General features: G+C 62.2%; 804 protein-coding genes, 7 tRNA genes, 3 rRNA genes, 2 other RNA genes, 11 pseudogenes and 2 riboswitches (2 of these 829 cut by a window edge). Of the genes and pseudogenes, 370 read left to right on the top strand and 457 right to left on the bottom strand.

Annotation, left to right across the window (positions count from 1 at the left end):
• The 3 genes in view from gpgS to gpgF are tightly spaced (each overlapping or abutting the next) and all read left to right on the top strand, a layout consistent with a single transcriptional unit that may run on beyond the window.
• Positions 1 to 427, top strand: the final stretch of a protein-coding gene (gene gpgS / locus IF103_RS04850; RefSeq protein WP_104882911.1) for an N-acetylglucosaminyl phosphatidylglycerol synthase. It extends 695 nt beyond the left edge of the window; only the last 427 of its 1122 coding nucleotides appear in the window; its start codon lies beyond the left edge, outside the window; its stop codon occupies positions 425 to 427.
• The gene (gene gpgD, locus IF103_RS04845) at positions 420 to 1184 is read left to right on the top strand and encodes an N-acetylglucosaminyl phosphatidylglycerol deacetylase (RefSeq protein WP_104882912.1); all 765 of its coding nucleotides are present in this window, start codon (positions 420 to 422) and stop codon (positions 1182 to 1184) included. Before gpgS ends, gpgD begins: the two co-directional genes overlap by 8 nt.
• The gene (gene gpgF, locus IF103_RS04840; protein ID WP_104882123.1) at positions 1181 to 2173 is read left to right on the top strand and encodes a glucosaminyl phosphatidylglycerol flippase; all 993 of its coding nucleotides are present in this window, start codon (positions 1181 to 1183) and stop codon (positions 2171 to 2173) included. Before gpgD ends, gpgF begins: the two co-directional genes overlap by 4 nt.
• Here gpgF and IF103_RS24845 read toward each other — a convergent pair.
• Both IF103_RS24845 and purU read right to left on the bottom strand, forming a co-directional pair.
• Positions 2079 to 2312 carry a hypothetical protein gene (locus tag IF103_RS24845; RefSeq protein ID WP_081669750.1) on the bottom strand — a complete coding sequence of 78 codons (234 nt, stop codon included), beginning with the start codon at positions 2310 to 2312 and terminating at the stop codon, positions 2079 to 2081. The two genes, gpgF and IF103_RS24845, sit on opposite strands and share 95 nt — an antisense overlap.
• Before the next feature lie 14 nt (positions 2313 to 2326).
• On the bottom strand, positions 2327 to 3178 hold the full coding sequence (purU, locus tag IF103_RS04835; protein WP_023378897.1) for a formyltetrahydrofolate deformylase: 852 nt from the start codon (positions 3176 to 3178) through the stop codon (positions 2327 to 2329).
• A gap of 278 nt (positions 3179 to 3456) precedes the next feature.
• Here purU and mvaT point away from each other — a divergent pair, with 278 nt between their 5' ends.
• Positions 3457 to 3834: a histone-like nucleoid-structuring protein MvaT gene (gene mvaT / locus IF103_RS04830; RefSeq protein ID WP_023378896.1), complete on the top strand. Its 378-nt coding sequence runs from the start codon at positions 3457 to 3459 to the stop codon at positions 3832 to 3834.
• Positions 3835 to 3904: 70 nt separating this feature from the next.
• Here mvaT and sbcB read toward each other — a convergent pair whose 3' ends face one another.
• From sbcB to IF103_RS04815, 3 genes are all read right to left on the bottom strand, one after another.
• A complete protein-coding gene (gene sbcB, locus IF103_RS04825) occupies positions 3905 to 5341 on the bottom strand; it encodes an exodeoxyribonuclease I (RefSeq protein ID WP_023378895.1) in 1437 nt (478 codons plus the stop codon).
• A 46-nt stretch (positions 5342 to 5387) separates the two neighbouring features.
• Positions 5388 to 5747, bottom strand: coding sequence for a PilZ domain-containing protein (locus IF103_RS04820; protein WP_027908098.1), 360 nt, complete (start codon positions 5745 to 5747; stop codon positions 5388 to 5390).
• A 124-nt stretch (positions 5748 to 5871) separates the two neighbouring features.
• On the bottom strand, positions 5872 to 6258 hold the full coding sequence (locus IF103_RS04815) for a tol-pal system YbgF family protein (protein WP_023378893.1): 387 nt from the start codon (positions 6256 to 6258) through the stop codon (positions 5872 to 5874).
• 180 nt (positions 6259 to 6438) lie between these two features.
• Here IF103_RS04815 and pyk point away from each other — a divergent pair, with 180 nt between their 5' ends.
• Positions 6439 to 7893: a pyruvate kinase gene (gene pyk / locus IF103_RS04810; RefSeq protein WP_023378892.1), complete on the top strand. Its 1455-nt coding sequence runs from the start codon at positions 6439 to 6441 to the stop codon at positions 7891 to 7893.
• Between the two features lie 80 nt (positions 7894 to 7973).
• Here pyk and IF103_RS04805 read toward each other — a convergent pair whose 3' ends face one another.
• A complete protein-coding gene (locus IF103_RS04805) occupies positions 7974 to 8894 on the bottom strand; it encodes an iron-sulfur-binding ferredoxin reductase (RefSeq protein WP_104882125.1) in 921 nt (306 codons plus the stop codon).
• A gap of 249 nt (positions 8895 to 9143) precedes the next feature.
• On the opposite strand from IF103_RS04805, the gene IF103_RS04800 reads away from it, so the two are divergent.
• Entirely contained in the window at positions 9144 to 10667 is a 1524-nt protein-coding gene (locus IF103_RS04800) for a fumarate hydratase (protein ID WP_023378890.1), read from the top strand.
• A 72-nt stretch (positions 10668 to 10739) separates the two neighbouring features.
• On the opposite strand, the gene IF103_RS04795 is transcribed toward IF103_RS04800, so the two are convergent.
• Together IF103_RS04795 and IF103_RS04790 are read right to left on the bottom strand one after the other, a co-directional pair.
• A complete protein-coding gene (locus IF103_RS04795) occupies positions 10740 to 11612 on the bottom strand; it encodes a carbon-nitrogen hydrolase family protein (protein WP_202675905.1) in 873 nt (290 codons plus the stop codon).
• Positions 11609 to 12199: a GNAT family N-acetyltransferase gene (locus tag IF103_RS04790; RefSeq protein ID WP_023378888.1), complete on the bottom strand. Its 591-nt coding sequence runs from the start codon at positions 12197 to 12199 to the stop codon at positions 11609 to 11611. Before IF103_RS04790 ends, IF103_RS04795 begins: the two co-directional genes overlap by 4 nt.
• Before the next feature lie 115 nt (positions 12200 to 12314).
• Here IF103_RS04790 and IF103_RS04785 point away from each other — a divergent pair, with 115 nt between their 5' ends.
• Positions 12315 to 12713: a nuclear transport factor 2 family protein gene (locus tag IF103_RS04785; RefSeq protein WP_023378887.1), complete on the top strand. Its 399-nt coding sequence runs from the start codon at positions 12315 to 12317 to the stop codon at positions 12711 to 12713.
• 78 nt (positions 12714 to 12791) lie between these two features.
• On the opposite strand, the gene IF103_RS04780 is transcribed toward IF103_RS04785, so the two are convergent.
• From IF103_RS04780 to IF103_RS04755, 6 genes are all read right to left on the bottom strand, one after another.
• The gene (locus IF103_RS04780) at positions 12792 to 13370 is read right to left on the bottom strand and encodes a DJ-1/PfpI family protein (protein WP_023378886.1); all 579 of its coding nucleotides are present in this window, start codon (positions 13368 to 13370) and stop codon (positions 12792 to 12794) included.
• Between the two features lie 80 nt (positions 13371 to 13450).
• A complete protein-coding gene (locus IF103_RS04775) occupies positions 13451 to 14608 on the bottom strand; it encodes a phospholipase D-like domain-containing protein (protein ID WP_023378885.1) in 1158 nt (385 codons plus the stop codon).
• A 1-nt stretch (position 14609) separates the two neighbouring features.
• Positions 14610 to 15191: a YceI family protein gene (locus IF103_RS04770; protein WP_023378884.1), complete on the bottom strand. Its 582-nt coding sequence runs from the start codon at positions 15189 to 15191 to the stop codon at positions 14610 to 14612.
• 44 nt (positions 15192 to 15235) lie between these two features.
• A complete protein-coding gene (locus IF103_RS04765; protein ID WP_023378883.1) occupies positions 15236 to 15532 on the bottom strand; it encodes a hypothetical protein in 297 nt (98 codons plus the stop codon).
• Positions 15529 to 16581 (bottom strand): serine hydrolase domain-containing protein, encoded by a 1053-nt coding sequence (locus tag IF103_RS04760; RefSeq protein WP_371919590.1) that lies wholly within the window; start codon positions 16579 to 16581, stop codon positions 15529 to 15531. Before IF103_RS04760 ends, IF103_RS04765 begins: the two co-directional genes overlap by 4 nt.
• A gap of 139 nt (positions 16582 to 16720) precedes the next feature.
• Positions 16721 to 17608, bottom strand: coding sequence for an acyl-CoA dehydrogenase middle domain-containing protein (locus tag IF103_RS04755; RefSeq protein WP_202675904.1), 888 nt, complete (start codon positions 17606 to 17608; stop codon positions 16721 to 16723).
• A gap of 135 nt (positions 17609 to 17743) precedes the next feature.
• Here IF103_RS04755 and olsB point away from each other — a divergent pair, with 135 nt between their 5' ends.
• Complete coding sequence (gene olsB / locus IF103_RS04750) at positions 17744 to 18499, top strand: L-ornithine N(alpha)-acyltransferase (protein WP_104882128.1); 756 nt, start codon at positions 17744 to 17746, stop codon at positions 18497 to 18499.
• Positions 18499 to 19287 carry a lysophospholipid acyltransferase family protein gene (locus IF103_RS04745; RefSeq protein WP_023378879.1) on the top strand — a complete coding sequence of 263 codons (789 nt, stop codon included), beginning with the start codon at positions 18499 to 18501 and terminating at the stop codon, positions 19285 to 19287. The genes olsB and IF103_RS04745 overlap by 1 nt, the downstream gene beginning before the upstream one ends.
• Before the next feature lie 23 nt (positions 19288 to 19310).
• On the opposite strand, the gene IF103_RS04740 is transcribed toward IF103_RS04745, so the two are convergent.
• Positions 19311 to 19886, bottom strand: coding sequence for an acyl carrier protein phosphodiesterase (locus tag IF103_RS04740; RefSeq protein ID WP_202675903.1), 576 nt, complete (start codon positions 19884 to 19886; stop codon positions 19311 to 19313).
• A 150-nt stretch (positions 19887 to 20036) separates the two neighbouring features.
• On the opposite strand from IF103_RS04740, the gene IF103_RS04735 reads away from it, so the two are divergent.
• Positions 20037 to 20339 carry an ArsR/SmtB family transcription factor gene (locus IF103_RS04735; protein WP_023378877.1) on the top strand — a complete coding sequence of 101 codons (303 nt, stop codon included), beginning with the start codon at positions 20037 to 20039 and terminating at the stop codon, positions 20337 to 20339.
• Between the two features lie 13 nt (positions 20340 to 20352).
• Complete coding sequence (locus tag IF103_RS04730; protein ID WP_027908094.1) at positions 20353 to 21402, top strand: alkene reductase; 1050 nt, start codon at positions 20353 to 20355, stop codon at positions 21400 to 21402.
• Between the two features lie 48 nt (positions 21403 to 21450).
• Here the strand turns inward: IF103_RS04730 and IF103_RS04725 are convergent, their stop codons facing one another.
• The 3 genes from IF103_RS04725 to IF103_RS04715 form a co-directional block, all read right to left on the bottom strand.
• Entirely contained in the window at positions 21451 to 22275 is an 825-nt protein-coding gene (locus IF103_RS04725) for a hypothetical protein (protein ID WP_023378875.1), read from the bottom strand.
• 87 nt (positions 22276 to 22362) lie between these two features.
• Positions 22363 to 23358, bottom strand: coding sequence for an NAD-dependent epimerase/dehydratase family protein (locus IF103_RS04720; RefSeq protein WP_023378874.1), 996 nt, complete (start codon positions 23356 to 23358; stop codon positions 22363 to 22365).
• Between the two features lie 49 nt (positions 23359 to 23407).
• The gene (locus IF103_RS04715; RefSeq protein WP_023378873.1) at positions 23408 to 24298 is read right to left on the bottom strand and encodes a LysR family transcriptional regulator ArgP; all 891 of its coding nucleotides are present in this window, start codon (positions 24296 to 24298) and stop codon (positions 23408 to 23410) included.
• A 127-nt stretch (positions 24299 to 24425) separates the two neighbouring features.
• Between IF103_RS04715 and IF103_RS04710 the strand changes: the two genes are divergently transcribed.
• The 12 genes from IF103_RS04710 to IF103_RS04655 all read left to right on the top strand — a co-directional run bounded on the left by IF103_RS04710 (position 24426) and on the right by IF103_RS04655 (position 41765).
• The gene (locus IF103_RS04710) at positions 24426 to 25025 is read left to right on the top strand and encodes a LysE/ArgO family amino acid transporter (protein ID WP_023378872.1); all 600 of its coding nucleotides are present in this window, start codon (positions 24426 to 24428) and stop codon (positions 25023 to 25025) included.
• A 219-nt stretch (positions 25026 to 25244) separates the two neighbouring features.
• Positions 25245 to 25841 carry a superoxide dismutase gene (locus IF103_RS04705; RefSeq protein WP_003255187.1) on the top strand — a complete coding sequence of 199 codons (597 nt, stop codon included), beginning with the start codon at positions 25245 to 25247 and terminating at the stop codon, positions 25839 to 25841.
• 526 nt (positions 25842 to 26367) lie between these two features.
• A complete protein-coding gene (locus IF103_RS04700) occupies positions 26368 to 28419 on the top strand; it encodes a putative bifunctional diguanylate cyclase/phosphodiesterase (RefSeq protein WP_023378871.1) in 2052 nt (683 codons plus the stop codon).
• Positions 28420 to 28578: 159 nt separating this feature from the next.
• A complete protein-coding gene (locus IF103_RS04695; RefSeq protein ID WP_202675902.1) occupies positions 28579 to 29916 on the top strand; it encodes an imelysin family protein in 1338 nt (445 codons plus the stop codon).
• A gap of 150 nt (positions 29917 to 30066) precedes the next feature.
• Positions 30067 to 31494 carry a di-heme oxidoreductase family protein gene (locus IF103_RS04690; protein ID WP_202675901.1) on the top strand — a complete coding sequence of 476 codons (1428 nt, stop codon included), beginning with the start codon at positions 30067 to 30069 and terminating at the stop codon, positions 31492 to 31494.
• Between the two features lie 16 nt (positions 31495 to 31510).
• Positions 31511 to 32575, top strand: a complete 1065-nt coding sequence (locus IF103_RS04685; RefSeq protein ID WP_023378868.1) for an imelysin family protein — start codon at positions 31511 to 31513, stop codon at positions 32573 to 32575.
• A gap of 2 nt (positions 32576 to 32577) precedes the next feature.
• On the top strand, positions 32578 to 33675 hold the full coding sequence (locus IF103_RS04680; RefSeq protein WP_023378867.1) for a DUF1513 domain-containing protein: 1098 nt from the start codon (positions 32578 to 32580) through the stop codon (positions 33673 to 33675).
• 187 nt (positions 33676 to 33862) lie between these two features.
• Positions 33863 to 35011: an efflux RND transporter periplasmic adaptor subunit gene (locus IF103_RS04675; RefSeq protein WP_186598805.1), complete on the top strand. Its 1149-nt coding sequence runs from the start codon at positions 33863 to 33865 to the stop codon at positions 35009 to 35011.
• 13 nt (positions 35012 to 35024) lie between these two features.
• A complete protein-coding gene (locus IF103_RS04670) occupies positions 35025 to 38069 on the top strand; it encodes a multidrug efflux RND transporter permease subunit (protein WP_202675900.1) in 3045 nt (1014 codons plus the stop codon).
• Between the two features lie 519 nt (positions 38070 to 38588).
• The gene (locus IF103_RS04665) at positions 38589 to 39632 is read left to right on the top strand and encodes a SagB family peptide dehydrogenase (protein ID WP_202675899.1); all 1044 of its coding nucleotides are present in this window, start codon (positions 38589 to 38591) and stop codon (positions 39630 to 39632) included.
• Positions 39633 to 39654: 22 nt separating this feature from the next.
• Entirely contained in the window at positions 39655 to 40581 is a 927-nt protein-coding gene (locus IF103_RS04660; RefSeq protein ID WP_202675898.1) for a diiron oxygenase, read from the top strand.
• Positions 40578 to 41765 (top strand): Bcr/CflA family efflux MFS transporter, encoded by a 1188-nt coding sequence (locus IF103_RS04655; RefSeq protein ID WP_202675897.1) that lies wholly within the window; start codon positions 40578 to 40580, stop codon positions 41763 to 41765. The genes IF103_RS04660 and IF103_RS04655 overlap by 4 nt, the downstream gene beginning before the upstream one ends.
• An 80-nt stretch (positions 41766 to 41845) precedes the next feature.
• On the opposite strand, the gene IF103_RS04650 is transcribed toward IF103_RS04655, so the two are convergent.
• The 5 genes from IF103_RS04650 to colR all read right to left on the bottom strand — a co-directional run bounded on the left by IF103_RS04650 (position 41846) and on the right by colR (position 45555).
• Positions 41846 to 42079, bottom strand: a complete 234-nt coding sequence (locus IF103_RS04650) for a hypothetical protein (RefSeq protein WP_023378861.1) — start codon at positions 42077 to 42079, stop codon at positions 41846 to 41848.
• On the bottom strand, positions 42076 to 42777 hold the full coding sequence (locus tag IF103_RS04645; protein ID WP_023378860.1) for a lipopolysaccharide kinase InaA family protein: 702 nt from the start codon (positions 42775 to 42777) through the stop codon (positions 42076 to 42078). Before IF103_RS04645 ends, IF103_RS04650 begins: the two co-directional genes overlap by 4 nt.
• Positions 42778 to 42783: 6 nt before the next feature.
• The gene (locus IF103_RS04640; RefSeq protein WP_023378859.1) at positions 42784 to 43464 is read right to left on the bottom strand and encodes a class I SAM-dependent methyltransferase; all 681 of its coding nucleotides are present in this window, start codon (positions 43462 to 43464) and stop codon (positions 42784 to 42786) included.
• Positions 43465 to 43571: 107 nt separating this feature from the next.
• Complete coding sequence (locus IF103_RS04635; RefSeq protein ID WP_023378858.1) at positions 43572 to 44882, bottom strand: sensor histidine kinase; 1311 nt, start codon at positions 44880 to 44882, stop codon at positions 43572 to 43574.
• Positions 44872 to 45555, bottom strand: coding sequence for a two-component system response regulator ColR (colR, locus tag IF103_RS04630; protein WP_003255215.1), 684 nt, complete (start codon positions 45553 to 45555; stop codon positions 44872 to 44874). The genes IF103_RS04635 and colR overlap by 11 nt, the downstream gene beginning before the upstream one ends.
• A gap of 178 nt (positions 45556 to 45733) precedes the next feature.
• Here colR and IF103_RS04625 point away from each other — a divergent pair, with 178 nt between their 5' ends.
• Positions 45734 to 46462 carry a phosphatase PAP2 family protein gene (locus IF103_RS04625; protein WP_023378857.1) on the top strand — a complete coding sequence of 243 codons (729 nt, stop codon included), beginning with the start codon at positions 45734 to 45736 and terminating at the stop codon, positions 46460 to 46462.
• Between the two features lie 107 nt (positions 46463 to 46569).
• Here the strand turns inward: IF103_RS04625 and groL are convergent, their stop codons facing one another.
• The 5 genes from groL to IF103_RS04600 all read right to left on the bottom strand — a co-directional run bounded on the left by groL (position 46570) and on the right by IF103_RS04600 (position 51237).
• Positions 46570 to 48210, bottom strand: coding sequence for a chaperonin GroEL (groL, locus tag IF103_RS04620; RefSeq protein WP_023378856.1), 1641 nt, complete (start codon positions 48208 to 48210; stop codon positions 46570 to 46572).
• Between the two features lie 48 nt (positions 48211 to 48258).
• The gene (locus IF103_RS04615) at positions 48259 to 48552 is read right to left on the bottom strand and encodes a co-chaperone GroES (RefSeq protein WP_009395550.1); all 294 of its coding nucleotides are present in this window, start codon (positions 48550 to 48552) and stop codon (positions 48259 to 48261) included.
• Positions 48553 to 48877: 325 nt separating this feature from the next.
• Positions 48878 to 49339, bottom strand: coding sequence for an FxsA family protein (locus tag IF103_RS04610; protein ID WP_023378855.1), 462 nt, complete (start codon positions 49337 to 49339; stop codon positions 48878 to 48880).
• A gap of 66 nt (positions 49340 to 49405) precedes the next feature.
• Entirely contained in the window at positions 49406 to 50137 is a 732-nt protein-coding gene (locus IF103_RS04605) for a HugZ family pyridoxamine 5'-phosphate oxidase (protein ID WP_023378854.1), read from the bottom strand.
• A gap of 89 nt (positions 50138 to 50226) precedes the next feature.
• Positions 50227 to 51237 (bottom strand): DUF481 domain-containing protein, encoded by a 1011-nt coding sequence (locus IF103_RS04600; RefSeq protein ID WP_202675896.1) that lies wholly within the window; start codon positions 51235 to 51237, stop codon positions 50227 to 50229.
• A 153-nt stretch (positions 51238 to 51390) separates the two neighbouring features.
• Here IF103_RS04600 and IF103_RS04595 point away from each other — a divergent pair, with 153 nt between their 5' ends.
• Both IF103_RS04595 and IF103_RS04590 read left to right on the top strand, forming a co-directional pair.
• Positions 51391 to 51744: an MGMT family protein gene (locus IF103_RS04595; protein ID WP_023378852.1), complete on the top strand. Its 354-nt coding sequence runs from the start codon at positions 51391 to 51393 to the stop codon at positions 51742 to 51744.
• Positions 51745 to 51787: 43 nt separating this feature from the next.
• A complete protein-coding gene (locus IF103_RS04590; RefSeq protein WP_023378851.1) occupies positions 51788 to 53335 on the top strand; it encodes an AmpG family muropeptide MFS transporter in 1548 nt (515 codons plus the stop codon).
• A gap of 83 nt (positions 53336 to 53418) precedes the next feature.
• Here the strand turns inward: IF103_RS04590 and IF103_RS04585 are convergent, their stop codons facing one another.
• The 3 genes from IF103_RS04585 to IF103_RS04575 form a co-directional block, all read right to left on the bottom strand.
• Positions 53419 to 54663 (bottom strand): MFS transporter, encoded by a 1245-nt coding sequence (locus IF103_RS04585; protein WP_202675895.1) that lies wholly within the window; start codon positions 54661 to 54663, stop codon positions 53419 to 53421.
• Between the two features lie 182 nt (positions 54664 to 54845).
• Positions 54846 to 55685, bottom strand: a complete 840-nt coding sequence (locus tag IF103_RS04580; RefSeq protein WP_023378849.1) for a mechanosensitive ion channel family protein — start codon at positions 55683 to 55685, stop codon at positions 54846 to 54848.
• A gap of 114 nt (positions 55686 to 55799) precedes the next feature.
• Entirely contained in the window at positions 55800 to 56285 is a 486-nt protein-coding gene (locus IF103_RS04575; RefSeq protein ID WP_023378848.1) for a YajQ family cyclic di-GMP-binding protein, read from the bottom strand.
• Between the two features lie 98 nt (positions 56286 to 56383).
• On the opposite strand from IF103_RS04575, the gene IF103_RS04570 reads away from it, so the two are divergent.
• From IF103_RS04570 to IF103_RS04560, 3 genes are read left to right on the top strand one after another with little or no spacing between them, the layout of a single operon-like run.
• Positions 56384 to 57301, top strand: a complete 918-nt coding sequence (locus IF103_RS04570) for a putative 2-dehydropantoate 2-reductase (RefSeq protein ID WP_023378847.1) — start codon at positions 56384 to 56386, stop codon at positions 57299 to 57301.
• 38 nt (positions 57302 to 57339) lie between these two features.
• Positions 57340 to 59370, top strand: coding sequence for a sensor histidine kinase (locus tag IF103_RS04565; RefSeq protein WP_023378846.1), 2031 nt, complete (start codon positions 57340 to 57342; stop codon positions 59368 to 59370).
• 1 nt (position 59371) lies between these two features.
• The gene (locus IF103_RS04560; protein WP_104882142.1) at positions 59372 to 59938 is read left to right on the top strand and encodes a cob(I)yrinic acid a,c-diamide adenosyltransferase; all 567 of its coding nucleotides are present in this window, start codon (positions 59372 to 59374) and stop codon (positions 59936 to 59938) included.
• Positions 59939 to 59983: 45 nt separating this feature from the next.
• On the opposite strand, the gene IF103_RS04555 is transcribed toward IF103_RS04560, so the two are convergent.
• The 4 genes from IF103_RS04555 to secA all read right to left on the bottom strand — a co-directional run bounded on the left by IF103_RS04555 (position 59984) and on the right by secA (position 65820).
• Entirely contained in the window at positions 59984 to 60928 is a 945-nt protein-coding gene (locus IF103_RS04555; RefSeq protein ID WP_023378844.1) for a Nudix family hydrolase, read from the bottom strand.
• Positions 60925 to 61557, bottom strand: a complete 633-nt coding sequence (locus IF103_RS04550; RefSeq protein WP_023378843.1) for a glutathione S-transferase family protein — start codon at positions 61555 to 61557, stop codon at positions 60925 to 60927. Before IF103_RS04550 ends, IF103_RS04555 begins: the two co-directional genes overlap by 4 nt.
• A gap of 133 nt (positions 61558 to 61690) precedes the next feature.
• Positions 61691 to 62908 carry a bifunctional glutamate N-acetyltransferase/amino-acid acetyltransferase ArgJ gene (argJ, locus tag IF103_RS04545; protein WP_023378842.1) on the bottom strand — a complete coding sequence of 406 codons (1218 nt, stop codon included), beginning with the start codon at positions 62906 to 62908 and terminating at the stop codon, positions 61691 to 61693.
• 176 nt (positions 62909 to 63084) lie between these two features.
• Positions 63085 to 65820: a preprotein translocase subunit SecA gene (secA, locus tag IF103_RS04540; protein ID WP_027908084.1), complete on the bottom strand. Its 2736-nt coding sequence runs from the start codon at positions 65818 to 65820 to the stop codon at positions 63085 to 63087.
• 327 nt (positions 65821 to 66147) lie between these two features.
• On the opposite strand from secA, the gene IF103_RS04535 reads away from it, so the two are divergent.
• Complete coding sequence (locus IF103_RS04535; protein WP_023378840.1) at positions 66148 to 66600, top strand: DUF721 domain-containing protein; 453 nt, start codon at positions 66148 to 66150, stop codon at positions 66598 to 66600.
• 199 nt (positions 66601 to 66799) lie between these two features.
• On the opposite strand, the gene lpxC is transcribed toward IF103_RS04535, so the two are convergent.
• The 18 genes from lpxC to rsmI form a co-directional block, all read right to left on the bottom strand.
• Complete coding sequence (lpxC, locus tag IF103_RS04530) at positions 66800 to 67711, bottom strand: UDP-3-O-acyl-N-acetylglucosamine deacetylase (protein WP_023378839.1); 912 nt, start codon at positions 67709 to 67711, stop codon at positions 66800 to 66802.
• A gap of 112 nt (positions 67712 to 67823) precedes the next feature.
• Entirely contained in the window at positions 67824 to 69020 is a 1197-nt protein-coding gene (ftsZ, locus tag IF103_RS04525) for a cell division protein FtsZ (RefSeq protein ID WP_023378838.1), read from the bottom strand.
• Between the two features lie 55 nt (positions 69021 to 69075).
• The gene (ftsA, locus tag IF103_RS04520; RefSeq protein ID WP_023378837.1) at positions 69076 to 70332 is read right to left on the bottom strand and encodes a cell division protein FtsA; all 1257 of its coding nucleotides are present in this window, start codon (positions 70330 to 70332) and stop codon (positions 69076 to 69078) included.
• 14 nt (positions 70333 to 70346) lie between these two features.
• Positions 70347 to 71216 (bottom strand): cell division protein FtsQ/DivIB, encoded by an 870-nt coding sequence (locus IF103_RS04515; protein ID WP_023378836.1) that lies wholly within the window; start codon positions 71214 to 71216, stop codon positions 70347 to 70349.
• A gap of 5 nt (positions 71217 to 71221) precedes the next feature.
• A complete protein-coding gene (locus IF103_RS04510; RefSeq protein WP_023378835.1) occupies positions 71222 to 72178 on the bottom strand; it encodes a D-alanine--D-alanine ligase in 957 nt (318 codons plus the stop codon).
• Complete coding sequence (murC, locus tag IF103_RS04505) at positions 72175 to 73623, bottom strand: UDP-N-acetylmuramate--L-alanine ligase (protein WP_023378834.1); 1449 nt, start codon at positions 73621 to 73623, stop codon at positions 72175 to 72177. The genes IF103_RS04510 and murC overlap by 4 nt, the downstream gene beginning before the upstream one ends.
• Positions 73616 to 74695, bottom strand: coding sequence for an undecaprenyldiphospho-muramoylpentapeptide beta-N-acetylglucosaminyltransferase (gene murG, locus IF103_RS04500; protein ID WP_104882924.1), 1080 nt, complete (start codon positions 74693 to 74695; stop codon positions 73616 to 73618). The genes murC and murG overlap by 8 nt, the downstream gene beginning before the upstream one ends.
• Complete coding sequence (gene ftsW / locus IF103_RS04495) at positions 74685 to 75899, bottom strand: putative lipid II flippase FtsW (RefSeq protein ID WP_023378832.1); 1215 nt, start codon at positions 75897 to 75899, stop codon at positions 74685 to 74687. Before ftsW ends, murG begins: the two co-directional genes overlap by 11 nt.
• On the bottom strand, positions 75896 to 77242 hold the full coding sequence (gene murD, locus IF103_RS04490) for a UDP-N-acetylmuramoyl-L-alanine--D-glutamate ligase (RefSeq protein WP_202676154.1): 1347 nt from the start codon (positions 77240 to 77242) through the stop codon (positions 75896 to 75898). The genes ftsW and murD overlap by 4 nt, the downstream gene beginning before the upstream one ends.
• A 6-nt stretch (positions 77243 to 77248) precedes the next feature.
• On the bottom strand, positions 77249 to 78331 hold the full coding sequence (mraY, locus tag IF103_RS04485) for a phospho-N-acetylmuramoyl-pentapeptide-transferase (RefSeq protein ID WP_023378830.1): 1083 nt from the start codon (positions 78329 to 78331) through the stop codon (positions 77249 to 77251).
• A complete protein-coding gene (locus IF103_RS04480; protein ID WP_023378829.1) occupies positions 78331 to 79698 on the bottom strand; it encodes a UDP-N-acetylmuramoyl-tripeptide--D-alanyl-D-alanine ligase in 1368 nt (455 codons plus the stop codon). Before IF103_RS04480 ends, mraY begins: the two co-directional genes overlap by 1 nt.
• A complete protein-coding gene (locus tag IF103_RS04475) occupies positions 79691 to 81181 on the bottom strand; it encodes a UDP-N-acetylmuramoyl-L-alanyl-D-glutamate--2,6-diaminopimelate ligase (RefSeq protein ID WP_027908083.1) in 1491 nt (496 codons plus the stop codon). The genes IF103_RS04480 and IF103_RS04475 overlap by 8 nt, the downstream gene beginning before the upstream one ends.
• Positions 81178 to 82917, bottom strand: a complete 1740-nt coding sequence (locus IF103_RS04470) for a peptidoglycan D,D-transpeptidase FtsI family protein (protein ID WP_162144468.1) — start codon at positions 82915 to 82917, stop codon at positions 81178 to 81180. Before IF103_RS04470 ends, IF103_RS04475 begins: the two co-directional genes overlap by 4 nt.
• Positions 82917 to 83210 (bottom strand): cell division protein FtsL, encoded by a 294-nt coding sequence (ftsL, locus tag IF103_RS04465; RefSeq protein WP_023378826.1) that lies wholly within the window; start codon positions 83208 to 83210, stop codon positions 82917 to 82919. The genes IF103_RS04470 and ftsL overlap by 1 nt, the downstream gene beginning before the upstream one ends.
• The gene (gene rsmH, locus IF103_RS04460) at positions 83207 to 84154 is read right to left on the bottom strand and encodes a 16S rRNA (cytosine(1402)-N(4))-methyltransferase RsmH (RefSeq protein WP_023378825.1); all 948 of its coding nucleotides are present in this window, start codon (positions 84152 to 84154) and stop codon (positions 83207 to 83209) included. The genes ftsL and rsmH overlap by 4 nt, the downstream gene beginning before the upstream one ends.
• A complete protein-coding gene (mraZ, locus tag IF103_RS04455) occupies positions 84151 to 84606 on the bottom strand; it encodes a division/cell wall cluster transcriptional repressor MraZ (RefSeq protein WP_016395508.1) in 456 nt (151 codons plus the stop codon). Before mraZ ends, rsmH begins: the two co-directional genes overlap by 4 nt.
• A gap of 307 nt (positions 84607 to 84913) precedes the next feature.
• Positions 84914 to 85287: RNase P RNA component class A (gene rnpB / locus IF103_RS04450), an RNA gene on the bottom strand.
• A 67-nt stretch (positions 85288 to 85354) separates the two neighbouring features.
• A complete protein-coding gene (gene rsmI, locus IF103_RS04445; RefSeq protein ID WP_238546554.1) occupies positions 85355 to 86149 on the bottom strand; it encodes a 16S rRNA (cytidine(1402)-2'-O)-methyltransferase in 795 nt (264 codons plus the stop codon).
• Positions 86150 to 86417: 268 nt separating this feature from the next.
• Between rsmI and IF103_RS04440 the strand changes: the two genes are divergently transcribed.
• From IF103_RS04440 to IF103_RS04420, 5 genes are all read left to right on the top strand, one after another.
• Entirely contained in the window at positions 86418 to 88235 is a 1818-nt protein-coding gene (locus tag IF103_RS04440; protein WP_023378822.1) for a penicillin-binding protein activator, read from the top strand.
• Positions 88235 to 88606 (top strand): YraN family protein, encoded by a 372-nt coding sequence (locus IF103_RS04435; protein ID WP_023378821.1) that lies wholly within the window; start codon positions 88235 to 88237, stop codon positions 88604 to 88606. The genes IF103_RS04440 and IF103_RS04435 overlap by 1 nt, the downstream gene beginning before the upstream one ends.
• Positions 88607 to 88692: 86 nt before the next feature.
• Positions 88693 to 89286, top strand: coding sequence for a phosphoheptose isomerase (locus IF103_RS04430; RefSeq protein WP_012274070.1), 594 nt, complete (start codon positions 88693 to 88695; stop codon positions 89284 to 89286).
• Entirely contained in the window at positions 89283 to 89861 is a 579-nt protein-coding gene (locus IF103_RS04425) for a BON domain-containing protein (protein WP_023378820.1), read from the top strand. Before IF103_RS04430 ends, IF103_RS04425 begins: the two co-directional genes overlap by 4 nt.
• A gap of 122 nt (positions 89862 to 89983) precedes the next feature.
• On the top strand, positions 89984 to 90202 hold the full coding sequence (locus IF103_RS04420; RefSeq protein ID WP_023378819.1) for a YgdI/YgdR family lipoprotein: 219 nt from the start codon (positions 89984 to 89986) through the stop codon (positions 90200 to 90202).
• A gap of 53 nt (positions 90203 to 90255) precedes the next feature.
• Here the strand turns inward: IF103_RS04420 and IF103_RS04415 are convergent, their stop codons facing one another.
• From IF103_RS04415 to rplM, 7 genes are all read right to left on the bottom strand, one after another.
• Positions 90256 to 90690 carry a ClpXP protease specificity-enhancing factor gene (locus tag IF103_RS04415; RefSeq protein WP_023378817.1) on the bottom strand — a complete coding sequence of 145 codons (435 nt, stop codon included), beginning with the start codon at positions 90688 to 90690 and terminating at the stop codon, positions 90256 to 90258.
• Positions 90691 to 90700: 10 nt separating this feature from the next.
• A complete protein-coding gene (locus IF103_RS04410) occupies positions 90701 to 91324 on the bottom strand; it encodes a glutathione S-transferase N-terminal domain-containing protein (RefSeq protein ID WP_202675894.1) in 624 nt (207 codons plus the stop codon).
• A gap of 120 nt (positions 91325 to 91444) precedes the next feature.
• Positions 91445 to 92224: a cytochrome c1 gene (locus tag IF103_RS04405; protein ID WP_023378814.1), complete on the bottom strand. Its 780-nt coding sequence runs from the start codon at positions 92222 to 92224 to the stop codon at positions 91445 to 91447.
• The gene (locus IF103_RS04400) at positions 92224 to 93435 is read right to left on the bottom strand and encodes a cytochrome b (RefSeq protein WP_023378812.1); all 1212 of its coding nucleotides are present in this window, start codon (positions 93433 to 93435) and stop codon (positions 92224 to 92226) included. The genes IF103_RS04405 and IF103_RS04400 overlap by 1 nt, the downstream gene beginning before the upstream one ends.
• A complete protein-coding gene (gene petA, locus IF103_RS04395) occupies positions 93435 to 94028 on the bottom strand; it encodes a ubiquinol-cytochrome c reductase iron-sulfur subunit (RefSeq protein WP_023378811.1) in 594 nt (197 codons plus the stop codon). The genes IF103_RS04400 and petA overlap by 1 nt, the downstream gene beginning before the upstream one ends.
• A 263-nt stretch (positions 94029 to 94291) precedes the next feature.
• Entirely contained in the window at positions 94292 to 94684 is a 393-nt protein-coding gene (gene rpsI, locus IF103_RS04390; RefSeq protein ID WP_003260797.1) for a 30S ribosomal protein S9, read from the bottom strand.
• A gap of 15 nt (positions 94685 to 94699) precedes the next feature.
• Complete coding sequence (gene rplM, locus IF103_RS04385; RefSeq protein ID WP_023378810.1) at positions 94700 to 95128, bottom strand: 50S ribosomal protein L13; 429 nt, start codon at positions 95126 to 95128, stop codon at positions 94700 to 94702.
• A gap of 257 nt (positions 95129 to 95385) precedes the next feature.
• Between rplM and IF103_RS04380 the strand changes: the two genes are divergently transcribed.
• Both IF103_RS04380 and IF103_RS04375 read left to right on the top strand, forming a co-directional pair.
• Positions 95386 to 96426 carry an NADP(H)-dependent aldo-keto reductase gene (locus IF103_RS04380; protein WP_027908078.1) on the top strand — a complete coding sequence of 347 codons (1041 nt, stop codon included), beginning with the start codon at positions 95386 to 95388 and terminating at the stop codon, positions 96424 to 96426.
• A gap of 281 nt (positions 96427 to 96707) precedes the next feature.
• A complete protein-coding gene (locus tag IF103_RS04375) occupies positions 96708 to 97604 on the top strand; it encodes a GlxA family transcriptional regulator (protein WP_167332805.1) in 897 nt (298 codons plus the stop codon).
• 38 nt (positions 97605 to 97642) lie between these two features.
• Here the strand turns inward: IF103_RS04375 and zapE are convergent, their stop codons facing one another.
• From zapE to IF103_RS04360, 3 genes are all read right to left on the bottom strand, one after another.
• Positions 97643 to 98737 (bottom strand): cell division protein ZapE, encoded by a 1095-nt coding sequence (gene zapE / locus IF103_RS04370; RefSeq protein WP_023378807.1) that lies wholly within the window; start codon positions 98735 to 98737, stop codon positions 97643 to 97645.
• A 182-nt stretch (positions 98738 to 98919) separates the two neighbouring features.
• Positions 98920 to 100263, bottom strand: coding sequence for a tryptophan--tRNA ligase (locus IF103_RS04365; protein WP_023378806.1), 1344 nt, complete (start codon positions 100261 to 100263; stop codon positions 98920 to 98922).
• A gap of 25 nt (positions 100264 to 100288) precedes the next feature.
• Positions 100289 to 100924, bottom strand: a complete 636-nt coding sequence (locus IF103_RS04360) for an alpha/beta hydrolase (protein WP_023378805.1) — start codon at positions 100922 to 100924, stop codon at positions 100289 to 100291.
• A 135-nt stretch (positions 100925 to 101059) separates the two neighbouring features.
• Between IF103_RS04360 and IF103_RS04355 the strand changes: the two genes are divergently transcribed.
• Positions 101060 to 101497: a Z-ring associated ZapG family protein gene (locus tag IF103_RS04355; RefSeq protein WP_023378804.1), complete on the top strand. Its 438-nt coding sequence runs from the start codon at positions 101060 to 101062 to the stop codon at positions 101495 to 101497.
• Between the two features lie 70 nt (positions 101498 to 101567).
• Here the strand turns inward: IF103_RS04355 and IF103_RS04350 are convergent, their stop codons facing one another.
• Both IF103_RS04350 and IF103_RS04345 read right to left on the bottom strand, forming a co-directional pair.
• Complete coding sequence (locus tag IF103_RS04350; protein WP_023378803.1) at positions 101568 to 101951, bottom strand: tail fiber domain-containing protein; 384 nt, start codon at positions 101949 to 101951, stop codon at positions 101568 to 101570.
• Positions 101952 to 102101: 150 nt separating this feature from the next.
• Complete coding sequence (locus IF103_RS04345) at positions 102102 to 103298, bottom strand: methionine gamma-lyase (protein ID WP_023378802.1); 1197 nt, start codon at positions 103296 to 103298, stop codon at positions 102102 to 102104.
• Between the two features lie 127 nt (positions 103299 to 103425).
• On the opposite strand from IF103_RS04345, the gene IF103_RS04340 reads away from it, so the two are divergent.
• A complete protein-coding gene (locus tag IF103_RS04340; RefSeq protein WP_023378801.1) occupies positions 103426 to 103905 on the top strand; it encodes an Lrp/AsnC family transcriptional regulator in 480 nt (159 codons plus the stop codon).
• Between the two features lie 210 nt (positions 103906 to 104115).
• Here the strand turns inward: IF103_RS04340 and cysN are convergent, their stop codons facing one another.
• The 3 genes from cysN to IF103_RS04325 form a co-directional block, all read right to left on the bottom strand.
• On the bottom strand, positions 104116 to 106017 hold the full coding sequence (cysN, locus tag IF103_RS04335; RefSeq protein WP_023378800.1) for a sulfate adenylyltransferase subunit CysN: 1902 nt from the start codon (positions 106015 to 106017) through the stop codon (positions 104116 to 104118).
• 15 nt (positions 106018 to 106032) lie between these two features.
• A complete protein-coding gene (cysD, locus tag IF103_RS04330) occupies positions 106033 to 106950 on the bottom strand; it encodes a sulfate adenylyltransferase subunit CysD (protein ID WP_023378799.1) in 918 nt (305 codons plus the stop codon).
• A gap of 218 nt (positions 106951 to 107168) precedes the next feature.
• Positions 107169 to 107927 (bottom strand): Nif3-like dinuclear metal center hexameric protein, encoded by a 759-nt coding sequence (locus IF103_RS04325; RefSeq protein WP_027908076.1) that lies wholly within the window; start codon positions 107925 to 107927, stop codon positions 107169 to 107171.
• A gap of 305 nt (positions 107928 to 108232) precedes the next feature.
• On the opposite strand from IF103_RS04325, the gene algW reads away from it, so the two are divergent.
• Positions 108233 to 109393 (top strand): Do family serine endopeptidase AlgW, encoded by a 1161-nt coding sequence (algW, locus tag IF103_RS04320; protein WP_023378797.1) that lies wholly within the window; start codon positions 108233 to 108235, stop codon positions 109391 to 109393.
• Positions 109394 to 109449: 56 nt separating this feature from the next.
• Here the strand turns inward: algW and IF103_RS04315 are convergent, their stop codons facing one another.
• From IF103_RS04315 to IF103_RS04300, 4 genes are all read right to left on the bottom strand, one after another.
• Entirely contained in the window at positions 109450 to 110214 is a 765-nt protein-coding gene (locus IF103_RS04315; protein WP_003251792.1) for an amino acid ABC transporter ATP-binding protein, read from the bottom strand.
• 10 nt (positions 110215 to 110224) lie between these two features.
• A complete protein-coding gene (locus tag IF103_RS04310) occupies positions 110225 to 111322 on the bottom strand; it encodes an amino acid ABC transporter permease (protein WP_027908075.1) in 1098 nt (365 codons plus the stop codon).
• Positions 111323 to 111332: 10 nt separating this feature from the next.
• Positions 111333 to 112511, bottom strand: coding sequence for an amino acid ABC transporter permease (locus IF103_RS04305; protein WP_202675893.1), 1179 nt, complete (start codon positions 112509 to 112511; stop codon positions 111333 to 111335).
• A 67-nt stretch (positions 112512 to 112578) separates the two neighbouring features.
• On the bottom strand, positions 112579 to 113607 hold the full coding sequence (locus tag IF103_RS04300) for an amino acid ABC transporter substrate-binding protein (protein ID WP_023378793.1): 1029 nt from the start codon (positions 113605 to 113607) through the stop codon (positions 112579 to 112581).
• A gap of 333 nt (positions 113608 to 113940) precedes the next feature.
• Between IF103_RS04300 and IF103_RS04295 the strand changes: the two genes are divergently transcribed.
• Complete coding sequence (locus tag IF103_RS04295; RefSeq protein WP_023378792.1) at positions 113941 to 114597, top strand: alpha/beta hydrolase; 657 nt, start codon at positions 113941 to 113943, stop codon at positions 114595 to 114597.
• A gap of 97 nt (positions 114598 to 114694) precedes the next feature.
• Complete coding sequence (gene rhlB, locus IF103_RS04290) at positions 114695 to 116128, top strand: ATP-dependent RNA helicase RhlB (protein ID WP_104882148.1); 1434 nt, start codon at positions 114695 to 114697, stop codon at positions 116126 to 116128.
• Positions 116129 to 116236: 108 nt separating this feature from the next.
• Here the strand turns inward: rhlB and moaE are convergent, their stop codons facing one another.
• The 5 genes from moaE to IF103_RS04265 form a co-directional block, all read right to left on the bottom strand.
• A complete protein-coding gene (gene moaE, locus IF103_RS04285; protein ID WP_023378789.1) occupies positions 116237 to 116683 on the bottom strand; it encodes a molybdopterin synthase catalytic subunit MoaE in 447 nt (148 codons plus the stop codon).
• A gap of 2 nt (positions 116684 to 116685) precedes the next feature.
• On the bottom strand, positions 116686 to 116931 hold the full coding sequence (moaD, locus tag IF103_RS04280) for a molybdopterin converting factor subunit 1 (protein ID WP_023378788.1): 246 nt from the start codon (positions 116929 to 116931) through the stop codon (positions 116686 to 116688).
• Positions 116931 to 117401, bottom strand: a complete 471-nt coding sequence (moaC, locus tag IF103_RS04275) for a cyclic pyranopterin monophosphate synthase MoaC (protein WP_023378787.1) — start codon at positions 117399 to 117401, stop codon at positions 116931 to 116933. Before moaC ends, moaD begins: the two co-directional genes overlap by 1 nt.
• 187 nt (positions 117402 to 117588) lie before the next feature.
• Positions 117589 to 118983 carry a PhoH family protein gene (locus IF103_RS04270; RefSeq protein ID WP_023378786.1) on the bottom strand — a complete coding sequence of 465 codons (1395 nt, stop codon included), beginning with the start codon at positions 118981 to 118983 and terminating at the stop codon, positions 117589 to 117591.
• Between the two features lie 272 nt (positions 118984 to 119255).
• Positions 119256 to 120392 (bottom strand): polysaccharide deacetylase family protein, encoded by a 1137-nt coding sequence (locus tag IF103_RS04265; protein WP_027908073.1) that lies wholly within the window; start codon positions 120390 to 120392, stop codon positions 119256 to 119258.
• Between the two features lie 136 nt (positions 120393 to 120528).
• On the opposite strand from IF103_RS04265, the gene yaaA reads away from it, so the two are divergent.
• Positions 120529 to 121308: a peroxide stress protein YaaA gene (gene yaaA / locus IF103_RS04260; RefSeq protein ID WP_023378784.1), complete on the top strand. Its 780-nt coding sequence runs from the start codon at positions 120529 to 120531 to the stop codon at positions 121306 to 121308.
• 851 nt (positions 121309 to 122159) lie between these two features.
• On the opposite strand, the gene IF103_RS04255 is transcribed toward yaaA, so the two are convergent.
• The 6 genes from IF103_RS04255 to IF103_RS04230 form a co-directional block, all read right to left on the bottom strand.
• Positions 122160 to 123383 carry an HlyD family secretion protein gene (locus IF103_RS04255; RefSeq protein ID WP_202675892.1) on the bottom strand — a complete coding sequence of 408 codons (1224 nt, stop codon included), beginning with the start codon at positions 123381 to 123383 and terminating at the stop codon, positions 122160 to 122162.
• Positions 123376 to 124839 carry a TolC family protein gene (locus IF103_RS04250; RefSeq protein ID WP_023378782.1) on the bottom strand — a complete coding sequence of 488 codons (1464 nt, stop codon included), beginning with the start codon at positions 124837 to 124839 and terminating at the stop codon, positions 123376 to 123378. The genes IF103_RS04255 and IF103_RS04250 overlap by 8 nt, the downstream gene beginning before the upstream one ends.
• Positions 124832 to 125986, bottom strand: a complete 1155-nt coding sequence (locus tag IF103_RS04245) for an ABC transporter permease (RefSeq protein WP_202675891.1) — start codon at positions 125984 to 125986, stop codon at positions 124832 to 124834. The genes IF103_RS04250 and IF103_RS04245 overlap by 8 nt, the downstream gene beginning before the upstream one ends.
• Positions 125979 to 126644, bottom strand: a complete 666-nt coding sequence (locus IF103_RS04240) for an ABC transporter ATP-binding protein (RefSeq protein WP_023378780.1) — start codon at positions 126642 to 126644, stop codon at positions 125979 to 125981. Before IF103_RS04240 ends, IF103_RS04245 begins: the two co-directional genes overlap by 8 nt.
• Positions 126641 to 127441: a hypothetical protein gene (locus IF103_RS04235; protein WP_023378778.1), complete on the bottom strand. Its 801-nt coding sequence runs from the start codon at positions 127439 to 127441 to the stop codon at positions 126641 to 126643. The genes IF103_RS04240 and IF103_RS04235 overlap by 4 nt, the downstream gene beginning before the upstream one ends.
• Positions 127442 to 127535: 94 nt before the next feature.
• Entirely contained in the window at positions 127536 to 127976 is a 441-nt protein-coding gene (locus IF103_RS04230; protein WP_027908069.1) for a hypothetical protein, read from the bottom strand.
• Positions 127977 to 128896: 920 nt separating this feature from the next.
• Here IF103_RS04230 and IF103_RS04225 point away from each other — a divergent pair.
• From IF103_RS04225 to IF103_RS04170, 12 genes are all read left to right on the top strand, one after another.
• Positions 128897 to 130213 (top strand): nucleotide sugar dehydrogenase, encoded by a 1317-nt coding sequence (locus tag IF103_RS04225; protein WP_023378775.1) that lies wholly within the window; start codon positions 128897 to 128899, stop codon positions 130211 to 130213.
• A 75-nt stretch (positions 130214 to 130288) separates the two neighbouring features.
• Complete coding sequence (alg8, locus tag IF103_RS04220; RefSeq protein ID WP_023378773.1) at positions 130289 to 131770, top strand: mannuronan synthase; 1482 nt, start codon at positions 130289 to 130291, stop codon at positions 131768 to 131770.
• A 36-nt stretch (positions 131771 to 131806) separates the two neighbouring features.
• Positions 131807 to 132973, top strand: coding sequence for an alginate biosynthesis protein Alg44 (locus IF103_RS04215; protein WP_027908067.1), 1167 nt, complete (start codon positions 131807 to 131809; stop codon positions 132971 to 132973).
• A gap of 13 nt (positions 132974 to 132986) precedes the next feature.
• On the top strand, positions 132987 to 134489 hold the full coding sequence (gene algK / locus IF103_RS04210; protein WP_202675890.1) for an alginate biosynthesis TPR repeat lipoprotein AlgK: 1503 nt from the start codon (positions 132987 to 132989) through the stop codon (positions 134487 to 134489).
• On the top strand, positions 134486 to 135964 hold the full coding sequence (locus tag IF103_RS04205; RefSeq protein ID WP_023378768.1) for an alginate export family protein: 1479 nt from the start codon (positions 134486 to 134488) through the stop codon (positions 135962 to 135964). The genes algK and IF103_RS04205 overlap by 4 nt, the downstream gene beginning before the upstream one ends.
• A gap of 17 nt (positions 135965 to 135981) precedes the next feature.
• Positions 135982 to 137541 (top strand): mannuronan 5-epimerase AlgG, encoded by a 1560-nt coding sequence (gene algG, locus IF103_RS04200; RefSeq protein ID WP_202675889.1) that lies wholly within the window; start codon positions 135982 to 135984, stop codon positions 137539 to 137541.
• Positions 137542 to 137553: 12 nt separating this feature from the next.
• Positions 137554 to 138993: an alginate O-acetyltransferase gene (locus IF103_RS04195; RefSeq protein ID WP_023378766.1), complete on the top strand. Its 1440-nt coding sequence runs from the start codon at positions 137554 to 137556 to the stop codon at positions 138991 to 138993.
• A gap of 7 nt (positions 138994 to 139000) precedes the next feature.
• Positions 139001 to 140104, top strand: coding sequence for a mannuronate-specific alginate lyase (locus IF103_RS04190; RefSeq protein ID WP_023378765.1), 1104 nt, complete (start codon positions 139001 to 139003; stop codon positions 140102 to 140104).
• A gap of 182 nt (positions 140105 to 140286) precedes the next feature.
• A complete protein-coding gene (locus IF103_RS04185) occupies positions 140287 to 141744 on the top strand; it encodes an MBOAT family O-acyltransferase (RefSeq protein WP_023378764.1) in 1458 nt (485 codons plus the stop codon).
• An 11-nt stretch (positions 141745 to 141755) separates the two neighbouring features.
• Positions 141756 to 142913, top strand: a complete 1158-nt coding sequence (locus tag IF103_RS04180; protein WP_023378763.1) for an alginate O-acetyltransferase — start codon at positions 141756 to 141758, stop codon at positions 142911 to 142913.
• Positions 142914 to 142930: 17 nt separating this feature from the next.
• Positions 142931 to 143578, top strand: coding sequence for an alginate O-acetyltransferase AlgF (locus IF103_RS04175; protein WP_023378762.1), 648 nt, complete (start codon positions 142931 to 142933; stop codon positions 143576 to 143578).
• 35 nt (positions 143579 to 143613) lie between these two features.
• A complete protein-coding gene (locus tag IF103_RS04170; RefSeq protein ID WP_023378761.1) occupies positions 143614 to 145068 on the top strand; it encodes a mannose-1-phosphate guanylyltransferase/mannose-6-phosphate isomerase in 1455 nt (484 codons plus the stop codon).
• 61 nt (positions 145069 to 145129) lie between these two features.
• Here IF103_RS04170 and IF103_RS04165 read toward each other — a convergent pair whose 3' ends face one another.
• Entirely contained in the window at positions 145130 to 145969 is an 840-nt protein-coding gene (locus IF103_RS04165) for a hypothetical protein (RefSeq protein WP_202675888.1), read from the bottom strand.
• Between the two features lie 155 nt (positions 145970 to 146124).
• Between IF103_RS04165 and IF103_RS04160 the strand changes: the two genes are divergently transcribed.
• Positions 146125 to 146589: a hypothetical protein gene (locus IF103_RS04160; RefSeq protein WP_023378759.1), complete on the top strand. Its 465-nt coding sequence runs from the start codon at positions 146125 to 146127 to the stop codon at positions 146587 to 146589.
• An 87-nt stretch (positions 146590 to 146676) separates the two neighbouring features.
• The gene (locus tag IF103_RS04155; RefSeq protein WP_202675887.1) at positions 146677 to 147501 is read left to right on the top strand and encodes an SDR family oxidoreductase; all 825 of its coding nucleotides are present in this window, start codon (positions 146677 to 146679) and stop codon (positions 147499 to 147501) included.
• 81 nt (positions 147502 to 147582) lie between these two features.
• Here IF103_RS04155 and IF103_RS04150 read toward each other — a convergent pair whose 3' ends face one another.
• The 4 genes from IF103_RS04150 to IF103_RS04135 form a co-directional block, all read right to left on the bottom strand.
• A complete protein-coding gene (locus tag IF103_RS04150; protein WP_023378757.1) occupies positions 147583 to 149031 on the bottom strand; it encodes an efflux transporter outer membrane subunit in 1449 nt (482 codons plus the stop codon).
• Positions 149028 to 150089, bottom strand: coding sequence for an HlyD family secretion protein (locus IF103_RS04145; RefSeq protein WP_027908059.1), 1062 nt, complete (start codon positions 150087 to 150089; stop codon positions 149028 to 149030). The genes IF103_RS04150 and IF103_RS04145 overlap by 4 nt, the downstream gene beginning before the upstream one ends.
• A 28-nt stretch (positions 150090 to 150117) precedes the next feature.
• On the bottom strand, positions 150118 to 151659 hold the full coding sequence (locus IF103_RS04140) for an MFS transporter (RefSeq protein WP_023378755.1): 1542 nt from the start codon (positions 151657 to 151659) through the stop codon (positions 150118 to 150120).
• Positions 151660 to 151818: 159 nt separating this feature from the next.
• Positions 151819 to 152727, bottom strand: a complete 909-nt coding sequence (locus tag IF103_RS04135; protein ID WP_023378754.1) for a LysR family transcriptional regulator — start codon at positions 152725 to 152727, stop codon at positions 151819 to 151821.
• A gap of 177 nt (positions 152728 to 152904) precedes the next feature.
• Here IF103_RS04135 and IF103_RS04130 point away from each other — a divergent pair, with 177 nt between their 5' ends.
• On the top strand, positions 152905 to 153363 hold the full coding sequence (locus IF103_RS04130) for a universal stress protein (RefSeq protein ID WP_027908058.1): 459 nt from the start codon (positions 152905 to 152907) through the stop codon (positions 153361 to 153363).
• A gap of 258 nt (positions 153364 to 153621) precedes the next feature.
• Here IF103_RS04130 and IF103_RS04125 read toward each other — a convergent pair whose 3' ends face one another.
• The 4 genes from IF103_RS04125 to IF103_RS04110 are packed head-to-tail and all read right to left on the bottom strand — an operon-like array spanning position 153622 to position 158383.
• A complete protein-coding gene (locus IF103_RS04125) occupies positions 153622 to 154482 on the bottom strand; it encodes an efflux RND transporter periplasmic adaptor subunit (protein ID WP_023378752.1) in 861 nt (286 codons plus the stop codon).
• 10 nt (positions 154483 to 154492) lie between these two features.
• The gene (locus IF103_RS04120; RefSeq protein WP_023378750.1) at positions 154493 to 154693 is read right to left on the bottom strand and encodes a DUF1656 domain-containing protein; all 201 of its coding nucleotides are present in this window, start codon (positions 154691 to 154693) and stop codon (positions 154493 to 154495) included.
• Positions 154683 to 156860, bottom strand: a complete 2178-nt coding sequence (locus IF103_RS04115; RefSeq protein WP_023378749.1) for an FUSC family protein — start codon at positions 156858 to 156860, stop codon at positions 154683 to 154685. The genes IF103_RS04120 and IF103_RS04115 overlap by 11 nt, the downstream gene beginning before the upstream one ends.
• Complete coding sequence (locus IF103_RS04110) at positions 156857 to 158383, bottom strand: efflux transporter outer membrane subunit (protein ID WP_202675886.1); 1527 nt, start codon at positions 158381 to 158383, stop codon at positions 156857 to 156859. The genes IF103_RS04115 and IF103_RS04110 overlap by 4 nt, the downstream gene beginning before the upstream one ends.
• Positions 158384 to 158563: 180 nt before the next feature.
• Between IF103_RS04110 and IF103_RS04105 the strand changes: the two genes are divergently transcribed.
• Positions 158564 to 159511, top strand: a complete 948-nt coding sequence (locus IF103_RS04105; RefSeq protein WP_023378747.1) for a LysR family transcriptional regulator — start codon at positions 158564 to 158566, stop codon at positions 159509 to 159511.
• A gap of 125 nt (positions 159512 to 159636) precedes the next feature.
• The gene (locus tag IF103_RS04100) at positions 159637 to 160611 is read left to right on the top strand and encodes a 2-hydroxyacid dehydrogenase (protein WP_023378746.1); all 975 of its coding nucleotides are present in this window, start codon (positions 159637 to 159639) and stop codon (positions 160609 to 160611) included.
• A 92-nt stretch (positions 160612 to 160703) separates the two neighbouring features.
• Here IF103_RS04100 and IF103_RS04095 read toward each other — a convergent pair whose 3' ends face one another.
• A complete protein-coding gene (locus IF103_RS04095; RefSeq protein ID WP_023378745.1) occupies positions 160704 to 161606 on the bottom strand; it encodes a DMT family transporter in 903 nt (300 codons plus the stop codon).
• Between the two features lie 214 nt (positions 161607 to 161820).
• Here IF103_RS04095 and IF103_RS04090 point away from each other — a divergent pair, with 214 nt between their 5' ends.
• Positions 161821 to 162696, top strand: coding sequence for a helix-turn-helix transcriptional regulator (locus IF103_RS04090; RefSeq protein ID WP_023378744.1), 876 nt, complete (start codon positions 161821 to 161823; stop codon positions 162694 to 162696).
• A 29-nt stretch (positions 162697 to 162725) separates the two neighbouring features.
• Here the strand turns inward: IF103_RS04090 and IF103_RS04085 are convergent, their stop codons facing one another.
• From IF103_RS04085 to IF103_RS04075, 3 genes are all read right to left on the bottom strand, one after another.
• The gene (locus IF103_RS04085) at positions 162726 to 165116 is read right to left on the bottom strand and encodes a TonB-dependent siderophore receptor (protein WP_023378743.1); all 2391 of its coding nucleotides are present in this window, start codon (positions 165114 to 165116) and stop codon (positions 162726 to 162728) included.
• A gap of 154 nt (positions 165117 to 165270) precedes the next feature.
• A complete protein-coding gene (locus IF103_RS04080) occupies positions 165271 to 166257 on the bottom strand; it encodes a FecR family protein (RefSeq protein ID WP_023378742.1) in 987 nt (328 codons plus the stop codon).
• On the bottom strand, positions 166254 to 166811 hold the full coding sequence (locus IF103_RS04075; protein ID WP_023378741.1) for an RNA polymerase sigma factor: 558 nt from the start codon (positions 166809 to 166811) through the stop codon (positions 166254 to 166256). Before IF103_RS04075 ends, IF103_RS04080 begins: the two co-directional genes overlap by 4 nt.
• Before the next feature lie 335 nt (positions 166812 to 167146).
• Here IF103_RS04075 and IF103_RS04070 point away from each other — a divergent pair, with 335 nt between their 5' ends.
• A complete protein-coding gene (locus IF103_RS04070) occupies positions 167147 to 167494 on the top strand; it encodes an HPF/RaiA family ribosome-associated protein (RefSeq protein WP_023378740.1) in 348 nt (115 codons plus the stop codon).
• A 125-nt stretch (positions 167495 to 167619) separates the two neighbouring features.
• Positions 167620 to 167922: a DUF3509 domain-containing protein gene (locus IF103_RS04065; protein ID WP_027908054.1), complete on the top strand. Its 303-nt coding sequence runs from the start codon at positions 167620 to 167622 to the stop codon at positions 167920 to 167922.
• Between the two features lie 15 nt (positions 167923 to 167937).
• On the opposite strand, the gene IF103_RS04060 is transcribed toward IF103_RS04065, so the two are convergent.
• Together IF103_RS04060 and IF103_RS04055 are read right to left on the bottom strand one after the other, a co-directional pair.
• Complete coding sequence (locus IF103_RS04060) at positions 167938 to 168240, bottom strand: hypothetical protein (protein ID WP_023378738.1); 303 nt, start codon at positions 168238 to 168240, stop codon at positions 167938 to 167940.
• Positions 168241 to 168354: 114 nt separating this feature from the next.
• Positions 168355 to 168825: a phosphate-starvation-inducible protein PsiE gene (locus tag IF103_RS04055; RefSeq protein WP_023378737.1), complete on the bottom strand. Its 471-nt coding sequence runs from the start codon at positions 168823 to 168825 to the stop codon at positions 168355 to 168357.
• A 257-nt stretch (positions 168826 to 169082) separates the two neighbouring features.
• On the opposite strand from IF103_RS04055, the gene IF103_RS04050 reads away from it, so the two are divergent.
• Positions 169083 to 169340 (top strand): YebG family protein, encoded by a 258-nt coding sequence (locus IF103_RS04050; protein ID WP_023378736.1) that lies wholly within the window; start codon positions 169083 to 169085, stop codon positions 169338 to 169340.
• A 42-nt stretch (positions 169341 to 169382) separates the two neighbouring features.
• Here IF103_RS04050 and IF103_RS04045 read toward each other — a convergent pair whose 3' ends face one another.
• On the bottom strand, positions 169383 to 170402 hold the full coding sequence (locus tag IF103_RS04045) for a Leu/Phe/Val dehydrogenase (RefSeq protein WP_023378735.1): 1020 nt from the start codon (positions 170400 to 170402) through the stop codon (positions 169383 to 169385).
• A 124-nt stretch (positions 170403 to 170526) separates the two neighbouring features.
• Here IF103_RS04045 and IF103_RS04040 point away from each other — a divergent pair, with 124 nt between their 5' ends.
• Positions 170527 to 171333 carry a SirB1 family protein gene (locus IF103_RS04040; protein ID WP_104882935.1) on the top strand — a complete coding sequence of 269 codons (807 nt, stop codon included), beginning with the start codon at positions 170527 to 170529 and terminating at the stop codon, positions 171331 to 171333.
• On the opposite strand, the gene maiA is transcribed toward IF103_RS04040, so the two are convergent.
• From maiA to hmgA, 3 genes are read right to left on the bottom strand one after another with little or no spacing between them, the layout of a single operon-like run.
• Positions 171327 to 171959, bottom strand: a complete 633-nt coding sequence (maiA, locus tag IF103_RS04035; protein WP_023378733.1) for a maleylacetoacetate isomerase — start codon at positions 171957 to 171959, stop codon at positions 171327 to 171329. The two genes, IF103_RS04040 and maiA, sit on opposite strands and share 7 nt — an antisense overlap.
• Positions 171960 to 171973: 14 nt before the next feature.
• Positions 171974 to 173266: a fumarylacetoacetase gene (gene fahA, locus IF103_RS04030; protein ID WP_202675885.1), complete on the bottom strand. Its 1293-nt coding sequence runs from the start codon at positions 173264 to 173266 to the stop codon at positions 171974 to 171976.
• A 3-nt stretch (positions 173267 to 173269) separates the two neighbouring features.
• Entirely contained in the window at positions 173270 to 174571 is a 1302-nt protein-coding gene (gene hmgA, locus IF103_RS04025; RefSeq protein WP_027908051.1) for a homogentisate 1,2-dioxygenase, read from the bottom strand.
• Between the two features lie 165 nt (positions 174572 to 174736).
• On the opposite strand from hmgA, the gene IF103_RS04020 reads away from it, so the two are divergent.
• Positions 174737 to 175522, top strand: coding sequence for an IclR family transcriptional regulator (locus IF103_RS04020; protein WP_023378730.1), 786 nt, complete (start codon positions 174737 to 174739; stop codon positions 175520 to 175522).
• 267 nt (positions 175523 to 175789) lie between these two features.
• Here IF103_RS04020 and IF103_RS04015 read toward each other — a convergent pair whose 3' ends face one another.
• The 4 genes from IF103_RS04015 to IF103_RS04000 form a co-directional block, all read right to left on the bottom strand.
• Entirely contained in the window at positions 175790 to 176704 is a 915-nt protein-coding gene (locus tag IF103_RS04015; RefSeq protein ID WP_104882159.1) for an SDR family oxidoreductase, read from the bottom strand.
• A 115-nt stretch (positions 176705 to 176819) separates the two neighbouring features.
• Positions 176820 to 177725, bottom strand: coding sequence for an alpha/beta fold hydrolase (locus tag IF103_RS04010; RefSeq protein ID WP_104882160.1), 906 nt, complete (start codon positions 177723 to 177725; stop codon positions 176820 to 176822).
• A 176-nt stretch (positions 177726 to 177901) separates the two neighbouring features.
• Positions 177902 to 178588, bottom strand: a complete 687-nt coding sequence (locus IF103_RS04005; protein WP_027908047.1) for an LrgB family protein — start codon at positions 178586 to 178588, stop codon at positions 177902 to 177904.
• Complete coding sequence (locus tag IF103_RS04000; RefSeq protein ID WP_023378725.1) at positions 178578 to 178964, bottom strand: CidA/LrgA family protein; 387 nt, start codon at positions 178962 to 178964, stop codon at positions 178578 to 178580. The genes IF103_RS04005 and IF103_RS04000 overlap by 11 nt, the downstream gene beginning before the upstream one ends.
• A gap of 96 nt (positions 178965 to 179060) precedes the next feature.
• On the opposite strand from IF103_RS04000, the gene IF103_RS03995 reads away from it, so the two are divergent.
• Entirely contained in the window at positions 179061 to 179939 is an 879-nt protein-coding gene (locus IF103_RS03995) for a LysR family transcriptional regulator (RefSeq protein ID WP_023378724.1), read from the top strand.
• 75 nt (positions 179940 to 180014) lie between these two features.
• Here IF103_RS03995 and IF103_RS03990 read toward each other — a convergent pair whose 3' ends face one another.
• Positions 180015 to 180470 carry a flavodoxin gene (locus tag IF103_RS03990; RefSeq protein ID WP_023378723.1) on the bottom strand — a complete coding sequence of 152 codons (456 nt, stop codon included), beginning with the start codon at positions 180468 to 180470 and terminating at the stop codon, positions 180015 to 180017.
• A gap of 105 nt (positions 180471 to 180575) precedes the next feature.
• Between IF103_RS03990 and IF103_RS03985 the strand changes: the two genes are divergently transcribed.
• Both IF103_RS03985 and IF103_RS03980 read left to right on the top strand, forming a co-directional pair.
• Entirely contained in the window at positions 180576 to 181004 is a 429-nt protein-coding gene (locus tag IF103_RS03985; protein ID WP_023378722.1) for a PAS domain S-box protein, read from the top strand.
• A 56-nt stretch (positions 181005 to 181060) separates the two neighbouring features.
• On the top strand, positions 181061 to 181678 hold the full coding sequence (locus IF103_RS03980) for a hypothetical protein (protein ID WP_023378721.1): 618 nt from the start codon (positions 181061 to 181063) through the stop codon (positions 181676 to 181678).
• Here the strand turns inward: IF103_RS03980 and IF103_RS03975 are convergent.
• Positions 181663 to 182592, bottom strand: coding sequence for a MerR family transcriptional regulator (locus tag IF103_RS03975; RefSeq protein ID WP_202675884.1), 930 nt, complete (start codon positions 182590 to 182592; stop codon positions 181663 to 181665). The two genes, IF103_RS03980 and IF103_RS03975, sit on opposite strands and share 16 nt — an antisense overlap.
• A 218-nt stretch (positions 182593 to 182810) precedes the next feature.
• On the opposite strand from IF103_RS03975, the gene IF103_RS03970 reads away from it, so the two are divergent.
• The 4 genes from IF103_RS03970 (at position 182811) to IF103_RS03955 (ending at position 184781) form a co-directional block, all read left to right on the top strand.
• On the top strand, positions 182811 to 183371 hold the full coding sequence (locus IF103_RS03970; RefSeq protein ID WP_023378719.1) for a putative antibiotic biosynthesis monooxygenase: 561 nt from the start codon (positions 182811 to 182813) through the stop codon (positions 183369 to 183371).
• A 77-nt stretch (positions 183372 to 183448) separates the two neighbouring features.
• Positions 183449 to 184141, top strand: coding sequence for a dihydromonapterin reductase (gene folM, locus IF103_RS03965; protein WP_023378718.1), 693 nt, complete (start codon positions 183449 to 183451; stop codon positions 184139 to 184141).
• A 9-nt stretch (positions 184142 to 184150) separates the two neighbouring features.
• Complete coding sequence (locus IF103_RS03960; protein ID WP_023378717.1) at positions 184151 to 184447, top strand: DUF1244 domain-containing protein; 297 nt, start codon at positions 184151 to 184153, stop codon at positions 184445 to 184447.
• A complete protein-coding gene (locus IF103_RS03955) occupies positions 184440 to 184781 on the top strand; it encodes a HopJ type III effector protein (RefSeq protein ID WP_027908042.1) in 342 nt (113 codons plus the stop codon). The genes IF103_RS03960 and IF103_RS03955 overlap by 8 nt, the downstream gene beginning before the upstream one ends.
• A gap of 68 nt (positions 184782 to 184849) precedes the next feature.
• Here IF103_RS03955 and IF103_RS03950 read toward each other — a convergent pair whose 3' ends face one another.
• Together IF103_RS03950 and fabV are read right to left on the bottom strand one after the other, a co-directional pair.
• Positions 184850 to 185761, bottom strand: coding sequence for an alpha/beta hydrolase family protein (locus IF103_RS03950; RefSeq protein WP_023378715.1), 912 nt, complete (start codon positions 185759 to 185761; stop codon positions 184850 to 184852).
• Between the two features lie 139 nt (positions 185762 to 185900).
• Entirely contained in the window at positions 185901 to 187112 is a 1212-nt protein-coding gene (gene fabV / locus IF103_RS03945; protein ID WP_023378714.1) for an enoyl-ACP reductase FabV, read from the bottom strand.
• Positions 187113 to 187426: 314 nt separating this feature from the next.
• Between fabV and IF103_RS03940 the strand changes: the two genes are divergently transcribed.
• Entirely contained in the window at positions 187427 to 188605 is a 1179-nt protein-coding gene (locus IF103_RS03940; RefSeq protein ID WP_023378713.1) for an acetyl-CoA C-acetyltransferase, read from the top strand.
• Between the two features lie 73 nt (positions 188606 to 188678).
• Here IF103_RS03940 and metE read toward each other — a convergent pair whose 3' ends face one another.
• Positions 188679 to 190967 carry a 5-methyltetrahydropteroyltriglutamate--homocysteine S-methyltransferase gene (gene metE, locus IF103_RS03935; protein ID WP_023378712.1) on the bottom strand — a complete coding sequence of 763 codons (2289 nt, stop codon included), beginning with the start codon at positions 190965 to 190967 and terminating at the stop codon, positions 188679 to 188681.
• Positions 190968 to 191222: 255 nt separating this feature from the next.
• Between metE and IF103_RS03930 the strand changes: the two genes are divergently transcribed.
• Positions 191223 to 192710 carry a methylenetetrahydrofolate reductase C-terminal domain-containing protein gene (locus IF103_RS03930; protein ID WP_104882946.1) on the top strand — a complete coding sequence of 496 codons (1488 nt, stop codon included), beginning with the start codon at positions 191223 to 191225 and terminating at the stop codon, positions 192708 to 192710.
• On the opposite strand, the gene yjiA is transcribed toward IF103_RS03930, so the two are convergent.
• The 3 genes from yjiA to IF103_RS03915 all read right to left on the bottom strand — a co-directional run bounded on the left by yjiA (position 192670) and on the right by IF103_RS03915 (position 196079).
• Positions 192670 to 193647 (bottom strand): GTPase, encoded by a 978-nt coding sequence (yjiA, locus tag IF103_RS03925; RefSeq protein ID WP_104882947.1) that lies wholly within the window; start codon positions 193645 to 193647, stop codon positions 192670 to 192672. The two genes, IF103_RS03930 and yjiA, sit on opposite strands and share 41 nt — an antisense overlap.
• Before the next feature lie 149 nt (positions 193648 to 193796).
• Positions 193797 to 193994, bottom strand: a complete 198-nt coding sequence (locus tag IF103_RS03920) for a YbdD/YjiX family protein (RefSeq protein ID WP_013974210.1) — start codon at positions 193992 to 193994, stop codon at positions 193797 to 193799.
• A gap of 18 nt (positions 193995 to 194012) precedes the next feature.
• Positions 194013 to 196079, bottom strand: coding sequence for a carbon starvation CstA family protein (locus tag IF103_RS03915; RefSeq protein WP_023378709.1), 2067 nt, complete (start codon positions 196077 to 196079; stop codon positions 194013 to 194015).
• Positions 196080 to 196245: 166 nt separating this feature from the next.
• Here IF103_RS03915 and IF103_RS03910 point away from each other — a divergent pair, with 166 nt between their 5' ends.
• Together IF103_RS03910 and IF103_RS03905 are read left to right on the top strand one after the other, a co-directional pair.
• Positions 196246 to 196611: a PilZ domain-containing protein gene (locus tag IF103_RS03910; protein WP_023378708.1), complete on the top strand. Its 366-nt coding sequence runs from the start codon at positions 196246 to 196248 to the stop codon at positions 196609 to 196611.
• Positions 196612 to 196871: 260 nt separating this feature from the next.
• Entirely contained in the window at positions 196872 to 198392 is a 1521-nt protein-coding gene (locus tag IF103_RS03905; protein ID WP_202675883.1) for a nucleobase:cation symporter-2 family protein, read from the top strand.
• A 131-nt stretch (positions 198393 to 198523) separates the two neighbouring features.
• Here the strand turns inward: IF103_RS03905 and radA are convergent, their stop codons facing one another.
• Entirely contained in the window at positions 198524 to 199891 is a 1368-nt protein-coding gene (gene radA, locus IF103_RS03900; RefSeq protein WP_023378705.1) for a DNA repair protein RadA, read from the bottom strand.
• Positions 199892 to 200067: 176 nt separating this feature from the next.
• Here radA and mscL point away from each other — a divergent pair, with 176 nt between their 5' ends.
• Positions 200068 to 200487, top strand: a complete 420-nt coding sequence (gene mscL / locus IF103_RS03895; protein WP_023378703.1) for a large-conductance mechanosensitive channel protein MscL — start codon at positions 200068 to 200070, stop codon at positions 200485 to 200487.
• Between the two features lie 73 nt (positions 200488 to 200560).
• On the opposite strand, the gene IF103_RS03890 is transcribed toward mscL, so the two are convergent.
• A complete protein-coding gene (locus IF103_RS03890; protein ID WP_023378702.1) occupies positions 200561 to 201337 on the bottom strand; it encodes a ferredoxin--NADP reductase in 777 nt (258 codons plus the stop codon).
• A gap of 220 nt (positions 201338 to 201557) precedes the next feature.
• Between IF103_RS03890 and IF103_RS03885 the strand changes: the two genes are divergently transcribed.
• Positions 201558 to 202265 (top strand): autoinducer binding domain-containing protein, encoded by a 708-nt coding sequence (locus IF103_RS03885; protein WP_023378701.1) that lies wholly within the window; start codon positions 201558 to 201560, stop codon positions 202263 to 202265.
• Between the two features lie 95 nt (positions 202266 to 202360).
• On the top strand, positions 202361 to 203485 hold the full coding sequence (locus tag IF103_RS03880) for a methyltransferase (protein WP_202675882.1): 1125 nt from the start codon (positions 202361 to 202363) through the stop codon (positions 203483 to 203485).
• Between the two features lie 62 nt (positions 203486 to 203547).
• Here the strand turns inward: IF103_RS03880 and IF103_RS03875 are convergent, their stop codons facing one another.
• From IF103_RS03875 to IF103_RS03865, 3 genes are read right to left on the bottom strand one after another with little or no spacing between them, the layout of a single operon-like run.
• Positions 203548 to 203700: a DUF2474 domain-containing protein gene (locus tag IF103_RS03875; protein WP_023378699.1), complete on the bottom strand. Its 153-nt coding sequence runs from the start codon at positions 203698 to 203700 to the stop codon at positions 203548 to 203550.
• A 12-nt stretch (positions 203701 to 203712) separates the two neighbouring features.
• Positions 203713 to 204720: a cytochrome d ubiquinol oxidase subunit II gene (cydB, locus tag IF103_RS03870; RefSeq protein ID WP_023378698.1), complete on the bottom strand. Its 1008-nt coding sequence runs from the start codon at positions 204718 to 204720 to the stop codon at positions 203713 to 203715.
• Between the two features lie 3 nt (positions 204721 to 204723).
• Positions 204724 to 206160: a cytochrome ubiquinol oxidase subunit I gene (locus tag IF103_RS03865; RefSeq protein WP_023378697.1), complete on the bottom strand. Its 1437-nt coding sequence runs from the start codon at positions 206158 to 206160 to the stop codon at positions 204724 to 204726.
• 358 nt (positions 206161 to 206518) lie between these two features.
• On the opposite strand from IF103_RS03865, the gene IF103_RS03860 reads away from it, so the two are divergent.
• The 3 genes from IF103_RS03860 (at position 206519) to trmA (ending at position 210330) form a co-directional block, all read left to right on the top strand.
• Positions 206519 to 207739: an MFS transporter gene (locus IF103_RS03860; protein WP_202675881.1), complete on the top strand. Its 1221-nt coding sequence runs from the start codon at positions 206519 to 206521 to the stop codon at positions 207737 to 207739.
• A gap of 213 nt (positions 207740 to 207952) precedes the next feature.
• Positions 207953 to 209248, top strand: a complete 1296-nt coding sequence (locus IF103_RS03855) for an NCS2 family permease (protein ID WP_023378695.1) — start codon at positions 207953 to 207955, stop codon at positions 209246 to 209248.
• On the top strand, positions 209245 to 210330 hold the full coding sequence (gene trmA / locus IF103_RS03850; protein ID WP_023378694.1) for a tRNA (uridine(54)-C5)-methyltransferase TrmA: 1086 nt from the start codon (positions 209245 to 209247) through the stop codon (positions 210328 to 210330). The genes IF103_RS03855 and trmA overlap by 4 nt, the downstream gene beginning before the upstream one ends.
• A gap of 102 nt (positions 210331 to 210432) precedes the next feature.
• Here the strand turns inward: trmA and pcaG are convergent, their stop codons facing one another.
• On the bottom strand, positions 210433 to 211038 hold the full coding sequence (pcaG, locus tag IF103_RS03845; RefSeq protein ID WP_023378693.1) for a protocatechuate 3,4-dioxygenase subunit alpha: 606 nt from the start codon (positions 211036 to 211038) through the stop codon (positions 210433 to 210435).
• A gap of 10 nt (positions 211039 to 211048) precedes the next feature.
• Positions 211049 to 211768, bottom strand: coding sequence for a protocatechuate 3,4-dioxygenase subunit beta (gene pcaH / locus IF103_RS03840; RefSeq protein ID WP_023378692.1), 720 nt, complete (start codon positions 211766 to 211768; stop codon positions 211049 to 211051).
• A gap of 201 nt (positions 211769 to 211969) precedes the next feature.
• Here pcaH and ypfJ point away from each other — a divergent pair, with 201 nt between their 5' ends.
• Complete coding sequence (gene ypfJ / locus IF103_RS03835) at positions 211970 to 212854, top strand: KPN_02809 family neutral zinc metallopeptidase (RefSeq protein ID WP_023378691.1); 885 nt, start codon at positions 211970 to 211972, stop codon at positions 212852 to 212854.
• A 192-nt stretch (positions 212855 to 213046) separates the two neighbouring features.
• On the top strand, positions 213047 to 214966 hold the full coding sequence (locus tag IF103_RS03830; protein WP_023378690.1) for a methyl-accepting chemotaxis protein: 1920 nt from the start codon (positions 213047 to 213049) through the stop codon (positions 214964 to 214966).
• 108 nt (positions 214967 to 215074) lie between these two features.
• On the opposite strand, the gene ggt is transcribed toward IF103_RS03830, so the two are convergent.
• The 3 genes from ggt to mdaB form a co-directional block, all read right to left on the bottom strand.
• Positions 215075 to 216742 (bottom strand): gamma-glutamyltransferase, encoded by a 1668-nt coding sequence (gene ggt, locus IF103_RS03825; RefSeq protein ID WP_023378689.1) that lies wholly within the window; start codon positions 216740 to 216742, stop codon positions 215075 to 215077.
• Positions 216743 to 216945: 203 nt separating this feature from the next.
• Complete coding sequence (locus IF103_RS03820) at positions 216946 to 217842, bottom strand: LysR family transcriptional regulator (RefSeq protein ID WP_104882167.1); 897 nt, start codon at positions 217840 to 217842, stop codon at positions 216946 to 216948.
• Positions 217843 to 217967: 125 nt separating this feature from the next.
• Positions 217968 to 218558, bottom strand: coding sequence for an NADPH:quinone oxidoreductase MdaB (mdaB, locus tag IF103_RS03815; protein WP_023378687.1), 591 nt, complete (start codon positions 218556 to 218558; stop codon positions 217968 to 217970).
• Here mdaB and IF103_RS03810 point away from each other — a divergent pair.
• Both IF103_RS03810 and IF103_RS03805 read left to right on the top strand, forming a co-directional pair.
• Complete coding sequence (locus tag IF103_RS03810; protein ID WP_158664654.1) at positions 218557 to 218802, top strand: hypothetical protein; 246 nt, start codon at positions 218557 to 218559, stop codon at positions 218800 to 218802. The genes mdaB and IF103_RS03810 overlap by 2 nt on opposite strands.
• On the top strand, positions 218756 to 219070 hold the full coding sequence (locus tag IF103_RS03805; RefSeq protein WP_023378686.1) for a putative quinol monooxygenase: 315 nt from the start codon (positions 218756 to 218758) through the stop codon (positions 219068 to 219070). Before IF103_RS03810 ends, IF103_RS03805 begins: the two co-directional genes overlap by 47 nt.
• On the opposite strand, the gene IF103_RS03800 is transcribed toward IF103_RS03805, so the two are convergent.
• Positions 219060 to 219824, bottom strand: coding sequence for a sulfite exporter TauE/SafE family protein (locus IF103_RS03800; protein WP_027908036.1), 765 nt, complete (start codon positions 219822 to 219824; stop codon positions 219060 to 219062). The two genes, IF103_RS03805 and IF103_RS03800, sit on opposite strands and share 11 nt — an antisense overlap.
• A 77-nt stretch (positions 219825 to 219901) precedes the next feature.
• On the opposite strand from IF103_RS03800, the gene IF103_RS03795 reads away from it, so the two are divergent.
• The 8 genes from IF103_RS03795 to IF103_RS03760 all read left to right on the top strand — a co-directional run bounded on the left by IF103_RS03795 (position 219902) and on the right by IF103_RS03760 (position 227185).
• Complete coding sequence (locus IF103_RS03795; protein WP_104882168.1) at positions 219902 to 220819, top strand: LysR family transcriptional regulator; 918 nt, start codon at positions 219902 to 219904, stop codon at positions 220817 to 220819.
• Between the two features lie 195 nt (positions 220820 to 221014).
• Positions 221015 to 221620: a CDP-alcohol phosphatidyltransferase family protein gene (locus IF103_RS03790; protein WP_027908035.1), complete on the top strand. Its 606-nt coding sequence runs from the start codon at positions 221015 to 221017 to the stop codon at positions 221618 to 221620.
• A gap of 30 nt (positions 221621 to 221650) precedes the next feature.
• The gene (locus tag IF103_RS03785) at positions 221651 to 223408 is read left to right on the top strand and encodes a bifunctional alpha/beta hydrolase/class I SAM-dependent methyltransferase (RefSeq protein ID WP_202675880.1); all 1758 of its coding nucleotides are present in this window, start codon (positions 221651 to 221653) and stop codon (positions 223406 to 223408) included.
• Positions 223405 to 224718, top strand: a complete 1314-nt coding sequence (locus tag IF103_RS03780; RefSeq protein ID WP_104882953.1) for a phosphatase PAP2/dual specificity phosphatase family protein — start codon at positions 223405 to 223407, stop codon at positions 224716 to 224718. The genes IF103_RS03785 and IF103_RS03780 overlap by 4 nt, the downstream gene beginning before the upstream one ends.
• Positions 224715 to 225146, top strand: a complete 432-nt coding sequence (locus tag IF103_RS03775) for a hypothetical protein (RefSeq protein ID WP_023378679.1) — start codon at positions 224715 to 224717, stop codon at positions 225144 to 225146. The genes IF103_RS03780 and IF103_RS03775 overlap by 4 nt, the downstream gene beginning before the upstream one ends.
• Positions 225147 to 225156: 10 nt before the next feature.
• Positions 225157 to 225780 (top strand): lysophospholipid acyltransferase family protein, encoded by a 624-nt coding sequence (locus tag IF103_RS03770; protein WP_202675879.1) that lies wholly within the window; start codon positions 225157 to 225159, stop codon positions 225778 to 225780.
• Position 225781: 1 nt separating this feature from the next.
• Positions 225782 to 226714 (top strand): phosphatidate cytidylyltransferase, encoded by a 933-nt coding sequence (locus tag IF103_RS03765; RefSeq protein ID WP_202675878.1) that lies wholly within the window; start codon positions 225782 to 225784, stop codon positions 226712 to 226714.
• A gap of 126 nt (positions 226715 to 226840) precedes the next feature.
• Positions 226841 to 227185, top strand: a complete 345-nt coding sequence (locus IF103_RS03760; RefSeq protein ID WP_003258412.1) for a cupin domain-containing protein — start codon at positions 226841 to 226843, stop codon at positions 227183 to 227185.
• A 970-nt stretch (positions 227186 to 228155) separates the two neighbouring features.
• Here IF103_RS03760 and mmsB read toward each other — a convergent pair.
• Both mmsB and IF103_RS03750 read right to left on the bottom strand, forming a co-directional pair.
• A complete protein-coding gene (gene mmsB, locus IF103_RS03755) occupies positions 228156 to 229046 on the bottom strand; it encodes a 3-hydroxyisobutyrate dehydrogenase (RefSeq protein WP_023378675.1) in 891 nt (296 codons plus the stop codon).
• A 10-nt stretch (positions 229047 to 229056) separates the two neighbouring features.
• Positions 229057 to 230583, bottom strand: a complete 1527-nt coding sequence (locus IF103_RS03750; RefSeq protein WP_023378674.1) for a CoA-acylating methylmalonate-semialdehyde dehydrogenase — start codon at positions 230581 to 230583, stop codon at positions 229057 to 229059.
• Between the two features lie 140 nt (positions 230584 to 230723).
• Between IF103_RS03750 and IF103_RS03745 the strand changes: the two genes are divergently transcribed.
• Positions 230724 to 231674: a LysR family transcriptional regulator gene (locus IF103_RS03745; RefSeq protein WP_027907828.1), complete on the top strand. Its 951-nt coding sequence runs from the start codon at positions 230724 to 230726 to the stop codon at positions 231672 to 231674.
• Between the two features lie 59 nt (positions 231675 to 231733).
• Here the strand turns inward: IF103_RS03745 and yfiB are convergent, their stop codons facing one another.
• The 20 genes from yfiB to mrcB form a co-directional block, all read right to left on the bottom strand.
• A complete protein-coding gene (gene yfiB / locus IF103_RS03740) occupies positions 231734 to 232225 on the bottom strand; it encodes an outer membrane lipoprotein YfiB (protein WP_186599200.1) in 492 nt (163 codons plus the stop codon).
• Positions 232226 to 232258: 33 nt separating this feature from the next.
• A complete protein-coding gene (dgcN, locus tag IF103_RS03735; protein WP_023378670.1) occupies positions 232259 to 233500 on the bottom strand; it encodes a diguanylate cyclase DgcN/YfiN in 1242 nt (413 codons plus the stop codon).
• Positions 233497 to 234063 carry a regulatory sequestration protein YfiR gene (gene yfiR, locus IF103_RS03730; protein ID WP_027907831.1) on the bottom strand — a complete coding sequence of 189 codons (567 nt, stop codon included), beginning with the start codon at positions 234061 to 234063 and terminating at the stop codon, positions 233497 to 233499. The genes dgcN and yfiR overlap by 4 nt, the downstream gene beginning before the upstream one ends.
• A gap of 67 nt (positions 234064 to 234130) precedes the next feature.
• Positions 234131 to 236206 (bottom strand): exodeoxyribonuclease V subunit alpha, encoded by a 2076-nt coding sequence (gene recD / locus IF103_RS03725; RefSeq protein ID WP_023378668.1) that lies wholly within the window; start codon positions 236204 to 236206, stop codon positions 234131 to 234133.
• Positions 236203 to 239877, bottom strand: coding sequence for an exodeoxyribonuclease V subunit beta (gene recB, locus IF103_RS03720; protein WP_104882175.1), 3675 nt, complete (start codon positions 239875 to 239877; stop codon positions 236203 to 236205). The genes recD and recB overlap by 4 nt, the downstream gene beginning before the upstream one ends.
• A complete protein-coding gene (gene recC, locus IF103_RS03715; RefSeq protein ID WP_023378666.1) occupies positions 239874 to 243353 on the bottom strand; it encodes an exodeoxyribonuclease V subunit gamma in 3480 nt (1159 codons plus the stop codon). The genes recB and recC overlap by 4 nt, the downstream gene beginning before the upstream one ends.
• 188 nt (positions 243354 to 243541) lie before the next feature.
• Positions 243542 to 243657: ribosomal RNA gene (gene rrf, locus IF103_RS03710) — 5S ribosomal RNA — on the bottom strand.
• Between the two features lie 130 nt (positions 243658 to 243787).
• Positions 243788 to 246679: ribosomal RNA gene (locus IF103_RS03705) — 23S ribosomal RNA — on the bottom strand.
• 233 nt (positions 246680 to 246912) lie between these two features.
• Positions 246913 to 246988, bottom strand: a tRNA-Ala gene (locus tag IF103_RS03700).
• A gap of 6 nt (positions 246989 to 246994) precedes the next feature.
• Positions 246995 to 247071, bottom strand: a tRNA-Ile gene (locus IF103_RS03695).
• Between the two features lie 77 nt (positions 247072 to 247148).
• Positions 247149 to 248685, bottom strand: a 16S ribosomal RNA gene (locus IF103_RS03690).
• The 16S, 23S and 5S rRNA genes sit together here with 2 tRNA genes alongside, the layout of an rRNA operon.
• Positions 248686 to 249414: 729 nt before the next feature.
• On the bottom strand, positions 249415 to 250026 hold the full coding sequence (gene msrQ, locus IF103_RS03685; protein WP_023378665.1) for a protein-methionine-sulfoxide reductase heme-binding subunit MsrQ: 612 nt from the start codon (positions 250024 to 250026) through the stop codon (positions 249415 to 249417).
• The gene (gene msrP, locus IF103_RS03680; protein ID WP_023378664.1) at positions 250026 to 251039 is read right to left on the bottom strand and encodes a protein-methionine-sulfoxide reductase catalytic subunit MsrP; all 1014 of its coding nucleotides are present in this window, start codon (positions 251037 to 251039) and stop codon (positions 250026 to 250028) included. The genes msrQ and msrP overlap by 1 nt, the downstream gene beginning before the upstream one ends.
• Positions 251040 to 251118: 79 nt before the next feature.
• On the bottom strand, positions 251119 to 251970 hold the full coding sequence (pssA, locus tag IF103_RS03675; RefSeq protein ID WP_003250045.1) for a CDP-diacylglycerol--serine O-phosphatidyltransferase: 852 nt from the start codon (positions 251968 to 251970) through the stop codon (positions 251119 to 251121).
• 150 nt (positions 251971 to 252120) lie between these two features.
• Positions 252121 to 253137 carry a ketol-acid reductoisomerase gene (gene ilvC, locus IF103_RS03670; RefSeq protein ID WP_023378663.1) on the bottom strand — a complete coding sequence of 339 codons (1017 nt, stop codon included), beginning with the start codon at positions 253135 to 253137 and terminating at the stop codon, positions 252121 to 252123.
• Positions 253138 to 253193: 56 nt separating this feature from the next.
• Positions 253194 to 253685: an acetolactate synthase small subunit gene (gene ilvN / locus IF103_RS03665; protein WP_003250040.1), complete on the bottom strand. Its 492-nt coding sequence runs from the start codon at positions 253683 to 253685 to the stop codon at positions 253194 to 253196.
• Between the two features lies 1 nt (position 253686).
• On the bottom strand, positions 253687 to 255411 hold the full coding sequence (locus tag IF103_RS03660; RefSeq protein WP_023378662.1) for an acetolactate synthase 3 large subunit: 1725 nt from the start codon (positions 255409 to 255411) through the stop codon (positions 253687 to 253689).
• Positions 255412 to 255818: 407 nt separating this feature from the next.
• Complete coding sequence (locus IF103_RS03655; protein ID WP_023378661.1) at positions 255819 to 256151, bottom strand: YqcC family protein; 333 nt, start codon at positions 256149 to 256151, stop codon at positions 255819 to 255821.
• Positions 256151 to 256921: a tetratricopeptide repeat protein gene (locus IF103_RS03650; RefSeq protein WP_027908030.1), complete on the bottom strand. Its 771-nt coding sequence runs from the start codon at positions 256919 to 256921 to the stop codon at positions 256151 to 256153. Before IF103_RS03650 ends, IF103_RS03655 begins: the two co-directional genes overlap by 1 nt.
• 15 nt (positions 256922 to 256936) lie before the next feature.
• The gene (mrcB, locus tag IF103_RS03645) at positions 256937 to 259258 is read right to left on the bottom strand and encodes a penicillin-binding protein 1B (RefSeq protein ID WP_202675877.1); all 2322 of its coding nucleotides are present in this window, start codon (positions 259256 to 259258) and stop codon (positions 256937 to 256939) included.
• 116 nt (positions 259259 to 259374) lie between these two features.
• Between mrcB and IF103_RS03640 the strand changes: the two genes are divergently transcribed.
• The 3 genes from IF103_RS03640 (at position 259375) to IF103_RS03630 (ending at position 261816) form a co-directional block, all read left to right on the top strand.
• The gene (locus tag IF103_RS03640) at positions 259375 to 260937 is read left to right on the top strand and encodes a bifunctional aminoglycoside phosphotransferase/ATP-binding protein (RefSeq protein WP_202675876.1); all 1563 of its coding nucleotides are present in this window, start codon (positions 259375 to 259377) and stop codon (positions 260935 to 260937) included.
• Between the two features lie 98 nt (positions 260938 to 261035).
• The gene (locus IF103_RS03635) at positions 261036 to 261383 is read left to right on the top strand and encodes a pentapeptide repeat-containing protein (protein WP_027908028.1); all 348 of its coding nucleotides are present in this window, start codon (positions 261036 to 261038) and stop codon (positions 261381 to 261383) included.
• A gap of 154 nt (positions 261384 to 261537) precedes the next feature.
• Positions 261538 to 261816: a TfoX/Sxy family protein gene (locus IF103_RS03630; RefSeq protein ID WP_023378656.1), complete on the top strand. Its 279-nt coding sequence runs from the start codon at positions 261538 to 261540 to the stop codon at positions 261814 to 261816.
• Between the two features lie 193 nt (positions 261817 to 262009).
• On the opposite strand, the gene IF103_RS03625 is transcribed toward IF103_RS03630, so the two are convergent.
• The 4 genes from IF103_RS03625 to IF103_RS03610 are packed head-to-tail and all read right to left on the bottom strand — an operon-like array spanning position 262010 to position 265595.
• Entirely contained in the window at positions 262010 to 262897 is an 888-nt protein-coding gene (locus IF103_RS03625) for a ChaN family lipoprotein (protein WP_023378655.1), read from the bottom strand.
• 12 nt (positions 262898 to 262909) lie between these two features.
• The gene (locus IF103_RS03620) at positions 262910 to 263677 is read right to left on the bottom strand and encodes a heme ABC transporter ATP-binding protein (RefSeq protein ID WP_104882179.1); all 768 of its coding nucleotides are present in this window, start codon (positions 263675 to 263677) and stop codon (positions 262910 to 262912) included.
• The gene (locus IF103_RS03615) at positions 263677 to 264660 is read right to left on the bottom strand and encodes a FecCD family ABC transporter permease (RefSeq protein WP_202676153.1); all 984 of its coding nucleotides are present in this window, start codon (positions 264658 to 264660) and stop codon (positions 263677 to 263679) included. Before IF103_RS03615 ends, IF103_RS03620 begins: the two co-directional genes overlap by 1 nt.
• Positions 264661 to 264710: 50 nt before the next feature.
• Complete coding sequence (locus IF103_RS03610) at positions 264711 to 265595, bottom strand: heme/hemin ABC transporter substrate-binding protein (protein ID WP_104882181.1); 885 nt, start codon at positions 265593 to 265595, stop codon at positions 264711 to 264713.
• Positions 265596 to 265743: 148 nt separating this feature from the next.
• On the opposite strand from IF103_RS03610, the gene IF103_RS03605 reads away from it, so the two are divergent.
• On the top strand, positions 265744 to 266061 hold the full coding sequence (locus tag IF103_RS03605) for a Rieske (2Fe-2S) protein (RefSeq protein WP_027908027.1): 318 nt from the start codon (positions 265744 to 265746) through the stop codon (positions 266059 to 266061).
• Here IF103_RS03605 and sfsA read toward each other — a convergent pair.
• Positions 266051 to 266764: a DNA/RNA nuclease SfsA gene (sfsA, locus tag IF103_RS03600; RefSeq protein WP_023378650.1), complete on the bottom strand. Its 714-nt coding sequence runs from the start codon at positions 266762 to 266764 to the stop codon at positions 266051 to 266053. The genes IF103_RS03605 and sfsA overlap by 11 nt on opposite strands.
• Positions 266764 to 267936 (bottom strand): pyridoxal phosphate-dependent aminotransferase, encoded by a 1173-nt coding sequence (locus IF103_RS03595; protein ID WP_023378649.1) that lies wholly within the window; start codon positions 267934 to 267936, stop codon positions 266764 to 266766. The genes sfsA and IF103_RS03595 overlap by 1 nt, the downstream gene beginning before the upstream one ends.
• 210 nt (positions 267937 to 268146) lie before the next feature.
• On the opposite strand from IF103_RS03595, the gene dksA reads away from it, so the two are divergent.
• The 16 genes and pseudogenes from dksA (at position 268147) to IF103_RS03530 (ending at position 287984) form a co-directional block, all read left to right on the top strand.
• Positions 268147 to 268590, top strand: coding sequence for an RNA polymerase-binding protein DksA (dksA, locus tag IF103_RS03590; RefSeq protein WP_023378647.1), 444 nt, complete (start codon positions 268147 to 268149; stop codon positions 268588 to 268590).
• A gap of 65 nt (positions 268591 to 268655) precedes the next feature.
• Positions 268656 to 269543 carry a tRNA glutamyl-Q(34) synthetase GluQRS gene (gene gluQRS, locus IF103_RS03585; RefSeq protein WP_023378646.1) on the top strand — a complete coding sequence of 296 codons (888 nt, stop codon included), beginning with the start codon at positions 268656 to 268658 and terminating at the stop codon, positions 269541 to 269543.
• A 138-nt stretch (positions 269544 to 269681) separates the two neighbouring features.
• The gene (locus tag IF103_RS03580; protein WP_003250005.1) at positions 269682 to 269858 is read left to right on the top strand and encodes a hypothetical protein; all 177 of its coding nucleotides are present in this window, start codon (positions 269682 to 269684) and stop codon (positions 269856 to 269858) included.
• On the top strand, positions 269842 to 272817 hold the full coding sequence (locus IF103_RS03575; RefSeq protein ID WP_027908026.1) for a sensor histidine kinase: 2976 nt from the start codon (positions 269842 to 269844) through the stop codon (positions 272815 to 272817). The genes IF103_RS03580 and IF103_RS03575 overlap by 17 nt, the downstream gene beginning before the upstream one ends.
• A gap of 4 nt (positions 272818 to 272821) precedes the next feature.
• Entirely contained in the window at positions 272822 to 274270 is a 1449-nt protein-coding gene (locus IF103_RS03570) for a sigma-54-dependent transcriptional regulator (RefSeq protein ID WP_023378644.1), read from the top strand.
• A gap of 239 nt (positions 274271 to 274509) precedes the next feature.
• Positions 274510 to 274620, top strand: a pseudogene (locus IF103_RS25295) (hypothetical protein); the annotation flags it as partial.
• Between the two features lie 239 nt (positions 274621 to 274859).
• Positions 274860 to 274970: pseudogene (locus tag IF103_RS25290) on the top strand (hypothetical protein); the annotation flags it as partial.
• A gap of 239 nt (positions 274971 to 275209) precedes the next feature.
• Positions 275210 to 275320, top strand: a pseudogene (locus IF103_RS25285) (hypothetical protein); the annotation flags it as partial.
• Positions 275321 to 276224: 904 nt separating this feature from the next.
• Positions 276225 to 277613 carry a polynucleotide adenylyltransferase PcnB gene (locus IF103_RS03565; RefSeq protein WP_023378643.1) on the top strand — a complete coding sequence of 463 codons (1389 nt, stop codon included), beginning with the start codon at positions 276225 to 276227 and terminating at the stop codon, positions 277611 to 277613.
• Positions 277610 to 278089, top strand: coding sequence for a 2-amino-4-hydroxy-6-hydroxymethyldihydropteridine diphosphokinase (gene folK, locus IF103_RS03560; protein ID WP_023378642.1), 480 nt, complete (start codon positions 277610 to 277612; stop codon positions 278087 to 278089). The genes IF103_RS03565 and folK overlap by 4 nt, the downstream gene beginning before the upstream one ends.
• A 251-nt stretch (positions 278090 to 278340) precedes the next feature.
• Entirely contained in the window at positions 278341 to 279141 is an 801-nt protein-coding gene (gene panB, locus IF103_RS03555; protein ID WP_023378641.1) for a 3-methyl-2-oxobutanoate hydroxymethyltransferase, read from the top strand.
• The gene (gene panC / locus IF103_RS03550; RefSeq protein ID WP_023378640.1) at positions 279138 to 280001 is read left to right on the top strand and encodes a pantoate--beta-alanine ligase; all 864 of its coding nucleotides are present in this window, start codon (positions 279138 to 279140) and stop codon (positions 279999 to 280001) included. The genes panB and panC overlap by 4 nt, the downstream gene beginning before the upstream one ends.
• A 269-nt stretch (positions 280002 to 280270) precedes the next feature.
• Positions 280271 to 281935 carry a glucose-6-phosphate isomerase gene (gene pgi, locus IF103_RS03545; protein ID WP_023378639.1) on the top strand — a complete coding sequence of 555 codons (1665 nt, stop codon included), beginning with the start codon at positions 280271 to 280273 and terminating at the stop codon, positions 281933 to 281935.
• 188 nt (positions 281936 to 282123) lie between these two features.
• On the top strand, positions 282124 to 284058 hold the full coding sequence (acs, locus tag IF103_RS03540) for an acetate--CoA ligase (protein WP_023378638.1): 1935 nt from the start codon (positions 282124 to 282126) through the stop codon (positions 284056 to 284058).
• 41 nt (positions 284059 to 284099) lie between these two features.
• Positions 284100 to 284969: an oxygenase MpaB family protein gene (locus IF103_RS03535; RefSeq protein ID WP_104882187.1), complete on the top strand. Its 870-nt coding sequence runs from the start codon at positions 284100 to 284102 to the stop codon at positions 284967 to 284969.
• 78 nt (positions 284970 to 285047) lie between these two features.
• Complete coding sequence (locus IF103_RS03530) at positions 285048 to 287984, top strand: DUF748 domain-containing protein (RefSeq protein WP_202675875.1); 2937 nt, start codon at positions 285048 to 285050, stop codon at positions 287982 to 287984.
• 73 nt (positions 287985 to 288057) lie between these two features.
• On the opposite strand, the gene IF103_RS03525 is transcribed toward IF103_RS03530, so the two are convergent.
• Positions 288058 to 288471 (bottom strand): VOC family protein, encoded by a 414-nt coding sequence (locus tag IF103_RS03525; protein WP_023378635.1) that lies wholly within the window; start codon positions 288469 to 288471, stop codon positions 288058 to 288060.
• Positions 288472 to 288531: 60 nt separating this feature from the next.
• Between IF103_RS03525 and IF103_RS03520 the strand changes: the two genes are divergently transcribed.
• On the top strand, positions 288532 to 288834 hold the full coding sequence (locus IF103_RS03520) for a heme-binding protein (RefSeq protein ID WP_023378634.1): 303 nt from the start codon (positions 288532 to 288534) through the stop codon (positions 288832 to 288834).
• A gap of 71 nt (positions 288835 to 288905) precedes the next feature.
• Here the strand turns inward: IF103_RS03520 and IF103_RS03515 are convergent, their stop codons facing one another.
• The 16 genes from IF103_RS03515 to rlmE all read right to left on the bottom strand — a co-directional run bounded on the left by IF103_RS03515 (position 288906) and on the right by rlmE (position 304888).
• The gene (locus tag IF103_RS03515) at positions 288906 to 289256 is read right to left on the bottom strand and encodes a BON domain-containing protein (RefSeq protein WP_023378633.1); all 351 of its coding nucleotides are present in this window, start codon (positions 289254 to 289256) and stop codon (positions 288906 to 288908) included.
• Between the two features lie 263 nt (positions 289257 to 289519).
• On the bottom strand, positions 289520 to 291625 hold the full coding sequence (gene pnp / locus IF103_RS03510) for a polyribonucleotide nucleotidyltransferase (RefSeq protein ID WP_023378632.1): 2106 nt from the start codon (positions 291623 to 291625) through the stop codon (positions 289520 to 289522).
• Between the two features lie 259 nt (positions 291626 to 291884).
• Positions 291885 to 292154 (bottom strand): 30S ribosomal protein S15, encoded by a 270-nt coding sequence (rpsO, locus tag IF103_RS03505; protein WP_011532144.1) that lies wholly within the window; start codon positions 292152 to 292154, stop codon positions 291885 to 291887.
• Positions 292155 to 292303: 149 nt separating this feature from the next.
• Positions 292304 to 293221, bottom strand: coding sequence for a tRNA pseudouridine(55) synthase TruB (gene truB / locus IF103_RS03500; RefSeq protein WP_023378631.1), 918 nt, complete (start codon positions 293219 to 293221; stop codon positions 292304 to 292306).
• A 3-nt stretch (positions 293222 to 293224) separates the two neighbouring features.
• Complete coding sequence (gene rbfA, locus IF103_RS03495) at positions 293225 to 293623, bottom strand: 30S ribosome-binding factor RbfA (protein WP_023378630.1); 399 nt, start codon at positions 293621 to 293623, stop codon at positions 293225 to 293227.
• Positions 293624 to 293739: 116 nt separating this feature from the next.
• On the bottom strand, positions 293740 to 296277 hold the full coding sequence (gene infB / locus IF103_RS03490) for a translation initiation factor IF-2 (protein ID WP_023378629.1): 2538 nt from the start codon (positions 296275 to 296277) through the stop codon (positions 293740 to 293742).
• Between the two features lie 27 nt (positions 296278 to 296304).
• Complete coding sequence (gene nusA / locus IF103_RS03485) at positions 296305 to 297786, bottom strand: transcription termination factor NusA (protein ID WP_023378628.1); 1482 nt, start codon at positions 297784 to 297786, stop codon at positions 296305 to 296307.
• Positions 297787 to 297845: 59 nt separating this feature from the next.
• The gene (gene rimP / locus IF103_RS03480; protein WP_023378627.1) at positions 297846 to 298304 is read right to left on the bottom strand and encodes a ribosome maturation factor RimP; all 459 of its coding nucleotides are present in this window, start codon (positions 298302 to 298304) and stop codon (positions 297846 to 297848) included.
• 130 nt (positions 298305 to 298434) lie between these two features.
• Positions 298435 to 298511 (bottom strand) — tRNA-Met (locus tag IF103_RS03475).
• A gap of 98 nt (positions 298512 to 298609) precedes the next feature.
• Positions 298610 to 298695, bottom strand: a tRNA-Leu gene (locus tag IF103_RS03470).
• Positions 298696 to 298716: 21 nt separating this feature from the next.
• A complete protein-coding gene (gene secG / locus IF103_RS03465) occupies positions 298717 to 299109 on the bottom strand; it encodes a preprotein translocase subunit SecG (protein ID WP_023378626.1) in 393 nt (130 codons plus the stop codon).
• Between the two features lie 4 nt (positions 299110 to 299113).
• Positions 299114 to 299869: a triose-phosphate isomerase gene (tpiA, locus tag IF103_RS03460; RefSeq protein ID WP_202675874.1), complete on the bottom strand. Its 756-nt coding sequence runs from the start codon at positions 299867 to 299869 to the stop codon at positions 299114 to 299116.
• 66 nt (positions 299870 to 299935) lie between these two features.
• Positions 299936 to 301276 (bottom strand): phosphoglucosamine mutase, encoded by a 1341-nt coding sequence (gene glmM, locus IF103_RS03455; protein ID WP_023378624.1) that lies wholly within the window; start codon positions 301274 to 301276, stop codon positions 299936 to 299938.
• 16 nt (positions 301277 to 301292) lie between these two features.
• The gene (folP, locus tag IF103_RS03450; RefSeq protein ID WP_023378623.1) at positions 301293 to 302144 is read right to left on the bottom strand and encodes a dihydropteroate synthase; all 852 of its coding nucleotides are present in this window, start codon (positions 302142 to 302144) and stop codon (positions 301293 to 301295) included.
• A gap of 8 nt (positions 302145 to 302152) precedes the next feature.
• Entirely contained in the window at positions 302153 to 304057 is a 1905-nt protein-coding gene (ftsH, locus tag IF103_RS03445) for an ATP-dependent zinc metalloprotease FtsH (RefSeq protein WP_023378622.1), read from the bottom strand.
• A 204-nt stretch (positions 304058 to 304261) separates the two neighbouring features.
• Entirely contained in the window at positions 304262 to 304888 is a 627-nt protein-coding gene (gene rlmE, locus IF103_RS03440; RefSeq protein WP_023378621.1) for a 23S rRNA (uridine(2552)-2'-O)-methyltransferase RlmE, read from the bottom strand.
• A gap of 102 nt (positions 304889 to 304990) precedes the next feature.
• Here rlmE and yhbY point away from each other — a divergent pair, with 102 nt between their 5' ends.
• Positions 304991 to 305299: a ribosome assembly RNA-binding protein YhbY gene (gene yhbY / locus IF103_RS03435; RefSeq protein WP_023378620.1), complete on the top strand. Its 309-nt coding sequence runs from the start codon at positions 304991 to 304993 to the stop codon at positions 305297 to 305299.
• Positions 305300 to 305371: 72 nt separating this feature from the next.
• Here yhbY and IF103_RS03430 read toward each other — a convergent pair whose 3' ends face one another.
• The 8 genes from IF103_RS03430 to grpE form a co-directional block, all read right to left on the bottom strand.
• Positions 305372 to 305821 carry an MFS transporter gene (locus IF103_RS03430; RefSeq protein WP_081669745.1) on the bottom strand — a complete coding sequence of 150 codons (450 nt, stop codon included), beginning with the start codon at positions 305819 to 305821 and terminating at the stop codon, positions 305372 to 305374.
• Entirely contained in the window at positions 305799 to 306281 is a 483-nt protein-coding gene (greA, locus tag IF103_RS03425; protein WP_023378618.1) for a transcription elongation factor GreA, read from the bottom strand. Before greA ends, IF103_RS03430 begins: the two co-directional genes overlap by 23 nt.
• Positions 306278 to 309499 (bottom strand): carbamoyl-phosphate synthase large subunit, encoded by a 3222-nt coding sequence (gene carB / locus IF103_RS03420; protein WP_023378617.1) that lies wholly within the window; start codon positions 309497 to 309499, stop codon positions 306278 to 306280. Before carB ends, greA begins: the two co-directional genes overlap by 4 nt.
• A gap of 108 nt (positions 309500 to 309607) precedes the next feature.
• Positions 309608 to 310744, bottom strand: a complete 1137-nt coding sequence (gene carA, locus IF103_RS03415) for a glutamine-hydrolyzing carbamoyl-phosphate synthase small subunit (RefSeq protein WP_023378615.1) — start codon at positions 310742 to 310744, stop codon at positions 309608 to 309610.
• A 333-nt stretch (positions 310745 to 311077) separates the two neighbouring features.
• Complete coding sequence (gene dapB, locus IF103_RS03410; RefSeq protein WP_023378614.1) at positions 311078 to 311884, bottom strand: 4-hydroxy-tetrahydrodipicolinate reductase; 807 nt, start codon at positions 311882 to 311884, stop codon at positions 311078 to 311080.
• 14 nt (positions 311885 to 311898) lie between these two features.
• Entirely contained in the window at positions 311899 to 313026 is a 1128-nt protein-coding gene (dnaJ, locus tag IF103_RS03405) for a molecular chaperone DnaJ (RefSeq protein ID WP_023378613.1), read from the bottom strand.
• Positions 313027 to 313221: 195 nt separating this feature from the next.
• Positions 313222 to 315144: a molecular chaperone DnaK gene (gene dnaK, locus IF103_RS03400; RefSeq protein ID WP_023378612.1), complete on the bottom strand. Its 1923-nt coding sequence runs from the start codon at positions 315142 to 315144 to the stop codon at positions 313222 to 313224.
• A gap of 102 nt (positions 315145 to 315246) precedes the next feature.
• Positions 315247 to 315801, bottom strand: coding sequence for a nucleotide exchange factor GrpE (gene grpE, locus IF103_RS03395; RefSeq protein WP_023378611.1), 555 nt, complete (start codon positions 315799 to 315801; stop codon positions 315247 to 315249).
• Positions 315802 to 315993: 192 nt separating this feature from the next.
• Here grpE and recN point away from each other — a divergent pair, with 192 nt between their 5' ends.
• The gene (recN, locus tag IF103_RS03390; RefSeq protein WP_023378610.1) at positions 315994 to 317667 is read left to right on the top strand and encodes a DNA repair protein RecN; all 1674 of its coding nucleotides are present in this window, start codon (positions 315994 to 315996) and stop codon (positions 317665 to 317667) included.
• A gap of 128 nt (positions 317668 to 317795) precedes the next feature.
• Here recN and fur read toward each other — a convergent pair whose 3' ends face one another.
• A complete protein-coding gene (fur, locus tag IF103_RS03385) occupies positions 317796 to 318200 on the bottom strand; it encodes a ferric iron uptake transcriptional regulator (RefSeq protein WP_023378609.1) in 405 nt (134 codons plus the stop codon).
• Between the two features lie 97 nt (positions 318201 to 318297).
• Here fur and IF103_RS03380 point away from each other — a divergent pair, with 97 nt between their 5' ends.
• On the top strand, positions 318298 to 318828 hold the full coding sequence (locus tag IF103_RS03380; protein WP_023378608.1) for an outer membrane protein assembly factor BamE: 531 nt from the start codon (positions 318298 to 318300) through the stop codon (positions 318826 to 318828).
• A 58-nt stretch (positions 318829 to 318886) separates the two neighbouring features.
• On the opposite strand, the gene IF103_RS03375 is transcribed toward IF103_RS03380, so the two are convergent.
• Entirely contained in the window at positions 318887 to 319189 is a 303-nt protein-coding gene (locus IF103_RS03375; RefSeq protein ID WP_027908018.1) for an RnfH family protein, read from the bottom strand.
• Positions 319182 to 319616: a type II toxin-antitoxin system RatA family toxin gene (locus IF103_RS03370; RefSeq protein WP_023378606.1), complete on the bottom strand. Its 435-nt coding sequence runs from the start codon at positions 319614 to 319616 to the stop codon at positions 319182 to 319184. The genes IF103_RS03375 and IF103_RS03370 overlap by 8 nt, the downstream gene beginning before the upstream one ends.
• Before the next feature lie 162 nt (positions 319617 to 319778).
• Between IF103_RS03370 and smpB the strand changes: the two genes are divergently transcribed.
• Positions 319779 to 320261: an SsrA-binding protein SmpB gene (gene smpB, locus IF103_RS03365; protein WP_023378604.1), complete on the top strand. Its 483-nt coding sequence runs from the start codon at positions 319779 to 319781 to the stop codon at positions 320259 to 320261.
• Positions 320262 to 320318: 57 nt separating this feature from the next.
• Here the strand turns inward: smpB and IF103_RS03360 are convergent, their stop codons facing one another.
• Positions 320319 to 321086 (bottom strand): FCD domain-containing protein, encoded by a 768-nt coding sequence (locus tag IF103_RS03360; RefSeq protein WP_023378603.1) that lies wholly within the window; start codon positions 321084 to 321086, stop codon positions 320319 to 320321.
• A gap of 256 nt (positions 321087 to 321342) precedes the next feature.
• Here IF103_RS03360 and IF103_RS03355 point away from each other — a divergent pair, with 256 nt between their 5' ends.
• The 6 genes from IF103_RS03355 to IF103_RS03330 all read left to right on the top strand — a co-directional run bounded on the left by IF103_RS03355 (position 321343) and on the right by IF103_RS03330 (position 330020).
• Positions 321343 to 323013 (top strand): lactate permease LctP family transporter, encoded by a 1671-nt coding sequence (locus IF103_RS03355; RefSeq protein ID WP_023378602.1) that lies wholly within the window; start codon positions 321343 to 321345, stop codon positions 323011 to 323013.
• Between the two features lie 63 nt (positions 323014 to 323076).
• Positions 323077 to 324252, top strand: coding sequence for an FMN-dependent L-lactate dehydrogenase LldD (lldD, locus tag IF103_RS03350; protein ID WP_023378601.1), 1176 nt, complete (start codon positions 323077 to 323079; stop codon positions 324250 to 324252).
• A 59-nt stretch (positions 324253 to 324311) separates the two neighbouring features.
• On the top strand, positions 324312 to 327122 hold the full coding sequence (locus tag IF103_RS03345) for an FAD-binding and (Fe-S)-binding domain-containing protein (RefSeq protein ID WP_027908017.1): 2811 nt from the start codon (positions 324312 to 324314) through the stop codon (positions 327120 to 327122).
• 671 nt (positions 327123 to 327793) lie between these two features.
• Complete coding sequence (locus IF103_RS03340) at positions 327794 to 328081, top strand: PA2433 domain-containing protein (protein ID WP_202675873.1); 288 nt, start codon at positions 327794 to 327796, stop codon at positions 328079 to 328081.
• A gap of 103 nt (positions 328082 to 328184) precedes the next feature.
• Positions 328185 to 328576: a transfer-messenger RNA gene (gene ssrA / locus IF103_RS03335) on the top strand.
• A gap of 187 nt (positions 328577 to 328763) precedes the next feature.
• Positions 328764 to 330020 (top strand): integrase domain-containing protein, encoded by a 1257-nt coding sequence (locus IF103_RS03330; RefSeq protein WP_202675872.1) that lies wholly within the window; start codon positions 328764 to 328766, stop codon positions 330018 to 330020.
• Positions 330021 to 330121: 101 nt separating this feature from the next.
• On the opposite strand, the gene IF103_RS03325 is transcribed toward IF103_RS03330, so the two are convergent.
• The 5 genes from IF103_RS03325 to IF103_RS03305 form a co-directional block, all read right to left on the bottom strand.
• Entirely contained in the window at positions 330122 to 333151 is a 3030-nt protein-coding gene (locus tag IF103_RS03325; protein WP_202675871.1) for a DEAD/DEAH box helicase, read from the bottom strand.
• A 7-nt stretch (positions 333152 to 333158) separates the two neighbouring features.
• A complete protein-coding gene (locus tag IF103_RS03320; protein WP_196163475.1) occupies positions 333159 to 335039 on the bottom strand; it encodes an EH signature domain-containing protein in 1881 nt (626 codons plus the stop codon).
• Complete coding sequence (locus IF103_RS03315) at positions 335036 to 335779, bottom strand: OmpA/MotB family protein (protein WP_196163474.1); 744 nt, start codon at positions 335777 to 335779, stop codon at positions 335036 to 335038. Before IF103_RS03315 ends, IF103_RS03320 begins: the two co-directional genes overlap by 4 nt.
• The gene (gene zorA, locus IF103_RS03310; RefSeq protein WP_196163537.1) at positions 335779 to 338127 is read right to left on the bottom strand and encodes an anti-phage ZorAB system protein ZorA; all 2349 of its coding nucleotides are present in this window, start codon (positions 338125 to 338127) and stop codon (positions 335779 to 335781) included. Before zorA ends, IF103_RS03315 begins: the two co-directional genes overlap by 1 nt.
• A 158-nt stretch (positions 338128 to 338285) precedes the next feature.
• Positions 338286 to 338489 (bottom strand): hypothetical protein, encoded by a 204-nt coding sequence (locus tag IF103_RS03305; RefSeq protein ID WP_196163473.1) that lies wholly within the window; start codon positions 338487 to 338489, stop codon positions 338286 to 338288.
• 1242 nt (positions 338490 to 339731) lie between these two features.
• Here IF103_RS03305 and IF103_RS03300 point away from each other — a divergent pair.
• The 5 genes from IF103_RS03300 to IF103_RS03280 all read left to right on the top strand — a co-directional run bounded on the left by IF103_RS03300 (position 339732) and on the right by IF103_RS03280 (position 344682).
• Entirely contained in the window at positions 339732 to 341129 is a 1398-nt protein-coding gene (locus IF103_RS03300) for a YfjI family protein (protein WP_202675870.1), read from the top strand.
• A 320-nt stretch (positions 341130 to 341449) separates the two neighbouring features.
• The gene (locus IF103_RS03295; RefSeq protein WP_202675869.1) at positions 341450 to 342430 is read left to right on the top strand and encodes an integrase domain-containing protein; all 981 of its coding nucleotides are present in this window, start codon (positions 341450 to 341452) and stop codon (positions 342428 to 342430) included.
• Complete coding sequence (locus IF103_RS03290) at positions 342427 to 342726, top strand: hypothetical protein (protein WP_202675868.1); 300 nt, start codon at positions 342427 to 342429, stop codon at positions 342724 to 342726. Before IF103_RS03295 ends, IF103_RS03290 begins: the two co-directional genes overlap by 4 nt.
• A gap of 136 nt (positions 342727 to 342862) precedes the next feature.
• Positions 342863 to 343558: a hypothetical protein gene (locus IF103_RS03285; protein ID WP_202675867.1), complete on the top strand. Its 696-nt coding sequence runs from the start codon at positions 342863 to 342865 to the stop codon at positions 343556 to 343558.
• 14 nt (positions 343559 to 343572) lie between these two features.
• Complete coding sequence (locus IF103_RS03280) at positions 343573 to 344682, top strand: XRE family transcriptional regulator (protein WP_202675866.1); 1110 nt, start codon at positions 343573 to 343575, stop codon at positions 344680 to 344682.
• Positions 344683 to 344755: 73 nt separating this feature from the next.
• Here the strand turns inward: IF103_RS03280 and IF103_RS03275 are convergent, their stop codons facing one another.
• The 3 genes from IF103_RS03275 to IF103_RS03265 are packed head-to-tail and all read right to left on the bottom strand — an operon-like array spanning position 344756 to position 350805.
• Positions 344756 to 345940: a GIY-YIG nuclease family protein gene (locus IF103_RS03275; protein ID WP_202675865.1), complete on the bottom strand. Its 1185-nt coding sequence runs from the start codon at positions 345938 to 345940 to the stop codon at positions 344756 to 344758.
• Positions 345930 to 347999 (bottom strand): DEAD/DEAH box helicase, encoded by a 2070-nt coding sequence (locus tag IF103_RS03270; protein WP_202675864.1) that lies wholly within the window; start codon positions 347997 to 347999, stop codon positions 345930 to 345932. The genes IF103_RS03275 and IF103_RS03270 overlap by 11 nt, the downstream gene beginning before the upstream one ends.
• Before the next feature lie 58 nt (positions 348000 to 348057).
• Positions 348058 to 350805 (bottom strand): class I SAM-dependent DNA methyltransferase, encoded by a 2748-nt coding sequence (locus IF103_RS03265; protein ID WP_202675863.1) that lies wholly within the window; start codon positions 350803 to 350805, stop codon positions 348058 to 348060.
• Positions 350806 to 351120: 315 nt separating this feature from the next.
• Here IF103_RS03265 and IF103_RS03260 point away from each other — a divergent pair, with 315 nt between their 5' ends.
• Positions 351121 to 351387, top strand: coding sequence for a hypothetical protein (locus IF103_RS03260; RefSeq protein WP_252189452.1), 267 nt, complete (start codon positions 351121 to 351123; stop codon positions 351385 to 351387).
• A gap of 127 nt (positions 351388 to 351514) precedes the next feature.
• Here the strand turns inward: IF103_RS03260 and IF103_RS03255 are convergent, their stop codons facing one another.
• Together IF103_RS03255 and IF103_RS03250 are read right to left on the bottom strand one after the other, a co-directional pair.
• Positions 351515 to 352819: an McrC family protein gene (locus IF103_RS03255; RefSeq protein ID WP_202675862.1), complete on the bottom strand. Its 1305-nt coding sequence runs from the start codon at positions 352817 to 352819 to the stop codon at positions 351515 to 351517.
• Positions 352816 to 355113 carry a DUF8426 domain-containing protein gene (locus IF103_RS03250; protein ID WP_252189428.1) on the bottom strand — a complete coding sequence of 766 codons (2298 nt, stop codon included), beginning with the start codon at positions 355111 to 355113 and terminating at the stop codon, positions 352816 to 352818. Before IF103_RS03250 ends, IF103_RS03255 begins: the two co-directional genes overlap by 4 nt.
• Positions 355114 to 355474: 361 nt before the next feature.
• Here IF103_RS03250 and IF103_RS03245 point away from each other — a divergent pair, with 361 nt between their 5' ends.
• Together IF103_RS03245 and IF103_RS03240 are read left to right on the top strand one after the other, a co-directional pair.
• Complete coding sequence (locus IF103_RS03245; protein ID WP_202675860.1) at positions 355475 to 356155, top strand: cysteine peptidase family C39 domain-containing protein; 681 nt, start codon at positions 355475 to 355477, stop codon at positions 356153 to 356155.
• Between the two features lie 327 nt (positions 356156 to 356482).
• Positions 356483 to 356821 carry a hypothetical protein gene (locus IF103_RS03240; RefSeq protein WP_202675859.1) on the top strand — a complete coding sequence of 113 codons (339 nt, stop codon included), beginning with the start codon at positions 356483 to 356485 and terminating at the stop codon, positions 356819 to 356821.
• Between the two features lie 38 nt (positions 356822 to 356859).
• On the opposite strand, the gene IF103_RS03235 is transcribed toward IF103_RS03240, so the two are convergent.
• From IF103_RS03235 to IF103_RS03225, 4 genes and pseudogenes are all read right to left on the bottom strand, one after another.
• Positions 356860 to 357657 carry an EcsC family protein gene (locus IF103_RS03235; RefSeq protein WP_252189427.1) on the bottom strand — a complete coding sequence of 266 codons (798 nt, stop codon included), beginning with the start codon at positions 357655 to 357657 and terminating at the stop codon, positions 356860 to 356862.
• A 212-nt stretch (positions 357658 to 357869) separates the two neighbouring features.
• Entirely contained in the window at positions 357870 to 357995 is a 126-nt protein-coding gene (locus tag IF103_RS25100) for a hypothetical protein (protein WP_286675680.1), read from the bottom strand.
• Between the two features lie 39 nt (positions 357996 to 358034).
• A pseudogene (locus tag IF103_RS03230) lies at positions 358035 to 359333 on the bottom strand (ADP-ribosylglycohydrolase family protein).
• The gene (locus IF103_RS03225) at positions 359330 to 359593 is read right to left on the bottom strand and encodes a hypothetical protein (RefSeq protein ID WP_202675858.1); all 264 of its coding nucleotides are present in this window, start codon (positions 359591 to 359593) and stop codon (positions 359330 to 359332) included. The pseudogene IF103_RS03230 and the gene IF103_RS03225 overlap by 4 nt, the downstream one beginning before the upstream one ends.
• Positions 359594 to 359712: 119 nt before the next feature.
• Here IF103_RS03225 and IF103_RS03220 point away from each other — a divergent pair, with 119 nt between their 5' ends.
• From IF103_RS03220 to IF103_RS03210, 3 genes are all read left to right on the top strand, one after another.
• Positions 359713 to 360588: a BrxR family helix-turn-helix transcriptional regulator gene (locus IF103_RS03220; protein WP_202675857.1), complete on the top strand. Its 876-nt coding sequence runs from the start codon at positions 359713 to 359715 to the stop codon at positions 360586 to 360588.
• A 655-nt stretch (positions 360589 to 361243) separates the two neighbouring features.
• A complete protein-coding gene (locus IF103_RS03215) occupies positions 361244 to 361486 on the top strand; it encodes a hypothetical protein (RefSeq protein ID WP_027908009.1) in 243 nt (80 codons plus the stop codon).
• Positions 361487 to 361594: 108 nt separating this feature from the next.
• On the top strand, positions 361595 to 361858 hold the full coding sequence (locus IF103_RS03210; RefSeq protein ID WP_104882201.1) for a DUF3077 domain-containing protein: 264 nt from the start codon (positions 361595 to 361597) through the stop codon (positions 361856 to 361858).
• 173 nt (positions 361859 to 362031) lie between these two features.
• On the opposite strand, the gene IF103_RS25280 is transcribed toward IF103_RS03210, so the two are convergent.
• A complete protein-coding gene (locus IF103_RS25280) occupies positions 362032 to 362232 on the bottom strand; it encodes a DUF8606 domain-containing protein (RefSeq protein WP_494539772.1) in 201 nt (66 codons plus the stop codon).
• A gap of 458 nt (positions 362233 to 362690) precedes the next feature.
• On the opposite strand from IF103_RS25280, the gene IF103_RS03205 reads away from it, so the two are divergent.
• Together IF103_RS03205 and IF103_RS03200 are read left to right on the top strand one after the other, a co-directional pair.
• Positions 362691 to 365936, top strand: a complete 3246-nt coding sequence (locus IF103_RS03205; protein WP_104882202.1) for a DUF726 domain-containing protein — start codon at positions 362691 to 362693, stop codon at positions 365934 to 365936.
• Entirely contained in the window at positions 365936 to 367639 is a 1704-nt protein-coding gene (locus tag IF103_RS03200) for a LeoA/HP0731 family dynamin-like GTPase (protein ID WP_104882203.1), read from the top strand. Before IF103_RS03205 ends, IF103_RS03200 begins: the two co-directional genes overlap by 1 nt.
• A 336-nt stretch (positions 367640 to 367975) precedes the next feature.
• Here IF103_RS03200 and IF103_RS03195 read toward each other — a convergent pair whose 3' ends face one another.
• A complete protein-coding gene (locus IF103_RS03195; RefSeq protein WP_023378593.1) occupies positions 367976 to 368233 on the bottom strand; it encodes a hypothetical protein in 258 nt (85 codons plus the stop codon).
• A 119-nt stretch (positions 368234 to 368352) separates the two neighbouring features.
• Between IF103_RS03195 and IF103_RS03190 the strand changes: the two genes are divergently transcribed.
• Positions 368353 to 369228 carry a BrxR family helix-turn-helix transcriptional regulator gene (locus IF103_RS03190; protein ID WP_023378592.1) on the top strand — a complete coding sequence of 292 codons (876 nt, stop codon included), beginning with the start codon at positions 368353 to 368355 and terminating at the stop codon, positions 369226 to 369228.
• A gap of 159 nt (positions 369229 to 369387) precedes the next feature.
• Here the strand turns inward: IF103_RS03190 and IF103_RS03185 are convergent, their stop codons facing one another.
• The 5 genes from IF103_RS03185 to IF103_RS03165 all read right to left on the bottom strand — a co-directional run bounded on the left by IF103_RS03185 (position 369388) and on the right by IF103_RS03165 (position 376576).
• Complete coding sequence (locus tag IF103_RS03185; RefSeq protein WP_023378591.1) at positions 369388 to 369594, bottom strand: hypothetical protein; 207 nt, start codon at positions 369592 to 369594, stop codon at positions 369388 to 369390.
• Between the two features lie 561 nt (positions 369595 to 370155).
• On the bottom strand, positions 370156 to 371637 hold the full coding sequence (locus tag IF103_RS03180; protein WP_104882205.1) for a hypothetical protein: 1482 nt from the start codon (positions 371635 to 371637) through the stop codon (positions 370156 to 370158).
• A 314-nt stretch (positions 371638 to 371951) separates the two neighbouring features.
• The gene (gabP, locus tag IF103_RS03175; RefSeq protein WP_023378589.1) at positions 371952 to 373343 is read right to left on the bottom strand and encodes a GABA permease; all 1392 of its coding nucleotides are present in this window, start codon (positions 373341 to 373343) and stop codon (positions 371952 to 371954) included.
• 491 nt (positions 373344 to 373834) lie between these two features.
• Positions 373835 to 375202, bottom strand: coding sequence for a glucarate dehydratase (gene gudD, locus IF103_RS03170; RefSeq protein ID WP_374373407.1), 1368 nt, complete (start codon positions 375200 to 375202; stop codon positions 373835 to 373837).
• A 24-nt stretch (positions 375203 to 375226) separates the two neighbouring features.
• On the bottom strand, positions 375227 to 376576 hold the full coding sequence (locus IF103_RS03165; protein ID WP_202675856.1) for an MFS transporter: 1350 nt from the start codon (positions 376574 to 376576) through the stop codon (positions 375227 to 375229).
• Between the two features lie 290 nt (positions 376577 to 376866).
• Between IF103_RS03165 and IF103_RS03160 the strand changes: the two genes are divergently transcribed.
• Entirely contained in the window at positions 376867 to 377559 is a 693-nt protein-coding gene (locus IF103_RS03160; protein ID WP_023378586.1) for a FadR/GntR family transcriptional regulator, read from the top strand.
• Positions 377560 to 377568: 9 nt separating this feature from the next.
• Here the strand turns inward: IF103_RS03160 and IF103_RS03155 are convergent, their stop codons facing one another.
• The 4 genes from IF103_RS03155 to IF103_RS03140 all read right to left on the bottom strand — a co-directional run bounded on the left by IF103_RS03155 (position 377569) and on the right by IF103_RS03140 (position 380829).
• Positions 377569 to 378579, bottom strand: a complete 1011-nt coding sequence (locus tag IF103_RS03155) for a zinc-dependent alcohol dehydrogenase family protein (RefSeq protein ID WP_023378585.1) — start codon at positions 378577 to 378579, stop codon at positions 377569 to 377571.
• A gap of 128 nt (positions 378580 to 378707) precedes the next feature.
• On the bottom strand, positions 378708 to 379298 hold the full coding sequence (locus tag IF103_RS03150; RefSeq protein ID WP_202675855.1) for an HAD family hydrolase: 591 nt from the start codon (positions 379296 to 379298) through the stop codon (positions 378708 to 378710).
• The gene (gene tesB / locus IF103_RS03145; protein WP_023378583.1) at positions 379295 to 380164 is read right to left on the bottom strand and encodes an acyl-CoA thioesterase II; all 870 of its coding nucleotides are present in this window, start codon (positions 380162 to 380164) and stop codon (positions 379295 to 379297) included. Before tesB ends, IF103_RS03150 begins: the two co-directional genes overlap by 4 nt.
• 95 nt (positions 380165 to 380259) lie before the next feature.
• On the bottom strand, positions 380260 to 380829 hold the full coding sequence (locus tag IF103_RS03140; protein ID WP_023378582.1) for a GNAT family N-acetyltransferase: 570 nt from the start codon (positions 380827 to 380829) through the stop codon (positions 380260 to 380262).
• A 163-nt stretch (positions 380830 to 380992) separates the two neighbouring features.
• Here IF103_RS03140 and pmrG point away from each other — a divergent pair, with 163 nt between their 5' ends.
• The 3 genes from pmrG (at position 380993) to IF103_RS03125 (ending at position 384071) form a co-directional block, all read left to right on the top strand.
• A complete protein-coding gene (gene pmrG, locus IF103_RS03135) occupies positions 380993 to 381682 on the top strand; it encodes a lipopolysaccharide core heptose(II)-phosphate phosphatase PmrG (RefSeq protein WP_023378581.1) in 690 nt (229 codons plus the stop codon).
• 75 nt (positions 381683 to 381757) lie between these two features.
• Entirely contained in the window at positions 381758 to 382672 is a 915-nt protein-coding gene (locus IF103_RS03130; protein WP_202675854.1) for a histone deacetylase family protein, read from the top strand.
• Positions 382673 to 382820: 148 nt separating this feature from the next.
• The gene (locus IF103_RS03125; RefSeq protein ID WP_104882987.1) at positions 382821 to 384071 is read left to right on the top strand and encodes a TIGR03862 family flavoprotein; all 1251 of its coding nucleotides are present in this window, start codon (positions 382821 to 382823) and stop codon (positions 384069 to 384071) included.
• A 45-nt stretch (positions 384072 to 384116) separates the two neighbouring features.
• Here the strand turns inward: IF103_RS03125 and rhlE1 are convergent, their stop codons facing one another.
• Together rhlE1 and yedA are read right to left on the bottom strand one after the other, a co-directional pair.
• The gene (rhlE1, locus tag IF103_RS03120; protein ID WP_023378577.1) at positions 384117 to 385448 is read right to left on the bottom strand and encodes an RNA helicase RhlE1; all 1332 of its coding nucleotides are present in this window, start codon (positions 385446 to 385448) and stop codon (positions 384117 to 384119) included.
• Positions 385449 to 385504: 56 nt separating this feature from the next.
• Complete coding sequence (yedA, locus tag IF103_RS03115) at positions 385505 to 386425, bottom strand: drug/metabolite exporter YedA (RefSeq protein ID WP_023378576.1); 921 nt, start codon at positions 386423 to 386425, stop codon at positions 385505 to 385507.
• A gap of 151 nt (positions 386426 to 386576) precedes the next feature.
• Between yedA and IF103_RS03110 the strand changes: the two genes are divergently transcribed.
• On the top strand, positions 386577 to 387035 hold the full coding sequence (locus tag IF103_RS03110) for an Lrp/AsnC family transcriptional regulator (RefSeq protein WP_027908001.1): 459 nt from the start codon (positions 386577 to 386579) through the stop codon (positions 387033 to 387035).
• Between the two features lie 2 nt (positions 387036 to 387037).
• On the opposite strand, the gene IF103_RS03105 is transcribed toward IF103_RS03110, so the two are convergent.
• Together IF103_RS03105 and IF103_RS03100 are read right to left on the bottom strand one after the other, a co-directional pair.
• A complete protein-coding gene (locus IF103_RS03105; RefSeq protein ID WP_023378574.1) occupies positions 387038 to 387517 on the bottom strand; it encodes a LabA-like NYN domain-containing protein in 480 nt (159 codons plus the stop codon).
• A 63-nt stretch (positions 387518 to 387580) separates the two neighbouring features.
• Positions 387581 to 388324 (bottom strand): DUF2076 domain-containing protein, encoded by a 744-nt coding sequence (locus tag IF103_RS03100; RefSeq protein ID WP_027908000.1) that lies wholly within the window; start codon positions 388322 to 388324, stop codon positions 387581 to 387583.
• A gap of 155 nt (positions 388325 to 388479) precedes the next feature.
• Here IF103_RS03100 and IF103_RS03095 point away from each other — a divergent pair, with 155 nt between their 5' ends.
• Positions 388480 to 389136, top strand: a complete 657-nt coding sequence (locus IF103_RS03095) for a YciC family protein (protein WP_023378572.1) — start codon at positions 388480 to 388482, stop codon at positions 389134 to 389136.
• A gap of 43 nt (positions 389137 to 389179) precedes the next feature.
• Here the strand turns inward: IF103_RS03095 and hrpB are convergent, their stop codons facing one another.
• Positions 389180 to 391708 (bottom strand): ATP-dependent helicase HrpB, encoded by a 2529-nt coding sequence (gene hrpB / locus IF103_RS03090; RefSeq protein WP_202675853.1) that lies wholly within the window; start codon positions 391706 to 391708, stop codon positions 389180 to 389182.
• Positions 391709 to 391826: 118 nt separating this feature from the next.
• On the opposite strand from hrpB, the gene pmcY reads away from it, so the two are divergent.
• Both pmcY and IF103_RS03080 read left to right on the top strand, forming a co-directional pair.
• Positions 391827 to 392246 (top strand): periplasmic Zn2+ metallochaperone PmcY, encoded by a 420-nt coding sequence (gene pmcY / locus IF103_RS03085; protein ID WP_023378570.1) that lies wholly within the window; start codon positions 391827 to 391829, stop codon positions 392244 to 392246.
• Between the two features lie 25 nt (positions 392247 to 392271).
• On the top strand, positions 392272 to 393141 hold the full coding sequence (locus IF103_RS03080) for a cation diffusion facilitator family transporter (protein ID WP_023378569.1): 870 nt from the start codon (positions 392272 to 392274) through the stop codon (positions 393139 to 393141).
• 69 nt (positions 393142 to 393210) lie between these two features.
• Here the strand turns inward: IF103_RS03080 and IF103_RS03075 are convergent, their stop codons facing one another.
• The gene (locus tag IF103_RS03075; RefSeq protein WP_186598271.1) at positions 393211 to 394050 is read right to left on the bottom strand and encodes a DUF6515 family protein; all 840 of its coding nucleotides are present in this window, start codon (positions 394048 to 394050) and stop codon (positions 393211 to 393213) included.
• 395 nt (positions 394051 to 394445) lie between these two features.
• On the opposite strand from IF103_RS03075, the gene IF103_RS03070 reads away from it, so the two are divergent.
• On the top strand, positions 394446 to 394922 hold the full coding sequence (locus IF103_RS03070; protein WP_016712159.1) for an Lrp/AsnC family transcriptional regulator: 477 nt from the start codon (positions 394446 to 394448) through the stop codon (positions 394920 to 394922).
• Between the two features lie 19 nt (positions 394923 to 394941).
• Positions 394942 to 395145 carry a DUF2788 domain-containing protein gene (locus IF103_RS03065; RefSeq protein ID WP_023378567.1) on the top strand — a complete coding sequence of 68 codons (204 nt, stop codon included), beginning with the start codon at positions 394942 to 394944 and terminating at the stop codon, positions 395143 to 395145.
• 72 nt (positions 395146 to 395217) lie between these two features.
• Here the strand turns inward: IF103_RS03065 and IF103_RS03060 are convergent, their stop codons facing one another.
• The 4 genes from IF103_RS03060 to IF103_RS03045 all read right to left on the bottom strand — a co-directional run bounded on the left by IF103_RS03060 (position 395218) and on the right by IF103_RS03045 (position 401988).
• The gene (locus IF103_RS03060) at positions 395218 to 395853 is read right to left on the bottom strand and encodes a pseudouridine synthase (protein ID WP_027907996.1); all 636 of its coding nucleotides are present in this window, start codon (positions 395851 to 395853) and stop codon (positions 395218 to 395220) included.
• 6 nt (positions 395854 to 395859) lie between these two features.
• Positions 395860 to 397323, bottom strand: a complete 1464-nt coding sequence (gene amn / locus IF103_RS03055) for an AMP nucleosidase (RefSeq protein WP_023378565.1) — start codon at positions 397321 to 397323, stop codon at positions 395860 to 395862.
• Positions 397324 to 398241: 918 nt separating this feature from the next.
• Positions 398242 to 399894: an acyl-CoA dehydrogenase family protein gene (locus IF103_RS03050; protein WP_023378564.1), complete on the bottom strand. Its 1653-nt coding sequence runs from the start codon at positions 399892 to 399894 to the stop codon at positions 398242 to 398244.
• Positions 399895 to 399996: 102 nt separating this feature from the next.
• The gene (locus IF103_RS03045; RefSeq protein WP_202675852.1) at positions 399997 to 401988 is read right to left on the bottom strand and encodes a sensor histidine kinase; all 1992 of its coding nucleotides are present in this window, start codon (positions 401986 to 401988) and stop codon (positions 399997 to 399999) included.
• 265 nt (positions 401989 to 402253) lie between these two features.
• On the opposite strand from IF103_RS03045, the gene IF103_RS03040 reads away from it, so the two are divergent.
• From IF103_RS03040 to IF103_RS03025, 4 genes are all read left to right on the top strand, one after another.
• Complete coding sequence (locus tag IF103_RS03040) at positions 402254 to 403051, top strand: hydroxymethylpyrimidine/phosphomethylpyrimidine kinase (protein WP_023378562.1); 798 nt, start codon at positions 402254 to 402256, stop codon at positions 403049 to 403051.
• Positions 403052 to 403065: 14 nt separating this feature from the next.
• Positions 403066 to 403689, top strand: coding sequence for a thiamine phosphate synthase (gene thiE / locus IF103_RS03035; protein ID WP_023378561.1), 624 nt, complete (start codon positions 403066 to 403068; stop codon positions 403687 to 403689).
• Positions 403690 to 403706: 17 nt separating this feature from the next.
• Positions 403707 to 404990, top strand: coding sequence for a glutamate-1-semialdehyde 2,1-aminomutase (gene hemL / locus IF103_RS03030; RefSeq protein WP_023378560.1), 1284 nt, complete (start codon positions 403707 to 403709; stop codon positions 404988 to 404990).
• 217 nt (positions 404991 to 405207) lie between these two features.
• On the top strand, positions 405208 to 405753 hold the full coding sequence (locus tag IF103_RS03025) for a tetratricopeptide repeat protein (protein WP_023378559.1): 546 nt from the start codon (positions 405208 to 405210) through the stop codon (positions 405751 to 405753).
• 6 nt (positions 405754 to 405759) lie between these two features.
• On the opposite strand, the gene IF103_RS03020 is transcribed toward IF103_RS03025, so the two are convergent.
• Positions 405760 to 406086: a DUF1820 family protein gene (locus IF103_RS03020; RefSeq protein WP_016393488.1), complete on the bottom strand. Its 327-nt coding sequence runs from the start codon at positions 406084 to 406086 to the stop codon at positions 405760 to 405762.
• A gap of 248 nt (positions 406087 to 406334) precedes the next feature.
• On the opposite strand from IF103_RS03020, the gene IF103_RS03015 reads away from it, so the two are divergent.
• From IF103_RS03015 to lnt, 4 genes are read left to right on the top strand one after another with little or no spacing between them, the layout of a single operon-like run.
• A complete protein-coding gene (locus IF103_RS03015) occupies positions 406335 to 407333 on the top strand; it encodes a PhoH family protein (protein ID WP_023378558.1) in 999 nt (332 codons plus the stop codon).
• Positions 407326 to 407799, top strand: a complete 474-nt coding sequence (ybeY, locus tag IF103_RS03010; protein ID WP_023378557.1) for an rRNA maturation RNase YbeY — start codon at positions 407326 to 407328, stop codon at positions 407797 to 407799. Before IF103_RS03015 ends, ybeY begins: the two co-directional genes overlap by 8 nt.
• A gap of 25 nt (positions 407800 to 407824) precedes the next feature.
• Positions 407825 to 408664, top strand: coding sequence for a CorC family transporter (locus tag IF103_RS03005; protein ID WP_023378556.1), 840 nt, complete (start codon positions 407825 to 407827; stop codon positions 408662 to 408664).
• A gap of 8 nt (positions 408665 to 408672) precedes the next feature.
• On the top strand, positions 408673 to 410190 hold the full coding sequence (lnt, locus tag IF103_RS03000) for an apolipoprotein N-acyltransferase (RefSeq protein WP_023378555.1): 1518 nt from the start codon (positions 408673 to 408675) through the stop codon (positions 410188 to 410190).
• A 152-nt stretch (positions 410191 to 410342) separates the two neighbouring features.
• On the opposite strand, the gene IF103_RS02995 is transcribed toward lnt, so the two are convergent.
• Both IF103_RS02995 and IF103_RS02990 read right to left on the bottom strand, forming a co-directional pair.
• Entirely contained in the window at positions 410343 to 411104 is a 762-nt protein-coding gene (locus IF103_RS02995; RefSeq protein ID WP_027907992.1) for a YdcF family protein, read from the bottom strand.
• 131 nt (positions 411105 to 411235) lie between these two features.
• Positions 411236 to 411550 carry a hypothetical protein gene (locus tag IF103_RS02990; protein WP_023378553.1) on the bottom strand — a complete coding sequence of 105 codons (315 nt, stop codon included), beginning with the start codon at positions 411548 to 411550 and terminating at the stop codon, positions 411236 to 411238.
• Between the two features lie 226 nt (positions 411551 to 411776).
• Between IF103_RS02990 and leuS the strand changes: the two genes are divergently transcribed.
• From leuS to tspR, 13 genes are all read left to right on the top strand, one after another.
• Positions 411777 to 414383: a leucine--tRNA ligase gene (gene leuS, locus IF103_RS02985; RefSeq protein WP_202675851.1), complete on the top strand. Its 2607-nt coding sequence runs from the start codon at positions 411777 to 411779 to the stop codon at positions 414381 to 414383.
• 61 nt (positions 414384 to 414444) lie between these two features.
• A complete protein-coding gene (locus IF103_RS02980; protein WP_023378551.1) occupies positions 414445 to 415050 on the top strand; it encodes an LPS-assembly lipoprotein LptE in 606 nt (201 codons plus the stop codon).
• Positions 415051 to 415089: 39 nt separating this feature from the next.
• Positions 415090 to 416127 (top strand): DNA polymerase III subunit delta, encoded by a 1038-nt coding sequence (holA, locus tag IF103_RS02975; protein ID WP_027907991.1) that lies wholly within the window; start codon positions 415090 to 415092, stop codon positions 416125 to 416127.
• Positions 416128 to 416290: 163 nt separating this feature from the next.
• Positions 416291 to 416455: an alternative ribosome rescue factor ArfA gene (arfA, locus tag IF103_RS02970; protein WP_023378548.1), complete on the top strand. Its 165-nt coding sequence runs from the start codon at positions 416291 to 416293 to the stop codon at positions 416453 to 416455.
• A 60-nt stretch (positions 416456 to 416515) separates the two neighbouring features.
• A complete protein-coding gene (locus IF103_RS02965; RefSeq protein WP_027907990.1) occupies positions 416516 to 417832 on the top strand; it encodes a lytic murein transglycosylase in 1317 nt (438 codons plus the stop codon).
• Positions 417833 to 418017: 185 nt separating this feature from the next.
• Positions 418018 to 418896 carry a 50S ribosomal protein L11 methyltransferase gene (gene prmA / locus IF103_RS02960; RefSeq protein ID WP_023378546.1) on the top strand — a complete coding sequence of 293 codons (879 nt, stop codon included), beginning with the start codon at positions 418018 to 418020 and terminating at the stop codon, positions 418894 to 418896.
• 42 nt (positions 418897 to 418938) lie between these two features.
• Positions 418939 to 420279, top strand: a complete 1341-nt coding sequence (locus IF103_RS02955; protein WP_104882995.1) for a DUF3426 domain-containing protein — start codon at positions 418939 to 418941, stop codon at positions 420277 to 420279.
• Positions 420280 to 420455: 176 nt separating this feature from the next.
• Positions 420456 to 421469, top strand: a complete 1014-nt coding sequence (dusB, locus tag IF103_RS02950) for a tRNA dihydrouridine synthase DusB (protein WP_027907988.1) — start codon at positions 420456 to 420458, stop codon at positions 421467 to 421469.
• Positions 421466 to 421786, top strand: a complete 321-nt coding sequence (fis, locus tag IF103_RS02945; protein WP_011535876.1) for a DNA-binding transcriptional regulator Fis — start codon at positions 421466 to 421468, stop codon at positions 421784 to 421786. Before dusB ends, fis begins: the two co-directional genes overlap by 4 nt.
• A gap of 81 nt (positions 421787 to 421867) precedes the next feature.
• A complete protein-coding gene (gene purH / locus IF103_RS02940; RefSeq protein WP_104882996.1) occupies positions 421868 to 423475 on the top strand; it encodes a bifunctional phosphoribosylaminoimidazolecarboxamide formyltransferase/IMP cyclohydrolase in 1608 nt (535 codons plus the stop codon).
• 182 nt (positions 423476 to 423657) lie between these two features.
• Positions 423658 to 424953 carry a phosphoribosylamine--glycine ligase gene (gene purD, locus IF103_RS02935; protein WP_023378542.1) on the top strand — a complete coding sequence of 432 codons (1296 nt, stop codon included), beginning with the start codon at positions 423658 to 423660 and terminating at the stop codon, positions 424951 to 424953.
• Between the two features lie 135 nt (positions 424954 to 425088).
• Positions 425089 to 427860: a hybrid sensor histidine kinase/response regulator gene (locus tag IF103_RS02930; RefSeq protein WP_023378541.1), complete on the top strand. Its 2772-nt coding sequence runs from the start codon at positions 425089 to 425091 to the stop codon at positions 427858 to 427860.
• Between the two features lie 79 nt (positions 427861 to 427939).
• A complete protein-coding gene (tspR, locus tag IF103_RS02925; RefSeq protein ID WP_023378540.1) occupies positions 427940 to 428536 on the top strand; it encodes a type III secretion system genes modulator TspR in 597 nt (198 codons plus the stop codon).
• Here the strand turns inward: tspR and IF103_RS02920 are convergent.
• The 6 genes from IF103_RS02920 to cobG form a co-directional block, all read right to left on the bottom strand.
• Positions 428533 to 429189: a hypothetical protein gene (locus tag IF103_RS02920; RefSeq protein WP_023378539.1), complete on the bottom strand. Its 657-nt coding sequence runs from the start codon at positions 429187 to 429189 to the stop codon at positions 428533 to 428535. The genes tspR and IF103_RS02920 overlap by 4 nt on opposite strands.
• Before the next feature lie 70 nt (positions 429190 to 429259).
• The gene (locus IF103_RS02915; RefSeq protein WP_202675850.1) at positions 429260 to 429943 is read right to left on the bottom strand and encodes a hypothetical protein; all 684 of its coding nucleotides are present in this window, start codon (positions 429941 to 429943) and stop codon (positions 429260 to 429262) included.
• Between the two features lie 116 nt (positions 429944 to 430059).
• Positions 430060 to 431766 (bottom strand): precorrin-3B C(17)-methyltransferase, encoded by a 1707-nt coding sequence (cobJ, locus tag IF103_RS02910; protein ID WP_202675849.1) that lies wholly within the window; start codon positions 431764 to 431766, stop codon positions 430060 to 430062.
• A complete protein-coding gene (locus IF103_RS02905; protein ID WP_023378536.1) occupies positions 431754 to 432485 on the bottom strand; it encodes a precorrin-2 C(20)-methyltransferase in 732 nt (243 codons plus the stop codon). Before IF103_RS02905 ends, cobJ begins: the two co-directional genes overlap by 13 nt.
• The gene (locus IF103_RS02900) at positions 432485 to 433111 is read right to left on the bottom strand and encodes a precorrin-8X methylmutase (protein ID WP_023378535.1); all 627 of its coding nucleotides are present in this window, start codon (positions 433109 to 433111) and stop codon (positions 432485 to 432487) included. Before IF103_RS02900 ends, IF103_RS02905 begins: the two co-directional genes overlap by 1 nt.
• Complete coding sequence (cobG, locus tag IF103_RS02895; RefSeq protein WP_027907984.1) at positions 433104 to 434435, bottom strand: precorrin-3B synthase; 1332 nt, start codon at positions 434433 to 434435, stop codon at positions 433104 to 433106. Before cobG ends, IF103_RS02900 begins: the two co-directional genes overlap by 8 nt.
• 130 nt (positions 434436 to 434565) lie before the next feature.
• Between cobG and IF103_RS02890 the strand changes: the two genes are divergently transcribed.
• The 15 genes from IF103_RS02890 to IF103_RS02820 all read left to right on the top strand — a co-directional run bounded on the left by IF103_RS02890 (position 434566) and on the right by IF103_RS02820 (position 450656).
• On the top strand, positions 434566 to 435777 hold the full coding sequence (locus IF103_RS02890; RefSeq protein ID WP_027907983.1) for a bifunctional cobalt-precorrin-7 (C(5))-methyltransferase/cobalt-precorrin-6B (C(15))-methyltransferase: 1212 nt from the start codon (positions 434566 to 434568) through the stop codon (positions 435775 to 435777).
• Positions 435770 to 436864, top strand: a complete 1095-nt coding sequence (locus IF103_RS02885; RefSeq protein WP_202675848.1) for a cobalt-precorrin-5B (C(1))-methyltransferase — start codon at positions 435770 to 435772, stop codon at positions 436862 to 436864. The genes IF103_RS02890 and IF103_RS02885 overlap by 8 nt, the downstream gene beginning before the upstream one ends.
• A complete protein-coding gene (locus IF103_RS02880; protein WP_104883000.1) occupies positions 436861 to 437655 on the top strand; it encodes a cobalt-precorrin-6A reductase in 795 nt (264 codons plus the stop codon). Before IF103_RS02885 ends, IF103_RS02880 begins: the two co-directional genes overlap by 4 nt.
• Positions 437656 to 437794: 139 nt before the next feature.
• Positions 437795 to 438184 carry a DUF2946 domain-containing protein gene (locus tag IF103_RS02875; protein ID WP_023378530.1) on the top strand — a complete coding sequence of 130 codons (390 nt, stop codon included), beginning with the start codon at positions 437795 to 437797 and terminating at the stop codon, positions 438182 to 438184.
• A 47-nt stretch (positions 438185 to 438231) separates the two neighbouring features.
• Positions 438232 to 438717, top strand: coding sequence for a copper chaperone PCu(A)C (locus IF103_RS02870; RefSeq protein WP_202675847.1), 486 nt, complete (start codon positions 438232 to 438234; stop codon positions 438715 to 438717).
• 25 nt (positions 438718 to 438742) lie between these two features.
• Entirely contained in the window at positions 438743 to 439174 is a 432-nt protein-coding gene (locus IF103_RS02865; protein WP_023378528.1) for a DUF2946 domain-containing protein, read from the top strand.
• Positions 439175 to 439239: 65 nt separating this feature from the next.
• A complete protein-coding gene (locus tag IF103_RS02860) occupies positions 439240 to 441297 on the top strand; it encodes a TonB-dependent copper receptor (protein WP_202675846.1) in 2058 nt (685 codons plus the stop codon).
• Between the two features lie 59 nt (positions 441298 to 441356).
• Complete coding sequence (locus IF103_RS02855) at positions 441357 to 442724, top strand: PepSY-associated TM helix domain-containing protein (RefSeq protein ID WP_023378526.1); 1368 nt, start codon at positions 441357 to 441359, stop codon at positions 442722 to 442724.
• Between the two features lie 170 nt (positions 442725 to 442894).
• A complete protein-coding gene (gene cycA / locus IF103_RS02850) occupies positions 442895 to 444310 on the top strand; it encodes a D-serine/D-alanine/glycine transporter (protein WP_023378525.1) in 1416 nt (471 codons plus the stop codon).
• 190 nt (positions 444311 to 444500) lie between these two features.
• Entirely contained in the window at positions 444501 to 445766 is a 1266-nt protein-coding gene (gene urtA, locus IF103_RS02845) for an urea ABC transporter substrate-binding protein (RefSeq protein ID WP_023378524.1), read from the top strand.
• A 139-nt stretch (positions 445767 to 445905) separates the two neighbouring features.
• The gene (gene urtB, locus IF103_RS02840) at positions 445906 to 447393 is read left to right on the top strand and encodes an urea ABC transporter permease subunit UrtB (protein ID WP_023378523.1); all 1488 of its coding nucleotides are present in this window, start codon (positions 445906 to 445908) and stop codon (positions 447391 to 447393) included.
• Positions 447393 to 448472 (top strand): urea ABC transporter permease subunit UrtC, encoded by a 1080-nt coding sequence (gene urtC / locus IF103_RS02835; protein ID WP_023378522.1) that lies wholly within the window; start codon positions 447393 to 447395, stop codon positions 448470 to 448472. Before urtB ends, urtC begins: the two co-directional genes overlap by 1 nt.
• Positions 448469 to 449326, top strand: coding sequence for an urea ABC transporter ATP-binding protein UrtD (gene urtD, locus IF103_RS02830; RefSeq protein WP_023378521.1), 858 nt, complete (start codon positions 448469 to 448471; stop codon positions 449324 to 449326). The genes urtC and urtD overlap by 4 nt, the downstream gene beginning before the upstream one ends.
• Positions 449327 to 449410: 84 nt before the next feature.
• Positions 449411 to 450109 carry an urea ABC transporter ATP-binding subunit UrtE gene (gene urtE, locus IF103_RS02825; protein WP_023378520.1) on the top strand — a complete coding sequence of 233 codons (699 nt, stop codon included), beginning with the start codon at positions 449411 to 449413 and terminating at the stop codon, positions 450107 to 450109.
• A gap of 31 nt (positions 450110 to 450140) precedes the next feature.
• A complete protein-coding gene (locus IF103_RS02820; RefSeq protein WP_023378518.1) occupies positions 450141 to 450656 on the top strand; it encodes a GNAT family N-acetyltransferase in 516 nt (171 codons plus the stop codon).
• Positions 450657 to 450751: 95 nt separating this feature from the next.
• Here the strand turns inward: IF103_RS02820 and IF103_RS02815 are convergent, their stop codons facing one another.
• Both IF103_RS02815 and cbpA read right to left on the bottom strand, forming a co-directional pair.
• Positions 450752 to 451057, bottom strand: coding sequence for a chaperone modulator CbpM (locus IF103_RS02815; RefSeq protein WP_023378516.1), 306 nt, complete (start codon positions 451055 to 451057; stop codon positions 450752 to 450754).
• A gap of 2 nt (positions 451058 to 451059) precedes the next feature.
• The gene (gene cbpA / locus IF103_RS02810; RefSeq protein ID WP_027907980.1) at positions 451060 to 452010 is read right to left on the bottom strand and encodes a curved DNA-binding protein; all 951 of its coding nucleotides are present in this window, start codon (positions 452008 to 452010) and stop codon (positions 451060 to 451062) included.
• Positions 452011 to 452173: 163 nt separating this feature from the next.
• Here cbpA and IF103_RS02805 point away from each other — a divergent pair, with 163 nt between their 5' ends.
• The gene (locus IF103_RS02805) at positions 452174 to 453445 is read left to right on the top strand and encodes an Hsp70 family protein (RefSeq protein WP_027907979.1); all 1272 of its coding nucleotides are present in this window, start codon (positions 452174 to 452176) and stop codon (positions 453443 to 453445) included.
• Positions 453446 to 453503: 58 nt separating this feature from the next.
• Here the strand turns inward: IF103_RS02805 and IF103_RS02800 are convergent, their stop codons facing one another.
• The 3 genes from IF103_RS02800 to IF103_RS02790 form a co-directional block, all read right to left on the bottom strand.
• Positions 453504 to 454511: an AI-2E family transporter gene (locus tag IF103_RS02800; protein ID WP_023378514.1), complete on the bottom strand. Its 1008-nt coding sequence runs from the start codon at positions 454509 to 454511 to the stop codon at positions 453504 to 453506.
• 71 nt (positions 454512 to 454582) lie between these two features.
• The gene (locus IF103_RS02795) at positions 454583 to 454855 is read right to left on the bottom strand and encodes a PsiF family protein (RefSeq protein WP_023378513.1); all 273 of its coding nucleotides are present in this window, start codon (positions 454853 to 454855) and stop codon (positions 454583 to 454585) included.
• A 62-nt stretch (positions 454856 to 454917) separates the two neighbouring features.
• Entirely contained in the window at positions 454918 to 455808 is an 891-nt protein-coding gene (locus IF103_RS02790; RefSeq protein WP_023378512.1) for an esterase/lipase family protein, read from the bottom strand.
• A gap of 123 nt (positions 455809 to 455931) precedes the next feature.
• Between IF103_RS02790 and osmE the strand changes: the two genes are divergently transcribed.
• Both osmE and IF103_RS02780 read left to right on the top strand, forming a co-directional pair.
• On the top strand, positions 455932 to 456273 hold the full coding sequence (osmE, locus tag IF103_RS02785; protein ID WP_023378511.1) for an osmotically-inducible lipoprotein OsmE: 342 nt from the start codon (positions 455932 to 455934) through the stop codon (positions 456271 to 456273).
• Positions 456274 to 456320: 47 nt separating this feature from the next.
• Positions 456321 to 456851 carry a ferritin-like domain-containing protein gene (locus IF103_RS02780; protein ID WP_023378510.1) on the top strand — a complete coding sequence of 177 codons (531 nt, stop codon included), beginning with the start codon at positions 456321 to 456323 and terminating at the stop codon, positions 456849 to 456851.
• Positions 456852 to 457210: 359 nt separating this feature from the next.
• On the opposite strand, the gene IF103_RS02775 is transcribed toward IF103_RS02780, so the two are convergent.
• Positions 457211 to 459271 (bottom strand): AsmA family protein, encoded by a 2061-nt coding sequence (locus IF103_RS02775; protein ID WP_023378509.1) that lies wholly within the window; start codon positions 459269 to 459271, stop codon positions 457211 to 457213.
• A gap of 450 nt (positions 459272 to 459721) precedes the next feature.
• On the opposite strand from IF103_RS02775, the gene IF103_RS02770 reads away from it, so the two are divergent.
• The 3 genes from IF103_RS02770 (at position 459722) to IF103_RS02760 (ending at position 462243) form a co-directional block, all read left to right on the top strand.
• A complete protein-coding gene (locus IF103_RS02770; protein ID WP_502709916.1) occupies positions 459722 to 460288 on the top strand; it encodes a phage infection protein in 567 nt (188 codons plus the stop codon).
• Between the two features lie 122 nt (positions 460289 to 460410).
• Positions 460411 to 461043: a TetR family transcriptional regulator gene (locus IF103_RS02765; RefSeq protein WP_202675844.1), complete on the top strand. Its 633-nt coding sequence runs from the start codon at positions 460411 to 460413 to the stop codon at positions 461041 to 461043.
• A gap of 102 nt (positions 461044 to 461145) precedes the next feature.
• Positions 461146 to 462243, top strand: a complete 1098-nt coding sequence (locus tag IF103_RS02760) for an AGE family epimerase/isomerase (RefSeq protein ID WP_104882227.1) — start codon at positions 461146 to 461148, stop codon at positions 462241 to 462243.
• Positions 462244 to 462299: 56 nt separating this feature from the next.
• On the opposite strand, the gene IF103_RS02755 is transcribed toward IF103_RS02760, so the two are convergent.
• From IF103_RS02755 to IF103_RS02730, 6 genes are all read right to left on the bottom strand, one after another.
• On the bottom strand, positions 462300 to 463067 hold the full coding sequence (locus IF103_RS02755; protein ID WP_023378505.1) for an SDR family oxidoreductase: 768 nt from the start codon (positions 463065 to 463067) through the stop codon (positions 462300 to 462302).
• 628 nt (positions 463068 to 463695) lie between these two features.
• The gene (locus IF103_RS02750; RefSeq protein ID WP_023378504.1) at positions 463696 to 464412 is read right to left on the bottom strand and encodes an ABC transporter ATP-binding protein; all 717 of its coding nucleotides are present in this window, start codon (positions 464410 to 464412) and stop codon (positions 463696 to 463698) included.
• The gene (locus IF103_RS02745) at positions 464409 to 465284 is read right to left on the bottom strand and encodes an ATP-binding cassette domain-containing protein (RefSeq protein ID WP_023378503.1); all 876 of its coding nucleotides are present in this window, start codon (positions 465282 to 465284) and stop codon (positions 464409 to 464411) included. The genes IF103_RS02750 and IF103_RS02745 overlap by 4 nt, the downstream gene beginning before the upstream one ends.
• Positions 465281 to 466579 (bottom strand): high-affinity branched-chain amino acid ABC transporter permease LivM, encoded by a 1299-nt coding sequence (gene livM / locus IF103_RS02740; protein WP_023378502.1) that lies wholly within the window; start codon positions 466577 to 466579, stop codon positions 465281 to 465283. Before livM ends, IF103_RS02745 begins: the two co-directional genes overlap by 4 nt.
• Positions 466580 to 466581: 2 nt before the next feature.
• Positions 466582 to 467496: an ABC transporter permease subunit gene (locus tag IF103_RS02735; protein WP_013974411.1), complete on the bottom strand. Its 915-nt coding sequence runs from the start codon at positions 467494 to 467496 to the stop codon at positions 466582 to 466584.
• Positions 467497 to 467647: 151 nt separating this feature from the next.
• Positions 467648 to 468784, bottom strand: a complete 1137-nt coding sequence (locus IF103_RS02730; RefSeq protein WP_023378500.1) for a branched-chain amino acid ABC transporter substrate-binding protein — start codon at positions 468782 to 468784, stop codon at positions 467648 to 467650.
• A gap of 479 nt (positions 468785 to 469263) precedes the next feature.
• Between IF103_RS02730 and pncB the strand changes: the two genes are divergently transcribed.
• Positions 469264 to 470469 carry a nicotinate phosphoribosyltransferase gene (gene pncB / locus IF103_RS02725; protein WP_023378499.1) on the top strand — a complete coding sequence of 402 codons (1206 nt, stop codon included), beginning with the start codon at positions 469264 to 469266 and terminating at the stop codon, positions 470467 to 470469.
• A 3-nt stretch (positions 470470 to 470472) separates the two neighbouring features.
• Positions 470473 to 471300 (top strand): NAD(+) synthase, encoded by an 828-nt coding sequence (gene nadE, locus IF103_RS02720; protein ID WP_023378497.1) that lies wholly within the window; start codon positions 470473 to 470475, stop codon positions 471298 to 471300.
• Between the two features lie 145 nt (positions 471301 to 471445).
• On the opposite strand, the gene azu is transcribed toward nadE, so the two are convergent.
• Positions 471446 to 471895, bottom strand: a complete 450-nt coding sequence (gene azu, locus IF103_RS02715; protein WP_027907973.1) for an azurin — start codon at positions 471893 to 471895, stop codon at positions 471446 to 471448.
• Between the two features lie 350 nt (positions 471896 to 472245).
• Here azu and IF103_RS02710 point away from each other — a divergent pair, with 350 nt between their 5' ends.
• Entirely contained in the window at positions 472246 to 472833 is a 588-nt protein-coding gene (locus IF103_RS02710; RefSeq protein WP_023378494.1) for a cytokinin riboside 5'-monophosphate phosphoribohydrolase, read from the top strand.
• Between the two features lie 110 nt (positions 472834 to 472943).
• Here IF103_RS02710 and IF103_RS02705 read toward each other — a convergent pair whose 3' ends face one another.
• Positions 472944 to 475241 (bottom strand): YgiQ family radical SAM protein, encoded by a 2298-nt coding sequence (locus tag IF103_RS02705; RefSeq protein ID WP_027907972.1) that lies wholly within the window; start codon positions 475239 to 475241, stop codon positions 472944 to 472946.
• Between the two features lie 427 nt (positions 475242 to 475668).
• Between IF103_RS02705 and IF103_RS02700 the strand changes: the two genes are divergently transcribed.
• Genes IF103_RS02700 through IF103_RS02690 form a run of 3 tightly spaced genes read left to right on the top strand, consistent with a single transcriptional unit; the run spans position 475669 to position 478602 of the window.
• Positions 475669 to 475767, top strand: coding sequence for a hypothetical protein (locus IF103_RS02700; RefSeq protein WP_027907971.1), 99 nt, complete (start codon positions 475669 to 475671; stop codon positions 475765 to 475767).
• Positions 475768 to 475820: 53 nt separating this feature from the next.
• On the top strand, positions 475821 to 476975 hold the full coding sequence (locus tag IF103_RS02695; RefSeq protein ID WP_202675843.1) for a YcaO-like family protein: 1155 nt from the start codon (positions 475821 to 475823) through the stop codon (positions 476973 to 476975).
• Position 476976: 1 nt separating this feature from the next.
• Positions 476977 to 478602 (top strand): ATP-binding cassette domain-containing protein, encoded by a 1626-nt coding sequence (locus IF103_RS02690; protein ID WP_202675842.1) that lies wholly within the window; start codon positions 476977 to 476979, stop codon positions 478600 to 478602.
• Between the two features lie 75 nt (positions 478603 to 478677).
• Here the strand turns inward: IF103_RS02690 and dnaB are convergent, their stop codons facing one another.
• The 7 genes from dnaB to rnr form a co-directional block, all read right to left on the bottom strand.
• The gene (gene dnaB / locus IF103_RS02685; protein WP_023378490.1) at positions 478678 to 480075 is read right to left on the bottom strand and encodes a replicative DNA helicase; all 1398 of its coding nucleotides are present in this window, start codon (positions 480073 to 480075) and stop codon (positions 478678 to 478680) included.
• A 113-nt stretch (positions 480076 to 480188) separates the two neighbouring features.
• Positions 480189 to 480635 carry a 50S ribosomal protein L9 gene (rplI, locus tag IF103_RS02680; protein WP_023378489.1) on the bottom strand — a complete coding sequence of 149 codons (447 nt, stop codon included), beginning with the start codon at positions 480633 to 480635 and terminating at the stop codon, positions 480189 to 480191.
• Positions 480636 to 480655: 20 nt separating this feature from the next.
• A complete protein-coding gene (locus IF103_RS02675; RefSeq protein ID WP_023378488.1) occupies positions 480656 to 481519 on the bottom strand; it encodes a YybS family protein in 864 nt (287 codons plus the stop codon).
• A 33-nt stretch (positions 481520 to 481552) separates the two neighbouring features.
• Positions 481553 to 481783 (bottom strand): 30S ribosomal protein S18, encoded by a 231-nt coding sequence (gene rpsR / locus IF103_RS02670; RefSeq protein WP_003249563.1) that lies wholly within the window; start codon positions 481781 to 481783, stop codon positions 481553 to 481555.
• Positions 481784 to 481811: 28 nt separating this feature from the next.
• Positions 481812 to 482237, bottom strand: coding sequence for a 30S ribosomal protein S6 (gene rpsF / locus IF103_RS02665; protein ID WP_023378487.1), 426 nt, complete (start codon positions 482235 to 482237; stop codon positions 481812 to 481814).
• A gap of 246 nt (positions 482238 to 482483) precedes the next feature.
• Complete coding sequence (gene rlmB / locus IF103_RS02660) at positions 482484 to 483230, bottom strand: 23S rRNA (guanosine(2251)-2'-O)-methyltransferase RlmB (protein ID WP_023378486.1); 747 nt, start codon at positions 483228 to 483230, stop codon at positions 482484 to 482486.
• On the bottom strand, positions 483227 to 485803 hold the full coding sequence (rnr, locus tag IF103_RS02655) for a ribonuclease R (RefSeq protein ID WP_023378485.1): 2577 nt from the start codon (positions 485801 to 485803) through the stop codon (positions 483227 to 483229). The genes rlmB and rnr overlap by 4 nt, the downstream gene beginning before the upstream one ends.
• Before the next feature lie 271 nt (positions 485804 to 486074).
• Here rnr and IF103_RS02650 point away from each other — a divergent pair.
• The 4 genes from IF103_RS02650 to IF103_RS02635 all read left to right on the top strand — a co-directional run bounded on the left by IF103_RS02650 (position 486075) and on the right by IF103_RS02635 (position 489109).
• Positions 486075 to 486161 (top strand) — tRNA-Leu (locus tag IF103_RS02650).
• Positions 486162 to 486248: 87 nt separating this feature from the next.
• Positions 486249 to 486335, top strand: a tRNA-Leu gene (locus IF103_RS02645).
• 195 nt (positions 486336 to 486530) lie between these two features.
• Positions 486531 to 487544, top strand: coding sequence for an extracellular solute-binding protein (locus IF103_RS02640; protein ID WP_023378484.1), 1014 nt, complete (start codon positions 486531 to 486533; stop codon positions 487542 to 487544).
• Positions 487544 to 489109, top strand: a complete 1566-nt coding sequence (locus tag IF103_RS02635; RefSeq protein WP_023378483.1) for an ABC transporter permease — start codon at positions 487544 to 487546, stop codon at positions 489107 to 489109. The genes IF103_RS02640 and IF103_RS02635 overlap by 1 nt, the downstream gene beginning before the upstream one ends.
• Positions 489110 to 489158: 49 nt before the next feature.
• On the opposite strand, the gene IF103_RS02630 is transcribed toward IF103_RS02635, so the two are convergent.
• The 22 genes and pseudogenes from IF103_RS02630 to IF103_RS02530 all read right to left on the bottom strand — a co-directional run bounded on the left by IF103_RS02630 (position 489159) and on the right by IF103_RS02530 (position 510750).
• Entirely contained in the window at positions 489159 to 489590 is a 432-nt protein-coding gene (locus IF103_RS02630; protein ID WP_023378482.1) for a hypothetical protein, read from the bottom strand.
• A gap of 5 nt (positions 489591 to 489595) precedes the next feature.
• Positions 489596 to 490333: an SDR family NAD(P)-dependent oxidoreductase gene (locus IF103_RS02625; RefSeq protein WP_023378481.1), complete on the bottom strand. Its 738-nt coding sequence runs from the start codon at positions 490331 to 490333 to the stop codon at positions 489596 to 489598.
• A gap of 7 nt (positions 490334 to 490340) precedes the next feature.
• Complete coding sequence (locus tag IF103_RS02620; protein ID WP_202675841.1) at positions 490341 to 491114, bottom strand: SDR family NAD(P)-dependent oxidoreductase; 774 nt, start codon at positions 491112 to 491114, stop codon at positions 490341 to 490343.
• A gap of 10 nt (positions 491115 to 491124) precedes the next feature.
• The gene (locus IF103_RS02615; protein WP_023378479.1) at positions 491125 to 492264 is read right to left on the bottom strand and encodes an NADH:flavin oxidoreductase; all 1140 of its coding nucleotides are present in this window, start codon (positions 492262 to 492264) and stop codon (positions 491125 to 491127) included.
• A gap of 2 nt (positions 492265 to 492266) precedes the next feature.
• Positions 492267 to 493478 (bottom strand): AfsA-related hotdog domain-containing protein, encoded by a 1212-nt coding sequence (locus tag IF103_RS02610; protein ID WP_023378478.1) that lies wholly within the window; start codon positions 493476 to 493478, stop codon positions 492267 to 492269.
• Positions 493479 to 493487: 9 nt separating this feature from the next.
• Positions 493488 to 494009: a DUF2867 domain-containing protein gene (locus IF103_RS02605; protein ID WP_023378477.1), complete on the bottom strand. Its 522-nt coding sequence runs from the start codon at positions 494007 to 494009 to the stop codon at positions 493488 to 493490.
• Positions 494010 to 494024: 15 nt separating this feature from the next.
• Positions 494025 to 494621 (bottom strand): NAD(P)H-dependent oxidoreductase, encoded by a 597-nt coding sequence (locus IF103_RS02600; protein ID WP_023378476.1) that lies wholly within the window; start codon positions 494619 to 494621, stop codon positions 494025 to 494027.
• A gap of 44 nt (positions 494622 to 494665) precedes the next feature.
• Positions 494666 to 495286, bottom strand: a complete 621-nt coding sequence (locus IF103_RS02595) for an acyl-homoserine-lactone synthase (protein WP_049818839.1) — start codon at positions 495284 to 495286, stop codon at positions 494666 to 494668.
• Positions 495287 to 495379: 93 nt separating this feature from the next.
• On the bottom strand, positions 495380 to 496093 hold the full coding sequence (locus tag IF103_RS02590) for an autoinducer binding domain-containing protein (RefSeq protein WP_023378474.1): 714 nt from the start codon (positions 496091 to 496093) through the stop codon (positions 495380 to 495382).
• A 178-nt stretch (positions 496094 to 496271) separates the two neighbouring features.
• Positions 496272 to 496787 (bottom strand): annotated as a pseudogene (locus IF103_RS25275) (methyl-accepting chemotaxis protein); the annotation flags it as partial.
• Positions 496788 to 497177: 390 nt separating this feature from the next.
• Positions 497178 to 497390: pseudogene (locus IF103_RS25270) on the bottom strand (methyl-accepting chemotaxis protein); the annotation flags it as partial.
• Between the two features lie 1078 nt (positions 497391 to 498468).
• On the bottom strand, positions 498469 to 499761 hold the full coding sequence (locus tag IF103_RS02580) for an adenylosuccinate synthase (RefSeq protein WP_023378472.1): 1293 nt from the start codon (positions 499759 to 499761) through the stop codon (positions 498469 to 498471).
• A 55-nt stretch (positions 499762 to 499816) separates the two neighbouring features.
• Entirely contained in the window at positions 499817 to 501004 is a 1188-nt protein-coding gene (locus tag IF103_RS02575; RefSeq protein ID WP_023378471.1) for an ATP phosphoribosyltransferase regulatory subunit, read from the bottom strand.
• Between the two features lie 301 nt (positions 501005 to 501305).
• Positions 501306 to 502175, bottom strand: a complete 870-nt coding sequence (hflC, locus tag IF103_RS02570) for a protease modulator HflC (protein WP_023378470.1) — start codon at positions 502173 to 502175, stop codon at positions 501306 to 501308.
• Positions 502175 to 503347, bottom strand: coding sequence for an FtsH protease activity modulator HflK (gene hflK, locus IF103_RS02565; RefSeq protein WP_023378469.1), 1173 nt, complete (start codon positions 503345 to 503347; stop codon positions 502175 to 502177). The genes hflC and hflK overlap by 1 nt, the downstream gene beginning before the upstream one ends.
• A gap of 96 nt (positions 503348 to 503443) precedes the next feature.
• Positions 503444 to 504745, bottom strand: a complete 1302-nt coding sequence (gene hflX / locus IF103_RS02560; RefSeq protein ID WP_023378468.1) for a ribosome rescue GTPase HflX — start codon at positions 504743 to 504745, stop codon at positions 503444 to 503446.
• A 12-nt stretch (positions 504746 to 504757) separates the two neighbouring features.
• A complete protein-coding gene (hfq, locus tag IF103_RS02555; protein ID WP_003258160.1) occupies positions 504758 to 505018 on the bottom strand; it encodes an RNA chaperone Hfq in 261 nt (86 codons plus the stop codon).
• Positions 505019 to 505112: 94 nt separating this feature from the next.
• Positions 505113 to 506084 (bottom strand): tRNA (adenosine(37)-N6)-dimethylallyltransferase MiaA, encoded by a 972-nt coding sequence (gene miaA / locus IF103_RS02550; protein ID WP_023378467.1) that lies wholly within the window; start codon positions 506082 to 506084, stop codon positions 505113 to 505115.
• A 1-nt stretch (position 506085) separates the two neighbouring features.
• On the bottom strand, positions 506086 to 507993 hold the full coding sequence (mutL, locus tag IF103_RS02545) for a DNA mismatch repair endonuclease MutL (RefSeq protein ID WP_023378466.1): 1908 nt from the start codon (positions 507991 to 507993) through the stop codon (positions 506086 to 506088).
• Positions 507990 to 509417, bottom strand: a complete 1428-nt coding sequence (locus IF103_RS02540; protein WP_023378465.1) for an N-acetylmuramoyl-L-alanine amidase — start codon at positions 509415 to 509417, stop codon at positions 507990 to 507992. Before IF103_RS02540 ends, mutL begins: the two co-directional genes overlap by 4 nt.
• An 11-nt stretch (positions 509418 to 509428) precedes the next feature.
• Complete coding sequence (gene tsaE, locus IF103_RS02535) at positions 509429 to 509902, bottom strand: tRNA (adenosine(37)-N6)-threonylcarbamoyltransferase complex ATPase subunit type 1 TsaE (protein ID WP_023378464.1); 474 nt, start codon at positions 509900 to 509902, stop codon at positions 509429 to 509431.
• Positions 509890 to 510750 (bottom strand): NAD(P)H-hydrate dehydratase, encoded by an 861-nt coding sequence (locus IF103_RS02530; RefSeq protein WP_202675840.1) that lies wholly within the window; start codon positions 510748 to 510750, stop codon positions 509890 to 509892. The genes tsaE and IF103_RS02530 overlap by 13 nt, the downstream gene beginning before the upstream one ends.
• Positions 510751 to 510815: 65 nt before the next feature.
• Between IF103_RS02530 and queG the strand changes: the two genes are divergently transcribed.
• Complete coding sequence (queG, locus tag IF103_RS02525; RefSeq protein ID WP_104882236.1) at positions 510816 to 511880, top strand: tRNA epoxyqueuosine(34) reductase QueG; 1065 nt, start codon at positions 510816 to 510818, stop codon at positions 511878 to 511880.
• Positions 511881 to 512031: 151 nt separating this feature from the next.
• Here queG and IF103_RS02520 read toward each other — a convergent pair whose 3' ends face one another.
• The gene (locus IF103_RS02520; protein ID WP_023378461.1) at positions 512032 to 512643 is read right to left on the bottom strand and encodes a trimeric intracellular cation channel family protein; all 612 of its coding nucleotides are present in this window, start codon (positions 512641 to 512643) and stop codon (positions 512032 to 512034) included.
• A gap of 91 nt (positions 512644 to 512734) precedes the next feature.
• On the bottom strand, positions 512735 to 513277 hold the full coding sequence (gene orn, locus IF103_RS02515; protein WP_023378460.1) for an oligoribonuclease: 543 nt from the start codon (positions 513275 to 513277) through the stop codon (positions 512735 to 512737).
• 146 nt (positions 513278 to 513423) lie between these two features.
• Here orn and rsgA point away from each other — a divergent pair, with 146 nt between their 5' ends.
• Positions 513424 to 514455 carry a small ribosomal subunit biogenesis GTPase RsgA gene (rsgA, locus tag IF103_RS02510; protein ID WP_023378459.1) on the top strand — a complete coding sequence of 344 codons (1032 nt, stop codon included), beginning with the start codon at positions 513424 to 513426 and terminating at the stop codon, positions 514453 to 514455.
• A gap of 35 nt (positions 514456 to 514490) precedes the next feature.
• On the opposite strand, the gene motB is transcribed toward rsgA, so the two are convergent.
• Together motB and motA are read right to left on the bottom strand one after the other, a co-directional pair.
• On the bottom strand, positions 514491 to 515513 hold the full coding sequence (motB, locus tag IF103_RS02505) for a flagellar motor protein MotB (protein ID WP_023378458.1): 1023 nt from the start codon (positions 515511 to 515513) through the stop codon (positions 514491 to 514493).
• Positions 515514 to 515516: 3 nt separating this feature from the next.
• Entirely contained in the window at positions 515517 to 516368 is an 852-nt protein-coding gene (gene motA / locus IF103_RS02500; RefSeq protein ID WP_023378457.1) for a flagellar motor stator protein MotA, read from the bottom strand.
• A 130-nt stretch (positions 516369 to 516498) separates the two neighbouring features.
• Between motA and IF103_RS02495 the strand changes: the two genes are divergently transcribed.
• Genes IF103_RS02495 through asd form a run of 3 tightly spaced genes read left to right on the top strand, consistent with a single transcriptional unit; the run spans position 516499 to position 519761 of the window.
• Complete coding sequence (locus IF103_RS02495; RefSeq protein WP_023378456.1) at positions 516499 to 518034, top strand: HDOD domain-containing protein; 1536 nt, start codon at positions 516499 to 516501, stop codon at positions 518032 to 518034.
• A 44-nt stretch (positions 518035 to 518078) separates the two neighbouring features.
• The gene (locus IF103_RS02490; RefSeq protein WP_202675839.1) at positions 518079 to 518888 is read left to right on the top strand and encodes a rhodanese-like domain-containing protein; all 810 of its coding nucleotides are present in this window, start codon (positions 518079 to 518081) and stop codon (positions 518886 to 518888) included.
• Between the two features lie 9 nt (positions 518889 to 518897).
• Positions 518898 to 519761, top strand: a complete 864-nt coding sequence (gene asd, locus IF103_RS02485) for an archaetidylserine decarboxylase (protein ID WP_202675838.1) — start codon at positions 518898 to 518900, stop codon at positions 519759 to 519761.
• A 52-nt stretch (positions 519762 to 519813) separates the two neighbouring features.
• Here asd and IF103_RS02480 read toward each other — a convergent pair whose 3' ends face one another.
• Entirely contained in the window at positions 519814 to 520215 is a 402-nt protein-coding gene (locus tag IF103_RS02480; RefSeq protein ID WP_027907962.1) for a lectin OAA family protein, read from the bottom strand.
• A gap of 257 nt (positions 520216 to 520472) precedes the next feature.
• A complete protein-coding gene (gene serB, locus IF103_RS02475; RefSeq protein WP_023378452.1) occupies positions 520473 to 521687 on the bottom strand; it encodes a phosphoserine phosphatase SerB in 1215 nt (404 codons plus the stop codon).
• 135 nt (positions 521688 to 521822) lie between these two features.
• Here serB and IF103_RS02470 point away from each other — a divergent pair, with 135 nt between their 5' ends.
• The gene (locus tag IF103_RS02470; RefSeq protein WP_027907961.1) at positions 521823 to 523280 is read left to right on the top strand and encodes an AhpA/YtjB family protein; all 1458 of its coding nucleotides are present in this window, start codon (positions 521823 to 521825) and stop codon (positions 523278 to 523280) included.
• A gap of 110 nt (positions 523281 to 523390) precedes the next feature.
• On the opposite strand, the gene IF103_RS02465 is transcribed toward IF103_RS02470, so the two are convergent.
• The 9 genes from IF103_RS02465 to IF103_RS02425 form a co-directional block, all read right to left on the bottom strand.
• The gene (locus tag IF103_RS02465; protein ID WP_104882238.1) at positions 523391 to 524101 is read right to left on the bottom strand and encodes a PqiC family protein; all 711 of its coding nucleotides are present in this window, start codon (positions 524099 to 524101) and stop codon (positions 523391 to 523393) included.
• Between the two features lie 175 nt (positions 524102 to 524276).
• Positions 524277 to 526535 (bottom strand): DNA topoisomerase IV subunit A, encoded by a 2259-nt coding sequence (parC, locus tag IF103_RS02460; protein WP_023378448.1) that lies wholly within the window; start codon positions 526533 to 526535, stop codon positions 524277 to 524279.
• Between the two features lie 10 nt (positions 526536 to 526545).
• A complete protein-coding gene (locus IF103_RS02455; RefSeq protein ID WP_023378447.1) occupies positions 526546 to 527064 on the bottom strand; it encodes a retropepsin-like aspartic protease family protein in 519 nt (172 codons plus the stop codon).
• A complete protein-coding gene (locus IF103_RS02450) occupies positions 527061 to 528047 on the bottom strand; it encodes an esterase-like activity of phytase family protein (protein ID WP_023378445.1) in 987 nt (328 codons plus the stop codon). The genes IF103_RS02455 and IF103_RS02450 overlap by 4 nt, the downstream gene beginning before the upstream one ends.
• On the bottom strand, positions 528044 to 529948 hold the full coding sequence (gene parE / locus IF103_RS02445; protein ID WP_027907959.1) for a DNA topoisomerase IV subunit B: 1905 nt from the start codon (positions 529946 to 529948) through the stop codon (positions 528044 to 528046). The genes IF103_RS02450 and parE overlap by 4 nt, the downstream gene beginning before the upstream one ends.
• A gap of 35 nt (positions 529949 to 529983) precedes the next feature.
• A complete protein-coding gene (locus IF103_RS02440) occupies positions 529984 to 530592 on the bottom strand; it encodes a YqiA/YcfP family alpha/beta fold hydrolase (protein WP_023378442.1) in 609 nt (202 codons plus the stop codon).
• A 176-nt stretch (positions 530593 to 530768) separates the two neighbouring features.
• Entirely contained in the window at positions 530769 to 531572 is an 804-nt protein-coding gene (gene cpdA / locus IF103_RS02435) for a 3',5'-cyclic-AMP phosphodiesterase (protein WP_023378440.1), read from the bottom strand.
• An 85-nt stretch (positions 531573 to 531657) separates the two neighbouring features.
• Positions 531658 to 532110: a DUF1249 domain-containing protein gene (locus tag IF103_RS02430; RefSeq protein ID WP_027907958.1), complete on the bottom strand. Its 453-nt coding sequence runs from the start codon at positions 532108 to 532110 to the stop codon at positions 531658 to 531660.
• Entirely contained in the window at positions 532101 to 532718 is a 618-nt protein-coding gene (locus IF103_RS02425) for an NUDIX domain-containing protein (protein ID WP_023378437.1), read from the bottom strand. The genes IF103_RS02430 and IF103_RS02425 overlap by 10 nt, the downstream gene beginning before the upstream one ends.
• A gap of 184 nt (positions 532719 to 532902) precedes the next feature.
• On the opposite strand from IF103_RS02425, the gene IF103_RS02420 reads away from it, so the two are divergent.
• Positions 532903 to 533649, top strand: a complete 747-nt coding sequence (locus IF103_RS02420) for an RsiV family protein (RefSeq protein ID WP_023378435.1) — start codon at positions 532903 to 532905, stop codon at positions 533647 to 533649.
• Here the strand turns inward: IF103_RS02420 and cytX are convergent.
• Together cytX and thiC are read right to left on the bottom strand one after the other, a co-directional pair.
• A complete protein-coding gene (gene cytX, locus IF103_RS02415; protein ID WP_202675837.1) occupies positions 533618 to 534901 on the bottom strand; it encodes a putative hydroxymethylpyrimidine transporter CytX in 1284 nt (427 codons plus the stop codon). The genes IF103_RS02420 and cytX overlap by 32 nt on opposite strands.
• Before the next feature lie 126 nt (positions 534902 to 535027).
• The gene (gene thiC / locus IF103_RS02410) at positions 535028 to 536914 is read right to left on the bottom strand and encodes a phosphomethylpyrimidine synthase ThiC (protein ID WP_023378431.1); all 1887 of its coding nucleotides are present in this window, start codon (positions 536912 to 536914) and stop codon (positions 535028 to 535030) included.
• Between the two features lie 159 nt (positions 536915 to 537073).
• A riboswitch (TPP riboswitch) is annotated at positions 537074 to 537180 on the bottom strand.
• A gap of 161 nt (positions 537181 to 537341) precedes the next feature.
• Here thiC and IF103_RS02405 point away from each other — a divergent pair.
• Complete coding sequence (locus IF103_RS02405; protein WP_027907956.1) at positions 537342 to 538772, top strand: TolC family outer membrane protein; 1431 nt, start codon at positions 537342 to 537344, stop codon at positions 538770 to 538772.
• A gap of 50 nt (positions 538773 to 538822) precedes the next feature.
• Here IF103_RS02405 and waaA read toward each other — a convergent pair whose 3' ends face one another.
• Together waaA and IF103_RS02395 are read right to left on the bottom strand one after the other, a co-directional pair.
• Entirely contained in the window at positions 538823 to 540094 is a 1272-nt protein-coding gene (gene waaA / locus IF103_RS02400) for a lipid IV(A) 3-deoxy-D-manno-octulosonic acid transferase (RefSeq protein WP_023378429.1), read from the bottom strand.
• Between the two features lie 36 nt (positions 540095 to 540130).
• Entirely contained in the window at positions 540131 to 541021 is an 891-nt protein-coding gene (locus tag IF103_RS02395) for a LysR family transcriptional regulator (protein ID WP_023378428.1), read from the bottom strand.
• 86 nt (positions 541022 to 541107) lie between these two features.
• On the opposite strand from IF103_RS02395, the gene IF103_RS02390 reads away from it, so the two are divergent.
• From IF103_RS02390 to IF103_RS02375, 4 genes are all read left to right on the top strand, one after another.
• On the top strand, positions 541108 to 541440 hold the full coding sequence (locus IF103_RS02390) for a DMT family transporter (RefSeq protein WP_023378427.1): 333 nt from the start codon (positions 541108 to 541110) through the stop codon (positions 541438 to 541440).
• A 143-nt stretch (positions 541441 to 541583) separates the two neighbouring features.
• Positions 541584 to 542759, top strand: coding sequence for an NAD(P)/FAD-dependent oxidoreductase (locus IF103_RS02385; protein ID WP_027907953.1), 1176 nt, complete (start codon positions 541584 to 541586; stop codon positions 542757 to 542759).
• Complete coding sequence (locus IF103_RS02380) at positions 542756 to 543568, top strand: aldo/keto reductase (protein WP_023378425.1); 813 nt, start codon at positions 542756 to 542758, stop codon at positions 543566 to 543568. The genes IF103_RS02385 and IF103_RS02380 overlap by 4 nt, the downstream gene beginning before the upstream one ends.
• Before the next feature lie 50 nt (positions 543569 to 543618).
• Positions 543619 to 544581, top strand: a complete 963-nt coding sequence (locus IF103_RS02375; RefSeq protein WP_202675836.1) for a metal ABC transporter ATPase — start codon at positions 543619 to 543621, stop codon at positions 544579 to 544581.
• A 35-nt stretch (positions 544582 to 544616) separates the two neighbouring features.
• On the opposite strand, the gene hldE is transcribed toward IF103_RS02375, so the two are convergent.
• The 3 genes and pseudogenes from hldE to IF103_RS02360 all read right to left on the bottom strand — a co-directional run.
• Positions 544617 to 546038: a bifunctional D-glycero-beta-D-manno-heptose-7-phosphate kinase/D-glycero-beta-D-manno-heptose 1-phosphate adenylyltransferase HldE gene (gene hldE, locus IF103_RS02370; RefSeq protein WP_023378423.1), complete on the bottom strand. Its 1422-nt coding sequence runs from the start codon at positions 546036 to 546038 to the stop codon at positions 544617 to 544619.
• Between the two features lie 131 nt (positions 546039 to 546169).
• A complete protein-coding gene (gene msbA, locus IF103_RS02365) occupies positions 546170 to 547978 on the bottom strand; it encodes a lipid A export permease/ATP-binding protein MsbA (RefSeq protein WP_023378422.1) in 1809 nt (602 codons plus the stop codon).
• Between the two features lie 18 nt (positions 547979 to 547996).
• Positions 547997 to 549168 (bottom strand): annotated as a pseudogene (locus IF103_RS02360) (O-antigen ligase family protein); the annotation flags it as partial.
• A 99-nt stretch (positions 549169 to 549267) separates the two neighbouring features.
• Between IF103_RS02360 and IF103_RS02355 the strand changes: the two are divergent.
• Complete coding sequence (locus IF103_RS02355) at positions 549268 to 549873, top strand: BUD32 family EKC/KEOPS complex subunit (RefSeq protein WP_023378420.1); 606 nt, start codon at positions 549268 to 549270, stop codon at positions 549871 to 549873.
• A 3-nt stretch (positions 549874 to 549876) separates the two neighbouring features.
• Here IF103_RS02355 and IF103_RS02350 read toward each other — a convergent pair whose 3' ends face one another.
• From IF103_RS02350 to putP, 9 genes are all read right to left on the bottom strand, one after another.
• On the bottom strand, positions 549877 to 550968 hold the full coding sequence (locus tag IF103_RS02350) for a glycosyltransferase (protein ID WP_023378419.1): 1092 nt from the start codon (positions 550966 to 550968) through the stop codon (positions 549877 to 549879).
• Positions 550969 to 551012: 44 nt separating this feature from the next.
• Positions 551013 to 551786, bottom strand: coding sequence for a glycosyltransferase family 2 protein (locus IF103_RS02345; protein ID WP_104883018.1), 774 nt, complete (start codon positions 551784 to 551786; stop codon positions 551013 to 551015).
• A gap of 64 nt (positions 551787 to 551850) precedes the next feature.
• A complete protein-coding gene (locus tag IF103_RS02340) occupies positions 551851 to 552807 on the bottom strand; it encodes a glycosyltransferase family protein (RefSeq protein ID WP_023378417.1) in 957 nt (318 codons plus the stop codon).
• Positions 552808 to 552853: 46 nt separating this feature from the next.
• Positions 552854 to 554257, bottom strand: coding sequence for a PIG-L deacetylase family protein (locus IF103_RS02335; protein WP_023378416.1), 1404 nt, complete (start codon positions 554255 to 554257; stop codon positions 552854 to 552856).
• Positions 554254 to 555150 (bottom strand): antimicrobial resistance protein Mig-14, encoded by an 897-nt coding sequence (locus tag IF103_RS02330; RefSeq protein ID WP_023378415.1) that lies wholly within the window; start codon positions 555148 to 555150, stop codon positions 554254 to 554256. The genes IF103_RS02335 and IF103_RS02330 overlap by 4 nt, the downstream gene beginning before the upstream one ends.
• Positions 555150 to 556280 carry a glycosyltransferase gene (locus IF103_RS02325; RefSeq protein WP_202675835.1) on the bottom strand — a complete coding sequence of 377 codons (1131 nt, stop codon included), beginning with the start codon at positions 556278 to 556280 and terminating at the stop codon, positions 555150 to 555152. The genes IF103_RS02330 and IF103_RS02325 overlap by 1 nt, the downstream gene beginning before the upstream one ends.
• Positions 556264 to 558021, bottom strand: a complete 1758-nt coding sequence (locus tag IF103_RS02320; protein ID WP_023378413.1) for a carbamoyltransferase family protein — start codon at positions 558019 to 558021, stop codon at positions 556264 to 556266. Before IF103_RS02320 ends, IF103_RS02325 begins: the two co-directional genes overlap by 17 nt.
• A gap of 229 nt (positions 558022 to 558250) precedes the next feature.
• Positions 558251 to 559087, bottom strand: coding sequence for a 23S rRNA (adenine(2030)-N(6))-methyltransferase RlmJ (locus tag IF103_RS02315; protein ID WP_023378412.1), 837 nt, complete (start codon positions 559085 to 559087; stop codon positions 558251 to 558253).
• Between the two features lie 153 nt (positions 559088 to 559240).
• Positions 559241 to 560719, bottom strand: coding sequence for a sodium/proline symporter PutP (putP, locus tag IF103_RS02310; protein ID WP_023378411.1), 1479 nt, complete (start codon positions 560717 to 560719; stop codon positions 559241 to 559243).
• Positions 560720 to 561074: 355 nt separating this feature from the next.
• On the opposite strand from putP, the gene putA reads away from it, so the two are divergent.
• Complete coding sequence (gene putA / locus IF103_RS02305; RefSeq protein ID WP_023378410.1) at positions 561075 to 565028, top strand: trifunctional transcriptional regulator/proline dehydrogenase/L-glutamate gamma-semialdehyde dehydrogenase; 3954 nt, start codon at positions 561075 to 561077, stop codon at positions 565026 to 565028.
• 502 nt (positions 565029 to 565530) lie between these two features.
• Entirely contained in the window at positions 565531 to 567333 is a 1803-nt protein-coding gene (locus IF103_RS02300; protein WP_023378409.1) for an acyl-CoA dehydrogenase, read from the top strand.
• A gap of 48 nt (positions 567334 to 567381) precedes the next feature.
• Here IF103_RS02300 and IF103_RS02295 read toward each other — a convergent pair whose 3' ends face one another.
• Together IF103_RS02295 and IF103_RS02290 are read right to left on the bottom strand one after the other, a co-directional pair.
• Positions 567382 to 567831: a hypothetical protein gene (locus IF103_RS02295; RefSeq protein ID WP_202675834.1), complete on the bottom strand. Its 450-nt coding sequence runs from the start codon at positions 567829 to 567831 to the stop codon at positions 567382 to 567384.
• On the bottom strand, positions 567832 to 568545 hold the full coding sequence (locus tag IF103_RS02290; RefSeq protein ID WP_202675833.1) for a hypothetical protein: 714 nt from the start codon (positions 568543 to 568545) through the stop codon (positions 567832 to 567834). It lies immediately after the preceding gene.
• Between the two features lie 126 nt (positions 568546 to 568671).
• Here IF103_RS02290 and IF103_RS25265 point away from each other — a divergent pair.
• The 7 genes and pseudogenes from IF103_RS25265 to yccS form a co-directional block, all read left to right on the top strand.
• A pseudogene (locus IF103_RS25265) lies at positions 568672 to 568788 on the top strand (hypothetical protein); the annotation flags it as partial.
• 31 nt (positions 568789 to 568819) lie between these two features.
• A complete protein-coding gene (locus IF103_RS02285) occupies positions 568820 to 570262 on the top strand; it encodes a TldD/PmbA family protein (protein WP_027907948.1) in 1443 nt (480 codons plus the stop codon).
• Complete coding sequence (locus IF103_RS02280; protein ID WP_023378402.1) at positions 570262 to 571581, top strand: TldD/PmbA family protein; 1320 nt, start codon at positions 570262 to 570264, stop codon at positions 571579 to 571581. The genes IF103_RS02285 and IF103_RS02280 overlap by 1 nt, the downstream gene beginning before the upstream one ends.
• A gap of 111 nt (positions 571582 to 571692) precedes the next feature.
• Positions 571693 to 573120 carry a multidrug transporter subunit MdtD gene (gene mdtD, locus IF103_RS02275; RefSeq protein WP_023378401.1) on the top strand — a complete coding sequence of 476 codons (1428 nt, stop codon included), beginning with the start codon at positions 571693 to 571695 and terminating at the stop codon, positions 573118 to 573120.
• A gap of 112 nt (positions 573121 to 573232) precedes the next feature.
• Positions 573233 to 574570 (top strand): ATP-dependent RNA helicase DbpA, encoded by a 1338-nt coding sequence (gene dbpA / locus IF103_RS02270; protein ID WP_238346403.1) that lies wholly within the window; start codon positions 573233 to 573235, stop codon positions 574568 to 574570.
• 121 nt (positions 574571 to 574691) lie between these two features.
• Positions 574692 to 575873, top strand: a complete 1182-nt coding sequence (locus IF103_RS02265; protein ID WP_023378398.1) for a BaiN/RdsA family NAD(P)/FAD-dependent oxidoreductase — start codon at positions 574692 to 574694, stop codon at positions 575871 to 575873.
• A 134-nt stretch (positions 575874 to 576007) separates the two neighbouring features.
• Complete coding sequence (yccS, locus tag IF103_RS02260; protein WP_104883024.1) at positions 576008 to 578191, top strand: YccS family putative transporter; 2184 nt, start codon at positions 576008 to 576010, stop codon at positions 578189 to 578191.
• A 47-nt stretch (positions 578192 to 578238) separates the two neighbouring features.
• On the opposite strand, the gene IF103_RS02255 is transcribed toward yccS, so the two are convergent.
• From IF103_RS02255 to tkt, 13 genes are all read right to left on the bottom strand, one after another.
• Positions 578239 to 578976 carry a substrate-binding periplasmic protein gene (locus tag IF103_RS02255; RefSeq protein ID WP_202675832.1) on the bottom strand — a complete coding sequence of 246 codons (738 nt, stop codon included), beginning with the start codon at positions 578974 to 578976 and terminating at the stop codon, positions 578239 to 578241.
• A gap of 187 nt (positions 578977 to 579163) precedes the next feature.
• Positions 579164 to 580111, bottom strand: a complete 948-nt coding sequence (locus IF103_RS02250) for an ornithine cyclodeaminase family protein (protein WP_023378393.1) — start codon at positions 580109 to 580111, stop codon at positions 579164 to 579166.
• On the bottom strand, positions 580108 to 581085 hold the full coding sequence (locus IF103_RS02245; RefSeq protein ID WP_104882252.1) for a threonine/serine dehydratase: 978 nt from the start codon (positions 581083 to 581085) through the stop codon (positions 580108 to 580110). Before IF103_RS02245 ends, IF103_RS02250 begins: the two co-directional genes overlap by 4 nt.
• 115 nt (positions 581086 to 581200) lie before the next feature.
• The gene (locus IF103_RS02240) at positions 581201 to 581836 is read right to left on the bottom strand and encodes a helix-turn-helix transcriptional regulator (protein ID WP_027907947.1); all 636 of its coding nucleotides are present in this window, start codon (positions 581834 to 581836) and stop codon (positions 581201 to 581203) included.
• Between the two features lie 74 nt (positions 581837 to 581910).
• Positions 581911 to 582207, bottom strand: a complete 297-nt coding sequence (locus tag IF103_RS02235) for a winged helix-turn-helix domain-containing protein (protein WP_023378388.1) — start codon at positions 582205 to 582207, stop codon at positions 581911 to 581913.
• Between the two features lie 12 nt (positions 582208 to 582219).
• Positions 582220 to 582720 carry a M48 metallopeptidase family protein gene (locus IF103_RS02230; protein ID WP_023378386.1) on the bottom strand — a complete coding sequence of 167 codons (501 nt, stop codon included), beginning with the start codon at positions 582718 to 582720 and terminating at the stop codon, positions 582220 to 582222.
• 39 nt (positions 582721 to 582759) lie between these two features.
• The gene (locus tag IF103_RS02225; RefSeq protein ID WP_023378384.1) at positions 582760 to 584880 is read right to left on the bottom strand and encodes a putative bifunctional diguanylate cyclase/phosphodiesterase; all 2121 of its coding nucleotides are present in this window, start codon (positions 584878 to 584880) and stop codon (positions 582760 to 582762) included.
• A gap of 239 nt (positions 584881 to 585119) precedes the next feature.
• Positions 585120 to 586184, bottom strand: a complete 1065-nt coding sequence (gene fba, locus IF103_RS02220) for a class II fructose-bisphosphate aldolase (RefSeq protein WP_023378382.1) — start codon at positions 586182 to 586184, stop codon at positions 585120 to 585122.
• A gap of 100 nt (positions 586185 to 586284) precedes the next feature.
• Positions 586285 to 586614, bottom strand: coding sequence for an MliC family protein (locus IF103_RS02215; protein WP_023378381.1), 330 nt, complete (start codon positions 586612 to 586614; stop codon positions 586285 to 586287).
• A 99-nt stretch (positions 586615 to 586713) separates the two neighbouring features.
• A complete protein-coding gene (locus IF103_RS02210; protein ID WP_104882256.1) occupies positions 586714 to 586965 on the bottom strand; it encodes a hypothetical protein in 252 nt (83 codons plus the stop codon).
• On the bottom strand, positions 586965 to 588128 hold the full coding sequence (locus IF103_RS02205) for a phosphoglycerate kinase (RefSeq protein ID WP_023378377.1): 1164 nt from the start codon (positions 588126 to 588128) through the stop codon (positions 586965 to 586967). Before IF103_RS02205 ends, IF103_RS02210 begins: the two co-directional genes overlap by 1 nt.
• Positions 588129 to 588140: 12 nt before the next feature.
• Positions 588141 to 589202 carry an erythrose-4-phosphate dehydrogenase gene (gene epd, locus IF103_RS02200; protein WP_027907946.1) on the bottom strand — a complete coding sequence of 354 codons (1062 nt, stop codon included), beginning with the start codon at positions 589200 to 589202 and terminating at the stop codon, positions 588141 to 588143.
• Between the two features lie 151 nt (positions 589203 to 589353).
• Positions 589354 to 591351, bottom strand: a complete 1998-nt coding sequence (gene tkt, locus IF103_RS02195; protein WP_023378375.1) for a transketolase — start codon at positions 591349 to 591351, stop codon at positions 589354 to 589356.
• Between the two features lie 284 nt (positions 591352 to 591635).
• Here tkt and IF103_RS02190 point away from each other — a divergent pair, with 284 nt between their 5' ends.
• The 4 genes from IF103_RS02190 (at position 591636) to IF103_RS02175 (ending at position 596206) form a co-directional block, all read left to right on the top strand.
• On the top strand, positions 591636 to 592631 hold the full coding sequence (locus tag IF103_RS02190; RefSeq protein WP_023378374.1) for an ArsR/SmtB family transcription factor: 996 nt from the start codon (positions 591636 to 591638) through the stop codon (positions 592629 to 592631).
• A gap of 19 nt (positions 592632 to 592650) precedes the next feature.
• A complete protein-coding gene (gene metK / locus IF103_RS02185) occupies positions 592651 to 593841 on the top strand; it encodes a methionine adenosyltransferase (protein WP_023378373.1) in 1191 nt (396 codons plus the stop codon).
• A gap of 144 nt (positions 593842 to 593985) precedes the next feature.
• Positions 593986 to 595695, top strand: coding sequence for an NAD-dependent DNA ligase LigB (gene ligB / locus IF103_RS02180; RefSeq protein WP_202675831.1), 1710 nt, complete (start codon positions 593986 to 593988; stop codon positions 595693 to 595695).
• A gap of 118 nt (positions 595696 to 595813) precedes the next feature.
• Entirely contained in the window at positions 595814 to 596206 is a 393-nt protein-coding gene (locus IF103_RS02175; RefSeq protein WP_023378371.1) for a DUF1090 domain-containing protein, read from the top strand.
• A gap of 44 nt (positions 596207 to 596250) precedes the next feature.
• On the opposite strand, the gene IF103_RS02170 is transcribed toward IF103_RS02175, so the two are convergent.
• Positions 596251 to 596697, bottom strand: coding sequence for a c-type cytochrome (locus tag IF103_RS02170; RefSeq protein WP_023378370.1), 447 nt, complete (start codon positions 596695 to 596697; stop codon positions 596251 to 596253).
• A gap of 114 nt (positions 596698 to 596811) precedes the next feature.
• On the opposite strand from IF103_RS02170, the gene mltA reads away from it, so the two are divergent.
• Complete coding sequence (gene mltA, locus IF103_RS02165) at positions 596812 to 597963, top strand: murein transglycosylase A (RefSeq protein WP_023378369.1); 1152 nt, start codon at positions 596812 to 596814, stop codon at positions 597961 to 597963.
• A 49-nt stretch (positions 597964 to 598012) separates the two neighbouring features.
• On the opposite strand, the gene IF103_RS02160 is transcribed toward mltA, so the two are convergent.
• Together IF103_RS02160 and IF103_RS02155 are read right to left on the bottom strand one after the other, a co-directional pair.
• Positions 598013 to 598396, bottom strand: coding sequence for an MAPEG family protein (locus IF103_RS02160; RefSeq protein ID WP_023378368.1), 384 nt, complete (start codon positions 598394 to 598396; stop codon positions 598013 to 598015).
• A gap of 28 nt (positions 598397 to 598424) precedes the next feature.
• On the bottom strand, positions 598425 to 599258 hold the full coding sequence (locus IF103_RS02155; protein ID WP_023378366.1) for an EamA family transporter: 834 nt from the start codon (positions 599256 to 599258) through the stop codon (positions 598425 to 598427).
• A gap of 234 nt (positions 599259 to 599492) precedes the next feature.
• Here IF103_RS02155 and IF103_RS02150 point away from each other — a divergent pair, with 234 nt between their 5' ends.
• Positions 599493 to 600731 carry a cation:proton antiporter gene (locus IF103_RS02150; RefSeq protein WP_023378364.1) on the top strand — a complete coding sequence of 413 codons (1239 nt, stop codon included), beginning with the start codon at positions 599493 to 599495 and terminating at the stop codon, positions 600729 to 600731.
• Between the two features lie 106 nt (positions 600732 to 600837).
• Here the strand turns inward: IF103_RS02150 and IF103_RS02145 are convergent, their stop codons facing one another.
• A complete protein-coding gene (locus IF103_RS02145; protein WP_023378363.1) occupies positions 600838 to 601239 on the bottom strand; it encodes an acyl-CoA thioesterase in 402 nt (133 codons plus the stop codon).
• A 179-nt stretch (positions 601240 to 601418) separates the two neighbouring features.
• Positions 601419 to 601514, top strand: a riboswitch (S-adenosyl-L-homocysteine riboswitch).
• Positions 601515 to 601535: 21 nt separating this feature from the next.
• Between IF103_RS02145 and ahcY the strand changes: the two genes are divergently transcribed.
• From ahcY to rhlE2, 5 genes are all read left to right on the top strand, one after another.
• Positions 601536 to 602945 carry an adenosylhomocysteinase gene (ahcY, locus tag IF103_RS02140; RefSeq protein ID WP_023378362.1) on the top strand — a complete coding sequence of 470 codons (1410 nt, stop codon included), beginning with the start codon at positions 601536 to 601538 and terminating at the stop codon, positions 602943 to 602945.
• Positions 602946 to 603084: 139 nt separating this feature from the next.
• The gene (gene metF / locus IF103_RS02135) at positions 603085 to 603930 is read left to right on the top strand and encodes a methylenetetrahydrofolate reductase [NAD(P)H] (protein WP_023378361.1); all 846 of its coding nucleotides are present in this window, start codon (positions 603085 to 603087) and stop codon (positions 603928 to 603930) included.
• A 92-nt stretch (positions 603931 to 604022) separates the two neighbouring features.
• The gene (locus tag IF103_RS02130; RefSeq protein ID WP_027907945.1) at positions 604023 to 605099 is read left to right on the top strand and encodes a hypothetical protein; all 1077 of its coding nucleotides are present in this window, start codon (positions 604023 to 604025) and stop codon (positions 605097 to 605099) included.
• 52 nt (positions 605100 to 605151) lie between these two features.
• A complete protein-coding gene (locus IF103_RS02125; protein ID WP_023378359.1) occupies positions 605152 to 605940 on the top strand; it encodes a substrate-binding periplasmic protein in 789 nt (262 codons plus the stop codon).
• Positions 605941 to 606158: 218 nt separating this feature from the next.
• Positions 606159 to 608060 carry an RNA helicase RhlE2 gene (gene rhlE2 / locus IF103_RS02120; RefSeq protein ID WP_023378358.1) on the top strand — a complete coding sequence of 634 codons (1902 nt, stop codon included), beginning with the start codon at positions 606159 to 606161 and terminating at the stop codon, positions 608058 to 608060.
• A 59-nt stretch (positions 608061 to 608119) separates the two neighbouring features.
• Here rhlE2 and IF103_RS02115 read toward each other — a convergent pair whose 3' ends face one another.
• The 3 genes from IF103_RS02115 to IF103_RS02105 all read right to left on the bottom strand — a co-directional run bounded on the left by IF103_RS02115 (position 608120) and on the right by IF103_RS02105 (position 611275).
• Positions 608120 to 608698, bottom strand: a complete 579-nt coding sequence (locus IF103_RS02115) for a YceI family protein (protein ID WP_027907944.1) — start codon at positions 608696 to 608698, stop codon at positions 608120 to 608122.
• Between the two features lie 31 nt (positions 608699 to 608729).
• A complete protein-coding gene (locus IF103_RS02110; protein ID WP_023378355.1) occupies positions 608730 to 609281 on the bottom strand; it encodes a cytochrome b in 552 nt (183 codons plus the stop codon).
• A 221-nt stretch (positions 609282 to 609502) separates the two neighbouring features.
• Entirely contained in the window at positions 609503 to 611275 is a 1773-nt protein-coding gene (locus IF103_RS02105) for an FAD-dependent oxidoreductase (protein WP_023378347.1), read from the bottom strand.
• Positions 611276 to 611565: 290 nt separating this feature from the next.
• On the opposite strand from IF103_RS02105, the gene IF103_RS02100 reads away from it, so the two are divergent.
• Together IF103_RS02100 and IF103_RS02095 are read left to right on the top strand one after the other, a co-directional pair.
• Positions 611566 to 612972, top strand: a complete 1407-nt coding sequence (locus IF103_RS02100) for an adenosylmethionine--8-amino-7-oxononanoate transaminase (RefSeq protein ID WP_027907943.1) — start codon at positions 611566 to 611568, stop codon at positions 612970 to 612972.
• Positions 612973 to 613030: 58 nt separating this feature from the next.
• Positions 613031 to 613750 carry a 16S rRNA (uracil(1498)-N(3))-methyltransferase gene (locus tag IF103_RS02095; protein WP_023378344.1) on the top strand — a complete coding sequence of 240 codons (720 nt, stop codon included), beginning with the start codon at positions 613031 to 613033 and terminating at the stop codon, positions 613748 to 613750.
• On the opposite strand, the gene trhA is transcribed toward IF103_RS02095, so the two are convergent.
• The 7 genes from trhA to IF103_RS02060 form a co-directional block, all read right to left on the bottom strand.
• Positions 613747 to 614364, bottom strand: coding sequence for a PAQR family membrane homeostasis protein TrhA (gene trhA / locus IF103_RS02090; protein ID WP_023378343.1), 618 nt, complete (start codon positions 614362 to 614364; stop codon positions 613747 to 613749). The two genes, IF103_RS02095 and trhA, sit on opposite strands and share 4 nt — an antisense overlap.
• Positions 614365 to 614478: 114 nt before the next feature.
• Entirely contained in the window at positions 614479 to 614952 is a 474-nt protein-coding gene (locus IF103_RS02085; RefSeq protein WP_023378341.1) for a chemotaxis protein CheW, read from the bottom strand.
• The gene (locus IF103_RS02080; RefSeq protein WP_049818836.1) at positions 614945 to 620236 is read right to left on the bottom strand and encodes an Hpt domain-containing protein; all 5292 of its coding nucleotides are present in this window, start codon (positions 620234 to 620236) and stop codon (positions 614945 to 614947) included. The genes IF103_RS02085 and IF103_RS02080 overlap by 8 nt, the downstream gene beginning before the upstream one ends.
• A 10-nt stretch (positions 620237 to 620246) precedes the next feature.
• Complete coding sequence (locus IF103_RS02075) at positions 620247 to 622307, bottom strand: methyl-accepting chemotaxis protein (protein WP_023378339.1); 2061 nt, start codon at positions 622305 to 622307, stop codon at positions 620247 to 620249.
• 11 nt (positions 622308 to 622318) lie between these two features.
• A complete protein-coding gene (locus IF103_RS02070; protein WP_202675830.1) occupies positions 622319 to 622873 on the bottom strand; it encodes a chemotaxis protein CheW in 555 nt (184 codons plus the stop codon).
• Positions 622870 to 623235: a twitching motility response regulator PilH gene (gene pilH, locus IF103_RS02065; protein WP_023378337.1), complete on the bottom strand. Its 366-nt coding sequence runs from the start codon at positions 623233 to 623235 to the stop codon at positions 622870 to 622872. The genes IF103_RS02070 and pilH overlap by 4 nt, the downstream gene beginning before the upstream one ends.
• Before the next feature lie 47 nt (positions 623236 to 623282).
• Positions 623283 to 623684, bottom strand: a complete 402-nt coding sequence (locus tag IF103_RS02060) for a response regulator (protein ID WP_023378336.1) — start codon at positions 623682 to 623684, stop codon at positions 623283 to 623285.
• Positions 623685 to 623949: 265 nt separating this feature from the next.
• On the opposite strand from IF103_RS02060, the gene gshB reads away from it, so the two are divergent.
• The 14 genes from gshB to IF103_RS01990 all read left to right on the top strand — a co-directional run bounded on the left by gshB (position 623950) and on the right by IF103_RS01990 (position 638244).
• Complete coding sequence (gene gshB, locus IF103_RS02055; protein WP_023378335.1) at positions 623950 to 624903, top strand: glutathione synthase; 954 nt, start codon at positions 623950 to 623952, stop codon at positions 624901 to 624903.
• 91 nt (positions 624904 to 624994) lie between these two features.
• Positions 624995 to 625900, top strand: coding sequence for an energy transducer TonB (locus IF103_RS02050; protein WP_104882261.1), 906 nt, complete (start codon positions 624995 to 624997; stop codon positions 625898 to 625900).
• 488 nt (positions 625901 to 626388) lie between these two features.
• Positions 626389 to 626958 (top strand): YqgE/AlgH family protein, encoded by a 570-nt coding sequence (locus IF103_RS02045; RefSeq protein WP_023378333.1) that lies wholly within the window; start codon positions 626389 to 626391, stop codon positions 626956 to 626958.
• Positions 626958 to 627383, top strand: coding sequence for a Holliday junction resolvase RuvX (gene ruvX / locus IF103_RS02040; protein WP_023378332.1), 426 nt, complete (start codon positions 626958 to 626960; stop codon positions 627381 to 627383). The genes IF103_RS02045 and ruvX overlap by 1 nt, the downstream gene beginning before the upstream one ends.
• Before the next feature lie 48 nt (positions 627384 to 627431).
• The gene (gene pyrR, locus IF103_RS02035; protein ID WP_023378331.1) at positions 627432 to 627950 is read left to right on the top strand and encodes a bifunctional pyr operon transcriptional regulator/uracil phosphoribosyltransferase PyrR; all 519 of its coding nucleotides are present in this window, start codon (positions 627432 to 627434) and stop codon (positions 627948 to 627950) included.
• Between the two features lie 12 nt (positions 627951 to 627962).
• Positions 627963 to 628967 carry an aspartate carbamoyltransferase catalytic subunit gene (locus IF103_RS02030; protein WP_027907939.1) on the top strand — a complete coding sequence of 335 codons (1005 nt, stop codon included), beginning with the start codon at positions 627963 to 627965 and terminating at the stop codon, positions 628965 to 628967.
• The gene (locus IF103_RS02025) at positions 628964 to 630235 is read left to right on the top strand and encodes a dihydroorotase (RefSeq protein WP_023378329.1); all 1272 of its coding nucleotides are present in this window, start codon (positions 628964 to 628966) and stop codon (positions 630233 to 630235) included. Before IF103_RS02030 ends, IF103_RS02025 begins: the two co-directional genes overlap by 4 nt.
• A gap of 213 nt (positions 630236 to 630448) precedes the next feature.
• Positions 630449 to 630979, top strand: a complete 531-nt coding sequence (gene hslV / locus IF103_RS02020) for an ATP-dependent protease subunit HslV (protein WP_023378328.1) — start codon at positions 630449 to 630451, stop codon at positions 630977 to 630979.
• A 76-nt stretch (positions 630980 to 631055) separates the two neighbouring features.
• A complete protein-coding gene (gene hslU, locus IF103_RS02015; RefSeq protein ID WP_023378327.1) occupies positions 631056 to 632399 on the top strand; it encodes an ATP-dependent protease ATPase subunit HslU in 1344 nt (447 codons plus the stop codon).
• A 143-nt stretch (positions 632400 to 632542) separates the two neighbouring features.
• Positions 632543 to 632920 carry a gamma-butyrobetaine hydroxylase family protein gene (locus IF103_RS02010; protein ID WP_023378326.1) on the top strand — a complete coding sequence of 126 codons (378 nt, stop codon included), beginning with the start codon at positions 632543 to 632545 and terminating at the stop codon, positions 632918 to 632920.
• A gap of 353 nt (positions 632921 to 633273) precedes the next feature.
• Complete coding sequence (phaC, locus tag IF103_RS02005; RefSeq protein ID WP_023378325.1) at positions 633274 to 634953, top strand: class II poly(R)-hydroxyalkanoic acid synthase; 1680 nt, start codon at positions 633274 to 633276, stop codon at positions 634951 to 634953.
• Positions 634954 to 635016: 63 nt separating this feature from the next.
• Entirely contained in the window at positions 635017 to 635868 is an 852-nt protein-coding gene (gene phaZ, locus IF103_RS02000) for a poly(3-hydroxyalkanoate) depolymerase (protein ID WP_023378324.1), read from the top strand.
• 65 nt (positions 635869 to 635933) lie between these two features.
• Complete coding sequence (gene phaC / locus IF103_RS01995; protein WP_023378323.1) at positions 635934 to 637616, top strand: class II poly(R)-hydroxyalkanoic acid synthase; 1683 nt, start codon at positions 635934 to 635936, stop codon at positions 637614 to 637616.
• Between the two features lie 13 nt (positions 637617 to 637629).
• Entirely contained in the window at positions 637630 to 638244 is a 615-nt protein-coding gene (locus IF103_RS01990; RefSeq protein WP_023378322.1) for a TetR/AcrR family transcriptional regulator, read from the top strand.
• A 92-nt stretch (positions 638245 to 638336) separates the two neighbouring features.
• On the opposite strand, the gene IF103_RS01985 is transcribed toward IF103_RS01990, so the two are convergent.
• From IF103_RS01985 to IF103_RS01975, 3 genes are all read right to left on the bottom strand, one after another.
• Positions 638337 to 639125 (bottom strand): phasin family protein, encoded by a 789-nt coding sequence (locus IF103_RS01985; RefSeq protein ID WP_104882264.1) that lies wholly within the window; start codon positions 639123 to 639125, stop codon positions 638337 to 638339.
• Between the two features lie 10 nt (positions 639126 to 639135).
• The gene (locus IF103_RS01980; RefSeq protein ID WP_023378320.1) at positions 639136 to 639555 is read right to left on the bottom strand and encodes a phasin family protein; all 420 of its coding nucleotides are present in this window, start codon (positions 639553 to 639555) and stop codon (positions 639136 to 639138) included.
• A gap of 139 nt (positions 639556 to 639694) precedes the next feature.
• Positions 639695 to 639970, bottom strand: a complete 276-nt coding sequence (locus IF103_RS01975; RefSeq protein WP_023378319.1) for a polyhydroxyalkanoic acid system family protein — start codon at positions 639968 to 639970, stop codon at positions 639695 to 639697.
• Between the two features lie 123 nt (positions 639971 to 640093).
• On the opposite strand from IF103_RS01975, the gene ubiE reads away from it, so the two are divergent.
• From ubiE to IF103_RS25245, 13 genes and pseudogenes are all read left to right on the top strand, one after another.
• The gene (ubiE, locus tag IF103_RS01970) at positions 640094 to 640864 is read left to right on the top strand and encodes a bifunctional demethylmenaquinone methyltransferase/2-methoxy-6-polyprenyl-1,4-benzoquinol methylase UbiE (RefSeq protein WP_023378318.1); all 771 of its coding nucleotides are present in this window, start codon (positions 640094 to 640096) and stop codon (positions 640862 to 640864) included.
• The gene (locus IF103_RS01965; protein ID WP_027907938.1) at positions 640864 to 641487 is read left to right on the top strand and encodes a ubiquinone biosynthesis accessory factor UbiJ; all 624 of its coding nucleotides are present in this window, start codon (positions 640864 to 640866) and stop codon (positions 641485 to 641487) included. The genes ubiE and IF103_RS01965 overlap by 1 nt, the downstream gene beginning before the upstream one ends.
• Positions 641484 to 643103: a ubiquinone biosynthesis regulatory protein kinase UbiB gene (gene ubiB, locus IF103_RS01960; RefSeq protein WP_023378316.1), complete on the top strand. Its 1620-nt coding sequence runs from the start codon at positions 641484 to 641486 to the stop codon at positions 643101 to 643103. Before IF103_RS01965 ends, ubiB begins: the two co-directional genes overlap by 4 nt.
• A gap of 73 nt (positions 643104 to 643176) precedes the next feature.
• Positions 643177 to 643569 (top strand): phosphoribosyl-AMP cyclohydrolase, encoded by a 393-nt coding sequence (gene hisI / locus IF103_RS01955; protein WP_023378315.1) that lies wholly within the window; start codon positions 643177 to 643179, stop codon positions 643567 to 643569.
• 1 nt (position 643570) lies between these two features.
• A complete protein-coding gene (locus IF103_RS01950; RefSeq protein WP_023378314.1) occupies positions 643571 to 643906 on the top strand; it encodes a phosphoribosyl-ATP diphosphatase in 336 nt (111 codons plus the stop codon).
• Between the two features lie 167 nt (positions 643907 to 644073).
• Positions 644074 to 644346 carry a twin-arginine translocase TatA/TatE family subunit gene (locus tag IF103_RS01945; RefSeq protein WP_023378313.1) on the top strand — a complete coding sequence of 91 codons (273 nt, stop codon included), beginning with the start codon at positions 644074 to 644076 and terminating at the stop codon, positions 644344 to 644346.
• 3 nt (positions 644347 to 644349) lie between these two features.
• Positions 644350 to 644721, top strand: a complete 372-nt coding sequence (gene tatB, locus IF103_RS01940) for a Sec-independent protein translocase protein TatB (protein ID WP_023378312.1) — start codon at positions 644350 to 644352, stop codon at positions 644719 to 644721.
• Positions 644718 to 645506, top strand: a complete 789-nt coding sequence (tatC, locus tag IF103_RS01935; protein ID WP_023378311.1) for a twin-arginine translocase subunit TatC — start codon at positions 644718 to 644720, stop codon at positions 645504 to 645506. Before tatB ends, tatC begins: the two co-directional genes overlap by 4 nt.
• The gene (locus tag IF103_RS01930; protein WP_023378310.1) at positions 645503 to 646210 is read left to right on the top strand and encodes a 16S rRNA (uracil(1498)-N(3))-methyltransferase; all 708 of its coding nucleotides are present in this window, start codon (positions 645503 to 645505) and stop codon (positions 646208 to 646210) included. Before tatC ends, IF103_RS01930 begins: the two co-directional genes overlap by 4 nt.
• 102 nt (positions 646211 to 646312) lie before the next feature.
• Positions 646313 to 647326: pseudogene (locus IF103_RS25260) on the top strand (methyl-accepting chemotaxis protein); the annotation flags it as partial.
• A gap of 30 nt (positions 647327 to 647356) precedes the next feature.
• Positions 647357 to 648229 (top strand): methyl-accepting chemotaxis protein, encoded by an 873-nt coding sequence (locus IF103_RS25255; RefSeq protein WP_409288179.1) that lies wholly within the window; start codon positions 647357 to 647359, stop codon positions 648227 to 648229.
• 199 nt (positions 648230 to 648428) lie between these two features.
• Positions 648429 to 649469, top strand: a pseudogene (locus tag IF103_RS25250) (methyl-accepting chemotaxis protein); the annotation flags it as partial.
• Positions 649470 to 649478: 9 nt separating this feature from the next.
• A complete protein-coding gene (locus tag IF103_RS25245; protein WP_412458210.1) occupies positions 649479 to 650372 on the top strand; it encodes a methyl-accepting chemotaxis protein in 894 nt (297 codons plus the stop codon).
• 247 nt (positions 650373 to 650619) lie between these two features.
• Here the strand turns inward: IF103_RS25245 and IF103_RS01915 are convergent, their stop codons facing one another.
• The 7 genes from IF103_RS01915 to pip form a co-directional block, all read right to left on the bottom strand.
• Entirely contained in the window at positions 650620 to 651354 is a 735-nt protein-coding gene (locus IF103_RS01915) for an amino acid ABC transporter ATP-binding protein (RefSeq protein WP_023378307.1), read from the bottom strand.
• Entirely contained in the window at positions 651347 to 652309 is a 963-nt protein-coding gene (locus IF103_RS01910; RefSeq protein ID WP_027907936.1) for an amino acid ABC transporter permease, read from the bottom strand. The genes IF103_RS01915 and IF103_RS01910 overlap by 8 nt, the downstream gene beginning before the upstream one ends.
• 76 nt (positions 652310 to 652385) lie before the next feature.
• Positions 652386 to 653183, bottom strand: coding sequence for a transporter substrate-binding domain-containing protein (locus tag IF103_RS01905; protein ID WP_027907935.1), 798 nt, complete (start codon positions 653181 to 653183; stop codon positions 652386 to 652388).
• 230 nt (positions 653184 to 653413) lie between these two features.
• Complete coding sequence (gene mdoH, locus IF103_RS01900) at positions 653414 to 655987, bottom strand: glucans biosynthesis glucosyltransferase MdoH (RefSeq protein WP_023378304.1); 2574 nt, start codon at positions 655985 to 655987, stop codon at positions 653414 to 653416.
• Positions 655980 to 657710, bottom strand: a complete 1731-nt coding sequence (locus IF103_RS01895; protein WP_202675829.1) for a glucan biosynthesis protein G — start codon at positions 657708 to 657710, stop codon at positions 655980 to 655982. Before IF103_RS01895 ends, mdoH begins: the two co-directional genes overlap by 8 nt.
• A 263-nt stretch (positions 657711 to 657973) precedes the next feature.
• Positions 657974 to 658411, bottom strand: coding sequence for a D-aminoacyl-tRNA deacylase (dtd, locus tag IF103_RS01890; RefSeq protein ID WP_023378302.1), 438 nt, complete (start codon positions 658409 to 658411; stop codon positions 657974 to 657976).
• Positions 658408 to 659379, bottom strand: a complete 972-nt coding sequence (gene pip, locus IF103_RS01885) for a prolyl aminopeptidase (protein WP_023378301.1) — start codon at positions 659377 to 659379, stop codon at positions 658408 to 658410. Before pip ends, dtd begins: the two co-directional genes overlap by 4 nt.
• 147 nt (positions 659380 to 659526) lie before the next feature.
• Here pip and IF103_RS01880 point away from each other — a divergent pair, with 147 nt between their 5' ends.
• Positions 659527 to 665052, top strand: a complete 5526-nt coding sequence (locus IF103_RS01880; protein WP_202675828.1) for a dermonecrotic toxin domain-containing protein — start codon at positions 659527 to 659529, stop codon at positions 665050 to 665052.
• A gap of 69 nt (positions 665053 to 665121) precedes the next feature.
• Here IF103_RS01880 and hutG read toward each other — a convergent pair whose 3' ends face one another.
• The 10 genes from hutG to hutC form a co-directional block, all read right to left on the bottom strand.
• Entirely contained in the window at positions 665122 to 665925 is an 804-nt protein-coding gene (gene hutG / locus IF103_RS01875) for an N-formylglutamate deformylase (RefSeq protein WP_023378299.1), read from the bottom strand.
• A gap of 10 nt (positions 665926 to 665935) precedes the next feature.
• The gene (gene hutI, locus IF103_RS01870; protein ID WP_023378298.1) at positions 665936 to 667141 is read right to left on the bottom strand and encodes an imidazolonepropionase; all 1206 of its coding nucleotides are present in this window, start codon (positions 667139 to 667141) and stop codon (positions 665936 to 665938) included.
• Between the two features lie 13 nt (positions 667142 to 667154).
• A complete protein-coding gene (gene hutH / locus IF103_RS01865; protein ID WP_023378297.1) occupies positions 667155 to 668687 on the bottom strand; it encodes a histidine ammonia-lyase in 1533 nt (510 codons plus the stop codon).
• Positions 668688 to 668708: 21 nt separating this feature from the next.
• Complete coding sequence (locus tag IF103_RS01860) at positions 668709 to 670232, bottom strand: HAL/PAL/TAL family ammonia-lyase (protein WP_202675827.1); 1524 nt, start codon at positions 670230 to 670232, stop codon at positions 668709 to 668711.
• Positions 670233 to 670240: 8 nt separating this feature from the next.
• A complete protein-coding gene (locus tag IF103_RS01855) occupies positions 670241 to 671071 on the bottom strand; it encodes a quaternary amine ABC transporter ATP-binding protein (RefSeq protein ID WP_023378295.1) in 831 nt (276 codons plus the stop codon).
• Positions 671068 to 671919, bottom strand: a complete 852-nt coding sequence (locus IF103_RS01850) for an ABC transporter permease (protein WP_023378294.1) — start codon at positions 671917 to 671919, stop codon at positions 671068 to 671070. Before IF103_RS01850 ends, IF103_RS01855 begins: the two co-directional genes overlap by 4 nt.
• 26 nt (positions 671920 to 671945) lie before the next feature.
• Positions 671946 to 672914 (bottom strand): ABC transporter substrate-binding protein, encoded by a 969-nt coding sequence (locus IF103_RS01845; protein ID WP_023378293.1) that lies wholly within the window; start codon positions 672912 to 672914, stop codon positions 671946 to 671948.
• Between the two features lie 165 nt (positions 672915 to 673079).
• A complete protein-coding gene (gene hutU, locus IF103_RS01840; RefSeq protein WP_023378292.1) occupies positions 673080 to 674759 on the bottom strand; it encodes a urocanate hydratase in 1680 nt (559 codons plus the stop codon).
• 317 nt (positions 674760 to 675076) lie between these two features.
• Entirely contained in the window at positions 675077 to 675655 is a 579-nt protein-coding gene (locus IF103_RS01835; RefSeq protein ID WP_023378291.1) for a HutD/Ves family protein, read from the bottom strand.
• Positions 675652 to 676362, bottom strand: a complete 711-nt coding sequence (hutC, locus tag IF103_RS01830; protein WP_177325254.1) for a histidine utilization transcriptional repressor HutC — start codon at positions 676360 to 676362, stop codon at positions 675652 to 675654. Before hutC ends, IF103_RS01835 begins: the two co-directional genes overlap by 4 nt.
• 144 nt (positions 676363 to 676506) lie before the next feature.
• On the opposite strand from hutC, the gene IF103_RS01825 reads away from it, so the two are divergent.
• Complete coding sequence (locus tag IF103_RS01825) at positions 676507 to 677871, top strand: formimidoylglutamate deiminase (RefSeq protein ID WP_202675826.1); 1365 nt, start codon at positions 676507 to 676509, stop codon at positions 677869 to 677871.
• Between the two features lie 73 nt (positions 677872 to 677944).
• Here IF103_RS01825 and IF103_RS01820 read toward each other — a convergent pair whose 3' ends face one another.
• Positions 677945 to 678517, bottom strand: coding sequence for a lipocalin family protein (locus tag IF103_RS01820; protein WP_023378288.1), 573 nt, complete (start codon positions 678515 to 678517; stop codon positions 677945 to 677947).
• On the bottom strand, positions 678514 to 678768 hold the full coding sequence (gene bamE, locus IF103_RS01815; RefSeq protein WP_023378287.1) for an outer membrane protein assembly factor BamE domain-containing protein: 255 nt from the start codon (positions 678766 to 678768) through the stop codon (positions 678514 to 678516). Before bamE ends, IF103_RS01820 begins: the two co-directional genes overlap by 4 nt.
• A gap of 226 nt (positions 678769 to 678994) precedes the next feature.
• Here bamE and IF103_RS25240 point away from each other — a divergent pair.
• Both IF103_RS25240 and IF103_RS25235 read left to right on the top strand, forming a co-directional pair.
• Positions 678995 to 679984: pseudogene (locus tag IF103_RS25240) on the top strand (cache domain-containing protein); the annotation flags it as partial.
• Between the two features lie 114 nt (positions 679985 to 680098).
• Positions 680099 to 680887, top strand: coding sequence for a methyl-accepting chemotaxis protein (locus IF103_RS25235; protein WP_374374106.1), 789 nt, complete (start codon positions 680099 to 680101; stop codon positions 680885 to 680887).
• Between the two features lie 63 nt (positions 680888 to 680950).
• Here the strand turns inward: IF103_RS25235 and IF103_RS01805 are convergent, their stop codons facing one another.
• The 3 genes from IF103_RS01805 to IF103_RS01795 form a co-directional block, all read right to left on the bottom strand.
• Entirely contained in the window at positions 680951 to 681547 is a 597-nt protein-coding gene (locus IF103_RS01805) for a DUF924 family protein (protein WP_023378285.1), read from the bottom strand.
• Between the two features lie 3 nt (positions 681548 to 681550).
• On the bottom strand, positions 681551 to 682561 hold the full coding sequence (locus tag IF103_RS01800) for a class 1 fructose-bisphosphatase (protein ID WP_023378284.1): 1011 nt from the start codon (positions 682559 to 682561) through the stop codon (positions 681551 to 681553).
• Positions 682562 to 682768: 207 nt separating this feature from the next.
• Positions 682769 to 685219: a glycogen/starch/alpha-glucan phosphorylase gene (locus IF103_RS01795; RefSeq protein ID WP_027907930.1), complete on the bottom strand. Its 2451-nt coding sequence runs from the start codon at positions 685217 to 685219 to the stop codon at positions 682769 to 682771.
• Between the two features lie 188 nt (positions 685220 to 685407).
• Here IF103_RS01795 and IF103_RS01790 point away from each other — a divergent pair, with 188 nt between their 5' ends.
• Positions 685408 to 685812 carry a YkgJ family cysteine cluster protein gene (locus IF103_RS01790; protein ID WP_023378282.1) on the top strand — a complete coding sequence of 135 codons (405 nt, stop codon included), beginning with the start codon at positions 685408 to 685410 and terminating at the stop codon, positions 685810 to 685812.
• Positions 685813 to 685909: 97 nt separating this feature from the next.
• Here the strand turns inward: IF103_RS01790 and typA are convergent, their stop codons facing one another.
• Together typA and thiI are read right to left on the bottom strand one after the other, a co-directional pair.
• Positions 685910 to 687730, bottom strand: a complete 1821-nt coding sequence (gene typA / locus IF103_RS01785) for a translational GTPase TypA (RefSeq protein WP_023378281.1) — start codon at positions 687728 to 687730, stop codon at positions 685910 to 685912.
• Positions 687731 to 687859: 129 nt separating this feature from the next.
• Complete coding sequence (gene thiI, locus IF103_RS01780) at positions 687860 to 689314, bottom strand: tRNA uracil 4-sulfurtransferase ThiI (protein WP_023378280.1); 1455 nt, start codon at positions 689312 to 689314, stop codon at positions 687860 to 687862.
• Between the two features lie 614 nt (positions 689315 to 689928).
• Between thiI and glnA the strand changes: the two genes are divergently transcribed.
• The 4 genes from glnA to ntrC all read left to right on the top strand — a co-directional run bounded on the left by glnA (position 689929) and on the right by ntrC (position 694800).
• On the top strand, positions 689929 to 691335 hold the full coding sequence (gene glnA, locus IF103_RS01775; protein WP_023378279.1) for a glutamate--ammonia ligase: 1407 nt from the start codon (positions 689929 to 689931) through the stop codon (positions 691333 to 691335).
• 148 nt (positions 691336 to 691483) lie between these two features.
• A complete protein-coding gene (locus IF103_RS01770; RefSeq protein WP_202675825.1) occupies positions 691484 to 692026 on the top strand; it encodes a chorismate mutase in 543 nt (180 codons plus the stop codon).
• A gap of 255 nt (positions 692027 to 692281) precedes the next feature.
• Positions 692282 to 693367: a nitrogen regulation protein NR(II) gene (gene glnL / locus IF103_RS01765; RefSeq protein ID WP_023378276.1), complete on the top strand. Its 1086-nt coding sequence runs from the start codon at positions 692282 to 692284 to the stop codon at positions 693365 to 693367.
• Positions 693364 to 694800, top strand: a complete 1437-nt coding sequence (ntrC, locus tag IF103_RS01760) for a nitrogen regulation protein NR(I) (RefSeq protein WP_023378275.1) — start codon at positions 693364 to 693366, stop codon at positions 694798 to 694800. Before glnL ends, ntrC begins: the two co-directional genes overlap by 4 nt.
• Positions 694801 to 694885: 85 nt before the next feature.
• Here ntrC and IF103_RS01755 read toward each other — a convergent pair whose 3' ends face one another.
• Together IF103_RS01755 and IF103_RS01750 are read right to left on the bottom strand one after the other, a co-directional pair.
• A complete protein-coding gene (locus IF103_RS01755; protein WP_023378274.1) occupies positions 694886 to 695071 on the bottom strand; it encodes a hypothetical protein in 186 nt (61 codons plus the stop codon).
• 506 nt (positions 695072 to 695577) lie between these two features.
• Positions 695578 to 696015 carry a hypothetical protein gene (locus IF103_RS01750; protein ID WP_027907927.1) on the bottom strand — a complete coding sequence of 146 codons (438 nt, stop codon included), beginning with the start codon at positions 696013 to 696015 and terminating at the stop codon, positions 695578 to 695580.
• Here IF103_RS01750 and trmL point away from each other — a divergent pair.
• Entirely contained in the window at positions 696014 to 696475 is a 462-nt protein-coding gene (trmL, locus tag IF103_RS01745; protein WP_013974580.1) for a tRNA (uridine(34)/cytosine(34)/5-carboxymethylaminomethyluridine(34)-2'-O)-methyltransferase TrmL, read from the top strand. The two genes, IF103_RS01750 and trmL, sit on opposite strands and share 2 nt — an antisense overlap.
• 121 nt (positions 696476 to 696596) lie before the next feature.
• Here trmL and secB read toward each other — a convergent pair whose 3' ends face one another.
• The 3 genes from secB to IF103_RS01730 are packed head-to-tail and all read right to left on the bottom strand — an operon-like array spanning position 696597 to position 697785.
• The gene (secB, locus tag IF103_RS01740) at positions 696597 to 697076 is read right to left on the bottom strand and encodes a protein-export chaperone SecB (protein WP_027907926.1); all 480 of its coding nucleotides are present in this window, start codon (positions 697074 to 697076) and stop codon (positions 696597 to 696599) included.
• 39 nt (positions 697077 to 697115) lie between these two features.
• Positions 697116 to 697370, bottom strand: a complete 255-nt coding sequence (gene grxC / locus IF103_RS01735; RefSeq protein ID WP_023378271.1) for a glutaredoxin 3 — start codon at positions 697368 to 697370, stop codon at positions 697116 to 697118.
• 1 nt (position 697371) lies between these two features.
• Positions 697372 to 697785 (bottom strand): rhodanese-like domain-containing protein, encoded by a 414-nt coding sequence (locus IF103_RS01730; RefSeq protein ID WP_023378270.1) that lies wholly within the window; start codon positions 697783 to 697785, stop codon positions 697372 to 697374.
• A gap of 205 nt (positions 697786 to 697990) precedes the next feature.
• Between IF103_RS01730 and gpmI the strand changes: the two genes are divergently transcribed.
• The 4 genes from gpmI to IF103_RS01710 all read left to right on the top strand — a co-directional run bounded on the left by gpmI (position 697991) and on the right by IF103_RS01710 (position 703133).
• Positions 697991 to 699526, top strand: a complete 1536-nt coding sequence (gene gpmI / locus IF103_RS01725) for a 2,3-bisphosphoglycerate-independent phosphoglycerate mutase (protein WP_023378269.1) — start codon at positions 697991 to 697993, stop codon at positions 699524 to 699526.
• Positions 699527 to 699666: 140 nt separating this feature from the next.
• Positions 699667 to 700959 carry a murein hydrolase activator EnvC family protein gene (locus IF103_RS01720; RefSeq protein WP_027907925.1) on the top strand — a complete coding sequence of 431 codons (1293 nt, stop codon included), beginning with the start codon at positions 699667 to 699669 and terminating at the stop codon, positions 700957 to 700959.
• Positions 700960 to 701040: 81 nt separating this feature from the next.
• Positions 701041 to 702357, top strand: coding sequence for a S41 family peptidase (locus tag IF103_RS01715; RefSeq protein ID WP_023378266.1), 1317 nt, complete (start codon positions 701041 to 701043; stop codon positions 702355 to 702357).
• 8 nt (positions 702358 to 702365) lie between these two features.
• The gene (locus IF103_RS01710; RefSeq protein ID WP_023378265.1) at positions 702366 to 703133 is read left to right on the top strand and encodes a divergent polysaccharide deacetylase family protein; all 768 of its coding nucleotides are present in this window, start codon (positions 702366 to 702368) and stop codon (positions 703131 to 703133) included.
• 4 nt (positions 703134 to 703137) lie between these two features.
• On the opposite strand, the gene IF103_RS01705 is transcribed toward IF103_RS01710, so the two are convergent.
• Together IF103_RS01705 and IF103_RS01700 are read right to left on the bottom strand one after the other, a co-directional pair.
• Positions 703138 to 707811, bottom strand: coding sequence for a methyl-accepting chemotaxis protein (locus IF103_RS01705; RefSeq protein WP_202675824.1), 4674 nt, complete (start codon positions 707809 to 707811; stop codon positions 703138 to 703140).
• A gap of 119 nt (positions 707812 to 707930) precedes the next feature.
• Entirely contained in the window at positions 707931 to 709934 is a 2004-nt protein-coding gene (locus IF103_RS01700; RefSeq protein ID WP_023378263.1) for a BCCT family transporter, read from the bottom strand.
• A gap of 477 nt (positions 709935 to 710411) precedes the next feature.
• On the opposite strand from IF103_RS01700, the gene betI reads away from it, so the two are divergent.
• From betI to trxC, 7 genes are all read left to right on the top strand, one after another.
• Positions 710412 to 711068 carry a transcriptional regulator BetI gene (gene betI, locus IF103_RS01695; RefSeq protein WP_023378262.1) on the top strand — a complete coding sequence of 219 codons (657 nt, stop codon included), beginning with the start codon at positions 710412 to 710414 and terminating at the stop codon, positions 711066 to 711068.
• 38 nt (positions 711069 to 711106) lie between these two features.
• Complete coding sequence (gene betB, locus IF103_RS01690) at positions 711107 to 712579, top strand: betaine-aldehyde dehydrogenase (RefSeq protein ID WP_023378261.1); 1473 nt, start codon at positions 711107 to 711109, stop codon at positions 712577 to 712579.
• A 77-nt stretch (positions 712580 to 712656) separates the two neighbouring features.
• On the top strand, positions 712657 to 714354 hold the full coding sequence (gene betA, locus IF103_RS01685) for a choline dehydrogenase (protein ID WP_023378260.1): 1698 nt from the start codon (positions 712657 to 712659) through the stop codon (positions 714352 to 714354).
• 203 nt (positions 714355 to 714557) lie between these two features.
• On the top strand, positions 714558 to 716300 hold the full coding sequence (locus IF103_RS01680; RefSeq protein WP_023378259.1) for a potassium/proton antiporter: 1743 nt from the start codon (positions 714558 to 714560) through the stop codon (positions 716298 to 716300).
• 36 nt (positions 716301 to 716336) lie between these two features.
• Positions 716337 to 719645, top strand: coding sequence for a mechanosensitive channel MscK (mscK, locus tag IF103_RS01675; RefSeq protein ID WP_023378258.1), 3309 nt, complete (start codon positions 716337 to 716339; stop codon positions 719643 to 719645).
• 152 nt (positions 719646 to 719797) lie between these two features.
• The gene (gene selO / locus IF103_RS01670) at positions 719798 to 721258 is read left to right on the top strand and encodes a protein adenylyltransferase SelO (protein WP_023378257.1); all 1461 of its coding nucleotides are present in this window, start codon (positions 719798 to 719800) and stop codon (positions 721256 to 721258) included.
• A 47-nt stretch (positions 721259 to 721305) separates the two neighbouring features.
• Complete coding sequence (gene trxC, locus IF103_RS01665) at positions 721306 to 721740, top strand: thioredoxin TrxC (protein ID WP_023378256.1); 435 nt, start codon at positions 721306 to 721308, stop codon at positions 721738 to 721740.
• A 201-nt stretch (positions 721741 to 721941) separates the two neighbouring features.
• Here the strand turns inward: trxC and IF103_RS01660 are convergent, their stop codons facing one another.
• Entirely contained in the window at positions 721942 to 722715 is a 774-nt protein-coding gene (locus tag IF103_RS01660; RefSeq protein ID WP_023378255.1) for a ParA family protein, read from the bottom strand.
• A gap of 320 nt (positions 722716 to 723035) precedes the next feature.
• Here IF103_RS01660 and IF103_RS01655 point away from each other — a divergent pair, with 320 nt between their 5' ends.
• From IF103_RS01655 to IF103_RS01575, 17 genes are read left to right on the top strand one after another with little or no spacing between them, the layout of a single operon-like run.
• Entirely contained in the window at positions 723036 to 723752 is a 717-nt protein-coding gene (locus IF103_RS01655) for a beta-ketoacyl synthase chain length factor (RefSeq protein ID WP_202675823.1), read from the top strand.
• The gene (locus IF103_RS01650) at positions 723728 to 724546 is read left to right on the top strand and encodes a lysophospholipid acyltransferase family protein (protein ID WP_023378253.1); all 819 of its coding nucleotides are present in this window, start codon (positions 723728 to 723730) and stop codon (positions 724544 to 724546) included. Before IF103_RS01655 ends, IF103_RS01650 begins: the two co-directional genes overlap by 25 nt.
• Positions 724515 to 724787 carry a phosphopantetheine-binding protein gene (locus IF103_RS01645; RefSeq protein ID WP_023378252.1) on the top strand — a complete coding sequence of 91 codons (273 nt, stop codon included), beginning with the start codon at positions 724515 to 724517 and terminating at the stop codon, positions 724785 to 724787. Before IF103_RS01650 ends, IF103_RS01645 begins: the two co-directional genes overlap by 32 nt.
• A gap of 9 nt (positions 724788 to 724796) precedes the next feature.
• Positions 724797 to 725051, top strand: coding sequence for an acyl carrier protein (locus tag IF103_RS01640; RefSeq protein ID WP_202675822.1), 255 nt, complete (start codon positions 724797 to 724799; stop codon positions 725049 to 725051).
• Positions 725048 to 725593 carry a COG4648 family protein gene (locus IF103_RS01635; RefSeq protein WP_027907920.1) on the top strand — a complete coding sequence of 182 codons (546 nt, stop codon included), beginning with the start codon at positions 725048 to 725050 and terminating at the stop codon, positions 725591 to 725593. Before IF103_RS01640 ends, IF103_RS01635 begins: the two co-directional genes overlap by 4 nt.
• On the top strand, positions 725590 to 727269 hold the full coding sequence (locus IF103_RS01630) for an ApeI family dehydratase (protein ID WP_202675821.1): 1680 nt from the start codon (positions 725590 to 725592) through the stop codon (positions 727267 to 727269). The genes IF103_RS01635 and IF103_RS01630 overlap by 4 nt, the downstream gene beginning before the upstream one ends.
• A complete protein-coding gene (locus IF103_RS01625; protein WP_023378248.1) occupies positions 727262 to 727996 on the top strand; it encodes a glycosyltransferase family 2 protein in 735 nt (244 codons plus the stop codon). Before IF103_RS01630 ends, IF103_RS01625 begins: the two co-directional genes overlap by 8 nt.
• Complete coding sequence (locus tag IF103_RS01620; RefSeq protein ID WP_023378247.1) at positions 727993 to 728934, top strand: lysophospholipid acyltransferase family protein; 942 nt, start codon at positions 727993 to 727995, stop codon at positions 728932 to 728934. Before IF103_RS01625 ends, IF103_RS01620 begins: the two co-directional genes overlap by 4 nt.
• Positions 728915 to 730459 carry an HAL/PAL/TAL family ammonia-lyase gene (locus IF103_RS01615; protein WP_104883040.1) on the top strand — a complete coding sequence of 515 codons (1545 nt, stop codon included), beginning with the start codon at positions 728915 to 728917 and terminating at the stop codon, positions 730457 to 730459. The genes IF103_RS01620 and IF103_RS01615 overlap by 20 nt, the downstream gene beginning before the upstream one ends.
• Positions 730452 to 730877: an acyl-CoA thioesterase gene (locus IF103_RS01610; RefSeq protein WP_023378245.1), complete on the top strand. Its 426-nt coding sequence runs from the start codon at positions 730452 to 730454 to the stop codon at positions 730875 to 730877. The genes IF103_RS01615 and IF103_RS01610 overlap by 8 nt, the downstream gene beginning before the upstream one ends.
• The gene (locus IF103_RS01605) at positions 730874 to 731584 is read left to right on the top strand and encodes an outer membrane lipoprotein carrier protein LolA (protein WP_202675820.1); all 711 of its coding nucleotides are present in this window, start codon (positions 730874 to 730876) and stop codon (positions 731582 to 731584) included. Before IF103_RS01610 ends, IF103_RS01605 begins: the two co-directional genes overlap by 4 nt.
• Entirely contained in the window at positions 731574 to 733883 is a 2310-nt protein-coding gene (locus IF103_RS01600) for an MMPL family transporter (protein ID WP_202675819.1), read from the top strand. Before IF103_RS01605 ends, IF103_RS01600 begins: the two co-directional genes overlap by 11 nt.
• The gene (locus IF103_RS01595; protein WP_023378242.1) at positions 733880 to 734365 is read left to right on the top strand and encodes a hypothetical protein; all 486 of its coding nucleotides are present in this window, start codon (positions 733880 to 733882) and stop codon (positions 734363 to 734365) included. The genes IF103_RS01600 and IF103_RS01595 overlap by 4 nt, the downstream gene beginning before the upstream one ends.
• Entirely contained in the window at positions 734362 to 735555 is a 1194-nt protein-coding gene (locus tag IF103_RS01590) for a beta-ketoacyl-[acyl-carrier-protein] synthase family protein (protein ID WP_049818833.1), read from the top strand. The genes IF103_RS01595 and IF103_RS01590 overlap by 4 nt, the downstream gene beginning before the upstream one ends.
• Complete coding sequence (locus IF103_RS01585; protein ID WP_202675818.1) at positions 735552 to 736022, top strand: hotdog family protein; 471 nt, start codon at positions 735552 to 735554, stop codon at positions 736020 to 736022. The genes IF103_RS01590 and IF103_RS01585 overlap by 4 nt, the downstream gene beginning before the upstream one ends.
• Entirely contained in the window at positions 736015 to 736743 is a 729-nt protein-coding gene (gene fabG, locus IF103_RS01580; protein WP_202675817.1) for a 3-oxoacyl-ACP reductase FabG, read from the top strand. The genes IF103_RS01585 and fabG overlap by 8 nt, the downstream gene beginning before the upstream one ends.
• The gene (locus IF103_RS01575; protein WP_023378238.1) at positions 736743 to 737969 is read left to right on the top strand and encodes a beta-ketoacyl-ACP synthase; all 1227 of its coding nucleotides are present in this window, start codon (positions 736743 to 736745) and stop codon (positions 737967 to 737969) included. The genes fabG and IF103_RS01575 overlap by 1 nt, the downstream gene beginning before the upstream one ends.
• Positions 737970 to 738037: 68 nt before the next feature.
• Here IF103_RS01575 and IF103_RS01570 read toward each other — a convergent pair whose 3' ends face one another.
• A complete protein-coding gene (locus IF103_RS01570) occupies positions 738038 to 738931 on the bottom strand; it encodes a LysR family transcriptional regulator (RefSeq protein WP_027907915.1) in 894 nt (297 codons plus the stop codon).
• A gap of 108 nt (positions 738932 to 739039) precedes the next feature.
• On the opposite strand from IF103_RS01570, the gene IF103_RS01565 reads away from it, so the two are divergent.
• A complete protein-coding gene (locus tag IF103_RS01565) occupies positions 739040 to 740284 on the top strand; it encodes an MFS transporter (protein ID WP_023378236.1) in 1245 nt (414 codons plus the stop codon).
• A gap of 36 nt (positions 740285 to 740320) precedes the next feature.
• Here the strand turns inward: IF103_RS01565 and IF103_RS01560 are convergent, their stop codons facing one another.
• From IF103_RS01560 to pilM, 13 genes are all read right to left on the bottom strand, one after another.
• Entirely contained in the window at positions 740321 to 740668 is a 348-nt protein-coding gene (locus IF103_RS01560; protein WP_104882279.1) for a YgiW/YdeI family stress tolerance OB fold protein, read from the bottom strand.
• 81 nt (positions 740669 to 740749) lie between these two features.
• The gene (gspG, locus tag IF103_RS01555) at positions 740750 to 741196 is read right to left on the bottom strand and encodes a type II secretion system major pseudopilin GspG (RefSeq protein ID WP_027907913.1); all 447 of its coding nucleotides are present in this window, start codon (positions 741194 to 741196) and stop codon (positions 740750 to 740752) included.
• Positions 741197 to 741317: 121 nt separating this feature from the next.
• On the bottom strand, positions 741318 to 741830 hold the full coding sequence (locus IF103_RS01550) for a cytochrome b/b6 domain-containing protein (protein ID WP_023378233.1): 513 nt from the start codon (positions 741828 to 741830) through the stop codon (positions 741318 to 741320).
• Positions 741831 to 742075: 245 nt separating this feature from the next.
• The gene (gene hemE, locus IF103_RS01545) at positions 742076 to 743140 is read right to left on the bottom strand and encodes a uroporphyrinogen decarboxylase (RefSeq protein ID WP_023378232.1); all 1065 of its coding nucleotides are present in this window, start codon (positions 743138 to 743140) and stop codon (positions 742076 to 742078) included.
• A 207-nt stretch (positions 743141 to 743347) separates the two neighbouring features.
• Entirely contained in the window at positions 743348 to 744766 is a 1419-nt protein-coding gene (locus tag IF103_RS01540) for a glutamate synthase small subunit GltD family protein (protein WP_023378231.1), read from the bottom strand.
• 106 nt (positions 744767 to 744872) lie between these two features.
• Positions 744873 to 749318: a glutamate synthase large subunit gene (gene gltB, locus IF103_RS01535; RefSeq protein WP_023378230.1), complete on the bottom strand. Its 4446-nt coding sequence runs from the start codon at positions 749316 to 749318 to the stop codon at positions 744873 to 744875.
• Between the two features lie 373 nt (positions 749319 to 749691).
• The gene (locus IF103_RS01530) at positions 749692 to 751317 is read right to left on the bottom strand and encodes an AAA family ATPase (protein WP_104883044.1); all 1626 of its coding nucleotides are present in this window, start codon (positions 751315 to 751317) and stop codon (positions 749692 to 749694) included.
• A 15-nt stretch (positions 751318 to 751332) separates the two neighbouring features.
• Positions 751333 to 752430, bottom strand: coding sequence for a 3-dehydroquinate synthase (aroB, locus tag IF103_RS01525; RefSeq protein ID WP_023378228.1), 1098 nt, complete (start codon positions 752428 to 752430; stop codon positions 751333 to 751335).
• Positions 752431 to 752527: 97 nt separating this feature from the next.
• Positions 752528 to 753046 (bottom strand): shikimate kinase AroK, encoded by a 519-nt coding sequence (gene aroK, locus IF103_RS01520; protein ID WP_023378227.1) that lies wholly within the window; start codon positions 753044 to 753046, stop codon positions 752528 to 752530.
• Between the two features lie 4 nt (positions 753047 to 753050).
• Positions 753051 to 754265, bottom strand: coding sequence for a type IV pilus secretin PilQ (locus tag IF103_RS01515; RefSeq protein WP_371919600.1), 1215 nt, complete (start codon positions 754263 to 754265; stop codon positions 753051 to 753053).
• Positions 754252 to 755199, bottom strand: coding sequence for a pilus assembly protein PilP (locus IF103_RS01510; RefSeq protein ID WP_238546532.1), 948 nt, complete (start codon positions 755197 to 755199; stop codon positions 754252 to 754254). Before IF103_RS01510 ends, IF103_RS01515 begins: the two co-directional genes overlap by 14 nt.
• A 56-nt stretch (positions 755200 to 755255) precedes the next feature.
• Positions 755256 to 755792: a PilN domain-containing protein gene (locus IF103_RS01505; RefSeq protein WP_023378224.1), complete on the bottom strand. Its 537-nt coding sequence runs from the start codon at positions 755790 to 755792 to the stop codon at positions 755256 to 755258.
• Positions 755780 to 756670 (bottom strand): type IV pilus biogenesis protein PilM, encoded by an 891-nt coding sequence (gene pilM / locus IF103_RS01500; protein WP_104882282.1) that lies wholly within the window; start codon positions 756668 to 756670, stop codon positions 755780 to 755782. Before pilM ends, IF103_RS01505 begins: the two co-directional genes overlap by 13 nt.
• 174 nt (positions 756671 to 756844) lie before the next feature.
• On the opposite strand from pilM, the gene IF103_RS01495 reads away from it, so the two are divergent.
• Entirely contained in the window at positions 756845 to 759295 is a 2451-nt protein-coding gene (locus tag IF103_RS01495; RefSeq protein ID WP_374374102.1) for a penicillin-binding protein 1A, read from the top strand.
• 245 nt (positions 759296 to 759540) lie between these two features.
• On the opposite strand, the gene IF103_RS01490 is transcribed toward IF103_RS01495, so the two are convergent.
• The 3 genes from IF103_RS01490 to rpmE form a co-directional block, all read right to left on the bottom strand.
• On the bottom strand, positions 759541 to 760809 hold the full coding sequence (locus IF103_RS01490) for a malic enzyme-like NAD(P)-binding protein (RefSeq protein ID WP_023378221.1): 1269 nt from the start codon (positions 760807 to 760809) through the stop codon (positions 759541 to 759543).
• Positions 760810 to 760988: 179 nt separating this feature from the next.
• Positions 760989 to 761810 (bottom strand): thermonuclease family protein, encoded by an 822-nt coding sequence (locus tag IF103_RS01485; RefSeq protein ID WP_104882284.1) that lies wholly within the window; start codon positions 761808 to 761810, stop codon positions 760989 to 760991.
• A 2-nt stretch (positions 761811 to 761812) separates the two neighbouring features.
• Positions 761813 to 762028, bottom strand: a complete 216-nt coding sequence (gene rpmE, locus IF103_RS01480) for a 50S ribosomal protein L31 (protein ID WP_023378219.1) — start codon at positions 762026 to 762028, stop codon at positions 761813 to 761815.
• A gap of 168 nt (positions 762029 to 762196) precedes the next feature.
• Between rpmE and IF103_RS01475 the strand changes: the two genes are divergently transcribed.
• The 3 genes from IF103_RS01475 to IF103_RS01465 all read left to right on the top strand — a co-directional run bounded on the left by IF103_RS01475 (position 762197) and on the right by IF103_RS01465 (position 766961).
• Entirely contained in the window at positions 762197 to 764416 is a 2220-nt protein-coding gene (locus IF103_RS01475; protein ID WP_023378218.1) for a primosomal protein N', read from the top strand.
• Positions 764417 to 764524: 108 nt separating this feature from the next.
• Entirely contained in the window at positions 764525 to 766261 is a 1737-nt protein-coding gene (gene argS / locus IF103_RS01470) for an arginine--tRNA ligase (RefSeq protein ID WP_023378217.1), read from the top strand.
• 1 nt (position 766262) lies between these two features.
• On the top strand, positions 766263 to 766961 hold the full coding sequence (locus tag IF103_RS01465) for an SPOR domain-containing protein (RefSeq protein WP_023378216.1): 699 nt from the start codon (positions 766263 to 766265) through the stop codon (positions 766959 to 766961).
• Between the two features lie 41 nt (positions 766962 to 767002).
• Here the strand turns inward: IF103_RS01465 and IF103_RS01460 are convergent, their stop codons facing one another.
• Positions 767003 to 767422, bottom strand: coding sequence for an NINE protein (locus IF103_RS01460; RefSeq protein ID WP_202675816.1), 420 nt, complete (start codon positions 767420 to 767422; stop codon positions 767003 to 767005).
• Positions 767423 to 767590: 168 nt separating this feature from the next.
• Here IF103_RS01460 and IF103_RS01455 point away from each other — a divergent pair, with 168 nt between their 5' ends.
• Positions 767591 to 768217, top strand: coding sequence for a C40 family peptidase (locus IF103_RS01455; RefSeq protein ID WP_023378214.1), 627 nt, complete (start codon positions 767591 to 767593; stop codon positions 768215 to 768217).
• 75 nt (positions 768218 to 768292) lie between these two features.
• Here IF103_RS01455 and IF103_RS01450 read toward each other — a convergent pair whose 3' ends face one another.
• The gene (locus tag IF103_RS01450; RefSeq protein ID WP_023378213.1) at positions 768293 to 769291 is read right to left on the bottom strand and encodes a type IV pilus twitching motility protein PilT; all 999 of its coding nucleotides are present in this window, start codon (positions 769289 to 769291) and stop codon (positions 768293 to 768295) included.
• A 65-nt stretch (positions 769292 to 769356) separates the two neighbouring features.
• On the opposite strand from IF103_RS01450, the gene IF103_RS01445 reads away from it, so the two are divergent.
• The 9 genes from IF103_RS01445 to IF103_RS01405 all read left to right on the top strand — a co-directional run bounded on the left by IF103_RS01445 (position 769357) and on the right by IF103_RS01405 (position 775927).
• Positions 769357 to 770043, top strand: a complete 687-nt coding sequence (locus tag IF103_RS01445; RefSeq protein ID WP_023378212.1) for a YggS family pyridoxal phosphate-dependent enzyme — start codon at positions 769357 to 769359, stop codon at positions 770041 to 770043.
• Between the two features lie 38 nt (positions 770044 to 770081).
• Entirely contained in the window at positions 770082 to 770900 is an 819-nt protein-coding gene (gene proC, locus IF103_RS01440; RefSeq protein ID WP_202675815.1) for a pyrroline-5-carboxylate reductase, read from the top strand.
• Between the two features lie 10 nt (positions 770901 to 770910).
• Entirely contained in the window at positions 770911 to 771501 is a 591-nt protein-coding gene (locus tag IF103_RS01435; protein ID WP_023378210.1) for a YggT family protein, read from the top strand.
• An 89-nt stretch (positions 771502 to 771590) separates the two neighbouring features.
• Positions 771591 to 772730: a homoserine O-succinyltransferase MetX gene (metX, locus tag IF103_RS01430; RefSeq protein ID WP_027907907.1), complete on the top strand. Its 1140-nt coding sequence runs from the start codon at positions 771591 to 771593 to the stop codon at positions 772728 to 772730.
• Between the two features lie 7 nt (positions 772731 to 772737).
• A complete protein-coding gene (metW, locus tag IF103_RS01425) occupies positions 772738 to 773358 on the top strand; it encodes a methionine biosynthesis protein MetW (protein ID WP_023378208.1) in 621 nt (206 codons plus the stop codon).
• A 21-nt stretch (positions 773359 to 773379) separates the two neighbouring features.
• Positions 773380 to 773814: a DUF4426 domain-containing protein gene (locus tag IF103_RS01420; protein ID WP_023378207.1), complete on the top strand. Its 435-nt coding sequence runs from the start codon at positions 773380 to 773382 to the stop codon at positions 773812 to 773814.
• Complete coding sequence (gene rdgB, locus IF103_RS01415) at positions 773811 to 774407, top strand: RdgB/HAM1 family non-canonical purine NTP pyrophosphatase (protein WP_023378205.1); 597 nt, start codon at positions 773811 to 773813, stop codon at positions 774405 to 774407. The genes IF103_RS01420 and rdgB overlap by 4 nt, the downstream gene beginning before the upstream one ends.
• Entirely contained in the window at positions 774404 to 775591 is a 1188-nt protein-coding gene (gene hemW / locus IF103_RS01410) for a radical SAM family heme chaperone HemW (RefSeq protein ID WP_202675814.1), read from the top strand. Before rdgB ends, hemW begins: the two co-directional genes overlap by 4 nt.
• Positions 775592 to 775600: 9 nt before the next feature.
• On the top strand, positions 775601 to 775927 hold the full coding sequence (locus IF103_RS01405) for a DUF3392 family protein (RefSeq protein WP_023378203.1): 327 nt from the start codon (positions 775601 to 775603) through the stop codon (positions 775925 to 775927).
• A gap of 214 nt (positions 775928 to 776141) precedes the next feature.
• Here IF103_RS01405 and trmB read toward each other — a convergent pair whose 3' ends face one another.
• The 4 genes from trmB to IF103_RS01385 all read right to left on the bottom strand — a co-directional run bounded on the left by trmB (position 776142) and on the right by IF103_RS01385 (position 778398).
• A complete protein-coding gene (gene trmB, locus IF103_RS01400; protein WP_023378202.1) occupies positions 776142 to 776864 on the bottom strand; it encodes a tRNA (guanosine(46)-N7)-methyltransferase TrmB in 723 nt (240 codons plus the stop codon).
• Positions 776865 to 776873: 9 nt separating this feature from the next.
• On the bottom strand, positions 776874 to 777668 hold the full coding sequence (locus IF103_RS01395) for a thiazole synthase (protein WP_023378201.1): 795 nt from the start codon (positions 777666 to 777668) through the stop codon (positions 776874 to 776876).
• A 54-nt stretch (positions 777669 to 777722) separates the two neighbouring features.
• Positions 777723 to 777923 carry a sulfur carrier protein ThiS gene (gene thiS / locus IF103_RS01390; protein ID WP_023378200.1) on the bottom strand — a complete coding sequence of 67 codons (201 nt, stop codon included), beginning with the start codon at positions 777921 to 777923 and terminating at the stop codon, positions 777723 to 777725.
• A 103-nt stretch (positions 777924 to 778026) separates the two neighbouring features.
• Positions 778027 to 778398 carry a DUF423 domain-containing protein gene (locus tag IF103_RS01385; RefSeq protein WP_023378199.1) on the bottom strand — a complete coding sequence of 124 codons (372 nt, stop codon included), beginning with the start codon at positions 778396 to 778398 and terminating at the stop codon, positions 778027 to 778029.
• Positions 778399 to 778462: 64 nt separating this feature from the next.
• Here IF103_RS01385 and mtgA point away from each other — a divergent pair, with 64 nt between their 5' ends.
• Positions 778463 to 779173, top strand: a complete 711-nt coding sequence (mtgA, locus tag IF103_RS01380; RefSeq protein ID WP_202675813.1) for a monofunctional biosynthetic peptidoglycan transglycosylase — start codon at positions 778463 to 778465, stop codon at positions 779171 to 779173.
• Between the two features lie 80 nt (positions 779174 to 779253).
• Here mtgA and rpoH read toward each other — a convergent pair whose 3' ends face one another.
• The 4 genes from rpoH to ftsY all read right to left on the bottom strand — a co-directional run bounded on the left by rpoH (position 779254) and on the right by ftsY (position 783478).
• Complete coding sequence (rpoH, locus tag IF103_RS01375; RefSeq protein ID WP_023378197.1) at positions 779254 to 780108, bottom strand: RNA polymerase sigma factor RpoH; 855 nt, start codon at positions 780106 to 780108, stop codon at positions 779254 to 779256.
• A gap of 111 nt (positions 780109 to 780219) precedes the next feature.
• The gene (gene ftsX, locus IF103_RS01370) at positions 780220 to 781248 is read right to left on the bottom strand and encodes a permease-like cell division protein FtsX (RefSeq protein WP_023378196.1); all 1029 of its coding nucleotides are present in this window, start codon (positions 781246 to 781248) and stop codon (positions 780220 to 780222) included.
• Entirely contained in the window at positions 781245 to 781916 is a 672-nt protein-coding gene (gene ftsE / locus IF103_RS01365) for a cell division ATP-binding protein FtsE (protein ID WP_023378195.1), read from the bottom strand. Before ftsE ends, ftsX begins: the two co-directional genes overlap by 4 nt.
• Entirely contained in the window at positions 781913 to 783478 is a 1566-nt protein-coding gene (gene ftsY, locus IF103_RS01360) for a signal recognition particle-docking protein FtsY (RefSeq protein ID WP_202675812.1), read from the bottom strand. The genes ftsE and ftsY overlap by 4 nt, the downstream gene beginning before the upstream one ends.
• A 231-nt stretch (positions 783479 to 783709) precedes the next feature.
• Here ftsY and IF103_RS01355 point away from each other — a divergent pair, with 231 nt between their 5' ends.
• The 6 genes from IF103_RS01355 to IF103_RS01330 all read left to right on the top strand — a co-directional run bounded on the left by IF103_RS01355 (position 783710) and on the right by IF103_RS01330 (position 790939).
• A complete protein-coding gene (locus IF103_RS01355) occupies positions 783710 to 785065 on the top strand; it encodes a M16 family metallopeptidase (RefSeq protein WP_023378193.1) in 1356 nt (451 codons plus the stop codon).
• Positions 785058 to 786542 carry a M16 family metallopeptidase gene (locus tag IF103_RS01350; protein WP_023378192.1) on the top strand — a complete coding sequence of 495 codons (1485 nt, stop codon included), beginning with the start codon at positions 785058 to 785060 and terminating at the stop codon, positions 786540 to 786542. The genes IF103_RS01355 and IF103_RS01350 overlap by 8 nt, the downstream gene beginning before the upstream one ends.
• Positions 786542 to 787144, top strand: coding sequence for a 16S rRNA (guanine(966)-N(2))-methyltransferase RsmD (gene rsmD, locus IF103_RS01345; protein WP_023378191.1), 603 nt, complete (start codon positions 786542 to 786544; stop codon positions 787142 to 787144). Before IF103_RS01350 ends, rsmD begins: the two co-directional genes overlap by 1 nt.
• A gap of 97 nt (positions 787145 to 787241) precedes the next feature.
• Positions 787242 to 788543 carry a M16 family metallopeptidase gene (locus tag IF103_RS01340; protein WP_023378190.1) on the top strand — a complete coding sequence of 434 codons (1302 nt, stop codon included), beginning with the start codon at positions 787242 to 787244 and terminating at the stop codon, positions 788541 to 788543.
• Positions 788540 to 789886, top strand: coding sequence for a M16 family metallopeptidase (locus IF103_RS01335; RefSeq protein WP_023378189.1), 1347 nt, complete (start codon positions 788540 to 788542; stop codon positions 789884 to 789886). Before IF103_RS01340 ends, IF103_RS01335 begins: the two co-directional genes overlap by 4 nt.
• A gap of 60 nt (positions 789887 to 789946) precedes the next feature.
• Positions 789947 to 790939: a hydrolase gene (locus tag IF103_RS01330; RefSeq protein ID WP_023378188.1), complete on the top strand. Its 993-nt coding sequence runs from the start codon at positions 789947 to 789949 to the stop codon at positions 790937 to 790939.
• Between the two features lie 35 nt (positions 790940 to 790974).
• Here IF103_RS01330 and IF103_RS01325 read toward each other — a convergent pair whose 3' ends face one another.
• Positions 790975 to 791829 (bottom strand): sulfurtransferase, encoded by an 855-nt coding sequence (locus tag IF103_RS01325; protein WP_023378187.1) that lies wholly within the window; start codon positions 791827 to 791829, stop codon positions 790975 to 790977.
• Between the two features lie 35 nt (positions 791830 to 791864).
• A complete protein-coding gene (locus tag IF103_RS01320) occupies positions 791865 to 792530 on the bottom strand; it encodes a TetR/AcrR family transcriptional regulator (protein WP_023378186.1) in 666 nt (221 codons plus the stop codon).
• Between the two features lie 136 nt (positions 792531 to 792666).
• Here IF103_RS01320 and IF103_RS01315 point away from each other — a divergent pair, with 136 nt between their 5' ends.
• The 5 genes from IF103_RS01315 to IF103_RS01295 all read left to right on the top strand — a co-directional run bounded on the left by IF103_RS01315 (position 792667) and on the right by IF103_RS01295 (position 797164).
• Positions 792667 to 794097 carry a coniferyl aldehyde dehydrogenase gene (locus tag IF103_RS01315; RefSeq protein WP_027907897.1) on the top strand — a complete coding sequence of 477 codons (1431 nt, stop codon included), beginning with the start codon at positions 792667 to 792669 and terminating at the stop codon, positions 794095 to 794097.
• 9 nt (positions 794098 to 794106) lie between these two features.
• Positions 794107 to 794592 carry a hypothetical protein gene (locus IF103_RS01310; RefSeq protein WP_023378184.1) on the top strand — a complete coding sequence of 162 codons (486 nt, stop codon included), beginning with the start codon at positions 794107 to 794109 and terminating at the stop codon, positions 794590 to 794592.
• 22 nt (positions 794593 to 794614) lie between these two features.
• The gene (locus IF103_RS01305; RefSeq protein ID WP_202675811.1) at positions 794615 to 796213 is read left to right on the top strand and encodes a GMC family oxidoreductase; all 1599 of its coding nucleotides are present in this window, start codon (positions 794615 to 794617) and stop codon (positions 796211 to 796213) included.
• Between the two features lie 111 nt (positions 796214 to 796324).
• Complete coding sequence (gene coaD / locus IF103_RS01300; RefSeq protein WP_023378182.1) at positions 796325 to 796804, top strand: pantetheine-phosphate adenylyltransferase; 480 nt, start codon at positions 796325 to 796327, stop codon at positions 796802 to 796804.
• Positions 796805 to 796912: 108 nt separating this feature from the next.
• Positions 796913 to 797164: a YfhL family 4Fe-4S dicluster ferredoxin gene (locus IF103_RS01295; RefSeq protein WP_023378181.1), complete on the top strand. Its 252-nt coding sequence runs from the start codon at positions 796913 to 796915 to the stop codon at positions 797162 to 797164.
• Between the two features lie 40 nt (positions 797165 to 797204).
• Here IF103_RS01295 and mutM read toward each other — a convergent pair whose 3' ends face one another.
• Complete coding sequence (gene mutM, locus IF103_RS01290) at positions 797205 to 798017, bottom strand: bifunctional DNA-formamidopyrimidine glycosylase/DNA-(apurinic or apyrimidinic site) lyase (RefSeq protein WP_023378180.1); 813 nt, start codon at positions 798015 to 798017, stop codon at positions 797205 to 797207.
• Positions 798018 to 798020: 3 nt separating this feature from the next.
• On the bottom strand, positions 798021 to 798836 hold the full coding sequence (locus tag IF103_RS01285) for an HDOD domain-containing protein (RefSeq protein WP_177325253.1): 816 nt from the start codon (positions 798834 to 798836) through the stop codon (positions 798021 to 798023).
• A gap of 208 nt (positions 798837 to 799044) precedes the next feature.
• Between IF103_RS01285 and IF103_RS01280 the strand changes: the two genes are divergently transcribed.
• Entirely contained in the window at positions 799045 to 800241 is a 1197-nt protein-coding gene (locus IF103_RS01280) for a class I SAM-dependent rRNA methyltransferase (RefSeq protein ID WP_023378178.1), read from the top strand.
• 85 nt (positions 800242 to 800326) lie between these two features.
• Here the strand turns inward: IF103_RS01280 and IF103_RS01275 are convergent, their stop codons facing one another.
• Complete coding sequence (locus IF103_RS01275) at positions 800327 to 800983, bottom strand: magnesium transporter (protein ID WP_081669746.1); 657 nt, start codon at positions 800981 to 800983, stop codon at positions 800327 to 800329.
• A gap of 479 nt (positions 800984 to 801462) precedes the next feature.
• Here IF103_RS01275 and ilvD point away from each other — a divergent pair, with 479 nt between their 5' ends.
• Entirely contained in the window at positions 801463 to 803304 is a 1842-nt protein-coding gene (ilvD, locus tag IF103_RS01270) for a dihydroxy-acid dehydratase (RefSeq protein WP_023378176.1), read from the top strand.
• 121 nt (positions 803305 to 803425) lie between these two features.
• Here the strand turns inward: ilvD and IF103_RS01265 are convergent, their stop codons facing one another.
• Positions 803426 to 804481 carry an HAD family hydrolase gene (locus IF103_RS01265; protein WP_023378175.1) on the bottom strand — a complete coding sequence of 352 codons (1056 nt, stop codon included), beginning with the start codon at positions 804479 to 804481 and terminating at the stop codon, positions 803426 to 803428.
• Between the two features lie 241 nt (positions 804482 to 804722).
• On the opposite strand from IF103_RS01265, the gene IF103_RS01260 reads away from it, so the two are divergent.
• Positions 804723 to 806114, top strand: coding sequence for an L-cystine transporter (locus IF103_RS01260; RefSeq protein WP_023378174.1), 1392 nt, complete (start codon positions 804723 to 804725; stop codon positions 806112 to 806114).
• 100 nt (positions 806115 to 806214) lie between these two features.
• On the opposite strand, the gene IF103_RS01255 is transcribed toward IF103_RS01260, so the two are convergent.
• Positions 806215 to 806733: a dihydrofolate reductase gene (locus IF103_RS01255; protein ID WP_202675810.1), complete on the bottom strand. Its 519-nt coding sequence runs from the start codon at positions 806731 to 806733 to the stop codon at positions 806215 to 806217.
• 54 nt (positions 806734 to 806787) lie between these two features.
• Between IF103_RS01255 and IF103_RS01250 the strand changes: the two genes are divergently transcribed.
• Both IF103_RS01250 and IF103_RS01245 read left to right on the top strand, forming a co-directional pair.
• Complete coding sequence (locus IF103_RS01250; RefSeq protein WP_041925430.1) at positions 806788 to 808179, top strand: DUF2868 domain-containing protein; 1392 nt, start codon at positions 806788 to 806790, stop codon at positions 808177 to 808179.
• Positions 808172 to 809536 (top strand): GTPase/DUF3482 domain-containing protein, encoded by a 1365-nt coding sequence (locus tag IF103_RS01245; RefSeq protein WP_023378171.1) that lies wholly within the window; start codon positions 808172 to 808174, stop codon positions 809534 to 809536. The genes IF103_RS01250 and IF103_RS01245 overlap by 8 nt, the downstream gene beginning before the upstream one ends.
• A gap of 107 nt (positions 809537 to 809643) precedes the next feature.
• Here IF103_RS01245 and IF103_RS01240 read toward each other — a convergent pair whose 3' ends face one another.
• The 6 genes from IF103_RS01240 to IF103_RS01215 all read right to left on the bottom strand — a co-directional run bounded on the left by IF103_RS01240 (position 809644) and on the right by IF103_RS01215 (position 817353).
• Positions 809644 to 810192, bottom strand: coding sequence for a phosphonate degradation HD-domain oxygenase (locus tag IF103_RS01240; RefSeq protein ID WP_023378170.1), 549 nt, complete (start codon positions 810190 to 810192; stop codon positions 809644 to 809646).
• Between the two features lie 76 nt (positions 810193 to 810268).
• Positions 810269 to 811294, bottom strand: coding sequence for a putative 2-aminoethylphosphonate ABC transporter substrate-binding protein (locus IF103_RS01235; protein ID WP_023378169.1), 1026 nt, complete (start codon positions 811292 to 811294; stop codon positions 810269 to 810271).
• 18 nt (positions 811295 to 811312) lie between these two features.
• Positions 811313 to 813037 carry a putative 2-aminoethylphosphonate ABC transporter permease subunit gene (locus tag IF103_RS01230; RefSeq protein ID WP_023378168.1) on the bottom strand — a complete coding sequence of 575 codons (1725 nt, stop codon included), beginning with the start codon at positions 813035 to 813037 and terminating at the stop codon, positions 811313 to 811315.
• Between the two features lies 1 nt (position 813038).
• Complete coding sequence (locus tag IF103_RS01225; protein WP_023378167.1) at positions 813039 to 814097, bottom strand: putative 2-aminoethylphosphonate ABC transporter ATP-binding protein; 1059 nt, start codon at positions 814095 to 814097, stop codon at positions 813039 to 813041.
• A gap of 124 nt (positions 814098 to 814221) precedes the next feature.
• Positions 814222 to 815091 carry a LysR family transcriptional regulator gene (locus tag IF103_RS01220; RefSeq protein ID WP_023378166.1) on the bottom strand — a complete coding sequence of 290 codons (870 nt, stop codon included), beginning with the start codon at positions 815089 to 815091 and terminating at the stop codon, positions 814222 to 814224.
• 9 nt (positions 815092 to 815100) lie between these two features.
• Complete coding sequence (locus IF103_RS01215) at positions 815101 to 817353, bottom strand: heavy metal translocating P-type ATPase (RefSeq protein ID WP_202675809.1); 2253 nt, start codon at positions 817351 to 817353, stop codon at positions 815101 to 815103.
• Between the two features lie 83 nt (positions 817354 to 817436).
• On the opposite strand from IF103_RS01215, the gene cadR reads away from it, so the two are divergent.
• Complete coding sequence (gene cadR, locus IF103_RS01210; protein WP_023378164.1) at positions 817437 to 817880, top strand: cadmium resistance transcriptional regulator CadR; 444 nt, start codon at positions 817437 to 817439, stop codon at positions 817878 to 817880.
• Positions 817881 to 817918: 38 nt separating this feature from the next.
• Here the strand turns inward: cadR and IF103_RS01205 are convergent, their stop codons facing one another.
• From IF103_RS01205 to IF103_RS01195, 3 genes are read right to left on the bottom strand one after another with little or no spacing between them, the layout of a single operon-like run.
• Positions 817919 to 818890, bottom strand: coding sequence for a thymidylate synthase (locus IF103_RS01205; protein ID WP_023378163.1), 972 nt, complete (start codon positions 818888 to 818890; stop codon positions 817919 to 817921).
• Positions 818891 to 818938: 48 nt separating this feature from the next.
• Positions 818939 to 819748 carry a prolipoprotein diacylglyceryl transferase gene (lgt, locus tag IF103_RS01200; protein WP_023378162.1) on the bottom strand — a complete coding sequence of 270 codons (810 nt, stop codon included), beginning with the start codon at positions 819746 to 819748 and terminating at the stop codon, positions 818939 to 818941.
• A gap of 16 nt (positions 819749 to 819764) precedes the next feature.
• Positions 819765 to 820547 carry a sulfite exporter TauE/SafE family protein gene (locus tag IF103_RS01195; RefSeq protein WP_023378161.1) on the bottom strand — a complete coding sequence of 261 codons (783 nt, stop codon included), beginning with the start codon at positions 820545 to 820547 and terminating at the stop codon, positions 819765 to 819767.
• Between the two features lie 130 nt (positions 820548 to 820677).
• On the opposite strand from IF103_RS01195, the gene IF103_RS01190 reads away from it, so the two are divergent.
• Positions 820678 to 821424 (top strand): NRDE family protein, encoded by a 747-nt coding sequence (locus IF103_RS01190; RefSeq protein ID WP_023378160.1) that lies wholly within the window; start codon positions 820678 to 820680, stop codon positions 821422 to 821424.
• 69 nt (positions 821425 to 821493) lie between these two features.
• Here IF103_RS01190 and ptsP read toward each other — a convergent pair whose 3' ends face one another.
• Both ptsP and IF103_RS01180 read right to left on the bottom strand, forming a co-directional pair.
• On the bottom strand, positions 821494 to 823767 hold the full coding sequence (gene ptsP / locus IF103_RS01185) for a phosphoenolpyruvate--protein phosphotransferase (RefSeq protein WP_023378159.1): 2274 nt from the start codon (positions 823765 to 823767) through the stop codon (positions 821494 to 821496).
• A 22-nt stretch (positions 823768 to 823789) separates the two neighbouring features.
• Positions 823790 to 824269 (bottom strand): RNA pyrophosphohydrolase, encoded by a 480-nt coding sequence (locus tag IF103_RS01180; RefSeq protein ID WP_003249017.1) that lies wholly within the window; start codon positions 824267 to 824269, stop codon positions 823790 to 823792.
• A gap of 140 nt (positions 824270 to 824409) precedes the next feature.
• On the opposite strand from IF103_RS01180, the gene IF103_RS01175 reads away from it, so the two are divergent.
• Positions 824410 to 825066: a histidinol-phosphatase gene (locus tag IF103_RS01175; RefSeq protein ID WP_023378158.1), complete on the top strand. Its 657-nt coding sequence runs from the start codon at positions 824410 to 824412 to the stop codon at positions 825064 to 825066.
• Positions 825067 to 825133: 67 nt separating this feature from the next.
• Here the strand turns inward: IF103_RS01175 and IF103_RS01170 are convergent, their stop codons facing one another.
• Positions 825134 to 825559, bottom strand: a complete 426-nt coding sequence (locus tag IF103_RS01170) for a DUF2269 domain-containing protein (RefSeq protein ID WP_202675808.1) — start codon at positions 825557 to 825559, stop codon at positions 825134 to 825136.
• Between the two features lie 38 nt (positions 825560 to 825597).
• Positions 825598 to 827112 (bottom strand): threonine ammonia-lyase, biosynthetic, encoded by a 1515-nt coding sequence (gene ilvA / locus IF103_RS01165; protein ID WP_023378156.1) that lies wholly within the window; start codon positions 827110 to 827112, stop codon positions 825598 to 825600.
• Between the two features lie 132 nt (positions 827113 to 827244).
• On the opposite strand from ilvA, the gene rpiA reads away from it, so the two are divergent.
• The 7 genes from rpiA to IF103_RS01130 all read left to right on the top strand — a co-directional run bounded on the left by rpiA (position 827245) and on the right by IF103_RS01130 (position 834609).
• The gene (rpiA, locus tag IF103_RS01160; protein WP_023378155.1) at positions 827245 to 827919 is read left to right on the top strand and encodes a ribose-5-phosphate isomerase RpiA; all 675 of its coding nucleotides are present in this window, start codon (positions 827245 to 827247) and stop codon (positions 827917 to 827919) included.
• Positions 827920 to 828171: 252 nt separating this feature from the next.
• A complete protein-coding gene (locus IF103_RS01155; protein WP_202675807.1) occupies positions 828172 to 829413 on the top strand; it encodes an SfnB family sulfur acquisition oxidoreductase in 1242 nt (413 codons plus the stop codon).
• Positions 829414 to 829501: 88 nt separating this feature from the next.
• On the top strand, positions 829502 to 830683 hold the full coding sequence (locus IF103_RS01150) for an SfnB family sulfur acquisition oxidoreductase (RefSeq protein ID WP_023378153.1): 1182 nt from the start codon (positions 829502 to 829504) through the stop codon (positions 830681 to 830683).
• Positions 830683 to 832071 carry an LLM class flavin-dependent oxidoreductase gene (locus IF103_RS01145; protein WP_027907890.1) on the top strand — a complete coding sequence of 463 codons (1389 nt, stop codon included), beginning with the start codon at positions 830683 to 830685 and terminating at the stop codon, positions 832069 to 832071. Before IF103_RS01150 ends, IF103_RS01145 begins: the two co-directional genes overlap by 1 nt.
• A complete protein-coding gene (locus IF103_RS01140; protein WP_023378151.1) occupies positions 832064 to 832864 on the top strand; it encodes a MetQ/NlpA family ABC transporter substrate-binding protein in 801 nt (266 codons plus the stop codon). The genes IF103_RS01145 and IF103_RS01140 overlap by 8 nt, the downstream gene beginning before the upstream one ends.
• Before the next feature lies 1 nt (position 832865).
• Positions 832866 to 833975 (top strand): methionine ABC transporter ATP-binding protein, encoded by a 1110-nt coding sequence (locus IF103_RS01135; RefSeq protein ID WP_202675806.1) that lies wholly within the window; start codon positions 832866 to 832868, stop codon positions 833973 to 833975.
• Positions 833965 to 834609, top strand: a complete 645-nt coding sequence (locus IF103_RS01130; protein WP_023378149.1) for a methionine ABC transporter permease — start codon at positions 833965 to 833967, stop codon at positions 834607 to 834609. Before IF103_RS01135 ends, IF103_RS01130 begins: the two co-directional genes overlap by 11 nt.
• Positions 834610 to 834660: 51 nt before the next feature.
• Here IF103_RS01130 and dibA read toward each other — a convergent pair whose 3' ends face one another.
• Entirely contained in the window at positions 834661 to 836556 is a 1896-nt protein-coding gene (gene dibA, locus IF103_RS01125; protein WP_041925579.1) for a phosphodiesterase DibA, read from the bottom strand.
• Between the two features lie 143 nt (positions 836557 to 836699).
• Between dibA and desA the strand changes: the two genes are divergently transcribed.
• Both desA and IF103_RS01115 read left to right on the top strand, forming a co-directional pair.
• Positions 836700 to 837884, top strand: coding sequence for a delta-9 fatty acid desaturase DesA (desA, locus tag IF103_RS01120; RefSeq protein ID WP_023378146.1), 1185 nt, complete (start codon positions 836700 to 836702; stop codon positions 837882 to 837884).
• A 141-nt stretch (positions 837885 to 838025) separates the two neighbouring features.
• On the top strand, positions 838026 to 839003 hold the full coding sequence (locus IF103_RS01115) for a GGDEF domain-containing protein (protein ID WP_104882400.1): 978 nt from the start codon (positions 838026 to 838028) through the stop codon (positions 839001 to 839003).
• Positions 839004 to 839048: 45 nt separating this feature from the next.
• Here the strand turns inward: IF103_RS01115 and IF103_RS01110 are convergent, their stop codons facing one another.
• The 3 genes from IF103_RS01110 to gabD form a co-directional block, all read right to left on the bottom strand.
• Entirely contained in the window at positions 839049 to 840350 is a 1302-nt protein-coding gene (locus tag IF103_RS01110; protein WP_023378143.1) for a response regulator, read from the bottom strand.
• Positions 840351 to 840487: 137 nt separating this feature from the next.
• A complete protein-coding gene (gene gabT / locus IF103_RS01105) occupies positions 840488 to 841765 on the bottom strand; it encodes a 4-aminobutyrate--2-oxoglutarate transaminase (RefSeq protein WP_023378142.1) in 1278 nt (425 codons plus the stop codon).
• 177 nt (positions 841766 to 841942) lie between these two features.
• A complete protein-coding gene (gene gabD / locus IF103_RS01100) occupies positions 841943 to 843385 on the bottom strand; it encodes an NADP-dependent succinate-semialdehyde dehydrogenase (protein ID WP_023378141.1) in 1443 nt (480 codons plus the stop codon).
• A 275-nt stretch (positions 843386 to 843660) separates the two neighbouring features.
• Between gabD and IF103_RS01095 the strand changes: the two genes are divergently transcribed.
• Positions 843661 to 843737, top strand: a tRNA-Arg gene (locus IF103_RS01095).
• A gap of 207 nt (positions 843738 to 843944) precedes the next feature.
• A complete protein-coding gene (locus IF103_RS01090) occupies positions 843945 to 844382 on the top strand; it encodes a CBS domain-containing protein (RefSeq protein ID WP_023378140.1) in 438 nt (145 codons plus the stop codon).
• Positions 844383 to 844394: 12 nt separating this feature from the next.
• On the opposite strand, the gene IF103_RS01085 is transcribed toward IF103_RS01090, so the two are convergent.
• The 3 genes from IF103_RS01085 to IF103_RS01075 all read right to left on the bottom strand — a co-directional run bounded on the left by IF103_RS01085 (position 844395) and on the right by IF103_RS01075 (position 845867).
• Positions 844395 to 845033 (bottom strand): hypothetical protein, encoded by a 639-nt coding sequence (locus IF103_RS01085; protein ID WP_023378139.1) that lies wholly within the window; start codon positions 845031 to 845033, stop codon positions 844395 to 844397.
• 70 nt (positions 845034 to 845103) lie between these two features.
• Positions 845104 to 845346, bottom strand: coding sequence for a DUF2789 domain-containing protein (locus IF103_RS01080; RefSeq protein ID WP_023378138.1), 243 nt, complete (start codon positions 845344 to 845346; stop codon positions 845104 to 845106).
• A 62-nt stretch (positions 845347 to 845408) separates the two neighbouring features.
• Entirely contained in the window at positions 845409 to 845867 is a 459-nt protein-coding gene (locus IF103_RS01075; protein WP_023378137.1) for an aminoacyl-tRNA deacylase, read from the bottom strand.
• A 173-nt stretch (positions 845868 to 846040) separates the two neighbouring features.
• Between IF103_RS01075 and IF103_RS01070 the strand changes: the two genes are divergently transcribed.
• Positions 846041 to 847390: an NfeD family protein gene (locus IF103_RS01070; protein ID WP_027907886.1), complete on the top strand. Its 1350-nt coding sequence runs from the start codon at positions 846041 to 846043 to the stop codon at positions 847388 to 847390.
• A 2-nt stretch (positions 847391 to 847392) separates the two neighbouring features.
• Positions 847393 to 848145 carry a slipin family protein gene (locus IF103_RS01065; RefSeq protein ID WP_023378135.1) on the top strand — a complete coding sequence of 251 codons (753 nt, stop codon included), beginning with the start codon at positions 847393 to 847395 and terminating at the stop codon, positions 848143 to 848145.
• A 58-nt stretch (positions 848146 to 848203) separates the two neighbouring features.
• Here IF103_RS01065 and IF103_RS01060 read toward each other — a convergent pair whose 3' ends face one another.
• The 3 genes from IF103_RS01060 to IF103_RS01050 form a co-directional block, all read right to left on the bottom strand.
• The gene (locus tag IF103_RS01060) at positions 848204 to 848836 is read right to left on the bottom strand and encodes a LysE family transporter (protein WP_023378134.1); all 633 of its coding nucleotides are present in this window, start codon (positions 848834 to 848836) and stop codon (positions 848204 to 848206) included.
• A gap of 121 nt (positions 848837 to 848957) precedes the next feature.
• Positions 848958 to 849545 (bottom strand): mechanosensitive ion channel family protein, encoded by a 588-nt coding sequence (locus tag IF103_RS01055; RefSeq protein ID WP_023378133.1) that lies wholly within the window; start codon positions 849543 to 849545, stop codon positions 848958 to 848960.
• The gene (locus IF103_RS01050; RefSeq protein WP_023378132.1) at positions 849545 to 851455 is read right to left on the bottom strand and encodes an ATP-binding cassette domain-containing protein; all 1911 of its coding nucleotides are present in this window, start codon (positions 851453 to 851455) and stop codon (positions 849545 to 849547) included. The genes IF103_RS01055 and IF103_RS01050 overlap by 1 nt, the downstream gene beginning before the upstream one ends.
• A 50-nt stretch (positions 851456 to 851505) precedes the next feature.
• Here IF103_RS01050 and IF103_RS01045 point away from each other — a divergent pair, with 50 nt between their 5' ends.
• Positions 851506 to 851988 carry a TIGR02444 family protein gene (locus IF103_RS01045; protein ID WP_023378131.1) on the top strand — a complete coding sequence of 161 codons (483 nt, stop codon included), beginning with the start codon at positions 851506 to 851508 and terminating at the stop codon, positions 851986 to 851988.
• On the opposite strand, the gene IF103_RS01040 is transcribed toward IF103_RS01045, so the two are convergent.
• Positions 851964 to 853106, bottom strand: coding sequence for an AlgP family protein (locus tag IF103_RS01040; RefSeq protein ID WP_202675805.1), 1143 nt, complete (start codon positions 853104 to 853106; stop codon positions 851964 to 851966). The genes IF103_RS01045 and IF103_RS01040 overlap by 25 nt on opposite strands.
• Positions 853107 to 853331: 225 nt before the next feature.
• On the opposite strand from IF103_RS01040, the gene IF103_RS01035 reads away from it, so the two are divergent.
• Complete coding sequence (locus IF103_RS01035; protein ID WP_202675804.1) at positions 853332 to 853997, top strand: FKBP-type peptidyl-prolyl cis-trans isomerase; 666 nt, start codon at positions 853332 to 853334, stop codon at positions 853995 to 853997.
• A 9-nt stretch (positions 853998 to 854006) separates the two neighbouring features.
• Here IF103_RS01035 and IF103_RS01030 read toward each other — a convergent pair whose 3' ends face one another.
• The 7 genes from IF103_RS01030 to IF103_RS01000 all read right to left on the bottom strand — a co-directional run bounded on the left by IF103_RS01030 (position 854007) and on the right by IF103_RS01000 (position 860422).
• Complete coding sequence (locus IF103_RS01030; RefSeq protein WP_023378128.1) at positions 854007 to 854477, bottom strand: Rsd/AlgQ family anti-sigma factor; 471 nt, start codon at positions 854475 to 854477, stop codon at positions 854007 to 854009.
• Between the two features lie 231 nt (positions 854478 to 854708).
• Entirely contained in the window at positions 854709 to 855212 is a 504-nt protein-coding gene (locus IF103_RS01025) for a disulfide bond formation protein B (protein ID WP_202676151.1), read from the bottom strand.
• 221 nt (positions 855213 to 855433) lie between these two features.
• Complete coding sequence (locus IF103_RS01020) at positions 855434 to 856672, bottom strand: heme biosynthesis protein HemY (RefSeq protein ID WP_023378126.1); 1239 nt, start codon at positions 856670 to 856672, stop codon at positions 855434 to 855436.
• Positions 856669 to 857769, bottom strand: coding sequence for a uroporphyrinogen-III C-methyltransferase (locus IF103_RS01015; protein ID WP_023378125.1), 1101 nt, complete (start codon positions 857767 to 857769; stop codon positions 856669 to 856671). Before IF103_RS01015 ends, IF103_RS01020 begins: the two co-directional genes overlap by 4 nt.
• A 45-nt stretch (positions 857770 to 857814) precedes the next feature.
• Positions 857815 to 858582 (bottom strand): uroporphyrinogen-III synthase, encoded by a 768-nt coding sequence (locus IF103_RS01010; protein ID WP_023378124.1) that lies wholly within the window; start codon positions 858580 to 858582, stop codon positions 857815 to 857817.
• Positions 858579 to 859520 carry a hydroxymethylbilane synthase gene (gene hemC, locus IF103_RS01005; RefSeq protein WP_023378123.1) on the bottom strand — a complete coding sequence of 314 codons (942 nt, stop codon included), beginning with the start codon at positions 859518 to 859520 and terminating at the stop codon, positions 858579 to 858581. Before hemC ends, IF103_RS01010 begins: the two co-directional genes overlap by 4 nt.
• 158 nt (positions 859521 to 859678) lie before the next feature.
• Positions 859679 to 860422: a LytR/AlgR family response regulator transcription factor gene (locus IF103_RS01000; protein WP_023378122.1), complete on the bottom strand. Its 744-nt coding sequence runs from the start codon at positions 860420 to 860422 to the stop codon at positions 859679 to 859681.
• A gap of 310 nt (positions 860423 to 860732) precedes the next feature.
• Between IF103_RS01000 and argH the strand changes: the two genes are divergently transcribed.
• Positions 860733 to 862127: an argininosuccinate lyase gene (argH, locus tag IF103_RS00995; RefSeq protein ID WP_023378121.1), complete on the top strand. Its 1395-nt coding sequence runs from the start codon at positions 860733 to 860735 to the stop codon at positions 862125 to 862127.
• 75 nt (positions 862128 to 862202) lie between these two features.
• Here argH and IF103_RS00990 read toward each other — a convergent pair whose 3' ends face one another.
• A complete protein-coding gene (locus tag IF103_RS00990; protein ID WP_023378120.1) occupies positions 862203 to 862865 on the bottom strand; it encodes a glutathione S-transferase in 663 nt (220 codons plus the stop codon).
• Positions 862866 to 862977: 112 nt separating this feature from the next.
• On the opposite strand from IF103_RS00990, the gene IF103_RS00985 reads away from it, so the two are divergent.
• The 3 genes from IF103_RS00985 to IF103_RS00975 all read left to right on the top strand — a co-directional run bounded on the left by IF103_RS00985 (position 862978) and on the right by IF103_RS00975 (position 866604).
• Entirely contained in the window at positions 862978 to 863280 is a 303-nt protein-coding gene (locus tag IF103_RS00985; protein WP_023378119.1) for a hypothetical protein, read from the top strand.
• 69 nt (positions 863281 to 863349) lie between these two features.
• Entirely contained in the window at positions 863350 to 863595 is a 246-nt protein-coding gene (locus IF103_RS00980; protein WP_023378117.1) for a TIGR02647 family protein, read from the top strand.
• 144 nt (positions 863596 to 863739) lie between these two features.
• Complete coding sequence (locus IF103_RS00975; RefSeq protein WP_027907883.1) at positions 863740 to 866604, top strand: class I adenylate cyclase; 2865 nt, start codon at positions 863740 to 863742, stop codon at positions 866602 to 866604.
• A 16-nt stretch (positions 866605 to 866620) separates the two neighbouring features.
• Here IF103_RS00975 and rnk read toward each other — a convergent pair whose 3' ends face one another.
• The 3 genes from rnk to cyaY all read right to left on the bottom strand — a co-directional run bounded on the left by rnk (position 866621) and on the right by cyaY (position 867734).
• Positions 866621 to 867031: a nucleoside diphosphate kinase regulator gene (gene rnk / locus IF103_RS00970; RefSeq protein ID WP_023378114.1), complete on the bottom strand. Its 411-nt coding sequence runs from the start codon at positions 867029 to 867031 to the stop codon at positions 866621 to 866623.
• 147 nt (positions 867032 to 867178) lie between these two features.
• Positions 867179 to 867400: a DUF1289 domain-containing protein gene (locus tag IF103_RS00965; protein ID WP_023378112.1), complete on the bottom strand. Its 222-nt coding sequence runs from the start codon at positions 867398 to 867400 to the stop codon at positions 867179 to 867181.
• Between the two features lies 1 nt (position 867401).
• Complete coding sequence (gene cyaY, locus IF103_RS00960) at positions 867402 to 867734, bottom strand: iron donor protein CyaY (RefSeq protein WP_023378111.1); 333 nt, start codon at positions 867732 to 867734, stop codon at positions 867402 to 867404.
• Between the two features lie 257 nt (positions 867735 to 867991).
• Here cyaY and lptM point away from each other — a divergent pair, with 257 nt between their 5' ends.
• From lptM to IF103_RS00930, 6 genes are read left to right on the top strand one after another with little or no spacing between them, the layout of a single operon-like run.
• Positions 867992 to 868204 (top strand): LPS translocon maturation chaperone LptM, encoded by a 213-nt coding sequence (gene lptM / locus IF103_RS00955; RefSeq protein ID WP_023378110.1) that lies wholly within the window; start codon positions 867992 to 867994, stop codon positions 868202 to 868204.
• A 9-nt stretch (positions 868205 to 868213) separates the two neighbouring features.
• Positions 868214 to 869461 carry a diaminopimelate decarboxylase gene (lysA, locus tag IF103_RS00950; RefSeq protein WP_023378109.1) on the top strand — a complete coding sequence of 416 codons (1248 nt, stop codon included), beginning with the start codon at positions 868214 to 868216 and terminating at the stop codon, positions 869459 to 869461.
• Between the two features lie 4 nt (positions 869462 to 869465).
• Positions 869466 to 870296, top strand: a complete 831-nt coding sequence (gene dapF, locus IF103_RS00945) for a diaminopimelate epimerase (RefSeq protein ID WP_027907882.1) — start codon at positions 869466 to 869468, stop codon at positions 870294 to 870296.
• 13 nt (positions 870297 to 870309) lie between these two features.
• Positions 870310 to 871020, top strand: a complete 711-nt coding sequence (locus IF103_RS00940) for a DUF484 family protein (RefSeq protein ID WP_027907881.1) — start codon at positions 870310 to 870312, stop codon at positions 871018 to 871020.
• Complete coding sequence (xerC, locus tag IF103_RS00935; RefSeq protein WP_202675803.1) at positions 871020 to 871919, top strand: tyrosine recombinase XerC; 900 nt, start codon at positions 871020 to 871022, stop codon at positions 871917 to 871919. Before IF103_RS00940 ends, xerC begins: the two co-directional genes overlap by 1 nt.
• Positions 871916 to 872611: an HAD family hydrolase gene (locus IF103_RS00930; protein WP_023378105.1), complete on the top strand. Its 696-nt coding sequence runs from the start codon at positions 871916 to 871918 to the stop codon at positions 872609 to 872611. Before xerC ends, IF103_RS00930 begins: the two co-directional genes overlap by 4 nt.
• A gap of 78 nt (positions 872612 to 872689) precedes the next feature.
• Here the strand turns inward: IF103_RS00930 and sutA are convergent, their stop codons facing one another.
• From sutA to glnK, 3 genes are all read right to left on the bottom strand, one after another.
• Entirely contained in the window at positions 872690 to 873022 is a 333-nt protein-coding gene (sutA, locus tag IF103_RS00925; RefSeq protein WP_023378104.1) for a dormancy-specific transcriptional regulator SutA, read from the bottom strand.
• A gap of 432 nt (positions 873023 to 873454) precedes the next feature.
• Positions 873455 to 874786, bottom strand: a complete 1332-nt coding sequence (locus tag IF103_RS00920) for an ammonium transporter (protein ID WP_023378103.1) — start codon at positions 874784 to 874786, stop codon at positions 873455 to 873457.
• A 47-nt stretch (positions 874787 to 874833) separates the two neighbouring features.
• Positions 874834 to 875172 (bottom strand): P-II family nitrogen regulator, encoded by a 339-nt coding sequence (gene glnK / locus IF103_RS00915; RefSeq protein ID WP_002555808.1) that lies wholly within the window; start codon positions 875170 to 875172, stop codon positions 874834 to 874836.
• Positions 875173 to 875640: 468 nt separating this feature from the next.
• Between glnK and IF103_RS00910 the strand changes: the two genes are divergently transcribed.
• Entirely contained in the window at positions 875641 to 875904 is a 264-nt protein-coding gene (locus IF103_RS00910; protein ID WP_023378102.1) for an accessory factor UbiK family protein, read from the top strand.
• A gap of 27 nt (positions 875905 to 875931) precedes the next feature.
• Here IF103_RS00910 and IF103_RS00905 read toward each other — a convergent pair whose 3' ends face one another.
• Positions 875932 to 877956: a DUF4034 domain-containing protein gene (locus IF103_RS00905; protein ID WP_104883072.1), complete on the bottom strand. Its 2025-nt coding sequence runs from the start codon at positions 877954 to 877956 to the stop codon at positions 875932 to 875934.
• A gap of 328 nt (positions 877957 to 878284) precedes the next feature.
• Positions 878285 to 878497, bottom strand: a complete 213-nt coding sequence (locus IF103_RS00900) for a PLDc N-terminal domain-containing protein (protein WP_023378100.1) — start codon at positions 878495 to 878497, stop codon at positions 878285 to 878287.
• 248 nt (positions 878498 to 878745) lie between these two features.
• Here IF103_RS00900 and IF103_RS00895 point away from each other — a divergent pair, with 248 nt between their 5' ends.
• On the top strand, positions 878746 to 880233 hold the full coding sequence (locus tag IF103_RS00895) for a YifB family Mg chelatase-like AAA ATPase (RefSeq protein WP_023378099.1): 1488 nt from the start codon (positions 878746 to 878748) through the stop codon (positions 880231 to 880233).
• A 145-nt stretch (positions 880234 to 880378) separates the two neighbouring features.
• On the top strand, positions 880379 to 880633 hold the full coding sequence (locus tag IF103_RS00890) for a DUF2790 domain-containing protein (protein ID WP_023378097.1): 255 nt from the start codon (positions 880379 to 880381) through the stop codon (positions 880631 to 880633).
• A 47-nt stretch (positions 880634 to 880680) separates the two neighbouring features.
• Here the strand turns inward: IF103_RS00890 and IF103_RS00885 are convergent, their stop codons facing one another.
• Together IF103_RS00885 and IF103_RS00880 are read right to left on the bottom strand one after the other, a co-directional pair.
• Positions 880681 to 881052 (bottom strand): response regulator transcription factor, encoded by a 372-nt coding sequence (locus IF103_RS00885; RefSeq protein WP_023378096.1) that lies wholly within the window; start codon positions 881050 to 881052, stop codon positions 880681 to 880683.
• Positions 881049 to 882041, bottom strand: coding sequence for a response regulator (locus IF103_RS00880; protein WP_023378095.1), 993 nt, complete (start codon positions 882039 to 882041; stop codon positions 881049 to 881051). The genes IF103_RS00885 and IF103_RS00880 overlap by 4 nt, the downstream gene beginning before the upstream one ends.
• A 244-nt stretch (positions 882042 to 882285) precedes the next feature.
• On the opposite strand from IF103_RS00880, the gene IF103_RS00875 reads away from it, so the two are divergent.
• Positions 882286 to 887382, top strand: coding sequence for a trifunctional serine/threonine-protein kinase/ATP-binding protein/sensor histidine kinase (locus tag IF103_RS00875; RefSeq protein ID WP_202675802.1), 5097 nt, complete (start codon positions 882286 to 882288; stop codon positions 887380 to 887382).
• Between the two features lie 28 nt (positions 887383 to 887410).
• Here the strand turns inward: IF103_RS00875 and ycaC are convergent, their stop codons facing one another.
• Both ycaC and IF103_RS00865 read right to left on the bottom strand, forming a co-directional pair.
• Positions 887411 to 888037, bottom strand: a complete 627-nt coding sequence (gene ycaC / locus IF103_RS00870) for an isochorismate family cysteine hydrolase YcaC (protein WP_023378093.1) — start codon at positions 888035 to 888037, stop codon at positions 887411 to 887413.
• 74 nt (positions 888038 to 888111) lie between these two features.
• A complete protein-coding gene (locus IF103_RS00865) occupies positions 888112 to 888477 on the bottom strand; it encodes a helix-turn-helix domain-containing protein (protein ID WP_023378092.1) in 366 nt (121 codons plus the stop codon).
• 178 nt (positions 888478 to 888655) lie between these two features.
• Between IF103_RS00865 and IF103_RS00860 the strand changes: the two genes are divergently transcribed.
• Both IF103_RS00860 and IF103_RS00855 read left to right on the top strand, forming a co-directional pair.
• Positions 888656 to 889630: a GlxA family transcriptional regulator gene (locus IF103_RS00860; protein ID WP_104882309.1), complete on the top strand. Its 975-nt coding sequence runs from the start codon at positions 888656 to 888658 to the stop codon at positions 889628 to 889630.
• Positions 889631 to 889751: 121 nt separating this feature from the next.
• Positions 889752 to 891539, top strand: a complete 1788-nt coding sequence (locus IF103_RS00855; RefSeq protein WP_023378090.1) for a monovalent cation:proton antiporter-2 (CPA2) family protein — start codon at positions 889752 to 889754, stop codon at positions 891537 to 891539.
• An 80-nt stretch (positions 891540 to 891619) separates the two neighbouring features.
• On the opposite strand, the gene IF103_RS00850 is transcribed toward IF103_RS00855, so the two are convergent.
• The 15 genes from IF103_RS00850 to IF103_RS00780 all read right to left on the bottom strand — a co-directional run bounded on the left by IF103_RS00850 (position 891620) and on the right by IF103_RS00780 (position 913067).
• The gene (locus tag IF103_RS00850; protein ID WP_104882310.1) at positions 891620 to 892483 is read right to left on the bottom strand and encodes an ABC transporter permease; all 864 of its coding nucleotides are present in this window, start codon (positions 892481 to 892483) and stop codon (positions 891620 to 891622) included.
• 13 nt (positions 892484 to 892496) lie between these two features.
• Positions 892497 to 893360: an ABC transporter ATP-binding protein gene (locus tag IF103_RS00845; RefSeq protein ID WP_104883075.1), complete on the bottom strand. Its 864-nt coding sequence runs from the start codon at positions 893358 to 893360 to the stop codon at positions 892497 to 892499.
• 6 nt (positions 893361 to 893366) lie between these two features.
• Complete coding sequence (locus tag IF103_RS00840; RefSeq protein ID WP_023378087.1) at positions 893367 to 894386, bottom strand: ABC transporter substrate-binding protein; 1020 nt, start codon at positions 894384 to 894386, stop codon at positions 893367 to 893369.
• Between the two features lie 18 nt (positions 894387 to 894404).
• Positions 894405 to 895304 carry a TauD/TfdA dioxygenase family protein gene (locus tag IF103_RS00835; protein WP_023378086.1) on the bottom strand — a complete coding sequence of 300 codons (900 nt, stop codon included), beginning with the start codon at positions 895302 to 895304 and terminating at the stop codon, positions 894405 to 894407.
• 211 nt (positions 895305 to 895515) lie between these two features.
• A complete protein-coding gene (gene bcsC / locus IF103_RS00830; protein ID WP_186617678.1) occupies positions 895516 to 899037 on the bottom strand; it encodes a cellulose synthase complex outer membrane protein BcsC in 3522 nt (1173 codons plus the stop codon).
• Complete coding sequence (bcsZ, locus tag IF103_RS00825; protein ID WP_023378084.1) at positions 899025 to 900137, bottom strand: cellulose synthase complex periplasmic endoglucanase BcsZ; 1113 nt, start codon at positions 900135 to 900137, stop codon at positions 899025 to 899027. Before bcsZ ends, bcsC begins: the two co-directional genes overlap by 13 nt.
• A gap of 2 nt (positions 900138 to 900139) precedes the next feature.
• Positions 900140 to 902422 (bottom strand): cellulose biosynthesis cyclic di-GMP-binding regulatory protein BcsB, encoded by a 2283-nt coding sequence (gene bcsB, locus IF103_RS00820; RefSeq protein ID WP_081669736.1) that lies wholly within the window; start codon positions 902420 to 902422, stop codon positions 900140 to 900142.
• Entirely contained in the window at positions 902419 to 905028 is a 2610-nt protein-coding gene (gene bcsA / locus IF103_RS00815) for a UDP-forming cellulose synthase catalytic subunit (RefSeq protein WP_023378082.1), read from the bottom strand. The genes bcsB and bcsA overlap by 4 nt, the downstream gene beginning before the upstream one ends.
• Entirely contained in the window at positions 905025 to 905741 is a 717-nt protein-coding gene (gene bcsQ, locus IF103_RS00810) for a cellulose biosynthesis protein BcsQ (protein ID WP_027907874.1), read from the bottom strand. The genes bcsA and bcsQ overlap by 4 nt, the downstream gene beginning before the upstream one ends.
• Positions 905738 to 905962, bottom strand: a complete 225-nt coding sequence (bcsR, locus tag IF103_RS00805) for a cellulose biosynthesis protein BcsR (protein WP_027907873.1) — start codon at positions 905960 to 905962, stop codon at positions 905738 to 905740. Before bcsR ends, bcsQ begins: the two co-directional genes overlap by 4 nt.
• The gene (bcsG, locus tag IF103_RS00800) at positions 905959 to 907578 is read right to left on the bottom strand and encodes a cellulose biosynthesis protein BcsG (protein WP_023378079.1); all 1620 of its coding nucleotides are present in this window, start codon (positions 907576 to 907578) and stop codon (positions 905959 to 905961) included. The genes bcsR and bcsG overlap by 4 nt, the downstream gene beginning before the upstream one ends.
• Positions 907571 to 907756, bottom strand: coding sequence for a cellulose biosynthesis protein BcsF (bcsF, locus tag IF103_RS00795; RefSeq protein WP_023378078.1), 186 nt, complete (start codon positions 907754 to 907756; stop codon positions 907571 to 907573). The genes bcsG and bcsF overlap by 8 nt, the downstream gene beginning before the upstream one ends.
• Complete coding sequence (locus IF103_RS00790) at positions 907753 to 909243, bottom strand: BcsE family c-di-GMP-binding protein (RefSeq protein WP_202676150.1); 1491 nt, start codon at positions 909241 to 909243, stop codon at positions 907753 to 907755. Before IF103_RS00790 ends, bcsF begins: the two co-directional genes overlap by 4 nt.
• A gap of 301 nt (positions 909244 to 909544) precedes the next feature.
• Positions 909545 to 910921 carry an HlyD family type I secretion periplasmic adaptor subunit gene (locus tag IF103_RS00785; RefSeq protein WP_104882317.1) on the bottom strand — a complete coding sequence of 459 codons (1377 nt, stop codon included), beginning with the start codon at positions 910919 to 910921 and terminating at the stop codon, positions 909545 to 909547.
• Entirely contained in the window at positions 910911 to 913067 is a 2157-nt protein-coding gene (locus IF103_RS00780; RefSeq protein WP_023378075.1) for a type I secretion system permease/ATPase, read from the bottom strand. Before IF103_RS00780 ends, IF103_RS00785 begins: the two co-directional genes overlap by 11 nt.
• 548 nt (positions 913068 to 913615) lie before the next feature.
• Here IF103_RS00780 and IF103_RS00775 point away from each other — a divergent pair.
• On the top strand, positions 913616 to 922746 hold the 5' portion of the coding sequence (locus IF103_RS00775) for a retention module-containing protein (RefSeq protein ID WP_202675801.1). Its footprint extends 5068 nt past the window's final position; only the first 9131 of its 14199 coding nucleotides appear in the window; it begins with the start codon at positions 913616 to 913618; its stop codon lies off the right edge, out of view.

The following is a 922746-nucleotide window of genomic DNA, read 5'->3' as shown; positions in this document are numbered from 1 at the left end:
GCTGGTTGGCTCGAACATGCCAGCCAATGTGCCAGCCAACGTCACCGTGATCGATCGATTCTGCCCACCCGATGAGGTCGCCAGGCTGATGGCCAGTGCCGACCTGCTGGTTCACGCAGGCGACCAGGAAACCTTCGGCCTGGTCATCCTCGAAGCGATGGCCAGCGCAACCCCGGTGGTCGCGGTGCGGGCCGGGGCGTTCAGCGAGATCATCAACGACCGGTGCGGGCGCCTGTGCCGCCCCAACGATGGCCGGGCCATGGCCACCGCCGTGCGTGAGGTGTTCGAAGAAGGCATTCACGACCTAGGCGTCCAAGCCCGTTGCCAGGCAGAGCAACACTACTCGTGGGACAGCGTGGTAAGCGGCTTGCTGGGGCACTATCAGGCCGTGCTCGGCCACACACCGCAGGTACGTGCCCATGGTTGAAAACAGCGGCAAGCCGCGCAGCCTGATGCTGGTGCTGCACGACATCGCGCCCGAAACCTGGCCCGACTACCAGCCGTTCGTCGAGGCCGTCGACCAACTGGGCAATGTGCCGATGACCTGGTTGGTGGTGCCGGACTTCCATCACCGCAACCTGCTGTCACGCTCGCCCACCTTCTGCCGCATGCTCGAACACCGTTTGGCGCGGGGAGACGAACTTGCCTTGCATGGCTTCTACCATGCCGATGACGGGCCGCCACCACGCAGCCCTGGCGAATACTTCATGCGCCGTATCTTGACCCATGAAGGCGAATTCTACCGGCTGGACCGCCAGCAAGCTCTGCAACGCCTGGAAAGCGGCCTGGCGCTATTCGAGCGGCAAGGCTGGCCGGTAGCAGGTTTCGTCGCACCGGCCTGGTTGATGAGCGAAGGCACCCGACAGGCGCTGCGCCATCTGCCCTTGCGCTACACCAGCACAGCCCAGCACCTGTACCGCCTGCCCGAGTTCACCGCCATCCCAGCCCCTGGTTTGGTATGGAGCGCCCGCAGTGCCTGGCGTCGGGGACTGTCTCGGCTGCTCTGTGACTGGCAATGCCGACGTTGGCGCGAGGCAGAGACACTGCGCCTGGGGCTGCACCCGGTGGACATGCGTCATCGCGACTCACGACAGTACTGGTTGCGCACCCTCCAGACCCTACTGGCAGAAGGCCGCGAGCCCTTGACCAAGTCAAGCTGGCTGGAGCGCCAGGTGATCGCATGAGCCGCCTGGGCTGGCTGGTCCTGGCCTTGCTCTTGGCGGTGTTGGTGCCGACGCTGCTGGGCGGCAGCGAACTGCTACCCAGGCTACGCGCCTTCGCACCGACACTGATGATGTCGCTGCTGGGGATGATCATGCTGTGCTGGGTCATCAACGCCGTTCGCCTGCGCCTGCTGCTCGGCCAGCAGGCGCAGAAGATTAGCCGGGTACGCAGCCTGGGCGTGGTGATGGCCACCGAGTTCGCAATCTGCACCACCCCGGGGGGTAGCGGCGGACCGCTGACCTTGATGGCGCTGCTGGCCCATGATCGCATCGGCCCAGCGCGCAGCGGGGCGGTGTTTGCCATGGACCAACTGAACGACTTGGTGTTTTTCTTCTGTGCCCTGCTGGCTATCGCCGGCTATGCCGCGTTTCACAGCCTCGGGCAAAGCCAGGAAAGCATGCTGCTGGGCAGCGCATCGCTGCTGTGCGTGGCGCTGGCGCTGGTGGTTGGTTTACTACGCTACCGACGCCGGGTGATGCGCTTCATCGGGCGGCTGCTAAGGCGCCTTGGCGTTGCCCGGCAACGTCGACAACGCTGGGCTCGCAAGCTGCTGCACTTCATCCATGCCCTGGCGCAAACCTGGCGCCTGCCCAAACGCACGCTGGCGCTGGTATTCACCCTCACCTGCGCGCACTGGAGCCTACGCTACAGCGTGTTGTTCCTGGTACTGCGGGGATTGGGTGTGGAGCTTTCGTGGATACCGAGCTTTCTGGTGCAGATGCTTTCGCTGAGCGCCGGTCAGTTCAGCTTGCTGCCAGGTGGTGCAGGCGCCGCAGAACTGACGTCGGCGAGCTTGCTGACCCCCTTGGTCGGCAGCTCGACCGCAGCGGCGGCAGTGCTGATCTGGCGGGCAGTCACTTACTACTTCTATCTGCTTGCCGGAGGGCCGGTGTTCGTGTGCCTGCTGGCGCGTCCGTTGCTGGCGCGCTGGCGGGGTCAGGCGCATTGAGCTGCTGCCAGAGTTCGGCGGCACCGGAAAACTCGGTGCCGTCGTCGTCGCTCAGCGCTTCGGGATCGAAGCGGGCCAGGCAGCCCTCGCCGAGGGTCGCAGGTGCCGAGGCACCCGCCTTGTCACGCGGATCTGCCACAGGCCACCTCGCTATCAGTCGAAGACCACCGTTTTGTTGCCGTGGACCAGTACACGGTCTTCCAAGTGATAGCGCAGACCACGGGCCAACACCATCTTCTCGACGTCACGGCCGAAGCGAACCATATCTTCGATGCTGTCGGCGTGGCTCACGCGGACCACGTCCTGTTCGATGATCGGGCCGGCATCGAGCTCTTCGGTCACGTAATGGCAAGTTGCGCCGATCAGCTTCACGCCACGCAGCGCAGCCTGGTGGTAAGGCTTGGCGCCAACGAACGAGGGCAGGAAGCTGTGGTGGATGTTGATCACTTTTTCAGCGTAGTCCTGGCACAGTTGCGGCGGCAGGATCTGCATGTAGCGGGCCAGCACCACCACGTCGGCCGCATGCTCCTGAACCAGGCGCGACACTTCGGCAAAGGCCGGGGCCTTGTCCTTGGGGTCCACCGGCACATGGAAGAACGGGATCCCGTGCCACTCGACCATGCTGCGCAGGTCGTTGTGGTTGGAAATCACGCAAGGAATCTCACAGTCCAGCTCGTCGGTGTGCCAGCGGTGCAGCAGATCGGCCAGGCAATGGGATTCGCGGCTGGCCATCAACACCACGCGCTTCTTCTGCGCAGAGTCGGTGATGCGCCAGGTCATGGAGAACTCTTCGGCGATGGGCGCGAACGCCTCGCGGAAGGCTTCGATACCGAACGGCAGCGACTCGGCACGGATTTCATGGCGCATGAAGAACCAGCCACTTTGCTCGTCGGAGTGGTGGCTGGCCTCGTTGATCCAGCCGTTGTACAAGGCCAGGAAATTACTGACTTTCGCCACGATGCCTACACGGTCGGGGCAGGCGATCACCAGACGATAGGTGCGCATGAATAAGACTCCAAAACTTCGCAAAGGCGCTCATTCTAGCGGCACACCAGCAAAAACGCAGTATTGATCGTGTGCGCCCGCACCGCCAGCGCCAGCCTTATGCCACTGTCCCTGGCACTACCACCTCGGGATCGAGAGTTTTGTGAATTTTTCTTAACCGAAGAAATATGTTGTCGCAACCTAATTAACAGTTTATTGCTTATTTATATGTTTACTTGAGAGTATCGCCTGTCTATTATTGGCACACACATTTCTGAACACGCACTAAGGAACACTCCATGTCCCTGATCAACGAGTACCGCGCTACCGAAGAAGCCATCAAGGAACTTCAGGCCCGCCTGGCCAACCTGTCGCAGGATGACAAGCTGAAACAAGAACTGGAGTTCGAAGGCAAACTGCGCGCACTGATGGGTGAATACTCCAAGTCGCTGCGCGACGTGATCGCCCTGCTCGACCCAGAGTCGAAACTGAGCAAAGGCCCGCGCGCCGTGGCTAAAACCACTACCACCAAGCGTGCACGCAAAGTCAAGCAATACAAAAACCCGCACAACGGTGAAGTGATCGAAACCAAAGGCGGTAACCACAAGACCCTGAAAGAATGGAAAGCCAAGTGGGGTGGTGATGTGGTTGAAGGCTGGGCGACTCTGCTGGACTGATAGTCCGCACTGTTTCCTCGCTTTTGCAAACACGAACGCCGGCTTAATGCCGGCGTTTTTGTTGGCTCATTCACGGGTGCAATTCGAACCGTGCCTGTAATTGCCCGGCATGGGCCTGCCAGGCGTCCAGCACCTTGCGCCCCGCTTCATCGGCATCGGCCCAAGCCCCCTGCCGGGCCTGCTCGAAGCCCGCCAGCGTGTTCGGGGCGCCGTGCAAAGGGTCGCTCAAACGCTGCTGGCAGAACGCGAACCAGCGCTGACGCTCCTGGGGGTTCAAGGTCTCGGGGAAGTTTCGCGCACGATACCGGAACAGCAACTCAGGCATTCGTGGGTCATCGAACATCCAGTGGCCATGCCCTAATTGCGCTGGTTCCAGGGTACGCACTTGTTCACATAGACGACGGTCACGCTCTCCCAGGAAACCGTCATACAACTGCTGTTCAGGGTCTTCGCTGGGGGTGAAATCTTCCGTGCCATAGATGTGTTCAAGCTTGTCTTGCCAAACCGACTGTTGCGTGGCCAAGGCCTCACCGCGCGATTGCAACAATGCCATGTCCAGCCCAAGGCGTTGTTGATCTGCAGGGCGCAATACCGATAGCGGAGCCACTACCGGGCAGCGGTTGATTTGCACCAACTTCAGCGGTACCGGTAGTTGCCCCTCAGATAAATGTTCATGCCGAGTGTACAAGCGCGCTCGCAGGACTTCGGCACTTTCCCTTAATAACGGTAGGGTTTCCTGATGCAGGTCGCACACAATCAGTGCATTGCGATTGCGCGGGTGCCAGGCCAGTGGCAACACCACGCCCAGATAATGACGCGCGGCCGAGAAACGTCCGGATATGTGCACCAGCGGCTGCAACAAGCGAATCTGTTCCAGCACTTTGTGCTTACTGCGAAGGTTGAACAACCAGTCATACAACTTAGGTTGTTTCTGGCGAATCAGACGGGCCAACCCAATGGTCGCCCGCACGTCGGAAAGTGCTTCATGGGCATGCCCATGGACAATGCCATTGGCCTGGCTGAGCAACTCCAGGCGCAAGCTGGTACGGCCCTCCTGCTGGGGCCAGACGATGCCCTCAGGGCGTAGCGCGTAAGCCGTGCGCACGACGTCGATCAGGTCCCAACGACTGTTACCGCCCTGCCACTCACGGGCATAGGGGTCGAAGAAGTTGCGATACAGGCTGTAACGCGTGACCTCGTCATCGAAACGCAAGGTGTTGTAGCCCGCGCCACAGGTTCCCGGGCGCGCAAGCTGCTCGTGAACCCGGGTCATGAATTCGGCTTCGCATAGGCCCTGGGTCGCCAACTGTTCGGGCGTGATACCGGTTACCAGGCACGCGGCCGGGTGCGGCAGGATGTCGTCGGAGGGGCGGCAATAGAGGTTGATAGGCGCTTCGATCTCATTCAGATCGAGGTCGGTGCGCACACCGGCAACCTGCAGCGGTCGGTCGCAGCGTGGGTTGATGCCGGTGGTTTCGTAGTCGTGCCAGAAAATGCTGGAGCTCACGGGGTCGTCCTGTATCGAGGTCGTCCCGATTCTAGCGGACCGAGCTTCAGGCGGAAGCGTTGGCAGGGTTAAAACTGAAATAGTCTCGCAATGAACGGACGAAATCGTCGTACTCGCGGGGGGCTTGCAAGAGCATGAAACCAGAATCGTAGTGGCCGGGGGTCTGGTCCTCACGGCACCACAGGCAGCTGGCTGTCACGTTGATGAACTGCAAGCCGCCACCGGCCAATGGCAGGCGCAGCTGCAACTCGAAATCCGGGCCGACCAGCACCGGCAGCTGGCTGATCAACATCAAGCCATCTTCCGAGGCATTACCCAGAAAGCCGATCTGCTGCTCGGTGAAGCGGTTGTAGACCTTGAGCACACAAGGCAGCTGATGGCGTTCGATATGGCGTTGGTTGTACATGATCGCTATTGCAGTCCGTACCCGATGCCAGGAATGCAAGAGACTGGCGAGTGGTTGTTACATCCAATTAACAGGTTAGCTCAACACTCGCGGCAAATCCCGTGAATTAGTTGACACGTTGGTGTTAACGCCAAGGAGTGGTGTTGACCGGGTTCGCCACTGCCGTGTCTCCCACCCGATAATGACCGGTCTTCTCCAGCGTTTGCAGGCGTGCCTTAGCGCGATAGGCGTACTCGTTGCCTGGATACTGCTGGATCAGGTACTCGTAGGTCTGCGCCGCATCGACGAACAGCTTCTGGCGCTCCAGGCACTGGCCGCGCAGCAGGGACACTTCGGGATGGATGAACGGCCGGGCACGGCTGGTTCGGTCAACCTGCGACAGTTCGAGCATGACCCGCTGGCAATCGCCACGGTCATAGGCACGGTAGGCATTGTTCAAATGATGGTCCATGGACCAGCGGGTGCAACCGACGGTGCTGGCCGCCAGGGCTAAAACGATCAGGGCTCGCATGGGGAATCTCCTTTGATGCCAGATTATCGGCCTTTGCACGCAAATCTTCACACCCTTTTGCAAGGATACCCCGCCCGTTCAAATGCCACCCTGCCTTGGTTGCAGGTAGTGCAACGGAACAATGACTACAGCGAGATTCAGGAGTAGCCTTTCGCTGCGCTTCACTATAGGAGTCTGTGCATGACCATCCGCCGTACCAAAATCGTCGCCACCCTTGGCCCCGCCAGCAATTCGCCGGAAGTGATCGAACAGCTGATCCTCGCCGGCCTGGACGTGGCACGCCTGAACTTCTCCCACGGCACCCCGGACGAGCACAAGGCGCGCGCCCGCCTGATCCGTGACATCGCCGCCAAGAACGGCCGCCATGTCGCACTGCTGGGCGACCTGCAGGGTCCGAAGATCCGCATCGCCAAATTCAGCAACAAGCGCATCGAACTGAAAGTCGGTGACAAATTCACTTTCTCCACCGCCCACCCGCTGACCGAAGGCAACCAGGACATCGTCGGTATCGATTACCCCGATCTGGTCAAGGACTGCGGCGTCGGTGACGAACTGCTGCTCGACGACGGTCGCGTGGTGATGCGGGTCGAAACCGCCACTGCCGACGCCCTGCACTGCGTGGTGATCGTCGGTGGCCCGCTGTCGGATCACAAAGGCATCAATCGCAAAGGTGGCGGCCTTACCGCTCCAGCCCTGACCGAAAAAGACAAGGCAGACATCAAGCTAGCCGCGGAAATGGACCTGGACTACCTGGCCGTGTCCTTCCCACGCGACGCCAAAGATATGGAATACGCCCGCAAGCTACGGGACGAAGCGGGTGGCAGCGCCTGGCTGGTGGCCAAGATCGAGCGCGCCGAGGCAGTGGCCGACGATGAAACCCTCGACGGCCTGATCGCCGCTTCCGACGCGGTGATGGTTGCCCGTGGCGACCTGGGCGTGGAAATCGGCGACGCCGAGCTGATCGCCATCCAGAAGAAGATCATCCAGCACGCCCGCCGCAACAATAAGGCGGTGATCGTGGCGACCCAGATGATGGAGTCGATGATCCAGAACCCGATGCCGACCCGTGCCGAAGTGTCGGACGTGGCCAACGCCGTGCTGGACAACACCGACGCGGTGATGCTGTCGGCCGAAAGCGCCGCCGGTGCCTACCCGATCGAAGCGGTTCAGGCCATGGCCCGCATCTGCCTGGGCGCCGAGAAGCACCCGACCAGCCAGAAGTCCAGCCACCGCCTGCACACCACGTTCGAGCGCTGCGACGAGAGCATCGCCCTGGCGGCCATGTACACCGCCAACCACTTCCCAGGCGTCAAGGCGATCATCGCGCTGACCGAAAGTGGCTACACCCCGCTGATCATGTCGCGTCTGCGTTCGCACGTGCCGATCTTCGCCCTGTCGCCACACCGCGCTACCCAGGCTCGCGCCTCGATGTTCCGCGGCGTCTACCCGATCGCCTTCGACCCGGCGGCATTGCCAGCCGACAAGGTCAGCCAGGCGGCCGTCGACGAGCTGCTCAAGCGCGGCCTGGTAGAGCAAGGTGACTGGGTGATCCTGACCAAGGGCGACAGCTACCACACCATCGGTGGCACCAACGGCATGAAGATCCTGCACGTTGGTGATCCGCTGGTCGGCTGATAGCCCCGGCCCAATCGCCGGCAGGCCGGCTCCTACAGGATTGCAGGAGCCGGCTTGACTGGCGATCAGTCGCAACTGCCTCATGCATGCTCGACGAACACGTCGGCAAACACCTGATTCCTCGGCACGCCGGCTATGAACAACCGCCGCGCGAACCGCTCGACGCTCCCCGGCGCCCCGCACACCAGCGCGACGGTCTGCCGCGATGACGGCCGCAACCCTGCCAGCGCCTCCTCCATATGCTCCGCCAGCACCAGCTCGGCCTGAACACCCTCCATTTCCCGCAACGGACCCGCCAAGTAGTGCCCAAGGTCATCGCGCGTGACATGCACCACCCTGATTTCCCCTTGGTGCCCCTGCCGTAACGCCTCGCGCAAGATGCCCCACAATGGCGCCAGCCCCGTACCCGCTGCCAGCAACCAGAGCGGTCGCGCTTGCCAGTCTGGGTCGTAATGCAACGCTCCGCCTCGAATCTCCCCCACGCGCAGCACGTCACCGACCTGCAGCACGCGCGCCTTGTCGCAAAAGGCGCCTGGCCGTTGGCAGTCGATATGAAACTCAAGAAAGTCATCTTCGCCGGGCAGGCTTGCCACGGAGTAAGGCCGCGCCAGCGAGCCGTTCCACAGCACCACATGCTGCCCGGCCTGGTAACGCAACGTCCGCTCCGGCCGCAGACGAAGACGCAGCACTTCGCCAAACCAGTCCACCGCGCAGACCTGCGCGGCGATGCCATCGTGCAGCGGATCGAATACCGCCACGCGCAAATCCTCGACCACGCGGCACTGACAGGCCAGGCGCCAACCCTGGGCGTGCTTTTCCAGCGCCAATGCCTCGGGCAAGGCATCCACCGGCTGCCCATCCAGGCAATGCACCAGGCAGGCATGGCAACTGCCTGCCCGGCAACTGAAAGGCACGTTGAACCCTGCCTCGTTGAGGGCATCGAGCAAGTTACTGCCGGTCGGCACCGCCCAGCGGTGCTCGCCCACGCAAAGTTCGGGCATGGTGCGTGTTTCTCCAAAAGTCACGCTTGCACTGTAAGTCAAGGGCGCAACGGCAGCAAAAAAGATGCCCAAGCGCTGCCGACCATGGTCCAGACCAGTCGCAGGTGTTTCATCGCCACAGGCGCGCTATACTGCCGCGCCTTTTTCCGTCGGCCTGACCAGCCGGCGCCTTGCAAGGCGCTTCGACACGCTGGTCGGCACCGTCGAGCGTCTTTTTGAATGTTCCCGTCTTTAAGAGGAGCGCGCTGCATGACCGTGATCAAGCAAGACGACCTGATTCAGAGCGTCGCCGACGCCCTGCAATTCATCTCGTACTACCACCCCGTCGATTTCATCCAGGCGATGCACGAGGCCTACCTGCGTGAAGAGTCGCCTGCTGCGCGCGACTCCATCGCCCAGATCCTGATCAACTCGCGCATGTGCGCCACCGGCCACCGCCCGATCTGCCAGGACACCGGTATCGTCACCGTGTTCATCCGCGTGGGCATGGACGTGCGCTGGGACGGCGCCACCATGAGCGTCGACGACATGATCAACGAAGGTGTGCGTCGCGCCTACAACCTGCCTGAGAACGTCCTGCGCGCCTCGATCCTGGCCGACCCGGCCGGTGCCCGCAAGAACACCAAGGACAACACCCCGGCTGTCATCCACTACTCGATCGTCCCTGGCGACAAGGTCGAAGTCGATGTCGCGGCCAAGGGCGGCGGCTCCGAGAACAAGTCGAAGATGGCCATGCTCAACCCGTCCGACTCGATCGTCGACTGGGTCCTGAAGACCGTCCCGACCATGGGCGCAGGCTGGTGCCCGCCTGGCATGCTCGGCATCGGCATCGGCGGCACCGCCGAGAAAGCCGCGGTCATGGCCAAGGAAGTGTTGATGGAGTCCATCGACATTCATGAACTGAAAGCACGCGGCCCACAGAACCGCCTCGAAGAGATCCGCCTGGAGCTGTTCGAGAAGGTCAACCAACTGGGCATCGGCGCCCAGGGCCTGGGCGGCCTGACCACCGTGCTCGACGTCAAGATCATGGATTACCCGACCCACGCCGCCTCCTTGCCGGTGTGCATGATCCCGAACTGCGCCGCCACCCGTCACGCGCACTTCGTGCTCGATGGCTCCGGCCCGGCCGAGCTGGAAGCGCCATCGCTGGACGCCTACCCGGAAATCGTCTGGGAAGCCGGCCCGAGCGCCCGTCGCGTCAACCTCGACGACATCACGCCGGAAGAAGTCGCCAGCTGGAAACCGGGCGAGACCATCCTGCTCAACGGCAAGATGCTGACCGGCCGCGACGCTGCGCACAAGCGCATGGTCGAGATGCTCAACCGTGGTGAAGAGCTGCCGGTCGACCTCAAAGGCCGCTTCATCTACTACGTCGGCCCGGTCGACCCGGTCGGTGACGAAGTGGTAGGCCCAGCCGGCCCGACCACCGCCACCCGCATGGACAAGTTCACCCGCCAGATCCTCGAGCAGACCGGCCTGTTGGGCATGATCGGTAAATCCGAGCGTGGCCCTGCTGCCATCGAAGCGATCAAGGACAACAAAGCCGTCTACCTGATGGCCGTCGGCGGCGCCGCCTACCTGGTGGCCCAGGCGATTCGCAAGTCGAAGGTTCTGGCCTTCGCCGAGCTGGGCATGGAAGCGATCTACGAGTTCGAGGTCAAGGACATGCCAGTGACCGTCGCCGTGGACAGCCAAGGCGAATCGGTACACATCACTGGCCCAGCCCTGTGGCAGAGCAAAATCGCCGAAAGCCTGGCGGTTGAAGTGAAGTAAGGCTGTAGTAACCGGCGCCGGCCCCTACAAAACCTGTAGGTGCCGGCTTGCCGACAATGGGTCCGTACGAGCCTAGCCGACCCTCTCGAACTGCTCCGGCCAGTCCCTACGGGTAAACACCTGCCCTTCTCGCCTCACCCGTCGCACGGCCTCCAGGTCCACCTCGCACACCAACCACTGGCTGCTCGCCGGATTCAGTTGCTCGCTCTGGGCAATCACACCATCGCTGGGCATCCCGAAATCGGGTGGCACGAACAGCCCTGCCCGCCCAATGTTTTCGTCCAAGGCCGGTGACCAAGGCGCCAGGCCCACCGTAGGGCTTTGCAAAACGGCGATCTGGTTCTCCAGGGCTCGCGCCTGGGCGCCGATGCGTACCCGATGAAAACCCGCTTCGGTATCGGTGCAGCTAGGTGCCAGAATCAGGTCGGCCACTTGCTCCGCCAAACGCCTGGCCAATATCGGAAACTCATTGTCATAACAGATCAGAATGCCCAGTCGCCCCCAAGGGGTGTCGAATACCTGCAACCCCTGCCCCGCTGCGATGTTCCATTGCTCACGTTCGAAACGGGTCATCATCAGCTTGTCCTGATAACCCATCATCCCCTGCGGGCCGAACAACCAGGCGCGGTTGCGGTACTGCCCATCACTGTCGAGCACCGGCAAGCTGCCGGGCTGCAGGTAAACGCCCCATTGCCGAGCGATGCCTTCACACAACGCCAGCCAACGCTCCACCAGGGGCTGGATGCCAGCGATGGACGCTCTCAGGTCGCCACGCTGCTCCGTCGGTAACTGCCCGCTCAGTACCAGCCCTGCGTATTCCGGCAACAGCAGCAATTGAGCGCCCTCGGCCACCGCTGCCGCACACAGCCTCTGTAAGTGCCCGGCATAGGCTTCCCAGGTTTCATGCAACTCGATGGCGTACTGGCAAGCCGCCAGGCGAATCATATCGGCAGTTCCTTGACCCAGAACGACATCAGCTTGGCAGATTCCTCCTGCTCATCCAGGTCGCGCCAGGCATAGGTGGTCCGCAGCGAGGGGTCATGCAGGAACCCGCGGTTTCGCCAAAAGCCGTGCAGGGGCTTGTAGTCGGCGGGCCTGCGCGGGTGCGCGCCTGGGCGCTCGACCGCACAGAATGCACAGTGATCGAACTCAGCCAGTTTGTGCGCGTAGGACTCACGTTCAATGAAGAATCGCACACCCAGGCCTCGCCCCCGATAAGCCGGAAGCACCACGGACTCGCCAAAATAATAGACGCTGGCAGGGTCGCGCCCCTGGGCCAGGAACGGCTGCTGGAACTGCGTGGCCACATCGACCAACGGCAGGCCGGTCGAGGCACCGACCACCTTGCCGTCATCGAGCGCCAGCACGACCAGGCTACGTCCGGAACGCGCGTAGGTGTCGAGGTAATCGGCTTCGTATTCCATGTCGCCGTCGTAGAGGTAGGGAAACTCGCGGAACACTGTAAGGCGTAGGCGAGCGAGGTCATCGATGTAAGGCGCGCTGGCGGCGCCGTGCAACAGGCGGATTTCCATGCTTGGCGGTCGTTTTGTCGATGTGGATGACGTGCTCGGCTAAGCCGGGCTTGAGGGGAAACCCTATCATCGGGCCAACGTCGATCCCTTTCCCGTACACGACAGGAACATTGCCATGACCGCTACCGAACTCGTCAACGCCTACTACGCCGCCTTCAATGCCGGCGACATGCCGGCCTTTCTCGCCTTGCTCAGCGAAGATGTGATCCACGACATCAACCAGGGCGAGCGGCAGATGGGCAAGGCGGCCTTTGCCGCGTTCATGGACAAGATGAACCGTTGCTACCGCGAGCGCCTGGCCGATATCGTGGTAATGCAGAACGCCGACGGCAGCCGGGCTGCAGCGGAGTTCACCGTGCATGGGGCGTATCTGGCCGATGACGAGGGCTTGCCGCCGGCCAATGGACAGACCTATGTGCTGCCGGCCGGGGCGTTCTTCTATATTCATTGCGGCAAGATCGCCCGAGTGACCAACTACTACAACCTCAATGACTGGGTTGAGCAGGTGGCCTGAAGCGAATCGCGCTATCACCGGCAAGCCGGCTCCTCCACCGATTCTGCAGGAGCCGGCTTGCTGGCGATCGTGCCCCGGTCAGGCGATACGCGTGCCCAGTACCTTCAGAAATGCCGCCAGCCACGCCGGATGCGCCGGCCAGGCAGGCGCAGTCACCAGGTTGCCTTCCACATGCGCCTGGTCCACTGCAATATCGATGAATTTACCACCCGCCAGTCGCACCTCGGGTGCGCACGCCGGATAGGCACTGCACTCGCGCCCCTCGAGCACCCCGGCCGCCGCCAGCAACTGCGCGCCATGACACACAGCTGCAATGGGTTTACCTGCGTCATCGAATGCCTTGACCAGCGCCAGTACCTTTTCATTCAGGCGCAGATACTCCGGTGCGCGCCCTCCTGGAATCAGCAGCGCGTCATAGCGCTCAGCGCGGACCTGCACGAAGTCGTAGTTCAGCGCAAAGTTGTGCCCAGGCTTTTCGCTGTAGGTCTGCTCGCCCTCGAAATCGTGAATCGCCGTGCGCACGGTCTGCCCGGCGACCTTTTCCGGGCACACCGCATGCACGGTATGACCGACCATGCGCAGGGCCTGGAATGGCACCATCGCTTCGTAATCTTCGACGTAGTCGCCCACCAGCATGAGAATCTTCTTCGCCGTCATCGCATCCACTCCTTCCGTTGTAGGGGAACAGTCACTGCACGATAGACGGGTTATGCGCCTCTGGATATGCGCCGCCAGTCTCAATCGCGGCGGTCGAGGAAGTTCACCACCAGTCGATCGAGCCAACCCCACACCCGCTGCTTCACCCGCCGCCAGAGTGGCCTGGCATTCCAATGGTCGAGGTCGACGACTTCGCTCAGGGCAAAATCACGCTCGAAGCTTGCCGCCACAGCGGCCGTGAGCGAGGGATCCAGGGCTTCGACGTTGGCTTCGAGATTGAAGCGCAAGTTCCAATGGTCGAAGTTGCACGAGCCAATGCTGACCCAGTCATCCACCAACGCCATTTTCAGGTGCAGGAAGCAAGGCTGGTATTCATAGATCCGTACACCGGCGCGCAGCAGACGGGGGTAATACCGATGCCCGGCATAACGCACCGAGGGGTGATCCGTGCGTGGTCCGGTCAGCAGAAGGCGGACATCGACCCCTTTGCCGGCCGCCCGTCGCAACGACCGGCGCACACTCCAGGTCGGCAGGAAGTATGGCGTCGCCAGCCATATGCGCTTCTGCCCGCTGTTCAGCGCGCGTACCAGCGAGTGCAGGATATCCTGATGCTGACGGGCGTCCGCGTATGCCACCCTGCCCATGCCTTGCCCTTGCACCGGAACCTTGGGCAGGCGCGGCAGGCCAAAGCCCTCGGCAGGACGCCAGGCCGTGCGCCGGTTGTTGGCCTGCCATTGGCGATCGAAAAGCATTTGCCAGTCGGACACCACAGCCCCGCTCATCTGCACCATGACCTCATGCCATTCGCTGGTTTCGTGGCCCGGTGTCCAGAACTCGTCGGTGACGCCCGTACCGCCGACCGCTGCCCAGCTTTCGTCCACCAACAGCAACTTACGGTGATCGCGGTAGAGGTTTCGCAGCCCCCGACGCCAGCGCAGGCGGTTGTACCAGCGCAGGTACACCCCGGCGTCCAGCAAGCGTTGGCGCAAAACGGACGTAAAGGCGAGCGAGCCGTAGTCATCGAACAGGCAGCGTACCCGCACGCCGCGCCCGGCGGCCTGCTCCAGCGCTTCGACCACCGCCTCGGCACAGGCGCCCGCTTCGACCAGGTACAACTCCAGATCGACTTGGAACTCGGCCCGCGCAATGGCCTGCAGCATGCGCGGAAAGAACTCAGGGCCGTCGATCAGCAGCTCGAACTGATTGCCATCCCTCCAAGGGAATACCGGCCCCGGCATGTCAGCGGGCGTTGAAGATCAGCACCGCATTAACCGGCACCGTAGGGTTGATGGACTTGAGCTTGGCGAACTTGCGCAGACGCTGCAGGCCAGGCAGCAGACCATAGTCCTCGGCGCGCAGAATCAGGGGTTCGAGCGTTACTACCTGAAACCGCCGCTCATCCAGCCGAGTGGCCAACAGCAAGGCGTTGTAGCTGTGGGAGCGACCGTGCAGGGTAACGGTGAGCGGCAAGCGCAGTTCAATTTGCGCTCCGTTGGCCAGGTCGTTGATGGGCCGCAGGTCGATCTGCGCTTTGACCGTCGCTTCGGCGAATTGGTCGACGTCGAACAAGTCTTCACGCATGCGCTCGTCACGCAACGGAATACCGCTGCTCACCGAATCCATCTCGATACGCAGTGCCGCTGCACCTTTGCGGTCGACTGTGCCATGCAAGACCAGAAAGCGATGGATCTCGGCCGTGTCGCCGTTCTTGCCAGTGACGAACGAGAGGCGCGAAGACTCGCCATCGAGGTGCCAGTTGGCGTGGGCGGGCAGGCACATGGCCAGGAGCAATGCGGGTAGAAGACGGGGCAGCTTGAACATGACAGATCTCGTGAAACTTGACCGCCAACCTTACCCGCCCGCTTTCAAGGCAGCAAGCGGCAGCCCTCGCGCTCGCCCTGCCAGAGCGCCTGGTTGCGCTGGCCCAGGCCTTCGGCGGTGACCAGGCGTTGCATGGGGTCCTCTTGTAGCAGGCTCAACGGCAGGTATTGCTTCACGTAACCGCGGCAATAGGCCCGGTCGAAGCCCATGACGAACCGGCAAGAGCAATACTCCTTGGCAGAATACGCTGACAGTATCGCGGGAAAATCCGCCAGCGCCTGACGCTCCTGCCACGCCCAGGCCAGCAGTATCACCAACACCAGCAACAGCACGGGTTTCATCCCCCCTCCTTGACCACGGCCGCCAACACTCGCTTGAGCAACTCGTTGTGGCTGTAGCGGCCGTCACGGTCATCGGCGTAGCGGACGACCACCAGTTTCTGCGCCGGCAGCACATACAGTGCCTGGCCCCAGTGGCCAAGCGCGGCATAGGCCTGTGGCGGTACATCCGGCCACGGCGGGGCATGGCCGGGCAGTGGCTGGTTGAGCCACCAATGGCCGCCTGGGTTGGCTTCGCCGGGTACGGCCTGGGCCTCGTCGAACAGCGTACGGTTGAAGCTGACCCACTGCGCAGGCAGCAGTTGCCGCTCACGCCAGCGGCCTTCGCGCAGCATCAGCAGGCCGATACGCGCGAGGTCCCGGGCGCTGAGGTACAGATAGGAAGAGCCGACGTAGGTGCCTGCGCCATCACGCTCCCAGACTGCGCTTTCTATGCCCAGAGGAGTGAACAACGCCTGCCAGGGATAGTCGGCGTACGTCTCCGGCTCGACCATACCGTGCAGGGCTGCCGCCAGCACATTGCTGTCGCCGCTGGAGTAGAAAAAGCGCTGGCCTGGCCGCTCGCTGGCGCCACGCGAGGCGGTATAGGCGGCCATGTCGTTACGCCCACGGGTATACAGCATGGCCACCACGGAAGACTTCAACGGCGCGTATTCATAGTCTTCCTGCCAGTCCAGCCCGCTGGCCCAGTGCAGCAGATCGGCCAGGCGCACGTCCGGGTGTGCCTGCATGGGCGGGTAGAAGCGGGCCACCGGGTCCTGAAGTTGAAAACGTCCTTCGCCGTGGGCCACCCCCAGCAGCGTGGCCAGCACGCTTTTGCTGACCGACCAGGTCAGGTGCGCCGTGCTGGCCGTGGTGGGGGCTGCGTAACGCTCGTGGATGATGCGCCCATCGTGGATGATCAACAGCGCATCGGTGCGCACGCCGCTGCGCTCGGTGGGGCTGCGTTCGGCGAAGGCGTAAGTGTCGACGGAGTGCCAGTCGACAGGGGTGTTTTCGAGCCGCCAATCCGGCTCGGGCCACTCCTCGGCCCAGGCTGTGGCTAACGTCATACCGGACACGAGCAGCAATTGCCTGAGGAGGGTCATGGGATTCAACGATCAGTGCGGTCCTGGGGGCTACGGCCCTGCGTCGCGAAAGGGCCGCAAAGCGGCCCCAAGGCTCGTCAGATCTCCGAAGCCTGCCTGACGTTCATGACAATCCCGCTGTCTCCCAGGCTTTGGCCAGGCGTTTATCCCGCGCCGCAGCTGCCAGCGCCAGGACGCCCTGATCCCGTTGCCACAATTGCGCCCAATGCGCCGGCCCAGCTTTCAGGGCCTTGTCGATATCCCCCCGCAATGCCTGGAACTGGGCGAACAGTCCGCCCAGCAGCAGATGACAACCCACGCTGTCGGCACATTGACGACTGCCCTCGGCGCAACCCGCCAGCACTCCCAGGAGCCGCAAGCGCAATTCCTGCGGCCAAGCGCATTCCTGACCGACGCCATACAGCCATGCCGTCAGCGCCGCGAGCACATAAAGGTCTTCCAGCGAACGGAACGGCTTGACGTAGGCATCCCAGCCATCCCCCGCCAACAACTCGCAGGCAGCCTGCTGCAATACCAATCGGCCATGGCCGACCTCCGGCATCAGCGGCAAGGTTGGTAACGCTTCCAGCGTCACGCCCGGCTCGCCTGGATACACCACCGCCAGTTGCAACCTCGGCGCCTCACCTGGCGCTTCGCTGCGCGCAGCCACCAGCAGCCACTCGGCATCGAGCCCGGCGGTGACGAAGTCCTTGCTACCACTCAGGCGCAGCCCGTCCAGCCGTGTATGCATGTCCGCCGGCCGCACGCTAAGCCGTTCGGTCGCGCACAAGGCGCCAAGGCTGGCAGGCGCGCTGGGCCAGAGCACGCGCAGCGCCGCCTGGTAACCGATCAGAAATGCCAGGCCCGGCGTGGCCATGGCACGCCCCCCGAGCACGGCCAGCTCGAACGGAGCAGCCGCACCCAGGCGCTCCAGCTGTGCGGTGTATACCTCGCCCAGGGTGCCCGCCAGCGGCTGGCGATAGGGGTCGTTGAGTCGTTGCAACCAGGGCATCACAGGCTCCTCCGAGGGGTTGTCACGCAAGCATCACCAAAGATTCACGGGGGTGACACCGCACCTACCTAGGCTGACTTTGCACAACAAAGCCGACCGGCCGCAACCCTTCATGGCTGGCTTATGGAGACTCGTATGACTCGGATCGCTCGCTCTGGCGACAATAGCACTGAACGCCGTCTGCAAGCCGAACGCCTGGTCGGCGCCACGGCCCTGCAGGAAGCCCAGGCCTTGCGCTACAAAGTGTTCAGCGCAGAATTCAAGGCCAAGCTCAAAGGTGCCGAACAGGGTCTGGACATGGACGACTACGACGTGCACTGCCGTCATATCGGCGTGCGCGACCTGAGCACCGGCGAACTGGTAGCCACCACACGCCTGCTCGATCACCAGGCTGCCAGTAGCCTGGGTCGTTTCTACAGCGAAGAAGAATTCAGCCTGCACGGTCTGCTGCAATTGCAAGGGCCGCTCCTGGAATTGGGGCGCACCTGCGTCGACCCCGCCTACCGCAATGGCGGCACCATCGCCGTGCTCTGGGGCGAACTGGCCGAAGTGCTCAACGAAGGCCGCTACAGCTACCTGATGGGCTGCGCCAGCATTCCGATGCAGGACGGCGGCGTCCAGGCCCACGCCATCATGCAGCGCCTGCGCGAACGCTACCTGTGCACCGAACACCTGCGTGCCGAACCGAAGAAACCCCTGCCGAGCCTGCCGCTGCCGAACAACGTCATTGCCCAGCTGCCGCCCCTGCTCAAGGCCTACATGCGCCTGGGGGCGAAAATCTGCGGCGAGCCATGCTGGGACGAAGACTTCCAGGTTGCCGACGTGTTCATCCTGCTCAAGCGGGACGACCTCTGCCCGCGGTACGCCCGCCACTTCAAGGCGGCCGTCTGATGCCGAAAGTGCGGGTACTGGCCCGCCTGACACGACTGATGCTGGTATTGCTGCTAGGCGTGCTGATGGCCAGCGTCATCGCCCTCGGCGAACGCCTGGGGTTGAAGGCGTCCTCCGAACGCCGCCAGCGCTGGACTTGCCTGTTCATGAAACGGCTGGTCGCCGCCTTGCCCTTCGAGATCCGGGTATTCGGCGAGCTGCCGCCAAAACCGATGCTGTGGGTCAGCAACCACGTGTCCTGGACCGATATTCCACTGCTGGGCATGCTGATGCCGTTGTCGTTCCTGTCCAAAGCCGAAGTGCGCCATTGGCCGCTGGCCGGCTGGCTGGCAGAGAAGGCCGGCACGCTGTTCATTCGCCGTGGCGGTGGCGACGCCCAGCGCCTGCGCGAGCAGATCAGCGAGCGGTTGGGCCAGGCGCAGCCGCTGCTGATCTTCCCGGAAGGCACTACCACCGATGGCCGGCAACTGCGCACCTTCCACGGCCGCTTGCTGGCGGGCGCCATCGATCGCGGCATACCGGTGCAACCAGTGGCCATCCAGTACCTGCGTGAAGGCGAAACCGACCCCTTTGCACCGTTCATTGGCGAGGACGACCTCGTATCGCATTTGATGCGATTGTTTGGTCAGCCGCCAGGCGAGGTGCACATCCACTTGCTGGCGCCTATCTGCAGCGTGGAAAAAGAGCGAGCGGCCCTGGCATTTCAGGCGCAGCAGGCGATCCACCTGACGCTGTTCGGGGTCAGGGAGGACGAGGTGGTAACCCGTCGGCAGCCTCGGGCGGCCTGAAGCTTTCGCGGGGGATCCCTGGTTCAAACACGCCCCGCTGCGGCGAATGCCTGCAACTGCGGATAGAACGCACGAAAATCCGCCAGCAATGGCTCGTACAACCGCTCCAGCTCGTCCATGACACCGCCCATTCCCTCAGGGCGCGACAACCGCCGGCCAATACCCCTGAATACCTGCTCCAGGGTCGCGAAATCGCCATAGGCCCCAAGCCAGTCATCCGCAGCCATGAACGGCGCGATATGCGCCAGTCGCCCTGGCAGCTCGGGCTCGGCCAGCAGCACGCGATAGAAGTCCTGCGTGAACGCCGCCAGTGGTTGATCGGCGTAGTCGCCCCAATGACGTGCCAGGCAATGGTCGAAGAACACGTCCAGGATGATCCCGGCATAACGCCGCCGCTCCTGGGGAAAACGCGCCAACGCGGCCAACACCAGGGGATGGCGGTCGGTGTAGCTGTCAATGTGACGGTGCAGCCGAATGGCAGCCTCAAGGGCTGGCGGGAAGCGCCCTTCCAAGGCGCCTTTGACGAAGTCGCCGTAGAGACTGCCCAGCAGTTGCTGTGGCGCCGGCCCCCCCAAGTGCAGATGCGCGAGATAGTTCATGGACGCAGTCTAGCACCGTCCCCGGGCATATCGTTATAACGCGATATAGCGATTCGTGCTCAGCTCAGAACGACTTCATATTTGTATATCGCGAACTAACGATCTACATTTCGCTTCATCGCGATATACCGCTACACCACGAGCCTAACCATGCCTCTCGATCTCGACGAAATCATCAAAGCCTTGGCCCATCCGGTCCGGCGAGAAATCCTCACCTGGCTGAAGGACCCGGCAGCGCAATTCCCTGACCAGTACCACAGCACCGAGCACGGCGTCTGTGCCGGGCAGATCGACCAACGCTGCGGCCTGTCGCAGTCGACGGTCTCCGCCCACCTGGCCACCTTGCAACGCGCCGGCCTCATCAGCAGCCAGAAGATCGGCCAGTGGCATTTTTTCAAACGTAACGAGGACACCATCAAGGCGTTCCTCGCGCAGATGAGCCAAGAGCTCTGACAAGGACCACGACATGACCACCCTTTTCGATCCGATCACCCTCGGCGACCTGCAATTGCCCAACCGCATCATCATGGCCCCTCTCACCCGCTGCCGCGCCGACGAAGGCCGCGTGCCCAATGCACTGATGGCCGAGTACTACGTGCAGCGTGCTAGCGCCGGGCTGATCCTGAGCGAGGCGACTTCAGTGACGCCCATGGGCGTCGGCTACCCCGACACCCCCGGCATCTGGTCCGACGACCAGGTACGCGGCTGGAACAACGTGACCAAGGCAGTGCACGCCGCAGGCGGTCGCATGTTCCTGCAGTTGTGGCACGTTGGCCGTATCTCGCACCCCAGCTACCTCAATGGTGAATTGCCGGTAGCACCGAGCGCGATCAAGCCCAAGGGCCACGTGAGCCTGGTGCGGCCCCTTGCCGACTACCCTACCCCGCGTGCCCTGGAGACCGAAGAGATTGCCGACATCGTCGAGGCTTACCGGGTAGGTGCGGAAAATGCCAAGGCCGCCGGTTTCGACGGCGTCGAGATTCACGGCGCCAACGGCTACCTGCTTGACCAGTTCTTGCAGAGCAGCACCAACCAGCGCACCGACCGTTATGGTGGCTCGCTGGAAAACCGTGCGCGTCTGCTGCTGGAAGTGACCGATGCGGCAATCGAAGTATGGGGCCCTGGCCGCGTCGGCGTTCACCTGGCGCCACGTGCCGACTCCCATGACATGGGCGACGACAATCGTGCCGAAACGTTCACCTATGTCGCCCGTGAACTGGGCAAGCGCGGCATTGCGTTCATCTGCTCGCGCGAGAAGGAAGCCGATGACAGCATCGGCCCGCTGATCAAGGAAGCGTTCGCAGGCCCTTACATCGTCAACGAACGTTTCGACAAGACCAGCGCGAACGCGGCACTGGCCAGTGGCAGGGCGGATGCAGTGGCCTTTGGTGTGCCATTCATCGCCAACCCTGACTTGCCTGCACGCCTGGCTGCGGATGCGCCGCTGAACCAGGCGCACCCTGAAACCTTCTACGCCAAGGGGCCGGTCGGCTACATCGACTATCCGCGGATGTAATCGCAGCCCTGGTCGCCGGCAACCCGGCGATCAGGGGTGCAACGGTTCTCAGGGCCGCGCGTTGATCTGCTGTTGCAGGTTCTGGATCTGACTTTGCAGGGTATTGATGCTACGAGTGGTCTGCCCACGAAACGCATCGAACTCCTGGACCGAAGCCCCACCAGAGGCCGCTGCCGGTCGGTTGTCCGCCTGGCTCTTCAATACCAGCACATCTTGCTCCAGGCTCTCGATCGCGGCGTTGGGGTTGCCCTGCTTTTTCAGCGCTGCCACTTCTTCGCTCAGGTTCTTCAGCTGGCCATCGAGCTTGCCACCGTCCACCTGCCCCGACTTCAGTGCCGCCAGTTCAGCGTTCACTGCCTTCAACTGCGCCTGCAGCTGGCTTTGCAGCTCGGTGACCGCCTTCTGCTGTTCGCGGGTGTCAGCCAGCACTTGCTCCAGACGCTTGCCCAAGTCTCCCGCCTGCCCGGCCACACCCTGTTGCTGCTTGCCCTGCTCGGCCAGACTGGCCTGCAACTGACGAATCTGCAGCTTCAAAGCCTCGCTCCCGGTGTTGGCAGTGGACTCCGTGGCCGCCACTTTGCCGCTGATCGCCTGCAGTCGCCCAGCGGCTTCCTCGCTGATGCGGGCGAAGCTTTCCTGGGTAGCCACCAGCTGCTGCTCCATCAGCGTGATCTGCTGGAAGCTCCACCAACCGAGGCCTGCCAGCGCGATGACCGAAGCCCCGAGCAAGGCCCACAGCGGGCCGGTGCTGGCCGGGCGAGCAGCCTTGTGCCGGCTGCGCGCCACGTGCGCGGGCAGCAGTTCGTCATCATCAGGGGTGCCGGCCCGCAGGGTCGGCACGTCATCGAAGTCGTCGTGGGAATCGTTACGCATGGGTGCATTCAACCGCAGTAGTAGCAAAGAGGCATGATTATAAACCGCTCGCGCGGCGCACTGATGACCATCATCGGCACGCCAGGTTCACTGGCCAGCCGGCAAGTGCTTCCACCACGCACAGAATTCATCCAGCGCCGTCCACAGGCTCACCTTGGGCTGGTAGTCCAAGTAGTGCCGCGCGCGGCTGATATCCAGGGTGAAATCGCGGCTCATCACCTGCATCCCCAGGCGTGACAACGTTGGCTGCGGTCGACCGGGCCAGAGCAGGCAGGCCGCCTCGTTGATGGCCGCGAGACTGTAGGCCAGCCCATAGGAGCGGTAGCGGGTGACTTGCGGCAACTGCATCTGGCGCATCACATAGTTGACCACGTCCCACAACGGCAGCGGGTGCCCGTTACTGATGTTGTAGGCCTGGCCAAGGGCACGGTCTTCGGCGAACAGGGCACTGAGCAGCGCCTCGTTGAGGTTGTGCACACTGGTGAAGTCGACCTTGTTCAGGCCATTGCCAATGATGGCTACCCGGCCCTTGCGCTGCATGTTCATCAAGCGCGGGAAAATGCTGGCATCCCCTGCGCCCGTGACGAACCGTGGGCGCAGGGCCAACACTTCCAGGCCGAACTCCTGGGCGCCGAAGACCTTCTGTTCGGCCAGGTACTTGGTCTGCGCGTAGTGGTCGTGGAAACGCCGGGGTATCTGGTCTTCACGAACGTCCAGACGCGAGCGGCCATTGAAGTAGATCGACGGCGACGACAAGTGCACCAGGCGCCGCACATGCTCTTTCAGGCAGCCCTCTACGACGTTCTCGGTGACCACCACATTGCCTTGGTGGAAATCCTGGTAACGCCCCCAGTTGCCCACAGCTCCGGCGCAGTGCACCACCGCCTCGACCCCTTGGCACAGACGACGCGCCAGCTCGGCATCGCCCAGGTCGCCCGGGATGAACTGCGCACCGCGCTTGACCAGATGCTCGACACCTTCGGCACGCCGACCGCTGACCCGCACGTCCAGGCCTTGCTCCAGGGCGAAACGCGCAAAGCGTCCGCCGATGAAGCCACTCGCGCCGGTGACCAGAATTCGCATGTAAGACCCCGTCTTGCCAGATTTCAGATGCAACTGACGCCAGCCGCGACTACAAGGGCACCAGCCATTGCCGTGCGCTGTGCCGCAAGTGATCGGTCAGTTGCGCGAGCAGGTGCCCGCCATTGCGCCAATGATGCCAGTACAACGGGACATCGATAGGAGTATCTACGCAGATTTCCACCAACTGACCGTTGGCCAGTTGCTCGCGGGCCTGCAATTCGGGAACCAGTCCCCAGCCCAGGCCGGCTTCGGTCATGCGCAGAAAACCCTCAGACGATGGGCAAAGGTGGTGCAGGAAGCCGTCCTGTATGCCGAGTGATGCCAGGTAGCGGTGCTGGAGGAAATCGTCCGGCCCGTAAACGATGGCCGGGGAGCGCGCCAGCCGCTTGGCATCGAAACCCTTGGGGAAATAACGCGCCATGAATGCCGGACTGGCCAGCGCCCGGTAGCGCATCGCCCCCAGCGCCAGGCTGCGCGCACCGGCCACCGGTCGTTCGCTGCCGCACAGGCAGGCCGCCACTTCACCGGCGCGCATGCGTTTGAGGCCAACCTCCTGGTCTTCCACCACCAGGTCGGTCAGCACTTGTTGCTCGGCACAGAACGCCCCCACCGCGCGCGCCCACCAGGTCGCCAGGCTGTCGGCGTTAAGCGCGATGCGCAAGCGCTCGGGCAAGCCCTCCTCGTCCAGCGCCGGTACCTGGCGCTGCAAGTCGCGCTCAAGCAGACGCACCTGCTGCACATGGTTGAGCAACTGCCGACCGACCTCGGTCGGACTCGGTGGTGCAGCCCGCACCAGCACCGGTTGGCCGACTCGCGCCTCAAGCAACTTGATGCGTTGCGAAATCGCCGATTGCGACAACCCCAGCGCCTGTGCCGCCCGTTCGAAGCCGCCTTGCTCAATCACGGCGGCGAGCGCAGAGAGCAATTTGTAGTCGAACATCAATTTCCCTAATGACGGATCAGCGTTATTTGTTTTTCTTATACAGCGCTGTTCCCCACAATGGCCAGCAACTTCTTTCAGTCATCAGCACCCACGGCTTCGTGGGTGTCAGTGGAGTGTTCCCGCCATGTGGCAAAGCTATTTGAACGGTATGTTGGTGGCCTTCGGCCTGATCATGGCCATCGGCGCGCAGAATGCGTTCGTCCTGGCCCAGAGCCTGCGCCGGGAGCATCACCTGCCGGTGGCGGCGCTGTGCATCGTGTGCGATGCGATCCTGGTCGCCGCCGGTGTGTTCGGCCTGGCCACGGTGCTGGCGCACAATCCGACGCTGCTGGCGATTGCCCGCTGGGGTGGCGCGCTGTTCCTGCTCTGGTATGGCGCCAAGGCGCTGCGCAGCGCCTGCTCGAAGCAGAGCCTGCAACATCAGGAAGGCCAGGGTATGCGCTCGCGCCGAGCGGTGTTGCTCAGTGCCTTGGCGGTAACGCTGCTCAACCCACACGTGTACCTTGACACCGTACTGCTGATCGGTTCGCTCGGTGCCCAGCAAACTGTGCCAGGCGCCTACGTGGCCGGTGCGGCCAGTGCTTCACTGGTGTGGTTCTCGACCCTGGCCCTGGGCGCGGCCTGGCTGGCCCCCTGGCTGGCACGCCCAACAACCTGGCGCCTGCTAGACCTGATGGTAGCGGTGATGATGTTCGCGGTGGCGGCGCAGTTGATCTTCAACTGAGCCCAGCGCCTGCAGGACCTGGCGTGCCAGTGATGAGGCCGGTGCTGGCAACCGCTCTGGAACCTCTATTCCCTATCTTTGTCGCGTGGTTATGCGCGGGGGCTGGTGCTATGATCCTGCCCTCGCGTCGCAAAGAGTACATACTCGCTGACGCCTACCGGGCCGCCCGTGATCGGCCTTGCGCAAACCGCGAACTAGACCTGAATCAGGAGATCCACCATGGCTTTTGAATTGCCGCCGCTGCCGTACGCCCATGATGCCCTGCAGCCGCACATCTCCAAGGAAACCCTGGAGTATCACCACGACAAGCACCACAACACCTATGTCGTGAACCTGAACAACCTGGTCCCAGGCACCGAATTTGAAGGCAAGACCCTGGAAGAGATCGTCAAGAGCTCTTCGGGCGGCATCTTCAACAACGCCGCTCAAGTCTGGAACCACACCTTCTACTGGAACTGCCTGTCGCCAAACGGCGGTGGCCAACCGACCGGCGCCCTGGCTGACGCCATCAACGCCGCCTTCGGTTCCTTCGACAAGTTCAAGGAAGAGTTCACCAAGACTTCCGTCGGCACCTTCGGTTCCGGTTGGGGCTGGCTGGTGAAGAAGGCCGACGGCTCCCTGGCCCTGGCCAGCACCATCGGCGCTGGCTGCCCGCTGACCAGCGGCGACACCCCGCTGCTGACCTGCGACGTCTGGGAGCACGCCTACTACATCGACTACCGCAACCTGCGTCCGAAGTACGTCGAGGCGTTCTGGAACCTGGTCAACTGGGCCTTCGTTGCCGAGCAGTTCGAAGGCAAGACCTTCAAGGCCTGATTCAGGCTTGTCCGAAAAACCCGGCCCAGCGCCGGGTTTTTTATTGGGCTCAGCGTTGACTTCGATGCATGCCGTGAGTGGTGCGGGGCATGTCAGATCGAGCACCGCCCGCGCGGTGCATCGCGAGCAAGGCTCGCTCCTACGGTTGTTTCACGCCAATCAAGGTAGGAGCGAGCCTTGCTCGCGATGCTTTTTTGTTCGCCGATATGGGGCCGGTGCAGGATCGAGCGCCGCTTACGCGACGCATCGCGCGGGCGGCGCTCGATCTCATAACCGCCCGCATTTTCCCTCATGTCCGAATAGATGCCTCCCCCTCTTGCTCCCCTCGCATAGCGCGCTAACATCAAACGTCTGGAATGTTGATGCAGCGCACTCAAGTCGCATGACAGCGCAACCGATACACTGCTCAGGACGGAACCCGCAATGAGCCGCCGCGACTCGCGAACTGCCCGTGGCAACCGGCCGATAGTGTATTGCCAACGTTGATGGCAAAATGATGCCATGCGCATGGATTAAGGAAACCCCATTGAAGCTGGAATTGCGGAACAGCTTGTCGGTCAAGTTGCTCAGGGTCGTGCTGCTGTCGGCGTTGGCGGTCGGCGTGGTTCTCAGCTGCGCGCAGATCGTCTACGACACCTACAAGACCCGCCAGGCCGTGAACAGCGATGCCCAGCGGATCCTCGACATGTTCCGCGATCCATCGACCCAGGCGGTGTACAGCCTCGACCGGGAAATGGGCATGCAGGTCATGGAGGGGTTGTTCCAGGACGAGTCGGTGCGCATGGCCTCGATCGGCCACCCCAACGAAACCATGCTGGCCGAAAAATCCCGCCCACTGCGCGACATGTCGATGCGCTGGCTGACCGACCTGATCCTCGGCCAGGAACGCACCTACACCACCCAACTGGTTGGCCGCGGCCCCTACAGCGAGTACTACGGCGACCTGAGCATCACCCTCGACACCGCCGCCTACGGCGAAGACTTCCTGATCAATGCGGTGATCATCTTCATTTCCGGCGTACTGCGCGCCCTGGCCATGGGCCTGGTACTGTACCTGGTCTACCACTGGCTGCTCACCAAGCCATTGTCGAAGATCATCGACCACCTGACCCAGATCAACCCCGACCGCCCCAGCCAGCACCAGATACCGCTGCTCAAGGGCCACGAAAAGAACGAACTGGGCATCTGGGTCAACACTGCCAACCAGCTGCTGGCCTCCATCGAGCGCAATACCCACCTGCGCCATGAAGCCGAGAACAGCCTGCAGCGCATGGCCCAGTACGACTTCCTCACCGGCCTGCCCAACCGCCAGCAACTACAGGAACAGCTGGACAAGATCCTCGTCGACGGCGGCCGCCTGCAGCACCGCGTAGCGGTACTGTGCGTGGGACTGGATGACTTCAAGGGCATCAACGAGCAATTCAGCTACCAGGCGGGCGACCAACTGCTGCTGGCCCTGGCCGACCGTCTGCGCGCCCATAGCGGCCGTCTCGGTGCCCTGGCGCGCTTGGGCGGCGACCAGTTCGCCCTGGTCCAGGCCAATATCGAGCAGCCCTATGAGGCGGCCGAGCTGGCGCAGAGCATCCTCGACGACCTGGAAGTGCCGTTCGCCCTCGACCATCAGGAAATCCGCCTGCGCGCCACCATTGGCATCACTCTGTTCCCTGAGGATGGCGACAGCACCGAAAAACTGCTGCAAAAAGCCGAACAGACCATGACCCTGGCCAAGGCACGCTCGCGCAACCGTTACCAGTTCTACATCGCCAGCGTCGACAGCGAGATGCGCCGACGCCGCGAACTGGAAAAAGACCTGCGCGAAGCCCTGTCGCGTAACCAGCTGTACCTGGTGTACCAGCCGCAGATCAGCTACCGCGACAACCGGGTGGTGGGTGTGGAAGCGCTGCTGCGCTGGCATCACCCCGAGCTGGGCATGGTCCCACCGGACCAGTTCATCCCCTTGGCCGAGCAGAACGGCAACATCATCGCCATCGGCGAATGGGTGCTCGACCAGGCCTGTCGCCAATTACGCGAATGGCACGACATGGGCTTCAGCGATCTGCGCATGGCGGTGAACCTGTCCACCGTGCAACTGCACCACAATGAACTGCCACGGGTGGTCAACAACCTGCTGCAGGCCTACCGCCTGCCGCCGCGCAGCCTGGAGCTGGAAGTCACCGAGACCGGCCTGATGGAAGACATCAGCACCGCTGCCCAGCACCTGCTGAGCCTGCGTCGTTCCGGCGCGATGATCGCCATCGACGATTTCGGCACCGGCTACTCCTCGCTCAGCTATCTGAAGTCGCTACCGCTGGACAAGATCAAGATCGACAAGAGCTTCGTCCAGGACCTGCTGGACGATGACGACGATGCCACCATCGTTCGCGCCATCATCCAGTTGGGCAAGAGCCTGGGCATGCAGGTGATTGCCGAAGGCGTGGAAACCGCCGAGCAGGAAAGCTACATCATTGCCCAGGGCTGCCATGAGGGCCAGGGCTACCACTACAGCAAACCGCTGTCCGCGCGTGAACTGGTGAGTTTCCTCAAGCAGGCGCAGCGCAACCACGTATCCGCGCTGTAACACCGCTCCCCTCTGGTTACAGGCCGTGACCTGCATTTACATGAATTGCATGCTGGCCTCTTTACAGCAAATGCAAATCTTTCGCATGATGTTACGCTTTCGCGTGCCACGGCACACGGCCTAACCCATGGTCCAACTCCACGACGCAGGAAACCAACAATGATTCGAATGCCTCTGGCCTCCGCCAGTCTGCTGGCCATCGCCATCGCTCTCGCCGGTTGCGGTGAAGGCAAGGATGACAAGGCTGCCGCTCCGCAAGCTCAGGCACCTGCTGCCGCCAGCACCGCTGCAGCAGCGCCGGGGGCTGTCGACGAAGCGGCCGGCAAGGCCGTGGTCAAGCATTACACCGAGATGGTCTACGCCGTGTACAGCGACTCGTTGAGCACCGCCAAGGCCCTGCAGACCGCCGTCGAGGCATTCCTGGCCAAGCCCAACGACGAAACCCTCAAAGCCGCCAAGGCTGCCTGGGCCGCCGCGCGCGTTCCGTACCTGCAGAGCGAAGCCTTCCGCTTCGGCAACACCATCATCGACGACTGGGAAGGCCAGGTTAACGCCTGGCCCCTGGACGAAGGCCTGATCGACTATGTCGACAAGAGCTACGAACACGCCCTGGGCAACCCGGCCGCCAGCGCCAACATCATCGCCAACACCCAGATCCAGGTGGGCGAAGAGAAGGTCGACGTCAAGGACATCACCCCGGAGAAACTGGCCAGCCTGAATGAGCTGGGCGGCTCCGAAGCCAACGTCGCCACTGGCTACCACGCCATCGAATTCCTGCTCTGGGGCCAGGACCTCAACGGCACCGGCCCAGGCGCTGGCAACCGTCCAGCCTCCGACTACCTGGAAGGCAAAGGCGCCACTGGCGGCCATAACGAGCGTCGCCGCGCCTACCTGAAGGCCGTCACCGAACTGCTGGTCAAAGACCTCGAAGAGATGGTCGGCAACTGGGCGCCGAACGTCGCCGACAACTACCGCGCCAAGCTAGAAGCCGAGCCTGTCAACGACGGTCTGCGCAAGATGCTGTTCGGCATGGGCAGCCTGTCGCTGGGTGAACTGGCGGGCGAGCGCATGAAGGTTTCCCTGGAAGCCAACTCCCCTGAAGACGAGCAGGACTGCTTCAGCGACAACACCCACTACTCGCACTTCTATGACGCCAAGGGCATCCGCAACGTCTACCTGGGCGAGTACACCCGTCCCGACGGCACCAAGCTGAGCGGCCCAAGCCTGTCGGAACTGGTGGCCAAGGTCGATCCGGCTGCCGACGCCACCCTCAAGGCCGATCTGGAGGCCACCGAGGCGAAGATTCAGGTCATCGTCGACCACGCCCTCAAAGGCGAGCACTACGACCAACTGATCGCCGCCGACAATGCTGCCGGCAACCAGATCGTGCGCGACGCCATCGCCTCGCTGGTCAAGCAGACCGGTGCGATCGAACAGGCCGCTGGCAAGCTGGGTATTGCCAACCTGAACCCGGATACCGCTGATCACGAGTTCTGATTCAGCAGTGGCAATGTGGGAAGAGGCGGCCTTCGGGTCGCCTTTTTCGTTCACACCCATTTCATCTGGCAATTGCAAATTGCTCTTATTCAAACTTCCCTGGTTTGCTAAGCTTGCACGCCGGTTTTTCGCTCACGCCCAGGATTCTCGATGTCCTTGACGCTGTCCCGACTTTCCCCTCTGCTGCTGGCCTTCGCGCTCACCGCCTGTGACGACGCCCCGCGCTTTACCCAGGCCGAGCCCGGCGAAGCGCTGTCCGCGGGTCAAGCGACCGTGCAGCGTAGCGACCGCAACGCCTTTTCGATGCCGTCGGCAAACCTGTCGCCCGAGCGGCGCCTGGACTTCAGCGTCGGCAACAGTTTCTTCCGCAACCCCTGGGTGATCGCTCCCTCCACCACCACCGCACGTGATGGTTTGGGCCCGCTGTTCAACACCAATGCCTGCCAGAACTGCCATGTCCGTGACGGACGCGGCCACCCGCCCGGCCCGGATGACAGCAATGCGGTGTCGATGCTCGTGCGCCTGTCGATTCCCGACCAACCCTACCTGGCCAAGGAAATCGAACGCCTGGGCGTGGTGCCCGAGCCAGTCTATGGCACCCAGTTGCAGGACATGGCCATCCCCGGCGTGGCACCAGAAGGCAAGGTGCGCGTGAGCTACGACCGCCAGACCGTGACCTTCGAGGACGGCCACCAGGTCGAACTGCGCAAGCCGACCTTGCAGATCACCCAGCTTGGCTACGGGCCGATGCACCCCGATACACGCTTCTCCGCCCGTGTAGCGCCGCCCATGATCGGCCTCGGCCTGCTCGAAGCCATCCCCGAAGCCGACATCCTGGCCAATGAAGACCCCGATGACCGCAACCGCGACGGCATCCGTGGCCGCGGCAACCGGGTCTGGGACGACGCACAGGGCAAACCGGTGCTTGGCCGTTTCGGCTGGAAAGCCGGCCAGCCCAACGTCAACCAGCAAAATGTGCACGCCTTTGCTGGCGACATGGGCCTGACCAGCACCTTGCAACCGAAGGACGACTGTACCTCGGCGCAAACCGCCTGCTTGTCTGCGCCCAATGGCGACGGCGCCAATGGCGAAAAGGAAGTCAGCGACAACATTCTGCGACTGGTCACGTTCTATACCCGCAACCTCGGCGTGCCAGCCCGACGCAACGTGGATGCGCCGCAGGTACTGGCCGGCAAGAACCTGTTCTTCCAAGCCGGTTGCCAAGGCTGCCACACCCCTCAGTTCACCACAGCCACCAATGCTGCCGAGCCGGAACTGTCGGGCCAGGTCATCCGCCCCTACAGCGACCTGCTGCTACACGACATGGGCCCCGGCCTTGCCGACGAGCGCACCGAGTTCGCCGCTAACGGCCAGGATTGGCGCACGCCGCCGCTCTGGGGCATCGGCCTGACCGAAACGGTCAGCGGCCACACCCAGTTCCTGCACGATGGTCGTGCCCGAAACCTGCTCGAGGCCGTGCTCTGGCACGGTGGCGAAGCCGAGGCGGCACGTAACCAAGTGCTCACCTTCAATGCCGAACAGCGCGCTGCGCTGTTGGCTTTCCTGAATTCACTTTAACGCGTAAGGACCCGGCATGTTCCGACCCAAACTGTTGTTCACCAGCCTCGCCGCACTCGCCCTGGGCGCCTGCTCGCCGCAGGATCCGCAGGCAATCACCTCCGCCGCGATCGCCAAGCAAGTGATCCTGCCCACCTACAGCCGCTGGGTCGAAGCCGACCGCCAGCTGGCTGCCAGCGCCCTGGCCTATTGCGAAGGCAAGCAGTCCCTGGAGGCCGCCCGCGCCGACTTCCTCAATGCGCAGAAGGCATGGGCCGAACTGCAGCCGCTGCTCGTCGGCCCGCTGGCCGAGGGCAACCGGGCCTGGCAAGTGCAGTTCTGGCCAGACAAGAAGAACCTGGTCGGTCGCCAGGTCGAGCAATTGCTCAGTGGCGACAAGCCGGTCGACGCCGAAGCCCTGAGCAAGGCCAGCGTCGTGGTCCGTGGCCTGTCGGCTTACGAATACATTCTGTTCGACAGCAAGCCGGACATCGCCACGGCCGAGCAGAAAGCCCGCTACTGCCCACTGCTGGTGGCCATCGGCGAACACCAGAAGGTGTTGGCCGAGGAGATCCTCAAGACCTGGAACAGCACCGACGGGATGCTGTCGCAGATGACCAAGTTCCCCAACCAGCGCTATGCCGACTCCCACGAGGCCATCGCCGACCTGCTGCGCGCCCAGGTCACCGCCCTGGACACTCTGAAGAAAAAGCTCGGCGCACCGATGGGCCGTCAGAGCAAGGGTATCGCCCAGCCGTTGCAAGCCGAAGCCTGGCGTAGCCACTCCTCGCTCAAGAGCCTGGAAGCCAGCCTGAAAGCTGCCCAAGCGGTCTGGGTCGGGGTCGACAACCAGGGCCTGCGCGGTCTGCTGGGCAGCGATCAGAAAGCGCTGGTGGAAAAGATCGACGACGCCTACGCGACGTCGCTCAAATTGCTGGCCGACAATCACAAGACACTGGGTGAGCTGCTTGCCGACGAAGCTGGCCAACAGACCCTCAACCAGATCTACGACAGCCTCAACGTCGTCCACCGCCTGCACGAAGGCGAGCTGGCCAAGGCGTTGAACATCCAGCTTGGCTTCAATGCCAACGACGGTGACTGATCATGCTGCGACGCCAGGCACTCAAACTCGGTAGCGTATTGCTCAGCGCCCTTACCCTGGGCGGTTGGAGCCTGCTGCGCAACAAAGGCAGCGAGCCCCTGCTGCTCTCGGCGCGTGACGATGGCGACGGCAAGCACTATGCCGTCGGGTTTCGCCTGGATGGCACCCTGGTGTTCAGCACCCAGGTCGCCCAGCGTTGCCATGCCATCATCAACCACCCCGAGTTGCCGATAGCGCTTTTCGTCGCCCGGCGTCCTGGTACCGAAAGCTACCTGGTCGACCTGCGCGACGGGCGCCTGTTGCAGACCGTCACCTCACAGCCGAACCGTCACTTCTATGGCCATGCAGTCATTCACAAGGATGGCCAATGGTTGTACGCGACGGAAAACGACACCACCGACCCAGGTCGGGGCGTGCTGGGTATCTATCGCTTCGAGGGCGAGCGCCTGGTGCATACCGGCGAGATCCCGACCCATGGCATCGGCCCGCATGAGGTGGCCTGGCTGCCAGATGGCGAAACCCTGGTCGTGGCCAACGGCGGCATCCGCACCGAAGCCGAGAGCCGGGTCGAGATGAACCTTGATGCCATGGAGCCCAGCCTGGTGCTGATGCAGCGTGACGGCACCCTGCTGAGCAAGGAAACCCTCGCCCAACAGATGAACAGCGTGCGCCACCTGGCGGTGGGCAGCGACGGTACCATTGCCGCCTGCCAACAGTTCATGGGCGATGCCACCGAGACCGCCGAGCTGCTGGCGATCAAGCGTCCGGGCGAGCCGTTCAAGGCCTTCCCGGTGCCGGAACGCCAACTCCAGTCAATGGCCCAATACACCGCCAGCGTGGCCATCCATAGCGACCTGCGCCTGGTGGCGTTGACCGCGCCTCGGGCCAACCGGCTGTTCATCTGGGACCTGGACAGCGGCGCGGTCAAGCTTGATGCGCCGATGCCCGATTGCGCCGGTGTGGGTGCGGTGCAGGACGGTTTCGTCGTGACCTCCGGACAGGGCCGTTGCAGGTTCTATGATTGCCGCAAAGCGGAACTGATCGGGCAGCCGATGAACCTGCCTTCGGGCTTCTGGGACAACCATCTGCACCTGGCTTGATACCTGTGCTGCCCCCATCGCCACGGTTGGTCGCCAAGACCCACCGTGGCGATGGGGGCAGCACAGCCACGACACTCCCCTTCCCCGCCCGTCGAAAACAGTCAATACTTCCCCCATCGCACGTGGGCAGGATCGCCCGTTGTCGTGTCAAAGCGAATAACAACCACCTATCCAAGGAAGTGGACCTATGCTGCGCCGCCGCATGCTTATCATGTTGGCCGTCGTTGTGCTGATCGTGCTGGCCTTGGGGGGCATCAAGGCGTACTCGATCTATCAACAGATCCAGGTGTTCTCTGCGCCCAGGCCACCGATCACCGTGGCTGCCACCCTGGCGGAAGAGCGCCAGTGGCAGACACGCCTGCCTGCTGTGGGCAGCCTCAAGGCATGGCAGGGAGTCGAGCTGAGCCTGGAGCAGTCCGGTACGGTCAAGGCCTTGCACTTCGACTCCGGCCAGCAGGTCAAGGCAGGGCAACTCCTGCTGCAACTGGACAGCGACCAGGAAGCCGCTCTGCTGGGCACGGCACAGGCTGACCTGGCCCTGGCCAAGGTTGATTACGGACGCGGCAGCCAGCTGGTGGGCGACTCAGCCATCTCTCGGGGCGAGTTCGACCGCCTGACGGCCCAGTACCGGCGCAACCAGGCAGTGGTCGACCAACTCAAGGCCTCCCTGGCGAAAAAGAGCATCAACGCCCCCTTCAGTGGCACCATCGGCATTCGCCAGGTCGATGTCGGTGACTACCTGGCCAGCGGCACGGTGATCGCTACCCTGCAAGACCTGAGCAGCCTCTACGTCGACTTCAACGTGCCCGAGCAAGCTTTACCGCAACTGAGCCTGGGCCAGCAGGTGCTGGTACAGGTGGCGGCGTACCCAGGCCAGACCTTCCCCGCCAGCCTAAGCGCGATCAACCCCAAGGTCGATGAGGACACCCGCAACCTGCTGGTGCGCGCCACCATGGCCAACCCGGACGGCAAGCTGCTACCGGGCATGTTCGCCAACCTGCTGGTGTTGTTGCCCAACCCACAACTCCAGGTAGTGGTGCCTGAAAGCGCCATCACCTACACCCTCTACGGCAACTCGGTGTATGTAGCCACCCCGAAGAAGGACAAGGACGGCAAGATCGAGCACGATGCCCAAGGCCACCCGCAACTGACTGCCGAGCAACGCACCGTGCAAACCGGCGAGCGTCGCGACGGCGTGGTGGTGGTCAGCAAAGGCCTTGCGGCCGGGGAGCAGGTGGTCACCGCCGGGCAGCTCAAGCTCACGCCTGGTGCGGCCATCCGCATCGGCCAGGACACCGCGCTGCGTCCCGCCCAAAGCGCCCCGCCCGCGGACTGAACAGGAGTCAGGCATGGCATTCACCGACCCGTTCATCCGCCGCCCGGTACTGGCCTGCGTGGTCAGCCTGCTAATTCTGCTGTTGGGTTTCCAGGCCTGGAGCAAACTGCAGATCCGCCAGTATCCTCAAATGGAGAATGCCCTGATCACGGTGACCACCGCCTACCCCGGGGCCAACGCCGAAACCATCCAGGGCTACATCACCCAGCCCCTGCAGCAGAGCCTCGCCAGTGCCGAGGGCATCGATTACATGACCTCGGTCAGCCGGCAGAATTTTTCGGTCATCTCCATCTACGCGCGCATTGGTGCCGACAGCGACCGCTTGTTCACCGAGTTGCTGGCCAAAGCCAACGAAGTGCGCAACAAACTGCCACAAGACGCCGAAGACCCGGTGCTGAGCAAGGAAGCCGCCGATGCTTCCGCGCTGATGTACATCAGCTTCTACAGCAAGGAGATGAGCAACCCGCAGATCACCGACTACCTGTCACGGGTCATCCAGCCCAAGCTCGCCACCCTGCCAGGCATGGCCGAAGCGGAGATCCTCGGTAACCAGGTGTTTGCCATGCGAATCTGGCTCGACCCTGTGAAGCTTGCCGGTTTCGGCCTGTCGGCCACTGACGTGACCGACGCCGTGCGCCGCTACAACTTCCTCTCCGCTGCCGGCGAAGTGAAGGGCGAATACGTGGTCACCAGCATCAACGCCAGCACCGAGTTGAAGTCGGCCGAGGCGTTCGCCGCCCTGCCGGTGAAGACCAACGGCGACAGCCGGGTGCTGCTGGGGGATGTGGCGCGGGTCGAGATGGGTGCGGAAAACTACGATACGGTCAGCTCGTTCGACGGCACCCCGTCGGTGTACATCGGTATCAAGGCCACCCCCGCTGCCAACCCGTTGGACGTGATCAAGGAAGTGCGTCGCATCATGCCCGAGCTGGAGAGCCAGTTACCTTCGGCGTTGAAAGTGTCGATTGCCTACGACGCCACGCTGTTCATCCAGGCCTCGATCGACGAAGTGATCAAGACCCTTGGCGAGGCGGTGCTGATCGTCATCGTGGTGGTGTTCCTGTTCCTCGGTGCCTTGCGCTCGGTGCTGATCCCCGTGGTGACCATCCCACTGTCGATGATCGGCGTACTGTTCTTCATGCAGATGATGGGCTACTCGCTCAACCTGCTGACCCTGCTGGCGATGGTGCTGGCCATCGGGCTGGTGGTGGACGATGCCATCGTCGTGGTGGAAAACATCCACCGACACATCGAGGAAGGCAAGTCACCGTTCAATGCGGCGATAGAAGGCGCACGCGAGATCGCCCTGCCGGTGGTGTCGATGACCATCACCCTGGCTGCCGTCTATGCCCCCATCGGCTTTCTGACCGGGCTGACCGGGGCACTGTTCAAGGAGTTCGCCCTGACCCTGGCCGGTGCGGTGATCATCTCGGGCATCGTCGCCCTGACCCTGTCACCGATGATGTGCGCGCTGCTGCTGCGCGCCGATGCAAACCCCAGCGGCCTGACCCACCGGCTGGACGTCCTGTTCGAGCGTCTGAAAGTCCGCTACCAGCGAATGTTGCATGCCACCCTCGACAGTCGGCCCGTGGTACTGGTGTTCGCGGTGATCATCCTGTGCCTGATTCCGGTGCTGCTCAAATTCACCCAAAGCGAACTGGCCCCCAACGAGGACCAGGGGGTGATATTCATGATGAGCAGCTCGCCGCAACCGGCCAACCTCGACTACCTCAATGCGTACACCGATAGTTTCACGCCGATCTTCAAGACCTTTCCCGAGTATTACTCGTCATTCCAGATCAATGGCTTCAACGGCGTGCAGACCGGCATCGGCGGCTTCCTGCTCAAACCCTGGAACGAACGCGAGCGCACCCAGATGGAGTTGCTGCCGCTGGTACAAGCCAAGCTCGAAGAGATTGGTGGCTTGCAGATCTTCGGCTTCAACCTGCCGTCGCTGCCCGGCACCGGCGAAGGCTTGCCGTTCCAGTTCGTGATCAACACAGCCGGTGACTACCCTGCCCTGCTGGAGGTTGCCGAACGGGTCAAGACTCGCGCTCAGGCCTCGGGAAAATTCGCCTTCCTCGATATCGACCTGGCCTTCGACAAGCCCGAAGTGCTGGTCGACATCGACCGGGCGAAGGCGGCTCAAATGGGTGTTTCCATGGAGACCCTCGGCGGTACCCTGGCGACCCTGCTGGGTGAGGCGGAAATCAATCGATTCACCCTCGAAGGCCGCAGCTACAAGGTGATCGCCCAGGTCGAACGGCCCTACCGCGACAACCTTGGCTGGTTGAACAGTTACTACGTAAAGAACGAACAGGGCCAGATGCTGCCGCTGTCGACCTTGATCACCCTGAGCGACCGCGCCCGCCCACGCCAGCTCAACCAGTTCCAGCAGTTGAACTCGGCGATCATTCAGGGCGTCCCGATGGTCAGCATGGGGGAAGCGCTCAAGACGATGCAGGATATCGCCCGTGAAGAAGCACCGGACGGTTTCGCCTTCGACTACGCCGGGCAGGCCAGGCAGTTCGTCCAGGAAGGCAGCGCACTATGGGTTACCTTTGGCTTGGCGCTGGCAATCATCTTCCTGGTGTTGGCTGCACAGTTCGAGAGTTTCCGCGACCCGCTGGTGATCCTGGTAACGGTACCGTTATCGATCTGCGGGGCGTTGCTGCCGCTATTCCTGGGTATTTCGAGCATGAACATCTACACCCAGGTCGGGCTGGTGACCTTGATCGGGCTGATCAGCAAACACGGCATCCTGATCGTCGAATTCGCCAACCAGTTGCGTGAGGAACGCGGCTTGAGCGTGCGTGAGGCCATCGAGGAAGCGGCGGCCATTCGACTGCGGCCGGTGCTGATGACCACGGCGGCGATGGTGTTCGGCATGGTGCCGCTGATTCTGGCGACCGGGGCCGGGGCGGTGAGCCGTTTTGACATCGGTACGGTGATTGCCACCGGGATGTCGATTGGCACGCTGTTTACCTTGTTTGTGTTGCCTTGTATCTACACCTTGTTGGCGCACAAGGCGAAGGCCAACGAGCCCGCATTAACCTGATCCGGCCTCTTCGCAGGCTCGCCCGCGAAGAGGCCGAAAAGCCAGATACAAAATCCCCAATAGAAAAGCGCTGCTCCGCAACACAATCTAAAAATTACCGCTCCCAGGCTCTCACACCATCCATTCACGCCTGATCTTGCTGGTTATCAGTGAAAGACAGAGCAATTCCTGCATCTAATTCGCATGATAACAGTCAGCATGGAGATGCTAGGGCACCCGCATTCTAGACGCCTTACAGAGAAACAAATCCGCTCTTTAAAGTGGCCATGGTAAAAATCCCTACAACCACATCAGAATTTTCGCCACCCTCTTCGACTTGTACATCTTGAACTTACCGCTATTATCAAAAACGTCGCAATGACGCGACACCAAAATGGAGAGAACAATATGAAAACCATTAAGATGGAATGCACCAAATTGGCGAACATGGCGCACTTGTTCAAAAAAACCAAACAAGCCTTAACCCATAAATACTGAAGAGCAGTGCCGGCCTGCCCTTCAGTTGTTAAAGGAGGGAGCATGATAAGTAAAAATTGCTTCTTTATCGCCATGAATAACTCCCTGATTTGCTGGGATTTCAAAAACCACAAACAGTACCAGTTATCCAGAGACCACGCAAACCGGTTAATCCATCTCATTTACGAGAAAGATCACAAAGAGTTAAATGACGATCTAACCGCCGATCTGAAATGCTGCAACGTTTTCATGGACGATGCCGACGACAATTCTGACTGGGGCTGGGATGTACTCTCAAGAATATTCCATTACGGCACTAAAGACATCCCTATAGAAAATCACCCTTCAAGCGAGGAGGAGTGGGCACTGCAGCACCTTGAACACTGCAACTCCGTACTAAACAAGAATATACAGCCTGATAATTCCCGCACCAGCGAAAGCGGCATTTCACTGCCTATACCAAGAAGTACATTTGCAGTTGACAAGGCATTCAAAAACCGAGCAACCGTTAGAGACTTCCAGCGAATACCGATCTCCTTAGCTGATCTTGCCGAAATTTTACACCATACCTTAGGCTTTATTGGAAGCAGAACCATTAATTACGTCAAAGAGGAAGAAAATGAATACTCAAGACGCCGCGCCACCCCCTCAGTAGGCGGGCTGAACGCTACTGAAGGCTATGTATATGTAAACAACGTAGACAGCCTGGAAGCCGGAATTTATTACTACGACCCACGGCGACATGAGCTTCATTGGCGAAGCCCACTGCCTTGTGCCCTGGGTGATTTATTATCGGGCCAGCACTTCGCCAATGACATACCCGCTGGATTGTTCTTGAGCTCCAGATTCGACAAATTGTGGTGGAAATACGAGCATTCGCGCGCCTATCGAATGGCACTAATAGAAGTTGGTCATGCCGCACAGACCTTCCAACTCGCCGCAACCGACAGAGGCATGAATACTTGGCTCACCGGCGCATTAAACGAAACGAGCATCGAGCCTCTACTCATGTTCGACAACCCAAGTGAACACGTCCTTTTTTTCGTCGCATGTGGCTATAGCAACGGAAATGCGACACCTCGTTCCTTAAGGGCTCTGATATCGTAAAGTACTGGCGCGAGACACACGCATGGAAAAAATTACAACCCGTAGCAGTACTGTATTTAAAAGCTGGCACATCACGAGTGCTGTACGCTCGCGCCCTTATGCCTACCATTTTTCCGTAGAAGATTTTACACAGTCCGAACCCGACCTGTGGTTTCCTAGGGCGTTAAGTCCAGCGTTGGCTCATGATTCAGCCAAACAGCTTTCAAAAAAAGATTTGCTAGTACTGCACGCCTACCACCTCATCCACTTCATGGACTACACGACACGACTTGAAATGGGTCACATCAATGAAACCGTGCAATGTATCATTTCTGGCGACTTAAAACATTTCTTTGATAAAGACGTGCAACTTAATGCGTTAAAACTTTATACCGACGAGGCGTATCACGCGCTTTTTTCTAAAGAAATTGCGGACCCAGTAGCGAACCATTTTTGCCTTGAACGAATAAATTCTGCGCGCATTAATAGCCTTGACCAATTATTACAAAATAGCCCCCAATCGCTCAACGGGATTACCCGCTTTTGCATCGCCTTTGTTTCTGAAACAATAATAACCAACGAACTGTACAATTTGATTCGCGATTCACTTGTCACGCCTGTGGCAAACATGCTGATTGACCACCTTCATGATGAAGGGCGCCATGCCATTTTTTTCTCAGACTGTTTCGCACAACTCTGGCATCAGCTATCAATCTCTCAGAAGGATTATCTAATTCCTACTTTACTGAAAGCGCTCCGCGCTTTCTGCCAACCCGACGAGCCATTCTTACAGTCAATTTTCAAAAAGCACCCATCCATTGCAAAAGTCATTATCAACGACATAACATCCAACTGGACGCTTCGATTACCCGCAATTTCCAAAATAACGCTTCAGGCGATTAAGCGCACCAAGCTACTTAAAGATGAGCGCTATGCGATTCAATTCAGGGCAGCAGGACTGCCAGCATGAACCAGGCCAAAACTTTAAAAAGCACCATTCTTCGCCCATTGTTACTGATTCTTTTATGCCTACTAGGCGTTTTCCCTCTGGACGTCATTCTCCCTTCATTCCCAGCGCTTGCAGAAGCCTTTCAAGTACAACCAAAGCAAATAGCTTACTCCGTAAGTTTCTTCGCCTTTGGCGTAGCGGTGGCGCAATTGGTGATTGGCCCCCTGTCAGATCGAATTGGTCGTAATCGGTTGCTACTCGGTGGATTGGCTGTATCCATTGCCGGGGCTACCGGCTGCCTACTTTCATCTGACTATGAGACCTTTATGGCATTCCGGTTGCTACAGGCTGCCGGCTGTGGAAGTCTGGTTCTGGGCCAGGCGTTGATACAGGACCTCTATAGCGGAAAGCAGCGCAACACCATGCGCATCGTAATAACGAGTGCAAGTGGTTTATTCATATCAATTTCACCGATCGCGGGCGCTGCGCTCCAACAATTATTCGGCTGGGAAGGCAGCTTTACGGCATTTATTTTGATCGCTACTTTTGTCATGTTTCTTACCTGGGTGCTATCGCATGAAGAACCTGCGTCATACAGCAGTAATGCGGGCATTCGAAGCTATCTTCCCATGCTGCGTGACACGCTCTATATAGCCTATTCCCTGCAGGCCACTTTCGCGTTCGCCTGCCATTTTGCCTTCATCGTCATTGCACCATTGGTACTGATGGACCAACTTGGCCTCACGCCGTATCAGTTTTCCGTTGTATTCATCGCCTATGGGCTGGCGTATGTCGTCGGTGGTGCAACCGCGACCTTCCTGAACAATCGCGTCAGTGTGCAGGCTCAAATTTGCACGGGATTCCTGCTTATAGGTACCGCAGGGATCACTTTATTGATTTGGCAGTGGGCAGCAGTGCTATCGGTAGCTGGTCTCATGATACCGATGATCTTATGCACGGCAGGAACAACGATGGTACGACCCGCCTCGACTTCGCAGGCGTTGGCCCGTTATCCGCAGCAGGCAGGGGCAGCCGCGTCCCTCAGTACTACATTGCTATTTGCCGGCGGTGGACTTGCAGGCACTTTGGTCGCGTCAGCCGAACACCTACTTCCAATGAGCTTAGGAATTCTATTCTTGAGCAGCGCGCTTAGCGGTTGCCTGCTGCTTATGTGCCTCAAGGTCGATAGCACGCAGCATTGCTGACTTTTGCCGGAAAGACAGACACAAAAATGCCAGAGGCCCCGCAATCGCGAGGCCTCTGGCTTTTCTAGCTAACGCAGGGTTCAACCAAATGGCCTCAACCCCTGGCGCAAGCCGAACAGCAATAGCAGCAGGTCCTGATCCGGTTGGGTCTGGGCCTGGGATTGCTGTTTGACTTCCCGCGGCAGTGCACACTGCTCGCTCAACTCGGCCTTGCTGAACACCGTGGGCTTCGGCTCTTCCCAGGCCGCCGCCGCTACCGTGGTCACCGCCAGGCCAGCTACCAGGAACAAAGCTCGAGCGATTTCTAGTTTCATTGCTCTAACCCTTTGACAGCGCTGCCAAACGCCATCTTGTAAACATAGAGCAGCGATTGCCACTCTGCGTCGGTGAACGACGAATGGCGGCGCAATTGGCGAAGGTCATTGGCTGCCGCACGCTGGCAACTGATCCGCCGCCGGCACTTTTCCAAGTCCAGCAACGCCACTTCCACACGGGCTTGCTCGCCGTCACCAATCACCTTGACGAATACGTGCTTGCCATACAGGCAACCGTGCTGCCAATGCCCCAGGTGCATGCGCGCCAGATTATCGGCCAAGTCCTGAATCATGCGCTGGTGCACGACTTGCGGGTAGCGCTCGCGCGCGCCTTCGGCATGCCAGGTGTCCAGATCGACGAACCCATCGAGCGCCTCGCTGACCAGCAAAGCACGCCATTGATGGTCGTCATCGCGTTCGGCACCGCAAAAGACGATGCGGGGCACGCGCACCCCCAGTTGCTCGAAGCTGTTCAATGCGTCGAGCTCGCGTAGCACGGTCGGCCTGCCGAACGGATGCAGCAGGCTTCGATAGATGTGCCCGACCTGACGCTTGGCGTACAACACTTGCCCATTGGCATCGCTCAACCGCTGTACTCCACTTTCACCGCCACGCCGCTGGTTGGGCTCCTCGACCCATTCACCCTGCTGGTGCCAGTAGAAATCGAACTTCGATGCCTGACTTTGGCCGACTGCCATTAACCACTACCCCTTGCGCAATACATAGACTCGCCACATCGCATAGAACGGCAGGAAGTCCAAACGTTCCTGAATCCTGAAGCCGGCAGCTTCGAATTCATCCTCAACCGTGGTCGCCGGTAACACGAAACGGTTCTGGTAACTGTCTTTGTTCGCCTTGGCGCTACGGCGCTGCTCGAGCTTTTTCCGCCGCCACGCCTTGAAATTACCGTCCACCCACAATGACAGGATTACGCTGTCACGGCTAACCCTTTGAAATTCCGAAAGAATTGTTTTCCGGTGGGCCGCCTCGCCGATATGGTGGAACAGCCGCATGCAAAAGATGCTGTCCACGGAATTATCCGGCAGATCGATTGCAAAAGCCGAGGTCTGCAAAGGTCGTACCCGGGCTACCACTTCTGGCGGTTGCGAGGCACAGGCTGTCTCGATCATCGCCTCGGAGTTGTCGGCACCGATGATTACGCGGTTGGGCTTCTCAGCCAGCAACGGCCAGAAACGGCCTGCGCCGCAGGGTAGGTCAAGCACCAACCCTGGCTCGCCAGCCAAGGCCAGGGCGCGGCGAGCCAGTTGCTCGTCACGCTGGTGAGAAAGGCGGCGAGCCAGTCCATCCTGGTGCTTCAAGAAGTACTCTTGTGCATGTTGCTGGTCGTACTTCTCGGAAAATTCTAGTTTGATGGGGCTGCGCATGGGGCATCTCCTGACTCCAGTGCGCCCACCTTAGGTAAGGAAGCGTTGGAATCAGGTTATGCGGATGTGAAAAATACGTTAGCCGCCATGCGGGCTGTTTCTAAACATTACTCGGCTATAGCCAGATTGTTGGCTTTTTCCGCAGTCTTGCTCAGGTCCACCTGGAAGCGGCAACCGTGGGGCGAGGTCGCCGTGAGGGTAACCCTCCAGCCCTGGTCGTCGCAGATGCGCTGAACCAGCGACAGGCCCAGTCCGAGGCCCTCACCGCGACGCTCGTCCCCGCGTACGAAGGGTCGGAACATGGCCTCGCGCTGCTCTTCCGGGATCCCCACACCGCTGTCCTCCACGCTGAAGCCATTGGGTTCCAGGCTCAGGCGGATGTAACCGCTGTCGGTGTAATGGGCAGCGTTGCGCAGCAGGTTGCCCATCACCGATTGCAGGAAGGTGGCGTTGTACAACACGGAACTGGCACTGACGCGGCCATCGAAGTACAAGGTCAGGCCTTTCTGCTCGATGGTGTCCCGCCAGACGCCAATCAGGTCATCGGCCACTTCACGCAAAGTCGCCTGCGACGCCACCGCGCCCTCGTCGCGCTGGGCGCGGGCGAGCATGAGGAAGGTCTTGACCAGCTCACGCATCTCTTCGGTGGCGCGGGCAATACGCTCTACCTGGCTACGCGACCGGCTGTCGAGCGCAGGGTTTTCCATCAACAATTCACAGGAAGTGGCCAGCACCATCAGCGGGGTGCGCAGTTCATGGCTGACGTCGCTGGTGAACAGACGTTCTCGGGTCAATGCGTCACGCAGCCGGCCCAAGGTATCATCGAAGGCCACGGCCAACTGGCCGACCTCATCCGCCGCGTAATCTGGCGCCAGCGGGGGGGCAAGGCCCAGCAACTGGTCGCGGTGACGAACCTGGCGCGCCAGGCGGATCACCGGGGCCATCACCCGCCGGGCGACCAGCCAGCCAAGCACCACCGCCAGCACCAGGCTGAGCACGAAACCAACCACGACCACGGCGAACAGCACTCGCTCGCGTTCCTCGAAATCGCTCTGGTCCTGCAGCAGCACGTAACGCCGTCCGTCGACGATCTCGACCATCGCATGGTAGGACAGCTGGTCTCGGAACACCTCGTGGAAGCCCACGTCGAGGTGACGCAAGTCCTTGGGCAGTTCGAAATCGTCTCGGCCACCGCTGAAGTAGAACAGCTGGTCGGGGCGCGGCCTGTGGCTCCAGTCGCTGACACTGTCCATACGCAGCAACCGTTGCAGGTCGCCCCCGAGGACCGAGGAGATCAAACGCTCTTCCACCAGGTGCACGGTGGCGACGATGCCGAACGCGAAAGCGCCGGCCACCAGCGCACTCATCAGCGCAAAAGCGATGATGATGCGTTGGGCAAGGCTTTGCTTAAACTCCATCGCGGCCCTCGGCGAGGCGATAGCCGACGCCATGGACTGTATGCAGCAACGGCTTTTCGAAAGGCTTGTCGATGACCTGGCGCAACTGGTGGACATGGCTGCGCAGGCTGTCGCTGTCCGGGCAGTCGTCGCCCCACAAGGCTTCTTCCAGCACTTCGCGGCGCAGCACGTGCGGGCTCTTCTGCATCAGCACCGCCAACAGCTTGAGACCGACTGGGTTGAGCTTGAGCAGGCGCCCTTGGCGGGTGACTTCCAGGGTGTCGAGGTCGTAACTCAAGTCGGCGACTTGCAGGGTGCGTCGCCCGCCGCCCTGGGCCCGGCGCAGCACCGCCTCGATGCGCGCGGCCAGTTCCGACAAGGCGAAGGGTTTGAGCAGGTAGTCGTCGGCACCGGAGCGGAAGCCCTGCAGGCGGTCGTCCAGTTGGTCGCGGGCGGTGAGCATGATCACCGGGGTATCGCGCCGCGCATCTTCACGCAGGCGTTTGCACAGGGTGTAGCCATCGATGCCTGGCAGCATGATGTCGAGCACGATCAGATCGTAATGTTCGGTAGCAGCCAGATGCAGCCCGGAGAGGCCGTCCTGGGCGCAGTCGACGGTGTAGCCTTTCATGCCGAGGTAGTCGGCGAGGTTGGCGAGGATATCGCGGTTGTCTTCAACCAAAAGAATGCGCATCGAGGTCTCCTGTGCGGCGCTTTCGCTGTGCGCGGCAGGCGCAGCTTAAGGCCATCGCTGGCCTGGCGCCAGCTTTGGGAAAATATCGGCCCGGCTGACGGATTTTTCACCGTTCCTTCACGAACACAGGATAGCGGGCAGCCCAGAATGGCTGCTCTTTTGTGTGCCTGGAGTTGTCATGCAGCAAGCTACCCCTCCCCGTCCGATCAATTTCTGGTTGTACCTGGGCATTCCGTTGGCCACCGCGCTGGCGCTGATCCTGCTCGAATTGACCTCGCTCGACATGGATGTGGCCAACCTGTTCTTCGACCCGGCGGCCGGTCAGTTCATCGGCCGCCATAGCTATCTGCTGGAAAACATTCTGCATGACAGGGTCAAGCAGGGTGTGATCCTGCTAGGTGTACTGGCGCTGGTGACCTTCGCCTTGAGTTTCTTCTGGAAGCGGCTTTTCGGCTGGCGCCGTGAGTTGGGCTGTCTGGTGCTGGCGCTGGGCCTTTCCACGGCGTTCGTCACGCCACTGAAAAAAGTGACCCAGGTGCAGTGCCCATGGAGCCTGACCCAGTTTGGCGGCAAGGAAACCTACAGCAAGCTGCTGGAAACGCGACCGGCCACCGACAAGCCTGGGCTGTGCTGGCCCGGTGGCCACGCCGCGACTGGTTTCTGCCTGTTCGGCCTGTTCTTCATGCTGCGCGACCGTCGCCCTCGCCTGGCTCGGGTGGCCTTGGCGGTGGCCTTCGTCGCCGGGTCGGTGCTGTCGATTGGCCGGATGATGCAAGGTGCGCACTTCCTGTCGCACAACGTGTGGACAGCCGTGTTCTGCTGGCTGATCGGCTTGGGATCGTATTACCTGGTCCTGTACCGACGGGGGATGGCAGTGGTGCCCGCGGTCGCACCGAAAACCGTGTAGGGAGCCGGCGTGCCGGCGATAGCCGCCACGCCGCTTGCGAACGCCCATGAAAAAGCCCCGACTCTCGCGAGCCGGGGCTTTTTCATGGTGCAGGGGGTAAGGCTGGCTTACATCATGCCGCCCATGCCACCCATGCCGCCCATGTCAGGCATGCCAGCAGCTGGCTTGTCTTCCGGCAGGTCAGCAACCATGGCTTCGGTGGTGATCATCAGACCGCCGATCGAAGCTGCAGCTTGCAGAGCCGAACGGGTGACCTTGGCTGGGTCCAGGATACCCATCTCGATCATGTCGCCGTATTCGCCAGTAGCAGCGTTGTAGCCGTAGTTGCCCGAACCTTGCTTAACCTTGTCAGCGACAACGCTTGGCTCGTCGCCGGCGTTGGCAGTGATCTGGCGCAGCGGCGCTTCGACCGAACGGCGCAGCAGCGCGATACCGACGTTCTGGTCTTCGTTGTCGCCCTTGAGGTCGGCAACGGCTTGCAGGGCGCGAACCAGCGCAACACCACCGCCAGGCACTACGCCTTCTTCGACGGCTGCACGGGTAGCGTGCAGGGCGTCTTCGACGCGGGCTTTCTTCTCTTTCATTTCAACTTCGGTGCCAGCACCGACCTTGATCACGGCAACACCGCCAGCCAGTTTGGCCAGACGCTCTTGCAGCTTCTCACGGTCGTAGTCCGAAGAGGTTTCTTCGATCTGGGCACGGATCTGCTTGACGCGTGCTTCGATGTCAGCGTCGGCGCCAGCGCCGTCGATGATGGTGGTGTTTTCCTTGGACAGGATGACGCGCTTGGCGTTACCCAGGTGCTCCAGGGTAGTGGTTTCCAGGGTCAGACCGATTTCTTCGGAGATGACCTGGCCGCCAGTCAGGGTGGCGATGTCCTGCAGCATGGCCTTGCGGCGGTCGCCGAAGCCAGGTGCCTTGACCGCAGCAACCTTGACGATACCGCGCATGTTGTTGACCACCAGGGTAGCCAGGGCTTCGCCTTCGACGTCTTCGGCAACGATCAGCAGAGGACGGCCGGCCTTGGCAACGGCTTCCAGAACTGGCAGCAGCTCGCGGATGTTGGAGATCTTCTTGTCGACCAGCAGCAGCAGCGGGCCTTCCAGCTCGGCAACCATGGTGTCTGGCTTGTTGACGAAGTACGGCGACAGGTAGCCACGGTCGAACTGCATGCCTTCTACGACGGACAGTTCGTTTTCCAGGCCCGAGCCTTCTTCAACGGTGATCACGCCTTCTTTGCCGACTTTTTCCATGGCTTCGGCGATGATTTCACCGATGGAGGTGTCGGAGTTGGCGGAGATGGTACCTACCTGGGCGATGGCCTTGGAGTCAGCGCATGGCTTGGACAGGTTCTTCAGCTCGGCGACGATGGCAGCGGTGGCCTTGTCGATGCCGCGCTTGAGGTCCATCGGGTTCATGCCGGCAGCGACGGCCTTCAGGCCTTCGTTGACGATGGCCTGAGCCAGAACGGTGGCGGTGGTGGTGCCGTCACCGGCAGCGTCGTTGGCCTTGGAAGCCACTTCTTTGACCAACTGGGCGCCCATGTTTTCGAAGGCGTCTTTCAGTTCGATTTCCTTGGCAACCGAAACACCGTCTTTGGTGATGGTCGGAGCGCCGAAGCTCTTGGCCAGGACAACGTTACGGCCTTTCGGGCCCAGGGTCGCTTTTACCGCGTCAGCCAGAACGTTGACGCCAACCAGCATTTTCTTACGGGCGGAATCGCCGAATTTTACGTCTTTAGCAGCCATGATCGTTTAATCCTTGAAATTCTTTGGAGTAACGGGAAGTCGGGGAAATTAGCCTTCAACGACGGCGAGGATTTCGTTCTCGCTCATCACCAGCAGGTCTTCGCCATCGACTTTCACGGTGTTGCTGCCCGAGTAAGGGCCGAAAACCACTTTGTCACCCACTTTGACGGCCAGTGCACGTACTTCGCCGTTGTCCAGGATGCGACCGGTGCCCACGGCGACAACTTCGCCGCGGTTTGGTTTTTCAGCGGCCGAACCCGGCAGGACGATACCGCCAGCGGTTTTCGATTCTTCTTCGCTGCGACGGATGACTACGCGGTCATGCAGAGGACGAAGCTTCATTGTCGATCTCTCCCAAATTGTGGTTTTCATCGGCCGGTGTCGACACCGGCGGGTTGATACGATCCGGCGTAGCCGGGAGTGGCCCGCTTGGAGCGAACCACCTGTGTAATGTCTGGTGTCACCACCAGAAACCTTGCGGTGACCACATACATGAGGCCGTCATATTCAATTACAAGGTTTGCCATGGAAAATTTTTTATCAGACCACCAGGTGACCCAGAAACCGGCGCCGCTGCGGTGCCCCTTTCACGACACAAGGCCGCTCCTGCGGACGATTGCCGGAGCGGCCCTGGTGTCGTGAAGGGGGCCAACAGCGACCCTGGATCTTATTTGTCGCGGCGCTCGTACTCACCCTCGATCACATTGGGGCGATGGCCTGCATCGTTGGGTCGAGCCTGGAACGGGTCATCCTGGAAGGCTCGCTGGCGCATGGCCTGGGCCTCGGCCCGCTCGCGCATCTTGCGCGCGGCCAGGTGGCGGGTGAAAGGCAGCAGGCACAAAAGGCCCAGCACGTCGCTGATGAAGCCAGGCAGCAACAGCAGGCCACCACCGACGGCCAGCATCAGGCCCTGGAACATGTCCTCAGCGGGCAGTTCGCCGCGCTGCAGGCTTTCACGGGCACGCAAGGCGGTGGCCAGACCGGCCACGCGAATGACCAGCACACCCAGTGCAGAACCGGCGATGATCAACAGCAACGCCGGGAAGAAACCGATCGCCGCGCTGACCTTGACGAAGACGAACAGCTCCAGCACGGGAAAAATCAGAAACAGCAGTAGAAAAGCACGCATCAAGTGTTCCTCGACGGAAGACAATCTCCCAGTAAGAACCTCAAATGGATGCGTTTGCTCGCCTTTTCAACCCTCGATTTCTGTCGCGACCGGCCATTGGTCGGCGCGAGCCAGCAACACCAAGGCTTCGCGGACTTGTGTCGGGGTGTTGCAAGTGCTGGGGAAAGGCAACCAGTGAACACCCTGCCCGATGCGCAAGTGCATGCCTTCGCTGTCGATGCCGACCATTTCCGGCGTCGCGCTGCGCGGCAGGCCGCTGAGCTCGACATAGTGGGCGATGGCGTTGGCATGATCGCTGTTCATGTGCGCGATCATGCTGGCCTCGGCCTTGCCCACGAACGGGTTGGCCAGGGTTATCTGGTCCAGCCAATGGATGGCGCCGAAGCCGCCGATGTAGCGATGGCGCACAGGCTGCAACACCCAGAAGTCGAAATCGTGGGCTTTATGGTAATTGGCGGCTTCGGGGAAGTAGCGGTAGTAGCGCTCGGCCGCAGCCTCGATCTCGGCCTCAGCCACCAGCTTGTGGGCCTGGGCCATGACCGTCAGGCGCCCAACGGCCTGCACGTCCTCGGCATCGCGTTCACCGACCAGCAGCGAGCACTTGGGGTCTTTCTGCAGGTTGTGGGTGTGCTGGGCGATGCGACTGATGAGGATCAACGGATTGCCCTGGGCGTCCAGGCAGTACGGTACCACCGAGCCAAAGGGATAGCCCGGCATGGACTTGGAATGGGTCGAGAGCACGCCGCGGTATTCCTTGAGCAGCAGTTCGCGGGCGGGACGAATGGCGTTGGTACTCACGAAGGGCACTCCTGGCGGTGATAGGGATGGGGGACAAGATAAGCACTATCGAAGCCGGGTGCCACAATCAGGCGAAGGAACGCCGCAGCCTACCAGGCGACGCCGAAGCCTGCGGTGTAGCGGGTCTTGTCCAGGTCACTTTCACGCGTGCCGCTGATGACGTCCTTTTCCGCCTTGAGGTTGAGCGAGGCCCATTCGGTCACCTTGTAACGAAGCCCCAGTTCGGCATCCAGCGAGTAGTTGGCCACGCCCCCCAGGGGCTTGCCGACCTCACCGTTGGTGAACAACTCGACCCGCTTGCCGATCAGGTAGCGGTTGTAGTCCCACTTCACCGTCGTGGAATAGAAGTTGTCCTTGCCGCCGTCGCGGTATTCGAAATCGGTGCGGTTGACCAGGGTGCTCAAGGAGAATGCACCCAACTCGTCGTCCCAGAACTGGTAACCCGGGCCCGTACCCACGGTCCGCTGGCGAGCCAGGTCTTCGATATGGTCGCGTTTGTATTCCAAACGCCCCTTCCAGAACCACTTCTCGGTGATGAAGCGGTCCAGTGCGTATTCGGCACTCCAGTTGTTGGTGGTGGTGACGTCGTCCTTGGTCTCGCGGTTGTACTCGCCTTCGGCATTGTGCCGCCAACGCCCATGGCGACCGGTGGTCTTGAAGCTGACGTCATAATCGTCGCTGTCGGACTCAGCGCGCTTGTAGTCCATGGCGACGTCGATGTTGCCTTTCCACAGAAGGTCCTCGACCACCGGCTTGGGCTTCATGATCTGCTCGATGCTGGCCAGGTCGACGGTCTTGGGTGCTTCGCCATTGGCCAGGGTGACCTTGCCAGGCTCGGCAGCCTTGAGCGACTTGGCCTTTTCACCGGTGTAGGCGTCTTGCTTGACCAGCAGCTCCTGATCACTTTCGAGGGTCTGGACCTGTTTCCAGTCCAGGGCAATGGAGCCGCCGTATGGCGTTTCGAGCAGCAGCTTGCCGCCGTCGAACACCTTGATCTTGCCACTGAGCCGGTCGCCGTTCTTCATCCACACGGTATCGGCGAACGCAGGAGCGGCGCACAGGGAAACGGCAAGCAGGCACAACACGAATCTAGAATGCATAAGCGGACTATGGGTTCGATTTGACGAAAAAAGCCGGGCATTATCCAGATACCCACGACCAGAGCAAGGACAGACACAGACCATGCCGATGAGTTCAACTCTCATTTACCCCGACCACTCATCCGGTTTCATCCGTAGCGCAGGGCAGCCCTGATGTCTGGCGAAAACGCGCCTGTCCAGGACAGCCCAGACGCCCGACGAACGGCACTCTATTCGGTGCTGGGACAGGTGCCTGCCGGCAAGGTCGTAAGCTACGGCCAACTGGCCGAGCTGGCAGGACTGGGACGCGCAGCGCGTTGGGTCGGACGCACATTGGGGCAACTGCCCGCCGACACTCGCCTGCCATGGCACCGTGTCTTGGGTTCGGGCGGCCGCCTGAGCTTGGCGCTGGGCACGCCTTCGGGCGATGAACAGCGCGCCCGACTGCGCGCGGAAGGTGTGAATGTGACCAATAATCGTGTGGATATGACGCGCCATGGCTGGCGCCCGATGGAGCACAGCGGTTAGAGTGCGCGCTTTGTTTTCGCAATTTTGAGGCAGATGTTGGCCCATGCCCCGTAAAACCTGGCGCGCTGCGCTCGCTGCCTATGCCAGCCCGTCAACCTTGGTGCTTTTGCTGCTCGGCTTCGCCGCCGGTCTGCCCTACATGCTGGTGTTCTCGACGCTGTCGGTGTGGTTGCGCGAAGCGGGTGTGGCCCGCGAGACCATTGGTTACGCCAGCCTGATCGGCCTGGCCTATGCCTTCAAGTGGGTCTGGTCGCCGCTGCTCGACCAATGGCGCCTGCCGTTGCTCGGTGGCCTTGGCCGCCGCCGCTCATGGCTGTTGCTGTCGCAGAGCCTGGTGGTCATCGGCCTGGTGGGCATGAGCCTGTGCGACCCACAGCAGCACCTGTCGTGGCTGATTGCACTGGCGGTGCTGGTGGCATTCGCCTCCGCCACCCAGGACATCGCCGTCGACGCCTATCGTCTGGAAATCGCCGACGACCAACGTCAGGCTGCCCTGGCCGCCAGCTACATGGCGGGTTACCGCGTCGCAGCGCTGCTGGCCACCGCGGGCGCGCTTTTCTTCGCCGAATGGTTCGGCTCCACGGGCTTCAGCTACCTGCACAAGGCCTGGGCTGGGACCTACATCCTGTTCGGCGTGATGATGCTTCCGGCAGTGTTCACCACCCTGGTGATGCGCGAACCTCCAGTCCCCCTGCGCACCCAGCTGTCTGCGGCACGCTACGGGCTGGTTCACCAGCTGGCGTCGGTGTTCGTGCTGATCATCCTGCTGGTGTCGGTACCCGCCAGTTTCACCCAGCTGTTCAACACCGACTGGGCCAGCGTGATCTTCGGTGATGCCACCCCGCTCGACCTGCTGCTGGAAGACCGTGCCTTCCTGCGCCTGATTCTCTACGTGCTGCTGACCTGGGCCTGCCTGTCGTCCCTGGGCCGCCGAGGCCTGGCGCCAGTGCTCACGCCGGTCAACGACTTCATCGCCCGTTATCGCTGGCAGGCCCTGTTGCTGCTTGGCCTGATCGCAACCTACCGCATGTCGGACACGGTCATGGGGGTGATGGCCAACGTGTTCTACATCGACATGGGCTTCACAAAGGACCAGATCGCCAGTGTCAGCAAGATCTTCGGCCTGATCATGACCCTGGTGGGCGCGGGGATCGGCGGCTTGCTGATCGTGCGATTCGGCATCCTGCCGATCCTGTTCATCGGTGGCGTGGCCTCGGCGGCAACCAACATCCTGTTCCTGATGCTGGCGGACATGGGGCCGAACCTCGAAATGCTGGTGGTCACCATCTCGCTGGACAACTTCAGCTCCGGCATGGCGACTTCGGCATTCGTCGCCTACCTGTCGAGCCTGACCAACCTCAAGTTCTCGGCCACCCAGTACGCCCTGCTGAGCTCGATCATGCTGTTGCTGCCACGCCTGATTGGCGGGTATTCCGGCGTGATGGTGGAGAAGTTCGGCTACCACGACTTCTTCCTGATCACTGCCTTGCTTGGGGTGCCGACGCTGATTCTGATCGCGCTGCAGTGGCATCAGGAAGTGGGGCGTGGCAAGCAGGTGCCGGCGGAGAATTCAGCGGCCGAACGGCCCTGAGGCGGGTACCGATTCAACGGATCCTATCGCCGGCAAGCCGGCTCCTGCCGGTGACCACCTGGCTGGCGATAGGGGCATGAGTATTACTGAGCGACCGCCCCTTCCCCAGGCCGTCCACCCACCACGAACCACAGCGGCCAAAGCGCCAGCGCCCCGGCTGCACCCGCGGCCAGGGCAAAGTGCAGCAGGCTGGCGCCCGCCCCGATCATCGCCAATACCGCCCCGCCCAGTCCCAGTAAAGCGATGGTGATCATCCCCAGCATCGCCGACACCAGCCCTTTGCTCTGCTCGCTGGCGAACAACGTCATGCGATACAGCACCGCATTGGCCACCCCCAGCCCCAGCGCATACAAGGACATGCCTGCGACCACGCTGGTCACGGTAGGCCAGTACCAGGTCGCCACGGCCATCAGGCACAGACCGGCCAGGTAAGGCCATAGCGCGCCCCGCACCAGTGCTGGCAGCGGGTAGCGGTCGGCGATGCGGTTGATGATCAGGTTACCCAGGATCAAACCGCCAAACACCGGCAACTGCCACAGGGCATACGCCATCGTGCTCAGCCCTTCGTCGTGGATCAGCAACACCGGCGACAGGCCAATCCAGCCGATCAGAGGCAGGCCGACAAGGCCAAGCGCGGCACTACCAGCGACGAAGCGGCGGTTACTCAGTAGTTGGGCGTAGCCCGCCAGCAACGGCAGCAAGTGGATCGGCGTGAACGCCAGGCGCGAGCCATCGCGACGCTCGACGCCCAGGGTTTCCGGCATCAACCGGTGCAACAGCACCCACGTCAGCACCGCACCAACCGCGAAGGCGACGAACAGGTAACGCCAGTCCAGCCATTGCAACAGCAGCGTGCCCACCAGCGGGCCGAGCAATGGCGACAGCAGGGCGATATTGGCCAACAGGGCCATCATCCGCACCGCATCCGCTTCGCTAAAGGCTTCGTTCAGGGCTGGATAACTGACCGTGACCACGAAGCCAAGGCCGATGCCCTGCAACAGGCGTAGCAGGTTGAACAGGCCAATGTCGTTCACCCAGAAGGTCGCCAGGCAAGCCACGCCGAAGAAGGCGCAACCGGCCAACAGCAGGGGGCGACGCCCGTAGCGGTCGGCCAATGGACCGATCAGCCACTGCAGGACCACACCACCGAGCAGGTAGAGGTTCAGGGCGTGAGGTATGTATTCGGGGCTGGCGTTCAAATGATCGACCACCACCGGCATGGCAGGCATGACCGCATCGCTGGCCAGGTAAGTCAGCAGCTCGAACAGGGCAAGGGTCAGGCCGAACAGCAGGGCCCTGAGGGGGGGGATGTACAACAATGGCTTCATGGTGGGTATCGGGTGGAAATAGCTTGGGCCAGCCTATATGCCAGAAACGGCGAGCTTTGGCTGTGAACAAGTGTAACGGTGGAAAAACAGAAACCGCCCCGCAGGTAGCAGCCATACGCTGTACCCGTCGGAGCGGCCTCGTGTCGCGAGTGGGCTGCACAGCAGCCCCTTGCACTGGTAGCTTACGACGCCACCGTCTCCTGCACCACGCGAATGACGCGCTGCGGGAACGGAATGTCGATACCCTCAGCCTTCAACCGGTCACGGGCATGCTCGTTGAGCATGAACATCACGTCCCAGTAATCGGCGGTCTTGGTCCACAGACGCAGGGACACCGTGATCGAGCTGTCACCCAGCGTCGCAACTACCGCCTGCGGCGCAGGGTCGGGCAGCACGCGAGGGTCTTGCGCCAGCTCCAGCAGCACATTACGCGCCTTCTGCAGGTCGGCCTCGTAGTCCACGCCGACATCGAACACCACCTTGCGGGTAGGCTGACGGTTGGTGTTGGTGATGATGCCATTGGACAGGCTGCCGTTGGGCATGATCACGGTCTTGTTGTCACCGGTACGCAGCACGGTGTGGAAGATCTGGATGCTGTCGACGGTGCCACTGACACCCTGAGCTTCGATCCAGTCGCCAATTCGGAATGGGCGGAACATCAGAATCAGCACGCCGCCGGCGAAGTTCGCCAGGCTACCTTGCAAGGCCAGGCCAATGGCCAGGCCAGCGGCACCGATAGCCGCAACGAACGAGGTGGTCTCGATGCCGATCATCGACGCCACGCTGACGACCAGCAGCACCTTGAGTACGATGTTGGCCAAGGTGCTGATGAAGCTTTGCAGCGCCACATCGGCCCGCAGCCCCACCAGTTTGCCCAGCCGCGCACTGAGCTTGTTGATCAACCACCAGCCGATGGCCAGGGTCAACAGCGCCAGCAAGAGGCGGCTGCCGTACTCCATGATCAAGGGAATCCAGGTCTGCGATTGGCGGACCAGCTGATCGACTTCAGCGTTCAAATCCATATTCATCTCCTGATGCCGAGCGGCAATTGCACAGTAAAACGGTCCGCGGAGCGTTCAGCGGCCGCAGGAACCGGTGGACATCAATACGCCACCAAGGTTCCTGCGCCGGACAGATCAATCGCGGAAGTTGTTGAACTGCAGCGGCATGTCGAATTCCTTGGTGCGCAGCAGGGCGATCGCTTCCTGCAGGTCGTCACGCTTCTTGCCGGTGACGCGTACCTGCTCGCCCTGGATGGCAGCCTGGACCTTCAGCTTGCCGTCCTTGATGGTAGCGACGATCTTCTTGGCCAAGTCTTTGTCGATACCTTCGCGGAACTTGGTTTCCTGCTTCATTTCCTTGCCCGAAGGATAGGCGTCCTTCACTTCCAGGCACTTTACGTCGATCTTGCGCTTGACCAGGGCCAGGCGCAGGATCTCGACCATCGCCTCAAGCTGGAACTCGGCTTCGGCGGTCAAAAGCACGGTCTGCTCCTTTTCCTTGAACTCGAAGCTGCCCTTGCCCTTGAGGTCGTAGCGACGGTCCAATTCCTTGATGGCGTTGTCGACAGCGTTCTGCACTTCGTGCTTGTCCAGTTCCGATACCACGTCGAACGAAGGCATGTTGTTCTCCAAAATAAAAGCGCGCTCGGCGTGAAGATGGAGCGCGCGGGGTTTGACGGTTAAAATGCGAGCTCATTATAACGGGTTGCGAAACGCAGATGAGCAGCACCTGGCATATTCTCGGCGCCGGCAGCCTCGGCAGCCTGTGGGCCTGCCGCCTGGCACGGGCAGGCAAGGCAGTACGGTTGATCCTGCGCGATGAGCGTCGCCTGAAGGCTTATCAGCAAGCCGGAGGGCTGACCCTGCTCGAGCAGGACCTCTCGAACCGTTACGCGATACCCGCCGAAACCGCTGCGGCCCACGGGCCGATCCACCGCCTGCTGGTCGCCTGCAAGGCGTATGACGCCGCGCCAGCCGTCGCTCACCTGGCGCCCAGGCTGGCCGAAGGCGCAGAAATCGTGCTGCTGCAAAATGGCCTGGGTAGCCAGGATGAGGTGGCCGACCAGGTCCCCCATGCCCGGTGCATCTTCGCCTCGAGCACCGAAGGCGCGTTCCGTGAGGATGATTGGCGGGTCCGCTTTGCCGGCCATGGTTTCAACTGGCTGGGCGACCCGGTCAACCCCAGCACGCCGGAATGGTTCGATGACCTGCATGAGGCGGGGATTCCCGCCGAATGGACGGTGGATATCCTTACCCGGCTGTGGCGCAAACTCGCGCTGAACTGCGCCATCAACCCGCTGACCGTGCTGCATGATTGTCACAACGGCGGGTTGCTGGGGCATCTGCCGGAAGTCGACGCCGTTTGCGCCGAGCTGGGCGCGCTGCTGTGCCATTGCGGTCAGCCCCAGGCAGCGGAAAACCTCGATGAAGAAGTACAGCGGGTGATCCTCGCCACCGCCGCCAACTACTCTTCCATGTATCAGGATGTGCGGGCCGGCCGACGTACCGAGGTGCATTACCTGCTCGGCCATGCATGCCGGGTCGCCACCCGTCATGGCGTAGCCCTGCCGCAGCTGGAACAGTTGCACCAGCGCCTGGTCGATAACCTGCAGGCCCGCGGCTTGCCCAGCGCCTGACGCTGGCCATTGAACCCGATACGGACATTGCCTTGCCCATGACCCTGCGCCAACGCCTGGAAAACCTCCCGGTAGGTCAGAAACTGCTGGCTGCCCTGCTGGTACTGCTGGTCACCATATTGCTGGTGGCCAACCTGACGTTCATCAGCGCCGCCTACTGGATCACCCAGGAGAGCATGGCGCCCCAGGCACTGCAGACCATCGGCCGGCTGGTGGCCAACCCCCAGCTGTCGACCCGCGCGGGCGATAGCCCGGAGTCGGCCAGCGCCCTGCTCAAGGAACTGGACAGCTACACCCCTCTGCGCGCCGCCGCGATCTACGGCGGTGACGGCCGCATGCTCGCGCAGCTCCAGCATGGCGACCCACTGACCTTGCCCAAGCGCTACCGCAATATCGACGGTTGGCGGCTGATGGAGTTTCGCAGTACGCAACTGATCCGCATCCCCCGGGACGCCAGTCCGCCAGCCCACCTGCTGCTGGTGGCCAGCAGCGAGCTACCGACCGCTTTCTACACCGGCACGCTCAGCGCCAGCCTGGCCATCCTGATATTCAGTATCCTGTTGTGGGTGGTCATCGCCAGACAGATCAAGCGGCTGATCACACAGCCGATCAACCAGCTCGAGGAACTCAGCCGCCAGGTCACCCGCGAAGAGAGCTACGCCCTGCGTGCCAAGCGGGGCAACGAGGACGAGATCGGCAGTCTGGCCGAAGCCTTTAACACCATGTTGTCGCGCATCGAGGCGCGAGAGCAGCAACTCAAGCGCGCCCGAGATGAATTCCAGACGGCCTATGACCAGGCCCAGGGTCTTGCCGAGGAAACCCGCCACACCAACCGTAAACTGGAACTGGAAGTTCAGGTACGCAGCAAGATCGAGAAAAAGCTCACCGGCTTCCAGAACTACCTCAACAGCATCATTGACTCGATGCCATCGGCCCTGATCGCCCTGGACGAGCAGCTCTACGTCACCCAATGGAACCATGAGGCCACGGTGCTCTCCGGCACGCCCCTGGACGAAGCACTGAACCAGCCGATCTTCATCGCCTTCGAGCCGCTCAAGCCCTTCCTGCCGCAGCTCAAGGAAAGCGTCGAGAAGCACCGCGTAGCCAAGATAGAGCGGGTCACCTGGCCCAAGGGGGACGACCTGCGCCATTACGCGTTGACGTTCTACCCGTTGATGGGCGGCGGCGGCCGCGGCGTGGTGATCCGCATCGACGACATCACTCAACGCCTGTCACTGGAAGAAATGATGGTGCAGTCGGAGAAGATGCTGTCGGTCGGCGGCCTGGCCGCAGGCATGGCCCATGAGATCAACAACCCGTTGGGCGCCATCCTGCACAACGTGCAGAACATCCGACGGCGCCTGTCGCCAGAGCTGCCCCGTAACCAGGAGCAAGCCAGCGAGCTGGGCATCGACCTGTCCAACGTCAATCGCTATCTGGAGAGCCGCGACGTTCCTCAGTTACTCGACGGCATCCAGCAGGCCGGCACGCGTGCGGCGAAGATCGTTACCCACATGCTCAGCTTCAGTCGCCGCAGCAATCGGCAACTGGCGCCGTGCGACCTGCCCGCCTTGATCGATCAGGCAGTGGACATCGCCAGCAACGACTTCGACCTCACCATCGGTTTCGACTTCAAAGGACAAGCCATCGTCCGCCAGTTCGACCCTGAGCTGGGGCCGGTCCCTTGCACCGCCAACGAGCTCGAACAGGTACTGCTCAACCTGCTGAAGAACGCCGCCCAGGCGATTCACCAGCGCCCGCAACCTTGCGAACCCGGACGCATCACGCTGCGTACCCGGCTCAATCCGCCTTGGGCGGAAATCCAAGTGGAAGACAACGGCATCGGCATGCCCGAAACAGTGCGCAAGCGCATGTTCGAGCCCTTCTTCACCACCAAGGAAGTGGGCCAGGGTACAGGCCTTGGGTTGTCGGTCTCTTATTTCATCATCACCAACAACCACAAAGGGCAGATGGAGGTGCAGTCCACGCCGGGCCAAGGCACCTGCTTCACTCTGCGCCTGCCCCTCGGCCAGCCGACCACGGCGGCGCCAGGCACAACGGAGGCATGACATGGGCTACCGCCTTTCAAAGATCTACACACGCACCGGCGACAAAGGCGAAACCGGCCTGGGCGACGGTCGTCGCGTCCCCAAGGACCATCCACGGATCGAGGCGATCGGCGAAGTGGACAGTCTTAACAGCCAGCTTGGGCTACTGCTGGCCGGCCTGGCCGAACAAGGGCTGGATGAAGTGAGCGAGGTGCTTGCGCCGTGCCAGCATCGGTTGTTCGACCTGGGTGGCGAGCTGGCAATGCCAAGTTACCAGGCGCTGGACCAGGCCGAGGTGGAGCGACTGGAAGCCGCCATCGACGTGTGGAACGAAGAGCTGGGGCCGTTGAAGAATTTCATTCTGCCCAGCGGCTCTGCTCTGGTGGCCCAGGCCCATGTGTGTCGGAGCCTGGCCCGCACTGCGGAACGCCGGTGTCAGCAGTTGAACGCCGTAGAACCGCTCGAAGGCGTGGGCCTGGCGTACATCAACCGGCTTTCCGATCTGCTGTTCGTGGCGGCCCGCATCATTGGGCGCCGCCAAGGAATCGCTGAGGTCTTGTGGCAGCCTGCAGGGAATACGCCAGACTGACGGTGGACCTTGTGTCGCGCAAGGGCCGCTCAGCGGCCCCGCCGTTCAGACCTCAGGCCAGAAGGCCCGGATCCCCGCAACGCCCTGTGCCCCGACGTCCCAGGCACGCTCGCGCTCACTGGGTCCAACCCCACCCAGCAAGAATACCGGTTGGTTGAAACCGGCAATCATCTGCCGCGCCGCATCCCAGCCCAGTGGCGCCGCCTCTGGATGGGTCTGGGTCGGCTGAACCGGCGACAGGGTGACGAAGTCCACGCCCATCCGTTCGGCCAACGCCAGTTCCTCTGCATTATGGCAGGACGCCGCCAGCCAACGCGCCGTCGGGAACGGTCGGCCCTTGGCCGCATACTTACGCAACTGCGCGGCGGTGAGGTGCCAACCAGCCGCGGGGAAGTCGCCCAGCCACTCCAGCGGCCCCTTGAGCATCAGTTGCGCCTTGCCAGCACAAAGGCCAACCGCGTCCACCGCCACATCCCGGTACTTGGGGTCGTACATGTCCGGTGCCCGCAGCTGGATCAGACGGATACCCGAGGCGACGGCCTTCTGGATGCCCTTGAGCATCTCGGGTACCTCAAGCCCGTCCGGGGTAATCAGATACTGATCCGGCAACCGCGCGGCAGCGACGATCGGCTTGTTGGCTTCCGGGAACGCGTACTGCCCAAGATCACGCGGGGCTACCCAGGCCAGCGGCTGCCCTTCGGCACCATGAGGTTCGCCGGTGAAGGCGTCGACTTCATGGACATCCAGCAACACCTGCTTGTCCGGGTAGTCATGGCTGACCTTGATCAGCGGTCGCGAACGGGTCACCTCGATGCCCAACTCCTCGCGCAACTCGCGGACCAGCGCCGACTCGACACCTTCGCCCTCCTCCACCTTGCCCCCAGGGAACTCCCACAGGCCACCCTGATGCTGGCTATCGGCACGCCGGGCGATAAGGATCCGGCCGTCACCACCGCGAATGACCGCTGCTACGACATGAATCCGTTTCACCCTTCACGCTCCGCGAGTCCTGCTTTCTGCCAGGCCTGGAAGGCCGGCCACTGGTAGAGGGTTTCGATGTAGGCCGCCGCATGCGCCGGCACATCGACTCGATAGGTACGCAGGCGTACGGCGACCGGCGCGAAGAAGGCATCGGCCAGGGTCGGCTTGCCGAACAGGAACGGGCCACTGTCCTTGGCCACCAGGCGGCACTCCGACCACAACGCGACGATACGATCGATGTCCACTTGCACCTCCAGCGGGATGCTCTCCAGGGCGGCGTCTCGGGACAAGTCGAAAGGCATGGCACTGCGCAAGGCGGTGAACCCGCTGTGCATCTGAGCGCAGGCCGAGCGGGCCTGCGCACGCGCTGCGATATCTGCAGGCCATAGCTGGGCAGCGGGGTGGCGTTCGTTGAGGTATTCGGCAATCGCCAGGGAATCGGCGATCACGCCGTGCTCGGTCTTGAGCAATGGCACCTTGCCGGTAGCGGAGTACTGAAGGATGCGCTGGCGGGTGTCTGGCTGGTTGAGTTTGATCAGCGTTTCTTCATAGTCCGCGCCAGCCAGCTCGAGGGCCAGGGCGCCACGTAGCGACCACGAAGAATAGCGTTTGTCGCCGATGATCAGGTGATAGCTCATGGGTCGGCTCCATTGAATGCGGGTGAGTGGCGGCTGCCTGGCAGGCTATCGCCGCGGTTCGGCACCACGGCAAGCCGGCTCCTGTGGACATTGCACCTGCAGGAGCTGACTTACCGGCGAACAGGACCTTGTATCAGGTACGGTATTCGGCGTTGATCTTCACGTACTCGTGGGACAGGTCGGTGGTCCAGATGGTTTCGCTGCACTGGCCACGGCCCAGCTCGATGCGAATGGTGATTTCCTCCTGGGCCATCACCTTGGCACCCTGGTCTTCGGTGTAACTTGGGCTGCGGCCGCCTTTGCTGGCAATGCAGACGTTGTCCAGGTACACGTCGATCAGGCTGACATCCAGTTCCGGCACACCGGCGCGGCCCACTGCAGCCAGAATACGGCCCCAGTTCGGGTCGGACGCGAACAGCGCGGTCTTGATCAGCGGCGAGTGGGCCACGGCGTAACCGACGTCCAGACACTCCTGGTGGTTGCCGCCGCCATTGACCTGAACGGTGACGAACTTGGTAGCGCCTTCGCCATCACGGACGATGGCCTGAGCCACTTCCATGCACACCTCGAACACCGCCTTTTTCAGGGCTTCGAACAGCGCACCGCTGGCTTGGGTGACCTCCGGCAGGTTGGCCTTGCCGGTGGCGATGAGCATGCAGCAATCGTTGGTCGAGGTGTCGCCGTCGATGGTGATGCGGTTGAACGACTTGTTGGCGCCATCGAGCATCAGGTCCTTGAGCACCGCCGGTGCGACCTTGGCGTCGGTGGCGATATAACCGAGCATGGTGGCCATGTTCGGACGGATCATGCCCGCGCCCTTGCTGATGCCGGTCACGGTGACGGTCACGCCATCGTGCTGGAACTGACGGCTGGCGCCTTTGGGCAGGGTGTCGGTGGTCATGATGCCGGTGGCGGCTTCAGCCCAGTTGTTTTCCGACAGGTTGTCCAGGGCGGCCTGCAGGGCGCCTTCGATCTTCTCTACCGGCAGCGGCTCACCGATGACACCGGTAGAGAACGGCAGTACCGATTCGGCAGGTACGCCGGCCAGTTCCGCCAGCTTGGCGCAGGTACGCTCGGCAGCGGCCAGACCAGGAGCGCCGGTACCGGCGTTGGCGTTGCCGGTGTTGGTCAGCAAGTAGCGCACGGTGCCCTGCACACGCTGCTTGGACAGGATCACCGGCGCTGCGCAGAAGGCATTGAGGGTGAACACACCTGCGACGCTGGAGCCTTCGGCACAGCGCATGACCACCACATCCTTGCGCCCGGGACGCTTGATGCCCGCGGATGCAATACCGAGTTCGAAACCCGGAACCGGGTGCAAGGTGGGCAAAGGACCAAGACCAACAGCCATTAGAGCGCTCCTAGAAATAGGGTTTGAGAACAATGTGTAGAGCGGGGCCGCTTGGCGCCCCCTTCGTGACACAAAGCCGCTCCCACCGGATACCACGCCGCTGATGAGCTGGGCGCAGTACCTGTGGGAGCGGCCTTGTGTCGCGATAGGGCCGCAGAGCGGCCCCTCAGGTCAGATCACTCGATCTGACCATGGCAATGCTTGAACTTCTTGCCCGAACCACACCAGCACGGCTCGTTGCGGCCCAGCTTCTGCTCGTTGCGCACCGGCGCGGCAGCCACGGCCACTTCGGCGCCCTCCTCGCTCTGCTGCTCGGCTTCAAGACCAGGGGCAGCGGCGTGCTGGAACTGCATGCGGCTGGCCAGCTCCTCGGCCTCGCGACGCAGACGGGCTTCCTCTTCGGCTGGATCTTCGCGACGCACCTGAACGTGGGACAGCACACGAATGGTGTCGCGCTTGATCGACTCGAGCAGTTCCTGGAACAGGGTGAACGATTCGCGCTTGTACTCCTGCTTCGGGTTCTTTTGCGCGTAACCACGCAGGTGAATACCGTGACGCAGGTGGTCCATGGTCGACAGGTGGTCTTTCCACAGGTCGTCCAGCACGCGCAGCAGGATCTGCTTCTCGAAGGTGCGCAGGGCCTCGATGCCGGCCTGGTCTTCCTTCTCGGTGTAGGCGCGGGTGATCTCGTTCAGCAGCTTCTCGCGCAGGGTCTCCTCGTAGAGGTGATCGTCCTCGTCGAGCCACTGCTGGATCGGCAGCTTCATGGCGAAATCGCTGGCCAGCGACGCTTCCAGACCGGCCACGTCCCACTGCTCAGGCAGCGACTGCGGTGGAATGTGCTGGCTGATGGTGGCATCCAGGACTTCCTTGCGGAACTCTTCGATGGTATCGCCAATGTTCTCGGCGGCCAGCAGGCTGTTGCGCATGTGGTAGATCACCTTGCGCTGCTCGTTGGCCACGTCGTCGTATTCGAGCAACTGCTTGCGGATGTCGAAGTTGCGGCCTTCGACCTTGCGCTGGGCTTTCTCGATGGCGTTGGTCACCATGCGGTGTTCGATAGCCTCGCCGGACTGCATGCCCAGGGCCTTCATGAAGTTCTTCACCCGGTCGGAGGCGAAGATACGCATCAGGCTGTCTTCCAGCGACAGGTAGAAGCGGCTCGAACCCGGGTCGCCCTGACGACCGGAACGGCCGCGCAGCTGGTTGTCGATACGGCGGGATTCGTGACGCTCGGAAGCGATGACGTGCAGGCCGCCAGCCTCGATCACTTGCTGGTGACGTTTCTGCCAATCCGCCTTGATCTGGGCGATCTGCTCGGCGGTCGGGTTCTCCAAGGCCGCCACTTCGGCCTCCCAGTTGCCGCCCAGCAGGATGTCGGTACCGCGACCGGCCATGTTGGTGGCGATGGTCAGCGCACCTGGCGCGCCGGCCTGGGCGATGATCTCGGCTTCCTTCTCGTGGTACTTGGCGTTCAGTACCTTGTGGTCGATACCTTCCTTCTTCAGAAGGTTCGACATGTGCTCGGACGTTTCGATGGTCGCGGTACCTACCAGTACCGGACGGCCATGACTCAGGCTCTCTTTGATGTCAGCGATGATCGCGGCATATTTTTCGTCCGCGGTCAGGTAGACCAGGTCGTTGAAGTCCTTGCGCGCCAGCGGCTTGTTAGGCGGAATGACCATCACGTTGAGGGCGTAGATCTGGGCGAATTCGAACGCTTCGGTATCGGCGGTACCGGTCATGCCGGACAGCTTGGTGTAGAGACGGAAGTAGTTCTGGAAGGTGGTCGAAGCCAGCGTCTGGCTTTCGGCCTGGATGTTCAGGTTTTCCTTCGCCTCGATGGCCTGGTGCAGGCCCTCGGACAGACGGCGGCCTGGCATGGTACGGCCGGTGTGCTCGTCGATCAGCAGGACCTGGCCGTCCTGGACGATGTACTCGACGTTGCGGTGGAACAGCTTGTGCGCACGCAGGCCGGCGTAGACGTGGGTCAGCAGGCCCAGGTTGTGCGCCGAGTAGAGGCTTTCGCCCTCGGCCAGCAGACCGGCCTGGGTCAGCATCTCTTCGATGTACTGGTGACCGGCCTCGTTGAGTTCGACCTGGCGGCTCTTCTCGTCGATGGTGAAGTGGCCTTCCTGGGTGACCTGACCTTCGACCTCTTCGATGTGCTGCTTCAAGCGCGGGATCAGGCGGTTGATCTCGATGTACAGCTTCGAGCTGTCTTCGGCCTGGCCAGAGATGATCAGCGGGGTACGGGCTTCGTCGATGAGGATCGAGTCGACTTCGTCGATCACGGCGAAGTTCAGTTCACGCTGGAACTTCTCTTCCTGGCTGAAGGCCATGTTGTCGCGCAGGTAGTCGAAACCGAATTCGTTGTTGGTGCCGTAGGTGATGTCGGCGGCGTAGGCGGCGCGCTTCTCTTCCGGCGGCTGGAAGGCCGATACGATGCCAACGGTCAGGCCGAGGAATTCGTACAGCGGACGCATCCAGTTGGCGTCACGGCGGGCCAGGTAGTCGTTGACGGTCACGACATGCACGCCCTTGCCGGACAATGCATTGAGATAGACGGCCAGGGTACCGACCAAGGTCTTGCCTTCGCCGGTGCGCATTTCTGCGATCATACCCTCGTGCAGGGTCATGCCGCCGATCAGCTGCACATCGAAGTGACGCATGCCCATGACTCGCTTGCCGGCCTCACGGGCAACGGCGAAGGCCTCGGGCAGCAATTGGTCCAGTGTCTCGCCTTTGGCCAGGCGCTCCTTGAACTCTGCGGTCTTGCCCCGCAGCTGCTCGTCGGAGAGGGCCACCATCTTCTCTTCGAGAGCATTGACGATGTTCACCGTCTTGAGCATGCGTTTGACTTCACGCTCGTTCTTGCTTCCAAAAAGTTTCTTTAACAAAGGCGCAAACATATCGGCAGGATCTTCCACACGTAGGGATGGAGGGCGGCCCCATGAGTCGCCCGTGCAGCCCTGAGGCCGCATGCGAACGAGCATTCTACCCGGAAACGATGGTGAGGAAAGTGGTGGATTTCCACGATGCTGGCACAGCGCTTTGGCGGGGGCGTTTCTAAGATAGGGTCATTTTCACTGAGTTCAACCCTTGTGTTCATGAAACGTATCGCGAATGACTCGTATCCCGCAGGGTCTGCACCGACGTATTGCCGGCCAGCCGGCGATGAGGCCAGCCAGGGTGTCGGAAATGTTAGACTGCCGATCTTGTAACCGCGTGCGTACCCCATGGCCTACAAACCCACTCCCGCCCAGCCGCCCTCTGCCCTGTTGCGCCAGAACCGCCCGCTGCGCTTGTTACTGAACCAGGCCGAGCGCCTGGAGCACTTGCAGCGCCTACTGGAAAGCCAGCTGCAACCAGCCGCCCGCGAGCACTGCCATGTGGCATCGTGGCGCGACGGCACGCTGTTACTGGTGGTGACCGACGGTCATTGGGCTACACGCCTGCGCTATCAGCAAAAGCGCCTGATGCGCCAGCTACAGGCCATGGAAGCGTTCGGCAACCTCTCCCGTATCCTGTTCAAGGTGCAGCCGCCGCTGGTGCCTGCCAAGCGTGGCGGACATGCCATCGAGCTGTCGAGCACGGCGGCCGAGAGCTTGCGTGACACCGCCGAGGGCATTGCTGACCCCAAGTTGCGCGCCGCACTGGAACGACTGGCCGCGCACGCCCGAGAGAAGTAGCCAGGCGCATCGCGAGCAAGGCTCGCTTCTACCGAAGATGCGCGCGATAACGTGCCAGGCGCCGAAGCGGTCGCGCGCGCATCCCGCAGGCATGACTGGCCCGAAACAGAGGTGGGAGCCCTTCCTCCCGACACCACACGATCCAGGCAATAAAAAGGCCACCCGAAGGTGGCCTCAATGAACTAGAGAGTGTTCGAACTTACACGGCCGCAACAGGGCGCATGTACGAGATCGGTGCCGTACTGGCATCTTCGAAAGTGACCACTTCCCAGGCATCTTTTTCAGCAATGAGCTTGCGCAGCAGCTGGTTGTTCAGCGCGTGTCCGGACTTGAAGCCCTTGAACTCGCCGATCAGGCTGTTGCCCAGCAGGTAAAGGTCGCCGATGGCATCGAGGATCTTGTGCTTGACGAATTCGTCTTCATAGCGAAGGCCGTCTTCGTTCAGCACGCCGTCTTCGTCGACAACGATGGCGTTCTCGACACTGCCGCCCAACGCGAGGTTGTGCTTGCGCAGGTACTCGATGTCACGCATGAAACCAAAGGTACGGGCGCGGCTGACTTCCTTCACGAACGACGTGCTGGAGAAGTCGACGCTGGCACTTTGGGTCCGGTTGCGCAGCACCGGGTGGTCGAAGTCGATCTCGAAGCTCACCTTGAACCCGTCGAACGGCAGGAAGGTAGCGCGCTTGTCGCCCTCCTCCACTGTCACTTCGCGCAGGATACGGATGAACTTCTTGGCTGCGTCCTGTTCTTCCAGGCCAGCAGACTGAATCAGGAATACGAAGGGACCGGCGCTGCCATCCATGATCGGCACTTCCGAGGCGGAGAGCTCGACGTAGGCGTTATCGATGCCCAGGCCCGCCATGGCGGAGAGCAGGTGCTCGACCGTATCGACCTTGACGTCACCGTTGACCAGCGTCGTCGACATGGTTGTCTCACCGACGTTGGCCGCGCGCGCCGGGATTTCGACCACAGGGTCGAGGTCGGCGCGACGGAAGACGATGCCGGTGTCAACAGGCGCAGGCTTGAGGGTCAGGTAGACCTTCTCCCCGGAGTGCAGACCGACACCTGTGGCACGGATGGTATTCTTCAGGGTGCGTTGTTTAATCATGGCATTGGCCGCTTCAGCGCAAATTGCGAACAGGTATCAACAAAGGCTGGGGATGATAACAGACCCGGCCTTTGCTGAACACCAATCACCCCTATACCCCTGATAAATTCCATTAATCAGCCTGACGACGCAGGAATGCCGGAATATCAAGGTAGTCCAGATCATCCTGTGGGTTGAGTTTAGCTGCCGCGGCGGCACCTGCATGGGCCTGGTTGCGCATCACGGTCGGACGCTCCAGGTCACGGTAGTTGACCGCTGGCTGCTCCTGACGCGCAGGCGCAGGGTTGGACGACTCGTATACCTGCTGGGCGGTCTGCAGGGTGTTGTCCACCACCTTGACCGGCTTCTCGATACGAGCGCCCAGGCCAGTGGCGACCACGGTGACGTGCAGCTCGTCGCGCATGTCCGGGTCGATAACGGTACCGACCTTGACCATCGCGTGGTCGGAGGCGAAGGCTTCGATGATGCTACCCACATCGGAGTACTCGCCCAGCGACAGGTCGGGACCTGCGGTGATGTTGACCAGGATACCGCGAGCGCCCTGCAGGTTGACGTCTTCGAGCAGCGGGTTGCGGATGGCTGCCTCGGTCGCCTCGCGAGCACGGTTCGGACCGCTGGCGCAGCCAGTGCCCATCATCGCCATGCCCATCTCGCCCATCACGGTACGCACGTCGGCGAAGTCGACGTTGATCATGCCCGGACGCTTGATGATGTCGGAAATACCGCGAACGGCGCCGGCCAGCACGTCGTCGGCCTTGGCGAAGGCAGACAGCAGGCTGGCATCCTTGCCCAGGATGGTCAGCAGTTTTTCGTTAGGGATGGTGATCAGCGAGTCAACGCTTTCCGCCAGCATACGGATGCCTTCATCGGCGATCTGCATGCGCTTGCGGCCCTCGAACGGGAACGGACGGGTCACCACGGCAACGGTGAGAATGCCCATTTCCTTGGCCACTTCGGCGATGATCGGCGCCGCACCGGTACCGGTACCACCACCCATGCCAGTGGTGATGAACACCATGTTGGTGCCCTGCAGCACCTCGGCGATACGCTCACGGTCTTCCAGCGCGGCCTGACGACCGACTTCCGGATTGGCACCGGCACCCAGGCCTTTGGTCACACCGGTACCCAGTTGCAGGATGGTGCGCGCGCCGATGTTTTTCAGCGCTTGAGCATCGGTGTTGGCGCAGATGAACTCGACGCCTTCGATGTTGCTCTTCACCATGTGGTTGACGGCGTTGCCGCCGCCACCGCCAACGCCGATCACCTTGATGACCGGACTTTGCGGGACGTTGTCTACGAGCTCGAACATTTTCCCTCTCCTTACAGTTCTCTAGTTGTCGCGCCTACCACTACTGCTTTGAAACTTAGAAGTTGCCCTGGACCCACCGCTTGAAGCGCTCAAGCACTGGGGCCTTCGGTTCATCGCCATAGCTGTTGCTGCTGCTGTTACCGGTCAGGGGCAAGTCCTCGGTCTGCTTCTGCAGGCCATAGGTGAGCAAGCCCACGCCAGTGGAATAGATCGGGTTGCGCACCACGTCGCTCAGTCCCCGAACGCTGTGCGGTACGCCAAGGCGTACCGGCATGTGGAAGATTTCTTCGGCCAGTTCCACGGCACCTTCCATCTTCGCGGTGCCACCGGTAAGGACGATGCCGGCTGGCACCAGGTCCTCGTAGCCGCTGCGACGCAGCTCGGCCTGGATCAGGGTGAAGAGCTCGTCGTAACGCGGCTCCACCACCTCGGCCAGGGCCTGACGCGACAGCTCGCGCGGAGGACGGTCGCCCACGCTTGGCACCTTGATGGTCTCGCCAGCGCCGGCCAGCTTGGCCAGGGCGCAGGCGTAACGGATCTTGATTTCCTCGGCGTACTGGGTGGGCGTGCGCAGGGCCATGGCGATGTCGTTGGTCACCTGGTCGCCCGCGATCGGGATCACCGCGGTGTGGCGGATGGCGCCTTCGGTGAAGATGGCGATATCGGTCGTGCCACCACCGATGTCTACCAGGCACACGCCCAGCTCTTTCTCGTCGTCGGTCAGCACCGAGTAGGCCGAGGCCAGTTGCTCGAGGATGATGTCGTCAATTTCCAGGCCACAGCGGCGCACGCACTTCTCGATGTTCTGTGCCGCATTGACTGCGCAGGTGACCACGTGGACCTTGGCTTCCAGACGAACGCCGGACATGCCCAGCGGCTCGCGCACGCCTTCCTGGTTATCGATCACGTAGTCCTGCGGCAGGGTGTGCAGCACGCGCTGATCGGCCGGAATGGCCACGGCCTGGGCAGCGTCGAGTACCCGCTCAAGGTCGGCGAGACTCACTTCGCGATCGCGAATGGCGACGATACCGTGGGAGTTCAGGCTGCGGATATGGTTGCCGGCCACGCCGACGAATGCGGAGTGGATGCGGCAACCGGCCATCAGCTGCGCTTCTTCCACCGCGCGCTGGATCGACTGCACGGTGGACTCGATGTTCACCACCACGCCTTTCTTCAGGCCACGGGACGGATGGGTGCCGATACCCACGATTTCCAGGGTGCCGTCTTCGGCCACTTCACCCACCAGCGCCACCACCTTGGAGGTGCCGATGTCCAGCCCGACGATCATTTTGCCGCTATGCGCGTTTGCCATGGTCCTGCCTCTCTCTAATTCTTCGCAACGGCGGGTTGGGCCGTCGTCGGTGCAATCGGTTCCCGCCAACCAACGGCAAGTCCGTTGGAATAACGCAGATCAATGCGGGCGATGTTGGTGATCTGCTCTTTGAGTGTCTTGTCGTAAATGGCAATGAAACGGCGCATCTTCTCCACCAGGTGATCGCGCCCCAACAGCAGCTCGACACCCGACCCGGCGCTACCCGCGCCTGTGGTCAGGAACCAGCTGCCCCGCTCGCGCAGCTCCAGGCGAGCGATGGAAAAGCCCAGGGGGCGCAGCATCTGGCTCAATACCTGATACTGCTGCATGACTTGTTGCTGAGCGCGCTGCGGCCCGAACAGCTGCGGCAGGTGCTCGTAGTTGGCCAACTCGCGCGGGGTGAAGGCCTGGCCTTGGTTGTTGAGCAAGGCTTCGTCCCCCCAGCGCGCAACCGGCAACTGTTCCTCAAGGCGAATCACCACCTCGTCCGGCCATACCCGGCGAACCTCGGCATGGGCGATCCATGGCATCTGCTCGAGCTCTGCGCGCATCGCCGTCAGGTCGACGCTGAAGAAGCTCGACGCCACGTACGGCGCGATCCGTTGCTGCACCGCCTGCTGGCTGATGTAGCTCAGGTCGCCTTGTACGGCGATCTTGGTGATCGGCCGGTCGGCGTAAGGCATGAGGCGAATGGCGCCTTCGTAGGCACCAAAGCCCGCCGCCACCAGCAGCACGGGCCACAGCAGGCGCTTGAGACCACCGAGGCTTGGCCGAGGCAGGCGCGCCGATACGGGCTCGTCGGCCACCAGTCGGCTGGCACCACGCGGCACCGGCTTGCTACGGCCGGTAACGGGTTGCTGCTGACGTATCATCGCGCCTTGCATGGCTCTTAACCTCGCGTCACGACGCTTTCAGCCAGGATCGCCAGCACCAGTTGCTGGAAGTCCAGGCCGGCCGCGCGCGCCGCCATGGGCACCAGGCTATGGTCGGTCATGCCGGGTGCGGTGTTGACTTCGAGCAGCCAGAACCGGCCCTGCTCGTCCTGCATCACGTCCAGCCGCCCCCAGCCTTCGATGCCGATGGCATCGCAGGCGCGCGCGGTCAGGTCGATCAGTTCCTTTTCCTTGGCACTGTCCAGGCCGCACGGAATGCGGTACTGGGTGTCATTGGCAATGTACTTGGCGTCGTAGTCGTAGAACACGTGCGGGGTGCCCAGCGCAATCGGAGGCAGCACCTGGCCGCGCAACACTGCGATGGTGAACTCCGGGCCGTGAATCCATTGCTCGACCAGAACTTGCGAATCGTACTTGGCGGCGTCCTTCCAGGCGGCGACCAGCTCTTGCACGCTGTTCACCTTCGCCATGCCGATACTTGAACCTTCATGGGCCGGTTTGACGATCAACGGGAAGCCCAGTTCCGCACCGGCGGCAACACAATCGCTCTCGCTGGCCAGCACGGCGTGGCGCGGGGTCGGAATGCCCAGGCTCTGCCACACCTGCTTGGTGCGCAGCTTGTCCATGGCCAGGGCAGACGCCAGGATCCCGCTACCGGTGTAAGGGATGCCCAGGCACTCGAGCAGGCCTTGCATGCTGCCGTCTTCACCGCCACGGCCGTGGAGAATGATGAAGGCGCGGTCGATCTTCTCGCTCTGCAGGCGGGCCAGCAGGTCATCACCCACATCGATGCCTACCACGTCCACACCGGCAGTGGTCAGCGCATCGATCACGGCGGCGCCAGACTTCAGCGACACCTCGCGCTCGGCACTCTTGCCGCCGTACAGCACGGCGACACGACCGAATGCCTTGACGTCGAGGGTGGAATGCAGCTTGTCGTAGGCGCTGGTCATTTCGACTTCTCCTGCTTGGCGCCAGCGAACAGCGGGCTTTTCATCAATTGCGGGGCCAGACCGCCGACATCACCGGCACCCTGGCACAGCAGGATGTCGCCGGCGCGCAGCAGCGGCTGGACCAACGGCGCGAGTTCCACGCCACGTTCGATATAGATGGGGTCGAGCTTGCCGCGCTGACGGATGCTGTGGCAGAGCTGACGGCTGTCGGCACCCGGAATCGGCTCTTCGCCGGCCGGGTAGACTTCCATCAACAGCAGCACGTTGGCGTCGCCGAGCACCTGCACGAAGTCGTCGTACAGGTCACGGGTACGGCTGTAGCGGTGCGGCTGGTAGACGATCACCAGTCGACGGCTTGGCCAGCCGCCACGTACGGCCTTGATGACCGCAGCCACTTCGGTCGGGTGGTGACCGTAGTCGTCGACCAGCATCACGCTGCCGCCTTCGACTGGCAGCTCGCCGTAGACTTGGAAGCGCCGCCCCACGCCCTGGAAGCCGGACAAGCCCTGGACGATGGCTTCGTCGCTGATGCCTTCGTCAGTGGCGATGGCGATGGTGGCCAAGGCGTTCAACACGTTGTGGTTACCGGGCATGTTCACCGACACATCCAGCGGCTCGCGGTCGCGGCGCAGCACGGTGAAGTGGGTCTGCATGCCCTGCTGGCGCACGTTGATGGCGCGCACGTCGGCCTCTTCGCTGAAACCGTAGGTGACCGTCGGGCGCTTGACCTGCGGCAGGATCTCGCGCACTACCGGGTCGTCCAGGCACATCACGGCCAGGCCGTAGAACGGCAGGTTGTGCAGGAACTCCACGAAGGTTTTCTTCAGCTTGTTGAAGTCGCCTTCATAGGTGGCCATGTGGTCGGCGTCGATGTTGGTGACTACCGCGACCATCGGCTGCAGGTGCAGGAAGCTGGCATCGCTTTCATCGGCTTCGGCGATCAGGTAACGGCTGGTGCCCAACTGCGCGTTGGTCCCGGCCGCCGTCAGGCGCCCGCCGATGACGAAGGTCGGGTCCAGGCCACCCGCGGCGAACACCGAGGCCAGCAGACTGGTGGTGGTGGTCTTGCCGTGGGTACCGGCAACCGCTACGCCGTGGCGATAGCGCATCAGCTCGGCAAGCATCTCAGCGCGCGGCACCACTGGAATGCGGCGCTCCAGTGCGGTGGCGACTTCCGGGTTGGCCGGATTGATGGCGCTGGACACGACCAGCACGTCGGCATTGGCGGCGTTCTCGGCACGGTGGCCGACGAAGATCTGGGCACCGAACGATTCCAGGCGCTCGGTAACTGGCGAGGCCTTCAGGTCGGAACCGGACACCTGGTAGCCCAGGTTGAGCAGCACTTCGGCAATACCGCACATGCCCACACCGCCGATACCGACGAAGTGAATACGGTTGATCCGACCCATTTTCGGCTGGGGCATGGCTTTCTGGCTTTCAACCATGTGCCACCTCCAGGCAGATGTCGACCACGGTGCTGGTTGCAGCAGGTTTGGCCAGGCTCCGTGCGGTGCTGGCCATGGTGTTGAGTTTCTCGGGTTGCATCAGCACCTCGTTCAGGCGTTCAGCGAGCTGCGCTGCGCCAGTTGTCGCTTGTGGCATCAGGAAGGCCGCGCCTTCCCGAGACAGGTATTGGGCGTTATGGGTCTGGTGATCGTCGATGGCATGGGGCAAGGGCACCAGCATCGAAGGCAGGCCAGCCGCCGCGAGTTCGCTGACGGTCAGGGCACCGGCCCGGCAGACCACGATATCGGCCCAGGCATAGGCTTGGGCCATGTCCTTGATGAACGGTTCGACCTGAGCCTGGACCCCAGCCTCGCGGTAACGCTCGGCGGTGATCGGCGCGTGCTGCTTGCCGGCCTGGTGGAATACCTCGGGCCGCAGGTTCGCGGGCACCTCGGACAGGGCCTTAGGCAACAATTTGTTCAAGGGTTCCGCACCCAGGCTGCCCCCCATGACCAACAGGCGGGCCCGGCGCTCGGCCAAAGGCGCACGCTGAGCGTCCATGAACAGCTCAGGGCGCACGGGGTTACCCGTGGTGCGACGTTTGTCGCTGGCCTCGAAGGTGTTCGGAAACGCTTCGCAAACGCGTGCCGACAGCGGTACCAGCAGGCGGTTGGCAGTGCCGGCGCGGGCGTTCTGCTCGTGAATGACCAGCGGTATGCCGCACAGACGCGCAGCGACACCGCCCGGGCCGGTCACGTAGCCGCCGAAGCCCAGCACGCATACCGGCTTGAGCTGCCGAATGATACGGCGTGCCTGAAGCACAGCCTTGACCAACGTGAACGGTGCCTTGAGCAACGACAGCTTGCCCTTGCCGCGCAGGCCGCTGACCTGGATCAGGTGCAGTGGCAGACCGGCCTGTGGCACCAGTTCGTTTTCGATGCCGCGCGGCGTGCCCAGCCAGTGCACGCTGTAACCGCGAGCCTGGAATTCACGGGCGCAGGCCAGGGCCGGGAATACATGCCCGCCGGTGCCGCCCGCCATGATCAGTACGTTTTTGCCGTTAGCGGCCATGGCTGGTCTCCTCGGCAAAATCGCTTTCCTTGAATTCATGTTCCTCGCTACCCAGGTGCGTGCGGCTTTCCCACTCGATGCGCAGCAACAACCCCACGCAGGCGCAGCAGATCACCAGCGAGCTGCCTCCGTAGCTGAGGAACGGCAAGGTGAGGCCCTTGGTCGGCAACAGACCGACGTTCACCCCGATATTGATCAGGAACTGGCCGATCCACAGGAAGGCCAGACCGAACGCCATGTAGGCGGCGAAGAACTGCTTGGCTTTCTCGGCCCACAAGCCGATGTAGAGGGCGCGCACGGTGACGAACACGAACAGAGCGATGGTCGCCAGCGAACCGACGACGCCCAGCTCCTCGGCCAGGACCGAGAACACGAAGTCGGTATGCGCTTCGGGCAGGTAGAACTGCTTCTGCACGCTGTTGCCCAGCCCCACGCCCAGCCACTCGCCACGGCCGAAGGCGATCAGCGCCTGGGTCAACTGGTAGCCGGAACCGAACTGATCGGACCACGGATCGGTGAAGGTGATCAGACGGGCCATCCGGTACGGCTGTGCCTGCACCAGCACGAACACCGCCACTACCGCCAGCACCACCATCAAGCTGAAACGGAACAGCCCCACCCCGCCGAGGAACAGCATGGCCGCCGCTGCGCCCATCATGACCACGGTGGCGCCGAAGTCCGGCTCCATCAGCAGCAGCGCGGCCATGGGCAGCAGGACGATGAAGGGCTTGAAGAAGCCCATCCAGGTCTCGCGCACCTCGGTCTGCCGCCTTACCAGGTAGCCGGCCAGGTAGATGACCACGAACACCTTGGCGATTTCCGAAGGCTGGACGTTGAAGAAACTGAAGCCGATCCAGCGCATGGAACCGTTCACTTCGCGACCGATACCTGGCACCAGCACCAGTACCAGCAGGCCGAAGGCGCCAAGCAGCATCATGAAGCCCATGCGTTGCCAGGTAGCGATAGGCACCATCATGGTCGCCCCACACGCCACCAGCCCCAGGACCACGTAAACCAGGTGGCGGAACATGTGATAAAGCGGATTGCCGGACTGCACCGCAGCCACTTCCGAGGAAGCCGAGGTGATCATCACCAGGCCCAGGCCGAGCAGCGCCAGGCACCCGGCCAGCAGCGGGAAATCGAGGTCGATGCCACGTCCGCTGATCAGCGGCGACGGGTATGGCTTGAGGATGCCGAAGATCATGCAAGCCCTCCCGCCGCCTGGGCGAACAGGCGCCCGCGCTCTTCGAAGTTCTTGAACATATCGAGGCTGGCGCAGGCAGGCGACAGCAAGACGGCGTCACCGGACCGGGCCAGTTCGGCACATTGTTGCACGGCCTCGTCCAGCGTCTTGACCCGCACCAACTGCACGCCATCACCCAAAGCCTCGGCCAAGCGCTCGGCATCACGGCCCAGCAGCACCACGGCGCGGCAGTACTGCGCTACCGGTTCGCGCAGGGCAGAGAAATCGGCACCCTTGCCGTCGCCACCCGCGATCAGCACCAGCTTGCCGTCGATGTCGGCCCCCAGGCCCTCGATGGCCGCCAGGGCCGCCCCCACGTTCGTGGCCTTGGAATCGTCGTACCAGTTCACCCCGTTGCGCTCGCGTACCCATTGGCAGCGGTGGGCCAGGCCACCAAATTCACGCAGGGCTTCGAGCATGGGCTCGAACGGCAGGCCAGCAGCATGGCCAAGGGCCAGGGCAGCCAGGGCATTGCTCTGGTTGTGCGATCCACGGACCTTCAGCTCGCGCACCGGCATCAAGGCCTGGAACTCGAAGGCCAGGTATTTCTCGCCGTCGACTTCGCGCAGGCCAAATGCCTTGAAGTCAGGCGCATTGAGACCGAACGTCCAGCAGGGGCGACCTTCGATCGGCAGCGGGCGGCTCAGCGCATCCTGGCGGTTTACCACGACCTGACGGGCGCCGCGGAAAATACGGTGCTTGGCCAAGTGATAGGCCGGCAGCCCGCTGTAGCGGTCCATGTGGTCTTCGCTGATGTTCAGTACCGTGGCCACTTCGGCGTTGAGCTGGTCGGTGGTTTCCAGCTGGAAGCTCGACAACTCCAGGACGTACAGCTCGACATCATCAGCGAGCAGATCCAGCGCCGGCGTGCCGAGGTTGCCGCCTACTGCCACTCGCTTTCCTGCCTTGGCCGCCATCTCGCCGACCAGGGTAGTCACGGTGCTCTTGGCGTTGGAACCACTGATCGCGACGATCGGCGCCTTGGCGTGGCGAGCGAACAGCTCGATGTCACCCGACAATTTCACGCCACGCGCGGCCGCCTGCTGCAGCGCCGGGGTCGACAGCGCAAGACCTGGGCTCACATACAACTCGTTGGCGCGGCACAGGAAGTCCACGTCCAGCTCGCCACAGCGCACTTCCACCTGCGGGTACTCACGGCGCAGGGTTTCCAGTTCCGGTGGTTGCTCGCGGGTGTCGGCGACCGCAAAGGCAATGCCCTGGTTCGCCAGGAAGCGAACCAGGGACATGCCGCTCTTGCCGAGGCCGACAACGATGCGGAATTGGTCGGAAGCGATCAGTGACACGCTCATCTACCTCAGTTTCAGGGTTGCAAGGCCGATCAGCACCAGAATCACGGTGATGATCCAGAAACGGACGATCACCCGCGGTTCGGGCCAACCCTTGAGTTCAAAGTGGTGGTGGATCGGTGCCATGCGGAACACGCGCTTGCCCGTGAGCTTGAAGGAGGCGACCTGAATCACCACCGACAAGGTCTCCATGACAAACACGCCGCCCATGATGAACAGCACGATTTCCTGACGCACGATCACGGCGATGGTACCCAGCGCGGCCCCCAGTGCCAGTGCGCCAACGTCGCCCATGAAGACCTGGGCCGGATACGTGTTGAACCAAAGGAAGCCCAGGCCCGCACCGATCAGCGCGCCGCAGAACACGATCAGCTCGCCCGAGCCCGGCACGTACGGGATCAACAGGTATTCGGCGAATTTCACGTTACCCGACAGGTAGCAGAAGATACCCAGGGCACCGCCCACCATCACGGTCGGCATGATGGCCAGGCCATCCAGGCCGTCGGTCAGGTTGACCGCGTTGCTGGAGCCGACGATCACGAAGTACGTCAGCACAACGAAGCCGATACCCAGCGGGATGGTGACATCCTTGAGGAATGGCACGATAAGGGTGGTCTCGATGCTGGTCGGAGCGGTCTTGTACAAGAAGACCGCGGCTCCCAGGCCGAACACCGACTGCCAGAAATACTTCCAGCGACTCGGCAAGCCGCGGGAGTTCTTCTCGATCACCTTGCGGTAGTCGTCGACCCAACCGATGGCACCGAACAGCAGGGTGACGATCAGCACGACCCACACATAACGATTGCTCAAGTCGGCCCACAACAGGGTGCTGACGCCGATGGCGGACAGGATCAAGGCACCGCCCATGGTCGGGGTGCCGGACTTGGACAGGTGCGATTGCGGGCCGTCGTTACGGACAGCCTGACCGATCTGGCGAATCTGCAAGGTGCGGATCATCCACGGACCCAGCCACAGCGCCAGGGACAACGCGGTCAGTACACCGAGAATCCCGCGCAGGGACAAGTACTGAAAGACTGCGAAGCCTTTGTGGAACTGTTGCAGATACTCAGCCAACAGCAGCAGCATTAATGTTTCTCCCCGCTGGCACCGCACAAAGCCGCCACGACGTTTTCCATCGCAGCGCTGCGCGAGCCCTTGATCAAGATTGTGGTGTCGCTGGCCGTCTCGCCGCGAACGGCGTCGATCAGCTCAGCTTGCGTTGCGAAGTGACGGCCATTGGCGCCGAACGCTTTGACCGCGTGTGTCATGTTGGTTCCCACCGCATACAAGGCATCGACCTTGCCGCGCGCGTAGTCGCCCACCTGACGGTGACCTTCCTCGGCCCATTGGCCCAATTCGCCGATATCCCCAAGCACCAGAACGGTGCGCCCGGAAAAGCCGGCGAGTATATCAATGGCCGCGCACATGGAGGTGGGATTTGCGTTGTAGCTATCGTCGATGACGCGCACGCCGTTCGGCGCAATCTGCGCCACAGTCCGGCCCTTGACCGGCTGCACGGCGCCCAGCCCGACGGCGATGCCGTGCAGGCTCAGACCAACGGCATGTGCCGCGGCCGCGGCCGCGAGGGCGTTGCTGACGTTGTGTGTGCCGAGCAGGTTGAGCTGCACTGGCACGCTGCCATCTGGCCCCACCAGGGTGAAGGACGGGCAACCCCGGGCATCACGCCCGATATCCCTGGCATGGAAGTCCGCCTGCGGGTTGTCCAGGGCGAAGCTCAGGACCCGATGAGTGCCGGCACGCTTGCGCCAGATCTCGAAGGCCTTGTCTGCCAGGTTGAGGATGGCGGTGCCGCCCTCGCCCAGCCCTTCGAGGATTTCACCCTTGGCCTCGACGATTTTCTCCGGCCCACCGAACTCACCCACGTGGGCAGTACCGGCATTGTTGATGATGACCACCTGTGGCTGGGTGAGGCCCACGGTGTAACGGATTTCGCCAATGCGCGACGCGCCCAGCTCGATGACGGCGGCGCTGTGCTCGGGGGCGATTTCCAGCAGTGTCAGCGGCGCGCCCAAGTCGTTGTTCAGGTTGCCACGGGTCGCATGTACCACCCCACGCGTACGCAGGATAGCCGCCAGCATTTCCTTGACCGTGGTCTTGCCACTGGAACCGGTGATCGCCACGACCGGCTTGTCGAACTCGGCGCGGTTCAATGCACCCAACTGTCCCAGGGCCAGCCGGGCATCGGCCACGACCAGTTGGGGGAGTTCGACATCGGCGATTTCGCGCTCGACCAAGGCAGCAACCGCGCCCTTGGCTTTTACATCAGCCAGGTAGTCGTGGCCGTCGAAACGCGGCCCCGTCAAGGCAACGAACAGTTGGCCGGCGCTGACGCTGCGGCTGTCGATGCTGACACCGTTGAAGCTGGCATCGGTACCCACCAACCGCGCATTCAGTGCAGTGGTCAGGTGGCTGAGTATCATGGGTTTAAGCATGCGGAGCCTCCCAGGCTGCAAGTGCCTTCTCGGCTTCGACCAGGTCGGAGAAATCGTGGCGCTGGCCGTTGATCTCCTGGTAGTCCTCGTGCCCCTTGCCGGCCAGGACGATCACGTCATCGGCGGCGGCAGTTGCGATCAGGTGCGCGATGGCTTCACCGCGACCGGCGACGAATTCGGCGGCGTCCGGCTTGCTGAAACCGGGGCGAATATCGTCGAAGATGCGCAGGGGGTCTTCGGTACGCGGGTTGTCGTCAGTGACCAGCACGCGGTCGGCCAGGCGCTCGGCCACGTCGGCCATCAACGGGCGCTTACCGCGATCACGGTCGCCACCACAACCGAACAGGCATAGCAGCTTGCCGTGAGCATGCGGACGCAGGGCCTCGAGGACCTTCTCCAGCGCATCCGGGGTGTGGGCGTAATCGACCACCACCAGCGGCTTGTCACCGCCACCCAGGCGCTGCATGCGACCGACTGGCCCGTGCAAGTCAGGGGTGACCTTGAGAATCTCGTCAAGCGAGTACTCGAGCGCCAACAGCGTGGCAACAGCGGCGAGCATGTTACTCAGGTTGAAGCGGCCCAGCAGCTGGCTGCGCAGGATACGTTCGCCCTGGGCAGTGACCAGTGTGGCGCGCACGCCATCATCATCGAAATGCGCTTCGCGGCAGAACAGCGAAGCGTCCGGGTTTTCCAGGCTGTAACTGAGCAGCCGGGTCTCGACATGGTCGACACTCGGGCGGCGGGCATAGTCTTCGGCCAGGCGTCGACCGAAATCATCATCCAGATTGACCACCTGGCAACGCAGGCTGGGCCATGCGAACAACTTGGCCTTGGCGGCCTCGTATGCCTCCATGCTGCCGTGGTAATCCAGATGGTCGCGGGACAGGTTGGTCATGACCGCGATGTCGAATTCCAGCGCAGCGACACGCCCCTGCTCCAACGCATGGGAGGACACCTCCATGGCCACGGCCTTGGCGCCACCCTTCTTGAGATCGTTAAGGGTCGACTGCACGGCAATCGGATCTGGCGTGGTCAGCCGACCGCTCTGCAACTCGCCATAGAAACCAGTACCCAGGGTGCCGATCAGGCCGCAACGCTGGCCAAGCAGATCGAGCGCCTGGGCTACCAATTGGGTGACACTGGTCTTGCCGTTGGTGCCGGTAACACCCACCAGGTTCAACTGGCGGCTGGGTTCACCATAGAAGTGCCCAGCAATCTTGGACAACTGGGCAACCAGGCCCTTGACCGGGATCAGCGGCACGTCGGTCAGCGGCAGCACATTGGCGCCACGCTCTTCATAAGCCACTGCGGCAGCGCCACGGGCCAAGGCATCGGCAATATGATCACGACCATCGACCTTCGCGCCTGGCACGGCCAGGAACAGGTCACCAGGGCGCACATGGCGACTGTCCAGGGTCAGCTCACGAATCAGCGGATCGCGGCTGGCATGGGCGAAAAGCTTGCTCAATGGCATTGTCATCATCCACGCCCTCCCTTGGCGGCTGCTGCATTGACTTGCGATGTTTCAACGGGTGCTGGGGGCGGCAGGTTGTCTGGCGGCACGTTCATCAGGCGCAGGGTGCCCGACATGACCTTGCTGAATACCGGCGCCGAAACCAGACCGCCGAAGTAACCGCCCTTGCTCGGCTCGTCGATGACCACGACGATGGCGTAACGCGGGTCGCTCATCGGCCCGAAGCCGGCGAACAACGAACGGTAGGCGTTCTCGGTGTAGCCCTTGGAGCCAACCGTGGCCTTACGCGCCGTACCGGACTTGCCACCGACGTGATAGAACGGCACCTGGGCACGGAACACGCCGCGCGGCGCTTCGATGACCTGCTGCAGCATGCCCTGGATGGTTTCGGCGGTTTCCTTGGGAATCGCCTGCACGGCTTCAGGCGCCTTGTCGACCTTGAGGATCGACAGCGGCACCATCTTGCCGTCGTTGGCCAGCGCCGCGTAGGCGTGCACCAACTGCAAGGCGGTGACCGAAACGCCGTAGCCATAGGAAAGGGTCGCGGTTTCGGCCTTGCGCCACTCACGGTGGTTCGGCAGGTTTCCGACGCGCTCGCCCGGGAAGCCCAGGCCGGTGTATTGGCCCAGGCCAACCTGGGACATGACCCGATAAATCGCCTCGCCACCAATGTCGAAGGCGATCTTGCTCATGCCCACGTTACTGGAGTTGATCAGGATGCCGGTCAGGTCGAGGATCGGGCCTTCGCTCTTGGACACGTCCTTGATGGTGTAGCGGCCGATCTGCAGGCTGCCCGGATACACCTCGACCTTGTCGGTAGGCTTCCAGCGACCGCTTTCCAGTGCCGCACTCATGGAGATCGGCTTGACGGTCGAGCCCGGCTCGAACACGTCGATGATCGCCCGGTTGCGCATCGCGGCCGGGAACATGCTACGGCGATTGTTCGGGTTGTAGGTCGGCTGGTTGACCATCGCCAGGACTTCGCCGGTCTTGACGTCCATGATCACCAGGCTGCCGGCCTTGGCGTCCTGCTCGGCGATGGCGTTGCGCAGTTCGCGGGTCGCCAGGTACTGCAGGCGCAGGTCTATCGACAACGCCAAGGTCTTTCCGGCCTTGGCGTTCTTGGTTACCTGAATGTCCTTGATCAGCCGGCCACGCCGGTCCTTGATCACTTGCCGCTTGCCGGGCACTCCGGCCAGCCATTCGTCGTAGGCCAGTTCGACCCCTTCGCGACCATGGTCGTCCAGGTCGGTGAAACCGACCATGTGCGCGGTGACATCGCCAGCTGGATAGAAGCGGCGGAACTCCTCCAGGCCGTAGACACCCGGCACCTTGAGGTCGAGCACATGCTGGCCCTGCTCCGGGGTCAGGCCGCGCACCAAGTAGATGAATTCCTTGTTCGCCTGCTGGGTCAGACGCTCGGTCAATTGCTGGGCACTCTGCCCAAGCGCAGCAGCCAGTTGAGGCCAGCGGTCCTTGGATGCCTGCATCTCCTTGGGGTTGGCCCACAAGGTGGTGACCGGCGTACTGACGGCGAGCGGCTCACCGTTGCGGTCGGTGATCAGACCACGGTGTGCTGGAATCGGGATGTGGCGCAGGCTGCGTGCGTCGCCCTGGCCCTTGAGGAAGTCACGATCGACCACCTGCAGGTCGATGATACGCCAACAGATGGCACCGACCATCAAAGCCAGCAAGCCGATCACGACCCGGAAGCGCCAGGGGTAGAGTGCGCCTTCGAGCTTCATCATGGCGCCACCATTCGCACTTCGTCAGCCGCAGGAACGCGCATCTTGAGCTGCTCGGAAGCCAGGCTCTCGATACGGCTGGCAGCAGTCCAGGTACTTTGTTCGAGGATCAGGCGCCCCCATTCGGCCTGGGCTTTGTCGCGCTCGTTCAACTCACCGTACAACGTGTTGAGCAACTGACGGTTCCAGTGGGCGCTGTAGGACACCGCGATGGCCGAAATCAGGACAGCGACGAACAGCAGAAGCATCAGGAAGCTCCCACCTGGAAGAGGCTTGGCAAAAAGCCGGCTCACCGCAGTTTCTCCGCCACCCGCATGACGGCACTGCGTGCCCGCGGGTTGGCTTTGAGCTCTGCTTCGGAGGCGAATTGCGCCTTGCCGATCAGGCGGATTTTCGGTTCGAAGGCTTTGTGCTGCACCGGCAGGTTGCGCGGCAGATTGTCCGCCTCGCCTTTGGCCAGCTTGCGCATGAACAGTTTGACGATACGGTCTTCGAGTGAGTGGAAGCTGATGACGGCAAGGCGGCCACCGACCTCAAGCGCATCGATTGCAGCCTCCAGGCCGGCTTCGAGGTCGCCCAGCTCGTTATTGACGTGAATGCGCAGGCCCTGGAACGCCCGGGTCGCTGGGTTCTTGCCCTTTTCCCAGGCAGGGTTGGCCACCTTAAGCACTTCGGCGAGATCGGCGGTGCGGGTGAACGGCTGTTGTTCGCGACGCTGCACCACGGCACGGGCCATGCGCTTGGCGAAACGCTCTTCGCCGTATTCCTTGAAGACGCGGGCGATCTCTTCCTCGGCAGCGGTGGCGATGAACTCGGCGGCACTGATGCCCTGGTCCGGGTTCATGCGCATGTCCAGGGGGCCATCATTGAGGAAGCTGAAACCGCGCTCGGGGTCGTCCAGCTGCGGCGAAGACACGCCCAGGTCGAGCAGGATGCCGCTGATCTTGCCATCCAGCCCGCGCGCGGCCACCTCCGAGCCCAGCTCGGCAAAGCTGCGCTGCACAATGACAAAGCGGCCGTCTTCGGCCGCCAGCGCTTGCCCGGTTGCAATCGCCTGTGGATCTTTGTCGAAGCCCAGCAAGCGACCTTGCGGCCCGAGCTTGCTGAGAATCAGCCGACTGTGTCCGCCACGGCCAAAGGTGCCGTCCAGATAGCAACCGTCGGCGCGCAGGGCCAATGCCTCGACAGCTTCGTCGAGCAATACGGTAATGTGGTTGAAGCCGCTATCTATGGTCACAGGATCAGGTCACGCAAATCGTCGGGCATGGCGCCCGGTTGTTGAATAGCTGCGAGGTCGGCTGCCGAAACCACGTTCCAGGCATCCTCATCCCACAACTGGAATTTGTTCAGTTGCCCCACCAGCATCGCCTTCTTGTCGAGCTTGGCGTATTCGCGCAAACGGGGCGGCACCAGGAAACGCCCGCTGCCATCGAGCTCCAGGTCAACCGCATTGCCGATCAGCAGACGCTGCAGGCGGCGGTTTTCCTCACGCAACGACGGCAAGGCACGCAACTTGGCTTCTATCTGTTCCCACTCATCGAGGGGGTATACGCACAAGCAGGGATCAACGGCATCGATGGTCACGATCAGCTGGCCATTGCAACGCGAATCGAGCTCGTCACGGTACCGGCTCGGCATTGCGAGACGGCCCTTTGCATCGAGGCTGACGGCGTTGGCTCCGCGGAACACGGCTGCGATTCCCCACAATGTTAGCTTTTTTGTGCCAGAAAACCCACTTCATCCCACTTTCTGCCACTTGCGCACACTATAGGAATCCGCCCGCTGCACCGTCAAGGCACGTTCATAAGGAAAACCCTTACAGGACCGAGATTTAGCGCAACAAGGGAAGAAGGAAGCACTGCCGGAAAGAAAAAAAGACGGGGAAAATCAAACGCTCCCAGACGGATAGAGTTTGAAGTTAAAGTGATTTATTAAGAGTAAGAATTTTTCGGTATTACCAAGAGGGATCTGCTATCGATTCAAGCAGGAGAGGAAGGTGGAGAGTCGATCTGTAAGCCGGGTTTTGTCGAGGACAGTCATTCCTCTACGACGGCCATCACTGGACGCCTCTAGCAACCTACCCGGTTCCGACGCGGGCCACGCCTAATGGAACCCTATTTGGTCTTGCTCCGAGTGGGGTTTACCTAGCCACGGACTGTTGCCAGCCGTGCGGTGCGCTCTTACCGCACCTTTTCACCCTTACCGGCACCGAAGTGCTTAGGCGGTTGTTTTCTGTGGCACTTTCCGTAGGCTCGCGCCTCCCAGGCGTTACCTGGCACCCTGCCCTATGGAGCCCGGACTTTCCTCCCCCTGCCGTCACGCAACAAAAGTTGCGGAACAAAAGCAGGCAGCGACTGTCCGATCGACTCTCCGCCGCCAAGGTTAACGGTAGGCGCGCCCAAGAACAAGCCATACCGCAAAGAATAGCATAAGGCCACTACTGGGCTTTCTGCTTTTCCAGTGCGGCCTGATACAACAGATTCTTGCGCACACCGGTGATTTCCGCAGCCAATGCCGCCGCGCGCTTGAGCGGCAATTCCGCCAGCAACAGATCCAGCACCCGCTGGGCCTCGGCACTGATGGCCTGGTCGCCCTCCGGCGCACTCCAGCCGCCCACCAACACCACGCACTCACCGCGCTGCTGGTTGGCATCGCTGGCGACAAAAGCTCTCAGCTCACCCAAGGGCAAGCCCTTGAGCGTCTCGAAGGTCTTGGTCAGTTCACGTGCAAGCAGTGCCGGTCGCTCGGCCCCGAACACAGCCACCATGTCTTCCAGGCACTCGAGGATACGGTGAGGCGCCTCGTAGAAGATCAACGTACGAGGCTCTTCCTTTACCTGCTCGAGCCGGGCACGGCGACCGGCAGCCTTCGCAGGCAGGAAGCCTTCGAAGATGAACCGGTCGGACGGCAGGCCCGCTGCCGACAGTGCGGCGATCAACGCGCACGCACCTGGCACCGGGACCACATTGACGCCTGCCGCTCGCGCCTGACGCACCAAGTGGTAGCCAGGATCGGAAATCAGCGGCGTACCAGCATCGGAGACCAACGCCACATCGTCGCCGGCCAACAGCTTGCCCAGGAACCGACCGCCTTCGTCGCGTTCATTGTGTTCATGGCAGGCAGCCAGCGGCGTATCGATGCCAAAGTGCTGCAGCAAGCGGATCGAGTGCCGGGTGTCCTCGGCCGCTATCAGGGCGACATTGGCCAGTACCTTCAGCGCCCTGGCGCTCATGTCGTCAAGGTTGCCAATGGGCGTTGCCACGACGTACAGCGTACCCACGGTGGTTTTGGAAGCCCCTGCCACATCAGTCACTGCGCACACCTGTCTTTCGGATCAAAGGCGCCATTGTAGCCCGAGCGCTTGTTACAGAGCGCAAAGAACTTCGCATACGACCAATGGTGAGCCACCTATAGTGAAGGTTCCGCATCGGCGACATCGCGCCCCGGCCAGCGCTTGGGTACAATTGCCGGCCAACTTGATCGAGTAACAGGACCTTTACATGATCGCTTGCCTGCGGCTGCTCACAGCCCTCTGCCTCGCTACCTTGCTGGCAGCCTGCGCCAGCTCGCCCTCATCCAGCCTGGGCGAACTGCCACGCACCCCGGACGCCAGCATCGAGCAACTGCTCGAAAAAGCCTCCACCAGCAAATCTGCGGAAGATGCCGCACTGCTGCGCCTGAGCGCCGCCGACCTGGCCTACAAGCAGAAGGACTTCCCGCGCGCCGCGCGCATTCTCGAACAAGTACCACTGGACACGCTCAAGCCTGCGCAGCAGGTGTTCGCCAGCACCCTCGCCGCAGAACTGGCGATGAGCCGCAAGCAGCCCAAGGCGGCGCTGGCCGCCTTGTCGCACCCGAGCCTGCAACGCGTTGCCGAGCTGCCGGAAGAACAACAGGCCCGCACCTACAATGTGCATGCCGCCGCCCTCGAAGCCGACGGCCAGGCGCTTGCCGCAGCCCAGCAGCGCGTTCTGCTGGCACCCCTGCTCAGTGGCCAGGCCGCCAGCAGCAACAACGATTCGATCTGGGCGCTGGTGGCATCACTGCCGGCCGAACAGCTGCAGCAGCCAGCAGGCAACGAAACCCTGGGCGGCTGGACCAGCCTGGCCCTTGCAGTGAAGAGCGCCGGCACCCTTGAGCAGCAGCAAGCGGCCATCGAAACCTGGCGCAAGCAGCACCCTGACCACCCTGCAGCACAGCAACTGCCGCTGGCGCTGACCAAGCTCAAGGAACTGGCCAGCCAGCCACTGACCAAGATCGCCCTGCTGCTGCCTCAGGAGGGCCCACTGGCCGGTGTCGCCCGCGCCCTGCGTGATGGCTTCATGGCTGCGCACTTCCAGGCCCAGCAGGCCGGCCAGCCGGCGCCCGCCGTTCAGGTCTTCGATAGCTCGCGCATCACCTCCCTCGACGACTTCTACCGCCAGGCGCAGGCCGCAGGCGTACAGCTGGTGGTCGGCCCACTGGAAAAACCACTGGTGAAAAAGCTCGCGGCCTACCCGCAACTGCCAATCACCACCCTGGCGCTGAACTACGCGGACGCCGGGCAAGCCACCCCACCGCAACTGTTCCAGTTCGGCCTGGCCGCCGAGGACGAAGCTCGCGAAGTGTCTCGCCGCGCCCGTGCCGACGGCATGGTCCGGGCCGTTGCCCTGGTGCCGAGCGGCGAATGGGGTGACCGCGTGCTTGCCGCCTTCCGCAAGGACTGGGAGAGCAACGGCGGCACCCTGCTGGCCGCCGAGCGCATCGCCCAGCCAGTAGCCCTGGCCCAGCAAATCGCCGACCTGTTCCAACTTCGCCAGAGCGAAGGTCGCGCCCAGAGCTTGCAAAGCACGGTAGGTGGCAACATTGCCGCACAGCCTTCGCGTCGCCAGGACATCGACTTCATCTTCCTCGCCTCGACCCCGCAACAGGCGCAACAGATCAAGCCGACGCTGAACTTCCAGTACGCGGGCGACGTACCGGTATACGCCACCTCGAACCTCTACAGCGCCAGCGGTGACGTCAACCAGTACAACGACATGAACGGCATTCGCTTCTGCGAAACCCCGTGGCTGCTCGACACCACCAACAATTTGCGTCAACAAGTGGTCCAACAGTGGCCGCAAGCCGCCGGCAGCCTTGGCCGCCTGTACGCCATGGGCGTTGACGCCTACAGCCTGGCGCCTCGCCTGGGCCAACTCAAGGCACTGCCGGATAACCGCGTGCAAGGCCTCTCCGGAAGCCTGACCATGAACGCCAACCAGCGCGTGGAGCGTCAGCTGCCGTGGGCCGAGTTCTCGGGCGGCCAGATCAAGCGCCTGCCGGACACTGCGCGCTGATGCCGGACGCATCGCCGACCCGTGCCGGCCAAACCGCAGAAAACCAAGCCCTTGAATACCTTCAGGGGCAAGGCCTGCAACTGCTGGCTCGCAATTGGCGATGTAAAGGCGGCGAGCTTGATCTGGTCATGCTCGACGCCGATACAGTAGTATTCGTCGAAGTCCGCTACCGCTTGCATGCGGATTTCGGTGGCGCCCTCGGCAGTATCGACGGGCGCAAGCAGAAAAGACTGGCGCTTGCCGCCAGCCTGTTCTTGCAGAAGGAGTCCCGTTGGGCCAACCAACCCTGCCGCTTCGACGTTGTCGCCCTGCAGGGCAGCCAGCATGCAGGCCGACCGCTTCAATGGCTGAAAAACGCCTTCGAATGCTGAACCCACTTCATTTTTTTTGCTCTATGTTTCGCGGGCTGGTCTCTGTTGCGCGCCGCGCCGGCCACCGCCCCACTTAAGGTCACCCGATGGACATGCAATCCCGAATTCGCCGGCTGTTCCAGGCCAGCATCGACACCAAGCAACAGGCAATGGACATCCTGGCACCGCACATCGAGCAGGCCAGTCTGGTCATGGTCAACGCACTGCTCAACGAGGGCAAGATGCTCGCCTGTGGCAACGGCGGCTCGGCCGGCGATGCCCAGCATTTTTCATCGGAGCTGCTCAACCGCTTCGAACGCGAGCGCCCGAGTCTGCCGGCCATTGCCCTGACCACCGATAGCTCGACCCTGACCTCGATTGCCAACGACTACAGCTACAACGAGGTCTTTTCCAAGCAGATCCGCGCCCTGGGCCAACCGGGCGACGTTCTGCTGGCCATTTCCACCAGCGGCAATTCGGCGAACGTCATTCAGGCCATCCAGGCCGCACATGATCGTGAAATGATTGTCGTAGCATTGACCGGTCGTGACGGCGGCGGCATGGCTTCACTGCTGCTGCCCGAGGACGTCGAGATTCGCGTGCCCTCGACGGTCACTGCACGCATCCAGGAAGTCCACCTGCTGGCGATCCATTGCCTGTGCGATCTGATCGACAGCCAACTGTTCGGGAGTGAAGAATGATCCCCAAGCGCCTCGGCCTGATGGCCCTGACCCTGTGCCTGAGCGTCACCGGCTGCAGCTCGGTACTGACCTCGACCCGCAACTCGCCGATCGAGGATGATCGCGGCACTCGCACCATCGGTAGCAAGATCGACGATTCGCTGATCGAAACCAAGGCTGCGGTAAACATCGCCAAGGCCAGCCCGGACCTGGACAAAGGTTCGCACATTGTCGTCAGCAGCTATAACGGCATCGTGCTGCTTGCCGGCCAGACACCTCGCGCCGACCTCAAGAGCCTGGCGGAACAGACCGCCAGCCAGGTCCAGCGGGTCAAGAAAGTACACAACGAGCTGCAAGTGATGCAGCCCTCCTCCATCCTTGCGCGCAACAACGACGCCTGGCTGACCACCAAGATCAAGACCCAGATGCTGGCTGACGCCAACGTACCCAGCTCGCGCATCAAGGTGATCACCGAAAACGGTATCGTCTATCTGCTCGGCCTGGTCACCCAAGGCGAGGCCAACGCAGCCACCGCCGTGGTACAGGGCGTGTCGGGCGTGCAGAAAATCGTCAAGCTGTACGAGTACATCGACTGATTCCTTGATTGCCCGCACCGGAATGATCGCCGGCGACCGGCTCCTGCAGGTGGAAACGACCTGTACGGAGCCGGCATGGGCCTCCCTCCGCACCACCCCTACAGAAACCCAGGAAACACCGCATGAAAAAGCTTCTGCTGCCCGCCCTGCTGATCGGCGCCTTCGCCACCCTGGCCGGCTGCTCCACTCCAAGCCTGATCACCCTCAACGACGGCCGCGAGTTCCAGACCGTCGATGAGCCGCAGTTCGACCAGGACGCTGGCTTCTACGAATTCCAGCAGCTCGACGGCAAACGCACCCGCGTCAACAAGGACCAGGTGCGCAGCATCAGCGACCTGTAAGTCCTGGCCCGCAGCCATAAAAAAGGCGATCCCGCATGGATCGCCTTTTTTGTTTACTTGACCACCTTCAGGCTTGGCCGCCCACTCGGACGCGGCGGCTGGCCACCTCCCTCAGGCGGGCCATCGTCATCCGGCTCGACACCTTCATCTTCGATGTCGTCGTCGCCATCCATCAGTGGAGGCTCCAGCTCGAAGACCATACCCTGGCCGTTTTCGCGGGCATAGATACCGAGGATCGCGCCAACTGGCACGAACAGCGAATGCGCCACACCGCCGAACCGGCCTTCGAAGCTCACCGCTTCGTTGTCCATGTGCAGGCTGCGTACCGCGCTGGGGGAAATATTCAGGACGATCTGACCGTCACTGGCGAAGCCTTGCGGCACCTGGACCGCCGGATATTCGGCATTGACCAGCATATGAGGGGTGCAATCGTTGTCGACGATCCACTCGTACAGCGCTCGAACCAGATAGGGGCGACTGGAGTTCATCAACGGCTCCTTAAAGCTTGCGCATTTCACGTTCAACGGAGGACAGGCTTGCCAGGAATGGCTCACGGGCAAACTGTCGCTCCATGTAATCCAGCAGCGGCTTGGCCTGCCGCGGCAATTCGATACCCAATACCGGCAAACGCCAGAGTATGGGCAGTAGACAACAGTCGACCAGGCTTTGCTCCTCGCTCATGAAGCAAGCGAACTCGGCAAACAGCGGCGACACGCCGGTCAAGCTCTCGCGCAACACCTTGCGCGCCTCTGCACGCGCGGCATCGGCGCTGCGCGCATCGAGGATGGTATCGGCCAGCGCACACCAGTCGCGCTGGATACGATGTATCAGCAGACGGCTGTTGCCACGTGCCACCGGGTATACCGGCATCAGCGGCGGATGCGGGTACCGCTCCTCAAGGTACTCCATCACCACGGTCGATTCATACAACGCCAGGTCACGGTCGACCAGGGTCGGCACGCTCCCATAGGGGTTCACTTCAACCAGCTTGGGTGGCAGACGACCGCGATCCACATCGATGATCTGCACGCTGACGCCTTTCTCCGCGAGCACCAGGCGCACGCGATGGGAATAGTGATCAGCGGGGTCGGAATAGCAGGCTAACCTGTTGGTTGCGCCCATGTAGCGCCTCCTCGCATGGGGATGCTTATGAAACTGCAAATGCAAACGCGCCCTGGAGGCCCCTCCGCGTCAGCGGTGGAGCGCCCAGGGCGCGTTCAACTACCAGAAACTACTGCGTGATCAGTGCACGTCCTTCCAGTATTCGCGCTTGAGCAAATAGGCGAATACGAAGAAGAAAGCCAGGTACAGCAACACATAAGTACCGATACGCTGGCTTTCCAGTTTGACCGGGTTGGCCGAATAGGCCAGGAAGGTCACCAGGTTCTTGACCTTCTCGTCGAACTGCTCGGTGGTCAGGGTACCGGAATTCGGCGTAATGGTCAGCTGGTCACAAGCCTCATGGGTCAGCGGACTACCTGTCAATGGGTCGAATTGCTTCTTGCCGTCGACCACGGTCTGCACCTGCTTGCAGCCGATGACCTGGTTACCCTGCAGTCCCACCAGCACGTTGGGCATGCCGACGTTCGGGAACACCTTGTTGTTGACACCATAAGGACGCGACTTGTCTTCATAGAAGCTGCGCAGGTAGGTGTACAACCAGTCGGTACCGCGCACCCGGGCAACCAGCGTCAGGTCAGGTGGCGCCGCGCCGAACCAGGTCTTGGCATCACTTGGCTGCATGCCGATCTTCATGTGGTCGCCGATCTTGGCACCGGTGAACACCAGTTTCTCGAGCATCAGCTCGTGTGGAATGCCCAAGTCATCGGCCACACGCTCATAGCGTTGGAACTTCGCACTGTGACAGCCCATGCAATAGTTGGCGAAGGTACGAGCACCATCCTGCATGGCCGCTTTGTCGGCGAGGTCGATATCGACCTTGTCCAACGTCAGGCCAGTTTCGGCAGCGTAGGAAAAGGCAGGCATCACTGCCAGCAAAAATACTGCAATCAACTTTTTCATCAGCCAGTCACCCTTTCCGGAACCGGTTTGGTCTTCTCAAGCCTTGTGTAGAACGGCATCAGCAGGAAGTAGGCGAAGTACAACACCGTGCACACCTGCGACAGCAAGGTGCGCCCTGGTGTCGGCGCCAGAACGCCCAGCACACCGAGGATCACGAAGGCCACGCAGAACACCAGCAGGAAGATCTTGCTCAACCAGCCTTTGTAGCGCATCGAGCGCACAGGACTGCGGTCAAGCCAGGGCAACACGAACAGCACGGCAATGGCCGCCCCCATGGCGATCACCCCGAACAGCTTGTCAGGAACCGCCCGAAGGATTGCGTAGAACGGCGTGAAGTACCACACCGGGGCGATATGCTCTGGCGTCTTGAAGGCATTTGCCTGCTCGAAGTTCGGTTTTTCCAGGAAATAGCCACCCATTTCCGGGAAGAAGAACACCACGGCACAGAATACGAAGAGGAAGACCACCACGCCGACGATATCCTTGACGGTGTAGTACGGGTGGAACGGAATGCCGTCCAGCGGTATGCCGTTTTCGTCCTTCTTCTTCTTGATATCGACGCCATCGGGGTTGTTCGAACCTACTTCGTGCAACGCGAGGATGTGCAGCACGACCAGGCCCAGGATGACGATCGGCAAGGCCACGACATGCAGGGCGAAGAAGCGGTTCAAGGTGATGCCGGAGATCAGGTAGTCACCACGAATCCACTGAGTGAGGTCATCGCCGATCACCGGAATGGCACCGAACAGCGAAATGATCACCTGGGCGCCCCAATAGGACATTTGCCCCCAAGGCAGCAGATAGCCCATGAAGGCCTCGGCCATCAGCGCCAGGTAGATCAGCATGCCGAACAACCACACCAGCTCACGGGGCTTCTGGTAGGAGCCGTAGAGCAATCCGCGGAACATGTGCAGGTAGACCACGATGAAGAATGCCGACGCCCCCGTGGAGTGCAGGTAACGCAGGATCCAGCCGTATTCCACGTCACGCATGATGTATTCGACCGAGGCAAAGGCCTCTTCCGCCGACGGCGTGAAGCTCATGGTCAGCCACACACCCGTGACGATCTGGTTGACCAATACCAACAGGGCCAGGGAGCCGAAGAAGTACAGGAAGTTGAAGTTCTTGGGCGCGTAATACTTGCTCAGGTGGTCTTCCCACATCTTGGTAGCGGGGAAGCGAGCATCAATCCAGTCCATGAACTTGCTCATCATGCGTTCTCCTGATCGACGCCGATGACAATGATGTCGTCCGACTCGTAAGAGTGAGGCGGCACTGGCAGGTTGAGAGGTGCAGGCTGGGCCTTGTAAACCCGCCCGGCCAGATCGTAGTGGGAGCCATGGCAAGGGCAGAAGTAGCCACCCACCCATTTAGGACCAAGGTCGGCCGGCGCCACTTCCGGACGGAACGTCGGGGAACACCCAAGGTGGGTGCACAGACCGACGAGAATGAGGATCTCCGGCTTGATCGAACGCACTTGGGGATCGACATAGGCCGGCTGCACCGATGCCTTCGATTCAGGGTCGGACAGCTCACCGGCGATCTTCTTGAGATTCCCGAGGATCTCTTCCGTTCGCCTGACGATGAATACAGGCTGGCCGCGCCACTCGGCCACCATCTGCTGCCCGGGTTCGACCTTGGCGATGTTGACCTTCACCGGTGCACCTGCGGCCTTCGCCTTGGCACTGGGAAACCATGACCCTACGAACGGTACCGCAGCCCCCACTGCCCCCGCCGCCCCGACCACGGATGTCGCGGCTACGAGGAAGCGGCGCCGGCCTGCGTTGACGCCGTCATTGCTCATTCAGTCCTCTCCCATCAGCTTGCTTGGCCTGTTGAATCAGGCCTGTACTTAGGTAATGTCTGTGGCACTAAAAATTGGCCGCCATGGTAAGAAACAAAACCACACACTGACAAGGTGATTACCCCTGCAACGGGCTACAACCCTCGCTTTGCTTGATCTGCGTCTATGCGGCCAGTTGTCACCGACATGCTGACAGGTTAGTTCAAGACATAAAAAAAGCCCGGTTCCAAAGGAACCGGGCTTCTTTGACTGCCGAAGCGGTATTAACGCTTGGAGTACTGAGGACGCTTACGCGCTTTACGCAGACCCACTTTCTTACGCTCAACTTCACGAGCGTCGCGGGTGACGTAGCCAGCACGACGCAGAGCGCCACGCAGGGTTTCGTCGTATTCCATCAGAGCGCGGGTGATACCGTGACGGATCGCACCGGCTTGACCGCTGACACCACCACCGGAAACGGTGACATAGATGTCGAACTTCTCAACGGTCTCGGTCAGCTCCAGCGGCTGGCGAACAACCATGCGAGCGGTTTCGCGACCGAAGAACACGTCCAGAGAACGGTTGTTGATGGAGATGTTGCCAGTGCCCGGACGCAGGAAAACGCGAGCGGTTGCGGTCTTGCGACGGCCAGTGCCGTAATTTTGAGTCGCCGACATAATGAACTTTTCCCGTTAGATCTTCAGTTCTTGAGGCTGCTGAGCAGTGTGTGGGTGAGTTGCACCCGCGTACACTTTCAGCTTGCGGTACATGTCGCGACCCAGCGGGTTCTTAGGCAGCATGCCTTTGACCGCGGTTTCGATAACACGCTCAGGGGCTTTGTCGATCAGCTTCTCGAAGCTGATTTCCTTGATGCCGCCTGGGAAACCGGAGTGGGAGTAGTACATTTTGTCGGAAGACTTGGCACCAGTCACACGAACCTGCTCGGCGTTGATAACGACGATGTAGTCGCCGGTGTCAACGTGAGGGGTGTATTCTGGTTTGTGCTTGCCACGCAGACGGCTAGCGATTTCGGTAGCCAGACGACCCAGGGTCTGGCCAGCGGCGTCGACTACGAACCACTCGCGCTTTACTGTTTCCGGTTTAGCAGTAAAAGTTTTCATTCTCTAAAGCCTCAGAGGCCGCCCAGCGAAAAATAGACGGCGAATCTTACTGGATAGTGCACAACTTGCCAAGGGCAAGCGCGCAGCCGAACGCTGACGCTTTTGGGGGCTCGGGTCGGGCACGCCAATGTTCGACGGGGTTCTTCCTGCATGGTGGTGCATCACTTCCGCCACACGGAGAGGGGCCGAATTATCCAGATTGCGCCAGAAAATTCAACCTGCTTTTATGGGCATCTTTGCCAAGGAGAGTCTTTCCGATGGAATACCGCAAGCTCGGCCGTACCGACCTCCACGTCAGCGCCCTGTGCCTGGGCACCATGACCTGGGGCGAGCAGAACACCCAGGAAGAGGCCTTCGAACAGATTGCCCTGGCCAAGCAGGCCGGGATCAACTTCATCGACACCGCCGAAATGTACCCGGTGCCACCCCGCCCCGAGACCTATGCCGCCACCGAGCGGATCATCGGAAAGTGGTTCAGCGAGCACGGTGATCGTGACGACTGGATCCTCGCCAGCAAGGTCGCGGGCCCTGGCAACGGTATCAGCCATATCCGCGACGGCCAGCTCAAGCACAACCGCCAGCACATCGTCGCGGCGCTGGACGAAAGCCTCAAGCGCCTGCAGACCGACCGCATCGACCTGTACCAACTGCACTGGCCCGAACGCAGCACCAACTTCTTCGGCAAACTGGGCTACCAACACCTGCCGCAGGACCACTTCACCCCGCTGGAGGAAACCCTCGAAGTGCTCGATGAGCAGGTTCGCGCCGGCAAGATCCGCCATGTAGGTCTGTCCAACGAAACGCCGTGGGGCACCATGAAGTTCCTGCAACTGGCCGAGGCCCGTGGCTGGCCGCGCGCGGTGTCGATCCAGAACCCGTACAACCTGCTCAACCGCAGCTTCGAGGTGGGCCTGGCGGAAGTGGCGATTCGCGAACAATGCGGCCTGCTGGCCTACTCGCCACTGGCGTTCGGCATGCTCTCGGGCAAATACGAGAATGGCGCCTGCCCTGCAAAGGCACGCTTGACCCTGTTCAGCCGCTTCGCCCGCTACTCCAACCCACAGACAGTCGCAGCCTGCAGCCGCTACGTGCAACTGGCCCGCGATCATGGCCTGGACCCGGCGCAAATGGCCTTGGCGTTCGTGACTCGGCAACCGTTCGTGACCAGCAATATCATCGGAGCGACCGACCTGGATCAGCTCAAGAGCAACCTCAATAGCCTGGCACTGAACCTCAGCGATGAGCTGCTGGCGGGGATTGAGGCGATTCATCAGCAGCAGCCCAATCCGGCGCCTTGACCCGAACCACAATCGCCTGCTTCGCGGGTGAGCCCGCTCCCGTAGGGCTACGCGCAGCCCTCGTGGGCGTGGGTTTACCCGCGAAGCAGGTAGCGCGAATCTGCGGGGTAGACACAATCGCCAAAAAATAAGACGATCCAGCCGGTGATTGACCACTCTACCCTATAAGAACAATGACAATGATGTTTACCCAACCCTCCGCGTCGTTGCGGCGCGTCAGCATCCTGGCCATTGACAAGGTGTTCGCCTCGACCCTGATGCAGGCCAAGGATTTCTTCCACCTGGCCAGCCTGCGCTATAGCAAGCAACTGGGCCTGGGCTTGCAGCCCATGTTCGAAATCCACCTGGTCAGTCCCGACGGGCAGCCCGTGGACAGCTTCAGCGGCGTACAGTTGCCGGTCGACGGCGGCCTGGACGATGCCGATGTGATCATCCTCCCAGCCTTCTGGGACGACTTCGACAACCTGCTGCAGCGCTACCCTCAGGTGCTGCCGTGGCTACGCGAGCAACATGCCCGCGGCGCCGTACTGTGCGCCGAGGCAAGCGGGGTCTTCTGGCTGGCCGAGGCCGGGCTGCTCGACGGCAAGGAAGCGACTACCTACTGGCGCTTCTTCAACAGCTTCGCCGAGCGCTTCCCCAAGATCAGGCTGAACCAGGACAAGCACCTTACCGACGCCGACAATCTGTACTGTGCCGGCGGCACCACTTCGGCCTGTGATCTGTACATCTACCTGATCGAGCGCTTCTGCGGCGCCAACGTGGCTCGCGCCGTGGCACGCGACATCCTCTACGAGGTGCAGCGCAACTACACCCCTGGACGCATGGGCTTTGGTGGGCAGAAGCTGCACCAGGACCTGATCATCCTGCAGATCCAGCACTGGCTTGAAGAACACTTCGCCGACAAGTTCCGCTTCGAGGACGTGGCCCGCAACCACGGCATGAGCATTCGCAACTTCATGCGTCGCTTCCAGGGCGCGACTGGCGACAAACCATTGCACTACCTGCAACGGCTACGCATCGAGACGGCCAAGGGGTTGCTGTCGAGCACGCGCAAGAGCATCAAGACCATCAGCTACGAGGTTGGCTACGACGATGCCAGCTTCTTTGCCCGACTGTTCCGGCAGCACACTGAGCTGTCCCCGAACCAGTATCGGCAGCAGTTCATGCAAGAAGCTTGAGATGAGCGGGGCCGGCAAGCGGCCCCGAACTCCGAGGCTTATGGCTTGTGCGCGCGCGCCAGGAACTCGTGCGACTGCATCTCCAGCAGGCGGCTCAGGGTACGCTGGAATTCGAAGCTCAAGCGGCCACCGGTGTACAGGTCCTTCAGCTCCACCTCGGCCGAGATGATCAGCTTGACGTTACGGTCGTAGAACTCGTCCACCATGTTGATGAAACGACGGGCGATGTCATCGGTAGCCACACCCATCTGCTCCACGTTGCTCAGCAGCACGGCGTGGAAGATCTTGCCCAGCTCGATGTAGTCGTTCTGGCTGCGAGGCCCGTCGCACAGGGCGCGGAAGTCGAACCAGGCCACATCGTCGCAGGTGAGCAAGGCATTGATCGGACGATTCTCGATCATCAGCACGTCATTCTCGACCGCCTGGGTGCACTCAGGGGTCAGTGCCTTGAAGCTGGCGCGCAGGCTCTGGTGCGCCGCATCATCGAGCGGGTAGTGGTACAGCTCGGCCTGCTCAAGGTGACGCAGGCGGTAATCGACCCCGCTGTCGACGTTCACCACGTCGGTGTTCTGCTTGATCATCGCGATGGCCGGCAGGAAGCGCGCCCGCTGCAGGCCGTCCTTGTACAAGCCGTCCGGCACGATGTTGGAGGTCGCGACCAGGGAAACGCCATTCTTGAACAGTTCCTCCATCAGCGTGCCCAGGATCATGGCATCGGTGATGTCGGAAACGAAGAATTCGTCGAAGCAGATGACCTTGGCTTCCTGGGAGAAGCGCTTGGCGATGATGGTCAAGGGGTTCTTCTCGCCCTTGAGGGTCTTCATCTCTTCGTGCACACGCTTCATGAAGCGGTGGAAGTGAGTACGCATCTTCTCTTTGAATGGCAGCGCCTCGAAGAAGGTATCCACCAGGTAGGTCTTGCCTCGGCCCACACCGCCCCAGAAGTACAGGCCCTTGACCGGGGTCTGCTCCTTCTTGCCGAACAACTTGCCGAATACACCTGGCTTGCTGTTGTGCGCAGCGACCAGATCGTCGTATAGACGCTGCAAGTGACGCACAGCAGTCTCCTGCGCCGCGTCATGGAAGAAGTCGGGACGTTTCAGATCTGCTTGATATCGTTCTAGGGGCGTCATGATTCGTTAGCGAGGCAACAAAAAACGGGCCGTCACTGTAGCGACAGGCCCGCTTAATGGCAATCAGACTTGCGGCGAAATGCCTCAGGCGGTATGCATTCCTGAGGGCGAAGGCCTACCCGCAAAACAGACAACGCGGTGCCTGGCACCGGTTATGCCGGTGTTCGCGGATAAATCCGCTCCTACAGGGGCTGCAGCGCTACACGCAGGCTTTCGATAGCCGAATCGCGGGCTTCGGCGCTGTCGAACTGCGGCCCGTCGGCCACCTGCTCGCCGTTCAGCCACAGACTGAAGCCCAGGCCTTCGACTCGCACATCAGCCTCACCGCCCTGCTGCAGCTGCTTGCTTACCGCACCGGCGCTCTTGCCATCGGCGAAGCTGCGCGAGAGCAGCAATTGCTCGCCATCGGCGGCAAGCAGGCGGAAGCGGAAGCTGCCGTCTTCGTCACGGAAGCTGACGAAACGGGCGCTTTTGGCGGCTTTCTTCTTCACTTCGGCAGTTGCCTGGACGCTGCTGCGGAACGAGCGCAGGCCTACGGCCTCGCGCAGTTGTTCGAGGAACGGGGTGGCGATCTTGCGTGCCTTGGCGGCACCGGCCAAAAGAATGTCTTCCAGGTCCGACGGTCGCGAGATCAGTTGGTGGTAGTGCTCACGCTTCTCGGAAAGCTGGCTGTCGAGCAGCTGGAACAGACGCTGCTTGGCATCACCCCAGCCCAAGCCCTGCAGCAGTTCTTCACGGAATTCAGCGCACTGGGCTGGTGTGGAGAAGGCCTGGAACAGAGTGAACAGGTGCGAGTTGTCCGGGTCCTTGGCCTCGCCTGGGGCACGGGAGTCAGTGACGATGCGCGAAATTGCGTCCTTCATGTCCTTCGCGCTGGTGAACAGCGGAATGGTGTTGTCGTAGCTCTTGGACATCTTGCGACCGTCCAGCCCTGGCAGCGTCGCCACGCTTTCTTCGATCACAGCTTCTGGCAGGGCGAAGAAGTCCTTGCCCTGACCGAACAGGTGGTTGAAGCGCTGGCCGATATCACGGGCCATCTCCACGTGCTGGATCTGGTCACGGCCTACCGGCACCTTGTGCGCGTTGAACATCAGGATGTCCGCCGCCATCAGCACCGGGTAGCTGAACAGCCCCATGGTCACACCGGCATCCGGGTCTTCACCGGCTTCGACGTTCTTGTCCACCGAAGCCTTGTAGGCGTGGGCGCGGTTGAGCAGGCCCTTGGCGGCAACGCAGGTCAGCAGCCAGGTCAGCTCAGGAATCTCGGGAATATCTGACTGACGGTAGAAGGTCACCTTGTCCGGATCCAGGCCACCGGCCAGCCAGGTGGCAGCGATTTCCAGGCGCGAGCGCTGGATGCGCAGCGGATCGTCGCACTTGATCAGGGCGTGATAGTCGGCCAGGAAGTAGAACGAGTCGGCACCGGGCTGCTGGCTGGCGAGAATGGCCGGGCGGATAGCTCCGGCGTAGTTGCCCAGGTGCGGGGTGCCGGTGGTGGTGATACCGGTGAGAATGCGCGTGGTCATGGGTGTTCGCTTATTCAGGCTTGGCTCAGTTCGAAAGGCGCGGCAGCAGCAGATCCTTCAGATCGGTCAGCTTGCCATGGAAGAAGTGTCCGCATTCTGCCACTTTCAGCAGCTCATGGGGGCGCGACAGGCTGTCGGACCAGTCGTAAACCAGCTGCGGATCGACGACTTCGTCGCTCTCCGGCTGCACCACGGTGATCGGGCAATGCTGCGGCAGCGGGAAATCGGCCGTCAGACGCATCACCGCCGGGGCAATCATGAACAACTGCTGCAAGGCCACGCCAGAAGCCTCCAGCCGCCCGGCCAGGCTGGTAGCGACGAAACCACCGAAAGAGAAACCCATCAGCACCAAGGGCAGATCGGGGTGCTTTTCGCGCAGCCAGCCAGCAGCGGCCTCGGCATCCGCTACCTCGCCTGCGCCCATGTCATGGCTGCCGGCGCTCTGGCCCACACCACGGTAGTTGAAGCGCAGGGTCACGTAGCCTGCATCGCGGGCGGTACGCTGCAACGTCGAAACCACCTTGTTGAGCATGGTGCCGCCCTGAACCGGGTTGGGGTGGCAGATCAGCACCGCACCGCGGGCATCGGCCACGTCCAGGTACAAGGCTTCCAGCTGGCCAACGGGGCCATCGATGAACAAGGGGGTTTCGCGGACAAGCAAGGCACTACTCCGTGACCTCGGGAGGGGTCGATTCGTCTAGCTGAGGAATTCTGTTCTGATTTGCGATCGCTCGCGGTATACAGCGCAGGTCTGAGCCGTTAACGTAAAGCAAAGCCGTTTATAGAGGAAGGACTCGTGGAACACTCGCTCCTTGTTTGGTTGTTGCCGACCCTGGCCCTGGTCGTCGGCGTCGTGGTCGGTTTCGTCGTCGCGCGCCTGCTGCCCAATGCCGCGCCGAGCAGCACACAGCGCCAGCTGGACGATATCCAGCAACGCTTCGACACCTACCAGAACGAAGTGGTCACCCACTTCAACAGCACTGCCGTGCTGGTCAAAAAGCTGACCCAGAGCTACCAGGATGTCCAGGACCACCTGGCCGAAGGCGCCAATGCCCTGGCGCTGGACGAGGTTACCCGTCAGCGCCTGCTGGCCGCCCTGCACTCCGAGGCCGCCCAGGCCCCACGTGACCGCCTGACCCCGCCGAAGGACACCGCCGAAGTGCCTCGCGACTATGCGCCGAAGGCGCCGAACTCGCCAGGCATGCTGGACGAGAGCTACGGGCTCAAGCGTTAAGCGGGTGAAATGCAAAAAGGCCTCGGAAGAGGCCTTTCTTATTGCGTGAAGAACACGGCAACAACCCGCGTTACATCGTCTTGGCCTGAGCCTTCTCCAGTGTATCGATCCGCTGATTCAGTTCACGTATCGACTCAATCAGTGGTGCGACCAATTTTTGGTAGTCCACCGTCAGCTTTTCGTTCTTCTCATGAACCAGTTCCGGGTACACGGCCTGGACATCCTGCGCCATCAGCCCAATATCCTTGCGCCCCGTTTCTTTCCAGGTGAACTTCATACCTTGCAGTTTCAACAACTGCTGAGTGGAACCCGACAGCGCCTCTGGCGACGTCTTCAGGCTTTTATCGCTGAAAGGGCAGCATGGCTGGCCCACATCGCCTGCCAAAGCGACCCCACTGGCAGTAACCACCGCAAGCGCCAGGGCGGCGTGCGAAAGTACACTCTTGAATTTCATACTCATGCCTGTTCAGGTGAATGGACTAGGCACGGAACAGATTCCGTGCGAACACCCAAACTAAGTGACCACCTCAACAGGCTCTATCCGACGTTTCTTGATATCGCTGTCGAAAACCGGCATCGATAAGTAGGAAGTTTGCAGCCAACCTCATACACAGTGCTTGAGCGCCTGTTCGATATCGGCAAGCAAGTCCTCTACATCCTCCAACCCCACCGACAGCCTCACCAACCCTTCCGATATCCCGTGATGCGCCCGCTCCTTCGCCGTATAGCTGGAATGGGTCATGCTCGCTGGATGCTGCGCTAGCGACTCGGCATCCCCCAGGCTGACCGCACGTGCGAACAGCTGCAAGGCATTCATGAAGCGTCGGCCGGCCTCGATCCCGCCCTTGAGCTCAAAAGCGATCATCCCGCCCGGCATGCGCATTTGCCGCTGTGCCAGCGCGTACTGCCCGAATGACGACAGGCCCGGGTAATGGATCAGCTCGACCTGAGGCTGCTCCGCCAGGAACTCAGCCACCTGCTGTGCATTGGCGCAGTGGCGGTCCATGCGCAGGGCCAATGTCTTGATACCACGCATCAGCAGCGCGGCATCATGCGGCGACAGCACCGCGCCAGTCATGTCCTTGAGCCCTACCAGGCGAATCCGGTCGACCAGCGCCTTGCGCCCGACCACCAGCCCGGCGGTGATATCGCCATGGCCGCTGAGGTACTTGGTAGCCGAGTGCACGACCAGATCGGCACCCAGCTCCAACGGCCGCTGCAGATACGGCGTGCAATAGGTGTTGTCGACCACGATGTGCAGGTCATGCCCCTGCGCCGCTTCGGCCACGGCAGCGATATCGACCAACTGCATGTTCGGGTTGGCTGGGGTTTCGAAGTAGATCATTCGCGTCTTACTGGTGATCGCCGCCTTCAGCGCCTTGATGTCATTGAGGTCGACGTGACGGATCTTGACTCCGAACTCGCCAATCCCATGGTGCAGGTAGGCGAAGGTGCAGCCATATAGTGTGCGCCCCACGATCAGTTCATCCCCAGGGCGCAGCAACGTCCAGATCGTCGAAGTGATGGCCCCCATGCCCGAGGCCAGGGCCAAGCCTGCCTCGCCCCCTTCCAGCGAGGCCATGCGCTGTTCCAGCAAGGCCAGGGTCGGGTTGGAGATACGGCTGTAGAAGTGCCCGGGTTCTTCGCCTGCAAAACAGGCAGCACCGTATTCGACGGAAGGAAAAGCGTAGGTAGCGGTCTGGTAGACCGGCGGCACCAGGGCGCCGCCATGGCTGAGCGGGTCGTACCCGTGATGGATGGCCCGCGTGGAAAAACCGCTGTTGTTATGGGAGTCGCGCATGGCAACAACCTCTGGTGGTTTGTTATAAGCTTATGCCACCAAGCCGCCTGATTTTTTCCAAAATCTCCTACGCGAAATGGCTAGTTTTGGAACAAAAACAACACATGACAGATCAGGAGGGCAAAATATGCCTTCGACCCTCGACCGCACCGACCGCGCCCTGCTCGCAGCCTTGCAGGGCAACGCCCGCCTCACCGTCTCCGAGCTTGCCGACCAAGTCGCGTTAACCACCTCGCCCTGCTGGCGCCGGGTCAAGTTGCTGGAGGACAACGGCTACATCACCGGTTATCAGGCCATTCTTTCGCCCAAGGCGCTGGGGTTTGGTGTGACCGCGTTCGTCAGCATCATGATGGACTCGCACACCAAGGACATGGCGCTGGCGTTCGAAAAGCGGCTGATGGAAATTCCAGAGATCATTGCCTGCCACAATGTTTCCGGGCGGTATGACTTCTTGCTCGAGATTCTGGCGCGGGATCTGGAGTCGTTTGGGGAATTCACCCGTGAGGTGTTGCAGCGGTTGCCGGGGGTGAAGGAGATATATTCGAGCTTTTCGTATAAGGCGGTTAAGGAAAAGCGCGTGATTCCTGTATCGGAAAAGCATATCTGAGACAGATCTGCCACGATCGACACCTGAAGGAGCGGTATTGCATCGCGGAAACAAGTTGAGGTTCTTTCTGGGGAGGACGGCCTGACTTGAGCTTTGAGGTGGTGCGCAAATCGAGCGCCGCACCTCTCACGCCAAGCACCCAACAGCCCCGACGCCAATCCCAAATACAAAAACCCCGCCGAAGCGGGGTTTCTCATACAGCACTAACGCTTAAATCGCGCCGCGCTGACGCAGCACATCCAGCACCTGCTTCACGCCCTCGTCCACGCTGGTGGTCTGGGTGTCGATCACCAGGTCGGCATCCAGCGGCACATCGTACGGGAAGCTTTCACCCGGGATGTTGTCACCGCCAGCGGCATACAGGCCCTGAGGATCACGCTCGCGGCAGGCAATTGGCGATGCCTGCACGTAAACGGTTACCAGGCGCTCCTTGCCGATCAAGGCCTTGGCCTGTTCACGGCCCTCGGCATCAGGCGCAACGAAGGCGGCCAGGGTCAGCAGGCCAGCTTCGTTGAACTGACGCGCCACATGGGCGGCGCGGCGCCAGTTCTCGGTGCGGCCCGCGCGATCCTGCGGCAGGCCCTTGTTCAGGTCGTGACGCAGGTTCTGGCCATCGAGCACGTAGACCGCACGGCCCATGTCGAACAGCTTGCGCTCGACGGCATAGGCCAGGGTGCTCTTGCCAGCGCCGGACAGGCCGCTGAACAGCACGGTAGCCGGTTGCTGACCGAAGCGCAGCGCGCGCTCTTCAGTGGACACGTGAGCCAACTTGCCATGCTGACCTGTGGTGCCATGCGGCAGGACTGGCGGGGCGATGATCATGCCGGCACCGACAGTGCCGTTGGTCAGGCGGTCGATGACGATGAACGCGCCGGTGGTGCGGTTGCTGTCGTAACCGTCCAGGGCGATCGCGGCATCCAGGGACACCTTGACGCGACCGATCTCGTTCAGCTGCAGTGCACTGGCAGCGCCTTGCTCCAGGGTATTCACATCCACCTTGTGGGTGATGCTGGCAATCGAGCCCGGCACGTAGCTGGTGGCGCGCTTGATGTCATATTTCTTGCCCGGCAGCATCGGTTCTTCGGCCATCCACACCAGCATGGCGTCGAACTGGTCGGTCACCGGCGGAACGTTGTCGGCATGCACCAGCAAGTCGCCACGGGAGATGTCGATCTCGTCTTCCATGGTCAGGGTCACGGCCTGGCCGGGGCCGGCGTTCTCCAGTTCACCTTCGTAGGTGACGATGGACTTGACCCGGCTGCTCTTGCCCGAAGGCAGCACGACGATTTCGTCACCCTTGTGTACCACGCCGCTGGCGATGGTGCCGGCGAAGCCGCGGAAGTTCAGGTTCGGACGGTTGACGTACTGCACCGGGAAACGCAGGTCGGTGACGTTGCGGTCGGCCGACACTTCCACGGTTTCGAGGATTTCCATCAGCGTCGGGCCGGCGTACCACGGCGATTGCTCGCTGTGATTGACCACGTTGTCGCCCTTGAGCGCCGACATCGGCACGAAGTGCAGGCTCGACGGCTTCAGGTTGATCGCTTCGGCAAACTTCAGGTAATCGGCCTTGATCGACTCGAAGACCTGCTCATCGAAGCCCTTGAGGTCCATCTTATTGACCGCGACCACGATGTGCTTGATGCCCAGCAGCGAGGCAATGTAGCTGTGACGGCGGGTCTGGGTCTGCACGCCGTAACGGGCATCGACCAGGATTATCGCCAGGTCGCAGGTCGAGGCGCCGGTCGCCATGTTGCGGGTGTACTGCTCGTGGCCCGGGGTGTCGGCGATGATGAACTTGCGCTTGGCGGTGGAGAAGTAGCGGTAGGCGACATCGATGGTGATGCCCTGCTCGCGCTCGGCCTGCAGGCCATCGACTAGCAATGCCAGGTCGACTTCTTCGCCGGTGGTGCCGACTTTCTTCGAATCGCGGGTGATGGCCTCGAGGTGGTCTTCGTAGATCATCTTCGAGTCGTGCAGCAGGCGCCCGATCAGGGTGCTCTTGCCGTCATCCACGTTACCGCAGGTGAGGAAACGCAGCAGTTCTTTGCGCTCGTGCTGAGCCAGATAAGCGAGGATGTCTTCGCTGATCAAATCGGATTGGTGCGACATGATGAAACCCTGAAATTAGAAGTAGCCTTGGCGTTTTTTGTCTTCCATCGAGCCTGCGCCATCATGGTCGATGACTCGGCCCTGGCGTTCGGACGTACGGGTCAGGAGCATTTCCTGGATGATGTCCGTCAGGGTCTCGGCCTCCGACTCGACGGCACCCGTCAACGGGTAGCAGCCAAGGGTACGGAACCGCACTTTCTTCTTGACGATACGGGCTTTTTCCTCGTCGGTGAGGTGCTCGAGGATGCGCTCGTCGTCGATCATGATCAGGGTGCCGTTCTTCTCGATCACTTCCCGCTCGGCGGCGAAGTACAGCGGCACGATCGGGATGCCTTCGAGGTAGATGTACTGCCAGATGTCCAGCTCGGTCCAGTTGGACAGCGGGAACACACGGATCGACTCGCCCTTGTTGACCTTGCCGTTGTACACGTTCCACAGCTCGGGGCGCTGGTTCTTCGGGTCCCAGCGGTGCTTGCTGTCGCGGAACGAGTAAACGCGCTCTTTGGCCCGGGACTTCTCTTCGTCGCGGCGGGCGCCACCAAAGGCGGCGTCGAAACCATGCTTGTCCAGCGCCTGCTTCAGGCCCTGGGTCTTCATGATGTCCGTGTGCTTGGAGCTGCCATGGGTGAACGGGTTGATGCCCTGGGCCACACCTTCGGGGTTGACGTGGGTGATCAGCTCCAGACCCATTTCCTCGACCATCTTGTCGCGGAAGCGGTACATCTCCTGGAATTTCCACTGGGTGTCGACGTGCATCACCGGGAACGGCAGCTTGCCTGGGAAGAAGGCTTTGCGCGCCAGGTGCAGCATCACGGCGGAGTCCTTGCCGATCGAGTACAGCATCACCGGGTTATCGAACTCGGCGGCCACCTCGCGGATGATGTGGATGCTCTCCGCCTCCAGCTGTTTCAAGTGCGTCAGTTTGTCGACCATGGCTACTCACGAAAAACGATCTTATGGACGGCCTGCGGGCCGTGTTCGAGCGAGCCACTTTATCACAGCGGCTGATTCTATTTAGGAGCCGCACTAGATCGAAACAATCTAACGATATGACTGGGGGTTTGGGGCTCGAGCAACGCATCGCCGACAGGCCAGCGCCTGAGACGAGCGCGCCAGCAGGAACCGGCTTGCCGGCGATGAGGCCCCAAAGGTCAGATCGGGTTCGGGCAGTCGATGAACAGGTGCTCCAGGGCAAACCGACGCGCCAGGTAATCCCCCAGCGCCTGCACGCCATAACGCTCGGTGGCATGGTGGCCTGCGGCGATGAAGCTCACGCCGTTCTCGCGCGCGCTATGAAAGGTCTGCTCGGACGCCTCGCCACTGATGTACAGGTCGACTCCGGCGGCGATCGCAGTATCGATGTAGCCTTGGCCGCCTCCGGTGCACCAGCCGATCCGGCGAACCATGACATCGCCTTCCACCAGCAGCGGCTCACGTCCCATCACCTCCTGCACGCGCCGGGCGAAATCCCGCGCTGTCATTGGCTCGGCCAGCGACCCGACCAGCCCCACGACCTTTGGGTTCTCCGGGTCCAGCGGCCCCTCGACGGTAATGTCCAGCTGACGAGCCAATTGCACGTTATTGCCCACTTCGGGATGCACATCCAGCGGCAGGTGGAAGGCCAGCAGGCTCATGTCGTGCTTGAGCAAGGTTTTCAAGCGGCGTTGCTTGATGCCGGTGACACACGGGTTCTCGCCCTTCCAGAAATAACCATGGTGAACCAGCACCAAGTCGGCATCGGCCTCGACCGCCGCGTCGAGCAACGCCTGGCTGGCGGTCACGCCACTGACGATGCGACTGACCTGAGGTCGCCCTTCGACTTGCAGGCCGTTGGGGCAGTAATCCTGGATCTTCGCGCTACCCAGGTAGCGCTCGGCCTCCTCGACCAGGGTGTTCAGTGCGACGGCCATGGAAAATCTCCTCGAAATCTGCGCTTTCGACGGGCACAACGCCCGTATAATGGCGGCCATTATGGGCCGTCGCCGGCTTCGGGGAAACCGGCGGCAGTCGCATGGGGGCAAGACCGAGGCGCCAGCATTCGCGGGCAGACCCGCTCCCCCAGGGGCCAGCGTGGTCCCTGGAGGACATGGACTCAACCGCGAAGCAGGTAAATCGGTTTGCACATCGCCGATCGCTCTGTACCTGTGTATGATCGCGCGCGCTCGCGCCCCGCTGCGCTGCCAATTGGCCCCCGCCCTACTCCCAGGATTCGTTCATGCTCAAGGCTCTGCGTTATTTTGGCTGGCCCCTGATTACTGGCGTGCTGATCGCCATGCTGGTCATCCAGCGTTTCCCTGAATGGGTCGGCCTGCCCAGCCAGGACGTCAACCTGCAGCAGGCTCCGCAGACCACCCGGATCATGCAGGGGCCGGTGTCCTATGCCGACGCCGTGACCCTCGCCGCCCCAGCGGTGGTGAACCTGTACACCACCAAAGTGGTGAACAAGAGCGCCCATCCCTTGTTCGAAGACCCGCAGTTCCGCCGCTTCTTCGGTGACAACCTGCCCAAGCAGCGGCGCTGGGAGTCCAGCCTGGGTTCGGCCGTGATCATGAGCCCCGAGGGCTACCTGCTGACCAACAACCACGTTACCAGCGGCGCCGACCAGATCGTGGTGGCGCTCAAGGACGGCCGTGAGACCCTGGCGCGCGTCGTGGGCAGCGACCCGGAAACCGACCTCGCGGTACTGAAGATCGACCTCAAGAACCTGCCGGCGATCACCATCGGCCGTTCCGACAACATCCACATCGGCGATGTCTCCCTGGCCATCGGTAACCCGTTCGGGGTCGGCCAGACCGTGACCATGGGCATCATCAGCGCCACCGGACGTAACCAACTGGGCCTGAACAACTACGAAGATTTCATCCAGACCGACGCGGCCATCAACCCAGGCAACTCCGGTGGTGCGCTGGTCGATGCCAATGGCAACCTGATCGGCATCAATACCGCGATCTTCTCCAAGTCTGGTGGTTCCCAGGGCATCGGCTTCGCCATCCCGGTCAAGCTGGCGCTGGAGGTGATGAAGTCGATCGTCGAGCATGGCCAGGTGATTCGCGGCTGGCTGGGCATCGAAGTGCAGCCATTGAGCCAGGAACTGGCGGAATCGTTCGGTATGCAGGGCCGCCCAGGCATCGTCGTGGCGGGGATCTTCCGCGATGGGCCGGCGCAAAAGGCCGGGTTGCAGCTGGGTGACGTGATCCTGAGCATCAATGGCGAACCTGCGGGAGACGGACGCAAGTCGATGAACCAAGTTGCGCGGATCAAGCCCAACGAGAAGATCACCATCGAGGTGGTGCGCAACGGGCAGCAACTGAAACTGGTTGCCGAGGTGGGGCTGCGACCGCCACCTGCACCGGTGGCTGCCAAAGAAGAGAAGTAAGTTGATGCTGGGGCGGCCTTGCAGCGCGAAAGGGCCGCAAGGCGCCCCCCGTCACATCAATGCAGAATCTGGCTCAAGAACAGCTTGGTCCGGTCACTGCGCGGCCGGTCGAAGAAGTCATCCGGCGCTGCCTGCTCGACGATCTCACCTTTGTCCATGAAGATCACTCGGTTCGCCACGGTGCGGGCAAAGCCCATCTCGTGGGTGACGCAGAGCATGGTCATGCCATCCTCGGCCAGACCTACCATGGTATCGAGCACCTCTTTTACCATTTCCGGGTCAAGCGCCGAAGTCGGCTCGTCGAACAGCATGATCTTGGGCTTCATGCACAGGGCCCGGGCAATCGCCACGCGCTGCTGCTGACCACCGGACAACTGCCCGGGGTACTTGTGCGCCTGCTCCGGGATGCGTACCCGCTCCAGGTAGTGCATGGCGATTTCCTCGGCCTTGCGCCGCGGCATCTTGCGCACCCACATTGGTGCCAGGGTGCAGTTCTCGAGGATGCTGAGGTGCGGGAACAGGTTGAAGTGCTGGAATACCATGCCCACCTCGCGGCGGATCGCCTCAATCTGCTTGAGGTCGTTGGTCAGCTCTACGCCATCGACGACGATGCGCCCCTGCTGGTGCTCTTCCAGGCGGTTGAGGCAGCGGATGGTGGTGGACTTGCCCGAGCCAGACGGCCCGCACAGCACGATACGCTCGCCCTGGCGTACGTTCAGGTTGATGTCCTTGAGCACATGGAACTGACCGTACCACTTGTTGACGCCCTGCATCTGGATGATGCCTTCGGGGCCGGCAGGCTGCTTGATCGCTTCACTCATTTCGAAACTCCTAACGCTTGTGGCCAGTGTCCAGCTTGCGCTCCAGATGCATGGAGTAGCGGGACATACCGAAACAGAAAATCCAGAACACCAGGGCGGCGAACACATAGCCCTCAGTGGCCATGCCCAGCCAGGCCGGATCGGCAGCCGCCTGCTTGACACTGTTGAGCAGGTCGAACAGGCCGATGATGATCACCAGGCTGGTGTCCTTGAACAGAGCAATGAAGGTGTTGACGATGCCTGGGATCACCAGCTTGAGCGCCTGGGGCAGAATCACCAGCCCCATCGAGCGCCAGTAGCCCAGGCCCATGGCCGCGGCCGCCTCGTACTGCCCCTTGGGAATGGCCTGCAGGCCGCCGCGCACCACTTCGGCGATATACGCCGACTGGAACAGGATCACGCCGATCATCGCCCGCAGCAGTTTGTCGAAGCTCATGCCCTCGGGCAGGAACAACGGCAGCATCACCGAGGACATGAACAGCACGGTGATCAGCGGCACGCCACGCCAGAACTCGATGAAGGTGACGCATACCACCTTCACCGCCGGCATGCGCGACCGTCGGCCCAGCGCCAGCAGGATGCCCAGCGGCAAGGCGCCGACGATGCCCACGGTGGCGATCACCAGCGTCAGCATCAGGCCGCCCCATTGGCTGGTCGGCACGGTATCCAGCCCCAGGTAGCCGCCGTGCAGCAGGGTGTAGGCCAGGATCGGATACAGCACCAGGAAGCCCAGGCCGTAAAACGCCTTGCGCGCAAAGCGCTTGATGAACAGCGGTGCGGCACCGAGCACGGCAAGCCAGACGGTCAGGTCCACGCGCCAGCGCAGTTCGGTCGGGTAGTAGCCATACATGAACTGGCCGAAACGCTGCTGGACGAACACCCAGCAGGCACCTTCCTTGGTGCAATCGGCGCGGGTGGTGCCTACCCAGTTGGCGTCGATCAGCGCCCATTGCACCAGAGGCGGCACGATCAGCCAGATCAGGTACAGGGCGAACAGGGTCAGCAAGGTATTGAGCCAGCTGGAGAACAGGTTGGCACGCATCCATGCGAGCACGCCGACGGTTTTCACCGGCGGCGGCATGTCGGGTTTGAAAACATGGGCATTCACGGGCGTATCCTCACCGCTCGATCAGCGCAATGCGCTTGTTGTACCAGTTCATCAGCAGCGAAATGCTGATGCTGATGGCGAGATAGACACTCATGGTGATGGCAATCACCTCGATGGCCTGGCCGGTCTGGTTGAGCACGGTACCGGCGAACAGCGAGACCATCTCCGGATAGCCGATACCGGCCGCCAGGGACGAGTTCTTCGCCAGGTTCAGGTACTGGCTGGTCAGCGGCGGAATGATCACCCGCAGTGCCTGGGGGATGATCACCTTGCGCAGGGTCGGCCCCTCACGCAGCCCCAGCGAGCGCGCAGCCTCGGTCTGGCCATGGCTGACCGAACGGATGCCAGAGCGCACGATCTCGGCGATGAACGCCGCGGTGTAGATGGTCAGCGCCAGCGTCAGGGCCAGCAGTTCGGGAATCAGCACCCAGCCACCGACGAAGTTGAAGCCCTTGAGCTGCGGCACTTCCCAATGCACGGGGCTGCCGAACAGCAAGGCGCTGGCGCCAGGAATGACGATGAACAAGGCCAGGCCGCCCCAGAACTTGTGGAAAGGCTCGCCGGTTTCATCGAACCGCTTGTTGGCGTAGCGCACCATGAACACGATGGCCACGATCGCCAGTCCCAGCGCGACGACGAACGGCCAGAAGCCCTCGGCCATCGAGGCACCCGGCATGTTCAGGCCACGGTTGCTGATGAAGAACGTGTCGTCGATGTTGATGCTACCCCGCGGTCCCGGCAGGGTCAGAAACACCGCGAAGTACCAGAACAGAATCTGCAGCAGCGGCGGAATGTTGCGGAAGGTCTCCACATACACGGTCGCCAGCTTGTTGATCATCCAGTTCGGTGACAAACGAGCCACACCGATGATGAAGCCCAGAATCGTCGCCAGAATGACACCGATGAACGTCACCAACAGGGTGTTGAGCAGGCCGATGACGAACACTCGCGCATAGCTGTCGGATTCCACATAAGGAATCAGATGCTGGGCGATGCCGAACCCGGCACTGCGGTCCAGGAAGTCGAAGCCGGAGGTGATGCCCCGGTGTTGCAGGTTGGTTTGGGTGTTGTGGAACAGATACCAGCCCAGACCGACCACGAAAACGATCGTGAGGATCTGGAACAGCCACGCGCGCACACGTGGATCGCTCAGGGATAACCCCTTGGGTGCGCCGATTTGATTTTGCATGAAGTGCCCCGAAAAAAAGGGATCCGAACAACCTGCGACGGCGGGATGCCGCCGCAGGGTGCAGCCATCAGCGCACAGGTGGCGCGTACTGGATGCCGCCGTTGTTCCACAGGGCGTTCATGCCACGGTCGATCTTGAGGTCGGTGCTCTGACCAAGGTTCTTTTCGAACACTTCACCATAGTTGCCGACTTGCTTGACGATCTGCACTACCCAGTCCTTGGGCAGCTTGAGGTCCTTGCCGTATTCACCGTCGGCACCCAGCAGACGGGCGACGTCCGGGTTCTTGGTGGACTTGGCTTCGGCCTCGACGTTCTTCGAGGTGATGCCGGCCTCTTCGGCGTTGAGCATCGCGAACAGGGTCCACTTGACGATGCTGAACCACTCCTCGTCGCCTTTACGCACCACCGGACCCAGAGGCTCCTTGGAGATGGTTTCCGGCAGCACCACGTAGTCGGTCGGTGCAGCCAGCTTGGAACGTTGGGCGAACAGTTGCGACTTGTCCGAGGTGAGCACGTCGCAACGGCCGGACTCCAACGACTTGGCGCTCTCATCGGAGGTATCGAAGGTGATCGGGGTGTACTTGAGATTATTGGCGCGGAAGAAGTCGGATACGTTCAGTTCGGTGGTGGTACCGGCCTGGATGCAGATGGTCGCGCCATCGAGCTCCTTGGCACTGGAAACACCCAGCTTCTTGTTGACCAGGAAGCCCACGCCGTCATAGTAGGTGACACCGGCGAACACCAGGCCCATGCCGGCATCGCGCGAGCTGGTCCAGGTAGTATTACGCGACAGCACGTCGACTTCGCCCGACTGCAGGGCGGTGAAGCGCTCCTTGGCGTTGAGTTGGCTGAATTTGACCTTGGTGGCATCACCGAACACCGCAGCGGCGACAGCGCGGCATACATCGGCGTCGATACCGATGATCTTGCCCTTAGCATCGGGGACCGAGAAGCCTGGAAGACCGTCGCTCACGCCACACTGGACGAAGCCCTTCTTCTTGACCGCATCGAGAGTGGCGCCGGCCTGTGCGAAGCTGGTGGCTCCCAGCGCGGCGGCAGCGGTCAGGACTGCCAGGGTGGTTTTCAACATCTTCATTCACAACCTCCAAATCGCTCTTGTTGTACCGAGCCGGAATTGCACCGCACCCTTATGAGGCGCATCCGACCCTTGTTGGCTTGTTATTGGGTCAATTGGCGCAATGAGCTGTTCTGTGACAGCCTTCGCGTGCAAAGGGTGTTACCGTCGCGGATAGTCCCTTTGCCTCAACGGATCCATAGCAAAGCGCGTACCACAGTTGGCGGCTTAAGCGTTTAAGCGCTAGTCAAGTAGGGAAAGTTGTATCGTTGCGACATTCTTTTTCTGACAATCAATAGCCAGGCCTTCTTTTCACGCACGTTCTTACCAGGCATGCACACTTTCGGAGCAGTCATGACCAACCCGCTGATTCTCGAACCACAGAAAACCGCAGACGCCTGTGTGATCTGGTTGCACGGCCTGGGTGCCGACCGTTACGACTTCCTACCGGTGGCCGAATTTCTGCAGGAACGGCTGCTCACTACCCGCTTCGTGATGCCGCAGGCGCCCACCCGTCCGGTTACCATCAACGGCGGCTATTCCATGCCAAGCTGGTACGACATCAAGGCCATGACCCCGGCCCGCGCCATCGACGAAGGGCAATTGGAAGAGTCGGCGCAGCAGGTCATCGCCTTGATCAAGGCCGAGCAGGCCAAGGGCATCAGCCTGTCGCGAATCTTCCTCGCCGGTTTCTCCCAGGGCGGCGCCGTGGTGCTGCACACCGCTTATATAAAGTGGCAGGAGGCACTGGGAGGGGTAATCGCGCTGTCCACCTACGCTCCAACCTTTACCGACAGTCATCAGCTCAGCGCGTGCCAGCAACGCACGCCAGCCCTGTGCCTGCATGGTGTGCACGATTCGGTGGTGATCCCTTCGATGGGCCGTACGGCCTTCGAATTCCTCAATACTTGGGGCGTTGCCGCCCGCTGGCAGGAATACCCCATGGAACATGAAGTGATGGTCGAAGAACTGGGCGACATCCACGACTGGTTGAGCCAGCAACTGCAATAGGCCAAGCGTGTAGCTGCCTGCGCATTCCACTACGCCGCGCCTGAATCTTGCATTACACTGCCCGGCGTACATTCCTTAACCAATTGATGAGACGATCGTGCTCAAGGCACTCAAGAAAATATTCGGCAAGGGAGACGCCGCGCCTCAGGCCGTCGAACCCGCAGCGCCGGTGAACAAGTCCGCGCCGGCGCCTACCGTGCAACCCGAAGCCGCTCCGGCCGAGGCCAGCACCCAACCCACAGCCCCTGCCGCCGCCGACAAACCGGCCAAAGACAAACCGCGCCGCGAGCGCAAACCCAAACCACAAGCCAGCCTGTGGAAACCTGAAGACTTCGTGGTCGAGCCACAGGAAGGCAAGACACGCTTCCATGACTTCAAGCTCTCCAACGAGCTGATGCATGCCATCCACGACCTGGGCTTCCCATACTGCACGCCGATCCAGGCCCAGGTGCTCGGCCATACCCTGCGCGGCAAGGACGCCATCGGCCGGGCCCAGACCGGTACCGGCAAGACCGCAGCGTTCCTGATCTCGATCATCTCGCAGCTGCAGCAGACACCACCGCCCAAGGAACGCTACATGGGCGAGCCTCGCGCGCTGATCATCGCCCCGACCCGCGAGCTGGTGGTGCAGATCGCCAAGGACGCGATGGCCCTGACCAAGTACAGTGGCCTGAACGTGATGAGCTTCGTCGGCGGCATGGACTTCGACAAGCAGCTCAAGAGCCTGGAAGCGCGCCACTGCGACATTCTCGTCGCTACACCGGGCCGCTTGCTGGACTTCAATCAGCGCGGCGAAGTGCACCTGGACATGGTCGAAGTGTTGGTGCTGGATGAGGCCGACCGCATGCTGGACATGGGCTTCATCCCGCAGGTCCGCCAGATCATTCGCCAGACACCGCCCAAGAGCGAGCGCCAGACCCTGCTGTTCTCCGCCACCTTCACCGACGATGTGATGAATCTGGCCAAGCAGTGGACCACCAACCCGGAAATCGTCGAGATCGAACCGGAGAACGTGGCCAGCGAGACGGTCGAGCAGCATGTCTATGCAGTCGCGGGCAGCGACAAGTACAAGCTGCTGTACAACCTGGTGACCCAGAACAAGTGGGAACGGGTGATGGTATTCGCCAACCGCAAGGACGAAGTGCGGCGCATCGAAGAGAAGCTGGTGCGCGATGGCATCAATGCCGCCCAACTTTCCGGCGACGTGCCACAGCACAAGCGGATTCGCACCCTCGAGAACTTCCGCGAAGGGCGCATCACCGTGCTGGTGGCCACCGACGTGGCGGGGCGCGGCATTCACATCGACGGCATCAGCCATGTGATCAACTTCACCCTGCCGGAAGACCCGGATGACTATGTGCACCGCATCGGTCGTACCGGACGGGCGGGCACCAGTGGTGTGTCGATCAGCTTCGCCGGCGAGGATGACTCCTACCAGCTACCAGCTATCGAGGCGCTACTGGGGCGCAAGATCAAATGCGAGATGCCACCGGATGAACTGCTCAAGCCGGTGCCGCGCAAGCATCATTGATCGGTGGTGACCTTTTCGCGGGTAAACCCGCTCCCACAGGCCAGCGCCACCCTGTGAGAGCGGGTTTACCCAGGAATCGGGGCAAAGCCCCGGTCATCCACCACACACTTACCAGCGCCCCGCCGCCTCCTGGTCACTCTGCTTCCCTTCGACCCACCGCGGCCCTTCCTGGGTATTTTCCTTCTTCCAGAACGGTGCCCGCGTCTTCAGATAATCCATGATGAAATTGCAGGCATCGAACGCTGCCTGCCGATGGGCACTGGCCACGCCCACGAACACGATCGGCTCCCCCGGCTCCAGGGCACCGATACGGTGCAACACCTCCACCTTGAGCAACGGCCAGCGCTGTTCGGCGTCGACCACAATCTTGGCCAAGGCCTTCTCGGTCATGCCCGGGTAGTGCTCAAGGAACATCCCGGCCACTTCCCGGCCATCGTTGAAGTCGCGCACATAGCCGACGAAGCCGACCACCGCTCCCACACCGACATTCGCGGCATGCATGGCATTGACCTCGGCCCCGGGGTCGAAAGCACCTTCCTGCACTCGCACCGCCATGTTCAGCCTCCAGTCACCGGTGGGAAGAACGCCACGTCGTCGCCCTCTTCCAGCGGCTCGTCAAGCCGACAGAGCTCTTCATTACGCGCGCACATCAGGTTCTGTTCGGCCAGCACCTCATACCGCCCGCCCTTGGCCAACAGGGCCTGGCGCACGTCGTCGAGCACCTTGAATTCACCTTCAAGGCGCTCGGCATCCACGCCCAGCCGCTCACGGTAACGGGCGAAATACATCACCTTGACCTTCATCACGCCTCCGCCTTGTAGTGGCCGCTCTTGCCGCCGAGCTTCTCCAGCAGGCGTACCTGCTCGATGACCATGCCTTTGTCCACAGCCTTGCACATGTCGTAGAGGGTCAGGGCAGCAACGCTGGCAGCGGTCAGCGCCTCCATCTCCACGCCAGTCTGCCCGGCCAGCTTGCAGCGGGCGACGATACGCACGGCGTCTTGACCGTCAGTGCTGAGCTCGACCTTGACGCTGGTCAGCATCAGCGGGTGGCACAGTGGAATCAGGTCGCTGGTCTTTTTCGCCGCCTGTATCCCGGCGATACGCGCCACGGCGAATACATCGCCCTTGGGATGCTCGCCATCGACGATCATCTGCAAGGTCTGCGGCAACATGCGCACCCGCGCCTCGGCGGTGGCTTCGCGCTCGGTTACGGCTTTTTCAGTGACGTCGACCATGTTGGCGCGTCCCTGGGAATCGAGATGAGTCAGCACTGCTCTGCTCCTGGGAAGGGAACGAAGAGTGTAAACCTGTGGGTCAGGTTTGAGCAGTGCAATGTATCGCCAGCCCTGGCCTCGTCGCGGTCAACCTACTCCCGTGCAGGCACCCCCGGCACTCAATCCAGTGACAGGTCTGTGTGGCGGCAAAAAAGCCGGGCGGCGGGCCGCCCGGCTGCAAAGGTTACAGATGGGACTCGGCGTACTCGGCCAGCACCGACCGCGGCACCCCTTGCAGGGTGATGTGCACACCATGAGGGAAGTCCTTGAAGCGCTCGGTCAGGTAGGTCAGGCCCGAGCTGGTCGCGGACAGGTAGGGGGTGTCGATCTGCGCCAGGTTGCCCAGGCAGACCACCTTGGACCCCGAGCCGGCACGGGTGATGATGGTTTTCATCTGGTGCGGCGTCAGGTTCTGGCACTCGTCGATCAGGATCAGACTCTGCTGGAAGCTGCGACCACGGATGTAGTTCAGCGACTTGAACTGCAACGGAACCCGCTCGAGGATGTACTCGACGCTGCCATGGGTGCTTTCGTCATCCATGTGCAAGGCTTCGAGGTTGTCGGTGATGGCACCCAGCCAAGGCTCCATTTTCTCGGCCTCGGTGCCCGGCAGGAAGCCGATCTCCTGGTCCAGCCCCTGCACGCTGCGGGTAGCGATGATGCGCCGGTAACGCTTGCTGACCATGGTTTGCTCGATGGCTGCGGCCAGCGCCAGGATTGTCTTGCCGGAGCCGGCGGCCCCCGTCAGGTTGACCAGGTGGATATCGGGGTCGAGCAATGCGAACAACGCCAGGCTCTGATGGATGTCACGTGGCTTCAGGCCCCAGGCCTCCTGGTGCAGCAGCGGCTCCTGGTGCAGGTCGAGCAGCAGCAGTTCATCGTTGCGAATGCCCTTGATCCAGCCAACGAAGCCTTGCTCGTCGATGATGAATTCATTGACGTGCACAGCGGGCAGGTTGTCGATCAATTGCACCCGATGCCAGGTGCGGCCGCGCTCCTGGCGGGTATCGACCTTGCTGACCCGGTCCCAGAACGAACCGGTGACCGAATGGTAACCCTTGGACAGCAACGACACGTCGTCGACCAACTGGTCGGTGCTGTAATCCTCGGCGGCAATGCCACAGGCACGCGCCTTCAGCCGCATGTTGATGTCCTTGGTCACCAGCACCACGTCCAGGTCGGCGCGGCGTGAACGCAGCTCCAGCAGTTGGTTGATGATGATGTTGTCGGCCAGGTTCTCCGGCAACAGCCGGTTGGGTTCACTGCGTGGGCTCATCAGGATCGACAGGAACCCTTTGGGACCGCTCTTGCCACGCTGGATCGGCACACCCTGCTCGACATCGCTGGGGGATGCGTCTGCGAGGGTCTGGTCGATGAGGCGGATGGCCTGGCGGCATTCGGCGGCGATGGTATGTTTGCCTGTCTTGAGCTTGTCGAGTTCCTCCAGCACGGTCATCGGGATCGCGACGTGGTGCTCCTCGAAGTTCAGCAAAGCATTGGGGTCGTGAATCAGGACGTTGGTATCGAGCACATACAGGATAGGCTGGTTGGAGGAAGGGTTGCGTCCTTGGTCATCCATACTCGGTCACCTTATGTGAAAGCCACACGACGCGTACCGCTGCGCCGCAGAGTGACTGCCGTTCTCCCCGTATCCGCGTTGTTACGGGCGGGGAGCGCACCTGGCAAGGAGGGCCTGGATGACGCCACCTGTGCTGCAGGAATCGGCTGTCTGGTTTCTTCATACCGCAAAAACCATGACTAAAAAAAGTATTTTTACGCGTCAATGAAGTTTATTTTTCCGATTGACGAACAGGGGTTGGCGACCAGGCTCGCGAGGACTACAGTCAAAAGTCATACCCCCGTTTCGCGATACCCGTAATCGCGGCAGCCTTCCCAGCCGATTCCGCTCTGCGCCGTGTTGTGCAACAGCCACTCCACCACCGGCTGCGCCTTGGGCAGGCTGTCATGCAGCTGGATCACACCCTTGCGCCAAAGCAACATCAAGGTCAGCACACGCTGTGCCGAGGCCTCGGCGCTCAGGGCGCTAGCGTCCTGGGCATCGATATCCCATAGCGAAACCTGCAACTGCTGACGGGCCATGAACGCCTCGCCATCGGCCCGCCGCTGGCCGTAAGGTGGACGGAACAGGGGCACATACTGCTCTGGCAGGTCGGCCTGCACCCTGGCCTGGCTGCGCTTGAGCGAATCCTGCCAGTCCTGCCACTGGGCATGGGAACGGTACTCCCAGCCCTGGATACCCACGCATTGACCCCGATAAAGCTCGGCCAGCGCATTGGCCTTGCCGCCGTCGCGCCGTTGTTGCAGCCGGTTACCCAGCACGAAGAACGTGCCTTGCATCTTCTGCCTACGTAGGTAACGGCTCAATGCATCGGTGCTGCCCTCCTCCGGACCCGGGCCGCCCACGAAGGTGAGCAGGAACATACGGTCATTGAGCTCATCGCCATTGCGCTCACGACTCGACAGACGCTCGACCTCGCTGGTGGTCTGCGGCAACAGCGCCGCCTTGCGCAACTGCTCATCCAGGTACAGCACATGGAACTGGTGGCTCGGCTCGATCCAACCGGTGTAGAACGTGCCAACATCGCCTGCGAACGTCGCCGCTTGAGCACGTAAGTCGGCCATCGAGTCGACCGGATAGCAGAACGAGGCGTCCTGCTCGCAACTGCGTTGGGCTTGCTGGTAACCCTGGAACACGCGTTGCCACATGCGTGCCCGCACCGCGCGAATCTTTTGCAGGTTGATCTGGCGCAGGCCCAGGCGCTTGGCCAGTGCCGCGTCGTCCAGCAGCTCGCTCTCGTGCAGCACCTGGGCAAACGAGAGAATCTCGGCGCGCGAAGCGACATCGAACAGCGCCGGACTGTTCAGCGCTTCTGGCCACACGCGGCGGTCCAGGCTGGCCGGTGGAAGGGGGGCGGCCTGGGTAGCCAGGCTTAACAGCATGACCAGGAAGGCACCAGCGATGCGCACGTTCAGACTCTCCGCAGCGGCGAAACGCGCACTATAGCGCCTGATGAGGCGATGGTCTGTGGCTATCGTCGCCATAGTTTGGACTTAACTCCATCTATCCGTAGAATTCGCGGCAACGATTCCAGGAGCCGAACCGATGCTGACGGTGATTTCCCCCGCCAAGACCCTCGACTACGAAACCCCGCCGGTGACCGAGCGGTTCACCCTGCCCCAGTATCTGGACGACTCCCAGGTGCTGATCCAGCAACTGCGCGACCTGTCGCCAGCCCAGATCAGCGAACTGATGCACCTTTCCGACAAGCTTGCCGGTCTCAATGCCGCCCGCTTCGGCAGCTGGACCCCGGACTTCACCCCCGCCAACGCCAAGCAGGCGCTGTTGGCCTTCAAGGGCGACGTCTACACCGGCCTGGATGCCCAGACCCTCAGCGAGGACGACTTCAGCTATGCCCAGGATCACCTGCGCATGCTCTCCGGCCTGTACGGTCTGCTGCGCCCGTTGGACCTGATGCAGCCCTACCGCCTGGAAATGGGCACCAAACTGGCCAACGCCCGGGGCAAGGACCTGTATGCCTTCTGGGGGACACGTATCAGCGAATGGCTGAACCAGGCCCTGGCCGACCAAGGCGATGACCTGCTGCTGAACCTGGCCAGTAACGAGTACTTCAGCGCGGTGAAGCGCTCGGCGCTCAAGGCGCGGGTGATCGACGTGGACTTCAAGGACCTGAAGAACGGCCAGTACAAGATCATCAGCTTCTATGCCAAGAAGGCCCGCGGGATGATGAGCCGCTTCGTGATCCAGGAGCAGGTCAACGACCCGGCACAGCTCAAGCAGTTCGATGTGCAGGGGTATTACTACAGCGCGGAGCAGTCGAAGGCGGATCACCTCGTGTTCTTGCGGGATCATCCGGGGGAATGAGTGTCGGCCCTGTTTTGGTTGGCGTGTGGTTTTGAAATCGAGCGCCGCCCGCGCGGCGCATCGCGAGCAAGGCTCGCTCCTACGGTCGTTTACGGCCAATGAGGCCTTCACCAAAGCGGTCGCGCGCAAATCCCACAGAACCCACTGGCCCGAAACAAACGTAGGAGCGAGCCTTGCTCGCGATGCGCCGCGCGGGCGGCGCTCGATCTCAAGACCACAACAACGCTATCGACCTACGCCCAAGGCATCCGCACATCCCCCCGCCTCCAGCCCCTGCACCCCAACGCCCTCGGCCACGGTTGCGCCAATCTCGACGAAAACATTGCGCTCGGGTTGGCCTTCCGCCTCGCGGTAGACCACATAGCCTCTCCCCGGCCAATGCGGCCTGTTTGCACGACTCGATATCGCGCCGTGCACCAAAGCGGTCGCGCGCAAATCCCACAGAACCCACTGGCCCGAAACAAACGTAGGAGCGAGCCTTGCTCGCGATGCGCCGCGCGGGCGGCGCTCGATCTCAAGACCACAACAACGCTATCGACCTACGCCCAAGGCATCCGCACATCCCCCCGCCTCCAGCCCCTGCACCCCAACGCCCTCGGCCACGGTTGCGCCAATCTCGACGAAAACATTGCGCTCGGGTTGGCCTTCCGCCTCGCGGTAGACCACATAGCCTCTCCCCGGCCAATGCGGCCTGTTTGCACGACTCGATATCGCGCCGTGCACCAAAGCGGTCGCGCGCAAATCCCACAGAACCCACTGGCCCGAAACAAACGTAGGAGCGAGCCTTGCTCGCGATGCGCCGCGCGGGCGGCGCTCGATCTCAAGACCACAACAACGCTATCGACCTACGCCTAAGGCATCCGCACATCCCCCGCCCCCAGCCCCTGCACCTCAACGCCCTCGGCCACGGTTGCGCCAATCTCGACGAAGACATTGCGCTCGGGTTGGCCTTCCGCCTCGCGGTAGACCACATAGGTTCGTCCTGATTCATCCACACGCAACGACTCAGGCGCCACGGCAATCCCCCGCTCGCTGCGATGCACGACCACCTTCAACTGCGCGCTCATGCCTAGCCGCAAACCCAACGCCCACGGTTGGGACGGTGTATCGAGCGATACCACCAGGTCATACCAGGCACCGTCACCTCCGTCCTCCCTGGCCTGAAGTGCGATGCGCTGCACCCGCCCTGCAAGCTGCTGGCCGGCCACCCTGACCTCAACCGACATGCCTTCGCGCAGTTTGCCCAGGTCCCCCTCCTCCACTTTCGCCAACACCTCTAACCGCCCCACATCGACCAAGGCCAGCAAAGGCTGCCCCTGAGCAACCTGTTGCCCCACCTGAAGGTGCCGCTGCGGTCTTGCAACAGCATGGCTTGCCCGCGCCACCAATGCCGGGAAAGGCGCCTTGATCACCCGTTGCTCGCACATGCGCGCCAATGCCTGCCAACGCGCCTGGGCATTGGTCATCTCCATCTGCGCAATGCGCAGGTCATTGCCTTGACCACGCGCGCGGGTCAGCCGTAACGCATGTTCTGCCTCCAGCACGCCCTGTTGCTGGACCCGTACCTGCTGAATGAGGTTATCGACCTCCATTCGCGCAACGATGCCGCGATCGAACAAACGTCGGGTATCGTCAAGCTCCGCCTGACTCACAGCCAATGCGCCACGGGCGCGGTCCTGCGCACGTCGGGCCTGCGCCACCTCTGGCCCGTCCTGCCAACCCTGCATCTGCCGCAGCGCCTCACCGGCCTTGAGCACTTGCGCTTGCGCTTCGCGCAACTGGATTTCCAGACCCTCGGTATCCAGCATCATCAACGTCTCGCCAGACTGCACCTGTTGCCCATCCTCGACGAACAACGCGGCAATCGAGCCATCGAAAGGCGCGGCCAGGATGAGCTGGCGACCGGCGTGAATCCGCCCGACAAGACCCAACTGACTCTCCAGCAGGTGCGGCTCCACGCGCTGCCAGCGCTCGACACCGCCCTGCACTGTCGACACAGGTCGCGATAGCCAGAACACCATCAAGGCTCCAGCAAGCGTCACGAACGCGCACGCCAACAGGTGTCGCCTAGTCATTGAGCGTCACATCCCAGCTATCGAGCGTGGTACCCAATGTCTGGTCCAGTTCGGCTTGAGCATTGAGGTAAGCGATCGTGGCATCCAGGTGAATGCTCTGGGCAGTGCGCAGGTCGTTTTCAAAACTGAGCACCTGAAAATTGCTCGAACGCCCCACGGCCAGTTTTTCCTGCTCGATCTGCAGCTTTCGACGTGACAGTGCCAACGCACGCCCAGCGATCTCTAACTGACGCCAACGGACATTGATGTCCCGAACCGCATTGGCGACATCGCGCTGCAGTTGCTGATGGGACTCCGCCAGGCTCACTTGATGGTTTTCTAAGGCGACCTGCGCCCGGACTTCCGTCTGACGACGACTCAAGTCACCGATGGGAATGTCCAGTTCCAACCCAACGTAGTGTTCCCACGCCTTGTCCTTGCCAGGGCGCGCTCGTGCCTGAGTGGCACCGCTGACCAGCGACAGGTCCCACCGCTGGTCATTGCGCGCCACCTGCAAATCGATCGCGGCCTGCTCGCCGGCAATCAGTTGCATCAGGTACGCAGGCTGCATCGCTTCGGCCTTGCCTATCGCCTGTTGGCCATCCACCTGCAGCGGCCGTACCACTGGCTTTTCCGTCGCCCGTAGCGGTGTGGAAAGCGCTATGCCAAGGGTTTGAGCGAGTGCCAGGCGGCGGGCATGCAGTTGATTGAGACTGCCTTGCAATGCCAGTTCCTGATTGGCAACTTCTGCTTCAGCCTGGACAATTTCGAACGCTGCCATGCGCCCAGCAGCGATCAACGCCTGGTTGACCTCCACCAGTTGCCGCGCCCTGGCCAGGCTATCGCGAGCGATGCGCAGTTGTTCCTGGGCTTGCAGCAGGTCACGGTAGACCTTGATCGTGTCAGTGATCACCTGCGCCACACTGTCCTTGAGCGCCAGCCGGTTGGTCTGCTCGGTCAACCGCGCCTGGCGCAACGGTGCGCTTGCCACCGCTCGCCCGGCACCACGCAACAGGGGTTGGACCACCATGAGGTTGGCGCCATCACGGTAGCGATTACCCGCTTCCTCGGCACGCGTTTGGCCATAGGCCCAGTCAAGGCTCAAGCGAGTGCCATAGGGCGTCAGCAGGCTGGCCGACGGCGTCACCTCTGCCTCGCGATAGCGATCGTCCTGGTTACGACTGCCCAGAAAACGCGCCTTGAGCGTTAGTTGCGGGGCAAAGTGATCACGTGCCACACGCAAGTCGAACTTCTGAGCGATACGCTCGAGGTAGGCGCTGCGAATCGCCCGATTGTCACGCAGGGCCAAGGCGATGGCATCCACCAGTTCCAGGGCCAGTTCCTCCCCGACATCGACCGCGAAGGCTTTGGCCGATACCGCGTGGATTTGCGTTGGCCGAGACGGTTGCAAGCGGTCACCGGCAACCCCTTGCAAAGGCATCAACAACCCACAGGCGATCGCCAGCCACCTAGTCATCACGCAACGCCACCACCGGTTGCAAACGCGCAGCGGCGAGCGCGGGCTGCAACCCGAAGAACACGCCCACAATCAGCGAACTGCCAACCCCCAAAGGCAACGACGAGCCGTCCACGGTAAAACGCCACCCCGATGCGACTGCAAAGCGCCAAGCGCCTACAAGCCCGACCAGCGCTCCCGTTGATGCACCCGCACCGGCCAACAAAATGGCTTCGAGCAGGAACAGCCAGGCGATATCCCGAGCCCGTGCGCCCAACGCCAAACGCACACCGATCTCTCGGCGTCGTTCAGCGACATTCATCACCATCACGTTCATTACCCCAACGCCACCCAGCAACAACGCAATGCCCGCGAACCCGCCAAGCAACCAACGGAACAGGCTCGACTGGTCGGCCATGCCTTCGATCAGTTGCTGCGGAAGACGTACCTCGACTTCATGCCCCGCAAGCCGAGCATTCAGGTAGTCCTTCAGGGCAATGGCAGCCTGCGACATGACTGCAGTATCACGCCCCAACGCCAGCAGTGTGCCGATCTCAGGGGAGGCCAATAGGCGCCTCATGCCCTGCAACGGCATGAGCACGGCATCGTCCAGCTGCACCGGTAGCATCGGGTTGTAGCCCTGCGGCGCGAGTATCCCCACGACATTGAACAGGTAGGCGCCCAGCGCCAGCCGATCTCCTACGTTGACATCGAGGGTCTGAGCCAATGTCGCACCCAAAAGCACGTGGGGGCTGGAATCGTCATACATCGACAACAGACGCCCCTCGCCAGCGGTCAAGCCGAGGACCTGCACCAAATGTGGAGTACTGCCGGCAACCAGCACTTCTCGCTGTTGTCCACGCGACTGCACAGTGACCACCGCCATTGCCAACGGCGCGATCGCGTTGATTTCCGCCGGCAGCCCGGAAAATCCAGGGAAACGGCCTGCGGGTGTCAGGTCGATGAGCATGAGCTCGCTGCCCAGGCCCTGAAACAGTTGCCTGGCATGCTGCGCCGCACTGTGGCCAATATTGAGCAAAGCCACCACGGCAGCGCAGCCTACCGCGATACCCAGCAACGCCAGCCAGGCACGGCGCCCCAGCAAACGCAAACTGGCCAACGCCTCACCCACGCGATGCCGCCAATCAGGGCCGTAGGCCTCAGGCACTCGCGACACCTCCATCCTGCACCTGCAGGCACCGCTCCATACGACGGGCCAGGGTGGCGTCATGAGTGACCATGACCAAGGTCACGCCCCGTTCCCGGTTCAGCGCCAACAACAATTCCAGCACCTCGTTGGACGTAGCCGCATCCAGGTTGCCTGTCGGCTCGTCGGCTAGCAGCAATCGAGGTTCTGTCACCAAGGCTCGGGCCATGGCCACCCGCTGGCGCTGGCCACCCGAGAGGTCTGCGGGGCGATGCCGGACCCGCAGCCCAAGCCCGACCGCCTCCAATTGCACCTGCGCCGCCCGGCGTGCCGCTGCTTGCCGAACACCCCGATAACAGAGCGGCAAGGCAACGTTGTCCAGCGCCGTGAGGCGCGGTATCAGGTTGAAACTCTGGAAGACGAAGCCGATCATGCGGTTGCGCAGGATCGCGCGTTGGTCGGCGTTCGCGGCTGTCATGTCGCGGCCGGCCAATAGCACACGGCCTTGGCAGGGTTGATCCAGCAGGCCCATCAAATTAAGCAAGGTGCTCTTGCCTGAACCGGAAGGGCCGACGATGGCACAGGTCTGGGCAGAAGGGATCGACAGCGAGACATCGTGCAGGATGGGCTGATTGCCCAGAAAACGGGTAACGCCATCCAGGGAAAGGATTGGGCTCATCCGCGTGCTCCCTCCTCGTCAGTGTCAGTCGCTGGAAGGGCGGCCTCTGGGTCCTTTGACGATGGGTCGCTTTCGGTAGCGAGCTTCCATTCGTTGGCCATCAGGTCCATTAGAGAGATGTTGAATTCGGGCCTCTCAACTTCTTGCAAGCCCATCTGCATCATGATTCCGGCTTCGTAGTTACCGTACTGCGCCACCTCTACAGGGGGGAGCGATTTGTAGTAATCGAGAGTCTCCTGCAATCCGTTATCAATACGCCCCGTTTTCCGATACTCCGAATTCATCTTGTCGATAATATGCCGAGCCCACGCATTGTGCTGCTCAGTTCTTTCACTCAATGCGGCACGCCGTTCACTGATGGTGAATGCCCCACTCTCATCGTAAATAATCAGACTCAACTGATCGCGACTGAGCCCTTTGAAGGGATTATCACCTGTCCCCATGGCAAATGCGTTTGCCTTTTTGGCACGTTCAATGAGTTCAGGATCATCGGTGTCGGGGAGCTGGCTGTCATAGAAGTCTTTCGCAAGCAAGTACCCAGCCCCTCCTATGCTATCTAGGATCCTGGCTGCGAATGCGGCGAGCTCTTTGCGTGAAAGCTGGCTGTCTCGGGCTGCAGCACGCTCGGCAGCAGCACCTAGTTGCTGTGCGAACGCTGACAGTTCTACTTCTTTTCCAGCATCCTCCGTGGGATCGACAGCAATGACTGACTTGCCCGAACTTTCATCCAAGCGTTTCACATGAGTGACAACAGCCCGTACACTACTGGATAGTAAATCCCGTTTTATGGAATCCATTAATTGCACCTCAACATATCCATTGCATCTTGAAATAGCGGCACCTCATCACTTCGCCAATGAGGTGCCTTCATGGCCAGGCTATTACCGTGTGCTATTTCATGGTGAACTCAACGACCCACGAATAATCAGCAGCCGTCCTGATAATGGTTGCCTGGCAAGTGGCCCCACCACTCGGCGTTGCAGCCTTTGTCCATTCGGGCTTCTGGATTCCACCTGGGAGTGTTCGCAGTTGGTACGTTGTGCCGAAGGCACAGGCTTTGCTACCAATGGTGTAACGCACCATTGCGGCATTCACGTCCGGGCTGATAATGCGCTGAACGCGCATGTAGGTCGCCGATCCAGGCTCAACGGTCTGGTCAGGTTTGGGATTGGCTATCTGGTAAGTACTGCTCTCGTTGGATGTCACTAGCTTCAACACAGCTGGCTGTGTTCCCAGATTCTTGAACGTTACCTCTACAGGCGGCCCCGCCTGCACCCCTCCGGCAAAAATCAGCGAAGCCGTGGCAAACAGTGACAGCGATGTCTTCTTCATACGTTGGCGCTCTCTCGACTCTTCCGTGTGTTGATGGATGAGGCGCCCTTAGGTGGTCCCAAGCATGTCCAAGACGTTCCTTCGTACGTGGACAGCTCCCGAAGGGCGTCCATAGGGCTTAACGGCAGCCATCGAGAAAGCCTTAGACTTTTTATGGGCTTTGAATATGTCTGAATGTGACCCTGCACCACGGCAGCGCAGGCTTCATTCGGCAAAGCGCCATTTTTCCAGCGCCAAAAATCCAGCAACAACTCCCTTATCGCCAAACGCCATAAGACCGCCCGTAGTTTTTTGACGATTTTTGAAAAAATTTTTTGGATGCTGGCACAAGAACATCCCACCCCGACTTCGCCCTTTGTATATAGGTACGAAACCGGGACGTGCTATCAGAATGAAAGTATTAGCCACTGAAAAAATATTTAGAAATCTTTCATCCGAGCGGAACCCACCTCGGAACTTCTGCTACGACCCATCGCTCATAGTGCCGTAACGAATATCTTGCGCCGTGGGTGTGAGAGATGACTTACAGATGACAACGGCAGGTATCCATACCCGCCATGGAAACTTCGACAGTGGCTACGGAAAGCCCGAGAACCCTGTCTTTACAGGAGAGACGCGCCCCTAACAAATCGTCCTAGTGGTTGATTTCAAAGGATTTTTTCACTTGAAAGAACAAGCACAGCATCGCGCCAAGTAGCGCCTTGCAATAAAGACGGCTGCATTTCAGGGCACGCCTTTTAATTATTGGCTTTTGACTGCCAACTTTGAGTGCACAACTTCGTGCGCTCTGGATTCATTCATGCCTGCGCTCGGCGAAGTGTGCTTTCGCCATGGATCCGTGCGCCCGAAAACTGTTGTTAATCAACCCAGTCCGGCTCTTCCCGGAGGAGCTGGCGTGATAAACACATGAGGTGATAGCGATGCGTATCAGCATCTTTGGTTTGGGTTATGTGGGTGCAGTCTGTGCAGGTTGCCTGACGGCACGTGGCCATGACGTGATTGGTGTGGACGTTTCCAGCACCAAGATCGACCTGATCAATCAGGGTAAGTCGCCCATCGTCGAACCAGGCCTGGAAGCACTGCTGCAGCAAGGCATCGCCAACGGCCGCCTGCGTGGCACCACCGACTTCGCCGAGGCCATCCGTGCCAGCGATGTATCGATGATCTGCGTCGGCACCCCGAGCAAGAAAAACGGCGACCTGGGCCTTGAGTACATCGAGTCGGTGTGCCGCGAAATCGGCTATGTGCTGCGCGACACCACCCGTCGTCACACCATCGTGGTACGCAGCACCGTGCTGCCTGGTACCGTCAAGAACGTGGTCATCCCAATTCTCGAGGACTGCTCGGGCAAGAAGGCCGGGGTCGACTTCGGCGTCGCGGTCAACCCTGAGTTCCTGCGCGAAAGCACCGCGATCAAGGATTACGACCACCCACCGATGACCGTCATTGGCGAACTGGACAGCGCCAGCGGCGACATCCTGCAAAGCCTGTACGAAGAGCTCGACGCTCCGATCATCCGCAAGCCGATCGAAGTGGCCGAGATGATCAAGTACACCTGCAACGTCTGGCACGCCACCAAGGTCACCTTCGCCAATGAAATCGGCAACATCGCCAAGGCGGTGGGTGTCGATGGCCGCGATGTGATGGACGTGGTCTGCCAGGACAAAGTGCTGAACCTTTCGCAGTACTACATGCGCCCAGGCTTCGCCTTCGGTGGTTCCTGCCTGCCCAAGGACGTACGCGCCCTCACCTATCGTGCCGCGAGCCTCGATGTACGCGCTCCCCTGCTCGACTCGCTGATGCGCAGCAACGAATCGCAGGTCCAGAACGCCTTCGAGCTGATCGAAGCCCATGAAAAGCGCAAGGTCGCCCTGCTTGGCCTGAGCTTCAAGGCCGGCACCGACGACCTGCGTGAAAGCCCGCTGGTGGAACTGGCCGAGCGCCTGATCGGCAAGGGCTATCAACTGGATATCTACGACGAGAACGTCGAGTACGCCCGCGTTCACGGGGCGAACAAAGAGTACATCGAGTCGAAGATTCCGCATGTCTCGTCGCTGCTCAACGCCAACTTCCAAAAGGTCATCGACAACGCCGACATCATCGTCCTGGGCAACCGTGACGAGCAGTTCCGCGCCCTTGCCGAGCAAGCGCCGGCCGGCAAGCAAGTGATCGACCTGGTCGGTTTCATGAGCAAAGGCACCTGCGCTGCCAGCCGTACCGAAGGTATCTGCTGGTAAGCCCTTGGCCGGGCAGCGGTGGCCTCCCCACCGCCGCTGCCCTCCCTTTTTCTGATTTCGCGACGGATGCTGAACATGCAAAGGCTCCAGACAGTGCTGTTGCAGTGCGCCGGGTGGCTGCTCTACATGAGCCTGCTCATGCTGATCGCCCTGGCCCTGCCCAGCGATATCTTCGACTCGCAGTCGAAGCACTTCATCTTCCTGGTCGGCGCAGTCGGCATCTGGCGCTACTCCATGGGCGCCACCCATTTCATCCGCGGCATGATCTTCCTGTACCTGGTCTACCCCTACCTGCGCCGCAAGGTGCAGAAACTGGGCAAGGCGGCTGACCCGTCGCATGTCTACCTGATGGTGACCAGCTTCCGCATCGACGCACTGACCACGGCCCAGGTGTACAGCTCGGTGATCCGTGAAGCGATCAACTGCGGCTACCCGACGACCGTGGTGTGCTCACTGGTGGAGATGTCCGACGAGCTGCTGGTGAAAAGCCTGTGGGCCAAGTACAACCCGCCAGCACATGTGAAACTCGACATCGTGCGCATCGCCGGCACCGGCAAGCGCGACGGCCTGGCCTATGGCTTTCGCGCCATCTCGCGCATGCTGCCGGACGAGAACGCCGTGGTCGCGGTCATCGACGGCGATACCGTGCTGGCCGATGGCGTGGTGAACAAGACCGTGCCCTGGTTCAAGCTCTACCCCAACGTTGGCGGCCTGACCACCAACGAATTCTGCGAAGTGCGCGGCGGCTACATCATGAGCGAGTGGCACAAGCTGCGCTTCGCTCAGCGTCACATCAACATGTGCTCGATGGCACTGAGCAAGCGCGTGCTGACCATGACCGGGCGCATGTCGATGTTCCGCGCCAGCGTGGTGACCAACCCCGAGTTCATCGCCGACGTCGAAAGCGACTCGCTGATGCACTGGCGCCTGGGCCGGTTCAAGTTCCTCACCGGTGACGACAAGTCCAGCTGGTTCAGCCTGATGCGCCTGGGTTACGACACCTTCTACGTGCCCGATGCCGCCATCAACACGGTCGAACATCCGCCCGAGAAGAGCTTCCTGAAGGCCAGTCGCAAGCTGATGTACCGCTGGTACGGCAACAACCTGCGGCAAAATTCCCGCGCCCTGGGACTGGGTGTTCGTCGCCTGGGGCTGTTCACCAGCATCGTGCTGTTCGACCAACGCGTGTCGATGTGGACCAGCCTGCTGGGCCTTACCGTGGCGGTGATCGCCAGCCTCAAGTTCGGCATGGCTTTCCTGCTGGTTTACCTGCTGTGGATCGGCATCACCCGCCTGATCCTGACGGTGATGCTGCTGTGCTCCGGCCACAACGTGGGTCCGGCCTACCCGCTAATTCTCTATTACAACCAGATCGTCGGCGCGCTGATGAAGATCTACGTGTTCTTCCGCCTCGACAAGCAGTCCTGGACCCGTCAGCCCACTGCCCTGAAGCGCGACCTCGCCAGTTTTCAACAATGGTTCAACACCTGGTCCTCGCGGACCATGACCTTCTCGGCTGCCAGCATCTTCGTTGCTGTGCTGTTCATGGTCGTGTGAGCCCAACCCGGATCGGAACTAAAGGAACAAACCACCATGAATACCGCCGTGAATGTCAACGTCGTGCATGAGTCCGAAGCCCAGCGCCAACACGCCCGGGTGCGCATCCCCGCCAAGCTGCGCTTCCTGGATGCCCAGCGCCAGCCCCATGATGTGAAGGTCGACGACCTTTCCGCCGGTGGCCTGAGCTTCCACACCAAGCAGCCACTGAAGGTTGGCGATGTGCTGCGTGGGCGCTTGCAGTTCGTGGTCGACAACCTTGGCCTGTCGATGGACATCGAATTCCAGGTGCGCTCCTACCTCGCCGACACCGGCCGTACCGGTGCGCAGTTCCAGAACCTGGAACCACGCGACATCGCCACCTTGCGCCACATCATCACCAGCCACCTGTCCGGTGAGCTGATCAGCATCGGCGATGTACTGAGCACCCTGCAGCGCGACAACTTCACCAAGGCCCGCAAGCAGAAGGATTCAGGTACCGGCCTGTCGGCCTTCGGCCGCCTGAAAGCGGTGACCGTGACCCTGGGCGTGTTCGTGGTGGGCATTGCCGCCTTCGGCTTCGTGGCCAAGTCGCTGTATGGCATGTATTTCGTGAGCCATGCCGAAGCCGGCGTGGTGGCAGTGCCGACCACCAACGTCACCATGCCCCGCGACGGTACGGTGAGCAGCCTGGTCGAAAGCGGTGGCCTGATCGCCAAAGGCGCCCCGCTGGCCAGCTTCAGCACCAGCATGCTGGACATGCTCAAGGGCCATCTGGACGACTCGCAGCTGGAGCCGGCCAAGGTCGAGGAATTGTTCGGCAAGCAACTCTCCGGGACTCTCACCAGTCCCTGCGATTGCGTGGTCGCCCGCCAGCTGGTGGACGACGGCCAGTACGCCGCCAAGGGCCAGCCGATCTTCCAGCTGATCCCGCGTACCAGCAACCCGCTGATCGAGGCGCGCTTCAGCTACCGCCAGTTCGACAAGGTCCAACCAGGCACCCGTGTCAACTTCCAGATCGCCGGCGAAGACGACGTGCGCACCGGCCATATCGTCAGCAGCACCAGCCTCAACAGCGAAGACCTGGCCTCCGATATCCGCGTTCAAATCAAGCCTGACGGCGCCTTGCCGGCCGAATTGGCCGGCCGCCCGGCCTCGGTCACCAGCGACCGTGGTCCATCGCTGGACTGGTTGATCGACAAAGCCGTTGCCCGTGGGCTTTAAGAGGATCGAGCTGATGAATTGCATGACGCCGTTGCGAGGGCTCTGCCCTCCATCGCGACTCAAGGCCACAGCCACAGGGCCTGCGTCGTCCACTGGAGTGCGCAGCGCTCGCCCATCTGCATGGTGTGCACTGGCGCTGGCCGTCAGCCTGGCCGGTTGCGCCGGTCTGCCCGACCAGCGCCTGGCCAACGAAGCGCTCAAGCGTGGCGACACTGCCCTGGCCGAGCGCAACTACAAAGCGCTGGCCGACCTGGGCTACAGCGACGCGCAGGTGGGCCTGGCCGACATCAAGGTCACCAGTGGCGACCCTGCGCAGTTCAAGGAAGCCGAAGCGACCTACCGCGCCGCGGCAGCAACCTCGCCGCGTGCCCAGGCGCGCCTTGGCCGCTTGTTGGTGGCCAAACCCGACAGCACCCAGGCCGAGCGCGAGGAAGCTGAACGGCTGCTCAAGCAGGCTTCGGCGCAGGGCGAAAACAAGACCCTGATCCCACTGGCGATGCTTTACCTGCTGTACCCGCAGAGCTTCCCCAAGGTCAACGCCCAGCAGCAGATCGACCAGTGGCGCGCGGCTGGCTATCCGGAAGCCGGCCTGGCCCAGGTGCTGCTGTACCGCACCCAAGGCACCTATGACCAGAATCTGGACAAGGTCGAGGCGCTCTGCAAGGAAGCCCTGAACACCCTGGACGTCTGCTATGCCGAATTGGCGACCGTCTACCAGAAGCGGGGCCAGACCGACCAGCAGGCTGCCCTGCTGCAACAGCTCAAGTCGGCCTACGCCCGCGGCTCGGTGCCGGCCAGCCGCGTCGACAGCGTCGCCCGCGTCCTGGCCGACCGCAACCTCGGCCAGACCGATGAGAAAACCGCCAAGGACCTGCTCGAACAGATCGCGCCATCTAATCCGGCATCCTGGGTCAGCCTCGCGCAACTGGTGTACGACTTCCCCGAGCTGGGCGACACCGACCAGTTGATGGCTTACATCGACAAAGGTCGCGAAGCGCAACAGCCCCGTGCTGAACTGCTGCTTGGCCGTCTCTACTACGAAGGCAAGAGCGTACCGGCCGATGCCGTGAAGGCCGAACAACACCTGCAAGCGGCGGCCAACGCCGGCGAAGTCAGTGCCGACTACTACCTGGGCCAACTGTACCGCCGTGGATACCTGGGCGATGTCGAGCCGCAGAAAGCGGTCGACCACTTGCTCAATGCCGCCCGTGGTGGCCAGAACAGCGCCGACTACGCCCTGGCCCAGCTGTTCAGCGAGGGCCATGGTATCCGCAGCAACCCGGCCAATGCCTGGGTGTTCGCCCAGCTGTCCCAGGCCAACCCGACGCCGCAGTCGGCTGAACTGCTTGCACAGCTCGATCAGCAACTCACGCCTGAACAACGCAGCCAGGCCCAGCAACTGCTGGCCCAGGAGAAGCAGGCACGCGGCAGCATGGGCCGGGGTGCCACCAGCACACTGGCCATCGAAGCGCTGCAAGACGATGAAAAAGAAGTAGACGGTGAGGACATGCTATGACGCTCAATCCCTTCGTGAAGGCCGGCATCGGCCTGAGCTTCGCCCTGCTGTGGTCGTGCCCGACCCTGGCGGACATGACCGCCGAGAAGAACTTTGGTCTGGACGTGAAAATCACCGGTCAGTCCGAGGACGACCGTGACCTGGGCACCCGCTCCGGCGGCGACGTCAATGGCCTGGGCCTGGACCTGCGCCCATGGGTGTACGGCGAACGCGGTAACTGGAGTGCCTACGCCATGGGCCAGGCCGTGACCGCTACCGACACCATCGAAACCGACACCCTGCGCCAGAACGACGACGGCACCACCACCGACACTGGCGAGGACAGCCGCACGCCAGACAAGAGCTACCTGGCCCTGCGCGAGTTCTGGGTCGGCTACAGCGGCCTCACCGCCTACCCCGGCGAGCAGCTTCGCCTGGGTCGCCAACGCCTGCGCAGCGATGATGGCATGTGGCGCGACACCAATATCGAAGCCCTGAACTGGACCTTCGACACCACCCTGCTCAAGGCTGACCTGGGCGTGGCCCAGCGCTTCAGCGAATACCGCACCGACCTCACCGAACTGGCGCCGGAAGACAAGGACCGCACCCATGTCTACGGCAATGTCGCCACACAGTGGACCCCTGGCCACTGGGTCGGCCTGCGCGCTCACCACAGCCACGACAGCGGCAGCCTGAAAAACCCAGGCGAAACCGTCGACGCACTGGACAAGACCCGCACTGGCGACCTCACCTGGCTGGGCCTGGAAGCCAACAGCGATGCCTACAACTGGCGCAACGACCACACCGTCAACTACTGGGGCAGCGTCACCTGGCTGACGGGCGACCGCGACACCCTGAGCAGCCAACAGGTGGGCAACGAGCAGGTGGCAACCGGCAAGCAGAGCGGTGACGTCAACGCCTGGGGCACCGACCTCGGCATCCGCCTGCGCCTGGACCCCAACTGGCAAGTCGGCGCGGCCTATGCCCGTGGCAGCGGCGGTGGCGGCAGCGACGGCTCGAACAACTTCGAGCAGACCGGCCTTGAAAGCAACCGGTCCAACTTCACCGGCACCCGTTCGCGCGTCCACCGCTTCGGCGAGGCGTTCCGTGGCGAGCTGGGCAACCTGCAGGCGGCCACCCTGTTCGCCTCCTGGCAACTGCGCGACGACTACGACGCAAGCTTCATCTACCACAAGTTCTGGCGTGTCGATGACCAACAGAACATCGGCTCCAGCGGCATCAACGCCGTGGTCAACGACAACGGCGTGAACCGCCCACTGGTCAATGGCGAGAAAGACCTGGGCCAGGAGATGGACGTGGTCGTCACCAAGTACTTCAAGCAAGGCCTGCTGCCGGCGTCGATGAGCCAGGCCATCGACGAACCTTCGGCCCTGGTACGTCTGCGTGCCGGTGTGTTCAAGCCGGGCGACGCCTATGGCCAGGAAGCGGACTCGTACATGCACCGCGCCTTCGTCGACGTGATCTGGCGCTATTGAGCCGGGAGAGGAACCACATGACCCTTCACCCGAACCTTCGCCACAGCCTCCTGGCCAGCGCTTTGCTGCTGGCCTCGGGCCTTGCGTTCGCGGACAACCCCGCCAACAAGGCCAAGGAACTGCAGCAGGCCAAGACCTACACCGTGTCCAGTGCACCGGTCGAGCCGCTGCACATGGACCCACCCAAGCTGCCCGACCTGTCCGGCTACACCGCAGAGGCCGTGCAGAAGAAGATCGACCGCAGCCACAAGGGCACCGTCAGCGTACGCCGCATGCTGCAGGAAGAATCGCTCAAGGAGTTCATCGGCGGTGACAACAAAGCCGCCGAGTGGGTGCAGCGCCAGCATGGCATTCCCCAGGCGATCTTCGTCGACAACGGCCATGTCAACCTGGTCGAACTGAGCAAGAAAGTACCCAAGCAGTACCTGAGCGAGGTCGAGTCTGGTGTGTACCTGGCACGCTTGCCGATCGTGGTCGGGCAGAAGGGCATCCTCGAGATCGACGGCAAGGTCAAGCAGTTGCGCCTGTCCCAGGAAGGCGGTTCGTTCCTGGTCAACGACGGCAAGCTGTTCGTCACCGACACCCAGGTGACCGGCTGGCGCGAAAAGGACAACGGCCCGGCCAGTTTCCGCTCGCCCAGCGAATTCCGCCCGTTCCTGCTGTCCTGGGGCGGCACCGAGACCTACATCGTCAACACCAAGATGGCCAGCTTCGGCTATGCCAAGTCCAAGTCCTACGGTGTGAGCATCTCGCAGTACACCCCGAACATGGCCAAGCGCATGGGCCGCCCTGAACCGACCGGCTGGATCATCGGTTCGGAGTTCAGCGACATGTGGTACGGCTTCTACTGCTACGAAACCCAGGACTTCGTGGTCAAGGACAGCGTCTACCGCGACAACATCGTCTACGGCATCGACCCGCACGACCGTTCGCACCGCCTGATCATCGCCGGCAACACTGTCTACGGCACCAAGAAAAAGCACGGGATCATCGTCTCGCGTGAGGTCAACGACAGCTGGATCATCAACAACAAGAGCTACGACAACAAGCTCTCGGGTGTGGTGATCGACCGTAACAGCGTCAACAACCTGATCGCCTACAACGAGATCTACCGCAACCACACCGACGGCATCACCCTGTACGAAAGCGGCGACAACCTGATCTGGGGCAACAAGCTGATCAACAACCGTCGCCACGGCATCCGCGTGCGCAACAGCGTGAACATTCGTCTGTACGAAAACGTCGCCATGGCCAACGGCCTGGTGGGCGTCTACGGGCACATCAAGGATCTGTCGGATACCGACCGTGACATCGCCCTCGACCCGTTCGACACCAAGGTCTCGCTGATCGTGGTCGGCGGTGAGCTGGCGGCCAACGGCTCGGGGCCGCTGTCGATCGACTCGCCCCTTTCGGTGGAGTTGTACAAGGTCTCGATGCTCGCCCCGCGCAAGGCCAACGGCATCAGCCTCAACGGCATCCTCGGCGAGCGCCAGGACGAAATCCTCGACCTGCTGGTGCGCCAGCAGAAGGCTGTGCTGATCGACCCGGTCGAACGCCAGACCGAAATGATCGACTAAGGAAGCCCGACCATGACCCCACACCTGATGAAACTGCTCGGTCTGTCCGCTGCCCTCCTGGCCATCAGCCAGGGCGTGCGCGCCGACGACGTGAAGGCACCGACCTTCACCGCCGAGCCGTGCTGCCAACTGTGCCCCGAGGCGCATGACCCCAGCCGCTACACCACGCGTTACCAGCAGAACTTCACCACCCTGGTGCAAGCCCAGGGCGACTGGCTGTTCCGGACCCGCGAAGACCTGCGTACCGAGTTCGACACCACACCGTCTGGCTACAAACGCCTTCAGCAAGTGCACGACGCCTTCAAGAAGCGCGGCGTGGAGTTGGTCGTGGTGTACCAGCCGACCCGCGGCCTGGTGAACCGCAACATGCTCAAGCCTGAAGAAAAAGCCGCCTTCAACTATCAGAAGGCCCTGAGCAACTACCAGGCCATGCTGCAGCGCTTTGCCAAGATGGGCTACAACGTACCCGACCTCTCGCCGCTAACCAACGAGCAGTTGGCCGCAGCCGACCAGGGCAAGGACTTCTACTTCCGCGGCGACCAGCACTGGACGCCCTACGGCGCCGAGCGCGCAGCGAAGATCGTGGCCGAGACCGTGCACAAGATGCCGGCGTTCGAAGGCATTCCACGCAAGGAATTCGAAACCCACAAGTCGGGCCGCATGGGTAAGACCGGTACGCTGCATAACGTTGCCGGCCAGCTTTGTGGCACCAGCTACGCCGTGCAGTACATGGACCAGTTCGCCACCGAACCGAAGGGTTCGAGCGGCGGCGACGACCTGTTCGGTGACAGCGGTAATGCCCAGATCACCCTGGTCGGCACCAGCCACAGCGGCAAGAACTACAACTTCTCCGGGTTCCTGCAACAGTACATCGGCGCCGATGTGCTCAACGTCGCCTTCCCAGGCGGCGGTTTGGAAGGCTCGATGATCCAGTACCTGGGCAGCGAAGAGTTCCAGAAGCACCCGCCGAAGATCCTGATCTGGGAGTTCTCTCCGCTGTATCGCCTCGACCAGGAAACCATCTGGCGCCAGATCCTCGCCTTGCTCGACGATGGCTGCGACGCGCGTCCTGCGCTGATGAGCGCCAGCGCCGAACTCAAGCCCGGCAAGAACGAGCTGATGGTCAACGGCAAGGGCGGCGTGATCAAAGACCTGATCAACCGCAACCTGCAGATGGACTTCAAGTTCGAGGACACCTCGGTCAAGACCCTGCAGGCCACCCTGTGGTACCTCAATGGCCGCCACGAAGACATCAAGATCGAGAAGCCGGACACCTCCGAAACCGACGGTCGCTTCGTTTTCCAGATGCGCGAAGACGAAGACTGGGCCAGCCAGAACCTGTTGGCCGTCGAGGTCCAGGGGCCTGAGGACGGCACCCGCAAAGTCGAAGCCAAGCTTTGCAAACGCAACAACTTCGCCAGCCCTATGCACACCGCGCAAGCTGGCCAGTGAGGCGAACATGACCAAGCTCAGCAGAACCACCGCACCCGCACTTCTTGCCTTGGCGCTGTTCGGCGGCGCCGCGCATGCCGCGCTGGTACCGCCCCAGGGCTATTACGAAGGCATCGAGAAACTCAAGACCAGCGACGGCAATTTCCGTTGCGCGGCACCGCCCAGACCCTATACCGGCGCGTTGCAGTTTCGCAGCAAGTACGAGGGCTCGGACAGTGCCCGGGCAACCTTGAACCTGGACTCGGAACAGGCCTTCCGCGACTCCACCAAGGAAATCACCACCCTGGAGCGTGGCGTGGCCAAGATGGTCAACCAGTACATGCGAGACGGTCGGCCCGCGCAGCTCGACTGCACGCTGAACTGGCTGAGCACCTGGGCACGGGCCGATGCCCTGATGTCGACCAACTACAACCACACCGGCAAGTCCATGCGCAAATGGGCACTGGGCAGCATGAGCGGGTCTTGGCTGCGCCTTAAGTTCTCTAACTCGCAACCACTGGCGGCGCACCAGGCCCAGGCCGAATTGATCGAGAAGTGGTTCGCCCGCCTGGCCGAGCAGACCGTACGCGACTGGAGCAACTTGCCCCTGCAGAAGATCAACAACCACAGCTATTGGGCGGCCTGGTCGGTCATGGCTACCGCCGTGGCCACCGACCGCCGTGACCTGTTCGACTGGGCGGTGAAGGAATACAAGGTCGGCGCCAACCAGGTCGATGCCCAGGGCTTCCTGCCAAACGAGCTCAAGCGCAAGCAGCGCGCCCTGGCCTACCACAACTATGCCCTGCCCCCCCTGGCGATGATTGCCAGCTTCGCCCAGGCCAATGGCGTGGACCTGCGTGGCGAGAACAACAACGCCCTGCAGCGCCTGGGGCAGAAAGTGCTGGCCGGGGCCAGGGATCCGAGTGCGTTCAAGACCCGCAATGGCGAGAAGCAGGACATGGACGACCTCAAGATCGACAACAAGTACGCCTGGCTGGAGCCCTGGTGCCAGCTGTATTCGTGCAACGCCGACACCCTTGAGCGCAAGCGCGACATGCAGCCATTCGACAGCTTCCGGCTGGGTGGCAACCTGACCCGGGTCTACGACCCGAGCGCAGCGCGCAAGAAGTAACGCAAAGGCCCTGCAGGAGCGGATTCATCCGCGCTGGCGTCGGCAGGCTCACAACCGCTGCCATGACCATCGCAATCGCGGATGAATCCGCTCCTGCAAGGGACTAGGTATCTCCCACTTTTCGAGTGGGGGGTTTGGGGGGCGCTTTGCCCTGGATGCTGTGAACAAAAAGGAGAACCGGGATGGTCTTCTCGTCCAACGTGTTCCTGTTCCTGTTCTTGCCGGTCTTCCTCGGCTTGTACTACTTGAGCGGGCAACGCTATCGCAACCTGCTGCTGCTGGTTGCCAGCTACATCTTCTACGCCTGGTGGCGGGTGGACTTCCTCGCCCTGTTCGCCGGGGTCACCCTGTGGAACTACTGGATCGGCCTGAAAGTCGGTGCCGCGGGCGTGCGCACCAAGCCGGCCCAACGTTGGCTGCTGCTTGGCGTAGGCGTGGACCTGGCGATCCTGGGCTACTTCAAGTACGCCAATTTCGGCGTCGACAGCCTGAACGCGATCATCACCTCGTTTGGCCTGGAGCCGTTCATCCTCACCCACGTGCTGCTGCCGATCGGTATCTCGTTCTATATCTTCGAGTCGATCAGCTACATCATCGACGTGTATCGCGGCGACACCCCGGCCACCCGCAACCTGATCGATTTCGCGGCGTTCGTGGCCATCTTCCCGCACCTGATCGCAGGCCCCGTGCTGCGCTTCAAGGATCTGGTCGACCAGTTCAATAACCGCACCCACACACTGGACAAGTTCTCCGAAGGCTGCACCCGCTTCATGCAGGGCTTCATCAAGAAAGTGTTCATCGCCGACACCCTGGCGGTGGTCGCCGATCACTGCTTCGCCCTGCAGAACCCCACCACTGGCGACGCCTGGCTCGGCGCCCTGGCCTATACCGCGCAGCTGTACTTCGACTTCTCCGGCTACAGCGACATGGCCATCGGCCTGGGTCTGATGATGGGCTTCCGCTTCATGGAGAACTTCAAGCAGCCCTACATCAGCCAGTCGATCACCGAGTTCTGGCGCCGCTGGCACATCAGCCTATCGACCTGGCTGCGGGACTACCTGTACATCACCCTGGGCGGTAACCGCAAAGGCACCTTCAATACCTACCGCAACCTGTTCCTGACCATGCTGCTGGGCGGGCTGTGGCACGGCGCCAACTTCACCTACATCATCTGGGGCGCCTGGCACGGCATGTGGCTGGCCATCGAGCGTGCATTGGGCATCGACACCAATCCGCAACGCTTCAACCCGGTCAAATGGGCCTTCACCTTCCTGCTGGTAGTGGTCGGCTGGGTGATCTTCCGCGCCGAGAACCTGGAAGTGGCCGGCCGCATGTATGGCGCCATGTTCAGCTTCGGCCAGTGGCAGCTGTCCGAACTCAATCGCGCCCAGCTCACTGGCCTGCAGGTGGCCACGCTGGTCATCGCCTACATCACCCTGGCGTTCTTCGGCCTGCGCGACTTCTACCGCAATGCCAAGCCGAGCCCCGTGGCAAGCCCGGTGCAGGTCAATGCCGATGGCTCGATCGGCCTGGACTGGACCCGGGTAATGTCCCGCGCCCTGATCCTGCTGCTGTTCGTGGCTTCGATCCTCAAGCTCTCGGCGCAGAGCTACTCGCCGTTCCTCTACTTCCAGTTCTGAGGCTGATGACCATGACCCGGACATTACGCATCACTTACTCCCTGTCGTTCCTCGGTCTGCTGGTGGGCATGGGCGTGTGGTCCACCGGTGGCCTGCAAAGCTTCCAGCGCACCGAGCAGATGACCATGCTCGACGGCAAGCTGGCCAAGGCTGCCGAGACCCATTACGACGAGCAGTTCCCGATCAAGCGCCTGGGCACCAACGTCTGGGCGGCGCTGGACTTCAAGTTGTTCAACGAAGGCCGCCCGGGCGTGGTCCTGGGGCGCGACCAGTGGCTGTTCAGTGACGAAGAGTTCAAGCCGACTGCCGGCGCCGAACAGTTGATGCAGGAAAACCTCGCCCTCATCCGTGGCGTGAGCGAAACCCTCAAGCGCCACAACGTGCAACTGGTGCTGGCAATCGTCCCAGCCAAGGCGCGGATCTACTCGGAGTACCTGGGCAAGGAACAACCGGCCAGCCTGCACGATGACCTGTACAACCGCTTCCATGCCCAGGCCCGCCAGGCCAACGTGTTCGCTCCCGACCTGCAGGCGGCCCTGGAACAGGCCAAGGCCCGTGGCCAGGTGTTCCTGCGTACCGACACCCATTGGACGCCCATGGGCGCCGAAGTCGTCGCACAGGCCCTGGCCGAAGCCGTTGGCCGTCAGAACCTGCTCAATGGCGAGCCGCAGACGTTCATCACCGAGGCTGGCAACAGCGCACCGTACAAGGGCGACCTGACCAACTTCCTGCCGCTGGACCCACTCTTCAGCAACCTGCTGCCGACCCCCGACAACCTGCAGCAGCGCACCACGCGCCCTGCGCAAACCGAGGGCGAGGCCGACGACGCACTGTTCGCCGACACCCGAATTCCAGTGGCCCTGGTGGGGACCAGCTACAGCGCAAACCCGCATTGGAACTTCCTCGGTGCCCTGCAGCAAGCCCTGCGCAGCGACGTGGCCAACTACGCCGAAGACGGCCATGGCCCGGTGTTGCCGATGCTCAAGTACCTGCAAAGCGATGCCTTCAAAAATGCCGCGCCACAAGTGGTGGTGTGGGAATTCCCAGAACGATATCTGCCAATGAAGAACGACCTCAGCAGCTTCGACCCGAACTGGATCGCACAGCTCAAGAGCGCACGTAAATCCGAAGAAAACCTGGCCTTGTCGTCCTCCCGGACGAACCACTGATAGAGAGGAACACGCACATGACTACCAAGACTTCCATTGCCAAAGCCCTCACCCTCGCGGCAGGCCTTTCCCTGGCTTCGATGCAAGCCTTCGCCGGCGCCGACGCTGCGCTGTACGGCCCAACCGCACCGAAGGGTTCGACCTTCGTGCGCCTGTACAACGCCTCCAGCGCACCCACCGCCGCCACTGTCGGCAACACCCAGATCAAGCAGGTCGGCGCCCAGGCCAGCAGCGACTTCAGCTTCCTGCCGGGGGGTGACTACACCGCCCAGGTCGGCGGCAAGAGCGTCCCGGTCAAACTGGCCGCCGACAAGTACTACACCCTGGTCAACAACGCCGGCGGCAACCCGCAGTTGATCGAAGAACCGCCGTTCAAGAACAAGCAGAAAGCACTTGTCCGGGTCCAGAACCTCAGCGACCAGACCCTGACCCTGAAAACCGCCGATGGCAAGACTGCCGTGGTGGATTCGGTAACCGCCAAGGGCCGTGGCGAACGTGAAATCAATCCGGTCAAGGTCAACCTGGCCTTGTTCGAAGGCGACAAGAAAGTCAGCGACCTCAAGCCGGTCGCTCTGGAGCGCGGCGAAGCCGCAGTGCTGTACGTAACGGGTTCCGGCAACAGCTTGTCGCCGGTGTGGGTAACTCGCCCCGTGGCTAGCAACTGATCCCCCTGCCTCTAAACGACTATTGGAGAAACATGATGATCCCGGTAATTCTTTCTGGTGGTAGCGGTTCCCGTCTGTGGCCTCTGTCGCGCAAGCAGTTCCCCAAGCAGTTCCTGGCCCTGACCGGTGAACACACCCTGTTCCAGCAAACCCTGGAGCGCCTGGTGTTCGAAGGCATGGACGCGCCTATCGTGGTCTGCAACAAGGACCACAAGTTCATCGTTCAGGAACAACTCGCCGCGCTGAAGCTGCAGACCCAAGGCATCCTGATGGAGCCGTTCGGTCGCAACACCGCCCCAGCGGTAGCCATGGCGGCCATGAAGCTGGTCAACGAAGGCCGCGACGAGCTGATGCTGGTGCTGCCGGCCGACCATGTGATCGAGGACCAGAAGGCACTGCAACGCGCCCTGGCCCTGGCCACCGTGGCTGCTGAACGTGGCGAGATGGTGCTGTTCGGCGTGCCGGCCACCAAGCCTGAAACCGGCTACGGCTACATCCGCTCCAGCCAGGATGCCCTGCTGCCTGAGGGCGTGGCGCGGGTTGCGCAGTTCGTCGAAAAGCCCGATGAAAAACGCGCCGCCGAATTCGTTCAGGCCGGTGGTTACTTCTGGAACAGCGGGATGTTCCTGTTCCGCGCCAGCCGCTTCCTCGAAGAACTGAAGAAACATGACGCCGACATCTACGACACCTGCGTACTGGCCCTGGAGCGCAGCGCTGAAGACGGCGACGTGTTGAGCATCGACGAAGCCACCTTCGCCTGCTGCCCGGACAACTCCATCGACTACGCCGTGATGGAAAAGACCCAGCGCGCCTGCGTGGTGCCGATGTCCGCCGGTTGGAGCGATGTGGGCTGCTGGTCGTCGCTGTGGGACGTGCACGAAAAGGACGCCGACGGCAACGTCACCAAGGGTGATGTGGTGGTGCAGGACAGCCGCAACTGCATGATCCATGGCAACGGCAAGCTGGTGTCGGTGATTGGCCTGGAGAACATCGTGGTGGTCGAGACCAAGGACGCGATGATGATCGCCCACAAGGACAAGGTCCAGGGCGTCAAGCAGATGGTCAAGACGCTCGACGAGCAAGGCCGCAGCGAAACCCAGAACCACCTGGAAGTGTATCGTCCGTGGGGCTCGTACGACTCGGTGGACATGGGCGGGCGATTCCAGGTCAAGCACATCACCGTCAAGCCGGGCGCCAGCCTGTCGCTGCAGATGCACCACCACCGCGCCGAGCACTGGATCGTGGTGTCCGGCACCGCCGAAGTGACGTGTGACGAGAATGTGTTCCTGCTTACCGAGAACCAATCGACCTACATCCCGATCGCCTCGGTCCACCGCCTGCGCAACCCGGGCAAGATCCCACTGGAGATCATCGAGGTTCAGTCTGGCAGCTACCTGGGCGAGGATGACATCGAGCGATTCGAAGACGTGTATGGGCGTACATCCACACCCATCGAGCGCGGCATTTCGGTGAAGACCATCGCGCAGTAAATAGCGGACGTAAAGAAAGCCCCGTGGCCTTGGACGACCACGGGGCTTTTTCAATGCGGCGTTACTTGGGACGCAGATCGAGCTCGACTCGCCCGCTGTTCAGCACGTACTTCTTGCCGGACCTGGTGAATTCAAACTCGAATTCGATGAGCAGGCTTTGACCCTGTCTGTATTCGAACTTGCCGATCGGCGGGTTGCCACCACTTGGCTGCCCCGCATAAAGCCCACGGTCAACAACGGCGAAGTAATTGGTGACGCTGTCAGCAGTGAACAGGAAAAACGCGCCAAAATCCTCCAGGCCACCCTTGAGCCCCTCTCGCTGGCTAACCAGAACGCCCGACAGTTCACCTGCCGAGTTGTAGAGTGGCCGGATTTGATCAGCCGTGAACCCACCATTGCTTTCAAGGACCGGGCTTACCTGTGCCGTGGCGGTCCCGGAAGCCTTCGCTGCCAGGGTTCTCACCTGACTGTCGATTTCAAAGTGACCATCGCTCACCGAAAACGAGCTGTTGCCGCCCTTGAAGTCGAAGCTTGCCTGCTTCGGCTCGCCCGAGCTTCCCAACACCTCGATGGCCAGCCTGCCGGTCTGCGCGTAACCGGCGCCTTCGATGCCAAGGTGCGCCCAAACCTTGCCAGCTTCCAGAGGCTCGATATCGTAGGTTTTCACCTCTGGCGTTTCGGGCAGGTGAATATAAATGAATGGCTCGTTATCGATGGCTTCATCGTCGATCGCGAACACCGCATTGCCTGGCAGATAGTTGATCGTGCTGGCCTTGAACCTTGCATCGCGTCCACTGATCACGGCAGTCATTTGTCCAACCAACTGCCCCACTTTTTCCTTGCTTGAATTCACTTTCTTGTCTCCTGCGGCGGCGCAAGCGTTATGAAGTAGATGCTGCATGTGAGAACGTGCCGCCTTGGAGAAAGGCTACGAGCGCAGAGAGGCATTCGAAACTGGCAGAAATGCCAGGTGTGCCGTAGACAGCGTCGCGTCCTTCAAGCTGGATCGATTTACCGCTAGGATGGATGAACCTGTGCATTGAAGGTCACTGACTGATGCTTATCGGCGCCGCTCTGATACTCACTTGGCTTGTCCTGCTGCTGCGCTACCCGGCCAAGGCCTTGCCGATTTCCATGGCCGCCGTGTGCGGCTTGGGTCTGGTGGCATTGTGGGTGGCCTGGCAGGACAACCGTGAAACCTCGCAGTTGGCACGCCTGGACCTGCGCCTGACCTACGCACCGCAAGAATGCCCCGCCGACCGCGCACTGCGGGTGACCATGAAAAACGGCAACGATGTCCCGCTGACCGAACTGCGTTGGCGCGTGGCAGCCTACGCCCCTGGCGATACGGTGAACCTTGCCGAGAATACCTACAATGCACCGCGTTACCGCGGACCGGGCGAATTGCAGCCGGGGGCACAGTGGCAAGACTGCTTGCCACTTCCGCCGCTGCGCTCGGGGTACCGGCCACAGACCCTGGAATTCCGGGCCGAGCACCTGCAAGGTACATTTGCCAACTGATGCGTCGCCTCTACCGGCCCTTCGGCGGGGTAACCCGCGAAGACGCGGCACGGGAAATAACCCACTCACTGACAACAGGTCCCAAGCATGCCCACCGTCCTGATCACCGGTTGTTCCAGCGGCATCGGCCGCGCCCTGGCCGATACCTTCCGCGATGCTGGCTATGAAGTCTGGGCCACCGCCCGCAAGCCCGAAGACGTCGCGGTGCTGGCCGCAGCCGGTTTCGCCGCACGTGAGCTGGATGTGAATGACAGCGAGGCCCTGAAGCGACTGGCTGACGAGTTGGAGGACCGTCATGGCCAACTGGACATGCTGATCAACAATGCCGGCTACGGCGCCATGGGGCCGCTGCTCGACGGTGGGGTTGATGCCCTGCGCCAGCAATTCGAAACCAATGTCTTCGCGGTGATCGGCGTGACGCGCGCGCTGTTCCCGCTGCTACGCCGCGCCCGTGGTCTGGTGGTGAACATCGGCAGCGTGTCAGGCGTGCTGGTGACCCCGTTTGCGGGAGCCTACTGCGCCTCGAAAGCCGCGGTGAACGCGCTGAGCGATGCCTTGCGCCTTGAGTTGGCGCCCTTTGGCATTCAGGTGATGGAGGTGCAGCCAGGGGCGATTGCCTCGCAGTTCGCCAGCAATGCCCAACGCCAGGCCGATCAGGTGCTGGCAGCGGACTCGGCGTGGTGGCCTTTGCGCGAACAGGTTCAGGCACGGGCCCGGGCATCGCAGGACCGCCCAACGCCTGCGGCGGTGTTCGCCAAAGGGGTGCTAGCAGCGACGGGCAAGCGCAAGGTGCCCGCCGTTGTGCGATTGGGCAATGGCAGCACGGCACTACCGTTGATGGCCCGGCTGCTGCCGCGCCGCATGCTGGACTGGGTGTTGCGCAAGCGCTTTGGGCTTTTGCGTCCGCTTTGAGCCCATGCCGTCATGGGGGGCTGCTGTGCAGCCCTTCCAAGACACAGGGCCCCTCCCTCAAAGCAGCGGCGGCGCCAATCCTCATGCTTTATGCGGCTGCATATCGAATGCCTGCCACCCTCCACCTAGGGCTTTGTATAGGCCAACCAACGCTTGGGAAACCGCAGCCGAACTGTCGATCCACTGCTCTTCACTGGCTAACAGGGCACCCTGCACGCTCAACACATTGAGAAAGTCCACCGCCCCTTCCACGTACTGACGCTGGGCAGTCTCCAGGGCGATGCGGTTCTGCCGCACCGCTTCGGCCAGGTGGTCGCGACGCAACTGGCTGGCGTTGTATAGACGCAGTACATCGTCGATTTCATGCCAGGCACCGAGCACGACCTTGCGGTAGTTCAGCGCGGCCTCCTGTTGCTGCGCCTCGCGCAATTCCAAGGTGCCCTTGAGCCTGCCGCCTTCGAAGATCGGCAGCGACAATTGCGGACCAAAGGCGAAACGCCGCGAATCCCAACTACCGAAGTCCGACAGTTGCATGGCCTGAAAACCCATGCTGCCCGACAGCCGTATGCTCGGGTAGAAGTCGGCCTTGGCCACACCGATGCTGGCCGTGGCGGCATGCAGTCGGGCTTCGGCAAGCCGGATATCCGGGCGCCGCTCGGCCAACTCTGACGGCAGGCCAATGGCAAACCTCTGTCGCGGCGTCGGCAGCTCACCTCCCTCCAGCAACTCGGCCTGCAAGCTGCGTGGCGGTTCGGCGGCCAGCAAGCTGAGGGCGTTGATCAGGTCATCGCGCCTGGCTTGGAGGCTAGGCAGGCGTGCCTCGATCGAGGCCACCTGGGCGCTGGCCTGAGCGACGTCGAGTCGGGTGGCCACCCCTTCGGCCTGGCGGTCCTCGGACAGTTTCAGGCTGTGCCGTGCCACCTCCAGGTTGTCCTGGGTCACCGCCAACGTGTGCTGCACGGCACGTAGCTGGATGTAGTTGCCGGCCGTTTCGGACAGCAGGGCCAGCAGCACAGCGCGACGGTCGTTCTCGGCCACCTCGACTGTGGCATCGGCAGCCTCCACCTGGCGGCGTACGCGACCCCACAGGTCCAGTTCCCAACCCGCGACCAAATCGCCCTGCCACAGGTTGAACGCAGACTTGCCGGCATTGCCGGACGGGTCGCTCAGCCCCTCGGCGCTGTTACGGGCGCGGCTGTAGCCTGCGTCGACGTCCACAGACGGTGCTTCATCGGCGGCCACCGTACTGCGCAGCGCACGGCTTTGCACAAGGCGAGCACTGGCCATCTGCAGGTCGAGGTTGCGCTCGGCGACTTTCTGGATCAAGGCACTCAGGCGGGCGTCGTTAAAGCTATCCCACCAGCGTAATTCCATAGGTTCGGCCTGCGGCTGGCTGGGAGCAGCGTCACCCTGCAAAGACGCCCAGTTCTGTGGCGCCTGGCTATCCGGACGCTGGAAATCCGGCCCGAGGGTGCAGCCGGCCAGCACCACAGCCAGCAACACGGGGCTCAAACGCAAGGCCGGTTTCATCGCGCACTGACCTCTTTGCCTTCGAACTTGTCGCCATGGGTGTCGATGGTCGCCTCCACCGACATGCCCACGCGCAGGCGGGCAAGCAGCGGCTGGCCATCTTCGAACACAATCTTCACCGGAATACGCTGCACGACCTTGGTGAAGTTGCCAGTGGCGTTGTCAGGTTTCACAGCGGCGAAAGTCACGCCTGTGGCCGGGGCAATGCTCTGGACGTGGCCTTTGAGGGTTTCACCGGAAAAGGTATCGACGCTGATGCTCACCGGCTGCCCTGGCTGCACATGGGTCAGCTGGGTCTCCTGGAAGTTGCCCACGACGTAGGCGCGCTCCAGCGGCACCACCGACAGCAGCCGCGCGCCTGGATTGACGTAAGCGCCAACCCGCACCGCGCGCTCGCCCACCATGCCGTCGACGGGGGCGGTGATACGGGTGTAGGAGAGATCCAGCTGGGCTTTTTCCAGACCTGCCTCGGCGCGTTTGAGCTGGCCATCGGCACTGGCGACCTGGGCGGTGAGAACATCGACCTGCTTGCGCGTGGCCACCAGCGCTGCCTGGGCATTGGCCAGGCGAGCACGGGCCTGGTCGACCCGGCTGCGCGCCTGCTGGGCGTTCTGCACGGTTCCGGCGCCCTGTTCGGCGAGGCGACTGTAGCGATTGACTTCATGGTCGGCGAAAGCTGCCTCGGCCTGGGCGGCCTTGACGGCCGCTTCAGCCTGAGCGATCAGGGCCGCCTGCCGATCGAGCGTTGCGCGGGCATCGGCGCTCTGCGCCTTGGCCACCAACAACTGCGCCTGGGCGGCATCGAGTGCGGCTCGATAATCGCGGTCATCGATGGTCGCCAACAGTTGGCCAGCGTGAACCTGCTGGTTGTCTTCCACCCGTACGTCCTTGATGAACCCTGCGACCTTGGGGGCGACCACGGTGTAGTCGGCGGTCACATAGGCGTCATTGGTGCTCTGACGATGATCGCTGCCCAGCATCCAGGGGCCGACGATGCCGGCCAGCACAGCCACGGCCAGCACCGAGCCGATCACGATAGTCTTGCGGTTGTTGCTCATTTTCAGCGTTCTCGAATTCATCCAGGGTTCAGGCCACCGCACGCGGTGGATAGACCCGGGTAGGCACGAAAGGAATCAGGCAGATCAGCGCCACGGCGATACAGGCCATGACCAGGTAAAGGTCAGCGCAGGTCAGCACCTGCGCCTGCTCGTGAATGCGCCCGGCCAGGCCTGCGGTGTTGTCGTCGATCAGCGGGGCATTGCCCAGGCTGTCCACCAGGTGGTTGGAATGGAAATGTCGACGCAGGGTGCCAAGCGCATCCAGCAGGCCTGTGGCGATCACGGCGGCGAGGCCTTTGACGGTGTTGAACCAGCTCGAGGCGAAGGGGCCTTCCTGCGGGGTCATGCCGTTGGTGGACAACATCAGCAACGGCAGTACCGCCATCGGCTGGCCGAACACCTGCAGCAGGTAGTAGGGGTAGAAATCGCCGCGAATCCATTCGGAGGTCAGCAGGCTACTGCCGACACAGGACATCGCCAGCATGGCCAATCCAATGCCCAGCACCCAGCGACAATCGACCGCACGGATATTGCACAGCGCTGCCGTCAGCGGCAGGGCGATCAGTTGCGGCATGGCCACCAGCATCATCAGCGGGCTGGTCTGCGCAGGGCGATAACCCTGGATCTGCGCAAGGTAGGCCGATGGAATGCTGCCCACACCAGAGAGCACGATCAGCACACCCGCCAGGGTCAACAGGGCGAAGCTCAGGTTGCGCCGCTGCAACATGCGCAACTGGAAGAACGGCAGTGGCTCGGACCATTCGTTGTACATGAACAGCACCAGCAACAGCAGGCCGCCGCCCAGCAGCCAGCAGATCAACGGGGAATCGAACCACCCCCAACGGTCGCCCAACGACAGCCCCAGCACGATGCAACTGATCGCCGGCAAGCCCAGCACCACGCCACGCCAGTCGAACTGTTTGAAGCGTTCCAGGCGCAGCGGGTCCTGCGGCAGGCCCCAGCCGACGCAGAACATTGCCACGGCCGAGGGCAGGATGATCTGCCAGAACGCCCACTGCCAACCGACATATTCGGTCCACAGCCCGGCCAGCGGCGTGCCGAGATTGGGCCCGAAGGTGGCGGTCAGTGCGTAGCACGCCAGACCATAGACCTTGATGCCCGGCGGCAGGAAGCGAAGCGCCACGCTCATCAGCATCGGTGGCAACGCGCCGGAAGCGAAGCCCTGGAGTATGCGCAACAGCATCAGGCTGTGCAGGTTCGGGGCGAACGGCTGGAGCAGACCGAGCACCGCGAACAGGCCGACTGCGGTCATGGTGAAGCGGCGCAAGGAGAAGGTGGTGGCCAACCACGGCGCGAAGGCCATGGCCGAAACCGATGCCGCGCTGTAGACCGCCAGCAACCAGGCGCCCTCGTCGGCACCGATGCCCATCGCGCCACGAATATCGGCCAGGGAAATCTTGGTCACCGACTCGTTCAGACCGGCACACAGCACCGCCAGCAGTACACCGAACAGGCCAACCACCACCCGCAGGCCGAACGCCGTCTGCACGGGCGCGGCCGGCGCTGGGGCGGCGACTATCGCGGTGGCGGGCGCAGACAGGGAACTCACGGGGTGACATCTCCAGCAACAAATTTCGGGCTGGAGAAGTCTATGAAAGTCGAATGCTGACGAAAATCGACTTATTGGCAGTTTTATGTTGCGTCAGACGCAATCGGTGGAGCAGTGCGTACTTTCGCGGAGCTACCTGCGAAGCGAGCGACGTGAGCATCAAGGGTCGATGTTGCAGCAAGCCTTGAGGGTTTGCCGCAACCAGCGGTGCGCCGGGTCGTTGTGAAACCGCGGATGCCACGCCTGCATCACGTTCACCCGCTCCAGCGGCACTGGAATTTCGAACGAGCGCAGGGGCAACCCCAGCCTCTCCACACTGCTGAGAATATTGGCCGGCATCGGCAGGATCAGGTTCGAGTCCGGCAGCGAGAACAGCGCCGAGTGGAAACTGGGGGTGATCAATGCCACCCGCCGCTCCACCTTGAAGTTGGCCAGTTCGACGTCGATCGGCCCATTGGCACGGCCACGCCGCGACACGCTGATCTGTGGATAACTGGCAAAGCTCAACGGCGTGATCGGTTGCTGGAAAATCGGGTGGTCGCTGCGCGCCAGCCCAACGTAATGCGTATGAAACAGACTCTGTACCTTGATTTCCGGACCCAAGTCCACGGTCGAGCTGATGATCAGGTCAGTGCGCCCATCACGTAGCACGCTGTCGTCATCGCCCCCGGGGCTTTCCGGAACGAAACGCAAGACGGTGCGCGGCGCCTGCTCGTGCATCTTGTGCAGCAGACGGGCGCCATACAGGGCGATGAACAGGTCATTGGTGCGAATGTTGAAGGCCCGGTCGAGGCTTGGCAGGTCGACATCGTCGCCATTGCGAAACACCTGCCCGGCCTGTTCCACCAGCTGGCTGACCTGCTCGCGCAGGGCCAGTGCCCGGGGCGTCGGCACCAGACCACGGCCGGCACGCACCAGGATCGGATCGCCCAGCGCATCACGAATCCGCCCCAGGGTCCGGCTCATCGCCGCCGGGCTCAGGTTCATGCGTTGCGCCGCGCCGACCACGCTGCCTTCATCAAGCAGGGCGTCGAGGGCGACGAGCAGGTTCATGTCCGGGAGTTGCATGACCGTTTTCCGTGACAGCTGTGGGGGCCATCATGTTAACAGGTCGGACGATTGCACCAGACGCAATGCGGCCATGCATGATGGGGCATTTATCTCGGCGTGCGGATGGGCCATAAGGAATGCAGTGGCTGTACCGGCGCCATCGCCGGCAACACATCACCCCCACAAGGATCGCACATGCCCAGCCCCGTACTCATCGCCATCGACGCTTCCCCCGCTTCCACCGGGCTGCTCGCCCTGGCCCAACGCTACTGCCGCCCAGGCGAACATGAACTGCATATCCTGCTGGCCATCGACTCCACTTTCGCCGTGCACGACACACCCGCGCCTTACACCGCCGAAGAACTGGAGCAATACCCCGCTGCCTGTGAAGAGCAGCGCTTGGGCGACCGCGCGGTGGCCGAGGCTGTAGAGGCTTTGCAAGGAGCTGGTTTTGCTGCCCGGGGCTGCATGGTTGCCGGGCAGCCTGTCGAGGCGATTGTCGCCAAGACCCAGGAATTGGAGTGCGAATTGATCATCATGGGGCACCGGCACCTGTCCCGGCTGGGGCGGTTGCTGGATCCGTCGATCAGCGCGAAGGTGATTGATCGGGTGCAGGTGCCTGTTTTGGTGGGGGCTGCGGAGGGCTCGCCGTGAGTGTTGTAGCGTCAGTGAGATCGAGCGCCGCCCGCGCGGCGCATCGCGAGCAAGGCTCGCTCCTACGTTTGTTTCTGGCCAGTAACGCCAGTGGCAGGCGCGCGCGACCGCCTTGTTTGTACGACACGGTATCGCACCATGCACTCACGCATAATTGGCCCTAAACAGACGTAGGAGCGAGCCTTGCTTGCGATGCGCCGCGCGGGCGGCGCTCGATCTCAAACCCGCCACAAATCCCATGCCTGGCCCCAGAACATCTCACCTCTCCCCAGGCTTCACCACCACCGTACAAGTGGTCCCCGCCGCCAGCAGATACCCCTGCGGCACTTCATCGATATGAATCCGCACCGGCACCCGCTGCGCCAGGCGCACCCAGTTGAAGGTCGGATTCACATCGGCGATCAGCTCGCGGCTTTGTGGGTTGTCGCGGTCGTAGATACCGCGGGCGATGCTCTCCACATGCCCTTTGATGCGCTCGCCGCTCATCATCTCCAGCTCGGCCTGGTCACCAACCTTCACATGCGGCAGCTTGGTCTCCTCGAAGAAGCCATAGACCCAGAACGAGTTCTCATCGACCACTGCCATCACCGCTTCTCCGGTACGTGCATAGTCGCCCCGGTGAATGTTCAGGTTGGTGACATACCCGTCCACCGTCGCAACGATGCGCGTACGCTTGAGGTTCAGTTCGGCGGCCGCCAACTGTGCCTGGGCCTGCTGGTAGTCGGCCAGCGCGGAATTGGCGATGTTGCTGGCGTCGTCGCGGTTCTCTTTGGAGATCACCAGGTTGTCCATGTCGGCACGGCGCTTGGCGTTGACCTTGCGCATTTCCCAAGTGGCCTTACGCGAGGCGACCAGGGCCTTGGCCTGGTCGACCGCCAGTTGGTAGTGCTCAGGGTCGATCTGGATCAACAGGTCTCCCTTCCTGACCCGCTGGTTGTCCTTGACCGGCACCTCCACTACATAGCCGGGCACGTCGGCGGCGACGTTGATGATGTCGGCACGCACGCGGCCGTCACGGGTCCACGGCGTTGTCATGTAGTGCTTCCACAACTGGTGGCCGATCACCACGGCGGCGGCCAGCACCAGCAGAGTGGCGATCAAGCTGAAGAACTTTTTCATCGAAGGATTCTCACCAGTAGAGAGACAGCGCCATGGCGCCGAACAAGCAGACGAACAGGCTTAGGCGCAGCAGCGCCGGATGCCAGAAAAAACGATAGCCATCATGGCTGGCGATGAACCGGTCCAGACCCCAGGCCAGGCCCAGGGCGAGCAGGAACATCAGGGTCATGGTGGGCATGTAAACGCCATGGAAGGCGATCTCACGGGGCATGGTGCAATCCTTTCGCCGGGGCCAGTGGCGACTGTGGGTCGAGCAGGGAAGTACGGATGAAATGCAAATAGCTCTGCACCCGGCGCAGCACCGAAGTGTCGAAGTGCCGGGCAAAGGGTTCGTCGGTGGCCTGCACACGGCTGATGGCATGGTCCACCGCCACCAGGGCACGTTCGTGATTGCTGGCGCTAGGTTGCAGGAACAACCGGGCCAGGGCACGGCCCATCACGCGGATAGCCTGGCGCCAAGGCTGCGATTCGGCATAGGCCGGATGCACCGGAGCACGGGCCTGTTCCTTGCGCAGTTCGATGATGGCGTGGCCGATTTCCAGTACCACGAACATCCAGCGCATCAATTGGCTTTGCACCTCGGGCTTGCCAGCGGCAAGGCCGTAGGCCTGGTGCAACAGGTCGCGGGTTCGGCTTTCGAAGGCGCTGCCCAAACCGCGCAGGCGTCCGCCGATGGCGAACAGCACCTGCGCGCGCAAATCTTGCTCCAGGCGGCTCCACAGCCAGCGGCTGTTCGGCGGCAGGATGATCGCCCCCGCAGCCGCACAGGCCAGCATACCGATGACCATGCCGATGTAGTCGTTGATGAAGCTGTAAGGGTTGTAGGTGGTGAGGTTGTTGGGCACCGACCCGATGGAGAAGAACACCAGCAGCCCCAGTCCATACCCGGCATAGGCCGGGCGCGATGCGAGGAACGCGCCTAGCACGAAGACCGGTGCCAGGACCACGCACAGCAACGGGAAGCCGTCGATCCAGGGGAAGACGAAGAAGGTTTCGTAGAAGCCGATGAAAGCCCCAAGCATCGTGCCGCAGGCCATCTGGAACGACATGCGCTTAGGGTTTGGCGAGGCCGCCGACAGGCCCACCGTCACCGTGGCGACCAAGGTCATCATGGCGCCGCTAGGCCAGTCACTGAGCAACCAATAGCTGCCCAACAGCAGCAACACCGCCGAGGCACGCACGCCCGCGGCCAGCGACACCAGCCAGTTAGTGCGCGACACGTAAGGCTCGTCCCACTGCTCACGCGCATGGTTGTGGGCCGCCAGCGAGGCATGGGTTTCGGCGTAGCTGAACATCTCGTCGACGAACCGGTACAGCAACTCGAACGCAGTGTGGAAGTCCAGCAGGTCCGACTCGCTGGGCTCGGTTTGCAGGTAGTCGGCGCGCAGGCTGCGCACCTGGGCCTGCAGACCTTCCTTGTAGGCCGCCAACTCCAAGGCCAGGCGCAGAGCATCGGCATCGGTCAAGGCCCGGCCCACATACGGGTCGAGCAGTTTGGCCAAGGTCTCGATACCGGGTTCGATAGCACTGACGATCTGCAGCGGCCCGCGTGCACGCAAGCGTTCGAGCAGGCGATTGAGGGCATTGAAGCGCGTGGTGATGGCCATGAACTCGCTGTTCATGCGTACCAGCCGGCCACTGCGACGTCGCATGTGCGGGTCTTCGAACGCGGTGACGTTGCGCAGGCTTTCCAGGCCCACGGCCTCGGCGACGAAGCGCACGTTGCTGGCTTCGAAGCGGTCACGCTGACTTTCGCCGCGCAGCGCCTCGACCACGACCCCGGCGAACACGCCAAAGCGCTGGTAGAGAGCGTTACGCATGGCAGCACTGGCCGATTGTGGCAACACGGCGGCACTGACCAGCGTCGACACCAGGATGCCCAGCGAAATTTCCAGCACCCGCCACACGGCGGCCATGAAGGCCTGGTCTGGGTGCTCGAGCACCGGCAGGCCAATCATCGCCGCGGTATAGCCGGCGAGCACGAACCCATAGGCGCGGAAGGTCCGGTAGCGCATGGCACCGGCAGAGCACAGGCCGACCCACACCGCCAGGCAAGGCAGGAACAACTCGGTGTTCTGTGGGAACAGGGCAATGAGCGCGATCATCATCGCCGAGCCGGCCAAGGTGCCGAGCACCCGGTAGAAGCTCTTGGCGAATACATGACCGCTCTGCGGCTGCATGACGATGAACACAGTGATCATTGCCGTGCGCGGTTGCGGCAACTCCAACCGCATGGCCAACCACAGGGTGATGAGCGCAGCCGCGATGATCTTGAAGATGTAGACCCAGGTCACCCCATCGGTACGCGCCCAGGCAAAGAAACCCCGACGCCACTCAAGGCTTTGCAGCCAGCGCAGGGGCAAGCTCGATGTGCTCATTCAGCGTGTTCCGGCTTGTCGAAGATGGCCAGCGTGGCGGGGATTTTCGGCGCGGCCTGACGCACCTGGTCCGGTACGTCTTCACCGGCCCCAAGGCCGCCGCCCAACGCGGTGACCAGCTCGGCGTGGGCGGCCAGTCGTGCAGCCTGCACCTGCTGTTGCACCTGTTGCTGACGGAACAGCAGGGTCTGGGCGTTGAGCACGTTGAGGTAATCGGTCAAGCCACGCTGAAAGGCAACCATGGCGATGTCATAGGTCTTCTGCGCGGCGGCCACGGACTCGGCGGCGAAGTGCGACTGCTCTTTCATCGACTCGCGGCGGATCAACTGGTCGGAGATGTTCTTCAGCGCGCCGATCACCGTCTGGTTGTAGCGCGCCACGGCCACGTCGTAACCGGCCGAGGCGACGCCCAGCTCGGAGCGCAGGCGACCACCGTCGAAAATCGGCAGGCTGATGGCCGGGCCTACGTTGTAGTTGAACTTGCGTCCCGTGAGAAACTCCAGCGGGCCGCCGCCGGTGGCCATGAAGCCGAGGCTACCGACCAGGTCCACATTGGGGAAGAACCCGGCATGGGCGACGTCGATGCCCCGCGCCTGAGCCGCCACTTGCCAGCGGCTGGCAACCACGTCGGGGCGCTGCCCGACCAGCTCGGCAGGCAAGGCCGATGGCAACTTGAGGTCGGCCCCCAGGGTCAGGGTGGGTCGCTCGATGCTGGCACCCTCCCCTGGGCCTTTGCCGGCCAATGCCGCCAACTGGTTGCGGGTCAGGGCGATTTCTTCGTTGAGGCTGTCGAGCTGGCGGTGCGTTTCAGGCAGGGGCGCTTCGGCCTGGCTGACTTCGAAATGGGTACCGATGCCGGCGTCCAGACGACGCTGGGCCAGGGCCAGAATCTGCTCCTGCTGATCGAGTTCGGCCTTGACGATATCGCGCTGGGCGAAATGCAGGCTCAGTTGAATATAGGCACGTACCACATTGTTCTGTAGCTCGAGCTGCGCCTGACGCGCCTCGGCCACGCTCATGTGCGCCTGGTCCACGGCCTGCTCGGTGGCATTGCGCTCGCGCCCCCACAGATCGAGGGCGTAGCTGAAGCCAATGGCGGCATTGTTGTCCCAGGTGTTGGCACCCGACAACGCGCCGGGGCCGTAGAACTGGTCCTCGGGCCAGTTGTGGCGCTTGAGCGTCGCCTGGCCGTTGGCCTGCAGCTTTTCTGCCGACTCGACCACGCCCGCCATGGATTTGGCTTGACGCACTCGCGCGGCGGCCATGGCCATGCTCGGGCTGCCGGCCACTGCCAGGGCGACCCAACGGTCCAGTTGCGGGTCGTGGTAGGCGTGCCACCACTGTTGATCAGGCCAATGGGCATCGGTTGCGGCTTCGCGAATGGCCGCATCGGTGATCAGGGTGTTGGCTTGCAGGGTTTTGCTTTTCGGGGCTATGCCCCAGGTTCCAATACAGCCGCTCAAGGCGAGACTAAGGGCACAGACGCTGAACGCCTGGAGCGTTCCGATGATGCGACGCGGCACAGCTGCGATTTCCCGAGGAAGAAGTGGAGAGGCCGGGCAATTCTAGGGGGCAGCCGCACTGGCGATAAGCGCACATTCCTGCGAATCTTTGTTACCAAAACGGCGATAATCCGGCTTTGGTCGAAGGAACATTTTCGTTACTTCGTGTCACAATTTTGTCCTCTACATCGAGAGTGACCCATGGACACCCTGCAAAACATGCGTGCTTTCAGTTGCGTAGCTCAGCTGGGCAGCTTTACGGCTGCCGCCGCGCAGCTCGATACGACCACCGCGAACGTTTCGCGGGCGGTATCCAATCTGGAAGCCCATCTGCAAACCCGGCTGCTGAACCGCACCACCCGGCGTATCGCCCTGACCGAGGCGGGCAAGCGTTACCTGATGCGCTGCGAACAGATCCTCACCTACGTGGAGGAAGCCGAAGCCGAAGCCAGCGATGCCCACGCCCGTCCGGCCGGGCAACTGAAAGTGCATTCCATGACCGGTGTCGGTCAGCACTTCGTGGTCGACGCCATTGCCCGCTACCGCGAATCGCACCCGGACGTCACCTTCGACCTGACCATGGCCAACCGCGTACCGGACCTGCTCGACGAGGGCTACGACGTGTCCATCGTGCTGGCCAGCGAACTGCCCGACTCGGGGTTCGTTTCCCAGCGCCTGGGGATCACCTACAGCATTGTCTGTGCTTCGCCTGAATACGTGGCCAAGCAGGGTTTCGCGCACAAACCGGTCGACCTGCTCAAGCACGCCTGCCTGCGCATGGTCAGCCCGGTGATTCCCTTGGAAAAGTGGCTGTTCGATGGTCCGGAAGGCCAGGAACTGGTCAACATCTCCACCTCGCCGTTCCAGGTGAACTCGGCCGATGCGATGAAAACCGCGATTCGCAGCGGCATGGGCATGGGCGTGTTGCCGATCTATTCGGCAATCGACGGCCTGCGCGACGGAAGCCTGGTGCGGGTGATGCCCGAGTACCGGCTGCAGGAGCTGAACCTGTATGCCATCTACCCCTCTCGCCAGTACCTGGATGCGAAGATCAAGACCTGGGTGGAGTACTTGCGTAACTCCCTGCCAGAGATTCTCGCGGCCCACGAAGCGGACCTGAAAACCCACGAGCTGCAGATCGCCAACTGAAAAAGCTGCTGCGCCAAGGCGGTGGACAATGGTAGGTTGCTAACCAATACCGGCCTCTTCGCAACGATCCGGTTCATCCGCGAAGCCGCCACCACTGTCCTACCGCCTTGCAGAGAAGTAGCCCGATGAAAAAGACCGTCCTGGCCTTCAGCCGTATCACCCCGGCCATGGCCGAGCGCCTGCAGCAAGACTTCAACGTGATCCAGCCGAACCCTAAGCTCGGCGACATCGCTGCCCAGTTCAACGAAGCCCTGCCTGGGGCCCATGGTCTGATCGGCGTCGGTCGCAAGCTTGGCCGCGCCCAGCTTGAAGGCGCGGCCAAGCTGGAAGTGGTCTCCAGCGTGTCGGTCGGCTACGACAACTATGACCTGGATTACTTCAACGAGCGCGGCATCGCCCTGACCAATACCCCGGATGTGCTGACCGAAAGCACCGCCGACCTGGGCTTCTCGCTGATCATGGGCTGCGCCCGCCGCACCGCCGAACTCGACGCCTGGACCAAGGCTGGCCAGTGGCAGGCCACCGTCGGCCCGGCCCACTTCGGCACCGATGTGCACGGCAAGACGCTGGGTATCGTCGGTCTGGGCAACATCGGCGCGGCCGTGGCCCGTCGTGGTCGCTTCGGCTTCAACATGTCGATTCTGTATGCCGGCAACAGCCGAAAGACCGCGCTGGAGCAGGAACTCGGCGCTCAGTTCCGCAGCCTGGATCAACTGCTGGCCGAATCCGATTTCGTCTGCATCGTGGTGCCGCTGTCCGATGCCACCCGCAAGCTGATCAGTGCACGGGAGCTCAAACTGATGAAACCAAGTGCGTTCCTGATCAACATCGCCCGTGGCCCGGTGGTGGACGAGGCAGCGCTGGTCGAGGCGCTGCAAGCCGGAACCATTCGCGGCGCCGGCCTGGATGTGTACGAGAAAGAACCGCTGAGCGACTCGCCGCTGTTCAAGCTGCCGAACGCCCTGACCCTGCCACACGTTGGCTCGGCCACCGCCGAGACCCGTGAAGCCATGGCCAACCGAGCGATCGACAACCTGCGCGCGGCGCTGCTGGGTGAGCGTCCTCGGGACCTGGTGAACCCGCAGGTCTGGAAGCATTGATGTATCGTTGTTGAGTTCTTCCAGCCTTGTCGCCGGCAAGCCGGCTCCTACCGCGCTGTCCTCCGTAGGAGTCGGCGTGCCGGCGATGGGCGCTACCTGACTGCCACCGCCCCAGCCACGTCACGTGCCTTGGGCTTACGAAACACCAGCACATTCCCCGCCATCACCGCCACCAGCCCCAACAGGGCGGGTGCCGTCCACTGATACCCCTCCGCGAACGCCGACACATTCAATGCCACCAGCGGGAACAGCACCGTGCAATAGGCCGCTCGCTCAGGCCCCATGCGACCTACCAGGGTCAGGTAGGCGGTGAAGCCGATCACCGAACCTGGAATCACCAGGTACAGCAACGAACCGATGTAGCGCAGGTTCCATTCCATCGCGAAGGGAATACCGCTGACCAGGCAATACAGCGCCAGCATCGACGCGCCATAGACCATGCCCCAGGCGTTGGTGGTCATGGGTTTGAGCCCCGCTTTCTGCTGCAGGCTGGAAAGCATGTTGCCGGCCGAGAAGCACAGGGTGCCCAATAGGGCCAGGCCCAGTCCATACAAGGTCTCGCGGCTGGCCGTGTGGCTGGACAGTTCAGGCCAGAACAGAAGGCCCAGGCCGAGTAAGCCCGTCGCCCCGCCAGCCAGCACATTAGTGGCGATTTTCTGGCCAAAGAAGATCCGAGCATTAAGCGCATTCCACAGGGTGGCGGTGGAGAACACCACCGCAATCAGGCCACTGGCGACCCATTGGCTGGCCGTGAGAAAGCACATGAAGTTGACGCAGAACAGGCACAAACCCTGCGCCAGGCAAACCAGATGGCCACGCCGGTTCATCGGCTGCAGCCGGCGCGTGAACAGCAGGATGGCGAACAGGATCAGGCCGGCCAAGGCGAAACGGTAGACGATCGATACCGGGATGGCGACCACGCCCAACTGCAGTTTGAGAGCGATCCAGGTGGTGCCCCAGATGAGCACAGTGAGTAAATACAAGGACAGGTTCATGGGTGGCTCCTTGGGTATTCGTCCATGCTTGCCAAGGCCGCTTGGCGGCCTATCGCCGGCAAGCTGGCTCCTGGAGAAGCCCGGTATTGCCGGGGATGAGACACCAGTGTTGTTTCTGTCGACCTTTGGCGCTTGCACAAACTTGCGCTTTTGCTTCGCCGGTAGCTGCCACGGCCTTGCAACCGCAGTACGATGGCTGCCAGAGGAAACGCCCATGACCCCACTGTCCCAGCTGCAAGTCTTCAACGCCATGCATGCCTCGCCCAACGCCAGGCTGGAGCTGAGCGCGCACCTGGGCGATGGGCTGGCAGCGGCGCTGTGGAGCAACCGCGACGATGCCCGCGACTACCAGGCGCCGAGCCACCACACGCTGTCGTGCTACATCGCCGACGGCACAGGGACTTTCCGGCGCCAGCGCCCGGACGACAAAGGCGCGCCGAACAAGCTGTGCATCATGCCCGCCGGCCACGAGTCGAACTGGGTGGTCAATGGCTCGATACGCCTGGCGCACCTGTACGTCAGCGAAACGCAGTTCGCCCTTGGCTGCATACGTCTGCTCGACCGCGAACCTCGCGAACTGCAGTTACGGGAAGCGACGTTCCTGGACGACCCGCAGCAGGCCGGGCGCTTTCGCCAGTTGATCACCCTGAACTGGGACGAACCCAGCGAACGACTGCTGGCCAGCAGCCTGGCCCATGAGATCGTCGACCATGCAGTGCTCGGTCAGGTTGGCCTGCGCGAAGGGTTGCGCTTGAAAGGTGGGCTGGCGCCCAGTGCGCGCCGGCAACTGGCCGACTACATCGAAGCGCATCTGGACCAGCCGATTACCCTGAGCGAGCTGGCGCTGTACTGCAACCTTTCCGAATATCACTTTGCACGCATGTTCCGCACCAGCTTCGGGCTACCGCCGCACCAGTACCTGCTGGCCCGGCGCCTGAACCGGGCTTGCCAGCTGTTGCGGCGGGGCGAGATGGCGCTCGGAGAGATTGCCTTGTCGTGCGGTTTTGCCAGTGCCAGCCATTTCAGTAATCGGTTCAAGCAGGCGTTCGGTGCAACACCCGGCGAATACCGCTTGGCTTTCGACACGTGAAATCGGGGCCGCACTGCAGCCCCACATTCCTAGAACTCAAGCGTGCTGGACAAGCTCACCTGCCGCGCATCGCCTATCGCGACAAAGTACTGATTCACGGCCGAGCTGTAGTACACCTTGTCGAACAGGTTCTTCACGTTCAACTGAAGGCGTACCTTGTGCTCGTCCAGCTTGGTTTCGTAACTGGCGAACGCATCGGCCACGGTGTAGGACGGCAAGTCGAAGGTGTTGGTCGCGTTGCCTGCCCGCTCCCCCACATAACGCACTCCTGTCCCCAGGCGCAGGTTGTCGCCGCCGAACAGACTGCCGAAGTCGTACACCGCCGACAACGAGCCGCTGTGCTTGGCCACGTTCTGCAGGCGATTGCCCTTGAGCTCCGGGTCCTTGGTGACTTCTGCATCGGTGTAGGCATAGCTGCCGATCAGGCTCCAGCGCTCGCTCAACTGGCCGGTGAGATCGAGTTCGACGCCTCGCGAACCGACTTCGCCGGCGTTGCTGTACACGGTTTCGCCACTGCTGGTATCGAAGTTGGCCACCAGCACGTTGCGCTTGGTGATGTCGAACAGCGCCAGGGTACCGGTGAGCTTGCCAGGCACATCGAGCTTGGCGCCAATCTCCCAGGACTTGCCCTCCTCCGGCGCAATGGACGAGTCCAGTACCAGCCCGCCGGTCAACGGGGCAATGCTCGAGTTAGGCTTGAACGACTCGCTGTAGCTGCCGTAGAACGACAATTGCTCGTCCACTTTGTACACGATGCCTGCATGCGGCACCCAGGCCTGGCCGCTGGTGTCGGTGTTGGCCTTGAACGGGCGACCGCGTCCGGCGTACTGGTCGTACTGCTGGAAACGCGCGCCGGCCACCAGGATCCAATGGTCGTCCAGGTGCAGCGCGTCCTGGAAGAACAGCGCATCGGTACGCAGCTTGTCGGTCTGGTCGCTGTCGCTGGCCCGCACGGTGCTGCCCTCCACTTCCTGGCCATAGACTGGGTTGAGGTAGCTGAAGGTCGACTGGCTGCTCTGGCGAATCAGGTCGCCGCGAAAGATCTTGCGGTCCTCGTGGTCGGCACCGAGCAACAGGTCATGCTGCATGCCCGCCAGTTCGACATTGCCGTTGAGGCTGACCGTGACGAACTGGTCGCGGCTCATGGCGTTGTGGGTGCCATCGATGCTGCGTTTGAGGGTGCCATTGGCTTCGTTCACGCCGGTCACGCGAACTTGGCTGGCATCGTAGGTCTCGCGGTTGAAGCTGTAGCCGACGTGCAGTTTCCAGTCATCGGCCAGCTGGTGGTCGACCTCCAGGCGGTAGAGATCAGAGCGCCCTTGCATGTCGTTGAACGGCTCGTCCAGGCGCCGGGTGGCCGGGATGTTCAACGGATGGCCATCGCTGCCGAAGGCGGTGCCGCGGTCGAAGGGGTAGAGAAACTCGCGGTGCTCATAGGCCAGTACCACTTGGGTGTCTTCGCCCAGCCAGGCCAGCGACGGCGCGACCAAAGACTCGCGATGCACGCCGTAATTGCGCCAGTAGTCTTCGTCTTCATGATCGACGATCAGGCGGTAGGCGAATTGACTGTCACCCAACGCGCCGGTGCTGTCGAACCCGCCACCACTGCCGTTCTTGCCGCTCCCATAGGTGGAGCCTCGAACGGTCAGCGCGTTGTACTGCTCCAATTGTGGCCGCTTGCTGACCACGTTGATGACGCCACCTGGGTCCTGGATTCCATACAGCAGCGAGGCCGGACCTTTGAGCACCTCGATCCGCTCGGCGCTGGCATTGAGGCTTCGGCCCTGCACGATGGGCATGCCATCGCGCATGATCGAACCGTCACGGTTGTCGCCAAAGCCGCGCTTCATCACGGTGTCGGCGGTGCCGCCGAAATTGTTGCCCTGGGTGATGCCGCTGACGTTGGTCAGCGCATCGTCGAGGTTGCGTGGGGCCTGGTCGCGAATGACCTGCGCCGGAACCACGTTGATAGCCTGGGGTATGTCCTGCGTCGGTCCTTGCCCACGCATGATTGATGCTACCGCTGGTGGCTGGTAGCTGTGGGTGTCCATCTGCGAGGTCACCGTGGTGGCTTGCAGGTTCAGCGCGCCCGAGGTGTCCATAGGTTCGAGGGTCAAGGTACGGGCATCGACACGCCGCCAGGTCAGGCCGGAATTACCTAGCAACTGCTGCAATGCCTGCTCGGCACTGAAGCTGCCGTTGAGTGCCGGCGCCTGAATGACAGGCAGTTCAAGGGTATAAACCACGCTCTGGCCAGTGGCGCGACTGAAAGCGTTGATTGCCTGAGCCAAAGGCTGGCTGGGCTGAGCGAAGGCATACAACTGAACCTGCTCGGCGGCCTGCACCAGCGGGGCGACGGGCACGGCGCCAAGCGCCGCGAGGCCGAAGCAGAGAGGAATGCAACGCGGGGTGAACTTCATGGACGCTGACCTGTGAGAGGGTTATTACTGCGAATGAATCGCACTTCCACTCATTACACGTACGCCAGGTTCCGTTACCTCACCTTGTTTTGAACATTTTTTACCTGTGTCGGCCGCATCGCCGGCAGGCCGGCTCCTCCCTGGGCTTGCACACTTACCGAACAACAGTCAGACGCCCAAGGACCGTCTGACGCGAGAAGCCCAGCACCTTGCCCAGTGAGTCCAGCGCCAACAAAGGGTCCTGGACCGGGAAACTGCCACTGACCTTGCGTTGAGCCAACTGCTCATCGAGCAGCAGGATACGGCCTGGGTAATAACGCCCCAGATCCTCGACCACTTGCGCCAACGGCACCTGGTAGTAATTGAGCCAGCCCTGGCGCCAAGCCAAGCGGGTTTCGCTGTCCACACTCAAGGTCTCGCCTGGCCGTCCCTCGGCATAGACCAGTTGCTGATTGGCAGTCAACTCACGAGCAGCCCGGCCCTGAGCCGGCGTCACCGCCACGCGACCGCTGCGCACGGTGACCTGGGCACCGGCGCCCTGCTCGCGCACTTCGAACTGGGTTCCCAGCACGCGCACTTCACCACCTGCCGCCTCTACCAGGAACGGCTCGCCGGTGTGGGTCACCTGGAAGTACGCGGCCCCGCGCAACAGCCGTACGCGACGCGCCCCCTGACTGAAGTCGACGGCAATCGCACTGTCGGCATCCAGCACGACCTGCGACTGGTCGGCGAGGCTGACCTGGCGCACTCGCCCGGTGCTGCTGTAGTCGGCCTGCAGGTCTTGCAGCCAGTTGCCTGGATGCCAACCACCGGCAGTGCCCAAGGCCAACACCAGGCATGCCGCTGCAGCCAGGGGCCCTGCCATTCGCGACCAGCGGCGCCTGCGCGGGGTCGCTACCATCGCGTCCAGGTACTGCTGCAAGCCTGCACGCTCCTCCTGCGCCAGTCGGGCAGCCGGTGCGGCGCTCAGCCGCCAGAGTTCCTGGGCATCGGCATAGGCATCACGGTGTGCGGGGTCGGCCAGCAGCCAGCGCTTGAACGCCGCGCCGTTCGCTTCCTCTGGCCGTTCATTGATGCGGCTGAGCCAGTGCAACGCTGCCTGGGACTGGGCGGCGGAAATCGAATTCGGACGGCGGCTCATCGACGGGCGCTCCCTGGCCTGCGTGTGGACGACACGGGCTCGGCGACGCTCGCCTTGCACGCTTCAAGGGCGCGCATCATATGCTTTTCAACGGCGCTCTGGGACAGTTGCATGGCTTGGGCGATCTCACCGTACTTGCAGCCATGAATGCGGTTGAGCAGAAAGATCTGCCGTGTGCGTTCGGGCAGCGCCCGCAGCGCAGCTTCGATGCATTGCAGGTCGTGCTCGACCTCCAGCGCCTGCTCTGGTGCCTGGGCGACAGGCGTTTCGTCCAACGGCAGCGAGGCTTCGGCAACGCGCTCGCGGCTGCCTTCGCTGCGCAGATGGTCGATGGCCAGGTTGCCAGCGCAGCGCAGCAGATAAGTGTCGAGCGCCTCGACCTTGACCTCGGGCCGACGCCAGAAGCGCAGGAACAGTTCCTGGACCAGGTCCGCGGCTGTTGCGCGGCAACCGATCCGCCGGCTGACCAGCGCTTCCATGCGGGCGCGCTGGGCCAGGAATACCTGCAGAAAACGTGCACGCCCGCCTGTGCTGTCGGAGTCTGATTCGTTCATGGGTTCATAGGGCCAGCGCCACCCGCCCCGGGCGGCAGAAACAGGTCATTGAGATAGCCGTGAAGTTGCCGCCATAGCTGGCCAGGCCGCATTCAATAATAATGATTTCAATTCTCATAAGCAAAGGCCGGGAATGCGGTTTTCCTGACCTGACTGCCGCAAGTCTGTTTGCGCAGTAGCCGCAACAGGCTAATTGCAACAGGAAATTTATTTTCAAAAAGGGGTTGTAATCGTCGCGCCGTTGCCTGACCTTAGGGTCAAGAGGCGAAGAAATTCCAAGGGCCTCAATGGCCTAGGCACGCCTCCATGCGAGCAAGCTGAATAAGGATTGAATCATGCAAATCCAGGTCAACAGCAGCAACCATATCGAAGGCAACATCCGGCTCAATGAGTGGGTCCGCAGCACACTGCAGAGCACTCTCGAACGTTACGAGGACGACCTCACCCGCATCGAGGTGCACCTGCGCGACGAGAACGGCGCCAAGCCCGGACCGCATGACAAACGCTGCCAGATGGAGGCTCGCCCGAAAGGCCATCAGCCGATTTCCGTGACCCACACCGCCACCTCGCTGGACCAGGCCGTCGATGGCGCCGCCAGCAAGCTGAACAATGCGCTGGAGCACTTCTACGGCAAATTACGCAGCAAGCGCGGGGCACTGGAACTGAGTGATCCTGACGCCTGATCAAGCCCTATGTACAACAACGCCCGGCCTTGCGCCGGGCGTTTTCGTTTCCGTCGGCCATCGCGCCTGAACCAAGCCAGCGATTGCCGGTCAACTTCTGCAATCATCACGTGCAGAGCCTGACCATGAACAACCCTTTCGAGCAGATCAGCGCCGCCTTCGCCCCCGACTACCGGGTCAACCTGAGCATCGAACGCCTGGACGGCAGTATCATGCTGACGCTTTCGGACGATAGCGGCATGGTCGTCAAGCGCCTGATCAGCCAGGCCCAGCGCAACGACCCGGTGCGCTTGCAGCGTGTCATCGACAGCATTCGCCTGGGCCTGGCCATCGAGTTGGGACAGAACCCGTTGCAGGTGCTTGCTGCGCTAACCCGCGACCCACGTCCCGAACCGCGCAATTTCTCCGCCGTGGGCGTCGCTAACTGAAGCAGGGGTGGGCTGTCAGCCAAAACCCAGCATGTTGCCGATCTCTTTTTCGAGGTCCAGCAAATGCAGGCCGCGCACACGGTAACGAAGGTCGAAAGTGGCAGGTTGGTGGAACAGGCCAAACAACCCCTGATCGTAGGTAGGCTCCTCACCCCGACGCAGATGGTGCAAGACTTCATCGACCAGGTTGCGCGAGACGACCACATCGCAATCGATCACATCGGCAATTTCGGTGACATACACCGTATCCAGGTCGATTCCCAGCGGCAGGAAGGCCTCGGTCAGGTAAGCGCGGACGCTTTCAGCTTCAATCGTCATGGGGTTCTCCATTCGGCGTACGCAGCTCGCGACCCTGTGTCGCGATCAAGGACTCGACGCCGGACATCATTGAACCGCCGGGGAGGTTAACACCCGCGCTAACTATCTAGCCCCTCATTTGCCCTCTTCCAATTCTTTGCCGTTAGCGTCCAGCACCTTGGTCGACGGGTAGCGGTACGACGCGTAGCGCACCACCAGAATCGAGAACGCCAGCAACAGGATACCGCCGCACAGGTACAGCAGCCCTTCGTCCGGCGCCTTGTGGTGCGATACGTCACCGATCAGCAGGCGGGTCAACGCGGTGATGGCGACATACAGCAAGAAGCGGATCGGCATGTGGTTGGTCTTGAAGTAGATCCCCACCATCGCCCCGAGCTCCAGGTAGATGAACAGCAGCAGGATGTCATCCACGCTGATGCCGCCTTTGCCCAGCATGTCCAGGAAGGTCATCACTGCCGCATAGGCGGTGATAGCGCCGATGCCGAACAGCGCCAAGTAGTGGAACGCCTCGACGCACAGATTGCCCAGCGAGTCGGCCGAGCCGTGCAGGCCCTTGCGCAGTTTTTCAGCCCATTTGATGTTCACGATTGTCCATTCCCCGATACGACATGAAGGATGATGCATCACGCCTGTGACGCTTGTGCCATGCAGTTAAAGGGCCAGGCCCCCTCTCTTGGAAGGCGACCGAACGCCGCAAGACACCTGAGAGAGGCCGCCGACGCCAAACTGGGCTATAAAAATGCCAGTTCGCCAGCATGCAGGATTGCATTAGCGTCGATACTGTATGAATATACAGATATCACCTAGCACCTTCCCTTCTCCTTCGCTGAAGAGGCCAAACAATGGCTGTTGAAACCCTTTACCGCAGCTCTCGAGACCTGGAGACCCTTTTCGTGGACCGCAAACTCGCCGATGCGCATGACCAAATGCTCGAACTCGCCGAGGCGCTCACCGAAGTGTTGCTGAAGAATGTCGCCAACCTGAGTGAAAAACAGGCCGAAGACGCAGGCATCTTCATGGCCAAGAACCGCGCAGTGTTCGCTACTGCGTTCAAGAGCAACGCGTCGGCCCTGGGCGAACTGGTTCAGCCGAGCGAATAGCGGCTGGCGCGCAGCTGGCGAAGGAGCATGAGCCTTCGCCTCTCAACCGTACAACAGCCGTTCCGCCAGCATCTGCGCCACCCGCGCTGGCGAGCGCTTTTCTGCCTGGGCGTGGGCGAATACCTCGGTCAAGCGCGAGGGGATCCGCGCAAGATGCGCGGTGATGGTGGTCAGGTCTTCACCACGGTGCTTGAGGGCCACATAGATCAACCCGCCAGCATTGATGACGTAGTCGGGCGCATAAAGAATTCCGCGGGCCTCCAACTGGTCCGCCACCTGCAATGTGGTGAGCTGGTTGTTCGCCGATCCCGCTACCGCCGCGCAGCGCAGCTGCATCACGCTCTGGCCGGTGAGAACCGGCCCCACGCCGCACGGAGCGAAGATGTCGCAGGGGGTGCTGATCAAGGCGTCGTTGGTCACCGGGTGGGCGTTGAACTGCTCAACCGCCAGGCGTACGCGGCCAGGGTCCAGGTCACTCACCAGCAACTCCGCACCGGCCGCATGCAGTTGCTCGGCCAAGGCATAGCCCACATTGCCCAACCCCTGAACCGCTACCCGCAAGCCCTCCAGATTGCCACTGCCCAGGCGAGCCTGGGACGTGGCGCGAATACCGGCGAACACGCCCATCGCAGCATGCGGCGATGGGTCACCCGAGGCGGTGGTGCTGGTGACGTGGGGCGTGCTCTGGGCTATGCAGTCCATGTCCAGGGTCGAGGTGCCACTGTCCACGGCGGTTATGAAGCGACCTTGCAAGGTGTCGACAAAACGGCCAAAGGCCTCGAACAACGCCGCTCGGTTTTCCACATGCGGGTTGCGCATGATCACCGCTTTGCCGCCACCGAACGACAAGCCAGCCAGCGCCGCTTTGTAGCTCATGCCTTGAGCCAGGCGAATGGCATCGGTCATGGCGCTTTCGTCATCGGCGTACGGCAGGTAGCGACAGCCCCCCATGGCCGGCCCCAGGTGTTCGCTGTGAATCGCCACCACAGCCTTCAACCCTGTGGTCGGGTCGATCCACAGGTGCATTGACTGGGTGCGGGTGCTTTGCATCAGCGCGAACATCAACTGGCTCCCCCAAGAGGTGCTCCTTTGAGTATAGGCAGGCAGCCCATCCAAGGCACTTTGGCGGACCACTGGACGAACGAGGGCGTCAAAGCTAATAGTTAAGCGTATGTGGAGAAGCGCGATGAACCCACGTCAAGCCTGCCAGACCTGCCTGGAGCGCCAGCCGGTCGCCCTGCTGGAAGCCGCCCTCTGGATCGCCGCCGAGCACGACCGAAATGTCGACCCGGCCGCGTGCCTTGTCACGGTGCACAACCTGCAGCGTGAGATCAGCGCCAACCTGCCGATGCTGCCGTTGTGTGAACTGGCCCAGCCACTGTTGCGTCAGCTCAATGCCCTTGGCTTCCAGCAGGACGAATACCACCCGCTACGCCCACAGGCAGCCTTGATGGACAAGGTGCTGCAACGTCGTCGCGGGCAACCGTTGACCCTTGCCATACTGGCCCTGGAGCTTGCGCAACGGCTGTCCATCCCCCTTGAGGGCGTTGGTTTTCCCGGGCACTTCCTGCTGCGCGTTCCCGGTGCCGATCACCTGCTCGACCCCTGCGGCGGCCGGCGCCTGTACCCGGCGGATTGCCGCGAACTGCTGGCCCGCCAGTTCGGCCCGCATGTGCCACTGACCGCCGAGCATCTGCGGGTGGCAAGCCCGACGCAGATGCTGCAGCGACTGTCGCGCAACCTGCGTCAATTGCACATCAGCAACGATAACCACCTGGCCGCGTTGATCGATGCTGAGCGGGTCATGCAACTGGGGCCAGTCCAGGCCAGTGACTACACGGCCCGGGCCTCGCTTTACCAGCATCTGGATTGCCCCCAGGCCGAACGCTTCGACCTGGAGCATGCCTTGCTGCTGACCGACGATCCGATCCAGCGCCTGAAGCTGACCGAGCGCATCGGCCAGCTACCGGCGGTAAACCGGTCGATTCACTGAGCCGGTGTGTCCGGCTGGCGGGATGGGTGAGCCGTCACGAAGGCGGGGTGTCGCTGCGCAAGGGCCGCGACTCGGCGGATACGCGGGTAGGCACCCAGGTCGACAGTGAACCGCTCGGCCGCGTACAGCTGTGGAATCAAGTACACATCCGCCAACCCTGGCGAAGCGCCGAAACAGAAGCCCTCGTCACCGATCAGTTGTTCGATCGCCGCCAACCCCTGGCCAATCCAGTGGCCGATCCACTGGTTGACCTGCGACTCGTCATGCCCCAGCTGCCGCAGCTGGTTGAGCACGCTGACGTTGTGCAATGGATGGACATCGCAGGCGATGATCGCCGCTACAGCTCGCACCCTGGCCCTGTCCTCGGTACCCGCAGGCAGCAGTGCAGGCTGTGGATACGCCTCTTCGAGGTACTCGATGATCGCAGGGGACTGCACCAGCACATCACCGCCATCGGTGCGCAGGGCCGGCACACGGCCCTGTGGGTTGATGGCGGCATAACCTGCACCGAGCTGCTCACCCTTGAGCAGGTTCACCGGCAGGGCCTGGTAGTCCAGGCCCTTGAGCGCCAGGGCGATACGCACCCGAAAGGAAGAGGTGGAACGGTAGTAGGTATACAGCTCCATGTGCCGACCCTCGCTCAATTGGCCGCTACGATCTTGCCGCGGCATTCACCGAAACCGATGCTGGCGAAGCCCTCGCGCGTGCAGCGGGCACGCAGGATGATTTCGTCGCCGTCTTCGAGAAACTTGCGCACTTCGCCACTGGCCAGGGCTACCGGCTGCTTGCCACCTTCGGTGATCTCCAGCAGGCTGCCGTAGGAGCCAGGCGTGGCCCCGGACAGCGTCCCGGAGCCAAACAAGTCGCCCGGTTGTAGCTGGCAGCCGTTGACGCTGTGATGAGCCACCATCTGCGCCACGGTCCAGTACATGCTGCGGGTGTTGCTCAAGGTCAGGCGGTGGGCCGGCAGGCCTTGCTCGCGCAGGCCTTCGGTGAGCAGCAGCACCTCCAACTCGATGTCCAGTGCGCCATTGGCCTGGTCACGTTTGTCCAGCAGGTACGAGAGCGGTTGCGGGTCGCCTTCAGGGCGTGCTGGCTGGGCGCAACGGAAAGGCTCCAACGCCTCGGCGGTCACCACCCAGGGCGAAATGCTGGTGATGAAGCTCTTGGACAGGAACGGGCCCAGCGGCTGGTACTCCCAGACCTGGATATCACGCGCCGACCAGTCGTTGAGCAGGCAGTAGCCGGCCACGTGCTCGGCGGCATCCCCCACTGGGATCGCCTGGCCCAGGTCATTGCCCTGGCCAATCCAGATGCCCAGTTCCAGCTCGTAGTCCAACCGCGCGCAGGGGCCGAAGGTCGGCTCGCTCTGCCCGGCCGGCAGCGTCTGGCCCTTGGGACGACGCACCTCGGTACCGGAGGGGCGCAGGGTCGATGCCCGGCCGTGATAGCCGATCGGCACATACTTGTAGTTGGGCAGCAACGGGTTGTCGGGACGGAACAGTTTGCCGACATTTTTGGCGTGCTCGATACCGACGTAGAAATCGGTGTAATCGCCGACTTTGGCTGGCAGGTGCAGCTGGCAGTCACCGGCCGGATACAGCGCGGCCTTGAGGGCAGCCTGATGCTCGCTGTGCTCCCCCAGCAGCACCAACAGGCGCTCGCGCAGGGCGACACGGGCGCTGCGGCCCAGCGCGAAGAAGGCATTCAGTTGCCCACCCCGAGTAGCCTCGACCGCAGTCTTGGCCTGCCCTTCGAACAGGCCGGCGGCCAGTACCGCCTCCAGGTCGAGGATGGCATCGCCAATGGCGACGCCACATCGCTGTGCCTCACCAGGACGACTGAAGATTCCCAATGGCAGGTTCTGCAACGGGAAGTCGCTATGCCCGTTGGCGTGCTCTACCCAGCTGCGGGCAATGGCGGTCTGGTTCATCGGTTATCTCCGGTTCGGGTTGAAGGTGCTCGGCAGGGTTGCCCAGCAACTATCGTAGTCGGCCTGCAATTGGGGGCATTCGAGGGCATGGCGGCTTGGGCGCAGCACCTGGCTGGTCTCGAACATGAAAGCCATGGTGTTGTCGATCTTGTGCGGCGCAAGGTCTGCGGCGATGGCTTTCTCGCACGTTTCGGCATCCGGCCCGTGGGCGCTCATCACGCCATGCAGCGAAGCGCCGCCAGGCAGGAAACCTTCGGCCTTGGCGTCGTAGGCGCCTTGGATCAGGCCCATGAACTCATTCATCAGGTTGCGGTGGAACCATGGGGGTCGGAAGGTGTTCTCGGCCACCATCCAGCGTGGCGGGAAGATCACGAAGTCCATGTTGGCCATGCCGTGGACGCTGGTCGGTGATGTCAGCACGGTGAAAATGGATGGGTCCGGGTGGTCGAAGCTGACCGTGCCCAAGGTATTGAAACGGCGCAGGTCATACTTGTAGGGCACATGACTGCCGTGCCAGGCGACCACATCCAACGGCGAGTGCTGCAGCTCGCAGGCCCAGTGCTCGCCGAGGAACTTCTGCACCAGTTGTACCGGCCCGGTGGACTCTTCGTAATGGGCGACCGGCGTCAAGAAATCACGCGGGTTGGCCAGGCCATTGCTACCGATTGGCCCCAGCTCCGGAATGCGCAGCGGCGCCCCATGGTTCTCTGCCAGGTAACCACGGGCGTGGCCGTCGAGAAGTTCGACACGGAACTTCATGCCCCGCGGGATCACCGCGATTTCCAGCGGCTCGACTTCCATGACCCCAAGCTCGGTGGCGATGCGCAACCGTCCCTGCTCCGGCACCAGCAGCAGTTCGCCGTCGGCATTGAAGAACACCCGTTCCATGGAACGGTTGGCGCTGTAGATATAGATGCTGACGCCAGCGGGTTTTTCCGCCGACGCGTTGGCCACCATTGGCAGCCAGCCTTCGATGAAATCGGTGGCCTCGGTGGGGATTGGCTGTGGGTTCCAACGCAGGCGGTTGGGAGTGCTCGCACCAAGCGGGCCGTTCAGTGGCTGGCGCTCGAGGCGCTCGAAGCGCGGGTGCAGTGCCGAGGGACGAATGCGATACAACCAAGTGCGACGCAGTTCGCTGCGGGCCATGGTGAAGGCGGTGCCGGAAAGCAGTTCGGCGTACAGGCCGTAAGGGGCTTTCTGCGGCGAGTTCTGCCCCACCGGCAATGCGCCAGGCAACGCTTCACTGGCAAACTCGTTGCCAAAGCCGCTCAAGTAGTGAAGGTCGGGGGACGTGTCACTGTTCATCGATGCCTCCGGGCTCGTGCAGAGCCGTTGTTGGCAGCTGGCTGCGGGAGAAGGCAGCGCGTCTGCATTGTTTTTATCGTAATCAGATTACGTATAACGTAATTTGCTCCCCGAAAGGCGTCAAGCTATAAAGACGCCACTCGAAGACTCCGGAAGCCCCAGTCCATGGCCAAAGCCAGCCCCCCCGCCGACAACGGCAAGCAGAAGGTCCGCTCGGCAGAAGTCGGCACCGACATCCTCAAGGCCCTGGCCGAGCTCTCCCCTTCCACGTCGTTGTCGCGTCTGGCCGAGCATGTGCAGATGCCCGCAAGCAAGGTGCACCGCTATTTGCAGGCGCTGATCGCCAGCGGCTTCGCTGAGCAGGATGCAGCCACCAACCACTATGGGTTGGGACGCGAGGCCTTGCGGGTGGGGCTAGCCGCGTTAGGTAGCATCGATGTGCTGAAAATCTCGGCCTTGCCGCTGTCGCAGTTGCGCGACGAACTCAACGAAAGCTGCTTCATCGCGGTGTGGGGCAACCAGGGAGCGACCGTGGTGAGCATCGAGCCGGCGGTGCGTGCGGTGACCGTGGTGACCCAGATCGGCTCGGTATTGCCGTTGCTGAGTTCCTCGACCGGGCTGGTCTTCGCCGCCTACCTGCCCGAACGCGAAACGCGAGAATTGCGTGACCGCGAGCTGGCTTCGCTGGGGCAAACGCCTGCGGATTATGAACCCGTGCTGGCCGGTATCCGCGCGCGCGGCCTGCACCATGTGCATGGCCTGCTGATGCCGGGGGTCGATGCGCTGTCGGCACCCGTATTCAATGCCATGGGCCAGATTGCCGCCGTGATGACCGTGGTGGGGCCAACCTCGATCTTCCATGCCGACGAATCTGGCCCGGCGGCACGGCAGCTGTTAGCGGCGGCTCAAGAGGTCAGTTGGCGGATGGGCTATTCGCCGAGGGTTGAGTAAGCCTGCAGGGCGGAGGTGAAAACCTGAAAAGAGACAGGAATTGCGCTACGGGCACTTTTACCCGAAACGTAAAGGTGAATGTCACCAGCGACTATTTTTCCCCCAGGATCAAGCGCTTATTCTTGTCTCACTGGCTGGCACGAAGGGCTCTCCCCCCCCGCCTTTCGCGCCGAACAGGGTTCACCGACGTTGATTTTGAAGCTCCTTGATCATACGTCTCGATTGGCCGCTGCCTTTGCAGCGGTCTTTTTTTTTGGCTTGCCACAATCAACCCAGCGGATATTTCTGCAGATTCGCCATCATCTGCTGCAATGCCTGCAGGCTGTCCTCTGGGTGTACCGCACCCTGGAAATCGCCGATTTGTTCCCAGCTTTGCGCCACCTGCTCGGGGGTGAAACCTTCCCGTGGGTCAAAGCCGACGCCCAGACTACGCTCCCAGCGCACTTTGCCAATCCAGCCACCGCCGACCTCGAATAGCTGACCTGTGTCCTGGCACTGCTCGCTACCCAGGTACACCACCAGCGGGCTGATCAGCTCAGGTTTGAGCCGGTCGAACACTTGCGGCGGAATCAACCCCTCGGTCATTCGGGTCCCCCCCGTCGGCGCTATGGCATTGACCAGAACGCCATGCTTGCGTCCTTCGATGGCCAGTGTACGGGTCAGGCCGTAGAGGCCGAGCTTGGCCATCCCGTAGTTGGCCTGGCCGAAATTGCCGTAGATGCCGGACGTCGAGGCGGTGAAGATCACGCGTCCCCAGTTCTGCGCGCGCAGGTGCGGCCAGGCTGCATGGGTCACTTTGTAGGCGCCTTCGACATGCACCTGATAGACCTGATCCCAGTCGCTGTCTTCCATCTTGTGGAACGTCTTGTCACGCAGGATGCCGGCATTGTTCACCAGTACATCGACCCGACCAAAGCTGTCCAGGGCCTGCTCGACGATACGGGCGCCGTCGGCGACCGAGTCATGGTTGGCCACCGCCGTTCCCCCTGCAGCGCGGATCTCGGCCACCACGCGATCAGCCGCCGAAGCACTGGCACCTTCACCGTGGGTCGAGCCGCCCAGATCGTTGACCACGACTTTGGCGCCACGCTCGGCAAACAACAATGCATGGGCGCGGCCCAAGCCACCCCCGGCTCCCGTGACGATCACCACTCGGTCTTGCAGTTGCACCGGCTCGCTCATGTTCGTGGCTCCTGGTCAGGTTGGATGCAGCGAGTGTCCGCCAGCCCCGCAGGGCGAACAATCAAGCTCACTCAGGCTGAATGCCGGGCGATAACGCAGGGCGATGATCGCCTGGTCAGGACCAGGCGACCTTCAGCGGCAGGACACTCAACGGTTGTTCGCGAAACGCCAGGTAGTGACGCAGCACCTGCACGGGTGCCTCGGTATGCGGGTAATGGCCAATGCCTTGTAGCTGCACGGTGTCCGGCTCGGGTACCAGTTCCCGGTAGCGCTCGACCATGCGGATGCCCGAGATCGGGTCGACCACACCGTTGATCAAGCGCATCGGCACCCCTGCGCGCTGCATTGCCGCGACCCAGCGCTCGCGGTGCAGCCTGCGTTCGGGTACATAGCCCACCAGCTTGTGCAGAATGCGTGTACCCCGGTTGGCCGCGATCAGACTCCAGCAATCGTCCAGCGCGCTCTCGCTGGGATGTGTGCATGGGCCATAGATCTGGGTGACGCTGCGCACCAGGTCGTCCCGCCCGAACGAACGGCCCACCAGCCAACCCAGCCGGCTGAGCAGGAGCTTTTGAATCAGCAACACCTGGCAGCGCTCGGGGAACAATCCGCTGTTGAGGAACACGCAACTGGCGATGTCCGCGCGCTGTTCGTGGTGTCGCGCCAGCAACTCCTGGGCGACGCTGCCACCATAGCCATGCGCCAGCAGGTGCACCGGCTGGTCGACCTGCAGATGGGCAAGCAAAGCCTGCTGCAAGTCGGCTTGCTCCATCAAGCTGTAGGTGTGTTTGAGCGGTTTGGCAGAGTCGCCAAAACCCAGCATGTCGCAGGCAATGACCCGGAAGCGCTGAGCCAGCGGCGCCCACAGGTAGTGCCAATCCCAACTCGCGGTGGGAAATCCGTGCAACAGTAGCAGGGGCTCTCCTTGCCCTGCGGTCCAGTAGCGGATGCTCTGGCTCCGGAATGAGAAATGCTGTCCCCGGGTACGCCAGACGCACAATGGAATCTCGGCCAAAGGCATCAGAATCGTCCCGTCGGATAAGGGTTGGTGGAATAGGGCAAGGCTGCGGTCATTGCATGTCACCTCGGCACTTACATGTGCTCTCTACATCGAACCTCAGTCTAGCCAGCCGCCGAAGCAGAGAAACTTGCGTTGACAGCCAGCTTGATGACTCAGCGAGTCAGTGGCACGAACGGTCACAACAGCATGGCCAGAAGCGGCGCCGCAAACAGGTTCAGCAGCCCCGTCAGGACCATGACCAGGCCGGCCACGGAACCTTCTTCGCGGCCCACTTCCTGCGCCCGACTGACCCCAGCGCCATGAGCCCCAACCCCGAACAGGGCCCCTCTGGCCAAAGGCGTGCGCAAGGGCAACCAACGCAGCAGCACACCCCCGAACATCGCCCCCAGCACGCCGGTGAACATCACGAACACGGCCGTCAGCTCCGGGACGCCACCCAAGTCGTGGGCCAGCGGCATGGCGAAGGGCGTGGTGATCGAGCGAGGCACCAGCGACAGGCTGATCGCATTGTCCAGCGCCAACAGGTGCGCCAGCCCCCAGGAGCTGGCAATGGAAGCCGCGCTGCCAGCCACCATGCCGATCAACAATGCTGGCCAGTGCCGGGCCAACAGGGCCCGCTGCTGCCAGATAGGTACCGCGAATGCCACGGTCACCGGCCCAAGGACACTCATCAGCCAATGGGTGTTGCGTGCGTACTCGGCGTAGGCCGTGTGCAGCGGAATGGCGACCGCCAACAGCAGCGTTGGCACCAGTATCAACGGCGACAGCAGGTAGCGACCGCTACGCCGGTACAGCCAGCGGCTGCCCAGGTAGGCGGCCAGGGTCAGGGCCAACCAGAATAGCGGCATGGGCTCAAGACTCATGGCGCAGCCTCCAGCGACACACCCACTCGACGGTCACGGCAGTGACCACCATCACCATCAGTGTGCTCACGGCGATCACCAGCAATATTCGCCAGCCTTCGTGGCGCATCAAGGCGCCGTAGTCGAGCAGGCTCATCAGTGCCGGAATGAAGAACAGCAGCATCTCAGCCATCAGCCAGCCGGCGCCCAGTTGCAAGGTGGCGGGTTTGATCACGCCGCTGGCAAACAGCAGCAACAGCAGCGCAAGCCCCATCACACCGCCCGGGATGGGCCAGCCCAACCAGGCGGCCAATTGGCCGCCGAGCAGGAACAACGCCAACAGCACCGCCAGCTCGCCAAGCAGACGCAGGATCTTTTTCAGTAACGCGGGTTTCATGGGGGAGTCCTCGACAGGCCCTCATCTTAAAATTTGCCTGCCTAGGCCAGAAGCGAATTGTTAGACTGCACGGCATTCCATTTTGGAATTCAGGCCATGGAATTCAAACAACTGCGTAGCTTCATCGAAGTGGTCAACCGCGGGGGGTTCACGCAAGCCGCGCACACCCTGCACATCAGCCAGTCCGCGGTCAGCAAACAGGTCGCTCAACTTGAGCAAGATGTAGGCCAGCCCCTGCTGGAGCGCCAGGCTTCGCAGCTGCACCTGACCGCTGCCGGGCGCATCGTCCTTGAGCGTGGCGAAGCCTTGCTGCGCCAACGCCAGGCGCTACTCGAAGAACTCGACGACCTGAACCAGATGGGCCGGGGTGAACTGCGCCTTGGCCTGCCGCTGTTAGGCAGCGATGCCTTGTTCGCGGGGCTGTTCGCCGAGTATCGACGGCGCTACCCGAATATCTCGATCCAACTGCTCGAAGGCGGCAGCCACAGCATGGAACAAGCGGTGAGAACCGGCGAACTGGAACTTGGCGGCAGCCTGACGCCCAGTGACCCGGCCTTCGCGTACCAACCGTTCTGTAACGAGCCTTTGGATGTGCTGTTGCCGGCTGGGCATGCATTGGCGGGCCTGGGCCAGATCGATCTACATCAGTTGGCCGAGACACCGTTTCTGCTGTACCAGCGCAGCTTCGTACTGAACGACCGCTTGCTCAAGGCTTGTCAGCAGCAGGGATTCACGCCGAAGGAAGGTGGACGCAGCGGCCAGGCTGACTTTCTGGCTGCGCTGGTGGCAGCGGGCCAAGGCGTGGTGCTGCTGCCCCGGGTGGTGGCAAAAGCGCTGGAGCGCCCCGGAGTGGTGCGCCTGGCACTGCGCGCGCCCACGGAGCTGCGCTGGGACATCGCCTTTATCTGGCGGCGCGGGGCCTATCTGTCGCGGGCGGCGCAGGCATGGTTGCAATTGGTGCGGCAGGCGCCTTGAGCGTCTTGACCGACCTCATCGCCGCCAAGCCGGCTCCTGCGAGGTCCGCAGCGGACCTGGCAGGAGCCGCTGGAATCAGCCTTTGAGCGCCTGGGCCAGCTCGGCCAGCCAAGGCTCGGCATCGGCCTCCGGGGTTACCGTCTCGCTCGCATCCAGACGCAGCATCGGCTGCACTTCACGCACGCCCAGTTCGGCGAACAGCTCGCGCATTTGCTCGCCGCCACCGCAGAAGGTATCACCGTAGCTGGAGTCGCCCAGGGCGATCACCGCGCCCGGCAGGCCACGCCAGGCAGCGGGCAAGGTGTCACGAATGGTGCAGTACAGCGGCATGATGTTGTCCGGCAGCTCACCCATGCCGGTGGTCGAGGTGACCGCCAGCAAGGCCTCTGGCGCGAAGCCCTGCAAATCCTGCAACGTAGCCCGCGCAGCGTGCCAGGCGTCGAAACCTGCTGCCTTGAGCAAGGACTCGGCGTGACGGGCGACTTCTTCGGCGGTGCCATACACCGACCCGGAAATAATGGCGACTTTCATCGGGGAGAGGATTCCGAAACTGAGTGAAAACGTAGGATACTAACATCCGGCGCTGGCAAAAGGCCGCCTCTACCATAGTCCTCCTTTTCAATTGATGGCCCGGACATGATCAACGCGCAATTGCTGCAATCCATGGTCGATGCGTCCAACGACGGTATCGTGGTTGCCGAACAGGAGGGCGAAGACACCATCCTGATCTACGTGAACGCGGCGTTCGAACGCCTGACCGGATACAGCCGGGATGAGATTCTCTACCAGGACTGCCGTTTCCTGCAGGCCGACGATCGCGATCAACTCGGCCGTGCGCGCATCCGCAAAGCCCTCGCCGAAGGCCGCCCGTGCCGAGAAGTGCTACGCAACTACCGCAAGGACGGCACGGCTTTCTGGAACGAGTTGTCCATCACACCGGTCAAGAACGACGCCGAGCAACGAACCTATTTCATCGGCATCCAGAAGGATGTCAGCCGGCAGGTCGAGCTGGAGCGCGAGCTGGCCGAACTCAATGCCCGCCTGAATTCCGACGAACGTACCTGAACCAAGCCCCAGGAGCATTGTCCATCCCGTTGAAGAAATCGCCTCCGAGTTCGATCATGCAAGCAAACGCGCTCCTGACCCAGGACGAGCTGGACTTCATACAGGGCATGCAGCACACGCCGCAGCTGAACCTGGCCGACCCCATGTCGAGCCTGCTGGTCAATGGCGACCGCCGCATCCAGACCTTGCTCACCCGCCTGGTGGCCAATGAGCAGGTGACGTTGCAGGCCCAATTCAACAACCAGCAGATCAGCTTCCCGCTGCAACTGGTCGAAGACGAGTTCCACGCCCTGCACCTGCAACTGGGCTCACCGGAAATCTACGAGGACGGCCCGATGCTGCGTCCCTGGCGCCTGACGCTGGACCAGCCGAGCGCGTTGCTCGATGCTCACGACAAGGTCAGCGGACTGTGGGTGCGCGAAATCTCCTTCAAAGGGGCGCTGCTGGAAGTTCGTGACCTCAAGCATGCCCCAGCGCATTTCGAGCTGTATTTCGCCCCAGGTGGAATCACCCCGATCGAGTTGCAGGGGACTCTGGGCCGGCGCATTGGTCCAGATCTGGCTGCCTATGACCTGAGCCAAAGCCCGGCTGAAGAAATCGAGCGGCTGCGCGAGTACATTCTCCAGGCACATCGCCAGGCCCACCCTGAACTGTACGCTCAGGTATCGAGCTGACCGGCCAGAAACTGCCGCAAGCGCCGCCGCATCAACCCCGCCTCAGCGCCCAGACACGCCACCGGGCTTCCTGCCAGACTGTCCTGGGCCAGCTCCGCGGCTTCTCCAGCCAAGAGTAGTGGGCACTCCAGCCCCACCACCAGGCGCACCAAACGTTTGCCAAGGTCCAGCGTCAATCGGTGATTGGAGAACATCACCAAGGCAGCGGGACGCAACCGCTCGCAGACCAGCGTGAGTTCTTCAAGCGGTTGCCCTGGGGCCAGCAAGGTCACCGCCACGTCATCACTGCTCAAGAGCAGGCCGGCCACCAGCAACTCCAGCTCTTGGCAAGGCCCGGGCAGAGCCGCCATCAGCACTCGCTGAGTACCGCTCTTGCGCGAAGACTGCAGCAGCGACAGCACGCGTCCTCGCAAGAACTGATCAAGGAACAGCCATTCGCTGGTCTGCCCAAACATCCCATGCCCTGCCGCCAGATCGTGCCAGACCGGCAGAAACAGCTCCGTGAAAGCGTTCTGTAGGGTGCCATGGGCCAATGCCTGGTCGAACAACTGCCCCAGAATCGCGCTGTCGAAGGTGCGCAAGGCCTCGCGTAACCGGGCCTGGCACGGCCCCTGGGCATTGGCTGTGACGGCGGGACGGGCTTCGCGCGCCACGGCCTGGCCTCGGGCAAGAATGCCACCGACCTTGCTCACCGCGACACCACGCTCGAGCCAGCCCAGGATCAGGCGAATGTCGTCGATATCGGCTTGGGAATAAAGACGATGGCCACTGTCGGTTCGGGTCGGTTGGATCAGCCCGTAGCGCCTCTCCCAGGCACGCAGGGTCACCGGGTTGACGCCCGTGAGGCGGGAAACTTCGCGGATTGGAAACAGGTCCTGGTGTTCCAGGCCGGCCTCCATTGCCGTTTTGTTCATCTGCACTAAGCACCCTGTGCGCTTTGATTGAACGCGCATACTACTACGACAGAATAGATTATCGGTCTGTGACCGTTCGCCGCCTGAGACTTGCCTGGCGCTCAACAGTCGCGATAATCCGTGCCCGATTCTTGCATGTTCGCCTGCGTCGCCCACCACCCCGGGCGACACAGCCAAGGGGCCAGCTACCCGCCAGCCCCGTCGTCAGGAGATACACGATGTCTACGCCACCCGTCACCCTGATGGTGTCACGTCGCGCCGCCCATGGCCGCTACCAGGACTTGCTGGCCTGGCTACACGAAGGCGAGCAACTGGCCACCGATTTTCCCGGCTATCTTGGTTCGGGCATCCTCGCACCGCCCCACGATGGCGATGAATTTCAGATCATCTTCCGCTTCAGCGACGAACCCACCCTGCACGCTTGGGAACATTCCGCCTCGCGCCGAGCCTGGTTGCAGCGGGGCAACGGCCTGTTCGAGCGCCCCAAAGAGAGGCGCGTAACCGGCATTGACGACTGGTTCGGCACTAATATGGTGCAAAAACCGCCGCGTTGGAAGCAAGCCGTTGCTATCTGGCTCGCCTTCTTCCCGGTTTCGCTGCTGTTCAATCTGCTGTTCGGCCATTGGCTGGCGGCCTTGGACCTGGTACCCCGGGTGATGCTCAGCACACTGATGCTGACCCCCGTGATGGTCTATGTCTTCATTCCTCTCTCCACCCGCCTGCTGGCCAACTGGCTTAATGCCACGCCACACACCGGCGCGGCGCTACGCAGCCGTTGAGGCCAGGCCACGCAAGAGGGAAACAGTTCGGGTATGCTGGTCAGCAATGAAAGGACAGACAAGTTGACCGCCCGAACATGAACAGCCCAATCCTCGTTACCGGAGCCAGCCAGCGTGTCGGGCTGGCTCTGGCCCTCGAACTGGCACAGGCCGGCCATACGGTGATCAGTGCCAGCCGCAGCCTCCAGCCGCAACCTGCGCACCCGAATATCGTCCCGTTCAAGGCCGACCTCTGCCAGCAGGCCGATCGCCAGGCATTGATCGACTTCCTGCACAGTCATTACGACGGATTGCGAGCGATCATCCACAACGCTTCGCTGTGGCTGGATGACGGCCTCGACAACCTCGAGACCATGTTCCGCCTTCACGTCGAAGCGCCCTACCACCTGAACCTGGCACTGGGCGACCTGCTGTCCAAGGTGGACAAGGCCGATATCATTCACATCTGCGACGAGACCTCCTCGCGCGGCAGCAAGAGCCACATCGGCTATGCCGCCACCAAGGCCGCATTGCAGAACATGGTGCTGTCATTCGCCGAAAAATATGCGCCCAAGGTGCATGTCAACGGTATCCTCCCGGGCCTGTTGATCCTCAAGGAAGGCGGCGATGAAGCGTACCGCCAGCAGACGCTGAAAAAGGCCCTGCTGGAATTCGAACCCGGCGCCGGCCCACTGATCGAGACGGTCAAATACCTGCTTGCCAGCCAGTACAGCACCGGCAGCCAGGTGGTCATCAATGGCGGCCGTCACCTGAAGAATCGCATGACCTGAGAGAACCCCATGACGCCTCAACAGCAACTCGAACTCGAGGCCGCCGCATTCCGGCGCCTGGTCGAACACCTGCAAAAACGCACCGATGTTCAGAACATCGACCTGATGAACCTCTCCGGCTTCTGCCGAAACTGCCTGTCGAAGTGGTACAAGGCCGCCGCCGACGAGCGCCAGGTCGAACTGAGCATGGATGATGCGCGCGAAGCGGTGTACGGCATGCCCTACGCCGAGTGGAAAGCCCAATACCAGAAAGAAGCCAGCGCCGAGCAGCAAGCGGCGTTTGAAAAAGGAAAACCTCGTGACTGATCTGAATTCCCTGCGCGCCAGCCTGACCAGCGGCGAACACGTCTTTGCCGACACCCTGGCGTTCATTGCCGCCCACTACAGCTACCAGCCGCAGGCCTTCAACAACGGCGGTGTCGAGAACGCCGCCGGCCAGAACGAAGGCTCGTGCAAGACCTTGGGCCTGGCCCTGCTAGAAGGCCTGAGCGATGAGGAAGCACTGCTGGCATTCGGCGAGCACTACCGCAGCGTGCTGGCGACCCCTGAAGGCAGCGACCACGGCAATATCCGTGCACTGATCAAGCAGGGTTTGGCTGGCGTGAAGTTCGCCGAGCAGCCACTCTCGCGCCTGGCGTGAGCCCCGCGTGATTCATCGCCGGCAAGCCGGGTCCTGCAAGACCGCTGCAGGGGCCGGCTTGCCGGCAATCAGGCCGAAAAGATCTGCCCCGCCCACTCGGCCGAAACCTCCCCCCGCTGCAACCAGGCAAGCGCAATCGGCCACAGCGGCTCGCGGAAGCGGTCGTGGAAGAATGCGAAATGGCCGATCTCTCGGACTGAGATATCCACAGGCGCCAGGCGCAGGTGCAACCGCTGTGCATGCTTCAAGTACCCCAGCAGGCGCTCTGTCGCCGCCACCGTGCCAAACGGGTCGTCGGTCAGGCTGATCGCCAGCGTCGCAGCGCGCACCTGGGCAAAGGGCAAGCCTTGCAGCTGCCTCCCGCTGGGGCGCTGCTCGTAACGTGGAGTGCGCGCCGTCCAGTCCTGTACCACCCCCGCCGGTGTATCTTCCATCCAGCCCAGACGCTTGCCGGGGAAATACCCGAAAACCCGCGTCAGCAACGGCATCACCACATGCCATTTACCCAACAGCCGCCAACGCTGGTCCGCCGCATAGTCACGCCAATAGGCGAATTGCGCCCCTACCATCACCACCCGCCGCACCTGCCCGGCCGACGGCGCCAGTCCTACTGCGCAACCGCCGAAGCTGTGCCCGACCACATCCACGGGCTGCCCTGGAAACTGCTGTGCGGCATAGGTCAGCATGGCTTCGAAATCCAACTGCCCCCAGTCACTCCAGGACGCCTTGAACCCGCGTAGCGAATTCGGGCGTGACTCGCCGATGCCACGGTAGTCGTAGGTCAGCACATCCCAGCCGTGGGCGAACAGGTAGTCGGCAAAACGCGAGTAGTAGCGGCAACGCACCGAAGTCGCGGCGTTGATGATCACCAGGGGACGCTGGGCGTCGGGTTCGGCGTGACGCCAGAGGAAACCTCCGAGGCTGTAGCCGTCGGCGGTGGCGTGACGAAAAGCAGTGGCGGGCTGGGTAAGGCTGCTCATGGCGCGCGTCCTGTTGTTGTGCGCCAACGCTAGCAAAAAATGGCATGTCTGTACCGGCCCTATCGCCGGCACGCCGACCCCTACAGGATTTGCAGGAGCCGACTTGTCGGCGATCAGGGGCAGTACGGGCCGGACCCGATTACAGCTCGATGCAGTCGAACTTCACGTCGGTAGCCACATCTTCGTCGTAGTTGACGTCAGCACGCTCGAAACCGAACAGGTTGAGGAACTGCTTCTTGTAACCGGCATAGTCGGTCAGCTCGAACAGGTTCTCGGTGGTCACTTGCGGCCACAGCGCCTTGCAGGCGTCCTGTACGTCGTCGCGCAGCTCCCAATCGTCCAGGCGCAGACGGCCCTTTTCATCGACGTCGGCCGGCTGGCCATCGGCACGGTACATGCGGTCGCGGAACATACGGTCCAGCTGGTCCTGGGTGCCCTCGTGGACGCCCTTTTCCTGCATGATCTTGAACACCATCGACAGGTACAGCGGCATCACCGGAATGGCCGAGCTGGCCTGGGTGACCACCGATTTGAGCACTGCCACGTTGGCGCCGCCCTTGATCTCACCGGCCAGTTTCTTGTCCAGGCGCAGGGCGGTTTCGTCCAGGTCCTGCTTGGCCTTGCCCAGGGCACCATGCCAGTAGATCGGCCAGGTGATTTCGGTGCCGATGTAGCTGAAGGCAACGGTGCGTGCGCCTTCGGCGAGCACGTTGGCGCCTGCCAGGGCGTCGATCCACAGTTGCCAGTCCTGGCCACCCATGACGGTGACGGTATCGGCGATTTCCTGCTCGGTGGCCGGCTCGATGCTGGCCTCGATGATGGTGTCCTTGTTGGTGTCGATAGCGGTCGACTTGTACGGCTGACCGATCGGCTTGAGCGAGGAACGAACCAGCTCACCGGTCTGTGGCAGCTTACGCACAGGCGAAGCCAGCGAGTAGATCACCAAGTCGACCTGGCCGCCCATTTCGTTCTTGATCAGTTCGATGACCTTGGCGCGGGCTTCGTCCGAGAAGGCATCACCGTTGATCGACTTGCTGTACAGGCCTTCGGCTTTGGCGAACTTGTCGAAGGCAGCGGCGTTGTACCAGCCGGCGGTACCCGCCTTGGTCTCGGTGCCCGGTTTTTCGAAGAACACACCCAGGGTATCGGCCTTGAAGCCAAAGGCTGCGGTGATGCGAGCAGCCAGGCCGTAGCCACTGGAGGCACCAATGACCAGGACCTTCTTCGGACCATCCTCGCGCACGCCCAGCTTGCGGGTGGCTTCGATCTGGTCACGGACGTTGAGCTCGCAGCCCTTCGGGTGGGTCGTGGTGCAGATGAAACCGCGGACCTTAGGATGAATGATGGCCAATGTCTGTACCTCGTCAGGTTTATGCCAGGAAGCGCCGCCACGGGCGATTCCGATTGATCTAGAGGGTGAGACTACCCCCACCGGTTATCCGACACATATTACGGGGTGATTGGGGGGATTCAAACCGCGCGAGGCGTTCTGGCGCCCATCCGGTGACACCAGGTTGAAGTATCCGCGCGAAGAGCGGCGAGGCCAGGCACTTATTTGTTTTTCATATCAATGCCAAAGAAAAACAAACTTAACAAATGAACCCAACCGACCGATGCTGGCGGTAATGCGCCCGCGCGGCGCCCCCTTGCCCGGAGAACAACAAAATGAACGACGTGGTGATCGTCGCCGCAACCCGCACCGCCATCGGCAGCTTCCAGGGTGCCTTGGCCAACGTGCCTGCCGTAGAGCTCGGCGCGGCCGTGATCAAGCATCTGCTGGAGCAAACCCGACTGGACCCGGCCCAGGTCGACGAAGTGATCCTTGGCCAGGTACTCACCGCGGGAGCCGGCCAGAACCCTGCCCGCCAAGCGGCGATCAAGGCCGGCCTGCCCTACAGTGTGCCAGCGCTGACCCTGAACAAGGTTTGCGGCTCGGGCCTCAAGGCCCTGCACCTGGCGGCCCAGGCTATTCGCTGCGGCGACGCCGAGGTGGTGATTGCCGGCGGCCAGGAGAACATGAGCTTGTCGCCTTATGTCATGCCGTCGGCCCGCACCGGCCAGCGCATGGGCCATGGCCAACTGATCGACAGCATGATCACCGACGGCCTGTGGGACGCGTTCAACGACTACCACATGGGCATCACCGCCGAGAACCTGGTGGACAAGTACGGCCTGAGCCGTGAGCAGCAGGATGCCTTTGCCGCCGAGTCCCAACGCAAGGCCGTGGCTGCCATCGAGTCCGGGCGCTTCAAGGACGAGATCACCCCGATCGTGCTGGCGCAGAAAAAAGGCGACCCCAAGGTCTTCGACCGTGACGAGCAACCTCGCCCCGACACGACTGCACAATCCCTGGCCAAACTGCGCCCGGCATTCAAGAAGGATGGCAGCGTGACCGCAGGCAATGCCTCCAGCCTCAACGACGGCGCTGCGGCCGTGCTGCTGATGAGCGCCAGCAAGGCCCAAGCCCTGGGCTTGCCGGTGCTGGCGAGGATTGCCGCCTACGCCAGCGCGGGGGTAGACCCGGCGATCATGGGCATCGGCCCGGTATCCGCCAGCCAGCGTTGCCTGGACAAGGCCGGCTGGCAGCTGGCCGACCTGGACCTGATCGAAGCGAACGAAGCCTTCGCAGCACAAGCCCTGGCCGTGGGCAAGGCGCTGGAATGGGATACCGACAAGGTCAATGTCAATGGTGGAGCCATTGCCCTGGGCCACCCGATCGGGGCTTCCGGATGCCGCGTACTGGTGACGCTGCTGCACGAAATGATCAAACGCGATGCGAAGAAAGGGCTGGCTACCCTGTGCATTGGTGGTGGGCAGGGCGTTGCCCTGGCCATCGAGCGCTGATTCGTGGCTCATCGCCGGCACGCCTGCCGCCTACGTCGCACCTGTAGGAGCCAGCTTGCCGGCGATAAGGTCATCACGCCGTGGCGCGCAGCTCGCGTGCCGCAGCGACCATGTTGACCAACGCCGCTTCGGTTTCCGGCCAGCCACGGGTCTTCAGCCCGCAATCCGGATTCACCCACAAGCGCGCGGCTGGAATACGCTGAGCCGCCTTGCGCAGCAACTTGACCATCTCTTCACGACTGGGCACTCGCGGCGAGTGGATGTCGTATACGCCTGGACCGATCTCGTTGGGGTAGTCGAACTGCTCGAAGGCTTCCAGCAACTCCATGTCCGAACGCGAGGTCTCGATGGTGATCACATCCGCGTCCATGGCGGCGATCGACTCGATCACGTCATTGAACTCGCTGTAGCACATGTGGGTGTGGATCTGGGTTTCGTCACGCACGCCCGACGCACACAGTCGGAAGGCCTCGGTCGCCCATTCCAGGTACGCCGCCCATGCACTGCGGCGCAGAGGCAAGCCCTCGCGGAACGCTGCTTCGTCGATCTGTACGATCCTGATGCCCGCTGCTTCCAGGTCGACCACTTCGTCGCGAATCGCCAGCGCCAGCTGGCGGGCCTGGGTTTCCCGGCTCACATCCTCGCGTGGGAACGACCACATCAGCATGGTCACCGGCCCGGTCAGCATGCCCTTCATCACCTTGCTGGTGAGGCTCTGGGCGTAGCTGATCCAACCCACGGTCATGGGCTTGGGACGGCTCAGGTCACCGTAGATCACCGCAGGCTTCACGCAGCGTGAACCGTAGCTCTGGACCCAGCCGAAACGGGTGAACACATAGCCATCGAGTTGTTCAGCAAAGTATTCGACCATGTCATTGCGCTCGGCTTCACCGTGCACCAGCACATCCAGGCCCAGGCTTTCCTGGATCTCGACAGCGTGACGGATCTCGCTGTGCATGGCTTCGACATAGTCGGCCTCGGTCAGTTTGCCCTGCTTGAACGACTGGCGCGCCAGGCGAATAGCCGAGGTCTGCGGGAACGAGCCAATGGTGGTGGTCGGAAACGCTGGTAGGGCCAGGCCTGCGCGTTGCTTGACAATACGCTGTTCGAAGGCCGATTGGCGCTGGCTGTCGGCGGGCCTGATGGCCGCCAGACGCGCCTGCACCGCGGGCTTGTGGATACGCGGCGAAGCAGCGCGGCTGGCCTGCACCGCTCGGCTACGCTCCAGGGCCACCGCCACTTCGGCCGCTTGCGGCTGATTGAGCGCCTGGGCCAGCACCGCCACCTCTTCGCACTTCTGTACAGCGAAAGCCAACCAGCTTTTGAGCTCGGTATCGAGCTGGTCTTCACGGGCCAGATCCACTGGGCTGTGCAGCAGCGAGCAGGACGGTGCGACCCACAGGCGATCACCCAGGCGGTCATGGGCATTACGCGCCACTTGCAGGGCTTTTTCCAGGTCGCAGCGCCAGACGTTCCGACCGTTGACCAGCCCCAGCGACAACACCTTGTAGGCCGGCAGACGGTCGAGGATGGTCGGGTACTGTTCCGGCGCACGTACCAGGTCGATGTGCAAACCATCGACGGGCAGGTTGGCAGCCAGGCCCAGGTTGTCTTCAAGGCCGCCAAAATAAGTGGCGACCAGCTTCTTCAGCGGTGCACGCTGAAGGATGTTGTAGGCACGCTCGAACGCGTTTTTCCAATCTTGTGGCAGGTCCAGGGCCAGAATCGGCTCATCGATCTGCACCCACTCCACGCCTTGGATAGCCAGACGATTGAGGATCTGGTCGTAGAGCGGCAGCAGGCGATCGAGCAAGTCGAGCTTGTCGAAGTCCGATCCCTTGGTCTTGCCTAGCCACAGGTAGGTCAGGGGGCCGATCACCACCGGCTTGACCCCATGCCCCAGGGCCTTGGCTTCGTCTACTTCCTCGAACAGCTGTTCCCAGCTCAGGCTGAACAGCTGGTCTGCGGTGAACTCCGGGACCAGGTAGTGGTAGTTGGTGTCGAACCACTTGGTCATTTCCTGAGCGTGAGCACCGCCACAGCAGTTGGCACTGACGCCACGTGCCATGGCGAACAGCGTCTGCAGGGTAGGTCTGGCGCCGTCCTGGCCACGGAATCGCTCAGGGATCACGCCAAACGTCAGGGAGTGGGTCAGTACCTGGTCATACCAGGCAAAATCGCCCACTGGCAGCAAGTCGATACCCGCGTCCTTTTGCAACTGCCAGTGACTGGCACGCAGCGCACGGCCGACCTCTCGCAGTCCGGCTTCGTCAAGCTCGCCCTTCCAGAACGCTTCCTGGGCCTTTTTCAGCTCGCGATCGCGGCCGATACGCGGAAAGCCGAGGTTGTGTGCCAGTGCCATGTTCTTGTCCCTCAGAATGCAGAAAATGAATGAGGGAATTGTCAGGCACGGGTAATCTTGAGACAAACTCATTAAATTTGAGATGAACACAAGATTTACTCATGATTGGGTTCGCGCTTCTTTTTTGCCGACAAAGCGGATTACACCCGCGGCATGAGGATGAATGTCTCTTTCAAAGCAATTCCATACGCTATCAGACATGACCCTCTTCACAACCTGCCGCACAATGCTCCCCTGCCCCAACCAGGTACCCCCATGAGCCTGCTGAAAACGGCGCTTCGCGAGAATACCTTCGTCTGCGTCATGGAGTTCGTCCCCAAGCCCTCCGCGGAACGCTTCGCCGCCATGGAAGCGATCATGGACCGTGCGCATCTGTGTGGCTGGCCGATGACCGTGGCCATCGGCGACCGAGTCGGCAGCCCGCTGGACATGTCACCCCTGGACGCCCTCGCCTCTTTCGGCAAACCGCTGCCTGCCTTGCCGCATTTTTCTGGCAAGGACCGCGAGCGCCATCATCTGCTTGCCCAGTTGCAACGCATGGACGCCGCCGGCCTCGATCAATTGCTGCTGCTCACTGGCGACCGCCTGCCAGGCCATGAACCCGGACAACGTTCGATACGTTACCTGGAATCGGTAGCAGCCTTGCAGATCGCGCGACAAGCCTGCCCCCATTGGCTGCTCGGTGCCGCGCTCAATCCATTCAAGTACCGCGAGGAAGAAGGCGGTGCCCAGTACTTCAAGGCCGAGAAAAAACTGGCAGCAGGCGCCGATTTCTTCACCCTTCAACTGGGCTTCGACGCTGACAAACATCAGGAAGCCATCCGCTGGATGAGCCGCCAGGCCACGCCCAAGCCGATGCTAGCCTGCCTGATGAGCCTCACCCATGGGCGCGCAGCGATGCTCGACCATGTGGCCGGCGTCACCGTCACGCCCTCCATGCGCGACATCCTTGAAGCGGAAGCCGCACAGTCCAAGGCCTTCGCCCAGGCCCGCAGCATCGATCGGCTGGCGCTGCAGATCATTGGCACCCGGTTGATGGGCTACGCCGGCGTGCACCTGTCAGGTATTCACGCGCTCAAGCAACTGCTGGCCCTGGAGGCACGGATCGAGCACTGGCAAGGGCAAATCCACTCGTTGCAGCAATGGGCACCCGCCTGGCAGGCCAGCTGGCAGATGCCGGGGCTGCCTGCGGTAGTGTTCCATCCTCCTCAGGCCGGTTGGCGCCAGGGTGAGTCGCGGGTCGCTGCCTCGGGTAGAGAGAAGCTGCGCTATCACGTGATGCACGGGATGCACCGACTGCTGTTCAGCCGCCGCAATTGGCTGAGCAAGGCCTTTGGCTGGGCGGTGCGACAACCGCTGTGGACAACACGCCTTGGCGCCCGTGTGCTGCACACGCTGGAACGTGGCGTGAAGCGCCCGTTGGTGGGTTGCGACACATGCGGCCACTGCCGCCTCGAAGACACGCTCTATATCTGTCCGGAAACCTGCCCCAAGGGGCTGGCCAACGGGCCCTGCGGCGGCACCGCGCTGAATCGCTGCGAGTTCGGCGACCGCGAATGCATCCACAGCGTCAAGTATCGCACCGCCAAGGCGGTGCGGCAGACCGCGGTGCTCAGCGAGCGGCTGATCCCGTGCATCGAAGTCCAGACACGCCACCGCAGCTCATGGCCACAGTGGTTCGAGGCCCAGGCGCCCACCCGGCTCAACCCTCGGCCAGCGCCTCGAACCCAGCCCGAATCTTGACTTCGGGCAGCTCGTCGGCGATGAACACCATCACGCTTTCACGCACTTCATCCTCGGCCCATTCGGCATCCCAGTCGAAGCCATAGAGCTTGAGCACGCCCTGGAACACCAGCTTGCGGTCCTCCCCGGCAATGTTCAACACGCCCTTGTAGCGCAGCAATTGCTTGCCGTGGTTTTCCAGCAGCTCGTTCATGAAGGCGCTGAGGCGGTCGATGTCCAGCGCCGTTTCGGTACGCAACACCAGGGTGCTGATGCGGTCCGGCGTGGCCGGCTTGAGTACCGGGCGCAAGGATGGCTTGAGGTTCGTGCCCAAGTCCGGATTGAGGTTGAAACCGCGAACATCCAGAAGCTCGGCAAGATCGATACGGCCGTGCTCCACCACACGAATGGCCGCCCGGCCATTGATACGCGCCAGGCGCTCGCGCAGTGCCTCCACGGTTGCCGGTTCGACCAGGTCGGTCTTGCTCAACAACAGGCGGTCGGCAAAACCGACCTGTGCCTGGGCAATGGTCTGGGTCAGGTGCACGTCGGCATGGGCGGCGTCGACCAGGGTGATGATGCCGTCGAGGATGTAGCGATCACGCAGCTCCTCATCGACGAAGAAGGTCTGGGCCACGGGTGCCGGATCGGCCAGGCCGGTGCACTCGATCACCAGGCGATCGAAGGCAATTTCGCCAGCATCCAGGCGTTCGAGCAGCAGGTAGAGCGCGCGGGTCAGGTCACCATGGATGCTGCAGCACACGCAGCCATTGGCTAGGGTCATCACCTGAACCGGCTCGTCACCCAGCAACTGGCTGTCGATGCCGGCCTCGCTGAATTCGTTTTCGATCACGGCGATTTTCAGGCCGTGCTCGGTCTTGAGCATGTGCTTGAGCAGCGTGGTCTTGCCAGCCCCGAGGAAGCCGGTGAGAACAGTAACGGGAATAGGCGTCTGCACGCAGAAAATCTCCTTGGCGGAAAAGACAGCGGCCCCATCTCCAGCGAGCTGGCTACTACTACAACCGAACGCGCCCTGAGGCCTGTTGGGTTCCTGTAGCAGCCAGCTTGCCGGCGATGAGGCCGGGACAAGCTAGCAGAGGTCGATGTTCAACAGCACTTGGGTCCGGACTTGCCACCGTAACGCGCTTCCTGGCGTTCCCGGAAGAACTCCTCGTACGTCATCACCGGCTTGTCCGGGTGCTTGGTCTGCATGTGCTCGACATAGTTGTCGTAGTCGGGCATGCCGACCATCAGGCGGGCTGCCTGCCCCAGGTACTTCCCCAGTCGACCCAGGTCGTTGAACATCTCGGTATTCCTCTTGGGTTACGCGTCAGGCAGCGCCTGGAACGGGGTTTCCTTGTCGGTGCGCTCCTTGCGACCCAGGGCGGCGAAGCCAACCTTGATGGCGAAGAACAGCACGCTGAACACCACCAACAAGAACAGCACGGTCAGGCCGGCGTTGGTGTAGGCATTGAAGATCACATGCTGCATCTGACCGATGTCCTTGGCCGGGGCCAGTACCTGGCCGGCGTCCAGTGCGGTGCTGTATTTCTTGGCCAGGGCCAGGAAACCGACCGCGGGGTTCGGGTCGAACAGCTTGATCAGGCCCGCCGTGGTGGTGCAGATCAGCAGCCACACCGCTGGCAGCAGGGTGACCCAGACATAGCGCTGGCGCTTCATCTTGATCAGTACCACAGTGCCGAGCATCAAGGCGATACCGGCCAGCATCTGGTTGGAGATACCGAACAGCGGCCACAGGGTGTTGATGCCACCCAGCGGATCGATCACGCCCTGGTACAGCAGGTAACCCCACAGCGCCACGCATCCTGCGGTACCGATCAGGTTGGCGGTCCACGACTCGGTGCGCTTGAGGGCGGGCACGAAGCTGCCCAGCAGGTCCTGCAGCATGAAGCGGCCAGCACGGGTACCGGCATCCACCGCGGTCAGGATGAACAGGGCCTCGAACAGAATCGCGAAGTGGTACCAGAAGGCCATGGTGTTCTCACCCGGCAGCACCTGGTGCAGGATCTGCGCGATACCCACCGCCAAGGTCGGCGCACCACCGGCACGGGCCAGGATGGTGTGTTCGCCAATGTCGCGGGCAGTGGCTTCCAACTGCTCTGGGGTAATCATGAAGCCCCAGCTGCTGACCGTTTGCGCCACCGAAGCGACGTCGGCACCGACCACTGCGGCCGGGCTGTTCATGGCGAAGTACACGCCCGGCTCGATCACCGACGCGGCAACCATGGCCATGATGGCGACGAACGATTCCATCAGCATGCCGCCGTAGCCGATGTAACGGGCATTGGTTTCGTTATCCAGCAGCTTGGGCGTGGTCCCCGAGGAGATCAGCGCGTGGAAGCCGGACACCGCACCGCAGGCGATGGTGATGAACAGGAACGGGAACAGGGTGCCCTTCCACACCGGGCCAGTGCCGTCGGTGAACTGGGTCAGCGCCGGCATCTTCAGCTCAGGGGCGATGATCAGGATACCGATGGCCAGGCCAACGATGGTACCGATCTTGAGGAAGGTCGACAGGTAGTCACGCGGCGCCAGCACCAGCCATACCGGCAGCACGGCAGCGACGAAGCCGTAGCCCACCAGCATCCAGGTGATCTGCACGCCGGTAAAGGTGAACGCCGGGCCCCAGACTGGATCCGCGGCGATCTGGCCCCCCAGCCAGATCGACGCCAGCAGCAAGACCACGCCGATGACCGAAATCTCGCCGATGTGGCCCGGACGGATGTAGCGCATGTAGATGCCCATGAACATCGCGATCGGGATCGTCGCCATGACCGTGAACATACCCCATGGGCTCTCGGCCAGGGCCTTGACCACGATCAGCGCCAACACCGCCAGGATGATGATCATGATCAGGAAGCAGCCGAACAGGGCGATGGTCCCTGGGATACGCCCCATTTCCTCGCGCACCATGTCGCCCAGCGAGCGGCCATTGCGGCGGGTAGACAGGAACAGGACCATGAAGTCCTGCACCGCACCGGCCAGCACCACACCGGCAATCAGCCAGAGCGTGCCGGGCAGGTAGCCCATCTGCGCGGCCAGAACCGGACCGACCAAGGGGCCAGCGCCTGCGATGGCAGCGAAGTGGTGACCGAAGAGGATGTGCTTGTTGGTCGGGACATAGTCCAGACCATCGTTGTTGAGTACCGCCGGGGTTGCCCGCCGAGGGTCGAGTTGCATCACCTTGGTGGCGATGAAAAGGCTGTAGTAACGATAGGCGACCAGGTAGATGGCCACTGCCGCGACCACGATCCACAAGGCGTTGATCGCCTCGCCGCGGCGCAGGGCGACCACACCCAGCGCACAGGCGCCTATGACTGCCAGCGCCAACCACGGAATGTGGCGTAGCAGGCTATTATTGTTGTTCATGGTTTGCTTCCAGCTGGTGGATTGGAAAAGACCGCCCATCGAGTCTAGGGCGTGTCATCGCGCATTGCCATACCTGCTTTGGCCTAGAGCCTCTGCGGCCAGATTCGAGTACCTGGTTCATCTACAGCAATAACTATAGTCAGGAAGAACCCACGAGGGCTTTCACATGAGCGCACACGACGAACGCCGCCGCTTTCAGCGCATCCCCTTCGATGCCCCCACCGAACTGCGCCAGGGCAATCGCCGCTGGCCGGTGAAACTGCTCGATCTGTCGCTCAAGGGCTTGCTGGTCGAATGCCCTCAACCCTGGGATGCCGACCTGACCCAGGATTTCGACGCGATCATCGAACTCGACCCACAGAACCGCGTGAAGATGCAGGTGGAACTGCGCCATGAGGAACCTCACCGCCTCGGCTTCACTTGCCTATACATCGACATCGAGTCCATGACGCATTTGCACCGTCTTGTGGAATTGAACGTGGCCGACAGCACCGAAATGATGCGCGAACTGCGCCAACTCATCGAAGAATGAAATCTCTTAGCTAGCTAACGTAGTTCCCACATCACGTTTCTTGTCTACCCAGACAGCTTTCTTCCGGGTTACCGGCGCTTTGTACACACCCCTCTGATACAGCTTTTCACAAGTTGGAACGCATTCTGCATTCACGCAAAACGCCCCTTGCGGGCATCTGTGTTCCTGCTCCAATCAAAAAATTGTATACAATTGTTGTGGCAATGATTTGTAGGAAATGTCTACAGTAGTCGCACAACAATAAACAGAGAGCCTGCTCCATGACTACGTCGTCCCCTAGCACGTCTCCCGCCAAGCGCCCCGAGGACGAAAACCTCGGTCTTGGTGCCAACCTGGCCTATGGTCTGCAACATGTGTTGACCATGTATGGCGGGATCGTCGCGGTCCCCCTGATCCTCGGGCAGGCTGCCGGCCTGAACCCCGCCGAGATCGGCCTGCTGATCGCAGCGTCGCTGTTCGCCGGGGGGCTGGCCACGTTATTGCAAACCCTTGGCCTGCCGTTCTTCGGTTGCCAGTTGCCACTGGTGCAAGGGGTGTCGTTCGCCGGCGTGGCGACCATGGGCGCGATTCTCAGCAGTGAGGGAGGCGGCGGTTTGCCAGGCGTGCTAGGCGCGGTCATGGCGGCGTCGTTCATCGGCTTCCTGATCACCCCGGTGTTCTCGCGCATCACCAAGTTCTTTCCACCACTGGTCACCGGTATCGTCATCACCACCATCGGCCTGACCCTGATGCCCGTGGCCGCACGCTGGGTGATGGGGGGCAACAGCGCCTCACCGGAGTTCGGCAGTGTGGCCAACATTGGCCTGGCGGCGCTGACCTTCGCCATCGTCCTGCTGCTGAGCAAGCTGGGCAGCGCGACCATCTCGCGCCTGTCGATCCTGCTGGCCATGGTGGTCGGTACCCTGATTGCCTGGGCGCTGGGCATGACCGATTTCAGCAAGGTCACCGAAGGCCCGCTGTTCGCCTTCCCAAGCCCGTTCCACTTCGGCATGCCGACCTTCCACATCGCCGCGATCCTGTCGATGTGCATCGTGATCATGGTGACCCTGGTGGAAACCTCGGCCGATATCCTCGCCGTCGGCGAGATCATCGACACCAAGGTCGATTCCAAGCGCCTGGGTAACGGCCTGCGCGCCGATATGGCATCGAGCATCCTGGCACCGATCTTCGGCTCGTTCACCCAGAGCGCCTTCGCCCAGAACGTCGGCCTGGTCGCGGTGACCGGGGTCAAGAGCCGTTATGTGGTGGCCACCGGTGGTGCGATCCTGGTGGTACTCGGGCTGCTGCCGATCATGGGACGCGTGATTGCCGCGGTACCCACGCCTGTACTGGGCGGTGCCGGCATCGTGCTGTTCGGCACCGTGGCGGCCAGCGGGATTCGTACCCTGTCGAAGGTCAATTACAAGAACAACGTGAACCTGATCATCGTCGCCGCTTCGCTGGGCTTTGGCATGATCCCGATCGCGGCACCGACCTTCTACCATCACTTCCCGAACTGGTTCGAGACCATCTTCCACTCGGGCATCAGCTCGGCGGCGATCATGGCGATTCTGCTCAACCTGATCTTCAACCACTTCACTGCGGGTAACTCGGACCAGCAGTCGGTGTTTGCCGCAGCCTATGAGCGCACCATCCAGTACTCGGATATCTCGGCGTTGCGTGATGGCGACTACTTCAAGGACGGCAAGCTATTCGATGCCGAGGGGACTGAAGTGCCCGTGATGGAGCTCGACGAGCATGGCAACGCAGCACCCAAACGAACGCCGGTTGCCGAGCATTGACCGCTGACTGAGCGGTAAGGTGGGGGCCGATGCGCATCGTCGGCCCCTTTTTCATTGGCCTGCCTTGGCCCCCTCGCCGTAGGTGCTCAACGCAGCGCAGTACCCGCCAAAGGGCCGCAACGGGTTAAACGCTACTCGAAAAGTGCGTCCAGCGCCTGTTCCAGGCGTGTCACTGCAATTATCTGCAATCCTGCCGGCGCCTCCTTCGGCGCATTGCCCTTGGGCACGATGGCGCGCTTGAAGCCATGCTTGGCCGCCTCTTTCAGGCGTTCCTGGCCACTGGGCACCGGGCGAACCTCGCCGGACAGGCCGATTTCACCGAATACCAGCAAGCCATGGGCAAGCGGGCGATTGCGCAAGCTGGACATCACCGCCGCCAACAAGGCCAGGTCGGAGGCTGTCTCCAGCACCTTGACCCCACCCACCACGTTAAGGAACACATCCTGATCGTGCGTAGGGATACCGCCATGACGATGCAACACTGCCAGCAACATCGCCAGGCGGTTCTGGTCCAGGCCCAGGGTGACCCGGCGCGGGTTGGCCAGGTGGCTGTCGTCGACCAATGCCTGCACTTCCACCAGCATCGGCCGGGTGCCTTCCCAGGTAGCCATGACCACACTGCCCGGCACTTCTTCCTGGGCGCGGTTGAGGAAAATCGCCGACGGGTTGGAGACTTCCTTCAGGCCACGGTCGGTCATGCCGAACACGCCCAGTTCGTTGACCGCGCCGAAGCGATTCTTCACCGCCCGCAACAAACGCAGTCGGCCATCGGACTCACCCTCGAAATACAGCACGGTGTCGACCATGTGCTCCAGTACCCGTGGGCCAGCCAGCGAACCTTCCTTGGTGACGTGCCCGACCAGGAAAATCGCGGTTCCACTCTGCTTGGCATAGCGCACCAGCAACGCCGCACTCTCGCGCACCTGAGCCACGCCACCGGGGGCCGACTGCAATTGCTCGGTAAAAATGGTCTGGATCGAGTCGATCACCATCACCCGAGGCTTTTCCACGCGCGCAGTGGCGATGATGGTCTCGATGCACGTCTCAGTCATCACCTTGAGCTGGTCCTGCGGCAAGCCCAAGCGTCGCGAGCGCATGGCCACCTGTTGCTGGGACTCTTCGCCCGTGACGTATAGAGCAGGCATGGACGTGGCAATGTTGCACAGGGTCTGCAGCAGGATGGTCGACTTGCCGATACCCGGATCGCCCCCGATCAGCACCACCGAGCCGTCCACCAGACCGCCACCCAGTACGCGGTCAAGCTCAGCGCTGCTGGTGGTGAAACGCGGGATTTCCTCGACGCTGACTTCGGCCAGGGTCTTGATCTGAGCCTGCTGCCCAGCCCATCCCGTACGGCCACTCGGTGCAGCTGCACCGCCGCTTTCGATCATGGTTTCGACCAGGGTGTTCCAGGCCCCACACTCACCGCATTGGCCGGCCCATTTGGGGAAGGTCGCGCCGCACTCGGTGCAGCCATACAAGCGCTTGGCCTTGGCCATGGACTCGGTCTCCTGGAAAAAACCGCCATGATAGCCGAGCGGGACGTGTCTCGAACGCCTCGGGATGCGACAAAACTATTCGTTGCAGCCGCAGTCGGTAAGCCTGAATGCAACGCATAAAGCGATTTGTTGGCTTACACTGCGTTTACCTAACCATTTGTTACAAGGAGTCCAGCATGGGCATGCTCAGTGAGTTCAAGGCCTTCGCGGTCAAGGGAAATGTCGTCGATATGGCGGTAGGTATCATCATCGGCGCCGCCTTCGGCAAGATCGTCTCGTCCTTCGTGGGCGATGTGATCATGCCGCCACTGGGCCTTATCATCGGTGGTGTCGACTTCAGCGACCTCGCCGTGACCCTGAAGGCCGCAGAGGGCGATGTCCCGGCGGTGGTGCTGGCCTACGGCAAGTTCATCCAGACCGTCATCGACTTCCTGATCGTTGCCTTCGCCATCTTCATGGGCGTGAAGGCGATCAACCGCCTGAAGCGTGAAGAAGCCGTGGCGCCCTCCGCTCCACCAGTGCCGAGCGCCGAGGAAACGCTGCTCACCGAGATTCGCGATCTACTCAAGACGCAGAACCAGAATCGCTTGCCGTGACATGGCTGGGGGCGCCTTGCGCCCCCCATCGCCGACCAGCCGGCCGCTACGGAACCGGCACCGTTTCAGACGCTTACCAGTAGTTTTCCACCGCCACCTGGCCCGGGCGCTTACTCAGGCTCAAGTGCAGATCCCGTGCCTTGAGCACCTTGCGTGTCTCGTCGATCATTTGCGGGTTACCGCACAGCATGATCCGCGAATGTTCAGGCGACAGTTCCAGCCCCGCCGCTTTTTCCAGCTCGCCGTTTTCGATCAGCGTGGTGATACGCGCATTCAACGCGCCTGGGTGCCTTTCGCGGGTGACCACTGGCATGAACTGCAATTTGCCCGCGTACTCCGCCAGGTAGTCACGCAGCTCCAACCCGGCGATCTCATCCACATACGCCAGCTCCCTGGCCTCGCGCACGGAATACACCAGCTTGATGTTGTCGAAGCGCTCCCAGGCCTCGAAGTCCTGCAAGATCGACATGAATGGCGCGATACCTGTGCCGGTTGCCAACAGCCACAGATCACGCCCACCGACGAAGCGGTCCAGGGTCAGATAGCCGAAAGCCTGGCGATCGATCAGCAGTGAATCGCCCTCTTTCAGCCGGCTCAGCTCACTGGTGAATTCGCCGCCGGGTACCACGATGGAGAAGAAGTCGAGAAATTCGTCATGGGGTGCGCTGACCATGGAGTAGGCACGCCATACCACACTGCCATCAGCCTTGGTCACGCCCAGCCGCGCGAACTGACCCGCGCGGAAACGGAAGCCCGGGTCACGGGTGACGCGCAAGCTGAACAGGCTGGGGGTCAGCGGCTGAACATCGAGCAGGGTCTGACGGGTGAACTTCTCGGCGCTGGCGGTCATGACGGGCTTCCATGGTGGGCGTGCCCCCAGTGTCGCGCAAAGCAGCCTGGATAAAAACCGTCGGATTGTAGGGCCAAAGTCGGATTATCACGTCAAATTCACAGAAAAACTTGATCGCTATAACAAAAAAATCCCAACTTAATAGTCGGACTTTTCCTACAATCAATCGCTGTGTGCAAATGAATTGGATTCTTCAAGAGCCTTAAGGGAGTGTGACCCGATGCTTCACTGGAAGCCCGAGCATCTTCATGAGCTTGCCACCGAGCGCGACCCCTCTCGCTTGTTCGACCTGGCGGTGCATCTGGCCCAGGACCTCGGCATGGAATACGTCGGCCTGAAGCTTCGCATCCAGATCGCCACGCAGACGCCCAAGCTTTATCTCTATAGCAACTACCCGAACGAATGGATCACACGCTGTCAGTGCGATGACTTTCACAAGCAAGACGCGGCCGCGCAAATGAGTCACCACTCAACCATGCCGGTGCTCTGGTCGGACGAGCTGTATCGTGAAGCGCCGCAGTTTCGTGAAGCCGCCTGCCTGCACGGCCTGCGTCACGGCTGGACCCAATCGGTGCACGATTTACAGCACAACGAAAGCCAGTTGAGTGTGTCCAGACCGTGCAACCCGATAGGTATTCAAGAGCTCTATGAGAAAGGCGCGAGCGTCCTGTGGCTGTGCCAAACGTTGCACGCGGTGATTGGCGAATACCACCTGAGTGAACTGTGCCCCCCGCAACCGAAGATGAGCGAGCGAGAACTGGAAGTGCTGAAGTGGTCGGCCGCCGGCAAGACCGCCGCCGACGTTGCCTGCATCCTGTCCCTGTCGCAAAGCACGGTGAACTTTCACATCCGCAGCGTCATCACCAAGACCAATGCCGCCAACAAGGCAGGCGCCATTGCCATTGCCGCATTGCGCGGGTGGATCTGACAGCCTTTCCTGCGACCTTCGGCAAAGCCCTGTAGAATCCGCAGCAAAGTCCGAGGCGATCCGCCTTGGGCAGATCCGTACCCGAGCCAGACGCCATGCCCCTGTTGAACACCCCCTACGCCGAACTCGACCTGATCCGCCAGCCGGAGCAGGCCAACGACCCGCTGCAGGCTTTCGATGCCGCCGATGAGTATCTGCTCGAGCACTTGCACGCTCAGGCGAACGACGCAGGCTGCCGAGTACTGGTGCTCAATGACAGTTTCGGCGCCCTGGCCGTCAGTCTGGCCGGCCACTTCCAGGTGGTCAGCAGCGGCGACTCGCACCTGGCCCGCCTGGCCCTGGAAAAGAACCTTGCGCGTAATGGCCAGGCCTATGACAGCGTGCCCTTCGTCCCGGCCAGCGAACACTGGCAAGGCCCCTTCGACCGTGTGCTGGTGCGCGTACCCAAGACCCTGGCCCTGCTCGAAGAGCAGCTGATCCGTCTGCAAGGTCACCTGACGCCCGGTACCCAGGTGATTGCCGGCGCCATGATCAAGCACCTGCCGCGCGCTGCGGGCGACCTGATGGAAAAGTACATCGGCCCGGTACAGGCGTCACTGGCTCAGAAAAAAGCACGGCTGCTGACGGCCACGGTCGCCGAGCGCACAGTCGCCACCTCGCCCTACCCGACACGCTACCGCCTGGACTCCCCGACGCTCGAACTGGTCAACCATGCCAACGTGTTCTGCCGCGAAGGGCTGGATATCGGCACCCGCGCCTTCCTCCCACATCTGCCGCGTCATCTGGGCCAGGCCCGCGTGGCGGACCTGGGTTGCGGCAATGGCGTGCTGGCGATCGCCAGCGCTCTGGAAAACCCGGACGCCCTTTACACGCTGGTCGATGAATCGTACATGGCCGTGCAATCGGCCCGGGAAAACTGGCAAGCCGCGCTGGGCGACCGCGCGGTGACCGTCATGCCGGGCGACGGGCTGGCAGGACAGGAAAGACAATCGCTGGACGTCGTGCTGTGCAACCCGCCGTTCCACCAACAGCAAGTAGTAGGCGACTTTCTTGCCTGGCGCATGTTCCAGCAGGCCCGTGAGGCATTGGTGGTGGGCGGCGCGCTGTACATCGTCGGTAACCGGCACCTGGGTTACCACAGCAAGCTGTCGCGGCTGTTCCGGGGTGTGGAGCAAGTGGCGGCGACACCGAAGTTCGTGATTCTCAAAGCCCGCAAGTGAGTCGCTAAGGTCCAGGGCTTGATCGCCGGCAAGCCGGCTTGCCGGCGATCAGGCCAAAAGGCTCAGTGGGTGGTCAAACCCGCCGCCCCCATGAACAGGCGCATCACGTAAGCCGCCACGCCCAGTGCCGCGACACTCAACGCCCAGATCAACACCAGCCAACCCAGTCGCTGCCACAGTGGCTTTTTCTCTTCCAGGCCATGTTTACCGGTCATCGTGCGGCCCTCCTAGTGATAGCCGTCGTCAGGGGTCACCTTGCCGCGGAACACGTAGTAGCTCCAGAAGGTATACCCCAGGATGAACGGCAGGATGAACAAGGTGCCCACCAGCATGAAGCCCTGGCTCTGCGGCGGTGCCGCGGCATCCCAGATCGAGATCGACGGCGGGATGATGTTCGGCCACAGGCTGATACCCAATCCGCTGTAGCCGAGGAAAATCAGCACCAGGGTCAACAGGAACGGGGTGTAGTGGGCATTGCGCGCCACCGCCTTGAGCAACCCGTAGAAGGTCACCAGCACCAGGATCGGCACCGGCATGAACCAGACCAGGTTGGGCATGCTGAACCAGCGGTCGGCGATTTGCGGATAGGCAATCGGCGTCCACAGGCTGACGATACCGATCACCACCAGCAGCACCAGCGCCAAGGGCTTGGCCAGGTCATGCATCTGCTGCTGCAGCGCCCCTTCGGTCTTCATGATCAACCACGTGCAGCCGAGCAGTGTGTAGGCGACGATCAGGCCCAGACCGCTGAACAGGCTGAACGGGGTCAACCAGTCGAGGGTGCCACCGGCAAAATGCCGATCGACGACCTTGAAGCCCTCGATGAAAGCGCCCAACGCAACGCCCTGGAAGAACGTCGCGACCAGCGAACCCCAGATGAAGGCCTTGTCCCAGATGTGGCGCTTGTCGGCCTTGGCCTTGAAGCGAAACTCGAACGCCACTCCCCGGAAGATCAGGCCGATCAGCATGAGGATCAGCGGCAGGTACAGCGCTTCGAGCACCACCGAATAGGCCATCGGGAAGGCACCGAACAGTCCTGCCCCGCCCAGGACCAGCCAAGTCTCGTTGCCGTCCCATACGGGCGCAACGGTATTCATCATCACATCGCGGTCACGCTCGCCCTTGACGAAGGGGAAGAGCATGCCGATTCCCAGGTCGAAACCATCCATCACGACATACATCATGACGCCGAAGATGATGATCACCGCCCAGATCAGCGGAAGGTCGATACCCATGGCTCAGTTCCCCTTGCTCAGGCTGACGGTGTTGGCTTCTTTGCCATCATCGGCGGCGGACAACGGCCGCGCCGGTGTGCGTTTCTGGCCAGGACCCCCGGGCGTGTGCTCGTCGCCCTCACCTGTCTTAGGCCCTTTGCGTACCAGGCGCATCATGTAGCCAAGACCGGTACCGAACAGGGCGAAGTACACCACCACGAACGCCACCAGGGTGAAGCCAAGCTGGGAGTAGCTATGGTTGGAAACCCCTTCGGAGGTGCGCATCAAGCCATACACCACCCACGGCTGACGGCCGATTTCAGTGGTGAACCAACCGGCAAGGATGGCGATCAGCCCGGATGGCCCCATCCACAAGGTGAGGTAAAGGAAGGGGCGGTTGCTGTACAGCGTGCCGCGCTTGCGCAGCCACAGGCTCCACAGGCCGACGAAGATCATCAGCAAGCCCAGGCCCACCATGACCCGGAACGACCAGAACACGATGGTCGAGTTGGGGCGGTCCTCAGGCGGGAACTCTTTCATCGCCGGAACCTGCTTGTCCAGGCTATGGGTCAGGATCAGGCTGCCGAGTGCGGGAATCTCGATCTTGAAGCGGGTGGTCTCGGCTTTCATGTCAGGGATGCCGAACAGAATCAGCGGGGTCGGCTCGCCGGGCACGTTCTCCCAATGCCCTTCGATGGCGGCGATCTTCACTGGCTGGTGCTTGAGGGTGTTCAGGCCGTGGAAGTCACCGATCACTGCCTGCACCGGTGCCACGATCAAGGCCATCCACATGGCCATCGACAGCATCTTGCGCACCGCCGGGTTATCCCGGCCGCGCAGCAGGTGCCAGGCCGCCGAGGCGCCAACGAAGAAGGCGGTGGCGACGAAGGCGGCGGTGGCCATGTGCATCAGGCGGTAGGGGAACGATGGGTTGAACACCACCGCCAGCCAGTCCACCGGTACCACCCGGCCATCGATGATTTCGTGGCCCTGGGGTGTTTGCATCCAGCTGTTGGACGCCAGGATCCAGAAGGTCGAGACCAGGGTCCCGAGCGCCACCATGACCGTGGCGAAGAAGTGCAGGCCGCGACCGACACGGTTCCAGCCAAACAGCATGACACCCAGGAAACCGGCTTCGAGGAAGAACGCCGTGAGCACCTCGTAGGTCAGCAATGGCCCGGTAACGGCACCGGCAAAATCGGAGAATCGACTCCAGTTGGTGCCGAACTGATAGGCCATGACCAGGCCGGACACCACACCCATGCCGAAGTTGACGGCGAAGATCTTCGACCAGAAGTGGTAGAGGTCGCGGTAGACATCGTTGTGGGTCTTGAGCCAAAGGCCTTCGAGGACCGCGAGGTAGCTCGCCAGCCCGATGGTGATGGCTGGGAACAAGATGTGAAAGGACACGGTAAAGGCAAACTGGATTCGGGCGAGCTCAAGGGCTTCTAAGCCGAACATGGTGCTTCCTCTTCAGATAATCCGGCGACCGGGCGTGTGGCCCAATCACCCACTGCCCCCACGGTAGTCGAGTGCGGCGCGTTGGAATTGTTCTGTTCGACTGCAGGGAATCCGGCCAAAAGGCCAAAATCGCTGACGGTATCGTTGCAACCGCAACGATTGATCCAAGTCAACAATTTTCTGGAAGCATAGTCCCGATTGGACCGTTGGGCGGTGTGGTGGATTGCCGCGTGACCGGTTGCCCCACCCACTTTACCAGGGTGTGAAAAAGTGCCGATTTGGGCAAACAGTAACCGCTTGTTACAAACAGATGGTAACCTGCCGCCCCCTCTACTGCGCCGAGGCCCACAGGTTTCCGATGTCCGATTCCGCACCGCAGTTGTTGCGTCACCACCGTCCGTTCCTGGCCTTCTGGCTCGCCCGGGTGTTCACCGCCAGCGGCTTCCAGATGCTCACCGTGGCCATCGGCTGGCACCTCTACCAGCTCACCGGAAATGTCCTCGACCTGGGCCTGGTCGGTCTGGTGGAGTTCGCTCCCCGCGTGCTGTTCATGCTGCACACCGGGCATGTCGCCGACCGCTATGACCGGCGCAAGGTCGCCGCGCTCTGCCAAAGCCTCCAGGGGCTGATCGCACTGGCCTTGGCCGTGGGCAGCCTGACCGACAACGTCACCCGCGAGCTGATCTTCGCGCTGGCCTTCCTCCTGGGGGCGACCCGCTCGTTCGAGATGCCGGCCACCCAGGCCCTGCTGCCCAATGTCGTGCCGCCTGGACTGTTCCCGCGGGCGGTGGCGGCCTCGGCCTCGGCGACTCAGGCGGCGACCATCATCGCTCCAGCCGTGGGGGGGGTCCTGTACGCCTTCGGCAGCATCTGGGTATACGGCCCAACCGTGGCCCTGTATGCCACCGCCTGCCTGCTAATGCTCAGCCTCGAATCCCGCCAGCAGGTGACTCAGCGTGGCCGCGCCAGCCTGGAATCGCTGATGGCTGGGATCCGCTTCATCCGCAGCCGCCCCGATATTCTCGGGGCGATATCGCTCGACTTGTTCGCGGTGCTGCTGGGCGGAGCCACCGCGCTGCTGCCAGTGTTCGCCAAGGACATCCTGCTCACCGGCCCCTGGGGCCTTGGTCTGCTGCGCTCGGCGCCTGCAGTGGGAGCGCTGCTCATGTCGCTATGGCTTGCACGCTTCCCGGTGGAGCGCAAAGTGGGCCGGACCATGTTCACCGCTGTCGGCGTGTTCGGCGTGGCGACCATCGCCTTTGGCTTGTCCACCTCTTTCTGGTTCTCGCTGGCGGTACTGGTGGTGCTGGGCGCGGCCGACATGATCAGCATGGTGATCCGTGGCGCCTTCGTACAGCTGGAGACACCGGACGAAATGCGCGGGCGGGTGAGCGCGGTGAACGGGTTGTTCATCGGTGCCTCGAACCAACTCGGAGAGTTCGAATCCGGAGTCACGGCGCACTGGTTCGGCACGGTGCCGGCGGTCGTGCTGGGTGGCGTGGGGACGCTGGTGGTGACTGGGGTGTGGATAAAACTGTTCCCGACGTTGGCCAAGCGGGATCGGCTTCACAACAGCTGAAGCGTGGCCTGCACCGGTGCCTGCACGTCGCCGAGGTACCTTTGGCCGGCGATAGGGCCGAACAGCCCTCCCGACGGCCATACTCCCCGGCCCCCCATGCTGGTATGATGCGCGGCTTTTTTCCGCCCCACATAAACCACCGTTCGCCACGACGTGTGCTTTGCTGATGGGGTCGATACATTCACGGCGCCGGGGGCGCCTTGGGGAGCGGGCATGCTGGAAAGGCTGTTTCAACTAAGAGCACACAACACCAATGTGCGCACCGAGATTCTCGCGGGCGTCACCACCTTCCTGGCCATGGCCTACATCCTGTTCGTCAACCCGAGTATCCTCGGCGAGACCGGCATGGACAAAGGGGCGATCTTCGTCGCCACCTGCCTGGCCGCGGCCATCGGCTCGACGACCATGGGCCTGATCGCCAACTACCCGATCGCCCTGGCACCGGGCATGGGCCTGAACGCGTTCTTCACCTACACCGTGGTCCTGCATATGGGGCACACCTGGCAGGTGGCGCTGGGTGCAGTGTTCATCTCGGCGGTGTGCTTCTTCCTGCTGTCGATCTTCCGCATCCGCGAATGGATCGTGAACAGCATCCCGCTGCCGCTGCGCTCGGCGATCGCCGCCGGCATCGGCCTGTTCCTGGCGCTGATCGCCTTGCACAATGCCGGCATCGTCGTCGATAACCCTGCCACCCTGGTGGGTTTGGGGGACCTCAAGCAACCCGCTCCGATTCTCGCCACCCTGGGCTTCTTCCTGATCGTTGGCCTTGAGTCGCTCAAGGTCCGCGGTGCGGTCCTGATCGGTATCCTGGCGGTCACGCTTGCCTCGATCCTGATGGGTGTGACCCCGTTCGGTGGTGTGGTCTCGATGCCGCCATCGCTGGCACCGACCTTCCTGCAGCTGGACATCAAAGGCGCCCTGGACATTGGCCTGGTCAGCGTGATCTTCGCCTTCCTGTTCGTCGACCTGTTCGACAACTCCGGTACCCTGATCGGTGTGGCCAAGCGCGCCGGCCTGATGGGCAAGGACGGCCACATGCCGAAGATGGGCCGCGCCCTGATCGCCGACAGCACCGCGGCCATGGCCGGCTCGCTGTTGGGCACCTCGACCACCACCAGCTACATCGAATCGGCTGCGGGCGTGAGTGCCGGTGGCCGCACAGGCCTGACCGCCATCGTGGTTGCCGTGCTGTTCCTGCTGGCGCTGTTCTTCGCCCCGCTGGCCGGTAGCGTACCGGCCTTCGCCACTGCCCCGGCGCTGCTGTTCGTCGCGGTGCTGATGGCCTCGGGCCTGGCGGAAATAAACTGGGACGATGTCACCGAAGCGGCCCCCGTGGTGGTCACTGCCCTGGCCATGCCGCTGACCTACTCGATCGCCAACGGCATTGCCTTCGGCTTCATCGCCTGGACCGCCGTCAAGCTGATCTCCGGCCGCCACCGCGACCTGAACCCGGCACTGGTGATCCTCTCCATCCTGTTCGTCATCAAGTTGGGCTGGTTCAACGCATGAGTGCTGTCTTCGACCCCTCCTCCTACGCCACGCAGCTGGACGCCAAGGTAGCCCGGCTGCGAGAGCTGCTGGCGCCCTTCGGCGCGCCGGAGCCGGTTGTTTTCGAGTCGCCCCGCGAACACTACCGCCTGCGGGCCGAGTTCCGCCTGTGGCGCGAGGACGGCCAGCGTCACTATGCGATGTTCGCCCCCGGGGAGAAACACAAGGCGATCCTGATCGACGATTTCCCCATCGCCAGCGAGCGCATCAACGCGCTGATGCCGCGCCTGAAAGCGGCCTGGCAGGCCAGCGAGGCACTGGGAAACCGCCTGTTCCAGGTGGAGTTCCTCACCACCCTGGCCGGCGATGCGATGGTCACGATGTGCTACCACCGCCCGCTGGACGAGGCGTGGGAAGTGGCTGCGCGCCAACTGGCCAGCGACCTTGGGGTGAGCGTCATCGGTCGTTCCAAGGGCAAGCGGCTGGTGGTCGGGCGTGACTATGCAGTGGAAAAGCTCGACGTGGCGGGCCGCGTGTTCAGCTACCGCCAGCCGGAAGGTGCGTTCACCCAGCCCAATGGCGCGGTGAACCAGAAGATGCTGAACTGGGCCTACGACGCCATTGGCGAGCGCGACGACGACCTGCTGGAGCTGTATTGCGGCAACGGCAACTTCACCCTGCCGCTGGCCACCCGCGTGCGCAAGGTGCTGGCCACCGAGATCAGCAAGACCTCGGTCAATGCCGCACTGAGCAACCTCGACGAGAACGCGGTGGATAACGTGCGCTTGGTGCGCCTGTCGGCCGAGGAACTGACCCAGGCCTTGAACGACGTTCGCCCGTTCCGCCGCCTGGAAGGCATCGACCTCAAGCGCTATGAGTTCGGCACGGTGTTCGTCGACCCGCCACGGGCCGGCATGGACCCGGACACCTGCGAGCTGACCCGGCGTTTCGAGCGGATCCTGTACATCTCGTGCAATCCGGAAACATTGGCGGCCAACATTGCCCAGTTGCAGGACACGCACCAGATCGAGCGCTGTGCGTTGTTCGACCAGTTCCCCTATACCCACCACATGGAGAGTGGGGTGTTGCTGGTCCGGCGCTGACGGCTCAACGACGAAGCCGCTGCCACGAATATCGCGCTATCGCAATATCCGTGGCAGCGGCCTTGGGTCGCGAAGGGGCTGCAAGGCAGCCCCAGGCTTGAATCAGAAGTCGAAGAAGACTGTCTCCCCTTCCCCCTGAATACGGATATCGAAACGGTACGCCGTCTTCCCATCCACCTCGCAACGCTTGGCAATCAGCGTCTCGCGGCGCTGCGGCTGCTCGATCAGGTTGAGCACCGGGCACTTGGCGTTGGCATCTGCCTCGTCATCGAAATACACCCGCGTGTGCAGATGAATGTTGATGCCTCGGGCAAACAGGCTGATGTTGATGTGCGGCGCCATGGGCACGCCCGCAGCGTTCTTCACGACACCCGGCTTGACCGTCTGCAAGGTCCACTCACCCGCATCGAAGGTGGTGGCGGTGCGACCGAAGCTGTTGAAGGCATTTTCCAGGTTGAAGGCATCCTGGTACTGGCCGTTGGCATCCGCCTGCCACACTTCCAGGAACGAATCCCGCACCAGGTGGCCGTTGCCGTCATATACATGGCCGATCAACAGGATGTGTTCGCCTGGGGCGTCTGGCTTGGCCAGGCAGTTCCAGATTTCCTGAGCACGGGTCGGGTTGCCGGCCGCTTCCAGGGCCAGGCCGATGTGTACGTATGGGCCGGCGGTTTGCGAAGGGGTTTCCGGCAGCAGTTCGATGGGCATGTCGGGGTCCTCAGCAGTTCTCGAAGTGGGTCTTGCGCTGGCCACGCAGCACGATGTCGAAGCGGTACGCCAGGCAGTCCATGGGGTTGGCGTTGCTCATGTCGAGCTTGGCGATCAACTGCTGCACGGCTTCGGGGTTGGCGATCGACTTGACGATCGGGCACATCGGAATCAACGGATCACCTTCGAAGTACAGCTGGGTGATCAGTTTGGTGGCAATCGACGGGCCGCTGATGGAGAAGTGGATGTGCGCCGGACGCCAGTCGTTCGGGCCGTTGCGCCATGGGTACGGACCGGGCTTGATGGTGCGGAAGCTGTAGTAGCCGTCACGGTCGGTCAGGCAGCGGCCGACACCACCGAAGTTCGGGTCCAGCGGCGCCAGGTAACGGTCGTTCTTGTGCCGGTAGCGACCACCGGCGTTGGCTTGCCACATCTCGACCAGGGTGTTCGGCACAGGCTTGCCGTACTGGTCGACGACGCGGCCGGACACGATGATGCGCTCGCCGATCGGCAGGCCACCATTGTTGAAGTTCAGCAGCAGGTCATGGTCGTGCGGGCCAAAGCCCAGGTGGGAAAAGTCCGGACCGGTGGTTTCGCTGATCGACTGCGGAATACTGACCAGAGCCTGGCGCGGAGAGCGGGCAACGGACGTCTTGTAGTCGGGCGTGAGGGCCTTGGGGTGCCAGTTGCGATCACGGATCACGAAGCGGCTGTTGTCCTGAGCGGGCATGCCGATTTCCTCTCTTGGAATTATCAGAACGCCTGTGGATGACAGGCGGACTTGCAGTTTCAGATAAGTCGCGCGGGATGAATATTGAAAACACGCGCCAATTACATAACCAAATGGTTATGCATCTCTACCCAGGGCTAACAGGTTGCGCTGCACTGAACTAACCTATGTCTTCATGTTTCACGCTCTGGAGCGCACTTCATGGAATGGCGAAAAGGCCGACGCAGCGACAATGTGGTCGATGCCCGAGGCGAAGGTGGTGGCGGCGGCATGCGCTTTGGCGGCGGCAAGGGGCTGGGGCTGGGTGCAATCCTGCTGATCGTCGGCATTGGCTGGCTCACCGGACAGGACCCTCTGCAGATCCTTGGCCAGCTCGCCGGGCAGATGGAACAGCAGCAACAAGTCCCCAGTGGGGCTGGCGGCAAGGCGCCGCCGGCCAACGACGAGCAGGCCGAGTTCGTCGCCTCGATCCTCGGCGACACCGAAGATACCTGGAAGGCTCTGTTCTCCCAGGCCGGCAAGCAATACCGCGACCCCAAGCTCGTGCTGTTCAGCGGCCAGGTCAACTCGGCCTGCGGCTTTGCCTCGGCGGCGGTGGGCCCGTTCTACTGCCCGGCGGACCAACGGGTGTACCTGGACATGACCTTCTTCCGTGAAATGGAAACCCGTTTCGCTGCCGCAGGCGACTTCGCCCAAGCCTATGTCATCGCCCATGAGATCGGTCACCACGTGCAGACCCTGCTCGGCGTGTCGGCCAAGGTCGATGCCGCGCGGCGCAACGGCCAGCGCATGGAGGGCGACAATGGCCTGCTGGTACGCCAGGAACTGCAGGCCGACTGCCTGGCCGGCGTCTGGGCTTATCAGGCGCAGCAGCGGCTCAACTGGCTTGAGCCGGGTGATGTCGAAGAAGCGCTCAATGCCGCCAATGCCATCGGTGACGACCGCCTGCAACAGCAGGGCCAAGGGCGCGTGGTGCCCGATTCGTTCACCCATGGCACTTCGCAACAACGGGTGCGTTGGTTCAAGACCGGTTTCGCCCAGGGGGATGTGAACAGCTGCGATACCTTCAGTGCGCGGAATCTTTGAGATTCACGGGTAAGTCCACCCACGGCCTTATGAAAACGCAAACGTTTTCATAAGGTTACAAATCAGCTGAAAAAGCGTTTCAGCTTCCGTTTTTCTTGCCGATAACTGCTGCACGAATCAGCAGGCACCCAGAAGAACAACGCCTAGCGATCGAAGATCAAGCGAGCGAAATCATTTTTCTGGAGAGCGTGCATGAACAGCTGGTTCGCCAACATCAGCGTAAACCTCAAGCTGGGCCTGGGCTTTGGCCTGGTCCTTGTCCTGACCGGCCTGCTGGCCCTGACTGGCTGGACCAGTCTGGGCAGCCTGATCGACCGTAGCAATTGGATGGGCGACATCGGTCAGCTCAACAAAGACCTGACCGACCTTCGGGTCGCGCGCCTGCAATACATGATCGCCAACGGCGATGACGCAGCGGCAGCCAATACCCAGGCCAAGCTCGATGCCTTCAGCAAGCAGCAGCAATACCTGGCCAATACCTTCAAGAGCCCAGAGAACGTCAAGCTGCTCAATGAACTGGGCCAGACCATCAGCGAGTACAAGGTGTCGCTGAACAAGATGCGCGCCGGTTACAAGAACTCCCTGGCGGCCCGCGAAGCCATGAACAGCTCGGCCATCAAGGCTGACCAAGCCATGGACACCCTCAGCGAGGAGGTCATGGCCCGCCCAGAGACCGACAGCGTGCGTCTGGCCCAGTACCAACTGATCAGCAAGACCCGCCAGCAATTGCTGCAGGTGCGCATCGATGTACGCGGCTACATTGCCGACAACACTGCTGCCAACGAACAGGCCGCATTGCGCCAGCTCGACGCGGCGCTGGCTGAAGTCGAAACCCTCAAGCGCCAACTGCCTGGCGACGCCAACCGCCTGCAGCAGTTCGAGCAGTCGGTGCAGGCCTACCGGGATGCCGTGCGTCAGTTCCGCGATGCCGTCGCCGGTATCACCACTGCACGCGCGGAAATGACCGTACAGGGCGCGGACATCGTCAAGCGCAGCGATGCGCTGTACAAGATCCAACTTGAGCGTCGTGACGCGGAAAGCACCCAGGCCCGAAGCCTGCAGACCATCGCCACCCTGCTGGCACTGCTGGTAGGTGTGCTGGCGGCGGTCATCATCACCCGCCAGATCACCCGCCCGCTGCGCGAAACCTTGCACGCGGTGGAACGGATCGCTGGCGGCGACCTCACCCACGATCTGCGGGTGACCCGCCGCGACGAAATCGGTGTGCTGCAGCAGGGCATCGCCCGCATGGGCACCACCCTGCGCGAACTGATCTCCGGCATTCGCGACGGGGTTACCCAAATCGCCAGCGCCGCCGAGGAGCTTTCGGCCGTCACCGAGCAGACCAGCGCCGGCGCCAACAGCCAGAAAGTCGAAACCGACCAGGTCGCCACGGCCATGCATGAAATGGCCGCCACGGTTCAGGAAGTGGCGCGCAATGCCGAACACGCTTCCCATGCCGCCACCGGTGCCGACGGCGAAGCCCGGGCCGGTGACCGCGTGGTCGGTGAAGCGATCAGCCAGATCGAGCGCCTGGCCGAGGAAGTACACCGTTCTACCGAGGCCATGAACCTGCTGCAGCAGGAGAGCCAGAAGATAGGCAGCGTCATGGACGTGATCAAGTCGGTCGCCGAGCAGACCAACCTGCTGGCCCTGAACGCCGCCATCGAAGCGGCCCGTGCTGGCGAGGCCGGCCGTGGTTTCGCGGTGGTCGCCGACGAGGTGCGCGGTTTGGCCCAGCGTACGCAGAAATCCACCGAAGAGATCGAAGAGCTGGTGGCCAGCCTGCAAAGTGGCACCCAGCAGGTGGCCAACGCCATGCAAGGTAGCCGCACCCTGACCGACAGCAGCGTCGAGCTGGCGCGCAAGGCCGGTGCATCGCTGGAAAGCATCACCAGTACGGTGTCGAACATCCAGTCGATGAACCAGCAGATCGCGGCAGCGGCCGAGCAGCAGAGCGCCGTGGCCGAGGAAATCAGCCGTAGCATCCTCAATGTCCGGGATGTGTCGGAGCAGACCGCGGCGGCCAGTGACGAGACGGCGGCCTCCAGCGTGGAGCTGGCTCGCCTGGGTGGGCACCTGCAGATGCTGGTCAGTCAGTTCCGCGTTTGACCGAGAGATGGCCTTGGCGGGTAGAACCGCTCCCACGGAATCGGCGCAAGGCGCCGTACCGGTGGGGGCGGGTTCACCCACGAATGCGTCAGCACGGTCAGTCCAGTATCACTTGACGATCATCCCTACCCCACGTCCACGCGGGTCAGAGGCCGTCTCAAGCTTTTCTCCCGTCACCCGGATCGCCTGGATATCACCCATCTCCCAGCCCTGGTCTTCCAGCACATAACCCATCTTCCTCAGCTCATCCGCCACTGGCCCGGTGAGCGGTGCATAACTGTCATAGTAGAGGGTGTCCTTGGGCAACAACTGATGGTGCACGCGCTGGGCCGCGACTGCCTTCTCAAGCGGCATGCCATAGTCGTACAAATTGTTCATCACCTGGAAGATCGAGGTGAAGATCCGCGAGCCGCCTGGCGTGCCGATCACCAGCACCACCTTGCCATCGCGCGTCATCAGGCTCGGGCTCATGGACGAGAGCATGCGTTTGCCAGGTTCGATGGCATTGGCCGCGCCTCCCACCACACCGAAGGCATTGGCTGCGCCAGGCTTGGCACTGAAGTCGTCCATCTCATCGTTGAGCAGGAAGCCCGCCCCCTTGACCACTACGCCGCTGCCGTAGTCGAGGTTCAGGGTGTAGGTGTTACTGACGGCGTTGCCCTGCTTGTCGACGATGGAGAAGTGCGTGGTCTGGTGCGACTCCAGCCCCGGCTTGACGCCATCGGTATCGGAGATGGCATTCGGGTTGACCTGGGCTGCGCGCTTGGCCAGATAGTCCTTGGCAATCAGCTTGTCCACCGGCACCTGGGTGAAGGCCGGGTCGCCCAGGTAGTCGGCACGGTCGGCGAACACCCGCTTTTCGATTTCGGCCAACAAGTGGATGTAGCGCGCCGAGTTGTGCTCCACGCCCTTGAAGTCAGCTTCGCGGTTGGCCTTGATGCCCAGCAATTGCGCCAGGGCAACGCCTCCCGAGCTGGGCGGCGGAGCGGTGTAGACCACATTGCCACGCCAGTCGATTGCCATCGGTTGGCGCCAGATGGCCTTGTAGTCCTTGAGGTCTTCCTTGGTGATCAGGCCTTTGTCGGCTTGCATCTGCGCCACCAGCAAATCGGCAGTCTTGCCCTGGTAGAACTCGCTGGCACCTTTGTCGGCGATGCGCTCGAGGGTTTGCGCCATTTCCGGCTGCTTGAACAGCTCGCCGACCTTCATGCTGGAAAAGTAGTCGTTGAAGTTGGTGCCCGCCTTGAACAGGCCCTGGGCGTCGTCACGGTACTGGTACTGTTTCTGCGCGACCTTGAAGCCATTCTTGGCATAGCCGATGGCGGGGGTCAGCAGTTCGCTCCAGGGCAACTTGCCGAACTTCTGGTGCGCTTCCCACAAGCCCATGACAGTGCCAGGCACGCCTGCTGCGCGGGCGCCGACCAGGCTGAGGTTCTCGATCACCTCGCCTTTTTCGTCCAGGTACATGTTGCGCGTTGCAGCTTTGGGCGCCACTTCGCGGTAGTCGAGGAAATAGGGCTTGCCGTCGACGAACAGGGTCATGAAACCACCACCGCCGATGTTGCCTGCCTCAGGGTAGGTCACCGCCAGGGTGAAGGCAGTGGCCACTGCGGCGTCCACTGCGTTGCCGCCTTTCTTCAGGATATCGGCGGCCACCTGCGCACCATATTGATCAGGTGCAGCCACCGCTGCGCCCTCAAGGGTTACGGCGTAAGCCGAAGAACAGCTCAGAATCGCGGCTCCGAGAGCCATGGACGTGAACAGGACGTTACGCATAACACTTCCTTGGTGTTGTTTTTGTTGATCGGTCAGTAATACCGGAACTTACCGACCGTGCAAACAACCTTAGACTCTGTGTGAAAAGTCTTGAGACGAAGGTCAGGCTGTTTTCAACGCAGCATCACCGAGTATCAACGCTTTTCGTACAGAGCCTAGGAGCTTTCGCCGCCCTTGGACAGCAATTGTCGCCCCCAGGCAACTCAGCAGGCGTACATCGCCAATTTGTTCTGGATGAAATCCAGGAAGCACTGGATACGCAGGGCCAATTGCGTGTTGCGGTAGTACACCGCGTTGATCGGCTGCCGGTAGCCATTGTGGGCATCGCCCAGCACGACCTGAAGACGACCGGTACGAATGTCCTCGTGGGTCATGAAGTGCGAGAGGCTGACGATGCCCTCTCCCGCCAAGGCCAACTGGCGCAGGGTTTCGCCGCTCGAAGCGATGAGTGCCGGACGAATCGTCCAGCGATCGCCGTGCGCATGGCGCAGCGGCCATTGATTGAGCACCTCGGGTTGGCTGAAGCCGAGCAAGCAGTGGTCGTCGAGGTCTTCCACTCGCTGCGGCGCGCCGTGCCGCTCCAGGTAGGCCGGGCTGGCCAGCACCTGCACGGGGCTGCACCCCAGCGAACGCGCATGCAGGCTCGAATCGGCCAGTTCACCGATGCGAATGGCCACGTCGGTGCTTTGCTCCAGAAGGTCGATGATCAGGTCGTCGGTGTTCAGCTCCAGCTCGATGCCGGGGTACAGGCGCCGGAACTCGCCAATCCACGGCAGGATGGCATGGAGCATGAACGGGGCAGCGGCGTTGATACGCAGGCGGCCGGAGGGGGTCTGGCGGTTCATCGACAGACGCTCTTCCATTTCATCCATCTGTTCGAGGACGAGCCGCGAGCGCTCAAGGAAGAAGCGGCCTTCTTCGGTCAGGTCCATGCGTCGGGTGGTACGGTTGACCAGCGTGGTATCGAGTTTGGCCTCCAGACGCGACAGGGTGCGGCTGACAGCAGACGGCGTCTGGCCCAGTTGCTCGGCAGCGGCGGAAATGGAGCCGCTGTCGATAACGGCGACGAAAACCTGGAGTTCTTCGGATCGGGTTTTCACGTGGCAGGCCTGTATCGAAAAGTGCTGTGATTGATAGCGGGTCGCCGGGCACTGCGCAAGTCAAGCACAGTGCCTGCAGGCGCCGGCTCGCCGACGATGAGGCCGGCACAGGCACCGCGAAACCGTTACCCTTGCTTGCCGAACACCTCTCCCAGGTGCGCCTCATACGCTGCCAGCGCCGCCGGTACGTCAGGCCGCTTCATCACATCCACCGCCAGGAACGTCGGCAAACCAGTCATGCCGAGGAACTGATTGGCCTTGTGGAACGGGAAGTACACCGCATCCACACCTTTACCTTCGAAGAAGTCGGTCGGGTCGTCGAAGGCTTGCTCAGGAGCATTCCAGGTCGCCGAAATCATGTACTGCTTGCCCTGCACGAGTCCGCCGCTGCCGTACTTCTGCGAGGCATCCGACCGGGTGCGACCATCGTTGGCGTAGAGGCTGCCATGACCTGCGGTAAAGACTTCGTCGATGTACTTCTTCACGGTCCACGGCGCGCCCATCCACCAACCTGGCATCTGGTAGATGACCACATCGGCCCACAGGTACTTCTGCACTTCTTCAGCGACGTCGTAGCCGCCATCGATGAACGTTTCCCGCACATCGAAACCGGCGCGGTCCAGGTAGGCAACCGCCGCATCGTGCAGGGTCTGGTTCAGACGACCGTCGGAATGGGCGAACTGCTTGCCGCCGTTGAGCAACAGGATCTTTTTCATGGGTAACCTCGAACGTGGGTGTCGATCCGAGGCGCTGCGCCTGCCGATCGAGCCGAATGGGATGGCGGCAGGTTACGGAGCGGGCAAGCTGAGAAAAAGCGGCCTTGGGGCAAAATACTTTTGCCTTGAAATCATCAATGGTTCGGCCATTGTTGCCTTAAAATCGTTTCAGTCATTCAACCTTAGAGGCACCCCCCATGAGCGAGCAGCACGCCTTCATCCTCAAGGCCAAAACCCGTCCTGAAAAGTCCGAAGCCTTTGAAACCCTGTTCCGGGCGTACGTAGAACCGAGCCGCCAGGAACCGGGCTGCGTCGAATATCACATGCTGCGCGACAAGCAAGACCCGACCCTGTTCGTGTTCTACGAAGTCTGGGCCAGCAAGGCCGCCCTGGATGAGCACTCGGCCTTGCCGCACATGCGCGAATTCTTTGAAAAGCGCATGGACTACCTGGAGCGCGATTTCGATATCCAGCTCATCGAGATGCTCAGCCCTTCATCCGCTAGCCGTTGACCAGCAGGTGGCCGCCCAACGCGGCCAGGCCCACGAAGAAGCAGCGCTTGAACCCTACCGCGCTGATGCGTTGGCGCAACCACTGGCCGGCCAGCATGCCCAGCAATGCTGGCGCCAGCATCAGCAGCGATGCGCCCAAGGCTTGACCGCCAAGGGCATCCTGCCTGGCCAGGCCAATGGCCAGGGCCAGCGTAGACACCGTGAACGATAGGCCCAGGGCCTGGATCATTTCGTCACGGTTCAGCCCAAGGCCCTGCAGAAAAGGTACCGCCGGCATCACGAACACGCCGGTTGCCGCCGTCACCACGCCGGTCACCAGTCCGCACAGGGGGCCTAGCCATCTTTCCTGCGCTGGCGATAGCTGAAAACCACGGCCGACCAGGCCGTACAGCGCGTAGGCGAGCAACGCTGCGCCCAGCGCATGAACGGCCCAAGGTCCGCTGTCGATACCCAACCAGGCGCTGCCAAGCAGGGTGCCAACGACGATCATCAGCAACAGGGGGCCCAGACGGCGCAACAACGCCAGCAGGTGCCCGCCAGCACCCAATTGCCACAGGTTGGTCAACGTCGACGGAACGATCAACAACGCCGCAGCCTGTGCCGGCGTCATAGCCAGACCCAACAGCCCCATGGCGATGGTCGGCAGGCCCAGGCCGATGACACCCTTGACCGTACCGGCCAGCAGGAAGGTCATCACCACCAGCAACGACAGCGCCGGTCCTATGTCTTGATAGAAAGCGATCAGTGTGTTCATGCGCCCATGATGGGCAGTATCCGCTGGTTTGAACATCTGCCATATACTCAGCCTGACTCTTGCCAGGACAGAGGCACATGCACTTCGACTTGATCGACCTGAACCTGTTCCAGCATGTGCTGGAGTGCGGCAGTATCACGGCAGGTGCCCAGCGCAGCCACCTGTCCCTGCCCGCGGCCAGTGCGCGTATCCGTGCGATGGAGGGCTCGCTCGGGATTGCGCTGCTGGCCCGTAATCGCCGGGGCGTGCAGCCGACGCCTGCTGGCCAGGCGCTGTTGCAGCATGCCCGGATGATCGGGCAGCAGGTCGAGCGGTTGCAGTTCGACCTGGCGCAATATGCCCAGGGGCAGCAAGGCCAGGTACGCCTGCTGTGCAACACGGCGGCACTGACCGAATACCTGCCGGAGCTGCTGGCCGGTTACCTGGCCGAGCAACCGGGCGTCAGCATCGATGTACAAGAGCTGCCGAGCCTGCGCATCGTCCAGTCGATCACCCAGGGCATGGCCGACCTTGGCATCATCTCCACCGCCGTGCCCAGTGATCATTTGCAGACTCTCCCGTTTCGCGAAGATCCATTGGTGCTGGTGATGTCCCCTGACCACCCGCTGGCAAGCCTTGAAGATGTCAGTTTCAACGCCAGCCTCGCCCATGGCCATGTGGGCCTGGATGCGAGCAGTGCATTGGCGCTGCACCTTGAAGAACAAGCGCTGCGACAGGGGCGACGCATGCAGGTGCGGGTACGGGCGGAGGGTTTCGATGGGTTGATCCGTATGGTGGCCGGGGGCGCCGGTATCGGCATCGTGCCGCTGGCCTCGGTACGCCGTTGGGAAGCGACACTCGCGTTGCATTGGCGAAGACTGCAGGAGGATTGGGCCAAGCGGCAACTGCTGCTCTGTGCGCGGGACTTCGCCGCGCTGCCAGGTTATACGGCTGGCTTGGTCAGCAGCTTGCTACACGCCAAAGGTGACAAGCGGCCCCTCACGCAGCCGATGTAGGACTCGTCTGCTTCATACATCAGAAAGATCACATAGTGCGCCGTTTCACAACGAACCCACCCGCGATTCTCCAACCATTGACTACCATTGCTCTGGCAAGAGGCTACCTGAGGCAGCTCATCGAGCCGTAGCCCTCAGGCTCGAGGCCACTTGCTCCAGTCGTCCTGCAATACCGAACTGCAATGGGAGCCTGATGTGCTATCGATCTACCAATTGAAACCACACTTCCAGGCCCTGTTGCGCCCTGCGGTAGACCGTCTCCACGGCCGTGGCGTCACGGCCAACCAGGTCACGGTCGCAGCGGCACTGGTGTCGGTATTGCTGGGTTTGCTGTTGGCGTGGTTGAGCCCTGTCACATGGCTGTTCATCCTGATCCCCATATGGATGTTGCTGCGCATGGCGCTCAATGCGGTCGATGGCATGCTGGCCCGTGAATTCGGCCAGCAATCGAAACTGGGGGCTTACCTGAACGAGCTGTGCGACGTGATCGCGGACACCGCGCTCTACCTGCCATTCGCATGCTTGCCTGGGGTGACGCCACTGCTGGTGGTACTGGTGGTGATCAGTGCGCTGATCAGCGAATACGCCGGGGTCATGGGGCCGCTGGTGGGTGCTTCGCGGCGCTATGACGGCCCCATGGGCAAAAGCGACCGGGCCTTCGCCTTCGGCCTGCTGGGCGCGGGCGTGGCGTTCCACCTCCTGAGCCCGGCGTGGATCGACGGCCTGCTGCTGGTCATCCTCGCCCTCTCGCTCTATACCCTCTACAACCGGGTTCGCCAGGGTCTGGTAGAAACCCGCTGAGCCTAGTGTCGCCGGACAAGGACCTTCGCCATGCGCCAAGCGCAATCGCTGTATTTCCCTACCCATGATGGTGTCGAACTGCATTACCGTCATTGGCCCGCCACCCGAAACGAACATCAGCCAAGACGGGCGGTGGTGATGTTCCACCGAGGCCATGAACACGGCGGGCGCATGGCTCATCTGGCCGACGAGCTGGACATGCCTGGCTACGACTTCTTCGCCTGGGATGCGCGTGGCCATGGCCAGTCGCCCGGTGCTCGCGGCGATAGCCCAGGGTTTGCCACCAGCGTGCGTGATGTGCAGACCTTCATCGAGCACATCCAGGCGCGCCACGGTATTGCCGAGCCAGACATCGTGGTGCTTGCCCAGAGCGTCGGCGCGGTTCTGATCGCCACCTGGGCCCATGACTACGCCCCCAAGGTGCGCTGCCTGGTGCTTGCCTCGCCGGCCTTCAAGGTGAAGCTGTACGTGCCCTTCGCCCGCCCAGGCCTGAAGTTGCTCAAGGCCCTGCGCGGCAACTTCTTCGTCAACAGCTATGTCAAGCCGCGCCTGCTGACCCACGACCCGGAGCGGGTCATGTCGTACATCGCCGACCCGCTGATCAGCCGGCCCATTTCGGTAACCATGCTGCTGGGCTTGTACGAGGCAGCCGACCGCGTGGTCGCCGATGCCCAGGCGATCCAGGTGCCGACCCAACTGCTGGTGTCGGGGGCCGACCTGGTGGTCGAGCGCGCACCGCAGGAGCGCTTCTTCGAGCGCCTTGGGTGCCTGCGCAAGGAAATGCATGTGCTTCCCGGCTTCTTCCACGACACCCTGGGCGAACGCGACCGCGGCCATGTACTCAGGCGCATCGAGCGCTTCGTCGAGCACAGCTTCGACAACCCCGTGGCAGCGCCCAGCTTGCTCGATGCGGACAAGACCGGCGCCAGCTGCGCCGAAGCCGAAAGCCTCGCCGCGCCGCTACCCCGCAACTCGCCCCGCGAGCTTTACTGGCGCGCCACCCGCGCAGGGCTGCGCCTGGGCAGGGGCTTCTCCGAAGGCGTGAGGCTGGGCTTCGACACCGGCTTCGACTCTGGCAGCACACTCGACTACGTCTACCGCAACCAGCCCTCGGGCAAGGGGTCACTGGGCCGTCTGATCGACCAGAACTACCTGAACGCCATAGGCTGGCGAGGCATCCGCCAACGCAAGCTGCACGTCGAGGAATTGCTGCGACTGGCCATCGATCGCCTGCGCGAGCAACAGCGACCCGTGCATATCGTCGATATCGCGGCAGGCCATGGCCGCTACATTCTCGAAGCTTTGCAGGCACATGATCGGCAGCCGGACTCGATTTTGCTGCGCGACTACAGCGAACTGAACGTGCAACAGGGCAGTGCCCTGATCGAAGAAAAGGGTTTGGCCAGCATCGCCCGCTTCGTGCAAGCCGATGCATTCGACCGCCAGGGCCTGGCTGCGCTGGAGCCACGCCCGACACTGGCCGTGGTGTCCGGCCTGTATGAACTGTTCGCCAGCAACACCCTGGTCGGCAACTCCCTGGCTGGCCTTGCCCAAGCCGTGGAGGACGGCGGTTACCTGGTCTACACCGGCCAGCCCTGGCACCCGCAGCTTGAGATGATCGCCCGCGCCCTTACCAGCCACCGTGGTGGCGAGGCCTGGGTGATGCGGCGACGCAGCCAGGCAGAGATGGACCAACTGGTGGAAGCCGCGGGTTTTCGCAAGCTGGCCCAGCGCATCGATGAATGGGGCATCTTCAGCGTGAGCCTGGCGCAGCGAGTTCGTGAGTGAAGCCGATGCGTGAGCCTGGGCTTATCCGGCGAGGCGTGCTGTGGCTGTTGCTGCTCGGGCCAGTCTTCTTCCTCAGCTATGGCCTGGCCAACAGTCACACCGAGGGCCGCGACGATGTCGGCAGCCTGGTGTTCGCCTGGGAACGGCACATACCGCTCTGGCCCTGGACCATCCTGCCGTACTGGTCGATCGACCTCCTTTATGGCCTGTCCTTCCTGCTGCCGCGTACACGCCGCGAAATGGACCGCCATGCCCTGGCCCTGCTCACCGCGCAGGTGATCAGTGTCAGCTGCTTTCTGCTCTGGCCCCTGCGTTTCACCTTCGAACGGCCGGCAATGGATGGTCTGTTCGGCTGGCTGTTCGAGGTGCTGATGGGGTTCGACAAGCCATTCAACCAGGCCCCCTCGCTGCACATCGCACTCTTGGTCATCATCTGGTCGATGTTCGCCCGGCATCTACATCGCCCGCTCTGGCGTTGGGTCATGCATGGGTGGATGGCGCTGATCGGGGTGTCCGTGCTCACCACTTGGCAGCATCACTTCATCGACCTGCCCACCGGAGCATTGTCCGGATTCGCCTGCCTCTGGCTCTGGCCGCCTAAGGGCCAGTTGCCCTGGCAGCATGCCCACCTGGCTCGCGAACCTTATCGCTGGCGCCTGGCGCTGCGCTATGGGGCCGGGGCGATGGGCAGCGTGGTAATTGCGCTGCTGGTGGGTGGTGCCGGGTTATGGCTGCTTTGGCCGGCCGTGGCGCTGCTGCTGGTAGCGCTGAACTACGCGGCGTTGGGCGCACAGGGTTTTCAGAAAGGTGATGACGGACGCTTGTCGATTGCTGCCAGCGCGCTGCTTGCCCCCTACACGCTGGCGGCATGGATCAATTCGCGACTGTGGACATGGCGTCACCCCAATGCCGACGCAGTCTGCGACGGGGTTTTCCTGGGGCGTATTCCAGGCCAAGTTGAAGCTTCGAGCTATGCCGCAATCGTCGACCTCTGTGCGGAACTGCCTTGCCCGATGACCCAGGGGGTCGATTACCACGTGCTGGCCACGCTCGACCTGATCGCGCCGAACAGCCAGTTGCTGCAGCAAGCCGCCTCGGCGATCGAGCGGTCGCGCCACCAAGGCCCTTTGCTGGTCTGCTGCGCGTTGGGCTACTCGCGCAGTGCCAGCGCGGTCGCCGCCTGGCTGCTATTGACTGGTCGATGCAGCGACATCGCCCAGGCACAGGTACTGATCCGCAAGGCTCGCCAGGGCGTGGTGCTGTCGCCCGCCCATCGCCTGGCGCTGCAACGGCTGGGCAGCCCGCCATGAAGCTGATGGTGGTGGCCAGCCTGCTCGGTCGTGGCGCGCAGCTGGAGCGTCTGTCCGATGGCATCAGCCTGCTGGCCTTGGCCTATGGCCTGGCGCCGCTGCTGGGTGCAGCGCTGACGCCATCGGCCAGCCTGCTGTGCGCTGCCCTGCTCGCCCTCGGTGTGTTGCACAAATACTGGGCGGTACGTGTCGCGCTGGACGCCGACCTGTTCGCCCGACTTGGCGCCAGCACCGATTTGGCGGCCGATACCCAGGCTCTGGACCATGCCCTGTTCGACCTGCATTTGAAAACCCAGCCCGAAGACGCCCGCGACTGGTCTGCCCGAAGCCAGGCGGCACTGGCGCTGTTGCGCCGTCAGACCCTGTGCCTTGGCCTGCAGGCGCTGCTGACGTTGGCTACCCTGCTGACAGTGCCTTTCATTGGATGATCACCGAGCCATGCTTGCCGCCCTGACTGCCTTCATCATCACCAGCGCAGCGCGCCTGATCACCGGCGCCCGCGCCCTGTGGCTAGGCTGCGCACCGCAACCGGTGCAACGCCTGTATTTCGCCAACCACAGCAGCCACGGCGATTTCGTGCTGATCTGGGCCTCACTGCCTGCGCCGCTGCGCAGGCATACCCGGCCCGTGGCAGGCGCCGATTACTGGGCCAAGCCTGGGCTGCGCGACTTTCTGATCCGCAAAGTGTTCAACGGGGTGCTGATCGACCGGCACCGGGTCGAAGGCCAGGGCAACCCACTGCAACCGATCTTCGACGCCCTGGCCCAGGGCGATTCCCTGATCTTCTTCCCGGAGGGCACCCGCAACCTGGGCGATGAGCCGCTGATGCCCTTCAAAAGTGGATTGTTCCATTTGGCCGCCGCCAATCCCGGCATGCAATTGGTGCCCGTCTGGATCGCCAACCTCAACCGTGTGATGCCCAAGGGCCGGGCCCTACCGTTGCCGCTGTTGTGCACCTTGAGTTTTGGTGAGCCCATTCACCTGCAGGCCAACGAGGGCAAGCAGGACTTTCTAGAGCGGGCCAGTCAGGCCCTGCTGAATCTGGCACCAAAGGATGCCTGACATGGACGACAACACCCTTCTGCTGTTCGCCGGTATTGGCGCGCTCCTATTGCTCGCCAGTGTGATCGGTCGCTTGCTCAAATGGCGTGCAGGCCCTGCCCCTCATGCGGTAATCGACAACCTCAACGCCCGCATCAATGCCTGGTGGGTGATGGTACTGGTGATCGGCATCGCCTTCCTGTTCGGCAAGTACGGTGTGATCGTGTTGTTCTACGGCGTTTCGTTCTACGCCTTGCGCGAGTTCATGACCCTCACCCCGACCCGACGCAGCGACTACCCGGCGCTCGTGGCCGCCTTCTACGTGGCGCTGCCGGTGCAATATTTGCTGATTGCCATGGACTGGTACGGGTTGTTCAGCATCTTCATCCCGGTGTACCTGTTCCTGCTGTTGCCGATTCTGGCCAGCTTCGGCGGTGACACCACGCGCTTTCTGGAACGGGCCTCGAAGGTACAGTGGGGCCTGATGATCGCGGTTTACTGCCTGTCTTCGGTACCCGCCCTGCTGACCCTCGATATACCCGGTTACGAAGGCCGCAACCTGTTGTTGATCGCCTGGCTGATTCTGGTGGTGCAGATCAGCGACGTGCTGCAGTACGTGTGCGGCAAGTTGTTCGGCAAGCACAAGGTGGCGCCCAACCTGTCACCGTCGAAGACCGTCGAAGGCCTGGCCGGCGGTGTGGCACTGGCGACCTTGGTCGGCGCCCTACTGTGCTGGATCACCCCGTTCAGCTTCTGGCAGGCTGCATTGATGGCCTTGACGGTCAATGCCATGGGCTTTTTCGGTGGGCTGGTGATGTCGGCGATCAAACGCGACCGTGGGGTCAAGGACTGGGGGCACATGATCGAGGGCCACGGAGGCATGCTCGATCGGATGGATTCAGTGTGCTTCGCTGCGCCGGTGTTCTTTCACTTTGTGCGCTACTGGTGGGCGTGAGCCGTGGCGCTGCACGGGTCGACGGCATAGCGCGGTCAGGCAGCTGGACGTCGAGCCCAGGCAACTGGCGCTCGGCCAATGGCCCTATGGTGATACGTCATTCAGCCAGTCACCAGGAGTTGTGCCATGTCCGATTTCATCACCGTCCTGCGCGAGACCTGCCCGACGCCGGTCGTGGACGCCACCAAGTGGAAGCGCATCGGCGGCGATCCGCACACCGTCAACCTCAACGCCTACTTGTCTGCCGACGGCAGCAAGATCATGGGTACCTGGATCTGCACGCCAGGCAAGTTCGAGGTGAATTACGAAAAGTGGGAGTTCTGCCACTTCCTCGATGGCTATTGCATCATCACCCCGGAAGGTGAAGAGCCCAAGCACCTCAAAGCCGGTGATGTGTTCGTGATCGAACCGGGAATGAAGGGCACCTGGGAAGTGGTCGAGACCGTGCGCAAGTATTTCGTCTTCGCCTGATTCTTGATATGGGTTGGGGATGCTAGGTGGCTGTCATGGTTTAGCGGTGATGCGTATATCGAGCGCCGCCCGCGCGGCGCATCGCGAGCAAGGCTCGCTCCCACGTTTGTTTCGGGCCAATTATTCCTGCGAGATTCGTGCGCGAACGCGTTGGCGCATGGCTCGATATCGCGCCGTACAAACAAGGCGGTCGCGCGCGTCTGTCACAGGCGTTATTGGCCGTAAACAAACGTAGGAGCGAGCCTTGCTCGCGATGCGCCGCGCGGGCGGCGCTCGATCTTGCAAACGCCAAAAACCTTACGACAGGCAAAAAAAATCGCGGGCCAGGTGCCCCTCCCTCTGGTGCGCAGTTACAGAGGGGAAGCACCCAACCCGCGATCAAGCCTCGCTCGTCAATCCTTCTTGCGATACCCCTCGCCACGCGTAGGAGCGAGCCTTGCTCGCGATGCGCCGCGCGGGCGGCGCTCAATCTTGCAAACGCAAAAACCTTACAACAGGCAAAAAAAATCGCGGGCCAGGTGCCCCTCCCTCTGGTGCGCAGTTACAGAGGGAGAAGCACCCAACCCGCGATCAAGCCTCGCTCGTCAATCCTTCTGGCGATACCCCTCGCCACGCGTAGGAGCGAGCCTTGCTCGCGATGCGCCGCGCGGGCGGCGCTCAATCTTGCAAACGCCAAAAACCTTACAACAGGCAAAAAAAATTGCGGGCCAGGTGCCCCTCCCTCTGGTGCGCAGTTACAGAGGGAGAAGCACCCAACCCGCGATCAAGCCTCGCTCGTCAATCCTTCTTGCGATACCCCTCGCCACGCGTAGGAGCGAGCCTTGCTCGCGATGCGCCGCGCGGGCGGCGCTCGATCTTGCAAACGCCAAAAACCTTACGACAGGCAAAAAAAATCGCGGGCCAGGTGTCCCTCCTTCTGGTGCGCAGTTACAGAGGGAAAAGCACCCAACCCGCGATCAAGCCTCGCTCGTCAATCCTTCTTGCGATACCCCTCGACAATCGCCGAGAAGTCCTTGCCACCGTCCCCCCGCAGGCTCATCGCCTGGTACAACTGCTGGGCGACGGCGCCGAGAATCACCGGTTGGTGCGCCTGCCGCGCAGCCTCAGTGGCCAACCCCAGGTCCTTGAGCATCAACTCGGCACCAAAACCTCCGGTGTAGCCCCGTGACGCCGGGGCGGTCTCGATGACGCCCGGCCATGGGTTGTAGGTGTCGGAACTCCAGCAACGCCCGGTCGAGCTATTGATGATGCCGGCCAGCACCTTGGTATCGATGCCCAGCGCATTGCCCAGGGCCATGGCTTCGGATACTCCGATCATGGAGATGCCCAGCAGCAGGTTGTTGCAGATCTTGGCGATCTGCCCGGTCCCGACCTCACCGCAATGCACGATGTTGCGGCCCATCTGCTCCAGCACTGGCTTGAGGGTGGCGAACAGCTCGGCACTGGCGCCGACCATGAACGTCAATGTGCCAGCCGCCGCGCCGCCGGTGCCGCCAGACACCGGAGCATCGCCCATGTCCACCCCCTTGGCCGCGGCGGCCTTGGATACATCGCGGGCGGTCTGCGGGTCGATGGTGCTGCAATCCACCGTCGGCGTACCGGGGCGGATGCCCGCCAGTACGCCATCTTCTTCGTTGAGGTACACGGCGCGCACATGGGCCGCAGCCGGCAACATGGTGATGACCAGTTCGCTGCCAGCAGCCGCGTCCTTGGGCGAGGCGCTGACCTGCCCCCCGAGCTCGGCAAGCTCGGCCAACACGGTCTTGTTCAGGTCGAACAGGTTCAACGAGTGCCCGGCCTTGATCAAGTTGCGGGCCATGGGGGCACCCATGTTGCCCAGGCCGATGAATGCGATACGCATGGCGATCTCCTTAGCGCAGGCTGATGGTGGTGTTCACACCGTCATTGACGCTGTCGTCATCGAACCAGCGGGCGGTGACGGTCTTGGTCTGAGTGTAGAACTGCACCACTTGCTTGCCGTACGGGCCCAGGTCGCCCAGCTTCGAGCCGCGCGAACCGGTGAAGCTGAAGAACGGAACCGGCACTGGGATCGGGATGTTGATACCGACCTGGCCGATGTCGATCTCGCTCTGGAACTTGCGCGCCGCCGCGCCACTCTGGGTGAACAGGCCAGTGCCGTTGCCGAACGGGTTGGCGTTGACCAGGGCGATGGCTTCATCGAGGGTGTCGACTTCCAGGGTCACCAGCACCGGGCCGAAGATCTCCTGGGTGTAGATCTGCATGTCGGTTTTCACCCCAGAGAACAGGGTCGGGCCAACGAAGTTGCCCTGCTCGTAGCCTGGGACCTTCACATCGCGCCCATCCAGTTCAAGCTTGGCGCCTTCCTTGATACCGCTTTCGATCAAGCCCAGAACACGCTCCTTGGCGCGCTTGGATACCACCGGGCCCACATCGGTGCCTGGTTCACAACCAGCATTGACCTTGAGCTTGCTCGCCGCCGCCTTGATGTCCGGCAGCCACTCACGGGCCTTGCCCACCAGCACCGCCACCGACGTGGCCATGCAGCGCTGGCCGGCTGCGCCGAAAGCGGCGCCGACCAGAGCATTGACGGTTTGCGTGCGGTTGGCATCGGGCAGTACCACGGCATGGTTCTTGGCGCCCATCATCGACTGCACGCGCTTACCGTGCTGGCTGCCCAGGTTGTAGACGTGGGTGCCGACTTCGGTGGAGCCGACGAAGGAGATGGCCTTGATGTCCTTGTGGGTACAGATCGCATCGACCACTTGCTTGCCACCATGGACCACGTTCAGAACGCCCGCTGGCACGCCGGCTTCCAGCGCCAGCTCGACCAGCATCATGGTCGACAGCGGGTCCTGCTCGGATGGCTTGAGAACGAAGGTGTTGCCGCAAACGATGGCCATGGGGAACATCCACAGCGGGATCATCGCCGGGAAGTTGAACGGGGTGATGCCTGCACACACGCCGATGGGCTGGCGCAGGGTGTAGGTGTCGACACCACCGGCGACGTTCTCGGCGAACTCGCCCATCTGCAGGGTACCGATGGACGCTGCGTGCTCGACCACTTCAAGGCCACGGAAGATATCGCCTTCGGCATCGGCCAGGGTCTTGCCCTGCTCGGCGCTGAGGGTCTGGGCGATGCGCTTGGTGTGCTCGCGGATCAACGCCTGCAGCTTGAGCATGATGCGCATGCGTGCGCCGATCGGGGTGTCGCGCCAGGTCAGGAAGGCGCGCTGGGCGGCGGCCACAGCAGCATCCACTTCCTCGACAGTGGCGAAGGGAACTCGCGCCAACACCTGCTGGGTGGCCGGGTTGACGATGTCACGCCATTCGCTGGTCTTCGATTCGACCCATTGGCCATCGATCAGCAGCTTGACCTGTTCGACCTTGGTCTGGTCGGGGGATTGCGGTGCGTTCATCTGCGTTCTCCTTGGAATTATTGTCAGGACGAGATCGCCAGCGCCGGGGGCAAACGCGAGGTGGCGCTTGGGTCTTGGGGCTTTTTTCGAGTATAGATGTGCAAACATCCAACAAGAACGCACAAAAAAACCGGATCATCATGCAAAAAGACCTCACCTCATTGAGCGCGCTGAACTGGGACGATCTCAAGTTCTTCCTCGAAGTGGCACGCACCCGCAAGGCCAGCAGCGCCGCCAAGCGCCTGAGCGTCGACTACACCACGGTATCGCGGCGCATCAGCTCGCTGGAGGGCGCCCTGGGCACCTTGCTGTTCGAAAAATCACGCACCAACGGCTTCGTGCTCACGGCCGAGGGCCAGCGCTTGCTGGGCTATGCCGAGTCGATCGAAAGCACCCTGCACATGGCCTGCGAACAGGTTTCCGGTTCTGGGGTAGCGTTGTCGGGGCACGTACGCATGGGCTGCACCGAGGGTTTCGGCAGCTTCTTCGTCACCCCGCAATTGAGCCATTTCGTCGATGCCTGGCCGGCCATTTCGGTGGATATCCTGCCGCTGCCGCACTTCATCAGCCTGTCCAAGCGCGAGGCGGACATCGTGATTGCCCTGGAACGTCCGGAGCATGGGCCGTACGTGTGCTGCAAGCTGTGCGACTACCGCCTGCGGTTGTATGCCACCCAGGAGTACCTGGACAGCCACGCGCCGATTCGCCAGGTGAGCGATCTGGTCGAGCATCCGTTCATCAGCTATGTGGATGACCTGGCGTTCAGCTCGGAGCTGCTGTACCTGGCCAACCTGATTCCCAATGCCAGTGCGCACCTGCGCAGCACCAGCGTGATCGCCCAGTTCACCGCCGCGCTGCAGGGTCGAGGACTGGCGATTCTGCCGTGCTTCCTGGCGGCGCAGGATCCACGGCTGGTGACGGTGCTGCCGGAGGAGATCGAAGTGACGCGGCAGTTCTGGATGTATTGCCGGGAGGACTTGCGCAAGTTGAAGCGGATTACCTTGCTGTGGGATTACATACGTGAGGTGACCGAGGCGAATGCACCGCTGTTGATGGGTGAAACGCGCAAGATGCGGTTCGTTCAGACCTGAGAGGCCACAAGGCCACGGTAGGAGCCGGCGTGTTGGCTTCTACCGTGATCGCGCAAGATTCAGTACGACGCCACCACGATCGACACACGGCGATTTTCCATGCGCCCAGCGCTGCTGCGGTTGTCTGCAACCGGCTGACTGCTGCCCAGACCTCGGGTCTGAATGTTCTGTGCCGGCATGCCGATGCCAATCAGAGCCCTGGCCACACTCTGTGCCCGGCGCTCGGAAAGCTGTTGGTTGTAGGCAGCCTTGCCCGAGGCATCGGCATGGCCGTCGACCCGCACACCTTGGATACCCACGCTCAACAACGCCTTGCCGATCCGCTCGACTATCGCCTCGCTCTGGCCGTTGAGGCTGTCCAGGTCGCTGCCGAACAGCACCTTGCCCGACAGGTCATAAGCCCAACCCTCCTCAGTCGGAGCAAACCCTTCACGCTTGAGGACAGCGATCTGTTCGGCACTCAGTCCTTTGGGTGGCGCACTCTGGCAACCACCCAGCGCCAGCAGGGCCAGCAACAACGCAACGAAGGGAAAACGTAAACGCAGTATCACGGTTCAACTCCTGTTTTTTATTTCTACGGCGGACTACTCCGTTTGCGCCGCTTGCCAATGACCCCGACGCCTGCGCTTGGCCTGGTACATCGCCGCATCGGCGGCATTGAGGAGGCTGGCAGGGTCGGTGCCATCTTGCGGGTAGTAAGCGATGCCCACGCTCACCGACGTGCTGATGCTGCTGCCGCTGTCCAGTTGGATGGGCAGCTTCATGCTGGCAACGATCTTCTCGGCAATGCGCTCGGCATCTTCGCGCGACTGCATCGGTGTCAGGATCACGGCGAATTCATCACCGCCAAGGCGCGCCACCAAGTCGTGTTCGCGCAACTGGGCGCGAACGCGCTCGGCAACACAGATCAGCACTTCGTCGCCCACGGCATGGCCGAGGCTGTCGTTGATCTGCTTGAAATGGTCGCTATCGAGGAACAACAGTGCCAAGTGATCGCCCTGACGGGCCGCATTGCGCACCGTGCGGTTCAGACGGCCTTCGAAGAACGCGCGGTTGGGCAAGCCGGTGAGGCTGTCGTGGCTGGCTTGATGGGCCAGGGTCTGGTTCTCGTTCTGCAGGTGGCTGTGCCAGACCTCCAGTTCATCGAGCAAGGCATTGAAGTCGTTACCCAGTTCGTTGAGCTCGGCAATGGGTGCTTCCGGCACGCGACGGTCGAAACTGCGCTCACGGCGCGCGGCATGGGCGACGCTGGCCAGGCCGCGCAGCGGGCGGACAATGTCGCCCAGCATGCGTTGCGACAGGTAAAGGGCAACCACCGCGCTCAACAGAGTGCAGCACAGAATGCCGCCCAATCCGCTGAGCAGGAATAACAACAGGCTGCGGCCCTGGCCAACCAGCTCCATATGCCCCACCTTCTGCTGCTGATGAAAAATCGGCAGGTTGATCGGTTCGTCCAGCAAGGCAGTTGCCACCCGGGCTTCCAGATGGGCAAGCATGCTGTCATCGCGGCGTTGCCAGTGCGCAAGCTGATCGCCATCGTTGTTGAAGACTTTGGCCTCGGCCACCTCTTCGGTGCTGGCGATCAGCGCCAACGCCTCATTGGCCGCGGCACTGTCGTCGAACACCACGGCGGCTTCGACGGTGTAGTTGATCGAGCGGGCAATCAAGTGCAGGTTGTGATTGGCATAAGCTTGCAGGGCAAGCACCCCGAGCAGGGTCAGGGATATACCGGCCAGCCCCACTGCCAGCAACGCCACGCTGAGGTGGCCACGGCTCAGCACCGAGCGCAGGGTCGGGCGTGCATTACGCTGCTTGCCAGGCTTCATGGCTGCACCGCTCGACGCCGCGACAATTGCAGCACGCTAGGGTGAATACGAACGCCTGAGCGCGCCACGGAGTCGAGGTTCACCTCGAAGGCGACCTGCTGGTCAGTGACCCGCAGGCAAAACAGGCTGCCCACCGTGCAGGGGTCGTCAGCCTCGCTGATGCTCAACACCGGGTGGCCGCTGACCGACTGGAAGAGGCGGTCACGCTGGCCGGGGTCAAGCCTGCCGATGTACAGCGCATCGCAGGACTGGGCGAGCTGGGCATCGTCGGCCAACAGGCGGCGCACCTGAAGCGGCTGGCCGGCGTTCTGGACATTGCCTTTGATCAGGTCGTCGGCATATTCGGTAGGCCCGACCAGGCACAAGCGCAACGGCGAAGGTGGCACCGGCCAACGGGCATAGCTGAAGATCCCCAGCACTACCTGAGTGACGGCCTTGGCCCGCTGTTGCGCCTGCTCGGCCGTCGCCGTGGCGTCGGCGCGCACAGGGCCTGCCAATAGCGACAGAGCAGCCAGAAGCAGCGAAAGCGCGCAGCGCGACAACCGTCCCCCAGCCCCTGTCATGTGGGAAATCTCTCACATCCCTTTCAAATTATTTCGCAACGATAGCATAACGCCGCCCCACAGGCGGCTAGACCTGCTCCAGCATCAACCCCGAGATACGCCGGACCTTACGCATCACCGCCTCTTCGAAAATACCCTGGCGCGGCTCGATCAGGCTGAAGCAGTGCTTGGCGCGCGTGATGCCGGTGTACACCAGCTCCTTGGTCAGCACCGGGTTCAGGGCATCGGGCAGTACCAGGGCGGTATGGCTGAACTCCGAGCCCTGGGACTTGTGCACCGTCATGGCGAACACCGTCTCCACTTCGTTAAGGCGGCTGGGCAGGACGAAACGCACACCGCCACTGCCGTCGTTACGTGGGAAGGCCACGCGCAACAGGGGCTGGCCCTGTTCATCCGGCAGGTACAGGGCGATCCCGATGTCGCCATTCATCAGCCCCAGGCCGTAGTCGTTTCGCGTCACCAGGACTGGACGCCCCTCGTACCAGGGCTGCTGGCTATTGATCAGCCCTGCATTGTGCAGCACGCGAGTCACCCGCTCGTTCAACCCTTCCACCCCCCAGGCGCCCTTGCGCACCGCGCACAGCAGCTGGAAGTCCTCGAAATGCTGCAGCACCTTGCTCGCCCATTGCTGCCAGCGTGGGTCGTCGAAGGCGGTGCCTGGCGCGGGGCGAAAACGCCCGATGGCACGCAGGTAGTGACGGTAACCGTGTGGCCCCTCCTCGCCCCGGTTCAGTCCATCGAGCAACAGGCGGTCGAAGGCACGATCCTGTTCACCGCGCAGGGCAAGGCCAAACACGTCCGCCGGTGGCAAGGTCAACAAGTCGCGCGCAGCTTGCGCCTCCTGGCGGTTGACCAGACGAGCCAGTTGGCCGATACCACTGCCCTCGCCGAAGCGGCGGGAGAAACGCAGCATCACCACCTGCTGGGCGAGTGGGTTGCGCTGTGCATCACCGGCCTTGAGACCGCTGTTGGCCAGCGATTGGCCGCCCACCTGCTCAAGCCAGGCTCGGGTTTCAGGCGAATAGCAGCCCTCCTCCGCGTCCCGGCACAGGTCACCCAGCACGGCACCGGCCTCGACCGAGGCCAGCTGGTCCTTGTCGCCCAGCAGAATCAGGCGGGCCCTTGGCGGCAGGGCATCGAGCAGGTTAGCCATCATCTCCAGGTCGATCATCGAGGCTTCATCGACCACCAGTACATCCAACGGCAACGGATTGGCGCTGTGATGACGGAAATGCCGAGACCCTGGGCGACTGCCCAGCAAGCGGTGCACCGTACTCACGTCGGTGGGAATCTGCCCGCGTACCTCGGCGCTGACCTGCAGCCGCTCGACCTGCTGGCCAATGGACTCGGTCAGGCGAGCAGCGGCTTTGCCGGTCGGCGCGGCCAGGCGGATGCGCAGAGGCCGGCCCTGCTCGACCGCCGGAGCCTGCAGCAGCGCCAGCAGGCGCACCACCGTGGTGGTCTTGCCGGTGCCGGGGCCGCCAGTGATGATGCTGAAGCCTGCCCGCGTGGCCAGGGCACACGCGAGCTTCTGCCAGTCCACCTGGCCTGCCGGTGAGCCACCATCGAACAACTGGGCCAGACGTTCGGGCAGTTCATCGGGCGGTACCTCGCCGCGGCCCAGGCGTTGGCGCAGCGTCTGGTCGATCTGCCGTTCGTAGCTCCAGTACCGGCGCAGGTAAAGGCGCTCGCCACTGAGTACCAATGGACGCGAACGCTGCTCATGACTATCGCCGGCGGCCACCAGTAGGCTGGCGGCGATACGTTGGCGCCAGGTAGAGAGGTCCAGATTCGCCAGCAGTTGCGAGGGCAGCATCAGCGGACCGGCCAAGGCATCGCCTTCGGGCGGCAGTGACAGGGCGAAGTCCGGTTCGGCCAAGGTCTGCTGCAAGTCCAGACAGACATGGCCATGGCCCAGCTGATGACTGGCCAGCGCCGCCGCCAGCAGCAACAAAGGATCACTGCCCGGCGCCCGCTCTTCGAGAAACGACACGAACGCGCGGTCCAGGGCGCGTAGCCAGCCCCGCTCTACCCAACGGTCGAGCAATTGCAACAGGTCGTTGCTGTCACGTTGCGGCGCCAGTGCCTGCAGGTGCTCGGCATCCAGCGGCGTGGGCAAAAGATCGTCAAGGCTTCGGCTCATGGCGCGACTCCGGCAAACAGGTCCTGCTGTTCGGGTTGGTGAACGCCACGGAACAGGGCATCCAGCGCGTCGATCAGCACTCGGGGAGGTTTGGCGAAGTACACGCCGTGGCCGCTGCTGGCTCCCCGCAGGAAAATGAACAGTGCACCGCCGACATCGCGGTCGTAGTCGTAGTCAGGCAGTCGTGCGCGCAACTGGCGATGCAGGGCCAGCAGGTACAGCACGTATTGCAGGTCATAACGGTGCTCCAGGATGGCTTTTTCCATGGCCATGCCGTCATAGGCCTGGATGTCGGGACCGAGCCAATTGGACTTGTAGTCCGCCACGTAATAGCGGCCATCGAGCTCGAAGGCCAGGTCGATGAATCCTTTGAACATGCCATTGAGCAGCGTCGGCTGGGCAGCCGGACGGCCAGCACCGGGGTGCGTGTAGCGTGCCACCAGGCGGTCAAGCTGCTCGGCGTCGACCTGGTGGCTCGCGAACCAGAACTCCATCTCGATCTGGTAGTGCCGCAACTGGGCGAGTGACAGCGTCGCATCGCCACCGTCGATCGACAGCGGCTCGGTCAGCAGCCGCTGCAACCACTGGCTCAAGGCCGGAATCCAGCCGGTCCAGTCTCGCCGATTGCAGCGTTGGCCCACCGTGCGTTCGAGCAACCTGGGGTTGGCGCTGACCTCGGCAAAGCCCTCGCGACCGGCCCATTCGAGTAGGCCATGGAGGAAGGTGCCGGGGTTCGGTCCGCGGGGGAAGCGGTGGATATCCCCCCCTTCGGCTGGCACTTCACGCACCCGTTGGGCATCGACGGCTTCATCATCGAGCAGTTGCTGAGCCAGGGAACTGTCTGCCCCCAGGGTTTGTTCGCCAACCCGCAGCGCACTGTAGGAAGCTATCCACCAATGCTCGGCCGCGGCCCGACGCGGTTTGCGCGCCGGCACCATTTCTTGCTCGCTGCGCGGTGCGCTGTACAGCGTTTCATCGACTTCAGGAGGGCTGGAGCAGACGATATGGCGGCAAGCCGACGCCAATGCCTGTAACCAGTCCGCCAACAGTTCAGAGGTGGGAAGCGCCAGCCCGCCGCCGAGCAAGTAACCCAGCGCCGAACGGTGCAACTGCGAGCTTTTCTGGTTGCCACGCTTGAGATCGGCAATACCCAGCCAGCAGGCATGCTGGGCGCGGGTGAGGGCCACGTAGAGCAGACGCAGGTCCTCGGCGAGGCGTTCGTCGTCGGCCTGAGCTATCTGTTCTGGGGTGGGCGTCAAGGTCAGGTGGGCGTTGCCCGCGCCGTCGTGCCAGGCCAGCGGCAGTCGTGAGCCATCCACCGGTTTGCTGGTGCAGATGAACGGCAGATAGACAAGCGGATACTCCAGGCCCTTGGACTTGTGAATCGTGACTACCTTGACCAACTGCTCATCGCTTTCCAGACGCAGAATTTGCTCCTCGCCGGCTTGGCCCGAGTTGGCCAGGTGCTCGGCCAGGTGACGGATCAGCGCCTGCTCGCCATCCAGTTCGGTGGCGGCCTGTTGCAGCAGCTCGGCCAGGTGCAGCAGGTTGGTCAGTACACGCTCGCCGTCGGTGCGGCCAAGCAAGGTTCGGGGCAGCTCGAAGTCGTGCAACAAGTGGCGCAGCATCGGCAGCACGCCCTGGCGCTGCCAGAGTTCGCGGTAGTGACGAAAACGCATCACCCAGTCTTCCCAGACCCGCTCATCCTGGTTGAGCTGGTCCAGCCTGGCCAGCGGCAGGTCGAGGGTGAGGCTGGCCAGGGCAGCCTTGAGCAGGCGCTCGGAGTCCGGCTCGGCGCAGGCCTTGAGCCAGGCCAGCAGGTCATGGGCTTCCTGGGCGGCGAACACCGAGTCCTTGTCGGACAGGTACACACTGCGCACGCTGCGCGCCGCCAGTTCGCTGCGAATCAACTGCGCTTCGTTGCCGTCGCGCACGAGGATGGCGATATCCGAAGGCAGGCAGGGACGCCAGTCGCCATCCCCCTTACCGAAGCCGATCGTGCCCTGCTGGCCGCCGTTGAGCAGGGTCACGATGTGGCTGGCGCAGCTGGCCGCAAGCTGCTGCCGGTAGAGCGTACTGGAGATCGGTTCGTCACGCTCCAGTCGCCAGCAATGCAGTGCCGCGCATGGCTGGCCATCGACGAGCAATTGCTCGCTTCGACCTTTGGCCTTCACCTCTACGAAGGGCAATGGGTTGTCATGCGCCTCGCGGAACAGGAACGCCCCTCGCCCCTGCGTCCGGCCTTCTGCCTGGAGGAACACTTGGTTGACTGCGGCGACCATGGCCTGGCTGGACCGGTAGTTGGTGTCCAGGCTATGCAGTCGGTCGGCGGTGGCACGTCGGGCAGTCAGGTAGGTATGGATGTCGGCGCCGCGGAAAGCGTAGATCGCCTGCTTGGGGTCGCCGATCATGAATAGACCGGTTTCCCGGCGATTCTCGGTAATCCGGTAGATGCACTCGAAGATGCCGTACTGCACCGGGTCGGTGTCCTGGAACTCGTCGATCAGCGCCACGGGGAACTGCTCGCGTATCAGTCCCGCCAAGCGCTCACCAGCCTCGCTCGTCAATGCCTGCTGCAATCGCGTCAGCATGTCGTCGAAGCCCATTTCCGCACGGCGGCGCTTCTCCACTTCAAAGCGTGCCGATACCCAGCCCGCAGCCTGTTCCAGCAAGCGTGCGTCGGGACTGGCCAGGGCCTGCAATTGCTGCTCAAGCGACTGCATGGCATCCAGTCCGGGATGCGCCGGAGGCGCACCCGACTTCCAGATCTCGGCCATGCCGTCTGGGGTGAGGCGTGTGAAACCGGTGCCCAGTTCCAGCTCCGCGAGCTGATCGTCGCTGGCCCAGGCACGCAGCTTGTCGAACCATGGGACGAAAAACCGCGCCTGTAGTTTACGTCCGTCGACCTGCTTGGCAGCGACGGCATCCTGGCAGAGCTGCTGTAGTTCGTCGGCCCATTGCGCCCAGGGCGCCTTGAGTTGGCGCAGCTGTTCACCGCGCTGGCGCAGCGCAGCCTCGATCAACGCTTGTGGCTCTGGCCCGTCCAGGTCGATGGCCACTCGCCCGAACAGCGGACGAATACGGGGAAGCAGCGCGTCCGGGCTGCCCCAGTGGTCGCGCACCCAGGCCAGTGCTTCGCCCTGCATGGCGTAGCAGAAGCGTCGCCAGTAGTCGCGCATCACTTGGCCCAGCAGCTCGCTGTGGTCGGTCTCCAGGCTCTGCGTGAACAAGCTTCCACTGTCGAAGGCATGCTCGCGCAACATGCGCTGGCACCAGCCGTGAATGGTCGATACTGCGGCTTCATCCATCCACTGAACGGCGATTTCCAGACGGCTGGCGCAGCGCGGCCAGTCGTGCTCGGGATAGTCGTCACGCAGCTGCTGCAGTAGCGGATCGGCGGCGGCCAGTTCGCCCCGGAAGAAGCGTGCAGCCTCGGCCAGGCGGGCACGAATGCGCTCGCGCAACTCCTTGGTGGCGGCATCGGTGAAGGTCACCACGAGAATTTGCGGTGGCAGCAGTTCGCGACCAAAGCCTTGTTCGCCGCCGTGGCCGAGGATCAGGCGCAGGTACAGTGCGGAAATGGTGAACGTCTTGCCCGTACCGGCACTGGCCTCGATCAGCTGGCTGCCATGCAGGGGAAAACTCAATGCCAGAGGTCGAACCTGGGTCATGCGCCACTCTCCGGGTTACCCAGGGTTTGCCAGGGTGCGGTAAATAACGGTCGGTACAGGGTCTCGCACCAGCCCTCGAAGGTCTCGTCGGCCATGAGTGCGGCAAAGTCGCGGAACTGGCGCGCCAGGGCGAGGCTTTCGCTGCGTTCGCCAAAGCTGGTTCGGCCATCCCCTTCATAGGCACGCTCAGCGGCGGCCAGGGCCTTCTCCGGGTCTTCCTGGGCGAGCCAGGCGAACGCTGTCTTAGCGGCCACCGGCAGCGGTGCGTTCATCGCCGCCTGGCGTGCCACGAGCAGGTGGCCAAGCAGATTGGCGGCATCCGCCTGTGGCAGGGGCGGCAGCAGCAGGGTCAGGTCACTGGCCACCACGGCACTGTTGAGCGGATAACCGGCAGCGCAGGCTGCCAGGTGCATCACCCAGCTTGCCGTGAGGCGGTGCCACTTGAAGTTGTTGCGCCCGGCACTGATGGTATTGGGTACCGTGGTGACGCTAAGTAGGCTCTGGTCATCGGCCTGGTAGACGCGTCCCAACCAACCCTCGAGGCGATGCTTACCCTGCTCGAAATGAATTGGTAGCGCCCCCTCAACCAAGGTTGGCCAGCGTTGCAACAGTTGTCGGTGACGTTGCAAAAGATCAGGCAAGGGCTCGACCAAGTCGGCCTGCAGCAGTTCACCGAAGCCCGCCAGAGGCAGCGCCCCACAGGCCTGCAGACGACGGGCCTGGGCGTGCAAGGCCTGCTCGGCGTGGTCGGGATCGGCCAGCGCGGCGCCCAGCAAGCTTTCGCTGGCGCTGTAGCGTTGCAGGGTGTCGAGCACGAACGGTTCCTCATCTGGGGTTGGTGCTTCCAACGCCTCGAAAAACACTTTCAACCGTTGGCTGAAGAAATGCCGGACCGGGTGACGCAAGAAGTCCTGCAGTTGCATCAGCGTCAGGGCCTCCTCATTGTCATAGGGCGCCAGTGCGTCGCTGAGTGGCACCTGTTCGACTGCCTGATGCAGCACCTGCCACTCATGGGCATAGCTGAACAATGCACTGCCCTTCTGGAAATAACGCCAGCTGAACGGCTGCAATGGATGCTCCTGGGTCAGGGCATGCAACAGTTGCTGGCCGGGGTCTTGCTGTTCGCCATCCTGGGCACCGAGCAGGCGCCAACCGGCCGCAAGGTGGTCACGCAACTGGCCAATCAACACCGAGGCTGGCCGCTCGCTGTTGTCGCGAATGCTGCGACCGACCCAACTGACATACAGCTGGTCCTGAGCCGAAAGCACGGCTTCGAGCAGTAGGTAGCGGTCGTCTTCACGGCGGGAGCGGTCACCTGGACGGTAATCGCTGGCCATCAGGTCGAAGTCCAGGGGTGGCTGGGCGCGCGGGTAATCGCCATCGTTCATGCCCAGCAGACAGACTACACGGAAAGGAATGGCGCGCATGGGCATCAAGGTGCAGAAGTTCACCGACCCGGCGAGAAAACGCTGAGACAGCTTGCCCTGGTCGAGACCGGACAGCCAGGCCTCGCGCACGACGGTAAGCGGCAGCAAATCCTGCAGCCCCACGGTTTCGCAGACTTCGAGCCAGCTGTCGCGCAGCTCCTGCAATTGCATCAAGAGGAATTCATCGTGTTCTTCCTCTGCCAGGAAGAATACCTGCAACAGCGCGTGCAGACGCTCGCCCCACTGCGCGGCGGTAGCGGGTTGGCGCAAGGCTTCGCAGGCCACGTCCAAGGCCTCCAGCAGCGCCACCAATGGGCCGATCAAGGCAGCGTCGAGGCCGCCGATCTCATCGTAGGGCTCGATGCCGTCGCAGCTCTCACCCACGCCGACGGCATAGCCCAGCAGCATGCGGCGCAAACCAAATCGCCAGCTGTTCTGCTCCAGGCCTTCCGGCAACCCCAGCGAGGCCCTTTGCTCGGCACTCAAACCCCAACGAATACCGGCACCCTCGATCCAGCGATGCAGTGTCGGCAGGTCGCTCTCACGGATGCCGAAACGGGCGCGAACGGTCGGGACATCCAACAGATCGAGCACTTCACTGACGGCGAAGCGGCTGTCGGGGAGCTTGAGCAGGTATTCGAGGGCGATCAGCAGTGGGTCACGACCACGCTGCCCCTGATCGGTGAGGGTGTAGGGGATGTAGCGGGGATCGTTACGCTGCAGTTGACCGAACACAGCGCGAATGTGCGGGGCATAGGTGTCGATTGCCGGGAGCATGACGATGACGTCACGTGGCCTCAGGGTAGGGTCGGCGCTGAACCGGGCAAGCAACTGGTCATGGAGGATCTCGACCTCACGCTGGGGGCTATGGGCCACGTGGAAACGCACCGAACGATCCTTGCCAGGGTCGACTTGTGGCCACCGCTCGCGGGTTTCCGCGAGCGGACGAAGTTCGAGAATGTCGTCTTGCAACTGGTTGAGCAATGTAGTGGGCGCGCCGTCGCTGAACAGGTCGATACGCCCATCGCTGAACACGCCCCGGTAGCTGCCAGGGTCGTCGTAGCTGTCGAGCAGGTTGATGTAGTCGCGGCCCTGCTTGCCCCAAGCGGCAAGCAGGGGATGGGCATGCTGATGCAGCGATTCATCATCCAGTTGCAAGGGCATGCCCTGCTTGCGCTGCTGGCGCTTGTACTGATGACGCAGCAGGTCCTTGTCGGCGACGATATCGGCCCAGTGGTGACGACATGGGTTGTGCACACAAAGCAAGACCTGACTGAAACGGGCCAGGCCGGCCAACGCCTCCAGTGCCTGGGCAGGCAAGGACGAGATACCGAACACGATTACCCGTGAAGGCAGGCCCGCCGGTGCGTCTTGAAGTTGGTTGATACGCTCGATGAAGCGTTGGTGCACTCCGGCACGGCTCTGGGCCATGCCTTGCTCGCCGACATCTTCCAACAGCGCTCGCCACAGCTCGGCTTGCCAACGATTACCGGGGGCCAACGGTTTGCGTTCGCCACGGGCGGTGTTGAGTACATGCTCACCGGCAGCCCAGTCCTTCAGCCAGTCGGCGCGGTAGACCTGGTATTGGTCGAACAGGTCGGCAAGGCGTTCCGCCAACTGATAACGCTTACGCAGGTCGCTGTCGTCGGTGAGGAAACGGCGCAGCGGCTCGAAATGGGGACGTTCGATCAAGGCGGGAAGCAAGCGCATCAGGCGCCAGGTCAGCGGGGCCTTGTCGAGCAGGGATACCTCGGGGATTTCTTCGCGCCCCAGTATGGCCCGGTACAACTGCCACATGAAACTGCCAGGTAGTTGCACGTCAATGGCGGCCGCGATGCCACAACCTCCTTGATCGTCGTCCTGCGGGTCCTCAGCCAGGGCCAGCTTGAGCCACTGCGCGATGCCGTTGCTTTGCACGAGGGCGATTTCGTTTTCCAGTGGCGCCAGCGGGTAGCGCCGCATCCAGCTCACCACCAGGCTTCGCAGGTCATCCAGTCGGTTGCCGTGGACGATCATGAAGCCGGGATGAAGTGGGGTGCTGTTAGCCATTGAGCGTTCTCTGGTAACTGGTCGGTTCTGGTGCGGAACCATATCACGGGGCAGACACCGAAATGTGTCGCAGTCGGTTGTGCGACAGCCCTTGAACTGGGGGGCGCGGTGCGCCAGAGCAGTAGTGTTCTGCGCCAGAAAGACAAAACCCCTACCTGCTCGCGCAGATAGGGGTTTTGCGAAATGAATCTTGACGATGACCTACTCTCACATGGGGAAACCCCACACTACCATCGGCGATGCATCGTTTCACTGCTGAGTTCGGGATGGGATCAGGTGGTTCCAATGCTCTATGGTCGTCAAGAAATTCTGTTGCCAGAATGTCGTGTAAACACTCTTGGCCAATTCGGATATGTGAATTTGTGGTCTTGCGAACTTTCGGTCGTTTCGTCTTCACCACCGCAATCTGCGTCAGCAAATTGCTTGGGTGTTATATGGTCAAGCCTCACGGGCAATTAGTATTGGTTAGCTCAACGCCTCACAGCGCTTACACACCCAACCTATCAACGTCGTAGTCTTCGACGGCCCTTTAGGGAACTCAAGGTTCCAGTGAGATCTCATCTTGAGGCAAGTTTCCCGCTTAGATGCTTTCAGCGGTTATCTCTTCCGAACATAGCTACCCGGCAATGCCACTGGCGTGACAACCGGAACACCAGAGGTTCGTCCACTCCGGTCCTCTCGTACTAGGAGCAGCCCCTCTCAAATCTCAAACGTCCACGGCAGATAGGGACCGAACTGTCTCACGACGTTCTAAACCCAGCTCGCGTACCACTTTAAATGGCGAACAGCCATACCCTTGGGACCGGCTTCAGCCCCAGGATGTGATGAGCCGACATCGAGGTGCCAAACACCGCCGTCGATATGAACTCTTGGGCGGTATCAGCCTGTTATCCCCGGAGTACCTTTTATCCGTTGAGCGATGGCCCTTCCATACAGAACCACCGGATCACTAAGACCTACTTTCGTACCTGCTCGACGTGTTTGTCTCGCAGTCAAGCGCGCTTTTGCCTTTATACTCTGCGACCGATTTCCGACCGGTCTGAGCGCACCTTCGTACTCCTCCGTTACTCTTTGGGAGGAGACCGCCCCAGTCAAACTACCCACCATACACTGTCCTCGATCCGGATAACGGACCTGAGTTAGAACCTCAAAGTTGCCAGGGTGGTATTTCAAGAATGGCTCCATGAGAACTGGCGTCCCCACTTCAAAGCCTCCCACCTATCCTACACAAGCAAATTCAAAGTCCAGTGCAAAGCTATAGTAAAGGTTCACGGGGTCTTTCCGTCTAGCCGCGGATACACTGCATCTTCACAGCGATTTCAATTTCACTGAGTCTCGGGTGGAGACAGCGCCGCCATCGTTACGCCATTCGTGCAGGTCGGAACTTACCCGACAAGGAATTTCGCTACCTTAGGACCGTTATAGTTACGGCCGCCGTTTACCGGGGCTTCGATCAAGAGCTTCGCTTGCGCTAACCCCATCAATTAACCTTCCGGCACCGGGCAGGCGTCACACCCTATACGTCCACTTTCGTGTTTGCAGAGTGCTGTGTTTTTAATAAACAGTCGCAGCGGCCTGGTATCTTCGACCGACATGGGCTTACGGAGCAAGTCCTTCACCCTCGTCGGCGCACCTTCTCCCGAAGTTACGGTGCCATTTTGCCTAGTTCCTTCACCCGAGTTCTCTCAAGCGCCTTGGTATTCTCTACCCGACCACCTGTGTCGGTTTGGGGTACGGTTCCCAGTTATCTGAAGCTTAGGAGCTTTTCTTGGAAGCATGGCATCAACCACTTCGTCGCCTAGAGGCAACTCGTCATCAGCTCTCGGCCTTGAGATCCCGGATTTGCCTAAGATCTCAGCCTACCACCTTAAACTTGGACAACCAACGCCAAGCTGGCCTAGCCTTCTCCGTCCCTCCATCGCAATAACTGGAAGTACAGGAATATTAACCTGTTTTCCATCGACTACGCTTTTCAGCCTCGCCTTAGGGACCGACTAACCCTGCGTCGATTAACGTTGCGCAGGAAACCTTGGTCTTTCGGCGTGGGAGTTTTTCACTCCCATTGTCGTTACTCATGTCAGCATTCGCACTTCTGATACCTCCAGCAAGCTTCTCAACTCACCTTCACAGGCTTACAGAACGCTCCTCTACCGCGTCATCAAAGATGACACCCGTAGCTTCGGTGCATGGTTTGAGCCCCGTTACATCTTCCGCGCAGGCCGACTCGACTAGTGAGCTATTACGCTTTCTTTAAAGGATGGCTGCTTCTAAGCCAACCTCCTAGCTGTCTAAGCCTTCCCACATCGTTTCCCACTTAACCATGACTTTGGGACCTTAGCTGACGGTCTGGGTTGTTTCCCTTTTCACGACGGACGTTAGCACCCGCCGTGTGTCTCCCATGCTCGGCACTTCCAGGTATTCGGAGTTTGCATCGGTTTGGTAAGTCGGGATGACCCCCTAGCCGAAACAGTGCTCTACCCCCTGGAGTGATACATGAGGCGCTACCTAAATAGCTTTCGAGGAGAACCAGCTATCTCCGAGCTTGATTAGCCTTTCACTCCGATCCACAGGTCATCCGCTAACTTTTCAACGGTAGTCGGTTCGGTCCTCCAGTCAGTGTTACCTAACCTTCAACCTGCCCATGGATAGATCGCCCGGTTTCGGGTCTATACCCAGCGACTAAACGCCCTATTAAGACTCGCTTTCGCTACGCCTCCCCTATTCGGTTAAGCTCGCCACTGAATATAAGTCGCTGACCCATTATACAAAAGGTACGCAGTCACCTAACAAAGTAGGCTCCCACTGCTTGTACGCATACGGTTTCAGGTTCTATTTCACTCCCCTCTCCGGGGTTCTTTTCGCCTTTCCCTCACGGTACTGGTTCACTATCGGTCAGTCAGTAGTATTTAGCCTTGGAGGATGGTCCCCCCATGTTCAGACAAAGTTTCTCGTGCTCCGTCCTACTCGATTTCATTGACAAGAGATTTTCGTGTACGGGGCTATCACCCACTATGGCCGCACTTTCCAGAGCGTTCCACTAATCTCAAATCAACTTAAGGGCTGGTCCCCGTTCGCTCGCCACTACTAAGGGAATCTCGGTTGATTTCTTTTCCTCAGGGTACTTAGATGTTTCAGTTCCCCTGGTTCGCCTCTTGCACCTATGTATTCAGTACAAGATAACCAGCTTGTGCTGGCTGGGTTCCCCCATTCAGAGATCTCTGGATCACAGTCTGTTTGCCGACTCCCCAAAGCTTATCGCAGGCTACCACGTCTTTCATCGCCTCTGACTGCCAAGGCATCCACCGTATGCGCTTCTTCACTTGACCATATAACCCCAAGCAATCTGGTTATACTGTGAAGACGACATTCGCCGAAAATTCGCATGTTGCTCAATTAAGAGCAGAACTCACAAATTTTACCTTAGCCTGACATCACACCAGTGAAAGTGCGTGCCAGTCTATCTATCACATATCCGAATTTTTAAAGAACGATCTGACAAAAGTCAGAAATCAACATTCGATCTGAATGCTCATTTCTAAGTTCTGATCAAGTAAGCGAGTGGTGGAGCCAAGCGGGATCGAACCGCTGACCTCCTGCGTGCAAGGCAGGCGCTCTCCCAGCTGAGCTATGGCCCCGCATATTGGTAGGTCTGGGCAGATTTGAACTGCCGACCTCACCCTTATCAGGGGTGCGCTCTAACCAACTGAGCTACAGACCTATATAGGGTCTTGATCGTCTTCGACAATGAATCAAGCAATTCGTGTGGGAGCTCATCAGCAGGCTGATGTCGTCGATTAAGGAGGTGATCCAGCCGCAGGTTCCCCTACGGCTACCTTGTTACGACTTCACCCCAGTCATGAATCACACCGTGGTAACCGTCCTCCCGAAGGTTAGACTAGCTACTTCTGGTGCAACCCACTCCCATGGTGTGACGGGCGGTGTGTACAAGGCCCGGGAACGTATTCACCGCGACATTCTGATTCGCGATTACTAGCGATTCCGACTTCACGCAGTCGAGTTGCAGACTGCGATCCGGACTACGATCGGTTTTGTGAGATTAGCTCCACCTCGCGGCTTGGCAACCCTCTGTACCGACCATTGTAGCACGTGTGTAGCCCAGGCCGTAAGGGCCATGATGACTTGACGTCATCCCCACCTTCCTCCGGTTTGTCACCGGCAGTCTCCTTAGAGTGCCCACCATAACGTGCTGGTAACTAAGGACAAGGGTTGCGCTCGTTACGGGACTTAACCCAACATCTCACGACACGAGCTGACGACAGCCATGCAGCACCTGTGTCAGAGTTCCCGAAGGCACCAATCCATCTCTGGAAAGTTCTCTGCATGTCAAGGCCTGGTAAGGTTCTTCGCGTTGCTTCGAATTAAACCACATGCTCCACCGCTTGTGCGGGCCCCCGTCAATTCATTTGAGTTTTAACCTTGCGGCCGTACTCCCCAGGCGGTCAACTTAATGCGTTAGCTGCGCCACTAAAATCTCAAGGATTCCAACGGCTAGTTGACATCGTTTACGGCGTGGACTACCAGGGTATCTAATCCTGTTTGCTCCCCACGCTTTCGCACCTCAGTGTCAGTATCAGTCCAGGTGGTCGCCTTCGCCACTGGTGTTCCTTCCTATATCTACGCATTTCACCGCTACACAGGAAATTCCACCACCCTCTACCGTACTCTAGCTCGCCAGTTTTGGATGCAGTTCCCAGGTTGAGCCCGGGGCTTTCACATCCAACTTAACGAACCACCTACGCGCGCTTTACGCCCAGTAATTCCGATTAACGCTTGCACCCTCTGTATTACCGCGGCTGCTGGCACAGAGTTAGCCGGTGCTTATTCTGTCGGTAACGTCAAAACAGCAAGGTATTAGCTTACTGCCCTTCCTCCCAACTTAAAGTGCTTTACAATCCGAAGACCTTCTTCACACACGCGGCATGGCTGGATCAGGCTTTCGCCCATTGTCCAATATTCCCCACTGCTGCCTCCCGTAGGAGTCTGGACCGTGTCTCAGTTCCAGTGTGACTGATCATCCTCTCAGACCAGTTACGGATCGTCGCCTTGGTGAGCCATTACCTCACCAACTAGCTAATCCGACCTAGGCTCATCTGATAGCGCAAGGCCCGAAGGTCCCCTGCTTTCTCCCGTAGGACGTATGCGGTATTAGCGTTCCTTTCGAAACGTTGTCCCCCACTACCAGGCAGATTCCTAGGCATTACTCACCCGTCCGCCGCTGAATCAAGGAGCAAGCTCCCGTCATCCGCTCGACTTGCATGTGTTAGGCCTGCCGCCAGCGTTCAATCTGAGCCATGATCAAACTCTTCAGTTCAATACTGCTTGGGTTTTTAAGAAACCCTAAACTTGGCTCAGCAATCTCAAATGACTATGTGATTTCTCGCATGGCCACTTGTGATGCTGATAATCTTTGTGACTATCAGTCCGTACTCACAAGCACCCACACGAATTGCTTGATTCGATTTGTTAAAGAGCGTTTGGCTAAGAGCGTTTCGTCTCAACCGAGGCGCGCATTCTACGCTTTCCTCATTTGCTGTCAAGCGTTTATTTTGAAGTTTTTTGCGAGAAACTCGTTTAGCTTCAAACACTTGACTCGCTGCGATCTCTCGTAGCGGGAGGCGAATAATACAGCGTTTTAAAACGCTGTCAACCACCTCTTTCAGCGCTTCCGATTGCTTTCTAAACGCTCAACCTGTTGATTAACAAGGAGTTTTTCGTTTCGACTGCGTCGGAAGTGGGGCGCATTATAAGGGGATTCGAGAGGCCGTCAACCGTTAATGTTCATTTAAATTGAAATAATGGCAAACACGGACCGTATCGAGGCCGCCAGGTGCCCGCCGCGATGCATTCAGCGGTTTGTAGATCGAGCGCCGCCCGCGCGGCGCATCGCGAGCAAGGCTCGCTCCTACAGGTTGTTTTTGGTCAGTAACGCCAGTGGCAGACGCACGCGACCGCCTGGTTTGTACGGTTCGATAACGTGGCGTATACCAACGCGGGCGGCGCTCAATCCCATAGGCGCCAGAACGACCAAGGCAGCTACGCCTCAAACCACCCTGCCCTGCTTCCTGGCGATCCTGGGAAGCACCCGCGACACAGCTGGAATCCGCAGCGCCATCAGCAAGGCGCCTATCGACGCATAGATGGCCCACTCCCTGAGGTCGGAACGCACGATCCAAAGGAAATGCAGCAACCCCAACCCAAGAATCACATACACCAACCTGTGCAGCTTCTTCCAGCGTGCCCCAAGCCGCCGCTGGCTGTAACGGTTCGAGGTGACCGCCAACACCAGCAAGCCAAGAAACCCGAGCGCTCCCACGATAATGTAAGGCCGCTTACGCAGCTCCACCGCCAACTGCGCCCAATCCAGCCCGAGGATAAAGAACAGGTAGGCCAGGATGTGCAGCACGATATAGGCGAACACCCACAACCCCAGCTGCCGCCGAATCACGACCCAGCCCGACCACCCCGATAACTTCTGCAGCGGGGTCATGCCCAGGGTGACCAGCAGGAAGGTCAGCGCCCCGAGCCCCAGGCGATCCATCATGATCTTGCCCGGATCCGGCCCAAGCAGATTCATCGCGGCCTCATACAGCCACCACACCGGAAACAGGCAGCCCACAACGAAAATGGCCAGTCGCAACCAGGGATAACGCATCAATAGTTCTTCCGCAGATCCAGCCCGGTATACAGCGACGCAACTTCGTCGGCGTAGCCATTGAACATCTGGGTTTCCCGCACGTTGGGACTGAACAACCCACTGGGCAGACGCCGCTCACGCGCCTGAGTCCAACGCGGATGGTCGACCGTCGGATTCACATTGGCATAGAAGCCATACTCATCCGGCGCCAACCCTTGCCATGTGGTGCCAGGCTGCTCGGCCACCAGGCTGATGCGCACGATCGACTTGATGCTCTTGAACCCATACTTCCAAGGCACCACCAGCCGCAAAGGGGCGCCATTCTGGTTAGGCAGTTCCCGGCCGTACATGCCAACCGCCAGGATCGTCAGCGGGTGCATCGCCTCGTCGAGGCGCAACCCCTCCCTGTAGGGCCAGTCGATCAGGGCAAAGCCTGAACGCTGCCCAGGCATATGCTCTGGATCGTTCAGGGTTTCGAAGCGCACATAACGCGCCTTCGAGGTCGGCTCGACCTGCTTGAGCAACTGCGCCAACGGAAAACCCAGCCAGGGGATGACCATCGACCAGGCCTCGACACAGCGCAATCGGTAAATACGCTCTTCGAGCTGATAGGGTTTGACGAAGTCTTCCAGCGCATACCGCCCCGGCTTGCCCACCTCACCATCGATCACCACGCTCCACGGCTCGGTCTTCAGGCTGCCACCATTGGCCGCCGGGTCGCCCTTGTCGGGCCCGAACTCATAGAAGTTGTTGTAGTGGGTCGCATCCTTGAAGGGCGTGATCGCCTCATCTTTGACCGTTACCGCCTGCCAGCGTGTAGCTGCAAGCTTCTCGGTGAACCAAGCCGGTGCGGCGCCGGCCTGCACATCGGCATAACGCGAGGCTTCAACCGCGCTGGCCCGGCCCGGCAATGCGCCCAGGGCGAGGCCAGCCAGGGAGCCACCCAGCAGGGTTCGACGGGAAAGGTATACGCCTTCGGGGGTGATCTCCGATGCCTTGCACTCGGAAGACTTGGGAAGCTTGATGAGCATGGTCGGCTCCATAGCACTGGATAGCGGATGTTCCAGTAAGACTATGGAGCCGGAGGGTTATTCCACCATTAAAAGAATGTCACGCTTTACGACGGCGCGCTTTCAACAGGAACTGGATTGGCCCCGAAGCCGCGTAAGCGAGGAAGATCAGCAGCAGGATGCGTGGCGGGTCGCTGAACACCACGGCGAACACCAGCACCACAGCAAGGATCGCCACGAACGGAACGCGTCCCTTGAGGTCCAGCTCCTTGAAGCTGTTGTACTTGATGTTGCTGACCATCAGCATGCCGGCAGCAGCTACCAGCAGCGCGACCAGAAACGACAGTTTCGAGCCCTGGATGCCGTAGTCGCTGAAAGCCCATACGGTACCGGCGACCACTCCGGCGGCAGCCGGACTGGCCAGGCCGATGAAGTAGCGTTTGTCAGCAGTGCCCACCTGGGTATTGAAACGCGCCAGGCGCAGCGCGGCGCCAGCGACGTAGATGAATGCGACCATCCAGCCGACCTTGCCCATGTCGCCCAGCGCCCAGCCGAACGCCAGCAACGCGGGTGCCACGCCAAAGGCAACCATGTCCGACAGCGAGTCGTACTCGGCGCCGAAGGCACTCTGGGTATTGGTCATGCGTGCCACTCGGCCATCGAGACCGTCAAGCACCATGGCAACGAAGATGGCGATGGCGGCAAAGGCAAAATACTTGCTCGCCTCCCGCGGGTCACCGGCACTGAGGGCGCTCTGTGCGCTCATCGAACTGATGATGGAATAGAAACCCGCGAACAGGTTGGCGGTGGTAAACAGGTTAGGCAACAGATAGATGCCGCGATGGCGCACCTTGCGCCCTTCGGCGTCATGCCCTTCTTCAACGTGCTCATCGACAGGTAGCAGGCTTTCGGCGTCGGAGGGCTTGTTCGGCTCTTCGGGACGTTCGCTCATGGAGGGTACCTTGCAACAGGATGGAAAATGTTCGACACGGGCCTGCAAAACAGGTTCTTACAGCAAGCCACTGGTCTGCTTTATACCAGAAGCTGACTGTCGGAACGAAAAAACGCGGCCGAAGCCGCGTTTTTCATCTTTCGATAAGACTTAGTTCTTGGTCTTGTCGACGATCTTGTTAGCCGAGATCCAAGGCATCATCGAGCGCAGTTGCTCACCGATGATCTCGATGCCGTGGGCAGCGTTGTTACGACGCTTGGCGGTCATCGATGGGTAGTTGGTGGCGCCTTCGGAGATGAACATCTTCGCGTATTCGCCGTCCTGGATGCGCTTCAGAGCGTTGCGCATGGCCTTGCGGGATTCTTCGTTGATGACTTCTGGGCCGGTGACGTACTCACCGTACTCGGCGTTGTTGGAGATCGAGTAGTTCATGTTGGCGATGCCGCCTTCGTACATGAGGTCAACGATCAGTTTCAGCTCGTGCAGGCACTCGAAGTAGGCCATTTCCGGCGCGTAGCCAGCTTCGACCAGGGTTTCGAAACCGGCTTTGACCAGTTCGACGGTACCGCCACACAGAACAGCCTGCTCACCGAACAGGTCGGTCTCGGTCTCGTCCTTGAAGGTGGTTTCGATGATGCCGGTACGGCCGCCACCAACGCCCGAAGCGTAGGACAGGGCAACGTTCTTGGCATTGCCGGAGGCGTCCTGGTAGATAGCGATCAGGTCAGGGATACCGCCGCCTTTGACGAACTCGGAACGAACGGTGTGGCCCGGAGCCTTCGGCGCGATCATGATCACGTCCAGGTCGGCACGAGGAACGACTTGGTTGTAGTGGATCGAGAAGCCGTGGGAGAAGGCCAGGGTGGCGCCCTTCTTGATGTTCGGTTCGATCTCGTTCTTGTACAGCTGGCCCTGGAACTCGTCCGGAGTCAGGATCATGACCAGGTCGGCAGCAGCGACGGCAGAGGCAACGTCGGTCACTTTCAGGCCATGGGCTTCTGCCTTGGCAACGGTGGCCGAACCTTTACGCAGACCGATGGTGACATCCACACCGGAGTCTTTCAGGTTGCACGCCTGAGCGTGGCCCTGGGAGCCGTAACCGATGATGGCGACTTTCTTACCCTGAATGATGGAAAGGTCGCAGTCTTTGTCGTAGAAAACTTTCATGGAAATACCCCTGGTTATATCTCGGCCCCCTGCGGAGCCATCGCTAATTTTTGAATTTAGATGCTGAGCACTTTGTCGCCACGGGCAATGCCGGTGACGCCACTGCGCACGGTTTCGAGAATCGATGCAGTGCCGATCGCCTGGATGAAGCTGTCCAGTTTGTCGCTGGTACCGCTCAGTTGCACGGTGTACACGCTGGCGGTGACGTCGACGATCTGGCCACGGAAGATATCCGTGGTGCGCTTGATCTCGGCGCGCTGGGCACCGGTGGCCTTGACCTTGACCAACATCAGCTCGCGCTCGATGTGAGCACTTTCCGACAGGTCGACCAATTTGACCACTTCGACCAGCTTGTTCAGGTTCTTGGTGATCTGTTCGATCACTTCGTCATGGCCAACGGTGGTCAGCGTCAGACGCGACAGGGTCGGGTCTTCGGTCGGCGCCACGGTCAGGCTTTCAATGTTGTAGTTGCGCTGGGAGAACAGGCCGACCACACGGGACAACGCACCGGGTTCGTTTTCCAGCAGCAGGGAGATGATGTGCCGCATATCAGGTACGCTCCGTCTTGCTCAGCCACATGTCACGCATCGAGCCATCCTTGATCTGCATCGGATAGACGTGCTCGGTACGGTCAACCGCGATGTCGATGAACACCAGGCGGTCCTTCATCGCGAAGGCTTCCTCCAGCTTCGGCTTGAGGTCCTTCAGGCTGGTGATGCGGATGCCCACATGGCCATAGGCCTCAGCCAGCTTGATGAAGTCAGGCAGCGACTCGACGTACGAATGCGAGTGACGACCGTTGTAGGACATGTCCTGCCATTGGCGGACCATGCCCAACACGCCGTTGTTCAGGTTGACGATCTTCACCGGCAGGCCGTACTGCATGCAGGTGGACAGTTCCTGAATGTTCATCTGGATACTGCCCTCGCCAGTGACGCAGGCCACGTCCTGATCCGGGAAGTTCAGCTTGATGCCCATGGCCGCCGGGAAACCGAAGCCCATGGTGCCAAGGCCACCAGAGTTGATCCAACGGTTCGGCTTGTTGAAGCGGTAGTACTGCGCCGCGAACATCTGGTGCTGACCTACGTCGGAGGTGACGAAGGCGTCGCCATGGGTCACTTCGCAGAGGGTCTCGATCACGGTCTGTGGCTTGATGACGCTGCCGTCGCCCTTGTCGTAAGGGAACAGGCCACGGTCACCGCGCCATTCGTCGATCTGCTTCCACCAGGCATCCAACGCGGCCTTGTCAGGCTGCTCGCCGATTTCCTTGAGGATGGTGAGCATTTCGCTCAGCACGCTGTCGACTGGCCCCACGATCGGTACGTCAGCCTTGATCATCTTGGAGATCGACGCAGGGTCGATGTCGATGTGGATGATCTTGGCGTTGGGGCAGAACTTGGCCGGGCCATTGACCACACGGTCGTCGAAACGCGCACCAACCGCCAGGATCACGTCGGCATTGTGCATGGCCATGTTGGCGGTGAAGCTGCCGTGCATACCGAGCATGCCAAGGAACTGGCGATCGGTGCCCGGGAAGCCACCCAGCCCCATCAGGGTATTGGTGACAGGCAGGTTCAGCGACTTGGCGATTTCGGTCAGGGCTTCGGAGCCACCACCGAGGATGACGCCGCCACCGGAGTACACGATCGGGCGCTTGGCGGCGAGGATCATCTCGGCTGCCTTGCGGATCTGACCGGAGTGGCCGCGTACGGCTGGGCTGTAGGAGCGCAGCTTGACCTTTTTCGGGTAGACGTATTCGAACTTCTCGGCCGGGTTGGTCATATCTTTTGGAATGTCGACCACGACCGGGCCAGGACGGCCGGATTGCGCCAGGTAGAACGCTTTTTTCAGGACTTCAGGGATTTCCGAGGCATGCTTGACCATGAAGCTGTGCTTCACGATAGGCCGCGAGATCCCGATCATGTCGGTTTCCTGGAAGGCATCGGTACCCACCATGGTGCTAGGCACCTGGCCGGACAGGATGACCATCGGAATCGAGTCCATGTAGGCGGTGGCAATACCGGTAATGGCATTGGTCGCACCCGGGCCGGAAGTCACCAGCACCACACCGGCCTTGCCGGTGGCACGGGCGTAGCCGTCCGCCATATGGGTAGCAGCCTGCTCGTGACGAACCAGGATGTGCTCGACTTCCGGTTCCTTGAACAGTGCATCGTAAACATGAAGGAGAGCACCACCAGGGTACCCGTAGATGTGCTTAACGCCTTCGTCACGCAAGAAGCGGACGACCATCTCAGCGCCAGATAAAAGCTCCACGTTGTTCACCTCTAAAACGCCAGAATACCGCCCACATGGACGGGTCTTAATAGGTTTACTGCCAAGCAGAGCATGAGCGAACGTCAGCACTGACTGAGCAAGTATTGGGAGCTCCCCAGAGTGTTGCGGGGGTTTCCCACCCAGCGCGAGGTAACGCGTTGCGGGGTGTAACAGGTCGGCGCGGGTGTGCGCCTCATGATCTGCTTAGCGGGTCTGCTTCTGGCAGTCCCTCTACAGCGGAATCTGGATTCTTGTGATTTGGCGGCTACAAGTCAAGAAAAATTATTGCCAATTTTTCCTCAAGATGAATTCCTGCCACCACTAAAAACCGCCTCAGCAGCAGAAAAAATAAGATTTCCATAAAAAAGGGCCACAATCTGCGGCCCTTGAAGGAAAAAAAGAAGAAATCAGGCGGAAGGAGCGATCAATTGATCGAAAGCTGCCAAAAGGCGCCGCAGCTCACGACTTTGCTCCGGACGATCGACAAAGACGGTTTCGGCCATGACCAGGATGCCCGAGGCGTTGGGCAGCGGTTGGCCCCGCTCGATGATAAGCCTCATGCGGGGCAGGAAGATCCACTGCAGCCACTGCTCGAAGCTCAGCGTATCGACCGCAAATGGCACCGTGCTGGCCAGCGCCTGCTTGCTCGGCGAGGCGTCGCTCCACCAGCCTTGCACCTGCAGCTCACGCTCGATGAGCAGCAGGTGATCGGCGATGTCCAGGATCCGTTGTTCGACCATCAGGAGCTGACCCGAGCCTTTTGCCGCGCCAGTGCGGCACCGGCGCTATCGCCTTGCTTTTCGCGTGCCTGGGCGATGGTGTTCCACAGCTCGGCCTGCAGGCTCGGGCGGCCGTTGGCATAGCTCAGGCCACGACGCGCCAGTTGTTCGGCCTGAGCGGCATCCCCTTGGGACAAGCGTACCTGGGCCAGGCGGAACAGCACTTGCGGCTCGCGCGGGGCGATGCGCTGGGCACGCTCCAGGCTGGAAGCCGCGCCATTGAAGTCGCCACTGCCTTGCTGCTGCTGGGCGGTGGTGAGCAATGCCAGCACCGGGCCGTCCAACTGCTCATCGGCCGACAGGCCACCCGAGGCACCGCTGCGTGGAATACCGGTCGGGGCGCTGGTGGCGCTCGAACCGCCACTCATCGACGCGATGTCGAACGGCTCGTCGGCGATCGGATTGGGGTTGGTCGTGATCGGTGTGGTGCTGATTGGCGCAGTGCTGATCGGCGCCGCCCCGGTCGCGGCCGGGAACGTCTGGATTGGCGCGGAACCCGCGCCCTGTGGAATGACCACGGTCACCCCGGAGTCCTCGGGCAGCGTCTGTGCCTGAGAGGTGCCACCGCTCATGCCAACCGCCGAACGGTTGGCAGTGATGCGCTCGCTGTTGGACACGCGTGTGCTCGAGTCGACGACCGGGATATTGCCCCGCGGAACGCTGGAGCAACCCTGGAGCACAACCAGTGCCGTCACGGCAGGAAACCACCACTTTTTCACTTCACACCTCATCAATGCAGCCAGTGCTTAATTCATCCAGCCCTTGACCCAGTCCATGACCGACTCAACCGGATCCTGCTCACCGCCACAGGTCGCACCCGCGGGCGGTTCGCTCCCGCGAATATACGGCATCTGCACGGCTCCCGGACAGCTGCCATCGGAACCTTGCCCGCTGTACGGGTCGATCCAGGCCTGCACTACATTGTCCGGCTGCGGCATGTCCAACGGCAGCGGGTCGGCCTTGCGCATGAAGCTGGTCCATACCTGCAGGGCACCGGTGGCGCCAGTGAACGGTGTCTTGCCGTTATCGTCGCGGCCCAGCCAGACCACGGCCAGCAGGTCCTGGCTGAAGCCGGAGAACCAGCTGTCGCGCGAATCGTTACTGGTCCCGGTCTTGCCTGCCAGGGTCAGCGAACTTGGCAGCACGCTGTACACCGAACGACCGGTACCTTCACGCATCACTCGCTGCATGGCGTTCTGCACCAGGTAGATCGAGCCCGGATCGAAAGTCTGCTGGATCTGGAACGGGTAGCGCTTGAGCGGCTCGCCTTCGGCCGTCAGCACGCTGCGAATACCGCGCATCGGGGTATTGAAGCCACCATTGGCGATGGTCTGGTACATGGTCGCGACCTGCATCGGCGACATCCCACCGGCGCCCAGCAGCATCGATGGGAAGGCTGGCCAATCGACATTCACGCCCAGCCGCCCAATGGTCTTGATGACGTTCGGGACCCCCACTTCCAAGCCGATCTTGGCGGTCGACAGGTTGTAGGAGTTGGCCAGCCCCTGATACAGGTAGATGGTGCCATGGGGGCGGCGGTCGTAGTTCTGCGGACGCCATACCTGGCCGTCAGCGCCCTTGACCGAAAACGGCTCATCCTGCACGCGGCTGGTCAGGGTGTACTTGGTCGGTTGCTCCAGCGCGGTCAGGTAGACCGCTGGCTTGACCAGCGAACCAATCGGACGCACCGCATCGATGGCGCGGTTGAAGCCGGCGAAGCCCGACTGGCGGCTGCCGATCAGCGCCTGCACCTCACCGGTTTCCGGGTTGGTCACAACCATTGCCGACTCCACCTCATCAGCGCCCTTGCGCCCGGCCAGGCGCTTGAACGTCTCGCTCATGGCGCTCTCGGCCTTCATCTGCAGGATCGGGTCGAAGCTGGTGAAGATTCGCAGGCCTTCTTCGGTCAAGTCCTCATCGCGGTAGTCCTGGCGCAGCTGACGCTTGACCAGGTCGAGGAAGGCCGGGAACGAGCTGTCGGCCAGGCTGCCACGCTTGGTCACGCCCAAGGGCATTTTCTTGGCCGCTTCGGCGACTTCCTTGCTCACCACGTTCTGCTCGGCCAGCAGGTCGAGCACCAGGTTACGGCGAGTCAGCGCACGCTCCGGGTAACGGCGCGGGTTGTAGTAGGACGGCCCCTTGACCATACCCACCAGCAAGGCGACCTGATGCAGCTTGAGTTCCGACAGCGGCTGGCTGAAGAAGAACTGGCTGGCCAGGCCGAAGCCATGCACGGCACGTTGACCGTCCTGGCCAACGAACACTTCGTTGAGGTAGGCCTCGAGAATTTCGCGCTTGTCGTAATGCAGCTCCAGCAGCACGGCCATCATCGCTTCGGTGAGCTTGCGGCTGAGACTGCGCTCGCTGGTCAGGTAGAAGTTCTTCACCAACTGCTGCGTCAGGGTACTGCCGCCCTGGCGCATGGAGCCGGATGACGTGTTGACCCACATGGCGCGGGCAATCGACTTGGGCGATACGCCGAAGTGGCTGTAGAAGTCGCGGTCTTCCACCGCCACCAAGGTTTCGAGCAGGTACGGCGGCACCTGGTCGATCTTGATCAGAATGCGGTCTTCGAGGTTCTTCGGATAGATACCGCCGATCATCAAAGGCTCCAGGCGCACCACATCGAGCTTGCCGCCGTTGGCGCCGGAGAGCCCCGCAACATAGTCACCGGAGAAACGCACGCGCACGAACTGGGCCGGCTCCATGCCCTCGTAGAACTGGAAGCCACGGGTATTGAGGTCGACGTTGTTACCATTGACCGCGGCCGCACCTGGGCCGTTGGCGGAGCTCTCGCGCCGATAGCCGAGCGCATCGAGTTCGGTGAGGAAGTCGTTCTTGCTCAGTTTCTGTCCTACGAACAGCTCCAGCGGCCGGGCATACACCTTGGCCGGGATGGTCCAGCGCTTGCCAGAGAACTTCTCCTGGACGACGGCATCGAGGTAAACCGCGAAGCCGGCGACGATCACAAGGCCAACCAGGCTGAGCTTCAAAGCCCAGCCCAGCCAGGCGCGGGAGCGGCCGGTCGGGCGTTTCTGAGGGGTGCGGGGGGATCGAGTTCGAGTCATGGCGGCGGATTATACGCACTTTGTAAAGGCTGGGCAGACGCCCTCTGGCGGTATGCAGGGACGGCACCATTGACCATAATGGCGCATTCGAATTCCCTGCCCCGGAAGGATTTCTCGTGAGCCAAGCCTTGATCAACGCCTTGCAGAACCCAGCCCTCTACCCTCACCCGGTGGATGGCTTCCAACTCATCGAGACGCATATCTCCTGGGTTCTGCTCACCGGCGAGTACGCCTACAAGGTCAAGAAACCGATGAACTTCGGCTTTCTCGACTTCACCAGCCTGGATAAGCGCCAGCATTTCTGTAACGAAGAGTTGCGTCTGAACCAGCGCCTGACCGACGGTCTCTACCTTGAGGTCCTGCCGATCACCGGTACTGCCGAGGCACCGCAAATCGGCGGCGAGGGCGAGGCTATCGAATACGTCCTGAAAATGCGCCAGTTCCCCCAGGGCCAAATGCTCAACACGCTGCAGGCCAACGGTGAACTGAATGCTGGCCATATCGACCAGATGGCCCGACAGATCGCCGAGTTCCACCTGCAGGCGCCAAAAGTGCCGGTCGACCACCCGCTGGGCACCCCGGACAGCGTCATGGCGCCGGTGAAGCAGAACTTCGAGCAGATCCGTCCGTTCCTCACCGACAAGGCCGACCTGCAACAACTGGACAACCTGCAAGCCTGGGCCCACAGCAGCTTCGAGCGCCTGCACAGCCTGTTGGAGCAACGCAAGGCCAAAGGCTTCATCCGTGAGTGCCATGGCGACATCCACCTGGGCAATGCCACCCTGATCGACGGCAAGGTGGTGATCTTCGACTGCATCGAGTTCAACGAGCCCTTCCGCCTGACCGATGTCTACGCCGACGTCGGCTTCCTGGCCATGGACCTGGAAGACCGTGGCCTCAAGTGTCTGTCGCGCCGCTTCATCAGCCAGTACCTGGAGCTCACCGGCGACTACGAGGGCCTGGAGCTGCTCAACTTCTACAAGGCCTATCGTGCCCTGGTACGCGCCAAGGTTGCGCTGTTCAGCCTGCCGGCAGACGCCGACGGCGTACAACGCGCCACCACCCTGCGTACCTACCGTAACTACGCCAACCTGGCGGAAAGCTACAGCGCCATCCCCTCGCGCCTTCTGGCCATCACCCACGGTGTTTCGGCCGTGGGCAAAAGCCATGTCGCCATGCGCATGGTCGAAGCCCTGGGGGCCATCCGCGTGCGTTCGGACGTAGAGCGCAAACGCCTGTTCGGTGAGCAGCAAGCGGCAAACGCCGGGCAGCAGAACACCGGCATCTACGACCAGAACGCCAGCGCCGCCACCTACCAGCGCCTGCACGAGCTGGCGGCGACCATCCTGCGCGCCGGGTTCCCGGTAGTGCTCGATGCCACCTACCTCAAACGCGCACAGCGCCAGTCAGCGGCGGAAGTCGCCAATCACACCGGCGTGCCTTTCCTGATCCTCGACTGCCACGCCCCTGAGGCCGTCATCGCCAGCTGGCTGGAGCAGCGCCAGGCAGAAAACAGCGACCCTTCGGATGCCACCCTGGAGGTGATCAAGGCGCAGCAGGCCAGCCGTGAGCCTCTGGATGAGGAGGAACTCAAACACAGCACCCGCGTCGACACCCAGGACAGCGCCAGCATGAACCAGGTGATCGATCAGGTTCGCCAGCGTTTGCCAGGCCTCTGAGCCTAAAGGCGTGAAGCAGTCGACACTTCACGCCTGAAGTTCGGCGCCTCCACAGTGATGGCATTACAATATCATCACAATCATAAGGAGGCGCCGTCATGAACCAGCCCCGTCAACTGGACAATGCCCTGTACGCATTGGTCCGCGACGAGAACATCAGCGCATTCAATCGTGAAAGACCCGCCGAGGGGCTGATCGACTTTCGCGGCGGCGACTTCCGTGGCCTGGACCTGCGTGAGCTAGATGCGCGTGGCATCGACTTCACCGACGCGTACTTCCGCGCTGCCGACTTGCGCGGGCTGGACCTGCGTGACAATGGCCTGGAAGGGGCGAGCATCGCCCATGCCCAGATCTCCGGCACGTACTTCCCGCCGGAGCTGAGCGCGGACGAAATCCTCATGTCAGCCAAGTTCGGCACGCGCATGCGCTATCGACCGAAAGCCTGAATCATGGCTGGGGCTGCCCGACAGCCCCACCTCTCGGGCATCTCGTCGGCCCCGATGGCAAAAGGCCGCGCATTTGCGAACCCCCGCTACACTCCTTTCTGACCTGCTCGCGATTTATCCCCCAAGACCCGTTCAGCCATCGCAAGGAGGCTAGATGAACGATGAATTGCAGCATCTGAAGAATCTTGGCAAGACCTCTGCGCAGTGGTTGCACGCGGCGGGTATACACAGTGCGTCGGACCTGCGTCGTCTCGGTGCCGTGGGTGCGTACCAAGCCGTCAAAACGCGGGGATTCCGGGCATCGAAGGTGCTGTTGTACGCCATTGAAGGCGCGCTCCTGGACATGCACTGGAACGATTTGCCGGCCGAACGCAAGGAAGCACTCAACCAACAACTGGATGCGAAATGCCTTACGCAAAAAAATGCGAAATGAACGCACAAAGGGGATTGACGATTAAATGAGAATCGTTATGATTATCACAACTGGTCGCGAGACTGGTTGGATAAGCTGAAAGCCCCTGGTTCGGACTCTCAGATTATCTCCTCATCAGGCTAATCACGGTTATTGACCCGGCAGTTTTGCCGGGTCTTTTTTTGCCTGGATGCTGACCGGCGCGCCGAAATCGTTACTGACGCAGCGTCGCGCAGTAATCCTGCTCGGGCAGGGCGGCGGTGTACCACACGTAATCGGCCATGCCAGCTTCCACAGTCTGACCCACCTCGGCCAAGATCAACACCTTGGTCTCCCCTTTCGCCTCCAGGTCGGCCAAATGCAGTGGCACGCCCAGGTCCTTGCGCGCGTGATAGGCCCCGGTCAGCAACATTGCAGGCTGCGGCGCATCGTTGAGTCGTTCGGCGATTCGCCGGTCACGCTGCTGCTGAACGGCCAGCATCGCCGGCAGTTGGCTTTCCGGCAACAGACCACAGTGTCCTTCCCGTACCTGCTTGAGCAATGCCGCTTTCACTGCCGGGCTGTTGGAGCGTGTGCCGGGCAATGGCGGCGGCTGGCGATAGGCCTGACGCATCTGCTCGGGTGAAAGGTTGGCCGCCAGCAAGGGGACATGCCCCTGCAAGGCCTCCCGCACGATCGGCCCATACAATGGCCAATCCCAGCCGTCATCCCAGGCCAGAGCCTTGGGCAGGTCCTGAGGCAACTGGGCTTGCTGCTGCACGGCATCGACCTGGGACTGCTGGTCCGGTTGCAGCATCTCCATCAACAGGCTGCCCTGGGGGCGCTGGGTCTGCACGGCACGCAGCAACCATAGCTGCAGGGCATGGTGGTCAGGGTTGTCATGCTTCTCGCCCACAATCACTCGTGGCGCATCGGCCAGGCGCCGGACCAGTTGCTCAGGGCTGATCGACTGACCGCTGGTCAGGTCGCGAATCTGCCCCAACCGCGCACTGTCACGCCCTTCACTGCTTTGCCAGGCCGGTAGCGTCGGCAAGCTCGCCTGGCACCCGCCCAAGGCCAGCCCCAGACCCAGCGAAACAGCAGACAGCCATGGATGACGCATGCACAGAGCCTCCTAGCGAGTGATGATCAACGGGTGGCCACGCTCTGGGTGCTCCTGCACCAGAACATCGATGCCAAATACCGCCTTGAGCGCCCGAGGCGTCAAGACCGCCTGCGGCTCAGCAAGCGCATGACAGCGCCCCTGCTCCAGCAGCAGGATGCGATCACAGTAACGCGCCGCCAGGTTCAGGTCATGCAGGATCACCAGCACCGCCGCACCACGGTCGGCAAAGCTTCGCACAACCTGCAACGTGGTGTGCTGGTGCAGAGGGTCGAGCATCGAGGTTGGTTCGTCGAGCAGCAACGTGGCCCCCACTTCGCCTGGCCATAGCTGGGCCAGGACCCGCGCCAGGTGAACCCGCTGACGCTCGCCGCCGGACAGCGCCAGGTAGCTGCGCTCGACCAGATGCCAGGCATCCGCTGCCTGCAACGCCGCCTCGACGATCTCTCGATCACGTTGCCGGCCGGTGTCATGAGGCAGACGCCCCATGCCGACCACCTCGTCCACACGAAAGGCGAACCCCAGGCTGGACACCTGTGGCAGCACCGCCAGGCGTCGTGCCCGCGCCTGCCCTGGCCAGTCGGCCAATGCCCGCCCCTGCAACCTCACCTGGCCCTCGCTGGGCGCCAGCTCGCCGCACAGCACACCCAACAGACTGCTTTTGCCCGCACCGTTCGGACCGAGCACGCCCAGCACCTGGCCTGGCTGCAACTGAAGGTGGAGGCCGTGCAGCACCTCGTTGCTTCCCCGCCGCAAGTGCAGGCCCTCGACTGAAAGCATCAGTTGCGCCCCCGTACCAGCAAGAACAGAAAGAACGGCGCACCAATGAACGCGGTAACGATCCCAATCGGCAACTCGGCTGGGGCCAGGGCCAGGCGCGCAACCAAATCGGCAAACAACAGCAGCGCGCCGCCTGCCAGCAGCGAGGCCGGCAGCAATACCCGATGATCCGGGCCAGCCAGCAGCCGCACCCAGTGCGGCACCACCAGACCGACGAAGCCGATCAGGCCGGCTGCCGCCACCGCCGAACCTACGCCCAGCGCCGTGCAAAGCACCAGTTCGCGCTTGAGCCGCTCCACATCGACTCCCAGGTGACGGGCCTCCGATTCACCCAGCAGCAAGGCATTTAGCGCCTGCGCCCGACGCGGCAGCCAGATCGCCACGGCCAGCGTGACCAGAAGCACTGGCCATGAACGCTCGTAACTGGCGCCATTGAGGCTGCCCAGGCTCCAGAATGTCAGTGTACGCAGCGTGGCGTCATCGGCCAGATAGGTGAACAACCCCACCGCCGAGCCGCCTAAAGCGGTCATGGCGATGCCGGCCAGGAGCATGGTGGCGACATGGGTCTGGCCATCGCGCCGGCCCAGGCGATACACCAGCGCGGTCACACCGAGCCCACCGACGAATGCACAAGCCGACAGCAGGTACGGTGCCAGCGCTTCTGGCAAACCTCCAAGCCAGCTCCCCGCCACGATCGCCACTGCCGCGCCAAGCGCCGCGCCGCTCGCCACGCCCACCAGCCCCGGGTCAGCCAACGGGTTACGAAACAGCGCTTGCATGGCAACCCCGGACAGCGCCAGCACCGCTCCGACGGCAAGGCCTAGCAAGGTGCGCGGAACGCGGATCTGGCCAAGAATCATCTGCGCCTGCTCGAGGCCATCACCTCCAACGGGCAGCCCGAGCAAGCGCAGCCCCGCGCGCAGGGTATCGAACAATGGCAGGCTGACCGGCCCTAGTGCCAGCGACAGCCAGACCGCCAGCAGACACAGAAGGCCCAAACCCAGGCACACGCTGCGCGGCGCGATTCGCTGCTTCATTGAGTGGGACGTGCCTTGGCATTGGGATAGAAGCTTTCCGCCAACCCTTGCAGGGTGGCCGGCAAGCGTGGGCCAAGGCCACCCACCAACAGGGTCGGGTCCAGCGCAACCAGGCGCTGCTCACGCACCGCGCGTGATACGGCCAGTGCCGGGTTTTCCTTGAGCAATGCTTGCAAGGCCTGCTCGCCCACAAGGGCACGGTCGGAGAACACCACGACATCCGGGTCCAGCGCAGCCAACGCTTCGACGGAGAAATGCTTGTAGCCTGGGTGTTCGGCGAGGTTACGCCCACCAGCCTGACGCACTACCCAATCGCCCGCCGTGCCTTGCCCGGCAATCAACGGTTTGGCTCCCGCATGGCCGACCAGCAGCAATACGCCCGGCGCCTTCTGGCCTGCCTGGGCCTGTCTGACCCTTGCCGATAGCGCTTCCAGTTGCTGGTGGTAGCCCGCAGCCAGCTCCGAAGCCTTCTGCTGCACCCCCAACAATTTGCCCAGCTGCTTGAGGTTTTCATCCACGGCAGCCAGCTCGGCCTTGCTGGACAACAGCTCGACCTGCACACCGGCCTTGCGAATCTGCGCCAACACCGGCGGCGGCCCCATTTCCTCGGTCCCAACCAGTACATCCGGGCGCAAACTGAGAATGCCCTCGGCCGACAGCTGCCGTTGATACCCGATGCTTGGTAATGCCTTCAGCGACTCAGGATGCTGGCTGGTGGTATCGACACCAACCAGCCGCTGCTCGCCACCCAGCAGGCTGATCCATTCGCTCAGGGAGCCCCCAGCACTGACCCAGCGTTGCGGCGAGTCGGTGGCCAGGGCCTGGGTTGAAAGCACCAGGCCCACGCACAGGGCGACATGGGCAGCGATACGACGCATCATCGGATTCCTCCTGAAGGCAGGCCACGCGCCTTGTGGCGGGCGGCGGAACTGCGCACCATAGGCAGGCAGGCGCAGCGAGCGGCTGCAATTTGATAATTATTCGCATTAAAGCGTCAAGCCAGACGTTGCCACCTGGAACACCCCTGCCATGCACTTCCTTTGTACTTCCCACGGGCTGCCCGAGGGCCATAGCCGCGCCTTCAGCGTAGACGGCACCGCGGTGTTCGGCGTACGTCGCCGAGGCCAGGTGTACCTGTACCGCAACCGTTGCCCCCACCGCGGTATTGCGTTGAACTGGGCAGAGGACAGCTTTCTCGATGACAGCGCCAGCCTGATCCACTGCGCCCATCACGGCGCCCTGTTCCTGATCGAAAGTGGCGAATGCGTGGCCGGCCCCTGCGAGGGCGAGGCGTTGGAGGCCCTGGGCTGCCGTGAGGACAGCCAGGGCATCTGGCTTACCGGTTGAGCAGCACCGGCAAAGGGCGGTCGATGACGATCTGACCGGCGTCCAGGCGAGCGCCGTAGGCCAGCACTTCTACGCCATCCGCCACGGCCGCGCGCAGGGCCTGACTGTAGGCCGCATCGATCTCTTCGGCAGGGCGCACAGCGTCCACACCGGTCAGGTTGACGCAGTACAGCTGCACCGCACGAATACCTTGCCGGGCCAGGGCCGCCAATTCGCGTAAGTGCTTGGCACCGCGCTGGGTCACCGCATCGGGGAAGGCGGCGACCGAGGAGTCCGGGTAACCCAGGGTCACGCTCTTGACCTCGACATAAGCCGGGCCATCGGCGAACTCCAGGCGAAAATCCACACGGCTACGTTCTTCGCCGTACGCCACCTCGCGCTTGAGTCCGGTGAAACCTGCCAACTCACGGATGACACCTGCGTGCAACGCTTCTTCGACCAATGCATTGGCCCGACCGGTGTTCACGCAGGCCAGGCGCCCCTGAGGCGTTTCGCTGATTTCCCAGGTTCCAGGCAACTTGCGCTTGGGGTCGTTGGAGCGGCTGAACCAGACCTGACCACCTTCAAGCATGCAATTGAGCATGGAACCGGTGTTGGGGCAATGGATGGTCAGCTGCTCGCCGCTGGCCAGTTCGATATCGGCCAGAAAGCGTTTGTAGCGACGCAGCAGGCGCCCCTGTTCGAGTGCGGGTGAAAAGCGCATCAGCCTTGCCAGCTCCGCAGGCCACGGGCAATGCGCTGTACCGCCTCCTCCAGGCGCGGCAAGCTCTGGGTATAGGCAAAACGCACATGATGACCGGCCAGGTGGCGGCCAAAGTCCAGACCTGGGGTAAAGGCCAGGTGTTCGGTTTCGAGGAAATGCCGGCAAAACGCAAAGGCATCGCCGCCGAATGCGCTGATATCGGCATAAAGATAGAACGCGCCCTGAGGCTCGACGGCGATCCCGAAGCCCAGCTCGCGCAGCGCCGGCAACAGGAAATCGCGACGGCGGGCGAACTCTGCGCGGCGCTCTTCGAGAATCGACAAGGTCTCGGGCTGGAAGCATGCCAACGCGGCGTGCTGGGCCATGCTCGGTGCGCTGATATAGAGGTTCTGCGCCAGTTTCTCCAAGTCGGCCACGGCACTGGGCGGTGCCACCAGCCAACCCAGGCGCCATCCGGTCATGCCGAAATACTTGGAAAAACTATTAAGGACAAAGGCCTCATCATCGACTTCCAGCACGCTCGCAGCGTCCATGCCATAGGTGAGGCCGTGGTAGATCTCGTCCACCACCAGGTGACCATGGTGCTCACGGGTGGCCCTGGACAGGCTGGCCAACTGGTCACGGCTGAGCACCGTGCCGGTCGGGTTGGCTGGCGAAGCGACCAGGGCGCCAACGGTGTCCTTGTCCCAGTGGCGCTCGACCAGATCGGCCGTCAGTTGGTAGTTGACGTCCGGCCCCACCGGGACCAGTTGGGCGCCGCCTTCGACCAGGCGCAAGAAATGTCGATTGCAGGGGTAGCCTGGGTCGGCCAGCAACCAGTGCTTGCCGGGGTCCACCAACAGACTGCTGGCCAGCAACAGCGCGCCCGATCCGCCAGGGGTGATCAAAATGCGCTGCGGGTCGATCGTCACGCCATAACGCTGCTGGTAGAAGCCGGCGATCGCCTCGCGCAAGGCCGGCAAGCCACGGGCCGCGGTGTATCGGGTATGACCTGCCGCCAGCGCCGCCTGGCCCGCCGCGACGATGGGTGCAGCGGTGGTGAAATCTGGCTCGCCGATTTCAAGGTGGATCACATCGTGCCCAGCCGCCTGCAACTCGTTGGCCCGCGCCAGCAGTGCCATGACATGGAAGGGTTCGATGGCGCGACTGCGCGCACTGTGGGTGTGGGCCATGACCTTCTCTCAATTGGGTCTAAACTGTGGATTCTACCTCTGCGCGGCACCGAACGTACGACTTGCGCCGCTGTCAACCACTAGAATCGGGCGGGGTAGCGCACCCCCGATCTATCTGGTAAGTTCGGCGGCTCGCAGTCGCAGGGCCGGCGGGTGCCGGAGATGGAGCAGCCTGCGCATTGGATCAGATGAGTGAGAGGCGGTCTATTCATGTCCACCGTAGAAAAGCACAAAGCCCAGACCATGTACGGTGTCGAGCCCTACGTAGAAAAGCAGGGCGAAGAGTACATGGGCGAGCCCATGAAAAAGCACTTCACCAAGCTTCTCGGTGCCTGGAAACAGGAACTGATGAACAGTGTGGACCGCACCGTGGATCACATGAAGGACGAAGCTGCCAACTTCCCCGACCCGGCTGACCGCGCCAGCCAGGAAGAAGAATTCGCCCTTGAGCTGCGCAACCGCGATCGCGAGCGCAAGCTGATCAAGAAGATCGACAAGACCCTCGACAAGATCAAGGCCGACGAATACGGCTGGTGCGAATCGTGCGGCATCGAGATCGGCCTGCGTCGCCTGGAAGCCCGTCCCACCGCCGACCTGTGCTTCGATTGCAAGGAAATCGCGGAGAAGAAGGAAAAGACGGTCGGCAAAGGCTGACTCTTTTCCCATTCGAACGGGGCGCACCATGCGCCCCGTTTTCATTTTTACGACCTGTACGGCCCATGAAAGACTCCCGCTATATCGGACGTTTCGCCCCCACTCCCAGCGGCTTCCTGCACTTCGGCTCGCTGGTCGCCGCCCTCGCCTCCTGGCTCGACGCCCGCGCGGTCGATGGCCGCTGGCTGGTACGCATGGAAGACACCGACCCGCCCCGGGAAATGCCCGGGGCCCGCGACGCGATCCTGCAGACCCTAGAGCGCTACGGCCTGGAGTGGGATGGCGAAGTGGTCTACCAGAGCCAGCGCCACGACGCCTACGCCGCGGTGGTCGACCGCCTGTTCAGCATGGGCCTGGCCTACGCCTGTACCTGTTCGCGCAAGCAGCTGGAGGGCTACAACGGCATCTACCCAGGCTTTTGCCGTAACGCCGGGCATGCCCGAGAAGGCGCAGCGATCCGGCTACGGGTGCCTGAGTTGATCTACCGCTTTACAGACCGGGTGCAGGGCGAGTTCCAGCAACACCTGGGGCGTGAAGTGGGCGATTTCGTGATCCAGCGGCGTGATGGGCTGTATGCGTATCAACTGGCGGTGGTGCTGGATGATGCCTGGCAGGGTGTTACCGACATCGTGCGCGGGGCGGACCTGCTCGACAACACCCCACGCCAGTTGTACCTGCAGGAACTGCTGGGCCTTTCGCAGCCGCGTTACCTGCATATTCCGCTCATCGTGCAGCCGGATGGACACAAGCTGGGCAAGTCCTATCGCTCGCCGCCGCTGCAGGCGGAACAGGCGACGCCTTTGCTGCTGCGCGCGCTGCGGGCCTTGGGGCAGGCAGCAGACCCGGAGTTGCGGCTGGCAACACCGGCTGAAGTCCTTGCGGTAGCCCGCAAGCAGTGGCGGCCAGAGGCGATTGCCCGGCAGGCCACTGTTGCAGAGGCAGACTTGCACTGACGCAGGCCCGGCCTCTCGAAAACAAAAGCCCAATAAATTCAAACTCTTGGCGAACCCCATGGATTCCCGCTAGCATCGCCCCAGCCATTTGCGCCAATAATAAGTCCAAGCCCGCAGCGCCCAACCATCGAGGCCAGCATGTACATCTATCGTTTGGTCCTGCTTCTGGTCGTGGGGATCTACCTGTTCTCCCCGGCCATCATGGACTGGTGGATCGAACCGACCGGAGCCTGGTACCGCCCCTACCTGCTCTGGCTGATCCTGATCGTCGTCACCTTCATCCTGCAGAGCCAACGAGATGCCGATGAGCTTTAGCCTGACCCAGATGATCCTGATCAGCGCCGCGTACCTTCTGGTGCTGTTCGGCGTGGCCTGGATCAGCGAGCGAGGGCTGATTCCCCGCTCCATCATCCGTCACCCCCTGACCTACACGCTGTCGCTGGGGGTATACGCCAGCGCGTGGGCCTTCTATGGGTCGGTTGGCCTGGCCTACCAGTATGGCTATGGCTTCCTGGCGTGTTACCTGGGGGTCTCAGGCGCGTTCCTGCTCGCGCCGGTGCTGCTCTACCCGATCCTGAAGATCACCCGGACCTACCAGCTTTCCTCGCTGGCAGACCTGCTGGCGTTTCGCTTTCGCAGCACCTGGGCCGGTGCGCTGACGACGGTGATCATGCTGATCGGCGTGTTGCCGTTGCTGGCCCTGCAGATCCAGGCGGTCGCAGACTCGATCAGCATTCTCACCGGAGAACCGGTCAAGGCGCGGGTGGCGTTCGCCTTCTGCGTGCTGATTATCCTGTTCACCATTTTCTTTGGCTCACGTCATATCGCCACGCGCGAAAAACACGAAGGTCTGGTCTTCGCCATCGCCTTCGAATCGGTGATCAAACTGCTGGCCCTGGGCGGTATCGGACTGTATGCCCTGTATGGCGTGTTCGGCGGCCCTCACCAGCTAGAGGTGTGGCTGCTGCAGAACCAGACCGCCCTGGCGGCGTTGCATACCCCGCTGCAGGAAGGGCCATGGCGCACCCTGCTGCTGGTGTTCTTCGCCTCGGCTATCGTCATGCCACACATGTACCACATGGCCTTCACCGAGAACCTCAACCCGCGCTCGCTGGTCAGCGCCAGCTGGGGCCTGCCACTGTTCCTGCTGTTGATGAGCCTGGCGGTGCCCCTGGTGCTCTGGGCCGGCTTGCGCCTGGGCGCCAGCACCAACCCCGAGTATTTCACCCTGGGCCTGGGAATAGCTGCCGGCAATCCGGCTCTGGCCTTGCTCGCCTACGTCGGCGGGTTGTCGGCCGCCAGCGGACTGATCATCGTCACCACCCTGGCGCTATCGGGCATGGCGCTCAACCATCTTGTGCTGCCGCTGTACCAGCCCCCCGCCGAGGGCAACATCTACCGCTGGCTGAAATGGACCCGACGCGCACTGATCGTCGCCATCATCACCGCCGGCTTCATGTTCTACCTCACCCAGAACAACCACCAAAGCCTTGCCAATCTCGGCATCGTCGCCTTCGTTGCCACCTTGCAGTTCCTGCCCGGCGTGCTGTCGGTGCTGTACTGGCCGACCGCCAACCGCCGTGGCTTCATCGCCGGCCTGCTGGCGGGCACCCTGGTGTGGATGGTAACGATGCTGTTGCCGTTGCTGGGCAACCTGCAGGGCTTCTACATTCCGCTGCTGGACATGATCTACGTGCTGGACGACACCAGCTGGCACATGGCGGCCATTGCCTCGCTGGCGGCCAACGTGCTGTTGTTCACCCTGATCTCGCTGTTCACCAACGCCAGCACCGAAGAAGCCAGCGCCGCCGAGGCCTGCGCGGTGGACAACGTACGCCGCCCGCAACGTCGTGAGCTGCATGCCGCCTCGCCCCAGGAGTTCGCCACCCAGCTGGCCAAGCCATTGGGCGCCAAGGCTGCGCAGAAGGAAGTCGAGCAGGCGCTACGCGATCTCTACCTGCCCTTCGACGAGCGCCGTCCCTACGCCCTGCGCCGCCTGCGCGACCGCATCGAGGCGAACTTGTCCGGCCTGATGGGGCCAAGCGTTGCCCAGGACATGGTCGAGACCTTCTTGCCCTACAAGTCCGGCAACGAGAACTATGTCACCGAAGACATCCACTTCATCGAAAGCCGTCTGGAAGACTACCACTCGCGCCTGACCGGCCTGGCCGCCGAGCTCGATGCCCTGCGCCGTTACCACCGCCAGACCCTGCAAGAGCTGCCCATGGGCGTATGCTCGCTGGCCAAGGACCAGGAAATCCTGATGTGGAACAAGGCCATGGAAGAACTCACCGGCATTGCCGCCAAGCACGTGGTGGGCTCGCGCCTGGTCACCATCAGCGAACCCTGGCGCGGCCTGTTGCAAGGCTTCATCAATGTGCCCGACGAGCACCTGCACAAGCAGCGCCTGGCCCTGGACGGTCAACCCCGCTGGCTGAACCTGCACAAGGCGGCCATCGACGAGCCACTGGCACCAGGCAACAGCGGCCTGGTGCTGCTGGTCGAGGACCTCACCGAGACCCAGGCCCTGGAAGACAAACTGGTGCATTCCGAACGCCTGGCCAGCATTGGCCGTCTGGCCGCCGGTGTAGCCCACGAGATCGGCAACCCGATCACCGGCATCGCCTGCCTGGCGCAGAACCTGCGTGAAGAGCGCGAGGGTGACGGCGAGATCATCGAGCTGTCCAGCCAGATCCTGGAGCAGACCAAGCGAGTGTCGCGCATCGTCCAGTCGCTGATGAGCTTCGCCCACGCCGGCGGCAGCCACCAGAACAGCGAAGAGCCGGTGTGCCTGGCAGAGGTGGCCCAGGACGCCATTGGTCTGCTGGCGTTGAACCGGCGCAACTTCGAAGTACAGTTCTTCAACCTCTGCGACCCCGACCACTGGGCCGAGGGCGACCCGCAGCGACTGGCTCAGGTGCTGATCAACCTGCTCTCCAACGCCCGCGATGCCTCGCCACCTGGCAGCGCCGTTCGTGTGCGCAGCGAGGCCAACGAGCACACGGTCGACCTGATCGTGGAGGATGAAGGCAGCGGCATTCCCAAGAACATCATGGACCGCCTGTTCGAACCGTTCTTCACCACCAAGGACCCTGGCGAGGGAACCGGACTGGGGCTCGCTCTGGTCTATTCCATCGTGGAGGAGCATTATGGGCAAATCACCATCGACAGCCCGGCCGACATCGAACGGCAACGTGGCACCCGGATCCGCGTGACCCTGCCCCGGCATGTCGTAGCGACGTCCCCTGAAATTCGAGACCGTCGAGAGAATTGAATCAATGCCGCACATTCTGATCGTCGAAGACGAAACCATCATCCGCTCGGCCCTGCGTCGTCTGCTGGAGCGGAACCAGTACCAGGTCAGCGAAGCCGGCTCGGTACAGGAAGCACAGGAACGCTTCAGCATTGCCACCTTCGACCTGATCGTCAGCGACCTGCGCCTGCCCGGTGCACCCGGTACCGAGCTGATCAAGCTCGGCCAGGGCACACCGGTGCTGATCATGACCAGCTATGCCAGCCTGCGCTCGGCAGTAGATTCGATGAAAATGGGCGCGGTGGACTACATCGCCAAACCGTTCGACCACGACGAGATGCTCCAGGCCGTCGCGCGCATTCTGCGTGACCGGCAGAACGCACCTGTCGTGGCCCCAGTCACCGCCGAACCGCGCCCCAATGGCAAGGCACCGCTGGCCGACAAAGGCAGCATGGCACCGGCCAATGGTGAAATCGGCATCATCGGGTCCTGCCCGCCGATGCAGGACATGTTCAGCAAGATCCGCAAGGTCGCGCCCACCGATTCCAACGTACTTATCCAGGGCGAGTCGGGCACCGGCAAGGAGCTGGTCGCTCGCGCCTTGCACAATCTGTCGCGCCGCGCCAAGGCACCGATGATTTCGGTCAACTGCGCGGCCATTCCCGAGACCCTGATCGAATCCGAACTGTTCGGCCACGAAAAAGGCGCCTTCACCGGTGCCAGCGCGGGGCGTGCGGGGTTGGTGGAAGCAGCCGACGGCGGCACCCTGTTCCTCGACGAGATCGGCGAACTGCCGCTGGAGGCCCAGGCACGCCTGCTGCGTGTGCTGCAGGAAGGCGAGATTCGCCGGGTGGGTTCGGTTCAGTCGCAGAAAGTTGATGTGCGGCTGATCGCTGCAACGCACCGGGACCTGAAGAACCTGGCCAAGGCCGGGCAATTCCGTGAAGACCTGTATTACCGCCTGCATGTCATTGCCCTGAAATTGCCGGCCCTGCGTGAGCGCGGCAGTGACGTCAACGAAATCGCCAACGCCTTCCTGGCTCGCCAGAGTGCGCGCATTGGCCGTGACGACCTGCGTTTCTCGGCAGAGGCCGAGCAAGCGATCCGTCACTACAGCTGGCCAGGTAACGTGCGCGAGCTGGAGAACGCCGTGGAGCGTGCAGTCATTCTGAGCGAAAGCCCGGAAATTTCTGCCGAACTGCTGGGCATCGATATCGAGTTGAGCGACCTGGACGACGATATTCTCGACGACACCCCGATCATCGCGGGTAGCAACGCCAACAATGCCAGCCATGAGCCCACCGAGGACCTGTCACTGGAGGACTATTTCCAGCACTTCGTCCTCGAGCACCAGGACCACATGACCGAAACCGAGCTTGCGCGCAAGCTGGGCGTAAGCCGCAAGTGCCTGTGGGAGCGCCGCCAGCGCCTGGGCATTCCTCGTCGCAAGAGCAACGCCACCAGCGATAATTGAGGCTGGGGACGGCGCGCTGCCAGATTTTCGGGGGCCTGTGAGATCGAGCGCCGCCTGCGCGGCGCATCGCGAGCAAAGCTCGCTCCTACAGGTCGCGCGCCCATCCCGCAGGGATGATTGGCCCGAAACAAACGTAGGAGCGAGCCTTGCTCGCGATGCGCCGCGCAGGCGGCGCTCGGTCCCACAGGCGCCAAACCTGCTACGTCAGGCCCTTGCGGACTGTAAACCTCCCAGGTAACACCTCCCCCGAGCTTGCGCGCAAGCTGGGCGTAAGCCGCAAGTGCCTGTGGGAGCGCCACCAGCGCCTGGGCATTCCTCGTCGCAAGAGCAACGCCACCAGCGATAGTTGAGGCTGGGGACGGCGCGCTGCCAGATTTTCAGGGACCTGTGAGATCGAGCGCCGCCTGCGCGGCGCATCGCGAGCAAAGCTCGCTCCTACAGGTCGCGCGCCCATCCCGCAGGGATGATTGGCCCGAAACAAACGTAGGAGCGAGCCTTGCTCGCGATGCGCCGCGCAGGCGGCGCTCGGTCCCACAGGCGCCAAACCTGCTACGTCAGGCCCTTGCGGACTGTAAACCTCCCAGGTAACACCTCCCCCGAGCTTGCGCGCAAGCTGGGCGTAAGCCGCAAGTGCCTGTGGGAGCGCCACCAGCGCCTGGGCATTCCTCGTCGCAAGAGCAACGCCACCAGCGATAGTTGAGGCTGGGGACGGCGCGCTGCCAGATTTTCAGGGACCTGTGAGATCGAGCGCCGCCTGCGCGGCGCATCGCGAGCAAAGCTCGCTCCTACAGGTCGCGCGCCCATCCCGCAGGGATGATTGGCCCGAAACAAACGTAGGAGCGAGCCTTGCTCGCGATGCGCCGCGCAGGCGGCGCTCGGTCCCACAGGCGCCAAACCTGCTACGTCAGGCCCTTGCGGACTGTAAACCTCCCAGGTAACACCTCCCCCGAGCTTGCGCGCAAGCTGGGCGTAAGCCGCAAGTGCCTGTGGGAGCGCCACCAGCGCCTGGGCATTCCTCGTCGCAAGAGCAACGCCACCAGCGATAGTTGAGGCTGGGGACGGCGCGCTGCCAGATTTTCAGGGACCTGTGAGATCGAGCGCCGCCTGCGCGGCGCATCGCGAGCAAAGCTCGCTCCTACAGGTCGCGCGCCCATCCCGCAGGGATGATTGGCCCGAAACAAACGTAGGAGCGAGCCTTGCTCGCGATGCGCCGCGCAGGCGGCGCTCGGTCCCACAGGCGCCAAACCTGCTACGTCAGGCCCTTGCGGACTGTAAACCTCCCAGGTAACACCTCCCCACCCCAACAATCTGTTACCCAGGCTCTCCCCGCGTAACAGTTCCCGAGGTGTACGGTAACGAAATTTCTACATTTCCCGCCCGCCCGCTTCCGCTAAATCTCTCCAAGCTCTTGATTTTATTGTGTTTTCAAAAGTTGGCACGGCACCTGCTATATCTTTGGCACAAGAACAATAACAAGCACTGCAACTCAGAATAAGAACAAGACGAAACGGCTCACGCACAATAAAAACAAGACGGCGGAGGCGCAGCTAACTGATTCTTTTGGAGAGGATGCGTGTTTGGGGCTTGCCCCACGACCAGGCAGAGAACAACAAAAACTGCACTAAAAAGCAGCGCCTGAACTGGTTGGATCGATAGATCAACGTGACATCAGCGACCAAAGCAATCCGTTTGCTCTTAACCCCTGGATTGGGGGTCGTCCACAAGCTTTGAGATTTGTGGACAGGGCACTCAACAAAAACAAGAAGCCCAGCAGAAGAACAATAAGAGCACGCAACGACTTCTTGGGGAGCTTAGGCTCCCCTTGTCGTTTCTCTCCTTCCAGCAGGCTTCCTGCGACCGCCTACACCATTCCCCGAGTAAATGCTAGAATCCCCGCCCATCATGCGGCCATTCTCCTATTCTTGGCCGAACATTCCTTCAAACAGTGCATCCCATGCTGAAGAAGCTGTTCCAGTCGTTCCGCCCGCCCGTACCGGGCCAGCACCACAGACGCACCACGCCTGAGGTGATCAACAAGAGCCAACACTCGCTGCAACGCCACCAGTTCAGCCGCCACGCGGTGAATATCGTCGAGCGGCTGCAAAGTGCTGGTTACCAGGCATACCTGGTCGGTGGCTGTGTCCGCGACCTGATGCTGGGCATCACGCCGAAAGACTTCGACGTCGCCACCAGTGCCACCCCCGAGCAGGTCCGCGCCGAGTTCCGCAATGCGCGCATCATTGGCCGCCGCTTCAAGCTGGTCCATGTGCATTTCGGCCGTGAGATCATCGAAGTCGCCACTTTCCGTGCGCCTCACTCCGAAGAAGACCAGGGCGACAGCCACCGTTCGTCACACAATGCCAGTGGCCGCATTCTGCGCGACAACGTCTACGGCACGCTGGAGGAAGACGCCCAACGCCGCGACTTCACCATCAACGCCCTTTACTACGACCCGGTCAGCGAGCGCATCCTCGATTACGCCAACGGTGTGCACGATGTCCGCAACCGCCTGCTGCGCCTGATCGGCGACCCAACCCACCGCTACCAGGAAGACCCGGTGCGGATGCTGCGCGCTGTGCGTTTCGCCGCCAAGCTCGACTTCGGTATCGAGAAACACACCTACCAGCCCATTCGTGAACTGGCTCCGCTGCTGCGTGACATCCCGCCAGCCCGCCTGTTCGAGGAAACCCTCAAGCTGTTCCTCTCCGGCCAAGGCGCGATCGCCTTCGAGATGCTGGTCGACCTGCACTTGTTCGACCCCTTGTTCCCGGCCAGTGCCCATGCCCTGGAAGAGCGGCCGACCTACACCCACACCCTGATCAGCCAGGCGCTGAACAACACCGACCTGCGCGTCAAGCAAGGCAAGCCGGTAACACCGGCCTTCCTGTTCGCCGCCTTGCTCTGGCCAGCGCTGCCAAGCCGCGTCCTGCACCTGCAGAACCAGGGTGTACCGCCGATTCCGGCCATGAACGGCGCAGCCCACGACCTGATCGCCGAGCAATGCGCACGCATCGCCATCCCGAAGCGCTTCACGCTGCCGATCCGCGAAATCTGGGACATGCAGGAGCGCCTGCCGCGCCGCAGCGGCAAACGTGCCGACCTACTGCTGGACAATCCGCGCTTCCGTGCCGGTTACGACTTCCTGCTGCTGCGTGAAAGCGCCGGTGAAGACACCGACGACCTCGGCCAGTGGTGGACCGACTACCAGGACGCCAACGACAGCGAACGCCGCGAGATGATCCGCGAGCTGGGCAGCCGTGACGATGGCGCCGGTGCCGGCCCGCGCAAACGCAAACGCAGTGGCAGCAAGCGCAAGCGTGGCGGTGACGAGGCCTTCGATTGAACACGCGCGCCTACATCGGCCTGGGGAGCAACCTGGACCAGCCTGCCGAGCAACTGCGCAGTGCCTTGCAGTCGCTCGACCAGGTCGAAGGCTCCCACCTGGTCGCCGCATCCGCCTTGTATACCAGCGACTCGCTGCTGCCAGGCCAACCGCGTTACACCAATGCCGTAGCCGCCCTCGACACATCGCTTGAACCGCTGGCGCTGCTCGATGCCCTGCAAGCCATCGAAAATGACCAGGGGCGTGTGCGCAAGGAGCGCTGGGGCCCGCGCACGCTCGACCTGGACATCTTGCTGTTCGGCGACCAGGTGCTCGACGTACCGCGCCTGAAAGTCCCGCACTACCACATGCATGCACGGCCCTTCGTGCTGTACCCGCTTGCCGAACTGGTACCCGCGGACTTCCGCCTGGCCGATGGCCGCGCCCTCGCGCAGTTGCTCGCAGACTGCCCGTTCGTCGGGCTGGAACGCCTGTAATCCGGGCGTTCCAGACCAAGGTAACGCCAGTAACACCCGAATCGTAACAATGCGGTAACAGGGTGATTGACTTCCCCCACCTCGCTCACGACTATAGGCGTCCCGTGTGGCACCAAAGTGCCGCATACCCGTATCTAGGCCCGGACGGACCTGTGCCCGAACATCACAAGCGATGATGTGCCGCTCCGGAAGATGACTCAACGTGTTGGTCGCAGTCGTTTTTCAAAGCGCCTGAACGAGGATTTTCCTAAATGCCTGAAGTAACCCTGACCACCCTCCATGGCCTGAAGGCCAAGGGTGAAAAAATCACCATGCTGACCTGCTACGACGCCACCTTCGCCAAGGCGGCCAGCCAAGCCGGTGTCGAAGTGTTGCTGGTGGGCGACTCCCTGGGGATGGTCCTGCAAGGCCATGACAGCACGCTGCCTGTCACCACCGACGAAATGGCTTACCACACTGCCTGCGTCAAACGCGGCAACGATGGCGCCCTGATCCTGGCCGACCTGCCGTTCATGGCCCACGCCACGCCAGAGCAAGCCTTCACCAACTGCGCGACCCTGATGCGTGCCGGCGCTCACATGATCAAGATCGAAGGTGCAGCCTGGCTGGCCGAGACCATTCGACTGCTCGCCGACCGTGGCGTACCTGTGTGCGCGCACATGGGCCTGACCCCGCAAACCGTCAACGTGCTGGGCGGCTATAAGGTACAGGGTCGCCAGGAAGCCCAGGCGCGGCAAATGCGTGCCGATGCCATTGCCCTGGAGCAGGCCGGAGCGGCCATGTTGCTGCTCGAGTGCGTGCCCAGTGAACTGGCAGCTGAGATCACCCAGGCGGTCAGCATCCCGGTGATCGGCATCGGTGCGGGAAATGCTACCGACGGCCAAGTGCTGGTTTTGCATGACATGCTCGGCTTGTCCCTGAGCGGTCGCGTACCGAAGTTCGTGAAGAACTTCATGTCCGGCCAGCCAGACATCCAGAGCGCCCTTGCCGCCTACGTTCAGGCCGTCAAAGAGGTCAGCTTCCCAGGTAGCGAACACGGGTTCAGCGCATGAATACAGTCAAGACCGTCCGGGAACTGCGTGCCGCCGTCGCGCGCGCGCGCAGCGAGGGCAAACGCATCGGCTTCGTGCCCACCATGGGCAACCTGCACAGCGGCCACGCCGCACTGGTGACCAAGGCGGCTCAACGAGCCGACTTCGTGGTTGCCAGCATCTTCGTCAACCCGCTGCAGTTCGGCGCCAACGAAGACCTCGACAAATACCCTCGCACCCTGGCTGCCGACCAGGAACGCCTGCTCGAGGCCGGTTGCAACCTACTGTTCGCCCCGACGGTCGAGGAAATGTACCCCGACGGCATGAGCGTGCAGACCCGCGTCAGCGTGCCGAACCTCTCCGAAGGCCTGTGCGGTGCCAGCCGACCGGGACACTTCGAGGGTGTGGCCACGGTGGTCAACAAGCTGTTCAACATGGTCCAGCCCGACCTCGCCGTTTTTGGCGAGAAGGACTACCAGCAACTGGCAGTTATCCGGGCGATGGTGCGTGACCTCAACATGCCGATTCAAATCATCGGCGAGCCGACCGTACGTGCCGAGGATGGGCTGGCGTTGTCATCGCGCAATGGCTACCTCACGCCCGAGCAGCGCGCTGTCGCGCCGGTGCTGTATCGCACCCTGAAACACATCAGCGAACAGATTACCCGTGGCCAAGTCGACTTCCCCGCACTGGTCGAGGAAGGCAAGGCACAGTTGAACGCCGCCGGCCTGCGCCCGGATTACCTCGAAGTGCGCCACGCCGTGAACCTGCAACCGGCCACCTTTGGTGACCGTGACCTGGTGATTCTGGCTGCGGCTTACCTGGGTAACACCCGGTTGATCGACAACCTGTATCTGCACCTGGACGAAAAAACCGCGTAAGCCTGCTGCGATTGGGTGTGGAAGCGGCGTTGTGTCGCGATAGGGCTGCCCGGCAGCCCCCCACCCTCTGATGCAGGGACGCTGGAATCCGGGGCTGCTACACAGCCCTACCGCGACACACGGCCGCTCCTAAAGGGATCGCGGCACGCCTAAATTCCCCTTCTCGCCCCATTCCCTGCGCCGGGCCATTGCCTATAATGATGGCCAGCCTGAACCCGGCAATCACTGCCCTGTCCAAGGCAACACCACGCACCAAGGAACCCTCCGCAATGGCGTATTACCGTACACCCCACGATGTTACGGCCCTGCCCGCCTGGCAGGCACTCCAGCAACACCGCGACGCCATGCAAGGCTTCAGCATGCGCGAAGCCTTCGCCAGCGATGCCAAGCGCTTCGACCAGTTCTCCCTGAGCAGCTGCGGCCTGTTCCTCGATTATTCCAAGAACCTGATCACCGAGCAGACCCGTGACCTGCTGGTAGGCCTGGCCAATGAGGTCGGCCTGCAGGATGCGATCAAGTCGATGTTCAGCGGCGAGATCATCAACGCTTCCGAAGGACGCCCGGTGCTCCACACCGCCCTGCGTCGTCCGGTCGGCGACAAACTCAGCGTCAACGGCGTCAACGTGATGCCGGAAGTGCACAAGGTACTGAACCAGATCACCGAGCTGGTCGGCCGCATTCATGATGGCCTGTGGCGGGGCTACAGCGAGAAACCGATCACCGACGTGGTGAACATCGGCATCGGCGGCTCGTTCCTCGGCCCAGAGCTGGTCTCCGAAGCCCTGCTGCCCTATGCCCAGCGCGGTGTGCGTTGCCATTACCTGGCAAACATCGACGGCAGCGAATTCCATGAGTTGTCGGCCAACCTGCGCGCCGAGACGACCCTGTTCATCGTTTCGTCGAAGTCGTTCAACACCCTCGAGACGCTGAAGAACGCCATGGCCGCACGTACCTGGTACCTCGCCCAGGGCGGCTCCGAAGCCGAGCTGTACCGCCACTTCATCGCTGTCTCCAGCAACAAGGCCGCCGCCGTGGCCTTCGGCATCCGCGAAGAGAACATCTTCCCGATGTGGGACTGGGTTGGCGGGCGTTACTCGCTGTGGTCGGCCATCGGCCTGCCGATCGCCCTGGCCATCGGCATGGCCAACTTCAAGGAACTGCTGTCGGGTGCCTACACCATGGACCAGCACTTCCAGACCGCGCCGTTCGACAAGAACATGCCCGTGCTGCTGGCCCTGCTAGGTGTGTGGTACGGCAACTTCTGGGGGGCATCGAGCCACGCGATCCTGCCGTACGACCACTACCTGCGCAACATCACCAAGCACCTGCAGCAGTTGGACATGGAATCCAACGGCAAGAGCGTGTTGCAGGACGGCAGTCCAGTGAAGACCGATACCGGCCCGGTAATCTGGGGCGGCGTTGGCTGCAACGGCCAGCATGCCTACCACCAGTTGCTGCACCAAGGCACCCAGCTGATCCCGGCGGACTTCATCGTACCGGTGGTGAGCTTCAACCCCGTGGCGGACCACCACCAGTGGCTGTACGCCAACTGCCTGTCGCAGAGCCAGGCACTGATGCTGGGCAAAACCCGAGAGGAAGCCGAGGCGGAACTGCGCCAGAAAGGCCTGAACGAGGCCGATATCGAGAAGCTCGCCCCGCACAAGGTGATTCCGGGCAACCGGCCGAGCAACACCCTGGTGGTCGAACGCATCAGCCCGCGCCGCCTGGGCGCCCTGGTGGCCATGTATGAACACAAGGTCTTCGTGCAAAGCGTGATCTGGGGCATCAATGCCTTCGACCAGTGGGGCGTGGAGCTGGGCAAAGAGCTCGGCAAGGGCGTCTACCAACGCTTGGTCGGCAGCCTGGAAGACAGCGCCGAGGACGGCTCGACGCAAGGCCTGATCAACTACTTCCGCGGCCGTCACCGCGGCTGATTCCGCGCCGACACCGGCTTGCTCGCGGGTGAACCCGCCTCTCCAGGTACTGCGCACGCCGTGAAGCGGCGCAGTACCCCTGGGTTCCTCCGCGAAGGGTCGGCACCGGTTGAACACCCCTCCAGCTACACTGTCCTATCGAATAGCCGAAGCAGTCCATCGCCCCGACAAGAGCAGGACAACCCGCCATGTTCGATATCCGCGATTTTCCCCAGGCGCTCGCCGTCAGCCAATCTGCCGCCATAACCCCCGACGACTACCGTCGCCTCTACCGTCAATCGGTCGAAGACCCCGACACCTTCTGGGCCGAACAGGCCAAACGCCTGGACTGGATCAAACCCTGGTCAAGCGTGCAGCAGTGCGACATGAAAAGTGGCAAGGCGCGCTGGTTCGACGGCGCCCAACTGAACGTGAGCTACAACTGCATCGACCGCCACCTGGCCAAACGGGGCGAGCAAACCGCCCTGCTCTGGGAGGGCGATGACCCTGGCGAGTCCAAGGCCATCACCTACCGAGCGCTGCACCGCCAGGTCTGCCGCCTGGCCAATGCCCTGAAAGCGCGGGGCGTGAAGAAAGGCGATCGGGTCTGCATCTACATGCCGATGGTCCCGGAGGCCGCCTATGCCATGCTCGCCTGCACACGCATCGGCGCCATCCATTCAGTGGTGTTCGGTGGTTTTTCCCCTGATGCGTTGCGCGACCGTATCCTCGATGCCGACTGCCGCACGGTGATTACCGCCGACGAAGGTATCCGCGGCGGCAAACGCATCCCGCTGAAACAGAACGTCGACAAAGCCCTGGCCAGTTGCCCCAATGTCAGCAGCGTATTCGTCGTGCGTCGCACCGGCAGCGAAGTGGCCTGGATCAACCAGCGCGACCTCTGGTACCACGAGGCGACCGAACAGGCCGGCGACGACTGCCCGCCAGAGGCCATGGAAGCGGAGGACCCGCTGTTCATCCTGTACACCTCCGGCAGCACCGGCAAACCCAAGGGAGTCCTGCACACCACCGCAGGCTACTTGCTGCAGGCCACCCTCACCTTCAAGGTGGTGTTCGACTACCGCGAGGGCGAGGTGTTCTGGTGCACCGCCGATGTCGGCTGGGTCACCGGCCACAGCTACATCGTCTACGGCCCGCTGGCCAACGGCGCCATCTCGCTGATGTTCGAAGGCGTGCCCAACTATCCGGACACTTCACGCTTCTGGCAGGTCGTGGATAAACACAAGGTGAATATCTTCTACACCGCCCCCACCGCCCTGCGGGCGCTGATGCGTGAAGGCTCCGGGCCGCTGCAGAGCACCTCGCGTCAAAGCCTGAGGCTGCTGGGCAGCGTTGGCGAGCCGATCAACCCGGAAGCCTGGGAATGGTATTTCGAGGCAGTCGGGCAGAAACGCTGCCCCATCGTCGACACCTGGTGGCAGACCGAAACCGGCGGCATCATGATCACACCCCTGCCCGGCGCGCAGAAGCTCAAGCCAGGCTGCGCCACGCAACCGATGTTCGGCGTGCAACCGGTGCTGCTGGATGACAAAGGCAAGCTCATCGAAGGGCCCGGGGCTGGCATTCTGGCCATCAAGGCCAGCTGGCCGGGGCAGATCCGCAGTGTCTATGGCGACCACCAGCGTATGGTCGACACCTATTTCAAACCCATGCCAGGCTACTACTTCACCGGCGACGGTGCTCGGCGCGATGCCGAGGGTGACTACTGGATCACCGGTCGCATCGACGATGTAATCAACGTTTCCGGCCACCGCATCGGCACCGCCGAAGTGGAAAGTGCACTGGTGCTGCATGACAGCGTCGCCGAGGCGGCCGTTGTCGGCTACCCGCACGATCTGAAGGGCCAAGGGGTATATGCCTTCGTCACGCCCATGAACGGTGTCACCCCGGACGATGAGCTCAAGAAAGCGCTGCTCGATCTGGTTAGCAAGGAAATCGGCAGTTTCGCCAAACCCGAGCTGATCCAATGGGCCCCCGCACTGCCCAAGACCCGCTCGGGCAAGATCATGCGGCGTATACTGCGCAAAATCGCCTGCAATGAACTGGAGAACCTGGGCGATACCTCGACCCTGGCTGACCCAAGCGTGGTCCAGGGGTTGATCGACACACGCCTCAACAAATAACCGGCGGCCTGGGTTCATGGCCGCCCTGAAGACAGGTCGCCATGGAAACCCTACGTCGCCGCATCGAAACCCAGGTCATGAGCCTCACCGGGCTGGCGCTGGGCCAGCTCGACCTGGAGTCGCCCAAGGGCGACCCGGGCCTGTTCGGCCCGCACAGCATCAGCTGGCGCGTGCATGGCGATTTTCCCAGCATGCTGGTCGGTGGTATCAGCGCGCTGATGCTCCAATTGCTGCACCCGCTGGCACTGGCAGGGGTGTGGGATCATTCCAACTTCCGCCACGACCTGCTTGGCCGCCTGCGCCGCACCAGCCAGTTCATCTCAGGCACCACCTTCGGCTCCACCCGCGATGCCGAATGGCTGATCGAGAAAGTGCGCACCATTCACCTCAAGGTGACCGGCGTCGCACCCGACGGCCGTCCGTATTCCGCCAGCGATCCCGACCTGCTGACCTGGGTGCACGTTGCCGAGGTCAGCAGTTTCCTGGCCGCCCACTTGCGCTACCGCAATCCGCAACTGTCTCTTGCCGACCAGGATGCCTACTACGACGAGATCGCCCTGATCGCCGAACGCCTGGGCGCCCACGATGTGCCGCGCTCACGCCAACAGGTCGAGGATTATCTGCAGCGCATGCGCCCACACCTGCAATGTGATGCCCGTAGCCTGGAAGTGGTAGAGATCCTGCTCAACGCCCCTGCCCCCAGCCGACTGGCCGAGCCGATCGGCAAGCTGATGCTGCAGGCAGGCATCGACCTGTTGCCGGAATGGGCGCAAGCCATGCTGGGCCTTGAGCAAGGCCCTTTACAGCGGCGCATGATCCGCTTGGGAATCGAACGCACGGCCCCCGTGTTGCGCTGGGCCATGCGCAATGGCTCCGCCCACCGGGCCAAACGGCGCATGGGCATTGAGTGAGGTCAAATGGTCGCCGCTGCGGAACCGATTTAACGTGCCATACTCCAACGACCCCTGCTTAGACAGACGAAGCGACACATGTACAAAGGATTGACTCGCGCCCTCGGCGCACTGCTGGCCCTCGTTGCCCTCTACAGCCTGCTCGGCTTCCTTATCCTCCCTGGCGTCGCCCTGCGCATCGCCAACCAGCAGTTGGCCCAATACGCCACGCTACCTGCGCACCTGCAACGTATCGAACTCAACCCCTTCAGCCTCGAACTGACGCTATGGGGCTTGCAGTTGGGTGAGCCTGGCAAGGAGCAGGTCGGCTTCGAGCGGCTGTACGCCAACCTGTCGCTGGACAGCCTGTGGAAAGGCGCACTGCACTTGGATGCGGTCGAGCTCGACAAGCCGCGCAGCGAACTGCTGTTCGCCAAGGACGGCACGCTCAACCTGACCCAGCTGTTCAAGCTGCCGCCCAGTGAGCCCAAGCCCGAGGAGCCACCGAGCGATCCGTTCCCCCTGCGCATCGGCAGCATCAAGCTCAAGGACGGCTACCTGCACTTCAAGGACGACCGCCCCAGCGAGCCGATCGAGTTCCTCTACGACGCGATGAATCTGGAGCTGAAAAACCTCAGCACCCTGCCAGATGACAACGCCGACATGACCCTGGTGGCCGCGGGTCCCAACGGCGGGCGCATCGACTGGAACGGCACGTTCAGCCTGTCGCCGATCGCCTCGGAAGGCACCCTGAAGGTCACCGACGGCAAAATGAAAGTGTTCTGGCCTTATGTACGCGATGCCGTACCGCTGGTGCTGGAAGACGGCGTGATCAACCTCGACACCCACTACACTCTCAACCTGTCCAAAGAAACACAGCTGTTGCTCGACAAGACCTCCGTGCGGGTCGCGCCCTTCGCCATCAAGGCGCCGGATGGCCGTCAGCTGGCGCGCCTGGCCAGCCTGGAAGTCAGTGATACGTCGATCGACCTGGCCAAGCAGTTGGTCACCGTCGGCAAGGTCCGCAGCGAACAGCTCGAAACCTGGGCAGCACGCGAGAAAGACGGCCAGCTCGATTGGCAGAAGCTGTTTGCCAGCCAGCCGGCCAAGGCCACCCCACAGGAGAAAGCCGAGCCCGCCGCCGCCGAGCCTACACCCGAAGAAAAAGCCACCAAGGAGCCGGCCAAGCCCTGGCAGGTGCTGCTCAAGGACGTGCAGCTGCGCAACTACAGGGTGCACCTGGCCGACCGCAGCCAGCCGGAGCCCGTGGCACTGGACGTCGGCCCCCTGAACCTGGACTTGCAGGGCTTCGACAGCCTCAACCAATCACCCTTCACCCTGAAGCTCGACACGGGCGTCGGTAAACAGGGCAAGCTGCAAGCGGCAGGTCAGGTGAACCTGGCACCGGTCAGCGCCAAGCTCGATGTCAGCACCCGGGACATCGACTTGCGTGTCGCCCAGTCCTACATCAGCCCGTTCATCCGCCTGGAGCTGCGCAGCGGCATGCTGGGCAGCGACCTGAAGGTCGACCTCAAGAGCACCGAGCCACTGGCCTTCACGGTCGCCGGCAAAGCGCAGGTCAGCCAATTGCACACCCTGGATACCATCAAGAACCGCGATTTCGTGAAATGGCAGCAGGTCAACGTTGACGGTCTCTCGTACGTGCACGGCGACGCCCTGGCCATCGACAAGGTGACCCTGCTGCAGCCCTATGCCCGCTTCATCATCAACGAAGACCGCACCACCAATATTGATGACCTGCTGATCCCTCAACCGGCCAATGCCCCTGCCTCGGCCAAGGCCAAGCCAGCCGGAGGCGGCAGCGACAAGCCGCTGGGCATACGCATCGGCCAGATCGACATCAACGATGGCTCGGCAAACTTCGCCGACCTGACCCTTACCCCGAACTTCGCCACCGCCATCCAGCAGCTTAACGGTCAGATCGGCACCATCGACAACCGTAGGCCGTCACCGGCCAAGGTCGATATCAAAGGCAAAGTCGACCGTTATGCGCCGGTTACCATCAAAGGTGCCTTGAACCCCTTCAACCCACTGGCCAGCCTGGACATCGCCACCAGCTTCAAGCGAGTCGAGCTGACTACGCTTACGCCTTACTCCGGCAAGTTCGCAGGCTTTCGCATCCGCAAAGGCCGGCTGAATCTCGACCTGCACTACCTGATCACCAATGGCCAGCTGAAGGCCGAGAACAAAGTGGTCGTCGAGCAGCTGCAATTGGGCGAGAAGGTCGACAGCCCGGACGCGGTCGATTTGCCGATTCGCCTGGCGGTGGCGCTGCTCAAGGACACCGAAGGGAAGATCTCCATCGAACTGCCGGTTGCGGGCGACCTGAACAACCCTCAGTTCAGCGTCATGCCCATCGTCTGGCAGACACTGCGCAACCTGGTGCTGCGTGCGGCACAGGCACCGTTCAAGTTCATTGGCGGGCTGATTGCCGGCGGCGGCGCGGAAGACCTTGGCAGCGTCGCCTTCGCACCAGGCTCCAGCGAACTGAGCGCCGATGCGCAGGCTGCACTGGACAAACTGTCGGCCGCGCTCAAACAGCGCCCAGAACTGCGCCTGGAGATCGAAGGCACCAGTGCCCAGAGCAGCGATGGCCCATTGATCGCTGAACAGCGCCTGGAGCGTGAGTATCAGGCCACCTGGTACAAGATCCTTCAACGCCGTGGCGACAAGGTCCCGGCCAATGCCTCGATGCTGGTAGTCGACGACAGCGACAAGCCCGCCATGCTCGAAGGCATCTACCGTAACAGGCTCAAGCAGCAGCCACCGGCCGAATGGGAGCAACTGAGCCGCGAAGAGCGCACGGCCAAGCTACGCGAAGCGGTGATCAAGTCCTGGGCTGAAAGCACAGCACTGTTGCGCACCCTGGGCCAGGAGCGCGCCAGCAGCATCAAGGACTATCTGGTCGACAAGGGCAAGCTCGAGGACGACCGGGTGTACTTCATCGACACCAACCTGGGGCAAGCCGAGCGCGATGGCCGCGTGGTGACGCCAATGCACCTGGACGCGGAGTGATCGCCAGGTCTTCATCGCCGGCAAACAGGCGCCTGTAGGAGCCCGTTTGCCGGCCAGAGAGCCACATACATCCTCACGCCAAACGCTGCCCCGACACCGCTGGGTGATAAAGCGGTTGGACCTTGTTGCCCGCCGGGTCAAGCAGGTGGAAGCTCCGGGCACCGTCGCCATGGTCGAAGGGCCGATCCAGCAGGGTCACGCCGTGTGCCTTGAAGTAGTGGTACCAGGCTTCCAGCTCCTGCACGGTATCGACGATGAAGCCGTAGTGATCCAGGGTCTGAAAACCGTTCGACGCGCCCGCCCCACGTCCAAGCGAAAGGTTGTCGTTGCCACAGGTGAGGTACACCAGGTCTTCGTTGGCCCGGTGCAGCACCTGCATGCCCAGCACGTCCACGTAGAAGCGCTCGCACTCCTCCAGGTTGGGCACCAGTAATGCGATATGACGCAGGCCGTTGAGTCGACCAGGACGGGTGGGTAATTCGGACATTCGCGCGGCTCCTATTTTGTATACAATTCTTTTGTGAATTTAAAACAAAAGGATCCGCTTGTGTACAGTCTCTTCATCAAGACCCGGGTTAAACCCGGTACCGCTGCCGCGTTCCTCAGCGCTATCAAAGCCAACGCTGCGGCTTCGGTGGCCACCGAGCCTGGTTGCCTGGTGTTCGACGTATCCCAGGACCGCGCTGACCCGGATCTGATCTACCTCTACGAAATCTACCGCGATGAGCACGCCTATGAAGCCCATACCCAGACTGCGCACTTTCGCGACAGCAGGCCGCTCGTCGAGCCCCTGATCATCGAGCAGGTGTGCTTCGAAAGCGATGTGGTAGCGCGAAACCCCGTCGCATAAAGAAAAGCCCCGGCCAATGCCGGGGCTTTCTTGAATGAGTGGCCAAATCCATTTGGCCGACGGGACATCCCTTACTCGGATTTCAGGCCATCGGCCGACACGGCCTGAACGCCCTTGATCTTCTTGGCGATGGCAATGGCCATTTCTTTCTGCGAATCGGTGATGGCAACGTCGGAAGAGAGCGAGACCACACCCTTGTTGGTTTCGACTTTGATGTCGCTGCCAGGCACGCCTTTCTCGGTCATCAAGTCAGCTTTGACCTTGGTGGTGATCCAGGTATCGGAGGTTGCTTCCTTGGCTTTGGTCACCTCACCGGCCGCCAGCGTCATCGGGGCCTGGGTGGACTGCTGGGCGAATGCCGCGTTAGCCATGGTCAGGGTCAGAGCGGTAGCAGTAGCGGCAGCAATGGCGAACTTCTTCATTTAGGTCACTCCTGTTTGTCGAAAGGTCTGCGCCTTGATTCCTGGCGGCAGGTACAAGAGATATTGCACGGCATGTGCCAGCTTTTGCCTTTATAAAAATACCAATTAAATCAATGATTTATAGAAAAACCCCGGGATCGTTCATCGTGCATTTTGCACGCAGGGGGTATTTCCTGCATGCAAGATGCAAGTCCGCCAAATAGAATCGCACGCACAAAAAAAGGACCCCGAAGGGTCCTTCTTTCCAGCCTTTCGAAAAAGACTTAGACGCCCGATGCCTTGGCAGCGGCAACGTCCTTGATCGACAGCTTGATGCGGCCGCGGTTGTCCACGTCCAGTACCAGCACTTCGACTTCCTGACCTTCTTTCAGCACGTCGGTGACTTTCTCGACACGCGCATCGCTGAGCATGGAGATGTGCACCAGGCCGTCCTTGCCAGGCAGGATGTTCACGAAGGCACCGAAGTCGACGATGCGCTCGACCTTGCCCAAGTAGATCTTGCCGATCTCGGCCTCGGCAGTGATGCCCAGGATGCGCTGCTTGGCTGCATCGGCCGCTTCCTTGGTTTCGCCGAAGATCTTGATCGAACCATCGTCTTCGATGTCGATCGAGGCCTTGGTTTCTTCGCAGATCGCGCGGATGGTGGCGCCGCCTTTACCGATGACGTCACGGATCTTGTCGGTGTCGATCTTCATCGCGATCATGGTCGGAGCGTTGGCCGACAGCTCGCTGCGCGACTGAGCGATGACCTGGTTCATCTGGCCGAGGATGTTCAGGCGCGCTTCCAGGGCCTGGCCCAGGGCGATTTCCATGATTTCTTCGGTGATGCCGTTGATCTTGATGTCCATCTGCAGCGCGGTAACACCCTTGGCGGTACCGGCTACCTTGAAGTCCATGTCGCCCAGGTGGTCTTCGTCACCCAGGATGTCGGTCAGGACCGCGAACTTGTCGCCTTCCTTGACCAGACCCATGGCGATACCAGCAACCGGCGCCTTCATCGGTACACCGGCGTCCATCAGGGCCAGGGAAGCACCGCAGACCGAAGCCATGGAGCTAGAACCGTTGGATTCGGTGATTTCCGAAACCACACGGATGGTGTACGGGAACTCGGTGTCGCTCGGCAGCATGGCCTGAACGCCACGACGCGCCAGACGGCCATGACCGATTTCACGACGGCCAGCACCGCCCATGCGACCACACTCGCCCACCGAGAACGGCGGGAAGTTGTAGTGCAGCATGAAGGGGTCTTTCTTCTCGCCTTCCAGGGTGTCCAGCAACTGGGCGTCACGGGCGGTACCCAGGGTCGCAACGACCAGGGCCTGGGTTTCGCCACGGGTGAACAGGGCCGAACCGTGGGTTTTCGGCAGAACGCCGACTTCGATGTTCAGCGGACGCACGGTGCGGGTGTCACGACCGTCGATACGCGGCTTGCCGTTGACGATGTTCTCGCGAACGGTGCGGTATTCCAGCTCGCCGAAGATCTCTTTGATCTGGCCAGCGGTCGGGCCGGTTTCTTCGTTGGCCAGACGGGCAACGGCCTGGTCGCGCAATTCGCCCAGGCGGTTGTAGCGGTCGGCCTTGATGGTGATGGTGTAGGCCTGCGAGATAGCCTCGCCGAACTCGGCACGTACCAGGTTGAGCAGTTCGGTGTTGGCGGCTGGCGCCTGCCAGTCCCAGGTTGGCTTGCCGGCTTCGGCGGCCAGTTCCTTGACGGCCTTGATCACGGCCTGGAACTCGTCATGGGCGAACAGGACAGCGCCCAGCATCTGGTCTTCGGTCAGCTCTTGGGCTTCGGATTCAACCATCAGAACGGCGGTTTCGGTACCGGCCACGACCATGTCCAGGCTCGAAGCCTGCAGCTGCTCGTAAGTCGGGTTCAGCAGGTAGCCGGTGCTCTCGTGGAAGGCAACGCGGGCGGCGCCGATCGGGCCTTCGAACGGAATGCCAGAAATCGCCAGGGCAGCCGAGGTACCGATCATCGCAGCGATGTCCGGATCGGTCTTCTTGCTGGTGGAGACGACGGTGCAGACAACCTGCACTTCGTTCATGAAACCTTCTGGGAACAGCGGGCGGATCGGACGGTCGATCAGGCGCGAGGTCAGCGTCTCTTTCTCGGAAGGACGGCCTTCGCGCTTGAAGAAGCCACCTGGGATCTTACCGGCGGCGTAGGTCTTTTCCTGATAGTGGACCGACAGCGGGAAGAAGCCCTTGCCTGGGTCGGCCTGCTTGGCGCCAACCACGGTCACCAGCACGGTGACGTCGTTGTCGACGGTGACCAGCACGGCGCCGGTCGCCTGACGGGCAATGCGGCCCGTTTCGAGGGTAACGGTCGATTGACCGAACTGGAACTTCTTGATTACCGGGTTCACGGTTTCCTACCTTTTTCAGTGGCTCTGGGGGAACTGGTTTCTTGCGAATTCTTGGGCAGAACGGGGAATCGGCCCCATTGACCGTCCAGATACAACACGAGGCTGGGAGCCTGGCTGCCCAGCGGAAAATCCGCTCGACATCACCAGGCTGCCAACCTCGGAGATACGCGTGGCGTGTTGGACGCCAACGCTGTACAGCATTGCTGCCATACAGCATCGAGCATGCAACACGCCATGCACACCACTGGCCAGGCCGCTATTAGCGACGCAGACCCAGGCGACCGATCAGGGCGCTGTAACGAGTGGTGTCTTTGCCCTTCAGGTAGTCCAGCAGCTTACGACGCTGGTTAACCATACGGATCAGACCACGACGGGAGTGGTGGTCTTTCTCGTTGGCCTTGAAGTGGCCTTGCAGCTTGTTGATGTTGGCGGTCAGCAGAGCAACCTGCACTTCCGGGCTACCGGTATCGCCGGCGGCTTGCTGGTATTCGGCAACGATCTGAGCTTTTTCTTCAACGCTGAGGGCCATTTGGCTTCTCCTGATAAACGGATCCCGCAAGCGGGGTCCAATAGGCCAGGGACAATATCCCCGTATTAATAAAAGAGGTGTGACCGTGCCTACTGACAGCCACCCTCGTGTCCACAGGGCTCGGCGCAAGCCTGACCCTGTGTGTTCGGTCATTCCGACCGAATCAGTCGACGCGGCGCAATGCGCCCGTCCTCGCTCACCTCACCGATACCGATGAAGCGGGCATTGTGATCCTGTACCCGAACCATGCCGAATTGCGGCGCGTCCGGAGCACGCACGGCCTGCCCATGCAGCCAGTAGAACGCACTGTGCTCGGACAGGCGCACCAACGGCCAGTCCTGCAAGCCGCTGTCGGACGGCATGAGGAAGCGATCGAGCGCTTCGTTGCCCCCTTCGGCGTGGGCCTGCTCGAGTTCTTCGAGCGTTACCGTCTGCGCCAGCTCGAAGGGCCCGGCCTGGGTCCTGCGCAGCTCGGCGACATAGGCGCCACAGCCCAGGGCCTCGCCGATATCCTCCACCAGGGTGCGGATATAGGTGCCTTTGCTGCAACCGACGGTCAGGCGCGCACGGGTGCCTTCGCACTCGAGCAATTCCAAGCGGCCAATAGTAACAGAACGCGCCTCGCGCTCCACTACCTCTCCTGCACGAGCTAGCTTGTAAAGCGGCTGGCCGTCGCGCTTGAGGGCGGAGTACATCGGCGGTACCTGGCTGATTTGACCACGAAAACGCGGCAGCACAGCCTCGATCTCGGCGCGACCAACGGTCACGTCGCGAGTCTTGAGTACTTCCCCTTCGGCATCGCCGGTGCTGGTAGTCTGCCCCAGCTGCATGACCGTTTCGTAGCCCTTGTCGGAATCGAGCAGGTACTGCGAGAACTTGGTCGCCTCACCGAAGCACAGCGGCAGTACGCCGGAGGCAAGTGGGTCGAGGCTACCGGTGTGACCGGCCTTTTCGGCATTGAGCAACCAGCGGACTTTCTGCAGCGCGGCGTTGGAGGTGAACCCCAATGGCTTGTCGAGCAGGATGATGCCGCTGACATTACGGCGAATACGTTTGACCTGGGCCACCGCTTACTCCCCGGCGTCCGGCTTGTCGGCATCCTGGTGCAGACGGTCTTCGGCGACCGCGCGCTCGATCAGTGCCGACAGATGGGCACCACGGCTGACGCTCTCGTCGAAGTGGAAGTGCAGCTGCGGCACGCTGCGCAGTTGCATGACACGCCCAAGGTGCAGGCGCAGGAAGCTCGCGGCACTGGTAAGGGCCTTGAGGGTCTGAGGTACGGCGTCGGTCCCGTCCTGGCCCATGACGGTGATGAAGACCTTGGCGTGCCCCAGGTCGCGGCTGACGTCCACGGCGGTGATGGTCACCAGGCCGACGCGCGGATCTTTGACTTCACGGCGAATCAGCTCCGACAGCTCACGCTGCATCTGATCACCGATGCGTTGGGTACGGCTATATTCTTTTGCCATTCTTGCTACCTGTAACGTAAAGCGGCAAACGCCCGGTCAAGCTGAAGCCTGACCGGGCGCTACCTTCAGAGGCACTGCCAAACGCCCTGGGGCGAGGCCTGCGCCATGCCCACCCCTTACAGGGTACGAGCCACCTGGACTTTCTCGAAGACTTCGATCTTGTCGCCGACCTTGACGTCGTTGTAGCTCTTGACGCCGATACCGCACTCCATGCCACTACGCACTTCGGAGGCGTCGTCCTTGAAGCGACGCAGCGATTCCAGTTCGCCTTCGAAGATCACCACGTCCTCGCGCAGTACGCGGATCGGACGGTTGCGGTACACAGTACCCTCGATGACCATACAGCCGGCAATGGCGCCGAACTTCGGCGAGCGGAACACGTCACGGACCTCGGCGACACCCAGGATGTTCTCGCGAACATCGCTGCCGAGCATACCGGTCAGGGCCTTCTTGACGTCTTCGATGATGTCATAGATCACGTTGTAGTAACGCATATCCAGACCTTCCTGCTCGACGATCTTGCGGGCGCCAGCATCGGCACGCACGTTGAAGCCGAACAGCACCGCGTTGGACGCCAGCGCCAGGTTGGCGTCGCTCTCGGTGATACCACCGACGCCGCCACCGATGACACGAACCTGAACCTCGTCGTTGCCCAGGCCGCTGAGCGAGCCTTGCAGGGCCTCCAGAGAACCGCGCACGTCGGTCTTGAGGACGATGTTGAGGGTCTTCTTCTCTTCCTGACCCATGGTCTCGAAGATGTTTTCCAGCTTGCCGGCGTGAGCACGGGCCAGCTTGACCTCGCGGTACTTGCCCTGACGGAACAGGGCAACTTCGCGGGCTTTCTTCTCGTCGGCAACCACGGACAGCTCGTCACCGGCTTCCGGCGTACCATCCAGACCGAGGATCTCGACCGGAATCGACGGACCGGCTTCCTTCACAGGCTTGCCGTTTTCGTCGAGCATGGCACGCACGCGGCCGTAGTTGGAGCCGACCAGGACCATGTCGCCCTGACGCAGGGTACCGTCCTGAACCAGGATGGTAGCCACTGGACCGCGGCCCTTGTCCAAGCGCGATTCGACCACGACGCCACGACCTGGTGCGGTCGGAGTGGCGGTGAGTTCGAGGATCTCGGCCTGCAGCAGGACGGCCTCGAGCAGCTCGTCGACACCGGTACCCATCTTCGCCGAAACCTTGACGAACGGAGTGTCACCACCCCAGTCCTCGGAGGTTACGCCTTCGACGGCCAGTTCGTTGCGGATACGATCGAGGTCTGCACCCGGCTTGTCGATCTTGTTCACCGCGACCACCAGCGGAACGCCAGCTGCCTTGGCATGCTGCACGGCCTCACGGGTCTGCGGCATCACGCCGTCGTCAGCCGCCACCACCAGGATGACGATGTCGGTGGCCTTGGCACCACGGGCACGCATGGCGGTAAACGCAGCGTGGCCTGGGGTATCGAGGAAGGTGACCATGCCGCGGTCGGTTTCCACGTGGTAGGCACCGATGTGCTGGGTAATACCACCGGCCTCGCCAGCAGCAACCTTGGCACGACGGATGTAGTCGAGCAGCGAAGTCTTACCATGGTCAACGTGACCCATGACGGTCACTACCGGTGCACGAGGCTCGGTCTCACCTTCGAACTTCAGCGATTCGGCCAGGGAGTCTTCCAGGGCGGTGTCGCTGATCAGGGTGACCTTATGGCCCAGTTCTTCAGCGACCAGCTGAGCAGTTTCCTGGTCGAGCACCTGGTTGATGGTGACCGGGGTACCCAGCTTGAACATGAACTTGACGACTTCAGCGGCTTTCACCGACATCTGCTGGGCAAGTTCGGAGACCGTGATGGTCTCGCCGATGGTCACGTCACGAATGACGGGGCCGGTCGGGTTCTGGAAGCCATGCTGGTTACGCTTCTTCGGCTTGCCCTTGCCACCGCGACCGCGACGGAAACCATCGCTTTCTTCATCGGTGGTGCGTGGCGCGGCACGAGGCGTAGGAGCTTTTTCTTTCTCCTTGACCTTGACCTTGATCGACACGCGCGGGGCTTCGCCACGACGCTCGCCGCCACGACGGTCTTCGTCGCGAGTGCGGCTTTCGTTGCGACGAGTCTCGTCCTTCTTGCGCTCGGCAGCGCGTGCGGCAGCGTCTTCGGACGCTGGCGCCTCGGCCACTACCGGAGCAGCAGCTGCAGGGGCAGGCGCCGGCTCTGCCTTGGCCGCAGGGGCCGTAGCAGTGGTTTCGGCGGCCTGGCGACGGGCTTGTTCCTCGGCGCGCTGGCGAGCCTCGGCTTCAGCCTTCTCGCGAACGGCGTTCTCGGCCGCACGACGCTCTTCCAGTTCACGCTTCTGCTCAGCCTGGATCTCTTCCGGGCTGCGCTGCACGAATACTTTCTTCTTGCGTACTTCTACGCTGATGCTCTTGCTACCGGCTACACGCAGGGTGCTGGTGGTTTTGCGCTGCAAGGTGATCTTGCGCGGCTCTTCCGCCTTGCTCTTGTGGCTGCTCTTCAAATGGGTCAGCAAAACCTGCTTCTCGTTATCGGTCACTACCTGACCGGCGTCGGTGTGCGGCAGACCTGCCTCACGCATCTGCTGCAGCAGGCGCTCTACCGGTGCCTCGACCTCTTGGGCCAGTTCTTTCACCGTGACTTGCGTCATGCACTTCTCTCCTCAGGCCGCGCCTAATTACTCGAACCAGTGGGCTCGGGCGGCCATGATCAACTTGCCGGCACGCTCTTCGTCGATGCCGTCGATGTCGAGCAGATCGTCGATCGACTGCTCGGCCAGGTCTTCGCGGTTAACCACGCCGCGCACCGCCAGTTCCGCCGCCAGGTCCTTGTCCATGCCCTCGAGGGAGAGCAGGTCTTCAGCCGGATGGGCGTCTGCCAGTTTTTCTTCGGTAGCGATGGCCTTGGTCAACAAACGGTCCTTGGCACGAGCGCGGAGCTCATTGACGATATCCTCGTCAAAGCCATCGATGTTGAGCATTTCTTCCAACGGTACGTAGGCAATTTCTTCAAGGCTGGTGAAGCCTTCGTCGACCAGCACTTGTGCCAGCTCCTCGTCGACTTCCAGTTCCTCAATGAAGTTGCGCAGGATGTCGCCGGTCTCAGCCTGCTGCTTGGCCTGGATGTCCTTTTCGGTCATCACGTTCAGGGTCCAACCGGTCAGCTGACTGGCCAGGCGAACGTTCTGACCGCCACGGCCAATAGCCTGGGCCAGGTTGTCTTCGGCAACTGCGATGTCCATTGCATGGGCATCTTCATCAACGATGATCGCCGCGACTTCAGCCGGCGACATGGCGTTGATGACGAACTGCGCCGGGTTCTCGTCCCACAGGACGATATCCACACGCTCACCACCCAACTCGCCGGATACGGCCTGGACACGCGAACCGCGCATGCCGATACAGGCACCTTGCGGGTCGATGCGCTTGTCCTTGGAGCGGACGGCGATCTTGGCACGCGAACCCGGATCACGGGATGCAGCCATGACTTCAATGAGGCCTTCGGCGATTTCCGGTACCTCGATGCGGAACAACTCGATCAGCATCTGTGGCGCAGTGCGCGACAGGATCAGTTGCGGACCGCGGTTCTCGGTGCGGATTTCCTTGAGCAGCGCACGCAGGCGCACGCCGACACGGAAGGTCTCACGGGGAATGATGTCTTCGCGAGCCAACAGGGCCTCGGCGTTGTTACCCAGGTCGACGATGACGTTGTCGCGGGTAACCTTCTTGACGGTACCGGAGATGATCTCGCCAACGCGCTCGCGGTAGGCGTCGACCACTTGGGCACGCTCGGCCTCGCGCACTTTCTGCACGATGACCTGCTTGGCGGTCTGGGCGGCGATGCGACCGAACTCGATGGACTCGATCTTCTCTTCGATCACGTCACCGATCTTGGCATCCGGATGCGTGTCCTGGATCTTGCTCAGCCAGGTTTCGATAGCCGGATCGTCCAGGTCGTTCTCGTCGACCACGGTCCAGCGGCGGAAGGTCTCGTAGCTACCGGTGTGGCGGTTGATTTCCACACGCAGGTCGACTTCGTCCTCAAAACGTTTTTTGGTTGCAGTGGCCAGGGCCACTTCCAGCGCCTCGAAAATGACGCCGGGCGGTACACCTTTCTCGTTGGATACCGATTCAACAACCAGCAGTACTTCTTTGCTCATCGTACGCCTCGCCTTGCGCAAGCCATTGGGTCCGGACAGTCCGCCGGGCCCGGCACGTCTCAGTCAAAACTGGGAATAATATTGGCCTTGTCGATCGAGTCGATCGGCAACAGGAACTCGTGATTGTCCACCTGGACCACCACATCCTGCTCCTCCACACCGCGGAGAAGGCCCTGGAAGTTACGACGACCCTCGAAGGGCGTACGCAGCTTGATCTTCACTTGTTCGCCGGCATGCGAAGCAAACTGTTCCAGAGTGAACAGCGGGCGATCCATGCCTGGAGAGGACACCTCGAGGGTATATTCACTGCTGATCGGATCTTCAACATCCAGGATGGCACTGGCCTGACGGCTGACCGCTTCGCAGTCGTCCACCAGGATTCCGCCTTCCTTGTCGATGTAGATACGCAGGACCGAATGTTTGCCCTGGGAGATGTATTCGATCCCCCAGCATTGGTAGCCCAGACCCTCGACCACCGGGGCCAACAAGGCCTGCAACTGTTCTAGCTTGCTCGACACCTGAACCCCCTCGTGCATGCTGTGCAAATAAAAAATGGGCGAAGCGCCCATCCCTGAAAGCGCCGTTGGACAACGACGCCGATAACTGTTCGGCTAGCAAAAAGCCCCTGAAAAGGGGCTCCGCTGAAGCTGGTTGCGGGGGCTGGATTTGAACCAACGACCTTCGGGTTATGAGCCCGACGAGCTACCAAGCTGCTCCACCCCGCGACAAAGCTGGGGCGAAAGTATAAGACTGAACCCGCTACAGGGTCAATCTAACCTCCACCTGCAAGAAAGCCCGCTAAAGCGGGCTCTCAAGCTTTAATTGGTACCGAGAAGGGGACTCGAACCCCTACACCCTATGGGCACAACCACCTCAAGGTTGCGTGTCTACCAATTCCACCACCTCGGCAATATTACTACTTGAAACCCGTTACTTCTGCTCTTGAGCCGGAGGAGGTACGTCACCAGCGTTGGTGGTTTCGCTCTTCTGCTCCTGGAGCACCGGTACATCATCATTAACTGCCGGCTTCTGCTCTTTCACTTCCAGTACCGCTGGGTCTGGGAGACCCGCCTGGCTCAGCTGGTGAGCTTGTTGCTTGGCGAAGTATCCTAACCCAAGTGCTGTCAAAAAGAAAGTGGCAGCGAGTATAGCAGTCAATTTACTCAGGAAGGTAGCGGAACCTTGGCTTCCGAACACAGTATTAGAGGCACCTGCGCCGAAAGATGCACCTGCTTCCGCACCTTTACCCTGTTGCAACAGAACCAGCACTACGAGTGACAGCGCTGCCAACAGATGAAAAACAACGATAACTGTTTCCAGCATTTGTTCAGTTTCCTGCGGCGCGACAAATTGCACCGAATTCGTCTGCGTTCAGGGACGCTCCACCAATGAGCCCCCCATCGATATCCGGCATGCCGAACAGCTCAGCCGCATTGGCCGCCTTCACGCTGCCGCCGTAGAGAAGCTGCACGTTCGCGGCAACTTCGGCGTCTTCCGCCGCCAACTGCGCGCGAATGGCTGCATGCACATCCTGCGCTTGTTGCGGCGAAGCCGTCAAACCTGTGCCAATGGCCCACACGGGCTCATAAGCAATTACTGCATTGGCAAAAGCCTTAACACCGAATGCATCGATGATACTGCTTAGTTGACGCCCGACAACTTCAAGCGTCTTGCCCGCCTCGCGCTCTTCGAGAGTTTCCCCTACGCAAAGCACCGGCATTAAACCACTAAGTTGAGCAGCTGCAAACTTATCTTTCAGCACTTCCTCAGTTTCACCAATAATTTGGCGGCGTTCGGAATGGCCAATCAGAACCAACTTGCAACCTGCTTCAACCAACTGACTGGGTGCAATTTCACCCGTCAGCGCACCCTCTTCGGGTTTTACCGCAGAATTCTGTGCACCTACGATGATCCCCCTGCCTTGCAGCCCATCAATGACTTGATTGATGAACAGCGCCGGCGGAAACACCGCGACTTCCACACCGTCTGGCAAGGACATATTGCCCAAGCCCTGGATCAGCTCAGCGACGCTGGCGCGGGTACCGTGCATCTTCCAGTTACCAGCTACCATGGGGCGACGCATGCTTTACCTCGTCGGTCAAAGTGGGCGCAGATCTTACCCAACCAGATCTGCGCTGGCAAGCCTATTTCAGGCACAAACTTCGCTGACCAGCTTGGCCAAGGCTTCGGCGTGGCTGCGCACTTGGTTTTCGTCGTCGCCTTCGACCATGACCCGCACCAGCGGCTCGGTACCCGACTTGCGCAAAAGTACCCGTCCGCGCCCAGCCATCGCCTCGGTGACCTTGGCACTGGCCTCCTTCACCGCAGGATGCTCCAGCGGGTCGACCTTGCTTGCGCCAAAGCGCACGTTGATCAGCACCTGTGGGCATTTGCGAACGGCCTGGCGGGCCTGCGCCAGGGTCTCGCCACGGCGCTTGAGCGACAACAGCACCTGCAGCGCGGCAATGATCGCATCGCCAGTGGTGGTGTGGTTGCAGCAAACCACGTGCCCGGAGTTTTCCCCGCCAACCAGCCACTCGCGCTCGAGCAACTCCGCCATGACATAGCGGTCGCCGACCTTGGCCCGCACGAACGGAATATCCAGGTCCTTGAGCGCCAGCTCCAGGCCGAGGTTGCTCATCAGGGTACCCACTACGCCACCCTGCAGCTTGCCGCGCTCGTGCAGGTCGCGCGCGATGATGAACAGCAATTCGTCTCCGTCGACGATGGCGCCGGTGTGGTCGACCATCAGCACACGGTCCCCATCGCCATCGAATGCGATGCCCAGGTCGGCGTGGCCGACCAGTACGGCAGCCTGCAGCGACTCGATGTGCGTGGATCCGCAATTCTCGTTGATGTTGAGGCCGTCCGGCTGGGCATGCAGCACGGTCACCTGAGCGCCCAACTCACGGAACACGCTGGGCGCAACCTTGTAGGTAGCGCCATGGGCGCAGTCGACCACCAGCTTGAGGCCTTCGAAACTGGTGCTGCTCGGCACGCTGCTCTTGCAGAACTCGATGTAGCGACCGGCGGCGTCGTTGATACGGGACACCTTGCCCAGCTTGCTCGACTCGACCACTGTCATCGGCTGGTCCAGCAACTCCTCGATCATCAGCTCGACTTCGTCCGGCAGCTTGGTGCCCTGGCCCGAGAAGAACTTGATGCCATTGTCGTCATGCGGGTTGTGCGAGGCGCTGATGACGATCCCCGCTTCGGCATGGAAGGTCCGGGTGAGGTAGGCGATGGCCGGCGTCGGCATCGGCCCGAGCAGCATGACATCGGCACCGGCGGCAGAAAGACCGGCTTCGAGCGCCGATTCGAACATGTACCCGGAGATACGGGTGTCCTTGCCTACCAGCACTCGGCAATTGCCCTGCTTGCGGAACGCCATGCCCGCAGCCCAACCCAGTTTCAGCATGAAATCCGGTGTGATCGGGTATTCGCCGACGCGGCCACGAATGCCGTCGGTACCAAAGTATTTTCTGCTCATAGGGACTCCAATGTTCTTATTCGGCGTTCTGTACCGCAGCGATCATGCGCACGACATCAACGGTCTCGGCCACGTCATGGACGCGCAGGATGCTAGCACCCTTGGTCATCGCCAATGCCGCCAGCGCAAGACTGCCGTACAACCGCTCGCCCACCGGGCGATCCAGGGTCAAGCCGATCATGCTTTTGCGCGAAACGCCCACCAAAAGCGGGCGCCCCAAGCGGTAGAGCGCTTCCATGTGTTTGAACAGGCTCAGGTTATGCGCCAGGGTCTTGGCGAAACCGAAGCCAGGATCAAGAATGATTCGGTCAGCGTCGATACCGGCCGCTGCGCAGGCCGCCATCCGCTGTTCAAGATAGCGCGTAACGTCGGCGGTCACATCGTCGTAATGTGGATCATCCTGCATATTGCCCGGCTCGCCACGCATGTGCATGAGGCAGACCGGCAGGCCGGTATCGGCAGCGGCATCCAGTGCACCGTCGCGCTCCAGCGCGCGCACGTCGTTGATCAGACCGGCCCCCAGGCGCGCCGACTCGCGGATCACGGCCGGGGTGGACGTATCCACGGAAATCACCACATCCAGGCGACTGTTGATCGCCTCGACCATCGGCGCCACGCGCTCGAGCTCTTCAGTAACCGATACTGCCCGCGCGCCAGGCCGGGTCGACTCGCCACCGATGTCGATCAGCGTGGCGCCTGCAGCGACCATCGCCTCGGCATGCCGAAGCGCTTCGTCGCGCTGATTGAAGCGCCCGCCGTCGGAGAAGGAGTCGGGGGTGACATTGAGAATACCCATGACATGGGTACGGGACAAATCAAGAACCCGGTTGCCGCAAGGCAACCGGGTCGGGTACTGCTGTGAGCTCATAAGTGCCCTTAGTGTTGTGCCGCTGGGCCGCCAATCGGCGACTCTGGGCGATCACCCTGGGTTGCAGAGGTGCCCGAAGCCGAGTCGTCGTCCCAGTCACGCGGTTCGCGGGGTGGACGGCCGGCCATGATATCGTCGATCTGCTCGGCGTCGATGGTCTCGTACTTCATCAGCGCCTCGGCCATGGCATCGAGCTTGTCGCGGTTGTCGGTCAGCAGTTGCTTGGCCGTGGCATAGCACTGGTCGATGATGCTGCGCACTTCCGAGTCGATCAGCTTGGCGGTTTCACCGGAGACACTGGCGTGCTGGCTGGCAGCGCTGCGGCCGAGGAACACCTCGCCCTCCTCTTCGGCGTACATCAGCGGGCCGAGCTTCTCGGACAGGCCCCACTTGGTCACCATGTTCCGGGCGATCTGGCTGGCACGCATGATGTCGTTGGAGGCACCCGTGGTGACACCGTCGAAGCCCAGGGTCATTTCCTCGGCGATACGGCCACCGTACAGCGAGCAGATCTGGCTGATCAACGCGCGCTTGGACAGGCTGTAGCGGTCCTCTTCCGGCAGGAACATGGTCACGCCCAGGGCGCGGCCACGAGGAATGATCGACACCTTGTAGACCGGATCATGCTCAGGCACCAGACGACCGACGATGGCATGACCCGCCTCGTGGTAGGCAGTGTTCTGTTTTTCCTTCTCGGACATGACCATGGTCTTGCGCTCGGCGCCCATCATGATCTTGTCCTTGGCCAGTTCGAACTCTTTCATTTCGACCAGGCGCTTGTTGGAGCGTGCGGCGAACAGCGAAGCCTCGTTGACCAGGTTGGCCAGGTCGGCACCGGAGAAGCCAGGGGTACCACGGGCGATGACCGCCGGATTGACGTTCTCGCCGACCGGCACCTTGCGCATGTGCACCTTGAGAATCTGTTCACGGCCGCGGATATCCGGCAGGCCGACCACGACCTGACGGTCGAAACGGCCGGGACGCAGCAGCGCAGGGTCCAGTACGTCCGGACGGTTGGTGGCGGCGATGACGATGATGCCATCGTTCATTTCGAAGCCATCCATCTCGACCAGCAACTGGTTGAGGGTTTGTTCGCGCTCGTCGTGACCACCGCCCATGCCCGCGCCACGGTGGCGACCCACGGCGTCGATCTCGTCGATGAAGATGATGCAAGGCGCGTGCTTCTTGGCCTGCTCGAACATGTCACGGACGCGGCTGGCACCGACACCCACGAACATTTCCACGAAGTCGGAACCGGAAATGGTGAAGAACGGCACTTTCGCTTCACCGGCGATGGCCTTGGCCAGCAAGGTCTTACCGGTACCGGGCGGGCCTACCATCAGTACGCCACGCGGAATACGGCCACCCAGGCGCTGGAACTTGCCCGGATCGCGCAGGAACTCGACCAGCTCGCCAACCTCTTCCTTGGCTTCGTCGCAACCTGCGACGTCGGCCAGGGTGGTCTTGACCTGGTCTTCGGACAACAGGCGCGCCTTGCTCTTGCCGAAGCTCATCGGCCCGCCCTTGCCCCCCGCGCCGCCTTGCATCTGGCGCATGAAGAACATGAAGACGGCGATGATCACCAGGATCGGGAAGCTGGCTACCAGCAGCTGCGTCCAGATGCTCTGTTGCTCAGGCTGCTTGCCTTCGATGATGACGTGATTGTCGACCAGGTCGCCGATCAGGCCATTGTCGGTAATGGCCGGACGCACGGTCTTGAAGTTGTCGCCGTCGGAACGCTTGCCGGTAATGATGTAGCCATCGACGGTCACACGCTCGACTTTCCCGTCTTTTACCTGCTGGATGAAGTCGGAGTAGTTGAGGGTCTGCGGCTCGTTAGGGCTCGAGAAGTTGTTCATCACCGTCACCAGGACCGCCGCGATGATCAACCAGAGGATCAGATTCTTTGCCATGTCGTTCAATTCGCTACCCTCTGAGGCCGGCGCACGACGCAGCCGTGCCTCGCATGATATTCGTCGCCCTAACTTACTACATTACCTACGCATCCGCAGGCACCGTCTGTAACCCTTTGTGAAACCTAGACTACACGAAGTTCGGACGATCCTGAGGGGGCGGGCGATTGGAAATAACTATCGACCACCCCGCAACCCGCCTTTTCACACCCCTTTGAAGCCCCTGGCCAGCAGGTATTGCTCACGCGAGCGATCCCGCGAGGACGACGGCTTGCGCATCTGTACCTTGTCGAACTTGCTGCGCACGTCCTTGAGGTACACGTCAAAACCTTCGCCCTGGAAAATCTTGATCAGGAAATCGCCGCCCGGCTTGAGGACGCGGGTGGCCAGATCGAGGGCCAGCTCACACAGGAACATGGCGCGCGGCATGTCCACCGCAGGCGTACCACTCATATTGGGGGCCATGTCGGAAATCACAAGGTCCACGTGCGAATCGCCGACTGCCTGCAGAATGCTGGCGAGGACTTCATCCTGGGTGAAGTCGCCCTGAATGAAGGTAACGTCGGGGATCGCGTCCATTTCCAGGATGTCGGATGCGATCAAGCGACCCTGCCCACCAATCAGACGACTGGTCACCTGCGACCAGCCTCCTGGGGCGGCGCCCAGGTCGATCACGCTCATGCCAGGACGGATCAGTCGGTCCTTTTCCTGGATCTCAAGCAGCTTGTAGCTCGCGCGCGAGCGGTAGCCATCCTTTTGCGCCTGCTTGACGAAAGGATCGTTGAAATGCTCTCTCAGCCAGTTATGGCTGCTTTTGGAACGTTGCGCCACGGGGCACCTCGATGATATGCGTCGTGTTTGACTGGGCGGAGCCACGGGCCCTCGGGTAAAATGCCCGTCAATTTTACAGAATCAGACGAAAAGGGTCAGATTATGCCGCTCAATAACGAGCAGAAGAAACAGTACAAATCCATTGGTCATGACCTGAAGCCGGTCTTGATCGTGGCTGGCAACGGCTTGAACGAAGGCGTCATCGCCGAACTGGAACGTGCACTCACCGACCACGAACTGATCAAGGTCGAGATTCGCTCCGAAGATCGTGAAGAACGTGCCGCCGCCATCGCCGAGCTGTGCAAGGCTGGCCGCGCGGAGCTGGTGCAGACCATCGGCAAGAAAGCGCTGATCTACCGCAAGAACCCGCAGCCGAACAAGCAGCTGTCCAACATCCACCGTTACAAGTAACGGAAAGGCCCCCGCAGGTATTCACCCTGTGGGGGCCGGCTTGCCAGCGTCGAGGCCTCGGCGCCTTCCCTGTCAGTGGCGCGGTGAACGCGTCTTGACCGGGACAGGCTGGGCTACCAGCACGATGCCGGAGAAGCCCAGCACCAGAAAACAGAACATCTGCCAGCGCTCGCCTACCGAGATGCCATAGCGCAGGGTGTAGTACCCCACGCAAGCACCGAAGCCGAGCAACAGCATCTGGCCGCGAAACTGCCGCCACCAGGCCGCCAGGCCCTCCACCCTCGCCAGCACCGCCAGCTGGGTCAACAGCCCAAGCAACGCCACGCCGATCAACCAGCGGTCAATCTGCCCAGCGATATCCTGCACCAGCAATGGCGCCAGGCCACTGACCTTGAGCGCAGGCACCAAACCCACATGGAACACCCAGAGGCCGCCAACCCAGAAGACCTGGGCCAACTGCCAGAGGATTCCCTCGAGGGAGGGCGCCCGAAGGCGCCGGTCAGATGTGCTTGACTTCGACAATCTCGTACTCGACCGTACCGTTTGGCGTCTTGACGACAACGGTGTCACCTTCTTCCTTGCCGATGATGGCACGGGCGATCGGCGCACTGTTCGACAGCTTGCCTTTCTTCACGTCGGCTTCGTCCTCGCCCACGATCTGGTAGGTCACCTGATCGCCGGTCTCGGTGTTCTCCAGGTCCACGGTGGTACCGAAGATCACCTTGCCGGTGTGCGCGATGGTGGTGACATCGATCACCACCGAGTTCTGCAGACGGCCTTCGATGTCACGGATACGCGCCTCGACCATGCCCTGCTCTTCGCGGGCAGCATGGTACTCGGCGTTTTCCTTGAGGTCGCCCAGCTCACGCGCTTCACCGATTGCCTGGCTCAGGCGCGGGCGCTCGGTCTTGCTCAGGAAGGTCAGTTCCTCTTCCAGGGCGCGAGCGCCCTGGACGGTCATCGGGTACTTGGTAATGCTCATGCTTTAAGTCCTGCATGCAGATCCTGCAAGCGGCGAACGGTCTTCTCAGGGCCGAATTTCAGCGCTTCGCAGATGGCTTCACCTGCCGCAATGGTGGTCGTGCAGTAGATCTTGTGCTGCAGCGCATTGCGACGAATCGAGTAGGAATCGGCGATCGACTGGCGGCCTTCGGTGGTGTTGATGATCAGCGACACTTCGTCGTTCTTGATCATGTCGACCACATGCGGGCGACCTTCGGTCACTTTGTTCACACGGCGCACTTTCAGGCCAGCCGCCTCGATCACCTTGGCGGTACCGGCAGTTGCAACCACTTCAAAGCCCAGGGCGATCAGGTCGCGGGCAACGCCAGCCACTTGTGGCTTGTCGTCGTCACGCACGCTGATGAACGCAGTACCGCCGGTCGGCAGCACTTCGCTGGCGCCCATCTGGGCCTTGGCGAAGGCTTCACCGAAGCTGTCGCCGACACCCATCACTTCACCGGTAGATTTCATCTCAGGGCCGAGGATCGGGTCAACACCTGGGAACTTGGCGAACGGGAAGACGGCTTCCTTGACGCTGTAGAAGTTCGGGATGATTTCCTGGGTGAAGCCCAGCTCTTTGAGCGTTTTACCCGCCATGACGCGCGCCGCGATCATCGCCAGGGAAGTACCGATGCACTTGGAAACGAACGGAACGGTACGCGACGCACGCGGGTTGACTTCGATCACGTAGATCTTGTCGCCCTGCAGGGCCAGCTGCACGTTCATCAGGCCGACGACACCCAGTTCCAGGGCCATCTTGCGCACCTGGTCACGGACTTCGTCCTGGACTTCCTTGCTCAACGAGTAAGGTGGCAGCGAGCACGCCGAGTCACCGGAGTGAACACCGGCCTGTTCGATGTGCTGCATGATCGCGCCGATCACCACGTCGGTGCCGTCGCACACCGCATCCACGTCCATTTCGATGGCGCAGTTGAGGAAGTGGTCGAGCAGCACCGGGCTGTCGTTGGAGACCTGGACCGCTTCACGCAGGTAGCGCTTGAGCTCGTCCAGTTCGTAGACGATCTCCATGGCGCGACCGCCCAGTACGTACGACGGACGCACGACCAGCGGGTAGCCGATGTCGCCAGCGGCACGGATGGCTTCGTCTTCGCTGCGCACGGTGGCGTTTGGCGGCTGGCGCAGGTTCAGGCGCTGAACCATCTGCTGGAAACGCTCACGGTCTTCGGCGCGGTCGATCGCGTCCGGGCTGGTACCGATGATCGGCACGCCAGCTTCTTCAAGGGCGCGAGCCAGCTTCAGCGGGGTCTGGCCACCGTAGTGGACGATGACGCCCTTGGGTTTCTCGACGCGGCAGACTTCCAGCACGTCTTCCAGGGTCAGCGGCTCGAAGTACAGACGGTCCGAGGTGTCGTAGTCGGTGGAAACGGTTTCCGGGTTGCAGTTGACCATGATGGTCTCGTAACCGTCATCACGCAGCGCCAGGGCAGCGTGTACGCAGCAGTAGTCGAACTCGATACCTTGACCGATACGGTTCGGGCCGCCACCCAGGATCATGATCTTGTCGCGGGTCGACGGATTGGCCTCGCACTCTTCCTCGTAGGTCGAGTACAGGTAGGCGGTATCGGTGGCGAACTCGGCGGCGCAGGTGTCGACGCGCTTGTAGACCGGGAACACTTCCAGCTTGTGGCGGTGACGACGCAGGTTCTTGTCGGTGATGCCGAGCAGCTTGGCCAGACGCTGGTCAGAGAAGCCCTTGCGCTTGAGGCGCAGCATGTAGTCCTTGTCGATGGCCGACAGGGCCAGGGTCTTGACCTTCTCTTCTTCCTTGATGAGATCTTCCATCTGCACCAGGAACCACATGTCGATGCCGGTCAGCTTGAAGATTTCTTCGCACGTCATGCCAGCACGCATGGCGTCGGCCACGTACCAGATACGCTCGGCGCCCGGTACGGTCAGCTCGCGCTTGAGGATGCTGTTGGCGTCCGGGCTGGCCAGGTCGACTTTCGGGTCCAGACCGCAGGCACCGACTTCCAGGCCGCGCAGGGCTTTCTGCAGGGATTCCTGGAAGGTACGGCCGATGGCCATGACTTCACCGACCGACTTCATCTGGGTGGTCAGGCGGGCGTCGGCTTTCGGGAATTTCTCGAAGGCGAAGCGCGGCAGCTTGGTGACGACGTAGTCGATCGACGGCTCGAAGGAAGCCGGAGTGCGGCCGCCGGTGATGTCGTTCTGCAGCTCGTCGAGGGTGTAACCCACGGCCAGCTTGGCGGCGATCTTGGCGATCGGGAAGCCGGTAGCCTTCGAGGCCAGGGCCGAGGAGCGCGATACACGCGGGTTCATCTCGATCACGACCATGCGGCCGGTGTTCGGGCAGATACCGAACTGAACGTTGGAACCGCCGGTTTCGACGCCGATTTCACGCAGTACCGCCAGCGAGGCGTTACGCATGATCTGGTATTCCTTGTCGGTCAGCGTTTGCGCCGGAGCGACAGTGATGGAGTCACCGGTGTGCACACCCATCGGGTCGAAGTTTTCGATGGAGCAGACGATGATGCAGTTGTCCTTCTTGTCACGGACCACCTCCATCTCGTATTCCTTCCAGCCGATCAGCGATTCGTCGATCAGCAGCTCCTTGGTCGGCGACAGGTCCAGACCACGGGCGCAGATTTCTTCGAACTCTTCACGGTTGTAGGCGATACCGCCACCGGTGCCACCCATGGTGAACGACGGACGGATGATGCACGGGAAGCCCAGGCGCTCGAGAACGGCGTTGGCCTCTTCCATGCTGTGGGCGATACCGGAACGCGGGCACTCCAGGCCAATGGCTTTCATCGCCTTGTCGAAGCGCGAACGGTCTTCGGCCTTGTCGATGGTGTCGGCGTTGGCACCGATCATCTCTACGCCGAATTTCTCCAGAACGCCGTGGCGCTCCAGGTCCAGGGCGCAGTTCAGTGCGGTCTGACCGCCCATGGTCGGCAGCAGGGCATCCGGACGCTCTTTCTCGATGATCTTGGCCACCGATTGCCACTTGATCGGCTCGATGTAGGTGGCATCGGCCATGGCCGGGTCGGTCATGATGGTGGCTGGGTTGGAGTTCACCAGGATGACGCGGAAACCTTCCTCGCGCAGGGCCTTGCAGGCCTGGGCGCCGGAATAGTCGAATTCGCAGGCCTGGCCGATCACGATCGGGCCAGCGCCGAGAATCAGGATGCTTTTAATGTCTGTACGTTTTGGCATTGGGTTGTCACTCAAATCCGCGGGTCAGTCGGCAAGCCGTCTTGAACAATCTGGGTCAGGCGCTTCCGGGCGCGGCACGAGCCGGCCCGGGGCCTTGAAGCAGGATGCTCAGCGGCGCTTGGCCATGGCATCGATGAAACGATCGAACAGTGGCGCGACGTCGGTCGGGCCTGGGCTCGCTTCAGGGTGGCCCTGGAAGCTGAACGCGCTCTTGTCGGTGCGCTCGATACCCTGCAGGGTGCCGTCGAACAGCGACTTGTGGATGGCGCGGACATTGCCCGGCAGGGTGGCTTCGTCGACGGCGAAACCGTGGTTCTGGCTGGTGATCATCACCACGCCGGTGTCCAGGTCCTGGACCGGGTGGTTGGCACCGTGGTGGCCATGACCCATCTTGACGGTCTTGGCGCCGGAGGCCAGGGCCAGCAGCTGGTGGCCGAGGCAGATACCGAAGACCGGGATCTCGGTTTCCAGGATTTCCTTGATCGCCTGGATCGCGTAGTCGCAAGGCTCGGGGTCACCAGGGCCGTTGGACAGGAACACGCCATCTGGATTCATTGCCAGGACTTCGCTCGCCGGGGTCTGGGCAGGCACCACGGTCACGCGGCAGCCGCGGGCGACCAGCATGCGCAGGATGTTCAGCTTGACGCCGTAGTCGAAGGCCACCACGTGGTAAGGCAGGTCGGCAGCGTCAATGGTCGGGTGGCTGTCGGTTTTCAGCTCCCACACGCTGGAACGCCACTCGTAGCGCTCTTTGGTGGAAACGACCTTGGCCAGGTCCATGCCCTTGAGGCCCGGGAAGGCGCGGGCAGCGGCGATGGCGGCTTCTTCGCTGATGTTGTCACCGGCCAGGATGCAACCGTTCTGGGCGCCCTTCTCACGCAGGATGCGGGTCAGGCGACGGGTGTCGATACCGGCGATGGCGACGACGTTGTTGGCCTTCAGGTACTCAGGCAGCGACTGGGTGTTACGCCAGTTGCTGGCCAGCAGCGGCAGGTCACGGATGACCAGGCCAGCGGACCAGACGCGGTTCGACTCGGCATCTTCCGGGGTGGTGCCGGTATTACCGATGTGCGGGTAGGTCAGGGTAACGATTTGCTGCGCGTAGGAAGGATCAGTAAGGATTTCCTGGTAGCCGGTCATAGCAGTGTTGAACACCACCTCACCAACGGTCTGACCGTCGGCTCCGATGGCTTCACCGCGGAAAATACTGCCATCGGCAAGGGCGAGTATGGCTGGCTTTGTCAAGAAGACCTCCCGTTAATCAAGCATGAAAGGGCGATCGCAGGTTGCAAAAAAGCGGAGTGACGTATGGACACGTCACCCCGCTTTCATGTGCTGAATTCAATTCGCTGCGCGCTTTTAGTGGACACACTAAAGCTGTAGCTTACAGAAAAGTGCGTTTTAGGTCTACCGCATATGTGTCTCTAAAACACATGATTGCGACAGACTGACATCCCTGAAAACCCCTTCGCGGGTAAACCCGCTCCTACAGACACCGCGCCAAACCTCGGAGCAACGCCATTCCATGCGGGAGCGGGAGCAGGCTTACCGCGATGAAGCCACCGCCGCTCGACCTGCTTAACGCAGCTCGAGCACATCCTGCATGTCGTACAGGCCCGGCTCACGCCCATCCAGCCACAGCGCCGCACGCACGGCACCCTTGGCAAAGGTCATGCGGCTGGACGCCTTGTGGGTGATCTCCACGCGCTCGCCTTCGGCGGCGAACAGCACGGTGTGGTCACCGACTACGTCACCGGCACGCACAGTAGCGAAACCGATGGTCTGACGATCGCGCGCGCCAGTCTGGCCTTCGCGACCGTAAACGGCCACTTCCTGCAGATCGCGCCCCAACGCCTGGGCAACCACCTCCCCCATGCGCAGGGCGGTACCCGAAGGTGCATCGACTTTGTGTCGGTGGTGCGCCTCGATGATCTCGATATCCACATCGTCGCCCAATACCCGCGCTGCGGTATCCAGCAGCTTGAGGCACAGGTTGACGCCAACGCTGAAGTTGGCGGCGAAGACGATCGGAATCTCCTTGCCCGCCTCGACCAGTTGCTGCTTTTCTTCCGGGGTAAAGCCAGTGGTACCGATGACCATGGCCTTGCCTGCCTTGCGGCAGAACGCCAGGTTCTTCAGGGTGACCGAGGGATGGGTGAAGTCGATCAGCACATCGAACTCGTCGGCGACCTTGGCCAGGTCATCGGAAATCGGCACGCCAATACGGCCCAGGGCCGCCAACTCACCCGCATCCGCCCCAACCAGGGAACTGTCGGGGCGATCGATCGCCGCCGTCAGGCCTGCCTGAGGCGCCTGTTGCTGCACGGCCTCGACGAGGGTCTTGCCCATCCGCCCCGCCGCGCCCATCACTGCAATACGTCGCATACGTCTGTTCCTTGTCAGAGATCGCCGAAGAAGCGCTTCACACCCTCGAACCAGCCACTGGCCTTGGGCGAATGAGAGCTGTCGCCATCGAGCGAATCGCGCAGTTCTTCAAGCAGCTCGCGCTGACGGCGGCTGAGGTTGACCGGCGTTTCCACCGCGACACGGCACAGCAGGTCGCCCGCCGCACCCCCACGCACCGGCGCCACGCCCTTGCCACGCAGGCGGAACTGCTTGCCGGTCTGGGTGCCTTCGGGGATCTTCAACTTGACCCGACCATCGAGGGTCGGCACTTCCAGCTCGCCGCCCAGGGCCGCATCGGTGTAGCTGATCGGCACTTCGCAGTACAGATGCTTGCCATCACGCTGGAAGATCGCGTGCTCACGCACATTGATGACCACGTACAGGTCGCCGGTCGGGCCACCATGGGTACCGGCCTCGCCCTCACCGGACAGGCGGATGCGGTCGCCGGTATCGACGCCCGCCGGCACCTTGACCGAAAGGGTCTTGTATTCCTCGACACGGCCTTCGCCATGGCAAGAGGTGCAAGGGTCGGTGATGATCTTGCCTTGCCCATGGCAACGGGGGCAGGTTTGCTGCACGGCGAAGAAGCCCTGCTGCATGCGTACCTGGCCAGCACCGCCGCAGGTCGGGCAGGTGGATGGGGTCGACCCCTTCTTCGCACCCGAACCGTCGCAGGGTTTGCAGTTGACCAGCGTAGGCACCCGGATATTGACCGTGGTACCGCGCACAGCCTCTTCCAGATTCAGCTCCAGGGTGTATCGCAGGTCGCTGCCGCGCTGCGCGCCGCCACGAGCACCACCGCGTCCGCCGCCGAAGAAATCACTGAAGACATCACCGAAGATGTCAGAGAAGTTGGCACCACCGAAACCAGCGCCGCCACCGCCCCCCATGCCAGCGTCGAAAGCGGCATGGCCATACTGGTCGTAGGATGCACGCTTGTTCGCGTCGGACAGCACTTCATAGGCCTCGCTGACCTCCTTGAATTGCTCTTCCGACGCCTTGTCATCCGGGTTGCGGTCGGGGTGGTACTTCATCGCCAGGCGGCGATAAGCCTTCTTGAGGTCACCTTCGCTGGCGCCACGCTCGACACCCAGGACCTCATAATAATCACGCTTTGCCATAGGTCATTTGCACTCTTGAGGGCGTTCGGCATGCTCCATGCCGTCAGCACCTGCCGCTACACGCCCAAAGCGCCCTGACAGATGCTGTAAAAATTCTCGTATTCCAGACACACCAACGCGGGAGCAAGCCCCCGCGCGGCGACATCCTACCAGTTCATCGTCAAATGACGCTCACTGGCCGACAACATGCAGGGATTACTGCTTGTTGTTGTCTTTCACTTCTTCGAACTCGGCGTCAACCACGTCATCGTGCTTGGCTTCCGGCTCAGCCTGCTGGGCACCGCCCTGCGGCTGCTGAGCCTGTTCGGCGTACATCTTCTGAGCCACTGGCGCGGAGACTTTCGACAGCTCCTCGACCTTGGCATCGATGGCAGCCTTGTCGTCGCCTTTGACGGCGGCTTCCAGGGCAACGACCGCAGCTTCGATGGCGGTTTTTTCTTCGGCGGTAACCTTGTCACCGGCGTCAGCGACCATCTTGCGAGTCGAGTGAACCAGCGCGTCACCCTGGTTACGGGCAGCGGCCAGCTCTTCGAACTTGCGGTCTTCCTCGGCGTTGGCCTCGGCGTCACGCACCATGCGCTCGATTTCTTCGTCCGACAGACCGGAGTTGGCCTTGATCACGATCGACTGCGACTTGCCGGTGGCCTTGTCTTTGGCGCTGACGTGCAGGATGCCGTTGGCGTCGATGTCGAAGGTCACTTCGATCTGCGGCACACCGCGTGGGGCCGGCGGAATGTCGGCCAGGTCGAACTTGCCCAGCGACTTGTTCTGAGCGGCCTGCTTACGCTCACCCTGCAGAACGTGGATGGTCACGGCGCCCTGGTTGTCATCGGCAGTCGAGAACACCTGCGACTTCTTGGTCGGGATGGTGGTGTTCTTCTCGATCAGCGGAGTCATCACGCCGCCCATGGTTTCGATACCCAGGGTCAGCGGGCTGACGTCCAGCAGCAGTACGTCCTTCACGTCACCGGCCAGTACCGCGCCTTGAATGGCTGCGCCCATGGCAACGGCTTCGTCCGGGTTGACGTCCTTACGTGCTTCTTTACCGAAGAAGTCGGCAACGGCTTTCTGCACCATCGGCATACGGGTCTGGCCACCGACCAGGATCACGTCGTCGATCTTGCTTGCGTCGATACCCGCGTCTTTCAGCGCGATGCGGCAAGGCTCGATGGTACGGTTGACCAGGTCTTCGACCAGCGACTCCAGCTTGGCGCGGGAAATCTTCACGTTCAGGTGCTTAGGACCGGTAGCGTCCGCAGTGATGTACGGCAGGTTGACGTCGGTCGACTGAGACGAGGACAGCTCGATCTTGGCCTTTTCAGCCGCTTCTTTCAGACGTTGCAGGGCCAGCGGATCGTTCTTCAGATCCATGCCCGATTCTTTCTTGAATTCGTCGACGAGGTAGTCGATCAGGCGCATGTCGAAGTCTTCACCACCGAGGAAGGTGTCACCGTTGGTGGCCAGTACTTCGAACTGGTGCTCGCCGTCGACTTCAGCGATCTCGATCACGGAAACGTCGAAGGTACCACCACCGAGGTCATAGACGATCACGGTGTGGTCGCCCTTCGCTTTGTCCATGCCGTAGGCCAGGGCAGCAGCGGTCGGTTCGTTGATGATGCGTTTTACGTCCAGACCCGCGATACGACCGGCGTCCTTGGTGGCCTGACGCTGGCTGTCGTTGAAGTAGGCCGGAACGGTGATGACCGCTTCGGTGACCGGCTCGCCGAGGTAGTCTTCGGCGGTCTTCTTCATTTTCTTCAGGACTTCGGCGCTGATTTGCGGCGGAGCCATTTCCTTGCCGCCGGCCTCGACCCAAGCGTCACCATTGTTGGCTTTGACGATCTTGTACGGCACCAGCTTGATGTCTTTCTGCACGACGTCTTCTTCGAAGCGACGGCCAATCAGACGCTTCACGGCGAACAGGGTGTTGTGCGGGTTGGTGACGGCCTGGCGCTTGGCCGACTGGCCAACCAGGATTTCGCCATCGTTGGCGTAAGCCACGATCGAAGGGGTAGTACGCGCGCCCTCGGCGTTCTCGATGACTTTGACGTTACCGTTTTCCAGAATGGAGACGCACGAGTTGGTGGTCCCCAGGTCGATACCGATGATTTTACCCATGTTGAATCTCCCGAAACTTGAATTTGGTAGCAGCGACTTCATTCAGCCAACTGCGGTAATACTTGAAGGCTTGACACCTAGATGGGGATGCCCTGACGGATTTCAAGCCTTTTCATCGATAGAAGGTTGTGGCGCTGCTGGCGCCTTGCTGACCACCACCATGGCGGGGCGCAGCAGGCGGCCATTGAGCAGGTAGCCCTTCTGGAACACGTTCAGCACGCTGTTGGGCTCGACAGTGGCGCTTTCCTGCATGGCCATCGCCTGATGGTGCTCGGCATTGAACGGCTGGCCGTGCGGGTCGATGGCTTCGAGGTTGTAGCGCTTGAGGGTGTCCTGGAACATCTTCAGGGTCAGCTCGACGCCTTCGCGAATCTGCTTGACGTGCTCGTCTTCGGCACTGGAGTGCGTCAGGGCGAGTTCCAGGCTGTCGATGACCGGCAGCAGGTCGCCGGCGAATTTCTCAAGGGCGAACTTGTGCGCCTTCTCGACGTCCTGCTCGGCACGACGGCGAATGTTCTGCAGTTCGGCGGCGGTGCGCAGGGACTGATCCTTGGCGGCGGCCAGCTGCTCCTCTAGCTCCTGGACGCGGGCATCGACGGACGTCGCACCAGCCTCTTCGGTATTAAGGGTGTTTTCATCCAGCTGTTCGTCAGCCATGGGTGTTCTCCTCCGCAAATTTCTGGTCTGCGAGCCTGGCTCGCCTTGTTTGTCGGCTATATGGGGCCGGAAAAACAGGCTTCAAGGGGCAATGTGGTTTTCAGGCAACGCAAGAATCTGCCAACGGGCATTGTCAGCCTCGAAAAAACTACTGTATAAATAACCAGACCAACCGCTTCGGGAGCCGCCCTCATGCTGGTGCACCTGTCCATTCACAACTACGCCATCGTCGAGCACCTCGACCTCGAACTGGCCCGTGGCATGTCCGTCATCACCGGTGAGACCGGCGCAGGCAAGTCGATCATGCTCGACGCCCTCGGCCTCACCCTGGGTGACCGTGCCGACAGCGGCGTTGTGCGTCCCGGCGCAGACAAGGCGGACATCCTCGCCACCTTCGACCTGGTGGACATCCCCGAGGCACGCGCCTGGTTGGCCGAACGCGACCTGGACATCGACGGGCCGTGCATCCTGCGCCGGGTCATCACCGCCGAGGGCCGAAGCCGCGGCTACATCAACGGCACACCCTGCCCGCTGGGCGACCTGAAGGCGCTGGGCGAACTGCTGATCGACATTCACAGCCAGCACGAACACCAGTCGCTGCTCAAGACCGACACCCATCGCCGCCTGCTGGACGAATATGCCGGTGCCATCGACCTGGCGCGCCAGGTGCAATTGGCCGCCAAACGCTGGAACCAGACCCGCCTCGAACTGGAGCGCCTGACCAACTCGAGCGACGAGCAACGCGCTCGCCATCAGCTGCTCAGCTATCAACTGGAAGAACTCGACAACCTGGGCCTGGGCGAAAACGAACTCGAACAACTCGAACAGGAACACAAGAACCTGACCAGTGCCGAGGCGCTGTTCGGCATTTGCCGCCAGGTCATCGACCAGTGCAGCGAGAGCGACTCGGGCAATGTGCTGAGCGCCCTCACCTCCAGCCTCAACCGGCTGGGCGCCGCCAACCATGCCCCCAAGGCACTGGCAGAGGCCGCCAACCTGATCGCCAGCGCGCAGATCCAGGTCGAAGAGGCCGTGGGCGAACTCAACCGCTTCCTGGACAACTTCGATGCCGACCCCATGCGCCTGCAAGCCCTGGAAGAACGCCTCGACACCCTCTACACCCTGGCACGCAAGCACCGCGTGCACCCGACCGAGCTACCGCACCTGCAACAACAGCTGATGGAAGAGCTGGAAGGACTCAATGCCAGTGACGAATCCATCGAACGCCTGGGCGATGAGCTGACCGCCTACGCCCACCACTATAAAGAGAAGGCCAGCGAACTGAGCGCACTGCGTCGGCAGGCCGCCAGCCAGCTGGCAACTGCCGTCGAGCAGGAGATCCAGCGCCTGGGCATGCCCGGCGGGCGTTTCTGCATCGAACTGACACCAAACGACGGCCAGGAACTGTCGCCCCACGGCCTTGAGCAGATCGAACTGCTGGTCAGCGCCAACCCTGGGCAACCCCTCAAGGGCCTGGCCAAGGTGGCCTCGGGCGGTGAACTGTCACGCATCAGCCTGGCGATCCAGGTGATCACTGCTCAAACCTCCCGCATCCCGACGCTGGTGTTCGACGAAGTCGACGTCGGCATCGGCGGCCCCACCGCCGAAATCGTCGGCCAGTTGCTGCGCCGATTGGGTGAACGCGGCCAGGTCCTGACCGTGACCCACCTACCGCAAGTCGCCGCACAAGGGCATCACCATTTGTTCGTGCACAAGGTGCGCAACAGCGACACCACTCACACCGCAGTGACCAGCCTGGCCAAGCGCGAGCGGGTCGAGGAAGTGGCGCGGATGCTCGGCGGTATCGACTTGACCAAGGAATCCCTGGCGCATGCGCGCAAGATGGTGGTCAGCGGGAAGGCTTGAGATCTTCGGGCCCACCGGAGCCGTGTCCGAGCCGGCGCGCTGGCGATTGGGCAGACATGAATCACCCGAGCCCTAAAGTACAAAGGCGACCCTGAGGTCGCCTTTGTCATGAACAACGATAAAAATCGTTACTTCTTCTTACGTACATACAGGACCAGATTGTGGTCCACGAGCTCGTAGCCATGCTCGGCGACGATCTCTTTCTGACGTTTTTCGATCTCGGCATCCATGAATTCGATGACTTCGCTGGTGTCCACGTTGACCATATGGTCGTGGTGACCGCCGTCCGCCAGCTCGAACACTGCATGACCGCCGTCGAAGTTGTGGCGAACCACCAGACCCGCTGCTTCGAACTGGGTCAGTACGCGATAAACAGTAGCCAGACCGACGTCCTCGCCCGCCTCCATCAGCGCCTTGTAGACATCCTCGGCACTCATGTGACGCTGCTCGGTCGAGTCCAGCATTTGAAGGATCTTGACTCGAGGCAGGGTCACCTTGAGACCGGCTTTGCGCAATTCGCTATTTTCAACCATGGTCAGCTTTCTCGCCGATGCTGCTTCGCAGCTTCTCTTAATACGGGTATGATCGGGGTTTACGTTGTCCAGCCAAGATAGTGGAAGTCGCCCACCGATGCAAAACACCAAGCTCTTGCTAACCAGCCTCACCTTTGTGGGACTGCTCGCACTCGCCGGTTGCTCGTTTCCCGGGGTTTACAAAATCGACATCCAGCAGGGCAATGTCGTTACGCAAGACATGATAGACCAATTACGTCCCGGAATGACCCGCCGGCAAGTAAGGTTTATCATGGGCAACCCGCTGATTCAGGACACGTTCAACACCAACCGCTGGGACTACCTGTACAGTCTGCAGCCTGGTGGCGGGCAGCGCCAGCAGGAGCGCATGAGCGTCTTCTTCAACGAAAGCGACCAACTGGTCAGCCTGTCCGGCGACTTCATGCCCGGCGTGAGCAAGGACCAGGAAATTCTCGGCGGCAGCGGCGACACCACCGTCAGCCCAGCCGGCGAAGGCCAACCGACGCCGCAGCCGGAAGAAAAACCTGCCAAACCCGGTTCGGTGGAAGAATCCATCCAGCGCGAAATCGACACCATCGAGACCACCCCGGTCCCGACCCCAGCACCGCTGGAAACCTCGCCGCAGTAATATTGCGGACAACAAAAAGCCCGGATCGCATCCGGGCTTTTTTGTGCACCCCAGGCGACTAGCGCTTGGCCCTGGCCTTGGCGGCGCGCTGCTTGCGCGCCTCCAGAGGGTCGACCAGCAGGGGCCGATAGATCTCCAGGCGATCGCCCTCCTCTACCTGGCGCACCGCCGGGTCACTGACCACCTTGCCGAAAATGCCCACAGGGCAACCTTCGACATCCAGACCGGCCACCTGCCCCGCAATCCCCGAAACACGCAATGCCTCGCGTACGGTCGTACCACGGGGCACTTCGCAGGCAAGCAACCACTGGCGCTCGGGCGTGGCATAGACCACTTCGATTTTCAGCGAGCGCTCAACCATTGAGCTGCTTGGCGCGCTGGCAGAACGCATCTACCAGGGTATTCGCCGCCTGGTTGAACAACGGCCCCAGGGTTGCCCGCACGATAGGCCCGGCGTAGTCGAAGGACAGGTCCAGGCTGATCTTGCAGGCCTTTTCACCCAGCGGCTTGAACACCCATACACCATGCAACTGGGTGAACGGCCCTTCTTCGAGATTCATCTCGATGGACTGGCCTGGCACCAGCACATTGCTCGTTACAAACTGCTGGCTCATGCCACCCTTGGCCACTTCCAGCTTCGCGCGCATGTGCGTATCGCTGGCTTCGATCACGGTCGATGCCGAGCACCAGGGCAGGAACTTCGGGTAGCTGGCTACGTCGTTGACCAGATCGTACAGCGCCTGGGCGGGATACGGCAGCAGGGCGGAGCGTTGAATATGGGTAGTCATCCAGGCGTCACTTCCAAGGCTGGGTGGCGGCGCTTCGCAGCGTGCCGAAAACAGGTTCTGTGCAAAAGACAGGGCCCGTATTGTCCGGTATTCATTCCACTGGCTCAAGCACACTGAAATCCCGTAGCCGACGACGCAGCGACTGCCTATAATGCCGCCCCTATGGCTAAACAAAAGAAACATCCGACCGGGACCATCGCGCAAAACAAGAAGGCGCGACACGATTACTTCATCGAACACAAGTTCGAGGCCGGACTGGTCCTGTCCGGTTGGGAAGTAAAGAGCCTGCGGGCCGGCAAGGCACACCTGACCGACAGCTATGTGCTGCTCAAGGATGGCGAGGCCTGGCTGTTCGGCAGCCACATCACCCCGCTGACCACCGCCAGCACGCATGTCATCGCCGACCCCACCCGCACCCGCAAGCTGCTGCTGAACAAGCGCGAGCTCGAGCGCGTGGAAGCCTCCGTGGCGCAAAAAGGCTACACCTGCGTGGCGCTGTCGCTGTACTGGAGCAAGCACCTGATCAAGTGCGAAATCGCGCTTGGCAAGGGCAAGAAGGAGTTCGACAAGCGCGATACCATGCGCGAACGCGACTCCAACCGCGAGCTGCAGCGTGCGGTGCGCAACAAGGGCAAGGAAGAGTAATACGCTTCGGCCTGTGCTGGCCCTTTCGCGGGCAAACCCGCGAAAGGGCCAGCGTACTCAACGCCCGCTACGCCGCTCCGCCCGCGCGACCCGCTGCGCCTCTTCATGCGCCTCCTCCAGCACCTCCTGCACATACAGAATGTGCCGGCTGGACACCTCCCGCGCATCGTCAGCCCTGCCCTCGACAATCGCCAGGTACAGCTCCCGGTGCTGACTGATCAGCATGTCCCGGGTTTCTGAGCGCTGCTGGTACATGCCGCCGATATTGGTCACCACGTTACGCTTGAGCAGGTCGAACAACCCACGGATGGTGTGCAGCAGCACCGCATTGTGGCTGGCCTCGGCAATGGCCAAGTGGAAACGCGCATCGGCTGCGCCCTCCTCCGCCCGGGTGACTTCATCGACCCGGGTATAGCAGTCCTGCAAGGTGTCGAATGCCGCCTTCAGGCGCACGCGATCAGGCTCGGTGGCACGCTGCGCCGCGTAATAGGCGCAGGACGCCTCCAGGGTATGGCGAAACTCGAGCAAATCGCGCTGCGCCTCGGCGCTGTGCTCGAGCAGCTGGAGCAGAGGGTCACTGAAGGTCGAACCGAGGCTCTGCGCGACATAGTTGCCGCCACCCTGACGGCTGACCAGCAACCCTTTGGCCACCAGCTTCTGGATGGCCTCGCGCAGCGACGGACGGGACACCCCGAACTGCTCGGCCAGCACGCGCTCCGCAGGAAGCCGCTGCCCGGAGGTCAAGGTACCCTCGAGAATCATCCCTTCCAACCGATCGACGATGTCGTCGGACAGACGCCGTTGGCGGACCTGATCAAAAACCATCACATGCTCTCCACGAACCCCCTGCTTGTTTCGGGGGGCGTCTATTCTCGCCGATCCGCGCCGCGCAGACACCCATCAGCTATGGATTTTGCCAGCCAATCAGCTGGCCACTCATCGGCACGCGACCAAAGTTTTGCCTCGGACAAATTGACACACCCACGACAGCGCTTTTAACCTAGCGTCCAGCCATTGTAAATTGGTCTTACCAATTATCCAATGCCAGTGCCTGACCAACAACAATTAGGGGCCACCCCATATGCAAACCTGGCAACAACTCTATACCCCGCTTGGTAGTCTCGGCCTGTCCGCACTGGCGGCGGTCATCCCTATCGTGTTCTTCTTCCTCGCGCTCGCCGTGTTCCGCCTCAAAGGCCACGTCGCCGGCAGCATCACCCTTGCACTGTCGATCCTGGTGGCGATCTTCGCCTTCCAGATGCCTGCCGACATGGCCTTCGCCGCCGCCGGTTATGGCTTCCTCTACGGCCTCTGGCCAATTGCCTGGATCATCGTTGCCGCGGTGTTCCTCTACAAACTCACGGTCAAGAGCGGCCAGTTCGAAGTCATCCGCAGCTCGGTGCTGTCGATCACCGATGACCAGCGCCTGCAGGTGCTGCTGATCGGCTTCTGCTTCGGTGCCTTCCTCGAAGGCGCGGCCGGCTTCGGCGCACCGGTGGCCATCACGGCCGCGCTGCTGGTCGGCCTGGGCTTCAACCCGCTGTACGCCGCCGGCCTGTGCCTGATCGCCAACACCGCGCCCGTGGCTTTCGGCGCCCTGGGTATCCCGATCATCGTTGCGGGCCAGGTCACCGGTATCGACGCCTTCCACATTGGCGCCATGACCGGTCGTCAACTGCCGCTGCTGTCGCTGTTCGTACCGTTCTGGCTGGTGTTCATGATGGACGGCCTGCGCGGCGTGAAAGAAACCTGGCCAGCAGCCCTGGTCGCAGGCCTGAGCTTCGCCGTTACCCAGTACTTCACCTCGAACTTCATCGGCCCAGAACTGCCGGACATCACCTCGGCACTGGCCAGCCTGATCGCCCTGACCCTCTTCCTGAAAGTGTGGCAACCCAAGCGTTCGTTCGCAGAAGCCAAGGGCAGTGTCGGCGCCGCCGTGGTCAGCAGCGGTGGCAGCCAGCCTTCGCCCTACAGCCTGGGCGAGATCTTCAAGGCCTGGTCGCCGTTCCTGATCCTCACCGTGCTGGTCACCCTCTGGACCCTGAAGCCGTTCAAAGCCGCCTTCGCCGCTGGCGGCTCGATGTACAACTTCGTGTTCAACTTCGCCATCCCGCACCTTGACCAGCTGGTGATCAAGACCGCGCCGATCGTCACCACCGCCACCGCAATGCCGGCCGTGTTCAAGCTCGACCCAATCTCCGCCACCGGCACCGCGATCTTCCTGTCGGCGCTGATCTCCATGGCAGTGCTCAAGATCAACGTCAAAACTGGTCTGACCACTTTCAAGGAAACCCTCTGGGAGCTGCGCTGGCCCATTCTCTCGATTGGCATGGTGCTGGCCTTCGCCTTCGTCACCAACTACTCGGGCATGTCGTCGACCCTGGCACTGGTGCTGGCTGGTACTGGCGCTGCGTTCCCGTTCTTCTCGCCGTTCCTCGGCTGGCTGGGCGTGTTCCTGACCGGTTCCGACACCTCGTCCAACGCGCTGTTCAGCTCGCTGCAGGCCACCACCGCGCACCAGATCGGGGTCAACGACACCCTGTTGGTGGCTGCCAACACCAGCGGCGGCGTGACCGGCAAGATGATCTCACCGCAGTCGATCGCCGTGGCCTGCGCCGCGACCGGCCTGGTCGGCAAGGAATCCGACCTGTTCCGCTTCACCGTCAAGCACAGCCTGTTCTTCGCCACCATCGTCGGCCTGATCACCCTGATCCAGGCTTACTGGCTGACCGGCATGCTGGTTCATCACTAAAGTGAAAGGGGCCGGGCGCCATGGCGCGCCCGGTAACTTCCTCAACCCACGCTGCGAGAATCCATGATCATTTCCGCCTCCACCGACTATCGCGCCGCGGCCCAACGCAAGCTGCCCCCTTTCCTCTTCCACTACGCCGACGGCGGCGCTTACGCCGAGCACACCTTGCGTCACAACGTCTCGGACCTGGCCAGCATCGCCCTGCGCCAGCGCGTACTGAAGAACATGTCCGAGCTGAGCCTGAAGACCCAGCTGTTCGATGAAACCCTGAGCATGCCCGTGGCCCTGGCGCCCGTTGGCCTGACCGGCATGTACGCGCGCCGTGGTGAAGTGCAGGCGGCGCGCGCAGCCGCTGCCCATGGCATTCCGTTCACCCTGTCCACGGTGTCGGTGTGCCCGATCGAAGAAGTGGCTCCGGCCATCGACCGGCCCATGTGGTTCCAGCTGTATGTCCTCAAAGACCGCGGTTTCATGCGCAACGCCCTGGAGCGCGCCAAGGCCGCCGGCGTGAAGACGCTGGTATTCACCGTCGACATGCCAGTGCCGGGTGCCCGCTACCGCGATGCCCACTCCGGCATGAGCGGCAAGAACGGCCCGCTGCGCCGCGTGCTGCAAGCCATGACCCACCCTGAATGGGCGTGGGACGTTGGCGTGATGGGCCGCCCGCACGACCTGGGCAACATCTCCAAGTACCGGGGCAACCCCACCGGCCTGGCCGACTACATCGGCTGGCTGGGCAACAACTTCGACCCGTCGATCTCGTGGAAAGACCTGGAATGGATTCGTGAATTCTGGGACGGCCCGATGATCATCAAGGGCATCCTCGACGCCGACGACGCCCGCGACGCGGTCAAGTTCGGCGCCGACGGCATCGTGGTGTCCAACCACGGCGGCCGCCAGCTCGACGGCGTGCTGTCCAGCGCCCGCGCCCTGCCGGCGATTGCCGACGCGGTGAAAGGCGACCTGAAGATTCTCGCCGACTCCGGCATTCGCAGTGGCCTGGACGTGGTGCGCATGATCGCCCTGGGTGCCGACACCGTCCTGATCGGCCGCGCCTTCCTCTATGCCCTCGCCGTCCACGGCCAGGCTGGGGTGAAGAACCTGCTCGAACTGTTCGAGAAGGAAATGCGCGTGGCGATGGTGCTGACCGGTGCCAAGTCGATCAGCGAAATCACCCGCGATTCGCTGGTTCGCGAACTGGGCGCGCTGAGCCGCTCCCACGAAGCCATCCCCGCCTGACTGCCTGATAAACCCGGGGCACGCGGCGCGACAGACGCCCGGCCCCGCGAGGAGACTGCATGAGCCTGCCCGCCGCGTTCCTGCGTGATGCCGAGCGCCTGATCCCCGCCGAACGCCGTTTCGACGACCCGACCTCGACCCTGGCCTTCGGCACGGACGCCAGCTTTTACCGGTTGATTCCCAAACTGGTCGTGCGCGTCGAGTCCGAGGACGAAGTGGTCGGCCTGCTCCACCTGGCCCAGCGCGAACGCGTGCCGGTCACCTTCCGCGCGGCTGGCACCAGCTTGTCTGGCCAGGCCATCAGCGACTCGGTGCTGATCGTCCTGGGCGACAACTGGAACGGCCGCGAAATCCGTGGCCAGGGCGAGCAGATCCGCCTGCAGCCCGGCGTCATCGGTGCCCAGGCCAACGCCTGGCTGGCCCCCTTTGGCCGCAAGATCGGCCCCGACCCGGCCTCGATCAATGCCTGCAAGATCGGCGGCATCGTCGCCAACAACGCCAGCGGCATGTGCTGCGGCACGGCCCAGAACACTTACCACACCCTGGCCGGCATGCGCCTGGTGCTGGCCGATGGCACGCGCCTGGACAGCGAGGACCCCGCCAGCGTCGCAGCCTTCGAGCACAGCCACGCCAGCCTGCTCGACGCCCTGGCCCGCCTCGGTCGGGAAACCCGCGCCAACACCGAACTGGCCGACCGCATCCGCCACAAGTACCGGCTCAAGAACACCACCGGTCTGTCGCTGAACGCCCTGGTGGACTACGACAAACCGCTGGATATCCTGCAGCACCTGCTGGTCGGTTCCGAAGGCACCCTGGGCTTCATCAGCGCCGTCACCTACGACACCGTGCCGGACCACCCGCACAAAGCCAGCGCCCTGCTGGTATTCCCCAGCGTGGAAAGCTGCTGCCGCGCCGTGACCGTGCTCAAGCGCCAGCCGGTTTCCGCCGTCGAACTGCTCGACCGCCGCAGCCTGCGTTCAGTGCAGGACATGCCCGGCATGCCGCTGTGGGTAAAAGGCCTGTCGGACCACGCCTGCGCCCTGCTGATCGAGTCCCGCGCCGCCAGCCGGAGCTTGCTGCACGAACAACTGCAGCAGGTAATGACCTCCATCGCCGAGTTCCCGCTGGAGCAGCAAGTCGACTTCAGCGAAGACCCCGCGGTGTACAACCAGCTGTGGAAAATCCGCAAGGACACCTTCCCCGCTGTCGGCGCCGTGCGCCAGACCGGCACCACCGTGATCATCGAAGACGTGACCTTCCCCATCGAGCAACTGGCCGAAGGCGTCAACCGGTTGATCCAGCTGTTCGACAAGCACCGCTACGACGAAGCGATCATTTTCGGCCATGCGCTGGAGGGCAACCTGCACTTCGTCTTCACCCAAGGCTTCAACAGCGCCGAGGAAGTGGCGCGCTACCAAGCCTTCATGGATGACGTGGCGCAACTGGTGGCGGTGGAGTTCGGCGGTTCGCTCAAGGCCGAACACGGCACCGGCCGCAACATGGCGCCGTTCGTCGAATTGGAGTGGGGCCATGATGCCTATCAGCTGATGTGGACGCTCAAGCGCCTGCTCGATCCCAACGGCATCCTCAACCCGGACGTGGTGCTGAGCGAAGACCCGGACATCCACCTCAAGCACCTCAAGCCCCTGCCGGCGGCCGACGAGATCGTCGACAAGTGCATCGAGTGCGGCTTCTGCGAGCCCGTGTGCCCGTCCAAGGGCCTTACCCTCAGCCCACGCCAACGCATCGTCATGTGGCGCGACATCCAGGCCAAGAAACGCGCCGGCATCGACACCCGCGAACTGCTGCAGACCTACCAATACCAAGGCATCGACACCTGTGCTGCCACCGGCCTGTGCGCCCAGCGCTGCCCGGTGGGCATCAACACCGGCGAACTGGTGAAGAAATTGCGCAGCCAGGCCGCCGAGCATGGCAAGACCGCCGATTGGCTGGCCGACCACTTCGGCACCGCGCTGGGCGGTGCCCGCCTGACCCTGACCGCCGCCAACACCGCCCGCAAGCTGCTCGGCGCCCCCCGCCTGGGCCGCCTGAGCGCCAGCCTGAGCAAAGCCAGTAAAGGCCGCTTGCCACAGTGGACGCCGGCGATGCCCCAGCCGCTGCGCCCGCTGGATTTCGGCACGGCCAGCAACGACGCCCGACCACGCGTGGTGTACCTGGCTGCCTGCGTCTCGCGGGTGATGGGCCCGGCTTATGCCGACCGCGAGCAAAGTTCACTGCTCGACAAGACCCGCGCCCTGCTGGAAAAGGCAGGTTACCAAGTGGTGTTCCCGGAGAACGCCGACAGCCTGTGCTGCGGCCAGCCGTTCGCCTCGAAAGGTTATCCCGAGCAGGCCGAGCACAAGCGCCAGGAGCTGATCAACGCCCTGCTGCATGCCAGCCGTGGCGGCCTCGACCCGATCTATTGCGACACCAGCCCCTGCACCCTGCGCCTGGTGCAGGACCTGGGTGAAACCCGCCTGGACCTGTACGACCCGGTGCGCTTTATCCGCACTCACCTGCTCGACAAGCTGGAGTTCACCCCTCAGGACGAGCCGGTGGCCGTGCATGTGACCTGCAGCACCCAGCACCTGGGCGAGAGCCAGGCCCTGATCGACCTGGCGCGGCGTTGCAGCAATCAGGTGGTGATCCCGGAAGGTATTCACTGCTGCGGCTTTGCCGGTGACAAGGGCTTCACCACGCCTGAGCTCAATGCGCATTCGCTGCGCAGCCTGAAGGATGCGGTGCAGTATTGCAGTGAGGGCATTTCTACGAGTCGTACCTGTGAGATTGGGTTGTCCAGTCATAGCGGTATCGACTACCACGGGCTGGTGTACCTGGTGGACCGCGTGACGCGGCCTCGGGGGGGCTGAGTTGAGGGGGGGTGGTCTCGAGAGGTGATCGCCTTGAGGTGTCAGGGGGTGGGAGATCGAGCGCCGCCCGCGCGGCGCATCGCGAGCAAGGCTCGCGCCTACGTCTGTTTCGGGCCAGTCACGACAGTGACAGGTGCGCGCGACCGCCTGGTTTGTACGACACGATATGGTGCCATGCACCCAGGCGTTCGCGCGCGAATCCCGCAGGAATCGTAGGAGCGAGCCTTGCTCGCGATGCGCCGCGCAGGCGGCGCTCGATCTCCCAGGCCCCCATGGGCGATGCCTTGGGGGTGATCAGCCAGTTCGAACGTGTACCCTGGAGGCAGAATTAGCGCCTGCACGCCCTAATAGGTGCGTTGGTCGGGCGTAAGCGCAAAGACAGTTGGCTCCCTACGTCTGTTTCGGGCCAATAACGCCAGTGACAGATCCGCGCGACCGCCTGGTATGTACGACCCGGTATCGCGCTAGGCACCCAAGCGCTCGCACGCATATCGCATCGGCAAAAACGGCCCCCAACCAGTGTAGGAGCGAGCCTTGCTCGCGATGCGCCGCGCCCAATCCCCCTAACAACCCAAGCCCTCCCCCCCACCACCACCCCGATTGAACCCTCGGCACCTCCCCACAGTCCACCTAACAGGCCCACCTTCCAGAGGCCCTCAAAGGAGACACCCATGAAAGGTACTGCGCTTTCCGCCCTCTTCGCCGCGGCCACCCTCCTGGCTGCCCCAACGTTCGCCGCCGAAGACCTTTGCACGGCCAACCTGCAGAAAATCGACGACAGCATGGCCACCGCTGGCGCCACCTCCGAAGGCCTGGACAAAGCCATCACCGAGCACGTCGACAAAGCCAAGGCAGCACAAGCCTCAGGCGATACCAAAGAGTGCATCGCCATTACCACCAAAGTGCTTGAGCGTCTGGAGAAAACCGACAAGAGCAGTGGCTCCCCGAGCGGAGCGTGACCCCAAGGGGCGGGCGACAGGACGGACAGTCGACGTCGCCCGCGCAAACGCGTATACTCCATCGTGCGTACCGAAAGGTAAGCCAGCTAGAGAGCTGTAGCGTGGGGCCGATCAGGATTCGACGCCGGTAGCGAAACTCTAGGTGCATGCCGAGTTGGTAACAGAACTCGTAAATCCACTGTTGCAACTTTCTATAGTTGCCAATGACGAAAACTACGAGGGCTACGCTCTCGCTGCGTAAGCAGCTGAGCCCGCTCTCCTGGTAGCTTCGGCTCCAGCAATCATCAGGGGATGCCTGTAAACCCGAAATGATTGTCATACAGAACAGGATCGTCGTGTAGCACGTTGGGGGCAAAGCGACTAAAACTTACCCAACTCGTCCAAAGCACCCTGCCCGTCGGGCGGCTGCGGATTAACTCAGTAGACACGGCTAAGCATGTAGTACCGACAGCGGAGTACTGGCGGACGGGGGTTCAAATCCCCCCGGCTCCACCAAATGATCAATCAAAGACGTCCACGGACGTCTTTTTTTGTGCCTGAGATCCAGTAAATACGCGGCTTCCAGCGCTTTTGCGGTCTTTTGAGGGTTTTTGAGTTCCAGCCGTTCGGGTATTCCAGACGGTATTCCAGCTCACCCGGTGCTAATCTTTGGAATACCGAATCAGTGCTTGAGGACAATCTCATGCCTGCTCAAAACCTCCGCCTCTCCGATCGACAGCTCAAGGGAGTCAAACCGGCGTCCAAGGATTACGTCCTCACTGACGGTGATGGTTTGCAGTTCCGCGTACGCAGCAACGGCTCGTTGCTGTGGAATTTCAACTACCGCGAACCGGTGACCAAGAAGCGCATCAACATTGGCTTCGGGACCTACCCCGAACTGTCACTGGCGAACGCACGAAAGAAGGCAGTCGAAGCCCGCGAGCTGCTCGCTCAAGGCATCGATCCGAAGGTGCAGCGCAATACGTTGAATGAAGCCAAACGCGCGGAAACCGAACACACCTTCGAGAACGTGGCCACCGCCTGGTTTGAACTCAAGAAAGACTCAGTCACCCCGGCCTACGCCGAGGACATCTGGCGGTCGCTGACGCTGCACGTGCTCCCCGACTTGAGGATGACACCACTCGCGAAAATCACCGCGCCGATGGTGATCGCATTGCTTCGCCCAATCGAAGCGAAAGGCAGCCTGGAGACGGTCAAACGTCTTAGCCAGCGGCTAAACGAGATCATGACCTACGGCGTAAATTCCGGCCTGATCTTCGCCAACCCGCTCAGCGGCATCAGAGCAGTATTCAAGAAGCCAAAGAAAGAGAATATGGCTGCGCTTCCACCCGAAGAGCTCCCGGAGCTCATGCTGGAGATCGCGAACGCCAGTATCAAACGCACGACCCGCTGCCTGATCGAATGGCAGTTGCACACCATGACTCGCCCCGCCGAGGCGGCGACCACACGCTGGGCAGACATCGACTTTGAGAGGCGTGTCTGGACTATCCCACCGGAGCGGATGAAGAAGCGCCGCCCACACAGCATCCCGTTGAGTGATCACGCCGTCGCACTATTGGAGTCACTGAAGACCCACAGCGGCCATCGCGAATACGTCTTCCCGGCAGACAGAAATCCACGCACCCACGCCAATAGCCAAACGGCCAACATGGCGTTGAAACGCATGGGCTTCCAGGATCGGTTGGTCAGCCACGGCATGCGCTCAATGGCCAGCACCATCTTGAATGAGCATGGGTGGGACCCGGAGCTTATTGAGGTCGCACTGGCACATGTCGACAAGGATGAGGTGCGCAGTGCCTACAACCGAGCCGACTACATTGAGCGCCGGCGCCCGATGATGGCCTGGTGGAGTGAGTACATCCAGAAAGCCGCCACCGGCAGCCTACTCGCCTCAGCGTACGTTCAAGCCAGAGACAGGAATGTCGTGCCAATCCGCTGATTGCCGCTACAAGGGCAATGACAACAATGCTGACTCTGAATGCTTTGCTACTCGACGAGATCGGTCAACAGTGGTTCCTGATTATCTTTGTGTTGAGAAAGCTAGAGCCCCATGGATTGAATCATCTCACTCTCGCTAACCGCTTCAGGCGTCACGACCGCATCCTTTAGCATCAACTTGCCTCGAAGAAGGCGATCCAGATGGACATCGAACGAATCAAATTGTGGGTGTCGTACAGCAGGAAGATGAATGTGCACGTCTTTCTTTTGACCAATTCGATAGACTCGGTCAGATGCTTGAGCTTCCTTTGCAGGGTTCCAGTGACGCTCCAAGTGGACAACGTGGTTGGCACCAACCACAGTCAATCCAACCCCTGCAGCTACTGGTGACATGATCATCACGTTGAAACCAGGCTTAGATTCGAAGACACCGATCAATTTCTTGCGAGTCAGCTCGTCAGATTTCTTTGCAACTGCCGCCGTATCACCATTGATGACTGCTACATCCAGCCCATAGATCTGATCAAGCCAGAGCTTCAGGACTCTCTGGAGCCGCTTGGTGACCATGAACAAAATGACCTTTTCTTCGTTCTGCCGGATACGATCAAGTAACTCCAACAGCACTGCCAATTTGCCCGACTGCGCCATGTTCTCACGCGCCTCGCTGGAACTGTTTGCCATCAGTTTTGCTTCTTCGCGAAGGCGAGGATGCAGAGAGATCTCTCGCAACTGGGCCAACGCTGCCAGTGCAGTACCTCGCATGTCCTCGGTCGCACGTCGGGCACGAAAATCATTGAGTACTGCATCGTATGCCTGCAGTTGAGCACCCTTCATACAAACGGAAAGATGAGCCGCGTGTAGCAGTTGGCCACCCTTCGGCTGCTCCACACCGCTATGGATGGTCTTGCTGGGAAGCCCCTTAAGCTGATCTTCCTTGATGCGACGGAGCATGAACCTGCCAACAGCTTCGCGTAGCCCCGCGCCAATCTTCCGCCTTACCTCATCCTTTTCATCATCTGCTGCGGAAAGGATGGGTTTGATCCAGCTATCGCGGAACTGGCTCCATCCTCCAAGGATGCCTGGCTGTGCGGTATCCATTAGGCACCAGAAATCCCCCAGACTGTTCTCGACTGGTGTGCCAGTGGCCAGCAGTTTGAAATCCGCTTTCAGTCCTTTTGCCGCTCGCGTCTGCGCAGCATTGGGATTTTTGATGTTCTGCGCTTCGTCAAAGATCACCAATCCCCAATCAATTCTGCACAATGAGAACTGATAGTCCCTTAGTGTCTGGTAGGTGGTCAGTACCAAACGGCGATCCATGTCCAGACGATGTATTCCAGACTCCGGGCCGATAGTAAGGGCGTAACGAATAGCATCATCGGCCATCGCTCCGTCTTCATCAATGAGAGAGGCCAACTGCACCGATTCCCGCTCGGCGCCCTTGACCCTGAAGCGGCTTAAATCTCTTCCCGCCTGCAACACCACTATGTCCCGGAATGGAATGCCCTTGAAGGTTTGACTGACCTCATCCTCCCAATTCTCAAGGAGGCTCAAGGGAGCCACGACCAGAACGGGCTTCTGCGCACGCCCCGCAACTTTCTGGCGGACAAGGTATTCACCTACCGTAACCAATGACATGTAGGTTTTGCCAAGCCCCATGTCGTCGGCCAATAGCCCACCCTGAAGTCGGTAGAGATCACCATGATCATCTCGAACGGCAGACTCCAACAGCCCCAGCATCCATTCAACACCCTCGCGCTGGTGCGGGAACGGTTGGCGCGCGTAGCTCCCCCAATCTGGTTCATGCTCTGGCTTCGCTTCACTTGCCTTACTCAGCAACGCACTGTTGATCTCGTCGGCATCGTGCAACAGCACGCTGACTCGCTCCTTCGGTCCCTCCGATGGATCCACGTCAGCAGGTACGTCGGATTTTGGGTCTCTCAGGTGGTTCTCGACTTTGTCGAGCTGCAGATCGACACGAACAGGATCGGAGATATCAATGACCTCTCCGGCGAAACTCATGCTGTCTGCGCCCTGTTCCTTGGCAGCCTTGTAGGCTTCGTTGAAACGCGCCAAATCTTCCGCGGATTGCACCAAAGTTGGAATAATCTCTGCGGGCGCCGGCCGAGAATCAAGCGCGAACCAGTCACTCTTCCGATTGTCCAGGTCACCAAACTCCATATGTTGGAGCTTGCCGATGCCAGCGACACGAATTGAGAAGCCAAGATCGAGATTGACCAGGGCGGCATCCAGGAAAGCACTAGGAGTAGCGATGAACTCAGCTACTTTGTCAGCTGGAATACGCTTGCTGCCCAGCACTTCCTTAATTGCCGCCATTTTTTGCGGTTCAAGCAGCACCACGCGATTGTCAATTCGCAGAACGCCGCCATCTGCCCCTATATCCAATTGCGACCAGCGCTTCTCTAATTGGTCCGGCGTAGAGCCATCTCCCAAGCTAGGGCTGAGCATCAGGCTGCCATCGGGCAAACGGGTGGCAATCACACCGATGTTCTCTGGCACCACCACATCAAGCCTGTCGAAATGGCTGAGGTCGACGCGCATGCCGCTGCGGGCCGCGGTCTGCAGCTCAGCCATCATACGCAGATTGGCTGCCTCCCCACGCTGCTGGGGGGGGAGATTCTGGTGACGTTCCCAAGCCATCAAGCCCATCACCTCCGCCGGGGTTAGGCGATAGGACTCTGTTGAAGTGAGAAAAAGCAGCGGTCCTTTACGTTGGAACGGTACCTCGGCGGCATCGGATAAAACTGCCAGATCGACATGAAAACCGCTATTCCCCGTCCTACCACTGATTTTGCTGGTGAAGTTCATGTTGAAGCGTCGAGGCAGCCGGAGAATTTCCGCCTGCTCCTCGTCCATGCCTGCAACGTCTTCGGCAGCGACATGGAATCCATTGGCGAGTGGCTCAGCTAAACCCTGCTCCTGCAGCATGCGCAGCACAACCATCTGGACCTTCTGTAGGGAATTACCTTTCCCCTCCAGCAATGCGCCATACGCTGTCTTATCCAGATAGAAATTCACACCATCCGAGTCCGCCGCATGGGAGAAGCCCTGCTGAGTACTCAGCGTTGCTCGCCCTTCGCCGAGCAGGCTTTTGAAGATGTCAGCTAGCCCCATAGTTTTCTCACTTGTCTGTAGCCTGACGATCGAGTGCAGAAGAAATATCTTCCTTCAATGACCAACTAAAGCTGCTCCCTTGTTCGCAAAAGCTCTTCAACGGCCCTTGGAGCGCTCGGCTGATTTCATGTGCTTCAACCCCCAGCACATTCGCCGCGTATCGAATCTTGTCCCCTGGATTCTCCTTGAAATACCACAGCACCTGCAGCTCAAATAAGCCGAGCTGCCCTATGGCAGTGTCTGCATCAACGACTTCGGTCCCAAAGCGAGAAACAGCCAAACGTTGCGCTAACCGAGCAGCACGCGTTGCTGGCTCGGCGGCAGGAGCTGAATCAGAACGCACACTTTGATGCAACGGTGGCTCATCCCGCGCCGCCTTCGGCCCTACTACCGGCATACCGTACCTAGTCAAATATGACTTGTACTCAGCTCGACTCAGCAGCTTCTCGATATCCAGTGCAATACCGTTAGTCGCCAAGAAGTCGAATACCTTGCGTTGCCAGGAACCGTTGTGGGTTACGGACTCGTAGGGAAGATTCGGGTAGGCGGCCCTGTACTGACCAGGCAACGAAATGGTCAAATCGGAGTGCGAAAACTGATTGCGTTCGTATGACTTGATCCAATCCCCAGGTTGGGCGAGATACACCCAGATCTTGAAGCTGTGAGAGCCCTCGACCAGATGAAAGTCGCCGCAGTCCAGATAGATCACAGCCTTGTCATTCATCACGGAGTCCATGCTGGCAAAGCTGGTTTTTACATCTCCTCCGAGAATGCGCTTAACCGAGGCTTTGGCACTACGACCGAGCATCAGCCTCGTATGTCGGATCAATCCGAGCCTGAACAAACCCTCCAAAAACAATTTACGCGCCGGGAACATTCGCTTGAGATCTTCTTTTCCCGACTCCACCCCATACTGTTCGACTGCCTGCAGGAATAAACGCAAGTCCTCCTTGGACAGCCAGCCACAGACCTTAGCGATACGCTCATCGCCTAGTGGCTTCCACCACTCCCGGAAGTTCGGTGCTGAACTGGCAATTCGCGGGTCGCCGGCCAGAGTGAGGAAGAAGTTCTGCCAAGCGTCACCAGGATCGTCCCCCGCTCGGTCGATCATTATCTCTAGCGCGGCATGACCGATTCGCTTCTCGCCCTCGTAAGGAGCCTTGCTCACCGAGGGTTTGAGTAGCTCGTCGAGCACATCATCCCATTCCCCCGGAGGCAACTGGCTTAACACATCAAGATAGTAGTGTGCGCGACAAATATCGCCATAACGCCCGACATCAAAGCCACTTAGACCAAGGGCTTCAAACGCTTCTCCCAGCTCGCCCCCCTTACTACGTACTGACTTCACCAGCGCCGTCGGGCCATCGAGCGTCAGCAGCCACTCACCTTCCCGATTCAGGTTGACGAGCGGATCTACGCCGAATACCTGGCGTGGCGCCGGCATTCGCTGAAGCTGGTCCAGCAGGTGAAGCTCCAATCGACCGCGCAAGCTGCTTTCCGCTTGTTTGTCCCGCTCGTCCAAGCGATCGAAATAGCGGAAGTACAACTGCAGCAGTTGAATCAGAGTCAGTCGGCTAAGGCGAGGCTGCTGGTGCTCGATCAATGCATCGAGCATTCGCGCGTTGAACAGTCGGAAACCCACAACCTCGTCATGCAACCAGAGCCAAGTCAGCGCCCTCGCACCCAACCGACGCCCAAGCAATTCTTTAAGGCCGTCGAAGCGCCCGCTGCTAGCCATGTCGCGAAATCGAGCCAGCATTCGTTCAAAAGCGTCGCTTCCTCCCACTTTGGCCTTCATCCGATTGGCCTTTTCCACCAGCCGCACCCAACCCTCAATGACCGTAGGCGGCCATTCACCCGGGCGGTTGTCAATCGGCGGCAGATTCATTGGCTAGAGCTCCCAAGCAAGGTCTTGACCGCCTCATAATCAGCACTTTGCGGCCGGCGGATAGTGAATCGGATGTCAATGCGACGGTTCAGTCGATAGTCATCTTCTCCATCCTGCTGTTTGCTCACAGGTCGAGTCTCCGCATAGCCACTGACTGAGAACAGAGGTTCACCATCCTGGTTGCTCAGCCGGTTCAGGCGATCAGCCTCTGGTATCTCATTGCTCCAGAATTGCCAGAGCGAAATTGCGCGGAATGTCGAAAGCCCCCAGTTACCTTTACCCATGAAGCCAGGAAACGGACGATTGTCCGTATGACCTTCGATAAAAATGGTGTCAAGGTAGTTGATTCGGTCGTCCTTGCTGATCACTTGATTGATGACCTCACCGATTTCCAGTGCCGTCTGCTGATAACGCGGCTGGATCTCGTAAGCGCCGGTATCGAAACCAAGCAGTTCATTGGGAATGCGCAGCACCGTATGGTTTTCACTGACCTCTACCTTGATGCCCCGCTCCCTCAGTTTTTCGACTGCCTCATCGAGAATCTGCTGCCGTACCGTTTCGGCCTTCTTCAGTTGTTCGACCTGCTGATCGAAGTCAGCGCTCTTCTCCATCAACTGCAAAATAAGAACAACCGAGGCGAGGATAAAAAGCACCAGAAGCGCCGACATGATATCCACGAAGGACTTCCAGTACGGATCCTCATCCTCCATCGGCACGTCATTGGATTTACGCCAGCGCATCAACGGGCCTCCAGCTCATCGACTACGTTGCTGATCGCCTGTACCGCTGCATGCATCTGACTGGCGAAGCTCATAGTCTCTTTGTTCCATTGATCCATGCGCTCATGAACCTGGTCACGCACCTCACTGGAGTATGTTCGCAGCCATTGTTCGGCCTGCTGCTCGATGCCCTGCACCTGCTCACGCAGAACCTCACCTAAAGCAGTGAACTCGCCCCGCACGCCAGTAAGAAATTCCTGCTGGTGCCCCCTCAACTCGCCAAATCCATTGCGCGCCTCAGCGGCAGTCTGCTCAAAACGCTGCGCACTTTCCAACAGGGCACTCTGAAGTTGCGACAAAGCGGCGGCCTGGCCTTGCAGATGGCCAGCCAGCTGAGCGTTCTGCTCGCCTGCGGACTCGATACGCTGCGTCACGCTCTCCAAACGCTGGCCGAGCAAGTCAGCCGCCTGACGAACATTGGTCGAAAGCAGACCCAGTTGATTGGCACTGCTGTCCATATGCCGGCTGCTGGCAGCTGCGGCCTCACTGGCCTGCTGCAGGCGGCCCATCAGTTGCAGATGTTGTTCGCTCATCTGCCGGCTCTGTTGCTGAGTCGCCTGAACGGCCGTGGCTATACCCTCAAGCAGCGCCTGCTGTTGAGCCGCCATGCTTTGCATCTGCTCGTTGAAAAGCTTTTGGCGCGATTGCTCGCGGTTTTCCGCTTGCTGGTCATGACCCGCCATCTGCTCACTGAAGTTACCCAGCATTTTGCCGACGGTGACTTCCAGTGCCTGCTGCTGAGCAGAGGCAGCCTCAGCGATAGCGTTGATTTGCTGCTGACTGGTTTGCCCCAGGCTACCAATCAATTGCTGCTGTTGCGCCAGCGAGGCGGCCTGTTGCTGCTCGTGACGCTGAGCGCGCTCTTTCTCACGTGATTCTGCGGCGCCCATCTGCGAATCCAGCTGAGTATTCAACGTCATCATCAATCGGGAGAACACGGCTTCCAGGTTACTGTGTCGCTCATTGCCAGCCTCAGCCATGGCTTGCAGCTGTTCACGACTGGCGCCGGCGAACTTCTCAAGCAGCGCAGACTGGCTTTCACCTGCCTTGGCCAGCGTTCGCTCGAACAGTGATTGGCGCTCCACATCCCGTCTTTCAGCAGACGCAAGTTGTCCATCCAGTTGCCCAGTCAACCCACTCATAAGCTCGCTGAAGCGCGCCTCCAATTGATGCTGGCGCTGGTCTGCCGAAGTGGAAAGCTGTTGCAACTGGGCCTGGAACTCTCCACTTTGCTGGCGGGCGACTTCCAGTTGGCGCCCCTGCTGATCGCTCAAACTCTGGAAAAGCTGGTTCATCTGCTGCGACATGCCACTTACGGCGGTGTTCACATCCGCAGCAGCCTGCTGCATTAGATTACCCTGCTCACGCCCAGCCGATGTCAGCCCTTGCGTGAAGTTGCTTACCAGTTGCTCAAGGACCTGAGTAGATTGCTGACTGGTGGTGCTGACGAGCGTCTGAATAGCAGGGGCCATGATGTTGTTTAGCGCATCGGTGAGTGCCGCCTGCATCGCCTCATTCATACCTGCAAGGCTTTCCTGCAAGCGATCGCCGATACGCTCGTGCAACTCTTGGAGGGCTTCCTTACTCTCACGGCTGTAATCGGCGATATGGACCAGGGACTGCTCGGCAGGAATAAGTGGATATAGCGCGTCGATCTGGTGCTGCAGGTCATGTATTCGGCCCAATGCCCAGCGTTCGGTGACCTTCTCGATCAAGTTCAACACAAGGCTGAATCCAACACCCCATACCGATGCCATGAAGGCAACCGCCGCGCCTTGGATCATTACGGAGATGCCTACCCGCAGCTGATCCACTCCTCCGCTGCTGTCCAGCTTCAGTTTGGAGAGGCCAATTGTAAGACCCACGAAGGTGGCCAGAACGCCCAACCCAACCAATAAACCGGGCAGCGAACCGAAAAACCGACTTCCGCTCAGGCCCGGAGCCAAGGTGCGCGCATTGAAGAAATGCTCAGCATCAAGGGTGTTGAACAACTGCTTGTGGTCACTCGAACTCACTAAGCTATCGTCAAACTCATGCCACAGCGCGCCGATGCGCTTGACCTTGAGCCCAAGCGCTTTCTGCAAGGTCTCTCGCCGATTCAAGGCCAGGTTTTCACGACTCTGCCCAACGATCAGACTGTTCAGCGCCTGCATGCGCGCCTTGAAGCTCAGCCCGCTGCGAAACAAGGAGTAGAGCGAGTAGGAGAAAAGTGCTGCCATGATCAACCAGAACACGACACCCAAGGCCTCGGTACTGCCGCTCTTCAGCAAAGAAAAGTTGGGCAGCAGGTGATTCAAGAATTCCATGATATCGGTCCGAAGGATCAGCGTTAGCAGTGAATAGGCAGCCTTCTCAACGAGCACATTGGCCAGTGGTTTATGTTGCTGGCAATGTCTGGCTGAGCGGGGCGTTGGGTTAGCCGCGGATTGACGTTAGTTGATCAGCCTTGGCGACAAGTAATGTGTTATTACGCGGGAGGAAAAGAGTGTTGAATGCTCAACGTCATCGCCCCCATGAGGCTTAGGCGCGAGTTGCCGCGCGCAACGATGCTGCCTTTTATCAGGCCGAATTTCTCACACACCTGCTTGCCCATGCCCCATCGCTGACAGGAGATGGCTGGTGAGATAAGTTTTCGGCAGATGTCTCGTAATGAGAGCGACTTCTTGTCCATGCTGAATTCCTAAGAGGCGCGGCAGCGCCAGCTCAAATAAGCGCTCAGAGAAGCGGCTTTGTGCCCCTCCGTACACAACTTCGTAGGTCGCTGTGTGTGACTGCGATCACAATAACCACCTGATTTTCGTGCGTAAAGGTCGGCGAGCGCTGAAATGGAACTATTCGGACAAAAGACTGCCTCCGCAAATTTTTAGACCGTTCTCTGATTCACCACTCCTCAACCACCACCTTGGTGGCGGCACCGCGGCTTACGTAGCCGAAAAGCATTGCATCCCAATCAGTTTGGGCGGCGACAACGGCGACAGACCACGTAGCGCCTACATCCTTGTCATCTGAGCGGATGGCGACAGTCGCCAACTCGCCTCGATTTTGGCTTCTCCGACTAAGCCCATGAGCATGGGGAGGCTTCGCATCCCCATGCTCATGGGCTAACACTAGAAAAGCGACAAACGGCCACTTTGCCACTGACACCCACCGACTTCCAAAGCACGCCACAGGAGGAATCTGGCGCATTTCCATGTGCCCTTCACCAATTGACCCGTGCCGCGGTGACCGATAGAACGAAGATTCAAAGCGCTGCCTTAGGCAGCACCCCAGATGACCAGAGCCTTCAAGGTCATGCCGCTAACCCGGTGGTTCATCCCAAAGTGCGACTCGCGCCCGGAGGCTCGCACGGTCATTCGCCAGAATGATGGACGCCCTCTAAACAATCCGCCTAGTGCGGCTACCCACTAACCCTTTAGCCCTGCAGCAACGAACCTGCTCGGCCAACGTGTTGCGCCAACCGTTCGCCCGTCTCTTTTTCCAGAAAAGAGACGGGCGCTCCTACCACTGCTGCAGCCCTGATCGCACATGGCTTTGCGGCAATCCCCCTCGTGACAATCGGCGTGACAAACGCCGATGTCACCAGCAACAGCGCTGTAGATGATGGTGCCGCAGCCCAAGGAATGGACTGCACCTGACTGACAGTCAGGCATGCCCCGGTCATCGCATTGCTGCTTGCTTGTGGCTCAGAATCTCGCGGCGCTGGTCTCGTCAGCCAGTGCAGCCTCCACCCGCCCACCGGTAACGGTGTTCAGGAGGCCAGATCATGAGATGCCCTTGCTCCTGGTCGTAAGGAGCCGCCAGTCCCGCGTCAGTGGACACCCTCACAGGCCGCAGGGGCCTTGATCCCTGATAACACTCAGCATTCTTGGCGGGATGACGTGAGGGAGAGATCGGTAATTTATGGAGGACGGCTATGCAACTGCGCGAAGTACAACGGCCACCACGCCCCTTGTTGGAACAGCAGATTACGCCCCTACCCTACCCGGTCGCGGCGCTGGGCGATCTATTGGGGCCTGCCGTGGAACGCATGGCCAATGTGATCGGCGTGCCCTGCGCCATGGCCGCGCAATCTGTTCTGGCCACAGCAGCAGTAGCGAGCCAGGCGCACGCCAATGTTCACCTCGACGGCCGAATCTATCCGTTGTCGCTGTACTTGCTGACGGTGGCTTGCTCGGGTGATCGCAAAAGCGCGGTGGACCATATTGCGCTGCAGGCCGTACGCGACTGGGAAAGACAGCAGTGGATCGCCTACGGCGAACAACTCAAGGCGCACCGAGCTGCAATGAGCCTCACCGCGAAGTCACCGACCTCGAAAAAGTCAGCGCAGCTAGCGCTGGACGCCCAACCTGAACCTGTCCAACCAAGACTGCTCACTGCTGAACCGACCATTGAGGGCCTGGTCAAAAGCCTGTGCCACGGCTTGCCCAGCATGGGGCTGTTCAGCGATGAGGGCGGGCAGTTTTTGGGCGGTAGCACCATGAGCAAGGACAACATGATCAAGGCGATCACTCACTTGTCGACGCTGTGGGACGGTAGCCCGATTGATCGGTCGCGCGCGATGGCTGGGGAAAGTCTTCGTGCCTATGACCGCCGTCTCAGCATGCACTTGATGCTGCAACCCCGCCTGGCCGACCGCTTGCTGCAGGACGCTGATATCAAAGACCAAGGCATCCTGGGACGTTGCCTGATCAGTTGGCCCGAGCGTCTGGTTGGGCAACGGCTGTACAAAGCCATCGACCTGACCCGAGATCCAAAGGTGCACCTGTACCAGCAGCGCATTTCCACGCTGATGCAGAAGCCTTGGTCACGCCATAACGACGGTGGCCTCAACCCTGCGGCCCTGGAGTTGAGCCCCCGCGCCCGTGAGGCCTGGATTGCCATTCACGACACCATTGAATGCGAGTCCGGGGAATTCGGCGAGCTGGTCAACGTGCAAGCTGCCGCGGGCAAAGCCGCCGCGAACGTTCTACGCATGGCTGGTGTGATGGCGGTGGTTGAAGAATCGACTGTTTTGGAAGACCTGCACATTCAGCGCGCCTCCACGCTGATGGATTACTACCTGGCCGAGAATCAACGCCTGACTGAACAGGAACCACTGAATAAACTTCGCGCAGAGGCTGATTGCCTGCTGCGCTGGTTGGTACAGAAGAATTGGCCTCCTTTCAACATCCGTGACCTCACGCGCAAAGGCCCTCGCTTTGCCCGTAAAAGCACCACACACACCGCCGCGTTGCTGGTGGTATTGATTGATCATCGGTGGCTGAACACCGACGGAAAGACATTCGAGGTGCGCCGTGTTCCGCCTCACTGAGGCCGTACGCCGCTATCGGGCGCAACATCACTCCCCGACCGAGCTACGGTGTGTCGCCACCACCGTCACCACTTTGTCGCCACGTGCCAATCCAGGTACGGCGGGGGTTGTCGCCAGTGTCGCCGCTGTCGCCACTCCAACATCTGAGTCAATCGAGCTCGTTCGGCTCATCGAGCAGTTGCGAGACGAAGGGGCTCTGCTGCAACACAGCGAAAATGCCCTCCTCATCCGCCCAACACACTGGGGACAGTTGGACACCATCGGCCCCCACTGGAAAGCCCTGCTGCTGCTCCTACAAACCAACGCTCAAGGTGAAGACAATGGCGCTGGTCGGTCGGCGTGACGGTCGCAACTTTGGCTACGGCCGCCAACTGAGCTACGCCGGTCGGCAGGCATTGGAAGATCTGTTTGCCGGCGGCCACTTCGCCACAGTCAAAGCGCACAGCGATCGCTGGCAAGCCTTTGTGCGCTGGTGCCGGTCAGAGGACGGTCCTGGTTACAACGATGCGCGCCAGATTGATCGACAGACGCTGGAAGACTACGTCGCATACCTGCGCCAGCAGATCCAACAAGGCGAGCTGTGCATCGCCACCGCGCAAAACCGCCTGAGCAGCGTTAACCGTACCCTCGCTGCGCTGCGCGGTAATCAGAACGTGAGAATCTTCAGTCCGAGTCAGGCGTTGGGGCAGCAGCGCTCCACAAAACGCACGCGGGCGCCGGATGGCCAAGACCAACAGCAGTTACAGCGTTTGCTGCAGGCGCTGGTTGAACAGAAATACGAGCGGGTGGCCGCAATTGTTATGTTGACGCGCACTACCGGTATGCGCCTGCGCGAAGCAATCCTGGCTGATCTGCCACGCTTGCACCGCGAAGCCGAGTCCCTTGGTCGGATCAACATCCAGGACGGTACCAAAGGCGGTCGAGCCGGAGCATCAGCGCCGCGTTGGATCTGCGCCAATGAAGAGGTCAAAGCAGCACTCCTACTGGCGCGCGAAGCATCGCCGGTCGGCAGCCGCAACTTACTGCAGCGAGCCGAAAGCTACGCCGCGTTCTTGCAACGTACAGTGCTCCCCGCCCGTGAAATTCTTCATAGGCACGAGCTAAAGGGTTTTCATGAACTGCGCGCGGCCTACGCTTGCAAACGTTACGAGCGTCTCACAGGCAATGCAGCCCCAGTCAATGGTGGCCGTTGCCATCACATTAACCCTGACCTGGATCGACAGGCACGCCTACAAATCAGTCTTGAGCTCGGACATAACCGCGTCGATGTCGTTTCGGCCTACATCGGAGGCCGAGCATGACCCGGCCCTTCGATATGGCGCTGTTCCTAAGTGGCGTACTGACTGGCTCGAAGGTCACGCAGCAACGTCACTTACGCCAAGCCCGAATCATGCGAGCTGCCATTCAACAGCGATGGCAGAGAGACAACCCCTGGACCTGGCGGCACAAGCATTGGCGCTGGTTCCTAACCCATTATCTGAGAGATCATGCCCAAAGTTCCCGATACTATTACCTGCTCACCGCTTTGCTGATCGCGCAGCGCCTCAAGGCCTCACAGAATACCGTCAAATCACTGGAACGATGCCTCGGCATGTAGACAGACGGCACCTCTTAGCCAAGGTGGTTGAACAGGGCAGCTCGGCGGCGATGGTTGAGCGTGCTCACAGATCAAATTTCCGTTTTTTTTACCTCGACCTGAGGTATGATTTACGGAAATCATGAAGGAGTGAGCAATGCGCGAATTCGAGTTGACCTCTTTATCCGCCAGCGGCCGCCGAGCTGCATTCATTGACGATCCAGATCGAGTAGAGGCACGGCTGCTCAGTCTGCACCCTGATCTGAACACAAGGCTGCTTCGTGACGCCATCTTGGGTGGCCTCAATGCGCGAAACGATGTCACCCGAGCTTCTGCGCCGACAGCAGCAGGTGTTCAGCAATGGCTGAAAACGGTGGAAGACCTACGCACGTTGCTAGGTACTGAACGGTGGTATATCCATGAGCAAAAAAACTGTCCGTTTATCACCTCTCCTGACCGGCTAATATCCATTGTTGTAATGACTGGTAATAGTGACACCGGTTGGGATGGCACTGAAGACCCCACTAACCAAGCCGAGAAGGGAGCTGTAGCCGAAAGCTACATCCAAAAAAATCAGCAACTTGAGCTATTCAATCAAGATTCATTTAAGCTAGCCAAAGACAAAAGTAAAGAAACTCAAGTTTGGGCTTTACTCTACCATTATGACAAAGCTCTTAATGAGGTAAGATATGAGTTATCCTTACCAACCGGCTTCGGCAAAAAGAAGATTACATCATGGGGCGAACGCATAGGCCTCGGCAAAATATCCAATAACCCATCCAGCTTTGAAATCCTCAGCGATGAAGTGATCGAACCCGCATCTGTAGAAGTAGCACCAAAACCGGGAATTTAACGAGTTATAGAATCATGCCAGAAGTAAATCCCAAGCAAATTTCATTTGCCAGGGTAAGGAGACGCCTTACAAAATCCCAGCTGGCGAAAAAACTTGAAATAACTAGTCGCAGCTTGCAAAACTACGAAACTGGCGCCTCCGCACCGGACGATAAGACGCTTCAAAAAATAGCAATCGCACTGAATTTCCCACTCCAGTTTTTTTATTTGGAAGAGGAAATGCCAGAAATTGCAGAGCATACAGTTAGTTTTCGCAAGCTATCGAAAATGACAGAGGCTATGAAAGGCTGTGCTTTTGCAGCAGGCGCCATTGCGCTTAAAATCAACCAATGGATTGAAGAGCGTTTTAACTTACCAATCCCCAACCTTCCAGACCTGAGTGACTTGACACCTGAAGAGGCAGCTACAGCGCTCCGAAGGATGTGGGGTTTAGGCAACGCCCCTATTCACAATGTTATTCACTTACTGGAATCTAAAGGAATCCGTGTTTTCTCGCTGGCCGAGGAAACGCGCGAAGTTGACGCATTCTGTACTTGGTATGAAGAACAGCCTTTTATATTTTTAAATACCCTTAAATCTGCAGAACGAAGCCGCTTCGATGCAGCACATGAGCTGGGACATTTAGTACGCGACGTTTACAGCATGCGGCATGGCCAAGCTCACGGACCAGAGATGGAGCGACAAGCCGATGCATTCGCTTCAGCTTTCCTTATGCCTATGGCAAGCGTAGTAGCGAATCCGCCTCCTGCTTTCACCATAAAGTACTTAATGAAGCTTAAGCATTACTGGGGAGTATCACTGGTTGCTATCGCATACCGCTTTAACTCACTGGGAATGATAAGCGAGTGGAACTATCGAAGCCTATGCATTGAAATCGCCAAGCAAGGCTATCGTACCAGCGAACCAGAACCGATGGAACGAGAAACTTCCCAACTCCTTTCCAAGGTCATGGATCATCTCCAAAGTAAAAAACTAGGCCGCCGTGAGATTGCCGAAAGCTTAAGTATCAGCACGGACGAAATAAACTCATTGACATTCCACCTCACTAAACTATCTGTAGTTCCCGGCCGCTCGGAGAACACAAAAAACCAAGTTAAAAAGCCTCCAAAATTAAGACTCGTCTAACCACTTCGATGCTTTAGCATCATAGACAAGAAACCAAAGGCGCAGACTCATAATCACCTGCGCCCTTTTACCACTACTTCACACTATCAAGTCGCGCGGTTTCGGGATTGTAAACCTTTTGAGTAATAGACCCGTTGCGAATACTTTCTACAGCTTCGTCAATAACATTCAGAGGTACGAGGAACCATTCTCTAGGCTGTACCGGATTACCAAAGCGGTCGGGAATGGTCAATTCTATTTGGGCACGACTGAACAGCCGGTGAAATAAATTCTCCATGCGGACCCGATTGATGTTGTGCAGCTTATAGGTAGCTACAACTTCAACCTCCGCTAACAGGTAAGTGGCATCCTTATCGGCGCCTGCGATACGCGCACCTACCTTACCACCAGTGACGCCTATCTTGTGGATTAGCGCGCGATGCTCAGCTACAAAGGGATGCGTTGAGTGACTACGTAACACGTAAATAGTGCCGCTCTCGATATCGTCTGCCTCCAAAGCTTCGCCGAACAGAGGACCGGCATCAGCATCGGTGATTCTTCGGCCGGCGTCGTCTTTATACAAAGCTCGTACCAGCGACAAGCGCAGCATATTGCTCTGCGTGCCATTGGAAAAAATCACACGCAGACGCGCATCTTTCTTACCCTGAGGCGAGTCAAAATCCTCACCCTCTTCGGCCACGTACGCTGTTTGGCCACTGAGAACGAACCACTGTCCAGCCTCAACGGTGGTGTCCCTCATGAACGGACGGGTTACTCGAACACCCGACTGCAGTTCGCGTTGGACCTGCTCAAACAGCGGTTGGAAGCTCTCAAAGTCCTCGCAACGCTCGCGCTGCGCAATCTCCTCGGCTTCACGCTTCTCGGCGTTGCTGCGAACATGACGGAGGTTTTGGATGTCAGCCCCATCATCTTCCCCAGCCAGTTCTGCCAACAGCTCATCGTCCGTCATCGTGTACTCGCCTTGCGGCTCCCGTACCTCAACGGCATTCAACAGGCATTGATGGTCAATCGGCTGCAGCAACGCGCGGCATTCATCCTGATCGCGCAGGCGATCCAAGCGCACGGCATATAGGCGCTCGAAAATCTCTTTGTCATCGCCGTGGCGTGGCGCGCGGCCATGCTGCTCAACGAAACGTTGAATATCCTCAAAGCCAGCGATGATGCGCTCCTCGCGAGGCGTGCGACCGGTCTTCTTGTCTGACGTGGCAAAATCGGAAAGCTCTGCTTCCAACTCATCCAGATCTAATTCATTTGACATAACGGCCCTCTTTCTTGAAACGCACAAAGGCTGCTGCGCCTTCCGCCATGCTCCGCTCCCAAGGGTCTTGAGCAGTCAGGGAAGGTACCCGGCCATGATCCTTTTTGAATTTTACTGCTCGGACGGCGAGGTCTTTGGCCTCATCTAGCGTCAGACGGGTACGCTTGGCACCGATCACCGCAGCGACCTGCTTGAGGCTTTCCTCGCTCATGGTCTTGGCCAGAATGGCGTATGCTTCGCTAAACGGATTGATCCGGTCGATCAAGTCAATATCCAATTCGCGCACATCCATCGCAAATCTGCGCACACCATCAATCAGAGCCGTGCTGGGGACGCAATTCCCCCCGATAAGCGTACCCTGCGGATCATCACCTAGTACCAGTTGCTTGGCCTGCTGGGTCAGGTTCAGAGCAGTAATAGCGTGCTGGCGAACGGCTTCCTGATCCTCGGCATCCAGCTCGGGATATTTGTCGCGAATGATCTTGCCCATCCGCAGTTGAGTCAGTTCCTCGGGTACCAGCTCATCATCGAACAGGCCACGCTCGATATTGGTTTTGTCCTGTACGAAGCTGGCAATGACCTCGTTCAGGTCTTCCTGGCAAATGCGATTGGCTTCAGGGCTCTTGGGTTCAGCCAGCCCCTTGATTTCGATCTGCAGATGGCCGGTTTCGTGGTTGAAGCCCACATTGCACTTGTCCGGCTGATAGCCTGCATCTCCGTAGTCAAAGCCTTCCTGCGGCCCACTGGTGGGTGATTTCGGCTTGAACTCAAAGCGCGGCGCCAGAACCTGTTCCATCAAGAGACTGGCGGCAATCGCCTTAAGCGTGTCGTTTACGGCTTCGGTCACTACCTTCTCGCTGGCATCCGGCTCGGCGATCAGGTTTGTGAAGCGCGCGCGTGCTTTGCCGGGAGCATCGCGGGTCGCCCGCCCAATGATCTGCACGATCTCGGTCAGGCTGGAGCGGTAGCCTACTGTGAGTGCATGCTCACACCAGATCCAGTCGAAGCCTTCTTTGGCCATGCCCAATGCGATGATGATATCGACATGATCGCGGTTGTTCTTCTGAACAGGATCTTTCAAGGCGGCCGAGACTTTGTCGCGCTTGGCCGAGTCGTCATCCACCAAGTCGGCAACGCGCAGTATGCGCCCATCGGCGGTTTCCACCAATTGGAACCCCGTCACCGGGTCGGCGCCTCGCCACTCGCCCAACTCTTCGATGATATGCTCCACCTCGCGCATCTTGTCCCTGGTGCTTTCTCGGGAATTTACGTTGGGGATGTGTACGATGGTTTTTTCGCTCGGATCGAGCACATCGAGGATACTGTCGGAGTAGGCCCCTGAGTAGAAGTAGTAACCAATGTCCAGATTCTTCAGGTGCTCGTAGCCGTTGAGCTGTTCGTAGTAGGTGTAGGTCACAGTATCAAAGCGGGCTTCGTCGGCAGGTGACAGCACAGCCTCGGCATCACCCCGGAAGTAGGAGCCGGTCATTGCCACGATGTGCACCTTATCGCGGGCGATCAGTTGTCCCAGATACGTGCCCAGTCTGTTCTCCGGGTTGGCGGAAACGTGGTGGAACTCATCCACGGCAATTAGCCGATCATCGAACGCCGCCACCCCGAATTTTTCTACCGCAAAACGGAACGTCGCATGGGTACAAACCAGCACTTGGTCACTGCTTTCAAGGAACGCGCCCACCGCATTGACTTTTCCACCGTCATCGGTGCCGGGGGCATCACATAGGTTCCAACGCGGTTCCACATGCCAGTCAGCCCAGAAGCCATGGCGGCTAAGTGGCTCATCGTGAAAGCTGGAACCAATCGACTTTTCCGGCACTACAATGATGGCCTGCTTGATGTTCTGGTGGGCCAGCTTGTCCAAGGCAATGAACATCAAGGCCCGGCTTTTACCGGAAGCAGGTGGCGACTTGATTAGCAGATATTGCTCACCACGCCGCTCAAAGACGCGCTCCTGCATGGGGCGCATGCCCAGCTCGTTGGCCTTGGTGGAGCGGCCGTTCTGGGCATAGGAGACGGAAACTGAGGGAACAGATTGGGTCATGATTTCGCTTCCATTCTGGGCTTCATGCCTGCAGTTTTGATAAGGACAAAAATGTTCATCATTTGGCCTTCCGTGCCTTCTGGGTGGCTGTCATTTTGGTGTACAACTCGAACAGCTTTTCCAAACGCTCAGTGTCGTTTTTAAAACGACGACCGATATATATACGCTCTATCACCTCGTCATTGCGATCATGGGCGGCACGGAGGTCAGAGGGCATTTTTTCGGGATCGTACAGGTCCGCGATGGTGGCCGGGAAGTGACGCTCGCGCGCAAGCAAAATGTCCTCCGCACAGCGTGTGAGATCGGCCTTGTTTTTCTCGGTCAGTGTCGGCACAGGGAACGTGTGCCAGCCGAGTGTGTTCGAATAAGAAAAGTCCATTCTCATGCGGACGCATACAGTAGCGATCCAGATCAAATGCATCCGGCTCGCCACTATTGAGAGTAGCCACGTTTCGGGCCTGTATATCACCGCAGCCCGATCAGAAATGACTGTCGTATCATCGACAAACCCTACTGGCAAGTACGGGCGGCGCTCGGAGGAGACGCGGGGAACAATTAGCGCGTTTCCAGACCTATGAGGCGCGAAAACAAACCGATGAGGCGTGTCTGCATTTGCGTTCGCCTGTTGTCCCTTGCTTTCGGCCCTAAGTGTTCGAACGTTCTCAAACCTCTCACAAAGCTCGGGAATTAAGCGTGCATCATCAACTTCCCCATCTTCAACCCACAGGCAGAAACGAGGCACGCCATTGATGAACTCAGTCGATCCAACATACGCTTTTATGAACCGGGCGGCCTCAGGGCGTACTGCGACAAGGCCGTCCTTCGCTGCTCGGTCCAAGATCAGGTTACCGCCATCTGTAGGCTTGTTTCCATAGTCCATCCGAGGCAGGCCGTTTACGGGGCGGGGAGCCTTTTGAACAATGACATTCCCAACGGGAATAAGGTATGGCCCGATGTTATCTACGACCCGCCTTTCATCACCCTCAAAAAGTATCTTCTTGCTAGAGCGCGCGGATGAGATGCCGACAATGACCACAGTCACTCCCGCGTTCGCGGCCGCCAGATTGCTCCAGTGAAACGGACGATGAGCGAAGGATATTTCCAGGCCTTGTCCAAAGACCAAAGGCCATAGCATCGCGACTTGCTCACCTTGACAAATCGACTTAGTAGCAACAAACGCACATGCACAATCGGCCACCGCGTGAAGGTAATCCGCAGCCTTCAAGTACCAAGCGGCAACGTAGTCCAAGTCTTTGAAGCTGGGGGCGCGACCAGAGAATAAGGCCGCCAAGTCGTCTTGCTGATCTTTGTCTCTCCATCGACTGCCGAGATAGGGAGGATTGCCGCAGATGTACGTTTCGCCGCCTTCATTCTCAAAGTCGATCTCTGCTTGGTCGAGGAATGAGCCAAACAAATCATCAGCCCGCATCTTCACGCCAGTTCCAGTCGGAGGGCAAACACTCAACCAGTCGAGACGCAGCGAGTTGCCGCTGGTAATCCAGTTCTGGTTGCTAAGTGGCAGGAACTCGAGAAGGGCCTCCTTCTGACCTCGATACAGCACGTCACACTGATATTCGGCAATGATCAGGGCCAAACGGGCGATTTCGGCCGAGAAATCCCGTAGTTCAATGCCCCGGAAATTTGTAAGAGGGATATCACTCTTGCGTCCAGGCTCGCCACGACGCTCATTGATTGTGTTTTCAATCTCTCGCAGTTGTTTGTAGGCGATAACCAGGAAGTTTCCCGAGCCGCAAGCAGGATCGAAGACACGAATATGCGCCAAGCGCTTACGCAAATTGAGCAGCGTGCGCGGGTTATCTTCTGCCTCTTCCAGTTTGGCGCGCAGCTCATCGAGAAACAGTGGATTCAGCACCTTGAGGATGTTGGGCACACTGGTGTAATGCATGCCCAAGGCACCACGCTCATCGTCATCGGCCACGGCCTGGATCATGGAGCCGAAGATATCCGGGTTGATCTGCTTCCAGTCCAACGCGCCGATATGCAGCAGGTAGCTACGGGCAATCCGTGAAAAACGCGGTACGTCGGGCTCGCCGGAGAACAGCCCACCGTTAACGTAGGGGAAAGCATCCGCCCAACGCGGCAGGTTCGCCGAAGCACGCTGGGCAATGGGCGTGTTCATAGCTCGGAAGATCTCGCCCATCACCTCATGCAAATTGCTCGCATCGCGGTCGCTCATCTGCGCGAGAGTGTCAGTGAACAGGCCGATGCCGTTAAAAATGTCGGTGTCTTCGGCGAAAAAGCAGAAGATCAACCGCGCCATGAAGTGATTCATCTCATGGCGGCGTTCGGCGGTACCCCAGGTCGGGTTGTCCTTGAGCAGTTCCACATAGAGCCGGTTCAAGCGACTGGTAGCACGGATATCGAAGGAGTTCTCGCGGATCTGCTTGACTGTGGAAATACCCGCCAGCGGCAGGAAAAAACCAAAGTGATCCGGGAATTCAGGGTAGGCGCAGGCAACGGTTTCACCACTTGCCAACTCCTCCGCCTCCAGCATCTCGCCATCAGTGGCGAGCACATATTTAGCCTTTGCCCGCGCAGTGCCCGGACTGGCTTTGAGGGCCGCCAAGGTCTCCGTGACTTTGCCACTCTCGCATACTGCTAAGTGGATGTTGCTAGTTTGCAACACACCACCCAAATCGGATTTGTTGGTTGCCCCCGACCGCAGACGCTTCAGGGTGGTGTCCTTGTTGCCGAAAGCCTGTAGGAAGGCATAAGGGAACTCGATCCGGTCAAACGGCTGTTCCGCTAGGTCGGTGATGGCTTGTTCGATTTCTACGGCGTTCATGTGAGGCTATCCCGGTCGCTACTGCGAAGAAGCGGCTCAGGCAGGCGCGGAGCCTGCCGTCCTTGCAAAATGATGGATGATAAAGGAATGAGCATGGTGCAGGTGAAAGAGATCCATGCGCTCGTCGGACATTAGCATTGCCGAGCCGCCGGTTACTCTCCACTACTAGTGCATTGAAGCTATCCATGATCGTGATACCCGCAGGACTTCAAGGCTGTCTTACTCCGGCGCCAGCACGTCGAAGTATTATCTTCGACGGAGGCGCTTCAGTTGGCCCTGCCGTAGGCATCGAGCTCCCTCAGGCCTCAAGCGCAGGTGCTGAGCATCTTTGTCGAGATACTTCACAGCCTCGTGCCCATGGCGGCGAATTGCTCGATCACTCCTCAGGATGCGACCGATACCCTGCGCAATCAGATCAAGCATGGCGGCGCTACGTGGAACAGCAGCGTCAACCAGGATCAGTTACATGATTGTGCCAACCTGCTCGGCAAGCGGGTACCGGTCATCATTCTGCTGATGCTGGATAACCCAGAAGCGTTGTGGGGTGGATGCTTGTTATCCGTTTGTTGTTTAGCCAGATGACCGCGATAGGTGCAGAGGTCACCTGACAGGCGACACTACTGGTGAATCGGCGCACACAAAAAATCTGACAGTCCCGCGGGACTACATCGCCGCCTCACGTTCACCCGTGCAACTGCATCCAGCAACGCTATCCCCTGACCGCGCCAAGCGCTCTCCCCACCAGCGGCACACTCGCTACCTCCGCATCCACCAAGCACCCTGTTTCCAAATCAAACGGCAGCGCCCACAACTGCAGCCCTTCCCCGTAATCAAACACTGGCAACGGCCGTTGCAAACCAGCCCAGTATGGGTAAATCAGCACCAGTCTCGGCACACGTCCGCCGCTACGGTATTTATGGCCATACGCGAACAGTTGGTAAAAATCACTCTGGCTTAGGTTGTAGTTCTGCTCAGCGTTGCGGTGGTCAATGCGTTTCCACTTAGTGTCCAACACCCAGCGTTGCTCGGCAGTATCCATGAGCAAGTCCGGCTTCAGCCGGAATATTCCTCTGTCGCCATGGCGACAGAGGTCCTCTTGCGACATCTGCGCTGTCAGCTTGACACCCGGCCTTAACTGCTTGTCAAGCGACTGCTGCACATAGCTTTCGAACAACCGCTCCATCGGGAAAAGCAGACTCACCCCTTGCCAAGTGCCCTGCACCGCAACCGGCATCTGCTGGTTCAAGACCAGCTCGCACCAGGGCCTAATGGCGCCGTAATGTGCCATCAGGCGATCACGGCTCCACAGGCGGAAATCCTGTCCGACGTGCCGGCTGGCAGGTATCTCTGCTAACAAGGCACGCAGCTCGTTGGCGAGACGCCAGTTGGCAGGCAGTTGGGTTACCTTAGCGACCCGTTCCAACGCGAGTTTCAGCAACCGGTTTTCCGCACGGTCCGGCAGATAGACGTCATGACGCACTTGAAACTGGTGCTGCCGCCCCGGGGGCTGGCGGAGCTGCGCCACTACATTGAGCTGACCACGCAAAAAAGGTCGTTCCTCCTCGACGCGTGTGTAGTCGAAACGAATACCGCGCTTCACCAAGGCATCCAACTCATTCAGATACTGCCCCATCACCCATTCAGTGAGCGGTGCATCGAACAATTCCAGCGCCGTAACTGATACCTGCCGTGGCTTTAAAAACAGCGCCGCTTGAATCAACTTTCGTAACAGCGTGCGGCTCTTGAGCACGCAGTCACCTTGTTCGAAATGCTTGGGCAGTATTTCAAGCCGTGTGCCGCAGGGAGTTTCGATAACGCCCACATAGCTGTCCCATTTAAGCGACTGCCGGCCCTCGACCTGCAGCAGGGTCGCGCCAGCGCGGTTGAAGCTTGCGCTGAGGTCGCACAGCCAGTCGAACGCCGTTTCCGAGATGTGCGCGCAATCCAGGTTGCCCGGCGGCACCGGCGCCGTGGTAAGCCTGGCGTACTCCCGAACGATAACGTTCGTGCTCACGCCGTTTGCTCCTCCGGGGTAATGGCATCCTGAGTGCTGGCATGGACACTGATCACCCCGGCATAGGCCGTCGGCCGACTGAAAGCCAGCGGGTTGATACGCCACACCTGGTCTTGCGCAGGTACTTTGTCGCCAAATAGCGCCAGCAAGTTCTGGGTTTCGCGCAGCACGAAACAATCGGTGACGGGTTTACGGTGGTCGTTCAATACCCACTGGATGCGTTGCCAATCTTCGAAGAAGTATTCCTGCAACAGCGGCAGTACCTGGTTGCGGAAAATCAGCTCCAACTGCGCCAGCGTGCCACCGTTCAGCAACGGCATAAAGTAGGCGTGCCCCAGGCAGTGCTCGCGATCGAGCAGCACTTCGATACGTTGGTTCATCACCCTCAACAATTGGCCAATGTTCACCCCCTCGACCGTAGTACCATCCAGTAAATGTGGCTCTGGCAACATTTCTCTGAATACAAAGCGCCGGCGCAACGCGATGTCGAGCCCGGCCAGCGAACGATCTGCGGTATTCATGGTGCCGATGAGGTGCACGTTCTGAGGCACGGTAAACGGCTTTTTCGAATAGGGTAGTTGCAGGCTGAGCGCTTCATCCGCACCATCGCGCTTGGAAGGCTCGATCAGGGTGATTAGCTCGCCGAAGATACGCGACACGTTGCCCCGGTTGATCTCGTCGATGATGAGCACATAAGGCGTGTCCGCTGGCGAGGTGGATACTGAGGGTTCGACGGCTTTAACACCTTCGTGCTGCAAGTAAGTCAGCAAGTCTGCCCAGGTGAAGCGGTTCATCGCGTAGACGGTTTTCAACGTGAACTGACAGCCATCGTTGATGGGCAGAATGGACAGGTTGATGTCCCGATAAAGCCAACGCACTGAGCGCACATGCTGATAATCAGGTTTCACCCCATCGGGCACCGTGGCTTCATAGCGGTACTCGCTCGTCACTACTCCAATGGCGCCGACCTTCTCGGCCGACTGGATACACAACAGAACGTCCCCCACTGCCATTTGCTCAGCAAAGTAGTTGAGTGTGCCTTTATCACCGGAGCCTAGGCCCTGGTAATAGTCATTGGCTTTATAGTCTTCGCTTAAGTCCCCGCTATCGCCCCATCCAATACGGGCCTCGCCATGCGTCAGGCAATAGTTTTTGCTGGGTGACATGCCAGAGCCGTCGATGGAAATTTTCCAGATGGCAGCGTTGGGGCGAACCCCCAAGTCTGCAACAGGCTGCGTCTTGGCGTCGTCGCAGATGCGCTTGAATACACCCGCTTCTACGGGGTAACGCAACTGCCCCGTTTCACTGTCTGAATCCGCGCGGATGCCCTCGACGAAGTCTTCATAGCTGAAGCTCTGATGGAAGGTCACGAAGCGCACGCGCCCCGCGGAAGCCAAGCGCTCGAACTCGGCTTTCAACCGCTGGCGAGCTTCAGGAGAATTGCCGGTGTTCTGTGCCAGGAACTCGGGCGCAAGAATTGCCAATGCCTGGTTGATGGTGGCGTACGTTTTGCCGGTACCGGGCGGGCCGAACAATATTTGATTGAGCGGGGGCTTGGTCGCCAACAAGTCGATAACGGCCTCCGGACCTTCTGGCTCAGCCTGGTCATAGTCACTAGGTACCAACCCACTCCCCTTCAATGGTAATTGCCGGTTCTCAAGTATATTGTCAACGGTGCTCATCCAAGCCTCTACATCGGCTTGAGTGGGACAGCGTTGCGCGCTGATTTCCCAGCTTTTTTCTTTTGCTTCCATCAGCGCCCGATGATCCGCTACTCCGCGAAGTGAACAGCATATTTCACCTCCATACCAGTAAAGGGTGAATGCAGGTTTTCCTTTCAGACTGTTTTGCTCACGCACGCCAATCCGGATATCCGCTGGGGTGATGTTAACCGTCCAATGATCAGCCTGTGGGTAGCGTTCACGGAAACACGTGAGCAACATCCAGACCCACGCCTGCTCCTCAACGGTACCTTTCTCCAGAAGCTGAATCACACGCTGATCGGCATAGCCCGCAATTGCACCTCGCGAAAGCTGTCGCTGATACTCAAGCCACTGCTTTAGCCCACTCTGCACGTTGTTGCTGTTGCTCGCACCAATCTGCGCAAATTCACCGCCTGGGCCGTATTGCTGGTAGAGCATCGTCAACTCATCCACGTCCGTGATCAGCAGCACGTCACGCCCCAGGTGGTTATTGATGGTATTGAGGGCAGAACGGTAGCCATTGGCGGTATTCGGTGATTTTCCGGTATCGGTTAACCAAACTTTGAACAGCTTTCCTTGCGCATGACTCACAGGTGCACTCCAGTATTTTTTAAGCGTCAAACGGGCTTGGCCGAAGTAAATGTGATCAGGCTCGACAACACTCCGCCCCGAGCCCATATGATGGTTTGTCTTCTAGGCTGTAATAGGTTTGCAAGCCCCAAAACGAATCGATGTACAGCGCACGATGATTGCCCGGCGTCCCCAGCATTGTTGATCAGTCTCAACGCAAGTACCTGCTGGGTGATGCCGAACGGGGCATGATGCGCTGAAGTCTGCACCCAGTGTTTCATACTCGACAGACATAGGGCAATTAGCCATCATTCACCGCTACTTTCGACTATTTCCTCGCGAATGACCAACCACACCGGCCGCTCGCCCCAGCATCGGACGCATGCCTTTGAACGTGATGAACGTAATGCCCCAACTCTCCCTCTCCCCTACAGGACCGGTCAACGAAGCCGGCGAGGCGGTGCACTTCCGCCAAGGGGATCTCGACGGGGCGTGCGGTCCTTACAGCTTGATGATGGCGCTGGTAGCCAATGGTACTGTTGCTCGCTATGAAGCGAGTTACATGGGACTGCAAGACGGCCGTACCCGGTTGGGGAAATTTCATAACCGGCTGGTCGAGTTCGGTGGGCTGATCAACAGCGGCACCAACGAGTACGACCTGGACTGGTTACTGGAATGTTTCCGCAACCAACTCAGCCTGAAAAAATTCAGCGGCACAACGCGCTCGCTTGTCACTGATCTGGTCGCCGCAGTCAGCGCTGGATACTCCACGATCATCGGGGTGGACTGGCCGGGCGGTGAGGGTCATTGGCTGTTGGTGGTCGGCTATCAGGGGCAACTCATCGACGGACCAGAGGCACGTTCCAAAACCAACGTGACTCATCTTCTGTGTCTGGACCCGATGCTTGAGGCACCGCGGGTATCGTTGTGGAATGCCGTTCTGGAGGTTCAGACAGCCGAGGGGACTGTAGTGAATGCAGGGCCTTTCCCGTCCAATCATTGGGGCGGGATGGAGCCTACCAAGTGCAAGATCACCAATGGCTTGGCAATTGGCAAACGATAAGCGGTTTTACCGCCTAGGTGAGGTGGGTCGTTGCAATCAACTTGCCCCACCTCACCACCTCCACTCCGCGAAAAAACCACCCTATGTAGGCCTCGGACTACCCTCTCCCTAGAACCCGTAGCTCATCAGGGGCTACGCAAATCACCGGGCTTAATATTGATCATGGTTTCGGTGCACGAGCATGAGCTCTGAAAAGGCGCCTAAGCCTAAGACAAAATCTGACCTGGACGATGGCGTATTGCCACCAAAAAAAAGAAAGCCTAAACTAGTTGGGCGGTCCCAAAATGTATTGGGGCAAACAGTGCATACAAGCAAGAGGAATGCAAAATGGGATTATTTGATATCGTTGCTGGCATTGGTAAAGCAGCGGTCAAGTCCATGGGAGATGCGGTCACAAAGCAACAACTTGAAGCCTGGGATAAAATGCGCAACGCATCTTCCGACCGCCTTAGAGATTTTTACAATCAAAATAACACTAGCGAGCGTAACAATGCTTCGAAACGCGCTCTTGCCTTGGCTGCTATGGGGGGATGGGAGGTTCAAGATTTATTGAAAAATGATGAGCCCGCACTTCGAGCACTGAAGCGGCTTCGTGAAAGTGTTTCACTTGACAGCTCTCATTCCGCAGAAACCCTCCGCGATTCAATTGACCGAATTTTACGATAAACTACGTATAAAGGCCGCCTAGGTTGCGGCCTTTAGACTTAACCGAATTTTGGAAGCCCGTCGTAAACTGACCTCACCAACTCAGCACCATATTTTCTCTCCAAGCGCCTGACGGTAAAGTGTCCTCTTGCCATATCCTGAAAGTGATCCATAAATATAGTATTTATAAATGCACCTCCTGCCGCACCAATGGCCGGAACAGCTTGCGCTGCAACTTTCTCAGTGACTTGAATACTAAACCGTTCTGCAATTGCGGCTATTAGCTTCACTAGGACTGGAGCGCCTTCCTCGGTAAGCTTTTTCGTTACGAGAAACTCAGAAGCACTTGCAACTGACTTAGCAAGGGCTGTTCTCACAGCGTAATATGTACTTTCAGCGCAGTCATCATCAATACTTTCGCCGCCAAGAGCAAACACCGTTAGACAAGCTTGTTTGGTCTCGGCGTCAGATATTGACTCGCCTTCGCTTCTTGCGATATCGGCGATGGAACGCATCATAATTGAGGTCGAGATCGGAAGCTCGATTGCCAAAGCTGGCAATCCAAAAAAACCTCCAATTCCGCCGGTGACAGCCACTCCCAACTTATGCCAAATGTTGGAGGATTCCTCACCCGGAACATCTTTCATCGTGAAGGTAGCCATATCTGATGCTTTGAGCAGAGCTGTCTTTACAACATCACCAATATTTTTGTTCCAATCCTTAGGCAACAACTCAAATCCCTTTTCGATTGGCGCACCTAAAAGATTAGTGACCTTCACTGCAACGCCAGGATTCTCCAGTAAATTTCTTGCATTCTGAAGGGCCTTCAAATCGGTGTCAGAAATTTGGTCCATCATGGTAAACCCTCGAAGCCTGAACACACCAATGGAGGCCATATGATATCACTGTTTTTTGATTGTGATAAAATAAGGACGCTTACCGAATCGCCAATAGCCTTGGACTATTGCAAACAGCATCCGGCTCTGGTAAAGATCAAAGATCTCCGGAGTACGCTGCTTCGATTCCTGGCCAGCATATACTTGGACTACCAGCCCTCCCTGGGCACGCGTCAAACCAAACCGCCGCCCGCCTCACGCGCCGTTTTCTCACGCTTCATGTCGCTATATTCCCGATACAACTCATACCCCTTGGTAGCGATGACGATAAACCCGACAAAGGCAAAGATATTCTTCATGGTTGAATGCTCCTGATTAATCGACTTGTTTGCCAAACCCTAAAATCGCCGCCGCGCCAGCAACTGCGCCAACGCCCCCTTAAACCACCCCGCAGGGCGCATCTTCAGCGCCTTGCTCCCACATTTCGGGCACTGATCCACCCACTCCCCCGGCGCCAACGCATCACTGCGCGGCGCCACTGTTTTCGTCCAGCCACAACCTTCACATTCAAAGGTGAAGGGCCTGGGTCTGATCGCCATTTTCAAGCTCCTTGATCCCTGTGAAAGCTCACCGTTTTCAATGCACTTAACTCCACGGGTAAGCCAGCTCAATCTGCTCATCAAACTCCCCCCCACCCCGCAATACTCCCGCGGAACACGCTCAATATCTTCGGCCACCTGTGCAATCACCTGCCGCAGTTCTAGGCGCTCAAGCCAGCGCTGAGGAATAGCGTCAACGCCATACTGCGCACCCAGCAAGTGACCGACAACCAGCCCTGCACTGCTGCTGTCACCACTGTGGTTCACCGCCGCAATTACCCCTTCTTCAAGAGACCGCGCAGTCAACGCACACCACAGCCCAATCGCCAGCACTTGTTCAGCCCCTCAACCAGCGGCAAAGTCATCAATCCGTTGCGGGGAGGGTGCATACCCCTCGTAATAGAAGAACATCACGCGCTCGATTAGGCTGCGCGCTTCCTCCATGCCAGGCACCTGTCCATACCTGGCCAGACTCTGCGTCACGGCGTGCTCCAGGCTGCCTTGTTGATCGACTACCCGTTGAAGAATGTCGGCGAACAGCCCTGCCGTCAGGTAACCCGTCGGGTGTCCGTGCGTCAGCCGCCCGCTCTGCGTTGCGTAGTCAAAGGCATTGGCAAAGAATGCACAGGGTGCGACTCGAACCAGGGCGCCACAGCCCTTGCTGTAGTTTTCGGCAACCGCACCTAATCGCGCGCTGACCTTGAGCGCATTCAGGCAAGTTGTGTCAGGGGCGCGACGCGACCAGAGCTCCGCTTGCCTGATCAGCCAGCCATCTGCGGTTACCGGTATCGTCGAGGGGTGATCCTGAGTCGTCAGCCAGCGCAGCAGTGCATGATGGATAACGCTGGGCACATGACATGCCAATCGTGAACTGCCCAGCACATAAGCCCGCAGCAAGCCTTCTGCCGTGAACAGCATCATCTGTGTACTGTCGCTAACCGCACCGGCAATACCATAAGCGGGGGCAAAATCAATGATACCGTGCGCCCCGAACCTGGCCTCGAGCGACGGCCACTCAAGAAAGTCCACGGCGCAGCCCAGCGCATCTCCGGCGGGACCACCAAGCAGGCAGCCTCTAATCCGTTCAATTCTGTTCATGCTTGACGCTCACCCGCAGCAACCAGGTCCTGCAAGACCACCATCTTGCGCTGCAACTGCGCCACATGCTCCCGCTCCGCCCGCAACGCCGACCTCAGCTCGCGGTTCTCCATTTCCCAGATCTGCAACCAGCGCAAATCCGTCTGGCAATGCTCGACCTTCTTACCCGGATCGCCCAGCCTCAACCCCTGCTGTATCAGCAGCAGGATGATCCCCATCGCTACCAATGCGCCCGTCGCAACCACTTCCGGCATAGTCATGCTCATGTCCTTTGCTGCCCCCGATGTATTCCGAAGACCAGCCAAAGATATGTAATGGAAAATTACACGTCTAGAATGTAGACTTATACAGGTAAAATAATCACGCATATGGAGAGGGTATGAAACGTAAGCAATCCATCGAACAAGTACGCTGGGACCTGGCACTTCGTTATCGTTTGATCGAGACTGTTGCCTGGTGGGAAGGCCGGCTGACCACGGGCCACCTGATGCAGAGCTTTGGCATCAGCCGCCAGCAGGCGTCGAAGGACATCAACACCTACATCACCGAACATGCGCCCAAAAACTTGACATATGACAAGCAGCTCAAGGGTTATGTGCCGAGCAAGCTTTTCAAGCCGCTGTTCATCGACAACAGCGCCAGCGCCTATCTGCACCTGCTCTATCAAAACAATGAGCGCGCCCCGCACATCGACGGGCTGGCTCTGGCGTATGCGCACACTCTGGTACTGGAAGTGCCTGACCGCCCCATTCGGCCAGAGGTACTGCGCCCCTTGCTCAAGGCCTGCCGTGAGGGCCTACGCCTGGAAACCGAATACGTGTCCTTCAATACCCCCAATGTCGAGGTGCGCCTGATCGCCCCGCACACGCTGGTCTACACCGGCATGCGCTGGCACGTGCGGGCCTATTGCGAAAAGAACGGCCAATACCGCGACTTCGTCCTTAGCCGCCTGCGTGGGCAGCCAGACTTGCTCGACGCATCGCCGAATACGCGCGAGCAGGACGAAGACTGGAATGTCGAGGTGCCGATCATCTTCGCGCCTGATGGACGGTTGAACGAGGCGCAGAAGGCAATCATCGAAACCGACTTCGGCATGACGCAGGGACGATTGGTGGTGCCTAGCCGCAGGGCCTTGGTGAAGTATGTGTTACAGCGGTACCAGATTGACCATCGCAACATGGCGATACTTCCCGAGGCCCAGCAACTGGTGGTGAGCAACCTCCAGGAACTGCAGCCGTGGTTGATGAAGTACTGACATTTAGATCTCAGCAGCGTCAACCTGCTCGACAAGCTGGTTCCGGTCATTATTCTGCAGATGCTGGATAGCCAGAACACATTGTGGGGTGATACCTGTTATTCCGTAGTCGTTTAGCTCAGTGACAGCGCTGGACCGAGGTCGCCCGGAAGCTGGCGACCGAGCTGGTCATCGATAGGCCGGGAATACTTGTCGCCGTACTCCAATCGGTATTCCAACTTAAAATACAAACCGGGTTTCACCCAATTAATCAATATGTTACTGACTTAATTCAGATTACCCCGGCCCAACAAAATTCCAAAAAAGAAGACGCCTTCGTGCGTCTTTTTGCGCCTGCCATCTGGGGTACGCGAACTAGGAAAATCAGATTTAACCCCTTTCATGTAGGACGTTTCCCAAAGATACTCCCCGCGCCTGTTTTCCGTTGCAGACGTCTTTTCAGGATCTTAGTCTCGGGCGGTCGTTGCTCATCAACGGCATGACTTTGACAGGTCGCGACGGTAAACAACAGCACGGCTCGCCTCTATGGCAGCTGTACGTGCGGGCACGCTTGCGTGCGCCGGAACTTTGTTGTTTCCGCCGGTCTGTCAACCCGCGTACAGCTGCCACCCTCTGTTTGACAGCAGGGAGTGAGAGCCCTGATATGGAAGCAATCATGTTGAAGATAGTGCCGGATCCACCCCACCACCTCCATTCCCTGGAAGACACGCTCATCCTGGCCTCGGACTACGCAGTCTGTGCCGAAGCCGTCGCGCATCAAGCGATGCTGATGCAGCCCAAATCGCCCGCATCGTTGCTGCTCATGGCGTCGATGCACGAGCTCGAAACGCTGCGAAGGTTACTCGAAACCGCACTGGCCCAGGTCCAAAAACCAGCGGACCCGCAAACGCTGCATTGAACCGCCATCATGACCTGCCTGGCCCTTTCCCCCACTCAACCTGTACGAGCCCGGCTTGCCGGCAATAGGGCCAGCCCAGGCACCGTCCCACCCCAGGGAGATTCCTCAATGGCCACCGAAGACATCAAATGCACAGTGGGCAAAACCATCTTCTACCAAGGTGAAAACCAGACCCACCCCCTGTTTCGCATCGAAGCCGGCATCCCCTGCCAAAACGCCCGCGAACAGGCCTCGGAACTGATGGGCTATGCACGAGACCTGACCATCGACGGGTTGATGGAGGACAAACCCAGCCTGATATGGGCTGCGCATTACCTCTGCGCGCTGGGCAAAGCCCTGCTGGATGATGCTGAACTGGGCCTGCTGCGCTGAAGCCCAGGTCTATGTGCCCACAGGCCACTACTGCATGACCTGGGTAGTGGCCGAGTCATCGAAATGCGGAAAGCACTCCTTCAGACGGTCGATCATTGATCTCCGTTTCGATGTTCTGAGCCGGCATACATGGTGTTGGTTGCCAAACATTCCGATCTCTCGAATGGCCGGGTCTACGGGAAGATTTGCAGCCATTGCACTGGGACCAGGTACTCGCAGCGCTCGAGGTCGTTAATGGATGCAGCGTGGTAGTTAGCACGGAGTGCGACTTCTGATACTGGCCGCTCCTCGCCATCTTTCGCCACCGTGAATTCACTGGCTGGGGGAGCCCCGCCTAGGACGCGGTCGACGCCGAGATAGCCTTGCTGGGGAATATTGATTCACACCCGATTCCCTGTGGACGGAAGTTTCAGGGTTTTGCTGTACCACTTGCTCAAACCTCCCGGAACGACAGCGTAATGACAGGCGTGGACTTGTGCCCTTCACACTCAAGGGCTAGACACAGGTTCAAATCCGCCCGTCGCTCGACTCACCCCATCCTGTTTGCTGCCCTTCCACCCGAAGTGCACGCAACAACATCGCCACGTCCCCCCTCCTTCCGGGCAAGCCCAACAGCAATAGCAAACCGCCATCAAAACAGGGTAAATTCCCCACAGAAAATGAGGTCGACAACCGCCACCCGGCTCAAGACAACAAGGAAGTAGCGATGCCCACCCCTAGGGAAACTCCTCCCAAACACCTTCCCCTGCCGCACCTGCCTCCAGGCCTCCCGTACTACCGCTCTGCACGAGTGCTCCTCAAAAAGCAGCATGGCCGTAGATAGGAAGCCTTCATGCCTCATCCATTCCGTTTCCAGAGTGCACGGTCTGCCGGCGCCAACACCACAGAAGCTAACATCTTCATCCACGGCTACAGCGCCGGGCATAGCGATGAGGACAAGCAGCTTCTGCTCGACAAGATCCCCGAGCAACTAAAGCACTACACCAACATTTTCGCGTTCTGGCCTTCGAATCATATCTTCCGGTTCGACAAATCTTCGCTCTGGAGAATTGGCTCGGCTGGCCTGGGTGCGGGGGCTGCGCTCATGGGCGCGCCCATGGGCTCTTTAGGCATTGTGGGCACCCTCGCCCAGGACCGGATGGGTAACTTCACTCAAGCCCGCGCGCGCGCGGAAAGCATGGGTGCAGTACTACTCGACCAACTTCAGGACTACCTGAACAGCCACCACCCCCAGATCAAGACCATCAACTTGATCGGCCACTCGCTCGGCGGCCGGCTGGTCATCAGCAGTCTGAAAAGCTTTTCGAGCCGGCAACAGCTGATCATCAACGACGTTTTGCTGATGGCGGCAGCCGTCGAGGTCACCGCTCTCGACGCACGCAAAATGCGGGGCGTACTCCAGGGCCGATTGATCAATGCCTATTCGAAGGCCGACAAGACCCTGCTGCTGAACGTGGGTGAAACTTGCCTGGGGCGTAATGAAGCCGAGCACTTCGAGAGCATCGAGATGAATGACTTCGGCCACACCGATTACTGGGAGCGGCTACCCGAAGTCCTGACCAAATCACGCTTCAAAGCGGACTTACCGCCCTCCCCAGCGCCCACTCCATCATCCGCTTCAGAAAAAAAGCCAACCCGCGCGCCCAAACAACCCGAAAAAGCAAACACGATGAAACTCGAACTGAACAGCCCGCGTGACGTTTACCAGCAAATCAACGATGAGCTGGCATTGATCATTGCTGAACTGCGACACCCTTCGGAAGACGTGGCCTTGAACCAGGCTCGAGAAGAGGCGCTCCAGCGCCTTAACGAACATCGCGCAGCCCTGCACGAGCGGCTCGCCGAACTTGAGAAGAACGCCGAGTGGAACACATTTACCATTGCATTTTACGGAGAGACCGGCGCGGGCAAGTCGACCCTGATCGAAACGTTGCGCATTCTGCTACAAGAGCCCGGTAAGCGGGCCAGCCAGCAAGCCTTCCGCACGTTGCGCGAGCAGTATGGGGTGACCGAAGAAAAACTGCAGCGGCTGCAACAGGACATCGAGCAAACCGAAGCGCAACTTGACGAACTGACGCAGCAACTGAGTGCCACCATGCAACAGTTCGAACAACCGTTCAGGGAAGCCCAGAACGCACTCGACCAATCTGATGCCCGATCCAGCGAATTGCATCAACGACTTGGGTCTGAATTCGCACAACACGAGCAGGCGCACAAAGATGCCCTCGAAGCCGTTACCCGGCTGCATACGCTTCTCGCCACACGCAAAAGCACCGCCTCACTCTGGCAGAAGCTCTTGGGCCTGTTCAGGAAGATGCCCGAAGAAATCGAGCTGAACGAGGCCACCGCCTCACTGGCCGAGACTACGCAGGCACGCGACAACGCCGCAGCTATCCTGAACGCCGAACAACAGAAGGCCCGCCAAGAGCGCCTCGCGCTAGAGCAGCAACTCAGTGCTATAACGACGGCGCGCGACGACGCCAATGCGGCACTTGCCGCCCAACAGGCACAGGCGGCCCAACAGCAACAGACGCTGGTTCAGCAGCGCCTGGAAAGTGAGAGCCAGCTGGCAGACCTGGTTGGAAAACTACAGGTGCATGCCGATGGTGAAATCATCGGTGACGGCCGTGCCGACTATACCCGAGAGACACAGCGCTACGAATTCGAGTTGGACGGCCAGCCATTCGCACTGCTGGATGTCCCTGGTATCGAGGGCAAGGAAGGCCTGGTACTCGACCAGATAGAACGCGCGGTGCAGACGGCTCATGCCGTGTTCTATGTCACTAACCAGCCGGCACCGCCCCAAACGGGCGATGGGCAGCACCAAGGCACACTTGAGAAGATCAAGCAGCACTTGGGGGCTCAAACCGAAGTCTGGACCATTTTCAACAAGAAGATCACCAGCCCCAAGCACTCTTTGGGCAACAGAGCACTGGTTTCCGATGACGAAAGCATCAGCCTCGCTGGGCTGGACGAGAAGATGAGCGAGCAGCTTGGCAAGCACTATCAGGAGGTGTTCCCTCTGAGCGCGCTGCCGGCATTCCTCGCCTCCACCGACCACCTTGCACCCGGCTCGCAGAATGCCAAACGTCGCAGCAAAGCGCTTGAGGACTTCGGCGCCGACGAGTTGCTGGAAAAGTCCCGCCTGCGTGCCTTCCTGCAGTTGCTGGGTGACCGGTTGATCCTCAATGGCAAAGCCAAGATCGTCCGGGCCAACTTCAACAAGGCCAATGATGCGCTCAACCAGACCACCACGACACTTTCAGGCGTGCAACAAACCCTGAGCGCCCTGTCGAAAAAGCTCTCTCAAGAAGAGCAAAGTGCCAAGAGTCAGCTGAGCAGTAGCTACCAGGCGCTGAAAAAACGGCTGGAAGCCTGCGGCGAGACCTTGATCGATGACTTCGCCAGCACCGTGCGCAACAGTGTCTACAAACAAATCGAAGCCGATATCAGCAACGACGCGTTCAAAAGCACCTTGGCCGAGGAGCTTGAAACCCAGCAAAAACTGCTGGGCAAGCAACTACCGGTGGCGGTGAACGCAGAAGTCGGCAAATTCCAGAAGGCGGCCGAAGATATTCTCAAGCGCTTCGAAAAACATGCTCAGGAATTGACTGCCAGCTATGCAAAGCTGGGCAGCATGCGCTTCAACGAGCATTTCAACCTCAACATAAAAATCGATAACGGCATCAATGTCATTGGGCTGCTGGCCAGCCTGGCGGGGATCGCAGCGGCTCCATTTACTGGCGGGGCCAGTCTCTGGCTCGTGGGCGCCTCGGTAGTTGCCGCACTCGTCTCGGTCGGTAAGGCCATTTTTAGCGCGCTCAGCTCAGACTACAAAAAGTCCCAGCAACGTCAGGCCCTTGATAAGAATCTGCGCAGCGCTACCGAGCAACTGCGCGAAACTCTACACGCAAGCCTCGACGCTGCCCTAAACGATATGCAGGCAACTATCGAGCAACTTGAACACGCACTGGAAGCACCTGCTAAACAGGCTGAAAACCAGGTGAACACGCTGTCTCGCTCGACCAAACGCTTGAAAATCCTCTCCCGCCAAATCGAAATCGCAGGAAACCTGTAATGGAAAACACCCTCAAGACGTTCAAGGCCCAACAGGCGAGCGCACTGACATTGCTTGACAGGCTACAAGACTTTCTCGGGCAAGGCGCACAGGCTGGAATACCGATTGATCCTGCGTTGATCGGCAAGCTGCAGAATGCGATCAACAGTATGTCGGGTGAAAAACTCAAGGTCGCGCTTATTGGCGGCTTTTCCGAAGGCAAGACCTCTATCGCGGCGGCCTGGATGGAAAAGCTGGATAAGTCCAGCATGAAGATTAGCCACCAGGAGTCATCCAATGAGGTGAAAGTCTACGAGGTCGGCGAAGACTTCGTGCTGATCGACACCCCCGGGCTGTTCGGCTTCAAGGAGCAGGAAAATACCGAAACGCACAGCCTCGAAAAGTACAAGGACATTACCAAGAAGTACGTGAGCGAATCGCACTTGGTGCTCTACGTAATGAACTCGACCAATCCTATCAAGGAAAGCCACAAGGATGACCTGACTTGGTTGTTCCGCACCTTGGGTCTACTGCCTCGCACCGTGTTCGTGCTCAGCCGCTTCGACGAAGTGGCCGATGTAGAGGACGAGCAGGACTACCAATCCAACCTGCAGGTCAAACGCGACAACGTGGTAGGTCGACTTCGTGAACAGATCGGACTGACCGACAAAGAGGCGACCGAGCTCTCCATTGTCGCCGTCGCCGCCAACCCCTTCGACCTGGGTGTCGAACACTGGCTGGCTAACCTTGAGCAGTTCAAAGCGCTGTCGCATATCGAGACCTTGCAGACGGCTACCACAGGCAAGATCCAACAAAACGGAGGCAGCGTCGCGCTGGCCAACGAAATGCGCGCCAGCGTGATCCGTGACGTGCTCAACAACCAGCTGCCTGTTGCCATCGAAAACGATGAGAAGGTTGCGCAGGAGGTTGGCCGGCTTGACGAACTCAACACGCGTCTGGTCAAACAGCTGGCAGTGACCGGACAGCAAATCGAAGATGCACGCATCAACCTACGCAACTTTGCCGCACGCTATTTCTCTGACCTGATCCTTCAAGCCAAGGGTTCCAGCCTGGAAACTTTCGGTGACTTTTTCGAGCGAGAAATTGGCGCAGAAGGCATTATCGTGTCCACTCGCCTGCAGAATGAGTTCAGCCGTCAAACCCAGTCGATCACGCTTGAGGTCGAGAAAATGCAGGTTGGCTTCGACAGTGAGGTCAACCACTTCAATACCACCGTCAAGGCGCTGGGCAAACAAGGCATCAACCATGTGCTCAAAGGCAACCTGATCAACAACACCACGGTACTGGCAGCGCGCGATGGCCTGACGACGATTGCCAAGACGGTGGGCATGGATATCGGCAAGTACCTGAAGTTCAAGCCATGGGGCGCCGTGAAGTTTGCCAAAGGAGCAAACGGAGCACTGGCCTTTATCGGGGTAGCGCTTGAAGCCTGGGATAGCTGGGAACAATACAAACGCGAAGAAGCGTTCAAGAAGACTGTCGTTGAAATAGTCAGTAATTTCGAGAAGCAGCGTCAGGACTTCCTTGACCTGGTCAACTCCGAACGCTTCAAAGAGCAGTTCTTCCCCGACTACTTGCTGCTCAACACACGTCGACAAGAACTGCAGGCCAATGTGGATGAAAGCCGTTTACGTCAACAGCGCTTCCAAGCCTGGCGCGTGGAGGCCGAAGCTATCGACGCAGAATTCAAGAGATTGAACTGACTGGCTTCAAGCGCCTGCTGCAAAGCGCAGCGGGCGCTTGACGACTGAGTTTCCTGCGCGGATGCCAGGCCTCAGCACACAGTGCCTCCCATCCCCGCAGTTCAGCTAGCCTCCGACATTCCAGAAACTCCGGGGCAGCACCTCGAAACTCTCCCGCCGCACGCATCTTCAAAGCTGTACTTCCGCGCCCGGGGCATACAATAAACCGCTCCTCCGATCTCAGTGCCTCGCTGTGCTAAGCGTTGGCCTCCTTCCAGTTGCAGTCTTTGCACACCAGCGTGAAAGGCTTTGGTTTCATCGACATCTGTACCTACTCCTGCAGAACGCTGGCAACAATTACTCAGCAACCGGCACCAGCCCCTGCAAAATCTCCACCTTACGCTGCAACTGCGCTACATGCTCCCGCTCCGCCCGCAACGCCGAGCGCAGTTCGCGGTTCTCCATTTCCCAGATTTGCAGCCAGCGAAGATCCCGCTGACAGTGCTCGACGCTTTTGCCAAGCTCGCCGAGCCTTAGCCCCTGATGTATCAGCACCAGCAAGATGATCCCCATCGCTACCAGCGCACCCGTTGCAACCACTTCCGGCATCGTCATGTCCACTTCCTTTGCTGACTTCAATTTATTTCGAAGACAGACACACGATATGTAGTGATTGACGACAGGTATAGAATGTAGACTTATACAGGTAAAGTAATCGCGCACATGGAGAGGGTATGAAACGCAAGCAATCCATCGAGCAGGTACGCTGGGACCTGGCACTTCGCTATCGTTTGATCGAAACCGTCGCCTGGTGGGAAGGCCGGCTGACCACGGGCCACCTGATGCAGAGCTTTGGTATTAGCCGCCAGCAGGCTTCGAAGGACATCAATACCTACATTACCGAACATGCGCCCAAAAACTTGACATATGACAAGCAGCTCAAGGGCTACGTCCCGAGCAAGCACTTCAAACCCCTGTTCATCGACAACAGCGCCAGCGCCTACCTGCACCTGCTCTACCAGAACAATGAACGCGCCCCGCACATCGACGGACTGGCTCTGGCGTATGCGCATACCCGCGTTCTGGAAGTGCCTGACCGCCCCATTCGACCAGAGGTACTGCGCCCCTTGCTCAAGGCCTGCCGTGAGGGTCTGCGCTTGGAAACCGAATACGTGTCCTTCAATACACCCAACGTAGAGGTGCGCCTGATCGCGCCCCACACGCTGGTCTACACGGGCATGCGCTGGCACGTGCGGGCCTATTGCGAAAAGAACGGCCAATACCGTGACTTCGTCCTCAGCCGTCTGCGCGGGCAGCCAGACTTGCTGGACGCGTCGCCGAATACGCGCGAACAGGATGAAGACTGGAATGTCGAGGTGCCGGTCATCTTCGCGCCTGATGGGCGGTTGAACGAAGCCCAAAAGGCAATCATTGAAACCGACTTCGGCATGACAGACGGGCAATTGGTGGTGCCCAGCCGCAGGGCATTGGTGAAGTATGTGTTGCAGCGATACCATTTCGACCACCGCAACATGGCGATACTTCCCGAGGCCCAGCAACTGGTGGTGAGTAACCTCCAGGAACTGCAGCCATGGTTGATGAAGTACTGATACTGGGACGGGGGCCTGGATGCATTCAAGTGCGGCGGTAGCTGCTTATCATGGCGCTCAGCTGCTGCCAGGTGCGCGCCACCAAGTACCAGCAGCTGTCGCTCGCTGCCAGCCTCTTGGCGTCCGTGTCACGGGACAGGCCCAAACGGTAGTTTTCAATCACTGCCGATTTGGCCCCAACCTCCGGGCCTCGATGATCATCCGCTCAAGCAGTGCCAGCAGATCATCAACATCGATTTCCTCAAAGCCGCGTTCCTCTTGCGCAAGAATCATCGCAGCAAAGTCCTCGCTGTACTCGACCTCATCTTGAGGATCCTGCGCAGCGTGAATTGCATCCGGCTCGCCGGGTTCTTGCCCGTCACTCATCGCAAACCTCACAGTGAAAGAAGACGTTAGCTAAACGGTCGCAAAAGCTTGGCTTTGAGTATCCCCAGCTGGGAGGCAGCCCGGACATTCAGCTCGGTGTTCTGGCATGACGGGCAGGTCGAGTACCAGTCTCGCCCCTCACACAATGCGTCACTGGCAGGTATCGTCGTGGTGTGCCAGCGGCATTTGGAACAGCTGAACGTAAACGGACGAGGCGGTATGGGCATCGGAGCTAGCCCCCGTGGGTAGCGGAATAATGACAGTGCATTGGCACTTGTTGTATCGCGTCATGCCGACTCGGAAGCTCGCCTTTGTAGCTCTTCCTTCATCGCCATGTACTCACGGACAAACGCGTAGCCTTTCTTGGCCACCACGATAACGCCAACAAGTGCGAACAGATTCTTCATGGCACGACCTCTTCGGAATGAAAGTTTCCAGCGCTTCAGAGCAGTTTGAACCACCGCTCACTCTGCTGGTGGGTTGATCATGAAAGGCGGGTGCAACGGGGGGTGTCGCACCTCTACATGGGCATTTTCAGTTGCCCAGTGCCCTGCGCGTGAATCAGGCGTCGAGCACACTTTGCTGGAAAAAGTACCGGAACAATTCCGTCGGCAAATGCTGCTCATCAAGCAGGCCAAAGTGCTTGCCCACGTTGCGCCCCAGGGCCATCAGCGTCTTGGCGGCATTTTCGGTCCCGGCATATCCGGCACTCAGGATGCGCTCGACGCGGGCCTGTTCGGTTGTTGCACAGGCATACGCGTTACCAGTGATCAGTACATCCACCAGACAAACATTCACGCGTTCGTCCCCCACGGTGAACGGTTCCAGTGCCTCGGTCCCCATGGCAGCACGCAATCCATCTTCTCCACCTGCGACGATTCGCTCGAGCTCGGTCAATGGTCGACCGAACAAGTCGAACTCCTCCATGGAAAACGCAAAACAGTAGCCCTGCGCAGTAGTGCGCGAGAGCGGCTTCTCTTCACGCGGCTGGTTCACGAGCCAGTCAACGAACGACGCCTTCGTGTCAGGTGCTCCACTCTTACGAAACGCAAGGTAATCCTTGAGGACTTGGCCGAAGGGGTGTCCCGTAGGTACCCAGCCCTTGCCGCTGCGCACCTCATCGCTCCCCTGCTCTGCTGGCGCGTCATCCTTGGCCTCGGGTATCGGCATCGAACCGAAGCACCGAAGGTCGTAACCGAGCATGAACAGGCTGGCTTCGAACGCGTGACAACGAGCCGGCAGTGCACCTTGGTCGGCAAACCACTGAGTGCGCTCGAGCACCGCTCGAATGATCCACCCCAACCGCACCTGCCAACGCGCCCACTCGGCATATTCGATGGTCGAGAATTGCGGTGCCGCCAGACTGCCAGCGAAGGCCCCGGGGTTACGAATCTGATCACCTCGGGCGCCGCCAGAGGGGAATTTCAGCAGTGGCTTGCCTCTGCCCGTCCAGTGCTGACGGAACAGCGAATACAACATTGCCATCGCAGCACCGACACGACTGTCGTAAATGGGCGAGCCCGTGAGGTCGAGCAATGCGTGAATCTTGGTCAGGCCAGAGTCAAAACGCTCGACGCTGCCTGCATCGAGATCATCCAGATCGGTGTCGCCTTCCAGCGACATGAGCCCGGCCATCGTGCGCAGGTAACTCGACAACCTACCCTCAGCGGTCAACCGATGTAGAAATGGAATCGCGCCCCTCACCCCGCCCCAACGAAGAATCTGCAAACAGGCCTGGAGCGCCTGGCGGTCATCATTGGCGTTTACCGCACCGGCCAACCACTCACGCAACTGCCCAAGCGAGCATCGGGTCTCTGCCCAGCTTGCAGAGTCGACCGGGTGCTGGCTGGCGTCGATCCAGCTGGCCTTCCAGCGGTAGTGCCCAAGTACCTGCTCGAGCCCCTGCACATCAACCGCCAAACCGCCGGGCACAAATTTGCTGGATTTGAAGCGCAACTTGAAGGTAAGGGCAGGCAAATTGACTACGAGCCAATCTACGAATGCCTCGACTTCCGGTTGCGTCAGGAACTGTTCACGCTTCATGCAGGCCGCCTTGCAGGTAGTGTCTAATGGCCACAACCTAAGCAAAATGACATGCTGCGTCCAGATTGTCTGTGCATACAGGTAAACAAATGGTGCAGGTTCCAAGACACGGAATAGAGCTGCCTGCCTGTCTGCCATCACCAGCTATAAAACATGTAAACATTTAGAACTCTTGCCGATTTGGTCGTCCCAGAAACTCTATGGGGCGATGCCTGCTAACGGGGGGTTTGCTTAAATTGGATTGGTCTTGAAGGCCCAAACAAAAAGAGCACCCATCCCAGGGTGCTCTTTTCACCTTCAATCAGTGAACCCCATCAGCCCACCGACCGCACCGCCACTGCCCGCGCATGCCCACGCGAGGTCACGATCCCTAGGAAGGAAATCACGATCGCCAGGCTCAAGGTCGCCGTCACCTCAGCCCGGTGCTCCGGGGTATACATCATCACCGCCAGCGCACCGCTGATGAAGGCAATCACCGCCCAGGTCAGCCATGGGAACAGCCACATGCGGAACTTCAGCTCGGCATTTTCCCGCTCCAGGCGACGGCGCATGCGCAGCTGGGAAATGGCGATCACCAGGTACACCAGCAAAGCGATGGCGCCGGAGCTTGCGAGCAGGAACTCGAAAACGCCCTTGGGCGCGAAGTAATTGAGGACGGCGATGGCCGCGCCGATCAGGGTGCTGCCGAACACGGCCGCACGCGGCACGCCGACCTTGGAGGTCTTGTTGAGGAAGGCTGGGGCATCACCGCGCTTGGCCAAGGAGTACATCATCCGCGAGGCGATGTAGATCGACGAGTTCATGCAACTGGTGACGGCGATCAGCACCACGAAATCCACCATCAGTGCGGCATTGGGGATGTTCATGATCTCCAGCGCGCGCTGGTACGAACCCACCACCGCAAGCTGTGGATCGTTCCACGGCACCACCGAGATGATCACGAAGATCGACAGGATGTAGAAGGTGCTGATGCGCCAGATCACCGAGCGGGTGGCCTTGGCGATGTTGCGCGAGGGGTCGCTGGACTCGGATGCGGCGATGGTCACCGCCTCGGTGCCAATGAAGCTGAACATCACGGTGATGAAGGCACCGACCACCGCCGACCAGCCTTTGGGGGCGAAGCCGCCGTACTCGGCCATCAGGGTGCTCAGGCCGCTGACTTCGCGGTTGGGCAGCCAGCCCATCAGCGCGGCGAAACCTAGGCCGATGAAGCCCAGAATCGCCGTGACCTTGAGGATGGCGAACCAGAACTCGAACTCACCGTACTTGGCCACGCTGAACAGGTTGGTGCTGGCCAGCAGCAGGACTGACGCGAGGGCGAAGATCCAGCTGTCCACCTGCGGGAACCAGGCGTTGAGCACGTGCCCGGCGGCAAGTGCTTCGATGGGAATCACCAGGACCCAGAACCACCAGTACAACCAGCCGATGGTGTAGCCGGCCCAGCGGCCTATGGCCTGGTCGGCGTAGGTGGAGAATGAACCCGTATCGGGGTGCGCTACGGCCATTTCGCCGAGCATGCGCATGACCAGCACCACCAGGGTTCCGGCCACGAAGTAAGAAAGAATGGTTGCTGGCCCGGCCGCCGCGATGGCGTGCCCGGAACCCACGAAAAGTCCGGCGCCGATGATGCCCGCGATGGACAGCATCGTTACGTGACGTGGCTTGAAACCTTGTGCAAGGTTGCCATCAGATCCCACGGTGCTCATTGATGTTGTTCTCTTTTTGCTGACACAAGGAAAGGACGGGCAGACGTAAGCGAAAAAATCTCCTTGGGAAGAACGTAAGGGGCACGTCACTCGCGCTCTGTTGTAGGCCTTTTGCACGCTTTACAGAGCAACGCGCCAGCGGAATTCGGGCTTCATTTAAGCCCCGTGAGGCTGTAGGAAATTACACGAGAACGTCCCGTAGGTGCGCGATCACGACAAGGGTTTTCCGATTGCGTCACAAGTTGCAGATGGCGTGTCTGAACGCGCCTGCTGGCGAATTGGAGGTTTCGTTTTTCATGCGGATGTGCTGGGGCGGCGTGAGCCTGCGGGGCGGGGTTAAGGGCGGAGTAGACGTTCCGGGAGGATGGCACCGGCTTCGCCGGTGTTCGCGAGTGAAACGCGCTCCTACAGGATCCCAGCGGTTTTTGGGGACGGCGCCGTGCCTGTAAGAGCGGTTTATCCGCGAAAGGGCTTTCGCGAGCAGATTGGAATCAGCGCACCAGGCAGGGCCGCTTGTGATCGAACGTCCAGCCCGGAATCAGAAATTGCATCGCCACGCTGTCATCCCGTGCGCCGAGCCCCATGTTGCGGTAGCACTCATGGGCCTTGGCCAGTTGGTCTTCATCGAGCTCCACGCCCAGCCCGGGGCGCTGCGGCACGCGCACATGGCCGTCGACGATGCGCAGCGGCTCGCGCGTCAGGCGCTGGCCGTCCTGCCAGATCCAGTGGGTGTCGATGGCGGTGATCTCGCCCGGCGCCGCGGCCGCCACCTGGGTGAACATGGCCAGGGAAATATCGAAGTGGTTGTTGGAGTGCGAGCCCCAGGTCAGCCCCCAGTCGTTGCACATCTGCGCTACACGCACCGAACCCTGCAGGGTCCAGAAGTGTGGGTCGGCCAGCGGAATGTCCACCGACTGCAACTGAATCGCGTGGCCCATCTGCCGCCAGTCGGTGGCGATCATGTTGGTGGCGGTCGGCAGCCCGGTCGCACGACGGAATTCCGCCATCACTTCACGGCCCGAGTAGCCATTTTCGGCACCGCATGGGTCTTCGGCGTAAGCCAGCACAGCGTGCTTGTCGCGGCACAGGGCGATGGCTTGCTTGAGTGACCATGCACCGTTGGGGTCCAGGGTGATGCGTGCCTCAGGGAAGCGCTCGGCCAGGGCGGTGACCGCTTCCATCTCCTCCTCGCCACGCAGCACGCCGCCCTTGAGCTTGAAGTCGCCAAAGCCATAACGCGCCTTCGCAGCTTCCGCCAGGCGCACCACAGCCTCAGGGGTCAGGGCTTTTTCGTGGCGTAGGCGGAACCAGTCGTTATCGGCGTCGGCTTCGTTGCGGTAGGCCAGGCTGGTCTGCTGACGGTCACCGATGTAGAACAGATAACCCAGCATCTTGACTGCTTCGCGCTGCTGGCCTTCACCCAGCAGTGCTGCCATCGGCACCCCCAGGTGTTGGCCAAGCAGGTCGAGCAAGGCCGACTCGATGGCCGTCACCGCGTGCACGGTGATGCGCAGGTCGAAGGTCTGCAGGCCACGACCAGCAGCGTCGCGGTTGCCGAACGTCTGGCGCATGGCGTTGAGCACGCGCTGGTAGTGGCCGATGGGCTGGCCGACCACCAGGCTGCGGGCGTCCTCCAGGGTCTGGCGAATGCTCTCGCCGCCAGGCACTTCACCCAGGCCGGTATTGCCAGCGCTGTCACGCACCACCACAACGTTGCGGGTGAAGTACGGGCCATGGGCACCGCTGAGGTTGAGCAGCATGCTGTCGTGGCCGGCCACCGGGATCACGCGCAGGTCGGTGACCACTGGGGTGGCGGTGTGTACCGGGGAGCCGCTGAAGGATTCTGGAGTGCTCTGCATGTTCATGTAGGGTTTCCTGCAGGTTCAGTGGGTCTGGCTCAACGCCGACTGCGGCTTGAGGCTGTTCGAGGAGGTGTTGGGGCGGGTGCGGACGAAGAACACCAGGATCGCTGCCAGCACCGAGGTCACCGCCAGGCCATACAGGCCACCCTGGATCGAGCCGGTCTGCTGCTCGAGCAGGCCGAAGGTGGTGGGAGCGACAAAGCCACCGAGGTTGCCGACGGAGTTGATCAGGGCGATCACCGCCGCAGCGATCCGCGCATCCAGGTACCCCTGGGGGATTGGCCAGAACAACGACGAGGCCGATTTGAAACCGATGGCGGCGAAACACACGGCGACGAATGCGAAGACCGGCCCGCCTGTGGTGGACATGAACATGCCGATGGCCGCGACCACCAGCGCGGCGGCCACCCAGGCCTGCTGGAACTTCCAGCGCGCCGAGCCTGCCGCGAAGGCATACATCGCCAGGATCGAGATCAGCCAGGGGATGGAGTTGAAGAAGCCCACCTGAATGTCGGACAGCTCGCCCATGCGCTTGATGATGCTCGGCAGCCAGAAGGTCGCTGCGTAGATGGTCAGCTGGATGCAGAAGTAGATCACGCAGAACAGCACGATCTGACGGTCCTTGAGCAGTCGCCAGGCCGACACCTTCACCACCCCGCCCGCCTCGCGCTCACGCTGCTCGCGGTCGATGGTTTCGACCAGGGCATCCTGCTCGGCCTTGCTCAGCCACTTGGCGTCCTGTGGTTTGGAGTCGAGCCAGAAGAACACGAAGAAGCACAGCACCACCGAGACCATGCCTTCGATGAACAGCATCCACTGCCAGCCGTGCAGGCCCATGCCCTGAATCTGCATCAAGGCGCCGGCCAGGGGCCCGGAAATCAGCGATGCCACTGCCGAACCGCTGAGAAAGATGGCAATGGCCTTGCCGCGCTCGGCAGCTGGCAACCAACGGGTGAAGTAATAGATGACCCCTGGGAAGAAACCGGCCTCGGCCACCCCCAGCAGGAAGCGCAGTACATAGAACTGGGTTTCGTTCTGCACGAACGCCATGGCCGTAGCGACCAGCCCCCAGGTGAACATGATGCGGGTCAGCCACAGGCGTGCACCGACACGCTGCAACAGCATGTTCGACGGCACTTCGAACAGGGCGTAGCCAATGAAGAAAAGCCCTGCGCCGAAACCGTAGGCCGCCGCGCTGATGCCAAGGTCGCTTTCCAGGTGCGGGCGCACGAAACCGATGTTGACGCGGTCGAGGTAGTTGACGATGAACATGATGACGAACAGCGGCAGGACATGGCGCTTGACCTTGGCCACGGCACTGGCCAACGCGTCGCCACCGCTTCGGGCGGACGGATCGAGGGTGTCGTTCACGTGAAATCTCCCACTAATTGTTTTTGTGCGGGTCGAGAGGCTGTCGTTGGCGGGAGGCAGTCCGCCGGGGTTGTCTGACAGGCCAGTGGGAACGAGCATATTCGCCGGGCAGTTGTACGACAAGACGTGAAAAACCGTCTAAATGGCAAAATACAAGCTGCAAAAAGCCTAAATTGCGCGATATTCGTTAAAACAGCGGCAAGACCACTCCGTCTTCGATACAAAAAATCTGCAAAAAATATTTCGATGCATTATCTTGTCATACAAGTTAACGGCTACCAGGAAAACCCATGGACACCCACTCCCGTGGCCACAGCCGCGCCCACGACCTGGTTTCGAGCCTGACCCAACACATTCTGCTGGGCACCTTCCAGCCCGGTGACAAGCTGCCCTCAGAAAACACGCTCGTGCGCGAGCATGGCGTCAGCCGCACGGTGGTACGCGAGGCTTTGTCGAAGCTACAGGCGTCGGGACTGGTGGAGCCACGCCACGGGATCGGCACCTTCGTGATCGAGCGCCAGGCCCAGGCGGGCTTGCGGGTGGCGGCAGAGAACGCCGCCAGTGTGCGCGACCTGTTGGAGTTGAGAATCGGCCTGGAAGGCCAGGCCGCCGCCCTCGCCGCCCTGCGCCGCAGCGACGAGCACCTGAAGCGCATGCGCCAGGCGCTGGACGACTACCAGGACTTGGCAGCGGCCGGCGACAGCTGCATCGAGCCCGACCGGCGTTTCCACCTGCTGATTGCCGAAGCCACTGGCAACCTGTACTTCACCGAGATGATGATGCAGTTGGGCAATGGCATGATCCCGCGCAACCGCATGGCCCTGAACGAGCGTTCGGGCGCCAACCTGGCTCGCCATGCCTACCTGGCCAACCTCGAACACGAGGCCATCCTCAATGCCATTCGGCGCAAGGACCCGGATGCGGCGCGGGCGGCGATCTGCTTGCACCTGTCCAACAGCCGGGACCGTTTGTTGCCGGACTGACCGAACGGGTTACCAGGTCAGGCAGATCTTGCCGAAATGGCGATTGCTCTCCTGGTAGCGGAACGCATCGACGATCTGCTCCAGTTCGAAGTGCTTGTCTACCACAGGCCGCAGGCCATTGGCATCGATCGCCCGGACCATCGCCTGTTGCTGCGCCCGGCTGCCCACCAGCACGCCCTGCAGGCGGATCTGCCGTACCAGCGCCTGCACCAGCGGCAACTGCCCTGCCACCCCGGTGAGGATGCCGATCAGCGAGATATGCCCGCCGATCCGTGCGGCGATCATCGACTGCTCCAGGGTCGCAGGGCCGCCCACTTCGATGACGTGATCGACACCCCGGTTGTCGGTGAGCTGGCGCACCTGCTCGCCCCAGGCGGGGGTGGTGCGGTAGTTGATCAGGTGGTCGGCGCCCAGCGACTTGAGGCGTTCGAGCTTGGCGTCGCTGGATGAGGTGGCGATGACCGTCGCGCCGGCCAACTTGGCGAATTGCAGGGCGAAGATCGATACCCCACCGGTGCCTTGCACCAGCACCGTGTCACCGGGCTTGAGGTGGTCATCGCTCATCAGCGCACGCCAGGCGGTGAGGCCGGCGGTGGTCAGCGTGGCGGCTTCGGCATGGCTGTAGCCTTTGGGGGCCAGGGTGAAGGCGGTGGCACGGGCGGTCACGTGTTCGCGGGCGTAACCGTCGATGCCATCACCGGGGACGCTGGCGAAGCCTTCGACCTGGGCCTGGCCGTCGAGCCAGCCTGGGAAGAAGGTGCTGACCACGGCATCGCCGACCTTGAATTCATCGACACCCGCGCCGACCGCAACCACGTCGCCCGCGCCATCGGCCATGGGAATACGCCGCTCGCTCGGCCCCCACATGCCGCTGACCACGGCGAAGTCATGGTAGTTGAGGGAGCTGGCGTGCAGGCGCACGGTGATCTCGCCGGCCTTTGGTGCCGGGGCCTCGCAGGTGCCGACCTGGACCTTGTCGTAGCCGCCGCCGGGTTGGACGTAGATGGCCTTGCTGCTCATGGCTGGAACTCCTTGGATGGGGAAGCAGAACAGGAGCTTAGCCAGCAATGGCGGCGGTGTCTGTAATGGCCCCATCGCCGGCGGACGCCGCGCAGCCCCAGGCGGATTGTCCGTTGGCGACAGGCCCTTCAGCCCAACAGGCTGCGCAACGCGTGGCAGTCGGCGGCATGCCAGTCGGCAAGCTCAGGCCAGGGGTTGTCCGGCAGGTTCACCAACACCGTTCGCGCGCCCGCTGCGCGCCCGCAATCGAGGTCGAAACGATAGTCCCCGACCATCACCAGCTCGCCCGGGGCCACGCCCCACGCATCAGCGATCTTCAACAAGCCATCTGGGCTGGGCTTGGGCGCGGCCTCGTCACGCCCGAGGATGTGCTCGACCGCAAAGCAGTCCGCCAAACCGATCGCTTCCAGGGTCACATGCGCCAGCTCCCGGGCATTACGGGTCAGAATACCCAGCCGGCAGCCACGCGCGGCCAGCTCACGCACCAGCTCCACCGCGCCGCTCGCGGCCGTGGAGGCAATGGCCAGGTCACGCTCGTGCTCCAGCAGCCAGGCATGCTTGACAGCCGCCTCCGCTGCTGGCAACGCCGCCAGATGGGTGAGGATGTCATGCTCGGCAGGAATCTCCAACGCCTCGCGGATGGCCGCGAAATCGTGCACCGCCACGGTGAGCGTGCCGTCCATGTCGAACACCCAGTTGCGAATCTCGGCGAGGCTCATGCCCAGTCCTTGCGGTGACGAATCAGACCTTCCTGGGTGGAAGACGCCACCAACTGACCGGCGCGGTTGTAGATGCTGCCACGGCAGAAACCACGGGAGTTACCAGCCCACGGGCTGTCGGTGGCGTACAGCAGCCATTCATCGGCGCGCAGGTTACGGTGGAACCACAGCGCGTGGTCGAGGCTGGCGATCTGCATATCCTTCTGCCACACCGACTTGCCATGGGGCTGCAGCGAGGTGGTCAGCAGGCCGAAGTCCGAGGCATAGGCCAGCAGGTACTTGTGCAGCGCCGGGGTGTCCGGAAGGCTGCCGTCAGCGCGGAACCAGGCGTACTTGACCGGGTCGCCAGCCTTGGGATTGAACGGGTCGCGCTCGGTGACCGGGCGGATTTCGATCGGTTTGGCACACAGCACCTTCTCGCGAATGCGCTCGGGCAGGTGATCGGCCATGGTGCGCGCCAGCTCGACTTCACTGGGCAGATTCTCGGGGCCCACCACATCAGGCATCTGTGCCTGGTGCTCGAAGCCCTCCTCGTCGTACTGGAACGAGGCACTGCAGGTAAAGATGGTTTGGCCCTTCTGGATCGCCGTCACCCGGCGCGTGCTGAAGCTGCCGCCGTCGCGCACGCGGTCGACCGAATAGACCACCGGCAGGCTGGCATCGCCCGGCCGCAGGAAGTAGCCATGCAGCGAATGCACATGGCGCGCATCCTCGACCGTCTGGCTGGCCGCCGACAACGACTGGCCCAGTACCTGACCACCGTACAGCTGGCGGAAGCCCAGGTCCTGGCTGCGTCCGCGGAACAGGTTTTCCTCGATCGACTCGAGGCTCAACAGGTCGACCAGGTCGTCCAACACATGGCTCATCGGGGGTTCTCCTAGCAAGGCATCACAGCTCTTCGGCGCGCTCATCGGGGTAAATGATACAGGGTTTGTCATCGGCACCGCGCATGGCCAACCATTCAGCCGCGCAGGGTCTGCTCCCAGTGCGCCCGGTCGATGCGATACAGCACATGGGGGCGCAAAGGGTGACCTGCGGGTAGGCGGGGGTGTTCGAAACTGCCAGAAACGTCCTGCACCATGCCAATGGCCTGCATGACTTTCTGCGACGGCAGGTTGCCCTCGGTAGTGAACGACACCACTTCATCCAGGCGCAATTGGGCGAAAGCACAACGCAGGCACGTCCAGGCCGCCTCGCTGGCGAAACCCAACCCCCAGTGCCGCCGCGCCAGGCGCCAGCTTATCTCGACGGCCGGGGCGAAGGGGGCGTCGAAATTGACGTTGAGTAGGCCAGTCATGCCGATGAAGGCACCACTGTCCTTGCGCTCGAGCGCCCACAGGCCAAAGCCGTATTCGTTGAAGTGACCACGGATCCGTCCGATCAAGGCTGCCGCTTCCAGGCGCGTCATGGGGGCAGGGAAATAACGCATCACCTGCGGGTCCGCGCACAGGGCGGCGAACTCGCGCAAGTCGTCGTCGTGCCATTGACGCAGCACCAGACGTGCGCTTTCCAGATGCAGGATAGGGGTCATCGATGAGGCTCCGGTTTCACGGTCTTGCAGTTTAAAGCGTAGGCGCGGCCAGGGCGCCTTGAATGCAATTTTCACAACCCCTTCACCGCCTCCCGACAGCACGCTTTCCAGAATGCCGGCATCCAACGCCGCGCCTGGCGCGGTCATGCCATCGGAGTGACGCATGCAGTCGAGCAACACACTGGAAGCCCCTATCGCCCACACCCAACGCAAGCGAAGTGGACGCCTGCGCACGCTTCTCGGTGCCGCCTTCGGCCTGTGCCTGATACTGGCGGCGTTGAGCACCTGGCTGGCAACGAGGACGCATATCGTGGACCTTGGCAACGAACAACAGTTAAGTGACAGCGGCCTGCTGCAGGACTGGGCCGAGGGTGCGGTGATCGTCATGGTCCGCCATGCCGAACGCTGCGACAGCGCCCCCGGCCCGTGCCTGGACGACCCCACCGGCATCACCGTGGCCGGCAGTGAGGCCGCCACCCGCGTCGGCCAGGGCTTGCAACACCTGGGGCTGGCCAACGCTGACATGCTCAGCAGCCCCAAGCTGCGCACACGCCAGACGGCTCATTTCATTCTTGGCCAAGCCGTGCCCAGCGAAGATTGGCTGGAGCGCTGCGACCGCTCGTTCGTCGACGATGCGCTGGCTCGCAAGCGCCCAGGCCACAACCTGGTGCTGGTCACCCACAATGGTTGCATCGACCATTTCCAGCGCGCGCAGAAGGTGGCTGGCGGCGAGCGTGACAGCGGATACGCCAGCGCCCTGTTCGTTTCGGTGGACAGCACCGGCAAGGCAAGGATCCTGGGGCGCATGAACGCGCCGGACTGGCAGCGGGTACTGGCCACGACCGAGCGGTAGCCTTGCAACGCTGGCATTGGCAACGACACGGCAACTGCTGGCAAGATGGCCGCTGGCCCTGAATGCGAACCTGCCATGCCGTTGCCGTTGATCTACCACGAAGACTACAGCCCGGAATTTCCCCCCGAGCACCGCTTCCCGATGGACAAGTTCCGCCTGTTGCACGATCACCTGATCGACAGCGGACTGACCACCGACCAGGCGCTGCTGCGTCCGGAAATCTGCCCGAACGACGTCCTCGCCCTGGCCCATGACAGGGGCTACATTGAGCGCTACATGAGTGGCGAACTGTCTCGCGAAGACCAGCGCCGTCTTGGCTTGCCATGGAGCGAGGCCCTGGCTCGGCGGACCGTGCGCGCCGTCGGCGGGTCGCTGCTCACCGCCGAAATGGCGCTGTGCCATGGGGTGGCCTGTCACCTGGCCGGCGGCACCCACCATGCCCACTACGACCACCCCGCCGGCTTCTGCATTTTCAACGACCTGGCGGTGATCAGCCGTTACCTGCTGGAGGCTGGGCGCGTGCACCGGGTCCTGATCTTCGACTGCGACGTGCATCAGGGCGACGGCACCGCGCGCATTCTCCATGACACCCCCGATGCCATCACCGTGTCGCTGCACTGTGAACAGAACTTCCCGGCCCGCAAGGCGCAAAGCGACTGGGACATCCCGTTGCCCCGAGGCATGGGCGACGCTGCGTACCTGAAGGTGGTGGACGATGCCCTCAACTACCTGTTACCCCTGTACCAGCCCGACCTCGTGCTGTACGACGCTGGGGTGGATGTGCACAAGGACGATGCCTTGGGTTACCTGCAACTGACCGATGAGGGCCTGGCTGCGCGTGACGAACAGGTCCTGCGCCATTGCCTGGGCCGCGATATCCCGGTGGTGGGCGTCATCGGTGGCGGCTACAGCAAGGACCGTCTGGCCCTGGCCAAGCGCCACGGGATCCTTCACCACAGCGCTGCGAAAGTCATCGGTTGTTCACAATGACTGTGGAACCGCTTGTGGATAACCTGCGGGAAAGCGGCTGCAGCCCCCTGAACACCTGGCGTACAAGGTGCTGATCATTTTTTGTTCAGTGCCGCCACAGGCCTGCCTGCGGTAGAATGCGCGCTCTTTTCCACAGCCTGCCCCCACCATGCCCGATCTACACCCTGCCTCCCCTCCCCTGGTCGCCGTCATTGGCGCCGGCCCCGCTGGCTTGATGGCCGCCGAAGCCCTGGCCCAGGCCGGCCTCGCCGTGGAGGTCTTCGACGCCATGCCTTCGGTGGGTCGCAAGTTCCTGCTGGCGGGCGTGGGTGGCATGAACATCACCCATTCCGAGGCTTACCCGGCCTTCGTTTCGCGCTACGCCGAACGCCAGGGTGAGATCGACGCCCTGCTGCACGACTTCGATGCCGATGCTTTGCGCCAGTGGATCCACGGCCTGGGCATCGAGACCTTCGTCGGCACGTCGGGCCGTGTCTTCCCCCGCGACATGAAAGCCGCGCCACTGCTGCGCGCCTGGCTCAAGCGCCTGCGCGACAGCGGCGTGGTTATCCACACCCGCCATCGCTGGCTGGGCTGGAACGATGACGGCAGCCTGCGGATTGCTTATCCACAGGGCGAACTGAGTGTACGCGCCAGTGCGGTAGTCTTGGCGTTGGGTGGTGGTAGCTGGGCACGCCTGGGCTCGGATGGCAGCTGGCAGCCGCTGCTGGCCGCCCGGGGTGTGGATATCTCGCCGCTGCAACCGAGCAACTGTGGCTTTGAAGTCGCAGGCTGGAGTGCATTGCTCAAGGACAAGTTCGCCGGCGCACCACTGAAGAACATCGCCCTCAGCGTGCCTGGCAGTGCGCCGCGCAAGGGCGAATTCATTCTTACCGCCCAGGGTGTCGAGGGCAGCCTGGTGTATGCCTGGTCGGCGCCGGTTCGCGAGGCGATCAACCGTGATGGCCGAGCAACGTTGCGACTCGACCTGCTGCCCGACCGGCCTGTGGATAAAATCGCTTTCGCCCTGGCCAAGCCACGAGGCTCGCGTTCCATGGCCAAGCACTTGCACAGCCAATTGGGGCTCGACGGCGTGAAAGCCGCCTTGCTGCGCGAACTGACCGACCAGGCCACCTTTGCCGACCCACAAGCGTTGGCACAGGCGATCAAGGCATTGCCCATCGAGTTGCTGCGTCCACGGCCGCTGGATGAAGCGATCAGCAGCGCCGGCGGCGTGCGCTTCGAGGGGCTGGATGAGGGGTTGATGATCAAGCAACTACCCGGCGTGTTTTGTGCCGGAGAGATGCTGGACTGGGAGGCCCCGACCGGGGGCTACCTGTTGACGGCGTGCTTTGCCAGCGGGCTGCGAGCGGGGCGCGCTGCCGCACAGTGGTTGGCCCATCCCAAACCCGCACGGTAGGCGCCGGCTCACCGGCGATTGGGCCGCAATGCGGCCCCGACCACCTCAAGGCTTACGCTTACGCGGCCCACTGTTGAAACTCGGCACCTTGCGTACTGCCTTGACCGGGGCTTCCGAGGCGCCAGACTCGGCACTGTCCATCCACCGTCCCAACCCACGCTTGGCGCTGTTCTCTTTCGGCTTCTTGGGCTTCTTCGGCTTCTTGATCACCTGGCCGCTGGCATCGGTCATCGGCACCCGGTGATCGGGGATGAAGTCCGGCTCTTCATGACGCGGTAGGGTCTGGCGGATCAAGGTTTCAATGCTGGCCAGCAGTTGCACTTCGTCGGCACACACCAGCGAAATGGCCTCGCCCTTGTTGCCCGCCCGGCCGGTGCGGCCGATGCGGTGCACATAGTCTTCGGCCACGATCGGCAGGTCCAGGTTGACCACCAGTGGCAGGTCGTCGATGTCCAGGCCGCGCGCCGCCACATCGGTGGCCACCAGCACCTGAATCTCGCGGGCCTTGAAACTGTCCAGCGCACGCTGGCGCGTGGCTTGTGGCCGGTCACCATGAATGCCATCGGCGTTCACGCCCTCGCCCATCAGACGCTCCACCAATTGGTCGACACCGTTACGGGTCTTGGCGAACACCAGCACTTGCTTCCAGCGTTGCTTGCGCAGCAGATGGCAGAACAGGTCGGCCTTGCGCTTCTTGTCCACCGGCACCAGCCACTGCTTGACCGTCGAAGCCGTGGTGTTGCGCGGGCTGACCTCGATGCTCAGCGGATCGTTCAGGGCCAGGCCCGCCAACATGCGGATCTGGTCGGAGAAGGTGGCGGAAAACAGCAGGGTCTGGCGCTTGCGCGGCAAGGCGGCATACACCGCCTGCAGCTCCTCGGCGAACCCCAGGTCGAGCATTCGGTCGGCTTCGTCGAGCACCAGGGTCTGCACTTGGCCGAACTTCACCGCATTCTGACGGAACAGGTCCAGCAGTCGCCCTGGGGTTGCCACCAACAGGTCGACACCCCGGCGCAGGCGCATCATCTGCGGGTTGATGCTGACACCGCCATACACCGCATAGGTGCTCAGCGGCAGGTTTTCGGCATACTCACGGATATTGGCATGCACCTGCTCGGCCAGTTCACGGGTCGGCACCAGCACCAGCGCTCGGATCGAGTTGCTGGCGACTTTTTCCCCTTCGAGGGCCAGGCGCTGCAACACCGGCAGGGCAAAACCCGCGGTCTTGCCGGTACCGGTCTGGGCCGCGGCCATCAGGTCGCGGCCGGCCAGCACGGCGGGAATGGCCTTGGCCTGGACAGGGGTCGGAGTGTTGTAGTCCAGGTGCTGCAACGTGCGCAGCAAGGGTTCGATCAGGCCGAGTTTGGCGAAATTCATGGCAATACCGTCAGGGGGGTTCAGCGAAGGCGGCAAGTTTACCGCAACACCCCTCCCTACTTGCAGATTTCGCCTTTCAACGGCTGCACGGGCTGCGGCGGCCTGCGCCACTGTGGCAGGCCGATCAGCACTACCGCGCCAATGATCACCGCCATGGCCAGGCATTCTTCGGCGCCAATGGTCTCACCGGCAAAGACGATGCCGAGCAACACCGCAACTGCCGGATTGACATAGGCATAGCTGGTCGCTGCCGCCGGACGTACGTGCTTGAGCAGGTACATGTAGGCACTGAAGGCCAGGATCGAGCCGAAGAACACCAGGTAGGCAAGCGCGCCCCAACCGGCTGCGGTGGGCATCTGCGTCAAGCGCTCGCCGCTCAGGGCACTGCCCAGCAGCAACACCGCGCCGCCGACCAGCATCTCGGCGGCACTGGCCATCGCGCCCTGGGGCAAGGGCAGGTTTTTGCTCCACACCGAGCCGAACGCCCAGGCCGCCGCCGCGAACAGGATGAGTGCCGCGCCCATGGGGCTGGCTTGCAGGTTCGACCCCAGGTTCAGCAGCCCGATACCGACCAGGCCAAGGACGATCCCCGCCCACTCCAACCGCGAGTTGCGGTGACCGAACAGCAGCCCGAACAGCAAGGTGAAGAGGGGCACGGTGGCAACCGCCAAGGCCGCCACACCCGATGCAACCCCGGCATGCTCGGCAAGGGTCACACCGCCATTGCCGCAACTGAGCAACAGAAAGCCGATGGCGCCTGCCGCACGCCACTGCGTCCAGCTCGGTGCCGGCACCCCACGCCAGCGCAGGAAGCCATACAACAGGCTACCGGCAATCAAAAATCGCACCCCGGCCATGAGCATCGGCGGCCAGGTTTCGACACCGATGCGGATGAACAGGTAGGTGGAACCCCAGACCAGATACAAGGCCAGGAAGGCACCAATGAGCAACCAGGGAAGGCGACGGGAGGCAGGCATGGAAAAAGACTCGAAATCCGTTTACGGGTGACTTAGTTTAGAAAGGCTTCCGTGCAAACTTAAGTTACAAAACACGTTTAACACGCCCTTACACTTTGCAATGAACGTTTGTTCGGCCATTTTGCCGTTGAATGCAAAGCAGGAACCTCAGATGGACAAATACGACCGCATGCTGCTCGCCGCCCTGCTCGAAAACGGACGGGCCACCTACGCACAACTGGCTCGCCAGGTAAATCTTTCGGCGCCGGCGGTCGCGGAAAGGGTGGCCAAGCTTGAAGCCACAGGGGTCATCTCTGGCTACACGGCCAAGGTCAACCTGGCCAAGATCGGCCTGCCGATACAGTGCGTGATCGAATTGCGGCTGGCCAGCCATGGCAATCAACAGAGCTACGACGAGCTGGCCCGCATACCCGAGCTGACCGAGTGCCACCGGGTGACCGGCGACCCTTGCGTGATCATGCAGGCTGCCGTGGGTTCGATGCTTGAACTGGAAGCGTTGATCAACCGCGTTTCGCAGCTGGGTTTCAGCAAGACCTCGATCATTCTGTCCAGCGCGGTGGAACGGCGGGTGCCGCTGGATCACCTGCAGAGCAATGGCAAGAAAAGCTGAGTTCAATGGCGCAGCAACAGGCGCCCCTCGATAGGTACGTAGCGGCTGGCGGCGCGAATCAGCGACAACGCGGTCAGCCCTGGCACGCCATAGACCACCGCCTCGGTGCCATGGCGCTGGATCACGCGCTCGAGCAACAGGTCGAAATCGCCATCGCCTGAGGCCAGCACCACTTGGTCGACACGGCTGGCGGCATCGATCACATCCAGGGTGATACCCACGTCCCAGTCGCCCTTGGCCGAGCCATCGCTGCGCTGGATGAAGGGTTTGAGACGTACATCGAAACCGAGGTTGCGCAGGATCTGCTGAAATTGCTGTTGTTTGGTGTCGCCACGGTCGATGGCGTACGCCACAGCTTCGACGATCTCGCCCTCGCGACACACATCGGCCCATAGCGCGGTGTAATTGAAGTGGCAACCGTAGGCCTGGCGCACGGTGTAGTAGAGGTTCTGCACATCGGCGAACAGCGCGATCTTCTTCACGACTCACTCTCGGCAGGAAGGGGCGCAACGCACCCCTGAAATGCCGCCAGTATGCCAGACCGGTCAGACGAAGGTGTCGTCGTCGGAGAAGAACCCGCCGTCATCGCTGCCATAGTCGGTATCCGCATACCCCCCCTGATCAGCGCCCCAGCCACCGTTGTCGGCGACCTGCCGAGGCTCGGAAGCGTCGTTCCAACCACCGTTGTCGCTGGCCGGGGCCGGTTCTTCCTTGATCACCTCGACCACCTCATCCGGCTGCGAGTGATGGTTGAACAGGCTGCTGATACCCTGCGCCAGCAAGACGCCGCCCGCCACACCGGCCGCGGTCTGCATGGCACCGCCGAGGAAGCTGCTGGCACCACTGCGGGCCGGGGCTGCACCGAAACCTGGCTGCTGCACAGGGGGCTGGGAGAACCCAGGTGCGGACGGCTCGCGCCAGCCGCCTCCACCGGAAGCAGGCGCTGCTGGGCGTTGAGGTTGCTGAACCGGCTCTGGGTTGCGTGTGCCTGCGCCGAAGATGCTGGACAGGAAACCACCGCTGCTGCTGTTGCTGCTGCGGGTTGCCTCAAGCTGGGCACGGGCTTGCTTGAGTTCGGCTTCGAGCTGTTTGTTCTGCTCGTCCAGGCGCTTGATCGCAGCCTCCTGGACCAGAATGGCCTGGGCCATGTAGTAAGGCGCGGCCGGTTGCTGTCGCAGGTGGTCCTCGATGCGCGCCTGGGCCTGGGCATCGCGAGGCTGGCTCGGGTCCTCGGCTTGCTTGATGCGACCGAACAGGCCGTCGATCAGGGTTTGTTCTTCAGTGTTCATGGAGCTACCTCATGGGGGAGCAGGACATCGGATGTGTCAAAGATGGGGCGCGTAACCAGAGGATTCAATCATCGAGACGGTGAAACATTTTTTAGCAACTGGCCGCTCTGGGCTAAAGTAAGGCCCCTGCTTCTACAGCCATGCGATGTTGACTGATGAATCCGCTGAGCGTTCTGCGCGACTCCCTGTACTTCTTCCGCCGCCACTTGCAGAGCATCATTGCGCTGTGCCTGCCACTGGTGGTGCTCGAAGCCCTGCTGACTCAACTGCTGTACCGGCAAATGGGCGAGCAGGCCTCACCGGCCTACGGCATGCTGGTCAGTCTTCTGTTCTACCCGCTCTACAGCGCGGCGCTGATCCTCTACCTGGACACCCGCAGCAACGGCCAGGACATCCCCAAGCGCAACCTGTTCGCCCGCGCCGTGCAGCTGTGGCCGCAACTGGCGCTGCTGATCCTGATCAGCTCGCTGCTGATCATGGCGGGCCTGGCGCTGTTCATCTTCCCGGGCGTGTGGATCATGATCAACCTGGTGTTCGCCGAGTACCTGCTGGTTCTGCGCGGCCTGCCAGTGGTGCAAGCGATGCGCGAAAGCGCGCGGATGACCACCGGCCATTTCATGCGCATCATGATCTGCGTGGTGGGCGTGCTGGCGCCGATCTGGCTGATCGATGGCACGCTGCTGATGGCCATTGCAGAGCCTTCGCCGGCCGCCAAGCTGGCCATGGACAGCCTCAGCGGGTTCTTGCAACTGTTCAGCACCGTGGTGCTCTACCGCCTGTTCATGCTGCTCGAAGGCGAAGCTGGCGCGTGATACCTGACCGGCACCGCCCATTTCAGCAACGGTGCCGGCGCTGTCACGTGCCGCGTGGTTTGGCCCGCGCCGTGGCCTCGGCCACCAGCGGGTCATCCGGCCAGTAGTGCTTCGGGTAACGTCCTTTCAAGTCTTTCTTCACTTCGGCATAGGTCGTGCGCCAGAAGTTGGCCAGATCCTGAGTGACCTGCACCGGTCGGCGCGCGGGTGACAGCAAGTGCAGCTTCACCTGCAGGCGTCCTTGCGCAAGACGTGGCGTATCCGCCAAGCCAAAAAGCTCTTGCAGGCGCACGGCGAGAATCGGCGGGTACTCGCAGTAATCGAGCCTGATGTTCGAACCCGAAGGCACTGTCAGCGATTGCGGCGCCAGCTCATCCAGACGTTGCGGCAACGGCCAGGGCAGCAGGTTGCGCAGGATCGAGGACACATCCAGCGCGGCAAAATGGCTCAGCCGCGACACGTTGCCCAGGTACGGCTGCAGCCAGACATCGAGGCTCGCCAACAATGCCTCGTCGCTCAGATCAGGCCATTCGCTTTGGCCGTCCTGCGCGAGATCGAGCTGGCGCAACAACGCAATACGCGCCTGCCACTGGCGCAGTTCCGGCGTCCAGGTCAGCAGGTTGAGGCCTTTGCGTCGCACCAAACCGAGCAGGGCCTTGGTTCGCGCCTCTTCATCCAAACCAGGCAAGGGTTCGCGACTGAGTACCAGTTCGCCCACTTTACGCTGACGCTCGGCACGCAAAACGTTCTCCCGCTCGTCCCAGTCAAGGATATCGAGGACATCGACCTGCTCGGCCAGCACGCCGTCCAACAGCGCCGGGTCGAACTCGGCCGCCAGGTAGATGCGCTCTTCCCGCTGCCCCTGACGGCTGCCCAGGTCGGCGATCACCAGCCATGGACACTTCATCAGAGCATCGACCTCGGCGAACAGCGCTGCGCGGCCATTGGCCAGGCGATACTCGGCACCGCCCTCGCGGCGCTGCTGAGCGACCCGATCGGGATAGGCCAGCGCCAACAGCGCACCGAGCCAACGAGGATGATCAGGGTCGGTAACCGCCGCTGCGGCCTTGCCGCGCAACAGCCCCCGGTACTGACGGGCCAGCTGGCGCGCACGCTGCACGCCCCCTTGGCTGTCACGACCGGCCTTGGCCTCGCCGCTGACCAGCGCCAGTCGGCTGTGCAAGTCGGCGCCAGCTCCGCGCTGGATATCGCGCTCGCCCAGCAAGGCGGCGACATCGCAGGCCATGTCGGCCAACCCCAGGCTCTGCCCGCGCAACAGCAGGTGCGCAATGCGCGGGTGGGCAGGCAGCTCGGCCATGGCCTGGCCGTGCTCGCTGAGATGATCGCGGCTGCCCGGCTTGAACGCGCCCAGCCGTGCCAGCAGGTCCCGGGCCTGAGCGAACGCAGCAGTCGGCGGCTGGTCGAGCCAGCGCAGTTGCCCTGGTTCAACCCCCCATCGCGCCAGTTGCAGGGCCAGGCCTGCCAGGTCGGCCTGAAGAATTTCGGCACTGCCGTGGGCCGCCAGCTGGTCGTGCTGGGCTTCGGACCACAGTCGGTAACACACCCCCGGCTCCAGACGTCCAGCCCGCCCGGCACGTTGGGTGGCACTGGCCCGCGAGATGCGCTGCGTGTCCAGGCGCGTCATGCCACTGCCTGGGTCGAAACGCGGGACGCGTGCCAGGCCGGCGTCGATGACCACGCGCACACCGTCGATGGTCAGACTGGTTTCAGCGATATTGGTGGCCAGCACCACCTTGCGCTGGCCTTTGGGCGCAGGGTCGATGGCCGCACGCTGGGCGTTGAGGTCGAGTTCGCCGTGCAATGGGCACAGCAGGATCTCGGGACGTTCGCCGAGGGCATCGCGAAGGCTCTGGTTAACACGTCGAATCTCGGCCTGACCGGGCAGGAACACCAACAGGCTGCCGGTCTGGTCCGCCAAGGCCTGGAGCACACTGTCCACAACCCGTGGCTCGATGAATTCACCGGGTTGGAACGGGCGCCCCCAATGGATATCCACAGGGTGCATGCGACCCTCGCTGCTGACCACCGGCGCATCGTCCAGCAGCCGCGACAAGCGTTCGCCTTCCAAGGTCGCGGACATCAGCAGGATCTTCAGCGGCGGCTCGTCGCGCAGCAGTTCGCGGCCGTTGAGGCTCAGCGCCAGGGCCAGGTCGGCGTCCAGGCTGCGTTCGTGGAACTCGTCGAAAATCAGCAAGCCCACCCCGTCCAGCGCCGGGTCAGCCTGCAGGCGCCGCGTGAGGATACCTTCGGTGACCACTTCGATGCGGGTATGGGGGCCCACCTTGCTGTCCAGCCGGATGCGGTAGCCCACGGTTTCCCCGACCTTCTCGCCCAGCTCGCTGGCCAGGCGCTCGGCCGCCGCACGGGCGGCCAGGCGACGGGGTTCGAGCATGAGGATGGTCTGGCCGGCCAGCCAAGGTTCGTCCAGCAACGCCAAGGGTACCCGGGTGGTCTTGCCCGCACCGGGAGGCGCTTCGAGCACCGCTTCGTCACGGTTTTCCAGCGCCCGGCGCAGGGCGGGCAAGACAGCATCGATTGGTAATGAAATCATGGTGGTCCTCGAACAATCGTCCGAGTATAACGGCGAACCGAGCCTGCTCTATCATGGTCTTAGCATCAGGTGCTGGCGTAACGCCTAGCCTTGCAGTACACCTTTTTCGGAGATTCACATGCGTATCCCTTCCCGCGTCATTGGCAGCGTACTCATCGCCACCCTGCTGACCCAGCTGACGGCCTGTGGCACGCTGTTCTACCCTGACCGTCGCGGCCAGATCGAAGGCAAGATCGACCCTGTGGTCGCCGCGCTCGATGCCATCGGTATCCTGTTCTATGTCATTCCTGGCCTGATCGCCTTCGGCGTGGACTTCGCCACCGGTGCCATCTATTACCCCGGCGGCACCACGGCCCAGGTCGCGCCGGAGAAACTGCGCCAAGCCGTCACGCCCGACGGCAAGGTCGACAACCTCAAGCTGCAGGCCATTCTCGAAAGCGAGCTGGGCCAGCGCTTGCCGCTGAACGACCCGCGCTTGATCCAGCACCGTGGCAGCGTCGAGCAACTGGCCGCTTACGGCCTGGTCCCGGCCGCCTGAACCACACAAGGACATCGCCTCCGGCATGATCACCCCGGCTGAACACCAACGCCTGCTGCGCCTGGCTACCCGCGCCTCATTGGCCGTGGCCAGCATCCTGGTCCTGAGCAAGGCGGTCGCCTGGTGGCTCAGCGGCTCGGTGAGCCTGCTGGCGGGCTTGACCGACTCGGCGCTGGACGCCGTCGCCTCGTTCCTCAACCTGCTGGCCGTGCACTACGCCTTGCGCCCGGCCGATGACGACCACCGTTTCGGCCATGGCAAGGCCGAAGCCCTGGCCGGCATGGCCCAGGCATTGTTCATCGGTGGCAGCGCGGTGCTGATCGCGGTGCAAGCGGTCGAGCGCCTGCAGACACCGCAGCCTCTGGGCGACACCAGCATCGGCATCGCCGTGATGTTGCTGTCGCTGGTACTGACCGTGGCGTTGCTGGCCTTGCAGCACAAGGTCATCCGCCTGACCGGCTCCACGGCCGTACGCGCCGATTCGCTGCACTACCGCTCTGACCTGCTGCTCAATGGCAGCATCCTGCTGGCCCTGGTGCTGGCCCGCTTCGGCTGGCCACAAGTGGATGCGCTGTTCGGCCTCGGCATCGCGGTATACATCCTTTGGAGCGCGCTGCAGATTGCCCGGGAGAGCACGGCGATCCTCATGGACCAGGAGCTGCCTGCGGATGTCGCCGAAGGCATGGCCGAACAAGTGCTGGCGGTGCCTGGGGTAAAAGGCGTGCATGACCTGCGCACGCGTATGTCAGGCAACCAATGGTTCGTGCAACTGCATCTGGAGCTGCCCGGGGAACTGCCGCTGCACGAGGCACATGCATTGTGCGTGGCAGCATCTGCGGCGATCCGCCAGCGGTATCCGAAGGCGGATGTGATGGTGCATGCGGACCCTGTCTGAGCCCCCTATCGCCAACGGGTGCGGCAGCCGGCTGGCCGGCGATAGGGTCTATCCAGGCGACACACAGCCTCAGTTGATGCTGTATCCCCGCCCACTCAGACAAGCGCCCAGCGCACGTCGGTAGGTGTCCGCCACGTTGGCGGCGGGCGCATAGCTGGCGTTCGCGGGGTCGAACCCCGACTGGCTTACGGCCCAGCGGTGGCACTGGTAGCGATCCTGATCCTGCTGCTCCTGCCCCTGGCCATACATCGGGTAGGCCACCACGTCATAACCGTTGGCGGCGGGCACTACCGGTGCAGGCCTGGCCACAGGCGGGTTGACCACTGCATATTCGCGGCTGTCGGCCAGGTACTGGTAATAGGTATCGGCCACCAGGAAGAACAACGCCCCGCCCAGCCATACTTCGCGGGCGTAAGGCGGCAGGTAATCGACCCGCACACCATACGGCGGGGTCACCACGATATAGCGGCCCCCATGAGGGCGATACCAGTAACCGCCAGAGTAGAAGTAATCCTGCCCACGGTAGGGCACCTTCCAGTAACGGTCGGGGAAGCGGTCTACCGTATGCCCAGGGCGGTACTGCGGCCCAGGCCCCCAGCCATTGCCATGCCCGTCCGGACGCCCATGCCAGTCGCCCCCAGGCCGCTGACCTGGGCCACCCGCCTCCCACGAACGCACCTCGCCATTGCGACGCGGGATGTCCTGGTAGTAACCCTGTCGCGCTGGTTGAGTTTGACGCACTTCGTCGCGCGAGTTGAGCGCACGGCCTGGGGCGCCACCATTGGCGCCTTGCTGGGGGGTGTCGCCCTGACCGCCATAGCCCTCGCCCGGCCCTTGGGCCAAAGCGCCCAAGCTGATGCCCAGCCCCAACACACCAACACCTGCCAACTGCCAGATGCGCGACTTCATGTTGTTCCTCTCGGTGAATGCACTGCACTGGCCGCCAGTCTACCGCGCCCATGGCAAGGGCAGATGAAAAACGCAGGCATGAAAAAAGGGAGGCCGCTGGGCCTCCCTTTGGGAATTGTCGTCCGTGCTCGGTGCTTGTGGCACCGGCTCACCTCACATCGTCTTCTGGACGGTGTGTAGCCCGGGGGCCTGGCGGATCCTGTTGGATGGCTGGCCGCGACCGCCCGCCTAGGGCGCGTCGCCGTGGACTCATGTCCGGGCAGTGATTCTGTGAGTAACGATACGGGAGACGGTGCAGCAGATGATTGCGAAGATTGCTCGGATAAATAGCACTTGCGCAATTTTTCACCCTGGATTGATAATTCATCGCAATCTGAACAGAAAAGGCCTTTCCCATGAGCAAGCTTGACCGCTACGACCTGAGCATCCTCGCCGAATTGCAGCGTGACGCACGCATCTCCAACCAGGAGCTGGCAGAACGTATCGGTCTTTCGCCCTCCCCATGCTCGCGTCGGGTCAAGCAACTGGAAGACGACGGCTATATCTCGCGCCAGGTCGCCCTGCTCGACCGCAAGAAACTCGGCCTGAGCCTGACTGCCTATGTATTGATCGGCATGGACCGTCACACCCCGGAGCGTTTCGAAACCTTCGAAGCCGCCATCCGCAACCTGCCCCAGGTGCTGGAATGCAGCCTGGTCACGGGAATGGACGCTGACTATCAACTGAAGGTCGTGGTGCCCGACATGGACCATTACCAGAAGTTGCTCCTAGGCAGCCTGACCCGTATCGAAGGCGTCACCAGCGTGCGTTCGAGCTTCGTGCTCAACCAGGTGCTGGCCAGCACCGAAATGCCGCTGACCCACCTGCGCTGATCGCAACAGGAGAAAACAGATGGATCCGGCTGTATTTGAAGAGTGGATGATGATCGTCCTGGTGACCGTGCTGATCGGTTTCATGGGCTTCATCGTCTGGGACCTGGCCAAGAAATCCAAGGCGGGGCGTTTTGGTACGCTGATTCTGTTCTTCGTGTTGGGCCTGGGTGTACTGGCCTTCATCATCAAGAGCGTGGTGGTGGGGTTTCTGGAGGGGGTTTAGCGGTTTGGCGGAGCTCAGCGCCGGCAAGCCAGCTCCTGCAGGGGCGGTGTTGCCCCTGCCGACGGCGCTGGGTTAGCGCACGAGCTTTGGCGCCACCTCGCGCCAGCAGCCCTGGTCCAGGCCATCCAGGGTCCAGTCACCAATACGTACCCGCACCAGACGCAAGGTAGGCAGCCCTACCGCTGCCGTCATCCGCCGCACCTGGCGGTTGCGCCCCTCGCGAATCACCAGCTCCAGCCAACTGGTCGGCACGCTCTTGCGAAACCGCACCGGCGGATTGCGCGGCCACAGATCAGGCTCATCCAGGCGCCGCGCTTGTGCTGGCAAGGTGGGCCCGTCGTTGAGTTCCACGCCGTCGCGCAGCCGCTGCAATTGCTCGTCGCTCGGCTCGCCTTCGACCTGCACCCAATAGGTTTTGGCCAACTTGTGCTTCGGATCGGCGATGCGCGCTTGCAGTCCACCGTCGTTGGTCAGCAGCAGCAGGCCTTCGCTGTCACGATCCAGCCGCCCGGCTGGATAGACGCCCGGGATGTCGATGTAGTCCTTGAGGGTGGCACGCCCTTCGCCGTCACTGAACTGGGTCAGCACGTCGAACGGCTTGTTGAACAGGATCAGGCGGGGCTCGGCCGGCGGCGCCTTGGGTTGGCGACGTGGACCGGCAGGCCGCGCCGAGGGACGGCGCGGCTTGGAACGGGGTGGCAGGGGCATGGATCCTCAGCGGAACGGCGGCTCATCGAAGCTGCGCAGTTTACGCGAGTGCAACGAATTGAGCTCGGTACGCAACAGATCGAGGGCAGCGATGCCGATTTTGAGGTGCTGACTGACGGCGCGGTTGTAGAAGGCATTGGCCGAGCCAGGCAATTTGATCTCGCTGTGCAGCGGCTTATCCGAAACACACAGCAAGGTGCCGTACGGCACACGCAGGCGGTAGCCCTGGGCGGCGATGGTGCCGCTTTCCATGTCCACCGCCACGGCGCGGGACAGGTTGATCAGCGGACGCTCCTGGGCCCAACGCAGCTCCCAGTTGCGGTCGTCGTAGGTCAGCACGGTGCCGGTGCGCAGGCGCTTCTTCAAGGCCTCGCCACGCTCGCCGGTCACCTGCGCCGCGGCTTCCTGCAGTGCCAGTTGCACTTCCGCCAGGGCCGGAATCGGAATGTTCGGCGGCACGACCCGGTCGAGGATACCGTCGCGGCGCATGTAGGCGTGGGCCAGCACGTAATCGCCGATGGTCTGCGACTGTCGCAGGCCGCCACAGTGGCCGATCATCAGCCAGCAGTGCGGGCGCAGCACCGCCAGGTGGTCGGTGATGTTCTTGGCGTTGGACGGGCCGACACCGATGTTGACCAGGGTGATGCCATCACCATCGCCAGCGATGAGGTGGTAGGCCGGCATCTGGTAACGGTGCCAGACGACGCTGGCGACCAGCGCTTGGGCCTCACCGTGGTCCATGCCCTTCTCGATCACTACATTGCCTGGCAACACCATGCGTACGAAGCGTGGGTCCTCGCGCAATTGCTCCAGGCCGTGGCTGATGAACTGGTCGACATAGCGGTGGTAGTTGGTCAGCAGGATCCACGGCTGCATGTGGCGCCAGTCACTGCCGGTGTAGTGCACCAGGCGGCGCAGCGAGAAGTCGACGCGGGCGGCGTCGAACAGCGCCAGCGGCAGGGTTTCGGCGCTGCCCCAGTCGCACAGGCCGTCAGCGATGTTGTCGGTGGCGGCTGACAGGTCGGTGCTGGGGAATACCCGCGCGAGTTCTGCGGCGGTGATGCCGCTGCCGGCGAGTTCGTCGCCTTGGTCGACCACGTAGGGGTATGGGATGTTCTGTTCGCTGACACCGACTTCCACCGTTACGGTGTAGTCGCTCATCAGCGGGCGCAGCTGTTCCAGGAGGTAGCTTCTGAACGCGGCGGGTTGGGTGACGGTAACGCTGTAGGTGCCGGCTACCTGGACTTTGGCGTAGGCCCGGGTCGTGGCGGCGACTTCGCCATGGCTGTAGTAGGTCAGGCGCAGGGCCGGGTAGCGGAACAAGGCCCGCTCGTCGTCATTGGGCTGGGTACGGTCCTTCAGGTAAAGCTTCAGGGCCTGGCTGAGGGCCCCGGTGGCCTGTTCATGCAAGGCCGCCAGACGATCGACGGCCTGTTCGGGGGTATCAACGACTACAAAAGCTTGGCTCACACTGGGCTTCCTGTCTGGACATGCATGGGAGTCATCTTGCCTACCTTCGCGGGTAATTACATCCCCATTGATCAGGAGTATCTCGCTCTGGCTTGGCTGTCGCTCTGGCTGTCGCTGTGGCTTGTGCTCTGGCTGTGCTGTGGCTTGTGCTCTGGCTGTTGCTCTGGCTTTTCGTGCGCGATAGTCCAGACACCACGAATTGCGACGTCAGGAGGCCGAACGCAGGCCTTGCGCAGGGAGGTGACGGGCATGGATGCCCGTCAAGCGCTGCGGCCCAGGATGGGCCGTTCAGCGCGGTCCTCCCGGAGCAAGGCCGGAGTGAGGGAACCCCGGAGCGCAGCGTAGGGGCCGGATGATAGGAGCCAGACTTTTTTGGTTACTTTTTGGGGCGTCTGCCAAAAAGTGACCCGCTGTAAGAGCGGAAAGGTGATTGAGCGTCGCCTTGGCAAATGGATATGCTCATAAATCTAAATACCAAACTTCAAACTTCAAACTTCAAACTTCAAACTTCAAACTTCAAACCTCAAACCTCAAAGCGAATACTTGGTACTGGCATTCAAATAGCGTGAATATCCATTTGCCATGGAGGCGCCTATTCACCTTTCCGCCCTTCCGGCGGGTTACTTTGGTCGTGGCCAAAGTAACCAAAACCGTTGGCTCCTATCATCCGGCCCCTACGCTGCGCTTCGGGGTCCCCTCGCTACGGTCTTGCTCCCGGGAGGACCGCGCTGAACGGCCCATCCTGGGCCGCAGCGCTTGACGGGCATCCATGCCCGTCACCTCCCTCCGCAAGCCCTACGCTCGGCCTCCTGACGTCGCAATTCGTGGCGTCTGGACTATCGCGCATTAGAAGCAAAAGCAGAGCAAAAGCAAGAGCAAGAGCAAGAGCAAGAGCAAGAACTCAAAATGAGGCGCTTCTCAATTTGACCAAACAGGCGTAGCTCTCGCCACGAGCGCTCCTACATCAATACCCCTGGGCAACGCCCCATACACCCGGCCACCCGTGCACAACCGGCTGCCAATGAATGCATCACTCACCGCTGTATTACCTGCCTCCAGCAACAATTTGGCCTGCAGCGCCAGCGCAATATCTTCGGTCAACTGCCGGGCGCGGTATTGAATGTCTCCGGTGTCGGCAAAAGCCCCCTTGAGATTGCCAATATGCGCTGCAAGCCGCGGGTCACCATGGCCATCGCCCAACTCGGCGAACAAAGCGTCCAACACTCCCGGCTCCTTGGACAACGCCCGCAGCACATCCAGACACTGCACGTTCCCAGAACCCTCCCAAGTCGAGTTGACCGGCGCCTCTCGGTACAGCCGGGGCAAGATGCTCTCCTCGACATAACCCGCGCCCCCAAGGCACTCCGCCGCTTCGTTGATCATCCCCGGCGCCCGCTTGCAGATCCAATACTTGCCCACCGCCGTCACCAACCGCGCGAAGTGCGCTTGCTGAGGATCGTCCAACTGATCGAGCGCCTGCCCCATGCGCAAGCTCAAGGCCAGCGCCGCCTCGCTTTCCAGGGCCAGGTCAGCCAGCACGTTCTGCATCAACGGCTGCTCGCTCAATACCCGGCCACCCACCTTGCGATACGCGCAATGATGGGCCGCCTGGGTCAACGCCTGCCGCATCAAGGCACTGGAACCCACCATGCAGTCGAAACGGGTCATGGCCACCATCTCGATGATGGTCGGCACGCCCCGCCCCTCCTCACCGATCATCCACGCCAAGGCACCACGAAACTCCACTTCGCTCGAAGCATTCGAGCTGTTGCCCAACTTGTTCTTCAGCCGCTGGATATAGAACTGGTTACGACTGTCGTCAGGCCGATGCCGGGGCAACAGGAAACAGCTCAGGCCCTTTTCCGTCTGGGCCAGCGTCAGGAAGGCATCGCACATGGGCGCGGAACAGAACCATTTGTGCCCGACCAACTCGTACGCCTGGCCGGGCCCGGAAGCGCCAACCGGGTAGGCCCGGGTGGTGTTGGCACGCACGTCGGTGCCGCCCTGTTTTTCCGTCATGGCCATGCCAAGGGTAACCCCGGCCTTGTGCCGGTCACCGACGTTTCGGGGGTCGTACTCCCGCGCCAGGATCTTCGGTAACCAGTACTCGGCCAGCTCCGGCTGCACGCGCAAAGCCGGCACCGCGGCGAAGGTCATGGTCAGCGGGCAGCCCGTGCCGGCTTCGGCCTGGCTGTGCAGGTAGGTCATGCACGCTCTGGCCACGTGGGCGCCCGGGCGTGGTTCGGCCCAGGGCAGTGAAGGCAACCCGTGCTCGACAGCCGTGCGCATCAGCTCGTGATACGCGGGGTGGAATTCCACCAGGTCGATCCGATGGCCATAACGGTCGTGACTGCTGAACTCCGGCTTGTGCGCATTGGCCAGAAAGCCAGCCGCCATCAGCGGTCCGCCGGCCAGGGCGCCATAGGCGTCGATCCGCGACTCCGCCCAGCCCGCGCCGCAACGCTGCGACCACTCCTGTAGCGGCTGGTCCAGACGGTACAGGTTGGCGCCATCCAGGGAGGGCGGCTGGTTCGTCACTTCGTGGGTTTCAGCGTACTGGTGCAGGTTCATCGTCGAGCTCCTGGATCCGGGCAAGCCTGAAACCCCAGTGAAGCACTCCCTGCCAGGCAGTCATAGTGACAAATATGACTAAACAGACGGCGACGGAATGACCTAGAACCGCGTTGCCCCGGAGGCCGTCCGCCCGGGAGGCATCTGCACCTGCTCGATGGCCACCTCCAGCGTCAGTTCGAATCGGCTACCCAACCCCCGCGTCGACTCATGGGACAACGTGGCCCCGAGCAACTCGCCCAACTGTCGGCAGATCGACAAGCCGATACCCAGGCCGCCATAACGTCGGGTCATCGAGCCATCCACCTGGAAGAAGCGTTGGTAGAGAATCGCCTGGTCCAGGTCATCGAAGCCGATGCCACTGTCGCTGACCGTGAAGGTCAGCGACAGGCTGTCCGGGCCAAGACGCCGGCCTCGGGCTTGAATCATGACACCCCCCTGATGGGTGAACTTGAGGCCGTTATCCACCAGGCAACCCAGGCAGCGGGCCAGCTTCTGCGCGTCCCCAACCAGCGCGTCAGGCAATTCTGCAGGAATGTCCAGGCTCAGGTACAAACCCTTGCCCAGCGCACGCCCGGCGTAGCCCGCCCGCAGGTCCTGGACCAGACGCCGCAGGCTGAACGGCGTGCCTTGCACACGCAGGCGGCCGGCCTGGAGTTCGGTCAGGGTGAGAATGTCGTCGACCATGTCCATCATGTCCTGCGACGAGCCCACCGCCGTCCGGTGGTACTGAGCCATCTCCGCGTCCATGGGTAGCGTGTGCATCAACTCAAGCGAACCGATCACACCATTCATCGGCGTGCGCAGTTCGTGGGTCACAGTGGCCAGGAACTCGTCCTTCAGGCGGTTACTGCGTGCCAGTTGCTGGTTCAATTGCTCCAACGTCCGCCCCGTGTCGCGTAACGTGCTGGCCTGCTGCTCGCGCAGGCTGTTGATCCGGTCGGCCAGGGCCAAGGACAGCAGCGCCACCTCGAGCGCCGAGCCGAGCTGGCTGGCGTACATGGTGAGGAACACATTCGGCAGATAGCCCAGCACCATCAGGGTGTTGGCCAGGCCGCCGAGCAGGAACGCCGACCAGGCGATGATGAACCAGCGCGCCACCCGCAGGCCATGCCACCAGGCATAAAGCCCCGCCGCGAAAATGCTCACGGTGAACGCCAGCGCCAGCAAGGTGGCCATGCGCAAGGCGACGCCATAGGGCATGCTCACTGCCAGCACCATGACCAGCGCACCGCCCAGCATCAACAGTTGCAACAGCCGGTCGAAACCACGGGCAATACTGCTCAACTGCAGGAAATGCCGGGCGAACTGGCACCCGAACAAGCCGGCAGCGCCAATGAACATCGGCGTCGCCGCATTCGCCCACCAGGGGCTGTCGGGCCAGAAGTAGGCTACGCCCGCGCCATTGACCGATACCTGATACAAGCCGAACGACGCAATATAGGCAATGTAATAGAGGTAGCTGACGTCGCGAACGCTCAGGTAGATGAACAGGTTGTACACCAGCATCACCAGCAAAACGCCGTAGATGATCCCTAGCACGTACAAACGCGCAGGTTGCTCTTCGATGTAGGCTTCGGCCGACCACAGCGCCAAGGGGGCCTGGACCGAGCCCTGGCTGTGCAGGCGCAGATAGGCCGTGACCGCCTGGCCCGGGCGCAAGGGCAGTTCGAAGAGGTAGTTGTTCTGCCGTATCTGCCGGCTGTGGTAAGGCAGCGCGTCGCCGGTACGCTGGGCCAGGCGGTAGGCTCCGCTGGCGTCAGGCAGATACAGTTCGAGATGGTCCAATGGCGGGTAGGCCAGTTCAAGAAGCCACTGACGCGGCGCCGCACCCGGGGCAGCGGCGTAACGCAGGTCGAACTTGAGCCAGAACACCGACGTCGAGTAACCAGCATTGAGCACGTCCTGACCATGCTGGCGGAAACGGCTGGCGAACGCAGGTGCGCTGACCTGAGCGATACTGGCGCTGCCGTCGCGGTCCTCGTAGACCTGCATGACCCTGCCAAGCGGGAGATGCCGGGTCGCGTCGGTTATTTCGACCGCACCGGCCAGCACGGGCAGCCAGCCCAGAAGCACAATCAGCAAATAGCGCATACAGCCCCAGCATGGCCTGTCCGGTCGCGTCGTGGTTGCCCCCCATCCCTTTGAGACGACGTACCCCGGCAGTACCCGTTAGTCGAATTATCCGAGCACTCTAGCATAGCCTTCAACGAAGGCATTGGGCCACTTCATATTTTAAAGAAACCGCTCTAGATCAATGGCTTGCAGACATCCGAAACCAATAATTTGACCGATTGATCAACAAATAGCGCTTGTAGGACGATCCGCGCAAATGGGATTGGTGGTAAGCTCGCCGACCATGAATACCTACAGCTCCCGCCCCGTTGTCCTCTGTCTCTCCGGCCACGACCCCAGTGGCGGTGCCGGCCTGCAGGCAGATATCGAAGCCCTGATCGCCCAAGGCTGTCACGCCGCGCCCGCGGTAACAGCCCTGACCGTCCAGGATACCGTCAACGTTACCGATTTCCGCGTGCTCGACCGCGAATGGGTACTGGCACAGGCCAACGCCGTGCTGGCCGACTCCGATGTCGCTGCGGTCAAGCTTGGCATGCTCGGGTCGATCGAAATGGTCGACACCGTTGCCGAACTGCTCAGCGCCCACCCTCACCTCCCGCTGGTCTGCGACCCCGTGCTGCGCGCGGGTGGCGGCGGCCGCCTGGGCAAGGACGAGGTCGGCTATGCCCTGCGCGAACGCCTGCTGCCGCGTGCCACCATCGCCACGCCAAACCTACCCGAAGCACGCATTCTGGCCGAACTGCCCGACGGCAGCGCCGACGAGTGTGCCGAAAAACTGTTGCCGTTCTGTAAACACCTGCTGATCACCGGTGGCCACGGTGACGAAGACGAAATCCATAACCGCCTGTACAGCCGCGACGGCCAGAGCCACACCTGGACCTGCCAACGTCTGCCCGGCAGCTACCATGGTTCGGGCTGCACGCTGGCCAGTGCCCTAGCCGGTCGCCTGGCACTTGGCGAGCAGCTCCAGAGCGCCGTACGCAGTGCCCTGGACTACACCTGGCGAACCCTGCGCGATGCCGAACAACTGGGCAAAGGCCAGTTCGTCCCGCGCCGTCTGCCCTTGGACTTCTGTTCCTGATACGAGGCTTTCCGATGAAGCTACGCGGTCTGTACGCGATCACCGACAGCCAGCTGCTCGCCGGCCGTTTCCTGTCCCACGTCGAGGCAGCCCTTGAAGGCGGCGTGTGCCTGCTGCAATACCGTGACAAAAGCGACGATGCCGCCCGCCGCCTGCGCGAAGCAGAGGCGCTGAAGCAGCTCTGCGAGCGCTACGGCACCCAGCTGATCATCAACGACGATGCCGAACTGGCCGCGCGCCTGGGCGTCGGCGTGCACCTGGGCCAAACCGATGGCCCACTGACACCCGCCCGCGCCCTGCTGGGCCGCCATGCCATCATCGGCTCGACCTGCCACGCCCAGCTCGACCTGGCCAGACAAGCGGCCAACGAAGGCGCCAGCTATGTGGCCTTCGGGCGCTTCTTCAACTCGGTGACCAAGCCCGGTGCGCCGGCCGCCAGCGTAGAGCTGCTGGAACAGGCCCGTGCCCAGGTCAAGCTGCCGATCGCCGTGATCGGCGGAATCACCCTCGACAACGCCGCCCCGCTGGTCGCCCATGGTGCAGACCTGCTGGCGGTGATCCATGGCTTGTTCGGTGCCGACAGCGCGCAGGAAGTTACCCGCCGCGCCCGCGCCTTCAACGCCCTGTTCGCTTCCTGATTTCGAGAGATAACTCCATGTCCCGTTCCGAATCCCTGTTCGCCCAAGCCCAGAAGCACATCCCCGGCGGCGTCAACTCGCCGGTCCGTGCCTTCAAGAGCGTCGGCGGCACGCCACTGTTCTTCAAGCACGCCGAAGGCGCCTACGTGGTTGACGAGGACGACAAGCGCTACGTCGACTATGTCGGCTCCTGGGGCCCGATGATCCTCGGCCACGGCCACCCGGACGTACTCGAATCGGTACGCAAGCAGCTCGAACACGGCCTGTCCTATGGCGCACCGACCGCCATGGAAACCGAAATGGCCGACCTGGTCTGCTCGATCGTGCCGTCCATGGAAATGGTGCGCATGGTCAGCTCGGGCACCGAAGCGACCATGAGCGCCATTCGTCTGGCCCGTGGTTACACTGGCCGCGACGCCATCATCAAGTTCGAGGGCTGCTACCATGGCCACTCCGACAGCCTGCTGGTCAAGGCCGGCTCTGGTTTGCTGACTCAGGGCGTGCCTAGCTCCGCCGGCGTCCCGGCGGACTTCGCCAAGCACACCCTGACCCTGCCGTTCAACGATATCGCTGCGGTGGAGAAGACCCTTTCCGAAGTCGGTCAGACCGTCGCCTGCATCATCGTCGAGCCGGTGGCCGGCAACATGAACTGCGTACCACCGGCTCCAGGCTTCCTCGAAGGCCTGCGTGAGCAGTGCGACAAGCACGGCGTGGTGTTGATCTTCGACGAAGTGATGACCGGTTTCCGCGTCTCCCTCGGTGGCGCACAGGGCCATTACGGCATCAAGCCGGACCTGTCGACCTTCGGCAAGATCGTCGGTGGCGGCATGCCCGTCGGCTGCTTCGGTGGCAAACGCGAAATCATGGGCTGCATCGCCCCGCTGGGCCCTGTCTACCAGGCGGGCACGCTGTCGGGTAACCCACTGGCCATGGCGGCCGGCCTGACCACCCTGAAACTGATCAGCCGCCCGGGCTTCCACGATGAACTGAGCGCCTTCACCAGCCGCATGCTCGATGGCCTGCAGCAGCGCGCCGATGCTGCCAGCATTCCGTTCGTCACGACCCAGGCGGGGGCCATGTTCGGCCTGTACTTCAGTGGCGCCGACGACATCGTCACCTTCGACGACGTGATGGCCAGCGACGCCGAGCGCTTCAAGCGCTTCTTCCACCTGATGCTCGAAGGTGGCGTATACCTGGCCCCAAGCGCGTTCGAGGCCGGCTTCACCTCGATCGCCCACGGCGAGAAAGAGCTGCAGATCACCCTGGATGCGGCCGAGCGCGCTTTCGCCAAGCTCAAGTAAGCTCCCTGATCGCCGGCCGCCGGCTCCTGCAGGTACTTCACAGGCCTGGTAACCTGTGCAATACCTGTGGGGGCGGGTAATAAAAGAGCCTGCAACACGCACTGACTTCCCCAACCAAACAGAAATTCGCGTAAAACTTTGTAAGGTTGGCGCTGCTTATCCCATAATGTGCCACCAGAGACATTGGCCGTAGCTTTGCAGAGGTAAGTCGATCCCCATGAACCGCACCGGCCGCGCCCTGACCATGGGCTGCCTGTTGCTTCTTCAGCCCCTGCTGGCCCTGGCGGAGGGCGGTAACTCGTTGCTGATTCCAGCGACGGGCCGCTGCACTTTGAACGTTCAGCCAGAAGACCTGCACAATGCCTTGAAGGCCTGTGAGCAGACGGCGGCGACCGGGGACGCCCAAGCGCAGTTCGAACTGGGCGAGTATTACTACACGCAAACGCCAAAGGACCTGAAAAAGGCCCTGGACTGGTTCGAGAAAGCTTCGCTGCAAGGTCACGCCGAAGCCCAATACCGCCTGGGCGCCATGTTCTTCCATGGCGAAGGGGTCAAGGCCAATAACGTGCAGGCCTACATCCTGCTGAAGATGGCCGCGGTCAACGGTGCCGAGGATGCACTGGACATGGCCGATGAAGTGACCGAGCAGATGCCCCGTGACGAGCTGGAGCATGCCACCCAGGTGCTCGGCCAGATCTTCCGCAAGTACCTGCTTGAACTACAGAACGCCGAAGGGCGCACGCCGTTCTCGCCACTTCCCTGAAACGCCTTACTTCTCCGGCATCGGCATCGGGAATGGCATTACATTGCCACCCCCCTTGGCTTCGCTGATCTTGGCCGTTCCCAGACGCTCCACTTCGTCGATACGCACGATCGAGTGCATCGGCACGAAGCTGCGGATCACCCCTTCGAACTGGTTCTTGAGCTTCTCCTCGCTCGGGTCGACCACCACTTGGGTGCGCTCGCCGAAGACAAACTCCTCGATTTCGAGAAAGCCCCACAGATCGCTCTGGTAGATCTGCTTGGCATACATTTCGAAGACCTGGCCCTGATTCAGGAAAATGACTTTATAGATGGCGGGTTCGCGTTTGCTCATGTTTGCGGAGATAACACATGCGTAAGAAAAGGCGGGCATCATAGCAGAGAGGCAGATCGATCTGTGCCGCCGGTTCCAGCCAGCACGAGTCCCGCACTTCCGGCCGGAGCCGGCTCGCCGGCGACAAGGCCGGAACGGGCAGTACATAGCTTGTGCCAACCCTTGATCGTTTCAGTGCTTTCGCCACTGCCATCGAAGGGTTATTCTTGAGATCACATTCATTGCCGTCGAGCGGCTAAAAAACGACCTTGAACGCACCCATAGAACCCCATCGTTTCATCCTCGAACCTTTCGAGGCCCACCGTTTCGCCAACCTGTGCGGCCAGTTCGACGAGCACCTGCGCCTGATCGAACAACGCCTGGCCATCGAAATCCGCAACCGCGGCAACCAATTCGAGCTGATCGGCGAACCCAAGACGACCTCCGCTGCCGAGCAACTGCTGCGACGTCTCTATCGCGAGGCCAAATCCTCCGACCTGTCGCCGGAAACCGTCCACCTGTACCTGCAGGAGTCCACGGTCGAGAACATCGACAACCCGGCGGTCAATGAGGTGAGCGTTTCGTTGCGTACACGCAAGGGCAACATTCGCCCGCGCGGGGTCAACCAGCAGCGCTACGTCAAGGAAATCCTGGCCAACGACATCAACTTCGGCATCGGCCCGGCCGGTACCGGCAAGACCTACCTGGCCGTGGCCTGCGCCGTGGACGCCCTGGAACGCGAGCAAGTGCGTCGCATCCTGCTGGTGCGTCCGGCCGTCGAGGCCGGCGAGAAGCTCGGTTTTCTGCCAGGCGACCTTGCGCAGAAGATCGACCCGTACCTGCGCCCGCTCTACGACGCGCTCTACGAGATGCTGGGCTTCGAGCATGTGGCCAAGCTCATCGAGCGCCAGGTGATCGAGATCGCCCCCCTCGCCTACATGCGTGGCCGCACACTGAACAACAGCTTCATCATCCTCGACGAGAGCCAGAACACCACGCTCGAACAGATGAAGATGTTCCTCACCCGAATCGGCTTCGGCTCGACGGCGGTGATCACCGGTGACATCACCCAGGTCGACCTGCCACGCGGCACCAAGTCGGGCCTGGCCCACGTCATCGAGGTGCTCAAGGACGTTCCGGGCATCAGCTTTACCCACTTCCAACCCAAAGACGTGGTTCGTCACCCACTGGTGCAGCGCATCGTCGAAGCTTACGACCGTTTCGACGCCCGTCAGGCAAAACCCGAGGTTCCCGGCAAAGATGCTTGAACTCGACCTGCAACGGGCCACGGACGCTGCCGCCCCGGATGACGCCGCCTTCCGCCGCTGGTGCGAACTGGCCTTGCGCCAGCGCAGCGCCGACTCGGAAATGACCATTCGCCTGGTCGACGAAACCGAAGGCCGCGAACTCAACCACACCTACCGGCACAAGGACTACGCAACCAATGTGTTGTCGTTCCCAGCCGACGTGCCGGACGACCTGCTGGATATCCCGCTACTGGGCGACCTGGTCATTTGCGTGCCAGTGGTCGAGCGCGAGGCCGCCGAACAGGGCAAGTCCCTGGAGGCTCACTGGGCGCACCTGGTCATCCACGGCTGCCTGCACCTGCTCGGCTATGACCACATCGAAGACGATGAGGCCGAGGAAATGGAAGCGCTGGAACGGGAATTGCTGGCAGAACTGGGTCACCCCGACCCATATGCCGACGATGAAAACGAATCAATCACACACTGATACTGCAAGGATCACGAGAACCGCCATGAGCGAAGATCGATCGAGCAACGGGCAGAAGTCCTGGCTGGGTAAACTGACCCAGGCTTTTGCCCATGAGCCGAAAAACCGCCAGGAGCTCCTCGAGCTGCTGCGTGAAGCCCATCAGAACAAGCTGCTCGACAGCGAAGCGCTGACCATCGTCGAAGGTGCCATCCAGGTCGCGGACCTGCAGGTGCGCGACATCATGGTGCCACGCTCGCAGATGATCAGCATCAAGGCTACCCAGTCGCCACGTGAGTTCCTGCCTGCGGTGATCGACGCCGCCCACTCGCGCTATCCGGTGATCGGCGAAAGCCATGACGATGTGCTCGGGATCTTGCTGGCCAAGGACCTGCTGCCGCTGATCCTCAAAGAGAACGGCGACAGTTTCAACATCAAGGACCTGCTGCGCCCCGCCACCTTCGTGCCGGAATCCAAGCGCCTGAACGTGCTGCTGCGTGAATTCCGCGCCAATCACAACCACATGGCCATCGTCATCGACGAATATGGTGGTGTGGCGGGCCTGGTGACCATCGAGGACGTGCTCGAGCAGATCGTCGGCGACATCGAAGACGAACACGATGTCGAGGAAGACAGCTACATCAAGCCACTGCCAAGCGGCGACTTCCTGGTCAAGGCACTGACACCGATCGACAACTTCAACGAGTTCTTCGACAGCGAGTTCTCGGACGACGAGTTCGACACGGTCGGCGGCCTGGTGATGAGCGCCTTTGGCCACCTGCCAAAGCGCAACGAGACTACCGAGATCGGTTCCTACAGATTCCGTATTCTCAACGCCGATAGCCGGCGGATACACTTGCTGCGCCTGACACCGATCACCCGCTAAGGACAAACATGCGTTGGATCACCCGCCCCGGCTGGCCCGGTAACCTGCTGGCCATGGCGGCCGGCGCCTCCACTCTCCTGGCCTTGGCGCCATTCGACATCTGGCCGCTGGCCCTGGTGTCCATCGCCCTGCTCTACCTCGGCCTGCGCGAGCTCAGCCCGCGCCAGGCCATGGGCCGCGGTTGGTGCTTCGGCTTCGGCCTGTACGGTGCCGGCACCTGGTGGATCTACGTCAGCATGAACACCTATGGCGGTGCTTCTCCGCTGCTGGCGACTCTGCTGCTGCTGGCGTTCTTCGCGGCGCTTGCCTGGTTCTTCGCCTTGCCCACCTGGCTGTGGGCGCGCTGGCTACGGCGCAATGAGGCGCCCCTGGCCGATGCCTTGTGCTTTGCTGCGCTGTGGTTGTTGCAAGAGGCCTTCCGAGGCTGGTTCCTGACCGGTTTCCCGTGGCTATACGCAGGCTATAGCCAGCTGGACGGTCCGCTGGCCGGGCTTGCCCCGCTGGGTGGCGTGTGGCTGGTGTCCTTCGTTCTGGCCATGAGCGCTGCGCTGCTGTGCAACCTGCCGCGTCTGCGGGCACGCCCGTCATTCCTGGCGGTCGGCATCGTGCTGCTGCTGGCACCCTGGGGCCTGGGCCTTGCGCTCAAGGGCCACGCCTGGACCACCCCGGTCGGCGACCCGCTCAAGGTCGCTGCCGTGCAAGGCAACGTCGAGCAGGACCTGAAGTGGGACCCCGCCCATATCGACGCACAGCTGGCGCTGTACCGCGACATGAGCTTCACCTCCAAGCCCGTGGACCTGCTGGTCTGGCCCGAGACAGCCGTACCGGTGCTCAAGGACCAGGCGCAGGGCTACATCGACGTGATGGGGCGTTTTGCCGCCGAGCGGCATTCTGCGCTGATCACCGGCGTACCTGTGCGGCAAGTGGTGCACCACCAGCGCCGCTACTACAACGGTATCACCGTCACCGGTGAGGGCGATGGCACGTATCTGAAGCAAAAGCTGGTGCCGTTCGGCGAATACGTGCCACTGCAGGACATGCTTCGGGGGCTGATCGAGTTCTTCAACCTGCCAATGTCCGACTTCGCCCGGGGACCTGAAGACCAGCCGCTACTGCAAGCCAAGGGCTACCAGATTGCGCCGTACATCTGCTACGAAGTCGTTTACCCGGAATTCGCCGCCGGCCTGGCTGCCCGCAGCGACCTGTTGCTGACCATCAGCAACGACACCTGGTTCGGCACCTCGATCGGCCCGCTGCAGCATCTGCAGATGGCGCAGATGCGTGCCCTGGAAGCTGGCCGCTGGATGATCCGGGCCACCAACAACGGGGTCACCGCGCTGATCGACCCATTCGGCAAGATCACCGCGCAAATACCGCAATTCCAGCAGGCGATCCTGTATGGCGAGGTGGTGCCCATGCAGCAACTGACACCTTATCTGCAATGGCGCTCGTGGCCGCTGGCGATCGTCTGTGCGCTGTTGCTGGGTTGGGCGTTGGCAGCCGGGCGGATCGCGAAGACCGTTTGACGACACGGGACAGGCGAGGGCTGCAGCGCAGCCCTTTCGCGTCGCATGGCCGCGCCCATCCAAGAACTTCGGGGCTTGGAAACAACAGCCCTGGGCAAGAGCCGAGAGCGTGCGGGGCACTGCTGGAGCCGGTTTGCCGGTGAACGGCCATCTCAATAGAACAACCGATACCCTAGCAACCCCACCGCCTCATTGAGCAACTGCCCGCTTTGCCACACCGCCCGGCTCTCCGGCAGCAACCCGCCAAACGGCCGCGCATGATCACGCCCAAGAAATCCCATCGGCGCCACCACCACCTCGAAGCCCGCCTGCTCGAAGCTCCAGCGCGAGCGCTGCATGTGCCATGCCTGCGTCACCAGCACTACCCGGCGAATACCCAAAGGCTGAAGCAGCCGGGCGCTGAGCTGGGCATTCTCCCAGGTCGTACGGCTGGCTTCTTCCTTCCATTTGACGCCAACGGCAAAGTCCTCCTGCAACCGGTCGGCCATCAACTGCGCCTCACTCGGCGGCGTGCCGTAGTGCAAGCCGCCGCTGGTCAGCACCGGCAGGCCAGAGGCCTTGGCCAGACGCGCCGCAAAGCGCATGCGCTCCAGCGCCAAGGCGCTGGGCTGGTCGCCACCGCCCCAGGCCGGATCGCCCCGTTCACGCCCGGCCCCCAGTACCACGATGGCATCGGCCCGGCTCGCCAGGCCCGCCCATTCACCAACAGCCAGAGGCGGTTCGGTCTCCAGCAAACGCGCCGACTCCTGCACCACCGCAGGCAGGCTCATCAACCACAAGCCTCCGAGCCCGACAGCAAAGCACAACGCCGCTAGGCGCGGGCGCCTGGCACGCAGCCACCAGGCAGCCAGCAAGAGCAGGAACAGGATGCCGGGTGGCATCAACCATTGTTTGATGAAGAATCGAATCGGCATTGGCACACCTCCATGGAAGGCGTGCAGCCTAAGAGGATCGGCGTCGGGCAACAAGAGTGCGACCGACGCCGATCATAGGGTGTATATCGAAGCACCGGCGCACGATGGCCTGCGCCTTTAATCCTGAACGGCTAACGATTTGGCAGCGTCCTGGATCTTGCCGTGCCGGTGGAGCGTCGCTTGTCCTTGAGCCAGATGATCTTTGCCGAGGCCGGCTCCGCTTGCGGGTATGCGCCAACGCAGGCATTTCGGCGTTCCGGGAGCGACTCCAGGTAGGCCTTGATCACTTCGAACTCTGCATGGCTCAAGCCGCGCAGTTCCAGCTCGGCGGGCATCTCGTCGCGCAATCGTACCGAGGTCCTGGCAACTTCCAGCGCCAGCCCAAGACGGTCGATCAGGCGTTCGTAAAGCTCCGGTTTGATTGCGGGTAGCTGCGTCTCTCCCATCCGTTCACCTCATTGAAGATAAGAATATCTCCCCCCAACCATGAGCTTAGCGTCACTGTAAAAAGCAGCCGACCCCTGCGACCAGCGGACGTTCGCAATCAGGGTTTCCCACGATGTGCGGCGCTGCTGTATGCTACGGCGTTCACGCTCACGACACCGGAGTGCCGGACGCAGCGAGGTTCCGCTGCCTGGAACAAGGTCTCTTCTCTCTCAGCCAAAAGTAGCCATGCACGAACAATACACGCCCCGTGATATCGAAGCCGCCGCCCAGAAGTTCTGGGACGAGCAACAATCGTTCGCTGTTACCGAACAGCCAGGCAAAGACACCTACTATTGCCTATCGATGTTCCCGTACCCGAGCGGCAAGCTACACATGGGCCACGTTCGCAACTACACCATCGGCGACGTGATTGCCCGCTACCAGCGCATGCTGGGCAAGAACGTCCTGCAACCGATGGGCTGGGATGCTTTCGGCATGCCCGCGGAAAACGCCGCGATGAAGAACAACGTCGCGCCGGCCAAGTGGACGTACGAAAACATCGACTACATGAAGACCCAGCTCAAGAGCCTGGGCCTGGCCATCGACTGGGCACGTGAGGTCACCACCTGCAAACCCGACTACTATCGCTGGGAGCAGTGGCTGTTCACCCGCCTGTTCGAGAAAGGCATCATCTACCGCAAGAACGGTACCGTGAACTGGGACCCGGCTGACCAGACCGTACTGGCCAACGAACAGGTCATCGATGGCCGTGGCTGGCGTTCGGGCGCGCTGATCGAGAAGCGCGAAATCCCGATGTACTACTTCCGCATCACCGACTACGCCGACGAGCTGCTGGAAAGCCTCGACGAGCTGCCGGGCTGGCCTGAACAGGTCAAGACCATGCAACGCAACTGGATCGGCAAGTCGCGCGGCATGGAAGTGCAGTTCCCCTACGACCAGGCGAGCATCGGCCACGAAGGTACCCTGAAGGTCTTCACCACCCGTCCGGACACCCTGATGGGCGCCACCTATGTCGCCGTCGCCGCCGAGCACCCGCTGGCCACCCAGGCCGCCCAGGGCAACCCGGCGCTGCAGGCATTCATCGACGAATGCAAGAGCGGCAGCGTTGCCGAAGCCGACATGGCCACCCAGGAGAAGAAAGGCATGGCCACTTCCCTGCTGGTCGAGCACCCGCTGACCGGCGAGAAGCTGCCGGTCTGGGTCGCCAACTACGTGCTGATGCATTACGGCGACGGCGCTGTAATGGCTGTTCCAGCCCACGATGAGCGCGACTTCGAGTTCGCCCACAAGTACAACCTGCCAGTCAAGGCAGTGGTACGCACCAGCGCTGGCGACGAAGTCGGCAGCGAATGGCAGGCGGCCTATGGCGAACACGGCCAGCTGATCAACTCCGGCGAGTTCGACGGCCTGGACTTCGCGGGCGCATTCGACGCCATCGAAGCAGCCCTGATCCGCAAGGAGCTGGGCAAATCGCGCACTCAGTTCCGCCTGCGCGACTGGGGTATCAGCCGCCAGCGCTACTGGGGCTGCCCGATCCCGATCATCCACTGCCCATCCTGTGGCGACGTGCCAGTACCAGAAGACCAACTGCCGGTCGTCCTGCCGGAGAACGTGGTACCGGACGGCGCTGGTTCGCCGCTGGCGCGCATGCCCGAGTTCTATGCGTGCACCTGCCCGAAATGCGGCACCGCAGCGAAGCGCGAAACCGACACCATGGACACCTTCGTCGAGTCCTCCTGGTACTTCGCCCGCTACGCATCGCCCAACTACGACAAGGGCCTGGTCGACCCGAAAGCGGCCAACCATTGGCTGCCAGTCGATCAGTACATCGGCGGTATCGAGCACGCGATCCTGCACCTGCTGTACGCGCGCTTCTTCCACAAGCTGATGCGCGACGAAGGCCTGGTCACCTCCAACGAACCGTTCAAGAACCTGCTGACCCAAGGCATGGTGGTCGCCGAGACCTACTACCGCGTTGCCAGCAACGGCGGCAAGGACTGGTTCAACCCGGCCGACGTCGAAGTCGAGCGTGATGCCAAGGCCAAGATCATCGGCGCTCGCCTGAAGACCGATGGCCTGCCGGTTGAAATCGGCGGCACCGAGAAGATGTCGAAGTCGAAGAACAACGGCGTCGACCCGCAGTCGATGATCGAAGCCTACGGCGCCGACACCTGCCGCCTGTTCATGATGTTCGCCTCGCCGCCCGACATGAGCCTGGAGTGGTCCGACTCCGGCGTCGAAGGCGCAAGCCGCTTCCTGCGCCGTGTCTGGCGTCTGGCCCAGGCCCACGTTATCCAGGGTCTGCCGGGCAAGCTGGATGTCGCCGCCCTGGACGACGCGCAGAAGGTCATTCGCCGAGCCATCCACGCTGCGATCAAGCAGGCCAGCAATGATGTCGGCCAGTTCCACAAGTTCAACACCGCCATCGCCCAGGTGATGACCGTGATGAACGTACTGGAAAAAGCCCCGCAGGCCACCGAACAGGACCGCGCCCTGCTGCAGGAAGGCCTGGAAGCCGTGACCCTGCTGCTGGCCCCGATCACCCCGCACATCTCCCATGAGCTGTGGAAGGCACTGGGCCATGACCAGGCCGTGATCGACGCCAGCTGGCCAGTTGTCGATGAAAGCGCACTGGTGCAGGACACCGTGACCCTGGTCGTCCAGGTCAACGGCAAGCTGCGTGGCCAGGTGGAAATGCCGGCCGCCGCAAGCCGCGAGGAGATCGAAGCCGCAGCCCGCAGCAACGAGAACGTCCTGCGCTTCACCGACGGCCTGACCATCCGCAAGGTCATCGTGGTACCGGGCAAGCTGGTCAACATCGTCGCCAACTGATGGCAACGCCCGCCCGCAGCCTATGCGGGCGGGCGGAATCGGCTCACAAGGGAGCAACAACATGATCAAACGCAATCTGCTGGTAATAGGCCTGGCCGTCGTGCTCAGCGCCTGTGGTTTCCAGCTGCGCGGCACCGGTACCACCGAGCTGAGCGTCAAAGAGATGGACGTCAGCGCGCGCAACGCCTACGGCGAGACCGTGACCCAGCTGCGCGAAGTGCTGCAGCGCAGTGGCGTCAACGTTCACGCAGGCGCACCCTACCGCTTGGTGCTGACCAACGAGAAAGAAAGCCAGCGCGCCGCGACCTACAGCGGTGGCAACCGCTCGGCCGAATACGAGCTGACCACCGAGCTGGACTACAGCATCCTGGGCCTGAACAACCTCGAACTGCTCAGCGACAAGCTGGAAGTCCGCAAGATCTACATCCACGACGGTTCCAACATCACAGGTTCCGACCAGGAAGCCGAACAGGCCCGCACCGAGATGCGTCGCGACCTGGTGCAAGCCATGGTCGTGCGCCTGCAGATGCTGACGCCGACGCAGCTTGACCAGTTGCAGCAGGAAGCCGACGAACGCGCCAAGGCAGAAGCCGCCGCACTGGAGGCCGCTCGCCGCCAGCAGGCCGAGACGCCACAGCAATCGCCGCTGGAAGTTCCGGGCAACTAAGCCCGTGCGGGGCGCCCCAGGGTGCCCCGCCTGTTTCCCATGAAGCTCTCCCCCGCCCAACTCAACAAGCACCTGCAAGGTGCCCTGGCGCCGGTCTATGTGGTCAGCGGTGACGATCCGCTGCTGTGCCAGGAGGCCGCCGATGCCATCCGTACCGCAGCCCGTCAGCAAGGCTTCGACGAACGCCAGGTGTTCAGTGCCGACGCCAACTTCGACTGGGGCACCCTGCTCCAGGCGGGCGCCAGCCTCTCCCTGTTCGCCCAGCGCCGCCTGCTGGAGTTGCGCCTGCCCTCGGGCAAGCCCGGCGACAAGGGCGCCAGCGCGCTGATGGAGTACTGCGCCAAACCTGCCGAGGACACCCTGCTGCTGATCAGCCTGCCCAAGCTGGACGGCAGCGCGCAGAAGACCAAATGGGGCAAGGCGCTGATCGAAGGGCCCCACTGCCAGTTCATCCAGATCTGGCCGGTGGATACTCAGCAACTGCCACAGTGGATCAATCAGCGCCTGTCCCAGGCTGGCCTGTCGGCGCAGCGCGATGCCGTCGACCTGATCGCCGCACGGGTCGAGGGCAACCTGCTGGCCGCCGCCCAGGAAATCGAAAAGCTCAAGCTGCTCGCCGAAGGCAACCAGATCACCGTCGAAACCGTGCAGGCGGCAGTTGCCGACAGCGCCCGCTTCGACGTATTCGGGTTGGTCGATGCCATTCTCAATGGCGAGGCAGCCCACGCCCTGCGCATGCTCGAAGGCCTGCGTGGCGAAGGTGTCGAGCCACCCGTGATCCTCTGGGCGCTGGCCCGCGAGTTGCGGTTGCTGGCGGGCCTGGCGCAGCAGTTCAGCCAAGGCGTGCCGCTGGACAAGGCCTTCAGCCAGGCGCGACCGCCCGTGTGGGACAAACGCCGCCCCTTGGTCAGCAAGGCCCTGCAGCGTCTCTCCGCGCAGCGTTGGGCGCAATTGCTGCAGGACGCCCAGCGTATCGATGCGCAGATCAAGGGCCAGGCCGAGGGCTCGCCATGGACGGGGCTTGCCAGGCTATCGCTGTTGATGGCCGGACAGCGTCTGGTCCTGCCCCCCGAATGAGCCTCTTGGCCGACACGCAGCTCCTGCACACCCGCCAGGTACCAGAGTGCCGTGACGACGAACCACGGCGATAGGCCGCCGGACCATAAACACAATCAATTGGCCTCACCCTGCCCACAGGCCTACAGTGCGCCCCGACACCCACCCCAACGGGAATTGCACCATGAGCAAAAAGCCGAAAAAGCACGGGCCCAACAAGGCCAAGTCCATCGTCGCCCAGCCCCTGTTCCGATGCCGACAAGAACGACCGAACAAGGGCAAAGGCAGCTACCGCCGCGAAGCCTTCCAATCGAGAGATTGGGAGGCTTCGTACTTTTTGGCAGCATGAAAGCATCGCGAGCGCAGGCATGGTATGGTCGGCACCTGACCTGCAATTCTGGATCTGTGCATGCTTCTCAGTCTTCGCCCTCGCTGGAAAACCCGCCAACTGATCGTGGCATCCAGCCTCATCCTGCTCGTCGCCTGCGCGGAGAAACCCACCGCCGCCGACGCCCTGCCGCTGGCACCCGCCCAGCCCGCCCCGGTAGTGACGCTGCCTACCGCAACGCCTGACGTCAGCACTGAAATCCAGCCTCTGCAAACCTTCGCCCAGTGGCAGGCCGGTTTCCGCCAGCAAGCCCTGCAAGCCGGTATTGCGGCCAACACCTTCGACCGTGCATTCCTTGGCGTGACGCCAGACATGGACGTGATCAAGGCTGACCGCAGCCAACCTGAATTCACCCGTCCGGTATGGGAGTACCTCGAAGGTGCCCTGTCGCCGCTGCGCGTACGCAACGGCAAGAAGCTGCTGGAGCAGAACGCCGAACTGTTGAGCCGCATCGAGCAACGATATGGTGTCGACCGCCAGGTGCTGGTCTCGGTATGGGGCATGGAGAGCAACTTCGGCCAGTTCCAGGGCAACAAGTCGGTGATCCGCTCGCTGGCTACCCTGGCCTATGAAGGCCGCCGCCCACAGTTCGCCCAGGACCAACTGATCGCTGCCCTGCAAATCCTGCAGAACGGCGACATCCAGCCAGACGCCATGCGCGGCTCCTGGGCCGGTGCCATGGGCCAGACCCAGTTCATCCCGACCACCTACAACACCCATGCAGTGGATTTCGACGGCGATGGCCGCCGGGATATCTGGAACAGCACCCCCGACGCCCTGGCCTCCACCGCTCACTACCTGCAGAGCTCGGGCTGGAAACGCGGCCAACCGTGGGGCTTCGAGGTCCAGCTGCCGGCCGGCTTCGATTACTGGCAAGCTGATGGCGCGCTGCGCAAGCCTGTCTACGAGTGGCTGCAGATGGGCGTGAAACTGCCCGCCGGCACGCAGTTGCCTTCGGGCAGCAACCAGCTGTCTGCCGCACTCCTGCTGCCGGCCGGCGCACGCGGCCCGGCGTTCCTGGTCCTGGACAACTTCCGCGCGATCCTCAAGTACAACAACTCGTCGTCCTATGCCCTGGCCGTGAGCCTGCTGGGGGACCGTTTCAGTGGCTGGGGCTTCATCGCCGGCAGCTGGCCGAAGGAAGACCTGCCGCTGAGCCGGACCGAGCGCGTTGAACTGCAAAACCTGCTCAACGCCAGCGGCCATGAAGCAGGCAATGCCGACGGCATCATTGGCGCGAACACCCGCAAGGCCATTCGTAATGCCCAGCAAGGGCTGGGATGGCCGGCGGATGGGTATCCGACGCACAAGTTGCTCGAGAGCCTGCGTCAGCAGTGATTCTGGAGGAGTGCTTTGCACTCCATCGCCGGCAGGCCGGTTCCTACAGCGCACGTGTGTATCCGTAGGCGTCTGCTTGCCGCCGATTAGCCCGCAAGTCATCCACAAACCCACCGCACTCGCGTAAACTGCCAGCCTTCGCGCAGCCTCGGGCTGCCCCTGTCGATTTACCAAAGGTGCCCGCCATGCCTTGGCTGCAAGTACGCCTGGCCATCAGCCCGGAACAAGCCGAAACCTACGAAGACGCCCTGCTCGAAGTGGGCGCCGTCTCGGTGACGTTCATGGACGCCGAGGATCAACCGATCTTCGAGCCCGACCTCAACACCACCCCACTGTGGTCGCACACCCATCTTCTGGCCCTGTTCGAAGCCGACGCCGAGCCGGAGCATGTGTTCGCCCACCTGCGCCTGCTGACCGGCGATACGTTGCCCGAGCACCACGCCGAAGTGATCGAGGACCAGGACTGGGAGCGCAGCTGGATGGACAACTTCCAGCCGATGCGCTTCGGCCAGCGCCTGTGGATCGTGCCAAGCTGGCACGAGGCGCCCGAGAAAGACGCGGTCAACCTGCTCCTCGACCCCGGCCTGGCATTTGGTACCGGCACCCACCCGACCACCGCCCTGTGCCTGGAATGGCTCGATGGCCAACAGCTCAAAGACACCCAGGTGCTGGATTTCGGCTGTGGCTCGGGCATCCTGGCCATCGCCGCGCTGCTGCTGGGCGCCCGTGAAGCGGTCGGCACCGACATCGACGTACAGGCCCTGGAGGCCTCGCGCGACAACGCCCAGCGCAACGGCATCGCCGATGAGCGCCTGGCCCTGTACCTGCCTGAAGACATGCCGGCCATGCAGGCCGACGTGTTAGTCGCCAACATTCTGGCCGGCCCGCTGGTTTCGCTGGCACCGCAGTTGTCTGGCCTGGTTCGTCCAGGTGGCCTGCTGGCCCTGTCGGGCATTCTCGCCGAGCAAGGCGAAGAAGTGGCCGCTGCCTACGCCGCCGACTTCGAGCTGGACCCGATCGTCGTCCGTGACGGCTGGGTGCGCATCAGTGGTCGCCGCCGATAGGCAGGCCTAGAATAAGTCTCTGCACAGCTCCCGGATTGCCGCATGACCGACAGTTTCGTCACCCAGTGCCCGCATTGCCAAACCAGCTTTCGCGTCACCCATCACCAGTTGAGCGTGGCGCGCGGCGTAGTACGTTGCGGCCACTGCCTGCAGGTGTTCAATGCGGCCAAGCAACTGTTGGAGCAAAACCGTGCTGGCGCCGCTCGCGCGCCCGTACCGCCAGCAGAGCCTGTCGCGGCACCTGCTCTCGCGCCGCTACCGCCGGTCAGCGAGCCTGCTGCCGAGCCGCAAGACTGGGCTGCCACCGCGCAAGCGCTGGACGCACTCGACCTGGACCAGGAACTGGCCCGACTCGAGCGACGTGGCCAACCGGCAGAGCCACACATCCCGAACAGCGACAGGGCACTGCACGCCCGTCGTGACGAGCCCGCCCCGCCCGATCTGGCAGACGAGCCGTTCGGCAACGCCATCGACGAACCACCTGAACCGCTCGAACCCCAAGCTGCGGCCGAGCCTGCCCCCGTCTTGCTGGAGCAGGAGCCACTGGAACGGGAGCCTGAACCCGGCGACCGCACCGAGCCGACCCTGGGCACGACCCTGGACCTGGATTTCGACGACGAACCGCCAGCGCGCTCAAGCACCGAGGTCGAGCCGCAAGAGACCTTCAGCGAGCCGCTCTCGGTAGCCGAGGATGAAGTCCACGTCAAAGGCCTGAGCGCCCGTGACGATGACGACACCGACCTGCACCTGTCGGCCCGTGACGACGAACCGTTCGAGCCGGTGCCGGGCGAGCGCATCGAACCCGACCTGGTCGCCAAGGCCGAGCGCCCGGCGCGCAAGGAACCCCTGGTCGATGTGGTCGACGACCCGCTGCAACTGGACTGGGAGAAACCCCGACCCAACTGGGGCAAACGTCTTTTGTGGGGCCTACTGACGCTAGTGGCCGCAGGCCTGCTGGCCTTCCAGTACATCTGGTACCACTTCGACGAGATGGCCCGCCAGGACCAGTACCGTCCTTGGTTCCAGCAAGTCTGCCCGCTGCTGGGCTGCGAGGTGCCGACCCGCGTCGACATATCCCGCATCAAGAGCAGCAACCTTGTGGTGCGCAGCCACCCCGACTTCAAGGGTGCACTGATCGTCGATGCGATCATCTACAACCGCGCGCCCTTCGCGCAGCCATTCCCGCTGCTGGAGCTGCGCTTTGCCGACCTCAACGGCCAGTTGATCGCCAGCCGTCGCTTCAAGCCCAGCGAGTACCTCTCCGGGGAGCTGGCCGGGCGTGGCGAAATGCCCAGCCAGACCCCGATCCACATCGCCCTGGACATTCTCGACCCGGGCCCCAAGGCCGTGAACTACAGCCTCAGCTTCCGCTCTCCCGAGTGACCGGCGGTGTCGGGCCGGCATCTTGCCGGCGCTGGCCTGCTGTCGCAAACCTTCGGGCATAAGGCCGCAGCTGTTCAGATTTTATCCAAATCCATCTTTATCCGGTCACCGAGAGCGGGTATCATGCCAACCCTTTTTCGGACTCCAATGATTCGGCCCCACAACAGGGAACACCTATGTCGGCGGTACGCATCGGCCCTTATACACTGCGAAACAACCTGATCCTTGCTCCTATGGCCGGGGTTACGGACCAACCTTTCCGCACACTTTGCAAGCGCTTGGGCGCAGGCATGGTGGTATCGGAAATGGTGACCAGCGACATGAGCCTGTGGAACAGCCGCAAGTCCAGCCTGCGCCGCATCCATGAAGGCGATCCCGAGCCTCGCTCGGTCCAGATCGCCGGGGGTGACGCGCAGATGATGGCAGCGGCGGCCCGGGCCAACGTCGAAGCTGGCGCCCAGATCATCGACATCAACATGGGCTGCCCGGCAAAAAAAGTCTGCAACAAAGCCGCAGGCTCTGCTTTATTGAGAGATGAAGCCTTGGTCAGCGAGATCCTCCACGCCGTAGTCGGTGCAGTGGATGTCCCGGTGACGCTGAAAATTCGCACGGGTTGGGACCGGGCGAGCAAGAACGGCCTGAACGTGGCGAAAATCGCCGAGCAGGCCGGCATCCAGGCGCTGGCGGTACATGGCCGCACACGCGCCGACCTGTATACCGGCGAAGCCGAATACGACACCATCGCTGCCATCAAGCAGGCGGTGTCGATCCCGGTTTTCGCCAACGGCGATATCACTTCGCCAGAAAAGGCCCGGGCGGTGTTGGACGCCACCGGCGTCGACGGCCTGTTGATTGGCCGGGCTGCCCAAGGGCGGCCTTGGATCTTTCGCGAGATCGAGCATTACCTGAGGACTGGCCAGCAGTTGCCAGCCCCCACGCTGGACGAAGTGGAACGCATCCTGCTGGAGCACCTGGCCGCGCTGCATGCCTTCTATGGCGATGTAATGGGCGTACGTATCGCCCGCAAGCACGTCGGCTGGTACCTGGCAACAAGACCCGGTGGCAAGGAGTTTCGCTCCCGGTTCAACGCTTTGGAAGACACACAAGCGCAGTGCGCCAACGTTCGCGCCTTTTTCAGCGAGCGTCGACAGAGCCTTGAGACAGAGGACGGACAAGGGGTGGCCGCATGACGATGATGACCGAGACATTAGTGAGTGGAACAACGCCCGTGAGCGACAACGCCAACCTCAAACAGCACCTCAACACGCCGAGCGAAGAGGGCCAGACCCTTCGCGACAGCGTCGAGAAGGCGCTGCACAACTACTTCGCCCACCTGGAAGGCGCTACCGTTACGGACGTGTACAACCTGGTGCTCTCTGAAGTCGAGGCGCCCCTGCTCGAATGCGTGATGAACTACGTCAAGGGCAACCAGACCAAGGCCAGCGAGATGCTCGGACTCAACCGTGGCACCCTGCGCAAGAAGCTCAAGCAGTACGACTTGTTGTAAAGCCAGAATCCCAATCAGAAAAGGCGGCCTCTGCAAAGGGACGCCTTTTTTGCTGACTCCACCGCGTTATTGGAACCCGAAATGACCGACCAGACTACCCGCCTGCCAGTCCGCCGCGCCCTGATCAGCGTCTCCGACAAGACCGGTATCCTCGAATTCGCCCGTGAGCTGCAACAGCTCGGTGTCGAGATCCTGTCCACCGGCGGCACCTACAAGCTGCTCAAGGACAACGGCGTGAACGCGGTGGAAGTGGCCGACTACACCGGCTTCGCCGAAATGATGGATGGCCGGGTCAAGACCCTGCACCCGAAAATCCACGGCGGCATCCTGGGCCGCCGCGGCATCGACGATGCCATCATGAACGAGCACGGCATCAAGCCGATCGACCTGGTCGCCGTCAACCTGTACCCGTTCGAAGCCACCATCGCCAAGCCGGGCTGTGACCTGCCAACCGCCATCGAGAACATCGACATCGGTGGTCCAACCATGGTCCGTTCGGCCGCCAAGAACCACAAGGACGTGGCCATCGTGGTCAACGCCAGCGACTACGCCAGCGTCCTTGAGAACCTCAAGGCCGGTGGCCTGACCTACGCCCAGCGCTTCGACCTGATGCTCAAGGCCTTCGAACACACCGCCGCCTACGACGGCATGATCGCCAACTACATGGGCACCATCGACCAGGCCAAAGAGACCCTGAGCACCGAAGGCCGCAGCGAATTCCCGCGCACCTTCAACAGCCAGTTCGTCAAGGCCCAGGAAATGCGCTACGGCGAGAACCCACACCAGAGCGCGGCGTTCTACGTCGAGGCCAAGAAAGGCGAGGCCAGCGTTTCCACCGCCCTCCAACTGCAGGGTAAGGAGCTGTCGTTCAACAACGTGGCCGACACCGATGCCGCGCTGGAGTGCGTGAAGAGCTTCGTCAAGCCAGCCTGCGTCATCGTCAAGCACGCCAACCCATGCGGCGTGGCCGTCGTCCCTGAAGACGAAGGCGGCATCCGCAAGGCCTATGACCTGGCCTACGCCACCGACACCGAGTCGGCCTTCGGCGGCATCATCGCCTTCAACCGCGAGCTGGACGGCGAAACCGCCAAAGCCATCGTCGACCGTCAGTTCGTCGAAGTGATCATCGCGCCGAAAATTTCCCAGGCCGCCCGTGAAGTGGTTGCCGCCAAGCAGAACGTGCGTCTGCTGGAGTGTGGCGAGTGGCCTACCGAGCGCGCCGCCGGTTGGGACTTCAAGCGCGTCAACGGTGGCCTGCTGGTGCAGAGCCGCGATATCGGGATGATCACCGCCGATGACCTGAAGATCGTCACCAAGCGCGCCCCGACCGAGCAGGAAATCCATGACCTGGTGTTTGCCTGGAAAGTGGCCAAGTTCGTCAAGTCCAACGCCATCGTCTACGCCAAGCAGCGTCAGACCATCGGTGTCGGTGCTGGCCAGATGAGCCGCGTGAACTCCGCCCGTATCGCCGCCATCAAGGCGGAGCATGCCGGCTTGCAGGTTCAGGGTGCGGTCATGGCATCGGATGCGTTCTTCCCGTTCCGTGATGGCATCGACAATGCGGCTAAAGTGGGTATCAGCGCCGTGATCCAACCCGGTGGCTCGATGCGTGATGCCGAGGTGATTGCTGCTGCTGACGAAGCCGGCATCGCGATGGTCTTCACCGGCATGCGCCACTTCCGCCACTGATTTACGGCAATCGGCCGCACTGAAGCAGGTATCTGCTGCGTTGGGGCCGGTTCCGCTGATGCTCATTGCCAGAAGGCAACTACGCTCATCGGAACCGGCTTCGCCTTGCATCCACCTGCTTTACTGCGACCTCGCAAAGCGAGAGGCAACCACTCTCGTTCGACAGATTTCGAGGTTTTGACATGAAAGTTTTGATCATCGGCAGCGGCGGCCGTGAGCACGCCCTGGCCTGGAAAGTCGCCCAGGACCCACGCGTCGAGAAAGTCTTCGTTGCCCCAGGCAACGCTGGCACCGCCATCGAAGCCAAGTGCGAGAACGTCGCCATCGACGTCTGTGCCCTGGAGCAATTGGCCGATTTCGCCGAGAAGAACGTCGACCTGACCATCGTCGGTCCTGAAGCACCGCTGGTTATCGGTGTGGTCGATCTGTTCCGCAGCCGTGGGCTGGACTGCTTCGGCCCGACCAAGGGCGCGGCCCAGCTCGAAGGCTCCAAGGCCTTCACCAAGGACTTCCTCGCCCGTCACAAGATTCCGACCGCCGACTACCAGAACTTCACCGAGATCGAGCCTGCCCTGGCCTATCTGAAGGAGAAGGGTGCGCCAATCGTGATCAAGGCCGACGGCCTGGCTGCAGGCAAAGGCGTGATCGTCGCCATGACCCTGGAAGAAGCCGAAGCCGCCGTGCGTGACATGCTGGCCGGCAACGCCTTCGGCGACGCGGGTTCGCGCGTGGTGATCGAAGAGTTCCTCGACGGCGAGGAAGCCAGCTTCATCGTCATGGTCGACGGCCAGAACGTGCTGCCAATGGCCACCAGCCAGGACCACAAGCGCGTCGGCGACAAGGACACCGGCCCGAACACTGGCGGCATGGGTGCCTACTCCCCTGCCCCGGTGGTCACTGCCGAGGTGCACCAGCGTGTGATGGAGCAGGTGATCTGGCCGACCGTGCGGGGCATGGCCGAGGAAGGCAACGTCTACACTGGCTTCCTGTACGCAGGCCTGATGATCGACAAAGCGGGCAACCCCAAGGTCATCGAGTTCAACTGCCGCTTCGGCGACCCGGAAACCCAACCGGTCATGCTGCGCCTGGAGTCGAGCCTGGTGCTGCTGGTCGAGGCCGCCTTCGCCAAGGCCCTGGACAAGGTCGAGGCCCAGTGGGACCCGCGCCCGAGCCTGGGCGTGGTGCTGGCAGCAGGCGGTTACCCGGGCGACTACGCCAAGGGCGACGTGATCAGCGGCCTGGAAGCAGCGGCCAAGATCGAAGGCAAGGTGTTCCACGCCGGTACTTCGCTCAAGGATGGCCAAGTGGTGACCAACGGTGGCCGCGTGCTCTGCGCCACGGCGATGGGCAGCACGGTTGCCGACGCTCAGCAGCAGGCTTACCGCCTGGCCAAGGAAATCAGCTGGAACGGTAGCTTCTACCGGACCGACATCGGCTACCGGGCCATTGCCCGCGAGCGCGGTGAGCACCAGCAGTAAGCATTACCGAATCGCCGTGGTGCCCTGCGCCCACGGCCTTCGGCTCGTCGACAGGCTCTGGCCAAGGCCTTGCCTTCGACTTGGCGCGCCGCGCATAGTTAATACCCGGCACATCAGCTAAGAAGGGATTTCGTCGTGCGTCGGCTTCGGATTGCCACAGCCCTGATCGTCAGCTTGCTGACCTTGCTCTGCCTGCTTCCGGCTTCGGCCGAACAAGGCGGAGGCTGGTCGGTTCTGCTCGATGAACAGGCCAACCTGCAATTGAGCGATGTGCGCTCCGATCGCTACCGCAGCCAGTTCAGCCCCATCGCCCTCGGCGACCTGGATGCCGCGCCCGCGGAACAGGCCCTGTGGCTGCACTACCGGCTGGAGCCTGGCGACCAGGAACAACTGCTGCGGGTGTTCGCCCCGGACCTCTCACGCCTCGACCTCTACGCCCTCGACGGCGACCAATTGCTCCGTCAGCTGCACCATGGCCCCCAGGCCGGCAACGCCAGCCCGACCCTGCGCGGCAGCGACCATGTCTTACCTCTGCCCAACCGCCAGCAGCCGCTGGATATTTACCTGCGCCTGGTCTCCGAGCACCAGCTGCGCCCGGCCATCAGCCTGGAGCCCGCCGCGGTAGCAGCCTCCGACCAGGCTCAGCCCTTGCTGTTCGGCATGCTGTTCGGCGGTTTGGTGATGCTCATCCTGCACAACCTGATCCGCTTCCTCTACACCCGCTCCAGCACCACCCTGGTGCTGGCCCTGTATCACGGCCTGATGCTGCTCAGCGGCCTGATTCTGCTGAACCTCAGCGGCCCATGGTGGCATTTGTGGCATAGCGCGCAGACGCCGGCGGCCTACCTGACCCTGGTCCTGGCAGGGCTGGCCGGGCTGTACTTCACCCAGCATTTCTTTTCCCCCTGCAGCTCGCCACGGCTCAACCGCTTGTTGCAGGGCGAGATACTGGTCACGGCGGTCAGCGGCCTGGTCCTGCTGTTCGTCGATACCCTGCCGCTGAACCTGATGACCTATGCACTGCTGTCGCTGGGCAGCGTAAGCATGCTGCTGGTGAGCAGCTACCACTGGTACAAGGGTTATGGGCCAGCGCGCCTGTTCAGTCTCGCCATGGTGATCTACAACCTCTGCGGCCTGGTACTGCTTCCGGCACTGCTCGGGCTGACCCGCACCTCGACCCCCTGGCTGCTGTGCATCCTCATGGCCATGACCGTGGCCAGCGGGTTGCTCCTCAACCTGGCCGTCAGCGAACGCCTGCGCCGGATGAGCGAGGAACGCTTCAGCGCCAGCCGCGCGCTGGCTGCCAGCGATGCCGAAATCAATGCCAAGGCCGAGTTCCTGGCCAAGATCAGCCACGAGATCCGCACCCCCATGAACGGCGTGCTGGGCATGACCGAGCTGCTGCTCGGCACGCCGCTGTCGGTCAAGCAGCGCGACTACGTGCAGACCATCCACAGCGCCGGCAACGAACTGCTGACCCTGATCAACGAGATTCTCGACATTTCCAAGCTCGAGTCGCGGCAGATCGAGCTGGACGATGTGCAGTTCGACCTCAATGCCTTGATCGAAGACTGCCTGAACATCTTCAGGGCCAAGGCCGAACAGCAGAACATCGAGCTGATCAGCTTCACCCAGCCGCAGGTGCCACGCGTCATCAGCGGCGACCCGACCCGCCTGCGCCAGGCACTGTCGAGCCTGCTGGAGAATGCCCTGAAGAACACCGACCAGGGCGAGATCCTGCTGGTGGTGGCACTGGACCAGCGCGGCGAGGCACCACGCTTGCGCATCGCCGTACAGGACAGCGGCGAGCCACTGCCGGCCGCAGAGCGCGAAGCCCTGCTGCAGGCCGAGCTGCACAGTCATCACTTCCTGTCGAGCAACAAGCTGGGCGGCCACCTGGGCCTGGTCATCGCCAAGCAGCTGATCGGCATGATGCAGGGCGAGTTCGGCATCAAGAGCAGCACCAACATGGGTAACACCCTGTGGCTGACCTTGCCGCTGGACCCTTCGCGACTCGAACAACCGCCCACCGACCTCGACGGCCCGCTGCGCGATGCCCGGGTGCTGGTGGTCGACGACAACGACACCTGCCGCAAGGTCCTGGTGCAGCAATGCAGCGCCTGGGGCATGAATGTCAGCGCCGTGCCTTCGGGCAAGGAGGCGCTGGCCCTGCTGCGCACCAAGGCGCATCTGCGCGACTACTTCGACGCTGTGCTGCTGGACCAGAACATGCCTGGCATGACCGGCATGCAGCTGGCCGCCAAGATCAAGGAAGACCCGAGCCTGAACCACGACATCCTGGTGGTGATGCTCACCGGCATCAGCAATGCACCGAGCAAGGTCATTGCCCGCAATGCCGGGGTCAAGCGAATCCTGGCCAAGCCCGTGGCGGGCTACACGCTCAAGACCACCCTGGCCGAGGAACTGGCGCAACGCGGCCGCGAACAGGCCGTGTCCATACCGATGCCCGGCGCGGCGCCAGCACTTGAGCTGCCCCGCGATTTCCGCGTGTTGGTGGCCGAGGACAACAGCATCTCGACCAAGGTGATCCGAGGTATGCTCGGCAAGCTGGACCTGGAGCCAGATACCGCCAGTAACGGCGAAGAAGCCCTGCAAGCCATGAAGGCACAGCGCTACGACCTGGTCTTGATGGACTGCGAGATGCCGGTACTGGACGGGTTCTCCGCGACGCAGCAACTGCGCGCGTGGGAGGCCGCCAACCAACGCCAGCGCACGCCGGTGGTGGCATTGACCGCGCATATTCTGGCCGAGCACAAAGAGCGTGCGCGCCTCGCTGGCATGGACGGGCACATGGCCAAGCCGGTGGAGCTCTCGCAATTGCGCGAGCTGATCCAGTACTGGGCGAACAACCGTGAGGCCCAGGCGGATACTGCGCATACCTCGTGATGTGCAGGGCCTGTCGCGCCTACACGGGCGATGGGGGCGCTGATACACTCCCCACACCCTTCCTGCCATGGACCTTGCCATGCTCCATGAGTTGTTCAGCGTCTACCTGAAGATGCTCGTGCTCTACAGCCCATTCTTCGTGCTGTCGTGCTTTATCGGTCTGACCCGCGGCTATTCCAGCAAGGAACGCAAGCAACTGGCATGGCGCGTGGCCTTCGCCGCGCTGGTCGCCAGCGTGCTGCTGTACCTGTTCGGGCGGGTGATCTTCGGGGTGTTCGGCATCACGGCCGACGCCTTCCGCATCGGCGCCGGCAGCGTGCTGTTCATCTCGGCATTGGGCATGGCCCAGGGCAAGCCGGCGGTGCAGGCCGACAACGTGCAACAAGACGTGACCATCGTGCCACTGACCATCCCCCTGACCGTTGGCCCCGGCACCATCGGTGCCTTGCTGGTGATGGGCGTGGGCCAACCGCATTGGGACGACAAGCTGCTGGCCATCGTCAGCATCGCCCTGGCCAGTTTCACCGTCGGCCTGGTGTTGTACCTCTCCAACAGCATCGAGCGGATTCTGGGTGACCAGGGCTTGCAGATCGTCAGTCGCCTGATGGGGCTGTTCGTCTGCGCCCTTGCGGCGCAGATCATCTTTACCGGAATCAAAGGTTATCTGTTGCCCTAGAGCTTCAAGTCCTCGATAAGCTGGCGATCCTTGGACAGCACCCGCGACAAGACCAACTGCTTGTGCTGGTCCCTGAACAAACGCAGGTTGAACCGTATCAATTCGGCACTGTGTGCATGAAGTGCCATTTTCAACTCCCCCTTGGCGAACAAGAGGTTCTTGTAGCTGTCCAGTTCGAGCATCTCCATGTGGAACAGCACCATGTCGTAGACGTCACCCGCTCTGCGCACACAAGGCATCAGCTGAATCTGGGTCTTGTTCTGCTCTCTCATCCGCGTTTCGAAGCGCTTGATCAACGTCGGATCGCGCTGCAATGCCAGGATGGACCGTTCCGCGACAGCCAGGTGCTCCGGCCTACCCACTTGCCCGATTCGCGACAATGCCCGTTCCAGTATCCGCTCTCGGCTTGGGCCTGGGTGTCTTACGATAGGCGCAGGCGTCGCATCCCATCCAAGAAAACACAGTTTGCGCCGGTAGTTGGTAAACCAGTCCAGACACAGCGGTTCCTCCTTCTCCTCCGTCGCCACACGGTGTGCAAAGCGGACCACCAACAGAATGTCCTCTCGCGCCTCACGGCTGACATCGGAAGAAAACGGCATGATGCTGCTTTCGACAACCGTGCCGCATAACGATACAGGGTTCAGGTCAGACATCTTCCAGTACCTCCAGGTCGCATACCGGGCGGGACATCGGAAAGCCAGTCCCGATGTCCCGCCCCGCAGATCAGTCGAGTTTGAGTTCAGCCAGCACTTCACGCGCCTTGGCATCGAGTTTCAGCTCGATCAGTTCGCGGGCATTGTTGTAACGGCGGCGGCTGAAGCTCAGCGAAGCGGCGCAGGCATAGGTCGTGGCGCCACGGTGCTCCCATTTGCCCAGCAGGGTTTCGCCTTTCCTGTCGGGAAGTTCATCGTTCTGCAGGGCGCAGACCAACATGACCACCTCACCACTTTCCGATTGAGCGCACTTGCACAGGCTGATGCTCACCCGGTCGTCTTCACGCGTGCGGGTGCCCGGGAGCTTGATGATCTTGCTGTCCTGAAGCGCCTCCATGACGGCGCCACCCAGGTCCTTGAGGCTTTGCCTGATATCGCCGGTCGCCGACCCGTATGCAGACTGAAGCCCCTGGTAGAACAGGTTGCTCATCTCGACGTACGACCCGGACTCCGTAACCTTGTTGACTTCGTACTTGAGTGCCGTCCAACCCGTCGCCCCCATGATCCGCAGGTATTCTTCGAACCAGGCCTCCACCTCCTTGGTGGGGTGATATTTCTTGTTGGCGGCCTGGGTGGCCAGGGCATGGCTGTCGCGACTGGCTTCGCGAACGAGCTCGGTGACGTTGTCGCTGAACACGAACAGGTTTTCGTCGGCGAGCAGTTGAAGTGTCTGTTTCTCGCGGGTGGCGGTCATGTGGCGGATCTCCGTGATAGGGGGGGTGAGCCCTTGCGGCCCACCCACAAACCTACCGATCGCCAGACACCTTGCCCTGCCTGAAATGCTTCCTCGACGGCAGCTGTTCCAACCGCTTACGGTTTGCTGCCGTACCAGCGCGGGGTGTAGGTCCACAGCCCCCCGTCCGCACGCTCGAAGGTGCAGGTGGTGGAGGATCCGATCAATACCATGGTGCGCATGTCGACCATTTCTGGCACCAGTTCGGCCAAAGGTACGACCTTGAGCGTCTGCCCGGGCCTACCAACGTCGCGACCGAGGACTACAGGCGTGTTCCCCTCCCGATGCTGACGCACGATCTCCAGGGCACGCCCCAACTGCCAAGGTCGCGAGCGCGAGATGGGGTTGTAGAACGCCAGGACAAGGTCGGCCTGCGCCGCCAGGTCCAGACGTCGCTCGATGATCGACCAGGGCTTTAGGTTGTCCGACAGTGACATCACGCAGAAGTCGTGCCCCAACGGCGCGCCAGCCTGCGCGGCAGTGGCCAACGAAGCGGACACCCCCGGCAGGATCTCCAGGTCCACGCGATGCCAGGCCGGGTCGGTCGATTCGTGCAGGGCTTCCAGTACGGCGGCAGCCATGGCGAATACCCCTGGGTCGCCCGACGACACCACCACCACCGAGCGCCCCTGGGCGGCCAGTTCGAAGGCGTGGCGAGCACGCTGCATCTCTTCGCGGTTGTCGGTGCAATGCAGAATCTGGTCGCCACGGAAGGGGCCGGCCATGCGCACATAGGTCTCGTAGCCAAGCACATCCTGGGCGCGGGCCAGTTCAGCCTTGACCGCGGGAACCATCAATTCGGCGGCGCCAGGCCCCAGTCCTATGACCGCAAGGCGGCCACGGGGGCGGCCGACCCGGGTGACATCCACGGGCGACGGGGCCAACGCGATGACCACACCGCCTTGTTCGATCAGGCGTGCTCCAGGCAAGGCAGCGCTCGCCAGGTCCGCCAGACCGGACACCCTCGGGGCGAAGCGCAGCGCAACGCCGAGCGTCTGCGCAGCCTCATGCAGGGACGGCTCTGCCATGGCCTGCTCGGCCACCAGCAAGCAGGCCAGTGACGGCTCGGCGATGCCCGCGGCCCCCAAGGCAGCACGCACCTGCTCGACCAGAGCCGGCCCAACGGACTCGATGGCGACCACTACCGAGCGGGCGTGGATCAGTAATTCATCACGGCTGGCCGGACGCGCCTCGCACCCTACGTGAATGATGCGCTGCGCGGACTCACTGGCCGGCAGCTGAACCTGCGCAAGCCACGGGGCATCGCCTTCGACACGTACCGTCTCGCCAGCCAGCAGGTCCGAAACGAAACGCTTGCCCTGCTCGATGTCCGCCAGCGCATACCCCTCGGGTGGGTTCAACAGGCAGGTGCCGAATCGCAACTCGCCGCTGGTGGTGATCGCCGCAGGCACACCCAGTGCCTCGCCAATCTCGCGGGCCATGACATTGACCCCGGCCAGACCGCCCAGCAGTGGCACCACCGCACTGCCATCCTCGGCGACTGCCAGCACGGGCGGCTCGACGCCTTTCTCCGTGAGCATGCTGGCCAGGCTGCGAATGACGATGCCGGCCGCGCACAGCGCGATGATCGGCGTGTCCTGCTGGTACAAACCACGCAAGGTGTCGCCAAACGACGCATAGCTATGGTCGGTGCCTTCGACCCGCCCGCTCAGGCCATGGATCGCAGCACCTGGGTAAAGCCCCTTGATCCGCTGCGCCGTGACCAAGCTGCCAGGGCCCAGAACGATGATCGCAGGCGCCTTGTGCATGTTCATCCCTGCCATTTTTCACCCGGCACGATGATCAACGAGAAGTACGGCGACGACTGCGGATCGACCTCATCCAGCGGCACGATCTTCTGATTGGCCATGGTCGCGCGCTCGACATACAGCGCACGACCGTCCAGGCCCAGTTCAGCCAGCACCTCGCGCACCTTGGGGAAGTTGCGGCCAAGCTTCATGATCACCGCTGCGTCGGCGTCGGCCAGGCGGCGCTTGAGCGCTTCGGCCGGCAACACGCCAGACAGCACCGACAGGCTCTGATTGCGGTACACCAGTGGCGCACCCAGCACCGAAGCCCCGCCGAGCATCGAGCACACCCCCGGAATCACTTCGGTGTCGTAGCGGTCGGCCAGTCGGTCGTGCAGATACATGTACGAGCCGTAGAAGAACGGGTCGCCCTCGCAGATCACCGCCACGTCACGGCCGGCATCCAGGTGCTCGGCCACCTGTACGCTGGCTTCGTCGTAGAAATCGCTGATCACCTGCTCGTAGGACAAGGGTGCTGGCAAGGCTTCGGTGGTCACCGGGTACACCAGCGGCAGCAAGGTCTGCTCAGGTTGCAGGTGCGCCTCGATGATGCCGAAGGCATTGCCACGCTTCCCCTTGGCCACGAAGTAGCCAACCACGGGCGACTCGCGCAGCAGGCGCAGCGCCTTGACGGTGATCAGTTCAGGGTCGCCAGGGCCCACGCCCAGGCCCAGCAGACGTCCGCGCGGCGTCATCACTCCACCTCCGTGGCCAGGGCGTTGACCGCGGCGGCGGCCATCGCACTGCCGCCCAGGCGGCCCTGCATGATCACGAACGGCACGCCACGACTGTCGGCGGCAAGCATCGCCTTGGATTCGGCGGCACCGACGAAGCCGACCGGGAAACCGAGGATCAACGCAGGCTTCGGTGCACCAGCGTCGAGCATCTCCAGCAGATAGAACAAGGCGGTCGGCGCGTTGCCGATCACCACCACGCTGCCCTCAAGGTAAGGCCGCCACAGCTCCAGCGCCACGGCAGAGCGGGTATTACCGGCATCCTTGGCCAGGCCCGGCACGCTTGGGTCGCGCAGGGTGCAGATCACCTGGTTGTTGGCCGGCAGGCGCGCACGGGTGATGCCTTCGGCCACCATGTGCGCGTCACACAGGATCGGCGCACCGTTGGCCAGGGCCTGGCGCCCGGCGCGGCCCGCGCCTTCGGAGAACTGCAGGCCATCGATGGCGTCGACCATGCCACAGGCATGAATCACCCGCACGGCGAGCTTTTCGAGATCTGCGGGAATCCGCTCGAGCCGGGCCTCCTCACGGATGATCCGGAAGGAATTGCGATAGATCTCCTGACCATCGCGGATGTAGTCAATCATCAAGGTGCTCCGTCGGCAGGTCGAGCATGGCGCCTGCTTCGTTCAAGGTGAGGTTGGCGGCGCGCAGGGCACCGAAGCCCGGCAGGCGCGCATCGCGCAGGTAAAGGTCATAACGGCCCGGCGAGCGGGCCAGCAGCGTGGCTGGGGCGACGTGGGCCATGGCGCAGGATCGCGGGCAGCCAGACAAATGCACGCTGCCAGGAGCGCCTGGGCGCAACAGCGAGGCCAGGGCAACGGCATCGGCCTTGGTTTCGGCCTGGGCCTTGGCGCAGCCGCTGGCACCGGTGCAGGCGGTGATTCGGGCCAGGGGAGCCTGGCTGTCGCACAACAGGCCGGTGGCTGCGAGCGCCGCCAGCGCCTGATCGCTGCGGTCGGCAGCGATACTGGTCAGCACCAGGCTTTGCCAAGGGCTCATGCGCAGGCTGCCATCGCCCATTTCGCGGGCAACCTCTGCGGCGCCGCGCAGCATGTGGGGTGTCAGTCGCCCCAGCGGCGGTGCAACGCCCAGGGCAATGCCTTGGGCCTGGGGTAGAACGCCCAGCCGGGGACTGGCGCGGCCTGTCCGCCTCCAGCTCAGCACGGCGGCATCGTGGCGGATATCCAGTCCGAGCCCATCGATGAACGCCTGGGGCGTGCAGCTTTTCAGCAATTGACGCATACGCGACTGCTCGGGGCTGGCCAGGTCGAGGAAGCGCTCCAGCACGGCACGCACCAGGGCCAAGCCCTGCGCCACCGGCACGGCGCCCAGCACTTGCCCATCGACCAGGCTGCCCGCCAGGCCAAACGCCAACCAGGTGCGATGCTCCAGGCGCACGGCCGACAGCCACAGGTCGTGTGGATGCTCAAGCATGGCCAGGCCCTCGCCGCCATCGAGCTGCACGGCGAACTTGGCGGAGAGCTGATGCAGGCGCGGGGTGCTTTCCAGCATCTGGAGGATCTCCAGCGCCAAGGGCCGCACATCCAGCAACATTGCCGGGTCATGCCCGGCCAGAGGGCTGAGCATGACGTTGCGCACATCGTCGCCAGCGGCCTCGCGCGGGCCGAGCCCGGCAGCCAGCAGGCTGTCGATCAAGCCGCTCGGATCGCGGCCAATGCCGCGAATCTGCAGGTTGCCCCGGTTGGTCGCCTCGATCACACCACCGGCATAACGCTCGGCTGCCGCCGCAACGGCTTCGGCCTGGTCGGCCAGCAGCAGGCCACCGGGCAACTTGATCCGGCAGATTCCACCGTCAAGGGCACTGACGATGCGCCACAACCCCGGACAAGCCGAGGGACGGGGTGAAACTTCGGGGGCGTTGGGCTGCTTCAATGGGGCGTCCGGCAATCTGCGAAAATGCGCTTGAGTGTAGAAGGCGCGGTATTATGCCTGCTTTGTCCGGCGGCATGAAAAGCCGGTGGTCTTGTGACGTGGTTTGGGGTCGGTGCACAACCCCGAAAATAGTGAAGAGGAACCCATGGCCCCCTGGCTGACAGTAGTAGGTATCGGCGAAGACGGATTCAGCGGTCTGGGCAAGCACGCCCGGCGCGCCCTGCTGAGCGCTTCGCGGATCATCGGCAGCCCGCGCCAGTTGGCCCTGCTGCCACGCTGCGTGCCTGGCGAGCGCCAGCCATGGCCTGCCCCCTTCTCCCTGGCCCCGGTCCTGGCCCTGCGCGGCGAGCCGGTGTGCGTGCTGGCCAGCGGCGACCCCATGTTCTACGGCGTCGGCGCCAGCCTGGCGCGACAGCTCCCCGCCGACGAGATGCAGGTGCTATCGATGCCCTCGTCCTGTGCCCTGGCCGCCGCCCGCCTCGGCTGGCCATTGCAGGAGGTGCAGGTGGTGTCGGTCGTCGGCCGGCCCCTGGCAACGCTGAACGCTCATCTGCACAGCGGTGTGCGCCTGCTGGTCCTGAGCAATGACGGCAGCAGCCCCGGTGCCATCGCTGCTTTGCTGCGCGAGCGGGGTTTCGGCCCCAGCCGCGTGCAAGTCTTCGAGCATCTGGGTGGCGTCGAGGAACGTCGCTTGTCAGCGACGGCCGAAGACTGGCCTGATGCACAGGTTGCCGCACTCAACCTGGTCGCCATCGAGTGCATCGCGACCCCGCATGCGTTGCGCCTGCCTCGGGTCGCCGGGCTGCCCGACGGGGCTTTTCGCCATGACGGCCAACTGACCAAACGCGATGTCCGCGCCATCACCCTGGCCCGCCTGGCACCGCAGCCGGGCGAGCTGCTGTGGGACGTGGGCGCGGGGTGCGGCTCGATTGGCATCGAGTGGATGCGCGCGCATCCTGCCTGTCGGGCACTGGCCATCGAAGCCGACGAAGGGCGGCAAGGCTTCATCGAACATAACCGCGACGCGCTGGGCGTGCCTGGGCTGCAGTTGATCCGTGGCAAGGCACCCGACGCCCTGCAGGCACTGGAGCGCCCCGACGCGATCTTCATCGGCGGCGGCGTCACCCGTGAGGGCGTATTGCCGCTGTGCTGGGAGCGTCTGCGGCCTGGTGGGCGCTTGGTCGCCAACGCCGTGACCCTGCAAAGCGAGTTGGCCCTGGCCCACTTCCGCGAACAGCACGGTGGCGAACTGACGCGTATCCACATCGCCCAGGCGCAACCTCTGGGCCGCTTCGACACCTGGCGCCAAGCCCTGCCAATCACCCTGCTCGACGTGGTGAAGCCTGCCGATGCGTGAAGAAACCCAAGAACAACCAGCCCCCCTGCGCAGCGGCCTGACCACCGGCAGCTGCGCCACGGCCACCAGCCTGGCGGCGGCGCGCCTGTTGCTGACCGGTGAGTGCCATGATGCGGTGAGCATTACCTTGCCCAAGGGCAAAGTGGTGCAGATGCGCCTGGAGTTTTGCCGGCGCAATGACCAAGGCGCTGAAGCCGGTACCCTGAAGGATGCAGGCGACGATCCGGACGTCACCCATGGGGCGTTGCTCTACACCCAGGTGCGTTTACTGGCGGAGCCAGGCATCCGCTTCGTCGCGGGTAAAGGCGTCGGCACGGTCACGCGACCTGGGCTGGTACTGGCGGTAGGCGAACCTGCGATCAACCCGGTGCCGCGGCGCATGATCAGCGAGCACCTGCAACAACTTGCCAGCGACTGTGCCTACGCTGGGGGCTTCGAGGTCACGGTCAACGTGCGCAACGGCGAACAGCTGGCGCTCAAGACCATGAACCCACGGCTGGGCATCCTGGGGGGCTTGTCGATTCTCGGCACCAGCGGCATCGTCCGGCCGTTTTCGTGCTCCGCCTACATCGCCTCGATTCACCAAGGCATCGACGTCGCCCATACCAACGGATACACCCACATCGCCGCCTGCACCGGCAATGCCAGCGAGGACACCATACGCCGCGTCTACGGCCTGCCGGAAATCGCCTTGATCGAGATGGGCGACTTCGTCGGCGCGGTGCTCAAGCACCTGCGCAAAGTGCCGGTAGCCCAGGTGACCTTGTGTGGCGGCTTCGGCAAGATCAGCAAGCTGGCGGCCGGGCATATGGACCTGCACAGCCGCCATTCGAGCATCGACCTGCCGCAACTGGCCGGCTGGGCGGCGGACATCGGTGCCGACCCGGCACTGCAAACCGCCATCGTCGCCGCCAACACCAGCCAGCAGGCGCTGGCCCTGGCCCATGCCCAAGGCATAGCCCTGGGTGATGCAGTGTGTGACCACGCCCTGGCCTTTGCCCGCAGCGTGGTGCCCGCGCAGGTGCGAATGGAAGTGATCGCCATCGACCGGCAAGGCGGCATCGTAGGCCGCGCGGGTACCTTATGAGCGGACGCATCCTGCTGCTCGGTGGCGTCACCGAGGCCCTGGCCATCGCCCGTCGACTGGGCCCCGAGCACGTCTACAGCTTGGCCGGTATAGGCCGTGTGCCCCAGGACCTGACTTGCCAGGTGCGCGTCGGCGGCTTCGGGGGAGCCGAGGGACTGGCGCGCTACCTGCGCGAAGCAGGCATTACCCTGCTGATCGACGCCACCCATCCCTATGCCGCACAGATCAGCCAGAACGCGGCAAGCGCCGCCCGCGCCACCAGCACCCCGTGCTGGGCCCTGCGCCGCCCGGCCTGGCAGCCTCAGCCTGGCGATGACTGGCGCGAGGTGGAAAACTGGGCGGACCTGATCCAGGCTCTCGCCCCTTTCCGCCGCCCGCTGTTCACCTTGGGCCGCGAGCCCTTGCAACATCTGGAGGAGATACCGGCTGGCCAGTTCTGGACACTCCGCGCCCTAGAGGCCTGCCCAGGCAATGCGCGCTGCGAGGTGATCGGCGCACGCGGGCCGTTCGACATCGCCGGTGAGCGAGCGTTGTTCGATCGTCGGGACATCGATGTATTGGTCAGCAAGAACAGCGGCAGCGTGGCCACCGAGCCAAAGCTGGAAGTGGCGCGGGAACGGGGGGTGCCGGTACTGGTCCTGAAACGCCCGCCGTTGCCGAAGGCAGAGCGCGAATTCCACTCGGCAAGCACGCTGCTTGAGGCATTGGGCTTGCCAAGCACCGACCGCGCGGCGGATCTGCCGAAGCGAGGCCAGCCGGAAAGCCAGGTGGGCGAAGACTTTCAGCGTTAGCTGTGCGGCGTCGAAGCTGGATTCGGTCAGCGGATCGAAGCGAAGCGTCCAGGGGTACTGCGTCACTTCACCGCACCCCGCCATTTTTACCTATACTCCGCCGTACAATAGCCACCACGATTCCTGACCGGATCTCTCCATGCCCCCACGTCGGCACATCGCCTGGATAGCCTGCCTTGCAGTGCTGTTCAACCTGCTGGCCATGCCGCTGTCCTCTGCTGCGCCCAAGGGCCCTGCTGAGCAGCTGCTGTGGGGGGCTTTCTGTTCCAGCATGGCGGGCAAGGCCAAGGTCGATGTCCAGGCCCTGGCCAAGATCGACCTGGGTACGCAAAGCGACGACCACTCCAACATGCAGCACTGCTGGTGCTGTTCGGGCGCCGCGCCCTTGCTTGCCCTGCCGGGCTATCCGCCGCAATTGCACAATCCGCCCACCGTGCTTGCCGGGCTCGCGCCTCAGCTTGCCGCGTACCAACCTACGCCCCGCCAGCTTTGGCCCGCGCTCAACCCCCGAGCCTCTCCCCTGGTCTGAGTTCATCACGCTTTCGCTTCGAACCCGATCAGAACGGAGACATGCCCATGCTCGAACGCACCCTCATGCTGGCTGCCCTGCTGCTGCCTGGCACCTACGCCAATGCCCACGAGTACACCGTAGGCGACCTGCACATCGCCCACCCCTGGTCGCTGGCGCTACCGCCGAACGCCCCCAACGTCGCGGCCTATTTCGTCGTCCACAACAATGGCAAGGCCGACGATCGCCTGCTCGGCGTCGACAGCCCGATCAGCGATGATGCGCAACTCCACGAGCACGCCCAGACCAGCGGCGGCACCATGAAGATGCAGCAGGTGCCAAGCGTAACGGTACCTGCGGGCAAGGACCTGACCTTCGCCCCTGGCGCCTACCACGTGATGCTGATGCAACCGAAAGAACGCAGCCTGCTCAGCGACGGCAAGCGCTTTCCATTGACCCTGCACTTCGAGAAGGCCGGCGACATCACCGTCGATGTGGCCGTGCAGAAGCAGCCACCGACGGACCAGCCGCAGGCCCACGAACACGCGCACTGACGCCAGCTGACAGGCGCTCGCCACCATGAGCCTGCCACGTAACAGCCTCAGCCGTACCACCCGCCCTGAACGCAGGCGCGTCGGTGGCGGTTGGCTGAGCCTGTTCGCCATGTGGATGATCTTCATCGGCCCGCTGATTTCCCAGTCGATGCCGATGGATCACCACGCCAGCATGAGCATGCCAATGGACATGCCGATGGCGGCTGCCCATCAGCATGGCGGCGATACACATCACGGCATGGGCAACGATGGCCAGTTGCATGTGATGTGGGAAAAATGTGGCTATTGCAGCCTGCTGTTCAACTGCCCCGCCCTGCCGCAAACCCTTAGCCCACTCAGCGTAGCCAGCACAGCGCCCTCCACCTTCATCCTTGCACCCACGCGCCAGGGCCATGCCCGGCAGGCCGTGTTCCCCGGCGCACGCAGCCGCGCGCCGCCCCTTTCGATCAGCGTCTGAACCCCCGATATCGCCCGGAGCCAGGAGGCTTCGCGCTTACTCATGACTGATCGACTGGAATCATTATGTCCGGCTGCACCCCTGTATTCGCTCCCGCCGTCTGCGGGACCCTCGCCGCACTGTGCGGCTCGCTGCTCGCCCCCATGGCCTTGGCCGCCGATACCGGCCATGAAGGCCATGAAGCGGAACTGAGCCCGACGGTGATCACCGCCGTAGCGCCAAGCTCGCCGCTGACCGTCGTCACCCATCCGAAAGACCCTCGCCAACCGGTGCCGGCCAGCGATGGTGCCGACTACCTCAAGACCATTCCCGGCTTCTCGGCGATCCGCGCCGGCGGCACCAATGGCGACCCCGTACTGCGCGGCATGTTCGGCTCACGCCTGAACATCCTCACCAACGGCGGCGTGATGCTCGGCGCTTGCCCCAACCGGATGGACGCGCCGACCTCCTACATTTCGCCGGAAACCTACGACCGCCTCACCGTCATCAAAGGCCCGCAAAGCGTGATCTGGGGCCCCGGGGGCTCGGCTGGCACCATTCTCTTCGAACGCGATCCGGAACGCTTCGGCACCATCGGCAGCCGCGTCAACGCCAGCCTACTGGCCGGCTCCAACGGCCGCTTCGATAAGGTCCTCGACGCCGCGGCTGGCAACAGTCTCGGTTACGCTCGCTTCGTCGGTAACCAGTCACGCTCGGACGACTACAAGGACGGCAATGGCGACACCGTGCCGTCTCGCTGGGACAAATGGAACGGCGATGTGACCCTTGGCTGGACGCCAGATCAGGACACCCTGCTGGAGCTTACCGCCGGCAAGGGCGACGGCGAGGCACGCTACGCCGGGCGGGGCATGGATGGTTCGCAGTTCAAGCGCGAGAGCCTAGGCCTGCGCTTCGAGAAATCCAACCTGGGCGAGGTGCTCGACAAAATCGAGGCGCAGGTCTACTACAACTACGCCGACCATGTGATGGACAACTACAGCCTGCGTACTCCGTCAGGCACCGGCATGATGGCCGGGCCGATGGCCGCCGCTGTCGAACGCCGCACGCTGGGGGCACGGATCAAGGCCACCTGGCGCTGGGCCGATGTGCAACTGATCAGCGGCATCGACGCGCAGACCAACGAGCACCGCGCGCGCAGCGCAATGGGCGTGGACACCTACAAGGACAAACCCTGGGACAAGGACGCCGACTTCCACAACTATGGCGCCTTCGGCGAACTCACCTGGTACGCCACCGGCGAAGACCGCCTGGTCACCGGCCTGCGCCTGGACCGTGCCTCAGCCAGGGACTTTCGCGAGGACAGCGCCACCCAGGGCAACACCCGTGCCGACACCCTTCCCAGCGGCTTCGTTCGCTACGAGCACGACCTGGCGGCGTTGCCAGCCACCACCTACATCGGCCTCGGCCATGCCCAGCGCTTCCCCGATTATTGGGAGCTGTTCTCCCCGGACCAGGGCCCAACCGGCTCGACCAATGCCTTCGACAGCATCAAGCCTGAGAAAACCACCCAGCTCGACGTTGGCATCCAGTACCGCGACGAGCGCCTGGAAGCCTGGGCCTCGGGATATATCGGGCAGGTACGCGACTACATCCTGTTCGACTATCGCACCGGCATGATGGGCATGAGCAGTACCCAGGCACAGAACATCGACGCCCGCATCATGGGCGGCGAACTGGGGGCGGCCTACAAGCTGACCGAAAACTGGAAGGCCGACGCCACCCTGGCCTACGCCTGGGGCAAGAACAGCAGCGACGGCAAGGCACTGCCGCAAATGCCACCGCTGGAGAGCCGCCTGGGCCTGACCTACAGCCGCGACACCTGGAGCGTCGGCGCCCTCTGGCGCCTGGTCGCCGAACAGAACCGTATCGCCGAGAACCAGGGCAACGTGGTGGGCAAGGACTATCAGAAAAGCGCGGGCTTCGGCGTGTTCTCGCTCAACGGCGCCTACAAGGTGAGCCACAACCTCAAGCTCAGCGCGGGGGTCGACAACCTGTTCGACAAGGCCTACGCCGAGCACCTGAACCTGGCAGGGAATGCCGGGTTCGGCTACCCGGCCAGTGATCCACAGCCGGTGAACGAGCCAGGCAGGACCTTCTGGACCAAGGTCGATTTCAGCTTCTGACAATAACAACGGGCGCGGCTTCGGGCGCGCCCATCAGCAGGTCAAGACAGGAGGCTCCCATGAGCGGAACACGCATTTCTTTCTACAACCTGGCCTGGCGTTGGCATTTCTATGCGGGGCTGTTCGTCGCGCCCTTCATGATCCTGTTGGCGATCACCGGGATCATCTACCTGTTCAAGCCACAGCTCGATCCTTTGATGTACCGCGACCTGATGGTGGTCGAAGCCGGTACGCAGCGACAGGGTGCCGACACCCTGTTGGCTGAAGTGCGCCAGGCCTATCCACAGGGGCACGTGGGCCAGTACCTGCCGCCCGTCGATGCCGAGCGCAGTGCGCAGTTCGTGGTGCACGAGGGCGCTCGCGAGCTCAACGTCTTCGTTGACCCCTATACCGGCAAGATCCTCGGCGACCAGGACGCCAAGCAGAACCTGCAGGCTATCGCCCGGGCCCTGCACGGCGAGCTGATGGTCGGCACGGTCGGCGACAGGCTGGTCGAGCTGGCTGCCGGCTGGGGTATCGTGCTGGTGGTGTCTGGCCTGTACCTGTGGTGGCCGCGAGGGCGCAGCGGTGGCGGCGTGTTGTGGCCCAGGCTGTCTGCCCGTGGCCGCGTGTTGTGGCGCGACCTGCACGCAGTAAGCGGCTTCTGGGGCTCGGCGCTGTTGCTGATGATGCTGCTCAGCGGCATGACCTGGACCGGGCTGTGGGGCAAGCAGTACGCCGATCTGTGGAACCGCTTCCCGGCGGCCATGTGGAACGACGTGCCCAAGTCGGACCAGCAAGCGCGTGAACTCAACAGCGCCCATCGCCAGACCGTGCCCTGGGCCATGGAGAACACCCCAATGCCACAATCCGGTGCCCATGCCGAACATGCTGGGCATCACATGATGTCCAACGCGCCAGCGGCGCCCCAAGTGAGCGTGCAGCAGGTCGAGGACATCGCCACCGCCCGCCAGGTCGAACCCGGCTACAGCATCACGCTACCGACCACGGCCGAAGGCGTATTCACCGTCTCGGTGTTCGCCGACGATCCGCGCAACGATGCCACCCTGCACGTGGATCAGTACAGCGGCAAGGTTCTGGCCGACGTGCGCTGGCACGACTACAGCCCGGTGGCCAAGACCACCGAACTGGGTGTGATGCTGCATGAAGGCAAGATGTTCGGGGCACTGAACCAGATCATCATCCTGCTGGTGTGCCTGATGATTCTGCTGGGTTCGGTCAGCGGCCTGGTGATGTGGTGGAAGCGCCGGCCAGCAGGTGGCCTGGGCGTGCCGCCGCTGCGCCATGACCTGCCGCGCTGGAAGACGGCGGTGGCAGTGATGCTGGTGCTCGGGGTGATGTTCCCGCTGGTGGGAGTGTCGATGGTCGTGATGTGGGGGGTGGACAGCCTGGTGCTGCGGCGCCACCGGGCGTTGGCCAATGCCTGAATCTCGATAGGTGCCGGCCCATTAGCGGGTTTTACCGCGAAAGGGCCGCCGCGGGACACAGGCTGCCACCCAAAAAACGAGTCGATCTGTCACGCACACATCTGGAACGAGCGTGTTAGCCTAGCCGGCTACCTCTGAAAAGAAGACCGACTCTCGATGGAATGCAGCCCATGACCCGGACCTCATCTCCTCCTGCTGAAGATCAGCACCTGCAACGCAACCTCACCAACCGCCACATCCAACTGATCGCCATTGGCGGCGCGATCGGCACCGGCCTGTTCATGGGCTCGGGCAAGACCATCAGCCTGGCAGGCCCTTCGATCATCTTCGTCTACATGATCATCGGCTTCATGCTGTTCTTCGTCATGCGCGCCATGGGCGAGCTGCTGCTGTCGAACCTCAACTACAAGTCGTTCATCGACTTCTCTGCCGACCTGCTCGGCCCATGGGCGGGCTACTTCACGGGTTGGACCTACTGGTTCTGCTGGGTAGTCACCGGCATTGCCGACGTGGTCGCCATCGCCGCATACACCCAGTTCTGGTTCCCCGAACTGCCGCAGTGGATACCCGCGCTGACCTGCGTGGCGGTGCTGCTGTCGCTGAACCTGGTGACCGTGAAAATGTTCGGTGAACTCGAGTTCTGGTTCGCCCTGATCAAGATCGTCGCCATCCTCGGCCTGGTCGCCACCGGCCTGTACATGGTCGTGACCGGTTTCAACGCACCTAGCGGCCATACCGCGCAACTGGCCAATCTGTGGAACGACGGCGGCATGTTCCCCAATGGCCTGATGGGCTTCTTCGCAGGCTTCCAGATTGCCGTGTTCGCCTTCGTCGGCATCGAGCTGGTCGGTACCACCGCTGCTGAAGCGAAGAACCCAGAGCGCACCCTGCCACGGGCGATCAACTCGATCCCGGTGCGGATCATCGTGTTCTATGTCCTGGCGCTGGTCGCGATCATGGCCGTGACCCCATGGCGCGAGGTGGTGCCGGGCAAGAGCCCGTTCGTCGAGCTGTTCGTGCTGGCGGGTTTGCCGGCGGCGGCAAGCATCATCAACTTCGTGGTGCTGACCTCGGCAGCGTCGTCCGCCAACAGCGGCGTGTTCTCCACCAGCCGCATGCTCTATGGCCTGTCCCAGGAAGGCGATGCACCCAAGGCATTCGAGAAATTGTCGAGCCGCTCGGTGCCGGCCAACGGCCTGTACTTCTCCTGCACCTGCCTGCTGCTCGGGGCAGTGTTGATCTACCTGGTACCCAACGTGATCGAGGCATTCACCCTGGTGACCACCGTGTCGGCGGTGCTGTTCATGTTCGTGTGGACGCTGATCCTGCTGTCATACCTGAAGTACCGCAAGCACCGCGCGGCGCTGCACCAGGCTTCGATCTACAAGATGCCTGGCGGTCGTTTCATGTGCTACGTCTGCCTGGCGTTCTTCGCGTTCATCCTGGTGCTGCTGAGCCTGGAAGCGGACACCCGCTCTGCGCTGGTGGTGACGCCGATCTGGTTCCTGCTGCTGGCGGTGACCTATCAGTTCGTACGCAGCAAGCGGCATCCGCGTGCAGCCGTGAGTGAAGCGTCCAACAGCTGATACAACCCTTGGGGCTGCTACGCGGCCCCAATCCTGTGCACGCCAAAAGCGCAGGCACCAAATCGGATCCACTTCACGCCCTAATACCTCGCACAACCCCTCTATTGTGCACCTTCTGCCACTAGGCACACCCCTTGCAAAGCCCCTCCCCGCTTGCCCAACACCATAAAAAACTCAGCGGAGAGAGCACATGAAGCGTCGCAGTCTGATCAAGGCCTTTACCCTCAGCGCATCGCTCGCGGCGATGGGCCTGAGCTGGAGCATCCAGGCCGCCGAAACCATCAAGGTCGGCATCCTGCATTCTTTGTCCGGGACCATGGCGATTTCCGAGACATCGCTCAAGGACATGGCGCTGATGACCATCGACGAGATCAACGCCAAGGGCGGGGTCAACGGCAAGATGCTCGAGCCGGTGGTGGTCGACCCGGCCTCCAACTGGCCGCTGTTCGCCGAAAAGAGCCGCCAACTGCTGACCCAGGACAAGGTCGCCGTGGTGTTTGGCTGCTGGACTTCGGTGTCGCGCAAGTCTGTGCTGCCGGTGTTCGAGGAGCTCAATGGCCTGCTGTTCTACCCGGTGCAGTACGAGGGTGAAGAGATGTCGCCCAACGTGTTCTACACTGGCGCCGCGCCGAACCAGCAGGCCATCCCGGCCGTGGAATACCTGATGAGCGAGGACGGCGGCAGCGCCAAGCGCTTCTTCCTGCTGGGTACCGACTATGTCTACCCACGTACCACCAACAAGATCCTGCGCGCCTTCCTGCACAGCAAGGGCGTGGCGGACAAAGACATCGAAGAGGTCTACACGCCGTTCGGCCACAGCGACTACCAGACCATCGTCGCCAACATCAAGAAGTTCTCCGCCGGTGGCAAGACTGCGGTCATTTCCACCGTCAACGGCGACTCCAACGTGCCGTTCTACAAGGAACTGGCCAACCAGGGCCTGAAGGCCACCGACGTGCCGGTGGTGGCCTTCTCGGTGGGTGAGGAAGAGCTGCGCGGTATCGACACCAAGCCACTGGTGGGCCACCTGGCCGCGTGGAACTACTTCGAGTCGGTGGATAACCCAGTCAACCAGAAGTTCGTCGCCGACTGGAAAGCCTATGCCAAGGCCAAGAACCTGCCAGGCGCCGACAAGGCAGTGACAAACGACCCGATGGAGGCCACTTACGTGGGCATCCACATGTGGGCACAGGCTGCCGAGAAGGCCAAGTCGACCGATGTCGACAAGGTCCGCGAAGCCCTGGCCGGGCAGACCTTCAAGGCACCGTCGGGCTTCACCCTGACCATGGACAAGACCAACCACCACCTGCACAAGCCCGTGATGATCGGCGAGATCCAGGATGACGGGCAATTCAGCGTGGTGTGGGAAACCGAGCAGCCGCTGCGTGCACAGCCGTGGAGCCCGTTCATTCCGGGCAATGAGAAGCGGCCGGACTACGCGGTGAAAGGTAACTGAGTGCATTGGGGCCGCTTTGCGGCCCATTCGCGGGTAACCCAGCGTCCACAGAGACCGCACCCTATTCAAACTGTGCAGCGTACCTGTGGGAGCGGGTTGACCCGCGAAGAATCCACCGCCGATTTCCAGGATTACCCGCATGCTCAGACTGCTGCTCACCCTGCTCCTGCTGATGCCCTTGGCAACCCAGGCCAACGAGGGCGAATTCTTCCTCACCGCCAAGCCCGCCGAGCAGGCTCGCCTGCTCGAAGGCTGGGCGGCGCAACCCGATGCCGCGCGTCTTGCGCTGCTGGAAAACCTTCGTCAGGGCCGCATCGCCGAAGGTGATAGCCGCAAAGTCCGCCTCAACAACCGCCTGCGCGGGCTGATCGACAACGCCCTGGCCAGCCACCAACTGCTGAGCGACAACCGCGACACGCGTCTGACCGCCGCCCAGCAACTGCAGAAAAGCGCACAACCGGCGCAAATGGCCTTTCTCGACCGGCGCTTCGCCAGCGAGCAGGACGCCGCCGTGCATGCCGCGCTCGGCCTGGCACTGGCCAACCTGCAATTAGGCGCCAGCGAACCGGCCGTGCGCCTGGCAGCCGTGCGCCTGCTCGGCGAAACCGGCGACCCCCTGGCCCGTACCCGGCTGGAAGCGCTGTTGCAACCTGACGCCGAACGCGACCCCGGCGTGCGTACCGCGGCCGAAACCAGCCTGGCCCAGGTCAAACGCAAGCTGCTGGCAGGCGAATTGCTCGGCCAGGCCTTCAGCGGGCTGTCCCTGGGCTCGATCCTGCTGCTGGCCGCCCTGGGCCTGGCGATCACCTTCGGCCTGCTCGGGGTGATCAACATGGCCCACGGCGAGATGTTGATGCTGGGCGCCTACAGCACCTACATGGTCCAGGTGCTGCTGCAACGCTATGCACCGGGCGCCATCGAGTTCTATCCACTGATCGCTTTGCCTGTGGCCTTCGCTGTCAGCGCCGGGGTCGGCATGGCGCTGGAACGTACCGTCATCCGCCACCTCTACGGCCGGCCGCTGGAAACCCTGTTGGCGACCTGGGGCATCAGCCTGATCCTGATCCAGGCCATTCGTCTGATCTTCGGCGCGCAGAACGTCGAAGTGAGCAACCCGGCATGGTTGTCCGGTGGCATCCAGGTGCTGCCTAACCTGGTGCTGCCATACAACCGCCTGGTGATCATCGGCTTCGCCCTGGCGGTGGTACTGCTCACCTGGCTGCTGCTCAACCGCACCCGACTGGGCCTGAACGTGCGTGCCGTGACCCAGAACCGCAACATGGCGGCCTGCTGCGGCGTTTCCACCGGGCGCGTCGACATGCTCGCCTTCGGCCTCGGCTCTGGTATTGCGGGGCTCGGCGGCGTGGCCTTGAGCCAGGTCGGCAACGTTGGCCCGGACCTGGGCCAGAGCTACATCATCGATTCGTTCCTGGTGGTGGTGCTCGGCGGTGTCGGCCAGCTCGCCGGCAGCCTCTGGGCAGCCTTTGGCCTGGGCATCGCCAACAAGCTGCTGGAGCCGCAGATTGGCGCGGTACTCGGCAAGATCCTCATCCTTGCGTTGATCATTCTGTTCATCCAGAAACGCCCGCAAGGCCTGTTCGCCCTCAAGGGACGGGTAATCGACTGATGAACCAGCCTCTGCTTGTTACCGCTTCGCAAAAGGCCGGGCCACGCCTGACCCTGGCCATCGGTGCCCTCGTCGTGCTGGTGCTGGTGGCCCTGCCACTGCTGTCACTGCTGCCGGCGGACAACGCCCTGCAGGTCTCGGCCTACACACTGACGCTGGTCGGCAAGATCCTCTGCTATGCCATCGTCGCGCTGGCACTGGACCTGGTGTGGGGGTATGCCGGCTTGCTGTCCCTTGGTCATGGCCTGTTCTTCGCCCTGGGGGGCTACGCCATGGGCATGTACCTGATGCGCCAGGCCGCTGGCGACGGCTTGCCTGGGTTCATGACATTCCTGTCGTGGAACGAGCTGCCCTGGTACTGGGCTGGAACCCAGCACTTCGCCTGGGCGCTATGCCTGGTAGTGCTGGCACCTGGGCTGCTGGCGCTGGTGTTCGGTTTCTTCGCCTTCCGTTCGCGGATCAAGGGCGTGTATTTTTCGATCATGACCCAAGCGCTGACCTTCGCCGGCATGCTGCTGTTCTTCCGCAACGAGACGGGCTTCGGTGGCAACAACGGGTTCACCAGCTTCCGCACCATCCTGGGCTTCGACATCGCCGCCCAGGGCACCCGGGCGGTTCTGTTCCTGCTGACGGTCGGCCTGCTGCTGGCGAGCCTGTACCTGTGCTGGCGTCTGACCCAGAGCAAGTTCGGACGCTTGCTCACCGCCGTGCGCGATGCCGAGAACCGCCTGATGTTCTGCGGTTACGACCCGCGCGGGTTCAAGCTGCTGGTGTGGGTGCTCAGCGCGGTTCTATGCGGCCTGGCCGGCGCCTTGTACGTGCCCCAGGTAGGCATCATCAACCCCAGCGAGATGTCGCCGACCAACTCCATCGAAGCCGCGGTATGGGTCGCCCTGGGTGGCCGTGGCACGCTGATCGGCCCGTTGCTCGGCGCCGGCCTGGTCAATGGCATGAAGAGCTGGTTCACCGTGGCATTCCCGGAATTCTGGCTGTTCTTCCTCGGCGCGCTGTTCATCCTCGTCACCCTTTACCTGCCCAAGGGGGTGGTCGGCCTGTTGAAAAAAAGGAGCCAGCCATGAAAGGCGTCCCCCCTGTGCATCCGGAGTTCATGCTCGAACCGGTTTTCGACAACCTCGGCCCCAGCCGTGACGCCATCGGCCTGGGCCAGCGTCGCAAGGCCGGCCTGGATACCCGCCACGGCACGGTGCTGAGCCTGGAAGACATCAGCGTGAGCTTCGATGGCTTCAAGGCCCTCAACGCGCTGAACCTCTACATCGGCGTCGGCGAGTTGCGGTGCATCATCGGCCCCAACGGGGCGGGCAAGACCACGATGATGGACGTGATCACCGGCAAGACCCGTCCGGACACCGGCAGTGCCTACTTCGGCGACACCCTCGACCTGACCCGCATGAGCGAGTACCAGATCGCCCAGGCCGGGATCGGCCGCAAGTTCCAAAAGCCGACGGTGTTCGAGGCGCTGACGGTGTTCGAGAACCTGGAGCTGGCGCTCAAGACCGACAAATCGGTCTGGGCCAGCCTCGCGGCGCGCTTGAGCGGCGAACAGCGCCAGCGCATCGAAGAGGTGCTCAGCACCTTGCGCCTGCTGCCCTTGGCTCAGCGCCAGGCGGGGTTGCTGTCCCATGGCCAGAAGCAGTTCCTGGAGATCGGCATGCTGCTGGTGCAGGAGCCGCAATTGCTGTTGCTGGACGAGCCGGTGGCCGGCATGACCGATGCCGAGACCGAGTTCACCGCCGAACTGTTCAAGGGTCTGGCCGGCAAGCACTCGCTAATGGTGGTGGAACATGACATGGGGTTTGTCGGCAGCATTGCCGACCATGTGACGGTGTTGCACCAGGGCAGTGTGCTGGCGGAGGGATCGCTGGAGCAGGTGCAGGCCAATGAGCGGGTGGTCGAGGTGTATCTGGGCCGATGATTCTCCGGTGGCTGTGCCAGCCTCTTCGTGGTTTACCCGCAAAGCGGCTGGCATGAGCACTGCAACCATTTCAGGAATTCTCACATGCTGAAAATCGACTCCCTGCACCAGTTCTACGGCGGCAGCCACATCCTCCGAGGCTTGTCCTTCGAGGCCAAGGTCGGCGAGGTCACCTGCCTGCTCGGGCGCAACGGCGTGGGCAAGACCACCCTGTTGCGCTGCTTGATGGGGCTGGTGCCAGCCCGCGAAGGCAGCATCGAATGGGAAGGCAAGGCCATCACCACGCTCAAGCCCCAGCAACGGGTGCATGCCGGTATCGCCTATGTGCCCCAAGGCCGCGAGATTTTTCCGCGCCTGACCGTCGAGGAGAACCTGCTGATGGGCCTGTCGCGCTTCCCGGCCCGCGAAGCCCGTGAAGTGCCCGCGTTCATCTACGAGCTGTTCCCAGTGCTCGAACAGATGAAACAACGGCGGGGGGGCGATCTCTCCGGCGGCCAGCAGCAACAGCTGGCCATCGGCCGCGCGCTGGCCAGCCGCCCACGCCTGCTGATCCTCGACGAGCCCACCGAAGGCATCCAGCCCTCGGTGATCAAAGAGATCGGCGCAGTGATCCGGCGCCTGGCAGCGCGCGGCGACATGGCCATCTTGCTGGTGGAACAGTTCTACGACTTCGCCGAGGCGCTGGCGGACCAGTACCTGGTCATGGCCCGTGGTGAGATCGTGCAACGGGGTCGTGGCGAAAACATGCAGGCAGAAGGTGTGCGCGGGCTGGTAACCATTTAATCTGCAGCCATCGATCCTGCGAGACGCTGTCATGAGTTACGAAATCCGCGACGCCCTGCCCGCCGATGTGCCGGGCATCCTCGACATCTACAACGACGCGGTGCGCAACACCACGGCCATCTGGAACGAAACACCGGTCGACCTGGCCAACCGCCAGGCCTGGTTCGAAGCCCGGGCGCAACAGGGGTATCCGATCCTGGTGGCCGTGGATGACAGCGGTGTACTGGGTTATTCCTCGTTCGGTGACTGGCGGCCATTCGAGGGCTTTCGCCATACCGTGGAGCACTCGGTGTACATCCGCGACGATCAGCGTGGCAAAGGACTCGGGCCGCAGCTGATGAGTGCGCTGGTCGAGCGTGCCCGGGGTTGTGGCAAGCATGTGATGGTGGCGGCCATCGAGAGCGGCAATGCGGCGTCGGTGCGCCTGCATGAACGGCTGGGGTTCGTGGTGACCGGGCAAATGCCGCAGGTTGGAGTGAAGTTCGGGCGCTGGCTGGACCTGACCTTCATGCAGTTGCTGCTGACCCCAGGAGCTGAACCACGCTGAAGCGCCTTCCCCTGTGCAAACGGCCTTGCGTCGCGAAAGGGCTGCAAAGCAGCCCCTGCAACCTTGAGGCTGGGCCAGAAATCGGCCGTTACGGCCTAGAGTTGGGTAAACCTGCCCAGGCGCTGCCTCAACATACTGTTCTCACTGCGCAACTGCTGCACCTCCTGCAGTAGTTCCAGCGCCAGGGCCACGCCTTCCCATTCCAGATCCAGCTCCTGGTGCAGCTTGACCGCGCGCCTGGCCAACAGCGGCGCCTGGTCGTCGAACAGCCAGTCTTCCGGCGTTCGCCCCTTTGGTTCAACGATGCCGTGCTCGACGATCTCGATCACGTAATCCTTCGTGATGTTGGCTTCCTGGCACAGGGTGCGCATATCCAGTTGAACGATCAGGGTGCTGCTCATGATCACTTACTCCATTGAGCCCTCGGATTGAACGCTGCCTTCTCGGAAAGCTTGGTCCACAGTTCGCGGGCAGCCTCATTGGATGTGGTCGGCATGACCACCTTGAGCTGCGCGTAAAGGTTGCCGCGCTCGCCCTGTTTGTTCACCAGCCCCATGCCCTTTACGCGCAGGCGCTGGCCGCTCTGGCTATCGGGGCGGATGGTCAGGTTGATCTTGCCCTCCAGGGTCGGCACCTCCACCTTGGTGCCCAGGGCTGCCTCCCACGGTGCCAGCGGCACAGTGACGATCAGGTCATGACCTTCGACATCGAACAGTGGGTGCGGTGCCATGCGAATGGTCAGGAACAGGTCGCCATTGGCCCCGCCACCGCTGCCCGGCGCACCCTGGCCTTTGAGGCGAATGCGCTCGCCGTCGGTCACCCCGGCGGGAATCTTCACGTTCAGGGTCTTGGTGGTGAACCCAGTGCGCTGGCCTGCACCATTGGTTTGCGGCACCTGGAAGCTGATCTGCTTGGATTCCTTGCTCAGGGTCTCCTCGAGGAAGATCGCCAGTTCCAGTTCCACGTCCTGCCCTCGCCTACCCGCACTGCGCTGTTGACCACGGCCACCGAAGGGGTTGCCGCCACGGGCGCCGAAGATCGAGCTGAAGAAGTCGGAGAAATCGCCGCCTTCGAAACCGCCACCACCCCCCCGGCTTTCCCAGCCTGGGGGCGCCTGGAACGGTCGGCCATGCTGGCCGCCGTACTTGCGAATTTCGTCGTACTCGGCGCGCTTCTGCGCATCGCCCAGCACTTCATAGGCCTCGTTGGCCTCCTTGAATTTCTCCTCGGCGTCGCGCTCCTTGCTGACGTCGGGGTGATACTTGCGCGCCAGCTTGCGGTACGCGGCCTTGATCGCCTTTTCGTCCGCGGTGGCCTCTACGCCAAGTATCTTGTAGTAGTCTTTGAAGTCCATCTATGGATCACCAGTGTGAAATTGCGTGTTGCTTCTGAAGATTGGGGTCAAGCATAGCCTTTCAAGCTTCGCTTGGCTTTGCTCCAAGGCAGACGGCCGGTCTTGATTCTGTTGCCAAGTGGCATAAACTGCGCGGCCGTTTTGCCTCCGGAAGCCTTTTCCCATGTCTGACGTATCACCGGCCCGCGCCCTCGGTATCGACTTCGGCACCTCGAACTCCACCGTCGGTTGGCACCGCCAGGGCGCTTCGTCGCTGATCGCCCTTGAAGATGGCAAGATCACCTTGCCCTCGGTGGTGTTCTTCAACCTCGAAGAGCGCCGCCCGGTGTATGGCCGTCTGGCGCTGCACGAGTACCTGGAAGGCTATGAAGGCCGCCTGATGCGTTCGCTCAAGAGTCTGCTGGGCTCCAAGTTGATCAAGCACGACACCAGCGTGCTGGGCAGCGCCCTGCCGTTCAAGGACCTGCTGGGCATGTTCATCGGCGAGCTGAAAAAACGCGCCGAGGCTGCCGCCGGTCGCGAATTCGAGCACGTGGTGCTGGGCCGCCCGGTGTTCTTCGTCGATGAAGACCCGGCTGCCGACCAAGAGGCCGAGGACACCCTCGCCGAAGTGGCGCGCAAGATCGGCTTCAAGGACGTGTCGTTCCAGTACGAGCCCATCGCCGCGGCCTTCGACTACGAGTCGGGCATCAGCCGCGAAGAGCTGGTGCTTATCGTCGATATCGGCGGTGGTACTTCGGACTTTACCCTGATCCGCCTGTCGCCCGAGCGCCACGAGGTGGCCGAACGCCAGAGCGACATCCTTGCCACCGGCGGCGTGCACATTGGCGGTACCGATTTCGACAAGCAACTGAGCCTGCAAGGGGTGATGCCATTGTTCGGCTACGGCAGCCGGATGAAAAGCGGCGCCCTGATGCCCACCAGCTACCACCTTAACCTGGCCACCTGGCACACCATCAACGCCCTGTACTCGCAGAAGTCGCAACTGGCGCTGGGCAGCATGCGCTACGACATCGAGGATACACTCGGCATCGACCGTCTGTTCAAGCTGATCGAGCAGCGCGCCGGGCACTGGCTGGCGATGGAAGTGGAAGCCAGCAAGATCGAGCTGACCGAGCACGATAGCCGACGCATCGACCTGGGCCGCGTCGAGCGGGAGCTGGGTGTCGACCTGACCCGCACACTGTTCGAAGGCGCTATCGAGGGGTTGCTGGAGCGTGTGCGTGGCAGCGTGACCGAGCTGCTGGGCAAGGCTGGTGTAAGCCCAGCCCAGGTGGACACGGTGTTCTTCACCGGGGGCTCCAGCGGCATTCCCGCGCTGCGCAACAGTGTGGCGGCAATGCTGCCCAATGCCCAGCACGTGGAAGGCAACATCTTCGGCAGTATTGGGAGCGGCTTGGCGATCGAGGCGCGCAAGCGATACGGCGCGGCCTGAATCCTTCCCTGCCTCATCGCCCGCAGCAGCCGGCGAGCCGGCGATGAGGCAGGGGAACCTACACCAGCTCGGCCCGCTTCAACTCACTCTTCAGATACGCGTAGTAAACAGGCCCCGCCACCACCCCTGGCAGCCCGAACGCCGCCTCGAACACCAGCATCGCCAACAGCAGCTCCCAGGCCTTGGCACTGATTTGCCCGCCAACGATCCGCGCATTGAGGAAATACTCGACCTTGTGGATGACGATCAGATAGCCCAAGGCGGCGGCCGCCACCCAGATCGACAGCGACAACCCGACAATGGTGATCAAGGTGTTGGACATCAGGTTGCCGATGACCGGCAGCAGCCCCAGCAGGAAGGTCAACACGATCAGCGTCTTGGTCAACGGCAGGTGCACGCCGAACAGAGGCAGCACCACCGCCAGGAAGATGCCGGTGAACACGGTGTTGAGCAGCGAGATCTTGATCTGTGCGAAGACGATGTTGCGAAACGCCTGCACCAGCAGGCTAAGCCGCTCGAACAGTGCCGCCGCCAGGGGTTTGCGCCGAGAAATGTCGGGAATGCGCTGCAGGGCGACGATGGCACCCAGGATCATGCCGATCAGCAGGGTCACGAACATGTGCGCCATGCCCTTGCCCACCAGCTGCAGGTCGCTGAGGTGGCTTTTGATCCAGTCACCGATGGCGACCTTGAACTCAGCGGCGCTGGCCGGCAGGTAGCCTTCGATGAACGGCGGCAGTTGGCCACGTGCACGCTCTACCAGGCCGATGAACTTGTCTAGCGAGGCACCGGGGTTCTCGGCTTCGTGCAGCAGAAAGCTGAAGGCTCCGGCGATCAGCAGCGCCAGGGTACTGACCACCAAGGTCCCCAGCATGGCCACGGCCAGCCAGCGTGCCCGTTGGCCGGTAATGACCGGCTGCAAGCGTGGCGTGAGCATGTTGACCAGTTCGAACACCAGTAACCCGGCCAGCAGGCTGGGCAGCAACTTGAGGGGCAACGCCAGCAACAGGCCGGCAAATACGATGATCCAACTGGCCAGGTTGATCTGGCGGGGGGTGAAGGTCATACAGCCTCAGCGGCAGACAACGGAAAAGATTCGCAGTCTGCCAGCCTTCGTCCTACAGGCATAGGCACAGGTCATTTCTTCTTCAGGCAGTCGCTCATGAAAGCCTTGCGCTCGTCCCCCTTAAGCGCCTTGGCGGTGGCGTCGGCGTTGCAGGTTTTCATTTTTTCCTGCTGGGTCGCCTTGAGGCACTTGCTCATGAATGCCTTGCGCTCGTCCCCTTTTAGGGCTTGTTCGGTGGCTTCGGCATTGCAGGTTTTCATCTTCTCCTGTTGCGCCGTGGCGGCGAATCCTTGCCCACAGATCAACACACCCAACACCAGCACAGGCACTTGCAGCATCTTCATGGAGTGGTCTCCTTGTCTCCGCGCCCGATGCACGGACATGGGGCTGAGTGTAGTCGTTTTCTCTACAGCCCTGCAGCCTTGAGCCGGGCTGCGTGCTCGGTGAACAGCCGCACCGGATCGGCCCCCTTGCCTACCGCGCCCAGTTGCTGGTTGACGATGTCCAAGTGATCGAGCGGGTAGTCATCACCGATCACCTGCCCCAGATGCGAGCTGAACCGCCCGACCATGCCGTCGCACTGTCCCTTCTCTTTCACGAAGCTGCGGGCGAACAGGCGGCAGAAGCGGTTGCTGCCATCGAACCGGTTGCGGCCCTGGTCGGTCAGCCCCGGCTGCAGCGTTCCCGACCAGGAGTAGTAGCGAACGCCATTGACCTCTACTGGCCCCTCACCACCCCAGGTATGCGGCAAGCCTTGTGGATAAGCCTGGTTGAAGCGTGCAACGCCATCGCTGGTCAGCGACTGGTGCGAGGCATGCACATCGATGGGTAGCGGATCGCGGCGCCAGCTGGTCTCCAGCCACACCAGCAATACCGCCACCCCATGCAGCACCGCCTTGAGCACGCGCCCCTGCGGGGAGTCGCCAGGCGCCACCCGCGCCAGATGATCGGCCAGCTCCGAGCCGTGGTTGGGCCCTGCCACCGAGGTCACTGACGCGATGCGATCTGGCCGTCTGGCCGCCGCATAACGCGCATCCAGGGCGCCTTGGCTGTGGCCGATGAGGTTGACCTTCTCGGCGCCGCTGCGCTGACAGAGCGCTTCGATGATCGCCAGGAGTTGCTCGCCTCGCACCTCGCTGGAGTGCACGGGCGAGACCTGTACCGGAAACACCTGTGCACCGCCGCGACGCAGGGCCGGGACGATGCCGAACCAATAGGGGTAGAGCAGCACCCGCACGAACCCAAGCATGCCCGGCACCAGTACCAGTGGGTATCGCGTTGCCAGTTCCTGCGCCATTGCCTGGCCCCTGTCCTTGGACGATGGGCCAACACTACCGCGCAGGCGGCGGGCATCGCAATCGAACTCCTGGCGTGCGCTGTGGTTCCAATCCAGAACAGACCCTTAGCAAGGAGCGGGACCATGTACAAGCAGACCCTGGCGATTCTTCTGGCAAGTGCCACCCTGGCGGCGTGCGGCAGCCGTCCGGAAAACCCGGTGGACTATGTCACCTTCCGTGACGAGCCGCTGGTGAAGCAGGTGGAGAACGGCATGACCATGCAGAAAGTCATCGCCATCGGTGGCAGCCCCTCGAACGTGATCGACCTGCCCCACGGCGGCACCTGCAATGACTACATCCTCAACCGCGATGGGCACCAGCAACCTTACTACGTGCGTTTCGATGCGACCGGCCATGTCGATGCCAAGGGCTTCAAGACCTGCAACCAACGCGAAAAGGACAGCGAAGCTGTCCATGGCGCGTGAACCTTCCTGACACCTGAACACCTGTCCTGATCTGTTTGGAGACCACCATGAGCAACGTTGAACTGACCGATGTGAACACCTTGCGCGCGCGGGCACGCCAGCATGTCGAGCAAGGCGCCGTGACCGAGGGGTACCCTGCTGATCGCGAGAAAATCCTGCGGCTGCTCAACGAGTCGCTGGCCACCGAGCTGGTCTGTACCTTGCGCTACAAGCGGCACTACTTCATGGCCAGTGGTATCAAGGCCAGTGTAGCGGCGCAGGAGTTTCTGGAACATGCCAACCAGGAAGCCGAGCATGCTGACAAATTGGCTGAGCGGATTGTTCAGCTGGGGGGGGAGCCTGATTTCAATCCGGATAACCTCTCGAAGCACTCGCATGCCCAGTATGTAGAGGGTAAATCGCTCAAGGAAATGGTGTTGGAGAACTTAGTAGCGGAACGGATTGCCATCGACAGTTACCGGGAGATCATCCAATACATCGGCGATAAGGATCCAACTACGCGGCGTATTTTCGAAGATATTCTGGCACAGGAAGAAGAGCACGCCGATGACATGTCGGATTTGCTGCAGGGCCTCTGACTGCTTTGCGTAAGAGCGGAACGGTGATGGAACTTCGCCTTGGCACAAGGTTAGGCTGACCCACTTACCACGGGCCAACCATAGGCCGAAAATTTAACTAAAAGCCGGCATTTGTCCCGCGTGAATATCCATTTGCCATGGAGTCGCTTCTTCACCTTTCCGCCCTTCCGGTGGGTTACTTTGGTCGTGGCCAAAGTAACCATAACCGTTGGCCCCTACCATCCAGCCCCTACGTTTCGGGGCTCCCTCACTCCGGCCTCCTGACCTCGTGATGTGTGGTGCCTGGATCCTCGCGCACTAAAAGCAAAGCACAGCAGCAACGCAACAGCAGAACAAGCGAAGCGCACAGCGCGACCGCGCTATTTCTTCACTGCCGCTGGTGCTTTGCCTGCCTTCATCTGTTGCAATAACGGCGTACATTGATTGGGCTCATCACCGCTACTCGGCGCTATCAATGCCAACAACCCCGCCGCCGGACCAGCAACCACGCCAAGCGCCACCATCCCCGCCCCGCGCAACGCCAACGGCACCGCCTGCACACCCGCACTAGGCTTGGCAAACGGCCCCCGTACATACAATGGCGAGCGCAGCGAGAACAAGCGAACGCCCTTGGACTCCGGTGTGATCTTCAAATCGAGCTGTTCACTGGCAAAGTTGGCCGTACCGTTGATGTAGATGATCGCGTTCTCCGTATCGAAAATGAACAATCGCGTCGTCGCCAACCCATTCTTGATCCCAACGTCCGCGGCTGCGCAGTTGATCTTCACATCTTCATCGCCAAACAACTTGCCAATCACGTAGTTGCCCACGTTCAGCCCAGCGATCTCCATCAGGCTGCGGCTGATAGCGCCGTCATTGATCAACATGCGCAGGTCACCGTTTGCAGTGCCCAACAACGCCGCCACCGAATTGCCACGGCCACTGATGTCGGCATCGCCGTTCAGTTCACCAAAACTGGTCTGCATCGGCGCGAAGCTTGGGAACAGTTGCTTGAGCTTGAACCCCCTGGCAGTCAGTTTGGCGCGCCCCTGCAACGGCACATTGCGACCGTCCAAGCGGATATCCGACGCCAGGTTGCCACCCGCCACACCGAAGCGCAGAGGCTCCAGGCGCAGCAATCCATCGTCGAGCATCACGTGGGCTGACAAATCGGTGAAAGGCAACTGTGCACTGTGGACGATGCGCTTGCCGCTGAAGGTGACGTCGGCATCCATCGCCCGCCAGCGCTCGGTCCTAAACGCCTCCACAGGCAACACCTTGCCCGACGGCTGCTTGCTGGCCCCGCCGCGGGCCTTTTGCTCGGCGTTCGAGTCGGCACCGATCAGCGGTGCCAGGTCCTTGAACAGCAGTTGAGTGGACACCAGGTTCCCCGACAGCTTTGGCCGGGGCTGACTGGCGACGAAGGCCAGGTCGCCATGGATATCACTGTCACCGATCTTGCCGTTGAACGACTGGTAATTGAACGTTGCGCCTTCTGGGGCTCGCAGGTTGGCGCTCAACCGCCCGTCCGTGGAGTACGCCGGGGTGTCCGGCAGGGTCACGCCAGTCAGGGGGTACAAGTTGCCCAGGCTCGCACCCGACAACTTCAGGCGCAAATCCAGCGCGCCAAGATTGCGCGGGTCGGTCAGCGTGCCGCTCAGCACCACATGGGTGTCGGCAATCCGGACGTCGGCTTGCAGCGGGAAGGGTTGGCTGGCGTCCTGCAAGGCCAGCAGCCCGCCCATCTTGCCGGTACCAGACACCGGCTGGCCCTTGTAACGGCCCTGGGCCTTGAGGCCGAAGGCATAATCCTGGGCTCCACCGGCCTTCTCGGCGCGTGCTTTACCGACGATGTCGCCAAATGGGATCGGCTTGCCCAACGGGTCGATCTGCACCTTCATGCTGGTTTTCAATGTCTGGTCATCGACACTGACATTGCCCTGGTCGAAACCGATGGCGCCGATATCCAGTTGCCACTGCGAAGGCGCTTCGTTTTCGTCCTTCGGCCCGAAGTCGAATGTCCAGTTGGCACGGCCGTCAGCTAGCCGTGTGAGGCTGGCGGTCGGCTGGGTCAGGTCGATACGGGGGATGACGATCTGCCGGAAGATCAGCGGCAAGGGCGACAGGCGGAACTCCACACGTTCCAGCCCAACCATCTTCGGCGCCTTCAACCAGTCAGGATTGCCCAAGGTGAGGTCTTCGGCGATGAAGCGCGGCCACGGCACCCAGGCTCTCCAGCCCCCTTCCTCCGGCTCGGTACGCCATTGCACGGCAAGATTGCCATTGATCGCGAAAGGGCGATGCAAGGCTTCGGATACCTTCTCGTTGAGCAGCGGCTTGATGCGGTTCCAGTCGAACGTGGCAATCACCACCAGCACGATCGCCAGTACGGTCACAAGGCTGCTGAGGGTCCAGACGAGGATTCTGGCGGGGCGCGTCATTGCGTGATTCTCCTGACAACATGGCACGAAGCGAGCGCAATGGTGGCACTCAATATCTCGGACTGATGAAAACCAGTGAGGTTTTATCGAGGAGGCCATGATAACCAGGTTTTTCCAGATGCCCCGCTCAGCTTTCCGTCATCTCCAGCCCTTCGCACGCATCACGGAAACAGTGGCCGTTAGCCGTTACCTGCCATGGAAACCCCTTGCTAGAGCGGTCTAAACGTCTATCAATATCGTCGATTGTCACCATTACCCTTATGAACTTCTCTCTGGCGTTACCGGGCGTAACATTAACTCCGTACCCACTTTCCAGCCCCCGAGAGGAGCACCGAAATCATGAAACGCCAACTGCTGACCCTGACCCTTTCAATCCTTGCCGCCAACGCTTTCGCCATGCCAGCCGATGACCAGCACCTGACCGCCGAATCGCGTTCCAGCGCTGCCGAAATGGCCCAACCGCTGAAAACGCTGGCAGAAGGTGGCGCGGATCGCCTGATCGAACGTTCGGGTCGAGTTGCCGAAGGTGGCTCCGACCGCCTGATCGAACGCTCGGGTCGTGTTGCCGAAGGTGGCTCGGACCGCCTGATCGAGCGCTCCGGCCGTGTTGCCGAAGGTGGCTCGGACCGTCTGATCGAGCGCTCCGGCCGTGTTGCCGAAGGTGGCTCGGACCGCCTGATCGAGCGCTCCGGTCGTGTTGCCGAAGGTGGCTCGGACCGTCTGATCGAACGCTCCGGTCGTGTTGCCGAAGGTGGCTCGGACCGTCTGATCGAACGCTCCGGTCGTGTTGCCGAAGGTGGCTCGGACCGTCTGATCGAACGCTCCGGTCGTGTTGCCGAAGGTGGCTCGGACCGTCTGATCGAACGCTCCGGTCGTGTTGCCGAAGGTGGCTCGGACCGTCTGATCGAACGCTCCGGTCGTGTTGCCGAAGGTGGCTCGGACCGTCTGATCGAACGCTCCAGCCGTGTCGCCGAGGGTGGTTCGGATCGTCTGGTCGAACTCAGCCGTGTGAGCTGATCGCCATGGCCGAAAAGAACAATCCCACGCAAAGCGCCTGCTCCCCTCCAAGCCCGGTCCATTGACCGGGCTTTGTTTTTTTATCCAGAATGCCCAGCCGTACAGCCACAGAATTCGCCCCCATGCTGCCTCGCGCCGAACAAAAGCTACAGACCCGCCAGGCCCTGCTGGACGCTGCCTGCCAGTTGATGGAGAGCGGCCGTGGGTTCGGCAGCATCAGCCTGCGTGAAGTCGCCAGGGCCGCGGGCATCGTACCCACCGGTTTCTACCGGCATTTCCCTGACATGGACGCCCTGGGCCTGTCCCTGGTCGCCGAAGTCGACGCCACCTTCCGCCAGACCATTCGCCTTGTTCGGCACAACGAATTCGAACTTGGCGGCATCACCGATGCTTCGGTACGCATCTTCCTCGATGTGGTCGCGGCTCACCGTGCCCAGTTCCTGTTTCTGGCCCGCGAGCAATACGGGGGTTCACAGGCAGTACGTCAAGCCATCGCCGGTTTGCGCCAAGGCATCAGCAACGACCTGGCGACCGACCTTGGACGCATGAAGCGCTGGCAACATCTGGATCAGGCCGCGTTGGCCGTGATGGCCGACCTTGTGGTCAAAACCGTGTTCGCAACCTTGCCCGAATTGATCGACAGTCCGGAGCCTGGTTATCCACAGGCACTGACGCCACAAGAGAAGATCACCCAGCAACTGCGCTTCATCTTCGTCGGGGCACGACATTGGCAGGGGTTGGGCAATCCTGGCTGATCGGCTGGCTGCAGCGGCCGGGCTCCTGGCAGGCTGGCACGAACAATCCCCAACCTCACTTCTGCTAACATGGCGCACTGCCCGATTGCGACGAGCGCCTTCATGTCCGACCCCCGCCCCACCCTGCCCGAACTGGCCCGCTTCAACCAGCACTTCGCCGAGCGCATCGTGCCGCTGTGGCAAGGCCCGGGCTGGAACGCCGACATGGCCCTGCCCTACGAGGCGCTGGACGCCCAGCATCGCCCGCTGCCGGTCCAGCGCTACCGCGCTATGGCCTGCGCCCGCCAACTCTACCTGTTCAGCAGCCGCATCGAGCAGCCCGGTGCAGCGGAACGTGCCGCCGCGCTGTTCCGCTCATTGCAGCGGCATTTCCACGATGCCGAGCACGGCGGCTGGTTCTACAGCATCGATGCCGACGGCAAGCCACTGGACACCCGCAAGGACCTCTACACCCACGCATTCATCGTGTTCGCCTGCGCACACTACTGGGGCAAGGTGCGCGAGAGCCTGGTGGAGTCCACCCTCAACGCAGCCCTGACAGTCATCGCGCAACAATTTGCCCGCGACGACGGCCTGTACGAAGCCAGCCTGGACCAGGATTGGTCGGATCTGGGTAGCGGACCGCTGCAGAACCCGCAGATGCACCTGGCCGAGGCCCTGCTTCAGGTACTGGCAGTGCGCGAGGACGACCAGGCACGCCAGGCACTGCTGCGGCTGTGCGACGCCCTGCACGCGCACTTCATCGAGCCGGAGCACGGCCTGATGCTGGAAAAACCGCGCGATGCTGTGGATAACTGGTTCGAGCCGGGCCATCAGTTCGAATGGTTCTACCTGCTCGATACCTCACCGCTGCTGCGCGAAACCCCACTGCATGCAGCGATAGACCGCGCATTCGACTATGCCGAGCGGTGCGGCGTGAAGGACGCGGCCGTGCTGGCGATGCTGGAGGTGAACGGCAAGGTGCTCGATGCCACCCAGCGGATCTGGGCACAGGCGGAATACCTGCGGGCGCTGGTGTTGCGGCCAGAGGGACTCGCGAAACTGCCTGCGCAGTTGAAGGCGATGGATCAACGGTTCCTTCACGCTGGCGGCTGGTATGAGTGCCGGGATGGTCAGGGCGCTGTCAGCCGCCACGACATGCCTTCAACCACCCCCTATCACTTGGCGACCTGCCTGCAAGGCCTACAGCGCCTGAACTGACGCAATTCCGCTCCCGAAGGCTCATGCGAGCCTTGCAGGAGCGGGCTGGCCGCCGATCAGCCCTTGGCCGAACGGTCGATCGAAAAACCTGCCCAGTCTTGGCTCACCGGCATCAGCTCCAGGCTGTTGATGTTGATGTGCGCCGGCTGGTTGAGGATCCAGAAGATCGTGTCGGCGATATCCTGCGGCTGAATCGGCTCGGCGCCAGCGTAAGTGGCGTCATACTTGGCTTGGTCGCCCCCGAAACGCACCAACGAGAATTCGCTCTCGCACAGGCCCGGTTCGATGTTGCTGACGCGCACGCCAGTGCCACGCAAGTCGCAACGCAAGCTCAACGAGAATTGACCGACGAACGCCTTGGTACCGCCATACACGTGGCTGCCAGGGTACGGATAGTTGCCGGCCACCGAACCCACATTGAGGATCGACGCACCACGGCCATGGGCGATCAACCGCGGCAGCAGCAGGCGGGTGGTGTACATCAGGCCCTTGATGTTGGTGTCGACCATGGTTTCCCAGTCATCCAGGTCGCACTTCTGCGCCGGGTCCGCCCCCAGCGCCAGGCCCGCGTTGTTGACCAGGCCGCGCAATTTCTCAAAGCCTGCCGGCAGGTTGGCAATGGCATGTTCCATGGCCTTGCGGTCACGCACATCCAGGACCAGGCCGTGCACTTCGGTCTTAGCCGCCAACTCAGCGCACAGGGCGTCCAGGCGATCCTTGCGGCGGCCTGTCAGGATCAGCTTCCAACCCGCCTCGGCAAAGCGCCGTGCGGTGGCCTCGCCGAAACCGGAAGTCGCGCCTGTGATGAATACGGTGGACGTCATGCTCTGTTCCTCGCTGTGGATTATCGTCGGCAGGGTTTGCAGCATGCCTTCCGAGCGCGCGGGCAGCAAGCCGTGTCCTGCGCTGGTCATTTTTTGTACATATGCTCGGAAGCCTCTGAACAGAGGGCCCGCCGGCAGGTATGCAGAACTTATCCACAAGGCTTTCCCCACGGATTGGGGGCAACTTATCGACACAGCGGAACCCTTTCAGCTTACTGCGGTCGTCCGCCACGGTCTTCATGATGGCCCAGGGCTTTCAAACATGCCGCCTACAGCGGACTGTCCAAGGCTTTTTCACAGAGTTATCCACAGGCATTGAACGCGTGTCGATCATCCCTGCCTGGGCAAGAATCCCCAGGAAAGTCATGTACTAAGGCTGCTTGATCAAAAAACGACCGATCCTTTGCAGGCCCCGTCGTTAAAGGGATACAACGAGATGCCACCATGTTTTCCACAGGCGGTTCCACATTATCCGTGGAAAAATAGAAACTGTGGAAACAATGACTTGCGAGTGGATTCTGGCGTGCTTCGGAAAAGATATGCGACAAGTTGTCCACATCGCCGGCAAGCCGGCTCCTACAGGTTGAAGCGCTCGCTGCAGGAACCGGCTTCCCGGCGTTTGGATGACTCAGTGCCCGCCCAGGTAGGCGTTGCGCACCTCCTCGTTCACCAACAACTCCTGCCCCGTGCCGGTCATGCGAATCTGCCCGTTGACCATCACGTATGCCCGGTCCGACAGCTTCAGCGCATGGTTGGCGTTCTGCTCTACCAGGAAGATGGTCATGCCGGTCTTGGCCAGCTCCCGCAGGGTGGAGAAGATCTGCTTGACCACGATCGGCGCCAGCCCCAGCGATGGCTCGTCGAGCAGCAGCAACTTCGGCCGGCTCATGAGCGCGCGAGCGATGGCCAGCATCTGCTGCTCACCACCGGACATGGTCATGGCCCGCTGGTTGCGGCGCTCCTTCAGCCGTGGGAACAGCTCGAACATGCGCTGCATGTCTTCGTTGGCGTATTGGTCGCCAATGGGGATGGTGCCCATCATGAGGTTTTCCTCGACGGTCATGTCGGGGAACACCCGACGCCCTTCCGGCGACTGGGCGATACCGTTGGAGGCGATGTAGTGCGACGACTTGCGGGTAATGTCGGTACCGCGATAAACGATTTGCCCGGACGCAGCCCGCGGTTGACCGAATATCGACATCAGCAGTGTCGACTTGCCAGCCCCGTTGGCGCCGATCAGGCTGACCGTCTCGCCTTCGTTGATATGCATCGAGACTTTCTTCAGCGCCTGGATCGGCCCGTAGAACACGTCCAGGTCCTTCAGCTCGAGAATGGGTGCACTCATACCAGTTCCTCTTCATCGGCACCCAGATAGGCGGCAATCACCGTCGGGTTGTGGCGAATATCCTGTGGCGAGCCTTCGGCGATCACGTTGCCGTGGTCCAGCACGACGATGTGGTCGGAAATACTCATGACCATGCCCATGTCGTGCTCGATCAGCACCACGGTGATGTCATGCTCGTCACGCAGCACACGGATCATGCCGCTCAGGGCTTCGGTTTCCTGCGGGTTGAGGCCGGCAGCCGGTTCGTCCAGGCAGATGATCTTCGGCCGGGTGCACATGGCGCGGGCAATTTCCAGGCGCCGCTGCTGACCATACGACAACTCGCCCGCCAGGCGGTTGGCACAGTCGACCAGGTCGACCACCTCCAGCCAATAGAACGCATGGTCGAGTGCATCGCTTTCGGCCTTGCGGTAAGCCTTGGTGTTGAGCACTCCGGCCAGCAGGTTGCGGTTGACCCACATGTGCTGGGCCACCAGCAGGTTTTCCACCACCGACATTTCCTTGAACAGGCGAATGTTCTGGAAAGTGCGCGCCAAGCCCGCACGGTTCACCAGGTGGGTGCCGCCGAACATCTTGTAGTACAAACGGTTGGCAAAGCGCGCGGGCGAGACGAAGTCCGCAGCCTGGAAACGCTCGCCGAGCAACTGGATCACATTGGTGTGGCTGCCGCGCACATTCAGTTCGATGCGCCCGCCACTGGCCTTGTAGAAGCCGGTGAGGCAGTTGAACACTGTGGTCTTGCCCGCGCCGTTGGGGCCGATCAGGGCGAAGATCTGGTTCCGCTTGACCTTCAGGCTCACATCGCTGAGCGCCTTGATGCCGCCGAACTGCATCATCAGGTTGTCGACCGAGAGAATGATATCGTCGCTCATGGCGCCACTCCTTTACGCGGGACCACACCGGTGCGGCTGATGCGGATCAGCCCACGCGGTCGCCAGATCATCATCAACACCATCAACACGCCGAACAGCAATACACGGTACTCCGAGAAACTGCGCAGCAGTTCTGGCGCCACCGTCAGCACGAACGCCGCAATCACCACACCCACGGTCGAGCCCATACCGCCGAGCACGACGATGGCCAGAATCAGCGCTGACTCGAAGAAGGTGAACGAGGACGGGTTGACGAAGCCTTGGTAGGTGGCGAAGAACACACCGGCCAGGCCAGCGGTGGAAGCGCCCAGGGTGAAGGCCGAGAGTTTGACCAGTACGTGGTTCAGGCCCATCGAACGACAGGCGATTTCATCTTCGCGCAGCGCTTCCCAGGCACGACCGACGGGCATGCGGGTGAGCCGATGCTTGATGTAGAGCACCGCCAGCACCACCAGGAACAGCACGGCGTAGATGAACACGAACTTCAAGTTGGCGTTGTAGTCGATGCCGAGGAATTCATGGATAGGCACCCCACCATCCTTGGCCCGACGACCGAACTCCAGCCCGAAGAAGGTCGGTGACGGCGCCGGCATGCCATTGGGACCACCGGTGAACGACAGCCAGTTGTTCAGCACCAGGCGGATGATCTCGCCGAAGCCCAGGGTCACGATCGCCAGGTAGTCACCGTGCATGCGCAACACCGGGAAGCCGAGTATGCACCCCGCTAACGCCGCGGCGATGGCGGCCAATGGCAGCACGCTCCAGAAGCCCAGCCCAAGGTATTGATAACCCAGGGCCAGACCGTAGGCGCCAATGGCATAGAAGGCCACGTAACCCAGGTCGAGCAGACCGGCCAGACCGACCACGATATTCAGGCCAAGGCCCAGCAGCACGTAGATCAGGCCGAGGATGACCACGGTAAGCAGGTACTTGTTGGCAAACACCGGGAAGACGATGGCGATCACCACCAGCGCCGGGATGATGTAGCGCAGGCGCGACTTGTAGTCAGGCGCACGCACATGCACGCCCGAGCCACCACTCTCGAAGCCCTGGAGCATGCGGCGTCCGGCGGCGGTCTGCAGGTACAGGCTGAGCAGGAAACGCCCGGCCATCACCCCGCCGACCAGCCAGGCGACACGGGTGGGCTCGGCGTTGAAGCTATAGCCGTCGAGCACCACGCCGACGACCGGACCGAAGACAATGAGTGCCAGCAGGCCGGCGACGATGGTCTCCAGCAAGCTGCGTTTGAGGTCGAAACCTTTTTCGATAACAGGGGCAGTATTGGCAGCGGACATGTTCACACCTTAGCCACGAGCGGGCGACCCAGCAGGCCTTGTGGGCGGAAGATAAGGATCATCACCAGCAACGAGAAGCTGAACACATCCTTGTAGTCTGAGTTGATCAGGCCAGAGAACAGCGACTCGGAAATCCCCAGGATGATCCCGCCCAGCATCGCGCCAGGAAGCGAGCCGATGCCGCCGAGTACCGCTGCGGTGAACGCCTTGATCCCGATGATGAACCCGGCATAGAAGTCGAAGGTGCCGTAGTTCATGGTGATCAGTACGCCGGCTAGGGCGGCCATCACCGCGCCAATGACGAACACGTAGGAAATCACCCGGTCGGTATTGATACCCAGGATCGAGGCCATCTTGCGGTCTTGCTGGGTGGCGCGGCACATACGGCCGAGCTTGGTGTACTTGATCACGTAGGTGAGCAAGCCCATGCCGACGAAAGCGGCTACCAGAATGAAGATCTTGGTGTAGGTCAGTTGCACGAAGCCGGTGCCGACTTCGACGCGCCAGGCGCCTTCCAGCAGCGTTGGAACGCCTTGCTGGCGAGCACCCTGGCTGATCTGCGCATAGTTCTGCAGGATCAGCGAGATGCCGATGGCACTGATCAGCGGTGCCAGTCGGGTGGAGTTACGCAAGGGTTTGTAGGCGATGCGCTCGATGGTAAAGCCGTAGACGCCAGTGACGACGATGGTGAACAACAGGGTGCCCAGCATCAGCAGGGGGAACGACTCGATACCGAAGTAAGCCAGCAATGCCAGGCTGATCGCCGCGAGGTACGCGGAAATCATGTACACCTCGCCGTGCGCGAAGTTGATCATGCCGATGATGCCATAGACCATTGTGTAGCCGATGGCGATCAGGCCATAGACCGACCCTAGGGTCAGGCCGTTGACCAGTTGCTGCAGGAAAATACCATCCATAACGCAATCTCACCTGATTGAGATTGCACGAGCGCCGACCACGGCGGGCCACGGATGAAGCGGCCCTCGCAGCGCAGAACTGTGCAGATCTACGGATAAAGACAGGTACCGCGGGGCTATGGCCCGAAGCATGCCCCGGGCCTGGCCGTTCTTATTTTTGTTTATCCAGCTGGTGGTACTTGCCGTTGGCATCCCACTGGTAGACCACGTAGTCGGACACGGTCAGGTCGCCCTTGCTGTCCCACTTCTTCTCGCCCATGACCGTCTTGACCGGGTTGGCCTTGAGCCACTTGGCAGCATCTTCGCCTTTGTTCGACTTCGCGCCATTGAACGCGGCAGCCAGCGCCTGGAGCGAGGCGTAGGCATACAGGGTGTAGCCTTCAGGCTCGGTACCGGCCTTGCGGAACTCTTCCACCACCGACTTGCTGTCCGGCAGCAGGCGCGGGTCGGCACCGAAGGTCATGTAGACGCCATCGACGTATTGGGCGCCGCCAGCGGTGGAGACCAGTTCGTCGGTGACGATGCCGTCATCGGACATGAATTTGACGTCCTTCAGGCCTTGTTCGCGCAGCTGGCGCACCAGCGGGCCAGCCTCTGGGTGCAGGCCGCCGAAGTAGACAACGTCGGCACCGGCAGAGCGGATCTTGGTGACCACGGCGCTGAAGTCTTTCTCGCCGCGGGTCAGGCCTTCGTACAGCACCGGCTTGACGCCACGCTTCTCCAGCTGCGCCTTGGTCGCGTCGGCCAGGCCTTGGCCATAGGTATCCTTGTCGTGCAGGACGGCTACCTTCTTGCCCTTGAGCACGTCAACGATGTAATCGCCAGCGACGATGCCCTGCTGGTCGTCGCGCCCACACATGCGGAACATGGCGGAAAGCCCGCGCTCGGTGACCTGCGGGTTGGTGGAGCCTGGGGTGATGGCGATCACGCCAGCCTCATCGTAGACCTCGGAAGCGGGGATGGTGTTGGAGGAACAGAAGTGGCCCACCACGCCGGCCACCTTGTCCTGGTCAACCAGGCGGTTGGCCACGGCCACGGCTTGCTTCGGTTCGCAGGCATCATCGCCTTTTACCAGAACGATCTTCTCGCCGTTGATGCCACCCTCGGCGTTGATCTTGTCGGCTGCCGCTTGGGCGCCCTTCATGTACTGCTCGCCAAACGCTGCGTTGGCACCCGTCATGGGGCCAGCGACGCCGATCTTGATGTCGGCCTGAACATACGAAGAAACACCCAGTGCCGTAGCTACGGCCAGAGCCAGGAAACCTTTCTTGTAAAACGTCTGCGACATGAGGTGGTGCTCCTAGAGTTTTTTTGGTTGGCACTACAACTTCTCAGCCCTGTACTTGGAGCAAGGGCCGTGCCATCGGTAATAAGAACTGGAAAAACTCACTGCAAGGGTCGTGTCCAAGCGACCGACGGCCTTTTCTTTATTGAGCGTGCAACCGTCTGCCGCGCGGCGGGCGCCACCACACGTACAGACAAGGAGCAACCATCGGGTGCCATCATTGCAACCTCGGCAAGTGTTTACGTGCAACCTGCCTGTAACAGCGGACGTCACCGAAGTGCACACCGCTGGTGCGCGACTGCTACAGACCGCACCGCTTCAAGGCTAGCTCGTGCACGAAAAAACACCTGATTTGCCCGAAACGCCTTCAATCGTTACCTGTCTGCACGACTCGACTTCCCCGCCACAGCACCTGCATCGACACATCAGCACTGAAAAGGCTGGCACAATGTTCGCCATTCGCCGCTTTTGGAGCCCCTTTAATGAGCGAGAGCGCATTCGCCGAGCGCATCGTGCATAACCTGCTCGACACCGACTTCTACAAGCTCACCATGATGCAGGGCGTGCTGCACAACTACCCGGATGCCGATGTGGAATGGGAATTCCGCTGTCGTAACGGCGAAGACCTTCGCCCCTACCTTGGCGAGATTCGCAACCAGATCGAACGGCTCGGCGACCTGACCTTGGACGAAGGCCAGTTGGCCTTTCTCGAACGCATCAGTTTTCTCAAACCCGACTTCCTGCGCTTTCTCGGGCTGTTCCGCTTCAACCTGAGCTACGTCCATCTGGGCATCGAGAACAACCAGCTGTGCCTTCGGCTGCGCGGCCCATGGCTGCATGTGATCCTCTTCGAAGTGCCCCTGCTGGCCATCATCAGCGAAGTGCGCAACCGCCACTTGCACCCGCGCATGCGCCTGGCCGAGGCTCGCGACCAGTTGCATCGCAAGTTCGACTGGCTGCGCGCCCATGCCAGTGAAGACGAGCTGGCCGAATTGCAGGTCGCTGACTTCGGCACACGTCGGCGCTTTTCAAGCCGCGTCCAGGAAGAGGTGGTGCGGGTGTTGCGCGATGACTTCCCGGCGCGGTTCGTCGGCACCAGCAACGTCGACCTGGCATGGAAACTGGATGTCAAACCCCTCGGCACCATGGCCCATGAATGGATCATGGCGCACCAGCAACTGGGGCCACGGCTGATCGACAGCCAGATCGCCGCCCTCGATTGCTGGGTCCGCGAATACCGTGGCCTGCTCGGTATCGCCCTGACCGACTGCATCACCATGGACGCATTCCTGAGCGATTTCGACTTGTACTTCGCCAAGCTGTTCGATGGCCTGCGCCATGACTCGGGGGACCCGGTGGCTTGGGCGGAAAAGGCCATCGCCCATTACCAGAAACTCGGTATAGACCCCATGACCAAGACCCTGGTGTTTTCCGATGGCCTGAACCTGACCCGCTCGCTGGAAATCTTCCGCGCCCTGCGCGGTCGCATCAATGTCAGTTTTGGCATCGGCACCAACCTGACCTGCGACATTCCTGGGGTGGCGCCAATGAACATCGTGCTTAAAATGACCGACTGCAACGGCTCGCCGGTGGCCAAGATCTCCGACGAGGCTGCCAAGACCCAGTGCCGCGATGAAAACTTCGTCGCCTACATGCGCCACGTATTCAAAATCCCCAGCAAGGAGTAACCCATGCAAGCCGTTCAGCAAGAGATTGCCCAGGCGCTCAAGGTACAGCCGCCGTTCGCCGACGCAGCCGCAATCGAGGCCGAAGTCGCCCGGCGCGTGGCCTTCATCAAGGATTGCCTGGCCAATGCCCGGCTCAAGACCTTGGTACTGGGCATCAGCGGCGGTGTCGACTCGCTGACCGCCGCCCTGCTCGCCCAGCGGGCGATCAACGAGTTGCGCGCCGAGACTGGCGATAAGGCCTATACCTTCATCGCCGTGCGCCTGCCTTACCAGGTGCAGCACGATGAGCATGACGCCCAGGCCTGCCTGGACGTGATCAAGGCCGACGAAGTGCACACGGTGGATATCGCCCCGGCAGTACGCGCCCTGGCATCTGAAGTGAAAGCACTGGAAGGCGGCTCGCCGTCGATGGTGGATTTCGTGGTGGGCAATACCAAGGCCCGCATGCGCATGGTGGCCCAATACACCATCGCGGGCGCCCGCGCTGGCCTGGTGATCGGTACCGATCACGCCGCAGAGGCGGTAATGGGCTTCTTTACCAAGTTCGGTGATGGTGCGTGTGACCTGGCTCCGCTGAGCGGTCTGGTGAAAAACCAGGTACGAGCGATCGCCCGTCGTTTCGGTGCGCCGGAATCATTGGTGGAGAAAGTGCCGACCGCGGACCTCGAAGACCTCGCGCCGGGCAAGCCGGACGAAGCGTCCCATGGCGTGACCTACCAGCAGATCGACGCGTTCCTGCATGGGCTGCCAGTGGATCAGGAAGCGTTCAACATCATCGTGAACACCTACCGCAAGACCCAGCACAAGCGCGAACTGCCGTTCGCCCCTTGAGCCGTCTGGTGCCGCTTTGCGGCCCTGTCGCGACACAAGGCCGCGCCCACGAGGACTGCGCAGTGCTTGAGAAAGCGCTAAATCCTGTGGGAGCGGCCTTGCGTCGCGTAGGGAGGGCAAAGACCTCCCCTGGTTCAAGCCATCATTACTTGACGACCACCTTGCCCTTCATCATCGAGATGTGGCCAGGGAAGGTGCAGAAGAAGCTGTAGTCGCCACCCGCTTCGAGCTTGGAGGTGTCGAACTTCACCTCGGTTTCTTTTTCCGGTGCGCCGATCATCTTGGTGTGGGCAATGATCCCGGCATTGGCGGCGTTGATGTAATCGTTATCAAGGCCCTTGCTCATCCCCTCGGTGGCAATGCCCTGCATGTCGGCAGTCTTGCTGATCACCAGGTTGTGGCCCATGACGTTCTTCGGCAGGTTGCCGGAGTGGGTCAGTTTGACCGTAAATTCCTTGCAGCTCTTGTCGACGGTGATTTCCTTGGTGGTGTAGGACATCTGGTCGGTCGAGTCGACAGTTACCGAACACTCGGCTGCGAAGACAGAGGCGCTGGCGAGGGTCAGCAGGGATACCGCTACAGCTTTCGCAAACATCATGAATCTCCTTGGCAGGGTTTTATCAATTGCGAGACTGCCTGAAACCGTTCAGCCCCCACCTGATGTGAATCAAAGGGGTGTCAAGAGGCCAGTCAGTAGAATTGTTCGATTGATTGTATACAACCAATCTAAGAGCACATCATGCCCTTATAGTGGACGATGGGACAACCTCTCAATTAGGAGTCACCCGAAATGTCCCTTGGAAGCCTGATGAACAGCCTGCTCGCCGCTTACGCCCACGGTGCCAGTGGCGCGATGTGCGAATTCTCCCGCCCAGAGTGAAACCGCCCTTGGAACCAGCAGGCATGAGCCGTACCCTGTCACCGCAATGCGACTGGAGATGAGCAATGCCTGTACGTTCCGTTTGTGTGTTCTGCGGCGCCAGCATCGGTGCCAACCCTGCCTACCGCGAAGCAGCCGTGGCCCTTGGCCAGGCCATTGCCCGACGCGGCCTGACCCTGGTGTATGGCGGCGGCGCGGTCGGCCTGATGGGCACCGTGGCCGACGCGGCCCTGGCCGCAGGTGGCGAAGTGATCGGGATCATCCCCGAGAGCCTGATGAACGCTGAAATCGGCCACAAGAACCTGACCCGCCTGGAGGTGGTCGACGGCATGCACGCACGCAAGGCGCGCATGGCTGAGCTGAGCGATGCCTTTATCGCGCTGCCCGGTGGCTTGGGTACGCTTGAAGAACTGTTCGAGGTCTGGACCTGGGGGCAACTGGGCTATCACGCCAAGCCGCTAGGGTTGCTCGATGTGAAGGGTTTCTATGAAAAGCTGGGCGGGTTCCTCGACCATATCGTCGAAGAAGGATTCGTGCGGCCGCAGCATCGGGCGATGTTGCTGCTGGGTGAGCAGCCGGATGAGCTACTGGATGGGATGGACAACTTTGTCGCGCCAGTGGCGCCAAAGTGGGTAGACAAGAAACCTGATTGATCTCGATCGATAGCCTGACGGCTAACCTGTGGGAGTGGGTTCATCCGCACATACGTCGGTGAATCCACCCTCGTGCGGGTAACCCGCTCCCACAGGGTTCTAGCGCTCGATCAGCGCGGGATTACTGGCTGACGCGGCTTCTTGCCCTTGCCACCCTTCGCCGACTCCCTGCGCTCCTTGGCCGCCTGTTGATTGCGGGCGAACGCTTCGGCCTTGGCCTTTTCGCGCTTGTCCCAAGGCTTGCTGCCATCGCTGGCACGCGGCGGCAGGCCGGTGTGCTGGGTGAGGATCTTCTGGTCCTTGCCCACTTTATGGCTACCGGCCGGCGTCGAGTTCTTGCGACGGGCACTCTGGTAAGTGTCGGTCTGCGGCTGGTGCAACGGAATCAACTGATGCTTGCCCGGGCCGATCAGGTCAGCACGACCCATGCGCTGCAGCGCCTCACGCAGCATCGGCCAGCCCTTCGGATCGTGGTAGCGCAGGAACGCCTTGTGCAGACGACGCTGCTCCTCGCTCTTGACGATCTCCACCCCTTCGCTCTTGTAGGTCACCTTGCGCAGCGGGTTCTTGCCCGAGTGGTACATGGCCGTGGCCGATGCCATCGGCGAAGGGTAGAACGCTTGCACCTGGTCGGCACGGAAGCCGTTGCTCTTGAGCCACAGGGCCAGGTTCATCATGTCTTCGTCGGTCGTGCCAGGGTGCGCCGCGATGAAGTAAGGAATCAGGTACTGCTCCTTGCCCGCCTCTTTCGAGAACTTCTCGAACATGCGCTTGAAGCGGTCGTAGGTACCGATACCTGGCTTCATCATCTTGTCCAGCGGGCCACGCTCGGTGTGTTCCGGGGCAATCTTCAGGTATCCGCCAACGTGGTGGGTGACCAGTTCCTTGACGTACTCCGGCGATTCGACAGCCAGGTCGTAGCGCAGGCCCGAGGCGATCAGGATCTTCTTCACACCCGGCAAGGCACGCGCCTTGCGGTACAGCTCGATCAGCGAGCTGTGGTCGGTGTTGAGGTTCTCGCAGATACCTGGGAACACGCACGACGGCTTGCGGCAGTGCTTCTCGATGTCGGGGCTCTTGCACGCGATGCGGTACATGTTGGCGGTTGGCCCGCCCAGGTCGGAGACCACGCCGGTGAAGCCCGGCACCTTGTCGCGCATCTCTTCGATTTCGTGAAGAATCGACTCGTGCGAGCGGTTCTGGATGATCCGGCCTTCGTGCTCGGTGATCGAGCAGAAGGTGCAGCCACCAAAGCAGCCACGCATGATGTTCACCGAGAATCGGATCATCTCGTAGGCCGGGATGCGCTCCTTGCCATAGGCCGGGTGCGGTACACGGGCGTAGGGCATGCCGAACACGTAGTCCATTTCCTCGGTGGTCATGGGGATGGGTGGTGGGTTGAACCACACGTCCACTTCGCCATGCTTCTGCACCAGGGCGCGGGCGTTGCCAGGGTTGGTCTCCAGGTGCAGCACTCGGTTGGCGTGGGCATACAGCACCGGGTCGTTACGAACCTTTTCGAACGACGGCAGGCGAATGACCGACTTCTCCCGGGTCATGCGCGGGCTATCGAGAATCTGCACAACCTTGGCTTCGTTCGGGTCTTCGACCTCGCCCTTGGCCTGCTCGATGGCGCAGGCCTGGGTGTCCTGGGTGTTCACGTACGGGTTGATGATCTTGTCGACACGGCCCGGACGGTCGATACGGGTGGAGTCGATCTCGTACCAGCCCTCTGGCGTGTCACGGCGCACGAAGGCTGTGCCGCGCACATCGGTGATGGTTTCGATCTTCTCGCCGTTGGACAAGCGCTGAGCCACCTCGACCACCGCCCGCTCGGCGTTGCCGAACAGCAGGATATCGGCGCTGGCGTCGATCAGGATCGAGTGGCGGACCTTGTCCTGCCAGTAGTCGTAGTGGGCGATACGGCGCAGCGAAGCCTCGATGCCACCAAGCACGATCGGCACATGCTTGTAGGCTTCCTTGCAGCGCTGGCTGTACACCAGGCTGGCGCGATCCGGACGCTTGCCGGCCAGGCCACCTGGGGTATAGGCGTCGTCGGAACGGATCTTCTTGTCCGCGGTGTAGCGGTTGATCATCGAGTCCATGTTGCCCGCGGCCACACCGAAGAACAGGTTCGGCTCGCCGAGCTTCATGAAGTCGTCTTTGGACTGCCAGTTCGGCTGGGCGATGATCCCCACGCGAAAGCCCTGGGCTTCCAGCAGGCGGCCAATGATGGCCATGCCGAACGACGGGTGGTCGACGTAGGCGTCGCCGGTCACGATGATGATGTCGCAGGAATCCCAGCCGAGCAGATCCATCTCCTCCCTGCTCATGGGCAGGAAAGGCGCTGGCCCGAAGCATTCGGCCCAGTACTTTGGATAGTCGTAGAGTGGTTTGGCTGCTTGCATGTCAGTGACCGGTTCTGGTGTGCAGGGAAATCGCGGGCGCGGAATATAGCACAAATTTTGACCAAATCCGACCACCTTCCTGGGAATTGATGACCTGCCCGACGCCTGGACAGGTTGCCAATGGAAATCCCGACCACCAGACCTCCGTCCCCTTCCCTGTTTTCCCAGCCAACCGTTAGCAATCCATTCAATCTTTTACAAAATGATTCCCCCCTTCCCCCTAAAAAAACATCAACCCACTAATTATCAACAAATATTTACCAACTCCACCGAGAACTGTAGGAGCAAGACTTCACACTCAAGTAAAAAAACCTACGCAAACTTTCCCTTGCAATGCCAAAACCAATATTGAACAAACAAAAAAGCAAGTGTTACAACACCCATGCGCTGACACGCGCAACTCAAACAACTAAAAGGAGCACATACCATGGGACGTCGTCGTTCTGAAATTCACACCCTGCAGATCTCTCGCGCAATGAACTATACGTTCACCGAGTCCGAGATCGACTTCCTCAACATGATGTAAGACCTTGACCAGAAGGGGCAACCGCCCCTTCTGGTCACGCCTAGGAGCCAGAAATGATAACCGAGCGAGAACTGAATATTGAGGAAGCCTACAACCGCCTGACAGGGTTGCATCGTCAGCTAGGCTTGCATGCGAGGATACATCACTCGAAAAAAGATGGACTGGTCGCCACCTGCCATTTATACGACAGATCCTTTAAAGAGGTTTCCAGTGGTGCCGGCAAGGGAGAATACTGTGAGCTAGGCGCACTTGCCGAGAGCCTTGAACACTACTTTATGGATGCCATCGCTCCCACCCTGATCAGCAGCGACCATATCTTAAAGTCCATGGAGCCGTTCGACGATTGGCTGCTAAAGTCTACACCTTCCAACTGCCAAATACCTTATTTCAAGCTCGAAGCCCTGGACAGCCACGCCGAAATTAACGTACCGGCGATAATGATGGCTCCCTCACCCAAAAATGTAGACGAAATCGAAAGGACTGCCGCTGGCTTCCTTGCCAAATATGCAACGAACGCTGGCATGGCGCTGGGTTGCACAGAGAATGAAGCACTGTTGCATGCCATCAATGAGGCCATCGAGCGCCATGCGCTCTCCCTGTATTATCTATCGCTCTGTGGATTGTCTTCTCCACCAGAACTTTACCGCCCCTCGGACACTTTCCTGGAAGAAGTTTTCACTCATGACAATGCGCTCTTTCGCCACGCCAAGAATTTGAATATTTTCCTGTCCCATGACTTTTATGACGTGCCATTTTGCATTGCCATTTCACCCGAAAAAAGAATCGGCACACTCTGCCATGTCGGCTCCGGCTGCTCCATAAGCCCATCCATCGCAATGTATCGCGCCGTGACTGAAAATATTCAATGCGAACAACTTCATGGTCATGTGGAAAAACAAGAAGACCTTTCTACAGCAACGATGCTGCTACAATCCGAGCGACTTGCCGCCCTTCTGAACCCCTGCCCCACTCATACCGTACCTACCTGGCACCCCCAGAGCCCCGAACTCAGCGTACGCAGGCAGATAAAGCGCACATTGATAAATCTGGGCAAGCACAATAGAGCCATATTTTACCGCACCCTTTATGCGCACCCGAATTTCGCCACAGTCGTGCAGGTTTTCATACCTGGACTGGAGCGATTCCATTTGATCAGGTCCGGCATTCCAGTCGCCCCGCAATCCGTATTCAAAGACACAAGGGACTGACATGCATATTTATCGAGGCGTTGTCGCTGCCTTGAGCACGACATTGATATTGAAAGTCGCGACCGTCGTACCAGCCCTGATTTTGGCCAACGTTATCGATAACCTGTCGATCTCCGTCTCGTCTTCCCAGTTTTTGCTCGGAGCCTTCATATGCCTTATCGCATTGCAAGCCTCATTGACCCCTATACAAGCCTGGAGCCTGGCACGCCTCTGCCAAGACCGTGTGAAGCAACTCTCCATCCGTTGGTGCCGAGGATTGCTGGACAAACGCTTCGAAGCCTATGGACAACTCCATGGCGGAACCTTGGTAAAAGTACTGGATAGGGGAATAACGGCCCAAGAGCGATGGCTCGGCTTTCTGATCGGATCAGCATGGCCAGTGTTGGCGGAGGCGATGCTGCTGGCCACACTGTTCGCCTATCTGGGGGCTAGTTCGGTCCTGATTGGTCTCATTCCTTTGAGCTTGGTGTACTTATGGGCCAATGATCGCTTGGTGCGTTGGCGCCGACCGCATATCGAGGCGGTGAACTCGCGAGAGGACGAACTGGCCGAACAGTGGGTGGATACCTTTGCCAGTGCGTCTACGGTCAAGCTGGAAAAAGCCGAGGCTGCAGCAATGATTCCGGTCAACCAGACACTATCTGACTACGCCGATTCAGCCGTTCGGGTAGCCTACAGCGGCGGCTGGCTTCAGGCCCTGCGTATTCTGTTCATCGGTCTGGGCAGTGGCGGCTTGCTGATGTGGGGTATAAATGATCAATCCCTGACATCACCGCAATTGAGCCTGGGTGAACTGGTTGCTCTATTTACCTTGGTGAGTGGACTGCTGTCGGGGGTCGCGCAAATGGCCGATGCCTGGCGAATGCTCGATCAGTTTCGGCTCGACAAACGCAAACTTGAACACTGGCTTCAACTCCCGCTGTTCGGTCCATCATCCACGACAGACATTCAATCCAACGACGAAGGCGCAGGGCTGCGCATCGCCCCCTGTCAACTCAGCACTCGCAACACATTGCAATTGCAACTGGATGAGCCGTTGGCGCTGCGCAATGGTGAACGGGTCGCGCTGATTGGGCCCAGCGGATGTGGCAAGTCGACGCTACTGCACGCCATGGCGGGAACGGTGTTCCAGTTGCGTGAACATGTCTATCTCCAGGGCAGATGTCTGGCACAGTTCGACGCAAGCGAGCAGTTCAGCCGTTTACGCCTTTGCCCTCAAGCCCCCCATTTCATTCCAGGAGCGCTGCCCCGAGCAGTTCTGTTCGAGCACACTCATGATCGAGCTCAAATCGAACGGTGGCTTGAACGGCTAGGCCTGAACAAAGACTGGTACGAACGCGAGCTGGATGCACGCGCAGACTCCATTTCTGGCGGCGAAGCTCGCAGGCTGACACTGCTACGCCTACTTAATCAGCCTGGCGAGTTCAATTTCTTCGACGAACCCACAAGTGGCCTTGATGCCGGGTCGGCGGAGCGTACCTGGGATCTGCTATTCGAAACATTCCAAGGGAAAGGGCTGATCTGCGTAACGCATGATCAGAACGCTCTGCCAAGATTTGACCGGGTGATCACCATGAGCGAAGGTCGGATCGTCAGCCAAGCACAAGTGGGATGCTCCGCAGCTTGAAAACCTGAGCTCGCAGGCGATCCCACAGTGCCCTACTGAATCAATGAATTATCCGCAGCCCAGTGAGTACAGCCATTATTCGTCATCATCGAAGTTGTACATGCCCGGCGCGAGGTTCTCGAAGCGGGTGTACTTGCCGATGAACGCCAGGCGCACGAAGCCGATGGGGCCGTTACGCTGCTTACCGATGATGATTTCGGCCACGCCCTTGTGCTCGGTATCGGGGTGGTACACCTCGTCGCGGTAAACGAACATGATCACGTCGGCGTCCTGCTCGATCGCACCGGATTCACGCAAGTCGGAGTTCACCGGGCGTTTGTTCGGGCGTTGCTCCAGGGAGCGGTTGAGCTGCGACAAGGCAATGACCGGGCAGTTGAATTCCTTGGCCAGGGCCTTGAGCGAGCGGGAGATCTCGGAGATTTCGTTGGTCCGGTTATCACCGGCCGAGCCCGGAATCTGCATCAGCTGCAGGTAGTCGACCATGATCAGCGCGATGTCGCCGTGCTCACGGGCCAGGCGTCGGGTTCGTGCACGCATTTCCGATGGGCTGATACCGGCGGTATCGTCGATGAACAGCTTGCGGTCGTTGAGCAGGTTGACCGCCGAGGTCAGCCGCGGCCAATCGTCGTCGTCCAGCTGGCCGGAACGCACCTTGGTCTGGTCGATACGGCCCAGGGACGAAAGCATACGCATGACCAGCGATTCGCCTGGCATCTCGAGGGAGAACACCAGTACCGCCTTGTCGGTGCGCAGTACGGCGTTCTCGACCAGGTTCATGGCAAACGTGGTCTTACCCATCGACGGACGACCGGCGACGATGATCAGGTCGGCGGGCTGCAGGCCGCTGGTCTTCTCGTCCAGGTCGGTGAAGCCCGTGGATACGCCGGTGATGTCGCTGTCGGAGTTGAACAACGTGTCGATCCGGTCGATGGCCATGGTCAACAGCTCGTTGACCCCCACCGGGCCGCCAGTCTTGGGGCGCGCCTCGGCGATCTGGAAGATCTGCCGCTCGGCATCGTCGAGGATTTCCTCGGCATTGCGGCCTTGGGGGTTGAAGGCGTTGTCGGCGATGTCCGTACTGATGCTGATCAGTTGCCGAAGCGTGGCACGTTCACGAATGATCGCCGCGTAGGCCTTGATGTTGGCCACCGACGGGGTGTTCTTGGCCAACTCCGCCAGATAGGCAAGCCCGCCCACCTGGCTCGACAAGCCTTCCTTGTCCAACTGCTCGTGCAGGGTCACCACGTCGAACGGCTGGTTGGCGTCCGCCAACTTGTGCACGGCGCGGAAGATCAGGCGGTGGTCATGCCGGTAGAAGTCACCGTCCGAGACCTGATCCAGCACCCGCTCCCAAGCGTTGTTGTCCAGCATCAAGCCACCGAGCACGGCCTGTTCGGCCTCGATGGAATGCGGGGGCACCTTCAGGGCTGCGGTCTGCAAGTCTAGCTGTTCGGGATTGGTGATCTCGTTCATGGCCACGAAAGAATTCTGGAGGATGAAAAAGACAAAGGGCACGGCCTGTGAAAGACAGGACCGTGCCCGATGTTAACCGGCTGAACCGCGAGGGGCCAGCCGATCAGCGCAGCTTAGGCAGCTACGACGACCACGCGTACGGTGGCTTCAACGTCGCTGTGCAGGTGCACGGCTACGTCGTATTCGCCAACCTGACGGATGGTGCCGTTCGGCAGACGAACTTCAGCCTTGGCCACTTCAACGCCGGAGGCGGTCAGGGCGTCAGCGATGTCGTGGGTGCCGATCGAACCGAACAGCTTGCCTTCATCGCCAGCGGTGGCGGTGATGGTGACTTCCAGCTCAGCCAGTTGGGCTGCGCGGGTTTCAGCCGACGATTTCTTCTCGGCAGCTGCTTTTTCCAGCTCGGCGCGGCGCTCTTCGAACGCAGCCAGGTTGGCGGCGTTGGCAACGGTGGCCTTGCCGAATGGCAGCAGGAAGTTACGGCCGTAACCAGCCTTAACCTTTACTTTGTCGCCCAGGTTGCCCAGGTTGGCGACTTTTTCCAGCAGGATCAGTTCCATTTGGTAAAACCTCTTAACTTTTAACCTTCACCGTTCGCGGAGTCATTCCCCTGAGGGGACTTGCGACCGCGAAAATCAATCAGGCTGTCGACAATGGCCAAAACCACGAGCAACGGATAAATCAGCTGCATGATCAGCGGCAGTGTCACGTACATGCCAACCAGCCAGAAACCAGCCAGTCGCCCCTGCGCCACCAGTCCATGCATCAAGGCGATGCCGGCCAGAACGAGCACCAGGCTGGACGCGGATGCCAGGACGATGAACTGCGGGCCGATGAACGGGCCCAACACCATCACTGCAACCAACGCCAACATGGCACCCCGTGGCAGCCTCAGGGCGCGAAACTCGCGACCGAAGCCTCCAGGGTTGTACAACACCGCTTGCCAATAACGCGCCAGCATCAACGCCAGCACGCTGAACAATTGCAACATCACCGCTGTGGAAGCGACCAGCACGGGGCCGATCAGCTCACCGGGAATAACCGGCTTGCCTTCGATTTGCGGCAGGGCTTTCACAAGCGCCTTGGCCAACACCTCGAAGGTTTCGCGCAGTACCGTGTCCAGGATGAGGCTGTAGACCAACCCCAACACAACACTGGACATCAACACCCGACTCCAGGAATGCCCGGCACGCAACAAGGCGGCCAGCCCCAGCGTTCCCAACAGCACCAGCAAGGTGCTTGGATCGCCGAAGACCCAAATGGCCACCGCAGGCAAAAGGCCCCAGGCGATGACCGTTGAAGCGTCCTTGAATCCGCGCCGCAGAAGCACCAGGCTTCCGGCAGCGGCACTCAACCAGAACAGCAGCGGTAATACCGCACTTGCGACCACCACCAGGGTGGCCTGCACACGACCGCGCATGATGAAATCAGCTAACGCTCGCATGCTTATCCCTTACTTCTTGTCGACGACCCGGTCTCAGCGGCCGTGGCTGTCGGTGTAGGGCAGCAGGGCCAGGAAGCGGGCGCGCTTGATAGCGGTAGCCAGCTGACGCTGATAACGAGCTTTGGTACCAGTGATACGGCTCGGAACGATCTTGCCGGTTTCGGATACGTAAGCTTTCAGGGTGTTGAGATCTTTGAAGTCGATCTCTTTCACGTCTTCAGCAGTGAAGCGGCAGAATTTACGACGACGGAAGAAACGTGCCATGTAATAGGCTCCTCAAAAGGTCCGTGGATTACTCGTCAGCGTTATCGCTGTTGTCGCTGTCATTGCTGTCATCGCCTTCGGCGGAGTCAGCATGCTCAGGACGTTCACGACGCTCACGGCGCTCGCTGCGGTTCTCTTCTGCCTTCAGCATCTCGGACTGACCGGTAACGGCTTCGTCGCGACGGATGACCAGGTTACGGATAACGGCATCGTTGTAGCGGAAGTTGTCTTCCAGCTCGGCCAGGGCCTTGCCGGTGCACTCAACGTTCAGCATCACGTAGTGAGCCTTGTGAACATTGTTGATTGCGTAGGCCAGTTGACGACGGCCCCAGTCTTCCAGGCGGTGGATCTTGCCACCATCTTCTTCGATCAGCTTGGTGTAACGCTCAACCATGCCGCCGACTTGCTCGCTCTGGTCCGGGTGAACCAGGAAGATGATTTCGTAATGACGCATGAATGCTCCTTACGGGTTAGTAGTCTGCCAGCGAATCTGGTCAGACAAGGAGTGAATGACACTGGTGTGTCTTGCCAGGGAGTAGAGGCACATGCGCACCTGCCAGCTCGGCAAGGGGCGCAATTGTAGAGAAGGCTGGACGCACAAGCAAGGTGATTGGTGAATATTTGAACAGCCAGAAACATATTCACGAGCTACCGCCCTTTTCGCGGGTAAAACCGCGAAAAGGGCGGTACAGGCTGAGGGTCAGCGCTTGGCCTGGCGCTGACGAACGGCTTCGAACAGGCAGACGCCGGTCGCTACCGACACGTTCAGGCTGCTGACACTGCCGGCCATCGGCAACTTCACCAGGAAATCGCAGTGCTCGCGGGTCAGGCGGCGCATGCCCTTGCCTTCCGCGCCCATGATCATCACCAGCGGCCCGGTCAGGTCTTGCTGGTAGATCTCCTGCTCGGCTTCGCCTGCGGTACCGACCACCCACAGCCCGCGCTGCTGCAACTTCTCCAGCGTACGCGCCAGGTTGGTCACAGCCACCAGCGGAATCACCTCTGCCGCACCACACGCCACCTTGCGCACCACGCCGGTCAACGTGGCCGACTTGTCCTTGGGAATGACCACGGCTGTGGCACCGGCGGCATCCGCGGTGCGCAGGCAGGCACCGAGATTATGCGGGTCGGTGACGCCGTCGAGCACCAGGATCAGCGGTGGGGTTTCGGTGCGCTCGAGCAACTCGTCGAGCATCGCCTCACCCCAGACCTGGCTCGGGCTGACCTCGGCAACCACTCCCTGGTGAACACCTTCGACCCAGGCGTCCAGCTCACGGCGCTCGGCCTGGCCGACCGGTACGCGGTTCTCGGCGGCCAGCGCCAGCAAGCCCTGGACACGTGGCTCGCTGCGCCCCTCAGACAGCCAGATCTGCTTGACCCGCTTCGGATGGTGCTGCAGCAGCGCCTGCACGGCGTGCACGCCGTAGATTTTTTCCAGCTGACTCATGGCTTGCTCTTGCCTTTGCGTGGCCCGCCAGATTTGGACGGACCTTTACGGTGCTTGGTCGGCTTGCCGGACGACTTGCCGCCTTTGTCCGACTTGCTGCTGGCATGGCCGCTGCTGCGGGCTTCGCTCATCAGCGCCTTTTTCATTTCACGGCTCTTGCGCACTTCGGCGTTACGCTGGACCGCGTCTTTCGGGAAGTACGCCTCGGCGGCCTCGCTCTTGCGGCTGCGCGGCTTGGGCGTCGCCTTGGCTTCGACCTTCGGGGCCTCGGACTTGTCGGCGACTGGAGCGGCGTTACGACCTTTACGGCCCACTGGTGCGCTGAGCTGCTGCTCGGACACCTCGAAGTCGATCTTGCGCTCGTCCAGGTCGACGCGCATGACCTTGACCTCGATGGTGTCGCCCAGGCGGAAGGTGCGCCCACTGCGCTCGCCCGACAGACGATGGTGCACGGGGTCGAAGTGGTAGTAGTCGCCCGGCAGCGCACTGACATGCACCAGGCCTTCCACGTAGATATCGGTCAGTTCGACGAACAGGCCGAAACCGGTCACGGCAGTGATCACGCCGGGGAAGGTTTCACCCACGCGATCCTTCATGTACTCGCACTTGAGCCAGTTGACCACGTCGCGGGTGGCCTCGTCGGCACGGCGCTCGGTCATCGAACACTGTTCGCCCAATTGCTCGAGGGTGTTCTCGTCGTACGGGTAGATACGCGCCTTCGGAATACTCATCGCGCCAGCCCGCTTGACGTGCGGGGTCTCGACCTTGGAGCGGATGATGCTGCGGATGGCGCGGTGCACCAGCAGGTCCGGGTAGCGACGGATCGGCGAGGTGAAGTGGGTATACGCCTCGTAGTTCAAACCGAAGTGGCCGTTGTTGTCGGTGCTGTACACCGCCTGGCTCAACGAGCGCAGCATCACGGTCTGGATCAGGTGGAAATCCGGACGATCGGCGATGCTGGCCAGCAAGGCCTGGTAGTCCTTGGGCGACGGGTCCTTGCCCTTGTGCAGGGTCAGCCCCAGCTCACCCAGGAAGGCTCGCAGTTTTTCCAGACGCTCCGGCGGCGGACCGTCGTGCACGCGGTACAGGGCCGGAACCCCGTGCTTCTGCAGGAACTCGGCGGTGGCCACGTTGGCCGCCAGCATGCACTCTTCGATCAGCTTGTGCGCGTCGTTGCGCACGGTGGGGCGGATTTCCGCGATCTTGCGCTGGTCGCCGAAGATGATGCGGGTTTCCTGGGTCTCGAAGTCGATGGCCCCACGAGTGTGACGGGCCGCCACCAGCACTTTGTAGAGGTTGTACAGGTTCTTCAGATCCGGCAGGACCTCCTTGTACTCCTCGCGAAGCGCCTTGCCTTCGCGGGTGCGGGCATGCTCGAGCATGCTGCTGACCTTGTTGTAGGTCAGACGCGCATGGGAGTGGATCACGCCTTCGTAGAACTGGTAATCGACCATCTGACCGGTCTTGTTGATGGTCATTTCGCAGACCATGGCCAGGCGATCGACGTGCGGGTTCAGCGAGCACAGGCCGTTGGACAGCTCCTCGGGGAGCATCGGCACCACACGCTCGGGGAAGTACACCGAGTTGCCGCGCTGCTGGGCCTCGACGTCCAGGGCCGAGCCCAGGCGAACATAGCTGGAGACGTCGGCGATCGCGACGTACAAGCGCCAGCCACCGGAGAACAGGCGCAGCTTGCCCAGCGGTTCGCAGTAGACGGCGTCGTCGAAGTCGCGAGCGTCTTCGCCGTCGATGGTGACGAACGGCAAGTGGCGCAGGTCGACGCGTTTTTCCTTGTCCTTTTCTTCGACTTCGGAGCGGAACTTGCGCGCTTCCTTGATCACTTCCTGGGGCCAGACATGCGGAATGTCATAGCTGCGCAGGGCGACATCGATTTCCATGCCCGGCGCCATATAGTTGCCGATCACTTCGATCACATCGCCCTGCGGCTGGAAGCGCGGGGTCGGCCAGTGGGTGATCTTGATCTCGACGAACTGGCCGATCTTGGCACCGCCGTTGCGACCGGCGGTAACCAGCACTTCCTGTTGGATCTTCGGGTTGTCGGGCGTCACGTAACCGATGCCGCCTTCTTCGAAGTAGCGACCGACCACGGTTTCATGGGCGCGGGAAATGACTTCCACCAGCACGCCTTCGCGGCGGCCACGGCGGTCGACACCGGAAACCCGGGCCAGGCCACGGTCGCCATCGAACACCAGGCGCATCTGCGATGGGCTGAGGAACAGGTCGTCGCTGCCATCGTCGGGAATAAGGAAACCGAAACCGTCGCGGTGGCCAGAGACACGGCCGCAGATCAGGTCCAGCTTATCCACCGGGGCATAGGTGCCGCGCCGGGTATAGATAAGCTGACCGTCACGCTCCATGGCACGCAAGCGGCGGCGCAGGGCTTCGATCTGGTCTTCATCGTAGAGGCCGAACTCGGCCGCCAGTTCTTCGCGTGCCGCCGGTTCACCACGGTCGGCAAGACGCTGCAGGATCAGCTCACGGCTGGGAATAGGGTTTTCGTATTTTTCCGCTTCGCGAGCGGCCTCGGGATCGAGGGATTGCCAATCGGCCATCAGAAGGGGTTCACCTTGGGGTATATAGATAGGAATTCTGGCATAGGCGTATTGAAACCGGAAATGTCAGCCTTGGACAGCCCCAGCGGCATGTCCGGAGCGAAGCAATAGGCCTGCGGAATCAACAAGTTGAATTTTTTGAATTTTTTTTCGATCAGGGGCTTTACAGCCCTCCGGAGCGTCCGTATAGTGCGCACCACAACGACGGACAACCCCGAAGTTGTAGTAGAGATGAACGGCGCTGTAAAGCATCATGTAATCTCGAATGTGTGCCCAGGTGGCGGAATTGGTAGACGCGCTGGTTTCAGGTATCAGTGGCTTAACGGCCGTGGAAGTTCGAGTCTTCTCCTGGGCACCAAAAATTTCAAGTAATAGATGACCAAGGATCTGTTACTACTGTGTGAAAGCGAACGATAGTCGCCTTCTACAGATGATGCAAAGCTTTGCCCAGGTGGCGGAATTGGTAGACGCGCTGGTTTCAGGTATCAGTGACTTAACGGTCGTGGAAGTTCGAGTCTTCTCCTGGGCACCATACAAAAACCCACTAGCTTGCTAGTGGGTTTTTTTCTTGCCTGCGATTTTTATCCCCCTCCCCCGCAAGCTGTCCCGCGCACCCCAGACGTTGAACCATGGTCTGCCCATGAATTTCTCGTCACACGGCCACTTGAGAAACGATTTCGTTTACCATTGTTTCCAAATATGTAGCCGCAAGCGAGGAAGTACCCGCATGACGATCCGTCCGCAACCGCTGATGCGCACCCTGGCCGCCGCAGTCCTGAGCCTGGTGATTGGCGCTCCGGCCGCCATGGCAGACGACCCGGTGACACTGACCCTGTACAACGGTCAACACAAGGAAATCGGCGAGGCCATCGCCAAGGCCTACGAGGCCAAGACCGGTATCCATATCAACATCCGCAAGGGCAGCAGCAATCAGCTGGCCAGCCAGATCATCGAAGAAGGCGACCGTTCGCCAGCCGACATCATCTACACCGAAGAGTCTCCTCCCCTGAACAACCTGGGTGAATTGGGCCTGCTGGCGAAGATCGACGATGCCACGCAGAGCATGATGCCCAAGGAATACGTGGGCGCCAACGGCACCTGGATGGGTATCACTGCCCGCACGCGGATCGTGGTGTACAACCCCAAGAAGGTCGACGAGAAAGACCTGCCGACCACGGTCATGGACTTCGCCAACCCTGAGTGGGAAGGTCGGGTCGGTTACGTACCCACCAGCGGCGCCTTCCAGGAACAAGCCGTGGCCATCCTCAAGATGCATGGTCGCGACGCCACCGAAGAGTGGCTGACCGGCCTGAAGGCCTTCGGCAAGACCTACACCAACAACATGGTCGCCCTGAAGGCGGTGGAAAAAGGTGAAGTCGCCGCGGTGCTGGTGAACAACTACTACTGGTACGCACTCGAGCGCGAACGCGGCAAACTGGAGTCGAAGCTGTACTACCTGGCCGATGGCGATGCCGGCAACCTGGTGACCATCTCTGGCGCCGCCGTGGTCAAAGCCAGCAAACACCCTAAAGAAGCCCAGGCCCTGCTCAACTGGATGGCCAGTGAAGAAGGCCAGCGCGTGATCACCCAGACCACCGCTGAGTACCCACTGCATAAAGGCATGGTCTCCGATCGCGGCCTGAAGCCGTTCGAAGACCTGCGTCCGCCGAAGATCTCGCCAGCTGACCTGGGCAATGCCGAGGAAGCCATCGAGCTCGAGCGCGAGGTCGGCTTGCTCTGATGACCGCCGCCCTGTCCGAACCTGTGCCGGTACGTTTCGTGCCGCGCCGCAAACGCCCGTCGATCTGGGTGGTGCTGCCTGTCCTGTTCCTGGTGGCAATGAGCGTGTTGCCGTTGCTGTACGTCGCCATCAAGACCTGGGACGCCGGCTGGCGCGAGGCGCTGCACCTGTTGTGGCGTCCCTTCGTCTGGGGGCTGATGCGCAACACCATGATGCTCATGGTGGGCGTGACCCTGACGTGCATGATCGTCGGTCTGGCCCTGGCCTGGCTGCTCGAACGCAGCAACTTGCCTGGTCGGCGCCTGTGGGGCGTGGTGTTGTGCCTGCCCTTCGCTGTGCCTTCGTTCGTCAGCAGCTTCACCTGGGTGTCGCTGAGTTCGGACTTTGAGGGCCTGGGCGGGGCGATCATGGTCATGGCCTTGTCCAAGTATCCGCTGGTATTCCTGCCGGTGGCAGCAACCCTGCGCAACCTCGACACCTCGCTGGAAGAGTCTGCGCGCACCTTGGGCTGCAGCCGTTGGGGCGTGTTCATCAAAGTCACCTTGCCGCTGCTTTGGCCCTCGATGCTGGGCGGCGCGCTGCTGATTGCGCTGCACATGCTGGTGGAATTCGGCGCGTTGTCGATCCTTGGGCTGCAGACCTTCACCACCGCGATCTACCAACAGTTCGAGCTCGAATTCAGCAATGCCAACGCGGCCATGCTATCGGCCGTGCTGCTGGTGCTGTGCCTGATCATGCTCTGGTTGGAGCTGCGGGTACGCGGCAAGGCACGCCATGTAAGGATTGGCCAGGGCGTTGCCCGTCGGGCGCAGCCGGTTCGCCTACGTGCCTGGATGCCCGTGGCGCAGCTGTTCTGCCTGGGCCTGGCGATCCTGGGCAGCGGCATACCCTTGGCCATGCTTGGCTATTGGTTGAGCGTGGGTTCATCGGCGGCCTTCCCTGTAGCGGCGATCAGCAAGGCGTTGCTGACTTCGCTGTCGGTGTCGCTGGGTGGCGCCGGCTTCTGCGTGTTGCTGGCCCTGCCGATCAGCTTCCTGGTGGTGCGCTTCAAAGGCCGCCTGGCGATCTGGGCCGAGCGTCTGCCTTACTTGCTGCATGCCCTGCCCGGGCTGGTCATCGCACTGACGCTGGTGTTCTTCGCCCTGCACTATGTGCCGGCGCTATACCAGACCACAGCGCTGTTGCTACTGGCGTATGCACTATTGTTCCTGCCGCTGGCCCAATCACCGGTACGCACCGCATTGAACAAAGCCTCGCCAACGCTGGAAGAAGCGGCACGGACCTTGGGCGCCAGCAGCTTCGCGGCGTTCTGCCGGGTGACCTTGCCGATCATCTTCCCGGCGATGGCAGCGGCCTTTGCCCTGGTGTTCCTGGATGCGATGAAGGAGCTGACCGCCACCCTGCTGCTCAGCCCGACCGGGATGACAACCCTGGCCACCGAGGTGTGGGCTCATACCGCCAACGTCGAGTTCGCGGCGGCGGCGCCTTATGCGGCGTTGCTGATCGTGGTGTCGGGGTTGCCGGTGTACCTGCTGACCACGCGGATGTACCTGAACAAGGCATGAACCTGCACCTCCTGCTCCAACTGGAGCAGGGGGCTTCACGGCCACCGACTCAACGCGTGAACAGCGCACGCCCCTCGTCTACCTGCCCGACTGACGCAGGCGTGCGCAGCTGCAGCACCGCCAGCAATAACAACACTGCCGCCAGCCCCCACAGGATTGGCGTGGCTCCCTGGCTCAGGGCATACAGCTGCAAGCCGATGACCGCCAGGCGCAGCGCCGCATCCAGCCGACCGTTGCTCACCGTGGGCTGGCGCCAACGGGCAATGCCCCAGACCACGTAAGCCAAAGCACCCAGGTTGATGAAGAACAGCGACGTCGCATCGAGCCTGGCGAATGGCGTGCCCAGGCCCAGCCAGGCATCCAGGCCGGCAAACACTTGCAAGGCCCAGCCAGCGACGAATGGAATGGCGAATGGCAGGGTGGCGATCACGTCGTATACCGCACCGACGCGGACGATAGTGGCGTAGCGGGACTGATTCATGCGGCTCAAACCTCCATGTTCAAACGTTCGAGAAGTTGCCTGACTTCGTAGAATTGCCCTGACTGCAGGGCAATGGCCTGTCGCCGTGCCAACAGCGTGACGATATCGCGTGCGCGCTCCTGCGGGCTGGCAACATAGCCAGGCTGTGCGGCGCGCTCGCGCAAGGCGACCAGTTCGGGAAAGCGTTCATCGGCCTGCAGGATGGTATGGGCCACCGTGGTGTCGACGTTGCAAAGACCGAGCACGGCGAAGAATACCTCCGGGTTCTCCAGGTGATAGACCTTGGCCAGCGCATTCAACGCCGCCTTGGACACGCTGTAGGACAGCATCCCAGCGCGCTGACGAATGCCCGAGACGGAAGCCGAGAACACGACCTGACGTGGCAGCGCGTCACGCTTGAGCAGCAGATCGAGCACCCATTTGACCGCCACCACGTTCAGCTCCATGACCTCGCGAAAGGCCTCGGCCGAGGTGTTGCAGGCCAGGTCCGGGGCAGAACCGAAAGTCCCGGCATTGAGGTAGGCGGTGTCGAAGCAGGTCTCGCCGAGAAACACCTGGAGCGCAGCCTCCGAGCCCGAAGGCGCGCACAGGTCCAGGCCGCGAAAATGGAAGCCCGCGTGACGCAGCAGATCTTCGGGCGCACGCCGCGAGACACCCCATACCTCGTCGCCCCGCGCCAGGTGCAAGGCGGCCAGCGCATGGCCGATGCCCGAACTGACGCCACTGATGAAAACGTGGTTCATGAGGTCCTCACTCGAACTTGCCGATGTGATAGCCACCATCGACGCTCAATACGCTACCGGTGATGTAGGAGGCGTTTGCGCTCAGCAGGAACAACACCGCATCGGCGACCTCGCCGGCCTCACCGAAGCGCTTCATGGCCGTCGCATTGATCTTGCGCTGCGTGTTCGCGGGGCTGGCCGCCAGTCGCTCCGGCGAATTCATGCCGCCGAGGATCGGGCCTGGCGCGACGGCATTGACTCGAACGGCGTGACGGCCATCGCGATCGGTGGCGCTTTCCATCGCCACCACCTGGGTCAGGGCATTGAGTGCGGCCTTGCTGGCAACGTAGGCAGCCTGGTTGGGCATGGCCATCACGCCGGCGCAGGACGAGACATTGACGATCGCACCACCTGCCCGTTGGCCGATCAGACGCAGCTCTTGCTGCAGGCAGTAAAGCGGACCATGCAGATTGATACGCATGACCCGATCCCAGTCCTGCGGCTGCAAGTCGGCTACTGGCGCGTAGGGGGCAGTCACCCCCGCCGCGTTCACCGCATGATCAAGGCCACCGAAGCGCGTTTCGATTTCACAGAAGGCGTCTCGCACGGCGCCCGCCTCGGCCACATCGCAGGCAATGAACGATGCCCGTTCACCCAGCAGTGCCATGGCCGCTCGCCCCTTTTCCAGGCTGCGGCCCAGCACCACCACCCGTGCGCCCTGCGCGACCAGGCGTTGAGCCACCTCCAGACCGATCCCATTCGTGCCGCCGGTGACAGCAACGGTCTTTTCCTCGAATTGCATTGGACTCTCCTTAGTCATATCGAATCGAATCGGGCCGCTTGTACTTGTCGTTCACGCAGCAATACACCCGGTCCAGCCTCGGGTTGCTCTTGTCACGGAAACAATTGCCGTCGAAGCGGCAGGCATTGACGCTGCCCGGCTTGCCGGCCAGGGACTTGTTGACCAGGTCGTTGTCGGCAAACAGCGCCCGGCTCATGCCCACCAGGTCGGTTACGCCCAGATCGAGCAACGCCTCGGCCTGGGCGAGCGAACCGGTGAAACCGGCGAAACCGACCGGCAGCGAGGTCAACTCGCGTATGTGCCGCACACCCTGCACGAGCAGGGCATGCACCCTGGGGTCGGCACGCAACATGTAGTGGAAGGTTTCACGAACGGCTGCCGAACACATCAGCGCGCTCACGCCAGCCTGTTGCAAGGCTGGCACCACGTGCTCGAGCAGCGCGGGCTGCTGGCCTTTCTCACCAAGACAATCATCGATGCCAAGGCGGACGGAGATATCGACTTCACCCTGCGTCGCCTCGGCAATGGCCTCGATCACCTCCAACAGCAGACGCGCTCGCCGCAGGGGCGAACCGCCATAACGGTCGGTTCGGCGGTTGGTGTGAGGTGAGAGAAAACTGCTCAACAGATATCCATTGGACGCCTGCAACTGGACCGCACGCGAGCCCGCCTGCCGAGCCAGCCGCGCGGCATGGGCGAACTGGCTGCAGACCGCTCGGATATCGGCGTGGGTCATCACCCGGACACCAGGCTGGCGCTTGCCGGGCGCGCTCCGGCTGGGCGCCAGCAACACCCCACCGCCAAGGGCTCGATTGCCCTGCGCACCGTAATGCTGCAATTGCACGACCACCGGACAAGCGTGCTGCCGGCCATAATCAATCAACGGCGCCAGACACTCGGCATGCTGCTCGTCATACAGGCACAGGCCGCCTGAATGCAGGCGCGTGGAGGCATCCACCGCCGAGTTGGCCAGCACGACCATGGCGCAACCGCCGTCGATGATGCCTCGGTAGAACCCAAACATCTCCTCGGTAAGGCAGCCGTCACGCCCGAGATCGATGCCCATCGGCGCAAAGTACACCCGGTTCTTCAACTGAAGGTGCCGCCCCAGGTCGATGGGTTGGCGTGTCAGCGGATAACCCGAAGTCATGCTCACACGCTCTGCCGGACACACGGACTGGCCAAAGGATCGTTACTCGCATCGGCCACCGCGGCATACTCCAGCAGAGGCTCATGGAAGCAGTGGCACTTGATGACCTCCTTGAGGGTCGACAGCGTGGCGCGGTCGAGCTTGGCGAACATCGCCAGTTGCACGCCCTCCTGCCGCGAGGGGTGAACCGCGGCGATCGCAAAGCTGAGAAACCCGCTATCTCTGACGTAGATCGACAACTGCCGCACGCTCGACGCTGCGTGGGGCAGTTGCGCCGTGAAGCGCACGCCCCGCAGAGACACATGCTCCAGTCGGCCTTCCACGCTGCTGCCATCGCTCATGCCCAGCAACACCTGCGGTAGCACCCGGTTGGAGGGCGCGAACCAATGGTGCTCAGGGAAGTTGACCGTGCGCATGCGCTTGAACAGCGGCATCTTCATGGCGCTGCCACGCAGCCGGAGGGTCGTGACCAGGCTGCCGTTCTGGTAGAACATCGCCGTCTTGTCCACCGTGCGCGGCTGATGCCGTTTCTGACCAGCACTGTGTTGCACCACCACTTCGACCGCATAGGTCGACTCGGTGTAATTGTTGAACGAGACCGCGAGGTCCTCGATCGAGATGGACACATCGCCACGACGGTAGCCGGAGTGGCTGTAGAAGTAGTGGTACATGGCCTGACGCGCGACCTCGATGAGCATCAGCCCAGGCACATGCTCGTGAGGCTTGTTGTAGAAGAAGTAATTGTTGGTGTCATTCAGCACGGTGTAGGACGACAGGTTGGCCCGCTCCCAACCGGGCAGAACATGCAGCCTGTCCGCCAGCAGGGCCACCTGCGCCTGGTCCACTGCGGGCAGCCCGAAGTGGCGCTGCAGGTATAGCTCTACCTGGCGTGGCAACCAGGGTGCAGCGAGATGGTAGACGCCGTCGCGCAGCGCGTAGAAACCTTGCACGTTCATCTCGAAACCGCCGAGCACGGCAAAGTCAGTCTCGCTGATCGAGGCAGGCAAGCTGGCGAGTACCCAACCCTGCCGGGCATCCTCGCGGTATGCATGGTGCAGGGCTGTCAGACCCGCCGGGTCCAGCTCGCCTTGCAACCGCTCGACCTCCCGACAGGTGAGTCGGGCGGGCAACAAGTCCTGGAATTCTGAAAGCAGTACATCCTCCGCCGTGCCCTTGTGCAGGACCTGCGGAGTCAACGGTAATTGACGATCCATGTTGATCACCTAACGGGTTTGGACGGGAAAAGCCGCCACGGCATTGCGCAGCATGCGCCTGACGATCGGCCCATGGGCGGGGCCCACCGGCAACATGTACAGGCGCCCGAACGCATTGAAGCACTGCACCGACGTGGTCACGCTCAGATGCTGCGTGCCTGGTCTGGTGTGCTGCAGATCCATGCACACCATCACGGCGAGGTGCGTATCTCGCGAAGTCAGCACCAACTGGCTGTCGCTCAGCGCCTCCACCGTGAAGAAGTCCAAGCGCTCGCCCACCACAGGCGCCCGTTCCGGGGGGCGTGCAGAAAAACCCCGGATGTCGGCGACATTGAACCGGCGCGAGATGAAATCGCGAAGGCGAAACGCCGCGGCCAGCCATGCCGGAATGTCCGATGTCATCGCGTGGTAAACGCCCAGCGCAGTGACCGGCGCGGCGAGCTGTGCGGCGTCGCAGTGCAAAAAGTCCAGGCGCTCGACAGGCGCTACCAACTGCACGCACTCAGGCGCCAAGGCCAGGGTTCGAGACATGGGACAGGCTCCGTGTCATTGCTGGAGCAAGGCGATGGCCGCCAGCTCAGCCTTGAGCAGCAGCTTTTCATAGGCCTCGTCAGGCGACTCCTGGTTGCTGGTGATCAGGCCGGCTATTTCGCGCGCTGCCTGGTCCAGCGCGTCGTCGGCGATGAACACCGACTCGTACAGCGGAATCGGCGGCAGGTAGCGACCTTTGACATACGCGACCGTCTGCTGCAGCGGGCGCAGCAATTCATCCAGGGTGAACCGGTTGAAACCACCTGCACGGTAGCCGGAAGCCGGTGCACCGACGCTGGTGACGATCATGAATTCCTTGTCCTGCAGCTTGTCGCCACCCCGCGCGTAGGCAAAGCCTGGGGTGAAGACGTCATCGATCCAGCGCTTCATCAATGCCGGGCACGAATACCAGTACAGCGGGAACAGCAACACGATGCGCTGGTGCTGGCACAGCAGCTTCTGTTCGGCGGCAATGTCGAAGCCATCGCTGCCAAGGGCGGCGCTGAGCGGATGCAGGGTGACCTTGCTGTCGCGCAGCGCCTCGACGATCGCTGCGTTGGCGCGCGAGGTGCTCAGGTCCGGATGACCGATGACGACCAGAACGTTTTCCATGTTCGAAATCCTTTTAGGGTTGATGCCAACAGGCAGGGGGCCAGTCAGGCAGCGCGGTGCATTGAACGACAGGCCGGGGCCTTTGTAACCTCACCAATTGTGTAGGGCTGCGCGGCTACGTCGAGCCAGCAGGCGAACAGCCAATGCGCGCCGACACGTACCGGGGCCGCCGCTCGCTGGTAGCGATAACCGGCCCGTCGCAACAGCCGTTCGATGCCCAGGGGTGACACGGTGATCAATCGTTGCGCCCCATGGCCGGCAGCGCAGCGCAACACCGCATCGAGCAGCTGCACCGCAATCGTGGACGAGAACTGCCCGCGCCCGCGCAGGCCTGGCCCGGCGAAATCCATCGCCGCGAACCTGGAAAGCTCCCAGACCTGGGCACTATGCGGCAGCGCCTGGCCAGCCATCAGTTGTGGAAACACCTCGTCGAGCAGATAGGGGCGATGGGTCGGCAACAGGCGCGCCGTGCCGACGATGTCGTCCCGCCCGTTGCAGGCCAGCAGGTAGAGCGTGTTGTCGTGGTCGAACTGATCGCGTTCGCACTGCGGCTCACAGGTCAGGTCCCAACCCAGTTCGTCGACGAAGACGCGATAGCGGTAACGCTCCATTTGCGCAAGTCGGGCGCTCCCGAGTTGCTGCCGTGTGCCAATGACGATGTCCATGTCGCGTCCTGTTGCCTGGGGAGAAAGGACGCGTATTCGACTTCAAGCGCTGACGGCGGAAAACTCCACTATTTGGCAGGTCCAGGCCTGCCCTCAGGCCAACAACCCCAGCAAGGCCGCCCGGGCCACGGCAGCGGTACGGTTGACTGCGCCGAGCTTCACCGCCGCATTGCGGGTGTGGAATTTCACGGTCTCGATCGACAAGGCCAGGATGTCGGCAACTTCGTTGAGCGTCTTGCCATCGGCCGCCCAGCGCAGCACTTCGCGCTCACGGCTGGACAATGGCGAGGCGGGGTTGGGCTGCCAGGTGGGCGACAGCAAGCGTGAGAAGCCCTGGTGGGCGACATTGGCCAGCCAGCGCATCTTCGCCTCGTTACACCTCAGCTCACAGTCTCCCAACGCTTCGGCGGAGCGGGCCAAGGTCAGCATGCCGCCGGCGTTGCGGCCCTCCAGGCAGGATTGAGCCCAGCCATGGCGCAAACCGGCATTGCGGGCATCATCCCAGAGCTGCGGGGCATCCTGGAAAACCCGATCCCCCCAGACCACCGGCTGAACCGATTGCTGGCAGTGCAGGACGGTAGGGTCCAATGCCAGATAACCCGATCGTCGATAATGGTCGCACCACGTCCGGCTGTAGGTGCTGAGCAGCGTCACGCGGGGCTTGGTCACCGGCAGCGGAGCGCGCAGACCGTAAGCACAGTACTCGAACCCCAGGGTCCGCGCCGCTGCCTGAATCCTGTCCAGCAGCCCTTGCGCGTCCTGCGCGTCGTAGGCCGCCGATAACACATCGCCCATCCATTGCATCATCGCTCTCCCTCCCTGAATCCAGAGCATGTCCATGCCCTGCTGCTCACGTGGCGCGCGAGTCTAGACCATCTGGTCGACATCGGCATTGAGCAATATCAATTCGATATCTTCTAACGGATGGCGCGTCCCTGCATTTATCCTCCCAAGCCCCGAATGCCGCTGATCGAACGGCCCGTTATCAGGCCCTGAACTGGCCCAAACTCGCCCGCAACTGCGCCGCCAGCTCGTCCAGCACCTTGCTGCTGGCAGTGGTCTGCATCACCACCTCAGCGGAGCGTTCGGCTTGGGCATGAATGTTCTCCACCCGGCCCCGCACTGCCTGCGCGCCATGGGCCTGCTGCTCAGCCGCACGCGTCGCCAGGCCAATCGCAGCGTGCACCTGCTCCACCGCAGCTTGCACCGACTGTTGGCGACGCTCGCTGTCACGCAGCACGAGCAGCCCTTCGCTGGCCTTCACACCTGCCTGGCCAATGGTTGCCACCGCCTCCTTGGCACCTTTCTGCAAGGCAGCGATATGCGCCTGGATATCGCCGGTGGAGCTTTGTGTCTTGCTCGCCAATGCCCTCACCTCATCGGCCACCACGGCGAAGCCACGCCCAGTTTCACCGGCCCGCGCGGCCTCGATGGCAGCATTGAGCGCAAGCAGATTGGTCTGCTCGGCAATGCCATGAATGACCGTCAACACCACTTCGATCTGCTCGCTCTGCTTGGCCAACCGCTCGATCACCTGGGAGCCGGTATCGACCTGGCCGGCAAGGTTTTCGATCAGCCCCGCCAGTTGCGAGGAGGTGCGACTGTTCTCATCCGTGGCCTGGCGAATGTCCACCACCTGTTGCAGCGCTGCCTGCATTGCGTGGCTTTCCGCCTGGGCTTCGTCTGCCATGCTGGAAAGGTCGCGCAGGCTGGCCGCAACCTCGTCACGCTGCAAGGCTGCGGCGGCATCGGCACCCGCGTTGCGTTGGGCCATGGCGCCGATCTCCACACCGGTACGCTGCGCGACCTCCCCGGCCTCGCGAACGATGGGCTGCAATTTGTCGACGAAGCGGTTCACCGCCGAGGCCATGTCGCCGATCTCATCACGGCTGTCGAGAGGGACGCGCTTGGTCAGGTCGCCTTCACCGGCCGCCAGGTCATTGAGCGCTGCGATCAGCAGGCGCAGCTTGCTGAGTACCCGGCGACCCAACACCAGCGCCACCACCAGCAGAACCCCCAGACCAACGAGCACCAGGCCCAGGCCAATGCGCCAACGCAACTCGGCCGCCGCCTCGCGCACGGTATGCGCCGTGTTGGCCTGCATGGCCGTGGCGCTGTTCTGGGCGGTTTCCAGCCGCTCGCGCAGGGTCTTTCCGCTGTCGGCGGCCGCAGCACCGAGGCTGTCGCCCACCAGTTGCTCGCCACTGGCAATCAGGGCCGCAAAGCGCTGGTCGAGGGCCTTCAGCTCCTGGTCGACCCCAGCGGTGGAGACGCCCATCAGCACTTTGCCGATTTCCGCGCCGTTGGGGTTGATCGATGCCTGGACGAAATACACCGACGGGTCGCGACGGGCAGCATCGAGCACCTTGTCCAAGGCTCGCTCACCCTGCCCTTTCTCCATCAGGGCCTGGTTGATGGGGTTTTGTCGATTGAGGTAACGCGTCAGGTGCTGGCCCTGGGCGTCGTCGTAGATCACGAACAATACGTTGGGATTGCGCTGGGCCCGTCGGGCGAAGTCCGAAAGCATCGGCACATCGTTGTCCCAGATGGCGCGCGGTGCCACCGAGGCCAGCAGTTCGGCCATGTCGTTGGCGGAGTCCTTGAGGTTCTTTTCCAGAGTGGCGCGCAGTTGTTGCTGCTCGCTTTGCAACCGCTCGGACAATCCAGCGCTCAGACGCTGACGGGTGCTGCTCGAAAGGCTTTCAAGGCCGGAACGAACGTCCTGGCCGGCTTGCTCCAGTTCGGCACCCAGTTTCCTGCTGTCAGCCCCCAGCCGTTCCCCAAGATCGGCTTCCAAGGCTGTAACGGTGCTCCGGGTCAGCGCAACGGCAACCAGCACCTGCACCAAAAGAGCGATACCAAGGGCAACAAACACAGGCCGCAAGAGGCGGCTTCGTAACAGTGAGAGGATGGCAGACACGGTGTAACCCTCGTGTTTTCTGGCGCCATTATTCTGATGGCATCTACAGAAGCTTCTTACAGCAAGGGTTGTGCCGGGGGCAGCAGGGATATACGCCAAGGTCCAGCAAGGGATTGTCCAGGCCGACACTTTCGCGGGTTTCTGGAACCATGGAGATTCAGTAAGAGCGGGTTCGCCCGCGCCAGGGCCTGCGCAGCCCCCCTGAACGAAAACGCCGCGGTCCCTCTCAGGACCGCGGCGTTCGATCAGCCAGGAAGGCAGATCAGGCGAACGGGTGACGCAGCACGATGGTCTCGTTGCGGTCCGGGCCAGTGGAGATGATATCGATCGGCGCGCCAATCAGCTCCTCGATGCGCTTGATGTAGTTGCGCGCCGCTTGTGGCAGCTCTTCCAGGGTCTTCACGCCCAAGGTCGATTCGCTCCAGCCTGGCATCTCTTCGTACACCGGCTCCAGGCCGATGTAGCTGTCGGCATCGGACGGTGCGTCGATGACGGCGCCATTCTCGTTCTTGTAGCCAACGCAGATGTTGATGGTTTCCAGGCCATCCAGTACGTCCAGCTTGGTCAGGCAGATGCCCGAAATGCTGTTGACGTCGATGGCGCGACGCAGGATGACGGCATCGAACCAGCCGCAACGACGGGCACGGCCGGTGGTGGAACCGAACTCATGGCCACGCTTGGCCAGGGTGGCGCCGGTTTCGTCGAACAGCTCGGTCGGGAACGGACCGGAACCGACACGGGTGGTGTAGGCCTTGGTGATACCCAGGATGTAGTCCAGGTACATCGGGCCAACGCCGGAACCGGTGGAGATACCGCCAGCGGTGGTGTTGGAGCTGGTGACGTACGGGTAAGTGCCGTGGTCGATGTCCAGCAGCGAACCTTGGGCACCTTCGAACATGATGTCCTTGCCGGCGCGACGCAGGTTGTGCAGTTCGGCGGTCACGTCGAGCATCATCGGCTTGAGCTGCTCGGCGTAGGCCATGCACTCGTCCAGGGTCTGCTGGAAGTCGATGGCCGGCTCTTTGTAGTAGTTCACCAGCTGGAAGTTGTGGTAGTCCAGCAGCTCACCGAGCTTGGCGGCGAAACGCTCACGGTGGAACAGGTCACCGACGCGCAGGCCGCGACGGGCGACTTTGTCTTCGTACGCTGGGCCGATACCACGACCGGTAGTGCCGATCTTGGCTTCGCCACGGGCTTTTTCGCGAGCCTGGTCCAGGGCCACGTGGTACGACAGGATCAGCGGGGCAGCCGGGCTGATACGCAGGCGCTCGCGCACTGGCACGCCCTTCTCTTCCAGCTTGGTGATCTCACGCATCAGGGCATCCGGAGCAACGACGACGCCGTTGCCGATCAGGCACTGAACGCCTTCACGCAGGATACCGGAAGGGATCAGGTGCAAAACGGTTTTCTCACCGTTGATCACCAGGGTGTGGCCCGCGTTGTGACCGCCCTGGTAGCGCACTACGGCGGCAGCATGTTCGGTCAGCAGATCGACGATCTTGCCTTTGCCCTCATCACCCCACTGGGTGCCCAGGACGACGACATTCTTACCCATAACACTTGTCCTCATTCACGCAAACTTGGTTGCCGGCCATCGCCGACGAAGAATCTCACTGGGTCAGCGGCAGTACCTGCCAGCGCCCGTCTTGCTGAATCAATTGCCGATCACAATCCGCCTCGAGAGCAGCACTCAACGGCTGGCCAGGCAGGGCCTGGACCACACGCTGGCCCTCGTTGCGCAACTGGCAGACCTGCTGCCAGAGGGCCGCGTCGCCACTGTCGGGCATCCAGATGCCGCCAGTTGGCAATACGACCTCCGCTCGCCCCAGTGTGACCAGGGTCTTCAAATCCGTGGAGAAACCGGTGGCAGGGCGTGCCCGGCCAAAATCGGCGCCGATGTCGTCGTAACGGCCGCCCTGGGCGATCGATTGACCCTCGCCAGGCACGAACACCGCGAACACCACGCCAGTGTGATAGTGGTAACCGCGCAACTCGCCAAGGTCGAAGTACAGCGGCAAGTCCGGGTAGCGCGACGCCAGGCGATCGGCGATCGCCAGCAGATCATCCAGCGCCGCCAGCACGCTGGCCGGGGCACGGCCCAGGCGCACGCGGGCTTCGGCCAGTACTTCGCGACCACCGCACAGCTCGACCAGGGCACGCAGCATGTTGCCCAGGTCTTTCGGCAAGTCGGCGGTGAGCGCCTGCACTTCATCGACCGCCTTGCGCTGCAGCGCATCGAACAGCTGCTGCTCGACCGCACCGGACAGGCCGGCGGCTCGGGCCAGACCTCGGTAAATACCGACGTGGCCAAGGTCCATGTGTACATCCGGCACATCGGCCAGTTGCAGCGTGGCGAGCATCAGGCTGATGACCTCGACATCACTGGTGGGGCTGGCATCACCGTACAGCTCGGCGCCCAGCTGGATCGGGCTGCGCGAAGTGGACAGGGCACGCGGCTGGGCATGCAGCACGCTGCCGGCGTAGCACAGGCGGCTCGGGCCCTCACGGCGCAGGGTGTGGGCGTCGATGCGCGCTACCTGCGGGGTGAAGTCGGCGCGGAAGCCCATCAGGCGGCCAGACTGCGGGTCGACCACTTTGAAGGTGCGCTGATCCAGGTCCTGGCCGGCGCCGGTCAACAGCGACTCCAGGTACTCGATATGTGGGGTGACGACCAGTTCGTAGCCCCAACTCTGGAACAGGTCCAACACCTGGCGACGCGCGATCTCGATGCGCGCAGCCTCAGGTGGCAGTACTTCCTCGATGCCATCTGGCAGCAGCCAGCGGTCTACCGTTGCCATTACGCCATTTCCCCTCTGGTCCGGGCGGCCTGCCTGTGGCTAGCCGTCAGTGAAGCAGGTATTGGCGCACAGTAGCGGGCAGCACCGATCCCAGCGCAACCACCGTAGCCAATACCCTCGAATTGCCTTGCGTCCTGACCAAACCGTCAACTGGCCTTCGACCAATCAACCTTGCAGACGCAAAAAAGCCGGGAAATTTCCCGGCTGCCGCATCATACACCCCTTTTCATTCAGGATGCACCCCGACTGGTGTTTTAGCTGCCAGGCGGGGTGGTTTCTGGTCCGATAAGGGGTCAGATCATCATGGCTTGCTCTTGTCCAGGAAGCGGAAGAACTCGTTCTTCGGATCCAGGACCAGCACGTCGCTCTTGCTGGAGAAGCTCTCGCGGTACGCCTGCAGGCTACGGTAGAACGCATAGAAATCGGCGTCCTGGGTGTAGGCCTTGGCGTAGATGGCTGCCGCCTGGGCATCGCCATCACCTCGGGTCTCTTCAGCTTCGCGATAGGCTTCAGCCAGCAGTACACGGCGCTGACGGTCGGCATCGGCGCGAATACCTTCGGCCAATTCGTTACCTTTGGCGCGGTGTTCACGGGCTTCACGCTCACGCTCGGTGCTCATGCGGTCGAACACGCTGCGGTTGACTTCCTTCGGCAGGTCGATGGCCTTGACGCGGACGTCGATGACTTCGATACCCAGCTCCTTGCTGGCCATGCGGTTCAGCGAGGCGGTGATGTCAGCCATCAACGCATCGCGCTCACCGGAGACCACTTCGTGCAGAGTGCGCTTACCGAACTGGTCACGCAGGCCGCTCTCCAGACGACGCGACAGACGCTCGTCGGCGATCTGCTTCATGCCGGACGTGGCCGTGTAGAAGCGCTCGGCATCCTTGACGCGCCACTTGGCGTAGGCGTCGACCATCACCGCCTTCTTCTCCAGGGTCAGGAACCGCTGGGTCGGAGCGTCGAGGGTCATCAGGCGGGCGTCGAACTTGCGCACCTGGTTCACATACGGAATCTTCACGTGCAGACCAGGCTGGACATCCGCCTGGACCACCTTACCGAAGCGCAGCAGTACCGCACGTTCGGTCTGAGACACGATGTAGAAGCTGTTCCAGGCCACGATGGCCAGCACCACAGCGGCGATCAGGGCGATCAGCGATTTATTGCTCATCAGCGGCTCTCCCTAGTGCGCGGCGGCTGTTGCTGTTGCATGTCCTGCACCGCACGCGACGCGGCATCGTTGACCGAGGCAGGCACGCTGCCGACCGGTGCGGCAGCATTGCGGCTGCCCTCGACCATCTTGTCCAACGGCAGGTAGAGCAGGTTGTTCTGCCCATCCTTGGTTGCCACCATGACCTTGCTCGAGTTGCTGTACACCTCTTGCATGGTTTCCAGGTACAGACGTTGACGGGTGACGTCAGGTGCCTTGCGGTACTCGGCGACCAGCTTGGTGAAGCGGTCGGCTTCACCCTTGGCGCGGGCGATCACTTCGTCGCGATAGCCGTTGGCATCCTCGATGATGCGCTGAGCCTGACCACGGGCTTCCGGCACCACGCCGTTGGCGTAGGACTCAGCCTGGTTGCGGGCACGTTGCTCGTCCTCGCGGGCACGGATCACGTCGTCGAAGGCTTCCTGCACTTCACGCGGGGCTGCCGCGCTCTGTACGTTGACCTGGGTAACGGTGATACCGGTACGGTAGGTGTCGAGGAAGCGCTGCAGGCGTTCGCGGATATCCACGGCCATCTGCTCACGACCTTCGGTCAGCACCTGGTCCATGGAGGTGGAGCCCACCACATGGCGCAGGGCACTTTCGGTCGCGTGCTGCAGGCTCACCTCAGGCTGGTCGACGTTGAGCACGAAGTCCTGCAGGTTGCTGATCTTGTACTGGACGGTCAGCGGCACCTCGACGATGTTCTCGTCTTCGGTCAGCATCTGGCCCTGCTTGGTATAGGCACGCTCACGCGTGACGTTTTCCATGAACTTGCGATCGATGGGCGGGAAGTAGATGTTCAGGCCGGGACCGACCGTTTCATAGTACTTGCCGAAGCGCAGCACGACGGCCTGCTCCTGCTCGTCGACCACGTACACGGCGCTGTACAGCCAGATGGCCGCCAGTACTGCCAGGCCTATGCCCAGCAGGCCCAGGCCTCCACCTTTGCCGACGTTGCGGTCACCACCGCGTTTCTTGCCACTGCCGAACATGCCGTTCAGGCTGTCCTGCAGCTTGCGGAAGGCCTCGTCCAGATCCGGCGGACCTTTCTTGTCGCCACCACCGCCGCCACCGCGACGGCCGCCCCAGGGATCCTGATTGTTCGAGTTGCCACCCGGCTCGTTCCAAGCCATAGCGCTCTCCATCTGATAAAGCAAAGACGCGCCCACGGCGCGCCGTCCAATGCTACAGAATGCCTGCCACTGCTGCCCGACGACCTCACCGGGCATTTATTGCAAAGTGTGTTGCTCGACAAACACTTGCGGCTCCATGCCTTCGCGGCTGACCAGGCGATTCAACTCGACCTTGGACAGCCGGATACTCAGCAGGCTGCGCCCTTCTTCGTCATGCTCTTCACTTTGCACGGCACCCAGGGCGAAGAATTGCGCACGCAAGCGGGCAAAACGTTGCTCCAGGCAAAGGGTACCGACAAACAGATCATCCCCCAGCAACTCGGCAATCGCCTGGCCAACCAGCTCCAGACCACGCCCATCACGAGCCGACACCCAGACCCGCTGCGGCTTGCCATCGGCATCGCGCTGGATCTGCGGCTCGACATCTTCGAGCAGGTCGAGTTTGTTATAGACCTCGAGGATCGGCAAGCCTTCGGCACCGATCTCGCCCAGAACCGCCAGCACCTGCTCGATCTGCTCCATGCGCTCTGGCTCATGGGCATCGATTACATGCAACAGCAGGTCGGAGTTGCTCGACTCTTCGAGCGTAGCCCGAAATGCCTCGACCAGCTTGTGCGGCAAATGACGAATGAAGCCCACGGTATCGGCCAGCACGATCGGCCCAAGGTCGTCCAGTTCAAGACGGCGCAAGGTCGGGTCGAGGGTGGCGAACAGTTGGTCGGCAGCATAGACCTCGGAAGCGGTCAGGGCGTTGAACAAGGTGGATTTGCCGGCGTTGGTGTAACCCACCAGCGACACCGACGGGATTTCCGCGCGCTTGCGGCCACGGCGGGCCTGCTCGCGCTGACTGCGCACCTTCTCCAGCCGCGCCTTGATCTGACGCAGGCGAACCCGCAACAGGCGGCGGTCGGTTTCCAGCTGGGTTTCACCCGGACCGCGAAGGCCGATACCCCCTTTCTGTCGTTCGAGGTGGGTCCAGCCGCGCACCAGTCGCGTGCTCATGTGCTCGAGCTGGGCCAGTTCGACCTGCAGCTTCCCTTCATGGGTACGCGCCCGTTGGGCGAAGATATCGAGGATCAGCCCGGTACGGTCAAGCACGCGACACTCGAAGACTCGCTCGAGGTTGCGCTCCTGACTGGGCGTGAGGGTGTGATTGAAAATCACCAGGTCTACCTGCTCGGCTTTGACCAGGTCGCGCAATTCCTCGACCTTGCCGCTGCCAATCAGGTATTTGGCTGTGGGCTGGTGCCTTGCCACTGTAACCAGCGAAACGATATCCGCTCCGGCCGACAGCGCCAGCTCCTGAAACTCCTGCGGGTCTTCGCGCGCCTCAGGGTTCTGACCTTCCAAGTGAACGAGCAGTGCCCGCTCACCACCACCGTGGCGCTCAAAGAACAATGCAGGCTCCTATCAGGCGTTGCCTGGCTCGCTGTCGCCGTGTTCGGAATCGGACGGGCTTGGCAGGCGAACCGGACGGGCTGGAACCACGGTCGAAATGGCGTGCTTGTAGACCATCTGGCTGACGGTGTTCTTCAGCAGTACCACGAACTGGTCGAAAGATTCGATCGAGCCCTGCAGCTTGATACCGTTTACCAGGTAGATGGAAACCGGGACCTTTTCTTTTCTCAAGGTGTTCAAGTAAGGGTCTTGTAGCGAATGCCCTTTTGACATATGCCGCACTCCTGTAAGGATCAATAGTAGAAAATCAGAAAAATCAATAAATTCTGCCGCCCCATCGCAAGAATAGACGGCAATGAGCAGGGACTCAGCTCAATATGGAGACGGTCCCCAGGTATTTCAAGGTGCGGGACAGATTGTCGCAGGCCAGGCTGTCGAGCCAATGGACATCGTTCCAGCCTCGCAACCAGGTGAACTGCCGCTTGGCCAGCTGCCTGGTGGCAATGATACCGCGTTCGCGCATCTCATTCTCAGTCAGCTGGCCATCGAGGTAATCCCAGACCTGCCGATACCCCACTGCCCGTATAGACGGCAGTCCGGCGTGCAAGTCACTTCTGGCTCGCAGCGATCGGACCTCGTCGACGAAGCCCTGTTCCAGCATCTGCGAAAATCGTAGCGCAATTCGCCGATGCAAAATGTGACGATCTGTAGGAGCTATCGCCAAACTCGCGACAGTATAGGGCAAATGCCCGCCCGCGCCTGCGTCTGCGGCGCGACTTTCCGCGTATTGACGCTGGCGATGTGCCGTCATTGTCTCGCCACTGACTCGGTAAACCTCCAGGGCGCGAATCAGCCGCTGAGGGTCATTGGGGTGAATACGCGCTGCCGATTCCGGGTCGACCTCGGCCAATTGGCGGTGCAATTGGCCGAGGCCCTGTTCGTTGGCCAAGGCTTCGAGTTCTGCGCGTACCGCGGTGTCCGAGGCGGGCATATCAGCCAACCCTTCGACCAAGGCCTTGTAGTAGAGCATGGTGCCACCGACCAGCAGTGGGATCTTGCCGCGCGCGGTAATCTCGGCCATGGCCTCCAGGGCATCACGACAGAAATGCGCCGCCGAATAGCTTTCAGCCGGATCGAGAATATCGATAAGCCGGTGCGGATGGGCGGCCAACACCTCTTTGGAAGGCTTGGCGGTACCAATGTCCATGCCGCGATAGACCAGCGCCGAATCGACGCTGATCAGTTCGCACGGCAGCACCTTGGTCAACTCGATGGCGAGGTCGGTCTTGCCGGCCGCTGTCGGGCCCATGAGAAAAATCGCTGGAGGCTTGCCGCTCATGTCATCGACCGCGCAGGAAAAGTTTGTCCAGGTCGTCCAGGCCCATCTGGGTCCAGGTGGGTCGGCCATGGTTGCACTGCCCGCTGCGCTCGGTGTTTTCCATGTCGCGCAGCAGGGCGTTCATCTCTGGGATGGCCAGGCGCCGGTTGGCGCGCACCGCGCCGTGGCAGGCCATGGTGCCCAGCAGTTCGTTCAGGTGCGCCTGGATACGGTCACTGGTGCCATACTCCATCAGGTCAGCGAGCACGTCCTGCACCAGACGGTTGGCCTCGGCCTGCTTGAGCAGTGCCGGAATCTGCCTGATCGCCAGGGTCTCGGGGCCCAGGCGCTGCAATTCGAAACCCAGTCGCTGGAACCATTGGGCGTGCTCTTCGGCGCAGTCGGCTTCTCGCTGGCTCAAGGCCAGCGTCTCAGGCACGAGCAACGGCTGGCCACTGAGCCCCTCGCTGGCCATGGCCACCTTGAGGCGTTCATACATGATCCGCTCATGGGCGGCGTGCATGTCCACCAACACTAGGCCGATCGCGTTCTCGGCGAGGATGTAAATGCCCTTCAACTGCGCCAGGGCGTAACCGAGGGGCGGAATGTCACCCTTGCCCTCAGGCAGTGATACTGGCGCGCCGGTGGTGCCGCCCAACGGCGCGTAGAACTCGCGATAGACCGCTTGCGCCTCGGCAGCCGGTACCGGCTGGGACGGGCGCGGCGTATACGAGTACTGGTAACCGGCACCGTTACCGCCACTGCCAGTACTGGAATAGGAACGCGGCTCGGCCTGGGGCTGCTCGAGCACTGGCGAGGCCAGGCGCATTTCGCCCTGCGGGCCGAACTCTCCCGCCTGCAGACCACTGGGACGGACGATTTCCGCCGCAGGGGCCGGTGCCGCCAGCTGGTCTTCCGGACGCACATCGGCCAAGGCCCGGTGCAAGGTGCCGTACAGGAAGTCGTGCACCATGCGCCCTTCGCGGAACCGCACTTCGTGCTTGGTCGGGTGCACGTTGACGTCGACGCCGTTGGGCTCCAGCTCCAGGAACAGCACGAAGGTCGGGTGCCGGCCATTGAACAGCACGTCGCGGTAGGCTTGGCGCACCGCGTGGGCGACCAGCTTGTCGCGCACCGCGCGGCCATTGACGAAGAAGTACTGCAAGTCGGCCTGGCTGCGCGAGAACGTGGGCAGTCCGACCCAACCCCACAGACGCAAACCGTTGCGCTCGACGTCGATCGGCAGTGCCTGCTCCAGGAACCCCGGCCCACAAATGGCGCCGACCCGTCGCGCCCGCGCAACCTCGTCGTGGGCCTCGTGCAGGCTGAGGATGCTCTTGCCGTTGTGGCGCAGGTGGAAACCCACGTCGAATCGCGCCAGCGCAAGGCGTCGGATGACTTCCTGCAGATGATCGAATTCGGTTTTCTCGGCCTTGAGGAACTTACGTCGGGCCGGGGTATTGAAGAACAGGTCGCGCACCTCTACCGAAGTGCCGACCGGGTGCGCGGCAGGCTGTACGCGCGGGGTCATGTCCCGCCCCTCGGTTTCGACCTGCCAGGCTTCGGTGGCATCGGCAGTGCGCGAGGTAAGGGTCAGCCGCGCCACCGAACTGATCGACGCCAGTGCCTCGCCACGGAAACCGAGGCTCAATACACCTTCAAGGTCTTCCAGTTCGCGGATCTTGCTGGTGGCGTGTCGAGCCAGGGCCAGCGGCAGGTCGTCGGCGGAGATACCGCCACCGTCGTCGCGGACCCGCAGCAACTTGACCCCGCCCTGCTCCACTTCGACATCGATGCGACGTGCGCCCGAGTCAAGGCTGTTTTCCAGCAGTTCCTTGGCCACCGAAGCAGGGCGCTCGACCACCTCGCCCGCAGCGATCTGGTTGGCCAGCCGCGGGCTGAGCAGCTGGATGCGCGAGCCCCCACTCATTGCTGAGAGGCCAGGGTGGTGGCGGGGATATCGAGGTGCTGGCCGACCTTCAGCTCATCGCTCTTGAGGCTGTTGCTGCTGCGCAGGCTGGCCACGCTGACCTGGTAGCGCACGGCGATCATCGCCAATGTTTCGCCGGGACGCACGGTATGTTCACGCGGGCCCTGGGCGATCTTGCCACTGTCGCGCAGCCAGGCGATGTAGGTGCCAGGTGGCGGGTTCTGCTGGAAGTACTGGCGTACGCCGGTATGGATCGAGCGCGCCAGGGCTTGCTGGTGGCTGGCGGTGGCCAGTTTGGCAGCTTCGTTGTTGTTGGAGATGAACCCGGTTTCCACGAGGATCGACGGGATATCAGGTGACTTCAACACCATGAACCCGGCCTGCTCGACCCGCTGTTTGTGCAGGGAAGTGACCCGTCCCATGTTGCCCAGCACCTTCTGGCCGACATTGAGACTCGAGCTGAGCGTGGCGGTCATCGACAGGTCGAGCAGCACTCCGGCCAGCATGCGGTCCTTGTCGTCCAGACTGACGTTGCCCGCACCACCGATCAGGTCGGAGCGGTTTTCCGTGTCCGCCAGCCAGCGGGCAGTCTCGGAAGTGGCACCTCGATCGGACAACGCGAACACCGAGGCACCGAAGGCGGCACGGGACGGCGCGGCATCGGCGTGGATAGAAATGAACAGGTCTGCGCCTTTCTTACGGGCAATCTCGGTGCGTTTACGCAGCGGAATGAAGTAGTCGCCGGTGCGGGTCAGCTCGGCGCGGTAGCCCTTCTCGGTATTGATCTGGCGCTGCAGCTCCTTGGCGATCTGCAGCACGATGTCTTTCTCGTGCTGACCACGCGAACCCGAAGCCCCCGGGTCTTCGCCACCGTGGCCGGCGTCGATGGCAACCACGATATCGCGCTTGCCACTGGGCACCGGCGGCAACTTGATGGCCGGCTGGGCTGGGGTTACTGGGACCGCAGGGGTGGTCGCAGGCGCCTGTGCTGGCGGCGCGGCTGGCGTGCTGGCAGCAACGGCATCGGCTTCCTGGTCGTACAGGTCGACCACCAGGCGGTTGCCATACTGGGCATTGGGCGCCAGGGTGAAGCTCTTTGGCGTGACCGACTTCTTCAGGTCGACCACCACGCGCAGGTCGGTGGGGGTCCGCTGGGCGGAACGCACGCTGCTGATCGGCGTATTGGACGTGGAGACGTTCAGCGGCGCGGCCAAGGTCGCACCGTTGATGTCGATGACCAGGCGATCCGGAGCGCTCAAGGTGAAGACGCTGTGCTGCACGGGGCCAGACAGGTCGAAGACCAGCCGCGTGTTGTCCGGCGCGCGCCACAGGCGCATGCTCTTGACTTGTGTGACGGCCAGAGCGTCAACGGTCACCGCTGTCAGCAGCAGCCCTACCACGGCGACCAGTGCGCGTATGCGCATACCTACCCCACTTACTGTTTATAGTCTTTGGCCAGTGCCAGGCACCATGCCTCGCCGCGAGCCCCCTGCGGCGACAGGTTCAGCGAGCGTCCGCCCGCTTGGGGGCTTATGGTAATGGTCAGGTCAGGCTTTGGCAAAACGCCCGCACCCTTTTGTGGCCACTCGAACAGACACAACGGGTCACCTTCGAAATAGTCACGAATCCCCATGAACTCGAGCTCTTCAGGATCGACCAGGCGGTACAGGTCGAAATGGAAGGCGCGCACATCACCGATTTCGTAGGGCTCGACCACGGTGAACGTGGGGCTTTTCACTGCCCCCGTATGGCCCAGGCCGCGAATCAGGCCCCGCGACAGCGTGGTCTTGCCCGCGCCCAGGTCGCCTTCGAGAAAGATCACGCCGTGACCGCCGGTCACTCCAGCCAGCTTCGCACCAAAGGCGACCATGGCCTCTTCATCGGCCAGAAAAAGGGTTATGCCTGACACGCAGAATGCTCCTCCAACAACTCACGAATGACCGGCGCCAGATCACTGGCCGCCAAGCCTCTACCTTCGACGCCCAGACGCTCACCCGCGCAAGCATGCAGCCATACGCCGAGGCAGGCTGCACGCCAGGCATCCTGCCCCTGGGCCAGCAATGCCCCCAGCACGCCGGTCAGCACATCGCCGAGGCCTGCTCCGGCCATCGCCGGATGACCACGCTCACACAATGCCAACCGCCCTGATGGGTCGGCTACCAGTGAGCCCGCCCCCTTGAGCACGCTCACACTGGCATAGCGGCGAGCCAGCTTACGCGCCGCCCCAGGTCGATCCGCCTGCACCGCCTCGGTGGAAATACCCAGCAGACGCGCAGCCTCACCAGGGTGTGGGGTGAGGATGCTCCCGCTGGGCAAGGCCAAAGGCGTGCGTGCCAGCAGATTCAGAGCATCGGCATCCCACACCTGAGGTTGATCGGCATTGGCTACCGCAGACAGCAGGCTGCGTCCCCAGGCAGCCTGCCCGAGGCCTGGGCCGACAACCAGCACCGACGCCCGCTCCAGCACGCTCACCAGTTGGTTCGCCGAACTCACCCCAAGGCACATCACCTCGGGCAGCCGAGCCAGGCCCGCTGCAACGTGCTCGGGACGGGTGGCCACACTGACCAGCCCGGCACCACAGCGCAATGCCGCCTCGGCACTGAGCAACACGGCGCCCCCGGTGCCGAGGTCGCCGCCCACCACCAGCACGTGGCCAAAATCGCCTTTGTGAGCCTGTGCAGAACGTGCAGGCAGGCCCGCGACGGTCTCGCGGTCGAGTCGCAGCGGGGCATTGCCGGGTTGTTTGGTCTGGGGCATGGGGTCAAAGGCTCCAATGTCTGGCAGAATTATACGCACCTGAGCCTGTATTGCCTTACCCATCCATGCCTGTCTCCACACCTGACCTCGCCGCACTGGCCCAATCGATCAAGGATTTCGGCCGCGAACTCGGTTTTGCCCACGTTGGCATCGCCGGCGTCGACCTTGGCGAGCACGAACAGCACCTGCAGCGCTGGCTGGATGCAGGCTACCAGGGCGAGATGGACTACCTGGCGACCCACGGCAGCAAGCGCTCGCACCCCGACCAGCTGATTCCTGGCACCCTTCGGGTGGTGTCGCTGCGCATGGACTACCTGCCCGGCGATACCCAGATGGCCCAGCGCCTGGCCCAGCCGGAAAAAGCCTACGTCTCGCGCTACGCCCTGGGCCGCGACTACCACAAGCTGGTGCGCAAGCGCGTGCAGCATCTGGCCGACCGCATCCAGGAGGTGATCGGCCCCTTCGGCTATCGCGCCTTCGTCGACAGTGCCCCGGTGCTGGAAAAGGCCATTGCCGAACAGGCCGGGCTTGGCTGGATTGGCAAGAACACCCTGCTGCTCAACCGCAAAGCCGGAAGCTACTTCTTCCTCGCCGAACTGTTCGTCGACCTGCCGTTACCGGTGGACGAAGCCCACACCAGCGAGCACTGCGGACGCTGCCAGGCATGCCTGGACATCTGTCCGACCCAGGCGTTCGTGGGGCCCTACGTGCTGGATGCCAGGCGCTGTATCTCCTACCTGACCATCGAGCTCAAGGGTGCCATTCCGGTGGAACTGCGCGCGATGATCGGCAACCGGGTATTCGGTTGCGACGACTGCCAGATCGTCTGCCCGTGGAACCGATTCGCCAGCCACACCCGCGAGGACGACTTCATGCCTCGACACGGGCTGGAGAACAGCGAACTGGCCGAGATGTTCCTGTGGGACGAGAGGACCTTCCTGCGCAAGACCGAAGGAGGGCCATTGCGCCGCGCCGGGTACGAGCGCTGGCTGCGCAACCTGGCGGTGGGGTTGGGCAATGCGCCGACTACGATTCCGGTGCTGGAAGCGTTGAAGGCGCGCCGGGACGACCCTTCGGCGCTGGTGCGCGAGCACGTGGAATGGGCGCTGGGGCGGCATGGAGCGCTGTAGAGGAGGTCGAAGCTGGCGGGGTCGTCTCGCAGCGTTCAGTGCGCGGGAGATCGAGCGCCGCCCGCGCGGGCGTATCGCGAGCAACGCTCGCGCCTACCGCGATCTCAGGCCCATTCGAACCACTGGCATTACTGCCCGTCGCAGCCCGCTCTTACTGCTGGTCGTTATAGTGAAACTTGGGCATTTCCCAATGGAACCTGATTGCCAACAAGCGCAACAGGAACCCACCGAACAAGGTCAGTAGCATGGCCTGCTCCGCTGGCACCTGGAAATGCACGCACCCCAGGTAGAACCAAGCCGCCGCGAACGACACACTGGCATACAGCTCCCGACGGAACACCAGCGGAATATCGTTGCAGAAGATATCCCGCAAGATCCCGCCAAACACCCCGGTGATCACTCCGCTGATCGAGGCCACCAGCATCCCCTGCCCCATCTCCAGCGCCGTCATGCAGCCAATCAGGGTAAAGGCCACCAGCCCCAGCGCATCGAGCACCAGGAACAACGAGCGCAGGCGACGCATCATCGGCGCGATGAAAATCGTCAGCAGCGCAGCGCAGCTGGTCAGCACCAGGTACTCCGGGTGCTTCACCCAGGTCAACGGATAATGGCCGAGCAAGACATCACGCACCGAGCCGCCCCCAAGGGCCGTGACGCAGGCGATCAGCACCACGCCAAACCAGTCCATGCCACGTCGACCGGCGGACAAGGCGCCGGTCATGGCTTCTGCGGTGATGGCAATGAGATAGAGCATCAACAACATGGTGCAGGTCCCTGCGAAAAAGGCGCGCAGTCTAACCAGTTGCCAAGGGCACCAAAAGAGGGCGTGCAGACAATATCTGCACCCTCACGGCTCAAACCTTGATGAAGTGCTCGCGATAGTGGCGCAATTCGGCGATCGATTCGCGGATATCGTCCAGCGCCAGATGGGTTCCGCCCTTCTTGAAGCTGTCGCGCACGTTAGGCGCCCAGCGTGCGGCCAACTCCTTGAGGGTCGAGACGTCAAGGTTGCGGTAGTGGAAGTAGTTTTCCAGCTCGCGCATGTGCCGGTAAAGGAAACGGCGGTCCTGACAGATGCTGTTGCCGCAGATCGGCGACTTGCCTTTGGGCACCCACTGTTCGAGGAAAGCGATGGTCTGCGCCTCGGCCTCGGCCATGCTGATACTGCTCTCGCGCACGCGCTGGGTCAGCCCCGAGGCACCGTGGGTGCGAGTGTTCCATTCGTCCATGCGCGCCAGCACTTCGTCACTGTGGTGGATGGCGATCACCGGGCCTTCGGCCAAGGTGTTCAGGTCGCTGTCGGTAACGATGGTGGCCATCTCGATGATGACGTCGTTGTCCGGATCCAGGCCGGTCATTTCCAGATCGATCCAGATCAGGTTCTGTGGGTTCTGCATGAAAGGGGCTCCTCGTATAGGCCGTCATAGTAGCCTAGCGGGGCTGACCGATGCATTCGAAGCGCAAAGGTAACGAGAATGGTCCGTCGCCCGGCATGCTAAACTGCGTGCCGTTTTCTTTTGTGCACCGCCAACACGGAACCTTCATGGCCAAACGCCAGCTCAACCGCCGCCAGAACTGGCGCATCGAAAAAATCCAGAACGAGCGCGCCGCTCGCGCCGCCAAACGCGAGCAGCATGTCCTGCAGGAGCTGGAGGGCGGCGACCTGGGGCCGGAGCAATTGGGCCTGGTGATCGCCCACTTCGGCGTACAAGTCGAGGTCGAGGCCCAGGACGGCGAGGTTGCCGGCCAGGTGTTTCGCTGCCACCTGCGGGCCAACCTGCCAGCGCTGGTGACCGGCGACCGCGTAGTCTGGCGTGCAGGCAACCAAGGCATCGGCGTGATCGTCGCGCAGATGCCCCGCAGTACCGAGCTGTGCCGACCGAACAACCATGGCCAGCTCAAACCGGTGGCGGCCAACGTCGACTTGATCGTGATCGTCTTCGCCCCGGCGCCCGAACCGCACCCCAACCTGATCGACCGCTACCTGGTGGCCGCCGAGCACGCCGGTATTCGCCCGCTGCTGCTGCTGAACAAGGCCGACCTCATCAACGAAGAGAACGGCCCGGCGCTGCATGCGCTGCTCGAGGTCTACCGCGACCTGGGCTACCCGCTGCTTGAGGTTTCGGCGCATCACGGCGATGGCATGCAACGCCTGCAGCAGATGCTGAACGAGCACATCAGCGTGTTCGTCGGTCAATCCGGGGTTGGCAAGTCTTCGCTGGTCAACAGCCTGCTGCCCGAGGCCAGCACCCGCGTCGGCGATCTGTCGGAGTGGTCGGGCCAAGGCACCCACACCACCACTACCGCACGGCTGTACCACTTCCCCAACGGCGGCGACCTGATCGACTCACCGGGGATCCGTGAGTTCGGCCTGGGTCACGTCAGCCGCAACGATGTCGAGGATGGATTCATCGAGTTTCGCGACCTGTTCGGGACGTGCCGCTTCCGCGACTGCAAGCATGATCGCGAGCCGGGTTGCGCACTGCTCAAGGCGCTGGAGGATGGGCGCATCAAGCAGCAGCGGATGAACAGCTACCGCTCGATCATCGCCAGTTTGCCCGAAGACAGTTACTGAGCCTCGGCAATGGGCCGCAAAGCGGCCCTGACCGGCTACTGGTCCTTGGCCTCGTCCATCTTCAACACACCGTCTTCGAAGATGTTCAGCTTCTGCCGTAGCTCACGCGGCTGCATCGGTGCCTCGGTCGGCGCCGGCGCCGCCGATGCTCCGGGTGCTCCAGGCGCTGCGGGCGCGGGCGTCTCGGCAGGCGGCGTCTCCGGTGTACCTTGCTCACCCTCGATGGTGCGTTGGGCCTTTTTCGTCAGCACGATGATGTCGATACGCCGGTTGACCGGGTTGAACGGGTTCTTGCGATCGAACAGCGACGATGAGGCATAGCCTACTACCCGCGCCACCTGCTCATCCGGGTAGCCGCCTGCGACAAGTGCACGGCGCGCCGCATTGGCTCGGTTGGCCGAAAGCTCCCAGTTGCCGAACTCGCCGGTACCGGCATAAGGCTTGGCATCGGTGTGACCGCTGATGCTGATCTTGTTAGGCACCGCCTTGATGGTGTCAGCCATGGCCAGCAGGATATCTTCGAAGTACGGCTGCAGGCGTGCGCTGCCCAGGTCGAACATCGGGCGGTTCTCGGCGTCCATGATCTGGATACGCAAGCCGTCCTGGGTGATCTCGAAGAGAATCTGGTCCTTGAACTTCTGCAGCTGCGGGTTCTCCTCGACTTTGTTCTGCAACTCCTGCAGCAGCAGTTCGAGGCGCTCGCGCTCCACCTGCTCGGCCATGGTTTGCACCTGGTCTTCGTTCAGCTGAATGCTGGTATCAGGTGTAGGCTCGGATTTTTGCTCCGGGTTGATGGTCTTTTCCGGAGCCAACTGCGGCGAACCACCCAAGTCGATGATGAAGGGTGTGCCGCTTTCGGTGAATCCGATCGGGTCCTTGAAATAACCGGCGATGGCGAGTTTCTGCTCGGGCGTGGCGGTAGACAGCAACCACAACACCAGGAAGAACGCCATCATCGCCGTGGCGAAGTCGGCGAAGGCGATCTTCCAGGCGCCGCCATGGTGACCGCCGCCGTAGCGCTTGACGCGCTTGATGATTATCGGCTGGTTGTTTTCCATGACTCAGCGACCGCGAACCGCTTGTTCCAATTCGGCAAAGCTCGGACGATGCTTCGGATACAGCACCTTGCGACCGAACTCGACGGCCAGCGAAGGCGGCATACCAGAGGCCGAGGCCACCAGCGAGGCCTTGATCGCCTCGTAGAGGTTGAGTTCTTCCTTGGCATCGTGCTCCAGGCACTTGGCCAGTGGACCGAAGAAACCATAGGCCGCCAGAATACCGAAGAAGGTACCGACCAGCGCCGCACCCACGTGCAGACCGATCGACTTCTGGTCGCCATCACCCAGCGAAGCCATGGTCACCACGATACCCAGTACCGCCGCGACGATACCGAAACCGGGCATGCCGTCGGCGATGCCGTTGACCGCATGGGATGGGTGCTCGAGCTCTTCCTTCATGCTCAGCAGCTCCATGTCGAACAGCCCTTCCAGCTCGTGGGGCGCCATGTTGCCGGTGGACATGATGCGCAAGTAGTCGCAGATGAACGCGGTCATGCGCTCATCGCCAAGCACTGCGGGGTATTTTGCGAAGATCGGGCTGGCCGCTGCATCCTCGATATCGCTCTCGATGGCCATCATGCCTTCGCGACGGCTCTTGTTGAGGATTTCGTACACCAGGCCCAGCACCTCCAAGTAGAAGGTATGGGTAAAACGCGAGCCAAACATCTTCAGCGACTTCTTGATTACATGCATGGTCATGTAACCAGGGTTGGCCTGCATGAAGGCGCCGAAGGCCGCCCCACCGATGATCAGCACTTCGAACGGCTGGATCAGTGCCGCGATCTTGCCGTGGGAAAGCACGTACCCGCCGAGCACGCTCGCGAATACGACGATGATGCCGATAATTTTAGCCATAGGTTCAAAGCACTTGCAGTCGTGGTCAGGATGAGGGACGGGAGCCTTAAAACTCTTCTTCTACTTATCGGCAGAACTGCGCCAGACTATAGCCACTCAATGCGAAAAGCCAGTTCGGACTGATGTCAAAATGCCAATTGAAACTAAGGTACCTACTCAGGCTCCGCGTACATTAGACGCGTGGATCAAACTGCTGGACAGTGTCCGATTGCCGGTGCCGAAGCAGAGCCATGACACAGTATTGTCGGCGATCAACGACAGCCGCCGCTCCCTGCGCGACATTGCCGAACTGATGCAGGACAGCCCGGCCCTGGTGCTGTCAGTGATGCGCGAGGCCAATCACCCGGCCAACGCCAGCCTGGCGGAACCGGCCGAAAGCCTGGAAATCGCCCTCAATCGCCTGGGCCTGGGGCGTACCCGGGAACTGCTGATGCGCCTGCCCGCGCTGCCCGATGACGATATCCCGCCCGTGCTGCGCCAATTCCTGCTGATCAGCCAGCACGCCTCGCAGCAGGCCAACGGCCTGTTCGCCAGCCGCCTGGCGCGGCTGTGGCAAGAGATCCACTGGGGCAGCCTGCTGTTCCTGTCGCCCTTGTGGCCCATGGCCTTGGCCTACCCGAAGCTGCTCGATGCCTGGGAGCTGCGTGTTATCCACAAAGGCGAAGAGGCCGCAGAGGTCGAGTCCGAACTGTTTGGCGTGCGCATCCTGGCGCTGTGCCAAGCCGTGGCCGAGCACTGGCGCCTGTCGCAATGGGTGACACAAGGCTATCGCCTGCTGCTGGAAGAACGTGAGCAACTGAGCCAGATCCTGAGCATCGCCCGCGATCAGGACCTGCTGAGCCAGCAGCATCGCCTGGACGAAGCGCCCGCCCTGAGCCGCTGGTTCAATCAACCGGCCAACACCGTGCTGCTGGCCAACAACCTCGCGCTGGCGGCCCAGGTCGGCTGGGATAATCCGCACCTACTGCGCTGGCAGTTACTGACCGCGCTCTACCTGCAGACTTCGCTGGAAGACGTGCAGCAACAGGTTCACCAACAGGCGGCCGCCAGCGCCCGCCGCCACGCCAGGCATGCCCTGTTCCACCCTGCCGAAGCCCTTATCTGGCCATGGCATCAGCGCCGCCCGCACCCTGACATGCTGGCACCACCGCCCCCTACCCGCGAGGACCTGGGCGCCTGGCGCAAGCTGTGCGAGCAGATGCTCGCGCAACCCAGCCCATTCACCAACGCCGTGCACTTGTCCAACCAGGCGCGCCAAGCCTTGCAGGCATGCGGCATGCAGCGCATCCTGCTGTTGACCCTGGACAAGGCCAGCGACCTGCTGCGCGTCCAGCAAGCCGCCGGGCTGCCCAAGGAGGCGGCGGCGATCGCCTTGCCGGTTGCTCAGAACAGGCTGTTGCAGAAGCTGGTCAGCAAGGCCGGCCAGCTGCGCCTGACACCCGAAAACCATGCCCAGTTCTCAGCACTGCTGCCTCCCCCCCTACGCGCGTTCTTTCGCAGCGAGCATGTGTTGCTGCGTTCGCTGGCGGTCAACGACCAGGTGCTGATGCTGGCCGTGGCCGACCAGGGCGGCAAGCCACTGGCCGATGTCAGCGTGCAAGCTTTCGGCAAGACCGCGCAATGCATCGAGCGTGCTCTGGCGGTGTTTGCCACCCGCAACGCCTGAGCCTTGCGCTACAATCGCCCCTCTTTCCACACTGGAGAACGTGGATGACTGACTTTTCCGGATTGCCCCTGGTGATCGAACCCGAGGACCTGTTGCCACGCCTGAATTCGCCGCAACTGATCCTGGTCGACCTGAGCAGCGCCAACCGCTATGTCAGCGGGCATATCCCCGGGGCACGCTTCGTCGAGGGCAAGCGCACCCAGCTCGGCCAGCCGCCAGCGCCAGGCCTGCTGCCAGCCCTGACTGACCTGGAGAAGCTGTTCGGCGAACTCGGCCATCGCGACGATGCCGTCTATGTGGTCTACGACGATGAAGGGGGCGGCTGGGCCGGCCGCTTCATCTGGCTGCTGGATGTGATTGGTCACAAGGCCTACCACTACCTCAATGGCGGTATCCAGTCGTGGCCGGCCGACAAGCTGTCCACCGACGTGCCTGCCGCGGCCAGCACATCGGTGAGACTGCACCTGCACCAGGAGCCCACCGCCACCCGCGAATACCTGCAAAGCCGCCTGGGTGCCGACGACCTGGTGATCTGGGATGCCCGCGGCCCACAAGAGTTTTCTGGCGAGAAGGTGCTGGCGGCCAAGGGCGGACACATTCCAGGGGCCATCAACTTCGAGTGGACCGCAGGCATGGACCTCAACGACCACCTGCGCATCCGCAAGGACATCGCCGAAGTCCTCCAGAGCCTGGGCATCACGCCGGACAAGGAAGTGATCACCCACTGCCAGACCCACCGCCGCTCCGGTTTCACCTACCTGGTGGCCAAAGCCCTTGGCTACCCGCGCATCAAGGCTTACGCCGGTTCGTGGAGCGAATGGGGCAACCACCCGGACACGCCTGTAGAAATCTAAGGAACCTGCATGAAATCCCGTTTGTTCATCATCAGCCAGTACCTGCTGCCGCATCATCTGCTGTCGCGGCTGGCGGGCTGCATCGCCGAGTGCCGCGTGCGCTGGTTCAAGAATGCCTTTACCGCCTGGTTCGCCAAGCGCTACCAGGTGAACATGAACGAAGCACTGGTCGAAGACCTCACCGCCTACGAGCACTTCAACGCCTTCTTCACCCGCGCCCTCAAGCCAGGCGCGCGCCCGCTGGACGAAACCCCCGGCGCGATCCTTTGCCCGGCCGACGGTGCGGTGAGCCAACTGGGCCCGATCGAGCACGGCCGGATCTTCCAGGCCAAGGGCCACAGCTTCAGCGCGCTGGAGCTGCTGGGCGGCGACCCTGCCCTGGCGGCGCCCTTCATGGGCGGTGAATTCGCCACCATCTACCTGTCGCCCAAGGACTACCACCGCGTGCACATGCCGCTTGCCGGCACCCTGCGCGAAATGGTCTATGTGCCGGGCCGCCTGTTCTCGGTCAACCAGACCACCGCGGAGAACGTCCCCGAACTGTTCGCTCGCAACGAGCGTGTGGTCTGCCTGTTCGATACCGAGCGGGGCCCGATGGCCGTGGTGCTGGTCGGTGCGATGATCGTCGCCTCGATCGAAACCGTTTGGGCAGGCCTGGTCACGCCCCCCAAGCGTGAGCTGAAGACGTTCCGCTATGACGAAGGCAGCCGTGCGCCGATTCATCTGGAAAAAGGCGCCGAACTGGGTCGCTTCAAGCTGGGCTCGACCGCCATCGTGCTGTTCGGTCCAGAGCAAGTGAAGTGGGCCGAGTCGCTGGGCGCTGGCTCGGCGGTGCGCATGGGCCAGCTGCTGGCTCAGCCGCAACAAGGTTGATCGCTTCAACGCCCCCGGCGCAAGGCCGGGGGCGTCTTCTTGGCAGCAATGGCTAACCGAGCAGGCTGCGGAAGCCGATCGGGCCCTCGTTGTTGTAAGTGTTGGTACCGTTGAGAGTAAGCCCGCCATCCTCGGACCTGACGCTCAAGGCGACGACGCTCTGGTTGTCGCGCCCACCGATCACCCACTCCCCGCCCGGATGCCAAGGGGCACTGCTGCCACCCCACTGGTTCTGCACCTGGTAGCGGTTCTGCGCGATGCGCTTGCCCTGGAAGCCGATCGGTCCCTCGCCGGCATAGGTCATGACACCTTGCAGAGTCTGACCTCCATCGGTCGACTTGACGTCCACCGACACCACCTTCTGATTGTCGCGGCCACCGATTACCCAGATCCCGCCCGGGTGCCAAGGTGCCGAGTTACCGCCCCACTGATTCTCCACTGCGTACTTGAACATGAACTTCATCTCCTTGAAGTTGATAGCCACGAGGACTCCCCCCGGGCCAGTACGGTCGATGGGTGAACCGTACGGATCCAAGCCTAGATGGTGATCAAAGGATGACTTAGAACAGTTCGCAATCAGCGATGTAGCAGCCAGTTGCCACGCCCCTCAGCCCCGCAGACGCCGCCTTGTGCCGGGAAAGGGCCGCCAGGCGGCCCTCTGGCGACTCGAGGCCGCTCCCACGGTGCCGTGCAGGGCACCAGAGGCTGGGATCAACCCCGCGCGTCGCGGTCGCGCATGCCCAGCAAATACAGCACGCCGTCGAGGCCCAAGGTGGAAATCGCCTGTTTGGCCGACTGACGCACCAGTGGTTTGGCCCGGAAGGCCACGCCCAGGCCGGCCAGCGAGAGCATCGGCAAGTCGTTGGCACCGTCGCCCACGGCGATGGTCTGGTCCAGTTGCAGGCCCTCTTCGCTCGCCAGTTGCTGCAGCAGGTCGGCCTTGCGCTGGGCGTCGACGATCGGCTCCACGGCCACGCCGGTCACTTTGCCATCGACCACTTCCAGTTCGTTGGCGAACACATAGTCGATGCCCAGGCGCGCCTGGACCTGCTTGGCGAAGTAGGAGAAGCCGCCCGAGAGGATCGCGGTCTTGTAACCCAGGCGCTTGAGCTCGGCGAACAGGTTCTCGGCACCCTCGGTCAGACGCAGGGAAGCGCCGATCTCGTCCAGTACGCCCACATCCAGGCCCTTGAGCAGCGCCATGCGCTCCTTGAAGCTGGCGCGAAAATCCAGCTCGCCGCGCATCGCCCGCTCGGTGATCGCCGAGACCTGTTCGCCCACACCCGCGGCCTTGGCCAACTCGTCGATGACCTCGGCCTCAATCAGCGTCGAGTCCATGTCGAACACCGCCAGACGGCGATTGCGGCGATACAGGTCGTCCTTCTGGAAGGCGATGTCGATCTTCAACTCGTCCGACAGGGCGAAGAAGTCCGCGCGCAGGGCCTGGGCATCGCTCGGTTCGCCACGGACGGAGATCTCCAGGGCGGCCTTGCCTTTTTCCTGCTGGGCATCCAGCACCACCCGGGCCGACAGGCGCTCGATGCGCTCGATGGTCAGCTCGTACTTACTGATGACCGCACTCACCCGTTGCAATTGCTCGGGGGTGATCTTACGGCTGAGCAGCGTAACGATGTGGCGTGCCTCACCGTGACCGTCAGCCCAGTGCTGGTAGTCAGCCTCGGAAATGGGCGTGTAGCGCGCCTGCAGGTTCAGCTCATGGGCCTTGGCCTGGACGGCTTGCAGCAGGCGGGTGGACACTTCGTTGTCCGGGATATCGACCAGGATGCCGAACGACAACGTGCCATGCATGACCGCAAGACCTATGTCGAGGATGTTCACTCCGCCCTGGAGCAGGACGCCGGTAATGGCCGCAGTGAGACCGGGACGGTCCTCACCGGTGATGTTGATCAGGACGATTTCGCGCACAACCTGGCTCCGACTTCGATGAAAAATGCGCATTCTACCGATTTTCCGTGACCATCGGGCGCCAACGATACTTTGCCGACAAAACACGGCTCGCTATACTGCGCAACACTTTTCCGCCATAAAGAGCCGCGCTCTGTGAACCGGCCTACGCCCGTCAAACCAGACAACTTCTTCCTGATGATCTTCCGTGCCCTGCGCCAACGTCGCATTCCCCTGGCACTGCGCATCGCCATCACCAACATTTTCCTGGTGGCGCTAGCGTTAGTGATCTACGCCTGCGTGATGGGCCTGCAATTCAAGCAGGCCATGCACGAACAGGCCGACGCCCTTGGCCAGAGCCTGACCACCCAGACCGCCACCTCGGCGACCGAGTTGCTGGTGTCCAACGACATCCTCAGCCTCAACGTGCTGCTGGGCAACCTGGTGAAGAACCCGCTGGTAGCCCATGCCGCCATCTACAGCGTGGATAACCGCATACTGGCCGAAGCCGGCCAGCGCCCGCGCAATAGCCTGCTGGGCGAGGCCGAGGGCCTGTATCAGACCAAAATCACCTTCCAGGACGTGACCGCCGGGCAACTGCGCATCAGCCTGGACATGAGCCAGTTCCAGCAACCGATGCTGATCAGCCTGCAAAGCATGGGCATCCTGGCTGCGATCCTACTGGCACTGGCTTTGAGCCTGAGCCTGCGCCAGGGCCGTTACATCACCACGCCGCTGCTGCAACTGCGCGTATGGCTGCGTGATCCGCACCCCTATACCCCGGCTACCGACCGTCAGGATGAAATCGGCGACCTGGCTCGCCAACTGCACGCACGCCTGGCCCCTCCTCCGCCCCCGGAGCCGGAGGAAGAGGAAGACGACGAGGACAGCTTCGACGACCTGCACGACGTCGCCACCACCGCCAAGCCAGCACCACGAGCGCACGCCGTGGCGCAGGCGGACGACGAAGACGATGAGGCGTTTGCCGGGCTGTTGGACGAAGACAGCCCCCCCAAGGCCAGCGCTGTCTCCTCCAGCGAGCCGCAGAACACCGCAGTGCTAGCGGTCCAGCTGGGCTCCCAGGAGCAGCTGCGCCGTTTGCCACGCACACGCCTGACCGAGCTGCTGGAGCGTTACCGCGACTGCCTGGAACAAGCGGCGTCGCTGTACGAAGGCGAAACCTACACGCTCAATGACGGCAGCACCCTCGTGCTCTTCCACAGTGGCGACAGTGGCGAGGACTACCTGACCAATGCCATCTGCTGTGGCGAGTTGCTGCGCGCCTTGGGCCATGCACTGCAGATCGAAGTGGCGGACAGCGGTATTACCCTGCAACTGCAGTTGGGCCTGGTATCGGGCGATGATCTGCAAGGTATGGAGCAGGTCGACCTGCTGATGACCGAAAAGGCCCAGGACGCCCTGGCCCTGTCCCAGCACAGCCGCAACCTGCTGCTGGTCGAGCGCCAGATCAGCGATGACAACCTGATTCGCCAGCGGGCTCGTATCCGGCCGATCGCCAGCCCTGAAGGCGCATGCTGCGTAGAACGCTTGATGGAGCCTTATCCGTCGATGCTGGAGCGGCAACTGGCGCGCATGCACGAGCGCCGAGCCTGATCGCCGGCCAAGCGTTCCTGGAGCCGGCGCCCTGCAGAGGCTGCATGGCCAGAATGCCAGACACAAAAAAGCCCGCAGCGATGCGGGCCTTTTTTTGCCTGGCGGTTCGATCAGAACCGATAGACTTCCATATCGGTACGAATCGGTGACGCCATCGGAATCTTGGATTTCTCTGGCCCTTTCTTCACCTGCACCGGTGCAACGGGTTTCTTCGGCGCCTCTTCGGCGATGGCCGGTTGATTGGCCAACGGCTTGACCGCGGTGCTCAACTGTTCAGCCAGCTTCTGCAGCAACTGCCCCTGGGCTTGCACTTGCGAAGCTTCGCTACCCTCGTGCGGCTGCTCGAGGTGGACGATGCGGTTGTCACGGACGTGGCCACGACGGTCGAGCAGACGCCACTGGGCGTCGAGGATCGCCGGTTGGTTCTTGCCCGAATCCAGGCGGGTAATCGACAGCAGCACCTGCACGTCCGGCGTGAAGCCCGTGCTCGCCGGGGCCAGGACGACGCGCTGGCTGTCCAGGCGCCAGGCCAGCTGACGTACCAGCAATTGATCGATATCCGCCGACAGGCTGCCCGCCCAACGGCCATCGGTGGCCGAACTCAAGCTGCCGTCAGGCTGACGCTGCAGGAAGGTTTCGCGCTGCAGGTAATCGGCGATCGATACCGGGCCGAGCACCACGGCCATGCCCGCACTCTGCGAAGGCTGGCCGGGATCACCACTATCGAGTTGGTACAGGGCCATGGGCTGATGCATGCTGCATCCGCCCAGTCCCAGCAAACCCGTCATCAGCAGCGCAAATGGAAGGCGCAGGAATTTCATTCATCCCATCCAGGCGGTCGCCACCAGGCAAACCGCAGTGATACTCATGTAGATTCAATCGGGTACTCGGCCACGCCGGCACCACAAGGGCACTATCATCCGCGAAATATTGGCCCGACTCCAGCATTTCTGCCTGGAACGACGCTGAAATTGCCGTTCCAGACAGACTACTCGCTTATGCCGGGACTTCCACCTGCAACCCGTCTACCCGCTGGAACCCGCGTGGCAGCTTACTACCGCGTCGGCCCCGCTCACCCTTGTAGTGCTCAAGGTCATCTGGTTTCAGGGATAGGGTACGCTTGCCAGCTTGCAACACAAGAGTCGCTCCCTCGGCGATGACGGCCAAATCTGTGACAAATTCTTCACGGCTGGCCACTCGATCACCGGGCACGCCAATGATCTTGTTGCCCTTGCCCTTGGCCAACTGCGGCAGGTCGGCAACCTTGAACACCAGCAGGCGCCCTTCGCTCGTCACCGCGGCCAGCCAGTCCTGCTCACGGTTGGCCACCGGGCGCGGAGTCATCACCTTGGCACCGTTTGGCAGGCTCAGCAGGCCCTTGCCGGCCTTGTTCTTCGCCTGCAGGTCCTCGCCCTTGACCACGAAGCCGTAACCGGCGTCCGAAGCCACCACGTAGAGCGCATCGTCGTCCGGCAATAGCACGCACTCGAAGGTGGCACCTGGCGGCGGTGTCAGACGACCGGTCAGTGGCTCACCCTGGCCCCGTGCCGAAGGCAGGGTGTGCGCAGCCAGCGAATAGCTGCGGCCGGTCGAGTCGATGAGCACGGCAAACTGGTTGGAGCGACCAGCAGCCGCCGCCTTGAAGCCGTCGCCCGCCTTGTACGAAAGCCCGGTGGCATCGATATCGTGGCCTTTGGCGCAGCGTACCCAGCCCTTTTCCGACAACACCACGGTCACAGGCTCAGTCGGCATCAGCTCATTTTCCGACAGCGCCTTGGCCTCTGCGCGCTCGACGATCGGCGAACGGCGGTCGTCGCCGTAGGTTTCAGCGTCCTTGATCAGCTCGCTGCGCACCAGCTTGCGCAGTTTCGCATCGCTGCCAAGCAGCGCGAGCAGCTTGGCCTGTTCCTTGAGCAACTCGTCCTGCTCGCCACGGATTTTCATTTCTTCCAGGCGAGCCAGCTGGCGCAAGCGGGTTTCAAGGATGTACTCGGCCTGGATTTCAGTCAGGTCGAAACGCGCGATCAGGGCCTGCTTGGGCTGGTCCTCGGTGCGGATGATGTGGATCACTTCGTCCAGGTTGAGGAACGCGGTGAGCAAACCCTCCAACAGGTGCAGGCGCTTCTCGACCTTTTCCAGACGGTGCTGCAGGCGGCGGCGGACAGTACCGATGCGGTATTCCAACCACTCCAGCAACAGCGCACGCAGATTCTTGAGCTGCGGACGGCCATCCAGACCAATGATGTTGACGTTGACCCGATAACTGCTTTCCAGATCAGTGGTAGCGAACAGGTGCTGCATCAGTTCGGCGGCATCCACACGGTTGGAACGCGGGATGATGACGATACGGCAAGGGTTCTCGTGGTCCGACTCATCGCGCAGGTCGGCAACCATCGGCAGCTTCTTTGCCTGCATCTGCGCGGCGATCTGCTCCAGCACCTTGGCACCGGAGACCTGATGCGGCAGCGCGGTGACCACGATATCGCCGTCTTCGACGCGATAGACCGCACGCATGCGGATCGAGCCGCGGCCACTTTCGTAGATCTTGAGGATCTCGGCACGCGGCGTGACGATTTCGGCTTCGGTCGGGTAATCCGGGCCCTGGATATGCTCGCACAGTTGCTCGATGGTGGCCTTGGGCTCGTCGAGCAGGCGCACACAGGCGCTGGCCACCTCGCGCAGGTTGTGCGGCGGCACGTCGGTCGCCATGCCCACGGCGATACCCGTGGTGCCGTTGAGCAGGATGTTCGGCAGGCGCGCCGGCAGCACCGCCGGCTCCTGCAAGGTACCGTCGAAGTTCGGCACCCAGTCCACCGTACCTTGGCCCAGCTCGCTGAGCAGCACTTCGGAGTAACGCGACAGGCGCGCCTCGGTGTAACGCATCGCGGCGAACGACTTCGGATCATCCGGCGCACCCCAGTTACCCTGGCCATCGACCAGGGTGTAGCGGTAGCTGAACGGCTGCGCCATCAACACCATCGCTTCGTAGCAGGCCGAGTCGCCGTGGGGGTGGAACTTGCCGAGCACGTCACCGACGGTACGGGCGGATTTCTTGTGCTTGGCGTCGGCATCGAGCCCCAACTCGCTCATGGCGTAGACGATGCGTCGCTGCACCGGCTTCAGGCCGTCGCCGATATGCGGCAGGGCCCGGTCCATGATCACGTACATGGAATAGTTGAGGTAGGCCTGTTCGGTGAAGTCAGCCAGCGAGCGGCGTTCGACGCCGTCGAGGCTGAGTTCCAGTGAGTCGCTCATGCGGGCCTCGTCATTTCAGGTTCTGGCGCAGCAGCATGGTGCCGCCGCGCTGGGTAAATTCAAGTTGTTTCAGCGCGCTCATGCCCAGCAGTACCGTCTGGCCATCCAGACCGGGCACTACCAGTGCGCGCACGCCTTGCAGGCGGATATCGCCCAACTGCAGGCTGTCCAGGCGAGTCCGATAGCCCTCGGTGCGACCGTTGGCGGTGCTCAGGGTCACCGGGCTGCCCCGCTCCAGGTCCAGGTCGCGGGCTAGCGTTTCGGGTATCGCCACATCCGTAGCGCCAGTGTCGAGCATGAAATGCACCCCCTGGCCATTGATCGCGCCGTCCGCGACGAAATGGCCCTGGCCATTGCTCAGCAAGCGCACCTCGATGAAACCTTCGCCATGCTCGGACTGCACGTGCACGTTCGGATTGTGTTCACGGGCTTCCCAATCACCAAAAAAACGCGTGGCCAGAAACAGCGCCGCCACCCAGGCGACGAACATCAGGACCTTGCCCGCGCGCTTTCCCGGTGGCTGGCTCATGGCTTGGCACTCCAACCACCTTCGGGCGCAGCGAAGCGCCAGACGATCGGGCGCGTTTCACCGTCGGCACGGTCGCCGTTGTTGTTGTCCAGGCCGACCCAGGCCCCTTTCGCATCGATTACCAAGGCCTCGGCCAGACCGAACGGCTGATCATAGCGGCGCCCCTCCACCAGGGCATCGGCGGCGAACGACCAGCAACGCTCGACCGTGCCCGTACCGGCATCGCGACGGCAGATGCGGTAGGCGTTGCGCTCGAGCGTGAATAGCTTGCCGTCGAACCAGGCCAGATCGGAAAAGTCTCGCGATAACGCTTGCGGGTTAGGCATCTGTGCGGGCTGCATCTCGACACCGGCCTCGCTGAGCAGCACGCAACTGCGCTCGCAGGTCCAGACCGACTGCTGGCGCTGCACCGCCACCAGGCCCCGGCGCTCACGCTCTGCTGCCAACCACAGGCGGTCGCCCGCCGGGTTGATCGCCAGTCCTTCGAACAAGGCATTGAAGTTCAGCAGCATGCCACTGGCACGGGCCTGGCGAATCATCGCAGGGTCGATCTTCAACCAGACTGGCTCCCCGTCGACGGGCAACTGCAGCACCGCCGCGTGGGCCTCGCTGACCAGGAAGATATTGCCTGCCTGATCGCAGGTAATGCCTTCGTAGTCCAATTCGCCACCGCGAATGTACGAAGCCGCCCAGTTGCGCGACTTCAGCCCCCAGGGCAAGCCGCTTTCCGGCACGGGCGGCGGCGTGAAGGTCAGCGGCTGGGCACGCCAGACTGCACCTTGCTGGTCGAAGCGGTAGATGCGGTCGTCATCCCGGTCGGACACGCCCCATAAGCCGCCGCGGCAAAAGGCCAGACCGGACAGGTTGCCACCACGCATGCCCTCGATCGGGTGCTCTGCGGTGAGCTTGAGCTCCGGCCAGTTGCCCGCCAGGCTCGGCAGGGCAACCAACGCAAGGCAGGCCGCGAACAGCAGACGAATCAAACCAGGACCTCGGCCAGGTTACCTTTGGTTTCCAACCAGCTCTTGCGGTCACCGGCACGCTTCTTGGCCAACAGCATGTCCATGATTTCGGTGGTGCCCTGCAGATCATCCAGGGTCAGTTGGACCAGGCGCCGGGTGTTCGGATCCATAGTGGTCTCGCGCAGCTGCGGCGGGTTCATTTCACCCAGGCCCTTGAATCGGGTGACCTGCGGCTTGCCACGCTTCTTCTCGGCCACCAGGCGGTCGAGAATACCGTCGCGCTCAGCCTCGTCGAGGGCGTAGTAGATTTCCTTGCCCAGGTCGATGCGGTACAGCGGCGGCATCGCCACATAGACGTGGCCGGCCTCGACCAGCGGCCGGAAGTGCTGCACGAACAGGGCACACAACAAGGTTGCGATATGCAGGCCGTCGGAGTCGGCGTCGGCGAGGATGCAGATCTTGCCGTAACGCAGCTGCGACAGGTCCGCGGCACCCGGATCGACGCCGATGGCAACGGCGATGTTGTGCACTTCCTGGCTGGCCAGGACTTCGCCACCGTCCACTTCCCAGGTGTTGAGGATCTTGCCGCGCAGCGGCAGGATCGCCTGGAACTCCTTGTCGCGCGCCTGCTTGGCCGAGCCACCGGCCGAATCACCCTCGACCAGGAAAAGCTCGGCCCGCATCGGGTCCTGACCTGCGCAGTCCGCCAGTTTGCCAGGCAGCGCCGGGCCCTGGGTCACGCGCTTGCGCTCGACCTTCTTGCTGGCTTTGAGGCGGCGGCCGGCGTTACTGATGGCAAGCTCCGCCAGTTGCATACCCATCTCGGGGTGGGCGTTGAGCCACAGGCTGAACGCGTCCTTGACCACGCCCGAGACGAACGCCGCCGCCTCGCGGGAGGACAAGCGCTCCTTGGTCTGACCGGAAAACTGGGGTTCCTGCATCTTCATCGACAGGACGAAGGTGATGCGCTCCCAGACATCTTCCGGCGCCAGCTTCACACCCCGTGGCAGCAGGTTACGGAACTCGCAGAACTCGCGCATGGCGTCGAGCAGGCCCTGGCGCAGGCCATTGACGTGGGTACCGCCCTGGGCGGTGGGAATCAGGTTGACGTAGCTTTCCTGAACACTGTCACCGCCCTCAGGCAACCACAACAGTGCCCAGTCGACGGCTTCCTTGTTGCCCGCCAGGCTGCCACAAAACGGCTCATCGGGCAGGCGCTGGAACTCGCTGACCGAGTCGACCAGGTAAGAACGCAGGCCGTCCTCGTAATGCCACTCGACTTTCTCGCCCGTGGACTTGTCCTCGAAGCTGACCAGCAGGCCCGGGCACAACACGGCCTTGGCCTTGAGCACATGCTTGAGGCGGCTGATGGAAAACTTCGGCGAATCGAAATACTTCGGGTCGGGGCTGAAGTACACGCTGGTACCGGTGTTGCGCTTGCCCACCGTACCGACCACTTCCAGCTCGCTGGCCTTGAAGCCGTCGGCGAAGGTCATCTGGTATTCGTTGCCGTCGCGCTTGACGCGCACACGCACCTGGGTCGACAGGGCGTTGACCACGGAAATACCGACACCATGCAGGCCGCCGGAGAACTGGTAGTTCTTGTTGGAGAACTTGCCGCCTGCGTGCAGCTTGGTCAGGATCAGCTCGACCCCCGACACGCCTTCTTCAGGGTGGATGTCCACCGGCATGCCGCGGCCATCGTCGCTGACTTCCAGCGAGTGGTCGGCGTGGAGGATCACCTGCACCGAACGGGCGTGGCCGGCCAAGGCTTCGTCGACACTGTTGTCGATGACTTCCTGAGCCAGGTGGTTCGGCCGGCTGGTATCGGTGTACATGCCCGGCCGCTTACGGACCGGGTCAAGGCCCGAGAGGACTTCGATGGCGTCTGCGTTATAGGCGCTAGCGCTGGGATTGGCCATGGGTTCTCGTCGTCAGTCTGGTGAATGCAAAAAGATCAAAATACAGAAAAATCGAGCGCTGCGTACTGCCCTCGGGCAATACCGGCAAACGCCAGCAAAGCCGGCAACCGCTGGGCAAAGCCTTGGAAGCCGTGATCGCCTCCGGCCTGGATACGCAGGGCGCACGCGCGGTAATAGCGCTCGGCATGGCGGTAGTCCAGGGTTTCATCGGCGGTCTGCAGCCACACTTGATAGCGGCTTGGGTCCGTGGGCGCCGGCACTTCCAGTTCGGCCAGGGCCTGCACATGATCCAGGGTCAGCTCCCAGGTTTCATCGGTGTAGAAGTTGCGCTGGGTACCCAGGTAGCCGTCGAACAGCTTGTGCGGGGTAACCGCTGGGTTGACCAGCAAGGCCTTGAGGCCATGGCGCTCGGCCAGATGGGTGGCATAGTAGCCGCCGAGCGAACTGCCTACCAGCAGGGGCTTGCCCAGTTCGGCGATGGCCGCTTCGAGCTGGGCGATGGCCTGGCGCGGATGATGGTGCAAAGCGGGTATGCGCACGTGGTCGGACAGCCCCAACTGCTGCATGACGGCCTCCAGCTGCCGCGCCTTGGTTGAAAGCGGCGAGCTGTTGAAGCCATGGATATAGAGGATGGAACCCGACATGCTGCCCCCGGAATCTGTGGCTTCGCGCCCGATCGGAGTGGGCGCAGGGACGCGCAGTGTAGCGTGTTCGCCGGGTTTTGGCGCTGGATCGGGAATTTCGCAACACAATCTTCAATCAAGCATCGGCCGCGATGTGGCCCGCTGGCGACACCAGGCCGCGTCGACGGGCGTTCACCTCAGTAGCCGGGGCTGTCGAAGTCGAGCTTCACTTCGAAATCCAGCGCCCGCTCCACGCCGGTCTCCAACCGTCCGTCGGCATGCAGACGCAACCAGCGATACCCTGGCTGTTCCTCACTCACCTTGAACTCTTCGCTGCGCGCTGCGAATTGGATGCAGGTCGAGGGTGTGGCCAGCAAACGCAGCCCATCGCGCACTTCATCCCACTCTTGGTGAACATGCCCCCACAGCAACGCCTTCACCTGTGGATAACGTAGCAGGCGCTGCAGCAGTACATCGGCGTTACGCAGGCCGATCGGGGCGATCCAGGCGCAACCGATGTCCACCGGCTGATGGTGGCAGCACACCAGGCAGTGGCGCTCGCCGGCACCTGCCAGCGCTGCGTCCAGCGTGGCCAGTTGCTGATCTGCCAGCAAGCCGTGGGTTGCGCCGACGACTGCCGAATCGAGCATCACGATGCGCCAGGCGCCGATATCGGTCACGGCCTGCGTCTGCTCCGGCGCTACCTCGGCCATCACCCGGGCTTCGTCATGATTGCCTGGCAACCAGCGGGACGGCGCACCGAACTCAGCGGTGAGCGCTCGAAAAGCCTGGTAGGAAGCCACGCTGGCGTCCTGGGACAGGTCACCTGTGCACAGCAGCAAGTCGATGCGCGGCTGCTCACGGCGCACCTGGGCAATCACGTGGCGCAGGCTGTCCCGAGTCCTCAAGCCCAGCAGCGAACCAGCCGGGTCGGCGAACAGGTGGGCGTCGGTCAGTTGCACCACATGAATGGGTGCCGGTAGGGAGTCTGGGTGCGGCAACGGCCGTCTCCTCGAACGGATATTGCACGGATTATGGCGGCGGAAGGCTTTCGAGCAAATACTCGAAACCAACCCGCGTCACATTTCAGCGCACACTTGCCAGTTCGTGACCACAGGCCAGGCAGTGACTCAGCCATTCGCCCAGGAACAGATTGAGCTGGGCTTTTTCGTCCGGCTGGTGCATGGCGGCATTGGGGTACGGGTAGATGCTGCGCAGGCGTCGGGCGTGCTCGGCACTGACCACCTCGGCCATGCGCGCATCGTGATACACCTGCACCTCCAGGTGCGGCACCGGCAGCCAGGGCAGGCTGTGCTCCTGGCGTACGCGCAAGGTGGTGGTATAGGGGCATGCCAGCACCACGTCGAGCACCAGTACGCCAAGCATCTGGTCGCCCTGGGTCATGCCGATGCGGCGCGAACTCTGGGTGGTGCGCATGTCTGGCAGCAAGCGCATGAGCCGGGCATAGTTGGCCTCACAGGCTGCCTGCAGCCCGGCCAGATCTACCCGATAACGCTCACGCAACAGGTTCACTTCCACATACCTCGTACTTCGTCTCGATTCAACGCCAGCCACTGCAACCCGATTATGGTCGCGGCATTGCAGATACGCCCGTCACGTACCGCTTGCAGGGCATCTTCGAATGACCACACGCGAACACGAATGTCCTCGCCCTCTTCTTCCAGGCCGTGCAGGCCACCGGCGCCTTCGCTGCTGCAACGACCGAGGAACAGATGAACGTACTCATCGCTACCGCCCGGAGACGGGAAGTAGCGGGTCATTGGCCACAGCGCGCTGAAGGTAAGCCCTGCCTCCTCTTCAGCCTCGCGATGGGCGACTTCTTCTGGCTGCTCGTCCTTGTCGATCAGCCCCGCCACCATCTCGATCAGCCACGGGTTGGCGACCTTGTCCATGGCGCCCACGCGAAACTGCTCGATCAGCACCACCTCATCGCGCAACGGGTCGTAGGGCAGCACACAGACCGCGTCATGCCGCACGAACAGTTCGCGACTGATCTCGCGGCCCATGCCTCCAGCGAACAGCTCGTGGCGCAGGTGCACCTTGTCGAGCTTGTAGAAACCCTGGAAACAATTGACCCGCTTGACGATCTCGACCGCCTTGGGCACCGAATTGAACGTGTCTGACATGGAAATCCTCATGACCTCATTTACCGCATCGCGCCATCCTACTCTGCACGCCAGCCTGTTTCATCCCTTTCTGGCAACCGTTCGCCCACTCGGGACAGCAGGCCTTCTCTCTGTTAGCTTAGTGGCGAACTGAAGGCCGCGCCGACGGTCAAAGGGCGACTTTTCCTGTTCTGCAAGGATCATCATGACACTGGTCAAACTGACTTCCGTGGCCGTGCTGGCACTGGCGCTTGGTGCCTGCCAAAGCGTGTTCGCACCCAACTACCGGGCTCCGCTGGAGGTCAAGCGCGACGCCTGGGAGCATGTAAAACCTGGTTGCACCGAAAGCGACTGCCCGCTGGTGAACATCGACACCATCCACTTCCCGGCGCTGCCCAAGCTCGACGGCATCGTCGAGCAACGCCTGCTGCAACTGACCGAAGATAACCAGCGTGGCACCGCGCCTGCCTCGCTGCAGGCCTACGAACAGCACTACCTGGCCAGCGCCGACAAGCGCAATAGCAGCTACCTGCAGGCCAAGGTACGCGAGCAGCATGACGGACTGGTGATCATCGAACTGTCCAGCTACCTGGACAGCGGCGGTGCACATGGCATGCCAGGACGCGGCTTCATCAACTACTCGCGCAAGCTGGACAAAGTGCTGACCTTGCAGGACATGCTGGTGCCCGGCCAGGAAGACACCTTCTGGAAGACCGTCGAAGAGTCCCACCGCGCTTGGCTGATCAGCGTTGGCATGGACAAGGATGCCGAGTTCGTGAAGACCTGGCCGTTCAAGAAGTCGCCGCACATCGCCCTGACGTACGGCGCGGTAGTGGTGAAGTACGAAGTCTATTCCATCGCGCCCTATTCCATGGGCCACGTCGAGCTGAAGATCCCGTACCCACGCCTCAATGGCGTGCTCAAGCCCGAACTGTTTCCCGGCCGCGGCTGACGCTCAGTAGCGCATGCAGCCCACCTGCCAGTACCAGTGCTGGCAGGGTCGCGCCAAACTCAGGGGCCTGCGCGGCAATCGTGTGATAAGCGGCAACACCCACCACCCAGGCCACCAGCGCTTGCCAGTGCAGCCCTTCGACCAACGCTGGCGCGCGGCGGCGGCGGATCACGAAGTGGTCCATCAGCACCACGCCGAACAGCGGCGCGAACACAGAACCGATCAGCAGCAGGAAGTTCTCGTACTGGGCCAGCGGCGCCAGCAGCGCGATGAGGGTGCACACCACGCCGATGGCCAGGGCCAAGTGCTCGACTTTGAAGCGCACCAGCACGCTGGTCGAGACTGCAGCGGAGTGGATATCGGCGAACGCCTTCTCCGACTCGTCCAGCAGGATCAGCAACAGCGGGATACCGATACCCGCGCCAGCCAGGGCCAACAGCAGGGCATTGGCCTCGCCACTCGACGCAAAGGCCAGGGTGTAGGCCACGCCCAGGCTCATCAGCCAGGTGTTGCCGATGAAGTAACCCAGCACGGTACCGCCGAAGACGCGCTTGGCACTGCTGGCGAAACGCGAGTAGTCGGCAATCAGCGGCAACCAGGACAGCGGCATGGCGATGACGATGTCAAAGCCTACGGCCAGCGACATCGAACCGTCACCGGCACGTGCCCACAGCTCGGCCAGGTCGGCCTTGGCGAACAGGTTCCAGGTCAGCCACAGGCAGGCGGCCATCAACACCCAGATACCCCATTTGCGCAGAATCTTGCGTACGAAAGCCAGCGGCCCGCTGACCGCAAGCAAGGTGGCCATGGCACCGAAACACACCGTCCACAGCATCGGGCTGTTCCACAGGCTGTCCTCGCCGAAGGCGCGTGCGCCGAGCAGGCTGGCGGCATCGCGCATGACGATGATCTCGAACGCGCCCCAACCAACCAGTTGCAGCAGGTTGAGCACTGCCGGCAGTCGGGCGCCATGGCGGCCCAGGCTCAAGCGCAGGGTGCCCATGGCGGGCAGGCCGGTGTCGCTGCCGATGCCGCCAGCGGCCCCGAGCAACAGCACGCCCACGCCTGTGCCGAGGGCGATGGCCAGAACGGCTCCCGCCAGCCCCAGGCCGGGGGCAAGCATGGCACCGACCTGCAGGACCATCAGGCCGATGCCGAGGGAGAACCAGAGTGCGAACAGGTCGCGGGCACCGAACAGGCGGTGGCTGGAGGGGACCGGGTGGTCCGCGGAGAAGTGGCTGGGGGTGGTCATGCTTGTAGCTCGCCGGATTTGTTGTTGGGGTTGGCGCGGCACAAGGCCGCTCCCACAAAGATCACGCGATCTCAGGGGGAGCGGCCTTGTGTCGCGAAAGGGCTGCAAAGCGGCCCCAAGGTCTACTTACACCTTCTTGTAGAGCTGGCTACCTTCCTGGCGGAACCGCTCGGCCTGCTCGCGCATGCCCTCCTCAACCGACACATCGACCGAGTCGATACGCTGGTTGGCGGCATATTCACGTACTTCCTGGGTGATCTTCATCGAACAGAACTTCGGCCCGCACATTGAGCAGAAGTGGGCGACCTTGGCCGACTCCTTCGGCAGGGTCTCGTCGTGGAACGCGCGGGCAGTGTCCGGGTCCAGACCGAGGTTGAACTGGTCTTCCCAACGGAATTCGAAGCGCGCCTTGGACAAAGCGTTGTCACGAATTTGCGCGCCAGGGTGGCCTTTGGCAAGGTCGGCCGCATGGGCGGCGATCTTGTAGGTGATGATGCCGGTCTTGACGTCATCCTTGTTCGGCAGGCCCAGGTGCTCCTTGGGGGTTACATAGCAAAGCATGGCGCAACCGAACCAACCGATCATCGCCGCACCAATGCCAGAGGTGATGTGGTCGTAGCCTGGGGCGATGTCGGTCGTCAGCGGACCGAGGGTGTAGAACGGCGCCTCGTCACAGCACTCAAGCTGCTTGTCCATGTTCTCTTTGATCAACTGCATCGGCACATGGCCAGGACCTTCGATCATGCACTGCACGTCGTGTTTCCAGGCGATCTTGGTCAGCTCGCCGAGGGTTTCCAGTTCACCGAACTGGGCGGCGTCATTGGCGTCGGCGATCGAGCCTGGGCGCAGACCATCGCCCAGCGAGAAGCTGACGTCGTAGGCCTTCATGATTTCGCAGATCTCGTCGAAGTGCGTGTACAGGAAGTTTTCCTTGTGATGCGCCAGGCACCACTTGGCCATGATCGAGCCGCCACGGCTGACGATGCCGGTAACCCGCTTGGCGGTCAGCGGCACGTAGCGCAGCAGTACGCCAGCATGGATGGTGAAGTAGTCAACGCCCTGCTCGGCCTGTTCGATCAGGGTGTCGCGGAACAACTCCCAGGTCAGGTCCTCAGCGATACCATTGACCTTTTCCAGGGCCTGGTAGATCGGCACCGTGCCGATCGGCACCGGCGAGTTGCGGATGATCCACTCGCGGGTTTCATGGATGTGCTTGCCGGTGGACAGGTCCATGACGGTATCCGAGCCCCAGCGGATACCCCAGGTCAGCTTGGCCACTTCTTCCTCGATGGAGGAACCCAGGGCACTGTTGCCGATGTTGCCATTGATCTTCACCAGGAAGTTGCGGCCGATGATCATCGGCTCCAGTTCCGGGTGGTTGATGTTGGCCGGGATGATCGCGCGGCCGCGAGCGATTTCCTCGCGAACGAACTCGGGTGTGATTTCCTTCGGGATGCTGGCACCGAAGCTGTGGCCAGCGTGCTGCTGGTTCAGCAGGCCGGCGGCGCGGGCTTCCTGCAGCTTCATGTTTTCGCGGATGGCAACGTATTCCATCTCGGCGGTGATGATGCCCTGGCGGGCGTAGTGCATCTGCGTGACGTTGGCACCAGGCTTGGCGCGACGCGGATTGCGCACATGGGCGAAGCGCAGCTTGGCCAGCTCGGCATCGTTCAGGCGCTGCTGGCCGAAATCAGAGCTCAGCCCGTCCAGGCGCAGGGTGTCGCCACGGGCATCGATCCAGGACGAACGAACATCGGCCAAGCCTTTGCGCACGTCAATGACGACATTGGGGTCGGTGTAGGGACCGGAGGTGTCATAGACCAGCACCGGTGCGTTGGTCTCGCCGCCAAAATCGGTGGGGGTGTCGTGCAGGCTGATCTCGCGCATGGGCACGCGGATGTCCGGGCGCGAACCTTCGACGTACACCTTGCGCGAACGCGGGAAGGGTTGCACGGACTGCTGGTCGACTTGTGCCGACTCGCTGAGGTTGATCGTTTTTTCTTGTTTACTCATCACAGGCTCTCCAGACGTCTTCCTTGCGGACGGAATGTCGGGGTGAACCTGAAAGACGCGGACGCACCCCCTGGACGGGTGTGCAGTGCCGGTACATGGAGGTGCCTTGAGCTACGCGAGCTGTGACATTCCCGGACCTGGCACAAGAGGCTCCCCGGGAAGGCGAGCAATCTTGTTCCCTACGCAGGCGCTAACCTGATCAGGTTCAACGGGATCCGGAACTTTCCGATCTCAGCCTTTGCTTCAAGGCACCCCGACAAGAACATGCGCAGTCTAGACTGGAGTGGTCGGCAAAGCCAAGCGACTAAAACGCACGGATGATGAAAGGCACCGTCGACGATTGTTGCCAGCTGCACATGGCACTACACTGGCCGGTCTTTCGATACTCAACAGTTCAGTAATTAAATTTCGTACAAGGATTGCCTCTATGCTGCGCAAACTCTCACTGGCGATAGCCGTGTCTTGTGCGTCCAACGGAGTGGTCTGGGCAGCGGATGTGCCCGCAACGGTAAAGACCGATCTGGTCAGCGTCTACCAGGAAGCGGTCGATAACAACGCCGACCTGGCTGCGGCCCGCGCCGACTACGGCGCCCGTCGCGAGGTGGTGCCCCAGGCCAGGGCCGGGTTGCTGCCGAACCTGTCGGCAGGTGCCGAAATGATGAACACCCGCACCAAGTTCGATGAGCCATCGATCACCTCCAACCGCAGCGGCAATTCGTGGAGCGCGACCCTCTCGCAACCGATTTTCCGCGCCGACCGCTGGTTCCAGTTGAAGGCAGCCGAGTCTGTCAATGAACAGGCGGCGCTTGAGCTGTCGGCCACCGAGCAGAACCTGATCCTGCAAACCGCGCAGAACTATTTCGCCGTACTCCGCGCCCAAGACAACCTGGCCGCCACCAAGGCCGAGGAGGCGGCGTTCAAGCGCCAGCTGGATCAGTCCAACGAACGTTTCGACGTGGGCCTCTCCGACAAGACCGACGTCCTGCAATCGCAAGCCAGCTACGACACTGCCCGGGCCAACCGGATCATTGCCGAACGCCAGGTCCAGGATGCCTTCGAGGCCCTGGTGACCCTGACCAATCGCGAATACGCCTCGATCCAGGGCGTGGTCCACACCCTGCCGGTGCAGGTGCCCACGCCCAATGATGCCAAGGCCTGGGTCGAAACCGCTGCTCGCCAGAACCTCAACCTTCTGGCCACCAACTATGCCGTCACCGCCGCTGAAGAGACCTTGCGCCAGCGCAAGGCCGGCCATGCGCCCACGGTCGATGCGGTAGCTCGCTACCAGAAGGGCGATAACGACAGCCTCGGATTCAGCAACCCGCAGCCAAACGTGCGCTATGCCGGCGACGTTGAGCAAACCAGCATCGGCCTGCAACTGAACATCCCGATCTACAGCGGCGGTCTGACCAGCTCACAGGTACGCGAGGCCTACCAGCGCCTGAGCCAGAGCGAGCAGCAGCGCGAAAGCCTGCGCCGCCAAGTGGTGGAAAACACCCGTAACCTGCACCGCGCGGTCAACACCGACGTGGAACAGGTCCAGGCGCGCAAGCAGTCGATCATTTCCAACCAGAGCGCGCTCGAAGCCACCGAGATCGGCTACCAGGTCGGTACCCGCAACATCGTCGACGTGCTCGACGCCCAGCGCCAGCTGTATACCTCGGTGCGCGACTACAACAACAGCCGGTATGACTACATTCTCGACAACCTGAGCCTGAAACAGGCTGCCGGAACCTTGAGCCCGCAGGACCTGCAGGACCTCAAGCGGTATCTGAAGCCAGACTACAACCCGGACAAGGACTTCCTGCCACCGGATTTGGCAGCGGCGGCGGCGAAGAATTTCGAGCGCAGGCCGTAGGTCGGTGCTGCATCATCGCCGGCGTGCCGGCGATGATGCCTGCTCGGATTTCAGCCAATCAACGCCCCAAGCCCATCCAGCAACCGCTGCAACGCCCCCTGGTTCGCCAACATCACCTGCTTGCCCGCCGCCCCCATGCGCTGGGCATCCTGAGGCAGCTCGACCAGCCGACGTACTGCCGCCGCCAGCCCTTCGACATCATCCACCTGCTGCAACGCCCCTGCGTCTCGCAACATCGCGCTGATCTCGAGGAAGTTGAACACATGCGGGCCCATGATCACCGGCAACGACAGCGCCGCTGGCTCTAACGGGTTATGACCGCCGGTGGCGACAAGACTGCCGCCGACGAAGGCGATATCGGCCAGCGCATAGAGGAACAGCAACTCACCCATGGTGTCGCCCAGCAGCACCTGGGTCTGGCTGTCGACGGCACCACCCGAGGAGCGGCGCACAGTAGTGAACTGCTCACGGCACAGGGCATGCACGGCATTGAAGCGCTCAGGGTGGCGAGGCACCAGAATCAGCAGCGCGTCGCCATGTACCTGCAGCAACTGGCGGTGCGCCTGCAAGATCAGGGCGTCTTCGCCTTCGTGGGTACTGGCGGCGATCCACACCGGGCGCTGGTCGGCCCCCCACTGCCCGCGCAATGCCTGCGCCCGAGGCTGCAGTTGCTCGTCGATCTTCAAGTCGAACTTGATCGAGCCGGTCACCTTCACGCATTCAGGCCGTGCGCCCAGGTCACGGAATCGCTGGGCTTCGGTTTCGGTTTGCACCGCGATGAGGTTCATCTCGGTGAGCATCGGCCGGGTCAGGCCAGCAAACCGTGCGTAGCCACGGGCCGACCGTTCGGATAGCCGTGCATTGGCCAAGGCCACGGGAATGCCGCGCTTGGCGCACTGGTGAATGTGATTGGGCCAAAGTTCGGTTTCCATGATGATGCCCAGACGTGGACGCACATGGTCCAGAAAGCGCCCCGCCGCCCACGGCAGGTCATAGGGCAGGTAGCAATGCTGGATGCGCGGCTCGTCGCCGAACATCGCGCGGATGCGCTCCGATCCAGTCGGGGTCATGCAGGTGAGGGTGATCGGCAGGTCCGGGTAGGCCTTGAGCAGGGCGCGAACCATGGGTGCGGCGGCAATGCTCTCGCCTACCGACACCGCATGCACCCAGATCCCCCCTTGGCGCATGGCCGGAAGGTTCAGGGCAAAGCGCTCAGCGATGCGCTGGCCGTAGGCCGGCGCCTTGCGGGCACGCAGGAACAGGCGTAGCGCGACCAGCGGCAGGCCCAGGTGAAACAACAAGGAATAAAGGGTTCTGTTCATGGTGGCGAAGTGTACTAGGAACCATCTGGAAAATGGCTAGCCGATCGCGCGCAGGTGCACCGCGAAGCGCTCGGCCAGCCATTGCGCCGCCGGTCCCAAGGGCTCGTCGCGCCGCCAGGCAAGCTCCGCCACCAAAGCAGGTGGCCGCCATTCGCTGTCCAACTCGACCATCTGTGTCTGATAGGTCGGATACTGCACCACATGCCGTGGCAACCAGGCCCAGCCGAGGCCGCGCATCAGCAGTTCGGCCATGGCATAGAAGCTGTCCGCACGCCAGATCTGCGGACTGATCGCTTCGCCACCCGGGTAGCCGCTCTGCTGGGGGGTGATCAACAACTGTCGATGCCGCGCCAATTGCTGGCGGGTGACCCGTAGCTCCTTGGCGAGCGGATGCCCGACCGCGCAGACAGTGACCATTTCCACGCTGCCCAGGGCGCGCCGCTCCAGCGAACTGGGGATGCTTTCGTGATGGAAGAACAACCCCAGGTCGGCGCGCCGTTCCACCAGCTTGCGTGCCACATCCCCTTGGGCGCCGCTGGCCAACTGCACTTCCAGGAAGGGAAAACGGCTGGCCAACTCGTCAAGGCTGTCGATCACCGGCTGATAGGGCATGGCCTCGTCCTGAGCAACCCGCAACAGCGCCTCCTGCCCACGCATCAACGCCAGCGCACGGCCGTCCAGGCGCTCGCACTGGCGCAACAGCTCGCGGGCATCCTCCAGCAAGGCCACGCCGTTTTCCGTCAACTTGGGCTGACGACCGCTGCTGCGCTCGAACAAGGTCACACCCAAGTCCGTTTCGAGCATTGCGATGGCACTGCTGACCGCCGACTGCGCCCGGCGCTGCTCCCGGGCCACCGCGGAAAAGGACCGCAGTTCGGCGACACGCACGAACACGCGCAGTTGCTCGAGATTCCACTGCTCTGCCATCAACCTATCTCCAATACTGATAGGTAATGACTTTACCCCATCCAGCACATGCCTAAAATGCCCGGCAGAAACCGGAGGAAACCACCATGAATGCCTACACCTACCTGGCCATCGCCATCTGCGCCGAAGTCATCGCCACCGCCTCCATGAAAGCGGTCAAGGGCTTGAGCACGCCGCTGCCGCTGTTGCTGATGGTGTGTGGCTACGCCATCGCCTTCTGGATGCTGACCCTGGTGGTGCGCAGCATACCGGTGGGCATTGCCTACGCGATCTGGTCTGGGCTGGGCATCGTGCTGATCAGCGTGGCAGCGCTGGTGATCTACGGGCAGAAGCTGGATGTACCGGCAATGCTGGGGATGGCGATGATCGTCGGGGGCGTGGTAGTGATCCAGCTGTTTTCGAAGACTGCCGGACACTGAGTCGCCTGGGTGTTCGGCCTCCCCGGCAAGCCGGCGGCTAGGCGGCCGGCGCGGTCGTGGAAGGAGGCGGATAGCGCAGCGATAGGGTCATGACAAGGTAAGCCTGTATACTTGCCAGCTGTCCCAGTCTCCGAGGTACCGCCATGCCATCTGCCATTTCCACTGACGTATTGATCGTCGGCGCCGGGGTCGCAGGCCTCTGGCTCAATGCTCGTCTGCGCAGACTGGGCTATTCGACAGTGCTGGTGGAGCGTGCCAGCCTGGGCGGTGAGCAGACCATCAAATCGCAAGGCATCATCCATGGCGGCACCAAGTACGCCCTGCACGGCGCCCTGACCGGCGCCTCGGAAGCCATCGCCGACATGCCGCGACGTTGGCGCGAAGCCTTGGCCGGCACCGGCGAGCTGGCGCTGGACAAGACCCGCCTGCTGTCCGATGCGCACTACCTGTGGTCCCCCGGCACCCTGGCCGGCAACCTCACCAGCTTTTTCGCCAGCAAGGCAGTGCGTGGCCGGGTAGACCAGGTCAAGGGCGAGCAACTGCCGCCTGCCCTTCAAGACCGCGCGTTCAAGGGCAAGGTCTATCGCCTGGCCGAACTGGTGATCGACGTCCCCAGCCTGCTTGCCAACCTGGCCGAGCTGGCCGGTGACAGTCTGCTGGCGGGCGAGCAGATCGAACCCTTGCGTGAAGGCCAAGCGCTGGTCGGCTTGCGCGTCGATGGCCGTGAAATCCGCGCCCAGCGCATCGTCCTCAGTGCAGGTGGCGGTACCGAGGCGCTGTTGCAGGCCCTCGGCCTCAACCAGCCAGCGATGCAGTTGCGGCCGCTGCACATGGTCATGGCCAAAGGGCCGAACCTCAAACCCCTCTACGCCCACTGCCTGGGCGGCGGCCCGAAGCCACGGGTGACGATCACCACTCACCCGGCAGCCGATGGCCAGTGGGTGTGGTACATGGGTGGCGACCTGGCCGAAGCCGATGGCGTAGCCCGCGACCCAGCCGCGCAGATCGCCGCGGCGCAAAAGGAAATCGCTCACCTGCTGCCATGGGTAGACCAGACGCTACTGAAATGGGCGACCTTGCGTGTGGATCGCGCCGAACCCGCGCAATCTGGCCTGGTACGCCCGGACAATGCCTTCCTGGCCGACCAGCAGCGTCTGCTGGTCGGCTGGCCGACCAAACTGGCATTGGCCCCCGACTTCAGTGATCGGGTACTGGCAAGTCTCGATCGCGATGGCATTCGCCCAAGCGCTCAACCCGCCCTCGATAACCTTCCGCGCCCGGCGCTGGGCGTACCGGCCTGGGAGCAACTGCTGCCATGACCCTGCCTACCCTGCACGACATTCACCGCCCGCTGGGCAGCACCGGCTTCAAGGTGTCGCCCTTGGGCCTGGGAACGGTCAAGCTCGGCCGCGACCAGGGCGTCAAATACCCGAACGGCTTCACCATTCCAGACGATGACGAAGCACGCCTGCTGCTGGCCCAGGCCCGCGAGCTGGGTATCAACCTGATCGACACCGCACCGGCCTATGGCCGCAGCGAAGAACGTCTGGGCCCACTGCTGCGCGGCCAGCGCGAGCAATGGGTGATCGTCAGCAAGGTCGGCGAGGAATTCGAGAACGGCCAGTCGCACTTCGATTTCAGCGCCGCCCATACCCGCCGCTCGGTTGAGCGCAGCCTGCGCCGCCTGGAAACCGACCGCATCGAACTGGTGCTGGTGCACTCGGACGGCAATGACCTGGCCATTCTCGAGCAGCAGGAGGTCTATCAGACCCTTGCCGAGCTCAAGCAAGAGGGCAAGATCCTGGGCTTCGGCTTTTCCGGCAAGACGGTCGCCGGCGGCCTGAAGGCGCTGGAGACCGGCGATTGCGCCATGGTCACCTACAACCTCAACGAGCAGGCAGAGCGCCCGGTCCTGGACTACGCTGCCGAACATGGCAAAGCCATTCTGGTGAAGAAGGCCCTGGCCAGCGGGCACATCTGCCTGGCCCCTGGTGTCGACCCGGTGCAAGCCAGCTTCGAGCTGCTGTTCTCCCACCCTGGTGTGAGCAGTGCTATCGTCGGCACCATCAATCCGTTGCATCTGGCCCACAACGTGGCCACTGTCGCCCGCATCCTGAGCCAGCACTGAGCCGTCTGGGCCTAAGGTCTGGAGACTGATCCGACGCAAGGAGGAGCCTCGTGCCGCGTACGCTGATTCGCAAGAACCCAAGCAACTTCAAGACACTGCCCCTGCATGTCGAAGCGACGCCCGAAGGCCTGATCTACCAGAGCATCGGCATGCCGCTGAACTTCGCTCAGACCCAGCAGCGGCGCAAGGCCATCGAGCTGCCGGACAACCAGCGTTTCGTGGTCGAGCTAGCCAACCTGGGCGTCTCGGTACGCCTGACCCTGCACTGGCAGCACCGCGACTACTGGGTGCTGGTGCGCCAGCGCCGCCAGGACCGGGGCGATGTGGTGCTGAAACTGATATCCGGATATGTCCCCGCACAAGAGCTCAACCTGCCCCTGCACACGGCAGTGCAGGAGGTGGCCGAGGAATGCTTGCTGGAAACCCCGGAAGGCTGGCTGGGGGGACGCTTCAACGACACCTGGCTACCCGCGCCCTATGCCGCTGCCTTGCATTATCGTGAAACCTTGCCCTTCATCCTCACACCGGAATCCGGCGCCGCTCGCCCTGTGCATTGCGGCAACCTGATGCTACTGGAGCGGCCCAGGGCCTATGTGCATTTGCCCACCGCCTCGTTGCAGTTGATCTACGACATGCGCCTGCAGGTACCCCGGGACGCCAAGAAACTCAGCCTGTTTCACGTCGATGAGCGGCTGGAGGGTGACCAGCTGGTGGCGCGGCTCAACCGCAAACGGCCTGACCTGTACCTGATGCCCCTGAAAGACGGCCAACCGCTGGCCGAGCTGTACACCCTGGGGAAAGACGAACTGGTGCCGGCCAGCACACGAGGGCTTTACCTGGCGGAGAGTTTCGCCAACCAGACAGGATGGGTCGTCAAGGAAGAGCGGATACGCTGGAAGGATTGGCTGAAACAGCAGGGGTTGGCCGATAGCAATACCGGCTCGCACTTGCGCCGGTTCGGTGAAAAGGCACGGGCGTTGCTGGCGCGGGCGCGAACCTCGTTGCACAAGTAACGCGTGGGGCCGCGAAGCGGCCCCTCTAACCTATTTCAGTGCTTGCGGATTTTCTCGACGATCGCCGTGGTCGAGCTGTTCTCGACCAGCCCCAGCACCTTCACGGTACCGCCGTAAGCCTTGACGATATCAGCGCCCACTACCTGGTCGATGCCGTAGTCACCGCCTTTGACCAGCACATCCGGCTTGACCTGGCTCAGCAGGTTCTCCGGCGTACTCTCAGGGAAGCTGATCACCCAGTCCACCGCACCCAGGCCTGCCAGCACGGCCATGCGCCGGTCGACGCTATTGATCGGCCGCCCAGGGCCTTTCAGACGGCTGACCGAAGCATCGTCATTGACCGCGACGATCAGGCGATCGCCCTGGGCCCTTGCCTGCTCCAGGTAGGTGACATGGCCGGCATGCAGGATGTCGAAGCAACCGTTGGTGAAGACGATCTTCTCTTTGTGCGCGCGGGCATCGTCGATAGCCAGCAACAACTGCTCCAGGCCCAGCACACCGCGCTCGGAGCCCTCCTCGCGCTGAATCGCCCGGCGCAATTCAGGCGCGCTGATGGCCGCAGTACCCAGCTTGCCGACCACGATACCGGCCGCCAGGTTGGCCAGCGCCACCGCGTGGGGCAGGTCCTCGCCAGCAGCGATGGCGGCCGCCAGGGTGGAAATCACGGTGTCGCCGGCACCGGTGACATCGAACACTTCACGGGCACGCGCGGGCAGGTGAAGGGCTGGCTGACCCGCACGCAGCAAGGTCATGCCGTGCTCGCCACGGGTCACCAGCAGTGCTCCCAGGTCCAGGTCCTGCAACAGTTGCAGCCCTTTGGCGACCAGTTCGGTCTCATCGGCGCAGCGGCCGACGATGGTTTCGAACTCGCTGAGGTTCGGGGTAATCAGGCTCGCGCCACGGTAGATGGAAAAGTCCTTGCCCTTGGGGTCGGCCAGCACCGGAATGCCTTTGGCCCGCGCCGCCTGGATCAGGCTTTGGTGATTGCGCAAAGCGCCTTTGCCGTAGTCGGATAGCACCAACACCTTGACGCCTTCGAGCAGGTTGTCGACCTCAGCGCCCAGCGACAGCGGGTCGGTGGCGAAGGGTTCTTCGAAGTCGATACGCAGCAGCTGCTGGTGACGGCTCATGACCCGAAGCTTGACGATGGTCGGCTGGTGCGCAATGCGCTGGAACACCGAACGCACGCCAGCGGCATGCAGGCTGTTGGCCAGGCTGTCGGCGGCCTCGTCCTGGCCGGTGACACCGACCAGCAACGCAGGCGCGCCGAGCGCCGCGATGTTCAAGGCAACGTTGGCCGCACCGCCGGGACGATCCTCGATCTGATCGACCTTGACCACCGGCACTGGCGCTTCCGGCGAGATACGCGAAGTACCGCCATGCCAGTAGCGGTCAAGCATGACATCGCCGACCACCAGTACCGGGGCTTGATCGAAACGCGGCATGGACAACTTCATGGGCAACCCAAAATGAAAAAATGAACAGGGGCAGGATATTAGCACAGGGTGGACGACGGCTTTACGGCCAGATCAGGCCCTGGAAAATTCCGGTGACAATCGGGGCCACAAGGGCCCCGACACAGGGTGTTTCAGGTGATGTCGGCCTTTTCGGGCTCGTCCAGGCCCATGGCGTGCAAGCGGGCATAATAGCCATTGGCTGCGAGCAGCTCGGCATGGGTGCCGCGCTCCACCAAACGCCCCTGGTCCATCACCAGAATCTGGTCTGCCTTTTCGATGGTAGACAATCGGTGGGCGATCACCAGCGTGGTACGACCTTGCATCACATGGTCCAGTGCCGCCTGGATATGCCGTTCGGACTCGGTATCCAGCGCCGAAGTCGCCTCATCGAGAATGAGCAATGGCGCGTTCTTGAGCAGCGCACGAGCAATGGCCAGGCGCTGGCGCTGGCCGCCGGACAACAGCACGCCGTTCTCGCCGACCTCGGTGTCGAAGCCCTTGGGCAGCTGGTCGATGAACTCCTTGGCATAGGCATCGGCGGCTGCGGCTTCGATATCCGCGCGCGGAGCCCCGGCCAGGTCGCCGTAGGCAATGTTGTTGGCCACGGTGTCGTTGAACAGGGTCACGTGCTGGTTCACCTGAGACACATGGCGACGCAGATTGCGCAAGCGGTAGTTCTCGATCTCCACGCCATCGAGCAGGATCTGCCCCTTGTCATGGTGATAGAAGCGCGGAATCAGCGCCGCCAGGGTCGACTTGCCGCTACCCGAACGCCCTACCAGAGCGATCATCTGCCCAGGTTCTGCGACAAAGCTGATGTCGCTGAGCACTTCGCGGTCGGTCCCTGGATAGGTGAAGCTCAGGTTCCGAACTTCAAGACGGCCGTCCACACGCGCCTTCTCGACCGTGCCCGTGTCGACTTCCGGCTCTTCGTCGAGCTGCTCGAAGATGCTTTCCGCACCTGCGAGGCCTTTCTGGATGGTCGAGCTGACTTCGGAAAGCTGACGGATCGGCTTGGGCAGCAGGCCTGCCGCGGTGATGTAAGCCACCAGGTCACCGGCGGTGGACTCGCCACGCAGGAACAGGACCAGGAACATCAGGGCAGCCATGGCGGTGTAGATCACCAGCTGCAACATGGGCGTGTACAACGCGCCAGTCTTGGTCATGCGCAGCTGCTTGTCGGTGTTGCTCTGGCTGGCACGACCGAAGCGGCGCTCTTCGTAGGCCTCGCCGCCGAAGCTGCGCACCACGCGGTAGCCCTGGATGGTCTCGGAGGCAACATGGGTCACATCGCCCATGGCCACCTGGATCTTCTTGCTCTGCTTGCGGAATTTCTTGCTGGCCACGCTCACCATGACCGCGATCACTGGCAGGATGGCGACCATCACCAGGGTCAGGTGCCAGTTCATCCACAGCAGGTAGGCGAACAGGAACACCACGGTAAGGCCTTCACGGATGACCACCTTGATCGCATCGGTTGCCGCGCCGGTGACCATGGTCACGTTGAAGGTGATGCGCGAAATCAGGTGCCCCGAGTTGTGGTTGTCGAAGTAACGGTTAGGCAACACCAGCAACTTGTTGAACAGCTCGACGCGCAGATCGTGCACCAGGCACAGGGAAACCTTGGCCAGGAAGTAGTTGCCGAGGAAGGACCCCAGCCCCTGCCACGCGGCGATCAAAATGATCAGCAAGGGGACTGCCTGCAGCAATTGCAGGTCGCGCAGGTAAGGCACATTGGGGAACAACACCGCTTCCGGGTTGCTCAGGCCGTCGACGAAATACTTGAGGATCCCGGCCAACATTGGCTGGGTCGAGGCGAATATGACGAAACCCACGATACTCAGCAGGAAAATGCCGACGTAAGGTTTCACGTAGCTCAGCAGCCGGAAATAGATCTTCAGGCTGGAGGTATGCTCCGCAGGTCGCGGTGTTTCGGCCATCATTGAGCTCGCTGTTGAGGTTGAACGGCGAATTTTACCACAGGCGTCATTTTCGGCACTCCCCAGGGTAACAACATGGCCAAACCCACGGGCAGCCAGCTGATGAACCACTCTGCACGGGGCGTAGCGGTAAGACTGGCGGCATCGAATTGCATGGCCAGCGTGGAGAATAGCCAAAGGCCGAGCAACACCTTGCCGAACAGGCTGCTCCGGGCACGCAGGATTTCCCGCAGGGCCGACAGCCACACGGCAATCCACAGCAACATCCCCGGTACCCCCAGTTCAAGGGCCACATGGGTGAACATGTTATGGGTGTGGTCGAAGCGCCTGCCCGCTGCAAACACGTTGTAATCACCCCCCAGCCCCACGCCGGTCCATGGATGCTGGGCGATCATCTGCAACGCCACCTGGAAAATCTCGGGCCGATAGGACGCACCGCGCAGGGTGAGCAGGTCGTACATGAAGAACAACGCCATGCCACTGGCCAGCAGTGCCAAAGCCGCCACCAGGCGGCTGTACCGGTCACGGAACCACAGCGGCGCAACCACCACGGTAAAGACCAGCGACAGGATCGCCCCACGGCTCTGACTGAACGCGACGAATGCCCCCAGCAGTAGCAAAGCCAGCAGCCAGGCCAACTGCAGGCCACGATGAAGCGGAACCTCGTACAACAACACCAGCAATCCAGCGCCAATGACATAGGCACCCAGGATGGGGTGCGAAATCTCGCCGATGCCTTGCAGCCTGGACCGCAGCGCGAGCCCATGCACCCCGTAGAAGTTGATCATCGATACCAGCGCCGCGACCGCCAGCAACAGCCCACCGGCCTGCAGCAAGCGCCGCAGCCTGGGCTCGCCAGCCTGCGCCAGCAAGGGGAACGCCAGCAGGAACACCAGGATATACAGCAGGCGCTTGCTTTCACGCAGCACTTGAGGGTTCGCTGACCAGGCCAGGCTGATGGCGCTCCAGGCCAGCAGCAACAGCACGCTGCACCACAATACGGGCTGACGCCGAAAGGCCTCGGCCAGCACCTGTCGGGCAGGCCATGCCATGATCAGGGTCGGCAACCAAAGGAACAGGATCAAACCCTGCTGGTAGACCTTGTTGCTGGGTGCCAGTGCGATTGCCGCCATGAACCAGACCAGACCGAAACCCAACCAGACCTGCGCCCAGCTTTTCTGATGCAACATCTGCGCTCCCTGTGAATCACCGACACCGACATGGTGCTCACGCGTTATTTTCGGCATTATTGCCGGTCATTTTGTTCGCCAGACGGCAAGGCCCTACTCATGCATAGCTCCCGGCTCACCCAGGTCGAATTCGATCAGCTGACACTCGGCGCCCAGGTGCTCGAGGCAGACAGCCATGGAGCCAAAGTCTATCTGCTCAAGGATGGCAATTTCCTCAAGGTTTTCCGCCGCAAGCGTCTGATTTCATCTGCGCTGCTGCGCCCCTACTCCCAGCGCTTCGTCGACAACGCCGCACGCCTGGCGCAGTTGGGTATTCCGACACTGGAGGTCATCAGTCAGCACAAGCTCGACCTGCCGGGCAGGACGGCGGTGCTGTACCGCCCGCTGCCAGGCCGGACATTGTTGCAGATGTCGCGCGACGAAGGCTTCAGCTGGGACACCTACCTGCCAGAACTGATCACGCTGATTCGCCACTTGCACCGCTCTGGCATCTACTTCCGCTCGCTGCACCTGGGCAACGTGGTCGTTACCCCCGACCAGCGCCTGGGGCTGATCGACGTGGCGGACATGCGCTTCCTGCGCCCACCGCTGTCGGCGCGGATGATCCGACGCAACGTCCAGCACATGGTGCGCTATATCGAACGAGAGAAACTGGGCGATCGCTTCCCGCTCGCCGAATTCGAAGCCAGTCTGCTGGCCCGCTGAGGGTCAGCCACGCAGAAGGCTCGCCGAGCTTTCCTGAAACATCTGCCATGCCTGTTCCGGCGCCAGCACCTGGCGCTGCCGAGCAGCCATGGAGGCAGGGTCAAGCGTGATGCAGCGCTCTATCGCCACCGCCCACTCGCAAGCGTCGCCCACAGGTAAATAGCAGCCGGCGTCCTGCAACTGCTCGCGAAATACCGGCAGGTCGCTGCAAATCACAGGCACACCGGCCAGCACCGCTTCCTGCACCACCAGCCCCAAACCTTCCGAGCGCGAAGGGATCAACACCCAGTCGAATGCGCGGTACAGCTGCTGCACGTCCTCTCGATGACCGCGCAAGTGTATGCGCTCGGCCAAGCCCAACGCCTCGATTCGCGCCTGCAGGGTGGCGTGCAGCGGCCCATCGCCGAGGATCGCCAAGTGTAGGTGCGCTTGCCGGGAGGCGGCCTTGGCGAAGGCCTCGATCAGCATCTCGAACCCCTTCCCCTCCACCAGGCGGCCCACGGCCCCAAAGACCAGGTTTGGCGGCGGCAGCAGCTTCAGGGTATGTCGGGCTTGCGCCGCGTTGAGCGACGACTCGGCAACAGCCTTCGGGTCGAGCGCGATACGCAGCGTCCTGACCGGCTTGCCCAGGTCGTGCGACAGGGATTGGGCAAGGGTTTGCGAAACCGCCGCAAGATTCAGGCGGTCGGAGGGCTGTTCACGCAGCAGGCGAATGTCGGCGGCGCTTAGCCGGGTTCCGCCATGGAACAACACATTGGCCCGTAGTTCTGGCACCTGTCGCAATAGCGGCAGGACCAGACGGGCAACACCCACGCCGTCGAGCAGCAGCACTTCGGCCCGGGCCTCGACCAGCGCCTTGCGCAGGCGCCTGCGCAGCCACGGGCGCAGCAGGCGCCAGAGGTGGCGGCCCTTCAGGGCCCTCGGTGGCAGATGCCACTCCTGGGTCGGTCCGAGTGCATGGCACACGCCGCTGCCCAGCAACAACCAGTTGCTGATGCGCGCATCGGTGCCAATGCAGGCAAGCACCTGACAATGCACCTTGTGGATGGAGATGTACCGCGAACCACCCGACCACATCATGTTGACGATGTTCATGGCATAACGCTCCCCTCCCGCTCGAACCAGGTGGGACTGCGATCTCAGTGAACGAACAGGGTAATTCCCATACCAAGCAGCGCGCCTATCAGCAGCGTCAATGCCAGCTTCACCCGATCACGCTTGCGCCGCCTGGCCTTGCGCCGGTCTTCTCCGGGCAAGGTCACGTGCATGCCGAAGCCGGTGTGCAAGACCGCATCGCCCTCAAGAGTCACGGCGGCCAGGTTCAACTCGGCGTAACGTCGGGAAAGCGCCTTCTCCCCAGCATAGGCGGCAAATGGTGCAAGCCGCTGATAATCGCTCAGCCGTCGCAGGCCGGGATTGAGGGAAAACGCCTGCCAGTCGGCCTTGTCGGAAAGCAACGGATAACAGGGCACGCCGGCAATCACCTGGCGCTCACCCAGGTGAATGTAGGGGCTGTGAATCGCCAGATCGTGCGCGTAACTGCGAAGCCAGACCTGCAAAAGGCCCGGACTGGCCTCCAGAATGGCATGGGAGTCCTCGACGAAACCTTGCCGGTAGAACTTCCAGTCATCCTCGCAGTGGAAGATGTAGGGTGTCTTGACGTGACGATAGGCCAGGTCGATCGAGGCCAACTGACCGAGCTTGGGCCGATTGACGAACACCTGGCAGTGGGGCTTCCAGTGCTCGGGCACGCAGGCGTGCACGGCGTCGTCGCCTGAGTCCTCGGTGATGAAGACCTCGCGAATGGGTGCTGTGTTGCAACGGTCGAAACTGTCCAGGGTCTGCCTGAGCAGATCGAACCGTCCACAACTGGTCACGACGAGCGTGATGTCACTATCAACGGAAAAGCGCACCGGATTCCCTCCGCAATGCTTTCAACCGCTGCTCACCGTCCCTGGCGAGCGAAACGCCTGCTGGTCAGATGCCGAGCTTGAGACGAAGCCGCTGCAAGAACGTCAGCGGGGGATGAGGCCTCAGTGCAGGGCGCATGTGTTCGACGATGCTACGACCTACTTCTGCGAAGCTGAAACGGGATACGGACAAACGTCGTCCATTTTCTGCAATCCGCTGAGCCAGAGAAGGGTCTGCACGCAGTATACGAAGTTTTTCCTGCAGCATTGGAATGCTGTCGTAAAGGACTACGTTGTGCATGTCCTCAAGTCCCAGGGCGCGGTTCTCCGCCTCGCCCTGATCATAGGCCAGCAGCACGCAGCCGCAGGCCATGGCCTCGAAATTCTTGATCATGTACTCGCCCATGCCGACATCGGCGCTGACGAAGAAGCGGATGCGATTGAGCGTGTTGCAGTAGTCCTCACCCGACTTGGTGCGGGTCACCACCAGGTTTTCGACCCGTCCCAGTTCGTCCAGCAGGGCCTTGCGGCCACTGTAGGCCACGCTTTTGGTGCTGCCGACGAACGCGAGTTCGATATCGCGCTCGCGCCCCTGGTCGGCCAGCAGTTGCTCATCATAGCCCTTGGGCACGAACACCGCGTCGAAACCCTCCTGGCGCAGGCGTTCGCTGACCATGTAGCCCGAACTGATCACCCGCGCCCACGGCAGCTTGCGGTAGTGCGCGCTGAACTTGCCGGTGTACTTGCAGGGGATGTAGTTCTGGTAGGCATCGTGTTCGAGGATGACCAGGTTCGGTACGCTGCGGATGAATGCCACCTGGCGGATCTCCTGCTTGAAACGCAGGAAGAACAGAATCCGGTCGTAGCGCTCGACATCCACTTCACGCTTGAAGTAACGGCGCAGGTTGCGTTGGTCCTCGCTGCTCAGCCAGCGCAGGTCGCACTCGCAGTTGGCCGCGACGCCATCGTACAGGCGGTCGAGAATCGCCCGTTGTTCCTTCTGCACCAGAAATAGGACTTTCATTGCATTCCTTGGGCGCTCGGCGCCAACTCGGTCAACCGGAGGCGTGTTACAGCTCACGCCGCCAGAACAGTTCATGCCGGCGCACGGCCTTACGGAAGAATTCGTTCTCCCCGTAGGGCGATGGACGGCGCCCGGCCAGCCAGCGCTGCAGCAGCCGACGCACACGTCGCTTGAACGGCGCGGGCGGTTGCAGGTCGTGCATCATGCCCAGGGCCATCGCCTTGTCGCGCTGAGTTGCCACGTCCAGCACCAGGCTGCAAGGCGCCCAGGCTTGGTCGGCGCTCAGCTGCGGCGGCAAGGCTACGCCATCGCCACTGTCCCCCATCGGCCAGCGGTCGTTGTCGTGCAGATGGTTGGCGTAGCACAGCAGGGTCTGCGGTTGCCACGCCAGGCCCTGCAAGGCCTCCAGCACAGCAGCCTGGGCACAGATATGGTCTGGATGAGGGTCGAGTTGCGGATGCGGCATCACCAGCACCTCGGGCCTGGCCAGCTCCAACAGGGCACGCAGGTCGGCCAGCAGGTTGTTCCAGGTCGGCCGGCCATCGCTGTCGGCCGGCAACGGGAACGGGTTGAACTGGCGAAACGGGCGAATATCGACCATCTCGGCTTCACGGGAAACAGCTGGCTGATCGGGCGCGGCCTGCATGGCGGGCAATTGCAGGCAGAAATAACCCAGCTGGACGCAGCGAGACTCCGGAACGCCGGCCCAACGCGGTACGGCAATGCTGTCCCAGGCGCGCAGGCGACCCTTCAACCGCGCCGCCTCGGCACCGCTCATTCCCATCCGCTGGTAATGCTCGGCTTCGATCTCGCCTGCAGTCAGCGTCACCACCCAGGTTTCGTCAGCCTGGCTGTAGAGTCCATAGGCCGCCAGCTCGGCGTCATCGGCGTGGGGAGCGATGACCATCACCCGGCGACGCTGCAGCTCGACGCTGGGGGTTATCCACAGCCGTGGCTCGCCCTGCAGCCGGCAGCAACGTCCGCGCAACCGCAATTTCCCTGCCTGTAGCGGGGCAGCAAGGCCGGTAAGGTTGAGAAAACGCACGCCATCGACGCCACGCTCGAATGCCTGGCTGTCCTGCCCTCCGTCGCTGAACAGTTCGACACGCGGGTCGAGGAAGCGCCCGAGCCAGCGGCTCTTGACGCGCACTTGCAGCACCAAGGTTTCATCGCCATTCAGTGCGGCGTCGGTGCGCAGCGTGCCACCTTGCAGGCTGGCCTTTGCCTCGCGGGTCTGGTCACCGAAGCGATAGACGTAGTCTTCCCCCGGGGTATAGAACAGGTGGTCGGCGAACCAAGCCTCATGGGCCGCCCACAGGACAGGCAACAGCAGCAGCGCCAGCCACCACCAGGTCAGCCAGCCCAAGGCCAGCAAGAGCCCGAGGCTGGCCAGCAGGCCAAGGCGTTTGTTGCGCCGGTGACGCTTGAGCAACTGCTGCTTGCGGCTCATACCTGGAACACCGGCACGGGGTTGCACCAGCGGTCCTTGTACTCGCGGTCGGCGCGCCCGAACGAGAAACGCAGTGGCTTGTTGCGCGCCTGTGCGTCGTCCCAGGCCGCCTGGGTATTGAGGAAGCTCAACACACTACCGGGGCTGAAGGCCTTGGTTTCGGGATCGACGCCGCCGTTGATGTACTCGACGCTGACCCACTCCGGCGCCTCGACCCGATACACCAACTGGATCGCAATAGCATTGCCATCCAGCATCAGCACCGAGCCGATCAGCAGCTCGCGAAGACGCTCCAGCACCTCGGCCATGTGCGCCGCACCGGTGGCCGGGAAGCCCCAGCGCCGCTGGAACAGGTCGCAGTACATGGCGGCGATGTCGCTGGCGCTGAAGTCGCCGATCGGGCGTACCACACCGCCCGCCTCTTCCAACAGGCGCAGCTCGCGGCGCTGGTTGTAGCGAAATTTCTTCGACAGGTCTTCGTGTGCCCGCGCCATAGCCAGTTGCTCTGGTTGCGCCTTGAGGCCGATGAACCGCCCCTGGTTGAGCTCGGACAAATAACGCCCGGCATGACGCAACGGGGCTCCTGCCTGCGCGGCGGCAGGCAGGATGATCTCGGCATTGCCCAGGTCGAAAAGGCCTTTCTTGCCGGCACGTTTGAGCACGTCCTTGGACAGCGCCAGGTGTCGCCCCCAGGTGGGGATGGCGGCCTTGAGCTCACCGCCCTGCTGCCAGCCCAGGTAACGCACGGGAATTCGCGCCAATTGGGCCAACTGCTCGACCACCAGCGGATGCGTCGCGACGCTTCCCCCGTACCGCCCCCAGACTTCGGCATAGGTTGCAGCGTCGATGGCCTGCCAGCCACGCTCGCGAAACGCTTGAATATGATTGAGCATCACGCCTGCGCCACCATCGCACGCACCTGCGGCAACTGCCAGAAGGCCTCACGCACGGCCGCGTCGGAGAAACGCTCGTGCAGGCGCTCAAGCATGTGTCCGGCGCAGGCCTGGCGTTGCTGCGCATCCAGCTGCGCCATGTGCTGCAGGCCCTGCGCCAGCTGCGCAGCATCGCCCAGCGTGAACAGCACGCCCACGCCCTCGACCACTTCGCGGGCACCGCCGCAGGCCGTGGCCAGCACCGGCACCCCGGCAACCATGGCTTCGAGCAGGACCATGCCGAAAGGCTCGTGGTCAGAGCTCAGGGCAAAAACATCGAACGCCTTGAAATAACAGCGAGCGTTCGGCACCTGGCCCAGGAAATCCACCTGGCCGGCGACCCCCAACTCGCCGGCCAGCGCCTTGAGCTTACCCTCCAGACGCCCTTGCCCCAGTATGGCCAGCCGCGATCCGGCGGGCAGCCCTGGCAGTGCCTGGGCAAAGCCTCGCAGCAAGGTCGCCTGGTCCTTGTCTGGATGCAGCCGGCCAACGTTGCCGACGACCCAGGCCTGCGCATCCAGGCCCAAGGCCTCGCGGGCTTGGGCTCGGGGCACGAGCGAGGCCTGCAAGGCTTGGATGTCGATTCGGTTGTAGAGCGTCTGGATACGCTCAGCCGGCCACTGTGGCAAGCAACGGCGCATGTCGTCACGCACGGCATCGGACACACCGAGCAGGCTCAAGCGCTTGCTGAACAGGTTGGCGAACAGCCGACGACCTTTGCGCTCATAGTCACCGAAGGCATGGTGCACGCCGATCACCGGCAACCCTGTGCCCAGCAACGCAATATAGATCGGCTTGAAGCGGTGGGCGATGCAGAAACTGAATTCGCGCTCGGCGGCAATCCGGCGCAATGCGCGGATAGCCCCGAGCTTCAGGCCACGCACGGCCTTGGAGCTGAACTCCAGGAACAGCACCTCGTCCGACGCACAGCCAGCGGCAACCTGCGGGTCGGCGGCGCCGGTGAGGAACACCGTGGTGACTTTGTAGCCGGTGCCCTGGAACAGGCTGGCGTACTGACGGGCACAGTCGAGGAACGGCCCGTCATAGCCATGGCAGAACTGCAGGACGCGCAGGTCAGAGCGGCTGATCATACGGGGCCGCACCGTCCTTGACGACCAGGATGTCTTCCATGATCAGGTACTGCAGGTCCGAGCCGAAGAACATGTTCAAGGCATCGGTCGGCGAGCAGATCATGGGTTCGCCACGACGGTTCAACGAGGTGTTCAGCGACACACCGTTGCCAGTCAGGTCTTCCAGGGCCTTCATCATGTCGTAGTAACGCGGGTTGTACTCGCGCTTGAGCACCTGGGCACGGGAGGTGCCGTCCTCGTGGACCACTTCCGGCACACGGGTCTTCCACTCTTCGGCCACTTCGAAGGTGAAGGTCATGAACGGCGCTGGGTGATCGACCTTGATCATCTGCGGTGCCACGGTGTCGAGCATCGACGGGCAGAAAGGTCTCCAGCGTTCGCGGAACTTGATCTGCTCGTTGATGCGGTCGGCCACGCCCGGCACGCTTGGGCAGCCGATGATGGAACGGCCGCCCAGGGCACGCGGACCGAACTCCATCCGGCCCTGGAACCAGGCCACCGGGTTGCCGTCGACCATGATCTTGGCGATGCGCTGCGGCATGTCGTCGATCTTGCGCCACTTCGGCGCGCTCGGGTGACGGGCACAGGCGGCGATCACGTCCTCGTTGGAGTAGGACGGGCCGAGGTAGACGTGTTCCATCTTCTCGACCGGCACGCCCCGGGCATGGGAAACATAGGCTGCGGCACCCACGGCGGTACCGGCGTCGCCGGAAGCCGGCTGGACGAACAGCTCCTTGACGTCGGGGCGAGCGATGATTTTCTGGTTGAGCTTGACGTTCAGCGCGCAGCCGCCGGCGAAAGCGAGCTTGCCGGTCTGCTTGAGGGTGTCGCCCAGGTAGTAGTCGATCATCTGCAGGGCGATTTTCTCGAACAGCGCCTGCATGCTGGCCGCGTAGTGAATGTACGGCTCGTCGGCGATATCGCCTTCACGCTTCGGCCCCAGCCACTCGATGAGCTTCGGCGAGAAGTAGAAGCCTTTGCCCTTCTCTTTATAGCGGCGCAGGCCGATGACGTTGGCGTACTCGGTGTTGATCACCAGTTCGCCATTCTCGAAGCTGGCCAGGCGGGAGAAGTCGTACTTGCTGGCATCGCCGTACGGCGCCATGCCCATGACCTTGAACTCGCCGTCGAGCATTTCGAAACCGAGGAACTCGGTGATCGCGCCATACAGGCCGCCCAGCGAGTCCGGATCGAAGAACTCCTTGATCTTGTGGATCTTGCCGTTTTCGCCGTAGCCAAAGAAGGTGGTGGCGTACTCGCCCTTGCCGTCGATGCCGAGGATCGCGGTTTTTTCCTTGAAGCCCGAGCAGTGGTAGGCACTGGAAGCGTGCGCCAGGTGGTGTTCGACGGGTTCGATCTTGACCTTTTTCGGGTCGAAGCCGAGTTGTTCCAGGCACCAGACGATCTTCTTGCGGTAGCGCTTGTAGCGACGGTTGCCCATCAGGATGGCGTCGAGCGCGCGGTCCGGGGCGTACCAATAGCGCTTGGCATAGTGCCAGCGGGCCTTGCCGAACAGGCTGATCGGGGCGAACGGAATGGCCACCACGTCCACATCGGACGGTTTGATGCCAGCCTGCTCCAGGCAGAACTTCGCCGACTCGTAGGGCATGCGGTTCTTCGCATGCTTGTCACGCACGAAGCGCTCTTCTTCGGCGGCGGCAATCAGTTTGCCGTCGATGTACAGGGCCGCGGAAGGGTCATGGCTAAGGGCGCCGGACAGGCCAAGAATCGTCAATGCCAAGGGACTAGCCTCTTCATTCGGTAGAGATGCGCCAGCGGCCTCATAGGCGGGTGGCGGCTAAAAGGCGGGATTATAACGCAAACAGCATGGCCTGCACGGTCGTTGTAGGGGCGGCCTTGTGTCGCGAAAGGGCCGCCGACGCGCGCCGAGCTCACTGCGGGATTGGCGGGGGTGTCGTGCAAGCCTTTCGCGACACAAGGCCGCCCCCACAGTGAAACATGCCGATCGGTTATTCAGCGATCAGCCAGTCCATACGATAGCTGCCCGCGGTTTGGGCCAGCTCCTTGGCCAGCCATGGCAGCAGCTCCTTGAGCTCTTCCTCCAGGCCCCATGGCGGGTTGGCGATAGCCAGGCCGGAGCCGTTGAGCCCCTGCGGGCTGTCCTGGTGATGCACGTACAGCTCGACCCGCAGCAGCTTCGGCGCGCCGGTGCTGGTCAGGTCCTGATAGAAGCGGGTCAGCGAGCGCTGGTCCTTGATCGGGTACCAGATGGCCGCGACGGTCTGGCGCATGCGGCCGATGGCCTCTTTCATCGCCACGGTACAACGCTTGAGCTCGTCAGCCTGCTCGAATGGCGGATCGATCAGCATGATCGCGCGCTTTTCCTGTACCGGCAGCAATGCCCGCGGCACATGCCAACCCTCACCCAGGTGCACGACCACACGCGGGTCTTTCTTCATGTTTTCCTTGAGCAGCGGACCGTCTTCAGGGTGCTTCTCGTTGAGCAGCGCACGGTCCTGCTGGCGCATCAGGCGCCGGGCCAGCTCAGGCGAACCGGGGTAGTAACGCAGCTCGCCATCGGCATTCAGGCGTTTGATGATGCGCAGGTAATCGGCGGTCGCTGCCGGCAGGTCATCGCGATTCCACAGCCGGGCGACGCCTTCGAGATACTCGCCGGTGCGGGTAGCCTGGTCGCCTTGCAGGTCATACAGCCCAAGGCCGGCGTGGGTGTCGATATAGGCGAACGGCTGTTCCTTGCGCGACATCAGGGCGATGAGGCGAGTCAGCACGATGTGCTTGAGGACGTCGGCGTGGTTGCCGGCGTGGAAGGCGTGACGATAGTTCATGGCAACTCCTGCGGGGGCGGCAAGTTTACCTTGCCTTGCGGGCGGAGTCAGGCCCGGCAGCCGATCGGTGGCCAGCCTTCGCCGGCAGGCCGACTCCTGCAGGGGACGCAGGAGCCGGCTTGGCGGCGCAGGACTACACCGAGTCAGCAGGCATTACTTGCCAGCGTGATACGCGGCATCAGCCTTCTCGAAGCAAGTGACCATGCTCTTCGACGGGCTGCCCAGCTTGCTCACCAACAGGATGGCGAGGGTGGCGAACAGGAAGCCTGGAATGATTTCGTACAGACCCAGACCTACATAGTTCTTCCACAGGATCACGGTGAGTGCACCGACCACGATGCCAGCCAGCGCGCCGTTACGGGTCATGCCTTTCCACAGCACCGAGATCAGAACGACCGGACCGAACGCGGCGCCGAAGCCTGCCCAGGCGTATGCCACCAGGCCCAGCACGCGGTTTTCCGGATTGGACGCCATGGCGATGGCGATCAGGGCAACGGCCAGCACCATCAGGCGACCGACCCAGACCAGTTCCTTCTGGGACGCATTCTTGCGCAGGAACGATTTGTAGAAGTCTTCGGTCAGCGCACTGGAGCACACCAGCAGCTGGCAGCTCAGGGTGCTCATCACCGCCGCCAAAATGGCCGACAGCAGCACACCGGCGATCCAAGGGTTGAACAGGATCTTGGCCAGCTCGATGAATACGCGCTCGTGGTTTTCGGTGACCGGGCCTGCCAGCTCAGGGTGAGCCGAGAAGTAGGCGATGCCGAAGAAGCCGACGGCGCAGGTACCGGCCAGGCACAGGATCATCCAGGTCATCGAAATGCGACGGGCGTTGGCGATGGACTTGACCGAATCGGCTGCCATGAAGCGTGCCAGGATGTGCGGCTGGCCGAAGTAGCCCAGGCCCCAACCCATCAGCGAGATGACACCGATGAAGGTCGCACCGCGGAACATGTCGAAGTTCGCCGGGTTCTGCGCCTCGATGGCCAGGAAGGTGGTATCGAAGCCGCCAGTGGAGATCAGCACGATGATCGGGGTGAGGATCAGCGCGAAGATCATCAGCGAAGCCTGCACGGTGTCGGTCCAGCTCACTGCCAGGAAGCCGCCGACGAAGGTGTAGGCGATGGTCGCGGCAGCACCGGCCCACAGTGCAGTCTCGTAGGACATGCCGAAGGTGCTTTCGAACAGACGGGCGCCCGCAACGATGCCGGAGGCGCAATAGATGGTGAAGAACACCAGGATCACGATGGCCGAGATGACTCGCAGCAGACCGCTGTTGTCCTCGAACCGGCTCGAGAAATAGTCCGGCAGGGTCAGCGCATCGCCGTTGTACTCGGTCTGCACACGCAGACGACCGGCGACGAACAGCCAGTTGAGGTAGGCACCGATGGTCAGACCAATGGCGATCCAGGCTTCGGAAAGACCTGCGAAGTAGATGGCGCCCGGCAGGCCCATCAGCAGCCAGCCGCTCATGTCGGAAGCGCCGGCGGAAAGCGCGGTAACCACGCTGCCCAGGCTACGACCGCCAAGGATGTAGTCGGAAAGGTTCTTGGTGGAGCGATAGGCGGCGAAGCCGATCAGCACCATTGCCGCGATGTAGATCACGAAGGTGATCGTTAGTGGATTGCCCATGCGTGTGCCCTGGCGTTTGTTTTTATCTCATGCGCAACCGTAGCGAGACGGTTGCACCCAGGCGGCGAATCCTATGCAACAACGCAAAGTGGGTGCAACCATTTTTCACTTGCAAGTTGCACCTGCCCGAGCGTTTTCAGAGAAAGCCGATTTCTTGCTCCCTTTTGGAGCAAAAACCCCGTTTTTCAGAAGAAAATGCACCAGGAACGCCTCATTTTCGGATGCCAAGCACCCGACCGGACGAGTTGCACCTTTTCCCGAAAAAATTCGGGTTGCACCTGGTTGCACCCGGAAACACCTACGGATACTCTTGGCACAGCTTAGGCCACAGCCGTGGCAATAACGAGGATAAGAAATGGCGACGACCACCCTTGGGGTCAAACTCGACGACCCGACCCGTGAGCGACTCAAAGCAGCTGCGCAGTCCATCGACCGCACGCCGCATTGGTTGATCAAGCAAGCGATCTTCAACTATCTGGAGAAGCTAGAGGGTGGCGCCACCCTGACCGAACTCAACGGTCATGCCAGCAACCTGGCGGACGAAGCTGGCGAAGTCCAGCCCGACCACGTCCACCAGTGCTTCCTCGAGTTCGCCGAGAGCATCCTGCCGCAATCGGTACTGCGCTCGGCCATCACTGCCGCCTATCGCCGTCCGGAGCAGGAAGTCATTCCGATGCTGCTGGAGCAGGCTCGCCTGAGCGCAGCGCAAGCCGAAGCCACCAACAAGATGGCCGCCGGCATCGCTGAAAAATTGCGTAACCAGAAGAGCGCTGGAGGCCGTGCCGGTATCGTCCAGGGCCTGCTGCAGGAGTTTTCGCTGTCGTCCCAGGAGGGCGTAGCCCTGATGTGCCTGGCCGAAGCCCTGCTGCGCATCCCTGACAAAGGCACTCGCGACGCCCTGATCCGCGACAAGATCAGTACTGGCAACTGGCAGCCGCACCTGGGCAACAGCCCGTCGCTGTTCGTCAATGCCGCCACCTGGGGCCTGCTGCTGACCGGCAAGCTGGTCAGCACCCACAACGAATCCGGCCTGACCTCCTCGCTCACCCGCATCATCGGCAAGAGCGGCGAACCGATGATCCGCAAGGGCGTCGACATGGCCATGCGCCTGATGGGTGAGCAGTTCGTCACCGGTGAAACCATCGCCGAAGCCCTGGCCAACGCCAGCCGTTTCGAGTCCAAAGGTTTCCGCTATTCCTACGACATGCTCGGCGAAGCCGCACTGACCGAGCACGATGCGCAGAAATACCTGGCGTCCTACGAACAAGCCATTCACTCGATCGGCAAGGCCTCCCATGGCCGCGGCATCTATGAAGGCCCGGGCATCTCCATCAAGCTGTCGGCCCTGCACCCACGCTACAGCCGCGCCCAGTACGAGCGCGTGATGGAAGAGCTGTACCCGCGCCTGCTGTCACTGACCCTGCTGGCCAAGCAGTACGACATCGGCCTGAACATCGACGCCGAAGAAGCCGACCGCCTCGAACTGTCCCTCGACCTGCTCGAGCGCCTGTGCTTCGAGCCGTCGCTGGCAGGCTGGAACGGTATCGGTTTCGTTATCCAGGCCTATCAGAAGCGCTGCCCGTACGTGATCGACTACGTCATCGACCTGGCCAAGCGCAGCCGTCACCGCCTGATGATCCGACTGGTGAAAGGCGCCTACTGGGACAGCGAGATCAAGCGCGCCCAAGTGGAAGGCCTGGAAGGCTACCCGGTCTATACCCGCAAGGTGTACACCGACGTTTCCTACATCGCCTGTGCCCGCAAGCTGCTGTCGGTGCCAGAAGCCATCTACCCGCAGTTCGCCACCCACAACGCCCACACCCTGTCGGCCATCTACCACATCGCCGGCCAGAACTACTATCCGGGCCAGTATGAGTTCCAGTGCCTGCACGGCATGGGCGAGCCGCTGTACGAGCAGGTGGTCGGCAAGATCTCCGAAGGCAAGCTCAACCGCCCGTGCCGCGTCTATGCACCGGTCGGTACGCACGAAACGCTGCTGGCCTACCTGGTACGTCGTCTGCTGGAAAACGGCGCCAACACCTCGTTCGTCAACCGCATTGCCGACCACTCGATCTCGATCCAGGAACTGGTCGCCGACCCAGTCGCCAGCATCGAGCGCATGGCCACTCAGGAAGGCAGCATCGGCCTGCCACACCCGCGCATCCCGCTGCCGCGTGATCTGTACGGCACCGAGCGAGCCAACTCCGCCGGTATCGACATGGCCAACGAACATCGCCTGGCGTCGCTGTCCTGCGCCATGCTGGCCACCGCTCACAACGACTGGAAAGCCGCCCCGCTGCTGGCCTGCGCCGCCAGCGAAAGCACTGCCGCGCCGGTACTGAACCCAGCCGACCATCGTGACGTGGTCGGTCACGTTCAGGAAGCCACGGTTGCCGACGTAGACAACGCCATCCAGTGCGCGCTCAATGCCGGGCCGATCTGGCAGGCCACTCCACCGGCCGAACGCGCGGCGATCCTCGAACGCACCGCCGACCTGATGGAAGCCGAGATCCAGCCGCTGATGGGCCTGCTCATCCGCGAAGCCGGCAAGACCTTCGCCAACGCCATCGCCGAAGTGCGCGAGGCGGTGGACTTCCTGCGCTACTACGCAGTACAGGCACGCAACGACTTCAGCAACGACGCCCACCGCCCACTGGGCCCGGTGGTGTGCATCAGCCCGTGGAACTTCCCGCTGGCGATCTTCACCGGCCAAGTGGCCGCGGCGCTGGCTGCCGGTAACCCGGTGCTGGCCAAGCCGGCCGAGCAAACCCCGCTGATCGCAGCCCAGGCCGTGCGTCTGCTGCTGGAAGCCGGCATTCCGGAAGGCGTGCTGCAACTGCTGCCAGGCCGCGGTGAAACCGTCGGCGCCGGCCTGGTCGGTGACGAGCGCGTCAAGGGTGTCATGTTCACCGGCTCCACCGAAGTTGCTCGCCTGCTGCAACGCAACGTCGCCGGTCGCCTGGACAACCAGGGCCGCCCAATTCCGCTGATCGCCGAAACCGGTGGCCAGAACGCAATGATCGTCGACTCTTCGGCCCTGACCGAACAGGTGGTGATCGACGTGGTGTCCTCGGCCTTCGACAGTGCTGGCCAGCGTTGCTCGGCCCTGCGGGTCCTGTGCCTGCAGGAAGACTCCGCTGACCGCGTGATCGAGATGCTCAAGGGCGCCATGGCCGAAAGCCGCCTGGGCAACCCGGACCGCTTGGCCGTGGACATCGGCCCGGTGATCGACGCCGAGGCCAAGGCTGGCATCGAGAAGCACATCCAGGGTATGCGCGAGAAAGGTCGCTCGGTCTACCAGGTCGCCATCGCCAACGCCGAGGAATGCAAGCGCGGCACCTTCGTCATGCCGACCCTGATCGAACTGGAGAGCTTCGACGAGCTCAAGCGCGAGATCTTTGGTCCTGTGCTGCACGTCGTGCGCTACAACCGCCGCAACCTCGACCAGCTGATCGAGCAGATCAATGCTTCCGGCTATGGCCTGACCCTCGGCGTGCATACCCGTATCGACGAGACCATCGCCAAGGTGGTCGAGACCGCTAACGCTGGCAACATGTACGTCAACCGCAACATCGTCGGCGCGGTGGTGGGTGTACAGCCATTCGGTGGCGAAGGCCTGTCCGGCACCGGCCCGAAAGCGGGCGGCCCGCTGTACCTGTATCGCCTGCTGTCGACCCGTCCGGCCGATGCCATTGCCCGTCACTTCCAGCATCAGGATGGCGAAGGCAAGCCGGACCGCACCTTGCACGAACAGCTGACCAAGCCGCTGCACAGCCTCAAGGCCTGGGCAGACAGCAACCAGCTGAGCGATCTGGCCGCCCTCTGCGAGCAGTTCGCCGCGCAGTCGCAAAGCGGTATCTCCCGCGTCCTGCCAGGACCGACTGGCGAGCGCAACAGCTACACCATCCTGCCACGCGAGCACGTGCTGTGCCTGGCGGACAACGAAGCGGACCTGCTGGCTCAGTTGGCTGCAGTGCTGGCGGTCGGCAGCTCGGCGGTGTTCCAGGATGGCGAGCCGGCCAAGAGCCTGCGCGCCCGCCTGCCGAAAGAGCTGCAGGCCAAGGTCAAGCTGGTGGCTGACTGGAACAAGGACGAAGTGGCCTTCGATGCAGTCCTCCATCATGGCGACTCGGACCAGCTGCGCGGCATTTGCCAACAGGTGGCCAAGCGTGCCGGTGCGATCGTCGGCGTTCACGGGCTGTCCAGCGGCGACCATCAGATTGCGCTGGAGCGATTGGTGATCGAGCGCGCGGTAAGTGTGAACACCGCAGCGGCGGGCGGTAACGCCAGCTTGATGACCATTGGCTGATTGGGCTGATGCGAAAAGGAAGGAGAGCTTAGGCTCTCCTTTTTTTTTGGCTGGCGTTCAGGTAATGCATATGGCGATGCTTCAGGGGGGTTCGACGTAGGCGTTGCAGTGGCCGTGAGATCGAGCGCCGCCCGCGCGGCGCATCGCGAGCAAGGCTCGCTCCTACGTTTGTTTCGGGCCAATTATTCCTGTGATATTGGCGCGCGACCGCTTTGGTGAACGGCGCGATATCGAGTCGTCCAAACAAGACGGTCGCGCGCGTCTGCCACTGGCGTTACTGGCCCGAAACAGACGTAGGAGCGAGCCTTGCTCGCGATGCGCCGCGCGGGCGGCGCTCGATCTCAAGACCCCAGCCAAACCAACGACAAGCACCTGCCCGCCATCACGCCTTCCATCCAGCTGCCGCTCCGCCTTCTTCTCCCATATCACCAACACCAATAACCCTGTCCCTACCAAAACAGCAGCCCTAGACTCGCCCCAAGCCCGTCCAAGGACCGCCACCATGCCCGAGACCCTGCTCAGCCCACGCAACCTTGCCTTCGAACTCTACGAAGTCCTCGACGCCGAGGCCCTGACCCAGCGCCCGCGCTTCGCCGAGCACAGCCGCGAGACTTTCGACGCGGCGCTCACCACCGCCCGTACCATCGCCGAAAAGTTCTTCGCCCCACACAACCGCAAAGGCGACGAGCACGAGCCGCGCTACGTGGATGGCCGCGCGGAATTGATCCCGGACGTGAAACCGGCCGTCGATGCGTTTCTGGAAGCCGGCTTCCTCAACGCCAACCGTGACTTCGAAGTGGGCGGCATGCAGCTGCCAAGCCTGCTCTCGCAGGCCTGCTTCGCCCATTTCCAGGCCGCCAACGCTGGCACCACGGCCTACCCGTTCCTGACCATGGGTGCGGCCAACCTGATCGAAAGCTTCGGCACCGAGGAACAGAAACGCCTGTTCCTCCAGCCGATGATCGAGGGCCGCTACTTCGGCACCATGGCCCTGACCGAACCCCACGCGGGCTCGTCGCTGGCCGACATCCGCACCCGCGCCGAACCTGCTGGCGACGGCAGCTACCGCATCAAGGGCAACAAGATTTTCATTTCCGGCGGCGATCACGAACTGTCGGAAAACATCGTGCACATGGTCCTGGCCAAACTGCCGGATGCGCCCCCCGGAGTGAAGGGCATCTCGCTGTTCATCGTGCCCAAGTACCGGGTCAACGAAGATGGCAGCCGCGGCGCGCGCAACGATGTACTGCTGGCCGGGCTGTTCCACAAGATGGGCTGGCGCGGCACCACGTCCACTGCACTGAACTTCGGTGACAACGGCGCGTGCGTCGGCTACCTGATCGGCCAGCCACACCAAGGCCTGGCGTGCATGTTCCAGATGATGAATGAAGCTCGCATCGGCGTGGGCATGGGTGCGGTGATGTTGGGTTATGCAGGCTACCTGTACTCACTGGAATACGCCCGCCAGCGGCCACAAGGACGACTGCCGGACAACAAAGATCCTCAGAGCCCGGCAGTGCCGATCATCGCTCACACTGATGTCAGGCGCATGCTGCTGGCACAGAAAGCTTATGTCGAGGGTGCCTTCGACCTCGGCCTGTATGCCGCGCGGCTGTTCGATGACACTCAAACCGCCAGCGACGACGCAGCACGCCGCCAGGCCCACGAACTGCTCGACCTGCTGACGCCCATCGTCAAGTCATGGCCTTCGCAGTTCTGCCTCAAGGCCAACGAACTGGCCATCCAGATTCTCGGCGGCCACGGCTACACCCGCGAATACCCGGTCGAGCAGTACTACCGCGACAACCGCCTGAATCCGATCCACGAAGGCACCCACGGCATCCAGTCACTCGATTTGCTGGGCCGCAAGCTCGCGCAAAACGGTGGCTCCGGGCTCAAGCAGCTGGTCCGTCTGATCGCCGCCACTGCCGAGCGCGCCAGCCACCACCCGAGCCTCGACGCGCTGCGCCAACCTCTCGAGCAGCTGGTCAATCGGCTGCAAGCCGTGACCCTTGCCTTGCTCGGCGATTTGGCCCAGGGCAAGGTCGCAGGAGCCTTGGCCAACTCGGCGCTGTACCTCAAGGCCTTCGGCCACTGCGTCATTGGCTGGCGCTGGCTGGAGCAGGCAATTCATGCCGAGCTGGGCTTGATCAAGGGCACCGAAGCGGACCGCGACTTCTACCTCGGCAAGCTGCAAGCCGCTCGTTATTTCCTGACCTGGGAACTGCCGCCCTGCCATAATGACCTGGCATTGCTCGAGGTACGCGACGACACCTGCCTCGCCATGCAAGACGGGTGGTTCTAAAGGGGGAGCCACCGAGAACACGGTGGCTCATACCAACTCGACTCCCCGTTATGTGATGCTTCCTGTGGAGGGTGCAGATTCTTTGAAAAACCACAGGCTCCAGACCTTTGCGAGCTCGCTAGCAACCACAAGTGCAATCCCTACAACTGAGCCCTGCGAAAAATGAGGAGCCATATAATAAAACAGCACCGATGTAGAAGGTACGAACAGCAATAACCTAAATGGCAACTGCAGCCAAACCAAGCGTTCACCCCACCGACTCCTGCGCAAGAGCAAGATACCACTTGCAGCAATGGACAACTGCAAACACCACCCCAGCGTTATGAATACAGCGGCATAGCTGCCGTGATCATCAATGATCCTCAACGCACTCAGCGCGTCTGAGAAAAAGGGGAGCCGATCTTGCAGCACACTCTTCGCCACATAGTTCAACATATACAGTGCATCCAAGGCGCCCCATCCCCACCACACGTACTTCCTCGCTACCCTCTCATCCATTTAATGCTTCCGTTCGAAAATAATATTGGGCGTCACCGGCACCCAATACCATGACAGGCCTTTCACCGCCCAATTGTCATCCGACTCCACATACTTCTGAACCGTTTTTTTCAGAGTGCCATAACGGTAAACCGCAGAGCCCGACTCGAAGTGCTGCTCGTCATCCGCCAGTCTAGTCCATTCATGTGTGAGTGTACGGCTAGTATTTGCCCAGCCCTTACCATCCGAAAAAATCATACTTCCTTCATTGGCAATCGTGCCGGTTCTATTCGAGGCTATTGCCAATATGTTCCACAACGCCTCATTATCGATCACTTTTAACAACCACTTTCCTGGCCCGCTGGTTTCCGTTGGGTTCGATCCTGCTGAAAAAACCTCTGCCCGTGCACTGTCTGTCACTGACTCCAAATAATTTTGGCCATGAGAGCTGTGCAGGGGCCAAAACTCAGCCCTTTTAGGCTTGAATGGACTGATTGGCTCTGAACACGCTAGCAACCAATCACCATCACCGACTTTTTTTAGAGTGATATTTTTGGCGTACTCAAATAAGCACTCATGGGGCGAAAATCCGCACTCTTGGATTAGCTCATGCAGCCCCGGCAAATCGTCCGGCCTTAACAAGGATTCGGACACACGATAAACGGCAAAGAAAGGCGTTTCGAAGCGAAATGAACAGTGAACGTCCGCTTTCGAGCGAGGAATGAGAAGTATCATGTGGAAACCAATTGATCAAAAAATCCATCAAGCTCCCACTCCACAAAAAGGTTAGCCAGCCAATTCCTGATAGCGCGTAGGGCTTTTCTCTTTTCTCTGCGCTGTAGCGGCGTGAGCCGGCTCAGCAAGCTGCAAGCCGCTCGTTATTTCCTGACCTGGGAACTGCCGCCCTGCCATAATGACCTGGCATTGCTCGAGGCACGCGACGACACCTGCCTCGCCATGCAAGACGGGTGGTTCTAGGGGGAGCCACCGTGCCAACGGAGGTTTCCGCATGTTCGATTCCGGCGCCCTGCTGCGTCAGCGCTTCGCCGCGCTGCGCAGTACGGCCGAGTTGTTTTCCCTGCGTCATGTAAAGCAGTCGCACCAGTCACTTTCCGTACGTCGCAACGTGGCCGAGCCGCCGCTCTTCAGCCAGGACGAAGGTGCCATGCTCAGCGTCCGGCTCAATGGCGTCGAGGCCTACGCGGCCACCGCCGACCTGTCTCAGGTGGGCCTGCAGCGGGCGTTGGAGCAGGCCGAGGCACTGGCCCGGCAAATTGCTGCGCACAGCCTGCTCGACCTGCGCGAACAACCAGTCGCCTGCGCACGCCACGATCACATCTCGCCCAACTACGACCAGTCGCTGCCGAGCCTTGCCGACTGCCTGGATCTGCTCGCCGACGAGTCGGCCAGCGTACCCAAGGACAGCCGCCTGGTGGACTGGCAGGCGAGCCTTGGCCTTAGCCTGGTCGAGCAAACCTTCCTGAACTCTGCCGGTGCCGAGCTGCGCCATGCCCAACGCTTCCTGTTCCCTGGGCTGAGCGTGACCGCCAGCGATGGCCAGGACAGCCAAAGCCGGAGCCTGGGCCGCGAGAACTTTGGCCAGCAAGGGGGCTTCGAAATCATCGAGCGCTGCGGCCTGGTTGGCGCGGCCCGCCGTGTTGCCGATGAAGCGCTGCAATTGCTGCTGGCGCCCAATACCCCCAGCGGGCCACGTGACCTGCTGCTGATGCCTGACCAGATGATGCTGCAGATTCACGAGTCCATCGGCCATCCGCTGGAAATGGACCGAATCCTGGGTGACGAACGCAACTACGCCGGCACCAGCTTCGTCAAGACCACTGATTTCGGTCACCTGCAATACGGCTCGACGCTGCTGAACGTGACCTTCGATCCCACCATCGGCGAAGAACTGGCCAGCTACAGCTTCGATGACGACGGCACCGAAGCCAGCAAGCAATTCCTGATTCGCGACGGCCTGTTGCTGCGCCCGCTGGGCGGCGCCCTGTCGCAGTTCCGCTCCGGCCTCGATGGCGTGGCCAACAGCCGGGCATGCGGCTGGAACCGCGCACCCATCGACCGCATGGCCAACCTCAACATCGAGCCAGGCGACCAGTCGCTCGAACAACTGATCCAGGGCATCGAGCATGGCATCCTGATGCGCACCAATCGCTCATGGTCCATTGACGACGCACGCAACAAGTTCCAGTTCGGCTGCGAATGGGGCCAGTTGATCGAGAACGGCGAGCTCAAGGGCATCGTCAAGAACCCCAATTACCGCGGCATCTCCGCGCAGTTCTGGCGTAACCTCTCGGCGGTCGGCGACCGTAGTACTTTCCAGGTTCTCGGTACGCCCAACTGCGGCAAGGGCGAACCCAACCAAGTGGTACGGGTCGGCCATGCTTCGCCAGCCTGCGTATTCCGCCAGATCGACGTATTCGGGGGAGACGCCTGATGAAACGCACTTTCGAAGCCCTGGTCGGCGCGGTGCGCAGCGCCCTGCAACCGGGCGAGCAGTTCACGCTCGGCTATGGCGCCGAGCAGTCGCAATTCGTGCGTTTCAACCACGCCAGGGTGCGCCAGGCCGGCGAAGTCAGCCAGGCCAGCGCGCAGATGCGGCTGATTCGCGACGGCCGCCAGGCGGAACAGCACGTGACGTTGAGTGGTGACGCCCAGCTTGACCAACAGCGCCTGTTCGACGCTCTCGCACAACTGCGCCAGACCTTGCCACTGTTGGCAGTCGACCCCTACCTGCGCCTGGACGAAAACGCCTGGAACAGCCACAGCCTGCAGGAGCAGTCACTTCCGGAACTGAGCGAAGTACTGGCCCTGCTCGACCGGGAGGCCGGCGACCTGGATCTGGTCGGCATCTACGCCGCCGGGCCGATCTACCGAGGTTTTGCCAGCTCGTTCGGGGCTTTCGGCTGGCACCAGGCCAACAGTTTCAACTTCGACTGGAGCCTGTTCCACGCAAACGGCCAGGCCGTGAAGTCCAACTATGCAGGACAGGTCTGGAGCGCCGATGACTTCACCGCCCGCCTGCGCCAGGCACGCGAGCAGTTGGGCTTCCTCGGTCGCCCAGCGATTAACCTCGAACCTGGCAGCTACCGTGCATACCTGGCGCCCGCCGCCATGGACGAAATCGCCAGCATGCTGTGCTGGGGAGGCTTTTCGGCCCAGGCCCTGGCTACCGGTAACAGCCCCCTGCAGCGCCTTTACAACGGGGATGCCAGGCTGAGTCCGCTGGTCAGCTTCACGGAGCAAGTCAGCGGTTCACTGAGCCCGGCATTTTCCGATGAGGGCTCGCCGCGCATGGACGTGCCATTGATCCAGCAAGGCGAGGCGTTGCAGCGGCTGATCAGTGCGCGCAGTGCAGCCGAGTTCGAAGGGGTGGCCAATGGGGCCGACAGCCATGAATCGCCATGCGCGCTGAGCATGGCTGCAGGAAACCTGTCCCGCTCGGAGGTTCTCCAACGGCTTGGCACTGGTCTGTACATCAGCAACCTCTGGTACCTGAATTACTCGGACTTGCCGGCAGCACGCATGACCGGGCTGACCCGCTTCGCCACGTTCTGGGTGGAAGACGGCAAGATCCAGGGACCGGTGAGCACCATGCGTTTCGATGACAGCCTGTTCAACCTGCTGGGTAGCCAACTGCAGGACCTGACCCGCGAGCGCGAAATGATCCTGTCGACCAGCACCTATGGACAGCGCAGTACCGGGTCGAGTCATTTACCAGGGGCGCTGGTCAAAAGCCTGACCCTGACATTGTGATAGGCATTAGCGGCCTCTTCGTGGGCAAGCCCGTACCTGAGGGTAGTGCACAGCATCCGGTGCATTACCGGTATGCCCGCGAAGCGGCCGGCACAGACAAAAGAGGACGTCATGCCTGATCGTGCACCGATGGACCCCGTCACCGCCCGCTGGATCCCCTGGGTGGTGGCCATCGCCTTTTTCATGCAGTCCCTGGACGGCACCATCCTCAACACCGCCCTGCCGGCCATGGCCCGCTCGCTGCAGGAGGACCCGTTGCGCATGCAGGGCGTGATCATCTCCTACATGCTGACCGTGGCCTTGCTGATTCCAGCCTCGGGCTGGATCGCCGACCGTTTCGGTACCAAGCACATTTTCTTCAGCGCCATCTTGCTGTTCAGCTTCGGCTCGCTGCTGTGCGCCGCCGCCAACAGCCTGGGTTTCCTGATTTTCGCCCGCGTCGTGCAAGGCCTGGGGGGCGCGCTGATGCTGCCGGTCGGCAGGTTGGTGGTGCTGCGTGCCTATCCGCGCTCAGAGCTGGTGCGGATCATGAGCTTCATCACCATCCCCGGCCTGCTCGGCCCGCTGCTGGGCCCAACCCTGGGCGGCTGGCTGGTAGAAATCCTGAGCTGGCACTGGATCTTCCTGCTCAACCTGCCGGTAGGGGCAATCGGTTGCCTGGCGGTGTGGAAATTCATCCCCGACCTGCGCGGCGCCGAGCGTACCTCCTTCGACACGCCCGGCTTCATCCTGTTTGGCGCAGCGATGGTGCTGATCACCATCGCCATGGAAGGCCTGGGCGAGCTGCATTTGCCGCACCTGCGGGTGATGCTGTTGCTGTTCGCCGGCATGGCCTGCCTGGCCGCCTACTGGCTGCGCGCCGGGCGCGACCCACAGCCGCTGTTTTCGCCCAGCCTATTCCGCGTGCGTACATTCGCCATCGGCATCCTTGGCAACCTGTTCGCACGCCTGGGTAGCGGCGCCCTGCCCTTCCTGGTGCCGTTGCTGCTGCAGGTCGCTCTAGGCTACTCGCCGTCCCAGGCCGGCATGAGCATGATTCCGCTGGCCGCCGCAGCGATGGTGGCCAAGTCGGTCGCCAGACCGATGATCGAGCGCCTGGGCTATCGCATCGTGCTGACCGGCAATACGCTGCTGCTGGGCATGCTCCTGGCCAGCCTGGGCCTGGTCGATGAGCAGACGCCCTATGCCCTGCTGCTGGTGCAACTGGCCTTGCTCGGCGCGGTGAACTCGTTGCAGTTCACCGCCATGAACACGGTGACCCTGATCGACCTGGACGACGCCAGCGCCAGCAGCGGCAACAGCTTGTTGTCGGTGGTCGCGCAATTGTCGCTGAGCCTGGGCGTAGCCTGCGCTGGCGCCCTGCTTGGCGGCTTCACCGCGGCGGGCAGCGCCGAAGGCGTGGAAACGACACTTGGCGCCTTCCAGCTCACGTTCTTGACGGTTGGCATCATGGCCATGCTGGCCGCTGCGATCTTCCTGCAACTGGCCCCGACTGACGGAAGGCGTGCCCGTCGTCAGGAAGCCCACATGGATTCGTAGGGCGAATGGCCACGAGGCTGGTAGACTGTGCGGCATTTTTCGCTTCGCACCGCAGGCCCGCCTCGTGACCACCGAAACCACCGCCTTTGCCACTTTGCCGTTGTCCGCTGCCATGCTGGCCAACCTGGACGCCCTCGGCTACGCCTCGATGACGCCGATCCAGGCCCAGAGCCTGCCGGTCATTCTCAAGGGCCAGGACCTGATCGCCCAGGCCAAGACCGGCAGCGGCAAGACTGCCGCCTTCGGCATTGGCCTGCTCAACCCGATCAACCCGCGCTACTTCGGCTGCCAGGCCCTGGTGCTATGCCCGACCCGCGAGCTCGCCGACCAGGTGGCCAAGGAGTTGCGTCGTCTGGCCCGTGCCGAGGACAACATCAAGATCCTCACCCTGTGTGGCGGTGTTTCGCTCGGCCCGCAGATCGCTTCGCTGGAGCATGGTGCGCACATCATCGTCGGCACGCCAGGCCGGGTGCAGCAGCACCTGGACAAGGGCACCCTGGTGCTCGACGGCCTTAACACCCTGGTGCTGGACGAAGCCGACCGCATGCTCGACATGGGCTTCTTCGACGCCATCGCCAGCATCATCGGCAAGACCCCGTCGCGCCGTCAGACCCTGCTGTTCTCCGCCACCTACCCGGCAGGCATCGAGCAGTTGGCTGCCGATTTCATGCGCAAGCCACAGCAAGTGAAGGTCGAGAGCCTGCACGCCGACAACCAGATCGAGCAGCGCTTCATCGAGATCGACCCACAGCAGCGCCTGGAGGCGGTCACCCGTGTACTGGGCCACTATCGCCCGCAGTCCTGCGTGGCGTTCTGCTTCACCAAGCAACAATGCGAAGACGTGGTCGCCCACCTCACCGCCAAAGGCATCGTCGCCCAGGCGTTGCATGGTGACCTGGAGCAACGTGATCGCGATCAGGTGCTAACCATGTTCGCCAACCGCAGCAGCTCGGTACTGGTGGCCACCGACGTGGCCGCCCGAGGCCTGGATATCGACGGCCTGGACATGGTCATCAACGTTGAACTGGCCCGCGACGCGGAAATCCACGTGCACCGTGTCGGCCGGACTGGCCGTGCTGGCGAGAAAGGCATCGCCATCAGCCTGGTGGCCCCGGCTGAAGGTCACCGCGCCCAGGCCATCGAGACCCTGCAGAAGAGCCCGCTGCGCTGGGACCAGTTGGACAGCCTGAAGCACAAGGGCGGCGAGCCGTTGCTTCCGCCAATGACCACGCTGTGCATCGCGGCTGGCCGCAAGGACAAGCTGCGCCCGGGCGATATCCTGGGTGCGCTGACGGGTGACGCCGGAATTCCGGGTAAGCAGGTGGGCAAGATCGCCATCTTCGACTTCCAGGCGTTCGTGGCGGTGGAGCGTCCTCTGGCCAAGCAGGCCATGCAGCGGCTCAATAGCGGCAAGATCAAGGGACGCTCCCTGAAGGTTCGCATCCTCTAAAACCAAACGCCTATCCTGTGGGAGCGGGTTGACCCGCGAATGCGCCAGCGAATGCACCCCCGTATTCGCGGGTCAACCCGCTGCCATAGGGTTCCGTGTTTCATACCGACAGGTTTACACCGTGCATTCCACCGATGTAATCATCCTCGGCGCCGGCGCCGCCGGCCTGATGTGCGCCCAGCTCAGTGCCCGCCGAGGCCGCCGTGTGTTGCTGCTCGACCACGCCAACAAGCCAGGCAAGAAAATCCTCATGTCCGGCGGCGGGCGCTGCAACTTCACCAACATGTACACCGAGCCGTCCAACTTCCTGTCGCAGAACCCGCACTTCTGCAAGTCGGCCCTGGCCCGCTACACCCAGTGGGACTTCATCGAACTGGTGGCCAAGCATGGCGTGCCCTACCACGAGAAGAAGCTCGGCCAGCTGTTCTGCGACAACAAGTCCAGCGACATCCTCAACATGCTGCTGGCCGAGTGCGATGAAGCGGGTGCCGAACTGCGCATGGAAACGCGCATCGAGCACATCGAAAAGACCGAGCAGGGTTACCTGCTGCAGACCAGCGCCGGCCCGTTCGCCTGCCAGTCGCTGGTGATCGCCACGGGCGGGCTGTCGATCCCGACACTGGGCGCCACCGGCTTTGGTTACCAGGTGGCCCGCCAGTTCGGCCATACCCTGCTGCCGACCCGCGCCGGCTTGGTGCCGTTCACCATCACCGAGCCCCAACTCAAGGCATTGTGCAGCGAGCTTTCGGGCACCTCGCTGGACTGCACCGCCAGCTGCAACGGCACCCGTTTCCGCGAGAACCTGCTGTTCACTCACCGCGGCCTGAGCGGGCCGGCAATTCTGCAGATTTCGTCGTTCTGGGAAGCCGGCGACACGGTCGAGATCAACCTGCTGCCGGATCGTGACGCGCTGGAATGGTTGCAGCAACAGCAGACCGAGCGCGCCAACGCCGAACTGAAGACCGTGCTTGGTGAAGTTTTCACCCGCAAGCTGGCCAACCTGTTGGCCGAGCAGTGGTTCGAGTCCAAGCCCATGAAGCAGTACACCCCGGCGGAGCTTGGCCAGATCGCCGACAAGTTGTCGGCCTGGCAACTGGTGCCCGCCGGCACCGAGGGTTATCGCACCGCCGAGGTAACCCTGGGCGGCGTGGACACCCGAGAGGTGTCGTCCAAGACCATGGAGTCGCTCAAGAGCCCAGGTCTTTACTTCATCGGAGAAGTGCTGGACGTGACCGGGCACCTGGGCGGCTTCAATTTCCAATGGGCTTGGGCATCTGCTAACGCCGCGGCGCAGTTCGTGTAGAGTAGAATCCATTCAGCAGCACGGAACGCTTCTTGCTGGTCTGTGTGCGGAGTGCCGGTTTTCCGGGGCTGATGTGAACGGCCCCGATTGCCCGGCCTCGAAAGGTATTCATTCGATCACTGCCCAAGGCCATCATGTCATCGAGCTCGTTCCGCCATTCATTGCGTCGTTTGTGGGGCCAAGACAAGTTCAGCTACAGCATTCGGGTAACGATCGCCCTGACCGGCAGCATGGCCCTGTGCTGGTATCAAGACGAGATGGCACTGCTGATCCCGCTGTTCCTCGGTATCATCGCCAGCGCCCTGGCCGAAACCGATGACAGTTGGCAGGGCCGTCTCAGCGCACTGGCGGTTACCCTGGCGTGCTTCGCCATCGCCGCCCTGTCGGTCGAGTTGCTGTTCCCCTATCCCTGGATCTTCGCCGCAGCCCTGGCCCTGGCAGCCTTCAGCCTGACCATGCTCGGCGCCTTGGGCGAGCGCTACGGCGCGATCGCCTCGGCAACGTTGATTCTTTCGGTCTACACCATGATTGGCGTGGACCAGCGCGGCGGCCAGGTAACCGATTTCTGGCACGAACCACTGCTGCTGGTGGCAGGCGCCGCCTGGTATGGTCTGCTGTCGGTTTTGTGGCAGGCACTGTTTTCCAACCAGCCGGTGCAACAGAGTCTGGCCAAGTTATTCCGTGAACTGGGGCACTACCTTAAGCTCAAGGCCAATCTGTTCGAGCCCATCCGCAACCTCGACGTGGAGGCCCGGCGACTGGAACTGGCCCAGCAGAACGGCAAGGTCGTAGCGGCCTTGAACGCAGCCAAGGAAATCATTCTGCACCGGGTAGGCAACAGCCAGCCGAACTCCAAGCTCAGCCGCTACCTGAAGCTGTACTTCCTGGCACAAGACATTCACGAGCGGGTCAGCGCCTCGCACTACCCCTACAATGCCCTGGCCGAGGCGTTCTTCCACAGTGACGTCATGTTCCGCTGCCAGCGCCTGCTGCGCCAGCAGGGTTCGGCGTGCCAGGAGCTGTCGCGCTCGATCCGCCTGCGCCAGCCCTTCGTCCTGGACACTGGCTTTGCCGAAGCACTGGAAGACCTCAACGCCTCACTGGAGCACTTGCGCATCCAGAGCAACCCGGCCTGGCGTGGGCTGCTGCGCTCATTGCGTGCGCTGGCGGCCAACCTTGCCACCCTTGACCGGCTTCTAGGGGCGGCAAGCAACCCGGACAGCCTTGCCGACGCCAGCGACAGCAGCCTGCTCGACCGTTCGCCACGCAACCTCAAGGACGTATGGAACCGCCTGCGGACGCAGCTTACGCCCACCTCGTTGCTGTTCCGCCATGCCCTGCGCCTGCCGTTGGCACTGTCGGTCGGCTACGGCATGGTGCACCTGATTCACCCGACCCAGGGCTACTGGATCATCCTTACCACGCTGTTCGTCTGCCAGCCCAACTACGGCGCCACGCGGCGCAAACTGGTGCAGCGGGTCATCGGCACAGCCATCGGCCTCACGGTGGGTTGGGCGTTGTTCGACCTGTTCCCCAGCCCGATCATCCAGTCAATGTTCGCCGTGGTCGCCGGCGTGGTGTTCTTCGTCAACCGCACGACCCGCTACACTTTGGCCACCGCTGCGATCACCCTGATGGTGCTGTTCTGCTTCAACCAGATCGGCGACGGTTACGGGCTGTTCCTGCCGCGTCTGTTCGATACCCTGGTGGGTAGCCTGATCGCCATTCTCGCGGTATTCCTGTTCCTTCCTGACTGGCAGGGCCGTAACCTGAACAAGGCGCTGGCCAACACCCTGTCCTGCGCCAGCGCGTACCTGCGCCAGATCATGCAGCAGTATGCCCATGGCAAGCGCGATGACCTGGCCTATCGCCTGGCGCGGCGCAATGCTCACAACGCCGATGCGGCGCTGTCCACTACCCTGGCCAACATGCTGATGGAGCCTGGGCACTTTCGCAAAGAGGCCGATGTCGGTTTCCGTTTCCTGGTGCTGTCGCATACCTTGCTCAGCTACCTCTCCGGGCTGGGTGCCCACCGCGATACGACGCTGCCGACCGAAGTCCAGGAGCAGTTGATCGAAGGTGCCGGCCAGAGCCTGGCCAGCAGCCTGGACGAAATCGCCAACGGACTGGCGGCGCGACTGCCGGTGCCGATCCATAGCGATACCGAAGAGGCCTTGGCCAACACGCTGGAGCAGATGCCGGAAGAGCTGGATGAACAACAGCGGTTGGTACAGACCCAATTGGCATTGATCTGCCGGCAATTGGGGCCGCTGCGAACGCTGGCGGCGCATCTGATCAAGGAGGGTGCACCGGGCTGATTGACCTGTACACCCTATCGCCGGCACGCCGGTTTCAGAGGGTGGGATCAGAAGCCGTACTGGTGCATGAGGCGGGCATAGCTGCCATCGGCTTTCATCGCTGCGATGGCGCGCTCGAAACGATCGACGATCTGCAGATGGTCGGGCCGCTTTAGGCTGACCAGAATGTGCAGGCTGTTCTCCCCCAGTGGTGGCTCGACCAACTCGACTTCATCGCGCACTTTCGAAGATTCACGCTGCAGGTTGTAGCGGGCAACGTACTCATCCTCCACCGCCAGCTGAACCCGTCCTGCGGCCAGCATGCGCAAGGCAGTGGAAAAGTTTCGTACAGTCACCTTGTTCAGACGGCTGTCGCCATCGAATTGCGGCGAATAGGCATAATCGCGTACCACGGCAATGCTGTAGGGATACAGATCCGACTGACGCTGGTAGCGCACGTTGCTTCCCTTACGCTGGAGCAGACGAATGCGGTTGGTCAGGTAGGCTTTGGAAAAGTGGCCAATCTGCGTCCGTGAGTCGGTGTACCACGCGTCGATCAGGACGTCATAGCGACCCTCCCCGACCCCCATCAGTGCCCGCGCCCAAGGCACCTCTTCCACTTCGCTGTCGTAGCCTGCGCGGGCGAACGCCGTGGTGACGATGCGGGTGGCTAATCCCCCCCCTGGCATGCCACTGTCGGTGAACGGAGGCCAGTTGTCGGCTACCAGCCGCAACTTCTCCTGGCCCACGGCAGGCATGGCCAGCAACACTCCCAGTAACCCCAGAACGCACAGCAGTGGCCGCATGCTCAAGTCCTTTTGTAGTAGAGGGCTCACGCTATTGAAGGCGGTCTTCGCAACTACAGGACTTGCAGGTTACACATCGGGAGAGGTAAGCGATAGCGGGCAATGATGTCAAATAGCCTCTATTTTGGTCTACGATATGCCGCCATGACTGGGCGTAATGTTCAGGCCTCATTGCGAGGCCTGATTCTCAGCCACGCAGCGACTCGAAGGCACAGCGCGCGATCTGCGCATCCTGAACCGCGACACCGGTCAGGTCCGCCACGGTCAATTGCCCCTCATCTTCGCGAGCGATGGCGTCACCGGCGAGCACAGTCCCGATTTCCACTAGCCTGGCCGGGCTCATCAAGCCAGCCTGCAAGGCGTGGGACACCTCGCCATATTGACTGCACTGGCGGATCGAGTCGACCACGATGCGGTCGGCACTGGCTACCAGCCTTGGATCGAGTTCTTGCTTGCCGGACGTGTCGGCGCCCAACGCAGTGATGTGCGTACCGGGCCGTATCCATTCACGTTGCAGCAAGGCCTCACGAGACGGGGTGGTGCAGACGATCAGGTTGGCCGCTTCGGCGACCGCCTTGGGCTCACGTTCCACCCGCACGTCGAACCCCAGTGCCTGGGCGTAATCCCGGTAGGCAGCCAGCCCCGCATCGCTGCGCCCCCACACACTCACCTCGCGGCACGTGGTAACGGGCATGAGTTGCGCCAGTTGCATTCGCGCCTGGGTTCCAGTCCCAAGAATCCCGATCGCCTCGACCTTCGCGGGTGCCATCCGCCGCGCGACGATCCGCCCGGCCAATGCTGTACGCATGCCGGTCAGCCAACCTTGGTCCGCCAGCAACGCCAGCGGCTGACCGGTTCGGGCACAGAGCACCAGCATCAAGCCGTCATTGCTCTCCAATCCTCGTGCAGGGTTGTCGTAGAAGCCGGTGGACACTTTGACGGTAAAGGTCTCGCTGCCTTCCACGTAGGCCGACTTGATGCAACAGTCACCATTGGACTGGGCAAAAACGAAGGTCTGGACCGGGGGTGCCTGGACCTTTCCCTGGGAATAGGCGATGAAACCCTCTTCGAGCCAACGCTCGGCCACGCCCAGGTCAAGATGTTGTTCGATGCGGTGCCTGTCGAAGACGTTCATGCGATCGCCTCCAGGTATTGCTCCAGTTGGATGTTGCGCCCGCACAGCACCACCGCGACATTCTTGCCTTGATAGTCTTTGGCCAATTGCTTCATGCCCGCCAGAGCGACCGCTGCCGCGCCTTCGATGATCCAGCGTTCATGGGAGGCGACATCGCGCATTGCGTCCTTGATTTCACGCTCGCTGACCAGCACGGTCCTGTCCAGCAGCCGCTGGCATAGGCCGAAAGTGATGCTGTCGGGTTCGACTCCGCCTGCGGTGCCGTCCGAGAGCGTGTCGGTTTCTTCGACCTCGATGATCCGTCCCGCTACCAGCGAGCGCTGCAGCGTCGGCGCATTGACCGGCCAGCAACCGATCACCTCCACCGACGGCTTGAGTTTATGCAGCGCGGCAGCGATGCCGGAAATCATCCCCCCGCCACCGACGGCAACGAACACTGCATCCAGGTCGAAATGCTGCTCCAGCAATTCCATGCCGATGGTGCCCTGCCCGGCGATGACCTCCAGATCGTTGTACGGCGAGACGAACGGCTTGCCTTGCTGCCTTGCCCGGCGTCCTGCCTCGAGCTCGACCTCAAGCGGGTCGCAATCCAGCAATTGGACATTGGCACCCAGCGCGCGCATGGCGTCGATCTTCACCGGCGATGCCTCGCTGCTGGCGTAGACCGTGACGGGCACCCCCAGCAACTGGCCAGCCAGCGCCAGGCCTTGGCCATGGTTGCCCGAGGACGCGGCGATTACCCCGAGGTGACGCTGCTGAGCATCCAACAGCCGCAGCTTGTTACTGGCCCCCCTGAATTTGAACGACCCCGTGCACTGCAAGTGCTCGCACTTCAGAAGAACGTTACAGCCGGTCAGCGCGGACAACCCAGCACTGGGGAGCAACGGGGTGACGGGTACCTGCGGGCGTAGCGCCTGATGAGCCTGGAAGATCGACAGAAACAGCGCGTCGAGTTCGGCATCGTTGATTTCCATGGACGGGTTCTCCGGGGTGAAAGGCGGCCACAGTGCCGCCACGAATAGAATATTCGTCCACCGTAGAATATTTATCTACAAACAGCAAGCATCGCCTGTCGCTGGAGACCTGCCTTCACGCTTCCCGCATGAGCTTCACATACTTGTAGACCGTCGCCCGCCCCATGCCCAGGACATTGGCCACGTAGTCATAGGCACTCTTGCCACGAAAAGCCCCTTGTCCATGCAGGGCCTGCACCAGCTCACGCTTGTGGTCACGGTCGAGGCTGCCGAGGCTCAACCCCTTGTCCGCGAGCCAGGCGTGCAGGAAGGTATTGATCCGCTCCTGCCAATCGTCGCGGAACAGTGCTTCTGGCTGTGGCAGCAAGCGGCTGGCCTGGAAGAACAGGTCCAGCGCCTGCTTGGCCTGCTCGAGCACCGAGATGTTGAAATTGATGCACAGCAGCGCTTCCGGCTGACCGGACTCATCGACCATCACGCTGCTGATGGAGCGGATCTTCTGGCCATTCCAATTGAGCTTTTCGTAGGGCCCCAGGGGCGCCGAGGGGTCCAGTTCGGCGGGCAGGTCATCCAGCGCCGAATCATCCCCCAGCTGGCGCTTGGAGATGTTGTTGGCGATATGCACCACGGTCTGGCTGCGCAAGTCGTGAACCACGACTTCGGCATGGGGGAACAGCAGGGTAGCAACGCCATCGGCCATGGCGGCGTAATTACTGAAACGAGGGGATAGAGCCTGCCGATTAGCGGACATCTGCAAATTCCTGGCGTATGGATGCGATCTGGAGGACGGCCTTGCGCTGTTCAAGGGGGCTCGCGCCACAGCGGTCAAGGGTACCCCAAGACTTCACGGATCTGCCGCAGGTGCTGGATGATCCACTGCTTGTCGATGGCCCCCCAGTCATGGATGCGGTAATGCCCGGCATGGTTGCGCGCACCTTCCTGTTGCTCGAACTCGCAGACGATATCCAGGTCGGCCAGCGCGGCAATGGTGTCTTGCGCCGTGCGCCGTGGCATACCGGTGGCCTCCATCAGCGCCGGTACGCTGGTGGCTGTCTGACTATCGATCAGCCAGGCCACATACAGACGACGATAGAAACTGCTCTTGGTCTTGCTCACATCCATGCCGCTTGGTCCTTAACAATTGCCCTGCAGCTCCCGATAGGTCAGGTAGACGCGCAGGTCGAATTCCAGTTGGTGATAGTCCGGCTCCATGTGCTGACAGAGCTGGTAGAACGCCTTGTTGTGCTCCCGCTCCCGCAGATGGGCCAGCTCATGCACCACGATCATGCGCAGGAACTGTGGCGCGGCCTCCTTGAACAGCGAGGCAATGCGGATTTCCTTCTTTGCCTTGAGCTTGCCGCCCTGGATCCTCGACACCGCCGTGTTCAGCCCCAACGCACGGTGGGTGAGGTCCAGACGATTATCGAACAACACCTTGTCCAGGCTCGGCGCACTGCGCAGGTACTGCTGACGCAAATCCTGGGCATAACCGTACAACGCCTTGTCGCTCTGAATGTCGTGACGTTCAGGGTAACGGCGTTGCAGGTAATCGCCCAGGCGGTTGCTGTCGATCATCTGGCGCACCTGCGCCTGCAGGTGCGGCGGGTAGGCTTGCAAGTAGCGTAATGCGGTCATGGCACAGGGTATGGCGGAACGAAGGGCGAGTTTAGCCAATCATAGCCTCGGCCAGGGGAAAATTGTCGGGAAGCGCCCGGCATCCGCTGCCGTCATCGGGTGGGCGACGATGAAACCCTGCACGTACGCACAACCGTTGGCTTTGAGCCAAGCTGCCTGGGCCGGGGTTTCAACGCCTTCGGCGATGACCGTGATGGCGTAGTCCGCGCACAAGGCGATCACGCTGCGCACCAGGGCTGCATCAACCGCGGAGTCCGGCAGTCGTGCAACCAGATGACGGTCGATCTTCAAGGTATCTATTGGCAGGTCGCGCAGCATGCGCAGCGAACAATCGCCTGCGCCAAAGTCGTCCAGGGCTACCCGAACACCCAGCTCACGCAAACGATTGACCTGCTTGACCGCCTCGTCGATGTTGTACATCAGCGAAGTCTCCGCGACCTCGACCTCCAACTGCGACGGGCTCAGCCCTTGTTCGTTGATTACCCGCTGCAGTTCGTCCACCAGGCTGGGCATGGAAAACTGTGCGCGACTGAGGCTGATACCCAGTACCACGTCCGGCGCGAAGTGTTCACGCCAGGCCCGGCGCTGGGACACGCCCTGACGATAGATCCAACTGGCCAGGCGGTTGATCAACCGGGCCTCTTCCAGCAATGGAATGAACAGCCCCGGCGGCACATCGCCGACACTAGGGTGCTGCCAGCGCAACAATGCCTCGAAACCACGCAGGTGACCGTCGGCGAAACTGACCTGGGGCTGATACACCAGGGTGAAGGCGCGTTCCTCGATGGCAGCGCGGACACCGTCTTCGAGCATCAGCCTCGAACGTGCTCGGCCGTTGAGCTCCTGATCATAGAAGCGGTATTGCTGACGTCCGGCTCGCTTGGCTGCATACATCGCCACATCGGCGGCCCGCAGCAGGCCTTCGACGCTGGCACCGCAGTCCGGGTACGTGGCGATCCCGATGCTGACCCCCAGGTTCAGGTCCAGATCATCTATATGCTGGCAGCTGGACATCCGCTCGAGCAGTCGCTCGGCAAAACGCCCGGCCTGTTCCGGATACGGTAGCCCGTCGAACAGCGCGGTGAATTCATCGCCCCCCATGCGTGCCAGCAGGGCTTCATTACCCAAGCAGTCCTTGAGCTGCTCGCCGACCCAACGCAGCACACGATCACCGGCGTCGTGACCCAGGGAGTCATTGATGCGCTTGAACCCGTCCAGATCCATGTACATGAGCGCCTGGCACTTGTCCGAGTGTTCGTTACGCATCAGCACCGCGTCGGCCGCCTGATAGAAGCCGCGACGATTGAGCAGGCCCGTGAGGGGGTCGGTCACGGCTTGATATTCGAGCTGCTGATGCAGGTTGCGCACCACCGACATGTCCAGCACCGTCACTACCATGGCCTGCTGCTCGGCGGGCAGTGGCGCGCACGACAGCGCCACCGGTACCAACTGACCGGTCTGGGTACGCAGCTGGGCGTCATGCACACGAAAAATCCGCCGTGCCAGGTAGGCCTGGTAGAACTCTGAATCGACCCACAGGCTGACATTGGGCAGTTGCACCAAGTCCAGTACGGACACGCCCTGCAATTGCTCGACCGGCGCCTGCAACAGCCGCGAGATAGCCGGGTTGGCAAAACTGATGATGCCTGTAGCATCCACCACTAGAATGCCCTCGGCGGCATTCTCCAGAATCGAGGCATTGAACGCCCTGGCAGCCTCCAGCTCCCGGGTCAGGCGCTGGAGCATGCGCCGGTTACTCTGCTGGTCGAGCAAAGCCTGGACCTTGGGCTTGAGTATCTGCGGGTCGAACGGCTTGAACATGTAGTCCACGGCGCCGCTGGCGTACCCCTTGAGCACGGCTTCGTCGGACTGCTCGTTGGCCGTCAGGAAAATGATCGGCGTCAGCCGCGTGCGCTGACTGCCGCGCATCAGGCGGGCGACTTCGAAGCCGTCCATTTCCGGCATCTGAACGTCCAGCAGCACCAAATCGACATCGTGCTCGAGCAACGCGCTAAGGGCTTCCATCCCCGAGCTCGCCGTCAACACCTGCCAATCCTTGCGGGCCAAGAGCGCCCGCATGCTGATGAGGTTTTCCGGGTAGTCGTCTACAACCAGTAAAACCGAGTTGCCATCCGGCAATTGAGTATGAGCGCCATCCATGCTGCTTCTCTTGTAAGACTGCCTTCGAATCCAATTGGATCCGATTATGAACTCTAGCCTTGATGACCAAACGCGCAATGCAAGGAATGGCTAAGCGCCATCAACTAGGACGGTAGCCGACTAACGGTCAACCCGCCACCAGCAAAAAGTCGAGCAAGGCCTGGGAAGCCGGTCAAGCCTTGCACAAACAAAAAGCCCGCATATCGAATGCGGGCTTTTCGGGTTACGCAGCAGCCGGATCAGTTGACCTTGGCGGCCAGCTCACCCTTGGCATAACGTTGGAACATGCCTTCCAGGGAGATCGGTTTGATCTTCGAGGCATTGCCCGCAGTGCCGAAGGCTTCGTAACGGGCGATGCACACGTCACGCATGGCCTTCACGGTTTCGGCGAAGAACTTGCGTGGGTCGAACTCGCTCGGGTGCTGAGCCATGTAGCGACGGATGGCACCCGTGGAAGCCAGGCGCAGGTCGGTGTCGATGTTGACCTTGCGTACACCGTACTTGATGCCTTCGACGATTTCTTCGACCGGCACGCCGTAGGTTTCCTTGATGTCACCGCCGTACTCGTTGATCACTTTCAGCCACTCCTGAGGTACCGAGGAGGAGCCGTGCATCACCAGGTGGGTGTTCGGGATGCGCTTGTGGATTTCCTTGATGCGGTCGATGGCCAGGATGTCGCCGGTTGGCGGCTTGGTGAACTTGTAGGCACCGTGGCTGGTACCGATGGCGATGGCCAGGGCATCGACCTGGGTCTTCTTGACGAAGTCAGCGGCTTCTTCCGGGTCGGTCAGCATCTGGCTGTGGTCCAGGATGCCTTCGGCGCCCACACCGTCCTCTTCACCGGCCTGGCCGGTTTCCAGGCTGCCCAGGCAACCCAGCTCGCCTTCTACCGATACACCGCAGGCGTGGGCGAATGCCACGGTCTGCTGGGTGACGCGAACGTTGTACTCGTAGTCGGACGGAGTCTTGCCGTCTTCCTTGAGCGAACCGTCCATCATGACCGAACTGAAGCCCAGCTGGATGGAGCGCTGGCAGACGTCAGGGCTGGTGCCGTGGTCCTGGTGCATGCACACCGGAATGTGCGGGAATTCTTCGATGGCCGCCAGGATCAGGTGGCGCAGGAAAGGGGCACCGGCATATTTGCGGGCGCCGGCCGAGGCCTGGACGATCACCGGGGAGTCGGTCTTGTCGGCCGCTTCCATGATGGCGCGCATCTGCTCGAGGTTGTTGACGTTGAAAGCCGGAACGCCGTAACCGAACTCGGCGGCGTGGTCCAGCATCTGGCGCATGCTAATGAGTGCCATTGTGTATCTCTCTCCCGACAAGCGTCGTTTGTTTCGTGCAAGCCTGCCGCAGGGGCGGTTGCTGTTCAAGTAGTGTGGGCCGCCAGCGCGGCCCGGCCAGTCACGGTGCCTTGCAGCCCCGCCCAATCAGATCGTTCGTCGCCACCCAGTACACCAGGCCTTCTTCGCCCTTGGTGTGGAAGGCCAGCACGCCATCGCTGTACAGCGCGCCGGAAGCACCCGGTTCGGACTTGAGCCGGTAGACCTGGTCACCGCCGCCAAGGCGTACGTCGACTTCATCCCGTTTCGCATCAGCGAAACGCCACAGGACTTCGGTCTGGGTGTCGCAGACCCAACGGGTCCAGTTGTCCGTCGGCGCGGGCTGCGCCGGTTGCAGCAGTGAGCATCCTGCCAGTGTCGCCAGGGCCATCGAGGCCAGCAGCGCTTTCATCAAATTACTCCGCTTGAAGCTGCATTGCAGCCCATCGCCGGCAAGCCGGCTCCTCATCACGCAGACCACGAAATACCCGTCAGGTTGCCTGCCACCCGATCAAGGGCAGCCGGGCGCTTTGCGCTGATGCTCGTCGTCGTACTTTTCCAGGCCGGTCGGCCCCAGGCGCTTGTTGATCACCGGCACGGTCTCGGCCTGCCATTCAGACTGGTAGCAACCGCCTTTGGGCGGTTGCGGGCCTTCGGCATCCGAGGACGGGCTGCTGGAGCATGCGCCCAGCAGTCCGGCAAGGATCATCACAGGCAATTGCTTGACCATCCGGTCGCTCCCTTTGCCAGGCGCCTTCTCTATCAGGCCTTGGCCCGTTCTTCCAGGATTGCCACGGCAGGCAGGACCTTGCCCTCGACGAATTCGAGGAACGCACCGCCACCGGTAGAAATGTAGGAGATATCGGCGCCAACGCCATATTTGTCGATGGCCGCCAGGGTGTCACCGCCACCTGCGATGGAGAAGGCGGCGCTGTCGGCGATGGCCTTGGCCAGTACCTTGGTGCCGTTACCGAACTGGTCGAACTCGAACACGCCAACCGGGCCGTTCCACAGGATGGTCTTGGACGACTTCAGTAGCTCGGCGAAGTTGGCAGCGGTCTGTGGGCCGATATCCAGGATCATGTCGTCGGCAGCCACGTCGGCGATGGCCTTGACGGTGGCTTCAGCGCTCTCGGCGAACGCCTTGGCAACCACCACGTCCACGGGCAGCGGAACGCTGACCTTGGCGGCGATGGCCTTGGCGGTATCGACCAGGTCCGGCTCGTAAAGCGACTTGCCAACCGGGTGACCTGCGGCAGCGAGGAAGGTGTTGGCGATGCCGCCACCGACGATCAGTTGGTCGCAGACCGCGCTGAGGCTGTTCAGCACGTCCAGCTTGGTGGACACCTTGGAGCCGGCAACGATGGCCGCCATCGGTTTGGCCGGGGCCTTCAGGGCCTTGCCCAGGGCATCCAGCTCGGCAGCCAGCAGCGGGCCGGCAGCGGCGACCTTGGCGAACTTGGCGACACCGTGGGTCGAGCCTTCGGCGCGGTGGGCAGTCCCGAAGGCGTCCATGACAAACACATCGCACAGGGCGGCGTACTTCTGCGCCAGCTCGTCGGCGTTCTTCTTCTCGCCCTTGTTGAAGCGTACGTTCTCGAACAGCACCAGATCACCCGCCTTGACCTCGACGCCGTCCAGGTAGTCGGCCACCAGCGGCACTTCGCGGCCCAGCGCCTTGCTCAGGTAGTCGGCAACTGGCTTGAGGCTGTTCTCGGCAGAGAACTCACCCTCGGTCGGGCGGCCCAGGTGCGAGCAAACCATTACCGCCGCGCCCTTTTCCAGGGCCAGCTTGATGGTCGGCAGCGCTGCCAGGATACGCGCGTCGCTGGCTACCACACCGTCCTTCACAGGGACGTTGAGGTCTTCGCGGATCAAAACGCGCTTACCTTGCAGGTCGAGGTCGGTCATCTTCAACACGGTCATGAATGCAGTCCTTCAGGGCTGTTTGGTGCGGGTTGGGTGTACGACGTGCAGAAAATGTTCGGCTACGTCGAGCATACGGTTGGCGAACCCCCATTCGTTGTCGAACCATGCCAGCAGGTTGACCAGGCGTGGGCCTGAAACACGGGTCTGGCTGGCATCGACGATGGCCGAATGCGGGTCATGGTTAAAGTCACAGCTGGCATGCGGCAGCTCGGTATAGGCCAGCAAGCCTTTCAGCGGGCCATCCAGCGCCGCCTCTCGCAGCACCCGGTTGACCTCGGCCGCGCTGGTGTCGCGGGCGGTCTGCAGGGTGATGTCCAGGCACGACACGTTCACGGTCGGCACGCGTACCGCTTTGGCCTGAATTCGTCCGGCAAGTTCCGGAAGCAGGCGTTCGATACCACGAGCAAGACCGGTGGACACCGGTATCACCGACTGGAAGGCAGAGCGCGTGCGGCGCAGGTCTTCGTGGTGATAGGCGTCGATCACTGGCTGGTCGTTCATCGCCGAGTGAATGGTGGTGATCTGCACGTACTCGATGCCGAAAGCCTGGTCCAGCACCCGCAGCAGCGGCACGCCGCAGTTGGTGGTGCAGGAGGCGTTGGACACCAGGCGTTCATTGCCGCTCAGGCAGTCTTGGTTGATGCCATAGACCACCGTGGCATCCACGTCCGCCTCGCTGGCCATCGGTTGAGAGAACAATACCCGTGGCGCGCCGGCATCCAGGAAACGCTGGCCATCGGCACGGGTGTGGTAGGCGCCGGAGCACTCCAGCACCAGGTCGATGCCCAGTGCCGCCCAGTCGACGCCTTCCGGCGTGGCGCTGCGCATTACCTTCACGCAGTCGCCATTGATATGCAGACAGTCGCCATCGACCTTCACCTCGCCGGGGAAGCGCCCGTGGGTGGAGTCGAAACGAGTCAGGTATTCGACGCTGGCCTGGTCGGCCAGGTCATTGAGCGCAACGATCTCGAAACCGGCCGTTGCCCCACGTTCGAACAGTGCGCGCAGGACACAGCGGCCGATGCGGCCGTAACCGTTGAGTGCAACTTTGTAGGGACGCAGGTGGGACATTCGTTGGCTCGCTAACGCATGATGGCGGTTGGGGCCGCGTTGCGGCCCATCGCGACGCAAGGCCGCTCCCACAGGGACCGCACGTGCAGTAACCTTGTGGGAGCGGCCTTGTGTCGCGAAACGAGGGCTAAGCCCTCGCCTTACGCCTGTATCAGTCTTCCAGCAGCTCTTCGGCGGTACCCAGGATGTTGTCCAGGGTGAAGCCGAACTCTTCGAACAGCGCGCTGGCCGGAGCCGACTCGCCGTAGGTGGTCATGCCGATGATACGACCTTCCAGGCCGACGTACTTGTACCAGAAGTCAGCATGGGCGGCTTCGATGGCGATACGCGCACCGACTTCGACCGGCAGCACGGACTGCTTGTAAGCCGCGTCCTGGGCATCGAACACGCTGGTGCACGGCATCGAGACGACGCGAACCTTGCGGCCTTGCTCGGTGAGCTTGGCGTGTGCCTGGGTGGCCAGGCCGACTTCCGAACCGGTAGCGATCAGGATCAGTTCAGGCTCGCCGGCGCAGTCCTTCAGCACGTAGCCGCCACGGGCGATGTTGGCGATCTGGTCGGCGTCGCGGTCCTGATGCTGCAGGTTCTGACGCGAGAAGATCAGCGCCGATGGGCCATCCTTGCGCTCCAGGGCAGCTTTCCAGGACACGGCGGATTCGACCGCGTCGGCCGGGCGCCAGGTGTCGAGGTTCGGGGTGCTGCGCAGGCTGGTCAGTTGTTCGATCGGCTGGTGGGTCGGGCCGTCTTCGCCCAGACCGATGGAGTCGTGGGTATAGACGTGGATGACGCGCTGCTTCATCAGTGCCGACATGCGCACGGCGTTGCGGGCGTATTCCATGAACATCAGGAAGGTCGCGCCGTAAGGTACCAGGCCGCCGTGCAGGGCAACGCCGTTCATGATGGCGGTCATGCCGAATTCGCGCACACCGTAGAACACGTAGTTGCCGCTGGCATCGTTGGCTTCGACGCCCTTGCAACCTTTCCACAGGGTCAGGTTGGAGCCGGCCAGGTCGGCCGAACCGCCCAGGAACTCCGGCAGCAGCGGGCCGAATGCGTTCAGGGCATTCTGGCTGGCTTTACGGCTGGCGATGGTTTCGCCCTTGGCAGCCACTTCGTTGATGTAGGCCTGGGCTTTCTCGGAGAAGTCAGCCGGCAGCTCACCGCTCTCGCGGCGCTTGAACTCGGCCGCCAGTTCCGGGTAGGCCTTGGCGTAGGCGTCGAAACGCTGGTTCCAGTCGGCTTCTGCCTTGGCGCCAGCGGCCTTGGCATCCCACTCGGCATAGATGTCGGCAGGGATTTCGAAGGGGCCGTGGTTCCAATTCAGTTCCTTGCGGGCCAGGGCGATCTCATCGTTGCCCAGCGGGGCACCGTGGCAATCCTCTTTACCCTGCTTGTTCGGCGAGCCGAAGCCGATGATGGTCTTGCAGCAGATCAGGGTCGGACGGTCGCTCTTGCGAGCGGTCTCGATGGCCGTCTTGATTTCGTCGGCGTCATGGCCGTCGACGTTGCGGATCACCTGCCAGTTGTACGCTTCGAAACGTGCCGGGGTATTGTCGGTGAACCAGCCGTGCACTTCGCCGTCGATGGAAATGCCGTTGTCGTCATAGAAGGCGATCAGCTTGTTCAGGCCCAGGGTGCCGGCCAGCGAGGCGACTTCATGGGAAATACCTTCCATCATGCAGCCATCGCCCAGGAACACGTAGGTGTGGTGGTCTACGATGTTGTGGCCTTCACGGTTGAACTGGGCTGCCAGGACCTTTTCGGCCAGGGCGAAGCCCACGGCGTTGGCGATACCTTGGCCGAGTGGGCCAGTGGTGGTCTCGACGCCTGGGGTGTAGCCATATTCGGGGTGGCCCGGGGTGCGGCTGTGCAACTGGCGGAAGCCTTTGAGGTCATCGATGGTGACGTCGTAGCCGGTCAGGTGCAGCAGCGAGTAGATCAGCATCGAGCCGTGGCCGTTGGACAGCACGAAGCGGTCGCGGTCGGCGAATTTCGGGTTGCTCGGGTTGTGCTTCAGGTAATCGCGCCAAAGCACTTCGGCGATATCCGCCATGCCCATGGGGGCACCTGGGTGGCCGCTGTTGGCCTTTTGCACGGCATCCATGCTGAGGGCACGAATGGCGTTGGCACGCTCACGACGGCTGGGCATCGCTAATCTCCTGGGGCTTGAATAGGTAGTGAAACGAAAAAAGGCGGCCATTTTCGCCCACAGGCGGGCTCGGGGGCAATGACGGATGGTCGCAGTCGGGCATTTTTCCTGTGATTGGCCTCCAATTCGGGGGAAACACAGGGAGCGGCGGTGGATTGATCACGGGTAAACCCGCTTGCGCAGGCTCACGTGGTGCTGGGTGCGTGCTCCGCTCATCACCCAATATCAAAACTTTTTGATATTGCTATTGCGGGGGTAGCCCTGCCTGTCTAGACTGCCGCGTCATGAACCTACGTGCGCAGCCCATTTCCATTCAGCGAAGCGACACCCTGGCCGCCCTGTGCAAGGCCAGTGGCGACGCGCTGCGCCTGAATGTCCTGCGCGCACTGGCCAGCGACTCGTTCGGGGTGCTGGAGCTGGCACAGATTTTCGACATCGGCCAGTCGGGCATGAGCCATCACCTGAAAGTGCTGGCCCAGGCTGAACTGGTGGCCACCCGTCGCGAAGGCAATGCCATTTTCTACCGCCGCGCCTTGCCCGACGGCCTTCGCCCAGGCGGCCGGCTGCATGCGGCGCTGCTCGAAGAAGTCGACGACCTGGCCCTGCCAGAAGACGTGCTGGCCCGAATCGCGCAGGTGCAACAACGCCGCGCCGCCACCAGCCAGGACTTCTTCCTGCGGGTGGAAGAAAAATTCCGCGCCCAGCAAGACCTGATCGCGGGGCTGCCCCAGTACCGCGAAAGCCTGTTGGCACTGCTGGACAATCTCAGTTTCACGCCCACGGCCACGGCCCTGGAAGTCGGCCCAGGGGACGGCGGTTTCCTGCCAGACCTGGCCCAGCGCTTCACTCAGGTCACCGCCATGGACAACAGCCCGACCATGCTCGAGCTGGCCCGCCAGGTCTGCGAACGCCAAGGCCTGGGTAATGTAAATCTGCAGTTGGCCGATGCACTGGGTGCAACGGATGTGGAAGCCGACTGCGTTGTGCTGAACATGGTCCTGCACCATTTCAGCGACCCGGCCCAGGCCTTGTGCCAGTTGGCCAAACGGGTGAAGGCCGGCGGCAGCCTGCTGGTCACCGAGCTGTGCAGCCATGACCAGAGTTGGGCGCGGGAAGCCTGCGGCGACCTCTGGCTAGGTTTCGAGCAGGACGACCTGGCCCGCTGGGCCCATGCTGCCGGGCTGACACCCGGGGACAGCCTCTATGTAGGCTTGCGTAACGGTTTCCAGATTCAGGTCCGACATTTCCAGCGGACGGCTGGCGACACTCACCATCGGTAAATTTTAGGAACCCGTCGAGATGAGCGAATATTCCCTTTTCACCTCCGAGTCCGTGTCCGAAGGGCATCCGGACAAGATCGCCGACCAGATTTCCGACGCGGTCCTGGACGCCATCATCGCCCAGGACAAGTACGCTCGCGTAGCCTGTGAAACCCTGGTCAAGACCGGTGTCGCCATCATCGCCGGCGAAGTCACCACGTCTGCCTGGGTCGACCTGGAAGACCTGGTGCGCAAAGTCATCATCGACATCGGCTACAACAGCTCCGACGTCGGCTTCGACGGCGCCACCTGCGCCGTGATGAACATCATCGGCAAGCAGTCGGTGGACATCGCCCAAGGCGTTGACCGCTCCAAGCCTGAAGACCAGGGCGCTGGCGACCAGGGCCTGATGTTCGGCTATGCCAGCAACGAAACCGAAGTACTGATGCCGGCACCGATCTGCTTCTCGCACCGTCTGGTCGAGCGCCAGGCTGAAGCGCGCAAGTCCGGCCTGCTGCCATGGCTCCGCCCGGACGCCAAGTCGCAGGTCACCTGCCGCTACGAGAACGGCAAGGTAGTCGGCATCGACGCCGTGGTGCTGTCGACCCAACACAACCCTGAGGTTTCGCAGAAAGACCTGCAGGAAGCGGTGATGGAGCTGATCGTCAAGCACACCCTGCCGGCCGAGCTGCTGCACAAAGGCACCCAGTACCACATCAACCCGACCGGTAACTTCATCATCGGTGGCCCGGTGGGCGACTGCGGCCTGACCGGTCGCAAGATCATCGTCGACTCCTACGGCGGCATGGCCCGTCACGGTGGTGGCGCGTTCTCCGGCAAGGACCCGTCCAAGGTCGACCGCTCCGCCGCCTATGCTGGCCGCTACGTGGCCAAGAACATCGTTGCCGCCGGCCTGGCCGAGCGCTGCGAGATCCAGGTGTCCTATGCCATCGGCGTAGCCCAGCCAACCTCCATCTCGATCAACACCTTCGGTACCGGCAAGGTCTCCGACGACAAGATCATCCAGCTGGTGCGCGAGTGCTTCGACCTGCGTCCATACGCGATCACCAAGATGCTCGACCTGCTGCACCCGATGTACCAGGAAACCGCCGCCTACGGTCACTTCGGCCGTACCCCGCAGCAGAAGACTGTCGGCGACGACACCTTCACCACCTTCACCTGGGAGCGTACCGACCGCGCCCAGTCGCTGCGTGACGCTGCCGGGCTGTAATTTTCCTACAGCGGTGAAATGAAAGCCCCTGCCGAGTGATCGGCAGGGGCTTTTTCATGACATATGCACTGACAACTGTTCACCGCAGCGGACCCCGTACTTGCCTAGGCTGAGGGCTCCACCCGCCATGCAAGGATGCTGGCCATGCCACTCAAACGCTTGCTGCTCTCGCTGTTGCTGTTCCAAGCCTGCGGGGCCTTCGCCGCGCCATGCCATGACTGGCCACTCTCACAAGCCAAGGCCGAAATCGCCCAGCTACGCGCCACCCTGGCCGGCTGGGATGACCATTACCATCGCCTGGGCAAGGCCGAAGTCGCTGACGACATCTACGACCAGAGCCGCCTGCGCCTGAAACACCTGGAAACCTGCTTCGGTCTCGCCGGTCACGCAAATCCCCTGGCAAGTGCACGAGGGCCGATCCCGCACCCGGTCCCCCACACCGGCGTCGACAAGTTGAGCGACAACACCGAGGCCGAACGCTGGCTGACTGGGAAGACGGACGTTTGGGTGCAACCCAAGGTCGACGGGGTCGCCGTCTCGCTGGTCTACCGGCAAGGTCGACTGGTCCGTCTGCTGAGCCGGGGCGATGGCATCCACGGCCATGACTGGAGCCGCCACATCCCTCATCTGGGGTCGATCACCCGGCAGCTACCCCAAACCATCGACCTGGTGCTGCAGGGAGAGCTGTACCACCGCCTCGAAGAGCACGTTCAGGCCAAGGCCGGTGGCATGAATGCCCGAGGGACCGTCGCAGGGCTGCTGGCGCGTCAGCAGCTTTCACCCGAACAAGGCGCCAGCATCGGATTGTTCGTGTGGGACTGGCCTCATGGGCCGTCCACCCAGGTCGAACGCATGGCGCAGTTGGCTGCGCTGGGGTTTCCGGACAGCCAACGCTTCAGCAAGGCTATCGTTCAAGCGAGCGATGCCGCCCACTGGAGGCAACACTGGTACCGCACCCCTCTGCCCTTCGCTACCGACGGCATCATTCTGCGCCAGGACAACCGACCGCCCGCCGAGCGCTGGCAAGCCAAGGCGCCATACTGGATCGCCGCATGGAAGTACCCCTACTCGCAAGCGCTGGCCTCGGTTCGCGAAGTACGCTTTCGTGTCGGGCGCACGGGCAAGGTCACTCCTGTGCTGCAACTGCAGCCCATACGCCTGGATGACCGGATGATCAGCCAGGTAAGTCTGGGCTCACTGGCTCGCTGGCAGGCACTCGACGTACGCCCGGGAGACCAGGTAGCGATCAGCCTGGCAGGACTGACCATTCCACGCTTCGAGCAGGTGGTGCACCGCGCCCTGGCGCGGCAACCCGTGGCATCCCCCACGCCCGATCGGTATCACACCAGAAGCTGCTGGCAAGCAAGCCACGATTGCGAGGAGCAATTCATCGCCAGGCTCACCTGGCTCAGTGGCAAGCATGGGCTGGCCATGCCTGGTGTAGGCCCCGGCACCTGGCGCCGCCTGGTCCAGGGCGGCAAGGTACGCACTTTGACGGATTGGCTGACGCTGGATTCGGAGCAATTGACCGAAGTTCCGGGCATCAGCCATGCCAGCGCCCGCCAGCTCAAGCACAGCTTCGAAGCTGGCCGATCACGCCCCTTTGCCCATTGGCTGCGCGGCCTCGGCATACCCGCACCGGGCAACCTGGCACTTGATGGCGATTGGGAAACGCTGGCGGGTAGGTCCGCCAGGGACTGGCAAGCCTTGCCAGGCATCGGTGACACCCGATCGAAGCAGCTCGCCGCCTTTTTCGTGGACGATGAACTGCAAACCATAGCCGCTCGACTGAGCGCGGCGGGTATTCGCGGTTTCATGATCGGTGACGGGTCCGCTCAACAAAGAACCCCCTAAAAACATGTAGGAAAAATCTTTGTCTGGGCTAGAAAAACCAACAAGGGTTTATAAATCCGCAAAACCAAGGCAGGATTTCCCCCAACTTTTGCTGCCCCGCCCCGTCAAGGAGGCCCTCATGAAACGCGTTCACACCCTCGTCCTGCTGGCAACACTTGGCCTTGCGGCCACCGCCGTACAGGCCGCTCAACCGGACGAAGGCCTGACCGGCTGCGCCGCCAAGCGCAGCGCCATCGAGAATCAGCTGAAAATTGCCCGCGATCACGGTAACGATGCTCAGGTCGCGGGCCTGGAGGAAGCCCTGCGCGGGGTTGAGAACTGCAATGATGCCAGCCTGCGCAAAGAGCGCGAACAGAAGGTGCTCGATGCGCGCCATGAAGTGGCGCAACGCGAGAAGGACCTGAAGAAGGCCGAAGCCAAAGGCGACGCGGAAAAAATCAACAAGCGCAAGGACAAGCTTGCCGAGTCCCGCAAGGAACTGCAGGAAGCCGTGGACCAACTGGACCGCTGACCCGCCCATCGCCTCCCCTGAACCTTCGGGAGAGGCGCCCTCCCTCAATGGTTACGAAATTCCGTATGACAGGCTTTGCAAGCCGCTTCGACCCTGTCCATCGGCGCTTTCAGACTTGCCGCATCCAGCGGTTGCTTACGGGTAACATCGACCAACTCGCCCGTCACCCCTTCCAACTGCATCGCCAGGTCGTGAAAGCGCGCCTGTCGTTCCCAGACTTCAGGCCGGGCACTGCTGTCACCTTCATCCTTGACCTGGGGAAAATGCTGCCACGGCGCATGAGCCAGGCCATCGAGCTTCACCGCCCCGTCGGCGAACTTCACACCATCGAACGGCAAACGTCCGCGCAACATGCCGCCCATATCCTCACTGGTCTTGAGCATCTGCTTGAAGATCGCCTTGCGCTGCCCCAAAGGTGAGTTAGGATCGACACGGTCGCAGCCCACCAGGGCCAGGCTGATCAGCAGCAGGGCTGTGAAACATTTGAACATCACGGTCACATTGGCAGAAGGAAAGGGCCGACAGTATCCTCGCCTGCTCGACAAAGACCAATACCCTTACGAAAAACAAGGGAAGCTCCAAGGCCTCCCCTCAAGGATTCAGCCATGAAATCTGCTCTGCGCCACCTCGCCTGGGCGCTGCCTGCCCTGGCCCTGCTGGCCGGCTGCAACGGCGGTGAGAACGCCAAACCCGAACCCCACGCCATTGCCACCTACGCCCCCGCCACCTGGAACGACTTACCCAGCGTCAGCGACAGTGACCTGCGGGCCGGTTTCCAGGCTTGGCGCAACGGCTGCGAAAAGCTCAAGCGCGACCCTGTCTGGGCTGCAACCTGCGAAGCAGCGGCCAAAGTGCCTGACAACGCGATGCAGATCCGCGCCTTCCTGCAACAGCAGTTGCAAGTACTGGGGCTGCGCTCGGCCGAGAACAACGCCACCGGCCTGATCACTGGCTACTACGAGCCGGTCTACCCCGGCAGCCTGGAGCGCACCGACGCAGCACGGGTCGCGGTGTACGGCGTTCCCGAGGACATGATCGTGGTCGACCTGGCCAGCGTTTATCCGGAGCTCAAGGGCAAGCGCCTGCGCGGGCGGCTCGACGGTCGCGTGCTCAAGCCCTATGACACGGCCGAAGTGATCAACCGCGATGGCGTGAAAGCGCCAGTGCTGGCTTGGCTGACCGACCCGATGGACTTGCAGTTCCTGCAGATCCAGGGTTCGGGCCGTATCCAGCTGGAAGATGGCCGACAGGTGCGCCTGGGTTACGCCGACCAGAATGGCCACCCCTATCGCCCCATTGGGCGCTGGCTGGTCGAACAAGGCCAATTGAAGAAAGAAGATGTCACCATGGGCAGCATCCACGCCTGGGCACAAGCGAACCCACAACGAGTGCCAGAGCTGCTGGCCAGCAACCCCAGCTATGTCTTCTTCAGCACCCGCCCAGACAGCAACGAAGGGCCGCGTGGCTCGCTCAACGTGCCGCTGACCGCTGGCTACAGCGTGGCGATCGACCGCAAGGTGATCCCGCTGGGCAGCTTGCTGTGGTTGTCTACCACTCGCCCTGATGGCTCCCCCGTGGTACGCCCGGTAGGCGCTCAGGACACCGGTGGCGCGATCACCGGCGAGGTGCGCGCGGACCTGTTCTGGGGCACTGGGCCCGAAGCGGGTGAACTGGCCGGTAACATGAAGCAGCAGGGACAGATCTGGATGCTCTGGCCCAAGGACAAGCCGCTGCCTGAGGTGCCTAAAGTACCTTGAGGTTGCGCAGGCTCATCGCCGCCAAGCCGGCGATGAGCGCCACTTCAACTCAGATCGATACCACGAAGAACGAAACGATCAGGCCCAACCCGGCAAACCACACCAGCGAACGCAGGGCAGCCCAGTCTGCCAGGTAGCAGATGATGTACAGCAGCCGGCTGGTGATGTAGAGCACCGCCAGCACATCCTGGGTCACCTGCTCCGCATTGCCGACGATATCGGCCACCAGCACCGCCGCCGCAAACGCTGGGAATGCCTCGTACCCGTTCTGCTGCGCAGCATGGGCACGACGTGGCAAACCCGACAATGTGTCGAGGAAGCCGCGCGGGTCGTGATTATCCTTCAGACCGAAACGACCACTCGTCTTGGCGATCAAGGCACAAAGCGGTGGCAGCACGAGCGCGATCAGGATGCACCACAGGGCAACGGTCATGTTCAGGACTCCTTGTTCGAGTTCGGGGTTAGAGCTTCATCACCAGCATGCCAGCCAGGACCAGCCCGCAAGCTAGGAGTCTCGGGCCGCCAAAAGGTTCTTTGAGATAGCGCATGCCAAGCAGCACCACCAGAATCACGCTCAGTTCGCGCAGGGCGGCAGCTTCGGCCACCGACCCCAGGTGCATGGCCCACAACACCAATGCATAGCTGAACAGCACGCACAAACCCACCGCCAACCCCAGCCGCCACTGGGTTTGCCAAAACAGCGCAAACTGCGGCCGCCGGGCCACACACGCCAGCACCGGGAAGGGCCAGGCGCTCAGCAACGTCAGCCAGACCAGGTAGTCCCAGGGCTTGCCCCAGAGCCTTACGGCCTGCCCGTCGAACCAGGTGTAACAACCGATACACAAGCCGATCAGTGCAACCACTGGCAGCATCGACCACGGCAGCCGCTCACCGCCGCCGCCCTGCCAGAGCAGACACGCCATGCCGCAGGGGATCAGCAAGATACCGATGATCTGCTGCTGGCTCAGTGACTCGCCCGCGAATGCCAGCGTTAGCCCCAGCACCACCAGCGGCGACAAGCCACGCATCAGAGGATAGACCAGCCCCAGGTCGCCAACCCGGTAGGCCTTGATCAGCAGGACACGGTACAACTGCTCGGCCAGGGCCGACGCCAGCAGCCATGGCCAGATTTCAGCCGGAGGAAACGCGACGAAGGCTACCGCCAACACCGCAAAGACCAATGCCACCGCATCCATGCTGGCAATGACCAGCAGTCGCTCGCCACTGAATTTGATCAGGGTGTTCCAGGTCGCATGCAGCAGGGCGGCGACCAGCACCAGGGATGTTGCCAACACGCCTTGTATCCTTGTGACGTTTCAAGCCTGTGAATATATAGCGATTGAGGCGCCCTGTGCGCCGCATCGCCGGCAGACCGGCTGCTATGGAATCTAGGCAGTGCAACAGTCCATATCGGGAACGATTCGAAAGAATCCGGTCAAAGTCTGTGTCCCGAACCCCGCGCCAGGCCATCAAAGAACTGCCCGAGCCATTCGGGTTACGACTTGGAAGCCACCGTCACAGGATTTGGGATGCTTGAATTAGTTGCAGCGTTTATCTGCCTTACCACCCTCCTCACTTACGTCAATTACCGGTTCATCGGTCTCCCCCCCGCCATCGGCGTGATGGTGACTGCTCTGCTGTTTTCCCTGATGCTGCAGGGCCTGAGCCTGATTGGCTTTCCTGGCCTGGAAGAGCGCGTCGAAGGGCTGATGAACCAGATCGACTTCAACGACCTGCTGATGCACTGGATGCTGTCGTTCCTGCTGTTCGCCGGCGCACTGCACGTCAACCTCACCGACCTGCGCAGCTACCGTTGGCCGATCGGCCTGCTGGCCACCCTTGGCGTGTTGATCGCCACCTTCGTCATCGGCTATCTCGCCCACTGGGTGTTCGCCCTGTTCGGCTGGAACGTGCCGCTGATCTACTGCCTGCTGTTCGGCGCACTGATTTCACCGACCGACCCCATTGCCGTACTCGGTGCACTACGTACTGCGAACGCCTCCAAACCGCTGAAGACCACCATCGTTGGCGAGTCGCTGTTCAATGACGGCACCGCGGTCGTGGTGTTCACCGTGCTGCTGGGCATCATCCAGATGGGCGAGACGCCGAGCGTCGCTGAAACCGCCATGCTGTTCGTTCACGAAGCCGTGGGTGGCGTGTTGTTTGGCGGACTGATCGGCTATGCCACCTACCGGATGATCAAAAGCGTCGAGCAATACCAGGTCGAGGTGATGCTGACCCTGGCGCTGGTGATTGGTGGCTCGGCGATGTGCTACGAACTGCATGTCTCGGCCCCCATCGCCATGGTGGTGGCAGGCCTGATCATCGGGAACCTGGGGCGCAACCTGGCGATGAACGACATGACCCGTCGCTACATGGACGGTTTCTGGGAACTGATCGACGACATGCTCAACGCCCTGCTGTTCGCCCTGATCGGCCTGGAACTGTTGCTGCTGCCATTCAACTGGCTGCACTTGGCGGCAGGCGGCGTGCTGGCGGTTGCGGTACTGCTGTCACGGCTGCTGACTGTGGCACCGGCCATCGTCCTGCTGCGCCGCTGGAGAAGCGTGCCCAAGGGGACCGTGCGCGTGCTGACCTGGGGCGGCCTGCGTGGAGGGGTGTCGGTGGCACTGGCACTGTCGCTGCCGGTGGGCGACGAGCGTGACCTGTTGCTGTCGATCACCTACATCGTGGTGCTGTCGTCGATCCTGGTGCAGGGTTTGACGGTCGGCAAGATGGTGCGCAAGGTGAGCCAACCGGCCGAATGACACGCGGCGTAGGAGCCGGCCTTGCCGGCGAACACCAGCACAGCCGGCGCCATGCACCGTGGTGCTTGGTTCGCCAGCAAGGCTGGCTCCTACCTTTGGGCGACGCTTACTCGACAGCGGTATCCGGGAACTGGTCCTGGATGTACTTGATTTCGGTCCGCCCGTGCGGCGCCGGCAGCCCGTCCTCACCCAGGTTGACGAAGACCATCTTGTCGACGGTGAGGATCATCTTGCGGGTAATCTTGTTGCGTACTTCACACTTGAGAGTGATGGATGTGCGGCCGAATTCGGTGGCGGTGATGCCCAGCTCGATGATGTCGCCCTGACGCGAGGCGCTGACGAAGTTGATCTCCGACATGTACTTGGTCACCACGCGCTGGTTACCCAGCTGCACGATGGCGTAGATCGCCGCCTCCTCGTCGATCCAGCGCAGCAGACTGCCGCCGAACAGGGTGCCATTGGGGTTGAGGTCTTCGGGCTTTACCCATTTGCGGGTGTGAAAGTTCATCGGTACTCCTGACCTGCTTGGCTAACGTGGAGTAATGATGGCAGAGCGGCCGCCGGCGCTCCATTGAACATCGACTATCGTCGCGATTAATCGACAGAAAGCCTTGGGTGTGTCACACAGCCAAGGCTATAATCCCTGCCGTTTAACATGGTCGCCCACTGTGGCGCCATGCCCGCCACCCATCCGAGGGGCGCTGCAGCAGGCTCGGCCTGTCAGGCTCGGTTGGGGCGTTGTCCGCGACGCGGACGCTCAACGCACAACGGCGCCCATTCGCACACTACGAATGGAGGCTCTCAATGAGCGCTGTAAACACGCCTGCAGGTTTTTCCGACTTCAAGGTCGCCGACATCTCCCTGGCCGACTGGGGCCGCAAGGAAGTCATCATCGCCGAATCGGAAATGCCAGCGCTGATGGGCCTGCGCCGCAAGTACCAGGCTGAGCAACCGCTCAAGGGCGCTAAGATCATCGGCTGCATCCACATGACCATTCAGACCGCCGTGCTGATCGAAACCCTGGTTGCCCTGGGTGCCGAAGTTCGCTGGTCGTCCTGCAACATCTTCTCCACCCAGGACCAGGCTGCCGCGGCCATCGCCGCCGCCGGTATCCCTGTGTTCGCCTGGAAAGGCGAAACTGAGCAGGAATACGAATGGTGCATCGAGCAGACCATCCTCAAGGACGGCCAGCCATGGGATGCCAACATGGTCCTGGACGACGGCGGTGACCTGACCGAAATCCTGCACAAGAAATACCCGGCCATGCTGGAGAAAATCCACGGCGTGACCGAAGAGACCACCACTGGCGTGCACCGCCTGCTGGACATGCTGGCCAAGGGCGAGCTGAAAGTCCCGGCGATCAACGTCAACGACTCGGTCACCAAAAGCAAGAACGACAACAAGTACGGCTGCCGTCACAGCCTGAACGACGCCATCAAGCGCGGCACCGACCACCTGCTGTCGGGCAAGCAAGCCCTGGTGATCGGCTACGGTGACGTGGGCAAGGGCTCGGCCCAGTCCCTGCGCCAGGAAGGCATGATCGTCAAGGTCACCGAAATCGACCCGATCTGCGCCATGCAGGCTTGCATGGACGGCTTCGAAGTCGTCTCGCCGTTCAAGGACGGTATCAACACCGGTACCGAAGCTGGCATCAACGCCGACCTGCTGGGCCGCATCGACCTGATCGTCACCACCACCGGTAACGTCAACGTCTGCGACGCCAACATGCTCAAGGCCCTGAAGAAGCGTGCCGTGGTCTGCAACATCGGCCACTTCGACAACGAAATCGACACCGCCTTCATGCGCAAGAACTGGGCATGGGAAGAGGTCAAGCCACAGGTCCACAAGATCCACCGCACCGGCGCTGGTACCTTCGACCCGCACAACGACGACTACCTGATCCTGCTGGCCGAAGGCCGCCTGGTTAACCTGGGTAACGCCACTGGCCACCCAAGCCGCATCATGGATGGTTCGTTCGCCAACCAGGTACTGGCCCAGATCTTCCTGTTCGAGCAGAAGTTCGCCGACCTGCCAGCCGCCAAGAAAGCCGAGCGCCTGACCGTTGAAGTGCTGCCGAAGAAACTCGACGAAGAAGTGGCCCTGGAAATGGTCCGCGGCTTCGGCGGCGTGGTCACCCAGCTGACCCCGCAGCAGGCAGAGTACATCGGTGTGACTGTCGAAGGCCCGTTCAAGCCGCACGCCTACCGCTACTGATCAGCGGCCCAAGGGCCAGGCACCTTGCCTGGCCCTTGCAGGCAACGCTTCGCAACGATGCCCGAGCCAGGCCGGCCCAAACCGCCCTGGCTTTTATTTGCAGTTGCCCGCCTGGCGCTGGCAGCTGAAGGAACGAGAGATGTCACAAGAACGCCGCTACAGTTTCGAGTTCTTCCCCACCAAGACCGATGCCGGCCACGAAAAACTGATGGGCGTTGCCCGCCAGCTGGCCAGCTACAACCCCGACTTCTTCTCCTGCACCTACGGTGCCGGTGGCTCGACCCGCGACCGCACGCTCAATACCGTGCTGCAGCTGGAAAGCGAAGTTAAGGTACCGGCCGCCCCCCACCTGTCCTGCGTCGGCGATAGCAAGGACGAGTTGCGCGCCCTGCTTAACCAGTATCAGGCCGCCGGCATCAAGCGCATCGTCGCCCTGCGTGGTGACCTGCCATCGGGCATGGGCATGGCCAGCGGCGAGCTGCGCTACGCCAGCGATCTGGTCGAGTTCATCCGCCAGGAAACCGGCGATCACTTCCACCTGGAAGTTGCCGCTTATCCGGAAATGCATCCGCAGGCACGCAACTTCGAACACGACCTGGCCAATTTCGTGCACAAGGTCAAGGCCGGTGCCGACAGCGCCATCACCCAATACTTCTTCAACGCCGACAGCTACTTCTATTTCGTCGAGCGCGCACAGAAGATGGGCGTGGACATCCCTGTAGTGCCGGGCATCATGCCCATCACCAACTACAGCAAGCTGGCCCGTTTCTCCGACGCCTGCGGCGCCGAGATTCCACGTTGGATCCGCAAGCAGCTGGAAGCCTATGGCGATGACACCGCCAGCATCCAGGCCTTCGGCGAAGACGTGATCAGCCGCATGTGCGAACAACTGCTGCAAGGCGGCGCACCGGGCCTGCACTTCTACACCCTGAACCAGGCCGAGCCAAGTCTGGCTATCTGGAACAACCTGAAGCTGCCTCGCTGAAACAACTTGGAAACATCTGTTTAAGGAACAATTAAGGCTTTAGTCTTACACTAAAGCCTTATTATCCCTGTGGACAGCCAGGTTTGCCCGATATGCAGACACCGTCGCCTGCACGCTCGCAGCTCATCTACCTCGCGTTCGGCCCGGTGACTTATCACCAAGAGGCCTGCTTCAGCATCGTCAGCGCCCTCACTCACCTGGGTGAAACGCCTGGCGCCGCCGTTGACATCCATGTCTACACCGACAACCCGGCGCCCTACGGCAAACTGCCCGTCAACGTCCACGTGCTGGACGCTGCGACGCGCACGGCCTGGAATCTTCCCCATGGTTATCACTTTCGCAGCAAGCACGTGCTATTGCGCCAAGTGCTCGAACAGCATCCGCTGGCGGTACTGATCGACACCGATACGTTCTTCCGCACCTCGCCGCTGCGCCTGTTCGAACGCGTCAAGCCAGGCCAGTTGCTGTGCAACTTCATTGGCGCGCCCTACGGCGCGAACCGCAAGGCCGTGCTGTACGAAAGCCTTCACGCCATACTTCGCCAACGCGGACTGGCTGACGATCAGACGCGCATGGTCAACTCCGGAGTCATCGGCCTGACCCAGGCTGATGCTCAGATACTGGACCGCTCCATTGCCATGATGGACGAGTTCTATCCCTTGGCACCCACCGCCTACACACTCGAAGAGTTCTGCCTTGCAGTGGCCGCCCACCGCACCCTCGCGCTGGCCGAGTGCACCGATGTGATCCACCACTACTGGAGCCGCAAGCAGCAGTTCCGCGCCAAGATCCAGGCCTGGCTGCGCAAGCACGCCGATGAACCACTCAGTGAGGCGGCCCGGGCCGACGTGCTGCAGGTCAATGACCGACTGCCGCGCCCGCCAGCCCTGCACCGGTTGGGCTACAAGGCACTGACGCTGACCTTGCCGAGCCAGGAACGCCAGTTCGCCCGAGAACTGCTGTACGGCTGCTACCCGTATGGCAACGAGTTCGACCGGGCCTGCGCCCCGGCCTGGTGGGACAAAGCCCTGGAGAACTATGTGGCGCGCGAGGGCCGCATGGAGCCCGAGCAATTGCGCCGCTGCCTGCGCCATCCGGGCATGCGTCTGTCACTCGGTGGCCGGCGTAAGGAAATCGAGGGCCACCTGCTCGACGTCCCGCAGACCTGAACTGGCGCGCCGATATCTGGCCTTGGCCTAAGCGAGCGCGTAATCTGCGGCCATGCATGACGTCGCCCGCCTGCTGTGCCTCCTGTTGTTCGCCTGCCTGAGCCCTCTGGCCTTGGGTGAACGTTTGCGCCTGGTCACCGACGACTGGGCACCGTACGTGTACCAGCACGACGGCCAGCCCAAAGGCATCGACTACGAAGTCACCACCGAAGTGTTCAAGCGCCTGGGCTTCGATGTCGAATGGCAGTTCCTACCCTGGAAACGGTGCTTGGCCATGGTCGAGCAAGGGCTGGCCGACGGGGTGATGGATATTTTCGAGACCGAATCGCGCAAACCGTACATGGTCTACCCCGACGAGCCTATGTCGGACGTCGAGTTCGTCCTGTTCCAAGCCAGCGTGCGCCGCCACCCCGTCACCCGCCTGGAAGACCTGACCGGGCTGACGGTGGGCACTTCGCCCGGCTACTCCTACGGCGCCTCGTTCAGCGAATCGCCTTACTTTCGCCGGGAGGCGGCCCCTACCCATGAGGCCAACTTCGGCAAATTGATGCTCGGCCGCATCGACTTGCTGGTGACCGACCGCCGGGTCGGTCGTTATCTCCGCAAGCAATTGGGGCTCGAACGGCAGGTCGAGGAGCTGCCACTGATGATCAGTCGCCAGGCGCAATACCTGGGTTTGGCCCGCAAACCTGGGCGCGAGGACCTGGCCAGGCATTTCTCCGAAGAGCTGCAACGCTTCAAGCAGGAACCGGCCTACGCGGCGATCAACAACCGCTACTCCGACGACTTCGGCAATATTCCTGGCGCCGTTGAGCAGCAGGAACGCAGCACGCAGCGATAGCTCTGTTATACTCGGGCCTTCCCGCCCGGCTCACGCCCGGACGCTCGGCCTCGCAACAGGCATCCTGATCGGTAACGACGCCCCTTCGCGCTCGCCCTCCGCTGCCCGGATGCGCAGTGAAAGCCCAGCTGGACCGGACGCGATCGCATCCCGCCGATGCCCGTCGCGCCAGGCAGAATATCCCAACGGGCCCAGCCCCCACGAGAACAGGATTGCCCATGTCCTTTGCTTCCCTCGGTCTCTCCGAGGCTCTTGTCCGCGCTATCGAGGCAGCGGGCTACACCCAGCCGACTCCGGTGCAACAGCGGGCCATTCCCGCCGTGTTGCAAGGTCGCGACCTGATGGTCGCCGCCCAGACAGGTACTGGCAAAACTGGCGGTTTTGCCCTGCCGATCCTCGAGCGCCTGTTCCCGGGTGGCCACCCCGACAAATCGCAACGCCATGGCCCACGCCAGCCTCGCGTGCTGGTTCTGACGCCAACCCGCGAATTGGCGGCCCAGGTCCATGACAGCTTCAAGGTCTATGCCCGTGACCTTTCCCTGGTCAGCGCCTGCATCTTCGGTGGCGTCGGCATGAACCCGCAGATTCAGGCCATGGCCAAGGGCGTCGATGTCCTGGTCGCCTGCCCGGGTCGCTTGCTGGACTTGGCAGGCCAAGGCAGTGTCGATCTATCCCATGTGGAAATCCTGGTGCTCGACGAAGCCGACCGCATGCTCGACATGGGCTTCATCCATGACGTGAAGAAAGTCCTTGCCCGCCTGCCGGCCAAGCGCCAGAACCTGCTGTTCTCGGCTACCTTCTCCAAGGACATCACCGACCTGGCCGATAAGCTCCTGCACAACCCGGAGCGTATCGAGGTCACACCACCGAATACCACGGTCGAGCGAATCGAACAGCGCGTCTACCGTCTGCCCGCCAGCCACAAGCGCGCACTGCTGGCTCACCTGATCACCCTCGGCGCCTGGGAACAAGTGCTGGTCTTCACCCGTACCAAGCATGGCGCCAACCGCCTGGCCGAATACCTGGAAAAGCACGGCCTCACCGCCGCGGCGATCCATGGCAACAAGAGCCAGAACGCCCGCACCAAGGCATTGGCTGACTTCAAGGCCAACAGTGTTCGCGTACTGGTCGCCACCGACATCGCCGCCCGCGGCCTGGACATCGACCAGTTGCCCCATGTGGTCAACTTCGAGCTGCCCAATGTCGAGGAAGACTACGTCCACCGTATCGGCCGCACCGGCCGCGCCGGACGTTCGGGCGAAGCGATCTCGATGGTCGCTCCTGATGAAGAGAAGCTGCTCAAGAGCATTGAGCGCGTCACCAAGCAGAAGATCCCGGACGGCGACCTGATGGGCTTCGATGCCAGCAAGGTCGAAGCCGAGAAGCCAGAAACCCGTGAGCGTCAGCAGCACAATGGCCGTGGTGGTCGCAACCAGCAGGCCCGTGGCGAAGCAGGCCAGGAAGGCAGTGGCGGACGCAAGGACAAGGGAAAGGACAAAGGCAAGGCCAAGCAACAGGCCGCCGACAAACCCGCTGACAAGGAGAAGTCCGGCGAGCGCCAGCAACAGCAGCGCAAGCAACGCGACAAGAAGCCTCGCCAGCAGCAGGCCAGCACCAACGCTGTGCCGAAAGTACCTGCCGACCGTGATCCAGAAGAGTTCCTGGATGACGAGATCGACAACTTCGGTAACCGTGCCGACTACGTCAGCCCCTACCAAAACGCCAAGAACCAGGGCCGCAACCGTCGCCCAGGCGCCGCAGGCCAGGGTCAACAGCAAGGTCAGGGACAGCGCAGCAACGGCGGCAGCCAGGGCCAAGGCCGAAATGGCGGCCAGCAACGCGGCGCCAGCGGCGAGAAACGCCCGCCCCGCAACAACAATGGCGGTGGAGGTGGCGGTGCGCGCCGTGATGGTAACGCGGGTGGTCGTAACCGCTCGGCCGGTCGCAGCGACAACACACGGCAGGAACCGGCAGTGCGTAGTCCGCGCGAACCGCAGCATCAGCCGGTGATCATCCGCAAGGAATCCAAGCTCGACCGCTACCCAACGCCGGAACAACTGGAAGAGCTGCCGAGCCGGCCGCGTGGTGAGCGCCCTGCGCTGCTGACCCGCAATCGCTGATCGTTCGGCTACAAATGAAAACGCCGCCCATTGGGCGGCGTTTTCATTGCTAGCGCGAATTACTTCTGCTTCACACCTTCGACGCTGATATCCAGGTCAAGGGTCTGCGAGGTAGGGCCTGGGCCTTTGATTCCGAAGTCATTCAGGTTCAGCGTGGTGGTGGCGTTGAAACCAGCACGCTCACCGCCCCATGGGTCTTTGCCTTCGCCGTTGAACACAGCCTTGAAGGTGACCGGCTTGGTGACGCCGTGCAGGGTCAGGTCGCCAGTCACGTCAGCAGTCTTGGCACCGGTGGACTTGACGCTGGTGGAGACGAACTTGGCTTGCGGATACTTCTTCACATCCAGGAAGTCGGCACTGGCGATGTGCTTGTCACGCTCGGCATGGTTGGACCACAGGCTGGCGGTCTTCAGGTCGACATTGATCTTGCTGGCTTCAGGCTTGGCGCTGTCCCAGGTGAAGTTACCGTCGAAGTCCTTGAAGGTGCCGTGGATGAAGCTATAGCCCAGATGGCTGATCTTCCAGTCAACGAACGCGTGCTGGCCTTCCTTGTCGATCTTGTACTCGGCGGCCATGGCCTGGCCAGCAGAGATCAGAGCGGTACCGAGCGCCAGAGCGGCAAAAGTCTTTTTCAACATCCTTTCTTTCCTTTGCAATTGAGGTTGAGAATCAAGCTTTGCGGCCCAGCATGCGGGTCAGGGTCGCGTCACGGTCGATGAAGTGGTGCTTCAGCGCTGCCAGGCCATGCAAGGCGGCGAAAATCACCAGCGCCCAAGCCAGGTAGAGATGAATCTCGCCAGCCAGATCGGCCTGGTCGGGCAAATCACTGACCAGAGCCGGCACTTCGAACAAGCCGAACACCGGAATACCGACGCCATCGGCGGTGGAGATCAGGTAACCGGCGATCATCACCGCGAACAGCCCCAGGTACAGTGCCAGATGGCCCAGTTTGGCAGCTACACGCGTCAGCGGCCCATGGTTGGCCGGCGCTGGAGGCGGTGGGCTGATGAAGCGCCAAACCACACGCAATACCATCACCACCAGTAGCACCAGACCGATACTCTTGTGCAGATCAGGGCCGGATTTGCGCCATGGGCTGTAGTAGTCGAGGCCGACCATCCACAGGCCCAGGCCAAAAAGCCCGAAGACCGCCAGGGCCACGCCCCAGTGCAAAAAGATGCTGACCGCGCCGTAACGAGCGGGTGAGTTGCGCAGTTGCATGTCGACGTGTTCCCCCGTGAAAGCTGTGCACAGACTAACGCGTAACGTATCGAAGAAAAGCACAAAAAGTTGCTTCGATTAATCGAAAATTCCGATGCCGATTGTGAACGTTTCCTATTAAGGAAACATTAACAATAGTCGGGGAGGGATCGCTTGTCAGTGCCGGACTCAGCGCCGACAGGCCGGCTCCTGCAGGTCGTGCAGGAGCCGGTACGCGGGCTTCAGTCAGCTTTCGCTTGGGTGTTGTTTACCGCTTTCTTGACCGGCTCCGATTTGACCGTAGCCTTCTTCGCCTCGACAGGTTTGTGCGCCTGCTTGACTGCCGGCTTGTGCGCCGGGGCGTGCTTGGCCGGGGTGGCCTTGGTAGCGGCAGGCTTGGCCGGCTCTTCCTTGGCCACGACCGCAGGCGCTGCTACAGGGGTCGGCGCAGGGGTGGCGACAGGGGCCGGGGCCGGGGCCGGAGCCACCGCATCTGTTTTCACAACGGCTGCTGGTTTGGTTTCGGGTTTGTCGCCGCCGCCAAACAGACGCGAGAAGAACCCACCCTCCTTCTTGGCCGCTACAGCACCGGTTGCCGCAGCTGCAGCCACCGGCGCCGCTTTAGCCGGGTCGAACGACTTGCCTGCCAGCAGGTCCTGAACCTGGCTGGCAGCACGCTGACCACTGCGCAGGGCGCCTTCGAGAGTGCCTGGGTACAATGCATCGGTGTGCTCGCCGGCGAAGCTAATGCGTTGCACCGGACGCTCCCACAGGCGCCAGTACTTGCTGATCTGGCCTGGGCCATAGGCCAAGTAAGCGCCGCCAGTGTTGGCGTCGGTGCTGTAGCGCTTGAGTTCATACCCAGAGAACGAACCACGGGCCTTTGGATAGAACGCGTGCAACCGGATCAGTACCTGGTCGACCATCTGCTTGTCGCCAAATGCCTGCAACAGGCGGGCATTGTCGCCGGACAAGTTGATAACGACGTTGGCACCGCCCTTGAGCGCTGGTTCGATCCACAGCATGCCAAGGCCAGCGTTGCTGAAGATTTCACCCGACATCCGGGCCTTGCTTTCCCACACAGGCTGCTTGAACTTGAGCATCAGCTGGTCGCGCCAGCCATAGTTGGTGCCCTTGAGGGCCGCCAGGTGCTGGCTGTCCAGGCCTGGGGTCATCTGGATCTTGGCCAGGGCACGCAGCGGCACGGCCATCACCAGGTAGTCCGCCTGATAGCCGACGCTACCGACCTTGACCGTCACGCCGTCCTTGTCCTGCACGATGGAGGTCACCGGCGAGCTGGTTTTGATGGTCTTGAGCTGCTTGACGAAAGCCTGCGCCAGGACCGGGCTACCCCCGGGCAGACGGGCGGCGCGCAGATCGCGGTCACTGACCCCACGATAGACACGGTTCTGCTGTGCGAAGTAGAGCAGCGACAGACGCGACGGCTCGTCATAGCGGGTACGGATCTGCTGGTTGATCAACTGTCGTGCAGTGGTCGGCAACTGCAACTTGTCGAGCCAGGTGGAGACGTTGATCTGGTCCAGAGCGAACAGGGTGCTGGTTGCCTGCGGGTTCAGCGGGTCCTCGATCGAGCGGGCCAGATCATCGAGCGTCTTCTCGTAGCGCTTGATGGCTTCGGCGGTGGCCGGCTGCTTGGCGGCCAGGTCCGTGGCACTGAAATACTCGCCGTCGATCAGGTAGCCAGGGGTACGAACGAACTCTGGCGCGGGCAGTGTTTCAAGCTTGAAACGGTCCAGGTACTGGTTCAGCACCGGCTGGGCCTTGCTGTTGCCGATCCACTCGCTGGTGGCCAGCCCCGAGCGACCACCCATGCCCGACTTGGCTTCCAGCAGAGTCACCTGCCAGCCCTTGTTCTGCAGCTCGTAAGCGGCGGTCAGGCCTGCCAGGCCGCCACCCACCACGATTGCCGAGGGTGTCTTGTCCTTTGCCAGCGCGGCACCGCTGGACACACCAATCAATACCAACGCGCACAGGCGCACCCAAGCAGCGGCCATATCGGCGAACTCCGAGTTAAAAGCAACAGAATAGGGAGAGGCAGGGATGCCCCGAGGGAGATGCGTTAAGAATACGTCAGGTCTGCAGACCCTGCCAGCTCAGTGATATCAAGTGCCTTTGCCAACTGACATTTTTGTTTTTGCGTCTCGCCAGCACACGATTTTCAGCACCTTGCCCAAGCGGGCCTGGACGCGCACCTGTCGCCATCTGACGGCAGCGGTTGTCGTGCCCGGCGGCATTGCTTAGGCTTACGCGGTCAAACCAAGCTGCAATGCCAGGAGAAGCGCCGATGGGCCTCAACGATCAGTGGATGCAACGTGACCTGAAGGTCCTGTGGCACCCCTGCACCCAGATGAAAGACCACGAGCAGCTGCCGCTGATCCCGATCAAGCGCGGCGAAGGTGTGTGGCTCGAGGACTTCGAAGGCAAGCGCTACCTGGACGCCGTCAGCAGTTGGTGGGTCAACGTATTCGGTCACGCCAACCCACGCATCAACCAGCGCATCAAGGACCAGGTCGACCAGCTGGAGCACGTCATCCTGGCCGGTTTCAGCCACCAGCCGGTCATCGAGCTGTCCGAGCGCTTGGTCGCCATGACACCGGCCGGGCTCGACCGGGTGTTCTACGCCGACAACGGCTCATCGTGCATCGAAGTGGCGTTGAAGATGAGCTTCCATTACTGGCAGAACATCGGCAAGCCGGCGAAAAAGCGCTTCGTCACTCTGACCAACAGCTACCACGGCGAGACCATCGCCGCGATGTCGGTGGGCGACGTGCCACTGTTCACCGAAACCTACAAGGCGCTGCTGCTCGATACCATCAAGGTGCCTAGCCCGGATTGCTACCTGCGCCCGGAAGGCATGAGCTGGGAAGAGCACTCGCGCAACATGTTCGCGGCCATGGAGCAAACCCTGGCCGAGCACCACCAGACCCTCTCGGCCGTCATCATCGAACCGCTGATCCAGGGTGCCGGCGGCATGCGCATGTACCACCCGGTCTACCTCAAACTGCTGCGCGAAGCCTGCGACCGCTATGGCGTGCACCTGATCCACGACGAGATCGCCGTCGGCTTCGGCCGCACCGGGACGATGTTCGCGTGCGAACAGGCTGGCATACGTCCGGACTTCCTGTGTTTGTCCAAGGCCCTTACCGGCGGCTACCTGCCGTTGGCCGCGTGCCTGACCACAGACACCGTGTACCAGGCGTTCTACGACGATTACCCGACCCTGCGGGCCTTCCTCCATTCGCACAGCTACACCGGTAACCCGTTGGCCTGCGCAGCGGCACTTGCGACCCTGGACATCTTTGAGCAAGACAACGTCATCGAAGCCAACAAGGCCCTGGCCAAGCGCATGGCCAGTGCCACTGCGCACCTGGCCGATCACGCGCATGTCGCGGAAATCCGTCAGACCGGCATGGCCTTGGCCATCGAGATGGTCCAGGACAAAGCCGGCAAGGTCGCCTACCCCTGGCAAGAGCGTCGCGGCCTGAAAGTGTTCGAGCATGCCCTGACACGCGGCGCACTGCTGCGCCCGCTGGGCAGCGTGGTGTACTTCCTGCCGCCGTACGTGATCACCCCTGAGCAGATCGACTTCCTTGCCGACGTGGCCAGCGAAGGTATCGACATCGCCACGCGCGACAGTGTGAGTGTCGCGGTGCCGGCTGATTTCCACCCTGGCTTCCGTGATCCGGGCTGACCTCGCATTTCGCCGCTCCCACCGGGAGATTCGTACCCTCAATACTCCGAGCAGAACCATGAGACTGTCCCGCTTCTTCATAGACGCCCCCCTGAGCCCAGGCGAGCACGACCTGCCCGAAGCGCAGGCCCACTACATTGGCCGCGTGCTGCGCATGGCGGCTGGCGATGCCGTGCAACTGTTCGACGGCAGCGGCCAGGAGTACCTCGGCCAACTGTTGGAGGTGGGCAAGAAAAGCGTACGCGTCAGCCTTGACCAGGCTCTGCCTGGGCAGGCCGAATCGCCACTGCACATTCATCTCGGCCAGGGCTTGTCCCGAGGCGAACGCATGGACTGGGCGATTCAGAAAGCCACCGAGCTTGGGGCGAACGAGATTACCCCAATCGTCAGCGAACGCTGTGAAGTGCGCCTGAAGGACGAGCGCGCCGACAAGCGCCTGGCCCATTGGCGCCAGGTGGCGATCAGCGCCTGCGAGCAATGTGGCCGATCCACCCTGCCGATCATTCACCCTCCCGTCACCCTCGCCGAGTGGCTCAAAAGCACCGAAGCCGACCTCAAGCTGGTATTGCACCCGGTAGCAGAGCCTCTGACCCGCCACGCCAAACCGACGCGCCTGGCCTTCCTGATTGGCCCGGAAGGCGGCCTGAGCGAAGCGGAAGTCGACCAGGCAAAAGCCGCCGGCTACCACGCCGCCCGGCTCGGCCCACGGGTGCTGCGCACCGAAACTGCACCGGTGGTGGCGCTGTCGGTGGCACAGCAGTTGTGGGGCGACTTCTAACGCACGTAGAACGACACGGCGATGAAGTGCATCAGGCTGCCGGCGATCACGAACAGGTGCCAGATGCCATGCCAGTGGCGGAAGCGACTGTCGAAGGCGAAGAAGATGATGCCCACGGTGTAGAACACCCCGCCGGCCGCCAACCAGGCGAAGCCGGCGCCACCCAGGCTGCGCAACAACGGTTCGACCGCGACCAGGACGATCCAGCCCATCACCGCGTAGATGACGATCGACAGGATCCGAGCTTCGGAACGCGGCTTGATTTCCTGCAGCATCCCAATCACCGCCAGGCCCCAGACCACGCCAAACAGGCTCCAGCCCCAAGGCCCCCGCAAGCTGACCAGGCAGAATGGCGTGTAGCTGCCGGCGATCAGCAGGTAGATCGAAAGATGATCGAGCTTGCGCATGATCACTTTCGCCCGTCCACGAGTGCTGTGGTAGAGAGTGGAAATGCTGTAAAGCAGCAGCAATGTGCTGCCATAGATGGAGAAACTGACGATTTTCCAGGGGTCGCCCTGCAGGCCCGCTACCACGATCAGCCAGATGGCGCCGATGCAGGCCAGCACAGCACCGACCAGATGCGTCCAGGCGTTGAAGCGTTCACCGTAATACATGCAAACACAGACCTCCTGAGGTGGGCAGGGTTCCTGTCTTGGTCGATTCCGACTCTATCGTCGGCAAGCCGGCTTCTACAACTCGCCGTGTGTAGGGGCCAGCCAAAGCACATGCTAACTGGCGACAGGTTGCAGTTGCGCGTCACGCACCAACCGCTCCAGCGCCACCAGGTCCGGCACCCGCGCCACCTGCTCGCCCACCTGCACCGCTGCCAGCTCCAGGCTGCCCAGCGCCACATCCACATAGTTGAGCTGGCTGTCGAGCTTGCACGAACGGGGAATGTCCTGCAGCAACAACGCCAGGTAACGCAGCCCGGTGTCGCCCAAGGCATTGAGCACGACGATGCGCGCGCGTTCGCCACAGGGGGTTTCGCCGCCGCAGGCCGCTTCGAAACCGATCAACGGCAAGTGCTGCTGGCGCCAGTCGATCCAGCCCAGGTGCCAGGCCAGCGCGTTGCGCTCGCACGGCAGCGAACGTCGGCCAAGCAACTCGGCCACGGCAACGTTGGGCAATACCAAGGTGCGGTCCCCCAGGGGCAGCAGCAACCCGGTCAGGCTGCTGCGCTGACCTGCGATCAGTTCAAGCATGGGTCTGGCTCCAGTGGGCGATGCTCTGCAACAGGACCGACTCCTGATAAGGCTTGCCGAGGTATTCGTTGACGCCGATGGCCATCGCCCGATCACGGTGCTTCTGCCCAGTACGCGAGGTGATCATGATGATCGGCAGGTCCTTGAGGCGCTCGTCGCGGCGAATGCGGGTGGCCACCTCGAAACCGTCCATGCGCGGCATTTCGATATCCAGCAGCAGCACATCGGGCCGATGCTCTTCGAGCTGGGTCATGGCATCTACACCGTCCTTGGCCGTCAACACGCTCATGCCGTGACGCTCCAGCAGGCGGCTGGTGACCTTTCGCACGGTAACCGAGTCGTCCACCACCATCACCAGCAGCGCCCGTCGTGGCGCGGGGCCAAATGCCTGGCGCTGCGCATCGCTGCCTCCCGGCAGGCGTGCCAGACGCCGTTGCTGACCCCGCAGCTGGCCCAGCAGGTCAAGAATCAGCACCACGCGGCCGTCACCGAGCAGGGTCGCACCGGACAGCCCCGCCACTGCGGCGAACTGCGGGCCCAGACTCTTCACCACGATCTCACGGCTGGGTGACAGGCTGTCGACCTGGATGGCGAACGATTGCTCCTGGGAATGAACCAGCAAGACCGGCAGGGGCACGCTCTGGCCCAGCAAGCTGGGCCGCGCCACGCCCTGCAGCAACTCGCCAAGATAACGCAGCTCGTAGGCATGGCCGGCGTACACATAGCGAGGCGAACTCAGTTGGTAGCAGGCATCGAGTTCCGCTGGCGGCACGCGGACGATACCTTCGATGGTATTGAGCGGAATGGCGTACTGCTCTTCCCCCAGGTGCACCATCAGAGCGCGGTTGATCGACACCGTGAACGGCAAGCGAATCAGGAAACGCGCGCCCTTGCCTTGGGCCGACTCGATGCTCATCGAGCCGCCCAGCTGCTTGACCTCTTCATGGACCACATCCATGCCCAGTCCGCGCCCTGAAATCTGGGTGATCTTCTCGGCCGTGGAAAAACCTGGGCGCAGGATGAACTGCAGGATTTCGTGATCGCTCAATTGTGCTTGCGGGTCCAGCAACCCGCGCTTGATCGCTTTGCGCCGCACCGCCTCCAACGGCACACCGGCACCATCGTCCGTCATTTCGATGACGATGTCGGCGCCTTCGTGCAGCAGGTTCAGGTGAATGGTGCCCTGCTCCGGCTTGCCAGCGGCCAGGCGTGCCTCACGCGACTCCAGACCATGGTCCACGGCATTGCGCAGCATATGTTCCAGGGGCGCTACCATGCGCTCCAGAACGCTGCGATCCAGTTCGCCTTCGGCATTGCCGACCACCAGCTCCACCTGCTTGCCCAGCTCGGTCGCCACCTGCCGTACCACTCGCTGCAAGCGCGGCACCAGCCGCTCGAACGGCACCATCAGGGTCGCGGTCAGGCCTTCCTGCAACTGGCTGGCTACCCGTGCCTGCTGCTGCAGCAGGCTGTAGGCCTCCTGGGCGCGCTGAGCCAGGGTTTCCTTGAGGTCGAGCAAGTCGGAGGCCGACTCGAACAGTGCCCGCGACAGCTGCTGCAACTGGGAGTGACGGTCCATTTCCAGCGGGTCGAAGTCGTCGTAGGCATCGCCCTCGATTTGCTGACGGCTGGAAATCCGCCCCTGGGTCTCGATGTCCAGGCGCAGCAGTTGATCGCGCATGCGCTCCAGCGTGGTTTCCATTTCGTTCAACGCGAACTGCGCGTCGTTGACCTGCTGCTCGATACGCCCGCGAATCACCGAATGCTCGCCGGCCAGGTTACCCAGCTCATCGAGCAACTCGGCATCGACCTTGACCATATCGCCCGCTGCCCGCTCGGGCGTCGTGGCGGGCGCTTCGGCCGGTGTCGCGTCGGCCGGGGCCTGGCCGGCAGCGCTGTCGGTCAGGGCCGCACTGCTGAAGTTACGGATGTAGTCGATCAGCGCCGTGGCTGCATGCAACGGCTGACCCAGGCGCACGGCATCGAGCATGTGCGCCAGGCGGTCGTGACAGTTTTGCAGCAAGGCGAACAATGGCGGGCTGGGTGGCAGACGCCCGGCGGCCAGCAGTTCGTAGAGGAACTCCAGCTCATGGGCCAGGTCGCCGATGGCCGCGATTTCGACCATGCGTGCCCCGCCCTTGAGGGTGTGCAGGTCACGCAGCAGGTTATCCACCTCGACGCTGCTGCGCGGGTCGGCTTGCCAGCGCGCCAGGGCCTCGGCGGCACTTTCGACGATGTCCGAGCTCTCTTCCAGGAAGACTTCCAGCAGTTCCTTGTCGCCCGGGCTGTCCGCCTCCTCCACAATCGCCTCGCTGCTGGGCGGTGGCGGCGCGTGGCGCACCTCGCGCATTTCGCCCAACAAGTCGACCGCCGAAGACGGCGGCTGGCCCTGGCGCAAAGTGTCGAGCATCTCACCCAGGGCCGCGTGGCCCCGCCGTAGCAAAGCGATCAACCCGGTACTTGAGCCAAGACGGCGGTCGACCAGGGCCTCGTAAAAAAGGCCAAGCTCCTGGGCCAGCCGCTCGACAGCGCCGACCGCAGCCATTTGTGCAGCCCCCTTGAGGGTCTGCATGTCGTGTTGCAGGGACGAGAGCGTGGAAAGATTGTCGGGTTCCTGACCCCATTGCTCCAAGGCCTGGTCGGCACTGTCGAGGATGTCCCGCGCCTCTTCGAGGAACAGTTGCGCCAACGCCGGGTCTTCAAGGTCCACGGCGGGCGGCAGAGGCTTGACCGAATCGCGGCCCACCAGGCCGGTGGCATCCGGTGCCAGGGCCTCGGCCAGCAGGCTGCGCAACGCATCGATCCGCTCCGGCCTGGCCGTGACCTCCTGCCCCGCCGCCACTTCGTCGAGCATGTCCAGCAGCGCCTCGTGGGCCTGCTGGGCCTGGGCGAAGAAGCGCGCATCCGCAACCAAGCTGCCCTCTTCCACTGCCCCGTAAAGATCCAGCAGCGCCTCGCAGACATCATCCATCTGCCACAGGTCCGCCAAGTGCGCGCCGTGACCGAGGGTGGTCAGTTCATCCAGCAGGGTGTCCAGTTCCTGCCGCTGGCCGGGGTGCTCCTGCCAGCGTGAAAGCAGCGACTCGGCATCGAGCAGGATGTCCATGCCTTGCCCCAGGAAACTGGCGATCAATTGCGGATCCCGTTTGCTTCGACGCCCATGCTGGGGGTCTTCATGCAGCGTGGCCAGGCGCTCGTCCACCCTTTGCCCGACCTGCTCTATCAATTGCGCCGCACCGGCAATGGCCGCCAGCGGCGTACTGCCGAGCTGGGCCAGGCCAAGGTGGAACAAGGTGCGCGCTGCTTCCAGCCATTGCAGCTCGGCGACTTGCAGCGGCAACTGATGCCCCTTGTATTCACGAACCAGCCGGTCGAATGCGGTGGCCAGCTCGGCGATCGGCATGACACCCGCCATGGCCGCGCTGCCTTTCAAGGTATGCAAGGCACGCTGCAGGGCATCGCTCACCGGGGTGTCGTGGCCGGCCGCCTCCTGCAGGAAGCTGTCCAGGCAAGCCAGATGCCCCTGTGCCTCGTTGCGGAAAATGTCCAGTAGTTGCGGGTCGAGACCCTCGACCTCGGTGCTGGCAGGTGCATCGTTCTCGGCCAGCACGTGCAGGTGACTCGCCAGCTGTTCGATTTCGGTCAGTTGTGGCAACTGCCCTGCCGCAAAGTCGGCCAGCAGGTCGGGCAGGTGAACGAATACCCGCTGCAACGTCACCACGGCCTCCGGCACCAGCGCGATGCGCCCTTCCAGCACGCGGTTGAGCAAATGCTCGGCGCCCCAGGCCAGCTCCGCTACCGCCTCGGCATGCACCATGCGCCCACTGCCCTTGAGCGTGTGCAGGGCGCGGCGCACTTCGATCAAGGCTTCACGCAGGTGGTTGTCGGCCCGCCAGCGCAACCAATGCCGTTCGATGTCCGGCAGCAATTCGCCGGCTTCCTCAAGGAACACCTGGCGCAGTTCGTCGTCGATGCCGTCGCTTCCCGCCGACGAGTCGGCGCCAGTCTCGACCAGCGTGCATTGCACCCCCAATGCCGCCAGGCTGGCACGGGCCATGTCGATGAAGGGCTGGCCATCGGCCAATGGATCGGCCACCCGCCATTGCAAGTAGCACTCAGCAGCGCTCAGTGCTTCGGCCAGGTGCGTGAGCTCGTCCGCTGGCGGTTCGACGTCCAGGTGCTGCAACCACCCCTGGACGTAACTTGCGCAGCCGGCAAACACCTCGGCGGCAACCGGCAGCATGAGCATCGACAACGCGCCGCGCACCTGCTGCAGCAAGCCTGGCAGGGGCTGCAGACGTTGCCGGGGCCACCCGGATTCCAGGCAGTCACCGATCAGGTCCTTGGCCTGCTGCACCACTGACAGCGACTCGCTCAGCACCAGCTGTCGAATTTCGGCCAGGTCCGAGCCAGGCAGCCCGCCCTGGCCGCCTTCCTCCAGTGGCCCGACCATGCCGTTGAGGGTGGCTTCGACGTACAGCAACGCGCCTGCCACATCCATCAGCACGGCGTCATCCGCTGCACGCTCGCCGAGCGCCAGTGCCTGCAGGGCCAGAACCTGGTCGATGATCACCCGTCGTGGTTGCTGGAAACCCAACACCGCCAAGGTGTCCGCGACATGGCGCAGGGGCGCCAGCAAGTCTTCCAGTTGCTCGCTGTGCTGACGGTCGCCACGCACGAAATGGTCCAGGCGCTCTTTGATGCGCATCAGGTCATCGCACAACGCCGTCACCACCGAGCGCAGGGCATCGCGCCCTGGCCCCGCCTGCATCTGCTCGCGCCAGTTGCCCAGCGACAGGTCGAGGTTGGCGAGGTCGTCGGCCCCGGCGAAGCGCTCGGCGGCGCCGCCGATCAGGCTGCCTTGGGCCAGCGGGCCTACACCACGGCAGGTGCGCAGTTGGTTGAGCAAGGGCAACATCACCAAGGGCAAGTCGTGGCGCGCACCGCGCAACCGCTCCAGATAGGAGGGCAACTGCTCCAGGCCCCGGAACACCGCGCCCAGGCACTCTCCTCGTGGGCTGACCTGGCCTTCGGCCAAGGCCCTGGCCAGTAGCTCCAATTCTTCAGCCAGGTGGGCCGCGCCCCGCAATTCAAGCATGCGCAAGCAACCATGAACCTGGTGCAGGTTATCGACGACGAACGCCAGTATCGACAGGTCGCCCGGTTCCCCGGCAAAGCGCTCCAGCGCCTGGCGGGCCTGACCAAGGCAATCGAGGATGGCTGCCTTGGTCCAGGCCAGGGCAACCGTATCGTGACGTTCGGGGGTGACTGCGGCAGACGCCATGGACAACTCCTCAGCGTGGCTCGGCAGGTGCCGGCAAGGTGAAGCCGGACACCGAGCGACGCATCTCGCTGGCCATGCGAGCCAGGTGGCGGATACTGTCGGCGGTCGCCCCAGAGCCTGCGGAGGTCTGCGCGGTAATTTGCTGAATCACCGCCATGGTGTGGGAAATCTGACCAGCCGACGACGTCTGCAACTGGGCGGCATCGGAAATGCTGTGGATCAGCTCGGCAAGGTTCTGCGACACGCCTTCGATCTCAGCCAGTGCTACCCCGGCATCCTGCGCCAGGCGCGCGCCGCGCACCACTTCGGCGGTGGTCTGTTCCATCGAGATGACCGCTTCGTTGGTATCGGCCTGAATGGTGCGTACCAAGGCCTCGATCTGCCGCGTTGCCGAGGAGGAGCGCTCCGCCAGGCGCTGCACCTCGTCGGCGACCACGGCAAAGCCGCGACCGGCTTCGCCCGCCAGCGATGCCTGGATTGCCGCGTTAAGGGCAAGGATGTTGGTCTGGTCGGCAATGTCGTCGATCAGGCTGACGATATCACCGATCTCCTGGGAGGACTCGCCAAGCCGCTTGATCCGCTTGGCGGTGTCCTGGATCTGCTCGCGGATGTTGTCCATGCCGTTGATGGTGTTGTGCACCACCTCATTGCCTTTGTTGGCGATGGCCACCGACCGTTCGGCTACCTTGGCCGACTCGTAGGCATGGGCCGATACCCGGTCGATCGACTCGACCATGTCGCCCACCGCCAGCGACGCCTCGCTGATCTGCTCGGCCTGATGCTCCGAAGCCTTGGCCAGCTGGCGCGCGGTGTTCTGGGTGTCCTGCACCGCCGCGGCGACCTGTTCGGCGCTGTGGTTGATGGTCGCGACCAGATCGCGGAGCTGGTCCACGGAATAGTTGATCGAGTCGGCGATGGCGCCGGTAAAGTCCTCGGTCACCGACACCGTCACGGTCAGGTCGCCGTCGGCCAGTTCTTCGATCTCATCGAGCAGGCGCATGATCGCCTGCTGGTTGCGCTCGTTCTTTTCTGCTGTTTCCTGCAACTGCCGATGCGTTGTCCGCACCATCACCAGGCCGATGAGGATGATCGAGGCCAGTGCAAGCAGACCCAGCACGTAACCGCCGACGGTGTCGAGGGTGCGCCCACTGGCCAGGTTCTCGAAGCTGTTGGCCAGGTGCGAGGCCTCGTCCAGCAAGGTTTGCGAGAGGCTGAAGATGTTGCTGGCAGCCTCGCGCACGCGGAACAGCTCGGGCGAAGTTTCAAGAATTTCGTCCACCGAACCGGCCACGAACTGGAACAGCTCGGCAATTTCGGCCAACCGCGCCCGCGCATCGGCGTCCTCCACGCGCGTGACCTGAATCGCCGGGTTGCCCCCGAGCATGCCTTCGAGCACCTGCCCGAACCGGCTGGCATCGCGACCAAAGGCGTCGGCAGCCTGGGCGGCCGTGTCATCACCCGCCAACACCGTGTTGACCGAACCGAGAATACGTTCGGCCAGCAACAACTGGCGCTGGGCGACCACCACCTGGTTGGCCGGGGCGCCGCTCTGCAGCAGGATCTCCACGACTTTTTCGTACTCGACCTGCAACTGCGGCACGGTCTCAGCCAGGGTTGCCGCTACCTGGTGCAGCGACAACACGGTCTGCTCGCTGGCCAGGATGGTATCGGTGTTCTTGCGCAGGTTTTCCCAGTCCTGGCGCACCGCCTCCATCTCGTCGCGCACCGCGACAGGCGCTGCAGGCAAGCCAGTGGACTTGTCACCTTCGCGCAAGTAGCTCCAGCGCCGCTCGAAGTCGTTGCGTGCATCGGACAGCAGCTTGAAAGCCAGGGCCTTGCCGGCGGCCGCCTCGGTGGCGTTCTTGGCGATGCGTTGGGACAGCACGCGCAACTCGCCAGCATGACCAATGTACTGCTTGTCGTGGTTGGACTGGGTGTTGAGGTAGGCGAAATTGGCGAACAGCAGGATGATCGACAGAATCAACACCACGAACAACACGGTGATCTGCGCGCTGCTGCGCGTGCGCTGGGTCACTGGGGGCGGAGTGACACTGGTGGCCGGCTTGTTCACGTTCGAAGGTCCTATAACGCCACATCGAGAAAGCCCGGGGCCTGGGCCAGGGCGAAAGGGCTGAAAATCGCCCAGTTGCGCTCGCGGGGGAAATGCCCCTGGACGAAACGCGTCGCAGCACGCAGCAACGGCTGGGGCGGCGACAGTTCAAGGCTGCTCAAGGCGAAGTGCTGCAGGCCCAGCACCTCGTCGACCAACAGCCCAACGAAGAGGTCTTCGTAGTCCAGCACCAGGACCCGACGCTGCTTGCCCGGAGCCGCCGGGCCGAGGCCGAAAAAGCTGCTCAGGTCCATGACCGGCAGCAACCGGCCACGCAGATTGGCCACACCGCATACCCACGGCTGCACGCCCGGCACCCGACTGCTGCGCGGCTCACGCAGCACTTCGGCGACTTCGCCCATGGGTGCTACGAACCATTGTCCGGCAATGCGAAAGCCGATGCCGCTCCACTGTTGCAGGCGGGTATCCTGCGGTGGCTGGTCAGCCACCAGCAAACGGCAGCGCCGGTCTATGTCCAGCAACAGCTCGAAAGCGGTGAGCGACGCGCCTTGCGGACGGGTGGTCAAGCGCCCAGCACCTCTTTGAGCTTGGCGATCAGTGCGTCTTCTTCCACGGGCTTGGTCAGGAAGTCACGGGCGCCCTGGCGCGTGGCCCAGATGCGGTCGGTTTCCTGGTCCTTGGTGGTGACCACGATCACCGGGATGGCGCTGGTTTCCGGGTCCTTGCTGAGCTGCCGGGTAGCCTGGAAACCATTCATGCCTGGCATGACGATGTCCATCAGCACCGCGTCGGGCTTTTCCTGGCGGGCCAAGGCGACACCATCGGCACCGTTGTTGGCCTTGAGCACCTGGTAGCCGCGTTTTTCAAGCCACTCGGTCAATCGGTACATCTCTGTCGGCGAATCGTCGACAATCAGAACTCGGGCCATGCTGGTTCCCCATCAGGACAATGAAAACGGCGCCATGGCGGGCGCGATCAGGGTGCGTGTTGTTCGGGCGCGGCGAAACCAGGGACATGCGCCCTGATCGCGTCGAGCAGCTCTTCCTTGCTGAAGGGTTTGGTCAGGAACTGGTCCGAGCCGACCACCCGGCCGCGAGCCTTGTCGAACAGGCCATCGCGGGACGACAGCAGAATGACCGGGATGTCCCTGTAGGCACTGTTGTGCTTGATCACGGCGCAGGTCTGATACCCGTCCAGACGCGGCATCAACACATCGACGAAGATGATCTGCGGTTGGTGGTCGACGATCTTGACCAGGGCATCGAAGCCGTCGCTGGCGGTGATCACCTCGCAGCCCGCTTCGCCGAGCAACATCTGCGCGGTGCGGCGGATCGTGCGTGAATCGTCGATCACCATCACCTTCAGGGGTTGTTCCATAAATGCCTACCAGTGGAAGTTAGCTGCAAGTGGTGCGGCCATCGCCGGCAAGCCGGCGCCTACACGGTGAGCGCAGGCTTGCCGGCGATGGGCTGTGCGCCCGCTGCGACACAGACGCCACAAAGTGCTTGCAGCTGCACTTTTAGCATACTCCGCAAGGCCATTCCATCTGCCGCGCCCCTTGACCAGCCGCGTTCCCGGCGCCACCCTGAGCCACTTTTCTTTCGATCCATCGCGGCCTCGGGCCGCCAAGAGGAACCACCCCATGAGCGTTCGCCTCGGCATTGTCATGGACCCCATCGCGTCCATCTCCTACAAGAAGGACAGTTCGCTGGCCATGCTGCTGGCCGCCCAGGCCCGTGGCTGGAGCCTGTTCTACATGGAACAGCGTGACCTGTACCTGGGTGCTGGCCAGGCCCGTGCGCAGATGCGCCCACTGAAGGTATTCGCCGACCCGGCCCGCTGGTTCGAGCTGGGTGAGGAGCAGGACAGCGCGCTGACCGATCTGGACGTGGTGCTGATGCGCAAGGACCCACCCTTCGACATGGAGTTCGTCTACAGCACCTACCTGCTGGAGCAGGCCGAGCGTGACGGCCTGCTGGTGGTCAACCGCCCGCAAAGCCTGCGCGACTGCAACGAAAAGCTCTTTGCCACGCAATTCCCGCAGTGCATGGCCCCGACCCTGGTCAGCCGTCGCGCCGACATCCTGCGCAAATTCGCGGCCACCCATGGCGACGTGATCCTCAAGCCGCTGGATGGCATGGGCGGCACTTCGGTATTCCGCCACCGCCCGGGCGACCCCAATCTCTCGGTGATCCTCGAGACCCTGACCCAGCACGGCGGCCAGCAGATCATGGCCCAGGCCTACCTGCCCCAGATCAAGGACGGCGACAAGCGCATCCTGATGATCGACGGCGAGCCGGTCGACTATTGCCTGGCGCGCATTCCGGCCAGTGGCGAAACCCGTGGCAACCTGGCCGCCGGCGGTCGTGGCGAAGCCCGCCCGCTGACCGAGCGCGACCGCTGGATCGCCGCCCAGGTGGGCCCGACCCTTCGAGAGAAGGGCCTACTGTTCGTCGGCCTGGATGTGATCGGCGACTACCTGACCGAAATCAACGTCACCAGCCCGACCTGCATCCGCGAGATCGATGCGGCCTACAACACGGACATCGGCGGCAAGCTGATGGACGCCATTGATCGCCAGTTGAAGACGCGCTGACCGCCGACACGCGGCAAATACGCGGAGTGGGGTATGATGCCGGTCCTTTACAACTGACCTGCTGCCCCGCCCCGCGGTTGCTGGATACCTGATGACGCTGCCTGCCGACATCCCCGCCGACCTGCTGCCACCCCGCGTTCGCCCGGTGGACCGGCTTGGCTTCACCCTGTTCCTGGCTGCCCTGGTTCACCTGGCGCTGATCCTTGGTGTGGGCTTCAGCGCCGTCGAACCGGCGCAGATCCGTCACACCATGGACATCACCCTGGCCACCTTCAAGAGCGAGAAGCCGCCGGAGAAGGCCGACTTCCAGGCACAGAACGACCAGCAAGGCAGCGGTACCCTGGACAAAAAGGCGGTCCCGAAGACCACCGAGGTTGCACCGTTCCAGGACAGCAAGATCAACAAGGTCACCCCTCCTCCAGCGGCGAAGCCTGACGTGGAGCCACCACCGGCGCCGCAAAAATCCGCAGTGGCCACCAAGGCGCCCAAACCGCAGAAGGTCGAGCCCAAGCCCAAGGAGAGCAAACCGCAGCCCAAGCCTGCGGTGCCCGCACCGGACTTCGACAGCTCGCAATTGTCCAGCCAGATCGCCAGCCTCGAGGCCGAGTTGTCCCACGAGCAGCAGCTGTATGCCAAACGCCCGCGCATCCACCGGCTCAACGCCGCCTCGACCATGCGCGACAAGGGCGCCTGGTACAAAGAGGAGTGGCGCAAGAAGGTCGAACGGGTGGGCAACCTCAACTACCCCGAAGAGGCGCGCCGGCAGCAGATCTACGGCAACTTGCGGATGATGGTGTCGATCAACCGCGATGGTTCGCTGTACGAGGTGCTGGTGCTGGAGTCATCCGGACAGCCAGTATTGGACCAGGCGGCGCAACGAATCGTGCGGCTGGCTGCGCCGTTTGCGCCGTTTACCGGGGATCTGGCGGAGTTCGATCGGCTGGAGATCATTCGGACCTGGCGATTTGCCCGTGGGGACCGGCTGTCCAGTAATTGATCGAGAGGGTACGGTCTGGGGCTTGTGGTGGGGCGTGAATCGAGCGCCGCTCGCGCTGCGCATCGCGAGCAAGGCTCGCTCCTACGCTTTGTTCGGGCCGGTCACGCCAGCGTAATTAGCACCCGCCCCTCCCCGTAGGAGCGAGCCTTGCTCGCGATGCGCCACACAAGCGGCGCTCAATCCCACAAACGCCAGCTTGTTCCGGGCCAGTCACGCCAGCATAACTTGCACCCGACACCGCTCCCCCCTCGTAGGAGCGAGCCTTGCTCGCGATGCGCCGCACAAGCGGCGCTCAATCCCACAAACGCCAGCTTGTTCCGGGCCAGTCACGCCAGCATAACTTGCACCCGACACCGCTCCCCCCCTCGTAGGAGCGAGCCTTGCTCGCGATGCGCCGCACAAGCGGCGCTCAATCCCACAAACGCCAAAAACCTCCCGACATACAGAGCACCTTGTCAGTCTCGCCACCTGGCGCCACACTATCTCCCATGAAAACCCTCACTCCGAGCTACCTCAAGCACCAGTTCCTGATCGCCATGCCACACATGACCGATCCGAACTTTGCCCAGACCCTCACGTACATCGTCGAGCATAACGCCAATGGCGCCATGGGCCTGGTGGTCAACCGACCTCAGGAGCTGAACCTGGCCGACATTCTCGAGCAGTTGCGCCCGGACGAGGAGCCACCGGCCAGCACCTTGCAGGTGCCGATCTACCAAGGCGGCCCGGTGCAGACCGACCGAGGGTTCGTCCTGCACACCAACGAATGCAGCTTCCAGGCCACCGTCGCCCTCGACGGCCTGTCGCTGACCACTTCGCAGGACGTGCTGCTGGCCATCGCTGCCGGGGTGGGCCCTAAACAGAGTCTAATCACCCTGGGCTACGCGGGCTGGGAAGCTGGCCAGCTGGAGGCCGAACTGGCCGACAACGCCTGGCTCAACTGCCCCTTCGACCCCGAGATCATCTTTGGCCTGGCCAGCGACCTGCGGCTTGATGCCGCCGCCGCCAGCCTGGGGATCAACCTCAATCTGCTGACCAGCCAGGCGGGCCACGCCTGATGGCCGAACTTCGCCTGCTGCTGGGCTTCGACTACGGCAGTAAACAAATTGGCGTGGCAGTGGGCCAAGTGATCACCGGACAAGCCCGCGAGCTATGTGTGCTCAAGGCGCAGAACGGCGTACCGGACTGGAACCAGGTGGAGAAGCTGATCAAGGAATGGAAACCCGACGCCATCGTCGTCGGCCTGCCGCTGAACATGGACGGCACGCCCAGCGACATGAGCGAGCGTGCTGAAAAGTTTGCCCGCCGCCTCAATGGCCGCTTCAACCTGCCCGTGCACACCCACGATGAACGCCTGACTACCTTTGAAGCCAAAGGCGAGCAGATGGCCCGTGGCGGCCGGCACGGCAGCTACCGCGACAACCCGGTCGATGCCATCGCCGCTGCCCTGCTGCTGCAAGGCTGGCTGGAGGCCAACACTTAAATCCGCTTTGCCGCCGGGCCAACCCGGCGCCCTCCCAAGGAGCACGCAATGAGCCTACCCAACCCCGCCGAGCTGATCCGGCAGATGGCTGTCGATCTTCGCGCCCATCTGGCCCGCCGCGCCATTACCGAACCCCGCTTCATCGGCATCCGCACGGGCGGTGTCTGGGTAGCCCAGGCCCTGCAGCAGGAAATGGGTGATAGCAGCCCATTGGGGACCCTGGATGTCTCGTTCTACCGTGACGACTTCAGCCAGAACGGCCTGCATCCGCAGGTGCGGCCGTCCGAGCTGCCGTTCGAGGTCGAAGGCCAGCATCTGGTGCTGATCGATGACGTGCTGATGAGCGGCCGCACCATCCGCGCCGCCCTCAACGAACTGTTCGACTACGGCCGCCCGGCCAGCGTGACACTGGTCTGCCTGGTCGATCTCGACGCCGGTGAACTGCCGATCCGTCCGAACGTGCTCGGTGCCACCCTGTCGCTGGCCCCCAATGAGCGGGTAAAATTGACCGGACCCGCACCGCTCGCACTCGAGCGCCAGGACCTCGCCACCGCTTCCGCCCTTTAAGAGTCCCCCGCGATGACGCCACTCGACGCCAAGCGCCCGCTGCAGCTCAATGATCAGGGCCAGCTGCGCCACTTCCTCTCGCTCGACGGTTTGCCCCGCGAACTGCTGACCGAGATCCTCGACACTGCCGACTCCTTCCTGGAAGTCGGCGCCCGGGCCGTCAAGAAAGTTCCTTTGCTGCGCGGCAAGACCGTGTGCAACGTGTTCTTCGAGAACTCCACCCGAACCCGCACCACCTTCGAACTGGCTGCCCAACGCCTGTCGGCTGACGTGATCAGCCTCAACGTATCGACCTCCTCGACCAGCAAGGGCGAGACCCTGTTCGACACCCTGCGCAACCTCGAAGCGATGGCCGCCGACATGTTCGTCGTACGCCACTCCGACTCCGGTGCCGCCCACTTCATCGCCGAGCATGTCTGCCCGGATGTCGCGGTGATCAACGGCGGTGACGGCCGCCATGCACACCCCACCCAGGGCATGCTCGACATGCTCACCATCCGCCGTCACAAAGGCAGCTTCGAGAACCTTTCGGTGGCCATCGTCGGCGATATCCTGCATTCGCGGGTCGCCCGCTCCGACATGCTGGCGCTCAAGGCCCTGGGCTGCCCGGACATCCGCGTGGTCGGCCCGAAAACCCTGATTCCGATCGGCATCGAGCAATACGGCGTGAAGGTCTACACCGACCTCGCCGAAGGCCTGAAGGATGTCGACGTGGTGATCATGCTGCGCCTTCAGCGCGAGCGCATGGCCGGTGGCCTGCTGCCCAGCGAAGGCGAGTTCTACCGTTTGTTCGGCCTGACCACCGCTCGTCTGGCCACCGCCAAGCCCGACGCCATCGTCATGCACCCGGGGCCGATCAACCGCGGCGTGGAAATCGAGTCGGCAGTGGCCGATGGCAAACACTCGGTGATCCTCAATCAGGTCACCTACGGCATCGCCGTGCGCATGGCCGTGCTGTCCATGGCCATGAGCGGGCAGAACGCGCAACGTCAACTCGACCAGGAGAACGCCCAGTGACCATCAGTATTCTCGGCGCCCGGGTCATCGATCCCAAGACTGGCCTGGACCAGGTCACCGACCTGCACCTGGACGGTGGCCGCATCGCCGCCATCGGGGCGGCACCGGCAGGTTTCAGCGCCAGCCGCACGATCCAGGCCGACGGCCTGGTCGCCGCGCCCGGCCTGGTAGACCTGGGTGTTTCGCTGCGCGAACCGGGCTACAGCCGCAAAGGCAACATTGCCAGTGAAACCCGTGCGGCCGTGGCTGGCGGCGTGACCAGCCTGTGCTGCCCGCCACAAACCCGCCCAGTGCTGGACACTTCGGCGGTGGCCGAACTGATCCTCGACCGCGCGCGCGAGGCAGGCAACAGCAAGGTCTACCCCATCGGCGCCCTGACCAAAGGCCTGGAAGGCGAGCAACTGGCCGAGCTGGTGGCCCTGCGCGACACCGGTTGCGTAGCCTTCGGCAACGGCCTCAAGGAAATCCCCAACAACCGCACCCTGGCTCGTGCCTTGGAGTACGCCGCCACCTTCGACCTGACAGTGGTGTTCCACTCCCAGGACCGCGACCTGGCCCAAGGCGGCCTGGCTCACGAAGGCGCCATGGCCAGCTTCCTCGGCTTGCCGGGCATCCCGGAAACCGCCGAAACCGTTGCCCTGGCGCGCAACCTGCTGCTGGTCGAGCAGACCGGCGTGCGTGCGCACTTCACCCAGATCACCAGCGCCCGCGGCGCCCGGCTGATCGCCCAGGCGCAGCAGTTGGGGCTGCCGGTGACCGCTGACGTGGCACTGTACCAGTTGATTCTCACCGACGAATCGCTGCGAGATTTCTCCAGCCTGTACCACGTACAACCGCCGCTGCGCACCGCCGCTGACCGCGATGGCCTGCGCGAGGCGGTCAAGTCGGGGGTGATCCAGGCGATCTCCAGCCACCACCAACCCCACGAACGTGACGCCAAGCTGGCCCCCTTCGGCGCGACCGAGCCAGGCATCAGCAGCGTCGAGCTTTTGCTGCCACTGGCCATGACCCTGGTTGACGACGGCCTGCTGGATCTGCCGACCCTGCTGGCTCGCCTGACCAGTGGCCCGGCTGCAGCCCTGCGCCTGCCGGCCGGTGAGCTCAAAGCAGGCGGCGCGGCCGACCTGGTGCTGTTCGATCCCAAAGCGTCGACGGTTGCTGGCGAACAGTGGTTCTCCCGGGGTGAGAACTGTCCGTTCATCGGCCACTGCCTGCCGGGTGCGGTGCGTTATACCTTGGTCGATGGGCACCTCTGCCACGAGGCCTGAGTCAAGACATTCGCGGGCAAACCCGCTTCTACAGGGACACGGCTGTTTTCAAGGGCAGCGCAAGACCTGTAGGAGCGGGTTTACCCGCGAATGATCCGACACAGGCCTACCTGCCAAGCCTGACCATTCATCCCCCGCGGTTGAAATCCTTCCCCACACCCCCATATGAGTCTGCATCAGGCACTTTCGCCCCGCTGCGTGGAGACTCTCCCCTTGACCACCATCGTTTCTGTCCGCCGTAACGGCAAAGTCGTCATGGGCGGCGACGGCCAGGTATCCCTTGGCAACACCGTGATGAAAGGCAATGCCAAGAAGGTGCGCCGCCTGTACCACGGACAGGTCATCGCGGGCTTCGCTGGCGCCACTGCCGACGCCTTCACCCTGTTCGAGCGCTTCGAAGGCCAGCTGGAAAAGCACCAAGGCCATTTGATCCGCGCCGCCGTCGAGCTGGCCAAGGAATGGCGTACCGACCGCTCCCTGAGCCGCCTGGAAGCCATGCTGGCCGTCGCCAACAAGGACGCCTCCCTGATCATCACCGGCAACGGCGACGTAGTCGAACCCGAAGATGGCCTGATCGCCATGGGTTCCGGCGGCGCCTACGCCCAGGCCGCAGCCCGCGCCCTGCTGGACAAGACCGACCTTTCGGCGCGCGAGATCGCCGAATCCGCCCTGAACATCGCCGCCGACATCTGCGTGTTCACCAACCATAACCTGACCATCGAGGAGCAGGACCTGGCCGAGTAATCAGTTGTTCTGGCGCCCCCTCCCGGTGATGGGGCTTTTCCACACTGAACCACTCCGCCCAAGGACCGTTTTGACCATGTCCATGACCCCCCGCGAGATCGTCCACGAACTCAACCGCCACATCATCGGCCAGGACGACGCCAAGCGCGCCGTGGCGATCGCCCTGCGCAACCGCTGGCGGCGCATGCAGCTGCCCGCCGAGCTGCGCGCCGAGGTAACCCCGAAGAACATCCTGATGATCGGCCCTACCGGCGTCGGCAAGACCGAAATCGCCCGCCGACTGGCCAAGCTGGCCAACGCGCCGTTCCTCAAGGTCGAAGCTACCAAGTTCACCGAAGTGGGCTATGTGGGCCGCGATGTCGAATCGATCATCCGCGACTTGGCCGATGCCGCCCTGAAGATGCTGCGCGAGCAAGAGATCATCCGCGTGCGCCACCGCGCCGAAGACGCTGCCGAAGATCGCATCCTCGACGCACTGCTGCCGCAAGCCCGTGTCAGCAGCTTCGCCGAAGAGGCCGCACAGACCAGCACCGACTCCAACACCCGCCAGCTGTTCCGCAAGCGCCTGCGCGAAGGCCAGCTGGACGACAAGGAAATCGAGATCGAAGTGGCTGACTCCATGGGCGTCGAAATCGCCGCGCCGCCGGGCATGGAAGAGATGACCAACCAGCTGCAAAGCCTGTTCGCCAACATGGGCAAGGGCAAGCGCAAGTCGCGCAAGCTCAAGGTCAAGGAAGCGCTTAAGATGGTGCGCGACGAAGAGGCGAGCCGCCTGGTCAACGAGGAAGAGCTCAAGGCCAAGGCCCTGGAAGCGGTCGAACAGCACGGCATCGTGTTCATCGACGAAATCGACAAGGTGGCCAAGCGTGGCAACGTCGGCGGTGCCGATGTGTCCCGTGAAGGCGTGCAGCGCGACCTGCTGCCGCTGATCGAAGGCTGCACCGTCAATACCAAGCTGGGCATGGTCAAGACTGACCACATCCTGTTCATTGCCTCAGGTGCGTTCCACCTGAGCAAGCCAAGCGACCTGGTGCCCGAGCTGCAAGGCCGTCTGCCGATCCGCGTGGAGCTCAAGGCGCTGACCCCGGAAGACTTCGAGCGCATCCTGCAAGAGCCGCACGCATCGCTGACCGAGCAGTACGCCGCGCTGCTGAAAACCGAAGGCCTGAACATCGAGTTCGCCGCCGACGGCATCAAGCGCCTGGCCGAGATCGCCTACCAAGTCAACGAGAAGACCGAGAACATCGGTGCCCGTCGCCTGCACACCCTGCTCGAGCGCCTGCTCGAAGAGGTGTCGTTCAGTGCCGGCGATCTGGCCAGCGCCCATGACGAGACGCCGATCAAGATCGACGCAGCTTACGTCAATGGCCACCTGGGTGAGCTGGCGCAGAACGAAGACCTGTCGCGCTACATCCTGTAAGACTGGCAACTGCATCAAGGCTAAACCCGCCGCCATAGGATCACCCGTGAGCCTGTGGCGGTGGGTTTAGCCGCGAATGGGCCCTTGAATCCCTGCAGCGGAAGCTGGAAGCTAGCGATATCCGCGTCCGAGAGATTCGCCCCATGGCCCGCCTGCCCACCGCCATCAACCTGCACAAAGCTTCGAAAACCCTCAGCCTCACCTACGGCCCCGACGAGGTCTACCACCTGCCTGCCGAATTCCTGCGGGTGCACTCCCCCTCCGCCGAGGTCCAGGGCCACGGCAATCCCATCTTGCAATTTGGCAAGATCAACGTCGGTCTGGTCGGTTTGGAACCGGCGGGTCAATATGCACTGAAATTGACCTTCGACGACGGGCATGACAGTGGTTTGTTCACTTGGGAGTACCTCGAGCAACTGTGCCTGCGCCAGGAACAACTCTGGGCCGAGTACCTGGATGAACTGCACAAGGCCGGAAAATCCCGCGATCCCTCGGAATCCGTCGTCAAGCTGATGCTCTAGCTCAATGGCCGCACGCATTAGAGCGCATTTTCTAATCTCATCTGCTTGAATGCCTTAGTGACGACCCGCTACGGGTTGTCTTGCGCATTACATGAAAGTCGGGTAACCAATGGAGCTGGCAAGTTCCCTGCATCGCTATTCATGCGTTCGGGGGAGAGGCTGGTTGTTGTAGAGGTCGCGAGCGAAAGCAGGCTGTCTTCACACGCAGAATCCCCGCAGCTCATCACCGACACGCACCCGGTCGCAGTACCGCTGTTCCTTATCACTGGTCAACCGAGTAGTAGTACCGGGCTGTCGTCCGTGCACCTGTCACGGAAAACCGGTACGCGTCTCAGGACAACGGAGCGTCGTAGATGAGTAACAAGAACAACGATGAGTTGCAGCGGCAAGCCTCGGAAAACACCCTGGGGTTGAACCCGGTCATCGGCATTCGCCGCAAGGACCTGCTGAGCTCTGCTCGTACCGTACTGCGCCAGGCCGTGCGCCAACCCCTGCACAGTGCCAAGCACGTGGCGCATTTCGGCCTGGAATTGAAAAACGTGTTGCTGGGCAAGTCCGCCCTGAAACCCGAGAACGACGACCGTCGCTTCACCGATCCGGCCTGGAGCAACAACCCACTGTACCGTCGTTACCTGCAGACCTACCTGGCCTGGCGCAAGGAGCTGCACGACTGGATCGGTGAAAGCGACCTGTCCCCGCAAGACATCAGTCGCGGCCAGTTCGTCATCAACCTGATGACCGAAGCGATGGCGCCGACCAATACCCTGTCCAACCCGGCAGCAGTCAAACGCTTCTTCGAAACCGGCGGCAAGAGCCTGCTCGATGGCCTGTCCAATCTGGCCAAGGACCTCGTGCACAATGGCGGCATGCCCAGCCAGGTGAACATGAAGGCGTTCGAAGTCGGCAAGAACCTCGGCACCAGCGAGGGGGCGGTGGTGTACCGCAACGACGTGCTGGAGCTGATCCAGTACAGCCCGATCACCGAACAGGTGCACAGTCGCCCGCTGCTGGTGGTACCGCCGCAGATCAACAAGTTCTATGTCTTCGACCTGAGCCCGGAAAAGAGCCTGGCACGCTTCTGCCTGCGCTCCCAGCAGCAGACATTCATCATCAGCTGGCGCAACCCGACCAAGGCCCAGCGCGAATGGGGCCTGTCGACCTACATCGATGCGCTCAAGGAGGCGGTGGACGCCGTGCTGTCGATCACCGGCAGCAAGGACCTGAACATGCTCGGCGCCTGCTCCGGCGGCATCACCTGCACCGCGCTGGTCGGGCACTACGCCGCACTGGGTGAGAAGAAGGTCAATGCCCTGACCTTGCTGGTCAGTGTGCTGGACACCACGGTGGACAATCAGGTCGCGCTGTTCGTCGACGAGCAGACCCTCGAGTCGGCCAAGCGCCACTCCTACCAGGCCGGCGTGCTCGAAGGCAGCGACATGGCCAAGGTCTTCGCCTGGATGCGCCCCAACGACCTGATCTGGAACTACTGGGTCAACAACTACCTGCTGGGCAACGAGCCACCGGTGTTCGACATCCTGTTCTGGAACAACGACACCACGCGCCTGCCGGCCGCCTTCCACGGCGACCTCATCGAGATGTTCAAGAACAACCCGCTGACCCGCCCCGACGCGCTGGAAGTGTGCGGCACAGCCATCGACCTGAAACAGGTCAAATGCGATATCTATAGCCTTGCCGGTACTGCCGACCACATCACGCCATGGCAGTCATGCTACCGCTCGGCGCATCTGTTCGGTGGCAAGATCGAGTTCGTGCTTTCCAGCAGCGGCCATATCCAGAGCATTCTCAACCCGCCGGGCAACCCCAAGGCGCGCTTCATGACCGGTGCCGACCGCCCCGGCGACCCACTGGCCTGGCAGGAAAACGCCACCAAGCACGCCGACTCCTGGTGGCTGCACTGGCAAAGCTGGCTGGGCGAGCGTGCAGGCGAGCTCAAGAAAGCACCGACGCGCCTTGGCAACCGCACCTACGCTGCCGGGGAGGCATCGCCAGGCACCTACGTCCACGAACGTTAAGTTGCACAGCCGTGGCCACCGAGCGGTGAGCCACGGCGCTACTTTCACCACAGAGTCACGCGCATGCCGCAACCTTACATATTCAGGACTGTCGAGCTGGACAACCAGTCCATCCGCACCGCCGTCCGACCAGGCAAGCCGCACTTGACGCCGTTGCTGATATTCAATGGCATCGGTGCCAACCTGGAACTGGTGTTTCCGTTCATCGAGGCCCTGGACCCAGACCTGGAAGTCATCGCCTTCGATGTGCCCGGCGTCGGAGGTTCCTCGACCCCACGCCACCCCTATCGCTTTCCCGGCTTGGCCAAGCTTACCGCACGCATGCTCGACTACCTCGACTATGGCCAAGTCAACGTCATCGGAGTGTCCTGGGGCGGAGCGCTTGCCCAGCAATTCGCTCATGACTACCCCGAGCGCTGCAAGAAACTGGTGCTGGCGGCGACTGCCGCGGGCGCGGTGATGGTGCCAGGCAAGCCCAAGGTGTTGTGGATGATGGCCAGTCCCCGGCGCTACGTGCAGCCTTCCCATGTAATCCGCATCGCACCGTTGATCTACGGCGGCGGTTTTCGCCGCGACCCTGAACTGGCCATGCACCATGCCGCCAAGGTTCGCTCCGGCGGCAAGATGGGCTACTACTGGCAACTGTTCGCGGGGCTTGGCTGGACCAGCATTCACTGGCTGCACAAGATCAGCCAGCCCACGCTGGTACTGGCAGGCGACGACGACCCACTGATCCCGCTGATCAACATGCGTTTGCTGGCCTGGCGAATTCCCAACGCCGAGCTACACATAATCGACGATGGCCACCTGTTCCTGATTACACGGGCAGAAGCCGTGGCCCCGATCATCATGAAGTTCCTCCACGAAGAACGCCAACGGGCAGTCATGCACCCTCGGCCCGCCTCTGGTGGCTGAGCAGCGCGCTGCGCTCTTGTTTGTACGGCGTGAAGGTGAGAACGGTTCAACGAGGGAGTGTTGACATGAAAGAGAAACCGGAAAGAGGGACGATCCACGCTCCCGTGAGCAGCATGAACGTGCAGAGCGCCATCGTCGGCCTGCGTGGTCGCGACCTGATTTCCACCCTGCGCCATGTCGGGCGCCATGGCCTGCGCAACCCGCTGCATACCGCACGCCACCTGCTGGCCTTGGGTGGCCAGCTGGGACGGGTGATGCTCGGCGATACGCCCAACCAGCCCAACCCCCGCGATAACCGCTTCAGCGATCCGACCTGGAGCCAGAATCCGCTCTACAGTCGTGGCCTGCAAGCCTACCTGGCCTGGCAGAAGCAAACCCGCCTCTGGATCGAAGACAGTTCACTGTCCGATGACGACCGGGCTCGCGCGCAGTTTCTGTTCACCTTGATCAACGATGCCCTGGCGCCAAGCAACTCGCTGCTCAACCCGCTGGCGGTGAAAGAACTGCTCAATACTGGCGGCCAAAGCCTGTTAAGGGGCGTGTCCCACCTGCTCGACGACCTGCGCCACAACGACGGTCTGCCACGCCAGGTCGACGAACGCGCCTTCGAAGTCGGCGGCAACCTGGCTTCGACCCCGGGCGCAGTGGTGTTTCGCAATGAGCTGCTGGAGCTGATCCAGTACAAGCCAATGAGCGAGAAGCAGCATGCACGGCCACTACTGGTGGTGCCGCCGCAGATCAACAAGTTCTACATCTTCGACCTGGGGCCGACCAACAGCTTCGTCCAGTACATGCTCAAGAATGGTCTGCAGGTATTCATGATCAGCTGGCGCAACCCCGACCCACGCCACCGCGAATGGGGGCTGTCCACCTACGTCCAGGCCGTCGAAGAAGCGCTCAATGCCTGCCGCAGTATCAGCGGCAACCGTGACCCCAACCTGATGGGCGCCTGCGCGGGTGGCCTGACCATGGCGGCGTTGCAGGGCCACCTGCAAGCCAAGCATCAGTTGCGCCGGGTACGCAGCGCGACTTACCTGGTCAGCCTGCTCGACAGCAAGTTCGACAGCCCGGCCAGCCTGTTCGCAGACGAGCAGACCATCGAGGCAGCCAAACGCCGCTCGTACCAACGTGGCGTCCTCGATGGCGCCGAGGTAGCGCGGATCTTCGCCTGGATGCGGCCCAACGACCTGATCTGGAACTACTGGGTCAACAACTATCTGCTCGGCAAGGCCCCACCGGCCTTCGACATCCTCTACTGGAACGCCGACAGCACGCGCCTACCCGCCGCGCTGCATGGCGACCTGCTGGACTTCTTCAAACACAATCCACTGACCCACCCTGCGGGGCTGGAAGTGTGTGGCACGCCCATCGACCTCAAGCAGGTCGATCTCGACAGTTTTACCGTGGCTGGCAGCAACGACCACATCACCCCGTGGGACGCGGTGTACCGATCGGCGTTGCTGCTGGGGGGCGAGCGGCGCTTCGTGCTGGCCAACAGCGGGCACATCCAGAGCATCATCAACCCGCCTGGCAACCCCAAGTCCTACTACCTGGACAACCCAAAGCTCTCCAGCGACCCTCGCGCCTGGTTCCATGACGCCAAGCGCAGCGATGGCAGCTGGTGGCCGCTGTGGCTGGAATGGATCACACCGCGTTCCGGCCCGCTCAAGGCCCCGCGCCTGGAGCTAGGCAACAGCACCTATCCACCGCTGGGCCCCGCGCCAGGCAGCTACGTACTGGCACGCTGAGCACCTTGACCGGATGAAGACCCGCGACCGTATCCTCGAATGCGCCCTGCAGTTGTTCAACCAGCAGGGCGAACCCAATGTCTCGACCCTTGAGATCGCCAACGAACTGGGCATCAGTCCCGGCAACCTGTACTACCACTTCCATGGCAAGGAGCCACTGGTGATTGGGTTGTTCGAGCGCTTCGAAGAGGAACTGCTGCCGCTGCTCGATCCTCCGCTGGATGTACGTCTGGACGCCGAGGACTATTGGCTGTTCCTGCACCTGATCGTCGAGCGCATGGCCCAGTACCGGTTTCTGTTCCAAGACTTGTCGAATCTGATCGGACGCTTACCGAAGCTGGCCCGTGGCATCCGCAGCCTGATCAATGCCCTCAAGCGCACGCTCGCTGCCTTGCTGGCCAGCCTCAAGGCCCAGGGGCAGGTCGTCAGCGAAACGCAGGCGCTGGGGCAACTGGTGGAACAGATCACCCTGACCTTGATGTGTTCGCTGGATTACCAGCGGGTACTAGGCCGGGAAGGCGATGTGGGGATCGTGGTCTACCAGGTGATGATGCTAGTGGCGCCGCATCTGCAGCCACCCGCGCGCGTGGCGGCGGAACAGTTGGCGGTGCGGTATCTGGAAGGATGAAAGCGAGCACAAGGGTTGACGCGATCGCTGGCAAGCCGGCTCCTACGGTTCAGGTGTAGGCGCTGGCTTGCCGGCGATGGCACGGCGCGGTATCAGGCCTGGCCGACCACGCTCAGCGGCGCCGACGGCGTGCTGCTGGCCGCAGTGGCAGCAGGCGCCGGAGCGGCGGTAGCGGCCGGAGCAGCGCTCGCAGCGGGTGCTGCTGGCTTAGCGGCGGCCGGTTTGGCCGGGGCCTTCTTCGCTGCCGGTTTCTTCGCGGCAGCAGGCTTGGCGGCCGCAGGCTTGGTAGCCGGCTTCGCTGCTGGCTTGGCTGCTGCTGGTTTGGCAGCTGCTGGTTTGGCTGCAGCGGTCTTGGCGGCGGGTTTGGCAGCTACGGTTTTCGCCGCAGGCTTGGCAGCAGCCTTGGCCAACGGCTTGGCCGCTGTCTTGGTTGCGGAAGCCTTGCTGGCCGCGCTACGGGAGGAGATCGGGGTGACGGACGCACCAGTCAGTTTCTCGATCTGCTTGGTCAGACTGTCCACCTGCTGGTGCAGGGCCTTGATCTCGTTGCGGCTCGGCACGCCCAGACGCGAGATGGCACTGTTCAGGCGCTTGTCGAAGGCTTCCTCGAGCTCGCTCCACTTGCCCAAGGCACGGTCCTTGACGCCGGACACACGCGAGGTGGTGGTGGACTTGGCGCTTTCCGCCACGTCTTCAGCGGTCTTCTTGGCCTGCTTCTCAGCCTTCTCGCCGTCCTTCACCAGCGAGTCGAACAGCTTGGGGCCATCCTGGTCGATCTTCGAATAGATACCCAGGCCTGCCAGCCAGATCTTGCGGGAGTACTTTTCGATCCCGCCGATCCAGGAGCTGCTTTCTTTGTCGGTACTCTTCTTGCCAGCCATCCTGCTCTCCTTATGGTTTGTGCGCGACGCGCTCGAGCAGCTCATGAAGCTGTTCAAGCTTGATGGACAGCGCCTCAACGTCATGTTTAGACGGAATGCCGAGGCGATTCAAGGCGCGACCGACGCGTGCGTCGAAGGCCTTTTCGATTTTGTCGAGTTGAACTTCGACTTTGCCACGTACGCGACTCACTTCCTCGGTGGCCTCGTCGATGTGGCTGTTGGCGGCATCGAGCTCTTTGTCGATGCGCTTCTTGCCACGTTTCTCGACGCCTTCACCGGCTTTTACCAGCTCCTTGAAGTAATCGGAGCCTTCCTGGCCGACACGGGCGTAAGCGCCGATGCCCGCCAGCCAGATCTTGCGTGCGTAGCCGCGTACCTCGCCCAAGGTACCCAGGACTTCGTCCTTTTTCTTCACGTTCACTTTGGCCATGCTCTGTACCTCATGCTCATGAGTGGAGGGAGGATGAGCCCATGGGGGTGGGCTTGAGCATAAGGTAGGGGGTGAAATTAGAATCTTCACCCTAAGGTGGGGCGGTGGTACTGGCGAGGGCACCGCCCTGGCCGTGGAATCAGGCCAACGCCTTGTCCAGCGCCCGCTCGATCTCGCTTTTGATGGTGCTGCCCATGATCGACAGCATCATGCCCAGCTTCAGTTCGACCCGAATGGTGTCCTCGCCGATATGGACGCTGCCATTGGCGCCGCTGCGCGTCACATCGACGCGGTCACCGTTCCAGTTGGCCTTGAGGTCGTATTCGCGGGACAGCTTTTCCACCAGCGCTTGGGCCTTGGCGCGGGCGGCTTCGCGGCCGAGGGAGTGCTTGCGTTCAACGCTGATCTGGGTCATGGGGACGATCCTGGATATGAGACATGCTCGCCATTATGCCCGTCCCCTCCCCCAGGCACACCCCGCCAAGACAAATCCGTCCGTTCGCCCTAGAATGGCGGTAATTTTTTCCGGTGAAGCGATATGAACGACCAGCGCAAAGGCGAACACGCCGAACCCACCACCCATTTCGGCTACCAGGACGTGCCTGAAAGCCAAAAAGCGAAGAAGGTCGCCGAGGTGTTCCACTCGGTGGCGGCCAAGTACGACTTGATGAACGATGTGCTGTCCGGCGGCATGCACCGCCTGTGGAAGCGCTTCACCATCGAGCTGTCGGGCGTGCGCAGCGGCAACCGCGTGCTGGACATCGCTGGCGGGACCGGCGATCTGGCGGCCAAGTTTTCCCGTCTCGTGGGCCCTACCGGCCAGGTGGTGCTCGCCGACATCAACGAATCGATGCTCAAGGTCGGCCGCGACCGCCTGCTCGACCGTGGTGTTGCCGGCAACATCGAGTTCGTCCAGGCCGATGCCGAGAAGCTGCCGTTCCCCGACAACCACTTCGACTGCGTGACCATTGCCTTTGGTCTGCGTAACGTCACCCACAAGGACGAAGCCCTGCGTTCGATGCTGCGCGTGCTCAAGCCCGGTGGTCGCCTGTTGGTACTGGAGTTCTCCAAGCCGACCAACAAGCTGATGTCCAAGGCCTACGACGCCTACTCGTTCGCCTTCATGCCACTGGCCGGCAAGCTGATCACCAACGACTCGGAGAGCTATCGCTACCTGGCCGAGTCGATCCGCATGCACCCCGACCAGGAAACCCTGAAGGCCATGATGGTCGATGCCGGTTTCGACCGCGTCACCTACCACAACATGACCAGCGGTATCGTTGCCGTGCACCGGGGAATCAAGCCCTGATGTTGCTGGCCGGGCTGCTCGCCAGCGTGGAACATGGCCTGAACCGCGTCCTGCGCATGGACAGCACCGCCCTGCCGCGGCTGGCTGCGCTGGAAGGCAAGGTCATCGAAATCGACTGTCGCCAACCCGCCCTGCAGGTATTCATCCTGCCGGACGAGGAAGGCCTGATGCTCGCAGCCCACTGGGAGGGCGAGGTCGACTGCAGCCTTCGCGCCCCGGCGGGCAGCCTGGCCCAACTGGCTCTGGCCAAAGACAAGAACGCCGTGCTGCACAGCCCACAGGTCGAATTGCATGGTGACAGTGCCGTGCTGCTCGACCTGGTCGGGGTGCTGCAGGACCTGGAACTGGACTGGGAGTTCGAGCTGTCGCGCTGGCTGGGACCAGTGGCCACCTCGCTGCTCGCAGGCCACCTTCGTCTGCGCGCGCGCTGGACCCGCCAAGGCCTGACCCGCTTCAGCCAGAACCTGTCCGAGTACCTGGCCGAAGAGTCGCGCACCCTCGTGGGCAAGCGCGAAGCCGAAGCCGCCTTCAGCGAGCTCGACGCCCTTAAAGTCGACATCGAACGCCTCGAGGCGCGCCTCCAGCGCCTTTCCCGAACCCTTGATACCAGCGATAAAGCATGAAGCTGCTTGCCGTCCGCCGTCTGTTGCGCATCCAGCGCGTCGTGATCCGCTACCGCCTCGATGACCTGCTGTTCGACCTGCCCCTGCCCTGGTGGCTGATGAGCCTGCGCCTGCTGATGCCTTGGCGCTGGCTGCCGCGCAAGCCTTCCGAGCTCAGCCGTGGTGCGCGCCTGCGCCTGGCCTTGCAAGACCTGGGGCCGATCTTCATCAAGTTCGGCCAGTTGCTCTCCACCCGCCGCGACCTGCTGCCCACCGACATCGCCGACGAGCTGATGCTGCTGCAGGACCGTGTCCCGCCCTTCGACCCGAAAAAGGCCGTGGCCCTGATCGAAGAGCAACTGGGCGCCCGGGTCAGCGATGTGTTCAGTCGCTTCGATGTCGAGCCCCTGGCCTCGGCATCGGTGGCCCAGGTGCACGCCGCGCGCTTGAAAACCGGCGAAGAGGTGGTGGTCAAAGTGGTACGCCCCGGCCTCAAGCCGGTGATTGCCCAGGACCTGGCGTGGCTGTTCCTGATCGCCAAGGGCGCCGAACGGGTGTCGGCCGATGCGCGCCGCCTGCACCCGGTGGAAGTGGTCAGCGATTACGAAAAAACCATCTACGACGAGCTCGACCTGCTCCGCGAGGCGGCCAATGCCAGCCAGTTGCGGCGTAATTTCGAGGGCTCGGAGCTGATGTACGTGCCCCAGGTCTACTGGGACCTGTGCCGCCCGAAGGTGCTGGTGATGGAGCGCATCTATGGCGTACCGGTGACCGACATGGTGACCTTGGCCGACCAGCGTACCGACATGAAGATGCTGGCCGAACGGGGTGTCGAGGTGTTCTTCACCCAGGTGTTCCGCGACAGTTTCTTCCATGCCGACATGCACCCAGGCAACATCTTCGTCAGCACGGTCAAGCCGTGGAGCCCGCAGTACATTGCCATCGACTGCGGCATCGTCGGCAGCCTCACCGCCGAGGACCAGGACTACCTGGCGCGCAACCTGATCGCCTTCTTCAAGCGTGACTACCGCCGTGTCGCGCAATTGCACATCGACTCTGGGTGGGTACCGGCGCACACCAAGGTCAATGAGTTCGAAGCAGCTATCCGCACCGTATGCGAACCGATCTTCGAGAAGCCACTCAAGGACATTTCCTTCGGCCAGGTACTGATGCGCCTGTTCCAGACCGCACGGCGCTTCAACATGGAAGTGCAACCGCAACTGGTGCTGCTGCAGAAGACCTTGCTCAACATCGAGGGCTTGGGCCGTCAGCTGTACCCGGACCTGGACCTGTGGAGCACCGCCAAGCCGTACCTGGAGCGTTGGATGCGCGAGCGCATGAGCCCCAAGGCGGTTCTGGGCAACCTGCACAGCCAGGTCGAGCAACTGCCGCACCTGGCCGACATGACCCGCGACTTGCTCGAACGCCTGTCACAACCGCACCTGCACGATCCGCAGTTGCCGGAGCGTCGTCGCCAGGGCGACCGCTGGGCGCTGCGCCTGCTCGGTGCGGGACTGCTCGGCGGTGGCGCGGTGTTGGCGGTGGGCGCTGCCGAGACTGCCAGCCTGGCCGCCCCTGTCGCCTGGCCGGCCTGGTTGATGCTGGCCGCGGGGCTTTACCTGATCGTGCGCCAATAGCCAGCAGCGTGGCTGGCTGGCACACTAGCGCAAAGGGCTCGGCACAGGCGCGGGCCCGGTTTTGGAGTCGACGATGAAAGACTGGCTGGACGAGATCAAGTGGAACAGCGATGGCCTGGTACCGGCAATCGCCCAGGACCATAAGACCGGACGCGTGCTGATGATGGCCTGGATGAACCGCGAATCGCTGGCCCTGACCGCCGCCGAACAACGCGCTATCTACTGGTCGCGCTCACGTGGCAAGCTGTGGCGCAAGGGCGAGGAGTCGGGCCATGTGCAAAAGCTGCACGAAATGCGCCTGGACTGCGATGCCGATGTGATCATCCTGATGGTCGAGCAACTGGGCCATATCGCCTGCCATACCGGACGCGAAAGCTGCTTCTACCGCGTCTACGAAGACGGCCAGTGGAAAACCGTCGACCCGGTCCTGAAGGACCCGCACGCCATCTACAGCGCAGGACACTGACATGAGCGACACCCTGAACCGCCTGGCCGAAGTGCTTGAGCAACGCAAGCAAGCGGCCCCCGACAGCTCTTACGTGGCCAGCCTGTACCACAAGGGCCTGAACAAGATCCTTGAGAAACTTGGCGAAGAGTCCGTCGAAACCATCATCGCTGCAAAGGATGCTGCCGTCAGCAAGGATTACAGCGATGTCATCTATGAAACCGCCGACTTGTGGTTTCATAGCCTGGTGATGCTCAGTGCGCTGGGCCAGCATCCGCAAGCGGTGCTCGATGAGCTGGAGCGCCGTTTCGGTCTTTCCGGGCATGACGAGAAGGCCGCGCGTCAGCCTTCTGCCTGATACGTTTTCGAGGGCGCTTGGCGCGCCTATCGTGGGGGCGGGTTTACCCGCGAAGAGTGCAACGCGGTGCATCGCCCGGCTTAGCCGGTGTTCGCGGGTGAAACCGCTCCCACAGGGACCGCGCTGCCAGACAATTTCGCTGTACCTGTAAATTTCAGGAGTACGAAATGGGTATTTTTGACTGGAAACACTGGATTGTCCTGCTGGTCGTCGTAGTCCTGGTCTTCGGCACCAAGAAGCTGAAGAACTTCGGCAGCGACCTTGGCGAGTCGATCAAGGGCTTTCGCAAGGCCATGAACGAAGAAGAGAACAAGCCAGCCGAACAGACGCCTCCCCCAGCCCAACCCGTGCCGCCGGTGCAAAGCGCGCCGCAACAAGCCCAGGGCCAGACCATCGAGGGCCAGGCCCAGCCGGTCCAAGAGCCGCAACGGAAAGACTGACCCATGTTCGGCATCAGCTTCAGCGAGTTGCTGCTCGTCGGCCTGGTTGCCCTGCTGGTGCTCGGACCCGAGCGCTTGCCCGGCGCCGCCCGTACCGCTGGGCTGTGGATCGGCCGCCTCAAGCGCAGCTTCAACAGCATCAAGATGGAAGTCGAGCGTGAAATCGGCGCCGACGACATCCGCCGCCAGCTGCACAACGAGCACATCCTGCAGATGGAGCAGGAAGCACGGCGCATCCTCAACCCACAGACGCCGCCCGCTCAGCCGCCGACCGCCGCGCCTGGCCAACCGCCCGCCGCAGCCGCGACAACGCCTGTAACCTCCGGCGGTGCGCCGGAAACGTCCGAACAGCCCCAACCGCCGCGAGCCCCATGAGCGAAAATCCGGAACACGACCAGCCGATGCCGCTGGTTTCGCACCTGACTGAACTGCGTACCCGCCTGCTGCGCTGCGTGGCGGTCATCTTCCTGATCTTTGCCGGGCTGTTCTCGTTCGCCCAGCAGATCTACACCCTGGTCTCGGCCCCGCTGCGCGAACACCTGCCAGCCAATGCGACGATGATCGCCACCGACGTGGCTTCGCCGTTCCTGACGCCGTTCAAACTGACCATGATCGTCTCGCTGTTCCTGGCGATCCCGTTCATCCTCCAGCAGATCTGGGGCTTCATCGCGCCAGGGCTGTACCGCCATGAAAAGCGCATCGCTATCCCATTGCTGGTGTCGAGCATCCTGCTGTTCTATGCCGGCATGGCCTTCGCCTATTTCCTGGTGTTCCCGCTGATCTTCGGTTTCTTCGCCAGCGCCACGCCGGAAGGCGTGTCGATGATGACGGACATTGCCAGTTACCTGGATTTCGTCATGACGCTGTTCTTCGCCTTCGGCGTCGCCTTCGAGATCCCAGTGGCCGTGGTGCTGCTGGTGTGGATCGGCGTGGTCGACGTGAAGTACCTGAAGAAGATCCGCCCCTACGTGATCATCGGCTGCTTCGTGGTCGGCATGGTCCTGACGCCACCGGATATCTTCTCCCAGACCTTGCTGGCGGTCCCCATGTGGCTGCTGTTCGAGATCGGCGTGCTGTGTGGCAGCCTGATCCGTAAACGCGGCCACGAGAACGAAGCCGCAGACGACCACAACGACCAACCGCCAGCGACGCAATCGTGAACCTGCTGTTACTGGAGGAGGCCGACTTCGTTTCGGCCGACCGCGTCGTCCTGGCCGACCGCCGTTTCACCCACATGCAGGAGATCCACCGGGTCGCGGTGGGGGATACCCTGCGCGTCGGACGTATCGGTGGCCTGATGGGCAAAGCGACAGTGGTCCGCCTGGAGAAACACCAGGCGGAGCTGGACGTCAGCTTCGACCAGCCGCCACCGGCCAAGCTGCCATTGACCCTGGTGCTGGCCGTGCCACGGCCGAAGATGCTGCGCCGGCTGTTCCAGACCGTTGCCACCCTTGGCGTGCCCCGGTTGGTCCTGGTCAACAGCTACAAGGTCGAGAAAAGCTTCTGGCAAACGCCTTTCCTGCACCCCGACAGCATCCGCGAAAACCTCATCCTCGGCCTTGAGCAGGCCCGCGACACGGTGCTGCCCGAGATCATCATCGAGAAGCGCTTCAAGCCGTTCGTCGAAGACCGCCTGCCAGCCATCGTCGAAAACACCCTTGGCCTGGTCGGTCATCCTGGCCCTTACCCGGCGTGCCCACGCGCTGTCGAAGGCCCCGTGACACTGGCCATCGGCCCTGAAGGCGGCTGGATTCCCTATGAAATCGAGCTCTTGGGCAAGGCCGGGCTGACACCTGTGCAACTGGGTGACCGCATCCTGCGAGTCGAAACTGCCGTCACTGCACTGTTATCGCGAATATTCTGACAGTTAAGTCAGATATTTCTGCCCATCAAGTTTCCTCCGCGCAGGCCGATGGTTTAACAACACAACAATAATCCGTGTTGCGAGTTAACCGGGGAGTCGATCATGTACCGTTGGTTTGCCCAATCGCTGGGAAATATGAGCGTCAATCGCAAATTGGGGCTGGGGTTCGGGCTGGTGCTGCTGCTGACCCTGGCTATCACGCTGACCGGTTGGAAAGGCCTGGACAGCGTCATCGACCGTGGCGACAAGCTAGGCAATATTTCCGTGATCTACCAGTACACCCAGGAACTACGCATCGCGCGCCAGCACTATGAGCGCAAACGTGATGAGACCTCCATCGGCGAGCTGGAAAAGTCCCTGACGAACCTGGAGCGCCAGGTGCAACTGATGCTCGGCCAGATCGAACAGCCAGTCGATCGCCAGCGCCTGGAACAACAACAGGAAGCCGTTCGCCAGTACCAGCAGGCTTTCAACCAGCTCAAGCAGTCCAGCCAACGCCGCGAAGCCAGCCGCAGCGTGCTGGGTGACAGTGCCGACAAGGCTGCCGACCTGATCGGCAAGGTCCAGCAGCGCCTGCTGCAAGGCGGCGACATCAACCAGTACCAGTACGCCGTTGAAGTCAGCGCCCTGCTGCAGCAAGCGCGCTTCCAGGTACGGGGCTACACCTACAGCGGCAATGCCGACTTCCAGCAGACCGCTCTGCAAGCTATCGACCAGGCCATGGCCGAACTCAAGGCACTGCCTGCCAAAGTGGGCGCCGAACACGCCTCCAGCCTCGACGACGCAGCCACCGCGCTGGCGGGCTACCGCGATGCGGTCAGCCAGTTCGGTACTGCCCAGGCGGCCAGCGAACAGGCCCTGCAACGCATGGCTGAGCAAGGCACGGTGTTGCTGCAGGCCAGCCAGGCAATGACGGTTTCGCAGACTGACGTGCGTAATGCCGGCACTCGCCAGGCCAAGATGATGCTGGCCGCCGCAACGGGCCTGGCTCTGCTGTTGGGCGTGCTGGCCGCCTGGGTCATCACCCGTCAAATCATCATTCCGCTGCGCAATACGCTGACCGCCGCCGAGCGCGTGGCCGATGGAGACCTGCGCCACGATCTGCCGGTCGATCGCCGCGACGAGCTTGGCCAACTGCAAGCGACCATGCAGCGCATGACCAAGAGCCTGCGAGAGCTGATCGGCGGTATAGGCGACGGCGTCACCCAGATCGCCAGTGCCGCCGAGGAGTTGTCGGCTGTCACGGAACAGACCAGCGCCGGGGTCAGCAACCAGAAGGTCGAGACCGACCAGGTTGCGACGGCCATGAACGAAATGTCGGCCACTGTTCACGAAGTGGCGCGTAACGCCGAGCAGGCGTCGGAAGCGGCAGTCATGGCCGACCAGCAGGCCCGTGAGGGTGATCGGGTGGTCGGCGAAGCCATTGCCCAGATCGAGCGTCTGGCCAACGAGGTGGTCAATTCCAGCGAAGCCATGAACCAGTTGAAGGCCGAGAGCGACAAGATCGGCAGCGTGCTGGATGTGATCAAGTCGGTGGCACAGCAGACCAATTTGCTGGCCCTGAACGCCGCCATCGAAGCGGCCCGCGCAGGCGAAGCCGGGCGCGGATTCGCCGTGGTCGCTGACGAGGTACGCAGCCTTGCCCAGCGCACTCAGCAGTCGACCGAAGAGATCGAAGAGCTGATCGCCGGCCTGCAAAGTGGCACCGAGCGCGTGGCCAACGTCATGGACAGCAGCCGCGGACTCACCGACAGCAGTGTCGAACTGACCCGCCGTGCCGGCAGCTCGCTCGAGACCATCACCCGCACCGTGTCGTCGATCCAGGCGATGAACCAGCAAATCGCCACGGCTGCCGAGCAGCAAAGCGCCGTGGCCGAGGAGATCAACCGCAGCGTGATGAATGTGCGGGACATCTCCGACCAGACCTCGGCGGCGAGCGAGGAAACAGCCAGCTCCAGCGTGGAACTGGCACGCCTGGGTACGCACCTGCAAGGGTTGGTGGGGCGGTTCAGGCTCTAGGCTGCCCGGGGGGCGCCTGTACTGGCCTCTTCGGGGGTAGTCCCGTGCAGAGGCCAGTACAGGCAGAATTTTCTTGCATGCTGCGGTGAAATTTCCTACCTGATTTTCAGGTCAAGTCCTACAGCTCCGCTGCCGATTGGCAGAGGTGTGATGCTGGCAATGCGCCCTCATCCCCCTCTCAATCGCACGGAGACTCAACATGTTCGGCTACCTCAATCGCAAGCTCGGCAACATCAGCGTCGCCGCGAAGCTCGCCATGGGCTTCGCCGTGGTCCTGCTGCTTACCCTGACCACCACCGTCACCGGCTGGACCGCCCTGGACGGCGCCATCGAGCGCTCGGAACAGCTCAGTGAAATCGGCCTGATCAACGACCTGGTCAAGGACCTGCGCGCCGAGCGCATTACCTACCGTGTCCTCAGCGACGACACCAGCAAGGCCCGCATCGGGCAGATACTCGAACAACTCGAAAGCATGCTGACCACCCTGCATCAGCGCAGTGGCGTGGATGCCTCACGCCAGATGCTCACGCAGAAGCTGCAGCAGTTGCAGCGTCTGCGCGAGGATTTCGCCACCCTGCAACGCACGGTCGAGAGCCGCCAGACGCTACGCCAGGCCATGGCGATGCAGGAGCAGACACTCAGCGAGGTAATCGACGAGCTACAGACCCAGGCCTTGCTGAAAATGCCTGCCGACAGCCAGCAAGCAAGCGTACTGGGGCTGATGGACACGCTTGGCCGGCACATAGATGGGGCCAACCAGCAGAGCCAGATGCCGGCCTACACCTTCTCGCCGCTCAGTGACTTCGCCAAGGTCGGGGACTCAGCACTGGATGCGGCCGACAAAGGCCTCGCCCAGTTGCTTGTCGGCCTTGCTCCCCTGGGGCTATCCCGCGCATTGAGAGAGCAGCCCGGCGTCGAACTGGCCAAGTACCGGACCAGCTTGAACGAATACCGCAACGCTGCCCTGGCTGTCGAGCAACTGCAGGAGCGCATGGAAACAATGGGCGATGAGCTGGGCGCCACCAGTCTGGAACTGAGCCAGAGAAAGATCGAGCAGCGAGACAGCGAGGCTCTGGCGGCCCGTTCGCTGCTTACTAGCGTCGCCATGCTGGCTTTGGTGGTGGGCGTGGTGGCCGGCTGGTTGATCACCTTGCAGATCACCCAACCCCTGCGCCAGACCCTGGCCTTGGCTGCACGCATCGCCCGTGGCGACCTCAGTCAACTGGAGCCAGTACAACGGCGCGACGAAATGGGGCAACTCCAAGCGAGCATGCGCGAGATGACCATCAGCCTCCGTGAGCTGATCGGCGGTATCGACCAGGGCGTCAGCCACCTGTCCCAGGCCGCGACACAGCTGGCTGCCAGCAGCGAAGACACCAAGCAACGGATCAATCAGCAACGCGAGGAAACCGACCAGGTGGCCACGGCCATGAACCAGATGAGCGCGACCGTGCAAGAGGTGGCACAGAATGCCGAACAGGCCTCGCTGGCGGCCACCAACGCCGATCACCAGGCACAGCTGGGCGATCAGGTGGTGGCGCAAGCCATTGGTCGCATCGAGCAACTGGCGGGGCAAATGGACCGCTGCCTGGCCGCCATGCAGCACCTTGCCGGAGAAAGCGAGCGGATCGGCAGCATTCTCGATGTGATCAAGTCGGTTTCCGAGCAGACCAACCTGCTGGCGCTGAACGCGGCCATCGAGGCGGCCCGCGCTGGGGAGGCCGGTCGCGGTTTTGCCGTGGTCGCCGACGAAGTGCGCGGATTAGCCCAGCGCACCCAGCAATCGACCGAAGAAATCGAGCAACTGATCGAGAACCTGCACAGCGGGACCGATGAGGTCACCACACTGCTCGACAGCAGCAAGCTCCTGACCGAGCAAAGTGTCGAGTTGAGTCGCAAGGCAGGTTGTGCGTTGAGTCAAATCACCGATACCGTCTCGAGTATCCAGGGCATGAATCAGCAGATCGCCACGGCCAGCGAAGAACAGAGCGTGGTGGCCGAGCAGATCAACCGCAGCGTGATCAACGTCCGCGATGCGTCGGACCAGACCAGTACGGCGAGCGAGCAGACCGCAGCGTCCAGTGGTGAGCTGGAGCAGTTGGGACGACAGCTGAGGGGGATGGTGGGGCGGTTCAGCCTTTGAGAGGTTGCGGCACCGGTCTTGAGGTGTTGCGTGAATCGAGCGCCGCTCGCGCGGCGCATCGCGAGCGAGGCTCGCTCCTACGGCTGTTTCGGGCCAGTTTTCCCTGCGCGATCTGCGCGCGCCTCTGTCAATTGGCCAGAAACGAACGTAGGAGCCTCGCTCGCCATGCGCCGCGAGGGCGGCGCTTGGTCGGATAAACGCTGAAGCACCCCCGGCAAGCGCATGACCTGCATCACGCGCCCCGCAGTTACAGCACCTGCCGCAGAAACGCCTGTGCCCGTGGGTCCTTAGGCGATGCGAAGAACTCCGCTGGCGACGAATCTTCCAGCAGCTTGCCGTGATCGAAGAACAGCACCCGATCCGCCACTTCCCGGGCAAAGCCCATCTCGTGGGTCACGCAGACCATCGTCATGCCCTCCTGGGCCAGGGTCTTCATGACATCGAGCACTTCACCGACCATTTCCGGGTCAAGCGCCGAGGTCGGTTCGTCGAACAGCATCACTTTGGGCTCCATGGCCAACGCCCGGGCAATCGCCACCCGCTGCTGCTGGCCGCCCGAGAGCCGGGACGGATACTCGTTGGCTTTCTGCGCGATCCCGACCTTCTCCAGCAATGCCCGGGCCTTGGCCTCGCGCTCGGCCTTGCCACGCTTGCGCACGACTTTCTGGGCAAGGCACAGGTTCTCGAGCACGGTCATGTGCGGGAACAGGTTGAAATGCTGGAACACCATGCCGACTTCACGGCGGTAGGCGTTGATGTCGGTCTTCGGGTCGTCCAGCTGCAGGCCGTCGATGGCCACGTGGCCGTCGTCGAAGTGCTCCAGGCCGTTGAGGCAACGCAGGAAGGTCGACTTGCCCGACCCCGAAGGGCCCAGCACCACCACCACTTCGCCCTTGGCCACGTGCGTGGTCACCTTGTCCACCGCGCGCACCACTTGGCCACGCGTGTCGAAGACTTTCAACAGGTCACGAACTTCAATCACTTTGCGCAAGCCTCCGCTCGAGCCGGCTGGCCAGGTGCGACAGCGGCAGGTTGATCAGCAGGTAAAGGCCTGCCACGCAGAACCAGATCTCGAAGGTCGAGAACGAGGTGGTAATGGCCTCGCGGCCACTCTTGGTCAGTTCGGTGATGGCGATCACCGAAACCAGCGAGGTGTCCTTGACCAGGCTGATGAACTGCCCGGCCAAGGGCGGCAGCACGCGCTTGAATGCCTGAGGCAGGATCACGTGACGCATCGACTGGCTGGCGTTCAGGCCCAGCGAGCGCGCAGCTTCGTTCTGGCCTTTGGCGATCGACTGTACGCCGGCACGGACGATTTCGGCGACGTAGGCGCCGGTGAACAGCGCCAGGGCCGCCACCCCGGCGAATTCGCGGGACAGGTTGAGCACCGTACCGATGAAGAAGTAGAAGATGAAGATCTGCACCAACAGCGGCGTACCGCGCACCAACTCGACATAGACCGTCGAAAGGTCGCGCAGGGTCGGGTTGCTGGAAAGCCGGCACAATCCGGCAAACAAGCCGATCACCAGGCCAAGTGCCCCGGAAACCACAGAAATCCACAGCGTGGTCCACAAGCCCCACGCCAGAGGACCGGCTGCCCAGTGACGGGTCACACCGATCTGATCGCCTTCGGAGACATCGTCACCGCGGCTCAGTTGCAGGCTGTCCTTGGCCACGTCGAGCACCTGCTGGTCGCCGTTTTCGTCCTTGAGCGTGACACGCGCGGTGTCACCGGAAACGACGATGTCCTGGACCGTGCCGTAGCTGGCGGCGCGCTGGGCTTCTTCGGCCTGGTAGGCGAAGTATTGCGGCACGCGGTTCCAGCGCCACTCGTAGGAAATCATCGAGGTGGCCAGGTACAGGCTGAACGCCAGGCCCACCAGGACCAGCGCGGTCAGCGCATGCCAGGGCCACTGGGCTTTCTTGTGTTTGATCACGAGGGTACTTCCGTAAATGCGAACGCGCAGGGTTTGCCTGCGCGTCGGGGTCAAAGCCTGGGCTTGTGGCCTGGCCTTATTCCATTTCCTTCAGCCAGTCCTTGTTCTTGAACCACTTGTCGTGAATACGATCGTAGGTCCCGTCATGCTTGATCTGGTGCAGGAAGTTGTTGATGAAATTGATGCTGTCGTAGTCGCCTTTCTTCAGGCCGAAAGCCAGTGGCTCGTAGGTGAAGGGCTCGTCGAGGAACAGCAGCTTGCCAGCGCCGGCCTTCTCCACCGCAACCACGTTGTAAGGCGCGTCATAGACGAAGGCGTCGGCCTTGCCGTTGACCACGTCCATCACCGCTTCCTGCTCGTTGTCGTAGCCGTGGTACTTGGCTTTGCTGATCAACTTCTTGGCGACCATCTCACCGGTGGTGCCAAGCTTGGAGGTAATGCGGTACTTCTCGTTGTTCAGGTCTTTGTACGACTTGATCTCGCCCGCCAACTCCTTGCGGATCAGCAGGGTCTGGCCCACGACAATGAAGGGTTCGCTGAAGTTCAGGCGCAGGTTACGTTCCTGGGTCAGGGTCATACCGCTGCCGATCATGTCGAACTTGTCGGTCAGCAGGGCCGGGATGATCCCGTCATAGGCGGTGGAGACCGTCTCCAGCTTGACGCCCATGGACTTGGCCATGGCCTTGAGGATATCGACTTCGAAACCAATGATTTCGCCGCGCTTGTTGGTCATCTGGAACGGCATGTAGGTGGGGTCCATGCCCACACGCAGGGTGCCACGCTTGACCGCGTCATCGATGGCGCCAGCCTGGGCCGCCGTCACGGCGACCAGGGCGGTGACACCGACCAGCAGTCGCGAGAGGTATTTCTTGATCATCACCAGGTCCCCTAGCAAGAAAATAATCGAATCTTATTGTTGGCACGGCCTTACAGGCCTATGCGGAATATCGGAGAAGGATGCTAACGCATGGCGGCTCTGGGACCTAGAGCCGGGGGGGACTTTGTTGGCCAAAATCGGTGGGGCCCGAAACGCTTCGCGGGTAACCCGCTCCTGCAGGGACGTTGAATACCCTGTGGGAGCGGCTCACCCGCGAAGAGGCCCGATCAGGCGCCGACCAGCGCCGGCTGGCCTTCGTTCTCCGGGTGCAGCGGCAACAGCGGCGAATGCGGGTCGTTCTTGATCGAAGCACGCCACACGTCGATCCACGCTGCGTTGTGCTCGGCCCACACCTGCTCGTGCAGGCGGGTGAGCGCCACCGGGTCGCTCAGCAGGGCCAGGCGGGTAGTGAGATCCAGTCCTTTGGGCCCGACCTCCATCGCCTTGGCCACACGCTCGGCACGCAACGCCTCGATCGGCGCAGCCTGCCCGTGACGGGCCGTGGCCATGGCGCAAGCCAGGGCGTTCTGCCGTGGGTCGACCACCGCGCGCACGAAGCCATCGTGCAGGGCGTGCCAGCGGTTTTCATGGGTGTACTGGTCGGTCGCCAGCAGTTCCTGTGGCGTCGCGTATTCCTCAGGGATGAGGAACAGCTTCTCGTCCTTGGCCGCCAGGCCCAGGCGCGTACGGCTGGAGATCACCGAAACCGGAATCGACAGCACCAGCGAGCCGACGATCGGCGCCAGCCACCACAGGAAGCTGGGGTTCAGCCAAGCAACCAGCGCCGCCCAGGCGATACCCAGCAAAGTCTGCGGGCCATGGCGGCGCACCGCCTCGCTCCATGGGGTGGAGTCGTCGTCACGCTGCGGCGAGTTCCAGGTCGCGGCCCAGCCAAGGAAGGCGGCCAGCACGAAGCGGGTATGGAAGATCATCCGCACCGGGGCAAGCAGCATCGAGAACAGCATCTCCATCAGCATCGACAGGGTGACCTTGATGCGACCGCCGTACTCGGTGGCGCCCTTGGCCCAGATCAGGATGACGCTGAGCAGCTTGGGCAGGAAAAGCAGCACGATGGTGGTGGAGAACAGCGCAACAGCCTTCTCCGGGTGCCACTGCGGCCACAGCGGGTAGAGTTGGTACGGCTCGATGAAATACTGCGGTTCCATCAGCGTGTTGGTCGCCAACAATGCCGTCGACAGCACCAGGAACAGGAACCACAACGGCGCCGACAGGTACGACATCACGCCGGTGAGGAACACCGCGCGGTGGACCGGGTGCATACCCTTGACCAGGAACAGGCGGAAGTTCATCAGGTTGCCGTGGCACCAGCGACGGTCACGCTTGAGCTCGTCGAGCAGGTTCGGCGGCAGCTCTTCGTAGCTACCCGGCAGATCGTAGGCGATCCATACGCCCCAACCGGCGCGGCGCATCAACGCGGCTTCGACGAAGTCATGGGACAGGATCGCACCGGCGAAGGCGCCCTTGCCAGGCAACGGCGCCAGGGCGCAGTGCTCGATGAACGGCTTCATGCGGATGATCGCGTTATGGCCCCAGTAGTGCGACTCGCCCAGCTGCCAGAAGTGCAGGCCGGCGGTGAACAGCGGGCCGTATACACGGGTGGCGAACTGCTGCAGACGTGCATACAGGGTGTCCATGCCCGAGGCTTTCGGCCCGGTCTGGATGATGCCGGCGTCGGGGTTGGCCTCCATCAGGCGCACCAGGCTGCTCAGGCACTCGCCGCTCATGACGCTGTCGGCGTCGAGCACGACCATGTACTTGTAGTCGCCACCCCAACGACGGCAGAAGTCGTCGAGGTTGCCGCTCTTGCGCTTCACGCGGCGACGGCGACGGCGGTAGAAGATGCGGCCAAAACCCTTGGTTTCGCGGCATACGTCCAGCCAGGCCTGCTGTTCGGCGACGGCGATGTCGGTATCGTTGGTGTCGCTGAGCACGAAGAAGTCGAAGCGGTCGAGGTTACCGCTGGCGGCCACCGACTCGAAGGTGGCGCGCAGACCGGCGAACACCCGCGGCACGTCTTCGTTGCAGATTGGCATCACCAGAGCGGTGCGCGCTTCGGGGGCAATCGGCTCGTTGCCAGCGCTGCTGCCCGAAATCTTGTACTTGTCACGCCCGGTGAGCAACTCGAGGAAGCCCATCAACGCGGTCCAGAAGCCTGCCGATACCCAGCAGAACAGAATGCCGAAGAGGATCAGGATGGACGTCTGCAGCGCATAGGGCCAAACCTGCACCACGGTATCCCAGAGCGGTTGCTGCACGACTTCGTCGAAGTCGACGAACGACCAGCCCTGGTAAGGCAGGATGCCCTTCATGTACCAGCCGGCTACGATGGTCTGGCCGATCATCAAGGCCAGCAGGATGTAGCGGCGAATCGAGCCCACGGTGCGCCAGCGCGCAGGCGGCAGCTCGCGCTTGGGCGGCTGCGGCGCGTTGGTGCGGCCGGTCATGCGCCGCCACATGCGAATCAGTACGTTGGTACGCCACGGCTCGGGCACCACCTTGGTGCGTTTGATCGGCGGGGCGATCTTCAGGCACAGGCGGCCGCTGCCGTCGACGCTGAGCATCTCGGCGTCTTCCAGCTCGGCGGCGCTGCCCACGGTCAGGCGCGGGCCGACCGAGGCCTGCACGGCCTCGGTTGGGTCGGCGGCCGGTTTGGCCGCCAGACGTTGGTGCAGCTCACTGAACGATGTGCAGCTGGCGAGTTCCGCACGCTGCTCGTCGCTCAGTGGTAGATGGGCCAGGTATTCGCGAAGCGACTCTGGCCGTGCGCTTGAGTTACTCATCGGCAGGCAACTGATAGCTCCAGGTCTCGGTCAGCACTTTTTCGGTGGTGGCCGGGGTCCCGTTGGTGGACGCCGCATCGGCGGCAGGTTGTTCGGCCTTGGCTGGCTGTTCGGTCTTGGCGGCCTTCTCAGCCTTGGCATGCTTGGCGGCAGCCTTGTCCTGCTTGGCATCCTTGGCCGGCTCGACCGGAACGTCGCGTACCAATGCCGCGCGCATTTCGGTGGATTTGTTGGCTTCCTTGACCTTCAAGCGCAGGGTCAGGCGCCAGCCCTTGGTCTCGGGGTTGTAACGCAGGTTGTTTTCGACCACCTCGGCGTTGTCGCCAACGCTGATCTGGCTACGCACCGGGGTATCTTCCGGCAAGCTGGCCAGCGCCGGGCCGGCGAAGTCGACCAGGAAGGCCACGCTGCCGTCAGGCTGACGGATCAGGTTGGACTGCTTGACATCGCCCGTGGAGCGCAGGGTCTGCTTGACCCAGCCCAACTCAGGGGCCTGGAACTTGGCATCGTCGATGGTCCAGTGCAGGCGGTAGTCGTACTCGAACGGCTTACCTGGCTCGGGCAGCTTTTCCGGGCTCCAGAACGCCACGATATTGTCGTTGGTCTCGTCAGCGGTCGGGATCTCGACCAGATCGACGGTACCCTTGCCCCAGTCACCCTTGGGCTCGATCCAGGCGCTTGGGCGCTTCTGGTAGTTGTCGTCGAGGTCTTCATAGTCGCTGAACGCGCGCTGACGCTGCATCAGACCGAAACCACGCGGGTTCTCGATGCTGAAGTTGCTCACAGCCAGGTGTTTCGGGTTGTTCAGCGGGCGCCACAGCCACTCGCCGTTGCCGGCATGGATGGCCAGGCCTTCGGAGTCGTGCAGGGCCGGACGGTAGTTCAGGACCTTCGACGGCTGGTTCGGGCCGAACAGGAACATGCTGGTCAACGGCGCGATGCCCAGGCGGCTGACCTGGTCACGCAGGAACACACGCGACTTGACGTCGACGATGGTGTCGGTGCCCGGACGCAGGGTCAGCTTGTAGGCGCCAGTGGAGCGTGGCGAGTCGAGCAGGGCGTAGATCACCAGGTGCTTGTCGGCAGGCTTCGGCTTCTCGACCCAGAATTCGGTGAAGCGCGGGAACTCCTCGCCCGACGGCAGCGCGGTGTCGATGGCAAGGCCACGGGCCGACAGGCCGTACACGTGGCCCTTGCCCACAACGCGGAAGTAGCTGGCACCAAGCAGGGTCATGATCTCGTCCTGCTTGTCGGCCTTGTTGATCGGGTACAGCACGCGGAAACCGGCGTAGCCCAGGTTCTTGGTGGTTTCCGGGTCATGCGGGACGTCACCGAACTCGAAGCGGCTCGGGTCGTACTTGATTTCCTCGACCTTGGTGGCGGTGACTTCGTTGATCTTCACCGGGGTGTCGAAGTGCATGCCCTGGTGATAGAAGGACAGCTTGAAGGGGGTCTTGTCCGTGGCCCACTCCGCTTTCTCCTGCAGGAAGCGAATCTTCTGGTAGTCGGCGAACTTCATGTCGCGGAAAACCGCAGGCAGGTTGCTTTTCGGTGCTTCGTACTTCTGGCCGGCCAGATCCTTTGCCTTGGCTGCAACATCGTCAAGATTGAATGCCCACAGCTGGCCCGCGCTCATCAGGCCAACCAGCGCCACGCTGGCCATCAGAGCCTTGCGAAACCGATTGCCGGGGATTCTTGATGCATTATGGGGACTAACAATCACGAGCAACCCTCGCCGAAAACAGATCATGAAACCAACGGCCAGCGACCAATGCCGGGTTGGCGAGCACTGTTCGGACCCCGTAAGGGCGCAATGATTCCCCAAACGGATCCAGACAATGCTCAAGTCAGAGTAAAACGAACCTGCGAACGCAGGTCCACGCAGCGCGCGATTATCCAGCAGGTCGCGTTACAACGCATCAGGCTGGAGCAACTATTTATCGTACAAAACCCCTTGTTTTCCTACAAACAAGGGGTTTTTCGACCTCATATTTGTAACATAAATGTTACGGGGCCATCATTGACCAGATGCACCTGCATGTCGGCACCGAAGCGCCCGCTGGCCACATCGGCGTGCTGGCCCTTGGCTTGCTGCAAAAGATAGTCGAACAGCTCGGCGCCCAAGGCAGGTGAAGCGGCTGTCGAGAAGCTCGGACGCATCCCACTTCGTGTGTCGGCGGCCAGAGTGAACTGGGACACCAGCAGCAAACCACCCGCTACATCCTTGAGGGACAAGTTCATCTTGCCCTGCTCGTCGCTGAACACCCGATAGTTGAGCAGCTTGTGCAGCAATTTGTCGGCATGTTCGCGGGTATCCCCAGGTTCGACGGCCACCAGCACCAACAAACCCTGGTCGACGGCCCCGACGATCTCGCCCGCTACCTCTACCCTTGCGCCGCGTACCCGTTGCAACAACCCCTTCATGCTTCTTCCAGTGGCAGATCAAGCAAACGGCGGGCCATCTGGTCGGCGGCACGCACCAGCGCATCGGTGATACCCGGCTCGGAAGCGGCATGACCGGCATCGCGAATGACCTTGAGCTCGCTGTTCGGCCAGGCCTGATGCAGCGCCCAGGCGTTGTCCAGCGGGCAGATCACGTCGTAGCGACCATGCACGATCACCGCCGGCAAGTGGGCGATCTTCGGCATGTCACGGATCAGCTGGTCCGGTTCGAGGAAGGCGTTGTTCATGAAGTAATGGCACTCGATGCGGGCGATCGACAACGCCCGCTGAGGCTCGGAGAATCGATCGACCACCAGCGGATTCGGGCGCAGCGTAGCGGTGCGACCCTCCCAGGTGGACCACGCCTTGGCGGCATGCATCTGGGCGATCTGGTCGTTGCCGGTCAGGCGCTTGTGGAAGGCCTTGACCAAGTCACCTCGCTCCTCCGGCGGAATCGGTGCGATGTAGTCCTGCCAGTAGTCAGGGAACAAGCGGCTGGCACCTTCCTGGTAGAACCATTCGATCTCCTGCGGCCTGCACAGGAAAATGCCGCGCAGGATCAGGCCGTGGACCCGCTCGGGGTGGGTCTGGGCATAGGCCAGGGCCAGGGTAGAACCCCACGAGCCACCGAACAGCACCCACTTGTCGATACCCAGGTGCTTGCGAATGCGCTCCAGGTCCTCGACCAGATGCCAGGTGGTGTTGTTCTCCAGGCTCGCATGAGGCGTGGAGCGGCCACAGCCGCGCTGGTCGAAGGTGATGATGCGATACAGGTTGGGATCGAAGTAGCAACGGCTCTGGGCATCGCAGCCCGCGCCTGGCCCCCCGTGGATGAACACCACCGGCAGACCTTCTGGCGAACCGCTCTCGTCGACATACAGCACATGCGGCGCTTCCACGGCCAGATCGTGCCGGGCGTAGGGTTTGATCTGCGGGTACAGGGTCTGCATTACGCACTCCGTGTGAGGATTTAATCTGCCGTTGGGCATCATAAACCTGAATTGGCCTTTGAGCATGTGTCTATGGATAGATCATGTTATGTGCTTGAGCAGAACAGCGGTCCCTAGCATCGGCGCTTTACCGAACGAGGCGCCCGAATGACCACCTTTAGCGACTTGCCGCTGGATAACCACCAGCACCTTCATCCCCACGACCTTATCCTCGCCAAGCTCCCCACCTGGATGCTCAGCGCTGCGCCACACACGTTCGAGCAAATGCGTGCGGCGATCAAAGACGCGCCACACGGTTTCCTGCAAGCATGCGCCAGCAAACCGATGGTCGCACGCCGCCTGGCCCGCGACTATGAGGTCTACCGAACCGCACAGGCGCAGGTACGGTCCCACTTCGAGTCCTTGCCCGACCTGGAGCAGTTCGCCAGGCAACAGCTGACGGCGGCAATGAAAACGCGATTCGACCTCGACCTGGATGTCACCCAGACCTTTCTGTTCAACGCAAGCAAGGCCCAAGCCTACCAGGCGCCCGTCAATGGCGATCCGCTCATTGGCGCCCAGCGGGCCTTCAGGCTTGCGACGCAGTCCTTGCTGCACTGTGCCCTGCAGAATTTTGAAGCAGCCGAAGCGCTGCCTGGGGGGCTCGATGGCGAAACGCTGGTGTCCAGCGTGCTGGACAGCAACGCTTTCCAGGGGCTTCAACCGACTGGCAACCCTGTGCGGCTTGCGCCACACGCGTTCGCTGCGCGGGTGCGCGAACTGGACATTGGCGGCCAATACCAGGCCTTGATCCAGGACGCTTCGACAGCCCTCGCAGCGGCGGAGCAATCGGCGTTCCGCCTCGAGATCCATAGGGCTTATCTCGGCGAGCTGATCGACCAGACCTTGCATGAAGCCCTTCTGGCCTTCGTCGATCATGGCCAGGGCGACTACCAGGGTGGCTACCTGCGATGCGCGTTCCTCAACCTTTTTGAAATACCGCTTACTGGCGCGCTGGTCATCGGTGTCGTGCCGTCCCCAGAGCAGCTCCTGTGGTACGACGCGACCACCCTGCCCTACAAGGACGTTCTGCTCACCTATCTGCCAGGCGCGCCTATACCCTTGAAGGCCCATGCTGGCGTGCACCAGGCTCAGGCGCATCTGCGGGAGCAATTGTGGGCCATGGAGGTGCGCCACCTGCAGCAGGCCGTAGCGGCTCGCGACAGCGCCACGTTCATCACCAGGTTGCGCGATTGCCTGCAACCGATCGACTGGACCACGTACACCCCGAAGCCGGGGCATCAGGGTGGCCAGGCCCAGCGGGTACGCGACCCCGACGCCTGGGTCCCGGTCACCTTGCAACCGATCACCCGTCCGCTCGCCGATGAACTGGCCCGTCAGAAACAGCTTCGGTTCAAGGATGACGCGCTGTTCCATGCCGTACCGACTGCGTTCGAGGACCAGAAAAGTGCGCAGAAACGGCGTGCCTATTTCGAGCAACTGGCATTCACCGCACTGAATATCGGTGCGTTCGTCGTACCCGGCCTGGGCGCGCTGATGCTGGGCCTCTCGGCCATCCAACTGAGTTACGAAGTGTACGAAGGCGTCGAGAGCTGGGCAGACGGCGACCGGGATCAAGCATTCGACTATTTGCTGGACGTGGTGGAAAACGTCGCTCTCCTAGGCGTGCTGGGCGCAACGGGCGGAGCCAATGGCACGCCCGCCATCGAGCGTATTTCGGTGGAAACGCCTTCGTTCATCGAAGCGCTCGAACCTGTCACCCTGCCCGACGGCGATACTCGCCTGTGGCAGCCAGACCTCAAGCCGTTCGCTCATGACATTGTGCTGCCTGCCGGCCTCGAACCTGACGAGGCCGGTCTGTACCACCATGACGGCAAGACCTGGCTACCCATCGACGGCGAAACCTACAGGGTCGAACAGTCACCTCCCCAGAATGAATATCGCCTCGTTCACCCCGTCCGTCCTTTGAGCTATGAACCACCGCTGCGTCATAATGGCGCGGGCGCCTGGTTGCATCCCCTGGACCGCCCCGAGCAATGGCAGGAACTGGCATTGTTCCGCCGCGCCAGCCACCTGAGCACAAGGTTCGATGATCGGACAGCGGTGCGCCTGCTGCGTGTGAGTGGTACCGATGAGGATGTCCTGCGACGGACAGTCATCGAGCAGCACCGACTGCCGGGGCCCCTGCAAGACTCGATGACCCGCTTCGAGTTGTACCGGTCGATCACCCAGCAGCCCGAGCTGACAGAGCCCGGCCACATCCATGCCGCATTCCAGGCGCAGTACCTGGAGCAACCCGTCAGCGTCTTCCCCGGCGCCGATACTGTCCGCTCGCGCTACCCGAACCTCCCGAAGCCGGTCATCGAAGAGCTGCTGCAAAACGTCGTGCCGGACGAACTGGCCGAGCTGCGCACGGGAAGAATCCCTCGGCGCCTCGCCGAAGAGGCCCGCCTGCTGCAACAGCAGGTAAGGCTCAATCGCGCCTATGAAGGCCTGTACCTGGAGAATGTGCGCAACTGGGATACCGACCTGCTGGTCCTGCACACCCTGGAAGGCCGGCCTAGCTGGTCACCCGATATCGCTATCACCCTGGAGCAGCGCCTGCATTCACCGACCCAGGCCGACAGCATTGGCCCGCATGATGCGTCGGGACGCAAAACGATCATCTGCACGCACACCGGTTACGTCGTGGTGGACAGTGACAGCCTCGACCAACCGATTTTCGCTCACGGCTCACTGTACGGGGCTCTATTCGAAGTGCTTGCACCCACGCAGCGCCAGGCGCTGGGCGTAACGCATGGGCAGGCGCTCAAACGATTGGTTCAGCAAGGCACTCCATTAACGCGTGCGGCCTTGCGCAAGGTGCTGGGAATGCAGCCTGTGCGTCCAGGTTTTCGCTCGCCCATGCGCCTGGCGGATGGCCGCATCGGCTACCCGCTGGGTGGCACTCGCCCTCGCATCACCAGCATTTCCCGGCAAACGTTGCTCAACGCCATCCGCCAGATAGGGCTTCACGCACCAGTCCCCAGGCCTGCCGAACAGACCTTGGCCGCCCTGGAAAGCCGAGGCATGACACGCACCTCGATCAACGACCTGCTACAAAACCTGATGGGCCAGCGCAATCAGTTGCACAGCAGCCTCGGGCAATGGCGGCGACTGGCCGAACGCATGCCCCATCAGCCGGCTGATCACTTGGAGCGACTGCTAAGCACCATTTCGCAGTACTGGTACGACAGTGCATTTGCTCCGGCCAGTCAGCCGCTGCGGCTCGAACGCCTGTCCTTGCTCGAATTCCCGCTCAATTTGCCGGAGTTCTTCACCGAGGGCGTTACCGACCTGCAACTGGTCGACACATCACCCGAAGCCTTCGAAGGCTGGACTCGGCACGCGCCACAACTGAACAACCTGCTGCGACAGTTTTCGAACCTGAGGACCTTGGACATCAGCCGCGCCTATCGACCTGATGCGCCGCCCTCTCCGTTCCAGTTCAGCCTGCCACTGATTGCCCAGCACGTTCATTCACTCGAATCGCTCAGCCTTACCCATCAGAACCTGTCGCTGTCGGCAACGGACATCGACAGCCTGATGACACTGACGAGCCTGCGACGCCTGGACCTGAGCGGTAATCGGCTCTCGGAGGAATACCCCCCCAGCTTCGACGAACTGACGCTGGATTACCTCGGCCTGGACAATATGAACCTGGACCATTGGCCACGCGGCCTGGGCTACAACGCCGTCAGCCACATACGTCACATTTCCCTGCGCAACAATCAGATCAGGGTGTTGCCCAACCTGCTCCTGAGCAACCGCGTCAGCGTCGCCGAGCATGCCCAGCTCTCTTTGCAGGGCAACCAGATCTTCGAGGACGAGATGCAACGTGTGCTGCTGAGCGAAGATGGTCGCGCAGCCCGCTTCGAAATGGACCAGACCGCCGATTTCAGGGCCCACCTCGCCCTGCTGCTGGAGCGGCGGCAGCAGTTGCGCGACCTTATCGATAACTACGTCAATGCCTCCAGCTCGACTGCTATCCTCAGTCAGGCGGTAATGGCCAGTCGAATGCGCATCGCAACGGCCCTGTCCGATTTCTGGCACAACCAAGAGATCGGCCTGACGCGCTCGCCACTGCGCCTGGAGGGCATTTCACTGGAACATTTCCCCAGGCGTTTGCCCGCGTTCTTCACAGACCAGGTACGCAGCCTCACACTGGAGCGCGTCAGAGGCACCAGCAACCAGTTGAGCGAACTGCTAGGCCGCTTCGCGCAGGTCACTCGCCTGACCGTCGACAGTTATCTCCAGGCACAGCAGACACTGCCGTCGGCACTGCTGCGTCTGCCCAACCTGACCGAACTCGCACTGCGCAACTCCGGGCTGGAGATCGACCAGGCCGTACTCGATACGCTTGGGCGCCTGCACAGCCTCGATACACTGGACCTCAGCGGTAACCGGATGGGCCAGATCACCACCACGCCGCCGGCCCTGCGCTCGTTGCGTCGACTGGACCTGAACGAGATGGGCTTGAGGCATTGGCCCAGCTGGGTCGACAGTCTGCTTCCCCTGGAGATGCTGGACCTGAGTGACAACCGCCTCACCGAATTGCCGGCGAATGTCCTGGCCAACCTCGATAGCGACCTTCCCATCAGCTCGATCCTGTTGCTGAACAACCCACTGACCGACGAAACGGTCTACCGTGCCCGGCTGTCTTCGGACAGTCAGCGCAGTTTTACCTTCGCCATGGATGCTCCAGACTCTTCGGACGACGGCGATTGGTTCGGCCATTTCCATTCGCCCGTGCTCGACACGCTCAGCGATGAGCCACGCCTGGACGACTGGCTGCTGGCATCGGAGGTCGAAAATCAGGCCATGAGCGATTGTTGGCAGCAACTCGAAGCATCCGGCGCGGCAAACGACCTGTTGATGCTGGTGGGTCGCCTGAAAAATACCGCGTCTTACCAGAACGGCAGCACTCGCCTGGCGTTCTGCGAGCGGGTGCGCAAGGTGCTGGTCCAGGCCTTGCTCAACCCGGACGACCTGGTGTTGTTCAACCTCCAGGCCAGGGAAGCCCTGCCCCAGGAGAACGGTAGCCAGACCTGCCATGACGGGGCACTGCTGGCTTTCAAGAACATCGAGTTCTACATGGCCAACCAACGCTTGCAGATCGACGGGGTCGATTCCGAGGCCAACCTGTACCGGGAGGTACGACGCCTGTATCGCCTGCACACGCTGGACGAAGTGGCCAAGCGGGAGACCGGCGACAGGGACGAAGCGGAGGTGCGCCTGACCTACCTGCGCGAGTTGAACGTCCCCCTGGAACTCGGCCAACCCGTGGACAGCCTGCGCTATGCGATCAACGCCAGCATCGAGGAACTGACCGATGCGGAGTTGCAGGTACAGCGTGGCGAACTGGGCGAGGACTTCCTGCACTTCGCCGAAGGGAACGAGCGCTGGGTGCAACACCTGCGCCTGACCCACGCCGAACGGTTCGCCGATATCGAGAACACCTATCGCGCCCAGGTAACCGAACTGTCGGAGCAACATGCCGACAGCCCGCTCAGCACCCTTACCGAAGCGCTCGACGCCTTGGATCGCAGCAAGAAAGCTCGCGAATCACGGCTGATCCGTGAACTCACCGCTTTTGCAAACCCTGATCGCCGACCACGCTCGACAAGCGCGTAGCCGCCACCCACCTCACCAGGCCAGCCTGCGCAGACTGCTCCACGGCACTGCGCAGGCCGTACCCGGCCATCAGCCAGGGTAGCGTTCACGCCCCCAATCAAGCATCGCCGTGAGCAATTGCCTCAGCACCTTCTGGGTTGGCGCTGCGAGGTCCTCGCGGTAGGCGAAGGGTTCCACCTCCTCCATGTAGGTACTTTGCGCCAGCTCAAGCTGCACCGCATGGACATGCGAGGCCGGCTGACCGTAGTGACGGGTGATATGCCCGCCCTTGAAACGCCCATTCAGGACGTGGGTGTAACCCTTGGCCTCGGCGCAAACCTTCTCCAGCCGCTCGGCCAGCTGAGCATCGCAACTGTTGCCGTTGAAGGTCCCCAGGTTGAAGTCGGGCAACGTGCCGTCGAACAAGTGCGGAATCACCGAACGGATCGAGTGGGCATCCCACAACAGGGCGTAGCCATGGATTTCACGCAGGCGCGCCAGCTCGTGACGGACAGTGTCGTGGTAGGGACGCCAAATTCGCTCCAGGTAGGTCTTGCGCTCTTCGCCACTGGGCGCCAGGCCGTCCTTGAACAGAGGCTCGCCGTCGAACAGCGTGGCCGGATAAAGGCCAGTGGTAGCACCAGCGTACAGGGGCTTGTCATCGTCGGGACGATTCAGGTCGATGACAAACCGCGAGTACTCCGCCGCTACGACGCTGGCACCCAGCTCACGGGCAAAATCGTACAACCGGGGGATATGCCAGTCGGTATCCGGCAGGCTGCGGGCCTGATCGACCAGCCCATCACGCACCGTGGCAGACAGTTTCAGGCCGGCATGGGGCATGCTGATCAGCAACGGCAGCGTGCCTTGGTGGAAACTCAGTACCTTGTCCATCTCGTCTCGCTCAATTGGAAATCTCGTGACCCATGCGCACGATACGCTTGGGCAAGTCCCCCCCGAGCCAGTAGGCCAGGTCGGCGGGGCGCTCGATCCGCCAGGCGACGAAGTCCGCCGCCTTGCCAGGCTCCAGCGAACCGTGACTGGCACCCAGGCCCAACGCCATGGCGGCATGCAGGGTCACCCCTGCCAGCGCCTCCTCCGGCGTCATGCGAAACAGCGTGCAGCCCATGTTCAACATCAGCCGTAACGACAGCCCAGGCGAGGTGCCGGGGTTGAGGTCGCTGGCCAGGGCGATTCTCACGCCATGACGGCGCAGGGCATCCATCGGCGGCAGTTGGGTTTCACGCAGGAAGTAGAAGGCGCCTGGCAGCAAGACGGCCACCGTGCCGGCCTTGGCCATGGCAATTGCATCGTCTTCGGTCATGAACTCCAGATGATCTGCCGACAACGCCTGATAGCGTGCCGCCAGGCTCGAACCGTGCAGTGACGACAACTGTTCGGCATGCAGCTTGACCGGCAGGCCCAGTTCGCGCGCCTTTATGAACACCCGCTCCACCTGGTCGGGCGAGAACGCCAGGTGTTCACAGAAGGCATCCACGGCGTCCACCAGCCCTTCCTCGGCCAGCGCAGGCAGCATCTCGTCACAGATGTGGGCGATGTAGTCATCGGCCCTGCCGGCATACTCCGGCGGCAGGGCGTGGGCCGCCAGGCAGGTGGCGCGCACGGCCACCGGCAGCTCTTCGGCCAAGCGCCGCGCGACGCGCAGCATCTTGCGTTCGTTGGCCAGGTCCAGGCCGTAGCCGGACTTGATCTCGATCGCCGTCACGCCATCGCGCATCAGCGCCTGGACTCGCTGCCTGGCACTGGCGAACAACGCGTCCTCGCTGGCTGCGCGTGTGGCCCGCACGGTACTGGCGATGCCGCCGCCTTGCGCGGCGATCTCGGCGTAGCTCACGCCTTGCAGGCGCTGCTCGAATTCACCGCTGCGATTGCCGCCAAACACGGCGTGGGTGTGGCAGTCGATCAAGCCTGGAGTGACCCAGGCGCCGTTCAGGTCCACCGTGCGGTCGATCTCTAGCGTCGGCAGTTCGCCACGCGGGCCGATCCATTCGATCAGCCCTGCGCTACTGACAATGGCCGCGTCCTCGATGATCGAGTAGCTGCCTTGGGCCATGGTTGCCGCGTGGCAGTGCTGCCAAAGCGTTCTCATATGGGTACTCCTGTCAGAGGCTTGGCAGCACGCCGGCCGGCAACAGCGCGGTCAATTTGCCTTCAGCCAACAAGGCGCTGGCCACTTCGATGTCCGGCGAGAAGAAGCGGTCGCGGTCATAGTGCGGCACCTCGCGGCGCAGCACCTGGCGCGCCTGCTCCAGTTTCACCGAGGTTTTCAGCCCCTCGCGCAGGTCCAAGCCCTGACAGGCGCCCAGCCATTCGATGGCCAGCACGCCCCGGGTGTTCTCGGCCATTTCCCACAGACGCTTGCCAGCGGCCGGCGCCATGGACACATGGTCTTCCTGGTTGGCCGAGGTCGGCAGGCTGTCGACACTGTGCGGATGGGACAGGGCCTTGTTTTCGCTGGCCAATGCGGCAGCGGTGACCTGGGCGATCATGAACCCTGAGTTCACCCCGCCGTTTTCCACCAGGAACGGCGGTAGCTGGGACATGTGCTTGTCCATCATCAGCGAGATGCGGCGCTCGCTCAGCGCACCGATCTCGGCAATCGCCAGGGCGATGTTGTCCGCGGCCATGGCTACCGGTTCGGCGTGGAAGTTGCCACCGGAAATCACATCGCCCTGCTCGGCGAATACCAATGGGTTGTCGGACACGGCATTGGACTCCACTGCCAGCACCTGCGCTGCCTGACGCAACTGGGTCAGGCAAGCCCCCATGACTTGAGGCTGGCACCGCAGGGAGTACGGGTCCTGGACCTTGCCGCAGTTCTGGTGCGAGCGCGACACTTCGGTCGAGTCGCTCAGCAAATCACGGAAGCAGGCTGCGGTGTCGATCTGTCCAGGCTGGCCGCGCGCCGCATGGATGCGGGCATCGAACGGTGCACGCGAGCCCAGCGCGGCTTCCACGGTCAACCCACCACAGGCGATGGCCGCGGCGAACAGGTCTTCGGCCTGGAACAGCCCGCGCAAGGCGTAGGCGGTGGAGGCCTGGGTGCCGTTGAGCAGCGCCAGACCTTCCTTGGCAGCCAGGGTCAGCGGCTCGAGGCCCGCCACAGCCAGGGCTTGGTTGGCGGGGAGCCATTCACCTTGGTAGCGCGCCTTACCTTCGCCCAGCAAGACCAGCGACATGTGCGCCAGCGGTGCGAGGTCGCCGGAAGCACCGACCGACCCTTTGAGCGGGATGTGCGGGTAGACCTCGGCGTTGACCAAGGCAATCAGCGCATCGATCACCTTGCGCCGGATGCCCGAGAAACCGCGGCTCAGGCTGTTGATCTTCAGCACCATGATCAGCCGCACCATGGCATCGTCCAGTGGCGCGCCGATGCCGGCTGCATGGGACAGCACCAGCGAGCGCTGCAAGTTCTCCAGGTCGTGGCTGGCGATACGGGTCGAGGCGAGCAGACCGAAACCGGTGTTGATGCCGTAGGCAGTGCGGTCTTCGGCGATGATGCGCTCGACACAGGCGACGCTGGCGTCGATCCCAGCGTCAGCACTTGGGTCCAGCGTCAGCCGAACCGGTGCATGGTGGATCCGGCGCAATTGGGCCAAAGTCAGGCTGCCGGGAACGAGGTTGAAAGCTTCCATGTGCTGGCTCCTTGTTATTGTTCAGTTCAGCGCCGACAGCACAGGCTGCGGCAACCGGGGATCTTTGAGCAGGGCTGCGGCACAGGCGATGTCCGGTGCCAGCCAACGATCCTGCAGGTAGGCCGGAACCTGTTTGCGCAGCAGGCGCCAGGCAGCGTCGGTACCGACGCCGAAGCGCTGCTCCTTGAGAAACTCGAAGGCCTGGGCTGCCAGCAGGTACTCGATGGCGAGGATCTGCGTGCAGTTCTCCAGGACTTGGTGCAGCTTCAAGGCGGCATTGGTGCCCAGGCTCAGGTGGTCTTCCTGCAAGCCCGAGGTGACGAAGTTGTCGAGCACCGCCGGTTGCGCCAGCTGACGGTTCTGTGCGCACAGCGAGGCCGCGACGTACTGGGCGATCATCATGCCCGAGTTGACTCCAGGGTCGCTGACCAGGAATGCCGGCAGGCCGCTGACATGCGGGTTCACCAGACGGTCCAGACGACGCTCGGCGATCGAGCCGATCTCGGCCATGGCGATTGCCAGAAGGTCCGCCGCCATGGCCACCGACTGGCCGTGGGGGTTGGCCTGAGAGACCACGCGGAAATCGTCCGGCGTGCCCAGCAGCAACGGGTTGTCGTTGGCACCGTTGAGTTCCGCCTCGATCTGCCGCACCGCGTGGGCCAATTGGTCACGGGCAGCGCCATGCACCTGCGGGATCGAACGAATGCTCAGCGCATCCTGGGTGCGGATACCCTTGCTGGTGGCGATCACTTCGCTGCCTTCGAGCAAGGCGCGCAGATTCGCACCCACCACCTGCATGCCCGCATGAGGTTTGAGGGCGATGATCTCGGGGTCGAAGGCGGCGATCTGACCACGCAACGCTTCGAAACTCATGGCCCCGATCACATCGGCCCATTGCAGCAAGCGGCTGGCATCGTCCACGGCCAAGCTGGCCAAGCCGGTCATGCACGGCGTGCCATTGACCAGGCACAGGCCGTCCTTGGCACCCAGCTGGACAGGCTCCAGCCCTTCGGCACTCAGGGCCTGGGCGGCTTCCACGACCTGCCCGCGATAGCTGACCCTGCCGATACCCAGCAGGCACACACCGACATGGGCCATGTGGGTCAGGTAGCCCACCGAACCCTGGGACGGCACCTGCGGGGTGATGCCGTGGTTGAGCAGTGCAAGCAGCGCTTCGACCACGCCACGCTGCAGGCCGGACTTGCCATGGCTGTAGTTGACGATGGCGGCGCAGATGATCGCCCTGGTCTGCTCATCGGGCAGCGCCGGCCCCACGCCGCAGGCGTGACTGAGCAAGGTGTTGCGCGACAGCGCGCTCAGTTGCTCGCCTTGCAGCGATACGTTGCACAGCGCGCCGAGGCCGGTGTTGACCCCATAGGCACGCTCACCACTGTCGACGATATGCCGCACGATGGCCTGGGCGTTGTCGATACGCGCCCACACCAAAGGTGCCAGCTCAAGGCGCGCGCCATGGCGGGCGACGGCGGCGATGTCCTGCCAGCGCACCAGGGCGCCAGTGATGACGACGGTTTCAGCTTGCGACATGGCGCTCCTCATACCGCAACAGCGCGGCGCTGGACAAAACGGTCGACGTATTCGTCGGCCGGGTTGTGAAGGATCTGGTGCGGCGTACCGACCTGGATCAGGCGGCCATCCTTGAGAATGGCGATGCGGTTGCCAATGCGCACGGCTTCATCCAGGTCATGGGTGATGAACACGATGGTCTTGTGCAGCGTTTTCTGCAGTTCGAGCAATTGGTCCTGCATTTCAGCGCGGATCAGCGGGTCCAGGGCGCTGAACGCCTCGTCCATGAGGATGATGTCGGTGTCCGCCGCCAAGGCCCGGGCCAGGCCGACGCGCTGGCGCATGCCGCCCGACAGCTGGTGCGGATACTTCTTCTCGTAGCCCTTCAGACCGACGGTCTCGATCCACTGCTGAGCGCGCTCTGCGCACAGTTGCTTGCTCTCGCCCCGCACCTTCAGGCCATAGGCGACGTTGTCCAGCACGTTGCGGTGCGGCAACAGGCCAAAACTCTGGAACACCATGCTGATCTTGCGCCGGCGAAACTCGCGCAAGGCTTCCATGTCGTATTTCAGAATGTCCTCGCCATCGACCAGGATCTGCCCACTGGTGGGGTCGATCAGCCGGTTGAAGTGGCGCACCAGGGTCGACTTGCCGGAACCGGACAGGCCCATGATTACGAAGATCTCGCCGCTGCCGATGGACAGCGACAGGTCGTTGACCCCGACCACGCAACCCGTCTGCGCCAGCACCTGCTCCTTGCCCTGCTTGTTGCGGATCAGTTGCAAGGCTTCCTCGGCACGGTCGCCGAAGATCTTGAAGACGTTCTTCACCTCGATCTTGCTGATCGCCTGCGTGCTCATTTGCTCACCTCGTGGCGTGGCCGGCCATAGGCCTGGGTAATGCGGTCGATCACCACCGCGAGAATGACGATCGCCAGACCCGCTTCGAGGCCGCGGCCGACGTTCAGGGTCTGGATACCGACCAGCACGTCTTCGCCCAGCCCCCGGGCGCCGATCATCGAGGCAATCACCACCATCGACAGCGCCATCATGGTGGTCTGGTTGATGCCGGCCATGATGCTGGGCAATGCCAGTGGCAACTGCACGCCGAACAGCTGTTGCCAGCGGTTGGCGCCGAAGGCGTTGATGGCCTCCATCACTTCACCGTCGACCTGACGAATCCCCAGGTCGGTCAGGCGGATCAGGGGCGGCGCGGCGTAGATCACCGTGGCGAAGATCGCCGGCACCTTGCCCAGGCCGAACAGCATCAGCACCGGAATCAGGTACACGAAGCTTGGCATGGTCTGCATGATGTCCAGCAATGGCATCAACACTGCGCGCAAGCGGTTGCTGCGCGCCGACAGGATGCCCAGCGGAATGCCCACCAGCACCGAGATCACGGTGGCGACCAGCATCAGTGCCAACGTCTGCATCAACTTGTCCCAGAGGCCGACAGCGCCGACCAGGAACAACAAGCCGGTGATCACCAAGGTCGGCAGTACACGCCGGGTGGCGTGCCAGGCGATGACCGCCACCACCCCCAGCATCAGCCACCAGGGTGTGGCACGCAGCAGGCCTTCGAGACTGACGATGGCCCAAAGCAGGGTGTCGGAAATGTGCCGGAACACATCGCCGTAGTTGGTCACCAGGGCGTCGACCCAGCCGTTGACCCAGTCGGCGATGGAGAATGTCAGGTTGTCAGGAAACATAGGTTCCACTCATCAGCTGAGGACGCTCAGAGCGCCGCGTTGATCTTCTTGGCGGCATCCGTGCTGACCCAGGACTGCCAAACTTCAGGATGTTCCTTGAGGAACGTCTTGGCCAGTTCTGGCGATTCGATCCGATCCTTGGTCATACGCGCCAGGTTCTGGTTCAGCAGGTCGATCGGCAGATTGACCTTCTCCAGCACCGCGACCAGTTCGGGGGCTTGCTCGTGGAACGCTTTCGACAGGCCGACCTTGATGGTCACGGACTTGTCCACGCCTTCCTTCTCTTGCAGCTTGACCAGGTCGACCTGGCCCATCAGCGGGGTTGGGGTCCAGTAGTAGAAAAGAATCGGCTCGCCGCGCTTGTAGCTCGACAGCACGGCAGCATCCAGTGCCGGGCCAGTACCTGGACGGAAGTTGGTGTAGCTGCTTTCCAGGCCGTACTCCTTGAGCATCTTGGTGTTGTCCAGCTCACAGGTCCAACCGGCAGGGCAGTTGTAGAAGCGGCCTTTGCTCGGCTCCTCCTGGTCCTTGAACACGCTGGAATACTTGGCCAGGTCGGCGACGTTCTTCAGGTCTGGCGCCTTGGCTTCGAGCTTGCGCTTGGCATCGCCCTCGATCACGTAGCGCGGCACGTACCAGCCCTCTTGCGCGCCCACCACAGGGGCGCCGACACCTACCACCTTGCCGGCGGCTTCGGCCTTGTTCCAGACCTCGCTGCGGCCTACCCACTCCTCGGCGAACACCTGGATGTCATTGGTGCCCAGGGCGTTCTCCATGGTGATGGAGTTGCCGGGCAGGCTGTCGGTCTCGCAGCCGTAGCCGTGCTTGAGCACGAACTGCATCACGTCGGTCAGCAGCATGCCGCTTTCCCAGTTCAGCCCGGCGAACTTCACCGGCTTGCCGGATTCACACCAGCCCGCGGCCTGGCTGCTACCGGCAGCACCGAGCAGACCAAGGGCGAACAGCGAGGCGAGCAGGGTCTTGTTGGTTTTCATTGCGTGACGCTCCCAAACTTGAAAGTGGAAATCGGCAGGGCTCGAAAAAGGGGGCCGAGGCCACGTGACGGACCATTGCCGGCAAATCGGCTCCCTCAGGGCTCAACACCGTACCTGTAGGAGCCGGCGTACCGGCCATGGTCTGCACAGCAGCCTCAGGGCCCGTCAGCCAGTGATCATCGGCAGGTTCAGCCCCTGCTCTTTGGCACAATCAATCGCAATCTGATACCCCGCATCGGCATGGCGCATCACGCCAGTGGCCGGGTCGTTGGTCAGTACGCGGGCGATACGCTCGGCGGCTTCGTCGGTACCATCGCAGACAATTACCATGCCCGAATGCTGCGAGAAGCCCATCCCCACGCCGCCACCATGGTGCAGCGACACCCAGGTGGCGCCACTGGCGGTGTTCAGCAGGGCGTTGAGCAGCGGCCAGTCGGACACCGCATCCGAGCCGTCGCGCATGGCTTCGGTTTCGCGGTTGGGGCTCGATACAGAACCCGAGTCCAGATGGTCACGGCCAATCACGATCGGTGCCGACAGTTCGCCGCTGCGTACCATTTCGTTGAACGCCAGGCCCAACTTCGCGCGCAGACCCAGGCCAACCCAGCAAATACGCGCCGGCAGGCCCTGGAAACTGATGCGTTCGCGGGCCATGTCCAGCCAGCGATGCAGGTGGGCATCGTCCGGGATCAGTTCCTTGACCTTGGCGTCGGTCTTGTAGATGTCCTCGGCGTCGCCGGACAGCGCCGCCCAGCGGAACGGGCCGATGCCCCGGCAGAACAGCGGACGGATGTAGGCCGGCACGAAGCCTGGGAAGTCGAAGGCGTTGCTCACACCCTCTTCCTTGGCCATCTGGCGGATGTTGTTGCCATAGTCGAAGGTCGGGATGCCCTGTTTCTGGAAGTCGAGCATGGCCTGGACGTGCACGGCCATGGACTGCTTGGCGGCCTTGACCACAGCGGCGGGCTCGGTCTGGGCGCGATCACGGTACTGCTCCCAGGTCCAACCGGCTGGCAGGTAGCCGTTGAGCGGGTCGTGGGCGCTGGTCTGGTCGGTGACCATGTCCGGACGTACGCCACGCTTGACCAGCTCGGGCAGGATCTCGGCGGCGTTGCCGTGCAGGGCGATGGAGATGGCCTTGCCTTCGGCGGTGTACTTGGCGATGCGCGCCAGGGCATCGTCCAGATCGGTGGCCTGCTCATCCACGTAGCGGGTCTGCAGGCGGAAGTCGATGCGGCTCTGCTGGCATTCGATGTTCAGCGAGCAGGCACCTGCCAAGGTCGCGGCCAGCGGCTGGGCGCCGCCCATGCCGCCAAGGCCGGCGGTCAGTACCCACTTGCCCTTGAGGCTGCCGTTGTAGTGCTGGCGGCCTGCTTCGACGAAGGTTTCATAGGTGCCCTGAACGATGCCCTGGCTGCCGATATAGATCCAACTGCCAGCGGTCATCTGGCCGTACATGGCCAGGCCCTTCGCATCCAGCTCGTTGAAGTGTTCCCAGTTGGCCCAGTGCGGCACCAGGTTGGAGTTAGCGATCAGCACACGCGGGGCGTTGGCGTGGGTCTTGAACACACCGACCGGCTTGCCCGATTGCACCAGCAGGGTTTCGTCGTCATTCAGGTTGGTCAGGCTCTCGACGATCTTGTCGTAGCACGCCCAATTGCGCGCGGCGCGGCCAATACCACCGTATACCACCAACTCCTTGGGGTTCTCCGCCACTTGTGGGTCGAGGTTGTTCATCAGCATGCGCAGCGGCGCTTCGGTCAGCCAGCTTTTGGCGGTCAGCTTGTTGCCACGCGGGGCGCGGATCTCGACGTCACGGAATTTGTTCAAGTTGTTGTCAGTCACGAAAAGTGCTCCTTGAGCGATCTATCCAAACCCGACGTGATCGGCGGGCCAGTGGTGCGTTGGGTCAAACGCGAGAGGGACGGCCTATCCACTTTCGCGCACTTGGCTTTACTTGTACATACAAGCATATGCAATTGAATTGCCAAGTCACTTTTCCCAGCGCGCGACAGCGGCCCCGCGGCTGCTTGAAAGCCACGTCATTCAAGGGTTACGGGATGTGAGAAAAATCTGGGGAGGCGTTGCGGTAGAGGATTCAGGCCAAGGCGGCATTGCGCCACCCTGGGGCATTCGGTAACAAATTGTGCGATCGCAGTGCGTTACCGGGAAACGTCGCTCAGTTCGATGACACAGCACAAGCCAGTGATCGCCAGTTCCATCAGGCGCTCATTACCGCTCAGGTGCAGGCAGTCATAGCGGTCGAGGTTATCCACAGGCTGGCCACCGACACTGACTTGCAGTTGCGCCTGCCCGCTGAACACCAACACAGTGCCGGCAGCACTGAACAGCCGGGTACTGCCGTTGAACCATTGCAGGCGCGCACGGTAACGCTCGGGGGCATAGATGAGGTTGAAATCACGGATCGGCCCACCCAGCAGGTGACAACTCACCTGGCTCTGGCCATCGAAGGCGAACGCATCGAGCGGTAACAATGGCCGTGACGCGACGCCATCGACACTGAGGCGCATGCCGTCACCCTGCAGCACGGTGATGATCCGCTGGTAGCCGGCGAAGCTGGAAAATCCGCCGGATGCTTCAATGTCGGCAATGGAAAGGCGCCAGCCGAAACCGTCCAGGCCATCACCCGCATCGCGCGTGATTTCTTCGGTGAAACCGCCACCGTTCTTCCAAGGCATGCGCGGGTAGTCCCGTGCGCGTAACAACTGCAGCTGGCTCATTTGCTGAAACGTCCTTCCAGGCGATGACGGGAACCGGGGTGAATCAACCGAGCGGCGGTCACGGGCAGACGACCGGACCAAGTACGCCGACGGATCAGCAGGCAAGGCTCGCCACGCTCGATCTGCAGTAATTGGCACTCATCGGGTTCGGCGAGGATGGCCTCGACCACATGCTCGCCTTCTGTCAGTGGCGCAACCTGGGACAGGTAGGCATACGGGGTCTGCCGGGTAAAATCCTGCTTGAGGTAGTCCGGGGCGATGGCAGCGTTGACATAGCGGTCCTCGATTTGCACCGGTACGCCATTCTCGTAGTGCACGATCAGCGAGTGGAACACCCGCTGGCCTTCGCGCATGTCCAGGGCCAGCGCCCGCTCGGAACCGGCCGCCTCTTCGGCAAGGGTGATCACCTGACAGCTATGCTGGTGGCCCCGGGCGGCAATTTCGTCGGCGATATTATGGACTTCGAACAGCGCCGAGCGGGTCTTGGGTTCGGCGACGAAGGTACCTACGCCCTGCATGCGGACCAGCAAGCCCTCTGCGGTCAGCTCGCGCAGGGCGCGGTTGATGGTCATGCGACTGAAGCCCAGTTCGCTGACCAGCTCGCTTTCCGAGGGAACCCGGTGGTGTGGCGGCCAGCTGCCGTTTTCGATCTGCTGGACGATCATCTGCTTGACCCGGGCATACAGCGGCGCCGGCCCTTCGCCCATCTGGGCGACCAGCGTGGAGACAGGAGGTGTCGGCACGGCGTTTGGTCCTTGTGCGAATTGATTGAGCGGTAGCTTGCCGGAGTTTACCCGGCAGGCAAACGGCTGTATATGTATATACAAGCTGAACAATAACAGGATCGCCACATGCCCGCCTACTTCACCGAACGCGCCCTCCTGCCCAACGGTTGGGCTAACGATGTCCGTCTGGAGGTCGCTGTCGATGGCCACCTGACAGACGTGCAAGCCAATGCCAGCGCTGAGGGCGCCGAACGGTTGCACGGGCCGCTGTTGCCGGGCATGCCGAACTTGCACTCCCACGCATTCCAGCGCGCCATGGCAGGCCTGGCCGAGGTGGCCGGCAATCCCAACGACAGCTTCTGGACCTGGCGCGAGCTGATGTACCGGATGGTCGGCAAGATCTCGCCGGAGCAACTGCACGTCATCGCCCGCCAGCTTTACATCGAGATGCTCAAGGCCGGTTATACCTCGGTGGCCGAGTTCCACTATGTCCATCATGACCAGGCAGGAAAGGCCTACGCCGACCCCACCGAGCTGTCCCGGCGCATCAGCGCCGCCGCCACCAGCAGCGGTATCGGCCTGACCTTGCTGCCCGTGCTTTACAGCCATTCAGGCTTCGGCGGCCAGGCCCCCAATGAAGGCCAGCGCCGCTTCATCAACACCACGGAACAGTACCTGGCCCTGCAGGCACAGCTCGCCCCTGTCCTGGCGGCCCAACCCGCGCAGCAGCTCGGCCTGTGCTTCCACTCCTTGCGTGCGGTTACCCCTGGGCAGATCGACCAGGTGCTGGCAGCGACCAATCAGCAGTGCCCGGTTCACATCCACATCGCCGAACAGCAGAAAGAAGTGGATGACTGCCTGGCGTGGAGCGGCCTGCGCCCACTGCAGTGGCTGTACGAGCACGTAAGCGTCGACCCGCGCTGGTGCCTGGTACATGCCACCCACGCCATTGCCGATGAAGTGGCGGCCATGGCCCGCAGCGGTGCCGTCGCAGGCCTGTGCCTGACCACCGAAGCCAACCTGGGTGATGGCATCTTCCCGGCGGTGGATTACCTGGCTGAAGGTGGACGACTGGGCATCGGCTCGGACAGCCATGTCTCGCTGAGCGTAGTGGAAGAACTGCGCTGGCTGGAATATGGACAGCGCCTGCGGGACCAGCGGCGCAACCGTCTGCATGGTGAACGCCAGCCGATGGTGGGACGTACGCTGTATGACGCAGCGCTAAGCGGCGGGGCCCAGGCGCTGGGCCAGACCATCGGCACCCTGGAACGGGGCAAACGGGCCGACTGGCTCGTGCTCGACGGGCAGGACCCGTACATCGCCACTGCCGATGGCGACGCCATTCTGAACCGCTGGCTGTTTGCCGGTGGAGATCGTCAGGTACGGGATGTAATGGTCAATGGTCAGTGGGTAGTGCGTCAGGGGCGACATGCCCAGGAAGAGGAAAGCGCGCGGGCGTTCGCACAGGTGTTGCGGCAGCTGTTGGGATGACGTGTCGAGAAATGGCCCTTTCGCCGGCAAGCCGGCTCCTACGAGGAGCTGGATGCCGGCGAGGAGGCTGGCATCAATGCATCTGCACGATCTGCTTGTCGGCCGTGCGCCAGATCAAGCGACTGGTGTCATAACCCTGCTGCCGGGCTTTGGACAACAGGTTCTCGCGCTCCCAGGCCGGCAAGGTCGGCGTGCGCGAAAGAATCCACAGGTACTTGCGGTCCGGGCTGCCGACGATTGCCGTGCGGTAACGGTCATCCACGTACAGGATCCAGTACTCGCCCTTGGTCAGACCCGGTACCAGGCGGGTGAACCAGTTATCGAATTCCACCCATAACTTGTCGGTATGGCCAGGCTCCTGAATGTTGGCATGCCCCTCGGCGCGCAACCACTCGTCGCCCATTGTCCGGCACCGGTTGAGCACGCCATACGAGCCATCCTGCTTGAGGTTGTAATGGGCCTCTGACTGGGCACATTCGCTCTGGTAAGGCATTGGCAGTCGGGCCAGCTCGTACCACTTGCCTTGGTAACGCTTGAGGTCGACGTTGCCTGCGGTCTTTGGTGCCAGCGGGTCGTTGGCCGACGTGGCGCACCCCCCCAGCAGCATCACCAGGCACAGACCCAGCAGCAGGTGCAGACGCTTCATTTGAGACCCTGCCCTGAGTACATCAGAACCCTGTCAGCTGCGTACTGCACGCTGATGAAGCTCTTTTCGTCCCCCCAGGTGCAGCTGCTCATGCCCAGTGCGCCAGAGCACTCGGTGGGCGTGCCGAGCAGTTGCTCGACCTCGGCCTTGTTCATACCGGCCTTGAGCTTGGAATAGTTTTCCTGATTGATCTTGCTGCACGCAGTCAGGACGACGCACAAGGACAACAGGGCGAGGGAACGCAACGACATGAAGGGACACTCCTGGACAAGTAGGTGCAGGCGAGTGGCCTGCAGTGTCCTTCGACGGGAAAAACCCTCCCTGGTTCCCTGGATGCCACCCTTTACACATGCACCGTCGGTCGGCTGGCGCTGCGCAAACGATTAAGGTTTCCTTGCGCCAGGTCGACACAGCGAGCGGCGCTGTGGCGGATTGCCACACCCTCTCCCTCCGACTTGCCTTGCGCAGACCGTATTCATGACCAAGAACCTGAAGTTCAGCCACAAGATTCTGCTGGCCGCCGCCCTCGTGGTAGCGGTCGCCTTCACCTGTTTCGTCCTGTTCAACGACTACCGACAACGTCAGTCGCTGCGCAGCGATACGCAAGCTACCCTGAGGGACCTGGGCAATCTGACGGCGGGCAACATCCACAACTGGCTCGACAGCCGCATCCAACTGCTCGACTCGCTGGCCCAGCAAGTCGCGCTGGACGGCCCTGGCAAGGCCAGCCTCGACCGCAGCCTGTCGCTGCCGGTGTATGGCAGCAACTTCCAACTCACCTACTTCGGCGGCCAGGATGGCAGCATGCAGTCGGTACCGGTCGGCAACCGCGCCGCCGACTACGACCCTCGTGCAAGAGGCTGGTACAAGGCCGCCAGCGCCGCCAACCGGACCATCGTCACCGAACCCTACATCTCGGCATCCGCCGGTAAGCTGGTGATCACCCTGGCCACGCCGGTGCAACAGGCTGGCAAGCTGATTGGCGTCAGCGGCGTAGACACCGACCTGCAGACCATCAGCAACCTGATCAACACCCTGGACTTCGATGGCCGCGGGCATGCATTTATCGTCAACGGCGAAGGCAAGATCCTGATCCACCCCAAGGCCGAACTTGCGCTCAAGACCTTGGCCGACGTCTATCCAGGCACTCCGCCGCGCACCACCAGCGGCCTGCAGGAGGTCGAGCTGGACGGGCGCAAGCAGTTCATCAGCTTCACCCATGTCGACGGCGTACCCTCTGCTGATTGGTACGTGGCACTGGTCCTCGACCAAGACGCGGCCTTCGCCATGCTGGGCGAGCTACGCACCTCGGCCATCGTCGCGACCCTGATTGCGGTGGTGGTGATCATTGGCCTGCTGAGCCTGCTGATACGCGTGCTGATGGAGCCACTGCACTTGATGGGACGCGCGATGCATGACATCGCCGAAGGTGAAGGTGACCTGACCCGCCGCCTGACCATTCATGCTCAGGACGAATTCGGCAGCCTCGGCAAATCGTTCAACCGCTTCGTCGAGCGAATCCACGAGTCCATCCGCGAAGTCGCCTCGGCCACTGGCCAGGTCAATGCGGTAGCGGCACAGGTGGTGTCGGCCTCCAATGCCTCGATCGACAATGCCGACCAGCAGTCCAGCCGCACCAGCAGCGTGGCCGCGGCCATCAACCAGCTGGGTGCCGCGGCCCAGGAAATCGCCCAGAACGCGGCGCTGGCCTCGCAGCATTCCAGCGAAGCACGAGGCCTGGCCGAGGATGGCCACCAGGTGGTTGGTCGCACGATAGAGGTGATGAACCAGCTGTCGGCGCGCATCAGCGACTCCTGCGGCAACATCGAAACGCTGAACGCACACACCGCGAACATCGGCCAGATTCTCGATGTGATCAGCGGTATTTCCCAGCAGACCAACCTGCTGGCGCTCAACGCCGCGATCGAAGCTGCTCGCGCGGGCGAGGCCGGACGTGGTTTTGCCGTGGTGGCCGATGAGGTACGCAACCTGGCCCATCGCACCCAGGAATCGGCACAGCAGGTACAGCGCCTGATCGAAGAGCTGCAGGCCGGCGCGCAGGTGGCGGTCAGCACCATGAACCAGAGCCGACAGCACAGCGACCACAGCGTTGGCATCGCCAATCAGGCGGGTGAACGGTTGAGCAGCGTGACCCAGCGCATTGGGGAAATCGATGGCATGAACCAGTCGGTCGCGACCGCTACCGAAGAACAGACTGCCGTGGTGGAGTCGATCAACGTCGACATTACCGAGATCAATGCATTGAATCAGGAAGGCGTGCAAAACCTGCAGAGCACCTTGCGTGCCTGCACCGACCTCGAACACCAGGTGGAGCGGTTGAAACAGCTGGTGGGGAGTTTCCGGATCTGAGATGGCGGGCCGCATCGCCGGCAAACCGGCTCCTACGCGTCTTGTGGGAGCCGGCGCACGGCGCTAGAACCTGGACCCAGGCTCCAGCAGAAAGTCCATCTCTTCACTGGTGCTCGGCCGCCCCAGCACCAGGTTGCGATGCGGGAAACGCCCGAACCGGGCAATTACCCGCTGGTGCTTTTCGGCATAGTCGAGGAACCCTTCGAACAACCGGCGGTTCGCCTCCGGCTGTTCATCGAGCAGGATCTGGTAACGCTCGACGCACAGGTTCTGCCAGTCCAGCACCTCGGCATGCTCCAGCACCAGCAGCACGAACACCCGCTGAATAGGCAGCAGCTGGTAATCCCAGTCCTTCTGCAGCCCCTGCATGGCAACCACCTGGGCACGCCGGTCGCCGTCGAAGGCGCGCGGCGTGTCGCGGTAGATCATGCGCGGCAGTTGGTCCAGCAGGATCAGCAGGGCCAGCCAGCCTTGCGGGCTTTGCTGCCATTCATCGAGGCCGCCGGCCAAGGCCTGCTCGACGAGCTCGCCGAACAGCGCCTGAGCCTCGCCGTCGTGGTGTTTGCCGAACCACAACGTGCTCTTCTCGTCAGCCACGGCCTGGGGACTGGTGCCCCAACCGAACCACCACTCCAGCAACGGCTGCCAAGGTGCGAGCATGTCTTACTCCTTGTGGTAAGCGGTAACGCGCTCGACCTCTTCCTTCGAGCCCAGGATGACCGACACGCGCTGGTGCAGGCTTTCTGGCTGGATATCGAGGATGCGATCGTAACCGTTGGTGGAAGCGCCACCCGCCTGCTCGATGATGAAGGACATCGGGTTGGCTTCGTACATCAGGCGCAGCTTGCCCGGCTTGCTCGGCTCGCGCGCGTCGCGCGGGTACATGAACAGGCCACCACGGGTCAGGATGCGGTGTACGTCGGCCACCATCGAGGCGATCCAGCGCATGTTGTAGTTCTTGTTCAGCGGGCCGGTCTCGCCAGCCAGCAGTTCGCCCACGTAGCGCTGAACCGGGGCTTCCCAGTGACGCTGGTTGGACATGTTGATGGCGAACTCGGCGGTGCTTTCCGGTACGCGAATGTTTTCGTGGGTCAGGACGAAGCTGCCCAGCTCGCGGTCCAGGGTGAAGCCCTTGACGCCATTGCCCAGGGTCAGGATCAGCATGGTCTGCGGGCCATAGATGGCATAACCGGCGGCGACCTGCTGGGTACCTGGCTGCAGGAAGGCTTTTTCGTTCAGGGTTTCGTTCTGGCTCAGGTACTCGTTCGGGCAGCGCAGTACCGAGAAGATGGTGCCGACCGAGACGTTGACGTCGATGTTGGACGAGCCATCCAGCGGGTCGAAGACCAGCAGGTAAGCACCCTTGGGGTATTTGCCCGGGATCTGGTAGGCGTTGTCCATTTCCTCGGAGGCCATGCCGGCCAGGTGACCGCCCCACTCGTTGGCTTCGAGCAGGATCTCGTTGGAGATGACGTCCAGTTTCTTCTGTACTTCGCCCTGCACGTTTTCAGTGCCCATGCTACCCAGCACGCCACCCAGGGCGCCCTTGGACACGTTGTGGCTGATTTCCTTGCACGCACGCGCCACCACTTCGATCAGGAAGCGCAGATCGGCAGGGGTATTGTTGCTGCGGGTCTGCTCAATCAGATAGCGACTCAGGGTAACGCGGGACATGTATGGCTCCGAAAGGATAGGGGGAGAAAACCCCCGCAGTTTACAGGGAGTGTTCAATGCTAGCGAGCAAAGAGACTCATCTTGCTGCCTTGAGTTCAGCCACCGCCCTGCCAATGGTCGGGGCCGGTCGCCGGCAAGCCGTCTCCCGCGCGAGCTTACGGCAGGTGCCGAATAGCCGGCGATGGGCCGCGTCGCGGCCCCTTTGTATCAATCCAGCGCCTTCCAGATTTCGGTGGCGTACTCGCGTATGGTCCGGTCAGACGAGAACCAGCCCATTCGCGCCGTATTCAGTACCGCCATGCGCCACCATTCCTCCGGCTTGTGCCACAACTCCTCCACCCGTCGCTGGGCATCCCAATAGGCGTCGAAGTCGGCGCATACCAGAAACCGGTCATGGGCCACCAGGCCATCGATCAGCCCAGCGTAGCGCGAGGGGTCGTCTGGCGAGAACACCCCGCTGCGGATTGCTTGCAATACGTCGCTCAGGCGCGTGGAGGCGGCAATGGCGGCACCGGCACCGAAGTCCCCGGCACGGCGCCGCGTCTCCACCTGCTGGGCGGTCAGGCCGAAGATGAACATGTTGTCGGCACCGACCTGCTCGCACATCTCCACGTTGGCGCCGTCCAGGGTCCCGATGGTCAGTGCGCCGTTGAGGCCGAACTTCATGTTGCTGGTGCCCGACGCCTCGTACCCGGCTGTGGAGATCTGCTCGGAAAGGTCTGCCGCCGGGATAATGCTTTCGGCCAGGCTGACGTTGTAGTTGGGCAGGAACACCACCTTGAGCAGCCCGCGCACGGTCGGGTCGTTGTTGACCACACGGGCGATGTCATTGGCCAGCTTTATGATCAGCTTGGCCTGGTGATAGCTGGCTGCCGCCTTGCCGGCGAAGATCTTCACCCGTGGCACCCACGCGGTACCGGGCTCGGCGCGCATCGCCTGGTACAACGCCACGGTGTGCAGCAGGTTGAGCAATTGCCGCTTGTACTCGTGGATACGCTTCACCTGCACGTCGAACAGCGCCTCGGGATTGACCGTCACCCCCAGGCGGTCCTGGATGATGCTGGCCAGCGCACGCTTGCTGTGCAGGCGCTGGGCGGCGAACTGTTTGCGGAAACTGCCTTTGTCCGCGAAAGGCACCAGATTGGCCAGGCGCCCTTCCGGGTCATCCAACAGCTCTGGCCCCAGCGCCTCGACCAGCATCGCGGTCAGCGGCGGGTTGGACTGATACAGCCAGCGGCGGAAGGTGATGCCATTGGTCTTGTTGTTGATTCGATGCGGGTAGAGCTTGTGCAGCTCAGCGAACACGGTGCTTTTCATCAGCTTGCTGTGCAGCGCCGAAACACCGTTGACGCTGTGCGAACCGAGGAACGCCAGGTTGCCCATGCGCACACGGCGGCCATTGTCCTCCTCGATCAGCGAGACCGCGCGCAGCACGTCGAAATCGTGCAGGCCTTTGGCGCGCAAGGCGTCGATATGGTAGGCGTTGATCAGATAGATGATCTGCATGTGCCGTGGCAGCATGCGCTCCATCAGGGCCACAGGCCAGGTTTCCAGTGCCTCGGGCAACAACGTGTGATTGGTGTAGGCCAGCGTGCCGACGGTCAGCTCCCAGGCCTTGTCCCAAGGCACTTCATGCTGGTCGACCAACAGCCGCATCAACTCGGCCACGGCAATCGAGGGGTGGGTATCGTTGAGCTGGATGGCGGCCGCATCAGGCAGGTTGAGGAAGTCCTTGTGCATGTTCAGGTGGCGGCGCAGCAAATCCTGCAGCGAGGCGGACACGAAGAAGTATTCCTGACGCAGCCGCAGTTCCTGGCCGGCCTCGGTGCTGTCCGCGGGGTACAGTACCCGCGAAATGCTCTCGGCCCTTGCCACTTCGGCCACCGCGCCCAGGTGGTCGCCCGCATTGAAGCGCTCCAAATGCAGCTCTTCCAGCGCCCGGGCACGCCATAGCCGCAAGGTATTGACGCTGGCGCCACGCCAGCCGACTACCGGCGTATCGTAGGCCACCGCCCGCACCGTTTCGCCCGGCCACCATACCTGGCGCTGCTGGCCATTGGCATCGTGTACCGTCTCGACGCTGCCACCGAAGCTGATCGGGTAGATGACCTCTGCCCGCTCGAACTCCCAGGGGTTGCCGAAATCCAGCCAGTTCTCGGTCTGTTCCTGCTGCCAGCCATCGACCACCGCCTGACGGAACAGGCCATGCTCGTAGCGAATGCCATAGCCATGGGCCGCGATGCCCAGGGTCGACATGCTCTCCATGAAGCACGCCGCCAACCGGCCCAGGCCACCGTTGCCCAGCGCTGCATCCGGCTCCAGCAGGCGAATCCGCTCCAGGTCCACGTCCAGCCCTTCCAAGGCTTCACGGGCAATGTCCAGCAGGCCCAGATTGCTCAGGCTGTCATACAGCAGCCGACCGATGAGGAACTCCAGGGAAAGGTAATAGACCCGTTTCTGACTGCGTCTATAGGCGCGACGGGTGTGATCCATCCAGTGTTCGACCATGTGGTCGCGGGCAGCCAGGGCGATGGCTTCGAACCAGTCATGGTCGAAAGCGTGCTCTGGGTCCTTGCCGACCGCATAGGTCAGTTTGGCCAGTACAGCGGCACGGAACTCGGCCACCTCGGCGTCACGTGCTTTGGGTTCCTGGGACATGCGGCATCCTCGGGCAAGTTGACGAAAGCGGAGGGAGAGTGTTGAGACTAGACCCTTCGACAAGGAGTGACAGCACCTGTTCGCAGTTTTCATGCCCGCTTTACGATTCCGGCAAAAGGTTGTTCACAATTTGAACAACTCCGGTATGATCGCGCGCCCCAAGACCGTGATTCACCTCTTAAAAAACGATGAAAACGACCCTGATTGCCGCGGCCGAAGTAGACCGCCTGGAAACCTGGCAGCGCTATGCCAGCCACATGTGCGGGGGCTGCCATTCGACCTGCTGCACCCTGCCGGTTGAAGTGAAGATCAAAGACTTGATCCGCATCGGCGTGGTAGACGAGTTCGAGAAGGACGAGCCGCCGAAGAACATCGCCAAACGCCTGCAGAAAGACGGCATCATCGAGCGTTTCAACCAGAAGTCAGGCATTTTCACCCTGACGCGGATGAGCAACGACGATTGCCTCTATCTGGATCGCAAGAGCCGGCTGTGCACCATTTATGACAAGCGACCGGATACCTGCCGGAACCATCCGAAGGTCGGGCCTCGCCCGGGGTACTGCGCCTACAAGCCCAAGGCCACAACCCGCTGATCGCCTGCCTGCCCTGTTCTCTCAGGAACAGCAGGCAAACAAAAACGCCCCCGGCCTTTCGACCGGGGGCGTTTTCGTTTCAACTCAAGCTAGACGATCAAGCCTTGGCTTTCTTGGCAGCGCGGGTACGCTCGCCTTCGTCCAGGATCTTCTTGCGCAGACGGATCGACTTCGGCGTGACTTCGCACAGCTCGTCGTCCTGGATGAATTCCAGGGCCTGTTCCAGCGTGTGGCGAACCGGCGGAACCAAGGCGATGACTTCGTCCTTGCCCGAAGCACGCATGTTGTCGAGCTTCTTGCCTTTGGTCGGGTTGACGCCCAGGTCGTTGTCACGGCTGTTCAGACCGATGATCTGACCGTTGTAGATATCCTGGCCGTGCTCGATGAACAGCTTGCCACGAGCCTGCAGGGTTTCCAGCGAGTAGGTCAGGGCCTTGCCGGTCTCGATCGAAACCAGAACACCGTTCAGACGGCCGGACATCTGGCCAGGCTTCATGGTGTCATAGCGATCGAAGATCGAGGTCAGGATGCCTGCACCGTTGGTCAGGGTCAGGAACTGGTTACGGAAACCGATCAGACCGCGAGCTGGGACGTTGTACTCCAGACGAACACGGCCTTTGCCATCCGGCGCCATATTGGTCAGGTCGCCCTTACGCAGGCCCATTTCTTCCATGACCTTGCCCTGGGATTCTTCAGGGATGTCGATGGTGACGTTCTCGTACGGTTCCTGCTTGACGCCGTTCACCTCACGGATGATCACTTCAGGACGGCCTACAGCCATCTCGAAGCCTTCACGGCGCATGGTTTCGATCAGTACCGACAGGTGCAGCTCACCACGGCCGGAAACCTTGAACTTGTCAGCCGAGTCGCCTTCTTCGACGCGCAGGGCAACGTTGTACAGCAGTTCTTTGTCCAGACGTTCTTTGATGTTACGGCTGGTGACGAACTTGCCTTCCTTGCCGCAGAACGGCGAGTCGTTGACCTGGAAGGTCATCGAAACGGTCGGCTCGTCGACAGTCAGCGGCTTCATCGCCTCGACGTGGTTCATGTCGCACAGGGTGTCGGAGATGAACAGCTCGTCGAAACCGCTGATGCAGACGATGTCGCCAGCGGTAGCTTCTTCGACGTCGACACGGTGCAGGCCGTGGTGGCCCATCAGCTTGAGAATACGGCCGTTGCGCTTCTTGCCTTCGGTGTCGATGGCGACGACCGGAGTGTTCGGCTTGACGCGGCCACGGGCGATACGGCCTACGCCGATAACACCCAGGAAGCTGTTGTAGTCCAGCGCGGAGATCTGCATCTGGAACGGGCCGTCGACGTCAACGGTCGGAGCCGGAACGTGGTCGACGATGGCCTGGTACAGCGGGGTCATGTCTTCGGCCATGTTGGTGTGGTCCAGACCGGCGATGCCGTTCAGGGCCGAGGCGTAGACAACCTGGAAGTCCAGCTGGTCGTCGGTGGCGCCGAGGTTGTCGAACAGGTCGAAGATCTGGTCCAGTACCCAGTCAGGACGCGCGCCCGGACGGTCGACCTTGTTGATCACGACGATCGGCTTGAGGCCAGCTTCGAAGGCCTTCTTGGTCACGAAGCGGGTTTGCGGCATCGGGCCGTCCTGGGCATCGACCAGCAGCAGCACCGAGTCGACCATCGACATGACACGCTCAACCTCGCCACCGAAGTCGGCGTGGCCGGGGGTGTCGACGATGTTGATGCGGTAGTCGTTCCAACGGATGGCGGTGTTTTTCGCCAGGATGGTGATACCGCGCTCTTTTTCCTGGTCGTTGGAGTCCATGACGCGCTCGTCGTTGAGCTCGTTACGCTCCAGGGTGCCGGACTGGCGCAGGAGTTTGTCGACCAGGGTGGTTTTACCATGGTCAACGTGGGCGATGATGGCGATGTTACGCAGATTTTCGATCACAACTGTATCTCGATCAGAGGATTCGGGTTGCCGCCCAGTCTAGGCGGCCAATATGTAAGGCATAAGGCTCAGCGGGGCCGGCTGTCGGGAGGGCGATGGCGGATACTGCCGCCATACAGCCCTGGCGTCTTATGTCGGACGATAAACACGCACATTGGCATGTCCCTCACTGAGCAGATGGTGTGCGTGCAGACGGCTCATCACACCCTTGTCGCAATACAGCAGGTACTGGCGGTTGGCATCCAGGTGCTTGAACTTGCTGTTGATCGCATAGAACGGCATGGCCTGGACTTCGATACCGTCGATGACCAGAGGTTCGTCTTCCTGGGCATCGGGGTGGCGGATGTCGATGACGATCTGACCAGGCAAGGCCTGCGCCACTTCCTCGATTTCGACGTCCTTGCCCAGCTCGTCGATCACATGGTCGATGGAGATGAACTTGGCGCGCTCCAGGGCGCGCTCGAGCACAGCCATGTCGAACTGCTTCTCTTCATGCTCCATGCGGTGACGCTTGGCATGGGTAGTAGGGTTCACCGAGATCACGCCACAGTACTCGGGCATGTGCTTGGCGAACTCGGCGGTGCCGATCTGGGAGGCCGTGTCGATGATGTCCTGCTTGTGGCTGGCCAGCAGCGGACGCAGTACCAGCTTGTCGGTAGCCGAATCGATGATCGACAGGTTCGGCAGGGTCTGGCTGGAAACCTGGGAAATCGCCTCGCCGGTGACCAGCGCATCGATTTCCAGACGCTCGGCCATGCGCGCGGCACCGCGCAGCATCATGCGCTTGAGGGTCACGCCCATGTAGCTGTTGTCGACCTTGTTCAGAATCTCGCCGACCACTTCCTCGAACGGCACACTGATGAACAGCACGCGCTGGCTGCTGCCGAACTTCTTCCACAAGTAATGGGCCACTTCCATCACGCCCAGCTCGTGGGCACGGCCGCCCAGGTTGAAGAAGCAGAAGTGGGTCATCAGGCCGCGGCGCATCATCTGATAGGCCGCCACGGTGGAGTCGAAGCCACCGGACATCAGCACCAGGGTCTGCTCAAGGGCACCCAGCGGGTAGCCGCCGATGCCGTTGTGCTGGTTGTGAATGACGTACAGGCGCTGATCGCGGATTTCGATGCGCACCAGCACTTCCGGGTTCTTCAGGTCGATGCCGACGGCGCCGCACTGCTGACGCAACTGGCTGCCGACGTAGCGGTCAACGTCCATCGAGGTGAAATCGTGATGGCCGCCGCGCTTGCAGCGCACGGCGAAACGCTTGCCGGCCAGCAGGTGGCCGAAGTGCTGCTTGCACTTGGCGACGATATCGTCGAAGTCGCCCAGCGGGTATTCTTCGACCTGCAGGAAATGGGTGATACCCGGCGTGCAGGTGAGGCGCTCGATCATTTCGCGCTGGACTTTCTCGTCCTCGATGCGGGTGACCACTTCGAGATTGTCCCAGACACCATCGACCGCGAGCTCAGGGTCCAGGTCCTTGAGCACGACACGGATATTCTTGCCGAGCTGACGGATGAAACGCTTGCGCACCGGCCGGCTCTTGATGGTGATCTCTGGGAAGACTTTGACGATAAGTTTCATTGGTTAACAGCGCGCGCAGGGCCTGCCGAAAATGAGGGGCGCGAATTATAGCGGATATTGCTCAGGTTTTGACCAACTTTTGGTCAGAGCGTTTGGGAGGGGATGCCGGGGGCGGGTTTTCCGCTGCCTGTGAGATCGAATGCCGCCCGCGCGACGCATCGCGAGCAAGGCTCGCTCCTACATTTGTTTCTGGCCTATGAGGTCTGTGGGATCTACGCGCGAACGCCTTGGTGCCCGGCACGATATCGCGGCGTACACACAAGGCGGTCGCGCGCGCCTGTCATTGACGTTAGTGGCCAGGAACAAATGTAGGAGCGAGCCTTGCTCGCGATGCGCCGCGCGGGCGGTGCGACCTCAGGCGCACCACAAAAACCACGACACGCACATATTTGGTGCATGAGCACCAGAAAGCGCCCTCAAAAGATGCACTTTTGTACGCCAGACGCCGGCCAGATGCCCGTAAACGCCCCCTTTTATCCCGCCCTCGCCATTTTTGGGCACTGGCATGCAATTTGCTCTCTTGTGAGGCAGGTAAGCTTGGCCGACTATGCGCGCCCGGCGACACCCTTTTTCCAGGGCAGCGGCTAAGCGCCCTAGACCATCCGGAGGACAACATGTCGAAGTCGGTTCAACTCATCAAAGATCATGACGTCAAGTGGATTGATCTGCGTTTCACGGACACCAAAGGCAAGCAGCACCACGTCACCATGCCCGCTCGCGACGCGCTGGATGACGACTTCTTCGAAGCTGGCAAGATGTTCGACGGCTCGTCGATCGAAGGCTGGAAAGGCATCGAAGCTTCCGACATGATCCTGCTGCCGGACGACTCCTCCGCCGTCCTGGACCCGTTCACCGAAGAGCCGACCCTGATCCTGGTCTGCGACGTGATCGAGCCGTCCACCATGCAAGGCTACGACCGCGACCCACGCGCCATCGCCAAGCGTGCCGAAGAATTCCTGAAGTCGACCGGTATCGGTGACACCGTACTGGTAGGCCCGGAGCCTGAGTTCTTCATCTTCGACCAGGTGAAGTTCAAGTCCGACATCTCGGGCTCGATGTTCAAGATCTACTCCGAGCAAGGCTCCTGGATGACCGATCAGGACGTCGAAGGCGGCAACAAGGGCCACCGCCCTGCCGTGAAAGGCGGCTACTTCCCGGTTCCGCCGTGCGACCACGACCACGAAATCCGTACCGCCATGTGCAACGCCATGGAAGAAATGGGCCTGGTCGTCGAAGTTCACCACCACGAAGTGGCCACTGCCGGCCAGAACGAAATCGGTGTGCGCTTCAACACCCTGGTCACCAAGGCTGACGAAGTTCAGACCCTGAAGTACTGCGTGCACAACGTTGCCGATGCCTACGGCAAGACCGCTACCTTCATGCCGAAGCCGCTGTACGGCGACAACGGCTCGGGCATGCACGTTCACATGTCGATCTCCAAAGACGGCAAGAACACCTTCTCGGGCGAAGGCTATGCCGGCCTGTCCGACACCGCCCTGTACTTCATCGGCGGTATCATCAAGCACGGTAAGGCCCTGAACGGCTTCACCAACCCGGCGACCAACTCCTACAAGCGTCTGGTACCTGGCTTCGAAGCGCCGGTCATGCTGGCCTACTCGGCCCGTAACCGTTCGGCCTCGATCCGTATCCCTTACGTTTCCAGCCCGAAAGCCCGCCGTATCGAAGCGCGCTTCCCGGACCCAGCTGCCAACCCGTACCTGTGCTTCGCCGCCCTGCTGATGGCTGGTCTGGATGGTATCCAGAACAAGATCCACCCAGGCGATGCAGCCGACAAGAACCTGTACGACCTGCCGCCTGAAGAGGCCAAGGAAATCCCGCAGGTTTGCGGCAGCCTGAAGGAAGCTCTGGAAGAGCTGGACAAGGGCCGTGCGTTCCTGACCAAGGGCGGCGTGTTCTCCGACGACTTCATCGATGCCTACATCGAGCTGAAATCGGAAGAAGAGATCAAGGTCCGTACCTTCGTTCACCCGCTGGAATACGACCTGTACTACAGCGTTTGATGACATCGGCGCGCTGCGCTGATTGAATCACCAGAAACGGCCTTCATACGAAGGCCGTTTTTGTTTACGCACAGACCTATCAGCAGCTTCCTACAAGTGAAAGCCCGCAGACTGGCCACACTCAGGTCTCCACGAAAAGGAGATCAACATGCGCCTTATCCCCGCCATGATGTGCTTGGCCTTGGCCCTTAACGGCTGCCGCGCAACCCCGCCCACCCAGCCCGAATTCGACCCGTTGCTCACCGCCATCGAACACCGCCTGGACCTTGCTGTTTCGGTCGCGACGCACAAATGGAAACTCACGCTACCGGTCCAAGCCCCTGAACGCGAGCAGCAAGTCCTGGCCAAGGTCTGCCAGGATGCGCCCGACTACGACCTCGATCCACCTCGCGCAGCGGCATTCTTCAGCGACCAGATCGAAGCCAACAAGCTCGTTCAATACACGCTGATCGATCGTTGGAATGCCCTGGGCAGTCAGCCCACCAGCACATCCCGCGATCTCGTGCACGAACTTCGCCCACGGCTGGACACGCTTCAAGCGACTTTGCTGGACGAGCTCCGCCGTTTTGACCTGCTCGACATGCGTGACTGCCCGAAAAAGCTGGCTAGCGCACTGCAACAACGCACCAATGATCCGCTACGGCACATAGCGCTGGTCCGAGCCACGGCGCAGCTGTGCGTGAAGTCCTGACCATCGCTATGCTCTATATTGGTGCGCAACAATGATCGACGCCCCACGCTGCAGCCCAAAAAAGGTCACTTGAAACGTTAAACCACCGCTTTTTGATCCGAATAAGCGCAATTTCGGGACTTTGTCACGAAATACCGCTTCTTTTCGGAGCTTTGGTTTGTTTCTTGCATTTTCCTGGCATCAGCGGATCCATAGCGCCCCCATCCCTGGCACGGCCAAGGATACGCCAGCGCAAAAAGAGGTCACCGACGCCTTATGACCATCAGCGATGCACAGCACCGTCTGCTTCTGGACAACCTGACCACGGCCACGCTCCTGCTCAATTCGGAGCTGCGTCTGGAGTACATGAACCCGGCTGCCGAAATGCTTCTGGCAGTCAGCGGTCAGCGCAGCCACGGGCAGTTCATCAGCGAGCTGTTCACCGAATCGACCGAAGCGCTCAATTCGCTGCGCCAGGCGGTGGAACAGGCACACCCGTTCACCAAGCGCGAGGCGCAACTGACGTCGCTGACCGGCCAGACCATCACCGTCGATTATGCCGTCACGCCAATCCTGCACCTGGGCAATACCTTGCTGCTGCTGGAGGTGCACCCGCGTGACCGACTGCTGCGCATCACCAAGGAAGAAGCTCAGCTGAGCAAGCAGGAAACCACCAAGATGCTGGTGCGCGGCCTGGCCCATGAAATCAAGAACCCCCTTGGCGGCATTCGCGGCGCGGCGCAGTTGCTATCGCGCGAACTGCCCGATGACGGACTGCGCGACTACACCAACGTAATCATCGAAGAGGCCGATCGCCTGCGTAATCTGGTCGACCGGATGCTCGGCTCGAACAAGCTGCCGTCATTGGCCATGACCAACATCCATGAGGTGCTGGAGCGGGTCTGCAGCTTGGTGGAGGCCGAAAGCCAGGGTTGCATCACTTTGGTGCGTGACTACGACCCTAGCCTGCCAGACGTACTGATCGACCGCGAGCAGATGATCCAGGCGGTGCTCAACATCGTGCGCAACGCCATGCAGGCGATCAGCTCGCAGAACGAACTGCGCCTTGGCCGCATCACCCTGCGCAGCCGTGCGGTGCGTCAGTTCACCATCGGCCATGTGCGCCACCGCCTGGTCGCCCGGGTCGAGATCATCGACAACGGCCCAGGCATTCCGGCGGAACTGCAGGACACCCTCTTCTATCCCATGGTCAGTGGACGCCCGGACGGTACCGGGCTGGGCCTGGCCATCACCCAGAACATCATCAGCCAGCACCAGGGCCTGATCGAGTGCGAAAGCCATGCCGGCCATACCGCTTTCTCGATCTTCCTGCCCCTGGAACAAGGAGCCACTGCCTCATGAGCCGAAGTGAAACCGTATGGATCGTCGACGATGATCGTTCCATTCGCTGGGTCCTGGAAAAAGCCCTACAACAGGAAGGCATGGCCACCCAGAGCTTCGACAGCGCCGATGGCGTGATGAGCCGGCTGGCCCGCCAGCAACCGGATGTGATCATCTCTGACATCCGCATGCCGGGTGCCAGCGGCCTCGACCTGCTGGCACAGATCCGCGAACAGCACCCACGCCTGCCGGTCATCATCATGACGGCCCACTCGGACCTGGACAGCGCAGTGGCGTCCTACCAGGGCGGCGCCTTCGAGTACCTGCCCAAGCCGTTCGACGTGGACGAGGCGGTCTCGCTGGTCAAGCGGGCCAACCAGCACGCACAGGAGCAGCAGGGACTGGATGTTCCGCAAAGCCTGGCGCGCACGCCGGAAATCATCGGCGAAGCGCCGGCCATGCAGGAGGTATTCCGCGCCATCGGCCGCCTCAGCCACTCCAACATCACCGTACTGATCAACGGCGAATCCGGTACCGGCAAGGAGTTGGTGGCCCACGCCCTGCACCGCCACAGTCCGCGAGCGGCATCGCCGTTCATCGCTTTGAACATGGCGGCCATTCCCAAGGATCTGATGGAATCGGAACTGTTCGGCCACGAGAAAGGCGCATTTACCGGTGCGGCCAACCTGCGCCGTGGCCGCTTCGAGCAAGCCGACGGTGGCACGCTGTTCCTCGACGAGATCGGCGACATGCCCGCCGACACCCAGACCCGTCTCCTGCGGGTCCTGGCCGATGGCGAATTCTATCGGGTCGGCGGCCATATTCCGGTGAAGGTCGATGTGCGCATCATCGCCGCGACGCACCAGAACCTCGAATCCCTGGTACAGGCTGGCAAGTTCCGTGAAGACCTGTTCCACCGCCTGAATGTGATCCGTATCCACATTCCGCGCCTGGCGGACCGTCGTGAAGATATTCCGGCCCTGGCTCGTCATTTCCTCGGCCGCGCGGCCCAGGAGCTGGCGGTCGAGCCGAAGCTGCTGAAGCCTGAGACCGAGGAGTTCATCCGTAACCTGCCGTGGCCGGGCAACGTGCGCCAGCTGGAAAATACCTGCCGCTGGATCACGGTGATGGCATCCAGCCGCGAAGTGCTGATTGGCGACCTGCCCCCTGAACTGCTCAACCTGCCTCAGGACGCCGCCCCGGTGACCAACTGGGAGCAGGCCCTGCGTCAGTGGGCCGACCAGGCACTAGCACGCGGGCAGTCGAACTTGCTCGACAGCGCGGTGCCCAGTTTCGAGCGGATCATGATCGAGACAGCGCTCAAGCACACTGCTGGCCGTCGCCGGGATGCCGCGGTGTTGCTGGGCTGGGGTCGCAACACGCTGACCCGCAAGATCAAGGAACTGGGCATGAATGTCGATGCCGCGGATGACGATGGAGACGAGGAAGGTTAAGTCCCAATCCTCAAACCCGTCGCTGCCCTGCACCACCGGCCAATCTGGCAGGCCAGTGGTGTAGGGCGACCAGCATTTGGATCAATTACTCTGCTTGGGCTTTGGCCCGCCACTTGTCGAAGGCCCCACGGACACCCAGGAGCTTATCGACCAGAAGCGCCAGCGACTGCTGGCCGCCCTTCCCGATCTCTTCGACTTTCCCCAGCTGGGACAGATCATCCAGGATCTTCATCGCCTGCTCCACGGTGGTGGGCTGCTTGTCTTCGCTCATGATTCATCTCCGTTTCGATGGATGGCAAATGCCGATATCGACACTAAAACCCAAGCGCCCTTGACTGAACTCGGTAAGGCTTCCTGCACCGATCCTGTGCCCGCTGCACCTTGCTAAGGCACAAACCCCCTCAAAAGTCGGCCAAATCACCCTAAACCCGCCTGTTTCCGGGTATTTCAAAACTGGCACGCCATCTGCAATAAGACCTGTACCTACAGTTTCGGGGGCCTCGGTACAGGCAGGCCGGGTGAACCCCTCTTTTATTCGCAGTCGCTCCAGTTTTGGGGACCTTGGTACAGGCAGGCCGAGACATCCCCTCTTTTACACGCAGTAGCTCCACCCTTCGGGGACCTTGGTACAGGCAGGCCGAGACATCCCCTCTTTTACACGCGGTAGCTCCACCCTTCGGGGACCTTGGTACAGGCAGGCCGAGACATCCCCTCTTTTACATGCCGTAGCATCACCCTTCGGGGACCTCGGTACAGGCAGGCCGGGAATCCCCTCTTTTATTCGTGCAGCCTCACCTGCACGCGCCAACGTCCGGCGTCCTCTGCACCGGCCCACTCGCCGTGCAGGGGACGCGCGGCTACCAGGGTCAGCAGCAGCCCTTCATCACGCTTCTGTAAACGCCAGCCCACTGGCTTGCCCTGAAGGCTCAACTGGCCTCGCTGGGCTTTGCCCTCAGCCTCGAAAAGCAACGCGACCGTTCCCTCCACGTTCTCGCCATGCAGCTTGGGTTCTTCGTTGAACCACAGGTCCAGCCCGTCCTGCACCACCTCCACCTGCTCCAGCACACGCTGGTCAGGGGTGGTCAACTTACCGATCATCAGGCCGACCATCAGACCGATGATCGCCAACGAGAGCATCACCCGTGGGAAGCCTTTCGAACGCAGGTCCGGTTCAGGGGTAGAATGCTCGCCATCTTCACGCTTGGAGCCGTGCATGTTTCACGTCATCCTTTTTCAACCAGAAATTCCGCCGAATACCGGCAACATCATTCGCCTCTGTGCCAACAGCGGTTGCGACCTGCACCTGATCGAACCCATCAGCTTCGAGCTCGATGACAAGCGCCTGCGCCGGGCGGGGCTGGATTACCACGAGTATGCCACGCTCAAACGCCACGAGAGCCTGGCCGGATGCCTGGAGAGCCTCGGCAATCCCCGCTTGTTCGCCTTCACCACCAAAGGCTCGCACCCCTTTCACGAAGTGGCCTACCAGCCGGGCGATGCGTTCCTGTTCGGGCCCGAGAGCCGTGGGCTACCGGCCGAGGTGCTGGATAGCCTGCCAGCCGAACAACGCCTGCGCCTGCCGATGCGGCCTGGGTGCCGCAGCCTGAACCTGTCCAATACCGTGGCGGTGACGGTGTACGAGGCGTGGCGACAAAACGGGTTTGCCGGGAGTTGATCGACCACCTACGGCGTTCGGAGAACCATCGCAGTCCCTGCAGGCGCCGGCTTGCCGGCGATCAGCACGGCACGCGAATATAAAAAAAGGCGACCGAAGTCGCCTTTTTCGTGGGCAGCGATTACTGCACGGTCACTTCACCGGCTTCCTGCATACGCTGCATTTCTTGAGCGTACAGGGCGTCGAAGTTGACCGGCGACAGCATCAGCGCCGGGAACGAACCGCGGGTGACCAGGCTGTCCAGGGTCTCACGGGCATAAGGGAACAGGATGTTCGGGCAGAAAGCGCCCAGGGTGTGGCTCATGGACGCCGCATCCAGGTTCTTGATCAGGAAGATGCCGGCCTGCTGGACTTCAGCGATGAAGGCCACTTCTTCGCCGTTCTTCACGGTAACCGACAGGGTCAGCACCACTTCGTGGAAGTCGCCTTCCAGTGCCTTCTGCTTGGTGTTCAGGTCCAGGGCAACACTCGGCTCCCACTGCTGGCGGAAGATCTGCGGGCTTTTCGGGGCCTCGAACGACAGGTCACGCACATAGATGCGCTGCATGGAGAACTGAGGGCTGTTGTCTTCTGCTGCGCCGTTGGTCTGTTGGTCAGTCATGGCAGATCCTTATCCTAATGTTTTTGAATGCAATGCAAATCAGGCCGCCAGCAGCGCGTCGAGCTTGCCGGCACGCTCCAGGGCGTAGAGGTCATCGCATCCACCGACGTGGGTGCTGCCGATCCAGATCTGCGGCACCGAAGTACGGCCGGCCTTCTGGCTCATCTCGGCGCGTACCTGCGGCTTGCCGTCGACCTTGATTTCCTCGAACTCCACGCCTTTGCTCTCGAGCAGGTACTTGGCGCGCATGCAGTAGGGGCAGTAGTCGCTGGAATAGACGATGACGGGCTTCATATCACTTCACCAGGGGCAGGTTATCGGCTTTCCAGCTGGAAACGCCACCGCTGAGCTTGGCGGCTGTGTAACCAGCTTTGAGCAACTCGCGGCAGATGGTGCCGGACTGTTGGCCCATTGCATCGACGACGATCAGGGTCTTGGCCTTGTGCTTTTCCAGCTCGGTCATGCGGTTGACCAGTTTGTCCTGGGGGATGTTCAGCGCGCCGACGATGTGACCGGTGGAGTATTCCTTGGCCGGACGAATGTCGATGACCAGACCTTTTTCGGCGTTGACCAGTGCGGTCAACTGGCCGTTGCTCAGGCTCTGCCCGCCACGACGGATTTCGTTGACCAACAGGGCGACCAGCAAGACAACGAAGATCGCCACCAGGATGTAGTGGTTTGTCGCAAATTGAATCAGGTTAGCAACCATCTGGGGTGTTCCACGCGATTGAAAATGCCGGCCAGTATACACAGCCGCTTATGACCACCAAAGCCCGACGGGCCGGCGGCGAAGGCACTTTCATCCCGCACCATCGCCGCGCCGGTCGGGCAACGGGACGATTATTCGCCGTTGATGGCGCATTTGCCCTAAAATGCGTGTCTTTATCATCTTTGAACAACCGTGAGTTTGATTGATGACGAGCACGCCCAAACCCCTGGTCCTGATCATCCTGGATGGCTTCGGTCATAGCGAAAGCCCCGAATACAATGCCATCTATGCCGCCAACACCCCGGTCTACGACCGCCTGCGCGCCAGTCAGCCGCATGGTCTGATTTCCGGTTCCGGGATGGACGTCGGCCTGCCGGACGGGCAGATGGGCAACTCCGAAGTCGGTCACATGAACCTCGGCGCTGGCCGTGTCGTGTACCAGGACTTCACCCGCGTCACCAAAGCCATCCGCGACGGCGAGTTCTTCGAAAACCCCGTACTCACTGGCGCCGTGGACAAGGCTGCCGGTGCCGGCAAGGCGGTGCACATCCTCGGCCTGCTCTCCGACGGCGGCGTGCACAGCCACCAGGACCACCTGATCGCCATGGCCGAACTGGCCGCTCGACGTGGCGCTGAAAAAATCTACCTGCATGCCTTCCTGGACGGCCGTGACACTCCGCCGCGTAGCGCGCAGACCTCCATCGAGCTGCTCGACGCCACTTTCGCCAAGCTCGGCAAGGGCCGTATCGCCAGCCTGATCGGCCGCTACTACGCGATGGACCGTGACAACCGCTGGGACCGCGTCAGCGCCGCCTACAACCTGATCGTCGACAGCGTTGCCGAGTACACCGCAGACAGCGCCGTTGCTGGCCTGGAAGCCGCCTACGCCCGTGACGAAAGCGACGAGTTCGTCAAGGCCACGCGTATCGGCGAAGCGGTCAAGGTCGAAGATGGCGATGCCGTGATCTTCATGAACTTCCGTGCCGACCGCGCCCGCGAGCTGTCCCGGGTGTTCGTGGAGCCGGACTTCAACGAATTCCCTCGCGCCCGCCTGCCGAAACTGGCCGCCTACATCGGCCTGACGCAGTACTCGGCCAAAATCCCGGCACCCGCCGCCTTCGCCCCGGCCAGCCTGAACAACGTACTGGGCGAGTATCTGGCGAAACAGGGCAAGACCCAGCTGCGCATCGCCGAGACCGAGAAATACGCCCATGTGACCTTCTTCTTCTCGGGCGGCCGCGAAGAGCCGTTCGAAGGCGAAGAACGCATCCTGATCCCTTCGCCGAAGGTCGCCACCTACGACCTGCAACCGGAGATGAGCGCCCCCGAGGTCACCGACCGTATCGTCGAAGCCATCGAGCAGCAGCGCTATGACGTGATCGTGGTCAACTACGCGAACGGCGACATGGTCGGTCACACCGGCGTGTTCGAAGCAGCGGTCAAGGCGGTCGAGGCACTGGACGGCTGTGTCGGGCGCATTGTCGAGGCTCTGGATAAAGTCGGCGGCGAGGCGCTGATCACCGCCGACCACGGCAACGTCGAGCAAATGGAAGACGAGTGCACAGGCCAGGCGCACACCGCCCACACCACCGAGCCGGTACCGTTCATCTATGTCGGCAAGCGCAACGTCAAGGTCCGCGAAGGCGGCGTCCTGGCTGACGTGGCGCCGACCATGCTGAAGCTGCTTGGGCTGGAAAAGCCGGTGGAGATGACCGGCACCTCGATTCTGGTCGATGCCTGATCGACACCCAGGGGCTGCTTTGCGGCCCCCTGGCACATGAATTCCAGACAAACGCCTCTCTGCACCGGCAGTGAGGCGTTTTTTTTGCAGGCTTGCGCGGGCATACTAGGCCAGTCTCCATCCTTGGTACGCCCAACCTCATGCTTCGCGCCCTGATCCTCCTCGCCCTGTCTTGCCTGCTCAGCCCGGCCTTCGCCGACGAGCGCGCACAGACCCAGCAACAACTGGACGCCACCCGCCAGGACATCGCCGAGCTCAAGAAGATGCTGGGCAAGCTCCAGGAAGAAAAATCAGGCGTGCAAAAAGACCTCAAGAGCACCGAGACCGACATCGGCAACCTCGAAAAGCAGGTGGAGGCTCTGCAGCAAGAACTAAAAAAGACCGAGGGCGAGCTGGAGCGCCTTGATACCGAGAAAAAAAAACTCCAGAGCGCCCGCACTGAACAACAGCGACTGATTGCCATCCAGGCCCGTTCGGCCTACCAGAACGGTCGCGAGGAGTACCTCAAGCTGCTGCTCAACCAGCAGAACCCGGAGAAGTTCGCGCGCACCCTTACCTACTACGACTACCTGAGCAAGGCACGCATGGAGCAACTGCGCGCCTTCAACGAAACCCTGCGCCAACTGGCCAATGTCGAACAGGACATCGCTCGCCAGCAGGAACAATTGCTCACCCAGCGCGCCGACCTCGATACCCAGCGCCAGGCCCTGGAGGCTGAGCGCAGCAAGCGTCAGCAAGTGCTGGCCAAGCTCAACAGCGACATGAAGGACCGCGACCAGAAACTACAGGCCCGCGAGCAGGACCAGGCCGACCTGGCCAAGGTGCTCAAGACCATCGAGGAAACCTTGGCTCGCCAGGCCCGCGAGGCCGAGGAGGCGCGCAAGAAAGCCCTGCTGGCCCAGCAGGAAGCGGAAAAGCGCCGTCAGCAGGAGGCCCTGGCCGCCGCCCGCGAGCGCGACGATGCCGAGCCTGCGAAAAAGGCCCGCACCACCCTGGGCCCGATGGTGTCCAGCGATGGCGCAAGCTATGGCGGTGCATTTTCCGCCGCACGGGGAAAACTTCCATGGCCGGTCAATGGTCGATTGCTTGCACGCTTCGGCGATGCCCGAGGCAGCGATGCCCGGGCCAAGTGGGACGGCGTGATGATCAGCGCCAGCCCCGGCACCCAGGTCCGCGCCGTGCATGGCGGGCGCGTGGTGTTCGCCGACTGGTTGCGTGGCGCCGGACTTCTGGTCATTCTGGACCATGGCAATGGTTATCTGAGCTTGTACGGCCACAATCAAAGCCTGCTCAAGAGCGCCGGCGACATCGTCAAGGCCGGCGAGGCCATTTCCACCGTGGGTGACAGCGGTGGGCAGGACAGCGCAGGTTTGTACTTCGCCATCCGTCAGCAGGGTCGTCCTACCGACCCAGCCCAGTGGTGCCGAGGCTAGTTCACTTTTTTACGGCGCGGTGCCCGGCACCGCACCGATGCTCCCGCAGGGAGCGCCTACAGGATCAGGAGTTCGTTCGACATGCTGCACTCCCCACGTCTCACCCAGCTGGCCCTGACCATCGCCCTGGTGGTCGGCGCGCCCCTGGCCATCGCTGCCGAGCCGGCCAAGCCAGCCTCGGTACCGGCCACCGAAGTGACGGCCAAGGCGCCGTTGCCGCTGGAGGAGCTGCGTACCTTTGCCGAGGTCATGGACCGTATCAAGGCCGCATACGTCGAACCCGTGGACGACAAGACCCTGCTGGAGAACGCCATCAAGGGTATGCTAAGCAACCTCGACCCACACTCGGCCTACCTGGGCCCGGAAGACTTCCAGGAGCTGCAGGAAAGCACCAGCGGCGAATTCGGCGGCCTGGGCATCGAAGTCGGCCAGGAAGACGGTTTCATCAAGGTGGTCTCGCCCATCGACGACACCCCGGCCTCGCGCGCAGGCGTCCAGGCTGGCGACTTGATCGTGAAGATCAACGGCGCACCGACTCGCGGCCAGACCATGACCGAAGCCGTGGACAAGATGCGCGGTAAGGTTGGCGAAAAGATCACCCTGACCCTGGTTCGCGATGGCGGCAACCCATTCGATGTGACCCTCACCCGCGCGGTGATCCAGGTCAAGAGCGTGAAGAGCCAGCTGCTGGAAAACGATTACGGCTACATCCGTATCACCCAGTTCCAGGTCAAGACCGGCGACGAAGTGGGCAAGGCCCTGGCCAAGCTGCGCAAGGACAACGGCAAGAAACTGCGCGGCGTGGTGCTGGACCTGCGCAACAACCCAGGCGGCGTGCTGCAGTCTGCCGTGGAGGTGGCCGACCACTTCCTGACCAAGGGCCTGATCGTCTACACCAAGGGCCGCATCGCCAACTCCGAGCTGCGCTTCTCCGCCGACCCGGCCGACGCCAGCGAAGGCGTGCCGTTGGTGGTACTGATCAACGGCGGCAGCGCCTCGGCCTCGGAGATCGTCGCCGGTGCCCTTCAGGACCAGAAACGCGCCGTGCTGATGGGTACCGACAGTTTCGGCAAGGGCTCGGTGCAGACCGTATTGCCGCTGGCCAACGACCGTGCCTTGAAGCTCACCACCGCACTGTACTTCACCCCCAATGGCCGCTCGATCCAAGCCCAGGGTATCGTGCCGGACATCGAAGTGCGCCCGGCCAAGCTCACCGCAGAGGTCGACAATGACAACTTCAAGGAAGCCGACCTGCAAGGCCACCTGGGCAACGGTAACGGTGGCGCCGACCGTCCGACTGGTAGCGGCAAGCGCAAGGAGCGCCCGCAGGACAATGACTTCCAACTGAGCCAGGCGCTGAGCCTGCTCAAAGGTTTGAACATCACCTCGGGTAAATGATGCCCCCCATGCGGTACCTGTTGTTCTCACTGCTATGGCTGTTGGCCGGGGTCGCGCAAGCGGCACCGGCCGGCAAGGCCTACATCAGCATCATCATTGACGACCTAGGCCAGAGCAGCGAGCGCGACAGCCGCACCCTCGCCCTGCCCGGCCCGATCACCCTGGCCGTGATGCCCGATACGCCCCATGCCACCGACTTCGCCCGCCAGGCCCATAAGGCAGGCAAGACCGTCATCCTGCACATGCCCATGGATCCGGCCACCGGCCCCTATGCCTGGCACCCCGGCACCCCGTTGCCGGAACTGGCCAGTCGACTGGATGCAGCCCTGGCCAAAGTGCCCTATGCCGCCGGTCTCAACAACCACATGGGCAGCCGCATGACCGCCCAACGCGAGCCCATGACCTGGCTGATGGGCGAGCTGCAACGGCGCCATCTGTTCTTCGTCGACAGCCGCACCAGCGCCGCCACCGTGGCCGCAGCCGAGGCGCAGGCCCAGGACGTCGCGCATGTCTCGCGGGATGTGTTCCTGGATGACGTACGCACCGTGGAGGCGATCGAGGGACAGCTGCACCAGGCTGTCGCCTTGGCGCAGCGCCAAGGCTCGGCCGTGGTGATCGGGCATCCTTACCCACAGACCCTGCAAGTGCTCGAGCGCGAGCTGCCTCGCCTGAAGTCTGAAGGTGTTGTCCTGATTGGACTGCGCCAGATGATAAGCGTACGAAGCAACCAGGCCATGCCTGCCCATGGCAAGCATGGCCGCTACAGCAACCGCTGAGGCTTCAATCGAACGGGATGATGCCCTCGGCTTGCTCGAGGGTCAGCCTGCCACGATGGACCCGACGCCCCATCTGCGCGGCCTCCTGGCTACTCACGCGCCGCTGAGCCCAGGTTTTGAGGTGGCCTCGGGTGAAATCCCGCGCCGGCGAGTCCGCAGATCGCATGTGAAAATGCGCCACCCACAACGGCCTGCCAGACGCAGCGCCCGCCTGGGTGCGCATAATCTTGTACTCATCGAATGCACTGTCATTGCGCATGACCTGTCGCGGGCCCATGTACTGCACTCTCAGCAGCTGCTGAGAATGCAGGAAGCGAAGCGCCTCGGCGGTTGGATAACGCGTTTCGGTGTAGAGTTTGATCAGCTTCAGGTTCTTTTCCGCGCGCAGCTCGTCGGAGGCAGCCTCCAATGCCTTGATCAAACTGGTGCTAGCACCTTGCCTGGTCAACCAGTCCACCTCACGGCCTAGCTTATCGACTTGTTCATCGAACAGTTGCGCCAGCCGCGTTCCCTTGATGTCGCTTTTGACATATTCATCAGCCTTGCGCGAGAGCTGAGCATTTTCATCCAACAAGCGCTGCACGCGCATCGCCGAATCCGTCTCTTGCACCACCGGCTCGGCAGAGACTGGCTCTGAGTCGCGCTCTTGCCAACGGTCATTCACCCGATCGAAACGGGCCAGCAGCGTATCGCTGAATGGCTCCCGCACCTCCAGGACGTCCTGTCCGTTCTCCGAGATCACAGTGCCGATGAGTATCTGCCCCTTCCCGTTACGCACCACCCGTTGAGAGTTGGTGGTAGCCAGATAAGCTTTACGTTGGCTTGCCACGACGCCTTTCTCGGCCTCCTCGACGGCGTCCACCAGCCGTCGTCCTGCATCTGCCTTGAGTTTTTCCAGTTCGGTCCGGTAGCGGTCAAGCATCTCGCCCCTGACCAAGGCACCACCTTCCCTGCCGATGCGCGCGCTGTTGAGCAGCGCCTCGGAGTAGCCATCCCAGGCATCCTGGAGAATGGTTATGCGGTCATCGACCGGCAGATTGGCGAAATCAAGCTCACCATGGGCACCGGCCACATTACGCAACTCATGCCCGGCCAATTCTTTCCGGTAACCACGCAAGATGTGCTGATCATTCACAGACCCCAGATTCAGCGCCAGGTCGGCCAGATTCAGGACATGGTGAAAGCGAAACTGCACCGTACTGAACTTTCGCTTGGGAATGAGTGAACCAGCGGTTCGAGTGACGGCTTCCATGCCGATGCTTATGACCAGATCGGCAGGAGCCTCGACCAGCAACACGTCGAGGTCCTCATAGGCGCTCAGAATACGATCCTGGACTGCCGCGACACGCTTGAGCTTGTCGAGATAGGCCAGGTACTGTTCTTGTACCTGCACCAGCGGCTGCCCTTCGACTGCCGCTTTGAGCGCCAACAACTCGGTGTAGTCAGCAAGGCTCCACAGTTCGTTGAGGATGAAGTCGCTGTAATAGATGAGGCTGCTCAGGACATTGTCCCTGTGTTGCTGGATCGCACTATCGAGCGCCTGGCTGCGGCTGTTGGAATACTTCGGTTCAAGCATGGCGTCGAGCTTGACCTTGATCTGCTTGTCTTTTTGCACGGCCACCTCAAGGTGAGGAACCGATTCATGGCGCTTGCTGAGCAGTTGCGCTTGCCATTGACCGATCCGAGCGTCGTAGTGCTCGATGACAGCCTCGGTCGACTTGCGTTGGTCGGCTGAGCCTCCAGCCTCGAGCGTGGCCTGCGCACCTTGGCGAAGCGCCTTGAGCTTGTCGATCTTCTCCAGCAGTTCGGTGATGTCCAGACTGATCTGGCTGAAGGCACTGATCGCGACCTTGCCTTGACTATCGAGCGCTTCGACCGAGTGCCTGAGCGCTTCGAATTGAGCGGCAAGGTTCTTGCCCAAGCGACTGTTCTTCATGCCTCCGGCAAGGCGCAGCGTGCTATCCACTCGCCAGCCGCCATCCACATGGACTAACCAGGGCCCGTAACCGCCCTTGCCGTCGATTACCCGCACGCCCTGCGCCGTCACCTCCACAGGGTAGGCGTCTGCGCTCATGACGGCATAGAACTGCCCGTCGACAAGGTGCAGGCCCGCGGCACCTCCGCTGGCCTGCAGGCTGGAGGAATCCAACGCCACGCCCGAGCGCATGGCGCGCAACGCCTGGCGCTGAGTAGGTGGCAGCCAGTTGAAACCATGGTTGCCCCGCCAGGTGAAGTCCAGCTGGCGGTCGGGCAGCGCCCCCAGTGCACCGACCATCGCTACCGGCCCTTCTGAGGGCACCAGGGAAATCTCGCGAAACGCACCGCTCTGCGCGGCCAGCCCTTCAAGAGCCAATGCGTCAGGGATTTGCCCAAAACCTTCAGGCAAAGCGCCGGGTTGGCGTGCATGCAACAGGACCATTCCCAGATTCAGCAACAAATCGACCACGGCGGCAGACCGATCGAAGTCACCTTCCTGTTCAAGGGCAAGCAAATCGTGATCGAGAGACGTTAGCAGTTGCACCATCCACGTCACGCTGGCCACAGGCCCGCGCAACACCAGCGTGACCACATCGAACAGCAGCCAAGCGCCTTGTGAAAGCGTTTCCCAGCGGCGCTCGGCATTGGAGGTGGACTGCTGGTCGGCCAGCTCTACCAGCAAATCACGGTTCGCGTCGTAAAGCTTGTTGTCCAGACTGGTATTCCAGAACACCGGCTGAAGGACTGGCGGAGCCGGTCGCTCGGGCAAGCTGGAAGGGTCCAGGCCGATGCTGGCGACATGCGGCTCGATGAAACCGCCGTTGTCATAGATATGGCGAACCTGCGGCTGCAACCAGTCGAGTACGCTCGCTTGCAATCGCACGGACGTTTGCACGTGTTCCAGCAACTTCTCGAAGCTTGCATACTCACGCAGTGTGTCCTGCCTGTACAACGGACGATACAGCAGCACCCGCGTGGGCTCGGCGCAGAACAACACGTACATGCCACGCACCGTGTCATCGTGGCGGGACTGGGGCTGGCGCCTGAAGGTCAGTGGCATCAGGGTAATTCGCGGTGCGTCCGGATCGTCATGACCATTGCAGAAGTTGACGACACACTGCAGGCCAGTATCGGTGATCTTACCGTCCAGCTTGCCTTGCAGGGCGCTGAACCGCAGGGCATTGCGCCATTCCCGGCCAAACCGTTGGACACGCCGGTCCCGCTGCAGCGGATCATCCAGCACTTGCGCTACATAGCGAGGATAGGTGCCGCCGATGTCGACGCGCTCGACCAGTCGCCTGGCCGCTTCGGCGTTCAGCCACGCGGGTACTGCGGCCCCCTGTGCATGACGGATACGTATTACCGAGGCGTCCTTGAGCGAGCCAAGCTTGCCGATGGCATATTCGGTCAAGGTCTTTTCGCCCGCCCAGGCAAGAGGCTCGCCCCCACCGGCTCCTGTGGCCGATCCTCCGGGGATACCCGACGCGATGTAGAATTCAAGGAGCAGTTCATCCGGCGACATGGCATCGCCATGCTCCTTGAGCATTTGCTCGCTCAGTCGTTGGTGGGTGTAGTCGTGCAAGCTCATGACGCCATCCAGGGCAGCCACGCCTTCGGCATCCAAGTGGTCCACAGCGAGCTGCAGCAACGCATTGCGGTATTGGAACGTGTCATTGGCTGCGCTTGTCAGCAGCCCCGGTGGCGGTTTGACCGCAGGCGTGTCGTCCAGGTAGCTGACGAACCACTGCGCCGGGTCGCTCAGCTGGGCGAACAGCTGTTCCAGCGCCGGCACATCGGCCAAGCGCCCGTAGCGCACCCTTTGGACCCGTTCGAACATCTGCTCCAGCAACTGCACCACTTGTTGCGCCGCGACATTGCCCTCCACCCTGTATCGCTGCCAGCTCATGGCATCGAAGCTGTAGCGCTGCGCCAGTTCATTGCGCAGGGCCACGGCAAACGCCTTCATCGAGGCGAAACTGCTCACCTGCCCAGAAGGCGCGCACCATAGGATGACCTCCCGCTCATCCCACTCGCCGGTGACCAGCAGATGACCCAAGGTTTCGTTCACGCTACGCGAGCCTGTGGATAACTCGACCTGCACGAAGCTCACGTCAGGCTGATCGCCACCACCGCGAATCAGCCCTCGTATGCACGCCTGCTCCTGGGCATCCAGGCCTTGCAATGGCAACCCACGCAATAGCGCGGTCTTCAACAGCAACTGCATCCAGCTGTCTCGGCTGCTTGCACCACTGCCGACACCGTTCCAATAGTCGAGCTGAGCCTGGCAGAAATGTTGCGGCAATCGCTCGATCAGCTCGTCGAGCGCCGGGCCTAGGTCCGGCAACTGGCGGGTGTCGTACGCGCTGCTGGAACCGGCGAAGCGATAAGGTGCGATCAGCCCGAGGTTATGATGGCGCCCATCAAGCGGTTGCAGGTCGATGGACTGGGTCTGGAGCATGGCCTGCAGAACGCGCTCGACCAACGGTTGGGTGTTCCAGTACGGGGTCGATGGGTCTGGACTGTCCAACGTCAATGGGTCGGCGGACGACAATGCAGGCTGTACGGATGCCAGCCACGGCAGCTCGGCAAGCAGCAGTTTGAGCAGTTGTTCGCTCGCGACCTGGCGCAGCGTCGGGCGATCGCCGAACTGCCGGGCAGCGGCGCGTTGAAAGTCGAATGTCGGGGTGTCGAAACTGGGCATGCCCTTGGCCTCCTGGTGAGTGGACCGGAAGCCTTGCGCGCAGGGTCGCGCCTGCGGTGCTACTTATTGCAAGCACCGACAAAAAGCCCTGCTATTGCAGCAGGGCTTTTTCATACGCATCAGCTGTAGACGCGTCCCAGCAATTGCCGATGGCTCTCGAACTGATCGAGCACATCACGCACGATCTGATCAGGCGCGAAGCCCATCAGGTCGTACTCCTGACTGCCATCGTGCAGGTAGACCTCGGCACGGTAGAAGCGTTGGCGCACTTGCGGTTCGCCCTCCACGGGGGCCTCGCTCGGCGCGGCCAGGTAGCCATCCAGGCTCACTTCATAGACGAACGGGTTGCCCTCTTCCATCATCACCCGCAGGCCCATCATGTTGCGCGACTGGCCTACACGGGTTTCCACGTCGAAGCCAAGGTTCTGCAGCTGTGTGGCCGCCTCTTTCAGCGCCGGGCTGACCTGCTTGTCCATGAAGCGCTGAACCACCGCTTGGGTCGGCTGCAGATCCAGCTGAGTCAAGCGCTCGCTGAAACCGCGACGGCCGCGGGCTGCCAGCTCGGCGCGCTCGTTTTCAACCGCAACGTCCTGCTTCATGGCCTTGTACAGGCCGAACATGAACAGCACCAGCACCACCGAGAACGGCAGGCCTGCCAGAACCACCATGGTCTGCATGGCCTCGAAGTTACCCGCGAACAGCAGACCGATGGTTACCAGGGTGATGACCACCGACCAGAACACCACCATCCAGTGCGGGGCGTCTTCATCGACCTTACCGCCTTTGCACGACAGGTTGGCCATCATCACCGCGCCGGAGTCGGCTGGGGTGAGGAACAGCACGAAGCCAACGAACACCGCCACACCGATCACGATCTTGGCCGCAGGGAAGTATTCCAGCAGCTGGTAGATCGACATCGACGGCTGTTCCAGCGCGGTCTTGCCCAATTCCACAGCACCCTGGTTGATCACCAGGTCCAGCGCAGTGTTGCCGAAGATCGACAGCCAGGCCAGGGTGAAGCCCAGTGGAATCAACAGTACACCGCTGACCAGCTGACGCACGGTACGGCCCTTGGAAATACGGGCGATGAACATGCCGACGAATGGACCCCAGGAAATCCACCAGGCCCAGTAGAACACGGTCCACAGGCCCAACCAGCGCTCGGACTTGCCCGCTTCGCCTTCATAGACGTACAGGTCGAACGTCTTCAGCACGATGCCATTGAGGTAGTCGCCAATGTTTTGCACGAAGCCATTGAGCAGGTGCAGGGTCTGGCCACCCAGCAGAACGAAGATCAGCAGGCCGCTGAACAGCATGATGTTCAGGTTCGACAGGCGGCGGATACCGTTCTCGACACCCGATACCGCAGCGACGGTAGCAACGCCGGCCATCACCAGGATCACCATCAGCAGGTTGGTCTGGCTGTGTTGCATGCCGAACAGGTACTCCAGGCCCGACGATACCTGCATCGCGCCGATACCCAGGTTGGTCACCAGACCCAGCAGGGTGACGAACATCCCGAAGATGTCCACGGCATTGCCGGCAGCGCCCTTGACCCAACGCTCACCGACCAGCGGGAACAGTGCCGAGCGCAATGCCAGCGGCTGGTTGTGACGGTAGGCGAAGTAACCCACGGCCAGGCCGACCAGCGCATAGATCGCCCAGCCATGCAGGCCCCAGTGCAGGAAGGTCAGCTGCAAGCCCTGGCGCGCGGCTTCGAGACTGGCTGGCGTACCTTCCGGCGGGTTGAAGTAGTGGTCCAGCGGCTCGGAAGCGCCGAAGTACAGCAGCGAAATGCCGATACCCGAAGAGAACAGCATGCCGGCCCAGGCGCCGTAGCTGAAGTCGGGCTGGTCGTCCTTGCCACCGAGCTTGAGTTTTCCGAAATCGGAGAAAGCCAGGTAAACGACGAACAGCAGGTAACCGCAGATCACCAGCATGTAGTACCAACCGAAGGTACGGGTGAGCCATTTCTGGGCTACGCCCAGTACTTGGCCGGCGGTTTCGGGTACAGCGATCAGCAAGGCAGTCAGAACAAGGACCAACAGCGCGGAGGTGTAGAACACCACGCGATTGACCCGCACCCTCTCGGCGGGGGGTTTGGTAAGGGAGGCAGAACTCATTGCACGAATGCTCCGGGCAGTGCGGCTGTGGAGGCTAATCAGTCTTTTCCCGCGCAATTGGTGCAATAGCCCCACTGCGTCAGGTGTTATAAAAGCACCCTGGAAACCGTGATCCCGAATCGAAACGTTGCAAAAAACCAGACAGGTGGTCCGTGTCCGACTGTGCACTCACCCTGAAAGTGCGCGCATTGGTCACAGAGCACACCGCCCGCTCCAAGGGCCTGCCGCAGGTCGTCGACCGTCTGGCAGAATCTGTCTTTCGCTTCGCTCTAGCCCGTCAACGCCTTGTATTCCGGGGGTTACACGATTTCCTGGGGTGTCGATTCGTGCCTTCTCGACCGTGTGAAATACTGTCAATGGCACAAATTGTCGCAGAGCTTATTCTTTATTGATTGAACGTTCAATCAAAACAAAATAGACTGGCCTTCGCCGAGTCAGCCGCCCGTCGTCTGCTCGCAGGCCTGAGGAGATAGCAAGATGCCCAAGGTCGGTATGCAACCCATCCGCCGCCAGCAGTTGATCGAAGCCACGTTACAGGCGGTCGATCAGGTCGGCCTGGGGGACGCCAGCATTGCGCTGATTGCCCGTTTGGCCGGGGTGTCGAACGGCATCATCAGTCACTACTTTCGGGACAAGAACGGCCTGATCGCAGCGACGATGGGTTACATCATGAGCATGCTCAACGAAGGCGTGAGGGCGCGTCGCCAGTCACTGACCGACGACAGCCCGCGAGCCCACCTGAAAGTGATCATCGAGGGCAACTTCGATGCCAGCCAGGTGAACGGCCCGGCGATGAAAACCTGGTTGGCCTTTTGGGCTTCCAGCATGCACCAGCCCGATTTGCACAGGTTGCAGCGGATCAATGACCACCGCTTGTACTCCAACCTGTGCTGCCAGTTCCGCCGCGCCCTGCCGCTCTACCATGCGCGCAAGGCAGCCCGCGGCCTGGCGGCCCTGATCGACGGCTTGTGGCTGCGTGGAGCACTGTCGGGTGACGCATTCGACACCGATCAGGCGATACGGATTGCTTACGAATACATGGATCTACAACTGGCTAAACAGCACACCCTGGGCACTGACGACCAGGCCGCTGAACAACCGCGCACGGCACTTGCCAACCCGGCAGGAGCGTGACGCGAAAGCCAACCACACACTGCACTTGCGAGGACACTATGGCCCGTTTCGGAACGCAAAAACTCTACATTGATGGTGGTTATGTCGACGCCGGCAGCGATGCCACTTTCGAAGCCATCAACCCGGCCACTGGCGAAGTCCTCGCCTACGTACAGCGCGCTACCCAGGCTGACGTCGAAAAAGCCGTGGAAAGCGCCGAGCGCGGCCAGAAAGTCTGGGCTGCCATGACCGCCATGCAGCGCTCGCGCATCCTGCGCCGCGCCGTCGACATCCTGCGCGAGCGCAACGACGAACTGGCCATGCTGGAAACCCTGGACACCGGCAAGTCGTACTCCGAAACCCGCTACGTCGATATCGTCACCGGCGCCGACGTGCTGGAGTACTACGCTGGCCTGGTACCGGCCATCGAAGGCGAGCAGATTCCGCTGCGTGAATCCTCCTTCGTCTATACCCGCCGCGAGCCACTGGGCGTAACCGTCGGTATCGGCGCCTGGAACTACCCGATCCAGATCGCCCTGTGGAAATCCGCGCCAGCCCTGGCTGCCGGCAACGCGATGATCTTCAAGCCTTCGGAAGTCACTTCGCTGACCACGCTGAAACTGGCCGAGATCTACACCGAAGCCGGCCTGCCGGATGGCGTATTCAACGTCCTGACCGGTAGCGGCCGTGAAGTCGGCACCTGGCTGACCGAGCACCCACGCATCGAGAAAGTCTCCTTCACCGGCGGCACCACCACCGGCAAGAAGGTCATGGCCAGCGCCTCCAGCTCCTCGCTGAAGGAAGTGACCATGGAACTGGGCGGTAAGTCGCCGCTGATCATCTGCGCCGACGCCGACCTGGACAAGGCCGCCGACATCGCCATGATGGCCAACTTCTACAGCTCGGGCCAGGTGTGCACCAACGGCACCCGCGTGTTCATCCCAGCCGAACTCAAGGCAGCCTTCGAAGCTAAGATCGTCGAGCGCGTGGCCCGTATCCGTGCTGGCAACCCAGAAGACGAAAACACCAACTTCGGTCCGCTGGTCAGCTTCCCGCACATGGAGAGCGTCCTGGGCTACATCGCCAAGGGCAAGGAAGAAGGTGCCCGCGTTCTGTGCGGCGGTGAGCGTCTGACCCAAGGCGACTTCGCCAAGGGTGCCTTCGTGGCCCCGACCGTCTTCACCGACTGCACCGACGACATGACCATCGTCAAGGAAGAAATCTTCGGCCCGGTGATGAGCATCCTCACCTACGAGACCGAAGAAGAAGTCATCCGCCGCGCCAACGACACCGAATACGGCCTGGCCGCTGGCGTGTGCACCAACGACATCAGCCGCGCCCACCGCATCATCCACAAGCTCGAAGCCGGTATCTGCTGGATCAACGCCTGGGGTGAATCGCCGGCGGAAATGCCGGTCGGTGGCTACAAGCAGTCGGGCGTCGGCCGTGAGAACGGCGTCAGCTCTCTGGCTCAATACACTCGCATCAAGTCGGTCCAGGTCGAGCTGGGCGGCTACAACTCGGTTTTCTGAACCCTGTCTAGCCACGCCCGTGCCAATGAGCACGGGCGTTTCCGCTCCCTGATCTCTGCCAACACGAGGGTACTTCCATGTCCCAAGAATTCGATTACATCATCGTCGGTGCCGGCTCGGCCGGTAACACCCTGGCCGCCCGCCTGACCGAAGACGCCGGCGTCACCGTACTGCTGCTGGAAGCCGGTGGCCCCGACTACCGCTTCGACTTCCGCACCCAGATGCCAGCCGCCTTGGCCTTCCCACTGCAGGGCCGCCGCTACAACTGGGCCTACGAGACCGATCCAGAGCCGCACATGGATGGCCGCCGCATGGAATGTGGTCGTGGCAAGGGCCTGGGTGGCTCCTCGCTGATCAACGGCATGTGCTACATCCGCGGTAACGCCATGGACTTCGACGGCTGGGCAGAACTGCCAGGCCTGGAAGACTGGACCTACCTGGACTGCCTGCCGTACTTCCGCAAGGCAGAAACTCGCGACATCGGCCCGAACGACTACCACGGCGGCGAAGGCCCGGTCAGCGTCACCACGCCCAAGGCCGGCAACAACCCGCTGTTCCACGCCATGGTCGAAGCCGGTGTGCAAGCTGGCTACCCACGCACCGAAGACCTCAACGGCTACCAGCAGGAAGGCTTCGGTCCGATGGACCGTACCGTGACCAAGAAAGGCCGCCGTTCGAGCACCGCCCGAGGCTACCTGGACCAGGCCAAGAAGCGTCCGAACCTGACCATCGTCACCCATGCCCTGACCGACCGCGTGCTGTTCGACGGCAAGCGCGCCATCGGCGTGACTTACCTGGTCGGCGACAGCGAAGAGCGCGTCGAAGCCCGCGCCCGCAAGGAAGTCATCGTCAGCTCCGGCGCCATCGCCTCGCCACAGCTGCTGCAGCGCTCCGGCGTGGGCCCGCGCGCCCTGCTGGAAAGCCTCGACATCCCGGTCGTGCACGACCTGCCTGGCGTTGGCGAGAACCTGCAGGACCACCTCGAGTTGTACCTGCAGTACGCCTGCACCCAGCCAGTCTCGCTGTACCCGTCGCTGCTGTGGTGGAACCAGCCGGCCATCGGCGCCGAATGGATGTTCAACGGCACCGGTATCGGCGCCAGCAACCAGTTCGAGGCGGGCGGTTTCATCCGTACTCGCCCTGAGTTCAAGTGGCCGAACATTCAGTACCACTTCCTGCCGGTCGCGATTAACTACAACGGTTCCAACGGGGTCAAGGAGCACGGCTTCCAGGCACACATGGGCTCCATGCGTTCGCCTAGCCGTGGCCGCATCAAGCTCAAGTCCAAAGACCCACGCCAGCACCCAAGCATCCTGTTCAACTACATGGCCACCGAGCAGGACTGGCAGGAATTCCGTGACGGTATCCGCCTGACCCGCGAGATCATGGCCCAGCCGGCACTCGACCCGTACCGTGGCCGCGAGATCAGCCCGGGCGCGCACGTGCAGACGGACGAAGAACTGGACAAGTTCATCCGCGAGCACGCCGAAACCGCCTTCCACCCGTCCTGCTCGTGCAAGATGGGCACCGACGACATGGCGGTGGTCGATGGCGAAGGCCGAGTGCATGGCATGCAAGGCCTGCGTGTGGTCGATGCGTCGATCATGCCGATCATCATCACCGGCAACCTCAACGCCACCACGATCATGATCGCCGAGAAGATCTCGGACAAGATCCGTGGCCGCAAGCCACTGCCGCGCAGCACCGCCAAGTACTACGTGGCCAATGGTGCACCGGTGAAGGGCAAGCCGATGCGCGAGGTGAAGCAGGCATGAACCTGCCCCGGCCTCTTCGCGGGTGAACCCGCGAAAGAGCCCACCCCTGCAACACCAGAAAAGGCACCCTGCGCGGTGCCTTTTTTTCATCTGCGGAAACGCTTTACAGCCTGCTAATTCATCAGGTTAGAATCAGTTGGCACGCGACCTGCTAGTTCATTCTCGCAAGTCCCTTCTCTCGCGATGTCCCGGAGTACCTGCCTTTGGATGCAAGCACCATCAACAGCCTGTTCCTGATCGGCGCATTGCTGGTGGGCGCAAGTATTCTGGTCAGCTCGCTATCTTCGCGCCTGGGCATCCCCATCCTGGTCATCATCCTCGCCGTCGGCATGGTCGCGGGCGTGGACGGTGGCGGCATCATCTTCAACAACTACCCGACCGCCTACCTGGTGGGTAACCTGGCATTGGCCGTGATCCTGCTCGATGGCGGCCTGCGTACACGGGTGGCGAGCTTCCGCGTAGCCCTGTGGCCGGCCCTGTCGCTGGCCACCGTCGGCGTGCTGATCACCACCGGCCTGACGGGCATGGTCGCTGCCTGGCTGTTCGACCTGAACCTGATCCAGGGCCTGCTGATCGGCGCCATCGTTGGCTCCACAGACGCCGCGGCGGTGTTCTCGCTGCTGGGCGGCAAGGGCCTGAACGAGCGGGTGACGGCGACGCTGGAGATCGAGTCGGGCAGCAACGACCCCATGGCGGTGTTTCTCACCGTCACCCTGATCGACATGATCGCCAGCGGCCAGACTGGCCTGCACTGGAGCCTGCTGACCCACCTGATCCGCGAGTTCGGTATCGGTGGCCTGCTGGGCCTGGGCGGTGGCTGGCTGATGCTGCAACTGGTCAACCGCATCAACCTGGCCGGTGGCCTGTACCCGATCCTCGTGGTGGCAGGCGGCCTGGTGGTGTTCTCGCTGACCAACGCCCTGCATGGCAGCGGCTTCCTCGCCGTCTACCTGTGCGGCCTGGTGCTGGGCAACAAACCCATTCGCAGCCGCCACGGCATTCTGCACATGCTCGACGGCATGGCCTGGCTGGCGCAGATCGGCATGTTCCTGGTCCTGGGCCTGCTGGTAACCCCTCATGACCTGCTCCCCATCGCCCTGCCTGCACTTGGCCTTGCGCTGTGGATGATCCTGGTGGCCCGCCCGCTTTCGGTAGTGGCCAGCCTGCTGCCATTCAAGGCCTTCCATGGCCGCGAGAAGGCCTTCATCTCGTGGGTCGGCCTGCGCGGCGCGGTACCCATCATCCTGGCGGTGTTTCCGCTCATGGCGGGCTTGCCGGACGCCCAGCTGTTCTTCAACCTGGCCTTCTTCATCGTCCTGGTGTCGCTGCTGGTCCAAGGCACCAGCCTGCCGTGGATGGCCAAGCTGCTCAAGGTCACCGTACCGCCAGACCCTGCGCCGATTTCCCGCTCCGCACTGGAGGTGCACGTCACCAGCGAGTGGGAGTTGTTCGTCTATCGCCTGGGCGCCGAGAAATGGTGCATCGGCGCCGCCCTGCGTGAGCTGAAGATGCCCGAAGGCACGCGCATCGCCGCATTGTTCAGGGGCGAGCAGTTGCTGCACCCCTCCGGGAGCACCGTGCTGGAAGTCGGCGACATGCTCTGCGTGATTGGCCATGAACATAACCTTCCAGCCCTGGGCAAATTGTTCAGCCAGGCGCCGCAGCGCGGCCTCGACCTGCGCTTCTTCGGCGACTTCGTCCTCGAAGGCGATGCCGAACTGGGTGCGGTGGCGGCGCTTTACGGCCTGAAACTCGATGGTCTCGACGCAAAAATGCCACTGGCGCAGTTCATCCGACAGAAGGTCGGAGGCGCTCCAGTAGTAGGCGACCAGGTCGAATGGCATGGCACCATCTGGACCGTCGCGACCATGGACGGGAACAATGTCCAGAAAGTCGGCGTCAGATTCCCCGAAGGAACCCGACCCGGCCCGGGCTTGTTCCTCTAAACTCCGATTCTGCCCGATCCACAATGTAGTCTGCCTATGTCCCTGCGCGCGCACCTTCGCGCAGCCCTGTTCGGGCTGTGCCTGTCCCTCTCGTTCGCGGCCACCGCGGCCGAGGTCCCGACCACCGCCAGCATCCAGAACAGCCTCGACAAGATCGCCGAGCGCAAATTGCCCGAGGCCGAACAGAAGGCCCTGCAGCAGGTTCTCGAACAGACCCTGAGCCTGCTGGCCAGCAAGGAAGACAGCGAGAAGAAGCTCACTGCGCTGAAGCAACAACTGGCCACAGCGCCGAAAGAAACCACCGACAGCCAACGCGAACTGGCCAAGCTCAAGGACAGCAAGCCATTGCCGGTGGCCCAGCGCTATGCCAACTTCACAGTGCCTCAGCTTGAACAACTGCTCAGCGAGCGCAGCACCCAACAAGGCGAGTTGCAAAAGGCCTTGTCCGAAGCCAACAGCCTGATCATCAGTTCGCAGACCCGGCCGGAGCGGGCCCAGGCCGAAATCAGCAACAACCAGACCCGCACCCAGCAGATCAACAGCAGCCTCAAGAACGGCAAGGACAACGGCAAGCCACTCAACGCCGACCAACGCAACCAGCTCAACGCCGAGCTGGCATCGCTCAATGCCCTGACCCTGCTGCGTCGCCAGGAGCTGGCCGGCAACGGCTTGCTGCAAGACCTGGGCAACGCCCGGCACGACCTGTTGATCGAACGCGCAGCGCGCCTTGAGCAGGAAATCCAGGACCTGCAGACGCTGATCAACGACAAGCGCCTGGCCCAGTCCCAGCAGACCGTCACCCAGCAGTCGATCGAGGCGCAGAAGGCTGGCGGCAGCACCTTGTTGGCCAACGAGAGTGCCGCCAACCTCAAGCTCTCCGACTATCTGCTCAAGAGCACCGACCGCCTCAACGAGCTGACCCAGCAGAACCTGCGCACCAAACAGCAACTCGACAGCCTGACCCAGGCCGACCAAGCCCTGGATGAACAGATCAACGTGCTCAAGGGCAGCCTGCTGCTGTCGAAGATCCTCTACAAGCAGAAGCAGGCACTGCCGCACCTGAAGCTCGACCGCGACCTGGCCGACCAGATCGCCGACATTCGCCTGTACCAGTTCGAGATCAACCAGCAACGCGAGCAGATGAGCAGCCCGGTGAGCTATGTCGACAAGCTGCTGGCCAACCAGCCGCCGGACGACGTCACCCCGCAACTGCGCAAGGCCCTGCTGGAAGTGGCGATCACCCGCAGCGACCTGCTCGAACGCTTGAACCGCGAACTGTCGGCGTTGCTCAATGAGTCGATCACCCTGCAACTGAACCAGAAGCAGTTGCTCAGCACCGCACAAGGGCTGCGCACCACCCTCGAAGAGCAGATGTTCTGGATTCCCAGCAACAAGCCGCTGGATTGGGACTGGCTGCGCTACGTACCCGAGCGCTTCACCGCTCAGGTTGCCAGCCTGCCCTGGGGGTCGGGCCTCAAGGAGCTGGCCGACGGCTTGGGCCAGCGACCGCTGTTGTTCCTGCCATTGCTGCTGGTGATTGGCGGGCTGCTGTGGCGACGCAAGTACCTCTACCAGCGCCTGGGCAAGGTGCATCAGGACATCGGCCACTTCCGCCGCGACAGCCAGTGGCACACGCCGCAGGCCATCCTTATCAACATCCTCCTTGCCATGCCAGTCAGCTTGGGCCTGGCCTTGTGCAGCTATGCCTTGCAGATCGATGCACGTGGTCAGAACGCCAACCTCGGCGCGGCGCTGTGGCAGCTGGCACAGGCGTGGCTTGTGTTCTACACCGCCTACCGCATCCTCGCCCCGGGTGGCGTGGCGGAAATTCACTTCCGCTGGTACAAGCCGCAGGTCGAGTTCCTGCGGGGCTGGGTGCGCCGCCTGGGCTCCGTGGTGCTGGCTTTGGTCGGTGTGGTGGCGGTCGCCGAGCACCAGCCCTCGGCACTGGCCGACGATGTGCTAGGCATCGGCGTGGTGCTGGCGTGCTACGCACTGATGGCCTGGTTGCTCAGCCGCCTGCTGCTGAGTAGCCCTGCTCACCGCGACACGTCGCTGTTCCGCAAGGCCGTCGGGGTTGCCTTCACCGCCCTGCCCATCGCCTTGTTCGTGGCGGTGTGCTTCGGCTACTACTACACCGCCCTGAAGCTTACCGATCGCCTGATCTACACCCTGTACCTGCTGCTGTTCTGGCTGGTGATCGAAGCCGCCTTCGTGCGCGGCCTGTCGGTTGCCGCGCGGCGCCTGGCGTACCAGCGTGCCCTGAGCAAACGTGCGGCGGCCAAGGAGGGCCTCGATGGCGAGGTCGTCACCGAAGAGCCGACCCTGGATATCGAACAGGTCAACCAGCAGTCCCTGCGCCTGATCCGACTGGCCTTGCTCGGTGGTTTCATCGCCGGCCTGTACTGGGTTTGGGCAGACCTCATCTCGGTGTTCGCATACCTGAACAACTTCACCTTGTACGAATACACCAGCGGCACCGGCGCCAACGCCAGCATGGTGCCCATCAGCCTGGGCGACCTGCTGGGCGCGCTGGTGATCGTGGGCATTACCTTCGCCCTCGCCCGCAACCTGCCCGGTTTGCTGGAGGTGCTGGTACTGTCACGCCTGAACCTGGCGCAAGGCAGTGCCTATGCCACCACCACGCTGCTGTCGTACACCATTGTCGGCGTCGGTATCGTGACTACGCTGTCGACCCTTGGCGTGAGCTGGGACAAGCTGCAATGGCTGGTGGCGGCGCTGTCGGTTGGCTTGGGCTTCGGCATGCAGGAAATCTTCGCCAACTTCATCTCCGGCATCATGATCCTGTTCGAGCGCCCGGTACGAATCGGCGACACCATCACCATCGGCAATCTGTCCGGCACGGTGAGCAAGATCCGCATCCGCGCCACCACCATCACCGACTTCGACCGCAAGGACATCATCGTCCCCAACAAGACCTTCATCACCGGCCAGCTGATCAACTGGTCGCTGACGGACACGGTCACCCGGGTAACCCTGAAGCTGGGTATCGACTACGGTTCGGACCTGGACCTGGTCCGTGAGATTCTGCTCAAGGGCGCCCATGAGAACCCGCGGGTACTCAAGGACCCTGAGCCGATCGTGTACTTCCTCAACTTCGGCGAAAGCTCGCTCGACCACGAACTGCGCATGCATGTGCGCGACCTGGGCGACCGCAACCCGACCCTGGATGAGATCAACCGCTACATCAACCGTGAGTTCAAGGCACACAACATCAAGATCTCGGTACGCCAGGTCGAGGTGTTCCTGATAGATCCCAAGGGTGGCAAGCAGCAGCTGATTCCGATGGAGCAACCGAAACCGGATGGAGCTCAACCGGCCTGAGTGGGTTCGAATCCTTTATGCTGTGCACAATCCCTGCGAGGGCGATGCCCTCGATCACAGGCGATCCCGCTCCTGCAACTGCCCTGTGGGGAGCAGGCTCGCCAGCGATTGGGCCGTGAAGCGGCCCCAGGCACCCCACTCAGGAGCCGCCCGTGAAAACCCTCGACCAACTCAGCTTCGACAACCGCTTCGCCCGCCTGGGCGATGCGTTCTCCACCCAGGTACTGCCCGAGCCCATCGCCGAGCCGCGCCTGGTAGTGGCGAGCGAGTCGGCCATGGCACTGCTCGACCTCGACCCAACAGAGGCCCAATCCCCGCTGTTCGCCGAGCTGTTCAGCGGTCACAAGCTGTGGGAAGAAGCCGACCCGCGAGCGATGGTGTATTCAGGCCACCAGTTCGGCTCCTACAATCCGCGCCTGGGCGATGGCCGCGGCCTGCTGTTGGCCGAGGTACTGAACGATGCCGGCGAGCACTGGGACCTGCACCTCAAGGGTGCCGGCCAGACGCCGTACTCGCGCATGGGCGACGGCCGCGCCGTGTTGCGCTCGTCGATCCGCGAGTTCCTCGCCTCCGAGGCCCTGCACGCCCTCGGCATTCCCAGCAGCCGAGCCTTGTGCGTGGTAGGTTCGAGCACTCCAGTGTGGCGCGAAACCCGCGAAAGCGCCGCCATGCTGATGCGTCTGGCGCCAAGCCACGTTCGCTTTGGTCATTTCGAGTATTTTTACTACACCCGCCAACCCGAGCAGCAGCGCATACTCCTCGACCATGTACTGGAACAGCACTACCCCGAGTGCCGCGAGGCCGAACAGCCTTACCTTGCGATGTTCCGTACCATCGTCGAGCGCAATGCCGAACTGATCGCCCGCTGGCAGGCCTATGGCTTCTGTCACGGGGTGATGAACACCGACAACATGTCGATCCTCGGCATCACCTTCGACTTTGGCCCTTACGCTTTCCTCGACGACTTCGACGCCAACTTCATCTGCAACCACTCCGATGACCGTGGCCGCTACAGCTACAGCAACCAGGTACCTATCGCCCACTGGAACCTCAGCGCGCTGGCCCAGGCCTTGACCACGGTGATCGAGGTGGAACCGCTCAAACAAGCGCTGGAATTGTTCCTGCCGTTGTACCAGGCACATTACCTGGACCTGATGCGGCGGCGCCTGGGCCTGACCACTGCCGAGGATGACGACCTGGCGCTGGTCGAACGACTGCTGCAGCGTATGCAAAGCGGTGGCGTGGACTACAACCTGTTCTTCCGCAGGCTGGGCGAGCAACCGGTGGCCGATGCCTTGAAGGCGGTGCGCGACGATTTCGTCGACCTGGCCGGCTTCGATGCCTGGGGCGTGGACTACCTGGCGCGCTGCCAACGGGAAGCCGGTAATGCCGACGGACGGCGTGAACGCATGCATGCGGTGAACCCGCTGTATGTGCTGCGTAACTATTTGGCGCAGAAAGCTATCGAAGCGGCCGAGGCAGGGGATTACAGTGAAGTGAGGCGACTGCACCTGGTGCTGAGCCGGCCGTTCGACGAACAACCCGGCATGCAGGCCTATGCCGAACGGCCACCTGAGTGGGGCAAGCACCTGGAAATCAGCTGCTCGTCCTGATTCACACGGCCGGCGACAAGGCCAGAACAAACACCCAAGGAGCCCTCATGTCCGACCCGCTGCTGATCCCCTGCCCCCACTGCAACGGCCTCAACCGCCTGCCCGCCGCCCGCCTGGGCGACGCGCCCAAATGCGGGCGTTGCAAACAGGACGTGCTGCTGAGCAAACCCTTCGCGCTCACCGAAAGCAGCTATGCCAGCCAGATCAAAGGCGACTTGCCACTGCTGCTGGACGTCTGGGCGGACTGGTGCGGCCCCTGCAAATCCTTCGCCCCCACCTTCGAACAGGCCGCTCGCCAGCTTCAGGGCCGCTGCCGCCTGGCCAAGCTCGACAGCGAAGCCAACCGCAACCTGGCAGGCCAGTTGGGCATCCGCTCGATCCCCAGCCTGATCCTGTTCAAGAACGGCCGCGAAGTCGCCCGCCAGGCCGGGGCGTTTCCACTGCAGACACTGCTGGAATGGCTGCGCAGCCAGGGGGTTTAGGGTCGGCTGTGAGATCGAGCGCCGCCCGCGCGGCGCATCGCGAGCAAAGCTCGCCACGTTTGTTTCGGGCCAATGATGCCTGTAACAGTCGCGCGCGGCCGCCTTTTTGATTTGACTCGATACCGCGCCGTACGCCTGTAGGAGCGAGCCTCGCTCGCGATGCGCCGCGCAGGCGGCGCTCGCTCTGGCAGGCGTCGCAGATCACCCATTTTCCTCAAGAAGGTCATGCAACTCGACAAACTGCTGCGTGAGCTTGTGCCGTGGCTCCAAGTGGATCAGCGGCAGGCTGGCATGGTGCGATTCGCGCATCTTCACCGAACTGCCCAGATATACCGGTAGCACCGGAAGACCCTCGGCCAGCAGTTCGTCGAGCATCTGCTGAGGCAGGCTGGCGCGGGACTGGAACTGATTGACCACGATGCCTTCGACCACCAGGTCCTCGTTGTGGTCGTCCTTGAGCTCTTCGATCTCGGCCAGCAGGCCATACAGCGCCTGACGCGAGAAACTGTCGCAATCGAAGGGAATAAGCACGCGATCAGCGGCAATCAGCGCAGAAACCGCATAGAAATTGAGTGCAGGGGGCGTATCGATGTAGATGCGCTCGTAGTCCTCGTCCAGATCGTCGAGCAACTTACGCAGCTTGTTGATCTTGTGCTTGGCCTCGAGCTTGGGCTGAAGGTCGGCCAGTTCGGCCGTCGCCGTCACCACATGAAGGTTGTCAAACGGCGTTTCGTAGATATCGACCTTGTTCTTCTTGCTGAACGGGCCGCTGGACAGGCTCTGCTTGAAGAAGTCGGCAATGCCCATGGGAATGTCCTCGCCGGTGAGGCCGGTGAGGTACTGAGTCGAATTCGCCTGGGCATCCAGGTCGATCAACAGGGTCCGGTAACCTTCGCTGGCACTGACTGCCGCCAGGTTGCAGGCGATGCTCGACTTGCCCACGCCACCTTTCTGATTGAACACCACGCGCCGCATGAGAGACCTCCGTGTATCAACGAATGCCCGAGTATGTGGCGGCGTCTGCGCAATGACCAGCACCTATTCGCTCAACTTGAGCGAACGGCGACCGACAACCTCTTCATACCGTCCATCGGAAATCACGCAAGCCCGCGGTCGGACTTGACGCAATCGCCTCTGCCCATTGTCTGATGGCAATCAGCTAACCAACATTTGCTACACGCCGCCAGCACCGGGATAATGCGCGCCACTCGGCGATTGCGCCAACCCTGTCAGGTCGTTGTTTCGAGTGATTCCCTCGACAAGGAAGTTCCTCAGGGCGGAAAGTCAACACTATCGTGATCAGCTTCGATATCAGCCAATGGCGCGCCTGGTCCCCAGGGTTGCAGACACCTGCCGACTGGCACGCCTGGGCACACGGCACGCAGCCGTCGCAGAGCGACGGGCCGCCTCCCGATGTTTCGTTTTTGCCGGCCATGCAGCGCCGTCGCCTGAGCCTGCTGGCCCGCATGGCATTTGCCGTCGGCTGGCCGCTGGCCGAGGGCCACGATGCACTGCCGCTGGTGTTCGTCTCGCGCCATGGAGAAACCCCACGGACCTTCGCGATGCTCAGCGAGCTGGCCGAGCAACAGCCGCTGTCGCCCACCCAGTTCAGCCTGTCGGTGCACAATGCGGTGATCGGCCTGTGGTCGATCATGCGCAGTGAAACCAGCGAGATGACCGCGCTGGCAGCCGAGCAGGATGGCTTCGAGCAGGGCGTGATCGAAGCTGCGGCCTTGCTGGCCGAGGGCGCCCCGGCCGTGCTGCTGATCATCACCGAAGAGCGACCACCCGAGGCCTACCGCAACTGGATCGACGACGTACCCTTTTCCTACGCCCTGGGCCTGTTGCTGACATCCGGCCAACAATGGCAGCTCACCCTGGGCCAGACGCCGGCGGACCAAGGCACCGCATTGCCCCATGCCCTGAGCTGGCTGCGTGCTTCGCTGACCGACCAGAATACCGTCACCCACACCGTGAAGCGTCGTGTATGGACCTGGCAACGACAGCCGTGAACCGCCCCCGCGATGCCTACTACTGGCGCCTGCTGGCCACCGCCTTGAGCTTTGCCGTATTCGGGCTCGGCGGCCTGTGCCTGCGGCTGCTGGTGTTCCCCCTGTTGGCCTGTATGCCGGGCGGTCGCGAACGCCACCGCCAGCGTGCCCGGCAAACCATCGGTTGGCTGTTCTGGCACTTCATTCGCTTCATGAAGGGCGCTGGCGTCTTGACCTACCAGGTCATTGGCGCCGAACGCCTGGGCCGCCCTGGTCAGCTGATCATCGCCAACCACCCGTCGCTGATCGATGTGGTCTTTCTCATCGGCCTGGTGCGCCAGGCCAATTGCGTGGTCAAGCACAGCCTGTTCGACAACCCATTCACCCGTGGCCCGGTCGGCGAGGCCCAGTACATTGGCAACGACGGCAGCATGGACATGCTCGAAGAAGCCGTGGACGTGTTGCGCCAAGGACAGCCGTTGATCATATTCCCGGAAGGTACGCGCACCCCGCCCGGCCAGGTACCGGCCTTTCATCGCGGCGCCGCCGCGATTGCCTTGCGGGGTGCGAATATCATCACGCCGGTGACCATCAAGGTCAGCCCGACCACCCTGACCAAGAACGAACCCTGGTACCGCATCCCCAGCCGTCGCGTGCACTTCACCCTCACGGTCGGCGCCGATATCGACCCTCAGGCCTTCGCCACACAGGGGCCGGCGCCTCAAGCATCACGCAAGCTGAACGACTACCTGCATCAGTACTACCTCAAGGAGCTCGCCACAGATGAGCGATCCACAACACGACCTGCACCGTGACCTCAAGCAACTGATCATCGACGCCCTCGGCCTTGAAGACATCGGCGTACAGGACATCGACGACCAGCAACCGCTGTTTGGCGAAGGCCTGGGCCTGGACTCGGTGGATGCACTGGAATTGGGCCTGGCACTGCAGAAGCGCTATGGCTTCAAGATCGACGCCGATGCCAAGGACACCCGCAACCATTTCCGTAACGTCGCCACCTTGGCCGCGTTCGTCACTGCCCGTAAGGCTGCCTGAGACTGCACCATGCAAACCCGCGAAGATATCTTCAATACCCTGCGCGACGCCCTGGTCGAGCTGTTCGAGCTCGACCCCGCCAGCATCAACCTCGATGCCAACCTGTACCAGGACCTGGAAATCGACAGCATCGATGCCATCGACCTGCTCGACCACATCAAGCGCCAGACCGGAAAGAAAATCGCCGCCGAAGACTTCAAGGCAGTGCGTACCGTCAATGACGTGGTCGAAGCGGTGTACCGCCTGGTCAACAACGCGGCATGAAGCGACTGATCGGCCTCGGCCTGTTGCTGGCCGGCGTGCTGTATCCCTTCGCGGTGCATTTCGGCATGGCCCGTTTCGCCCCCTGGCAGTTCGGCGTGCTGCTTGGCGCCCTGTGGCTGGCCCGTGCGCTGAGTACGCCACGTCGCCCGGGCGCTGTGTGGATGGCCGCGGCGGCGCTGGCGTTCTGCGCCGCCCTGGGTCTGTCCGACAGCCAGCAGCTGCTGCGCTGGTACCCAGTGCTGGTCAATGCCTTCATGCTCGTCCTGTTCGGCACCAGCCTGGTGCACGGCATGCCGCTGGTCGAGCGCCTGGCCCGTCTGCAGGAGCCGCAACTTCCCCCGGCAGCGGTGCACTACACCCGCCAGGTAACGCAGGTATGGTGCCTGTTTTTCGTGATCAACGGCCTGATCGCCGCGAGCCTGACCCTGTGGGCGCCACTGCGCTGGTGGACGCTGTACAACGGCGTGATCGCCTATGCCGCAATGGGGCTGCTGTTCGCGGTCGAATGGTGGGTAAGACAACGTGTGCGAGGACGCTCATGAACTGGATCAACCTCGAACACCTGCTGCGCCCGCTGGATGCGCCGCGCCAGGTGAGCCAGTGCCCGAGCCTGGATCATGCCCAGTTGAGCCAACAGGCACTGCGCCTGGCCGGCGGCCTGCGCCAGCGTGGCGTGAAACAGCTGGCTGTGCACCTGGAAGATGCTGCCGAACTCGCCGCCGCCTTGCTGGGTGCCTGGCGCGCCGATGTCGAGGTGTTGCTGCCTTCGGACCTGCAACCGGCGACCCGCGAGCGCTGGCACAGTCAGGTAGACCTGTGGCTCAGCGACCAGCCCGGTGACCTGGACTTCGCCTCCTTGCTCGGCGAGCCGCTAACGCCTGCCGACCTCGACCTGGACCGATGCCGCATCAGCCTGTGCACTTCTGGCTCCAGCGGCGAACCCAAGCGCATCGACAAGTGCCTTCGTCAGCTGGCCAATGAAGTCCAGGCCCTGGAGCGACTGTGGGGCCACACCCTGGGCGATGCATGGATCGTCGGCAGTGTCGCCACCCAGCACATCTACGGGCTGTTGTTCCGCGTGCTCTGGCCGCTGTGTGCCGGGCGCGGCTTCGAACGGCGCCAATTGCCCTTCCCTGAAGACTTGCAGCGCGCCAGCCTGGCCCATCCTGCCTTCGCCTGGGTGGCCAGCCCGGCCCTGCTCAAGCGCATGGGCGACAATCTCGACTGGGCAGCCCTGGGCCAGGTCCGCCAGGTGTTTTCCTCCGGCGGTGAATTGCCGGCCGACGCCGCCCATCGCCTGCAGCAGCGTCTGGGCCAATGGCCGACGGAAATCCTCGGCAGCTCGGAGACAGGTGGTATTGCCTGGCGTCAGGGTGAAGCATTGTGGCAGCCATTTGCCGATGTACGCCTGAGCCAGGACGCACGAGGCGCCTTGTGCATCGCTTCGCCATACTTACCCGCAGGCCATGTCGAGCAGAGTGCTGACGCCGTCGCGTTCGCCGATGACGGGCGCTTCCATCTGCTCGGCCGTCTCGACCGCATCGTCAAGCTGGAAGAGAAACGCATCTCCCTGCCCATGCTCGAACAGGCGCTATGCGCCCACGCCTGGGTCGGTGAAGCCCGGCTGGGCATGGTCGAACACGGCCGCGCCTACCTCGCCGCGCTGGTAGTGCTGACCCCCTCTGGCCTGCACGCGCTGCGCAGCAAGGGCCGCAAGGCGTTGGTCGAGCGCCTGCGGGCGCACCTGGCGGGGCATTGCGAGCCCTTGGCCCTGCCACGACGCTGGCGGCTGCTGCGGCAACTGCCGCTCAATGCGCAGGGCAAAATGCCACGGGCCGACGTCCAGGCCTTGTTGCTGGCGCCGCGCAACATGACGCCTGAGGTGTTGGAGCAGCGCCATGAAGGCGATGAACTGCACCTGACCCTGGTCGTCCCCGTGGACCTGGCATGCTTTGCCGGTCACTTCCCAGAAGCCCCGGTGCTGCCCGGCGTGGTGCAGATCGACTGGGCCATCGCCCTGGCCAGCGAACACCTGCTGCCGGGCTACCGCTTCGCCGGCATGGAAGTGCTCAAGTTCCAGCATGTGGTGCGCCCTGGCGATGAACTGGTGCTGAACCTGCGCTGGGATGGTGAGCGCGGCAAACTGTATTTCGCCTACAGCTGCGCCGGGCAGGCCTGCTCCAGTGGCCGCATCCTGATGGAGACTGCCTGTGCATAAGCCTTGCGCGGTGATCCCGGTGTACAACCACGAACTGGCCGTTCCAGCAGTGGTGGCCGACTTGCTTGACGCGGGCCTGCCCTGCGTGTTGGTCGACGACGCCAGTCATGCGCCTTGCGCCCAGGTGCTGCGCCAACTGGCCCTGCATCCTGACGTGCACCTGGTCACGCTCGCGACCAACCAGGGCAAAGGTGGCGCGGTCATGGCCGGGCTGCGTGAAGCTTCACGGCTGGGGTTCAGCCATGCCTTGCAAGTGGACGCCGACGGCCAGCATGACCTGACCGATGTTCGCCGCTTCCTCGAACAGTCGCAGGCTTATCCACAGGCGCTGGTATGCGGTTATCCACAGTACGACGCCAGCGTGCCCAAGGGCCGTCTGTATGCCCGTTACCTCACCCACGTGTGGGTATGGATCAACAGCCTGTCGCTGCAGATACCGGACTCGATGTGCGGCTTTCGCGTGTACCCGCTGCCGCCAACCCTGGCGATGATCGATAGCGTCAAACTCGGCCGGCGCATGGACTTCGACCCCGAGATTCTCGTACGCCTGTCGTGGCGCGACCAGCCGATGCGCTGGCTGCCGACCAGGGTCCATTACCCGCAGGACGGCCTGTCGCACTTTCGCCTGTTCCATGACAATGCGCTGATCTCGAAAATGCACGCCAAGCTGTTCTTCGGCATGCTGCTGCGCGCACCGCTGATTCTCTGGCGCAGGTGGCGTGGATGAGCAGCAATCCTTCGCAACACTGGGCCGATCAGCAGGAGCGTGGCAGTTTCTGGCTGATGAAACTGACCGCCGCCCTGGTGCGGCTGTGTGGCCGGCGTGTGCTCGGCCCCCTGATACGCATCATCGTCGCCTACTTCTTCGTGTTCGGCCGCCGCGCCCGGCGCAGTGCCTGGCAGTACCAGCAGCGACTGCATCGCTGGAATGGCGGGCAAACCCCAGCGCCCAGCCAACGCCAGGTATTTCGCCAGTTCATGGCCTTCGCCGACGCCCTGCTGGACAAGCTCGACGTATGGAATGGCCGGCTGCGGCTGGAAGACATCGACATCGTCGACCCCGCTCATCTGCGTCAGCAACTGCGCGGCGAGCGCGGTCAGATGCTGGTGGGTGCGCACCTGGGTAATCTTGAAGTGTGCCGCGCCTTGGCTGAAATCGGCGAGCAGGTGACCATGAACGTGCTGGTCCACACCCGCCATGCCGAGCGCTTCAACCGCCTGCTGGGCGAGGCCGGCGCGACCAACCTGCGACTGATCCAGGTCAGCGAACTGGACCCGGCAGTGATGCTGCAACTCTCCGAGCGCCTGGAGCGCGGCGAGTGGCTGGCCATTGCCGGCGACCGCGTGCCGCTGCACGGCACACGTACGGTCGAAGTGGACTTCCTCGGCCAGCCCGCGCCATTCCCGCAAGGCCCCTGGCTGCTGGCCGGCCTGCTCGATTGCCCGGTCAACCTACTGTTCTGCCTGAAGCGCCAAGGCCGCTACCGCATCACCCTGGAGCCCTTCGCCGAGCGTCTGCAGTGGCGCCGCGGCCAGCGTGACCAGGTGATTGCCCAGTGGGCCTCACGCTATGCCGAACGCCTGGGCCAATACTGCAGCCAGGCGCCATTGCAGTGGTTCAACTTCTACCCCTTCTGGAAGACCGATGACGATGCATCCGCATGAACCTGTCACGTTCGGCGAGTCGCCGCTGGCGATCGAAGACATCCTGGCCCTGGCCGAGTGCCGCGCCTCGGCGCGGCTGCAGGACGATGCCCGGTACCGCGAGCGTATCGCGCGTGGTGCGCGGTTCCTGGACACCTTGCTGGACAAGGAAGGCGTAATCTACGGCGTAACCACCGGCTACGGCGACTCCTGCGTGGTCGCCGTGCCGCTTGAGCATGTGGAGGCCCTGCCACAACACCTTTACACCTTCCATGGGTGTGGCCTGGGCCGCCTGCTGGACGCCCCCGCAACCCGCGCCGTGCTGGCTGCCCGCCTGCGATCGCTGAGCCACGGCGTATCGGGGGTGCGCCTGGAGTTGCTCGAACGTCTGCGTGATTTCCTCGCTCACGACATCCTCCCACTGATTCCCGAAGAAGGCTCGGTGGGCGCCAGCGGAGACTTGACGCCACTGTCCTACGTCGCGGCCACGTTGGCCGGCGAGCGCGAGGTGATGTACCAAGGTCAACGCCGTGGCAGCGCTGACGTGCACCGCGAACTGGGCTGGCAGCCACTGGTGCTGCGGCCCAAGGAAGCCCTGGCGCTGATGAACGGCACCGCGGTGATGACCGGCCTGGCCTGCCTGGCGTTTGCCCGCGCCGACTACCTGCTGAAACTGGCTACGCGCATCACCGCCCTCAACGTCATTGGCCTGCAAGGCAACCCCGAGCATTTCGACGAGCGCCTGTTCGCCGCCAAGCCGCACCCTGGACAGATGCAGGTTGCCGCCTGGCTCCGCCAGGACCTCGCCATCGACGCACCGTTACCGTCCCTGCATCGTCTGCAGGACCGCTATTCGCTGCGCTGCGCACCCCATGTGCTGGGCGTGCTGGCCGACAGCCTGGGCTGGCTGCGCGGCTTCATCGAGACGGAGCTCAACAGCGCCAACGACAACCCGATCATCGACGGCGACGCCGAGCGGGTGCTGCATGGTGGGCACTTCTATGGCGGTCATATCGCCTTCGCCATGGACAGCCTCAAGACCCTGGTCGCCAACGTCGCCGACCTGCTCGACCGCCAGCTCGCATTGTTGGTGGACGTACGTTACAACCATGGCCTGCCCAGCAACCTGTCCGGCGCCGAAGCCGACCGAGCCATGCTCAACCACGGTTTCAAGGCCGTGCAGATCGGTGCCAGCGCCTGGACTGCCGAAGCACTCAAGCAGACCATGCCAGCCAGCGTGTTCTCGCGCTCCACCGAATGCCACAACCAGGACAAGGTGAGCATGGGCACCATCGCCGCCCGTGACGCCTTGCGGGTGCTGGAGCTGACCGAACAGGTCGCCGCCGCAGCCTTGCTGGCAGCCAACCAGGGCGTGTGGCTGCGTGGCCGCCAGGACAACGCACGGCCGTTGCCGCCAGCCTTGGCTCAGATGCATCAAGCGCTGGTGGCGGAGTTCGCTCCGGTCGTCGAAGACCGTGCCCTGGAAAGCGACTTGCGCCTGTGCCTGCAACGCATCGCCCAGCGCCACTGGAGGTTGCATGCGTAACCCCGGCGTCTTCCATGTCGACAGCGAAATCGTCGTACCCTTCTTCGACGTCGACAGCATGCACATCGTCTGGCACGGTCACTACGTCAAATACCTCGAAGTGGCCCGCTGCGCGCTGCTCGACCGACTCGAGCACAATTACCTGCAAATGCACGCCAGCGGCTACATCTGGCCGGTGATCGACCTGCAGCTGCGCTACATCCGCGGCGCCACCTTCGGCCAGCGCCTGAAGGTGCGTGCCAGCTTGGTGGAATGGGAAAACCGCCTGAAGATCCATTACCTGATCAGCGATGCCGAGACGGGCGAGCGCATGACCCGCGCCAGCACCGTGCAGGTCGCCGTACATGTGGAAAGCGGCGAGATGCAACTGGCCTCGCCGCAGGTGATGCTCGACGCGGTAGCCAAGGTACTCTCATGAATCGACTCGTCACGACACGCCTGAAGCCACTGCGCGGATTCCGTGGGAGTGGCCTTGCGTCGCGACAGAGGCGCGACGCGGCGCCACCTGCTCACGCCACCCCTGTCCACCCGCTGTTGTGCACGCTCACCGTCCTCATCCTGCTGTTCATCAGCCCGCTGACCCTGGCATTCAGCCTGGACGATCTGCAAAAACAGCTCAGCACGCCCGCAGTCGTCAAAGGCCCGTTCATCCAGGAAAAGCACCTGCGCGCCCTGCCCCAGCCACTGCTGAGCAAGGGCCACTTCATCCTGGCCCGCGACCACGGCCTGCTATGGCTGCTGCAAACCCCGCTGCGCCAGGATTACCGCATTCGCGCCGACGGCATCGCCCGCCGCGATCCGAGCGGCTGGCAAACATTGCCCAGCCGCAGCGCTGGAGCCGAACAAAACCGCCTGTTCTTTGCCGTACTGCAGGGCGACAGCAGTGGCCTGCAACGCGACTTCGACCTGAGCCTGTCGGGCGATGCCGCGCACTGGACATTGCACCTGACGCCTCGCTCGCTGCTGCTCAAGCAGGTATTCAGCGCCATCGAAATCAGCGGTGGCTCGTTCGTCGAGCGCATCGAGCTCAGCGAAACCCAAGGCGACAGCACCGTCCTGCGCATGCCTGAAAGCAGCGCCGAGACTGCCCTGAGCGACAGGGAGCGCCGCGATCTTGCCGATTGAACGCCTGCTCCCACGCGCCTTCCTGGGGTTGTTGCTCATTGTGCTCGCGGTCGCTGGCTGGCAGTGGCACCGTGGGGCGCCGATGTCGGCCGACCTGATGACACTGGTGCCCGGCGCTACCCAAGACCCGCTGGTCAAACGCGCCGAACTGCGCATACAAGAGCCGCTCAACCGCGAAATACTGGTGCTGGTTGGCCACACCGAACGCCAGCAGGCACTCGCCCTCGCCGAGCATCTGGCCGCGCAGTGGCAAGCCAGCGGTTTATTCAGCAGGGTGCAGTGGAACCTGCAAACCGACCTCGCCGCCGTGCGCGAACAGCTGCTGCAAGGGCGGCTGGCCATGCTTGCGCCCCAGGACCGCCAGCAACTGCGCCTCCAGCCAGACGTTTTCATCGAGCAGCGCGTGCAAAGCCTGTTCGACCCCTTCACCGGTTTCAGCCTGGTACCCAGCCAGGACGACTGGCTAGGCCTGACCGGGCGCATCCAGGCCAGCCAACCGAAACCGCCGAACGTAGAACTGGATACCGCCAGCGGCGCGCTGGTGGCCAGCGCCGAGGGCCTGCACTGGGTGCTGCTGCGCGCACGCACCGAGGGCAATGCGTTCGACTTGAACCTGCCGCTGCAAGTGGCCGACCTGGTGGACAAGAGTCGCCAACAAGCGGAGCAATCCGGCGCCCAACTGGTCGCCGCCAGTGGCTTGCTGTATGCCGCCGCCGGGCAACAGCAAGCCAGCCGCGAAATCACCTGGGTCGGTGGCGGCGCAACCCTTGCCATTCTGCTGTTGCTACTGCTGGCGTTTCGCCGCTGGCGCGGGCTGTTGGCCTTCGTTCCCGTGCTGGTGGGAGTGCTCTTCGGGACGGTGGTGTGCGTAGCGCTGTTCGACCAGATCCATGTCATGACGCTGGTCCTGGGCTCGAGCCTGATTGGTGTAGCCGTGGACTACCCTTTGCACTATCTGTCCAAGAGCTGGAGCCTCAAGCCCTGGCGTAGCTGGCCCGCCTTGCGCCTGACACTTCCAGGCCTGAGCCTGAGCCTGGCGACCAGTTGCATCGGCTACCTTGCCCTGGCGTTCACGCCCTTCCCGGCGCTGACCCAGATTGCCGCGTTTTCCGCCGCGGGCCTGCTCGGAGCCTACCTCTGCGCGGTATGCCTGCTGCCGGCCCTGCTGAACGGTGTGGCACTACGCCCGGCGCACTGGCCGCTACAGGTCGCCGAAACGCTCATGCGCTGGCGTGAACGCCTGCTGCGCAAAATGCCCAGTGCCGTGCTGCTGGTCCTGGTGATGCTGTTCTGCGCTGCCGGCCTGTGGCGCCTCGACAGCCGCAATGACATCCGCCAGTGGGTCAGCAGCCCACCCCAGTTGCTGGCGCAAGCCCAGGCAGTGGCGCGGATCACCGGCTACCAACCCACCAGCCAGTTCTACCTGGTACGTGGCCGCGACCCGCAGCAGTTGCTCGACCGCCTGGGGACGCTGTCCGCCAAGCTCGACGAGCTGGTCGAACTGGGTAAGCTCAAGGGCTACATGAGCCTGGACCAGATCGTCGCAAGCCCGGCAGAACAACAGCAGACCCAACAGGCACTGGCCGTCCTGCGCGAGCATTGGCAACCGCTGCAGGCGCTAGGTGTGCCGCAGGCGGCGCTGGAGAACGAGCTGAACCACCTGCTGCAACTACCCACACTGACCGTCGAACAGGTACTGGCGGGACCGCTGGGCGAAGCCTGGCGGCCATTGTGGCTGGGGCGGACCGACTCGGGGGTGGCCGCCATCGTCAGCTTGCAGGGCCTGAACGATACTGCGCTGCTGCGTGTGCAGACCGACGATCTGGAGGGGGTGCAACTGGTGGACCGTCTCGGCGAACTGAACCAGCTATTCGCCGCCACCCAGCTCAGCGCCGCCGAGCTCAAGCTGTTGTCGTGCGTGCTGATCCTGCTGTTGCTGGTGCTGCCATTCGGCCTGCGGGGTGCCCTGCGCATCGTCGCCCTGCCGTTGCTGGCAGCCCTGTGCAGCCTGGCCTGCCTGGGCTGGCTGGGACAACCGCTGACCTTGTTCAGCCTGTTCGGCCTGTTGCTGGTCACCGCCATCAGCGTCGACTACGCGATCCTCATGCACGAGCAGATCGGCGGGGCCGCTGTGAGTCTGCTGGGCACGCTGCTGGCCGCACTCACCACCTGGCTGTCGTTCGGTCTGCTGGCGCTTTCCAGCACACCGGCGGTGAGCAATTTCGGCCTGGCGGTAAGCCTGGGCCTGGTGTTCAGTTTCATACTGGCCCCATGGGCCAAACCCCTGGAGCACGCATGAAACAGCTGCTGCTGATTGCCTTTTGTGCGCTGCTGGGCGCTTGCAGCGCACGCCCACCATTGCCGGCACACCTGCCTACGCTCGACCTGCCGCAGCAGTTGCACGTCCGGCGCGAACAGGCCGGGCAGCAACAAGACTGGCTACTGGTGATTCAACGTGAAGACGGCCACCTGCGCTGGTCGCTGCTCGACCTGCTCGGCATTCCCCAGGCCCGTCAGTTGCTCGAAGGCCAGCGCTGGCAGGCGGATGGCCTTTTACCGCCCAATCCAGCGGCGCGCGAGCTGTTCGCCGCCGTGCTGTTCGCCCTGACTCCGGGCGAGCAATTGCAGGCGCTCTACCCCGGCGCTCGCCAACAGCGCGGGCAACGCTGGCTGGAAGACCGCTGGCACATCGCTTATCGAGACGCCGATGGATTCGACTTGAACCTCGGTGAGGGCCTGCGTTATGTAATTGCCCCTTTGCCCAGCGAGAACCTGCCATGACTGCCTACCTCAACGCCCTGGGCGTGGTCTGCGCGCTGGGCCACGGCCAGGCCGAAGTCGCCGCCCGCCTGTTCGCAGGCGACTGCTCGGGCGTGCAGCCCGAGGACGGCTGGATACCCGACCGCCGACCTCCCGTCGGTGCCGTGCCCGGCCAACTGCCCGTACTGCCCTTGCCTGACCAGCACAGCCGCAACAATCAACTGCTGTACAGCGCCGCCCTGCAGATCGAGCCTGCCATCCGCCAGGCCATCGCACGCCATGGTGCACACCGGGTGGCGGTCATACTGGGCACCAGCACCTCGGGGATCGCCGAAGCCACCGAAGGCATTGCCCATTACCTTCGGCAACAGCACTTTCCGGACGACTACCGCTACGCCCAGCAGGCCCTGAGTGCACCGGCCAACTTCCTGGCGGACTGGTTGCAACTGAGCGGCCCGGCCTACGTGATCTCCACCGCTTGCACCTCCAGCGGCCGCGCCCTGGCAAGCGCTCGCCGACTGCTGCGACAGGGTATCTGCGATGCGGTGCTGTGCGGCGGTGTCGACAGCCTGTGCGGTCTTACGCTCAATGGCTTCAGCGCGCTGGAAGCGATCAGCGAGCAGCGCTGCAACCCGTTCTCGATCAACCGCAACGGCATCAATATCGGTGAGGCCGCTGCGCTGTTCCTGATGACCCGTGAAGTCAACAACGAAGGCCCCTCCATCGCCTTGCTCGGGGCCGGCGCCAGTTCCGACGCTCACCACATATCAGCGCCAGACCCGACTGGCGCCGGCGCCTTGCAGTGCATGGCCAAAGCCTTGGACAATGCAGGCCTGGCCCCAACGCAGATCGACTACCTCAACCTGCATGGCACCGCCACGGTGCATAATGACGCCATGGAAAGCCTGGCCGTCAGCGCACTGTTCGGCGCCGACCTGCCGTGTTCGTCGAGCAAGCCCATGACCGGTCACACCCTGGGTGCTGCTGGCGCGCTCGAAGCCGCGTTCTGCTGGCTGACGCTGAGCGAGCACAACCCTGAGGGGCTGCTGCCGCCCCACGTGTGGGATGGCCAGCGCGACCCTGAACTGGCAGCGCTGAACCTCGTCGACGGCCAACAACGGCTGCCAGCGCAGCACCCACGCCGGTTGATGAGCAATTCGTTCGCCTTCGGCGGCAACAATGTCAGTCTGATTCTCGGAGACACCGCATGATCACCTGGCCACTGGCCGAGCTGTTGCCACACGCTGGCGACATGATTCTGATCGACCAGGTCGACAGCTGCGACGACGAGCAGATTCATGCTCGCGCCACCGTGCGCCACGGCGGCCTGTTCAATCGCGCCGACGGCAGCCTGCCGGCATGGTTCGGGATCGAACTGATGGCCCAGACAGTGGCCGCCTTCGCCGGTTGCCGGGCGCGTCGACAAGGCCAACCGGTGGAGTTGGGTTTCCTGCTCGGCACCCGCAAGTACAGCTGCGATGTAGAACACTTCCCGGCGGGCACCGAACTGCACCTTCACGCCCTGCGTTCACTGGAAGATGACAGCGGCATGGGTGTGTTCGAGTGCCACCTGCGTGGCCCCGGCATCCATGCCACCGCGCGCCTGAATGTCTATCGCCCGCCGCAAACCGCCCATTATCTGGCCGAGGCAGACCCAGAGGAGTCCCCCCATGACTGATACCATCCTGGTCACAGGCTCCAGCCGCGGCATCGGCCGAGCCATCGCCCTGCGCCTGGCCCGTGCAGGCTTCGACCTGGTGCTGCATTGCCGCAGTGGCCGTGCCGAAGCCGACGCGGTTGCCGCCGAGGTCCGGGCTCTGGGCCAGCAGGCACGGGTGCTGCAATTCGACGTGGCTGACCGCACAGCGTGCAAGACCATCCTGGAAGAGGATGTCGAAACCCACGGTGCCTACTATGGCGTGGTGTGCAACGCAGGGCTGACCCGCGACGGCGCGTTCCCGGCACTGACCGACGAGGATTGGGACCAGGTCATGCGCACCAATCTGGACGGCTTCTACAACGTCTTGCATCCCCTGACGATGCCCATGATCCGCCGCCGCGCGCCGGGCCGCATCGTCTGCATCACCTCGGTGTCGGGGTTGATCGGCAACCGTGGCCAGGTCAGCTACAGTGCCTCCAAAGCCGGCCTGATCGGCGCCGCCAAGGCGCTGGCCATCGAGCTGGGCAAACGACGCATCACCGTCAACTGCGTGGCCCCTGGCCTGATCGACACAGCCATGCTCGACGAGCATGTGCCCGTGGACGAGTTGCTCAAGATGATCCCGGCCGGGCGCATGGGCACGGCCGAAGAAGTTGCCGGGGCGGTGAACTTCCTGATGTCGCCTGAAGCCGCGTACATCACCCGCCAGGTCCTGGCGGTCAATGGAGGGTTGTGCTGATGCGCCGTGTCGTGGTCACCGGCATGGCCGGCATCACCTCCTTGGGCAATGACTGGGCCACCATCGCCGGGCATTTCGCCAGCCAGCGCAGCGGGATCCGCCGCATGGACGAGTGGGACCGTTATGCAGAGCTCAATACCCGCCTGGCCGGCCCGGTCGATGACTTCAAGGTCCCCAGCCACTGGACCCGCAAGCAGCTGCGCAGCATGGGCCGTGTCTCGCGCCTGGCGGTCGCTGGCGCCGAGCGCGCCCTGGCTGACGCCGGGCTGCTCGACGACCCGAGCATCCGCGATGGGCGCATGGGGGTAGCCTGCGGCTCATCCACCGGCAGCACCGACGAGATCAAGACCTTCGGCAACATGCTGATGAACGCAGTGGCCGACGGCCTGAACGCCAACTCCTACGTGCGCATGATGCCCCACACCACTGCCGCCAATATCAGCATCTTCTTCGGCCTCACCGGACGCCTGATCCCCACTTCCAGCGCCTGCACCAGCGGCAGCCAGGGCATCGGCTACGCCTACGAGGCGATCAAGTACGGTCGTCTGCCGATGATGCTCGCCGGGGGTGCCGAGGAGCTGTGCCCCACCGAAGCCATGGTGTTCGATGCGCTGTACGCCACCAGCCTCAAGAACGATACGCCGCACCTGACCCCAAGGCCTTACGACCTCGACCGCGACGGCCTGGTGATTGGCGAAGGCGCAGGGATGCTGGTGCTCGAAGAGCTGGAGCACGCCTTGGCGCGGGGGGCGAAGATCTATGCCGAGGTGGTGGGCTTTGGCAGCAATGCCGATGGCCAGCACATCACCCGACCGGAGCAGGCCACCATGCGCCGAGCCATGGAACTGGCGCTGGAAGACGCAGCCCTGGCACCCGACGCCATCGGCTACGTCAACGGCCACGGCACCGCCACCGAACAGGGTGACATCGCCGAAACCCTGGCCACCAGCAGCCTGTTCGGCCCACGCATGCCCATCAGCTCGCAGAAGAGTTTCCTAGGCCACACCTTGGGCGCCTGCGGTGCACTGGAGTCGTGGTTCAGCATCGAGATGATGAACAGCGACCGCTACGTGCATACCCTCAACCTCGATCGCATCGACCCGCGCTGTGGCGAGCTGGACTACCTGACCGGCGGTTTTCGCACCATGAGCCACGAGTACGTGATGAACAACAACTTTGCCTTTGGTGGGGTCAACACTTCGCTGATCTTCCGTCGCTGGGGCTGACCAAGCGCCGGCGATCCGGCCCCTGCAGTGGGCGCCGGGTTGCCGGGGCTGCGCCCTTACCCAGCCCTTCATCCCATCAACAACCCCGTCAGCAGCTCGGCAAATGCCTTGGCCATGACCGATCCACCACCCTCACGCTGCACCAGCCACACCGCGCTCGTCGCCCCCTCGTCCAGCAAGGTGCGATACACAACGCCCTCGATCTGCATGCGCTGGAACGAAGCAGGCAACACCGACACCCCCAGGCCCGCTGAAACCAGCCCAATGATGGTCATCGCTTCACCTGCCTCCTGGGCGAAGTGCGGACTGAACCCGGCATCGCGCGCCAGGTTCAGCAGTTGCGCATACAGGCCACTGCCATAGCTACGCGGGAAGAACACGAACGGTTCATGGGCCAGCGCCGCGATGTGCACTCCCCGCTCGGTGCCAACGGCCAAGGGGTGCGATGCGTTGATCACCGCCACCAGCGGCTCTCGAAACAGCTCGGTGGCTACCAGCCCGTCCGGTAAGGGCATCGGACGCATCAGGCCGACCTCGATCGACTCATCGAACACCCCTTCGGCAACATCGCGGCTGCTCATTTCCTTCAGGTTCAGATGCACCGCGGGAAAGCGCTGGCGAAACGCATGGATGGCCTTGGGGATCTTCGAAGTGAACGGTGCCGACGAGGTGAAGCCGATCTTCATTTCACCCAGCTCACCCAACTGAGCCCGACGCGCCACATCGGCCGCCTTCTCGACCTGGGCCAGCACTTGACGCGCTTCCTCGAGAAACAGGCGTCCTGCTTCGCTCAGTTCGACGCGGCGGTTGGTGCGCTCGAACAGACGCGCCCCCAACTCGAGTTCCAATGCCTGGATCTGCTGGCTCAGAGGGGGCTGAGAGATTCCCAGTTGTTGAGCGGCACGGCCAAAGTGCAGTTCTTCGGCCACGGCAATGAAGTACCGCAGATGGCGCAGTTCCATGAAGGGCTCCAATCAAGTCGCAGAACATCTCAAATAGGTCGAACAATATATTGGATGTAATCATTAGCGAGCTATATGCTTTTTTCATCGCGCTTGAGGTACCTGTCCGTGAAAACAGCTGTAGCTTCCCAGCCTACCGAACCTGACCCGACGACCTTCAACGACACCTGGATCGAAAAAGGCACCCCCGCCTTCATGAAGACCGTGCTGGCCCTGTTCAGCGGTGGCTTCGCCACCTTCGCCCTGTTGTACTGCGTGCAGCCAATGATGCCGCTGCTCTCCAAGGAGTTTGCCATCAACGCCGCGCAGAGCAGCCTGGTGTTGTCGGTTTCGACTGCCATGCTGGCCTTCGGACTGTTGATCACCGGGCCGATTTCCGATCGCATCGGGCGCAAGCCGGTGATGGTGTTCGCGCTGCTGTGCGCGGCACTGTCGACCTTGGCCAGCGCAGTCATGCCGACCTGGGAAGGGGTACTGGCAACCCGTGCACTGGTCGGTCTGTCGCTGAGCGGCCTGGCAGCGGTGGCAATGACTTACTTGAGCGAAGAGATCCATCCCCAGCACATCGGCCTGGCCATGGGCCTGTACATCGGCGGCAATGCCATTGGCGGCATGAGTGGGCGGCTGATCACCGGCGTCCTGATCGACTTCGTCAGCTGGCACACGGCGATGCTGACCATTGGCGGCCTGGCCCTGGTGGCAGCGGTGGTGTTCTGGAAAGTGCTGCCCGAATCGCGCAACTTCCGCCCGCAGGCCATGAACCCGCGCAACCTGCTGGATGGCTTCGTCATGCACTTCAAAGACGCAGGCCTGCCCTGGCTGTTTCTCGAAGCCTTCCTGCTGATGGGCGCTTTCGTCACCCTGTTCAACTACATTGGCTACCGCCTGCTGGCCGAGCCCTACCACATGAACCAGGCGCTGGTCGGCCTGCTGTCGGTGGTGTACCTGTCGGGTATCTACAGTTCAGCGCAGGTAGGCGCGCTGGCCGACAAGCTGGGCCGGCGCAAGGTGTTCTGGGCCAGTATCCTGGTGATGGCCAGCGGTTTGTTGATGACCTTGTTCAGCCCGTTGGCGATGGTCATCCTCGGCATGCTGGTGTTCACGTTCGGCTTTTTCGGTGCGCACTCGGTGGCCAGCAGCTGGATCGGCCGTCGGGCACTGAAGGCGAAAGGGCAGGCATCATCGCTGTACCTGTTCTGCTATTACGCGGGGTCGAGCGTGGCCGGGACGGCAGGTGGTGTGTTCTGGCACCATGCGGGCTGGAATGGAATCGGGCTGTTCATCGGCAGCCTCTTGGCGGTGGCACTCCTGGTGGCGCTGCACCTGAGCACATTGCCGACCAAGACAGCGTGAAGCCAGGGCCGGGCAACGGCCCCAGCAGGCACCGAGTCAGTTGATGATCTCGACGATGTCCACGTCCACCTCACGGCTCATCAGGTGCTTTTCCACTTCGCCGGTCAGTTTTACCTTGGTCTTCTCGTTGAACGGCGTTGCTGGCAGGTCCTCATCGTCGATTTCAACGGTGATGGTGCCGGTGTTGTCCTTGAATTCGTACTTGTCGTCGTTGTTGATCTTCTTGGTCACGAACCCTTGCAGTACGACCGGGGTGTCGTCTGCGGCTTCGTTGGCCGCTGCCACGGTGATCACGGGTTGGGCACCGGGGCCGGTGTAGCCTGCAGCCAGGGCAGCGGTGCTGAACACAGGCACAAGCAGGAAGGCCAGGTAACGGAATTTCATAGGGTAAGTCCTTGTTTGGGTTTCGATGGCCTCAGAGTAGCGAGCACTGCTGAAGCGAAACTTAATCGCTCGGCGGTGGGCTCACTCGGCCCAGTTGCCAACGTCGGCGTTTTCCCCTTCCCCACCCGCTTCACCGTCGGCGCCCCAGGAGAACAGGTCATAGTCCAGGTTCGAGCGCGTGCCCGGAATTTCGTACTGGTAGGCAGAGCCCCAGGGGTCGGCTGGCAATGACGCCAAATAGCCTTGGGCATCCCAGAATCTTGGCAGGGGTGGCCGGGTAGGCAATTTGACCAGCGCCTCAAGCCCCTGCGCCGTGGTGGGATAGGTGCCATTGTCCAGTCGATACACCTCCAGCGCCGAGGCGATCGACTTCAGGTCTTCCCGCACCGTGAACACACTGGGCTGAGCGGGGAGAACCAGGAGGCTGAGCATCACCAGCACTCCCAGCATGCCAAGCGTCGCCATCACCATCATGATTTCGACCAGCGTCAAACCTCGCCGGAGCGGACGAGTAAAACGTATGAGCATGTAAACAAACCTGTTGATGGAGTTTGGGGAGGACCAATAGGCAGCGAACACGCCCCTCCCCACCGACATCGCAAGATGCAGCGTCACCGGCCAGACCAGGACTCAGGAGGGCATCAGCCACTCAGGGCAGCATTCGTCGCAGCACGTTACGTCCCTGATAGCCCTGCACGACGACCGCGCCGACATGCACCAGCAACAAGACCGTCAGGAGTGCGCGGGAGACACGATGCAGTTCAAACCAGATATCCAGCCACAGCGGATCGTCCAGCAACGCAGGAACGATGAACCAGCCGAGCACATCGACCTCGCGCCTGATCATCAATACGCCGGACAACAAAACGGCAGCGGTACTCAAGTAGAGCGCCTCGTGCACCGTGCAAACCATCAATTTCAGTGGTTGACCGGCGGGGCCGACTTCGCGCTGGGTGCAGAGCCGGTACAACAGGCAACGCAGCAGGAACAGGGGAATATAGAGCACGCAGATCGCCGCATTGAAACCACTGATGCGTTCGTAGGTCGAGCGCTCTACATCCATCAGTGCGACGCAAAGGTCACTGAGCAGTACCCACAGAATCAATACAGCGGAAAGCCAGTGGAGCAGAATCCGTTGCCAGCAATACTTTCGTTCATGCATGACACGGTCTTTGAGGCGGCCAGGCCAGCAGCTCTCTGACGTGAACACAGGGAGGACCGAAGGTGGATACTTGCCTGATGGATGTGTTTTGCATGAAGGCTCCAGGCGCACGTGAGGGGTTCGGGCGAAGCCTCAAGACTAGAGAACCGCTCCAGACCGCCCTATAGGAAAAGTCTGGCGGCTGGCTGCAAAACCTAACCAGGCGCTGTCAGGCCATTGCGACCTGACAGCCACTGGAAGAACGCTTAGTTGTGGTACTGCGCCGACAACTCGTGGACGGCGTTGATGAACACGCCAGCATGCTCAGGGTCGACTTCCGGGGTAATGCCGTGACCGAGGTTGAATACATGGCCGCTCCCCTTGCCGTAGCTGGCCAGGATGCGCGCCACTTCCTTGCGGATGGCCTCTGGCTTGGCATACAGCACGGTCGGGTCCATGTTGCCCTGCAGGGCCACCTTGTCACCCACCCGGCGACGGGCATCGCCGATCTCGCAGGTCCAGTCCAGGCCCAGTGCATCGGCACCCGCCTCGGCAATGCTTTCCAGCCACAAGCCGCCATTCTTGGTGAACAGGATCACCGGCACCTTGCGGCCTTCGTGCTCGCGAACAAGACCGCTGACGATCTTGCGCATGTAGGCCAGGGAGAACTCCTGGTAGGCCGCCGCCGACAGGTTACCGCCCCAGGTATCGAAGATCTGCACCGCTTGAGCACCGGCAAGGATCTGGCCATTGAGGTAACTGGTCACCGACTGGGCCAGCTTGTCCAGCAGCAGGTGCAGGGCTTCGGGGTTGTCGTAGGCCATGGCCTTGGTTTTGCGGAAGTCCTTGGATGAGCCGCCTTCGACCATGTAGGTGGCGAGAGTCCATGGGCTTCCCGAGAAGCCGATCAGCGGCACGCGGCCATTGAGCTCGCGGCGAATGGTGCTGACGGCGTCCATCACATAGCCCAGGTCCTTCTGCGGATCGGGGATCGGCAGCGCCTCGATGTCGGCCAGGGTGCTGATGACTTTCTTGAAGCGAGGGCCTTCGCCTGTCTCGAAGTACAGGCCCTGGCCCATGGCATCGGGGATGGTGAGGATGTCCGAGAAGAGGATCGCCGCGTCCAGAGGGTAGCGGTCCAGCGGCTGCAGGGTGACTTCGCAGGCGAACTGCGGGTTCATGCACAGGCTCATGAAATCACCGGCCTTGGCGCGGCTGGCGCGGTACTCCGGCAAGTAGCGGCCGGCCTGGCGCATCATCCACACCGGGGTGACGTCTACGGGTTGCTTGAGCAGAGCACGCAGGAAACGATCGTTCTTCAGGGCAGTCATGTCGGCATCCGGAAAAAAAGTGCGGGCATTTTCTCAGACGCACAAAGAAAAGGCACGGCTGTTTGCCGTGCCTTTTGTCTATCGGTACGTCCTGGATCAATAGATTTTGTATACAAAACTATTGATAGGCTGTCGCTAACGCCCCTGTCGCCGGCAAGTCGCCGCCTACGAAGACTGCAAAGTCCTTGCACCAGCGACAGGCCAGGATCACACCTCCAGGTAGTCCAGGATGCCTTCGGCAGCGGTACGGCCTTCGAAAATGGCGGTCACCACCAGGTCGGACCCGCGCACCATGTCACCACCGGCGAACACTTTCGGGTTGCTGGTCTGGTGCTTGAACTTGCCTTTTTCAGGCGCCACTACGCGGCCCTGGCTGTCGGTCTGGATATCGAACTGTTCGAACCACGGCGCCGGGCTCGGGCGGAAACCGAAGGCGATCACCACGGCGTCGGCCGGCAGGATCTCTTCGGAGCCCGGAATCGGTTCGGGGCTGCGGCGGCCACGGGCATCTGGCTCGCCGAGACGGGTCTCGACCACCTTCACGCCTTCGACCTTGTCTTCACCAACGATGGCGATGGGCTGGCGGTTGTAGAGGAACTTCACGCCCTCTTCCTTGGCATTCTTCACCTCACGGCGCGAACCCGGCATGTTGGCCTCGTCACGACGGTAGGCGCAGGTCACCGACTTGGCGCCCTGGCGGATCGAGGTGCGGTTGCAGTCCATCGCGGTGTCACCACCACCGAGCACCACCACCTTCTTGCCTTGCATGTCGACGAAGTCTTCCGGCGACTTTTCGAAGCCCAGGTTGCGGTTGACGTTGGCGATCAAGAAGTCCAGCGCGTCATGCACGCCCGGCAGGTCCTCGCCTGGGAAGCCGCCCTTCATGTAGGTGTAGGTACCCATGCCCATGAACACCGCGTCGTACTCGGCGAGCAGTTGTTCCATGGTGATGTCCTTGCCTACCTCGGTGTTCAGGCGGAACTCGATGCCCATACCGGTGAAGACTTCGCGGCGATTGCTCAACACGGTCTTTTCCAGCTTGAACTCAGGGATGCCAAAGGTCAGCAGGCCACCGATTTCCGGGTTCTTGTCGAACACCACCGGCGTCACACCGGCGCGTACCAGCACATCGGCACAACCCAGGCCCGCCGGGCCTGCGCCGATGATCGCCACACGCTTGCCAGTCGGCTTGACCTTGGACATGTCCGGGCGCCAACCCATGGCGAAAGCGGTGTCGGTGATGTACTTCTCCACCGAGCCGATGGTCACTGCACCGAAACCGTCGTTCAGGGTACAGGCACCCTCGCACAGACGGTCCTGCGGGCAGACACGACCGCACACTTCCGGCAAGGTGTTGGTCTGGTGCGACAACTCCGCCGCGGCCAGGATGTTGCCTTCGGACACCAGCTTCAACCAGTTGGGGATGAAGTTGTGAACCGGGCACTTCCATTCGCAGTAAGGGTTACCGCAGCCCAGGCAACGGTGCGCCTGCTCCACGGATTGCTGCGGCTTGAAGGGCTCGTAGATTTCCACGAACTCCTTCTTGCGCTGGCGCAGCAGCTTTTTCTTCGGGTCCTTGCGGCCCACTTCGATGAACTGGAAGTCGTTGTTCAGACGTTCAGCCATTTTTCAAAACCTCTTTACCGCAGTTGCAAGCCTCAGGCCGCAAGCTGCAAGACGATCACTTGAGCACGACGGGCCCCGCGCACGGGGCCGTCACTTGCAGCTGTTCTTACTGCGGGTTGGCACGGGTGCTGGACAGCAGTTGCTTCAGGTTGGCCGCCTTCGGCTTGACCAGCCAGAAACGCCGCACGTAGTCGTCCAGGTTCTCGGAGAGCTCACGCCCCCACTCGCTGCCGGTCTCTTCCACATACTCAGCCAGGACGCGCGCCAGGTGGCTCCGATAGGCCTCCATCGCCTCGCCACTGATCCGCTGGATTTCCACCAGCTCGTGGTTGAGTTTGTCGACGAAGGTATTGTCCATGTCGAGCACGTAGGCGAAGCCGCCAGTCATGCCAGAACCGAAGTTGTAACCGGTCTTGCCCAGAACGCAGACAAAGCCACCGGTCATGTACTCACAGCAGTGATCGCCAGTACCCTCGACAACAGCGTGGGCGCCGGAGTTACGCACAGCGAAGCGCTCGCCGGCAGTGCCAGCGGCGAACAGCTTGCCGCCAGTGGCGCCGTACAGGCAGGTGTTGCCGACGATAGCACTGTGTTGGGTTTCGAACGGGCTTCCGGCCGGTGGCACGATGGTCACCTTGCCGCCAGTCATGCCCTTGCCGACGTAGTCGTTGGCATCACCTTCCAGGTGCAGATTCAGGCCACCGGCGTTCCACACGCCAAAGCTCTGGCCCGCAGTCCCCTTGAAACGGAAGGTGATTGGCTTGTCGGCCATGCCCTGGTTGCCGTACAGCTTGGCGATTTCGCCAGAGATGCGGGCACCGATGGAGCGGTCGCAGTTGCAGATGTCGAGCGCGAACTCGCCACCCGCCTGGTCGCGGATTGCCGGAAGGGCCATCTCGACCATTTTCTCAGCCAGCTCACCCTTGTCGAACGGCGGGTTCTTGTCCACTTCGCAGAACTGCGGCTTGTCGGCCGGAATGTGCGAGCTGCCCAGCAGCGGTGTCAGGTCGAGGTACTGCTGGCGCTCGGTGTCGCCTGGCAGCACATCGAGCAGGTCGGTGCGGCCGATCAGCTCGCCGAGGCTGCGCACGCCGAGCTTGGCCAGCCACTCGCGGGTCTCTTCGGCGACGAAGGTGAAGAAGTTGATCACCATGTCGACGGTGCCGATGTAGTGGTCCTTGCGCAGCTTCTCGTTCTGAGTGGCGACGCCAGTCGCGCAGTTGTTCAGGTGGCAGATGCGCAGGTACTTACAGCCCAGGGCAATCATTGGCGCGGTGCCGAAGCCGAAGCTCTCGGCGCCGAGGATCGCGGCCTTGATCACGTCCAGACCGGTTTTCAGACCGCCGTCGGTCTGTACCCGGACCTTGCCGCGCAGGTCGTTTCCGCGCAGGGTCTGGTGAGTTTCGGCCAGGCCGAGTTCCCACGGGGCACCAGCGTACTTGATGGAGGTCAGCGGCGATGCACCGGTACCACCGTCGTAACCGGAGATGGTGATCAGGTCGGCATAGGCCTTGGCCACGCCAGCGGCGATGGTACCCACGCCCGCCTCAGCCACCAGCTTGACCGAAACCAGCGCCTGCGGGTTGACCTGCTTGAGGTCGTAGATCAGTTGCGCGAGGTCTTCGATCGAGTAGATGTCGTGGTGCGGTGGTGGCGAGATCAGGGTCACGCCAGGAACCGCATAGCGAAGCTTGGCGATCAGGCCGTTGACCTTGCCACCTGGCAGCTGGCCGCCTTCGCCGGGCTTGGCGCCTTGGGCGACCTTGATCTGCAGCACTTCGGCGTTGACCAGGTACTCGGGGGTCACACCGAAACGGCCGGTGGCCACCTGCTTGATCTTGGAGCTGCGGATGGTGCCGTAGCGCGATGGGTCCTCGCCGCCTTCACCGGAGTTGGAGCGCGCGCCCAGACGGTTCATGGCCTCGGCCAGCGCCTCGTGGGCCTCTGGCGACAACGCACCCAGCGAGATACCTGCGGAGTCGAAGCGCTTGAGGATGTCCTCCAGCGGCTCGATCTGATCCAGCGGCAGCGGCTGGTCGGCCACCTTCACCTTCAGCAGGTCACGGATCATCGACACCGGGCGCTGGTCGACCAGCGTGGTGTATTCCTTGAACTTGGCGTAGTCGCCCTGCTGCACGGCAGCCTGCAGGGTGTTGACCACGTCTGGGTTGTAGGCGTGGTATTCGCCGCCGTGGACGAACTTCAGCAAGCCGCCTTGCTGGATCGGCTTGCGCGCGCTCCAGGCTTCGGCCGCCAGCAGCTTCTGGTCACCTTCGAGGTCGACGAAGCGCGCGCCCTTGATCCGGCTGGAGACCCCTTTGAAGCTCAGGCCAACCACTTCCTCGGACAGGCCCACCGCTTCGAACAGCTGGGCGCCACGGTATGAGGCGATGGTCGAGATACCCATCTTCGACAGGATCTTGAGCAAGCCTTTGGAGATGCCTTTGCGGTAGTACTTGAACACTTCGTCCAGGTCGCCCAGCACTTCACCGGTGCGGATCAGGTCGGCCAGCACTTCGTAAGCCAGGTACGGGTAGACAGCCGAGGCGCCGAAGCCCAGCAGCACGGCGAAGTGGTGCGGGTCACGGGCGGTGGCGGTTTCCACCAGGATGTTGCTGTCGCAGCGCAGGCCTTGCTCGGTCAGGCGGTGGTGCACCGCGCCAACGGCCAGGGAGGCATGCACCGGCAGCTTGCCCGGGGCGATGTAGCGGTCGCTCAGCACCAGCTGGGTCTTGCCGCTGCGCACCGCTTCCTCAGCCTGGTCGGCGATATTGCGGATGGCTGCTTCCAGACCGACGCTTTCCTCATAGTTGAGGTCGATCAGCTGGCGGTCGAAACCTTCGCGCTCCAGGCTCATCAGCGAACGCCATTTGGCGGGCGAGATGACCGGCGAGCTGAGAATCACCCGCGAAGCATGCTCCGGGGACTCCTGGAAGATGTTGCGTTCGGCACCCAGGCAGATTTCCAGGGACATCACGATCGCTTCGCGCAGCGGGTCGATCGGTGGGTTGGTCACCTGGGCGAACTGCTGGCGGAAGAAGTCGTAAGGCGAACGCACGCGCTGGGACAGCACGGCCATCGGCGTGTCGTCGCCCATCGAGCCGACCGCTTCCTGGCCCTGCTCGCCGAGCGGACGCAGCACTTGGTCACGCTCTTCGAAGGTGACCTGGAACATCTTCATGTATTGCTTGAGCTGGTCAGCATCGTAGCTGGCCACGCCCTGGTCGTCGGTCAGGGTCGCCTGGATACGCAGGGCGTGCTGACGCAGCCAGCGCTTGTATGGGTGACGCGACTTCAGACGGTTGTCGATGGCATCGGTGTCGAGGATCTGGCCAGTCTCGGTATCGACGGCGAAGATCTGACCCGGGCCGACACGGCCCTTGGCCAGCACGTCTTCCGGCTTGTAGTCCCACACGCCGATTTCCGAAGCCAGGGTGATGTAGCCGTTCTTGGTCGTCACCCAACGTGCAGGACGCAGGCCGTTACGGTCGAGCAGGCAGACCGCGTGGCGACCTTCGGTCATGACGATGCCGGCCGGGCCGTCCCACGGCTCCATGTGCATGGAGTTGTATTCGTAGAAGGCGCGCAGGTCGGCATCCATGGTCTCGACGTTCTGCCAGGCTGGCGGCACCAGCATGCGCACGCCGCGGAACAGGTCGATGCCACCGGTGACCATCAGCTCCAGCATGTTGTCCATGCTCGAGGAGTCGGAACCGACGCGGTTGACCAGTGGGCCAAGCTCTTCGAGGTCGGGGATCAGGTCATTGGCGAATTTGGTGCGACGGGCCATGGCCCAGTTGCGGTTGCCAGTGATGGTATTGATCTCGCCGTTGTGGGCGAGGAAACGGAACGGCTGCGCCAGCGGCCATTTCGGCAGGGTATTGGTGGAGAAGCGCTGGTGGAACACACAGATCGCGGTCTGCAGGCGCTCGTCGCTCAGGTCTGGGTAAAACGCCGCAAGGTCACGCGGCATCATCAGGCCTTTGTAGATGATGGTCTTGTGCGAGAAGCTGCAGATGTAGTGGTCGGCATCATGGGCGTTGGCCACGGACGAGCGGCGACGGGCACTGAACAGCTTGATCGCGAATTCCTGGTCGCTCAGGCCTTCACCGCCGATGAACACCTGTTCGATCTGCGGCAGGCGCTCCAGGGCCAGGCGGCCAAGCACGCTGGTGTCGATCGGGACTTTGCGCCAGCCAACCAGCTTCAGGCCAGCCGCGAGGATTTCGCGGTCCATGTTGGCACGGGCGGCTTCGGCTTTGACCGGATCCTGGTTGAAGAACACCATGCCGACGGCGTACTGCTTGGGCAGTTCGACGGCAAAGTGCTCCTGGGCGACGGCACGCAGGAATTGATCGGGCTTCTGCATGAGCAGACCGCAACCGTCACCGGTCTTGCCGTCGGCGTTGATCCCACCACGGTGGGTCATGCAGGTCAGCGCCTGCATGGCGGTTTGCAGAAGGTGGTGACTCGGCTCGCCCGTCATATGGGCGATCAGGCCGAAACCACAGTTGTCCTTGAATTCTTCGGGATGGTACAGACCTGTTTTCATAGACACTTTCTCACCAGGTTCACCTCTCAACCGGAGGCAAATCTCTTTTTAGTACAACCACTTACCATCCACGCCGATCAAACGCCAGCTTTTTTGCGGTGGCCATGGAAAACCATTGTTGCACAGCGACAGTGATACTCACAAATTTTCATGTCTCACCATTGAAAATTTATGTCGCAATTTTGAATGTTTTTGCGCCATGCGCCGTGATAGCGCCTGGCTCGAGTCTGAAGCGTTTCAGCCATGACTGCAAGATTGGCTTGTGGCCGGCAGTCTGGGACAGAAAAGCCTGCCGCGCTCAGGCGCAGCAGGCTAGTCGAATGTCAGTGGTCGCTCAGCAACTGGGCGGCGGGGTATTGCCGCCCGGAAGGTTTCAGCGGGCCGAGGCCAGCTCTTGTTGGACGCTGGCGACGGTACGTGGCCAAGGTTTACCAGCCTGGACCTTGGCTGGCAAGTTCTTGATTGCCGCAACCGCTGCATCGCGGTTGGCAAAGTTGCCATAAGTGACGACGTACAGCGGCTTGCCCTGCAGGTTTTTCTTGAAGTAGCGATAGTCGCCACCCTGCGCCTTGACGAACGCCTGTGCCGATGCCTCGGAGCTGGTACCAAGGATCTGCACCACATAGTTGCCAGGTTTCTGGCCCGCGTACCAGCCGCTGTTGCCACTGCCACCGGCTGCCGGTTTTTCGGCCGGCTTGGCGGCCGGCTTGGCCGCAGCGACCTGGGTCGGTGCCTGGGCTGGCTTGGTAGGCGCAACCGGTTTGGCAGGCTGGGTTGCAACAGGCTTCTGCGCAGGCGCAACCGGCTGCACCGGAGCCGTGGTGACAGGTTGCGCGGGCGTCGGCGCAGGGCCAGCAGCCACGCCCTGGGGCGGTGCGATGGTCGTCACTGTAGGGGGAGTGCCCGGTTGCAGCGCGGTGTCGCCAGCCGGGCTGCCTTCCTCACCCTCACCCATGCCCGCGGCCTGAGCCAGCGGCTCACGCATCACTGGCTGCGACTGCCCTACCAGCGGCAGCGGCATCGGCTGGGACGTACCGGAGAACTCGATGGCCGGGCCACCATTGTTCGACTGCGCAGCCCCCGGCTGACCTTCGCCCAACGGCAACTGCGCCTGTGCGGCAGGGGCTTCGGCGGGCGCCTTGTCGCTTTTCTTCGGCATCAGAACCGCGGCCGCAACGGCGACCACAACCACAGCGGACAGCGCGAGCACGTGTTTCTTAGGCATTTTGAACCCCATGGTTGGTCGCTTGGCCGTTCCACGGCTGGCGATCATGGCTTCGATCAAAGTATCGCGGGCGACCTGGTTGATGTTGCCAGGCCAGCCGTCGGAGTTTTCATGGATATCGACGATCTGTTCACGGGTGAACACCTCGATGCCCCGGCCAGCACCATCCAGGCGTTGCTCCAGGTACTCGCGGGTTTCCTCCTCGCTGTAGGGCGCAAGCTCGATGATATGGAAACGCTCTTCCTCGACTTCGATTGCCTCCAACCCGGCAATCAGGGACGGCTCGCCGAACAGGAACACATGCGGACGCCCTTCCGGCATGCCCGCTGCCAATTCCAGCAACGCTTGGAGTGCCGACTCGTCGAGTTGTTCCGCATCGTCCACCAGCAAGTAGACTTCTTGCCCGGTCAGCGCCAGCTGCACCACCTGGGACAGGATAGCCTGCACCTCCGGCTGGGCCACACTCAGCGACTGCGCGACTTGCCCGAGCACGCTGGCGGCATCGCTGGCACCGCGGGCGGAAACCACCACGCTTTGCACGGACTGTTTGTTGGTGCTGGCCACCAGTGCCTGGCGCAGCAGGGTCTTGCCGCTGCCTACAGGACCTGTGACGACCAGCATCAAATGGCTATAACGGGCCAAGTGATGCAATTGCCCGAGCACGGGCTTGCGTTGGGCCGGGAAGAACTTGAAGCCGGGCACACGCGGCGCGAACGGATCGTGGCTCAACTGGTAATGGTCGAGAAACGCCTCATCGGCATGCAAACTGGTCATTGCGCTGTCACAACCTCAAAGCTGGGCCACGATCGCGCGGTAGTCCGCCGACAGCGTGGCCTGAAGAATCTCTTTCGGATAGTCGTCGGTTACCACGGCTTCACCCAGCTGGCGCAACAGCACCAGACGCAGGCGACCGTCGAGCACCTTCTTGTCGACCGCCATATGCTCCATGAAATGCGCCGGGGTCATTTCCTGTGGTGGCACCACCGGCAAACCTGCTTCCTGCATCAGGCGGATTCCGCGGTCCCGCGCCGGCTGGTCGATCCAGCCAAGGCGCATGGACATTTCCAGGGCCATTACCGTGCCCGCTGCCACAGCTTCGCCGTGCAGCCAGACACCATAACCCATGTGGGTTTCGATGGCGTGGCCAAAGGTATGCCCAAGGTTCAGGGTCGCCCGTACGCCGGACTCGCGCTCGTCGGCACCGACCACGGCCGCCTTGGCCGCACAGGAGCGACGGATGGCTTCGGTCAAGGCCGCAGGCTCCAGGGCGCGCAGGGCTTTCATATTCTGTTCGAGCCAGTCCAGGAAAGGCTTGTCGCAGATCAGGCCGTACTTGATCACTTCAGCCAGGCCGGCGGACAGCTCACGCTGGGGCAAGGTCTTGAGGCTGGTGGTGTCGATCAGCACCGCGTTGGGCTGATAGAAGGCACCGACCATGTTCTTGCCCAGCGGGTGATTGATCCCTGTCTTGCCACCTACGGAGGAGTCGACCTGCGACAACAGGGTGGTGGGCACTTGGATGAAGTCGACACCACGCTGGTAACAGGCGGCCGCAAAACCGGCCATGTCGCCGATCACGCCGCCACCCAGGGCTACCACGGTGGTACGACGGTCATGGCGGGCGGTCAACAGGGCGTCGAAGATCAGTTGCAGGGTTTCCCAGTTCTTGTGGGCCTCGCCGTCCGGCAACACCACAGGAAGCACCGAGTAGGCGCCCAGGGTATTGGCAAGGCGTTCGAGGTACAGAGGCGCGACGGTCTCATTGGAGACGATGGCGACTTGCCGCCCGGCAATGTGGGGTGCCAGCAATTCAGGCTGGTCCAACAGGCCTTCGCCAATGTAGATCGGGTAGCTACGCTCACCCAGGTCGACCTTTAGTGTCTGCATGTATCCCCACAATGTACTTTGGCGCGGCGTCGGTAGAGCGACCCACGCGGTGACGTTGAACCTCGCCTCGGCGCCGGACGCCGAGAATAGTCCCGGCTTACCGGGGCGGCAACTGCTGCAAGCGCTCCAGGATATCGAGCACGACCATGCGTGGCGGCCGCTCGTCGGTTTCCACCACCACGTCAGCGATTTCACGGTAGAGCGGGTCGCGAGCTTCGAGCAAGGCTCGCAGGGTCGCTTCCGGATTGGCTGTGCGCAACAACGGGCGATTCCGGTCCCGCGCTGTCCGGCCGACCTGTTGCTCGACCGACGCATGCAGGTAGATGACCCGCCCGCCCCGATGCAGGGCCTGACGGTTGGCTTCGCGCAACACAGCACCACCGCCGGTCGCCAGGACCACGCCATCGAGGCCGCAGAGCTCGGCGATCATCGCCTGCTCACGGTCACGAAAGCCCGGTTCGCCCTCTTTGTCGAAGATCCACGGGATGTTGGCGCCGGTTCGCAATTCAATTTCCTTGTCGGAATCCTTGAACAGCAGGCGCAACTCTTTGGCCAACAGGCGCCCGATGGTGCTCTTTCCAGCGCCCATGGGCCCCACAAGTATCAAATTTCGCACAGAATCAACGACTCACAGCAATCGCCTGGTCACTCATGATACGCGGAGTCAGGAAGACCAGCAGCTCGGATTTTTTCTCTTGTAATGCATCGCGTCGAAACAGCCGCCCAACATACGGCAGATCGCCAAAAAATGGCACCTTGTCGATCACTTTGTTTTGCGTGGTCGAATAGACTCCGCCGATCACTATCGTTTCGCCATCAGCTACACGAACCCTGGCATTGACCTCGTTCTTGCGGATCGGAGGCACGTCGTTCAAGGCGTTGACGTAGTCCGGCTCGTCCTTGGTCACTCTGACTGCCATGATCACCTTGCCGTCTGGGGTGATCTGCGGCGTGACCTCGAGGGACAACGATGCCTCGCGGAAAGCGACAGACGTGGCGCCGCTCTTGCTGGTCTCCTGATATGGCACTTCGGTGCCTTTGAGGATTCTGGCGGTTTCCTTGTCGCCCGTCACCACCTTGGGCTGCGAGATGATTTCGCCGTTGCCGCTTTTCTCCATGGCACTGAGCTCAAGATCCAGCAGCACTTCCGCGCGCAGCAAGCCCAACCCCACCCCGGAGGTCGCCCTGTCTACCCCCAAGTCAACGAACAAATCACGACCCAACTGCGCTGTTTCGCCATACAGCGGTCCACCCCAGCGCACGCCCAGGCTCTTTTCGTAGTCGACATTGGCCTCGACGATGCGCGCCTCGATCGCCACTTGCCGCAGCGGCACGTCCAGTTCGGCCACCAATCTGCGCAATTCGGCCAGCCTATCGGCTGGCTGGTGGGCGATCAGCGTGTTGGTACGCGCATCGACCGCCAGGCTGCCGCGACCGGTCAGAATACCGTCGTCCGCCAGGGTCGCCTGGAGCAACTCGACAAGTTCAGAAGCCTTGGCATGGTGGATGGGCAGCAATGCCCGGCTCAGGGGCTGCAACTGAGCCTCCAGCTCCTGCCCGATCCGCTCGCCCTGGGACTGCTCGGCCAACTCGGCGGCCGGCGCCACAAGCAACACATTGCCCTCTTGGTGACGGCCCAGCCCCTTGCTGCGCAACACCAGCTCCAGCGCCTGATCCCACGGCACATCCTGCAATCTCAACGTGATGTTGCCTTGCACGGCATCGCTGGCTACCAGGTTGATGCCCGCGTAGTCGGCCATCACCTGCAACACTGAGCGCACGGGCACATCCTGGAAATTCAGCGACAGCGGCTCCCCCCGGTCAGGCGCCGCCATGACCGGCGGGACTACCAACAACGCCGCCGCGATCCACCTCAACAGGCATTTCATCGTCTTCCCTGCTCCCCTCTTCCAGGCGCTTGCGCATCGCCAGAACAACCGTACGCGCCTGCCAGGCGCCGCCCAGGTAGAGGCGCTCGCGCACTTGCGTCGATCGTTCGTCGATTCGCACCACAATGCCTTCGTCTCGCCCCAGCCGGTCACCGGCACGCACGCGGTGCAGCTGCCCAGCAGCCAGCAACAAGGCTTCGTATGTATGTCCACGCGCAAGACTGCCGACCATTTCCAGTTGCGCCAGAGGCATGCCCTCCAGCCCGACCCGAGGCGAACGACTCGACCACGCGGCAAACGGATCGACCACTGGAGCCAGGGGTTGGGCCTTTGCAGGTATTTGGGCCAGCCACTCATTGGCCGGCTCGGGCGCTTCGGCATGGTAGGTGTGCACTTGCAAGCGCAGTCGTAACATCCCTGGGCGACCTTCTACCGCAGACAACGTCATATCAGCGGGCCGTAACAGGCGCACTTGGCCGAGCCAGTCGTCCAGCCATTGCCGCACCGCCGAGTAGCGCCCCACCACCTGCACATTCAAAGGCGTCTGGCGGTAGCCGGCCTGCATGACGTGATCGAGCACATCCAGTTGTTCGATGTGCAACCCCTGCGTATGCCCGGAAGTCACCAACCGATCGAGCAGGTCACTCATGCCTTCGCCGGCTGCAAGGCTCCAGCGCGCCTGATCCAAACGCCGCTCGGCATCGCTGAGCGCCTCCTGCGCACCAGCCAGCGTTTGCAACTGCCCGACCCTGGACCGATGCTCTTGCTCCAACTGCGCGTGCCTGGCCAGCTGCAAGCCTTGGCGCTCACGCAGCTCCGGCCACCTGAGCAAGCCACCCAGCATGAGCACCGTCAACGCCAGACCGACGGGCACAAGCACCCTGAAAGCCGTGGAGCGCCCCACGAGCCCCTGCCAGTCCACTGCCTGCAGCCTCCTCATGACCAGGACGCTCGCACCTGAGCCACGAGCAAGAATTCGTCACCACCCGGCACGCTCCTGACCCTGTGCAGCTGAAGATCGAGCAACACCGATGAGCGCTCCAGATCGCGCAGCAACTGGGCCAGCAGCGCACCAGACCCCGCGAGCCCGACGATCCGCAGTCGCCCATCCACGAGCTTCAGCTCGGTCAGTTGAACGCCCTGCGCAATAGCGCGTTCCAGATCGACGAACACGGCCTGCAGGACACCTTGCTCCGCCCGTAGCCCTTCCAGCGCCTGGAGCTGTTCGCGCAGTGACGCAAGGGCCGCCTGGGATTCCTCAAGCAACTGCATTCGCTCACCCAACTCGGCAAGCTTCGCCTCCTTGTGCTGGTTGAGCGCAAGTTGACGCTGCACACGCTGGCGAGCGAGCTGATCGAGCGCGATCACCAGGCACAAAGCCAGGGCCCCACTGGCAACCAAGGAGACCTTGAATCGCTTGAGCGCGGCCTGTCGATGCCGTTCACGCCAAGGCAGCAGGTTCAGGCGCGGCATTGACCCATACCTCCTAACGCCAGGGCATAGGCAAGGACCAACGTCTCGCTGCAATTACCCAGGCCAGGCCTTGGCGGAAGTCGCCGGCAAGGGGCCACACGCTGCGTCCGCCACTCAGGGAACAGCCCTGGCTCGGGAGGAGCATGACTGGCGACCAGAATGTCGCTGACCGACACATGCTCGTCCAGCAGCTGCTGCACGGCACAGCGCACCTGCTCCCGGGTGGCGGGCGGCGCTAACTGCACCTCCCGGCGTTGCGGCAACGCGCCTTGGGGCCAGTAATGCAAGGTCGCACTGCCCCTCTCGATCCGGACCAAAGCCAGATCATCGGCACCGGGCTTCGGCAGCATCCGCTGCAAGGCCAGGCTGTCGACCTCCACCACCTCAAGCGCCAGGCCGGCATCGAGGAACAGCGCCTCGAACGGGTCGAGGGCGCTCTGCCTGCACGCCACCACCATGACGTCCAGCGTACCGGGCTGCACCGGAGAAGCACCCAATATCTGAAAGTCCAACGCCAGGTCTTCAAGCGGGAAGGGAAACAATTGATCGGCATCGAGCAGCAATTGCGCTTCGAGCTCGGTTTCAGACTGACCTGCGGGCAACTGGCACACCTTGCAGATCACCTGGTTCGCCGGCAGGGCCATGGCAACCTGGCGTTGACGAATGCCCGTTCGCCGATGGGCCCGTCGCAAAGCCGACACGATCCGCTCGGGATCAGCCAGCTGTTCGCCCACCGAAGGCAGATCGATTGGCTCTACGGCCCACCCCAGCACCTGGCAGCGCCCACGTCGCCGCTGAAGTTGCAGCATTCGTACGGAATCCGAGGTGATTTCCACCCCCAACAATGAACCGGCATCCTTGCCGAAGCGTCCAAACATCCTTGTTTCCTTGCTTCAATGGGCAGACCACAACCTGGCCTGATGGGCCGGACGGTTGCGCAAGCCACCCGGCCGGTCACCCGGAAAGACGAAAAATGCTTATAATGCCCAGCGTTTTTTGTCCGCCGGACCCACGCGCAATTCACTCCTCAACCTGGACACCCAAAAGCCTTGATACGCCTGCTGAAGTTCTTCTGGTGGTCACTCGTCGCAGTCACCTGCGCGCTCGTACTCGGTGTGAGCGGTGCGTTTCTGTATCTTAGTCCCAGCCTGCCCTCGGTCGAATCGCTCAGAAGTATCCAGTTGCAGATCCCGCTCAGGGTGTACAGCAGCGACGGCAAGCTGATTGCCGAGTTCGGCGAAATGCGCCGCTCGCCGATTCGTTTCGCGGAAATTCCCCCACAGTTCATTCAGGCGCTTCTGTCTGCCGAGGACGACAATTTCCTTAACCACTATGGCGTCGACCCAAGCAGCCTGATGCGCGCTGCGAGCCAGCTGGTAAAGTCCGGGCACATCCAGACCGGCGGCAGCACCATCACCATGCAGGTGGCGAAGAACTACTTCCTCACCAGCGAGCGCAGCTTCTCGCGTAAAACCAACGAGATCCTCCTTGCCTTGCAGATCGAACGCGAACTGACCAAGGACGAGATCCTCGAGCTGTACGTCAACAAGATCTACCTGGGTAACCGCGCCTACGGCATCGAGGCCGCCGCTCAGGTTTACTACGGGAAGTCGATCCGTGACGTGAGCCTGGCACAAATGGCAATGATCGCCGGCCTGCCCAAGGCTCCGTCTCGCTTCAACCCGCTGGCCAACCCGGTACGCGCCAAGGAGCGCCGCGACTGGATTCTCGGCCGCATGTACAAGCTCGGCAAAATCGACGAGGCAAGCTACCAGGCCGCCCTGGCCGAACCGTTGAACGCCAGCTACCACGTGCCGACGCCCGAGGTGAATGCACCCTACATCGCCGAGATGGCCCGCGCCGAGATGGTTGGCCGCTACGGCAGCGATGCCTATACCGAAGGTTTCCGGGTGACCACCACGGTGCCGAGCGACATGCAGGAAATGGCCAACAAGGCCGTCCTCAATGGGCTTTCCGATTACGATGAGCGCCACGGCTACCGCGGCCCCGAGGCACGTTTCCCGGGCAAGACCCAGGCAGCCTGGCTGCAAGAGCTTAACAAGCAGCGCACCCTGGGCGGGCTTGAGCCTGCCATCGTTACCCGGGTCGAGAAGAGCGGCCTGAAAGTGCTCACCCGTGGCGGCCAGGAAGAAGAAGTCTCCTGGGACACCATGAAATGGGCCCGCCCGTTCATCAACACCAACTCCCAGGGTCGTGCGCCTCAATCGCCGGCCGATGTCGCCCAGATCGGCGACCTGGTGCGCCTGCAGCGCCTGGATGATGGCAAGCTCAAGTTCAGCCAGGTTCCCGGCGCACAAAGCGCTCTGGTGACCCTCGACCCTTACAACGGCGCGATCCGCGCCTTGGTCGGCGGCTTCTCGTTCGAGCAAAGCAACTACAACCGCGCGATGCAGGCCAAGCGCCAACCGGGCTCGAGCTTCAAGCCCTTCATCTATAGCGCTGCGCTGGACAACGGCTACACCGCCTCCAGCCTGGTCAACGATGCGCCGATCGTGTTCGTCGATGAGTACCTGGACAAGGTCTGGCGTCCGAAGAACGACACCAACACGTTCCTGGGGCCGATTCGCATGCGCGAAGCCCTGTACAAGTCGCGAAACCTGGTGTCGATCCGCCTGCTGCAGGCGATGGGCGTGGACCGCACCATCGATTACATCGCCAAGTTCGGCTTCAACAAGCAGGACTTGCCGCGCAACCTGTCGCTGGCGCTGGGGACCGCAACCCTGACGCCCATGGAAATCGCCACCGGCTGGAGCACCTTTGCCAATGGCGGCTACAAGATCAACCCCTACCTGATCGAGCGCATCGAGAGCCGCAACGGCGAGACCCTGTTCACCGCCAATCCGGCACGCGTCCCGCAAGGCGCCGAAGACCATGCAGGTCTGGCTGCGCCGGAGCAGCCGATCAGCACGGCCGCGATGCCAGGTGAAGCACCGTCCAGCTACGGCCAGGTCGCACCGACCCCACAAGCACCGGTGGCTGCCGAGCAGATCATTGATGGCCGCACCACCTACATCCTGACCAGCATGCTTCAGGACGTGATCAAGCGAGGCACCGGCCGTCGTGCGCTGGCCCTGGGCCGTACCGACCTGGCAGGCAAGACCGGTACCACCAACGAGTCCAAGGACGCCTGGTTCTCTGGTTACAACGCCGACTACATCACCACGGTATGGGTCGGTTTCGACCAACCGGAAACCCTTGGCCGCCGCGAATATGGCGGCACCGTGGCCCTGCCCATCTGGATGAACTTCATGGGCGCGGCGCTGAAGGACAAGCCCAACCATGCGCCGGCCGAACCGGAAGGCATTCTCAGCCTGCGGGTCGACCCCATCAGCGGTCGTGCCGCCTCGCCAAGCACGCCGAACGCCTACTTCGAGCTGTTCAAGGCCGAAGACTCACCGCCCTCGGTGGATGAACTGGGCAATGGCGCAGCGCCAGGTAGCCCGCTGCCAGCGGATGAAGCAGCGCCGATGGATCTGTTCTAAGCCCGTTCGGGTGCTTGCCTAGCGCCGCGGCGGTGCGTGAATCGAGCGCCGCCCGCGCGGCGCATCGCGAGCAAGGCTCGCTCCTACGTCTGTTTCGGGCCAGTAACGTCAGTGGTAGATGCGAGCAAGCGCCTTTTATCGCGCCTGCTCTCGATGCGCCGCTCGATTTACACCCCCACAAAACTCAAGCGAAAAAAAGCCCCGACTCTCGCGAGCCAGGGCTTTTTCACATCGCTACGACTGGATCAGCCGTTGAACACTTCATCCACGCTTTTCAGCGGGTAGTGCTTCGGATACGGCAGGGTAGCCACGCCGGATTCGATCGCAGCCTTGGCCACGGCATCGGAAACGACGGTGATCAGACGTGCATCCAGCGGCTTCGGAATGATGTACTCACGGCCGAACTCCAGACCTTCAACACCGTAGGCTTCGCAGACTTCCTTCGGCACCGGCAGCTTGGCCAGGTCTTTCAGGGCGACGGCGGCGGCGATCTTCATTTCTTCGTTGATGCGCTTGGCACGAACGTCCAGAGCGCCACGGAAGATGAACGGGAAGCCCAGCACGTTGTTGACCTGGTTCGGGTAGTCGGAACGACCGGTCGCCATGATCACATCGCTGCGGGTGGCGTGGGCCAGCTCTGGGGAGATTTCCGGATCAGGGTTCGAGCACGCGAACACGATCGGGTTGGCTGCCATCGACTTCAGGCCTTCAGCGCTCAGCAGGTTCGGACCGGACAGACCAACGAACACGTCGGCACCATCCAGGGCATCGGCCAGCGTGCGCTTGTCGGTGGCGTGGGCGAACTGAGCCTTGTACTGGTTCAGGTCGTCACGACCGGCGTGAATCACGCCGCTACGGTCGATCATGAAGATGTTCTCGACCTTGGCACCCATGCTGACCAGCAGCTTCATGCAGGAGATAGCGGCGGCACCAGCACCCAGGCAGACGATCTTGGCATCTTCGAGTTTCTTGCCGGCGATTTCCAGGGCGTTGATCATGCCAGCGGCAGTCACGATAGCGGTGCCGTGCTGGTCATCGTGGAAGACCGGGATATCGCACTGCTCGATCAGGGTGCGCTCGATCTCGAAGCACTCAGGCGCCTTGATGTCTTCGAGGTTGATGCCACCGAAGGTGATGGAGATACGCTTGACGGTGTCGATGAACGCCTGTGGGCTTTCGGAGTCGACTTCGATGTCGAATACATCGATACCAGCGAAACGCTTGAACAGAACACCCTTGCCTTCCATGACCGGCTTGGACGCCAGTGGGCCGAGGTCACCCAGACCGAGGATGGCAGTGCCATCGGAGATCACCGCAACCAGGTTGCCCTTGCCGGTGTATTTGTAGGCCAGCTCCGGATCACGGCCGATCTCGCGCACGGGCTCGGCAACACCTGGGCTGTAGGCCAGGGCGAGGTCGCGGGCGGTGGCAGTTGGCTTGGAGAGCTCGACGCTCAGTTTCCCCGGACGAGGTTGAGCGTGATATTCGAGAGCGGCGGTTTTCAGGTCTGACATGGTGGGCATTCCGCTATTTACTGTTCTGACGGACCGCCGAGGATACGCAAAGAGCCGGGGAGCCACAAGACTGGTCAGTCACTTGTGTCAAGGCCTTTAGCCTACGACTTTACGCTACAACCCACGGTGGATACGGCTTCCAGTGTGTACAATCTGATAGCGAAATGTCTACAATTATTTCACCGTGAAACGCGCTCCAGCATGCTCGGATCAGTCAATGGCAACACCCAGCGTCGCTGCCCTGGCTTAAGCGCCCCCTTGCGGGAACGGTCCAGCACCCAGCCACGCGCTTCGACCTGGCGTCCCTTGAGGTTATCGAAGAAGCTCGAAGGGAAGTTGCGTTGCAGACGAGCGGGAACCTGCAGCACCAGCGCATCGTCGAGTTCGAGCCAGACACCACCGCGATTGCGCTCGATGCCGGTGATTCTGCCGCCGATCACGGCAAACCCGGACCGTTTGACATCGCCACTGCGCACCACCGGTGAACGTCGCCACAACCCCGCTCCGGAAGCACGCGCTGCCTGTTCGGCGCTCTGCTGGCAACCGGCGAGGCGAACATTGGGCGCGACCGCGACACGATAGCCAAGCCCCTCGCTGAGTAAACGAGCTTCGAAATTGTCGCCATTGCGGCCGTAGACATGGGCCAAGGTGCGGCCGTACCTGTCCTTTGCCTCGACACCCGGCACCAGGCCTACGCGGCCATCACTGGCCTTGACCAACGCCTGCAGGCGTTGCCTGGCCATTTCGGCGTAAGGCTCACTGCTGCGCCCTTGGCGCCCAATCTCCGGGGCATTGATACCGATCAGACGCACACTGCGACCGTCGGTCAGGCGCAAGGTATCGCCATCGACGATCTGTCGCACGGCTACCATCTGCGGGTTTTCCGGCAGCGGGCAGAACGCCAGAGCCGGAAAATGCCACATCGCGCCCACAAAAAAAGCGCCCACAAGGGGCGCCTTTTTTTGCAGCAATGCGAAGCCCGAAGGATTCGCCATGCGCATGATTACTTCTTGGTACCGAACATACCGAAGCGATCGGCGAACTTCTGTACGCGACCACCGGTGTCCAGGACTTTCTGCTTACCAGTGTAGAACGGGTGGCACTGGGAGCACACGTCGATCGCCAGCGGCTTGGCCAGGGTCGAACGGGTTTCGAATTTGTTGCCGCAGCTGCAGGTGACTGCAACTACTTCGTAGTTCGGATGAATATCTGCTTTCATGGTCACTTCCTCGAGCTGCGTGCCGCCACCCAACACCAATTGTTGAATACCGCACGTAATTAGGCGGCGAATAATACCAGAGCACAGCGTCAGCGCAAGTTGTCGCTTGCACCGACGGTCGTCTGCTAGTCTCGCCACTCGTTGAAATACCCTGCCGAGACCTTCCGCGTGTCCGACGTCATACTGCGCCTTGCCCTCCCTTCTCCCTTGCGTCGCCTGTTCGACTATCGGGCACCGGCGAGCATGGCGCGCCAGGTACTGGAGCCTGGCATGCGTATTCGCGTGCCATTCGGCCGGCGCGAAATCATCGGCGTGCTGGTGGAGGTCTGCGACCAGAGCGAAGTGCCCGCTGACAAGCTAAAGCCGGCGATTACCCTGCTCGACCCGGTCTCACCCGTGCCCACTGCCCTGTTCAAGCTGTGCCTGTGGACCGCCCAGTACTACCAGCACAGCTTGGGCGACACCCTGAGCTGGGCGCTGCCTTCCCTGCTGCGCCAGGGTGAACCGGCCGAGATGCGCCAGGAGCGCTTCTGGCACGTCGCCCCTGGCGCGCGCCTGGAAGACCCACGCATCGCCCGTGCTCCGCGCCAGCGTGATGCACTCAAGACACTGGCCCAGCATCCGCACGGCGTGGCCCATAGCCTGTTGAGCAAACTCAACCTGAACAAGGACAGCCTGGACCTGCTGCTGGCCAAGGACCTGGTCCAGGTCGAGGTCCGCCGCCATCTGCCCGGGGCACGGCATGAGCACTGGCTGGCTCAGCCGGAACTGCCGCTCAATGAAGAGCAGCGCGAGGCCTTCGACACCGTGCGCGAGGGCTTTGGCAGCTTCGCCGCCTTTCTCCTGGCTGGTGTCACCGGCAGCGGCAAGACCGAGGTCTACCTGCAACTGATCCGCGAAACCCTGGAGGCCGGCAAGCAGGCACTGGTGCTGATTCCGGAGATCAACCTGGGCCCACAGACCCTGGCGCGCTTCGAGCAACGCTTCAATGCCCGCATCGCCTTGCTGCATTCGGCCGTCAACGACCGCGAGCGCCTCGACGCCTGGCTGGCCGCCCGTGATGGCGAAGCCGACATCATCATCGGAACGCGTTCGGCCTTGTTCACGCCGATGAAGAACCCAGGCCTGATCATCATCGACGAGGAGCACGACGGCTCTTATAAACAGCAGGAAGGGCTGCGCTATCACGCCCGCGACCTCGCGCTGGTACGGGCGCATCAAGAGAACATCCCGATCGTACTCGGCTCCGCGACACCTTCGCTGGAAACCCTGCACAACGCCCTGACCGGACGCTACCGCCTGCTTCGCATGAACCAGCGCGCCGGCGGCGCCCGCGCCCCGCGCATGCTGCGCCTGGATGTGAAAAGCCTGCCATTGGACAGTGGCATCAGTGGCCCACTGCAGCAGGCCATCCGCCAGACCCTGGAAGCCGGCCAGCAGGTGCTGGTGTTCCTCAATCGGCGCGGCTTTGCCCCCACCCTGCTGTGTCATGACTGCGGCTGGTTGTCCGAATGCCCGCGCTGCGATGCCCGCATGACCGTGCACCAGCGCTCCGGTGTCCTGCGCTGCCACCACTGCGGCTATGACGAGCGCCTGCCGCAGCAGTGCCCGCAGTGCAATCACGTCGACCTGCGCCCTGTGGGGGCCGGTACCGAGCGGGCCGAAGAGCGCCTGAAGGTTCTGTTCCCGGACTACCCGATCCTGCGCGTCGACCGCGACAGCACCGCTCGCAAGGACGCCATGCACAACCTTTTCACCACCATCCAGCGCGGCCAGCCGAGCATTCTCGTAGGCACCCAGATGCTGGCCAAGGGTCACCACTTCCCGCGGGTGACCCTGGTTGCCATTCTCGATGCCGATGGCGGATTGTTTTCCGGCGATTTCCGCGCCAGCGAGCGCATGGCGCAGTTGATCGTCCAGGTAGCAGGCCGTGCTGGCCGTGCGGAGGAGCCAGGCAAGGTCATCATCCAGACCCACCTGGCCGATCATCCGCTGCTGGTGCAACTGACCGAGCAAGGCTATTTCGCCTTCGCCGAACAGGCCCTGAGCGAGCGCCGCACGGCGGGCCTTCCGCCGTATTCCCACCTCGCCCTGCTGCGTGCCGAAGCCCACAAACCGGGCCAGGCAGAAAGCTTCCTCGACGAGGCGTGCGCCGCAGCCGAGCGACTGGTTGCCGAGCAGGCCCTGCCTGGTATCGAGCTGTTGGGCCCAGTGCCTGCACCGATGGAGCGCCGCGCGGGACGCTTCCGCGCTCAACTCTTGATCCAGGCCAACACCCGCGCCCCCTTGCATCGACTGATCAGCGCCTGGTTGCTAGTGTTGGAGCAGATGCCGAGCGGGCGTCAGGTACGCTGGTCACTGGATGTCGATCCAGTCGACCTTTATTAAGGTTGCCGCGCAAAGGTTGGCAACCCGGCCCCAGCAACGGATAATGCCCAGTTTTTCCACCTGCGCATCCAGGCGCTCCACCGCGCTTGCGGTCGAAAAGAGAACCCCATGAAAGACACCATTCGCCAGCTGATCCAGCAAGCCCTCACCCAACTCGTCACCGACGGTGTGCTGCCTGAAGGGCTGTCGCCGGCGATCCAGGTGGAAAACGCCCGGGACAAGACCCACGGCGACTTCGCCAGCAACATCGCCATGATGCTGGCCAAGCCTGCGGGCATGAAGCCCCGCGACCTGGCCGAAAAGCTGATCGATGCGCTGCCGGCCAGCGCCGACATCAGCAAGGTCGAGATCGCCGGCCCAGGCTTCCTGAACTTCTTCCAGAACACCGACGCCCTGGCCAACCGCCTGGACGCCGCACTGGCCGATGCCCACCTGGGCGTGCACAAGGCGGGGCCGGCGGAAAAGGTCGTGATCGACATGTCGGCGCCGAACCTGGCCAAGGAGATGCACGTCGGCCACCTGCGTTCGACCATCATCGGTGACAGTGTCGCGCGCGTGCTGGAATTCCTCGGCGATGACGTGATCCGCCAGAACCACGTGGGCGACTGGGGGACCCAGTTCGGCATGCTGCTGGCGTATCTGGAAGAAAACCCAATCACCAGCGACGAACTGTCGGACCTGGAAAACTTCTACCGCGCCGCCAAAAAACGTTTCGACGAATCCGAAGAGTTCGCTACCCGCGCCCGTGGCCTGGTCGTGAAGCTGCAAGCCGGCGACCCGGATTGCATGGCGCTGTGGACACGCTTCAAGGACATCTCGCTGTCGCACTGCCAGAAAACCTACGAGTTGCTCAACGTCAAACTGACCATGGCCGACGTGATGGGCGAAAGCGCCTACAACGATGACCTGGCCAATGTGGTCGCCGACCTCAAGGCCAAGGGCCTGCTGGTCGAAGACCAGGGCGCACAATGCGTGTTCCTCGAGGAATTCAAGAACAGCGAAGGCGAACCTCTGCCGGTAATCGTGCAGAAAGCCGACGGCGGCTACCTGTACGCCACCACCGACCTGGCTGCAGTGCGCTACCGCAGCAACGTGCTCAAGGCCGATCGCGCCCTGTACTTCGTTGACCAGCGCCAGGCCCTGCACTTCAACCAAGTGTTCGAGGTGGCCCGCCGTGCCGGCTTCGTCGGCCATCCGATGCGAATGGAACACATGGGCTTCGGCACCATGAACGGCGCCGATGGCCGTCCATTCAAGACCCGCGACGGCGGCACCGTGAAGCTGATCGACTTGCTTACCGAAGCCAAGGAGCGCGCCTACACCCTGGTCAAGGAAAAGAACCCAAGCCTGGCCGAGGACGATCTGCGCCACATCGGCGAAGTGGTGGGTATCGGCGCTGTCAAATATGCCGACCTGTCCAAGCACCGCACCAGTGACTACAGCTTCAACTTCGAATTGATGCTCAATTTCGAAGGCAATACCGCCCCCTACTTGCTGTACGCCTACACCCGCGTAGCCGGCGTTTTCCGCAAGCTCGGCAAAGGCTTTGACGAGGTCGAGGGCAAGATCGTATTGCAGGCGCCCCACGAGCAGGACCTGGCCGCACGCCTGGCGCAGTTCGGCGAAATCCTCAACAACGTCGCCGACAAAGGCACTCCGCATGTACTGTGCAGCTACCTGTACGACCTCGCCGGCCTGTTCTCCAGCTTCTACGAGAACTGCCCGATCCTGGCTGCCGAGAACCCGGAACAGCAGCAAAGCCGCCTGCGCCTGGCCGCACTGACCGGCCGCACCCTGAAACAAGGTCTGGAACTGCTCGGCCTGGAAACCCTGGAGCGCATGTAAGTTGGCTGCCAAGAAAAAACCTGCTCCCAAGCGCGGCGCGAGCCGTCAACAGGCGCCGACCAAGCAGCCGATCCCAGGCTGGGTATGGCTGGCGGTCGGTCTGACCGTGGGTGCCTTCATTGTCTTCCTGATGAAGCTTGAACCAGGTGGCGGCGACATCAAGCGCACCAAGCCGGAACAGCAGAAGCCAGAAAAGGTGGCAGAAGCCAGCAAGACGGCTCCGGTCACCCCACAGCAGCCAGTGAAACCGAAGTACGACTTCTACACCCTGCTGCCAGAGTCCGAGGTGATCGTGCCACCGGAGGCTGTACCGGAAAAGACACCCCCAGTACCGGCACAGCCGGTGACCCCGGTCACACCCGCTGAAGCGGCCAAGATCGACACCGCCCGCGCCCAGGCAGCCCTGATGGGGCAAACGCCGCCTCCGGCACCACCAGTGATCAAGCCTGCGGCCACCACCCAGTTCTTCCTGCAGGCAGGCTCGTTCCGCAAGCAGGCCGATGCCGACAAGGTGCGGGCGCAGATCATTCTGCTCGGCCAAGCGGTCAAGGTGGAGTCCGGCACAGTCAAGGAAGAGACCTGGTACCGCGTGCTGGTCGGGCCGTTCAGCAACCGTGAACAGCTGACCGTGGCCCAAAAGCAATTGGCAGGGGCTGGCTTCAGCAACCTGTTGCTGCAGCAGCGACAAACCCGCCAGTGAAGAAAGGCCTTGCCGCCCAACGCGACAAGGCCTTTTTTCTATCAGCGGCGCTCGGCGTTGACCTGCGAGATCTGGCTGTTCAGCGTCCAGAAGTCATACAGCACGCCCAACAGGAACAGCCCGCCGGTGAAGAAGTAGATGATCGCGCTGATCCATTTGCCCTGGTAGAGGCGATGTGCACCGAAGATCCCCAGGAACGTCAGCAAGATCCAGGCAAGGTTGTAGTCCACCCGCCCCGACTGAAACCGCAGGTCGGCCTCGCGATCCATCGACGGGATCAGGAACAGGTCAATCAGCCAGCCGATGCCCAGCAGGCCCAAGGTGAAGAACCAGATCGTCCCGGTGATCGGTTTGCCGTAGTAGAAGCGGTGCGACCCGGTGAAGCCGAAAATCCAGAGCAGATAGCCGAGTACCTTGCTGTGGGTATCGTGCAACGGCGCCCCCTGTTGATAACTGTTCATTCATAGCCCCCGTGGGTTATCCAAAAATTTTCTAACGGAAAATGTGACTTTTTCGGCGCAGGCCGACGTACGGCAGCATGACAATCGACCAACGGATCAGAACGTGGTCAAAAAGCTGTTATAAAGTTGCGCGCCAACACACACAAAACATTCATAAGAGCTTCAACTATGCCGCCTTTGTTCAAGACATGGCTGACCCTCTGCCTATTATTGCCCCTGGCCGCCCACGCCACCAATCGTGAGCAACGTCTTCCCAACGGTTTCACTGGCTACACCACCAATGCCACGGTGAAACATGCGCCGACCAAGCAGGCCAACCTGCGCGTGCGTCCCAGCAACGTCGCAAACGCTCAATACCAGCCGGTGGCAGCGATGTCGCCCAAGCAGAGCAGCAATGTGCTCAGCCGGGCAGTCAATGTCCTGGGCACCCCTTATCGCTGGGGTGGCAGCAGCCCGACCAAGGGCTTCGACTGCAGTGGGCTGGTGAAATACGCCTTCAACGATGTGGCCGACGTCGACCTGCCGCGCACCTCCAATGCGATGGCTCAGGGCCAGGGCGTGAAGGTGGCGAAGAGCGACCTCAAGCCAGGCGACCTGATTTTCTTCAACATCAAGAGCCGCCGCGTCAACCACGTGGCGATCTACCTGGGGAACGACCGCTTCATCCATGCACCGCGCCGCGGCAAGCGTGTGAGCATCGACACCCTGAGCAAACCTTACTGGCAGAAGCACTATGTAGTGGCCAAGCGGGTCTTGCCCAAGCAACAGCAGCAATTGGCGCTGGCCAAGCGCTAAACCTCAGCGTCGACAAGCCAGCACCTGCAGAACGCACAACAACCTGTAGGCGCCAGCTTGTCGGCGAATAGGCCGCTACAACGCGTCGATCAGCCCTTCTGCCCTCAACGCCTCCATCGCTCCTTCCATCGTCTTCATCCCCGCCGCCGCCCCCGACTGCATCACGGACTGCAACTGCGCCGCTCGCCCCTCTCGGATCAGGTTACGCACAGCGGGCGTCGCCACCAACACTTCCCGCGCCGCCACCCGGCCGCCACCTCTTCGTTTCACCAGCACCTGCGCTACCACCAAGCGCAGCGATTCGGCCAGCATGGCCCTGACCAACGGCTTCTCCTCGGCGGCAAACACCTCCACCAGACGGTCGATGCTGTTGATCGCCGACCGGGTATGGACGGTCGCCAGCACCAGATGCCCCGTCTCGGCAGCCCGGAGCGCCAGACGAATCGTTTCGAGATCCCTCAGTTCGCCGATCACGATGACATCCGGGTCTTGGCGCAGTGCACTGCGCAACCCCTGGGCGAAGTCACGACAGTGGCGTCCGATCTCGCGCTGGTTGACCAGGCTGCGCTGGCAACTGTGGATAACTTCGATAGGGTCTTCCAATGTGATGATGTGCAGCGAGCGCTCGCGATTGAGCTGGTCGACCAGCGCGGCCAGCGTGCTGGACTTCCCGCTACCGGTCGGCCCACCTACCAGGACGAGGCCATCGGTATGTTGGGCAAAAGCTCGAAACACTTCTGTCAGGCCTAACGCTTCGAGTGTGGCGATTCGTTGCGCAATGATCCGCATGGCCACCGCAGGCCCATTCGACTGGCGAAACAGATTCAAGCGGATACGCCCAAGCGAGGGGAGATCGAGCGCCAGGTCCAGCTCATCACCTTGCGCCCACTGGCGACACTGCGCTTCGGCCAGCAAAGGCGCCAGCCCGTCGTGCAGCGCCGTCGCCGACAACGGCGGCAGATCCAGGCGTTGCAGCTCGCCATCCAGGCGAATCAGCGGTACGTCGCCCGCGGCCAGGTGCAGGTCACTCGCCCCTGCAGCCATCGCCCGGACCAAGAGGTCAGTCACGTCCATGAGACTCCCTAAAGACCATCAAGCAGGTAGAATGCCGCAGACCCATGAGCCGACGGCAGCGATCCATGTCCACCATAGCAGACAACCTTTCCGCCCTCGCCAACCGCATCGAAAGCGCGGCACGGGCTGCCGGGCGTGAGCCGGCCAGCGTCCAACTGCTGGCCGTGAGCAAGACCAAACCGGCCAGTGCCATCCGCGAGATCCATGCCGCCGGTGTCCGCGACGTCGGCGAAAACTACCTGCAGGAGGCCCTGGCCAAACAGGACGAACTGCGCGACCTGCCCTTGATCTGGCACTTCATCGGCCCCATTCAGTCGAACAAGACCAAAGCCATCGCCGAGCACTTCGACTGGGTACATTCCGTGGACCGCCTGAAAATCGCTCAACGCTTGTCCGAACAACGGCCTGCCGGCCTAGCGCCGCTCAACATCTGCCTGCAGGTGAACGTCAGCGGCGAGGACAGCAAGTCTGGCTGTGCTCCGGCCGACTTGCCTGCGCTGGCAAAGGCGGTGGCTGCGCTGCCCAACCTGCGCCTGCGTGGCCTGATGGCGATTCCCGAACCCACCGAAGACCGCGCAGCCCAGGAGGCGGCCTTCGCCAGCCTGCGCCGTTTGCAGGAGGGCCTGGACCTTGATTGCGACACCTTGTCCATGGGCATGAGCCACGATCTCGAAGCGGCCATCGCTCAGGGAGCGACCTGGGTGCGCATTGGCACCGCCCTGTTCGGCGCGCGCAATTACGGCCCCGCCTGATTCCATGCTTTACTCACTCTTTCCCTCAAGGACCTGACATGAGCAAGACACGTATTGCCTTCATCGGCGCCGGCAACATGGCTGCCAGCCTGATCGGCGGCCTGCGCGCCCAGGGCCTGGACGCCTCGCAGATCCGCGCCAGCGACCCAGGTGCCGAAACCCGCGCCCGCGTTCAGGCCGAGCACGGTATCGAAACCTTCGAAAAAAACGCCCAGGCCATCGACGGTGCCGATGTGATCGTCCTGGCCGTCAAGCCGCAGGTCATGAAGGCCGTTTGCGAGGCGCTGTCCCCTGACCTCAAAGCAGGCCAACTGATCGTCTCCATCGCCGCCGGCATCACCTGCGCCAGCCTGCAAGCCTGGCTCGGCCCGCGCCCGGTTGTGCGCTGCATGCCCAATACACCGGCACTGCTGCGCCAGGGTGTGAGCGGCCTGTATGCCACCCAGGAAGTCTCCGACGTGCAACGCCAGCAGGCCGAGCAACTGCTGTCCGCCGTTGGCATCGCCCTGTGGCTCGATGAAGAACAGCAACTGGATGCGGTAACCGCTGTTTCCGGCAGCGGCCCGGCCTATTTCTTCCTGCTGATTGAGGCCATGACCGACGCTGGTGAAAAACTCGGCCTGCCGCGCGAAACCGCCTCCAAGCTGACCCTGCAAACAGCGCTGGGTGCCGCACACATGGCCGTATCCAGCGATGTCGATGCCGCCGAACTGCGCCGCCGTGTCACCTCGCCTGCCGGCACCACCGAAGCGGCCATCAAGTCGTTCCAGGCAAACGGCTTCGAAGCCATCGTGGAACAGGCGCTGGAAGCAGCGGCGAAACGTTCCGCCGAACTGGCCGAACAATTGGGCAAATAAGGAGCTTTTGATGAATGCACTGTCCGGCGCCTTGATTTTCGTGGTGCAGACCCTGGTCAGCCTGTACCTGGTGATCGTCCTGCTGCGCTTCGTGCTGCAACTGGTCAAGGCCAACTTCTACAACCCGCTGTGCCAGTTCGCGGTGCGCGCTACCCAGCCACTGCTCAAGCCGATTCGCCGCATCATCCCCAGCGTCGGTGGCCTGGATACATCCTCGCTGCTGCTGTCGGTGGTCATCCAGGCACTGCTGATGGGCTTCGTGCTGATGGTCACCTACGGGACCTTCGGCGATATCCTGCACCTGCTGATGTGGGCGATCATCGGTATCACCTCGCTGTTCCTGAAGATCTTCTGGGTGGCGATGATCGTGATGGTGATCGTTTCCTGGGTCGCACCGAACAGCCACAACCCTGCCGCCGAACTGGCCTACCAGATCAGCGAGCCGGTGCTGGCACCGTTCCGCCGTATCGTGCCGAACCTTGGCGGCATGGACATCTCGCCGATCTTCGCCTTCCTGGCCATCCAGGTGGTCCAGTCGTTCGTCATGCCTCCGCTGGCGGCCTACGCGGGCATGCCACAAGAGCTGTGGCGGATGATCTGACCCTGCGTGATACCTGGCGGCAAGCCTTCGCTTGCCGCTAGGGGTAGCGCTCTTTAGACTTACGCCTCCGTCAAGCGTGAGCAGGGTCGATGTCCACTGTCCTTCCCGAAGATTCCGTCGGTCTGGTAACACCGCAAATTGCCCGGTTCGATGAACCGTTGGCCTTGGCCTGTGGCCGCTCCCTCGCCAGCTATGAGCTGGTATTCGAGACCTATGGCACCCTGAACGCCAGCGCGAGCAATGCGGTGCTGATCTGCCATGCGTTGTCTGGCCATCACCATGCCGCAGGCTACCATGCCGTCACCGACCGCAAGCCGGGCTGGTGGGACAGTTGCATCGGCCCTGGCAAACCGATCGATACCAACCGCTTCTTCGTCGTCAGCCTGAACAACCTGGGCGGCTGTAACGGCAGCACTGGCCCCAGCAGCATCAACCCTGCCAGCGGCAAGCCTTATGGCGCCGACTTCCCGGTCCTCACGGTGGAAGACTGGGTACACAGCCAGGCGCGCCTGGCCGATCGTCTGGGCATCCGGCAGTGGGCCGCGGTCGTGGGCGGCAGCCTCGGCGGCATGCAGGCCTTGCAGTGGACCATCACCTACCCCGACCGCGTGCGCCATTGCGTCGACATCGCATCGGCCCCCAAGCTGTCGGCGCAGAACATCGCGTTCAACGAAGTCGCTCGCCAGGCCATCCTCACCGACCCCGAGTTCCACGGTGGCTCGTTCCAGGACCAGGGCGTGATCCCCAAGCGCGGCCTGATGCTGGCCCGCATGGTGGGCCACATCACCTACCTGTCCGATGACTCGATGGGTGAGAAATTCGGGCGCGAGCTCAAGAGCGACAAGCTCAACTACGACTTCCACAGCGTCGAATTCCAGGTCGAGAGCTACCTGCGTTACCAGGGTGAAGAGTTCTCCGGCCGCTTCGACGCCAACACCTACCTGCTGATGACGAAGGCGCTGGACTACTTCGACCCCGCCGCCGCCCACGGTGGCGACCTCGCGGCGACCCTGGCCCACGTCAAGGCCGACTATTGCATCATGTCGTTCACGACCGACTGGCGCTTCTCGCCGGCCCGCTCACGGGAGATCGTCGATGCCCTGATGGCCGCACGCAAGAACGTCTGCTACCTGGATATCGACTCACCCTATGGGCACGATGCCTTCCTGATCCCGACACCTCGGTACATTCAGGGCTTCTCGAACTACATGAACCGCATCGCCATCTGAGGACAGCATGAGAGCCGATCTGGAAATCATCCACGACTGGATCCCCGCCGGTAGCCGGGTACTCGACCTGGGCTGCGGTAATGGCGAGCTGCTGGCTTCGCTGCGTGATCGCAAGCAAGTCACTGGCTACGGCCTTGAGATCGACGCCGACAACATCGCCGCTTGCGTGGCCAAAGGGGTCAACGTCATCGAGCAGGACCTGGACAAAGGCCTGGGCAACTTCGCCAGCAACAGCTTCGATGTGGTCATCATGACCCAGGCCCTGCAGGCGGTGGAATACCCCGACCGCATCCTCGACGAGATGCTGCGCGTGGGCCGCCAATGCATCATCACCTTCCCCAACTTCGGCCACTGGCGCTGCCGTTGGTACCTGGCGACCAAAGGCCGCATGCCGGTATCGGACTTCATGCCATATACCTGGTACAACACGCCGAACATCCACTTCTGCACCTTCGCCGACTTCGAAGAGCTGTGCCGCGAACGCCACGCCAAGGTTCTCGACCGCCTGGCGGTCGACCATTTGCACCGCAATGGGTGGGGTGGACGGCTTTGGCCTAATCTTCTAGGTGAAATCGGCATTTATCGCGTTAGCAGCCCTGGCCTGCAGGAGCACCAGCTGGCCGTCTGACGCCCACCGGAGGAATGCACCATGCGTCGACTCGCCCTGTTCCTGATCAGCCTGTGCCTGGCCCTGCCGGTACTGGCTGCCGATGCCGCCAAACCCGATCGCAAGGAAGTATTCGGTGATGTGACGGTCCACTACAGCGCCTTTACCTCGAGCATGCTGCAACCGGAAATCGCCGCCGCCACCGGGCTTACCCGCAGCAAGAACCAAGGCGTGCTGAACATTGCCGTACTCAAGGCCAGCAAGCCAGCGACAGCCGTCGTCAGCGGCACGGTGAAAGACCTGACCGGACGTAGCAGCCCGTTGTCGTTCAAGCAAATCACCGACCGGGGTGCCGTGTACTACATCGCCCAGTTCAAGATCGAACAGGCGGAGACCCTGACATTCGATGTGAATGTCGAAACCGGTGGCGTCAGCCATAAACTCAGCTTCAACCAGGAAGTGTTCCCAGGCGAATGATGAATTTCCAGCAACTCGTATTGGCCAGCCACAACGCCGGCAAGCTCAAGGAACTCCAAGCCATGCTTGGAGCCTCCGTCCAACTGCGCTCGATTGGCGAGTTCAGCCAGGTAGAACCCGAAGAGACCGGCCTGTCGTTCGTCGAAAACGCCATTCTCAAGGCACGTAACGCAGCACGCATCTCCGGCCTGCCGGCCTTGGCCGACGACTCGGGCCTGGCTGTGGACTTTCTTGGCGGTGCACCAGGCATCTACTCGGCGCGCTACGCCGACGGCAAGGGCGACGCAGCCAACAATGCCAAGCTGCTCGAAGCCCTGAAAGACGTCCCACAGGAGCAGCGTGGCGCCCAGTTCGTCTGCGTGCTGGCTCTTGTGCGTCATGCCGACGATCCACTGCCGATCCTGTGTGAAGGCCTGTGGCACGGACAGATCCTGTTCGAGGCCAGTGGCGAACATGGGTTTGGCTACGACCCGCTGTTCTGGGTGCCGGAGCGCAACTGTTCGAGCGCCGAACTGCCTCCTGTAGAGAAGAACCAGCTTAGCCACCGCGCCCGCGCCATGGCCCTGCTGCGTCAACGTCTGGGCCTGGCATGACCGATACGCTGTCCACCCGACCGCACCTGCCGGGTGCGGCGGGTTTCGCCGTGCTACCGCCGCTGGCGCTGTACATCCATATTCCATGGTGTGTACGTAAATGCCCTTACTGCGACTTCAACTCCCACGCTGCCGGGCCTGATTTGCCGGAAGAAGCCTATGTCGACGCACTGCTGACCGATCTCGACCAGGAGTTGGTGGCGGTACAAGGCCGTCCAATCAGCTCGATCTTCTTCGGCGGCGGCACCCCAAGCCTGTTCAGCGCCAACGCCCTAGGCCGCCTTCTGCGTGGCGTCGAGCGGCGCATTCCGTTCGCGGCGGATATCGAAATCACCCTGGAGGCCAACCCAGGCACCTTCGAGCAGGAGAAGTTCAAGGCTTACCGACAGACCGGGATCAACCGCCTGTCCATCGGTGTGCAAAGCTTCCAGCCGGCCAAGCTCGAAGCACTGGGGCGTATCCACAATGGCGATGAAGCGATCCGCGCTGCCGGCATGGCACGGGCTGCAGGCTTCGACAACTTCAACATGGACCTGATGCACGGCTTGCCTGACCAGTCGCTGGAAGACGCACTGGGCGATCTGCGCCAGGCCATCGACCTGGGGCCGACGCACCTGTCGTGGTACCAGTTGACTGTCGAGCCGAACACGGTGTTCTGGAACCAGCCGCCCGAGTTACCGGAAGATGACCTTCTCTGGGATATCCAGGAGGCAGGCCAGGCCCTGATGGCCAGCAATGGCTTCGCCCAGTACGAGGTGTCCGCCTATGCCCAGCCGGGCCGACCGGCCAGACACAACCTCAACTACTGGCGCTTTGGCGACTTCATCGGCATTGGTGCAGGTGCCCATGGCAAGCTGACCTTCGCCGACGGACGCATCCTGCGAACCTGGAAAACCCGGCTGCCCAAGGACTACCTGAACCTGGCCAAACCGTTCAAGGCCGGCGAGAAGCTACTGCCAGCCGACGAGTTGCCGTTCGAGTTCCTGATGAACGCCCTGCGCCTGACCCAGGGCGTTGAAGCCGAGCTGTTCACCCAGCGCACCGGCCTGCCGCTGGAACAGCTGGCCGATGCGCGTAGCGCCGCCGAACAAAAGGGCCTTTTGCAGGTCGAACCGGATCGACTGGTGGCCACGCCGCGGGGCCAGTTGTTCCTCAATGACCTGCTGCAGTATTTCTTGACCTAAGGATGACCCATGGATCTGGTACTTGATCTGCTCGCGACCGTTTCTCGCTGGAGCCGCAGCAACCTGTCGGAAATCTCCCTGGCGCTGGTAGGCTGCCTGCTGGTGCTGTTTGGCACCGATATCAAAGGCTGGGTGGAACAACGCCTGGGCGGTCTGGCTGGCGCTCTGCGTGTGCCGTTCATGGCCTTGCTGGTGATGATTGGCAGCGGCGCGGCGCTGATCTACGCCACGCCATGGGTGGTGAAAGGGCTTGGCCAGTTCAACAACTATGCGCTGGCACCGGTACTTCTGGTGGTGCTGGTATTGATTGGCGTGGTGGCTGATCGCCGGGGCTAGAACCTGCCAAAACGGTCCCCAGACACACGCTCTGCGCGAAGTTTCTGAGCGTTGACCCTAGGCTGCCTAGGATGATGTTGCCAAGTGGGCGTTTTCAGTGAGTTCCTTGAGCGAAGAATACTCAGTCCCTTCGCTTGCATAAACCGCCTCTCTCAAGGCGGTTTTTTCGCCTGTATTCCTACAAGTGCCAGCAGATGAAGGCTGAAACAGCCGATCAATCCACCTTCTCGAACTTCAAGTCCCAAACCCCGTGCCCCAAGCGCTCACCACGGCGCTCGAACTTGGTGATCGGACGTTCTGGCGGACGAGGAATGTAGGCACCATCGGCGGCCTGGTTGCGGTAACCCGGTGCAGCGCTCATCACTTCCAGCATGTACTCAGCGTACGGTTCCCAGTCGGTGGCCATGTGGAACACGCCACCCGGCTTGAGCTTGCGCCTCACCAGCTCGGCGAACTCCAGCTGCACGATGCGCCGCTTGTGATGGCGCGCCTTGTGCCACGGGTCGGGGAAGAACAGCATCAGGCGGTCGAGGCTGTTGTCGGCCACGCAACGGTTGAGCACTTCGATGGCATCGCAGTCATACACCCGCAGGTTCTTCAGGCCCTGGGTCAGCACGCCGTTGAGCAACGCGCCAACACCGGGACGGTGCACTTCGACACCGATGAAGTCCTGCTCAGGGGCAGCGGCAGCCATTTCCAGCAGGGAATGCCCCATGCCGAAGCCGATTTCGAGGGTGCGCGGGGCCGAGCGGCCGAACACCTGGTCGTAGTCCACAGGGCTGTCGGCCAGCGGCAGGATGAACAACGGGCCACCCTGGTCCAGGCCGCGTTGCTGGCCTTCGGTCATGCGCCCGGCGCGCATCACGAAACTCTTGATGCGGCGGTGGGGGCGCGCTTCGCCGTCAGCAGTGCTCGGCGTATCTTGCGATTCAGTCATCAGGGGCTCTTACTTGATCAGACCTTCCAGCGGCGAAGAGGCGCTGGCATAGAGTTTTTTCGGCATACGCCCGGCGAGGTAAGCCATCCGACCCGCGACAATGGCATGCTTCATGGCTTCAGCCATCAGGACCGGTTGCTGGGCATGGGCGATGGCCGAGTTCATCAGCACAGCTTCGCAGCCCATTTCCATGGCGATGGTGGCATCGGATGCAGTGCCTACACCGGCATCGACCAGCACGGGAACCTTGGACTCTTCCAGGATGATCTGCAGGTTGTAAGGGTTGCAGATACCCAGGCCGGTGCCGATCAGGCCAGCCAGCGGCATCACCGCGATGCAGCCGGCTTCGGCCAGCTGGCGAGCGATGATCGGGTCGTCGCTGGTGTAGACCATCACGTCGAAACCGTCCTTGACCAGCACTTCAGCGGCCTTGAGGGTTTCGATCACGTTGGGGAACAGGGTCTTCTGGTCCGCCAGCACTTCCAGCTTGACCAGGTTGTGGCCATCGAGCAGTTCGCGCGCCAGGCGGCAGGTGCGCACGGCTTCTACCGCGTCGTAGCAACCAGCGGTGTTCGGCAGGATGGTGTAGCGATCCGGTGGCAGCACGTCGAGCAGATTCGGCTCACCTGGGTTCTGGCCGAGGTTGGTGCGACGCACGGCGACGGTGACGATTTCGGCACCCGAGGCCTCGATGGCCAGGCGGGTTTCTTCCATGTCACGGTACTTGCCGGTACCGACCAGCAGGCGCGACTGGAAAGTACGTCCGGCCAGAGTGAAAGGCTTGTCGCTACGAACGTTGCTCATCGTTGTTCCTCGGGAAAAGGTTGCGGGACTTGCAGGTGAATTGCCAAACCGGGCTTAACCACCACCGATGGCGTGGACCACTTCGACCTGGTCGCCGTCATTGAGCAGCGTGGTGTCATGCTGGCTACGCGGCACGATATCCAGGTTGAGTTCCACCGCTACCCGGCGCCCAGCCAGTTCCAGGCGGGTCAGCAGGGCCGCGACGCTCTCGCCAGCGGGCAGTTCGTAAGGTTCACCGTTCAGTTGAATGCGCATGCGCACGGCCACCATTGTGCTTTGGGGGCCCGCATTCTAGCGCTGATCGACGCTTCAACCCAAGGCCGGCGGACACCATTAGTCGTGAGAGTGGACCGTTCGGTCAACCCAAACGCCAGGCTGCCAGGCCCAGGCACAGCCAACCGGCGAGAAAGCACAGACCGCCGATGGGGGTGATCATGCCCAGTTTGCCCAACCCACTCAGGGTAAGCACATACAGGCTGCCGGAAAACAACAGGATACCCACGGCGAACAGACCGCCCGCCCAACCCACCAGACGCCCTGGCAGGTGCGCCGAGAGCACGGCCACGCCAAGGATCGCCAGGGCATGCACCAATTGGTAGGTGACGCCAGTCTGGAAGACCGACAAATAGTCAGCCGTCAGGCGGCTTTTCAACCCGTGCGCGGCGAATGCGCCCAGGGCGACACCGGTAAAGCCGAAAAAGGCAGCGAGCATCAGGAAGCTGCGAAGCATGGGACGACTCCTTGTATCGGGTCTGTATAATGGCCCGTTCCACCGGTCCGGCCAAGCTATCACCATGCTGTCATCCTTCCTTCGCCGCTTCGCCCGCGCCCTGCTCTGGTTCGCCGCCGGCAGTGTCGTGCTGGTGCTGGTGTTTCGCTGGGTACCGCCGCCAGGCACGGCGTTGATGGTCGAACGCAAGGTCCAGTCCTGGTTCAATGGCGAACCCATCGACCTGCAGCGTGACTGGGAGCCATGGGATAGGATTTCCGATGAGCTCAAAGTGGCGGTCATTGCCGGCGAGGACCAGAAGTTCGCCAGCCATTGGGGCTTCGACATTCCCGCCATACAGGCAGCGCTGGCCTACAACGAGCGTGGCGGCAATATTCGCGGGGCGAGCACCCTGACGCAGCAAGTCGCCAAGAACCTGTTCCTGTGGTCCGGGCGCAGTTGGCTGCGCAAAGGGCTGGAGGCTTGGTTTACAGCGCTGATCGAATTGTTCTGGTCCAAGGAGCGAATCCTGGAGGTCTACCTGAACAGCGCCGAATGGGGCAAAGGCGTATTCGGCGCCCAGGCTGCGGCGCGCTACCACTTTGGCGTCGACGCCAGCCGCTTGAGCCGCCAGCAGGCCGCGCAACTGGCCGCAGTGCTGCCCAGCCCTCTCAAATGGAGCGCCAGCCGGCCGAGCGCCTATGTGGCCAGCCGAGCCGGGTGGATTCGCCGCCAGATGAGCCAGCTGGGCGGACCCAGCTACCTGATGCAGCTGGACGCTTCCCGCAGGCCGTAAGCCGATTGGCAGGATCCGAACACACAAAAAAACCGCTGCCCCTCCTCGGGACAGCGGCTTTTCGCTGCAACCAGGCTTGATCAGACGGTGATCAATGCCTTGACCTTGTTCATCGCGTTCTTTTCCAGCTGGCGAATCCGCTCCGCCGACACGCTGTACTTGTCCGCCAATTCATGCAAGGTCGCTTTTTCCTCGGCCAGCCAGCGCTGGTAGAGAATGTCGCGGCTACGTTCGTCCAGGCCTTGCAGGGCTTCGTGCAGGTTGCTGGTGGAGTTGTCACTCCAGTCGGCATCCTCCAACTGCACAGCCGGGTCGTAACGGTGGTCTTCCAGATAATGCGCAGGCGACTGGAAGGCGCTGTCATCGTCGGCTTCGGCCGCTGGATCGAACGCCATGTCCTGGCCGCTCAGGCGGCTTTCCATCTCGCGCACTTCACGCGGCTCGACACCCAGGCTCTCGGCCACACGATGAACTTCATCGTTGTTCAGCCAGGCCAGACGCTTCTTCTGGCTGCGCAGGTTGAAGAACAGCTTGCGCTGGGCCTTGGTGGTCGCCACCTTGACGATGCGCCAGTTGCGCAGGATGAATTCGTGGATCTCTGCCTTGATCCAGTGCACCGCGAACGATACCAAGCGCACGCCCATTTCCGGATTGAAGCGCTTGACTGCCTTCATCAGGCCGACGTTGCCTTCCTGGATGAGGTCAGCTTGGGCCAACCCGTAACCGGCATAGCTACGGGCGATGTGTACCACGAAACGCAGGTGGGCCATCACCATTTGCCGAGCGGCCTCAAGATCCTGCTCATAGTAGAGACGCTCGGCCAGATCACGCTCCTGCTCGACAGTCAGCAGTGGAATGCTGTTGACCGTGTGCACGTAGGCTTCCAGGTTTGCACCAGGAACCAGGGCATAGGCAGGTTGCAACGATGTGGTCATTCAAGAACCTCCGACTTTCAAAACTCGCGCCTTGTGAGCGCTGCCAACATTGACCCGGAACGACGGTACAAGTTCCAAAATGAAAAAAATGTCAATGCTGGCACGAAAAAACTATCGTGGCGCCAGCTCGTTCAAATGGCGGGCCACCGCGATCCATGCACCGATATACCCCAACAGTACCGCACCAATCAAGAGCGAAAAACCATCGGACGCTGGCACACCCCCCAGCGCGAAATCACTGCCATACAGCCCGGAGAGCCCTACAACGGCCTCGTTCAGCCAATTCAGGCCGAAAGCCAGTATGCCCCAGGCCAGCAGGCCCGCACCCAGCCCGTACAGGGCGCCCATGTAGAGGAAAGGCCGGCGTACGTAGCTGTCGGTGCCGCCGACCAGCTTGATCACTTCGATCTCGACCCGACGGTTTTCAATATGTAGACGAATTGTGTTACCGATTACTAAAAGCAGCGCAGAAATCAGCATGACGGCCAGGCCAAAGACGAATCGGTCGCCGAGCTTGAGGATCGCCGCCAGACGCTCGACCCACACCAGGTCAAGCTGCGCCACCTCGACCCGAGGCAGTTCGGACAGACGTTGGCGCAGGGCCTCTAGAGCAGGCTTGTCGACTTCGGTCGGGGTCACCACCACCACGCCCGGAAGCGGGTTGTCGGGCAGCTCGCGCAGCGCCTCGCCCAGCCCGGACTGCTGCTGGAACTCCTCGAGCGCCTGCTCCCGACTGACATACTGGGCATCGGCCACCCCAGGCATGGCTTTGATATCGTCACGCAGGGCTTCCCCCGCCTTGCTGCCGGCATCCAGCTTGAGGTACAGCGAAATCTGCGCTGCACGCTGCCAGGAGCCACCCAGTTTTTCGACGTTCTTCAACAGCAGCGACAAGCCCATGGGCATGCTCAATGCCACGGCCATCACCAGGCAGGTGAAGAAGCTACCGATCGGCTGTTTGCCCAGGCGGCGCAGGCTGTCGGCCAGGCTGGCGCGGTGGCTTTCCAGCCAGGCGTGCAGCAGGGTGCGGAAATCCGGACCGTCATCGTCGTGTTCGCCGGGCTTTTTCTTCGCTGGCGCAGGGTCAGCAGCCTTGGGTGCGACCCGTTCGGACACCTTCGGTGTACGTGTAGTGCTCATTGCCCGGCCTCCCCATCGCCGATCAAACGACCGCGCTGCAGGGTCAGCATGCGGTGGCGCATGCGCGCGATCAGTGCCAGGTCATGGCTGGCGATCAAAACTGTGGTGCCCAGGCGGTTGATGTCCTCGAACACCCCCATGATTTCCGCGGCCAGACGTGGGTCGAGGTTACCGGTAGGTTCGTCGGCCAGCAGCAAGGCTGGCTGGTGGACGATGGCGCGGGCGATCCCCACGCGCTGTTGCTGACCGGTAGACAGGTCGGCTGGGAACAGCTCGCCCTTGTCAGTCAGTGACACACGCTCCAGCGCCGAGTCCACGCGCTTGGCGATCTCGGCCTTGGACAACCCGAGAATCTGCAGCGGCAATGCGATGTTGTTGAATACCGTGCGATCGAACAACAACTGGTGGTTCTGGAACACCACGCCGATCTGCCGGCGCAGGAACGGGATCTGCGAGTTGCTGATCTGGCCCAGGTCCTGGCCTGCCAGCATCAGCTTGCCGCTGGTCGGACGCTCCATGGCCAGCAGCAGGCGCAGCAAGGTGCTCTTGCCCGCGCCCGAGTGGCCCGTGACGAACAGGAACTCGCCCCGGCGCGCCCGGAAACTCAGCTCATGCAAGCCGACATGGCCATTGGGATAGCGCTTGGCAACCTGCTCGAATCGGATCATGGGTGCTCTCGCTCGGCGAACAAGGCTTTGACGAAGGGTTCAGCCTCGAAGGTGCGCAGGTCGTCGATGCCTTCACCGACACCAATGAAGCGGATCGGAATGTTGAACTGCTTGGCCAGGGCGAAAATCACCCCACCCTTGGCGGTGCCGTCCAGCTTGGTCAATGCCAGGCCGGTCAGTTCGACGCTCTGATTGAAGTACTTGGCCTGGCTGATAGCGTTCTGTCCAGTGCCGGCATCGAGTACCAGCAGCACCTCGTGTGGCGCCTCGGCGTCGAGCTTGCCAATCACCCGACGGACCTTCTTCAGCTCCTCCATCAGGTTGTCCTTGGTGTGCAAGCGGCCCGCGGTATCGGCGATCAACACATCGACGCCACGGGCCTTGGCGGCCTGCACGGCGTCGAAAATCACCGAAGCCGAATCAGCGCCGGTGTGCTGCGCGATCACCGGAATCTGGTTGCGCTCACCCCATACCTGCAGCTGCTCCACAGCGGCGGCGCGGAAGGTATCGCCGGCGGCCAACATGACCTTCTTGCCTTCGAGCTGCAGCTTCTTGGCCAACTTGCCGATGGTGGTGGTCTTGCCCGCACCGTTCACGCCGACCACGAGTATCACGTAGGGTTTGTTCTGGGCCTGGACTTTCAGCGGTTGCTCGACCGGACGCAGCAGGGCGGCCAGCTCTTCCTGCAACGACTTGTACAGTGCATCGGCGTCAGCCAGCTGCTTGCGGGCGACCTTCTGGGTAAGGTTCTGAACGATGGTCGAGGTGGCTTCGACACCCACGTCGGCGGTCAGCAGGCGGGTTTCGATCTCATCGAGCAGGTCGTCGTCGATGGCCTTCTTGCCCAGGAACAGGCTGGCCATGCCTTCGCCGATGCTGGCGCTGGTCTTCGACAGCCCCTGCTTGAGGCGAGCGAAGAAGCCTGGCTTGGACTGTTCGACGACGACCGGGGTGGGCTCGGGCTCGACAGGCGTTGGTGCTGGGGTCGCAACCGGAGCCGGGGCAGATGCAGGCACGGGAGCCGCGACCGGGGCAGCAGGCGCCAGGGTTTGCGCAGCGGGGCGCACCGGGATGGCTGGTGGCGCCTTCGGTTCGAGGTCCGGGACCAAGGCCACAGGCTCTTCGGCAACCGGCAGCACCAGGTTGCTGACCGGAGCCGCGGGCTCGTCCGGCTGCGCAGTCTCTACTGGCGCCGCTTGCAGCGGCATGGAGGCGACCGGCTCGGGCGTCGCGGCCTGCAGGGGCTGGGAAGCCACAGGCTCAGGTTGCGGAGCCTGCAGCGGTTGGGACGCTACCGGCTCGGGCACGGACGCTTCGACCACGGGCAACACCGGCTCGACCGGAGCGACCGGAGCGACCGGAGCGACCGGAGCGACCGGAGGCTGCTCGACGGCGGGCTGCGGTGCTACCGGCTCGGCGGCCTGCGGCTCCTGCGCTTGAGGCTCAGGCGTTTGTGGCTGTTCGGCGACAGGTTGCTGCGGCTTCTTGCGAAACCAGCTGAACAGGCCTTTTTTCTCGCCAGCCTCGGCCGGCGCTTTTTTGTCGTCGTTGGAACCAAACATGGAAGACGGCTATCTCAGGGTAGCGATGGGCCAGCACTTGGCGCATCGGGAATTCTCTAAACGCAGAACAGACTATTTTGAATCCGGCTGGTTCATGCGCAATGTTTTGTCGTAGGTCCTGCAGGCCAGAACGGCGACAGGCATGGTCGCCAGGCAACCGGATCAGTATCCTAGCACCTCCTGGCCTACTGACGCTAAACCCAGCGGGCCGCCGAACAGGTTAAACACCGTATGAATGCTCTAGCCCGCCGCGCCGCTGGCCTGTTGCTCGGCACGCTCTGCCTGCCCCTCGCGGCCCTGGCCGCCGATGTGCAACCCACCCACGAGTTCATCCTCGACAACGGCCTGAAAGTGGTCGTTCGCGAGGACCATCGCGCCCCGGTGGTGGTCTCGCAGATCTGGTACAAGGTTGGCTCCAGCTACGAGACACCGGGCCAGACTGGCTTGTCCCATGCACTCGAACACATGATGTTCAAAGGCAGCGCCAAGATCGGACCCGGCGAGGCCTCGCGCATCCTGCGGGACCTCGGTGCCGAGGAAAACGCCTTCACCAGCGACGACTACACCGCCTACTACCAGGTACTTGCCCGCGATCGGCTGCCGGTGGCCATGGAGCTGGAAGCCGACCGCCTGGCCAGTCTGCGCCTGCCCGCCGACGAGTTCGCACGCGAAATCGAGGTCATCAAGGAAGAACGCCGCCTGCGCACCGACGATCAACCCAGTTCGAAGGCGTTCGAGCTGTTTCGCGCCATGGCCTATCCGGCCAGCGGCTATCACACCCCGACCATCGGCTGGATGGCCGACCTCGAACGCATGAAGGTCGAGGAGCTCCGCCATTGGTACGAATCCTGGTACGCCCCGAACAACGCCACCCTGGTAGTGGTGGGCGATGTCACCGCCGATGAGGTCAAGGGCCTGGCACAGAAGTATTTCGGCAGCATCCCCAAGCGCACCGTGCCATCGGCCAAGCTGCCGCTGGAGTTGGCCAAACCAGGCTACCGCCAGCTGACCCTGCACGTACGCACCCAACTGCCAAGCCTGATCTACGGGTTCAACGTGCCTGGATTGGCCACCGCCAAGGACCCGCGCACCGTACATGCCCTGCGCCTGATCTCGGCCCTGCTCGACGGCGGCTACAGCGCGCGCATGCCGGCACGCCTGGAGCGTGGCCAGGAATTGGTCGCCGGCGCGTCGTCCAGCTACAACGCCTTCACACGCGGCGACAGCCTGTTCCTGATCTCGGCTACTCCGAACGTGCAGAAGCAGAAAACGCTCGAAGAAGTGGAAAAAGGCATCTGGCAACTGCTCGACGAGCTCAAGACCACTCCGCCCAGCGCCGAAGAGTTGGAGCGCGTACGTGCCCAGGTCATCGCCGGTCTGGTCTACGACCGCGATTCCATCAGCAGCCAGGCCACCACCATTGGTCAGCTGGAGACCGTTGGCTTGTCCTGGAAGCTGATCGACAGCGAACTGGACGAGCTCAAGCGCGTGACACCGCAAGACCTGCAGAACGCCGCACGCACTTATTTCACCCGCGAACGCCTGAGCGTTGCCCACGTACTGCCTGAGGAGTCCGCTCATGAGTGATCGCAGCGCACCACGCTACACGCTGATCGGTACGGGCATCATTGCCTTGGTAGTGGCGGTGGCCGCTGTCCTGGCGCGCCCGGCCCAGTCCGAGGCAGAGCCTCCTGCGGCGCGCCCTGCAAACACCCTGCAATCGCTGGCCGATCTGGACGGCAAGGCGCCAAGCCGGCGTCAGCTGAACATCCAGAACTGGACCACCGCCGAAGGCGCCCGCGTGCTGTTCGTCGAAGCCCGCGAGCTGCCCATGTTCGACCTGCGCGTGACCTTCGCCGCCGGCAGCAGCCAGGATGGCGACACCCCTGGCCTGGCCGCCCTGACCAACGCCATGCTCAACGAAGGCGTGGCCGGCAAGGACGTGACCGCCATCGCCGAAGGCTTCGAGGGACTGGGCGCGGACTTTGGCAATGGTTCCTACCGCGACATGGCAGTGGCCTCGCTGCGCAGCCTGAGTGCCAAGGACAAGCGTGACCCTGCACTCAAGCTGTTCGCCGAAGTGGCGGGCAAGCCGACCTTCCCCGAAGAGGCTCTCAAGCGCATCAAGAACCAGCTGCTGGCCGGTTTCGAGTACGAAAAGCAGAACCCTGGCAAGATCGCCGGCAAGGCCCTGTTCGCCAAGCTCTATGGTGACCACCCGTATGCTCACCCCAGCGACGGTACGGCACAGAGTGTGCCCGGTATCACGCTGGAACAGCTTCGCGCCTTCCATGCCAAGGCCTATACCGCCGGTAACGCGGTCATAGCCCTGGTTGGTGACCTCAGCCGCAGCGAGGCCGAAGCCATCGCCGAACAAGTGTCCTCGGCCCTGCCCAAGGGCCCCGCGCTGGCGAAACCCGCCGAGCCTGCGGAGCCCAAGGCTGGGTTGACCCATATCGACTTCCCATCCAAGCAGACTCACCTGATGCTGGCCGAACTGGGCATCGACCGTCAGGACCCGGACTGGCCAGCCCTTTCGTTGGGCAACCAGATCCTCGGCGGAGGGGCCTTCGGCACCCGGTTGATGAGCGAAGTGCGCGAGAAGCGCGGCCTGACCTACGGGGTCTACTCCGTGTTCAGCCCAATGCAGGTACGCGGCCCCTTCATGATCAACCTGCAAACCCGCGCCGAACTCAGCGAGGGCACCCTCAAGCTGGTCCAGGACATCCTTGCCGAATACCTGAAAAACGGTCCGACGCAGCAGGAACTGGATGACGCCAAGCGCGAACTGGCCGGCAGTTTCCCACTGTCCAACGCCAGCAACGCGAGCATCGTTGGCCAGTTGGGTGCTATCGGTTTCTACAACTTGCCCCTGACTTGGCTGGAGGACTTCATGCAGCAGTCCCAGGCCCTGACCGTCGAGCAGGTCAAGGCGGCCATGAACAAACACCTGTCGGCCGACAAATTGGTCATCGTCACCGCTGGCCCGAAAGTGGCGCAGAAGCCGCTGCCGGCCCCCACTGATAAACCCGCCGAGCCACCGCTCGGCGTACCGGAGCATTAATGCCAAGACCCACCCCACCCGCCCGCCCCAACCAGGGCCAAAGCAAGGGCCAGGGCTACCTGCGCATCATCGCCGGCGAGTGGCGCAGCCGGCGCCTGGCGGTACCTGAAGGCGATGGCCTGCGCCCCACCACCGACCGGGTACGTGAAACCCTGTTCAACTGGCTGGCGCCCTACATCGAAGGCGCCCGGGTGCTGGATGCCTTCACCGGCAGTGGCGCCTTGGTACTGGAAGCCTTGTCCCGTGGCGCGGAGGATGCCGTGGCACTGGACAGCAACCCGGCAGCCATCAGCAATCTGAAGAACAACCTGGAGATCCTGCGCTGCCCACGCGGGCAGATCCTGCAGACCGACGCCCTGCGCTACCTGCAAGGCCCGACCAAGCAGCAGTTCGATGTGGTGTTTCTCGACCCACCCTTCCACCAGGACCTGCTGGCAAACGCCTGCAATCTGCTGGAACAAGGCAACTGGCTGCGCGAACAGGCGTGGATCTATACCGAGAGCGAAGCTGCCCCGTCGACCCTGCAATTGCCTGCCAACTGGCGCCTGCACCGAGAGAAGAAAACCGGCCAGGTGCATTACGCCCTATGGCAGCGAGGCTGAGGCCTGTGGCCCGTCGCCATAAGTAAGTAACGCAGACGGGCCTCCCCATTCAAACAAGCTGCTCCTGTTTCGACTTTCACACAGGAGCAACTCGGTCATGGCCACTCTGACATCCACCGCTGCCACCAGCGCGCCACCGCTGCAGCATTTCGTCCTAGCCAACGGACTGGTGGTCTATCTGCGTGAGGACCACCGTGCCCCCTTGGTTAGCGCCCAGCTTTGGTACCACGTGGGTGCCAGCTACGAGCCGCCAGGTCATTCCGGGCTGTCTCACCTGCTGGAACACTTGATGTTCGAAGGCAGCAGCAAGCTTGCTGGCGGCCAATACTCGAAGCTGATCAGCACGCTCGGCGGGTCACCGAACGCCGCCACCACGCACGACGCCACCTACTTTCCCGTCACCCTGCCCAGCAATCGCCTGGAAGTCGTTCTGGAGGCCATGGCGGACTCCATGGCCAGCGCCACGCTCGAACCAGCGGCCTTCGACCGCGAGCTCGAAGTGGTCAAGGCGGAGCGCCGCACCCGAGTGGACAACAGCCCCCTCGCTCAGGCTCTGGAGCAAGCCGACACACTGGCGCTGCAGGGCGGTCCTTACGCCACGCCCATCATCGGCCGCGCCCCGGATCTGGCCGACATGACCGCTGATGCTGTCCGAACCTGGTACCAGAGCTGGTATCACCCAAACAACGCAACGCTGGTGGTCGTCGGCGACACGACATCGGATCGGTTACGCGGGTGGGTCGAGCACTATTTCGGTGCAATTCCCGCCAACCGCCTGCCCAGCAAGGCACGACCGAAGCCAGCCACCGCATCCGTTCATCGCACACAGACCATCACCCTGCCTCGCCTGCGTGAAGGTCTGATCATGGCGTTCAATGTGCCGAGCCAGTCGACCGCCGCTTCCGACCTCGAAGCCTTGGCCCTGCGGCTGATTCCCGAACTGCTCACCGAGGGCAGAGGCGCGCGCCTTGTTCAACGTCTGATGCGCGAACGCGACATTCTGCATGCGAAGGGCTCGCAGTACTTGCATGTGCTGCGAGGTGACAGCCTGCTCACGTTCTACTTCTTCAACAATCCGCAACAGGCCTCGCCGGAACAGGCGATGGAGCACGTCTGGGCGCAGATCGAGCTGCTCAGGCAAACACCCGCGACGGCACGGGAGATCTCGAGGGCAAAGGCAAGGCTGCTGGCGAACACCGTCTTCGGCCGTGACGACATCGGCGAGCAAGCCGGTGCGATTGGCCAGATGGCCGCCAGCGGCCTCGATCCGCATTCGCTCGACCGGGAGGCCGAGATTCTGCAAAGCGTCACTGCGGAAGACGTACGAGCTGTGGCCCATCGCTACCTGAGCCATGAACGGCTGACCGTTACTTACATGAAAGAGGAAGAGCGCCCATGAACGACTCGAATGCAACTGCGCTGCAATCGGTGCAAGGGCGGGATTTCAGCCATTTCGATGATATTCGCATCCAGGTCCAAGCCTGGCGGACGCAGAGTGGCACCCAAGTACGGTTCGTGCGCCGCCCTGAACTGCCCATGGTCGACCTCATGCTCTACTTCAACGCAGGCACCTCGCTCGATGGAGATACTTCAGGTGTTGCCGCCTTGACGCTGCACATGCTCGACAAGGGAACCACCGCGCTGGATGCCACGCAGTACGCCAGCCAGATCGAGCGCCTGGGCGCGCAAGTCAAGACAAGCATCCGCCTCGAACATTCGAGCGTATCCCTGCGCTGCCTGACCGCCGAGCAGGTCCTCGACCCGGCAATCGAACTGTTCACCTCCCTGGTCGCCAGTCCCGCCTTCGCCTCTGCGGAGTTAGCAAAAATGAAAGGGCAATTGCTTCCCTACCAGGCATCGCGCCACACCACGCCGCAGCTACGCACCCGATTGGAAGCCAACCGCTATCTATTTGCCGGGCACCCCTATGGCAATCCCCTGGGCACTACGCCAGAAGGCATCGAAACGACGACTGTCGATCAGCTGGTGGCTTTTCATCGACGCGCCTACAGCGCCAACAATCTCTGTGTCGCCATGGTCGGTGACCTGACCCGTGAGCAAGCAGAAGCCATCGTCCAGCGCATCACCCAGGCACTGCCTCAGGGCTGGGCAGCCGCTCAGCTTCCCGAGGTGCCGCAGGTTGCGAGCAAGACGATACACGTCGAGCTGGCGGGGGCCAGCAATGCGATGGTGCTGGCCATCCCAATGAGCGTTCGACCAGACGACCCTGATTATCCGGCCCTTGTACTGGCAAGCGAAGTGCTGGGGGCTGGGGTGGATTCCAGGCTGCTCCGGGAACTGCGCCTGAAACGTGGCCTGACCTATGACGCAAGCAGCCGGCTGACGCCGCATGAAGCAGGTGGATTGCTGAACATCGAGTGGGAAATCGCCTCGGCCTACATCACTGCCTCCCAGTCACTTGTCGCAGAACTCTTGGAAACGTTCATTGCTCAAGGGCCGACCGCTGCGGAGCTCGAACTAGCCAGAAATCAGTTGGCCGGCCGGTTCATGAGCGCCGTGGCAGGTAACCAGACACTGGCCGCGCTCCTGGCCGGGGCAGCCCGACACGGTCAGCCCGCCAACCACACCAACCTCTATATCGAGCAGCTGCAGGCAGTGACCCCGGAAGCGGTTCGAGCGGTGTTGCAAACCCGGCTCGAATGGTCGCGCCGGGTGTTCGTGAGTGTCGGCCCCACCGCCGATCAACGCCCCTTGCCCGATCTTCCGTCCACCGACCAATAGTGCAGATACAGTGGCGGTGTTTCATGGCAATCTAGGTGGGCACATCACGAGCCGCCCAGCATGCCAAGCCTCAACGTCACTTTCCGCCCGGCCGCCGGCCTGTCCAACCCTCATTTGCAGACGTTGTGGGGGCCGCTTTGGCGCAAGCTGCCCGAGCTCCCACGCGACCGTGAACGCTTGTGGCTGGCCGACGGCGACTTCATCGATCTTGACTGGCATGGACCGCACCAGCCGGATGCCCCCCTGGTACTGGTACTGCATGGACTGACCGGGTCCTCCCACTCACCCTATGTCAAAGGCTTGCAGGGTGCCCTGCAAGCGCGTGGCTGGGCCAGCGTGGCGGTGAACTGGCGAGGCTGTTCGGGCGAGCCGAACCTGTTGCCGCGCAGCTACCATTCAGGCGCCAGTGAAGACCTTGCCGAGATCGTCGCCCACCTGCGGGCCCAGCGTCCGCTTTCGCCGCTGTTCGCAGTGGGCTATTCGCTCGGCGGCAATGTATTGCTCAAGTACCTGGGCGAAAGTGGCGCAGCCAGCGGGCTGGAGGCGGCGGTGGCAGTGTCGGTGCCGTTTCGCCTGGACCAGTGCGCCGACCGCATCGGGCAGGGCTTCTCGAAGGTCTACCAGGCACATTTCATGCGGGAAATGCTCGCCTATGTGCTGCAAAAGCAGAAACACTTCCGCGACCGTGGCCATGATGAAGGGCTTGAGGCGTTGGCGCGGCTCGGACCGCTGCGCAACCTGCGCACTTTCTGGGACTTTGACGGCAAGGTTACCGCGCCGCTGAACGGGTTCAAGGACGCACACGATTACTATCGGCGCTCATCGAGCCGCTACTTTCTGGGCGCCAACCGGACTCCGACGCTGATCATCCACTCAAGCGACGACCCATTCGTGTCCAGCCACAGCCTGCCTGGGCTCGAAGAACTCGCGCCACAAACGCACTTCGAGTTACACCACCGTGGCGGGCACGTGGGGTTCGTCGACGGCAGCCTGCGAAATCCGGGTTACTACCTTGAGCGCCGGATTCCGCAGTGGCTGGTCGAAGGCCTGTAGCGCCATTGCCGGCGACAGTCCCGGCAACCGATGACTCACTCCCCTGTAGCGACGCCATGTTCGGGGTCATTGATCCATTCGCTCCAAGACCCCGCATACAACCGTCCCAACGGATACCCCGCCAACGCCAGCGCGAACAGGTTGTGGCACGCCGTTACGCCCGACCCGCAGTAAGCCACCAGCTGATCAGGTTCACGCCCCGCCAGTTTCTCGGCATAGCGCTGCTTGAGCTGCTCTGCCGGCAAGAATCGTCCATCCGCCCCCAGGTTGTCGGTAAAGGCCGCACATTGCGCCCCTGGAATGTGCCCCGCGACGGGGTCGATCGGCTCCACCTCACCACGAAAACGTGGCAAGGCCCGGGCATCCAGCAGGGTCAGGTCCGGGCTCCCCAAGCGCTTGGCCAGATGCCCGGCGTCGATCAGCAACTTCATGTCCGGCTCGCCGGTGAAGGTCCCTTGGCGCTTGGGCGGAGGATCCAGGCTCAATGGCAGGTGCGCGGCGTGCCACGCTTTGAGCCCACCGTCGAGGATGAACACGCCATCGCGCTTGCCCAGCCAAGCCAGCAGCCACCAGGCACGCGCGGCAAACGCACCCGGTCCATCGTCGTACAGCACCACTTCACTGTCATTGTCCACCCCCCATTCACGCAGCCGCTCTACCAGGCGGCGCGGCTCAGGCAAGGGATGACGGCCCGTCTTGCCCTTGGTCACCGGACCACTGAGATCGCGCTCCAGATCGGCGAAATGCGCCCCGGCGATATGACCTCCGGCATAGCTGCGCTGGCCGTAATCGACATCTTCCAAGGCAAAACGACAATCGAGGACCACCAACGTGGGCGAGTCCAGACGCTCGGCCAGCTGCTGCGGGGTGATCAATTGCGCTAAGGGCATGACAGTCTCCTGAACAATGGCAGATAAGCCCTGGTTCATGGCTCCAGGGCCTGGTTGAACGGTACATGGAATTCCTGGCACAGCGCATCCACGGCACTGCGCGCCTCGCGGGTCACGAACCCCAGTTCCAGCACCAGTACCTGATAGACACCTCGTTTGAATGCTTCTTCACCCAGGTGCGCGGAATGTTCACGAGTGGTGCTGAGAAAGCGCACCCAGGAAGTCAGCACAATCCAGGCGTTGATGGTGAGCGACTCGATCTGCGCCGATTCCATGGTCAGGATCCCGGCATCGACGAAGCCCCGGTATATCGCCTGGCCCTGGCGCAGGCAGCGCTCGGAAAAACGCCTGTAACGGGCGGCTAACTCCGGGTCGCTGTCGAGCAGGTGCTCCAGGTCGCGGTGTAGGAATCGGTAGTTCCACATCGCCGCCAGCAATGCCTTGAGATAGAAACGCTTGTCTTCCACCGTCGCCGCACGGCCTTGGGGTGGGCGTAGGAAACTGTCCACCAGCGCTTCGTACTGGCTGAACAACAGGGCGATGATCGCCTGCTTGTTGGGGAAGTGGTAATAGAGGTTTCCGGGCGAAATCTCCATGAATGCAGCAATGTGATTGGTGCTGACGCTGCGCTCGCCCTGCTGGTTGAACAGCTCCAGGCTGCTCTGCACGATGCGCTCTCGGGTCTTTATGCGCGGGGCCATGCTCAGCTCCCAGTCTGCGGGCTTCCATTAATGGGCATATTACGGTGTATTGCAGCGGATCACCGCTTGAAATTTTCGTACCACCGTACGAATTAGAGTATAGGCTCTAGAGACTCTCAGCCTCGCCGGAGCCGAAATGTCCTCGTCCATCGCCTTGCCTCCCGTGAATTCCGACACCGACCTGGCGGCGACGTTCGCCGCCCAGCGCCAGGCATTCGCCGGCAACCCCATGCCCCCTGAGGCCCAGCGACGACAGTGGCTCAAGAGCCTGCGCGAGGCTCTGCTGGCGGACCAGGACCGGTTGGTCGCGGCGATCGACACCGACTTCGACGGCCGTAGTGCCGATGAAACGCTGCTGGCGGAACTGCTGCCCTCGGTACAGGGCCTGCGCCATGCCGAGCGTCACCTGCACGGCTGGATGCGCCCAAGCCGCCGAAAGGTTGGACTCGCCTTCCAGCCCGCCAAGGCCCAGGTGTTGTACCAGCCGTTGGGCGTAGTGGGCGTGATCGTGCCGTGGAACTACCCATTGTTCCTTGCCATCGGGCCGCTCACCTGCGCCCTGGCAGCGGGCAACCGCGTCATGCTCAAGCTCAGCGAGGCCACACCCGCCAGCGCACTGGCCCTCAAGACAACGCTGGAACGGGTGTTCCCCAGCGACCTGGTCAGCGTGGTACTGGGAGAGGTCGAGGTCGCCCAGGCTTTTGCCCGCCTGCCGTTCGACCATCTGCTGTTCACCGGTGCCACCAGCATCGGTCGACAGGTGATGCTGGCCGCGGCCCACAACCTGACGCCGGTAACGCTTGAGCTGGGCGGCAAATCACCGGCCATCGTCTCGGCCACGGTCCCGCTGGATGCCGCTGCCGAGCGTATCGCCTTCGGCAAGACCCTCAATGCTGGCCAGACCTGCGTCGCCCCTGATTACGTCCTTGTGCCCCGTGATCGGCTCGATGGCTTCAGCGATGCCTACCGCCGCGCCGTTCGACGCTTCTATCCCACGATTGCCGACAACCGCGACTACAGCGCAATCATCAACCCGCGACAACTGCAACGCCTGCAAGGCTTGCTGGACGATGCCCGGCACAAAGGGGCACAGGTCATCGACCTGTATCCGGACGAAACCCGGCAGGGCCGACGCCTGCCGCCGCACCTGTTGCTGGGTGTGAACGACGACATGATCGTGATGCAGGACGAAATCTTCGGCCCGCTGCTACCTGTGGTGCCCTATGACACCCTCGACGACGCCCTCAGCTACATCAACCAGCGCCCGCGCCCGCTGTCGCTTTACTACTTCGGTTACGAGCGCAGCGAACAGGAGCACGTCCTGCGCCATAGCCACTCGGGCGGCGTGTGCCTGAACGACACCTTGCTGCATGTCGCTCAGGACGACCTGCCCTTCGGCGGTATCGGGCCCTCGGGGATGGGGCACTACCATGGTTTGGAGGGGTTTCAGACCTTCAGCAAGGCCAAGGCAGTGCTGGCCAAACAGCGCCTGAACACGGCTCGACTGATCTACCCGCCCTATGGCAAAGCCGTGCAGCGCTTGATCTACAAGCTGTTCATCCGCTGAGGGCCGCCCATGCATCGCCGCGATCTGCTGCGTTTCAGCCTGGGCGCCAGTGCGTTTCTGGCCACCACCAGCCTGGTTGGCTGCACGTCCCAATTGCCCGCGGCGGGCTTCCAGGTGCTGCGAGACGACGATGTGCCTGTGCTTCAGGCCCTGATTCCCGTGGTGCTGGCGGGTACACGAGCGTCACGGGAGCTGGTGCTGCACAGCCTCGATCACACGTTGGCGGCATTGTCGCCAGAGATGCTCAAGCTCACCCGGCAGCTGTTCGATGTGCTGAGCCTGCCTCTCACCCGCGGCCCACTGACAGGCATCTGGGGTAGCTGGGAACAGGCCGACGCCCAGCAGGTGAATGCCTTTCTGCAACGCTGGCAGGACAGTTCGCTGAACCTGCTACGCATGGGCCACTCATCCTTGCTGCAACTGCTGCTGATGGCCTGGTACGAACGGCCCGAAGCCTGGGCCGCGTGCGGCTACCCAGGCCCCCCGAACATTTGACCCCCCAACAAGAGCATCGCCAATGCCTGTCATCGACCCGTTTCGTCAAGGCCTCGAACGCGGCTGGATCACCCACGACGGCTCGCGTCTGGAGCACGACCTGAGCCTGCAGGCCGATATCGCCATCATCGGCAGCGGCGCGGGCGGCGCTACCAGCGCGCACATGCTCGCCGAAGCCGGATTCAAGGTACTGCTGATCGAAGAAGGCCCGCTCAAGACCAGCAGCGACTTCCACCTGCTGGAGGATGAGGCCTACGCCAGTCTGTATCAGGAAGGGTTGGGGCGAATGAGCAAGGATGGCGCCATCACTATCCTCCAAGGCCGTGCAGTGGGCGGTACCACGCTGGTCAACTGGACTTCCAGCTTCCGTACGCCGCCCCAGACCCTGGCGCACTGGGCCAGGGAACATGCCGTGAAAGGGCTGGCCGAGGACGTGCTGAAGCCGTGGTTCGAGCGTGTGGAGCAACAACTGGGAATCACCCCCTGGGCCGTGCCCCCGAATGCCAACAATGACGTCTTGCGCCGTGGCTGCGAAAGCCTGGGCTACCGCTGGGCGGTGATCCCACGCAACGTGCGCGGCTGCTGGAACCTGGGTTACTGCGGCATGGGCTGCCCGGTCAACGCCAAGCAGTCGATGCTGGTGACCCATATCCCGGCCACCCTCGACAACGGGGGCGAGCTGCTTTACCTGGCGCGGGCCGTGCGCTTGGAACAAAACGGAGAACGCATCGTGCAACTGCACTGCCAGGCGCTCGACGCTCAGGGAGTGCACCCCAACGGCCGGCAGATCACGGTTCGTGCCCGACACTTCGTTCTCGCCGGCGGCGGCATCAACAGCCCCGCCCTGCTGCTGCGCTCGCAAGCCCCCGACCCGCACAAGCGCCTGGGCAAACGCACCTTCCTGCACTTGGTGAACTTCAGCGCAGCACGCTTCGACGCGCGCATCGACCCTTATTACGGCGCCCCGCAATCCATCTATAGCGACCACTTCCAGTGGCAGGACGGTACCGACAGCCCTGTGGGCTACAAACTGGAGGTACCACCGTTGCACCCGGCCCTGGCCAGCACCTTGCTGGGCGGGTATGGCGCCGAGAACGCCCAGCGCATGGCTGACCTGCCCCACACCCATGTCATGCTGGCGTTGCTGCGTGACGGTTTTCATCCGCAGAGCCAAGGGGGAGAAGTGGAACTGCGGGGCGACGGCTCGCCTGTGCTCGACTACCCCGTAACCGACTACCTGCGCGACGGCCTGCGGCGGGCCTATCGAAGCATGGCGCAGATCCAGTTCGCCGCTGGAGCGAGACAGGTAGCCCCCGTACATAGCGATGCCCGCTATGTCGACAACCCGCAACAGGCCCTGACCCTGATCGATGGCCTGCGCCTGGAGCTTTTCCGTACCCGCCTTGGCAGCGCCCACGTCATGGGCGGCTGCGCGCTGGGCGAGGACCCGCGCCAAGCGGTGTGCGACAGCCTGGGCCGACATCACCAGCTGGAAAACCTGTCGATTCACGACGGTTCACTGTTTCCCACCAGCATCGGTGCCAACCCGCAGCTATCGGTCTACGCCATTAGCGCCAAGCTCACCGATGCCCTGATTACCCGGCTGGCACAGGGCGCATGACAACCTGCGCCCCCTCTGTCTATAGTGCCAACTTCCGGCCGCGCGACTTGGCCGGGCGCAGTCGCTGCGCTACCATCCGACTCCCCAACGCACTCCAGCCAGGATGACGCGATGAACCGAGTGTTGTACCCGGGTACTTTCGACCCCATTACCAAGGGCCATGGCGACCTGGTCGAACGCGCTTCGCGCCTGTTCGACCATGTGATCATCGCGGTGGCGGCCAGCCCCAAGAAAAACCCCCTGTTCCCACTGGAACAACGGGTAGAGCTGGCCCGTGAGGTCACCAAGCACCTGCCCAATGTCGAAGTCATCGGCTTCTCCACCCTGTTGGCGCATTTTGCCAAGGAACAGAACGCCAACGTCTTCCTGCGTGGCCTGCGTGCAGTGTCCGACTTCGAATACGAGTTCCAGCTGGCGAACATGAACCGGCAACTGGCACCCGATGTCGAGAGCCTGTTCCTGACGCCATCGGAGCGTTATTCGTTCATCTCTTCGACGCTGGTCCGGGAGATCGCAGCGCTGGGCGGGGACATCAGCAAGTTCGTCCACCCAGCGGTGGCCGACGCCCTGACCGAACGCTTCAAGAAGTAACCCTCATCGCCTGACCATCGCGCCCGCGTGCACTGCGGGCGCGAATGCGGCACAATTGTGCCTACCGCGTTGAACATGCCCGGGCTGTGAGCCCCGGCCGGAGTCCCAATGTCCCTGATCATCACCGACGATTGCATCAACTGCGACGTCTGCGAACCCGAGTGCCCGAACGAGGCAATCTCCCAAGGCGAAGAGATCTACGTGATCGACCCCAATCTGTGCACCCAGTGCGTCGGCCACTACGACGAGCCGCAGTGCCAGCAAGTCTGCCCGGTAGATTGCATTCCGCTGGATGAGGCCCATCCAGAAACCCATGATGAGCTGATGGCCAAGTACCGGCGGATCACCGGTAAAGCGTGATGCCGCCATCGCCGGCTTGCCGGCGATCTAGCCTTGGAATTCAGCGCTGGCAGCGCGGGCAGTACACGCTGGCCCGCTGTCCCAGCTTAACCTCTCGCAAGGTCGTCCCGCACACCTTGCACGGCAGTTCGCCTCGGCCATACACGAACAGCTCCTGCTGGAAGTACCCAGGCTGCCCGTCGCCACCGATGAAGTCGCGCAGCGTCGTGCCACCTTGTTCGATGGCTGCGGCCAGCACCCGTTTGATCTCGATGGCCAGCTTCAAGTAACGGGCCCGCGAGATGCCGCCCGCCTCTCTGCGTGGGTCGATACCGGCGGCGAACAGCGCCTCGGTGGCGTAGATGTTGCCCACCCCTACCACCACGGCGTTGTCCATGATGAACGGTTTCACGGCCATCGAGCGCCCGCGGGAAAGCTGGAACAGGCGCTCGCCATCGAACAGGTCGGTCAGCGGCTCCGGCCCCAGGCGCAATAGCAATTCGTGATTGAACGGGTCGAGGCTCCAGAGCATCGCGCCGAAGCGGCGCGGGTCGGTGTAGCGCAGCATCAGCCCCGATTCCAGCTCGATGTCGACATGCTCATGCTTGGCCGCCGGCGCCCCCAATTCGACCAGGCGCAAGTTCCCCGACATCCCAAGGTGGCTGATCAAGGTGCCAACCTCTGCGTTGATCAGCAGGTACTTGGCGCGTCGCTCCACGCTGAGGATGCGCTGGCCCGAAAGGCGTATGTCCAGATCCTCAGGGATTGGCCAGCGCAGCCGCCGATCACGCACGACTACCCGGCTGACACGCTGGCCAACCAGATGGGGCTCGATGCCACGTCGGGTTGTCTCGACTTCTGGTAACTCAGGCATGAATCAGTGCCCCAACTCGCGCAGGGTCTGCTTGAGGTTCTCGAAGTCGTACTCCGACAACCCGATGTAATCGAGGACCAGCGGGCCGAGCGCATTCCACTCATGGTCGACGGCCTGATTACCCAGCACGCGATACGAGGCGCAGATATGCTCGGCCATCTTCAGCACCGCGAGCAGGTTCTTCAGCTGGGTCTGGGCATTGCGCGAGGATTCGTCGCGGAACACCGCCAAGGCGTTGTGGTGGTTGGCGATGGCCCCGCTGATGTGCTCTGGCAGGCGCCAGGACTTGGCGGTGAAGTAGCCGACCACCGAGTGGTTGGTGTTGAAGGCCCGGTTTTCGGTATCGACCACGCGGGTTTCTTCACCGGCTTGGGCGTAGGCCTCTTCAAGCACATCCATGTAGTTGGGGAAGCGCTTGAGCATCAGCGGTACGCCGCAATCGTGGAACAGCCCGAGCGTGTAGGCCTCGTCCACGGCCTGGATACCGGTACGCTTGGCCAGCGTCAGGCAGGTCATGGCCACATCCTGGGCGGTGTCCCAGAAGCGGTTCAAGGTAACGATGGTTTCGTCGCTCATTTCACCCTTGATCGACTGGGCGTTGATCAGGTTGATGATCGAGCGGCTGCCCAGCAGGTTCACCGCACGTTGGATCGAGCCAATCTTGTTGGAGAGGCCGAACTGCGGGGAGTTCACCAGTTTGAGCAAGGCGCCCGAAAGGCCTGGGTCCTGGGAAATCAGCTTGGCGATGGTTTCCAGGTCCGGGTCAGGCATGTACTGCTCGAACTGCAAATCGACCATGATCTGCGGTTGCGGCGGAATGGTGATGCCTTGCAAGGCTTGCTGGATCTGCTCGGCGCTGAGTTCTTGGGACATACGTGCACACTCGTGAAGGTCGAGGGGATTCTAACCCAGATGAACCGTGCCGGCGCCGCGTATTCCTGTCGGTACAGCCGCCACTTTGTCGCGCCTGGCCCCGGATCCCGTAGCAAAAGGATATAATCCCGCTCTTTTTTCCCGGAGCGACGTCATGTCCCTGCCCAGCCTTCGCCTCAAAGCCAATGCCGACCGCCGCCTGCGCGCCGGCCACCTGTGGGTCTACAGCAACGAAGTCGACGTCAATGCGACCCCGCTGCAAGGCTTGCAGGCCGGACAGCAGGCCGTCCTCGAGGCAGCCAACGGCAAACCGCTGGGCATCGTCGCGCTGAGCCCCAACAACCTGATCTGCGCCCGCCTGCTGTCGCGCGATGCCAAGCTGCCGCTGGACAAGTCGTTGCTGGTGCATCGCCTGAACGTCGCCCTGTCGTTGCGCGAGCGCCTGTTCGAGCAACCGTGCTACCGCCTGGTCTATGGCGATTCCGACATGCTGCCAGGCCTGGTGGTCGACCGCTTCTTCGACATCCTTGTGGTTCAGCTGGCGTCGGCCACCATGGAACTGCACAAGGATGACGTCATCGCGGCACTGGTCCAGGTGCTCAAGCCCAGCGGCATCCTGTTCAAGAACGATTCCGCCGCGCGTGATGCAGAAGGCCTGCAGCGCTACGTCGAGACCGTCTACGGCGAAGTTCCGGACTGGGTGCCGCTGGAAGAAAACGGCGTGAAGTTCGAGGCCCCGGTACGTGAAGGCCAGAAGACCGGCTGGTTCTACGACCATCGCATGAACCGTGCACGCCTGGCCCCCTACGTGAAGGGCAAGCGCGTGCTCGACCTGTTCAGCTACATCGGAGGCTGGGGTGTGCAAGCCGGCGCTTTCGGCGCCAGCGAAGTGTTCTGCGTCGATGCTTCGGGCTTCGCCCTGGATGGCGTGGAGCGCAATGCCGCGCTCAACGGTATCAGCGAAAAACTCACCTGCATCGAAGGCGATGTCTTCGAGGCATTGCGTGAGCTCAAGGCCGCCGAAGAACGCTTCGACGTGATCATTGCCGACCCACCCGCGTTCATCAAGCGCAAGAAGGACCTGAAAAACGGCGAAGCGGCCTACCGCCGCCTGAATGAACAGGCCATGCGCATGCTGACCAAGGACGGCATTCTGGTCAGCGCCTCCTGCTCGATGCACCTGCCCGAGGACGACCTGCACAACATCCTGCTGACCAGCGCCCGCCACCTGGACCGCAACATGCAGCTGCTCGAACGCGGCGGCCAAGGCCCGGACCACCCGGTGCATCCGGCCATTGCCGAAACCCGCTATATCAAGAGCATTACGTGCCGGTTGCTGCCCAACAGCTGATGAAAGCCTGAAAGAACCGAGGTCACCCATGGGCCAGCTCTCGAACTGGCCCATGGGTGACCTTTCAAGAATCGGTCGCTGCGTCTCAGACGCCCAGAACGAACGAAGCAACCCCGAAATACACCATCACCCCCACCGCATCGGCAATTGATGTGATGAGCGGCCCACTCGCTGTGGCCGGGTCGAGCCTGAAGCGGCTGAGCAGGAACGGCAAGCTCATACCGATCAGACTACCGACCAGCACGATCACGACCATGCTGCTGGCCACCACCAGGGCAATCAGCGGCCCGCCGCGCAACAAGCCCAACGACGCCACCGCCAATGCCATGGTGCATCCAAGTGCCAAAGCGACACCAAGCTCACGGACCAGCATCCGCCACCAGTCGCGCATGACCACTTCGCCGGTCGCCAGCCCCCGCACTATCAGCGTTGCAGACTGGGCCCCCGCATTACCGCCGCTGTCCACAAGCAGGGGTAGGAAGAACACCAGGGCGATGTTGGCAGCGATGGTTTCTTCAAAGGCCGCGATGCCAGCCCCGGAAAACAGGTTTCCGAAAACCAGCACCACCAGCCATAGCACGCGCTTGCGGTAGAGCAGCCCAAGGGTTGCATCCCGCAGGTTGCCGACATGATTGGTGATCGACGCGCCTTTGTGAATGTCTTCGGTCGCTTCGCGCCGCTCTGCTTCGAGGGCTGCACGGGTGTCCAGGTGCAGGGTGTCGTTATCGATTGGATGTTGCATGAGGTTCTCCAGACGCCGCGCCAGGCGCCCGCAGACCTCAGTCATACGGACTCAAGCCCTCGGCAGCCCTGGCGACGGCGCGCTCAGTGCCAATTTGCAGGTTCTGTACGAACTGAAACTGGGAAGGTCCATTGAGGTCATTTCTCGTGAAGCCGCACATGCGGCGCGGCGGATCATAGGTAGCCAGGCTGGGTGTGTCAGCCCCTCCGGAGGCATTTCAGAACGGTCCTACAAACGACCGGCCATTCGGTCAAAGTCACCGCCCAGACACATCGCCATTCCCTCGCGGCGCCAGCGGTGTAGAATCGACCTATTCATCGCCAGTCATCCCCGGCGGGTTTATGAGCTCTGGTCGAACATGCGGCGATCCCGCAGTGTCTTCGGCCTCATCCGTGCCAGTGGCAACCGGCCTGCGGCGCAAAGGACAAGAGAAGCTCACTCCCCTTTTTGTGACCTGATTCAGCCGCCAGGAGTGCTTCATGCCTGATTATCGTTCCAAGACATCCACCCAAGGCCGCAACATGGCCGGCGCCCGCGCCCTGTGGCGCGCCACCGGGATGAAAGACGAAGACTTCAAGAAACCGATCATCGCCATCGCCAACTCATTCACCCAGTTCGTCCCGGGCCATGTGCACCTGAAGGACCTGGGCCAGCTGGTCGCCCGCGAAATCGAGCGCGCCGGTGGCGTGGCCAAGGAGTTCAACACCATCGCGGTCGACGACGGCATCGCCATGGGCCACGACGGCATGCTGTACTCGCTGCCGAGCCGCGAGATCATCGCCGACGCCGTGGAGTACATGGTCAACGCCCACTGCGCCGATGCCATCGTGTGTATTTCCAACTGCGACAAGATCACCCCCGGCATGCTGATGGCCGCCCTGCGCCTCAACATCCCGGTGATCTTCGTCTCCGGCGGCCCAATGGAAGCCGGCAAGACCAAGCTCGCCAGCCACGGCCTGGACCTGGTCGACGCCATGGTCATCGCCGCCGACTCGTCGGCCAGCGACGAAAAAGTCGCCGAATATGAACGCAGCGCCTGTCCGACCTGCGGTTCCTGCTCCGGTATGTTCACCGCCAACTCAATGAACTGCCTGACCGAAGCCCTGGGCTTGGCCCTGCCGGGCAACGGTTCGACCCTGGCTACCCACTCCGACCGCGAACAGCTGTTCCTCACCGCTGGCCGCACCATCGTCGAGCTGTGCAAGCGTTACTACGGCGAGAACGATGATTCGGTACTGCCGCGCAACATCGCCAACTTCAAGGCGTTCGAGAACGCCATGATGCTGGACATCGCCATGGGGGGTTCGACCAACACCATCCTGCACTTGCTGGCCGCGGCCCAGGAGGCCGAAGTGGCCTTCGACCTGCGTGACATCGATCGCCTGTCCCGCAAGGTGCCGCAACTGTGCAAAGTGGCGCCGAACATCCAGAAGTACCACATGGAAGACGTCCACCGCGCTGGCGGCATCTTCAGCATCCTCGGTTCGCTGGCCCGTGGCGGCCTGCTGCACACCGACCTGCCGACCGTGCACAGCCGCAGCATGGAAGAAGCCATCGCCAAGTGGGACATCACCCAGACCGATGACGAAGCCGTGCACACCTTCTTCAAGGCAGGTCCGGCGGGCATTCCGACGCAGACCGCGTTCAGCCAGTCGACCCGCTGGGAAACCCTGGACGACGACCGCGCCGAAGGCTGCATCCGTAGCGTCGAGCACGCTTACTCGCAAGAAGGCGGCCTGGCCGTGCTGTACGGCAACATCGCCCTCGACGGCTGCGTGGTGAAGACTGCCGGTGTCGACGAGTCGATCCACGTGTTCGAAGGCACCGCGAAGATCTTCGAAAGCCAGGACAGCGCCGTTCGCGGCATCCTCGCCGACGAAGTGAAAGCCGGTGACGTCGTCATCATCCGCTACGAAGGCCCGAAAGGCGGCCCGGGCATGCAGGAAATGCTCTACCCGACTTCGTACCTGAAGTCCAAGGGCCTGGGCAAAGCCTGCGCCCTGCTCACCGACGGCCGCTTCTCCGGCGGTACCTCGGGCCTGTCGATCGGCCACGCCTCGCCAGAGGCGGCTGCCGGTGGTGCAATTGGCCTGGTGCGCGATGGCGACAAGATCCTGATCGACATCCCCAACCGTTCGATCAACCTGCTGGTCAGTGACCAAGAGCTGGCCGAGCGCCGCGTCGAGCAGGACAAGAAGGGTTGGAAGCCGGTCGAAGCGCGTCCCCGTAAGGTCACTACCGCACTGAAGGCCTATGCGTTGCTGGCGACCAGTGCCGACAAGGGTGCTGTGCGCAACAAAGCGATGCTCGAAGGGCTGTAAGGCTCCGCGGCAAAAAAACCGGCGCCTGGTGCGCCGGTTTTTTTTGCCTGCCAAGGCCTCGACATAGGGTGCGTCACCCTCTGTCGGCGCTGACAGGCCAGCGATGGAGTGGGTCTGCCCCTTACTGAATCTGCTCCGGCGTCACGATCACCCAGTTCTTGTCCGCCGTCACCGGCAGGCCTTCCTTGGCCTGCGCCGCCGCGTTCTTCGAGATCATCCCGTTGAGCTGGTCCATGTACTTGGCCTTGCGGTTTATCCACAGGTGGATTCCACCCTTGTTCACATCCACCCCATGGAACTGCATGTAGCCATCGCTCGTCGGGGTGTCGCCGCCCACCAGCACTGGCTTCTTCCACTGGTCGATATAGGTGAGAATCGCCGCCTGCTTGCCCGCCATCCAGGTGGCAGGGGTCCACAGGTAAGGCGTCAGTTCCAGGCCCTCGTTGGCCTTGGCATCGTATTTCCCCTCGGTAATCTGTTTGCGCGCGGTGGTCAGCTGGCCGTTTGCACGATCTTTGAGCAGCAGGCTCACGCCAATGACGTTCTCAGGCTTCACGTTGTAGCCGTACTTGGGGTCGGAAGCCACCATGCGTACCAGCTCTTCCGAGGCGGCCGAGATCACGTACACCTCGATACCGTTCTCCATCAACTTGTTGTACAGCTCGGTCTGCCCGGTGAACACCTTGGGCGGCTGTACCTCGATGGCTTTTACCTGGTCGCCTTCGAAATAGGTGCTGGGAATCGGCTTGCCCAAGGCCATCAGCTCATCGACCTGGACCTTCAGCTCTTTCAAGGTGAACCCGGAGAACACCTGCGCCACCCAGGGGTAGCAGACCATGTCGTCGATTTCGCACAAGCGGTAGTAGTAGCTGAACAAGCTTTCCTTGTGCTCGGCGGTGTCCTTGAACGGGATCAGCTTGAGGGAAGGGTCGAGCTTGTCGCGGGTGAGCAGCCCCTTGTTCTCCATGAACGGCAACAGCGACTCCTCAAGGTCGAAGCGGTAGCTGGTGTTGTCCATGTCGAACACCGCGTAATTACCCTTGTGGGCGTTGGCGGCAATCATCGAATCGAGCTGTTTGGCCGCCTCGGCCGGCCAATGCTTGAGCTCGGTGGCCCAGGTTTCGACACTGAATAACAAAGAAAGGCCGATGGCCAGAGCTTTCGGAGCGAACTTCATGTGCGGATCTCCTGAAATGACCGAAGAAAACTAGTTCAGGAAGCAACAAGACCCCAGGCCCACAACGACCTTCACACAGCTGCAAACGCCGTGTTGATTGCCACCTGCGACACAGTGTTATTCCATTAGCGACTATCCAAATTACTTTTAGATATAAATTCGTTTGTTTTCAGGCTGTTAGCATTTCTGTTCGCAATCGCTCACAGAGGCGATGCCTCTTCTGCTTTTTCCTGGAGCTTCAATGAATCTGCCGCTGTTACTCAACCTGCTGGCATTCCTGGCCTTGTTGCTGGGCCTGGCACAAACCCGCCGCACCGACTGGAGCCTGGCGAAGAAAGTCTTGCTGGGGCTGGTGCTAGGCGTGGTCTTCGGCCTGGCGCTGCACACTGTCTACGGTGCAGGTCACCCGGTTCTCAAAGCCACTCTGGGCTGGCTCGATCTGGTCGGCAACGGCTACGTTGGCTTGCTACAGATGATCGTCATGCCGCTGATCTTCGCCTCGATCCTCAGCGCAGTGGCTCGCCTGCACAATGCCTCTTCGCTGGGTCGCATCAGTGTGCTGAGCATCGGCACGCTGCTGCTGACCACGGCCATCGCAGCACTGATCGGTATCGCCCTGACCAACCTGTTCGGCCTTAGCGCCGAGGGCCTGGTAGCTGGCGCCCAAGAGAGCGCGCGCCTGCAAGCCATCCACAGCGACTATGCAGGCAAGGTCGCCGACCTCAACATCCCGCAGTTGCTGCTTTCGTTCATCCCCAGCAACCCGGTGGGCGACTTGGCCCGGGCCAAACCAACCTCGATCATCAGTGTGGTGATCTTCGCCGTGTTCGTCGGCCTTGCCGCGCTCGAGCTGATCAAGGACAACGCTGAAAAAGGCCAGCGCGCCCTGTCGGCCATCGACACCCTACAGGCTTGGGTAATGCGCCTGGTGCGCCTGGTAATGAAACTGACGCCCTACGGCGTATTGGCCCTGATGACCAAGGTAGTGGCGAGCTCCAACCTGGAGGACATCCTCAAGTTGGGCAGCTTCGTACTGGTGTCGTACATCGGCCTGGGCCTGATGTTCGTGGTCCACGGTATCATCCTTGCCATGACCGGCGTCAGCCCGCTGCGCTTCTTGCGCAAGGTCTGGCCGGTGCTCACCTTCGCCTTCACCAGCCGCTCCAGTGCAGCCAGCATCCCGCTCAACATCGAAGCGCAAACTCGCCGTTTGGGCGTACCGCAGTCGATCGCCAGCTTCAGCGCCTCGTTCGGTGCGACCATCGGCCAGAACGGCTGCGCCGGTCTCTATCCAGCGATGCTCGCGGTGATGGTGGCACCCGCCGTGGGCATCGACACCTTCGACCCCCTGTGGATCGCCACGCTGGTGGCCATCGTTACCTTGAGTTCGGCAGGCGTTGCCGGCGTCGGCGGCGGTGCGACCTTCGCGGCGCTGATCGTGCTGCCGGCCATGGGACTGCCAGTGGAGTTGGTGGCGCTGCTGATTTCGGTCGAGCCGCTGATCGACATGGGCCGCACGGCGCTGAACGTGAATGGCTCGATGACTGCTGGTGTGGTGACCAGTCAGCTACTGAAAGAGACCAACAAGGATGTGCTGGCAGGTGATCAGCATGCAGAGCTGAGTCACTCCTGAGCCGTTCATAGCGCTGATCGCCCGCGAACCGCCCCTACACCGCCATTGATGTAGGGGGGGTGTAGGCCATAGCCCCGTCACAAGACCGAAAGCCCAACCCTCAGGCCTTCTCCCAGACCTCGAAATGGTACGCCGGCCCCTGGCCCTCTGCGGGTTGCGGATCGCTCGAGCGCAGAGCCCACTGCGCCTTGTCGAACTCGGGGAACCACGCGTCCCCTTGCGGAGACAGCTCCACCCGGGTCAGGTACATCCGGCTGACCAGCCCCTTTTCGAGCGCCTGCCCATACAGCTGCGCCCCGCCGATCAGCATGAGCTCATCGACGCCCTGCTCACGCGCCCACTGCTCGGCACGGGCCAACGCCGCTTCCAGCGAAGCGAACACCTCGGCACCCGCCAACTGCAGGCCAGGTTGGCGGCTGACGACGATGTTCAAGCGCCCCGGCAGCGGCCGCCCCAGAGAATCCCAGGTCTTGCGCCCCATGATGATCGGCTTGCCCAGGGTGGTGGCCTTGAAAAACTTGAAATCCCCCGGCAGATGCCAGGGCATGGAATTGTCGATGCCGATCACACGGTTCTCGGCGAGCGCCGCGATCAGGCTGAGGGGGAGTGAGGTAGTCATGCCGGCGAGGATAGCAAACCCGCCGTGGGTTATGCTTCTGCCCTGAACCGTGCAATGGAAGACCTTGTGACTGGACCGACCGAACTCGACAAGCGCTGGCTCACCGAAGCGGTGCGCCTGCGCGAGGAACACGCCGGCCCCCTGGAGGACCAGGAAGCCAACCGACACGCCCGCCAGCAAGGCGGCGACCTGGCGGTGCGCATCGAGCGCCGCGCCTTGTTCCTTGCCGAGCGCGATGGCATGACCGCTGCCTTGCACCACTGGAAGCAAGGCGCCCGCCTGGCGCTGCTGGCTCTGCTGCTGATGGCTGTATTCAGCGGCGCTGGCCTGGCGCTGGCGGCCTTGGGTGATGGCCAGCGGGCGGTGAATGTGTTCTGGGCGCTGGGCAGCCTGCTCGGGCTGAACCTGCTGATGTTGGTGGGCTGGGCTGTTGGCTTCACCCTGAGCGGTGAACATGGCGCCAGCCTTGGGCGCCTCTGGCTCTGGCTCAGTGAGCGCTTCGCTCGCGATGCCAAGGCCGCGCATCTGGCGCCCGCCCTGATGGTGCTGCTGCAACGCCAACGCCTGAATCGCTGGCTGCTTGGCCTGCTGGTGCACGGACTATGGCTGCTGGCAATGCTAAGCGCCTTGGGGATGCTGCTCGCCTTGCTCGCCACCCGACGCTATGGCTTCGTCTGGGAAACCACCTTGCTGGCCGCCGAGCCATTCATTCACCTGACCCAGGTACTGGGTGCCCTGCCCTCGCTTCTGGGCTTCGCCACGCCAGACGAAACCATGATTCGAGCCAGCGGCGACACACTACCGGCCCTGGAGGTCGCTCGTCAGGCCTGGGCAAGCTGGTTGCTGGGCGTGGTGCTGGTCTATGGCCTGCTCCCTCGGCTATTACTGGCCGGGCTTTGCCTGTGGCGTTGGCGCCAGGGTCGCGAACGCCTGACCCTGGACTTGAGTTTGCCAGGCTATGCGCAACTGCGCGAAGTGCTGATGCCTCGTAGCGAGCGTATCGGTGTGCAGGATGCTGCCCCCGACACCCTGCCGCACTTCGAAGCGGGCCACTCTCAGCGCGGCAATGGCGGCGCGCTGCTGGTAGGGCTGGAGCTCGATGACCAGCGCCCCTGGCCTCCCGTCTTGCCCAAGGCCGTCACCGATGCTGGCGTGCTCGACAGCCGCGAGTCGCGCAACCGCCTGCTCGAACAGTTGAGCCGTTTCCCCCCGGCCCGCCTGGCCATCGCCTGCGACCCCCGCCGCTCGCCGGACCGCGGCAGCCTCGCCTTGCTTGCCGAGTTGGCACGCAATGCCGGGGCCACGCGCATCTGGCTGCTGCAAGAAGCACCGGGCGAGGCACTGGATGCCGAACGACTGGGCGACTGGCATGAAGCCCTGGATCGCCTGGGCCTGCCACACGCCGACACTTCGCCCCTGACCTGGCTGGAGCAAGGCCATGACTGAGCCATTGAAACTGGCCGTGGTAGGCCACACCAATGTGGGCAAGACCTCATTGCTGCGTACCCTCACCCGCGATGTCGGCTTCGGCGAAGTATCCCATCGACCGAGCACCACCCGCCACGTCGAAGGCGCACGCCTGTCCGTGGATGGCCAGCCGCTGCTTGAGCTCTACGACACCCCGGGCCTCGAAGATGCCATCGCCCTGCTCGACTACCTGGAGCGCCTGGAACGCCCCGGCGAGCGCCTCGACGGCCCGGCCCGACTGGAACGGTTTCTTCAGGGCAGCGAAGCGCGCCAGCGCTTCGAGCAGGAGGCCAAGGTCCTGCGTCAGTTGCTGGCCAGCAATGCCGGTCTGTACGTGATCGACGCCCGCGAACCGGTGCTGGCCAAGTACCGAGACGAACTAGAGGTGTTGGCCGGCTGTGGCAAGCCGCTTTTGCCCGTGCTCAACTTCGTCGCCAGCCACCAACACCGCGAACCGCAGTGGCGTGAAGCCCTGGCCCGACTGGGCCTGCACGCACTGGTGCGGTTCGATAGCGTGGCCCCGCCCGAAGACGGTGAACGCCGCTTGTACGAAAGCCTGGCTCTGTTGTTGGAGGAGGCCCGCCCGGCCTTGCAGCGCTTGATCGACGACCAGCAGGCACAGCGCCTGGCTCGCCAGCAAAGCGGCAAACGTCTGATCGCCGAACTGCTGTTGGACTGCGCCGCCTGCCGCCGCAGTGTCGCGGCCGAGCCGGCCGCCGAAGCCCGAGCCATAGAAGCGCTGCGACAAGATATACGTCAACGTGAACAGCGTTGCGTCGAAGCCTTGTTGAAGCTGTATGCCTTCCGCCGTGAGGATGCCCATGCGGGCGAACTTCCATTACTGGATGGCCGCTGGGGTGACGATCTGTTCAACCCCGAAACCTTGAAATTACTCGGTGTTCGCCTGGGCAGCGGCGTGGCTGCCGGCGCTGCAGCCGGTGCCGGAGTCGATTTGCTGGTTGGCGGCCTCACCCTGGGCGCGGCGGCATTGGCCGGGGCAATAGCCGGAGGCGCGCTACAGACCGCGCGCAACTATGGGTCGCGGTTGATGGGCAAGCTCAAGGGCAAGCGCGAGCTGACCGTGGACGACACGGTATTACGCTTGCTGGCCTTGCGTCAGCAGCAGTTGATGGTGGCGTTGGACAACCGCGGGCATGCCGCGCAAGACAGCATCCGCCTGGGTGAGCTGGATGAAAAGGCCTGGCGCGAGGGCAAGTTGCCAGAAGCCTTGAGCAAGGCGCGGGCGCACCCGCAATGGTCGACCCTCAATCCGGGGGCGAAGCTGAATCAGGCTGAACGGCAGGAACAGTTGGAGGCGCTGGTTTCGCAATTTTGAGAGGCGCCCTGGCCCCTCCGCGGGTAAACCCGCCCCTACAGTCAGGGGTTGCATTGAACCTGTAGGAACGGTTTACCCGCGAAGAGCCGAGCACAAGTGCCCATTCCTTAAAGCAGCGCCAGCGCCTTCTGCCTCAACACATGGAGGTCGATCACCGGCACTCCGACCTCCTTGGCCTTTTCGTCCCACTCCCGCATCCGTAGGCTCACGTCGAACAGCGGGTCCCGTTCGAACGCATCGGCTTGCGAGTCGCTCATCACGCCTCCCTGATATTCCAAGGTCCGCCGGCTCGCCTCGCTCAACCGCTGGTAATACCCCGGTTGCCGCAAGGTCAGGTAGCGCTTGGCCTCCACGTGAAACTGAACTAGCCGCGCCATGCGCTCGCTAAAGCCACAGCGGCGCAAATACTCGGCACCGATACGTTCGTGGCTAACCACCCCATAGCCGCCCATGCTGGCGTCACCGCCACACAGATGGCCGATGTCATGGAAGAACGCCGCCAGCACGACTTCATCGTCGAACCCTTCGGCCATGGCCAGTTGCGCAGCCTGGGACATGTGTTCGAGCTGGGTGATGGCTTCGCCGATGTAGTCGTCGCTGCCGTGCCGCTCATAAAGGGCGAAGGTGCTGTCCACGATCTGCGCTGGGGTGGGCATGACTGTTTTCTCCTGGCTTGATGGGTTGCTGGCCATTTCCCGGACAAAACCGCTGCGCCCGAGAAAGGGCAGGTGGTTACTGCTGGGCCACCTTTTCCGACTTGCCGTCATAGCGTTTGCGCCACTCGGCCAGAATCTGATCACGGTTCTTCGAAGCCCAGGCAAAGTCGTTCTTGATCAGGCGTTGTTCATAGTCCGCCGGCAACTCGGTCTGCGGCTTGGCGATGCCCGGCGCAGCCAGTACGGCGAAGTTTTCCTTGTACAGCTCCATGGCCGCTGGGCTTGCCGAGAAGTCAGCCAGACGCTTGGCCGCATCTGCCTTGGGCGTTCCCTTGATCACCGCCGTCGCCTCGATTTCCCAACCCAGGCCTTCCTTCGGCAACACGATGTCCAGCGGCGCACCCTGGCGCTTGAGCTGCACGGCCGGGTACTCGAACGAGATACCGATCGGGAACTCGCCTGCCGCCGCCAGCTTGCACGGCTTGGAACCGGAGTGGACGTACTGGCCGATGTTCTGGTGCAGCGCATCCATGTAGGCCCAGCCTTGCGGCTCGCCAAAGGTCTGCAACCAGGCACTCACGTCGAGGAAGCCGGTACCCGACGAAGCGGGGTTGGGCATGACGATCTTGCCCTTGTACTCCGGCTTGGTCAGGTCCTGCCAGCTCACCGGCTTGCTCAGGCCCTGCTTCTGGGCCTCGATGGTATTGAAGCAGATGGTCGCGGCCCACACGTCCATGCCCACCCAGGCAGGGGGGTTGGCGGCATCGCGGTAATTGGCGGCGATTTTGCCCAGGTCTTTCGGGGCGTAGGCTTCGAGCATGCCGTTCTGGTCGAGGATGGCCAGGCTGGACGCCGCCAGGCCCCATACCGCGTCGGCTTGCGGACGGTCTTTCTCGGCCAGCAGCTTGGCGGTAATGATGCCAGTGGAGTCCCGAACCCACTTGATCTCGATGTCCGGGTTGGCCCGTTCGAAGGCCTGCTTGTAGCTTTTGAGCTGTTCCGCCTCCAAGGCGGTGTAAACCATCAGCTGGGTACCCGCGGCCGAGGCCTGCAGGCTGAACATGGCGGAAACGGCTGCGGCAAGTGCAAGGTGCTTGTACATGGGTTGGGTCCTTACAGGTCAGGCGGTCGCGGCGCGTTGGCGCCAGGCTTGGGAGCGGCGCAGCAGGCCGCGTGAGGCTGTGGCCAGCAACAGTGAAGCGCTGGCACTGGTCAGCAGAATCAAGGTGGACATGGCGGCGGCACCCCCCACGTTGCCGGCGTCGTCCATGTTCAGCACGGCAACGGCGGCCAGGAGGGTATCGGGGCTATACAGGAAGATCGCGGCCGACACGGTAGTCATCGCCGAGACGAACAGGTAGCGGATGATGTCCAGCAGCGCCGGCAGGCAGATTGGCACGGTCACCCGCAGGAAGTGCTTGCACAGCGGCGCCTTCAACGACAGCGCAGCCGCCTCGAACTCACCGTCGAGCTGACGCAGGGCAGTGGTCGCGGTCATCTGCGCGGTGGTGAGGTAATGGGCAATGGTGCACACCACCAGTAACCCCATGCCGCCGTAAAACACATGCAGCGGGTTGCCATTGAGGTTGAAGAAGAATACGTAGCCCAGCCCCAGCACAAGTCCCGGCACGGCCATGGGAATGAAGCTGAGCAGGCGCAGCGCTTGGTTGAGCAGGCGTTGGCCCTGGGTCTTCTCCATCAGGTAGGCACCGGTGAAGATCACGACGCTGCCAATCAGCGCGGTGCAAATGGCCATGGTCACGCTATTGCGATAGGCCAGCCAGCCGCCACCGGCGGTGTCTTCGAACCTGTAGTGACGCAGCGACAGCGACAGGTTGTAGGGCCAGAAGGTGACCAGCGATGAGTACACTGCCATGCCGATCACCAGCAGCAATGCCGCACACACCAGCAGCACGATGGCCAGGCAGCAGGCATCGCGGCCACGCGACGGCTTGGGTTCGAATACCTGGGCACGGCCACTCATGGCCTGGCCCTGACGCCGGCGCAGCCAGGCATCGACGCTGAAGCTGAACAGGGCTGGTAGCAGCAGCACCATGCCGATCAGCGCGCCACGGCCAAACTGTTGCTGGCCGACCACGGCCTTGTAAGCCTCCAGCGCCAGCACCTGATAGTCGCCACCGACCACGACCGGTACGCCGAAGTCGGTGATGGTCAGGGTAAAGACCAGGCAGAACGCAGCGAACACAGCGTGGCGCGTGGCCGGCCAGGTGATGCTGGTAAATGCCCGGCACGGACCGGCGCCCATGCTCGAGGCGGCATCGAACAGGCGAGCATCGGCCAGCGACAATGCCGACAGCAGGATCATCAGCGCATGCGGGAAGGTGTAGATCGCCTCGCCCAGCACGATGCCCCAGAAGCCATAGATGTTGTCGTCGAACAACCCGCGCAGCAGGCCCTGATTGCCAAACAGGTAGACCAATGCGATGGCTGGCAGCATCGACGGGGCCAGCAGCGGCAAGAGCGAAATCCCTCGCCACAGGCCTTTGCCCGGGATCAACGTGCGTTGCAAGGCGAAGGCAAACAGGTAGGCCAGCGGCACGACGATGACCGCGACGGTGAAGGCCACCGACAGGCTGTTGCCCAGCAACCAGTGGAAGTTGTCGCTGGCGAACAGTTCACGGGCCGCCAGCAAGCCACCGCCCTGACCCGCTTCACCACTGAAACCACGCCAGAAGATCGCCAACAGCGGCATCAGCACGGCCAGCACCAGAAGGATCAGCAGCAGGCTCTTGCCGCCGACGACGAACAACCGGTCGCTCAGGGCGACGCCAGCACGCGGCGCGGCCTTGCCCTGGTTGAGCGGCAGGGACATTGGCACGGCCATCTCAGGCAAACACCTGCAGGCTCTGCGGTGGCAACGCCACCCAGATATCCTGCGAACCCAGGCGTGGCATCACCTCGGGCGTCAGTTCGGCCAGCAGGGCATGGCCTGGCAGTGCCTTGAGTTCGAAGCTCATGCGGCAGCGGTTACCGAGGAAGGTGATCTCGCGGACCCTGGCGGGGAACACGTTGTCTTCGTGTACCACTGGGTTCACCGTGATGGCCTCCGGGCGGCAGAACAGCCGGCCACTGCTGGCCTGGGCCGAACCTGGCGCCAGACGCATGTCCAGGCCGCCGACCAGGGCATGGCTGTCGTCGCGGCGTTGGAATGGCAGCCAGTTGCCCTGGCCGACGAACTCGGCGACGAACGGCGTGGCCGGCTGGTCGTAGATTTCCTGCGGGGTGGCGTACTGCTCGACCTGGCCGTTGTTCATCACCGCAATGCGGTCGGCCATCAGCATGGCTTCATCCTGGTTGTGGGTAACCATCAACGTGGTGATACCCAACTGGCGTTGCAGTTCGCGCAGTTCGGTGCACAGGTGCTCACGCACCCGGGCGTCCAGTGCCGACATCGGCTCGTCCAGCAGTAACAGCGATGGCGACGGCGCCAGTGCGCGGGCCAGGGCCACCCGTTGCTGCTGGCCACCGGACAGCTGCCCGGGATACTTCTTCTCACTGCCAGAAAGGCCTACCAGATCGAGCATCTCGGCCACCCGCTGGCGGACCTGCTCGCGACCACTGCCAGCAAGGCCGTAAGCGATGTTGGCTTCGACGGTAAGGTTGGGGAACAGCGCGTAGGACTGGAACAGAATGCCGTAGTCTCGGGCCTGGGGTGGCAGCTCGGAGATATCGCGCTCGCCGACGTAAAGCGCACCACGGTCCTGACGCTCCAGCCCGGCAATGCAACGCAGCAGCGTCGTCTTGCCACAGCCGGATGGGCCAAGCAGGCACACCAGTTCGCCGGCGGTGATGTCCAGCGAAACATCGTTGAGCGCCGTGAAGGCACCGAAACGCTTGTGGATGTTGCGCACTTTCAGTGGTGCGCCGGAGTTGGTGGGGGTCATGGCAGGGCCTCATCGAAGAGATGGGGCCATGCTAGGAATGCTGTGCGAAGGTTCTGTGGCTTTCAGGCAAAAGCCGGTGATAGTGGCATAGGCAGATTTTGTATCGACCGCTCCTGCAAGATCCTCAGAAGCGTGAACCGGCCACTTCCTGGGCTACACCAAGGAAGGCCGCTGGCAACCTGGCCTGGCGCCGCTCCTTGAGGCAGTACAGGTACTCGTGCATGACTGGCGCATCCTCCAGCGCCAGCACCCGCAGTTCCGGGTTGTGCGGCACCTCGTGGCGGGCAATCACACTGATGCCGATATTGCGCAGCACCGCCTCGCGTATCGACTCGCGGCTGCCGATTTCCAACAGTGCCCCGGCCTTCACCCCCGCCTCCTGCATCATCTGCTCGGTCAGTTTGCGGGTGGTCGAGCCTTTCTCGCGTACCAGCAGGCAATGCCCGGCCACCGCCTCGATCGATACCGTCTGGCGATGGGCCAACGGGTGGCTACGGTGCACCGCCACCACCAGCGGATCGCTCCCCAGGACCCGCCGAACCAGTCGCGGATCTTCTACCAGTTGCGACGATGCGGCGATGTCCACCCGGTAGTCCTCAAGCATTTCCAGTACCTGCTGCGAGTTACCGATCTCCACCGCGACTTCCACCTGCGGCAAGCGTTCGCGGTAGATCTTTACCAGGTCAAGAATGTAGAACGGCGCGGTCGCCGCGAGGCGCAAGCTGCCTTGGGCTTGGCCGCTGTTGCGCAGCTCGAACTCGATGTCGGCCTCCTGCTGCAGCAATGCCTTGACCATCGGCAGCAGGCGCACGCCCTCCTCGCTCAAAACCAGGCGCCGCCCGCCACGGTAGAACAACTCCACGGCGTACTGGCCTTCCAGGTTACGGATTTGCGTGGTGACCGTGGGCTGGCTGAGCCCAAGCTTCTTCGCCGCCAAGGTGATGCTGCCCAGACGGGCCACCATGTAGAAGGCTTTCAGCTCCGAACTCAGCATGCATGTCCTCTATTTGCGCAACAGGCGCAAGCCGTTGAACACCACCAGCAGGCTCACGCCCATGTCGGCGAATACCGCCATCCACAGGGTGGCCATGCCGGCGAAGGTGATCGCCAGGAATATCGCCTTGATGCCTAATGCCAGAACGATGTTCTGCATGAGGATCGCCGCACTGTGGCGCGACAGCCTGACGAAGGCCGGGATTTTCCGCAAGTCATCGTCCATCAGTGCCACATCGGCAGTCTCGATGGCAGTGTCGGTACCGGCTGCCGCCATGGCAAAACCGATCTCGGCGCGGGCCAGGGCCGGGGCGTCGTTGATGCCGTCACCGACCATACCCACCCGATGACCCTGGGCGTACAGCGCTTCGATGGTTTTCAGCTTGTCGGCGGGCAGCAGGTTACCTTCGGCACGGTCTATCCCTACCACGGCGGCGATGGCTTGCGCGGTATGCGGATTGTCACCCGTGAGCATGACAGTCTTGATGCCCAACCCATGCAGCTCTTCGATGGCCTGGCGGCTGCTGTCCTTGACGGTGTCCGCCACGGCGAACAGCGCCAGCGGGCCAGAGCGGTCGAGTAGCAGGACCACGGTCTTGCCCTGGCGTTCCAGCGCATCCAGCTGGGATTCCAACTCGGGCGAACACAGCCCCAGCTCCTCTACCAGGCGGTGGTTGCCCAAGTAGTAGACCTCACCGGCAATGGTGCCTCGCACGCCACGCCCGGCCAGCGCGGCAAAATCATCCACCTCGCTCATGGCCAGGCCTTGCTCCTTGCCGTATTGGGCGATAGCGCGGGAAACCGGGTGGTCAGAGCGCTCGCCCAGGCTGGCGGCCAGGGCTTGTGCGCGGTCTTCGAACGTCGGTTCCAGCACCTTGACGTCGGTCTGCACCGGTTTGCCGTGGGTGATGGTGCCGGTCTTGTCCAGGGCCAGGAAATCCAGATGGCGTCCACCCTCCAGGTAAACGCCGCCCTTGATCAGGATGCCTTTGCGCGCGGCTGCCGCCAGGCCGCTGACGATGGTCACCGGGGTCGAGATGATCAGGGCGCACGGGCAGGCCACCACCAGCAGCACCAGGGCGCGGTAAACCCAGTCGAACCAGGCACCAGCCATGAGCAGCGGAGGGATGAGTGCCACAGCCAAGGCGATGGCAAACACTGCCGGCGTGTAGATACGCGAAAAACGGTCGACAAAACGCTGGGTAGGGGCGCGCGCGCCTTGCGCTTGCTCGACGGCCTTGATGATCCGCGCCAGGGTCGACTGCCCGGCAGCAGCAGTTACCCGGAACTCCAGCGCCCCCGCCTGGTTGATGGTGCCGGCGAACAGCTTGTCGCCCACGGTCTTTTCCACAGGCAGGCTTTCGCCGGTGATCGGTGCTTGATCGACACTGGATCGGCCGCTGGTCACTTCACCGTCCAGGCCGATGCGTTCACCGGGGCGTACCCGAACCCGCGCGCCAAGAGCCACCTCACGCACCGCCACCTCGCGCCACTGGCCATCCGCCTGCTGCACTGTTGCCATGTCCGGAGTCAGTTGCATCAACCCGCCAATGGCATTGCGCGCGCGGTCCAGCGAACGCGCTTCGATCAGCTCGGCGATGGTAAACAGCACCATCACCATGGCAGCTTCGGGCCACTGCCCGATCAGTACGGCGCCCGTCACCGCAATGCTCATCAACGCGTTGATGTTCAAGTTACGGTTTTTCAGGGCGATCCAGCCCTTCTTGTAAGTGCCCAGACCGCAGCCAAGAATGGCTGCCAGCGCCAATGCGACTACTGCCCACTCCGGGGCCAGTGCGCCAAAGTGCACGATTTCGGCGGCGATCGCGGCAATACCTGACAATGCCAGAGGCCACCAGCGGATCTTGGCCGGTTGTGGCGTGGCTGGCGTGGCATCGTCCTGGGCAGCAATCGGCTCGGCCTTCATGCCCAGGCTGTCGATGGCCCGTTCGATGTCGGCTGTTGCACCCAACGTGTGGCGCACACCCAGCACGCGGTTGATCAGGTTGAATTCCAACTGCTCGATACCGGCCAGCTTGCCCAGTTTGTCCTGGATCAGCGTCTGCTCGGTCGGGCAGTCCATGGCCTCGATGCGAAAGCGGCTGAACTGCGCATCATCACTGGCCTTTTCGGTCAATTGCACGAACGCGGGCGCAGCACTGGCGCCGCAGCAGCTGTGAGCATGGGAATCGTGGCAGTGGCTATCGCCACCCTGGCCGTGGGCATGGTCGTGCGTGTGTTCGTGGCTGACAGGCTGGTTCATGAGGTCGTCCTTAAAATGCGCCTGTTGCCAAGTGAACACCCTGTAGCCACTATAGGGTCAAGCCACACGCTGGAGATTTCGTGATGAAGATCGGAGAACTGGCCAAAGCCACCGACTGCGCCGTGGAGACCATCCGCTATTACGAACGAGAGCACTTGCTGCCAGAGCCCGCTCGTACGGACGGCAACTACCGGCTGTACACCCAGGCGCATGTCGAGCGACTGACGTTCATCCGCAACTGCCGTACCTTGGACATGACCCTGGACGAGATCCGCAGCCTGCTAAGCCTTCGCGACAGCCCGGAAGGTTCTTGCGGCAGCGTCAATGCGCTGATCGATGAGCATATCGCGCATGTGCAGGCGCGAATCGATGGCCTGGTGGCGTTGCAAGAACAGTTGGTGGAACTGCGACAGCGCTGCAACGCACAGGGAAACGAATGCGCGATCTTGCAGCAACTGGAAGTGAACGGGGCGGTGTCGGTGCCAGAAACCGAGCATTCGCACGTGGGGCGCAGTCACGGGCACTAGAAGTGCCCGCGAAGAGGCCGGTGCAGACGATGGGGCCGTCAGACTGCCATCGGCGCCGTCATCGGCGCATGATGTTCATACCCTTCCAGCCAGAAATCACTCGGCTCGATCTTCTCCAACCACTCCGGCTCGTACTTGCCGGTCTCGGCGAACGCCGGCACGCGGTCGCTGATGACCAGTCTGGGTGCTTCCAGCGGCTCGCGCTTGAGCTGCTCGTTGAGCATGTCCAAGTGGTTCTCGTACACATGGGCATCACCAATGAAATAGGTGAACCAGCGCGGTGTATAACCGGTCAGGCGGCCGAACAACGACAGCAGGGCCGCGCCCTCGGTGAGGTTGAACGGCGTTCCCAGGCCCAGGTCATTGGAACGAATGTAGAGCGTCAGGGAAATTTCCTTGGTCTCGACATTGGGGTGGAACTGATACAGCAGATGGCACGGCGGCAGGGCCATTTCATCCAGCTGGGCGCAGTTCCAGCCATGGAACAAGATGCGACGGCTGCCCGGGTCGTTGGCGATGGTGTCCAGGCACTGACGCACCTGGTCGATGGCCTTGTACAGGATGACGAACGCCTGGCCCTCTTCCTCGTCCTGGGCGATCCTGCGAAAGCCCTGCTTTTCAGCCATCTCGATCGCTGCCGGGTTGCTCAGCGGAACGCGCTTGTAGCCCGGCCACTTGCGCCATTGCACGCCGTAGATCTCGCCGAGGTCGTCATGCCCCTGGCGGAATGGGTTGGCCAGCCACTGGGCGTTTTCGTTGGCGTTCTGGTCCCAGACCTTGCAGCCCAGCTCGCGGAACTCACCGGCGCTCTTCACGCCACGCAGGAAACCCACCATCTCGCCGATGGCCGACTTGAACGCCAGCTTGCGTGTGGTGATGGCCGGGAAGCCTTTCTGCAGGTCGAACTTGAGCATGGCGCCCGGCAGGCTGATGGTGCGAATACCGGTGCGGTTGCCTTGCAAGGTGCCGTTCTCGATGACGTCACGGACCAGATCTAGATACTGTTTCATGGCTTACCTGTAACAAGAACGGCAGGGGGATCGCCCCTGCCGTGAAAATCAAACGGTGGCCTTGGCCGTCGGTTTACGGTTGTAGGCCCACCAGATCAGGAAGATGCCGCCGGCGATCATCGGCACGCAAAGCAACTGGCCCATGGTCAACCAGCCGAAGGCGATGTAGCCAAGCTGGGCGTCGGGTACCCGCACGAACTCCACGATGAAACGGAAGATACCGTAGAACAGCGCGAACATGCCGGAAACGGCCATGGTCGGGCGCGGCTTGCGCGAGTACAGCCAGAGGATGACGAATAGTGCCACACCTTCGAGGGCGAACTGGTAAAGCTGCGACGGGTGACGCGGCAACTGGGCCGGGTCGCTGAACGGTGGGAACACCATCGCCCAAGGCAGATCGGTGGCCTTGCCCCACAGTTCGGCGTTGATGAAGTTGCCGATACGCCCGGCGCCCAAGCCAATCGGTACCAGCGGGGCGACGAAGTCCATCAGTTCGAAGAACGACTTGTTATTGCGCTTGCCGAACCACAGCGCCGCCAACATCACGCCAATGAAGCCACCATGGAACGACATGCCGCCCTTCCACACCTCGAAGATCAACGTCGGATTGGCCAGGTACTGGTGCAGGTCATAGAACAACACGTAGCCCAGGCGCCCGCCAACGATCACCCCCATCGACAACCAGAACACCAGGTCCGAGAGCTTTTCACGGCTCCAGGTGGGGTCGAAGCGGTTCAGACGGCGCGAAGCCAGCAGCCAGGCGCCGCCGATGCCGATCAGGTACATCAGGCCGTACCAGTGGATTTTCAGCGGCCCGATGGCCACGGCCACGGGGTCTATCTGCGGGTAAGGCAGCATGGAACTTCCTCTCGATTCAAATCAAAAAGCTGAGGCCGACGCAGAACAGCAGTGCTGCGAACAGGCGTTTCAACAAACGTGGCGAAAGCTTGTGCGCCAGACGCGCGCCGTAGCGGGCGAAAAACATGCTGGTGACGGCAATGCCGACCAGTGCCGGCAGGTACACGTAGCCCAGGCTATGGGCCGGCAAATGTTCCTCGCGCCAGCCCAGCCACATGAAGCTCAGGGCGCTGGCCACCGCAATCGGCAGACCACACGCCGAGGAGGTCGCCACTGCCTGTTGCATGGGCAGGCTGCGCCAGGTCAGGAACGGCACGGTCAGCGAACCGCCACCGATGCCGAAAATGGCCGAGGCCCAGCCGATCACACCGCCAGCACCGACCAATGCGGGCTTGCCGGGGATGCCACGGCTGGCCTTGGGTTTCAGGTCCAGGGCCATCTGTACGGCGACGATCAGGGCGAACACACCGATGATCTTCTGCAACTGCGGACCTTGGATGAGCGAAGCCGTCTTGGCACCGATACCGGCCCCGATGAGGATGCCGAGGGTCATCCAGGCAAAAATCGGCCATTGCACCGCGCCTTTACGCTGGTGCTCGAGCACGGCGTTGATCGATGTGAATACGATGGTCGCCAGTGAAGTGCCGACCGCCAGGTGGGTCAGCACCGAGGGGTCGAAGCCCTGCAGGGTGAAGCTGAACACCAGCACCGGCACGATGATGATGCCGCCGCCCACGCCGAACAGCCCGGCCAGCACGCCGGCGCACGCGCCCAACAGCAGATAGAGTACGAACTCCATTCGTCGCCCCCAAGAAAAACAATCCGGCATGGTAACGGAAGCCGGGCTCGGGGCTCTAGTGAAGTCTGTGACAGGATGGATCGACACGGCCGCAATGGGTAGAGTGGCTAAAAACACAGAGGCCCAACCGATGTGCCTGATCGTATTCGCCTGGCGGCCCGGACACCCCCTGCCGCTGATCGTCGCGGCCAACCGTGACGAATTCTATGCCCGTCCCGCACTGGCCCTGGCGGGCTGGGATGATGCGCCCGGCGTGTATGCCGGTCGCGACCTGGAGGCCGGGGGCACCTGGCTGGGCGTGGGACCCCAGGGGCGCTTCGCCGCGCTGACCAACATCCGCGACCCTAGCCAGCCGCTGGGGGCGCGCAGCCGGGGTGAACTGGTGGCGGCGTTTCTGCAGGGTGATCAGGGGCTCGAAGGGTATCTCGACCAAGTCGCCAGCCGCAGCGGGCAGTATTCGGGGTTCAACTTACTGGTCGGTGACGGTCAGCGACTGGGTTACCTGCATGCCCGCGAAGCAGAGCCCCGACTGCTGGCCCCCGGTGTGTATGGGCTGTCCAATGCCGGGCTGGATACGCCATGGCCGAAGCTGGTGAAGGCGCGAAACGGCCTGGAGGCGTTACTGGAATCAGCGGACCCACAACGCATGCTGGCGTTGCTGGCCGATGCCGAACCCGCGGCGGATGGCGAACTGCCTGAGACGGGTGTGGGACTGGCGACCGAGAAGTTGCTGTCGAGTGTGTTCATCGCCAGCCAGAGCTACGGAACACGCGCCAGTACGGTACTGATCGTGGACGATCATGGCAGAAGACGGCTGTTCGAGCGCAGTTTCGGCCCGTTTGGTGGGCATTTGGGGGAAGTTACCCTCGAAGTCTGATGCCTATCGCCAGCAAGCCAGGCCCCGAAGGCCGTTGGAACCGGCTAGCCGGCGATAGGGACACATCAATCAGAGCGCCTTGTTCGGGCCGATCATCCGCGCCAACCCAAGGTTCTTCAGCGCCAGCTGCAACGAGCTGTGGATAACCTGCGGGTTGTCATGACCCATGGCCTCGGTCAGCAGCTCCTTGGCCTTGCTCATGTTGATCTGGCGCAGCATCCACTTCACCTTCGGCAGGTTGGTAGCGTTCATCGACAGGCTGTCGAAGCCCATGGCCATCAACAGGATCGCCGCCGCCGGATCACCGGCCATCTCGCCACAGATACTCACTGGCTTGCCTTCGCCATGGGCGTCGCGCACCACGGTGTTCAACGCCTGCAACACCGCTGGGTGCAGGTAGTCGTAAAGGTCGGCGACACGCGGGTTGTTGCGATCGACCGCCAGCAGGTACTGGGTCAGGTCGTTGGAGCCCACCGACAGGAAGTCCACCTGCCGCGCCAGCTCCTTGGTCTGGTACACCGCAGCAGGGATCTCGACCATCACGCCGACCGGTGGCATCGGTACATCGGTGCCCTCGTCGCGGACCTCGCCCCAGGCCCGGTGGATCAGGTGCAGGGCTTCTTCGAGCTCATGAATGCCCGAGATCATCGGCAGCAGGATGCGCAGGTTGTTCAGGCCCTCGCTGGCCTTGAGCATGGCGCGGGTCTGAACCAGGAAGATCTCCGGGTGGTCGAGCGTGACGCGAATGCCGCGCCAGCCCAGGAACGGGTTCTCTTCCTTGATCGGAAAATATGAAAGGGCCTTGTCACCGCCGATGTCGAGGGTCCGCATGGTCACCGGCAGCGGATGGAACGCCGCCAACTGTTCGCGGTAGATCGCCAGCTGCTCTTTCTCGCTGGGGAAGCGCTGGTTGATCATGAACGGTACTTCGGTACGGTACAGCCCTACACCTTCGGCGCCGCGCTGCTGGGCACGGGCAACATCGGCGAGCAGGCCAGTGTTGACCCACAACGGCATGCGGTGGCCATCGGGGGTCACGCAGGGCAGTTCGCGCAAAGCGTCGAGGCCCTGGGCGAGCTGGCGCTCTTCCTCCACCACATCGCTGTACTGCTTGCGCAGCACGTCGCTGGGGTTGGTGAACACCTCGCCTTTGTAGCCGTCGACGATCATTTCGATGCCGTCGACCTTGGAATACGGCAGGTCGACCAGACCCATCACCGTCGGGATCCCCATGGCCCGAGCCAAGATCGCGACGTGGGAGTTGCCCGAGCCCAGTACCGACACCAACCCTACCAGCTTGCCCTCCGGCACCTCGCCGAGCATGGCCGGGGTCAGCTCTTCACTGACCAGGATGGTATTGTCGGCATAGACCAGCGATTGCGAGCGGGCCTCTTGCAGGTAAGCCAGCAGGCGTCGACCGAGGTCTTTGACGTCGGATGCGCGCTCGCGCAGGTAATCATCGTCCATCAGCTCGAAGCGGCTGACGTGCTCGCCGACCACCTGGCGCAGCGCGCCCTGAGCCCATTGGCCAGTCTTGATGACCTCGGTCACCTCACCGCCAAGGGCGGCGTCTTCGAGCATCATCAGGTAGACGTCGAACAACGCGCGTTCTTCCGGGCGCAGCTGCGTGGCCAGCTTGGCGGACAGCTTGCGCATGTCTTCGCGCACGCCTTCGAGCGCGTTCTGGAACAGATTGAGCTCGGCGTCGATATCGTCGACCGCCTTGTCGGGAACCACTTCGAGGTCAGCGGGCGGCAGCATGACCACGGCACGCCCGACTGCAGCGCCTGGCGAGCCCGGCACGCCGACGAAACGCGCTTCCTGGATACCCTTGCCCTGGCGCCCCAGCCCCCTGATCGAGCCTGTGGCCTCGGCATGGGCAATTACCCCGGCCAGTTGCGCGCTCATGGTGACCAGGAAGGCTTCTTCGCCCTCGTCGAACTGGCGGCGCTCCTTTTGCTGGATCACCAGCACCCCCACCACGCGGCGGTGGTGAATGATTGGCGCGCCGAGGAAGGAGGCGAATTTTTCCTCGCCGGTTTCGGCGAAGTAGCGGTAACGGGGGTGGTCGGCGGCGTTTTCCAGGTTCAGCGGCTCTTCGCGGGTGCCGACCAGGCCGACCAGACCTTCGTTGGGGGCCATGCTGACTTTGCCGATGGAGCGCTTGTTCAAGCCCTCGGTGGCCATCAGCACGAAACGGTTGGTTTCCGGGTCGAGCAGGTAGACCGAGCAGACCTGGCTGCCCATGGCCTCCTTGACGCGCAAGACAATGATACCCAACGCCGTCTTGAGATCTTTGGCGGAGTTCACTTCCTGGACGATCTTGCGCAGCGTATTGAGCATGGCTCGGGGTCGAACTCCGTCGTCAGTCGCGCGTCAGCAGACGCGGTGCTAGCTCTTTCAGGGCGCGTCGGTAGACCTCGCGCTTGAATGTCACCACCTGGCCCAGCGGGTACCAATAACTGACCCAGCGCCAGCCGTCGAACTCTGGCTTGCCGGTCAGGTCCATCCGCACTCGCTGTTCGTTACTCACCAGGCGCAGCAGGAACCACTTCTGCTTCTGGCCGATACACAACGGCTGGCTGTGGGTACGTACCAGGCGTTGGGGTAAACGATAACGCAACCAGCCACGGGTGCAGGCAAGAATTTCCACATCGTCGCGTTCAAGGCCAACTTCTTCGTTCAGCTCGCGGTACAGGGCATCTTCCGGCGTTTCATCAGGGTTGATACCGCCCTGGGGAAATTGCCAGGCATCCTGGTTGATCCGCCGAGCCCATAGCACCTGCCCGGCATCATTCGTGAGAATGATCCCGACGTTAGGGCGAAAACCATCCGGGTCGATCACGGCAGCAACCTCGCAAACGCATGTCACCGCATTGTTCCACAAAGCTCACGAGCGCAGCAACGCGCCCACCAAGCTTATGTGCAGCAAGGTGAAAACTCCGTATTCTGCGGGCTTCCTTGTGGCAGACCTGAGTGACCGCGATGCGCCTGGCTTTATTCGACCTGGACAATACCCTCCTCGGTGGCGACAGCGACCATGCATGGGGCGACTACCTGTGCGAACGGCGCATCCTTGACCCGGTCGCCTACAAACAACGCAATGACGGTTTCTACCAGGACTACCTGGCCGGCACCCTGGACCTGCAGGCGTACCTGGCCTTTTCCATGGAAATCCTCGCTGCCACGGCGCCTGCCCAGCTCGACGAATGGCACCGCGACTTCATGCGCGACTGCATCGAGCCGATCATCCTGCCCAAGGCCGAGGCTCTGCTGCGCCAGCACCGCGAGGCCGGCGACCACCTGCTGATCATCACCGCCACCAACCGGTTCGTCACCGCACCCATCGCCCGCCGCCTGGGTGTACGCACCCTGCTGGCTACCGAATGCGAGATCATCGACGGCCGGTACACCGGGCGCAGTACCGATATACCGTGTTTCCGTGAAGGGAAGGTGACGCGTCTGAAGCGCTGGATGCTGGAGAACGGCTATGACCTGCAGGGCAGCAGCTTCTACAGCGACTCGATGAACGACCTGCCCTTGCTGGAGCAGGTTGAGCGGCCGGTGGCCGTGGACCCGGATCCGAAACTGCGGGCGGAGGCGGAGCGGCGTGGGTGGCAGGTGTTGTCGCTCAGGGATTGAGACCGACAGGGCCGCTATGCGGCCCCTTCGCGACACAAAGCCGCTCCCCCAGCGCAGCGAAGCTGCCTTATATCGGCTTGGCCCCCATCAGCCCGGCGATGGACAGCAAGCACACCCCACTGAATACCGCCAGCGCCAGGGTGAACTTCAAACCCACCACCTCGGCCTTGCGCAGGCGATTCAGACGCACCAGCAACCACCACACGGCAAACGCGCCGAAGGTGTAGATGACGCTGGACGCCAGCAGCCAGGTCTGCCCCAGCGGCCAGCCGACCAGGTGTACCAGCCACCACCCGGTGAACGGCATGCTCACCAAGCACACCCCCATCAGCAGCCAGACGAACACCAACGGCCGGCGCAACAGCTTGCCATACGCCTGGGTATCGCCCTGCCGGCGCGCCACAATGGTCCAGACCGCCAGCCCCAGCGCACCCAGCAACAACAGGGCGGTGGCGACGATGTGCAGGGTCTTGAGCGTTGTCAGGTGTTCCATGTCTTCACGTCCTTGAGCGATAGGTCTAGCTTAGCCGCTCAACCCAGGAACAGCCGGTATGCTGGGTTGTCGGTCTCGTCCCAGTACGGATAACCGATCTTGGCCAAGGCCGCCGGCACCAAATGGCGCTCATCTTCCGGTACCTGCAAACCGGCTACCACGCGTCCATCGGCAGCACCATGGTTACGGTAATGGAACATCGAAATGTTCCAGCGCCCGCCCAGCTTGTTGAGGAAGTTGAACAGCGCACCGGGCCGCTCAGGGAACTCGAAACGCAGCACGATCTCATCGCTGGCGCCTGCCGAATGGCCGCCGACCATATGGCGAATGTGCAGCTTGGCCAGTTCGTTGTCGGTCAGGTCGGTTACCGGGAAACCTTGATCGCTCAAATGCTGCACCAAGGCCGCCCGAGGGTCGTTCTCCGGATGGGTTTGTACGCCCACGAAGATGTGCGCCTCATCGGAAGTGTGGCGACGGTAGTTGAATTCGGTGATCTGGCGTTTGCCAATGGCCTCGCAGAAGGCCTTGAAGCTGCCTGGCCGCTCGGGAATGGTCACGGCGATGATCGCTTCGCGCTTTTCACCCAACTCGGCACGCTCGGCCACGTGGCGCAGACGATCGAAGTTGACGTTAGCGCCCGAATCGATGGCCACCAGGGTCTGGCCGCTCACGCCCTTGAGCTCGACGTACTTCTTGATGCCCGCAACGCCCAATGCGCCAGCAGGTTCGGTGATCGAGCGGGTATCGTCGTAGATATCCTTGATTGCTGCACAGATTTCATCCGTACTGACGGTCACCACCTCGTCCACGTAGTGACGGCAGATGTCGAAGGTATGCTGACCGATCTGGGCTACCGCGACGCCATCGGCGAACAGCCCCACCTGGGGCAGCACCACGCGCTCGCCTGCCGCCATCGCTGCCTGCAGACAGTTGGAGTCGTCCGGCTCGACACCGATCACCTTGATCTCGGGGCGCAGGTACTTCACGTAGGCCGCGATACCGGCGATCAGACCGCCGCCGCCCACAGGCACGAAGATCGCGTCCAGCTGGCCGGGGTGCTGGCGCAGGATTTCCATGGCCACGGTGCCTTGGCCGGCGATGGTGTGCGGGTCATCGTAAGGGTGGATGTAGACGAAGCCCTTCTCGTCCACGAGCTTGAGCGAATAAGCCAGCGCCTCGGGGAACGAATCGCCGTGAAGCACCACCTTGCCGCCCCGCGAACGCACGCCCTCGACCTTGATCTCCGGGGTGGTCTTGGGCATCACGATGGTGGCCTTGATGCCCAGCTCGCGGGCCGCCAGGGCTACACCCTGCGCGTGGTTGCCGGCGGAGGCGGTGACAACGCCACGGGCCAGTTCTTCTGCGCTCAACTGCGCCAGCTTGTTGTACGCCCCGCGGATCTTGAAGGAGAACACCGGCTGCAGGTCTTCACGTTTGAGCAGCACCTGGTTGTTCAGGCGCTTGCTCAGCTGCCCGGCGCTCTGCAGCGGGGTTTCGACCGCAACGTCGTAGACGCGCGAGGTGAGGATCTTCTTGACGTACTGTTCGAGCATCGGGAAAGCATCACTGGCCGCGGGACAAGGGCTGGGAGTCTACCCCAGCGCTACGTCGGGCGACCACAGCAAAGCCGCCCGAGCCGTTATACTAGGCAACTTTGAAACCGCCCTGCCCCTTTCGGAGCCCGCATGACCCAGGACCAACTCAAACAGGCCGTCGCCCAGGCCGCTGTCGACTTCATTCTGCCCAAGCTGGATGAAAAGAGCGTCGTCGGCGTCGGAACCGGTTCGACCGCCAACTTCTTCATTGATGCCCTGGCCCAGCACAAGACCGCCTTCGATGGCGCGGTCGCCAGCTCCGAGGCCACCGCCCAGCGTCTGAAGGGCCATGGTATTCCGGTGTACGAGCTCAACAGCGTCAGCGAACTGGAGTTCTACGTCGACGGCGCCGACGAAAGCGATGCGCACCTGAACCTGATCAAGGGCGGCGGTGCGGCCCTGACCCGCGAGAAGATCGTCGCCGCCGTGGCCAAGACCTTCATCTGCATCGCCGACGCCAGCAAGCTGGTGCCGGTGCTGGGTGCCTTCCCGCTGCCAGTCGAAGTCATCCCAATGGCCCGCAGCCATGTCGCGCGCCAGCTGGTGAAGCTGGGCGGCGACCCGGTGTACCGCGAGGGCGTGGTGACCGACAATGGCAACGTGATCCTGGATGTGCACAACCTGCAGATCACCAACCCGGTAGAGCTGGAGCGCCAGATCAACGCGATCGTCGGCGTCGTCACCAACGGCCTGTTCGCGGCCCGTCCCGCCGACTTGCTGCTGCTGGGCACTGCAGAAGGCGTGAAAAGCCTGAAAGCCGAGTAACAGCTGGGCGGCGCAGGCTCTACGTTCAGGGCCTGCGCCGTCTTCACCCCGCCTTCTATGCATATTCCAAAGAGTTAGTTCATAAACCTCTGATAAGCCATTAGGGTATATATACCGGACCACCGGACCAACAAATGTTTGTCGCGTTCAGCTGAAGCGACGTTTCTATTTTGTGAGGTAAGGAATGGTCAGGGTCACAATCACCCCAGTGCGCAACGCCAGGGCATTGAGTGCAGCCAAGGAGCGGCACTGATGTCCAGCCAGCCAAATACCCAATTTCACAGCGACCTCGACAGCTCGCCACTGCTGCTGCCGGCCAAGGTGCTGCGTACCGACGCCGAAGCTCTGCAAGCCGCCCGTGAACTGGCTGCGATCGCTCGCGAGCAGGCCTCGCGCCGCGATCAGCAACGCAAGCTGCCGTGGGCCGAGATCGAACAGTTCACCCGCAGCGGCCTGGGTAGCATCAGTGTGCCCAAGGCCTATGGCGGCCCGGACGTTTCCTTCGAAACCATCGCCGAGGTATTCCGCCTGATCAGCGCCGCCGACCCGGCTCTGGGGCAGATCCCACAGAACCAGTTCGGCATGCTGCAATTGCTGCGTCTGACCGCCAGCGAAGCCCAGCAGGCGGTGATCTTCCGCAGCGTGCTCTACGGTTGGCGTATCGGTAATGCCGGGCCTGAACGCGGCACCAAGGATACCCTGACCCTCAAGGCCAGGATCACCCGCACAGGTGACGGCTACCGCGTCAGCGGCGAGAAGTTCTATTCCACAGGTGCCCTGTTCGCCCATTGGGTTGCCGTCAAGGCACTGGACGACGAAGGCCGACAGCGCCTGGCATTCGTACGCCGGGGCAGCCCTGGGCTGCGCATCGTCGACGACTGGTCGGGCTTCGGACAGCGCACCACCGCCAGCGGCACCGTGCTGCTCGACGAGGTGCCGGTGGAGGCCGACCTGGTCATCGACAACTGGCGCCAGCGTGACATCCCCAACATTCAAGGGGCTGCGTCGCAACTGATCCAGGCCGCCATCGACGCAGGCATCGCCGAAGCGGCGATCGAAGATGCAATCGCCTTCGTGCGCGATAAATCCCGGCCATGGATCGAAGCCAAGGTCGAGCGCGCCAGCGACGACCCTTATGTGATCGCCGACATCGGCCGCCTGAAACTCGAGCTGCACGCCGCCGAAGCCCTGCTACGCAAGGCGGCCAGAGTGCTTGACGAGGTCAACGCCGGACCGATCGACGCCCAAGCGGCAGCCCGTGCCTCTATCGCCGTGGCCGAGGCCAAGGTACTGACCACCGAGATTTCGCTGCAGGCCAGCGAGAAACTGTTCGAACTGGCCGGCAGCCGCGCCACCCTCGCCGAGTTCAACCTCGACCGCCACTGGCGCAATGCCCGGGTGCACACGCTGCATGACCCGGTGCGCTGGAAGTACCACGCGGTGGGCGCGTACCACCTTAACGGCACCCTGCCTGCACGGCATTCCTGGATCTGATTCGCCCCCCATCGCCGAACCGCCGGTGCCCTGTAGGCGCTGGCTTGTCGCCGATGGCGTGGCACGCGGCTCCACCCCGGAGAACAAAATGACGACATCGATCATCACCAGCGATGCCCAGGCATTGTCCGTCGCTGAAGAAATTGCCCAGAAACTGCGCCAGGACAGCCCCCTGCGCGACCGCGAACGCCGCCTGCCCCACGCCGAGCTCGATCTGTTCAGCCGCTCTGGCCTGTGGGCCATCAGCGTGCCCAAAGCCTTCGGCGGCGCGGGCGTATCCAACGTCACGCTGGCCAAGGTCATCGCCCGAATCGCCCAGGCCGACGCCTCCCTTGGGCAGATCCCGCAAAACCACTTCTACGCCCTGGAAGTGCTGCGCGTGAATGGCAGCACTGAGCAGCAAAGACGCCTTTACGGTGAAGTTCTCAAAGGTCAGCGCTTTGGCAATGCCTTGGCCGAACTGGGTACCAAGACCGCCCACGACCGCACCACTCGCCTCACCCGCGATGGCGAAGGTTTCCGTATCGATGGCCGCAAGTTCTACGCCACTGGTGCGCTTTATGCCCAGCGCATCCCCACCTCGGTCGTCGATGAGCACGGTACTCAGCACCTGGCCTTCGTCCCTGCCAATAGCCGAGGGCTGCAGGTGATCGACGACTGGAGTGGCTTCGGCCAGCGCACCACCGGCAGCGGCTCGGTGGTGTTCGACAACGTGTTCGTGCGCGCCGACGACGTGGTGCCGTTCGACAGCGCCTTCGAGCGGCCGACACCCGTCGGCCCGCTGGCCCAGATTCTTCATGCCGCCATCGACACCGGTATCGCCCGCGCCGCTTATGAGGATGCCCTGCACTTCGTGCGCACCCGCAGCCGGCCCTGGGTCGACTCCGGCCTCGACAAAGCCACTGACGATCCGCTGACCCTGAAAAGCTTCGGTCACCTGGCGATCCGCCTGCACGCCACCGAAGCCCTGCTGGAGCGCGCAGGGGAATACCTCGACCGCGCCCGCGACGACAGCAACGCCGACACCGTCGCCGCTGCGTCGATCGCCGTGGCCGAGGCACGGGCGATCAGCACCGAAATCTCCCTCGCCGCCGGCACCACGCTGTTCGAATTGGCCGGTAGCCAGGCCACCCTCGCCGAACATAACCTCGACCGCCACTGGCGCAATGCCCGGGTTCATACCCTGCATGACCCGGTGCGCTGGAAGTACCACGCCATCGGCAACTACTACCTGAACGACACGAACCCGCCGCGCCGGGGGACCATCTGATGGCCAAGCAGATTCTGCTCAATGCCTTCAACATGAACTGCGTCGGGCATATCAACCACGGGCTGTGGACCCACCCCCGGGATACTTCGACACGCTACAAGACCCTGGAATACTGGACCGACCTGGCGAAGCTGCTCGAACGCGGGCTATTCGACGGATTGTTCATCGCCGACATCGTCGGCACTTACGACATCTATGGCAGTTCGCTGGACCTGACGCTCAAGGAATCCATCCAGCTACCGGTCAACGACCCACTGCTGCTGGTCTCGGCCATGGCCGCGGTGACCCGCCACCTGGGCTTCGGCCTGACCGCCAACCTTACCTACGAGGCGCCGTACCTGTTCGCACGACGCCTCTCGACCCTCGACCACCTGAGCAATGGCCGGGTCGGCTGGAACATCGTCACTGGCTACCTCGACAGCGCCGCCCGCGCCATGGGCCTTGCGCAGCAGCCTGAGCACGACCGCCGGTACGACCAGGCCGATGAATACCTACAGGTGCTGTACAAGCTACTGGAAGGCAGTTGGGACGACGATGCCGTGGTGCAAGACCGCGAACAGCGTATCTACGCCCGGCCAGACAAAGTGCGTAAAGTTCGGCACCAAGGCGAGTTCTACCAGGTCGAGGGATATCACCTGTGCGAGCCTTCGCCGCAGCGCACCCCGGTGCTGTTCCAGGCCGGTAGCTCGCCTCGCGGCCTGGCCTTTGCCGGCAATCATGCCGAATGCGTGTTCATCAGCGGGCAGGACAAGGCCGGCACCCGCGCCCAGGTCGACAAGGTGCGCGCAGCGGCCCAGGTCGCCGGCCGCGCCCCCCAGTCCATCAAGGTGTTCATGGGCATCACCGTGATCGTCGCGCCCACCGAAGACCAGGCGCAGGCCAAGCATGCCGAATACCTGCGCTACGCCAGCCCCGAAGCGGGTGTAGCGCACTTCGCGGCCTCCACCGGGATCGACTTCGCCGCCTATGCGCTGGACCAGCCCATCGGTTTCAGCAAAGGCAATGCCATCCAGTCGGCCACCCGCCAGTTGCAGGAGAACGCCTGGACCCGCCGCCGCCTGTTGCAGCAGCACGCTCTGGGCGGACGCTACGTGACCCTGGTCGGCACTGCCGAACAGGTCGCAGAGCAGCTCATCGCCTGGATCGACGAGACCGGTCTGGATGGTTTCAACCTGACCCGTACCGTCACCCCGGAAAGTTTCGAAGACTTCATCGACCTGGTGGTCCCGCAACTGCAACAACGAGGCCGCTACAAGACTGCCTACGCCGAGGGCACCCTGCGCGAGAAGCTGTTCGACAGCGCTCACCCCTATTTGCCCGACGGCCACCCTGGCTCGAATTACCGCTCAACCGCCCCTGCCCCGACTGGAGTCCTGCACCATGCTTGAGAAACTGTTCCGGCCCGTCGCGGCCATCGCCCTGACCCTTGGCCTGTCCAGCTCGCTGCTCGCCGCCGAGCCTCTGAAGATCGGCACCACCGCAGCCTTCGCGATTCCGTTGGAGGCCGCCGTGGAAGAGGCGCACAAGCAAGGCCTGGAAGTGAAGCTGATCGAGTTCAGCGACTGGATCGCACCCAACGTCAGCCTCAACAGCGGCGACATCGACGTCAATTACTTCCAGCACATCCCTTTCCTGGAGAACGCCAAGGCCGCCGCTGGATTTGACCTGGTGCCGTACGCACCGGGAATCATCAACAACGTCGGGCTGTACTCGAAAAAATACAAAAGCTTCGCCGAACTGCCCGAAGGCGCCAGCGTGGCCATTGCCAATGACCCGATCAACAGCGGACGCGGGTTGCAACTGCTGGCCAAGGCTGGCTTGATCACCCTCAAGCCGGGCGTTGGCTACAAGGCCACCGAAGACGACATCGTCGCCAACCCGAAAAAGCTGAAAATCCTCCAGGTCGAGGCCGTCCAGTTGGTGCGTGCCTATGACGATGCCGACCTGGTCCAGGGCTACCCTGCCTACATCCGCCTGGCCAACAGTTTCGACGCCACTTCGGCACTGCTGTTCGATGGCCTGGAGAACAAGGAATACGTCATCCAGTTCGTCATTCGTCCGCAAACCAAGAACGACCCACGCCTGGCCAAGTTCGTCGACATCTACCAGCACTCGCCGACCGTGCGCGCGGCGCTGAACAAGGCGCACGGCAAGCTCTACCAGGCCGGCTGGGAAGGCTGACATGAGCCAGGCCCGCGCCTTCAAGGCGCCCATCACCGACACCTCGCCACCACCGTCACGCGAGCAGGCCCTGCGCCCGGACGTCAATGAAGCCCACGTGCGCTTCATTGGCCTGGGCAAGACCTACCCCGGCCAGGCGCAACCGGCCTTGCAGGGCATCGACCTGAACATCCGCCGCGGTGAGATCTTCGGCATCATCGGACGCAGTGGCGCAGGCAAGTCCTCACTGCTGCGTACCATCAATCGCCTGGAGCAACCCAGCCAGGGCCGGGTATTGATCGACCAGGTGGACATCGCCCCATTCGACGAGGATCGCCTGGTTGCGCTGCGTCGACGCATCGGCATGATCTTCCAGCACTTCAACCTGATGTCGGCCAAGACCGTGTGGCAGAACGTCGAACTGCCACTGAAGGTGGCCGGCGTGGCCAGGGCCGAGCGCCAGCGCAAAGTACGCGAGTTGCTGGAACTGGTGGGCCTTGGCGAGAAGCATCATGTCTACCCGGCGCAGCTGTCCGGGGGACAAAAGCAGCGGGTCGGCATCGCCCGGGCGCTGGTCCATGACCCCGAGATCCTGCTGTGCGACGAGGCCACCTCGGCGCTGGACCCGGAAACCACGGCCTCGATCCTCGAACTGCTGCGCGACATCAACCTGCGCCTGGGCCTGACGGTGGTGCTGATCACCCATGAGATGACGGTGATCCGTGACATCTGCCATCGCGTGGTGGTGCTCGAACGCGGCGAAGTTGTCGAGCAGGGTGAAGTCTGGAAGGTGTTCGGCTCTCCCCGCCACGAAGTCACACGGACCTTGCTGGCGCCATTGCAGGCCAAGCTTCCCGCAGCGCTGCAGGCCAGTCTCAGGTCGGCCCCGGCCGGACGTAACAGTGCAGTGGTCCTCAAGCTGACCGTCATCGGCGAGCCCGCGCTTTCCGAACTGTTCAATGACCTGGGTGGTCGTGTGCGGTTACTCCAGGGCGGTGTGGAAACCATCGGCGAGCAGGCCTTGGGGCAACTGATCCTGTCGGTGCAGGGTTCGCCGCACGACACTCACCACTTGCTGGAGCGTGCCTGCCTCTGGGCAGAAGACGTGGAGGTGCTGGGCCATGTGGTTTGATCGCTTGCTGGAAGGTTTGCTCGACACGTTGCTGATGGTCGGTGTGTCTTCATTGATCGCGCTGCTGGTAGGGGTGCCCCTGGCGGTGCTGCTGGTCACCAGCGACAAGGGCGGAATCTTCGAGGCGCCGCTGCTGAACCGGGTGACAGGAGCGTTCGTGAACCTGTTCCGCTCGATCCCGTTCCTGATTCTGATGGTCGCACTGATCCCCTTCACCCGCCTGGTGGTCGGCACAACCTATGGCGTGTGGGCAGCCGTGGTGCCACTGACCATCGCTGCTACACCATTCTTCGCCCGTATTGCCGAAGTCAGCCTGCGCGAGGTTGACCATGGCCTGGTGGAAGCAGCCCAGGCCATGGGTTGCCGCCGCTGGCACATCGTCTGGCATGTGCTGCTGCCCGAGGCGTTACCCGGGATCGTCGGCGGATTTACCATTACCCTGGTCACCTTGATCAACTCCTCGGCCATGGCCGGGGCGATCGGCGCTGGCGGACTGGGGGATATCGCCTATCGGTTCGGGTACCAGCGCTTCGACAGCCAGATCATGCTGACCGTCATCGCCTTGCTGGTAGCGTTGGTGGCGTTGATCCAGCTGGGTGGAGATCGGCTGGCGAAAGGGTTGAACAAGCGGTGAGTCTCGCTGGCAAGCCGGCTCCCATAGGGCGCTGGCTTGCCAGCAAAGGGATCAACCCCAGTGCAGATCCCGCGCGGGCACTGGGCGTCCGAACCAGTACCCCTGCCCCAGCTGACACTGCTGTTCGAGCAGGAACCGCGCCTGCTCGGGCTGCTCGATGCCCTCGGCATGCACTTGCATGCCCATGCTGCGGGCCAGGGCGATGATCACCCGGACAATGGCGATGTCATCGTCATCGAGCGGCAGGCCGGCGACGAAGCCTTGGTCGATCTTCAGCTTCTGTACCGGCAGGCGCTTGAGCCGCAGCAGCGATGAGTAACCCGTGCCGAAGTCGTCGATGGCCAGGTTCAGACCGAGCTCACGCAAGCGGTGCAGTTGCTCCAAGGCGACCTCCGGGTCCTCCATCACCGCGCTTTCGGTCACCTCCAGCTCCAGCAAAGCCGGGTTCAGCCCGGTTTCGTGCAGCACCTCGGCCACCTGCCGATACAGGTCGTTCTGGCTGAACAGGCGGCTGGAAATGTTCACCGCGACGAACGCCAACTGCCGCCCTTCGACCTGCCACTGCACCATCTGCCGGCAGGCCTGGTGCAACACCCAGGCATCGATTTCGGCGATCAGCCCCGTGCGCTCGGCAATCGGGATGAACTCGCCTGGCGGTACCAGGCCACGCTGAGGGTGCTGCCAGCGGACCAGTGCCTCGACCCCGACCATTTTCGATGTGAACAGGTCATGCACTGGCTGGAAAAAGACCCGCAGCTCTTGCTCTTCAAGGGCCCGCCGCAACTCGCCGGCGGTTTCCACCCGATGCTGGGCGTGAGCGGTCAACTCTTCGGTATAGAACGCATAGCAGGCCCTGCCGTTGCTCTTGGCCTTGAACAGCGCGGAGTCGGCATTGCGCAACAGCTGCTCTGCGCTCAGCGCATCGTTGGGGAACAGGCTGATACCGACGCTGGCGCTGATGAACAGGCGATGGCCGTCGAAGGTGAACGGTTCGCGCATCCGTTCGATGATGCGCTGAGCCAACTTGCCGGCCTGGCCGACCTGCTGACAGTTTTCGTACAACACGCCGAACTCGTCGCCACCCAGGCGCGCCAGGGTCACGCCATTGCCCAACACTTCGACCAGGCGCTCGCCGACCAGCTTGAGCAACTGATCGCCAATGGTGTGGCCCAGGCCGTCGTTGATGCTCTGGAAGTGGTCCAGGTCCAGCAGCAGCAACGCACAACCGCGCTTGTTGGCCTGGGCGGCACCCAGGGTCTGGGCGGCACGGTCGTTGAACAGCAAACGATTAGGCAGACCGGTGAGCGGATCATGGTGAGCCACGTAGGCAAGCTCCTGCTCGGAATGCTTGATCGCACTGATATCGCTGAACACGGCAACATAATGAGTCAGGTCACCACCATCGTCGCGAATAGCGCAGATCGTCTGCCATTGCGGGTAGATCTCGCCACTTTTTCGCCGGTTCCAGATTTCTCCGCTCCACTCGCCCTTCTGTGCCAAAGTGGCGTATATCTGCTGGTAGAACGGCGCGCCGTGGCGTCCGGACTTGAACTTGCTGGGCCGCTGGCCGAGCACTTCGTCCTGCTGATAGCCGGTAATGCGCATGAACGCACGATTGACGTGCACGATCAGGCCCTGACGATCGGTGACCAACACACCTTCGAGGGTGCTGTCGAACACCGCGGCCGCCATGCGCAAGCGCTCACGGTCCTCGCTGCGCAGGCGGGCGCCCATCCCGATGAAATTGAGCAGGCGGGCGCGGGAGACGAAAATCAGCGCAGCGCTGACCAGCACCCAGAGCACGACGTTGATCTGCCGCCCCACGGTCAACGCCAGCGGGTCTTCAGACATACTGTGCAACACCACCTCGGACATCACCAGCCAGAGGATCGAGAGCACCACGTAGAGCGCAGCCATGCGCAAGGCGTCGCGAACAGAAACAGACATGTCGGGTGCAAAGCCCATGAAAAAGGATGGGGCATTATAAAGGCTGAAACATGTCGTGACTTCCTATCTGAAAGGGTGACTGGTTTTATTTCCCTACCAAGGGATAATCAGGCCCTTCCCTGTTTTCGAGGGTTTCCAAACCTATGTGGTACAACGGCCTGCTCGACTTGTCGGCCTGGCAACTGGTCGCCATCACCTTGCTGATGACCCATGTGACCATCGTCAGCGTCACCGTCTACCTGCACCGCTACTCCGCCCACCGCGCCCTGGAGCTCAACGGTGCGCTCAAGCATTTTTTCCGCTTCTGGCTGTGGCTGACCACGGCGCAGAATACCCGCGAATGGACCGCCGTCCACCGCAAGCACCACGCCAAGTGCGAAACCCCTGAAGACCCGCACAGCCCGGTCTACAAGGGCCTGGGCACCGTGCTGCGCAAAGGTGCGGAGCTCTACCGGGAAGAGGCGCGCAACCCCGAGACCCTGCGCATCTACGGCAAGAACTGCCCGGATGACTGGATCGAGCGCAACCTCTATTCACGCTACAAGCTGGGCGGCATCGCGCTGATGGCCGTCATCGACCTGCTGCTGTTCGGCACCCTCGGCATCACCGTCTGGGCAGTTCAGATGATGTGGATTCCATTCTGGGCCGCAGGCGTGGTGAACGGCCTGGGCCATGCCGTCGGCTACCGCAACTTCGAATGCCGCGACGCCGCCACCAACCTGGTGCCATGGGGCATCGTCATTGGCGGGGAAGAACTGCACAACAATCACCATACCTACCCTAACTCGGCCAAGCTTTCGGTCAGGCGCTGGGAATTCGACATGGGCTGGGCCTGGATCCGCCTGTTCTGCCTGCTGCGCCTGGCCAAGGTACAACGGGTCGCGCCTATCGCCCACCGGGTCGAGGGTAAGGCCAGCCTGGACATGGATACCGCCATGGCCATCCTCAACAACCGCTTCCAGATCATGGCTCAGTACCGCAAGCTGGTGATCGGCCCGCTGGTCAAGCAAGAGCTGGCCAAGGTGGACGCCTCGGTGCGCCACCACTTCCGCCGCGCCAAACGCCTGCTGTCGCGGGAAACCAGCTTGCTGGAAGATCGCCACCACGCGCGCATCGAGTCCATGCTCGCCCATAGCCAGGCCTTGAAGACCATCTACGAGAAGCGCCTGGCCCTGCAGCAGATCTGGGCCCGGACCAGCGCCAACGGCCATGACATGCTTGCCGCCATCAAGGACTGGGTGCATGAGGCCGAGGCCAGTGGTATCCACGCGCTGCACGACTTCGCAGCGCAGCTCAAGACCTACTCCCTGCGCCCTACCGGCGCCTGATAACCGTTGATCGGCACGCCCCATCCAGCGGGGCGTTTGCCTGGAACTTCCCGCCAGCACTTGAACTCAAATCGGCACATCGCCCGCGTGGCAGGCCGGTCTGTGGCCGCACGCTTTCATGTCGAGAACTGCTTCGTGCACATGGCCAAGCCCAACCATTCATCCCAACCACCGGAAGCCGCCCAGACCCTGCTGGCTCTGCTGCATGCGCAAGGTGAAGTCGCCCGCCTCAGCGAGCGTGAGCAGCTCTTCAGCTCGCTGCTCGACAGCGTCAACGCAGTGCTGTGGGCTTTCGACTGGGAAGCCCGTCAAGTGTTGTACGTCAGCCCAGCCTACGAACGCATCTTCGGCCGACCGGCCAGCCTGGTGCTGGCCGACTACAACGAGTGGCGCGACAGCATCTACCCGGATGACCTGGAGCACGCCGAACGCAGTCTGGCCCAGGTGCTGCTCAAAGGCTCGATGGAAGACCGCGAGTATCGGATCATCAATGCCGACGGCCAAGTACGCTGGCTTAGCGACAAGTGCTACATCAATCAGCAGCGTGATGGCGAGCAACGCGTGATCATCGTCGGCATCGCCGAGGACATCACCGAAAAGAAGCAATTGGAAGGCGAACTGCAGCGCCTGGCCACCACTGATGTGCTGACCCAGAGCAGCAATCGCCGGCATTTCTTCGACTGTGCCAACCAGGCCTTCGCCAGTGCCCGCGAGGCTGGCACACCACTGGCCTTCCTGCTGCTGGACATCGACGACTTCAAACAGATCAACGACAGCTACGGCCACCAGGAAGGCGACCAAGTCCTGCAGCGCGTCGCCGATAGCGGCAAAGCCGTTCTACGGCGCGGCGACGTATTCGGGCGTATTGGCGGCGAGGAGTTCGCCGCGGTGTTTCCAGGCTGCACGGCGCAGATGGCGGAGCAGATCGCCGAGCGCCTGCAGCGAGAGATTCAGCGATTGAGCTTCACCCATGGCGATCACACCTATGGCGTGACCATCAGCCAGGGATTGACCGGGCTGACCGATGAAGATGCATCGCTGGACAGCGTATTCGCCCGGGCGGATGCGGCCATGTACCAGGCCAAGCGGCAAGGCAAGAACCAGATAGTGATGGGATGACCCGGCAAGCCACCAGCGCCTGGCCCGTACTGCGACTCCGGTTTGTCAGGCCGGAGACTCTCCCTCGTTGGATGAGGGCTCTTCTTCATCAGCAGTTGCTACAGCCACCTCAACCGTCACGTCCTCCTTCGGCTTCACCTCGGCACTGTCCAACTTGCGCAGCCGGTTCAACTCGGGCAAGCCGACCTTAAGCAGGCGGGCGGTCTTGCTGCTGGCCAGCTTTTCCAGCCCTTGGTCCCCAGGCAACCGCGCCAATTGCCCAGCCAGGTTCATGGCCAGGATCTCCCGCGAGTACACCCCCCCACCCAGTTGGTAGATGGCTGCAATCAGCTCGCGCAGACTCAGCGGCAAGCGCCAACGGGTGCGCAACGCCGAGCCGAACGCCGCACCGAACTCATCAAGCGACTGCTGCACCTGATGTTCGTCCAGTGCGCCTCCCCCCAGTCGCCACTCCTGCAGGCAGCGCAATACAGCCAGGTCGCCCAGGCAATGCAGCAAGCCTGCGCAATAACAGCGCTCTTCATCGAGCTCGAGCATGCGCGCCAAGCTGCGGGCATACTCAGCGCTGTGCAGCGACAGCTTCCAGAAGTGCGTGGCCTGGCTCGCCAGCAACGGGTCGCTCAGGCGCGCGCTGCGCTTGAGCGTCATACCCAGTATCAGGTTCATGCTCTGCGTGCTGCCCAGCTTGTTCAACGCCTGCAACAGGGTTTGCACCGGGGCATCGCGGTGCAGGGCGGCGCTGTTGGCAGCGGCGATCAGCACCGCGGTAATTTGCGGATCGTCACGCACTTCGGCTTCGAGCACCTTCAGGTCCAACCCCTGTGGATTCAGCGCTCGCTTGATCGCAAGCTCCACGTCAGCGAACAGGGGGCCGCCATCAGCGGTGGCACGGCGCTGCTCCAGGAAGGCACTCAGCGTGATACCCGGCTGCAAGGGTTGAACCGGGCAAGCGATCTGTTCGCCAACTTCCAACAGCAACGCTTCCAGGCGCTTGCGCAGGCTATCGAGGTTCAGTGGTTTGCTCAGGTAGGCCGTGGGGTGCAATGGCAAGGCCTCGCGCACACTGGCGCTGTCGCTGCGGTTGCTCATGAGAATGAACGGCAACTCCGGGCCTTTGGCGCGGACCTTGCGCAGCAGGTCAAGACCATCGACACCTGCCAGCTCACGGGCCGCAATGATCAGGTCGGGCTTGCTGGACAGTGCAGTCAGCGCCTGGGCGCCATCGGCGCACACTTGCAGACGAGCATCGCAGCGGACACTGAGCAGCATTTCGCTGAGCATATCGCGCACCCAAGGGTCGCCCTCGGCAATCAATACGCAAGGTGGGGTGGGGTCTGCAGCGTTCATGGCCAACTCCTGAATATCCCTGACACGCAATCCGTTGCAGCTTCCAAGGCAAGTCCTCCGACAAACATAGCGCCACCGGCGTTTTCTTGGCACAAAAAAAACCCGCCGAAGCGGGTTTTTTTCTGACGCAGGTCACATCAAGCGAGTTCAGCGAAGCACTCTTCGATGATTGCCAGGCCTTTGTCCAGCAGCGCGTCTTCGGCGGTCAGCGGAACCAGGATACGCAGAACGTTGCCGTAGGTACCGCAGGACAGCAGGATCAGCCCCTTGTCGCGCGCCTTGGCAACCACCTGGGCTACCGCGGTTGGGTTCGGGGTGTGAGTGCCCTTCTCGAAGACTTCGACAGCAATCATCGAGCCCAGGCCACGAACATCACCGATGATCGGGTGCTTTTCCTGAATCTTGCGCAGGCCAGCGGTCAGGCGCTCGCCAACAGCCTTGCTGCGGTCCAGCAGCTTCTCTTCCTCGAACACCTGAATAACGGCCAGGGCCGCGGCGCAGGCGATCGGCGAACCGGCATAGGTGCCGCCCAGGCCGCCCGGGGCGATGGCGTCCATGTACTCGGCTTTGCCGCAGACACCGGCCAGTGGGAAGCCGCCGGCGATGGATTTGGCGAAGGTGGTCAGGTCAGGCGCAACGCCCATCTGTTCCATGGCGAAGAAGGTACCGGTACGGCCAGCGCCAGTCTGTACTTCGTCGGCGATCAGCAGGATACCGTGCTTGTCGCACAGCTCGCGCAGACGCTTCATCAGCTCTTTCGGCGCTGGCAGGAAGCCGCCTTCACCTTGTACTGGCTCGAGGATGATCGCGGCGATGTCGCGCGGCTCGGCGTCGTTCTTGAAGATACGCTCGACCGAAGCAATGGCGTCGTCAACGCTGATACCGTGCAGCTCGCTCGGGAACAGGGCGCGGAAGATGCCACCTGGCATCAGGCCCATGCCAGCGGAGTACGGCACGACTTTACCGGTCAGGCCCAGGGTCATCATGGTGCGGCCATGGTAGCCGCCGGTGAAGGCGATGACGCCAGCACGGCCAGTGGCGGCGCGGGCGATCTTGACGGCGTTCTCGACAGCTTCGGAACCGGTGGACACCAGCAGGGTTTTCTTGGCGAAGTCACCTGGAACCAGTTTGTTGATCTTTTCGCACAGCTCTACATAGGGCTCGTACGCCAGGACCTGGAAGCAGGTGTGGCTGACCTTGGTCAGCTGCTCTTGCACGGCCGCGACCACTTTCGGGTGCAGGTGGCCGGTGTTCAGTACGGCGATGCCGCCAGCGAAGTCGATCAGTTCGCGGCCTTCAACGTCGATCACGGTCGAGTTCTTCGCGCTTTCGACGAAGATCGGGTGGATCTGGCCAACGCCACGTGGGACGGCGGCTACACGACGTTGCATCAAGGATTCGTTGGTCTTGCTCATAATGCCCTCATTCGCGCCGACTCTGACGGCGCTCTTATTCGGGGGTGGCTGGCGCTGCCCGCGATCAGTATTCGTTGATCGACTGTCGCGAACGGCCTGGCCACCAGGTACTGCAGTGTCAAAAAGACCAGCGAGGCGTCGCTCTCGCGCCCCGCTGGCAGAGGTAAAGCCTTTACATCAAATGCTGATGCACAGGTATTTGATTTCGAGGTAGTCCTCGATACCGTACTTGGAACCTTCGCGACCCAGGCCGGAAGCCTTGATGCCGCCGAACGGCGCCACTTCGTTGGAGATCAGGCCGGTGTTGATACCCACCATACCGTATTCCAGGGCCTCGGCAACACGGAACACGCGGCTCATGTCACGGGCGTAGAAGTACGAAGCCAGACCGAACTCGGTGTCGTTGGACATGGCGATGACTTCGGCTTCGTCTTTGAAGCGGAACAGCGGCGCCAGCGGGCCGAAGGTTTCTTCCTTGGCGACGGCAGCGGTCTTCGGTACGTCGACCAGGATGGTCGGTTCGAAGAAGTTGCCTTCGATGATCTTGCCGCCTGCCAACACCTTGGCACCTTTGCCAACGGCGTCTTCGATGTGCTCCTGGACCTTGGCGACAGCCTTGCCATCGATCAGCGGGCCAGTGGTGGTGCCTTCTTCCAGGCCATTACCGATCTTGAGCTTGGCGACAGCGGCAGCCAGCTTCTGGGCGAACGCGTCGTAGACACCGTCCTGCACGTAGATACGGTTGGCGCAGACGCAGGTCTGCCCGTTGTTGCGGTACTTGGAGATGATCGCGCCCTCGACCGCCTTGTCCAGGTCGGCATCGTCGAACACGATGAACGGGGCGTTACCACCCAGCTCCAGGGAAACCTTCTTGATGTCCTTGGCGCATTCTTCCATCAGCTGGCGACCGATTTCGGTCGAGCCGGTGAAGGACAGCTTGCGTACCAGGGAGTTGCCGGTCAGCTCGCCGCCGACTTCGCCAGCGCTGCCGGTCACGACGCTCAGCACGCCAGCCGGGATGCCGGCACGGTTGGCCAGCTCGACCAGGGCCAGGGCGGAGTACGGGGTTTGCGAAGCAGGCTTGAGCACCATGGTGCAGCCAGCGGCCAGGGCCGGGCCAGCTTTACGGGTGATCATCGCGGCCGGGAAGTTCCACGGGGTAATCGCGGCGGTGACACCGATCGGCTGCTTGATGACGATCAGACGCTTGTCCGGCTGGTGGCCCGGAATGGTGTCGCCGTACACGCGCTTGGCTTCTTCGGCGAACCACTCGATGAACGAGGCGGCGTAAGCGATTTCGCCCTTGGCTTCGGCCAGTGGCTTGCCTTGTTCGGTGGTCATCAGGCGAGCCAGGTCGTCCTGGTTCTCGATCATCAGTTCGAACCAGCGGCGCAGCTTGGCCGAGCGCTCTTTGGCGGTCAGTGCACGCCAGGCCGGCAGGGCCTTGTCGGCGGCTTCGATGGCGCGGCGAGTTTCCGCGGTGCCCATCTTCGGCACGGTACCGATGACTTCACCAGTGGCCGGATTGGTCACCTTGATGGTCTGGCCGCTGTCCGCGTCCAGCCATTCACCATTGATGAAGGCCTGTTGGCGGAACAACTGAGCGTCTTTGAGCTGCATGTCGGCTTCCCGAATTGTTGATTGTTGAAAAGCGCGCCCGTGGCACGGAGCGTTTGAAATCTCAAACGAATGCTAAGCGGGTGCTGGGGTGTTGGACAATAGGCTGTTCGAAAAAAAGAACGAACGGTTGAACACCCCGTCTGGAATTTCACGGTGCAACCTCCGCCAAGCCGGCCCCTGCAGGTACAGCGTGGTGCCGGACGACTGGGGGAAAAATGGCCACAGATCAAGGCGATGGACGTCATCGACACAGATGGGTATTATGCGTGCGCGTTGCACTCGTAGCTCAGCTGGATAGAGTACTGCCCTCCGAAGGCAGGGGTCGTGGGTTCGAATCCCGCCGAGTGCGCCATATCAAAAGCCCTGGGATCACTCCCGGGGCTTTTTCGTTCTGGCCGCCTGACAGGCCACTCGCGAATGAGCCCGGCCGAAAACAGGCGCGCCGCGTCATGACGTTTTTCAATCGCCTCCATGCCGTTTCCTGCATTGCCGTGCAAGCCTTCGTACCGGATGCTTTATTTACTCGGACAGATCGCTTTTTCCACCCGCAGAGGCCTGTATGAAGAACGTCGAACAAATCCTCAAGACCAAGTCCCAGCATCAGACCGTCTACACCATCGGCCCTGACGACTCGGTGCTCGACGCCCTGAAGTTGCTGGCAGAAAAGAATGTCGGCGCACTGCCCGTGGTGGAGAACGACAAAGTGGTGGGGATCGTCAGCGAGCGTGACTATGCCCGCAAGCTGGTGCTCAAGGGCCGCTCTTCGGCTGCCACGCCGGTGCGCGACATCATGAGCGCGCCGGTGGTCACGGTGGAGCCCAAGCAGAACCTCGAGTACTGCATGAACCTGATGACCGACCGGCACCTGCGGCACTTGCCCGTGGTCAGCAATGACGAACTGCTGGGCTTGTTGTCGATCGGTGACCTGGTCAAGGAAACCATCGCCGAACAGGCCAACCTGATCAAGCAGCTGGAGCAATACATCCGCGGCGAATGATCGCCTTGGTATTCAATGGTAAGCGCGCTCCAGTTCGTCCAGCTGATGGTCGAAACTGCGCAGGCGCGCCGACCAGGTGTACACCAGCACTTCAAGATCCCGATTCAGCACTGCCGTGTTGCCATGGCCCGTGCTAGACGGCTCGCACAGATCCAGCTGATAACGCTCGCGGGCCATGGCCGTCGCCACGCTGGACAGGTCACGGGCGTTGGCAAGCCAGCGGTGATGATGGTCGTGCACTTCGCGGTCGAGCGCCCGGCATTGGCGCTTGAGCGCATCCAGGCTCTGCTCCAGTGGCGTCCCCTTGAGTTCGCCCATGACCTCTTCGAAGGTACGCCCGGAGTGCCAGTAGCTACCCCAGAAATAGCGGTCGAACACAGTCTCGACACGGCGCAGCGCAACCTTGGTGTTCCAGATGGTCAACAACGTTCGCCCCTGAACCACCTCGCGCTTGTTCAGGTGCAACTGCTGCCAGGCGATCCAGGCCAGTCCCATCAGGGCAACCGCCGCGGTCACCGCAGCGGCGGCATAGAGGAACTGCACCGCCTGGTTCATCTGCTGGGTATGGCGGATGCCATAGAAATAACCGGCCGTCAGTGTGCCCAGGATCGTCACGGAGCACCAGAAGCCTGGCGCGTAGGGATCTTTCATTGCGCTATCCCCTCTTGTTTTTCCTGAGCATAGCAACGGCCAAATCACTCATCAGGTGCCGCTCGGCGCTTTATTTACGAGGGCGACGTAAGGCCTCGTTCAACTGGTCGAAAGGGACCGCCCAATCGGCATCTTCGATGATGCTGTCCTGCAGGAAAGCCCGCTGGGCGTCGGTCCAGAACGGTGCATCCACCAGTTTTATCTCATTCTTCAAGGGCGAATGGCTGGCGATGAACTGGTCGATGCTCACGGCATCGTCCGGCAGACCCAGTTGCTTGAACAATTCCGCGAATGGATGGATCGGTGCTTCCATGATTCCTCCTCATGCGCCGGGCAGACCGTCCACGACGCCGGCCCGGCATTGGTTTGAGAACATCAGCACAGCTCGCGCACTTCGGCGCTCGGCACGAGCTTGAGGTATTGCTCCATGCTCATGTGGATCAGGTGATCGTGATCGCCTGCTTCGAGGTAGACATCGCCTTGACGGGTGATGTTGGGGTCCAAGAGCATTTTTATAGCGTAGGCATCGCCCACCGCAGGCACGGCGCCTCGCTCGCAATCGACGAAGAGGCTCGGTAGCCCGCTCTCGCGGGTAAGTTGCCAGTCACCGGACATGCGTACCTTGCTCATGTCCAAATGGCGGTTGGCCGGTAGCACCGCCATGATGTAGTTGCCATGACGGTCATCAAGCATCACCGACTTGGCAACCCGTTCCGCGGGTACACCGGCCGTGCGTGCCGATTCCAGGCTCGTGGCGGAGTGTGGATGGGGAATGATGTCGTAATCGCAGTTGGCCTGGTCCAGGCGCTGCTGCAGGGTCTTGGCCATACGCATGATGCACCTCCGGTTCGCCCCCCAAGTCTCTGTCAGGAGCGGCCTTACGTCGCGACGAGCTGAAGATCAGCTTCGAAATACCTTGGTGACGCGGCCCCTAATCTCCAAGTTTAGGCCTTACCCCAACAGGCACGACTAAACTTCATTTACAGAGGTGGACGAGGTGACGACAGGTGATCAGGTGCTGCGTGCGCTGGCTATGTCTGTTACTGATGCTCGGCACCTTCCAGAGCGGCCTTGCCGCGCCCGCTCCAGTCTGGCTGCTGAGCATCGACGATGCCATCGGCCCGGCCAGCGCCGATTACCTGATTCGCAGCCTTGAACAAGCCCATGAGCAAGGCGCGCAGTTGGTGGTCATCCGCATGGATACCCCTGGCGGCCTGGACAGCGCGATGCGCCAGATGATCAAGGCTATTCTCGCGAGCCCTGTCCCTGTGGCCAGTTACGTGGCCCCCAGCGGCGCCCGCGCCGCCAGTGCTGGTACCTACATCCTGTATGCCAGCCATGTGGCAGCCATGGCCCCGGGAACCAACCTTGGCGCCGCAACGCCGGTGCAAATCGGCGCGCCGCCAGGTACCCCCAAGGATGACAAGGCCAAACCCAGTGGTGACGAAGACGCCCTTGCACGCAAGCAGGTCAATGACGCCGCGGCCTACATTCGAGGCCTGGCGCAATTGCGTGGACGCAATGCGACCTGGGCGGAGCAGGCCGTGCGCGAGGCCGTCAGCTTGTCGGCCAGTGAAGCGCTGCGTCTGAAGGTGGTCGACCTGGTCGCCAGTGACCTGCCCGATCTGCTGCGTCAGCTCGATGGCAAGACACTTACGGCTGCTGACCAGCCACGCCCGTTGCAAACCGATGGAGCTCGCGTTGTCGAGCACTTGCCGGACTGGCGCACCCGGCTGCTCGCGGTCATCACCAACCCGAGCGTAGCGCTCATTCTGATCATGATCGGTGTGTACGGCTTGCTGTTCGAGTTCATGAACCCCGGCTCGGGGGTAGGCGGAGTGGTGGGAGGGATATGTCTGCTACTGGCGCTGTATGCCCTGCAGCTGCTACCGGTGAGCTATGCGGGGGTGGCGCTGATCCTGCTCGGCCTTGCGTTCATGATCGCCGAAGCGTTCCTACCCAGTTTCGGCGTGGTCGGTTTTGGCGGCATCGTCGCCTTTGTCGTCGGCGCTGTGATCCTGATGGATACCGACGCCCCTGGCTTCGGCATACCGTTGGCGTTGATCGTCACGCTCGCAGTGGCTTCGGCACTGCTGCTCGGCGGCGTGGTGGGCATGGCCCTCAGGGCGCGACGACGGGCGCTGGTCAGCGGTGATGCCGGCCTGGTCGGCAGCCTGGTGAAGGTTACCCAAGTGATGGCGGACAACCCGTTCTGCGGCTCGGTACAGGCCCAGGGCGAACAATGGCAAGTCCAGTGCAAGACACCGCTGCAAGTCGGCCAGTCCGTCCGGGTGATGGCCCGTCACGGTGTCATGCTGGATGTGAGCGCTGCAGCACCCGGGGCGCAAGGGGAATGATGATGTTCATGCAATTGGGCTTCGGTGCCCTGCTGATGTTGCTGGCGGTTTTGCTGCTCTCGGCGTTTCGCATCCTGCGCGAGTATGAGCGTGGTGTGGTGTTCCAGCTGGGGCGCTTCTGGCAGGTCAAAGGGCCTGGACTGATCCTGTTGATTCCAGTGATACAACAGATGGTCAGGGTCGACTTGCGCACGGTGGTACTCGACGTTCCACCGCAAGACGTGATCACCCGCGACAACGTCTCGGTCAAGGTAAACGCCGTGCTGTACTTCCGCGTACTGGACCCGCAAAAGGCGATCATCCAGGTGGAGGATTTCCTCGTCGCCACCAGCCAGCTGGCCCAGACCACCCTGCGCGCTGTGCTCGGTAAACATGAGCTCGATGAGTTGCTGGCCGAGCGCGAGCAACTCAACTCGGACATTCGCCAAGTGCTGGACGCGCAAACCGATGCCTGGGGCATCAAGGTAGCCAACGTCGAGATCAAGCATGTCGACCTGAACGAGTCGATGGTCCGGGCCATTGCCCGCCAGGCCGAGGCCGAGCGTGAGCGGCGGGCCAAGGTGATCCATGCCGAAGGGGAGTTGCAGGCTTCGGAAAAACTGATGCAGGCCGCGCAGATGCTCAGCAAGGAGCCAGGGGCCATGCAACTGCGCTACATGCAGACCCTGGGGACGATTGCTGGAGACAAGAGCTCGACCATCGTCTTCCCCTTGCCGCTGGACCTGCTCAAGGGGTTGATGGACCGGCAGAAATAGACACGGTCGAGTCGCGGGTCGGTGCAAGGAGATGGGCTGCACGGCAGCCCACGCTCAATCAGAGCGGCGCACGACGCAAGGTGGCCAGGAAAGTCGCCGCGCCGATGAACAACCCGGCAAAGGTGCGGTTCAGGCGCTTCTGTTGCTTAGGCGTACGCAGCAGGCGCAACACCCGCGAAGCCAATCCGGTGTATCCGGCCATCACCAGCATGTCGACGGTGACCATCGTTATGGTGATCGCCACATACTGCGGCAGCAGCGGCGCGTGCGGATTGATGAACTGCGGCAGTACCGCCAGCATGAACACCAGTGCCTTGGGGTTGCTGACGTTCACCAGAAAACCACGGAACACCAGGCTCAGCGGCTTACCGATGGGGCGCACTCCCGACTCGTCGGACATGTCCATCGGCAACGCCTGCCATTGCCGATAGGCCAGGTAGACAAGGTAGAACACGCCAAACCACTTGATGACCTGGAAGGCGGTGGCAGAGGCGGCAAGGATGGCGCCGACACCGGCGGCAATGATGGCGATCTGCATGATCAGGCCCAGTTGCAGGCCCAGGGCATTCCAGTAACCGCGCCAGAAACCGTACTGCAGCCCACTGGACATGGAGGCGATCGCCCCCGCACCCGGCGACAGGCTGATGACCCAGCACGCGGCAAAGAAGCCCAACCACACTTCCATCGACATCACACACCTCGCTCGAACATTTGTTGCAAAACATTAAGCTAAGGTGTTGGCGAAAAAATAACCAGTGCTTTCTGAAGGATTTGTATCGCCGGAACACAACGCCACGGCCGCCTCGGACAACTCAGTCCGCCTCGACCGAAGCGTCTTGCTGGAGGGACTGCACCTCGGTTCCCCGCCAGCGACGTACCGACTTCTGGAAGAACTGACTATTGGGTACCTGCACCAGCGCACCACCGGCCTCGGGCATTTCCATCAGCGTGGTGAACAGCAGGTTGATAGCGATCACCCGACCTTTGACGCCAGGTTTGTCGAGGGTGTCGACCAGTTCGACCACATCACCGATGCGAAACGGCCCGACGGTGAAGATCAACACCGCACACAGCAGGTTGGACAACACGCTCCACATGGCGAAGAACGCCACCGCAGCGACGGCGACGAAGCCGGACAACGCCGTCCACAACACCGTCGCCGATACCCCCATGCGCTCCAGCACGAAAAGCAGTGCACTGCCCATGATCAGCCAGCGCAGACCACCACGCACAGGCATCAGCAGCTCCGGCGGCAAGGGGTAACGCTGGCCCAGGCGGCTGAGGCCACGGGCCACGATACGCTGAAGGACGAACGCTACGACCAGAATCAGCAGTATCTGCAGCCCAAGCCAGAAGGTATCCATCCATTGCCCCGGCAACAGCGAGCGCAGCTCCTCCATCAGGACAGCGCCTCGAGTTCGGCCTGCATGCTTTCCAGAGTCTCCAGGGCTTCCATCCAGGCTTCCTCCAGCTCGCCTTCGCGCTGCTTGAGCTTGCTCTGACGACCCAGCAGGTCACGCAACTCGTCCTTGCGTGCTGCGTCGTACAGTCCGCCATCGCCCAGCGCGGTCTCAATTTCGGCCAGCTGGCTGTGCACCTGATTGAGCTCGGCCTCGAGCTTCTCGGCCGCACGCTTGTGCGGCGCCAGTTGCTGACGCAGGGCCGCTGCTGCCTGGCGCTGGGCCTTCTTGTCGGTCTTGTCCGGGTTGGCCACCGTGCTGTTGACCGGCGCGCTGCGCTGGCGGTAATCGACCAGCCAGCGGCTGTAGTCGTCCAGATCGCCATCGAAGGTGTCGACCTTGCCATCGGCCACCAGCAGGAAATCGTTGGTGGTGCTCTTGAGCAGGTGACGGTCGTGGGAGACCACTACCACGGCACCGGCGAACTCCTGCAGCGCCATGGTCAGAGCCAGGCGCATTTCCAGGTCGAGGTGGTTGGTCGGTTCGTCGAGCAACAACAGGTTCGGGCGTTCCCAGGCGATCAGGGCCAGGGCCAGGCGCGCCTTCTCGCCACCGGAGAAATTCACCACCGGCTCGTCGACACGGTCGCCATGGAAGTCGAAGCCGCCAAGGAAGTCGCGCAACGTCTGCTCGCGCTCGGTCGGGGCAATCCGCTGCAGGTGAAGCAGCGGGCTGGCCTTGTCGTCGAGGGAGTCGAGTTGGTGCTGGGCGAAGTAGCCGACGGCCAGGTTTTCGCCGCGCACCAGGCGCCCGCCCAATGGCTGCAACTCACCGGCGAGGTTCTTGATCAAGGTCGACTTACCGGCACCGTTAGGGCCGAGCAGACCGATGCGGGCACCCGGCGCCAGTTGCAGCTTGACCTTTTCCAGGATCGCCTTGTCGCCGTAGCCCAGACGCCCTTCGGACAGGTCCAGCAACGGACTGGAGATTTTCTCCGACTCGCGGAAGACGAAGTCGAACGGCGAATCGACATGTGCCGCCGACAGCTCTTCCATGCGCTCCAGGGCCTTGATCCGGCTCTGCGCCTGGCGAGCCTTGGTGGCCTGGGCCTTGAAACGAGCGATGTACTTCTCCATGTGCGCACGCTGGGCCTGTTGCTTCTCATAGGCCTGCTGCTGCTGCGCCAGGCGTTCGGCACGGGTGCGCTCGAAAGCCGTGTAGCCGCCCTTGTACAGGTTGAGCTTGCGCTGCTCGACATGCAGAACGTGATCGACCACGGCGTCGAGGAAATCGCGGTCATGGGAAATCAGCAATAGTGTGCCGGGGTAACCTTTGAGCCAGTCCTCCAGCCACAGGATCGCATCGAGGTCCAGGTGGTTGGTCGGTTCGTCGAGCAGCAACAGGTCGGATGGGCACATCAGTGCCTGGGCCAGGTTGAGGCGCATCCGCCAGCCACCAGAGAAATCACCTACGCGGCGGTCCATCTGCTCGTTGGTGAACCCCAGGCCGGCAAGCAGCTTGCGCGCACGGGCATCAGCGGTATAGCCGTCGGCGCTGTCCAGCTCACTGTGCAGGCGCGCCAGCGCGGTGCCGTCGTGGGCAGCCTCGGCGGCGGCGAGTTCAGCCTGGACCTTGCGCAGGCGGACATCGCCATCGAGCACATAGTCCACGGCAACCCGGTCGAGGGTATCGACCTCCTGGCGCATGTGGGCTATGCGCCAGTCGCCCGGCAGCTGGCAGTCACCGGCATCGGGCGATAGCTCACCGCGCAGCAGGGCGAACAGGCTGGATTTTCCGGCACCGTTGGCGCCGATCAGGCCGGCCTTGTGACCGGCGTGCAGGGTCATCTCGGCGCCTTCTAGCAAGCGCTGCGGACCACGCTGTAAAGTGAGGTTGGATAGTCTGATCATGATGGTCGCGGAGTCTACCAGCTTCCTCGGCCCGTAGCGTGAGTGGAATCATGTACACCGACCTATGGAATCACGCCCTCGCTTTGTACGCCCGGCCTGGTGTGGAACAGGCCTGCCTGGCACTGCAAGCGTCAGGGGCCGATGTCTGCCTGTTGCTGTGTGGCACCTGGCTGCAAATACGTGGAGTGGCAGCCAGTCGCGCGCGCGTGGGTGCCTTGCGTGAATTGGCCGCCCCCTGGCAACGCGAGGTAGTGGCCCCACTGCGCCACCTTCGCCAGCAATGGCGTGAAGCGGCGACGAGCGACCCGCAGTTGCTGGCGCTGCGCGAACAGGTCAAGGGGCTGGAACTGCAGGCAGAGAAGGCGCTGCTCGAACGCTTGCAGCAGCGTTCGCAACAATGGCCCGCGGACGCTGGTGAGCGTACGGAGGATTGGCTGGCCCTGCTCGTGCCGGACCAGGCCCGAAGCCACGACGCGCTGGTTCGATTGCGCGTCGCGGCCGCAGGGACTCAGGACGCCGAGGACGGCGCCTGAACAGCAGTACTCACAGGTGCCGGCGATGGGGCGGGAGCGGCCGAATTGGTCGCGGGTGCGGGTGAGGCCGGCTTGGCTTCAGGTGCCTGGCTGACGGCTGGCTTGGCTGGCGCCTTGGCAGCAGTTGGCTTGGCGGTAGCAGCTTTGACGGGAGCTTTGGCAGCGGCTGGCTTGGCAGCAGTGGCTTTGGCTGGCGCCTTGGTAGCCGCCGGCTTGGCAGCAGTTGCCTTGGCGGGGGCTTTCGCAGCAGCTGGCTTGGTAGCAGTCGCCTTGGCTGGAGCTTTCGCAGCAGCTGGCTTGGCAGCAGCAGTCTTGGCTGGGGCTTTCGCAGCAGCTGGCTTGGCAGCAGCAGCCTCGGCGGGGGCTTTCGCAGCGGCGGGCTTGGCAGCAGCAGCCTTGGCGGGGGCTTTCGCAGCGGCGGGCTTGGCAGCAGCAGCCTTGGCGGGGGCTTTCGCAGCGGCGGGCTTGGCAGCAGCAGTCCTGGCTGGGGCTTTCGCAGCGGCGGGCTTGGCGGCAGCAGTCTTGGCTGGAGCTTTCGAAGCAGTTGGCTTGGCGGCAGCAGTCTTGGCTGGAGCTTTCGCAGCAGCGGGCTTGGCGGCAGCAGTCCTGGCTGGGGTTTTCGCAGCAGCCGCTTTGGCAGGAGATTTGGCAGCGGCTGGTTTAGCGGCAGCCTTCGCCGGCGCCTTGGCAACCGCAGGCTTGGCTTTAGTGGCCACTGCACGCTGGTCGAGCGCCTTGCTCACGGCTTCACGAACCTTGCCAACACCCTGGGCCAGTTTCAGGCTTTCCTGAGCATCGCGCTTGAGTTGTTGGATATAAGTACGTGTCTGCGATTGACGGTCTTTGAGCGAATCGAGCAACTCTTCAAGTTCGCCAATGGCTTTGTGCGCTTTGCTCTGGGCCTTGGCTTTGCCTGCCTTGGCCGCGTCCTGCAACTTCAGGCGACCGTTATGCAGTTTTTCCTGGGCCTTTACGCGTTGTTTTTCCAACTTGGCCAGCAGTTTCTCAGCATCCGCCAGCGCTTGGGAGCAGGCGTCTTCCAAATGTTCGAGCAGGCTGCCCGAAAGTTGCTGGAGCAGGTGCAACGGCGTACTGACTGGCTTCTTCTTAGCCGACATGGTTTACCTCCTGGCTGACGAGATTGCGGCTCATACTATGCTTCTGCTGCTACCGCCGCTAGGGCATGTTGACAGTATCGATGGCGCCGCGTTGCATGCCTGGGCAAAGTTGTTATCTTGCAGCTCCGTGCAAGTGTAGTTGCTTAATAAATCGTTGCTGATATTTACACATCCATCGACAACAGGGCTGGCATACTTCCCCGCTCATTGGAGCAGGAGTTGAGCATGTCTCGTCATCTTTTATTCGGCCTTTGCCTTCTGGCCACCGCTGCCCTGGCCAACCCTGACACCCCTCCTGCCAACGACCAGGATCTCGCCTACAGCCTTGGCGCCAGCCTGGGTGAGCGCTTGCGCCAGGAAATGCCCGGGTTGCAGCTGGATGCCCTGATCGAAGGCCTGCGCCAGTCCTATCAAGGCCAGCCGCTGAAGCTCGACAAAGCGCGGATGCAGGCCATCCTCCAGCAGCATGAAGAACAGGCAGGCAGCGCCGTCGAGCAGGCTGAAGCGGACAAACTGCAGGCAGTGGAAACGCGCTTCATGGCCAACGAACGGGCACGCGCTGGCATGCACGAGTTGCCAGAAGGCGTGCTCTACAGTGAATTGCAAAGCGGTACAGGCGCTCAACCCAAGGCCGGGGGCAAGGTACAGGTGCGTTACGTAGGCCGATTGCCGGATGGCTCTGTGTTCGACCAGAACCAGCAGCCGCAATGGTTCAGCCTGGACTCGGTGATCGAAGGCTGGCAGGTGGCATTACCGCACATGAAGACAGGTGCGAAATGGCGCTTGGTGATCCCTTCGGCAAAAGCTTACGGTGCCGAGGGCGCAGGTGATCTGATTGCGCCCTACACACCACTGGTGTTCGAAATCGAGTTGCTGTCGGTGGCTAACTGATCCAGGCCATCAGGCCTGGACAACATCCTCTTGGCTGTGCGCGTTATGCAGCACTTCGATCAGGCAGTCTTCGAGTTCGAAGCGCTCGTGCAACAGGCTGCCCAGCTTGCCCAGTTTCTCGGCAAAGCGCTCGGTGTCCTTGCACTCGCCCTTTTCGCAGTGGTCGTTGAAGGCGATGGCGATCTGAGTGATGTCGTTGATCCGCGGGTTGATTTCTTCGGCGAGCTTCAGCGCTTTCTCATCACCGAAGGCCTTCGCCTCGCTGACCAGTTGCTCACACACTTCGAAGTGCCACGCCGAAACGTAATCGACCAGGATCGCGCAGAAATCGCGGTTCTTGTCCTTGTCGGCAAAAGCTGGCTTGACGTCCCGCAAATTGCGGAAAGCCTGCACCAGGTCCTGGCGCTCTTTCAGCCAGCGGTCGATCAGCTTGTGAACCCCACCCCAGCGTTCCTGAGCGTTCTGACAACTATCGAGCATGGCGTTCTCATCCCTTCTGGGTAGATGCCGCTGCACCTCGCACCACGACCGTGCAGCACAAAGGTGACATCAGCAGGACGGCATCGAGCAGTTGTGTTTTCGGTATGCGTGCTGGGAGATTATTCCCGCGCGTGCTGAGCTTCAAGGTACGCAGCGGACAAAGTTCATACAAGTGTTTAATACCCTTTCTCAGCACCATTGGTCGCGCTGCAGGGTCGGCCTTGCTCTGGATCAAGCTTTGCTCAGTGTGCGGAAACGATACGCCAGCAGGCAGCTCAAGGGCAGCGCCGCCAGGAGCAGGAAGGCCAAGAGGCTCCATTCTGGCAGCGTCAGCTCGAGAAAACTCCAAGTCAGCGAGTTGCAGTCAGGACCTCCCAGCAGCAGCTGCCGTGCAGCCTCGCTCCAGGAGCGCTCCAGCACCTGCAGGAACGGCAGCGGGCAACCGTGCACCGTCTCATCACCTTGCAACCAGACATGCCGCCCGGCGAGCAAGGCCCCGCTGCCAGCGAAAGCGAGCATCGCCCGTGAGTAGCGAAGCTGCCCCGATGGCCCAGGGAAATGCAACACCGCGCAGAGGCCCGCGAGCGAATAGAGGCCAAGCAGCAGACGCTGGCTGAAGCACAGCGGGCAAGGAACCAGCCCAAGCGCGTACTCCAGATGGAAAGACGCCAGCAGCACGGCCAACGATGCAAGGCATGCAGGAACGAAATAGGTGCGCAAACGGGCCGGCAGCATGGGCAGTGAGAGTCCCAGGGTCAGTGACATGGCCTGAAACGGTAGAGGAAACGCGCGCTTTGTTTCAAGGCGCTACAGGCGTGACAAGTCGCTGAATAGCAGAGAATTTTCCAGTCGTGCAGTAGGAAAACTCCGAAGAAATGGACTGCAGAACCAGCTTACAGAAGAAGATAAGTTACCCGGCCCGTGAACCCGCGCCTTGGCGCGGGCCCATGGGTCGGTCAAGCGCGAACGCTCTCCGGCAGCGGCAAGGCCAAGAGGCGCTCGTCCAACAGACCCAAGCCTTCCTGGAACAGCTGATTGCTGCGCTCGGTTTCACCCAGGCCTGCCAATAGACGGGCCAGTTCAGCACAGGCTTCAGGGTTGCGCTCCATCCGCAGGCTGCTCTCCAGGTAATCGCGCGCCTTGCCCCAGAGGCGGTTCTGCAAGCTCAGGCGCCCCAATGTCAGCAACAAGCTTGGGTCTTGTGGATGGGCCTTGAGCCAGCCCTCGGCAGTTTGCAGCTGCCGCGCGGGGTCATCGCCACGTACCAGCCCGTAGAGGCGGGCCAGGTGGCTTTCGTATTCGCGCTTCAGAGCGTTGCGCAGCACCTGCTCAGCTTCACCCTGGGCGCCCACCTGCCGCAGTTGCTCGGCGTAGGCCAGCACCAACTGCGGCTCCTGACGCTGTGCCGAGGTCAGTTGCTGCCAGGCCCGTTCCAGTGACTGGCGCGCGCTGCCTGGATCTTCACCGCGGGTCGCTGCCAGGCTCAGGTTCTGGCCCCAGGCGCGTTGCTCCAGCGCGGCGAGTTCATCGGCGGGCAGCACCTTGCCCTTGCGCAACTCAGGCAGCAGACGGATCAGCGCCGACCAGTCGCCACGCTCGAGATACAGGCGTTGCAGCAAACGCAGCACCTGGCCGTTGTGCGGGTGGCGCTCGTGCATCGCCAGCAGGGTTTCCAGGGCGCCATCACTGTCGCCACGGTCCATCTGCAGCTGGGCATGGGTCAAGGCCACCGCCAACTCAGCCTGGGGCTGACGCTCAAGAGCGCGCTCCAGCAGGTTGTCGCTGTCTTCCGTACGCCCAAGCTCGTTGGCGGCGCGGGCAGCGCCGAGGTAGTACAGCAAAGGCTGGCGCTCGGCCTCGGCGGCTCGATGCAGGTGACGCTGCGCACTGGCCCAGCGTCCCTCGGCGAGGTCGAGTTGACCCTGTTCGACCGCCAGGCGGATACGCCGACTACGATTGCGCCGCGACCATGGGTTGACTACACCGGAAGACGTCAGCACCAGGCCAACCAGGTAACGCAGCAACCACAGCAGCGCAACGATCACGAGCAATGCTGCCAAAGCCGCCCAGAGCCCCGATTGATAGCGGAAGCTGCCGTAGGAGATCAGCACATAGCCGCTGTGCTTGGCGACAGCAATGCCCAGCGCTGCTGCGACCACGATGGCCAGCACCGCCAGCAAGTAGACGCGCTTCATGGTTTGCCCCCTTCAGCCTCGGCGGGCAGATGGCGGCGCTGGATGTAGGCCTGCACGGCAGCAAGGCTTTCACTCAGGTCAGGGGTAACGACCGAGACCGGCTGTGCGGCCAGTTCATTGAGGCTTTCGAGCATCGCCTTGCTTTGTGGGTTGTCGGCATTGAAGTTGGCCAGCAGCACGCTGCGAGCATCGTCCAGAGCCTGGTCGTACACCTTGGCCTCGCCGTTGAGCGCCGCCCATTGGGCCTGCTCGATGGTCAGGCTCAGGGCCAGGCGAAGCTGGTTGAGCGACTGCCCGGCCAGCAAGGGCCGCACATTTTCATCGGCGTTGAAGTCGATCTGGAAATACTTGGATATCTCTGCCCACCACTGCGACCAGCGACTGGCGCCATCGCCGTCGGAGGTCAAGGCGCCCAGCGCATCGGCGTTGCTATCGAATTCTGGGGACTGGGCACTGAGCTGCTGCACCAGTTCACGTTGGGCGGCAAGCTTGAGGAATAGCCCGGTGCGGTCCGGCTGCTGGGTGCTGTTGAGCGTCGCGAGGCTGCGTGCCAGTTGCTCGCGAGCCGCGAAGGCACCCGGGTCGCTCTGCTCGCGGAGGATTTCGTCGGCCCCTTCGACCAGGGCCTTGGCGCTGGTGATGTCCTGCAACGCCGACAGACGCAGGGTAGCCAGACGCAGCAGGTGCTCGGCCTCGGCCAGGCGCCATTCCTTGCGGCTCTCACCGAGCACGGTCTCCAGACGCTGACTCAGGCGCTGCTGATCACTTTGCAGCTGGGCCACCAGACGACGGCGGTCTTCCAACTCGCTGGCTGCCGGCAGGCTGGCCAGCTGCGCGCTGATCTGCTGCTCGCGCTGCTGCAATGCCTCGGCGCGCAAGGTCAGTGCCTCCAGGTGCTGTCCCTGGCCTTGCTCGCTGCCTTGCAGCTGCCGCACTTGCCAGACACCCCAGCCGCCCACTGCCACACCGGCCGCACCCAGCAGCAGAGCAAGCAGGGCCAGGCCATTACCGGAACGTTTGGTGGGTGTCGTGCTGACAGGATCCGCCGGCGCCTGTGCCGACGGTTGATCATTGTTGGACAAGACAGTTTCGCTCACGTATCCATCCTTTGCATGGGGGCGCATCGCTCTGAGCTTAGCGCCTTAAGAGGCAGGTGCAGCGCTGCGCTGCACGGCTGCCAGCAAGGCCGCGGCACTGGCGCCACGGCAATCCACAACCTGTTGAGCCCCAGCGGCCCTGGCCTGCTCGGCGACTCGGGGGCTTGGCACGAACAGCGGCAGTTGCGCGAGCTTGGCCCAGTCGGCGCCCGCCATTTGCCGCAGATGTTCAAGACCTTGCCCACTGCTGACCATCAGCCCATTGAGGCGTTCCGCTTCGATGCGACGCAGCAACGTGCCCGCCGGATACTCTGGCAGGCATCGACGATACAGTTCCAGATAATCGACACTAGCACCTTGCTCTCCAAGACGCTCGCAGAGCAGTTCGCGACCTCCCTTGCCACGAACGATCAGAACCCGCGGCGCAGACGCCTCGATGGCTTCACGCAATTCAGGGAGCGCCAACAAGGCCTCGCTGTCATCGCCCCGTGGCGGGCAAGTCACGTACGCCCCCGCCTCGCGCAGCACCTGAGCGGTCGCCTCGCCTACCGTGAACCAGCCGCGCTCCGGGAGGGGCAAGCCGACCTCCGCCAACCGTTCGAGCAGCAACCGGGCCGCCGGCTTGCTGACCACGATGATTGCCTGGTAACGGTGCAGATCGGCCAGCAACTGACGTCGACCGTCATCCAGCGCAACTGGCTCGATCGCTAGCAACGGCAGACAACTACTGGCTATTCCTGCGGCAAGCAGGCTCTGCGCCAGTGCCGCGCAGTCCTCTTCGGGCCGGGTCAGCAACAGGCGCCAGGGGCTCACGGGTGACCCGCCTCGCCGTAGACTTCCTTGAGAATTGCCTCGGCACCCTGGCCCAGCAGGTCTTCAGCCACCCGAACACCGAGCGTCTCGGCCTGGGAGCGGGGAGCACGGGCATCGGCCACCAGCAAGGTACCTCCGCTTGGCTGGCCGACCAGCCCGCGCAGCCACAACTGCTCTCCTTCGAGCACCGCGTAGCAGGCAATGGGCACCTGGCAACCGCCATTGAGTCGCTTGTTCAGGGCCCGCTCGGCCACCACGCGGTCAGCGGTGTCGACGTGGTGTAGCGGTGCCAGCAGAGCATGAATCTCGCTGTCGGCGCTGCGGCATTCGATGCCAACCGCGCCCTGGCCGCCTGCCGGCAGGCTGTCATCGACGCTGATGGTCGAGGTGATACGGTCTTCGAAGCCCAGGCGAATCAGACCCGCCGCGGCGAGGATGATCGCGTCGTACTCACCGGCGTCGAGCTTGGCCAGGCGAGTATTGACGTTGCCACGCAGGAAACGGATCTGAAGGTCAGGACGACGCGCCAGCAATTGCGCCTGACGGCGCAGACTCGAGGTGCCGACGATGCTGCCGGCCGGCAGTGCCTCCAGGCTGGCGAAGGTATTGGAAACGAAGGCATCGCGCGGGTCTTCACGCTCGCAGATGCAATAAAGGCCCAGGCCCTCGGGGAAATCCATCGGTACATCCTTCATGGAATGCACGGCGATGTCGGCCTCGTTGTCCAGCAAGGCGGTTTCCAGCTCCTTGACGAACAGGCCCTTGCCGCCGATTTTCGCCAAAGGCGCGTCGAGCAGCTTGTCGCCCCGGCTGACCATGGGCACCAGCGTAACCAGCAGACCTGGATGGGCCTGCTCCAGACGGGCTTTTACGTATTCGGCCTGCCACAGGGCCAAGGCACTTTTACGGGTGGCAATGCGGATTTCGCGAGTGGACATGGAACGCCCCGAACCAGAGAAATGCCGCCGATGATAACAGCTCCGCCGGCTTCGCTAGCAGATGCGGGTCAATCGCTCGTCTGGCGCGGCCTGTTGCGGGGCTATCGTCGGCAAGCCGGCTTGGGCGTGGTCGCAGCCGACTTGCCGACGAGACGCGCTTAGAGCGTCTGCATCATCTTGCGCACGCCAGCGACATGGCGGCGGCTGACTGTCAGGGCATCGCCTTCCAGCCCCTTGAGAAACAGCTGGAAGTGCCCTAGCGGCGTGCGTTGCAAGCGCTCGATACGCTCGCGGGCGACCAGCGCGTTGCGGTGAATGCGTACGAACCGCTCGCCGAATTCGTCCTCGAGTGCCTTGAGGGGCTCGTCGAGCAGCACCTCGCCTGCTTCATGACGCAAGGTGACGTACTTGTGGTCGGCAATGAAGTAGATGACCTGGGGTAAAGGGATCAGCTCGATGCCCTTGCGGGTTCGCGCACTGATATGGCTGCGCGGGCCGCCCCCTTCGCTGCCCGGTCGGGTAAGCGCTGCCAACTGGGCGCGGTTGGGCTTTTCGGCCTTGCGCAGCGCCTCGCGCAGCGCCTGGGGCTGAATCGGTTTGGTCACATGGCTGAGCGCGCTGCCCTTGAACGCCTCGCTACCGTATTCATCGTCGCCGGTGCTGAACACCACCGACGGCGGAGCCTCGCGCTCGCACAGGCGGGCGGCCACCTGCAAGCCGTCAAGGCCTGGCATGCCGATGTCCAGCAGGACCACGTCGGGCTTGAGGCTTTCGATCAGGGCCAAGGCCTCCTCGCCGTTGGTGGCGCTGGGCTCCAGCACGGTGTAACCCTCCAGTTCGCCAAGCAGCCGTGTTAGGCGTTCGCGGGCCTGGGGTTCGTCATCAACGATCAGGACATTCATAATTGCGCTGGATTCCTGAGTGAGTCTCGCACAGGTATAGCGTAGACAGGTATGGTTCGAGCGACACTGCGGTCACGCTCTAGACCGGTGCGATGGCCAAAGATTCACTAGGCCGGCATATTCGTTGCCAGTCCTCTGTCCAACTGTAGACGGTCCGTGGAACACTGCCGTTCAATCGTCAAATATCGCTGGCCTCCCCGCCTGCGGGTATTTTCTCGATATTTCTCTCGACCGGCGTCCTACGGCGGCCAGCCCAACCCTGTTATCATCGGCGCCACTTTTTTCGTTCACGCCTTCAATGAGTGAATCCATGAGCACCGACAAGACCAATCAGTCCTGGGGCGGCCGCTTCAGTGAGCCCGTCGACGCCTTCGTCGCCCGTTTCACCGCCTCGGTCGATTTCGACAAGCGCCTGTACCGCCACGACATCATGGGTTCGATCGCCCACGCCACCATGCTGGCGCAGGTCGGCGTCCTCACCGATGCCGAGCGCGATGCCATCGTCGATGGCCTGAAAACCATCCAGGCTGAAATCGAGGCCGGCAACTTCGACTGGCGCGTCGACCTGGAAGACGTGCACATGAACATCGAAGCTCGCCTGACCGATCGTATTGGCATCACCGGCAAGAAGCTGCACACCGGCCGTAGCCGCAACGACCAGGTCGCCACCGACATTCGTCTGTGGCTGCGCGACGAGATCGACCTGATCCTGGCCGAGATCACCCGCCTGCAGCAGGGCCTGCTGGAGCAGGCCGAGCGCGAAGCCGAAACCATCATGCCCGGCTTCACTCACCTGCAGACGGCCCAGCCCGTTACCTTCGGCCACCACCTGCTGGCCTGGTTCGAAATGCTCAGCCGCGACTACGAGCGTCTGGTCGACTGCCGCAAGCGCACCAACCGCATGCCCCTGGGCAGCGCGGCGCTGGCCGGCACCACCTACCCGATCGACCGCGAACTGACCTGCAAGCTGCTGGGCTTCGAGGCCGTGGCCGGCAACTCGCTGGACGGCGTCTCGGACCGCGACTTCGCCATTGAGTTCTGCGCCGCCGCCAGCCTGGCCATGATGCACCTGTCGCGCTTCTCCGAGGAGCTGGTGCTATGGACCAGCGCCCAGTTCCAGTTCATCGACCTGCCTGATCGTTTCTGCACCGGCAGCTCGATCATGCCGCAGAAGAAGAACCCGGACGTGCCGGAACTGGTGCGCGGCAAGAGCGGCCGTGTGTTCGGCGCCCTGACCGGCCTGCTGACCCTGATGAAAGGCCAGCCGCTGGCCTACAACAAGGACAACCAGGAAGACAAAGAGCCGCTGTTCGACGCTGCCGACACCCTGCGCGACTCGCTGCGTGCCTTCGCCGACATGATCCCGGCCATCAAGCCACGCCATGCCATCATGCGCGAGGCGGCGCTGCGCGGCTTCTCCACCGCGACCGACCTGGCGGACTACCTGGTACGCCGCGGCTTGCCTTTCCGTGATTGCCACGAAATCGTGGGCCATGCCGTGAAGTACGGCGTCGACACTGGCAAGGACCTGGCCGAGATGAGCCTGGACGAACTGCGCCAGTTCAGCGACCAGATCGAACAGGACGTGTTCGCCGTGTTGACCCTGGAAGGGTCGGTGAATGCCCGTAACCACATTGGCGGCACCGCACCTGCCCAGGTGCGTGCTGCGGTGGCGCGCGGCAAGGCCCTGCTGGCTTCGCGCTAAGGCACTCGATCGCTGGCAAGCCGGCTCCTACAGTGGATGTGCGACCTGTAGAAGCCGGCTTGCCGGCGATTGCTTTCAGCGCTTACCGCTGCGCACCATCTCCCTGAACGCCGGCATCGCCGCCTCCTTGTCCGCCACGATCCGCGCCATGTGCGGGTTCTCATTCATTTGACCCAGCAACGCCTTCGCCTGCGGGAAGTCCGCCAGGAAGTCGATGCCCAGCACCTTCTTGCCCACGGCACAAGCCAGGTCCACCGAGAAGCAGAACATCAGGTCGGCGATGGTCATCTGCTCGCCCGCGACATAGGGCGCGAAACGCCCGTTGCGCTTGAGTGTGGCGAACCCCGCCAGCAGATCGGCGCGCGCACGCTCCTTGATCAATGGCTCGACCGCCATACCGAAGAACGACTCGGCATAGCAGGTACGCGCGGGCAACTCTATATACAGCTCGATTTCCTTGAGCAGCTCACGCACCTTGGCCTGGGCAAACGCATCGGCAGGCAGCAATGGCTTACCGCCCTGCGTCTGCTCGATGTAGTCCAGGATGACGCTGGTTTCGCTCAGGAAACCGTGCTCAGTCTCCAGCACCGGCACCTTGCCACGCGGGCTGATGGCCAAGGCATTGGGCAGCTGGCCGCCGAAGAACGGCACCTCTTCGAAGGGGATTTCTTTCTCCAGCAGCGCCAGCTTGACCATGTTGTAGTAGTTGCTGACCGAAAATCCATGAAGCTTGAGCATTGGTTGACAGCCTCCAGGCCGTGTGGGGTTGGCCCGGCTTTTATAGACTGAACAGCCAGGCATGACCAGCCAAGGCGTGGCAAACTGTATGCCCCACTACAGGAGTACCGCCATGAGCGAGCCCACCGACATCGACAATGACGACGAAGAAGCGTTCGCCGAAGCGACGCTGACCCAGGCTATCGAGAACCAGATCGAAAGCGGCGAGCCGCCCGCTGCCAAGGCCACGTTCAACAAGCTGACCCTGGTGGGTTACGCGCGCGAAGACATCCTCAACCTCATGGCCCATGTGCTGGCCATTGAAATCGACAACATGCTCGATGAAGACCGTCCGTTCGACGGTGAGTGGTACGAAACAGCCTTGCGCGCGTTGCCGGAGCTTCCCCCTGAGGCGTATCAAGGCGACGACGAATAAGCCGACTACACTCCAGGATCAGGCACCGCTGCCGGTGCCGCCATCCTCGTCTGGAAGTCAGGAGTCGCCATGTCCTTCACCCCCGAACTGATCGCCGAATTGGAAGTCCTCGCCCTGTTCAACCTGGACAGCCATCAGGAAGGCATCAAGGTCCACAGCAACGCGTCGCCCGCCCTTGTCGCGGCAGCCAAGCGGCTGTTCGACAAACAACTGACCGACCAGCCTGACGGCGGCTACCTGACTAGCCTGGGGCTCGATGCCGCCCAGAGTGTCCAGCAGCTGCTGACCATCCTCAAGACTGCGCAACCGGCCTGATGGCATGGGCCCCATCAGCGGCGCGCCGCTGGTGGGGGCCCACGCGCTGGCAAAATGGCGTCAAATTTTGCGCTTTTCGACTTATCCGACTGCGATACTCAGGCTAAACTCGCCGCAGCTACCCTGGCCTGCTCTGAGCGCTGAATGAACCACCCCCACGAAATCCGCCCCGACCTGGACGAAGGCATCGACCGCAAGGTGCTGGCGAAATTGCGTGCGCGGTTCCTGCAGGTCAACGAAGGCAGGCTGCAGCGCGCCAAGGACGGGCTTTCGACGCGCCAGCAACAGGTGCTGACCCTTCTGCCGCTGTTGTTTCACGTCAACCATCCGTTGCTGCCCGGTTATGTCTCCGGCAGCACACCGGCCGGTGTCTCGGGCTTCGAGCCCGATGCAGAACTGGTCGCCGAGGGCCAACGACTGGCCCGCTCGTTCTCGTACAAGACGCGCCTGGGCAACCCGCATCGGCCGATTCATGGCCTGTTCCTGATGGGGAGCCTGGGTTCCCTGGCCCAGGCCGAACAGAGCGACATGGACCTCTGGGTGTGCCATGCACCAGGCCTGAACGACCATCAGCTCCAGGAGCTGCGGCGCAAATGCCAGTTGCTCGAAACCTGGGCCGACAGCCAGGGCGCCGAAGCGCACTTCTTCCTGATCGACCCGCAAGGTTTCGCCCAGGGCCAGCGAGACAGCCAGCTCAGCTCGGACGATTGCGGTACCACCCAGCATTTTTTGCTGCTCGATGAATTTTACCGCACCGCTATCTGGTTGGCCGGACGTACGCCGCTGTGGTGGCTCGTGCCCGTGTATGAGGAACACAACTATCGCGGCTACACCGAAACCTTGTTGTCCAAGCGATTCATTCGTAGCACCGACGCCCTGGACCTGGGCAACCTGGCGCACATTCCGCCCGGTGAGTTTGTCGGCGCCGGCCTGTGGCAGCTGTTCAAGGGGATCGACTCACCCTACAAATCCTTGCTCAAGTTACTGCTGACCGAGGTCTATGCCAGTGAACACCCGAGCGGGCGCTGCCTGAGCCTGGACTACAAGCAATCTGTCTTCGCCAATCAGCTCAACCTCGATGAACTGGACCCCTACGTGATGGTGTACCGGCGAATCGAGCGTTATCTGCTGCAACGGGGAGAAACCGCCCGCCTCGAACTGGTGCGGCGCAGCCTCTACCTGAAGGTAAACAAGAAAATCAGCACACTTGACCGCTCACGCAACAGTGGCTGGCAGCGTCGGCTATTGCAGCGCCTGACCGATGAGTGGGGTTGGGACGAACGACAACTGGCCATGCTCGACAGCCGTAGCCAGTGGAAAGTGCGCCAGGTCGCCCTCGAACGCCGCGAACTGGTTGCCGAACTCAACCACAGTTACCGCTTCCTCAGCCAGTTCGCACACAACCAGAATGCCAGCAGCCGCGCTGACCAGCGCGACCTCAACGTGCTCGGCCGACGCCTGTATGCCGCCTTCGAGCGCCGGGCGGGCAAGATCGAGGTAATCAACCCCGGCATTGCCCCGGACCTGGCCGAGGACACCCTGACGCTGGTCCAGTCGCCCAATCGCAAGGAGCCTGGCAGCCACCATTGGGGCCTGTACAACGGCAATCTCGGTGTGCACGAGTGGGAACACTTCAGCCCGATCAAGCGCTGCCGCGAATTGCTCGAACTGCTGACCTGGGCCCACCGCAACGGCGTCATCGACAGCAGCACGCGCCTGGCGCTGCACCCTGGGGTCAGCGACCTGACGGAATTCGAGCTGTTCAACCTGCTGGGCAGCCTGCAGCAGAGCCTCCCCCTGCCGTTGGGCAGTGTCAGCGAGGTGCGCCTGCTGCAACCCAGCGTTGCCGATGAAATTCTGCTGCTGGTCAACGTCGGGGTCGACCCGCTGCGCCATCACCGCGACCTGAACATCCTGATGACCACCGAGCGCACCGACTCGTTGAGCTACGCCGGGGTGCGCGAGAACCTGGTGCTGACCGTTGACCAAATCACCCTCAATAGCTGGAACGAAGTGCTGGTGCAGCGTTACGACGGCGAGCATGCGCTGCTGCGTTGCCTACGCGACTTCCTCAACACACTCGGCCAGCGCAGCCATCGACCACGGGTGCGGGTGCGCTGTTTCTGCCACAACCGCGCCCAGGCCATCAGCCAGCGGGTCGAAGAGATTTTCGACACGGTGCAACTGCTGCTCGATCAAGGCCAGAACCATCGCTACCTGCTGCAAGTAGCACAGCATACGCATGCCCTGGAGTTGCAACCCGGCCAAGTCGCCCTGGTCACGCTGGACAGCCAGGAGGCCGTGCTCGATTACCTGGGCGAGGAACGCAGCGCTTACAGCCCACTGTACCTGGACGCCAATGCCCTGCAGGATCACGATCTGCCACTGGTGCTCGAGCAAGGCCGCCCCGACTGCATCCAGGTGTTCTACCGATTGTTCGATGGCTGGGCTGACCTGTATGTGCTCGACGAGTACAACGCCCTGTGGCAGCAACGCCTGCCGCTGCAGGACGAGCGTCATCTATTGCTGCCCTTGCAGCGTTTTCTGCGTTCGGTGGTGATGCGCCGTGATGCCCGCTTACCCCTGGATTACTCAAGGCAAGTGCCGCTGCAAATCCACTATGCGCAGCTGTTGCCGTCCGGGCCTGGCAAGGCACGCGGCATCGAGCCACGACCCGCACCGAACGAAGGCCTCGATCAGCCTTGCTACGAAGTCCAGGCCATTCTTCAGGCAGGCACTGACAACGACGTGCATGTCACGCTCTATTGCGACCAGTTGGAATTTTCCGAGTTGGACCACGGCGATGAGCTGTATGCCGTGGTCGCCCGACAGATTCTCGGCCAGCGTCGTAGCGCCGGGCAGTACCGGTGCTACATCACCGACCTGGACCTCTCGGAGCTGCTCGGCGACGAACTAGGGTCGACCATTCTCTACTTGCGCTACAAGCGCCAACTGGAACAGTCGCTTAACGAGGGCCTGGCACAGTTACAGGCGGCCCTGGAGCCCTGAACGGCCGCGATGACCGTCAGAGGTCGAAGTCGCCCGCAGCTTCCGGCTGGTACTCGACTGCCAGCAGCTTCAGTTTGAGGGTCTTGCCGCCCGGCGCCGGCCAGTCGATCTGCTCACCCACCGACAGGCCCAACAGCGCACAGCCAATGGGCGCCAGGATCGAGACCTTGCCGTCAGCACCGGCATCCTTCGGGTACACCAGGGTCAGGTGGTAGTCCTTGCCGCTGGCCTCCTCGCGGCAATGCACGCGGGAGTTCATGGTCACCACGCCGGCTGGCACTTCCTCATGACCGACCACCTGCTCGGCGCGGTCCAGCTCGCCCTGGAGGGCGAGCACACCCGGGGTACTTTCGTCGAGGCTGTCGATCAGGCGCTCGAGACGCTGTACGTCCAATCGGGTGAGGATGAGGGAAGGCTTGGTGCTCATGATCCAGTCAGGCTCCTTGTGAACAGGCTGTTTTCATCGGACAGATAAAGCAAAACCCCGCCCAAGGGCGGGGTTTGTGGATGCTTTGGCGTCACCGACGCAGACCCCGACACTACCACAGACGGGCAAATACTCAACCCCGTGGGGTCAATGTGCCTGTGCCTGCTCGCGCAGCGCCTGGGCCTCGCGGCAGATCTGCCGGCGCCGTTCGTCGTCCGCCGAGCGCCATTCACGGATGTGCTCGACATGGCGGTGGCAGCCGGTACAAACCTTGTGCTCATCCAGTCGGCAAACGCTGATGCATGGCGACGGCACTGCGGGACTGACATTGCTGTACAGCGGCTTGGGCGGCCGCACCTGGGCGCTCATGTCAGATCTCGTCGAAGTCCAGCTTCTCGCCGGCCCGTTCCCAGACAATGCGCTCGAGCATCTCGCCGAGCAGCTCTTCGCTTTTCTCGCAGACCCACTTGCCGCTCTCTTCGTCATAATCGAAGTGGAACCCACCGGAACGGTCGGCCAGCCACAATTGGCGCAGCGGCTCCTGGCGGCTGAAGATCAGCTGGCTGCCGTTGTCGAACTTGATGGTCAGCACCCCTGCGGAATTCTCCATGTCCAAGTCCAGGTCGCTCTCGTCGAACAGGTCTTCCAGGGCCTGTTGGGTCGCGTCGACCAGATCATGGAAACGCGCTTCGCTCAAACTCATTGCAGGAACCTCGAAATTGGCTGCTTACAGGCAAGGCGGGCAAGATACGGGCGCTTGCCGTTGAATGCAAAGGTTTGCCGTGGCCTTCATTGGCCTCATCGCCGGCAAGCCGGCTCCTACAGTGCCTGCGCAAGGCGATTTCCGGCACCGGCAGCACACAAGGATAGCCCGCCCGACGGACCGGCTCTTGCATAGGCAATCCGCTGGTCGCTCGGTATACTCGGTCGCAATACTGCTTATTTCAAAGGATTTCACCCATGAAGCGCCTGATTTCCTCACTTGCGGCGCTGGTCGCTGTTGCCTGCCTCGTTTCGGCCTGCGGTCAGAAAGGCCCTCTGTACCTGCCTGAAGAAGGCAAGGACGGCAAAGGCAGCCACAAATCGCATCAGCACCAGCACGCTCAACCTGCGCCAATGCAAGAGCAGCAGCCAGAGCAGCCAATCGAGCCCGAGCAGACGCCAGAGCAGTAAGGAAATCAGATGAACGCTTTCAACTACCGCGACGGTGAACTGTTCGCGGAGGGCGTGGCCCTGTCGGCCATTGCCGAACGTTTCGGCACCCCTACCTACGTGTACTCGCGCGCCCATATCGAGGCTCAGTACCGCAGCTACACCGATGCCCTGCAAGGCGTCGAGCACCTGGTGTGCTTCGCGGTCAAGGCCAACTCCAACCTGGGCGTACTGAACGTCCTGGCGCGCCTGGGCGCGGGCTTCGACATCGTTTCCGGCGGTGAGCTGGAGCGTGTGCTGGCCGCGGGCGGCCGCGCCGATCGCGTGGTGTTCTCTGGCGTCGGCAAGACCCGCGAAGACATGCGCCGGGCACTGGAAGTCGGCGTGCACTGCTTCAACGTCGAATCCACCGACGAACTCGAACGCCTGCAAGTGGTGGCCGCCGAGATGGGCAAGGTCGCCCCGGTCTCGCTGCGGGTCAACCCGGACGTCGATGCCGGTACCCACCCGTACATCTCCACCGGCCTCAAAGAGAACAAGTTCGGCATCGCCATTGCCGATGCCGAAGCCATCTATGTGCGCGCCGCGCAGTTACCGAACCTGGAAGTGGTCGGCGTCGACTGCCATATCGGTTCGCAGCTGACCACCGTCGACCCGTTCCTCGATGCCCTCGACCGCCTGCTGGTGCTGGTCGACCGCCTTGCCGAGTGTGGTATCCACCTGCGCCATCTGGACCTGGGCGGCGGTGTTGGCGTGCGTTACCGTGACGAAGAGCCACCGCGGGTGGCCGACTACATCAAAGCCATCCGTGAGCGCGTGGGCGACCGCGACCTGGCATTGGTGTTCGAGCCGGGCCGCTACATCGTGGCCAACGCAGGTGTCCTGCTGACCCGCGTGGAATATCTCAAGCACACCGAACACAAGGACTTCGCCATCATCGATGCGGCGATGAACGACCTGATCCGCCCTGCCCTGTACCAGGCCTGGATGGGTGTCAGCGCGGTCAAGCCACGCGAGGGCAAAGGCCGGGCCTATGACCTGGTCGGGCCGATCTGCGAAACCGGCGACTTCCTGGCCAAGGACCGTGAGCTGAACCTGGCCGAGGGCGACCTGCTGGCCGTTCAGTCCGCGGGCGCCTATGGTTTCGTCATGAGCTCGAACTACAACACCCGTGGCCGTTGCGCGGAAATCCTGGTCGACGGCGATCAGGCTTTCGAAGTCCGCCGCCGCGAGACCATCGCCGAACTGTACGCTGGCGAAAGCCTGCTGCCGGAGTGAGCCCATGCTGCTGCGTTTTACCAAGATGCATGGGCTGGGCAACGACTTCATGGTCCTGGACCTGGTCAGCCAGCACGCCCACATCCAGCCTAAGCACGCCAAGCAATGGGGTGACCGCCATACCGGCATCGGTTTCGACCAGTTGCTGATCGTCGAGGCGCCGAACAATCCGGAAGTGGATTTCCGTTACCGCATCTTCAACGCTGACGGGTCCGAGGTCGAACAGTGTGGCAACGGCGCGCGCTGCTTCGCCCGCTTCGTGCTGGACAAGCGCCTGACTGCGAAGAAGCGCATCCGCGTCGAAACCAAAGGCGGGATAATCGAGCTGGACGTGCAGAATGATGGCCAGGTATGCGTCGACATGGGCCCGCCACGGTTCATCCCGGCCGAGATTCCCTTCATCGCCGAGCAACAGGCGCTGAGCTACTCGCTGGAGGTCGACGGCCGCGATTATTCGATTGCCGCCCTCTCCATGGGTAACCCCCATGCGGTGCTGCGTGTCGATGACGTACAAACGGCACCGGTGCATGAGCTGGGGCCGAAGATCGAAAATCATCCTCGCTTCCCACAACGGGTCAATGCCGGGTTCCTCCAGGTCATCGACCGTCATCGTGCCAACCTGCGAGTGTGGGAGCGCGGCGCGGGGGAAACCCAGGCCTGCGGCACCGGTGCTTGCGCTGCGGCGGTCGCTGCAATCAGTCAGGGGTGGATGGATTCTCCGATCACCCTCGACCTGCCTGGTGGACGCCTGAACATCGAATGGGCCGGCCCCGGCAAGCCTGTGTTGATGACCGGCCCCGCCGTGCGTGTCTACGAAGGACAGGTTCGTCTCTAAACGAGTAACCGCCATGACCGAACAGCCTAACGTTGTACCCCAGCAACCCAGCGAGCTCGATGCCGAAGCGGTGGTCACGTATTTGCGCGCCCACCCGACCTTCTTCGCCGAGCACGATGAGTTGCTGATGGAGCAGCGCATTCCGCATCAGCGTGGCGACAGCGTGTCGCTGGTAGAGCGTCAGCTCAAGCTGCTGCGCGACCGCAACATCGAGATGCGCCATCGCCTGTCGCAACTGATGGACGTGGCACGGGACAACGACCGGCTGTTCGACAAGACCCGTCGGCTGATCCTCGACTTGCTGGATGCCGCCAGCCTCGAAGAAGTGGTGATGGCCGTCGAAGACAGCCTGCGCCAGGAATTCCAGGTGCCCTTCGTGAGCCTGATCCTGTTCGGGGAAAACGTCGCCCCAGTCGGACGCTGGGTCAGCAATGCCGAGGCCCAGCAGGCCATTGGCGGGCTGCTGGGCGGTGGCAAGACCGTCAGCGGCAACCTGCGCGAACACGAACTGGCCTTTCTGTTCGGTGAGGAGCAGCGTCACGAAGTCGGCTCCAGCGCCGTGGCCGCCCTTGAATACCAGGGGCTGCATGGGGTCCTGGCAATCGGCAGCCGTGACCCGCAACACTACAAGAGCAGTGTCGGTACGCTGTTCCTCGGCTACATCGCTGAGGTGCTTGGCCGCGTGGTTCCCCGTGTCACCCAAACCCTGCGCCCGGTGCGCTGATGGAGCGCCAGCTGGAGGCTTATTGCGCGTACCTGCGCAACGAGCGCCAAGTGTCCGACCACACCCTGCTGGGCTATCGCCGCGACCTCGCCAAGGTCATCCAATACTGCAAGAACCAAGGCATCGCCAGCTGGAATGAACTGCAGATTCAGCAGCTTCGACAGCTGATCGCACGCCTGCATCACGATGGCCAATCCTCACGCAGCCTGGCGCGCTTGCTTTCAGCGGTGCGCGGACTGTATCGCTATCTGGTCCGTGAAGGCCTGTGCCTGCACGATCCCGCCAACGGCCTGGCACCGCCCAAGACCGAGCGACGCCTGCCCAAGGTACTGGACACCGACCGCGCCCTGCAGTTGCTGGAAGGAGGCGTGGACAATGACTTCATCGCCCGCCGCGACCAGGCCATTCTCGAGCTGTTCTATTCCTCTGGCCTGCGCCTGTCCGAGCTGACCAACCTCGACCTCGGACACCTCGACCTGGCCGCCGGCCTAGTGCAAGTGCTCGGCAAGGGCGGCAAGGCGCGCGTACTGCCGGTAGGCCGCAAGGCCCGTGAGGCCTTGCAGGAATGGTATCGACTGCGCGGCATCGGCAACCCTCGCGACGGCGCGGTGTTCATCACGCGTCAAGGTAACCGCCTGAGCCCACGAGCCATCCAGATGCGGGTAAAAGCCGCTGGCGAGCGCGAGCTTGGCCAACACCTGCATCCGCACATGCTTCGCCATTCTTTCGCAAGCCATGTGCTGGAGTCGTCCCAGGACCTGCGCGCGGTGCAGGAGATGCTCGGCCATGCCGACATCAGCACCACGCAGATCTACACCCACCTGGACTTCCAGCACCTGGCCGCGGTCTACGACAGCGCCCACCCTCGGGCCAAACGCAGCACAGGCACAGACTCATGAGCATCAAGCTGATCACCTTCGACCTCGACGATACTCTGTGGGACACCGCGCCGGTGATCGCCAGCGCGGAGGTGGTCCTGCGCGATTGGCTCGAAGCCAATGCCCCAATCCTCGGCGGTGTGCCTGTAGAACACCTGTTCGCCATCCGTGAGCGGCTGGTGGCGGCCGAACCAGGCCTCAAGCACCGCATCAGCGCGTTGCGTCGGCGCGTACTGTTCCATGCCCTTGAAGAAGTCGGCTACAGCGAAAAGCACGCCCAGGAGCTGGCAAACGAAGGGTTCGAAGTGTTCCTGCACGCGCGGCACCAGGTCGAGGTTTTCCCCGAGGTGCAGCCCGTGCTGGAAATCCTGCGTCACCACTACACCCTGGGAGTGGTGACCAACGGCAATGCCGACGTGAGCCGCCTGGGGCTGGCGGACTACTTCAAGTTTGCCCTGTGCGCCGAAGACCTTGGCATCGGCAAGCCGGACCCCGCACCGTTCGTGGAAGCGCTGCGCCGTGGCGAGGTTGACGCGAGCGCGGCGGTGCATATCGGTGACCACCCAGGCGATGACATTGCCGGGGCTCAGCGTGCTGGATTGCGCGCTGTGTGGTTCAACCCGCAGGGCAAGACCTGGGCCGGAGAAAACGCACCGGATGCCGAAATTCAACGACTGTCGCAGTTGCCCGACGTGATCGCGCGCTGGCGCTGACGCTCGCCCGCGCCTTCAGGCCTGACCACGGCCCACAAAAAAGCCCGCAGCGACGGCGGGCTTTTTTGCGTCAGCCACTCAGATAGGGCGGCTGCCGTACTTGTTGTCCGGCTTCTTGGGTGGATCGGCGACCACGTTGGCCTCGACCTCTTGAACCTTGCCACCACGGGCCAGGAACTCTTCCATGGCCTTGGCCAGGGCGTCACGTTCCTTCTGCTTGGCTTCCATGCTCGGCATCTCGTCTACCGAGACAGCCGACTTGGAGGATTTGCCCTTGGCAGTGGGTGCCGGGCTGCTGTCGTCATCGCCAGCATCTTCGGCGCCATCGTCAGCCGCAGCTTCGAGGCCCTCATCACCCTCGTCTTCGTCGCCTACTTCGAGGTCATCGTTTTCCAGATCGTCGTCGCTCATGTTCTACCTCATGACTTGCGAAAAGCAGGTTAGTTATAGACCAGTGCGCAGCCGTAGACCGGCTGTCACCAGTGAAAATTCAACTGGCCGTGGGTTGGCCACTGCCCTTGTGGCACCCGCTCCTGATGGGAGGCGGTACCAAACAGACCCTACTCCTGGCAGGGACTGACAAATTCTTCCGGACCCTGCTGGCCACACGCTATTGGCAAGCCTAGCAAAGGCTGGCGAAGCGTGTGGACTGCTCGTCAAACACCCTTCGGCGCGCATTCTAGCGCGCTCGCAGAAAAAGCAAAGCACCATGAATGCCCTGCATCTTGTAAGTATTCGCCCTACGTCGCGAACGTGAACGATAAACCGTTTGCACTGCTGGAAATGACGAATTTCAGGCAAAAAAATGCCCGGCGAACCGGGCAAGTTTTTCCAGCGTCGCGGTTACAGGTTGTAGCCGCGCTCGTTGTGTTGAGCCAGGTCGAGGCCGACCGACTCTTCTTCTTCGTTGACCCGCAGGCCCATCACCACGTCCAGCACCTTGAGGATGATGTAGGTGACGATAGCGGTGTAGACCACGGTGAAGATCACGCCCTTGGCCTGAATCCAGAGCTGTGCGCCGATATCGGTGACCGCGCCGAAGCCCCCCAGGGCCGGGGCTGCGAACACACCGGTCAGCAGTGCACCGATGATGCCGCCGATACCGTGCACACCGAAAGCATCCAGCGAGTCGTCGTAGCCCAGCTTGCGCTTGAGGGTGGTGGCGCAGAAGTAGCAGACCACGCCAGCGACCAGGCCGATCACCAGTGCGCCCATCGGACCAACGGTGCCGGCGGCAGGGGTGATGGCCACCAGGCCAGCCACCACACCCGAGGCGATGCCCAGGGCGCTCGGCTTACCGTGACCAATCCATTCGGCAAACATCCAGCCCAGCGCGGCAGCGGCGGTAGCGATCTGGGTAACCAGCATGGCCATGCCGGCAGTGCCGTTGGCAGCGGCGGCGGAGCCTGCGTTGAAGCCGAACCAACCGACCCACAGCATGGCAGCACCCATCAGGGTGTAGCCCAGGTTATGCGGTGCCATTGGAGTGGTTGGGTAGCCTTTGCGCTTGCCCAACACCAGGCAGGCCACCAGACCGGCGATACCGGCGTTGATGTGCACCACGGTGCCGCCCGCGAAGTCCAGCACGCCCCAGTCCCACATCAGCGCGCCGTCACCGCTCCAGACCATGTGCGCAATCGGCGCATAGACCAGGGTGAACCAGACGCCCATAAAGATCAGCATGGCGGAGAACTTCATGCGCTCGGCGAACGCACCGACGATCAGCGCCGGGGTGATGATGGCGAAGGTCATCTGGAAGGTGATGAACACTGCCTCAGGGAACAGCGCAGCGGCCGAGGTCAGGTTGCTGGGCGTGACACCGCTCAGAAACGCCTTGGAGAAGCCGCCGACGAAGGAATTGAAGTTGAGCACGCCCTTTTCCATACCTGTGGTATCGAAGGCCATGCTGTAGCCGTAGACGACCCAGAGAATGCTCATCAGGCCGGTGATGGCGAAGCACTGCATCATCACCGAGAGCACGTTCTTGGAACGCACCATGCCACCGTAGAACAGGGCCAGGCCTGGGATGGTCATGAACAGCACCAGCGCCGTCGCGGTCAGCATCCACGCGGTGTCGCCGGAGTTCAGCACTGGGGCAGCCTCCTCTGCCAGGGCGAGACCGGGCATTACGAGGGACAATAGGGCTCCTAGCCCTGCGATCTTACGCAGAGTCATTTGTTTTCTCCTGGGGCGTTGGGTTTGGTGAGGCTTTTTTTGTCGCTTTAGATCGCGTCGGTATCGGTTTCGCCGGTACGGATACGGATCGCCTGCTCCAGATTCACAACGAAGATCTTGCCGTCGCCGATCTTGCCGGTGTTGGCGGCCTTGGTGATGGCCTCGATCACTCGATCAAGGTCCTTGTCGTCGATGGCGACATCGATCTTCACCTTGGGCAGGAAGTCGACGACATACTCGGCGCCGCGATACAGCTCGGTGTGGCCTTTCTGCCGGCCGAAGCCCTTGACCTCGGTGACGGTGATGCCCTGCACGCCGATTTCCGACAGCGACTCGCGCACGTCGTCCAGCTTGAACGGCTTGATGATGGCTGTGACTAGCTTCATGAAACTCTCTCCCGATTTGGTGGACTTGCCCCAGGAAAACAAACCCGTCTCAAGTCTAAGCGCAGCGGTTGGCTTTGTAACGCGTCGTCGGCTCGTTCTTGCAACCGACTGACGTTTCGGTTGTGACGCAAGACCTTCCGGCTCCGCGTGCGCACTGCCTGGTCACAAGGAACTGCATCAGTGCATGGCTCGCAGTGGTCTTTGCAGAAACCTTGCCAGTTCCGATAAACCGCCAAAAAACAGCGTGTTGCGTAAAACAGTCGGAATTGGCCAGTCGCCAGCACTAAAAAGATGCACAATTTCAGTGCGCGCAGCCCTCGCACACTGCGCAAAAAGCGTGCAACCCAAGCAGTTCATCCCCGCCCTCTGTTGGGTCATGCTCGGCAGCGATCGACGGCGCCCTGAAGCAGCCAAACGCCCGCGTGCTACACTCCCGCTCTTTCTCGACTATTATCGGACAAGCCGAACATGCTCGCGCCAAAAGCTTTTCTCGACGCCCTGAGCGACCAGGCCTCGCGCCTGTTCAACAGCGACACTGCCCAACCCCGCGCCGAACTGGAAAGCCAGTTCAAGGTGCTGATGCAAGGCGCTTTCAGCAAGCTGGACCTGGTCAGCCGCGACGAATTCGACAGCCAGATGGTCGTTCTGGCACGCACCCGTGCTCGCCTGGAGGCCCTGGAAAAGCAGGTCGCCGAGCTGGAAGCCCGCATGGCGCCTAACGCCCAGGAATAACCCCCGGCCAGCCCTGCTGGCCTTGCTCTACACTAAGGCGCGCGTGCGCTCGCGCCTGGCGGTCGATGCCGGAGGCGGTAACTCGTTGGGGTAAAGCGTTCCGCGAAACAGCGTTGCGCCGCAGAACGTGAGCAGTGTCCTGAACACGTTGTGCGAGTTGAGTATCGCGCTGCGGATACCTTCGACTTCCGGGTCGTCCGGCTGCAGCACGGCAGCCCTGCTTACCCACTCGATGGCGGCGAAGCGGCTTTGCTTGCGTGTGCCGTGTCCCTGCATCCAGGCCAGCCCCATGTGCGCGCAGGCACGCCCGGCGATGCAGGGATCCTCGTGCTGTACCAGTTCAAGCAAGTATCCGACGGCCTCTTCGCGCTCGACAGGTTCACCGAACTGGCGCAACAAGCTTCCCAGTTGCAGCCGCGCATGGGCATCTGTCTGCGCGTGGCCCATGGCATCGAGCAACAATCGCTTGACCGACAGCATCGCACCGCGCTCACTCAGGTCCTCATCAGCCATGCGCCGACAAGCCACCTCGTAGCTAGCCCGCGGGCTGCCCAAGGCCAGCGCACGCATCAACCAGCGCTGCGCGGCCCCGGCGTCCAGATAGCATTCCGGCGTGCCCTCCAGCCCTCCCCGATGCAGATCGTGAAGGCGCATGGCAGCGTCCGACAGCCCGCATTCGGCACATTGCTCGTCGAAGAAACGCGCGGGCTCGTACAACCGGGCTGCCCATAACAGACGCGGTACTTCCTGCATGTCGAAGCCCTGCCCTTGGCATTCCGATTGCCGGTTTACAGCGGCCTCCAACCATTCGCGGGCCTGCTCAAGGGACCGGACAAAGCCCCACAGCCCGAACTGACACCCTACAGCCCGCAGCGCACAGGCTGCCGCAAACATGCGGCTCTCGCACAGATGCTCGATGGCGATGCGCAGCGACTGCCTGTCGTCCTGCATGCCGTGCTGCACGACCAGGCAGGCGAAGGTGTAGAACGACTGCGCCCCGCCGCGCTCGAAGCAGTGGTCAGGGCTCAGGTCGACACAGGCTACGAAGTCGTCCATGGCACCGGCATGGTCACGCGACGTGTGCCAGCGCCATGTACCCCGTCGTGCCAGAAGCATGGCACGCTCCCTCGGCCTGAGTTCACGCGGCCACCAGTGGTCGAAGATACATTGCCATTGGCCGGTCTCCTGAGACTGCAGGGGGCCCGATAGCCGGAAGTCGCCTTCGAACTGCAGCGCGCGGATGGCGTTACGTTGGGCGTCCCCCCAACCTTGGCAAAACGGGCCGCTGACCAAATCTTCGAGCGCCTGCAGGCTCCCACCCCAACGGGGTAGCAGGTAGGTTGCATATGCCTCGACCGCCTCGAAGCAGCCGGCAAACCAGCGCAGAGCATGGCCCAGCCAATACTGCTGCGCACTTTCGTCCCAGCGCGCAGACCGCATGGCCAGGCAGGGTGGCAGGTACTGTGGCAGGTCGACTAAAGGTGCGAAGCCAAATCGGACCAGAAACGGTGCCGCTGCCTCCTGGATCTCCACGTCAGGGTGGGCACTGGGCCTGTAGCGTGCGGGCTTGCCATGTAGAAGCTCGTTCAGCCACCCCGGTTCACGGAAATGCGCGCTCATGTGCAGCATGCAGATGGCCGCTGCCACCGGCACGTTGGACAGCGCCATGGCCCGCAGCAGGTGCACCGCGCCGATTTCGCAGACCTGCTCGGCCGCCAGCCAACGCGCTTCGCTCACTTCGTCGGTGCCATCGCCCCCCTGTACATGGCGGGCACGATCAAGGCAGTGAAAACCCATGGCCACCCGCGGGTGATAGGCATTGGGGCAGGCCTGGATCCAGGCCTTGAGGAACTGGGTGAGAGCCTTGCCACCCTGGATGCCCGAACGGGCCTGCAGGTGCCATTCGAATGCCTCCAGATAAGCAGGACACTCACCAGGGGACGCCTGCAACCAGCGCGCTTCGAGAGCGTTGAAGTAATCGTTGAGTTCAGGAAATGCATTGGCCTGCACCAGTTCGTGGATGTCCTGACGGGTGCGAGTGAGCGTTTGCACAGGGCTTTACCTTGTAAGTCCATTTAGACGAAGCTGCGTTGTCGTCCGATGACAACGTCAGTGATCGTTGAACACTAAGCCATTGGCAAGCCCTGCGCAAAATTATTGGATCCAAAAGTTGCGGATTAAAACCCCCTGACTTTCGGAGGCTCCAGGCCCACATGATGAGGCCCAGGAGGTGTCATGACGGGTCAACGCAACCCCAAAGCATTCAAGATCGAAGCGGTCAAGCAAGTAACTGAGCATAGCGAGCCCTAAGAGAGAGCCTGCTGAGCCTTGCTCATGGCGTTGCGCTACCGGGTCAAGGGATTTCATCCTGGTCGCTCAATCATTTCTCCTGCAGCACCGCCCTGCCCTTCACCGCCCGCGGCCCCCGCCAGGCCCAGAAAAGCAACCCTGGGAACGGTGCATAGACCACGAACACGATCCACAGCATCTTGCGCTCTGCGCGCCGGTCGCTGCCGATGATGTGCCAGATGGCAAAGATCTCAAGGATGATGACCAAGGCCGCGACAATGATCCAGATCGTTCCGATTTCCATAAGCACTCTCCTGCTGGCATGTATTCGATTGAGTCCCGGCCAGCTGTGAGGGTTCATTCCGATTTTCCTTCGAGCACATTGCTGTGCCTGCCGAATGCCACGACGGCACAGGCAACCTATCGTGGCCCGGCAGGTGCTCGGCCACCCTGCAAAACCTCGACGCACTCTTCTGCCGCCTCTCCTGCGCCGGCTCACTATGCTTGGCAGATGCCGCAGGATGCGGCGCCTTAAACGACAACGGAGCGTCCATGTCCCTAGCCCTCGTCCACAGTCGCGCCCAGGTGGGCGTGCAGGCACCTGCCGTCAGTGTCGAAACGCATCTGGCCAACGGCCTGCCCAATCTCACTCTGGTCGGCTTACCCGAAACCACGGTCAAGGAGAGCAAGGATCGAGTACGCAGCGCCATCGTCAATTCCGGCCTGGACTATCCCGCCAGGCGTATCACCCAGAACCTTGCCCCAGCCGATCTGCCCAAGGATGGCGGCCGTTATGACCTGGCCATCGCCTTGGGGATACTCGCCGCCAACGGCCAGGTACCGGTGCACGCCTTGAACGACATCGAGTGCCTGGGTGAGCTGGCGTTGTCCGGCAAATTACGGCCTGTGCAGGGGATACTGCCGGCCGCCCTGGCAGCGCGCGAAGCAGGTCGGGCCTTGGTGGTCCCGCAGGAAAACGCTGAAGAAGCCAGTCTGGCGGGTGGCCTGGTGGTCTACGCAGTGGGGCACCTTCTAGAGTTGGTCGCCCACCTCAACGGCCAGGTGGTGTTGCCGCCATATGCCGCCAATGGCCTGCTGCTGCAAAGTCGGCCCTACCCCGACTTGAGCGAAGTACAAGGCCAGGTCGCGGCCAAACGGGCACTGCTGCTGGCAGCCGCTGGCGCGCACAACCTGCTGTTCACCGGGCCACCCGGTACCGGCAAGACTTTGCTGGCCAGTCGCTTGCCAGGGCTGCTGCCGCCGCTGGACGAGCACGAAGCCCTGGAGGTCGCGGCTATCCAGTCGATCAGTGGGCACACGCCCCTGAAAAGCTGGCCGCAGCGTCCGTTCCGCCACCCCCATCACTCAGCATCCGGGCCTGCGCTGGTAGGCGGCGGTAGCCGGCCGCAACCCGGCGAAATCACGCTGGCGCACCATGGTGTGTTGTTTCTCGATGAGTTGCCAGAGTTCGAGCGACGGGTGCTTGAGGTTCTGCGTGAACCCTTGGAGTCCGGCGAGATCGTCATCGCCCGTGCCAAGGACAAAGTGCGCTTCCCTGCCCGTTTCCAACTGGTAGCGGCGATGAACCCCTGCCCTTGTGGCTACCTCGGCGATCCCTCAGGCCGCTGCCGCTGCAGCACAGAGCAGATCCAGCGCTACCGCAACAAACTGTCAGGCCCGTTGCTCGACCGCATCGACCTGCACCTGACTGTGGCGCGCGAAGCCACCACACTCGACAACCACCCCTGTGGCGACACCAGCGCCAAGGTCGCCCGTGTCGTGGCTGAGGCCCGCGAACGGCAGCAGCGCCGCCAGGGCTGCGCGAATGCCTTCCTCGACCTCGATGGCTTGCGCCGTCACTGCGAGCTCACTGCAGCTGACCAGGCCTGGCTGGAAAGCGCCTGCGAACGGCTGACCCTGTCGCTACGGGCTGCGCACCGCCTACTCAAGGTCGCGCGGACGCTGGCTGACCTGGACAGAACCGACTCGATAGCCAGGGCTCATTTGGCCGAAGCCCTCCAGTATCGCCCTGGCACCTGACTCATCGACGTGTGCAGATTCGCCGATGGGCGAAGTCAATGCAGGCCATAGTGGTATTTTATTTTGCGCGCTAATTAATTGAGCGCAATATTAACTCCAGACAGCAAGCAGTCGTCACCCACCTCACTGAACCTGGAGAACGATCATGACCCTCAGCAAAGCACTCACCGCCGCCACCTTCGCCTTGGTCACCAGCACCGGCGCTTTCGCCCAGTCCGTCGAAGCCACGCCCTACCATTACGGCATGGCGCTGGATATTGCCCAGGTGATCGCCGTGCAAACGCCAGCCAACGCTCAAGGCCACACCACTACCGCCACCCTGACCTACCGCGACAGCAATGGCCAAGTCCGCTCCTTGAGCTACAGCCAACCCAACACCAACCTGGCCAACCAGAATTGAGGCGACGCGCACGGACAGGCCGCTTGGGCGGCCTGGCTCGTGAACGTTCAACGCACGTTCAAGGCCAACGCAGCCTCGACCGCCTTCAGCAGTACGTCTTCATTGAACGGTTTGCCCAGGCAGGCTACCGCGCCATTGCGCTGGGAAGCTTCCAAGGCCGCATCATCCCAATGCGCCGACATGCAGATCACGGGCAGCTGCCAACCCAACCGGGCCAGCTCGCCCTGGACCTGCAAACCTGTCAGTCCAGGCATTCTCAAGTCCAGCAAGGCACACCCCGCCCCACGCGCCTGGGGCGAAGCCAGCAGCTGCGCACCCGACCCGAACAGCAAGGTGTCGAAGCCGGCCGAACGCAACAGGTTGGCCAGGCTTCTGCGCACGAAAGCATCGTCATCGACGATGCATACCGTTGCACTCATGCAACGCCCTGGTCTTCAAGGCGGGGGCCGGCATCGATGACATGGTGCATGGCGACCAGCTCGACCAGCGAGCGCGACTGCATCTTGTTCATGATGTTCTTCTTGTGAACCTTGGTCGTCACTTCACTGGTACCGATGGTCTTGGCGATCTGTTTGTGCGTCAGCCCCCCTACCACCAGCGAGAACACTTGCCGCTCGCGCTGGGTCAGGCGCCGGTACTTTTCCCGGACCTGACGCGTATCCCACCATTTGCGCCCCTGCGCCAAGGCGCGCGCACGTACTGACCCCAGCAGCGTCAGCAGCTCGTACTCATCGAACGGCTTGGTGAGAAATTCAACAGCACCCGCACGCATGGCCTGAACGGTCATAGGGATGGTGCCGTAACCGGTCATGAACACGACCGGCCAGGGAACATCGAGCCTGCGCAGCGCCTGCTGCACGTCCAGGCCGCTGGCAGCCGGCAGGTTCATGTCCAGCAACAGGCAGGCGTAGGGTGTGTCGCAGGGTTGTTCGAGCAGTTCCTCCGCCGAGGCGTACAACCGATGAGGAATATTCTCGGCACGGAACAGCCGGCCCAGGGCCGTGCGTACCGACGGGTCGTCATCGACCACCAGCACCATCACGGCTTCGATGTCGTCCTGCGGCGGCCCAGCAGTGGCTGAAAGCGGCGATCTGCCTGGCGCCAACGCAGCCACATCGCTGGACACTTGCGCCGCCAGCCGGTAACCCCTGCGGGGAACGGTCTGGATCAGGCCCCGGTCACCAAAGGCTTTGCGCAGCAGCGAAATCTGCACCTGCAGGTTGTTGTCTTCCACCACTGTGCCGGCCCAGACCTGGCTGAACAGCTCGTCCTTGCACACCACCCGGCCGTTGGCCCGGATCAGCGTCGCCAGCACCTCGAACGCACGCCCACCCAAGGGCAGCGGTTTGCCGTCCAGAAACACTTCCCGCCGCTCCAGCGACACCTGGGCATTGCCTATACGGATCATGATCTTTTCGAATCTCGCGAGTCCGGGCGGTTGCGCAGCCCCGTGCAATCTAGGCCAGCATCCACATTCATACAATTATCCCGAGGGATAGGTTGGCCTTTGGACTATACAAGCCAGCGCCGCCACCCTGGGGCCGATTACGGTCAAGATGGTTCCCGATCCTGCCAAACCGGCCAGCCAGAGCGTGCGGGGCATTCGCGCTGCGTATACTCGCGCCCTTGGATGTCGCTAGCAGGGGTGCTTTATGCTCGATGAACGCCTTGCCTACAGGCCCATCGATTATGACCAGTCGATCGACGACGGCTGGCTGGGCCGCTGCGACATCACGCCTTTGGGGCAGGAAGGCGACCTGACCTACTTCCGTCTGCGCGACAGTGCGACGGGGCAGGCCTGGGTAGCGATTCGCGCGGCCCTCGCAGCCCCTGCCGCCTGCCGGCGCCTCGAACGCAACTACCGCCTTCAGCTGGACCCGCAATGGGCTGTACTTCCCTCAGCCTTCGTCCGCTCCGCAGAAGGCCCGTTGCTGATCTATCCGGCAGGTCGCTCGATCAATGACCTTGCGGAGCTTGGCCCGATCACGCTATCGACGTTCCTCGACGTGGCGACCAACGCCGCCACGGCCTTGGCTCAGGCCCACGAGCGCAACGTGCTGCACGGTGCCCTGCAACCTCAGCATGTGTTCGTCCAGCACGACCTGGGCGTGAAGATCGGCGGCTTCCATGCCGATCCACCGGAGCTGGTCGGCGAACAGCAGACACCGGTAGGCAGTTGGGCTTACCTCGCCCCAGAGCAGGTCTGCCCCCATGGCAGCGTCAGCGACCGGCGCAGCGACATCTATGCCTTGGGCGCAATCCTCTACCAGCTGCTGCTGGGCGAACTGCCTCTGCTAGGCCGTGACATGTCGCACTGGCGCCAACTGCATGCTGGCGTGCAGCCCAGAACGGCCTGCGAAGTCGACGCCAAGGTGCCACGGGCACTTAGCCAAGTGCTGAACAAGGCGCTGGCCAAGGAACCCGATGCCCGCTACCAGAGTGCACGGGCGCTGGCGATCGACCTTGCCCATTGCCGCCGACATTACCCAGCCAAAGAGCCCCTCGATCACTTCACGCCTGGCTGCGCCGAACCGATATCACCCACCCGCGAGCGACTTCATGGACGCACGGCCGAGCTGAAAACCATCGGCCTACTGTTCAGGGCCCTGCGCCGGGACAGCAAGCCCCAAGTGCTGTTCGTCAACGGTGCCACCGGCATGGGCAAGTCCAGCCTGGTCCAAGCCGCACTGAAGACTTACGCCGAGGGGTATTGGGCATCTGGCAAGTGCACCTGCCTGGAGCAAGGCGCGCCTTATGCGCCGTGGCTGGACATACTGGGTTCGTTGGCCACGCAGCTGCTGGCCAAGAACAGCGAAGACCTGGCTTCCTTGCGACACAAGATCCTGCGTCGCCTCAAGGGACGCGGACGGCTGCTGGGCAAGCTCGCCCCTGACCTGCAATTGATCATCGGGCCCATGGCGGAATTGCCGGAAAAACCCACCCGCCTTGCGATGCAGAAAGAGCTGCGGGCGGTGGTCGAGTTTCTAGGGGTGTTCAGCCGGCCCGGCCAGCCTTTGGTGCTGTTTTTCGATGATGCGCAGTGGGCCGATAGCGCAACCCTGCACCTTTTAGCAGAACTGCTCGCGCAGCCGCCCGACAGCCTGTTGTTGATCCTCGCCCGGCGCAACGATCCAGCACCCGCCCATGCCCTACCGACTCGCCCCGAGGAAGTGCGCATCACGACCATCGAGCTACGCCCGATCTCCGTTGCGGCGGTGTCGGATCTGATCGGCGAGCGCTACCATGTGCCGCCCGAAGAGGCGATACAGGTCGCACGACTGGTGCACGCCAAGACCGCCGGCAACCCGTTTTTCATCAACCAGATCCTGCAGGTCATGGTCGAAGATGGCCTGCTCACCTTCGACACCCAGACCATGCGCTGGACGTGGTCCTTACAGGCCGTGTCGCAGCATCGCTACGCCGACAACGTCGCCGACCTGATGGTCGATCGCCTGACACGCCTGCCGGTTGCCCAACGCGATGTGCTGCGCCTTGCCAGTGCTGCAGGCGGCCGTTGCGACGAGCGCTTGCTTGAAAAGACGCTGCCTTGCGGCGTACCCCGTCTCGGTGAACGGCTAAAGGCACTGGTCGACGCGGGCTTTCTGCTGCCCAGCCAGAAAGGCCTGTGCTTCGCCCATGACCGGGTCATGCAAGCTGCCTACGAACTGACCCCAGAGTGCGAACGAGCTGCGCAACATGCACGTATCGCCAAGGCCATGCGTGAGGTTTGGCAGGACGACCTGCCCAATGCCGTGCTCGATATCGCCAACCAGGTGCAACGCGCCAGCCTGCAGGCCTTCGAAGCAGATGAATACTCAACGTTCCTGACGATGCTGGAGGACGCCGCGCTTCGGGCCCGCGATGACGCCTCATACGCGCAAGCCGCCAGCTACCTGGCAGCCGGTGAAGCCCTGCTGAGGCAAGGCTGCGAATCAGCAACGTACAGGGCCAAGGCCTTCACCTTCGCCGCCCTGGCGGCGGAGTGCGACATGCTGATGTCGCGCATGCCCGAAGCCGAAGCACACATCGCCCAATGCCGACAACGCGCCAGCACACCCCTGCTGCACGCCCGCGCCTGCCGGCTGGAGGCACGGTTGCACACTTTGCGTTCCGACTATGAAACCGCCATCGATGCAGCCCTGACAGGCCTTGGTCTGCTGGGTATCTCGCTGGCACGCGGCAACGATAGGCACATGGTCGAGAGCGAATATGCACGGATACGCGGCCTGATCGAGCAGCAAGGTCGCCACTGCCTCGAATCGCTGCCCAAGGCCGAAGCCGAGCACGCGATCGTCGCGATAGAACTGCTGGCGACGCTCTCTTCGTCGTTCTTCGTGGAGGATGACCTGTGCTGCCTGCACCTGGCCAAGATCATGGAGCTGACCCTGGCATATGGCGTGGCCCCTGGCAGCACTTATGGGCTGGCCTGGTTCGGGGTCATGAATGCCGAACGCTTCGCCGCCTATCATGATGGGCACGCCTACTGCCTGGCCGCGCTCAAGTTGATCGAGCGACAGGGGTTCGAGGCCGACCTGACCAGCGCCCTGCTCGCGCTGGACCAAGTCAGTGCCTGGACCGCCCCGATGGAGTTCGCCCGACGCACCGCACTCGAAGCCATCGATTCGGCGCGCCTGAGCGGCGACCTGGCCATGGCCTGCTATGCCTGCAACCACCTGGTGTCGGATTCGCTGTTCATGGGCCACCATCTGCAAACAGTCGCTGCCGAGGTAGAACAGGGCCTCGACACCGTGCGCCGTTACGGCTATCGGGATATCGAACGCATCCTCCTGGCGCAACAACACTTCGTTGCCAACATGAGCACTGCCGAACCTTGCCGCAGTGGCTTGACGTCAGGCACGACAGCGACCCTCACGCACGAACTCGGCACCTCCAGAACGACGCGGTTCTTCCAGGCGCTGTTCAACGGTATGTCCGCGTTCTACCTGGGCGATATACGCCAGGCGATCGTAAGCCTGGACGAAGCCGGAACACATGCCTGGGCTGCCCCGGCGCATATCAACCTGGCCGACTACCAGCTGTTTCGCGGTCTGGCGCTGGGCAGCCCAGAAGCGCCTGGCACACCCGAGATGAAACGCAAGACCTTGGGCGAACTGCGCGAGCGCTTCGCGCAATGGGCCGAGTTCAACCCCATCACGTTCCGTAACAAGCTGTTGTTGATCGAAGGCGTCATCGCCAAGCTTAACGGTGACGGCCTGGCAGCCATACGCTGCTTCGACCAGGCCCAGATCGCCGCCACTGCCGCCGGCTTCATTCACGAACAGGCGCTCGCCCACGAACAGTTGGCCGAAGTGTGCATCCCCAGCGGCCTGATCTCCGGTGCCAACCTGCACCTGCGACTTGCACGCGACTGCTTCCACATTTGGGGTGCGACAGGCAAGGTCCGCCAGTTGGAGACCTTGCACCCATTCCTGCGAACTCAACCGGTGCAGGAAACCTACCGCGCCTCCAGCCAGGCCCGGCTGGACCTGGAAGTGGGCATCGAAGCCGCGCGAGCGCTGTCCGAAGAAGTGCTGCTCGAAGGGCTGATCGAAACCCTGATGGGCCACCTGACCCAGCATTCCGGTGCCGACCATGGTGCCCTGCTGATCGTCAGCGGTGCCGAGTTCCAGATGGCAGCACTGTCCTATATCGACGACGCGGGCCTGCATGTCCGGCTGGATGACTGCCAGACGTTCAGGACCCAGGCGCCACTGTCGATCATCAATGCCACCATGCGTACCAAGAAGCCCTTGACGCTCAACGACGCAGCGAACGATTGCCCGGAAGCCTTTCGCCCGGAGCTTCAGGCCCGCGGCGCGCGATCCGTGCTGTGCCTGCCCCTGGTGATCCAGGGCGTGCTGATCGGCCTGGTCTACCTGGAAAACCGTCTGGTGCCCAACCTGTTCGGCAGCCAGCGTCTGGCCATGCTGGAAATCCTCGCCTCACAGGCGGCGGTGTCGCTGCAGACCGCCAAGTTCTATACACGCCTGGCCGAGGACAATCAGGCCCGCGCCCAGATGGAAGCCGAACTGCGTCGGTCGCGCGCCGAACTGGCCCGCAGCGCGCACCTGCAGGTGATGAACGAACTGTCGGCGTCCATTGCCCACGAAATCAGCCAACCGCTGCTGGGCATAGCCTCCAACGCCGCGGCCAGCCTTCGTTGGCTCAAGCGCGGTGAGCCTGACCTGGCCGAAGCCATCGCCGGCCTGGAAGACATCCGTGCTGACAGCGAGCGGGCCGCGAACATCGTCCAGGCGTTGCGCTCGTTGGCCAAACAGTCACCGATGCAGCGCAAGGCCATGAATCTCGATGAGCTAGTCGTTGAAGTGGTCCGCCTGACCTCCGCCGATGCCCTCAAGTGTGGGGTGCAGGTGAGTACCCAATTGCACGCGGCAGTGAGCGTCATGGCAGATCCGGTGCAGTTGCAACAATTGGTGTACAACCTGATCACCAATGCCCTGGAAGCCCTGGCGGGTTACCGCAGTGACGGCGTGCTACGCATTGTCTCGACAGTGGTGGGCGATACGGTGGAAATCTGCGTGGATGACAACGGCCCAGGCATAGCGCCAGAAGAACGGGAGCGTGTGTTCGGGGCTTTCTACACGTCCAAGTCGGGTGGATTGGGCATGGGGCTGGCGATCTGCAATTCAGTGGTGCAGGCCCACGGTGGGCGCTTGCAAGCTTTGGTGTCGGAGCTGGGGGGATGCCGGATCAGATTCAGCGTACCGATCCAGCCTCCCCTCGCGTAGCCACCGGCTAGCCGGCGACTGGTCAAGGTCAGCGGGCGCTCAGGGCCGCATAGCTGTTCATCAGGTTGCGGTAGTTGGGAATACGCTGCGACAGCAGGTTACCCAGGCCTTCGATATCGTTGCGCCAGTCACGGTGCAGCTCACAGGCCACCGAGAACCAGTTCATCATCTGCGCGCCCGCCTCGGTCATGCGTACCCAAGCCGCCTGCTGCACGGTTTCGTTGAAGGTGCCCGAGGCGTCGGTCACCACGAACACCTCGAAGCCCTCGGCCAGCGCCGACAGGGTCGGGAACGCCACGCAGACGTCAGTCACTACACCCGCGATGATCAGTTGCTTGCGGCCGGTCGCCTTGATCGCCTTGACGAAGTCTTCGTTGTCCCAGGCATTGATCTGCCCCGGACGTGCGATGTAGGGAGCATCCGGGAACATTTCCTTGAGCTCTGGCACCAGCGGGCCGTTAGGGCCTTGCTCGAAGCTGGTGGTGAGGATGGTTGGCAAGCCGAAGAACTTGGCCAGATCGCCCAGGGCCAGCACATTGTTCTTGAACTCGTTGGGGGAAAAATCCTGCACCAGCGAGATCAGGCCGGTCTGGTGGTCGACCAGCAGTACGACTGCGTCGTCTTTGTTCAGGCGCTTGTAGTCTGGTTGGCTCATGAGTGTGACTCCTTGGGTTGGGTGAACGGGGCCGGTACTGTCCCTATGTGGCTATACCGACGGATACTTTCGGCTTAAGGATGTGCGCCGAGGGGCTCGGCCTTGGCTGCCTGACGCCAGGCTTTGGGCGGTTGTCCGACCAGACGGCTGAATGCACGGGTGAAGTGGGCCTGATCGCAAAAACCGCACTCCAGGCTCACATGGGTGATCGGCGCCTCGGTGGCCAGCAGGCGCTTGGCCTTTTCCATCCGCGCCAGCAAACGCCATGCCTGGGGCGAGAGACCCGTGGTGACCTTGAAGGCGCGCGAGAAGTGACTGCGGGTGAGGTTGCACACCCCGGCAATCTCGATGATCGACAACGAGCTGCGCAGCATCAGCTCCTTGGCCTGATGCAGGCGGGCGGGGGTCAGGGCGCCGGGAGGGCAAGGGTCCGGGTGCATGGCGACTCTCCTGTTCAATGGAGAAAGTCTCGCGCCCGGAGCATGACAAAGTCCTGAGCCGAACCTTAATAGTTCTTAAACCTGCACTACTGGCCCTCCCTGCCAGACCGATAACCTAAGATGAGTTTCGTGTTCAGTAGTCGGCCCCTGAACGGGCCCGTATCAAGGCGAGAAAGGCATGCAGGAAAATCGTGCTCACCGCACCGTGGCCATGGTGTTGTTCAATGATGTGCTGTTGCTGGATGTCACCGGCCCGCTGGATGCCTTTGCCATCGCCAACCGGTTCTTACCGGAGGATCGACACTATCGCTTGATCACGGTGGCCGAAGGGCACGCCGCGATTCGCGGATCCTGTGGGTTGAAGGCCCTGGCCGATGCGCCCCTCGAAGACTTGCCCGAGGCGGTCGACCTGCTGCTGGTGCCGGGTGGACCGGGGGCCTACGATGTCGCCTTGCCCGCACTCGAGCGCTGGTTACCCCAGGCGGCGCGTAGCGCCAGACGGTTCGGTGCCATCTGCACGGGCGTCTTCCTGCTGGGGCGTGCCGGGTTGCTGGACGGTTATCGATGCACGACTCACTGGAACTACGTAGAGCGCCTGGCCCGGGCCTTTCCTGAAGCGAAAGTGGAAACCGAGCAGATCTACGTCATCGACCGCAATTTGATCACTTCCGGCGGCATCACCGCGGGTATCGACCTGGCATTGGCCGTGGTGGCGGAAGACCACGGTAAGTCGCTTGCCCTGGAGGTGGCGAAGGTGTTGCTGGTAGCCCGCCATCGCCAAGGCGGGCAGACGCCGTATGGGCCGCTGTTGGCAGCTGTACCTCGGGACGACACCCCCATCGCCCGCGCTCAGGCCTACATCGTCGACCATATCGAGCAACCCTTCACGGTGCAGAAAATGGCTGAGCGGGTGGCCATGAGCAGCCGCAACTTCGCCCGTGCTTTCCAGCGCGAAGTCGGCATCACACCCATGCAGTACCTGCAGAATGCCCGTATAGACCGGGCGCGCAAGCTGCTGGAAGAGAGCGACCTGCCATTGAAAGTCGTGGCGGCACAATGCGGATTCAGCAGCGACCGGCACATGCGCAAAGTATTTTGCGAGCGAATCGGCATGACGCCGGCGCAGTATCGGGCGCAGTTTGGCGGGCATTGATTGTCTTCCATGATGGGACAATCTGTCCCCTCGCCGCGGGATTGTCGTACCCGGCCACAGTCCGCAAAATGCGTATTCACCCTGTACCTCGCTGCCCAGGCAGCTCATGGAGTCCGAGCCTATGCCACATGAAAGCAGCCTGCTGCAAACCGCCGTCATCTTCCTGCTCGCCGCCGTTGTCGCCGTGCCCTTGGCCAAGCGCCTGCAACTGGGCGCCGTCATTGGTTACCTGCTGGCCGGCGTGGCCATCGGCCCGCAGGCGTTGGGCCTGATTCGCGACACCGAAAGCGTCGCCCACATCTCGGAACTGGGAGTCGTCCTGCTGCTGTTCATCATCGGCCTGGAACTGTCACCTCGGCGCCTTTGGCTGATGCGCAAATCGGTGTTCGGCGTTGGTACTGCACAGGTGCTGCTGACCGGCGCGGTCATCGGTGCCATTGCCTTGTATGGCTTCGACCAGTCATTGCCCGCCGCCGTGGTGCTGGGCCTGGGCCTTGCGTTGTCGTCTACCGCCCTGGGCCTGCAGAGCCTGGCCGAAAGCAAGCAACTCAATGCCCCCCATGGCCGCCTGGCGTTCGCCATCCTGCTGTTCCAGGACATTGCCGCCATCCCGTTGATTGCCTTGGTACCGCTGTTGGCCGCGAGCGGCCCTGACACCAGCCACGGCGACAGTCTGGAACATGGCCTCAAGGTTTTTGCCAGTATCGCCGTGGTGATCGTCGGTGGTCGTTACCTGCTGCGTCCGGTGTTCCGCACAGTGGCCCGTACCGGACTGCCGGAAGTGTCCACCGCCACGGCGCTGCTGGTGGTCATCGGCACCGCCTGGCTGATGGAGCAAGCCGGTATTTCCATGGCCTTGGGCGCCTTCCTTGCCGGCCTGCTGCTGGCTGACTCGGAGTACCGCCACGAGCTGGAATCGCAGATCGAACCGTTCAAAGGGCTGCTGCTGGGCTTGTTCTTCATCAGCGTGGGCATGGGCGCTAACCTGCGCCTGCTGCTGGACATGCCGCTGGTACTGCTGGGCCTGACACTGTTGCTGGTGGCAGTGAAGCTGGTGCTGTTGATTGGGGTGGGGCGTTTGGCCGGTGGCCTGAACAGCGCCAGCGCCCTGCGCCTGGGCATGGTCCTGGCGGCGGGTGGCGAGTTTGCCTTCGTGGTGTTCAAGCTCGGCAAGGACCAGGGCTTGTTCGATGCCCAGACTTACGACCTGCTGCTGATGACCATCACCCTGTCGATGGCCATCACGCCGCTGCTGATGCTCGGTTGCGCTCGGGCACTGAAACGCCCGCAGCCACCGCGTGAAGTGCCGGAGCAGTACAAGTCCATCGATGCTGGTACGCCACGCGTGGTGATTGTCGGCATGGGCCGCATGGGGCAGATCGTGTCGCGTATCCTGCGGGCCCAGAAGATCCCATTCATTGCCCTGGAAACGTCGGTGGACGCCATCGAAATGACGCGCATGTTCGAGCAGGCTCCGGTGTTCTACGGCGACCCACTGCGTCCTGAAGTGCTGCACGCGGCCAAGGTCGGCGAAGCGGAGTACTTCGTGATCACCACAGATGATCCGGAAATCACCACTCGCACGGCGGAACGCGTGAAGCGTCTGTACCCCCACCTGAAGGTGCTGGCACGCGCACGCAACCGTCAGCATGTGCACAAGCTGGTGGATGTGGGTGCCGAACCGATTCGCGAGACGTTCTACTCGAGCCTGGAAATGTCACGCCGCGCTCTGGTTGGGTTGGGCTTGAGCGAAGAGCAGGCCACTGACCGCATCGAACGATTCACCCAGCATGATGAAGAAGTGCTGGTTGCTCAGGGACAGGTGCGCGATGACCGGGCAAAAGTCATGCAGACCGCCAAGGAGGCGCGCATGGAGCTGGAGCGGTTGTTCGACTCCGATGCGGATTGAGCGCCTTTAGGCCAAAGCCAGTCGCGCCAAGGGAGGGGGCTCCCGCCGCGCGGCTTGGCAAAGGTCGTTTGCACCGTCATCTACCGCTGCATTCCCCATCGCCGCACCGTCAGCCGCTCCAGGGTGTTGAACACCAACCCTTCCACCAGCAAGCCGATCAGGATCACCACGGCCAAGCCTGCGAACACCTTGTCGGTGTAAAGCTCGTTGCGGTTCTGGAAGATGTACCAGCCTAAGCCGCCCTTGCCGCTGCTGGCGCCGAACACCAGTTCCGCCGCGATCAAGGTACGCCAGGCAAACGCCCAGCCGATCTTCAGCCCCGACAGAATCGACGGCAACGCTGCCGGCACCAGAATGTGCAACACCAGGCGCAGTCCCTTGAGGCCGTAGTTGCGCCCGGCCATGCGCAAGGTGTCCGATACCCCGAGGAACCCTGCATAGGTATTGAGCGCCAGCGCCCAAAGGACCGAGTGCACCAACACGAAGATCAAGCTGTTGTCCCCCAGACCGAACCACAGCAAGGCCAAGGGCAGCAGGGCGATGGCCGGCAATGGGTTGAACATCGAGGTGAGGGTGCCGAGCAAGTCGCGTCCGAGCTGGGTCGATACCGCCAGGCTGGTCAGCCCGAACGCCAGGACGATGCCGAGCACGTAGCCCTTGAGCAACACCACCAGCGACACGCCGACCTTGGCTGGCAGTTCACCACTGAACATGCCGTCCCAGAGCGCTGTTGCAGTTTGCAAAAAGCTCGGCAACAACAGGTCATTGCCCTGGTAGCGGGCGATGGCTTCCCACAGGGCGGCGATGGCGATCAGGATCACCGCCTTGCGCAACCCGCCCAGTTGCCAAAGGCGCTGGGCCAGTGGCAGTCGACGTTCAAGAGGCACACTGAGCAGCGGCTCCAGCTGCACCTCGTATTCCTGGCGTACAGGTGTAGTGGTCATGGCTGAGCTCCTGTCAGTAGGCGATGCGAATATCGTTGAAGCCGAGGTCGGCCGCCTGCTCGGGTGCGTCCGCCTCGTCGAACAGCAGACGATGGATACGCCGGGCGCTGGCCTGGAAATCGGCAGCCCCCAGGCTGCCAAGGTCGTACTGATGGCTGTGCACTTGCGCCCTCACCCGCCCTGGGTGCGGCGACAACAGCAGAATGCGGTTACCCACCACCAACGCCTCTTCGATGGAGTGGGTGACGAACAACAGGGTGAAACGCACCTCTTCCCAAAGCAGCAGCAGTTCTTCCTGCATCTTGCGACGGGTCAGTGCATCGAGCGCGGCGAAAGGCTCGTCCATCAGCAGGATCTTGGGCTGGGTGGCCAGTGCCCGGGCAATGGCCACCCGCGCCTTCATGCCACCCGACAGGGTATGCGGGTAGGCATCGGCGAATGCCGCCAGGCCAACCTTGTTCAAATAGTGCAGGGCGCGCTCCTGGGCCTCGGCGCGCTTGAGCTGACCAGACACCAGCAGCGGGAACATCACATTCTGCTTCACCGTCTTCCACGGCGGCAGTTGGTCGAATTCCTGGAATACCACGATGCGGTCGGGGCCGGGGCCCTTGACCGGCTGGCCCTGCAACAGGATCTGCCCTTCCTGGGGCTCGATGAAGCCGGCCACGGCCTTGAGCAAGGTGGACTTGCCGCAACCAGACGGGCCGAGCAGAACGAATCGGTCGGCGTGATCGACTTCGAAGCTGACCTGGTGGGTAGCCCGCACCACGCGCTGCGCCGTGCGGTATTCGAGACTGAGATTATTCACCTGCAGCAAGGCGGGTGCGTCGACACGGCTCAGGTTGCTGGCCGTGTGGCCTGGCAATGGGGCGGTCATGATCGATCAGCTCCCCTGCAGCGGGCGTTCATCCTGGAAGAAGTAGTCCTTCCACGACTCCGGCTTGTTCTTGATGGCACCGACGCGGTAGAGGAAATCCGCCAGCTTGTAGGTGTTCTTCGGCGTAACGGTGAATTCGTATTGCGGGTTGTCGATGAGCTTGATCAGCGCGTCACGGTCGATCTTGGCCTTGGTCACGCGGATGTAGGTATCGGCCGCGGCGGCCTTGTTCTTCTGGGCGAAGTCCGCCGCCTCGGCCAGCGCGTCGACGAAGGCCTTGTAGGTTTTGGGGTTGTCCTTGCGGAATTTCTCGGTGGCGAACAGCAAGGTCGGCGAATTTGGCCCTAGCAAGTCGTAGCTGTTGAGCACTACATGCACGTTCTTGTTGGCCAACACCTGGTCCTGGAACGGCGGGTTGGAGAAGTGTCCATTGAGTTCCGTGCCACCCGCCAACAGGGCTGCGGTGGCATCCGGGTGCGGAACGGCCAGGGTGTACTTGTCCAGGCGGTTGTATTCCTTGTCACCCCACTGCTGCGCGGCAGCGTACTGCAGGAAGCGTGACTGCACCGAAACACCCACGGCCGGCACCGCGATGCGGTCCTTCTCGGAAAGGTCGGCGATGGTCTTCACATTAGGATTGCTGCTGACCAGGTAGTACGGGAAGTTGCCTAGCGAAGCCACGGCCTTGACGTTCTGCCGGCCCTTGGTGCGGTCCCAGACAGTGAGCAGCGGGCCGACACCGGCACCTGCGATGTCAACCGAGCCAGACAGCAACGCGTCGTTGATCGCGGCGCCACCGGAAAGCTGGGCCCAGTCGACTTCGATGTCGATGCCCTGCTCCTTGCCGTGCTTCTCGATCAGGTGCTGGTCGCGCACCACATTCAACAGCAGATAGACGATGCCGAACTGCTCGGCGATGCGGATCTTGCCTTCGGCCTGGGCTACCGCGGGTGCGGCGAGGCTGCCGATGACCAGGCTTGCGCCCAGGCCGATGCTCGCCGCCAGGCGGCTGATGGATTTGCGCATGATGTGGTTCCTCAGTCGTCAGAACGGGGCATCGCCCTGGATGGTGGTGCGGTACAGCTTGCGCCGCAGGTGTGCGGGGCAGCCGGTGGCTAGGTGGATCAGCGAGCGGTTGTCCCAGAACACCAAGTCATGGGGCTGCCACTGATGGCGGTAGATGTTTTGCTCAAGCACGCTCAAGGCGTAGAGCTGCTGCAGCACGTCACGGCTTTCGTCCTCTGGCAGGCCGACGATACGGGTGGTGAACCCCTCGCTGACGAACAGTGCCTTGCGCCCGTTTTCCGGGTGCGTACGCACCACCGGATGGATGACCTCCTGTACTTGAGCCAGTTGTTCGGCGGTCAGGGTCGGACGCCAGTTGCCTTCGAACTTGGTCTCGGCGTAGCGCGCGGTATAGGAGTGTGCAGCGCTGCGCCCCTCGACCACCTTGCGCAGGGCTTCGGGCACCGCGTCCCAGGCCTTGTGCATGTCAGCGAACAACGTGTCGCCCCCTTCGCTGGGCAGCTCCTGGGCATGGAGCATCGAGCCGAGGCTGGGGAGTTCCTTGTACGAGAGGTCCGAGTGCCAGAACTTGCCAGCATCACCCAGGCCTATGTTGCGACCTTCCTCGACGATGTTGGACACGATCAGGATTTCCGGGTGGCCCGCCAACAGGAACTGCTTGAGCACATGAATCTGCAGCTCGCCGAAGCGGCGGCTGAAGACGATTTGTTGTTCGGGGCTGATCCGTTGCTCCCGGAACACCAGCACATGGTGGTCAAGGTGGGCACGGTGAATGCGCTGGAAATCTTCGGCGTTGACTGGTTTGGCCAAGTCCAGGCCGATGATCTCGGCCCCCACGGCACCGGAGAATGGACGGATTTCGAAGAATTGCGGCTGGGCGCTGTCGATGGACGACAAGGCGTTCGAGGCGGCTGACATGTTTCACTCCCACGCAGTGCGCGACTTCAGGGCGCGCGACGATCAGAAACGCACGGGGTTTTCCCGTGTGGGTTCAAGTCGTGCGGCGCGCCGATTGGTCGGCGGGTACGCAGTGGGAGCGACTATAAGGGCATAAGAAAAATAATTTAAATATCTTTAACGAATAACCATATGAAGCCGTTCATGCATCGCCCCAAGCGCTGGATGCCCATCAGCGCCACTCGCTGTAGGGCTCCAGTGAGGTGACCGGTAACGCCAGGTTGCCTCGCCAAGGTTCGAACATGTAGCGCACATAGAGCATCGCATGGCTGGGTGCGTAGTCATCGCTGTGTTGCCAGTCGAACCCACCGCCCAATGCCCAGCGGTCGCTCAATCGCCGTTCGAACGCCCCATGCAAGCGGTAGCCCAGGCCATTGCTGTCGCTGGCTTCGGTCATGGCGTCGATGTTCGACGCGATGATGTCGTAACGCGCCAGCAACTTGCGGTTCAGGCTCTCGTTCGGATAGACACGACTGCTGTCGCTGTGGGCACGGGACCAACTGACCGACCCCTCCACCAGGAACGACCAATCGTAGTTGCGCCAGGCATAGCTGACCGGTACTCCGATCGACTCATAGCGCTGCGGGCTGTAGTAACCGCCCTGGCCCAGACTGTAGCCTCCCAGGTCCTTGTCATATCGCCAGTGCATCAGGGTCAGGCCGACCCGCACGCGCTCGTCCGCCTTTTCGACCGCACGGTAGTAATAGCCGGCCATCGCGCGGGTACGCTGGTTGTCGGCAACGTTCTCACCGTACAGCCAGTGGTGCCCGAGGCTTGCCCAGACGCCATGGTCCCCACCTTGGTCCCAGCTCAGGCCAAGGGTGGCACCGTTGGCCGTAACACCGCCCCAGCGGACGTTGGTAGCCGGGTCGCGAGCACCTGCGAAAGACAGCAACGAGTTGCTCATCGGCCGGCGCGAGGCAGCCAGCGACCAACCGACCTGTCCGAGGTCGCCGTTGACGATTGCGCCGCCCAGCCAGTTATTGACCTCGTACCCTTGGGTAGTGCCCAGGTCGAAGCCCCAGCGCTCGTTCTGCCAACCAAGCGCCAAAACACCTCCATTGGCCGTTTGCGAGCCCGGGCGGCAGGTCGGCAATAGCGCCCCGCTACGGGTGACGCCGACAAACTGGCAAGTACCGAAATCAGCGGTGTTGTTGCCATTCTCGTCCAGATCGAACGAACCAGCATCCATGCCGATGCGCTCCACGCGCGCAAACGCCCTACCGTCTTCCCAGGGCGTATCGACATGCAGCAGGGTCGATTGGGTGCTCAACCTGGAAATACCAGGAGTGCCGTCGTTCTTGCGCCAACCGTAGTCATGCATCAGGGTGACGTTGGTATTGCGCTGGCGGTACAGCTCATCCACATCGCTGCGCAGGCTGCGCACCAACCAGTCGTCCGCGTCCTTGGCGCGACTGGCCAAGGTCAGGGCGCGGTCGTCGCGTGGCGATACCGCCGAGCGGCTGAGCAACTGCGCGTCGGCCATCGCTGCGGCATACAAGTCCAGCGCCCGCTGAGGGTCCTTGGCCGCGACCAGGCGGGCAGCGTCTCGGCGCAGCAATGGGTCGGGCTGGGTCTGCCGCGCGGCAATCCGGTCCAATAGCCTGGCGGCCTTGTCCTTCTCACCCAATGCGACCCAGACGGTCGCCAGGCGCCGCTGGGAGTCGATCTCCTGATCGTTCAGTTGCAGCGGCTGTGCGGCCAATGCCTGTCGCACACGCGCCAGGTCACCTTCGGCAACCCAGCTCTCCATCACGCCAAGGCGCGCTTCGGCTCGCTGCGGCTGAACGTCCAGCACACGCTGGTAATAGCCACGGGCCTTGCCATGCTCGCCCCGCTCTGCCGCCCAGTCAGCCATCAGCAGGAGGTCGTCGGGGTCACCCTCGCCGTGGGCCAGACCCGCTTCCAGAACGGCGGTCGCCTCATCGGTACGGCCCTGCTCCTGCAAGCGCTGAGCTTGCGCCAAGGTCATGCGACGACGCACGCGCTTGTCCAGCGCATGCATATCGTCGGTCCAGGCGCTTTGCGGGACAGCCTGCAGGGTATTGCGAGCCAATGCATCACGGTCGCTGGACTCAAGGTACAAGCCATGGGCATAGCGGGTAGCCGGATCCGCTGGCTGGCGCTGCAGCAACCTTGCGAACGCGGCGTCCGCCTCGCCGTCACGCCCTTGCTGGCGCAGGCTGTTGGCCAGTTGATAAACCAGCCATGGCTCATCCGGTGCGAGCTCGACAGCCTGCCCCAGCACTTGGCTGGCAGTGATCCAGTCCTGTCGCTGTAGGGCCGCGTCGCCCTGCTCGCGCAGGCGGCCAAGGACAAGGCTGCGGCGCAGGCTGGCGAACTGGGCCTGTTGCGCTGCTGGCAAGCTGTCCAGATAGGCTTCGGCCTTGGCCGTGGATTGCGCCTGATAGATACGCATCAGGCCGCGCACCGCGCTTTCATTGTCCGGCACCATTCGCCGCACTTGCAGGTACTGCCGCTCGGCACCGGCCAGATCGCCTTCGGCAAATGCCACATCGGCCAGACCAAGCAAGGCGAACTCGTCTTCAGGACGTTGCTGACGCGCCTGTTGGTAAAGTGCACGAGCACCGCGCAGGTCTTGCTTCTCGAGCAAGCTGTCTGCCTTCTGCAGCTGGCCCCAGTACTGACTGGACGCTTCAAGGTCTTTCCACTTGCTCATCAGGCGAGTGTTCTGCTCGATGGACGCCGCCTGGCGGAATGACGTGTTCGCCTCCGCATAGCGACGCTGGCGCATCAATGCGACGCCCAGCGCCCCGTGCAGGCTTGCATCGTCCGCATAACGACGCAGCGCCAGGCGCAGTTGTGCCTCGGCTTGAACGTTCTGCTCCTGGTCGAGCAACGCTTTGCCCCGCTGGCCGGCCTGCCAGGCAGGGTCAGCCACGAGGGTGCGCTGCTGCTTGAGGTTTTCGCCGGCCAGTGGCAACAGCGGCGAAGCGGGATAGCGCTGGGCGAAAGCCTGCCAGCCCGCGACACTGTTGGCGCTCACAGGTTGTTCGGACAGATAGTCGAATTCGCGCTGCGCGGCAGCGTCGCGTGCCGCTGGGTCGCGGGACAGCTGTTCGAGCACCGCCAGCGCTTCGTGGTTGCGCCCTTCACTGAACAACCAGCTGGCCAGGGTTTGCCGTAGACCGGCGTTGCCCGGGTACTGTCGATCCAGCTGCTGCAACTGCTCGATCGCGTCCGGCCGCTGACCGGCGAGGTTTCCTCGCACGCGCCAATAATCCAGGGCCAACTCCAGACTAGGGGGCTCGCCCGCGAACAACTGGTCATAGGCAACCAGTGCCTCGTCATAGCGCCCTGTCACGGCCATGAGGCGGGCTTGCTGAAGGCGTTGCACCTGCTCCGGCTGCTGCAGTTGCAGCAAACGCCTGGCCTGGCGCTCCTGGGGGCTGCCGGGAGCGACTTGGCTTATGCTTTCGCGCAGTTGCTCTGCTTCCTGCGGCTTTTGCTCACGCAGCGCCAGGCTCAGCGCGGCGAGCAACGCGTCGGGGTTTCGTGGCTCCAACAACCGCAACCTGGCCAGGGCGTTATGAACCAGATCGTCACGGTGCAACGCCTCGCCGATTCGCACCTGCTCAAGCAGCCATTGGCGCTGCCCGTCGCTGTCCTTCGGTTGAGCGGCCACGGCACAGGACAACGCGCTCAGCGTCAGCACGCCGATCATTCGGAACATGGTGCACTCCAGGCAGGCAGCAAACGACCTTCTTTGTCGAAGCGATAGCGGGCTTCGTCCCAGCCTTGGCCGAACAAGGCGAGGACCTGGTTGTAATACGCTTGCGGCTCGGCCGGTGACTCATGCAGCCGTTTGCGCTGGGCTTCGAGGGCCACCTGGCCATCCGGAATGCTGGCCAGCAGTGGCAGCAAGGCCGCTGAAAAGCCAATCGGGCCATGGCCACTTTCCTGACCGCTGCGGGCATCGATGCTTTCCGGCGGAAGGCCGCTGCGCAGGGTCAACGCAGCCATCGGTGCGAAATGGCGCAGCATCTCGTCGCGCTGCGCCGCCCCCTCGGCCAGCATGCCGAGCCACAGGTAGACGCGAATGGCGTCATAGTCACCGCCACTTCCATGCTCAGGGTCGGGGCGGATAGCGGCCGCTGGAGTCCACAACAGCCAGTCCGGTGCGAACCCTTTGGGCGAAGCCTGCAACCAGACTCGGCGAACGTTACTGGCCATCTCGCCCCACAACGGGTCGACCAGGGCGAAGCGGTCGAACAGTTGCGGTGGCAGGTAGCTGGGGTTCAACCGCCAGCCCTTGTCGCTCTCGAAACCGTAGTCCGCGGGTAGCAACATGACGCCCAGGCCGGGAAGCTTGCGGACGCTCTGTGCCGCAATACGCCAGAGCATGCTCTGGCCCAATTGGCCATAGCCGGGTTCGCTCCAGAGCCTCCCTGCTTCGAGCAGGCTGTAGGCGATCCACAGGTCGGCATCGCTGGCATTGTTGCTGTCCAGCACCTGCCACTGGTTTTGCGGGCTACGCCCCCAAAGCCAGGCTGGCAGATGCCTTGCGAGGTTCCCTTCGGCAAGGTTGTTGCTGGTCCAGCGCAGCACGTTGGCGAAGGCTTGGCGATCATTGCCCACCAGGGCAAAGAACAACGCGTAGCTCTGCCCTTCGGACGTCGAGACCAAGCGTTTGTCACTGCGGTCGAGCACCCGGCCATCTTCGCTGACCAACTCGGTCTTGAAACGCTCCCAGGCCGGCCACGGACAAGCCGTCGAGGCCGCCGCGACAGTGGGCAAGCACATCACCAGCAATGCTCCCAGCAGCCGACGCATGTTCAGTCAGCCTCACCCAGGCGACGACGCCCGGCCCAACGCAGCGCACGCCACAGAAGGAAGGCGAACAACAGCACGCTGACGGTAGCGATCACTGCGATCAGCATCGGGTAGTCGGACAGGTGGAACCACAGCAACAGCCACCATGGCAGCTCACCGACGAAGTAATGCTCACCGACAAACTGGCTGCTGACGCCGCTGGTGCGCACCAACGCGACAGAACCGGCCACGGCTTCCAGCTTGCCGGAGTCCGCCAGCACGTCGCGCAACAAGGCGTAATCGGCGTCGGAACGGGCCAGCAGCGCCACGACACTGCGTTGCTCATGGAACGGCGACTTCAAACCGGTGATTGCAGCGAGGGGCGCCTGCGCGCTGACTTCGACGCGGCTATTGGGCACAACCGGCGCGTTATCGAAGCGCTGGCTGCCCGGTACATCCAGGGTACGCCCCTGCACCATCCAGTCTCGCTGGGCATTGAGCAACAGCCCGAGGTTGGGGACGTCGTGCAGGCTCTCGGGCAGTGTGCCGATGAGCAGCAGGTCGGCGTCGGCATCCGCGACGTTTCTCCAGTTGTCACTCAGGCGGACGTTCAGCGCGGGGTAACCGATCTGCCCAGCCAGGCTGCCGACGACGTCGAGCAAGGTACCGACCTGCATCGGTGTGGGCGTGCTCGGTACGACGATCACGGTTTCGGAAAGGTCGGCCATGCGGCTGTAAGGGAAACCGCTGCGGGCGAAGGCGCGCAGGTCTGGCATGGCCATGTAGTGGTGGTAACCGGACAGGTCGATGGTCGAGTTCTCATCGATCGCTGCTCGCACATCAACGGGCAGTGAGGTCTGGCAATGGTCACGCTGGGCGCTGCCCAGGGTGCTGGCGAAGCTGAAGTCGAAGCGCAAGCGGTTACGCGCACCAATTTTCAGGGCGGGCACCAACGATTGCTCGGTCAATGCAGTACTGTCAGTGGACAGCACGCTCAAGCGCATTTCTTCGAGCGTACTGCTGCGACGATCGTTACCCACCAACGGCATGCTGGTGATGTACTGGTCGTTGACGCTGATGCTCAGGCGCGACTCGTCGGTAACGGCCGGCGGTGTGTAGCGGTACAGGGTCTGCAACGGAATACCCTGGTTGCGCCAGACGAACAGGTCCGGTGGCAGGTTCACGTCAAGGGTAATCGGCCGTGGCTGTAAGCCGCTGACCTGCAACTGTTCCGGATAATCGAGCAGCTCGGAGAAACGCACCGGCCGGTCGGTGCGCGTCCAGTTCGGCGCGTCGTATGGCTTGCGCGGCTCAAGGGCGGCCATCTGCTCGACCTTGACCCGAGACCCGCGGAACAATTCGGTGCCCACCGCCAGCGCCGAGGCGGCCTTGACCAAGTCGTCGTCGTTGCGCCCAAGCACTAGCAGCAGTTTGCTCCAGCGATCGGTCGGATGGTCGATCAGTTGCACCACTGGACCATCTACCGGCGGAAATTTCTCCAGGTCGGCGAGGAACGCCGGGCGCCGTTCGTTACTGGCGAACACGATGGCCGGCTTGGGCTTGTCGCCGCTGGCAGGCAGGCTGTCGAACGATACCGGGAAGGTCGCCTTGCGCCAGCCGGCCTTGCTGCCGAAGTATGACGACAGGATCGCTGCCGCTCGCTGCTCACCCAGCGTCGGCGAATCGGCGAACACCACCGGAAGCTCGACCTTGCTAGTGTCGCGCGCGTCGAAGAACGGCAGCGGGAAGTAAGCGAGGTCGTTTTCCACAGCCAGCGCCTGCTCGCGCAGCTGCACCTGGCTCTTGCGGTTGAGGTTCAACCACAGGCCGCTGTGTGCCGGGTCTTCACAGATGTCGGTGTAATGCCCGACGAACTCCAGGCGAACGCGGTTGAAGTCGGTCACCAGCTTCGGGTCCAGAGGCAGTTGACGCCGCACACGCTGGCCGAGCTGATCCTTCTCTACCGGAACCACGCCCATCAACTCGTCGTTGAGGTAGACGCGCAGGTGGGAAAGGTTCGGCAACAGCGCTGGCGAAGGGGTGTAGTCCAGTTGCAGGACCGCCTCGGTGGCCAGGCGATCCCGACGCACACCGAACTCGATGTTTTCGCTGTTGCGCACACCCAGCAACAGGCTGTCGGAGGCTTGGCCGAGTTGCTCGAACGTCTTGATCACCGGCCAGTTGGGGACCGTTGGCTCGGCCGGCATAACGAGAGGGGCTACGGAGGCGACAGCTGCGTTCTGGAACAGGGAGGCGAGCAGCGCCAGCGCCAGGCCCCAAGTGCGCGCGGGGTAACGAGTCATCATGCGTCTCGGTCAACAAGATTCGTGGATGGAAGGGGTTGTGGTGTGCGTGGCATGTAGCTGGCCAGCCAACGCGCCAGTTCACGCACTGGTTGCAGACGCTCGCTGAGCCAGCCCGGGGCGTGTTCGACCAGCCGTAGGTAGCCTATGCCACCCAGCTTGAGCACCTCGCCGAGGCTGCGCAGCGGGCGATCGACTTCATGCTTGTCCTGCCAGCCCAGCCAGGCGTCGGCACGGGCAAAGGTGCAGTGCACCAGGTCGATACGTTGTTGCAGGCTCAGGCCGTCGAAGGTCAGGCCCAGGTGACGGCCGACGATTCGGGTGACCCGGGCATTGAACGCAAACTCGCGCTGGCCCCGGGTCAACAGCAAGCGTACACGCGCTCCTGGGGCTGGCGTCACACCGTCGCCCAGTTGCAGGCCGATGCCGCCATCGGAGTAGTCGACCAATGTGCAGGGGAAGCCGTGGCCACTTTCGAGCAGCAGCGCAGCCGGCAAGTGCATCTGTACACGGTGGGCCCGACGTACCTGACGCACTTCGGCAGCCACCGCGCAGGCGGCGCCGAGGATCAGCAGGTTGTAGATCACCCACAGCGAACTGACGATCACGGTGCCGATTTCCGCAGCAGGGCCTGTGATCAAGCGCCAGACGGCGAACCCGAGACCAACGACATTGAGCGCCGCCAGGACCAAGTACGGTTGGGCAATGCGCCAGTCGAACTGCTCCTGCTCCATCAACCCGCCCTTGGCCGTGACATTGAACTTGCCCTTCTTCGGCGCAAACAATGCAACGGTGGTGGGGCGTGCGATGTACCAGGCCAGCACCGTCTCGTAGACCTCGCCCCAGAAGGTCTGACGATATTTACCCTGCATGCGCGAGTTGGTGAGGCTGGCATGAATCATGTGCGGCAGCACGTAGAGCAGGATCATCACGGCAGGCGCATAGATGATGTAGGCATGCAGCAGCAGAAACGCCAAGGGCGCCGTGAGGAAGATCAACCGAGGCAGGCCCGCAAGGAAGTGCAGCATGGCGTTGGCGTAGCACACCCTCTGGAACAGGCTCAAGCCACGGCCGAACAATGGGTTGTCGGTACGGAATATCTGCACCATGCCACGCGCCCAGCGAATGCGCTGGCCGATGTGCGCCGACAGGCTTTCGGTGGCAAGCCCGGCGGCCTGGGGAATGCTCAGGTAGGCCGAGGTCCAGCCCTGGCGGTGCATGCGCAAGGCCGTATGGGCATCTTCGGTGACCGTTTCGACGGCGAAACCACCAATGCTTTCCAGCGCGGTGCGGCGCAGGACGGCACAGGAGCCGCAGAAGAAGGCGGCGTTCCACATGTCGTTGCCGTCCTGGATCAGCCCATAGAACAACTCGCCTTCGTTTGGCCGCCGGCGGAAAGAGCCCAGGTTGCGCTCGAATGGATCGGGCGAGAAGAAGTGATGCGGTGTCTGTACCAGCGCCAGCTTGGGATCCTTGAGGAACCAGCCAACGGTCATCTGCAGGAAGGAGCGCACCGGCACATGGTCGCAGTCGAAAATGGCAATCAGCTCGCTCTCGGTCACACCAAGGGCATGGTTGAGGTTGCCAGCTTTCGCGTGCTTGTTGTCGGGGCGCACGATGTAGCCCACACCCACTTCGTCGGCGAAGGCACGGAACGCGTCGCGCCGGCCATCGTCGAGGATATAGATGCGCAGGCGATCACGTGGCCAGTCCAGGCCGAGTGCGGCGAGCACGGTGGTGCGTACCACCGACAGATCCTCGTTGTAAGTGGGGATCATCAGGTCGACGGTGGGCCAGTGTCCGGGGTTCTGCGGAAGGCTTGCGGGTTTGCGCTGCAGCGGCCAGCACGTCTGGATATAACCCAGGATCAAGACGAACCACGAGTAGGTCTCCGCTGCCAGCAGAATCACACCGCAGACCAGGTCGAGCGTGTCGTTCCAGTTCAGTGTCGAGGTGTAACGCCACCACAGGTAGCGGCACGAGATGATCGTCGACAACACGATGAGCATTAGCGTCGGGAATCGGCCTGGCATGTAGCGCACCAGCATGGCGATGCCCCACAGCAGGAAAATGAACACCAACTGCGCCATATACCCGAAGGGCTCCGTCACGCACAGCAGGGCCAGCGCCACGGCGCACAGGGTAAGAACGGTATAGAACAGGCGCCTGCCGAAAACGCTCAAGCGGCGCAAGCGCTGGGCCGCATCGTGCTGCAAGGCACTGTCTCGAAAGCGCGCGGGGACCTGCATCATGGTTTCGGCCAATCGGGCGCGGTAACGGCGTATACCCTGCCACACGCTACGCAGGCGACTCGCCACGGCGGTCAAACCACGCGCCAATCGGCCTGGATTGCGAGGTGAGGGTACGCGTCTGAGCAGTAACCACAGGCACTGGATCAACAGGCGCAGCGGGTCGCCCAACGTGGGCCGTTTGCCGACGAACTGCGGAAACAGTCGCTGACGCTCAGCCAGCAACGCTTGCCAGGCAGGCGACTCAAGGCGCAGGAACAGATATGCCAGCCATACGCCCAGGGTGAACAGCAGTGCGACGGGGCGATGAGCGCCCCGAGCGGTGAAGTAGTCGTAGGCCGAAAGAGGCGTCAGATTCACGCTTGCCGCCTCGCCAGGCAACGCACCGCCAGGCTCTGCACATCACGGGATGCCAGGCTCTGCGGTGCATAGTGGCCCACCGGCGCCTTGCAGGCGAAGGCTTCGACGAAAGCTTCGTCCCGGTGCACCAACTGCATCGGCAAACGGTTGCGGAACAGGTCACGCCAAACCATCAATACATCGCTCTGCAGGCTGCTCGCGGGGTCGAAGCGATTGACCATGAGCAGGTCGTAGCGCTCGACCTGCTGGCGACCGAGCAGGACGTGGCTTGCCATCTCGGCCTCGGCCACCAAGATTCGCATGTCCGTCTCGAAACCACGGGTGGTCTCGGCACTGACAGGATGGGGAAGGTCGAACAACAGCCAGTCGAAATGCTTGCTCAGCACGGCCTGTCGCAGACGCCAACGCTCAGCCGTGTCGTAACCCTCGAGGCCCCTGAGCTGGCTGTGGCCAACGTCGCCAAAGGGGATCAGGCACAGTCTATCGAGCACTTCGTACAGAGGCTCTTCGACGGGCCGCCCTTGCAGTTCGGCAAGTGCCCAACCGTCTTGCTGGTCCAGTGGCAGGTTGAAATGCAGGCCCAGCAGATTATCCGGGCTCAGATCGACCAACAGCACGCGCTCGCCCAATTCGCGCAGGGCATAACCCAGCGCTGCAAGCACAGCACTGCGGCCGAGGCCACCACGCAAACCGTGCATCGCCAGGCTGATCATGGCACGACTGCCTCAGGCTGCACTGTACGATCGCGATCATGCCGGGCCTGCTCCTGGCGAGCCCGGCAGCTTTCACCCAGCAATGGCCAGCGCTGCAATGCCTGCTGCACACCCACCATCATGGAGATGTCCTGGTAACTCAGGGTAGACATGTCCAGAAACTGACGAAGCTGAGCGATGTCGTCACTGCGATCGGATGGGTCAGCTTTACCAGCCATCACGGGCTCTCCTTGGGAATGGGCTGCCAATCCGGCTGGCCTTGCAAGCGCATGTAGGTATGGCCCTGGAAGTTCAGGACCTGGGCACCGGAGGTTTCCGAAACAAGCTCGGTGGTCGGCAGGTCTGTCAGCAAGCTTGGCAAGTCCAGGGTTTGGCCAGCCCCGAGGCCTGCGTACACGCGCGACACCAGCTCGGACAAGGCCAGGAAGCTGGTCGGCGAACTGACCTTGAGCGGCTCGCTACGAGCAGGCTGGCCCATGCCGATGAACTTGAGGCCGACCGGTACGTGGGTGATCGATGGCGTTGGAATCTCACGCATACCGGACAACTGCATGCGGTCGCCGTGCAAGGCGGCGCCGTGTTCCGGGACGATGGCCACCACCACCCGACGGCCGCTGCCTTCGAGCTCATCGAAGAACTTGCCAAGGTCCGAGAACAGGCGATTGGCCCGCGTGGCATAGTCAGCCGGGCGTGTACCGCCGTCGGCCGTCACCATGCGGTTGCCGTCATGCAGGCTGATGGTGTTGTAGAACAGCGAGACATGCTGCTCTCCCGAGGCCTTGCGCTTGCCCCACCATCCGCTCAGGACATCCAGGTCGCCAGCGATCGGCGAGCCGTCGAAGCTGACCAGCGCCCTTGGAAAATCGCCGGTGCTGAAACCAGGTTGGGGCATGTGCTGGCTAGTGATGTCGCCAATGAAATTGTCGAAACGGCCGCTGTGGTTGAGCAAGGTCTGGCTCTGGAAGCCCAGCCTGGAGAGGTTCTGGAACAACAGACACTGGTCGGGAGCCGGCTGGTACAGGCCGGCATGGGACGACTGCCCGCAACTGGCCCTGAGCACACGAATGGCGGCGGGGCCGCTGTAGGAAGTGGCCGAGTTGAATTGATCGAAGATCACGTCCATCCGGGAGAACAACGGGTTGTCATGCAGGCCGACGGCCGAGAGGTCGTCCCACGCCAACGAGCAGACGTTGATCACCAGTAAGTCGAACGGCTGCTCATCCTCTTTCACAGCGGGGAATGAGGTCACCCGCTGGCGCTCGCTGGCAAAGAAGCGGTCGAGCCAGGCATTGAGGGTCGCATTGTCAGCCACCGCCGCCGTGGGCGCACTGGCAGCCGCCGTGGTGGTTCGCGCAAGGGTCGGTGAGCTGCTCACGACGTTCAGCGATGGCAGGCCGCCGACGGCCAGCCACGCGAGCCCGACCAGGCTCAGGGTGCTCAGGCGCAACCAGTGGCGCAGGAACAGGTAGCCCACCAACAGCAATACCAGTGCACCGATCAGGTTCCAATTGATGAACCTTGCCATCAGCTCCAGCAGGTAGCTCCAGGAAAAGTCGAGTACCCCCGGTTGCTCCAGCAGACGGCGGAACGGCGGCAGCCAAGTGTCGTGATAAAACAACGCTGCACCCAGCGGGATCGCGACGACCTGCCGACCGATTCGCAGCCACTTTCCCGGCAACGGTACCAACAGCAGTGCCGCGAACAGCAGGTTCGGCAATGCCTGGAAGTCGAGCATGCCAAGCGCGACCAACAGGAACTTGGCCAGGAAATACAGGTTCCAGGCACCCAGGCCGCGCCAGCCTGCGGGTACCGATGCGGTGAGTGTCGAACTAGTCATGTTCAGGATCCTGGCGCACGACTCGGCGGCGCACACCGACCGGTCGCAAGTGGCGGGGGCGCAAATGACGGCGCAGCCAGCCCAGCGCCAGGGTGCGAACACGCATCACGAACAGAACCAGCAGCAGGGTCATCAGTGCGCTGAGGCCAATGACCTGCAGCAATTGCGCAAAATTCATACTGCCCCCCACTGACGCAGGGCGATCTGACGAGGCGCCAGGGCCGCCCTTTTCTGCGCCGATGGCAAGGCGACCGATTCGGCCAGCGGAGGCTTCGGCATGGTTTCGTCGAGAAATGCCGGGGTGGCCAGGTTGTCCAGACCCACCAACACATCCTGACTGATGAAGAGCTCTTTCCACGACAGCTGGAAGATATGATCCAGCGCCTGTTCAACACCTTCCGAGCGGCATGCGAACAGGAACAGGAACAGCACATCGCCCACGACACAGGCTATGTCGCCATCGCGGCGGAACACCGTGCGCGAACACGCCTGCAAGGGACTCAAGCCGGGCGCTGGGCGCAGCACCAACAACTGGTGGACGATTTCACCATTGCTCACGCCATGCCACATCTGTTGCACCGCCTCGGCGAAGGTACGGGGCGCAACCAAACCACACACGGGGAGCGGGCGGAGGCGCGCAAGCAAGGCATCGAAATCGGTTGGCAAGCTGCGGCGCCAGACATAGCCCTGGATGCTGTCGACCATGGTGAGGAAGCGCGAAAGGCTGGCACCGAACGGCACGATCTGCGTGGCGCCACAGGCCAGCAGCAACTGTTCGTCCTGATAGCGCAGTGTGGGGGCCATCTCGCGCACGACCAGTTTCAGGGCATTACCACGCAACTGGCGCAGGGTATGCAGCTGACGGGCCAGGACATCGAGACGCTGCCCAGCGTCCATGGCGAAGATCACGGTGGCCGAGATGGCGCGACTGGCTTTGGCGCCAAGCTCGCTGATACTGTCGAACACTTCCCAATGCTCAGAGAACGCGGGCGCACCTTCCAGCACCTCGCGCTGGGCCAGGCAGAGTATTTCATCGCCGCCGGTATCAGGCAGCGATTGCAGGGTACCGGCAACCGCGAAGCCCCCTTCCTGGCGCGCCAGCTCGACGTCCTGCGTACCCGTCACGCCGAGCATGTTGCTCCAGAAATGCTGCAGGTACCGCACGCCGCCTTTGCCACGGTAAACCTGTGCCAGCCCGTCGATAGCCTGGTTGAACGCGCGAAGCCGTTCCACCAGCCAGACGCTTTGCCCCGTGCTGACGACCAGCAGCAATGCGCCATCCTTGAGGGCAGCCTGGCGTAGCGCATGGCACCAGCGCTCGACCTTGCTACCCTCCCACACGTCGGTGGGTACCAGGGCCAGGATAACGCGTCCGGGGATATCGATACGGGGCAGGTCATCGAGCAGGCGCAAGGTAGCCTGGCCTTCGGCCTCGTACAGTGCCAGCTCCGCTGGACCGCGAGCCGCATCCAGCCCATCCAGTACCTCACGCACACCACGCCCGTCACCGATCAGAGCCGCCCGACCCTGATCGGACATGCCCTCGATGACTTGCCGGCATAGTGTGGTGGCGTCTTCTGCGGTGTCACAGGCCAACCAATACAGGCCTTGCTCATGAAACTGACTATGCTCGGCACCTAATCCGGGAATAGCCAACAACGGAATGCTTTTCGTCAAAACTCTGACTCTGAATTCTAGATGAAGCTATTTCGAGGGTTAGAGCCGCACACGAGCAACTGCGGCTTAATGACGAAAAGGAGGCGTCAAAAAAACGACATATGCGAAGGCAGGCTTGGTTTAGGACGTCAATTCTACAGCACTTCGGAAAAGTAGTGTCAACATGATATGTAACGACGCGGGCGCACACGTTTGCCGAACGATTTGTGTGACCAAGGTCAAATTTCGCCGGTAACCCCAGATCTCGCCAGCCGCCCGCAAACGCATTCCGCCGACGCTTGCAAAGCGCCTAACGCTCCCGCAGCGCCTCGGTCTGCGCCTTGATGATCGGCTTGAGCAGGTAACTCATGATGGTTTTCTTGCCGGTCTTGATATCGACCGTGGCTACCATGCCAGGGATGATCAACAGCGGATTATCGTCGCTGCCGAGGTGACTGCGCTCGGTGCGCAGACGAATGGGATAGTAAGTGGTCTTCTTGTCCTCATCGAGGATGGTATCGGCGCCTATTTGTTCGAGCTTGGCTTCCAGGCCGCCATAGATGGTGAAGTCATAGGCCGTGAACTTGACCATGGCTTCCTGGCCCGGGTGCAGGAAGGCGATGTCCTTGGGCAAAATCTTGGCCTCGATGACCAGGGAGTCGTCCAGCGGCACCACTTCCATGATGTCGCTGCCCGGCTGGATCACGCCGCCGATCGTATTGACCAGCAACTGCTTGACGATGCCACGCACCGGCGAGGTGACCACGGTGCGGTTGACTCGATCGTCGAGCGCCTTGGTGGTAGCGGTGGCTTTGTTCAGTTCGGTCCGGGCTTCATTGAGTTGGGTCAGGGCATCACTGCGGAACTTGCCGCGCGTTTCCTCGATCTTGCTCTGGATCTCCTTCACCGCCGCCTCGGCGCGGGGAATGGCAAGGGCCGTAGCATCGACCTCGCCGCGGGTTTCTACCTCCGAACGACGCAGGCGCAGGATCTCGACCTGGGAGATCGCGCCTTTGGCCACCAGTGGCTCGGACATGCTGATTTCCTGACGCAGCAGCTGCAGGCTTCTGGCGTACTGGTCGTGCTTGGACTGGAACTCGCGCAGCTCTTGCTGGCGCTGCACCAACTGTTGCTGCAAGCCCCCCACCTCATCGCTTAGCTGCTGACGTCGGCTCTGGTACAGCGACTCTTCGCTCGCGGCCTGGCTGGGCGCTGCGTCGCGCAGTTTCTGGTCGATGTTCAGAGGCGTGCCTTCAACCTCGGCGCTCAGGCGTTCGACACGCAGGGCCATGGCCACGCGATCGGCCTCGGTTTCGCCCTTGTTCGACGCGAAGCGGGTTTCGTCCAGGCGTAACAGTGGCTCGCCCACTTCGACGATCTCCCCTTCCTTGGCGAAGATTTCGGCGACGATACCTCCTTCGAGGTTCTGGATTTTCTGCACCCTGGACGACGGAATCGCCTTGCCCTCGCCCCGCGTCACTTCGTCGATGGGCGCGAAGCTGGCCCAGACGATGAGGAAAATGAAGAAGGTGATCACCCCCCAGATGGTCATGCGCACCACCCGCGGGGCATCTTCGATCAGCGCCTTGTTGACCTCGGGCAGCGGCTGCCCACGGAGCGAATCCGAGCCTTTGAAGTAACGCCGCAGGTGGTCCTTGAGGTGACCGATATCGAGCTTAAGCGACACTGATCTGCCCCTTCTTCAGCGCATCCATGACGGCGGTTTTCGGACCGTCTGCAACCACTTGGCCACGGTCGATGACCACCAGCCGGTCGACCAGCGACAGCAGCGAAGCGCGGTGGGTCACCAGCACCACAGTCTTGGTTTCGATGACCGCCTGCAGGCGCTGCTTGAGGCGCTCTTCGCCGGTGTTGTCCATGGATGCGGTCGGTTCGTCGAGCAACAGGATCTGCGGGTTGAGCAGCAGTGCCCGGCCCAGGGCGACGTTCTGGCGCTGGCCGCCGGAAAGGTTCTGCCCGCGCTCGCCAACCTGCAGCTCGTAGCCATCGGGGTGCAGGCGGGCGAACTCATGCACGCCGGACAGCTCGGCGGCCTGCAGGATCATCTCGTCTTCGATGTAGCGGGCACCACTGACCAGGTTATCGCGAAGGGTGCCGGCCAGCAGTTGGATATCCTGGGGCACGTAGCCGATGTTGTGGCGCAGTTCGCTGACGTCGATCTGGCGAATGTCCACCCCGTCGACCAACAGCGAACCGTTGGAAGCTTCGTACAGGCCGACGATGAGTTTGGCCAGCGAGCTCTTGCCCGAGCCGCTGCGTCCGATGATGCCCACCTTCTCCCCTGGGCGAATGGTAAGGCTGACGTTCTTCAGTGCCTGGTTCTGCTGGTTGGGGTAGGTGAAATCAACACCACGGAACTCGATGGCGCCTTGCAGCACCTGGCGCCTGAGCGGACGCTCTTCGAAATTGCGCTCCTGAGGCAGCTCCATCATCTGGTCGGTGGCAGCCATGGTCACCTTCGCCTGCTGGTAGCGCGCCAGCAGCCCGTTAAGCTGGCCCAGCGGTCCGAGCGCACGGCCGCTGAGCATATAGCAGGCTACCAGGCCACCCATGCTGAGGCTGCCGTCGATGATGAGGTAGACGCCGACGCAGATCATCGCGACCCCGGCCAGTTGCTGGATCAACAGGGTGATGTTCATGGCCAGACCCGACAGCACCTTGACCCGTAGCTCCAGGCGGCTGAGGGTGCCGAGGGTCTGCTCCCACATGTACTGACGTTCGCTTTCGGCGTTGTTGACCTTGACCGCGTCAAGGCCCGCCAAGGTCTCGATCAGGCTCGACTGACGCTCGGAGGCCAGTGCCATGGTCTTTTCCATGGTTGCCATCAAGGGCTTCTGCAAGGCGTAGCCGATACCCAGGGCCAACGGGAAGGCCAGGACGGGAATCCATACCAGGTGCCCCCCGATGATCGCGATCACCATGAGGATGATCAGGGTGAACGGCAGGTCGATCAGGCTGGTGAGCGTCAACGAGGCCAGGAAGTCGCGCAGCCCTTGGAATTCGTGGATGTTCTGCGCGTAACTGCCGACCCGCGCCGGGCGATACTTCATCGCCATGCCGACGATGCGCTCGAACAGCGTCGCCGAAATGATCAGGTCGGTCTTCTTGCCAGCCAGGTCCAGGCACAGGCTGCGCAATCCCTTGAGGATAAGGTCGAAGACATAGGCCCCGGTGATGCCCACCGCCAATACCCAGAGGGTGGAGGTGGCCTGGTTGGGTACGACTCGGTCGTACACGTTCATCACGAACAGTGGTGCGGCCAAAGCGATCAGGTTAATGACCAGGCTGGCGGCGATGGCGTCGATGTAAAGCCATTTGCTGCGCAGCAGCGTATCGCGGAACCAGGAGCGGGCTCGTGGGATGAGGTTGCCGTGGTTGACATCGAACTTGTGCTGCGGCTGGGCGAAGAACACACGGCCACTGTAATCACTAAGCAATGCTTCGCGGCTGACCAGGACCTCGCCACCGTCGCTCTCGCTGAGCAGCAGGCGTGCCGTGTCGGCGTTTTCCCAGCCCAGCAGAACAGCGGCGCGGCCCTCCTTGAGCAACAATATGGCGGGCATGGCGATACTGGGAATCTGCTCCAACCTGCGCTGCAGCAAGCGCCCCTGCAACCCGGCGCGGGCTGCGGCACGGGGTAGCAACTCGGGGGACAGGCGCTGGGCAGGCAGTGGCAATCCGGTGGTCAGCATCACCCGACTGGCGGGCTTTTGATGCAACACACACAAGGTCAGCAGACAGTCCAGCAGGGGATCGTCGTGCTGACTACGCGGATCGTGACTGAGTTGGACTCGACCGACTTCGGATTCCACGTGGCGCTCTCTTCCTTGGTGGTTGAGGGTAACAATCCGTCAACCATGGCCCGATGTTCTTTCAGGTGACGCCTTGGCAACCCAAAGGTTCATGCGTGCATTGAGTATTTCGTACAGGCGCATGTTGCCAGGCAACACTACTTCAAAGACTAACGCCTGGCGCCATGGGCGCAAGCCAAAAGTTACATATAAATCGCCCACACAGCGCTATGACAAAAGGTATCGCCGCCCTTGAGATACAGCGCACCAACCCGGGTGCGGGTCAGGAAGTCGTTACTAAATGATCACCAAGCCCAAGAGCTCACATTCCAACTAATACAAAAGTAAGAGTTGGCAACAAGCGAATTAACGATATGACATTAGATTGCCCAAGTCCTGCGATGAGACTGGGGAGTCAATAGTTCGCCACGTTCCGCCGTTTGAACGGGAAAGACTTCGACACATTGATAATTAAACACTAACTGCATTTCGCCGCACCTTCGACATCGGCTGATTTCACCCATCGGTCGGTCATGGAAGACACGCATCGGGATTATCGGGAGAGCCCTATGAGCACTGTGGTTGCCATCGTCAAAAGCATAGTTGGCCAAGTCATCGCGGTATCCCCAGAAGGCATCCGACGCCTGCTGATCGAAGGTGACCGCCTGTATGCGGGTGAGCAAGTGCTGACCGGGCCGGGTGGCGCCGTCACCTTGCAGCTGGCCGATGGTCGCTACGTGGACTTGGGGCGTGACAGCCAATGGAGCGCCGAAACGCCAGACAGCAGCACCGATTTGAGCCAGGCAACGGCGCAGGCAGCACCCTCGGTCGAACAGTTGCAGCAGGCGATCCAGGCTGGTGTCGACCCGACCACTGCGTTGGAGGCAACCGCTGCCGGGCCAAGCGCCGCGGGCGGTAGCGGCGCTCTCGGTGGCGGACACAGCTTCGTGCTGCTGGAGGCAACTGCGGGCGCAGTCGCACCCACCGTGGGTTATACCACCGGCCCCTTGGACTTCAGCGACGCGCTGAGCCTCGAGCAGTTCGCAGGGTTACAGGCTTCGAATACGACGACGCCTTCCGATCCAGTTGTTGCGGGCACGGCCGTAGTCTTGAGCGCCACTCCTTCGATCAGCGAGGCTGGGGGTTCGATCGTCTATGTCGCCACTGTCGGCCAGGCACCGCTCAGCGACCTCACAGTGACCCTGTCCAATGGCGCGGTCATCGTCATTGCCGCCGGGCAAACCAGCGGCTCGGTGAGCGTAGCGGTTCCTGCCAACGATACGGTTTATGTCGATGACCACGCGGTGTCGGCGAGCATCAGCGGGACCCGCGGAGGTGGCCAGCCGGTCAGCATCGATGGCACCCCCGCCACCACGCGCGTGGTCGATACGGTGGACACCACCACCGCGACCCTCACTGCCAGCCCGGCGGTCACCGAGGGAGGGACTGTCACTTATACCGCAACCTTGAGCAACCCCGCGCAGACGGCCGTGACACTGACGCTGTCCAACGGCCAAGTCATCACTATCGGGGCTGGACAGACCAGTGGCAGCGTAACGCTGCAGACCGCCAACGATGTGTACAAGGGCGGCACGACGCTCAGTGCCAGCCTCACCTCGGCGAGCGGAGGCAACTTCGAACACCTGGAGGTCAATCCGGCCCCTGCCCTGACAGTCGTCAACGACTCGACCGACGACAGCACGGTTACTCTTACTGCGACACCATCGGTGAGCGAGCACGGCACCATCGTCTACACGGCGAGTCTTTCGGCGCCTGTGACGGGTAGTCCGGTGGTGGTCACGCTCGCCAACGGGCAAGCCATCACTGTCCCGGTTGGCCAAAGCAGCGGCACGATCAGCGTGCCGGTGGGCAACGATGTGTATCAATCGCAGGGGCAAGTCACCAACAGCATCACTGGCGTGAGCGGCGGTAGCTACGAGAACCTCGTCGCCAATCCAACGCCAGTGAGCACCACGGTCACCGATGTGCAGGACACGACCACGGTTACCCTAAGCGCAACCCCAAACGTTGCCGAAGGTGGCCAGATCATCTACACCGCGACCCTCAGCAACCCCGGCCAGTCCGCGGTCACCGTCACCCTGAGCAATGGCGTTAGCATCGTCATCGCGGCCAACCAGACCTCAGGCAGTGTCAGCGTGCCGGCGCCGAGCGATGATCGCTATATCGATGCCGGGGTCGTCAGTTCGCGCATCACCAGCGCCACGGGCGGCGACTTCGAGAACCTCACCATCAACGGCACACCTGCGGTGACGACCGTTACTGATACCCCGGATACATCGACAGTGACCCTGACCGCCACCCCATTTGTGGCCGAAAGCGGCACGATCGTCTACACCGCCACGGTCGATGCGCCAGTGACGGGCTCACCGGTCGTGGTGACTCTCGCCAACGGCCAGACCATCACCATCCCGGTCGGGCAAAGCTCCGGCACGGCCACCGGCGCCGTGAGCAACGACGTCTACCAAGGGCAGGCACCGGTCAGCAACAGCATCACCGGGGTGAGCGGGGGTAACTACGAGAACCTGGTCGCCAATCCGACGCCGGTGAGCACCACCGTCACCGATGTTCAAGACACCACCACGGTCACCCTGACCGCCACGCCATCGGTGGCCGAGGGTGGCACGATCATCTACACCGCGAGCGTTGGCGCACCGGTCACCGGCAGCCCGGTCGTGATCACCCTGGCCAACGGCCAGACCATCACCATCCCAGTCGGCCAAAGCTCCGGCACGGCCACCGGTGCTGTGAGCAACGACGTCTACCAAGGGCACGCACCAGTCACCAACAGCATCACCAGCGTTTCCGGGGGCAATTACGAGAATCTGGTCGCCAATCCGACGCCGGTGAGCACCACCGTCACCGATGTTCAAGACACCACCACGGTCACCCTGACCGCCACGCCATCGGTGGCCGAGGGTGGCACGATTATTTACACCGCCTCTGTAGGTGCACCCGTCACCGGTACTCCAGTGGTGGTCACCCTGGCCAACGGCCAGACCATCACCATCCCAGTCGGTCAAAGCTCCGGCACGGCCACCGGTGCTGTGAGCAACGACGTCTACCAAGGGCACGCTCCCGTCAGCAACAGTATCACCGGGGTGAGCGGGGGTAACTACGAGAACCTGGTTGCCGATCCGGCACCGGTCAGCACCACCTTGACCGATGTTCAGGACACCACCACGGTCACGCTAACCGCCACGCCGAGCGTCGCCGAAGGCGGGACCATCATTTACACGGCGAGTGTAGGAGCACCGGTCACCGGCAGCCCGGTTGTGGTCACCCTGGCCAACGGCCAAACCATCACCATTCCAGTCGGCCAAAGCTCCGGCACCGCCACCGGTGCCACGACCAACGACGTTTACCAAGGCCATGCACCGGTCAGCAATAGCATCACCGGGGTGAGCGGGGGTAATTACGAGAATTTGGTCGCCAATCCGGCACCGGTGAGCACCACCGTCACCGATGTTCAAGACACCACCACGGTCACGCTGACCGCCACACCTTCGGTGGCCGAGGGTGGAACCATCATCTACACCGCGAGCATTGGCGCACCGGTCACCGGCAGCCCGGTCGTGATCACCCTGGCCAACGGCCAAACCATCACCATTCCAGTCGGCCAAAGCTCCGGTACTGCCACCGGCGCCGTGAGCAACGACGTCTACCAAGGGCAGGCACCGGTCAGCAACAGCATCACCGGGGTGAGCGGGGGTAGTTACGAGAATTTGGTCGCCAATCCGGCACCGGTGAGCACCACCGTCACCGATGTTCAAGACACCACCACGGTCACGCTGACCGCCACACCTTCGGTGGCCGAGGGTGGAACCATCATCTACACCGCGAGCATTGGCGCACCGGTCACCGGCAGCCCGGTCGTGATCACCCTGGCCAACGGCCAAACCATCACCATTCCAGTCGGGCAAAGCTCCGGTACTGCCACCGGCGCCGTGAGCAACGACGTCTACCAAGGGCAGGCACCGGTCACCAACAGCATCACCGGGGTGAGTGGCGGTAACTACGAGAACCTGGTCGCCAATCCGGCACCGGTCAGCACCACCGTCACCGATGTTCAGGACACCACCACGGTCACGCTAACCGCCACTCCGAGCGTCGCCGAAGGCGGGACCATCATTTACACCGCCAGCGTCGGCGCCCCCGTCACCGGTAGTCCAGTGGTGGTGACCTTAGCCAATGGTCAGACCATCACCATCCCGGTCGGTCAAAGCTCCGGCACCGCCACCGGTGCTGTGAGCAACGACGTCTACCAAGGGCACGCACCAGTCACCAACAGCATCACCAGCGTTTCCGGTGGCGATTACGAGAATCTGGTCGCCGATCCGGCACCGGTGAGCACCACCGTCACCGATGTCCAGGACACCACCACCGTCACCCTGACCGCCACCCCTTCGGTGGCCGAGGGTGGAACCATCATCTACACCGCGAGCATTGGCGCCCCCGTCACCGGCAGCCCGGTTGTGGTGACCCTGGCCAACGGCCAGACCATCACCATCCCGGTCGGTCAAAGCTCCGGCACGGCCACCGGTGCCGTAACCAACGACGTCTACCAAGGGCACGCGCCAGTCACCAACAGCATCACCAGCGTTTCCGGGGGCAATTACGAGAATTTGGTCGCCAATCCGACGTCGGTCAGCACCACCGTCACCGATGTTCAGGACACCACCAACGTCACCCTGACCGCCACCCCTTCGGTGGCCGAGGGTGGCACGATTATTTACACCGCCTCTGTAGGTGCACCCGTCACCGGTAGCCCAGTGGTGGTCACCCTGGCCAACGGCCAAACCATCACCATTCCAGTCGGCCAAAGCTCCGGTACTGCCACCGGCGCCGTGAGCAACGACGTCTACCAAGGGCACGCGCCAGTCACCAACAGCATCACCAACGTTTCCGGGGGCAATTACGAGAATTTGGTCGCCAATCCGGCACCGGTCAGCACCACCGTCACCGATGTTCAGGACACCACCACGGTCACCCTGACCGCCACGCCAAGCGTCGCCGAAGGCGGGACCATTATCTACACCGCCAGCGTCGGCGCCCCCGTCACCGGTAGTCCAGTGGTGGTCACCCTGGCCAACGGCCAAACCATCACCATTCCAGTCGGCCAAAGCTCCGGCACCGCCACCGGTGCCGTGACCAACGACGTCTACCAAGGGCACGCGCCAGTCACCAACAGCATCAGCAATGTCAGCGGCGGCAACTACGAAAACCTCGTCGCCAATCCGGCACCGGTCAGCACCTCCGTGACCGATGTTCAAGACACCACCACGGTCACCCTGACCGCCACGCCGAGCGTCGCCGAAGGCGGGACGATCATCTACACCGCCACGCTCAATGCGCCAGTGTCAGGTTCGCCGGTCCTGGTCACCTTGGCCAACGGCCAGACCATTACCATTCCGGTCGGGCAAAGCTCCGGTACTGCCACCGGCGCCGTGAGCAACGACGTCTACCAAGGGCAGGCACCGGTCACCAACAGCATCACCGGGGTGAGTGGCGGTAACTACGAGAACCTGGTCGCCAATCCGGCACCGGTCAGCACCACCGTCACCGATGTGCAGGACACCACCACCGTCACCCTGACCGCCACGCCATCGGTGGCCGAGGGTGGCACGATTATTTACACCGCCTCTGTAGGTGCACCCGTCACCGGTAGTCCAGTGGTGGTCACCCTGGCCAACGGCCAAACCATCACCATTCCAGTCGGCCAAAGCTCCGGTACTGCCACCGGCGCCGTGAGCAACGACGTCTACCAAGGGCACGCGCCAGTCACCAACAGCATCACCAACGTTTCCGGGGGCAATTACGAGAATTTGGTCGCCAATCCGGCACCGGTCAGCACCACCGTCACCGATGTTCAGGACACCACCACCGTCACGCTAACCGCCACGCCGAGCGTCGCCGAAGGCGGGACCATCATTTACACCGCCAGCGTCGGCGCCCCCGTCACCGGTAGTCCAGTGGTGGTGACCTTAGCCAATGGTCAGACCATCACCATCCCGGTCGGTCAAAGCTCCGGCACCGCCACCGGTGCTGTGAGCAACGACGTCTACCAAGGGCACGCACCAGTCACCAACAGCATCACCAGCGTTTCCGGGGGCGATTACGAGAATCTGGTCGCCAATCCGGCACCGGTCAGCACCACCGTCACCGATGTTCAGGACACCACCACGGTCACGCTAACCGCCACGCCGAGCGTCGCCGAAGGCGGGACCATCGTCTACACCGCGAGTGTGGGGGCTCCCGTCACCGGTAGCCCGGTTGTGGTCACCCTGGCCAACGGCCAGACCATCACCATCCCAGTCGGTCAAAGCTCCGGCACGGCCACCGGCGCTGTGAGCAACGACGTGTACCAAGGGCAAGCGCCAGTCACTAACAGCATCACCAACGTTTCCGGTGGCGATTACGAGAATCTGGTGGCCAATCCGACGCCGGTCAGCACCACCGTCACCGATGTTCAGGACACCACCACCGTCACGCTAACCGCCACGCCGAGCGTCGCCGAAGGCGGGACCATCGTCTACACCGCGAGTGTGGGGGCTCCCGTCACCGGCAGCCCGGTTGTGGTCACCCTGGCCAACGGCCAGACCATCACCATTCCAGTCGGTCAAAGCTCCGGCACGGCCACCGGCGCTGTGAGCAACGACGTCTACCAAGGGCAAGCGCCAGTCACCAACAGCATCACCAACGTTTCCGGTGGCGATTACGAGAATCTGGTCGCCAATCCGGCACCGGTCAGCACCACCGTCACCGATGTTCAAGACACCACCACGGTCACCCTGACCGCCACGCCGAGCGTCGCCGAAGGCGGGACCATCGTCTACACCGCGAGCATTGGCGCACCGGTCACCGGCAGCCCGGTTGTGGTCACTCTGGCCAACGGCCAGACCATCACCATTCCAGTCGGTCAAAGCTCCGGCACCGCCACCGGTGCTGTGACCAATGACGTGTACCAAGGCCATGCACCGGTCACCAACAGCATCACCAGCGTTTCCGGTGGCGATTACGAGAATCTAGTCGCCGATCCGGCGCCGGTCAGCACCTCCGTCACCGATGTGCAGGACTCCACCACCGTCACCCTGACCGCCACCCCTTCGGTGGCCGAGGGTGGAACCATCATCTACACCGCGAGCATTGGCGCCCCCGTCACCAGTAGTCCAGTGGTGGTGACCTTAGCCAACGGCCAGACCATCACCATCCCGGTCGGCCAAAGCTCCGGCACCGCCACCGGTGCCGTGACCAACGACGTGTACCAAGGGCACGCTCCCGTCAGCAATAGCATCACGGGGGTGAGCGGCGGTAACTACGAGAATCTGGTCGCCGATCCGGCACCGGTGAGCACCACCGTCACCGATGTTCAAGACACCACAACGGTCATGCTGACCGCCACACCTTCGGTGGCCGAGGGTGGAACCATCATCTACACCGCGAGCATTGGCGCACCGGTCACCGGCAGCCCGGTTGTGGTCACCCTGGCCAACGGCCAGACCATCACCATCCCAGTCGGTCAAAGCTCCGGCACGGCCACCGGTGCTGTGACCAACGACGTGTACCAAGGACACGCTCCCGTCAGCAATAGCATCACGGGGGTGAGCGGCGGTAACTACGAGAACCTGGTCGCCGATCCGGCACCGGTGAGCACCACCGTCACCGATGTCCAGGACACCACCACGGTCACGCTAACCGCCACGCCGAGCGTCGCCGAAGGCGGGACCATCGTCTACACCGCGAGTGTGGGGGCTCCCGTCACCGGTAGCCCGGTTGTGGTCACCCTGGCCAACGGCCAGACCATCACCATCCCAGTCGGTCAAAGCTCCGGCACGGCCACCGGTGCTGTGACCAACGACGTGTACCAAGGACACGCTCCCGTCAGCAATAGCATCACGGGGGTGAGCGGGGGTAATTACGAGAACCTCGTCGCCAATCCGGCACCGGTCAGCACCACCGTGACCGATGTCCAGGACACCACCACCGTCACCCTGACCGCCACGCCATCGGTGGCCGAGGGTGGCACGATTATTTACACCGCCTCTGTAGGTGCACCCGTCACCGGTAGTCCAGTGGTGGTCACCCTGGCCAACGGCCAAACCATCACCATTCCAGTCGGCCAAAGCTCAGGCACCGCCACCGGTGCCGTGACCAACGACGTCTACCAAGGGCAGGCACCAGTCACCAACAGCATCACCGGGGTGAGTGGCGGTAACTACGAGAACCTGGTCGCCAATCCGGCACCGGTCAGCACCACCGTCACCGATGTGCAGGACACCACCACCGTCACCCTGACCGCCACGCCATCGGTGGCCGAGGGTGGCACGATTATTTACACCGCCTCTGTAGGTGCACCCGTCACCGGTAGTCCAGTGGTGGTGACCTTAGCCAATGGTCAGACCATCACCATCCCAGTCGGCCAAAGCTCCGGTACCGCCACCGGTGCCGTGACCAACGACGTCTACCAAGGGCACGCGCCAGTCACCAACAGCATCAGCAACGTATCCGGTGGCGATTACGAGAATTTGGTCGCCAATCCGGCACCGGTCAGCACCACCGTCACCGATGTTCAGGACACCACCACGGTCACGCTAACCGCCACGCCGAGCGTCGCCGAAGGCGGGACCATCGTCTACACCGCTAGTGTGGGGGCTCCCGTCACCGGCAGCCCGGTTGTGGTCACTCTGGCCAACGGCCAGACCATCACCATTCCAGTCGGTCAAAGCTCCGGCACCGCCACCGGTGCCGTAACCAACGACGTCTACCAAGGGCACGCTCCCATCAGCAATAGCATCACGGGGGTGAGCGGGGGTAATTACGAGAACTTGGTTGCCAATCCGGCACCGGTCAGCACCACCGTCACCGATGTGCAGGACACCACCACCGTCACCCTGACCGCCACCCCTTCGGTGGCCGAGGGTGGCACGATTATTTACACCGCCTCTGTAGGTGCCCCCGTCACCGGTAGTCCAGTGGTGGTCACCCTGGCCAACGGCCAAACCATCACCATTCCAGTCGGCCAAAGCTCCGGTACTGCCACCGGCGCCGTGAGCAACGACGTCTACCAAGGGCACGCGCCAGTCACCAACAGCATCACCAACGTTTCCGGGGGCAATTACGAGAATTTGGTCGCCAATCCGGCACCGGTCAGCACCACCGTCACCGATGTTCAGGACACCACCACGGTCACCCTGACCGCCACGCCAAGCGTCGCCGAAGGCGGGACCATTATCTACACCGCCAGCGTCGGCGCCCCCGTCACCGGTAGTCCAGTGGTGGTCACCCTGGCCAACGGCCAAACCATCACCATTCCAGTCGGCCAAAGCTCCGGCACCGCCACCGGTGCCGTGACCAACGACGTCTACCAAGGGCACGCGCCAGTCACCAACAGCATCAGCAATGTCAGCGGCGGCAACTACGAAAACCTCGTCGCCAATCCGGCACCGGTCAGCACCTCCGTGACCGATGTTCAAGACACCACCACGGTCACCCTGACCGCCACGCCGAGCGTCGCCGAAGGCGGGACGATCATCTACACCGCCACGCTCAATGCGCCAGTGTCAGGTTCGCCGGTCCTGGTCACCTTGGCCAACGGCCAGACCATTACCATTCCGGTCGGGCAAAGCTCCGGTACTGCCACCGGCGCCGTGAGCAACGACGTCTACCAAGGGCAGGCACCGGT

This window comes from Pseudomonas sp. SK2 (genome assembly GCF_016772395.1).
GTDB lineage: Bacteria > Pseudomonadota > Gammaproteobacteria > Pseudomonadales > Pseudomonadaceae > Aquipseudomonas > Aquipseudomonas taiwanensis.
This window is presented reverse-complemented; position numbering and strand designations above follow the sequence as displayed.

Coding starts and splice junctions, on each gene's coding strand:
- IF103_RS02915 (WP_202675850.1), bottom strand. CDS start 429,943: ATGACCGCCACCCGCGAGAAACAGACACTTCAACTGCTCGCCGACGAA.
- IF103_RS01850 (WP_023378294.1), bottom strand. CDS start 671,919: ATGTTTCCTGACAACCTGACATTCTCCATCGCCGACTGGGTCAACGGC.
- IF103_RS04435 (WP_023378821.1), top strand. CDS start 88,235: ATGCCGGACGCATCGCCGACCCGTGCCGGCCAAACCGCAGAAAACCAA.
- IF103_RS01110 (WP_023378143.1), bottom strand. CDS start 840,350: ATGAACGCTGCAGACCCCACCCCACCTTGCGTATTGATTGCCGAGGGC.
- IF103_RS03300 (WP_202675870.1), top strand. CDS start 339,732: ATGCAACTGCGCGAAGTACAACGGCCACCACGCCCCTTGTTGGAACAG.
- IF103_RS04430 (WP_012274070.1), top strand. CDS start 88,693: ATGGACATGCAATCCCGAATTCGCCGGCTGTTCCAGGCCAGCATCGAC.
- queG (WP_104882236.1), top strand. CDS start 510,816: ATGCCTGTCTCCACACCTGACCTCGCCGCACTGGCCCAATCGATCAAG.
- ilvA (WP_023378156.1), bottom strand. CDS start 827,112: ATGCTCGAACAGTACGTCAAGAAGATCCTCACCTCGCGCGTCTACGAC.
- dusB (WP_027907988.1), top strand. CDS start 420,456: ATGTCGGCGGTACGCATCGGCCCTTATACACTGCGAAACAACCTGATC.
- IF103_RS04050 (WP_023378736.1), top strand. CDS start 169,083: ATGGCTGTTGAAACCCTTTACCGCAGCTCTCGAGACCTGGAGACCCTT.
- IF103_RS03130 (WP_202675854.1), top strand. CDS start 381,758: ATGCCGTTGCCGTTGATCTACCACGAAGACTACAGCCCGGAATTTCCC.
- IF103_RS02760 (WP_104882227.1), top strand. CDS start 461,146: ATGTCCGACCCCCGCCCCACCCTGCCCGAACTGGCCCGCTTCAACCAG.
- parC (WP_023378448.1), bottom strand. CDS start 526,535: ATGAGCGACTCACTGGAACTCAGCCTCGACGGCGTCGAACGCCGCTCG.
- gabD (WP_023378141.1), bottom strand. CDS start 843,385: ATGCAGCTCAAAGACGCTCAGTTGTTCCGCCAACAGGCCTTCATCAAT.
- cyaY (WP_023378111.1), bottom strand. CDS start 867,734: ATGAGTTTGAGCGAAGCGCGTTTCCATGATCTGGTCGACGCGACCCAA.
- IF103_RS03910 (WP_023378708.1), top strand. CDS start 196,246: ATGAGCGCACACGACGAACGCCGCCGCTTTCAGCGCATCCCCTTCGAT.
- IF103_RS02125 (WP_023378359.1), top strand. CDS start 605,152: ATGCATGACGTCGCCCGCCTGCTGTGCCTCCTGTTGTTCGCCTGCCTG.
- IF103_RS01635 (WP_027907920.1), top strand. CDS start 725,048: ATGAAGCGACTGATCGGCCTCGGCCTGTTGCTGGCCGGCGTGCTGTAT.
- IF103_RS04725 (WP_023378875.1), bottom strand. CDS start 22,275: ATGCGTAACGATTCCCACGACGACTTCGATGACGTGCCGACCCTGCGG.
- IF103_RS04350 (WP_023378803.1), bottom strand. CDS start 101,951: ATGAAATTCAAGAGTGTACTTTCGCACGCCGCCCTGGCGCTTGCGGTG.
- IF103_RS01145 (WP_027907890.1), top strand. CDS start 830,683: ATGGCCAAGCAGATTCTGCTCAATGCCTTCAACATGAACTGCGTCGGG.
- IF103_RS02770 (WP_502709916.1), top strand. CDS start 459,722: ATGGCCCAACCGCTGAAAACGCTGGCAGAAGGTGGCGCGGATCGCCTG.
- IF103_RS01835 (WP_023378291.1), bottom strand. CDS start 675,655: ATGAGCCAGCTGCAGTTGTTACGCGCACGGGACTACCCGCGCATGCCT.
- IF103_RS02530 (WP_202675840.1), bottom strand. CDS start 510,750: ATGCCCCAGACCAAACAACCCGGCAATGCCCCGCTGCGACTCGACCGC.
- urtE (WP_023378520.1), top strand. CDS start 449,411: ATGCTGAAAATCGACTCCCTGCACCAGTTCTACGGCGGCAGCCACATC.
- IF103_RS04270 (WP_023378786.1), bottom strand. CDS start 118,983: ATGGATGACCAAGGACGCAACCCTTCCTCCAACCAGCCTATCCTGTAT.
- thiI (WP_023378280.1), bottom strand. CDS start 689,314: ATGAAACTTATCGTCAAAGTCTTCCCAGAGATCACCATCAAGAGCCGG.
- IF103_RS02295 (WP_202675834.1), bottom strand. CDS start 567,831: ATGGATGAGAGGGTAGCGAGGAAGTACGTGTGGTGGGGATGGGGCGCC.
- cytX (WP_202675837.1), bottom strand. CDS start 534,901: ATGACCACCCCCAGCCACTTCTCCGCGGACCACCCGGTCCCCTCCAGC.
- IF103_RS03770 (WP_202675879.1), top strand. CDS start 225,157: ATGCTTGCCGCCCTGACTGCCTTCATCATCACCAGCGCAGCGCGCCTG.
- bcsQ (WP_027907874.1), bottom strand. CDS start 905,741: ATGATCAGCCTGGCGATGCACGGTTTGCGTGGTGGCCTCGGCCGCAGT.
- dnaJ (WP_023378613.1), bottom strand. CDS start 313,026: ATGGCAAAGCGTGATTATTATGAGGTCCTGGGTGTCGAGCGTGGCGCC.
- hemE (WP_023378232.1), bottom strand. CDS start 743,140: ATGACTGCCCTGAAGAACGATCGTTTCCTGCGTGCTCTGCTCAAGCAA.
- IF103_RS04230 (WP_027908069.1), bottom strand. CDS start 127,976: ATGAAGAAGACATCGCTGTCACTGTTTGCCACGGCTTCGCTGATTTTT.
- IF103_RS04645 (WP_023378860.1), bottom strand. CDS start 42,777: ATGGCAGTCGGCCAAAGTCAGGCATCGAAGTTCGATTTCTACTGGCAC.
- IF103_RS01040 (WP_202675805.1), bottom strand. CDS start 853,106: ATGTCGGCTAAGAAGAAGCCAGTCAGTACGCCGTTGCACCTGCTCCAG.
- IF103_RS02815 (WP_023378516.1), bottom strand. CDS start 451,057: ATGAGCAGCACCCTGATCGTTCAACTGGATATGCGCACCCTGTGCCAG.
- IF103_RS01150 (WP_023378153.1), top strand. CDS start 829,502: ATGACGACATCGATCATCACCAGCGATGCCCAGGCATTGTCCGTCGCT.
- mdtD (WP_023378401.1), top strand. CDS start 571,693: ATGCCTGATCGTGCACCGATGGACCCCGTCACCGCCCGCTGGATCCCC.
- IF103_RS04705 (WP_003255187.1), top strand. CDS start 25,245: ATGGCTTTTGAATTGCCGCCGCTGCCGTACGCCCATGATGCCCTGCAG.
- IF103_RS03280 (WP_202675866.1), top strand. CDS start 343,573: ATGCCAGAAGTAAATCCCAAGCAAATTTCATTTGCCAGGGTAAGGAGA.
- thiE (WP_023378561.1), top strand. CDS start 403,066: ATGAAGCTACGCGGTCTGTACGCGATCACCGACAGCCAGCTGCTCGCC.
- IF103_RS04305 (WP_202675893.1), bottom strand. CDS start 112,511: ATGCAAAATCAAATCGGCGCACCCAAGGGGTTATCCCTGAGCGATCCA.
- IF103_RS01215 (WP_202675809.1), bottom strand. CDS start 817,353: ATGAACCAGCCTGTCAGCCACGAACACACGCACGACCATGCCCACGGC.
- IF103_RS00990 (WP_023378120.1), bottom strand. CDS start 862,865: ATGCTCAAGCTTCATGGATTTTCGGTCAGCAACTACTACAACATGGTC.
- IF103_RS01990 (WP_023378322.1), top strand. CDS start 637,630: ATGAAGACCCGCGACCGTATCCTCGAATGCGCCCTGCAGTTGTTCAAC.
- IF103_RS01250 (WP_041925430.1), top strand. CDS start 806,788: ATGGAAGACCTTGTGACTGGACCGACCGAACTCGACAAGCGCTGGCTC.
- IF103_RS03330 (WP_202675872.1), top strand. CDS start 328,764: ATGCCTGCTCAAAACCTCCGCCTCTCCGATCGACAGCTCAAGGGAGTC.
- motA (WP_023378457.1), bottom strand. CDS start 516,368: ATGGCTAAAATTATCGGCATCATCGTCGTATTCGCGAGCGTGCTCGGC.
- IF103_RS04575 (WP_023378848.1), bottom strand. CDS start 56,285: ATGCCTTCGTTCGACGTGGTATCGGAACTGGACAAGCACGAAGTGCAG.
- rpmE (WP_023378219.1), bottom strand. CDS start 762,028: ATGAAAGCAGATATTCATCCGAACTACGAAGTAGTTGCAGTCACCTGC.
- IF103_RS01710 (WP_023378265.1), top strand. CDS start 702,366: ATGCGGTACCTGTTGTTCTCACTGCTATGGCTGTTGGCCGGGGTCGCG.
- IF103_RS03200 (WP_104882203.1), top strand. CDS start 365,936: ATGGAAAACACCCTCAAGACGTTCAAGGCCCAACAGGCGAGCGCACTG.
- IF103_RS04585 (WP_202675895.1), bottom strand. CDS start 54,663: ATGAAGCCATTGTTGTACATCCCCCCCCTCAGGGCCCTGCTGTTCGGC.
- IF103_RS03195 (WP_023378593.1), bottom strand. CDS start 368,233: ATGACGATGCCGGAAGTGGTTGCAACGGGTGCGCTGGTAGCGATGGGG.
- trhA (WP_023378343.1), bottom strand. CDS start 614,364: ATGTATTACGGTGAACGCTTCAACGCCTGGACGCATCTGGTCGGTGCT.
- IF103_RS04735 (WP_023378877.1), top strand. CDS start 20,037: ATGCCTCTCGATCTCGACGAAATCATCAAAGCCTTGGCCCATCCGGTC.
- IF103_RS02355 (WP_023378420.1), top strand. CDS start 549,268: ATGCATAGCTCCCGGCTCACCCAGGTCGAATTCGATCAGCTGACACTC.
- argS (WP_023378217.1), top strand. CDS start 764,525: ATGAAAGACACCATTCGCCAGCTGATCCAGCAAGCCCTCACCCAACTC.
- IF103_RS03995 (WP_023378724.1), top strand. CDS start 179,061: ATGGAATTCAAACAACTGCGTAGCTTCATCGAAGTGGTCAACCGCGGG.
- IF103_RS01065 (WP_023378135.1), top strand. CDS start 847,393: ATGTTCATGCAATTGGGCTTCGGTGCCCTGCTGATGTTGCTGGCGGTT.
- IF103_RS03570 (WP_023378644.1), top strand. CDS start 272,822: ATGCCGCACATTCTGATCGTCGAAGACGAAACCATCATCCGCTCGGCC.
- IF103_RS02870 (WP_202675847.1), top strand. CDS start 438,232: ATGCTCGAACGCACCCTCATGCTGGCTGCCCTGCTGCTGCCTGGCACC.
- proC (WP_202675815.1), top strand. CDS start 770,082: ATGAGCAAGACACGTATTGCCTTCATCGGCGCCGGCAACATGGCTGCC.
- IF103_RS03060 (WP_027907996.1), bottom strand. CDS start 395,853: ATGCCCCTGCCACCCCGTTCCAAGCCGCGCCGTCCCTCGGCGCGGCCT.
- ypfJ (WP_023378691.1), top strand. CDS start 211,970: ATGGAATGGCGAAAAGGCCGACGCAGCGACAATGTGGTCGATGCCCGA.
- ftsY (WP_202675812.1), bottom strand. CDS start 783,478: ATGTTTGGTTCCAACGACGACAAAAAAGCGCCGGCCGAGGCTGGCGAG.
- IF103_RS01720 (WP_027907925.1), top strand. CDS start 699,667: ATGCTTCGCGCCCTGATCCTCCTCGCCCTGTCTTGCCTGCTCAGCCCG.
- cadR (WP_023378164.1), top strand. CDS start 817,437: ATGAAGATCGGAGAACTGGCCAAAGCCACCGACTGCGCCGTGGAGACC.
- IF103_RS01080 (WP_023378138.1), bottom strand. CDS start 845,346: ATGGAAGCACCGATCCATCCATTCGCGGAATTGTTCAAGCAACTGGGT.
- gluQRS (WP_023378646.1), top strand. CDS start 268,656: ATGAAAGACTCCCGCTATATCGGACGTTTCGCCCCCACTCCCAGCGGC.
- holA (WP_027907991.1), top strand. CDS start 415,090: ATGAAGCTCTCCCCCGCCCAACTCAACAAGCACCTGCAAGGTGCCCTG.
- aroB (WP_023378228.1), bottom strand. CDS start 752,430: ATGCAGACACTAAAGGTCGACCTGGGTGAGCGTAGCTACCCGATCTAC.
- IF103_RS04595 (WP_023378852.1), top strand. CDS start 51,391: ATGTCTGGCGAAAACGCGCCTGTCCAGGACAGCCCAGACGCCCGACGA.
- sutA (WP_023378104.1), bottom strand. CDS start 873,022: ATGAGCGACGACGATCTGGAAAACGATGACCTCGAAGTAGGCGACGAA.
- IF103_RS01945 (WP_023378313.1), top strand. CDS start 644,074: ATGGGTATTTTTGACTGGAAACACTGGATTGTCCTGCTGGTCGTCGTA.
- IF103_RS04515 (WP_023378836.1), bottom strand. CDS start 71,216: ATGCAAGGCGCGATGATACGTCAGCAGCAACCCGTTACCGGCCGTAGC.
- IF103_RS02100 (WP_027907943.1), top strand. CDS start 611,566: ATGGGCCTCAACGATCAGTGGATGCAACGTGACCTGAAGGTCCTGTGG.
- panC (WP_023378640.1), top strand. CDS start 279,138: ATGAATACAGTCAAGACCGTCCGGGAACTGCGTGCCGCCGTCGCGCGC.
- IF103_RS03025 (WP_023378559.1), top strand. CDS start 405,208: ATGAACCGCACCGGCCGCGCCCTGACCATGGGCTGCCTGTTGCTTCTT.
- thiS (WP_023378200.1), bottom strand. CDS start 777,923: ATGCGCATTCAACTGAACGGTGAACCTTACGAACTGCCCGCTGGCGAG.
- IF103_RS04250 (WP_023378782.1), bottom strand. CDS start 124,839: ATGACTAGGTGGCTGGCGATCGCCTGTGGGTTGTTGATGCCTTTGCAA.
- IF103_RS02905 (WP_023378536.1), bottom strand. CDS start 432,485: ATGACGCCGCGCGGACGTCTGCTGGGCCTGGGCGTGGGCCCTGGCGAC.
- IF103_RS01280 (WP_023378178.1), top strand. CDS start 799,045: ATGTCCCTGCCCAGCCTTCGCCTCAAAGCCAATGCCGACCGCCGCCTG.
- argJ (WP_023378842.1), bottom strand. CDS start 62,908: ATGGCTGTTGGTCTTGGTCCTTTGCCCACCTTGCACCCGGTTCCGGGT.
- mtgA (WP_202675813.1), top strand. CDS start 778,463: ATGCTGTCATCCTTCCTTCGCCGCTTCGCCCGCGCCCTGCTCTGGTTC.
- infB (WP_023378629.1), bottom strand. CDS start 296,277: ATGACGCAAGTCACGGTGAAAGAACTGGCCCAAGAGGTCGAGGCACCG.
- grpE (WP_023378611.1), bottom strand. CDS start 315,801: ATGGCTGACGAACAGCTGGATGAAAACACCCTTAATACCGAAGAGGCT.
- IF103_RS04105 (WP_023378747.1), top strand. CDS start 158,564: ATGGACACCCTGCAAAACATGCGTGCTTTCAGTTGCGTAGCTCAGCTG.
- IF103_RS02990 (WP_023378553.1), bottom strand. CDS start 411,550: ATGGGAGAGACGCAGCTACCCGCAATCAAACCGGAGCTTTACGAACGC.
- hutH (WP_023378297.1), bottom strand. CDS start 668,687: ATGGAAGCTTTCAACCTCGTTCCCGGCAGCCTGACTTTGGCCCAATTG.
- IF103_RS02580 (WP_023378472.1), bottom strand. CDS start 499,761: ATGGGTAAGAATGTCGTCGTCCTGGGCACCCAGTGGGGTGATGAGGGC.
- dapB (WP_023378614.1), bottom strand. CDS start 311,884: ATGCGACGTATTGCAGTGATGGGCGCGGCGGGGCGGATGGGCAAGACC.
- IF103_RS02890 (WP_027907983.1), top strand. CDS start 434,566: ATGGCCCCCTGGCTGACAGTAGTAGGTATCGGCGAAGACGGATTCAGC.
- IF103_RS01590 (WP_049818833.1), top strand. CDS start 734,362: ATGACTGCCTACCTCAACGCCCTGGGCGTGGTCTGCGCGCTGGGCCAC.
- fabG (WP_202675817.1), top strand. CDS start 736,015: ATGACTGATACCATCCTGGTCACAGGCTCCAGCCGCGGCATCGGCCGA.
- IF103_RS03205 (WP_104882202.1), top strand. CDS start 362,691: ATGCCTCATCCATTCCGTTTCCAGAGTGCACGGTCTGCCGGCGCCAAC.
- hemC (WP_023378123.1), bottom strand. CDS start 859,520: ATGTCCACTCGCGAAATCCGCATTGCCACCCGTAAAAGTGCCTTGGCC.
- rpsR (WP_003249563.1), bottom strand. CDS start 481,783: ATGGCACGTTTCTTCCGTCGTCGTAAATTCTGCCGCTTCACTGCTGAA.
- hmgA (WP_027908051.1), bottom strand. CDS start 174,571: ATGAACAGTGACACGTCCCCCGACCTTCACTACTTGAGCGGCTTTGGC.
- rhlE1 (WP_023378577.1), bottom strand. CDS start 385,448: ATGAATTTCGCCAAACTCGGCCTGATCGAACCCTTGCTGCGCACGTTG.
- IF103_RS04170 (WP_023378761.1), top strand. CDS start 143,614: ATGATCCCGGTAATTCTTTCTGGTGGTAGCGGTTCCCGTCTGTGGCCT.
- ptsP (WP_023378159.1), bottom strand. CDS start 823,767: ATGCTCAATACGCTGCGCAAGATCGTCCAGGAAGTGAACTCCGCCAAA.
- IF103_RS03185 (WP_023378591.1), bottom strand. CDS start 369,594: ATGAGTGACGGGCAAGAACCCGGCGAGCCGGATGCAATTCACGCTGCG.
- ftsA (WP_023378837.1), bottom strand. CDS start 70,332: ATGGCAAACGCGCATAGCGGCAAAATGATCGTCGGGCTGGACATCGGC.
- IF103_RS04125 (WP_023378752.1), bottom strand. CDS start 154,482: ATGAAAAAGTTCTTCAGCTTGATCGCCACTCTGCTGGTGCTGGCCGCC.
- IF103_RS00985 (WP_023378119.1), top strand. CDS start 862,978: ATGAGCGAGCCCACCGACATCGACAATGACGACGAAGAAGCGTTCGCC.
- IF103_RS01435 (WP_023378210.1), top strand. CDS start 770,911: ATGAATGCACTGTCCGGCGCCTTGATTTTCGTGGTGCAGACCCTGGTC.
- hemW (WP_202675814.1), top strand. CDS start 774,404: ATGACCGATACGCTGTCCACCCGACCGCACCTGCCGGGTGCGGCGGGT.
- msrQ (WP_023378665.1), bottom strand. CDS start 250,026: ATGCGTTATCCCTGGTTGCGACTGGCCATTTTCGTTGTGGGCTGCCTG.
- osmE (WP_023378511.1), top strand. CDS start 455,932: ATGTACAAGCAGACCCTGGCGATTCTTCTGGCAAGTGCCACCCTGGCG.
- IF103_RS00965 (WP_023378112.1), bottom strand. CDS start 867,400: ATGAGCGCCCAGGTGCGGCCGCCCAAGCCGCTGTACAGCAATGTCAGT.
- IF103_RS04065 (WP_027908054.1), top strand. CDS start 167,620: ATGAACAACCCTTTCGAGCAGATCAGCGCCGCCTTCGCCCCCGACTAC.
- IF103_RS01800 (WP_023378284.1), bottom strand. CDS start 682,561: ATGTCCCGCGTTACCCTGAGTCGCTATCTGATTGAGCAGACCCGCAGC.
- ftsW (WP_023378832.1), bottom strand. CDS start 75,899: ATGATCTTCGGCATCCTCAAGCCATACCCGTCGCCGCTGATCAGCGGA.
- ilvN (WP_003250040.1), bottom strand. CDS start 253,685: ATGCGGCACATCATCTCCCTGCTGCTGGAAAACGAACCCGGTGCGTTG.
- ruvX (WP_023378332.1), top strand. CDS start 626,958: ATGGCCGAACTTCGCCTGCTGCTGGGCTTCGACTACGGCAGTAAACAA.
- livM (WP_023378502.1), bottom strand. CDS start 466,579: ATGTCCGCTGCCAATACTGCCCCTGTTATCGAAAAAGGTTTCGACCTC.
- IF103_RS02335 (WP_023378416.1), bottom strand. CDS start 554,257: ATGAGCCGCAAGCAGCAGTTGCTCAAGCGTCACCGGCGCAACAAACGC.
- IF103_RS04155 (WP_202675887.1), top strand. CDS start 146,677: ATGCCCACCGTCCTGATCACCGGTTGTTCCAGCGGCATCGGCCGCGCC.
- asd (WP_202675838.1), top strand. CDS start 518,898: ATGAAATCCCGTTTGTTCATCATCAGCCAGTACCTGCTGCCGCATCAT.
- IF103_RS04415 (WP_023378817.1), bottom strand. CDS start 90,690: ATGAACTCCAGTCGCCCCTATCTGGTTCGAGCGCTGTACGAGTGGATC.
- IF103_RS00850 (WP_104882310.1), bottom strand. CDS start 892,483: ATGACCACTACACCTGTACGCCAGGAATACGAGGTGCAGCTGGAGCCG.
- IF103_RS02865 (WP_023378528.1), top strand. CDS start 438,743: ATGAGCCTGCCACGTAACAGCCTCAGCCGTACCACCCGCCCTGAACGC.
- IF103_RS04195 (WP_023378766.1), top strand. CDS start 137,554: ATGACCCCACACCTGATGAAACTGCTCGGTCTGTCCGCTGCCCTCCTG.
- dtd (WP_023378302.1), bottom strand. CDS start 658,411: ATGAAGGGGTTGTTGCAACGGGTACGCGGCGCAAGGGTAGAGGTAGCG.
- maiA (WP_023378733.1), bottom strand. CDS start 171,959: ATGGAGCTGTATACCTACTACCGTTCCACCTCTTCCTTTCGGGTGCGT.
- IF103_RS01190 (WP_023378160.1), top strand. CDS start 820,678: ATGTGCCTGATCGTATTCGCCTGGCGGCCCGGACACCCCCTGCCGCTG.
- ftsX (WP_023378196.1), bottom strand. CDS start 781,248: ATGAGCACTACACGTACACCGAAGGTGTCCGAACGGGTCGCACCCAAG.
- IF103_RS01570 (WP_027907915.1), bottom strand. CDS start 738,931: ATGGAACTGCGCCATCTGCGGTACTTCATTGCCGTGGCCGAAGAACTG.
- IF103_RS01050 (WP_023378132.1), bottom strand. CDS start 851,455: ATGATCAGACTATCCAACCTCACTTTACAGCGTGGTCCGCAGCGCTTG.
- IF103_RS04800 (WP_023378890.1), top strand. CDS start 9,144: ATGACCGTGATCAAGCAAGACGACCTGATTCAGAGCGTCGCCGACGCC.
- hfq (WP_003258160.1), bottom strand. CDS start 505,018: ATGTCAAAAGGGCATTCGCTACAAGACCCTTACTTGAACACCTTGAGA.
- secB (WP_027907926.1), bottom strand. CDS start 697,076: ATGACTGACCAACAGACCAACGGCGCAGCAGAAGACAACAGCCCTCAG.
- murG (WP_104882924.1), bottom strand. CDS start 74,695: ATGGCCGCTAACGGCAAAAACGTACTGATCATGGCGGGCGGCACCGGC.
- IF103_RS01450 (WP_023378213.1), bottom strand. CDS start 769,291: ATGGACGTGACTGACCTCTTGGTCCGGGCGATGGCTGCAGGGGCGAGT.
- IF103_RS04340 (WP_023378801.1), top strand. CDS start 103,426: ATGCCTTCGACCCTCGACCGCACCGACCGCGCCCTGCTCGCAGCCTTG.
- IF103_RS01595 (WP_023378242.1), top strand. CDS start 733,880: ATGAAACAGCTGCTGCTGATTGCCTTTTGTGCGCTGCTGGGCGCTTGC.
- thiC (WP_023378431.1), bottom strand. CDS start 536,914: ATGAGTAAACAAGAAAAAACGATCAACCTCAGCGAGTCGGCACAAGTC.
- IF103_RS02620 (WP_202675841.1), bottom strand. CDS start 491,114: ATGCAATTCGAGGAAAAGACCGTTGCTGTCACCGGCGGCACGAATGGG.
- IF103_RS03805 (WP_023378686.1), top strand. CDS start 218,756: ATGAGCGAGCAGCACGCCTTCATCCTCAAGGCCAAAACCCGTCCTGAA.
- hldE (WP_023378423.1), bottom strand. CDS start 546,038: ATGAAGTTGTCCATGCCGCGTTTCGATCAAGCCCCGGTACTGGTGGTC.
- IF103_RS04440 (WP_023378822.1), top strand. CDS start 86,418: ATGATCGCTTGCCTGCGGCTGCTCACAGCCCTCTGCCTCGCTACCTTG.
- IF103_RS02175 (WP_023378371.1), top strand. CDS start 595,814: ATGAAACGCGTTCACACCCTCGTCCTGCTGGCAACACTTGGCCTTGCG.
- ligB (WP_202675831.1), top strand. CDS start 593,986: ATGCCACTCAAACGCTTGCTGCTCTCGCTGTTGCTGTTCCAAGCCTGC.
- IF103_RS04745 (WP_023378879.1), top strand. CDS start 18,499: ATGCCGAAAGTGCGGGTACTGGCCCGCCTGACACGACTGATGCTGGTA.
- ftsZ (WP_023378838.1), bottom strand. CDS start 69,020: ATGTTCGAGCTCGTAGACAACGTCCCGCAAAGTCCGGTCATCAAGGTG.
- IF103_RS03275 (WP_202675865.1), bottom strand. CDS start 345,940: ATGTCAAATGAATTAGATCTGGATGAGTTGGAAGCAGAGCTTTCCGAT.
- IF103_RS03565 (WP_023378643.1), top strand. CDS start 276,225: ATGCTGAAGAAGCTGTTCCAGTCGTTCCGCCCGCCCGTACCGGGCCAG.
- bamE (WP_023378287.1), bottom strand. CDS start 678,768: ATGTCGTTGCGTTCCCTCGCCCTGTTGTCCTTGTGCGTCGTCCTGACT.
- IF103_RS03775 (WP_023378679.1), top strand. CDS start 224,715: ATGAAGCTGATGGTGGTGGCCAGCCTGCTCGGTCGTGGCGCGCAGCTG.
- IF103_RS25255 (WP_409288179.1), top strand. CDS start 647,357: ATGCAGCGCATGACCAAGAGCCTGCGAGAGCTGATCGGCGGTATAGGC.
- pyk (WP_023378892.1), top strand. CDS start 6,439: ATGACCATCCGCCGTACCAAAATCGTCGCCACCCTTGGCCCCGCCAGC.
- IF103_RS04780 (WP_023378886.1), bottom strand. CDS start 13,370: ATGACGGCGAAGAAGATTCTCATGCTGGTGGGCGACTACGTCGAAGAT.
- mraY (WP_023378830.1), bottom strand. CDS start 78,331: ATGCTGCTGCTGTTGGCTGAGTATCTGCAACAGTTCCACAAAGGCTTC.
- IF103_RS01265 (WP_023378175.1), bottom strand. CDS start 804,481: ATGAAGTTCGCTCCGAAAGCTCTGGCCATCGGCCTTTCTTTGTTATTC.
- IF103_RS03325 (WP_202675871.1), bottom strand. CDS start 333,151: ATGGGGCTAGCTGACATCTTCAAAAGCCTGCTCGGCGAAGGGCGAGCA.
- IF103_RS04185 (WP_023378764.1), top strand. CDS start 140,287: ATGGTCTTCTCGTCCAACGTGTTCCTGTTCCTGTTCTTGCCGGTCTTC.
- msrP (WP_023378664.1), bottom strand. CDS start 251,039: ATGCTCATCAAGCTTCCCAAGTCTTCCGAGTGCAAGGCATCGGAGATC.
- IF103_RS04770 (WP_023378884.1), bottom strand. CDS start 15,191: ATGTTCAAGCTGCCCCGTCTTCTACCCGCATTGCTCCTGGCCATGTGC.
- IF103_RS01540 (WP_023378231.1), bottom strand. CDS start 744,766: ATGGCTGAACGTCTGAACAACGACTTCCAGTTCATCGAAGTGGGCCGC.
- IF103_RS01485 (WP_104882284.1), bottom strand. CDS start 761,810: ATGCGCATGGCGAATCCTTCGGGCTTCGCATTGCTGCAAAAAAAGGCG.
- IF103_RS02755 (WP_023378505.1), bottom strand. CDS start 463,067: ATGACGTCCACCGTATTCATCACAGGCGCGACTTCCGGTTTCGGCGAG.
- IF103_RS03760 (WP_003258412.1), top strand. CDS start 226,841: ATGTCCGATTTCATCACCGTCCTGCGCGAGACCTGCCCGACGCCGGTC.
- IF103_RS01225 (WP_023378167.1), bottom strand. CDS start 814,097: ATGACCCCCACCAACTCCGGCGCACCACTGAAAGTGCGCAACATCCAC.
- lptM (WP_023378110.1), top strand. CDS start 867,992: ATGAAGCGCCTGATTTCCTCACTTGCGGCGCTGGTCGCTGTTGCCTGC.
- IF103_RS03285 (WP_202675867.1), top strand. CDS start 342,863: ATGCGCGAATTCGAGTTGACCTCTTTATCCGCCAGCGGCCGCCGAGCT.
- moaD (WP_023378788.1), bottom strand. CDS start 116,931: ATGAAGGTCAAGGTGATGTATTTCGCCCGTTACCGTGAGCGGCTGGGC.
- greA (WP_023378618.1), bottom strand. CDS start 306,281: ATGAGCATTACCAAGTACCCGATGACCGTCCAGGGCGCTCGCGCCCTG.
- IF103_RS04600 (WP_202675896.1), bottom strand. CDS start 51,237: ATGCATTCTAGATTCGTGTTGTGCCTGCTTGCCGTTTCCCTGTGCGCC.
- IF103_RS02395 (WP_023378428.1), bottom strand. CDS start 541,021: ATGGCAGAGCAGTGGAATCTCGAGCAACTGCGCGTGTTCGTGCGTGTC.
- IF103_RS02710 (WP_023378494.1), top strand. CDS start 472,246: ATGCCTGTACGTTCCGTTTGTGTGTTCTGCGGCGCCAGCATCGGTGCC.
- IF103_RS04655 (WP_202675897.1), top strand. CDS start 40,578: ATGAACCAGGCCAAAACTTTAAAAAGCACCATTCTTCGCCCATTGTTA.
- cysN (WP_023378800.1), bottom strand. CDS start 106,017: ATGTCGCACCAATCCGATTTGATCAGCGAAGACATCCTCGCTTATCTG.
- IF103_RS04175 (WP_023378762.1), top strand. CDS start 142,931: ATGACTACCAAGACTTCCATTGCCAAAGCCCTCACCCTCGCGGCAGGC.
- tkt (WP_023378375.1), bottom strand. CDS start 591,351: ATGCCCAGCCGTCGTGAGCGTGCCAACGCCATTCGTGCCCTCAGCATG.
- IF103_RS03610 (WP_104882181.1), bottom strand. CDS start 265,595: ATGATGCGTCGTATCGCTGCCCATGTCGCCCTGTGCGTGGGCCTGGTG.
- IF103_RS01045 (WP_023378131.1), top strand. CDS start 851,506: ATGTACACCGACCTATGGAATCACGCCCTCGCTTTGTACGCCCGGCCT.
- IF103_RS01220 (WP_023378166.1), bottom strand. CDS start 815,091: ATGCTGAGTTCGGAGCTGAAAGCCTTCTACATGGTGGCCCGTCTGGGC.
- IF103_RS04060 (WP_023378738.1), bottom strand. CDS start 168,240: ATGACGATTGAAGCTGAAAGCGTCCGCGCTTACCTGACCGAGGCCTTC.
- IF103_RS02405 (WP_027907956.1), top strand. CDS start 537,342: ATGCTGCGCAAACTCTCACTGGCGATAGCCGTGTCTTGTGCGTCCAAC.
- ilvC (WP_023378663.1), bottom strand. CDS start 253,137: ATGAAAGTTTTCTACGACAAAGACTGCGACCTTTCCATCATTCAGGGT.
- betA (WP_023378260.1), top strand. CDS start 712,657: ATGTCCCAAGAATTCGATTACATCATCGTCGGTGCCGGCTCGGCCGGT.
- IF103_RS01460 (WP_202675816.1), bottom strand. CDS start 767,422: ATGAACAGTTATCAACAGGGGGCGCCGTTGCACGATACCCACAGCAAG.
- zapE (WP_023378807.1), bottom strand. CDS start 98,737: ATGACGCCCCTAGAACGATATCAAGCAGATCTGAAACGTCCCGACTTC.
- cycA (WP_023378525.1), top strand. CDS start 442,895: ATGACCCGGACCTCATCTCCTCCTGCTGAAGATCAGCACCTGCAACGC.
- IF103_RS03625 (WP_023378655.1), bottom strand. CDS start 262,897: ATGCGTCATCCATGGCTGTCTGCTGTTTCGCTGGGTCTGGGGCTGGCC.
- IF103_RS03340 (WP_202675873.1), top strand. CDS start 327,794: ATGAAAGGTACTGCGCTTTCCGCCCTCTTCGCCGCGGCCACCCTCCTG.
- IF103_RS01650 (WP_023378253.1), top strand. CDS start 723,728: ATGGACCTGGCAACGACAGCCGTGAACCGCCCCCGCGATGCCTACTAC.
- IF103_RS04695 (WP_202675902.1), top strand. CDS start 28,579: ATGATTCGAATGCCTCTGGCCTCCGCCAGTCTGCTGGCCATCGCCATC.
- IF103_RS02480 (WP_027907962.1), bottom strand. CDS start 520,215: ATGTTCAAGTACGCAGTGGAGAATCAGTGGGGCGGTAACTCGGCACCT.
- IF103_RS01965 (WP_027907938.1), top strand. CDS start 640,864: ATGTTGCTGGCCGGGCTGCTCGCCAGCGTGGAACATGGCCTGAACCGC.
- IF103_RS00835 (WP_023378086.1), bottom strand. CDS start 895,304: ATGTCAGCCGCCTCGAACGCCTTGTCGTCCATCGACAGCGCCCAGCCG.
- rdgB (WP_023378205.1), top strand. CDS start 773,811: ATGATGAATTTCCAGCAACTCGTATTGGCCAGCCACAACGCCGGCAAG.
- IF103_RS02595 (WP_049818839.1), bottom strand. CDS start 495,286: ATGGACATCGTCATTGGCACACGGCAGCAACTCGGGAGCGCCCGACTT.
- hutC (WP_177325254.1), bottom strand. CDS start 676,362: ATGGGCGAAGGGCCGGCGCCGCTGTATGCCCGGGTCAAGCAGATGATC.
- olsB (WP_104882128.1), top strand. CDS start 17,744: ATGACTCGGATCGCTCGCTCTGGCGACAATAGCACTGAACGCCGTCTG.
- IF103_RS03005 (WP_023378556.1), top strand. CDS start 407,825: ATGAGCGAAGATCGATCGAGCAACGGGCAGAAGTCCTGGCTGGGTAAA.
- pmcY (WP_023378570.1), top strand. CDS start 391,827: ATGCGTATCCCTTCCCGCGTCATTGGCAGCGTACTCATCGCCACCCTG.
- IF103_RS02855 (WP_023378526.1), top strand. CDS start 441,357: ATGAGCGGAACACGCATTTCTTTCTACAACCTGGCCTGGCGTTGGCAT.
- IF103_RS04005 (WP_027908047.1), bottom strand. CDS start 178,588: ATGAGTCTTGAGCCCATGCCGCTATTCTGGTTGGCCCTGACCCTGGCC.
- metK (WP_023378373.1), top strand. CDS start 592,651: ATGAGCGAATATTCCCTTTTCACCTCCGAGTCCGTGTCCGAAGGGCAT.
- IF103_RS04660 (WP_202675898.1), top strand. CDS start 39,655: ATGGAAAAAATTACAACCCGTAGCAGTACTGTATTTAAAAGCTGGCAC.
- IF103_RS04480 (WP_023378829.1), bottom strand. CDS start 79,698: ATGCTTAAACCCATGATACTCAGCCACCTGACCACTGCACTGAATGCG.
- IF103_RS01090 (WP_023378140.1), top strand. CDS start 843,945: ATGAAGAACGTCGAACAAATCCTCAAGACCAAGTCCCAGCATCAGACC.
- IF103_RS03635 (WP_027908028.1), top strand. CDS start 261,036: ATGAACCAGCCCCGTCAACTGGACAATGCCCTGTACGCATTGGTCCGC.
- IF103_RS04225 (WP_023378775.1), top strand. CDS start 128,897: ATGCGTATCAGCATCTTTGGTTTGGGTTATGTGGGTGCAGTCTGTGCA.
- IF103_RS02800 (WP_023378514.1), bottom strand. CDS start 454,511: ATGACCTTCACCCCCCGCCAGATCAACCTGGCCAGTTGGATCATCGTA.
- IF103_RS03315 (WP_196163474.1), bottom strand. CDS start 335,779: ATGCGCTGGCGTAAATCCAATGACGTGCCGATGGAGGATGAGGATCCG.
- trmA (WP_023378694.1), top strand. CDS start 209,245: ATGAGTGCTGTCTTCGACCCCTCCTCCTACGCCACGCAGCTGGACGCC.
- IF103_RS03180 (WP_104882205.1), bottom strand. CDS start 371,637: ATGAAGCGTGAACAGTTCCTGACGCAACCGGAAGTCGAGGCATTCGTA.
- IF103_RS04075 (WP_023378741.1), bottom strand. CDS start 166,811: ATGAACGAATCAGACTCCGACAGCACAGGCGGGCGTGCACGTTTTCTG.
- orn (WP_023378460.1), bottom strand. CDS start 513,277: ATGCAGAACCCACAGAACCTGATCTGGATCGATCTGGAAATGACCGGC.
- IF103_RS02285 (WP_027907948.1), top strand. CDS start 568,820: ATGTTCGATTCCGGCGCCCTGCTGCGTCAGCGCTTCGCCGCGCTGCGC.
- IF103_RS03950 (WP_023378715.1), bottom strand. CDS start 185,761: ATGAGCAGCCTTACCCAGCCCGCCACTGCTTTTCGTCACGCCACCGCC.
- IF103_RS04145 (WP_027908059.1), bottom strand. CDS start 150,089: ATGAGCAACAACCGCAAGACTATCGTGATCGGCTCGGTGCTGGCCGTG.
- IF103_RS03810 (WP_158664654.1), top strand. CDS start 218,557: ATGGGTAACCTCGAACGTGGGTGTCGATCCGAGGCGCTGCGCCTGCCG.
- IF103_RS02255 (WP_202675832.1), bottom strand. CDS start 578,976: ATGCGGCCACTGCTGTGCGTTCTGGGGTTACTGGGAGTGTTGCTGGCC.
- IF103_RS03880 (WP_202675882.1), top strand. CDS start 202,361: ATGCCCCTGTTGAACACCCCCTACGCCGAACTCGACCTGATCCGCCAG.
- hemL (WP_023378560.1), top strand. CDS start 403,707: ATGTCCCGTTCCGAATCCCTGTTCGCCCAAGCCCAGAAGCACATCCCC.
- IF103_RS04090 (WP_023378744.1), top strand. CDS start 161,821: ATGACCCCACTGTCCCAGCTGCAAGTCTTCAACGCCATGCATGCCTCG.
- colR (WP_003255215.1), bottom strand. CDS start 45,555: ATGCGCATTCTTTTGGTTGAAGACAACCGCGATATCCTCGCCAACCTC.
- IF103_RS04710 (WP_023378872.1), top strand. CDS start 24,426: ATGTGGCAAAGCTATTTGAACGGTATGTTGGTGGCCTTCGGCCTGATC.
- IF103_RS02875 (WP_023378530.1), top strand. CDS start 437,795: ATGCCCCCACGTCGGCACATCGCCTGGATAGCCTGCCTTGCAGTGCTG.
- putP (WP_023378411.1), bottom strand. CDS start 560,719: ATGGGCAATCCACTAACGATCACCTTCGTGATCTACATCGCGGCAATG.
- IF103_RS02350 (WP_023378419.1), bottom strand. CDS start 550,968: ATGAACATCGTCAACATGATGTGGTCGGGTGGTTCGCGGTACATCTCC.
- IF103_RS01530 (WP_104883044.1), bottom strand. CDS start 751,317: ATGACCAGTTTGCATGCCGATGAGGCGTTTCTCGACCATTACCAGTTG.
- IF103_RS02010 (WP_023378326.1), top strand. CDS start 632,543: ATGGCCCGCCTGCCCACCGCCATCAACCTGCACAAAGCTTCGAAAACC.
- IF103_RS04625 (WP_023378857.1), top strand. CDS start 45,734: ATGCAGCAAGCTACCCCTCCCCGTCCGATCAATTTCTGGTTGTACCTG.
- IF103_RS01245 (WP_023378171.1), top strand. CDS start 808,172: ATGACTGAGCCATTGAAACTGGCCGTGGTAGGCCACACCAATGTGGGC.
- IF103_RS03905 (WP_202675883.1), top strand. CDS start 196,872: ATGACTACGTCGTCCCCTAGCACGTCTCCCGCCAAGCGCCCCGAGGAC.
- IF103_RS03830 (WP_023378690.1), top strand. CDS start 213,047: ATGAACAGCTGGTTCGCCAACATCAGCGTAAACCTCAAGCTGGGCCTG.
- ubiE (WP_023378318.1), top strand. CDS start 640,094: ATGAACGACCAGCGCAAAGGCGAACACGCCGAACCCACCACCCATTTC.
- glnK (WP_002555808.1), bottom strand. CDS start 875,172: ATGAAGCTAGTCACAGCCATCATCAAGCCGTTCAAGCTGGACGACGTG.
- rbfA (WP_023378630.1), bottom strand. CDS start 293,623: ATGGCAAAAGAATATAGCCGTACCCAACGCATCGGTGATCAGATGCAG.
- IF103_RS03225 (WP_202675858.1), bottom strand. CDS start 359,593: ATGACTATGCCGGAAGTGGTTGCGACGGGCGCATTGGTAGCGATGGGG.
- IF103_RS00975 (WP_027907883.1), top strand. CDS start 863,740: ATGAACCACCCCCACGAAATCCGCCCCGACCTGGACGAAGGCATCGAC.
- argH (WP_023378121.1), top strand. CDS start 860,733: ATGAGCACCGACAAGACCAATCAGTCCTGGGGCGGCCGCTTCAGTGAG.
- IF103_RS02490 (WP_202675839.1), top strand. CDS start 518,079: ATGACTGACTTTTCCGGATTGCCCCTGGTGATCGAACCCGAGGACCTG.
- pip (WP_023378301.1), bottom strand. CDS start 659,379: ATGCAGACCCTGTACCCGCAGATCAAACCCTACGCCCGGCACGATCTG.
- IF103_RS02880 (WP_104883000.1), top strand. CDS start 436,861: ATGAGCGGACGCATCCTGCTGCTCGGTGGCGTCACCGAGGCCCTGGCC.
- glnA (WP_023378279.1), top strand. CDS start 689,929: ATGTCGAAGTCGGTTCAACTCATCAAAGATCATGACGTCAAGTGGATT.
- IF103_RS04680 (WP_023378867.1), top strand. CDS start 32,578: ATGCTGCGACGCCAGGCACTCAAACTCGGTAGCGTATTGCTCAGCGCC.
- rplM (WP_023378810.1), bottom strand. CDS start 95,128: ATGAAAACTTTTACTGCTAAACCGGAAACAGTAAAGCGCGAGTGGTTC.
- IF103_RS01340 (WP_023378190.1), top strand. CDS start 787,242: ATGGCCACTCTGACATCCACCGCTGCCACCAGCGCGCCACCGCTGCAG.
- IF103_RS01560 (WP_104882279.1), bottom strand. CDS start 740,668: ATGAAATTCCGTTACCTGGCCTTCCTGCTTGTGCCTGTGTTCAGCACC.
- mrcB (WP_202675877.1), bottom strand. CDS start 259,258: ATGACTCGAACTCGATCCCCCCGCACCCCTCAGAAACGCCCGACCGGC.
- IF103_RS00910 (WP_023378102.1), top strand. CDS start 875,641: ATGCTCGCGCCAAAAGCTTTTCTCGACGCCCTGAGCGACCAGGCCTCG.
- IF103_RS03530 (WP_202675875.1), top strand. CDS start 285,048: ATGTACAAAGGATTGACTCGCGCCCTCGGCGCACTGCTGGCCCTCGTT.
- IF103_RS04160 (WP_023378759.1), top strand. CDS start 146,125: ATGCTTATCGGCGCCGCTCTGATACTCACTTGGCTTGTCCTGCTGCTG.
- IF103_RS02965 (WP_027907990.1), top strand. CDS start 416,516: ATGCTTCTCAGTCTTCGCCCTCGCTGGAAAACCCGCCAACTGATCGTG.
- dapF (WP_027907882.1), top strand. CDS start 869,466: ATGCTGCTGCGTTTTACCAAGATGCATGGGCTGGGCAACGACTTCATG.
- IF103_RS04070 (WP_023378740.1), top strand. CDS start 167,147: ATGCAAATCCAGGTCAACAGCAGCAACCATATCGAAGGCAACATCCGG.
- IF103_RS03930 (WP_104882946.1), top strand. CDS start 191,223: ATGAGCCTGCTGAAAACGGCGCTTCGCGAGAATACCTTCGTCTGCGTC.
- rhlE2 (WP_023378358.1), top strand. CDS start 606,159: ATGTCCTTTGCTTCCCTCGGTCTCTCCGAGGCTCTTGTCCGCGCTATC.
- IF103_RS03070 (WP_016712159.1), top strand. CDS start 394,446: ATGAGCAAGCTTGACCGCTACGACCTGAGCATCCTCGCCGAATTGCAG.
- IF103_RS03360 (WP_023378603.1), bottom strand. CDS start 321,086: ATGGTTTTTGATCAGGTCCGCCAACGGCGTCTGTCCGACGACATCGTC.
- IF103_RS02495 (WP_023378456.1), top strand. CDS start 516,499: ATGCCAATTGAAACTAAGGTACCTACTCAGGCTCCGCGTACATTAGAC.
- IF103_RS03525 (WP_023378635.1), bottom strand. CDS start 288,471: ATGTCCGAATTACCCACCCGTCCTGGTCGACTCAACGGCCTGCGTCAT.
- IF103_RS02115 (WP_027907944.1), bottom strand. CDS start 608,698: ATGTTGAAAAAGACTTTTGCCGCTCTGGCGCTCGGTACCGCTCTGATC.
- IF103_RS01505 (WP_023378224.1), bottom strand. CDS start 755,792: ATGCCGCGCCTGAACCTGCTGCCTTGGCGTGAACGGCATCGACAGGCC.
- IF103_RS01175 (WP_023378158.1), top strand. CDS start 824,410: ATGCGCCTGGCTTTATTCGACCTGGACAATACCCTCCTCGGTGGCGAC.
- nadE (WP_023378497.1), top strand. CDS start 470,473: ATGCAAGCCGTTCAGCAAGAGATTGCCCAGGCGCTCAAGGTACAGCCG.
- IF103_RS03150 (WP_202675855.1), bottom strand. CDS start 379,298: ATGAGCCTCGCCGAGATTCGCAACTGGGTGTTCGACATGGACGGCACG.
- pssA (WP_003250045.1), bottom strand. CDS start 251,970: ATGAGCGAACGTCCCGAAGAGCCGAACAAGCCCTCCGACGCCGAAAGC.
- pmrG (WP_023378581.1), top strand. CDS start 380,993: ATGCAGTCGAGCAACACACTGGAAGCCCCTATCGCCCACACCCAACGC.
- IF103_RS02635 (WP_023378483.1), top strand. CDS start 487,544: ATGACCGCCGCCCTGTCCGAACCTGTGCCGGTACGTTTCGTGCCGCGC.
- IF103_RS01235 (WP_023378169.1), bottom strand. CDS start 811,294: ATGTACAAGCACCTTGCACTTGCCGCAGCCGTTTCCGCCATGTTCAGC.
- secG (WP_023378626.1), bottom strand. CDS start 299,109: ATGCTGGAAACAGTTATCGTTGTTTTTCATCTGTTGGCAGCGCTGTCA.
- tesB (WP_023378583.1), bottom strand. CDS start 380,164: ATGAGCCATGTGTTGGACGACCTGGTCGACCTGTTGAGCCTCGAGTCG.
- gltB (WP_023378230.1), bottom strand. CDS start 749,318: ATGAAAACAGGTCTGTACCATCCCGAAGAATTCAAGGACAACTGTGGT.
- mvaT (WP_023378896.1), top strand. CDS start 3,457: ATGTCCCTGATCAACGAGTACCGCGCTACCGAAGAAGCCATCAAGGAA.
- IF103_RS04000 (WP_023378725.1), bottom strand. CDS start 178,964: ATGAAACCCGCGTTACTGAAAAAGATCCTGCGTCTGCTTGGCGAGCTG.
- tpiA (WP_202675874.1), bottom strand. CDS start 299,869: ATGCGTCGCCCCATGGTAGCTGGTAACTGGAAGATGCACGGTACCCGC.
- waaA (WP_023378429.1), bottom strand. CDS start 540,094: ATGAACAGAACCCTTTATTCCTTGTTGTTTCACCTGGGCCTGCCGCTG.
- IF103_RS03295 (WP_202675869.1), top strand. CDS start 341,450: ATGGCGCTGGTCGGTCGGCGTGACGGTCGCAACTTTGGCTACGGCCGC.
- IF103_RS04365 (WP_023378806.1), bottom strand. CDS start 100,263: ATGACCACGCGCATTCTCACCGGTATCACCACCACCGGCACCCCGCAC.
- IF103_RS00900 (WP_023378100.1), bottom strand. CDS start 878,497: ATGGAAATCGGAACGATCTGGATCATTGTCGCGGCCTTGGTCATCATC.
- hutI (WP_023378298.1), bottom strand. CDS start 667,141: ATGAGAACGCTTTGGCAGCACTGCCACGCGGCAACCATGGCCCAAGGC.
- IF103_RS01140 (WP_023378151.1), top strand. CDS start 832,064: ATGCTTGAGAAACTGTTCCGGCCCGTCGCGGCCATCGCCCTGACCCTT.
- dnaB (WP_023378490.1), bottom strand. CDS start 480,075: ATGAACGAGATCACCAATCCCGAACAGCTAGACTTGCAGACCGCAGCC.
- alg8 (WP_023378773.1), top strand. CDS start 130,289: ATGCAAAGGCTCCAGACAGTGCTGTTGCAGTGCGCCGGGTGGCTGCTC.
- pgi (WP_023378639.1), top strand. CDS start 280,271: ATGGCGTATTACCGTACACCCCACGATGTTACGGCCCTGCCCGCCTGG.
- IF103_RS01660 (WP_023378255.1), bottom strand. CDS start 722,715: ATGCGGCGCGTGGTGTTCAATCAGAAAGGTGGCGTGGGCAAGTCGAGC.
- IF103_RS03210 (WP_104882201.1), top strand. CDS start 361,595: ATGGCCACCGAAGACATCAAATGCACAGTGGGCAAAACCATCTTCTAC.
- IF103_RS04150 (WP_023378757.1), bottom strand. CDS start 149,031: ATGAAACCGGCCTTGCGTTTGAGCCCCGTGTTGCTGGCTGTGGTGCTG.
- purH (WP_104882996.1), top strand. CDS start 421,868: ATGACCGACCAGACTACCCGCCTGCCAGTCCGCCGCGCCCTGATCAGC.
- purD (WP_023378542.1), top strand. CDS start 423,658: ATGAAAGTTTTGATCATCGGCAGCGGCGGCCGTGAGCACGCCCTGGCC.
- lpxC (WP_023378839.1), bottom strand. CDS start 67,711: ATGATTAAACAACGCACCCTGAAGAATACCATCCGTGCCACAGGTGTC.
- IF103_RS04425 (WP_023378820.1), top strand. CDS start 89,283: ATGATCCCCAAGCGCCTCGGCCTGATGGCCCTGACCCTGTGCCTGAGC.
- IF103_RS04100 (WP_023378746.1), top strand. CDS start 159,637: ATGAAAAAGACCGTCCTGGCCTTCAGCCGTATCACCCCGGCCATGGCC.
- bcsC (WP_186617678.1), bottom strand. CDS start 899,037: ATGTTCCGAATGATCGGCGTGCTGACGCTGAGCGCGTTGTCCTGTGCC.
- ycaC (WP_023378093.1), bottom strand. CDS start 888,037: ATGAGCCAACCAGACTACAAGCGCCTGAACAAAGACGACGCAGTCGTA.
- IF103_RS00865 (WP_023378092.1), bottom strand. CDS start 888,477: ATGCACCCGGACCCTTGCCCTCCCGGCGCCCTGACCCCCGCCCGCCTG.
- IF103_RS04045 (WP_023378735.1), bottom strand. CDS start 170,402: ATGTTCGCGCTGATGCAAAGCACCCGCACCCAGTCAATGCACCTGTGG.
- IF103_RS03915 (WP_023378709.1), bottom strand. CDS start 196,079: ATGAACAACAATAATAGCCTGCTACGCCACATTCCGTGGTTGGCGCTG.
- gudD (WP_374373407.1), bottom strand. CDS start 375,202: ATGCAGAGCACTCCAGAATCCTTCAGCGGCTCCCCGGTACACACCGCC.
- IF103_RS03650 (WP_027908030.1), bottom strand. CDS start 256,921: ATGAGGTGTGAAGTGAAAAAGTGGTGGTTTCCTGCCGTGACGGCACTG.
- IF103_RS04470 (WP_162144468.1), bottom strand. CDS start 82,917: ATGAAGCTCGAAGGCGCACTCTACCCCTGGCGCTTCCGGGTCGTGATC.
- arfA (WP_023378548.1), top strand. CDS start 416,291: ATGAGCAAAAAGCCGAAAAAGCACGGGCCCAACAAGGCCAAGTCCATC.
- mdoH (WP_023378304.1), bottom strand. CDS start 655,987: ATGAGTAACTCAAGCGCACGGCCAGAGTCGCTTCGCGAATACCTGGCC.
- IF103_RS01805 (WP_023378285.1), bottom strand. CDS start 681,547: ATGCTCGCACCTTGGCAGCCGTTGCTGGAGTGGTGGTTCGGTTGGGGC.
- bcsZ (WP_023378084.1), bottom strand. CDS start 900,137: ATGCGTCGGCTGCTGGGAGCATTGCTGGTGATGTGCTTGCCCACTGTC.
- IF103_RS02590 (WP_023378474.1), bottom strand. CDS start 496,093: ATGATGCAATGGATGGGCGATGTGTTATCGGCGGCCTACGACGCGCAG.
- gabT (WP_023378142.1), bottom strand. CDS start 841,765: ATGAGCAAGACCAACGAATCCTTGATGCAACGTCGTGTAGCCGCCGTC.
- IF103_RS02130 (WP_027907945.1), top strand. CDS start 604,023: ATGCAGACACCGTCGCCTGCACGCTCGCAGCTCATCTACCTCGCGTTC.
- IF103_RS04315 (WP_003251792.1), bottom strand. CDS start 110,214: ATGAGTGAAGCGATCAAGCAGCCTGCCGGCCCCGAAGGCATCATCCAG.
- dgcN (WP_023378670.1), bottom strand. CDS start 233,500: ATGAAGCCTGGCAAGCAGCGTAATGCACGCCCGACCCTGCGCTCGGTG.
- IF103_RS02610 (WP_023378478.1), bottom strand. CDS start 493,478: ATGGATCGTCAATTACCGTTGACTCCGCAGGTCCTGCACAAGGGCACG.
- IF103_RS02575 (WP_023378471.1), bottom strand. CDS start 501,004: ATGGCAACGGTAGACCGCTGGCTGCTGCCAGATGGCATCGAGGAAGTA.
- IF103_RS01950 (WP_023378314.1), top strand. CDS start 643,571: ATGAGCGACACCCTGAACCGCCTGGCCGAAGTGCTTGAGCAACGCAAG.
- IF103_RS00980 (WP_023378117.1), top strand. CDS start 863,350: ATGTCCTTCACCCCCGAACTGATCGCCGAATTGGAAGTCCTCGCCCTG.
- IF103_RS02700 (WP_027907971.1), top strand. CDS start 475,669: ATGGGACGTCGTCGTTCTGAAATTCACACCCTGCAGATCTCTCGCGCA.
- rnk (WP_023378114.1), bottom strand. CDS start 867,031: ATGAGCACCAAGCCTTCCCTCATCCTCACCCGATTGGACGTACAGCGT.
- IF103_RS03975 (WP_202675884.1), bottom strand. CDS start 182,592: ATGAACAAAACGGCAATGGAGGCCGGCCTGGAACACCAGGACCTGTTT.
- hutG (WP_023378299.1), bottom strand. CDS start 665,925: ATGGACAAGGTACTGAGTTTCCACCAAGGCACGCTGCCGTTGCTGATC.
- IF103_RS01620 (WP_023378247.1), top strand. CDS start 727,993: ATGAGCAGCAATCCTTCGCAACACTGGGCCGATCAGCAGGAGCGTGGC.
- IF103_RS03125 (WP_104882987.1), top strand. CDS start 382,821: ATGCCCGATCTACACCCTGCCTCCCCTCCCCTGGTCGCCGTCATTGGC.
- IF103_RS02300 (WP_023378409.1), top strand. CDS start 565,531: ATGCCCGAGACCCTGCTCAGCCCACGCAACCTTGCCTTCGAACTCTAC.
- IF103_RS00940 (WP_027907881.1), top strand. CDS start 870,310: ATGACCGAACAGCCTAACGTTGTACCCCAGCAACCCAGCGAGCTCGAT.
- pyrR (WP_023378331.1), top strand. CDS start 627,432: ATGAGCCTACCCAACCCCGCCGAGCTGATCCGGCAGATGGCTGTCGAT.
- ilvD (WP_023378176.1), top strand. CDS start 801,463: ATGCCTGATTATCGTTCCAAGACATCCACCCAAGGCCGCAACATGGCC.
- dbpA (WP_238346403.1), top strand. CDS start 573,233: ATGCTGGCCAACCTGGACGCCCTCGGCTACGCCTCGATGACGCCGATC.
- IF103_RS00885 (WP_023378096.1), bottom strand. CDS start 881,052: ATGAGTGCAACGGTATGCATCGTCGATGACGATGCTTTCGTGCGCAGA.
- IF103_RS00920 (WP_023378103.1), bottom strand. CDS start 874,786: ATGACTCTGCGTAAGATCGCAGGGCTAGGAGCCCTATTGTCCCTCGTA.
- IF103_RS03270 (WP_202675864.1), bottom strand. CDS start 347,999: ATGACCCAATCTGTTCCCTCAGTTTCCGTCTCCTATGCCCAGAACGGC.
- folP (WP_023378623.1), bottom strand. CDS start 302,144: ATGAGCTCACAGCAGTACCCGACCCGGTTGCCTTGCGGCAACCGGGTT.
- fahA (WP_202675885.1), bottom strand. CDS start 173,266: ATGAACCAGACCGCCATTGCCCGCAGCTGGGTAGAGCACGCCAACGGG.
- IF103_RS02440 (WP_023378442.1), bottom strand. CDS start 530,592: ATGTCGGGTTCCATCCTCTATATCCATGGCTTCAACAGCTCGCCGCTT.
- IF103_RS02190 (WP_023378374.1), top strand. CDS start 591,636: ATGAACCTACGTGCGCAGCCCATTTCCATTCAGCGAAGCGACACCCTG.
- IF103_RS01730 (WP_023378270.1), bottom strand. CDS start 697,785: ATGGTTGCTAACCTGATTCAATTTGCGACAAACCACTACATCCTGGTG.
- IF103_RS04755 (WP_202675904.1), bottom strand. CDS start 17,608: ATGCCCTGGTTGCAACGACTCAACGACCCCTATCGCCAGCCGCTGGCG.
- rsmI (WP_238546554.1), bottom strand. CDS start 86,149: ATGAGCGCCAGGGCGCTGAAGGTACTGGCCAATGTCGCCCTGATAGCG.
- IF103_RS03100 (WP_027908000.1), bottom strand. CDS start 388,324: ATGAACACTGAAGAACAAACCCTGATCGACGGCCTGTTCGGTCGCATC.
- IF103_RS01825 (WP_202675826.1), top strand. CDS start 676,507: ATGCCCGCCTACTTCACCGAACGCGCCCTCCTGCCCAACGGTTGGGCT.
- IF103_RS03655 (WP_023378661.1), bottom strand. CDS start 256,151: ATGGTCGAACAACGGATCCTGGACATCGCCGATCACCTGCTGCTCATC.
- IF103_RS04040 (WP_104882935.1), top strand. CDS start 170,527: ATGAACCCACGTCAAGCCTGCCAGACCTGCCTGGAGCGCCAGCCGGTC.
- IF103_RS03305 (WP_196163473.1), bottom strand. CDS start 338,489: ATGGACAAGAAGTCGCTCTCATTACGAGACATCTGCCGAAAACTTATC.
- IF103_RS01085 (WP_023378139.1), bottom strand. CDS start 845,033: ATGAAAGATCCCTACGCGCCAGGCTTCTGGTGCTCCGTGACGATCCTG.
- IF103_RS02630 (WP_023378482.1), bottom strand. CDS start 489,590: ATGAATCAGTCCCGCTACGCCACTATCGTCCGCGTCGGTGCGGTATAC.
- ggt (WP_023378689.1), bottom strand. CDS start 216,742: ATGCGTAACGTCCTGTTCACGTCCATGGCTCTCGGAGCCGCGATTCTG.
- IF103_RS01395 (WP_023378201.1), bottom strand. CDS start 777,668: ATGAGCAACGTTCGTAGCGACAAGCCTTTCACTCTGGCCGGACGTACT.
- IF103_RS02795 (WP_023378513.1), bottom strand. CDS start 454,855: ATGAAGATGCTGCAAGTGCCTGTGCTGGTGTTGGGTGTGTTGATCTGT.
- IF103_RS01610 (WP_023378245.1), top strand. CDS start 730,452: ATGCGTAACCCCGGCGTCTTCCATGTCGACAGCGAAATCGTCGTACCC.
- IF103_RS01115 (WP_104882400.1), top strand. CDS start 838,026: ATGGCCAAGCCCAACCATTCATCCCAACCACCGGAAGCCGCCCAGACC.
- IF103_RS00845 (WP_104883075.1), bottom strand. CDS start 893,360: ATGACCGCCCCATTGCCAGGCCACACGGCCAGCAACCTGAGCCGTGTC.
- IF103_RS02900 (WP_023378535.1), bottom strand. CDS start 433,111: ATGATTGACTACATCCGCGATGGTCAGGAGATCTATCGCAATTCCTTC.
- cbpA (WP_027907980.1), bottom strand. CDS start 452,010: ATGGACTTCAAAGACTACTACAAGATACTTGGCGTAGAGGCCACCGCG.
- IF103_RS02060 (WP_023378336.1), bottom strand. CDS start 623,684: ATGGAACAACCCCTGAAGGTGATGGTGATCGACGATTCACGCACGATC.
- mscK (WP_023378258.1), top strand. CDS start 716,337: ATGTCCCTGCGCGCGCACCTTCGCGCAGCCCTGTTCGGGCTGTGCCTG.
- IF103_RS01060 (WP_023378134.1), bottom strand. CDS start 848,836: ATGTCGATGGAAGTGTGGTTGGGCTTCTTTGCCGCGTGCTGGGTCATC.
- prmA (WP_023378546.1), top strand. CDS start 418,018: ATGCCTTGGCTGCAAGTACGCCTGGCCATCAGCCCGGAACAAGCCGAA.
- IF103_RS01240 (WP_023378170.1), bottom strand. CDS start 810,192: ATGCCCACCCCAGCGCAGATCGTGGACAGCACCTTCGCCCTTTATGAG.
- IF103_RS01025 (WP_202676151.1), bottom strand. CDS start 855,212: ATGCTGCCGGCCCGTTTGCGCACCTATTTCGTTCCTGCATGCCTTGCA.
- gpgF (WP_104882123.1), top strand. CDS start 1,181: ATGAGCCGCCTGGGCTGGCTGGTCCTGGCCTTGCTCTTGGCGGTGTTG.
- IF103_RS03940 (WP_023378713.1), top strand. CDS start 187,427: ATGAACGACGTGGTGATCGTCGCCGCAACCCGCACCGCCATCGGCAGC.
- IF103_RS04240 (WP_023378780.1), bottom strand. CDS start 126,644: ATGAGCCCAATCCTTTCCCTGGATGGCGTTACCCGTTTTCTGGGCAAT.
- IF103_RS04535 (WP_023378840.1), top strand. CDS start 66,148: ATGGCCTACAAACCCACTCCCGCCCAGCCGCCCTCTGCCCTGTTGCGC.
- IF103_RS01770 (WP_202675825.1), top strand. CDS start 691,484: ATGCGCCTTATCCCCGCCATGATGTGCTTGGCCTTGGCCCTTAACGGC.
- bcsG (WP_023378079.1), bottom strand. CDS start 907,578: ATGACTAGTTCGACACTCACCGCATCGGTACCCGCAGGCTGGCGCGGC.
- glnL (WP_023378276.1), top strand. CDS start 692,282: ATGACCATCAGCGATGCACAGCACCGTCTGCTTCTGGACAACCTGACC.
- IF103_RS04255 (WP_202675892.1), bottom strand. CDS start 123,383: ATGACTAGGCGACACCTGTTGGCGTGCGCGTTCGTGACGCTTGCTGGA.
- IF103_RS03345 (WP_027908017.1), top strand. CDS start 324,312: ATGAGCCTGCCCGCCGCGTTCCTGCGTGATGCCGAGCGCCTGATCCCC.
- xerC (WP_202675803.1), top strand. CDS start 871,020: ATGGAGCGCCAGCTGGAGGCTTATTGCGCGTACCTGCGCAACGAGCGC.
- cobJ (WP_202675849.1), bottom strand. CDS start 431,766: ATGGCAGGGATGAACATGCACAAGGCGCCTGCGATCATCGTTCTGGGC.
- putA (WP_023378410.1), top strand. CDS start 561,075: ATGGCGACGACCACCCTTGGGGTCAAACTCGACGACCCGACCCGTGAG.
- IF103_RS03795 (WP_104882168.1), top strand. CDS start 219,902: ATGCACTTCGACTTGATCGACCTGAACCTGTTCCAGCATGTGCTGGAG.
- metF (WP_023378361.1), top strand. CDS start 603,085: ATGTCACAAGAACGCCGCTACAGTTTCGAGTTCTTCCCCACCAAGACC.
- IF103_RS01320 (WP_023378186.1), bottom strand. CDS start 792,530: ATGGCCCCGCGCATAAAGACCCGAGAGCGCATCGTGCAGAGCAGCCTG.
- IF103_RS04815 (WP_023378893.1), bottom strand. CDS start 6,258: ATGCGAGCCCTGATCGTTTTAGCCCTGGCGGCCAGCACCGTCGGTTGC.
- IF103_RS01325 (WP_023378187.1), bottom strand. CDS start 791,829: ATGCCCTTAGCGCAATTGATCACCCCGCAGCAGCTGGCCGAGCGTCTG.
- IF103_RS04190 (WP_023378765.1), top strand. CDS start 139,001: ATGACCAAGCTCAGCAGAACCACCGCACCCGCACTTCTTGCCTTGGCG.
- IF103_RS04635 (WP_023378858.1), bottom strand. CDS start 44,882: ATGGAGTTTAAGCAAAGCCTTGCCCAACGCATCATCATCGCTTTTGCG.
- IF103_RS04610 (WP_023378855.1), bottom strand. CDS start 49,339: ATGCGTGCTTTTCTACTGCTGTTTCTGATTTTTCCCGTGCTGGAGCTG.
- IF103_RS04685 (WP_023378868.1), top strand. CDS start 31,511: ATGTTCCGACCCAAACTGTTGTTCACCAGCCTCGCCGCACTCGCCCTG.
- cysD (WP_023378799.1), bottom strand. CDS start 106,950: ATGGTCGACAAACTGACGCACTTGAAACAGCTGGAGGCGGAGAGCATC.
- IF103_RS04615 (WP_009395550.1), bottom strand. CDS start 48,552: ATGAAGCTTCGTCCTCTGCATGACCGCGTAGTCATCCGTCGCAGCGAA.
- IF103_RS02730 (WP_023378500.1), bottom strand. CDS start 468,784: ATGTCGCAGACGTTTTACAAGAAAGGTTTCCTGGCTCTGGCCGTAGCT.
- IF103_RS03080 (WP_023378569.1), top strand. CDS start 392,272: ATGATCACCCCGGCTGAACACCAACGCCTGCTGCGCCTGGCTACCCGC.
- metW (WP_023378208.1), top strand. CDS start 772,738: ATGAGAGCCGATCTGGAAATCATCCACGACTGGATCCCCGCCGGTAGC.
- rplI (WP_023378489.1), bottom strand. CDS start 480,635: ATGGAACTGATCCTGCTGGAAAAAGTCGCCAACCTGGGCAACCTGGGC.
- IF103_RS03785 (WP_202675880.1), top strand. CDS start 221,651: ATGCGCCAAGCGCAATCGCTGTATTTCCCTACCCATGATGGTGTCGAA.
- purU (WP_023378897.1), bottom strand. CDS start 3,178: ATGCGCACCTATCGTCTGGTGATCGCCTGCCCCGACCGTGTAGGCATC.
- IF103_RS04410 (WP_202675894.1), bottom strand. CDS start 91,324: ATGGGCGCAACCAACAGGTTAGCCTGCTATTCCGACCCCGCTGATCAC.
- IF103_RS04475 (WP_027908083.1), bottom strand. CDS start 81,181: ATGATGACAATGCCATTGAGCAAGCTTTTCGCCCATGCCAGCCGCGAT.
- gspG (WP_027907913.1), bottom strand. CDS start 741,196: ATGCTCATACGTTTTACTCGTCCGCTCCGGCGAGGTTTGACGCTGGTC.
- IF103_RS02215 (WP_023378381.1), bottom strand. CDS start 586,614: ATGAAAGCGCTGCTGGCCTCGATGGCCCTGGCGACACTGGCAGGATGC.
- IF103_RS02520 (WP_023378461.1), bottom strand. CDS start 512,643: ATGTTGTTGATGCTCTATCTCATTGCCATCACCGCAGAAGCCATGACC.
- grxC (WP_023378271.1), bottom strand. CDS start 697,370: ATGAAGCCCGTCATCGTCTATTCCAGCGACTACTGCCCCTACTGCATG.
- IF103_RS02340 (WP_023378417.1), bottom strand. CDS start 552,807: ATGAAAGTCCTATTTCTGGTGCAGAAGGAACAACGGGCGATTCTCGAC.
- IF103_RS02690 (WP_202675842.1), top strand. CDS start 476,977: ATGCATATTTATCGAGGCGTTGTCGCTGCCTTGAGCACGACATTGATA.
- recC (WP_023378666.1), bottom strand. CDS start 243,353: ATGGCTAACAGCACCCCACTTCATCCCGGCTTCATGATCGTCCACGGC.
- IF103_RS01355 (WP_023378193.1), top strand. CDS start 783,710: ATGAATGCTCTAGCCCGCCGCGCCGCTGGCCTGTTGCTCGGCACGCTC.
- IF103_RS03890 (WP_023378702.1), bottom strand. CDS start 201,337: ATGACCGCCAGCGCCGAGAAGTTCACCCGTCAGACCCTGCTCGATGTT.
- miaA (WP_023378467.1), bottom strand. CDS start 506,084: ATGAGCGGCAAGCCTCCAGCGATTTTTCTCATGGGCCCGACAGCGGCC.
- IF103_RS01305 (WP_202675811.1), top strand. CDS start 794,615: ATGCCTGTCATCGACCCGTTTCGTCAAGGCCTCGAACGCGGCTGGATC.
- phaC (WP_023378323.1), top strand. CDS start 635,934: ATGAAAGAGAAACCGGAAAGAGGGACGATCCACGCTCCCGTGAGCAGC.
- urtA (WP_023378524.1), top strand. CDS start 444,501: ATGAAGCGTCGCAGTCTGATCAAGGCCTTTACCCTCAGCGCATCGCTC.
- trmB (WP_023378202.1), bottom strand. CDS start 776,864: ATGACTGAATCGCAAGATACGCCGAGCACTGCTGACGGCGAAGCGCGC.
- IF103_RS01605 (WP_202675820.1), top strand. CDS start 730,874: ATGAATCGACTCGTCACGACACGCCTGAAGCCACTGCGCGGATTCCGT.
- recD (WP_023378668.1), bottom strand. CDS start 236,206: ATGAGCCGAAGCCTTGACGATCTTTTGCCCACGCCGCTGGATGCCGAG.
- IF103_RS02105 (WP_023378347.1), bottom strand. CDS start 611,275: ATGGCCGCTGCTTGGGTGCGCCTGTGCGCGTTGGTATTGATTGGTGTG.
- rpoH (WP_023378197.1), bottom strand. CDS start 780,108: ATGACCACATCGTTGCAACCTGCCTATGCCCTGGTTCCTGGTGCAAAC.
- IF103_RS03605 (WP_027908027.1), top strand. CDS start 265,744: ATGCACTTCCTTTGTACTTCCCACGGGCTGCCCGAGGGCCATAGCCGC.
- algG (WP_202675889.1), top strand. CDS start 135,982: ATGACCCTTCACCCGAACCTTCGCCACAGCCTCCTGGCCAGCGCTTTG.
- metE (WP_023378712.1), bottom strand. CDS start 190,967: ATGGCACTGGCACACAACCTCGGCTTTCCGCGTATCGGCCGCGATCGC.
- IF103_RS03375 (WP_027908018.1), bottom strand. CDS start 319,189: ATGGTTGAGCGCTCGCTGAAAATCGAAGTGGTCTATGCCACGCCCGAG.
- IF103_RS03380 (WP_023378608.1), top strand. CDS start 318,298: ATGCAAAACACCAAGCTCTTGCTAACCAGCCTCACCTTTGTGGGACTG.
- IF103_RS03050 (WP_023378564.1), bottom strand. CDS start 399,894: ATGAACCTGCACCAGTACGCTGAAACCCACGAAGTGACGAACCAGCCG.
- IF103_RS02750 (WP_023378504.1), bottom strand. CDS start 464,412: ATGAGTGCACCCATTCTCGAGCTGAAGGACCTGGACGTGTTCTACGGG.
- hflC (WP_023378470.1), bottom strand. CDS start 502,175: ATGAGCAATAAATCGCTGATCGCCCTGATCGCCGCTGTGGTGCTGGCC.
- IF103_RS01205 (WP_023378163.1), bottom strand. CDS start 818,890: ATGAAACAGTATCTAGATCTGGTCCGTGACGTCATCGAGAACGGCACC.
- IF103_RS02325 (WP_202675835.1), bottom strand. CDS start 556,280: ATGATCAGCCGCTCTGACCTGCGCGTCCTGCAGTTCTGCCATGGCTAT.
- IF103_RS02225 (WP_023378384.1), bottom strand. CDS start 584,880: ATGGATGGCGCTCATACTCAATTGCCGGATGGCAACTCGGTTTTACTG.
- betI (WP_023378262.1), top strand. CDS start 710,412: ATGCCCAAGGTCGGTATGCAACCCATCCGCCGCCAGCAGTTGATCGAA.
- mmsB (WP_023378675.1), bottom strand. CDS start 229,046: ATGCGTATCGCATTCATCGGCCTGGGCAACATGGGTGCCCCCATGGCC.
- parE (WP_027907959.1), bottom strand. CDS start 529,948: ATGGCCAATCCCAGCGCTAGCGCCTATAACGCAGACGCCATCGAAGTC.
- IF103_RS04400 (WP_023378812.1), bottom strand. CDS start 93,435: ATGAGCAAGTTCATGGACTGGATTGATGCTCGCTTCCCCGCTACCAAG.
- pncB (WP_023378499.1), top strand. CDS start 469,264: ATGAGCGAGAGCGCATTCGCCGAGCGCATCGTGCATAACCTGCTCGAC.
- IF103_RS01385 (WP_023378199.1), bottom strand. CDS start 778,398: ATGCTTCGCAGCTTCCTGATGCTCGCTGCCTTTTTCGGCTTTACCGGT.
- IF103_RS01350 (WP_023378192.1), top strand. CDS start 785,058: ATGAGTGATCGCAGCGCACCACGCTACACGCTGATCGGTACGGGCATC.
- IF103_RS00880 (WP_023378095.1), bottom strand. CDS start 882,041: ATGATCCGTATAGGCAATGCCCAGGTGTCGCTGGAGCGGCGGGAAGTG.
- IF103_RS01855 (WP_023378295.1), bottom strand. CDS start 671,071: ATGAGCACGCAGGCGATCAGCAAGATCGAGGTGAAGAACGTCTTCAAG.
- lnt (WP_023378555.1), top strand. CDS start 408,673: ATGCGTTGGATCACCCGCCCCGGCTGGCCCGGTAACCTGCTGGCCATG.
- IF103_RS04345 (WP_023378802.1), bottom strand. CDS start 103,298: ATGCGCGACTCCCATAACAACAGCGGTTTTTCCACGCGGGCCATCCAT.
- IF103_RS02030 (WP_027907939.1), top strand. CDS start 627,963: ATGACGCCACTCGACGCCAAGCGCCCGCTGCAGCTCAATGATCAGGGC.
- rpiA (WP_023378155.1), top strand. CDS start 827,245: ATGACCCAGGACCAACTCAAACAGGCCGTCGCCCAGGCCGCTGTCGAC.
- pilM (WP_104882282.1), bottom strand. CDS start 756,670: ATGTTTGGACGCTTCGGCAAGGATGCCGGTTCATTGTTGGGGGTGGAA.
- IF103_RS04690 (WP_202675901.1), top strand. CDS start 30,067: ATGTCCTTGACGCTGTCCCGACTTTCCCCTCTGCTGCTGGCCTTCGCG.
- IF103_RS01575 (WP_023378238.1), top strand. CDS start 736,743: ATGCGCCGTGTCGTGGTCACCGGCATGGCCGGCATCACCTCCTTGGGC.
- IF103_RS01295 (WP_023378181.1), top strand. CDS start 796,913: ATGTCCCTGATCATCACCGACGATTGCATCAACTGCGACGTCTGCGAA.
- radA (WP_023378705.1), bottom strand. CDS start 199,891: ATGGCCAAGGCCAAGCGCTTGTATGGCTGCACCGAGTGCGGCGCGACC.
- IF103_RS02390 (WP_023378427.1), top strand. CDS start 541,108: ATGAATGCCTACACCTACCTGGCCATCGCCATCTGCGCCGAAGTCATC.
- IF103_RS01630 (WP_202675821.1), top strand. CDS start 725,590: ATGAACTGGATCAACCTCGAACACCTGCTGCGCCCGCTGGATGCGCCG.
- algW (WP_023378797.1), top strand. CDS start 108,233: ATGCTCAAGGCTCTGCGTTATTTTGGCTGGCCCCTGATTACTGGCGTG.
- IF103_RS01420 (WP_023378207.1), top strand. CDS start 773,380: ATGCGTCGACTCGCCCTGTTCCTGATCAGCCTGTGCCTGGCCCTGCCG.
- IF103_RS01640 (WP_202675822.1), top strand. CDS start 724,797: ATGCAAACCCGCGAAGATATCTTCAATACCCTGCGCGACGCCCTGGTC.
- fur (WP_023378609.1), bottom strand. CDS start 318,200: ATGGTTGAAAATAGCGAATTGCGCAAAGCCGGTCTCAAGGTGACCCTG.
- IF103_RS02455 (WP_023378447.1), bottom strand. CDS start 527,064: ATGAGCCAGCCACCGGGAAAGCGCGCGGGCAAGGTCCTGATGTTCGTC.
- mscL (WP_023378703.1), top strand. CDS start 200,068: ATGGGCATGCTCAGTGAGTTCAAGGCCTTCGCGGTCAAGGGAAATGTC.
- IF103_RS04420 (WP_023378819.1), top strand. CDS start 89,984: ATGAAAAAGCTTCTGCTGCCCGCCCTGCTGATCGGCGCCTTCGCCACC.
- IF103_RS02615 (WP_023378479.1), bottom strand. CDS start 492,264: ATGACTTCGGGTTATCCGCTGACACGCCAACCCATCGACCTGGGGCGG.
- IF103_RS03885 (WP_023378701.1), top strand. CDS start 201,558: ATGCTTCACTGGAAGCCCGAGCATCTTCATGAGCTTGCCACCGAGCGC.
- IF103_RS01135 (WP_202675806.1), top strand. CDS start 832,866: ATGAGCCAGGCCCGCGCCTTCAAGGCGCCCATCACCGACACCTCGCCA.
- IF103_RS02330 (WP_023378415.1), bottom strand. CDS start 555,150: ATGCTCAATCATATTCAAGCGTTTCGCGAGCGTGGCTGGCAGGCCATC.
- IF103_RS04565 (WP_023378846.1), top strand. CDS start 57,340: ATGACCCTGCGCCAACGCCTGGAAAACCTCCCGGTAGGTCAGAAACTG.
- IF103_RS01000 (WP_023378122.1), bottom strand. CDS start 860,422: ATGAATGTCCTGATCGTTGATGACGAACCCCAGGCCCGCGAACGCCTA.
- IF103_RS00840 (WP_023378087.1), bottom strand. CDS start 894,386: ATGCGCAAATCCATCAGCCGCCTGGCGGCGAGCATCGGCCTGGGCGCA.
- IF103_RS01330 (WP_023378188.1), top strand. CDS start 789,947: ATGCCAAGCCTCAACGTCACTTTCCGCCCGGCCGCCGGCCTGTCCAAC.
- IF103_RS03045 (WP_202675852.1), bottom strand. CDS start 401,988: ATGCGCTATTTGCTGATTGTGCTTCTGGGCTGGCTGCCCGTGCTGGCC.
- IF103_RS03220 (WP_202675857.1), top strand. CDS start 359,713: ATGAAACGTAAGCAATCCATCGAACAAGTACGCTGGGACCTGGCACTT.
- ftsH (WP_023378622.1), bottom strand. CDS start 304,057: ATGGCAAAGAATCTGATCCTCTGGTTGATCATCGCGGCGGTCCTGGTG.
- acs (WP_023378638.1), top strand. CDS start 282,124: ATGTTCGATATCCGCGATTTTCCCCAGGCGCTCGCCGTCAGCCAATCT.
- IF103_RS02045 (WP_023378333.1), top strand. CDS start 626,389: ATGAAAACCCTCACTCCGAGCTACCTCAAGCACCAGTTCCTGATCGCC.
- IF103_RS04795 (WP_202675905.1), bottom strand. CDS start 11,612: ATGATTCGCCTGGCGGCTTGCCAGTACGCCATCGAGTTGCATGAAACC.
- IF103_RS03245 (WP_202675860.1), top strand. CDS start 355,475: ATGCCTTTGAACGTGATGAACGTAATGCCCCAACTCTCCCTCTCCCCT.
- IF103_RS02735 (WP_013974411.1), bottom strand. CDS start 467,496: ATGGATGGTATTTTCCTGCAGCAACTGGTCAACGGCCTGACCCTAGGG.
- recN (WP_023378610.1), top strand. CDS start 315,994: ATGCTGGTGCACCTGTCCATTCACAACTACGCCATCGTCGAGCACCTC.
- IF103_RS03630 (WP_023378656.1), top strand. CDS start 261,538: ATGAACGATGAATTGCAGCATCTGAAGAATCTTGGCAAGACCTCTGCG.
- IF103_RS02245 (WP_104882252.1), bottom strand. CDS start 581,085: ATGGAAATCAACGATGCCGAACTCGACGCGCTGTTTCTGTCGATCTTC.
- IF103_RS03745 (WP_027907828.1), top strand. CDS start 230,724: ATGCAAAAAGACCTCACCTCATTGAGCGCGCTGAACTGGGACGATCTC.
- trmL (WP_013974580.1), top strand. CDS start 696,014: ATGTTTCACGTCATCCTTTTTCAACCAGAAATTCCGCCGAATACCGGC.
- IF103_RS02805 (WP_027907979.1), top strand. CDS start 452,174: ATGTCTGACGTATCACCGGCCCGCGCCCTCGGTATCGACTTCGGCACC.
- IF103_RS04020 (WP_023378730.1), top strand. CDS start 174,737: ATGGCCAAAGCCAGCCCCCCCGCCGACAACGGCAAGCAGAAGGTCCGC.
- IF103_RS03140 (WP_023378582.1), bottom strand. CDS start 380,829: ATGACCCCTATCCTGCATCTGGAAAGCGCACGTCTGGTGCTGCGTCAA.
- IF103_RS03320 (WP_196163475.1), bottom strand. CDS start 335,039: ATGAATCTGCCGCCGATTGACAACCGCCCGGGTGAATGGCCGCCTACG.
- IF103_RS01130 (WP_023378149.1), top strand. CDS start 833,965: ATGTGGTTTGATCGCTTGCTGGAAGGTTTGCTCGACACGTTGCTGATG.
- IF103_RS02980 (WP_023378551.1), top strand. CDS start 414,445: ATGATCAAACGCAATCTGCTGGTAATAGGCCTGGCCGTCGTGCTCAGC.
- IF103_RS02110 (WP_023378355.1), bottom strand. CDS start 609,281: ATGCAACTGCGCAACTCACCCGCTCGTTACGGCGCGGTCAGCATCTTT.
- IF103_RS04760 (WP_371919590.1), bottom strand. CDS start 16,581: ATGACGTTAGCCACAGCCTGGGCCGAGGAGTGGCCCGAGCCGGATTGG.
- IF103_RS01550 (WP_023378233.1), bottom strand. CDS start 741,830: ATGCATGAACGAAAGTATTGCTGGCAACGGATTCTGCTCCACTGGCTT.
- IF103_RS01335 (WP_023378189.1), top strand. CDS start 788,540: ATGAACGACTCGAATGCAACTGCGCTGCAATCGGTGCAAGGGCGGGAT.
- IF103_RS02230 (WP_023378386.1), bottom strand. CDS start 582,720: ATGACCGCATTACGCTACTTGCAAGCCTACCCGCCGCACCTGCAGGCG.
- IF103_RS01985 (WP_104882264.1), bottom strand. CDS start 639,125: ATGGCTGGCAAGAAGAGTACCGACAAAGAAAGCAGCTCCTGGATCGGC.
- pcaG (WP_023378693.1), bottom strand. CDS start 211,038: ATGCCCATCGAACTGCTGCCGGAAACCCCTTCGCAAACCGCCGGCCCA.
- IF103_RS01155 (WP_202675807.1), top strand. CDS start 828,172: ATGTCCAGCCAGCCAAATACCCAATTTCACAGCGACCTCGACAGCTCG.
- gshB (WP_023378335.1), top strand. CDS start 623,950: ATGAGCGTTCGCCTCGGCATTGTCATGGACCCCATCGCGTCCATCTCC.
- IF103_RS02765 (WP_202675844.1), top strand. CDS start 460,411: ATGCTGCCTCGCGCCGAACAAAAGCTACAGACCCGCCAGGCCCTGCTG.
- IF103_RS03155 (WP_023378585.1), bottom strand. CDS start 378,579: ATGAGCAGCAAGGCCATCTACGTCCAACCCGGCGGCGGCTACGACAAG.
- IF103_RS04580 (WP_023378849.1), bottom strand. CDS start 55,685: ATGGATTTGAACGCTGAAGTCGATCAGCTGGTCCGCCAATCGCAGACC.
- bcsB (WP_081669736.1), bottom strand. CDS start 902,422: ATGATGACTCGTTACCCCGCGCGCACTTGGGGCCTGGCGCTGGCGCTG.
- rlmB (WP_023378486.1), bottom strand. CDS start 483,230: ATGAGTCAGCTGGAAAAAATCTACGGCGTGCACGCCGTGCAGGCGCTG.
- IF103_RS04295 (WP_023378792.1), top strand. CDS start 113,941: ATGACCAACCCGCTGATTCTCGAACCACAGAAAACCGCAGACGCCTGT.
- IF103_RS01445 (WP_023378212.1), top strand. CDS start 769,357: ATGTCCACCATAGCAGACAACCTTTCCGCCCTCGCCAACCGCATCGAA.
- IF103_RS04085 (WP_023378743.1), bottom strand. CDS start 165,116: ATGAAGTTCACCCCGCGTTGCATTCCTCTCTGCTTCGGCCTCGCGGCG.
- IF103_RS01705 (WP_202675824.1), bottom strand. CDS start 707,811: ATGCCCAGTTTCGACACCCCGACATTCGACTTTCAACGCGCCGCTGCC.
- IF103_RS02085 (WP_023378341.1), bottom strand. CDS start 614,952: ATGCTTGAACTGATCGCAGGTCAGCGCAGCAGCCTGACCGGGTTGCTG.
- IF103_RS04570 (WP_023378847.1), top strand. CDS start 56,384: ATGAGCAGCACCTGGCATATTCTCGGCGCCGGCAGCCTCGGCAGCCTG.
- hrpB (WP_202675853.1), bottom strand. CDS start 391,708: ATGATTTCATTACCAATCGATGCTGTCTTGCCCGCCCTGCGCCGGGCG.
- IF103_RS03535 (WP_104882187.1), top strand. CDS start 284,100: ATGGAAACCCTACGTCGCCGCATCGAAACCCAGGTCATGAGCCTCACC.
- IF103_RS04135 (WP_023378754.1), bottom strand. CDS start 152,727: ATGCAACTCCCGGACATGAACCTGCTCGTCGCCCTCGACGCCCTGCTT.
- IF103_RS02205 (WP_023378377.1), bottom strand. CDS start 588,128: ATGACCGTGTTGAAGATGACCGACCTCGACCTGCAAGGTAAGCGCGTT.
- nusA (WP_023378628.1), bottom strand. CDS start 297,786: ATGAGCAAAGAAGTACTGCTGGTTGTTGAATCGGTATCCAACGAGAAA.
- IF103_RS03290 (WP_202675868.1), top strand. CDS start 342,427: ATGACCCGGCCCTTCGATATGGCGCTGTTCCTAAGTGGCGTACTGACT.
- secA (WP_027908084.1), bottom strand. CDS start 65,820: ATGTTTGCGCCTTTGTTAAAGAAACTTTTTGGAAGCAAGAACGAGCGT.
- IF103_RS03020 (WP_016393488.1), bottom strand. CDS start 406,086: ATGAGCAAACGCGAACCCGCCATCTATAAAGTCATTTTCCTGAATCAG.
- IF103_RS03800 (WP_027908036.1), bottom strand. CDS start 219,824: ATGAACACACTGATCGCTTTCTATCAAGACATAGGACCGGCGCTGTCG.
- IF103_RS00890 (WP_023378097.1), top strand. CDS start 880,379: ATGACCCTCAGCAAAGCACTCACCGCCGCCACCTTCGCCTTGGTCACC.
- tatC (WP_023378311.1), top strand. CDS start 644,718: ATGAGCGAAAATCCGGAACACGACCAGCCGATGCCGCTGGTTTCGCAC.
- desA (WP_023378146.1), top strand. CDS start 836,700: ATGTGGTACAACGGCCTGCTCGACTTGTCGGCCTGGCAACTGGTCGCC.
- IF103_RS03990 (WP_023378723.1), bottom strand. CDS start 180,470: ATGAAAGTCGCCATTATTTCCGGGTCGGTGTATGGCACCGCCGAAGAA.
- IF103_RS01880 (WP_202675828.1), top strand. CDS start 659,527: ATGACCACCTTTAGCGACTTGCCGCTGGATAACCACCAGCACCTTCAT.
- IF103_RS04235 (WP_023378778.1), bottom strand. CDS start 127,441: ATGGATTCCATAAAACGGGATTTACTATCCAGTAGTGTACGGGCTGTT.
- groL (WP_023378856.1), bottom strand. CDS start 48,210: ATGGCTGCTAAAGACGTAAAATTCGGCGATTCCGCCCGTAAGAAAATG.
- IF103_RS01035 (WP_202675804.1), top strand. CDS start 853,332: ATGTCTCGTCATCTTTTATTCGGCCTTTGCCTTCTGGCCACCGCTGCC.
- phaC (WP_023378325.1), top strand. CDS start 633,274: ATGAGTAACAAGAACAACGATGAGTTGCAGCGGCAAGCCTCGGAAAAC.
- IF103_RS04300 (WP_023378793.1), bottom strand. CDS start 113,607: ATGAAGATGTTGAAAACCACCCTGGCAGTCCTGACCGCTGCCGCCGCG.
- IF103_RS04550 (WP_023378843.1), bottom strand. CDS start 61,557: ATGAGCTATCACCTGATCATCGGCGACAAACGCTATTCTTCGTGGTCG.
- IF103_RS03875 (WP_023378699.1), bottom strand. CDS start 203,700: ATGACCGGTAAACATGGCCTGGAAGAGAAAAAGCCACTGTGGCAGCGA.
- bcsF (WP_023378078.1), bottom strand. CDS start 907,756: ATGAATTTTGCGCAATTGCTGCAGGTCATTGGCCTCAGCGCACTGATG.
- IF103_RS04010 (WP_104882160.1), bottom strand. CDS start 177,725: ATGCCTTTGGCCGAGATTCCATTGTGCGTCTGGCGTACCCGGGGACAG.
- ftsE (WP_023378195.1), bottom strand. CDS start 781,916: ATGATCCGATTCGAGCAGGTTGCCAAGCGCTATCCCAATGGCCATGTC.
- IF103_RS03110 (WP_027908001.1), top strand. CDS start 386,577: ATGGACAAATACGACCGCATGCTGCTCGCCGCCCTGCTCGAAAACGGA.
- IF103_RS02290 (WP_202675833.1), bottom strand. CDS start 568,545: ATGATACTTCTCATTCCTCGCTCGAAAGCGGACGTTCACTGTTCATTT.
- IF103_RS02995 (WP_027907992.1), bottom strand. CDS start 411,104: ATGCCGATTCGATTCTTCATCAAACAATGGTTGATGCCACCCGGCATC.
- phaZ (WP_023378324.1), top strand. CDS start 635,017: ATGCCGCAACCTTACATATTCAGGACTGTCGAGCTGGACAACCAGTCC.
- urtB (WP_023378523.1), top strand. CDS start 445,906: ATGCTCAGACTGCTGCTCACCCTGCTCCTGCTGATGCCCTTGGCAACC.
- mutM (WP_023378180.1), bottom strand. CDS start 798,017: ATGCCTGAGTTACCAGAAGTCGAGACAACCCGACGTGGCATCGAGCCC.
- tspR (WP_023378540.1), top strand. CDS start 427,940: ATGCTCCATGAGTTGTTCAGCGTCTACCTGAAGATGCTCGTGCTCTAC.
- IF103_RS01055 (WP_023378133.1), bottom strand. CDS start 849,545: ATGGAGGAGCTGCGCTCGCTGTTGCCGGGGCAATGGATGGATACCTTC.
- IF103_RS02050 (WP_104882261.1), top strand. CDS start 624,995: ATGACGCTGCCTGCCGACATCCCCGCCGACCTGCTGCCACCCCGCGTT.
- mltA (WP_023378369.1), top strand. CDS start 596,812: ATGAAATCTGCTCTGCGCCACCTCGCCTGGGCGCTGCCTGCCCTGGCC.
- IF103_RS02160 (WP_023378368.1), bottom strand. CDS start 598,396: ATGACCGTTGCCCTGTGGTGCATCCTGATCGCGCTCGTGCTGCCACCG.
- IF103_RS04015 (WP_104882159.1), bottom strand. CDS start 176,704: ATGAGCGAGCCGGTGCAACTGCAAGACCGAGTGGTGATCGTCACGGGA.
- rnr (WP_023378485.1), bottom strand. CDS start 485,803: ATGGCCGATTGGCAATCCCTCGATCCCGAGGCCGCTCGCGAAGCGGAA.
- IF103_RS01975 (WP_023378319.1), bottom strand. CDS start 639,970: ATGACCCAGATCAGCGTTGAACGCAAGCACTCCCTCGGCCGCGAAGCC.
- IF103_RS03515 (WP_023378633.1), bottom strand. CDS start 289,256: ATGAAGAAGTTCGCCATTGCTGCCGCTACTGCTACCGCTCTGACCCTG.
- IF103_RS03595 (WP_023378649.1), bottom strand. CDS start 267,936: ATGGCCCACACCCACAGTGCGCGCAGTCGCGCCATCGAACCCTTCCAT.
- mdaB (WP_023378687.1), bottom strand. CDS start 218,558: ATGAAAAAGATCCTGTTGCTCAACGGCGGCAAGCAGTTCGCCCATTCC.
- IF103_RS03580 (WP_003250005.1), top strand. CDS start 269,682: ATGTACATCTATCGTTTGGTCCTGCTTCTGGTCGTGGGGATCTACCTG.
- IF103_RS02625 (WP_023378481.1), bottom strand. CDS start 490,333: ATGAACCACGTTTTCATCAGTGGCGTCAGTTCGGGCATCGGCCATGCG.
- fba (WP_023378382.1), bottom strand. CDS start 586,184: ATGGCACTCATTAGCATGCGCCAGATGCTGGACCACGCCGCCGAGTTC.
- IF103_RS01230 (WP_023378168.1), bottom strand. CDS start 813,037: ATGGCCGTGCCAATGTCCCTGCCGCTCAACCAGGGCAAGGCCGCGCCG.
- metX (WP_027907907.1), top strand. CDS start 771,591: ATGTCCACTGTCCTTCCCGAAGATTCCGTCGGTCTGGTAACACCGCAA.
- coaD (WP_023378182.1), top strand. CDS start 796,325: ATGAACCGAGTGTTGTACCCGGGTACTTTCGACCCCATTACCAAGGGC.
- IF103_RS04205 (WP_023378768.1), top strand. CDS start 134,486: ATGACGCTCAATCCCTTCGTGAAGGCCGGCATCGGCCTGAGCTTCGCC.
- IF103_RS01515 (WP_371919600.1), bottom strand. CDS start 754,265: ATGGCGGCGCCTGACCGGGGGGAGCCGCTGTCGCTGAATTTCCAGGAT.
- IF103_RS02095 (WP_023378344.1), top strand. CDS start 613,031: ATGAGACTGTCCCGCTTCTTCATAGACGCCCCCCTGAGCCCAGGCGAG.
- hisI (WP_023378315.1), top strand. CDS start 643,177: ATGAAAGACTGGCTGGACGAGATCAAGTGGAACAGCGATGGCCTGGTA.
- IF103_RS03855 (WP_023378695.1), top strand. CDS start 207,953: ATGCTGGAAAGGCTGTTTCAACTAAGAGCACACAACACCAATGTGCGC.
- IF103_RS04325 (WP_027908076.1), bottom strand. CDS start 107,927: ATGGCCGTCGCACTGAACACCCTGGTCGAGGAGGCCGAGCGCTACCTG.
- IF103_RS04115 (WP_023378749.1), bottom strand. CDS start 156,860: ATGAGCACATCGAGCTTGCCCCTGCGCTGGCTGCAAAGCCTTGAGTGG.
- IF103_RS04590 (WP_023378851.1), top strand. CDS start 51,788: ATGCCCCGTAAAACCTGGCGCGCTGCGCTCGCTGCCTATGCCAGCCCG.
- lysA (WP_023378109.1), top strand. CDS start 868,214: ATGAACGCTTTCAACTACCGCGACGGTGAACTGTTCGCGGAGGGCGTG.
- betB (WP_023378261.1), top strand. CDS start 711,107: ATGGCCCGTTTCGGAACGCAAAAACTCTACATTGATGGTGGTTATGTC.
- IF103_RS04120 (WP_023378750.1), bottom strand. CDS start 154,693: ATGCCCCGTGAGATCGCCTTCCATGGCGTTTACATGCCCACCATGACC.
- IF103_RS01790 (WP_023378282.1), top strand. CDS start 685,408: ATGAAAACGACCCTGATTGCCGCGGCCGAAGTAGACCGCCTGGAAACC.
- IF103_RS04165 (WP_202675888.1), bottom strand. CDS start 145,969: ATGCAGCATCTACTTCATAACGCTTGCGCCGCCGCAGGAGACAAGAAA.
- IF103_RS02955 (WP_104882995.1), top strand. CDS start 418,939: ATGACCGACAGTTTCGTCACCCAGTGCCCGCATTGCCAAACCAGCTTT.
- IF103_RS01585 (WP_202675818.1), top strand. CDS start 735,552: ATGATCACCTGGCCACTGGCCGAGCTGTTGCCACACGCTGGCGACATG.
- rpsF (WP_023378487.1), bottom strand. CDS start 482,237: ATGCGTCATTACGAAATCATCTTCCTGGTTCACCCGGACCAGAGCGAG.
- rpsO (WP_011532144.1), bottom strand. CDS start 292,154: ATGGCCCTCAGCGTTGAAGAAAAAGCTCAGATCGTTGCCGAATACCAG.
- IF103_RS01700 (WP_023378263.1), bottom strand. CDS start 709,934: ATGAGTTCTGCCTCCCTTACCAAACCCCCCGCCGAGAGGGTGCGGGTC.
- yaaA (WP_023378784.1), top strand. CDS start 120,529: ATGCTGACGGTGATTTCCCCCGCCAAGACCCTCGACTACGAAACCCCG.
- gpmI (WP_023378269.1), top strand. CDS start 697,991: ATGACGAGCACGCCCAAACCCCTGGTCCTGATCATCCTGGATGGCTTC.
- IF103_RS04130 (WP_027908058.1), top strand. CDS start 152,905: ATGCCCAGCCCCGTACTCATCGCCATCGACGCTTCCCCCGCTTCCACC.
- IF103_RS04670 (WP_202675900.1), top strand. CDS start 35,025: ATGGCATTCACCGACCCGTTCATCCGCCGCCCGGTACTGGCCTGCGTG.
- IF103_RS02385 (WP_027907953.1), top strand. CDS start 541,584: ATGCCATCTGCCATTTCCACTGACGTATTGATCGTCGGCGCCGGGGTC.
- IF103_RS02780 (WP_023378510.1), top strand. CDS start 456,321: ATGAGCAACGTTGAACTGACCGATGTGAACACCTTGCGCGCGCGGGCA.
- IF103_RS02860 (WP_202675846.1), top strand. CDS start 439,240: ATGTCCGGCTGCACCCCTGTATTCGCTCCCGCCGTCTGCGGGACCCTC.
- IF103_RS01755 (WP_023378274.1), bottom strand. CDS start 695,071: ATGAGCGAAGACAAGCAGCCCACCACCGTGGAGCAGGCGATGAAGATC.
- IF103_RS04080 (WP_023378742.1), bottom strand. CDS start 166,257: ATGAGCCGCCGTCCGAATTCGATTTCCGCCGCCCAGTCCCAGGCAGCG.
- dibA (WP_041925579.1), bottom strand. CDS start 836,556: ATGTCTGTTTCTGTTCGCGACGCCTTGCGCATGGCTGCGCTCTACGTG.
- hslU (WP_023378327.1), top strand. CDS start 631,056: ATGTCCATGACCCCCCGCGAGATCGTCCACGAACTCAACCGCCACATC.
- ubiB (WP_023378316.1), top strand. CDS start 641,484: ATGAAGCTGCTTGCCGTCCGCCGTCTGTTGCGCATCCAGCGCGTCGTG.
- IF103_RS02315 (WP_023378412.1), bottom strand. CDS start 559,087: ATGAACTATCGTCACGCCTTCCACGCCGGCAACCACGCCGACGTCCTC.
- IF103_RS03575 (WP_027908026.1), top strand. CDS start 269,842: ATGCCGATGAGCTTTAGCCTGACCCAGATGATCCTGATCAGCGCCGCG.
- IF103_RS01615 (WP_104883040.1), top strand. CDS start 728,915: ATGACGATGCATCCGCATGAACCTGTCACGTTCGGCGAGTCGCCGCTG.
- yccS (WP_104883024.1), top strand. CDS start 576,008: ATGTCATCGAGCTCGTTCCGCCATTCATTGCGTCGTTTGTGGGGCCAA.
- IF103_RS25245 (WP_412458210.1), top strand. CDS start 649,479: ATGGGGCAACTCCAAGCGAGCATGCGCGAGATGACCATCAGCCTCCGT.
- panB (WP_023378641.1), top strand. CDS start 278,341: ATGCCTGAAGTAACCCTGACCACCCTCCATGGCCTGAAGGCCAAGGGT.
- recB (WP_104882175.1), bottom strand. CDS start 239,877: ATGACCCAGGTTCGACCTCTGGCATTGAGTTTTCCCCTGCATGGCAGC.
- IF103_RS01750 (WP_027907927.1), bottom strand. CDS start 696,015: ATGCACGGCTCCAAGCGTGAAGATGGCGAGCATTCTACCCCTGAACCG.
- IF103_RS03065 (WP_023378567.1), top strand. CDS start 394,942: ATGGATCCGGCTGTATTTGAAGAGTGGATGATGATCGTCCTGGTGACC.
- IF103_RS00895 (WP_023378099.1), top strand. CDS start 878,746: ATGTCCCTAGCCCTCGTCCACAGTCGCGCCCAGGTGGGCGTGCAGGCA.
- gpgD (WP_104882912.1), top strand. CDS start 420: ATGGTTGAAAACAGCGGCAAGCCGCGCAGCCTGATGCTGGTGCTGCAC.
- IF103_RS01170 (WP_202675808.1), bottom strand. CDS start 825,559: ATGGAACACCTGACAACGCTCAAGACCCTGCACATCGTCGCCACCGCC.
- IF103_RS04720 (WP_023378874.1), bottom strand. CDS start 23,358: ATGCGAATTCTGGTCACCGGCGCGAGTGGCTTCATCGGCGGACGCTTT.
- IF103_RS02235 (WP_023378388.1), bottom strand. CDS start 582,207: ATGGATGTGAGCAAGACCAAGAGCAGTTTCTATCGTCGTCTGTATGTG.
- IF103_RS04640 (WP_023378859.1), bottom strand. CDS start 43,464: ATGCGCAGCCCCATCAAACTAGAATTTTCCGAGAAGTACGACCAGCAA.
- IF103_RS03860 (WP_202675881.1), top strand. CDS start 206,519: ATGTCCGATTCCGCACCGCAGTTGTTGCGTCACCACCGTCCGTTCCTG.
- epd (WP_027907946.1), bottom strand. CDS start 589,202: ATGTCCCACCTGCGTCCCTACAAAGTTGCACTCAACGGTTACGGCCGC.
- IF103_RS04765 (WP_023378883.1), bottom strand. CDS start 15,532: ATGAAACCCGTGCTGTTGCTGGTGTTGGTGATACTGCTGGCCTGGGCG.
- IF103_RS01075 (WP_023378137.1), bottom strand. CDS start 845,867: ATGCGTATGGCCAAGACCCTGCAGCAGCGCCTGGACCAGGCCAACTGC.
- IF103_RS02280 (WP_023378402.1), top strand. CDS start 570,262: ATGAAACGCACTTTCGAAGCCCTGGTCGGCGCGGTGCGCAGCGCCCTG.
- rsgA (WP_023378459.1), top strand. CDS start 513,424: ATGGCCAAACGCCAGCTCAACCGCCGCCAGAACTGGCGCATCGAAAAA.
- IF103_RS02380 (WP_023378425.1), top strand. CDS start 542,756: ATGACCCTGCCTACCCTGCACGACATTCACCGCCCGCTGGGCAGCACC.
- IF103_RS01030 (WP_023378128.1), bottom strand. CDS start 854,477: ATGCTCGATAGTTGTCAGAACGCTCAGGAACGCTGGGGTGGGGTTCAC.
- IF103_RS02465 (WP_104882238.1), bottom strand. CDS start 524,101: ATGAAATTCCTGCGCCTTCCATTTGCGCTGCTGATGACGGGTTTGCTG.
- trxC (WP_023378256.1), top strand. CDS start 721,306: ATGTCCGACCCGCTGCTGATCCCCTGCCCCCACTGCAACGGCCTCAAC.
- dksA (WP_023378647.1), top strand. CDS start 268,147: ATGTCCACCGTAGAAAAGCACAAAGCCCAGACCATGTACGGTGTCGAG.
- pcaH (WP_023378692.1), bottom strand. CDS start 211,768: ATGCCCGCTCAGGACAACAGCCGCTTCGTGATCCGTGATCGCAACTGG.
- IF103_RS04650 (WP_023378861.1), bottom strand. CDS start 42,079: ATGAAACTAGAAATCGCTCGAGCTTTGTTCCTGGTAGCTGGCCTGGCG.
- IF103_RS04805 (WP_104882125.1), bottom strand. CDS start 8,894: ATGCCCGAACTTTGCGTGGGCGAGCACCGCTGGGCGGTGCCGACCGGC.
- IF103_RS01260 (WP_023378174.1), top strand. CDS start 804,723: ATGAATCTGCCGCTGTTACTCAACCTGCTGGCATTCCTGGCCTTGTTG.
- folM (WP_023378718.1), top strand. CDS start 183,449: ATGAACAGCCCAATCCTCGTTACCGGAGCCAGCCAGCGTGTCGGGCTG.
- IF103_RS02420 (WP_023378435.1), top strand. CDS start 532,903: ATGACACTGGTCAAACTGACTTCCGTGGCCGTGCTGGCACTGGCGCTT.
- IF103_RS04730 (WP_027908094.1), top strand. CDS start 20,353: ATGACCACCCTTTTCGATCCGATCACCCTCGGCGACCTGCAATTGCCC.
- IF103_RS02820 (WP_023378518.1), top strand. CDS start 450,141: ATGAGTTACGAAATCCGCGACGCCCTGCCCGCCGATGTGCCGGGCATC.
- IF103_RS04665 (WP_202675899.1), top strand. CDS start 38,589: ATGATAAGTAAAAATTGCTTCTTTATCGCCATGAATAACTCCCTGATT.
- IF103_RS01315 (WP_027907897.1), top strand. CDS start 792,667: ATGTCCTCGTCCATCGCCTTGCCTCCCGTGAATTCCGACACCGACCTG.
- dnaK (WP_023378612.1), bottom strand. CDS start 315,144: ATGGGTAAAATCATCGGTATCGACCTGGGGACCACCAACTCGTGCGTC.
- mutL (WP_023378466.1), bottom strand. CDS start 507,993: ATGAGTGGGGGCTCGCGCATCCAGCTGCTCAGCCCGCGGCTGGCCAAC.
- pilH (WP_023378337.1), bottom strand. CDS start 623,235: ATGGCCCGAGTTCTGATTGTCGACGATTCGCCGACAGAGATGTACCGA.
- IF103_RS02745 (WP_023378503.1), bottom strand. CDS start 465,284: ATGAGCGACGATATCATTCTCTCGGTCGACAACCTGATGATGCAGTTC.
- urtD (WP_023378521.1), top strand. CDS start 448,469: ATGAAAGGCGTCCCCCCTGTGCATCCGGAGTTCATGCTCGAACCGGTT.
- sfsA (WP_023378650.1), bottom strand. CDS start 266,764: ATGCGCTTTTCACCCGCACTCGAACAGGGGCGCCTGCTGCGTCGCTAC.
- hflK (WP_023378469.1), bottom strand. CDS start 503,347: ATGGCTTGGAACGAGCCGGGTGGCAACTCGAACAATCAGGATCCCTGG.
- IF103_RS03620 (WP_104882179.1), bottom strand. CDS start 263,677: ATGCTTTCAGTCGAGGGCCTGCACTTGCGGCGGGGAAGCAACGAGGTG.
- IF103_RS03190 (WP_023378592.1), top strand. CDS start 368,353: ATGAAACGCAAGCAATCCATCGAGCAGGTACGCTGGGACCTGGCACTT.
- IF103_RS03160 (WP_023378586.1), top strand. CDS start 376,867: ATGGACACCCACTCCCGTGGCCACAGCCGCGCCCACGACCTGGTTTCG.
- IF103_RS04775 (WP_023378885.1), bottom strand. CDS start 14,608: ATGCCGGGGCCGGTATTCCCTTGGAGGGATGGCAATCAGTTCGAGCTG.
- IF103_RS03960 (WP_023378717.1), top strand. CDS start 184,151: ATGACGCCTCAACAGCAACTCGAACTCGAGGCCGCCGCATTCCGGCGC.
- IF103_RS04820 (WP_027908098.1), bottom strand. CDS start 5,747: ATGTACAACCAACGCCATATCGAACGCCATCAGCTGCCTTGTGTGCTC.
- IF103_RS00930 (WP_023378105.1), top strand. CDS start 871,916: ATGAGCATCAAGCTGATCACCTTCGACCTCGACGATACTCTGTGGGAC.
- tatB (WP_023378312.1), top strand. CDS start 644,350: ATGTTCGGCATCAGCTTCAGCGAGTTGCTGCTCGTCGGCCTGGTTGCC.
- IF103_RS01715 (WP_023378266.1), top strand. CDS start 701,041: ATGCTGCACTCCCCACGTCTCACCCAGCTGGCCCTGACCATCGCCCTG.
- ybeY (WP_023378557.1), top strand. CDS start 407,326: ATGCTTGAACTCGACCTGCAACGGGCCACGGACGCTGCCGCCCCGGAT.
- IF103_RS02250 (WP_023378393.1), bottom strand. CDS start 580,111: ATGAACGTCTTCGACAGGCACCGCATCGAACAACATCTTGACCTGGGC.
- IF103_RS02170 (WP_023378370.1), bottom strand. CDS start 596,697: ATGTTCAAATGTTTCACAGCCCTGCTGCTGATCAGCCTGGCCCTGGTG.
- IF103_RS02695 (WP_202675843.1), top strand. CDS start 475,821: ATGATAACCGAGCGAGAACTGAATATTGAGGAAGCCTACAACCGCCTG.
- IF103_RS01860 (WP_202675827.1), bottom strand. CDS start 670,232: ATGTCGCAAGCTGAAACCGTCGTCATCACTGGCGCCCTGGTGCGCTGG.
- IF103_RS02425 (WP_023378437.1), bottom strand. CDS start 532,718: ATGTCAGACACGTTCAATTCGGTGCCCAAGGCGGTCGAGATCGTCAAG.
- yfiR (WP_027907831.1), bottom strand. CDS start 234,063: ATGACAGGGGCTGGGGGACGGTTGTCGCGCTGCGCGCTTTCGCTGCTT.
- yhbY (WP_023378620.1), top strand. CDS start 304,991: ATGCCGCTCAATAACGAGCAGAAGAAACAGTACAAATCCATTGGTCAT.
- carB (WP_023378617.1), bottom strand. CDS start 309,499: ATGCCAAAACGTACAGACATTAAAAGCATCCTGATTCTCGGCGCTGGC.
- IF103_RS04405 (WP_023378814.1), bottom strand. CDS start 92,224: ATGAAAAAGTTGATTGCAGTATTTTTGCTGGCAGTGATGCCTGCCTTT.
- IF103_RS02600 (WP_023378476.1), bottom strand. CDS start 494,621: ATGGAAAACGTTCTGGTCGTCATCGGTCATCCGGACCTGAGCACCTCG.
- IF103_RS02145 (WP_023378363.1), bottom strand. CDS start 601,239: ATGAACTTTCACACCCGCAAATGGGTAAAGCCCGAAGACCTCAACCCC.
- IF103_RS03370 (WP_023378606.1), bottom strand. CDS start 319,616: ATGACTACCCATATTCAACGCTCCGCCCTGCTGCCGTATCCCGCCCAG.
- yedA (WP_023378576.1), bottom strand. CDS start 386,425: ATGCCTGCCTCCCGTCGCCTTCCCTGGTTGCTCATTGGTGCCTTCCTG.
- IF103_RS03970 (WP_023378719.1), top strand. CDS start 182,811: ATGTCTACGCCACCCGTCACCCTGATGGTGTCACGTCGCGCCGCCCAT.
- IF103_RS03765 (WP_202675878.1), top strand. CDS start 225,782: ATGGACGACAACACCCTTCTGCTGTTCGCCGGTATTGGCGCGCTCCTA.
- IF103_RS01845 (WP_023378293.1), bottom strand. CDS start 672,914: ATGAAAACCAACAAGACCCTGCTCGCCTCGCTGTTCGCCCTTGGTCTG.
- IF103_RS03980 (WP_023378721.1), top strand. CDS start 181,061: ATGCAAGCAAACGCGCTCCTGACCCAGGACGAGCTGGACTTCATACAG.
- smpB (WP_023378604.1), top strand. CDS start 319,779: ATGGCTAAACAAAAGAAACATCCGACCGGGACCATCGCGCAAAACAAG.
- ahcY (WP_023378362.1), top strand. CDS start 601,536: ATGAGCGCTGTAAACACGCCTGCAGGTTTTTCCGACTTCAAGGTCGCC.
- IF103_RS04785 (WP_023378887.1), top strand. CDS start 12,315: ATGACCGCTACCGAACTCGTCAACGCCTACTACGCCGCCTTCAATGCC.
- IF103_RS01195 (WP_023378161.1), bottom strand. CDS start 820,547: ATGGAGTTCGTACTCTATCTGCTGTTGGGCGCGTGCGCCGGCGTGCTG.
- IF103_RS03235 (WP_252189427.1), bottom strand. CDS start 357,657: ATGATGGACCAAATTTCTGACACCGATTTGAAGGCCCTTCAGAATGCA.
- IF103_RS03920 (WP_013974210.1), bottom strand. CDS start 193,994: ATGTTCAACGACCTGGGTCGACTGGGGAAGTACCTGGGGCAGGCAGCC.
- IF103_RS02605 (WP_023378477.1), bottom strand. CDS start 494,009: ATGTCTCGAACCCTGGCCTTGGCGCCTGAGTGCGTGCAGTTGGTAGCG.
- IF103_RS01490 (WP_023378221.1), bottom strand. CDS start 760,809: ATGTCAGACCTGAAAACCGCCGCTCTCGAATATCACGCTCAACCTCGT.
- IF103_RS04790 (WP_023378888.1), bottom strand. CDS start 12,199: ATGGAAATCCGCCTGTTGCACGGCGCCGCCAGCGCGCCTTACATCGAT.
- IF103_RS04380 (WP_027908078.1), top strand. CDS start 95,386: ATGGAATACCGCAAGCTCGGCCGTACCGACCTCCACGTCAGCGCCCTG.
- rsmD (WP_023378191.1), top strand. CDS start 786,542: ATGCCAAGACCCACCCCACCCGCCCGCCCCAACCAGGGCCAAAGCAAG.
- IF103_RS03750 (WP_023378674.1), bottom strand. CDS start 230,583: ATGAACGCACCGCAATCCCCCGACCAGACCAAGGTCGAACAGGTCAAG.
- IF103_RS00855 (WP_023378090.1), top strand. CDS start 889,752: ATGCCACATGAAAGCAGCCTGCTGCAAACCGCCGTCATCTTCCTGCTC.
- IF103_RS01310 (WP_023378184.1), top strand. CDS start 794,107: ATGCATCGCCGCGATCTGCTGCGTTTCAGCCTGGGCGCCAGTGCGTTT.
- rpsI (WP_003260797.1), bottom strand. CDS start 94,684: ATGTCGGCGACTCAAAATTACGGCACTGGCCGTCGCAAGACCGCAACC.
- IF103_RS03865 (WP_023378697.1), bottom strand. CDS start 206,160: ATGTTCGGCTTAGAAGCCCTTGAGCTCGCCCGAATCCAGTTTGCCTTT.
- IF103_RS02150 (WP_023378364.1), top strand. CDS start 599,493: ATGCTTGAATTAGTTGCAGCGTTTATCTGCCTTACCACCCTCCTCACT.
- lldD (WP_023378601.1), top strand. CDS start 323,077: ATGATCATTTCCGCCTCCACCGACTATCGCGCCGCGGCCCAACGCAAG.
- IF103_RS02240 (WP_027907947.1), bottom strand. CDS start 581,836: ATGTCCGCTAATCGGCAGGCTCTATCCCCTCGTTTCAGTAATTACGCC.
- IF103_RS02775 (WP_023378509.1), bottom strand. CDS start 459,271: ATGACGCGCCCCGCCAGAATCCTCGTCTGGACCCTCAGCAGCCTTGTG.
- IF103_RS02885 (WP_202675848.1), top strand. CDS start 435,770: ATGCGTGAAGAAACCCAAGAACAACCAGCCCCCCTGCGCAGCGGCCTG.
- IF103_RS25100 (WP_286675680.1), bottom strand. CDS start 357,995: ATGAAGAATATCTTTGCCTTTGTCGGGTTTATCGTCATCGCTACCAAG.
- motB (WP_023378458.1), bottom strand. CDS start 515,513: ATGGAAAACAACCAGCCGATAATCATCAAGCGCGTCAAGCGCTACGGC.
- cydB (WP_023378698.1), bottom strand. CDS start 204,720: ATGGGTATCGACCTTCCGCTGATCTGGGCGGTGATCATCATCTTCGGC.
- algK (WP_202675890.1), top strand. CDS start 132,987: ATGAATTGCATGACGCCGTTGCGAGGGCTCTGCCCTCCATCGCGACTC.
- ntrC (WP_023378275.1), top strand. CDS start 693,364: ATGAGCCGAAGTGAAACCGTATGGATCGTCGACGATGATCGTTCCATT.
- IF103_RS01275 (WP_081669746.1), bottom strand. CDS start 800,983: ATGCAACATCCAATCGATAACGACACCCTGCACCTGGACACCCGTGCA.
- moaE (WP_023378789.1), bottom strand. CDS start 116,683: ATGGCGGTGCGAGTGCAGGAAGGTGCTTTCGACCCCGGGGCCGAGGTC.
- IF103_RS02705 (WP_027907972.1), bottom strand. CDS start 475,241: ATGCAAGCAGCCAAACCACTCTACGACTATCCAAAGTACTGGGCCGAA.
- IF103_RS01645 (WP_023378252.1), top strand. CDS start 724,515: ATGAGCGATCCACAACACGACCTGCACCGTGACCTCAAGCAACTGATC.
- IF103_RS01980 (WP_023378320.1), bottom strand. CDS start 639,555: ATGGCCAAAGTGAACGTGAAGAAAAAGGACGAAGTCCTGGGTACCTTG.
- IF103_RS02540 (WP_023378465.1), bottom strand. CDS start 509,417: ATGCGCATACGCGCACTGGTCGCCGTGGTAGGGCTGCTGCTGACAGCG.
- IF103_RS02675 (WP_023378488.1), bottom strand. CDS start 481,519: ATGCGAGCGTTAGCTGATTTCATCATGCGCGGTCGTGTGCAGGCCACC.
- leuS (WP_202675851.1), top strand. CDS start 411,777: ATGCACGAACAATACACGCCCCGTGATATCGAAGCCGCCGCCCAGAAG.
- glmM (WP_023378624.1), bottom strand. CDS start 301,276: ATGAGCAGAAAATACTTTGGTACCGACGGCATTCGTGGCCGCGTCGGC.
- IF103_RS03040 (WP_023378562.1), top strand. CDS start 402,254: ATGAATACCTACAGCTCCCGCCCCGTTGTCCTCTGTCTCTCCGGCCAC.
- IF103_RS01405 (WP_023378203.1), top strand. CDS start 775,601: ATGGATCTGGTACTTGATCTGCTCGCGACCGTTTCTCGCTGGAGCCGC.
- IF103_RS04215 (WP_027908067.1), top strand. CDS start 131,807: ATGAATACCGCCGTGAATGTCAACGTCGTGCATGAGTCCGAAGCCCAG.
- IF103_RS04715 (WP_023378873.1), bottom strand. CDS start 24,298: ATGTTCGACTACAAATTGCTCTCTGCGCTCGCCGCCGTGATTGAGCAA.
- IF103_RS04560 (WP_104882142.1), top strand. CDS start 59,372: ATGGGCTACCGCCTTTCAAAGATCTACACACGCACCGGCGACAAAGGC.
- IF103_RS03215 (WP_027908009.1), top strand. CDS start 361,244: ATGTTGAAGATAGTGCCGGATCCACCCCACCACCTCCATTCCCTGGAA.
- IF103_RS02920 (WP_023378539.1), bottom strand. CDS start 429,189: ATGTCTGACCTGAACCCTGTATCGTTATGCGGCACGGTTGTCGAAAGC.
- IF103_RS03265 (WP_202675863.1), bottom strand. CDS start 350,805: ATGAACGCCGTAGAAATCGAACAAGCCATCACCGACCTAGCGGAACAG.
- IF103_RS03985 (WP_023378722.1), top strand. CDS start 180,576: ATGATCAACGCGCAATTGCTGCAATCCATGGTCGATGCGTCCAACGAC.
- IF103_RS03095 (WP_023378572.1), top strand. CDS start 388,480: ATGAATCCGCTGAGCGTTCTGCGCGACTCCCTGTACTTCTTCCGCCGC.
- IF103_RS04180 (WP_023378763.1), top strand. CDS start 141,756: ATGACCCGGACATTACGCATCACTTACTCCCTGTCGTTCCTCGGTCTG.
- IF103_RS04675 (WP_186598805.1), top strand. CDS start 33,863: ATGCTGCGCCGCCGCATGCTTATCATGTTGGCCGTCGTTGTGCTGATC.
- IF103_RS04095 (WP_023378745.1), bottom strand. CDS start 161,606: ATGAACCTGTCCTTGTATTTACTCACTGTGCTCATCTGGGGCACCACC.
- urtC (WP_023378522.1), top strand. CDS start 447,393: ATGAACCAGCCTCTGCTTGTTACCGCTTCGCAAAAGGCCGGGCCACGC.
- petA (WP_023378811.1), bottom strand. CDS start 94,028: ATGAGCAATGACGGCGTCAACGCAGGCCGGCGCCGCTTCCTCGTAGCC.
- IF103_RS02080 (WP_049818836.1), bottom strand. CDS start 620,236: ATGGCGTCTGCCGCAGTCACCCCCGAACGTCACGATACGGTTGCCCTG.
- IF103_RS02640 (WP_023378484.1), top strand. CDS start 486,531: ATGACGATCCGTCCGCAACCGCTGATGCGCACCCTGGCCGCCGCAGTC.
- IF103_RS02790 (WP_023378512.1), bottom strand. CDS start 455,808: ATGGCGCAGGAACTGGCAACGCGATACCCACTGGTACTGGTGCCGGGC.
- IF103_RS04740 (WP_202675903.1), bottom strand. CDS start 19,886: ATGAACTATCTCGCGCATCTGCACTTGGGGGGGCCGGCGCCACAGCAA.
- IF103_RS00860 (WP_104882309.1), top strand. CDS start 888,656: ATGCAGGAAAATCGTGCTCACCGCACCGTGGCCATGGTGTTGTTCAAT.
- lgt (WP_023378162.1), bottom strand. CDS start 819,748: ATGCTGCCTTACCCGCAGATAGACCCCGTGGCCGTGGCCATCGGGCCG.
- IF103_RS04510 (WP_023378835.1), bottom strand. CDS start 72,178: ATGACCAGCGCCTACGACAAGCTGCATTCCACCCTCGACGTCAAGGCA.
- msbA (WP_023378422.1), bottom strand. CDS start 547,978: ATGGCCGAAACACCGCGACCTGCGGAGCATACCTCCAGCCTGAAGATC.
- murC (WP_023378834.1), bottom strand. CDS start 73,623: ATGGTTGAAAGCCAGAAAGCCATGCCCCAGCCGAAAATGGGTCGGATC.
- IF103_RS03355 (WP_023378602.1), top strand. CDS start 321,343: ATGCAAACCTGGCAACAACTCTATACCCCGCTTGGTAGTCTCGGCCTG.
- IF103_RS03240 (WP_202675859.1), top strand. CDS start 356,483: ATGGGATTATTTGATATCGTTGCTGGCATTGGTAAAGCAGCGGTCAAG.
- IF103_RS01455 (WP_023378214.1), top strand. CDS start 767,591: ATGCCGCCTTTGTTCAAGACATGGCTGACCCTCTGCCTATTATTGCCC.
- IF103_RS01020 (WP_023378126.1), bottom strand. CDS start 856,672: ATGAAGCGCGTCTACTTGCTGGCGGTGCTGGCCATCGTGGTCGCAGCA.
- fis (WP_011535876.1), top strand. CDS start 421,466: ATGACGATGATGACCGAGACATTAGTGAGTGGAACAACGCCCGTGAGC.
- IF103_RS01820 (WP_023378288.1), bottom strand. CDS start 678,517: ATGAAGCGTCTGCACCTGCTGCTGGGTCTGTGCCTGGTGATGCTGCTG.
- gabP (WP_023378589.1), bottom strand. CDS start 373,343: ATGAGCACCGTGGGATCTGATGGCAACCTTGCACAAGGTTTCAAGCCA.
- IF103_RS01255 (WP_202675810.1), bottom strand. CDS start 806,733: ATGACTACCTCACTCCCCCTCAGCCTGATCGCGGCGCTCGCCGAGAAC.
- IF103_RS00875 (WP_202675802.1), top strand. CDS start 882,286: ATGCTCGATGAACGCCTTGCCTACAGGCCCATCGATTATGACCAGTCG.
- IF103_RS03075 (WP_186598271.1), bottom strand. CDS start 394,050: ATGAAGTCGCGCATCTGGCAGTTGGCAGGTGTTGGTGTGTTGGGGCTG.
- azu (WP_027907973.1), bottom strand. CDS start 471,895: ATGTTTGCGAAAGCTGTAGCGGTATCCCTGCTGACCCTCGCCAGCGCC.
- IF103_RS01795 (WP_027907930.1), bottom strand. CDS start 685,219: ATGTCCCAGGAACCCAAAGCACGTGACGCCGAGGTGGCCGAGTTCCGT.